Annotated in this window: 599 protein-coding genes, 5 tRNA genes, 29 pseudogenes and 2 riboswitches (1 of these 635 only partly in view); of the genes and pseudogenes, 303 read left to right on the top strand and 330 right to left on the bottom strand. The window is 63.4% G+C overall.

The features are described 5' to 3' along the window. The first annotated feature begins 218 nt into the window (after positions 1 to 218). The 5 genes from BDD18_RS22860 to BDD18_RS18515 all read left to right on the top strand — a co-directional run bounded on the left by BDD18_RS22860 (position 219) and on the right by BDD18_RS18515 (position 5,927). Positions 219 to 383, top strand: coding sequence for a methyl-accepting chemotaxis protein (locus tag BDD18_RS22860; protein ID WP_142085010.1), 165 nt, complete (start codon positions 219 to 221; stop codon positions 381 to 383). Positions 384 to 744: 361 nt separating this feature from the next. Beyond that, positions 745 to 1,512, top strand: a complete 768-nt coding sequence (locus BDD18_RS18530) for a LamB/YcsF family protein (protein WP_142083976.1) — start codon at positions 745 to 747, stop codon at positions 1,510 to 1,512. Between the two features lie 32 nt (positions 1,513 to 1,544). Continuing rightward, entirely contained in the window at positions 1,545 to 2,357 is an 813-nt protein-coding gene (locus BDD18_RS18525; protein WP_142083979.1) for a putative hydro-lyase, read from the top strand. Between the two features lie 49 nt (positions 2,358 to 2,406). Next, positions 2,407 to 4,020 carry a 5-oxoprolinase subunit PxpB gene (gene pxpB / locus BDD18_RS18520; protein WP_142083981.1) on the top strand — a complete coding sequence of 538 codons (1,614 nt, stop codon included), beginning with the start codon at positions 2,407 to 2,409 and terminating at the stop codon, positions 4,018 to 4,020. Positions 4,021 to 4,199: 179 nt separating this feature from the next. Continuing rightward, positions 4,200 to 5,927: an acetyl/propionyl/methylcrotonyl-CoA carboxylase subunit alpha gene (locus BDD18_RS18515; RefSeq protein ID WP_142083983.1), complete on the top strand. Its 1,728-nt coding sequence runs from the start codon at positions 4,200 to 4,202 to the stop codon at positions 5,925 to 5,927. Between the two features lie 11 nt (positions 5,928 to 5,938). On the opposite strand, the gene BDD18_RS18510 is transcribed toward BDD18_RS18515, so the two are convergent. Then, positions 5,939 to 6,769 (bottom strand): phosphatase PAP2 family protein, encoded by an 831-nt coding sequence (locus BDD18_RS18510; RefSeq protein ID WP_142083985.1) that lies wholly within the window; start codon positions 6,767 to 6,769, stop codon positions 5,939 to 5,941. A 330-nt stretch (positions 6,770 to 7,099) separates the two neighbouring features. On the opposite strand from BDD18_RS18510, the gene BDD18_RS18505 reads away from it, so the two are divergent. Both BDD18_RS18505 and BDD18_RS18500 read left to right on the top strand, forming a co-directional pair. Continuing rightward, positions 7,100 to 8,161, top strand: a complete 1,062-nt coding sequence (locus tag BDD18_RS18505; RefSeq protein ID WP_142083986.1) for a diacylglycerol/lipid kinase family protein — start codon at positions 7,100 to 7,102, stop codon at positions 8,159 to 8,161. 5 nt (positions 8,162 to 8,166) lie between these two features. After that, positions 8,167 to 9,162, top strand: coding sequence for a metallophosphoesterase family protein (locus BDD18_RS18500; RefSeq protein WP_338071824.1), 996 nt, complete (start codon positions 8,167 to 8,169; stop codon positions 9,160 to 9,162). Between the two features lie 15 nt (positions 9,163 to 9,177). Here the strand turns inward: BDD18_RS18500 and otnI are convergent, their stop codons facing one another. From otnI to BDD18_RS18445, 11 genes are all read right to left on the bottom strand, one after another. Further along, positions 9,178 to 9,975 (bottom strand): 2-oxo-tetronate isomerase, encoded by a 798-nt coding sequence (otnI, locus tag BDD18_RS18495; RefSeq protein WP_142083988.1) that lies wholly within the window; start codon positions 9,973 to 9,975, stop codon positions 9,178 to 9,180. Positions 9,976 to 10,009: 34 nt separating this feature from the next. Continuing rightward, positions 10,010 to 10,699, bottom strand: a complete 690-nt coding sequence (locus tag BDD18_RS18490; protein ID WP_142085081.1) for a class II aldolase/adducin family protein — start codon at positions 10,697 to 10,699, stop codon at positions 10,010 to 10,012. A 17-nt stretch (positions 10,700 to 10,716) separates the two neighbouring features. Next, the gene (gene otnK, locus BDD18_RS18485; protein WP_142085008.1) at positions 10,717 to 11,994 is read right to left on the bottom strand and encodes a 3-oxo-tetronate kinase; all 1,278 of its coding nucleotides are present in this window, start codon (positions 11,992 to 11,994) and stop codon (positions 10,717 to 10,719) included. After that, positions 11,991 to 12,905, bottom strand: a complete 915-nt coding sequence (ltnD, locus tag BDD18_RS18480; protein WP_142085006.1) for an L-threonate dehydrogenase — start codon at positions 12,903 to 12,905, stop codon at positions 11,991 to 11,993. Before ltnD ends, otnK begins: the two co-directional genes overlap by 4 nt. 37 nt (positions 12,906 to 12,942) lie before the next feature. Continuing rightward, the gene (locus BDD18_RS18475) at positions 12,943 to 14,310 is read right to left on the bottom strand and encodes a GntP family transporter (RefSeq protein WP_142085004.1); all 1,368 of its coding nucleotides are present in this window, start codon (positions 14,308 to 14,310) and stop codon (positions 12,943 to 12,945) included. Between the two features lie 204 nt (positions 14,311 to 14,514). Beyond that, positions 14,515 to 15,297 (bottom strand): FadR/GntR family transcriptional regulator, encoded by a 783-nt coding sequence (locus BDD18_RS18470; RefSeq protein WP_142085002.1) that lies wholly within the window; start codon positions 15,295 to 15,297, stop codon positions 14,515 to 14,517. A gap of 102 nt (positions 15,298 to 15,399) precedes the next feature. Continuing rightward, positions 15,400 to 16,380 carry a tripartite tricarboxylate transporter substrate binding protein gene (locus tag BDD18_RS18465; protein WP_066698636.1) on the bottom strand — a complete coding sequence of 327 codons (981 nt, stop codon included), beginning with the start codon at positions 16,378 to 16,380 and terminating at the stop codon, positions 15,400 to 15,402. A 228-nt stretch (positions 16,381 to 16,608) separates the two neighbouring features. After that, positions 16,609 to 17,661 carry a patatin-like phospholipase family protein gene (locus BDD18_RS18460; RefSeq protein WP_142085000.1) on the bottom strand — a complete coding sequence of 351 codons (1,053 nt, stop codon included), beginning with the start codon at positions 17,659 to 17,661 and terminating at the stop codon, positions 16,609 to 16,611. Between the two features lie 161 nt (positions 17,662 to 17,822). After that, positions 17,823 to 18,590, bottom strand: coding sequence for an ABC transporter permease (locus tag BDD18_RS18455; RefSeq protein WP_060986854.1), 768 nt, complete (start codon positions 18,588 to 18,590; stop codon positions 17,823 to 17,825). Between the two features lie 24 nt (positions 18,591 to 18,614). After that, entirely contained in the window at positions 18,615 to 19,439 is an 825-nt protein-coding gene (locus tag BDD18_RS18450) for an ABC transporter ATP-binding protein (RefSeq protein ID WP_066787892.1), read from the bottom strand. A gap of 80 nt (positions 19,440 to 19,519) precedes the next feature. After that, positions 19,520 to 20,548 carry an ABC transporter substrate-binding protein gene (locus BDD18_RS18445; RefSeq protein ID WP_142084998.1) on the bottom strand — a complete coding sequence of 343 codons (1,029 nt, stop codon included), beginning with the start codon at positions 20,546 to 20,548 and terminating at the stop codon, positions 19,520 to 19,522. A 17-nt stretch (positions 20,549 to 20,565) separates the two neighbouring features. Here BDD18_RS18445 and BDD18_RS18440 point away from each other — a divergent pair, with 17 nt between their 5' ends. Then, positions 20,566 to 20,931 carry a hypothetical protein gene (locus BDD18_RS18440; protein WP_142084996.1) on the top strand — a complete coding sequence of 122 codons (366 nt, stop codon included), beginning with the start codon at positions 20,566 to 20,568 and terminating at the stop codon, positions 20,929 to 20,931. Positions 20,932 to 20,953: 22 nt separating this feature from the next. Further along, positions 20,954 to 21,220, top strand: a complete 267-nt coding sequence (locus tag BDD18_RS22305; protein ID WP_066787898.1) for a hypothetical protein — start codon at positions 20,954 to 20,956, stop codon at positions 21,218 to 21,220. 85 nt (positions 21,221 to 21,305) lie between these two features. Here BDD18_RS22305 and BDD18_RS18430 read toward each other — a convergent pair whose 3' ends face one another. The 6 genes from BDD18_RS18430 to BDD18_RS18405 all read right to left on the bottom strand — a co-directional run bounded on the left by BDD18_RS18430 (position 21,306) and on the right by BDD18_RS18405 (position 29,699). Then, positions 21,306 to 23,615 (bottom strand): NADP-dependent malic enzyme, encoded by a 2,310-nt coding sequence (locus tag BDD18_RS18430; RefSeq protein WP_142084994.1) that lies wholly within the window; start codon positions 23,613 to 23,615, stop codon positions 21,306 to 21,308. 394 nt (positions 23,616 to 24,009) lie between these two features. Beyond that, positions 24,010 to 25,245: a M20 family metallopeptidase gene (locus BDD18_RS18425; protein WP_142084992.1), complete on the bottom strand. Its 1,236-nt coding sequence runs from the start codon at positions 25,243 to 25,245 to the stop codon at positions 24,010 to 24,012. Continuing rightward, positions 25,242 to 27,020 carry a 2-oxo-4-hydroxy-4-carboxy-5-ureidoimidazoline decarboxylase gene (gene uraD, locus BDD18_RS18420; protein ID WP_142084989.1) on the bottom strand — a complete coding sequence of 593 codons (1,779 nt, stop codon included), beginning with the start codon at positions 27,018 to 27,020 and terminating at the stop codon, positions 25,242 to 25,244. The genes BDD18_RS18425 and uraD overlap by 4 nt, the downstream gene beginning before the upstream one ends. A gap of 64 nt (positions 27,021 to 27,084) precedes the next feature. Next, positions 27,085 to 28,035: an allantoinase PuuE gene (gene puuE, locus BDD18_RS18415; protein ID WP_142085079.1), complete on the bottom strand. Its 951-nt coding sequence runs from the start codon at positions 28,033 to 28,035 to the stop codon at positions 27,085 to 27,087. 23 nt (positions 28,036 to 28,058) lie between these two features. Further along, on the bottom strand, positions 28,059 to 28,733 hold the full coding sequence (locus BDD18_RS18410; RefSeq protein ID WP_066698619.1) for a GntR family transcriptional regulator: 675 nt from the start codon (positions 28,731 to 28,733) through the stop codon (positions 28,059 to 28,061). Positions 28,734 to 28,784: 51 nt separating this feature from the next. Then, entirely contained in the window at positions 28,785 to 29,699 is a 915-nt protein-coding gene (locus tag BDD18_RS18405) for a LysR family transcriptional regulator (protein WP_142084987.1), read from the bottom strand. Between the two features lie 120 nt (positions 29,700 to 29,819). On the opposite strand from BDD18_RS18405, the gene BDD18_RS18400 reads away from it, so the two are divergent. The 3 genes from BDD18_RS18400 to BDD18_RS18390 all read left to right on the top strand — a co-directional run bounded on the left by BDD18_RS18400 (position 29,820) and on the right by BDD18_RS18390 (position 33,339). Then, positions 29,820 to 30,899 (top strand): tartrate dehydrogenase, encoded by a 1,080-nt coding sequence (locus BDD18_RS18400; RefSeq protein WP_142084985.1) that lies wholly within the window; start codon positions 29,820 to 29,822, stop codon positions 30,897 to 30,899. A 92-nt stretch (positions 30,900 to 30,991) separates the two neighbouring features. Next, positions 30,992 to 31,981 (top strand): tripartite tricarboxylate transporter substrate binding protein, encoded by a 990-nt coding sequence (locus tag BDD18_RS18395; protein WP_142084982.1) that lies wholly within the window; start codon positions 30,992 to 30,994, stop codon positions 31,979 to 31,981. Positions 31,982 to 32,022: 41 nt separating this feature from the next. Beyond that, positions 32,023 to 33,339 (top strand): glycerate kinase type-2 family protein, encoded by a 1,317-nt coding sequence (locus tag BDD18_RS18390; protein WP_142084980.1) that lies wholly within the window; start codon positions 32,023 to 32,025, stop codon positions 33,337 to 33,339. Positions 33,340 to 33,397: 58 nt separating this feature from the next. Here BDD18_RS18390 and BDD18_RS18385 read toward each other — a convergent pair whose 3' ends face one another. The 3 genes from BDD18_RS18385 to ggt all read right to left on the bottom strand — a co-directional run bounded on the left by BDD18_RS18385 (position 33,398) and on the right by ggt (position 37,116). Beyond that, positions 33,398 to 33,589 carry a hypothetical protein gene (locus BDD18_RS18385; protein WP_244939143.1) on the bottom strand — a complete coding sequence of 64 codons (192 nt, stop codon included), beginning with the start codon at positions 33,587 to 33,589 and terminating at the stop codon, positions 33,398 to 33,400. A 221-nt stretch (positions 33,590 to 33,810) separates the two neighbouring features. Next, positions 33,811 to 35,019: a serine hydrolase domain-containing protein gene (locus tag BDD18_RS18380; RefSeq protein ID WP_244939142.1), complete on the bottom strand. Its 1,209-nt coding sequence runs from the start codon at positions 35,017 to 35,019 to the stop codon at positions 33,811 to 33,813. 312 nt (positions 35,020 to 35,331) lie between these two features. Further along, positions 35,332 to 37,116, bottom strand: coding sequence for a gamma-glutamyltransferase (ggt, locus tag BDD18_RS18375; protein ID WP_142084976.1), 1,785 nt, complete (start codon positions 37,114 to 37,116; stop codon positions 35,332 to 35,334). Positions 37,117 to 37,326: 210 nt separating this feature from the next. On the opposite strand from ggt, the gene uraH reads away from it, so the two are divergent. Beyond that, a complete protein-coding gene (uraH, locus tag BDD18_RS18370; protein ID WP_142084973.1) occupies positions 37,327 to 37,677 on the top strand; it encodes a hydroxyisourate hydrolase in 351 nt (116 codons plus the stop codon). A 137-nt stretch (positions 37,678 to 37,814) separates the two neighbouring features. On the opposite strand, the gene BDD18_RS18365 is transcribed toward uraH, so the two are convergent. After that, positions 37,815 to 38,282, bottom strand: a complete 468-nt coding sequence (locus BDD18_RS18365) for a hypothetical protein (protein ID WP_142085075.1) — start codon at positions 38,280 to 38,282, stop codon at positions 37,815 to 37,817. Positions 38,283 to 38,434: 152 nt separating this feature from the next. On the opposite strand from BDD18_RS18365, the gene xdhC reads away from it, so the two are divergent. Together xdhC and BDD18_RS18355 are read left to right on the top strand one after the other, a co-directional pair. Beyond that, positions 38,435 to 39,241 (top strand): xanthine dehydrogenase accessory protein XdhC, encoded by an 807-nt coding sequence (xdhC, locus tag BDD18_RS18360; RefSeq protein WP_142084971.1) that lies wholly within the window; start codon positions 38,435 to 38,437, stop codon positions 39,239 to 39,241. Between the two features lie 217 nt (positions 39,242 to 39,458). Continuing rightward, positions 39,459 to 40,685, top strand: coding sequence for a urate hydroxylase PuuD (locus BDD18_RS18355; protein WP_142084968.1), 1,227 nt, complete (start codon positions 39,459 to 39,461; stop codon positions 40,683 to 40,685). A 44-nt stretch (positions 40,686 to 40,729) separates the two neighbouring features. Here BDD18_RS18355 and BDD18_RS18350 read toward each other — a convergent pair whose 3' ends face one another. Both BDD18_RS18350 and BDD18_RS18345 read right to left on the bottom strand, forming a co-directional pair. Continuing rightward, positions 40,730 to 42,562: an EAL domain-containing protein gene (locus BDD18_RS18350; RefSeq protein ID WP_244939141.1), complete on the bottom strand. Its 1,833-nt coding sequence runs from the start codon at positions 42,560 to 42,562 to the stop codon at positions 40,730 to 40,732. Positions 42,563 to 42,872: 310 nt separating this feature from the next. Next, positions 42,873 to 43,911, bottom strand: a pseudogene (locus BDD18_RS18345) (porin). Positions 43,912 to 44,279: 368 nt separating this feature from the next. On the opposite strand from BDD18_RS18345, the gene BDD18_RS18340 reads away from it, so the two are divergent. After that, a complete protein-coding gene (locus BDD18_RS18340) occupies positions 44,280 to 44,903 on the top strand; it encodes a Crp/Fnr family transcriptional regulator (RefSeq protein ID WP_044398896.1) in 624 nt (207 codons plus the stop codon). Positions 44,904 to 45,260: 357 nt separating this feature from the next. Then, the gene (locus tag BDD18_RS18335) at positions 45,261 to 47,357 is read left to right on the top strand and encodes a sensor domain-containing diguanylate cyclase (RefSeq protein ID WP_244939140.1); all 2,097 of its coding nucleotides are present in this window, start codon (positions 45,261 to 45,263) and stop codon (positions 47,355 to 47,357) included. Positions 47,358 to 47,377: 20 nt separating this feature from the next. Here BDD18_RS18335 and xdhB read toward each other — a convergent pair whose 3' ends face one another. Both xdhB and xdhA read right to left on the bottom strand, forming a co-directional pair. Next, a complete protein-coding gene (gene xdhB / locus BDD18_RS18330; RefSeq protein WP_142085068.1) occupies positions 47,378 to 49,666 on the bottom strand; it encodes a xanthine dehydrogenase molybdopterin binding subunit in 2,289 nt (762 codons plus the stop codon). A gap of 59 nt (positions 49,667 to 49,725) precedes the next feature. Next, positions 49,726 to 51,261, bottom strand: a complete 1,536-nt coding sequence (gene xdhA, locus BDD18_RS18325; RefSeq protein WP_142084966.1) for a xanthine dehydrogenase small subunit — start codon at positions 51,259 to 51,261, stop codon at positions 49,726 to 49,728. A gap of 99 nt (positions 51,262 to 51,360) precedes the next feature. On the opposite strand from xdhA, the gene BDD18_RS18320 reads away from it, so the two are divergent. The 6 genes from BDD18_RS18320 (at position 51,361) to BDD18_RS18295 (ending at position 58,356) form a co-directional block, all read left to right on the top strand. Beyond that, on the top strand, positions 51,361 to 52,293 hold the full coding sequence (locus tag BDD18_RS18320; RefSeq protein ID WP_142084964.1) for a LysR family transcriptional regulator: 933 nt from the start codon (positions 51,361 to 51,363) through the stop codon (positions 52,291 to 52,293). A gap of 90 nt (positions 52,294 to 52,383) precedes the next feature. Further along, positions 52,384 to 53,979 (top strand): ABC transporter ATP-binding protein, encoded by a 1,596-nt coding sequence (locus tag BDD18_RS18315; RefSeq protein ID WP_142084962.1) that lies wholly within the window; start codon positions 52,384 to 52,386, stop codon positions 53,977 to 53,979. After that, positions 53,972 to 55,042 (top strand): ABC transporter permease, encoded by a 1,071-nt coding sequence (locus BDD18_RS18310; RefSeq protein WP_142084960.1) that lies wholly within the window; start codon positions 53,972 to 53,974, stop codon positions 55,040 to 55,042. The genes BDD18_RS18315 and BDD18_RS18310 overlap by 8 nt, the downstream gene beginning before the upstream one ends. After that, a complete protein-coding gene (locus BDD18_RS18305; protein WP_142084958.1) occupies positions 55,042 to 55,962 on the top strand; it encodes an ABC transporter permease in 921 nt (306 codons plus the stop codon). The genes BDD18_RS18310 and BDD18_RS18305 overlap by 1 nt, the downstream gene beginning before the upstream one ends. Before the next feature lie 55 nt (positions 55,963 to 56,017). Further along, positions 56,018 to 57,181 carry a BMP family ABC transporter substrate-binding protein gene (locus BDD18_RS18300; protein ID WP_066692596.1) on the top strand — a complete coding sequence of 388 codons (1,164 nt, stop codon included), beginning with the start codon at positions 56,018 to 56,020 and terminating at the stop codon, positions 57,179 to 57,181. A 125-nt stretch (positions 57,182 to 57,306) separates the two neighbouring features. After that, positions 57,307 to 58,356, top strand: a complete 1,050-nt coding sequence (locus BDD18_RS18295) for an adenosine deaminase (RefSeq protein WP_142084955.1) — start codon at positions 57,307 to 57,309, stop codon at positions 58,354 to 58,356. A 9-nt stretch (positions 58,357 to 58,365) separates the two neighbouring features. Here BDD18_RS18295 and BDD18_RS18290 read toward each other — a convergent pair whose 3' ends face one another. After that, positions 58,366 to 58,815 (bottom strand): HIT family protein, encoded by a 450-nt coding sequence (locus BDD18_RS18290; RefSeq protein WP_066692590.1) that lies wholly within the window; start codon positions 58,813 to 58,815, stop codon positions 58,366 to 58,368. Positions 58,816 to 58,959: 144 nt separating this feature from the next. Between BDD18_RS18290 and BDD18_RS18285 the strand changes: the two genes are divergently transcribed. The 5 genes from BDD18_RS18285 (at position 58,960) to dcd (ending at position 63,987) form a co-directional block, all read left to right on the top strand. Then, on the top strand, positions 58,960 to 60,054 hold the full coding sequence (locus BDD18_RS18285; protein ID WP_066692587.1) for a BMP family ABC transporter substrate-binding protein: 1,095 nt from the start codon (positions 58,960 to 58,962) through the stop codon (positions 60,052 to 60,054). Positions 60,055 to 60,236: 182 nt separating this feature from the next. Beyond that, positions 60,237 to 61,316 (top strand): IS630 family transposase, encoded by a 1,080-nt coding sequence (locus tag BDD18_RS18280; RefSeq protein WP_005801445.1) that lies wholly within the window; start codon positions 60,237 to 60,239, stop codon positions 61,314 to 61,316. Between the two features lie 31 nt (positions 61,317 to 61,347). Then, complete coding sequence (guaD, locus tag BDD18_RS18275; RefSeq protein WP_066698747.1) at positions 61,348 to 62,649, top strand: guanine deaminase; 1,302 nt, start codon at positions 61,348 to 61,350, stop codon at positions 62,647 to 62,649. 168 nt (positions 62,650 to 62,817) lie between these two features. Continuing rightward, positions 62,818 to 63,294, top strand: a complete 477-nt coding sequence (locus BDD18_RS18270; RefSeq protein ID WP_142084953.1) for a hypothetical protein — start codon at positions 62,818 to 62,820, stop codon at positions 63,292 to 63,294. 120 nt (positions 63,295 to 63,414) lie between these two features. Next, the gene (dcd, locus tag BDD18_RS18265; protein WP_044396909.1) at positions 63,415 to 63,987 is read left to right on the top strand and encodes a dCTP deaminase; all 573 of its coding nucleotides are present in this window, start codon (positions 63,415 to 63,417) and stop codon (positions 63,985 to 63,987) included. A gap of 55 nt (positions 63,988 to 64,042) precedes the next feature. Here the strand turns inward: dcd and BDD18_RS18260 are convergent, their stop codons facing one another. Beyond that, the gene (locus BDD18_RS18260) at positions 64,043 to 65,755 is read right to left on the bottom strand and encodes a sensor domain-containing diguanylate cyclase (RefSeq protein WP_244939139.1); all 1,713 of its coding nucleotides are present in this window, start codon (positions 65,753 to 65,755) and stop codon (positions 64,043 to 64,045) included. A gap of 284 nt (positions 65,756 to 66,039) precedes the next feature. Here BDD18_RS18260 and ypfJ point away from each other — a divergent pair, with 284 nt between their 5' ends. Next, the gene (gene ypfJ, locus BDD18_RS18255) at positions 66,040 to 66,915 is read left to right on the top strand and encodes a KPN_02809 family neutral zinc metallopeptidase (protein WP_142084951.1); all 876 of its coding nucleotides are present in this window, start codon (positions 66,040 to 66,042) and stop codon (positions 66,913 to 66,915) included. A 203-nt stretch (positions 66,916 to 67,118) separates the two neighbouring features. Further along, positions 67,119 to 68,612 (top strand): DEAD/DEAH box helicase, encoded by a 1,494-nt coding sequence (locus tag BDD18_RS18250; RefSeq protein WP_044396913.1) that lies wholly within the window; start codon positions 67,119 to 67,121, stop codon positions 68,610 to 68,612. 115 nt (positions 68,613 to 68,727) lie between these two features. On the opposite strand, the gene BDD18_RS18245 is transcribed toward BDD18_RS18250, so the two are convergent. The 7 genes from BDD18_RS18245 to nosZ form a co-directional block, all read right to left on the bottom strand. Beyond that, positions 68,728 to 69,396, bottom strand: a complete 669-nt coding sequence (locus tag BDD18_RS18245; protein WP_244939138.1) for a nitrous oxide reductase accessory protein NosL — start codon at positions 69,394 to 69,396, stop codon at positions 68,728 to 68,730. Between the two features lie 2 nt (positions 69,397 to 69,398). Continuing rightward, on the bottom strand, positions 69,399 to 69,977 hold the full coding sequence (locus BDD18_RS18240) for a nitrous oxide reductase accessory protein NosL (protein WP_142084948.1): 579 nt from the start codon (positions 69,975 to 69,977) through the stop codon (positions 69,399 to 69,401). Continuing rightward, positions 69,974 to 70,789, bottom strand: a complete 816-nt coding sequence (locus BDD18_RS18235; RefSeq protein ID WP_142084946.1) for an ABC transporter permease — start codon at positions 70,787 to 70,789, stop codon at positions 69,974 to 69,976. The genes BDD18_RS18240 and BDD18_RS18235 overlap by 4 nt, the downstream gene beginning before the upstream one ends. Before the next feature lie 3 nt (positions 70,790 to 70,792). Further along, on the bottom strand, positions 70,793 to 71,743 hold the full coding sequence (locus tag BDD18_RS18230) for an ABC transporter ATP-binding protein (protein WP_142084944.1): 951 nt from the start codon (positions 71,741 to 71,743) through the stop codon (positions 70,793 to 70,795). Next, positions 71,718 to 72,995, bottom strand: a complete 1,278-nt coding sequence (locus BDD18_RS18225; RefSeq protein ID WP_066785423.1) for a nitrous oxide reductase family maturation protein NosD — start codon at positions 72,993 to 72,995, stop codon at positions 71,718 to 71,720. The genes BDD18_RS18230 and BDD18_RS18225 overlap by 26 nt, the downstream gene beginning before the upstream one ends. After that, positions 72,995 to 75,616, bottom strand: a complete 2,622-nt coding sequence (locus BDD18_RS18220) for a NosR/NirI family protein (protein ID WP_142084942.1) — start codon at positions 75,614 to 75,616, stop codon at positions 72,995 to 72,997. Before BDD18_RS18220 ends, BDD18_RS18225 begins: the two co-directional genes overlap by 1 nt. A gap of 229 nt (positions 75,617 to 75,845) precedes the next feature. Next, positions 75,846 to 77,768 (bottom strand): TAT-dependent nitrous-oxide reductase, encoded by a 1,923-nt coding sequence (gene nosZ, locus BDD18_RS18215; RefSeq protein WP_066698732.1) that lies wholly within the window; start codon positions 77,766 to 77,768, stop codon positions 75,846 to 75,848. Positions 77,769 to 78,371: 603 nt separating this feature from the next. Here nosZ and BDD18_RS18210 point away from each other — a divergent pair. Beyond that, on the top strand, positions 78,372 to 78,788 hold the full coding sequence (locus BDD18_RS18210) for a c-type cytochrome (RefSeq protein WP_142084940.1): 417 nt from the start codon (positions 78,372 to 78,374) through the stop codon (positions 78,786 to 78,788). A gap of 10 nt (positions 78,789 to 78,798) precedes the next feature. After that, positions 78,799 to 79,839: an FAD:protein FMN transferase gene (locus BDD18_RS18205; protein ID WP_066698729.1), complete on the top strand. Its 1,041-nt coding sequence runs from the start codon at positions 78,799 to 78,801 to the stop codon at positions 79,837 to 79,839. Between the two features lie 63 nt (positions 79,840 to 79,902). Here the strand turns inward: BDD18_RS18205 and BDD18_RS18200 are convergent, their stop codons facing one another. Next, a complete protein-coding gene (locus BDD18_RS18200) occupies positions 79,903 to 80,748 on the bottom strand; it encodes a symmetrical bis(5'-nucleosyl)-tetraphosphatase (RefSeq protein WP_142084938.1) in 846 nt (281 codons plus the stop codon). A gap of 360 nt (positions 80,749 to 81,108) precedes the next feature. Here BDD18_RS18200 and BDD18_RS18195 point away from each other — a divergent pair, with 360 nt between their 5' ends. The 3 genes from BDD18_RS18195 to BDD18_RS18185 all read left to right on the top strand — a co-directional run bounded on the left by BDD18_RS18195 (position 81,109) and on the right by BDD18_RS18185 (position 86,262). After that, the gene (locus tag BDD18_RS18195; protein ID WP_044396922.1) at positions 81,109 to 81,396 is read left to right on the top strand and encodes an H-NS histone family protein; all 288 of its coding nucleotides are present in this window, start codon (positions 81,109 to 81,111) and stop codon (positions 81,394 to 81,396) included. 609 nt (positions 81,397 to 82,005) lie between these two features. Further along, positions 82,006 to 84,933 (top strand): aconitate hydratase, encoded by a 2,928-nt coding sequence (locus BDD18_RS18190; RefSeq protein WP_142084935.1) that lies wholly within the window; start codon positions 82,006 to 82,008, stop codon positions 84,931 to 84,933. 90 nt (positions 84,934 to 85,023) lie between these two features. Beyond that, positions 85,024 to 86,262: an FAD-dependent monooxygenase gene (locus BDD18_RS18185; protein WP_142084932.1), complete on the top strand. Its 1,239-nt coding sequence runs from the start codon at positions 85,024 to 85,026 to the stop codon at positions 86,260 to 86,262. 65 nt (positions 86,263 to 86,327) lie between these two features. Here BDD18_RS18185 and BDD18_RS18180 read toward each other — a convergent pair whose 3' ends face one another. After that, on the bottom strand, positions 86,328 to 87,587 hold the full coding sequence (locus tag BDD18_RS18180) for an MFS transporter (protein WP_142084929.1): 1,260 nt from the start codon (positions 87,585 to 87,587) through the stop codon (positions 86,328 to 86,330). Positions 87,588 to 87,824: 237 nt separating this feature from the next. On the opposite strand from BDD18_RS18180, the gene BDD18_RS18175 reads away from it, so the two are divergent. Further along, positions 87,825 to 88,814 carry a DNAJC11 domain-containing protein gene (locus tag BDD18_RS18175; RefSeq protein WP_142084927.1) on the top strand — a complete coding sequence of 330 codons (990 nt, stop codon included), beginning with the start codon at positions 87,825 to 87,827 and terminating at the stop codon, positions 88,812 to 88,814. 132 nt (positions 88,815 to 88,946) lie between these two features. Here BDD18_RS18175 and kynA read toward each other — a convergent pair whose 3' ends face one another. The 4 genes from kynA to BDD18_RS18155 all read right to left on the bottom strand — a co-directional run bounded on the left by kynA (position 88,947) and on the right by BDD18_RS18155 (position 93,263). Next, positions 88,947 to 89,834, bottom strand: a complete 888-nt coding sequence (gene kynA, locus BDD18_RS18170; RefSeq protein ID WP_142084924.1) for a tryptophan 2,3-dioxygenase — start codon at positions 89,832 to 89,834, stop codon at positions 88,947 to 88,949. Between the two features lie 18 nt (positions 89,835 to 89,852). Then, on the bottom strand, positions 89,853 to 91,202 hold the full coding sequence (kynU, locus tag BDD18_RS18165) for a kynureninase (protein ID WP_142084922.1): 1,350 nt from the start codon (positions 91,200 to 91,202) through the stop codon (positions 89,853 to 89,855). A 90-nt stretch (positions 91,203 to 91,292) separates the two neighbouring features. After that, positions 91,293 to 91,934, bottom strand: coding sequence for an arylformamidase (gene kynB, locus BDD18_RS18160; protein ID WP_142084919.1), 642 nt, complete (start codon positions 91,932 to 91,934; stop codon positions 91,293 to 91,295). A gap of 282 nt (positions 91,935 to 92,216) precedes the next feature. Then, positions 92,217 to 93,263, bottom strand: coding sequence for a metal-dependent hydrolase (locus BDD18_RS18155; protein WP_142084917.1), 1,047 nt, complete (start codon positions 93,261 to 93,263; stop codon positions 92,217 to 92,219). A gap of 316 nt (positions 93,264 to 93,579) precedes the next feature. Here BDD18_RS18155 and BDD18_RS18150 point away from each other — a divergent pair, with 316 nt between their 5' ends. The 3 genes from BDD18_RS18150 to BDD18_RS18140 are packed head-to-tail and all read left to right on the top strand — an operon-like array spanning position 93,580 to position 96,082. After that, the gene (locus BDD18_RS18150) at positions 93,580 to 93,921 is read left to right on the top strand and encodes a FeoA family protein (RefSeq protein ID WP_142084915.1); all 342 of its coding nucleotides are present in this window, start codon (positions 93,580 to 93,582) and stop codon (positions 93,919 to 93,921) included. Continuing rightward, positions 93,918 to 95,849 (top strand): ferrous iron transporter B, encoded by a 1,932-nt coding sequence (gene feoB, locus BDD18_RS18145; protein WP_142084913.1) that lies wholly within the window; start codon positions 93,918 to 93,920, stop codon positions 95,847 to 95,849. The genes BDD18_RS18150 and feoB overlap by 4 nt, the downstream gene beginning before the upstream one ends. After that, positions 95,849 to 96,082, top strand: a complete 234-nt coding sequence (locus BDD18_RS18140; protein WP_142084911.1) for a hypothetical protein — start codon at positions 95,849 to 95,851, stop codon at positions 96,080 to 96,082. Before feoB ends, BDD18_RS18140 begins: the two co-directional genes overlap by 1 nt. A gap of 124 nt (positions 96,083 to 96,206) precedes the next feature. On the opposite strand, the gene BDD18_RS18135 is transcribed toward BDD18_RS18140, so the two are convergent. The 3 genes from BDD18_RS18135 to BDD18_RS18125 form a co-directional block, all read right to left on the bottom strand. Further along, positions 96,207 to 96,884, bottom strand: a complete 678-nt coding sequence (locus BDD18_RS18135) for an HD domain-containing protein (RefSeq protein ID WP_142084909.1) — start codon at positions 96,882 to 96,884, stop codon at positions 96,207 to 96,209. Between the two features lie 173 nt (positions 96,885 to 97,057). Beyond that, a complete protein-coding gene (argF, locus tag BDD18_RS18130) occupies positions 97,058 to 97,978 on the bottom strand; it encodes an ornithine carbamoyltransferase (protein ID WP_142084906.1) in 921 nt (306 codons plus the stop codon). A 37-nt stretch (positions 97,979 to 98,015) separates the two neighbouring features. Beyond that, the gene (locus BDD18_RS18125) at positions 98,016 to 99,212 is read right to left on the bottom strand and encodes an aspartate aminotransferase family protein (protein ID WP_142084904.1); all 1,197 of its coding nucleotides are present in this window, start codon (positions 99,210 to 99,212) and stop codon (positions 98,016 to 98,018) included. 240 nt (positions 99,213 to 99,452) lie between these two features. Here BDD18_RS18125 and BDD18_RS18120 point away from each other — a divergent pair, with 240 nt between their 5' ends. Further along, complete coding sequence (locus BDD18_RS18120; RefSeq protein WP_066693411.1) at positions 99,453 to 99,776, top strand: DUF3579 domain-containing protein; 324 nt, start codon at positions 99,453 to 99,455, stop codon at positions 99,774 to 99,776. Positions 99,777 to 99,999: 223 nt separating this feature from the next. Here the strand turns inward: BDD18_RS18120 and rpsT are convergent, their stop codons facing one another. After that, positions 100,000 to 100,299 (bottom strand): 30S ribosomal protein S20, encoded by a 300-nt coding sequence (gene rpsT, locus BDD18_RS18115; RefSeq protein ID WP_044398144.1) that lies wholly within the window; start codon positions 100,297 to 100,299, stop codon positions 100,000 to 100,002. A gap of 224 nt (positions 100,300 to 100,523) precedes the next feature. On the opposite strand from rpsT, the gene murJ reads away from it, so the two are divergent. After that, entirely contained in the window at positions 100,524 to 102,089 is a 1,566-nt protein-coding gene (murJ, locus tag BDD18_RS18110) for a murein biosynthesis integral membrane protein MurJ (RefSeq protein ID WP_142084902.1), read from the top strand. Between the two features lie 95 nt (positions 102,090 to 102,184). Beyond that, complete coding sequence (locus BDD18_RS18105; protein WP_142084900.1) at positions 102,185 to 103,036, top strand: SirB1 family protein; 852 nt, start codon at positions 102,185 to 102,187, stop codon at positions 103,034 to 103,036. Between the two features lie 26 nt (positions 103,037 to 103,062). Here BDD18_RS18105 and BDD18_RS18100 read toward each other — a convergent pair whose 3' ends face one another. Both BDD18_RS18100 and BDD18_RS18095 read right to left on the bottom strand, forming a co-directional pair. Then, a complete protein-coding gene (locus BDD18_RS18100) occupies positions 103,063 to 103,929 on the bottom strand; it encodes a ParB N-terminal domain-containing protein (protein WP_066693422.1) in 867 nt (288 codons plus the stop codon). 76 nt (positions 103,930 to 104,005) lie between these two features. Next, complete coding sequence (locus BDD18_RS18095; RefSeq protein ID WP_244939137.1) at positions 104,006 to 105,076, bottom strand: transporter; 1,071 nt, start codon at positions 105,074 to 105,076, stop codon at positions 104,006 to 104,008. 156 nt (positions 105,077 to 105,232) lie between these two features. On the opposite strand from BDD18_RS18095, the gene ppk2 (BDD18_RS18090) reads away from it, so the two are divergent. Further along, complete coding sequence (ppk2, locus tag BDD18_RS18090) at positions 105,233 to 106,147, top strand: polyphosphate kinase 2 (RefSeq protein WP_142084897.1); 915 nt, start codon at positions 105,233 to 105,235, stop codon at positions 106,145 to 106,147. A 371-nt stretch (positions 106,148 to 106,518) separates the two neighbouring features. After that, positions 106,519 to 107,610, top strand: coding sequence for an extracellular catalytic domain type 1 short-chain-length polyhydroxyalkanoate depolymerase (locus BDD18_RS18085; protein WP_142084895.1), 1,092 nt, complete (start codon positions 106,519 to 106,521; stop codon positions 107,608 to 107,610). A gap of 77 nt (positions 107,611 to 107,687) precedes the next feature. On the opposite strand, the gene BDD18_RS18080 is transcribed toward BDD18_RS18085, so the two are convergent. From BDD18_RS18080 to purM, 3 genes are all read right to left on the bottom strand, one after another. Next, positions 107,688 to 109,283 (bottom strand): methyl-accepting chemotaxis protein, encoded by a 1,596-nt coding sequence (locus BDD18_RS18080; protein WP_142084892.1) that lies wholly within the window; start codon positions 109,281 to 109,283, stop codon positions 107,688 to 107,690. Between the two features lie 206 nt (positions 109,284 to 109,489). Next, positions 109,490 to 110,617, bottom strand: coding sequence for an AI-2E family transporter (locus BDD18_RS18075; protein WP_142084890.1), 1,128 nt, complete (start codon positions 110,615 to 110,617; stop codon positions 109,490 to 109,492). 26 nt (positions 110,618 to 110,643) lie between these two features. Continuing rightward, positions 110,644 to 111,696, bottom strand: a complete 1,053-nt coding sequence (purM, locus tag BDD18_RS18070; RefSeq protein WP_142084888.1) for a phosphoribosylformylglycinamidine cyclo-ligase — start codon at positions 111,694 to 111,696, stop codon at positions 110,644 to 110,646. Between the two features lie 175 nt (positions 111,697 to 111,871). Here purM and hda point away from each other — a divergent pair, with 175 nt between their 5' ends. From hda to folK, 4 genes are all read left to right on the top strand, one after another. Further along, a complete protein-coding gene (gene hda, locus BDD18_RS18065) occupies positions 111,872 to 112,570 on the top strand; it encodes a DnaA regulatory inactivator Hda (protein ID WP_066697200.1) in 699 nt (232 codons plus the stop codon). 72 nt (positions 112,571 to 112,642) lie between these two features. Beyond that, a complete protein-coding gene (locus BDD18_RS18060) occupies positions 112,643 to 113,362 on the top strand; it encodes a histidinol-phosphatase (protein ID WP_142084886.1) in 720 nt (239 codons plus the stop codon). Between the two features lie 54 nt (positions 113,363 to 113,416). Further along, positions 113,417 to 115,003, top strand: coding sequence for a polynucleotide adenylyltransferase PcnB (gene pcnB / locus BDD18_RS18055; RefSeq protein ID WP_066697196.1), 1,587 nt, complete (start codon positions 113,417 to 113,419; stop codon positions 115,001 to 115,003). Continuing rightward, complete coding sequence (gene folK, locus BDD18_RS18050; protein ID WP_142084884.1) at positions 115,000 to 115,509, top strand: 2-amino-4-hydroxy-6-hydroxymethyldihydropteridine diphosphokinase; 510 nt, start codon at positions 115,000 to 115,002, stop codon at positions 115,507 to 115,509. The genes pcnB and folK overlap by 4 nt, the downstream gene beginning before the upstream one ends. Before the next feature lie 52 nt (positions 115,510 to 115,561). Here the strand turns inward: folK and BDD18_RS18045 are convergent, their stop codons facing one another. Both BDD18_RS18045 and BDD18_RS18040 read right to left on the bottom strand, forming a co-directional pair. Continuing rightward, positions 115,562 to 116,539, bottom strand: coding sequence for a Bug family tripartite tricarboxylate transporter substrate binding protein (locus BDD18_RS18045; protein ID WP_066697191.1), 978 nt, complete (start codon positions 116,537 to 116,539; stop codon positions 115,562 to 115,564). Positions 116,540 to 116,715: 176 nt separating this feature from the next. After that, positions 116,716 to 117,786: a CDP-6-deoxy-delta-3,4-glucoseen reductase gene (locus BDD18_RS18040; protein WP_066697188.1), complete on the bottom strand. Its 1,071-nt coding sequence runs from the start codon at positions 117,784 to 117,786 to the stop codon at positions 116,716 to 116,718. A 198-nt stretch (positions 117,787 to 117,984) separates the two neighbouring features. Here BDD18_RS18040 and BDD18_RS18035 point away from each other — a divergent pair, with 198 nt between their 5' ends. Beyond that, positions 117,985 to 118,962: an SDR family oxidoreductase gene (locus tag BDD18_RS18035; protein ID WP_066697185.1), complete on the top strand. Its 978-nt coding sequence runs from the start codon at positions 117,985 to 117,987 to the stop codon at positions 118,960 to 118,962. Here the strand turns inward: BDD18_RS18035 and BDD18_RS18030 are convergent. The 3 genes from BDD18_RS18030 to BDD18_RS18020 form a co-directional block, all read right to left on the bottom strand. Beyond that, positions 118,947 to 119,672, bottom strand: coding sequence for a DUF4124 domain-containing protein (locus BDD18_RS18030; RefSeq protein ID WP_142084882.1), 726 nt, complete (start codon positions 119,670 to 119,672; stop codon positions 118,947 to 118,949). The genes BDD18_RS18035 and BDD18_RS18030 overlap by 16 nt on opposite strands. A 21-nt stretch (positions 119,673 to 119,693) precedes the next feature. Further along, a complete protein-coding gene (locus tag BDD18_RS18025) occupies positions 119,694 to 120,200 on the bottom strand; it encodes a hypothetical protein (protein WP_142084880.1) in 507 nt (168 codons plus the stop codon). A 192-nt stretch (positions 120,201 to 120,392) separates the two neighbouring features. Continuing rightward, positions 120,393 to 121,352, bottom strand: a complete 960-nt coding sequence (locus tag BDD18_RS18020; protein WP_066691348.1) for a chemotaxis protein — start codon at positions 121,350 to 121,352, stop codon at positions 120,393 to 120,395. Positions 121,353 to 122,175: 823 nt separating this feature from the next. On the opposite strand from BDD18_RS18020, the gene ppk2 (BDD18_RS18015) reads away from it, so the two are divergent. Then, on the top strand, positions 122,176 to 123,279 hold the full coding sequence (gene ppk2, locus BDD18_RS18015; RefSeq protein WP_338071832.1) for a polyphosphate kinase 2: 1,104 nt from the start codon (positions 122,176 to 122,178) through the stop codon (positions 123,277 to 123,279). Positions 123,280 to 123,321: 42 nt separating this feature from the next. Here ppk2 (BDD18_RS18015) and BDD18_RS18010 read toward each other — a convergent pair whose 3' ends face one another. The 4 genes from BDD18_RS18010 to BDD18_RS17995 all read right to left on the bottom strand — a co-directional run bounded on the left by BDD18_RS18010 (position 123,322) and on the right by BDD18_RS17995 (position 128,778). Further along, on the bottom strand, positions 123,322 to 124,905 hold the full coding sequence (locus BDD18_RS18010) for a methyl-accepting chemotaxis protein (RefSeq protein WP_142084875.1): 1,584 nt from the start codon (positions 124,903 to 124,905) through the stop codon (positions 123,322 to 123,324). A gap of 280 nt (positions 124,906 to 125,185) precedes the next feature. Beyond that, entirely contained in the window at positions 125,186 to 126,154 is a 969-nt protein-coding gene (locus tag BDD18_RS18005; RefSeq protein ID WP_044398175.1) for a tripartite tricarboxylate transporter substrate binding protein BugE, read from the bottom strand. Between the two features lie 97 nt (positions 126,155 to 126,251). Next, complete coding sequence (locus BDD18_RS18000) at positions 126,252 to 127,511, bottom strand: CaiB/BaiF CoA transferase family protein (protein WP_142084873.1); 1,260 nt, start codon at positions 127,509 to 127,511, stop codon at positions 126,252 to 126,254. Between the two features lie 70 nt (positions 127,512 to 127,581). Continuing rightward, on the bottom strand, positions 127,582 to 128,778 hold the full coding sequence (locus tag BDD18_RS17995) for an acyl-CoA dehydrogenase (protein ID WP_142084871.1): 1,197 nt from the start codon (positions 128,776 to 128,778) through the stop codon (positions 127,582 to 127,584). A gap of 181 nt (positions 128,779 to 128,959) precedes the next feature. On the opposite strand from BDD18_RS17995, the gene BDD18_RS17990 reads away from it, so the two are divergent. Both BDD18_RS17990 and BDD18_RS17985 read left to right on the top strand, forming a co-directional pair. Then, positions 128,960 to 129,919 carry a LysR family transcriptional regulator gene (locus tag BDD18_RS17990; RefSeq protein WP_142084868.1) on the top strand — a complete coding sequence of 320 codons (960 nt, stop codon included), beginning with the start codon at positions 128,960 to 128,962 and terminating at the stop codon, positions 129,917 to 129,919. A 149-nt stretch (positions 129,920 to 130,068) separates the two neighbouring features. Then, positions 130,069 to 130,950, top strand: a complete 882-nt coding sequence (locus BDD18_RS17985; protein ID WP_244939136.1) for a DUF6279 family lipoprotein — start codon at positions 130,069 to 130,071, stop codon at positions 130,948 to 130,950. Positions 130,951 to 131,110: 160 nt separating this feature from the next. Here BDD18_RS17985 and BDD18_RS17980 read toward each other — a convergent pair whose 3' ends face one another. From BDD18_RS17980 to hemC, 8 genes are all read right to left on the bottom strand, one after another. Beyond that, positions 131,111 to 131,734 (bottom strand): VOC family protein, encoded by a 624-nt coding sequence (locus BDD18_RS17980; protein WP_142084866.1) that lies wholly within the window; start codon positions 131,732 to 131,734, stop codon positions 131,111 to 131,113. A gap of 137 nt (positions 131,735 to 131,871) precedes the next feature. After that, positions 131,872 to 132,447 (bottom strand): YceI family protein, encoded by a 576-nt coding sequence (locus BDD18_RS17975; RefSeq protein ID WP_066783672.1) that lies wholly within the window; start codon positions 132,445 to 132,447, stop codon positions 131,872 to 131,874. Between the two features lie 77 nt (positions 132,448 to 132,524). Then, positions 132,525 to 133,094, bottom strand: a complete 570-nt coding sequence (locus BDD18_RS17970) for a YceI family protein (protein WP_044398186.1) — start codon at positions 133,092 to 133,094, stop codon at positions 132,525 to 132,527. A gap of 89 nt (positions 133,095 to 133,183) precedes the next feature. Then, entirely contained in the window at positions 133,184 to 133,759 is a 576-nt protein-coding gene (locus tag BDD18_RS17965; protein WP_142084864.1) for a cytochrome b, read from the bottom strand. A 343-nt stretch (positions 133,760 to 134,102) separates the two neighbouring features. Further along, positions 134,103 to 135,383: a heme biosynthesis protein HemY gene (locus tag BDD18_RS17960; RefSeq protein ID WP_142084861.1), complete on the bottom strand. Its 1,281-nt coding sequence runs from the start codon at positions 135,381 to 135,383 to the stop codon at positions 134,103 to 134,105. A 14-nt stretch (positions 135,384 to 135,397) separates the two neighbouring features. Beyond that, positions 135,398 to 136,510, bottom strand: a complete 1,113-nt coding sequence (locus BDD18_RS17955; protein WP_142084859.1) for a uroporphyrinogen-III C-methyltransferase — start codon at positions 136,508 to 136,510, stop codon at positions 135,398 to 135,400. After that, positions 136,507 to 137,316 (bottom strand): uroporphyrinogen-III synthase, encoded by an 810-nt coding sequence (locus BDD18_RS17950; RefSeq protein ID WP_142084857.1) that lies wholly within the window; start codon positions 137,314 to 137,316, stop codon positions 136,507 to 136,509. Before BDD18_RS17950 ends, BDD18_RS17955 begins: the two co-directional genes overlap by 4 nt. Positions 137,317 to 137,333: 17 nt before the next feature. Continuing rightward, positions 137,334 to 138,278, bottom strand: a complete 945-nt coding sequence (gene hemC, locus BDD18_RS17945) for a hydroxymethylbilane synthase (RefSeq protein ID WP_142084855.1) — start codon at positions 138,276 to 138,278, stop codon at positions 137,334 to 137,336. A gap of 138 nt (positions 138,279 to 138,416) precedes the next feature. Between hemC and ppc the strand changes: the two genes are divergently transcribed. After that, positions 138,417 to 141,206 (top strand): phosphoenolpyruvate carboxylase, encoded by a 2,790-nt coding sequence (gene ppc / locus BDD18_RS17940; RefSeq protein WP_142084853.1) that lies wholly within the window; start codon positions 138,417 to 138,419, stop codon positions 141,204 to 141,206. Positions 141,207 to 141,266: 60 nt separating this feature from the next. Here ppc and BDD18_RS17935 read toward each other — a convergent pair whose 3' ends face one another. Further along, complete coding sequence (locus tag BDD18_RS17935; protein WP_170207424.1) at positions 141,267 to 143,558, bottom strand: putative bifunctional diguanylate cyclase/phosphodiesterase; 2,292 nt, start codon at positions 143,556 to 143,558, stop codon at positions 141,267 to 141,269. A 227-nt stretch (positions 143,559 to 143,785) separates the two neighbouring features. On the opposite strand from BDD18_RS17935, the gene BDD18_RS17930 reads away from it, so the two are divergent. Then, on the top strand, positions 143,786 to 144,898 hold the full coding sequence (locus BDD18_RS17930; protein ID WP_142084849.1) for an IS5 family transposase: 1,113 nt from the start codon (positions 143,786 to 143,788) through the stop codon (positions 144,896 to 144,898). Positions 144,899 to 145,132: 234 nt separating this feature from the next. Here the strand turns inward: BDD18_RS17930 and BDD18_RS17925 are convergent, their stop codons facing one another. Then, complete coding sequence (locus BDD18_RS17925) at positions 145,133 to 146,275, bottom strand: AI-2E family transporter (RefSeq protein WP_244939153.1); 1,143 nt, start codon at positions 146,273 to 146,275, stop codon at positions 145,133 to 145,135. 361 nt (positions 146,276 to 146,636) lie between these two features. Then, positions 146,637 to 147,857: a spherulation-specific family 4 protein gene (locus tag BDD18_RS17920; RefSeq protein ID WP_170207423.1), complete on the bottom strand. Its 1,221-nt coding sequence runs from the start codon at positions 147,855 to 147,857 to the stop codon at positions 146,637 to 146,639. 148 nt (positions 147,858 to 148,005) lie between these two features. Between BDD18_RS17920 and BDD18_RS17915 the strand changes: the two genes are divergently transcribed. Beyond that, positions 148,006 to 148,773: a hypothetical protein gene (locus tag BDD18_RS17915; RefSeq protein WP_142084846.1), complete on the top strand. Its 768-nt coding sequence runs from the start codon at positions 148,006 to 148,008 to the stop codon at positions 148,771 to 148,773. Positions 148,774 to 148,783: 10 nt separating this feature from the next. Next, positions 148,784 to 149,332: a FlgO family outer membrane protein gene (locus tag BDD18_RS17910; protein ID WP_142084844.1), complete on the top strand. Its 549-nt coding sequence runs from the start codon at positions 148,784 to 148,786 to the stop codon at positions 149,330 to 149,332. 112 nt (positions 149,333 to 149,444) lie between these two features. On the opposite strand, the gene flhC is transcribed toward BDD18_RS17910, so the two are convergent. The 5 genes from flhC to BDD18_RS17885 all read right to left on the bottom strand — a co-directional run bounded on the left by flhC (position 149,445) and on the right by BDD18_RS17885 (position 153,836). Next, entirely contained in the window at positions 149,445 to 149,993 is a 549-nt protein-coding gene (flhC, locus tag BDD18_RS17905) for a flagellar transcriptional regulator FlhC (RefSeq protein ID WP_044398204.1), read from the bottom strand. A 57-nt stretch (positions 149,994 to 150,050) separates the two neighbouring features. Further along, entirely contained in the window at positions 150,051 to 150,377 is a 327-nt protein-coding gene (gene flhD / locus BDD18_RS17900) for a flagellar transcriptional regulator FlhD (RefSeq protein ID WP_044398361.1), read from the bottom strand. A 231-nt stretch (positions 150,378 to 150,608) separates the two neighbouring features. Then, complete coding sequence (locus tag BDD18_RS17895; RefSeq protein WP_142084842.1) at positions 150,609 to 151,508, bottom strand: sulfurtransferase; 900 nt, start codon at positions 151,506 to 151,508, stop codon at positions 150,609 to 150,611. 99 nt (positions 151,509 to 151,607) lie between these two features. Beyond that, positions 151,608 to 152,519, bottom strand: coding sequence for a DMT family transporter (locus tag BDD18_RS17890; RefSeq protein WP_142084841.1), 912 nt, complete (start codon positions 152,517 to 152,519; stop codon positions 151,608 to 151,610). A gap of 177 nt (positions 152,520 to 152,696) precedes the next feature. Continuing rightward, entirely contained in the window at positions 152,697 to 153,836 is a 1,140-nt protein-coding gene (locus BDD18_RS17885) for an aromatic ring-hydroxylating oxygenase subunit alpha (RefSeq protein WP_066691197.1), read from the bottom strand. A gap of 308 nt (positions 153,837 to 154,144) precedes the next feature. Between BDD18_RS17885 and xseB the strand changes: the two genes are divergently transcribed. From xseB to BDD18_RS17860, 5 genes are all read left to right on the top strand, one after another. Beyond that, the gene (gene xseB, locus BDD18_RS17880; RefSeq protein WP_044398212.1) at positions 154,145 to 154,387 is read left to right on the top strand and encodes an exodeoxyribonuclease VII small subunit; all 243 of its coding nucleotides are present in this window, start codon (positions 154,145 to 154,147) and stop codon (positions 154,385 to 154,387) included. Beyond that, positions 154,384 to 155,340 (top strand): polyprenyl synthetase family protein, encoded by a 957-nt coding sequence (locus BDD18_RS17875; protein WP_142084839.1) that lies wholly within the window; start codon positions 154,384 to 154,386, stop codon positions 155,338 to 155,340. Before xseB ends, BDD18_RS17875 begins: the two co-directional genes overlap by 4 nt. Positions 155,341 to 155,441: 101 nt before the next feature. Then, positions 155,442 to 157,337 (top strand): 1-deoxy-D-xylulose-5-phosphate synthase, encoded by a 1,896-nt coding sequence (dxs, locus tag BDD18_RS17870; RefSeq protein WP_142084837.1) that lies wholly within the window; start codon positions 155,442 to 155,444, stop codon positions 157,335 to 157,337. Between the two features lie 341 nt (positions 157,338 to 157,678). Further along, the gene (locus BDD18_RS17865) at positions 157,679 to 158,761 is read left to right on the top strand and encodes a TRAP transporter substrate-binding protein (protein WP_044398218.1); all 1,083 of its coding nucleotides are present in this window, start codon (positions 157,679 to 157,681) and stop codon (positions 158,759 to 158,761) included. A gap of 142 nt (positions 158,762 to 158,903) precedes the next feature. Further along, complete coding sequence (locus BDD18_RS17860) at positions 158,904 to 159,983, top strand: TRAP transporter substrate-binding protein (RefSeq protein ID WP_067511723.1); 1,080 nt, start codon at positions 158,904 to 158,906, stop codon at positions 159,981 to 159,983. 507 nt (positions 159,984 to 160,490) lie between these two features. Here BDD18_RS17860 and BDD18_RS17855 read toward each other — a convergent pair. The 3 genes from BDD18_RS17855 to BDD18_RS17845 form a co-directional block, all read right to left on the bottom strand. Continuing rightward, the gene (locus tag BDD18_RS17855) at positions 160,491 to 162,260 is read right to left on the bottom strand and encodes a TRAP transporter large permease (protein WP_142084835.1); all 1,770 of its coding nucleotides are present in this window, start codon (positions 162,258 to 162,260) and stop codon (positions 160,491 to 160,493) included. 18 nt (positions 162,261 to 162,278) lie between these two features. After that, on the bottom strand, positions 162,279 to 162,896 hold the full coding sequence (locus BDD18_RS17850; protein ID WP_142084834.1) for a TRAP transporter small permease subunit: 618 nt from the start codon (positions 162,894 to 162,896) through the stop codon (positions 162,279 to 162,281). Between the two features lie 181 nt (positions 162,897 to 163,077). After that, positions 163,078 to 164,205, bottom strand: a complete 1,128-nt coding sequence (locus BDD18_RS17845; protein ID WP_142084832.1) for a substrate-binding domain-containing protein — start codon at positions 164,203 to 164,205, stop codon at positions 163,078 to 163,080. A 50-nt stretch (positions 164,206 to 164,255) separates the two neighbouring features. On the opposite strand from BDD18_RS17845, the gene BDD18_RS17840 reads away from it, so the two are divergent. Genes BDD18_RS17840 through BDD18_RS17825 form a run of 4 tightly spaced genes read left to right on the top strand, consistent with a single transcriptional unit; the run spans position 164,256 to position 167,408 of the window. After that, complete coding sequence (locus tag BDD18_RS17840) at positions 164,256 to 164,993, top strand: ABC transporter permease (protein WP_066691216.1); 738 nt, start codon at positions 164,256 to 164,258, stop codon at positions 164,991 to 164,993. Between the two features lie 5 nt (positions 164,994 to 164,998). Further along, on the top strand, positions 164,999 to 165,730 hold the full coding sequence (locus tag BDD18_RS17835; protein WP_244939152.1) for an ABC transporter ATP-binding protein: 732 nt from the start codon (positions 164,999 to 165,001) through the stop codon (positions 165,728 to 165,730). A gap of 53 nt (positions 165,731 to 165,783) precedes the next feature. Then, a complete protein-coding gene (locus tag BDD18_RS17830) occupies positions 165,784 to 166,554 on the top strand; it encodes an ABC transporter substrate-binding protein (RefSeq protein ID WP_409855888.1) in 771 nt (256 codons plus the stop codon). A gap of 5 nt (positions 166,555 to 166,559) precedes the next feature. Continuing rightward, on the top strand, positions 166,560 to 167,408 hold the full coding sequence (locus BDD18_RS17825; RefSeq protein ID WP_244939135.1) for a molybdate ABC transporter substrate-binding protein: 849 nt from the start codon (positions 166,560 to 166,562) through the stop codon (positions 167,406 to 167,408). A gap of 94 nt (positions 167,409 to 167,502) precedes the next feature. Here the strand turns inward: BDD18_RS17825 and BDD18_RS17820 are convergent, their stop codons facing one another. The 9 genes from BDD18_RS17820 to modA all read right to left on the bottom strand — a co-directional run bounded on the left by BDD18_RS17820 (position 167,503) and on the right by modA (position 176,536). Then, positions 167,503 to 169,200 (bottom strand): ABC1 kinase family protein, encoded by a 1,698-nt coding sequence (locus BDD18_RS17820; RefSeq protein ID WP_142084830.1) that lies wholly within the window; start codon positions 169,198 to 169,200, stop codon positions 167,503 to 167,505. Positions 169,201 to 169,256: 56 nt separating this feature from the next. Then, complete coding sequence (locus tag BDD18_RS17815; RefSeq protein ID WP_142084828.1) at positions 169,257 to 169,733, bottom strand: DUF2269 family protein; 477 nt, start codon at positions 169,731 to 169,733, stop codon at positions 169,257 to 169,259. 10 nt (positions 169,734 to 169,743) lie between these two features. Next, a complete protein-coding gene (locus BDD18_RS17810) occupies positions 169,744 to 170,172 on the bottom strand; it encodes a DoxX-like family protein (protein ID WP_142084826.1) in 429 nt (142 codons plus the stop codon). Beyond that, a complete protein-coding gene (locus BDD18_RS17805) occupies positions 170,169 to 170,705 on the bottom strand; it encodes an SRPBCC family protein (protein ID WP_142084824.1) in 537 nt (178 codons plus the stop codon). Before BDD18_RS17805 ends, BDD18_RS17810 begins: the two co-directional genes overlap by 4 nt. Before the next feature lie 7 nt (positions 170,706 to 170,712). Continuing rightward, positions 170,713 to 171,828 (bottom strand): saccharopine dehydrogenase family protein, encoded by a 1,116-nt coding sequence (locus BDD18_RS17800; RefSeq protein ID WP_142085051.1) that lies wholly within the window; start codon positions 171,826 to 171,828, stop codon positions 170,713 to 170,715. Positions 171,829 to 171,958: 130 nt separating this feature from the next. Further along, positions 171,959 to 173,635 (bottom strand): EAL domain-containing protein, encoded by a 1,677-nt coding sequence (locus BDD18_RS17795; RefSeq protein WP_244939134.1) that lies wholly within the window; start codon positions 173,633 to 173,635, stop codon positions 171,959 to 171,961. Positions 173,636 to 173,893: 258 nt separating this feature from the next. Next, entirely contained in the window at positions 173,894 to 175,006 is a 1,113-nt protein-coding gene (gene modC / locus BDD18_RS17790; protein WP_142084822.1) for a molybdenum ABC transporter ATP-binding protein, read from the bottom strand. 2 nt (positions 175,007 to 175,008) lie between these two features. Further along, the gene (modB, locus tag BDD18_RS17785) at positions 175,009 to 175,689 is read right to left on the bottom strand and encodes a molybdate ABC transporter permease subunit (protein WP_142084819.1); all 681 of its coding nucleotides are present in this window, start codon (positions 175,687 to 175,689) and stop codon (positions 175,009 to 175,011) included. A gap of 82 nt (positions 175,690 to 175,771) precedes the next feature. After that, positions 175,772 to 176,536, bottom strand: a complete 765-nt coding sequence (modA, locus tag BDD18_RS17780) for a molybdate ABC transporter substrate-binding protein (protein WP_142084817.1) — start codon at positions 176,534 to 176,536, stop codon at positions 175,772 to 175,774. 108 nt (positions 176,537 to 176,644) lie between these two features. Here modA and BDD18_RS17775 point away from each other — a divergent pair, with 108 nt between their 5' ends. Next, entirely contained in the window at positions 176,645 to 177,400 is a 756-nt protein-coding gene (locus BDD18_RS17775; protein WP_142084814.1) for a TOBE domain-containing protein, read from the top strand. 82 nt (positions 177,401 to 177,482) lie between these two features. Here the strand turns inward: BDD18_RS17775 and BDD18_RS17770 are convergent, their stop codons facing one another. Then, entirely contained in the window at positions 177,483 to 178,592 is a 1,110-nt protein-coding gene (locus BDD18_RS17770) for a sigma-54-dependent Fis family transcriptional regulator (protein ID WP_066691266.1), read from the bottom strand. A 236-nt stretch (positions 178,593 to 178,828) separates the two neighbouring features. On the opposite strand from BDD18_RS17770, the gene BDD18_RS17765 reads away from it, so the two are divergent. The 7 genes from BDD18_RS17765 to BDD18_RS17735 all read left to right on the top strand — a co-directional run bounded on the left by BDD18_RS17765 (position 178,829) and on the right by BDD18_RS17735 (position 186,785). Then, positions 178,829 to 179,299 (top strand): (2Fe-2S)-binding protein, encoded by a 471-nt coding sequence (locus BDD18_RS17765; protein WP_066691268.1) that lies wholly within the window; start codon positions 178,829 to 178,831, stop codon positions 179,297 to 179,299. A gap of 21 nt (positions 179,300 to 179,320) precedes the next feature. After that, positions 179,321 to 181,708, top strand: a complete 2,388-nt coding sequence (locus BDD18_RS17760; RefSeq protein WP_066691270.1) for a xanthine dehydrogenase family protein molybdopterin-binding subunit — start codon at positions 179,321 to 179,323, stop codon at positions 181,706 to 181,708. Positions 181,709 to 181,720: 12 nt separating this feature from the next. Continuing rightward, positions 181,721 to 182,515 (top strand): FAD binding domain-containing protein, encoded by a 795-nt coding sequence (locus BDD18_RS17755; protein ID WP_142084812.1) that lies wholly within the window; start codon positions 181,721 to 181,723, stop codon positions 182,513 to 182,515. Positions 182,516 to 182,844: 329 nt separating this feature from the next. Next, positions 182,845 to 183,756: an AAA family ATPase gene (locus tag BDD18_RS17750; protein ID WP_142084809.1), complete on the top strand. Its 912-nt coding sequence runs from the start codon at positions 182,845 to 182,847 to the stop codon at positions 183,754 to 183,756. Then, on the top strand, positions 183,753 to 185,018 hold the full coding sequence (locus BDD18_RS17745; protein ID WP_142084807.1) for a vWA domain-containing protein: 1,266 nt from the start codon (positions 183,753 to 183,755) through the stop codon (positions 185,016 to 185,018). Before BDD18_RS17750 ends, BDD18_RS17745 begins: the two co-directional genes overlap by 4 nt. Positions 185,019 to 185,060: 42 nt before the next feature. After that, complete coding sequence (locus BDD18_RS17740; protein WP_066696860.1) at positions 185,061 to 185,690, top strand: SRPBCC family protein; 630 nt, start codon at positions 185,061 to 185,063, stop codon at positions 185,688 to 185,690. A 30-nt stretch (positions 185,691 to 185,720) separates the two neighbouring features. Further along, a complete protein-coding gene (locus tag BDD18_RS17735) occupies positions 185,721 to 186,785 on the top strand; it encodes an XdhC family protein (protein WP_142084804.1) in 1,065 nt (354 codons plus the stop codon). Between the two features lie 4 nt (positions 186,786 to 186,789). Here BDD18_RS17735 and BDD18_RS17730 read toward each other — a convergent pair whose 3' ends face one another. The 3 genes from BDD18_RS17730 to BDD18_RS17720 form a co-directional block, all read right to left on the bottom strand. Next, a complete protein-coding gene (locus BDD18_RS17730) occupies positions 186,790 to 187,479 on the bottom strand; it encodes a glutathione S-transferase family protein (RefSeq protein ID WP_044398267.1) in 690 nt (229 codons plus the stop codon). A gap of 134 nt (positions 187,480 to 187,613) precedes the next feature. Beyond that, positions 187,614 to 188,393: a response regulator gene (locus BDD18_RS17725; protein ID WP_142084802.1), complete on the bottom strand. Its 780-nt coding sequence runs from the start codon at positions 188,391 to 188,393 to the stop codon at positions 187,614 to 187,616. Further along, positions 188,390 to 189,052 (bottom strand): response regulator, encoded by a 663-nt coding sequence (locus BDD18_RS17720; protein WP_142084800.1) that lies wholly within the window; start codon positions 189,050 to 189,052, stop codon positions 188,390 to 188,392. The genes BDD18_RS17725 and BDD18_RS17720 overlap by 4 nt, the downstream gene beginning before the upstream one ends. A 150-nt stretch (positions 189,053 to 189,202) precedes the next feature. On the opposite strand from BDD18_RS17720, the gene BDD18_RS17715 reads away from it, so the two are divergent. The 3 genes from BDD18_RS17715 to BDD18_RS17705 all read left to right on the top strand — a co-directional run bounded on the left by BDD18_RS17715 (position 189,203) and on the right by BDD18_RS17705 (position 193,009). After that, entirely contained in the window at positions 189,203 to 189,574 is a 372-nt protein-coding gene (locus tag BDD18_RS17715) for a response regulator transcription factor (RefSeq protein WP_066788917.1), read from the top strand. Between the two features lie 103 nt (positions 189,575 to 189,677). Continuing rightward, on the top strand, positions 189,678 to 190,472 hold the full coding sequence (locus BDD18_RS17710) for an ABC transporter substrate-binding protein (RefSeq protein WP_066788919.1): 795 nt from the start codon (positions 189,678 to 189,680) through the stop codon (positions 190,470 to 190,472). 2 nt (positions 190,473 to 190,474) lie between these two features. Further along, positions 190,475 to 193,009, top strand: a complete 2,535-nt coding sequence (locus tag BDD18_RS17705; protein WP_142084797.1) for a sensor histidine kinase — start codon at positions 190,475 to 190,477, stop codon at positions 193,007 to 193,009. Between the two features lie 107 nt (positions 193,010 to 193,116). On the opposite strand, the gene BDD18_RS22165 is transcribed toward BDD18_RS17705, so the two are convergent. From BDD18_RS22165 to BDD18_RS17695, 3 genes are all read right to left on the bottom strand, one after another. Then, positions 193,117 to 193,287 (bottom strand): hypothetical protein, encoded by a 171-nt coding sequence (locus tag BDD18_RS22165; RefSeq protein ID WP_167336958.1) that lies wholly within the window; start codon positions 193,285 to 193,287, stop codon positions 193,117 to 193,119. A 167-nt stretch (positions 193,288 to 193,454) separates the two neighbouring features. Beyond that, positions 193,455 to 194,423 carry an MBL fold metallo-hydrolase gene (locus tag BDD18_RS17700; protein WP_142084794.1) on the bottom strand — a complete coding sequence of 323 codons (969 nt, stop codon included), beginning with the start codon at positions 194,421 to 194,423 and terminating at the stop codon, positions 193,455 to 193,457. A gap of 141 nt (positions 194,424 to 194,564) precedes the next feature. Then, on the bottom strand, positions 194,565 to 194,933 hold the full coding sequence (locus BDD18_RS17695; protein ID WP_142084792.1) for a hypothetical protein: 369 nt from the start codon (positions 194,931 to 194,933) through the stop codon (positions 194,565 to 194,567). 108 nt (positions 194,934 to 195,041) lie between these two features. Here BDD18_RS17695 and BDD18_RS17690 point away from each other — a divergent pair, with 108 nt between their 5' ends. The 5 genes from BDD18_RS17690 (at position 195,042) to BDD18_RS17660 (ending at position 205,956) form a co-directional block, all read left to right on the top strand. Beyond that, complete coding sequence (locus BDD18_RS17690; protein WP_142084789.1) at positions 195,042 to 195,680, top strand: ABC transporter ATP-binding protein; 639 nt, start codon at positions 195,042 to 195,044, stop codon at positions 195,678 to 195,680. Positions 195,681 to 195,858: 178 nt separating this feature from the next. Continuing rightward, positions 195,859 to 197,298: an MdtA/MuxA family multidrug efflux RND transporter periplasmic adaptor subunit gene (locus BDD18_RS17685; RefSeq protein ID WP_142084787.1), complete on the top strand. Its 1,440-nt coding sequence runs from the start codon at positions 195,859 to 195,861 to the stop codon at positions 197,296 to 197,298. A gap of 66 nt (positions 197,299 to 197,364) precedes the next feature. Continuing rightward, the gene (locus tag BDD18_RS17680) at positions 197,365 to 200,472 is read left to right on the top strand and encodes an MdtB/MuxB family multidrug efflux RND transporter permease subunit (protein WP_142084784.1); all 3,108 of its coding nucleotides are present in this window, start codon (positions 197,365 to 197,367) and stop codon (positions 200,470 to 200,472) included. A gap of 850 nt (positions 200,473 to 201,322) precedes the next feature. Continuing rightward, positions 201,323 to 204,472: an efflux RND transporter permease subunit gene (locus BDD18_RS17665; RefSeq protein WP_142084775.1), complete on the top strand. Its 3,150-nt coding sequence runs from the start codon at positions 201,323 to 201,325 to the stop codon at positions 204,470 to 204,472. A gap of 8 nt (positions 204,473 to 204,480) precedes the next feature. Continuing rightward, positions 204,481 to 205,956 carry an efflux transporter outer membrane subunit gene (locus BDD18_RS17660; protein WP_142084773.1) on the top strand — a complete coding sequence of 492 codons (1,476 nt, stop codon included), beginning with the start codon at positions 204,481 to 204,483 and terminating at the stop codon, positions 205,954 to 205,956. Positions 205,957 to 206,021: 65 nt separating this feature from the next. Here the strand turns inward: BDD18_RS17660 and BDD18_RS17655 are convergent, their stop codons facing one another. Further along, positions 206,022 to 207,290: a putative Na+/H+ antiporter gene (locus BDD18_RS17655; RefSeq protein ID WP_142084770.1), complete on the bottom strand. Its 1,269-nt coding sequence runs from the start codon at positions 207,288 to 207,290 to the stop codon at positions 206,022 to 206,024. 147 nt (positions 207,291 to 207,437) lie between these two features. Further along, positions 207,438 to 207,761: pseudogene (locus BDD18_RS17650) on the bottom strand (LytTR family DNA-binding domain-containing protein); the annotation flags it as partial. A 369-nt stretch (positions 207,762 to 208,130) separates the two neighbouring features. Here BDD18_RS17650 and BDD18_RS17645 point away from each other — a divergent pair. Together BDD18_RS17645 and BDD18_RS17640 are read left to right on the top strand one after the other, a co-directional pair. Continuing rightward, positions 208,131 to 208,955: an undecaprenyl-diphosphate phosphatase gene (locus BDD18_RS17645; protein ID WP_142084767.1), complete on the top strand. Its 825-nt coding sequence runs from the start codon at positions 208,131 to 208,133 to the stop codon at positions 208,953 to 208,955. Next, positions 208,952 to 209,887, top strand: a complete 936-nt coding sequence (locus BDD18_RS17640) for a MipA/OmpV family protein (protein WP_244939133.1) — start codon at positions 208,952 to 208,954, stop codon at positions 209,885 to 209,887. The genes BDD18_RS17645 and BDD18_RS17640 overlap by 4 nt, the downstream gene beginning before the upstream one ends. Before the next feature lie 52 nt (positions 209,888 to 209,939). Here the strand turns inward: BDD18_RS17640 and BDD18_RS17635 are convergent, their stop codons facing one another. The 4 genes from BDD18_RS17635 to BDD18_RS17625 all read right to left on the bottom strand — a co-directional run bounded on the left by BDD18_RS17635 (position 209,940) and on the right by BDD18_RS17625 (position 213,829). Further along, positions 209,940 to 211,529: a diguanylate cyclase gene (locus BDD18_RS17635; protein ID WP_244939132.1), complete on the bottom strand. Its 1,590-nt coding sequence runs from the start codon at positions 211,527 to 211,529 to the stop codon at positions 209,940 to 209,942. A 2-nt stretch (positions 211,530 to 211,531) separates the two neighbouring features. Then, positions 211,532 to 211,747: a hypothetical protein gene (locus BDD18_RS22580; RefSeq protein WP_244939131.1), complete on the bottom strand. Its 216-nt coding sequence runs from the start codon at positions 211,745 to 211,747 to the stop codon at positions 211,532 to 211,534. A gap of 376 nt (positions 211,748 to 212,123) precedes the next feature. Next, the gene (locus tag BDD18_RS17630) at positions 212,124 to 212,963 is read right to left on the bottom strand and encodes an alpha/beta fold hydrolase (RefSeq protein ID WP_142084765.1); all 840 of its coding nucleotides are present in this window, start codon (positions 212,961 to 212,963) and stop codon (positions 212,124 to 212,126) included. A gap of 38 nt (positions 212,964 to 213,001) precedes the next feature. Further along, positions 213,002 to 213,829 (bottom strand): proteasome-type protease, encoded by an 828-nt coding sequence (locus BDD18_RS17625; protein ID WP_066689983.1) that lies wholly within the window; start codon positions 213,827 to 213,829, stop codon positions 213,002 to 213,004. A 476-nt stretch (positions 213,830 to 214,305) separates the two neighbouring features. On the opposite strand from BDD18_RS17625, the gene BDD18_RS17620 reads away from it, so the two are divergent. Beyond that, positions 214,306 to 215,514 carry an alpha/beta hydrolase family protein gene (locus BDD18_RS17620; RefSeq protein ID WP_244939130.1) on the top strand — a complete coding sequence of 403 codons (1,209 nt, stop codon included), beginning with the start codon at positions 214,306 to 214,308 and terminating at the stop codon, positions 215,512 to 215,514. A gap of 18 nt (positions 215,515 to 215,532) precedes the next feature. Here BDD18_RS17620 and BDD18_RS17615 read toward each other — a convergent pair whose 3' ends face one another. The 3 genes from BDD18_RS17615 to mutS are packed head-to-tail and all read right to left on the bottom strand — an operon-like array spanning position 215,533 to position 221,513. After that, complete coding sequence (locus tag BDD18_RS17615) at positions 215,533 to 215,796, bottom strand: hypothetical protein (protein ID WP_142084763.1); 264 nt, start codon at positions 215,794 to 215,796, stop codon at positions 215,533 to 215,535. Position 215,797: 1 nt separating this feature from the next. After that, positions 215,798 to 218,833: a class I SAM-dependent DNA methyltransferase gene (locus BDD18_RS22575; protein WP_244939129.1), complete on the bottom strand. Its 3,036-nt coding sequence runs from the start codon at positions 218,831 to 218,833 to the stop codon at positions 215,798 to 215,800. 58 nt (positions 218,834 to 218,891) lie between these two features. Continuing rightward, complete coding sequence (gene mutS, locus BDD18_RS17605; protein ID WP_142084759.1) at positions 218,892 to 221,513, bottom strand: DNA mismatch repair protein MutS; 2,622 nt, start codon at positions 221,511 to 221,513, stop codon at positions 218,892 to 218,894. A gap of 275 nt (positions 221,514 to 221,788) precedes the next feature. Between mutS and BDD18_RS22985 the strand changes: the two are divergent. The 5 genes and pseudogenes from BDD18_RS22985 to BDD18_RS17590 form a co-directional block, all read left to right on the top strand. Further along, a pseudogene (locus tag BDD18_RS22985) lies at positions 221,789 to 222,568 on the top strand (PAS domain-containing protein); the annotation flags it as partial. Then, a complete protein-coding gene (locus tag BDD18_RS17600) occupies positions 222,548 to 224,284 on the top strand; it encodes a putative bifunctional diguanylate cyclase/phosphodiesterase (RefSeq protein ID WP_420837338.1) in 1,737 nt (578 codons plus the stop codon). The pseudogene BDD18_RS22985 and the gene BDD18_RS17600, both read left to right, overlap by 21 nt. Positions 224,285 to 224,424: 140 nt before the next feature. Then, on the top strand, positions 224,425 to 224,982 hold the full coding sequence (locus tag BDD18_RS22855; protein ID WP_338071831.1) for a PDC sensor domain-containing protein: 558 nt from the start codon (positions 224,425 to 224,427) through the stop codon (positions 224,980 to 224,982). Continuing rightward, positions 224,918 to 229,342 (top strand): PAS domain-containing hybrid sensor histidine kinase/response regulator, encoded by a 4,425-nt coding sequence (locus BDD18_RS17595; protein ID WP_338071830.1) that lies wholly within the window; start codon positions 224,918 to 224,920, stop codon positions 229,340 to 229,342. Before BDD18_RS22855 ends, BDD18_RS17595 begins: the two co-directional genes overlap by 65 nt. A 24-nt stretch (positions 229,343 to 229,366) precedes the next feature. Then, a complete protein-coding gene (locus tag BDD18_RS17590) occupies positions 229,367 to 230,497 on the top strand; it encodes a response regulator (protein ID WP_142084754.1) in 1,131 nt (376 codons plus the stop codon). Positions 230,498 to 230,551: 54 nt separating this feature from the next. On the opposite strand, the gene BDD18_RS17585 is transcribed toward BDD18_RS17590, so the two are convergent. Further along, positions 230,552 to 231,487 carry an inositol monophosphatase family protein gene (locus tag BDD18_RS17585; RefSeq protein WP_142084752.1) on the bottom strand — a complete coding sequence of 312 codons (936 nt, stop codon included), beginning with the start codon at positions 231,485 to 231,487 and terminating at the stop codon, positions 230,552 to 230,554. A 149-nt stretch (positions 231,488 to 231,636) separates the two neighbouring features. Between BDD18_RS17585 and BDD18_RS17580 the strand changes: the two genes are divergently transcribed. Both BDD18_RS17580 and cysE read left to right on the top strand, forming a co-directional pair. Beyond that, positions 231,637 to 232,455, top strand: coding sequence for an RNA methyltransferase (locus tag BDD18_RS17580; protein WP_142084749.1), 819 nt, complete (start codon positions 231,637 to 231,639; stop codon positions 232,453 to 232,455). A 33-nt stretch (positions 232,456 to 232,488) separates the two neighbouring features. Then, complete coding sequence (gene cysE / locus BDD18_RS17575) at positions 232,489 to 233,268, top strand: serine O-acetyltransferase (protein WP_142084747.1); 780 nt, start codon at positions 232,489 to 232,491, stop codon at positions 233,266 to 233,268. Positions 233,269 to 233,350: 82 nt separating this feature from the next. On the opposite strand, the gene BDD18_RS17570 is transcribed toward cysE, so the two are convergent. The 3 genes from BDD18_RS17570 to yjgA all read right to left on the bottom strand — a co-directional run bounded on the left by BDD18_RS17570 (position 233,351) and on the right by yjgA (position 235,066). Beyond that, complete coding sequence (locus BDD18_RS17570; protein WP_142084745.1) at positions 233,351 to 233,707, bottom strand: PilZ domain-containing protein; 357 nt, start codon at positions 233,705 to 233,707, stop codon at positions 233,351 to 233,353. 92 nt (positions 233,708 to 233,799) lie between these two features. After that, positions 233,800 to 234,408, bottom strand: coding sequence for a molybdopterin adenylyltransferase (gene mog / locus BDD18_RS17565; RefSeq protein ID WP_142084743.1), 609 nt, complete (start codon positions 234,406 to 234,408; stop codon positions 233,800 to 233,802). Continuing rightward, positions 234,401 to 235,066: a ribosome biogenesis factor YjgA gene (gene yjgA / locus BDD18_RS17560; protein ID WP_142084742.1), complete on the bottom strand. Its 666-nt coding sequence runs from the start codon at positions 235,064 to 235,066 to the stop codon at positions 234,401 to 234,403. The genes mog and yjgA overlap by 8 nt, the downstream gene beginning before the upstream one ends. Positions 235,067 to 235,130: 64 nt before the next feature. On the opposite strand from yjgA, the gene pmbA reads away from it, so the two are divergent. Continuing rightward, on the top strand, positions 235,131 to 236,564 hold the full coding sequence (gene pmbA, locus BDD18_RS17555) for a metalloprotease PmbA (protein WP_142084741.1): 1,434 nt from the start codon (positions 235,131 to 235,133) through the stop codon (positions 236,562 to 236,564). Between the two features lie 147 nt (positions 236,565 to 236,711). On the opposite strand, the gene BDD18_RS17550 is transcribed toward pmbA, so the two are convergent. After that, positions 236,712 to 237,800: a tartrate dehydrogenase gene (locus tag BDD18_RS17550; protein WP_142084740.1), complete on the bottom strand. Its 1,089-nt coding sequence runs from the start codon at positions 237,798 to 237,800 to the stop codon at positions 236,712 to 236,714. Positions 237,801 to 237,896: 96 nt separating this feature from the next. On the opposite strand from BDD18_RS17550, the gene BDD18_RS17545 reads away from it, so the two are divergent. Together BDD18_RS17545 and BDD18_RS17540 are read left to right on the top strand one after the other, a co-directional pair. Beyond that, complete coding sequence (locus BDD18_RS17545; RefSeq protein WP_142084739.1) at positions 237,897 to 238,832, top strand: LysR substrate-binding domain-containing protein; 936 nt, start codon at positions 237,897 to 237,899, stop codon at positions 238,830 to 238,832. Continuing rightward, complete coding sequence (locus BDD18_RS17540) at positions 238,829 to 239,764, top strand: DMT family transporter (protein ID WP_142084738.1); 936 nt, start codon at positions 238,829 to 238,831, stop codon at positions 239,762 to 239,764. The genes BDD18_RS17545 and BDD18_RS17540 overlap by 4 nt, the downstream gene beginning before the upstream one ends. A 105-nt stretch (positions 239,765 to 239,869) precedes the next feature. On the opposite strand, the gene BDD18_RS17535 is transcribed toward BDD18_RS17540, so the two are convergent. The 5 genes from BDD18_RS17535 to BDD18_RS17515 form a co-directional block, all read right to left on the bottom strand. Then, positions 239,870 to 240,316 carry a GatB/YqeY domain-containing protein gene (locus tag BDD18_RS17535; protein ID WP_044398339.1) on the bottom strand — a complete coding sequence of 149 codons (447 nt, stop codon included), beginning with the start codon at positions 240,314 to 240,316 and terminating at the stop codon, positions 239,870 to 239,872. 192 nt (positions 240,317 to 240,508) lie between these two features. Then, positions 240,509 to 240,721 (bottom strand): 30S ribosomal protein S21, encoded by a 213-nt coding sequence (rpsU, locus tag BDD18_RS17530; protein ID WP_007833691.1) that lies wholly within the window; start codon positions 240,719 to 240,721, stop codon positions 240,509 to 240,511. Between the two features lie 208 nt (positions 240,722 to 240,929). Beyond that, positions 240,930 to 242,177: a BaiN/RdsA family NAD(P)/FAD-dependent oxidoreductase gene (locus tag BDD18_RS17525; protein WP_244939128.1), complete on the bottom strand. Its 1,248-nt coding sequence runs from the start codon at positions 242,175 to 242,177 to the stop codon at positions 240,930 to 240,932. A 200-nt stretch (positions 242,178 to 242,377) separates the two neighbouring features. Further along, positions 242,378 to 244,603, bottom strand: coding sequence for a TonB-dependent siderophore receptor (locus tag BDD18_RS17520; RefSeq protein ID WP_244939127.1), 2,226 nt, complete (start codon positions 244,601 to 244,603; stop codon positions 242,378 to 242,380). 224 nt (positions 244,604 to 244,827) lie between these two features. Further along, entirely contained in the window at positions 244,828 to 245,961 is a 1,134-nt protein-coding gene (locus BDD18_RS17515; protein WP_066789374.1) for a sterol desaturase family protein, read from the bottom strand. A gap of 141 nt (positions 245,962 to 246,102) precedes the next feature. Here BDD18_RS17515 and BDD18_RS17510 point away from each other — a divergent pair, with 141 nt between their 5' ends. Continuing rightward, complete coding sequence (locus BDD18_RS17510) at positions 246,103 to 246,591, top strand: acyl-CoA thioesterase (protein WP_044401143.1); 489 nt, start codon at positions 246,103 to 246,105, stop codon at positions 246,589 to 246,591. Positions 246,592 to 246,647: 56 nt separating this feature from the next. On the opposite strand, the gene cobA is transcribed toward BDD18_RS17510, so the two are convergent. The 5 genes from cobA to nirB all read right to left on the bottom strand — a co-directional run bounded on the left by cobA (position 246,648) and on the right by nirB (position 255,131). Then, positions 246,648 to 247,478, bottom strand: a complete 831-nt coding sequence (cobA, locus tag BDD18_RS17505) for a uroporphyrinogen-III C-methyltransferase (RefSeq protein WP_066789376.1) — start codon at positions 247,476 to 247,478, stop codon at positions 246,648 to 246,650. Positions 247,479 to 247,490: 12 nt separating this feature from the next. Continuing rightward, positions 247,491 to 248,399, bottom strand: coding sequence for a DNA-binding protein YbiB (gene ybiB, locus BDD18_RS17500; protein WP_066789378.1), 909 nt, complete (start codon positions 248,397 to 248,399; stop codon positions 247,491 to 247,493). 59 nt (positions 248,400 to 248,458) lie between these two features. Then, positions 248,459 to 251,350 carry a nitrate reductase gene (locus BDD18_RS17495; RefSeq protein WP_142084736.1) on the bottom strand — a complete coding sequence of 964 codons (2,892 nt, stop codon included), beginning with the start codon at positions 251,348 to 251,350 and terminating at the stop codon, positions 248,459 to 248,461. Between the two features lie 869 nt (positions 251,351 to 252,219). Continuing rightward, entirely contained in the window at positions 252,220 to 252,603 is a 384-nt protein-coding gene (gene nirD, locus BDD18_RS17490; RefSeq protein ID WP_066789383.1) for a nitrite reductase small subunit NirD, read from the bottom strand. 71 nt (positions 252,604 to 252,674) lie between these two features. Further along, on the bottom strand, positions 252,675 to 255,131 hold the full coding sequence (nirB, locus tag BDD18_RS17485) for a nitrite reductase large subunit NirB (protein WP_142084735.1): 2,457 nt from the start codon (positions 255,129 to 255,131) through the stop codon (positions 252,675 to 252,677). Between the two features lie 311 nt (positions 255,132 to 255,442). On the opposite strand from nirB, the gene BDD18_RS17480 reads away from it, so the two are divergent. Then, positions 255,443 to 257,203, top strand: a complete 1,761-nt coding sequence (locus tag BDD18_RS17480) for a bifunctional protein-serine/threonine kinase/phosphatase (protein WP_142084734.1) — start codon at positions 255,443 to 255,445, stop codon at positions 257,201 to 257,203. Positions 257,204 to 257,703: 500 nt separating this feature from the next. Here BDD18_RS17480 and BDD18_RS17475 read toward each other — a convergent pair whose 3' ends face one another. Then, entirely contained in the window at positions 257,704 to 258,918 is a 1,215-nt protein-coding gene (locus BDD18_RS17475) for an MFS transporter (RefSeq protein WP_066694882.1), read from the bottom strand. A 326-nt stretch (positions 258,919 to 259,244) separates the two neighbouring features. Between BDD18_RS17475 and BDD18_RS17470 the strand changes: the two genes are divergently transcribed. From BDD18_RS17470 to BDD18_RS17465, 3 genes are all read left to right on the top strand, one after another. Then, positions 259,245 to 260,213, top strand: a complete 969-nt coding sequence (locus BDD18_RS17470) for an IS1595-like element ISAte2 family transposase (RefSeq protein ID WP_142084649.1) — start codon at positions 259,245 to 259,247, stop codon at positions 260,211 to 260,213. 49 nt (positions 260,214 to 260,262) lie between these two features. Continuing rightward, positions 260,263 to 260,439 (top strand): hypothetical protein, encoded by a 177-nt coding sequence (locus BDD18_RS22155; protein ID WP_170207422.1) that lies wholly within the window; start codon positions 260,263 to 260,265, stop codon positions 260,437 to 260,439. A gap of 94 nt (positions 260,440 to 260,533) precedes the next feature. Further along, positions 260,534 to 260,971 (top strand): CBS domain-containing protein, encoded by a 438-nt coding sequence (locus tag BDD18_RS17465; RefSeq protein ID WP_142084733.1) that lies wholly within the window; start codon positions 260,534 to 260,536, stop codon positions 260,969 to 260,971. A gap of 184 nt (positions 260,972 to 261,155) precedes the next feature. Here BDD18_RS17465 and BDD18_RS17460 read toward each other — a convergent pair whose 3' ends face one another. The 4 genes from BDD18_RS17460 to BDD18_RS17445 form a co-directional block, all read right to left on the bottom strand. Continuing rightward, complete coding sequence (locus BDD18_RS17460; RefSeq protein WP_142084731.1) at positions 261,156 to 261,992, bottom strand: ABC transporter ATP-binding protein; 837 nt, start codon at positions 261,990 to 261,992, stop codon at positions 261,156 to 261,158. Next, positions 261,989 to 262,948: a nitrate ABC transporter permease gene (ntrB, locus tag BDD18_RS17455; protein WP_142084729.1), complete on the bottom strand. Its 960-nt coding sequence runs from the start codon at positions 262,946 to 262,948 to the stop codon at positions 261,989 to 261,991. Before ntrB ends, BDD18_RS17460 begins: the two co-directional genes overlap by 4 nt. 63 nt (positions 262,949 to 263,011) lie before the next feature. Further along, complete coding sequence (locus BDD18_RS17450) at positions 263,012 to 264,256, bottom strand: CmpA/NrtA family ABC transporter substrate-binding protein (protein ID WP_142084727.1); 1,245 nt, start codon at positions 264,254 to 264,256, stop codon at positions 263,012 to 263,014. 502 nt (positions 264,257 to 264,758) lie between these two features. After that, positions 264,759 to 265,385, bottom strand: a complete 627-nt coding sequence (locus tag BDD18_RS17445) for an ANTAR domain-containing response regulator (protein ID WP_015015144.1) — start codon at positions 265,383 to 265,385, stop codon at positions 264,759 to 264,761. Between the two features lie 256 nt (positions 265,386 to 265,641). Here BDD18_RS17445 and BDD18_RS17440 point away from each other — a divergent pair, with 256 nt between their 5' ends. From BDD18_RS17440 to BDD18_RS17405, 7 genes are all read left to right on the top strand, one after another. Continuing rightward, positions 265,642 to 266,802, top strand: coding sequence for a branched-chain amino acid ABC transporter substrate-binding protein (locus BDD18_RS17440; RefSeq protein ID WP_142084724.1), 1,161 nt, complete (start codon positions 265,642 to 265,644; stop codon positions 266,800 to 266,802). A 68-nt stretch (positions 266,803 to 266,870) separates the two neighbouring features. Then, positions 266,871 to 267,920: a tRNA (adenosine(37)-N6)-threonylcarbamoyltransferase complex transferase subunit TsaD gene (gene tsaD, locus BDD18_RS17435; protein WP_142084722.1), complete on the top strand. Its 1,050-nt coding sequence runs from the start codon at positions 266,871 to 266,873 to the stop codon at positions 267,918 to 267,920. A 304-nt stretch (positions 267,921 to 268,224) separates the two neighbouring features. Further along, positions 268,225 to 269,259, top strand: a complete 1,035-nt coding sequence (locus BDD18_RS23045; RefSeq protein ID WP_476723699.1) for a TolC family protein — start codon at positions 268,225 to 268,227, stop codon at positions 269,257 to 269,259. A gap of 151 nt (positions 269,260 to 269,410) precedes the next feature. Beyond that, the gene (locus BDD18_RS17420; protein WP_420837333.1) at positions 269,411 to 270,175 is read left to right on the top strand and encodes a TolC family protein; all 765 of its coding nucleotides are present in this window, start codon (positions 269,411 to 269,413) and stop codon (positions 270,173 to 270,175) included. Positions 270,176 to 270,255: 80 nt separating this feature from the next. Next, positions 270,256 to 271,611, top strand: a complete 1,356-nt coding sequence (locus BDD18_RS17415; protein ID WP_142084717.1) for an efflux RND transporter periplasmic adaptor subunit — start codon at positions 270,256 to 270,258, stop codon at positions 271,609 to 271,611. Continuing rightward, positions 271,608 to 272,402 (top strand): ABC transporter ATP-binding protein, encoded by a 795-nt coding sequence (locus BDD18_RS17410; protein ID WP_142084715.1) that lies wholly within the window; start codon positions 271,608 to 271,610, stop codon positions 272,400 to 272,402. Before BDD18_RS17415 ends, BDD18_RS17410 begins: the two co-directional genes overlap by 4 nt. Next, positions 272,402 to 273,610 carry an ABC transporter permease gene (locus tag BDD18_RS17405; RefSeq protein ID WP_142084713.1) on the top strand — a complete coding sequence of 403 codons (1,209 nt, stop codon included), beginning with the start codon at positions 272,402 to 272,404 and terminating at the stop codon, positions 273,608 to 273,610. Before BDD18_RS17410 ends, BDD18_RS17405 begins: the two co-directional genes overlap by 1 nt. Before the next feature lie 101 nt (positions 273,611 to 273,711). Here the strand turns inward: BDD18_RS17405 and BDD18_RS17400 are convergent, their stop codons facing one another. Further along, on the bottom strand, positions 273,712 to 274,107 hold the full coding sequence (locus BDD18_RS17400; RefSeq protein WP_066694537.1) for an Hsp20/alpha crystallin family protein: 396 nt from the start codon (positions 274,105 to 274,107) through the stop codon (positions 273,712 to 273,714). Between the two features lie 92 nt (positions 274,108 to 274,199). Between BDD18_RS17400 and BDD18_RS17395 the strand changes: the two genes are divergently transcribed. Continuing rightward, positions 274,200 to 275,546 carry a branched-chain amino acid ABC transporter substrate-binding protein gene (locus tag BDD18_RS17395; protein ID WP_142084711.1) on the top strand — a complete coding sequence of 449 codons (1,347 nt, stop codon included), beginning with the start codon at positions 274,200 to 274,202 and terminating at the stop codon, positions 275,544 to 275,546. Between the two features lie 45 nt (positions 275,547 to 275,591). Here BDD18_RS17395 and mltB read toward each other — a convergent pair whose 3' ends face one another. From mltB to BDD18_RS17375, 4 genes are all read right to left on the bottom strand, one after another. After that, entirely contained in the window at positions 275,592 to 276,683 is a 1,092-nt protein-coding gene (mltB, locus tag BDD18_RS17390) for a lytic murein transglycosylase B (RefSeq protein WP_142084709.1), read from the bottom strand. Between the two features lie 9 nt (positions 276,684 to 276,692). Next, positions 276,693 to 278,798 (bottom strand): transglutaminase TgpA family protein, encoded by a 2,106-nt coding sequence (locus BDD18_RS17385; RefSeq protein WP_142084706.1) that lies wholly within the window; start codon positions 278,796 to 278,798, stop codon positions 276,693 to 276,695. Positions 278,799 to 278,945: 147 nt separating this feature from the next. Beyond that, positions 278,946 to 279,986: a DUF58 domain-containing protein gene (locus tag BDD18_RS17380; RefSeq protein WP_142084704.1), complete on the bottom strand. Its 1,041-nt coding sequence runs from the start codon at positions 279,984 to 279,986 to the stop codon at positions 278,946 to 278,948. After that, positions 279,986 to 280,906 carry an AAA family ATPase gene (locus tag BDD18_RS17375; protein WP_142084702.1) on the bottom strand — a complete coding sequence of 307 codons (921 nt, stop codon included), beginning with the start codon at positions 280,904 to 280,906 and terminating at the stop codon, positions 279,986 to 279,988. Before BDD18_RS17375 ends, BDD18_RS17380 begins: the two co-directional genes overlap by 1 nt. A gap of 101 nt (positions 280,907 to 281,007) precedes the next feature. Between BDD18_RS17375 and BDD18_RS17370 the strand changes: the two genes are divergently transcribed. The 8 genes and pseudogenes from BDD18_RS17370 to BDD18_RS17335 form a co-directional block, all read left to right on the top strand. After that, positions 281,008 to 281,913 carry a histone deacetylase family protein gene (locus BDD18_RS17370; protein ID WP_066690081.1) on the top strand — a complete coding sequence of 302 codons (906 nt, stop codon included), beginning with the start codon at positions 281,008 to 281,010 and terminating at the stop codon, positions 281,911 to 281,913. 87 nt (positions 281,914 to 282,000) lie between these two features. Beyond that, positions 282,001 to 282,792: an enoyl-CoA hydratase gene (locus BDD18_RS17365; RefSeq protein ID WP_142084699.1), complete on the top strand. Its 792-nt coding sequence runs from the start codon at positions 282,001 to 282,003 to the stop codon at positions 282,790 to 282,792. Next, a complete protein-coding gene (locus BDD18_RS17360) occupies positions 282,792 to 284,138 on the top strand; it encodes a mechanosensitive ion channel family protein (RefSeq protein WP_420837332.1) in 1,347 nt (448 codons plus the stop codon). Before BDD18_RS17365 ends, BDD18_RS17360 begins: the two co-directional genes overlap by 1 nt. A gap of 199 nt (positions 284,139 to 284,337) precedes the next feature. Beyond that, positions 284,338 to 285,087 (top strand): electron transfer flavoprotein subunit beta/FixA family protein, encoded by a 750-nt coding sequence (locus BDD18_RS17355; RefSeq protein ID WP_142084697.1) that lies wholly within the window; start codon positions 284,338 to 284,340, stop codon positions 285,085 to 285,087. After that, on the top strand, positions 285,088 to 286,020 hold the full coding sequence (locus BDD18_RS17350) for an electron transfer flavoprotein subunit alpha/FixB family protein (RefSeq protein WP_142084695.1): 933 nt from the start codon (positions 285,088 to 285,090) through the stop codon (positions 286,018 to 286,020). Positions 286,021 to 286,095: 75 nt separating this feature from the next. Beyond that, positions 286,096 to 287,886: an acyl-CoA dehydrogenase gene (locus BDD18_RS17345; RefSeq protein ID WP_142084692.1), complete on the top strand. Its 1,791-nt coding sequence runs from the start codon at positions 286,096 to 286,098 to the stop codon at positions 287,884 to 287,886. A gap of 143 nt (positions 287,887 to 288,029) precedes the next feature. Continuing rightward, positions 288,030 to 288,983 carry an NAD(P)H-dependent flavin oxidoreductase gene (locus tag BDD18_RS17340; protein ID WP_044403012.1) on the top strand — a complete coding sequence of 318 codons (954 nt, stop codon included), beginning with the start codon at positions 288,030 to 288,032 and terminating at the stop codon, positions 288,981 to 288,983. Between the two features lie 254 nt (positions 288,984 to 289,237). Beyond that, positions 289,238 to 289,456 (top strand): annotated as a pseudogene (locus tag BDD18_RS17335) (acyltransferase family protein); the annotation flags it as partial. Between the two features lie 97 nt (positions 289,457 to 289,553). Here the strand turns inward: BDD18_RS17335 and tnpA (BDD18_RS17330) are convergent. After that, on the bottom strand, positions 289,554 to 289,985 hold the full coding sequence (gene tnpA, locus BDD18_RS17330) for an IS200/IS605 family transposase (protein ID WP_026437438.1): 432 nt from the start codon (positions 289,983 to 289,985) through the stop codon (positions 289,554 to 289,556). Between the two features lie 102 nt (positions 289,986 to 290,087). Between tnpA (BDD18_RS17330) and BDD18_RS17325 the strand changes: the two are divergent. After that, positions 290,088 to 291,020: pseudogene (locus BDD18_RS17325) on the top strand (acyltransferase family protein); the annotation flags it as partial. A gap of 48 nt (positions 291,021 to 291,068) precedes the next feature. Here BDD18_RS17325 and rnk read toward each other — a convergent pair. Further along, positions 291,069 to 291,482 carry a nucleoside diphosphate kinase regulator gene (rnk, locus tag BDD18_RS17320; protein WP_044403006.1) on the bottom strand — a complete coding sequence of 138 codons (414 nt, stop codon included), beginning with the start codon at positions 291,480 to 291,482 and terminating at the stop codon, positions 291,069 to 291,071. A 245-nt stretch (positions 291,483 to 291,727) separates the two neighbouring features. Then, complete coding sequence (locus tag BDD18_RS17315; RefSeq protein ID WP_142084685.1) at positions 291,728 to 292,729, bottom strand: IS1595-like element ISCsp2 family transposase; 1,002 nt, start codon at positions 292,727 to 292,729, stop codon at positions 291,728 to 291,730. A 55-nt stretch (positions 292,730 to 292,784) separates the two neighbouring features. Here BDD18_RS17315 and BDD18_RS17310 point away from each other — a divergent pair, with 55 nt between their 5' ends. Next, positions 292,785 to 294,020 (top strand): PA0069 family radical SAM protein, encoded by a 1,236-nt coding sequence (locus tag BDD18_RS17310; protein WP_142084682.1) that lies wholly within the window; start codon positions 292,785 to 292,787, stop codon positions 294,018 to 294,020. A gap of 181 nt (positions 294,021 to 294,201) precedes the next feature. Here the strand turns inward: BDD18_RS17310 and BDD18_RS17305 are convergent, their stop codons facing one another. Beyond that, the gene (locus tag BDD18_RS17305; protein WP_066695513.1) at positions 294,202 to 295,269 is read right to left on the bottom strand and encodes a sodium-dependent bicarbonate transport family permease; all 1,068 of its coding nucleotides are present in this window, start codon (positions 295,267 to 295,269) and stop codon (positions 294,202 to 294,204) included. Between the two features lie 95 nt (positions 295,270 to 295,364). Here BDD18_RS17305 and BDD18_RS17300 point away from each other — a divergent pair, with 95 nt between their 5' ends. Then, positions 295,365 to 296,264, top strand: a complete 900-nt coding sequence (locus BDD18_RS17300) for a LysR family transcriptional regulator (protein ID WP_066695511.1) — start codon at positions 295,365 to 295,367, stop codon at positions 296,262 to 296,264. A gap of 11 nt (positions 296,265 to 296,275) precedes the next feature. Here the strand turns inward: BDD18_RS17300 and BDD18_RS17295 are convergent, their stop codons facing one another. From BDD18_RS17295 to BDD18_RS22975, 7 genes and pseudogenes are all read right to left on the bottom strand, one after another. After that, positions 296,276 to 298,030, bottom strand: a complete 1,755-nt coding sequence (locus tag BDD18_RS17295; protein WP_142084679.1) for a phosphoethanolamine transferase — start codon at positions 298,028 to 298,030, stop codon at positions 296,276 to 296,278. Between the two features lie 43 nt (positions 298,031 to 298,073). Further along, positions 298,074 to 299,417: a response regulator c-di-GMP phosphodiesterase, NosR family gene (gene nosR, locus BDD18_RS17290; RefSeq protein ID WP_142084676.1), complete on the bottom strand. Its 1,344-nt coding sequence runs from the start codon at positions 299,415 to 299,417 to the stop codon at positions 298,074 to 298,076. A 54-nt stretch (positions 299,418 to 299,471) separates the two neighbouring features. Continuing rightward, the gene (locus tag BDD18_RS17285; protein WP_142084674.1) at positions 299,472 to 300,434 is read right to left on the bottom strand and encodes an ATP-binding protein; all 963 of its coding nucleotides are present in this window, start codon (positions 300,432 to 300,434) and stop codon (positions 299,472 to 299,474) included. Then, positions 300,431 to 301,309, bottom strand: coding sequence for an HDOD domain-containing protein (locus BDD18_RS17280; protein ID WP_142084671.1), 879 nt, complete (start codon positions 301,307 to 301,309; stop codon positions 300,431 to 300,433). The genes BDD18_RS17285 and BDD18_RS17280 overlap by 4 nt, the downstream gene beginning before the upstream one ends. Next, on the bottom strand, positions 301,306 to 301,518 hold the full coding sequence (locus BDD18_RS17275; RefSeq protein ID WP_142084669.1) for a hypothetical protein: 213 nt from the start codon (positions 301,516 to 301,518) through the stop codon (positions 301,306 to 301,308). Before BDD18_RS17275 ends, BDD18_RS17280 begins: the two co-directional genes overlap by 4 nt. 56 nt (positions 301,519 to 301,574) lie before the next feature. Next, positions 301,575 to 302,534 carry a response regulator gene (locus BDD18_RS22980; protein WP_276491075.1) on the bottom strand — a complete coding sequence of 320 codons (960 nt, stop codon included), beginning with the start codon at positions 302,532 to 302,534 and terminating at the stop codon, positions 301,575 to 301,577. Next, positions 302,520 to 303,077: pseudogene (locus BDD18_RS22975) on the bottom strand (EAL domain-containing protein); the annotation flags it as partial. The gene BDD18_RS22980 and the pseudogene BDD18_RS22975, both read right to left, overlap by 15 nt. 139 nt (positions 303,078 to 303,216) lie before the next feature. Here BDD18_RS22975 and tnpA (BDD18_RS17265) point away from each other — a divergent pair. Then, complete coding sequence (gene tnpA, locus BDD18_RS17265) at positions 303,217 to 303,648, top strand: IS200/IS605 family transposase (protein WP_026437438.1); 432 nt, start codon at positions 303,217 to 303,219, stop codon at positions 303,646 to 303,648. A gap of 39 nt (positions 303,649 to 303,687) precedes the next feature. Here the strand turns inward: tnpA (BDD18_RS17265) and BDD18_RS17260 are convergent, their stop codons facing one another. Further along, complete coding sequence (locus tag BDD18_RS17260) at positions 303,688 to 305,217, bottom strand: diguanylate cyclase domain-containing protein (RefSeq protein WP_170207421.1); 1,530 nt, start codon at positions 305,215 to 305,217, stop codon at positions 303,688 to 303,690. A 330-nt stretch (positions 305,218 to 305,547) separates the two neighbouring features. Here BDD18_RS17260 and BDD18_RS17255 point away from each other — a divergent pair, with 330 nt between their 5' ends. Then, a complete protein-coding gene (locus BDD18_RS17255; RefSeq protein WP_142084663.1) occupies positions 305,548 to 307,476 on the top strand; it encodes a PhoX family protein in 1,929 nt (642 codons plus the stop codon). An 85-nt stretch (positions 307,477 to 307,561) separates the two neighbouring features. On the opposite strand, the gene fghA is transcribed toward BDD18_RS17255, so the two are convergent. The 11 genes from fghA to BDD18_RS17200 form a co-directional block, all read right to left on the bottom strand. Further along, on the bottom strand, positions 307,562 to 308,425 hold the full coding sequence (gene fghA, locus BDD18_RS17250) for an S-formylglutathione hydrolase (RefSeq protein WP_142084661.1): 864 nt from the start codon (positions 308,423 to 308,425) through the stop codon (positions 307,562 to 307,564). Positions 308,426 to 308,540: 115 nt separating this feature from the next. After that, complete coding sequence (locus BDD18_RS17245) at positions 308,541 to 309,656, bottom strand: S-(hydroxymethyl)glutathione dehydrogenase/class III alcohol dehydrogenase (RefSeq protein WP_142084659.1); 1,116 nt, start codon at positions 309,654 to 309,656, stop codon at positions 308,541 to 308,543. A gap of 34 nt (positions 309,657 to 309,690) precedes the next feature. Continuing rightward, positions 309,691 to 309,957 (bottom strand): metal/formaldehyde-sensitive transcriptional repressor, encoded by a 267-nt coding sequence (locus tag BDD18_RS17240; protein WP_044397595.1) that lies wholly within the window; start codon positions 309,955 to 309,957, stop codon positions 309,691 to 309,693. A 260-nt stretch (positions 309,958 to 310,217) separates the two neighbouring features. Next, entirely contained in the window at positions 310,218 to 310,556 is a 339-nt protein-coding gene (locus tag BDD18_RS17235) for an ankyrin repeat domain-containing protein (protein WP_066695492.1), read from the bottom strand. A 473-nt stretch (positions 310,557 to 311,029) separates the two neighbouring features. Beyond that, complete coding sequence (locus tag BDD18_RS17230) at positions 311,030 to 312,340, bottom strand: citrate synthase (RefSeq protein ID WP_066695491.1); 1,311 nt, start codon at positions 312,338 to 312,340, stop codon at positions 311,030 to 311,032. Positions 312,341 to 312,396: 56 nt separating this feature from the next. After that, positions 312,397 to 312,717, bottom strand: coding sequence for an FAD assembly factor SdhE (locus BDD18_RS17225; RefSeq protein WP_066786571.1), 321 nt, complete (start codon positions 312,715 to 312,717; stop codon positions 312,397 to 312,399). 18 nt (positions 312,718 to 312,735) lie between these two features. Then, complete coding sequence (locus BDD18_RS17220) at positions 312,736 to 313,440, bottom strand: succinate dehydrogenase iron-sulfur subunit (protein ID WP_044397589.1); 705 nt, start codon at positions 313,438 to 313,440, stop codon at positions 312,736 to 312,738. Between the two features lie 25 nt (positions 313,441 to 313,465). Next, a complete protein-coding gene (gene sdhA / locus BDD18_RS17215; protein ID WP_066695481.1) occupies positions 313,466 to 315,274 on the bottom strand; it encodes a succinate dehydrogenase flavoprotein subunit in 1,809 nt (602 codons plus the stop codon). A gap of 22 nt (positions 315,275 to 315,296) precedes the next feature. After that, positions 315,297 to 315,662 carry a succinate dehydrogenase, hydrophobic membrane anchor protein gene (gene sdhD, locus BDD18_RS17210; protein WP_044397620.1) on the bottom strand — a complete coding sequence of 122 codons (366 nt, stop codon included), beginning with the start codon at positions 315,660 to 315,662 and terminating at the stop codon, positions 315,297 to 315,299. A 64-nt stretch (positions 315,663 to 315,726) separates the two neighbouring features. Further along, positions 315,727 to 316,161, bottom strand: a complete 435-nt coding sequence (gene sdhC / locus BDD18_RS17205) for a succinate dehydrogenase, cytochrome b556 subunit (RefSeq protein WP_142084657.1) — start codon at positions 316,159 to 316,161, stop codon at positions 315,727 to 315,729. A gap of 134 nt (positions 316,162 to 316,295) precedes the next feature. After that, the gene (locus tag BDD18_RS17200; protein ID WP_066695470.1) at positions 316,296 to 317,081 is read right to left on the bottom strand and encodes a GntR family transcriptional regulator; all 786 of its coding nucleotides are present in this window, start codon (positions 317,079 to 317,081) and stop codon (positions 316,296 to 316,298) included. Between the two features lie 198 nt (positions 317,082 to 317,279). Here BDD18_RS17200 and BDD18_RS17195 point away from each other — a divergent pair, with 198 nt between their 5' ends. The 4 genes from BDD18_RS17195 (at position 317,280) to acnB (ending at position 322,799) form a co-directional block, all read left to right on the top strand. Beyond that, positions 317,280 to 318,266, top strand: a complete 987-nt coding sequence (locus BDD18_RS17195; protein ID WP_142084655.1) for a malate dehydrogenase — start codon at positions 317,280 to 317,282, stop codon at positions 318,264 to 318,266. 187 nt (positions 318,267 to 318,453) lie between these two features. Further along, positions 318,454 to 319,467 (top strand): HpcH/HpaI aldolase/citrate lyase family protein, encoded by a 1,014-nt coding sequence (locus BDD18_RS17190; RefSeq protein WP_233100119.1) that lies wholly within the window; start codon positions 318,454 to 318,456, stop codon positions 319,465 to 319,467. Positions 319,468 to 319,489: 22 nt separating this feature from the next. Further along, a complete protein-coding gene (locus tag BDD18_RS17185; protein WP_142084653.1) occupies positions 319,490 to 320,119 on the top strand; it encodes a hypothetical protein in 630 nt (209 codons plus the stop codon). An 88-nt stretch (positions 320,120 to 320,207) separates the two neighbouring features. Then, a complete protein-coding gene (gene acnB, locus BDD18_RS17180) occupies positions 320,208 to 322,799 on the top strand; it encodes a bifunctional aconitate hydratase 2/2-methylisocitrate dehydratase (protein ID WP_066695462.1) in 2,592 nt (863 codons plus the stop codon). A 50-nt stretch (positions 322,800 to 322,849) separates the two neighbouring features. On the opposite strand, the gene BDD18_RS17175 is transcribed toward acnB, so the two are convergent. Continuing rightward, entirely contained in the window at positions 322,850 to 324,181 is a 1,332-nt protein-coding gene (locus BDD18_RS17175) for an IS4 family transposase (protein WP_125958944.1), read from the bottom strand. A gap of 192 nt (positions 324,182 to 324,373) precedes the next feature. Here BDD18_RS17175 and BDD18_RS17170 point away from each other — a divergent pair, with 192 nt between their 5' ends. From BDD18_RS17170 to BDD18_RS17160, 3 genes are all read left to right on the top strand, one after another. After that, positions 324,374 to 326,905 (top strand): ankyrin repeat domain-containing protein, encoded by a 2,532-nt coding sequence (locus BDD18_RS17170; RefSeq protein ID WP_142084651.1) that lies wholly within the window; start codon positions 324,374 to 324,376, stop codon positions 326,903 to 326,905. 227 nt (positions 326,906 to 327,132) lie between these two features. Continuing rightward, positions 327,133 to 328,464, top strand: a complete 1,332-nt coding sequence (locus BDD18_RS17165; protein ID WP_125958944.1) for an IS4 family transposase — start codon at positions 327,133 to 327,135, stop codon at positions 328,462 to 328,464. A gap of 66 nt (positions 328,465 to 328,530) precedes the next feature. Next, positions 328,531 to 329,499, top strand: a complete 969-nt coding sequence (locus BDD18_RS17160; protein WP_142084649.1) for an IS1595-like element ISAte2 family transposase — start codon at positions 328,531 to 328,533, stop codon at positions 329,497 to 329,499. A 76-nt stretch (positions 329,500 to 329,575) separates the two neighbouring features. Here BDD18_RS17160 and tolA read toward each other — a convergent pair whose 3' ends face one another. The 12 genes from tolA to BDD18_RS17105 form a co-directional block, all read right to left on the bottom strand. Continuing rightward, on the bottom strand, positions 329,576 to 330,613 hold the full coding sequence (gene tolA, locus BDD18_RS17155) for a cell envelope integrity protein TolA (protein ID WP_142084647.1): 1,038 nt from the start codon (positions 330,611 to 330,613) through the stop codon (positions 329,576 to 329,578). 24 nt (positions 330,614 to 330,637) lie between these two features. Then, positions 330,638 to 331,060, bottom strand: coding sequence for a biopolymer transporter ExbD (locus BDD18_RS17150; RefSeq protein WP_142084645.1), 423 nt, complete (start codon positions 331,058 to 331,060; stop codon positions 330,638 to 330,640). 9 nt (positions 331,061 to 331,069) lie between these two features. After that, the gene (gene tolQ, locus BDD18_RS17145; protein ID WP_066693536.1) at positions 331,070 to 331,774 is read right to left on the bottom strand and encodes a protein TolQ; all 705 of its coding nucleotides are present in this window, start codon (positions 331,772 to 331,774) and stop codon (positions 331,070 to 331,072) included. Next, the gene (gene ybgC / locus BDD18_RS17140) at positions 331,771 to 332,187 is read right to left on the bottom strand and encodes a tol-pal system-associated acyl-CoA thioesterase (RefSeq protein WP_142084643.1); all 417 of its coding nucleotides are present in this window, start codon (positions 332,185 to 332,187) and stop codon (positions 331,771 to 331,773) included. The genes tolQ and ybgC overlap by 4 nt, the downstream gene beginning before the upstream one ends. Before the next feature lie 19 nt (positions 332,188 to 332,206). After that, a complete protein-coding gene (locus tag BDD18_RS17135; RefSeq protein ID WP_142084641.1) occupies positions 332,207 to 333,391 on the bottom strand; it encodes a pyridoxal phosphate-dependent aminotransferase in 1,185 nt (394 codons plus the stop codon). A 125-nt stretch (positions 333,392 to 333,516) separates the two neighbouring features. Then, entirely contained in the window at positions 333,517 to 334,083 is a 567-nt protein-coding gene (nusB, locus tag BDD18_RS17130; RefSeq protein ID WP_044397567.1) for a transcription antitermination factor NusB, read from the bottom strand. Further along, entirely contained in the window at positions 334,080 to 334,544 is a 465-nt protein-coding gene (gene ribH, locus BDD18_RS17125) for a 6,7-dimethyl-8-ribityllumazine synthase (protein WP_044397565.1), read from the bottom strand. Before ribH ends, nusB begins: the two co-directional genes overlap by 4 nt. Before the next feature lie 2 nt (positions 334,545 to 334,546). Beyond that, positions 334,547 to 335,668 carry a bifunctional 3,4-dihydroxy-2-butanone-4-phosphate synthase/GTP cyclohydrolase II gene (ribBA, locus tag BDD18_RS17120; RefSeq protein WP_142084639.1) on the bottom strand — a complete coding sequence of 374 codons (1,122 nt, stop codon included), beginning with the start codon at positions 335,666 to 335,668 and terminating at the stop codon, positions 334,547 to 334,549. Between the two features lie 296 nt (positions 335,669 to 335,964). Beyond that, positions 335,965 to 336,255, bottom strand: a complete 291-nt coding sequence (locus BDD18_RS17115; protein ID WP_142084637.1) for a 2Fe-2S iron-sulfur cluster-binding protein — start codon at positions 336,253 to 336,255, stop codon at positions 335,965 to 335,967. Positions 336,256 to 336,316: 61 nt separating this feature from the next. After that, positions 336,317 to 336,943: a DUF938 domain-containing protein gene (locus BDD18_RS17110; protein WP_142084635.1), complete on the bottom strand. Its 627-nt coding sequence runs from the start codon at positions 336,941 to 336,943 to the stop codon at positions 336,317 to 336,319. Between the two features lie 42 nt (positions 336,944 to 336,985). After that, complete coding sequence (locus BDD18_RS22150; RefSeq protein ID WP_170207420.1) at positions 336,986 to 337,132, bottom strand: hypothetical protein; 147 nt, start codon at positions 337,130 to 337,132, stop codon at positions 336,986 to 336,988. A 210-nt stretch (positions 337,133 to 337,342) separates the two neighbouring features. Beyond that, the gene (locus BDD18_RS17105) at positions 337,343 to 337,573 is read right to left on the bottom strand and encodes a hypothetical protein (RefSeq protein WP_142084633.1); all 231 of its coding nucleotides are present in this window, start codon (positions 337,571 to 337,573) and stop codon (positions 337,343 to 337,345) included. Between BDD18_RS17105 and BDD18_RS17100 the strand changes: the two genes are divergently transcribed. The 4 genes from BDD18_RS17100 to BDD18_RS17085 all read left to right on the top strand — a co-directional run bounded on the left by BDD18_RS17100 (position 337,572) and on the right by BDD18_RS17085 (position 342,116). Then, complete coding sequence (locus BDD18_RS17100; RefSeq protein WP_142084631.1) at positions 337,572 to 338,480, top strand: SDR family NAD(P)-dependent oxidoreductase; 909 nt, start codon at positions 337,572 to 337,574, stop codon at positions 338,478 to 338,480. The genes BDD18_RS17105 and BDD18_RS17100 overlap by 2 nt on opposite strands. A gap of 183 nt (positions 338,481 to 338,663) precedes the next feature. Continuing rightward, on the top strand, positions 338,664 to 340,187 hold the full coding sequence (gene gshA, locus BDD18_RS17095) for a glutamate--cysteine ligase (RefSeq protein ID WP_142084629.1): 1,524 nt from the start codon (positions 338,664 to 338,666) through the stop codon (positions 340,185 to 340,187). Positions 340,188 to 340,407: 220 nt separating this feature from the next. Then, a complete protein-coding gene (tnpA, locus tag BDD18_RS17090) occupies positions 340,408 to 340,839 on the top strand; it encodes an IS200/IS605 family transposase (protein ID WP_026437438.1) in 432 nt (143 codons plus the stop codon). 197 nt (positions 340,840 to 341,036) lie between these two features. Next, positions 341,037 to 342,116, top strand: a complete 1,080-nt coding sequence (locus BDD18_RS17085) for an IS630 family transposase (protein WP_005801445.1) — start codon at positions 341,037 to 341,039, stop codon at positions 342,114 to 342,116. Positions 342,117 to 342,232: 116 nt separating this feature from the next. Here BDD18_RS17085 and BDD18_RS17080 read toward each other — a convergent pair whose 3' ends face one another. Beyond that, the gene (locus tag BDD18_RS17080) at positions 342,233 to 342,406 is read right to left on the bottom strand and encodes an oxidoreductase-like domain-containing protein (RefSeq protein ID WP_066782794.1); all 174 of its coding nucleotides are present in this window, start codon (positions 342,404 to 342,406) and stop codon (positions 342,233 to 342,235) included. A gap of 65 nt (positions 342,407 to 342,471) precedes the next feature. Beyond that, positions 342,472 to 342,726: a hypothetical protein gene (locus tag BDD18_RS17075; RefSeq protein ID WP_142084627.1), complete on the bottom strand. Its 255-nt coding sequence runs from the start codon at positions 342,724 to 342,726 to the stop codon at positions 342,472 to 342,474. Positions 342,727 to 342,851: 125 nt separating this feature from the next. Between BDD18_RS17075 and ylqF the strand changes: the two genes are divergently transcribed. Next, positions 342,852 to 343,826 (top strand): ribosome biogenesis GTPase YlqF, encoded by a 975-nt coding sequence (ylqF, locus tag BDD18_RS17070; protein WP_142084625.1) that lies wholly within the window; start codon positions 342,852 to 342,854, stop codon positions 343,824 to 343,826. 84 nt (positions 343,827 to 343,910) lie between these two features. Here the strand turns inward: ylqF and BDD18_RS17065 are convergent, their stop codons facing one another. Together BDD18_RS17065 and BDD18_RS17060 are read right to left on the bottom strand one after the other, a co-directional pair. Next, the gene (locus BDD18_RS17065; protein WP_142084623.1) at positions 343,911 to 345,179 is read right to left on the bottom strand and encodes a sensor domain-containing diguanylate cyclase; all 1,269 of its coding nucleotides are present in this window, start codon (positions 345,177 to 345,179) and stop codon (positions 343,911 to 343,913) included. A 145-nt stretch (positions 345,180 to 345,324) separates the two neighbouring features. Further along, positions 345,325 to 346,581: a DEAD/DEAH box helicase gene (locus BDD18_RS17060; protein ID WP_142084621.1), complete on the bottom strand. Its 1,257-nt coding sequence runs from the start codon at positions 346,579 to 346,581 to the stop codon at positions 345,325 to 345,327. 303 nt (positions 346,582 to 346,884) lie between these two features. Here BDD18_RS17060 and BDD18_RS17055 point away from each other — a divergent pair, with 303 nt between their 5' ends. The 4 genes from BDD18_RS17055 (at position 346,885) to BDD18_RS22145 (ending at position 348,208) form a co-directional block, all read left to right on the top strand. After that, complete coding sequence (locus BDD18_RS17055; RefSeq protein WP_142084619.1) at positions 346,885 to 347,343, top strand: DUF2721 domain-containing protein; 459 nt, start codon at positions 346,885 to 346,887, stop codon at positions 347,341 to 347,343. A 3-nt stretch (positions 347,344 to 347,346) separates the two neighbouring features. Further along, positions 347,347 to 347,718: a translation initiation factor Sui1 gene (locus tag BDD18_RS17050; protein WP_198848004.1), complete on the top strand. Its 372-nt coding sequence runs from the start codon at positions 347,347 to 347,349 to the stop codon at positions 347,716 to 347,718. A 10-nt stretch (positions 347,719 to 347,728) separates the two neighbouring features. Beyond that, positions 347,729 to 347,950, top strand: coding sequence for a DUF3820 family protein (locus BDD18_RS22570; RefSeq protein ID WP_273625253.1), 222 nt, complete (start codon positions 347,729 to 347,731; stop codon positions 347,948 to 347,950). A gap of 84 nt (positions 347,951 to 348,034) precedes the next feature. Continuing rightward, complete coding sequence (locus tag BDD18_RS22145) at positions 348,035 to 348,208, top strand: LiaI-LiaF-like domain-containing protein (protein ID WP_170207419.1); 174 nt, start codon at positions 348,035 to 348,037, stop codon at positions 348,206 to 348,208. Positions 348,209 to 348,300: 92 nt separating this feature from the next. On the opposite strand, the gene BDD18_RS17040 is transcribed toward BDD18_RS22145, so the two are convergent. Both BDD18_RS17040 and ytfE read right to left on the bottom strand, forming a co-directional pair. Continuing rightward, complete coding sequence (locus BDD18_RS17040) at positions 348,301 to 348,726, bottom strand: group III truncated hemoglobin (RefSeq protein WP_066694100.1); 426 nt, start codon at positions 348,724 to 348,726, stop codon at positions 348,301 to 348,303. Between the two features lie 18 nt (positions 348,727 to 348,744). Next, positions 348,745 to 349,470, bottom strand: a complete 726-nt coding sequence (gene ytfE / locus BDD18_RS17035) for an iron-sulfur cluster repair protein YtfE (RefSeq protein ID WP_142084615.1) — start codon at positions 349,468 to 349,470, stop codon at positions 348,745 to 348,747. A gap of 206 nt (positions 349,471 to 349,676) precedes the next feature. Here ytfE and BDD18_RS17030 point away from each other — a divergent pair, with 206 nt between their 5' ends. Next, complete coding sequence (locus BDD18_RS17030) at positions 349,677 to 350,165, top strand: RrF2 family transcriptional regulator (RefSeq protein ID WP_142084613.1); 489 nt, start codon at positions 349,677 to 349,679, stop codon at positions 350,163 to 350,165. Between the two features lie 159 nt (positions 350,166 to 350,324). Here BDD18_RS17030 and serB read toward each other — a convergent pair whose 3' ends face one another. The 4 genes from serB to mfd form a co-directional block, all read right to left on the bottom strand. Then, positions 350,325 to 351,041 carry a phosphoserine phosphatase SerB gene (serB, locus tag BDD18_RS17025; protein ID WP_142084611.1) on the bottom strand — a complete coding sequence of 239 codons (717 nt, stop codon included), beginning with the start codon at positions 351,039 to 351,041 and terminating at the stop codon, positions 350,325 to 350,327. Between the two features lie 261 nt (positions 351,042 to 351,302). Continuing rightward, positions 351,303 to 351,488, bottom strand: coding sequence for a DUF3149 domain-containing protein (locus tag BDD18_RS17020; protein ID WP_066789441.1), 186 nt, complete (start codon positions 351,486 to 351,488; stop codon positions 351,303 to 351,305). A gap of 99 nt (positions 351,489 to 351,587) precedes the next feature. Beyond that, positions 351,588 to 352,244 carry a hypothetical protein gene (locus BDD18_RS17015; protein WP_066789443.1) on the bottom strand — a complete coding sequence of 219 codons (657 nt, stop codon included), beginning with the start codon at positions 352,242 to 352,244 and terminating at the stop codon, positions 351,588 to 351,590. A 36-nt stretch (positions 352,245 to 352,280) separates the two neighbouring features. Further along, positions 352,281 to 355,754 (bottom strand): transcription-repair coupling factor, encoded by a 3,474-nt coding sequence (gene mfd / locus BDD18_RS17010; RefSeq protein ID WP_142084609.1) that lies wholly within the window; start codon positions 355,752 to 355,754, stop codon positions 352,281 to 352,283. Between the two features lie 98 nt (positions 355,755 to 355,852). On the opposite strand from mfd, the gene BDD18_RS17005 reads away from it, so the two are divergent. Together BDD18_RS17005 and ispF are read left to right on the top strand one after the other, a co-directional pair. Further along, a complete protein-coding gene (locus tag BDD18_RS17005; protein ID WP_044397527.1) occupies positions 355,853 to 356,683 on the top strand; it encodes an IspD/TarI family cytidylyltransferase in 831 nt (276 codons plus the stop codon). Between the two features lie 75 nt (positions 356,684 to 356,758). Further along, positions 356,759 to 357,238 (top strand): 2-C-methyl-D-erythritol 2,4-cyclodiphosphate synthase, encoded by a 480-nt coding sequence (ispF, locus tag BDD18_RS17000; RefSeq protein ID WP_044397526.1) that lies wholly within the window; start codon positions 356,759 to 356,761, stop codon positions 357,236 to 357,238. A gap of 45 nt (positions 357,239 to 357,283) precedes the next feature. On the opposite strand, the gene BDD18_RS16995 is transcribed toward ispF, so the two are convergent. After that, complete coding sequence (locus BDD18_RS16995; RefSeq protein ID WP_420837331.1) at positions 357,284 to 358,555, bottom strand: MFS transporter; 1,272 nt, start codon at positions 358,553 to 358,555, stop codon at positions 357,284 to 357,286. A gap of 102 nt (positions 358,556 to 358,657) precedes the next feature. Next, on the bottom strand, positions 358,658 to 359,077 hold the full coding sequence (locus BDD18_RS16990) for a thermonuclease family protein (protein ID WP_211360827.1): 420 nt from the start codon (positions 359,075 to 359,077) through the stop codon (positions 358,658 to 358,660). A gap of 230 nt (positions 359,078 to 359,307) precedes the next feature. Here BDD18_RS16990 and BDD18_RS16985 point away from each other — a divergent pair, with 230 nt between their 5' ends. From BDD18_RS16985 to BDD18_RS16975, 3 genes are all read left to right on the top strand, one after another. Further along, positions 359,308 to 359,886, top strand: coding sequence for a DUF2242 domain-containing protein (locus tag BDD18_RS16985; RefSeq protein WP_066785084.1), 579 nt, complete (start codon positions 359,308 to 359,310; stop codon positions 359,884 to 359,886). Between the two features lie 108 nt (positions 359,887 to 359,994). After that, positions 359,995 to 360,414, top strand: a complete 420-nt coding sequence (locus tag BDD18_RS16980; protein ID WP_066697132.1) for a hypothetical protein — start codon at positions 359,995 to 359,997, stop codon at positions 360,412 to 360,414. A gap of 66 nt (positions 360,415 to 360,480) precedes the next feature. Beyond that, entirely contained in the window at positions 360,481 to 360,852 is a 372-nt protein-coding gene (locus BDD18_RS16975) for a hypothetical protein (RefSeq protein ID WP_142084602.1), read from the top strand. Positions 360,853 to 360,950: 98 nt separating this feature from the next. Here the strand turns inward: BDD18_RS16975 and BDD18_RS16970 are convergent, their stop codons facing one another. From BDD18_RS16970 to katG, 6 genes are all read right to left on the bottom strand, one after another. Then, complete coding sequence (locus tag BDD18_RS16970) at positions 360,951 to 361,622, bottom strand: pseudouridine synthase (RefSeq protein ID WP_142084599.1); 672 nt, start codon at positions 361,620 to 361,622, stop codon at positions 360,951 to 360,953. A gap of 25 nt (positions 361,623 to 361,647) precedes the next feature. Further along, complete coding sequence (locus tag BDD18_RS16965) at positions 361,648 to 361,884, bottom strand: hypothetical protein (RefSeq protein ID WP_142084597.1); 237 nt, start codon at positions 361,882 to 361,884, stop codon at positions 361,648 to 361,650. 80 nt (positions 361,885 to 361,964) lie between these two features. Next, positions 361,965 to 362,843 (bottom strand): peptidoglycan DD-metalloendopeptidase family protein, encoded by an 879-nt coding sequence (locus BDD18_RS16960; RefSeq protein ID WP_142084595.1) that lies wholly within the window; start codon positions 362,841 to 362,843, stop codon positions 361,965 to 361,967. 113 nt (positions 362,844 to 362,956) lie between these two features. After that, positions 362,957 to 363,205, bottom strand: coding sequence for a hypothetical protein (locus tag BDD18_RS16955; RefSeq protein WP_044400959.1), 249 nt, complete (start codon positions 363,203 to 363,205; stop codon positions 362,957 to 362,959). Positions 363,206 to 363,398: 193 nt separating this feature from the next. Next, positions 363,399 to 363,719 carry a DUF2322 family protein gene (locus tag BDD18_RS16950; RefSeq protein WP_142084593.1) on the bottom strand — a complete coding sequence of 107 codons (321 nt, stop codon included), beginning with the start codon at positions 363,717 to 363,719 and terminating at the stop codon, positions 363,399 to 363,401. Positions 363,720 to 363,874: 155 nt separating this feature from the next. Continuing rightward, entirely contained in the window at positions 363,875 to 366,100 is a 2,226-nt protein-coding gene (katG, locus tag BDD18_RS16945) for a catalase/peroxidase HPI (protein ID WP_142084591.1), read from the bottom strand. Between the two features lie 227 nt (positions 366,101 to 366,327). Between katG and BDD18_RS16940 the strand changes: the two genes are divergently transcribed. Continuing rightward, a complete protein-coding gene (locus BDD18_RS16940; protein WP_142084588.1) occupies positions 366,328 to 367,110 on the top strand; it encodes a transporter substrate-binding domain-containing protein in 783 nt (260 codons plus the stop codon). 188 nt (positions 367,111 to 367,298) lie between these two features. Continuing rightward, the gene (locus BDD18_RS16935; RefSeq protein ID WP_142084586.1) at positions 367,299 to 368,243 is read left to right on the top strand and encodes a M14 family metallopeptidase; all 945 of its coding nucleotides are present in this window, start codon (positions 367,299 to 367,301) and stop codon (positions 368,241 to 368,243) included. A 62-nt stretch (positions 368,244 to 368,305) separates the two neighbouring features. Here the strand turns inward: BDD18_RS16935 and BDD18_RS16930 are convergent, their stop codons facing one another. The 9 genes from BDD18_RS16930 to BDD18_RS16890 all read right to left on the bottom strand — a co-directional run bounded on the left by BDD18_RS16930 (position 368,306) and on the right by BDD18_RS16890 (position 376,137). Beyond that, on the bottom strand, positions 368,306 to 369,295 hold the full coding sequence (locus BDD18_RS16930) for a restriction endonuclease (protein WP_244939126.1): 990 nt from the start codon (positions 369,293 to 369,295) through the stop codon (positions 368,306 to 368,308). Between the two features lie 598 nt (positions 369,296 to 369,893). After that, entirely contained in the window at positions 369,894 to 370,205 is a 312-nt protein-coding gene (locus tag BDD18_RS16925) for a hypothetical protein (RefSeq protein ID WP_142084584.1), read from the bottom strand. Positions 370,206 to 370,316: 111 nt separating this feature from the next. Further along, positions 370,317 to 370,610 (bottom strand): type II toxin-antitoxin system RelE/ParE family toxin, encoded by a 294-nt coding sequence (locus BDD18_RS16920; RefSeq protein ID WP_142084582.1) that lies wholly within the window; start codon positions 370,608 to 370,610, stop codon positions 370,317 to 370,319. After that, positions 370,607 to 370,840: an addiction module protein gene (locus tag BDD18_RS16915; RefSeq protein WP_142084580.1), complete on the bottom strand. Its 234-nt coding sequence runs from the start codon at positions 370,838 to 370,840 to the stop codon at positions 370,607 to 370,609. The genes BDD18_RS16920 and BDD18_RS16915 overlap by 4 nt, the downstream gene beginning before the upstream one ends. A 51-nt stretch (positions 370,841 to 370,891) precedes the next feature. Beyond that, positions 370,892 to 371,128, bottom strand: a complete 237-nt coding sequence (locus tag BDD18_RS22140; protein WP_170207413.1) for a hypothetical protein — start codon at positions 371,126 to 371,128, stop codon at positions 370,892 to 370,894. A 229-nt stretch (positions 371,129 to 371,357) separates the two neighbouring features. Further along, a complete protein-coding gene (locus tag BDD18_RS22970) occupies positions 371,358 to 372,134 on the bottom strand; it encodes a P-loop ATPase, Sll1717 family (protein ID WP_420837337.1) in 777 nt (258 codons plus the stop codon). A gap of 116 nt (positions 372,135 to 372,250) precedes the next feature. Next, positions 372,251 to 373,363 carry an IS5 family transposase gene (locus BDD18_RS16900; protein WP_125958936.1) on the bottom strand — a complete coding sequence of 371 codons (1,113 nt, stop codon included), beginning with the start codon at positions 373,361 to 373,363 and terminating at the stop codon, positions 372,251 to 372,253. A gap of 80 nt (positions 373,364 to 373,443) precedes the next feature. Then, positions 373,444 to 374,217 (bottom strand): P-loop ATPase, Sll1717 family, encoded by a 774-nt coding sequence (locus tag BDD18_RS16895; RefSeq protein WP_142084577.1) that lies wholly within the window; start codon positions 374,215 to 374,217, stop codon positions 373,444 to 373,446. Positions 374,218 to 374,268: 51 nt separating this feature from the next. Then, the gene (locus BDD18_RS16890) at positions 374,269 to 376,137 is read right to left on the bottom strand and encodes a glutamine--tRNA ligase/YqeY domain fusion protein (protein ID WP_142084575.1); all 1,869 of its coding nucleotides are present in this window, start codon (positions 376,135 to 376,137) and stop codon (positions 374,269 to 374,271) included. A gap of 173 nt (positions 376,138 to 376,310) precedes the next feature. Here BDD18_RS16890 and BDD18_RS16885 point away from each other — a divergent pair, with 173 nt between their 5' ends. From BDD18_RS16885 to BDD18_RS16865, 5 genes are all read left to right on the top strand, one after another. Further along, positions 376,311 to 376,667 (top strand): hypothetical protein, encoded by a 357-nt coding sequence (locus BDD18_RS16885; RefSeq protein WP_142084573.1) that lies wholly within the window; start codon positions 376,311 to 376,313, stop codon positions 376,665 to 376,667. A gap of 224 nt (positions 376,668 to 376,891) precedes the next feature. Further along, complete coding sequence (arfB, locus tag BDD18_RS16880; RefSeq protein WP_142084571.1) at positions 376,892 to 377,311, top strand: alternative ribosome rescue aminoacyl-tRNA hydrolase ArfB; 420 nt, start codon at positions 376,892 to 376,894, stop codon at positions 377,309 to 377,311. 151 nt (positions 377,312 to 377,462) lie between these two features. After that, positions 377,463 to 378,296: a DODA-type extradiol aromatic ring-opening family dioxygenase gene (locus BDD18_RS16875; protein ID WP_066698507.1), complete on the top strand. Its 834-nt coding sequence runs from the start codon at positions 377,463 to 377,465 to the stop codon at positions 378,294 to 378,296. 83 nt (positions 378,297 to 378,379) lie between these two features. Continuing rightward, positions 378,380 to 379,051, top strand: a complete 672-nt coding sequence (locus BDD18_RS16870; RefSeq protein WP_066786722.1) for an alpha/beta hydrolase — start codon at positions 378,380 to 378,382, stop codon at positions 379,049 to 379,051. Positions 379,052 to 379,206: 155 nt separating this feature from the next. Then, complete coding sequence (locus BDD18_RS16865) at positions 379,207 to 380,103, top strand: DUF3014 domain-containing protein (protein ID WP_142084569.1); 897 nt, start codon at positions 379,207 to 379,209, stop codon at positions 380,101 to 380,103. 31 nt (positions 380,104 to 380,134) lie between these two features. Here BDD18_RS16865 and BDD18_RS16860 read toward each other — a convergent pair whose 3' ends face one another. After that, a complete protein-coding gene (locus BDD18_RS16860; RefSeq protein ID WP_044401006.1) occupies positions 380,135 to 380,602 on the bottom strand; it encodes an Lrp/AsnC family transcriptional regulator in 468 nt (155 codons plus the stop codon). A 149-nt stretch (positions 380,603 to 380,751) separates the two neighbouring features. On the opposite strand from BDD18_RS16860, the gene BDD18_RS16855 reads away from it, so the two are divergent. Further along, positions 380,752 to 382,044, top strand: a complete 1,293-nt coding sequence (locus tag BDD18_RS16855) for a methionine gamma-lyase (protein ID WP_066786622.1) — start codon at positions 380,752 to 380,754, stop codon at positions 382,042 to 382,044. On the opposite strand, the gene BDD18_RS16850 is transcribed toward BDD18_RS16855, so the two are convergent. After that, complete coding sequence (locus BDD18_RS16850; protein WP_044401012.1) at positions 381,992 to 382,465, bottom strand: Lrp/AsnC family transcriptional regulator; 474 nt, start codon at positions 382,463 to 382,465, stop codon at positions 381,992 to 381,994. The two genes, BDD18_RS16855 and BDD18_RS16850, sit on opposite strands and share 53 nt — an antisense overlap. A 103-nt stretch (positions 382,466 to 382,568) precedes the next feature. On the opposite strand from BDD18_RS16850, the gene mdeB reads away from it, so the two are divergent. Continuing rightward, positions 382,569 to 385,229, top strand: a complete 2,661-nt coding sequence (mdeB, locus tag BDD18_RS16845; protein WP_066786626.1) for an alpha-ketoglutarate dehydrogenase — start codon at positions 382,569 to 382,571, stop codon at positions 385,227 to 385,229. Positions 385,230 to 385,350: 121 nt separating this feature from the next. Here mdeB and BDD18_RS16840 read toward each other — a convergent pair whose 3' ends face one another. The 6 genes from BDD18_RS16840 to BDD18_RS16810 form a co-directional block, all read right to left on the bottom strand. Then, on the bottom strand, positions 385,351 to 386,181 hold the full coding sequence (locus tag BDD18_RS16840; RefSeq protein ID WP_142084567.1) for a M90 family metallopeptidase: 831 nt from the start codon (positions 386,179 to 386,181) through the stop codon (positions 385,351 to 385,353). A 53-nt stretch (positions 386,182 to 386,234) separates the two neighbouring features. Then, entirely contained in the window at positions 386,235 to 387,014 is a 780-nt protein-coding gene (locus BDD18_RS16835; protein ID WP_142084565.1) for a UDP-2,3-diacylglucosamine diphosphatase, read from the bottom strand. A gap of 183 nt (positions 387,015 to 387,197) precedes the next feature. Continuing rightward, positions 387,198 to 387,725, bottom strand: a complete 528-nt coding sequence (locus tag BDD18_RS16825) for a peptidylprolyl isomerase (RefSeq protein WP_066698174.1) — start codon at positions 387,723 to 387,725, stop codon at positions 387,198 to 387,200. 21 nt (positions 387,726 to 387,746) lie between these two features. Beyond that, the gene (locus tag BDD18_RS16820) at positions 387,747 to 388,328 is read right to left on the bottom strand and encodes a peptidylprolyl isomerase (RefSeq protein WP_142084563.1); all 582 of its coding nucleotides are present in this window, start codon (positions 388,326 to 388,328) and stop codon (positions 387,747 to 387,749) included. Further along, positions 388,325 to 389,653 (bottom strand): L,D-transpeptidase family protein, encoded by a 1,329-nt coding sequence (locus tag BDD18_RS16815; protein WP_244939125.1) that lies wholly within the window; start codon positions 389,651 to 389,653, stop codon positions 388,325 to 388,327. Before BDD18_RS16815 ends, BDD18_RS16820 begins: the two co-directional genes overlap by 4 nt. Before the next feature lie 126 nt (positions 389,654 to 389,779). After that, complete coding sequence (locus BDD18_RS16810; protein WP_142084562.1) at positions 389,780 to 390,880, bottom strand: L,D-transpeptidase Cds6 family protein; 1,101 nt, start codon at positions 390,878 to 390,880, stop codon at positions 389,780 to 389,782. Between the two features lie 215 nt (positions 390,881 to 391,095). Here BDD18_RS16810 and cysS point away from each other — a divergent pair, with 215 nt between their 5' ends. From cysS to BDD18_RS16700, 22 genes are all read left to right on the top strand, one after another. Beyond that, positions 391,096 to 392,472 (top strand): cysteine--tRNA ligase, encoded by a 1,377-nt coding sequence (gene cysS / locus BDD18_RS16805; RefSeq protein WP_066690118.1) that lies wholly within the window; start codon positions 391,096 to 391,098, stop codon positions 392,470 to 392,472. Positions 392,473 to 392,517: 45 nt separating this feature from the next. Beyond that, positions 392,518 to 393,192, top strand: a complete 675-nt coding sequence (locus tag BDD18_RS16800) for a DNA-3-methyladenine glycosylase family protein (RefSeq protein WP_142084560.1) — start codon at positions 392,518 to 392,520, stop codon at positions 393,190 to 393,192. 87 nt (positions 393,193 to 393,279) lie between these two features. Further along, the gene (locus BDD18_RS16795; protein WP_066690120.1) at positions 393,280 to 394,257 is read left to right on the top strand and encodes an acetyl-CoA carboxylase carboxyltransferase subunit alpha; all 978 of its coding nucleotides are present in this window, start codon (positions 393,280 to 393,282) and stop codon (positions 394,255 to 394,257) included. A gap of 156 nt (positions 394,258 to 394,413) precedes the next feature. After that, positions 394,414 to 395,364, top strand: coding sequence for a tRNA lysidine(34) synthetase TilS (tilS, locus tag BDD18_RS16790; protein WP_142084558.1), 951 nt, complete (start codon positions 394,414 to 394,416; stop codon positions 395,362 to 395,364). A 65-nt stretch (positions 395,365 to 395,429) separates the two neighbouring features. Continuing rightward, positions 395,430 to 395,522: transfer RNA gene (locus tag BDD18_RS16785), tRNA-Ser, on the top strand. 439 nt (positions 395,523 to 395,961) lie between these two features. Further along, on the top strand, positions 395,962 to 397,230 hold the full coding sequence (locus BDD18_RS16780) for an HD-GYP domain-containing protein (RefSeq protein ID WP_170207418.1): 1,269 nt from the start codon (positions 395,962 to 395,964) through the stop codon (positions 397,228 to 397,230). Positions 397,231 to 397,920: 690 nt separating this feature from the next. After that, on the top strand, positions 397,921 to 398,886 hold the full coding sequence (locus BDD18_RS16775) for an ABC transporter substrate-binding protein (protein ID WP_142084554.1): 966 nt from the start codon (positions 397,921 to 397,923) through the stop codon (positions 398,884 to 398,886). A gap of 22 nt (positions 398,887 to 398,908) precedes the next feature. Next, positions 398,909 to 399,745, top strand: coding sequence for an ABC transporter permease (locus BDD18_RS16770; protein ID WP_142084552.1), 837 nt, complete (start codon positions 398,909 to 398,911; stop codon positions 399,743 to 399,745). After that, positions 399,742 to 400,521, top strand: a complete 780-nt coding sequence (locus BDD18_RS16765; protein ID WP_094290960.1) for an ABC transporter ATP-binding protein — start codon at positions 399,742 to 399,744, stop codon at positions 400,519 to 400,521. Before BDD18_RS16770 ends, BDD18_RS16765 begins: the two co-directional genes overlap by 4 nt. 30 nt (positions 400,522 to 400,551) lie before the next feature. Then, entirely contained in the window at positions 400,552 to 401,376 is an 825-nt protein-coding gene (hutC, locus tag BDD18_RS16760; RefSeq protein ID WP_142084551.1) for a histidine utilization repressor, read from the top strand. 64 nt (positions 401,377 to 401,440) lie between these two features. Continuing rightward, positions 401,441 to 402,979, top strand: coding sequence for a histidine ammonia-lyase (gene hutH / locus BDD18_RS16755; protein ID WP_142084549.1), 1,539 nt, complete (start codon positions 401,441 to 401,443; stop codon positions 402,977 to 402,979). A 39-nt stretch (positions 402,980 to 403,018) separates the two neighbouring features. Then, the gene (gene hutU, locus BDD18_RS16750; RefSeq protein WP_142084547.1) at positions 403,019 to 404,743 is read left to right on the top strand and encodes a urocanate hydratase; all 1,725 of its coding nucleotides are present in this window, start codon (positions 403,019 to 403,021) and stop codon (positions 404,741 to 404,743) included. Positions 404,744 to 404,848: 105 nt separating this feature from the next. Continuing rightward, positions 404,849 to 405,595 carry an IclR family transcriptional regulator gene (locus BDD18_RS16745; RefSeq protein WP_142084545.1) on the top strand — a complete coding sequence of 249 codons (747 nt, stop codon included), beginning with the start codon at positions 404,849 to 404,851 and terminating at the stop codon, positions 405,593 to 405,595. Positions 405,596 to 405,626: 31 nt separating this feature from the next. After that, complete coding sequence (locus BDD18_RS16740; RefSeq protein WP_142084543.1) at positions 405,627 to 406,379, top strand: glutamine ABC transporter substrate-binding protein; 753 nt, start codon at positions 405,627 to 405,629, stop codon at positions 406,377 to 406,379. Positions 406,380 to 406,405: 26 nt separating this feature from the next. Then, the gene (locus BDD18_RS16735; protein WP_063460535.1) at positions 406,406 to 407,074 is read left to right on the top strand and encodes an amino acid ABC transporter permease; all 669 of its coding nucleotides are present in this window, start codon (positions 406,406 to 406,408) and stop codon (positions 407,072 to 407,074) included. After that, on the top strand, positions 407,071 to 407,865 hold the full coding sequence (locus BDD18_RS16730; protein ID WP_276490971.1) for an amino acid ABC transporter ATP-binding protein: 795 nt from the start codon (positions 407,071 to 407,073) through the stop codon (positions 407,863 to 407,865). Before BDD18_RS16735 ends, BDD18_RS16730 begins: the two co-directional genes overlap by 4 nt. Before the next feature lie 61 nt (positions 407,866 to 407,926). After that, positions 407,927 to 408,817 (top strand): phytanoyl-CoA dioxygenase family protein, encoded by an 891-nt coding sequence (locus tag BDD18_RS16725; RefSeq protein WP_142084541.1) that lies wholly within the window; start codon positions 407,927 to 407,929, stop codon positions 408,815 to 408,817. A 14-nt stretch (positions 408,818 to 408,831) separates the two neighbouring features. Beyond that, entirely contained in the window at positions 408,832 to 409,446 is a 615-nt protein-coding gene (locus BDD18_RS16720; protein WP_211360818.1) for a HutD/Ves family protein, read from the top strand. A gap of 98 nt (positions 409,447 to 409,544) precedes the next feature. Beyond that, positions 409,545 to 410,813: an imidazolonepropionase gene (gene hutI / locus BDD18_RS16715; RefSeq protein WP_244939124.1), complete on the top strand. Its 1,269-nt coding sequence runs from the start codon at positions 409,545 to 409,547 to the stop codon at positions 410,811 to 410,813. Beyond that, positions 410,810 to 412,192, top strand: coding sequence for a formimidoylglutamate deiminase (locus BDD18_RS16710; protein WP_142084537.1), 1,383 nt, complete (start codon positions 410,810 to 410,812; stop codon positions 412,190 to 412,192). The genes hutI and BDD18_RS16710 overlap by 4 nt, the downstream gene beginning before the upstream one ends. A 40-nt stretch (positions 412,193 to 412,232) precedes the next feature. Continuing rightward, entirely contained in the window at positions 412,233 to 413,048 is an 816-nt protein-coding gene (gene hutG / locus BDD18_RS16705) for an N-formylglutamate deformylase (RefSeq protein ID WP_142084534.1), read from the top strand. Positions 413,049 to 413,231: 183 nt separating this feature from the next. Continuing rightward, the gene (locus BDD18_RS16700) at positions 413,232 to 413,441 is read left to right on the top strand and encodes a hypothetical protein (protein WP_052521051.1); all 210 of its coding nucleotides are present in this window, start codon (positions 413,232 to 413,234) and stop codon (positions 413,439 to 413,441) included. Positions 413,442 to 413,497: 56 nt separating this feature from the next. Here BDD18_RS16700 and asd read toward each other — a convergent pair whose 3' ends face one another. Continuing rightward, positions 413,498 to 414,343: an archaetidylserine decarboxylase gene (gene asd, locus BDD18_RS16695; protein WP_142084533.1), complete on the bottom strand. Its 846-nt coding sequence runs from the start codon at positions 414,341 to 414,343 to the stop codon at positions 413,498 to 413,500. Between the two features lie 452 nt (positions 414,344 to 414,795). Between asd and infA the strand changes: the two genes are divergently transcribed. From infA to BDD18_RS16675, 4 genes are all read left to right on the top strand, one after another. Then, positions 414,796 to 415,050, top strand: a complete 255-nt coding sequence (gene infA / locus BDD18_RS16690; protein WP_044398417.1) for a translation initiation factor IF-1 — start codon at positions 414,796 to 414,798, stop codon at positions 415,048 to 415,050. 165 nt (positions 415,051 to 415,215) lie between these two features. After that, positions 415,216 to 415,292: transfer RNA gene (locus BDD18_RS16685), tRNA-Pro, on the top strand. 190 nt (positions 415,293 to 415,482) lie between these two features. Continuing rightward, positions 415,483 to 416,256 carry a heparan-alpha-glucosaminide N-acetyltransferase gene (locus tag BDD18_RS16680; RefSeq protein WP_142084531.1) on the top strand — a complete coding sequence of 258 codons (774 nt, stop codon included), beginning with the start codon at positions 415,483 to 415,485 and terminating at the stop codon, positions 416,254 to 416,256. A gap of 229 nt (positions 416,257 to 416,485) precedes the next feature. Continuing rightward, positions 416,486 to 417,793 (top strand): IS4 family transposase, encoded by a 1,308-nt coding sequence (locus tag BDD18_RS16675; protein WP_142084529.1) that lies wholly within the window; start codon positions 416,486 to 416,488, stop codon positions 417,791 to 417,793. Positions 417,794 to 417,858: 65 nt separating this feature from the next. Here BDD18_RS16675 and BDD18_RS16670 read toward each other — a convergent pair whose 3' ends face one another. From BDD18_RS16670 to BDD18_RS16650, 5 genes are all read right to left on the bottom strand, one after another. Next, entirely contained in the window at positions 417,859 to 418,644 is a 786-nt protein-coding gene (locus BDD18_RS16670; protein ID WP_142084527.1) for a foldase protein PrsA, read from the bottom strand. A gap of 67 nt (positions 418,645 to 418,711) precedes the next feature. After that, positions 418,712 to 418,972 (bottom strand): BolA family protein, encoded by a 261-nt coding sequence (locus tag BDD18_RS16665; RefSeq protein WP_066695888.1) that lies wholly within the window; start codon positions 418,970 to 418,972, stop codon positions 418,712 to 418,714. 24 nt (positions 418,973 to 418,996) lie between these two features. After that, positions 418,997 to 419,536 (bottom strand): septation protein A, encoded by a 540-nt coding sequence (locus BDD18_RS16660; protein WP_066695889.1) that lies wholly within the window; start codon positions 419,534 to 419,536, stop codon positions 418,997 to 418,999. Between the two features lie 29 nt (positions 419,537 to 419,565). Continuing rightward, positions 419,566 to 419,979 carry a peptide-methionine (R)-S-oxide reductase MsrB gene (gene msrB, locus BDD18_RS16655; protein WP_066695890.1) on the bottom strand — a complete coding sequence of 138 codons (414 nt, stop codon included), beginning with the start codon at positions 419,977 to 419,979 and terminating at the stop codon, positions 419,566 to 419,568. Then, positions 419,976 to 421,466, bottom strand: coding sequence for a protein adenylyltransferase SelO (locus tag BDD18_RS16650; RefSeq protein ID WP_067512027.1), 1,491 nt, complete (start codon positions 421,464 to 421,466; stop codon positions 419,976 to 419,978). The genes msrB and BDD18_RS16650 overlap by 4 nt, the downstream gene beginning before the upstream one ends. A 168-nt stretch (positions 421,467 to 421,634) precedes the next feature. Between BDD18_RS16650 and BDD18_RS16645 the strand changes: the two genes are divergently transcribed. From BDD18_RS16645 to BDD18_RS16605, 9 genes are all read left to right on the top strand, one after another. Next, positions 421,635 to 423,278: a 3-(methylthio)propionyl-CoA ligase gene (locus tag BDD18_RS16645; RefSeq protein ID WP_142084525.1), complete on the top strand. Its 1,644-nt coding sequence runs from the start codon at positions 421,635 to 421,637 to the stop codon at positions 423,276 to 423,278. 128 nt (positions 423,279 to 423,406) lie between these two features. Next, complete coding sequence (locus tag BDD18_RS16640; protein WP_142084523.1) at positions 423,407 to 424,639, top strand: branched-chain amino acid ABC transporter substrate-binding protein; 1,233 nt, start codon at positions 423,407 to 423,409, stop codon at positions 424,637 to 424,639. Positions 424,640 to 424,707: 68 nt separating this feature from the next. Further along, positions 424,708 to 425,661 (top strand): branched-chain amino acid ABC transporter permease, encoded by a 954-nt coding sequence (locus BDD18_RS16635; RefSeq protein ID WP_066695897.1) that lies wholly within the window; start codon positions 424,708 to 424,710, stop codon positions 425,659 to 425,661. Between the two features lie 4 nt (positions 425,662 to 425,665). Further along, complete coding sequence (locus BDD18_RS16630) at positions 425,666 to 426,991, top strand: branched-chain amino acid ABC transporter permease (RefSeq protein ID WP_142084521.1); 1,326 nt, start codon at positions 425,666 to 425,668, stop codon at positions 426,989 to 426,991. 2 nt (positions 426,992 to 426,993) lie between these two features. Beyond that, positions 426,994 to 427,779 (top strand): ABC transporter ATP-binding protein, encoded by a 786-nt coding sequence (locus BDD18_RS16625; RefSeq protein WP_142084519.1) that lies wholly within the window; start codon positions 426,994 to 426,996, stop codon positions 427,777 to 427,779. 3 nt (positions 427,780 to 427,782) lie between these two features. After that, on the top strand, positions 427,783 to 428,478 hold the full coding sequence (locus BDD18_RS16620) for an ABC transporter ATP-binding protein (protein ID WP_066695903.1): 696 nt from the start codon (positions 427,783 to 427,785) through the stop codon (positions 428,476 to 428,478). Between the two features lie 344 nt (positions 428,479 to 428,822). After that, positions 428,823 to 430,463: an oleate hydratase gene (locus tag BDD18_RS16615; protein WP_142084516.1), complete on the top strand. Its 1,641-nt coding sequence runs from the start codon at positions 428,823 to 428,825 to the stop codon at positions 430,461 to 430,463. A gap of 197 nt (positions 430,464 to 430,660) precedes the next feature. Next, a complete protein-coding gene (locus BDD18_RS16610; protein ID WP_067512033.1) occupies positions 430,661 to 432,760 on the top strand; it encodes a 3-hydroxyacyl-CoA dehydrogenase NAD-binding domain-containing protein in 2,100 nt (699 codons plus the stop codon). 39 nt (positions 432,761 to 432,799) lie between these two features. Beyond that, the gene (locus BDD18_RS16605; protein ID WP_067512035.1) at positions 432,800 to 433,975 is read left to right on the top strand and encodes an acetyl-CoA C-acyltransferase; all 1,176 of its coding nucleotides are present in this window, start codon (positions 432,800 to 432,802) and stop codon (positions 433,973 to 433,975) included. Positions 433,976 to 434,104: 129 nt separating this feature from the next. On the opposite strand, the gene BDD18_RS16600 is transcribed toward BDD18_RS16605, so the two are convergent. Further along, entirely contained in the window at positions 434,105 to 435,016 is a 912-nt protein-coding gene (locus tag BDD18_RS16600) for a bifunctional GNAT family N-acetyltransferase/nucleoside diphosphate kinase regulator (protein ID WP_142084514.1), read from the bottom strand. A 214-nt stretch (positions 435,017 to 435,230) separates the two neighbouring features. Between BDD18_RS16600 and BDD18_RS16595 the strand changes: the two genes are divergently transcribed. The 8 genes from BDD18_RS16595 (at position 435,231) to BDD18_RS16560 (ending at position 442,918) form a co-directional block, all read left to right on the top strand. Next, positions 435,231 to 437,135, top strand: coding sequence for an acyl-CoA dehydrogenase family protein (locus tag BDD18_RS16595; protein WP_044398450.1), 1,905 nt, complete (start codon positions 435,231 to 435,233; stop codon positions 437,133 to 437,135). 182 nt (positions 437,136 to 437,317) lie between these two features. Further along, a complete protein-coding gene (locus BDD18_RS16590) occupies positions 437,318 to 438,115 on the top strand; it encodes an SDR family oxidoreductase (protein ID WP_044398452.1) in 798 nt (265 codons plus the stop codon). Between the two features lie 139 nt (positions 438,116 to 438,254). Next, positions 438,255 to 438,686: a PaaI family thioesterase gene (locus BDD18_RS16585; protein ID WP_044398454.1), complete on the top strand. Its 432-nt coding sequence runs from the start codon at positions 438,255 to 438,257 to the stop codon at positions 438,684 to 438,686. A gap of 98 nt (positions 438,687 to 438,784) precedes the next feature. Next, on the top strand, positions 438,785 to 439,801 hold the full coding sequence (locus BDD18_RS16580; protein WP_142084512.1) for an NADP-dependent oxidoreductase: 1,017 nt from the start codon (positions 438,785 to 438,787) through the stop codon (positions 439,799 to 439,801). Next, the gene (locus BDD18_RS16575; protein WP_142084510.1) at positions 439,801 to 440,265 is read left to right on the top strand and encodes a GNAT family N-acetyltransferase; all 465 of its coding nucleotides are present in this window, start codon (positions 439,801 to 439,803) and stop codon (positions 440,263 to 440,265) included. The genes BDD18_RS16580 and BDD18_RS16575 overlap by 1 nt, the downstream gene beginning before the upstream one ends. A gap of 90 nt (positions 440,266 to 440,355) precedes the next feature. After that, positions 440,356 to 441,291 (top strand): glutathione S-transferase family protein, encoded by a 936-nt coding sequence (locus BDD18_RS16570; RefSeq protein ID WP_142084508.1) that lies wholly within the window; start codon positions 440,356 to 440,358, stop codon positions 441,289 to 441,291. A 61-nt stretch (positions 441,292 to 441,352) separates the two neighbouring features. Beyond that, the gene (locus BDD18_RS16565; protein ID WP_067512047.1) at positions 441,353 to 442,261 is read left to right on the top strand and encodes an SDR family oxidoreductase; all 909 of its coding nucleotides are present in this window, start codon (positions 441,353 to 441,355) and stop codon (positions 442,259 to 442,261) included. A gap of 102 nt (positions 442,262 to 442,363) precedes the next feature. Beyond that, positions 442,364 to 442,918 (top strand): methylated-DNA--[protein]-cysteine S-methyltransferase, encoded by a 555-nt coding sequence (locus BDD18_RS16560; RefSeq protein ID WP_244939123.1) that lies wholly within the window; start codon positions 442,364 to 442,366, stop codon positions 442,916 to 442,918. Positions 442,919 to 443,174: 256 nt separating this feature from the next. On the opposite strand, the gene BDD18_RS16555 is transcribed toward BDD18_RS16560, so the two are convergent. The 16 genes and pseudogenes from BDD18_RS16555 to mads1 all read right to left on the bottom strand — a co-directional run bounded on the left by BDD18_RS16555 (position 443,175) and on the right by mads1 (position 460,597). Next, on the bottom strand, positions 443,175 to 444,083 hold the full coding sequence (locus BDD18_RS16555; RefSeq protein ID WP_142085025.1) for a LysR family transcriptional regulator: 909 nt from the start codon (positions 444,081 to 444,083) through the stop codon (positions 443,175 to 443,177). A 232-nt stretch (positions 444,084 to 444,315) separates the two neighbouring features. Continuing rightward, positions 444,316 to 445,467, bottom strand: coding sequence for a S1C family serine protease (locus BDD18_RS16550; RefSeq protein WP_142084506.1), 1,152 nt, complete (start codon positions 445,465 to 445,467; stop codon positions 444,316 to 444,318). Positions 445,468 to 445,491: 24 nt separating this feature from the next. Then, positions 445,492 to 446,457 carry a zinc metalloprotease HtpX gene (locus BDD18_RS16545; RefSeq protein WP_142084504.1) on the bottom strand — a complete coding sequence of 322 codons (966 nt, stop codon included), beginning with the start codon at positions 446,455 to 446,457 and terminating at the stop codon, positions 445,492 to 445,494. Next, positions 446,435 to 446,932: a heat resistance protein PsiE-GI gene (psiE-GI, locus tag BDD18_RS16540; protein ID WP_142084502.1), complete on the bottom strand. Its 498-nt coding sequence runs from the start codon at positions 446,930 to 446,932 to the stop codon at positions 446,435 to 446,437. The genes BDD18_RS16545 and psiE-GI overlap by 23 nt, the downstream gene beginning before the upstream one ends. Then, a pseudogene (gene kefB-GI, locus BDD18_RS16535) lies at positions 446,929 to 448,645 on the bottom strand (heat resistance system K+/H+ antiporter KefB-GI). The gene psiE-GI and the pseudogene kefB-GI overlap by 4 nt, the downstream one beginning before the upstream one ends. Before the next feature lie 3 nt (positions 448,646 to 448,648). Beyond that, positions 448,649 to 449,089, bottom strand: coding sequence for a heat resistance system thioredoxin Trx-GI (trx-GI, locus tag BDD18_RS16530; protein WP_142084500.1), 441 nt, complete (start codon positions 449,087 to 449,089; stop codon positions 448,649 to 448,651). Then, positions 449,079 to 450,224, bottom strand: coding sequence for an RNA polymerase sigma factor (locus BDD18_RS16525; RefSeq protein ID WP_142084498.1), 1,146 nt, complete (start codon positions 450,222 to 450,224; stop codon positions 449,079 to 449,081). The genes trx-GI and BDD18_RS16525 overlap by 11 nt, the downstream gene beginning before the upstream one ends. A gap of 79 nt (positions 450,225 to 450,303) precedes the next feature. Beyond that, positions 450,304 to 450,915, bottom strand: a complete 612-nt coding sequence (gene hdeD-GI / locus BDD18_RS16520) for a heat resistance membrane protein HdeD-GI (RefSeq protein ID WP_016451631.1) — start codon at positions 450,913 to 450,915, stop codon at positions 450,304 to 450,306. Positions 450,916 to 451,004: 89 nt separating this feature from the next. After that, positions 451,005 to 451,892, bottom strand: a complete 888-nt coding sequence (gene yfdX2, locus BDD18_RS16515; RefSeq protein ID WP_142084496.1) for a heat resistance protein YfdX2 — start codon at positions 451,890 to 451,892, stop codon at positions 451,005 to 451,007. A gap of 102 nt (positions 451,893 to 451,994) precedes the next feature. Continuing rightward, positions 451,995 to 452,909, bottom strand: coding sequence for a heat resistance protein YfdX1 (gene yfdX1, locus BDD18_RS16510; protein WP_142084494.1), 915 nt, complete (start codon positions 452,907 to 452,909; stop codon positions 451,995 to 451,997). Positions 452,910 to 452,931: 22 nt separating this feature from the next. Next, on the bottom strand, positions 452,932 to 453,390 hold the full coding sequence (gene hsp20-GI, locus BDD18_RS16505; protein WP_033871660.1) for a small heat shock protein sHSP20-GI: 459 nt from the start codon (positions 453,388 to 453,390) through the stop codon (positions 452,932 to 452,934). Positions 453,391 to 453,477: 87 nt separating this feature from the next. Further along, complete coding sequence (ftsH, locus tag BDD18_RS16500) at positions 453,478 to 455,295, bottom strand: ATP-dependent zinc metalloprotease FtsH (RefSeq protein WP_142084492.1); 1,818 nt, start codon at positions 455,293 to 455,295, stop codon at positions 453,478 to 453,480. A 27-nt stretch (positions 455,296 to 455,322) separates the two neighbouring features. Then, positions 455,323 to 456,753: a cardiolipin synthase gene (gene cls, locus BDD18_RS16495; protein ID WP_142084490.1), complete on the bottom strand. Its 1,431-nt coding sequence runs from the start codon at positions 456,751 to 456,753 to the stop codon at positions 455,323 to 455,325. A 17-nt stretch (positions 456,754 to 456,770) separates the two neighbouring features. Further along, complete coding sequence (clpK, locus tag BDD18_RS16490) at positions 456,771 to 459,620, bottom strand: heat shock survival AAA family ATPase ClpK (RefSeq protein WP_142084488.1); 2,850 nt, start codon at positions 459,618 to 459,620, stop codon at positions 456,771 to 456,773. A 93-nt stretch (positions 459,621 to 459,713) separates the two neighbouring features. Beyond that, a complete protein-coding gene (locus BDD18_RS16485; RefSeq protein ID WP_016451637.1) occupies positions 459,714 to 460,283 on the bottom strand; it encodes an Hsp20/alpha crystallin family protein in 570 nt (189 codons plus the stop codon). Between the two features lie 32 nt (positions 460,284 to 460,315). Continuing rightward, positions 460,316 to 460,597 (bottom strand): methylation-associated defense system helix-turn-helix domain-containing protein MAD1, encoded by a 282-nt coding sequence (gene mads1 / locus BDD18_RS16480; protein WP_142084485.1) that lies wholly within the window; start codon positions 460,595 to 460,597, stop codon positions 460,316 to 460,318. A 284-nt stretch (positions 460,598 to 460,881) separates the two neighbouring features. Between mads1 and BDD18_RS16475 the strand changes: the two are divergent. Then, positions 460,882 to 461,175 (top strand): annotated as a pseudogene (locus BDD18_RS16475) (IS110 family transposase); the annotation flags it as partial. A 121-nt stretch (positions 461,176 to 461,296) separates the two neighbouring features. Here BDD18_RS16475 and BDD18_RS16470 read toward each other — a convergent pair. Continuing rightward, positions 461,297 to 461,726, bottom strand: a pseudogene (locus BDD18_RS16470) (transposase domain-containing protein); the annotation flags it as partial. A gap of 139 nt (positions 461,727 to 461,865) precedes the next feature. Here BDD18_RS16470 and BDD18_RS16465 point away from each other — a divergent pair. The 12 genes and pseudogenes from BDD18_RS16465 to BDD18_RS16410 all read left to right on the top strand — a co-directional run bounded on the left by BDD18_RS16465 (position 461,866) and on the right by BDD18_RS16410 (position 474,067). After that, entirely contained in the window at positions 461,866 to 462,774 is a 909-nt protein-coding gene (locus BDD18_RS16465; protein ID WP_066695993.1) for a LysR family transcriptional regulator, read from the top strand. 426 nt (positions 462,775 to 463,200) lie between these two features. Then, positions 463,201 to 463,401, top strand: a pseudogene (locus tag BDD18_RS16460) (ATP-binding protein); the annotation flags it as partial. 53 nt (positions 463,402 to 463,454) lie between these two features. After that, positions 463,455 to 464,444, top strand: a pseudogene (locus BDD18_RS16455) (TIGR03752 family integrating conjugative element protein); the annotation flags it as partial. Beyond that, positions 464,425 to 464,859: a TIGR03751 family conjugal transfer lipoprotein gene (locus BDD18_RS16450; protein ID WP_034021502.1), complete on the top strand. Its 435-nt coding sequence runs from the start codon at positions 464,425 to 464,427 to the stop codon at positions 464,857 to 464,859. The pseudogene BDD18_RS16455 and the gene BDD18_RS16450, both read left to right, overlap by 20 nt. Beyond that, a pseudogene (locus BDD18_RS16445) lies at positions 464,859 to 467,746 on the top strand (conjugative transfer ATPase). The gene BDD18_RS16450 and the pseudogene BDD18_RS16445 overlap by 1 nt, the downstream one beginning before the upstream one ends. 13 nt (positions 467,747 to 467,759) lie before the next feature. Then, positions 467,760 to 468,503, top strand: a complete 744-nt coding sequence (locus tag BDD18_RS16440; RefSeq protein ID WP_142084480.1) for a DsbA family protein — start codon at positions 467,760 to 467,762, stop codon at positions 468,501 to 468,503. Between the two features lie 195 nt (positions 468,504 to 468,698). Further along, entirely contained in the window at positions 468,699 to 469,193 is a 495-nt protein-coding gene (gene radC / locus BDD18_RS16435) for a RadC family protein (RefSeq protein WP_054414798.1), read from the top strand. A 168-nt stretch (positions 469,194 to 469,361) separates the two neighbouring features. Next, positions 469,362 to 469,811 (top strand): TIGR03757 family integrating conjugative element protein, encoded by a 450-nt coding sequence (locus tag BDD18_RS16430; RefSeq protein ID WP_142084478.1) that lies wholly within the window; start codon positions 469,362 to 469,364, stop codon positions 469,809 to 469,811. Next, positions 469,808 to 470,752 (top strand): TIGR03756 family integrating conjugative element protein, encoded by a 945-nt coding sequence (locus BDD18_RS16425; RefSeq protein WP_142084475.1) that lies wholly within the window; start codon positions 469,808 to 469,810, stop codon positions 470,750 to 470,752. Before BDD18_RS16430 ends, BDD18_RS16425 begins: the two co-directional genes overlap by 4 nt. Positions 470,753 to 470,762: 10 nt before the next feature. Continuing rightward, a complete protein-coding gene (locus tag BDD18_RS16420) occupies positions 470,763 to 472,169 on the top strand; it encodes an integrating conjugative element protein (protein ID WP_142084473.1) in 1,407 nt (468 codons plus the stop codon). After that, entirely contained in the window at positions 472,166 to 472,519 is a 354-nt protein-coding gene (locus BDD18_RS16415; RefSeq protein ID WP_023109290.1) for a hypothetical protein, read from the top strand. The genes BDD18_RS16420 and BDD18_RS16415 overlap by 4 nt, the downstream gene beginning before the upstream one ends. A gap of 15 nt (positions 472,520 to 472,534) precedes the next feature. Next, positions 472,535 to 474,067, top strand: a complete 1,533-nt coding sequence (locus tag BDD18_RS16410; RefSeq protein WP_142084471.1) for a conjugal transfer protein TraG N-terminal domain-containing protein — start codon at positions 472,535 to 472,537, stop codon at positions 474,065 to 474,067. A 28-nt stretch (positions 474,068 to 474,095) separates the two neighbouring features. Here the strand turns inward: BDD18_RS16410 and BDD18_RS16405 are convergent, their stop codons facing one another. Beyond that, complete coding sequence (locus BDD18_RS16405) at positions 474,096 to 474,458, bottom strand: DUF3742 family protein (protein ID WP_476723698.1); 363 nt, start codon at positions 474,456 to 474,458, stop codon at positions 474,096 to 474,098. A 216-nt stretch (positions 474,459 to 474,674) separates the two neighbouring features. Here BDD18_RS16405 and BDD18_RS16400 point away from each other — a divergent pair, with 216 nt between their 5' ends. Beyond that, the gene (locus tag BDD18_RS16400) at positions 474,675 to 475,433 is read left to right on the top strand and encodes a type IV toxin-antitoxin system AbiEi family antitoxin domain-containing protein (protein ID WP_031754973.1); all 759 of its coding nucleotides are present in this window, start codon (positions 474,675 to 474,677) and stop codon (positions 475,431 to 475,433) included. Then, positions 475,426 to 475,854, top strand: a pseudogene (locus tag BDD18_RS16395) (nucleotidyl transferase AbiEii/AbiGii toxin family protein); the annotation flags it as partial. The gene BDD18_RS16400 and the pseudogene BDD18_RS16395, both read left to right, overlap by 8 nt. Here the strand turns inward: BDD18_RS16395 and BDD18_RS16390 are convergent. After that, positions 475,853 to 476,893: pseudogene (locus tag BDD18_RS16390) on the bottom strand (tyrosine-type recombinase/integrase); the annotation flags it as partial. The pseudogenes BDD18_RS16395 and BDD18_RS16390 sit on opposite strands and share 2 nt — an antisense overlap. A gap of 599 nt (positions 476,894 to 477,492) precedes the next feature. On the opposite strand from BDD18_RS16390, the gene BDD18_RS16385 reads away from it, so the two are divergent. Then, positions 477,493 to 477,933 carry a hypothetical protein gene (locus BDD18_RS16385; RefSeq protein WP_142084465.1) on the top strand — a complete coding sequence of 147 codons (441 nt, stop codon included), beginning with the start codon at positions 477,493 to 477,495 and terminating at the stop codon, positions 477,931 to 477,933. A gap of 21 nt (positions 477,934 to 477,954) precedes the next feature. On the opposite strand, the gene BDD18_RS16380 is transcribed toward BDD18_RS16385, so the two are convergent. The 14 genes and pseudogenes from BDD18_RS16380 to BDD18_RS16315 form a co-directional block, all read right to left on the bottom strand. Beyond that, entirely contained in the window at positions 477,955 to 479,289 is a 1,335-nt protein-coding gene (locus tag BDD18_RS16380; protein WP_142084463.1) for a hypothetical protein, read from the bottom strand. Positions 479,290 to 479,333: 44 nt separating this feature from the next. Further along, a complete protein-coding gene (locus BDD18_RS16375; RefSeq protein WP_142084461.1) occupies positions 479,334 to 479,729 on the bottom strand; it encodes a plasmid mobilization protein in 396 nt (131 codons plus the stop codon). Positions 479,730 to 480,743: 1,014 nt separating this feature from the next. After that, the gene (locus BDD18_RS16370) at positions 480,744 to 481,151 is read right to left on the bottom strand and encodes a hypothetical protein (RefSeq protein ID WP_142084458.1); all 408 of its coding nucleotides are present in this window, start codon (positions 481,149 to 481,151) and stop codon (positions 480,744 to 480,746) included. 136 nt (positions 481,152 to 481,287) lie between these two features. After that, positions 481,288 to 481,791, bottom strand: coding sequence for an antirestriction protein ArdA (locus tag BDD18_RS16365; protein WP_142084456.1), 504 nt, complete (start codon positions 481,789 to 481,791; stop codon positions 481,288 to 481,290). Between the two features lie 606 nt (positions 481,792 to 482,397). Continuing rightward, a pseudogene (locus BDD18_RS16360) lies at positions 482,398 to 482,949 on the bottom strand (GIY-YIG nuclease family protein); the annotation flags it as partial. 36 nt (positions 482,950 to 482,985) lie between these two features. Continuing rightward, positions 482,986 to 484,452 (bottom strand): site-specific integrase, encoded by a 1,467-nt coding sequence (locus tag BDD18_RS16355; RefSeq protein ID WP_142084452.1) that lies wholly within the window; start codon positions 484,450 to 484,452, stop codon positions 482,986 to 482,988. Positions 484,453 to 484,561: 109 nt separating this feature from the next. Next, positions 484,562 to 484,635: transfer RNA gene (locus BDD18_RS16350), tRNA-Gly, on the bottom strand. A gap of 66 nt (positions 484,636 to 484,701) precedes the next feature. Further along, positions 484,702 to 486,201, bottom strand: coding sequence for an NAD-dependent succinate-semialdehyde dehydrogenase (locus BDD18_RS16345; protein WP_142084450.1), 1,500 nt, complete (start codon positions 486,199 to 486,201; stop codon positions 484,702 to 484,704). A 44-nt stretch (positions 486,202 to 486,245) separates the two neighbouring features. Continuing rightward, on the bottom strand, positions 486,246 to 487,523 hold the full coding sequence (gabT, locus tag BDD18_RS16340; protein ID WP_066696005.1) for a 4-aminobutyrate--2-oxoglutarate transaminase: 1,278 nt from the start codon (positions 487,521 to 487,523) through the stop codon (positions 486,246 to 486,248). A gap of 15 nt (positions 487,524 to 487,538) precedes the next feature. Next, complete coding sequence (locus BDD18_RS16335) at positions 487,539 to 488,951, bottom strand: gamma-aminobutyraldehyde dehydrogenase (RefSeq protein ID WP_420837336.1); 1,413 nt, start codon at positions 488,949 to 488,951, stop codon at positions 487,539 to 487,541. A gap of 67 nt (positions 488,952 to 489,018) precedes the next feature. Next, positions 489,019 to 489,843, bottom strand: coding sequence for an ABC transporter permease (locus tag BDD18_RS16330; RefSeq protein WP_066696007.1), 825 nt, complete (start codon positions 489,841 to 489,843; stop codon positions 489,019 to 489,021). Next, a complete protein-coding gene (locus tag BDD18_RS16325) occupies positions 489,833 to 490,771 on the bottom strand; it encodes an ABC transporter permease (protein ID WP_066696009.1) in 939 nt (312 codons plus the stop codon). Before BDD18_RS16325 ends, BDD18_RS16330 begins: the two co-directional genes overlap by 11 nt. After that, positions 490,768 to 491,805, bottom strand: a complete 1,038-nt coding sequence (locus BDD18_RS16320; protein WP_066696011.1) for an ABC transporter ATP-binding protein — start codon at positions 491,803 to 491,805, stop codon at positions 490,768 to 490,770. The genes BDD18_RS16325 and BDD18_RS16320 overlap by 4 nt, the downstream gene beginning before the upstream one ends. Before the next feature lie 85 nt (positions 491,806 to 491,890). Continuing rightward, positions 491,891 to 493,051, bottom strand: a complete 1,161-nt coding sequence (locus BDD18_RS16315) for an ABC transporter substrate-binding protein (protein WP_082758791.1) — start codon at positions 493,049 to 493,051, stop codon at positions 491,891 to 491,893. A 198-nt stretch (positions 493,052 to 493,249) separates the two neighbouring features. Between BDD18_RS16315 and BDD18_RS16310 the strand changes: the two genes are divergently transcribed. Further along, on the top strand, positions 493,250 to 494,167 hold the full coding sequence (locus BDD18_RS16310) for a LysR family transcriptional regulator (RefSeq protein ID WP_066696016.1): 918 nt from the start codon (positions 493,250 to 493,252) through the stop codon (positions 494,165 to 494,167). Positions 494,168 to 494,290: 123 nt separating this feature from the next. On the opposite strand, the gene BDD18_RS16305 is transcribed toward BDD18_RS16310, so the two are convergent. The 6 genes and pseudogenes from BDD18_RS16305 to BDD18_RS16280 all read right to left on the bottom strand — a co-directional run bounded on the left by BDD18_RS16305 (position 494,291) and on the right by BDD18_RS16280 (position 499,687). Beyond that, positions 494,291 to 494,962: a GntR family transcriptional regulator gene (locus BDD18_RS16305; RefSeq protein WP_066696018.1), complete on the bottom strand. Its 672-nt coding sequence runs from the start codon at positions 494,960 to 494,962 to the stop codon at positions 494,291 to 494,293. A 30-nt stretch (positions 494,963 to 494,992) separates the two neighbouring features. Beyond that, positions 494,993 to 496,345, bottom strand: a pseudogene (locus tag BDD18_RS16300) (FAD-dependent oxidoreductase). 20 nt (positions 496,346 to 496,365) lie between these two features. Continuing rightward, on the bottom strand, positions 496,366 to 496,626 hold the full coding sequence (locus BDD18_RS16295; RefSeq protein ID WP_199737542.1) for a 2Fe-2S iron-sulfur cluster-binding protein: 261 nt from the start codon (positions 496,624 to 496,626) through the stop codon (positions 496,366 to 496,368). A gap of 23 nt (positions 496,627 to 496,649) precedes the next feature. After that, a complete protein-coding gene (locus BDD18_RS16290) occupies positions 496,650 to 497,765 on the bottom strand; it encodes an NAD(P)/FAD-dependent oxidoreductase (protein ID WP_066696035.1) in 1,116 nt (371 codons plus the stop codon). 31 nt (positions 497,766 to 497,796) lie between these two features. After that, complete coding sequence (locus BDD18_RS16285; protein ID WP_066696037.1) at positions 497,797 to 498,732, bottom strand: 4-hydroxyproline epimerase; 936 nt, start codon at positions 498,730 to 498,732, stop codon at positions 497,797 to 497,799. Positions 498,733 to 498,769: 37 nt separating this feature from the next. Next, positions 498,770 to 499,687 carry a dihydrodipicolinate synthase family protein gene (locus tag BDD18_RS16280; protein WP_066696039.1) on the bottom strand — a complete coding sequence of 306 codons (918 nt, stop codon included), beginning with the start codon at positions 499,685 to 499,687 and terminating at the stop codon, positions 498,770 to 498,772. Between the two features lie 249 nt (positions 499,688 to 499,936). Between BDD18_RS16280 and alaS the strand changes: the two genes are divergently transcribed. From alaS to BDD18_RS16265, 3 genes are all read left to right on the top strand, one after another. Then, the gene (gene alaS, locus BDD18_RS16275) at positions 499,937 to 502,561 is read left to right on the top strand and encodes an alanine--tRNA ligase (protein WP_066696041.1); all 2,625 of its coding nucleotides are present in this window, start codon (positions 499,937 to 499,939) and stop codon (positions 502,559 to 502,561) included. A gap of 161 nt (positions 502,562 to 502,722) precedes the next feature. Continuing rightward, positions 502,723 to 503,487, top strand: a complete 765-nt coding sequence (locus tag BDD18_RS16270) for a 2OG-Fe dioxygenase family protein (RefSeq protein ID WP_066696081.1) — start codon at positions 502,723 to 502,725, stop codon at positions 503,485 to 503,487. 153 nt (positions 503,488 to 503,640) lie between these two features. Beyond that, positions 503,641 to 504,078, top strand: a complete 438-nt coding sequence (locus BDD18_RS16265) for a universal stress protein (protein WP_066696042.1) — start codon at positions 503,641 to 503,643, stop codon at positions 504,076 to 504,078. 219 nt (positions 504,079 to 504,297) lie between these two features. Here the strand turns inward: BDD18_RS16265 and BDD18_RS16260 are convergent, their stop codons facing one another. The 4 genes from BDD18_RS16260 to BDD18_RS16245 form a co-directional block, all read right to left on the bottom strand. After that, a complete protein-coding gene (locus tag BDD18_RS16260; RefSeq protein WP_142084448.1) occupies positions 504,298 to 505,281 on the bottom strand; it encodes a Bug family tripartite tricarboxylate transporter substrate binding protein in 984 nt (327 codons plus the stop codon). Positions 505,282 to 505,448: 167 nt separating this feature from the next. After that, positions 505,449 to 506,633 carry a beta-ketothiolase BktB gene (gene bktB, locus BDD18_RS16255; protein WP_142084445.1) on the bottom strand — a complete coding sequence of 395 codons (1,185 nt, stop codon included), beginning with the start codon at positions 506,631 to 506,633 and terminating at the stop codon, positions 505,449 to 505,451. A 93-nt stretch (positions 506,634 to 506,726) separates the two neighbouring features. Further along, entirely contained in the window at positions 506,727 to 507,488 is a 762-nt protein-coding gene (locus tag BDD18_RS16250) for an SDR family NAD(P)-dependent oxidoreductase (protein WP_044398478.1), read from the bottom strand. A 29-nt stretch (positions 507,489 to 507,517) separates the two neighbouring features. Continuing rightward, entirely contained in the window at positions 507,518 to 507,682 is a 165-nt protein-coding gene (locus tag BDD18_RS16245) for a hypothetical protein (RefSeq protein ID WP_233100148.1), read from the bottom strand. A gap of 55 nt (positions 507,683 to 507,737) precedes the next feature. Here BDD18_RS16245 and BDD18_RS22565 point away from each other — a divergent pair. Next, a pseudogene (locus BDD18_RS22565) lies at positions 507,738 to 507,878 on the top strand (EamA family transporter); the annotation flags it as partial. A 72-nt stretch (positions 507,879 to 507,950) separates the two neighbouring features. Here BDD18_RS22565 and BDD18_RS16235 read toward each other — a convergent pair. Continuing rightward, complete coding sequence (locus BDD18_RS16235) at positions 507,951 to 508,601, bottom strand: RluA family pseudouridine synthase (RefSeq protein ID WP_142084443.1); 651 nt, start codon at positions 508,599 to 508,601, stop codon at positions 507,951 to 507,953. Continuing rightward, positions 508,585 to 510,774 carry a PAS domain-containing hybrid sensor histidine kinase/response regulator gene (locus tag BDD18_RS16230; protein ID WP_142084440.1) on the bottom strand — a complete coding sequence of 730 codons (2,190 nt, stop codon included), beginning with the start codon at positions 510,772 to 510,774 and terminating at the stop codon, positions 508,585 to 508,587. Before BDD18_RS16230 ends, BDD18_RS16235 begins: the two co-directional genes overlap by 17 nt. A gap of 435 nt (positions 510,775 to 511,209) precedes the next feature. Here BDD18_RS16230 and BDD18_RS16225 point away from each other — a divergent pair, with 435 nt between their 5' ends. Then, entirely contained in the window at positions 511,210 to 511,869 is a 660-nt protein-coding gene (locus BDD18_RS16225) for an NAD(P)H-dependent oxidoreductase (protein WP_142084438.1), read from the top strand. Positions 511,870 to 512,066: 197 nt separating this feature from the next. Here the strand turns inward: BDD18_RS16225 and BDD18_RS16220 are convergent, their stop codons facing one another. The 13 genes from BDD18_RS16220 to BDD18_RS16165 all read right to left on the bottom strand — a co-directional run bounded on the left by BDD18_RS16220 (position 512,067) and on the right by BDD18_RS16165 (position 516,649). Beyond that, a complete protein-coding gene (locus tag BDD18_RS16220; RefSeq protein WP_066696896.1) occupies positions 512,067 to 512,468 on the bottom strand; it encodes an FKBP-type peptidyl-prolyl cis-trans isomerase in 402 nt (133 codons plus the stop codon). Positions 512,469 to 512,769: 301 nt separating this feature from the next. After that, positions 512,770 to 513,069 (bottom strand): DUF1010 domain-containing protein, encoded by a 300-nt coding sequence (locus tag BDD18_RS16215; RefSeq protein ID WP_142084436.1) that lies wholly within the window; start codon positions 513,067 to 513,069, stop codon positions 512,770 to 512,772. 19 nt (positions 513,070 to 513,088) lie between these two features. Then, positions 513,089 to 513,334 carry a DUF1010 domain-containing protein gene (locus BDD18_RS16210; protein ID WP_142084434.1) on the bottom strand — a complete coding sequence of 82 codons (246 nt, stop codon included), beginning with the start codon at positions 513,332 to 513,334 and terminating at the stop codon, positions 513,089 to 513,091. A gap of 140 nt (positions 513,335 to 513,474) precedes the next feature. Continuing rightward, the gene (locus BDD18_RS16205) at positions 513,475 to 513,837 is read right to left on the bottom strand and encodes a cupin domain-containing protein (RefSeq protein ID WP_013722854.1); all 363 of its coding nucleotides are present in this window, start codon (positions 513,835 to 513,837) and stop codon (positions 513,475 to 513,477) included. Positions 513,838 to 513,892: 55 nt separating this feature from the next. Further along, the gene (locus BDD18_RS22965; protein ID WP_420837335.1) at positions 513,893 to 513,952 is read right to left on the bottom strand and encodes a DUF1010 domain-containing protein; all 60 of its coding nucleotides are present in this window, start codon (positions 513,950 to 513,952) and stop codon (positions 513,893 to 513,895) included. Positions 513,953 to 514,169: 217 nt separating this feature from the next. After that, positions 514,170 to 514,469, bottom strand: a complete 300-nt coding sequence (locus tag BDD18_RS16200) for a DUF1010 domain-containing protein (protein ID WP_111867328.1) — start codon at positions 514,467 to 514,469, stop codon at positions 514,170 to 514,172. Positions 514,470 to 514,488: 19 nt separating this feature from the next. Continuing rightward, positions 514,489 to 514,734, bottom strand: a complete 246-nt coding sequence (locus BDD18_RS16195; protein ID WP_142084432.1) for a DUF1010 domain-containing protein — start codon at positions 514,732 to 514,734, stop codon at positions 514,489 to 514,491. A gap of 20 nt (positions 514,735 to 514,754) precedes the next feature. Next, entirely contained in the window at positions 514,755 to 515,054 is a 300-nt protein-coding gene (locus BDD18_RS16190; RefSeq protein ID WP_142084430.1) for a DUF1010 domain-containing protein, read from the bottom strand. A 19-nt stretch (positions 515,055 to 515,073) separates the two neighbouring features. Continuing rightward, a complete protein-coding gene (locus tag BDD18_RS16185; protein WP_142084428.1) occupies positions 515,074 to 515,373 on the bottom strand; it encodes a DUF1010 domain-containing protein in 300 nt (99 codons plus the stop codon). 19 nt (positions 515,374 to 515,392) lie between these two features. Next, positions 515,393 to 515,692 carry a DUF1010 domain-containing protein gene (locus tag BDD18_RS16180; protein WP_142084426.1) on the bottom strand — a complete coding sequence of 100 codons (300 nt, stop codon included), beginning with the start codon at positions 515,690 to 515,692 and terminating at the stop codon, positions 515,393 to 515,395. A 33-nt stretch (positions 515,693 to 515,725) separates the two neighbouring features. Beyond that, on the bottom strand, positions 515,726 to 516,010 hold the full coding sequence (locus BDD18_RS16175) for a DUF1010 domain-containing protein (RefSeq protein ID WP_142084424.1): 285 nt from the start codon (positions 516,008 to 516,010) through the stop codon (positions 515,726 to 515,728). A gap of 20 nt (positions 516,011 to 516,030) precedes the next feature. After that, positions 516,031 to 516,330, bottom strand: a complete 300-nt coding sequence (locus tag BDD18_RS16170) for a DUF1010 domain-containing protein (RefSeq protein ID WP_142084422.1) — start codon at positions 516,328 to 516,330, stop codon at positions 516,031 to 516,033. A 19-nt stretch (positions 516,331 to 516,349) separates the two neighbouring features. Then, positions 516,350 to 516,649 (bottom strand): DUF1010 domain-containing protein, encoded by a 300-nt coding sequence (locus tag BDD18_RS16165; protein ID WP_142085023.1) that lies wholly within the window; start codon positions 516,647 to 516,649, stop codon positions 516,350 to 516,352. 139 nt (positions 516,650 to 516,788) lie between these two features. Between BDD18_RS16165 and BDD18_RS16160 the strand changes: the two genes are divergently transcribed. Continuing rightward, positions 516,789 to 517,823, top strand: coding sequence for an integron integrase (locus tag BDD18_RS16160; RefSeq protein WP_142084420.1), 1,035 nt, complete (start codon positions 516,789 to 516,791; stop codon positions 517,821 to 517,823). 69 nt (positions 517,824 to 517,892) lie between these two features. On the opposite strand, the gene gcvP is transcribed toward BDD18_RS16160, so the two are convergent. The 6 genes from gcvP to BDD18_RS16130 all read right to left on the bottom strand — a co-directional run bounded on the left by gcvP (position 517,893) and on the right by BDD18_RS16130 (position 525,688). Next, positions 517,893 to 520,793, bottom strand: coding sequence for an aminomethyl-transferring glycine dehydrogenase (gene gcvP / locus BDD18_RS16155; protein ID WP_142084418.1), 2,901 nt, complete (start codon positions 520,791 to 520,793; stop codon positions 517,893 to 517,895). A 125-nt stretch (positions 520,794 to 520,918) separates the two neighbouring features. Further along, positions 520,919 to 521,293 (bottom strand): glycine cleavage system protein GcvH, encoded by a 375-nt coding sequence (gene gcvH, locus BDD18_RS16150; protein WP_142084417.1) that lies wholly within the window; start codon positions 521,291 to 521,293, stop codon positions 520,919 to 520,921. Between the two features lie 107 nt (positions 521,294 to 521,400). Next, the gene (gcvT, locus tag BDD18_RS16145; protein ID WP_142084415.1) at positions 521,401 to 522,567 is read right to left on the bottom strand and encodes a glycine cleavage system aminomethyltransferase GcvT; all 1,167 of its coding nucleotides are present in this window, start codon (positions 522,565 to 522,567) and stop codon (positions 521,401 to 521,403) included. A gap of 47 nt (positions 522,568 to 522,614) precedes the next feature. Beyond that, a riboswitch (glycine riboswitch) is annotated at positions 522,615 to 522,740 on the bottom strand. A 13-nt stretch (positions 522,741 to 522,753) separates the two neighbouring features. Continuing rightward, positions 522,754 to 522,859, bottom strand: a riboswitch (glycine riboswitch). Positions 522,860 to 522,867: 8 nt separating this feature from the next. After that, positions 522,868 to 524,145 (bottom strand): TRAP transporter large permease, encoded by a 1,278-nt coding sequence (locus BDD18_RS16140; RefSeq protein ID WP_142084413.1) that lies wholly within the window; start codon positions 524,143 to 524,145, stop codon positions 522,868 to 522,870. Then, positions 524,142 to 524,636: a TRAP transporter small permease gene (locus tag BDD18_RS16135; RefSeq protein WP_142084412.1), complete on the bottom strand. Its 495-nt coding sequence runs from the start codon at positions 524,634 to 524,636 to the stop codon at positions 524,142 to 524,144. Before BDD18_RS16135 ends, BDD18_RS16140 begins: the two co-directional genes overlap by 4 nt. 80 nt (positions 524,637 to 524,716) lie before the next feature. Continuing rightward, the gene (locus BDD18_RS16130) at positions 524,717 to 525,688 is read right to left on the bottom strand and encodes a TRAP transporter substrate-binding protein (RefSeq protein ID WP_044402008.1); all 972 of its coding nucleotides are present in this window, start codon (positions 525,686 to 525,688) and stop codon (positions 524,717 to 524,719) included. A 344-nt stretch (positions 525,689 to 526,032) separates the two neighbouring features. Between BDD18_RS16130 and BDD18_RS16125 the strand changes: the two genes are divergently transcribed. Beyond that, a complete protein-coding gene (locus BDD18_RS16125; RefSeq protein ID WP_044402098.1) occupies positions 526,033 to 526,488 on the top strand; it encodes an Lrp/AsnC family transcriptional regulator in 456 nt (151 codons plus the stop codon). A 96-nt stretch (positions 526,489 to 526,584) separates the two neighbouring features. On the opposite strand, the gene BDD18_RS16120 is transcribed toward BDD18_RS16125, so the two are convergent. The 4 genes from BDD18_RS16120 to BDD18_RS16105 all read right to left on the bottom strand — a co-directional run bounded on the left by BDD18_RS16120 (position 526,585) and on the right by BDD18_RS16105 (position 531,283). Then, the gene (locus BDD18_RS16120) at positions 526,585 to 527,379 is read right to left on the bottom strand and encodes an ABC transporter ATP-binding protein (RefSeq protein WP_044402011.1); all 795 of its coding nucleotides are present in this window, start codon (positions 527,377 to 527,379) and stop codon (positions 526,585 to 526,587) included. Between the two features lie 22 nt (positions 527,380 to 527,401). Then, the gene (locus BDD18_RS16115) at positions 527,402 to 528,292 is read right to left on the bottom strand and encodes an ABC transporter permease (protein WP_142084410.1); all 891 of its coding nucleotides are present in this window, start codon (positions 528,290 to 528,292) and stop codon (positions 527,402 to 527,404) included. A 102-nt stretch (positions 528,293 to 528,394) separates the two neighbouring features. Then, the gene (locus BDD18_RS16110; protein WP_142084408.1) at positions 528,395 to 529,366 is read right to left on the bottom strand and encodes an ABC transporter substrate-binding protein; all 972 of its coding nucleotides are present in this window, start codon (positions 529,364 to 529,366) and stop codon (positions 528,395 to 528,397) included. A 216-nt stretch (positions 529,367 to 529,582) separates the two neighbouring features. Beyond that, the gene (locus BDD18_RS16105) at positions 529,583 to 531,283 is read right to left on the bottom strand and encodes an electron transfer flavoprotein-ubiquinone oxidoreductase (protein ID WP_142084406.1); all 1,701 of its coding nucleotides are present in this window, start codon (positions 531,281 to 531,283) and stop codon (positions 529,583 to 529,585) included. A gap of 143 nt (positions 531,284 to 531,426) precedes the next feature. On the opposite strand from BDD18_RS16105, the gene BDD18_RS16100 reads away from it, so the two are divergent. Both BDD18_RS16100 and BDD18_RS16095 read left to right on the top strand, forming a co-directional pair. Then, positions 531,427 to 532,209: an SDR family oxidoreductase gene (locus tag BDD18_RS16100; protein ID WP_142084404.1), complete on the top strand. Its 783-nt coding sequence runs from the start codon at positions 531,427 to 531,429 to the stop codon at positions 532,207 to 532,209. After that, positions 532,206 to 532,631: an acyl-CoA thioesterase gene (locus tag BDD18_RS16095; protein WP_008906245.1), complete on the top strand. Its 426-nt coding sequence runs from the start codon at positions 532,206 to 532,208 to the stop codon at positions 532,629 to 532,631. Before BDD18_RS16100 ends, BDD18_RS16095 begins: the two co-directional genes overlap by 4 nt. 80 nt (positions 532,632 to 532,711) lie before the next feature. Here the strand turns inward: BDD18_RS16095 and BDD18_RS16090 are convergent, their stop codons facing one another. The 3 genes from BDD18_RS16090 to BDD18_RS22135 form a co-directional block, all read right to left on the bottom strand. Beyond that, positions 532,712 to 533,287: a peroxidase-related enzyme gene (locus BDD18_RS16090; protein ID WP_142084402.1), complete on the bottom strand. Its 576-nt coding sequence runs from the start codon at positions 533,285 to 533,287 to the stop codon at positions 532,712 to 532,714. 107 nt (positions 533,288 to 533,394) lie between these two features. Continuing rightward, the gene (locus tag BDD18_RS16085; RefSeq protein WP_111868442.1) at positions 533,395 to 534,843 is read right to left on the bottom strand and encodes a catalase; all 1,449 of its coding nucleotides are present in this window, start codon (positions 534,841 to 534,843) and stop codon (positions 533,395 to 533,397) included. A gap of 23 nt (positions 534,844 to 534,866) precedes the next feature. Beyond that, positions 534,867 to 535,022, bottom strand: coding sequence for a hypothetical protein (locus tag BDD18_RS22135; protein ID WP_170207417.1), 156 nt, complete (start codon positions 535,020 to 535,022; stop codon positions 534,867 to 534,869). A gap of 62 nt (positions 535,023 to 535,084) precedes the next feature. Between BDD18_RS22135 and pcaC the strand changes: the two genes are divergently transcribed. Next, positions 535,085 to 535,474 (top strand): 4-carboxymuconolactone decarboxylase, encoded by a 390-nt coding sequence (pcaC, locus tag BDD18_RS16080; protein ID WP_111868430.1) that lies wholly within the window; start codon positions 535,085 to 535,087, stop codon positions 535,472 to 535,474. An 11-nt stretch (positions 535,475 to 535,485) separates the two neighbouring features. On the opposite strand, the gene BDD18_RS16075 is transcribed toward pcaC, so the two are convergent. Beyond that, positions 535,486 to 536,031 (bottom strand): PAS and helix-turn-helix domain-containing protein, encoded by a 546-nt coding sequence (locus tag BDD18_RS16075; protein WP_142084400.1) that lies wholly within the window; start codon positions 536,029 to 536,031, stop codon positions 535,486 to 535,488. A gap of 76 nt (positions 536,032 to 536,107) precedes the next feature. Between BDD18_RS16075 and BDD18_RS16070 the strand changes: the two genes are divergently transcribed. From BDD18_RS16070 to BDD18_RS16045, 6 genes are all read left to right on the top strand, one after another. Next, positions 536,108 to 536,815: a CoA transferase subunit A gene (locus BDD18_RS16070; RefSeq protein WP_142084398.1), complete on the top strand. Its 708-nt coding sequence runs from the start codon at positions 536,108 to 536,110 to the stop codon at positions 536,813 to 536,815. 32 nt (positions 536,816 to 536,847) lie between these two features. Then, a complete protein-coding gene (locus BDD18_RS16065; protein WP_044402031.1) occupies positions 536,848 to 537,489 on the top strand; it encodes a CoA transferase subunit B in 642 nt (213 codons plus the stop codon). A 148-nt stretch (positions 537,490 to 537,637) separates the two neighbouring features. Further along, complete coding sequence (locus BDD18_RS16060; protein ID WP_142084396.1) at positions 537,638 to 538,843, top strand: MFS transporter; 1,206 nt, start codon at positions 537,638 to 537,640, stop codon at positions 538,841 to 538,843. Between the two features lie 130 nt (positions 538,844 to 538,973). After that, a complete protein-coding gene (locus BDD18_RS16055) occupies positions 538,974 to 540,029 on the top strand; it encodes a methionine ABC transporter ATP-binding protein (RefSeq protein ID WP_044402034.1) in 1,056 nt (351 codons plus the stop codon). 5 nt (positions 540,030 to 540,034) lie between these two features. Next, positions 540,035 to 540,700: a methionine ABC transporter permease gene (locus BDD18_RS16050; RefSeq protein WP_066696705.1), complete on the top strand. Its 666-nt coding sequence runs from the start codon at positions 540,035 to 540,037 to the stop codon at positions 540,698 to 540,700. A gap of 269 nt (positions 540,701 to 540,969) precedes the next feature. After that, positions 540,970 to 541,596, top strand: a complete 627-nt coding sequence (locus tag BDD18_RS16045; protein ID WP_244939122.1) for an Lcl C-terminal domain-containing protein — start codon at positions 540,970 to 540,972, stop codon at positions 541,594 to 541,596. Positions 541,597 to 541,617: 21 nt separating this feature from the next. Here the strand turns inward: BDD18_RS16045 and BDD18_RS16040 are convergent, their stop codons facing one another. Beyond that, positions 541,618 to 543,354: a cation:proton antiporter domain-containing protein gene (locus BDD18_RS16040; protein ID WP_142084394.1), complete on the bottom strand. Its 1,737-nt coding sequence runs from the start codon at positions 543,352 to 543,354 to the stop codon at positions 541,618 to 541,620. 243 nt (positions 543,355 to 543,597) lie between these two features. Between BDD18_RS16040 and BDD18_RS16035 the strand changes: the two genes are divergently transcribed. From BDD18_RS16035 to BDD18_RS16025, 3 genes are all read left to right on the top strand, one after another. After that, on the top strand, positions 543,598 to 544,689 hold the full coding sequence (locus tag BDD18_RS16035) for a DUF6817 domain-containing protein (protein WP_142084392.1): 1,092 nt from the start codon (positions 543,598 to 543,600) through the stop codon (positions 544,687 to 544,689). A gap of 150 nt (positions 544,690 to 544,839) precedes the next feature. Beyond that, positions 544,840 to 545,637, top strand: coding sequence for a MetQ/NlpA family ABC transporter substrate-binding protein (locus BDD18_RS16030; protein WP_142084390.1), 798 nt, complete (start codon positions 544,840 to 544,842; stop codon positions 545,635 to 545,637). A gap of 261 nt (positions 545,638 to 545,898) precedes the next feature. Further along, positions 545,899 to 546,987, top strand: coding sequence for an IS5 family transposase (locus BDD18_RS16025; protein ID WP_142081327.1), 1,089 nt, complete (start codon positions 545,899 to 545,901; stop codon positions 546,985 to 546,987). 222 nt (positions 546,988 to 547,209) lie between these two features. On the opposite strand, the gene BDD18_RS16015 is transcribed toward BDD18_RS16025, so the two are convergent. The 4 genes from BDD18_RS16015 to BDD18_RS16000 form a co-directional block, all read right to left on the bottom strand. Continuing rightward, positions 547,210 to 547,812 (bottom strand): GGDEF domain-containing protein, encoded by a 603-nt coding sequence (locus tag BDD18_RS16015; protein WP_170207416.1) that lies wholly within the window; start codon positions 547,810 to 547,812, stop codon positions 547,210 to 547,212. Further along, positions 547,755 to 548,450, bottom strand: coding sequence for a hypothetical protein (locus tag BDD18_RS16010; RefSeq protein WP_142084387.1), 696 nt, complete (start codon positions 548,448 to 548,450; stop codon positions 547,755 to 547,757). Before BDD18_RS16010 ends, BDD18_RS16015 begins: the two co-directional genes overlap by 58 nt. 7 nt (positions 548,451 to 548,457) lie before the next feature. Further along, positions 548,458 to 549,501 (bottom strand): ABC transporter substrate-binding protein, encoded by a 1,044-nt coding sequence (locus BDD18_RS16005; RefSeq protein ID WP_142084385.1) that lies wholly within the window; start codon positions 549,499 to 549,501, stop codon positions 548,458 to 548,460. Positions 549,502 to 549,747: 246 nt separating this feature from the next. Further along, complete coding sequence (locus BDD18_RS16000; RefSeq protein ID WP_066696686.1) at positions 549,748 to 550,362, bottom strand: FMN-dependent NADH-azoreductase; 615 nt, start codon at positions 550,360 to 550,362, stop codon at positions 549,748 to 549,750. A 145-nt stretch (positions 550,363 to 550,507) separates the two neighbouring features. Here BDD18_RS16000 and BDD18_RS15995 point away from each other — a divergent pair, with 145 nt between their 5' ends. Together BDD18_RS15995 and BDD18_RS15990 are read left to right on the top strand one after the other, a co-directional pair. Then, positions 550,508 to 551,455 carry a LysR family transcriptional regulator gene (locus tag BDD18_RS15995; RefSeq protein WP_142084384.1) on the top strand — a complete coding sequence of 316 codons (948 nt, stop codon included), beginning with the start codon at positions 550,508 to 550,510 and terminating at the stop codon, positions 551,453 to 551,455. A 137-nt stretch (positions 551,456 to 551,592) separates the two neighbouring features. Next, complete coding sequence (locus tag BDD18_RS15990; RefSeq protein WP_244939121.1) at positions 551,593 to 552,480, top strand: HDOD domain-containing protein; 888 nt, start codon at positions 551,593 to 551,595, stop codon at positions 552,478 to 552,480. A gap of 60 nt (positions 552,481 to 552,540) precedes the next feature. Here BDD18_RS15990 and argA read toward each other — a convergent pair whose 3' ends face one another. Then, positions 552,541 to 553,887 carry an amino-acid N-acetyltransferase gene (argA, locus tag BDD18_RS15985; protein WP_044402117.1) on the bottom strand — a complete coding sequence of 449 codons (1,347 nt, stop codon included), beginning with the start codon at positions 553,885 to 553,887 and terminating at the stop codon, positions 552,541 to 552,543. A 196-nt stretch (positions 553,888 to 554,083) separates the two neighbouring features. On the opposite strand from argA, the gene hrpA reads away from it, so the two are divergent. Both hrpA and BDD18_RS15975 read left to right on the top strand, forming a co-directional pair. Further along, on the top strand, positions 554,084 to 558,130 hold the full coding sequence (gene hrpA / locus BDD18_RS15980; RefSeq protein ID WP_142084380.1) for an ATP-dependent RNA helicase HrpA: 4,047 nt from the start codon (positions 554,084 to 554,086) through the stop codon (positions 558,128 to 558,130). 188 nt (positions 558,131 to 558,318) lie between these two features. Further along, positions 558,319 to 560,019: a long-chain fatty acid--CoA ligase gene (locus BDD18_RS15975; protein ID WP_142084379.1), complete on the top strand. Its 1,701-nt coding sequence runs from the start codon at positions 558,319 to 558,321 to the stop codon at positions 560,017 to 560,019. Positions 560,020 to 560,046: 27 nt separating this feature from the next. Here BDD18_RS15975 and BDD18_RS15970 read toward each other — a convergent pair whose 3' ends face one another. Then, complete coding sequence (locus tag BDD18_RS15970; RefSeq protein ID WP_142084377.1) at positions 560,047 to 560,424, bottom strand: PilZ domain-containing protein; 378 nt, start codon at positions 560,422 to 560,424, stop codon at positions 560,047 to 560,049. 203 nt (positions 560,425 to 560,627) lie between these two features. Here BDD18_RS15970 and BDD18_RS15965 point away from each other — a divergent pair, with 203 nt between their 5' ends. Further along, complete coding sequence (locus BDD18_RS15965) at positions 560,628 to 561,107, top strand: hypothetical protein (protein WP_244939149.1); 480 nt, start codon at positions 560,628 to 560,630, stop codon at positions 561,105 to 561,107. Between the two features lie 126 nt (positions 561,108 to 561,233). Then, positions 561,234 to 562,565: an IS4 family transposase gene (locus tag BDD18_RS15960; protein ID WP_125958944.1), complete on the top strand. Its 1,332-nt coding sequence runs from the start codon at positions 561,234 to 561,236 to the stop codon at positions 562,563 to 562,565. A 41-nt stretch (positions 562,566 to 562,606) separates the two neighbouring features. Here the strand turns inward: BDD18_RS15960 and BDD18_RS15955 are convergent, their stop codons facing one another. Next, on the bottom strand, positions 562,607 to 563,677 hold the full coding sequence (locus BDD18_RS15955; RefSeq protein ID WP_066697607.1) for an AI-2E family transporter: 1,071 nt from the start codon (positions 563,675 to 563,677) through the stop codon (positions 562,607 to 562,609). Between the two features lie 243 nt (positions 563,678 to 563,920). Between BDD18_RS15955 and BDD18_RS15950 the strand changes: the two genes are divergently transcribed. The 5 genes from BDD18_RS15950 (at position 563,921) to BDD18_RS15930 (ending at position 571,578) form a co-directional block, all read left to right on the top strand. Further along, positions 563,921 to 566,797, top strand: a complete 2,877-nt coding sequence (locus tag BDD18_RS15950) for a 2-oxoglutarate dehydrogenase E1 component (RefSeq protein WP_142084375.1) — start codon at positions 563,921 to 563,923, stop codon at positions 566,795 to 566,797. A gap of 48 nt (positions 566,798 to 566,845) precedes the next feature. Continuing rightward, positions 566,846 to 568,114 (top strand): 2-oxoglutarate dehydrogenase complex dihydrolipoyllysine-residue succinyltransferase, encoded by a 1,269-nt coding sequence (odhB, locus tag BDD18_RS15945; protein WP_044402080.1) that lies wholly within the window; start codon positions 566,846 to 566,848, stop codon positions 568,112 to 568,114. Positions 568,115 to 568,232: 118 nt separating this feature from the next. Next, positions 568,233 to 569,660: a dihydrolipoyl dehydrogenase gene (lpdA, locus tag BDD18_RS15940; protein WP_142084374.1), complete on the top strand. Its 1,428-nt coding sequence runs from the start codon at positions 568,233 to 568,235 to the stop codon at positions 569,658 to 569,660. Between the two features lie 119 nt (positions 569,661 to 569,779). Next, entirely contained in the window at positions 569,780 to 570,877 is a 1,098-nt protein-coding gene (gene zapE / locus BDD18_RS15935; RefSeq protein ID WP_142084372.1) for a cell division protein ZapE, read from the top strand. Beyond that, positions 570,874 to 571,578 (top strand): hypothetical protein, encoded by a 705-nt coding sequence (locus tag BDD18_RS15930; RefSeq protein WP_066697593.1) that lies wholly within the window; start codon positions 570,874 to 570,876, stop codon positions 571,576 to 571,578. The genes zapE and BDD18_RS15930 overlap by 4 nt, the downstream gene beginning before the upstream one ends. Before the next feature lie 184 nt (positions 571,579 to 571,762). Here BDD18_RS15930 and BDD18_RS15925 read toward each other — a convergent pair whose 3' ends face one another. Further along, the gene (locus BDD18_RS15925) at positions 571,763 to 572,560 is read right to left on the bottom strand and encodes a PP2C family protein-serine/threonine phosphatase (protein ID WP_142084370.1); all 798 of its coding nucleotides are present in this window, start codon (positions 572,558 to 572,560) and stop codon (positions 571,763 to 571,765) included. Between the two features lie 226 nt (positions 572,561 to 572,786). On the opposite strand from BDD18_RS15925, the gene BDD18_RS15920 reads away from it, so the two are divergent. Next, positions 572,787 to 574,868 carry a DNA repair helicase YoaA gene (locus tag BDD18_RS15920; RefSeq protein WP_244939120.1) on the top strand — a complete coding sequence of 694 codons (2,082 nt, stop codon included), beginning with the start codon at positions 572,787 to 572,789 and terminating at the stop codon, positions 574,866 to 574,868. Here BDD18_RS15920 and BDD18_RS15915 read toward each other — a convergent pair. Beyond that, complete coding sequence (locus BDD18_RS15915) at positions 574,831 to 575,631, bottom strand: outer membrane protein assembly factor BamD (RefSeq protein ID WP_066697586.1); 801 nt, start codon at positions 575,629 to 575,631, stop codon at positions 574,831 to 574,833. The two genes, BDD18_RS15920 and BDD18_RS15915, sit on opposite strands and share 38 nt — an antisense overlap. 178 nt (positions 575,632 to 575,809) lie before the next feature. On the opposite strand from BDD18_RS15915, the gene dnaE reads away from it, so the two are divergent. The 6 genes from dnaE (at position 575,810) to BDD18_RS15885 (ending at position 587,471) form a co-directional block, all read left to right on the top strand. After that, positions 575,810 to 579,346 (top strand): DNA polymerase III subunit alpha, encoded by a 3,537-nt coding sequence (dnaE, locus tag BDD18_RS15910; RefSeq protein ID WP_142085019.1) that lies wholly within the window; start codon positions 575,810 to 575,812, stop codon positions 579,344 to 579,346. A 119-nt stretch (positions 579,347 to 579,465) separates the two neighbouring features. Beyond that, positions 579,466 to 579,834, top strand: a complete 369-nt coding sequence (gene clpS / locus BDD18_RS15905) for an ATP-dependent Clp protease adapter ClpS (RefSeq protein WP_044402094.1) — start codon at positions 579,466 to 579,468, stop codon at positions 579,832 to 579,834. Between the two features lie 57 nt (positions 579,835 to 579,891). Further along, positions 579,892 to 582,237: an ATP-dependent Clp protease ATP-binding subunit ClpA gene (gene clpA, locus BDD18_RS15900; RefSeq protein WP_142084369.1), complete on the top strand. Its 2,346-nt coding sequence runs from the start codon at positions 579,892 to 579,894 to the stop codon at positions 582,235 to 582,237. Between the two features lie 542 nt (positions 582,238 to 582,779). Beyond that, entirely contained in the window at positions 582,780 to 584,087 is a 1,308-nt protein-coding gene (locus BDD18_RS15895) for a dicarboxylate/amino acid:cation symporter (RefSeq protein WP_142084367.1), read from the top strand. Positions 584,088 to 584,244: 157 nt separating this feature from the next. Continuing rightward, positions 584,245 to 586,128 (top strand): sensor histidine kinase, encoded by a 1,884-nt coding sequence (locus tag BDD18_RS15890; RefSeq protein ID WP_142084365.1) that lies wholly within the window; start codon positions 584,245 to 584,247, stop codon positions 586,126 to 586,128. Continuing rightward, positions 586,125 to 587,471 carry a sigma-54-dependent transcriptional regulator gene (locus tag BDD18_RS15885; protein WP_142084363.1) on the top strand — a complete coding sequence of 449 codons (1,347 nt, stop codon included), beginning with the start codon at positions 586,125 to 586,127 and terminating at the stop codon, positions 587,469 to 587,471. The genes BDD18_RS15890 and BDD18_RS15885 overlap by 4 nt, the downstream gene beginning before the upstream one ends. Before the next feature lie 25 nt (positions 587,472 to 587,496). On the opposite strand, the gene BDD18_RS15880 is transcribed toward BDD18_RS15885, so the two are convergent. Together BDD18_RS15880 and BDD18_RS15875 are read right to left on the bottom strand one after the other, a co-directional pair. Continuing rightward, positions 587,497 to 588,858 carry a lytic murein transglycosylase gene (locus BDD18_RS15880; RefSeq protein WP_142084361.1) on the bottom strand — a complete coding sequence of 454 codons (1,362 nt, stop codon included), beginning with the start codon at positions 588,856 to 588,858 and terminating at the stop codon, positions 587,497 to 587,499. 282 nt (positions 588,859 to 589,140) lie between these two features. Continuing rightward, positions 589,141 to 590,253: an IS5 family transposase gene (locus BDD18_RS15875; RefSeq protein ID WP_125958936.1), complete on the bottom strand. Its 1,113-nt coding sequence runs from the start codon at positions 590,251 to 590,253 to the stop codon at positions 589,141 to 589,143. A gap of 263 nt (positions 590,254 to 590,516) precedes the next feature. Between BDD18_RS15875 and sbcB the strand changes: the two genes are divergently transcribed. The 3 genes from sbcB (at position 590,517) to BDD18_RS15860 (ending at position 594,617) form a co-directional block, all read left to right on the top strand. Next, entirely contained in the window at positions 590,517 to 591,962 is a 1,446-nt protein-coding gene (gene sbcB / locus BDD18_RS15870) for an exodeoxyribonuclease I (RefSeq protein ID WP_142084359.1), read from the top strand. 74 nt (positions 591,963 to 592,036) lie between these two features. Further along, positions 592,037 to 593,281, top strand: coding sequence for a cystathionine gamma-synthase family protein (locus BDD18_RS15865; RefSeq protein ID WP_142084357.1), 1,245 nt, complete (start codon positions 592,037 to 592,039; stop codon positions 593,279 to 593,281). 22 nt (positions 593,282 to 593,303) lie between these two features. Beyond that, on the top strand, positions 593,304 to 594,617 hold the full coding sequence (locus BDD18_RS15860) for a protein kinase domain-containing protein (protein ID WP_142084356.1): 1,314 nt from the start codon (positions 593,304 to 593,306) through the stop codon (positions 594,615 to 594,617). A gap of 86 nt (positions 594,618 to 594,703) precedes the next feature. Here BDD18_RS15860 and BDD18_RS15855 read toward each other — a convergent pair whose 3' ends face one another. Beyond that, positions 594,704 to 595,933, bottom strand: coding sequence for a nucleoside recognition domain-containing protein (locus tag BDD18_RS15855; protein ID WP_142084354.1), 1,230 nt, complete (start codon positions 595,931 to 595,933; stop codon positions 594,704 to 594,706). A gap of 367 nt (positions 595,934 to 596,300) precedes the next feature. Here BDD18_RS15855 and BDD18_RS15850 point away from each other — a divergent pair, with 367 nt between their 5' ends. From BDD18_RS15850 to BDD18_RS15815, 7 genes are all read left to right on the top strand, one after another. Next, complete coding sequence (locus BDD18_RS15850; RefSeq protein WP_142084353.1) at positions 596,301 to 598,073, top strand: methyl-accepting chemotaxis protein; 1,773 nt, start codon at positions 596,301 to 596,303, stop codon at positions 598,071 to 598,073. 304 nt (positions 598,074 to 598,377) lie between these two features. Then, positions 598,378 to 598,959 carry an RBBP9/YdeN family alpha/beta hydrolase gene (locus BDD18_RS15845; protein ID WP_142084351.1) on the top strand — a complete coding sequence of 194 codons (582 nt, stop codon included), beginning with the start codon at positions 598,378 to 598,380 and terminating at the stop codon, positions 598,957 to 598,959. A gap of 236 nt (positions 598,960 to 599,195) precedes the next feature. Continuing rightward, positions 599,196 to 600,200: a sulfate ABC transporter substrate-binding protein gene (locus tag BDD18_RS15840; protein ID WP_067513165.1), complete on the top strand. Its 1,005-nt coding sequence runs from the start codon at positions 599,196 to 599,198 to the stop codon at positions 600,198 to 600,200. A 24-nt stretch (positions 600,201 to 600,224) separates the two neighbouring features. Beyond that, entirely contained in the window at positions 600,225 to 601,094 is an 870-nt protein-coding gene (gene cysT / locus BDD18_RS15835) for a sulfate ABC transporter permease subunit CysT (RefSeq protein ID WP_142084350.1), read from the top strand. Beyond that, positions 601,091 to 601,996 carry a sulfate ABC transporter permease subunit CysW gene (cysW, locus tag BDD18_RS15830; RefSeq protein ID WP_142084348.1) on the top strand — a complete coding sequence of 302 codons (906 nt, stop codon included), beginning with the start codon at positions 601,091 to 601,093 and terminating at the stop codon, positions 601,994 to 601,996. The genes cysT and cysW overlap by 4 nt, the downstream gene beginning before the upstream one ends. Then, complete coding sequence (locus tag BDD18_RS15825; RefSeq protein ID WP_142084347.1) at positions 601,993 to 603,117, top strand: sulfate/molybdate ABC transporter ATP-binding protein; 1,125 nt, start codon at positions 601,993 to 601,995, stop codon at positions 603,115 to 603,117. Before cysW ends, BDD18_RS15825 begins: the two co-directional genes overlap by 4 nt. A 147-nt stretch (positions 603,118 to 603,264) precedes the next feature. Then, entirely contained in the window at positions 603,265 to 603,795 is a 531-nt protein-coding gene (locus BDD18_RS15815) for a disulfide bond formation protein B (protein ID WP_066691781.1), read from the top strand. Between the two features lie 73 nt (positions 603,796 to 603,868). Here the strand turns inward: BDD18_RS15815 and BDD18_RS15810 are convergent, their stop codons facing one another. Together BDD18_RS15810 and trhO are read right to left on the bottom strand one after the other, a co-directional pair. Next, a complete protein-coding gene (locus tag BDD18_RS15810; RefSeq protein WP_066696109.1) occupies positions 603,869 to 604,522 on the bottom strand; it encodes a glutathione S-transferase in 654 nt (217 codons plus the stop codon). Further along, entirely contained in the window at positions 604,519 to 605,505 is a 987-nt protein-coding gene (trhO, locus tag BDD18_RS15805) for an oxygen-dependent tRNA uridine(34) hydroxylase TrhO (RefSeq protein ID WP_142084345.1), read from the bottom strand. The genes BDD18_RS15810 and trhO overlap by 4 nt, the downstream gene beginning before the upstream one ends. 94 nt (positions 605,506 to 605,599) lie before the next feature. Here trhO and BDD18_RS15800 point away from each other — a divergent pair, with 94 nt between their 5' ends. After that, positions 605,600 to 607,204, top strand: coding sequence for a GAF and HD-GYP domain-containing protein (locus BDD18_RS15800; protein WP_142084343.1), 1,605 nt, complete (start codon positions 605,600 to 605,602; stop codon positions 607,202 to 607,204). Positions 607,205 to 607,228: 24 nt separating this feature from the next. Here the strand turns inward: BDD18_RS15800 and BDD18_RS15795 are convergent, their stop codons facing one another. Further along, the gene (locus BDD18_RS15795) at positions 607,229 to 608,086 is read right to left on the bottom strand and encodes a LysR family transcriptional regulator (protein ID WP_142084340.1); all 858 of its coding nucleotides are present in this window, start codon (positions 608,084 to 608,086) and stop codon (positions 607,229 to 607,231) included. A gap of 104 nt (positions 608,087 to 608,190) precedes the next feature. Here BDD18_RS15795 and bla point away from each other — a divergent pair, with 104 nt between their 5' ends. Further along, on the top strand, positions 608,191 to 609,108 hold the full coding sequence (gene bla, locus BDD18_RS15790) for a class A beta-lactamase (RefSeq protein ID WP_142084338.1): 918 nt from the start codon (positions 608,191 to 608,193) through the stop codon (positions 609,106 to 609,108). Between the two features lie 38 nt (positions 609,109 to 609,146). On the opposite strand, the gene BDD18_RS15785 is transcribed toward bla, so the two are convergent. From BDD18_RS15785 to BDD18_RS15765, 5 genes are all read right to left on the bottom strand, one after another. After that, positions 609,147 to 610,196: a GGDEF domain-containing protein gene (locus BDD18_RS15785; protein ID WP_142084336.1), complete on the bottom strand. Its 1,050-nt coding sequence runs from the start codon at positions 610,194 to 610,196 to the stop codon at positions 609,147 to 609,149. A 32-nt stretch (positions 610,197 to 610,228) separates the two neighbouring features. After that, positions 610,229 to 610,960 (bottom strand): tRNA (guanosine(46)-N7)-methyltransferase TrmB, encoded by a 732-nt coding sequence (gene trmB, locus BDD18_RS15780; protein WP_370541224.1) that lies wholly within the window; start codon positions 610,958 to 610,960, stop codon positions 610,229 to 610,231. A 14-nt stretch (positions 610,961 to 610,974) separates the two neighbouring features. Beyond that, positions 610,975 to 611,997, bottom strand: coding sequence for a tRNA glutamyl-Q(34) synthetase GluQRS (gene gluQRS / locus BDD18_RS15775; RefSeq protein WP_142084332.1), 1,023 nt, complete (start codon positions 611,995 to 611,997; stop codon positions 610,975 to 610,977). Between the two features lie 14 nt (positions 611,998 to 612,011). Further along, positions 612,012 to 613,115, bottom strand: a complete 1,104-nt coding sequence (locus BDD18_RS15770) for an NAD(P)/FAD-dependent oxidoreductase (RefSeq protein ID WP_142084330.1) — start codon at positions 613,113 to 613,115, stop codon at positions 612,012 to 612,014. 97 nt (positions 613,116 to 613,212) lie between these two features. Next, complete coding sequence (locus BDD18_RS15765) at positions 613,213 to 614,151, bottom strand: LysR family transcriptional regulator (RefSeq protein ID WP_066696096.1); 939 nt, start codon at positions 614,149 to 614,151, stop codon at positions 613,213 to 613,215. Positions 614,152 to 614,257: 106 nt separating this feature from the next. Here BDD18_RS15765 and BDD18_RS15760 point away from each other — a divergent pair, with 106 nt between their 5' ends. The 3 genes from BDD18_RS15760 to BDD18_RS15750 all read left to right on the top strand — a co-directional run bounded on the left by BDD18_RS15760 (position 614,258) and on the right by BDD18_RS15750 (position 616,521). After that, a complete protein-coding gene (locus tag BDD18_RS15760) occupies positions 614,258 to 614,959 on the top strand; it encodes a pirin family protein (protein WP_044395195.1) in 702 nt (233 codons plus the stop codon). Positions 614,960 to 615,012: 53 nt separating this feature from the next. After that, entirely contained in the window at positions 615,013 to 615,567 is a 555-nt protein-coding gene (locus tag BDD18_RS15755) for a flavodoxin family protein (RefSeq protein ID WP_044395197.1), read from the top strand. Positions 615,568 to 615,633: 66 nt separating this feature from the next. Continuing rightward, complete coding sequence (locus tag BDD18_RS15750) at positions 615,634 to 616,521, top strand: pirin family protein (protein ID WP_142084328.1); 888 nt, start codon at positions 615,634 to 615,636, stop codon at positions 616,519 to 616,521. Positions 616,522 to 616,592: 71 nt separating this feature from the next. Here the strand turns inward: BDD18_RS15750 and BDD18_RS15745 are convergent, their stop codons facing one another. From BDD18_RS15745 to BDD18_RS15730, 4 genes are all read right to left on the bottom strand, one after another. Next, positions 616,593 to 617,366 (bottom strand): sulfurtransferase, encoded by a 774-nt coding sequence (locus BDD18_RS15745; RefSeq protein WP_142084327.1) that lies wholly within the window; start codon positions 617,364 to 617,366, stop codon positions 616,593 to 616,595. A 130-nt stretch (positions 617,367 to 617,496) separates the two neighbouring features. Next, positions 617,497 to 618,339, bottom strand: coding sequence for a MinD/ParA family protein (locus BDD18_RS15740; RefSeq protein ID WP_142084325.1), 843 nt, complete (start codon positions 618,337 to 618,339; stop codon positions 617,497 to 617,499). Between the two features lie 10 nt (positions 618,340 to 618,349). After that, positions 618,350 to 619,126, bottom strand: a complete 777-nt coding sequence (locus BDD18_RS15735) for a GGDEF domain-containing protein (RefSeq protein WP_142084323.1) — start codon at positions 619,124 to 619,126, stop codon at positions 618,350 to 618,352. A 79-nt stretch (positions 619,127 to 619,205) separates the two neighbouring features. Next, positions 619,206 to 620,882, bottom strand: coding sequence for a SulP family inorganic anion transporter (locus BDD18_RS15730; RefSeq protein ID WP_142084322.1), 1,677 nt, complete (start codon positions 620,880 to 620,882; stop codon positions 619,206 to 619,208). A 211-nt stretch (positions 620,883 to 621,093) separates the two neighbouring features. Between BDD18_RS15730 and BDD18_RS15725 the strand changes: the two genes are divergently transcribed. The 4 genes from BDD18_RS15725 (at position 621,094) to BDD18_RS15710 (ending at position 624,147) form a co-directional block, all read left to right on the top strand. After that, complete coding sequence (locus tag BDD18_RS15725; RefSeq protein ID WP_142084320.1) at positions 621,094 to 621,636, top strand: BON domain-containing protein; 543 nt, start codon at positions 621,094 to 621,096, stop codon at positions 621,634 to 621,636. A 41-nt stretch (positions 621,637 to 621,677) separates the two neighbouring features. Continuing rightward, positions 621,678 to 622,916 (top strand): PLP-dependent transferase, encoded by a 1,239-nt coding sequence (locus BDD18_RS15720; protein WP_142084318.1) that lies wholly within the window; start codon positions 621,678 to 621,680, stop codon positions 622,914 to 622,916. Positions 622,917 to 623,093: 177 nt separating this feature from the next. After that, complete coding sequence (locus BDD18_RS15715; protein WP_142084316.1) at positions 623,094 to 623,909, top strand: DUF2189 domain-containing protein; 816 nt, start codon at positions 623,094 to 623,096, stop codon at positions 623,907 to 623,909. Positions 623,910 to 623,967: 58 nt separating this feature from the next. Further along, positions 623,968 to 624,147 carry a hypothetical protein gene (locus BDD18_RS15710; RefSeq protein WP_142084315.1) on the top strand — a complete coding sequence of 60 codons (180 nt, stop codon included), beginning with the start codon at positions 623,968 to 623,970 and terminating at the stop codon, positions 624,145 to 624,147. A gap of 110 nt (positions 624,148 to 624,257) precedes the next feature. Here BDD18_RS15710 and BDD18_RS15705 read toward each other — a convergent pair whose 3' ends face one another. After that, positions 624,258 to 624,893, bottom strand: coding sequence for an arylesterase (locus BDD18_RS15705; RefSeq protein WP_170207415.1), 636 nt, complete (start codon positions 624,891 to 624,893; stop codon positions 624,258 to 624,260). Positions 624,894 to 624,953: 60 nt separating this feature from the next. On the opposite strand from BDD18_RS15705, the gene BDD18_RS15700 reads away from it, so the two are divergent. Both BDD18_RS15700 and rlmB read left to right on the top strand, forming a co-directional pair. Further along, positions 624,954 to 625,649: an ABC transporter ATP-binding protein gene (locus BDD18_RS15700; RefSeq protein WP_066784428.1), complete on the top strand. Its 696-nt coding sequence runs from the start codon at positions 624,954 to 624,956 to the stop codon at positions 625,647 to 625,649. Between the two features lie 141 nt (positions 625,650 to 625,790). Continuing rightward, on the top strand, positions 625,791 to 626,540 hold the full coding sequence (rlmB, locus tag BDD18_RS15695) for a 23S rRNA (guanosine(2251)-2'-O)-methyltransferase RlmB (protein ID WP_044395219.1): 750 nt from the start codon (positions 625,791 to 625,793) through the stop codon (positions 626,538 to 626,540). A gap of 60 nt (positions 626,541 to 626,600) precedes the next feature. On the opposite strand, the gene BDD18_RS15690 is transcribed toward rlmB, so the two are convergent. From BDD18_RS15690 to BDD18_RS15680, 3 genes are all read right to left on the bottom strand, one after another. Beyond that, positions 626,601 to 627,206 (bottom strand): chromate transporter, encoded by a 606-nt coding sequence (locus tag BDD18_RS15690; RefSeq protein WP_142084311.1) that lies wholly within the window; start codon positions 627,204 to 627,206, stop codon positions 626,601 to 626,603. Then, positions 627,203 to 627,805: a chromate transporter gene (locus BDD18_RS15685; RefSeq protein ID WP_142084309.1), complete on the bottom strand. Its 603-nt coding sequence runs from the start codon at positions 627,803 to 627,805 to the stop codon at positions 627,203 to 627,205. The genes BDD18_RS15690 and BDD18_RS15685 overlap by 4 nt, the downstream gene beginning before the upstream one ends. Before the next feature lie 238 nt (positions 627,806 to 628,043). Then, entirely contained in the window at positions 628,044 to 628,331 is a 288-nt protein-coding gene (locus BDD18_RS15680) for a 7(1) septoil knot domain-containing protein (RefSeq protein WP_044395222.1), read from the bottom strand. A 219-nt stretch (positions 628,332 to 628,550) separates the two neighbouring features. Between BDD18_RS15680 and BDD18_RS15675 the strand changes: the two genes are divergently transcribed. Continuing rightward, positions 628,551 to 629,684, top strand: coding sequence for an NAD(P)/FAD-dependent oxidoreductase (locus BDD18_RS15675; RefSeq protein WP_142084308.1), 1,134 nt, complete (start codon positions 628,551 to 628,553; stop codon positions 629,682 to 629,684). 42 nt (positions 629,685 to 629,726) lie between these two features. Here BDD18_RS15675 and BDD18_RS15670 read toward each other — a convergent pair. From BDD18_RS15670 to BDD18_RS15655, 4 genes and pseudogenes are all read right to left on the bottom strand, one after another. After that, a pseudogene (locus BDD18_RS15670) lies at positions 629,727 to 629,941 on the bottom strand (YjfB family protein). A 76-nt stretch (positions 629,942 to 630,017) separates the two neighbouring features. Beyond that, positions 630,018 to 631,433: a dihydrolipoyl dehydrogenase gene (locus BDD18_RS15665; RefSeq protein ID WP_142084306.1), complete on the bottom strand. Its 1,416-nt coding sequence runs from the start codon at positions 631,431 to 631,433 to the stop codon at positions 630,018 to 630,020. Positions 631,434 to 631,525: 92 nt separating this feature from the next. Beyond that, complete coding sequence (locus tag BDD18_RS15660; RefSeq protein ID WP_044395231.1) at positions 631,526 to 632,113, bottom strand: IMPACT family protein; 588 nt, start codon at positions 632,111 to 632,113, stop codon at positions 631,526 to 631,528. Positions 632,114 to 632,168: 55 nt separating this feature from the next. Then, positions 632,169 to 632,369: pseudogene (locus BDD18_RS15655) on the bottom strand (GNAT family N-acetyltransferase); the annotation flags it as partial. A gap of 222 nt (positions 632,370 to 632,591) precedes the next feature. On the opposite strand from BDD18_RS15655, the gene BDD18_RS15650 reads away from it, so the two are divergent. After that, positions 632,592 to 635,009, top strand: a complete 2,418-nt coding sequence (locus BDD18_RS15650) for a YgiQ family radical SAM protein (protein WP_142084304.1) — start codon at positions 632,592 to 632,594, stop codon at positions 635,007 to 635,009. Between the two features lie 24 nt (positions 635,010 to 635,033). On the opposite strand, the gene BDD18_RS15645 is transcribed toward BDD18_RS15650, so the two are convergent. From BDD18_RS15645 to BDD18_RS22560, 3 genes are all read right to left on the bottom strand, one after another. Then, entirely contained in the window at positions 635,034 to 635,495 is a 462-nt protein-coding gene (locus BDD18_RS15645) for a hypothetical protein (protein WP_142084302.1), read from the bottom strand. Between the two features lie 241 nt (positions 635,496 to 635,736). Continuing rightward, positions 635,737 to 636,483, bottom strand: a complete 747-nt coding sequence (locus tag BDD18_RS15640; protein WP_142084300.1) for a DUF1294 domain-containing protein — start codon at positions 636,481 to 636,483, stop codon at positions 635,737 to 635,739. Positions 636,484 to 636,500: 17 nt separating this feature from the next. Further along, positions 636,501 to 637,391 (bottom strand): CoA transferase, encoded by an 891-nt coding sequence (locus BDD18_RS22560; protein WP_244939118.1) that lies wholly within the window; start codon positions 637,389 to 637,391, stop codon positions 636,501 to 636,503. A gap of 105 nt (positions 637,392 to 637,496) precedes the next feature. Here BDD18_RS22560 and BDD18_RS22555 point away from each other — a divergent pair, with 105 nt between their 5' ends. Further along, entirely contained in the window at positions 637,497 to 637,898 is a 402-nt protein-coding gene (locus BDD18_RS22555; protein WP_420837330.1) for a dioxygenase family protein, read from the top strand. A gap of 108 nt (positions 637,899 to 638,006) precedes the next feature. Here the strand turns inward: BDD18_RS22555 and BDD18_RS15625 are convergent, their stop codons facing one another. Then, positions 638,007 to 639,215 (bottom strand): amino acid aminotransferase, encoded by a 1,209-nt coding sequence (locus tag BDD18_RS15625; protein ID WP_066785721.1) that lies wholly within the window; start codon positions 639,213 to 639,215, stop codon positions 638,007 to 638,009. 106 nt (positions 639,216 to 639,321) lie between these two features. On the opposite strand from BDD18_RS15625, the gene uvrB reads away from it, so the two are divergent. The 15 genes from uvrB to BDD18_RS15550 all read left to right on the top strand — a co-directional run bounded on the left by uvrB (position 639,322) and on the right by BDD18_RS15550 (position 651,443). After that, positions 639,322 to 641,412, top strand: a complete 2,091-nt coding sequence (gene uvrB / locus BDD18_RS15620) for an excinuclease ABC subunit UvrB (protein ID WP_142084294.1) — start codon at positions 639,322 to 639,324, stop codon at positions 641,410 to 641,412. A gap of 242 nt (positions 641,413 to 641,654) precedes the next feature. Continuing rightward, on the top strand, positions 641,655 to 642,191 hold the full coding sequence (gene iscR, locus BDD18_RS15615; protein WP_044395244.1) for a Fe-S cluster assembly transcriptional regulator IscR: 537 nt from the start codon (positions 641,655 to 641,657) through the stop codon (positions 642,189 to 642,191). Between the two features lie 104 nt (positions 642,192 to 642,295). Then, on the top strand, positions 642,296 to 643,516 hold the full coding sequence (locus BDD18_RS15610; RefSeq protein ID WP_044395273.1) for an IscS subfamily cysteine desulfurase: 1,221 nt from the start codon (positions 642,296 to 642,298) through the stop codon (positions 643,514 to 643,516). Positions 643,517 to 643,548: 32 nt separating this feature from the next. Beyond that, positions 643,549 to 643,944, top strand: coding sequence for a Fe-S cluster assembly scaffold IscU (gene iscU / locus BDD18_RS15605; RefSeq protein ID WP_044395246.1), 396 nt, complete (start codon positions 643,549 to 643,551; stop codon positions 643,942 to 643,944). Positions 643,945 to 643,948: 4 nt separating this feature from the next. Beyond that, a complete protein-coding gene (iscA, locus tag BDD18_RS15600; RefSeq protein ID WP_066691893.1) occupies positions 643,949 to 644,272 on the top strand; it encodes an iron-sulfur cluster assembly protein IscA in 324 nt (107 codons plus the stop codon). Positions 644,273 to 644,375: 103 nt separating this feature from the next. Then, positions 644,376 to 644,894 carry a Fe-S protein assembly co-chaperone HscB gene (gene hscB / locus BDD18_RS15595; protein WP_142084293.1) on the top strand — a complete coding sequence of 173 codons (519 nt, stop codon included), beginning with the start codon at positions 644,376 to 644,378 and terminating at the stop codon, positions 644,892 to 644,894. A 65-nt stretch (positions 644,895 to 644,959) separates the two neighbouring features. Further along, positions 644,960 to 646,822, top strand: coding sequence for a Fe-S protein assembly chaperone HscA (gene hscA / locus BDD18_RS15590; protein ID WP_142084291.1), 1,863 nt, complete (start codon positions 644,960 to 644,962; stop codon positions 646,820 to 646,822). Positions 646,823 to 646,845: 23 nt separating this feature from the next. Continuing rightward, the gene (gene fdx / locus BDD18_RS15585) at positions 646,846 to 647,184 is read left to right on the top strand and encodes an ISC system 2Fe-2S type ferredoxin (protein ID WP_066691884.1); all 339 of its coding nucleotides are present in this window, start codon (positions 646,846 to 646,848) and stop codon (positions 647,182 to 647,184) included. Then, a complete protein-coding gene (gene dnaQ / locus BDD18_RS15580; RefSeq protein ID WP_066691882.1) occupies positions 647,184 to 647,900 on the top strand; it encodes a DNA polymerase III subunit epsilon in 717 nt (238 codons plus the stop codon). Before fdx ends, dnaQ begins: the two co-directional genes overlap by 1 nt. A gap of 31 nt (positions 647,901 to 647,931) precedes the next feature. After that, positions 647,932 to 648,006 (top strand) — tRNA-Val (locus BDD18_RS15575). A gap of 47 nt (positions 648,007 to 648,053) precedes the next feature. Continuing rightward, positions 648,054 to 648,128, top strand: a tRNA-Val gene (locus BDD18_RS15570). 199 nt (positions 648,129 to 648,327) lie between these two features. Then, a complete protein-coding gene (locus tag BDD18_RS15565) occupies positions 648,328 to 649,368 on the top strand; it encodes a histone deacetylase family protein (RefSeq protein WP_142084289.1) in 1,041 nt (346 codons plus the stop codon). A 45-nt stretch (positions 649,369 to 649,413) separates the two neighbouring features. Continuing rightward, positions 649,414 to 650,520, top strand: coding sequence for an NAD(P)/FAD-dependent oxidoreductase (locus tag BDD18_RS15560; protein WP_142084288.1), 1,107 nt, complete (start codon positions 649,414 to 649,416; stop codon positions 650,518 to 650,520). Between the two features lie 186 nt (positions 650,521 to 650,706). Continuing rightward, complete coding sequence (locus BDD18_RS15555) at positions 650,707 to 651,009, top strand: DUF883 domain-containing protein (RefSeq protein ID WP_067512465.1); 303 nt, start codon at positions 650,707 to 650,709, stop codon at positions 651,007 to 651,009. A gap of 38 nt (positions 651,010 to 651,047) precedes the next feature. Beyond that, on the top strand, positions 651,048 to 651,443 hold the full coding sequence (locus BDD18_RS15550; protein ID WP_066693003.1) for a phage holin family protein: 396 nt from the start codon (positions 651,048 to 651,050) through the stop codon (positions 651,441 to 651,443). A gap of 427 nt (positions 651,444 to 651,870) precedes the next feature. On the opposite strand, the gene BDD18_RS15540 is transcribed toward BDD18_RS15550, so the two are convergent. Further along, positions 651,871 to 652,962 (bottom strand): quinone-dependent dihydroorotate dehydrogenase, encoded by a 1,092-nt coding sequence (locus tag BDD18_RS15540; RefSeq protein WP_142084286.1) that lies wholly within the window; start codon positions 652,960 to 652,962, stop codon positions 651,871 to 651,873. Positions 652,963 to 652,999: 37 nt separating this feature from the next. Between BDD18_RS15540 and rpiA the strand changes: the two genes are divergently transcribed. Continuing rightward, on the top strand, positions 653,000 to 653,689 hold the full coding sequence (rpiA, locus tag BDD18_RS15535) for a ribose-5-phosphate isomerase RpiA (protein WP_067512460.1): 690 nt from the start codon (positions 653,000 to 653,002) through the stop codon (positions 653,687 to 653,689). 75 nt (positions 653,690 to 653,764) lie between these two features. Here the strand turns inward: rpiA and BDD18_RS15530 are convergent, their stop codons facing one another. From BDD18_RS15530 to BDD18_RS15510, 5 genes are all read right to left on the bottom strand, one after another. Continuing rightward, complete coding sequence (locus BDD18_RS15530) at positions 653,765 to 654,424, bottom strand: DUF4124 domain-containing protein (protein WP_142084284.1); 660 nt, start codon at positions 654,422 to 654,424, stop codon at positions 653,765 to 653,767. 42 nt (positions 654,425 to 654,466) lie between these two features. Next, positions 654,467 to 656,500 (bottom strand): M3 family metallopeptidase, encoded by a 2,034-nt coding sequence (locus BDD18_RS15525; protein ID WP_142084282.1) that lies wholly within the window; start codon positions 656,498 to 656,500, stop codon positions 654,467 to 654,469. 69 nt (positions 656,501 to 656,569) lie between these two features. Beyond that, on the bottom strand, positions 656,570 to 657,421 hold the full coding sequence (gene folD, locus BDD18_RS15520; protein ID WP_044396751.1) for a bifunctional methylenetetrahydrofolate dehydrogenase/methenyltetrahydrofolate cyclohydrolase FolD: 852 nt from the start codon (positions 657,419 to 657,421) through the stop codon (positions 656,570 to 656,572). Positions 657,422 to 657,606: 185 nt separating this feature from the next. Continuing rightward, on the bottom strand, positions 657,607 to 658,233 hold the full coding sequence (locus BDD18_RS15515) for a response regulator transcription factor (protein ID WP_044396750.1): 627 nt from the start codon (positions 658,231 to 658,233) through the stop codon (positions 657,607 to 657,609). Then, positions 658,230 to 660,791, bottom strand: coding sequence for a PAS domain S-box protein (locus BDD18_RS15510; RefSeq protein WP_142084280.1), 2,562 nt, complete (start codon positions 660,789 to 660,791; stop codon positions 658,230 to 658,232). The genes BDD18_RS15515 and BDD18_RS15510 overlap by 4 nt, the downstream gene beginning before the upstream one ends. 164 nt (positions 660,792 to 660,955) lie before the next feature. Between BDD18_RS15510 and aceE the strand changes: the two genes are divergently transcribed. Genes aceE through lpdA (BDD18_RS15495) form a run of 3 tightly spaced genes read left to right on the top strand, consistent with a single transcriptional unit; the run spans position 660,956 to position 667,229 of the window. Further along, positions 660,956 to 663,664, top strand: a complete 2,709-nt coding sequence (aceE, locus tag BDD18_RS15505; RefSeq protein WP_142084278.1) for a pyruvate dehydrogenase (acetyl-transferring), homodimeric type — start codon at positions 660,956 to 660,958, stop codon at positions 663,662 to 663,664. A gap of 18 nt (positions 663,665 to 663,682) precedes the next feature. Then, entirely contained in the window at positions 663,683 to 665,362 is a 1,680-nt protein-coding gene (aceF, locus tag BDD18_RS15500; protein WP_142084276.1) for a dihydrolipoyllysine-residue acetyltransferase, read from the top strand. Positions 665,363 to 665,378: 16 nt separating this feature from the next. Then, the gene (gene lpdA / locus BDD18_RS15495; protein WP_142084274.1) at positions 665,379 to 667,229 is read left to right on the top strand and encodes a dihydrolipoyl dehydrogenase; all 1,851 of its coding nucleotides are present in this window, start codon (positions 665,379 to 665,381) and stop codon (positions 667,227 to 667,229) included. A 145-nt stretch (positions 667,230 to 667,374) separates the two neighbouring features. On the opposite strand, the gene BDD18_RS15490 is transcribed toward lpdA (BDD18_RS15495), so the two are convergent. Continuing rightward, complete coding sequence (locus BDD18_RS15490; RefSeq protein ID WP_011805960.1) at positions 667,375 to 668,376, bottom strand: IS1595-like element ISCsp2 family transposase; 1,002 nt, start codon at positions 668,374 to 668,376, stop codon at positions 667,375 to 667,377. Positions 668,377 to 668,434: 58 nt separating this feature from the next. On the opposite strand from BDD18_RS15490, the pseudogene BDD18_RS15485 reads away from it, so the two are divergent. After that, positions 668,435 to 669,994: pseudogene (locus tag BDD18_RS15485) on the top strand (transposase). A 313-nt stretch (positions 669,995 to 670,307) separates the two neighbouring features. Here BDD18_RS15485 and BDD18_RS15480 read toward each other — a convergent pair. The 3 genes and pseudogenes from BDD18_RS15480 to BDD18_RS15470 form a co-directional block, all read right to left on the bottom strand. Further along, a complete protein-coding gene (locus tag BDD18_RS15480) occupies positions 670,308 to 671,318 on the bottom strand; it encodes a porin (RefSeq protein WP_142084272.1) in 1,011 nt (336 codons plus the stop codon). Positions 671,319 to 671,522: 204 nt separating this feature from the next. Next, a pseudogene (gene dcm, locus BDD18_RS15475) lies at positions 671,523 to 672,621 on the bottom strand (DNA (cytosine-5-)-methyltransferase); the annotation flags it as partial. Between the two features lie 230 nt (positions 672,622 to 672,851). After that, positions 672,852 to 673,343, bottom strand: a complete 492-nt coding sequence (locus BDD18_RS15470) for an IS630 family transposase (protein WP_082758667.1) — start codon at positions 673,341 to 673,343, stop codon at positions 672,852 to 672,854. An 11-nt stretch (positions 673,344 to 673,354) separates the two neighbouring features. On the opposite strand from BDD18_RS15470, the pseudogene BDD18_RS22765 reads away from it, so the two are divergent. The 5 genes and pseudogenes from BDD18_RS22765 to BDD18_RS15450 all read left to right on the top strand — a co-directional run. After that, a pseudogene (locus tag BDD18_RS22765) lies at positions 673,355 to 673,528 on the top strand (hypothetical protein); the annotation flags it as partial. Positions 673,529 to 673,567: 39 nt separating this feature from the next. Next, positions 673,568 to 674,398, top strand: a pseudogene (locus BDD18_RS15465) (2-oxo acid dehydrogenase subunit E2); the annotation flags it as partial. A 13-nt stretch (positions 674,399 to 674,411) separates the two neighbouring features. Further along, positions 674,412 to 676,268, top strand: a pseudogene (gene lpdA / locus BDD18_RS15460) (dihydrolipoyl dehydrogenase). 140 nt (positions 676,269 to 676,408) lie between these two features. Continuing rightward, positions 676,409 to 677,410 carry an IS1595-like element ISCsp2 family transposase gene (locus tag BDD18_RS15455; RefSeq protein ID WP_142084269.1) on the top strand — a complete coding sequence of 334 codons (1,002 nt, stop codon included), beginning with the start codon at positions 676,409 to 676,411 and terminating at the stop codon, positions 677,408 to 677,410. Positions 677,411 to 677,472: 62 nt separating this feature from the next. Then, positions 677,473 to 679,032, top strand: a pseudogene (locus BDD18_RS15450) (transposase). Positions 679,033 to 679,164: 132 nt separating this feature from the next. Here BDD18_RS15450 and BDD18_RS15445 read toward each other — a convergent pair. Beyond that, entirely contained in the window at positions 679,165 to 679,476 is a 312-nt protein-coding gene (locus tag BDD18_RS15445) for a 50S ribosome-binding protein YggL (protein WP_142084267.1), read from the bottom strand. 111 nt (positions 679,477 to 679,587) lie between these two features. Further along, the gene (locus tag BDD18_RS15440) at positions 679,588 to 681,621 is read right to left on the bottom strand and encodes a TonB-dependent receptor family protein (RefSeq protein ID WP_244939147.1); all 2,034 of its coding nucleotides are present in this window, start codon (positions 681,619 to 681,621) and stop codon (positions 679,588 to 679,590) included. Positions 681,622 to 682,081: 460 nt separating this feature from the next. Between BDD18_RS15440 and BDD18_RS15435 the strand changes: the two genes are divergently transcribed. Beyond that, positions 682,082 to 682,261, top strand: a complete 180-nt coding sequence (locus tag BDD18_RS15435; RefSeq protein ID WP_142084263.1) for an FCD domain-containing protein — start codon at positions 682,082 to 682,084, stop codon at positions 682,259 to 682,261. A gap of 51 nt (positions 682,262 to 682,312) precedes the next feature. On the opposite strand, the pseudogene BDD18_RS22545 reads toward BDD18_RS15435, so the two are convergent. Together BDD18_RS22545 and BDD18_RS15425 are read right to left on the bottom strand one after the other, a co-directional pair. After that, positions 682,313 to 682,423 (bottom strand): annotated as a pseudogene (locus BDD18_RS22545) (DUF2274 domain-containing protein); the annotation flags it as partial. Positions 682,424 to 682,563: 140 nt separating this feature from the next. Further along, positions 682,564 to 683,138, bottom strand: a pseudogene (locus BDD18_RS15425) (NAD(P)-dependent oxidoreductase); the annotation flags it as partial. A 4-nt stretch (positions 683,139 to 683,142) separates the two neighbouring features. On the opposite strand from BDD18_RS15425, the pseudogene BDD18_RS15420 reads away from it, so the two are divergent. From BDD18_RS15420 to BDD18_RS15400, 5 genes and pseudogenes are all read left to right on the top strand, one after another. Continuing rightward, positions 683,143 to 683,691: pseudogene (locus BDD18_RS15420) on the top strand (2-oxo acid dehydrogenase subunit E2); the annotation flags it as partial. Positions 683,692 to 683,704: 13 nt separating this feature from the next. Next, positions 683,705 to 685,528: pseudogene (gene lpdA, locus BDD18_RS15415) on the top strand (dihydrolipoyl dehydrogenase). Positions 685,529 to 685,573: 45 nt separating this feature from the next. Then, on the top strand, positions 685,574 to 685,798 hold the full coding sequence (locus BDD18_RS15410) for a DUF3079 domain-containing protein (protein WP_066783795.1): 225 nt from the start codon (positions 685,574 to 685,576) through the stop codon (positions 685,796 to 685,798). A 234-nt stretch (positions 685,799 to 686,032) separates the two neighbouring features. Continuing rightward, on the top strand, positions 686,033 to 687,454 hold the full coding sequence (locus tag BDD18_RS15405; RefSeq protein WP_066783797.1) for an aspartate kinase: 1,422 nt from the start codon (positions 686,033 to 686,035) through the stop codon (positions 687,452 to 687,454). A 151-nt stretch (positions 687,455 to 687,605) separates the two neighbouring features. Next, positions 687,606 to 688,754 (top strand): ATP-binding protein, encoded by a 1,149-nt coding sequence (locus BDD18_RS15400; protein WP_066783793.1) that lies wholly within the window; start codon positions 687,606 to 687,608, stop codon positions 688,752 to 688,754. A gap of 75 nt (positions 688,755 to 688,829) precedes the next feature. Here the strand turns inward: BDD18_RS15400 and BDD18_RS15395 are convergent, their stop codons facing one another. Next, on the bottom strand, positions 688,830 to 689,716 hold the 3' portion of the coding sequence (locus BDD18_RS15395; protein ID WP_142084262.1) for a DMT family transporter. It continues 28 nt past the right edge of the window; the window shows 887 of its 915 coding nt (coding positions 29-915); its start codon lies off the right edge, out of view — the gene reads right to left on this strand; its stop codon occupies positions 688,830 to 688,832.

Genomic DNA, 689,716 nt, shown 5'->3' with positions numbered 1-689,716 from the left:
CGGCACCGATGTTCTTCGTGATGCTGGCTGCGGTGTTGATGCTGTACGCAGTGCCTGAAATTGTGCTGTGGCTGCCCTCGCGGATGTGAGCCTGCCTGAATTGCCACGGTGAACGAGGAGTGCCCGCTTGGTGTGGGCACTTCACCGGTTCGACTCAACCCAGAGGTGTTCCATGGACCGTCTTCCGTCTTTGGAATCGTCGGCCTGCGTCGGTGGCCATGTCTAACACCCTGGCGCGCAATGCGACGGTAGAGGCCGCGCGTGCAGGCGAACAAGGCGGGGGTTTTGCCGTGGTGGCCGGGGAGGTGCGCAGCCTGGCCGGCCGCGCGGGCGCCACGACGTCTGAGGCGGTGGACAGCGTGGCGCAGATCCTCTCGGCCTGAGCCTTGCCAGCCTTGGGCAGAGCGATGACATCGCCCGGGCCAGCCGCGCGGTGACGGCGCTGGATGAAGTCACCCGGCAAAACGCGGCTTGGGCGGAGAAGGGCACTGCCGCGGCCCAAAGCTCGCAAGACCAGGCCATGCGGCTGAACATGGCCATGGGGGGCTCCCGCTGGGAGCCTGGGGTTGGTGAAAGTTTGTGGGTTAATGTAACTTGTATTGTTGAACAATAGATGTTTTATTGATTGACAATGATGGCTTTGCTGGGATGATTCATCCTCACGCTCCACCGGCATGTAGGCCGGGGCGTCAAGACAACAGGCCTGAGACTGAAGGCCTGAGACAAGCGGAAGGAAAACAGCCAATGACAACGATGGACTTGAACAGCGACCTGGGTGAGAGTTTTGGCGCCTGGCGCATGGGCGATGACGAGGCGATCCTGCGCGTGGTCACCAGCGCCAACGTGGCCTGCGGTTTTCATGCGGGTGACCCTGCGGGCATTCTGGCCACGGTGCGCGCCGCGGTGGCGCAAGGCGTCACGATCGGTGCCCACGTGGCCTACCCTGATCTGGTGGGCTTTGGCCGCCGCAATATGGACGTGACCAGCGCCGAGCTGCAGGCCGACGTGATGTACCAGATTGGCGCGCTGCAAGGGCTGGCCACGGCCGCTGGCACGCGGGTGCGCTACGTCAAGCCGCACGGCGCGCTCTACAACACCATCGCCCACGACGAGCGCCAGGCCAAAGCCGTCATCGCCGCCGTGCGGGCGGTGGATCCCACGCTGGTGCTGGTCGCCTTGGCCGGTGCCCCGGTGGTGCAGTGGGCCCGCGACGCAGGCCTGACGGTGGTGGGCGAGGCCTTTGCCGACCGGGCCTATACGCCCGAAGGCACGCTGGTTTCGCGCCGTGAAAAAGGGGCCGTGTTGCACGATGCCACGCTGGTAGCCCAGCGCATGCTGCGCCTGGTGCGTGAGGGCGTGGTCGAAGCCATCGACGGCAGCCTGGCGCGTGTCGATGCCCAGTCCATCTGTGTGCACGGCGACAGCGCCAGTGCGGTGGAGATGGCGCAAGCCGTGCGCGCCGCCCTGGAGCAAGACGGCGTGGTGCTGCGCTCCTTTGTAGACCCTGCATGAAACCCTTGGCCTGATCACTCACAGGATTTCCAATGCCAACCACCTACCAAAACCCATCCCTGCAAGCCGCCCTGCGCCAGGCCCGTGCAGCCCGGCAGGCCTACCGCGAAGGCAAGGTCGAACCCACTGCAGGCATTGCCCCCGGCATGACGCAGGCCAACATGATTGCGCTGCCGCGTGAATGGGCCTGGGACTTTCTGCTCTATGCCCAGCGCAACCCCAAGCCCTGCCCGGTGCTTGACGTGATTGAAGCGGGCGACCACCGCACGCTGCTGGCCGAAGGGGCCGATGTGCGCACGGATATTCCGCTGTACCGCGTCTGGCGCGACGGCCAGCTGGTGGAGGAGGTGAGTGACGCCCGGCCGCTGTGGCAAGAGCACCCCGATCTGGTCACCTTCCTCATCGGTTGCAGCTTCACCTTCGAGACGCCCTTGCAAGAAGCTGGCATCGAGGTGCGCCATATCGAGCAAGGGTGCAACGTGCCGATGTACCGCACCAACCGCGCCTGCCGCCCTGCCGGGCGCCTGCACGGCGACATGGTGGTGTCGATGCGGCCCATTCCTGCACACCGCGTGGCAGATGCGGTGTCGATTTCCGGGCGCTTCCCGTCGGTGCATGGTGCGCCAGTGCATGTGGGCGACCCCGCAGCGCTGGGCATTGCAGACCTGCAGCGCCCCGACTTTGGCGACCCGGTGCGCATCGAGCCCGGCGAGGTGCCGGTGTTCTGGGCCTGTGGCGTCACACCCCAGGCCGCCGTGATGGCATCGCGCGTGCCTTTTGCGGTGACCCATGCGCCGGGGCACATGTTTATCTCGGACGTGCCCGATAGCACCTACCACGTATAAGCGCCAGCGCTCAACGTCCAACGCCCCTCTGCAATCTGGAGACACTGTGTTGCGCTTCTTGCCCGTGACCCACAACGCGCTGCTGGTAGAGCTGGCCGATCTGGACCAGACCCTGGCTTTGCTCGCGTCGCTACAGCGGCATCCTCCCCACGGCGTGGAGGAGCTGGTCCCCGCTGCGCGGACCATTCTGGTGGAGTACCGCGCCTCGGCCACCCGGGCCGAAACCTTGGTGCAGGACATTGCTGCGCGCAGCCTGACGCAGGGCGCCGAGCGCAGCGACACGCTGATCGAAATCCCCGTGCATTACAACGGCGAAGACCTGGCCGAAGTCGCGCAGATCTTGGGCATCACGCCCGAGGAAGTGGTGCGCCGGCACACAGGCAGCGAGTTCACCGTGGCCTTCACCGGCTTTGCCCCCGGCTTTGCCTACCTCAGCGGTGGCGACCCGGTCCTGAACGTGCCACGCCGCAGCACCCCGCGCACGCGCCTGCCCGCAGGCTCTGTGGGGTTGGCGGGCACCTTCAGCGGCGTGTACCCGCAGGCCAGCCCCGGTGGCTGGCAAATCATCGGCACCACCCCCGTGGCCATGTGGGACATCACCCGCGCGCAACCCGCCTTGCTACAGCCCGGCTACCGCGTGCGCTTTGTGGATATTGCTACTAAAAACATAGCTGCTAGCGCTTATTCAGAAAGCGCTGGAGGCCAAAAAGATCCCAAACCCGCTGGCCGCACGCAGCACCACCTGGCCGCCGGGCACACCGCGCTGCAGGTGCGGGCCACGGGCTTGCTCACCGTCTTTCAGGACCTGGGCCGCCACGGCCAGGCCAGGCAGGGCGTGTCGGCTTCAGGCGCCATGGACCAGGCCGCCCTCAAGGCCGCCAACCGCCTGGTGGGCAATGCCAGCAACGCCGCTGCGCTGGAGACCGTGGGCGGCGGCCTGCAACTGCGCAGCGTGGGCGATAACGTGGTGGCCGTCACCGGGGCCGATGCCGTGCTGACGCTGACCACGGCCGACGGCCAGCGCTGGTCTGTGCCACGTTACGAACCTGTGGCCCTGGCCGATGGCGACATGCTGGCCGTGGGCCAACCCACCGCAGGCGCACGCTGCTACGTCGCCGTGCGCGGCGGCTTTGCCGAAGCGCCCGTGATGGGCAGCTGCGCCACCGACACCCTGGCCCATGTCGGCCCCGCGCCCGTGGCCGTGGGCGACTGGCTGGCCGTGCAACCCGCGCCAGCCACCAGCGTGGTAGCCGCCCCCGAGCTGCCGCCTGCTGATTTGCCCACGCTGGAGCAAGAAGTGGTGCTGGACGTGGTGATGGGCCCGCGCACCGACTGGTTTACCCCCGAGGCCATTGCCCGTTTTGCCGCGCAGCGCTGGCAGGTCACGCCCCAGTCCAACCGCGTCGGCCTGCGCCTGGCGGGCGAGGTGCCGCTGGACCGCGCCATCACCGGCGAGCTGCCCAGCGAAGGCACAGCCCTGGGCGCCTTGCAGGTGCCCCCCAGCGGGCAGCCCGTGCTGTTTCTGGCCGACCACCCGCTCACGGGCGGCTACCCGGTCATTGGCTGCGTGGCCCCGTACCACCTCGACCGCGCCGGGCAGATCCCTGTGGGGGCCTGGTTGCGGTTCAACCCGATTCAGCCGTTTGCAGAGCTTGCGCCCTGATGGTTCGTGGCGTTGGTTGTACTTTCAAAGAACACCGGAACATTGATATGAAAAAAGTTTTGATTGCCAATCGCGGAGAAAGCGGCCGCCTGGCGGGCGCTTCTGCACATCGCAGTGCCTGCGCAGCAGGCGACGGCGATCTCGCCACCCTGTGCTGAGCAGAACATTGGAGCCTTGATATGAAAAAAGTTTTGATCGCCAACCGAGGCGAGATCGCTGTCCGCATCGCCCGCGCCTGTGCCGACTACGGCGTGCAGTCCGTCGCCGTGTACGCCAATGCCGACATCGATGCCCTGCACACCCGCATGGCCGATGAAGCCTATGGGCTGGACGGCGACCGCCCCGCAGACACCTACCTCCACGTCGAAAAGCTCCTGGCCATCGCCAAAAAGAGCGGAGCGGACGCGGTGCACCCCGGCTACGGCTTCCTCTCGGAAAACGCCGCTTTTGCCCAGGCTGTGATCGATGCCGGCCTGGCCTGGATTGGCCCGCGCCCCGCCACCATTGCCCAGCTGGGCGACAAGGTGTCTGCACGCAAGATTGCGCTGCAGGTGGGCGCGCCGCTGGTGGTGGGCACGCCCGACCCGGTGAAAGATGCGAGCGAGGTGCTGGCGTTTGCCGAGCAAAACGGCCTGCCCATCATCATCAAAGCCGCCTTTGGTGGCGGTGGGCGGGGCATGAAGATCGCGTGGCGCATGGACGAAGTGGCCGAGCTGTACGAATCGGCGGTGCGCGAGGCTGTCACGGCCTTTGGCCGGGGCGAGTGCTTTGTGGAGCAGTTCCTCGACAAACCCCGCCACATCGAAGCCCAGGTGCTGGCCGACACCCACGGCAACGTGGTGGTGTTGGGCACGCGCGACTGCTCGCTGCAACGGCGCAACCAGAAGCTGGTGGAAGAAGCCCCCGCGCCCTTTTTGAGCGATGCCCAGCGCGAACGCATCCACACCGCTGCGCGCGACATCTGCGCCGCCGCAGGCTACGTGAGCGCAGGCACGGTGGAGTTTTTGCTGAGCCAGAGCGGCGCCATCTCGTTCCTGGAGGTCAACACCCGCCTGCAGGTGGAGCACCCTGTGACCGAGCAAACCACGGGTGTGGACCTGGTGGTGGAGCAACTGCGCGTGGCCGATGGCCTGCCGCTGTCCATCACGCAAACGCCCGCGCCGCTGGGCCACTCGTTCGAGTTCCGCATCAACGCCGAAGACGTGGGCCGGGGCTTTTTGCCCACGCCAGGGCCCGTGCAGCGCTTTGATGCGCCCTCGGGCCCCGGCGTGCGGCTCGATACGGGCGTGCAGTCGGGCTCCGTCGTGCCCGGCACGTTCGATTCGCTCATGGCCAAGCTCATCGTCACCGGCGCCACTCGAGAGCAGGCTCTGGCCCGCGCCCGCCGTGCGCTGCGCGAGTTTCAGATTGAAGGCGTGGCCTCGGTGCTGCCATTCCACCGCGCCGTCATCGACCACCCCGACTTTGTAGGGGCTGATGGATTCAAGGTGCACACCCGCTGGATCGAATCCGACTTCGCCACGCCACTGGCTGCTGCGGTACGGGCCGCGCCCGTGGCAGACACCAGCCTGCTGCGCACCGCCATCGAGATCGATGGCCGCCGTGTGCAGCTGGGCCTGCCTGCCGTGCTGCTGCAAGGCTTGGCGACTGCGGGCGGGCAGGGCGCTGCTGCCGCACCAGCCGAGGCAGCGGTGGATGCCGCCGCCGTCACCTCGCCCATCGCCGGCAACCTGCACGCCTGGAAGGTGGCCGATGGCGACACGGTGCAAGAGGGCGACGTGATTGCCGTGATGGAGGCCATGAAGATGGAGATGCAGGTGACGGCACACCGCGCTGGGCGCGTGGCCTTGGCGGCAGCAGCTGGCACCGCACAAGCGCTGGGTGCGGTGATTGCCCGAATCGCCTGAGACGCGCCGTCTTACTGCCGCGCCAGGGCGGCGGGCGCGCCCCGCCAGCGCGCCATGCTGTCCATGATGAGCACGGTGCACACCATCCAGGTGCCGCCCAGCACCCAGCCGGCCAGCACGTCACTCACGTAGTGCACATGCAGCACCACGCGGCTCCAGCCGGTGGTGAAGATCAGCGCGCCCGCGCAGCACACGGCGGGCACCTGCCAGGCCCGTGGCAGCAGCCGCACCGCCAAGTACGCCAGCATGGCATAGGCCACCATGGATGCGCTGCTGTGCCCGCTGGGAAAACTGAACCCATCGGCCTGCGCTGCCCCATGCACATGCTCTGGCCGCACGCGGGCGAACACGTCTTTCAAAATTTTGGTCAGCAGCCCATTGCCCGCCATGGCCACCAGCCAGCCAACGGCCAATAAACGGTGCCTGCGCCACCACAGGGCGGCCGTCACCGCCAGGGTCAGCGTGGTCAGCACGGCGGTGTCTCCCAGGTGGGTGAGTGCGCCAAACCACCGCAGGGCCGCCATGTCTGCATGCAGGCGCAGTTGCTGCGCAATGCTTTCGTCCACCCGGCTCCAGGTGCCCGTGCGCTGCCAGCCCTCGGCCAGCTCTGCCATCAATGCGCCCCCGGCCAGCAGGGCGCAAGCGGCTGCGGCCATGCTCAGCAGCATCACAGTGGTGGCGCTGGCTGCGTGAAGCAAATGCCGCACAGGCGAGGGGCGGTGGCGCAGGGTTTTCAAGGCCCACAAGGCGCCACTGCCCAGCAAGGCGCCCGCAGTCATTCCCAGCAGCCAAAGGGCAATGGGGTGGCGGGCTACAGTGGTGGCGAGCGTGTGCAGGTCCATGAATTCAAAGGTGTTTTTGGGGTAAGGAAACCGGGGCGGGGAAGCGTTGTTACTGCGTACGCAGCGGATGCTCTGCAATCGTCTTCAGCCGAGCGAATGGCCAGCCTGTGCAGCTTTTGGCAGCGTGGTTTTTACCCCAGCAAGGGGGGCCGTTGCGATCACAGGGTTTAGCGCTGCGATGCGCAGTTCTGCCTGTAGGCGCACGCCGACGCGCCAAGGCGCCGCCCGCTGGCTGCGCTGTAGCCACTGCGCCGTGATCATTGAATAGCGGCCCCGTGTCGGGTCTTTGGCCTCACAGGCATCGTTACGCCCACCACGCTTTTCATCCCCATGACCGATTTGCACAGTCCCATGATCCTTCATCACCACAGTCCCATCCATGTGGTGGTTCCACTGCGGCCAGGGGCTGATCTGGATCTGGTGCGCGCAAAGCTGAGTGGTGCATTCGCTCAGCACGACCATCCCGTGGTGTGGCACATACCGCGTGAGCGGGGTGACATCGTTCAATTGGCGGATCACGCAGCAGAGGCTGCACGTGATAACGCTGGTTTGCTGGTGGCGGCGGGGGGGGATGGCACCATCAACGCGGTGGCCGCAGCCGCCTTGCGTGCCGGTGTGCCTATGGGCGTGGTGCCCATGGGGACTTTCAACTATTTCAGCCGCGAGCAAGGCTTGGAGCTGGACGCTGAAGCCGCCGTGCTGCAGCTGCTGGAAGCCCTGCGCGCGGGCGAGTTGCGGCCGGTGCAGGTCGGCTTTGTGAATGACCGGGTGTTTTTGGTCAACGCCAGCGTGGGGCTGTACCCCCGGTTGCTGGCAGAGCGCGAGCAGGCCACGCGCAAGCTGGGCCGCTCTCGCGCGGTGGCCATGGCCGCTGCGGTGTGGAGCATGCTGCGCCCCTCGGCGCGGCGACGCTGGCGCGTGGTGGTGCGCACCCGCCAGGGAAATCAGATGCAAGAGCAGGAACACGAAGTCAGCACGCTGTTTGTGGGCAACAACCCCTTGCAACTGGAACAGGTGGGTTTGGCGCAAGCCGAATCGGTGGCGCAGGGCGGGATGCTGGCCGTGGTGTTGCTCAAACCCCAAAGCCGCTGGGCCATGGCTCGCACGGTATGGCGCGCCGCTACCGGCCAGCTGGAGGGCGACCCGGCCGTGCAAAGCCTGGCCTGTGCCGAGCTGAGTGTGGCTCCCGCTGGGTGGCGCAAGGCCAGCGTGAAGGTGGCTTTTGATGGCGAGCGCGAACGCATGAAAGCGCCTCTGTGTTTTTCGCTACACACGCGGCCCCTGTGGCTGGTGGCACCAACGCTGCTGGAACATTTGCCGCAGCGCGACCCTGCCAACGCACCACCTGCCGCAGCGCCGCCCTTGGCTGAACCTGCGCTGGCGCCTGCCTGAATACCATGCGCCAGGAACTGCCCGCAGTCGCAGGAAGTGCCGGTGCCGTGGGGTGGCACGAAGGTGCCATGCTTCGCCACGAAGGTCATGAAGCAGCGCCCGTTCCCCCGTCGTTGAAGGTGGAAGCTGACAAGGAGCTGGGGCTTGGCAAGAACGAAGCGGGAGTTTTGCATTCAGCACAAGCGACGGCAATCGCCACCACGCACAAATTGATGCATCTTTCCGATCTGCATTTTGGAGCGCACGACCCGCTGGTGTGCGCTGCAGTGCAGCGGCTTGCGCACCGGCTGCGTGTGGATGTGGTGGTGGTTTCGGGCGATCTGACCCAGCGTGCCACACACCAGCAGTTCGCCTTGGCGCACGATTTTGTGTGCGGCCTCGGTGTGGATGAGCGCGTGGTGCTGGCCGGCAACCACGACTTGCCCCTGTTTGCCTGGTGGCTGCGTTGGGGCCGCGCCTACCAACGGTTTGCATCGCAGTTTGGCGCCCAGCTGGAACCCCAGCGGCAGGTGGGGCCGTTCTGGATTGTGGGTGTGAACACGACCCGGCCCTGGCGGCATGAGCGCGGCACGCTCTCGGCCGCGCAGGTGACGCGGGTGGCGGAAGACTTGCGGTCTGCGCCCGCGCAGGCATGGCGCATTGTGGTCAGTCACCACCCCTTGGTGGCTCGCAGTGCAGAGGATCGATCCCACCGGCCCCACGGCGCCGACACTGCCGTGCAACGCTGGCGCGATGCGGGTGCCCACATGTTGCTCTCAGGCCATGTGCACCATCCGGCCTTGTTGCAGCCCCAGCTAGGTTTGTGGTCCATGCAGGCCGGCACGGCCGTGTCGCGCCGCCTGCGCAGTGGGCAACCCAATAGTCTGGTGGTGTTGCAGATGCAGTCAGAGCCCACGGGTTCGCTGGGGCGGCAATACCCTAATCGTTTTGCTCAGCGCTGGGATTTTGATGCCCGCTTGGGTGACTTCGTGTGCGTTGAATCGCTGCCCGTGGCGGGTTGAAATACGCCCGTTCCCTCACAGCCAGGGCTTGAGCCAGCCCAGCCCGTCGCTGGTGGCGTGGGCTGCTGTGCCGCGCGCGGGGCGGTATTCGCAGCCAATCCAGCCGTCGTAGCCCAGGCTGTCCAGCAGTTGGAACAGGTAGGTGTAGTTGATCTCGCCTACATCGGGTTCGTGGCGCTCGGGCACACCGGCAATCTGGAAATGGCCGACGTTGCCGGTGGGCAGGTACTGGCGCACTTTCATGGCCAGGTCGCCTTCCACGATCTGGCAGTGGTACAGGTCCATCTGCACCTTCACGTTGGCGGCGCCGATCTCGGCGATCAGCGCATGGGCCTGGTCCTGGCGGCTCAGGAAGAAGCCGGGCATGTCGCGGCCATTGATGGGCTCCAGCAGGATCTGGATGCCGTGCGGCGCAGCCTGCTCGGCGGCGTAGCGCACGTTGGCGATGTAGGTAGCGCGCACGGTGGCTGCATCGGCCCCCTGGGGTACCAGCCCGGCCATGACATGGATGCGGGGGCATTGCAAGGCCTGGGCATAGTCGATGGCTTTGGCGATGCCTTCGCGGAATTCGGCCTCACGTCCCGGCAGGCAGGCCAGCCCGCGCTCGCCCGCGTCCCAGTTACCGGGTGGTGCATTGAACAGCACCTGCTGCAGGCCGTTGGCTTGCAGGCGCGCGGCCAGTTCTTGCGCAGGGTAGGCATAGGGGAAGAGGTACTCCACCGCCTTGAAGCCATCGCGCGCAGCGGCGGCAAAGCGGTCGAGAAAGTCCACGTCGTTGTAGAGCATGGACAGGTTGGCGGCAAAGCGGGGCATGGGTGTCTTTCTGTCTGATGGTGAAGGCAGGGCCTTACCACTGCGCGCCAAAGGTTTGGCGCAGTTGTTCAATCTGGGGCTCGCTCAGTGGCGTGGGGCGGGGCTGGCACAGCAGCCACAGGCGGGCGGTTTCTTCCAGCTCTTCCAGCACCGCCATGGCGGCTGCTGGCGTGTCGTGCCACACATTGGGGCCCAGGCGTGCCAGCATGACGGCGCGCACCGGGCTGCCCTGGGCGGCATAGCGGGTGATGGTCTGCGCCACCAGTGCTGCCGCTGCGGCATCGCCGGGGCGGTGGTAGGGGATGTGCGGCACGCGGCCTACCTTCATCACAAAGTAGGGCGTGATGGGCGGCAGCAATTGCGCATCCGCTGCCAATTCCCCGTCTGCAGCGGTGTCGGCTTGCAGCGAACAGGCCACCAAGTGCGTGCTGTGTGTGTGGATCACGCAGCGCGCTGGGGAGGCTGTCGATGCTGAGGTCTCGTAAATCTGCCGATGCAGTGCAATGGTCTTGCTGGCCCGGTCGCCCGCCACCTGCTGGCCTTGTGCGTCCAGGCGCGCCAGCCGCTCGGGCTGCAGCGTGCCCAGGCAGGCATCGGTGGGGGTGATGAGGTAGCCGTCGGCCAGGCGCACGCTGATGTTGCCTGCGGTGGCGTGCACATAGCCCCGCTCAAACAGGCTACGGCCCACGCGGCAGATCTCGTCGCGGGCCTGGCTCTCATCCATGAAGGCGGGGGGTGAGGTCATGCCTGCAATTGTGCAAAAGCCTTGGTGAAAAAGTCGGTGCTGCCGAAATTGCCCGACTTGAGCGTGATGTGCAGCCCGTCCTTCGCGTCGGGTGCCACGGCATGGCACCACGGCACGCCGGGGTCAATCTGCGCGCCAATGCGCATTTGCGTGATGTCGAGGGCCTGCACGCAGGCACCGGAAGTTTCACCGCCCGCCACGATGAGCTGGCGCACACCGCGCTCCACCAGGCCGCGTGCAATGGCGGCAATGGTTTCCTCCACCATGGCACCGGCTTTTTCGGAGCCCAGTTTGCCCTGAATGGCGCGCACGGCCGATGGCTCGGCGGTGGAATACACCAGCACCGGGCCCTGGCCGATGTGGCCCTCAGCCCAGGCCAGCGCTTCGGCGGCCACGTCCACGCCTGCGGCGATGCGCAGCGGGTCGATGGCCAGAGCGGGTTTGCCGGCCTTGATGAAATCCATGACCTGCTGGTTGGTCGCTACCGAGCAGCTGCCCGACACGATGGCCTGCAGCCCTTGCGCGGCGGGCAGGCGGGCTGCCTCGTTGCTGGGGGCTACGCCAAAGTTGCCCGGCAGGCCAATGGCCACGCCCGAGCCTGCGGTGACCAGCGGCATGCCCTTGAGCGCGGGGCCCAGGCGCAGCAGGTCGGCGTTGGACACCGCATCCACCACGGCCATGCGCACGCCCTCGGCCTTCAGTTGATCGATGCGTGCACGGATAGCGGCCTCGCCCTGCGCGACCACGCTGTGGTCGATCAGGCCCACGCGGCTGGGTGTTTGCGCCTGCAGCACGCGCACCAGGTTGGGGTCGGTCATGGGCGTGAGCGGGTGGTTCTGCATGCCGCTCTCGTTCAGCAGCACATCGCCCACAAACAGGTAGCCCTTGAACACGGTGCGCTTGTTGTCGGGGAAGGCGGGCGTGGCGATGGTGAAGTCGGTGCCCAGGGCCTGCATCAGCGCATCGGTCACGGGGCCGATGTTGCCTTCGGCCGTGCTGTCAAAGGTGGAGCAGTATTTGAAGTAGATCTGCTCGGCACCTTGCGCCTGCAGCCACTGCAGCGCAGCCAGCGACTGGGCAATGGCTTCTTCTTTGGGAATGGTGCGCGACTTGAGCGCGACCACGATGGCATCGGCCTCGGTATCCAACGGCGCCGTGGGAACGCCCATGGCTTGCACCACGCGCATGCCTGCGCGCACCAGGTTGTTGGCCAAGTCGGTCGCGCCGGTGAAGTCGTCGGCAATGCAGCCCAACAGTGCACGTGCGCGTGTCATGCCTTTTTCTCCTTGCCTTCAGGCAGGGTGATGCCCGGGAAGATCTTGATCACGGCGCTGTCGTCTTCCTTGGCAAAGCCTGCAGTCGATGCCTGCATGAACATCTGGTGCGCCGTAGCCGCCAGGGGCAGGGGGAATTTGCTGGCGCGTGCGGTGTCCAGCACCAGGCCCAGGTCTTTCACGAAGATATCGACGGCCGACAGCGGCGTGTAATCGCCCGCCAGCACATGGGCCATGCGGTTTTCAAACATCCAGCTGTTGCCCGCGCTGTTCGTGATCACTTCATACAAGGCGCTGGCTTCCACGCCTTCGCGCAGGCCCAGGGCCATGGCTTCGGCGGCCACGGCGATGTGCACACCGGCCAGCAGCTGGTTGATGATCTTGACCTTGCTGCCCGCGCCCGCCTTGTCGCCCAGGCGGTACACCTTGCCAGCCATGCCTTCGAGCACCGCACCCGCTGCGGCATAGGCCTCAGGCTTGGCCGAGGTCATCATCGTCATCTGGCCCGACGCGGCCTTGGCGGCACCGCCGGAGATGGGGGCATCCACATAGTGCAGGCCCAGGGCGTTCAGGCGCGCCTCCAGCGCCACCGACCAGTTCGGGTCCACCGTGGAGCACATCACAAACGTGCTGCCGGGGCGCATGGCGCTGGCTGCACCGCCCTTGCCGTCGTCGCCAAACAGCACGCTCTCGGTCTGCGCGGCATTCACCACCACCGACACCACCACATCGCTCACCGCCGCCAATGCCGCCGTCGTGGCGTGTGCCGTGCCACCGTCTGCCACAAAGGCATCGGCCACGCCGGGACGCACGTCGCACACGTGGATGGTGAAACCGTTGTTGCGCAGGGTCTTGGCAATGCCAGCGCCCATGGCGCCCAGGCCGATGATGCCGACGGTGGGTTTGGTCATGTTGTCAGTCCTTCAATGAAATTCAAAAGACGGTTACTCAGGCCACCAGCATCCACAGCAAGGCAGTGAGGGCAAAACCCGCCAAGCCCAGCACCGTGGTCAGCACCGTCCAGGTGCGCAGGCCATCGCCCACGCTCAGGCCCAGGTAGCGGGTCACGATCCAGAAGCCCGAATCGTTGACGTGCGACAGGCCCAGGCTGCCAAAGCCAATGGCAACCGTGAGCAGCGCCACTTGCAAGGGGGAATACCCGCCACCCGCCATCGCATCGGCCAGCAGGCCGCAGGTGGTGATGATGGCCACGGTGGCCGAGCCTTGGGCAGCGCGCAGGGCCAGCGCAATGATGAACGCCAGCAGGATGAGCGGCAGATGAGTAGCGGTGAGGCTTTGCGAAAGCGCCGCGCCAATGCCGCTGGCGGTGAGCACCTTGGCAAACACGCCACCCGCGCCCGTCACCAGGATCACGGTGGCAGCGGGGGGCAGGGCAGATTCCATGATGGCGTTGGTGCGCTCGCGGTTCCAGCCCTGGTTGCGGCCCAGCAAATACATCGCCAGACCCACGGCCACCATCAGCGCAAAGATGGGCGAGCCGATGAAGCCCAGCACATTACGCAGGCTGTCGCCCTTGGGCAGCAGCGTGGCACCGGTGGTGCCCGCCATGATCAGAGCGAGCGGGATCAGGATCAGCGCCATGATGGTACCTACGCCGGGAGCGATGCGTGCCTTGGAGTCCGTGCTTTCTTGGCTGGTACCAAAGGCCGCAAACTGCTCTGCCGTGGTGGGCAGCATGGGGTAGCCCTTGCGGTTGAGCCAGCCTGCCACGACCTGCGCCAGCGCCGCCAGCGGGATGCAGATGGCCAGGCCAATGATGGTGATCCAGCCAATGTCACCCTTGACGATGGCTGCCCCGCCCACGATGCCGGGGTGCGGTGGCACCACCACGTGCGCGGCCAGCATGATGCCCGCCACGGGCAGGCCGAACTTGATGGGGTTGACCCCCGCCGCCTTGCAAAAGCCGTAGACGATCGGCACCAGGATGATGAAGCCCACATCAAAAAACACCGGGATGGCCAGCACCAGCGCAGCGGCCGTCAGGGCCATGGGCACCCGTGTGGGCCCCAGCAACTGCGTGAAGCGGTTGGCCAGGCTGGCCGCACCGCCCGAGACCTCGATCATCCGCCCCAGCATGGAGCCCAGCGCCACCAGGATGGCCACCGAGCCCAGTGTGCCGCCCATGCCTGCAATCAGCGTGCTGATGATGTCGCTAATCGGCATGCCCGTGGCAAATGCGACGAGGAAGCTCACCAGCATCATCGCCACGAAAGCGTGGACCTGCCAGCGGATGATGAGCAACAGGAGCAGGGCAATGCTGCCGGCGCCGATGCCGAGAAGTGCGAGGGTGGACATGGACTGGGTATCTCCGGGAGGAAAAGGCCGTGCACGCAGCAGGGCTCTTTTGTGATGTGTTTATATGGTTATCATACAAATTTAAAACAACGTCTGGTTACGGGTTAACCCTGAAGTGGTGTGGGTCTCGACCTCTGCGGGGGGCTGGCTTCTGCGGCAGGTGTGCAGTTGCAGGCGTCTGTAACACGCCCGACAGGGCGCGGTTCAGGCGCGGGATGAAGACGGCGTCTCGCCCACCAGAGGTTGCGCCAGCCGGGCACCGTCTTGCGCCCAGAAGGTGATGTCGGCTTGCTCAATGCGGCGCAGTGCATTGCACATGTGTTCGGTGGCCGCGTTGCGGGCCCCACGCGCATCGCCAGATTCAATGGCCCGCACGATCTGCTCATGTTCCTGCGTCACTGCCTGCGCAAAGTCCGAGCGCCGGGCCTCGTTGGCCCGGGTGACGCGGGTGGCGCCTTGAAGAAACCGGGCCAGATAGTCCAGCGTGCTGATCAAAAAAGGATTGCCCGCTGCGCGGGCGATGGCGCGGTGAAATTCCACGTCTTCCTCGGCCCCGTCGCGCCCGGCTTGCACGGCGTCGCTGATGCGCTGCATGGCATCGCGAATGGCCTGCACATCGGCTTCACTGCGGCGTTGCGCTGCCAGTTCGGCCACTTCAGACTCCAGCGCGCGGCGCACTTCCACAATTTGCATGACTGCCTCGCGCGATGCGGCATGGGGCAGGTCAAAGTGCAGGGGCTCAATGCCCGGCGCTTTGACGTACACGCCGCTGCCCTGGCGTGAATCCACCAGGCCCAGCGATTTGAGGCGCGAAATCGCCTCGCGCACCACCGTGCGGCTCACCTCAAACTGCTGCGCCAGTGCGGCCTCGGTGGGCAGTTTGTCACCCGCCTGGATGCGTCCTTCCCGGATCTCTGCCTCCAACGCGCTGGCCACTTGGTCAGAGAGCTTGATGGCAGGCTTGATGGCGGCAAAAGACGATGACATGGCAATAGGTATGAGCGGGGCAATTCAGGGCAGCCTTGCGGGTGCCCGATGAATGTACCGCAAGCTGGTCTGCGCCCAGGGGGCTTGCGGGTCGCTGCTGCGTCAGTCGAGCTGTATCTTGGCGAAGGCCGCCACCTGCTTCCACTGCGCGGCGTCTGCATTCAGTGCAGCCGCAGCGCTGGCTGCATCCATGAAGGCGGGGTCGGCGCCCTGGCGTTGCATCGCGGCAGCTACTTCCGGTTGCTGCACGACTTTTTGCAGCGCATCCGCCAGGCGGGTTGCCACAGGCGCGGGCAGCCCGGCAGGTGCTGCCACGCCAAACCACGCACTCACGTTGAAGCCGTCCATTCCAGCTTCTGCCAGCGTGGGCACATCGGGCAGAGCGGTGCTGCGCTGGGCGGTGGTCACGGCCAGCGCGCGCAGCTTGCCTGCCTGGATCTGGCCAATGGCCGATGGCAGGTTGTCAAACATCATGTCCACCTCGCCAGACAGCAGGGCCGTGATGGCGGCTGCGGCGCCGCGGTAGGGCACGTGGGTGATAAAGGTCTCGCTGCGGCGCTTGAAAAGCTCGGCGCTCAGGTGCAGCGAGGTGCCGTTGCCATTGGATGCGTAATTCAGTTGCCCGGGTTTTGACTTGGCGCGGCCGACAAGGTCCTGCACTTTTCCGATGCCCGAGGCCGGGTTCACCAGCAGCACATTGGGCACCCGGCCCAGCAGGGCCACCGCAGCCAATTGCGAGGGCTGGTAAGGCAGGTTTTTGTAGATGGCAGGGCTGATGGTGAGCGCGGGCGATGCCATCAGCAGCGTGTATCCGTCGGCGGGAGCGCGGGCAACTTCGGCCGCCCCCACATTGCCGCCGGCCCCCGGTTTGTTGTCAATCACCACGGGTTGGCCCAGTTCCTGGGCAAGTCGGTTCCCCACCAACCGGGCCATGTTGTCGATCAGCCCGCCGGGCGGGAACGGTACCACCAGCCGGATCGGCCGCGCTGGCCAGGCCTGCGCCATGGACAGGGGGGCAGCCAGCAGCAACAGGGCACCGGCGGTGGCTCTCATCAGAGTGCGTTTGGTGGGTTGCAGTGGCATGTGCATGTCTCCCTAAAGGATGTGAGTGGTTAGTTGGTCATGTAGTAAGGTCATCATATGAATTGTGTGAATGGCCTGCGCAGAGGGTTTACCCGTGAGGGCTGGGCATGGGCGCACCGCTGTTTTTGCCGCCGCCCGCAGTTCTTTGCTTTGCGTCTGCGCTGGCCTGATGTGGTCTGAACGGTGCTGGTAGGAGGGGGCAGGCGGCGCCTGTTCTCCCCGCTGGGCCTACTTGGCAGGCGTGCAGGAGGTGCCCAGGCTGGCCATATCGACCAGCTTTTGCAGGCTGCTGCGCTGCTCCAGGCAAGCCTGTTGCTGGGCTTCTGCCGCTTTTTGCTCGGCCGCGCGTTGGGCTTTGGCGCGCTCGGCCTGCAGTTGGGCGACGCGTTCGCGGATCTGGGGCATCACAGCCAAGGCGGCTTTTTCGCCTTCCAGGATGGCGTTGGCGCGCTGGCTGAAATCGGCCGATCCAATGTCCAGCACCTGGGGCCGGATGATGACGTCGGCCCGTGCCAGTTCGGCTTGGCCGAGCTTTTGGCCCATGATGGCGATGGATTGGCCCAGCGTGCCCAGCATGTCGCCCGGCGTCTGGCCCCGGGCCTTGTTCGAGATGTCTACGGCGATCACGATGTCGGCGCCCAGCTGGCGCGCGGCATCCACCGGCACGGGGCTGACGATGCCGCCGTCCACAAAGTGGTACTTGCCGATGGTGACGGGCTGGAACACGCCGGGCACGCTGCTCGATGCGCGCACGGCCTGGCCGGTGTTGCCGCGTGCAAACACGGTGCGCTCGCCATCTTCCAGCCGCGTGGCCACGACCACAAAAGGCTTGGCCATCTGCTCCAGTGGCTTGCGGCGTACCTGCTCGTTCACATAGTCTTCGAGCTTCTGGCCCAGCACCAGGCCGCCGGACGAGAGCTGCAGGTCGCGGATCTTGGCCTCGTCCAGCGCCACGGCTTTTTCCTGCATCTCGAAGGCGTTCATGCCGCTGGCGTAGAGCGCGCCCACCACGCTGCCTGCACTGGTGCCCGATACCACCGCAGGCGCAAAGCCGTTGGCCTCCAGCATCTTGATGACGCCAATGTGCGCGAAACCTTTGGCTGCGCCACCGCCCAGGGCGATGCCGATGCGGACAGGGGGAGCGGAGGAGGAAAGAGCAGGCTGCGTCCCCGCGTCGGGCCGGGCGGGGGTGGTGCCGCCACATCCAGCCAGGGACAGGGCTGCCAGCATGGTTACGCTGGCAAGGGTGGCCAGCGGGTGGAAAAAAGCGGTCAAGCGCATGCCAGGCGGTCCTGCGGAGCAACGGGGCGCGAAGTATAGCGGCGGCGTTGCTCCCACACCGAGGGTGCCACTGTTTGCTCCTGAAAATGTAGCTGCTAGCGCTTTATGGATAAGCGCTGGGTGGCATTTTCGGTGAGTTTTTGAAAACCGCCCGTGCAAACTCACTCGCCTTGCGAGCCCCGGTGCGCCCACCCTGTGGTGCGCTTTTCGATCCAGCTGAACAGCTCGTACATCACCATGGCCATGGCGCCCACGACCATCAGGCCCGCAAAGGCCAGGCCCATCTGCATGGACGAGCCCGCGCTGATCAGCAGGTAGCCAATGCCTTCGTTGGCGGCGGTCATCTCGCTCACCGTGGTGCCCACGAAGGCCAGCGTAATGGCCACCTTGAGCGAGCCGTAGAAGTACGGCATGGAGCGGGGCAGGCCCACTTTGGTCAGCACGTCCCAGCGCTTGGCGCCCAGCACGCGCAGCACGTCTTCCAGCTCGGGCTCCAGCGTGGCCAGGCCCGTGGCGATGTTGACCATGATGGGAAAGAAGCTGATGAGAAACGCCGTAAGGATGGCCGGGCCGACGCCAATGCCGAACCACACCACCAGGATGGGCACAAAGGCGGCCTTGGGCAGCGCGTTGAAGGCCGTCATCAGCGGGTAGACGGCGGCATAGGCGATGCGCGAACTGCCGATGACGAAACCCAGTAGCACACCCACGACGATGGCGATGCCGAAGCCCGCCATGGTGACCCAGAAGGTGCGCCAGGCATGGCCGGCGATGACGCCGCTGAACTCCACCAGCTGCACGCCGATGGCCCAGGGGCTGGGGAACAGGTATTCAGGGATGCTGAAGGCCGAGCAGATGATTTGCCACAGCAGGATGGTGGCGACGAGCAGGATCCAGGGGGACCAGCGCTCCACGGTTTTCTTGTGCATGGGGATGAGGCGCTTTCTTTGTTCTTATTGCTGGATGGGCGCGCCTGCTTTTCGCAGGGCACCGATGTGGCCGCGCAGCTCGTGCACGATGTCGGTGAACTCCTTGGTGTAGGTCACCTCCAGGTCGCGCGGGCGGGGCAGCTCGATCTCTTTCTTCACCACAAACCGGCCGGGGCTCTTGCTCATCACATACACCGTGTCGGCCAGGAAGACCGACTCGCGCAGGTCGTGCGTGACCAGAATCACGTTGAACTGCTGCTCGGTCCACAGGTCGCGCAGGATGCACCACAGCTCTTCGCGGGTGAAGGCGTCGAGCGCGCCGAAGGGCTCGTCCAGCAGCAGCATCTTGGGTTCGTGGATCAGCGCGCGGCAGATGCTGGCGCGCTGCTGCATGCCGCCCGACAGCTGCCAGGGGAACTTGTCCTCATAGCCCGCCAGCCCCACCTTTTGCAGCAGCTTGCGGGCGCGCTCTTCGTACTCCTTGCGCTTTTGCTTGAAGTGGCTGCGGTAGGGCTCGACGATTTCGAGCGGCAGCAGCACGTTGTCCACCGTGGTGCGCCAGGGCAGCAGCGAAGGCGCCTGGAAGGCCATGCCCGACACCTTGAGCGGCCCCGTCACTGGCTGGCCGTCGATGAGGATCTTGCCCATGGAGGGCATCTTCAGCCCCGTGGCCAGCTTCATGAAGGTGGACTTGCCACAGCCCGAGGGGCCGACGATGGCGATGAACTCGCCGCGCCGCACCTGCAGGTCGATGGCTTCGACCGCAAACTGGTTCTTGGCGCGCAGCTCGTCGTTGTAGGCGAGCCAGACATCGCGGAAGTCCACAAAATAGGAATCGGCAGCCTGCATGGAAGGTCGTTCTTGTTTTTGAATGAAAATGGCTGCTGGCGCTTGTCTATCAAGCGCTAGCAGCTATCAAATTGATAGTTTTACTTCTTCGGCAGGATGTTGAGTTCCGCCGTGCTGGGCAGGAAGCTGGGGTTCCACACGTCGTCGGCGTTGACGCGCGTCTTGGTGTTGAACGCGTCGGACACCTGCGAAGCCATCAGCGACAGGCGGCCGGGCACGGCCTTGCCAAACCCTTCTGCCCGCGCGTCGGGGCTGTTGATCACGGTGTCGATAGCCAGTTGCAGGCGGCGAGTTTCGAGCGGCACGTTCACGATGCCATCGCGCGCCTTTACATGCTCGATGGCGGCAGCGGGGTTGGCGATGACTTCCTTGGCACCCTTGGTGAAGGCCGACAGGAACGCCTTGATGGCGGCAGGGTTCTCCTTGATGAGCTTGGGGCTGGCAATGATCACGTTGCCGTATAGCTTCACGCCAAAGTCGGCATAGGGCAGCACCACCACGTCGGCGGCCTTGGCGCCCCGGGCTTCCAGGTTGAGCAGCGAGGTGAAGGTGAAGCCGGTGATGGCGTCCACATCGCCGCGCACCAGCATGGTTTCGCGCAGTGGCGGGTCCATGGCGGTCCAGGTCACGGCGCCAATGCCGTTGGCCTTCTGGAAGATGGGGAACGCGCGGCGGCCTGCGTCAAACACGGGGGCGCCCAGCTTCTTGCCGGCCAGGTCGGCGGGCTTGGTGATGCCGCTCTTTTTCAGCGCCATGACCGAGGCGGGCGTGTTGTTGTAGACCACCATCACCGCCACGGGCTTGTTCTGCGCGTCGGGGTTGTTGGCGTGGAATTCCATCACTGCGGCCAAGTCGGCAAAGCCCATGTCGTAGGTGCCCGATGCCACACGCTGCACCGCGCCGCCGGAGCCGTTGCCCGCATCCACCGTCACATCCAGGCCCGCCGCCTTGAAGTAGCCCTTGGCCACGGGTTGCAGGAACAGCGCCGCAGGGCCTTCAAAACGCCAGTCGAGCTGGAACTTGATGGGCGTGCTTTGCGCATGCGCCACGGGCAATGCGCTGGCCAGCGCCAGTGCCGCTGCGGTGTGCATGAAGGTTCTTTTTTTCATGGGATAGCTCCTGGCGGATGCCAAATAAAAAACAGAAGAAAAAGGCAGTCATGCCTTGGCTGTACAAGCCATGCAGCAAAAAAGATGCCCGCTTTCAAGCGCGCTATCGGGTTTTTGCAAGGGCGGCGCGGCACGGCAAAACATTCCTCACCGAAGTGGTGCGCCCAGGCATGGAGTGCTTCCCGCAATGGTGCGTGCGCGGTGGCAACGGAAGGGGACAAATACGCAGATGGAGGAACGGCCGCAGTGGTGCAACGAAGCCGCAGCATCCAAAAACAGGGCATGGCCTCGCAGACCAAAGGCGCGGCTGGTTGGTGCATCTGGGGATGGGGGCGCAGCCCGTTGCACTGCAGCACGAAGGCTTGCGCCTTCGGGTTTTTTAAAGACCCACGAGAGGGCTCACCTATGCCACACCTGACCGAGTTTTTTGACAACGTGCAATTGCCCACCATGCCCGACGTGGCGCGGGATCTGGTGGCCACGATGCAGGACGACGACATCCTGTTTGAAAAGGTGCTGCTGGCCGAGATTGGGCTGGAGGAGCCCAAGTCCCCCGCCGACACCATTGCCAGCCTGCCTGAGGAAATCAAGCGGGCGCTGCAACTGGACTCGGCCTGGCTGGCCGAACATCTGCCGCCGGTGGCGGACTTTGTGGATGTGTCTGTGCGCTGACGCAGGCCGGGCAAAGACCCGCGTATCGATACACCCAAAAAGAAAGGCCCCGAAGGGCCTTTCTTTTTTTCAGAGCCTGATCGAATCAGGCGGCGCGCGCCGCAGCGCTGGCCACGGCCAGAGCCGTCATGTTGAACACGCGGCGCACGGTGGCGGCGGGCGTCAGGATGTAGGCCGCAGCCGCCGCACCCATCAGGATCGGGCCCACCGTCACACCGCCGCTGGTGGTGGTCTTGAGCACGTTGTAGAGGATGTTGGCTGCGTCAATGTTCGGGCAGATCAGCAGGTTGGCCGAGCCGTTGAGTGTCGAGTCCGCCATGTATGCGTTGCGGATGCCTGGCTCCAGCGCGGCGTCACCGTGCAGTTCGCCGTCGCATTCGATCTCGGGGTGGGCCGCCACAAACAGGTCGCGTGCTTCACGCATCTTGCGGGCCGAGGCGCGCTTGGACGAACCGTAGCTCGAATGCGACAGGAACGCCACCTTGGGTGGCAGACCAAAGCGCTGCACTTCCTGCACCGACATCCAGGCAATGTCGGCCAGCTCCTGCGCCGTGGGGTCTTCGTTCACATAGGTGTCTGCAATGAACAGGGTGCCGTTGCGGTCCGTCATCAACGCGTTCAGCGCGGCGTAGTTGGTGGCGCCAGGGGCATGGCCCAGGATGTTGCGGATGCGCTCCAGGTGGGTTTCATAGGTGCCCACCAGGCCGCAGATCATGGCGTCGGCATCGCCCAGCTTCACCATCAGCGAGGCGATGATGGTGTTGGAGCGGCGCACGGCCGCCTTGGCCACCTCGGGCGTGGCGCCTTCGCGCTTCATGAGCTGGTGGTAGGTCTCCCAATACTGGCGAAAGCGTGGATCGTCTTCGGGGTTGCACACTTCCACATCCTTGCCGATCTGCATGCGCAGGCCAGCCTTTTCAATGCGGGCTGCAATGACGGCAGGGCGGCCGATGAGGATGGGGTGGGCAATCTTGTCGTCGATGGCCAGCTGCGCTGCACGCAGGGCGCGCTCATCTTCGCCGTCGGCATAGGCAACACGCTTCTTCGCATCGGGCAGGGCCTTTGCGGCCGTGATCACGGGGCGCATGAGCATGCCGGTTTGGTAAACAAAGCGCGACAGGCTTTCCTTGTAGGCCTCCATGTCTTCGATGGGGCGCGTGGCCACACCGGATTCGGCCGCAGCCTTGGCCACGGCAGGCGCGATCTTGAGGATCAGGCGCGAGTCAAACGGTGTGGGGATCAGGTAGTCGGGGCCAAAGGTCAGCTCCTTGCCTGCATACGCGTTGGCCACCTCTTCGCTGATGTCGGCCTTGGCCAGGTCGGCAATTTGGCGCACGCAGGCCAGCTTCATGGCTTCGGTGATCTTGGTGGCGCCGCAGTCCAGCGCACCACGGAAGATGTACGGGAAGCACAGCACGTTGTTGACCTGGTTGGGGTAGTCCGAGCGGCCCGTGGCAATGATGCAATCGGGCCGCACGGCCTTGGCCAGCTCGGGGCGGATTTCGGGCTCGGGGTTGGCCAGCGCCAGGATGATGGGCCTCTCGGCCATCGTCTTGACCATCTCGGCCGTGAGCACGCCGGGAGCAGAGCAGCCCAGGAACACGTCCGCGCCGTTGACGGCGTCAGCCAGCGTACGCGCGTCGGTCTTTTGCGCGTATTGCGCTTTGGACTCGTCCAGACCACCGGGGCGGCCTTCGTAGATCACGCCCTTGGAGTCGCACACGAAAATGTTTTCGCGCTTCACGCCCAGGCCCACCATCACATTCAGGCAGGCAATGGCGGCGGCACCGGCGCCAGAGACGGCCACCTTCACGTCGCCAATTTGCTTGCCCACCAGCTCCAGTCCGTTGAGCAGCGCAGCGCTGCTGATGATGGCCGTGCCGTGCTGGTCATCGTGGAACACCGGAATGTTCATGCGCTTGCTCAGCTCGCGCTCGATGTAGAAGCACTCGGGGGCCTTGATGTCTTCGAGGTTGATGCCGCCGAGCGTGGGCTCCAGGCTGGCGATGATCTCGATGAGCTTGTCGGGGTCGCGCTCGGCCAGTTCGATGTCAAACACGTCCACACCGGCAAACTTCTTGAACAGGCAGCCCTTGCCTTCCATCACCGGTTTGCCGGCCAGCGGGCCGATGTCGCCCAGACCCAGCACGGCGGTGCCGTTGGTGATCACACCCACGAGGTTGCCGCGCGAGGTGTAGTCAAACGCCTTGGAAGGGTCGGCCTGGATGTCCAGGCAGGGGTAGGCTACGCCGGGCGAATAAGCCAGCGACAGGTCGCGCTGGTTGGACAGCGGCTTGGTGGGCGTGACGGAAATCTTGCCCCGGCTGGGGTTGCGGTGGTATTCACGCGCGGCTTCGCGCAGGGCTTGTTCGGCGGCGGACAGATTCTGGGTCATACGAAAAAGTGGGAGGCTTTCACGAAATTCAGCAGCAGGCGCAAGGGCGCCATGCCTCGAAGCGGTATCGGTTCATTCACAGGCCGCGTCGGGCCCTCGCATGGTGTGCAAGGCCTGCACCCAAGGAGCGCGCCGCAGCGGTCGCATCAGTCTGCCCCGGTCAGGCAGGACCGCAGGTGTGCGGCAGGCCTGGCGAGGTGCCCGCAACGCACAGGTCAAGCGGCGGGCAGATTCCCTGCGGTGGACTACAGGGCAGGGATTCGGACTGCCATGGCCCACAGGATAACCCGATTGCCGGGCAACCTGAATGAATTCTGACTAACCCATTGGTATCAGAGGGGCTGGGTGTGGAGGGCCATCGCGCGGCGCGCGACACCCTCACATTCGCTGGTTTTTAGACCAGCAGGTCGCTCAGTGCCCTTGCGATGACCTTGGTGGCCCGGCGCAGGTCTTCCAGTTGCAGCCGCTCGTCGGCGCGTTTGGCGTGCGATTCCAGCACCGTGCGCGGCCCCGCGCCGTAGATCACGCCGGGAATGCCGCGCTCCACATACAGGCGCACATCGGTGTACAGGGGCGTGCCTACGGCGGGCACGGGCTCGCCGATCACGGCCAGGGCGTGCTTCTGGATCGCATCGACCAGCGGCTGGTTGCCCGCCAGCGGCGTCATGGCATTGGCCAACAGCAGGCGTTTGATCTCGACACTGAGGCCAGCACGCTCGGCTGTTGCCTGCGTGATGGTGTGGCGAATGGCGGCTTCCACCTCCACCGGGTTCTCCTCAGGGATCATGCGGCGGTCAAGTTTGAAGCTGACCTTGCCCGGCACCACGTTGGTGTTGGTGCCGCCCTCGATGCGGCCCACGTTCAGGTACGGGTGCTTGATGCCCGCGACGTTGGAGGTGATCTTTTGGTACTCATCGTTCTGCGCATACAGCGCGTTCAGGATGTGCACCGCGCCCTGCAGCGCGTCAACGCCGGTGTGGGGCACGGCGGCATGGGCCATCTTGCCGTGCACGGTCACTTCCATCTGCAGGCAGCCGTTGTGGGCGGTGACCACCTCGTAGCTGAAGCCTGCGGCAATCATCAGGTCGGGCTGGGTCAGCCCCTTTTTCAGCAGCCAGCCCGGGCCCAGCTCGCCACCAAACTCTTCGTCGTAGGTGAAGTGCAGCTCTACCGCGCCTTGCGCGGGGCGCGCCACGGCTTCAAGCGCGCGCACCGCGAAAGTGAAGCTCGCGAAGTCGCTCTTGCTCACGGCGGTGGCGCGGCCATACATGGCACCGTTGACGATCTCGGCGCCGTAGGGGTCGTGCGTCCAGCCTTCGCCGGGCGGCACCACGTCGCCGTGGGCGTTGAGTGCAATGGTCTTGCCGCCTGTGCCGTAGGGCCTGCGCACGATCAGATTGGTGATGGATTCCATGCCGTAGGCCTGCACGTCGGCAGCGGGCACGGCGTGCTTTTCGGCGTCAAAGCCAAAGTCTTTCAGCAGCTCGGCCGTGCGTTCGGCATGGGGGGCGTTGTTGCCGGGCGGTGTGTCGGTGGGCACGCGCACCAGGGCCTGCAAAAAGCGCACTTCCTCGTCAAAGTGCTGGTCAATCCACGCGTCGAGCGCGTCGTAGGAGGCCTGTGGGGTCATGGTTGGGTTTCCTCGGCAAGCTGGTGCAGCACCTGGGTGAAGGCGTCCACAGTCAGCTGAATGTCGTTGTTGGTGGTGGATTCGAGCGGGTTGTGGCTGATGCCGGAGTTCTGCCCGCGCGTGAACAGCATGGCCTGCGGCATGATTTCGTGCAGCTTCATCGCGTCGTGCCCCGCGCCGCTGGGCATGCGGAACACGGGCACGCCCAGGGCGTCCACGGCGCGCTCCCAGTGGTGCTGCAGGGCCGGGGCGCTGGGCGCGGCAGCGGCGCGCATCGATTCTTCAATCGTGTAGCGCAAGCCGCGCCGCTGGGCGATTTTGGCCAGTTCGTCCAGCACGTCGGTCACCATTGCATCGCGCTGGGCGTCGGTGGGGGCACGCAGGTCCAATGAAAAAAGGCAGCGCCCAGGCACCACGTTGATGGAGCCACTGGGCACATTCAAGAGGCCGATGGTGCCCACCGAATCGCCGTCTTTCGCAGCGCGCTGCTCCACATACAGCGCCAGCTCGGCCACGGCCACGGCGGCATCACGGCGTCGGTCCATGGGCGTGGTGCCCGCGTGACTGGCAGTGCCGATCATTTCGCACAGGTAGCGCACGCCCCCGTTGATGGAGGTGACCACGCCCAGGGGCAGGTCCAGTTCGTTGAGCACCGGGCCCTGTTCAATGTGCACTTCGATGAAGCCCAGGTACTGCGCCGGGTCGCGCTGCAGCTTGGCAATGTCGTCCAGGCGCAGGCCCGCGTGCTGCATGGCCTCGCGCATCGTCACGCCGCTCGCGTCTTTCTGATCCAGCCAGGCGGGGTTGAAGTGGCCGATGAGCGCACCCGAGCCGAGGAAGGTGGCCTTGTAGCGCTGGCCTTCTTCTTCCGCGAACGCCACCACCTCGATGCCGAAGGGCAGGCGCTTGCCAGCGCGGTGCAGCTCGCGCACGCAGGCCAGGGGCACGAAAATGCCCAGGCGCCCGTCGTACTTGCCGCCGTTGCGCACCGTGTCGTAGTGGCTGCCGGTCATCAAGTAGCGTGCGCCTGGCGCGGCCGGGTAGTAGCGGCCCACCACATTGCCCACGGCGTCTATCTCCACCCTGTCAAAGCCGCACTCGCGCATGCGCTGTGCAATGTCACGGCCGCAGGCGCGGTGTGCATCGGTGAGGTAGGTGACGGTGAGCTGGCCTTTTTCCGCAAAGCCGGGGTCAGAGTGGCGGGCCAGCGCTTCGTGCCAGTCCCACACATCGTTGCCCAGCACTGGCTCGGCAGCGAACTTGTCGTTCAGGCGAATCTCGGCAATGCGGTGGATGTTGCGCAGGGCCTCAGCCAGCTCAAATTCGGGGTGGTTGTCCAGCCGCCGTGCAAAGGTGTCGATGATTTCCTGTTTGGAGAGACCCGTGCCGCGTGGCCCGCGCACCGCCAGGATGAACGGGAAGCCAAAGCGTTCGTTGTAGGCCGCGTTGAGCTGCTGGATGCGCTCGAACTCCTCGGGCGTGCATTCGGTGAGGCCTGCCTTGCTTTGCTCGTTGGTGGATTCGGCCGTGAGGCTTTTCGCCACCATGGCTTTGCCCGCCAGTTCCGGGTGGGCGCGAATCAGGGCCAATTGCGCATCCAGCTCTGCCGTGCGCACCACCTGCGCCAGCGCGTGCTTCAGGTGCGCCAGGCTGCGAAAGGGCCGCTGCGCCAGGGCCTCCTCGGCAATCCAGGGCGAGTGTTCGTACAGCCCGTCCAGCAGCGCCAGCGCTTCGGCGGGGCTGGCGGCGTTGAGTTGTTCCAGAGTCAGTGGCATGGTGGTTGCTTCAAAAAAGTGAGCTGCTTGCGCTTATTGCACGAGCGCTGGAGGCCGATTTGGTTCACAAAACCGGGGCGGGGTGGTGTTGCGCCCAGTGGCGGGCTATGTCGATGCGCCGGGCCACCCACACCTTGTCGTGGCGGGCGATGTGGTCCAGAAAACGCTGCAGCGCCGTGATGCGGCCGGGCCGGCCCAGCAGGCGGCAGTGCATGCCGATGTTCATCATCTTGGGTGCGTTGTCGCCAGCGGGGTCACCCTCGGCATACAGCGCGTCAAACGTGTCTTTCAGGTACTGGAAGAACGGGTCGGCGTGCGAATAGCCCTGGGGCAGGGCAAAGCGCATGTCGTTGCAGTCCAGCGTGTAGGGCACGATGAGCTGGGGCACCACGCTGCCGTCGGTCTTCTTCACCTTCATCCAGAAGGGCAGGTCGTCGCCGTAGTAGTCGCTGTCGTAAGCAAAGCCGCCGTAGTCGGCCACCAGGCGGTGGGTGTTGGGGCTGTCGCGGCCGGTGTACCAGCCCAGCGCCCTTTGCCCGGTCATGCGCTGGATGATGTCCATGGCCTCGTGCATGTGGGCGCGCTCCACATCCTCGGGCACGTTCTGGTAGTGAATCCACTTGAGGCCGTGGCAGGCGATCTCGTGGCCCAGTTCCACGAAGGCAGCCGTCAGCTCGGGGTGGCGCTGCAGCGCCGTGGAGACGCCAAACACCGTCAGCGGTAGCTGGCGCTTTTCAAACTCGCGCAGGATGCGCCACACGCCCGCGCGCGAGCCGTATTCATAAATGCCTTCCATGCTCATGTGCCGATCAGGGTAGCTGGCCGGGTTGAACATTTCCGACAGAAACTGTTCGCTGCCCGCATCGCCATGCAGCACGGCGTTCTCGCCGCCTTCCTCGTAGTTCAGCACAAACTGCACCGCAATGCGGGCACCGCCAGGCCACTGGGCGTGGGGCGGGTTTTTGCCGTAGCCAACCAGGTCGCGGGGGTAGGGGGCGGTGGCGTCGTAGATCATGGCGTCAGGGGCATGGAATGGGGTCAAGACAGGGCCAGCGAGAGATCGTTGACCGGTGGCTGGCGGTCAAACGTCAGACTTTCTTCCACATGCAGCAAATGTGCCTGCATGAGCTGCACGGCCCGCTCTTCGTCCTTGGCGCCCAGGGCCTTGACGATCTGGGCGTGCTCTTCGTGCGAGTGCGCGGCGGCGCTGGCGCTTTGGTACATCAGCGTGATGAGCGAACAGCGCGAGATCAGATCGCCCAGCATCTGCGCCAGCACCTGGTTGCCCATCAGCTCGGCCATGCGCACATGAAAGTCGCCCAGCAGCTCGGTGCGCTCGGGCGCGTCGCCCTGGGCCACGGCCTGCTTCTCGCGGGCCACATGCTCGCGCAGCGCGCGCAGTTTGGCGGGGGTGACCTGGCGCATGAAGGCGCGGACCATTTCGGACTCGAGCATGCGGCGCACGGCAAACACCTGGCGGGCTTCGTCGGCCGAGGGGGCCGCTACAAAAGCGCCCCGCGCGGGCTCCAGCCGCACCAGCCGGTTTTGCGACAGCTGAAACAGCGCCTGGCGCACCAGCGTGCGCGACACGCCAAAGTGGTCAGCCAACTTTTGCTCGGCCAGCTTGGTGCCCGGTTGCAGGCGGTGCTCGACGATGGCGCGGGTCAGGCGCGCAGCGATGAGGCTGGTGGTCGAGTTGTCCATGCGCCGCATGATAGCGGCAAGCGGTGTTTTGTATACAGTTTTGGTGGACGATTGGCGCGCTCAGTGCCCTGGCGAGCTGGTGGCGAAGTGTTCTGCCAGAAAGTCTACAAACGCGCGCACGCGCGCGGCTGTCTGGTGGCGTTGGGGGTAAATGGCGTAGATATCCGCCGGGGGTGTCTGGTGGTCTGCCAGCACCTGTACCAGGCGGCCACTGCGCAGGTAGCGGGCCACGTCCCATTCGGCTCGCATCACGATGCCGTGGCCGTCCAGCGCCCAGTTCACGGCGATCTCGCCGTCGTTGGTGCTCAGTGCGCCGCGCACCTTCACCACTTCGGTCTTGCGCCCGGCCGTCAGCCGCCACTGGCCATAGGCATCGTCGCCCTGGCGGATGCCTATGCAGTCATGCCGTGCCAGGTCGCTGGGCAACTTGGGGGTGCCCCGGCGCTCCAGGTAGGCGGGCGCCGCGCACAGCAGGCGCCGGTTGGGTGCAATGCGACGGGCAATCACGCGGGCGTCGGGCGGCTCGCCAAAGCGGATGCACACGTCAAACGCATCGGCGGCTAGCGGTGGTGGGTCTACCGAAAGTTGCAGTTGCACCTGCACCAGTGGGTGCTGGCGCACAAAATCTGAAATCAGCGGCGCAATGTGGCTACGCCCAAAGCCCAGCGTGGCGTTCACGCGCAGCAGGCCTTGCGGCGTGGCCAGGGTGCGCGAAACCAGCTGCTCCATGTCGTCAATCTCGGCCAGGATGCGCCGCGCATGCTGCAGGTAGGTCTCGCCCTCGGGTGTCAGGCTCACGCGGCGGGTTGTGCGGTTGACCAGTTGCACACCCAGGCGCGTTTCCATCTGTGCCAGCCTTTTGCTGACGGCGGGCGTGGTCACATTCAGCTCGCGTGCTGTGGCCGAGAAGCTGCCGCAACGCGCCAGGAGGCTGAAAAAGCCCATCTCCGAGGGGGCCGACAAAGGTGTGCTCATTGTTTCTTTGAAGTTAACAATAGGATAACTTGAAGAATGGTTTTGTGAATGCGAAGCCGGTAGATTTGTCTTCGTCCGGCGCACCCGTGGCGCGCCACCCAACTACAGGAGACAGGTTTCATGACGAGCAAGACGTACCGCATTGCGTGCATTCCCGGTGACGGCATTGGCAAAGAGGTGATTCCCGCGGGGCAAGAGGTGCTGCAAGCCTTGGCTGCATCGCAGCCCGGCCTGGCATTTGAATTCACCAGCTACGGCTGGGGTGGCGACTGGTACCGCGCCCACGGCGAGATGATGCCCGCTGATGGGCTGGCGCAATTGCGGGACAAGGACGCCATCCTGTTCGGCTCGGCAGGCGACCCGCACATCCCCGACCACATCACGCTGTGGGGCCTGCGGCTGAAGATTTGTCAGGGGTTCGATCAGTACGCCAACGTGCGGCCCACGCGCATCCTGCCGGGCATTGATGCACCCCTCAAGCGCTGCGCGCCGCAAGACCTGGACTGGGTCATCGTGCGCGAAAACTCCGAAGGTGAATACGCCGGCGTGGGCGGCCGCGCCCACCAGGGCCATCCCATCGAGGTGGCCACCGACCTGAGCGTGATGACCCGCGCCGGGGTGGAGCGCATCATGCGATTTGCCTTCCGCTTGGCCCAGTCGCGCCCCCGCAAGCTGCTCACCGTCATCACCAAAAGCAATGCCCAGCGCCACGCCATGGTGATGTGGGACGAGATTGCGCTACAGATCAGTCAGGAGTTTCCTGATGTGAGGTGGGACAAGGAGCTGGTGGACGCAGCCACCGCCCGCATGGTCAACCGCCCCGCCACGCTCGACACCATCGTTGCTACCAACCTGCATGCCGACATCCTGAGCGACCTGGCCGCTGCACTCGCGGGTAGCCTGGGCATTGCGCCCACCGGCAACATTGACCCCGAGCGCCGCTACCCCAGCATGTTCGAGCCCATCCACGGCTCTGCCTTTGACATCATGGGCAAGGGCCTGGCCAACCCCGTGGGCACGTTCTGGAGTTGCGTGATGCTGCTCGAACATCTGGGTGAGCACGCCGCCGCAAAGCGCCTGATGGCTGCCATCGAGCAAGTCACCGCCGATGCCGCCTTGCACACCGGCGACCTGGGCGGCAAAGCCACCACAGGACAGGTAACCCGTGCTGTGTGCGAGCGACTGGCCACCGCTGCCTGATTCCCCCTGCATCCATTCCCCTCGCCAATACGCTCCCGGCAAGAGGTGCGAGGGTGGGGTACCCCTTCACAGAACGATATTGGAGACAAGCCATGACGACGTTTCAATCCCCCAAGCGCCACACTTTGCGCCACTTGGCAGGCGCTGCCCTGCTGTGTGCTTTGGCTACCACGGCCGCAGCCCAGGCCTGGCCCACCAAAGCCGTCAGCCTGATCGTGCCCTTCCCCGCAGGAGGCACGACCGATGTGCTGGCCCGCGCGCTGGGGCAAGAGCTGGCCAAGAGCCTGGGCCAGCCCGTCATCGTGGAGAACAAACCCGGTGCAGGCGCCACGCTGGGCGCCGACTTTGTGGCGAAAGCCAAACCCGATGGCTACACCCTGCTGATGGGGGCGGTGCACCACACCATTGCCACCAGCGTGTACCGCAAGCTGGCGTACGACTTTCAGAAAGACCTGGCCCCTGTCACCACCGTGGCCATGGTGCCCAATGTGCTGGTGGTGCAGGCCGACAGCTCTAGCCGCACGGTGCCCGAGCTGATCGCCCAGGCCAAGCGGGCGCCAGGCAAGTTCACCTTCGGTTCCAACGGCAATGGCACGGGTCAGCACCTGATTGGCGCGCAGTTTGAAGCCATGGCCGGGGTGCAGCTGCTGCATGTGCCCTACAAGGGCAGCGGCCCCATGACCACCGACTTGCTGGGCGGGCAGATCACCATGTCGTTCGACACCATCACTCCCGTGCTGCCCCACATCAAGGCGGGCAAGCTGCGTGCGCTGGCGGTGACCACGGCCAAGCGCTCTGCCGCGCTGCCCGATGTACCCACACTGGACGAGGCTGGGCTCAAGGGCTTTGACCTGGGCACCTGGTTTGGCGTGCTGGCCCCTGCAGGTACGCCCAAGGAGGTGGTGACGCGGCTGAACACCGAGATGGTCAAGATCATCCAGTCGCCCGACTTCCGCAAGAAGATGGACGACATTGGCGCCGACCCCATTGGCGATACACCCCAGCAAATGGCCCGCCAGATCAAGGACGACACCGAGCGCTTTGCGCGCCTGGTGAAAGAGGCCAAGGTGGTGCTGGAGTAAGCCGGGCCAGCGCGACGGTGCTTGCGTCACAATGCCTCGCCATGACCATGCCTGACCCTCGCCAGAATCCCACCGCCTTCTTGCGCCACCTGTACGACGTGGCGGTGCAAAGCGCACAGCCCCTGCAAGGCCTTCAAGCCCATCTGCCTGCTCTACCCAAAGGACGCACGCTGGTGCTGGGTGCGGGCAAGGCCGGGGGCTCCATGGCGCAGGCGCTGGAGGCGCTGTGGCCTGCCGATGCCCCGCTCGGCGGCCTGGTCGTCACCCGCTACGACCACATTCCGCCCCGACCGGCGGGCCTGAGGCAGCGCATTGAAGTGGTCGAGGCCGCCCACCCCGTGCCTGATGCCGCAGGCCTGCAGGCGGCCGAGCGCATGCTGGCGCTCACCCAGGGGCTCACGGCCGATGACTTGGTGATCTGCCTCATCTCCGGCGGCGGCTCGGCCTTGCTCACGCTGCCTGCCGATGGCCTCACGCTGGCCGAAAAGCAGCGCATCAACAAAGAACTGCTGGCCAGCGGTGCCGCCATTGGCGAGATGAACTGCGTGCGCAAGCACCTCTCGCGCATCAAGGGCGGGCGGCTGGCGGCGGCTTGCGCTCCGGCGCGTGTGGTCACCCTCACCATCAGCGATGTGCCGGGCGACGACCCTTCCATCATCGCCAGCGGCCCCACCGTGCCCGATGCCAGCACCTGCGCCGATGCGCTGGCGATTCTGGACCGCTACCGCATCACCGTGCCTCCCGCCGTGCGCGGGGCGCTGGAAGCGGGCCTGCTCGAAACCCCCAAGCCCGGCGACGCCGTGTTTGCAGGCCACGCCGTGCACCTCATCGCCACCCCGCAGCAGTCGCTCGAAGCCGCAGCCCAGGCCGCCCGCGCTGCAGGCTGGGCCGCGCACATCCTGTCGGACGAAATAGAAGGCGAATCGCGCGAAGTGGGCAAGGTGCACGCGGCCCTGGCCCGCGCCGTGGCCCAGCGCGGGGCGCCGTTTGAACGCCCCTGTGTGCTGCTGTCAGGCGGTGAAACCACGGTGACGGTGCGCCCTCGGTCCGAAGGCGCCCCCAAAGGCCGAGGTGGCCGCGCAGGTGAGTTCTGCATGGGCCTGGCCCAGGCCCTGCAAGGCCAGAGCGGCGTGTGGGCCCTGGCGGCTGACACCGATGGCATCGACGGTGTAGAAGACAACGCGGGCGCCATCGTCACGCCGGACACCTTGGCCCGTGGCCGCGCCCTGGGTTTGCGGCTCGACGACCATCTGGACCGCAACGACGCCTACGGCTACTTCAGCGCTTTAGGTGATCTGGTGGTGACCGGGCCCACGCACACCAATGTGAATGACTTTAGGGTGCTATTGATTTTGTAGCTGCTTGCGCTTATGTATTAAGCGCCAGGTGCCAAAAAGGCTTGAAGCCTTGGCCGGCTCAGGTGGCCAAAGCCTGTTCCACCGCAGCCTTGGCATCTTCCAGGCTGCTGAAAAAGCTCATGGGCTGCGGCGTGGCCCTGGGCAAGTGGGCTGGTGGCTGCCACAGGCGGTCACCCATCCAGGTCGCCGTCCATCCGCCAATGTCTTTGCCCTTGAGAATGCAGACAGGCTGCCCATTCAGGTTCGCCACCCAGCTGGTGGGGGGGGCTGTGGTGTCCAGGTAACTGTCATGGTAGGTCCGTGGGGTGGCTATGCCCCAGTGTAGGGGCCGTGGCAGCTGCGTCGGCATTCTGGACAACCCTGAGGAACGGGGCTTGCGCGCAGGTGGACGGTGCTTTGGTGCGGCACTGATCCGGCGCATCTGCCGACCAGCGTACAGCCTAGGCAGGGCCGCACCCTGGGGTGATGCCGCTATGGGCGCGGCGCCCGTGCTTCCTCGTCAATCACCTGCTGCACTTCGCGGTAGAAGTTCTCGCGCGCCTCGGTGGCCTGGGGGTCTCGCGCCCCATGGGCCCAGTTGGCGTTCGACACGATCACCAGCTTGCGTTGGGGGTCGATGAAGATGCCCTGGCCGAAAATGCCTCGGGCCGCATAGCTGCCGTCGTCATAGGTCCACCACTGGTAGCCATAGCCGCGCCCGGGGCGGCCAATGTCGGCGCGCTTGGTGGTGGCCTCGGCCCACCAGCCCTCGGGCACGATGCTCTGGCCGTTTACTTGCGCGCCATTCAGGATGAACATGCCCAGGCGGGCATAGTCGCGTGGCGATGCCTGCACGCAGCAGCCGCCAATCTCCTTGCCGGTTTTGCTCAGAAGCCAGGTGGCCTGCTGCTCCATGCCTGCCGGGCCCCACACTTTTTCTGCCAGGTAGGTGGCCAGGGGCTTTTTGGTGGCCTGCTGCACCAGGGTGCCCACCAGGTTGGTCTCGCCCGTGCTGTACAGCCAGCGGGTGCCTGCCGGTACATCGCGCGGTAGCTTGCGCATGTAGCTCACCAGCGCTTCCACGCCGGGTTCGGGCTGGTGGTTGTTGAACTTGGCCACGTCTGAATTCGGGTCGGCGTAGTCTTCATTCCACTTCACGCCAGATGTCATGGTCAGCAGTTGCCGAACGCTCACATCGTCGTAGGCAGAGCCTTTCAGCTCGGGGATGTAGACGCTGACCTTGTCGTCCAGGCTCTGGATGAAGCCGTCTTTGACCGCAGCGCCCACCAGGGTGGAGGTGAGTGACTTGGCCACAGAGAAACTGGTCCAGCGGCCTGCGGCATCAAAGTCCAGGCCATAGCGTTCCAGCCGCAGCTTGCCGTCGTGCACCACCAGCAGCGCAGCGCTGCGCTGGCCTGCCATGTAGGCATCCACATCGCTCCTGAGCTTCAGGGGCGGCCCTGGGGGCAGGGGTGATGGCGTGCCGCTGGCGGGCACCACGTTGGCCTTGGCCAGCAGCGGGATGCGGTCCAGCGCGCGGAAGGCGGCGTCGCGTTGCGGCTGCGTCCAGAACAGCAAATCGCGGTTGGTGGGCACGGTGGCCAAAAGCCCGCGCGTTTCCTTGTCCAGGCTGAACCAGCCGCCCACGGCGGCGGCCGCCACAACGACCAGTGTGCCCAGCACTACTTTTTTCAATGCCACGTTTGTCTCCTTAGGGTGCCCAAAGCCTGTAACCCGCAGTACACATTTCGCCGCATGTGTGGTGTCTTGCGCTGCGGGCGCGGCCCGTTTTGTTGATGTTGCCGAGTGTGCATCATCGCGTGCGGACAGAGTGTCGGGAGGTGCACACAAGCCCGACATCCGCGCAGTGGATTGACCGCCGTGCGGCGACCTGCAAGCTGTGAGGCACCCCTCTGCACAAGGCCCAGTCCATAAAAAAAGGGGCCGCAGAATGTGCGGCCCCTTTTCTGTGTTGGCATCAGCCGCCTGTCAGCGCGGGTGCTTTGGCAGTTTTCAGTACCCCAAGGTCTGCCCATCGGGGTTGCGTGGATCAGAGTAGCCATACAGCTGCCCGTTGCGGATCTGGATGGTCTGCGTACGGCCCATCGAAGGCTTCACTGCGATGTTGTGGCCGCGTTGCTTGAGCAGGGCCAGCGTGTCGGGCGAGAGGCCCTTTTCCACGCGCAGCTCATCAGGCGTCCACTGGTGGTGCACGCGGGGGGCTGCGGCGGCTTCGGCGGGGTTGTTGCCAAAGTCGATGGTGTTCACCACGGTTTGCAGCACGGTGGTGATGATGCGGGCGCCGCCGGGGCTGCCGGTCACCAGCGTGGGCTTGCCGTCTTTGAGCACCAGGGTGGGCGTCATGGAAGACAGGGGGCGCTTCTTGGCGGCCACCGCGTTGGCGTCGCCGCCGACCAGGCCGTAGGCGTTGGCCACGCCGGGCTTGGCGGCAAAGTCGTCCATCTCGTTGTTCAGCAAGATGCCGGTGCCCTTGGCGACGATGCCGCTGCCAAAGTTGGTGTTCAGCGTGTAGGTCACGGCCACGGCATTGCCCGCCTTGTCCACCACCGAGTAGTGGGTGGTCTGGTCGCTTTCATACGGCTGGGGCTGGCCGGGCTTGATCTCTTTGGCAGGACGAGCGCGGTTGGGGTCGATGGTCTTGGCCAGCGATTCGGCGTAGCGCTTGGAGGTCAGGCCCTTCAAGGGGATCTTCACGAAGTCGGGGTCACCCAGGTATTCAGAGCGGTCGGCATAGGCCAGCTTGCTGCTTTCAGCCATGTGGTGCAGCGTTTGCGCGCTGTTCTGGCCCCACTGGGCCAGGGGCCACTGCTCCAGCATGTTCAAAATTTGCACCAGGTGCGTGCCGCCGGAAGAGGGCGGGGGCATGGTCACCACTTCGTAGCCACGGTAGGTGCCGCGCACGGGCTCGCGCTCGGCCACCTTGTATTCGCGCAGGTCTTGCAGCGTCACGGCACCGGCGTGCGGGGCCATTTCGGCGGCAATCTTCTGGGCGATGGCGCCTTCGTAGAAGGCCTTGGCGCCTTGCTGCGCAATCAGGCGCATCGATTGGGCCAGGTCTTTTTGCACCAGCAGGTCGCCACGCTTCAGGGGCGCGCCGTCCTTCCAGAAGATCTCGGTGGTGGCGGGCCACTTGCCCATGTTCTTTTGCTCCTGGCGCAAGATCTTGGCCAGGGTTTCGCTCACAGGGAAGCCCTTTTCTGCCAGCGCGATGGAGGGTGCAATCACCTTGTCCAGCGGCATGGTGCCCCATTTCTTCAACGCATGCTCCATGCCCGCCACGGTGCCCGGCACGCCCACGGCGTAGTGGGTGTAGAGCGACTTGCCATTGATGACATTGCCCTTGTCGTCCAGGTACATGTTGCGCGTGGCCTTGAGGGGGGCCACTTCGCGGAAGTCCAGCGCCACGGATTTGCCCGTCTTGGCGTCATGCACCATCATGAAGCCGCCCCCGCCCAGGTTGCCTGCGTTGGGCAGCGCCACGGCCAGCGCAAAGCCAATGCCCACGGCTGCGTCCACGGCGTTGCCACCGGCTTTCAGAATATCGAGCCCGATGCGCGAGGCCAGCTCTTGCTCAGTGGCCACCATGCCGTTGTTGGCCACCACGGGGTGGAACACGTCCATGTCGAAGTCATAGGCGGCGCTGGCGGCTGCGGCAGCGGATGTCTGTTGCACTGCAGCAGGCGCGGTGGACGCTTGCGGCGGGGTCGCACTGCAGGCCGCAAGGCTGGCCAGGGCCAGCGCAAGGCTGGCGGACAGCAGGGTTTGCCGGATGTTCATGGGTTGGACTCCTGAAAGAATAGGTGGCACAAGTGTAGGCCGTCTGCGGGGCTTTGGCGGGGTGTGGGCCGCCAGGGGCCGTGGCACGAAACTGGCTTCAGCACCGGCTGCGGATGTACAGAAACTGTATACACTTTGCCGTCAGCGCACGGCGGCCGCTGCACCACTTTGGATGCCTGCCAACCACCTCGCGGAGATACGGAGATACCTATGGGCCTGAGCACCCACGTTTTAGACACCATGCACGGTTGCCCCGCTGCGGGTATGGCGGTGCGCCTGTACGCCACCCAGGGTGAGCAGACCACGCTCGTCAAGTCGCTGGTGCTGAACCACGACGGGCGCACCGATGCACCCCTGTTTGACAACGCCAGCCTGCTTGCGGGCACTTACCGGCTGACGTTTGATGTGGCGGGCTACTTCAAGGCCCGGGGCGTTGCGCTGCCCGAGCCGAACTTCCTGAACCAGGTGAGCCTGGACTTTGGCATTGCCCATGCCGACCAGCACTACCACGTGCCGCTGCTGGTCAGCCCCTGGAGCTATTCGACCTACCGGGGGTCTTGAGCCCAGGGGGAATGCAAGCAGGCGCTATTTATTTGATAGCTGCTTGCGCTTTTTGAGTGAGCTTTTCAGTATCTTTTGACCTTGCAAAGCAGGCGATGAAAGCGCTGGCAGCTCCTGCTTTCATAGCAGCATATGGCTCAGAGCTGGCCTTCAGTCAGGGTGTCGAGCTGGAAATTGCCGCTCTTGTCCCACAGCCAGGTGTCGGTATAGGTCACCTTGCCCAGGCGGCTGGGCGTGGGGTAGGGGGCGGCAGCGCGCACGGTGCGTTCAATCTCGGCCACTACCTCGGGCGTGTGGCGGGGGGCGCGGGTCCAGTGCAGGCGGGCCACGCGGCCCTGGCGGTCAATGTCCACTTCCAGCACGCCAATGGCGTACAGCATGGGCGGCAGCTTGCCTTTGTAGATGCGATGCTGGTTGTGGCTGTAGAGGTGGCTGGCAGCGTCCTTGCGGTAGTCGCGCGGGGTGGCGGCGGCAGATGCCTTGGGTGCAGGCGTCGCGGCAGGGCCAGCTGCGGTGTCCCGGCTGGGCATTTTGCTGTCTTGTGCCGTGGGGGCCTGGGGCGGAGGCGACTTGCAGGCAGCCAGGGCGGCCATGGCGCTGGCCAGCAGCCAGCGCAACCAACTGGTACGGCTGCCTTGGGCGCGCGTGGCGCGCTGGGGTGGAATGGATGGCATGCTGGTGGGAGAGTCAGACAACTCGAAACGCAATTGCTGCGTGCGGTAACGCCGCGCGCAGCCTTCAAGGTGAAAGGGCCGATGTGACGGATGTAGGTTTGCTGGTGGCCGCGCTGAACAAGGGCGCAACCGCGTGGCTGGTGAGCGTGAAGTCTACCGAAGGCTCGGCCCCAAGGGAATCCGGGGCCTGGATGGCGGTGCTGGCCGACCGCGTGATCGGCACCATTGGCGGTGGCCACCTGGAGCACCAGGCCATGGCCGACGCGCGCCGCCGCCTGGCGGGCGACCCTGGCGAGCCGCAGGTGCGCTATGCCCTGGGCCCCGCCCTGGGTCAGTGCTGCGGCGGCGTGGTGCACCTGCGGTTTGAGGCGCTGGGCCCGGCCGATGCCGCCAGCCTGCCCGCCCGGCTGCAAGGCTCGCGCGTGCCCGTGGCCCTGTTTGGCGGCGGCCATGTGGGCCACGCCCTGGCGCGGGTGCTGGCGCCGCTGCCTTTTGCGCTGACGTGGATCGACAGCCGCGACGGCATATTCCCGCCCCATCCGCCCGAGGGCGTGGTCTGCGAGCATTCCGAGCCCGTGCACCTGGCCGTGCCCACGCTGCCAGCGGGCTCGTGCGTGCTCATCATGAGCTTCAGCCACGCTGAAGACCTGGACGTGGTGGCCGCGTGCCTGCGCCGCCAGCGGCAGCAGCAGGATTTGCCCTTCATCGGCCTGATTGGCAGCAAGACCAAGTGGGCCACCTTCTCGCACCGGCTGGCCGAGCGTGGCTTTAGCCCGGCCGAGCTGGCGCAGGTGAATTGCCCGATTGGCGTGCCCGGTATTCATGGCAAGCAGCCCGAGGTGATTGCCGTGGCGGTGGGTGCGCAATTGCTGCAGACCCTGACGCCGTAAGACCTGCGCCAGTGATCTGAAACGCATGGAATCTGGAACAATTCGTGCATGCACCTTCGGGTGTTGTCAGTAAGTTTTGGTCGCAGCGGTGCCCCGGCCCGCTGGCCCTTCCTGTATGGAGAGGCCAGCCAGCCAAGGTGCGCGACCTGTGTATTCTGCTCAGAGCGCCCGCAGTGGTGAGCAGGTTTGCAGCGCCATGCGCTGCCGAGGTTGAGATATGGAAAGCTACGTTCTCGACTGGGCCAACCTGCTGTTGCGCTGGGTCCACGTCATCACCGCCATCGCCTGGATTGGCTCGTCGTTCTATTTCGTCTTTTTGGACAGCAGCCTCACGCCGCCCGAAGACGAAGACCTCAAAAAGCAGGGCGTGAGCGGTGAGTTGTGGGCCGTGCACGGCGGCGGGTTCTACCACCCGGTCAAGTTCAATGTCTCGCCCCCGCAGTTGCCCAAGCACCTGCACTGGTTCTTTTGGGAGAGCTACAGCACCTGGCTCAGCGGCTTTGCACTGTTCACGGTGTCTTACCTCTACAGCGCCAGCACCTACCTCATCGACAAGTCGCGCATGGACTGGGCGCCCGCCACCGCCATCATCGTGGCGCTCGCCTTCTTCGTGGTGTTCTGGCTGCTGTACGACGCCATCTGCCGTATCTTTGGCCAGCGCAAGAACGGCGACGCCATCGTGGGCGCGCTGGTCTTCGTGCTGGTGTGCATTGCCGCCTGGCTGGCCTGCCACTGGTTTGCGGGCCGCGCGGCCTTTTTGCTGGTGGGCGCGATGATTGCCACGGCCATGAGCGCCAACGTGTTCTTCTGGATCATCCCCGGCCAGCGCACGGTGGTGGCGCAGATCAAGGCGGGGCAGCCAGTGGACCCCATCCACGGCAAGCGCGGCAAGCAGCGCAGTGTGCACAACACCTACTTCACGCTGCCGGTGCTGTTTGCCATGCTCAGCAACCACTACAGCTTCACCTGGAACCACCCGCAAAACTGGCTGGTGCTCATCCTGATGATGTTTGCGGGCGCGGCAATCCGCCAGTTCTTCGTGATGCGCCACGGCTACAAGCTGGGCCGCAATGGCAACCCGTTGCCGTACGCGCTGGTGGGCGTTGCCGTGATCGTGGGGGCCATGGTGTGGATGCGGCCTGCTCCTGTTTCAATAGCTGGCAGCGCAAGCGCTACAAGCGCTGCAGGCCAAAATGATGCAAAGGCTGATTTTGCTGCGGTGCGGGGCGTGCTGGAGCAGCGCTGCTACACCTGCCACGGCGCGCAGGTGCAGATGAAGAACCTGCGGCTGGACGAGCCGGCCCTGGTGCGGCAAAACGCCCAGGCCATCTACCAGCAGGTGGTGGTGCAAAAGCTGATGCCCATGAACAATGCCACGCAGATTACCGATGCTGAACGCGCGCTGATTGGCCGCTGGTTTGAGGCGGGGGCGCTGGTGCCTTGACGGGTGTTTTTCAGAGGCTGGCTGCGCTCACGCCACCAGCATGTTCAGGTCTGCGGCGGGCACATTCCGGTGTGCAGCACCAGGCCTGTGGCGGTTTGCTTGGCTTCGTGCTTGGCGGTGGCGGCCACGTTGGCCACTTCTTCCGCGTGGCGAAAGCGCCCCGGCGTGACGTGCACCGCACCCAGCGCCAAGGTGGTACATGGGAAGAACCGGCGCACGCCGTGCCGGTCTTCCGCATGGATGCCGCCAGAGCGCCGGGCTGATTCGTCGAACAAGGCCAGGGCTTCGCGCCCAAAGTCCTGGATGATGTTTTTGCAGCGCTGGCGCCAGTTGCTGCTCTGGAAGATGAGCATGAAATCGTCCCCACCCACATGGCCCACAAAGTCGCGCCGCGCATCGCAGTGCATGGTGGCCAGGCGCGCCACCAGCCGGATCATCTGGTCGCCGCGCCAGTAGCCGTAGTTGTCGTTGAAGGGCTTGAAGTGGTTCAGGTCGGCGTAGCAGGCCACGAACTCGGTGCCGTTGTCCAGCAGCCGCTGCATGTGCAGGCTGATGGGGATGTTGCCCGGCAAGAACGTGAGCGGGTTGGCGTGGCGGGCCGCTTCGATGCGCGTTTCGGTCACGGCGCGCACCAGTTGGTCGCCCGTGCCCAGGCCGATGTAGCGGCCGTTGTCCGTCACGATGTAGCCGTCGCTCAGGTAGCGCTGGTCTTGTGACGTGAGGATGCCCATGAGCTGCTCCACATCGCAGTCTTGCTCCACCACGCGCGGCGCGGTGTTGGCAAACGCCAGACAGGGCTTGCGCCCGTGCACCTCGCGGAAGTACAGCGTGGCGTAGTGGTTCATGAACTGCTGGCGGTTGATGAGGGCCACGGGCTGCGTGCCGTCCACCACGGCCAGGGCGTGCAGTTCGGTGCGTTCGTGGAACATCGCGGCCACTGCGTCATTGGTGGTGGTGGGGCTGACGGGCGGGGCCTGCACCACGCGCAGGCTGCGCAAGATGCTGGGGCGCGCGGTTTGCTCCAGGTGCGGCAGCACGGCCACCCGGCGGTCGTCCAGCACATCCAGGGCCGGGCCCTCGATGGCTTCACGCGCCATGGCTGCGGGCCGCCCCAGCAGCCAGCCCTGGCCGTAGGGAATGTCCAGGTCCCGCAGGGCGCGCAGGTCGTCCTGCGTTTCGATGCCTTCGGCAATCAGCGTGGTGCCAAATACATCGGCAATCCCTTTGATGGCTTGCAGCATCTGCAGGTTTTCGGGGCGGTCGCTGATCTCGCGGATGAAGTACTTGTCGATTTTCACGAAGTCCGGCTTCACTTCGGACCACAGGCGCAGGCTGGAGCGGCCATCGCCAAAGTCGTCCAGCGCCATGCGGGCGCCGCAGGCGTGCACGGCGTCAATGGCTTCGCGCAGCAGCGGCATGTTGGTCACGCGCTCGTGCTCGGTAATTTCCAGCACCAGCATCCGCGCGTTGAGGCCGCAGCTGCGCACCGCTTCGCCCAGCTTGCCCATGCCCACCATGCCCACACCGTGGACCAGGGCGTCAGCGCTGATGTTCACGAACAGGCGCCCTGGCGTGGCCTGGGCGCTCCACTGTTCCAGCGCGGTGAAAACGCAGAACAGCTCGAAATCCTGCAGCACGCCCTCGGTACGGGCCTGCGCCAGCAGGGCATCGGGTGCGTGCAAGAGGCTGCCGTGGGGGCCTCGGATCAGTGCTTCATGGGCATAGACGCTGCCCTCGCGCAGATCGGCAAGGGGCTGAAAAACGCAATGCAGCGCGCCATCGCGCATCAAGCTTGCCAGCGGGCCTGTGCCATGGCGTGCAGCGGGCGACAGTTGCGCCACCATCGCTTCCCGTCGGCTGCACTGTGTGTTTTGCATCGCTTGTGTTGAATCCCTGAGCAGGGGCTGACGATAGCGGCGGCTTGTGACAAGGTAGTTACAAGTGGCAAAAGAGGGATGAGGAGCCTTCACCAGGCTGCGGTGGGCGCTGTAGCTCCTGGTTTGCTATTAAATGTATAGCTGATTGCGCTTTTGTATTAAGCGCTGGATGCCAATTCGCCTTGTGTATTTGAGGGGTTGCCTTGTTGCAAAGTCACCCAAGAAAAAGGGGCCTGAAACAGGCCCCTTGGCACATCGTGATGGAGCAGACGAGCAGCCGCAGCGCGCTACCCGCCTATCCCAAGCCGCTTTAGAAACGGTGGCGAATGCCGACGCCAAAGCTGGTGCCAGAGGTTTGGTTGGTGATCTTGTCGCCCATGAACATGGCGTACACGTCGGTGCGCTTGGACAGGAAGTGGTCGTAGCCCACGGTGTAGGTCTTGCGGTCCACCTTGGTTTGCGACAGGTCGATCTTCACCCATTCGACGAGCACCTTGCCCGCGGGGCCCACGGGCACCGAGGCGCCCAGTTGCACGGTCTTGGCCTTGTTCGGGCTGTTGTCAGCCTTGGCCTGGCCGTAGCTCACAAAGGGCTTCACCACGCCGAAGTCGTAGGCGCCCAGCAGCATCCAGTCCTTCTTGGTGGTGCCCAGGTAGCTGCCTGCGCCGGGGTTGCTGATCTGGTCGCGTTCATAGAAGCCGGTCAGCGTCAGCGGGCCGCCAAAGTAGAAAGAAATTGGCACCCACGTTCTTCTTGCCGTTGTTGCCGGCCTGCTCGCCAAATTGGTACTGCAAGTTGGCTTTGAAACCGCCGATGTTGGGTGTGCTGTACACCAACTGGTTGCTCCAGCCCGTGTCAGACGGCGTGGTGGCGCCCCAGCCTGTGCCGTTGAACAGAGGCACGTTCATGTGCAGGATCAGGGGCGAAAAGGTGAACGAGTCGCCCAGCGGGTTGCCCACCACGGAAGGCAGGAAGTTGGGGGCCATCCAGCGGCCCAGAATCACCGAGCCAAAGCTGCCCGACAGGCTGACGTTGGCGTCGCGCGAGAAGAAGGTGTCGTTGGCGAAGCGGCCCTGGCTGCCAGCGTCTACCTTGATGAACGAGGTCAGCTGGAAGTTGGCCTTGAGGCCGCCGCCCAGGTCTTCCGTGCCCTTGAAGCCAAACCAGGATGTGGTGAAGCCACCGCTGTCGACCACCGACTTGCGGCCTGCATCGCCAGAGTTTTTGATGGAGCCGGCAAACACATCGACCACACCGGACACTTCAACCGAGCTTTGGGCATGGGCGCCGCCAGCGCACAGCAGCACGCCGCCCAGCGAAAGGGACAGTGCCAACAGGTTTTTTTTCATGGGTTCTCCTGGGTCGGGAAGGGTTGTAAACAAAGTCAAAAATGAATGCTTGGGAAGTTGCGCCATTGCGCTTTCAGCCGCTGTGGCGCTGCCGATGGCCGCGTGGTGGCGCACTTCGCTTGCATGCCATAAGGCTGAGCAAGTTTTGTGCCCCGGCTTTGCACCCCCGGCGGTTGCATCTTGTCACCTTTGGCCCCAGGGGGTAGCACCGCAAGAGGGCGCTATGCGCTGAATGCACAGGATTGAGCACGGGATGCACGTCCGCCAAAGGGGCCTGGCTGCGGGCTTTGAGCTAATCGGGGTAGGTTCCGCGCGGCTTTTGATCTTGCTCAAAGCCTTCTGCGGCCTGCGGCGGCACATTCAATCGCATGCTGCCATCCAACTTATTTTCCTTGCCCGTCCAGACGGAAGTATTTGCCGCCGGCGAAGTGCTGCGCAGGCGTAATGAGGTGCTCACCTCTGTGCTGCACCTGGAAAGCGGGAGGGTGCTGCGCGGCTTTTATGAAGAAGGCTACCTGCGGCACCAGTTGGGTGCGGTGGAAGGCCCGTTCTGGCTCGACGCTGCTTCGGCGTTGCTCGGTCTGCCCTTGCCGGTGGACATGGTGGCTGAAACGCGTGTGCAGTTGCGCCGGGTACCGATTGCGGAGTTCCGCCAAAGCTTGGCCGCCATGCCCGAAGGGGCGCGTGGCCTGCTGCTCGACATGGCGTCGGGCTATCGCCAGCAGTCTGAACTGGCCGTGAGCCGCCTGGCCCACGACGCGGAAACACGCTGTGCCCAGTGGTTGCTGAACCATGCCCAGCAGGATGCGTCCGGCACCATGCGCGTCACACTGCACCAGCGCAAGCGCCTGATTGCGGCGCAGCTGGGCATCGCCCCGGAAACCTTCTCGCGCGTACTTCGCCATCTGCGCGAGATGGGTCTTATCCACGGCACAGGCAATGTGCTGAACCTGCCGCAGCCTCTGGCGCTGCAAACCATGGCAGGTAGCTGACAACATTGCAGCACTGAATCGCTGAATCTTGAGGGACGAACGCGCTGGTTTTCAGCGCGTTTGCCATTGGCTGGCGGCTGTGTCTACACTGCGGCCATCCCCTGTCGGTGCCCTGCGTTGGGACCTTGCAAAGCCCAGTTGCCCTAAGGGTTTCTCCGTGTGATTTGATGAGGGTTCCACCCAAGCGTGGCCCTGGATGTACTGCGTATATTTGCTGGAAGCCTTGCTGCCATCACCAGCCTTTATGCCCAGCCTGCCACCTGACTACCCAGCCCATGTTATGCGCGCCACGGCTTGCGCAGGCAGGTTGGCGTGCGGTTGCGGCAGAGTGCTGTTGCTTATCTCTGCGGGCGCGCCATGACCCCACGCCCTGCTCCAGCACAGCCTTTCGAAGCTCCGTCCTGGCATATGCCCGGGCCTTGGGTGCTGCGCATGATTCTGGTGGCAGTGTGCGCCATGGTGCTGGCGGGGGCTGGCGCCGCGTGGCATGTGTCCCAGGTGTCGGGCCAAGAGGCGATGCTCCGTGTGGTGGCATGGCAGACCGACGAGGTCGAAGTGATTGCGCGCCTGCTGGCCAGCAAGATGGAGCAGAGCCAGAAGGTGTTGCGCACCATGGCTGCAGGTGTCACGCCGCGCATGCAGGATTCCAGTTTTTTTGACGACCAGCGGCAGTATCTTGCGCTGCCCGCCCTGGGCTTTTTTGATGCGGTGCAGGTGGTGGGCAGCGACGGTGCCATGCTGCTCAACCTGCGCGGGGGCCGGCCTGTGGCCGCAGCCTCACTGGAGCCTGCCGAACGCGATGTGCTGCGGCGCACCCTGGCCGATGGAAAGCCCCAGGTATCGGAGCTGGTGGCCGGCGGAACAGGCGACGCCCGGGTGACTTTCACCATGCCCATGCACCGGGAAGATGGCTCCGTGCTGGGGGCTGTGGGCGGTGCCCTCAAGCTGCAATCGCAAAGCCTGCTGCCGCCTTCCATGGCATTACCTGAAAGAGACGAATCCCGGCTGGTGGTGTTCTCGCGGGACGGAACCATCCTGTCGCATTCCGACCCGACCCGGGTGCTGGGCAATGTGCGGGACGAGGCGGGGTTGTCAGCGGTGTACGCACAGTGGCTGCAACAGGCCCAGCCGCTGGTGGGCCGGGGCATCACGCAGGTGATGCCCGACCACATCGTCAGCATGGCGGGCATGCCGCTGCCCCAGTGGGTGGTTGCCCGGGTCAGTTACTCGCGCGCATTGCTGGCGCCGCTGGCGGGTGCGCAACGCGATGCATGGTGGACCGTGGCCGGTGTCCTTGGCGCTGGCGCCGCGCTGCTGGTGCTGCTGCTGGGGTGGATGGCGCAACCCCTGGCCCGGCTGCGGCTGGCTGCACAGCAACTGCTGCAGGGCGACACCCAGGGGCCGGTGCAGTGGCCCCGGGTGCGGGGTGAAGTAGGTGACCTGGTCCAGGCGCTGGAGCGGCTGGCGCGCCAGGGCAGCCAGCATGCGGAGCAACAGTCTACGCTGGGCAGCCAGTTTCAGGCGATTCTGGACCACGCCTCGGTCGGTATCGTCATCACGCGCCACGGCGTGCTGGAGGTGGTGGGGCGGCAAACCTGCCTGATGCTGGGCTATACCCCTGCCGAACTGCAAGGCAAGCCCGCGCGCACCATCTACGCCTCTTCAGAGGAGTACGCCCGCGCTGGCGCCAGGGTGCAGGCCGAGTTTGCGGTGCACGGCGCGTTTGATGGCGACGTGTGCTTCATGCGCAAGGACGGCAGCCCCGTGTGGGCGCGCGTACAGGGGCGGGGCGTGGGGGCTGGGTCTATTGATGGCGGCACGGTGTGGATTCTGGAAGACATCACCGCGGCCCGCGAGGCGCAGCAGCAAAAGGCCTGGGAGACCGAGCACGATGCGCTGACCCAGCTGTTCAACCGTGCGGCGTTTGACGAGCGTCTGGGAGCCCTGCTGGCCGAGCGCGCCACCCGGCTGCGCGATGACGGTGCGGCGCCGCATGCTGCGGCTGCAGGCGAGTGCGTGGTGTTGTTCATGGACCTGGACCATTTCACCGTGGTGAATGACCTGGCGGGGCATGACGCGGGCGACGATGCGCTGCGCCACGTGGCGCGGCTGCTGGAATCGCAGGTGCGACAGCTGGGCTGGGCTGCCCGCGTGGGCGGCGACGAATTTGCCGTGGTGCTGCCAGGTTGCGCCTTGGCGCGAGGCCAGGCGGTGGCAGAGCAACTGCGCCAGGCGGTGCAGGCCTGGGCCCCGTCGTACCAGGGCAGCAGCTTCACCCTCAGCATGAGTATTGGTCTGGTGGCTCTGGACGCGTCCATGCAAGACGTGGCTTCCGTCTTGTACGCTGCCGACATGGCGTGCTACGACGCCAAGCGGGCGGGGCGCAACCGCGTACAGATGGGCCGCGCCCGCGAAGCGTCTGCGTCAGGGCGTGTGGCGCTGGGCCCGGCCTGACCCGCCATCCGCTAACTCCGTCACCCCAAGCGCCCCAGCGCCCTCAGCACGTTCTCGGCCGTGGCAGGGGCCGTCAACACCACCGGCTTTGCTGGCGCTTCGCCACTGCGCCCCGCGGCGATGGCGTTGCGCAGCGCTTCATACACACTGATCGCCAGCATGAAGGGCGGTTCGCCCACCGCCTTGCTGCCGCCCACGTTGTCTTCGCGGTTGGCCTCGGGCCACAGCGCCACCTTGAAGTGCTCGGGAATGTCGCCCGTGGCTGGAATCTTGTAGGTGCTGGGGGCGTGGGTCGATAGGTAGCCCTTGTCGTTCCACACCAGTTGCTCGGTGGTGAGCCAGCCCATGCCCTGCACGAAGCCGCCCTCGATCTGCCCCACGTCGATGGCCGGGTTGATGCTGTGCCCCACGTCGTGGAGGATGTCTACCTTCAGCACGCGGCTCTCGCCCGTCAGGGTGTCGATCACTACCTCAGAGCAGGCTGCGCCGTAGCTGAAGTAGTAGAACGGCCGGCCGGTAAGGGTGGCCTTGTCGTAGTGGATTTTGGGCGTGCGATAAAAGCCGTCGCTCCACAGCTGGATGCGGTTGGCGTACGCCTCTTTCACCACGGCGTCAAAGCTGCGCACGGTTTTGGGCGAGATGACCTGCCCGCCCACAAAACGGATGGCCCCGGCGCCGCAGCCGTCCAGCCCGCACACGAACGATGCCAGGTTGTCGCGCACATTGCGCGCGGCATATTGGGCGGCGCGGCCATTCAGGTCGGTGCCGCTGCTGGCCGCGGTGGCGCTGGCGTTGGGCACCTTGCTGGTGTCGCTGGCGGTCACCAGCACACGGTGCAGCGGCACGCCCAGCTCATCGGCCACGATCTGCGCCACCTTGGTGTGCAGGCCCTGGCCCATTTCGGTGCCGCCGTGGTTCACCTGTACGCTGCCATCGGTGTACACATGCACCAGCGCGCCTGCCTGGTTGAACAGCGTGGCCGTGAAGCTGATGCCGAACTTGACCGGGGTGATGGCGATGCCGCGCTTGAGCACCGCGCTTTGCGCGTTCCACGCAGCAATGTCGGCCTGGCGCTGGCGGTAGCGGGCGATCTGCTCCAGCTGCGGCAGCAGCGCATGCAGGATGTTGTCTTCCACCGCCATCTGGTAGTGGGTGACATTGCGGCCCTCGCTGGCATCGCGCCCGTACAGGTTGGCCAGGCGCACGTCTTGCGCGTCGCGGCCCAGGGCACGGGCGATATCGCCCAGGATGGCTTCGATGACGATGACGCCCTGCGGGCCGCCAAAGCCTCGGAACGCTGTGTGGCTCTGGGTGTTCGTCTTGCAGCGGTATGAGGCAATCTCCACATCGCTCAGGAAATACGCGTTGTCGGCATGGAACACGGCCCGGTCGGCCACGGGGCCGGACAGGTCGGCGCTGAAGCCGCAGTTGGCAGCCATTTGCAGCTTCAGGCCCGTGATACGGCCGGTGTCGTCAAAGCCCACGTCGTACTCGTACGCAAACGGGTGGCGCTTGCCGGTGACCATGAAGTCCTCGTCCCGATCCAGCCGCAGTTTGACGGGGCGGCCCAGCTTGTTCGCGGCCACGGCGGCCCACACGGCTAGGTGTCCGGCCTGGGTCTCTTTGCCGCCAAAGCCGCCGCCCAGGCGGCGGCACTCCACCTTGACCGCATGGTTATCAATGCCCAGCGCGTGGGCTACCCAGTGCTGCACTTCGCCCGGGTGCTGGGTGCTGGAGTAGATCCACCACTGTTTTTGCTCCAGCGGCAGGGCATAGGCGATCTGGCCTTCCAGATAGAAGTGCTCTTGGCCGCCGACTTCGAACGCGCCTTGCAGGCGGTGTGCCGATTGCGCGAGGCCTGTGGCCGCATCGCCCCGGCGCACAAACACCGGCGGCAGCACATAGCTTTGTGCCTGCAGTGCGTCTTGCACCGTCAGCACAGCGGGCAGGGGCGTGATGTCGAGCTTGACGGCGCGCACGGCGCGGCGCGCCTGCATCACCGAATCGGCTACCACCAGGCCAATGACCTGGCCCATGTGCTGCACGGTGGTGTGTGCAAACACGGGCTCGTCGTGCCCGAATGCGGCCAGGATCTTGTCGCCGGGCACGTCGGCTGCCAGCACCACGCCGCGCACACCGGGCAGGGCCAGGGCCGCGCTGGCATCCACGCCGTTGAGCGTGCCGTGGGCCACGGTGGAGAGGATGGGCGCGGCGTACAGCGTGCCTTTCACCTCGGGCAGGTCGTCGATGTAGTGCGCAGCGCCCGCCACTTGGGCGCGGGCGCTTTCGTGGAAGTGTGATTGCCCCATGGCAGCGCGTGCGGGGGCGGGCAGGGCGGTCTCGGGCACGGTGTGGTCGGTGGTAGGTTTCACAGCACGTCCTCCAAGTGGGTCGCCTGCAGTTGCGCGATGCTGGCCGGGGCGCCGCCGCCCTGGCTTTCCAGCCAAAAGCGCTGCAGCAGGTTGCCCAGCACCGTGCGGCGATAGTCGCCACTGGCGCGCATGTCGGAGATGGGGCTGAACTCGGCCTGCAGCACGCGCATGGCTTGCTGCACGGTGGCCTCGGTCCAGGGCTGGCCTTGCAGCGCGGCTTCGGTTTGCTGTGCACGCACCGGGGTGGCCGCCACGCCCCCTGCGCCGATGCTGGCGCGCTGCACCGTGCCGTCTGCGATGTCGAGGTTGAGCACCAGGCAAACCGCAGAGATGTCGTCGTCAAAGCGCTTGGAAATTTTGTATGCCTTGAGCTGTTCGGAGGAGGCGGGTTTGGACACCACGATGCGCACGAGCAATTCGTCGGGCGCCATCACGTTCTGACGGTAGCCGGTGTACAGGGCTTCCAGGGGCAGCGCGCGCTCGCCCCGCGCCTGGCTGGCCAGCACCACCTGGGCACGCAGCGCGATCAGTAAGGGCATGGAGTCGCCAATCGGCGATCCGTTGGCCACATTGCCCCCCAGCGTGCCCGAGTTGCGCACGGGCAGGCCTGCAAAGCGGTGGGCAAACTCGGCCAGGCTGGGCCACTGGGCGGTGAGCCGGGCAAACACCTCGGTCAGCGTCACGGCGGCGCCGATGGCGATGTGCTCAGGGGTGTCGTCGATGCGGCGCAGCTCGGCGGCGCGGGTCACATCCAGCACCTGGGCCAACTGGCGGTGTTGCTTGCTCACCCACGGGCCCACGTCGGTGGCGCCTGCCACCACCTGTGCCTGGGGGTGGGCAGCGCGGACGGCCAGCAGTTCGGCTTGGGTGGCGGGGGCGATGTAAGCCAAATTGGCCTCTGGCGCTTGTGGGGTAAGCGCAAGCAGCTCTAATTTTTGTAGCAAATCGGCTTCGTTCACCGCCATCGGGGGCAGCTGGGCCATTTGCTGGGCGGCGTCCAGAATAGGGCGGTAGCCTGTGCAGCGGCACAGGTTTCCTGAAAGGTCTTGCTGTGCCTGTGCGCGCGAGATGCTCTGACCCTTGCACACCCGGTTTTGGTACATGCCAAACAGGCTCATCACAAAACCGGGGGTGCAGAAGCCGCACTGAGAGCCGTGGCACTGCACCATCGCCTCTTGCGCTGGATGCAGTGCGCTGTGATGCGTGGTTTGGTCTGCGGGCTGCGTCGATGTGGCCACCGGCTGGATCAGCGGGTCTTCGGCCAGATCTTCCGCCGTCCACAGCGCCATCCCGTCAATCGAATGGGCCAGGCGGATGCAGCTGTTGACGGCGCTGTAGCGCAGCTTGCCGTGGCCATCGGGCTCGCCCAGCACCACGGTGCAGGCGCCGCAGTCGCCTTCGCCGCAGCCTTCCTTGGTGCCGGTGCAGCCCAGGTCCTCGCGCAGCACCTCCAGCAAGGTGCGGTCGGGTGGTACATTGCCCAGCGCCACGGGCTGGCCTCGGCGCAGGAATTGCAAGGGTCTTGTGGTCATGACAAACGCTTCTTTGATCTTTGAAGGCCCCGCAGAGGGTAGAACGCAGCGCCACCATCGGCATACGCGCAAGCTTATGACAGCCATGCCCCTACCGCTATGAGAGACCAAGCCCTTTTCGACAAGATAGACCTCCATCTCATAAGGGTCTTGCACACCGTGCTTACTGAACGCAGCGTATCGAGGGCCGCCGTCCGCCTGGGCATGCACCAGCCAGCGGTGTCGGCCGCGCTCAAGCGCTTGCGCGACCTGGCGGGCGACCCGCTGCTGGTGCGATCAGGCGCCAGCATGATGCCTACCGACGCTGCCCTGCGCATGGTGGAGCCCGCCGCGCTGATCCTGCGCTCGGCCGAGGCACTGTTTTCTGACGCACGGGGTTTTGACCCGCGCACGGCCACCCGAACCTTCCGTGTGGCGGCCAGCGACTATCTGGACCCGCTCTTCCTGCCCCAGCTGGTGGCCCGTATCAAGGCCCAAGCCCCCCTGTGCCCGATTGAAATCCTGCCCCTGTCGGCCGATGCGCATTACCACGCCCACCTGGCCCAGGGCGATGTGGATGTGGTGATTGGCAACTGGCCCCAGCCGCCGGATGACCTGCACATGGGCCGCCTGTTTGGCGACGAGGTGGTTTGCCTGGTCAGCCAGGACCACCCCGCCGTGCGCCGGGGCTGGACCGAGGCCGACTGGCTGGCCGCCGAGCACATCGCCCCCACGCCCACCCACCCCGGCGCGCGTGGTGTGATCGATGCACACCTGGACAGCCTGGGCCTTTCGCGCAACATCACCGCGCGGTGCGCGCATTTCAGCGCCATTCCGCACATCGTGGCTTCCAGCCTGCTGGTCTTGACCACCGGGCGCCAGTTTTGCGAACGGTTCACAGCGCAGCTGCCGCTGGCCATCCTGCCCAGCCCGGTGGCGTTTCCAAGATTGATGTATTACCAGCTGTGGCATGCACGCACCCACCACTCGGCTGCGGCCATCTGGTTGCGGGATACGGTCAAGTCCGTCGCCGCGTCGCTACGAAAAGAATAGCTGCTTGCGCACGCTGACAAAGCCGCAAGGCAAGATTTGCCCCTATACGCCCAGAGATAACAAGTTGTAATTCTGAGAGACAATCCCCGCATGAGTTCTCCCCCCATTCCTTCAGCGCCTGGTGCGGCGCCGCCACGGCTGCAGCTGGCGGGCATCACCAAGCGCTACCCGGCCGTGGTGGCCAACAGCGGTGTGTCGCTGACGGTGCAGCCCGGCGAAATCCACGCCGTGCTGGGCGAAAACGGCGCGGGCAAGTCCACGCTGATGAAAATCATCTACGGCTCGGTCAAGCCCGACGAAGGCAGCGTGCACTTCAACGGCCAAGCCGTGCAGGTGCGCAACCCGCAAGAGGCACGGGCTTTGGGCATTGCCATGGTGTTCCAGCATTTCAGCCTGTTCGACACCCTCACGGTGGCCGAAAACGTATGGCTGGGCCTGGACAAGAGCCAGACGCTGGCCGAAGTGACCAGCCGCATCACCGCCAAGGCCGCCGAATACGGCCTCGACATCGACCCCCTGCGCCCTGTGCACACCTTGAGTGTGGGCGAGATGCAGCGCGTGGAAATCATCCGTGCCCTGCTCACCAACCCCAAGCTGCTGATCCTGGACGAGCCCACTTCGGTGCTCACGCCCCAGGCAGTGGAAAAGCTCTTTGTGGTGCTGCGCAAGCTCGCCAGCGAGGGCTGCAGCATCCTCTACATCAGCCACAAGCTGCACGAAATTCGCGCGCTGTGCACCGGTTGCACCGTGCTCCGGGGCGGCAAGGTCACCGGGGTGTGTAACCCTGCGGAAGAAACCAACGCCTCCCTGTCGCGCCTGATGATTGGCGCCGAGCCGCCTGCGCTGGAGCACCGCCCGGCGCAAGCCGGTGCCACGGTGCTGCGGGTGCAAAACCTGTCGTTGCCGCGCGCGGACCAGTTTGGCGTGGACTTGATCGATGTGGAGTTTGAGGTCAAGGCGGGCGAAGTGGTGGGCATTGCCGGGGTGTCGGGCAATGGGCAGAAGGAGCTGCTGTACGCACTGTCTGGCGAAGACCAGCGGGCCGATGCGGCCAGCGTCCAGGTCGCAGGCCAGAACGCGGGGCGCATGGGTCCTGCCCAGCGCCGCGCTTTGGGCCTGCACTTTGTGCCCGAGGAGCGCCTGGGCCGTGGCGCCGTGCCCACCATGGGCTTGGCGCACAACCTGCTGCTCACGCGCACTGACTCGGTCAGCGGCAGCGGCTGGATCAAGGTCGGGGCGTTGCAAAAGCACGCTGAGGACATCATCCGGCGCTTCAATGTGAAGGCCGGTGGCCCCCATGCCGCGGCCAAGTCGCTGTCGGGCGGTAACTTGCAAAAGTTCATCGTGGGGCGCGAGATCGACGCCAATCCCCAATTGCTCATCGTCTCGCAGCCCACTTGGGGCGTGGACGTGGGCGCGGCTGCGCAGATTCGCGGCTCGATTCTGGCGCTGCGCGATGCGGGCTGCGCCGTGCTGGTGGTGAGTGAGGAGCTGGACGAATTGTTTGAAATCTGCGACCGGCTGCATGTGGTGGCCAAGGGGCATTTGTCGCCCTCCGTGCCGCGTGCTGAGGCCACGGTGGAGCGCATTGGCGAGTGGATGAGCGGCCTGTGGCATGCCGATGTGCAAGCCCATCTGGCGCAGTCTGCGCAGCAGGCTACAGAGAAGGGGGCTCAGCATGTTTAAGCTGGAACCGCGCCCCCAGGCTTCTCGCCTGTGGACTTACGGCTCGCCGCTGCTCGCGTTGGCCGTGACGGTGCTCATCGGTATCGCCCTGTTCATGGCGCTGGGCAAAGACCCGGTGCGGGGCTTGCAGGTGTTCTTCTGGGAGCCGATCAAGTCGCAGTACGCCTTGGGCGAGCTCATGGTCAAGGCCACGCCGCTGCTGCTCATTGCGCTGGGGCTGGCCGTGTGCTTTCGCTCCAATGTGTGGAACATTGGCGCCGAGGGGCAGTTTGTGATCGGCGCAGTGGTGGCGGGCGGCGTGGCGCTGCTGGCGGATAAGACCACCGGGCCGTGGATCGTGCCCGCCATCTTGCTGGCCGGGGTGCTGGGCGGCATGGCGTGGGCGGGGCTCACGGCGCTGCTGCGCGACAAGTTCAATGCCAATGAAATCCTGGTCAGCCTGATGCTGGTCTACGTGGCTACGCTGGTGCTGGGTTACTTGGTCTATGGCCCGTGGAAGGACCCCATGGGCTACAACTTTCCGCAGACCAAAACGTTTGAAAAAGTCACGCAGATTCCCCGGCTGATGCAGGGTTCGCGCGTGTCCATCGGGTTGCTGCTGGCACTGGCTGGGGCGGCGGCGCTGTGGGTGTTTCTGTTCCGCACGCGGGCGGGCTTTGCCCAGCAGGTGGGCGGGCTGGCTCCGGCGGCTGCGCGCTATGCAGGCTTTTCATCGCGCCGTGCGCTGTGGACTGCGCTGCTGATTTCGGGCGGCGCAGCGGGCCTGGCGGGTGCGCTGGAAGTGGCTGGTCCCATTGGCCAGCTCACGCCCTACGTGCCTGCAGGCTATGGCTTCGCAGCCATCATCGTCGCCTTTGTGGGGCGCCTGCACCCTGTGGGCATGATCCTATCGGCCATTTTGATGAGCATGTTCTACATCGGCGGTGAACTGGCGCAGTCGCGCCTGGGTCTGCCCAAATCGCTCACGGGCGTATTCCAGGGGCTGCTGCTGTTCACGCTACTGGCTTGCGACACATTGATTGCCTACCGCATCCGCTGGGTGGCCGCGAAGGGAGGCAAGTGATGGAATCGTATGCACTGCTGATCGGCGCTACGCTGAGTGCGGGCACCGTGCTGGCCATTGCGGCCCTGGGCCTGCTCATCAACGAAAAGGCGGGCATCGTCAACCTGGGGGCTGAAGGCATGATGCTCTGCGCCGCCATCGCAGGCTTTGCCACCGTGGTGCACACGGGCAACACTTGGCTGGGCTTTGCTGCAGGCATGGCCGCGGGGGCATTGCTGGCGGCCATCTTCGGTGTGCTGGTCATCTGGCTCAACACCAACCAGTACGCCACGGGGCTGGCGCTGAGCCTGTTTGGCGTCGGCTTCTCAGCGTTTGCAGGTATCAGTTATGTGCAGGCCAAGTTGCCTGAGTTGCCCAAGTACGCCATTCCCGTGCTGGGAGATCTTCCGCTGGTAGGGCCTGCGCTGTTTCAGCAGCACCCGCTGGTGTACCTCACCATGCTGCTGGTGCTGGCGCTGGTGTGGTTCCTGTATCGGTCGCGCGCCGGTTTGGTGCTGCGCTCGGTGGGCGAGTCGCCCGAGTCTGCCCACGCGCTGGGCTACCCCGTGCGCCGCATCCGGCTGCTGGCTGTGGTGGCGGGCGGGGCACTGTGCGGGCTGGCCGGGGCTTACATCTCCACCGTCTACACCCCGCTGTGGGTGGAGGGCATGGTGGCCGGGCGCGGCTGGATTGCGCTGGCCCTCACCACCTTTGCCACCTGGCGCCCGGCACGGGTATTGCTTGGTGCGTATCTGTTTGGTGGGGTGACGATGCTGCAGTTCCATTTGCAGGCCACGGGCGTGCAGGTGGCCAGCCAGTTGCTGAGCATGCTGCCCTACCTGGCCACCATCGTGGTGCTGGCTCTGATCTCACGCAACCCCACCTGGATTCGTGTGAACATGCCCGCGTCTCTCGGCAAGCCGTTTTACCCCGGCTCATAATGGCTGTTTTTCGTTTTTCTCCTCCTGTTTCACAGTTTTCTCACAAGGAATCGACATGACCGATCTGCAAAAGCGTTCGTTGTTCAAAGTGGCGGCACTGTCTGCCCTGGCGGCTGCAGCCATGGTGGGCTGCGGCAAGAAGGAAGAGCCTGCGCCTGCTCCCGCCCCGGCACCTGCGGCAGAAGCCCCAGCACCCAAGCCCGAGCCACTGAAGATCGCTTTTGCCTACGTGGGCCCTGTGGGCGACGGCGGCTGGTCTTTTGCGCACGACAACGGTCGCAAGGCCATCGAGAAGGAATTTGGCGACAAGGTAGTGACCAGCTTTGTGGAAAGCGTGCCCGAATCCGCCGATGCCGAACGCGTGCTGCGCGACCTGGCTGGCCAGGGCAACAAGCTGATCTTTGGCACCACCTTTGGCTACATGGAGTCCATTCAGAAGATCGCAGGCGACCTGAAGGACGTGAAGTTTGAGCACGCCACAGGCTACAAGACCGCCGAGAACGTGCGCACTTACGACAGCCGCACCTACGAAGGCGCCTACATGGCCGGCGTGATCGCTGGGGCCATGACCAAGTCCAACACCCTGGGTGTGGTCGGGTCGGTGCCAATCCCTGAAGTGATCCGCAACATCAACAGCTTCACGCTGGGTGCGCAGTCGGTCAATCCCAAGATCAAGACCAAGGTGGTGTGGGTGAACGAATGGTTCAGCCCTCCCAAGGAAACCGAAGCCGCGACCAGCCTGATCAACGGTGGCGCCGACGTGCTGTTCCAGAACACCGACTCGCCTGCCGTGCTCAAGACGGCCCAGGAAAAGGGCAAGCGCGCCTTTGGCTGGGACAGCGACATGACCGCCTACGGTCCCAAGGCCCACCTGGCTTCTGCCGTCATCAACTGGGGGCCTTACTACATCAAGGCCACCAAGGATGCACTGGAAGGCAACTGGAAGGGCGGCGAATCTTCCTGGTGGGGCGTGAAGGAAGGCGCGATCGACATCGTCTCCATCGCCGACGACGTGCCCGCCGAAACCAAGGCCAAGGTCGAAGAGGTGAAGAAGGGCCTGGCCGATGGCAGCTTCGTGATCTGGAAGGGCCCCATCGCTGGCCAGGACGGTAAGCCCGTGCTGGAAAAAGATGCTGTGGCCGACGACAAGTTCCTGGGTGGCATCAACTTCTACGTCAAGGGCGTGGAAGGCAAGATCCCTGGTGCCGACAAGAAGTAAGGCACTGTTTTTCTGAAGCCAAGGCCGCCTTCGGGCGGCCTTTTTTTATCTTGTCCTGGTTTGTTGGTTTGCATTCAGATGGCAAAAGGGCATGATGTTTTCAACGATACCCACGGAGTCTGCCCATGTTCAAAGTCCCCCCCGTTCCTGCCCAGCGCCTGCCCGAATTGTTGCGCCAGATGCCCAAGGCCGAGCTGCACATCCACATCGAGGGCTCGCTGGAGCCTGAACTGATCTTCGCGCTGGCCCAGCGCAATGGTGTCAGCCTGCCCTATACCGATGTGGAAAGCCTGCGCCGGGCCTACGCGTTCACGAACCTGCAGAGCTTCCTCGATATCTACTACGCCGGCGCCAGCGTGCTGTTGCACGAGCAAGACTTCTACGACATGGCCTGGGCCTACTTCGAGCGTGCCGCGGCCGACAACGTGGTACATGCTGAGTTGTTCTTTGACCCGCAGACACACACCGAGCGCGGCGTGACCATGGCCACGGTAGTGCATGGCCTGCACCGCGCCTGTGTGGATGCGGGGCAGAAACTGGGGGTGAACGCCTCGCTGATCCTGTGCTTCCTGCGCCACCTGAGCGAAGAGTCTGCCTTTGAAACGCTGGAGCAGGCCTTGCCATTTCGCGACAAGTTCATCGGCGTGGGGTTGGACAGCAGTGAACTCGGCCACCCGCCAGAGAAGTTTGCCCGGGTGTTTGCCCGCTGCAAGGAGCTGGGTTTGCACCTGGTGGCCCATGCGGGTGAGGAGGGCCCCCCGGCCTATATCTGGAGCGCACTGGATGTGCTGAAGGTGGAGCGCATCGACCATGGCGTTCAGGCGATCCACGACGCCGCCCTGATGCAGCGCCTGGCGCAGGAGCGTATTCCGCTCACGGTGTGCCCACTGTCCAATCAGAAGCTTTGCGTCTTCCCCAACCTGGCTGACCACAACCTGGGCAAGCTGCTGGATGCAGGGCTGGCCGTCACCGTCAACTCTGATGATCCCGCCTACTTTGGGGGCTACATCAACGAGAACTTCACCCAGCTGTTTGCCGCCACGGGCCTGACGGCCAGGCACGCGTACCAACTGGCGTTCAACAGCTTTGAGGCCAGCTTTGCCACCAACCCGCAAAAGCGGGCGTGGGAGCACCAGCTCAAAGGGGTGTTCGAGCGCTTTGTCGAGTATGACTGAGTCCGTTGATTACGCTGGCGCCGCAATGGCGGCTGCAAGGCGTTCGGCATAGCCTTGCAGTGTGGCGGTGTCTGGCTCTTTGCGAGGCCAGGTGAAGGTGACGCCATCCTGTGCATGGCGCGGAAGCACATGGATGTGAAAGTGAAAGACCGTCTGGTCGCCCTCGCGCCCGTTGGCCTGCAGCAGGGTGATTCCGGGTGGCTGGAAGGTGGCCTCGATGGCTTTGGCCACACGCTGCGCAGTTTGCATAACAGCGGCGGCCTCCTGGGGCGTCAGGTCCAGCAGCGTGGTGGCATGGCGCTTGGTGGCTACCAGCACATGGCCGGGGTTGACCTGCCCGATGTCCATGAAGGCGAGGGTCATGTCGTCCTCGTACACCCGGGCCGACGGTATTTCGCCAGCCACCAATAGGCAAAAGAGGCACTGGCCAGGGGGCGTGGAGTCAACGAACATGGGCATGCGGGAGGCCTTCGCAAACGTGTGGGTGATGGCGGTATGGTAGCCCGCACTGCAACCTGGAGAGGCTGCGGTAAAATCACAGACAAAGACCGCTGTCCCGGCGGTTTTTTGTTTTCTGTCCCCGGGACCATGTAGAGGAACACCATGTACAAAAACCTCGCTGCCGCGCTCGCGGCCGCCTGTTTTTTCTCCCCCGCTTTTTCCCAAACCCCCGCGAAGCCGCAGGCCGAGCCCGTGAAGGCTGGCTTTGTCTATGTTTCGCCCATCACGGAGGCGGGCTGGACGCGCCAGCACGAAGAGGGGCGCAAGGCCGTCGAGGCCGCGCTGGGCAGCCAGGTCAAAACCACCTTTGTCGAGAACGTAGCCGAGGGCGCGGATGCCGAACGTGTGATCCGCGACCTGGCCGCCACCGGGCACCAGATCATCTTCACCCCCAGCTTTGGCTACATGGAGCCCACGCTCAAGGTGGCGCAGGACTTTCCCCATGTGAAGTTCGAATCCATCACCGGCTACAAGCAGACCGCCAATGTGGCCACAGCCAATGCGCGCTATTACGAAGGCCGATACCTGGCGGGCATCGCTGCAGGCCGCATGAGCAAGACCGGTGTCGCCGGGTTTGTGGCGGGCTTCCCCATTCCTGAGGTGCTGCAGGGCATCAATGCCTTTACCCTGGGCATGCGGTCGGTCAACCCGCAGGCCACCGTCAAGGTCGTGTGGCTCAACGTGTGGTTTGACCCCCCCAAGGAACGCGATGCCGCCATGGCGCTGTTCAACCAGGACGTGGACGTGATCGCCTTCCACACCGGCTCCACGGCCGTGATGGCAGCGGCGCAAGAGCGCGGCAAGATGGCCGTGGCCTACCACTCCGACATGCGGCGCATCGGGCCTGATGCGCAGATCGTGGCCGTGACGCACCAGTGGGGGCGCTACTACACCGAGCGCGTTCGCGCTGCAGCCAACGGCACCTGGAAGAGTGCCAACCTCTGGGGCGGCGTGCGCGAGGAGATGATCCGCGTCGGTGACTTCGGCACCCGCGTCCCGGCGGCTGTGCAGCAGGAGGTGCTGAAGGCGCAAAAGGCCATTGGAGCCGGCACGCTTCTGCCCTTCCGTGCAGGCAAGACCCCCGTGCGCGACAACGAGGGGCAGGAGCGGATTGCTGCAGGCCAGGCGCTGGGCGATGCACAGATCCTGCAGATGAACTGGCTGGTGGAAGGGGTGGTGGGCAAGCTGGCGCGTTGAGCGCCCCCGTGTTCCCGCATGGACTCGGCCCATGCCTTGAATGCTGCCGTCCATAGCCACTATGGGGTGCGCCGTATGTGGGCGCGGGACGGTGCCAGTAAGCTAGTGTGGTGTCTCAAAAATAGATAGAACTATTTTGACCGGTGTTGGTCGAATCAGCTTCCTTATAGGAGACTACACCGATGGCCCACCCTGGACGCCCCGCCACGAAGCTGCAGATCACCGATGCCGAGCGCGCAGAGCTGCATGCGCGACTGCGCGTACGCAAAGCGCCCGAGGACGAGAAGCTGCGCATGCGAATCGTGCTGGGCTGCGCAGATGGGGAGTCGGGCACCATGATTGCCCAACGCTTGGGCACGACGGTGCAAACTGTCTCCAAGTGGCGGCGGCGCTACCGGGCGTATCGTCTGGCGGGTTTGACCGATGCCCCGCGCGCTGGCCGCCCGCGCAGTGTGGGCGACGAGCAGGTTCAGCTCATTGTGGACAAGGTTCGCCAGAGCAAGCCTGACAACGCCACGCACTGGAGCGTGCGCCAGATGAGTCGGCACGCTGGCGTATCGCCCGCGACGGTGCAGCGCATCTGGCATGCCTTTGGGCTGAAGCCGCACCTGCAAGAAACCTTCAAGCTATCGACGGATCCCCATTTCGTGGACAAGGTACGGGATGTGGTGGGGCTGTATATGGCACCACCCGATCGCGCCTTGGTGCTGTGCGTGGACGAGAAGAGCCAGATCCAGGCTCTGGATCGCACCCAACCAGGGTTACCACTGACGTTTGGCAAACCCAGCACGCGCACGCACGATTACAAGCGCCATGGCACAACGTCGCTGTTTGCAGCGCTGGATGTGGCCACTGGCAAAGTCATAGGACAGCTCAAGCGCCGTCACCGCAGTGTGGAATTCCTGCAGTTCCTCAAAGCCATCGATGCAGCGGTGCCTGGCGAACAAGACATCCACCTGATCATGGACAACTACGGCACGCACAAGACGCAGGCAGTGCGGGCCTGGCTAGCAGCCCATCCTCGCTACCACGTTCACTTCACGCCCACCTCAGCGTCCTGGCTCAATCTGGTCGAGCGTTTCTTTAGCCAGATCAGCGAGCAGTGGATCAAGCGCAGCGCCCACACCAGCGTTGCTCAGCTGGAGCAATCCATACGGGAATACATTGATCGTCACAACGAGGATCCCAAGCCGTTCGTGTGGCATAAAAGTGCGGACACCATCTTGGCATCTGTGGCGCGGGCAGCGAGTACCATTATTTGATGATTACTTTTGAGACACCACACTAGTACCCATGTCTGTATACCGTTCCGCCCTATTGCGCTTTGCCGACGACGGCCGCGCCCTGTATGACGAAGATGGCCTGCTGGCCATTGGCCCCGACGCGCAGGGCCGCCAGCGTGTGCTGGCGGCAGGCTCATGGCAGGCGCTGGGCTCGCAATACGCAGACCAGCCTGTCACCCACCTGCCGGGGCGCATCCTTGCGCCCGGGTTTGTGGACATGCACATCCACTTCCCGCAGACGGACGTGATCGGTTCGCCCGCTGACGGGTTGCTGCCCTGGCTGGAGAACTACACATTTCCGCATGAAAAACGCTTTGCAGCGCCCGATTACAGTGCGCAAGTAGCTCAGTTTTTTATAGCAGAGCTGTTGCGCAACGGCGTGACCACGGCGCTGGCTTTTTCCACCTCGCACCTCGCCTCGGTGAATGCCTTGTTCACCGAGGCGCAGCGCCAGCATTTGCGCCTGATCACCGGCAAGGTGCTGCAGGATCGCCACTCGCCCGATGGTGTGCGTGACGACACCGAACAAAGCCTCATCGATACCGAAGCGCTGATCCAGCGTTGGCACGGTGTGGACCGCCTGGGCTACGCCATCACGCCGCGGTTTGCACCCACCAGCACGCCTGCGCAGCTGCGCGGCGCGGGCGAGCTGGCGGCACGCTACCCCGATGTGTGGATCCAGTCGCATGTGGCCGAGAACCTGGACGAAATCCGCTGGGCGCGCGAGCTGTTTCCGCGCTCGCGCAGCTACCTTGGCGTGTACGACGACTTTGGCTTGATGCGCGAGCGTGCCGTGTATGCGCACTGCATCCACTTCGATGACGATGACCGGGCCCTGATGCGCGACACCGGCGCAGTGGCCGCCGTCAGCCCGACGAGCAACCTTTTTCTGGGCAGCGGGTTTTTCGACTATGCGGGTGCCGACCGGGTGGGCTTCGGCTACGGCCTAGCCAGTGACGTGGGCGGCGGCACCAGCTTCAGCCCCTTCCATACGATGATGGCCGCCTACTACGTGGGGCGCGAAGGGCAGACCAAGCCTGGCCTGAGCCTCTCGCCCCAGCAGCTGTGGTGGCAACACACGGCGGGTGCAGCCCAGGCGCTGGGCCTTGCGGGTGTGGTGGGGAACCTGCAGCCTGGGTGCGAGGCCGACTTTCTGGTGCTCAACCCCGAAGCTACGCCGCTGCTGGCGCGCAAGACGCGCCAGGCCCAGAGCCTGGATGAGCTATTGTTTGCGCTGATCGTGCTGGGCGACGACCGGGTTGTGGAGCAAACGGTGATTGGTCAGCAAGGTGCCAACCAGCGTGCCACCTAGCGCGATGTTGCGCAGAGCAGGCGTTTGAACGCGTATCGCAGAATCATCCCTGCGTCGATACCGCGTTCGAAGGATGCCTTGCCCCGTAGCTGGGTGGCACAGTGTGCCGATGCACCAAGCTGCGCCAGACGCGTGCGGCGCGTGTTTGCTTTGACCCAGGAGGTATCCATGTCCCCGACCCACTGCTTGCGCGGTTTGCTGTTCGTCGCTGCACTGACGCCGTTGGCGGCGTTGGCGCAAGACCCGCCCAAAGAGCCTGCATCCCCGGCCCCAGCGGCTTGTGAGGCGCGGGCTGGCGCACCGCAATGGCTCCCTTGTGGGCCGGATCGGGTGCTGACCGAGGCAGAGATCAAGTCCATGCTCATCAAGGACGATGCGGTGACCAAGATGCTGGTCACCAGCGGAAAGTCGGGCAAGCGGTTCTTCGTTCACTTCAGACCGGGCGGAAAGCTGGAGTCCGGTCCCGAAGGCGGTGCCAACTTTGGCAAAAGCTGGAAGTTCAAGGGAAACCAGGTATGCCGCGACTACTACCGCATTGCGCAGGTGGATTGCGGTACTTTCGAGTTGCAAGGCACGACCTTGTACCTGTCGGATGATGATGGCTCGCGGAGCCCCGTGAACACCCTGGAGTTCGCCAAACCTTGATGCAGTTGAGGCTTTGTCCTGTGGCGGCGGCAGAATTCTCAAGCAAAATATGGCTCGGGCGCCGATTTATCAAGCGCCAGCAGCTATCAAAATCGTAGTATTTGCCGAGGAATTTGCAGCATGAGCATCAAGAGCGACAAATGGATCCGCCGCATGGCCGAAGAGCACGGCATGATCGAGCCCTTCGAGCCCGGCCAGATCCGTGAACGCGAAGGCCACAAGATCATCAGCTACGGCACCAGCAGCTACGGGTACGACATCCGCTGCGCGCCTGAATTCAAGGTCTTCACCAACATCCACAGCACGGTGGTGGACCCCAAGAACTTTGATGAAAAGAGCTTTGTCGATTTCCACGGCGACAGCTGCATCATCCCGCCCAACAGTTTTGCGCTGGCCCGCACGGTGGAGTACTTCCGCATTCCACGGAATGTACTCACCATCTGCCTGGGCAAAAGCACCTATGCGCGCTGCGGCATCATCGTCAACGTCACACCGTTCGAGCCCGAGTGGGAAGGCTACGTGACGCTGGAGTTTTCCAACACCACGCCACTGCCTGCGCGCATCTATGCGGGCGAGGGCTGCGCCCAGGTGCTGTTCTTTGAAAGCGACAAGGACGATGTCTGCGAGGTCAGCTACAAGGACCGCGGCGGCAAATACCAAGGCCAGGTGGGCGTGACCTTGCCCAAGGCCTGAGGCCCAGGCGTTAGCGGGCGTTGCAGCCGAAGGCGAGTGAAGGCTCGCCCCCGCGCTACGCCTGCACCACCACGCAGTTGCGGCCCTCGCGCTTGGCCTGGTACAGCGCCATGTCGCCTCGCCGCAGCAGTTCCTGCGCTGTGTCCTCCGCGCCCCGCAGTGTCGACACCCCCGCGCTGATGGTGAGCCCGCCAATCACCGGGTAGCCCAGGGACGCTTGCGAATCCACCAGCTCCTGTGCAATGGTGCGCGCGCCTTCCAGGTCGGTGTCGGGCAACAGCACCGCAAATTCCTCACCGCCCAGCCGGGCCACCACGTCGGATTGGCGCAGCCGCGTGGCCAGTGTGGCGGCCAGCCGCTGCAGTACCTGGTCGCCCACATCATGGCCATGCGTGTCATTGATGCGTTTGAAGTGGTCCACATCCACCGTGATGATCGACAAGGGGCGGCCGCTGCGGCGTGCCAGGGCCAGGTCGTGGTTCATCTGCGCATCAAAACCACGCCGGTTGAGCAGCCCGGTCAGCGGGTCGCTGCGGGCCTGGCGATCCAGCTCCTGGTTGGCTTCTTCCAGCTGCTGGGTGCGCTGCCGCACCTGGGTTTCCATCGCCTCGTTGGCAGACAGCAGCTTGTGGATCATGTCGCGCAGCGCGGAAGATAGCCGCTGCACTTCGCGGCTGCTATGGGCTGCTGGAATATCAGCCCCCGGCTTGCCTGCCTCCAGATCCTTTGCGGCCCGCGCCAGTGCGTCCAGGTCCTCGCTCAGTCGGCGCGCAGCCAACCAGGCCAGTAGCGATGCCACGGCGGCCGCTGCCAGGCCACCCAGCAGGGCTTTGGCCACGGCCGCGTCGGCTTGGGCAAAGGCAATGTCCACGGGAATGCGCGCCACGATGTGCCAGCCCAGGTCGCTTTCAGCGTTGCGTGCGGGCAAGTGTGCGTGCGCCGTCAGGTAGGTCTTGCCGTCTTGCCAGCGCAGCACCTTGATTTCACGGGGCTGGTGGGCATCGCTGGGTACTTTGGCAAAGCTGGGATCGGGCAGCGCCTGGCCCAGCCGCTGGAGCACCGCTTGCTGCTTGCCTGGGGCGTGGATGAGCTGCCCGCTTCTGTCAAAGATGAATACTTCCAGCTGCTGCTCGCGTGCCACGGCAGGTGTCAGGGTCTGGATCATCTCGTTGACCCATTCCCAGTAGCCATGCACGCCCAGCACCCCCACTGTTGTGGATCCGACGCGGATGGGCGCGGCAAAGTCTACGAATCGATAGGGGTCGCCGCTCTTGGTGGGGGGCAACAGGCTTTCCAGCAGCTTGGCGGGGTGGGCGTCGCCCACATAGGGCGCTTGCAAGCCAGCCCGGAACCAGGGCCGTTCTTCCACGTTTTGGCCTAGCAGCATATTGTTGGTAGCGGCGCGAACCACGCCTTGGGCGTCGGCTACACCGAGCCAGAGGCTGTGGGGCTGCATGGCCTGCTGGCGGGCCAGGACGTGCTTGACTTCGGCAGTGTCCAGGCCGTGGCGCCAGATGACTTCTGCATCGGCCAGCACCTGCACTTCTCGGATGCGCTCAAACAAACCGTGGGCCAGGAAGGCAGCCGCATTGTCCGTCACCATTTGCAGGGATGCGTTGGCGTCCCCCTGGATGCGGCGCTTGAGTGCCTCGCCAAATCCGAGCGACAGCAGCACCGCCAGCGTCACCACGAGGGCGCCGAACACCCATGCAATTTGGGTGCGCAAGCTGCGCCCCGAGATGAGAGAGGGGAGGGTGTTCAATGGCACCGATGGCGTCCTTCAGGGGGCTTGTTGCCCGGGCCGCGCATTGGCGCCTTCGTGAATGGGGGCGCGGCAAAACGGCCTGCAGCTTGCGTGGTCAGCATGGTCGCACTTTATACAGGCTTCAGGGGCGGCTGCTGTGCAAAACCCGCTATCCGGCACCGGCCAAGGGCGGCAGGTGCGCGCACTGCTGTTTACCAATCAGCCCTTCGCGCTGGATTGATCGCCGAGAACTTGGCCTAATATCGAGGCCATACCCCGCGTGGTGGCGAGGTGCAGGGAGCAACAGCATGAAATGGGAAGGTAACCGCGAGTCGGACAACGTGGAAGACCGCCGTGGCAGTGGGGGTGGGGGCGGCATGCCCGTGTTTGGTGGCCGCAGTATCGGCATCGGCACCATCGTGATCGCGCTTGTGGGTGGCTGGGTGCTGGGCATCAATCCGCTCACAATCCTGGGCCTGCTCAGTGGGGGCGGCATGCCTGCGCAGGTGCAGCAGGCCCCAGCGCAGCGCCCACCGGCAGACGACACCATGGCCCGCTTCGTATCGACCGTGCTGGCGGATACGGAAGATGTCTGGCAAAGGGTTTTCCGCGAGGGTGGCGGGCGTTACCAGGAGCCACGCCTGGTGCTGTTTCGTGGCGCCACGCCCACCGCCTGCGGCACGGGGCAGGCAGCAATGGGCCCGTTTTACTGCCCCGCAGACCAGAAGGTGTATATCGACCTGGGCTTTTACGAAACCCTCAAGAGCCGCCTGGGCGCGCCCGGCGACTTTGCCCAGGCCTACGTGATCGCCCACGAGGTGGGGCACCACGTGCAGCACCTGCTCGGCATCACTTCCAAGGTGGACCAGATGCGCGGCCGGGTGAGCCAGAAGGAATACAACGCCATGTCGGTGCGGCTGGAGCTTCAAGCCGATTGCTTTGCTGGCGTGTGGGCGCACCACGCGCAAAACGCACGGCAGATTCTGGAGCAGGGCGATGTGGAAGAGGCCATGAACGCGGCCGCACGCATAGGCGACGATGCCCTGCAGCGCGCCAGTGGTGGCGCTGTGGTGCCTGACAGCTTTACCCACGGCAGCAGTGCGCAGCGCCAGCGCTGGTTCCACACGGGTTTGAAGCAGGGCTCGGTGCAGGCCTGCGACACGTTTTCTGCTCGCAGCCTCTAAAGCCGCGCTGGGCTCAGGGGTGGGCGGGGTGGCACTGCGTTGATTTTGGATGTAATCAGGCGGTAGCGCCCGTGTGAAAAGCGCAGGCAGCTATTTTTTTGATAGCGGTTTGCGCTGCCTTTCACCGCAGCAGCACTTATCCAGCCCCGCCCGTCCGGAAAAAAATGCGTTCTTGGGCCTGCGGTGCGACAATAGTGGGCTAAATGACAAGTTCCTTTTCCAATTTATCGCTGGCCGAGCCGCTAGCGCGCGCCGTAGCCGAAATGGGCTACGAATCCATGACGCCCATCCAGGCACAGGCCATTCCCGTCGTGTTGACGGGGCAGGACGTGATGGGTGCGGCCCAAACAGGCACCGGAAAGACGGCAGCCTTTTCGCTGCCCCTGCTGCAGCGCCTGCTCAAGCACGAAAACAGCTCCACCTCACCTGCGCGCCACCCCGTGCGCGCCTTGGTGCTGCTGCCCACGCGCGAACTGGCCGATCAGGTCGCCCAGCAGATCGCCCTGTACGCCAAGTACACCAAGCTGCGCAGCACCGTGGTGTTTGGCGGCATGGACATGAAGCCCCAGACGCTGGAGCTGAAAAAAGGCGTTGAAGTGCTGGTGGCCACCCCCGGCCGCCTGCTCGACCACATCGAAGCCAAGAACGCTGTGCTCAACCAGGTGGAGTACGTGGTGCTCGACGAGGCCGACCGCATGCTGGACATCGGCTTTTTGCCAGACCTGCAGCGCATCCTTTCGTACCTGCCCAAGCAGCGCACCACGCTGCTCTTCAGCGCCACGTTCTCGCCTGAAATCAAGCGCCTGGCCAGCAGTTACCTGCAAAACCCCATCACCATCGAAGTGGCACGTCCGAACGAGACGGCCTCTACGGTGGAGCAGCGCTTTTACAGCGCAGGCGATGATGACAAGCGCCGCGCCATCCACCAGGTGCTCAAAACCCGTGGCATCAAGCAGGCGTTCATTTTTGTGAATAGCAAGCTCGGTTGTGGCCGCCTGGCCCGCAGCCTGGAGCGCGAAGGCCTCAAGACCGCGGCGCTGCACGGCGACAAGAGCCAGGATGAGCGCCTGAAGGCGCTGGAAGCCTTCAAGCAAGGCGAGGTGGATCTGCTGGTGTGTACCGATGTGGCCGCGCGTGGTCTGGACATCAAGGACGTGCCTGCCGTGTTCAACTTCGATGTGCCCTTCAATGCCGAAGACTACGTGCACCGCATTGGCCGCACCGGCCGCGCTGGCGCGTCTGGCTTGGCTGTGACGCTGGTGTCGGGCAGTGATGCCCGCCTGGTGGGCGACATTGAAAAGCTCATCAAGAAGAAGATCGAACTGGAAGCTATCGAATACGACGATGACCGCCCCAAGGAACGTATCAACGACGGCCGCCGCGCATGGCGCGAAGGAGCGGATTCGAACGACCCGCGCAGCGCAGGCTCTGCCCACCGCCGCGAGGCGCGCGAACCCCGTGAACCGCGCGAGGGCCGCGAACCCCGTGACTACCGTGGCTTCCGCCCTGCCACGGTGTCGCGTGACCCGTTCTTTGCCAAGCCTTACGAGCCCAGCGTCTCTGACGCAGCACCCGCTTGGGAAGCTGCCGCCAAGGTGCCCGCGCGCAGCGGCATTTCGGCCAACATCAAGCCCAAGCGCAAGGTTGCGGCACTGTTCAAGGCGGTTCCGGCCACCGAGCCCACCAGCCAGTCGTGATGAAGAAGCGCCCCTGTTCAGGGGCGTTTTTTTTGATTAAATCGTGCTCCAGCGCTTGCTGGGTAAGCGCTGGCAGCTATTGAAAAGATAGCGAAGCGCTCGAAGTTCTCGATCGTCAGTGCGCGTGTTGCCCGTTGCCACTGCGGCGCTGTGGTGCCAGGCTGGTGAGCAGGGGCGCGTCGATGGCGTCAAAACCCAGAATCCGCCCCCCGCGTGCCTGCACAAAGTGCTGGGCGGTGGCGTGGTCTGCAAAGGCAGGCAGGTTGCCCGCCCGCATAGGCCCCAGGGCTGAGGAGCCAGCCACATACACCGCTTGCTGCGCATCCACCCAGGCCCCACGGTCCATGTCGGTGACATAGCGGGCCACGATGGCGCTGGCCGTGCGGCCGCGCGTGTAGTGCCCCACGTTGCCCAGGTACATCATCAGGCTCAGGGGTGAGTCGAAAAAGAACGCGTCCCCGTCGGCAAAGATGACCTGCCCCGCCCAGGCGCGGGAGCGAGCCGGGTACATACCGCACACCGGGCAGCGGGCGTCTGCGGGAACATCGCGCGCTGCCGCCAAGGGTTTGCCAGAGGCTGCGTCATACGGCGTGGGGGGCGCCACCACGCACACATCGTCGCCTACGGTGGGTGGCGTTGTAGTCTCTGCGCCCTGCTGTCCCCAGCCTGATCGCCACTGCCACGCGGCCGTGGCTGCTGTGCCCAGCAGCAGCGCAGCGACGGCCATGCGCCGGGTGGGCTGCGGGCTGCTGGCTGCAGGTGGGCGGGATGGCTGCGAGAGCATGGTTACATCCGCGTGTCGTGCAGCGCGCCGCCGCTCAGGTCTACCATGGCTGGCGTGATTTCAGCGAAGCGCAGCACCTTGCCGCCGTATTCGCCTGCAAACTTCTTCGCGTCGGCCTCTTGCGCAAAGCTGCCGATGGTTGGGCCCATCGAGCCATGGCGCTTGCCGCCCACCACATACACCGCCGTCTTGGCGTCAATCCAGTGGCCCTTGGGGGCATTCCAGTCGGCCTGGCCCATGTCCTGCACGTACACCGCCTGGGCGGCCCGCACTTGTTCGCCTGCCAGCAGGGTGGCAAACAATTCCACTGTGTCGCAGAAGAACGAGGGCTTGTCTTGCCCCGCAAAGCGCACCTGCGCCTTGGGGCCGGGGTAGTCGGCCAGCAGCATGCCGTCCAGCTCGCAACTGGTGGCACCGTCGATTTCCACGGGCTTGAGGGATTGGACGCTGCTGTTGTCGGCCTGGCTGCAACCGGTCAGGCCAGTGAGGCCTGTGATGGCGCCGATGGAGGCAAGGGCGGCCCAGCCCAGCATGTGGCGCCGGGTGGCGCAGCCGCATTGGGGGTGGTAAGGATGGGTCATGGTTTGAATCTCCAGCTCGCCAGGCCAAGTGGCACCACAATCCAGGCCGCCATCACCGAGCCCATCAGCCATGGCTTGGCCAGCGCAGGGGGCACGATGCTGGTGAGCCCGTACAGGGTGCGCACGTCTTCCAGCGAGAACACGTTGAGGATGCGGAAAACGTCTGCGGGGTTGAGCAGCAGCAGGTAGGCCATGGCCGCACCGCCGTGGCTGCCGCCCGTGGCCACCAGGGCACCGAGCAGCAACAAATCAAACACCAGCACAAAGAAGAACCAGGTGGCAATGGCCAGGCCCGAGGCGCGCGTGCGTTCATGGGTCAGCACCGACAGCAGCACGGCCAGGCTCAAGAAGGCCAGACCCAGCAGCACCGAGCTGACCATGAAGCCGCCGTAGTGGAACAGGCCCGCCCAGCTGAACTGCCGGTACAGCAGCACGGCCACCAGCCCAAAGCCCGCCAGGGTAGACAGCGTGAGTGCCGCCGCCAGCCCCAGGTACTTGCCCAGCAGCAGCTCAATCCGCGTGATGGGCAGGGACAGCAGCAGGTCGAGCGAGCCGCGCTCACGCTCGCCCACGATGGCGTCAAAGCCCAGCAGCAGCGCGATCAGCGGAATGAGGTAAATGACCAGGCTGACCAGGCTGGCGATGGTGAATTCGATGGAGCGAAAGCCCACGGTGCCTTGCTGCGCGCCGCCAAAGTAGGCAATGGCGAGTGAGAACACCGTGAACACCAGCGCCACTGCCAGCACCCAGCGGTTGCGCATGCGGTCGCGGAATTCCTTGCCCGCGATGGTGAGGATCTGTGTGAATTCCATGGCTCAGTTCTCCCGCAGACCGAAGTACACGTCTTCGAGCGAGGGCTCGATGATGTTGACGTCCAGCACCTTGGCGCCCAGTGGCCCCAGGGCGCCCAGCACGGCCATCTTGGCGCCGCGCGGGCAGCTGATGCTGAGCCCGCTGGCGTTGGCGTTTGCGGTGGTGGTGATGCCTGCCAGGGGCGCCAGGGCCAGCACCGCAGCGGGGATGTCTGCTTCGTTCAGCGCCAGCTCAATGGTCAGCGGCATCTGGGCCTGTCCGCGCAGTGCCTGCACGCTGCCCAGGGCCTGCAGCTTGCCTGCGGCCAGGATGGCCAGCCGGTCTACACGTTCTTGCAGCTCAGCAAGGATGTGCGAGGTGATGACGATGGTGACGCCACCGGCCTGCAGCTCGCGCAGCGTGGCATAGAAGTCGCGGATGGCCTGCGGGTCCAGGCCGTTGGTGGGCTCGTCCAGCAGCAGCACCTGCGGGTTGCCGAGCAGCGCCTGCGCAAAGCCCAGGCGCTGGCGCATGCCCTTGGAATATTCGCGCACCGATCGCTTGCCTGCATGGGCCAGGCCCACGCGGTCCAGCAGCGCCTGGCACTGCGACAGCGGCGCGCCCTTGAGGCGGGCGAAGAAGTGCAGGGTTTCCAGCCCGTTCAGGTTGTCGTACAGCACCACGTTTTCAGGCAGGTAGCCCAGGTGCCGGCGCGCAGCGCGAAAGTCGCGGCCCTGCACCGTGGCGCCGCTGACCCGGATGTCGCCCGAGGTGGCGGGCACCAGGCCCAGGATCATCTTGAACAGCGTGCTCTTGCCCGCGCCGTTGTGGCCGATGAGGCCGAAGATCTCGCCGCGCTCCACGCGCAGGTCGATGCCGTCCACGGCGTGCAGGGCACCGTAGTGCTTGTGCACGCCTCGCACCTCAATGGCGGCGGTTGCGCTCGGGTCAGTGGGGGGAGGTTTGCGAGTCACGCTGAAAATTCCGTTGGGGTTGATTCGGTTGCATGCGGGGCTTGGGATCGACCACGGTGGGCACGCGCAGCACAGGGAACTGCTGGCCCACCAGGCGCAGTGCCTGCACCGCAGGGCTGGCCAGCAGCAGCTTGATGGTGGGGTGGCGCCAGGTCAGGCGGTCCACCATGTCGTTGGCTTCGTAGGGCACATCGCCCACGCCGTTACCGTCACGGTCCCAGCCCAGGTAGTTGCTCCAGTAATTGCCGCTGTCGGTGCCCCAGCGCTCGTCGCGTGCGCCCACGTAGCGCACCTGTTCGCGGTTGCCGATGAAGTCGTTGCCTTCCACCTTGTTGCGGGTGGAACCTGCGGACAGGTGCACGCCCACTGTGTTGCGCAGGATGAGGTTGCCGCGCAGGGTGGCGTATTCCACGTCGTAGATGAAGAAGCCGCGCGCGTTGTCGGCCACCACGTTGTTTTCGATGATCGAGTCTTGCAGCGTGCGCAGCATGATGCCGTGGTCGCTGTTGCCCCAGGCGCGGTTGTTGCGCACCACCTGGTCGCGCACTTCCATCAGCGCCAGGCCGCCCCGGTTCAGGTAGGTGTCGTTGTCTTCCCACAGGTTGTAGTAGGAATTCATGTAGTGCGTGCCGTAGCGGCTGTGGTGCAGCTTGTTGCCACGGAAGATGGCGTGGTGCGACACATCCACATACAGCGCATCGCGCACAAAGCTGATGTGGTTGCCTTCAATGCGTGCGCCGGTGGTGTTGTACAGCTGCACGCCATTGCCGCGCTGCGATGAGTTCACATCGCGCAGGCCGGTGATGGTGTTGTGCTCCACCCGCACATCGTTGGCCTTTTCAATCCACAGGCCAAACAGGTTGTAGGTGAGGTCGTTCTTGCGCACCACGGCGCGGTGCGCGCCAGGGTAAATGTAGATGCCCGCGTTCTGGTCCTTGAGGCTGGTGCCCGAGTCGCGCACGATCAGGCCTTCCAGCACCACATCGGGGGCGGTGACGCGGATGGTGTCGCCCACCTGCCCGCCGCTGAGCGTGGGGCGGCCCACGCCGCGCAGCGTCAGCGCCTTGTCGATGCGCAGGTTCACGCGGTAAAAACCCCGTTCCACCTCCACTGTGTCGCCAGGGGCGGCGGCTTGCACGGCGGCCTGCAGATCCTGACCGGCCTGCACGCGCACGGTGGCGGCGCTGGCGGGCTGGCTGAGAAGGCTGGCGGCCAAGGCCAGCAGCGCGAGGGCGGCAAGGTGCGACTTCATTACGCCAACCCTACCAGGGTCTTGATGGCCAGGAACAAGGCAGCGCCGATCAGCAGGTTCTTGAAGCCCACATAGCTCAACATGTCCATCACGCCGGCCACGCGGTACTGGTCGCGCCACCAGGGGCCGTCCTTCACATAGCGCTTGCCCGACAGGCGGATCAGCACCTCGTACACGCTCCAGCCAAACCACCAGCCAATGATGGCACCCGACGACAGCGAGCCCATGGCGGCCATGACCCAGGCCACGCTGGCAGCCACGGCGAGCGAGAAGCCTGCTACCTGCAAGGCGCGGCGTGAAGCCCAGCCCTCGCGGCTCCAGGGCCACAGGTGGTCTACCAGCTCCAGCAGTACCCAGCGCAAGCCACGTGCGCCGGTCTTGGTGGCGGGTTGGGCAGGCGGCGTGGGCATGCGTGGATCCGGGCCCTTGGCGGCCTTGGCCGAAATCTGGTCAGCCACCGTAGCAGGGTGGATCGGGATGAAGTAGCCGTTCTTGCCGATGGGCGTGATCTCCAGGCCATCCTTCTCGCGGCGCTTGCGTTCCTTGGCCAAGGGCGGGCAGCCCTTGGTGTCGGTGTAGAGCACCATGCAGTCTAGGCAGTGCAGGCATTCGCGGTGGTCAATGCGGCCATCGGCATCAATGGCCTGGGCGCCACAGCCCACGGCGCAGGCCTTGCAGCTGTTGCAGTCCTGCTTGCGCTTGAGGCCAAACCAGCGAAACGTGCTGGGCATGGCCAGCGACGCGCCCAGCGGGCAGATGTATTTGCAATAAGGCCGCTCGATGAAGATCGACACGCCCAGGATGGCCGCCACAAACAGGCTGTAGGGCCAGGCGCGGTTCATCACACCCACCAGGAAGGTGGTCTTGAACGGCTCCACCTCGGCCAGCTTTTCAGCCAGGCCCATGGAGAACATCGACACCACCAGCAGGCCGAAGAACACCGCGTACTTCACCCACTTGAGACGGTCGTGCCACTTCTGCGGCAGCTGGGTCTGGAAGCGCTTGAGGCCGATCATGCGAGCGACCTTGTAGATCGCTTCTTGCAGCGAGCCGAACGGGCACATCCAGCCGCAGAACAGGCCGCGCCCGAACAGGAACACGGTGACGATGATGAAGATCCAGAACAGGAAGATGAACGGATCAGACAGGAACAGCGACCACGTCCACTGGAACAGCAGCGAGTGGAACCAGGTCAGCACCTGCGTGATGGAGGGCTGCGCCATGGCGCCAAAGCCGATCCAGAAAATGGCCAGGGCCCAGAAGGTGTACTTGAAGCCGTTGACCGGCCACTTGTTCTTGTGGGTGGACAGACGCGTGAGCTTTTCGCGGAAGGCGTACACCACTGTGACGGCGATGAGCACCAGTGCGAACAGCGCAATCTCCACCGCACGCGTCTTCCACACGCGCACCCAGGGGGCGTCGGGTTCTTCAATCGTGGGGCGGCCGCCTTGCAGCATGCTGGCGGGCAGCCAGTAAGGCGTATCAAAGCTGGTGAAGCTGCGGGTGCCCGTGGCGCGGTCCACGCGGTTGCCCAGGAAGCTCAGCTTCCAGGGGTAGGCGGCAGAGAACGCGGCCGAGCGGATGATGAAGATGACGGACTCGTTGTAGCTCGGTGCTCCAGCCGCATCCAGACCATACAGGTTGAGCGCGTCCAGGTCGCGGAAGGTGAAGGAATCTGCACCCTGGCGCACCTGCACCCGGTCGTAAATGCCACCACGCACAAAGCCCGAGCCCTTGAACGATTCCTTGCCGCCCGTGCGGATGATGAAGAAGGCGTGCTCGCCTTCCTTGAGCTGCAGGCGCAGATTGTTCCAGCCGTTGTCGCCCAGCAGGCTCTTGCCCAGGTCGGGGTGGTTCAGGTCGCCAAACCACAGCTCGATGAAAGGCTCGGGGCCCTTGTCCAGCCCCACCTGTTCGGGCTGCACACGCAGGCGTTGCACCACGCCTTGCTGCACCATGTCGGCCCAGGTCAGGCGCTTGCCGGTTTCGGCATAGCGGGCGGGTTCGCGCACCGTGGGCGCGAGGATGCCCACCTGCCGCGCCACGGCCGAGCCCGAAGCCATCATGACCTGGTTCTGCGCGATGACGGTGACGGTGGCGCCCGAGATGGCATCGAGCCCGATCACGTTCTCATCGGGGCGCGACTGGCCCACCTCGATCTTGTCAGCCACCGACTTGCCCAGGTACTGGGCGTTGAAGTTGAGCAGTGCCGATTCAGGAATGCCCAGCAGCAGGATGGGCTCGGAATGCTTGAGCACCTTCACGCCCACAAAGCGGCCTTGCGTGTCCATGCCGATGAGCGTGACCACCGGCTTGCCCGAGTAGGCAGGCGTGTCGGTGATGTCGGTCGAGAGCATGACGTAGCCGAGCAGCTTGCGCGGCTCGCTGGCCTGGTCGTATGCCTCTACGTAGGGCGGCTGGCCCTTGCGTTCGGAAAAATGGGTGGCGCCCGGAAACACATCCTTGCAGGGCACGAGGGCGCACAGGTCGCGCGCGGTGGCCAGTTCCGCCGGCAGCTCTGCCTCGTAAGCACCCGCCGCCGCATGGGCACGCGACAGCAGCAACAAAGGCAACAGCAAGACCAGAACAAGTGCGGAGAACCGCCGACCGAGGGATGTCATGGGACTATCTTTTTGATAGCTGCCAGCGCTTATTTCATAAGCTCTATAGCAATATTTGGCTTAAAAATCAGTGTGGCCTATGCCACTGACGCTGCCCAAGCGAAGGCAGCCGAGCAAGGGCCTACGCCGGCCGCGCCGCCCCGCCGCGAGGGCTGCGTCCCCCTTCCGCAGCGCGTAGCGCTGCAAGAGAAGGGGGAAGGCGCGCAGCGCCTCAGGGGGATGCTCCGAATTAAGCTTCGACGATCATGCGAGTACGCATCTCCAGGTGCAGCGCATGGCAGAAGTGCGTGCAGTAGCACCAGAACACACCGGGCTTGTCGGCGATGAAGGTCACCGACTTGGTCTCCAGCGGGTTCACGATGAAGTTCACGTTGTAGTTCGGGATCGCAAAGCCGTGCGTCAGGTCTTCGATCTTGTCCAGGTTGGTCAGGATCAGCGTGACCTCGTCACCCTTCTTGAGCTTGAACTCGCGCAGGCTGAATGCGGGGGCCTGCGAAGTCATCTTCACGGTGACCTTTTTGCCATTGCGGAACACGCCGGACTCCTTCGGGTCCTTCACGGCCAGCGGGAACTCGTCGAGCGTGTAGACCTGCTTTGGACGCACCAGATCGCGCTTGAAGATGATGAAGTCATGGGGCTCGCCACGCACGGGGTGGTCGGCCAGCAGCACCATCTTCTCGCCTGAGATGTCGATGAGCTGTTCGTTCTCGGGGTGCAGCGGGCCCGCGGGCAGGAAGCGGTCCTTGGAGAACTTGCAGCCCACTGCCAGGTACTTACCGTCGGCGGCCTTGGTTTCAGAGTGCGATGCGTTCAAGTGGCCGGGCTGGTATTGCACATCGAGGCGGTCCACCACGTACTTGGCGGTCTTGTCGCCCTTGTGGAAGGCAATCGCTTTTTCTACGTTCCACTTGACCACCTGGCTGTCCAGGAACAGCGTGGTGTAGGCGTTGCCGCGTCCGTCGAAGGCGGTGTGCAGCGGGCCCAAGCCCAGCTCCACTTCGGCGGCGATAGCATCGTCGAGCTTTTCCAGCTTGCCGTCGAACCACTCCAGCACCTTGGCCAGCTCGATCACCGTGGCGGTGGGCGAGAGCTTGCCGGCGCAGATGAAGTACTTGCCGTCCGGGCTGGCGTTCACGCCGTGCGGGTTCTTCGGAACGCTGACGTATGCGACGAGGGCAGTCTTGGGGTCCTTGTTGGACTCGCGCGAACCATCCACCACGGGTACCTTCGAGGAGCCGATGGTCTTGAACTTGCCGGCCTTGACAGCTTCTTCGATGCGAGCAATGTTGAAAAACAGGCAGGCGTCGCGCTCGGCGGACATCATGTCCTCGTACTTGGCGCCCATCTCGACGTTGTACTGGTTCGTCGCAGCGAGCTTGCCGTCATAGGAGGTGGCGGTCAGATCGCAGTTGCCGTCGATCAGCACTTGCCAGCGCACTTCCATGGTCTCGGCGTCCACGCAGGTGAACATCGAGCGGTACTTGGTGTGATCCTCGGAGCCGGTATTGGGCAGCGGGATGCTGAACTCGGCGCCGCAGAACACGCGCGTGGTGTAGTTGATCGCTGGATCGACCGGGTCGCGCTTGTCCGGGAAAAGGCCGTGGAAGCCCTGCACGTTGGGCAGCTCGGTGATCTTGTCGCAGATGAAATAGTCCAGGCGGATACGGGCCAGACGGCTGTTGATCTTGTCGTTGATCCAGGCGTAGCGGCCGTCGTAGTTGCCGTCTTTGTACGAAGCGTGGGTGTGGTGGGTATCGGCCACCGTGTACTTCAGGCTGCCGTCGGGCTTGGTGCCCATCACGGCCTTGGATTCATTGGTGATGCCCCAGCCCACCAGCGCGTCGGGTACGAAGCAGGGAATGCGGGTGATTTCGCGGCCCGATGGCAGACCCAGCACGCGCATGTCGCCCGTGTGGCCGCCGCTCCACAGGCCGTAGTAGGTGTCCAGTTCGCCGGGCTTGAGGTGCACGTTGGCGCCAGCTCCTGCATGGCTCGATGCGGGGGCGGCAGGCGCTGCAGGCGCGGCCGCAGTGCCGGGCTTTTCGGTGCAGGCTGCAACGCCAGCCGTCAGGCCAACCAGTGCAGCGGTGTTGATGAAACTGCGCCGGCCCAGGCCGCCGGATGCAAGTTGCTGGTCTTTCTTATCGATCATGGTTTACCTCTTTAGGTTGGCTCAGTGAAAAAAAGGGGGGGGCACGCGCGGGTGGTCGGTGCCTGAGAAGCAGTGGATGCAGCGGCTCTGCACGCCAGATCGCCAAATGCAACGGCGCTGGCATGGCAGAAACAAAGGGGGTGAGGTGTGGCGGCGGAACGCTGGAAGGCAGGCACAGAGGGCAGTCCATGCCCATGGCCTCCGCGGTGGAGATGTCTTTGGTCACCTCGGCGGCCACCCACTTGGCAGGGCCGCCGTTGCCCGAGCACACCAGTTCCATGGCGTGGTGTCGTATGGAAGGAGATGCCCCAGCCACCAGCAAGGCGAGCACGAACGAAGCCAATACCCATAGGCGCAGCGCTCGGTGTTTGCAATGGAAGGACATGGCCGCGATAATAGATTTACATAATATGAATCATATTGATGTAAGTCATGCTTTTGCGGTGTGCACCCCTGTCCATCAAGGCGCTGCCAAATTACATTGGTGGCACACGATGCAGTGGTCAACGGCCAAGGCAGACAGCGGTGGAGCAACTGCCTGCGTGCAAAGCATGAAGGCCTGCCCCGCATTCAATGTTTATCTGATACGACAGGACGTTTGCGATGAAAAAAATTTCCATGATGTGCACGGCAGCCGCCGTGCTGGCCCTCACGCTGGCAGGCTGCGGCGACAAGCGACCTGCTGAAGCGCCCGCCGCAACGGCGCCTGCCCCAGCGGCTGCGCCCGCAGCTCCCGCGGCCCCGGCGGCACCGGCAGCCCCCGAAAACACGGTGGGCAAGAGCGTGTACGGCAAGACCTGCGCCATGTGCCATGCAGCCGGTGTGGCCGGTGCTCCCAAGCCCGGCGACAAGGCCGACTGGGGCCCACGCATTGCCCAAGGCAAAGACACGCTCTACAAGCACGCCATTGAAGGCTTTACCGGTGCCAAAGGCATGATGCCCGCCCGTGGCGGTGGCGCCAGCCTGACCGACGATGAAGTCAAGGCCGCCGTGGATTTCATGGCCGACCAGTCGATCTGACGGAGGCGCTATGCCGCAAGCATCTGCCTCCGCTTCTTCCCACTTGCTGAGCCGCAGGCGTGTGGCGCTCGCCATACCGCTGCTGGGCAGCGCACTGTGGGCTGCCACGGCCAAGGCATCCACTCCCGTGCTGCGTACACAGCGGCCGGTGGTGGGGACGGCCGTGGACATCGTGGTTGAGGGGGCCGATGCCCAGCAGCTGCGCAGCGCCACCGAGCACGCCTTTGCACGCATGCGTGAGCTGGAGGCGTTGCTGAGCAAATACGACCCCCAAAGCCCCGTCAGCCGCGTGAGCGCAGCGGCAGGCAAGCACCCGGTGGCGGTGCCGCCTGCCGTGATGGCGGTGCTGCGCGAGGCGCAACGTATCCATGCCGTGACCGGTGGGGCATTCGACGTGACGGTGGGTGGGTTGAAGGCCTGGCACTTTGGCGAGGGTGTGCAGCAGATGCCGCAGGCAGAAGAAGTCGCGCGGCAATTGAGCCTGGTGGGTGCGCAGGACCTGGTGCTGGACACCAACGCTGGCACCGCGTTTTTGCGGCGCCGCGGCATGGCGCTGGATCTGGGTGGGATTGCCAAGCTGCCCATCCTGGAAGCGGGCATGCGCGTGCTGCAGGAGCATGGCATCGACAACGCCATGGTCAATGGCGGTGGCGACGTGCTGGTGCGCGGGCAGATACAAGGCCGCGCTTGGCGCGTGGGTCTGCGCGATCCGCGCACGCCTTCTCAGCTCTTGGGTGCTGTATCGCTGCAGGGCAGCGCAGTGGTGGCCTCTTCGGGCGACTATGAGCGCTACTTTTTGCACCAAGGGCAGCGGCAGCACCATGTGCTCAACCCGCGCACGGGCTGGCCCACCACGGGCGTGCACGGCGTGAGCCTGATCGCATCTTCGGTGGCACAGGTCAATGGCTTGGGCGCCTCCATCATGGTGATGGGCGCCGATGCCGGCAAGGCCTTGGCGCAAAAGCAAGGTGGGTTGGCGGTGCTGATTGCGCAGAGCAATGGCCAGGTGTGGAAGTCGCCCGCCATGGCGCGCCAGCTCGGCGCTGCCTGATTCGATTCAGGCACGTGCCCTTGCCGCAGATTTTTGCGAGGGCACGGTCTTACCGTGCGATGGTCAGTTGCCCGGCACCTGGGCCTGTTCGCAATGCACTTGAATCAACTCCCGTTCCGCCAGCGTGTTTCCAAAACGCACGGCGCTGAGGCAGCCGCCCCACACGCAACCGGTGTCCAGCCCCAGCACATGGGGACGGTTCAAGAACCCCAGCGTAGACCAGTGCCCAAAGGCCATCGTGGTGTCCGCCGTGCGTCTGCCCGGCACATCAAACCATGGCACCAGACCTGCAGGTGCCTGCGCGGCACTTTCGGTGCTTTCAAAATCCATCACGCCGTCCACCGAGCAAAACCGCAGGCGCGTCATGGCGTTCACGATGGCGCGCAGCCGCTCGGTTCCCTGCAATGCTGCATCCCACCGGTCGGGTGTGTTTCCGTACATCTGGTGCAGAAAGTCGTGCAGCTGGGGGCCTCGCAGCACCGCTTGCACTTCGCCTGACAAGGCCACCACGTCCTCCAGCGTCCAGCTGGGCAACACCCCTGCGTGCACCATGAGCAAGGTTTCGCCGGCCAGGGTGTGCGTTCGTGCCAGCGGTAGCTGGCGTAGCCAATCGAGCAGGGCAGGGTGGTCCGGCGCTTCCAGAACGTGGGCCAGGGTGTCGCGCTTGGAGGGCTTGCGCGCACCGTGCGCTGCCGCCAGTAAATGCAGGTCGTGGTTACCTAGCAAAGCTTGAATGGCACCATCATTTCGCATGCACCGGCGCAATACGTCTGCGGAGGTGGGCCCCCGGTTGACCAAATCACCCAGCAGATAAATCGTGTCGCGGCTGGGAGAAAAACCAATCGTGTCCAAAAGTCGGTGCAATGCGTTGTCGCAGCCTTGGATGTCGCCTATGCAATAAATGGCCATGGGGTGAAGATGAGGGTCTGAGAGAAGGAGGAAACCGATTTTCCTCGAGCCGAATCGCCTGAGGATACGCTGCACTGCAGCAGAGTAACTGGGGGCCGATGGTGGGAAGAGGGCTGGCCTGGTTGACCATGCCAAGTGTGGATATGCCGTTATGCAACAAACGATCTACAAAATCTGCGCTGTCCATTCTCAAGCGATCAGTGGCTTACCGATGTCCTCCATGCATTGTGGTGACGCGGCTGTATATCTTGCTGTCGGGCAAGGTGCAGGGAACTGAATCGAAATAACCAAGTCCAGCGTAAAGAATGTTATTTGTCCATATAATGGCAATTCCGCTCTACTTACTTTTGATTACACACCATGACCACCTACAAAGAACTATTGAAGCAACGCGAGGCCCTGGAGCAGCAAATCAGTGAAGCCCGCCGGCGCGAACTGAGTGATGCCATCAGCCAAGTGCGCTCTTTGGTGGCTGAATTTGGTCTGACTTCTCAAGATGTATTCCCCACTGGCCGTGCCCGCAGCGCCAGCGCTGGCACCAAGGTGGCGCCCAAGTACCGCAACCCCGCGACAGGCGAAACCTGGACGGGCCGTGGCAAGGCGCCCAAGTGGATTCAAAACCAAGACCGCGAGCAGTTCGCGATTTGAGTGGATTCCATGCATTGCTAAAAAAGCCCGCTTTTGCGGGCTTTTTTTATGGGCGCTGGTATTTTGTTCGTAATGCGAAATATATTGAGGCGATGGAGACAGGGTTTTCATTTCGTCACCTGTACGGCACCGCGTTAATGGATTCAACGTTCGGCAGGTCCAGCCACCAAAGCGCTCTGACTGCCTGAGACACCGCTGGATAACCATTTTGCAAACTGGGGTGCTGGTTGCAGTTTCTTGTGACATCTTCATGAGGGTGCATGGGTTATCTGACCCGCCTTGCTGTGTCACATACAGTAGCGTTGGAAAAACCACGAACTCTGCTGCCATCTGCACTCGGCGGGGCTCATGTTTCCGTCCTTTTAAGGCTGCAAAACTAAGTCCGGGTTGAACGCGGCGACGTGCCAGAGCGTCATCGCTTTGGTCTATGGCATGCCTCGCATGGCCGAGAAAAGCGTGAGAAACCGCTCTGTGTCTTGATCATCCAAAGCCCATCGCCGTTTGAATGCGCTTGATTGGGAGGTTTTCGGGTGCATAACCCTTCGGCTTGCGTATTGGTACAGGGCTGACGAAAATGGTTTCGTCGCCTTTCATTCCAAGGATTTCACCATGGCACGTTCACCCCAGCCTGTAACCCACGCGTTTCCTGAGACTTTGCGGAGTTTCCCAATCGCTTCTGGCAAAGAAGGCAAGCTCTATTCGCTGCCTGCGCTGGCCCAGCAGTTTCCGCAGATCCCAAGGCTGCCTGTATCGATTCGGATTGTTCTGGAGTCGGTGCTGCGCAACTGCGATGGGCGCAAGGTCACAGCAGAGCATGTGAAGCAATTGGCCCAATGGGCACCGAACGCAGAACGCAAGGATGAAATTCCGTTCGTCGTGTCGCGCGTGGTGCTGCAGGATTTCACGGGCGTGCCCTTGCTGGCAGACCTGGCTGCCATGCGCAGCACGGCGGTGCGTCTGGGCAAGAACCCCAAGAAGATTGAGCCGCTGGTCCCTGTGGACCTGGTGGTAGACCACTCCATCATGGTGGACCACTACGGCAAGAAGAATTCGCTGGACCTGAACATGAAGCTCGAATTCCAGCGCAACCGCGAGCGCTACGAGTTCATGAAATGGGGCATGCAGGCCTTTGATACCTTTGGTGTGGTGCCGCCGGGCTTTGGCATCGTGCACCAGGTCAACCTCGAATATCTGGCGCGCGGCGTGCACAAGCGCAAAGACGGTGTCTACTACCCTGACACCCTGGTGGGCACTGATAGCCACACCACCATGATCAACGGTATCGGCGTGGTGGGCTGGGGTGTGGGCGGCATCGAGGCCGAGGCCGCCATGCTGGGCCAGCCGGTGTACTTCCTCACGCCCGATGTGGTGGGCTTTGAGCTCACAGGCCAGCTGCGCGAAGGCGTGACGGCCACCGACCTGGTGCTCACCGTGACGGAGATCCTGCGCCAGCACAAGGTGGTGGGCAAGTTTGTGGAGTTCTTCGGCGAAGGCACGCGCACCCTGGCGCTGCCCGACCGTGCCACCATCGGCAACATGGCGCCGGAATACGGGGCCACCATGGGTTTCTTCCCTGTGGATGAAAAGACCATCGACTACTTCCGCGGCACAGGCCGCACGAAGGGTGAGATTGAAGCCTTTGAAGCCTATTTCAAGGCGCAGGGCCTGTTCGGCGTGCCCGCTGCGGGCGAGATCGATTACTCGCAAGTCGTGCGGCTGGACCTGGGCACCGTGACCCCCAGCCTGGCTGGCCCCAAGCGCCCGCAAGACCGCATTGAACTGGGCAAGGTGTGCAGTGAGTTTTCCAGCCTGTTCAGCAAACCGATTGCCGACAATGGCTTCAACCGCCCCGCTGCGCTGCTGCACACCCGCCACCAGGTGCGCAGCAACGAAGCCCCACCGCTGGCTGCGCCACCCCGCGAAAAGCCAGCCCCCTCGGGCGCCCCGCGCTTTGTGGCAGAGATGGAGCAGAACCGGCCGACGCTGGCGGCAGCGCACGCCGAGGTGCCAGCGCAGCAGGCGGCGCGTGCGGGCGATATCACCGTGGGCAATGGCGATGTGCTGATTGCCGCCATCACCAGCTGCACCAACACCAGCAACCCGAGCGTGATGCTGGCAGCCGGCCTGCTGGCCAAGAAGGCCGTGGAAGCGGGCCTCAAGGTCAAGCCCCACATCAAGACGTCGCTCGCGCCCGGCTCGCGCATCGTGACCGAATACCTCGCGCAAACCGGGCTGCTGCCGTACCTGGAAAAGTTGGGTTTTGCGCTGGCGGGCTACGGATGCACCACCTGCATTGGCAACGCGGGCGACCTCACGCCCGAGCTCAACGACGCCATCACCAGCAACGACCTGGTGTGCGCCGCCGTGCTGTCGGGCAACCGCAACTTCGAGGCGCGCATCCATCCCAACCTGAAGGCCAACTTTCTGGCCAGCCCGCCGCTGGTGGTGGCCTACGCCATTGCAGGCACGGTGCTGAAGGATCTGATGACCGAGCCCGTGGGCAAGGGCAAAGGCGGGCGCGATATCTACCTGGGCGACATCTGGCCCAGCAGCGAGGAAGTGCATGCATTGATGAAGTTCGCCATGAACGGCAAGGCGTTCCGCGAGAACTACGCCAAGGTTGCCAGCGACCCCGGCAAGCTGTGGCAAAACATCCAGGGCGTGAGTGGGAGCACCTACACCTGGCCTGCCAGCACCTACATTGCAGAGCCACCTTTCTTTGCACAGTTTGCTATTGAAGATGTAGCTGCTGGCGCTGATGCAGAAAGCGCTGCAGGCCAAAAAGGCCAAAAGCTCCCATCGGTGCTCGGCGCGCGCATCATGGCGCTGTTTGGTGACTCCATCACCACCGACCACATCTCGCCCGCTGGCTCCATCAAAGAGACCTCACCTGCCGGGCAGTGGTTGCTGCAGCACGGCGTGCAGAAGGCTGACTTCAACAGCTACGGCGCGCGGCGTGGCAACCACGATGTGATGGTGCGCGGCACCTTTGCCAATGTGCGAATCAAAAACCTGATGATTCCGCCCGCCGCCGACGGCTCACGCGAGGAGGGCGGTGTGACCGTGTTCCAGAGCGAGGGGCCGCTGGGGGGTGAAAAGATGTTCATCTTCGACGCAGCCATGCACTACATGGCGCAGGGCACGCCCACGGTGATTTTTGCGGGCGAGGAATACGGCACAGGCTCCAGCCGCGACTGGGCCGCCAAGGGCACGCAGTTGCAGGGCATCAAGGCCGTGGTGGCGCGCAGCTTTGAGCGCATCCACCGCTCCAATCTGGTGGGCATGGGCGTGTTGCCGCTGCAGTTCAAGGCGGGTGATTCCTGGGAGTCGCTGGGCCTCACAGGCACCGAAATCATCGACGTGGTGCCCGACCCCGCCCTCACGCCGCAAAGTGACGCGAAGCTGGTGGTGCACCGCCCGGACGGCACATGCCAGGTGGTCACTGTCACTCTGCGCATCGACACCCCCATCGAAGTGGACTACTACCGCGCGGGCGGCATTCTGCCGTTTGTGCTGCGCCAGTTGTTGCAGGGCTGAGCAGGGCAGTGCGTCCCTCGCCTGCCCAAACCTTGATGCGTGTCTAGCGTTAGAGGCGCTGGGCGACCCTGCAGGTACGACAATGCACGCATGAAAAAGCAGGTATTGATTGCAGGGGGCGGTATTGGCGGCATGGCAGCGGCGCTGGCCGCTTCGCGTGCCGGGTGGGACGTGCGCATGTACGAGCGCGTGGCCGAGTTTTCTGAGGTGGGCGCAGGCGTGCAGCTGGGCCCGAACGTGGTGCGCTGCCTGCAGGCTTGGGGCTTGCAAAAAGCCTTGCAGCAGGTGGCAGCGTTTCCTGATCGCCTGCAGGTGCGCTGCGCCCTCAGTGGCGCAGAGCTGGGCGTGCTGCCCCTGGGGCGCACGGCGGTGCAGCGCTATGGCGCGGCCTACGCCACCATTCACCGGGCGGATCTGCACGGCCTGCTGCACACGGGTGTGCAGCGCTACACCGATGCCCAGCTGTACCGGGGCCTGGCCATTGAATCCTTCACTGACGCCAGCCGCGCGGCCCCGGTCATTCCGGGGGGCGAGACGGTGGTGTCGGTGCGCACCTCGCAGGGCAAAGAGATTGAAGGCGATGCACTCATTGGCGCCGATGGCTTGTGGAGTCGCATGCGCACGCAACTGCTGGGCTACCAGGCCCCGCGCGTGACGGGGCACCTGGCGTACCGCGCCCTGGTGCGGCAAAGCGCGCTGCCCAAGGCGCTGCGCACGCAGCATGTCACGGCCTGGCTGGGGCCGCGGCTGCACATGGTGCAGTACCCCGTGCGGCGGGGAGAGTTGCAGAACCTGGTTGTCATCGTGCAAGGCCCCGCGCCGCAGAACCTGGAAACCTGGGACCATGACGCCAACGCGCGCGACCTGGAGTTTGCGCTGCAGGGCACCTGCACCGCGCTGCAACACGCCGTGCATGGCGTAGAAGCTGCAGGTGCCGGCTGGCGCCTGTGGCCGCTGTGCGACCGCCCACCCGTGCGCAGCCCCGAGGAGATGGTGCAAGGCCTGGTGGCGCTGCTGGGCGATGCCGCGCACCCCATGCGCCCCTACCTGGCGCAAGGCGCGGGCATGGCGATTGAAGATGCTGCCCAGCTGGAGCGGGCGCTGTCCATGCACGACCTGGAAGTGCCCTTGCGCCTGCGCCGCTACGCGGTCAACCGCTGGCAGCGCAACGCGCGGGTGCAGGCCCGGTCTACCCGCAATGGGCGCATCTTCCACGCCACCGGCCCAGTGCGGTGGGCGCGCAACCTGTCGCTGAAGATGCTGGGCGAGCGGCTGCTGGATGTGCCCTGGCTCTACCGCGGCGATGGCATTGACTCTGTGCGGTCCTGATTTGCTATTGAATCAATAGCTGGCAGCGCTTATGGGACGAGCGCTAGAGGTCAATTTGTGCTGTATCACACCTGCTGGCGCGGCGCAGGCAGCCAGCGAAAGGCCGCCGCGCCCAGCGCCAGCATGCCGGCAATCGTGAACATCACCGCCGCGTAGGGCTCGGCCCCCTGGGCCTTGGCGGTGGATGCCGCCACGCCGGTGATCCACTGCATCAGCGCCACCCCCAGAAATAGCGCCATGGTGAAGACCGACATGGCGCGCCCCGTCATGGTCGCCGGGTAGGACGAGCGCACGTCCGCATACTGCAGCACCATGTAGCCCGACAGCACACCCACCGCCAGCGGGCCCGCCACATCCAGCCACGCCAGTTGCCACACGCCCATGGCCGCAAACAGTGCCGCCATCAGCACCGTGAAGCCGGTGAGCCAGCGGCGGCGCGTGCCGGGGCCGGGGTCCATGCGGCCAAAGAATGCGGGGCTGAACAGTGACACCAGCGACATGGCCGTGGCCACATGCCCACTGGCGACCAGCGTGTAGCCGTGCCGGTCAATCAGCAAAGGCCCCAGCCACAGGCCGCGCAGCGACAGCATCGAGGCATAAGTCATCAGCGCCAGCAGCAAGATGCCCACCGTGTGCGGCAGCAGGAACAGTGCCCCGAACCCGCGCACCGTCTGGCCCAGCGATTCGGGCGTTGCATGGGTGGCCGTGCCGGCATGGGCCGCCTGGGGCTCGCGCACCTTCCAGAAGATCAAAGCCCAGGCCAGCGCCGCCAGGCCCGCCAGCACCCCAAACCCCCAGCGCCACGACGATTGCTCCACCAGCCACGCCAGCGGCGTGCCGGTGAACAGCATGCCCAGCCCACCGACCCCCATGGCTGCGCCTGACACGGCGGCGAAGCGCGACGGCGCAAAGTAGCGGGCGATGAACACCGTGCACACCAGAAAAGCGGGCGCACAGCCCACCCCAATCAACACCTGCCCCAGCAGCAACATGCTGTAGCCCGTGGCCACCGCAGACAGCGCAGCCCCTGCAATCGCCATCGGAAACGCCACCAGCAAGGTGCGCCGAATGCCCCAGAAATCGATGGCGATGCCCATGAAAAGCTGCATGGTGCCGAAGGCGAACGCGAAGGTGCCGGCAAACACGCCCAGCGCCTGGGCCGACAGGCCAAACTCTGCCTGCAGCCCCGTGGCCATGATGGCGGTGATGGTGCGAAACGCCTGGCTCAGCGCAAAGCCGCTGACCAGCGCCAGCAGCATGGTCCAGGCTTGTGGGGCAGATAACGGGTGAGGGTGTGCAGCGGCGTTGGCGGAGGGCAGGCTCATGCCGCAAGCGTAACGCCCGCCGCTTCACTGGCCTGTCTCGTCGGTGCCGATGGTGGGTTGCCTCGCCACGAAAACATTTGGTACCAACTTTTGCCGAACAGATAATGCGCTCGGGCCATCCTGGTCAACGCGGGGCCCCGGCTTCCGTTACAAAGGGGCACTGGCTTGTTTTTGCCAGCCATCCTCACAAAAAAGCCGCGTTGAACGCGGTGATTCCAACACCCAAGGAGGTTCCCCATGCCATTTCGCCACTCTTTTTACGGCTTCTGGGCCGCGCTGCTGCTGTTCTTCGGACTACTGGCCCCTGCGGCCGCCCAGCGTGGCGGTGATGACGGGGCCTACCAGATCCTGAGCGCCCGCTACGGAACGAGCGAGCGCTATGTGGACGTGACCGAGCGCGTGCGCGAGCTGGCCAGCGGCGACCAGCCCTTTCTGGTGCACAACGACACCTTTGGCACCGACCCCGACCGGGGCCGCGTGAAAACACTGCGCATTGATGCCCGCGACGCCCGAGGCAAGACGCGCACCTTCAACTACCGCGAAGACGCGGTGGTCGATGGCCGCCAGTTCACCAGCTGGCGCGGCGGAAACGGAGGGTACGGCGGCGGCCAGGGCAATGGCCGCGACGATGGTGAGTTCCGCATCCTGCAAGCGGTGTACGGCACCCAGGAGCACCATGTGGACGTGACCCGCCGCCTGCGCGACCTGGCACGCGAAGACCGCCCCATTGCGCTGACCAACGATACCTTTGGCGTGGATCCGCACCGCGGCCGCAGCAAGACACTGCGCATTTTTGTGCGCACCCGCGACGGCCAGAACCGCATGTTCGAATACGCTGAAGGCTCCACCATTGACGGCGCACGCTTTACCGGCTGGCGCAGCGGCAACTGGGGTAACGAGGGCTGGAACGGCGGCTGGCATGGCAACGGCGGCGGTAACAACCAGGGCGGCGCCTACCAGGGCGGCGGCTATGACCGCCCCGGCGCGGGCTACGGCGGGCTGGCCATCGTGCAAGCCGCCTATGGCGCTGACAACCGCGTGATCGACGTGACAGACCGCGTCCGGGCCCAGGTGTCGGGTAACCAGCTGTCGGTGCGTGCCAGCAACGACCTGGCGGGTTACGACCCCGCCCCGGGCACGCCCAAGGTGCTGTGGGTCACGTACTCCATCGGTGGCCGCGAATACCAGGTGAGCGTGCGCGAGTCGGAATACCTGCGCCTGCCTTGACGGCTGGGGCGGGGTCATCGCCCTGCGCCTTGTTTTGCTATCAAAAAAAGAGCTGCCAGCGCTTGTGATTAAAGCGCTGGCAGCTCTTTTTGTTGTGAATGCCTGAATGCCCCCTGTGCAGCGGCCCTGGCCTTACAGGTTCGTGCGCAGGCGCCAGATCTCGGGGAACAGCACCACGTCCAGCATCTTGCGCAGGTAGCTCACGCCCCCGGTGCCGCCGGTGCCGCGTTTGAAGCCGATCACCCGCTCCACCGTCGTCACATGGCGGAAGCGCCACAGGCGGAAGGCGTCTTCCAGGTCCGTCAGCTCCTCGCCCAGCTGGTACAGGTCCCAATGCCTTTCGGGGTTGCGGTACACCGTGAGCCAGGCTTGCTCCACGGCTTCGCTTTCGGCGTAAGGCTGTGTCCAGTCGCGCTCGGTGTGGCTGGCAGGCACCGCAATGCCACGCCGCGCCATCAGCCGCAGGGCCTCGTCGTACAGCGACGGTGCTTCGTACGCCGCCTGCACCTGGGCCAGCAGGTCGGCGCGGTGCTCGTGGGGCTTGAGCATGGCGCGGTTCTTGTTGCCCATCGAAAATTCAATGCAGCGGTACTGGTAGCTCTGGAAGCCGCTGGACTGGCCCAGGTACGGACGCATGGCGCTGTATTCGGGCGGTGTCATGGTGGCCAGCACGTCCCAGGCGTGCACCAGCTGCTCCATGATTTTGCTCACGCGCGCCAGCATCTTAAAGGCGGGCGGCAGCTCGTCGCGCGCAATGTGGCCGATGGCTGCGCGCAGCTCGTGCAGCATCAGCTTCATCCACAGCTCGCTGGTCTGGTGCTGCACGATGAACAGCATCTCGTCGTGCGCGGGCGACAGTGGCTTTTGCGCGGTGAGGATGGCGTCGAGCTGTAGGTAGTCGCCGTAGCTCATGCTTTGGCTGAAGTCGAGCTGAGCGCGCTCCTCGTGCACGATGGATTCGGGCAGGGCAGCGCGTGGTGCTTCGCTGGCGGGCGCAGGGGTTTGAGAGAAAGGGCACATGGTGGTTTTCCTCTCGGTTCAGGTTACGGCGTGGGTCTGGTTGAACTCGGCCTTCTGCCATTCGCCGCTCTCCAGCACTTGGCGCAGGTGTTCCACCGCGTTCCACACGTCTTCAAACCCGATGTACAGCGGCGTCAAGCCAAAGCGCAGGATGTCTTTGTGCACCTTGCCGCCGTCGCCTTTGCCTGCACTTGGAGCCGCGCCGGACCCGGAGCGGTAGTCTCCAATCACGCCGCGTGCAATCAGCGCCTGCACGATGGCGTAGGCACCGCTGCCCTGGCCGTTCACGCCCGCGCCTTCGTCACGCGTCAGGCACACCTGCGAGCCCCGCTGAGCGTGCGCACGCGGCGTGGCAAAGCCCAGGCCGTAGCCTGCGCAGCGCTCTTCCACCAGCTGGATGAACAGATCGGTGAGCGCCAGCGACTTGGTGCGCAGCGCCGCCATGCCGCCCAGGCTTTGCGCAGCGGTGAACACATCCAGCCCGCATTGCAGGGCTGAGAGGCTGATCATGGGCTGCGTGCCGCACAGGTAGCGGGTGATGCCCGGGGCGGGCTGGTAGTCGGGCGTGAACTGGAAGGGCGCTGCATGGCCCCACCAGCCCGACAAGGGTTGCATGAACTTCAAGTCCGGGCGGTTGGCATGGCGCGGGTGCACCCACACAAAAGCCGGTGCGCCAGGGCCGCCGTTCAAATATTTGTAGCCGCAGCCAATCGAAAAATCGGCGTTGGCGCCCAGCAGGTCCACCGGCACAGCGCCTGCACTGTGGGCCAAGTCCCACACACACAAAATGCCTTGGGCCTGCGCGGCGGCGGTGATGGCGGCCATGTCGTGCATGGCGCCGGTGCGGTAGTTCACATGCGTCAGCATCAGCACGGCCACGTCGCTGGTCAGCGCTGCGTTGATCTCTTCAGGCTCCACCAGCACCAGTTCCAGTCCGCGCTCCTTGCACAGGCCTTCGGCAATGTAGAGGTCGGTGGGGAAGTTGCTGCGCTCGCTCACGATGCGTTTGCGGGCGGGGCTGTCTTCGCGGGCAATGTTCAGCGCCGCGCTCAGCACCTTGTAGAGGTTGATGGAGGTGCTGTCGGTGCACACCACCTGGTCGGGGCCCGCGCCAATCAAGGGGGCGAGCTGGTTGCCCAAGCGCTGGGGCAAGTCAAACCAGCGGGCGGTGTTCCACGATTTGATGAGGTCCGTACCCCATTCGCGTTGCACCACATCGGCAATGCGGGCGGGCGCGGCCTTGGGCAGCACGCCCAGTGAATTGCCGTCCAGGTAGATCACGCCGGGGGGCAGGGCAAAGTGGTCGCGCAACGAGCGCAGGGGGTCTTGGGCGTCGCGGGTGCGGCAGTCTTGCAGGGTGATGGTCATGTTGATGTTGCTTTCATTTTGATAGCTGCTGGCGCTTGCTGGATAAGCGCTAGAGGCCGAAAATGTTTAAAAATTTGGTGGACGCGCTGGTCAACCAGGCAGCGAGCGAAGTACCGCCCGCACGGGGGATGCATCGGCCGTGGTCAGCTTCAGTGGCAGGGCGATGAGTTCGTAGTCGCCCTCGGGCACATCGTCCAGCACCAGGTTCTCCAGCACGCGCAGGCCCCGGCGGCGGATGACCTGGTGGCTGTCCAGCGTCTTGCTGTCGGCCGGGTCAATGCTGGCGGTGTCTATGCCCACCAACAGCACGCCCAGGTCGGCCAGTCGCTCGATGGTGGCGGGCGCATAGGCGGTGAGCTGGCCGTCCCATTGCGCGGGCGCCTGGGCATAGGTGCGCACCAGCACGCGTGCGGGCAGCGGCGGCAGCGCGGGGGTGAGGGCGTGGGCAATGTGCGCCCACTCAATCAGCGGCCCGCAGCCGATGGCGTGGATGACGCGGCAAGGGCCCAAAAACGCCTCCAGCGCCACGGCCCCGATGCTGGCACCGCCCTCGTCGTAATGCAGCGGCGCATCGGCATGCGCGCCCACGTGGGGCGATAGCGTGATGGCACTGACATTGACCGGACAGCCCGGGCCGATGGTGGCGCACCACTGCTGGCTGTAAGGCGTATCGCCCGGAAACACCGGGCTGCCTGTGTGAACGGGGGGTGAAATGTCCCAAAGCTTTTGCATGGGACGTGACGGTAATGGCCTGGATTTTTTGTGGTGTCGGTTATTTCCAACACCCCCTGATTTTTGGCGCAGGGTTTGCCCGACTCGGTTGACCGGGGTTCAGGGGTGTGGCTGCCTGCGCAGTCACGTTGGGGTCTGAACAGCCGATCAGGTGGCACTGCAATATTCAGTGGGCGGGCCACAGCAGGCGTGATCTTCAGCGCCCCACTGACCCCCTTATTTCCCGATAGTGCGTTGAAAGCGTTGGCCGTCTGCACCCGGCCAGCTGTGTGCTGGCTTACCTCAAGGTGCTGTGCCGCAGCTGATGCCGCCCGGCAAGGTGGAAAGGGTGCCGGCCGTGGGGTCTGTCAGGCGGCGCCACAGCCAGGGCAAGGCCATCGAAAGATCAGGGCGCTGCCATTGCTGAACCACTGGGCCTGTCTCGCTCGCCGCAGAGTGGGCCGGGCCGATGTCGAAGTGGAAGGAATAGCAGGGCTCCAGCCCCATGCGCAGGTCGGTGATGGTGAGCCGCCCCTGGCTGTTCGCCTGTATGCGCATGAAGCCGTGGCTGAACCATGAAAGCCGTTGCACATGGGGGTTGTCTGCGTGCTGCAGGCGCAGATCGGCGCCGCGCGGGTGGGATGTCCAGGCAACGGGGTGCGCGCCATCCAGCAAGGAGTAATAGGCCTCGTGGTAGTGCTCCGACCCCATGGCCACAGCACGCCACAGCACGGTGCTGAATGGGGCGGGCGTGACCAGCATCTGGCTGGTTGCCATTCCGTTGTGACGCAACGAAGCCTCCAGAACGCCGCGCACATGCTGCTGTGCCAGCACACTCCACCCCAGGTAGGCGGTGCTGAGCGCCAACATGGCTGCATTCCAGCGCAGCCCCTTGGTAGATGACCCGATGACGGCGACCAGAACCCCGAGCAGCAGTGGCAAGGTGTAGAACGGGTCGATGATGAAAACGCTGCCCACGGCAAAGGGATGGTTGCTGAAGGGCTGCAGCAACTGCGTGCCGTACACCGTCAGGGTGTCGAGCAGCGGGTGGGTGATGAGCGCCAGCGCCATGGCCAGCCACCAGCGCCGCCACAGGTCGGGCTGACCCGACAGGCGTGCGGCCAGCCAGCCCAGGGGGGCCGATGCCAGCGCGAGTAATGCCAGGCCATGGCTCTCGGCCCGGTGGCGCACCATGTTGAGCAGCGGGTCGCCATGGTCGATGAAAGCGTCCAGGTCGGGCAGGGTGCCAGCGGCGGCTCCCCACAGGGCTGCCTTCCATGCGGCGGTGCGGCGCCCGAGGGTGGCCAGCACCACGGCACTGCCCAGGGCGGCCTGGCTGATGGAGTCCATGTGCTACTCATGAAGTGAAGGTGCGCGCATTTTTGCAGCGCCAAGCGCACCCTGCATTCGAGGGGATTTGTCGTGCGGGATCAGCCGATGACCAGCCTGCGAGACGGGGCGCAGCTTGAGCAGGTAACAGCGTTGGCCGGATGGAGCGGGCCAGCAATCGGCTCGGAGGAGTTCAGGGTGACCCCCGTGCGCCCGTACCTTGTGCAAAGTGCCTGCGATCTCCTGACCATCAGGGCTGCTCTGATTTGAATCAATAGCCGCCAGAATTCAGTTTGTAGAATGAGAACCAAACTCATTTGCAAAAAGGCTGATCCCCATGAAAACCATGCACGAGAGCGCCGCCGCCCTGTACCCCAGCGCGCTGGCCGCCACATTGGCCGTGGCCTCGGCGTCTCCGTCAGCGGCTTCGGGCCTGGATGGACTGAAAGTGCGCACGCCCGCGCTGGTGACCGGGCTGGTGCCGGCGCGCGATGGGCGTGAGCACAGCACCTTGCTGCGTTTGCTGGAAATTGGCTTTGTGCCCGGCGAGACCGTGCAAGTGCTGGCGCGGGGCGCCTGGGGGGGCGACCCTCTGGCCGTGCGGGTGGGGCAGGCCACTTTTGCGTTGCGGCACCAAGAGGCAGCGATGGTGCAGGTTCAGGCACAGGGGCAGTCATGAGCGCGGTACTGAACGCTGGGGGCGTGTCGCCCAAGGCAGATTTCCTGCGTGTGGCCCTGCTGGGCAACCCCAATTGCGGCAAGACGGCGCTGTTCAACCTGCTGACCGGTGCGCGCCAGAAGGTGGCCAATTACGCAGGTGTGACGGTAGAGCGTAAAGAGGGCACGATGCACACGGCCAGTGGCCGCAAGGTGCGCGTGCTGGATTTACCCGGTGCCTACAGCCTGCACGCGCACAGCCTGGATGAAGCCATCACCCGCGACATCGTGCGTGGCCGCCGCCCCGGCGAGCCGCTGCCCGACTTGCTGGTGTGCGTGACCGATGCTACCCACCTGCGCCTGAACCTGCGCCTGGTGCTGGAAGCCCGGGCCCTGGGCCTGCCCATGGTGCTGGTGCTGAACATGAGCGACATGGCCGAGCGCCGGGGCATTCAGATTGACCGTGAGGTGTTGGCCCGTGAGCTGGGCATGCCCGTGCTGGCCACGGTGGGTGTGCGCGGTGATGGCGCGCAGGAATTGCTGGCCTGGCTGGATTCTCCCGCCGCGCAGGCCCTGAAGGCCCCGGTGGTAGCCGCCCAGGAGGCGGTGGCGCTGGATGCCTCGCCGCTGGACGCTCAGACCCAGGTCATCCGCACCCATCAGCAGGTGCACCGGCTAATGGAACTGGCCGTGCGGGCACCCGCAGCCAGTCTGCGTGTGGATGACCGCATCGACGCCGTGGTGCTGCACCCCGTGTGGGGCATGTTGCTGCTGCTGGCCACGTTGTTTTTGATGTTCCAGGCGGTATTCACCTGGGCTTCCGTGCCTACCGACTGGATCAACGCAGGCGTGGAATGGACGTCCGCCTTCATCCAGCAGCACATGGCTGATGGCCCGCTGCGCAGCCTGCTGGTGGACGGCATCGTGGCCGGCGCCGGCGGGGTGCTGGTGTTCCTGCCGCAAATCCTCACGCTGTTCCTGTTCATCCTGGCGCTCGAAGACTCGGGCTACCTGCCGCGTGCCGCCTTCTTGCTGGACCGCGTGATGGGCACCGTGGGGTTGTCGGGCCGTTCGTTCATTCCACTGCTGTCGAGCTTTGCCTGCGCCGTGCCGGGCGTGATGGCCACGCGCTCCATCACCCATTGGCGTGATCGGCTGGTCACCATCATGATCGCGCCGCTCATGACCTGCTCGGCCCGTTTGCCGGTGTATGCGTTGCTGATAGGTGCTTTCATCCCCGAGCGCACCGTGGCGGGCCTGTTCAACCTGCAGGGCCTGGTGTTGTTTGCGCTGTATGTGGGCGGTATTGCCAGTGCCATGGCGGTGGCAGGCGTGGCCAAGCTGGCCCGGTCTGACCAGCGGCCCCCGCAGCTGCTGATGGAGCTGCCCGCTTACCGCTGGCCCAGCCTGCGCAGCCTGGCGCATGGTCTGTACGAGCGGGCGGTGATTTTCATCAAGCGCGTGGGCGGCATCATTCTGGCGGTGACGGTACTGCTGTGGTTCCTGTCCACCTCCCCAGCCCCGCCCGAAGGGGCCACCGGGGCGGCCATCACCTATAGCTTTGCGGGCCAGTTGGGCCGCCTGCTGGAGGTGCTGGTGGCGCCCATCGGCTTTAACTGGCAGATCGCCATCGCCCTGGTTCCCGGCATGGCAGCGCGCGAGGTGGCCGTGGGTGCGCTGGGCACGGTGTATGCGCTGTCGGCCACGGGCGAAGAAGTGGCCAGCCAGCTGGGCCCGCTGATCGCGCAGAATTGGTCACTGGCCACGGCACTGTCGCTGCTGGTGTGGTTTGTGTTTGCGCCGCAGTGCATCTCCACCATCGCCGCCGTGCGGCGCGAGACGAACAGCTGGCGCTACCCGCTGCTGATGGTGGCCTACCTGTTTGGCTTGGCGTATGCCGCCAGTTTTGTGACTTACCGAATCACTTTGGCCCTGGGAGGTGGCGCGTGATGTGGCAACAATGGATCACCGGTTTGATCGTGGCGCTGGCCGCCGCTTACATGGTGTGGCGCTGGCTGCCCGCCGGGCTGCGTAAAAAGCTGGGCCGGGTGCACCCCGCCATGGGGCAGAGCGCAGGCTGTGGTGGTGGCGGGGGCGGTGGCTGCAGCAGTTGCGGCGGGTGTTCGTCGTCTGCAGCACCCCGCGCGACGGTGCACGCCGCAGAGCGCCAAGAGCGGTTCTGATCTGAATGGGCGGCCCTTGCGCCTGTTCAGCCGCCGTTCGGGCTGAGCGGCGGCAAGCGCCTTGTGCAACGCGTTGGCGCTGTCTGCCTGATGGTGGTTGGCGTTTGTCGATGCGTGCGCCGCGTCAGGCGTACAACTGGCCTTGCTGCAATGCTTCCAGTGCGTGGCGCAGATTGGCGCGGGCCTGCGATTCATAGCGGTAGAAAAACCACTCGTTGTGATAGATGCGCGGCCTGTCCAGAAAGCCTTGCAGCACTGCGCTGCGCCCCGCTACGTAGCGCGGCCAGCGCACAAAGAAATACTCCTTGCGCACGTTGCGCTCAAACTGGCGGTACACCGCATCGCTTTGGCCCAGCACGGCGAGGTCGATGTCCACGACCCAGGTGGCGTCGCCTTGCAGCGCGCCCGGGTTGTGGCATGTGGCCATGATGTGTGCGTGAACGGTTGAAACCAGGCTGGGTGGCACGTGCTGGCCGTTGAGAAAGCGCGATGCCCACTGCGCGCTGCGTAGCTCGTTGTGGGCACTCCAGGCCCAATACACCGCGTCATGAAACCACAGGGCCAGCGCTACGGCATGGGGTTGCTCCAGCGCGCCGGGCAGTTCCTTTTGCACCGTCTGCCAGTGGCCCAGGCAGGCCTGCAGGTGCGATGCATTGTGGTACGCCCGGGGCCAACGCTGCCAGCTGCGCAGCAGGCGCTGGCCTTCTTGCATCCACGGATTGGCGGGGCAGCCAAGGGCCGTGCCCAAGGCTGCCCATTGGATGAGCAGCGCGTCGGTGTCCGCGGTGCTGCGGTGGAACATCCCGTCGGGGCGTTACGCCACGCGGCCGAGCAGAAGGTACTCCATGAGCGCCTTCTGCACATGCATCCTGTTTTGGCTTCGGCCCGCAGCCTGTGGCTGGTTCACGTCCGCGTGGCGGACATGAGCCTGCACCGAAACTGTCTGCTGGCGCTGGCGCGCCACCGCGTTGCATGTCATTCCACGCGGCCGAGCAGAAGGTACTCCATGAGGGCCTTCTGTACGTGCATCCTGTTTTCCGCCTCATCCCACACCACCGATTGCGGCCCGTCGATCACTTCGGCCTCCACCTCTTCGCCACGGTGCGCGGGCAGGCAGTGCATGAAGAGGGCATCGGGCTTGGCGGCGGCCATCATTTCGGCGTCCACGCACCAGTCGGCAAAGGCCTTCTTGCGGGCCTCGTTCTCGGCTTCGTAGCCCATGCTGGTCCACACGTCGGTGGTGACCAAATCGGCGCCCTTGCAGGCTTCGAGCGGGTTGCTATAGAACTGATAGCTACTAGCGCTTACCCCTTGGGCGCCAGAGGCCAATTTCTCATCAATTTCGTAGCCACGCGGCGTGCTCACGTTCACCTTGAAACCCAGCAGCGCAGCGGCCTGCACCCAGGTGTTGGCCATGTTGTTGCCGTCGCCTACCCAGGCCACCGTCTTGCCCGCGATGGAGCCACGGTGCTCGATGTACGTGAAGATGTCGGCGAGGATCTGGCAGGGGTGGTATTCGTTGGTCAGCCCGTTGATGACGGGCACGCGCGAATGGGCGGCAAAGCGCTCGATCTTGGTCTGCTCGAACGTGCGGATCATCACCAGATCGGTCATGCGGCTGATGACCTTGGCGCTGTCTTCAATCGGCTCAGCGCGGCCCAGTTGGCTGTCGCCCGTGGTCAGGTGCACCACGCTGCCGCCCAGCTGGTACATGCCCGCTTCAAAGCTCACGCGGGTGCGGGTGCTGGCCTTTTCAAAAATCATGGCCAGGGTGCGGTCGGCCAGCGGGTGGTACTTTTCGTACGACTTGAACTTCTTCTTGATGATGGCTGCGCGCTCGAACAGGTAAGCGTATTCGTCAGCGGTGAGGTCGGTGAACTGCAGATAGTGTTTCATTGCAAAAAAGAGCGCGCCGCAGCGTGCCCTGCAAGGTTTATTCGGCCAGGATGGCTTTGACCAGGGGGGTGAGCTTGGCGACGATTTCGTCGGCCTCGGCCACGGTGAGGATCAGCGAGGGCACCAGGCGAATGACGCTGTCCGCCGTCACGCTGATGAGCAGGCCCGCTTCGGCCGCGCGGCCGGTGAGGGCGCCGCAGGGCTTGTTCAGTTCAATGCCCAGCATCAGGCCCTGGCCACGAATTTCCTTCACGCCGGGCAGGCTGCCCAGTTCGCGCTGCAGGGCCGCCTTCAGGTGCGCGCCCACGGTCGCTGCGTTCTCCAGCAGGCCTTCTTCTTCCATGATGCGGATGGTTTCGTTGCCTGCGCGCATGGCCAACTGGTTGCCACCAAAGGTGGTGCCGTGGTTGCCCGGTTGCAGCACGTTGGCGGCCTTGGGGCCCGCCACCACCGCACCAATCGGCACGCCAGAGCCCAGGCCCTTGGCCAGGGGCATCACGTCGGGCACGATGCCTGCCCACTGGTGGGCAAACCACTTGCCGGTGCGGCCCATACCGCACTGCACTTCGTCAATCATCATCAGCCAGCCGCGCTCATCGCACAGGGCACGCAACTGCTGCAGGTATTCGACGCGGGTGGGGTTCACGCCGCCTTCGCCCTGGATGGTTTCAAAGAACACCGCCACCACGTTGGGGTTGCCCTCGGTGCGTTGCTTGATGGCCTCGATGTCGTTGAGCGGCACGCGGATGAAGCCCTCGACTAGCGGGCCAAAGCCGCTGTAGATCTTGGGGTTGCCGGTGGCCGACATGGTGGCGATGGAGCGGCCGTGGAAGGCCTTTTCGTAGACCACGATCTCGGGTTTGGCGATGCCCTTGTCCACGCCGTATTTGCGTGCGATCTTGATGGCCGCCTCGTTGGCTTCCAGCCCAGAGTTGCAGAAGAACACGTTGGTCATGCCAGAGCGTTCCACCAGCTTGGCAGCCAGCGCTTCTTGCAGCGGCGAGTGGTAGTAGTTGGAGGTGTGGATGAGCTTGGTGAGCTGGTCCTGCAGCGCCGGCACCAGCTTGGGGTGGTTGTGCCCCAGCGTGTTCACGGCAATGCCGCCCAGCGCGTCCAGGTATTCCTTGCCGTTGACGTCCCAGACTCGGCAGCCCTGGCCTCGGGCCAGCGCGATCGGTACGCGGCCATAGGTGTTCATAACGTGGGGCGAGGCTGCCTCGATGAAAGCGGTCATGCAGAGATCTCCAGACGGTGCAGAAAAAGGTTGGGCTTGTGGCCTGCGAACAGGGTGTTTCACCCGAAAAGCGAAGCACGATTCTAGGGGGAGTGCCGTGGCTGGCCATTGACAATTGCGCATCACTGCGATGCGTTACCCGCCCGGGCTGCAGGACTACCGGGTTAGCTCTTATATAAGAGTTAGAATGGATGGCTGTAGCAACCCTGCGGTGAGCTGCCACTTACCCAACCGACCGCGATGGTTTCCCCCTCCACCAAAGAAGTCTTCATCCAAGGCGTTACCCACGATGGGAAAACCTTTCGGCCCAGCGACTGGGCCGAGCGTTTGGCGGGCGTCATGAGCCAGTTCCGTCCCGGTGGCTCGCGGCCGGGCAGCCACCTGAGCTATTCGCCCTGGTGCATTCCCACCACCCTCAATGGCGTGAAATGTGTGGTGGTCCACCGCGACTTGCAAAACCACGAGCCCATGGCCTGGGACTTTGTGATCAACTTCGCAAGGGACAACAACTTGCAAGTCGCAGAAGCCTGTTTGCTACCCGACGCTCCCCCCCCCAAGGCCTGACTGGCCTTTTTTTACGCCTGCTCGCGCTGCAGGTGGGGTCCATGAAGGCGGCATGCAATGCACCAAAATCCGCCAGATGCGCCAAGAAGATGGTTTGCTCCGCACCTGAAAACCAAGCGGGCACAAAAAAACCGCCCGAAGGCGGTTTTGATGTTTTGCTGACAGCGCACCCGTTACAAACGGCGGGCAGCTTACGCTACCCGTGCTGTTTGCCTGAAGTGGGTCAGGCGGCCAGTGCCAGGGCTTTCACCTTGGCTGCCAGGCGGCTCTTATCGCGAGCTGCCTTGTTCTTGTGGAAGATGCCCTTGTCGGCAACGGTATCAACCACGCTTTGTGCCTTGGCGAAAGCTTCAGCAGCCTTCACCTTGTCGCCAGCCAGAACCGCCTTTTCGACGTTCTTGACGGCAGTGCGGTATTTGGAACGCAGCGATGTGTTGGCTGCGTTGATCTTGACGTCCTGACGGACGCGCTTACGGCCCGACGCCAGGCGTGGGTTCTTTTTCTTTGGTTTAGCGGATGCCATGATTTAGTTCCTTGAGTCTGAGGATGATGTCAGCAAAGCCGACGATTATAGCCCACTGGCTGAAAAGGGCGGGGCTTTTCGCCAGCGGGCCCATTCCGGGTATCTGCTCACCGGGCATATGGGCCCTGCGCGGCGCTGCATCCGCCCGGATGTTTCAGGTAAGGGCGTGAAACAACCCCACAGCCGCCCAGGCGGGGCCGTGCGCTGCGAATACACTCCCGGCGGTGTCTCTGTTCAAAGCCGCCTCCACCGTATCCCTGCTGACCCTGGCCTCCCGCGTGACGGGCCTGGTGCGCGACCTTTTGATGGCGTCCATGTTTGGCGCCAGCGCCCTCACGGACGCCTTTAACGTCGCTTTCCGCATTCCCAACCTGTTTCGCCGCCTGTTTGCCGAGGGTGCATTTGCGCAAGCCTTTGTGCCCGTGCTGGCAACCACCAAAACCAAAGAAGGCGAGGAGGCCACGCACCGGCTGATCGCTGCGGTGGCCACCGCCCTGGCCTGGACGCTGCTGTTGACTTGCACGCTGGGTGTGCTGGGGGCGCCTGCGCTGGTGTGGGCCCTGGCCAGCGGCATGCGCCAAACCCCCGAGGCTTTTGACGCTGCCGTGTTGATGACGCGGTGGATGTTTCCCTACATCGGTTTCATGTCCATGGTGGCGCTGGCCGCCGGCATTCTCAACACCTGGAAGCACTTTGCCGTGCCCGCCGCCTCGCCCGTGTTGCTCAACCTTTCCATGATTGGCGCGGCCTGGCTGGGGGCGCCCCAGCTGGAGGCGCGCGGCATCGAGCCCATCTACGCCATGGCGGGTGGGGTGATGCTGGGGGGCGTGCTGCAACTGGGGGTTCAAATCCCGGTGCTGCTTCGCATGGGACTCATGCCCCGCATTGGGGTGACCTGGGGTGCCCTGCGCGCGGCCTGGGCTGAGCCGGGCGTGCGCCGGGTGCTGACATTGATGGCACCCATTCTGCTGGGCGTGGGGGTGGCGCAGGTGTCCCTGATGATCAACACGCAGATTGCTTCTTACCTGGCGCCCGGCAGCGTCACCTGGTTGTTTTATGCCGATCGGCTGATGGAATTCCCCACGGCCTTGCTTGGGGTTGCCCTGGGCGTGGTGCTCACCCCCCAGCTCACTGCTGCCAAAGCGGCGGGGGATGCGCAGAAATACTCGGCCATGTTGGATTGGGGTTTGCGCATCGTGGTGCTGCTGGCCGTGCCCTGTGCCGTGGCGTTGCTCACCTTTGCCAAGCCCTTGGTGGCCACCCTGTTTCACTATGGCAAATTGGCGGACTCCGATGTGGGGCAGATTGCCGTGGCGTTGGCTGGCTATGGGGCGGGCTTGCTGGGCCTGGTGGCCATCAAGGTGCTGGCGCCCGGCTACTACGCCAGCCAGGATGTGCGCACCCCGGTCAAGATTGCCATCGTGGTGCTGGTCATCACCCAGATCCTCAACGCCGTTCTGGTGCCGCTCATCGACCACGCGGGGCTGGCCCTGTCGATTGGCCTGGGGGCTCTGGTCAACGCGCTGTGGCTGTTGATCGGGCTGGTGCGGCGCGGCAGCTACCAGCCTCAGCCGGGCTGGTCGCGCTTTGCCTTGCAGGTGGTGGCGGCCAGTGCGTTGCTGGCAGTGCTGCTGGCCTGGGGCTCGCATTACTTTGACTGGGTGGCCCTGCGCGCCCACAGCGGCCAGCGGGTGCTGCTGTTGCTGGGGTTGATGGTGGCGGCTGCCGTGGTGTATTTCGGTGCCCTGTGGGCCGCAGGGCTCAAGCTGCGGCAGATGCTGCGCCGCTGAGCGTTCTTTGCACGCGGCGCAGTGGCGGTAACACCGGGGTAAAGCCCCCGGTTTTGCGCCTTGACTGCCATGCAGCCCCCACCTAAAAATCTGCCATGTCCCTGAGCTATACCGTTCCTTCGTCCCTGGAGTATTTCGCTTGCCTGGTGCAAAGCGACGAGCACTTTCCGCTGCTCGAAGCCGCCGCCAGCATCGCGCAGGACGAGTACCCCGAGCTGGACGTGCAGCAACTGCTGGGCGACGTGGACCAGATGCAGGCCCGCATCCGCCGACGCCTGGCCAGCGATGCCCCGTCGCTGCAGCGGTTGCACATGCTCAACCAGTTCTTTTATTCTGACCTGGGCTTTGCAGGCAACGTCAACAATTACTACGACCCCGACAACAGCTACCTGAATGCGGTGCTGCGCACGCGCCGGGGCATTCCCATCAGCTTGGCGGTGTTGTGGATGGAGCTGGCCCAGGGGCTGGGTCTGCATGTGCGCGGGGTGGGGTTTCCGGGCCACTTCATGGTGAAGGTGCTGCTGCCCAAGGGGCAGGTGGTGATGGACCCGACCACGGGCCAGTCGCTCAGCCGTGAAGACCTCTCCGAGCGGCTGGAGCCTTACAAGCGCCAGAGCGAGCTGGTGGATGACTATGACGTGCCGCTGGGCCTGTATTTGCAGGCTGCCACGCCGCGCGACATCATTGCCCGCATGCTGCGCAACCTCAAGGAAGTGCACCGCTCGCAGCAAGACTGGCAGCGCCTGACGGCGGTGCTGGATCGCTTGGTGGTGCTCTCACCCCAGGCGTGGGGTGAGCGGCGGGACCGTGGCCTGGCCCATGCCGAATTGGGCAACGCGAAAGAAGCAGTGCAAGACCTGGAAACCTACCTGGCGCACGCCGAAGACGGACTCGATGCCGACATGGTGACCGAGCGGTTGAACGCCCTGCGACGTTCGCTGGGTTAACCCACAAGACTAGCGCCTAGCGCCCTTTAAAACGGCTGGCCGTCGTCTGCCGAGAGTTGTGCGCGCAACTGGCCCAGTTGCTGGCGCAGGGCCTCGTTTTCGGCCGTCAGCTCGGCCACGCGCGCGCGCAAGGCTGGCAGCTCATCGGTGTGGGCGCCTTCAGTGGGCTGCGGGGCCTCATCAGAATTTTTGGGGGCCGCTTCTTCGCGGGTTTTGCGCTTGGCTTCGCGCACGCGCTTGGCGGCTTGTTTGAGCTCGTCTTTGCCTGCAGTGGCGGCCGCCACCTGTTCTTCCGCGGGCAGGGTGGCCACGGCGGCTGCGGCGTTGAGCGAGATGGTGCCGGACTTCACCGCCGCCACCAGCTCAGGCGCTGCCTGCTTCTGGATTTTTTCAATCATGACCACCTGGCTGCTGCTCAGGCGGGCCGCGCGCGCAATGGCTTCGCGGCTGCTCAGGTCTTCGGGGGGCGCCACGCTGGCCGCCGCAGGGGCGGCGGTTGCAGAGCTTTCTTCAGGCTGCGTTTCTGCTTGCGCATTGCCCGCCACAAAGGCTGCAGCCGCGCGTGCACGGCGCTCCGCCACGATCTCGCGCTTGCGCAGCGCCAGCACGCCACGCTGAAAGTCAGACACGCTGCGGCGGCCCAGGTGCTGGTCAATCATCCACAGGTGCACATCTTCCATCGATTGGAAGCGCGTGTTCTGCACGGTTTGGAAGGGCAGGCCGTGCTTTTGGCAAATGCCGTAGCGGTTGTGGCCGTCCACCAGCACATCGCCCCACAGCACCAGGGCATCGCGGCAACCCTCGGCCAGAATGCTGCGCTCCAGCGCATCGTGTTCTTCCGGGGTCAGGGGGTCGATGTAGGCTTTGAGTTCTTCGTTGACAACGATGTTCATGGTGTGTGGGCGCGTGGCCGGGTCTTCAAGGCAGGGGCGGCATTGTAGTTGCGCCGTGCCTGCTGTCTGGCAAGGCTTACTTGTCCCGCGCGCCGCGCAGGGCCAGCCAGCCCGCCACCGCTGTGAACACCACGAGGATGCCCACGATGACCCAAAAGCCATGTTCGCTGTCGGCCAGCGGGATACCGCCCACATTCATGCCCAGCAAGCCCGCAAGGATGTTGATGGGCAGCGCCAGCACGGTGACCACGGTCAGCACAAACAGGCTGCGGCTGTTGGCCTCTTGCACGCTGGCCGCCAGCTCTTCCTGCAGCAGCTTGATGCGCTCTTGCAGGCCCTGCATGTCGCGCAGCACCACCGAGAACTCTTCGGTGGAATCGCGCAGCTCCTGCACATCGTCGGCGCCCATCCAGGTGGGTGGGTGCTGCAGCAGGCGGAACAAGGCGGCAGGCTCGGGGGCCAGCAGCCGCTGCAGCCGCACCAGCAACCGCCGCAGCACGCCCAGCCGGGCCCGCTTGTGATTGAGCCGGCCCGCCAGCAACTCGTCCTCGATGCCATCGATGCGCTGAGTGACGCCGCGCACGATGTCCACCAGCCCGGCGGCCTGGGTGCGCATCAGCTGCTCCAGCAGCGCCACGCTGGAGCGCGGCGTGTAGCCCTGCCGCACGGCCGTGCGCAGGGCGTCCACCGATCGCAGCGGGTGGGCACGCGCGGTGATGACCACATGGGGCAGCACGCAAATCCACAGCGTGGCAATGTCAAAGGGCTCGAAGGCGAAGTCGAAATGTGCGTCGTTGAGCACGCCCACCAGGGCATCGTCGTCGCGTTCGATGCGGGTGGAGTGCGAACCCTCTTTGAGTGCCTCAAAAAACGCATCGGGCAGCTGGGCGTGCCGCTGTATCCAGCGCAGGGCCTGGGCGTGGGCCAGGTTGAAGTGCAGCCAGACGAAGGGAGCCGCGACACCCACTGGTGGGCCGCCCTGCACGGTGGGCGTTGCCTGTGGGTGCGCCTGCAGCCAGTGCGCCGCCTCGGTGCTGTCCAGCGGCAAGGCAGGCGTGCTGCCCTGCATGAGGTAGCCGCACACCAGACCTGCCGAGTCGCCGCCGTAGCTGTGGTGCGGCAGCGTGCCAGCAGAGTGGACTGTCATGAAATGGGTAGGCAAAAGGAACAAGGGCCCTGTCGGGAGGGCAGCGTGCCATCGTGCGCTGCGAGCATGACGGTTTGATGACCGTTTGGTGGCTGTCACTGTGTTGTCACCAAGGCAGGGCAGCATGGGCGCACCTTTTTGCACCATTTCACCGCCATGCTCCAGAACGCCCCGTTCGATGCCCAGGACCTGATGCAGCGCATCGCCAATGACTTGATGGACAGCTACGACGAAGAGTTGGAGCTGGAGATTGAAGACCGCAACGTGGATGAGGCGGGTGACCTGGTGGCCACCGACAAGCTGGAGCGCCAGCGCTACTTCAAAGAGCTGTTTCGCCTGCAGGGCGAGCTGGTCAAGTTGCAGGACTGGGTGCAGCACAGCCGCCAGAAGGTGGTGATTCTGTTTGAGGGCCGCGATGCGGCAGGCAAGGGCGGGGTGATCAAGCGCATTACCCAGCGGTTGAACCCACGGGTGGCGCGTGTGGCCGCACTGCCTGCGCCCAACGACCGTGAGCGCACGCAGTGGTACTTTCAGCGCTATGTGGCGCACCTGCCAGCGGCGGGCGAGATCGTGCTGTTTGACCGCAGCTGGTACAACCGGGCGGGTGTGGAGCGCGTGATGGGTTTTTGCTCGGACGACGAGTACGAAGAATTTTTCCGCACCGTACCCGAATTTGAAAAGATGCTGGTGCGCTCGGGCATCAAGCTCGTCAAATACTGGTTCTCCATCACCGATGAAGAGCAGCACCTGCGCTTTCTGGGGCGCATCCATGATCCCCTCAAGCAGTGGAAGCTCAGCCCCATGGACCTGGAAAGCCGCGTGCGCTGGGAGGCTTACACCAAGGCCAAGGAAACCATGCTGGACCGCACCCACATCCCCGAAGCCCCCTGGTGGGTGGTGCAGGCGGTGGACAAGAAGAAGGCCCGCCTCAACTGCATTCACCACCTGCTGAGCCAGCTGCCCTACCAGGAAGTGCCCCACGCCCCCGTGGTGCTGCCCGAGCGGGTACGCAACCCCGAGTATTTCCGCCAGCCTGTGCCTGCGTCGATGTACGTGCCTGAGGTGTATTGAGCGCCGCAGGCGCCGAAGCTATCTCCGTCTGGGCGGTGTTGCTATAGAGTTGATAGCTGCTAGCGCTTGTCCAGTAAGCGCTGGAGGCCAAAAACACTTCAAACTGATGGGGCCGTCTGTATTTGTTGTGGGCCGATCATGTAGCCCCGCCCCAGCTTGCGAGCGGTTCCTGCCTCCGCTAAAGCGCACCCGAAATGGCGCGGTGCCCCACACCGTTGCGGGCTTTTTACGGTGGCGCCCCCCGCCGTAGGTGTTTGTCTCACGGAGGCTGGGGGAAGGCATCCCGCCCCGTGGAGCTTCACTCCTGTTAAGGTGGCAAGGGTTTTCCCTCGGTGATGCATGTCACCCTGCCTGCAATCTTCCCTTCCTCCATGCCCCGCAAACCCCGTCTCTTCTCCCTGGCCAGCTGGACCCGCGCCTACCAGCGCAATCTTGCGGCCCTGGTGCGTGCAACCCAGCCGGTGCCCCGGAAAAAGGCCGTTTCAGCGCAGGCGCGGCCGGAGCGCAAGGTGGCAGCCAAGCCTGCACCCCAGCGGGCCCCACTGGCCAAAACTTCTGAGCAATGGATTGCTGGCGTGGCTCCCGGCCCTGCGGGTGCGCGGCGCTTTCACCTGTTTGTGCCGCCGGGGCTGGTGGCCGCACCGGGCGAGACTTTTGCGCTGCTGGTCATGCTGCACGGGTGCCGCCAGACGGGAAGTGACCTGGCCGCCATCTCGCGCATGAACCGCATTGCAACGCGCAAGCGCTTTTTGGTGCTCTACCCGGAGCAAGAGCGCATGGCCAACTCCCAGGGCTGCTGGAACTGGTACGAGCGCCGCAGCGGCAAGGCCGATGCCGAGGCGGCCACGGTCCTCGCCGCCGTGGACCAGGTGGCGCGGCGGCACCCCGTGGACCTGTCACGTGTGGCCGTGGCGGGCCTGTCGGCGGGTGCCAGCATGGCTGCGCTGCTCGCGGCGCTGTACCCCACGCGGTTCTGCGCCGTGGCCATGCATTCGGGGGTGGCACCGGGTACGGCCGAATCGGCCGCCAACGCCTTGGCCGCCATGCGCGGCACCCGTGATGCGCAATTGCCTGATGCATGGCCCGCGCTGCCAACCGCCATGACCGACACAGGGTTGCCTGCTGCCCCCCAGGGATTGCGCCTGCCGCCCCTGCTGGTGCTGCATGGCGATGCCGACCGCGTGGTGTCCGTGCGCAACGCCACAGCCACAGCGCTGCTCTGGGCCCAGGCGTCGGGCGCCCGTGCCACGGCAGAGCGCACCGTGGCGCGCGGGCAGCGGTATCCGATGCGGGCGGTGGACTTCAAGCTGCGCGGCCAGTTGGCCGTGTCGTTGCGCGAAATTGCCGGGCTGGACCACGCCTGGAGCGGCGGGGCTTCCCGTTGGCCTTACAGCGATCCGGCGGGGCCGGATGCATCCGCCCTGATCTGGGCCTTTGTGGCAAGGCAGTTCAAGAAAATTTGAAGAAAAATGGCCGCTAGCGCTTACGCATCAAGCGCTGGTAGCTATCATTTTTGATGGCTGGCGTGTACGAAGGCCGCTCAGGTCAGTCGCAGCGGTGCCGTGCCGGTCGAGCGTGCAGCAAGCGCCTGGTGGGATTCGTCCAGATGGAAAGTCGCCACCACCTGCGTCAGTTCTTGCGCGTGCTGCTGCAAGGCTGCTGCAGCGGCTGCGGCTTCTTCCACCAGCGCGGCGTTCTGCTGCGTGCCCTGGTCCATCTGTGCCACGGCCTGGTTGATCTGCTCGATGCCGTCGGTCTGTTCGCGGCTGGCCTGGCTGATTTCTTCGATCACGGACGACACCTGTAGCACGCTGTTCACCACCGCCTGCATGGTGGTGCCAGCTTCCTGAGCCAGTTGCGTGCCGGCCTTGACCTGTTCGGCGGAATTACCGATCAGGGCCTTGATTTCCTTGGCCGCTTCGGAGGAGCGCTGCGCCAGGCTGCGCACTTCGGTCGCCACCACCGCAAAGCCCCGGCCTTGTTCACCGGCGCGGGCTGCTTCCACCGCCGCATTCAGCGCGAGGATGTTGGTCTGAAAGGCAATGCCTTCAATCACGCCTGTGATGTCTGCGACCTTGCGCGACGACGCTTCAATCGAGTCCATGGTCTGCACGACCTTTTCCACCACAGCGCCCCCCTGGCGCGCCACGTCGGAGGCAGACTTCGCCAGCATGCTGGCCTGGCGTGCGTTGTCGGCGTTCTGTTTGACGTTGGAGGTCATTTCCTCCATCGACGCAGCCGTTTGCTCCAGCGCACTGGCTTGGGATTCGGTGCGGCCCGACAGGTTGCTGTTGCCCGCCGCGATCTGTTGCGAGGCGCTGGCGATGTGCTCGGTGCCGCTGCGCACCCGCTGCACGATGCGGTGCAGGCTGTTGCGCATGGCCTGTATGTCCAGCATCAGGCTGGATTCATCGCCGGGACGGGTCTTCACCGCCACGGCCAGGTCACCCTGGGCAATGCTGCGCGCGACGTGGCGCGCATAGTCGGGCTCGCCACCCAGCTGCCGCAGCAGGTTGCGCGAGATCAGGGTGCCCACCACCAGCAGCGCTGCACCCAGCGCCAGTGCCACGGCACCAAAGCCCATGGCGCGTTTCCAGATGGCGGCGTTCACAGTGTCGATGTAGACGCCTGAACCAATCACCCAGCCCCAGGGCTCAAAGCCTTTGACGTAGGAGGTCTTCTCCACCGGAATATCACTGCCAGCCTTGGGCCACATGTAGGGCACAAAACCGGCGCCTTGGGTCTTGACGGTGCGCACAAATTCCATGAACAGCGGCAGGCCGTTGGGGTCTTTGTTCGCAGAAAGGTCCTGCCCGTTCAGCTCAGGCCTGACGGGGTGCATCACCATGCGGGGATGCATGTCGTTGATCCAGATGTATTCATTGCCGCTGTAGCGCAGCGCTTGCATGGCCGCTGCTGCGCGCTGCCGGGCTTCTTCGTCGGGCATGGCGCCCTTGGTGCTCAGCGTGTGGAAATGCACGGCAATGCCATGAGCCACCTCGACCACCTGGCGCACACCGGTTTGTCGCTCTTCAAGGATCAGCTTGCGTTCGGAAACCAGGAACCAGGCCGTCATCACCACCATGCCCAAAAGGGCGAACAGCACCAAAATGGCGAGTTTTCTCGCAATGGTCATGGCGCGCGCCCGAAGTGAAAGGAGAGGTGCAAATTTGCAAATTTTTTACAAAAAGTTGCAAATTGTGCTGGTGCGCGCAGATTTTAGTCTTTGGGTTTGCAATGTGCTGACATTGGGGCCTTCATTCAGGGTTTGTCCCGACAAAGTTCCGCAAGCGCTGGAACGCCTACAGGCGCGGGTCGCGCCTCAGATGTGGCGACCCAGGGTCACACCAGTCGCGCGGCGACCAGTTCCTTTTTGAGGTAAGCGTAAAACAGGGGCGCGGCCACCAGTCCCGCCGGGCCAAAGACGGCCTCGGCCACAAACATCACGCTCAGCAACTCCCACACACCCATCTGCGTGCGCTGGCCCACCACCTTGGCGTTGATGACGTATTCGGCCTTGTGGATCAGGATGAGAAACCCCAGGCAGGCCGCAGCCGCCAGGGGCGACACCGACAAGCCCACGATGGTCATCACCACATTGCACAGCAGGTTGCCCACGATGGGTACCAGGCCCGCCACAAAGGTCAGCGTGATGAGCACCGGCGTGTAGGGCAGGGCCATGTCCCACATCGGCAAAATGAACAGCAGAAACAAGGCCGTGAGCAAGGTGTTGAAGGCAGCAATCCAGAACTGCGCCGCCACGATCTGCCGGAATGCCTCGCCAAACAGGGTGATGCGCTGGGCCAATTGCTGGGCCAAAGGCCCCAGGCCTGCCTTGGTGGTGCGCACAGCGGCCAGCGAGCCAATGAGCAGGCCCACATAGGCGAACAGCACACTGCCCAGCCATGCACGCCCTGCCATGGCCAGTGCGCCTGCCTTGGCGCCCAGGTAGTTGGCGATGATGCGCTGGATTTCTGCGGCGCCCTCGGGCAGATGGGCCGCCATGTCGGCCGGCAGCTTCAGGCGCAATTCCAGCACCGTGCGGGCCATGTAGGTGAGCAGTTCACGGTATTGCTGGGGCGCATCAACCAGGTAACCACGCGAATGCGTCAGCCCGGCAGCCAGCAGCGCCAAGGGCATGAGCATGACCACGGCAGCGGCTACCACCTGAGCGGACCGGGGTGGGGCATCAGCCGCTGGGCGGTTGCGCTGCGCGCCGGGTAGCCGGCGCGTGCCCGCAGCGATCCACGCAGTCAGCGTGCGGGTGAGCAAAAAGCCCAGGCATACGCACAGCAGGCCGGGCAGCAGCCCGCGCCACATCACCAACAAGAGTGCGCCTCCCATCAGCAGATAGCTGGCCAGCACCACACCCGACCTCACCGGCCGAAGGGGCGGTGGGGCTGCGGTGTAGCTGGTGAGCGCCGCCGGGTGCGGCTCTGGGGAGAGGGCAGGGGGCTGGTGCTGCGCCATGCGCGTGGTGGTGGAGCGGTGCGGGGTTAGGCGACGACCACTGCGGCACCTTCGCCGCGCTGCGCAATCGTGCCAATGGTGTACACCTGCTCGCCTGCGGCACGCAGCGTGGCGGCCGTGGCTTCGGCGTTGGCGGCGTCTACCACCACCACCATGCCGATGCCGTTGTTGAACGTGCGGTTCATCTCGATGTCGTCAATGCCTGCGGTCTTTTGCAGCCAGGCAAACAGCTCAGTCTGGGGCCAGCTGCCCTTCTTCAGGTGGGCGGCACTGCCTTCGGGCAGCACGCGGGGAATGTTTTCCAGCAGGCCGCCACCGGTGATGTGGGCCAGTGCCTTGATGGGGTGGGCAACCAGCGCGGCCAGCACGTTCTTCACGTACAGGCGGGTGGGCTCCATGATGGCTTGCTTGAAGGGCTTGCCGTCCAGCGTGGCGGGCACGGTGCCCGCGGCTTCGGCACGTTCAATGCACTTGCGCACCAGGCTGAAGCCGTTGGAATGCACGCCGTGGCTGGCCAGTCCCAGCACCACATCGCCAGGGGCGACGTTCTGGCCAGTCAGGATCTTGGACTTTTCGACTGCGCCCACGGCAAAGCCGGCCAGGTCGTATTCACCTGCGGGGTACATGCCGGGCATTTCAGCGGTTTCACCGCCAATCAGCGCGCAACCCGACAGTTCGCAGCCTTTGGCAATGCCGCCCACCACGGCGGCGGCGGTGTCCACGTCCAGCTTGCCGCAGGCAAAGTAGTCGAGGAAGAACAGGGGCTCGGCGCCTTGCACCAGCACATCGTTCACGCTCATGGCCACCAGGTCGATGCCCACGGTGTCGTGCATGTTCCATTCAAACGCCAGCTTGAGCTTGGTGCCCACGCCGTCAGTGCCGCTGACCAGCACGGGTTCCTTGTAGCGCTTGGGCACTTCAAACAGGGCGCCAAAGCCGCCAATGCCTGCCAGCACGCCTTCGCGCATGGTTTTCTTGGCCAGGGGCTTGATGCGCTCGACGAGTGCGTCGCCAGCGTCGATGTCAACGCCAGCGTCTTTGTAGGACAGGGGGGTAGGGGTAGCGGCAGAGTTGCTCATGGCGAAGATGGCACGGACCAGCGTGCGCAGCAGACTAAAATTTGCGCAGATTTTACGGGGTGCGCGCCGCCTGCCCGGCGGCTCTCCCTTCACACCGTCCTGTTTTCTCTCTGGAGCCCATGCCGTTCTTCGCCTTTTCTCCTTGCTCCAGCGTGTTTGCCAGCGGGCAGTTGCCATGAAGCAGCTGGCGCTGGATATCGGCCTGGCCACGGGGCCGACACTGTCAAGTTTCTATGCGGGCCCCAATGAAGCCGCCCTGCAACACCTGCGCTTGTGGGCCGGTGAAGGCAGCAGCCAGAACACCCGCTCGCCCGTGCCCACCTACCTGTGGGGCGAGGCCGGCAGCGGCAAAACCCATTTGCTCAAGGCGGTGTGCGAAGCCCTGCACGAGCAAGGCGCCAGCGTCGGCTGGATGGACGCCTCGGTTGCCAACCCCCCCGACTTTGACGAGCGCTGGGCAGCCGTGGTGATGGACGAAGTGCATCTTTACAACACGGCCCAGCAGGCCAGTGCGTTCAACTGGTTTGTGAATGCCATCAATCCCGCCACCGGCGGCCAGCGCTGGGTGCTGGCTGCGGGCGATTTGCCGCCTGCCGACCTGCCGCTGCGCGATGATTTGCGCAGCCGCATGGGCTGGGGGCATGTGTTCCAGCTGCAATTGCTGGATGAAACCGCGCGCCGCGCCGTGCTGCGCCAGGAAGCAGACGCCCGGGGCGTGTTTTTGGGTGATGAGGTCATGGACTTCATGCTCAAGCGCTTTTCGCGCGACCTGGGCAGTCTGATGCAGTTGCTGGACCAGCTTGATGCCTTTGCCTTGCGCACCCAGCGTGCCATCACCATTCCGCTGTTGAAGGCGATGCTTGAATCGGAATGAAAAGGCTGAGGCCTGCGGATTGCTGTGAACCCACTTCAGCACCGCCCATGCTCAACGTACTTAAAAGAATCAATGACGGATACCAAGACCCCTCGCCTTCGGTTGGCCTTGTTCGACCTGGACCACACCCTGCTGCCGCTCGACTCCGACTACGAGTGGGGCGAGTTCACCATTCGCCTTGGCTGGAACGACCCGGTGGAGTTTGCCCGCCGCAACGACGAGTTCTATGCCCATTACCAGGCAGGTACGCTCGATGTGCACGACTACGTACGCTTCGCCACCGAGGCGGTTCGCCTGCGGGGGCCTGAGGCCGCCGCGGCAGCCCATGCGCAGTTCATGCGCGAGGTGATTGCCCCTGCCATCCGCCCGCAGGCGCTGGAGTTGATCCGCCAGCACCAGGCGGCGGGGGATCACGTGCTCATCGTCACGGCAACCAACGAATTTGTTACCCGTCCCATCGCCAAGGCGCTGGGCGTGGAGGAATTGCTGGCCGTGCAACTGGCGCGCGATGCGCAAGGCTGGTACACGGGTGAAATTGATGGCATACCGACCATGCGCCAGGGCAAGGTGCTGCGCATGGAACAATGGCTGGCCGACCGCCAACTGGGCTGGGGGGATGTGGAAAGCACGTTCTACAGCGATTCCATGAACGACGTGCCTTTGCTGGAAAAAGTCGATCATCCCGTCGCCACCAACCCCGATCCCCGGCTGCGCGCCCTGGCGCAAGAGCGCGGCTGGCGCATACTGGACCTTTTCGCGGACGATGCCAGCGCCGCCACTGCGGGCGCGTAAGCTCCCGCCCCCTGAACTGCGCCCCGTGCCAGTCACACTGTTTACTGCATACCCATGATCAAGAAGTTCATCGACAAACTGCTGGGCAAATCGACGCCCGGAACCTCTGGCGGCAAGCCGCACTTCGGCAGGCGCGAAGAGGTTCCTGCCTCGGTGCACGGCATCAACCCCGAGCTGGTGGACCGGCGCGCGGCCGATGTGGTGCACACGCTCAAGGATGCGGGCTACGAGGCCTACATCGTGGGTGGTGCCGTGCGCGACCTGCTGCTGGGTCTGCGCCCCAAGGACTTTGACGTGGCTACCAACGCCACGCCTGAGCAGGTGAAGGCGCTGTTTCGCCGTGCGTTCATCATTGGCAAGCGCTTTCGCATCGTGCACGTGGTGCATGGCCGGGGCCGCGAGCATGAAGTGATCGAGGTTTCCACCTTCCGCGCCTACCTCGACAACTCGGCCGCAGGGCAGGTGAGTGGCAACGAAAAGACCAGCAAGGCTCAGCTTTCGGGCATGCAGCATGCGGTAGACGCCAGCGGCCGTGTGCTGCGTGACAACGTGTGGGGCCCGCAAGACGAAGACGCCACCCGCCGTGACTTCACCGTGAACGCCATGTACTACGACCCGGAAACCCAGGTGGTGGTGGACTACCACAAGGGCATCCAGGACGCGAAGAAGAAAACCCTGCGCATGATTGGCGACCCCGCCACGCGCTACCGCGAAGACCCGGTGCGCATCATCCGCGCTGTGCGTTTCGCCGCCAAGCTCAGCCCCCTGGGTTTCACCATCGACGCCAAGACGGCCGCGCCGCTGGTGCAGTCGCAGGCCCTGCTGGCCGATGTGCCGCAAAGCCGCATGTTTGACGAAATGCTCAAGCTGCTGCAAACCGGCCACGCCATTGCCACCATCGAGCAATTGCGCAAGCTGGGCATGGCCAAGGGCATTTACCCGCTGCTGGACGTGGCAGTGGAGCGGGCCGACACGCCGTTTGTGAAGGCGGCCCTCATGGATACCGACCGCCGCGTGCAAGAAGGCAAGCCCGTGGCGCCCAGCTTCTTGCTCGCCTGTGTGCTGTGGGAAGACGTTCGCAAGGGCTGGGACGAGCGCCTGAATCGCCGCGAGCATGCGCTGCCTGCCTTGCAGGATGCGATTGACGAGGTGTTTGACCGCCGCATTGGCGATGTGTCGGGCCGCGGCAAGCTGGCCGCCGACATGCGCGAGATCTGGGTCATGCAGCCGCGCTTTGAAAAGCGCGTGGGCAACACGCCGTTCGGCATGGTGATGCAGCCGCGTTTCCGTGCCGGGTTCGACTTCATGCGCCTGCGCGCCGATGTGGGCGAGGTCGAGGAAGCGCTGGCTGAGTGGTGGCAAGACTTCCAGACGGCCGACGATGAGCGCCGCGACGACCTGATGGACCAGGCCCGGGAAGAGCAGCGGGCGCGCCAGAAAGCGCAGCAACAGGCCCAGCCCGTGGTGCGCCGCGTGCCCAAGAAGGCGGCCCCCGCAGCCGCCGCGCCATCGGCCGAGGCAGAGTTACCCACCGCAGATGGCGCGCCTGATGATGCTGCCGCACCCAAAAAGCGCCGCCGCCGTCGCCGCAAGCCAGGTGGCGCGGCAGGAGACGCCGGGCCAGCATCGTCCCCAGAATGATTGCGGAGCAGGGCGCCGCCGCGCCCGTCGATGTGTGGGTGGGCCTGGGGGCCAACCTGGGTGAACGTGAAGAGACCCTGCGCAGTGCCTTGCAGCGCATGGCTGAATGGCCTGGCACCCGCTTGATCGCAGTGTCTGCCCTGTACGCCAGCGCCCCCGTAGACGCGGGTGGCCCCGACTACCTGAATGCCGTGGCGCACTTGCAGACCACGCTGGCGCCCCTGGATGTATTGCAGCGCCTGCAGGTCATAGAGCAGGGCGCTGGCCGCGAGCGGCCTTACCGCAATGCTCCGCGCACGCTGGACTTGGACGTGCTGCTGTACGGCAGTGAAGTGCTGTCTACTCCTACGCTCACGGTGCCGCACCCTCGCATGAACGAACGCGCATTTGTGCTGTTGCCGCTGGCGGACCTAGCGCCTGGCTTGGTGAGCGAAGCTGCGCTGGATGCCGTGGCAGACCAGCGCATTACCCGTTTACCCCAGGCATGGGTTGCAGGTTTGCTATAAAAATATGAGCTGCTAGCGCTTGCCATATAAGCGCTAGAGCCCAATTTCTCTCTTAATCTACCTTCGCGCCAGAGAGTTTCACCACGTCCTTGTACTTGGCACGTTCGCTGGCCATGAAGGATTCAAACTGCTGCGGTGTGGTGGGTACAGGCTCTGCCAGCAGCGCGCCAAAGCGCGTCTTGGTTTCCGGGGCCTGCAGGGCTGCGACAAAGGCGCGGTTGAGCTTGTCCACCACGGGCTTGGGCGTGTCCTTGGGCGCTACAAGGCCCCACCAGGTGTCAATGGAAAAGCCCTTGAACGTGCCGGCCATGGTGGGCACACCCGGCAGCGCAGAGGAGGGCTCCAGCGATGTCACGGCCAATGCCTTGAGCTTGCCCGAGCGGATATTGGGCGCCGCTGCTGCCAGGTTGTCGATGTTGAAGTCCACCTCGCCCGCCAGCAGTGCCAGCTGCGCAGGGTTGGCTCCGCGGTAAGGGATGTGCAGGGCGTAGATGCCTGCGCGCTGCTTGAACATTTCACCCGCCAGATGGCCTGCACTGCCATTGCCGCCGCTGCCGTAGTTCAGCTTGGCGGGGTTGGCCTTGGCGTATGCAATCAGGTCAGCCAGGCTATTGATCTTGAGCTGCTCTGCCTTCGCTGCATTCATGACCAGCACATTGGGCACCCGCACCATCTGCGTGATGGCCACGAAGTCTTTGGCTGCATCGAACGGCATGCGGCTGTAGAGCCACGGGTTCACCGCATGGGTGGCTGTGGCCGCGATGCCAATGGTCAGCCCGTCAGGCGAAGCCTTGGCAATCGCATCGGCCCCGATGTTGCCGCCCGCACCGCCCTTGTTGTCGATGATGACCGTGCCCAGCGAATCGCGCACACGCTCTGCCAGGGCGCGTGCCGTCACGTCAATCGGCCCGCCAGGGGCATAAGGAACGATGATTCGGATGGGTTGCCCGGTGTCTTGCGCCAAGACCATGGGTGACGAGAAGGCTGCTGCGACAGCAGCGCCGGCGACGAGGAGGTTTCTGCGGTTCATGGCTACATTGTTGCAAAAAAGTAAACAACTTCAGAAAGAAGCCAGCACGGAGCGATGTGTGGCAGGCCCTCCAACCCAATCGGCAAGCATCTGAATCTGTGAAGTGGATGAATCGCTGGTGGTGCCAAAGTAGCCAGAGATTCATCCTTGCACCGCATGGCCGTGCCCGCCAGCCCTCAAGCCTGCGGGCCGTGTTTGTCGGCTTCGGAGGTGAAGGAATCCGCGAAGAACTCTTCTGCGGGAAGACCCCGCTGCGCCGTGTAGGCCGTGCGTGCCGACTCCACCACGATGGGTGCGCCGCAGGCGTAGACCTGGTGGCCCGAGAGGTCGGCAAAGTCGTCCAGCACGGCCTGGTGCACAAAGCCGGTGCGGCCTGTCCACTGGTCTTCAGGCAGCGCGTCAGACAGCACGGGCACGTAGCGCAGTTGCGGCATTTGCGCAGCCAGTTCGACCACCCACTGGTGCATGTACAGGTCATCCGGCCGGCGACCGCCCCAGTACAGCGTGGTGGGGCGTGTGATGCCCTTGAACTGCATGTGCTCCAGCAAGGCCTTGATGGGGGCAAAGCCCGTGCCTGACGCCAGCAGCACGATGGGCTTGTCGGAGTCTTCGCGCAGGAAGAAGCTGCCGAAAGGGCCTTCCACGCGCAGGATTTCCTTTTCCTTCATTGCGCCAAACACGTGGTCGGTGAACTTGCCCCCCGGCAAATGCCGAATGTGCAATTCGACACCTGCGGCGGTGCTCTGGGTGTGCGGCGCATTGGCCATTGAGTAAGCGCGCCGCGCGCCGTCGCGCAGGATGAATTCGATGTACTGGCCTGCGTGGTAGCGGAACGTATCGGTCGCAGGCAGTTGCAGGCGCACCTGCATCACGTCGTGCGACTTTTTCTCCAGCGTGGACACGCGCACGGGCATCTTCTTGATGGGGTAGGCGCTTTCGTCGGTGACTTGCCTGGACTCCAGAACCACATCAGACAAAGGCCGTGCGCAGCAGGTCAGCACGAAGCCGGCGGCTTCTTCGTCGGCGCTCAATGCCTTGGCCTGATGGTCTGCGTGGGCTACCGAGCCGCTGAGCTTCTTGCACTTGCAGGAGCCACAGGCGCCATCCTTGCAGCCGTAGGGCAGGCCCACGCCGCTGCGAATGGCGGCAGCCAGAATGGTTTCGTCGCCCTGGCTTTGGAAGCTGCGCCCGCTGGGGGCTACAGAAATCTGGAATGCGGCGGCGCCACTGTCTTCAGGTCGCGTCATGTTGTGGGTATCCTCGGGGTTCTTGTGCGAATGGCGCCGATTTTGCCCTCAGAAACTGAAGGTCTGCTGAGGTGGCCTATTTGCCCGATGTTTCCTTGACATGGGCTGGGTGTGGTCGCCACGCGAGCTTTGCGTGCGGATGACCTGCCTGCGCCTGAGCAACACCCATCATCCTCGCTTGTCTGTCCGAAAGAATTCATGAGTACCGTGGCTTTGTCCAGTGGCTTGGGCGCCTTGCCCGCGCGTTTCCGCCGCGAGCGGTTGTTGATTGTGGGGTGCGGCGATGTAGGCATGCGCGTGGCCCGCAACTTTGCGCAGGGCGCGGGTGCCGGTCGCGTGCGGGTGATGGCCCTGACCTCCAGCCCAGAACGCAAGGCGGCTTTGCGCGGGGTGTCTGTCACGCCGCTTTTGGGAGACCTGGACCAGCCTGCCACGCTGCGCCGCCTGGCCGGGCTGGCCACGCGGGTGTTGCACCTGGCCCCGCCGCCCGGTGAAGGAGGTGGGCGCGACGCCTGGTGGCGCGATCCGCGCACGCTGGCGCTGGCCCGCGCGCTGCGCATGCGCAATTTGCCAATATCGCTGGCGTACGCATCGACCAGTGGGGTGTATGGCGATTGCGCGGGGGCGCTGGTGCGCGAAACGCGCCCCGTGGCGCCTGCTACCCCACGCGCCCAGCGCCGCGTGGATGCCGAAGCCGCTGTGCGCCACTTGGGCAGGGCAGGGGTGCGGGCCAGCATTCTGCGCATTCCGGGCATTTACGCGCCCGACCGGGAGGGCGGCACGCCCCAGGCGCGTCTGCTCAAGGGCACGCCAGTGCTGGAGGCGGGCGACGACGTCTACACCAACCACATCCACGCGGACGACCTGGCCCGCGCCTGCGTGGCCGCACTGTGGCGGGGGCGTGCGCAGCGGGCGTACCACATCAGCGATGGGCAGCATATGCAGATGGGGGCGTACTTCGACTTGGCTGCCGATCTGTATGGGCTGCCACGCCCTCCACGCATTCCGCGCAGCGCCGCGAAAGAGCAGCTCTCGCTCATGCTGCTGAGCTTCATGAGTGAATCGCGCAGGCTCGACAACCAGCGCATGCTGCGCGAGCTAGGGGTGCGGTTGCGGTTCCCGGATGTGGTGGCAGGCTTGCGCTCCGGGCTATCCGCCCATCAGCAGGGGGCCTGACCGCGTTTGGAGCGGCACACGCCGTCGTTGCCGGGAAAGCGCCCTGGCCCCGCCCGTGGGTAGCGGGCGCCGGTGTTGTCCACGCAGTGAAAGTTGCCGCAGTGCGTGAGGTACGGCTTTTGCGGCACAGGGGGTGCATACACCGGCTGCCGTGGCGGGGCCACGACGATGCGCGGCTGCGTGGCGCGGGCGCGCTCCAGCTCGGCGTAACCCTGTGGGCCCAGGCAGTCCAGATCCATCTGCCGCTGCGCCGCCTCCAGGCGCGGTTCCTGGTCATAGGTGTTGCCTGACAAGGTGCTGGAAACAAGCTCCAGATTTCTGCGTGAACGCGCGCATTCCGCAGAGCGTGCGTAGTCCTGGGGTTGCGGCGCAGTGGCGGCTGCTCTGGCCGCCCTCACGCGTTCTTGCTCGGCATCGCGCTGGGCCTGTAGATCGGCCGCCGCTTTTTCGGCTAGCAGGCGTTGCTGTTTGAGCTCAATGGCCCGCTCGGCCGCTTTGCGATCCTGTTCGATCTCTTCGGCAGAGCGTTTGGCTTCCACCTCGTGGCCTGTGGTGCCCGCCGCGCATTTCCCATCGGTGTAGGTGACTTGGCCGGTTTTTGGGTCGGTGCAGCGCACCACCTGGCCGGATGCAGGCAACGCGCTGCAGGCAGCAATCGCCAGCAAGGCGACTGGTTTCCAGAGGGTGATTAAGCGGTGTGGCTGGGTCATGGCAGGGTCTGCTGGCAAGGTTCAGGGCCGGGCACCCGGCATGGAGGGGCGCCCTCCAGGGCCGCGGCCATCTTCCGCACTTTGCCCCTGGGCTGGAGGGCGTGCGTCGCGCCATACCCGGTCAGGCCCTTGCGGGGTGGGTTTGCGGCTGGGTTCGCCGCCCTGGGGCTCGCGGTCAGGCTCTCTTCGGTCGGGGCGGTTGGGGCGCGGGGGGCTGGGCCGGTCTGGGTCACGGTCGCGGTGGGGATCGCGTGCGTTGTCCCGGTCCGGCCGCCTCCAGTGGCCAGGGGGCGCGGGGCGGCGGTCATCCCAGTGGCGGTCGTAGCCGGGGCGGCCGTAGTAGGCCGGTGGGGGTGGCGCCGGGTAGGGGCGAACGATGTAGGGCTGCGGGTAGATGTACACCGGTGGCTCGCCATACACGGGGTGGTAGGCGGGCTCGTAGTAGCTATCTCCGGGTACGGTGGCGCAACCGGCAAGGACTGTTGCCACTGCCGCTGCACTCAAAAACCGGAGGAAAAATGTCGTCATGGGCCGTTCCCTGGAGTGGTGCCACCTTTGCAGGCGCCGTGAACTGCCCGAGCAGGCGGTATTCACGGTGGGAGCACGCTACCACATGACGTTTGGGCACGCGGTCTGGTTGACCGTTGCGGGCAACCAGGGCCCGGCCCAAGCCCTGCGGCGCTTGCGGGTGTGGGCAAGCGCTGCTGGGCCGAGTCTGCGTCAGTGCGGCAGAACCCGGCGGATGGTTTCTGCCAGTTCTTCGGCCACGAACTTGGCCACGTAGCCATCAGCGCCCACGCTGCGCACGTGGTCTTCATTGGCTGAGCCCGAGAGCGACGAGTGGATGACCACGGGCAGGCCGCTGAAGCGCGCATCCTGCTTGATGTTGCGCGTGAGCGTAAAGCCATCCATCTCGGGCATTTCCAAGTCGGTCAGGACCATGGCCACACGGTCGGTCACGGCCTTGCCCTCGGCCTCGGCTGCCTTGGCGATGGCGTTCAAGCGGTCCCAGGCTTCCTTGCCAGACTTGACCATTTCATAAGGAGCATGCAGAGCCTTCAGCTCTTGCTCGATGAGCGAGCGGGCGACAAACGAATCGTCTGCCGCCAGAACGATGGTGCCGGGCTTGAGCTTGAGCTTGGCGCCGACCTTCTCTTCGGTTACTTCGTGGCCGTCTGATGGCGACACCATCTGCAAGATGGCTTCCACGTCCAGCACCTGGGCCAGACGCGACTCATCGGTGTTGCCATCCAGGCGGGCAATGCTGGTCACCAGCTTGCCAGCGGCGCCGCTGGTTTCGGCGGAGAGCACTTGTTTCCAGTCCAGACGCACGATGTCTTCCACCGATTCCACGGCGAAAGCCTGCGTGGTGCGCGCGTATTCCGTCACCAGAATGATGTTCAAACCCGTCTGGGGCTTGCAGCCCACGATGGAGGGCAAGTCCAGCACCGGAATCACCTGGCCGCGCAGGTTGACCACCCCTAGCGAATGCGCCGTGGTGCCCGCAATCGGGGTGATGCTGGGCATGGCCACGATTTCGCGGATCTTGAATACGTTGATCCCGAACAGCTCGGACTTGCCCAGCGCGCTGTCGATACCCAGGCGGAACAGCAGCAGCTCGAACTTGTTGGTGCTGGTGAGGTTGGTCCGCTCGTCAATTTCCTGCTGAACTGCTTTCATGGTCGTGTCCTTCGCGTTGATACGCATATTTACAAATTCTAGGAGGAGTTCAGGTTGCGAGGGTGAGGAAATTTTCAGGCTTAACCCGTACAACCTGCCCCGAATCTGCCCGGCTGCGGGGCAACCAGGGGTAGCACAGCGCCATGGGCGGCTGCCAGGGTGCCAGGGTGCCAGCATACGTCTTGCGCGTCGCATTTACGCGTAATTTTGCGCAATGAAGGGGATATCCCACTCTCGGTACGTGCGTGCATTGGCTGGCAGGGATGTGCGCGTGGCTGGACGAGGCGCTTTGAAAGGGGCGGCCAACCGCCGTTCTGGCCTGCTGCCCCGAGTGCCTTGCGCGGGCTTTCACGCCTAGGCCAAGAATGCCGGGTCACATCAGCAAACCGTGGTTTTCCCTCAGCAGAATTGAGTTGCTATTAAAAATATAGCTGCTTGCGCTTATCTGGCGGGCGCTAGAGGGTGTTTTTTCTCAAATTCGCCATCCACACTTGCTTGCGACTTCTTGTGATCTTTAATCCCTTGCAGGCTTGATGCTTGTCAAATTGCAACCAGCGGTGCGCGCAAAAATGGTACTTTCATAATTTTGTAACAAGCCCTCGCGCGCTGAGATCGCTACTGCGGATGCCAGAAAACGTCCGTGCTCGGTCTGGCCCGCAGCACAAGCTGCAAACGTGGGCGTGCCCAACCTGATACCTCACCATGACACAACGCCGCGCTTCTGTTCCTCCGGCCGCTTCGGTCAGCCCTCTTGATGGCGTCGAGTCTGCCGTGCCCGCCAGGCGCCACAGGGCATCGGCAGCGGTCAAGACTCCCGCGCGCGGTGCGCACCGTGGCCCGTGGCGATGTCTCGCCCAGTCTGCAGCCCGCCACGCTGGCGCGGCATGTGGCGCAGCAGGCGGTGCAGGCGGCAGACGGGCAGCAGACGTCGGCCATACTGTCTTTGCTGGGCAGCGACGACGCCACGCAAACCACCCAGGAGCGCATTGACAGCCTGCGGGCCTTGCTGGCGGGGGCTTCGCAAGATGACCTGGACGCGCTGCGCGAAGCCTTGCGCCAGCACATGGACCGGCGCGATGAAGAGTCTGACGACAGCGTGAACCCTGACGAGGAGCTGGCCAGGGATTGGCGCCGGGGCGCCTACCCTTACCGCAACTTGCTGCGCCGCTCTACCTACGAGCGTGAGAAGTTTCGTCTGCAGGTCGAATTGCTCAAGCTGCAGGCCTGGGTCAAGGAGACCGGGCAACGCGTGGTGATCTTGTTTGAGGGGCGCGATGCTGCAGGCAAGGGCGGCACCATCAAGCGCTTCATGGAGCACCTGAACCCCCGCGGTGCGCGTGTGGTGGCGCTGCAAAAGCCCACTGAAACCGAGCGTGGGCAGTGGTACTTCCAGCGCTATGTGCAGCACCTGCCCACGCAGGGCGAGATCGTGATGTTTGACCGCAGCTGGTACAACCGAGCCGGTGTGGAGCGGGTGATGGGTTTTTGCTCAGACGCCGAATACGCCGAGTTCATGCGCCAGGCCCCAGAGTTTGAGCGCCACCTGGTGCGCAGTGGCGTGCATGTGATCAAGTTCTGGTTCTCGGTCAGCCAAAAGGAGCAGCGCCGCCGCTTCAAGGAGCGCGAGGCGCACCCGCTCAAGCAGTGGAAGCTCAGCCCCATTGACACCGCATCGCTCGACAAGTGGGACGACTACACGCGCGCCAAAGAAGCCATGTTTTGCGATACCGACACGGCCGACGCGCCCTGGACGGTGATCAAAAGCGACTGCAAGAAGCGCGCGCGCCTGAATGCCATGCGTTACGTGCTGCACAAGCTGCCTTACGCGGCCAAAGACCTCGCCCGCATTGGCAAGCTGGACCCGCTCATCGTGGGGCGCGCCCATGTGGTGTACGAGCGTGGCGAGCAGCCCGGCGCGATCCTCTAATAAGGCCAGCAGGGCGCGCGGTGCAAGCGCTTCCTCGGGGGCCTAGCCCGCAGCCAGTGACGGAGTGCGAGCGGCGGGGGCGGGAGAGGCCGAGTCCTGCGCAGACACACGGAAGAACGCCACCGCATCAACCAGCTGCCGCGCCTGCAGCTTGAGGCTGTCGGCAGCAGCAGCGCTTTCTTCCACCAGGGCGGCGTTTTGCTGGGTCACCTGGTCCATCTGCGTGATGGCTTCGCCCACCTGCGCCACCCCCTGGCTCTGCTCCGCGCTGGCGGCACTGATCTCGCCCACGATGTGCGTCACGCGTTGAATGGCGGCCACCACATCGGTCATGGTGCTGCCCGCCTGGTCCACCAGTGCCGAGCCTTGTTCCACCCGTTCCACGCTGGTGTGGATGAGCCCCTTGATCTCTTTAGCCGCTTGTGCACTGCGCTGCGCCAGGCTGCGCACCTCGCTGGCCACCACGGCAAACCCGCGCCCTTGCTCGCCCGCACGGGCTGCCTCCACGGCAGCGTTCAGCGCCAGGATGTTGGTCTGAAAGGCAATGCCATCAATCACGCCAATGATGTCTGCAATCTGCTTGCTGCTGTCGTTGATGCCCCGCATGGTGCTGACCACTTCAGACACCACGTCTCCCCCACGCACGGCAACCACAGACGCATCGGCGGCCAGCTGGCTGGCCTGACGGGCGTTGTCGGCATTGGCCTGCACGGTGGAGCTGAGTTCTTCCATCGAGGCGGAGGTTTGCTCCAGCGCGCTGGCCTGTTGCTCGGTGCGCATCGAAAGGTCGTTGTTGCCCAGGGCGATTTCAGCGCTGGCACCTGCCACGCTGTCGGCGTTGGTGCGCACCCGCTGCACCACCAGCACCAGGCTGCCCTGCATGTCGTGCAGGGCGTTGAGCAGCTGGGCAATTTCATCGCGCCCGGCCGATGGGGCCGCCACGGTCAAATCACCTTTGGCCACAGCCTGTGACACCTGCACGGCCTGTCCGATGGGGCGCACCACCGACCGGCTGAACAGCAGCGCCCCCACCACGCTGGCGGCGCACACCGCCAGCATCACGATCAGGCTGACCGTGGTGGCCTGGCTGGCGCGCTGGGCCGCTTTGCCTGCAGTGTCAGCACTGGCCTTGGCGATCAGCTCTGCTGCTTCGTCCAGCAGCTTCGACGGCTCCCGGTCCATGCCTTGCACCGCCTTGTCTCCGGCCTGTGGGTCGTGGTCTGCTGCCTGAAAGGCTTCGTAACCCTTGCGATAGGCGGCCCCCATGCGCTCGTGCGCCTGGCTGAAGGCTCGCACCTTGTCCAGCGCGGGGCCTGGGGGCAATTCGGCCAGCAGCTGGCTGGCGTCTTGCACCACGATGCGCTCTTGTTTCTGGAAGGCGGCCCAGTAACGCTCGCGCTGGGCGCTGTCCTTGCCGCGCAGCAGCACGTTTTTCCACTCCTGCACCTGCACCTTGAAGTCCTGCAACATGGTGGCGGCTTTGCGCTCTTGCGCGTAGCTCTGCGCAACGGAGGTTTCGTACACCGCAAGTGCCTGGTTCAGCTGCTGTATGCCGAACAGGGCCGCACCCATCAACAGCAGCAACGCCGCCAGAAAGGCGAGGGGGAGCTTGAGACTGAGCTTCATGGAAATCTCCAAACAAAATGCAGACCTGTTCTTCGTATCTGCTCTCGTCCATCCCTCACGTCACCCCGGATGACCCAAGAGCAAATGCCGCGCTTTGTCGGTGCTCCGCACTGCGCAACGCGGGCTGGCGCATTGCGCGCAGGTTACGAATTGTGTGTGTGAAGATCACAGGCCTTGGCAGGCAGCCTCGCCCATGAAAAAAGCCCCCGGGGTACGGGGGCTTGCGTGGCTCAGGCGTTGGCCTGCTTCGCTTGCAGGGCCAACGCAGGGGCGCGGCAGATCAGTCCATGGTCAGCTTTTGCTTGGCCACTACGTCTTTGTAAACCGCGAGTTCTTCACGCATCTGCTTGGCAAAGGCCTCAGGCGTGTCGGCCATGATGATGGAGCCGGTTTCCTCGATGCGCTTGCGGATGGCGGGGTCTTGCACCACCTTGCGCACGGCGGCGTTCACTTTGTCCACCACGTCCTTGGGCATGCCCTTGGGGCCAATCAGCCCGTAGTAGGCCATGCGGTTCACCTGCTCCAAGCCGACTTCCTTGAAGGTGGGTACGTCGGGCAGAGCGGGCACGCGCTGCGGCGCCGCCACCACCAGGGCCACCAGGCGCTTTTCCTTGATGAAGGGAAGGGCAGAGGGCAGGTTGTCAAAAATCAGCGGCACCTGGCCGGCCACCGCATCGGTCAGTGCGGGGCCCGAGCCACGGTAAGGCACGTGCACCATGAAGGTCTGCGTGCCCAGCTTGAACATCTCCATCATCAGGTGGGTGATGCTGCCATTGCCGGGCGAGGCGTACGAGTACTTGCCTGGCTCGCGCTTCACGGCAGCCAGCATGCCCTTGTAATCCTGAAAAGGCAGCTTGGGGTAGGCCGCAATCACATTGGGCGTGGCCGCAATGTTGATGATGGGTGTGAAGTCGGTGGCGACGTTGTACGGAATCTTGGGGTTGATGGCAGGGTTGGTGGCCGTGGTGGAGACGGTGGCCATGCCCAGGTTGTAGCCATCGGGGGCGGCGCGCGCGGTTTCGGCGGCACCAATGCTGCCGCCGCCACCGCCGCGGTTTTCCACCACCACGGGTTGGCCCAGTTCGCGCCCCAGGGGCTCGGCAATCACGCGGGCAATCAGGTCGGTGGTGCCGCCTGCCGCAAACGGAACCAGCAGGCGGATGGGCTTGCTGGGCCAGGCGGTTTGGGCCTGGGCTGTGCTGGCTGCGAGGGCGAGGATGCCCAGAGCGAGGGCGGTGCGGCGAATCATGAGGTTGTCTCTCCTTGTTATAGGGTGCGCGCAGGACAGGCTGGCGCAGCTTTCTCGCATGAGGGTGCCTGTGCACCCAATGTTTTTAGCCCGGAAGTCAGATGGCCTTGGCCGCGCGCAGCGCTGCAATGCGGTCGGCATCCAGCCCCAGCTCGCGCAGCACCTCATCGGTGTGCTGCCCCAAGGCTGGCGGCGCATTGCGCAGCACGGGCGGTGTTGCCGATAGGCGCAGCGGGCTGGCCACGCCGGTGATATGTGTGATGCCATCGCCCGCTTCGCCTTCCTTCCAGCGCGGCAGCGTCACCGCCAGGCTGCGGGCCTGCACCTGCGCGTCGTCAAACGCCTGGGCAATGGTGTTGATGGGGCCGCAGGGCACGGCCTTGTCTTCCAGCAGCGTGATCCAATCGGCCGTGGTACGCGTGCGGGTCACGGCCTCCATGGCGGGAATGAGTTCTGCGCGGTGCTTCACGCGAAGCGTGTTGGTGGCAAAGCGTTCGTCGCTGGCCCACTGGGGTTGCCCGGCGGCCGCGCAAAAGCGCTGGAACTGCCCGTCGTTGCCAATGGCCAGCAGCATGTTGCCATCCTGCGTGGGGAAGTCCTGGTAGGGCGCCAGGCTGGGGTGGCTGTTGCCCATGCGGCCGGGGGGCAGGCCTGTGGCCAAAAAGCCTGCGGCCTGGTTGGCCAGCACGGCCATGCCCACGTCCAGCAGGGCCATGTCGATGTGCTGGCCCTGGCCCGTGTGGTGGCGCACGTTCAGCGCCGCCAAAATGGCATTGCTGGCGTACAGGCCTGTGAACAGGTCGATGACGGCCACACCCACGCGCATGGGGCCACCGCCGGGGGCGTTGTCTGCGTGGCCGGTGATGCTCATCAGGCCTGTCATGGCCTGCACCATCAGGTCGTAGCCTGCGCGTTCGGCGTAGGGGCCGTCTTGCCCAAAGCCGGTGACGGAGCAGTAGATGAGCCGTGGGTTGAGCGCCCGCAGGCTTTCATGGTCCAGCCCGTACTGCTTGAGGCCGCCGACCTTGAAGTTCTCCACCACGATGTCAGCCTGCAGCGCCATCTGCTTGATGAGCGCCTGGCCCTCGGCAGTGGCCATGTCGATGGTGACCGAGCGCTTGTTGCGATTGCAGGCCGTGAAGTAGCTGGCCTGGTGGGTGTCGTTGCCCTGGGCATCCTTCAGAAAGGGAGGGCCCCACTGGCGCGTGTCGTCGCCCAGGCCTGGGCGCTCCACCTTCACCACATCTGCACCCAGGTCTGCCAGCATTTGCGTGCACCAGGGGCCCGCCAGAACGCGCGACAGGTCAAGGACTCGGATACCGGCCAGTGCGCCCGGCGTTGCAGAGGTGGAATTCATGGTTTTGAATAAAAAAATGCCGCTAGCGCTTATGGATAAAGCGCTAGCAGCTATCAAAAGATGAGCGATATCAGTTGGCGAATGCCGCCAGACCCGTCTGTGCGCGGCCCAGAATCAGCGCGTGCACATCGTGCGTGCCTTCATACGTGTTCACCACTTCCAGATTCACCAGGTGGCGGGCCACGCCAAACTCGTCGCTGATGCCGTTGCCGCCCATCATGTCGCGCGCCAGGCGGGCAATGTCCAGCGCCTTGCCGCAGCTGTTGCGCTTGATGATGGAGGTGCCTTCCACGCTGGCCGTGCCTGCGTCCTTCATGCGGCCGAACTGCAGGCAGGCCTGCAGGCCGATGGCGATCTCGGTCTGCATGTCGGCTAGCTTCTTCTGGATGAGCTGGTTGGCAGCCAGGGGGCGGCCAAACTGCTTGCGGTCCAGCGTGTACTGGCGGGCGGTGTGCCAGCAGAACTCGGCCGCGCCCAGTGCGCCCCAGGCGATGCCGTAGCGGGCGCTGTTCAGGCAGGTGAAGGGGCCCTTCAGGCCTTGCACTTCAGGGAAGGCATTTTCTTCCGGCACGAACACATCGTCCATCACGATCTCGCCGGTGATCGAGGCGCGCAGGCCCACCTTGCCGTGGATGGCGGGGGCGCTCAATCCCTTCATGCCCTTTTCCAGAACAAAGCCACGAATCGGGCCGACGGCGCCGCCTTCGGAGACTTCCTTGGCCCAGACCACGAACACGTCGGCCACGGGGCTGTTGGTGATCCACATCTTGCTGCCCTTGAGCTTGTAGCCGCCGGGCACCTTGTAGGCGCGGGTGGCCATGCTGCCGGGGTCGGAGCCGTGGTCGGGCTCGGTCAGGCCGAAGCAGCCAATCCACTCGCCGCTGGCGAGCTTGGGCAGGTACTTCTGGCGCTGGGCTTCGCTGCCGAATTCATAAATGGGCACCATCACCAGCGACGACTGCACGCTGGCCATCGAGCGGTAGCCCGAATCCACACGCTCCACCTCGCGGGCGATCAGGCCGTAGGCCACATACGACAGGCCGGGGCCGCCGTACTGCTCTGGGATGGTGGGGCCCAGCAGGCCCACTTCGCCCATCTCGCGGAAGATGCTCACGTCCATCTTTTCGTGGCGGAAGGCATCGAGCACGCGCGGGGCCAGCTTGTCCTGGCAATAGGCGGCGGCGGCGTCGCGGATGGCACGCTCGTCTTCGGTCAGTTGCTGGCTCAGGAGGAAAGGGTCATCCCATTGAAAAGCGGCGTGGGCCATGTGCGTGTCTCCAGGTCAAAAAGAGGGGGTAACAAAAGAATCTGGATTGCATCGTAGGCCTGGCCTGGCCGAGCCGCAAGCGAGTTCTTTTCATCCAGGAATGCGTTTCATGAATATATGGAATACTTGATTCTGCCGGCAGTAAAGGAAATCGCTGCTGCTCAAGTTCCTTTTCATCATCATGCGCCGCAACATTCCATCGACCCAAGCCCTGGCCTGCTTTGAAGTGGCCGCCCGGCATGAAAGCTACACCCGTGCAGCGCAAGAGCTGTTCTTGACGCAGAGCGCGGTGTCGCGCCAGATTCAGGCGCTGGAAGAGTTTTTGGGCGTGCAACTGTTTCGCCGCACACGCCACGGCGTGGTGCTGACACCCGCTGGGGCCCACTACGGCCGCCAGGTGGCGCGCTGGCTGCAGGGGCTGGAGCGCGACACGCTGGACGTGATGGCCCACCAGGGTGAGGGCGGCGCGCTGTCGTTGGCGGCGGTGCCCACGTTCGCCACGCGTTGGCTCATCCCGCGCCTGCCGCAACTGGCGCAGGCGCACCCCGACATTGTGGTGCACATCGACACGCAGACGCGCCCTTTCCTGTTTGCCGATACCACCTTCGATGCTGCCCTTTACGCAGGCACACCCGAGCAGGTGGCCCACTGGCCCGGTGTGCAGGCGCAGTTGCTAATGCACGAGGACGTGGTGCCGGTGTGCAGCCCCCGTCTGCTCGAATCCGCCGCGCCCCGGGGCCGAGGCCGTGCGCACCAACCTGTGGCTGCCGAGGCGCTGGCCGAGTTGCCGCTGCTGCAGCAAAGCACGCGTCCCTACGGCTGGCGCCAGTGGTTTGATGCGATGGGGGTGGATGCTCCGCACGCCTTGGATGGCCCGCGGTATGAGCTGTTCTCCATGCTGGCCGTGGCCGCCACACACGGCATGGGCGTAGCGTTGATGCCGCCGCTGCTGATCGAGGCAGAACTTGCCAGTGGCGAGCTGGTGGTGGCCTGCAACCGCCCGCTGCGTGGCGAGCGGGCGTATTACCTCATCAGCCCCGCACAGGCCCAGCCACCGGTGCTGACCACGTTTGCGCAGTGGCTGCAGACCATGGCCCAGACGGCTACCAGCGCCGCAGGACAGGCGGGTGGGGGCGGGTGATTCCTCGCCATTGGTGGTGAACAGGTATGGATAGCCACAGCATCTTTTGCCCGGGATAGACCCAGCCGCCCCATTACCCCTGCCGCACACTTCGGCACCCCATTGCCCCTATCCTGACGCCCCAATTGCTGTTATCGCCAGGAGCCATCGTGCGTGCACTGTTGTTTCCTTTTCATTCCGCATGGCGCACCTTTGCCTTGCTGGCGTGCGTGCTGTTCCTGCGGGGCTGCAGCGCCGTCAAACTGGCCTACAACCAGGCCCCGCAGCTGGTGTATTGGCGGCTGAACAACTATTTCAACCTGACCGACGCCCAGGCAGACCGTTTGCGCAGCGAACTGGGCGACCTGCACCAGTGGCACCGCGATCAGATGCTGCCGCAGCACGCTGCCTTGCTGCAGCAGGTGCAGCAGCGGCTGGCCGATGACATCACCGCTGACCAAGCTTGCCGTGTATATGCCGACGTGCGCTTGCAGATTGACCAGCTCATCGCGCAGGTGGAGCCCAGGCTTGTGGTGCTCGCATCGCAGTTGACCGAAAGTCAGATTCGGAACTTCGAGAAACAACAAGCAGACAGCAATGCTGACTGGCGGCGGGAGTGGCTGGATGTGCCTGCCGACAAACTGGCTGCGCATCGGTTCAAGTTGCTGTTGTCGCGGGCTGAAGGCTTTTATGGGGCGCTGCAGGAGTCGCAGAAAGCTGCCCTGCGCAGCTTTATCGCCCAGTCAACGTTCGACCCCCAGCGCAGCTACGCAGAACGCCTGCGTCGGCAAAGTGACTTGGCCCAGGTACTGCGGCAGATTGCCTCTGACCCAGCCAGTACAGAGCGCAACCGAAGCCTGCTGCGCGGCTACATGGAGCGTTTCAACACCTCACCCGACCCGGCTTACCAGCACTACGCCCGAAAACTGGTGGAGGAAGGGTGCGCCGGCTTTGCCCTGGTGCACCGTGCGATGACGCCTGCCCAGCGGATGAAGGCGGTGCAGTCTGTGAAAGGATATGAGCAGGACTTTTGGGTGCTGGCGGGGCGTTGAACTCTGGCGGCAGCGAAGGGCTGTTTTTTTCAGCACTGACAATGGCGTGCCTTGGGGCCAGGCAAGAAGTGCGGCACCTGAGCCTCTGGTCAGTTGGGCAAGGCATAGCCTTTGTCGTTGATCAGTCGAACGGCCGCACCTGTGCGGCTCTTTTTGAACATCAGCCCCGTGCGAACTCCGGCCGGTCGTTTTGCTGGGGCTTCAAAGGTGCAGCCACCTTGCCTTCAGCGCGTTCCTTGCGCCATTGCTCCTTGCGTGCTGTCCACTCTTTGAGTCGGGCGTGGGCCACGGTGCTGTCTTTGGCCATCTGTTCTTCGTTGGCCACTTGTGCCGCCAGTTCCAGGCGGATGCCGTTGGGATCGAAGAAATAAATGCTCTTGAAGATGTGGTGGTCGGTCACCCCCAGTACTTCCACGCCGTGGGCTTGCAGGCGGGCCTTGGTGTCTTCCAGCTCCTGCACGGTGTTCACGCGAAAGGCGATGTGGTTGACCCACAGGGGGGTGTTGGGCGAGGGCTCGGGCTTGACGTCATCGCCCAGGTCAAAGAAGGCGATGAAAGAGCCGTCCTGCAGGCGGAAGAAGAAGTGGGTGTAGGGGCAGTACTCGCCAGTGCTGGGCACATAGTCGCTCTGGATGATGTGGTACAGCGGCAGGCCCAGGATGTCTTCGTAGAAATGGCGCGTTTCCTCCGCATCCCTGGCTTTGTAGGCGTAGTGGTGCAACTGCTGAATGACGGCTGGCGCAGGCAATGTGGCTGTGGGCGCAGGGGTCTGGGGGGCGGTCATGGGGCGTCTCCTGAATGTGGATCAAATTCTACTATTCATAATTGATTTACTTAAAAATAACTTTCGTGGATTGAATGGCAAAAAAAAGCCACCGCAGTGGCAGGCACTGCGGTGGCTTTTTGCGGGTGCGCCAGGAATTACTGCTTCACAGCTTCCACTTGCACGACCAGGCGTACGTTCTTGGAGAAGCCCCAGTCCACGCCGTAGTTCATGCCCCACTGGGTGCGGTCGATGGTGGCTTCAAAGTCGCCACCGCACACTTCGCGCTTGAGCATGGGGCTTTGGTAGCAGGCGAACTGGTTGGCCTTGAGGGTGATGGGGGCTGTCTTGCCCAGCAAGGTCAGCTGGCCGGTGACTTCGCTCACGTTGTCGCCCTTGAAGACGAACTTGTCAGAAACGAACTTGATGGTGGGATGGGCGGCTGCGTTGAACAGGTCTGCGCTTTGCAGGTGCTTGTCGAATGCAGGCGTGCCAGAGTTGACCGAAGTGGCGTCGAAAGAAATCTCCACCTTGCCAGTCTTGCCAGCACGGTCGAATTGCACTGTGCCTTCCTTCTTGTCGAAGCGAGCGCGGTTGACCGATGCGCCAAAGTGGCTGATTTCAAAGGTCACGAAGGTGTGTGTCGGGTCGATGGCGTAGTTGGCCGACTGGGCTTGTGCAGCGCCTGCAAACATGGTTGCTACGGCGGCCAGTGCGAAGAGAGATTTGCGCATGGGAAAAACTCCTGAAAATCAGAGGGTTGAGGAAACGGTTGTAGAAATCGATTACGCAGCGGGTGGGCGCGTGGGGCTTAGAGCTTGCCCACACCCGTCAATGCCAGCTTGAACTTGACTTGAACGTCATCGGCCACCATCGAGGTGTCGGCCCACTCGTTCTCGCCAATCTTGAAAGCCAGGCGCTTGATGGGGAAGGAGCCCGTGGCTGTGGTGATGGCGCCGGCTTGTGTCAGCGTGACGGGTGCCACGACATTGACCGAATTGCCTTTGATGGTGAGCTTGCCCGCCACCTCAAACTTGCCGCCGCCCAGGGCCTTGATGGCGCTGGATTCAAACGTGGCTTGGGGGAACTTGGGCACGTTGAACCACACGGCCTTGGGCAGTTCGGCGTCTGTTTCCTTGGAGCCGAGGGTGGCGCTGCCGGTGTCTACCGTGAAGGTGATCTTGCTGGTGGCCAGCTTGGCAGGGTCGAAGGCCACTTGGGCATCGAACTTCTTGAAGTGACCGTCCAGGGGCACACCCATCTGGCGTGCGGTGAACTGCACTTCGCTCTTGGCAGTGTCCAGCTTCTGCTGGGCCAGGGCGGGTTGGGCGAGCAAAGTGGTGCCCAGGGCCAGTGCGGAAACGATGTTGGCGAATTTCATGAAAACTCCTCAGAGGTATGGGGTCTGCCCGCGAGGTTGGCAGCGATGAGAGTGCTGGTTTTGCGGTGCAAGCGGGTTCAGCGGTTGTTTCAGCGCTTGCCGGGCAGCATGCGTTGCAGCAAGCCGTCGCGGTCAATGATCTGGTGCTTGAGCGCTGCGGCCACATGCACCACCACCAGGCCTGCCATGGCATAGGCAGATAGCTCGTGCCAGGGCTTGATCGCCTCGGCCAATTCCTTGCTCACGGGCACAAAGTCGGGCAATTGCCACAGGCCCAGGAACACGATGGGGAAGCCTGCGGCCGAGCTGTAAGCCCAGCCAATCAACGGCACTGCGAAAAACAGCACATACAGCAGGTGGTGCGTGGCGTGGTGCGCCGCCTTTTGCCACACGGGCATGGCGCGTTCCATGGCGCGTGGCAAAGCCGGTGGCCGGTGGGTGATGCGCCACACCAATCGCAGCACGGACAGCGCCAAAATCGTCACGCCCGCCCATTTGTGCCAGTTGTAGAGCTTGAGCCGCTGGGGCGAGAAGGGAAGCCCGGTCATGTAAAGGCCCAGGCCAAAAATCGCGACCAGTGCGATGGCCAGCACCCAGTGCAGCAGCATAGCGGTGCCTGAGTACCGCAGGGGCCTGGAGCCCGTTTCGTAAGAGAGTGAAGACATGGGGTGGATTGGTCGAAAGTAAGGGGGCAGAAGGGCTGGCTTGGGAGCCAGTGCCAGCGCTGCAATACCTGCAGTTTAGGAAGCGGGGGCCCGTGTCGGTTTCAGGCGAATTGTTGCCTTGATTCAAAAAAACTGAATTGATACAGCCTCTGCGCTCAAAGTTCACCAACGTTTGAGATGGCGCATTGCACGCAAAACGTGGCTTTCCCTGGTGATCAACACCAAGGATCTACAAGGCGGCCAGGGTGAGGGGGCCATGGCGGTACGGCAGACCTTGGCCGTACCGGGGCTGGCTGAGAAAGGCAGGGAGAAGGGGCGTGAGGGCCGTTGCAGCCCTCCGAACTCAGCGCTGCTGCTGCGCTGCAGATTTCCAGGCGCGGGCAGCGGCTTCGCTGTCGCCCCGCTGTTCTGCCAGCTCGGCCAAGTTGCGCCAGGCACTGGCGCGAAGGGTTTTGTCGGTCAGTTGGGATGCTGCTTGGGTCAGCAACTGCTGCGCCTTGCCCCAAAGCTGCCGTTTCAGGCAGGCCATGCCTGCCAGGTACTGCAACCGCGCATCGCGAGGGTTGGCTTGCTGCGCTGCTTCAATGCGCGCCAGCCAGCCGGCGTCGATGGTGGACAACCCGTCTTCTAGGCAATGGATGAGCTTCAGCGCCAGGCCTTCGGGCAGGCCATCGGGCAGCTCTACCATGCGTTCCCACACGGGCAGGAGCCAGGCTCGCACCTGGGCCGGATCGCCACCCAGATGGGCCAGGCGCTGGGCGGCTTGCACCGCCAGTTCGGGCATGTTGCGCTCAGAGTTTTCCAGCGATGCCCAGATCTGCACCAGCTGCGCGGGGTCGTGCGCCGACTGGATGAGTTCAATGGCCAGTCCGCGCATGATGCTTTGCGCAGCACCTGCCGAGAACGCGCGGTGCTTGCCCAGCAAACGGGCGGTGTCCAGCGCTTCACGGGTTTGTCGTGCCTGGCGTGTGGCCTTGAGGCGAATGCGCAGCGCCAGAGTGCGACGGGCCGCCCCTTGTGGCAACGCAGCGAGGCGCTCCAGGGTTGCGTTGGGGTCCCGGTCGTCCAGGCTCCAGCGGGCGGCGCGAATCTGGGCTCCCTCACGCAGTTCCTGGTCTTGCCCGTTGCCCTTGGCGGGGGCCTCTTCCAGGGCGTTTTGCAGGTGGCTTTCGCGCGTGGCCCGGTCTTGCAGGGCATGGGAGGATTCGGCCGCAATCAAATGCGCCAGCGCGCGCAGTTGCTTGCCATGGGGTACCGGCTCGCCAGCGGACTGCAATGCACCTTCTTGCGCCAGCGCAGCCAGCGCTGATTTGCGAGAGCGCAGGAAGCGCCCGGCCAGCATGTGCGTTAGCGCGTCCAGCAGCGCATGGTGCATGGCGCGTTCTTTTTGCTGCACGCGCCAGCGGCGGGCCTGGTGGGGCAGTGCCAGCAGGGCTGCCAGGGCCCGCAGGGCCGCGTACAGCGTGGTGAATCCGCCCACCAGCAGCAGCACGACCAGATTCAGTGACAGATCGATGCGGTAGGGCGGCCAGTACAGGGTGACAGTGCCCTGGTTGTTGCCCGCAAACAGCGCAGCAGCCACGGCCACGCCAAACAATGCCAAGAGCCAGAGAGCTGCGCGCATGCTGGGGGCCCTCTTTATCGGCCTGCGGCGGCGGTCGCCAGCGCAGAGAGGGTTTCGTCCAGCCGTGGCAGCTCAGCGCCCTTCATGTTCTGCTGGGCTTGCTGCAGCATGGTGGCTGCGTTCTGGGTGCGGCGCGAGGCGGGGTCAAAGTATTTGTTCAGCGCCGCGGTAGCGGCTGACAGGTCGGCGCGGGCTGAGTCGTATTGCCGTGCCAGCACGCCCAGGCGGGCATTGAGCAGCTTGAGCTTGAGGTTTTCGCGCAGGAAGAAGGTCTGGTCAGGGGCCAGCAAGATGGCTTCTGGCTGATCAATGCGGCTGACGCGGACCAGCCCGCGGGCTTCGTCGCGCACCACTTCCCAGCTGCGCTGCAGGGTGGCTTGCCACCAGGGCAGGTTGGCCAGGTCTGCGGCGGTGCTGGTTGCGGCGGGTGCTGACAGCCGCCGCGTGGCTGCTGCCTGCGCCACGGCGTTGAGCACGGGCAGGTCATCCACCTGGCGTACCAGCTCGTCCAGCCGACCCAGCAGGCCAGCGGTGTCCGTCACGGCGGCGCGGGTCAACCGGTCCAGATCGCGACTGATGGCCCTTTGCAGGGGCGCCAGGCGAGGCTGGGCGGCGCGTTCGATGCGCTGGTCGGCCGACTTCAGTGCTGCGACCAGTGGATCGAGGCTGCCAGTGAGCTGGGCCTGTTGCTGCGCCAGCCTGATGGCTGATTCAATGTCCACCACCAGGTTTTCGTCGCGCGAGCGCGACAGGCTTTGCATCAGCTCTTCGAGCTGGCTGCGTTGCAGCGCCACCTCGCTCACGCGGGCTTCTGCCACCGAAAGCCGGGCAGACGTTTCTCGGACTTGATCTTCCGCCTGTCGGGCGATGGTGCGCGCCTCAATCGCCAGCGCCCCCGAGTCTGCCGACTGCCGCGCCAGCTGTTCCTGGATGCCGGTGAGCTTTTGCCACAGCATGACGCTGCTGGCGAGTGCCGCTGCCGCCACCACGCCCAGCAACAAGTGGGTGATGCCCACGCCCGTGGCGCGCCCAGGCGCGGCGGCCGGCGCTATCACTGCCTCAGCGGGGGGCGGTGCAATGGCGGCGGCAGGGGGCTGTGGAAGATCGTTGGGTGGCGCAGAGCTCATGCACCCGATTCTATCGAGGCCACCACGTCCGCAAGGGCTGGACGGCATTCACGCACCTCGCCAAAGCCGGCGTCGTGGGCTGCCTGCGCAATACGGGGGTGGGTGGCCAGTGCGCGGGCGGTGTGCCAGTGGTGCTGCGGCAACGCTTCGACCAGATGGGCGACGGCTTCGGAGCTGCTGAGCAGCCACAGGGATCCGTTGTGGGATGCCTGGCGGGCGAGGGCCAAATCATCCACTGATAGCTGCGGGGCGCCACGCTCGTAAGCCACCACGAAATCCACATGCCCCCCGGCGGCTTCGATCTGGCGGGCCAGCCAGTCGCGACCGGAACCCTGGGTTTCATGCACGCCGGCAGAGCGGCCGCGCACGATCAGGATGCGATCCCCCGGGCGAACCTGGGTGTGGACTTGCTCCCACAGCGCTTCGGAGTCGAACTGCGGTGCGTGGGCGGCGGGCCCATCAATCAGGGGGGCGGGCCAGCCCGCTTCTTGCAACACGCGCGCCGTGCCTGGGCCGGGTGACCATGCTCTTGTTTTGATAGCTGCTTGCGCTTGATGGGTGGGCGCTAGAACATGAAATGATTCAAGAAAATACAAGGCAGCATTGCCGCTGACAAACATGGCAGCGCGGTAGCTGTCCAAACGGCTGCATGCGTGCTGCAGGGCCTGTTGCAGCGTGGGATCAGAGGCGGGGCCCACGTGGATCAAGGGCAACGCTACCGCAGCAATGCCACGTTGGGTCAACTGGCCCACCCAGTGCGCGGCTTCACGCGCTGGCCGGGTCACGATGACTTGCGGGGGATGCAAGGCGCCGCCTGGGTGATTCAGCCCGCGGTGGCAGGCGTTGTGCCGACGGCACCGCCATCGCGCAGTTGCTGTGCAATGGCAAGCCCCAACGCATCCGCCTGGGCCAGCGTGGTGACGGTAGCACTGGCGCTGGTGCGCACCAAGGGGAGTTTGCCTTCCGTGTCGCCCCATGCGGCATCGAGCTGCAGGGTGGTGCCGGTCAGGGTGCCGTGGGCGGCCAATGGCATGGAGCAGCTGCCACCCATGGCACGGCTCACCGCGCGCTCGGCCGTCACCGTCAGCCAGGTGGGCATGTGGGCCAGCGGCGCAAGGGCGTCGATCAAGTCTTGGCGATCACTGCGCACTTCAATGCCCAGGGCCCCTTGGCCCGCGGCAGGCAGCATGGCGGTGGGGGCGAATGTGGCGCGGATGCGCTCGCCCATCTTCAGCCGTTTGAGGCCCGCTGCGGCCAGAACAATCGCGTCGTACTGGCCTTCGTCGAGCTTGCGCAAACGGGTGTCGAGGTTGCCGCGCAGGGGCTCAATCTTCAGGTCGGGCCGCAGGGCTTGCAGCAGCACCTGGCGGCGCAGGCTGGATGTGCCCACCACCGCACCTTGCGGCAGCGCTTCCAGGCTGGCGTAGCGCGGCGAAACGAATGCGTCACGGGGGTCTTCGCGCTCCATCACGCAGGCCAGTGCGAAGCCTTCAGGAAGCTCCATCGGCACATCTTTGAGCGAGTGCACGGCGATGTGGGCGCGGCCTTCTTCCAGCGCCACTTCCAGCTCTTTCACGAACAGCCCCTTGCCCCCCACCTTGGATAGCGAGCGGTCCAGAATCCGGTCGCCCTTGGTGGTCATGCCCAGCAGTTCCACAGAGTGGCCCCTTGCGCGCAAAAGTGCCTGCACATGCTCTGCCTGCCACAGCGCAAGGCGGCTTTCGCGGGTGGCGATGACGATGGAAAGGGGGGATTGGACGGGGCTCAAGTTCGTAACCTGTTTGTAATCATTCTGCGGCGGGCGATGCTAGCATGCGCCCGCATCGGTGACCTTGATGTGGCGCGTGTCTATTGCAGTAGCGGCGCTGATCGGGCACCTCTTTCCCATCTCCGGAGACCCTCGCGCATGAAACGATCCGACAAGGACCAGCCCCTGATTGACGATATCCGCCTGCTGGGGCGTATTTTGGGCGACGTGATCCGTGAGCAAGAGGGGGTGGAGGCCTACGAACTGGTCGAGCAGGTGCGCAAGCTGTCTGTGGCTTTCCGCCGCGATGCCGATCAGGACGCCGACCGCGCGCTCAAGAAGCTGCTCAAGTCCCTCTCGGGCGACCAGACGGTGAGCGTGATCCGCGCTTTCACCTACTTCAGTCACCTGGCCAACCTGGCCGAAGACCGCCACCACATCCGCCGCCGCGCCGTGCATGAACGTGCGGGCGATACGCAAGAAGGCAGCATTGAAGTGGCCCTGTCGCGCCTGCGCTGGGCCGGCATTGCGCCCAAGACGATTTCGCAAACGCTGGCCGGCAGCTACGTGGCACCCGTGCTCACCGCCCACCCCACCGAAGTTCAGCGCAAGAGCATTCTGGACGCCGAGCGCGACATCGCCCAACTGCTGGCCGTGCGCGATGACATCCAGGTGCGCGCGCAGCTGTACAACAGCGCCAAGGACGCGCTCACCCCTCGCGAACTGGCCGCCAACGAAGCCTTGCTGCGTGCCCGCGTGGCGCAGCTGTGGCAAACGCGCCTGCTGCGCTACAGCAAGCTCACCGTGGCCGATGAGATCGAGAACGCGCTGTCGTATTACGAAGCCACCTTCCTGCGCGAGATCCCGAAGATCTACGCCGACCTGGAAGCCGAACTGGGCCAATACCCCGTGCACAGCTTTCTGCGCATGGGCCAATGGATTGGCGGCGACCGCGACGGCAACCCCAACGTCACAGCGCAAACGCTGCAATACGCACTGAGCCGACAGTCTGACGTGGCGCTGCGCCACTACCTGACCGAGGTGCACTACCTGGGCGGAGAACTGTCTTTGTCCGCGCGCCTGGTGCGGGTGTCGCCCGAGATGGAAGCCCTGGCTCAGCGCTCGCCCGACACCAGCGAGCATCGTGTGGATGAGCCTTATCGTCGCGCCCTCACCGGCATTTACGCCCGCCTGGCGGCATCGCTCAAAGACCTGACGGGCGGCGAGGCCGCGCGCCATGCCGTTGCGCCCCAGAATGCCTACGCCAGCGCAGAGGAGTTTCTGGCCGATCTGCGCGTGATTGAAGCCTCACTCAAGTCGCACCATGGCGAAGCGCTGGCACAAGAGCGTCTGCACCCGCTGATCCGCGCCGTGCAGGTGTTTGGCTTCCACCTGGCCACGGTAGACCTGCGCCAAAGCTCTGACAAGCACGAAGAGGTGGTGGCCGAGCTGCTGGCCAAGGCGCGCATCGAGCCGAACTACGCGGGCCTGCAAGAGGCCGCCAAGCGCGCGCTGCTGATCAAGCTGCTGAATGACGCACGCCCGCTGCGCGTGGTGTGCGCCGAGTATTCGGCCCACACCCAGGGCGAGCTTGCCATTTTTGAAACCGCCCGGGTGATGCGTGAGCGGTTTGGCCACGAGGCCATTCGCCACTACATCATCAGCCACACCGAAACGGTGAGCGACCTGCTCGAAGTGCTGCTGCTGCAAAAGGAAGTGGGCTTGATGAACGGCACGCTCGATGCCGAATCGAAGAACCACCTCATCGTGGTGCCGCTGTTTGAAACCATTGAAGACCTGCGCAACGCCGCGCCCATCATGCGCGAGTTCTATGCGCTGCCCGGCGTGGCAGCATTGGTGCAGCGCAGTGGTGGTGAGCAGGACATCATGCTCGGCTACAGCGACAGCAACAAGGATGGCGGCATCTTCACCAGCAACTGGGAGCTGTACCGCGCCGAGATTGCCCTCGTCGAACTCTTCGACGAACTCGCCACCAGCCACGGCATCCAGCTGCGCATGTTCCACGGCCGGGGCGGCACCGTGGGCCGGGGCGGCGGCCCCAGCTACCAGGCCATCCTGGCGCAGCCGCCTGGTACGGTGCGCGGGCAGATTCGCCTGACGGAGCAGGGCGAAGTCATCGCGTCGAAATACGCCAACCCCGAAATCGGCCGCCGCAACCTCGAAACCCTGGTTGCCGCCACGCTCGAAGCCACCTTGCTGCAGCCCACCAAGCCTGCCACCAAGGCGTTTCTGGACGCTGCTGCGCAGCTCTCGCTGGCCAGCATGGCCAGCTACCGCGCGCTGGTGTACGAGACCTCGGGCTTTACCGAGTACTTCTTCAACTCCACGCCCATCCGCGAGATCGCCGAGCTGAATATTGGATCGCGCCCCGCATCGCGCAAGGCCAGCCAGAAGATCGAGGACTTGCGTGCCATTCCGTGGGGCTTCAGCTGGGGGCAGTGCCGTCTTACGTTGCCGGGGTGGTTTGGCTTTGGTTCTGCCGTCGAAGCCTTTGTGAATGCCGAGGGCAAAGACCCCAAGACCCAGTTGGCCCTGCTGCAGCGCATGTACCGGCAGTGGCCGTTCTTCCGCACGCTGCTGTCCAACATGGACATGGTGCTGGCCAAGAGCGATCTGGCTCTGGCATCCCGCTACAGCGAGTTGGTGACCGACGCCCGCCTGCGCAAGAAGGTGTTCACCGCCATCGAGGCTGAGTGGCACCGCACGGCCGATGCGCTCACCCGCATCACTGGCGACAAGCAGCGCCTGGCGCACAACGCGGCCCTGGCGCGGTCCATCAAGCACCGTTTTCCGTACATCGACCCGCTGCACCATCTGCAGGTCGAACTGGTGCGCCGCTGGCGCGCGGGGCAGGGCGATGAGCGGGTGCAGACAGGTATCCACATCTCCATCAACGGGATTGCTGCCGGATTGCGCAACACGGGTTGATTGCGCGCAGCACCTGCAGAGAAGAACGTGCGAGGTTAGCTGCAAGCCTCGCTGGTTCCTTTATTCCGGCAGATATTCCAGCGGCGCCTGCTGCGTGTTCCAGTCCTCGGTGAACGAGTTGAAAAACTCCAGGGGTTTGGGGGCAGACAGCAGGTAGCCCTGCGCTTCGTCAATGCCCGCGCCAATCACCATGGCCAGTTGCTCAGGGGTTTCTACGCCTTCACACACGGTGCGCATTTTCAGGGACCGTGCCAGCTGCGCAATGTGCTGCACCACGGCCAGCGCCTCAGGGCGCTCCATGGCTTCCTGCACAAAGCTGCGATCGATCTTGAGGGTGCTGAAGGGGAAGCGGCACAGGTAGCTCAGCGATGAATAGCCGGTGCCGAAGTCGTCCAGCGCCACGTGAATGCCCAGGGCGTGCAATGCATGCAGTTGCTTGAGCGCGGCTTCGGTGTCTTCGATGAACACCGATTCCGTGATTTCCAGTTCCAGCCGGTCAGCAGGCAGGCCTGTGGATTCCAGCACCGATTGCACAAGCGATACAAATTCGGGATCGGCCAGCTGTACGGGCGAGACATTCACGGCCACGCGCACGCCTTTGAGCTGGTTCCGCGCGCATTCGCACGCATGGCGCAGCGCCCACAGGCCAATCAGATCCATCATGCCTTCTTGCTCAGCCACTGGGATGAACTCGCCAGGGCTCACTTTGCCCAACTGCGGGCTTTCCCAACGCAGCAAGGCTTCGGTGCCGGTGATTTTCCAGGTGGAGAGATCCACCTTGGGCTGCCAATGCAGGCTGAGTTCGTCGCGGCGGACAGCCTGGCGCAAGCCTTCTTCCACCTCTGCCCGCCGGCGGGTGCGTTCTCGCAATGCATGGGTGTATTCGGCAGCGCGCCCCCGGCCATGGGCCTTGGCGTCATACAGCGCAATGTCGGCCCGCACCAGCAATTCGTCCACATGGGTGACTTCACCGTCTATCAGCGCAATGCCTACGCTGGCGCCCACTCGCAATCGCCGCTCTTTGATCTGGTAGGGGCGTGAGAGTGCCGTCACCAGCCGTGAGGCCAGTGCTTGCGCTTCGGTGGTGTCTGCCCCCGTGTCGTTGTGGTGCAGCAATATGGCGAACTCATCCCCGCCGAGCCGGGCCACCAGGCTGTGTGGCGGTGCATGTTGCAGCAAACGCTCAGCCACGCAGGTGAGCAGCGTGTCGCCTACGGAGTGCCCCAGGCTGTCATTGATGGTTTTGAAATGGTCCAGATCCAGCAGTAGCAATGCGCCTGAATGTGGTTTCACGCGCAGTTGCTGCTCGATGGCGGCATGCAACGAAAGCCGGTTGGCCAGTTGAGTGAGCGAGTCGGTGTGGGCTTGCCTTTGCAGCAACTGCTGCGCTTGTTCAATGGCGGTACGGTCTGACACCACACCCCGCCAGCCCGAGTGCTGCCCCAGTTCATCGAACAACGGCTTGCCTTGGAGCGCCAGATGGCACTGCTGGCCACCCTGTTCAATCACCACAGCCACGTTATGGAATGGCACGCCTTTGGCCAGCGCCTGGGCCAGGTCGCCGCTGCCACTCAACGTATGTTGCTCCAGCCAAGGCACCAGCGAGAGGCCCCGGAGCGTGTCCGGTGCGGTGTGCAGCAGCTTGGCCAAGCGCGCAGAGGGCTGCTGCAAGCGACCCTCGGTGTCGATTTCCCACAGGGCGTCGGTTGCACGTTGTTCGAAGTCCTGCAGCACCACCGCCAGCATTTGTTCGTGCCGGACGGCCTCGTTTCTGGCCAGGATCAGCGCGGTGGCCTTGCGCCAGTACGAAATGCCGCCGACCAGCACCATGAACGCATACAGCAGCACCAGAAGGGCAAAAGCGATGAACTGCGGTTCTCCTGCGCGTGCCAGTGCCCACAAGGCCGATGCTGCGAACACTGCCACATACGCCATGCTGGCCAGCGGCAGGGCGCCCAGCACAAAGGCGCCAGCCCCCATCATCCCGGTGAACAGGGCGGTAATCGCCACCTGCTGGCTGTGCCCTGCATCGGCGAACCACACCACGGGAAGACAACCCCAGGCCAGCGCCAGCACGCCAGCGTGCAGGGTAGAGCGGCGGATGGCGCGGCAGGACACCTTGGTGGAGCTGCGATTCCGAAACCGAAACCAGCTAAGCAACGACAGGCTGGCCAGCGTCATCATCACCGCCCACCAGCTGAAGAGCCCTGGGGTCAGGCTGTCTTTGAAGCTCCACAAAATGAGTGAAGCATTGCCCATGTTGGCCACCATGGCCATGGGGGTCAGTCGCAGGACCGCACTGAGGTGTTCATGGCGAATGCGCCCTGCAGCGGCTCCAGTGTCCCCATACATGGTTCGGATGCCATTACGCAGCAAGCGCATTTCAGAGATGAATGAATTTAGCATTGTTGCGATTTTTAGCATATCGTAGCAAAATTATGGCCAGTGCGCTGGTTCCGATCAGAGCCCCTTGGTCATCGGGGTTTAGCAGGCTGCTGAAATACTCCCCACCGACAGTCCGCGACAGCCGCCCAGCCGCGACAATCAAGCCCCCCACTGACCAGACAGACGAGCCATCCATGCGCGGAGCCGACACCTTCACCGAGAGCCTGTTCACGATGCGCCATCTCGATGACTTCGTGCCCGCCGATCACCCCCTGCGGGTGACCCGCATCATGGTCAACAAGGCCCTGCAGAAGATGGACGATTTGTTTGCCCAGATGTATGCGGCCGACATCAAGGGCGGGCGCCCCAGCATTGCCCCCGAGAAGCTGCTGCGCGCCATGCTCATCCAGGTGCTCTACAGCGTGCGCTCGGAGCGCCAGCTCATGGAGCAGACCCAGTACAACCTTCTGTTTCGCTGGTTCATTGGCCTGGCCATGGACGATGCCGTTTGGGTGCCCACCGTCTTCAGCAAGAACCGCGAACGCCTGATCGAGCACGATGCGGTCATCGAGTTCTTCAATCAGATCGTGCAACAAGCCCAGGAGCAGGAACTGCTCTCGGGCGAGCACTTCAGCGTGGATGGCACCCTGATCCAGGCCTGGGCGGGCCACAAGAGTTTTGTGCGCAAAGACCGCCAGGGCGACGACGATACCGACGCGGGGAACTTCAAAGACCAAAAGCGCAGCAACGACACCCACGAGTCCACAACGGACGCGGACGCAAGGCTGTACCGCAAGGGCAAAACGGCCAGCGAGTTGCGCTTCATGGGCCACACGCTCACCGACAACCGCCACGGGCTGGTGGTCAGCGCCGTGGTCACACAGGCCGACGGATATGCAGAGCGCGAAGCGGCCAAGGCCATGATCAACGATGCGCGACAGGCACTGCCCGGCGATGACCCCATCACGATCACGCTGGGCGCAGACAAGGGTTACGACGCCAGGGAGTTCATCGACGCGCTGCAAGAGATGAACGTGCTGCCCCATGTAGCGCAGAACAAGTCGGGGCGCCAGTCGGCAGTTCCTGACGCGATTGCAAACAGCGAAGGCTACGCCATCTCCCAGCAAAAGAGAAAGCTGATCGAACAAGGCTTTGGCTGGGCCAAGATGATCGGCAGCATCCGGCAAGTGATGGTGCGCGGACTGCAAAAGGTCGACCAGTTGTTTGTGCTGAACATGGCTGCGTACAACCTCACGCGCATGCGCACCTTGGGACAGGTGCGTCTGCAGGGTGCCAGCGGGGTGTAAAGGGCGAAGAAAAGGGCTCAAAAACGAGCAAAACAGGCCCAGACTGCTGAAAAATCAGGCGGTTCCGTCAAAAGCGGGGAGGTGGGCTGGGCTGCGGCGGGGAGTATTTCAGCAGCCTGTTAGGGCGGCGAACAAAACTCAGCGAAGCGGCTCTGGCTGGGCGTTTCGCCGCAGGCAGTACAGGCGTAAGGCAAGGCGGAGACAACGACGCCAGGGGAGCTTTGTGAGCCGCGCTCAGTCGCTCAGCAACTCACCCACTGCCTTCAAGTCTTCCACCCGGTCGCACACCGCCTTCACGGCCATCATGACGGGAATGCCCAGTAGCAGCCCCCACAGGCCCCAGAGCCAGCCCCAGGCCAGCACGCTCACGAACACGGCGACGGGGCTCATGCTGCTGGTGCGGCTGGTGAGCCAAGGTGTGAGCAGGTTGCCGACGATGGTGTGGATCACGAGCGATGCACCACCAATGGCCAGGGCCATGTCGAACGAGCCGAACTGCAGGAAGGCCACGAGCGCCGACGCCCCGGTGACCAGCGCAGAGCCAATGTACGGCGCCAGGTTCAGCACCCCAGCCACCACACCCCATACGGCCGCGTTTTCCAGCCCCAGGGCCCAATAGGCCAGGCCTGTGGCCACGCCCACCAGCACACTCGTGAAGACCTGCACCAACAAATAGCGCTGAATCTGGTTGGTAATGTCTTCCAGCACATGGATGGTGATCTTGCGGCGCTCCAGGCTGGTGCCTGCAATGCGCAGCAGCTTGTTGCGAAACAGGTTACCCGAGGCCAGTGCAAAAAACGTGAGAAACACCACCACCGTGAGTTGGCCTAGCGCAGACATCAACCCCATGGTGCCGCTCCACAGGTAGTCACGCACATTGAACGGCGGGCGCTCCACCACCACCCGCTGCACACCGCGCCGGGGTGGGCTGGTGGTGCTGTTCTCGGTGGCGGCCTGCTCGATCTGGGTGGCCGCCTTCTGCACGGTGTCCAGCGGGCTGCTGCCGCCCGCGCGCGCCTTGAGGTTGTCGCGCACTTTCTTGGCGGCCACGGGCAGCGAGTCCACCAGTTGGGTGGCGCCGTCGCTCAGCGACCACGCGGCGCTGGCCAGCCCCAGCACCAGGCTGATGAGCAGTGCGCCGGCACTGAGCCAGCGCGGCACGTGGTAGCGGTACAGCACATCCACCAGGGGGCGCAGCGCGGTGGTCAGCAGCAGGCTCAGCATGATGGGGATGAACACTGCGCTAGCCCAGTGCAGCAGCGCCACACTGGCGAACAAGGCCAGCAGCGCCAACGACAGGTTGCGCACATCCACTGGCATGTGGAGCATGAGGGGTGCGGGGGCAGGCGGGGAGGCGGGGGGCTCTGTGCCAGTCATGGCTTCGCGCGGGGCATCGTCCGCTGCCGCCTGCGCTGCATCGGCGCTGCGAGGGGTTTCTTCCGAGTGCGGCGCCAGGGCCGCGCCCGGCTCTGAGGGCAGTGTGGGGGAGGGCTGTGGAGCTGTAACAGACGCGTTCATGCGCGGATTGTGGGGCAGCTCCAGCCCGCTGTGTGTAGGTGGCCGCCTGCGTCGCAATTTAGCTGCTAAAGCCTTTAGCAGAGCCTTCTACAGCGGTTGAGCAACTTGGGCGAAGCACCACAGCCATTGCTGGGGTGTGGGCACGGCCTTAGTCGGTGGATTTGCGTTCAGTGGCAAGGCCCGGGCTGCATCAGCACCGGCCTTGCTCACCCGTCCTTGTTCAGCAGGAAGGAAGGGTGCGTTTCTTGTTGATGGCGTCCACCGTGCCCAGCAACTGCGGCCAGTAGGTGGGCAGCGCCGACCAAGGCGTGCCGATGGTCAGGTTGGTTGCGTAGACCATGCCTGTGTTCATGCGCGGGCTATTGGCCTTGGCCAGCGCCGTCTGCATGTCGGTGCATGTGCTGGCGGTGTGCAGCAGCATGGCCTGGGCGGCGTTGTCCTTGGCGTAGACCCAGGTGTGAGCGGGCTGCGGGTCAATGGCTTGGTAAGCAGCAGCGTTGCCGGCATATGTGACGAGTACATCGGCCACGCCCGTGCCAGAGTTGGCGCTGGCGTAGGCGGCTGCGGGGTAGGTGCCGGGATTGCCGATCACTTTGTAGCTTCCCTTGCCCTGCACATAGCTGTAAATGTCCTGGAAGTAGACCAGCCGGTTGCTGTCGGTAGACATGCCATCCAGGAAAAACCCATCGAGCACGCCAGGGTACAGCGTGAGGTAGTTATCAATGGTGGCCTTCACATCGGTCACCGAAAGCTCGCCGCTGCTACCCGATGCTGTGGCCACATAGCCCACCACCTTGTTGGTGGTGCCAGTCACTGCCTTGAAGGCGGTGATGGCCTTCAAGGCATCTGCATCGACCTTGGTGCTGGCCGTAATCACCCCGTTGTGGGGATTGGCAATGGCGGTGATTTGGACATCCGGGTAGCTGGTTGCTCCGGCGGTGAGCGTGTTCCAAGGGGAAGATGTGCCGGTGCTGCTGAAGTACGCAGGCACCAGCACCTGCAGGGCCTTGGGTGTGGGCCTCACGTAGTAGGTGACCATGTCCATGGCGGTATTGCTCTGGCTGACAGCCGATGCCTTGACCTGGAACGTAGCCGATGCGGCCACGCTGCTGCCCACGCTCAGGGTGGCACTGGCCACGCCGCCCACGGTGGAGGGCGCCACGGGCGCCACGGTGGCGGCTGCGGCGGGGTTCACTTCCAGTGTGACGTTGGTTCCATTGGGGGCTGGGCTGCCATTGACCGACACGTTCACCACCAAGCCGTCAGACGCACCGGCTTCCAGCACATTGTTGCTGGGTAGCACAAAGTTCACACCGATGGGGGCAGAGGGCACTGGCGCCGGAGCCGGTGCGGGCGTGTTGTTCTTATCTGTCCCACCGCCGCAACCCGCCAGGGCCGCCGTCAATGCCAGCAGGGTTGCGATGCGGTGTTTGTTGTGCATGGGTTGCATGGTGTGGTGAGAGGTTGTTGATTTGGAGGATTGTCATGCCAGGCGCGCGCTGCGCCAAGCGGCGGAACCTGGGTTTTGGGTGGAAAAACAGGCCTTGTTGCCCGGATTGCGCGGCTGGTACGCCGCTACGATGCGTGCCATGCCCTCTTGCACATTCCGCACTTCGTCCTCTGCCGCGTTGCTGGCGGCCTTGCTGCTGGCTGGCTGCGGCACGCTGGATGTGCCGCGCGCTGACAACTACCCCGCCACGGGCCAGAAAAAAGCCCGGGCCGTTCACCACTGGGATGTGCTGGCCAATGATGTGGCGGCGCGGGTGGCTGAAAAAATTGCCGCCTGGCCCGCGGGTGAGCATCCCATTCATCTCACGGTGACTGACAAATCCACCTTCAGTCAGGGCTTTCTCAAGCTGCTGCGTGTGCAGTTGCTCAACCGGGGCGTGACATTGGCAACGGGGCCCACCGAGGTGGAACTGCAATTCGAGGCCCAGCTGGTGCAACACCTGGAGCCGCTGTCTGCAAGCTCGCCCGTGCCGCTGCACTGGACGGCGTTGGGTGCGGGCGTAGGCGTTTGGCGCGATTGGCGCGAGCACTACCCGGACCGCAGCCTGCTGCCCGGCATGGCCACGCTGCTGGGCGTGGGCACGGGCCTGGCGGTAGACCTTGCTCAGCGCTATACGCAAGGTGATGCGGCGGGTGGCCCCACGCGCACGGAAGTGCTCATCACCACCTCGCTGAAAACCACCGACCGCTACCTGGCGGGCTCGGCCGACCTGTATTACATCGAACGTGGCGATGCGCCGCTGTATTTGCCAGAGCCGCCTCCACCGCCTCCGCCGCCACCCACGCCGGTCAAGAGCTGGCGCGTGACCGCGCCAACGCCCGTGTGGGCGACCCCCGCCACGCCATGAGCCGCTTGCCATGAAACGCCGAAATTTCTTCAGCGCCGCTGCGCTCATCGGTCTGACCGGGTGCAGCAGCTTTTATTACGGTGACAAGCCGGGTGCGACCTGGTTTCCCACCGACCTGATCGAAACCAACCACCGTGCGGTGGACGCCTTGCTGGCCAACGCGCCGCTGGATGCGCAGCACCCGGTGATGGTGGCAACGCTCGTCCAGGTGGACCGGCTGAGCGAGTCCTCGCGCCTGGGGCGCATTTTTTCTGAGCAGATCGCCGGGCGCATGGTGCAGCGTGGCGTGCGCGTGGTGGAGTTGAAACTGCGCGACAGCGTGGCGCTGCAAAGAGACCAAGGCGAACTGCTGCTGTCGCGCGAGGTGCGCGAGGTGAGCCAGAGCCATGATGCGCAAGCGGTGGTGGTGGGCACCTACGCGGCGTCAGCGTCGGCGCTGTACATCAGCCTGAAACTGGTAACCCCGGTGGGCAACACCGTGGTGGCCGCCCACAACTACGCTGTGCCGATGGATGAGAACGTGCGGGTGTTGCTCGCCAGCGGCGGCTTGCGCTATTGAGAAGGGCTGAAAAACCAAAAGCGAGCGTCAAGCTCGCTTTTGGCTTTGGATTTGCTATTTAATTGATAGCTGGTGGCGCTTACTCATCAAGCGCTAGAGGCCATTTTGTTCATCAATGCAGCATCAACGCACCGGCAGACTTGCTCTTGCCTGCGCGTGCGGGTGGGTTGCACAGGCCGCAGGTGAAGTGGCGGTTTTCATACAGCTCGGTCACAAACTGGCCGCCGCACTGGCTGCACTTGGTGCGGGTGAGCATGCCTGCGTCCACAAACTTCACCAGGCGCCATGCGCGGGTGAAAGACAGCAGCGGCTCGATCTCGGCGGTGGCCACTTGCTCGTTGTACAGGCGGTAGGCCTTGGTCAGCAGTTCCACCGAATCCAGATCCACGCCCTTGGACAGGTATTCGTAGATGTTCAGGAACAGCGAGCTGTGGATGTTTTCTTGCCAGGTCAGGAACCAGTCGGTCGAGAAGGGCAGCTGGCCTTTGGAGGGCGACTTGCCTGCGATTTCCTTGTACAGGCGGATCAGGCGCTCGTACGACAGAGTGGTTTCCGACTCCAGCACCTGCATACGGGCTCCCATCTGGATGAGCATGGCAGCGCGTTCGATCTGCTTGGATTCATTCAGCACGCTTTTGGCGACGGTGGGAGTGGCGGTCATGGCAGGCTTTCGAGAAATGGTCGGGTTCGAGGGCGAAGAGCGAGAAGTGGGTGTGCCTTACAGCACTTCCGACACGCGGCTGGCCATCAGGATGTTGGCGTGCAGGGTGTTGGTGGCTTCGTTGCCCACCTTCTTGGCCGTGTGGTTGGTCAACAAGCTCCACACCAGGTTGTCGTCCACGCGGAAGCTGCACAGCAGCGTGTTGCGTGACGCCAGCTTGAGCACCTGGGCTGCCGACAGCGAGGCCAGGATGTCAGCGGCCTCTTCGTTCAGCCCCAGACGGAACACGGCTTCGGCCTTGTCCTGGCGAATCAGGTTTTGGGCCAGCATCAGGTAAGTGAGGTTGGCTTCGCGGATTTCGGCGAGGATTTGTTCGTTGGTCATGGCGGCTTCCTTTTCCATTGGCTGGATCTGCGTTTCATGCGGTTGCATGTTTTGCGTGATCCGTTGAAATGGATTGTGAAACTGCCCCAATCAAAAATTAAGTCCGTTTTTGACTGTGCGGAGTGTCTGGTTTTGGGTGGGCGTTTGTAGGAATTTGCCTTACACGCGCCGAAGGCTTTGGCTTGCAGCGCCCTTGTAAAACGCTGCTACTTGGCAGCACCCCAGGGCTGCTCAGCCCCGCTCGACCGGACGCGCCGGGTCGCTGCACCATTCGCTCCAGCTGCCCGCAAAAAGTGATGTTTTTCCGAGACCTGCGACTTCCATGGCCAGCAGGTTGGGGATGGCGCTGACCCCGCTGCCGCATTGGTGCACCACGGTGTCAGGGTTACGGCCTGCCAAAAGTTCATCGAACTCGGCGCGCAGCAGTGCTGCGGGCTTGAAGCGGCCGTCTGAACCCAGGTTCAGGCCAAAGGGCCGGTTCAGCGCGCCCGGAATGTGACCGGCCACAGGATCCAGCGGCTCTGTCTCGCCCCGGTAGCGTGGTGTGGCCCGCGCATCCACCACCGTCTGCGTGGGCTGCTGCAGATTTTGTAGCACTTCGCTGGCTGTGACCAAGCGGCGCAGCGGCGTGTGCAAAGTAAAGTGGCTTTGAAAATGCGCGGGCTCGTCGCCACTGGCCACGGCGCCACCTGCGGTCTGCCAGGCTTGCAAGCCGCCGTCGAGCACGGCCACCGCATCGTGGCCTGCCCATTTGAGCATCCACCACAGCCGCCCGCAGTAGTTGGCACCCTGGCGGTCATACACCACGGCCTGCATGTCGTTGGAAAAACCCACGCTCGAGAGCCACATGGCAAAACGCTCACGGCTGGGCAAAGGGTGGCGGCCGCCGGATGCGGGCTGGTCTGCCTCTTGTGCCACCAGCGTGCCATGTGCGCCTGGCGCACCGTGCTTGGCACTCAGGTTCTTGTCCAGGTCGGCATACACGGCACCGGGAATGTGGGCCTGCGCAAATTGCTGCGCCCCAGCAGATGGGCTGGTCAGGTCAAAGCTGCAGTCAAACACCATCAGCGGCTGGCCGCTGGCGGTCAGGGCTTGCAGTTCCGTGGCGGCAATCAGGGTCGTGTAGGTCATGGGTGGAAGCTCCTGGAGGCGCACATCGGTGCGCGGTGGGCGAGGGCACGGGTGAGTGCAAAAAACGTATTTTGTGCCGTGCGCATGCCGCTGGGTGTATCAGTGTTCTTCCGCGGGGGTGTCGGGTGCGGCGCGGGCGCGCAGCACAGTGGCCACAATGCCGCTGCCCACGATCAGCACCATACCCAGCCATCCAATCGGGGGGATCTGATCGTTAAACAACACCACGCTGTAGATGGCAGCGAACACAATGCCCGAGTACTGCAAATTGGCCACCACCAGCGTGCCGCGCGAGGTTTTGGCTGTGGAGTAAGCGCGCGTCATGCACAGCTGCCCTGCAGCCGCCAAAACGCCGATAGGCAGCAACCACAGTGCGGGCCAGCCCGGCCAGGCCGACGTGCCAGTGAAGACCATGGCCACGCCCCCCGCCACAGCAGAGCCCACGGCAAAGTAAAACACGGTACGTGATTCAGGCTCGCCCAATCGCGAAAGCGCCACCACCTGCATGTAGGCAAACGCGGCCGTCATGCCCGAGAGGAGTCCCACCAGGCCCGCGAACGCCTGGTTCTGGTCCAGGCTGGGGCGCAGCATGAGCACCACGCCCACGAACCCCGTCAGCACCGTGAGGACCAATGAGCCCTGAAATGCCGGGCGCGGGGTGGCGGCAGTGGGGCGCCAGGCCATCAACGCGCCGCCCACCAGGAAGGCGGCAATCCACACGCTGCTCATGTAGTTGAGCGTCATGGCGGTGGCCAGGGGGAGTTTGCCGATGGCGTAGAACCAGGCGCCCAGAGAGGCCACACCCACCAGGCTGCGCCAGGCATGCATGCCGGGGTAGCGGGTTGCCAGGGTGATTTGTTGGGACCGCGCCAGCATCCACAGGATGGCGATGCCAATGAGGCCGCGGTAGAAGACCAGTTCTGCTGCGTTGAAGTGGGCCGAAGCCATCTTCACGCACACCCCCATGCTGGCAAATATGAAGGCGGCCAACACCATCCAGAGTGCTTGCATGGAACGTGGAACCTGGTCAGAGAGTTGAAATAAAAATAGCCGCCAAGGCTGGAGTTTCCAGCGCTGGCAGCTATTCTAATGAGAGCGGCGAGGGCACGTCCGCGTTACTGGCGGTGGTTTACCGCCGTATTTGGACGATTGGCTCTTGGCCGCAGATTGGTGACGCGCCGGGTGGCCTCAGCGTTGAGGCACCGCGCTGCCCATGGTCTGGCGGTACCACTCGTGAAAGTGCAGCATGCCGTCTTCCATGGGGCTCTGGTAGGGGCCGACTTCGTTGTCGCCGCGTTCCAGCAAGGCCTTGCGGCCCGCGTCCATGCGTTCGCCGATCTCGTCGTCTTCGATGCAGGTTTCCATGTAGGCGGCCTTTTGCGCCTCCACGAATTCGCGCTCGAAGGCTGCGATTTCTTCGGGGTAGTAGAACTCCACCATGTTCAGCGTCTTGGTCGGGCTGATGGGGTGGAGTGTGGACACGGTCAGAACGTGGGGATACCACTCCACCATGATGTGCGGGTACAGCGTGAGCCAGATGGCTCCGTGCTTTGGTGGAACGCCGTTACGGTAGGCCAGCAGGGCTTCATGCCAGCGTTCGTACACGGGGCTGCCCGCCTTGCCCAGGCGGTTGGCCACGCCCACGGTTTGCACCGAATAGTTCTTGCCGAACTCCCAGCGCAGGTCGTCGCAGGTCACAAAGCTGCCCAGACCTGGGTGGAAGGGGCCGACGTGGTAGTCCTCCAGATAGACCTCAATGAAGGTCTTCCAGTTGTAGTTGCACTCGTGCAGTTCGACATGGTCGAGCACATAGCCGTCAAAGCTCAAATCGGCCTTGGGACCCATTTGCGCCAGGTCTGCCGCCACGTCGTAGCCGTTGTCTTCAAACAGCAGGCCGTTCCACTCGCGCAACTTGTAGTTGTTCAGGTTCAGGCAGGGGTCGTGCGCAAAGTGCGGCGCGCCCAGCAATTCGCCCTTGGGGCTGTAAGTCCAGCGGTGCAGCGGGCACACGATGTTGCCGCCCGCGCTGCCTTTTTGCTGCGTTTGCAGCGACCCTTTGCCCTTGAGCATCACGGCCTGGCGGTGGCGGCACACGTTGGAGATGAGCTCCACCCCGCCCTGGGCGTTGCGCACCAAGGCACGGCCCTCGCCCTCTTGGGGCAATGCGTAGTAATCGCCCGCGTTGGGCACAGAAAGTTGGTGCCCCACGTAGCGGGGCCCGCGCTGGAAGATGGTCTCCAGCTCGCGCTGGAACAGCGCATCGTCAAAATAGCTCGAAACTGGTAGTTGGCTCGCGGCCTGCTGCAGTTGAAGACTTAAATCAGACATGGGTGACCTGACCTAAAGACTCCCCACAGGGAGAAAGTGCGGGAGGTGCGCAAATGCGCATCTGGAAAAAAGAAACCGGCTAGGGTAGGTAGCCGGCTCGACGAGAATGGGATTATAGACGGTGGGGTTATTCCCGCGCACCCCTTGCGTGTATTGGTGCCGCGGGCTTGACCCAGAGCAGGGTTTGCGCAAGTTCTTCACCGCCTGCTGAAAAGCTCTTGGCACTCGCAAACGTGTCCCAAAGGCAAAGCTCTGTGGATGCTGCGCCTAAAATCCCCGGTTTTACCCGCGCCAGCCGCCCACTGCCCATGCCCAAGGCTTCTCCCAAGACCGATCTGCCCAACGAACCCGCCAGCTATGAGCTGGCGCTGGAAGAATTGGAGCAACTGGTTGGCCGCATCGAATCCGGCCAGATGCCCTTGGATCAGATGCTGGCGGGCTATCAGCGGGGCGCTGCCTTGCTGGCGTTTTGCCGCAAGCGGCTCGATGCTGTGCAAGACCAGATCAAGGTATTGGACGAAGGCAGTCTGCAAGCGTGGGGGCAAGAATGAGCGCCGCCATGACTCCTGCATCTCTGGCCGCTTGGGATTTGAACGGGTGGAGCAAGCACCACCTGGGCCGTGTGGAAGACGCGCTGTCCCGCTGGGTGGGCATTGAGGCCCCGGCAGGTCTGGGCGATGCCATGCGCTACGCAGTTCTGGATGGTGGCAAGCGCCTGCGCCCCTTGCTCGTTCTGGCGGCTTACGAGGCGGCCCTCAGCGCCCAATCGACCGCATTGGATGTGACGCAGCGCAGCGGTGCTGATGAAGCCGCTCTGCGCGCAGCGTGCGCTGTGGAGCTGATTCACGCCTATTCGCTGGTGCACGACGACATGCCGTGCATGGACAACGATGTGCTGCGCCGTGGCAAACCCACCGTGCACGTGCAGTTTGGCGAGGCCCAGGCTTTGCTGGCTGGCGATGCGTTGCAGGCGTTCGCTTTTGAGCTGCTGACCCCCGACGATGAACGGATTCCTGCCGCTGTGCAGGCCCAGCTGTGCCGCCAACTGGCCCATGCTGCGGGCTCGGCCGGCATGGCCGGAGGGCAGGCGATTGATTTGGCAAGCGTCGGCTTGTCACTCACCGAAGACCAATTGCGCCAGATGCACCGCCTCAAGACTGGAGCGTTGCTCGAAGGCAGCGTGATGATGGGCGCGACCTGTGCAGGGGCTCAGGCCACAGCCCGTGCCGCTCTGCAAAGTTATGGCGCGGCGGTGGGTCTGGCCTTCCAGGTGGTGGATGACATCCTGGACGTCACGGCAGACTCGGTCACGTTGGGCAAAACCGCGGGCAAAGACGCTGCCAGCGACAAGCCGACCTATGTGTCGCTGCTGGGGCTGGAGCGCGCTCAGCAGTACGCTTCGCAGTTGCTTGAACAAGCCCATGCGGCCTTGGCCGATAGTGGCCTAGCTGACGTGCGCGCCCTGGCGGCTTTGGCTGACATGGTGGTGCGCAGATCGCACTGACTTTTCATCGGGACTGCCTTGCCAGTTGCGTTCGGATTGATGTTTAAATCAGCCGCTAGCGCTTGATATATAAGCGCCGGCAGCTATTAAAAGAATAGTAAATGGCCACGACTTCCTACCCCCTGCTGCAAACCATCAACGATCCGGCAGACGTGCGCAAACTGTCCCGGGCAGACCTCAAGGTGCTGGCCACCGAGCTGCGTGGTTTTGTACTGGAGAGCGTTTCTCAAACCGGCGGTCACCTCAGCTCCAACCTGGGAACGGTGGAGCTGACCGTGGCGTTGCACCATGTGTTCAACACCCCGGAAGACCGCCTGGTGTGGGATGTGGGCCACCAGACCTATCCGCACAAGATCCTCACCGGCCGCCGTGACCGCATGCACACGTTGCGACAGCTGGGCGGTATCTCTGGTTTTCCGCAGCGGGCTGAGAGTCCGTACGACACCTTTGGCACGGCGCACTCCAGCACCAGCATTTCTGCGGCGCTGGGCATGGCCATGGCGGCCAAGCGCAAGGGGGAAGATCGTTACGCAGTGGCCATCATTGGCGATGGCGCCATGACTGCAGGCATGGCCTTTGAAGCCCTGAACAACGGTGGCGTGACCGATGCGAATCTGCTGGTCATCCTGAACGACAACGACATGAGCATCAGCCCACCCGTGGGTGCGCTCAACCGCTACCTGGCCCAGCTCATGAGCGGCCAGTTCTACGCGGCTGCCAAGAATGTGGGCAAGACCGTGCTGCGGCCGGTGCCGCCGCTGCTGGAGCTGGCCAAGCGCTTTGAACAGCAGGCCAAGGGCATGGTGGTGCCAGCCACGCTGTTTGAAAAGTTCGGCTTCAACTACATCGGCCCCATTGACGGGCACGACCTGGACTCGCTGATTCCCACGCTGGAGAACATCAAGGGCCTCAAGGGCCCGCAGTTCCTGCACGTCGTCACCAAAAAAGGGCAGGGCTACAAGCTGGCCGAGGCAGACCCGGTGGCTTACCACGGCCCTGGCAAGTTCGACCCGGCCGTGGGCCTGGTCAAAAGCACGGCTGCACCCAAGCAAACCTTCACCCAGGTGTTTGGTCAATGGTTGTGCGACATGGCGGCGCAAGACGGTCGACTGGTGGGCATCACGCCCGCGATGCGCGAAGGCTCGGGCATGGTGGAGTTTGAAAAGCGCTTCCCTGATCGGTACTACGACGTCGGCATTGCCGAGCAGCATGCGGTGACGTTTGCCGCCGGTATGGCGTGCGAAGGCGTGAAGCCGGTCGTGGCGATCTACTCCACCTTCCTGCAGCGTGCGTACGATCAGTTGATCCACGACGTGGCCCTGCAAAACCTGCCCGTCGTATTCGCACTGGACCGCGCGGGGCTGGTGGGCGCTGATGGCGCGACGCACGCGGGTGCGTACGACATTCCTTTTGTGCGCTGCATTCCCAACATGAGCATGGCTTGCCCTGCGGATGAGCGCGAGTGCCGCCAGCTGCTCAGCACGGCTTTTGAACAAGACCACCCGGTTGCCGTGCGTTACCCGCGCGGCAGCGGCGCAGGTGTGGCCCCCCTGGCTTCGCTCGAAGGCTTGCCCTTCGGCAAGGGGGAGATCCGCCGTGAACGCGTGGCGACGGATGACCTCGCCGCGCCGCGTGTGGCCATCCTGGCCTTCGGCACCTTGCTGTACCCCGCACTGCAGGCGGCTGAATCGTTGAACGCCACCGTTGTCAACATGCGCTGGGCCAAGCCGCTCGATGTGGATCTGCTACTGCAGGTCGCTTCTCAGCACGATGCACTGGTGACCGTGGAAGAGGGCGCCATCATGGGCGGTGCGGGCAGCGCCGTCACGGAAGCCTTGAATGTTGCGGGCATTACCTTGCCTGTACTGCAGCTCGGTTTGCCAGATGTGTTCATTGAGCACGGCGACCCCGCGAAGCTACTCGCCCTGCAGGGCTTAGATGCCGATGGCATCCAACAGTCCATCGCCAAGCGGTTCTTTGCAACGGCAGAGGGCTGACTGCCCGCTGCGGACATTGTTCCGCACGTCAGCATGTGCAGCGCTCCACGTGGCCAACTTGGTCTTGCTGCAGGGGGCTGCTCAAAGTTCTGCATCGCCGCGCTCTGATTTGCGCACCGGCACCTTCTACCTCCACTCGGTAGGGTGGAATGCTGCGCGCGTGTGAAACAAGCTTGCAAAACCCTGAAAGGCAGCCGAGACATCGGGGTTTTCGCGGGATAACCCGCAAAGTCCGCCGCCCGCAAGTTTTTACAATGCAGATTCAATTCGCACGTACTGGTCAGTGCTTGTTCCAAGCCCCGGCCGTCGAGCGGTGTGGTCATCACTCAGGAAAGATTTACATGGATCGTCGTTCCATCATCAAACAGGCCGGTATTGCCGGTGTGCTCGCCGCAGGTATTGCCCCAGCCGTTCACGCCCAGGCCACCGTGCGTTGGCGCCTTGCTTCCAGCTTCCCCAAGTCGCTGGACACCATTTTTGGCAGCGCCGAAATGTTTGCGAAAACGGTACGCGCCCTGTCCGGCGGCAAGTTCGAAGTGTCGGTGCATGCAGCCGGTGAATTGATGCCGGCCTTCGGCGTGGTGGACGCGCTGCAGAGCAGCACGATCGAGATGGCGCAGACCGCCCCGTACTACTACACCGGCAAGAACTCCATCTTCGCCTTTGGCTGCGCCGTGCCGTTTGGCCTTACCGCTCGCCAGATGGATGCCTGGATGGACCATGGCAATGGCCGTAAGTTGATGGACGCGTTCTACGCCAACTACAACATCAAGAGCCGCAGCGCTGGCAACACCGGCACCCAAATGGGTGGCTGGTACCGTAAGGAAATCAAGACCGTGGCCGACCTCAAGGGCCTGAAGTTCCGCATGGGTGGTGGCCTGTTTGGCGAAGCCATGCAAAAGCTGGGTGTGGTGCCGCAAAACATGCCTGCGGGTGACGTGTACCAGGCCCTGGAAAAGGGCACGCTGGACGCCACCGAGTTCGTCGGTCCTTACGACGATGAAAAGCTGGGCTTCAACAAGGTGGCACCGTTCTACTACTACCCCGGCTGGTGGGAAGGTGGCGCCGAGCTGGAGTTCTTCATCAACGCCAAGGCTTACGCTGCGTTGCCCGCTGAGTTCCAGGCCATCGTCGATGCCGCCACCACGGTGGCTGCCCGCGACATGACTGCCAAGTACGACGCCTTCAACCCCATCGCTCTCAAGCGCCTGGTGGCCGCGAAGACCCAGCTTAAGGCCTTCCCCAAGGAGATCATGGACGCAGGCTACAAGGCCTCGATGGAAGTCTTTGCCGAGCACGAAGCCAAGTCGCCCGAGTTCAAAACCATCCACCAGGACATGCGCGCCTTCCAGCGTGACCAACTGCTGTGGGCTCGCTACTCTGAGCTGCGTTTTGACAATTACATGACCGGCGTGAAGCTGTAACTGTGTTGTCCGGGGCTGTTTTGGCAGACCCGGTTTTATTTTTCGATCCGGTAGCCTGGGCTGTACACCCTGCAGCACAGATGCCGGTTTTTTTTGGGCCCGTCATGTGCCAAAAGCGCATGTGTATAGAAGGAAAATCACCATGGATCGTCGTTCCCTGATCAAAAAGACCGGTATCGCCGGCGTGCTCGCTGCCGGCATTGCTCCGGCAGTGCATGCCCAAGCCACGGTTCGCTGGCGTCTGGCATCCAGCTTCCCCAAGTCGCTGGACACCATCTATGGCTCTGCCGATGTGTTTTCCAAGGCCGTCAAGGAAATGTCGGGCGGCAAGTTCGAAGTGTCCGTGCATGCCGCAGGCGAACTGATGCCCGCGTTTGGCGTGGTCGATGGCGTTCAAAACGGTACGGTCGAAATCGCTCACACAGCTCCGTACTATTTCTTCGGCAAGAACGAAGCGTTTGCCATTGGCGGTGCGATTCCTTTCGGCATGAACTCCCGCCAGCTCACAGCCTGGATGGTCGATGGCAACGGTACCAAGCTGATGCGCGAGTTTTATGCTCAGTACAACATCGTGAACTTCCTGGGTGGCAACACCGGCGCGCAGATGGGCGGCTGGTTCCGCAAGGAAGTGAAGTCGCCTGAAGACATCAAGGGCCTGAAGTTCCGCGTGGGCGGCTTTGGTGGCAAGGTGATCGAGCGCATGGGTGGCGTGCCACAGAACATTCCTGGCGGCGAAATCTACCAAGGCCTGGAAAAGGGCACCATCGACGCCGCAGAGTGGATCGGCCCATACGACGATCTGAAGCTGGGTTTCCACAAGGTGGCTCCGTTCTACTACTACCCAGGCTGGTGGGAAGGTAGCCTGAATCTGGAGTTCTACGTGAACCAGAAGGCTCTGGAAAGCCTGTCTGCCGAGAACCGTGCAATTGTGCGTGCTGCTGCGCACGAAGCCCACGTCAGCACACAGGCCCGCTACGACTCTCGCAACCCCGGCGCCCTCAAGCAACTGGTGGCTGCCAAGACCAAGGTCGTGCCTTTCCCGCAAACGGTGCTGGACGCTTCGTTCAAAGCCACCATGGGCCTGTATGCCGACCTCGACAAGAGCAACCCAGACTGGAAGAAGATCTACGCTGACTACCGCAATTTCCAGCGCGATCAGATCCTCTGGTTCCGCTTTGCAGAGTCTCGTTTCGACAGCTTCATGTCGTCGCAAAAGCTCTGATTGCAAACGGATGGCCTAGCGCCACTCCGGGCATGCAAAACCCCGCCAAAGCTTTGGGCTTTGGCGGGGTTTTTTTGTGGGTGCGTGCTGTAGAGGGTCTTGCGGCCTCGATGAGGAGATAGGTACTAAACGTCCTGATGCTTGAGTAGCCCGCGAGGTTGTATAGCCTCAACATATCCCTCTGGAGGTGGCGCCCTAGAGTGGGTCAGGAGAGCCATTGAGGGACGCGTATCCCAGACACAGGGGCTGCCAGGCGCCCCGTGCCTCTTGCAGTGATGTCTCGGCGTTGGTGGTCGCGCTCCATTCATATGCGAGTGCTGCCGCGTTCGCTTTGTAACCGTGAATGGCGGTGAATGTGCGCTGGCGATATGGGTAGTCGTTGGGCTCGTATCGACGATGTGAACTGATGTAGCTCGCTCCCCCCAAAAGAAAACCCGCCAGTGCTGCCACTGGCGGGTTTGTAAGGTGAGCATGATGGCAAGACCCTTGCAGGCCTTGCCATGGTCATCAGTTCTTCTTCTCAGCGTCCTGCGACAGAGATTCCTGCATGGCCTTCAGAGGATCATCTTCGGCTGCTGGGGCCTCTGATCCGGGCATGCCAGCCGTGGGATCAGCCTGCTCCATGGGTGCTGGCATGTTGGCTTCCATTTCGAGGCGAACCTTGTCCAGGTCATACACCTCGGCCTTGTCCAGCCCGCTCGAAACAATGCCAGGGAAGGTAATCACCAGGGCCACCATCAGGATCTGGATGCACAGGAAGGGAATGGCGCCCCAGTAAATCTGGGTCGTAGTCACGGGCGCAATCATCTTCTTGGTGACCTTGTCCATGTATTCCTTGGCTGGAGCCACGCTGCGCAGATAGAACAGCGCGAAGCCGAAGGGAGGGTGCATGAACGATGTCTGCATGTTGATGGCCAGCAGCACACCGAACCAGATCAGGTCGATGCCCAGTTTGTCGGCCACGGGGGCGAGCAGAGGCACCACGATGAAAGAGAGTTCAAAGAAGTCCAGGAAGAACGCCAGGAAGAACACCATGATGTTCACGACGATCAGGAAGCCCAGCTGGCCGCCTGGCAGGCCCGACAGCAGGTGTTCCACCCACAGCGGGCCATCCACGCCCTGGAAGGTCAGGCCGAAGATGGTGGCGCCCACCAGAATGAACACCACGAAGCACGACAGTTTGGTGGTGGTATTGAGGGCTTGCTTCAACAGGCTCATCGACAGACGACCGCGAATGACGGCCATGACGATGGCACCCAGCGCACCCATCGCGCCGCCTTCGGTAGGTGTTGCCACACCCAGGAAGATCGTGCCCAGCACCAGGAAGATCAGCAGCAGCGGGGGGATCAGCACGAACGTCACTCGTTCAGCCGCACGCGACAGCAGGCCCAGGCGAGTGATCTTGTTGAAGCTGGCGGCAACGAAAGCCAGGGCCACGCCGAAGCACATGGACACCACGATGGTTTCGTCCAGGGCGACCTTGTCTACGGCTTCGCCCGACCACCATGTGTGCAGTGCAGGCATGTTCTTGGCGACATAGATGGAGGCTGCCGTGCAGATGGCAGTCAACACCAGCAGCGATGGAACACCGCTCTTGCCGTTGTCTTCGCGCAGCGTACGTGCCTCGGGGGGCAGTGCAGGCACCCACTGGGGTTTGATCACTGCCAGCAAGATAACGTACAGGGCGTAGAAGCCGGTGAGCATCAGACCAGGCAGGAAGGCGCCCTTGTACATGTCACCCACGCTGCGACCCAGCTGGTCGGCAATGATGATGAGCACCAGCGATGGGGGAATGATCTGTGCCAGAGTGCCAGAGGCGGCAATCACACCGGCGGCGAGCCGTCGGTCATAGCCATACCGCAGCATGATGGGCAGCGAGATCAGGCCCATCGAAATCACCGAGGCCGCCACCACGCCGGTGGTTGCGGCGAGCAGGGCGCCCACAAAAATTACGGCCAGAGCCAGGCCGCCACGGATGGGGCCGAAGAGCTGACCAATGGTGTCCAGCAAGTCTTCGGCCATGCCGCTTCGCTCAAGAATCAATCCCATGAGCGTGAAGAACGGAATGGCCAGCAGCGTGTCGTTCTGCATGATGCCGTAGATACGCAGCGGCAAGGCCTGCAGCAGTGCCTCGGGCAATACGTTCAGCTCGATGCCGATGAAGGCGAAGAACAGGCCGCAAGCTCCCAGGCTGAAGGCGACCGGAAAGCCGACCAGCAAGAAGCAGATGAGCCCCGCAAACATGATGGGGGCGAGATTATGGGCAATAAATTCCATGGTGTGTGTCTCCCGCTCTTAGGCTTTGGCCTTGTTGCTGCCGTTGCCCTTGGCTGCCTCGGCCAGCTTGCGGATGGATTCGGCCAGTTCTTCTTCTGCCGTCTTTTCTGCTTTCTTGGCAGTGGGGTCTTCGATCAAACCCTTCAGGAAAGCCAGGCGCTTGATCAGTTCAGACACGCCTTGCAGCCACAGCAAGCCGAAGCCCAGAGGCATCATCAGATACACGGGCCAGCGGATCAGGCCGCCAGCGTTGCTGGACATTTCGCCCGACACAAAAGCGCGGGTGAAGAAGGGAATGCCGTACCACAGCACGGCCATGCACATGGGCGTGAGGAAGACGATGTAGCCAAACACGTCGATCCAGATCTGGGTGCGCTTGGAAAAGCGGCTGGAAACCACGTCCACTTTCACGTGCTCGCCCTGCAGCAGCGTGTAGCCAGCAGCCAGCAGGAACGATGCAGCGAACAGGTACCACTGCACTTCCAGAAAACCGTTGGAACTGATGTTGAACGCTTTGCGAACCACTGCGTTCACACCGCTGATGAAGGTGGAACCGAGGATCAGCCAGATCACGTATTTACCGACTTGGGTGTTAAGCCAGTCGATCCCTCTTGATAACTTCAATAGAGCCTGCATGGTGTCTCCAATAAAAAGGCTTTGCCTACAACGCGCGGTCCGCGGCAGCTGATAGCCAGCGCGGAGCCCGAACTTTTTGCACGGCGCGATTCTACGGAGCACTGTAGGCCAAGTCTGACAGCAGCGTGACGGTGTTATCCCTTTGTCAGCTTTGATTTTTCAGCTATCAAAAACGTAGCAATTAGGGTTTCTTCCTATGCGCTGGCTGCCGCTTGGGGCGGCTGAAATCCCACCAGGGAAGGACGTTGCTCATTGCCAGCACCTGCCCACTGTGCATGGGTGAATACCCGGGCAGGCTCGCCAAGTGGTCTTGCCAGACCCGCGTGAGCAGCAACTCCCGAAGCGCGCGGGTGGCTGGTTGCTCCAGCGTTGCCTTCAGGCAGGCCAGGTGGTAGCGCTCGTCCACCAGGGGCACAAAGTCCAGCCCACGCGCGCGGGCGGCCATTTCGATCCCCAGGCCCGTGTCAGCCGCACCGCTGACCACGGCCTGTGCCACTGCGGTGTGCGAGGTTTCATCGCGTTCGAAACCAGCAATGTGCTGGCCTGTGAGCCCTTCCTGCGCCAGCAGGTCTTCCAGCAGCACGCGGGTGCCGCTGCCCAGGGGGCGGTTGGCAAAGCGGGCTCCGGTGCGGGCCACGTCCGTGAGGGACTGCAGGCCGAGCGGGTTGCCCTTGGCAACGATCAGCCCTTGGGTGCGCCGTGCAAAGCCGATGATTTTGTGCAGGCCTGGCTGCAGCAGCGGTTTGTAGGTGCGTGCGGCCAGGGAGGTGGCTGCAGGTTGTTCGAGCGTGTGAAAGCCGGCGAGGGTGCAGCGGCCTTCGTTGAGTGCGCGGATGGCGTCCACGCTGCCCGTGAAGCGAATGTCCAGGTGCAGGGCGCCGGATGCGCCGGGGGTGGCCGCATGCGCGCGCAGCGATGCCAGCGCATCGTCGTGGCTGGCGTACATGGTCAGCACATGGGCACTGTCGTCAAACGCTACCGCGAAGGCGCGCTCCAGGTCGGCGTGCAGGGCCGCAATCTGGGGCGCTAGCCGCGCCTGCGCCTGTCGCTCTGCCCACAGCAGCTTGGTGCCGAACTCGCTGAGCTGCGCAGACTGGCCCTTGCCCCAGGTAACGAGCTCTCCGCCCAGTTGTTCTTCCCACCGCTTGAGCGCGCCCCACACATGGCGGTACGACATGCCCAGCGTGCGCGCTGCGGCCGAGATGGAGCCCTGCTGCGCCACGGCTTCCAGCATTTCAGGCAAGGGGTTGCGAATCTGGGCATCGCCCGCGTCGCGGCTCAGGGTGTAGTGGAGTTGGATCCTATGCACAGGATTACATATCGCTGGAGATTGGCTGGGTGCATACGATAGTCGAATCCATGTCCACTCTCACCGAAAGCGCGACAACAGCGCTGCAACTCACTTTTTCTGCCGACCCCGCGCTGTGGACCATCGTCGGCCGCTCCCTGTCGGTCAGCGCCACTGCGTGCTTGCTGGCCTGTGGTGCTGGCCTGGTGCTGGGCGCGTGGCTAGGTGTGGCCCGGTTTGCCGGGCGTGGCGCTGTGCTGGCCGTGCTCAATACCTTGCTGGCGGTGCCTTCGGTGGTAGTGGGGCTGGTGGTGTATTTGCTGCTGTCGCGCAGTGGGCCGTTGGGTAGCTGGGGCTGGCTGTTCAGTTTCAAGGCCATGGTGCTCGCCCAGGCATTGCTGGTGCTGCCTGTGGCCACGGCGCTGACCCGGCAGATGGTGGAAGACGCAGACCGTGCCCATGGCGAGCAGTTGCGCTCCCTCGGCGCCAGCCCTTTGCTGCGCAGCCTGCTGCTGGCCTGGGATGAGCGCTATGCCTTGCTCACCGTGCTGCTGGCATCGTTTGGGCGTGCCATTTCTGAAGTGGGCGCGGTGATGATCGTGGGCGGGAACATCGACGGTTTCACGCGCGTCATGACCACTGCGATTGCGCTGGAGACCAGCAAGGGGGACCTGCCCCTGGCCTTGGCGCTGGGCATGATTTTGCTGGCCGTGGTGCTGGCCCTGAATGTGGTGATTGCGCTGCTGCGCCGCTGGCGCGAGCGGGTGGACGGCAGTGCGGCAGACCTGCCGGTGGGGGTGACCGCATGAGTGGCATGCCGCCCAGCGCCGGCTCCCGCTGGCTCATGGATCTGCAGGGCGTGGATGTGCGCTTTGGTCGCGTGCACGCGCTGTCCGGCATCACGCTGCGCATCGCGCCGGGGGAGCGTGTGGCCCTGGTGGGTGCCAACGGCAGCGGCAAAAGCACCTTGCTGCGCGTGTTGCATGGGCTGGTTCCCGCCAGTGCCGGAACCTGCATTACCGCCTTGCCACACCAGCAGGCCATGCTGTTTCAGCGGCCTCACATGCTGCGCACCAGTGCGCAAAACAATGTGGCCCTGGGCCTGTGGCTGCGTGGCAGCCGCTGGGGCGCTGCCCGAAAGACGGCGCTGGCCGCACTGCAGCGGGTCGGGCTGGAATCCATCGCACAACAAAACGCCCGCACCTTGTCTGGCGGGCAACAGCAGCGTGTGGCACTGGCCCGCGCCTGGGCGCTACAGCCAGATGTATTGCTGCTGGACGAGCCCACGTCCAGCCTGGACCCCCACGCCAAGCGCGAGGTGGAGCGCATGATGGCTGACTTTGCCAACGCACAAGCCGAACAGGGGCGCGCTCAGCCCGTGACCATGCTGTTCAGCAGTCACAACCTGGGGCAGGTCAAGCGCCTGGCCAGCCGGGTGATTTATCTGGAGCACGGGCAACTGGTTGCCGATTTGCCCGTCCATGATTTTTTCAATGGTCCACTGCCCGAGGCCGCACGTCTTTTTGTCAAAGGAGAACTGGTATGAGTCAATTCAAGGTTTATCTGGCTCTGAAGCCCATCCATCAAGCGCTAGCAGCTATGCTTTTTGTAGCGTCTGGCGCGGTGTCAGCGCAGTCCATCACGATGGCATCGACCACCTCGACCGAGCAGTCGGGGCTGTTCTCGCACCTGCTGCCTGAGTTCAAGAAGGCCAGCGGCCTGGATGTGAAGGTGGTTGCGTTGGGCACCGGCCAGGCGTTGGACACGGCACGCCGTGGCGATGCTGATGTGCTGTTTGTGCACGACCAGGTGGCTGAAGAAAAGTTTGTGGCCGATGGCTGGGGCGTCAAGCGCTACCCGGTCATGTACAACGACTTCATCTTGGTGGGCCCCAAGGCGGACCCCGCGGGCGCCAAGGGCAAGGACATCGTCGAAGCCCTCAAGAAGCTGGCTGCGGGCAATGCCAACTTCGTATCGCGCGGCGACAAGAGCGGCACCCACGCGGCTGAGCTGCGTTACTGGAAGCTGTCGGGCGCTGATGCGGCCAAGGGCAGCGGCTACAAGGAGTGCGGTTGCGGCATGGGCCCCGCGCTGAACATCGCTGCCTCCAGCGGCGCCTACGCGCTGGCAGACCGTGGCACCTGGCTCAACTTCAAGAACCGTGCGGATTTGGCCATTTTGGTGGAAGGCGACGCCCGTCTGTTCAACCAGTACGGTGTGATGGTGGTGAACCCCGCCAAGCACGCCCATGTGAAGGCGCAGGACGCGCAGAAGTTTGTGGACTGGATCGTGTCGCCCACCGGTCAGGCTGTGATTGCCAGCTACAAGATTGGCGGCGAACAGCTGTTCTTCCCTAACGCGCCAAAGTGAGCGCCATGCCTGCAACCCGTTTGAACGCGTGGGGAGTGTCTTCGCTGATGCTCGGAGCAGCTGTGCTGTCGGGCTGCGCCACGCAGCAGGGCGCAGCACCCGTGAAAGCCCCTGCGGCCGGGGCTGACCCGGTGCAGGTGTATGCGGCAGGCAGCCTGCGCGATGCGCTCATCGAGATCGCACGCGACCATGAGGCCCGCACGGGCCAGAAGGTAGTGCTGACCTTAGCCGCATCGGGCCTGCTGCGGGAACGCATTGAGCAAGGCGCACCCGCCCAGGTGTTTGCCTCGGCCGATACGAAGCACCCACAGCGCCTGGCCAACCAGGGGCAGTGGCAAGCTCCCGTCGTTTTCACGCGCAATACGCTGTGCGCGCTGGCGCAGGGTACGGTGGCGGTGACCTCTGATACTTTGCTCGGCACCATGCTGCAGCCCCAGGTGCGGCTGGGCATTTCCACGCCCAAGGCTGATCCCGCGGGCGACTACGCCTGGGCTTTGTTCCAGAAGGCCGACGCGCTGCAGCCGGGCGCCACTGCGCGCCTGGAGGCCAAGGCGCTTCAGCTCACGGGTGGTGCCAATTCGGCGCAAGCTCCGGCCGGTCGCAACACTTATGCGTGGGTGATGGAGCAGAACCGCGCGGATGTGTTTCTGACCTATTGCACCAACGCCGTGGCAGCGCGGGCTGAAGTGCCCAGTCTGCAGGTAGTGGCTGTGCCCGAGGCCTTGCAAGTGGGGGCGGCTTATGGCCTCACGGTGCGCGCTGGCGCGCCTGCCCAGGCACAGGCCTTTGCCCAGGCGGTGTTACAGCCCCCGGCGCAGGCCGTGCTTCGTCGGTTGGGCTTTGCTGCACCCTGAGGCGCGCAGGGTCATTTCCTGGTCAGTTGCAAGCGCTGTGCCTTCTTGTGGGGCGCAGCGCTTTTTTATTGGAGAAGCGGGCCTGGTGGCTTCGTCAATCGTCGTCCCGCCCGTGGCTGCTGCGCCAGATGGCACGCACCAGCCAAAGACCGCACACCACTGCCCCCATGAACCCGAGAAAGCCGAACGCTGGCAGGCCAAACAGCGTGGGCCCTCCCTGTACGGTCATGACGATGGAGGAGCCGATGATCAGCGCGGCAATTACCAGTGCCATGGCCAGCCGGTTGGCCGAGCGATCAATCTGGTCGCCCACGCGCTTGAGGTGGGCCAGTTCAATGCCGACCTGCACCCGGCCACGTCGCGCGTTGCGCAGCAGGCGGCCGAGGTCGTCTGGCAGGCGCTCCAGCGTGCTCAGCGTTTGCCGCACTGATTGCCAGGCACGCCCCGCCAGGGCGCGCGGCTGGTAGCGTGCCCCCACCACCTGCTTGAGCAAGGGCAGGGCTTCTGATGCCATGTGAAAGTTCGGGTCCAGGTTGCGGCCCATGCCTTCCAATGAAATGAAGGCTTTGATGAGCAGGGCCAGATCGGAAGGCAGCGCCAGCCGGTGGTCACGCAGAATGGCCGTCACATCGGCCAGCATCTGGCCCAGGCGCAATTGGGCCAGGGGCACGCCGTGGTATTGGTCCACAAAGGCCTCGATCTCGGTCTCCAGCTGGCCGATCTGCACTCCTGGCTCGTCACCCGTCCAGTCCAGCAGCACATCGGCCACGGCCTGGGGTTGGTGCTCCACCAGGCCCAGCAGCAGTTGCAGCAACTCGTCGCGACGGCGTTGCGACAGCCGCCCAATCATCCCGAAGTCGATGAATGCGATGCGGTTGCCCGGCAGGTAAAACACATTGCCGGGATGGGGGTCTGCGTGGAAGACGCCGTCTTCCACAATCATCTTGAGCACGGCGTGGGCGCCGCGTTGGGCGAGCAGCGTGCGTTCAAAACCCGCCTCGGGCGTGAGAGCTTCCAGATGGTTGCCCGGAACCCCGTCGATGAAGTCCTGCACGTTCACTCGTTCGCGCGTGTGAGTCCAGTACACCTTGGGGATGGCGATGAAGCCCAAGGGCGCCATGTTGGCGGCAATGCGCTCGGCATGGCGGCATTCGCCGGCCAGGTCCAGCTCACGCTTGAGCGAACGGGCAAATTCGCGCACCAGTTGCTGGGGGCGGTAGGGCTTGAGTGTGGGCAGCTCGGCCTCTGCCAGTGCCGCCAGGCGCAGCAACAGGCGCAGGTCGGCCTCGATCGTGTCGGCAATACCGGGGCGGCGAATTTTGACGATGACTTCGGTGCCGTCGTGCAGGCGCGCCCGGTGGACTTGCGCGATGGAGGCTGCGGCCAGCGGCGCGGTGTCAAACCATGCGAACACAGCCTCGGGCTCATCGCCCAGGTCTTCACGCAATTGCGGGCGCAGTGCGTCAATCGGCAGGGCGGGTACGTGGCTGTGCAGCTTCTCGAACTCGGCAATCCACTCCGGGCCAAACAGGTCGGCCCGGCCCGCGAGGATCTGGCCAAACTTCACGAACGTGGGCCCCAGTTCTTCCAGCGCCAGCCGCACCTGCACGGGGGGCTCCAGCCGCGCCAGTTCAGCGGCGTGGGGCCAGTTCAGCACCTGCCCGGCGCGCTCCAGCCGGTCTGCCAGGCCCAGGCGGCGCACGGTGTCGCCAAAGCCGTGGCGCACCATCACGCCCAGAATTTCCTTGAGGCGGCCCAGGTCTCGCGCGGTGTCCAGAGTCTCGATCAGCATCTGTCGATGATAGTGCGCAAGGGGCGGGGGAGGGGGCCCCGGCACGGCCCCGGCATTTACCCGCCCAGGGTTGGCTTGTTCACCATCAGAAAGAACACCACGGCCATGGCCACAAACGCGGGGTAACCCAACCCCTCCCACCAGCGAGCGCAGCGCCAATAGGCAGCGGGCAGCGGGCTGCCGTCAGCAGCGGCTTGCTGGGCCATGTCGCGCATGCGCAGCTGCAGCCACACCACGGGTAGCCAGCACAGCCCGGCCAAGGCATACAGAGCCAGTGACCAGGCCAGCCAGGGCGTGCTCAGCGGCCACCCGGCAAGGTAGGCCATGGCCAACCCGGTGGCTGGCTGGATCAACACCGTGGGGGTGGTGATCCACCAGTCAGCACGCACGACCAGCTTCGTCACCACGGCCTGCGCCTGCACATTGCCGCTGCGGTTGGTGAAGAACATATAAAACGCGGAGCCCAGCCCGGTGCCCACCATGAGCACGCTGGAGACGATGTGCAGCCACTTGAGTAGCAAGTAGAGATTCATATGGAGTGGTTCAAGACGGCTGCCGAGCGGGGGGCGGTGCGGTGTGCCGCGCAGGGCTGGCTGGCGAAGCGCGCCACAGTACCCACAAGATGGCGGTAATGGGCAGGTTCTTGGTCAGCGGGCCCAGGGGGTGCAGCCACCAGCCGGGGTCGATGGCGGTGGCGGCCAGCGTCATGCCGATCATCACCGCAAGCGCTGTGGCATAGGCCATGCGCGACGGGCGCCAGGCCAGCCACAGGCCGATGACAGCGTCCACCGCGGCACCAGCCAGCACCACGGCCGTGGCCCAGCGTTGAAGGGGCCGGGGCAGCTTGGCGAGCAGATCCAGGCTTTGGCCGTGAAGCTCCCACACACTGACAAATGCGGTGGCAAGCCACACCACGACCAGGCTGTAGCGAAGGAGGCCGAGGGAGGGGGCTGCTTTGGTCTTGGCGCTCATGGACGGTGTGCGGTCTGGGTAGCGGTTGACGCCACGGCCTGAGTGGATTGCTGGCGCTGCCACGCGGCAATCTCTGGGGCATGGACCGCCAGAAACTGGGCCAGCCGTGCAAACCGCTGCCTGGTCTTGCGTTCGAATACCCAGCGTACAAGTGGCTCCAGAATCCAGCGCAGCCATGCCGGGCCCACGTCAACGGTGTAGGTGTAGATGAGCACCGAGCGGTCTGGCCCATCGGGCAGGTGTCGCATGGAGGCTGCCCATTGCGTGAACGGAAACGAGCGCCCGATCATCTTGGCTGCTGCGAGGGTGGGCCTGTGGTAGCTGACAAACTGCGTGCGCATGGACAGTGCACGCAGAACGCCGGCCCCGGTGTTTTCTGAAATGGCGCCCACGCTGGGGCAGGGCGCGCCATGCTGCACCTGGGTGCGGCTGACCAACGAATCCCATTGCCCCCGCCAGTGGTGGTAGTGGAAGGCGTCAAAAGCCAAATCGGCCCGCGCGGGCATGGAAAAGATCAGTTTCTGGTGGGCCATGCGTTGTTCAGTGCGAGGCGTTTTCTTCTACAACGTCAGTCTGCATGCCCCATTTGGCAAATTCAGGCGCAAAGGCGTTCAGCGGGAGCAGGCCGGTGCTGGTCCAAGCCCCTGAAGGCATGTGCTGCCCCTCGGCCAGCAGGCGCGCCAGCAAGATGGCGGCCATGCAGGGAATTTCGGGGCCATGGTCGTGGTCTGCGGCAATGTGCCAAGCCCTGCGGCGGGGCTGGGCCTGGGCATCAAGGCCACTGACTCGCACCACCATGCCGCCCAGTGGCGTGCCCAGGGCGTCGAACAGCCCGCCGCCTCGGTGCATGAGCGCTGCCAGCTTTTCAGGCTGCTGGAGCCAGCCCCACTGGCGCAGCCTGGCCAAGGCGCTGAAGGCGCTTTGCGCCAGGCCCACTTCCAGCGCCGCCCGAAAGCTCACGCGTTGCGTGACTTGGTAGTGAGATGGAAACAGCTCCAGGTCGGGGATGTCACACACCGCGCCCCGGCGTGGGGGCAGGCGTTGGAAAGACACTGGCGTGGGATCAGCCCATCCCAGGCGCGTTTGCCAGCGCCCGTTTTCCCACACGGGAATCGGTACGCCGCAGTAGCTCAGCACTGCGGCCAGCGTGGCTTCTCCTCGCGGGGCGCGCTGCGCCGGGGCGATGCAGGTGTCAATCGTATGGATGCTGCGCCAGCCGCTGCACAAGGCATCCACCACGGCTGAAGACAGTGCTGGAACCGTGCTGGCACCCGTTACCGCGGTGCGGCCCGCACTTGAAAACGCGCCGTGCATGGCTCCCGGAAAATCGCACACAAACCGCCGTCCGTCGGCCAGGTCAATGTAATGGCAGCCGGCCTGCGCTGCGGCCTGTGCTACGCCGTAGGCCTGTGCCTGAAAAGGCCCTGCGGTGTGGATGACAAGACCGACGTTGAGGGCCCTGAGCTGCTGTGCCAGGTCGGGGGCTTCGTGGTCCAGCGCCACACCTTGCGTGTGATGACCTACGGTGTCAGCCAGCGCCTGGGCCTTGCTGGCATTGCGGCCAGCGATCAACAGGTGGATTTGCGGGTGCCCTGCCAGTGCTTTGCAGATGCAGGTGCCAAAGTTGCCGTAGCCGCCCAGTACCAATACGTTCATCGCGGTCAATCGGGGGCTCCTGGTCAGGTCAGAATGGTTGGGTAGCAGCCCTTCATTCTGACCGCATGGGCCTGCGGTTCAGTGCGCAGGCGGGGCGGCGGACTTTGCTACTGGCAATGCCTCTGGTGGATCACAGCGGCATAGGCGCGGGGGCTGCCAGAAACGGCGATGCAGCCGTTGCAGGGTGCGGGGGCAGCACAGTGATCTCCGCGGGGCGGTAGGCCTTATGCCATTGGGGAACGGCCTCTGGCGGCATGGCTTTGCTAAAGAAGTAGCCCTGGACATTGCCAATACCGATTTCCAGCACCGACTGCAGCTCTTGCTCTGTCTCCACCCCTTCCACCACCACCTCCAGCTGCAGGTCCCGCGCCAGCCGCACCACATGGCGCAGCAGGGACTGGCGGCGCGGGTCTTGCTGCAACTGGCGCACAAAAAGCCGGTCGCACTTGATGCCGCTGATGGGCAGGTCGGCCAGAACCCCCAGCGATGAATAGCCGGCCCCAAAGTCGTCCATGAAGACACCAACGCCCAGCATGCGCAAGTCGTTGATGGCTTGCACCATGTGCGCACCGCAGGCAATGATGGCGTGCTCGGTCATCTCCAGTTGCAGCGTGCCCCAGGGCAGGCCGCGCCGCTGGAGTTTGGCGCCCAGCCATTGGGCAAAGTCGGGCTCCAGCAGCGTGACAGGCGCCACATTCACACACACCTTGCTGTGCTGCATGCCCTGGGCTGCCCAGCTCTCAGCGGCGTCCAGTGCGTTGGCCAGAACCAGTCGGTCAACCTGGCTGGTTTTGCCTTGCAGCTCGCAGACCAGAAAGAAGGCGTCCGGGCTCAGGGGTCCCTGCAGTGGATCGTTCAGGCGCAGAAGAGCCTCGTAGTGAACCTGCGGCGCATGCAAATTGACGATGGGCTGGAAGTGCAGCGTGAGACTTCCGCGATTCAGAAGCCTGGGGAGGTGGTCGGCAATCAGCGAGAGATGCACGTCGTGCTCTGGCGGTTTTTGGTGGGCTGGAGCCACACGCATGAGCGACAAGCCCAGCCGCTGCAGCTGTTGGCGCACCTGGTCAGAGCGGATGTTTCGGAATTGATCTACCGCCAAGGCGAAGGTAATGACCAGCAGCACCGCCAGTAGCGCCATGCCGTTGTCTGGATTGCTGGTGGTTGGCTTCTGCAAGGGGAAGCAGTTCACCAGCAACCAGTGCAATACCAGGATGGCGCCACCGCTGATGAGGTTGTCTCGCCAGTTCTGCGGGGCATAACGCTGTGTGAGCGCGCTCATCTTGCCCGCGCGGTGCCGAATGGCGGTGTAACAGGCCACGCCAGCCGCAGTGGCAATGCTCAGCGCAATGGCCAGAACATTCACCTCAGAGAAATGGGCTACATAGCTGCGGGCAAGCAGAAAGTGTCCGGCCATCATGCCCAAGGCGAGCAACAAGCCTGCAGGCAGAAGATTGCGTACGCTGGTGCTGGTGCTCAGCGTGGGGATGGTGACTCGGGCGCTGAATACCATGACCAGCAGGCTGCCCAGCGCGGGCACCAGTTCCAAGGCCACATGGAATAGCTCGCCGTACATGAACAGGCCGACCACATCCAGCGCCCAGACGATGCATCCAATGCACAGTGATGCATTGGATGCGCTGATGCGGCGGCTGGAGGGGTCGAGCGAGAAAGCGGTGTGCTCCACCAGCCGCTGACACACATGCACCACCAGTGAGGCAAAGCCCCAATACAAAAGGCTGTGAAACAGAGGCGGAAACGCCACTCCAAAGGCGTGCGCAGCGCCTTGCGATATCGAAACGGATTCCACCCTGGTTCACCCTCGTTAGATGCAGTCGTCGCACGGTTGAAGGCGACGGGAATGCAATTCACCTCACTTGAGTTGTCATTGCGACACTCAAGATACATTTTTTTAACATTCTAAGGGGCGGTGAAATACTGGCGTCGCTGCTGCCTGAAAGAGCCGCTCAGCGCGCCACAGAAGCGGGCCTCGCACCGTGCCGGGGCTCGTTAGCTACCTCCTGTCCTGCGGGGCGGAACGCGCCAGCGCAGAGATGGCTGCCACCCATCAATTCACGATGGCAATGCCCTTGATCTGGGCAAAAACGTGCAGCCCAGGCCGCAATTGCAGGGCGTGGACGGAGCGTTGGGTGACGCGGGCCAGCAAGCGGGTGGGGCCTGCTTGCAAGGCCACCATCCATTGGCCAGGGCTGTCTTCGCGCATCTCTGCCACGGTGGCAGGCACGATGTTGAGGATGCTGCTGTCTTGCGGTGGGGTAAGGGCCAGGCTCACGTCGCGGGCCTGCACGCGCAGCTTGACGGTGTCACCCGCAACGCGGGCCTGGGGGCTGACCAGCAGCAGCTGTCCCCCCGCGAATGCTACGCAGGTGATGTGGTCCTGCGGCGCATGCTCTATCACGGTGCCGGTGACCACCGTGGCCGCCGCATCGCCCTGGGCCAGGGGCAGGTCGAGCCGGGCGATCAGTTCGGCGGTGGGGCCGCTGGCACGCACGCGGCCGGCTTCCAGCAGCACCATGTGCTCGGCCAGTCGTGCAACCTCGTCGAGCGCATGGCTGACGTAGACCACCGGAATGTCCAGCGCGCTGTGCAGCCGCTCCAGGTAGGGCAACACCTCGGCTTTGCGTTGGGTGTCCAGCGCGGCCAGGGGTTCGTCCATTAGCAAAAGGCGCGGGCTCGTGGCCAGCGCCCGGGCAATGGCCACGCGCTGGCGCTCTCCGCCCGATAGCGTGGCGGGCTTGCGCTCCATCAGGGCGCCAATACCCAGCAGCTCTACCAATTGCTCTACCGCCACCAGCCGTTGCGCGACCGGGGTGCGCCGCAAGCCATAGTCGATGTTGCCGCGCACGTCGAGGTGATCGAACAGTTGCGAATCCTGAAACACGTAGCCCAGCGCCCGCTGGTGCGGGGGGCGCCAGATGGGGGGGGCGTCTTGCACCCCATCGTTTTGCCATACCTCGCCATGTACGCGCACCCAGCCCAGGGGGGCGTGTTCCAGTCCGGCCATGGCACGCAGGCAGGTGGTCTTGCCGCAGCCTGAGGGGCCAAACAGTGCGGTGATGCCGCGCCCAGGCAGTTGCATGTCTACATCCAGCGCAAAGCCGCTGCGTTGCAGTTGCAGGCGCACTTCGATGGGCGGGGTGGTGGTTGCGGGGTTTGTCATGCTCACGATATGGCGGAGGGGGAGCGCCGCGTGAGGTTGAGGCACAGCAACACCACGAACGAGAACAGCACCATGCCGCCCGCCAACCAATGGGCCTGGGCGTATTCCAGCGCCTCCACGTGGTCATAGATTTGCACCGAGACAACGCGCGTGACGCCAGGGATGTTGCCGCCCAGCATCAGCACCACGCCAAACTCGCCCACCGTATGGGCAAAGCTCAGAATGGCCGCGGTGACGAAGCCGGGGCGCGCCAGGGGCAGGGCCACGGTAAAAAACCGGTCCAGCGCGCTGGCGCCCAGCGTGGCGGCGGCTTCCAGCGGGCGCGGGCCGATGGCCTCGAATGCGCGCTGCAAGGGTTGCACCGCAAACGGCAGCGAATACACCAGCGAGCCAATCACCAGGCCGGGGAAGGTGAATGGCAGGGTGCCCAGACCGAGCGCCTGGGTCAGCTGCCCCAATGGGCCGTTGGGGCCCATGGTGACCAGCAGATAAAAACCAATCACCGTGGGCGGCAGTACCAGGGGCAGGGCCACGATGGCCCCCACCGGGCCGCGCCAGCGGGAGCGGGTGGTGGCAAGCCACCACGCAATGGGCGTGCACAGCACCAGCAGCAGCACTGTGGTGGTGGCCGCGAGCCGCAGGGTGAGCGCGATGGCGGTCCAGTCTTCAGCAGAGAACGGCATGGCGGCAGGACGAGTGGCTTGAAAGAGGCATGGCGCCCGCGATCTTCGCAGAACCAGGGCTGGCGTTGGGGCGAGTGCGCCGTCAGAAGCGGTAGCCGAAGGCCTTGATCACCGCGCGCGCCTTGTCACTGCGCAGGTATTGCATCAGCGCAGTGGCTGCGGGGTTGTCCTTGCCACTGGCCAGCAGCGCGACGTCTTGCAGGATGGGCGCATGCAAGTCGGAAGGAACAACCCAGGCCGAGCCTTTGGTGATCTTGCCGTCCTCCATCACCTGCGACAGTGCCACGAACCCCAGCTGGGCGTTGCCGCTGGCAACGAACTGGTAGGCCTGGGCAATGTTTTCACCGGTAACGATGCGCGCCTGCAGATGTGCGGTCAGGCCCTGTTTGTCCAGCACCTGCATGGCTGCAGCGCCATAGGGCGCGAGCTTGGGGTTGGCAAGCGAGAGGTGCTTGAAGTCTCCCGTCTTGAGAACTGCGCCTTGCGCGTCCACGTAGTGGGCGTTGGGGCTCCAGAGCACCAGTTGGCCTATCGCGTAGGTGAAGCGCGACCCGGCCACGGTGCGGCCTTCCCGGTCGAGCCGGGCCGGGGTGGTGTCGTCTGCCGACAGGAACACCTGAAACGGTGCACCGTTGGTGATCTGCGCATAGAACTTGCCTGTAGCCCCAAACGAAAGCACGGCCTTGTGGCCCGTGTCTGCCTCAAAAGCGGCTGCAATCTTCTGCATGGGGGCGGTGAAGTTGGCTGCCACGGCGACCTGAACCTGGTCTGCGTGGGCGCAGGTAAGGCCGCTGAGCAAGAGGGCGAGGGCAACGGCCCAAGGGTGGCGGATGGCAGGCAGGCGCATAAGGTGGGCGCAAAGCGCTATTCATGAATGGAATAGCGAAGTATAGAAGCGCCTGCCAACCAGTGGGGCGTATGCCCCTGCGGTGTGTAGGCTGTCTACACTTCCTGCATGCCTTCTTCTTCCCATTCGCTGGCCGGTGCTCTGGGGCACGACCTTTCTGACCGCCGCATCGGCATCCTGCGCCAGATTGGCGCGCTGGGCTCCATCTCGCGCGCAGCGCGGGCGGTGGGCGTGAGCTACAAAGCGGCCTGGCAGGCGGTGGACACGTTGACCAACCTGGCGGGCGTGGCGCTGGTAGAGCGCGTGGTGGGGGGCGCTGGCGGTGGTGGGGCGCGCCTGACCCCTGCCGGGCTGGAACTGCTGGCGGCCGCTGATGCCATGGCCCAGGCCCGCAGCGCGGTGCTGCAGCGCCTGCAGCAGCCTGCCCCCCGCTTGGGCGTGAAGACCAGCATGCGCAACCAGTGGCCCTGCGTGGTGGAGTCGGTAGAGCGGCTGGGGCCCATCGCCCGTGTGCATTTGAAGGCGGCCGAGCCGGGATCGGTGGCCTTGTCGCTGGCATCGCGCATCACGGCGGAGAGTGCCGAGCTGCTGGGCCTGCAGCCTGGGCAGGCCTTGTTGGCACTGTGCAAGGCCACGGCGGTGCGGGCGATGCCGTATGCCGAGTCGCCTGCTGCTGGAGTTAATTGGTGGGAAGGGCGCGTGACCCGCCTTTCACGCGGCCCCGAGGTGGACGAAGTGGCCGCGCAGCTCGATGCGGGTGTGCAGATGGTGGGCTTTGCACCGGCAGGCAGCGGCTTGCGGGTGCGGTCCCGGGTCAAACTGCAGGTGGATGAATCGGCGGTGGTGCTGGCACTGTGGGATTGAGGGCTGGGCCGTCGTAGGTTGACTTGCTCTGTTTTTGATAGCTGCTAGCGCTTTTCTGGTGCGCTCTAGGGCTCATTTTTGTTCAAAATTTCCCTGCGGGCTGCCCTAGCTTGCGGTACACCGTGGCGCGGCTGATGCCCAGTGCGCGCGCGGCCTCGGCCACATTGCCGCGGGCGTCTTGCACCGCCTGGCGGATCAGCGCGGTCTCTGTCTGCCGCAAGGGCGCGGCAGGGCTTGCGCCCACGCGGCCCGGAGCTGCTGCAGCCGGTTGCACCAGCGCTTGCAGGCGCAGACCCGACCACAGCGGCACCGGCATGGCTGCACTGCGCTGCTGGCATGCCGCATCGCGCAGCATGGCCCAGGGCATGGCAAACAGATCGGCGCTGTGCAGAGCGCCGCCGGGGCTGCGCAGCGGCATGGGAAGCAGTTGCCGCGCCGTGGTGTTGGTGCCCAGCACCTGGCCGTCGTCGTCCAGCGTGACCAGGCCATCGCTTTCGCCGCCCAGTGCGCCGCCGGGCCAGTTCAATCGCATCAGCCAGTCGTGCGGGCGCGACAGCAGCAGCGCGTCTTCGATCGCGCGGGCAGATCGCGCCACCAGGTGCCGCAGCTCGGGCCGCTCGGGCACATCCACGCCCGTCAGGTCCAGCATGCCCATGCAGCGCCCTTCGGGGTCGAACAGGGGAGCGCCTGCGCAGCTATATGCGCTGTTGTCATCGCAAAAGTGCTCGCCCCTGTGCAGCCACACGGGGGCCAGCTCGGTCAGCGCCGCGCCGATGGCGGTGGTGCCCACAGCGGCTTCAGACAGGTCCACCCCCACGCGCCCGATCAGCTGGCTGCGCGGGTCGTGCCGGTCTACCGCGCCCTGCACGTCGATCACCACGCCGCGCGCGTTGGTCAACATCGCGAAGTAGCGCATGCCCGCAATCGCGCGGGTGAGCTGGTCCAGCACCGGCCGCGCGGCCTGCACCAGCGCATGGCTTTCATCGGCCAGCTGGCGCAATGCCTGGCCGCTGATGGGGTTGAAGACCACCTTGTGCCCGGGATGGAGCCCGGCGGCCAGGCACCGCTGCCACGAGCGCGTGATCCATGGCTCCAGCGACGCCTCGCCACCCGCGCCCAGCAAAACGCTCTGCCGGGCCCTCTGGATCAGGGCCTGGCGGTGGTGGGATGACGGATCGGCAGCAGCAAGCATCGCAGTTCCTGAGGCAGGGCCTTGGCTACGCCGTGGGAGCGTGCGCGCAAGGCGAGGTGGCAACGGGTGACAGTCTTCGCGCATGGTGCACCGGTGTGCAGTGCAGCATGTTTCATTTTGAGAATATCCCGCGCAGCGCCGGGTGTTTCTAGGGTTGTCCCTAGAGAAGCGGGGGGCAGGGGCGTTTCAAGATGCGCCGTGCGAATTCAGCCATCACCATTACAGGAGACAGCGAGATGCAAGTGCAGTTCACCGTCAACGGCCGCGCGGCCAGTGTTGACGTCCCTCCCAATACCCTGCTGGTCCACGCGCTGCGAGAGCACCTTGCGCTCACCGGCACCCACGTGGGCTGCGACACCAGCCAGTGCGGTGCCTGCACCGTGCACGTCAACGGCCGCGCCGTCAAATCCTGCGCCATGTTGGCCGTGCAGGCCCAGGGGGCCGAGGTGACCACCATCGAAGGCATGGCCGCGCCCGACGGCACCATGCACCCCATGCAGGCGGCGTTCAAGGAATGCCACGGCCTGCAGTGCGGCTTCTGCACCCCCGGCATGGTGATGAGCGCGGTAGACCTGTGCAAGAACCACCCCAACGCCAGCGAGGGCGAGATCCGTGAGCTGCTGGAAGGCAACATCTGCCGCTGCACGGGCTACCAGAACATCGTGCGTGCAGTGCAGGTTGGCCAGAAGGCCATGGCATCGGCTTAACCAGAAAAGAGGAGAGAGACCATGGGTGCATCCGACTTTTCCAAGCTGCCATACATTGGCGAGGCCTTGAAGCGCAAGGAAGACTACCGCTTCCTCACGGGCGCCGGGCAGTACACCGACGATGTGGTGCTGGCCGCGCAATGCCATGCGGTGTTTGTGCGCTCGCCGTACGCCCACGCCAAGATCAACAGCATCAACGTGGATGCCGCCAAGGCCGCGCCTGGCGTGCTGGGCGTGTTCACCGGCGCCGATGTGGCGGCCGACAACATCAACGGCCTGCCTTGCGGCTGGCTCATCACCAGCACCAATGGCGAGCCCATGAAGGAGCCGCCACACCCCATCCTGGCCCAGGGCAAGGTGCGCTATGTGGGCGACCACGTAGCCATGGTGGTGGCACACACCCAGCAGCAGGCGCGCGATGCGGCCGAGCTGGTGGAGGTGGACTATGACGTGCTGCCCGCCGTGGTCAATGTGGCCGATGCTGCATCGGGCGCGGTGGCCGGTGCGGTGGTGCACGACATTGCGCAAGACAACCATTGCTTCAAGTGGGCGATTGGCGACAAGGGCGGTGTGGACGCAGCGTTTGCCAATGCAGCGCATGTCACCAAGCTCGACCTGGTCAATAACCGCCTGATTCCCAACGCCATGGAGCCGCGTGCTGCCATCGGTAGCTACAACCGGGCCAGCGACGAATACACGCTGTATGTCAGCAACCAGAATCCGCACGTTGAGCGGCTTTTGATGACGGCCTTTGTGATGGGCCTGCCAGAACACAAGGTGCGCGTGATTGCGCCTGACGTGGGCGGCGGCTTTGGTTCCAAGATCTATCTGTACGCCGAAGACGTGTGCCTGACCTGGGCGTCCAAAAAGCTCAACCGCAACATCAAGTGGGTGGCAGACCGCAGCGAGGCGTTCCTCTCCGACGCCCACGGCCGCGACCATGTGAGCCACGCCGAGATGGCGATGGACAAGGACGGCAAGTTCCTGGCCCTGCGCGTGCACACGCACGCCAACCTGGGTGCTTACCTCAGCACCTTTGCCAGTGCCGTGCCCACCATCCTGTACGCCACGCTGCTGGCAGGCCAGTACAGCACGCCCCAGGTGTATGTGGAGGTGGACTCGTGGTTCACCAACACCGCGCCAGTCGATGCCTACCGGGGCGCGGGCCGCCCTGAGGCCACCTATCTGCTGGAGCGCCTGGTGACCCGCTGCGCGTGGGAGATGGGCCTCTCGCAAGACGAAATCCGCCGCCGCAACTTCATCCAGACCTTTCCGTACCAGACGCCGGTGGCGCTGCAGTACGACACGGGTGACTTCCATGCCTGCATGGACGGTGCCAACAAGCTGGCTGATGTGGCAGGCTTTGAGCAGCGCAAGGCAGCCAGTGCGGCCAAGGGGTTGTTGCGCGGTATTGGCTACAGCAGCTACATCGAAGCCTGCGGCATTGCACCTTCGAACATCGCAGGTGCCTTGGGCGCACGCGCCGGGCTGTTTGAATGCGGCGAGGTGCGGGTGCACCCCACCGGCAGCGTGACGGTGTTCACCGGCTCGCATAGCCACGGCCAGGGGCATGAGACCACCTTTGCGCAGGTGGTGGCCGCGCGCCTGGGCATCCCGGTGGAGAACGTGGACATCGTGCACGGCGACACGGGCCGCGTGCCTTTTGGCATGGGCACCTACGGCTCGCGCTCCATCAGCGTGGGCGGCGCAGCCATCATGAAGGCGCTGGACAAGATCGAGGCCAAGGCCAAGAAAATTGCCGCGCATTTGATGGAGGCCAGTGACGCCGACATCGACTTTGCCAACGGTGAATTCACCGTGCGCGGCACGGACAAGAAGATCCCGTTTGGCCAGGTAGCGCTCACCGCCTATGTGCCGCACAACTACCCGCTGGACAAGCTCGAACCTGGGCTGAACGAAACCGCCTTCTACGACCCGACCAACTTCACCTTCCCCGCAGGCACCTATATCTGCGAGGTGGAGATCGATCCGCAGACCGGCGTGACCCGCGTGGACAAGTTCACTGCGGTGGACGACTTCGGCACCATCATCAACCCCATGATCGTGGAGGGCCAGGTGCATGGCGGGCTGGTGCAAGGCATTGGCCAGGCGCTGCTGGAAAACTGCGTGTACGACCGCGAAACCGGCCAGTTGCTTACCGGCAGCTTCATGGACTACGCAATGCCGCGCGCTGATGACTTCCCCGAGTTCAAGCTCGGCCATGTGTGCACGCCGTGCACCCATAACCCGCTGGGCACCAAGGGCTGCGGCGAGGCGGGGGCCATTGGTTCACCCCCCGCGGTGATCAACGCCGTGCTCGATGCTCTGCGCCCCCTGGGCGTGAAGGACTTCGATATGCCGGCATCGCCCCACCGCGTGTGGGAAGCCATTCAGTCGGCCAAGGCATAAGGAGATTCGACCATGTACGCATTCACCTTTGAAGCACCTGCTTCCACCGCCGCTGCCGCGCAGCTCATTGCCCAGGGCGGCAAGCTGCTGGCTGGTGGACAAAGTCTGCTGCCTTCCATGCGCCTGCGCCTGGCCAACCCGGAGAAGATCGTTGATCTGAACAGCATTGCCGAGCTGGCGGGCATTCGCCGCGAGGGCAATGCCCTGGTGATCGGCGCCATGACGCGCCACGCCGATGTGGCGGCCAGCGGCGAAGTGAAGGCTGCCATTCCGGCCCTGGCCGACTTGGCCGCTGGCATTGGAGACCGGCAGGTGCGCGCACGCGGCACGTTGGGCGGCTCGGTGGCCAACAACGATCCCGCCGCCTGCTACCCCAGCGCGGTGCTGGGCCTGGGGGCTACGGTCATCACCAACCGGCGCGAGATTGCGGCAGACGACTTTTTTGTGGGCATGTACACCACCGCGCTGGACGAGGGCGAGATCATCACCGCCATCCGCTTCCCCATCCCGAAGCGCGCTGCCTACATGAAGTTCAAGCAGCCTGCCTCGCGCTTCTCGCTGGTGGGCGTGTTTGTGGCGCAGTTCGATGCGGGTGTGCGCGTGGCTGTGACGGGGGCTTCAAGCTGCGTGTTCCACCACGCGGGGCTGGAAGCCGCGCTATCGGGCAGCTTCACACCCCAGGCCGCCGCAGCGGTGGTGATTGACGCCAGTGACCTGAATGCCGATCTGCATGCCAGCGCGGCCTACCGGGCCAACCTCATCAGTGTGCAAACCCAGCGCGCGGTCGCGAAGATGACATCCCCCTGAGCGGCTGCGCCGCTTCCCCCTTCTCTCGAATGGCGGTGCCATTCGGGAAGGGGGACACCGCCGGTGCTGCGGGGCGGCCCTTGCACGGCGGTTGCTGGCCCAGGGCGCTCCGGTATCGAAGGGCGCGTGTACTAATGGTGATGTTTTTGAATGAAATTGGGCTCTTCTAGCGAATAGTAGTGATGGAAATCGCCGCACGCCTGTAAACGACGATTTCGACGTACGACATTTATCGAGTGCATCACTAGCATTCGCTAGAAGAGCCTGAAATTGGCCTCTAGCGCTTATCCATCAAGCGCGAGCAGCTATCAAAAGTGAAGTAATCAAGCATGAATGCCTTGGCCTCTGTCGATGCCCTGATGCAGGCGCTGCGGGACGAGGGCTACCTCGCAGACCGGCGGCTGGCCACCGCCGTGTTTCTTGCGCTCCAGTTGCAGCGGCCTCTGCTGCTGGAGGGGGAGCCCGGCGTGGGCAAGACGGCCCTGGCGCAGGCTTTGGCCCGTGCGCTGCAGCGGGTGCTGATTCGCCTGCAGTGCTACGACGGCATGGAGCAGCGCGAGGCGCTGTACGAATGGAATTACGCCGCGCAGCTTTTGCACCTGCGCGCCGCTGAAGCCCAGGGCCGCGCTGCCGACATGGGCGCGGCGGAGCGGGAGGTGTACCAAGACCGCTACCTCATCCCCCGCCCGCTGTTGCAGGCCCTGCGCGCCCCTGCGCCGGGGGCGGTGCTGCTCATTGACGAGGTAGACCGCGCCGACGAACCGTTTGAGGCCTTCCTGCTCGAATACCTGGGCGAGTACCAGGTCAGCATTCCCGAGATCGGCGCCGTGCAGGCGGCTGTGACGCCCGTCACCATCCTCACCAGCAACCGCACGCGTGACCTGCACGACGCGGTGAAGCGCCGCTGCCTGTACCACTGGCTGGACTACCCCGAGCGCGAGCGCGAGCTGGCCATCGTCCGCGCGCAGGTGCCCGGTGCCAGCGAGGCCTTGGCCCAGCAGGTAGCGCTGTTTGTGTCGCGCCTGCGCAGCCGGCCATTTGCCGACGCCTTCCAGCGCGCCCCCGGCATTGCCGAGAGCGTGGAATGGGCCAAGGCCCTGGTGGCGCTGGACACCCTGGTGGTGGACCCCGAGGTGGTGAGCGACACCGCAGGCATCTTGTTCAAGCAGCGCGAGGATGTCGCGGCCCTGACCGCCGCGCTGGCGTCTGAGTTGTTGCAGCCGGAGCCGGAGGCTTCATGAGCGGGGCAGGGGCTGCTGCTGTTGCCGCCGCTACCGGCTGGACGCATGCCACCGCCTCGCAATTGGGCGATGCGCGCAGCGGCAAGCTGGCGGACAACCTCACCGGCTTTGGTCGCGCCCTGCGCCGCGCCGGTGTGCCGGTCGATGCCGCCCGCATGGCGCTGGCCCAGCAAGCCCTGTTGCTGGTGGGCCTGGCACGGCAGGACATGGCCGCCGCACTGGAGGCCGTACTCATCAGTCGCGAGCAGGACCGCCAGGTGTTTCGCGAACTGTTTGCTGCGTACTTCCGCAACCCCGATGTGGCGCAGAAGCTGCTGGCGCAGATGCTGCCCACCGCCCCTGAAAAATCGAAAGGTGCCCCCCGCCGCCAGCGCGTGGCCGATGCGCTGGCACCTTTGCGCGCCGCACGGCAGCAGCACGCCAGCACGCAAGAGCAAAAGATTGAATTCGACGCCGCCATGACAGCGAGCGACCAGCAACGCTTGCGCCGGGCAGATTTCAACCAGCTCTCTGCTGGCGAATACCAGCTGGTGCAGCGCCTGGTGCGTGAGGTGGCCTTGCCCCTGCCGCGCTACGCATCGCGCCGCACCTGCCCCGGCAGCCGGGGCAGCCGCCCGCACTGGGCCGCCGCCATGCGCCGTGCAGCCCGCACGGGCGGCGAGATGCTGGAGCTGCCACGCCTGACGCGGCGCGACCAGCCCGTGCCCCTGCTGGTGCTGGTGGATGTGTCCGGATCAATGGAGCGCTATGCACGCCTGCTGCTCACCTTCTTGCACGCCGCCACAGCGCCGGGGCAGGGCGGGCAGGGTGTGGGGCGACGGGATATGTTCGCGTTTGGCACGGGCCTCACGGATTTGACACCCGCCTTCCGACACGCTGATGGCGACGCCATGCTGGCCCACGCCAGTGCTGCCATTACCGATTTTGCAGGCGGCACCCGTCTGGGCGAAGCGCTGCACCAGTTGCGCCGCCGACACGCGCGCCGACTGGTGGGGCGGCGCACGCTGGTGCTGCTCATCAGCGATGGGCTGGACACGGGCGAGCCCGCCGCGCTGCTGCAAGAGTTGGGCTGGCTGCGCCGACACTGCGGGCAGCTGCTGTGGCTCAACCCCCTGCTGCGCTACGAAGGCTACCGCCCCACAGCGCGCGGTGCAGAGGTGCTGCATCGCCACGCCCACGGCATGCTGGCGGTGCACAACCTGGAGAGCCTGCAGCAACTGGCGCACAGCATTGCGGCGGTGTTGCAGCCGCAGCGCCGTTAGGCCGTAAAAGTTTGAATATTCACTGAACGAAGGAACCTAATCATGGAAATGCAAGCCAGCCGCACCCTGGCCGTGACCCAGCAACAAGCCTGGGAGGCGCTGAATGACCCTGAGGTTCTCAAGCTTTGCATCCCCGGCTGCGACAAGGTAGAGGCCAGTGGCGAAAATCAATACGCCGTGGCCATGGCGCTCAAGATCGGGCCGGTGTCTGCGAAGTTCGCGGGCAAGATCACGCTAGCCGACATCGTGCCGCCCGAGAGCTACACCATCGCGTTTGATGGTTCGGGCGGTGTGGCTGGTTTTGGTAAAGGCACCGCCCAGGTGCGGCTGGAACCCTTGCCTGCTGACGCGTCTGGCCTGCCGCTTTGCGAGTTGCATTACACGGTGCATGCCACCGTGGGCGGCAAGATCGCGCAGCTCGGCCAGCGGCTCATCGACGGGGCTGCCAAAACCATGGCAGAAGATTTTTTCAAACGTTTTGACAATGAAATGCAGCGCCGCTACCCCCGGGAGGTGGCCGACGAAGAAACCCAGGACACGGTGATGTCGCACGCCCCCACGCAGCCTATTGCGCTGCCAACCGATTCGCAAGCCTCGGGCGGCATGCCGGTGTGGGGCTGGATTGCTATCGGTGCGGCGGTATTGGCGGTGGTGGCGTGGTTAATGAGTTGAACAAGCCAGCGCTTGCAGTGAGGTAGGAGCATGGAAAATCTGGATGTGATGGTGCTGCGCACCCTGCTGGCTTGGCGCCAGGCGGGCCAGCGCGCTTTGCTGGCCACGGTGGTGCGCACCTGGGGGTCGTCGCCTCGGCCCGTCGGCTCCATCATGGCCCTGTGTGAAACGGGGGCGGTGGTGGGCTCTGTATCCGGCGGTTGCATTGAAGACGACTTGATCGACCGCCATACCCGCGCCTACGCGCAGGCCGCAGGGGCGGACCGTGGTCTGGCGCACGCCATACCCAGCGGGCCGCCCACCTTTGTGAAGTACGGAGTGACGGCCGACGAGGCCCACCGGTTTGGATTGCCCTGCGGCGGCACACTGGAGCTGCTGCTGGAATACGACCCCGACCCGCAGAGTCTGGCGGAATTGGTCGCTCAGCTGGAGTCTGGTCAGCTGGTGCAACGTACCGTGCTGCTCGCCGATGGGCGGGTCAGCCTGCAAGCGGCGGCGGTACCTGCCGAGCTGGTGGTGGATGCCGCGCAGCTCACCAACACCTTCGGCCCCGAGTACCGCATGCTGCTCATCGGAGCCGGGCAGTTGGCGGAATACCTGGCCACCATGGCGCTGTTCAGCGGGTTTGCCGTCACGGTGTGCGATCCGCGCGAAGAGTTTGTCGGCAGCTGGAACGTGCCGGGCGCCAAGCTGGTAAGAGACATGCCAGACGATGTGGTGGCCGCCTTCAAGCCCGACCGCCGCAGTTGCGTGGTAGCCCTCACGCACGACCCCAAGCTGGATGATCTGGCGCTGCTGGAAGCCTTGGCGTCAGAGGCGTTTTACATTGGTGGCATTGGCTCGCGGCGCAACAACGAGGCGCGCCGCGCCCGCATGATGGAGCACTTCGGGCAAACCGAGGCATCGCTGCAGCGACTGCGCGGCCCCATTGGGGTGTACATCGGCAGCAAGACACCCCCCGAGATTGCCGTCAGCGTGATGGCCGAGATTCTGGCGGTGAAAAACGGCGTGGCCCTGCCACAAGGCGTAGAGGTGGCGCGCGCCAAGAACGAGCGTGAACTGGCGCCCACCGGGCCGCTGGTGTGCGGCGTGTGAGGGCTCAGGCGCTCATCACCACAGGCCCGCCTTTGGCAATGCCGCGTTGGTAGGCCGGGCGGGCCTGCATGCGCTGCAGGTAGGCCTGCAGGTGAGGGCGGGGTTTGCCGGGGTTGGCCCGTGCAAGAGCCGCTTCCACCGCAAAGCTCATCTGAAAATCAGCCATGGTGATGTGTTCGCCCGCGAACCAATGGTGGGTGGCCAAGTGGTCTTCCATGAAGTCCAGGGCCGTGTCCACGTTGGGGTCGATCAGCTTGCTTTGCACGGTGGCACACAGCGCCTTGGCCACCGGCCGCACGAAGAACGGCATGGGCTGTTTGGGAATGCTGGCGAACACCAGCTTCATGACCAGCCAGTTCATCAGCGAACCTTCTGCGTAGTGCATCCAGAACCGGCATTGGCGGTGGGCTGGCGTGCCCACAGCAGGCGCGAGGTGGGCCAGCTCGCCCGTGGCCAGGGTGGCATGGGTTTCGACCAAGTATTCAATGATCGCACCTGATTCCGCCACCACGATCTGCCCGTCGGTGATGACTGGCGACTTGCCCAGCGGGTGGATCTGTTTGAGCTCAGGAGGCGCAAGCCGGGTGCGCTTGTCGCGTTGGTAGACCTTGAGCTGGTAGGGCAAGCCCAATTCTTCCAAGAGCCAAAGAATGCGCTGCGAGCGCGAGGTTTCAAGGTGGTGGACGGTGATCATGGCGCCATTTTGAACCGGTTTGCACGTCCCTGTTCATGCAGGCGTTTCGCACACCCATCGAGAGGTTGACCCAGTGACTCACGCGCCGCTGGGGCAAACCAACCAGCCGCCATGTGGCTGACGGCGGACTGCGTTCAGTTCAGCGTTGCAAGGCGCTGCCGCAAATCGCTCCAGCCGCTGGTGCAGGTGGCGGCATCAGCCACGGCTGCGGCATCCTCCAGCGCCCTGGCGACCAGGCTGTCTTGTGGCCTGCCCAGTGTGAGGAGCACGGTGGCGAGGCTGTGGGCCAGCCTGCGCAGAGCAGGCCAGTCGTGCGCTTGCGCTGCGGCGTCACCCGCTTGCACATCAGCGGCAAACTGCTTGAGACATGCCGCACGGTAGGTGGTGAAGAGTTGTGCGTCACCACCAAAATGGGTTGCAATGGCCAGTGTCTCGGCAGTGTTCGTGGCTGGGGCTGGTTTGGCAGCCGGGTTGGTGGGTGAGGGCTGCAGCGCTGCCGTTGCAGTATTGGTATCCGCCTCTGGCGACGCATGCAGGCCCAGTGCATCGCGCACGCAACTCTCCAGTTCTTGCGCGGCGATCGGCTTGGACAGAACTCTCCAAAGGTCCATTCCCTGCAACTGCTCCTTCACAGCAGTCGTCAGGCCAGCGCTGAAGACGGCCACCAGCGTGTCACCCCGCAGCTGCGGGTTTGCTGAAAGGCGTTGCACCAGAGAAATGCCCGACTCGCCCGGCAGCATCAAGTCCGTGATCACAAGCTGGATATTGCGCTGCTCCAGCAACGCCACTGCGGCAGGCACGCTGGTGCAGGTGAGCAGCTCAATGGGCAACTGATCCAGCGCCATCGCCACGAATCGCGTGATGGAGGTGTCGTCCTCCACCAGCAAGACACAGGGCGCTGCAGCGCTGGTCATGCGGTTGGGGTGGGCAGCGACTGTGCCAGTATGGCGGGCAGTTCTGCCACCAGTTGGGATTTATGGATCACTGTCACACCCTGCAATGCGAACGCGTAGGGCTCTCGCTGCTCTTGGTCCAGTGAGGTCACCACGATCAGCCGGCTGCGGGCAAATTGCGGGTGAGAGCGCAGGGTGGTGATCAGCGTGGCCCCGTCGATGCCCGGCAGCAGAATGTCCACGATCAGGATGTCGGGCTGAATCTGCCCATACATGGCCAAGCCAGTGATGCCATCACTGGCCGTGTGCAGAGCAGCGCCAGGGAAGTGCTGGTTCACCAGCAGGGTGACCAGGTTTTGAAAGTGGATGGAATCCTCAATCAACAAAATCTGCGGAGCACCACGGCCACGCGCTGGCGCGCCAGCACCAGCCGCACGGTCGCCACTGCCAGCAGGCTGCGCGGAGGCCTTGCCACCTGCGCCCGTGCGGGCATTGATCCACTGTTCTACAGAAGCTCTGGAGATGCGGCGGTGACCCCCGGGGGTCTTCCACGCTTCGAGCTCGTTGCGATCAACCATCAATTGCACCGACCGCACCGCAAGCCCGAGCATGCTGGCCACTTCCAAAGTGGTGTAGTGGTCTTGGACCAGCGACGGTGGTGGTGTTTTTTCAGATTTCATGAGTTGCGCATTTTCCTCTTTTTTCATAGCAGGGAGAAGAGCTTGCATTTGATACAAATGCTTGATATGATTTGATCATACGAAGCAACGGGACAATAACCACCTGAAGCGCCATGAGGCTAGGTTCACCATCTCTTTCAAGGGCGTGCCATGAAAAAAATCCTGATTGTTGAAGACCATGCTGACATTCGCAAATTATTGAAAATGACGCTGGAGTTCGATGACTTCGAAATCCATGAGGCTTCTACGGGTGACGCTGGGTTGGCACGGTGTCGTGAGATCTGCCCTGACATCGTGCTGCTGGACATCATGATGCCCGGCACCCTGAACGGTTTGGAAGTATGCCGCCAGATCAAGGCAGACCACGCCACACGGTTCACGAAAGTCGTCTTGCTGACAGCCCGTGTTCAGGCCAGTGACAAAGAGGCAGGTTTGGCCGCAGGGGCGGACGATTATTTGATGAAGCCTTTCAGCACATTGCAGGTGCTCGAAACCATCTACCGCATGGAAGCCGAGGCGTGAGCTTCACGGCCGCGCTACCGTGCCCAAGCTGCGAGGTAGAGCGGCTGCGCGCTCGATGGACCCGCCGCGTTTGAGCGGCTACTTCTGGGCGGAGGGGGTTGTCATGATTTTTCTCTCGAGGGCTTGCCCGCTGCTGGCGGTGCTTGGCATGCTGCTGCTTGGCTACGCCCACGCTCAGCCCGTTCTGGACAGAGTGCGCACGGCAAGGGCTCTGAAGGTGTGCATCTGGCCCGAATACTACGGTGTCACTTACCGCCACCCACGCACGCAAGAACTGAGCGGTATCGACATTGAGCTGGCCGCTGCGCTGGCTGCAGACTTGAACGTTCGCGTCGAATACGTGGACTCTTCGTTTCCAACGCTGGTCAGTGACCTTGTGGAGGATCGTTGCGATGTGGCGATGTTTGCCGTGGGCGTTACCGCGCAACGGGCGGAGAAATTGCGTTTCACCCAGCCTTATTTGCGCAGTGATATTTACGGCATCACGACCAAGAGCAACCAAGTTGTCCGCGAATGGTCGGATATTGACAAGCCAGGGGTGCTGGTTGCCGTTCAATCCGGCACCTTCATGGAGCCGGTGATGGAGCAGCGCCTCAAGCATGCCCAACTGGTGCGTGTGAAGTTGCCGGCGACGCGAGAGCGGGAACTGGTGGCTGGGCGTGTGGATGTGTTCATGACCGACTATCCCTACAGCCGGCGCTTGCTGGACAACGCAGACTGGGCGCGACTGATTGCACCCGCCGAGCCTTTTTCGGTGCTGCCTTATGCGTATGCGGTGAAACCGGGCGATGCTCAGTGGCTTGCGGTGGTGGATGAGTTCGTCTCGCGCATCAAGAAGGACGGCAGGTTGAACAATGCCGCCAGCAAGCAGGGGCTGGGGCCCATTGTGGTTCGTTGAACATGGCCAACACGCATGCAGCCGCTTCCATCAACGCCCCCACCTCGGAGCGTTGGTCCAGGGCCAGCACACTGGTGCTGGTGGGGGGCGCCGCTGCCACGCTGATCGCTGTGATCCTGGTGGCGCTGGTCACTGGCAATGCGTTTCGCCGTGCCATCGCTGAAGAGCAGTCTCACTCGATCTTGCTGGCCAGAGTGATTGAAGACCAGGTCACGCGCACGCTGGATTCCGGCGAAATGGCGCTGGATGCTCTGGCAATATCGCCAGCGCTGCGCGCTGATGTTCCTGATGCTGCGGCCATACAGGCGGCGCTGAATCAAACGCTGTCGGGCCTGCCTTTTTTGCGAACCATTGCGGTGGCTGATGCTCATGGCAATATTCTTGCAAGCACCAGTCCCTCTGAGGCAGGCATTCGCATCGATCTGGAGCGTTTGGGCCCCCGAAATGTCGGCGGCCGTGCAGTGCTGGGCCCCTTGGTCATGGGGAGGGGATTGGCTGCGATCCAGGTGGGCGCCCCTGCGGTGAAAGCACCGCCGGGCCTGGCGTTCATTCCTTTGTTGCGCCCTATGGCGAGCGAGGCGGGTCGCCCACTGTTTCTGGTGGGCTTGATCAACCCGGATGCGTTTTCCAACTTTCAGTATCTTGCGCTGGAAGGTGGCAGCTTTGAATCCATCGTGACCACTGATCGGGGCATGGTCTTGGCCGGGTCTCGCGATGGTGCTGCGCTCATGGGCACCAACGTCGGCGGTATCCCTGTATTCACCAGTTACCTGGCCTCCAAAGAGCACGAGCAGTACGTAGGGCGTGGTGTGCTGGGGGATCGGCAGCTCCTGGCATTCCGCGCCTCCAGCACCAAACCGCTGGTGGTGATCGTGGAGGAGTCGTACAGCGGTGTTGTCTGGCGTTGGTTGTCTGGCGCCAAGGCGCTTTTGGGCATTGGTGGTGCTATGGTCCTGCTGGTGGCTGGTTTGACCGTAGCCGTGTGGCGGGTGGTCAAGTTGCGTGAAGCAGCCCAAGTTGCTGCCAACAAAGCGCAGCAGCGCATTGCCCAGAGTGAGCGCGAGCTGAGCGTGCTGATGCGCAGCGTGCAGGAGCTGATCTTTCGTATCGATGCGCAGGGGGTGGTCACTTATGTGAACGATCACTGGGTAGCCTTCAGCGGCAGCCCGAGAGAGCAGGCCATCGGCAAGCGCCTGGAGGACATCGTGGATCCCTCCAGCCGCGATGATGTGCGCAAGGCGCTGGATCCGTTGGCACCTGCTGGGGTGCGTCACCTGCAGACCAAGGTTCGCCCGCGAAATGGCGGCGAAATGCATTTCGACGTGGCCTTGGTGTCCTTGCGGTCCGAAGGGCGGCTGGTCGGCTTTGTGGGCAGCGCTGTGAATGTGACCGAGCGCCGGGTGGCAGAACACCGCTTGCAGGCCCAGATCGCCTTCCAGAATTTGCTGCTGGACACCAATCCGCTGCCGATTTCTGTCGTTGACCTGCGTGGGGCGGTGGTTCAGGTCAATCGTGCCTGGGAGGAATACAAGGGTCTGGACCGAAGCTCGGTGGTCGGGCGGCTGCTGCCGGATCTGTTGCCCGCAGATGAAGCGCAGGTTGAGCGGCTGCACACCCGAGAATTGCTTGCCAAAGGCGGGCAGGCGTTCTTTGAAACCAAGGTGCTGCATGCCGATGGGACGCGTCGCGAGACCCGGGTGATCAAGGCCGCCATCACAGATGCGCAGGGCCAGGTGTCGGGCGTGCTGAGCATCTTCGTGGACGTGAGCGAGTTCCGCGAGGCCGAGCGTGCCACCCAGGAAGCCCGGCACGCAGCAGAGGAAGCATCGCGGGCCAAATCAGAGTTTGTGGCCAACATGAGCCACGAGTTGCGAACCCCCTTGCAGTCCATTCTTGGTTTTGCCGAGTTGGGCGCGCTGCGCGGGCGAGCCGAGCCGCGCTTGGCTGGGATGTTCGAAGACATCCATTCTGCCGGGCAGCGCATGCTGGCTTTGGTGAACGACTTGCTTGAGGTTTCCAAGCTGGAGAGCACGGTGGGCACTTTCCACCTGGAGCGCATTGATTTGCGGGGCCTGATCCAGCCGGTCGTGAAAGAGCTGGAGCCCTTGCTCGCGCGCAGCCAGCAAACCATGCACCTGCGGCTGTCAGAACTGCCACTGGTGGCGAAGGTGGACCCGCTGCGCCTGCAGCAGGTCATTCGCAATGTGGTCGCCAATGCCATCAAGTTTTCGCCCCCTGGCTCTTCCATCACGGTGGTGGGGCGCATGGACTCCCGAGGGCAGGTCCATCTGGAGGTGCATGACGAAGGCCCTGGTGTGCCCGAAGCTGAGTTGGAGCAGATCTTTGAAGCCTTCGTGCAGTCCAGCAAAACCAAAGATGGTTCAGGCGGCACCGGGTTGGGGTTGGCTATCTGCCGCAAGATCATCGAAGCCATGGGAGGCCAGATATTTGCGCGCAACCTCACGCCCAAAGGGGCCGCGTTCCACATCGTGTTGCCAGCACGCGGTTTTGCAGAGACCCAGCCGGCTTCTTTGTGAGTGCATCCGCGGCACGGTGAGTGCAACAGTGAGTGGGGACGAAAAAAAAGCCAACCGATTGGTTGGCTTCTGTTTTTGGGTGACCCTGCTTGAGGTCACCACAGGCTTTAGCCGCCCTTCTTGGAGCGCTTGCCGGGGTTCTTCTTGCTGCGGGTAGCAACGCCACGTTCCAGGCTCACGCGCTGGCCACGACCGGGGGTTTGCAGTGTGTTGCCTGGCAGGGGCTGTGGACGGGGTGTGCGCTTGCGGTCTGCTTCGGTAACGATCTTGTTGCCCATGGAACTTCTCTGGAAAAAGTGGTGGAAAAGCTGCTATTAGGCCATAGGTTGGCGTGGTTGCCAAAAAATGGGGTGTAGGTCACAGCGGCAGCGCCGCCATGACATCGCTTTGAGACCCCACCTTTCGCACTTCGGATGCGCTGGGCTGCTAAGGCAAACAGCCCGCGTCAGACCGTTGGCTCGAATGTGTAGCCGTTACCTGTCGCGGTCATCCGGCCAAACGCCGGGAAGGGGAAGTGGAACCCGCCCACGAGCGATTTGCTGGAAGTCACCCGCGCAAAGACCTCACGACGCACCTTGCGTGCGGCCTCTGCGTCCATATCGAAAGTCACAGCCCAGTCGGGGTTGCGTGCAAAGAGAGTAGGCACGTTGGTCAGGTCAGCCAGGTAGAAGAAGCTCTGTCCTGCAGAGGTCACTTCAAACAAAGTGTGCCCTGGGGTGTGCCCGTAAGCGGCCACCGAGCGGATGCCCGGCACCACCTCGGCACCTGCTGCGAACTGCACCAGCATGTCAGGCCCCATGGCGCTGAAGGTGCGGCGGGCATTTTCAAAGGCTCCTTTTTGTCCGGCGGGGGCTGCTGCCATTTTGGCGTCGTCCATCCAGAACGCGTACTCGGCTGCGGGCACCATCACCTTGGCTTTGGCAAAGGCCAGTTCGCCCGCCTTGTTGCGCAGGCCGTTGATGTGGTCGCCGTGGAAGTGGCTGATGAGCACGGTGTCGATGTCGGAGGCGGGCACACCTGCAGCACGCAGGTTTTCCAGCAGCTTGCCTACGTTGGGGCCGCCAAACTCACCCAGGCCGGTGTCGATCAGCACCTTGCGTCCGCCAGCAATCACTACGAACGGGGTGAACGGCACGTCGATGTAGTCTGTGGGCAGGCCTTGCGAGGTGAGCAGGGCTTTCACTTCTGCGAGCGGGGCGTTCTTCACGAATTCTTCGCCCAGCGGCCGGCGCGCAGTTCCGTCCAGCACCGAGATGATTTCGACGTCACCCATCTTGGTGCGGCGAAACCCCGGAGATGGCAAGGTGGGCGTACCCAGATTGGGCGCGCTTTGGGCCCACACGGGAACGAAAGAGCCAGCAGCGTAGGCGCAGAGCCCTGCACCAGCACCCAGGAATTGACGGCGTTTCAGCATTGTTACTCTCCGGTCATTGATTAAACTAATAAGTATTCCAATGTAACGCCAGAGTTTGCTGCGTGCATACTGCGGGCTTTTTCCCTGAAGGGCTTGGGGTTTTGGGTCGTCATCGCGCACCCAAAACGCCCCGCAGATGGGCTACTCCAGGCCGAATTCGGCGCGCAACGCCTCGCAAAACTGTGCGTGGCCGCTCAAGGTCAGGGTCACCGTCAGTCTTGGTGGTGCTGCCGTTTCAAACTGGCGCGCAACCCCCCCGGTCGCTGGGTCGAAATGCAGGGCCACGGGTGTGCTCACCTCCTGCACCCCTCGCAGGTCGTACTGCCAATCGCCGCCATCTTCCAAGGGGCTGGGGCCTTCCGGAAACTGCTCATGACACCACTGCAACACCTGGGTGATCTCATGTTGCAGGCGTGCCCACTGCGCTTCCGTCACACAGGCCATCGCATCAAACGTGCCTGTGCCTTCGTCGTCTTCGCTGTAATCAAAATCAAGGTAGTCCAGGGTCATGGGGCGTAGGTGTGAGAGGGTTGTGATCAGAGCGCATTGTCCGGTCTGTGCAGCAGTCGCCGTGCACAATGTCTGCCGCCACCCACTACCTTTTTTGTTCGCAACGCCATGTCTCCTAAGCCCACTTTGATGTCTGTCGATGCGCTGGATTTTGGTTATCCCCAGTGCAACGTTTTTCAGGGCTTCAGCCTTCGTTGTAATGCGGGATTGGTCCTGTTGTGCGGCGATGAAAGCACGGGCAAAACAACGTTGCTGCGTTTGCTTGCGGGTGAGCTGGCGGCGCAAAAAGGGCGCGTGGCAGTGGGTGGCGTGGATGCTGTGCAGGAGCCAGAGCGCTACAGCGCCCAGGTTTTTTGGATGGACCCGCGCTCGGATGCACTGAACACCACTACCGCCCAGGCTTGGCTGGATGCGCAAGCCGCCAAGTATTCGCGCTGGGATGCGAACGCTTTGGCGGTGCACGTTGCAGGCTTTGCGTTGGCAGAGCATTTGGCCAAGCCTTTTCATGCGCTGTCCACCGGCACTCGTCGCAAGGTGTGCATGGCTGCTGCATTGGCCAGCGGGGCGCCGCTGACGCTGATTGATGACCCCATCGCCGGGTTGGACAAGCCTTCGGTGACGTATCTGACCCAGGCGCTGAACACCTGTGCGGACGAGCCCGAGCGCGTCGTGGTGGTTGCCCACCATGCGCCTTTGCCCGGAGTGCGGTGGGCACACAGGGTGGATTTGGCTGGCGTCGGCAGATAGGCGAGTGCCACGTTGCAGGGCCAGTCAGGTCGGCGTGCGGTAACGAATGCCCATGTCTGTACAAGACCGGTAAAGCCTGGGTAAATCCCGCGCCGCTCCAGTGCTGGTGGCCGAGCCGTGGCTACCATACGGCCTCCGTTACCGCATTGCTCCGGCACGCCTGGCCACGCTTTTTTCCATGCCCGCTCCTCTTTTCATGTCTTCCTGGTCTGCCGTGCGCCAACAGGGCCGCGTGCGGTGGTGGTTCGTGTCATTGGTGTTGCTGGCGGCCGCTGCGGCCGGGGCCTGGTGGTGGAAGCAGCAGGCGCCCGCGGCCGCATCTGCGGGCGCCGCGCGTGCCCCCGGCCGGTTCAGTGGGGCGGGGGCTGCCCAGCCGGTGTCGGTGGGGGTGGTGCAGCGCCAGGATCTACGCGTGATGGTCAGCGCCATCGGCACCATGAGCGCGCGTGCCACGGCCGTGGTGCGGGCCAAGGCCAGCGGTGAGCTGTTGTCCATCAAGTTCAAGGAAGGTGATGAGGTCAAGGCCGGGCAATTGCTGGCTGAAATTGATCCCCGCAGTTACCAGGCCACGCTGACCCAGGCCCAGGGCAACCTGCAGCGCGACCAGGCCCAACTCAAAAATGCCCAGCTCGATCTGCAGCGCTACCAAGACCTGCTCGCCAAGGATTCGATCGCAGCCCAGCAGGTAGACACCCAAAAAGCTTTGGTCCGCCAATTGGAAGGCACGGTAGCCGCCGACCAGGCCCAGGTCGATGCCGCCAAGCTGCAGCTGAGCTACACCCGCATCACCGCACCCATCAGTGGGCGCCTGGGCTTGCGCCAGGCCGATGTGGGCAATGTGGTGGGCCCATCGGACGCCGCAGGCATCGTCACCATCACCCAGGTGCGGCCCATCGATGCCGTGTTTTCGGTGCCCGAGGCACAGCTGGTTGCCATCAACCAGCGCCTTCAATGTGGTGCCAGCTTGCCGGTCGAGCTGTGGGACCGTGAGCAAAAGCAGCGCCTCGCCCGCGGGCGGCTGGGTGCGGTGGACAACGCTATCGACGCCACCACCGGCACCATCAAAGCCAAGGCAGCCTTTGCCAATGAAGAAGGCGCTCTCTTTCCCAACCAGTTCGTCAACGTGAAGCTGCAGGTCAACCTGCTCAAGGACGTGCTCACGGTGCCCAGCACGGCGGTGCAGAACAACTACGTGTATCTGGTGCGCCCCGACGGCACCGTGACCCAGCGGCGCATTCGTGTGGGTGTGGTGGACGGCGACCGCGTGAGCGTGGAGGGCGAATTGCAGGATGGTGACCAGGTGGTGACTGATGGCATCGACCGCCTGCGCGAAGGCGCCAAGGTGGCCGTGATTGACAGCGGCGCTGCCACTCGCGCGGATGCTGCCGCCCAGGACGCAGGTGCCCGCCGTGCAGCTTTGATGGCGAGCCTGACCCCGCAAGAGCGTGAACAGGTGGCCAAGATGACGCAGGAAGAGCGGCGGGCGTTCTTCCGCAACCGGCGCGCGCAGGCTCCTCAAGGCGCAGCTTCCGCCCCAGCTTCTGGCGCGTCTGCTGCGGTGGCTTCCACGCAGGCGGCCTCTGCGGCAGCATCGCCAGGGTCTGCCCCCGTGCGCTGAGCGATAGCGCTTCTCCACCCAGCGCTTTCCGCGTCGCACCTCGCAGGCCCCGTTGCCGTACCCGCCATGAATTTGTCCCGCATCTTCATTCTGCGCCCCATCGCCACCTCGCTGTTGATGGTGGCGCTGCTCATCGCGGGCTTGCTGGCTTACCGGCTGCTGCCCATCTCGGCTTTGCCTGAGGTGGACTACCCCACCATTCAGGTCACCACGCTGTACCCCGGCGCCAGCCCCGATGTGATGACCTCCAACGTCACCGCCCCGCTGGAGCGCCAGTTTGGCCAGATGCCGGGTTTGTCGCAAATGTCGTCTACCAGCTCGGGCGGGGCCTCGGTCATCACGCTGCGGTTTGCGCTGGATATGTCGATGGACGTGGCCGAGCAGCAGGTGCAGGCGGCCATCAACGCCGGCAGCAACCTGCTGCCCAGCGACCTGCCCATGCCGCCCATCTACAGCAAGGTCAATCCGGCCGATGCGCCTGTGCTCACGCTGGCCATCACCTCGCCCTCGTTGCCCGTCATTCGCCTCAATGATCTGGTGGAAAACCGCCTCGCGCCCAAGCTCTCGCAGGTCAACGGCGTGGGCTTGGTGGCCATTGCGGGCGGGCGCCGCCCGGCGGTGCGCATCCAGGCCAACCCCACCGCGCTGGCCAACCTGGGTCTCACGCTGGAGGACGTGCGCAGCGCCATCGCAGCGGCCAACGTCAAGCAGGCCAAGGGTGGCTTTGACGGGCCCGCGCGCGCCTCCACCATCGACGCCAATGACCAGCTCCAGTCCGCGCAGGAATACCGTGACCTGATCCTCGCGTTCAAAAACGGCAACCCCATCCGCCTGCGCGATGTGGCGCAAACCGTGGACGACGCCGAAAACACCCGCCTGGCCGCCTGGGCGGGCACGCCAGAGACGGGCTCGAAGTCGGGCGTCATTCTCAACATCCGCCGCCAGCCCGGTGCCAACGTCATTGAGACGGTCGATCGCATCAAGGCCCTGCTGCCCCAATTGCAAAGCACGTTGCCCGCGTCGATGGACGTGAAGGTGCTCACCGACCGGACCACCACCATCCGCGCCTCGGTCAAAGATATGCAGACCGAGCTGGCCCTGGCCATTGGCTTGGTGGTGGCGGTGATTTTTGTGTTCTTGCGCAGCGCCTCGGCCACGCTCATCCCCAGCTTTGCGGTGCCGCTGTCGCTGGTGGGCACGTTTGGCGTGATGTACCTGGCGGGTTTTTCCATCAACAACCTCACGCTGATGGCGCTGACCATTTCCACCGGCTTTGTGGTGGACGACGCCATCGTGATGATCGAGAACATCGCCCGCTACGTGGAAGAGGGCGAGCCACCGATGCAGGCGGCGCTCAAGGGGGCCAAGCAGATCGGCTTCACCATCATCTCGCTCACCATCTCGCTCATTGCGGTGCTGATTCCGCTGCTGTTCATGGGCGATGTGGTGGGGCGCCTGTTCCATGAATTTGCCATCACCATGGCGGTGGCCATTTTGCTGTCGGCGGTGGTGTCGCTCACGCTCACGCCCATGCTGTGCGCCCGCCTGCTGCGCCACACACCCGAAGAAAGCCACGGCCGCCTGTACCAGGCCACGGGCCGGTTTTTTGACCGCACCATTGACCACTATGGCAGAGCGCTGCACTGGGTGCTGAACCGCCAGGGCCTGACCTGGCTGGTGTTTGGCGCCACGCTGGTGCTGACGGTGGTGCTCTATCTGGTGGTGCCCAAGGGGTTCTTTCCAGTGCAAGACACCGGCACGCTGCAGGCCACCACCGAGGCCGACCAGTCCATCTCGTTCGCCGCCATGGCCGAGCGCCAGCAGCAACTGGCCGAGCGCATCCTGCAAGACCCGGCGGTAAAAAGCGTGTCTTCCTTCATCGGGGTGGACGGGGCCAACACCACGCTCAACACCGGCCGCCTGCTCATTGACCTCAAGCCCCATGCCGAGCGCGACCGCGCCCCCGTGGTGCTGCGCCGCCTGGCCGATGAGACGCGGGACATCGTGGGCATTCGCCTCTATGCCCAGCCGGTGCAAGACCTCACCATTGAAGACCGTGTGGCGCGCACGCAATACCAGTTGCTGCTTTCGTCGCCCGACATGGCGCAGCTGCAGACCAGCACGGCCGACCTGGTGCAGCGCATGCGCGCCCTGCCGCAACTGGCCGATGTGGCCAGCGACCTGCAAAACCAGGGCCTGCAGGCCTTTGTGCAGATTGACCGCGCCCAGGCCAGCCGCCTGGGCGTGACGGTGGCAGGCATCGACACCGCGCTGTACAACGCTTTTGGCCAGCGGCTCATCTCCACCATCTTCACCCAGTCCAACCAGTACCGCGTGGTGCTGGAGGTGGCGCCCCAGTTCAAGCTGGGGCCGGAGGCTTTGAACAGCATCTACGTCACTTCGAGCGCTGGCAAGCCGGTGGCTTTGTCATCGGTGGCGCGCATTGAAGAGCGCCCGATGCCCCTGGCTGTGAACCACGTGGGCCAGTTGCCTGGCGCCACCATCTCGTTCAACACCGCACCGGGCGTGTCGCTGGGCGATGCCGTCAAGGCCATCCAGGCCGAGCAGGCGGCGGCGCGTGCGGCGGGCTTGCTGCCGTTGTCGGTAGACACGAACTTCCAGGGCGCGGCGCTGGCGTTTCAGGCCTCGCTGTCGAACACGTTGCTGCTCATTTTGGCGGCGGTGGTCACCATGTACATCGTGCTGGGGGTGCTGTACGAGAGCACGATCCATCCGGTCACCATCCTCTCGACCTTGCCCTCGGCGGGTGTGGGGGCGCTGCTGGCGTTGTGGATGGCGGGGCTGGACGTGGACATCGTGGCGGTGATCGGCATCGTGCTCTTGATCGGCATCGTCAAGAAGAACGCCATCATGATGATCGACTTTGCGTTGGAGGCTCAGCGCGACCAGGGGTTGCCTGCGCGGGAAGCGATTTACCAAGCCTGTTTGCTGCGGTTTCGGCCGATTTTGATGACGACGCTGGCGGCTTTGCTCGGTGCGTTGCCATTGATGTTGGGTGGGGGGGTGGGCAGTGAGTTGCGGCATCCGCTGGGGGTGACGATGGTGGGGGGGCTGATCGTGAGCCAGTTGCTCACGTTGTTTACGACGCCGGTGATTTATTTGACGTTTGAGGGGTGGGCTGAGAGGTGGCGGGCGCGCAGGGGGGCTGTGTGATGGGTGCTCCTGTTTTGGTAGCTGGTTGCGCTTTGTTGGTGAGCGCTGGAGGCCGTTTTGGCTTCATGCCTCTGCAATGGGCGGGAGCCGGGATTTCGCCCCGGCGGGCGAGGTACTTTTCTTTGCTTCGCCAAAGAAAAGTACCCAAAAGAAAGGCGACCCCACTGTCTGCGTCCCTGCGCTTCGCTTCGGGCAACCTGCGGTGCTCGCGTCCAGCGGGGTCTCGCTCGAACTCGCTGCGCTGCGCTTCGCTCAGACAATCGCGAGCCCTGATCCGCTGGCCGCTGCGCTCCTCGGCGCATACAGAGGGGATGGGGGAGCCAAACAGCCAAACCGCCCCTCGGGCCATTGCTTCGCTCGGCCCTTTGTTGTGGGCGCAAGCGCCTTGCGCAGGGCGTAGCCTTTTTGGGGTCGAGCGCAGCGACGACCCGAATGGCTGTTTGGCTGTTCACCCCCTGCTGGCTGCGCCTGCGGCGGGGCGGTTGTGGGGTGGCATGGGCGCCCGTGCGCCCATGCTTCGTGATCTGACTCGCCGTGGCTGTCCGAGCGGCGCTGCGCAGCAGCAAAGCGAGTTCCACGGCGCACCCCGCAACCGCCCCGGCGCAGGTTTGCCCCTTCGCACCGCGAAGGGGTCGCAGACTGGGGGTCGCCTTTCTTTTGGGTACTTTTCTTTGGCGAAGCAAAGAAAAGTGCCTCGCCCGCCGGGGCGAACACCCGGCTCCCGCCCTTGGCAAAGGCATGCAGCCAAAAGAATGGCGACAAATCAAGACACTATCAAATTAGTAGCTGCAAGCGCTTATCTAGTAAGCGCTAGAGCTATAAAACACATCAAAACCCAGAGGCCTGTTCCATGAGCCTCTCCACCCCCTTCATCCACCGCCCCATCGCCACCATGCTCCTCACCCTGGGCCTGGCCCTGGTGGGCGCGGTGTCGTACTTCCTCCTGCCTGTCGCCCCACTGCCGCAGGTCGATTACCCCACCATCTCCGTCAGCGCCAGCCTGCCTGGCGCCAGCCCCGACACTGTGGCCGCCACCGTCGCCACCCCGCTGGAACGGGCGCTGGGCTCCATTGCCGGGGTCAACGAAATCACCTCGCGCTCCATCCTGGGCAGCACCAGCATCACCCTGCAGTTTGATCTGAGCCGCGACGTGGACAGCGCCGCGCGCGATGTGCAGGCGGCCATCAATGCGGCGCGTTCGCTGTTGCCTACAGGCATGCCCAGCAACCCGACCTACCGCAAGGTCAACCCGGCGGATTCGCCCATCATGATCCTGGCGCTCACGTCCAGCTCGCTCACGCGGGGGCAGATGTACGACGCGGCTTCCACCGTGCTGGCGCAAAAGCTCTCGCAGGTCGAAGGGGTGGGGCAGGCCTCCGTCAGCGGCGGGGCGCTGCCTGCGGTGCGCGTGTCGCTCGACCCGGTGCGGCTGGCGGCCAATGGCGTGTCGCTGGAGCAGGTGCGCAGCGCCATCAGCACGACCAACGCCAACCGCCCGCTGGGCGCGGTAGAGCGTGAAGACCACTACTGGCAAATTGCGGCCAACGACCAGGCCCGCGTGGCAGCCGACTACGCGCCGCTGGTGCTGCGCTGGAAGGACGGCAACGCCATTCGCCTCTCAGACGTGGCTGAGGTCACCGACTCGGTGCAGGATGTGCGCAACTTTGGTGTGGCCAACGGCAAGCCTGCCATCTTGCTACAGGTGTTCAAGCAGCCGGGGGCCAACATCCTCGAAGCCGTGGACCGGGTGCGTTCCCTGCTGCCGCAATTGCAGGCGTCCATCCCGGCGGCCATCGACATTGAAATCGTGTCAGACCGCACACCCACGCTGCGCGCTTCGGTCAAAGAGGTGGAGAACGCGCTCGTCATCGCTGTGGCGCTGGTGATCCTGGTGGTGTTTCTGTTCCTGCGCAACGGGCGCGCCACGCTCATCCCGGCGGTGGCGGTTCCGGTGTCGCTGGCGGGCACCTTTGGGGTGATGTACCTGGCGGGCTACACGCTCGACAACCTCTCGCTCATGGCGCTGACCATTGCCACCGGCTTTGTGGTGGACGATGCCATCGTGGTGCTCGAAAACATCATGCGCCACATGGAGCGGGGCAAGTCGGCGCTGCAGGCGTCATTGGATGGCGCACGCGAGATCGGCTTCACCGTCGTCTCCATGAGCATCTCGCTCATCGCCGTGTTCGTGCCCATTTTGTTCATGGGCGGCATCGTGGGCCGGTTCTTTCGCGAATTTGCCATCGTCATGTCGGCGGCCATTCTGGTGTCGCTGGTGGTCTCGCTCACCACCACACCCATGATGTGCGCGGCCTTGCTCAAGCACCCTGCGCCTGCGCAGGCGGCGCCGCGCACGCTCTGGTGGGCGCGGTTTTCGCGGTGGGTGGATGGCTGGCAGACCCGTGGTTTGCGGGCTTACCGCCACAGCCTGGCCTGGTGCCTGCGCCACCAGCCCGTGGTGTTGCTGGTGCTGGCCGGTGTGGTGGGGCTCAATGTGTACCTCTATACCGCCATCGACAAGGGCTTCATGCCCGAGCAGGACACGGGCCGCATCTCCGGCTTCATCCGGGCCGACCAGGCCACCTCGTACCAGGCCATGGAGCAGCGTCTGCAGCGCTTTTTGGCCATCGTGCAGGCCGACCCGGCGGTGGAATATGTCACCGGCACCACCGGCGGCTGGCAACGCAATGCGGCGGCGATGTTCATGACGCTCAAGCGCGGGCCGGGGCAGGAGTCGTCTGAGGCGGTCATCGCACGGCTGCGCGAGCAACTCAAGAACGAGCCGGGCGCGCGCCTGTTCATGTCGCCGCAGCGTGACATCCGCATTGGTGGGCGGCAAAGTGGCGCGTCTTTCGACTTCACGCTGCAGGCCGACGATATTGCCGAGCTGCGCACCTGGGAGCCGCGCATCCGCCAGGCGCTTTCGCAACTGCCCGAGCTGGAAGACGTGAACAGCGACGTGGCCGACTACGGCTTGCAGACCACGCTGGTGATTGACCGCGACGCCGCCACCCGCCTGGGCCTCACCATGGCGCAGATCGACGCCACGCTGAATGACGCCTTTGGGCAGCGCCAGGTGGGCGTCATCTACAACCCCCTCAACCAGTACCGCGTGGTGATGGAAGCCGCGCCGCAATACCTGCAAAGCCCCGAGACGCTGCGCGGCTTTTTCTTTGTGAACAACGTGGGCCAGCAGGTGCCGCTCACCGCGTTTGCGCGCATCACCACCGCCAACACGCCGCTGTCCGTCAACCACGAGCGCGGCACACCCGCCAGCACCATCAGCTTCAGCCTGGCGCCGGGCGTGTCGCTGTCGCAGGCGGCCGATGCCGTGAACAACGCCGTGGCCGAACTGGGCGTGCCCGTGGGCATTCGCGGCAGCTTCAGCGGCACGGCGGGGGCATTCCAGTCGGCTCTGGCGGGGCAGCCGCTGCTCATCCTGGCGGCCATCATCACCATCTACCTGGTGCTGGGCATCTTGTATGAAAACCTGGTGCACCCCATCACCATCCTCTCCACACTGCCTTCGGCCGGGGTGGGGGCGCTGCTGGCGCTGATGTGGTTCAAAACTGAGTTCTCGCTGATCGCGCTCATCGGCGTCATCCTGCTGATCGGCATCGTCAAAAAGAACGCGATCATGATGATCGACTTCGCCCTGGCGCGGCAGCGCGATGGCTACGCCACGGCGGCCCAATCCATCTACCGCGCCTGCAGCCTTCGCTTGCGCCCCATCCTCATGACCACCATGGCCGCCATTTTTGGTGCGCTGCCTCTGGCGCTGAACCGTGCGGACGGGGCCGAGCTGCGCCAACCCCTGGGCATTGCCGTGGTGGGTGGGTTGCTGGTGAGCCAGCTGCTCACGCTCTACACCACGCCCGTGGTTTATGTCGCGCTGGACCGCTTGCGCCAGCGTGTGCTGCGCGCTTTGCGCCGCCAGCGGGGGCGTGCGCCCCAGGCCGCTCATGGCCCCGTGGCCCCAGCGCTCGAAGGAAACGACTGATGTCTGCCATGCCACTATCCCTTGCGTTGACGATCCGTTCTTGTCGGCCTGCCACTCTGCGCCTGCTGCCCGCCTTGCTGGTAGCTGCCGGGTTGGTGGCATGCAGCACCCCGCCGGTGTACGAACGCCCCGCACAGCCCGTGCCCGCCCATTACAAGCAAGCCTTGGCCGCCACGGCGGGGGGTGTTTGGCAGCCTGCGCAGGCGGGCCAAATCGCCGCTGAAGCCCCCGCCGCGTGGTGGACGCTGTACGGCGATGCCACGCTCAACGCCCTGCAAGAGCAGGCCGCCAGCGGCAACCAGAACATCGCGTTGTCTCTGGCCCGCCTGCGCGCGGCCCAGGCAGTCGTGGCCAGCAGCCGCGCCAGCCTGGGACCCACGCTGGGCACCACAGCCAGCGCTTCGCGCGCACGCAGCGGCAGCCAGGCGGCAGACGGCAGCAGCAATACGCGCACCAGCAGCAGTTATTCGCTGGGCCTGAACGCGAGCTGGGAGCTGGATCTGTGGGGCCGCCTTGCTGGCACAGTGGATGCTGCCCAGGCCACCGCCCAGGCCAGTGCGGACGACCTGGCCGCTGCCCGCCTGTCGGTGCAGGCCAGCGTGGCGCAAACCTTTTTTTCGCTGCGTGCGGCAGAGGCCAACGCGCAAATTCTGCGCGAGACGCTGCAGGCCTACGAGCGCAGCTGGGAGCTGACGCGCAACCGCCAGCAAGCGGGCGTGGCCTCGGTGGCCGATGTGGCGCAGGCCGAATCGCAATACAAGTCCACCCAGGTGCAATTGCTGGAGGCAGAAACCACCCGCACCCAGCTGGAAAACGCCCTGGCTGCGCTGCTGGGCCAGGCCCCCGCCAGCTTCAGCCTGCCCGCCACGGGCACGCTGCCCCAGCCCCCGGTGGTGCCCGCCCAGCTGCCATCGCAACTGCTGGAGCGCCGCCCCGATATTGCCGCTGCCGAGCGCCGGGTGGCCGCCGCCAACGCGCAAATCGGCGTGGCCCAGGCCGCATTTTTCCCAGCGCTCACGCTGTCGGGCACGGCGGGGTACCGGGGCTCGGAGCTGTCCAACCTGTTCAATGCCCCCAACCTGTTCTGGTCGCTGGGGCCGCAACTGGCGCTGTCGCTGTTCGATGGCGGTGCCCGCACGGCTGCGGTGGAATCGGCCCGCGCCGCCAACGAACAAGCCGCCGCCACCTACCGCCAAACGGTGCTCACGGCCCTGCAAGAGGTGGAAGACAACCTGACCGCCGCCACCGCCCTGGCGCAAGAGCAGCAACTGCAAACCGAAGCCCTGGCCGCCGCCCAGCGTGCGCTGGAGGTGGTGAGCAACCAGTACCGCGCGGGCACGGTGGGGTATCTCAATGTCATCACCGCGCAGGCCACGGTGCTGTCAGCCCAGCGCAGCCTGATCGATGTGCGCAGCCGTAGGCTGGCGGCGGTGAATACGCTGCTGAAGAACGTGGCGGGGCGGTGGGAGGTGGAGGGCGGGTGACACGGGGGGCTTGCGCTGCAGACTGCTGAGTCTGCAGGGCAAGCGCTGTCAGCCACCGGCCCCCTTCACAACACCAAAAACGCCGCCGCCGCCATGGCCGTAGGCCCCAGCGCTCCCAGCAGCAGCCCGCCGGCCCCAATCGTCTGGTCGGCAAAGCCGTTCTTCAGCAGCGCCACACCCGCAGGGTTGGGCGCGTTGGCAATCACGGTGAGGCCGCCGCCTGCCACAGCCCCAGCCACCAGCGCGTATTGGGCGGCGGGTGAGATGCCTTCAATGAGCGAGCCCAGGTAGGTGAGTGCGGCGTTGTCCGTGATGGCGGTGAGGCCCAGGGCGCCTGCGAACAGGGCCAGGGGCTCCAGCCCCGCGACGATGGGTTGCAGCCACCATTGCTGCATGCCGCCCAGCACCACCAGCCCCGCCAGGAAGAAGCCCACCAGCAGTGCCTCTTTGAGGATGAGCGGGCTCTGGTGGCGTGCATAGGCCTGCGTGTAGCCCAGGAACATCAAAAAGATGCCCAAAAACACCACCGGGTGGTGCGCGAACAGCACCACGCCCGCCAGCAGCGCAATGTGCGTTGCGGCCACGGCGGCGGGCACAGGGCGCTGGTCAGCCGCTTCTTGCCCTGCCTGCAGGGCTTCGGCGCTGGGCAGGTGGCGGCGCAGGGCCAGCGCACATGCCGTGGCGTTTACCAGCACGGCCAGCGCGGCCTTCCAGCCAAAGGTGGTGAGCATGAAGGCGCTGTCCCAGCCCCAGGTGGCGGCCACCATCAGCACAGGGGGCGCGGCATACGAGGTGAGCGTGCCGCCGATGGACACATTGACGAACAGCACGCCCAGCGCCAGGTACTTGAGCCGCTCTGGCACACCTGCACGGAAGATTTGCGGGGCCAGCATGAGAGCGGCAATGGTCATGGCGGCGGGTTCGGTGATGAGCGAGCCGAGCAGCGGCACAGCCGCCAGCCCCAGCCAGGCAGTTGCCAGCGGGGTGGGTACGGGCGCCAGCTTGGCAAGGGTGTGGACGATGGCCACCACCGTGCGCAGCACTGGGCGCGATGCGGCAATGACCATGACCACGAAGACGAACAGAGGCTCGGTGTAGTTGCGCGATTCAGCGTATTGCAGGGCCTGCGGGCCGCCCACGGCCAGCGCCATGGCCACGATGAGCACCATGGCCCAGAAGCCAAAGACCACCTCGACCTCGCCCAGCAGGTGAAACAGCCCGGCGTGGCGTGGGTAGCGGTGCGAGAGCCGCTCGAAGAATTTGACGGAAAAGGTGTGCAGCAGCGCCACGCCAAAAAGGGCAGCGGCAATCCATTGGATGAGGGGTGTGTTCATGCAGGCCAGCGGTCGTAGAAAAGCCGCGTGGCGGCCCGACCATCGCTGTACCTGTTGCGCCGATTTGCGCAGACACCCGGCGCGCATTTTAACCGCCAGGACTTGCGCAGCTGCGTAGGAGAAGGGCGCCCGTGGTGCCCGGCACCGCTACATCGCCTTGAACAGGTGTGCGTAAAGGCGGCTCACGGCCAGGCGCTCGGGGCGCCCGTGCAGGTTCAGGTGTAGCTTGCCCAATTCGTCGCGCACCACGGTGGCGATGGCGCTGGCGCGCACCAGGGTGCTGCGGTGTACTTGCCAGAATTCCTGCGGGTCCAGCTGGTCTGCCAGCTCTTTGAGCGGGGTACGGATGAGGTATTCGGCACTTGCCGTGAGCACGCGGACGTATTTGTCTGCGGCCTCAAAGTACAGCACGTCGCCCACGGGCACCATGTGGATCTGGTTGCCGTGGCTGGCCTGGATGACGGTGAGGCGTGGGGGCTGTGCCTGGCTGCGACGTGCCCACCGAGCCCAGGGCGGTGGCCAGCACGGCGGCGGTGAGGTGGATGGCAACAGCGGGGCTGAGGTTCGACAAGGCAGGCAGGGCGGTGGTCATGGCGTTCATCTGTGCGGCATGGCTGGGATGGACGTGACTGTGCCGCTGTCCCCCCGCCGCCACCACCGGTTTGCGACGAACTGCACGGTGGTGGCGCGAAATGCAGGCGGCTTACCGCGAGGTGCAGTCCGCTTTGGGCGAGGTGCGCAGGTGCTGCATCGCCTGCGAGTAGAGACTGTGCCAAACCAAGATGCGGCGCGACGATAATTTGCGCTTTAGCTGGCCCGTGGGGCCTGAAGGAATTGCGCGTGGATATCGTTTTGCTGGTCAAGGCCGCCATCATGGGCGTGGTGGAGGGATTGACCGAGTTTCTTCCCATCTCGTCCACCGGCCATTTGATTCTGGCGGGGTCGCTGCTGGGTTTTGACGATGCCAAGGCCAAGGTGTTCGATATTGCCATCCAGACCGGTGCCATCTTTGCCGTCATCCTGGTGTATTGGCAAAAGATTCGCGCCACGCTGGTGGCCCTGCCCACTGAACGGCAGGCCCAGCGTTTTGGGCTGAATGTGTTCATCGGTTTTGTGCCCGCCGTGTTGCTGGGCCTGCTGTTTGGCAAGGCCATCAAGGCGCACTTGTTCACGCCGGTGGTGGTGGCCACCACGTTCATCGTCGGCGGTTTCATCATCCTGTGGGCAGAGCGCCGCGCGCCTGTGGCCACGCGCATTGAATCGGTGGACGACATGGGCCCGCTGGATGCACTCAAGGTCGGCTTGGTGCAGTGCCTGGCCATGGTGCCGGGCACCAGCCGCAGTGGTGCCACCATCATCGGGGGCATGCTGCTGGGGTTGTCGCGCAAGGCGGCCACCGACTTCTCCTTCTTCCTGGCGATTCCCACGCTGATTGGTGCGGGGGTGTACAGCCTCTACAAAGAGCGAGCGCTGCTCTCCTTGGCCGATGCGCCGATGTTCCTCACCGGGCTGGTGTTCTCGTTCATCAGCGCCTGGCTGTGTGTACGCTGGCTGCTGCGCTACATCAGTACGCACAGTTTTGTGGTGTTTGCCTATTACCGCATCGTGTTTGGTGTGGTGGTGCTGGCAACGGCGTGGTTGGGGTGGGTGCAATGGGCCGAATGAACATGCTGCGAGATGGGGTGGCGGTGACAGCCGCCTTGGTTTGCAGCGCCACAGGCTCAGCTTTGGCCGAGGATGTCGGCAGTCAGGCGACTTCCTCAACCTCTGCGGCCCAAGGGCTGGAAGCAGCGTCCACACCGGCGCCTGGCGCTCTTGACGAGTCGGGGGCTGTGGTCACAGAGGCGGCGGCCTCAGCCCCCAAACCCCGTGTCAACTACGTGCTCGGCGCCATCGTCAGCTCAAGCCCCGACTACGCGGGCGGTGCCGAGCGCTCTTACGGCCTGCGGCCTGCCTGGGCGCTCGAGTACGGGCGCTTTCGCCTCAGCTCCTCGCGCGGCAATGCCTTGATGGGACACGGGCTGACCGCGCAATCAGAGTCAGGCGCCAGTGCGATGCTGGCGCAGAGCGAACGGTTTTCCCTGCGCGCTTCATTGCGCATAGACCAGGGCGATGACGGCTCGGACTCTCCACGCCGCCGGGGCTTGCCCGAAGTGCGCTCCACCTTGCGGGCGCGGCTCAGCACCGGCTATGCCCTGACCCCACGCTGGTCGGTGGGCGCCGGGGTTTCGCAAGACATTCTGGGGCGTGACGGTGGCGCCCTGATGTCGCTCAACCTGGGCTACAGCTTTCCCTATTCACAGCAAACGCGGGTGTCGTTTGGTCTGGGGGCAGGCTTTGCCGACCGGCAGTACCTGCGCAGCCATTTCGGCGTGCCCGCAGGTTCGGCCAGCCCGCTGCCTGCGTTCGACCCGAAAGCCGGGCTTTACTCGGTGGATGCTGGTGTGGATGTGATGGTGGCCCTGAGCCGCCATTGGGTGGCGGTGGGCGGGGTGAGCGTGTCGCAGTTGCAGGGCGATGCGCGGCGCAGCCCGCTCACGGTGAAACCCCTGGGGTATTCGGCCTCGGTGGGGCTGGCATACCGCTGCTGCCGTTGAGGTGTGCGGGCATGGCCGGACACCCTGGCCGCTTGATTCGCGCAGAGAATGGCTAGGCTGATGACAGGGCCAGGTCGCCCGTATTGCGGCGCACACAGAACTTGCCGCTTTGTTTGCCGCTGTACATCGCCGCATCGGCCAGCTTGATGAGGCCGGCACCGTCCTGGCTGTCGATGGGCGCGATGGCGTAACCGATGGTCAGGCCCACCTGGACCTGGATGCCGCCCAGCGCGAAGGGCGATGAAAACGCTCCGAGCAACTTGAGGCCCAGTTCATGGGCTTGCGCCGTGCTGTGCAATTCGCCCGTCATCACCACAAACTCGTCGCCACCCAGGCGGGCAATCACGTCGGACTGGCGCAGGTGGCCCTGCAGGCGGCGGGCCACGGCCACCAGCAGCTCGTCGCCCACGTCGTGCCCGTGCTGGTCGTTCACGGGCTTGAAGCCGTCCAGATCCATCACGTAGACCGCCAGCAGATTTTCATGTGTGGCGCGCGCGAGGGCTGACGACAGTTCGATCTGCATGCCGCGGCGGTTGGGCAGGCCGGTCAACGGGTCGGTGTGGGCCAGCGAGTGCATGGCATCGAGCTGCTGGTTGGCGTGTTGCACCTTGGTGTGCAGCTCTTTGGTGCGCAAGCCCAGCACGCGCATGAACAGCAGCATGTCGAGGGTGGCAGAGATCTGGAACGAATGCAGCGTCCAGAAATTGACGGGCAGCGCCCCATTGATCACGCCGATGATGGCGGCGGAACCCAGCCCATACACAAACCACGCGATCAGCAAGGTGGTGCCAATGCTGTCGCCCGCGCGTGCGCGCCGCCAGGCGCCCGGCAGGCAGAGCAGGGCGGGCAGCGGGCCCATGATGCTGACGATGGCGGCTAACCCCTTCAGCGAGATCAGGTCAAGGGCAAACGCCACCCCCAGTCCCACGGTGAACAAGGCGCCCAGCCGCATGCGGCGCAAGAAGCGGCTTTGCGGGTTGTGCCCCTCCAGCGCCTGGCTCATGAACAGGAAGCTGCCCGTGATGGCCATGAGCGATGCCAGCCCCACGGCATGGCTCGTCAACCAGGGGCTGTGGCCCCACAGATACTGCTGGCCCACGCCAAAAAAGTGCAAGGAATACAGCAGGCTGCCGCTGGTGAGCAGCGCGTACTGGATGAACAGCGGCTCGCGCAGGCTGTACCACTGCGCCATGCTGTAGAAGATGAGGCACAGCGCCAGGCCGGTCAACACGCCTTGCAGCATTTGCTCGTTCACGGCCCGGCCCAGAATGCCGGTGGGCGTGTTGAACGTGATGGGCAAAATCATCGCGCCCCGGGTCTGCACCCGCAGCAAGAATTCGTAGTTCTGGCCTGCTTCCAGTTGAAACGCCTGCGCGGGCGTGCGCCCGGGCAGGGGCCGCTGGGCCCGCGGCACTTCTGTGCCCAGCACGCTGCGTTGCAGCACCTTTCCGCCTTGCAGCAGCAGCACATCAATGCGATTGAGGTCGGGGTGGTTGATTTCAAGCACCCACCTGCCGTCGGATGCGGGGTCCACCGTCAGGGGGATGTGCAGCCACACGGCATCCTTGCGCACTCCCAGCGTGGCATCTTTGGTGGGCTTTTGAAACTCGTCCAGCCGGGCCAGCGTCTCTTCGGCGGTCAACGTCAGTTGCTCATCGACCAGAAGCCGCAGGCGGGCCAGGCGGCCACTGTGTTGTCAGCGTCACGCAGCAGCAGCGGCCCTGCCGCCTGCACCGGGCTCAGGTGCGCTATCCACAGCATCCAGACAGCAGCCATACCCATGCACCAGCGCACAGAGGCCGCGCGCGGGCCCAGGCCTGTGAGCCAGTGGCTGATCAGCTGAAGAAACGAGATCTGCACGTGCTGAGACTGTTTGAGCGAGGGAAAGTGGGACGGATGGCCTCAGGGCGTAGCGGTGTGCCAGCACGCAGGCGTGGCCTCTGCCACCCACAGGGCTCGCGGGTGGCTCCACAGGAATTTCATGGGTTGCTCGCCCTGAACCCCCAGCCCGGCGAGCAACCGAGCGCAAGAAGAAAAAAGACGGGCGGCAAACGGCGGCATGATGTATCACCTTGTAACGCGCACCCTGTGTAGGGTATCGCGGGCCCAAAGCATGATGAATTTTTACAATTCCGTGCGTGCTGGTGCCTCCCACTACAGGCTTGATGGCTCGGGTGAGGGTAACCATCGGGGGCGCAGTTGCCTTCCGCCCACCAAACGGGGAAGGGCTCGCCGCTCAGCGGCCCTGGGTGACGGCCTGCAGGTTCAGCAGCGAGGCCTCGATGGCAGCCGCAGTGGCTAGGGGCTGCTCCATGGGGAAGAGATGGCTGCCGTCCAGCATCATGGTGCGGCCCTGGGTTACGCGCTGCGTCATGGCCATGCCCACCTGGCGCATTTCTTCCGAGTCGCGCCCGCCGATGAATGCGGCGGGGCACTGCAGCGGGTGGGTGCTGAGCAAGCGCCCCAGGTTGTGGGGCAGGGTGTTGTAGATGGCGGTTTCCACCGCCCGGTCAAAAGCCAGCACCCGTTTGCCTGCGTGGTCTTGCAGACCGTGTTCGATGTAGTCCTGCAGCACCTGGGGGTGCCAGCGGGCAAATGCCTTTTTCTTGCGAAAGTGCTCCAGGGCTTCTTCGTTGCTGGCCCAGCTTTCGCGGCGGCGGCTGCTGACCTTGCCGGGCGAGAGCGAGCCCACCACCTGCGTGCGCTTGGCCACGCCCAGGGCATTGGCGCGCCAGCCGCCGATGAGGGGCGAGTCAATCAGCACCACACCCCGTGCCAGTTCGGGGTGGCGTGCGGCAGCCATGACGCTCAAGAATCCGCCCAGCGAATGCCCCACCAGATACACCGGGTCGCCAATGCGTTGCACCTGGGCCTGCGCAAAGTCCACCAGTTGCTGCACCAGATGGGGCCAGTTGTTGGTCACCGGGTACTGGGGCTCGTGGCCGAAGCGTTCCACGGCGCTCACGTCCATGCCGCGTTCTTTCAGGTACTTGAACAGCAGCCGGTAGGTGCCGGCCGGAAAGCTGTTGGCGTGCGAGAAGACAACGGGCAGGTGAGGCGAGGCGTGGCGTGGCATGGTGGGGTGCGGTTGGTGAGGTCAGCCGGGGCTGGCGGTCAGATCAGCTTGTCCTGGGGGGTGGTGATCTTCTTGAGCGGCTTGCTGCGCGGGTTAGTCGTCAGGATGGGCGCCTGCGTGCTGCCGCCGTTCCAGGCCGGGTCTTCAATGCTGTCGAACACTTCGCGCAGCTTCTGGCCCCAGCTGTCGTGCAGCATGCGGAAGTAAGGGTTGTTCTCGTCAATGCACACCACCTTGTCGGTGCCAAAGCGGTCGGCTTCGTACACCACCAGGTCCAGCGGCAGGCCCACCGACAGGTTGGACTTGAGCGTGCTGTCCATGGACACCAGCGCGCATTTGGCGGCCTCGTCCAGCGGGGTGTCGGGCGTCAGCACGCGGTCGAGCACGGGCTTGCCGTACTTGGATTCGCCGACCTGGAAGTAGGGCGTCTCTGAAGTCGCTTCGATGAAGTTGCCTGCGGAGTAGACCTGGAACAGGCGCATGCCCTCGCCCCTGATCTGGCCGCCAAACACCAGCGATACGTTGAAGTCCACGCCCGAGCGCTTGAGGGCTGCGCCATCGCGGTCGTGCACATGGCGCACGGCGGCGCCCAGCACGCGGGCCGCGTCGAACATGCTCTTGGCGTTCCAGATGGTGATGCCTTCAGCGTCGTCGCGGTCCTTGATCTGCGTGGTCTGCAAAATCTCGCGCACCGACTGCGAGATGCTCAGGTTGCCCGCCGACAGCAGCACCATGAACCGGTCGCCCGTCTTCTCGTAGATCATCATCTTGCGGAAGGAGCTGATCTGGTCCAGGCCCGCATTGGTGCGGGAGTCGGACAGGAACACCAGCCCGGCATTGAGTTTGATGGCGACGCAGTACGTCATGGAAGAAGTGGGGGTCGTTGTAAGAGAGGAACCCGCGAGTTTAGTCCGGCGTGGGAAGGCACCCGTGTGCAGAGTGCGGGCCAGTAATTGCGTGTGCCGTAGCCGGTGTCCTGTATTGATAGCAACCAACGCTTGGTGGACAAGCACTGGAGGCCATTTTTACCTGATTAGCTACTTGCCTCAGATACCCCGGCATCCGTTCGGGCTGAGCCCGTCGAAGCCAGGGATTGCTGCGTGCGTGCAAGGCTTCGACAGGCTCAGCCCGAACGGGTGGGGAAGAGAAGGCGTCTGAGGCAAGTCGCTAATCAGGCATTTTTACTAAAGAATTGGCAGGTCCCAACCTTTTGCGTTCACCCGAAGTTCCGGCGACAGCCAAGGCCACTGCCGCCCCGGGGGTAAAGGGCTATTGCTTACGTGCCAGGCAGTGTGTGCCCGTCGCTCCTATCATCCGCCGCTTCACCTGGAGGGGCCTTGCCGTGTTGAACCCACTGATTTTGTCTGGAACCCGCCGCGCCTGCGCGCTGGCCTTGGTGGCATTGCTGGCGGCTTGTGGCGGGGGCAGCGCGCAAGACCCCGGCGATGGCGGCAACCCTCCAGAGCCACCTCCCGCACCGGCGCGTTCCGGCCAGCTCGAATCCGCCGCCTTGCTCGGCACCGTGCCGGCCGCTGATATCGCTGCAGCGCTGGCCGCCAAGGAGTCGCTGGCCCAGGACGTGGTGCCGCGCTACAGCGTCACCTCGTACCGGATCGAATACCTCACCACCGATGCCGACGGCAAAGAGGTGCGCGCCTCGGGGCTGGTCAGCGTGCCGCAAAAGCCAGCGGGTGCCAAAAGCCCGGTGCTCAGTTACCAGCATGGCACCCTCTTTCGCGATGCCGAGGCGCCCAGCAACAACGCGGTGGCGTCCGAGGTGGCGGTGGTGCTCGCATCGCTGGGCTATATCGTGCTGGCGCCCGACTACGTGGGCTTTGGCGCTTCCAAGGGCACGCCCCACCCCTACCTGCTGGCGGCGCCGTCCGCAGCCGCCACGGTGGATTTTCTGACCGCCACCCGCACCTGGCGCAGCCAGGCCAACGTGGCGGACAACGGGCAGCTCTTTCTGACCGGCTACTCCGAAGGCGGCTACGTCACCATGGCCACACACCGCGCGCTGCAAGCAAGCGCATCGCCCCACCTGCAACAGCTGCGCATGGTGGTGCCGGGCGCGGGGCCTTACAACGTGCAGACCACCATGGATGGCCTGGTGGACCTGGTGCGGCAAGAACAGCCGGTGATCGGCGCACTCATCAACCCGGGCTTCCTGCGCTACCTGGGCGGCAGCGTGCAGCGCGAGGTGCGCCGGCTGTTGCTGCGCGCGCTGATTCCGGACGATGCGGACGTGGTCTACGACACCCGGTTTATCGACCGCTTTCTGGCCGACGATGTGCGCTATCTCGAAGAAGTCAGCAGCGCCTACGACTACAAACCGAACGTACCTGTGCGCCTGTACCACGGCCGCGATGACCGCACCGTGCCCTACGCCAGCTCGGTCAGCACGTTGCGCGCCATGCATAACCGTGGCGCAGGCGACTTGGTCAGCCTGACTGAATGCCGCGCACAACCGGTGGCCGGGCACCTGCCCTGTGTGCCGCCGTTCATCACCTTCATGCTGGGGCAGCTGGCGCCGGTGGCACAGGATTTGTAAATCCAGTCACCGCTCTGATCAGACCTCCCAGAACGCCTCGATCAGTTCACCCTGCGCGTCCAGCAGCCACCACTCGATCACCACATCCCGCGGGCCCACACCCAGAAGGCCCAGCGCCCCCCGGGGTGCCGACAGGCGCGGGCAGCGCCACAGCTGGTCGCCCGGCTGCGCCATGGCCAGCACCCGGGTGCGGATGGAGTGCGGCACCTCGGGGCTGTGAACATCCACCAGCCGGTCCTCGCCGTCTCCCACTTCCTCGGGTGTCGCAGGGATGGGGTGCACGTCAGGCTCCTTCAGATGTGCTGCGTTGCAGGTTCAGCGCCAGGAGGCGGCGCAGGATTTCATCATCGGGCATGTTCGCCGTGTAGTCGGCCCAGCCGTAGGCCGCTGCCACGGCGGCGTCCAGTTGCGCGTGCGCAGCGGCCAGCCAGGCGGGCCGCAGGTTATAGAGGTTGGTCAGCGTGCGTTTGGCCAGCTCTTTTTCGAACCCCGGCTTGGGCACGATGCGGTCAGGGTAGGGCGATGTGCTCAGACCCAGCGGCACCACCTCGGGCACGGTGTGCGTCCACTCGGGCGGGTTCAGCCAGGCCTGGCGCAGGGTGTTCAGGCGCTGGGCGGCCTGGGCAATGGCCATGGCGGCGGGTCGTGGTGCTATTGGTGTGATAGCTGCTTGCGCTTGATGGACGGGCGCTGGAGGCTGATTTGGCTTGAAGTTTTCGGCACACAGGGTGTCGGGCAGGTCGGCCGGAATCAGCGCGCCGCCTTCCACCGCCTCGGTGCGCTGGTGCGCGGTGTCTGCCGGGGTGAGGCCTGCGGGGAAGGGGAAGGTTTCGAAGCAGGTGGTGGGGGTGTAGCGCGGGTCGTTGCCGACGCCCAGCCAAGTACACATGCGCAGCGACCAGAGTTCGTGGAAGCGGCTGTGCAGGATGCCGAAGGTGGTGTCGTCGGCGCGGGCGATCCCAACCACGGCATCTGAAATCCACGAAATGCTTGGAAACCAAACAAAGGTTCGGTGCTTTGCAACGCGGGTAGTGGCGATGTACCGAGGTACGTTCTTTGTTGCTCCACGCCATTCGGTGCCCAGTCGTCCATGCAGCCACCAGCGCTGCTTCCTGGATTCATCGCGGTTGGAATCGCGCATGGGTTTGACATGCTGTTGAACGTGCTCAAAGGGCATTTCATACAAACTGGCATCCGCTTGCGGCATGGCGCTGAAATCGACAACCCACATGCCGCGGGAGCGTGCGGTGATGTCTTTGCCATTGGTCAGAGGGCGAACCACATCAGCGTTGGAGCGTCCATGTGGGTTGGGCGTTTGCAGCCACTGTCGTGCTGTCTCTGCTGCCACCTCGAAATCGCCCACCAACACCGGGCCTTGAAAACTCACGCCTGCATTGGTGCGCAAGCGTTGCGCGGTGGAGAGGTCGTTGGCGTGCTCGCCTGCGGCATGCAGGTCGCTGTAGATCACCGACACGGGGGTGTCGTCAAGCAATGCTGACTGTTCGGCGGAGCCAAAAGCCACCAGCGAGACTCGCACCGCTGCACCGTCGTTCACCCACGGCTCGTCGCTCCAGGCGTCGAAGATGCGCGTTTGTGCGCAGATGGCATCGAGCACCTTGCGGTTGGCACCGCCCCGAATGGAGTTGGTGGCCACCAGCCCGGCGCGCTGCAAAGCCCCAGCCGCTATCTGTGCACGGGCCTTGTCAAACCAATAGCACACCAGGTCGGCGCCGCCGGGCACGCGGCCCTCGTAGGTGCTGCGCAGTTGGGTGGTGTAGGCATCGCCCAGTTCGGCGCGCATTTTCTTGTCCCCCAAAAACGGCGGATTCCCCACCACCACATCCGCCGCAGGCCACGCGGCCTCGCCGCCGCCCTCGGCCAGCAGCGCATCGCGGCACTCAATGTGCTCCAGGGTGTCGAGCACGGGGTTGGTCTTGAACTCGTAGCCGTGCGCCAGGCGCCATTGCAGTTCGCCGATCCACACGGTCACGCGGGCCAGTTCGGCGGCGTATTCGTTCAGCTCGATGCCCAGCACGTTGTGCGGGCCGGTCACCAGGTCGGCCTCGCGGTCCAGGCCCAGTTCGGCGGCCTGCAGGTGGCTGTGGTGTTCCACATCCTTTAGGCACTTGAGCGCGAGGTACAGAAAGTTGCCGCTGCCGCAGGCCGGGTCAAGGGCGCGGTAGTTTTTCAGCTCATCGAGCCAGGTGATGAACAGCGCGTGGGCTGCGCGGTAGTGCCTGTCACCTTTTTTGGCGATTTTGGCCGCCAGCGCTTGTATCTGCTGCGCTATAAGCTCCCATTTTTGTAGCAATGGGCGGCGGATGACAGGGTCGATCAGGCGCTCGATGGTGGCCGGGTCGGTGTAGTGCGCGCCCAGTTGGCTGCGTTTGGCGGGGTCGAGCCCGCGCTCGAACAGGGTGCCGAAGATGGAGACGTCGATGGCGCTCCAGTTCAGGTCGGCGGCGCGGCGCAGCTCGGTCAGGTCGGGCGCGGAGAGGGGCGGCACGGCAATGGTCTGAAACAGCCCGCCGTTGAACCAGGGAATATCGTCCACGCCATACAGGCCACCGTTTTGCATGGTGCCAAAGAGCTGCGTGAGGCCCTGCGTCAGTCGCTCGGGCGTGGCTTGTTTGTTGTTCACCAGACGCTCGAACATGCGACCAGGCAGTAGGCCCACGTCTTCCGCAAAGAAGCAGAACAGGCACTGCGTGAGAAAGTGCGCCACCTGGTTGGCGCGCTGTTGCTGGCTGGCGGTGTTTTCACCGGGCGTGGCGCCGCGCTGGCGCAAACCTTCTGCCAGGGCGGCAAAGCTGCGGGCGGCGGCCTCGGTGATGTCGCGGTTGGTTTGCTGGGGTTTGAAGCTCTCGGGCGCGGTCCATATGCGGCGCAGCAGGGCCAGGTTGGCTGGCTGGTCCATCTCGGCAATGCGCACCTCGTGCGTGGCACTGGGGTGGCCGGTGAACTGGGTGTGGATGCGAATCGTGAGCCGGTCAGACACCACCAGAATGGGCGGGTTGGAGAGCGCCAGGCTGTAGGTGAGCAGCTGCTTGAGCGCGGTGTCGAGGTTTTTGCCCGGAGCCTTGTTCTCCCACGCAAACACGCCACGCATGAAAACGTCGGCATAACCCGTCTTGCCGCCGATGACGGTACTCTTTTCTTCAAACCGGTAGCCCTCGGAACTGCCGGGCTTGGGCACACCAAGCAGTTCGCACAGGTCCAGAAAGTGGCTTTGCGCGCCTTGCTCTTCATTGAGTGCGTAGGCCGGGCCGGGCACGCCACCGGGCGCGCCCCATTTGGCGATGAAGTCTTGAGGGGTCATGGAATAGGGTGGTGAGTCCGCTGAGGTGCAGGTGGGACGGGAAGGCTGCAAAGTTGCCTCAAGCCCCCGCCATTTTCTTGAGCTGGTACAGCGCATCCAGCGCCTCGCGGGGGCTCAGCGCATCGGGGTTGATGGCGGCCAGAGCGGCTTCCACCGGGCTGGTGCCGGGGCCGTCGGGCTCGGGTGGGGCGGCAAACAGGTCCACCTGCACATCGTCCTCGCCCGCACGCTCTTCCAGCGCCGCCAGGGTGTGGCGGGCGTGGTGCAGCACGGGCGATGGCATGCCGGCCAGCTTGGCGACCTGGATACCGTAGCTGCGGCTGGCCGGGCCGGGCTGGATTTCGTGCAGGAAGACGATGTCGCTGCCCGCTTCGGCCGCGCTCACATGCATGTTGACGGCATGCCGCGCCTTGGCGGGCAGCTCGGTCAGCTCAAAGTAGTGCGTGGCAAACAGGGTGAAGGCGCGGGTCTTGTCGTGCAGGTGTGTGGCAATGCCGCTGGCCAGGGCCAGGCCGTCAAAGGTGCTGGTGCCGCGGCCAATCTCGTCCATCAGCACCAGGCTGTGGGGCGTGGCGGCGTGCAATATCTGCGCGGCCTCGGTCATCTCCAGCATGAAGGTGGACTGCGCGTTGGCCAGGTCGTCTGCCGCGCCAATGCGGGTGTGGATGGCGTCGATGGGGCCAATGCGGCAGCTGGTGGCGGGCACATGGCTGCCCATGCAGGCCAGCAGCGTGATCAGCGCCACCTGCCGCATGTAGGTCGATTTACCGCCCATGTTGGGGCCGGTGATGATCTGCATGCGGGTGTTGGCATTGAGCCGCGTGTGGTTGGCGATGAAGCTGGCGTTGGACGTTTCGGCCAGTCGCGCCTCCACCACCGGGTGGCGGCCACCTTCGATGTCGATGCAGGGCTCGGGCGCAAACTGGGGCGCGCACCAGTTGAGGGTGAGCGAGCGCTCGGCCAGCGTGCACAGCACATCGAGCGTGGCCAGGGCCTGTGCCAGTTGCGTGAGGGCGGGCACATGGGGCTGCAGCTGGTCCAGGATCTGCTCGTACAGCCATTTCTCGCGGGCCAGCGCCCGCTCGTTGGCCGACAGGGCTTTGTCCTCAAACGCTTTCAGCTCGGGCGTGATGAAGCGCTCGGCGTTCTTCAGCGTCTGGCGGCGGCGGTAGTCGTCGGGCACGCTGGCCAGGTGGCTGCTGGTCACTTCAATATAGAAGCCGTGCACCTTGTTGAACTGCACCCGCAGGTTGGGGATGCCGGTGCGTGCTTTCTCGCGGGTTTCCAGCTCCAGCAAAAAGCTGTCGCAGTTGGTCTGGATGGCGCGCAGCTCATCCAGCTCGGTGTCAAAGCCTTCGGCAATCACGCCGCCGTCGCGCACCAGGGCGGCGGGCTCCTCGGCAATGGCGCGGCGCAGCAGATCGGTGCAGCCTGCAGGCGGCTGCAGGTGGCTGAAAATTTGAGCCAAATAGGGCTCTGGCGCTTGTGCATTCAGCGCGAGCAGCTCTGCTTTTTGTAGCGTTTTGCCCAGGCCCACCAGTTCGCGGGGGCGCACCTGCCGCAGGGCGATGCGGGCGGTGATGCGCTCCACATCGCTCACGCCTTTGAGTTCGTTGCGCAACTGCGCCCAGGGGCCAGACCCGCCACCCGCGCCCCCCGCGCCGCGCAGTGCCGTGGTGGCCGAAAGGCGCCTGCGCGCTTCGGTGCGGTCGCGCTGGGGCTCCAGCAGCCAGGTTTTGAGAAGGCGGCTGCCCATGCCTGTCATGCAGGTGTCGAGCAGCGAGAACAGGGTGGGGGCGTCATCGCCGCGCAGGGTTTTGACCAGCTCCAGGTTGCGCCGCGTGGTGGCGGGCAGGTCGATCAGGTCGTCGCCCCGCTGCACCTGCACGGTGTGGATGTGCGTGAGCTGGCGGCCCTGGGTGTGCTCGGCGTACGCCAGCAGCCCGGCGGCGGCGGCGTGGGCCTCGCCCAGCCCCTGCGCGCCCCAGGCCTGCAGGCTGGCCGCGCCCAGGTGCTCCAGCAGCTTGCGCTCGCCCAGAGCACTGTCAAATTGCCAGTCGGGCCGCAGGCTCATCGGGCAGGTGAAGGCGCCCCCCTGGCGCAGCACCTGCAGCTGCTGCTCAAAGCGCTCGGTCACGCCCGCGCTGTAGATCACCTCGCTCGGGGCTACGCGGCCCAGCCAGTGGGCCAGCTCGTCCTGGGTGCATTCGGCCAGGTGCACGCGGCCCTGTGTCACGCTCAGCCACGCCAGGCCGCAGCGCGCGCGCGGGCCTTGGTGCACGGCCAGCAGCATGGATTCGGTTTTGTCGGAGAGCAGCTCGGTGTCCGTCAGCGTGCCGGGGGTGACCACACGCACCACCTTGCGCTCCACCGGGCCTTTGGCGGCGCCCACCTCGCCCACCTGCTCGGCAATGGCCACCGATTCCCCCATCTTGATGAGGCGCGCCAGGTAGTTCTCTAGTGCATGGAAGGGCACGCCCGCCATCACCACCGGCTGCCCACCCGACTGGCCGCGCTGGGTCAGGGTGATGTCGAGCAGCCGCGCGGCTTTCTCGGCGTCCTGCCAGAACACCTCGTAAAAGTCACCCATGCGGTAAAAGAGCAGCGTGTCCGGGTACGCGGCTTTCAGGCCAAGGTACTGCTGCATCATCGGCGTATGGTGCTCGAAGGTGTCGGACATGCGGTGCGAATGGAAAGACGAAAGAAAAACAGGGCCAAGCGGGGTGCCGCGGCGAGAGGCGTGGACTGTAGCAGGGCCAGGCGGCGTCTGTTGTTTCACAAATCTTTGACGATTTGCAGCGTTTTGCTGTTACCTTTTGACATACTGTGGCTGGCGACGCACCACGCTGCGCCGTTGCGGGATACCCTTTCTTCTAATTTTGCAGAGGTTCCAGAGCGATCGTGATTTCTTCCGAACTGCTGACAGATCTTCTCTATCCCGAGGGAGACACCCTGATGGGCCCCCTCGCACATGGGCGCATGCAGGCGTTGCTCGATGCCGTGCCCGTGGGGCTGCTGGAGTTTCGCCTGGAAGAGGATGGCCTGTACCTCTGGGCCTCCAATGCAGCCGCGCGCCGCATGCCGGGCTTGGGCTTGGTGCGCGAGGAAGGCGTGCTGGCGCAGGTGGTGTTTGACCAGCTGGCGCACACCACACTGGTGGAGCAACTGTGCGCAGTGGCGCGCCTGGGTGTGCCGCTGGATTGCCGCCAGGTAGTGCGTGAGGGTACACGGCTGCTATTGGCCTGGGATCTGTCTGCCAGGCGCGTGGCAGATAACTGCATCGTGGTGAGCGTGCGCGATGTGTCTGAGGCAGAAAACCTGCGCATGGCCCTGGCGCAGGCCGAGAGCGCCCTGGCCGATGCCCGCCGTGATCTGCAGGAGCAGACCGAGGTGTTCAACACCATGGAAAGCCTGGCACAGACCGGCCATTGGCGCCGCATCGAAGACCCGGGCGAAACGGTGCTGCTGTGGTCGCCTGGTCTGTGTGACATCGCGGGTTTTGAGCGGCAGGAATGGCTGAGCAACGAGCGTGCAGTCAGTGGCATTCCGGCCGAAGACCGGCCGGTGTTTGACCAGGCCTGCCGACGGGGTGATGGCTCGGATGTGGAATACCGCTGGCGCCGTCCCGATGGCGAGGTGCGCTGGATGCGTTCGCGCGTACGGCACTCGCGCTCGCGCGATGGCATGGTGGTGTACATGGGCGTGGTGCAGGATGTGACCGAGGAGCACCGTGCGGCAGAGCAGTTGCGTGAACAGCTGCTGTTCATCCAGCGCATCGCCAGTCGCATCCCCGGTTTCATTTACCAATACCGCCTGCATTCGGACGGCACCACTGCCCGTGTGCAGTACATCAGTGACGCGGTGACCCAGTTCCTGGGCGTGACGCCCCACGAAGTCGCTCAAGACCATGACTTGCTGCTCAAGCACGTGCTGCCCGAGGACGCCCCGCACCTGCGCCGCTCTGCGGTGGTGTCAGCGCGGCGCATGCTGCCGTGGCGCTGCGAATACCGTGTGGTGGGGCCTGACGGCAGCGTGCGCTGGCACATGACCAGCGCCGTGCCCCACAGGGAGCCGGACGGCACCGTGCTGTCGCATGGGTTCACCATGGACATCACTGACCGTAAGCAGGCCGAGCAAGAGATCAAGCGGCTGGCCTTTTATGACGCGCTCACGGGTTTGCCCAACCGACGTTTGTTGCTAGACCGCCTGCAGCGCGCCATCGTGGCGGGGCAGCGCACCAAGGCCCAGGGCGCGCTGTTGTTCATTGACCTGGACAACTTCAAGGACCTGAACGACACCCTGGGCCACGACATGGGCGATCAGCTGCTGTCCCAGGTGGCCGCGCGGCTGGTGGCCTGCGTGCGCGAGACCGATACCGTTGCCCGTTTTGGGGGCGATGAGTTTGTCGTGATGCTTGAAAACCTCAGCAGCCATCTGCATGAGGCTGCCTCGCAGGCAGAAGCTGTGGCAGACAAGCTGCTGGCCAATCTGAACCAGCCGTTTGAGCTGGGCGGGGCGCGGCACTACAGCACGCCCAGCATTGGCATCACCTTGTTTGGGGAACATCGCCTCTCGGTGGACGAATTGCTCAAGCGGGCCGACCTGGCGATGTACCAGGCCAAGGCTGCGGGCCGCAACACCCAGCGCTTCTTTGACCCGGAAATGCAGGCGGCGGTGAATGCCCGCTCGAACCTGGAGGCTGACCTGCGCCAGGGCCTGGCGCGCAGCGAGTTGCTGGTGCATTACCAGCCGGTGGTGGACCATCAAGGCAAGCTCGTCGGTGCCGAGGCCCTGGCCCGCTGGCGCCACCCGCAAAGGGGCATGATCAGCCCGGCAGAGTTCATACCCCTGGCAGAGCAGACCGGTTTGATCCTGCCCCTGGGGCAAGCCGTGCTGCGCAGTGCCTGCACCCAGCTCCATCTGTGGGCTCAGCACGAAGCCACGGCCCACCTCACCCTGTCGGTGAATGTGAGTGCCCGCCAGTTTCGCCAGCCAGGCTTTGTGGCGCAGGTGCTCGACACCCTGCGCGAATGCCAGGCGCGGCCCCACAAGCTCAAGCTCGAACTGACCGAGAGCATGCTGCTGGGGGATATTGAAGACGCCGTGCAGCGCATGGAACTACTCAAGAAACAGGGCGTGGGCTTTGCGCTGGATGACTTCGGCACCGGCTATTCCAGTCTGAGCTACCTCAAGAGGCTGCCGCTGGATCAGGTCAAGATCGACCAGAGTTTTGTGAGAGATGTGCTGAGCGATCCCAACGATGCGGCCATCGTCAGAACCATTCTTGCGCTGGCCAAGAGCCTGGACTTGCAGGTGGTGGCGGAGGGCGTGGAAACAGCCGGGCAGCTAGGGTTTTTGCGTTTGCACGGGTGTGATGGGTTCCAGGGATACTTGTTTGGGCGCCCGGTGCCCGTGCACGAAATGGACGCTCATATCTACCCCGCGCTTTGAGACGCAGCGCGCGGGTACGGAGGCAAGGGGAGGCAACACATGTGCTGCAGCGCCTTGAGGCGCGCGGCGTTTTGAGGGGAACGTGTGATGAATGAGGAGCCATTCCAGTGCACGCCTGCGGTGCCTAGCCGGAGGAACCTATGGCGGTAGGGGTGAAACGCTCGGGTACCGGCGTTGCCACGCTGCTGGACAAGGTGCTGGGCCGCAATGCGCCGGGCTGGCGGGGTGCATCCGTGGTGTTGGTCGCCGCCACCTTGGCTGCCTGGCTGACGGTGGAAGTTGTCGCCCATTGGCTGGCGATGGAGCGCGCCCAGGAGCGCCACGCCAAGCTGCAGCAAACCGCCGATGCCCTCGCGTACCAAGCCATGGGGGCTGGCATGCTCGGGGCGGTGTCTTTGCTGGGCTTGAGCGAGCCCCTGCTCAAAGACATGGCCCGGGGTACGGTGCCGCCTGACCACCCCGCTGCGCTTGCGCGCCTGACCGTGGCGCGCGAGCGTTTCCTCGTCAACGGCGTGTATGTGATTGCCCGCGATGGAACGGTGGTGGCCCATGAAACTGCGGGGCCTCGCTCCACCGGTGTGAACCTTGCGTACCGCCCTTATTTCCAGCAGGCGATGCAGGGGGGGCATCAGCGTGTACGCGGCCATTGGCGGCAATACGCACGAACGCGGGCTTTACTACGCAGGGCCCCTGTATGACTCCGATTCGCCCTCGGGCGCCATCATTGGTGTGGTGATGTTCAAGGTGGGGATGGAGTCGGTCGATGGCCTGCTATCGCGGGTGGGTTTGCCGGTTTTGCTCTTGTCGCCGCAGGGCGTGGTGTTTTCATCCGCCCGGCCTGAGTGGCTGTTTGCCGTGGCGCCGCCTTTGACCCAGGCGCGCATCGACAGCATTCGCGCCACGCGCCAGTTTGGCAGTTACTTTGACAATGGCCTCGCCTCCGAGCTGCCTTTCAGCGTGGACGCATCACACGTGGTTCTGAACGGCGTACCCCATGCCATTTCGCGGCGTGCCGTGGATTGGAAAGACCCCGGAGGGCAATGGCAGCTCTTGATGCTGGACGATGTGAGCGGGCTGATGCCCTGGTCGCAGCGCCTGCAAGTGGGCTTGGCTGCTTTGATGTTGTTTTCCATGCTGGGGTGGCTGCTGCTGGATCTGCTTCGCAGCAGGGCACAGGTGACGCGCGCGCTGGAGCGCTTCAAGGTGCTGGGCACCGCCCTGGAAAGCAGCCCGGTGGCTGTCGTCATCACAGACAGTGAAGGCTTTATCGAGTGGGTGAACCCGCAATACGAGCGCAACTGCGGCTACACGCTGGAGGAGGTCAAGGGTCGCAAACCTTCGGTCGTGGCGAGCGGGCAAACGCCTCCTGCAATGTACCAGGCCATGTGGGCAACCTTGTTGTCAGGCCAGTCGTGGCGCGGCACCTTCATCAACCAACGGCGCGATGGAAGCCTTTACCACGACGAAGTCACCTTGTCGCCCGTTTTTGATGAGCGCGGCAAGCGCATTGCCATCGTGGGTTTGCAAGAGGAAGTGTCTGAGCGCATGCGCGCCCAGGCAGAGCTGCAGCGCCGCGAGCGCATGCTCAACGAACTGCTGGAGCAGCAGACCGCCATCTTCGACAACGCCCCGCCCATCGTGCTGATTTGCGATCGGCACTTGCGCCAGTTCAACCCTGCGTTTGCTGAGTTGATGGGGGAGAGCACGGCACAGCTCCAGGGGCGCCATGCGTCTTTCCTGTTTGGTGGAGAGGCGCCGTTCGAGGCGTTCCGCTCCAAAGTCATGCCAGGCCTGCACCCGCATGAAGCGGTGCGTGACACGGCCGTCCTGTCGCGCCCTGATGGCAGTGTTTTCCACGCCCGGCTCTCTGGGCGCCGGCTGCAAATGGAGGGCTTCGCCAACGCCTCGCTGTGGGTGATCGAGGACGTGACCGAGGCCCGCAAGGCCGAGGCTGCGCTGCGCGAAATCCACGAGCGCCTGGAGCTGGCGCAAGAAGCGGGCAAGATCGGCGTGTTTGACGTAGACCTGCGCAGCGGCCGCATCCTCTGGTCGTCCAAACTGTCCGTCATGATGGGGTTTCCGCTCGACAAGCAACCCCTGTCCCGCGACGAGTGGCTGGCCTGCCTGCACCCGCAAGACAGGCAACGCGCCCGCGACCATTTCGACGCCTGCATCAACGGCACCCAGGACTCTGTACGTGATTCCTGGCGCGTGGTGCGCCAGGATGGCGAAGTGCGCTGGTTCCTGGAGGCCGCCCGCATCTTCCGCGATGAGGCCGGAAAGGCCACCCGGGTGGTGGGTGTGAATGTGGACATCCATGACCAGAAACAGCTGGAAGCCCAGGTGGCGGCGCAGCTCGATTTTCAGCAGGCCCTGATCGATGCCATCCCGGTGCCGCTGTTCTACAAGGGGGCGGATGGGCGCTACACCGGGTTCAACCGCGCGTATGAGCAGGCCTTTGGCGTGAATCGCTCAGACTTCATTGGCAAGACGGTTCAGGAGCTGGCGTTCTTGCCCGAGGAGCTGCGCATGCAGTTCCGCCGGGATGCCGACGAGGCCTTGCGGGGCAACCAGACAGTGCACCGCGAGGTGGACTTGCCCTATGCCGATGGGCAGATCCACCACACGTTGTTCTGGCTGCACGGTTTTGTGCGCCCGGACGGCACGCCGGGTGGCGCCATCGGCACCTTTGTGGACATCACCGATCGCAAGCTGGCGGAGCAAGGCCTGTTGCGCGCGAAAGAACTGGCGGAGGAATCGACGGCGCTCAAGTCCAACTTCCTGGCCAACATGAGCCATGAAATACGCACGCCGATGAACGCCATCATTGGCATGTCGCACCTGGCGCTCAAATCGGGGCTCAGCCCGCGCCAGCACGACTACGTCAGCAAGATTCAACAAGCCGGCCAGCACCTGCTCGGTGTGATCAACGACATCCTGGATTTTTCCAAAATCGAGGCAGGCAAGCTCGCGGTGGAAAACCAGCCATTTGTGCTTGATCGCTTGCTCGAAAGCGTGGCCGATGTCGTGGGCTACAAGGCGGGAGCCAAGGGGCTGGAACTGGTTTGCGATGTCGCCAGCGACGTGCCTCCCAATTTGGTGGGTGATTCGCTGCGGCTGGGGCAGATTCTCATCAACTACGCCAACAACGCCATCAAATTCACTGAAAAAGGCGAAATCTCCATCGTGGTGCGCATGGTGGAAGAGCGTGGACAGCAGGTGCTGCTGCGCTTTGAGGTGCGCGATACCGGCATCGGGTTGACGCCAGAGCAGATGGGGCGCCTGTTCCAGAGCTTCCAGCAGGCTGATACCTCGACCACGCGCCGCTATGGGGGCACAGGGCTGGGCTTGGCCATTTGCAAGAGCCTGGCCGAGCTCATGGGCGGGGAGGTGGGCGTTGTCAGTGAGTTTGGTTGCGGCTCCACGTTCTGGGTGACCTTGCCGCTGGAGCGGGGCGCGCCAGCGCGGAACTTGCAGCCACCAGCTGATTTGCGTGGCCAGCGCGTTCTGGTGGTGGATGACAACCATACGGCGGCGGCCGTTTTGTCAGACATGCTGGTGGCGATGGGCCTGGAGGTGGATCAGGCTTACTCGGGCCTGCAAGCGCTGCAAATGCTGCGCGAATCGATGGCCCAGCAGCGCTTGTATGGCCTGCTGCTGCTGGACTGGCACATGCCGGGCATGGATGGCGTGGAGCTGGCGCGCCACATCCGCAGCCTGGGCATGCCCCGCGTGCCGCAAATGTTCATGGTGACCGCCTATGGCCGGGAAGACGTCATGCGTGCGGCCCGCTCTGAGGGCATAGAAACCGTGCTCATCAAGCCGGTGAATGCATCGGTGTTGCTGGACACCCTGATGCAGCCCCTGGACGGCGCAGGCGGCAGCACCTCACGCACATCTGCGGCCGCGCCTGCGCCTGATGTATTGCCAGTGGCTATTCGTGGCGCACGCGTGCTGCTGGTGGAGGACAACGAACTCAACCAGATCGTGGCTGTGGAGCTGTTGCGCGATGCGGGGTTTGTGGTGGATGTGGCGGACAACGGCCAGATGGCTTTGGACCAGTTGCACCAAACCTCGTATGACGTCGTGCTGATGGACATGCAAATGCCGGTGATGGATGGGGAGACCGCCACCCGGCAACTGCGGCAGGACCCACGCCTGCAAGACCTGCCTGTGATCGCCATGACCGCCAACGCCATGGATGCAGACTGGCAGCGCTGCTTTGCTGCGGGCATGAATGACCACGTTGCCAAACCCATCGAGCCTGCCGCGTTGTGGAGCGCCTTGTCCCGCTGGATCAAGCCCCGGCCAGGATTGGGCGAGGCCGCGATGCCCCCAGCGGTCGGGGCAACTCCTGGCCAGGCGCCGGTGCTGGCCTCAGTTCCGCGGCTGACAGGGTGGCCGCCGGTGGTGCAGGGCCTCAATACGGCTCTGGGCTTGCAGCGCGCCCTGGGCAAGCCCGCGCTGTACGCCGATATGCTGGTGCGCTTTGTCCAGGCCCAATCGTCCGTTGTGGCCCAGATTGATGCGGCGATTGCAGCGGGCAACCAGGGGCTGGCCGAACGGCTTGCCCACACGCTGAAATCCGTAGCAGCCAACATCGGTGCGCAAGAGGCCTCGGAACACGCCCATGCGCTGGAGCAGGCCCTGCGCCACCAGCCTGCAGGCGCATCCAGCGCGCAGGTGCTGCCCTTGCTCGGCGCTCTGGCGGCGGCCATGGAGCCCTTGGTGGCAGGCCTGCAAAGCTGGGTCGATCAGTCCGGGGCTGCGTCGGCTGCATTCGCTCCGGGGCTGGCCGCGCAGCAATCGCCCACGGCGGATGTGCTGGCTGTGGATGACGTACTCACCCAGCTGCGTGATCTGCTATCGCAGGACGATTCGGCAGCGCCCCATTTTTTGCAACACAATGCAACAATTCTGGAAGCTGCCCTGGGGGATGGGTTCGCCACGGTCCAGGCCCAGGTTCGCAATTTCGATTTCGAGCAGGCACTGGAGCATCTTCCCGAGGGGCAGGGGGGCGTGCAGTCGCCCGGCCCGGATTCTGGTCAAGCTCTCTGAACGGTGTATTTCGCAGGAATTCCAATGGAACAAGCGCCCTTTACCGTGAACGCCTCCAATTTGGTGGACAAGCACATCGCCACCGTGCTGGTGGTGGACGACACGCCAGAGAACCTGACCTTGATGGGCGCCTTGCTGCGTGACCACTTCATGGTGAAGGTGGCCAACAATGGTGAGAAGGCCTTGAAGATTGCGATGTCTGATACGCCGCCTGACCTGGTGCTGCTCGACATCATGATGCCGGGCCTGGACGGCTACGAGGTGTGCCGCCGGCTCAAGGCCACTGCAGCGACCCGCGATATTGCGGTGATCTTCTTGACGGCCCGCTCAGATCCTGACGACGAGCGCATGGGCTTGGCCCTGGGGGCGGTGGACTACATCACCAAGCCCATCAGCCCTCCGATCTTGCTCGCACGGGTCAACACCCACCTGGCGCTCAAGGCGACTGCCGATTTTCTGCGCGATAAAAGTGCCTACCTGGAGCGCGAGGTGGCGCTGCGCACCCTGGAAGTGCAAGCCATTCAGGACGTGACCATCATGGCCATGACCTCACTGGCAGAAACGCGAGACAACGAGACGGGCAACCACATTCGCCGCATCCAGCTGTATGTGAAAGCGTTGGCAGAACGCTTGCGCAATCACCCCAGGTTTGAAGCTGTGCTCAACGAGCGGATGATCGAGCTTCTCTACAAGTCCGCGCCCCTGCACGACATTGGAAAGATCGGCATTCCCGACAGCATTCTTCTGAAACCCGGCAAGTTGACGGTGGAGGAGTTCGAGGTGATGAAGACCCATACCACCCTGGGGCGCAAAGCGATTGAAGATGCAGAGCGCCGCTTGGGAATGCGTGTGGCGTTTTTGAATGTTTCCAAGGAAATCGCCTACAGCCACCAGGAAAAGTGGGATGGCAGTGGCTACCCGCAGGGTCTGGCGGGTGACCAGATTCCCGTGTCGGCCCGATTGATGGCGGTGGCCGATGTGTACGACGCGCTCATCAACAAGCGGGTCTACAAGGCAGCCTTTTCACACGACCAGGCCTGCAGCACCATCGTCAAAGGCAAGGGCACGCACTTTGACCCGGACATGGTGGACGCTTTTGTGAGCATCGCCGAAGACTTTCGCAGCATCGCGCTGAAGTACCCCGATCCAGAGTGAAGCCGGGTGGGCGCGCGCAGCGCCCTGCCAGGGTGCTGCGCTCAGCTCATCGGTTCAGAACGGTGCGTCGCCCGAGCTCGCTGATGCGTCGGGGTTGGTGGGCTCATCTTCAGCAGCGCTGGCGCTCTCGGCAGAGTTGTCTTCAGCGGCAGCCTGGCGCACGGAAGCCTTGTCACCAGCACTGGCGAACTTGCTGTACTTGCCCAGAATAGGCACGAGCTGGCCGTACACGCGGGGGTTGCCCGCCATGCATTCGCGCTGTTCCATGAAGTCAGCTTCGCCGGTGAAGTTGCCGATCAGGCCACCGGCTTCGGTCACCAGCAGCGAGCCTGCAGCCACGTCCCAGACGGACAGGCCGGTTTCAAAGAAGCCGTCGGTAAAGCCGGCAGCCACGTAAGCCAGATCGAGCGCTGCAGCACCGGGGCGGCGCAGGCCAGCGGTGCGTTGCATCACGTCGCTCATCATGTTCATGTAGCCCTTGAAGTTGTCGCCCGGGCGGAAGGGGAAGCCTGTGGAGATCAGGCAGTCCTTGAGCTGGGTGCGCTTGCTCACGCGGATGCGGCGCTCGTTCAGGAAGGCGCCACGGCCCTTGGTGGCGGTGAACAGGTCGTTGCGGGTGGGGTCGTAAACCACAGCTTGCTCGACCTTGCCCTTGACGGTGAGCGCAATGCTCACGCAGTACACGGGGAAGCCGTGGATGAAGTTGGTGGTGCCGTCCAGCGGGTCGATCACCCAGACGAAATCGGAATGCTTGGCGCCGTACTCTTGGCCCGACTCTTCAGCCAGGATGCCGTGGCCTGGGTAGGCTGTGAGCAGGGTTTCGATGATGATTTTTTCAGCCGCATGATCCACTTCGGTCACAAAGTCGTTGATCTGCTTTTGCGAAATGCGCACGGATTCCACGTCAAGGGCCGCGCGGTTGATGATGGCGCCGGCGGCGCGTGCAGCCTTGATGGCCACGTTGAGCATGGGGTGCAGATTGGACGACATAAATTGTGGTGGTTAGCAAGGCTTTCGGGCGCGCTGGTGGCGTGAAAGTCTTGCGGATCATGAGCGGTGATCGCAGCCGGGCGATGCGGGCGGCGACAATAAGCCCTCTATTTTAGCTGCACCGCCGCTTTTTTACCTAGTCCCCGTTCATGAAGACCCGTTTTGTCCTGATCAACACCAGCCACGCTGGCAACGTGGGCGCCGCTGCCCGTGCCATGAAAGTCATGGGTTTTGATGACCTGGTGCTGGTGGCCCCGCGCTGGCCCAACGTGCTGCGCAAGGAAGAAACCATCCAGCGCGCCAGCGGCGCCCTGGACGTACTGGAGAAGGCCCGTGTGGTGGCCACGCTGGACGAGGCGCTCGACGGAATGAGCCACCTGTGCGCCACGGCCATGACCCCGCGCGACTTCGGCCCGCCCACGGTGGAACCGCGTGTGCACTTCGAAGCGCTATTAAAACAAGAGCGCCTGGCGCTTGCTGCATCAGCGCCAGAGGCCAAAAACGCTTCAAACCCCGCTGGCGGCGGTGAAGCAGGCGGTGGGGCAGCGCCGGCAGGCCAAACCGGCGTAGCCTTTTTGTTTGGCTGCGAACGCTTTGGCATGACCAACGAAGACGTGTACCGGTGCCACGCCGCGCTTTCCATTCCCACCAACCCGCGTTTCGGCTCGCTGAACCTGGGCGCAGCCATCCAGGTCATTGCCTACGACTGGCGCCAGGCGCTGGGCGGCTTTGGCGTGCAAGATGCGACCCCCGCCCGCGTGCAGGCCGATGCGGCCCAGGTGGCGGGCATGCTGGGGCATTGGGAGCAGGCGCTGACCAGCATCGGCTTTCTGGACCCCGCCGCGCCCAAAAAGCTCATGCCCCGCCTGAACCAGCTTTTTAACCGCGCGCAACTCACCCCCGAAGAAATCCACATCTTGCGTGGTGTCGCCAAAGCCATGATCGAGACGGCGCAGGCAAAGCGCTAGACTGCGTTTCCAAATTCCAACAACAACTTGACCATGTTTGCCCGCCTGCGCTCCGATATCCAGTGCATCCTTGACCGTGACCCTGCAGCGCGCAGCACCTGGGAGGTGATCACCTGTTACCCCGGCCTGCACGCCGTGTGGCTGCACCGGCCGGCGCACTGGTGCTGGGGCAACGGGCTGAAATGGCTGGGGCGCTTCATCTCGCACTTTGCGCGCTGGTTCACGGGCATTGAAATCCACCCCGGGGCCAAGATTGGTGAACGCGTGTTTTTCGATCACGCCATGGGCGTGGTGGTGGGCGAAACGGCCGAAATTGGCGACGGCTGCACCATCTACCAGGGCGTGACCCTGGGCGGAACCTCGCTGTACAAGGGTGCCAAGCGCCACCCCACGCTGGGCAAGGATGTGGTGGTGAGCGCCGGTGCCAAGGTGCTGGGCGGCTTTGAAGTGGGCGATGGCGCCAAGATTGGCAGCAATGCCGTGGTCATCAAGCCGGTGCCCGCAGGTGCCACGGCGGTGGGCATTCCCGCGCGCATTATCCCGTCCAAAGAAGGCCAAAGCGCCGACGTGACCGAGCCGCAGCAACCGCGCAAGTTCACGGCCTACGGCATCACCCAGGAAGACGACCCCCTGTCGCAAGCGATGCGCGGCCTGATCGACAACGCCTCTTCGCAAGAGCACCAGATCGCCTTGCTGTGGCAAGCGATTGAGAAGCTGTCGGCCATGCAGAAGACGCAAGACTGCGTGCCCTGCGATGCGGCCCTCAAAGAGCAGTTTGAGGCGGGCAAGCTCACCGAGCTGGTGGGCAAATAAAAGCCCTGGCCTGTGGGGGCACGCGGGGCTGTGCGCATTGCATCGCTCCGCACGGTCGCCTTGAGTGGCTTGTCAGCGGCCCTCAGTTTTTGATGTATGCCTTGATCGCCGCAGCGGTGACCGGGTCGGTCACGGGCACGCTCATCCCCAGTTGAAACCCGCCGCCTGAGCTGCTCAGGATGCTGTAGCGCACCACGGCCCGCAATTCCACGGGTTTGCGGCCGGTGGGTGGCACGGGCAGTGACACCTTCACCGTGCACTCAGTGCGCGCAGGCAGATTGACAGGGCACAACACGCTGAGGCCCCCCTCGCTGATGTCCATGGTGCGCACCGCCATGGGAGGGCGGCCCGTCAGGATCAACTCGGCCTGCACCCGCAGGATGCGCCGCTCGTGGTTGCGGCGTTCGTCATTCGATGGGATGGGCAGTGCGGAGGTCATACAGGGTCAAGAGGTCTTCTGGGCGCCAGGCCCCCTTGCTGTGGGCTTTGGCGCGGATCGCTTTGCGGCTGTGTCAGGCGCGGCCGCAGCGGTTAAGCGGTGGGCACCCGGATCGCGTTTTTAGGGCGAAAGGCTTTGCAGACTTCGTCCCGCGTCTCCAGGTAGGGGCCACCGATCAGGTCAATGCAGTACGGCACCGCAGCAAAGATGCCAGGCACGATTTGCGCGCCATCGGCGCCCTTGAGACCTTCCAGCGTCTCGGCGATCGCCTTGGGCTGGCCGGGCAAGTTGATGATGAGACTCTGGTCGCGGATGACCGCCACCTGGCGCGACAGGATGGCCGTGGGCACGAACTTCAGGCTGATCTGGCGCATCTGTTCGCCAAAACCGGGCATCTCCTTGTGGGCCACGGCCAGCGTGGCCTCGGGCGTCACATCGCGCAGCGCGGGGCCGGTGCCGCCGGTGGTCAGCACCAGGCTGCAGCCCGCGTTCACCAGTTCGATCAGCGTGGCGCTGATGGTGGCTTGCTCGTCGGGAATAAGGCGGGCCTCGAACTGGATGGGGTTGTGCAGCGCACGGCCCAGCCAGTCTTGCAAGGCGGGCAGGCCCTTGTCTTCATACACGCCGGTGCTGGCCCGGTCGCTGATGGAGACAATGCCGATTTTTACGGCATCGTGGCTGCCGGTCAGTGCTTCAGTCATCGCTGTCCTCGTCAGAGTTCGATTCTTCTTCGCGCTCCAGCCCCGTGCCGCCCAGGTGCTCGCGCACCAGCTGGAACAGCTCACGGTATGCACGGCCCTTGCGTGGTGCCAGCCCTTGCGAAACGGCGGCCTTGTCCACGGGCGGCGCATCCTTGCGGGCCTGGCGGATCAGGGCGCGCAGTTGCTGCGTGTCGGTGTTGGGGTACTCGTCCATCCACTGGGGCAGGGTGGCGTCGTCGGCAATCAGGCGGTCGCGCCATTGCTCGGCCAGGTGCAGGCGCAGCTTCTCGGTGGCCGAACCCTTGTGCTGTTCTTCCAGCGCGGTGCGTGCAGCTTCCACAATCTCGGGGTCGAGCTTGCGCATGAGCTTGCCCACGTATTGCATCTGGCGGCGCTTGCCTTCGAAGTTGGTGATGCGCTTGGCTTCAACAATGGCCTCGACCAGCTTGTCGGGCAGGCCCACGGCGTCGAACAGGTCAGAGCGCAGCGTCAGCAGTTCCTTGCCCAGGTCTTGAAGGGCGTCGCTTTCGCGTTTGAGATCGGTGCGGCTGGCATCGGGAGTGCCTTTGAGTTCGGCCTTGAGCTGGATGTCCAGTTCGCTGCCTTCGGCAACGAACTGGCCTCGCACAAAGTAGCCTTTTTTGGGTTTGCGTGACATGGGTGGGGGCAAAGAGAGAGGTGGCAGCGAGTGCGCCACAGTGGCAAGTATCATAGCCGCCGCTATGAATAAACCTTCTACCCGCGCGAAAAGCGCCCCGGCCGCTGCCAAGGCTTCCGCTTCCCTTCAAGAGCCCGCCAGTGGCTTCAGCTACAGCCGCCCGTTTTTTGAAGAGCTGGTAGACCGGGCCCTGGCCCACGCCAAGAAGCTGGGTGCCACCGATGCGGGTGCCGAGGCGTCCGAAGGTTGCGGTCTGTCGGTCAGCGTGCGCAAGGGCGAGCTGGAAAACGTGGAGCGCAACCGCGACAAGTCGCTCGGCGTGACGGTCTACATCGGTCACCGCCGCGGCAATGCCAGCACGTCTGACTTTTCCGAGAAAGCCATCGAGCAAACCGTGCAGGCGGCCTACGACATCGCCCGCTTCACCGCCGAAGACCCCGTGGCTGGCCTGCCCGATGCGGATGACATCGCCCCGCCAGAAACCCACCGCGACCTGGACCTGTTCCACCCCTGGGCCATCACCAGCGAAGAAGCGGCCGAGATGGCCAAGGCCTGTGAGGCTGCAGCGTTCAAGACGCACCGCCGCATCACCAACAGCGAAGGCGCCGGCGTATCTGCCCAGCAAAGCCATTTCTTCAGCGCCCACACGCGCGGTTTTCGCGGTGGCTATGCCAGCTCGCGCCACAGTTTCTCGGTCGCTCCCATCGCCTCGCTGCCCGGCAAGAACGGCGAGATGCAGCGCGATGCCTGGTACAGCTCCATGCGCAACGCGGCCGACCTGGCCTCGCCCGAGGCCGTGGGCCGCTACGCCGCGCAGCGCGCGCTGAGCCGCCTGGGCAGTCGCAAGATCCCCACCACGCAATGCCCTGTGCTGTTTGAATCGACGCTGGCCGCAGGCCTGCTGGGCGGTTTTGTGCAGGCCGTGAGCGGCGGCTCGCTCTACCGCAAGAGTAGCTTCTTGCTTGACTCGCTGGGCAAGATGGTCTTCCCCAAGCACATCGATATTCTGGAAGACCCGTTCATCCTGGGTGGCAAGGGCAGCTCGCCGTTTGACGAAGAAGGCGTGCGCGTGGCGCCGCGCAAGGTGGTCAAGGGCGGGCGGGTTGAGGGTTACTTCCTCTCCAGCTACTCTGCCCGCAAGCTGGGCATGAAGACCACGGGCAACGCCGGGGGCTCGCACAATCTGGTGATGACCTCGCGCCTCACGCAGGCCAGTGACGACCTCGATGCCATGCTGCAAAAGCTGGGCACGGGCCTGTTTGTGGTGGAGCTGATGGGCCAGGGCGTGAACTACGTGACGGGCGACTACTCGCGCGGCGCCAGCGGCTTCTGGGTAGAGAACGGCAAGATCGCCTTCCCCGTGCACGAGATCACCATCGCTGGCAACCTCAAGGACATGCTCAAAGGCATCGAGGCCGTGGGTGCCGATGCCTACAGCTACGGAGCCAAGACGGTGGGCTCCATCCTGGTCAACCGAATGAAAGTGGCGGGCAGCTGATACGGGCGTTCGCGCACCATGCAAAAAGGCTCCTGGGTTTCAGGAGCCTTTTTTGTTGAGCGTTTGATCGGTACGAGGCCGGTGTGGTAGGCGCTGGCAGCTCTCATTTCAGGAGCGCGCCGCACCGGGCGCGCCTGTGCCTGTGTTTCAGCCCGCCGCAATGCGTGCGGCAATCGCCTCACCCACCTGGGTGGTGTTGGCCGTGCCGCCCAGGTCGGGCGTGCGCGGGCCGCTCTTGATGGTTTCTTCAATGGCGCTGACCATGGCGTCGTGCGCCGCGCGTCCTGCGCCCTGGCCCTGGGTCAGGAAGTCCAGCATCAGCGCGCCGGACCAGATCATCGCAATCGGGTTGGCGATGTTCTTGCCGTAGATGTCGGGCGCGGAGCCATGCACCGGCTCGAACAGGCTGGGGAAGTTGCGCTCGGGGTTCAGGTTGGCCGAGGGGGCGAGACCTATGGTGCCGGTGGTGGCGGGGCCCAGGTCACTGAGGATGTCGCCGAACAGGTTGGTGGCGGCTACCACGTCAAAGCGGCCGGGTTGCAGCACAAAGCGGGCGGTGAGGATGTCGATGTGCTGCTTGTCCAGCGTGATCTCTGGGTAGTCCTTGGCGACTTCGTCGGCGCGCTTGTCCCACCAGGGCATGCTGATGGCGATGCCATTGCTCTTGGTGGCCAGGGTGACGTGCTTTTTGGGGCGGCTTTGGGCCAGATCAAAAGCGAACTTGAGCAGGCGGTTGGCGCCGTGGCGCGAGTAGACCGATTCCTGGATGACGATTTCACGGTCGGTGCCTTCGTACATCACGCCGCCGAGCGATGTGTACTCGCCCTCGGTGTTCTCGCGCACCACGTAGTAGTCGATGTCGCCGGGCTTGCGGCCGGCCAGGGGGCAGGGCACGCCTTCAAACAGGCGTACGGGGCGCAGGTTGATGTACTGGTCGAATTCGCGGCGGAACTTGAGCAGTGAACCCCACAGCGAAACGTGGTCGGGCACGGTGGCGGGCCAGCCCACAGCGCCGAAGAAGATGGCGTCCATGCCCGAAAGCTGCGCCTTCCAGTCGTCGGGCATCATCTTGCCGTGCTCGGCGTAATAGTCGCAGCTGGCCCATTCAAAGGTGTGCAGCTGCAAATCCAGGCCAAAGCGCTTGGCGGCGGCCAGGGTGGCTCGCAGGCCTTCGGGCATGACTTCTTTGCCAATGCCGTCTCCGGCAAGCACGGCGATCTGGTAGGTCTTGGACATGGGTCTCCTTGAGGGTGTTGGGTTGGCAGTGGTGGCATTTTCGCGCCATCCTCAGCAAATACAATCTGCGCTCTGTGGTCTCATTGTTTACACATCGTGCATAAAAACCCGTCGCCGGACGACCTGCGCGTCTTCACCATCGTCGTGCGCAAGGCCAGCTTTGCCGAGGCCGCGCAAGAGCTGGGCGCTTCGCCCGCCTTCGTCAGCAAGCGCATCCGCCTGCTCGAAGAAGATCTGGCCGTGAAGCTGCTGCACCGAACCACCCGCCGCGTGAGCGTGACGGAAGAGGGCGAGCGCGTCTTCCACTGGGCGTTGCGCATTCTGGACGACATGGACCAATTGCTGCAGGAGGTGGCCGTGACCCGCGCCGAGCCACGCGGCCTGCTGCGGGTGAGCTGCAGCTTTGGCTTTGGCCGCAGCGTGGTGGCGCCGGTGCTGTCACAACTGGTGGAACGCCACCCCGGCCTGCAAGTGCGGCTGGAGGTGTTTGACCGCCTGGTGGACGTGGCGGGCGAGGGGTTTGACCTGGACGTGCGCGTGGGCGACGAAATTGCGCCGCACCTGATTGCCCGCCGCCTGGCCGACAACCACCGCGTGCTGTGCGCAGCCCCCGCGTACCTGGCGCGGCGCGGTACGCCCCGCACGCTGGCCGAACTGCCGGGGCACGACTGCCTGGTGATCAAGGAGCGCGACCACCCCTTTGGCGTGTGGCGCCTGCGCCAGGGCGCGCAGGAACAGGCGGTGAAGGTGCGCGGCCCCCTGTCGGCCAACAACGGCGAGATGGTGGTGCAGTGGGCGGTGGATGGGCGCGGCATCGCACTGCGTTCCATGTGGGACGTGGCGCCCTTGCTGCAAAGCGGCCAGCTCGTGCAGGTGCTGCCCGAGTGGCGGCAGGAGGCCAACATCTGGGCCGTGTACCCCACGCGGCTGGAACGCTCGGCCAAAGTGCGGGTGTGCGTTGAATTTTTGCAGGAGCAATTTCGCCACCGGCCCTGGGCCAACGCCGCGCACATTGCGCGGGGGGCGGCATGAGCGCCCCGGCGTGGAGTAGCTGGCTGCCGCCTGAAAGCCTGGCCCTGCTGGCCGCCGCCACCTGGGCCACGGCCAGTTTGTTTTCGGCAGCGGCCTCGGCGCGCATGGGGGCGTTTGCCTTCACGCGCTGGCGCATGGTGTTTGCCGCGCTGCTGCTGTGGGGCATGGCGCTGGCCACAGGCCAATGGCGCAGCCTGTGGAGTGACGGCGGCTCTGCCGCCTGGCAGGCCATAGGGCTGCTGGTGCTGTCGGGCGTGATTGGCATCTTTGTGGGCGACACCGCCTTGTTCGCCTGCATGAACCGGCTGGGGCCACGCCGTTCGGGCCTGCTGTTTGCCACGCACTCGCTGTTCACGGTGGTGCTGGCGGCGCTGTTTCTGGATGAGTCGCTCAAAGGCTGGGCTGTGCCCGGCGGCGTGCTGCTGGTGGGCGGCGTGATGGCCGCCATTGCCCTGGGCAGGCGCGAGGGCGCGGCGCACCGGCTGGAGGCCACGCAGGGCCAACTGGCTGCGGGCGTGGCGTTGGGGCTGCTGTCGGCCCTGGGGCAGTCGGTGGGCACGCTGGTGCTCAAGCCCGCAATGGCTGCGGGGCTGGACCCGGTGGCTGCTTCGGCCGTGCGGATGACGGCGGGCTTTGCCTGCCATGCGCTGCTGTGGTGCACAGGGCTGCAGATGGCGCGGGTGCAGTCTGCCCTGCAGTGGCGCGACCTGGCCTACACCTTTGCCAGTGCCACGCTGGCCATGGCCCTGGGCATGACGCTTATCTTGAAAGCGCTGCAACATGGCAGCGCCGGGCTGGTGGGCATGTTGTCGTCGGTATCACCGGTGCTGTTGCTGCCGCTGCTGTGGTGGCGCACCGGGCAACGCCCTGCCTGGGGCGCCTGGCTAGGTGCAGCCATGGCGGTGGTGGGGTGCGCGTTGATATTGGCGTGAAACCTCTGCGGCAGGCCTGGCAGGTGCAGTATTGCAAAAGAAAATAGCTTCCAGCGCTTGCGGAACAAGCGCTGGAAGCTATTGTTTTGATAGTGATGGAGAGGCTCAGCCTGCCAGCGCAGCCTTCACGGCGGCAGACACCTGGCCCATGTCGGCCTTGCCGGCCAGGCGGGTCTTGACCACGCCCATCACCTTGCCCATGTCGCCGGGGCCCGAGGCGCCCACTTCGGCCACGATGGCCTTCACGGCGGCCAGCGTTTCTTCGGCCGACATGCGCTCTGGCAGGTAGGCTTGCAGCACCACCATTTCAGACTTTTCCTTGTCAGCCAGGTCTTGGCGGCCCGCGCCCTCGAAGGCGGCGATGCTGTCCTTGCGCTGCTTGATGAGCTTGTCCACGATGGCGACGATGGCCGCATCGTCCAGCTCCACGCGCTCGTCCACTTCCTTTTGCTTCATGGCCGCCTGCAGCAGGCGGATGGTGCCCAGGCGCTCCGAGTCCTTGGCGCGCATGGCGGTTTTCATGTCTTCAGTGATTTGGGCTTTCAGGCTCATGGTGATCTCCTAAAGGTGAGCGACAGGATTTGCACAAAGCCACTTCGGCTAGGCGTGTCGCCGCAGACAGTAGTTCAGCTACGGCAAGGCGGCACAACGACGCTGAAGTGGCTTTGTGCAAATCCTGAAAAACAAAAAACCCGCGCTTGGCGTCCCTAGCGCGGGTTGTGCGTCGGCCTGGGCCGGCTGCGATCAGTACAGCTTCTTGGGCAGCTGCATGCTACGAACGCGCTTGTAGTGGCGCTTGACGGCAGCGGCTTTCTTGCGCTTGCGCTCAGCAGTGGGCTTTTCGTAGAACTCGCGAGCGCGCAGGTCGGTCAGCAGGCCCAGCTTTTCGATGGTGCGCTTGAAGCGACGCAGTGCAACGTCGAAGGGCTCGTTTTCTTTTACGCGGATGGTGGTCATTAGCTAATGTTTTCCAAAAGTGTGCCGTCAGAGGGTTTTCGGGAAGATCGCGCCCAAAAGCCATGCACAGCGGTTGTCCCCGTCTCTAACTAGTATTGGCCGACGGGGTATTGCCAGCAAAGCCAAAGATTATAGCGCCTTCAATGAAAAACGGTAGCAGTTGGCGCCGAAGTTGCCTGCAAAAGGCCAGCAGACGCCCTCAAAAACCTCATTGCGGCCCTGGCAGCGCCTGCGCGCAGGCCATGCCGCTGGCCCACGCCCACTGAAAGTTGTAGCCGCCCAGCCAGCCGGTGATGTCCACCACCTCGCCAATGAAGTACAGCCCCGGCTGGGCCTTGCATTCCATGGTTTGCTGCGACAGGGCCTTGGTGTCCACGCCGCCCAGCGTCACCTCGGCCTTTTTGTAGCCCTCGGTGCCCGTGGGTGTCAGCTCCCAGCGGGCCAGTTGCTCGGCCAGCTTGGCCAGGGCCTTGTCAGAAGCCTCATTGACAGGGCGCTGCCAGTCGGCCTCGCGCTGCGCCCACGCATCGGCCAGGCGGCTGGGCACCAGCGTGGCCAGCTCGTTGGCAATCAGCTTGCGCGAGCGGGCCTTGGCCTGCTGCAGCGCTTCGGGCAAGTCCACCGTGGGGGCCAGGTTCACGGCCAGGGGCGTGCCCTCGCGCCAGTAGCTGGAGATTTGCAGCACCGCCGGGCCCGACAGGCCGCGGTGGGTGAAGAGCAAGTCCTCATCAAACGCCATGCGCTCCTTTTTGGTGCCCGTGCTGATCTGCACGGGCAATGCCAGCCCCGCCAGTTGGGCATAGGGCTGCCAGCCCGCGCCGTCAAAAGTCAGCGGGACCAGGCCGGGGCGCCGCTCCACCAGCGGAACGTTGAACTGCTGCGCCAGCCGGTAGCCCAGGTCGGTTGCGCCGATCTTGGGGATGGACAAGCCCCCCGTAGCCACCACCACGCTGCGGGTGTGCACTGGGCCCTGGCTGGTATCAATTTGATAGCTGCCGGCGCTTGATTCGTGGGCGTTAGAGGCCAAAAAGGCTATATTTTTGACGCTGCACGGCTGCCAGCGCGTGACCTGGCCTGCTTCGCATTCGGCCAGCAGCATCTGGATGATGTCTTCGGCCGAACGGTCGGCAAACAGCTGGCCCTTGTGCTTCTCGTGGAATGGGATGCCGTGCTTTTGCACCAGCGCAATGAAGTCTGCCGGGGTGTAGCGCGACAGGGCAGAGCGGCAGAACTGCGGGTTCTGCCCCACAAAGTGCTTGTGCGGCGCCCGCACGTCCAGGTCGCGGTTGGTGAAGTTGCAGCGCCCGCCGCCCGAGATGCGGATCTTCTCGGCCACCCTCTCGCTGTGGTCGATGAGCAAGACCTTCAGGCCCCGCTGGCCCGCCTGGCCTGCGCAGAACAAGCCAGCGGCGCCAGCGCCGATGATGACGGCATCAAAAAAAGGGATCGTCTGCACGGGGTGTGAATGCTGTTGGCAAAAAGGGCTGATTGTGCCGACTTTGCCTGCACCGTAGCCCCCCCGCCCGTGGAACACGCGCTGATCATGCCAGCTACCGCCGCGCAAGGGCCGCCCCGCCGCGCTGGCGGTGTCCCCCTTCCCGAATGGCGCGGCCATTCGAGAGAAGGGGGAAGCGGCGCAGCCGCACAGGGGGATGCTTAGAACGCCGCGCGCAGCGTCACGCTCACGTTGCGCGGGTCCGCGTAGTTGCCGTAGTCCAGATTGGCCCAGTATTTCTGGTTGGTGACATTGTTCACCGCCAGCGTGGCGCTGAGCTTGGGGTTGAACTGCCAGGACGCGCGCAGGTTGAGGATGGCCTTGGGCGACTGCTTCACCGTTACGGTGCCGCTGGGGTGCGGGATGTTGAAGCCTTCAATGGAGCTTTGCCAGGTGAGGTTGCCGCCCACTGACAGCGGCGCCAGCGCCCCCGAGAGCTGGTAGTCCGTGCCCAGCTGCAGCAGGTAGTCGGGCATGTTGGCGTAGATCAGGTCGGTGGGCGCGCGCGTGACCTTGGCTCGGGTCAGGCCCGCGCTCACGCGCCACTGCCGGGTGGCCATGCCTGCGAACTCCAGCTCGAAGCCGGTGGATTTGGTGCCATTCACCGCCACATAGGGCAGGGTCCCGTCGGGCAGCGGCGTGGTGATGGCACCGTCGCGCACGCCGAAGTTGTCTTGCTTGGTCTGGAAGACCGCAAAGTGTGCCTGGATGCGGCGCTCGAACAGCTCGGCTTTCAGCCCAGCCTCGGCATTGCTGCCGATGACGGGCGAAAGCGGGGTGTTGTTGCGGTCCTTGTAGTTCTGCGGGTTGAAGATGCGCGCGTAGCTGGCATAGGCCGACAGCGTGGGCGTGATGTCGTACACCGCGCCGATGAAGGGCGTGACCTTGCGGTTCTCGTCCTGGATGGCCGAGCGGCCCGCATAGGCGCCGGTGGTGCCATAGGTGTCGGAATGGCGGTGCCAGTCGGTCATACGCAGGCCGGTGAGCACCGACAGCGGGTCGGCCACGCGCCAGCGTGCCGAGGCGAACAGGCCGGTCTGCTGCGTGATCTGCGTGCGCCAGGCGCCTGTCTTGGAGTAGGTGGGTGCAGGCGCATTGCCGTCCCAGGTGTAGATGTTGGGGATCACGTAGCTCCAGCCTGCCACGGACGTGTAGCCATCGGTGCGCGAGGCGGTGCGGGTGGAACTCATGCCCACCACCAGGTCGTGCTTGCGGCCGCCCAGCTCGAACTTGCCCGACAGGTACGCGTCCACCGTGTCCTGCTTTTCGCTGCCGCCGTTGACAGCGGCATACAGCGTGGTGCCCGCGCCCGTCACGGGGTCGATGAATGGGGCCCTGGACGTGGTGGCACCGTAGCCGTAGGTGCTCAGACGGAAGGTGTCGCCCTCGGTGTGGTTCAGCGCCGCCTTCAGGCTCCAGTCGTCGTTGAGCTGGTGGTCCAGCGTGGCGTAGAGCGTGCCGGAGGTGCGCTCCCAGCGTGTCCACGATGGCGAGAAGCTGGTGGAGATCGGCAGGTCGATGGGCGCACCCGTGGTGGCAAAGCGCGGGATGGTGCCCCAGATCGGCGCTTTGGGGTCGTTGGACTGGCGCTGGTAGCCCACCGCCACCACGGTGGACTGGCCGATGTCGGCCTCTACCGCAGCGAGCAGGGCGGTCTTGTCCTCGGAGTAGCGGTCGCGGAAGCTCTCTTTCTTCTGCGGGGCGACGACCAGGCGGCTGCGCACGCTGCCGTCGCTGTTGAGCGGTGCGTTCAGGTCCAACTCGCCCCGGTACAGGTTCCACGAGCCCGCCGTGAGCGCCACAGAGGCCGCGAACTCGCGCTGCGGGCGCTTGCGGATCATGTTGATGGTGGCCGAAGGCACGCCTACTCCGGTCTGGATGCCGTTGGCGCCGCGCACGATGTCGATGCGTTCGTACAGGGCAGTGTCGAATTCCTGGTTGGTGCTGCTGCTGTAGCTGGGCAGGCCGTCCGTCTGGAAGTCGGTGATCTGAAAGCCGCGCGCGTAGTACAGCGGGCGCTGCGTGTCATAAAAACTCACCGCAATGCCGTTCACGTTGCGCAGCACCGCATCAATGCTGGTGAGCGACTGGCGCTCGATCTGCGCGCGGGTCACGGTGCTGGTGGACTGCGGGGTTTCGCGCGGCGTCAGGGGCAGGCGGGTGGAGGCGCTTTCGCGTGCGCCAGAGATGGTGATGCTCCCTAGCGCTTTGGGCTCTTGCACCAATTCATCGGGCGCACTGGCTGGGGGCTGCTCGGCGGGCTGCTGTGCGGCAGTACCCGTTTGGGCCCAGGCGGGGCTGAAGGTGAAAACGGCGACCGCCAGGGCAATGGGATGCAGGCTGGGGGCGGCAGCACGGCGGCTGCCAGCAGGGCACGATGAGCGCATGCGGGGTTCCTGAAGGGGAGGGTGAGGACACTGGCTGGCGGCGCAGCCCCTTCAGGACGCACGGCTTGCTAACGGAGCCGTGCATTGTAAATTTATTGAGAATAGTTCTTGTTTATTTGTTGCCAGGTGTTGTTGCGGAACGACGACCAGAGGGGGGGCACGCATCGCGCGGGCCCCGTACACGCACCAAGCCAGCTCAGGCTGCAGATGCGCGCAGCGTGTTCCTAGCCCTTCCACGTGAACGGAAACTTCAATTGCTTGATGAACCCGTTGGGCACGTAGTCGCCCAGCACGCCGTAGTGCTCAGGCCACAGCTTGGTGCTTTTGACGGCGGTGCCGAACAGGTAGTCCAGAAACGCGAAGTGCGCCGCGTAGTTTTTGTCCAGCGCTTCCTGGTCCTGGCTGTGGTGCCAGTGGTGGAAGTTGGGCGTGACCAGCACGTAGCGCAGCGGGCCCAGGCGCACGCTCACGTTGGCATGGTTGAACACCGCCTGGAAGCCCACGATGACGATGTACGCATCGATCACTTCCTTGGAAAAGCCCAGCACGTAGATGGGCGCCAGCACCATCGAGCGGGTGATGATCAGCTCCAGGATGTGCTGGCGCGAGCCGGCCATCCAGTCCATGCTTTTGACGCTGTGGTGCACGGCGTGCAGGCGCCACAGCAGCGGCACCTCGTGGTATGCGCGGTGCGTCCAGTACTGCACCAGGTCGGCCACCAAAATGATGAGGAACAGCGCCACCCAGAAGTTCAGCCCCTGCACCCAGCCGCGAATGCCATCGTTGGCGGCCCAGCCAAAGAACTTGTGCACGATGAGGTTGGTGGCCAGCAGCACAAAGCCCACCACCATGTGGTTCACGATAAAGTGGTGAAAGTCCGTCTGCCACTCGGCGCGGAACACGGGCTGGTCCTTGCGGTGCGCAAACAGCTTTTCAATGAAGATGAAGATGAGCGAGCTGCCCAGCAGATCCAGGATGAACCAGTCCAGGCCAATGTAGGGCGTGTGGTCCGGGAAGTTGGGGTCCACCTCTACCTTGTGCCCACCCAGCAAGGCTGCCAAGGCCACCATGGCGAAGGCGAACGTTGCCAGCCACCGGGCTCGGTTGAACAGGATGTTGACCAGCGAGATGCCTCCCGCAATGGCCATGGCGGCCAGCATGATGGTGCGGATGATGTTCACGTCGTAGCTCTTGCGCAGCTCGGGCGTGGTGAGGTACTGCGGAAAGTGAAACGCCAGCACGCCCAGCAGGCACAAAATGGCCAGCGTGAGCGCGATGACGCCTGACACCAGCCCCTTGCCCATGCGCAGTGCGCCGTGGCTTTCGGTGAATTCGTTGAGTTTTTCTAGTTCGATCATTGTTGGTTCCTCCCTTGCATCCGAGAGGGAAAGCCTCGGATGCCCGCGCGAGTGTAGCGAAGCAGGCACGGCGCGTGCATGTTGTGTGATCCAGCGCAAAGCACGGCCCAGCGGATCGGGCCCCACTCCTAAAATCGCAGCATGAACATCCCTTCACACCAACTCAGCATGACCGTGCTCATGTCGCCCGACATGGCCAACTTCTCGGGCAACGTGCACGGCGGCGCCATCCTCAAGTTGCTCGACCAGGTGGCGTATTCGTGCGCCAGCCGCTATTCGGGCTGCTACACCGTGACGCTGAGCGTGGACCAGGTGATGTTTCTGCAGCCGATCCACGTGGGTGAACTGGTGACGTTTCTGGCCAGTGTGAACTACACCGGTAGTTCGTCGATGGAAGTGGGCATCAAGGTGGTGGCAGAAGAGATTCGCTCGCAGGTGGTGCGCCATGTGAACAGCTGCTTTTTCACCATGGTGGCGGTGGATGAAAACCGCAAACCCGTGGCCGTGCCGACATTGACCCCATCCACCCCGGACGAGCGCCGCCGCTGGGATGCCGCCTTGATGCGCAAAACACTGCGCAAGGAATTGGCTGCGCGATTTGCCGAAGTGCGCCAGACGGCGGGGCAGTGAAACCCGCAGGGGTAACGCGTGACGCGCGGCTCCAGGCGCTGTGGCTGAAGGCGTGATCAGGTCGCGCGGCGGGCCTGGGGCGTAGCCTCAGCCGCGTCCTGCGTGGCCAGCGCCACCCCGCGCACCACATCCCCCACCACGATCACTGAGGGGCTGCCCAGCCCCTGCTCGGTGATGGTGGCCTGCAGCTGCCCCAGAGTGGTGATGGCGTGCCGCTGGTGGGGCAGGCTGGCGTGCTGGATGATGGCCACCGGCGTGTGCGCAGGCAGGCTGCTCAGCAACTCTTGCTCGATGGTGGCGGCGCCGCTCACGCCCATGTAAATCACCAGGGTGAGCTTGGCATCTTTGGCGGTGCGGGCCAGGGCTTTCCAGTCGGTGCCGGTGTCGCCGGGCTTGGCATGGCCGGTGACAAACACCACGCCGTGCGCGTGCTCGCGGTGGGTGAGCGGTGCACCCAGGGATGTAAGGCCCGCCAAGCCGGCGGTAATGCCATTGATCACCGTCACCGGCACGCCTGCTGCGCGCAGGTGTTCCACCTCTTCGCCGCCACGGCCAAAGATGAACGGATCGCCGCCCTTGAGACGCACCACGTTCTCGCCCTCGTTCACGGCCATCAGCATCAGTTTTTCGATGAAGGCCTGGGGCGTGCTTTTGCAGCCACCGCGCTTGCCCACGTAAACGATGCGGGCGCTGGGCGAGGCGTGGGCCACGATGGCGTCGCTCACCAGGTCGTCCACCAACAGCACCGTGGCAGCCTGGATGGCCTTGAGCGCCTTGATGGTGAGCAGCTCTGGGTCTCCTGGCCCAGCGCCCACCAAGGTGCATTGTCCGCCCGTGCCCAAATGGGGGCGGGTCGGGTCGGAAGTGGGAAAGGTAGGGCTGCTCATGCTGGGTGTCTCTCAAGAAATTTGAGCTGCAAGTTGCAAGATATGTTCCACCTGCCGCGCCAGCGCCGGGGGCACCGGCAGGGCGCCTGCCAGCACCTGCCGCGTGTATTCGGCCGTGGTGGCTACGTCGATTTCGTTGGGCAGGCCGGCCACTTCGGCGGCGGTGCCAGGTTGCTGCTCTTCCAGTAACTGGTGCTGCCCGGCCACGAATGCGTCATAACGGGGCGTGCGGCGCGGGTCGGTGGCCACTTCGCCTTCCAGCCCGCGCGAGAGCAGGGCAGTCATCCCCATGCTGGTGAATGTGGCGTGCAGCATGTCCAGGTATTCGGGGTGGGTGTAGGCCGTGACCACCACGGCAGGGCCCGCGCAGGGGTTCATCAACTTGACCACGCTGTGCCCCGGGTTGCGCAGGCCCACGACCTGCCGCACGGCCAGCAGCCGCGCCAGGCCGGGGTGCAAGTGCTGGGTGTGGATGTGTGCCACCTGTCCGTTTGCTATGGTTTCAGGAGCTGCTAGCGCTTTGATATCAAGCGCTTCAAGCACATCTGATGCCAAAATTCTGCGCGCCTCGGTGCGCATGCCGTGCAGCAGCACGGGCAGCCCCTTGCGTGCCAGCAGCAGGGCCAGCAGCGGGGTCAGCACCGGTAGCTTGCGGGCGCCGTTGTAGCTGGGCAGAACGATGGTGGGGCGGCTGGTGGCTGGCAACTTGGCCAGCCGCTGGTGCGTGGCATCCAGAAAACCGCACATCTCTTCGGGCGTTTCGCCCTTGATGCGCATGGCCAGGCAGAAGGCGCCAATCTCCAGGTCGCTCACCTGCCCGTCCAGCACCTGGCCGAACAGGTCGGTGGCCTGCTCGCGCGACAGCGGCTTGGCGCCGCGCGCGCCGCGCCCAATCTCTTTGATGTACTGACTGATGGCCATAGTGGCTCGGTGGCTTCGTGGGGATGGATTGATTTTCTCGCAACCCAGAGAACTTTTGGTTATATGACGGCCTGCGCCATGGGCTTGGACGCCAGCGGCCCCGTGGCCCGCACCATGCGTTTCAGCTCGGGCAGGCACGATCCGCAGTTGGTGCCGCAGCGCAGTTGGCCCTGCAATTGCGCCAGCCGGTCGTCGTCCGTGCCGTGGCAGCGTGCCAGCTCGGCGGTGATGGCGGCGTCTGTCACGTTGAAGCAGGTGCACACCGGCTTGCCGCGCGACTGCACGGCCACGGGGGCCTTGGCGCCGGGCACCAGCAGCAGGCGGCCGTAGGTCTGTGCAGGAAGCTCTTCTTGCAGCAGGGTCTTGAGCCAGCCTTCGGCGCTGGTGACGCCAGCGAGCACGATGCCTTCGAGCGTGGTGTTGTCGCCCTGGCGGGCCAGCCGTGCGGCGCGGCGCTGGCCGCGTTTTTTGTCGGCATAGCGCAGCGTGTCGGCGCCTGCCATGCCCAGCAGGGCTTCTATCTGTGCGATGAGCGCGTCGGGCGGTGCCTCGTGGGCGGCGGCGCGCAGCAGCACGCCAGTGCGCTCGCGGCCGGGCTCATCCAGCGGGGTGTTGTTGCTGAAGGGCACGCAACTGGCAAACGCAAACTGCGCCATCAGCGCAGACAAGGCTTCGCGCGCTGCCAGCGCGCCCTCGGCAGGCAACCAGGCCATGGCTAGCAGCGTCCACGGCAGCTCGGCCTTGAGCACCTTCACGGCCGCGTGCTTGAGCTCGGGCTGCTTGGACGTGGGGCAATAGGCCGAGGTGGTGAGCGCGTTCACGCCTACCAAGCGCTCGCCGGTGGACGAGCAGCCGCTCAAAAATTCGCTGCCCCAGTGCATGGCCATGAAGGCCTGCGACAGGCCCACGGTGGTGTCGGCCTGCGCGGGTACCACGATGGTGCCGCGCTTGCTCGTCACGTAGACCAAGTCGCCGTTCTTCAGGCCGCGCCGCTCCATGTCCTGCGGGTGCAGCTGCACGCTGGGCTCGGCCACATGGCCAAACAGGCGGCCCAGCGTGCCGGTGCGGGTCATGCCGTGCCACTGGTCGCGCAGGCGGCCCGTGGTCAGGCTGAAGGGGTAGCGCGATTCGCGTTGTTCCGCCGTGGGTTGCCAGGCATGCGCGGCAAAACGGGCGCGGCCGTCGGCCGTGGGGAAGATGCCGTCTTCGTACAGGCGGGCCTTGCCGATGTCGCGCCTTCGGGCCGGCAACGCGGTCGCGTTGCCGTCCACATTGCCGCCGCCGGCCGTGTCCGTAGGACACGGCCACTGCTGCGGGCCTTGCGCTTCAAGCATGTCCCAGGACAGCCCCGTGATGTCCAGGTCACGCCCGCGTGTGCTCTCGCGGTGTTCATTCCAGACCGCTTCAGCACCTGCATCGGCAGCATCGGTGGCGTAAGGGAACAACGTCGTCGCGCCGGGCCGCAGGAGTGCCTCCAGCTGGTGCGCAAACTGCACCGCAATGGCCCAGTCGTGGCGCGCCAGGCCGGGTGCGGGCACGGCCGTGCGCACGCGGGAGATGCGGCGCTCGCTGTTGGTCACGGTGCCGGTCTTCTCGCCCCAGGTGGTCGCGGGCAGCAGCAGGTCGGCAAAGGCGCAGGTCGCGGCGGTGGCAAAGGCCTCCTGCACCACCACAAACTCTGCGCGTTGCAGTGCGCGGCGCACGGTGGCCTGATCGGGCATGCTTTGCGCGGGGTTGGTGCAGGCAATCCACAGGGCCTTGATCTCGCCGTCAGCGGCCGCCTGGAACATCTCCACCGCCGTCTTGCCGGGCTTGGATGGCACATCGGCCACGCCCCACAGCGCGGCGACTTCGGCGCGGTGCTGCGGGTTGGCCAGGTCGCGGTGGGCGCTGAGCAAATTGGCCAGCCCACCCACTTCGCGCCCACCCATGGCGTTGGGCTGGCCGGTCAGGCTGAAGGGGCCCGCGCCGGGTTTGCCGATCTGCGCGGTGGCCAGGTGCAGGTTGATGAGTGTGGCGTTCTTGGCGGTGCCGCTGCTGCTCTGGTTCAGGCCCTGGCAGTAGAGGCTCAGGGTCGCTTTGGAGGTGGCGAACCATTTTGCGGCGGTGGTCAGGTCGGCCACGCTGATGCCGCAGGTCTGCGCCACGCGCTCGGGCGTGCAGTCGCGCACCAGGGCCTTGAGTTCGTCAAAGCCCGTGGTGTGCGCGGCGATGTATTCGGCGTCCGTCCAGCCCTCCCACAGCATCAGGTGCAGCATCCCGTTGAACAGCATCACGTCGCTGCCAGGCTGGATGGGCAAAAACAGGTCGGCCATGCCCGCCGTGTCGGTGCGGCGCGGGTCGGCCACGATGACCTTCATGCCGGGGTTGGCGGCGCGTGCGTCTTCGATGCGGCGAAACAAGATGGGGTGTGCCCAGGCCGCGTTGCTGCCCACGATGAACACGCACTGCGCGTGTTTCACGTCGTCGTAGCAGGCGGGTGGCGCGTCGGCGCCCAGCGTTTGCTTGTAGCCGGCCACCGCGCTGCTCATGCACAGGCGCGAGTTGGTGTCGATGTTGTTGGTGCCGATCAGGCCCTTGGCGAGCTTGTTGAAGACGTAGTAGTCCTCCGTCAGCAACTGGCCGCTGACGTAGAAGCCCACGGCGTCAGGGCCGTGCTGGGCGATGGTGTGGGCGAACCGGTCGGCCGCCAGCGTCAGTGCGGCATCCCAGGGCAGCGGCTGTGGTTTGTCGCCGCGTTGAGCGCGGTGCTGTGGTTGCAGCAGCCGCGTTTGCTGGGTGACGGGGCTGGTAGCCGTGAGGTGCAGGGTCGAGCCCTTGGTGCACAGGCGGCCAAAGTTGGCGGGGTGGGTGGGGTCGCCGCGCACGCCGGTGATCTGCGCGCCTTCGGATTCGATGATCACGCCGCAGCCTACGCCGCAGTATGGGCAGGTGGATTTTGTTTCTTGCATGGCGTGGTTTCCATGTTTTTGGGCTCTAGCGCTTGTATATCAAGCGCTATCAGCTATTGTTTTGATAGTGTTTGGGTTGCCGTCATCCGATCGTTTGGGCTGAGCCTGTCGAAGCGGAGGCGCGCTGATTTGAAAAGCATGCCCGTGTTGAGTGCGGGAGCCGGGAGTCGCCCGGCGTGCGAGTAACTTTCTCTTGCTTCGCCAAAAGAAAGTCACCAAAGAAAAGGCGACCCCCAGTCTGCGACCCCTTCGCTGTGCGAAGGGGCAAACCTGCGGCGTGTCGGTTGCGGGGTGCGCCGTGGAACTCACTGCGCTGCGTTGCAGCTTCGTTCAGACATCCACGGCGAGTCAGTTCACGAAGCACGCGCGCTCCGACGCGCGTGCCACCCCGCAACCGCCCCGCCGCAGGCGCAGCCAGCAGGGGTTTGGACAGCCGGACATCCACACGGGCCATCGCTGCGCTCGGCCCGGTCTGCGCAGCGCGTGGCGCTTGCGCCCTCGAAACGGGGCCGAGCGCAGCGATGGCCCGGATGGATGTCCGCTCCCTGGGTTCCCTTCTGCGCGTGCCGAGAAGCGCAGGGCAGGGGGTGCGTGCGTGTGCCGAAGGACACACGCACTTCGTGCACTGACTTGCCGCAGCTGTTTGAACGGAGCGCGCAGCGCGCAGTGAGTTCTGCGGCGCACCCCCTGACCGAGCATCGCAGGTTGCCCCGTAGCGCAGCGAAGGGGACGCGCGCAGTAGGGTCGCCTTCTCTTTGGTGACTTTCTCTTGGCGACGCAAGAGAAAGTTACTGCGCCGCCGGGCGCACACCCCGGCCTCCGCCCTCAGCAAAGGCACAGAACCAGACAGAAGCCAAGAACCACCCACCTCAAACCCCAACCACCCGCCGCGCAGGCCCCGCAATCGGCCGCGTCAAATCCGTCGCCACCGTCGCCAACTCCCCCGCATCCAGGTACACCGCCCCATCCTCCACCTTCACCGCAAACTTCGGCGTGCACCCCTCGTCCGGCGCCAAGGCCTGCCCGTCGCACAATCCGATCGTCCAGTTGTGCATCGGGCACGCCACATGCGTGCCAAACACGATGCCCTGGCTCAGCGGCCCACCCTTGTGCGGGCAGCGGTCGAGCAGTGCAAAGACGCCGCCCGCATCGTTGCGGAACACCGCCACATCCAGACCCTTGTCACGTGCCACGCGGCGCGAGCCCAGCACGGGGATGTCGTCCACGCGGCAGATCAGTTTCCATTCGCTCATTGCTATTCCTTTGGTAGCTGTTGGCGCTTATCCATCAAGCGCTAGAGGCACTTTTGATTCAAGAAAATGGGTCAAACCGCGGCAACCGGAATGAACTGGCGCGTGTCCACCGCCGCCTTGTCAAACTCGAACCACGGGTCGGGCTCGCCGTCCAGCGCAAACTGCAGCTGTTCCCACAGCGCCTTGCGGCCTTCGTGGTCTTCCAGAATGCGCTTTTTCACATAGTCCAGGCCCACGCGGCCCACGTAGTGCACGGTGCGCTCCAGGTACCAGCCTTCCTGGCGGTACAGCTCGCAGAACGCGCCGGTGTATTCCAGCACTTCCTCGGCGGTTTTCAGCTTGGTGAAGAAGTGCGCCACCTCGGTCTTGATGCCGCCGTTGCCCGCCACGTACATCTCCCAGCCGCTGTCCACGCCGATGATGCCGACGTCTTTGATGCCTGCCTCGGCGCAGTTGCGTGGGCAGCCGCTCACGGCGAACTTGACCTTGTGCGGGGCGTACATGCGCCACATTGCGCGCTCCAGGTCCTTGCCCATCTGCGTGCTGTCTTGCGTGCCCATGCGGCACCACTCGCTGCCCACGCAGGTTTTCACGGTGCGCAGCGCCTTGGCATAGGCGTGGCCGCTGGGCATGCCGATGTCCTTCCACACGTTGACCAGGTCTTCCTTCTTCACGCCCAGCAGGTCAATGCGCTGGCCGCCCGTGACCTTGACGGTGGGGATGTTGTACTTGTCCACCGCATCGGCAATGCGGCGCAGCTCGTCGGCGGTGGTCTCGCCGCCCCACATGCGCGGGATCACGCTGTAGGTGCCGTCTTTCTGGATGTTGGCGTGGCTGCGCTCGTTGATGGCGCGGCTTTGCGGGTCGTCCTTGGCGTCCTTGGGCCAGGTGCTCAGAAGATAGTAGTTAACGGCGGGGCGGCAGCTGGCGCAGCCGTTGGGTGTCTTCCATTCCAGAAAAGAGAAAACGTCGCCAATGCTCAGCAGCTTGTTGGCACGGATCGCATCGCGCACCGCCTGGTGTCCGTGGTCGGTGCAGCCGCACATGGCCTTGGTCTTGGGCGTGGCGCTGTAGTCGCCACCGGCGGTGAACATGATGATCTGCTCGACCAAGCCAGTGCACGAGCCGCACGATGCGCTGGCCTTGGTGTGCTTGCGCACTTCGTCGAGCGTGAACAGGCCCTTGTCCTTGATGGCCTTGCAGATGGCGCCCTTGGTCACGCCGTTGCAGCCGCACACCTCGTCACTGTCGGCCATGGCCGATGCCTTGCTCTGGCCCTGGTGGCCCACGTCGCCGATGTTGCTCTCGCCAAACATCAGCTTGTCGCGGATGTCGGTCACGCTGCGGCCATCGCGCAGCAGCTTGAAGTACCAGCTGCCGTCCACCGTGTCGCCATACAGGCAGGCGCCCACCAGCTTGTCGTCCTTGATGACCAGCTTTTTGTACACGCCGCCACCCTCGGCATAAGGGTCGCTCAGCACGATCTCTTCGGTGTTGTCGCCGCCCTGGAAGTCGCCCGCGCTGAACAGGTCGATGCCTGTCACCTTGAGCTTGGTGGATGTCAGCGAGCCCTGGTAGCGGCCGATGCCGAACTCGGCCAGGTGGTTGGCCAGCACCTTGCCCTGCTCGAACAGCGGGGCCACAAGGCCATAGGCAATGCCCCGGTGCGCGGCGCATTCGCCCACGGCGTAGATGCGCGCGTCGGTGGTGGTCTGCAGCGTGTCGCTGACCACAATGCCGCGGTTCACGTGCAGGCGCATCTTTTCAGCCAGCGCGGTGTTGGGGCGGATGCCCACGGCCATCACCACCAGGTCGGCGGGCACCTGAGTGCCGTCCTTGAACTTGACGCTGGCCACGCGGCCGTCGGTGTTGCCCACCAGTTCCTGCGTCTGCGCGCCCATCAGGAACTGCATGCCGCGCTCCTGCAGCGACTTCTCCAGCATCTTGCCGGCCACATCGTCCAGCTGGCGCTCCATCAGCCAGTCGCCCACATGCACCACGGTGACCTGCATGCCGCGCTTCATGAGGCCGTTGGCGGCCTCCAGGCCCAGCAGGCCGCCGCCGATGACGACGGCGTGCTTGTAGGTGGCGGCCGCGTCGATCATGGCCTGGGTGTCGGCGATGTCGCGGTACGCCAGCACGCCCTGCAAGTCCTTGCCGGGGATGGGCAGGATGAAGGGGTTGGAGCCGGTGGCGAGGATCAGGCGATCGTATTCGGCGGTGACCACCGTGCCGTCTTTGCTGGTGGCGCTGACCACGCGGCGCACGCGGTCCACGTCGGTCACGGTGAAGCCGGTGTGCAGCGTGATGTGGTTGTCGGCGTACCACGACCAGTCGTTGAGGATGATCTCGTCGATGGTCTGCTCGCCCGCCAGCACGGGGGACAGCAGAATGCGGTTGTAGTTGGGGTGGGGCTCGGCACCGAACACCGTGATGTCATACAGATCGGGGGCGATCTTGAGCAGCTCTTCCAGCGTGCGCACACCGGCCATGCCGTTTCCCACCATCACCAGTTTGAGCTTTTTCATCATGACTCCATCGGTTCCATCGCCGGGGCGATGCGCAAAACAAAAAAGGCGTCCACACGATGCTGCTCCGAGGTCTCGAAACCGCATGTGGGGACGCCTTCGTCCTGACAATTCCTCTGTGCGCCTTTGCACTGCTGAATTGCGTGGGCCTGCCCGGCCCTTGCCCTTGTTAAGCAATGGCCGTGCCAGATTCCTTGCACTGATCTGGGGTGGGCGCGCGGGACGGGCCCGGGCGTGGGCTGCCGGGGTGGGCAGGCGGCCCCGCCCCGGCATGCACCACCTTGGGCACAAAACCTGCATGGAGCTGGTGCATGAGCTTTGAACTGGATGTGGGCCAGGCCTCGCTGGCCGGCCGCAATGAGGTGAACGAGGACTTTGCCGCCCTGGCGGTGGGGCAGGGGCGCGACCGCGAGCGCGGCGCCATCGCCGCCATTGCCGATGGCGTGAGCACGGGCGGCAAGGGCCGCGAGGCCGCCCAGACCACGGTGAGCACCCTGGTGGGCGACTACTTCGCCACCCCCGAGACCTGGGACACCACCGTGGCGCTGGACCGCATCCTGAACGCCCACAACGGCTGGCTCGCCTCCATGAACCGGCGCCGCCAGCCTGCGGTGGGGCTGGCCACGCTCACCGCGCTGGTGCTGCGCGGCCAGTCGTACACGCTGGCCCATGTGGGCGACACCCGCGCCTACCTGCTGCGCAGCGGGCGCCTGCAGCTGCTCACGGCCGACCATGTGATGGCGCAGCGCGACTTTGCGCACCAGCTCACCCGCGCCATGGGGCTCGACGACCATGTGGTGGTGGACTACAGCCAAGGCGAGCTGCACAGCGGTGATCTGTTCGTGCTGCTGTCCGACGGTGTGCATGGCAGTCTGCCCGAGCGCGAACTGCGGCAGCTGCTGCGCCAGGAGGGCGTGGCGGCCCAGGCGCTCAGCGACGAGCTGGTGCAGGCCGCGCTGCGCCGGGGCAGCAGCGACAACGTGACCGCGCTGGTGGTGCGGGTGCAGGGCGCGCTGGAGGCCACGCTGCAGGACGAATCCCGCCGCGCGCAGGACCTGCCCGTGCTGCCCTTGCTCAAGGTGGGCGACCCCGTGGACGGCCTCACGGTCACGGCCATCGTGGCCGACAACGGCATCCACCGGCTGTACCAGGTGCGCGACCCGGCCACGCAGCGCCTCTACGCCCTCAAGACCCTGCTGCCCACGCGCGCCCACGATGCCGAGGAGCGCGCCACGCTTGCACACGAGGCCTGGGTGGCGCGGCGCATGCAGTCGGGCCACGCCGCCGCCCACCTGGCATGGCTCCACACCTGGCCCGCCGATGACGGGCGAGGCGGACCGGGCGCCAGCGCGTTCTACCTGCTGTACGACTGGCACGCGGGCGACACCCTGGGCCAGCGCCTGCGCAGCCGCCAGCACCTGCCCGTGCCACAGGCCGTGTCGGTGGTGGTGCAGGCCGCGCGCGTGCTGGGCTGGCTGCACCGCCAAGGGGTGGTGCACCGCGACATCAAACCCGACAATCTGCACCTGGGCGACGACGGCGTGCTGCGTGTGCTCGATTTGGGCGTGGCCCTGTCCGGCCGCGAGCCCGAGGCCACGCGCCAGCTGCACGCGGGCACGCCCAGCTACATGAACCCCGAGCAGTGGCCCGGCTACGAAAAAAGCGGCGATACCGAAGGCCAGTTGCCCGACGCGCGCAGTGACCTGTTTGCGCTGGGCGTTACGCTCTACCAGCTGCTGAGCCACGGCCGCCTGCCCTATGGCGAGGTGGTGCAGTACCAGCTGGGCCGCTACCACCGCGACCCGCTGCCCCCCAGTCGCCACAACCCCGGCGTGCCGATCTGGCTGGACCAGATTGCCCTGAAAGCCGTGGCCCGCAGCCGCGCCCAGCGCTTCGAGACCGCCGAGGAACTGCTGCTGGCGCTGGAGCGCGGCGCATCCCGCCCCCTGTCAGCCCCCGGCCCGCAGCCGCTGATGCAGCGCGACGCCACGGCCCTGTGGAAGATCGCGCTGGCGGTGAGCGTGCTGGTGAATCTGCTGTTGATCTACTGGCTGTTGTTTTTGCCGAGGTAGTGGGGAGTCTTGGTTTGCTCCTGAAAATGTAGCTGCTTCCGCTTATGCAGTGGGCGGTGGAGCCGATTTTGGCTTGAATATTCAGCGGTGCATCGCCTGGTTTTGATGTACGCCCCGGTGGGTAGCAGGCTCTGCCACAGGGCGCTGCCTGTGGGCTCCCTCTCCCCTTGCGGGAGAGGGCGGGGGGAGAGGGGGCTTCCCTGGGGGCGCTGCTGCCCCCTCTCCCCAACCCTCTCCCACGAGGGGAGAGGGAGTTTCAGTGGGCCACACTTGCGCCGTTCACGCGCTGCGCGCGCGGCCGCCCTTTTAGCGAAAGTTCGGCAAGCGCTATCGCGCTTACTTGCTTAACGCAAGTCATGCGCTACGCGCACGGCCGCCCTTTTGCTGGAAGTGTGGCGAGCGCTTGCGCGCTCACCGGCTGCGCCGTTCACGCGCTGCGCGCGCGTCCACCCTTCTAGTGAAAGCGCGGGCAATGCTGCGCATTGGCTGGCTACGCCAGCTCAGGCACTGCGTGCCCGACCGCCCTTTTCCGCCCATGTCCGCGTCCAGCGGATCTGCATCACGCGCAGCAGCACCAGCATGGCCAGCGCGCACGCCGCAATGCCGACAAAGCCCCACAGGTAGGTGCCGGTGTACTGGCGCGAGATGCCCATGCCGCTGGGGATCAGGCCGCCGCCCAGGGCGCCGATCTCGCCAATCATCGAGCCTGCCACGGCCGTGGTCAGAGGCCAGCGCAGGGGCACCAGCTGGAACAGGGCGCCATTGCCCGCGCCTAAAGCGGCAAAACACACCAGGAACAGCAGCATGGTGATGGGCAGCGAGTTCTCGGCCAGGCCGCACAGCACCATGCTCACGGCCGTGATGGCCAGCACGGCCGTGAGTGTGTTCACGCCGCCCCAGTGGTCCGACAGCCAGCCACCAAAGATGCGCAGGGCCGCGCCCAGGAAGGCCGCCAGCATGGTGAGCTGGCCTGCCTGCACCTTGCTCACATGGAACTGGTCGTAAAAATAGCTGGGCAAGAAGGTGGTGAGGCCGATGAAGCCGCCAAAGGTCACGGCATAGATCAGGCTGAAGGCCCAGCCATCTTTTTCAAACAGGCAAGCGATGTGTTCGCGGAAGCTCGAATGGGCCGCCAGGTCGGAGGGCTCCTGTGCAAACACGGCCATCACGATCGCGGGCACCGCCACGCTCACGGCGGCAAAGCCGTACACGGCCTGCCAGCCAAACTTCTGGGCCAGCGCCGGGGCCAGCAGGGCCGCCACGGCGGTGCCCACGTTGCCAGCGCCCACGATGCCCATGGCCAGGCCCTTGTAGCGCGGCGGAAACGAGCCCGAACCCAGCGACAGCGCCACGCCAAAGCTGGCCCCGGCCACACCCAGAAGGATGCCCATGGCCAGCAGGTCGCCGTAGTCGTGCACAAACAGGTAGCCATAGCCCATGGCCAAAAAGATACCCGCCATCTCGACCAGCGTGGCGTTCTTGCGCCCGATGTACTGCGCCAGGATGCCCAGCGGAAAGCGCATGAGCGCACCGGCAAAGATGGGGATGGACAGCATCATGCCCATCTGCGTGGGCGTGAGCTGGAAGCTGTCGCGGATGAACGGCGCCATGGCACCGTTGATCACCCAGACAGCACACGAGAAACCGAAGTAGAGGAAGGACGACCACAGCGTGGGGGCGTGGCCGGACTTGAGGAACTCGCGGAATTGAAGCATGGCGATCGTGCGCAAAAGGGCTGGGGGCTCCCCAGCCGGGGCAAAAAACAAAAAGGCGCCTGCATGGATCGCACGGGCCTTGCAGCCTGTTTGCATTCCATGAAGACGCCATCGTCCTGTTCGCCCAATCCGCCATTGCACCGGGCTGTTACACGGCCAGCGTTGACCGCACCCATCTGCAAGCAATGCCTGTGCCAGAGCCTGTGTGGTGCAATATTTGATGAAATAAGGCTCTTCTAGCGAATGCTAGTGATGCCCCTTTAATTGCGCCCCATGGCCCTCATTTTTTAAGTATGACGCCTTTGCGTCTGCCCCAGGAGAAGGCCATGCGACAGCAACAGATGACGCGCTTGATCCACAGCTTGCCCCAGCTGACGCACCACCAGCTCCAGCAACTGGCAAGCTCTCTGCAGGCTCTGCTCGATCACAGTCAAGCCATCGCCGTTTTAGAAGCACACGGTGATGCTCCTCGGGCTTGCCCGCATTGCAGCAGCTCCCTGCTCGTCAAGAACGGCTCGGCCAATGGGCTGCAACGTTTCAAGTGTCGCCATTGCGCACGCACCTTCAACGCCTTGACTGGCACACCGCTGGCGCGTTTGCATCTGCGGGACAAGTGGATGGGTCAGGCACAAGCTCTGAGCGAGGGCCTTTCGCTAAACCAGGTGGCCCAGCGCCTGGGCGTGGCGCAAAGCACCGCCTTTCGCTGGCGCCACCGCTTCCTGGCCTGCCCAAGCCACCAGCAGGCTCACCAGCTTGTGGGCATTGCCGAGGCCGATGAGTCCTACTTCCTGGTCTCCTGCAAAGGCCAAAGAGGGTTGCTGCGCCGTCCTCGCCGGCGGGGCGGCAAGGCACTGGCTGGCTGCAAGGGTTCGGAGTACACACCCGTACTGATGGCACGAGACCGGGCGGGAGCAACGGTCAACCTCATTCTGCAGACGAGCAAGGCCGTCAGTGTGCAAGCAGCACTCAAGCCCTTGTTGCCACCGGACACCATCCTGTGCACCGACGGCAGCGTCACTCTGGCCAGTGCAGCGCGGCTCTTGGGTGTGCAGCACCGGGCAGTGAACGTGAGCCGGGGCCAGCGGGTGAGGGGGCCCTGGCATGTCCAGAACGTCAATGCCTATGTCAGCAGGCTGCGCGGGTGGATGCAGCGTTTCAAGGGCGTTGCAACGAAATACCTTGATTCGTACCTGGGCTGGTTCAGGATGCTGGACCGATCAGGCCCCACGGGGCTGCAGCCCGCGCTGGTGCTGGGTGCGGCCATGGGGAATCAAAGTGTCACTAGCATTCGCTAGAAGAGCCTGAAATAAGCCGCCAGCGCTGATGGATAAAGCGCGAGCAGCTATGAATTTTGATGGCTGCTGCGGTGTTGCCCAGGCACTGCGGGCCACTGTGGTGCGGTGGGTGCTGGCGGTGCTGTGCGTGGCCGGTGCGTGCACCAAGCTGGGTGCAGGGCGCCCGGCTTTGCAGGGCATGGAGCCCGTGTGCACGCATGCCATCACGCGTGTGAACCGCATGTGACATGCACCGGTTCGGGCTTGTGAGGCTTGCGCTGCGCGGGCGGATGGGCTGAAATCACTCCGTACCTGTTCCAGGTCTCAAGAGGGAGAGTTCCATGACCATCGTCGCCAAAATCCTGCAATCCAAACCCGACGCCACCGTCCACACCATCACCCCCGCCGCCTCGGTGCTGGATGCCCTGCGGCTCATGGCCGACAAGAGCATTGGTGCGCTCATCGTCACCGAGGGCGAGGCCATCGTCGGCATCTTTACCGAGCGCGACTACGCCCGCAAGATCGCGCTGATGGGGCGAACCTCGGCGGTCACACAGGTCAAGGACGTGATGACCTCGGCCGTGATGTTTGTGAAGCCAGACCAGACCAGCGAGCAATGCATGCAGATCATGAGCAACAACCGCCTGCGCCATCTGCCCGTGCTGAACAACGGCAAGCTGGTGGGCATGATTTCCATCGGCGACCTGGTCAAGGACATCATTTCCGAGCAGAAATTCATCATCGAGCAGCTGGAGAACTACATCACCGGTAGCCACTAGAGGCAACCCTGTGAGGCGCTGCGCGCCTTCGGCGCGGCGGGGCGGCCCTTGCGCGGGTGCTCTGGCCTGGGGTGTGCGCGTTGTGCGGGCGTCCACCCCTGGCGCAACGCTGAAAAAAGGGCTCTGACCAGATCTGCTCAGAGCCCTTTTGTTGGGGGTGTCCGGGTCACTGCCGGCCGCACGTTCAAGCGGCCTTCTCGACGTGCCCCTGGCGCGTGTACAAAAAGTCGATCACCGCCTTGCGATAGTGCACATACTGCGGGTCCTCGGCCAGTTCCACGCGCTTGCGGGGGCGCGGCAAGTCCACGGTCAGCACCTCGCCGATCGTGGCGGCTGGGCCGTTGGTCATCATCACGATCTTGTCGGACAGCAGCACGGCTTCGTCCACGTCGTGGGTCACCATCACCACGGTGCTTTGGGTGCGTGCCACGATCTCCAGCAGTTCGTCCTGCAGTTTGGCGCGGGTCAGGGCGTCCAGCGCGCCGAAGGGTTCGTCCATCAACAGCACCTGGGGCTCCATGGAGAGCGCCCGGGCAATGCCCACGCGCTGCTTCATGCCGCCCGAGATTTCGCCGGGGCGCTTTTGGCCCGCATGCGTCAGGCCCACCAGTGCCAGCGCGGCATCGGTGCGGGCCTTGAGCTGGGCCTTGCTTTCCTTGCCGCCAAACACGCGCTCCACCGCGAGGTAGATGTTGTCAAAGCAGGTGAGCCAGGGCAGCAGCGAGTGGTTCTGGAACACCACCGCGCGCTCCGGCCCCGGGCCCTTGATCTCCTTGTTGGCGCACAGCAGCGCGCCGTTGGTGGGCGTGGTCAGGCCGGCAATCAGGTTGAGCAAGGTGGACTTGCCGCAGCCCGAGTGGCCGATGAGCGCGACGAACTCGCCCTTGGCAATCGTCAGGTGAATGTCCCGCAGCGCCGGGAACAGGCCCTTGGCCGTCTTGAAGGTCTGCTCGACGCCGTGGATCTCGATGAACTTGGTGCTCATGGAGGGATGTGCGGATGCTGTAGCGCTCGTGTTCATGCTTTCACCTCTTCAAAAGTAAATGCCGTGGCCAACTTGATGAGCGCGTACTCCAGCAGCAGCCCGACGATGCCGATCACAAAGATCGCGATGATGATGTTCTTGACGTTGAGGTTGTTCCACTCGTCCCACACCCAGAAGCCGATGCCCACGCCGCCGGTCAGCATCTCGGCCGCCACGATCACCAGCCACGCGGTGCCCACGGCCAGGCGCACGCCGGTCAGCATGTAGGGCAGCACGGCGGGGAAGAGGATCTTGGTGGCGATCTTCCATTCGCTCAGGTTCAGCACGCGGGCCACGTTCATGTAGTCCTGCGGCACGCGCTGCACGCCCACGGCGGTGTTGATGATCATGGGCCAGATGGAGCAGATGAAGATGGTCCAGATGGCGGCCGGGTTGGCGCCCTTGAAGACCAGCAGCCCGATCGGCAGCCAGGCCAGTGGCGACACGGGGCGCAGCAGGCTGATCAGCGGGTTGAACATGCGCGACAGAAAGCTGAAGCGCCCGATCACAAAGCCTGCGGGAATGCCCACCAGCGCCGCCATGCCAAAGCCGATGGCCACGCGCTGCAGGCTCATCAGCACGTTCCAGCCCACGCCCTGGTCGTTAGGGCCGTTGCGGTAGAAGGGGTTGCTGAACACCTCCAGCGCCTGCAGCCAGGTGTCCTTGGGGCTGGGAATGCTGCCGCCCGTGGTGGTGGAGACCACCGCCCACAGGCCGACGAGCAGGCCCAGGCCACACAGCGGGGGCAGCACGGCCAGCCAGAAGCTGCGCGAGAGGGCCGACCAGTCGCGGCCAGTGGCCGTGGTGGGCGCTGCAGGTGCCTTGGGGGCAGATGTGGCGGCTTTTTGGCTTCTTGCGCTAGTGGATGTTGTGCTTGCAGCTACAGTATTCATAGCATTCTGTGCGGCCACGGGGGCTGCATCCAACGGGGAGTGAAAAACGGCACTGACCATGGTGTTCTCCTGTGCAGGGCTGGCTGGCGGGGTGGTCGGGCGGGCGCTGGGGCAGGGTTGCCGTCAGGCCTTGATCTTGAAACCGTCGCCGTATTTGGCGGGGTCCTTGCCGTCCCACACCACGCCGTCCATGAGCTTGCTGGTGCGCAGCACATCCTTGGGCACGCTGATCTTCATGGCGCTGGCCACCGACTTGTACAGCTCGACCTGGTTGACTTCCTTGGCCACGGCCAGGTAGTCGGGGTGGCTCTTGAGCAGGCCCCAGCGCTTGTGCTGCGTGAGGAACCACATGCCGTCGGACAGGTAGGGGAAGTTCACCGCACCGTCGTTGAAAAACTTCATGTGGTTGGGGTCGTCCCAAGTCTTGCCCATGCCGTTCTGGTAGCGGCCCAGGATGCGCTGGTTGATGGCGTCCACGCCCGTGTTCACATACGCCTTGCCGGCCACAGTCTCGGCCATCTTCATCTTGTTGGAGAGGCTGGCGTCGATCCACTGGCTGGCCTCCAGCACCGCCATCATCACGGCGCGCGTGGTGTTGGGGTACTTCTTCACAAAGTCGGCCGTGGTGCCCAGCACCTTCTCGGGGTGGTCCTTCCAGATGTCCTGCGTGGTGTTGGCCGTGATGCCGATGCCGTCCATGATGGCGCGGTGGTTCCAGGGCTCGCCCACGCAGAAGCCGTCCATGTTGCCTACGCGCATGTTGGCCACCATTTGGGGCGGCGGCACGGTGATGAGCTTGGCGCCCGACAGCGGGTTGATGCCCGCCGCTGCCAGCCAGTAGTGCATCCACATCGCGTGGGTGCCTGTGGGGAAGGTGCCCGCAAAGGTGTATTCACGCTTGTCGCTGGCCATGAGCTTGGCCAGGGACGGGCCATCCACCGCACCCTTGTCGGCCAGGGCCTTTGAGAGGGTGATGGCCTGGCCATTGTTGTTCAGGTTCATCAGCACGGCCATGTCCTTCTTGGGGCCGGCGGTGCCCAGGTGCACGCCATAGATCAGGCCGTAGAGCACATGGGCGAAGTCCAGTTCGCCGTTGACCAGCTTGTCGCGCACGCCGGCCCAGCTGGCTTCCTTGTTGGGGACAATGGTCACGCCGTATTTCTTGTCGAAGCCCAGCACCGAGGCCATGACCACGCTGGCGCAGTCGGTCAGCGGGATGAAGCCGATCTTGACTTCCTTCTTCTCGGGGGCGTCGGAGCCCGCTGCGTGCACGAGTGCGCGCAGCGCGGGGCTCACACCCACGGCGCCCACAGTGGCGGCCTGCAGCACGGTGCGGCGGTTGAGGCTGGTTTTGAGCAAATCGGTCATGGGGCATCCCTGGTGGCATGAAAAACAAAAAAGGCGTCCTCACACCGTGCCTGGCTGGCTGCATCAAAGCAACGCCGGGAGCGGGTGGGGACGCCTTTGTCCTGGTTGGAGTCTGGAACGGGTCCGGGGCTCCTTGCCAACACCGGCCCGCCGTTGGGTCAGTGCTGTCAGTGGTCAGACCTGCATTGGTCTTGCACTGTGCAATGCAAACCGCGTGCCAGCGCGTGCCAGGGCGTGCTGCGCCATGTTGGAGCGCTGGATGCTATGGAATAAATAGCTGTCTGCGCTGGATCAGTAAGCGCTACAGGCCTGTTTGGCTTGCAGCAGGGATGTTCTTGTTGTGAGGAGGGTGGTCGCACTGCCTTTGTGCGGCGCACCATTTGGGAGGGCTGGGAGGGGCCGCCGCGATGGGGCGCGGCCCTGGCGTGGGATGCCGGGCAAGGTCCGCCCGCAGCGATGCGAAAGAAGGGGGAGCGGCACCGCCGCTCAAGGGGCGCTGCCTCTAGCCCAGCAGATCCATCACATCCAGCATGCGCTGCGCTACGTCCACCAGCTTCAGGCCCTTGTCCATGGCCGTCTTGCGCAGTTTTTCGTAGGCGGCCTGCTCGGTCAGGCCCTGGCGCTGCATCAGCAGACCTTTGGCGCGGTCGATGGTCTTGCGGTCGCGCAGCTCGGTCTTGGCATCGGCCAGTTCGGCGCGCAAGGCCTGTTCGTGCTGAAAGCGTGCCATGGCCACATCCAGGATGGGGCGGATGCGCTGGGGTGCCAGCCCCGCCACGATGTAGGCAGACACGCCCGCTGCCACCGCGTCCTTGACGTGCGAGGTGTCCTCGTCATTGGTGAACATCACGATGGGGCGGCGCTCGTCACGCGTGGCCATCACCACATGCTCCAGCGCGTCGCGGGCTTCGCTCTCGGCGTCCACGATGATCAGGTCGGGCTGTAGCTGGGCGATGCGCTCGCTCAGGAACACATCGGCGGGCAGCGTGGCCACCAAGTTGAAGTTGTTCTCCAGCAGCCCGATGCGCAGCGCCCGCGACCGCTCCGCCTGTTCCACGGCGTGTTCGTCGTCAGGGTCGGCGACTGCCAGATCCGGGGCCACCACCACGATGCGCAAAGCCTCATTCATACCCGTGAGCATAAGCAATTTTTACGCCACAAATTGGTGCGCCGGGGTGGTGCATGGCCTTTGAAGGCCCCGCGATGCACTTTCGCTCCGGGGTCGCGCCCGCCCCAAGACCGCCAGGCAGGGGTGCCGTGCGCTGCGTTGCGGGGCCTGAAAGTTGCTAATACTGACACCGTGGGAGGGCATACCCGGTAGCTCACCCAGCAGGGCGTCGCATATACATCTGCTCACACAGACACACTGAAATGGAGTTTTTTGCATGAACAAGCACATCAACCGGCGCCGCTTCTCGGCCAGTCTGGCCCTGACCGCAGTGGCGACTGCCGCACTCCTGACCGGATGCGGCAAAGTGCCGGACACCATCAAAATTGGTGTAGCGCAGCCGCTCTCTGGCCCGCTGGGCGCCCTGGGGCAGGATCTGCTCAACGGCGTGAAGCTGGCAGTGGATGAACTCAATAAGTCCGGCTACACCGTGGACGGCAAGCGCGTGACGCTGGAGGTCGTGTCCGTGGACGACAAGGCCGACGCGGCCACCGGCAAGGCTGTGGCGCAGCAACTGGTGGATGCGGGGGTGGTGGCGGTGGTGGGCCACCTCAACTCGGGCGTGAGCATTGAGACCGCCCCCATCTACGCCGCCAAGGACATTGCGCAGATCGCCATCTCCACCAACCCCAAGTTCACCCAGCTGGGGTTCCCGACCACCTTCCGCATGGTGGGCAACGACACCCTGCAGGCCCGCGCCATTGGCTCGTTTGCCGCCACGCAACTGGGCGCCAACCGCTATGCGGCGCTGGACGATGGCACGCCCTACGGCAAGGGCCTGACCGATGGTGCCGCCGCCCAGCTCAAGGCCGAAAACAAGGAAGTGGTGGTGCGCAAGTCGTTTGACGACAAGACGGTGGAGTTTGACGCGCTGGCCGGTGAGCTCAAGGCCGCGCGGGTCGAGGTCATCGTCTCCACGCTCAACGACTTCCAGGCGCTGGCCTTGCTCAAGGCTTTGCAAAAGGTGGGCCACACGCAAGTCAAGCTGCTGGGTGGCGACACGGTGAAGACCACAGACATGGCCAAAGGTGCGGGCTTGATTGAGGGGTTGTACGCCACATCCCCCGTGCTGGAGGCCAAGGAGTTCACGACCGGCAAGCCCTTCCTGGAGAAGTACATCGACGCCTACCAAAAGCCCCCGGCCTATGGCGGCCACTACAGCTACGACAGCACCTATGTGCTGACGGCCGCCATGCAAAAGGCCAAGTCGGCTGATCCCAAAGACATCATCAAGGCCATGCGCACCATCAACGGCTATGCCCCGGTGATTGGCACCATGAGCTGGGACGACAAGGGCGAGCAGCGCTACGGTGCTGTGGGCGTGTATGAACTGCGCGGCGGGGCCTGGGAACTGCGCATGCGCTCAGACCGCTGGTAAGCCCGCAGGCGTGAGGGCTTGGGGCGCAGCGCCATGCTGTGCCAGGGCGGGGGTTTTACACTCAGGGCATGAGTCTGCTGATCCTGGGTATTGAATCTTCTTGCGATGAAACGGGCGTGGCGCTGGTGCGTTCTGCCGACACTGGCGTGCCCGTGCTGTTGTCGCACGCATTGCACAGCCAAATTGAAATGCACCAGGCCTACGGCGGCGTGGTGCCCGAGCTGGCCAGCCGCGACCACATCCGCCGCGTGCTGCCGCTCGCCACCCAGGTGCTGACCGACGCCGGCCAAACCCTGGCCGATGTGGACGTGGTGGCCTACACCCAGGGCCCAGGGCTCGCCGGTGCCCTGCTGGTGGGCGCGGGCGTGGCCTGCGCCCTGGGCGCGGCGCTGGGCAAACCCGTGCTGGGCGTGCACCACTTGGAGGGGCATTTGCTTTCACCCTTCTTGAGCGCTGACCCGCCTGAATTCCCCTTCGTCGCACTGCTGGTGTCGGGCGGCCACACCCAGCTCATGCGGGTCGATGGCGTGGGCCGCTACGAAATTTTGGGCGAAACCATTGACGATGCGGCGGGCGAAGCGTTTGACAAATCCGCCAAACTCATGGGCCTAGGCTACCCCGGCGGGCCCGCCTTGTCGCGCATGGCGCAGCAGGGTGATGCGGCAGCCTTCAAGCTGCCACGGCCTTTGCTGCACAGCGGCGATCTGGATTTTTCATTCGCGGGGCTCAAGACTGCTGTGCTCACGCAGGCCAAGAAGCTGGGCGACGAGCTGGAAGCCCGCAAGGCGGACCTGGCCGCAAGCACCGAGGCCGCGATTGTGGAAGTGCTGGTGAAGAAGACCCTGGCAGCCCTCAAGCAGACGGGCCTGCAGCGCGTGGTGGTGGCGGGCGGCGTGGGGGCCAACCGGCTGCTGCGCGAACAACTCAACACCGCCTGCAGCAAAGCCCGCGTGCGCGTGCATTACCCCGAGCTGCACCTGTGCACCGACAACGGCGCCATGATTGCCATGGCCGCTGCCATGCGCCTGCAGGCGGGGCAGCAACAGGCCAACACCGCCTATGCCTTTGACGTGAAACCGCGCTGGCCGCTGGATGCCATCACGGCACCTGCTGCCTGATCTGGCCTGTGGGCTATTCGCTATTAAAAATATAGCTGCTGGCGCTTGTTGAATAAGCGCCGGGGCCCTAAAAGACTCGTGTTGCCACGGCGCTGTGAGCGGCCCGAGGCCCTCCCGCCGGTGGAGGGGGAGCGCATCTCGCAGTGGCCTGTGGAGCGGGTGAAATCAGCACGCACAGCCCCGGCGACAAGCCTGGTGGCGCGGGCCGCTCGATTTCTTTACCTCAGGTTGACACAAGCGCATTCAGAGCGACAAGGGAAACCGTGACAATGGACTTTGCTGAGAATGATTTGCAAATAGATCCATGAAATCTTCCCCTTTCCAGTCCCCTGTCGCTGCGGGGCGTTGGCCGCGCTGTGTGCCATCTGCCAGTGCAGCGCTGGCTTTGGCCGTGGTGCTGGCCGGTTGCAGCACCTTGCAGCCTTCCGATGCACAGTTGCCGCCCGTGGCAGTGCCTGCAGGCTGGTCAGCGACTGGGGCAGGAGGCGTTGCCACGCCGCTGGTGCAGTGGTGGGAGCGACTGGGCGCCCCCGAACTGACGGCACTGATCAGCGAGGCCCGGGCCGCCAACACTTCGGTGCGCAGTGCCCAGGCGGCACTGCAGCAATCGCGCGCGCTGGTGGATGTGCAGATGGCTGGCACCTTGCCCCGGCTGGGTGCTTCGGGCTCTGCGCAGCGCAGCCGGGCCTCGGGCAGCACCGGCAACAGCTTCAGCGCCGGGTTTGATGCCAGCTGGGAGCCCGATGTGTTTGGCCGCCTGCGGGCCGGTGTGAATGCTTCTGAAGCCGACGCCCGCGTCGCACAGGCCAGCCTGGCCGATGTGCAGGTGTCATTGGCGGCAGAAGTGGCCGTGAATTACATCGAGCTGCGCGGGCTGCAGCAGCGCCTGCAAATTGCGCGCAGCAATCTGGCCAGCCAGCAAGAAACCCTGAAGCTTTCAACGTCATGGCGCAGCTTAACGAGTCTTCTTGTCGGCAATCGGACAGGCAGATTACAAATCTGTAATCTGCGAACAACGCCTCGCTCGTTGCATCGGCCCGTCAGATCATTTGCCGCCGATGTCGGATTTCTTGATCCAGTCAAGCCGGGCCAGTTCATTGCCGATCATGAGGATGCTCTGGCCATCTTGCGTTTGCATGACTTGTCCCGCCTTCATCGGCACCACACGGCCAACTTTGTCTTCCATGGCCATCTTGCCGTCTTTGAAGATGTACACGGTGGAACCATCCTTCAGGGGGACCGACTTTTCGACCCTGCTCATGTCAACGGCAAATGCGGCGGTAGTGGCGGTGAGGATGAGTGCAGTGATTGCGAGTTTGTTGAACATCATTTTTCCTAGCTAGATAGAGTTTGATTTTGCAGCCCACTTCAGCGCTGCAAAATCAGTTTAGCAGGGGTGATCTCACTTTCCGTGCAGAAAACCCGGTTAAGAGCTACGGGTTAACCCGCATTTTTTTATTGAGGTTGCACAGTGGCGCCTGCAGGCCGGGTTGACCACGTCGCTGGTGGCCGAACAGGCCCGGGCTGCGGCGGAGCAGACCGCCGCCCAGATACCGGCGTTGCAAAGCAGCCTGGCCCAGTCGCGCCACAGCCTGGCAGTTTTGACGGGGCAGCCACCGGCGGCGCTCAACGCGCGGCTGGAGGCCACGGCCATGGTGCCCTTGCCGCCCGACGACCTGGCTTGGGATATTCCGGCCCAGACGTTGCGCCAGCGCCCCGATGTGCGCGCCGCAGAACACCGCGTTGCAGCGGCCGCAGCGCGCGTGGCGCAGGCTGATGCCGCCCGCTACCCGGATTTTTCGCTCAGCGGCACGCTGGGACTCAGGGCCTTGACCGTGGGGGCGCTCACGGCGGGCAATGCGGTGACCAGCTCACTCGCTGCCGGTGTGACGGCTGCGTTGTTCGATGGTGGCGCGGCCCGTGCCCAGGTGCGTTCGCAAGAAGCCGCGCTGGAACAGGTGCGGGTGGCGTACGAGGCCACGGTGCTTGCAGCCCTGAAGGACGTGGAAGATGCTCTGGTGGCCTTGCAAGGCAACCGTGAACGGTTGCAGCGCCTGCAGGCCGCAGCCGATGCCGCCGCCAATGCCGCACTGATGGCGCAGCAGCGCTACGCCAGTGGCCTGATTGATTTCGCCACCGTGTTGGAAACCCAGCGCACGCAGTTGTCTGCACAAGACAGCGTGGCGACCACGGTGGCCAGCGTGGCGGCGGACCATGTGCGGCTCTACAAAGCTTTGGGCGGCGGCTGGCAATAGCCAGGCGCTCTTGGCGCCCTTGCGGGCGCAGTCTGGCGCAGGCCACGGGCTCTTTATCTTGTTGTTTTGATTCTTGATCCATGAACCATCCTGACACTTCTGTGAAATCTCCCAAGGCTGCATCGGCGCAGGCTGCAGGCCTGGCCGGGTTGCTGGGGGCCGCGCCTCGGCGCCGCTGGTGGCAGCGCACCACGCTGTGGATTGGCGTGGCTGCCTTGCTGGTGGCTGCGGGGGGCGTGTATGCCTGGCAAAGCAGCAAGGCGGCCAACGCCGCCCCCAGCTATGTGACGGATGAAGTGCGCCGCGGCAACCTCACACTCAGCGTGGCGGCCAACGGCACCTTGCAGCCCACCCGGTCGGTGACGATTGGCAGCGAGCTTTCGGGCACCGTGCGCAACGTGCTGGTCGATGTGAACGACAAGGTCAAGAAGGGCCAGGTGCTGGTGGAGCTGGACACCGCCAAGCTCGAGGCACAGGTGCTGCGCTCGCGTGCATCGCTGGCTGCCGCCCAGGCCCGGCTGGCGCAGGCCGTGGCCACCACCAAAGAGGCCACCGCGGGCCTGGCGCGCTTGCAGGAAGTGGCGCGCCTGTCGGGCGGCAAGGTGCCGTCTGCCACCGAACTGGATGCCGGCCAGGCCACGCTGGACCGCGCCAAGGCCGACGAGGCCAGTGCCCGTGCATCGGTGGATGACGCCCGCGCGGCCCTCTCTACCGACGAAACCAATCTCTCGAAGGCATCGATCCGTTCGCCCATCAACGGTGTGGTGCTCACCCGCAGTGTCGAGCCCGGCAACGCCGTGGCCGCATCGCTGCAAGCGGTGACGCTGTTCACCGTGGTGGAAGACCTGACGCGCCTGCGGCTGGACGTGAGTGTGGACGAAGCCGATGTGGGCTCGCTCACCGTGGGGCAAAAGGCCAGCTTCACCGTCAGCGCCTACCCCTCGCGCCGCTACCCGGCCGAGGTCACGCGCGTGTCGTTTGGCTCCACCAAAACTGACAACGTCGTCACCTACATCACCTGGCTGGACGTGGACAACAGCGACCTGAGCCTGCGCCCCGGCATGACGGCAGCGGCCACCATCACCTCCACCGAGCGCAACGACGTGCTGCTGGTGCCCAACACCGCCTTGCGCTTCACCCCCGCCCAGGCGGGCGCCGAGGCGGCAGGCAAGCCTGCCAGTGCGAACCGTGGCATCGTCTCGCAGCTCATGCCCGGCCCGCCACGCAGTGCCAATGCCAGCCGCAAACCCGCCAGGGGCGGGGGGCCTGGCGCCGGGCAGACGCGCCAGATCTGGCTGCTCCAGGACGGTGTGCCCCAGCCCGTGAGCGTGAAGGTGGGCATTAGCGATGGCCGCATGACCGAGGTGAGCGCCGAGGGCCTGGAGCCCGGCGCGCAGGTGATCACCGACCAGCGCATGGGCAAGGCGGCACCATGACCGCCCCGCAGGCAGAACCAGGGCGCCCGCCCGCCGAGGCGCCCATCATCGAGTTGCGCGGCGTGACCAAGGTGTATGGCGAAGGGGCGCTGGCCTTCCAGGCCCTCAAAGGGGTGGACTTGCGCATTGCGCAAGGCGATTTCGTGGCCATCATGGGCCCCAGCGGGTCGGGCAAATCCACCGCGATGAACACGCTGGGTTGCCTGGACCGACCCACCACCGGCGAATACCTGTTCAAGGGCGTGCATGTCGAGGCCCTCTCGCGCGACGAGCGGGCATTGCTGCGCCGCCGCTATTTCGGCTTTGTGTTCCAAGGCTTCAACCTGCTGGCGCGCACTTCGGCGCAAGAGAATGTGGAGTTGCCGCTGCTGTACCGGGGTGAATCTGCGGCCACGCGCAAGGCCGCTGCCGCGCGCGCGCTGGATGCGGTGGGCCTCAAAGGCTGGGAGCATCACACCCCGGCCGAACTCTCGGGCGGGCAACAGCAGCGCGTAGCGATTGCCCGGGCCATCGTGACCGAGCCCGTGGTGCTTCTGGCCGATGAGCCTACCGGCAACCTCGACACCCAACGCAGCCACGAAATCATGGAACTGCTGTGGCGGCTCAATGCCGAGCAGGGCATCACCGTGCTGATGGTGACGCACGAGCCCGATATGGCCGAATACGCGCGCCGGATGGTGCGGTTTGTCGATGGCGTGGTGGATTCGGACACCCTCAACCCTCACCCGGTCGGGCTGCGTGGCAAGCCCGCCCCGGTGGTGGCTGCTCACGCCAGCCAGGGAGTCGCGTGATGCTGTTCAACACCATCTTGCTGGCGTTGCGCTCCATCCGGCGCAACCTGATGCGCTCGTTCCTCACCATCCTGGGCATCGTGATCGGGGTGAGCGCGGTGATCACCATGGTGACGCTGGGCAACGGCGCCACCTTGGCTGTGCAGACGCAAATCTCCAGCCTGGGCACCAACCTGCTGCAAGTGCGGCCTGGCCAGCGCATGGGGCCGGGTGGCGGCACGGGTGCGCCGTCATTCAAGGACACTGATGCCGACGCGATTGCGCAGCAGATCGGCGGCATTCTGGCGGTGGCGCCAGAAGCGCGTGCAGGCGCCACGGTGGTGGCAGGCGGGCGCAACTGGACGACCAGCGTGATCGGCAGCACCAATGCCTGGCTGCAGACGGGCAACTGGACGGTTCAGGCCGGAGGTCGCACGTTCACGGACCCCGAACTGCGCGCCGGGGCCGCGGTGTGCCTGATCGGCGAGACCATTCGCCGCGAGCTGTATGGCGGCCGCGACCCGGTGGGCGAACAGCTTCGCGTGAAAGCCTTCTCGTGCGAGGTGGTGGGCGTGCTCGGCTCCAAGGGCCAGGGTGCGTTTGGCAATGACCAGGACGACACGGTGCTGATCCCCCTCAAAACCCTGCAGCGACGCGTGACGGGCAACACCCGCGTGAACACGCTGCTGGTGTCCATGCAGGACGGCAGCGACCCGGTGCGTGTGAAAAGTGCCCTGACCCAGTTGCTGCGCGAATTGCGCAAGCTGGCCGACACCGATGAGGACAACTTCAACGTGCTCGACACCAAGCAGTTGGCCGACACCTTCGCGGGCACCACCAAGGTGATGACCACGCTGCTGGGCGCGGTGGCCGCCGTGAGCCTGCTGGTGGGTGGCATTGGCATCATGAACATCATGCTGGTGAGCGTGACGGAGCGCACCCGCGAAATCGGTCTGCGCCTGGCCATTGGCGCGCTGGAGCGCGAGGTACTGCTGCAGTTTCTGATTGAGGCGGTGGTGCTGGCTGCGCTGGGCGGCCTGGTGGGCATTGTGCTGGCCACCGTGGCATCGCTGGGCCTGGCGCAGGTGATGGGTGTGCCCTACCTGTTCAATCCTGCGGTCAACCTGCTGTCGTTTGTGTTTTCAGCAGGCATCGGCGTGGTGTTTGGTTACTTCCCGGCGCGCCGTGCAGCGCACATGGACCCCATCGACGCCTTGCGCCACGAATAGCCTGGAGGTTGTGGCCGCCCTCGGCTGGTGCGGGGCAGAACGCAAAAAGGCCGCTTTCGATCGTGGCGAAAGCGGCCTTTTTTGACGGCGCGTGCCGTGGTTCAGTGGATGGTCAGCGAGGTGGCTTTGCTGGCGGGCTCCACGCGGGCCAGGGTCAGTGTGAGAACACCGTTTTCAAGCTTGGCAGTGCTGGCGGCGGTGTCAATGTCCTGCGCCAGTTCCCAGGCGCGCTGAACGCTGCGGGGCGCGCCTTCCACGCTTTGCACTTTGACCACATTGCCTTCGATGGTGATGTTCAGTTGCTCGCGTGACAGACCGGGCACATCCAGTTGCAGCGTGGTGTGCTTGTCATCCTGGGTAACGGTGTAGCCCGCTGGCTGGCCAGAACCACCAGCCGTGGCCCCCAGCGTGCCCATCAAAAAACGTTGCAAAGCCAGGTCGGCAGAGCGGGGTGCGTGGGTGTAAGCGGCGCGGCGGATGACGGGGGTGAAGAACATGGAGACTCCTATACACTGCGCGGCTCTCGACGTGGTCGCCGCATGCACAGGAGGTGTGTGCGCCGCCGCAGGATTTCAAGGGAAAAATGAGTATGAATAAATTGCAGACCACGGGCTTGAAATGGCGCCGTGCAGCACTATTTCGGGCTGTTTGTGCCGTCGCCGGCGCAGCAGTGATGGGCTTGGCGCCCGTGGCGTCGGGCTGGGCCCAGACCGCAGCGCCTGCCGCTGCCGCCCCTGCGGGCAAACCCATCAAGGTGGCTTTGATCGAAAGCCTTTCAGGCACCTTTGCCAACACAGGCGAGGCGGTGTTTCGCAACGTGTACTGGGCCATGGAACGTGTGAATGCGCGCGGTGGTGTGGCCTTGCCCGCTGCAGCTGGTGGCAAGCGCCCGCTGGTGCTGGAACGCTACGACAGCAAGGGCCAGAACGAAGAAGCCTTGTCGGCCCTGCGCGCAGCAATTGATGACGGCGCGCAAGTCATCTTGCAGGGCAATTCGTCGGCCACGGCTGCGGTGCTGATCGAGGCCATCAACAAGCACAACGAGCGTGTACCCGGCAAACGCGTGCTGTTCCTGAACTACTCGGCGGTGGACCCGATCCTCACCAACGAAAAGTGCAGCTTCTGGCACTTCCGCTTTGATGCCCACGCCGACATGCGCATGGCCGCGTTGATGGAGGTGATGCGTGAGGACAAAGCCCTCAAGAGCGTGTACCTGATTGGCCAGGACTACAGCTTTGGCCAGGCTGTGCTGCGCGAAGCCAAGAAGCAGTTGGCCGCGCAGCGCCCCGACGTGGCGGTGGTGGGCGACGAGCTGCACCCGGTGGGCCGCGTCAAAGACTTTGCGCCTTACGCCGTCAAGATCAAGAGCAGCGGCGCGCAGGCGGTGGTCACCGGCAACTGGGGCAATGACCTGACCCTGCTGGTGAAAGCCGCCCGCGAGGTGGGCTACGAAGGCAGCTTCTACACCTTCTATGGCAACGCCCTGGGCGCGCCCGCCGCCATGGGTGATGCGGGCATTGGCAAGGTGGTGGCCGTGGCCGACTGGCTGCCCAATGTGCCGGGTGCGCAGAGCGAGGCGTTCTACCAGTCTTTCCGCGAACGCTTTCCCAAGCCGCAGGACGACTATGTGCACATGCGCATGCAGCTCATGATCGAGGCCCTGGCCCAGTCGATGGAGCGGGCCGGCTCCACCGATGTGGTGGCCGTGGCGCGGCAAATGGAAAAGGCCAGCGTGCAACTGGCGGGGCAGGGCGGCACCATGCGTGCTGCCGATCACCAGTTCCAGCAAGCCCTGGCCGTGGGCGTGATGGACAAGAAGGGCGCGCCCGGTGTCAAGTTTGACGTGGAAGGCTCGGGCTATGGCTTTCGCGTGGTGCGGCAGATTCCTGCGGCCAAGGCGCAGCAGCCGCACAGCTGCAACATGCAGCGGCCTTGATAGCGGTGGATCCCGGCAGCCGCCGGGCTCCGCCTTCGTGGCGTGTCAGCGGCTGGAGGCCAAAGTCGCGTTGCGTGCGGCGGCCACTTCGCGCCCCAGCTCGATCACCGCCATGGCGTAGTAGCTGGACCAGTTGTAGCGCGTGATGGCGTAGAAGTTTTCGGTGCCCGCCACGTAGGTGGGCGTATCGCCACCGTTTTCCAGTTCCACCAGGGCCAGCGGGCCAGCGTGTTGGGCGCCGGCCGCATCCAGCAAAGCGCCCTTGGCCTGCATGCTGGTGGCGCTGAAGGTGGGCAGGATGTCGGGGGCCAGCAATTCGTCCATCTTCACCGTGGCGGGGTCGAATTGCACGCTGTAATGCGTGGGCATGCCGGTGGTCCAGCCATGGCCCTTGAAGTAGTTGGCCACGGAGCCGATGGCGTCCGTGGGGCTCCTGAACAAATCGATGCGGCTGTCGCCATCAAAGTCCACGGCAAACCGGGCCCAGCTGGAAGGCATGAACTGCCCCAGCCCCATTGCGCCCGCGTAGCTGCCGCGCACCTCGAACGGATCGATGTTGGTGCGGTTGGACAGGCTCAGCCACTGCTCCAGCTCGCGGCGGAAGAATTCGGTGCGCTCTTTGGCGCGCGGGTGGGCTGCCGGGAAGTCAAACGCCAGGGTGGCGAGCGCGTCCATCACGCGGAAGTTGCCCATCTGCTGGCCGTAGATGGTCTCTACCCCGATGATGCCGACGATGATCTCGGCGGGCACACCGTATTCCTGCTCGGCGCGAGCCAGGGCCTCGCGGTGTTCCTGCCAAAACCGCACGCCTGCGCGGATACGGATGGGATCGATGAAGCGGCTGCGGTACACACGCCAGTTCTTGGCCGTGCCTTTGGCGGGCGGCAGCATGAGCTTGGGCACCGAGCCCAGAAAACGCGCCTGGCCCACCGCTTGGCGCACCCATTCGCGGTCCAGCCCCCGGCGCTCTGCCAGGTCGTCGGCAAACTGCATGGCATCGTCGCGCTGGGCATAGGGGGTGCTGCCCTGCACGGCGTTGCTGCGGCTCGCGTTTTGTGAGGGTTTTTGGGGCTTAGCGCTTGCAGGTATTGCGCAAGCAGCTATCAAAGCAGTAGCAAGAAAAACAGTTTTGAACATGCAGTCAGGTCACTGGCCTGGGGTGGGTTGGGGCCAAGAAAGGGTGTTGAATTCGCGCCGCAGCGTGCCCAGCTGCTGGGCAGGTTGCGGGGCATAGCGTACCTGCTCCAGCCGCAGCAGCCAGTCGTGGATGCGCTGCACCTGGGCTTGTGTGCTCGGTGCCGCCGCGCCACTGGCCGTGCCCCAATGGGCCTGTACGCGCTGCGCGATGGCGCGGGGGGGCAGATGATCGGGCAGTGGCAACCCGGCCGCTTCCAGCCGTTTGCGCGTGCGCCCCAGCAGGCGCAGCCAGGGGTCATGCTGGCGGCGTTCCCACCAGGTCCACGTGGCGCCACCCAGGGCAGCCACACCCAGCAGCGATCCGAGGATCGTGGTCAGGTCTTGCCAGCTGGGCGATTCAAACCCCAGTTTCTTCAACAAGTCCATCTGGCTGTTCTGGCTGTAGTTGAGCACCCACTGGTTCCAGCGGTTGTTCACGGCCTCCCATACCGCACGCATTTGCTGAAGTGCGTTCGCGCCGATGACGTTGCCCACGGCCGACGCAATCGCCCCCTGGGGAATGGGCAGACGCTCAAAAGCACCCACGCGGCCAGGAGCTACCGCGCCCGTGGGGTCCACCCGCACCCAGCCGCGCTCGGCGATCCACACCTCTGCCCAGGCATGGGCATCGCTTTGGCGCACCGTCCAGTAGCCGTCCAGCGAGTTTTGCCCACCGCCCTGGTAGCCGGTGACGATCCGCGCAGGTACATCCATGGCCCGCATCAGCACCACGAAAGCGGAGGCAATGTGTTCGCAAAAACCTTCTTTACGGTCAAACCAGAACTCATCGGCCGTGTGCTCGCCGTACACCCCAGGCTCCAGCGTGTAGGTATAGCCGCCGGTGCGCAAGCGCGCCATGGCGGCTTCGATCAGGGCGGCTGTGTCGTCGCCCGCCAAGGCGGGGTCGGCACGCATTTGCGCTGCCAGTGCCAGCGTGCGCGGGTTGAAGCCTGGCGGCAGGGCTGTGAACTCACGCAGTTGTCGCACGGATGCCGTGGGGCCGTGGCGGAATTCCGGGTAGCTTTCAGCCCGGTAGCGCACCACATCGGTGACCGGTCGTGTGGTCATCCACTGCAAATCCTGCGTCATGTAGGTGGGGTTGCCGGGCAGCTCCGGGGCCTGGGGGGTGGATTCCAGCACCATGAGCCAGGGGCGCTTGTGTGGCTCCAGTGTCACTTCATAGCGCAGCGCAGGGCCTTGCACCTTCAGGTTGGCAGGCAGGGCGGCACGTGCCGCCCAACTGCTGTCTTCACGAAACGGCTCGGCCCGCCATTCACGCCCATCAAAGCCGGATAGCACGGGCCCGCGAAAGTAAAGGGAAGACGCGGGTGGAGTCGCTTGCGCCGGGTCGTCGAACTTGATGCGAAAGGCTATGGCATCGCTGAGCGCAAGTTCGGCAATCGTTCCCACTTGCATGGACCCTGACAGCCCCGTGCGGCCCACCATCTGATCTCCGGGAATACCCCACAGCGGCGCCATGCGCGGGAAGAACACGAACAGCGCCGCCATGATGGGCGCCCCCAGCAGCGCCATGGTGAACGCGGTGCGAAACGCTTGCACCAAGGGTGGGCGGCCCACTGGCATGTGGGCGTTGACCAGCGCCGTGAGCATGCCCAGCAGTGCGAGCAGCATGGCCGCAGCGGTCAGCAGCGACTGCGAGTTGAAAAAGCTGCTGATCATGGTGAAGAAGCCCAGGAAGAAGATGACCAGCGCATCGCGACGGGCCCGCAATTCCAGGGTTTTCAGGGCCAAGAGGGCAATCACCAGCGTTACCCCTGCTTCGCGGCCAACAAACGTGCCGTGCGAAAAAACGGTGCCCGCCACCGCCAGAGGGGCCAGCAGGCCGGAACTGATCCAGCGGCTGGGCAGGGGACGGCTGTGCCAGGCCAGCCACCCGCGCCACACCAGCACCCCCGCCGCGAGCAGTGTGGTCCACACCGGCAGGGTGGGGACTTGCGGGGCGATCACCCAGGCAATCACCACCAGCAAAAACAGCGTGTCGCGCGCGTCGCGTGGTAATTGGGCCAGGGTTTGGCGCAGCGAGGCGCCGCTCTTGATGCTGGAAAGGCTGCTCATTCGGTCACCTCGCAAATGGCAGGCCCAATGGAGGCAGGCGGTATGGCGCTATAAAAAGATGAGCTGCTTGCGCTTTTGCAGAGGGCGTTAGAGGCAGTTTTCATGCTTTACTCCAACCAATGACCGGCGGGACACGGCGAATACCGTTCAGCACAGCGCCAACGCTTCCAGGCATTGCACGCGGTGGGCTGCACCGTTGGCTGGCGGGATTTCTCGCCCGGGCACACGCAGGCCGTAGTCCAGGCCCAGCCGGTCGGCTTGCAACACCCAAGCGGTGACGCGTGAGATGCGGGCTTCCAGGTCGGGCAACTGGGCATGGGCCACGTCCAGCCACAGTTCCTGCCGGTGGCTTTGTTGCGCGTCGCGGCTGACCAGATCGTCAGCTCCGCTGCCCAGGGATTTGGCGGCTTTTTTCCAGACCACGAGCTTGAGAGGATCCCCACGGCGGTAGGCTCGCACGCCGTCAAACTCACCGATGCCTTGGCTGGTGGCGTGGCCCTTGCCCGTGGCGCGGGGCTCTCCCGCTGGCAATGGCGGCGGGGTGGATTCGGGGGCCGGATACACCAGCAGCTGGGCGGCCGGCCGCCAGTAGGTCCAGACGCGGAAGGTGCCCAGCGGAAAGCGCGTCTCGGCCGTCAGGGTAGGCACGGGATGCAGGCCTCGCCGTTGGGGTTGAAAGGCAACGTGCACCACGGCTTGCCCTTGTGCGGGAACGTCCGTCCAGGCCCAGTGGTGGTCTGCGGGGGACGATGGGTCATCGCCACTGTGCACGGCGATGCCAATGCCATACCGTGGGGTGGAGCGCTGGCTGGTGAGTTGCACCTCCAGCGCCGCGCTGCTGCCCATGAATTGCGGTTGGGGCTGCTTCAAATGCAGGGTCAGCCCGCGCAGCGTAGCGTGGCTGATGTGCATGCCAATCACGGCGCTGCCCGCCAGCATGAAGGTGAACAGGTAGCCCAGGTTGAGCTGGAAGTTGATGGAGGCAATGAGCAGCACCACCAGCGTCACCGCCAGCATCCATCCCGGGCCGGTGGGCAGGATGTAGACGTTGCGCTGTGTCAGCTCCAGCGTGTCGGTACGTTTGAGGCGCCCCTGCCACCATGCGCGAATGCGCCGCCGCAGTGCGGCGGCGGGTGACCAGCTTGCCAGCCAGCCCGGGGCGGAGGGGGGAGGGGCAGTGGAGGCCATCACGCAAGCGCAACCGCATCCACCATGGCGCGCACCTGCTCCACGGCGCCACGCCCGGCGTCACCCACGGGTACCAGCCGGTGGGCAATGGTTTGGGGCAGCACCGCTTGCACGTCATCGGGTGCCACGTAGTCGCGCCCGCTGATCAGCGCCTGCGCCTTGGCCGCACGCATGAGCGCAATGCCTGCGCGGGGCGATAGACCTTGCAAAAACCACTTGCCCGAGCGGGTGGCATCCACCAGGTCCTGCACGTAGTTCAGCAGGGCGTCTGACGTGTGCACCGCCAGCACCTGGCGTTGCAGTTCGGCCAGTTCGTGCGGTGTGAGCAAGGCGGGCAGGGTGTCCACCATGTCGCGGCGGTCGGAGCCTGCCAGCAGCAGGCGCTCGGCAGCCCGGTCGGGGTAGCCGATGGAGATGCGCATTAAAAAACGATCCAGTTGCGATTCAGGCAGCGCAAAGGTGCCCAGCTGGTCTTGCGGGTTTTGGGTGGCAATCACAAAAAACGGGTGGGGCAGGGGGCGGGTGGCGCCTTCCACCGACACCTGCTTTTCCTCCATGGCCTCCAGCAATGCGCTTTGCGTTTTGGGGCTGGCGCGGTTGATTTCATCGGCCAGCAGCACCTGCGCGAACACGGGGCCGGGATGGAACACGAAGGATTCCTTGCCGCGCTCATAGACAGACACGCCGGTGAGGTCGCTGGGCATCAGGTCGGCCGTGAATTGCACGCGCGAGAACTGCAGGCCAAAGGTGCGCGACAGCGCATGGGCCAGCGTGGTCTTGCCCACCCCCGGAACGTCCTCGATGAGCAAATGCCCCCCGGCCAATAGGCAAGCGACGCAGTCTTGTACCTGGGCCTTTTTCCCCACGATCACCGTGTTAAGCTGATCCAGAAGCGAGTTGATTTTGTGCTGTGCATCCATGGCACAACGTTATCCGAAAAACTCTGAATCAATCGAGACACGGGGACAAGACTGTGAGCAAGACGGGCTATTTCACGCACAGGGATTGTTGGAAACACGAAATGGGCCCTGGCCACCCGGAATGCCCGGAGCGGCTGGATGCCATTGAAGACCGCTTGCTGGTCACCGGAGTGGGGGATGCGCTGGAGCGTTTTGAAGCCCCCGAAGCCGCCCTGGCCGACATTGAACTGGCTCACGACCGGATGTACGTGGCTGCGCTGCGGGGCATGTCGGATCGGCTGAATGAAGAACTGATGGCGGGCGGCCCCAATTACGCGCAGCTCGACACCGACACCTCCATCAACGCCCACACCTGGAAGGCCGCCTTGCGCGCTGCGGGCGCCGCCCTGGCCGCCACCGATGCCGTGATGGCCGGCGAGCTGGAAAACGCCTTTTGCGCGGTGCGCCCCCCGGGCCACCATGCCACCCGCAGCAAGGCGATGGGTTTTTGCTTTTTCAATAACGTGGCGGTGGCTGCCAAATACGCGCTGCAGCGCTACAACCTGCACCGCGTGGCGGTGGTGGACTTTGATGTGCACCACGGTAATGGCACCGAGGACATCCTTGCGGGCGACTCGCGCGCCCTCATGGTCAGTATCTTCCAGCACCCTTTCTACCCTTACAGCGGCGACGTCGATCCGGCGCCCAACATGGTCAATGTGCCCGTGGCGGCGTACACCCGTGGCATGGACATCCGCGAAATCATCGAGATGATGTGGATTCCGAGGTTGGAGGCGTTCAAGCCCGAGATGATTTTCGTGAGTGCGGGCTTTGACGCGCACCGCGAGGACGACATGGGCCAGCTCGGGTTGACCGAGCAGGACTACACCTGGATCACCCAGCGCATCAAGGACATTGCCCGCCGCTATTCCAAAGGGCGCATTGTTTCTTGCCTGGAGGGGGGCTATGTCATGGGCCCGCTGGCCCGCAGCGTGGAAGCGCACCTGCGCGTGCTGGCTGATTTGTGACGTATTCCCTGGGGTAACAGGCATTGCGCCCCGGGTCGCCTTGCGGTGCTCGCCCTACTGCTGCGGCTTGGCCGATGAAAGCAAAACATGACAACAACGACTTCGAACGATGTACTCCAGGTCACCCGTGATGCGCGCGGCGTGGTCACCCTGACTCTGAACGACCCTACCCGCTTCAACGCCTTGGGCGGTGAGATGCTCTCGGCGTTGCAGCAGGCGCTGGATCATGTGGCGCGGGACGACACTGCGCGCGTGGTGGTGCTGGCTGGCTCTGGCAAGGCCTTTTGTGCGGGGCATAACCTCAAGGACATGGCAGCCAACCCCGATCTGGCTTACTACCAAAAGCTGTTTGCACAGTGCAGCCGCATGATGTTGGCCATCCACAAGCTGCCCGTGCCCGTCATCGCGCGCGTGCATGGCATGGCGACGGCAGCAGGCTGCCAGCTGGTGGCCCAGTGCGACCTCGCAGTGGCGGCCGAAGAGGCCAGCTTCGCCACCAGTGGCATCCACTACGGTCTGTTTTGCGCCACGCCCAGTGTGCCGCTGGTGCGCAACGTGCCGGCCAAGCGCGCTATGGAAATGCTGCTCACCGGTGATTTCATTGACGCACGCACCGCTTTGGCACAGGGCTTGGTCAACCGGGTGGTGGCTGCCGACGCGCTGGATGCCGAGGTGGAAAAGCTTGTTCATTCCATCCTGGAAAAGCCCCGCACCGCAGTGGCCATGGGCAAGGCCCTCGTGTACCAGCAGCGCGAACTGGGGCTGGAAGCCGCCTACCAGCTGGCAGGCCAAACCATGGCCTGCAACATGATGGACGCTGCCGCCCAGGAGGGCGCCCGTGCATTCGCTGAAAAACGCACACCGGATTGGAAGCGCTGATGGCGATGGATACAGGCGACTTTCTGCTGGATGACGTAGGCCAGTGGCTGGGGGCCTTTGCGTCCCCTACGGTGTTGATTGAATTGGCCAGCCTGCTGGTGTGTGTGGGGCTGGCCTGGGTGGTGGTGGCAGGGCTGCGACGTGGGTTTCACCATGAAGGGAACCGTTCCATCCTGTTTGGCCACCGGGTGATAGACGGTGCCTTGTTCCCCATCGTGTTGCTGGCGTCTGGCTATGTGGCGCGTACCCTGTTGATCAAGTGGGTGCCGCTGGCCGTGTTCAAGGTGGCGATTCCGGTGCTGGTCTCGCTCGTGGTCATCCGCATCGGCGCCAAAGTGCTGCAGGTGGCCTTTCCCCAGTCGGCCTGGGTCAAGCCGATCGAGCGCTCGATTTCCTGGCTGGCATGGATGGCTATGGTGCTCTGGGTTACGGGCCTGCTGCCGCGGGTGCTGGGCGAGATGGAGCAGATCCACTGGAAGGTGGGCAACGTCACCCTGAGCCTGCGCACCATGGTGGAGGGGGCTTTGACGGCGGGCGCGGTGCTGCTGCTCACCCTGTGGGTGTCCGCTGCGATTGAGTCGCGGCTGCTGCGCTCGGCCACCGGCGCCGAGTTGTCGCTGCGCAAGGCCATCAGCAATGCGCTGCGGGCCCTGATGGTGTTCTTCGGCCTCATCATCTCGATGTCTGCCGTGGGCATCGACCTCACGGCCTTGTCGGTGCTGGGCGGTGCGGTGGGGGTGGGGATTGGTCTGGGCTTGCAGAAGCTGGCCGCCAACTATGTCAGCGGCTTTGTGATCTTGACCGAGCGCAGCATGCGCATTGGCGACAACGTGCGGGTGGATAACTTTGAGGGCCGCATCACCAACATCAACGCGCGGTACACGGTGGTGCGTTCTTCTGCCGGAAGCGAATCGATCGTGCCCAATGAAATGATGATCACCCAGCGCGTGGAAAACCTGTCGCTGGCCGACCCACGGGTGTGGCTTTCCACGGTGGTGAGTGTGGCTTACGACAGTGATGTGGACTTGGTGATCCGTCTGCTCACCGAGTCTGCCCTGGCCAGCAGCCGCGTGCTGCGCGATCCTGCTCCCTCGGCGGCGCTGTCGGCCTTTGGTGCGGATGGTCTGGAGTTCACGGTCGGCTTCTGGATTGCGGACCCCGAAAACGGCACTTTGGGTCTGCGCTCAGACATCAACCGCGCCATTTTGGCGGCGCTGCGGGCGCACAAGATCGACATTCCATTTCCGCAGCGGGTCATGCATGTGCAAGTGGAGGGCAGCCTGCCTGCGGCGGGCCCCTCCGTTGCGGATTTGGCGGGCGTTGCCATGTCGGGCGAACGGGGGTAATGACCCCGCCGCGCGCAGGGTGCCGAAAACTTTTGCGGTGTGGCCGGTTTGCTGGCCTATAATCCAGAAAAAGCACGGTCGTTCGTTTTTGAGATTTGCAGCATTGGTGCGTACTTTTTGACAGGTTCGCTGCAGTGCGACATAGAATGTTCCGGTTTACGTAAACGTCAATTCAACCAACTCTCTAGGAGCCGCAGCAATGAAGGTTTTGGTCCCTGTCAAGCGCGTGGTGGACTACAACGTGAAGGTCCGCGTGAAGTCGGACAACACGGGTGTGGACATCGCCAACGTGAAGATGAGCATGAACCCCTTTGACGAAATCGCCGTTGAAGAGGCCGTGCGCCTGAAAGAAAAAGGCCTGGTGACCGAAGTCATCGCAGTCTCGTGCGGCGTGGCCCAATGCCAGGAAACCCTGCGCACCGCCATGGCCATCGGAGCCGACCGCGCCATCCTCGTGGAAACCGACGCCGAACTGCAGCCCCTGGCCGTGGCCAAGCTCCTCAAAGCCCTGGTCGACAAAGAACAACCCCAGCTCATCATCCTGGGCAAACAAGCCATCGACGACGACGCCAACCAGACCGGCCAAATGCTCGCCGCATTGGCAGACCTGCCCCAGGCCACCTTCGCCAGCAAGGTTGAACTGGCTGCTGACAAAGTCAGCGTCACCCGTGAAGTGGACGGCGGCCTCGAAACCCTGCAGCTTTCCCTGCCTGCCGTCATCACCACCGACCTGCGCCTGAACGAACCCCGCTACGTCACCTTGCCCAACATCATGAAGGCCAAGAAAAAGCAGCTGGACACCGTCAAGCCAGAAGACCTCGGCGTGGACGTGGCTCCGCGCCTGAAGACCCTGAAGGTGACCGAACCCGCCAAGCGCGGCGCAGGCATCAAGGTGGCTGACGTAGCTGCACTCGTTGAAAAACTCAAGAACGAAGCGAAGGTGATCTAAATGTCGGTACTCGTTATTGCTGAACACGACAACGCCAGCATCAAAGGCGCAACCCTCAACACCGTCACTGCCGCTGCAGCTTGCGGCGGCGACGTGCACATCCTCGTCGCCGGCCACAACGCCGGTGCCGCCGCACAAGCCGCTGCCCAGATCGCCGGTGTCGCCAAAGTCATCCACGCCGACGCAGCAGGCCTGGAACACGGCCTGGCCGAGAACTTGGCCGCCCAAGTTCTCGCCATCGCCAGCAACTACAGCCACATCCTCTTCCCCGCCACCGCAGGCGGCAAGAACGTCGCCCCCCGCGTGGCCGCCAAGCTCGACGTCGCCCAGATCAGTGACATCACCAAGGTCGTGAGCGCCGACACCTTCGAGCGCCCCATCTACGCAGGCAACGCCATTGCCACCGTGCAAAGCAGCGACAGTGTCAAAGTCATCACCGTGCGCACCACCGGCTTTGACGCCGCCGCCGCCACCGGTGGCTCTGCCGCCGTCGAAACCGCCGCCGCCACAGCCGACAACGGCAAGAGCAGCTTCGTGGGCAGCGAAATCGCCAAGAGCGACCGTCCTGAGCTCACCGCCGCCAAGATCATCGTCTCCGGTGGCCGGGCTCTGGGCAGCAGCGAGAAGTTCAACGAAGTCATCACCCCGCTGGCCGACAAGCTCGGCGCAGCCATTGGCGCCAGCCGCGCTGCGGTGGACGCAGGTTACGCCCCCAACGACTTGCAAGTGGGTCAGACCGGCAAGATCGTGGCGCCGCAGCTGTACATCGCTGCTGGTATCTCGGGTGCCATCCAGCACTTGGCTGGCATGAAGGACAGCAAGGTGATCGTGGCGATCAACAAGGATCCGGAAGCGCCGATCTTCAGCGTGGCTGACTACGGGCTGGAGGCGGACTTGTTCACGGCTGTGCCGGAATTGGTCAAGGCGCTGTAAGAACGCCAACTGCGTACAAAGGCATCGCTCGCGATGCCTTTTTTTTGACGAAATATCGCTTTCTCGGAGACATCCATGAGTTACACCGCACCCGTCAAGGACATGTTGTTCGCCATCGAGCACCTGGCCAACATTGAACAGATCGCCCAGATCCCCGGCTTTGAAGACGCAGGCCTGGACACCGCCGCCGCCGTGCTGGAAGAGTGCGCCAAGTTCAATGAAGGCGTGCTGGCTCCGCTCAACTGGGAAGGCGACAAGAACCCCTCGAGCTGGAAAGACGGCGTGGTCACCACCACCCCCGGCTTCAAGGAGGCCTTCCGCCAGTACGCCGAGGGCGGCTGGCAAGGCCTGCAGCACCCAGCCGACTTTGGCGGCCAGGGCCTGCCCAAGACCATCGGCGCTGCCTGCATCGAGATGACCAACAGCGCCAACATGAGCTTCGCGCTGTGCCCATTGCTGACCGATGGCGCGATTGAGGCGTTGCTCACGGCCGGTAGCGATGAGCTCAAGGCCACTTACCTTGAAAAGCTGGTGACCGGCGAGTGGACCGGCACCATGAACCTGACCGAACCCCAGGCGGGCTCGGATCTGGCCCTGGTGCGCACGCGCGCTGAACCTCAGCCCGATGGCACCTACAAAATCTTCGGCACCAAGATCTTCATCACCTACGGTGAGCACGACATGGCCGAGAACATCATTCACCTGGTGCTGGCCCGTGTGCAGGGCGCGCCTGAGGGTGTGAAGGGCATCAGCCTGTTTGTGGTGCCCAAGTTCCTGGTCAACAAGGACGGCACGCTGGGTGCCCGCAACGACGCACACTGCGTGAGCATCGAGCACAAGCTGGGCATCAAGGCATCGCCTACTGCGGTGCTGCAGTTTGGTGACCACGGCGGTGCGGTGGGCTACCTGGTGGGCGAAGAAAACCGTGGCCTTGAATACATGTTCATCATGATGAACGCCGCGCGCTATGCGGTGGGCATGCAGGGCATTGCGATCTCTGAGCGCGCCTATCAAAAGGCCGTGCAGTACGCCAAAGACCGTGTGCAAAGCCGCCCCGTGGACGGCAGCATTGCCGCCAGCGCGCCCATCATTCACCACCCCGATGTGAAGCGCATGCTGATGACGATGCGCGCCACCGTTGAGGGTTGCCGCGCCATGGCCACCGTGGCGGCGGCCGCGTTTGACGCCGCGCACCACCACCCCGATGCCGACACGCGCAAGCAGAACCAGGCGTTCTATGAATTCATGGTGCCGCTGGTCAAGGGCTACAGCACCGAGACCAGCCTGGAGGTGACCAGCCTGGGCGTGCAGGTGCACGGCGGCATGGGTTTCATTGAAGAAACTGGCGCGGCCCAGTACTACCGCGACGCCAAGATCCTGACCATCTACGAAGGCACCACCGCCATCCAGGCCAACGACCTCGTGGGCCGCAAGACGGCGCGTGACGGCGGCCAGGTGGCCAAGGGCATTGCTGCGCAGATCGAGAAGACCGAGGCCGATCTGCTGGCCAGCGGCACCCCTGCCGCGCTGGCCGTGGCCAAACGCCTCACGGCGGCGCGCAAGGCGCTGCTCGATGTGATCGACTTCGTGGCCGGTGGCACCAAGGCCCAGCCCAACGCTGTGTTTGCTGGCAGCGTGCCCTACCTGATGCTGGCGGGCAATGTGGTGGCGGGCTGGCAACTGGCGCGCAGCCTGCTGGTGGCGCAGGACCTGTTGCAAAAGGGACAGGACGAAGCCTTCATGCGCGCAAAAATCACCACGGCCCAGTTCTACGCTGACCACATTCTGGTGAAGGCCCCTGGCCTGCGCGACAGCATTGTGGAAGGCGCAGCCAGCGTGACCGAGCTGGCGCTGGAAGCCTTCTGACAGCGGGCGCCTACCCGCTAGGGAGTGTGACAAGGCCTGTGCAGGGTGCAGGCCTTTGCTATAAAAATAATAGCTGCTGGCGCTTGCTGAATAAGCGCTAGAGGGCTGTTTTGATCAAAACCTGTTTCTGGAAGTCGTTGCCCATGTCCAAATTGCCTCCCGTGTTGCAAAACATGTCATTGCCTGTGATCGGCTCGCCGCTGTTCATCATCAGCAACCCCAAGCTGGTCATTGAGCAGTGCAAGGCGGGTGTGGTGGGCTCCATGCCTGCACTCAATGCCCGCCCCGCCGAGCTGCTGGACGAATGGCTGGCCGAAATCACCGAAACCCTGGCGGCCTACAACAAGGCCAACCCCGACAAGCCCGCCGCGCCCTTTGCCATCAACCAGATCGTGCACAAGAGCAACGACCGCCTGGAGCACGACATGCAGGTGTGCGCCAAGTACAAAGTGCCGATCGTCATCACGTCCTTGGGCGCGCGCGAAGATGTGAACCAGGCGGTGCACAGCTGGGGTGGCGTGGTGCTGCACGACATCATCAACAACAAGTTTGCCCACAAGGCGATTGAAAAGGGCGCAGACGGCCTGATCGCTGTGGCCGCAGGTGCAGGTGGCCACGCGGGCACCAAGAGCCCGTTTGCCTTGATTCAGGAAATCCGCCAGTGGTTCGACGGCCCGCTGGCGCTGTCGGGCTCCATCGCCTCGGGCGGTGCCATCCTGGCGGCGCAGGCCATGGGGGCAGACTTTGCGTACATCGGCTCGGCCTTCATCGCCACGCACGAGGCGCGCGCGCAGGACGCCTACAAGCAGGCCATTGTGGACAGCAATTCGGACGACATCGTCTACAGCAACCTCTTCACAGGTGTACACGGCAACTACCTGGCGCCGTCGATCCGCGCTGCGGGCCTGGACCCTGACAACCTGCCCGAGTCTGACCCCAGCAAGATGAACTTTGGCGGCGACGCCAAGAAGGCCTGGAAAGACATCTGGGGCTGCGGCCAGGGCATCGGTGCCATCAACGCCGTGACCAGCACCGCCGAACTGGTGGGCAAATTGCGCCGCGAATACGAAGAGGCCCGCGCACGCCTCAAGCTGTAAGCCTTCGCGCGTTCCAACCAGCCAAAGCGGGCCTCGGGCCCGCTTTTTGTTGTGCCGCGTTGGCTGTGGCTGTGCGGCCTCCCTGCGAGCGCGCTCCACGCCGCGTTGATCGCCAAGGCGTGCTGGATGGCGCTGTTTGAGCAATTTGGTCTGTTTTACCCGCCGGGTGGACAATAGAGGGCTTTACCTCAACGCCCTCCTATCGCCCAAGCCCACTGCTATGGCTGGCGAGCGCCGGCAATTTCGCTGTCTGCATGTCTCAAGTTTCCTCTCGCCTGCCACTTCTGGACACCGCCAAGGGTTTGGCTTGTGCAGCCATCGTCGCGCACCACCTGGCGTTCTATGGCCCCATGTCCGACATCGCGCAGCCGCTGGCGCCTGACCTCATGGCCTGGCTGTACGACTACGCGCGCATGGCGGTGCAGATCTTCCTGGTGCTGGGCGGCTATCTCGCCGCAGGTAACCATCCCCCGGCAAAGCCGGGGGCATTCGGGATGTGAGCCGCTCAAAGCGGCTGTAAGGGGTCGCTAACGCGGCCCCTCATTCTTGGGGCCACCTATCGGTGGCTACTCACCTCCATAGACCGAGTTGGTCCAACCTCTCGTCTTCCTTCTCCTGGTTTCGGATGTACTCCCGTATCACCGCTTCGTCGCGTCCCACCGTCGAGACGAAGTACCCTCGCGCCCAGAAGTGCTGACCCACGAAGTTGCGCTTTCGCTCTCCGTACACCCGCGCAAGGTGGATTGCGCTCTTGCCTTTGATAAAGCCCACCACCTGCGACACCGAGTACTTCGGTGGGATCGACAGCATCATGTGCACGTGATCGGGCATCAGATGCCCCTCTTCAACCCTGCATTCCTTTTGCGCGGCCAACTTTCTGAATACCTCACCCAGGTGTTCGCGTAGCTGCTTGTACAGCGTTCGCCTTCGACACTTGGGGATGAAGACCACGTGATATTTGCAATCCCAGGCCGTGTGACTCAAACTTTCATACTTGTCCATCGTGTTTCTTCCTTTCGTTTGCTTGGCGGCTCACGATTGAAAGTCTCTACGGTGGACAACCTCCTGAAAAGTCAAACTTCTACTGCCTCCCCGGCAGAGCCGGGGGGCCTCCTTTTGGTAGCTAGTCTGGCTCCGGAAGGCGTGGCGCGCTTTGACTCGGCAGGGCAGCAGGTGGGCAAGCGGTTTGTGCGGCTGGTGGTGCCCTACGTGGTGGCGTTGCTGGTCACGGTGCTGGTCAGTGCCTTGGTACGGCCCTGGTTCGATCACCCCTCAGTGCCCGGAGACCCAGATGTCGCCCAACTGATCACCCACGCGCTGCTGCTGCACAGCGTGGCAGACCACGAATCGCTGTCGGCAGGCGTGTGGTACGTGGCCATCGACTTTCAGCTCTTCACCCTCAGCGTCCTGGCATTCGCGGCGGTGCGTGCGCTGCCGCAGGGGCTGCCTCGCCAACGCGCCGCATGGGTGGGCCAGGGGGCAGTGGTGGCCGGGGTGGCGGCCTCGCTCTGGGGCTTCAACCGCGACGCCCAGTGGGATGTGTGGGCGGTGTATTTCTTTGGCGCCTACGGCCTGGGCATGATGGCCTTCTGGGCCAGCCGTGCGCCGCGCGCTGCGGGCTGGGTTGTGGCCATGGCCGTGCTGGGCGCTGTGGCCCTGGTGCTGGACTTCCGGGGGCGCATTGCGCTGGCGCTTGCAACGGCCTTGCTGTTGGTGTGGGCCATGCGCACCCCTGCGGTACGCCAGTGGCAGGGCGTGGCCCCGCTGGTGCGACTGGGGCAAATGTCGTACTCGGTGTTTCTCATCCACTTCGCGGTGTGCCTGCTGGTCAACGCGGTGGTCAGCAGCCTGTGGCCCACTTCGCCCGGCGTCAACGCGCTGGGCATGGTGGCGGCGTTTGCGCTGTCGTTGGTGGCTGGTCAGTGGCTCTACCGTCGGGTGGAGCGGCACACGCCGTCACTGCCCACATTGCTGCGCTGGCAGGCCAGCCTGGTGGCGGCCGGGGTGCTGGTACAACTGGGCAGCAACTGGGCTTGAACGCGGGGGCGCACGGTAGGGGCTTGCGCCGCCGCCCCATGCCCGCGCTCAGCGGTGCAACTCGCCCGAGCTTTCGGGCTGGTACACGATTTCCTTGACCTGCACCGTCATGGCCTTGCCGCCAGGGCCAGGCCAGGCCAGCTCGTCGCCCACCGCCAGGCCCAGCAGCGCACTGCCCACGGGGGCCAGGATGGAAATCTTGTCGGCGCTGCCGTCCATGTCGCGTGGGTAGACCAGCGTCAGGCAAAACTCCTTGCCCGTCTCGACGATCAGGAACTTCACTGTGGAGTTCATGGTGACCACGTTGGGCGGAATCTCCTCGGGCGCCACCACGTCTGCCCGGTCCAGCTCGGCCTGCAACTCCACCTTGCCCGGAAAGACACTCGCGGGCATCGCAGCAATCAGGGCTTCGATACGGTCAACATCCAGAGAAGAGAGAACGATTTGGGGCTTGCGCGCCATGGCAGTACCTTGCGTTGATTGAAAGGGCGGGACTGTAGCCCACCGGGCAATCTCGCACTGGGGTGTGCGGGCATTGGCAGAGGCGCTGCAGCGTCACCGACGGTGCCTGTTGCGCGATGGCTTGGCGTGCCATGGCGGGCAGTGCGGCCAGAGTTGCGCGGGCTGTTACAGCCAATTTGCTCAAAAAACTGTATATTCATAAGGGGTATCTATTTAGCTCCAGCAGCCCCGTTGATACTGTGATTTCATCCAGCAATAGTATCCGATTGCCTATCCCCGGTGTTCTTGCTCACGACATCCCCATACGTCACTGGCGGCGTAACCACCGCTTGCTGCAGCAAGCGGTAAAACAGCATCCCGCGTGAGCTGGATGTGCGCCGGTTGAAACGGAACACGAATTCATCGAGATAGGCGTCCAGGTGGTCTGGCTGTACAGAGCCATGATGTGTTCCCAGCACCCAGCGCTGTACCAGTGAGGCGACCCGGTGCACTCCCGCCATGGAGACATGGGCAGGTACGCCTGAGCCGAGCATGACGGTGCGCTGGTGGGTGTAACCCAGTTCTCCCAGAGCGCGGTATGCCGCCGAACCATCCGTGCGTACCTGGGCTCCAGGCTCGACCACCTCCTGCACAAAGGGGATTACGTGGGTGGCGGCGTCTCGGTCAATGCGGCGTAACCGGATGCGCCCAAACCCCTTGGGCTCCACGATCTCCACCGCCATGACCATCAACACTTTGGTGGTGCTGCTCTTGCGCCCTGCAGGGGTGGCGGGATTCTTGCGATCCGTGATGGACAGGTACGTTTCATCCACCTCCACAAGCCCCTTGAGCTTGTCCCGGCCCGGGCGGACCATGGCACGTCGAAACCGGTGCAGCATGGTCCAGGCGGTCTGGTAGCTCCCCAAACCCAATACGCGCTGCAGCCCCAGGGCGCTCACGCCTTGTTTCTGATTGGTCAGGTACCAAGCTGCAGCCAGCCAGACACGCAGCGGTGTGCGCGTCTTGTCAAAGATGGTTCCAGATGTCACTGTGCCTTGGTACTGGCATGAGCGGCACATCAGGCGGGTGCGGCTGGCGCGGTACACATCGCCAGCGTTGCCGCAACGCGGGCAGACGAAGCCTTGGGGCCACCGAAGCTTCTCCAGGAACGCCTGGCAAGCCTCTTCGGTGGCAAACCAGTCAAGAAATTCGTTCCAGGTGCGGGGGTAGTCCCGTCCAGGAGTTGGCGTTAGCATCTGGGTTTCCATCCAGCTATTCTCACGTCACTGGAGCTAAATAGATACCCCTTATATTCATACAGTTATGAGCCATGCCGATGACACCTTCCCCGACGACCTCCCGGCGCCCCCGGCAGAGGTGCGCATTCCGCTGCAGGCCCTGCGGGGGCGGGGTGCGGCGTCCAGCATGGCGCACCGGTTCAGCCCTGATGTGCGCGAAGTGGCTGACGATGGGTGGGGGTACACCGGCACATTGCACATGCCCGGGTCTGTGGTGGCAGAGCGCCGCGCGGAATATGCCGAGGCGGCCCAGGACGGCGAGGCGCATGGGTGGCACAGCAGCGGGTTGATTGCCCCCGCCACCCGCGTGCATCTGGAGACAGCGCGCAGCGCCCTGTGTGCCAACGATTCGCCCGATATCTTTTTTGAGCTTTCGGTGAACCCCTACCGTGGCTGTGAGCACGGGTGCATTTACTGCTATGCCCGTCCCACGCACAGCTACCTCAACTTTTCGCCGGGGCTGGATTTTGAAACGCAGATTGTGGCCAAGCACAACATTGCCGAGGTGCTGCGCAGCGAGCTGGCCCAGCCGCGCTACGTGCCCAGGCTGGTGAACATTGGCTCAGCCACCGATTGCTACCAGCCTGTGGAGCGCGAGCTGAAGCTCACCCGCAGTCTGATCGAGGTGATGCAGCAGGCGCGCCACCCGTTTTCGCTCATCACCAAATCCAGCGGCGTGGAGCGCGACCTGGATCTTCTGGCCCCTCTGGCCGCGCAGCGCCTGGCGGCGGTGTACGTCACCATCACCACGCTCGACCCGGTACTGGCCCGCCGCATGGAGCCGCGCGCCGCCGCGCCCCACCGGCGCTTGCGCACAATTCGCGCGCTGGCTGACGCGGGCGTGCCCGTGGGCGTGAGCGTGGCGCCGCAAATACCGTTCATCACCGAAGACATGGAGCAGGTGCTCGAAGCTGCCCACGAGGCGGGCGCGCGTTCGGCCTTCTACACCGTGCTGCGCCTGCCGTGGGAGCTGGATTCGCTGTTCCGTGAATGGCTGTCTGTGCATTACCCGCAGCGCGCAGCGCGCGTCATGGCCCGCGTGCAGGATTTGCATGACTTGAGCGATGCGCAGCGCGGCGCTGGCAAAACCTACGACAGTGACTTTGTCACCCGCATGAAAGGCAGTGGGCTGTGGGCAGACTTGCTGCGCCAGCGCTTCGCGGCCGCCTGTCGCCGCCTGGGGCTGAACCGCGAGCGCGAGGGGCTGGACCTGACCCAGTTTCGCCCCGGCCTGCTGCGTGGGCAAAGCAGCTTGTTTTGACGCCGGGGCTGTTGCTGCTTTTGCCTGTGGTGTGCAGCAGGCGCCCCATAGGTTTTTAATGAAAATCGGCTCTAGCGCTCATGGGTAAAGCGCTAACAGCTATTTAATTGATAGCGGTACAGGTTGCCTCAGTCCGCCTCTCCACGAAAGCCGCCGGGCAAACTGCTCGGCTGCCCCATGCTCAACCACCCCACAGGCGCAACACCACCTGCGTGTACAGCGGAATGCCCACCAGGATGTTGAGCGGAAACGTCACCCCCAGCGACAGGCTGACGTACAGCGAAGGGTCTGCCTCAGGAATGGCGTAACGCACCACGGCGGGCACGGCGATGTAAGACGCGCTGGCAGCCAGCACCATCAGCAGCGCCGCGTCGCCTGCGGGCACCCGGGCCAGCCACGCCAGGGCCAGGGCCAGCCCGGCGTGCACCAGCGGCCCCAGCACGGCATAGGCCAGCAGCCACGGCGACTGCTTGCGCACGGCAGGCAGGTTGCGCGCTGTGGAAAGGCCCATGTCCAGCAGAAACAGGCAGAGCATGCCCTTGAACAGGTCGCCCGAAAACGGCTGCATGGCAGCCTTGCCCGCATCGCCCGTGACCAGGCCGATGACCATGGCGCCCAGCAACAGCAGTTGGGTGCCGTCGGTGAGGGATTCATGCAGGATCTTGCCCACCGACAGATGCGGCCCAGCCTTGCCCGCAGTGGCTGAGCCTGAGGCACCCAGGCTGCCCGGGCTGGGCAGGGTGGCTGCACCGGAGGGGGACATGGCCACCATCTGCGCTGCATGGGTGGCGGGCACCCCCTGCCGCTGGCGCAGTGCGTTGGCCAGCATCACGGCCAGGATGATGGCGGGCGACTCCATCAGCGCCATGGCGGCGGCCATGTAGCCGCCATAGGGCACGGATTGCGATTCGAGATACTGCGTCGCCGTCACAAACGTCACCGCGCTGACCGAGCCATAGGTGGCTGCCACCGCCGCGGCGTTGAAGCCCGACAGCATTCGCCGCAGCAGCGCGTAACCCATCAGGGGCACCACCACGGCCAGCAGCACCGCCAGCCCCAGGCTGCTAGCCACGCTGGCGGTGAATCCCGAGGCAGCCAGCGCAAAGCCGCCCTTCAGGCCCAGTGCCATCAGCAGGTAAATCGACAAGAACTTCGAGATGGCCGCAGGCATTTCCAGGTTCGACCGCACCAGGCCCGCAAACACGCCCAGCGCAAAAAAAAGGACCGCAGGGTCCAGCAAACTTTGCATTTTTCTACTCCAAAGGGATGACTGGGGTGGATGCTAGAGACAGCAGAGCGCAAAGTAAAATCGATTCGAATGCGGTTATCTATAGATAAAAATCTATGAACATCACCTTTCGCCAATTGCGACTGTTCCTGGCGCTGGCTGAAACCGGCAGCGTGAGCGCCGCCGCCAAGGTCATGCACGTGACCCAGCCCACGGCCTCGATGCAGCTGCGCGAGGTGACGCAGGCCGTGGGCGTGCCGCTGTACGAAGTGGTGTCGCGCCGCGTGTACCTGACCGAGGCCGGGCAGGCCCTGGCCCGCACGGCGCGCGCCATTGCCGGGGAGTGGGATGCGTTTGAGCAAAGTATTTCGAGCGCCAAGGGCCTGACCAGCGGCCGGCTCAAGGTGGCGGTGGTGAGCACCGCCAAATACTTTGTGCCCCGTTTGCTGGGCAGCTTTTGCAAGCTGCACCCGCAAATCGACATTTCGCTGGAAGTGCTCAACCGCGACCATGTCATCACCCGCCTGCGCGCCAACCAGGACGATCTCTACGTGATGTCCATGCCCCCGGGGGATTTGCCGCTGGAGGACCAGATCCTCATGCCCAACCCGCTCGTGGTCATCGCCGCCGCAGGCCACCGGCTGGCCGCCAGGAAACGGGTGACGCTGGCGCAGTTGCAGGGCGAGCGGTTCATCTTGCGCGAGAAAGGTTCAGGCACCCGCATGGCTACCGATGCACATTTGCGCCAGCTGGGCTTTACGCCCAGTGCCGTGCTGGAGCTGGGCAGCAACGAGGCGATCAAGGAATCGGTAGAAGGGCAACTGGGCGTGTCCATCGTGTCCCGGCATGCGCTGGGGCCGCATTGGGATGGTCTGGCCATCCTGAACGTGCAGGGCTTTCCCATCCAGTCGCAGTGGCACCTGGTGTGGCCCAAGGGCAAGCGGCTGTCGCCCATTGCCGAGGTGTTTCGCGGCCACCTGATCGCCCAGGCCGCGGTGTGGATGCAGGGCCGCTGACGGGCGGCCGCTCAGCTCTTGGCTGGCGCGGGGGCCGCCTGCTTGGCGGCCACGGTCTTGCGGCAGGCGCTGAAGATGTCCAGCTCGGGCTGGTACGCGCCCGTCTTCACATCCATCAAGCCCAGCACCGAGTGGAAGTAGTTGTCGTGCGTGATGCGCTGCTGGGCCAGTTCTTTTTGCAGGCAGGGTGTGGCCGTGCCCGTGCGCGACTGCATGGCGGGCGAGAGCCAGGTGATCCATGGCACATGCTTTTGCACGTCAGGTGCAATGGAGTAGGGTAGGCCGTGCAGGTAGATGTTGTTCTCACCCAGCGATTCGCCATGGTCTGCTACATAAATCATAGCTGGTTGCGCTTGATTGGATTGCTTTCCAAGCCAGTTGAGCACTGAATCCAGAAAGTGGTCGGTTTCCACGATGCTGTTGTCGTAGGCGTTCACCACCTGCTGGCGGTCGCATTCCTGCAGCGCGTTGGATGTGCATTCGGGCAGGAACTTCTTGCGCTCTGGGGCTGAACGCTTGGAGTAAGCGGGGCCGTGGCTGCCCATCTGGTGCAGCACCACCACAGTGCCGCGCTGGCGCTGCTCTGCGGGCAGGTCTGCCAGGCGCTGGTCCAGGCCCTTGAGCATGATGTTGTCCAGGCAGTCGCTGCCAGTGGGGCACAGTTCGGGGTCTTTCTGGGCTGAGGTGTTGGCGTTGGGAATGCGGTCGCAAGTGCCCTTGCAGCCCGATTGGTTGTCCACCCACAAAACGGCCAGGCCTGCGTGCTGCAGCACGTCCATCAAGCCTTCGAAGTTGGCGCGGCGCGCCTCGTAGCCATTGCGGCCCAGGTGCGAGAACATGCACGGCACCGAGGCCGCCGTGCTGGTGCCGCAAGCCCAGGCGTTGCCAGCGCTGATGAGGTCTGGCCGGGCCGCCAGCAGCGGGGTGGTGTTGCGTTCGTAGCCGTTGATGCCAAAGTTGCCCGCGCGGCCGGTTTCGCCCAGCACCAGCACCAGCAGCGGTGGTTTGGACTGGCCTGCGTAGCTGGCACCCAGTTGGGCATCGCGCCCCACGGGCAGGATGGTGCGCGTGTCCATGCGCAGCGGTTTGGTGGCAATGTTGCCCAGCGCATAGACGGTGTTGAGGGGATTGATCAGGTAGCGCAGCTGGGTGTGGTTGCGCATGGTGGAGGCAAAGTCCTGGAACACCAGCAACACCGCACCCACGGCCACCAGCACGGCGGCGACGAAAAGCCCCGCGTTGTGCAGCGTGTGCCGCAGCGGTGCCACCGCGCGCACGGGTTGGCGAACCAGCCACGCCACTGGTGGCACGGCCAGGGCGCCGACGGTCAGCGGCAGTTGCCAGTTCAGCAGGTCGCCCGCTTCCTTCACATCGGTTTGCAGCACGTTGGTGAGCATGCTGGCGTCAATCGCAATACCGTAGGCCAGCATGAAATAGGCGCCAAAGGCCGCCATCAGCACCAGCAGGCCAGCTGCGGGCTTGAGCGTCCAGCGCCAGGCCAGCAGGCTCAGCAAGGCGGCGTTGCCCGCAGTGACCAGCACCATGAAGGCCGCCAGGAAAGCCCAGCCGCGAACGCCGGTGTTACCGGGCAGGTGGAGCACTTCTCGCCACAGCGGCACATTGCACACCACGGCCATCCAGACACTGATCCACAGCACGACCCAGGCGGGGTGCAAACCCTGCGCCGAGGGCTGTGATGTGGAAGAGGCGTGGGAAGCACCAAAAAATGGGGCGCGCGGCAGCAGCCGTTGCAGGATGAGGGGCATGCGGACGATTGTTGAAACCGCCACTTAACCCCACATTAAGAAACTACCCCGGCATGCGAATGTCCAGCGCCAGGTTCAATCCTTCGGCCATCGCGTATTTGCGAATGCGGCTGATCATGTCTGCGCTGAGCACATGCCCGGCAGACAGCAGCATCACCCCTTCTTTCGAAAGCAGATCCTTGCCCAGCACCATGCCGGGCTTGAGATGGTCGGTGCTGACGGGCTCGATGCGCACGGGCTTGGGCTTGACCTCTTGCGTGATGTGCAGGAAGACGTCCACCACCTCGGGGTCGAATTGCGTGCCGCGCCCGCGCTGCAAGATGGTGCGCGCTTCCGCTTCCGTGAGCGACGCGCCGGTGAGGTGCCCGTGCGTCATGTCGTCGTACGTATCCACCACCGCCAGGATGCGCGCGCCCCGCGGAATCTGCGTGCCCTGGAGTTGGTCCGGGTAGCCGGTGCCGTCAAAGCGCTCGTGGTGGGTGCGGATCAATGTGGCCACGGTCTGGTGGTCGTCCAGCGCCATGAAGGCCTGCGCGCCCAGCACCGGGTGGCGCTGGTAGCTGGCCAGTTCTTCCGGGGTGAGCTTGCCCACGGGCTTGCTCATGATGGAGTCCGGCAAGGCCATGAAGCCCATGTCGTGCAGCAGCCCGGCCACGAAAATGTCCTGCACTTCGTCTTCGGGCAGGCCCATGGTCACCGCCACCTTGCGTGCCAGGTTGGCGCAGCGCTTGCCATGCCCGGCCAGCACGCCGCTGCGCAGTTCCATCACGCTGGAAAAGATCTTGATGCTGGTGAGGTAGTTGCGCCGCAGTTGGTCGTTGGCCTGGCGCAGCTCGCTGGTGCGCTCTTGCACCCGCTGCTCCAGCCCGGTGTTCAGGGCTTTCAGCTCTTCGTTCTGCGCGCTCGTCAGGGCTTGCAGGCGGTCGCGTTCACGCTCCAGCTGCCTGCGCTCGGCCGCCTGGCGCACGGTCAGCCGCAGTTCGGTCTCGTCCCAGGGCTTGTGGATGTAGCGGTAAATCTGCCCTTCGTTGATGGCCGCAACCGTGGCCTTCATGTCGGCATACCCCGTGAGCAGAATGCGCGCGGTGGCGGGCCAGCGGGCTCGCACCTGGGCCAGCAGGGCGGCGCCGTCCATGCCCGGCATGCGCATGTCGCTCACCACCACGTCCACTGGGTGTTGCTCCAGCACGGCAATGGCTTCCGCGCCGCTGCCCGCTTGTAGCACCTTGCAGTCTTCGGCCCGCAGCACGCGCTTGAGGGCCGACAAGATGCTGGGCTCATCGTCCACGCACAGCACGGACCAGGGCTCGGCCGGCGGGGCGGGCGGCTGGCTGTGCGCTGGCGCCGCAGCCTCGGCGGGGATCAGTGGGGTGTTGTCGGTGTCCATGGCTGCAAAAAGGGTACGGGGCTGGGCGGTACTGGCAAAGGCACTGGCCCGCCGTCAAGCGGCTGGCTGGGTGGCTGCTTCTTCGTGCTTGATGGGCAGCGTGACCCTGAAACGGGTGCCCACTCCCAGTTCGCTGTGCACTTCCATGCGCCCACTGTGCTTTTGCACGATACCGTAAGACAGCGACAGGCCGAGGCCCGTGCCTTTGCCCACCGGCTTGGTTGTGAAGAAGGGGTCAAAAATACGCTTCAGGTTTTCTTGTGCAATGCCTGCGCCAGTGTCGGCCACCTCCACCCACACGTTGGGGCCATCGACTCCGGTGCTGATGGTGATGGTGCCGCGTTCTGCCGTGATGGCATGGGCTGCGTTGACCAGCAGGTTCATGAACACCTGGTTCAGCTCCGAGGGCAGGCACTGCACTTCGGGCAGCGCCCCGTAGTGCTTGACCACGTCGGCCTTGTACTTGATCTCGTTGTTGACGATGTTGAGTGTGGAGTCGATACCCGCGTGCAGGTCCACGCTTTCCCACTCCTGGCGTGCATCCACGCGTGAAAAATCTTTCAGGTCCTGCACGATTTTGCGCACGCGCTGGATGCCGTCGCGCGACTCGCGCATCAGGTTGGGAATGTCCTCTTTCAGGTAGTCAATGTCCAGATCTGCCTTGAGGCTGCGGATGCGTGCCAGTGCTGCGCTGTCGCTCACGCTCGCCTCGGCCTGCTCGTAGGCGTCCAGCATCTGGAAGAGGTCTTCCAGGTACTGCTCCAGGGTGCCGAAGTTCGAGAAGATGAAGCCGATGGGGTTGTTGATCTCATGTGCCACACCTGCTGCCAACTGCCCGATGGAGGCCAGCTTTTCCGACTGGATGAGCTTGCTCTGTGCATCAGACAGCTTGGAGTTCACCTCCTTCAAGTCCCGGTTGGTTTTGATCAGCTCGCCCACGATGGCGCGGATCTGCACGTCTGACATCTCGGCCAGCGTCAAATCCTGGGGCAGGGGGGATAGTCCGTTGTGGGTCATGGGGCCTCCTTGGCGGGCTTCAGCACGGCATACAAATCGTGGAATTCGCTTTCAATGCTGGCCAGCAGCGCCGGTAGTTCGCGCTCTTGCAGGCCCAGCCGTGCCCAGGCTGCAGAGCTGATTCCAGGCACGGCCTCGTTGGGGGCATCGGCCAGGTCCAATGCGTGGGTGATGGCGTCGGCCACGTGAACGATGTCAATCAGCGTCAGCGCGCCCGAAGGCGGTGGGTGGTGGTGGCCTGCGATGGCATCGGTCACATCGCTGGTAAACCGCCAGTGGCGGCACACCCAGGACCCCAGTTCTGTGTGGTCAATACCCAGCAGCATGTACTCAGCATCGCAGTGGGGCGTGTCACTGGCCTCTGCCCAGGCAATGGCCTGCGCGGCTTCCAAGGGATGGTGGCTGTCTACCACCAGTCGGCCCACGTCGTGCAGCAGGCCTGCGGTGAAAGCTGCTTGCTCATCCAGGCCCGTGCGTTTGGCCAGTTGGCGGGCTGCGGTGGCGCAGCCAATCGAATGCCGCCAGAACGCATTCATGTGCAAGGACTGGCCGTGCAGCTTTTCGAACTGCAGCGTCAGCGCCGCGGCGATGACCAGACTGCTGAGCTGGCGCATTCCCAAAATATTGATCGCATCACGAATGGAACGCACCCGGCCGGACAACCCGTAGAACGGAGAGTTCGCCAGATGCAGCACTTTGACCGACAAAGCCTGGTCCAGGCTCAGCGTGTTGGTGATGGTGTCCAGCTGCACCTCATTTTTCTGCACCAACATCATCAGCTCCTGCACCACAGTGGGCAGAGAGGGCAGCGCGCGCACATCGCGTGCGAGGGCTTCGCGATCAAGCTTCAAGAGACGGGGTGGCGGGATTTTCATGGCAGCTCAATTCCGCGGTATTCGAAAAGCGCTTTCTTCAGCACATGGGTCTGGCCTTCGGCATCCAGGCGGCGGAACAGGTGGCGCAGCCGTTGTGCAGCAGGGTCCAGGGCCTCGGCGGCAGGGAGTGCTTGCGTTGCGGGTGACGCGGCTTCAGGCGTGGTGCCGCTGGGTGCATCCGGCGTTGTGGGGTCGAAATGGGAGGCCATGGACAAGGGCTGGTGTTTTTGATCGGTGCCGTGTTCGCGCTCGCGTCTTTCGCGTCTTAACAGGGCGTTTCATTGTCGGGCTGTGGCTGTGCTGGGCTATGGTGCTCCGTCAACACCACCATCAGGCCACGCGGCGGCGTGGCATTCAGAACGCGCACCTTGCCGCTCCAGTGGGGCCCTTGCCAGAGCAGGGGCGGCTGGCAGGCGTCTGGGTCGCGCAGGTCTGTGGTTGCAGGCAATTCTCTCGCCATGGGCGGCAGGGGCTGCTGCAGTACGGCCTCGGCAGGTTCACCCAGCACGGCAATCCGGTGGCCCAGAACGCGCTGGGCCTCCTGGTTGGCCAGCACAATCACTCCGTCGGGGTCCACCCCTAGCAACGGCGCGGGCACCAGGTCGAGCATGTCGCGCACGGCGTTGGCGCGGGCGGATTCCTGGTCGATTTGCTGCTGCCGGTTGTTCAGCACCATCTCCAGCCGTTCGTTGGCTGCGACCAGTGCCTCGCTGGCCGTGACGACTTCGGTGGCCAGGCGCTTGTTTTCGTCGCCCAGCTCCTTGTGGGCAAAGGCCTCGCGCACATGCACGAGCAGCCGTTCGTCATCCCACGGCTTGGTCAGAAAGCGGTAGATGGCGCCTTCGTTGACGGCGTCGGTGATCGACTGTAGCTCGGTGTAGCCAGAGAGCACCATGCGCACGGTGTCGGGGTACAGCTCTTTGGCGCGGCGTAAAAATTCAACGCCGGTCATGCCGGGCATGCGCTGGTCTGACAGCACCACGTCCACTTCGTATTCGGCCATGCGCTGCAGCCCTTCGGCTCCGCTGCTGGCGGTGACGATGCGGTAGCCCTCGCGGCGGAACAGGCGCCGCAGCGCCGAGACGATGTTGGGCTCATCGTCCACCAGTAGCAAGGTGCGTTCACGTCGGCGAGTGAGCAGGTGGGCGGGCAACGTGATCTTGCTGGCCAGCAGTTGTACGAGTGCATTGGCGTCCACGGGTGGCGAGAGCACCGGGCCCTGCATGCGGTCACAGCCATTGGCAATCAGCAGCGTGAGCTGGCCCGTGGTTTCCACACCGTCTGCCATGACCTTCATCTGCAGGCTGTGCGCCATGTTGATGATGGCCCGGGTGAGCGAGACATCACCGGTGGCTGCTGTCACATCGGGCACGCATGAGCGGTGCACCTTGATCACATCCACCGGCAGGGTGCGCAGCAGGCCCAGGTTGGTGGCGCCCGCGCCAAAATCGCCCAGCGAAATCTCCAGCCCCAGCCCGCGCAGCTGGTTCAAGGTCTGCACCAGTTCGGGCGATGCATTGAACAGCGCCTGCTCGCTGATCTCGATGCCGAGCGCTTGCGCTTGAAGGCCGTTGGCCAGAAGGCTTTGGCGCAGCTTGTCCACCATGTCGGGCTGCTGCAGCTCCAGTTGCGAGATGCGCAGACACAGGCGCGGTACACGCACGCCCGCCTGCTCCCAGGCACGCAATTGCTGGCAAATCGCTTCGCGTTTCCAGTCGCCCAGCATGACGATCAGGCCGGTTTGCGTGGCAATCGGCACAAACTCATGGCCTGGAACACTGCCTAGCTACCAAAAGGAGGCCCCCCGGCTCTGCCGGGGAGGCAGTAGAAGTTTGACTTTTCAGGAGGTTGTCCACCGTAGAGACTTTCAATCGTGAGCCGCCAAGCAAACGAAAGGAAGAAACACGATGGACAAGTATGAAAGTTTGAGTCACACGGCCTGGGATTGCAAATATCACGTGGTCTTCATCCCCAAGTGTCGAAGGCGAACGCTGTACAAGCAGCTACGCGAACACCTGGGTGAGGTATTCAGAAAGTTGGCCGCGCAAAAGGAATGCAGGGTTGAAGAGGGGCATCTGATGCCCGATCACGTGCACATGATGCTGTCGATCCCACCGAAGTACTCGGTGTCGCAGGTGGTGGGCTTTATCAAAGGCAAGAGCGCAATCCACCTTGCGCGGGTGTACGGAGAGCGAAAGCGCAACTTCGTGGGTCAGCACTTCTGGGCGCGAGGGTACTTCGTCTCGACGGTGGGACGCGACGAAGCGGTGATACGGGAGTACATCCGAAACCAGGAGAAGGAAGACGAGAGGTTGGACCAACTCGGTCTATGGAGGTGAGTAGCCACCGATAGGTGGCCCCAAGAATGAGGGGCCGCGTTAGCGACCCCTTACAGCCGCTTTGAGCGGCTCACATCCCGAATGCCCCCGGCTTTGCCGGGGGATGGTTACTGTCTGGCTCGTCCAGTTCATGATGACCTGCGCGCCGGCAATCTCGCCGGTGGTCAGGTCGGCCTGCAGTTGGTAGGAAAGGCTCAGTTCACCGCGTTCTGCGGCATGTCGCAGGCCCGATTCGACGGCCAGTTTGCGCAACGCTGCAGCCCGGGTTTCGGGGGTGAAGATCGCGACCTGCTCACCGGTGGCTGGAATGCCCATGCGTGCCGTTTGGGCGGCTTCCAGCAGTTCGCTGGCGGTTTGTGCATCGGCCGGAAAGCGCGCCACACCCACGCGCCCGCCAGGAACAATTTCGGCCGCGCCCAGGCGCTCGGGCTTGGACATGGCCTCCACTACCGCGCGGGCGTGGCGGTAGCCTTGGGGGTCGAGCGCGCTGCTTTCGGGGCTCAGCAAAATTGCAAATTCACCGCCGTCCAGGCGCGCCACGATGTCGCTGGGCTCGGTCAGCGTGCAAAGGCGTGATGCCACGGCCATGGCCATGGCATCACCCGCGCCATAGCCCATGGCCTGCTTGAGCTGGTCCACCTGATCGACCTGGATGGAGAGCAGCAAAAACGGTTGCGGGTCCCACTTGGCAGCGTGCACGGCGGCATCAATGCGGTCGAGCAGTTGCGTGCGGTTGGCCAGGCCCGTGACTTCGTCGTGGTTGGCCAGCTCCTGGATGCGCTGCTCGGCTTCACGCTGGGCGGTGATGTCCTGGATGATGACGTAGCCATGGCGGCGGCCAGAGCCGTCGGTTTCGACCATGCCACGCTGCAGCACTTCAAGCCGCTTGCCATCGCTACAGACCAGCCGGTGCTGGAACTCGAACGGCTCGTCGGGCAGTGCGCCTTGCCATATCGAGGCCGCATAGCCGCGCTCTTTCGCGGGCAGCCGCTGCAGCAGGCGCCAGCTGGGCACAGCTTTGGGGTGAAAGGGCAGCCCCAGCAGCGCATACAGGCCCTTGGACAGCACGGCCTTGCCTTGGTCCAGGTCGATTTCTGCCGAGCCGCTGCGGCCCATGGTCTCCGTCTGCTCCAGCATGCGGGCACGCCAGTGCGAAGAAAAAGCAATTTGCGCGCGCTGGGGTTCGTCCACCACGGTGATCAGTTCGGCCCCTTCGGCCAGTGCGGGCAGCACCCGCGCATAGGCACGCCCATTGAAGATGCGGCCCGAGGCAGTGGCACAGCTCACATGCCGTTGGCCGCGGCCTATGCCGAGCAGTTGCGGCCACAGCTCTGGCCACTGTTGCTGCAGCCAGGTGGCAGGGCGCAAGGCGTCTTCAGGGGCTGCCCCGAGCAGCTCAGCGAAGCGCGCGTTGATGAGCACGGGCTGGGCACGGATCAGCAGGCAAAGCCCCATGGGCGTCGCGTCGAAGATCCGTTGTTTGAGTTCATCGACAGACGCGCACACCTCGGCGGTGGCGCCGCCTGGCGTGGGGGAAGTTTCTGTCGACAAAGAAGAGGTCGTCGTCATGCAATCTTTCCGGTGCCTGCGTCTGCTGGTGGCTGTCGCTGGAACCCGTGCACCAGCGGTGCGCATGGTTACATTATGTGACGAATTTGCTAAATTTCAAGCATATCTATCAAATAAATGGTTATTTGATAAATGTATCAATTTTTGATATCAAGAAGCATCGACCTTGTCCGCGCGCTCTACGGCAGATCAGCGTGTGCAAGTCGCTGACCGAGTGCCGCGCGGGAGATGATCTTCTGCGTGCCTGTCATGCCTTGGTCATACGCCGCGCCTACAAATGCCGCGCGTGCTGCCGACCCCCGGCAGCGCAGTCACAACCAAGTAAGCACGATGGCAAAAGATTTCTCCCTGATGGAAGACAGCAACCGTTCTTCCAACCCCAGCATCCATGAGGTGTCAGCCCCTTCGCGCCGCACCTTGTTGCGTGGCGGTTTGGGCGCGTTGGCCGGCAATTTTCTGGCGCCGCTGAGCACGGTGGCCGGTGCGGCTGCGCTGGTGGGTTGTGCCACCCCTGGCTCTGGTGCTGGCCCCCTGCTGGGCTTCAAGAGCGTGGCTCTTTCCACGGCCGACACGGTGACGGTGCCCGAGGGCTACACCGTGCAGGTGATCGCACCCTGGGGTGACCCGGTGGGCATGTCTGGTGAAAACGCTGCGTTCAAGGACGACGCCAGCAACAGCGCCGCCCAGCAGGCAACCCAGTTTGGCATGCACCACGACGGCATCCACTACTTTGCGCAAGAAGGCTCCAAGGTGGGCTTGCTGGCCATGAACCACGAGTATGTGGACCACGGTCTGCTGTTCCCTGACGGTGCAGCCAACTGGAGCCTGGAGAAGGTGCGCAAGTCGCAGGCAGCCCACGGCGTGTCGATCTGCGAAGTGCAGGAAAAGAACGGCAAGTGGGAGGTGGTGACACCCTCGCCCTGGGCACGCCGCATCACTGCCAACACGCCCACCCTGGTCAGCGGCCCCGCCGCAGGTCACGCGCTCATGAAAACCGCGGCCGACCCGCAAGGGCGCTCGGTGCTCGGCACCCTCAACAACTGCGCCAGCGGCATCACGCCCTGGGGCACGTACCTCACGTCTGAAGAAAACTTCATCAACTACTTCAGCGGTGGCGACACACTCAGCGCCCACGAAAAGCGCTGGGGCCTGAAGAAGGGCGGCTCTGGCTACCGCTGGCATGAGTTTGACGCGCGGTTTGATGCCACCAAGAACCCCAACGAGCCCAACCGCTTCGGCTGGATCGTCGAGATCGACCCCAACAACCCCAGCTCCACCCCCGTCAAGCGCACGGCCATGGGCCGGGGTGCGCACGAAGGCGCCACGGTGGCCGTCACGCGTGACAACCGGGCTGTGGTCTACATGGGCGAAGACGCACGCTTTGAGTACATCTACAAGTTCGTGAGCCGTGATGCCATCAAGCCCGGCGGTGCCGCGGCCAACGCCACGCTGCTGGACCATGGCACGCTGTACGTGGCACAGTTCAACGCCGACGGCAAGGGCCGCTGGATTGCGCTGACGCATGGCGAAGGCCCGCTCACAGCCGCCAACGGCTTTGCCGACCAGGGCGAAGTGCTGATCAAGGCCCGCCAGGCCAGCGACCTGCTGGGCGCCACCAAGATGGACCGTCCCGAGTGGATTGCCGTGGACAAGCAAGGCTGGGTCTACACCACGCTGACCAACAACAGCAACCGCGGCGGCGCCAACCAGCCTGCGGTGGATGCGGCCAACCCCCGTGCCAACAACACACAAGGCAACATCATTCGCTGGAAGGAAGATGGCGACTTCAGCGGCCAGACCTTTGCCTGGAACCACTTCGTCATGGCGGGTGATCCATCGCTGGAGCGCGCCGAGGCCAAGGGCAACATCAAGGGCGACATGTTCTCGTGCCCCGATGGCCTGTGGGTGGACGGCCGCGGTGTGCTGTGGATCCAGTGCGACATGTCCACGTCGGCCATGGGCAAGGGCGACCTGAAGAACTTTGGCAACAACATGATGGTGGCTGCCGATGTGAACACGGGCGAAGTGCGGCGCTTCCTCGTCGGCCCCGCAGGCTGCGAGGTCACCGGCGTGACCACCACGCCGGACGGCAAGACCATGTTCGTCAACATCCAGCACCCCGGTGAGCCCGCCAACGAGCTGTCCGACCCCGAGAACCCCCGTGCCGTGTCCAACTGGCCCGAGAAGAAGGCCAACGGCCGTCCCCGCTCGGCTACGGTGGTCATCCGCAAGGCAGACGGCGGCGTGGTGGGCACCTGACCCGCACTGGGCGCTGAGTAAAAAAAGGGCTGCCCCTTGCGGGACAGCCCTTTTTGCCATTGGAAGGCGGTACGAAACAGCCCGCTCAGGCTGCTACGCCCAGGCCCTTGGCGTGGTGCTGCAGGTGGTCGTCGATGAACGTCTGGATGAAGTAGTAGCCGTGGTCGTACCCCGCGTGGCGGCGCAGCGTGAGGGGCTGGCCAATCTGCGCGCATGCTGCCTCGAACAGGTGGGGGTGCAGTTGCCCTTCCAGAAACTTGTCCGCCAGGCCCTGGTCGATGAGGATGCCGCCAGGGTAGGGGGCCAGGGGCTGGTTTTCCATCAGCACGGTGGCATCGTGCTCACCCCAGCTGGTGCGGTCTGCACCCAGGTAGCCGGTGAACGCCTTCTCGCCCCAGGGGCATTGGGTGGGCGCGCAGATGGGCGCAAACGCCGAGAGGGTTTTGAACCGCCCAGGGTGGCGCAAGGCCAGGGTGAGCGCGCCGTGCCCGCCCATCGAGTGGCCAAAAATACCCAGGCGCTGCGCGTCGATCGGCAACTGTGCCGTGCACAGCGGCAGCAACTCGTTCATCACGTAGCTTTCCATGCGCCAGTGCGTGGCCCAGGGTGCCTGGGTGGCGTCCAGGTAAAAACCTGCGCCCACGCCAAAGTCCCAGCTCTCGGCTTCGCCGGGCACGTTGGCGCCGCGCGGGCTGGTGTCGGGCGTGATGAGCGCCAGGCCCAGTTCGGCTGCGCGGCGCTGGGCGCTGGCCTTGGTAGCGAAGGTCTCTTCGGTGCAGGTCAGCCCGGCCAGGTACAGCAGGGCCGGGACGGGGCCCTGGCTGGCCTGGGGCGGCAGGTACACCGCAAATTTCATCGGCAGGCCGATGGTGCCCGAATCATGGCGGTAGAAGCGTTGCTCGCCGCCAAAGCAGGCATGGCTGCTCAACAGTTCTAGATGGGTGGACATGGGTTGCTCACAAAAGAATAGCTGGTGGCGCTTGCTGAATCAGGGTTTCAAGGGTTTTATGGCTTGAATGCTTATCCAGCAAGCGCAAGGTGCTCTTGTTTTTGTAGTGCCTGGGTCAGGCTGCGTACTTCACCACCGAGCGGATGGACTTGCCTTCGTGCATCAGATCGAACGCGGTGTTGATCTCTTCCAGCCCCATCGTGTGGGTCACGAACGGTGCCAGCTGGATCTTGCCGGCCATGGCGTCTTCGACCATGCCGGGCAGCTCGCTGCGGCCCTTGACGCCGCCAAAGGCCGAGCCCAGCCACTTGCGGCCAGTGACGAGCTGGAAGGGGCGGGTGGAGATTTCCTGGCCCGCGCCGGCCACGCCGATGATGACCGACTGGCCCCAGCCACGGTGCGCGCATTCCAGCGCGGCGCGCATCACGTTCACGTTGCCAATGCACTCAAAGCTGTGGTCCACGCCCCAGCCTGTCATCTCCACAATCACTTGCTGGATCGGCTTGTCGAAGTCCTTGGGGTTGACGCAATCGGTGGCGCCAAACACCTTGGCCAGGTCGAACTTGGAGGGGTTGGTGTCAATCGCGATGATGCGCCCGGCCTTGGCCAGCTTGGCACCCTGGATCACAGCCAGGCCAATGCCGCCCAGGCCAAACACGGCCACCGTGTCGCCTTCCTGCACCTTGGCAGTGTTCTTCACGGCGCCCAGGCCCGTGGTCACGCCGCAGCCCAGCAGGCAGACCTGCTCGGGGTTGGCGTTGGGGTTGACCTTGGCCAGCGACACTTCGGCCACCACGGTGTATTCGCTGAAGGTGCTGCAGCCCATGTAGTGGTAGATGGGCTGGCCGTTGTAGCTGAAGCGCGTGGTGCCGTCGGGCATCACGCCCTTGCCCTGCGTGGCGCGCACGGCCACGCACAGGTTGGTCTTGCCGCTCTTGCAGAACAGGCATTCGCCGCATTCGGCGGTGTACAGCGGGATTACGTGGTCGCCAGGCTTGACGCTGGTCACGCCTTCGCCCACTTCCACCACGATGCCGGCGCCTTCGTGGCCCAACACCACGGGGAACAGGCCCTCGGGGTCTTCACCGCTCAGGGTGAAGGCATCGGTGTGGCACACACCGGTGTCGGTGATCTTGATGAGCACTTCGCCCTTCTTGGGCGGAGCGACATCGATCTCGACGATTTGCAGGGGTTCTCCGGCTTTGAAGGCAACGGCGGCGCGGGATTTCATGGGGTGGTCCTTTCGGTCAGTCGGGGGTGGTGGTTTATTTGAGGTATGACCGCAGCAGCGCCAGTGTTTCATCCACGGCCTGCTGCGACGGTGCGGGTTTTTCTGCCAGCGTTTCGCGCACATGGCTGTCCAGCAGGTCGGCCATCAGCCCGTGCACGGCTCCCCGCATGGCGGCCAGCTGCTGCAGGATGGGGGCGCAGTCTGAACCAGCCTCCACCGCGCGCTCCAGCGCCTCCGCCTGGCCTTTGATGCGGCGCAGGCGGGTAATGGCGCGTTGCTTGTCTTCTGCGGTGTGGGGCATGGGGTATTCCGTTCTGGCGCCTCTCAATCGTGGATCAAGAGGTGTACTGGGTGGCAGTATAAATTACCAGCGCTTTAAATATAAGCGCTGGCATGGCACAAAGTGTGGTTACTAGGGGGGAGTACGTGCGTGCCTGTGAAAAAGAGGTTATGCGTTTTGGCGGAGCACGCTGACTCTTCAAGGTATCGGGGGTGAGTTGGGTTGGCGTCCTGGCCCCTCGGGTTGATCCACCTAGCGGCCGGTGCGGGCCTGCGCTGCCGCTACCAGCCCAGCCAGCGTTTCCAGAAATTCCGGGCAGGCCGGGCGGCAATCCCCATGCGGTCCAGTTGTTCTTGAAGGCGCGGAAGGTTGCTGGTGGCCAGCAGATCCATGGGGGAGGCGCCATCCACTTCAGACACCCGCAGCGGATCTGCGCCGCGCTGCAAGATGAAGAGCGCCACTTCTTCACGCTGGTTGCGTATGGCTGCCACCAGCGGGGTGGAGAAGAACTCTGGGTGGGCGTAGTTCACATCAATGCCCGCTTCGATGTAGTGCCGCACCAGGCGCATGTCGCCATCACAGACCGCCTGGTAAAAGCGCTTCCAGTCACCTGCGGACATAGGAACTTCCTCCGTGTAGGGTTTGGCTGTGAGCAGGGACATAAGCGTCATGCTGGCGCGCTGGTCCCATGGGGCCGGGGGCGGTCAGCGCGTCCAGCGATCCATGTCTGGCTTCTGCCGCAATGGCTGCATTCTGCGGTGCGCTGGCAGCTGGCGCGGTGATGGAAATCCCTTGGAATCCTCGGCGCTCAACACTGCGCTGTGGGCCGTGTCGGCCGTGTGGCTTGGACTGCTGCGTTGCAAAGACTCGCCATCACTGCGGGTGTTGCTTCGCTCAACGGCTGGCGGCTCCGAGGGATGCGCGGTGCTCTTGGGCCGCAAGGTTCCTGCCAATCACCCTGGGGTCATTTCCCTGGTCTGAACCCCATCGCAGGCTCAAAAGAAGCGGCAGCAGGCGTAAAAAAGCCCGCAGGGGGCACCTGCGGGCTTTGGGGTTCAGGCCTGGGCGCCATGCGCGCCAGGCACTTCACCGATCAACGCTTGCTGATAGGCAGCACGTCGCGGCGCTCAGCACCGGTGAACAGCTGGCGTGGGCGGCCGATCTTGTACTCGGGGTCGCCAATCATTTCGTTCAGTTGGGCAATCCAGCCCACGGTGCGAGCCAGCGCGAAGATGGCAGTGAACAGCGACACGGGGATGCCGATGGCGCGTTGCACGATGCCCGAGTAGAAGTCCACGTTGGGGTACAGCTTGCGCGACACGAAGTAGTCGTCTTCCAGCGCAATCTTCTCGAGCTGCTTGGCCAGCTTGAACAGGGGGTCGTTTTCCAGGCCCAGTTCCTGCAGCACTTCGTTGCAGGTTTCCTGCATCAGCTTGGCGCGGGGGTCGTAGTTCTTGTACACGCGGTGGCCAAAACCCATCAGCTTCACGCCGGAGTTCTTGTCCTTGACCTTCTCCATGAACTCGCCGACCTTGGCCACGCCACCGTTGCGCTGGATGTCTTCCAGCATGTTCAGGCAGGCTTCGTTGGCGCCACCGTGGGCAGGGCCCCACAGGCAGGCCACGCCCGCAGCGATGGCTGCGAAGGGGTTGGTGCCCGACGAGCCGCACAGACGCACGGTCGATGTGGATGCGTTTTGCTCGTGGTCAGCGTGCAGGATGAAGATGCGGTCCAGAGCGCGTTCGAGCACCGGGTTGACCTTGTACTCTTCGCAAGGCGTGGCAAACATCATGCGCATGAAGTTGCCAGCGTAGCTCAGGTCGTTGCGTGGGTAGATGTAAGGCTGGCCCACGCTGTACTTGTATGCCATGGACACCAGCGTAGGCATCTTGGCGATCAGGCGGATCGCGGCGATTTCGCGGTGCTCTGGGTTGTTGATGTCGGTGCTGTCGTGGTAGAAGGCCGACAGACCACCCACCAGACCGGTCAGCACAGCCATGGGGTGTGCGTCACGGCGGAAGCCACGCAGGAAGAACTGCATTTGCTCGTTGACCATGGTGTGGTTGGTCACGCGGCTGGTGAAGTCCTTCTTCTGGGCTTCATTGGGCAGGTTTCCGTACAGCAGCAGGTGGCAAGTTTCCAGAAAGTCGCAGTTCACAGCCAGCTGCTCAATGGGGTAGCCGCGGTACAGCAGCTCGCCCTTGTCGCCATCGATGTAAGTGATGGCGGACTGGGTTGCGGCTGTGGACAGGAAGCCGGGGTCATAGGTGAACATGCCCGTTTGTGCATACAGCTTGCGGATGTCGATGACGTCCGGGCCGATGCTGCCCTGATAGACCGGCAGGTCCACGCTGGGGCTGCCGTTGGAGAACGACAGGGTGGCTTTGTTGTCAGCTAGCTTCATTGTTACTTTCCTTAGGTTTGCCGATGTCAATCCGGTCTAGGGGCGCCCTGCGTTTGTCAGGCTCGCAGGGCAGGGGTGCCGCCACTCAAGCGCAGCATGCTGAGCACTTCGTTCACTTCGGCGCTGGCCAGTGTCTCGTCTGGTTCGCGGCGGCAGAGCAACAGGTCCAGCAGGTCGTTGTCTGCCAGGGCCATGAGCGCCGCCAACCCCTGAGCATGGCGTTGCTTCAGCTCAGGTTCGAAACGTTTGAAGAACTGCTGAATGAACAGGTCGTTCTCCAGCAAGCCGCGCCGGCAGCGCCAGTGCAGCTTGCTCAGTTCGCGCTCTGTCAGCAACTCGTCGGCGGCTGCAGGCGCTGTGGTGGCGATATCGCTCATGGTGAGGCCCTGAAAGGATCAGATGGCGCGGCGCACCATCAATTCCTTGATCTTGCCGATGGCCTTGGTGGGGTTCAGGCCCTTGGGGCAAACGTCCACGCAGTTCATGATGGTGTGGCAACGGAACAGGCGGTACGGATCTTCCAGGTTGTCCAGGCGCTGGGCTGTGGCTTCGTCGCGGCTGTCGGCGATGAAGCGGTAGGCCTGCAGCAGACCAGCGGGGCCCACGAACTTGTCGGGGTTCCACCAGAAGCTGGGGCAGCTGGTCGAGCAGCTTGCGCACAAGATGCACTCGTACAGACCGTTCAGTTCTTCACGCTCTTCGGGGCTTTGCAGGCGCTCACGATCAGGTGCCACCAGATTGTCGTTAATCAGGTAGGGCTTGATCGAGTTGTACTGCTTGAAGAACTGCGTCATGTCGACGATCAGGTCGCGGATCACTGGCAGGCCGGGCAGGGGCTTCAGAACAATCGTGCCCTTGAGGGTGTTCATGTTCGTCAGGCAGGCCAAGCCGTTCTTGCCATTGATGTTCATGGCGTCAGAACCGCAGACGCCTTCGCGGCAGGAGCGGCGGAACGACAGCGTAGGGTCTTGTTGCTTCAGCTTGATCAAGGCGTCCAGCAGCATGCGTTCGTGGCCGTCGAGTTCGATCTCGATGGTCTGCATGTAGGGCTTGGCGTCCTTGTCCGGATCGTAGCGATAGATTTGGAATGTGCGCTTCATGATTCTGCTCTCGTGGGGCTACTGTTTAGAACGTCCGGACCTTGGGTGGAATGCTTTCCACTGTCAGGGGCTTGAGGTTGACCGGCTTGTAATCCAGGCGGTTGCCTTCGCTGTACCACAGGGTGTGCTTCATCCACTCCTGATCGTTACGGCCCAGTGGGAACTCTGGGTGGTCGGCAGGATGCTCGTAGTCGTACACGGTGTGGGCGCCACGGCATTCCTTGCGGGCAGCGGCAGACACCATCGTGGCCTGCGCCACTTCGATCAGGTTGTCCACTTCCAATGCCTCGATGCGGGCGGTGTTGAACACCTTGGACTTGTCTTGCAGAGTGACGCTTGCCACGCGATCGCGCAGCTCGGCAATCTTCTTGACGCCTTCGTCCATGCTGGCCTGGGTGCGGAACACGCCAGCGTGCTGTTGCATCGTGGCGCGGATGTCGCCGGCGAGGGTTTGGGCGTAGGTGCCGCTCTTGGAGCTTTCGAGCTGGTTCAGGCGTTCCAGCGTGCGGTCTGCCGCGTCGGCAGGCAGTGGCTTGTGCTCTTTGTTCTTGTTGTTGAACTCAACGATGTGGCGGCCAGCGGCCTTGCCGAACACCAACAGGTCCAGCAGCGAGTTGGTGCCCAGGCGGTTGGCGCCGTGCACGCTCACGCAGGCACATTCACCCACAGCGTACAAGCCGTTCACCACGGAGTTGTTCACACCGTTCTTTTGCTCCACGACCTGGCCGTGGATATTGGTGGGCACGCCACCCATCTGGTAGTGGATGGTGGGAACCACGGGGATGGGTTCCTTGGTGATGTCCACGTTGGCGAAGTTCACGCCGATTTCGTACACCGAAGGCAGACGCTTGTGGATGGTTTCCGCACCCAGGTGATCCAGCTTGAGCAGGATGTAGTCCTTGTTCGGACCGCAGCCACGGCCTTCCTTGATTTCCTGGTCCATGCAGCGCGACACGAAGTCGCGGGGAGCCAAGTCCTTCAGGGTAGGCGCATAGCGCTCCATGAAGCGTTCACCATTGCTGTTGAGCAAGATGGCGCCTTCACCGCGGCAGCCTTCGGTCAGCAGCACGCCGGCACCGGCCACGCCGGTGGGGTGGAACTGCCAGAACTCCATGTCTTGCAAGGCGATGCCAGCACGCGCTGCCATGCCCAGGCCGTCACCGGTGTTGATGAAGGCGTTGGTGGATGCCGCGAAGATACGGCCTGCGCCACCCGTGGCCAGCAGCACGGTCTTGGCTTGCAGGATGTGCAGGTCGCCGGTTTCCATTTCCAGGGCCGTCACACCGACCACGTCGCCGGATTCGTCGCGAATCAGGTCCAGAGCCATCCACTCCACGAAGAAGTTGGTCTTGGCCTTGACGTTTTGCTGGTACAGCGTGTGCAGCATGGCGTGACCAGTACGGTCAGCGGCTGCGCAGGCGCGTTGCACGGGCTTTTCGCCGTAGTTGGCGGTGTGGCCGCCGAAGGGGCGCTGGTAGATGGTGCCGTCGGGGTTGCGGTCGAACGGCATGCCGAAGTGTTCCAGTTCGTACACCACCTTCGGTGCTTCGCGGCACATGAACTCGATGGCGTCCTGGTCGCCCAGCCAGTCAGAACCCTTGATGGTGTCGTAGAAGTGATAGTGCCAGTTGTCTTCGCTCATGTTGCCCAGCGAGGCAGACACGCCACCTTGTGCGGCCACGGTGTGCGAGCGGGTGGGGAAGACTTTGGACAGCGAGGCCACGTTCAGGCCTGCACGGGAGAGTTCCAGCGCGGCACGCATGCCCGAGCCGCCTGCGCCGACGATGACTACGTCGAACTTGCGCGTGGTGATGTTGGCTTTTGTATAGCTCATTTTGTACCTTCAATCGCGGGAATCAGAGACGCCACAGAACCTGGATACCCCAGCCAGCGCAGCTGACCAGCCAGACAATGGTGAAAACTTGCAGGGCCAGACGCAGGCCCACGGGCTTGATGTAGTCCATGAAGATGTCACGGACGCCCACCCACACGTGCCATGCCATGGCCACGATCACGGAGAAAGTCAGAACCTTCATCCATTGGGCAGAGAAAATGCCGGCCCACAGGTCGTAACCGATGGGGCCCTTGGACGCCACGAGCTGAACCAGAACCACGACGGTGAACAGAACCATCAGGGCGGCGGTGACGCGCTGGCTGAGCCAGTCGCGAAGGCCATAGTGGGCGCCGACGACCGTGCGCTTGGAGCCGTAATTGACGGACATATTGGTTTCCTTTTTTGCGGGGGCTATGGTGCCTTCAATGGCACGCACGCCTTGTTGTTTGAAATCAGTACAAGCCGAAAAGTTTGGCGCCCAGTACCAGCGTCAGGCCGATGCTGACTGCCAGCGTGAAAACGGCAGAGGTCTTGCCGAATTCCTTGTTCACGGCGTCGTGGCTGACGTCCATCCACAGGTGGCGCAGGCCGGCGATGAGGTGGTGCATGTAGGCCCAGATCAATGCCAGAACCACGAGTTTGATGAACCAGCCGGGGACAAAGCCCAAGCCCGCATTGAAGGCTGCTTTGAATTTTCCGAAAGAGATTTCCGACGACAGCGAGGTGTCGAACATCCAGATGACAAAGGGCAGCAGCAGGAACATGATGGCCCCGCTGGCACGGTGCAGGATCGAAACCCATGCTGCTGGTGCCATGCGATAGGTCGTCAAGTCCTTGAAGGCATTGATGTTGCGGAATTCAGGCCGTTTTTTGGCTAGTTCAGTCATGTCTGGTGCTTTCGTGGATGTAACTGCTCTGTAATTGGAAGATGCAAACAACACAAAATTCTATTGCAATGCAACAACCGCGCTTTTGTATCGGGATCAAAAATCGACGTTTGTAATCAGGTGCCAGCCTGCTGTCAGCTCAGTTCGTTACGGTAATGGTGGGTGTCGGTGCGGTAGAGGCCACGTCGTAACTCCATGGGAACATCGTTATAGGTGTAAGCGATGCGCTCCACACTCAACAGGGGGGTGGCTGTGGTGACCTGTAGCAATTGGGCCTGCTCTGCATCGGGCAGCACGGCGCGAATCTTTTCTTCGGCACGCACCATGCGTACTCCGAAATCCATCTCGAACATGGCGTAGGTGGGGCCTTGGTAGTTGGCCATCTGCTCGCCCGTCAGTCCTTTGAAAGCGTGGCCGGGCAGCCAGATGTCTTCCAGAATGGTTGGAACACCGGCAAAAGACAAGATGCGTTTGGCCTGCATGACGGGGTCACCGCTGCGCAATGCCAGCACCCGTGAAATGTCGGCGCTGGCGCGCACGCGGCGGCATTCGATCACGGAGCGCTGGGCCGGACCTTCCACGCTGGCGTCGCCTGTATCGGGGAGCAGCTTCAGAAACCGGTACTGAACATGTTGCTCGGCGTGGGTGGCAACAAAGGTGCCCTTGCCTTGCCTGCGCACCACTAGGTTTTCGGCAGCCAGTTCATCAATGGCCTTGCGCACGGTGCCTTGGCTTACCCGAAAGCGCGCTGCCAGCTCCATCTCGCTGGGAATCGATTCCCCAGGCTTCCACTCGCCTTGCTGCAGGCTCTGCAAAATCAAGCCCTTGATTTGCTGGTACAGCGGGCTGAACGCAGGCGTCGGCAACCCGGCGCCTTGAGGGGCGGGCGAATTGTCGGCAGCGAACGGGAGCGAGGACATGTGGAGTTGGTTGGGCGGGATGGGCGGTGAACCGCGGCGCTCGCAATCATATCTTATATAAGACATAAGACAAATTGACCGAGGCCATGAAACGGGGGTAAACTCCAAGGCTGTTTGCGGGGCACGGGCTGCTGGTAACAGGCGCTGGTGCTGCGTTGCACCTTTACCTGTTTTTGTCACTTCCTGGAGTTTTTCACCATGAGCAAGAAGCCTGTCCGTGTTGCCGTTACTGGCGCCGCTGGTCAAATCGGTTACGCACTGCTGTTCCGCATCGCCTCCGGCGAAATGCTCGGCAAGGATCAGCCCGTCATCCTGCAACTGCTGGAAATTCCTGACGAAAAGGCCCAGAACGCACTCAAGGGCGTGATCATGGAGCTGGAAGACTGCGCCTTCCCTCTGCTGGCTGGCATCGAAGCCCACAGCGACCCCATGACCGCTTTCAAGGACACCGATTACGCCCTGCTGGTGGGTGCCCGTCCTCGCGGCCCAGGCATGGAGCGCGCTGATCTTCTGGCTGCCAACGCCCAGATCTTCACCGCCCAAGGCAAGGCTCTGAACGCCGTGGCTTCCCGCAATGTGCGCGTGCTGGTGGTGGGCAACCCCGCCAACACCAACGCCTACATCGCCATGAAGTCGGCTCCTGATCTGCCAGCCAAGAACTTCACCGCCATGCTGCGTCTGGACCACAACCGCGCTGCTTCGCAAATCGCCGCCAAGATCGGCTGCGCTGTGGGCGACATCGAAAAGCTGGCCGTGTGGGGCAACCACTCGCCCACCATGTACGCTGACTACCGTTTCGCTACAGTGAACGGCAAGTCCGTGAAGGACACCATCAACGACCACGACTGGAACGTCAATACGTTCCTGCCCACCGTGGGCAAGCGCGGCGCCGCCATCATCGCAGCCCGTGGCCTGTCGTCGGCTGCCTCGGCCGCCAACGCTGCCATCGACCACATGCGCGACTGGGCCCTGGGCACCAACGGCAAGTGGGTCACCATGGGTATTCCTTCCAATGGCGAATACGGCATTCCCAAGGAAGTCGTGTTCGGTTACCCCGTCACCTGCGAAGGCGGCGAATACAAGATCGTCGAAGGTCTGCCCATCGACGCATTCAGCCAAGAGTGCATCAACAAGACCCTGGCTGAGCTCGAAGGCGAGAAGGACGGCGTCAAGCACCTGCTGTAAAGCACGTAGTCGCTAGCGCTTTGTGGCGGGCGGTTTGAGGGTTTTTGCCCTCTAGCGCCCGCCAATCAAGCGCTAGCAGCTCTCAATTTGAGAGCGGTGAGAGACATGCTGTGGCCCTTGCTTTCGATTTGCAGTGGCCACACGATTTTTCTCCCCCTGGGCATTGCACATAGCCCTGTAGCTGATGATGGACGCACTCCACCCCCGTGAAATACTGCTCGGCGCCCAGGCGGGTGTACAGGCATTGCCTGTGTGCGATCACTACAGCGGTGTGGAAGCTCGCATGCGCAAGAGCCTGCAGATGCAGGCTGAGCTGACCGAAGAGTTTGGCGCTTGCGTGGTGGATGTGACGCTGGACTGCGAAGACGGCGCTCCGGTGGGGCAAGAGGTGGAGCACGCCCGCCTGGTGGCTTCGCTGGCATCGGGTGCCTCGGCCACTGCCCGGGTGGCAGCGCGTGTGCACGCCACAGACCACCCTGCTTTTGCAAGCGATATCGACATCATTGCCGGCGCGGCCGGTCAACGCCTGTGTCACATCATGGTGCCCAAGGTGGAAACGGTGGACGACGTGGTTGCTGCCGAACAAGCCTTGCTGCGTGCAGGCGCCACCCATTTGCCTTTGCATGTGCTGATTGAATCGCCCTTGGCGGTATCACACGCTTTTGAGATCGCATCCCACCCCCAAGTGCAGAGCATCAGCTTTGGGTTGATGGACTTTGTCTCCTCCCACGGTGGCGCCATTCCTGCCCACGCCATGACATCGCAGGGGCAGTTCGCCCACCCTCTGGTGGTGCGTGCCAAGCTGGAGATTGCAGCAGCCTGTCATGCCTACGGCAAGGTGCCCTCGCATTGCGTGGTGACGGAATTCACCGACCCTGCCGCGATGCAGGCTGCGGCCCAGCGCGCATCCCAGGAACTGGGTTACACCCGGATGTGGAGCATCCATCCGTCGCAGATCCGCCCCATCCTGCGTGCGTTTGCGCCGGCGTTGGCTGAGGTGGAAGCGGCGGCGCGCATCCTGCTGGCAGCCCAGGCCGCCCAGTGGGCCCCCATCAGCCACGATGGGGTGTTGCATGACCGGGCGAGTTACCGCTACTACTGGCAGTTGCTGGAGCGTGCGCACTACACTGGTGTTGCGCTTCCTTCCTCGGTGGGCCACTGGTTTGATGTGGTTACCCCCGTGAGCCACGTTACTGCATGATTTTTACTGGAGCTTTGACGCCATGAAACAACTTTTCGCCTCCGCTCTCCTGCTTTTGGCGCCTGCTTGGGTGATGGCCCAGGGTTCCGGCGCCGCAACGCCTGCCAAGCCTGCATCGGCCAAACAGGCGACGGCGGCCAAGGCCAAGCCCGCCAACACCACCAAATCCTCTACCGCTGCGGCAGGCAATGGCAAGACTGTAGTGGCCAAGGCCCAGCAGACCAGCAGCCGCACCCAACTCAAGAGCGCGGCCAACCAGGTGGCTACCGGCATCATCGCCGCAGAGGCTGCACTGTCCCCCGAAGAGTTGGCCATTGCCGAGCGTGTGCATGTCGGGCGCATCGCCTGCGAACTGGGCGCTTTCGTCAATGTCTCAGCCGACAAGGCCAATCCAGGCCACTTCCAGGTCGAAGGCAAGGGCTTCAAGTACCGCATGATTCCCGTGGCGACCACCACGGGTGCGGTGCGTCTGGAAGACACCAAGGCCGGCGCGGTCTGGCTGCAGATTGCCAACAAGTCCATGCTGATGAACCAGAAGCTGGGTCAGCGCATGGCAGACGAATGCATGAGCCCCGAGCAGTTTGTTGTTGCTGAAGCCATCAAGAAAGCTCCCCCGCAGAGCGTTTTTGACGCCCCCAGCGGCAGCAAATAAGAACCTTGAAAACGCAGCACTTTCTTGCCCGGCCAGTGGGCAGGGAGGTGCGCTGTTGCCCCACTTTAGAACGTAACCGGAGAGAAGTATGTTGAAAGCCTACCGTGACCACGTCGCCGAGCGCGCCGCCCTGGGCATCCCGCCGCTGCCCCTCGACGCCAAGCAAGTGGCCGAGTTGATCGAGCTCATCAAGAACCCGCCCGCAGGCGAAGAAGCCTTTCTGCTGGACCTGCTGACGCACCGTGTGCCTCCAGGCGTGGACGATGCCGCCAAGGTCAAAGCCAGCTTCCTGGCCGCTGTGGCGCATGGCGACATCAAGGTGGACCTGATCTCCAAGGCCAAGGCGACCGAGCTGCTGGGCACCATGGTGGGCGGCTACAACGTGCACCCTCTGATCGAACTGCTCGACGACGCGGAAGTCGCTGGCGTGGCCGCAGAAGCCCTCAAGAAGACGCTGCTGATGTTCGACTTCTTCAACGACGTGGCCGCCAAGGCCAAGGCCGGCAACGCCAAGGCCCAGGAGGTCATGCAGAGCTGGGCCAATGCCGAGTGGTTCACCAGCCGCCCCGAGGTCGAGAAGAAAATCACCGTCACCGTGTTCAAGGTGCCCGGCGAGACCAACACCGACGACCTGTCGCCCGCCCCCGACGCCTGGAGCCGCCCCGACATTCCGCTGCACTACCTGGCCATGCTCAAGAACACGCGTCCTGACGCGGCCTTCAAGCCCGAGGAAGACGGCAAGCGCGGCCCGATGCAGTTCATCGAAGACCTGAAGAAGAAGGGCCACTTGGTTGCCTACGTCGGTGACGTGGTGGGCACCGGTTCTTCGCGCAAGTCCGCTACCAACTCGGTGATCTGGGCCACCGGCCAGGACATCCCCTTCGTGCCGAACAAGCGTTTCGGCGGCGTGACGCTGGGTGGCAAGATCGCCCCCATCTTCTTCAACACGCAGGAAGATTCCGGCGCTCTGCCCATCGAAGTCGATGTGTCCAAGCTCGAAATGGGCGACGTGATCGACGTGCTGCCCTACGACGGCAAGATCGTCAAGAACGGCGAAACCGTGGCTGAGTTCGCGCTCAAGAGCGACGTGCTGCTGGACGAAGTGCGCGCCGGTGGCCGTATCAACCTGATCATTGGCCGCTCGCTCACCGCCAAGGCGCGCGAGGCCCTGGGCTTGCCCGCATCGACCGTGTTCCGCCTGCCCAAGGCGCCGGCTGAATCCAAGGCCGGCTTCACGCTGGCGCAGAAGATGGTCGGCCGTGCCTGCGGCCTGCCCGAAGGCCAGGGTATCCGTCCCGGCACGTATTGCGAGCCGAAGATGACCACCGTGGGTTCGCAGGACACCACCGGCCCGATGACGCGCGATGAGCTGAAGGATCTGGCCTGCCTGGGCTTCTCGGCCGACCTCGTGATGCAGTCCTTCTGCCACACCGCTGCGTACCCGAAGCCGGTGGACGTGAAGACCCATCGCGAACTGCCGGCCTTCATCAGCAGCCGCGGCGGCGTGTCCCTGCGCCCGGGCGACGGCGTGATCCACAGCTGGCTCAACCGCCTGCTGCTGCCCGACACAGTGGGCACGGGCGGTGACTCGCACACCCGCTTCCCCATCGGCATCTCCTTCCCCGCAGGCTCGGGCCTCGTGGCTTTCGGCGCTGCCACCGGCGTGATGCCGCTGGACATGCCCGAGTCGGTGCTGGTGCGCTTCAAGGGTGAGATGCAGCCCGGCGTGACGCTGCGCGACCTGGTGCACGCGATCCCGCTGTACGCCATCAAGGCGGGCCTGCTGACCGTGGCCAAGGCCGGCAAGAAGAACATCTTCTCGGGCAAGATCCTCGAAATCGAGGGCCTGCCGGACCTGAAGGTGGAGCAAGCCTTCGAGCTGTCCGACGCCTCGGCCGAGCGTTCCGCCGCCGGCTGCACGATCAAGCTCAACCCCGAGCCGATCGCTGAGTACCTGCGCTCCAACGTCGTGCTCATGAAGAACATGATCGCCGATGGCTACCAGGACGCGAAGACCCTGCAGCGCCGCATTGAGAAGGTGGAAGCCTGGCTGGCCAACCCCAACCTGCTCGAAGCCGACAAGGATGCCGAGTACGCCGCCGTGATCGAGATCGATCTGGCCGACATCAAGGAGCCGATCGTTTGCTGCCCGAACGACCCGGACGACGCCAAGTTCCTGTCCGAAGTGGCTGGCACCAAGATCGACGAAGCCTTCATCGGCTCGTGCATGACCAACATCGGTCACTTCCGCGCCGCAGCCAAGCTGCTGGGCGGCCAGCGCGATATTCCCGTCAAGCTGTGGGTGGCACCGCCCACCAAGATGGACCAGAGCGAGCTGATCAAGGAAGGCCACTACGCCGCCTTCGGCACGGCTGGTGCGCGTACCGAAATGCCCGGCTGCTCGCTGTGCATGGGCAACCAGGCGCAGGTGCGCGAGGGTGCGACGGTGATTTCCACCTCCACCCGCAACTTCCCGAACCGCCTGGGCAAGAACACCAACGTGTTCCTGGGCTCTGCCGAGCTGGCCGCCATCGCCTCGCGCCTGGGCAAGCTGCCCACCAAGGAGGAATACCTCCAGGAAATGGGCGTGATCGATGCTGACAAGGCCAGCGTGTACCGCTACATGAACTTCGACCAGATCGAGGAATATGCTGAGGTTGCCAAGGGCGTGACGGCCTGACAGGCTGCGCTCAGCGCATGAATGCAAACGGCCCTTCGGGGCAATGCCGCTCAGTTAAGTCTGAGCGGCATTTTTTTGACGGGATACTGGGTCTTGGTCATACGAACCTCACGCGGATACCGCCTGTGGGATCTGCGAGGCGGCAGCACGAAGCGGCGGATGTTCTTTCTCATGGCCGCAAGCTTGGCCGGGATGGCCCCAGGGGTGTGTGATCCTGAACTCCACAGCCACTCATCCACGATGTAGCGCAGCGCCGTGATGAAGCTGATGCGACAGGGCTGCACTTTGGCCTCGTCTGCGATGCGCGTGATCTCCAAGCGGATCAGGTTGTACATCAACAAGGTTGCCCACAGCTCTTGCTTGACCCCATCGGGTTGCTGGCTGCGCAACGTCATCGCCTGGCCCAGCATGTCCGTCTTCATCTCTCCATAGGCCAGCTCAATCTCCCAGCGTTCGTGGTACAGCGCGAACACCTCCTCGGCCTTGTAGCGTGCCGGATCCATCAGGGACGTGAACAAGGTTCTGGGTTTGCCATCGAGTTCACGGGTGATGGCGCGCACCTCCCACGTGAGCGGCAAGCCGGGGTCTTTCTTGCGAGCTTGGGGCGAGACCTTCATGCGCAAGCTCACATCGCCAGGGCCATGCGTTTGCACCACCTCGCCCCTGAGTCCGGCACGCGCAGGGATCAGCCAGTGACGTCCCTGGCGGTGTTGCAGCGGCCACAGCAGACTTGCCGAGTAAAACCCTTTGTCCACAATCACCAGCGAGTCAGGCGGCAACTTCGGCCACAAGCGTTCAGCCAATGCGTACTCACTGGTGTCGTAGGCATCCAGGCTGGCATCTACCAATAAACGAGCTCTGGCATCGAGCAAGCAGGCCATGCGCACCAGGGGGAAGGGACTTTGGTGGTCTGCGTGGTTGCGCTGGCAACCAAAGTGCTGGCGGTTGTCTTGTGTGTCGGGGGTACGCCAGACCACGCCATCCAATGCGTACAGCGCCAAGCCTTGCCAGCGGTGGCGAGCGGCCTGCTGGTGCGCCCAATGGGCAGCAGTGTGGCGAAACAGCCATTGCAGGGGCTCACTGCCCAGCCGTTGGCGCGCCTGGCTCAGCGCGCTGGAGCTGATGGGTTCATTGTGCTGCCCAGGCAGTGCCAGCTCCAGTACCTCGGCCACGTTCACGATGGAGCGGTCTCTAAGCAAGGCCACACCCAATACCAGCCAAAGTGCCTGCTCCATGGGCAGTCGCCGCTTGCGCAGCGTGGCTACACCCGTCATCTGCAAGGCCTGTTCAATCCACTGCTGGGGTATGTTGCTTTGAACGACACCCCATTGTTCGGGGCTCGCAAACTCATGGGTATCGTTCAGGTACTCTTGCAGCAGCATTGGCTATCGCTTGACCTCTATGGCCAAAGCTCAATTGATCAAGCCTGCACTGTACAAACAACAAAGACCCCGAAGGGCCTTTGCTTAACTTACTGGCATTGCCCTTCGGGGCCGTTTTTTGTTGGGCGTTGTCACCAAATCGTCATGAATTCGTCACTATGCTAAAGGCCATAACAACAAAAAGGAGGAGCCATGGCAGAAGGAAGAACGGCAGTGGGGCGGGGCGTGTTGCTGGTGTTTTGTGCCGTGTTTGTGGTCCTCTTCACGGCCGTGGGTTACTGGGCCGGGCTGCGTCCCCTGGCCTCTACCTTGCAGGCTGCGTTGTCAGTCCAGTCGTGGCAGCCTGTGCCAGCGCAGGTGCTGGACGCCCAGATTCGCAAACATGCGGGCAGTGAGGGAGGCACCGCCTACCAGGTGCTGGTGCGCTATCGCTACGAAATCGCTGGCAAATCCTACGAAAGTCAGCGCGTGGGGTTGGCCCCCCAAGCGGGTGCCGACAACGTGGGTGATTGGCAGGAGCGATGGTTTCAGACGCTGCACCAGGCGCAGCAACAAGGGCGCCCCATCACGGTCTGGGTCAACCCCGCGCAGCCCTCTGAGGCCCTGGTAGACCCGTCCATCCGCTGGCGGTTGCAAATCTTTCGCTTGCCGTTTGCACTGGTCTTTACCGGGGTGGGCTTGGCCGCTGGCTGGATGCTGTGGCGGCTGCTGTCGGGCCGCGTTGCAAAGGCGCCAGAAGATTCACCGCCCAACCCGCTGACCAACAGCCATTGGGGTCTGTGGGCCTTCACGCTGTTCTGGTGCGGTATTTCTTTTCCCATGGCGGCGCTGTTCTGGAGCGACGCTCGCGCACCCTGGTGGGTCAAGGCGCTTTTGGGAGGTTTTGTGGCCATTGGCGCGGGCATGGTCTGGGCTGCTGTTCATCAAACCCGCAAGGTCTGGCGCTACCGTGGTCTGGCCATGACGGCACTGCCGTCACGGCCCAGGGCTGGGCAGCCCGTTGAAGTGACGCTGGTGCTGCCGCCCCGCGCGGCGCAGCACCCGGCTGCTGACCAATTCCAGCTGCGCGTGGCGCAATACCGTGTGGACGAAGCCAGTTCAGGCTCACCCGAGCGGCGCGTGCAGACCCTGGAGGCTGGCACGCGCCGCCTGGCACTGGGTGATGGGCATCTGCGCCTAGTGGCCCGGTTTTCCCTTCCAGACGATGCTCCTACCCATGGCGCCCAGCGCAGTGGCGAGCGCGTGGACTGGCGGTTGGAGTTGTTGGGGGCAGAGGGCGGGCTGGAGCTGGCTTATGACTTGCCTATTCAAGCATCCACCGCGATAGAGGTGCGGTTGGATGTCGATCCGTACGCTCCTTCGGCTGCCTGGCAGGAGGAGATCCCTATTGGACCGGTCGACGCGGCGGAAGAGGGCGGCGCGGCTTCACCGGGCGTATCACGGCTGCCTGTCAATGTTCAGGTGCGCGAAGGGGCCGGTGGATGGAGTCTGCAGTTTGGGCAAACGCCTTGGCGCTGGTCTGCCGTGGTGGCTGCTGCCGCATTGGTAGGCGATGGGTGGAATCATGCCCGCCTGCAGCCCGGCGCATTCGTGCTACCGCAGAGCCTGTGGGGCATGTTGGCCTGGCTGGTGTTGCTGGGGTGGCTGCTGCACGCTGCAACCCGGCGCTGGACTTTGAGCGTGCTGGACGATGGTCTGCTGGTGGCAAGAGGTTCGTGGTTCTGGTCGCGACGGGTTCAGTTGCCCGGTGCTGCCAGCCAGTCCCTGGTCTACAAACTGTTTTTTACGCATGGCGCAGGCGCCGCGAAGCGAGACTACTACGCCGTGCATGCCAAAAATGCACAGGGTGAGTTGACCAGGCTCACCCCTGGTGTGCATGGCACGGGCACTGCGCGTGCCGTAGGTCAAGCTATCGCGCAGGCGTGGAAGGACCGTCAAGGCCGCTTCACGCCAGGGTTGCAGCGGGCGGTGGCAACGGAGCATTCCCGGCCTGCGTGGGGCGGCTTCTTGGTCGCGGCGCTGGCGTGCGCATGGGTGATGGATACCCGGGTTCTGGCCTGGAACCCCGCCCGGCACCAGCAGTCTGCCCGTGCTCCACAGGTGGAACGCATCTGGGCCCCCGCAGATGCCCAGCTCATCGACGCCCAGAACGCAGGAAATGCACAAGCCCTGGCGCAGGCGCTGCAGCAGGGCGCCAACCCCAATTTGCTGGCCGACAGTGGTTCTTCCATGCTCATGCTCGCGGCCCATCGCGGGCAGCAGGAGCATGTGGAACTGTTGCTCCAGGCAGGGGCGCAGGTGGATTTTCGACAGATGCAAAAAGACAGTGAGCGGGGCGACACCGCCTTGCTGCGGGCCTTCTATGGCGGCCACCTTGGCGTGGCGCAACGGCTGGTGCAGGCGGGTGCCAGCTTGCAGGCCCGCAACCGCTGGGACTGGGGCCCCGTGCACATGGCCGCGCAAAGCGGCTGTGTGCCTTGCCTGGCGTGGCTGCAAGGGCAGGGCCAGTCACTGGTGGAGCCTGCCCCGGCAAGCCGTGGCGAGACACCGGCCATGCTGGCGGCGGCCAAAGGGCGCCTGGCCGCTTTGGAGTGGTTGCAAGCGCAAGGCGTGGATTTGTGGAGCCGCGACGCGCACGGCAAAACGGCGCTGGACTGGGCCCAGTTTGGCAAACAGGCAGATGCGGTGCGCTGGCTGCAAGAGCGCCAGCCAGTGGCGCCTTGAGGTGCAGGTTTGATCATATGCTATAAAAAATATAGCTGCTTGCGCTTGTCTGACAAGCGCTGGAGGTCGTTTTGTGGCTCTTCTAGCGAATGCTAGTGATGCCCCTTTAATTGCGCCCCATGGCCCCAATGCCAGTAAGTTAAGCAAAGGCCCTTCGGGGTCTTTGTTGTTTGTACAGTGCAGGCTTGATCAATTGAGCTTTGGCCATAGAGGTCAAGCGATAGCCAATGCTGCTGCAAGAGTACCTGAACGATACCCATGAGTTTGCGAGCCCCGAACAATGGGGTGTCGTTCAAAGCAACATACCCCAGCAGTGGATTGAACAGGCCTTGCAGATGACGGGTGTAGCCACGCTGCGCAAGCGGCGACTGCCCATGGAGCAGGCACTTTGGCTGGTATTGGGTGTGGCCTTGCTTAGAGACCGCTCCATCGTGAACGTGGCCGAGGTACTGGAGCTGGCACTGCCTGGGCAGCACAATGAACCCATCAGCTCCAGCGCGCTGAGCCAGGCGCGCCAACGGCTGGGCAGTGAGCCCCTGCAATGGCTGTTTCGCCACACTGCTGCCCATTGGGCGCACCAGCAGGCCGCTCGCCACCGCTGGCAAGGCTTGGCGCTGTACGCATTGGATGGCGTGGTCTGGCGTACCCCCGACACACAAGACAACCGCCAGCACTTTGGTTGCCAGCGCAACCACGCAGACCACCAAAGTCCCTTCCCCCTGGTGCGCATGGCCTGCTTGCTCGATGCCAGAGCTCGTTTATTGGTAGATGCCAGCCTGGATGCCTACGACACCAGTGAGTACGCATTGGCTGAACGCTTGTGGCCGAAGTTGCCGCCTGACTCGCTGGTGATTGTGGACAAAGGGTTTTACTCGGCAAGTCTGCTGTGGCCGCTGCAACACCGCCAGGGACGTCACTGGCTGATCCCTGCGCGTGCCGGACTCAGGGGCGAGGTGGTGCAAACGCATGGCCCTGGCGATGTGAGCTTGCGCATGAAGGTCTCGCCCCAAGCTCGCAAGAAAGACCCCGGCTTGCCGCTCACGTGGGAGGTGCGCGCCATCACCCGTGAACTCGATGGCAAACCCAGAACCTTGTTCACGTCCCTGATGGATCCGGCACGCTACAAGGCCGAGGAGGTGTTCGCGCTGTACCACGAACGCTGGGAGATTGAGCTGGCCTATGGAGAGATGAAGACGGACATGCTGGGCCAGGCGATGACGTTGCGCAGCCAGCAACCCGATGGGGTCAAGCAAGAGCTGTGGGCAACCTTGTTGATGTACAACCTGATCCGCTTGGAGATCACGCGCATCGCAGACGAGGCCAAAGTGCAGCCCTGTCGCATCAGCTTCATCACGGCGCTGCGCTACATCGTGGATGAGTGGCTGTGGAGTTCAGGATCACACACCCCTGGGGCCATCCCGGCCAAGCTTGCGGCCATGAGAAAGAACATCCGCCGCTTCGTGCTGCCGCCTCGCAGATCCCACAGGCGGTATCCGCGTGAGGTTCGTATGACCAAGACCCAGTATCCCGTCAAAAAAATGCCGCTCAGACTTAACTGAGCGGCATTGCCCCATGGCCCTCATTTTTTAAGTATGACGCCTTTGCGTCTGCCCCAGGAGAAGGCCATGCGACAGCAACAGATGACGCGCTTGATCCACAGCTTGCCCCAGCTGACGCACCACCAGCTCCAGCAACTGGCAAGCTCTCTGCAGGCTCTGCTCGATCACAGTCAAGCCATCGCCGTTTTAGAAGCACACGGTGATGCTCCTCGGGCTTGCCCGCATTGCAGCAGCTCCCTGCTCGTCAAGAACGGCTCGGCCAATGGGCTGCAACGTTTCAAGTGTCGCCATTGCGCACGCACCTTCAACGCCTTGACTGGCACACCGCTGGCGCGTTTGCATCTGCGGGACAAGTGGATGGGTCAGGCACAAGCTCTGAGCGAGGGCCTTTCGCTAAACCAGGTGGCCCAGCGCCTGGGCGTGGCGCAAAGCACCGCCTTTCGCTGGCGCCACCGCTTCCTGGCCTGCCCAAGCCACCAGCAGGCTCACCAGCTTGTGGGCATTGCCGAGGCCGATGAGTCCTACTTCCTGGTCTCCTGCAAAGGCCAAAGAGGGTTGCTGCGCCGTCCTCGCCGGCGGGGCGGCAAGGCACTGGCTGGCTGCAAGGGTTCGGAGTACACACCCGTACTGATGGCACGAGACCGGGCGGGAGCAACGGTCAACCTCATTCTGCAGACGAGCAAGGCCGTCAGTGTGCAAGCAGCACTCAAGCCCTTGTTGCCACCGGACACCATCCTGTGCACCGACGGCAGCGTCACTCTGGCCAGTGCAGCGCGGCTCTTGGGTGTGCAGCACCGGGCAGTGAACGTGAGCCGGGGCCAGCGGGTGAGGGGGCCCTGGCATGTCCAGAACGTCAATGCCTATGTCAGCAGGCTGCGCGGGTGGATGCAGCGTTTCAAGGGCGTTGCAACGAAATACCTTGATTCGTACCTGGGCTGGTTCAGGATGCTGGACCGATCAGGCCCCACGGGGCTGCAGCCCGCGCTGGTGCTGGGTGCGGCCATGGGGAATCAAAGTGTCACTAGCATTCGCTAGAAGAGCCCGTTTTGTCTTGAAATCGCGGCCCACCTGGGTGGCTTGTGGTGGCAAGCCCCAGGCGCCACTCTCTCGTTCAATCCTGTGGCCTGAAGCCAATCTCCAGTGAGGAAGGTACACGCCCATCCACATCGCGTGGCAAGGTTTCCGTCTTTTCCAGGGCGCGCAACACGGCGTCGTCCCATGCCTTGTTGCCACTGGACTGGATTAGCTTTTTGCCGACGATGGTTCCGTCGGGCGCCGCACGCACTTCCACCACGGCCCGGGGGTTGCCCGAAATAGCATCGGGGTACACGATGTTGGGCTTGACCTTGGCTGCCACCTTGCCGCCGTAGCTGCCTGAGGGGCCCGAGGTAACCTTGTCTTTGCCCGTGGCATGTTCGCCGCCAGTGGCGCCCGCCAGGCCTTGCATGCGGCGCATGTTGGCGTCACGCAAGGCGGCCAGTTCCTTGGCTTCGGCATCGGCCCGGCGCTTCGCATCGGCTTCCGCCTTGCGTTTGGCCTCCGCGTCTGCGGCGGCCTTGCGCTTGGCTTCTGCTTCTTCGGCACGGCGCTTTTCTTCGGCCTGCTTCTTTTGCTCGGCGCGTTTTTGTGCTTCCTGCTTTTCCTTCAGCTCGCGCTCTTTTTCACGTTCCTTCTCGCGTTCTTTTTCTTTTTGCAGGCGCTCTTTCTTTTCAGCTTCCAGCTTCTCGCGGCGCTCGCGTTCGCGCTTTTCTCGCTCCTGCTGTTCGGCGCGTTCACGCTTTTCCTGCGCCAGCCGCTTTTTCTCGCGCTCGATGGCAATGTCTGCTTCGCGGGTGTCAGGCTTTTCCTGAGCCCGTGGCGCAGGTGGAGGCGGGGGCGGCACCACGGCAGCGGGTGGCGGAGGAGGCTCTGCGGGCGTGGGAGGCGCAGGCGGTGGGGGCGGGGCCACGAGGGCAGGCGCGGCCTGCTGCGGAACCGCTGACCACAGCTCGGCCTCCACTGCTGGCTGGTCGGTCGTCGTGGTCCAGTTCACCCCCATGGTCAGCGCCGCGATCAATGCGGCGTGCACCACAACGGCCAGCGACACCGCGCGCAGGCGGCCGGGCGGCGAGGGGGGGGAGAACTGGTCGCGTTCGTCGTGAGCGTGCATGGATGGTCTGGTGACGCTGCGGTATCAGCCGCCTTGCTTGACGGAAAGGCCCACGCGCTGCACGCCGGCTTTTTGCAGGGCATCCATGGCTTTGACCACGGCTTCGTATTGCACGCCCTTGTCGGCACTGATGATGACGGCGGTGTCCTTGCTCTGGTCTTTTTGCCAGCGCAGGGCAGCCTCACCCACTTCGCGCTGGGTGACGGTGCGCGTGGCCTCAGGTGTCTTGAGCTGTAGCGACCCGTCCTTGTTCACGATCACCTGCGCCACCACCTTGGGTACATTTTTGCCTTTGCCCACGCTGGGCACATCGATCATGCCGGGCGTGAGCATGGGCGCTGTCACCATGAAGATGATGAGCAGCACCAGCATCACGTCGATGAAAGGCACCATGTTGATTTCATTGATGGTGCGACGGCCTCGGCCGCGGGACGCCATGGCGGGCATGCGGGCTCCTTAATGGCCAGAGGCCGATTGCGAAGGCTGTGCGCCCAGGTTGCGCTGCAGAATGTTGGAGAACTCTTCGATGAAGGTTTCGAGGTGCGTGGCCACGCGATCAATGTCACGCGCAAACCGGTTGTAGGCAATCACCGCAGGAATGGCAGAGAACAGGCCAATGGCCGTGGCGACCAGCGCTTCGGCAATGCCAGGGGCCACGGTGGCGAGCGTGACCTGCTCCATGCCTGCAAAGCCGGTGAAGGCGTGCATGATGCCCCACACGGTGCCAAACAGGCCGACGTAAGGCGAGACGGAGCCTACCGATGCGAGGAACGACAGGCTGGACTCCACCACATCCATCTCGCGCTGGAAGCTCGCACGCATGGCGCGGCGGGCGCCGTCCAGCAGCGTGCCGGGGTCGGTGATGCGGCGCTCGCGCAGCTTTTGGTATTCGCGCATGCCGCTGGCAAAAATTCGCTCCATCGGGCCTGCGTTCTTGGCATTCTGTGCTGCGCTGGCAAACAGGTCATTCAGGCTGGTGCCCGACCAGAACTCGCGCTCAAAATCCTCGTTGAGTGACTTCACCCGCTTGAGTGCAAACAGCTTGCGGAAGATGGCCGCCCAGCTAGCGATGGAGACGCTAAGCAGCAGCAACATCACCAGCTGCACCACCCAGCTGGCCTGCAGCACCAGGTTCAAGATGGACATGTTTTGAGGGGTCATGAAAGTTGTTCCAGAAGGGTGCTCGGTATTCTTGCGGGCCGCATCGTTGCAGCATCCACCCAGCCAATGCGGATGGTGCCTTCGGTCAGCAACGTGGGCTTGTCTTCGGTCATGTGCTCTGGTTTCAGGAGCGCTTGCTGCGTGATTGTCAGGGATGCGCGGCCCTTGTCGAGCAGGCTGGCGGTAACAATCAGTTCGTCGTCCAGCTTGGCGGGCCGCAGGTAACGCAACTGCGCGTCGGTTACGACAAACATGCCGCCGGTTTGTTCCCGCAAATTGTGCTGGCCAACGCCCAATGAGCGCAGCCATTCGGTGCGCGCGCGCTCAAAGAACTTCAGGTAGTTGGCATAGAACACGATGCCGCCGGCATCGGTGTCCTCCCAGTACACGCGGATCGGGAATTCAAAAGCCATGCCGTTCCCTCAATGCCGCTCAGGCCAGCAGCTTGCGCAGGCGCGCGACGGATTCCTGCAATTGCTCCATGGAGTTGGCCGTGGAGAAGCGCACAAACCGTTCGGGCTCAAAGCTGCCAAAGTCACGGCCCGGTGTGATGGCCACATGGGCGCGGCGCATCACTTCCAGGGCAAAGTCCCAGCTGCCTTGCACGCCCAGGCGCTGGGCTGCGTCGGTGCAGTCGGCCCAGGCGTAGAAGGCGCCATCCGGCATCACGGGCACGCTCAGCCCCAGCGACTGCAAGGCCGGGATGAAGTAATCGCGGCGCGCCTTGAACTCGGCGCGGCGGCGTTCGTATTCGGCAATGCTCTCGGCTTCAAAGCAGGCGAGGGCGGCCTGTTGCGACACGGTGCTGGCGCAGATGAAAAGGTTTTGTGCCAGCCGCTCCACCACGGGCACCATGGCATCGGGCACCACCATCCAGCCCAGGCGCCAGCCGGTCATGTTGAAGTACTTGCTGAAGCTGTTGATGCTGATGATGTGCTCATCGATGGCCAGGGCGGTGTGGCCAAACTCTTCCTCGTACGACAAGCCCAGGTAGATCTCGTCGATCATGGTCACGCCGCCACGCGCCTGCACCACCTCGTGAATGCGGCGCAGTTCGGCGGGGGCAATCGATGTGCCGGTGGGGTTAGAGGGCGATGCCAGCAGCACGCCCCGCGTGTTGTCTGTCCACGCGGCTTGCACCTTGTCGCTGCTCAGCTGGTAGCGCTCGGCTGCCGTGGTGGGCACCAGCACGGCCCGGCCTTCGGCAGCGCTCACGAAGTGGCGGTTGCAGGGGTAGCTCGGGTCGGGCATCAGGATTTCGTCGCCACGCTCAATCAGCGCCAGGCAGGCCAGGTGCAACGCGGCAGATGCGCCAGCCGTGACCACAATGCGCCGTGCCGGAACGTCCACCCCGAAGCGGCTTTGGTACCAGCCGCTGATGCGTTCGCGCAGTGCATCCAGGCCCAGGGCGTTGGTGTATTGGGTGGCGCCGTCGCGCACCGCCTTGGCGGCAGCTTCCTGCACCAGCGGCGGGGCGGTGAAGTCCGGTTCGCCGATGTTCAGAAAGATCATGGGCTCGCTGGTGCCCGCCACCTCGCGTGCCATCGCCTGGGCGGCCTTGGCCACTTCCATGACATAAAACGGATCAATGCGCTCTGCGCGGCTGGAGAATTTCATGCTCGGGAATCCTGCGGCCCGCGAGGCTGCGGGCATGGCTCAAAAGAGAAAGACTGCGCCGGAGGCGCGGCCTCTGGCTGGCCGGTGCAGCACCCATCGACAGATAGGCGCAGCACGGGAAGGGCTCAGGCCCCTTCGCCTTCGGCGGCTGCGGCTTCGGGGCCGGGCTTGCCAGCCGCTTTGTCGGCAGCGACTTCGTTGGCACGCAAGCGGGGGGCCAGGCCGTTGAGCACGGCATTCACGTACTTGTGGCCGTCGGTGCCACCAAACTCCTTGGCCAGCTCAATGCATTCATTGAGCACCACGCGCCAGGGCACGTCCATGCAGTGCATGAACTCGTACACGCCGATCCACATGGAGGCGCGTTCGATGGGCGAGATCTCGCCCAGCTTGCGGTCCAGCAGCGGCGTGATCAGGGCGTCCAGATCATCAGCGGTGTTGATGCAACCATGCAGCACGGCGTTGTAGTGCGCCGCGTCGGCCTTGTGAAAGCCTGCAAGGTCACGCGTGAAGGAGTCGATGGCAGCCGCGTCGTTGCGGCCCACGATGTGCTGGTACAGCGCCTGCAGCGCAAATTCGCGCGCACGGCTGCGGTTGGATTTGGATGCCGCCTTGCGCGTACCGTTGGCCTTGAGGCCGGTGCGCGATTGCTTGGGTGGGCGCGTTTTGGACGATGGGGTGGTTTCGGTCATGACAATTCGTCCAGCAGGTTGGCCATCTCTACTGCCACACGGGCTGCATCGGTGCCCTTGTCGCTTTGGCGGGCAATGGCTTGCTCCATGTTTTCGGTGGTGATGATCGCGTTGGCGATGGGGATCTGGTAATCGAGCGAGAGTCGCGTCACGCCGGCGCCAGACTCGTTGGCCACCAGCTCAAAGTGATAAGTCTCGCCGCGGATGATGCAGCCCAGTGCGATGAGGGCGTCAAAGCTGTCGCTCTCGGCCATGGCTTGCAGCGCCACGGGCACTTCCAGTGCGCCGGGCACTTTCACGTGGGTGATGTTCTTTTCCTGCACGCCCAGTGCCTTCAGCTCTGCCAGGCAGGCAGAGGCCAGGGTGTTGGTGATGCTTTCATTGAAGCGGGCCTGCACGATACCGATGTGCAACTTCTTGCCGTCCAGCTTGTCCGCTGTGCCTTTTTCTGCGCCAAACATGTTTATTCCTTGGGGATGAAGCCGGTGATTTCGAGGCCGTAGCCGGCCATGCTGGGCATGCGGCGGGGCTGGCCCATGAGTGCCATTTTTTGCACGCCGCAGTCGCGCAGGATTTGCGCGCCCACGCCATAAGTGCGCAGATCCATGCGGCCGCGCTCTGGGGCCTGAGATGCGCGGGCCGTGCCTTCAAACTGGGCCAGCAATTGCTGCGCGGTTTCGCCGCAGTTCAGCAGCACCGCCACGCCCTTGCCCTGCTTGGCCAGGTACTGCAGGCTGGTGTCCAGACCCCATGAATGCATGGAGCGGTTGATTTCCAGCGCGTCAAGCACCGACAGAGGTTCGTGCACGCGCACGGGCACCACTTCGTCGGCCGTCCATTCGCCCTTGACCAGGGCCAGGTGCACGGCCTGGCTGGGCTTGTCGCGGAAGGCGTGGGCGGTGAAGGTGCCGTATGCCGTGGTCAGCGGGCGGCTGCCCACTTTTTCCACCAGCGATTCATTGCGGCTGCGGTATTGGATGAGATCGGCAATGGTGCCAATCTTCAGGCCATGCTCTGCGGCAAACAGCTGCAGGTCAGGCAGGCGGGCCATGGTGCCGTCGTCCTTCATGATCTCGCAGATCACCGACGACGGGCTGCAGCCGGCCATGGCGGCCAGATCGCACCCGGCTTCCGTGTGCCCGGCGCGCATCAGCACGCCGCCATCCACCGCCTGCAGCGGGAAGATGTGGCCTGGCTGCACCAGGTCGGAAGGCTGGCTCTTGCGGTCCACGGCCACTTGCACGGTGCGGGCACGGTCAGCGGCGGAAATGCCGGTGGTGACGCCTTCGGCTGCCTCGATGGACACAGTGAACGCGGTGCTGTACACCGTGCCATTGCGCGCTGCCATGGGGGGCAGCTTCAGGAACTCGCAACGCTCGCGGGTCAGCGTCAGGCAGATGAGGCCACGGCCAAAGCGGGCCATGAAGTTGATGGCTTCTGGGGTGACGTGGTCGGCGGCGAGCACCAGGTCGCCTTCGTTTTCACGGTCTTCTTCGTCCACCAGGATGACGATGCGCCCAGCGCGCATGTCGGCCACGATGTCTTCGACGGGCGAGATGGACACAGGGGTGAGGGGGGTGTTCATGGGAGAGGGCTTTCGTTAGGGCCACAGCGGGGTTGTGCAGCGCGAAACCACACGCCCTCATGGGCCGCACAACCGCAAAGGGTCGCCTAGCCATCCAAAGAACATGTTGTGCGGCGCTGCCGCAGCGCAAGGGGCCAAGCGTGCAGCCTCTTGCAAAGCTGAGTATTTTAGTTCAGCCGGGGCCGCGCTTTGGTGCGCCGGATCAATGGCCTCTGTCATGGCTGGCAAAAAAACGGCGTTGCCATGGGCGGCTGCAGAGCTTGCGGCTGAGTCGGCCTTTTGTGCCAGCCCTTGGGTCAGATGGCGCTGCCCTGGATCACTACATCCGACTCGGGGTAGGCCACGCAGGGCAGTACGCAGCCTTCGGCCTTTTCTTCAGGACTCAGGCCCGGCCATTCGATGTCATAGCGCACGCTTCCTTCAACCAAATGGCCGATGCAGGTGCGGCAGGTGCCATTGCGGCAGGAACTGGGCCAGTCGATGCCGCCTTGCTCCATGGAAGTCAGCAGCGGTTGTTCGGGCCAGGCATCGCACTGGGTGCCGTCGGGCTCGATGCGGGCGATGAAAAAGGGGGCAGCTTGGGTCATGGTGGTTGGGGCCGAAGTGAGCGGTGGGTGGAAGGGGTAAGTGGCAGAGGGAATGATCGGGTCAACGCGAGCGCCGCCACACCAGCAGCAGGTTGTTGGCAGGCATGGCGTGGCGCTCGCTCAAACGGAGGCCGGCCGCCTCTGCCTGCCGGGCGACATCTTCCAGCGCGCGCAGGCCCCACTGGCTGTTTTGGGCTCGCAGGCTGGCGTCAAAGGCCAGATTGCCTGGAGAAGTGAGAACCCCTTGCTCCAGATAGGGGCCATAGGTCACCAGCATTCCGTCGGCGGCCAGGTGGCGGGCGGCGCCGCGCATCAGTGCCACGCAGCATTCCCAGGGCGCAATGTGGATCATGTTGGCGCAGTAAATCAGGTCAAACGGCGTGGAGAAGGGCTCGCCCTCGCTGGGCCATTGCGCCTGGGTCACGTCCAGCCGCAGCGGCGGCAATACCTGCTGCGCACCGCTGTGCGCGCACCATCCGGAGATCGACGCGAACAGATCGTCTTGCCAGTCAGTGGGCTGCCAGCGCCAGCCGGGCAGGGCGGCGCCAAAGTGCGCTGCGTGCTGCCCCGTGCCGCTCGCAATCTCCAGAGCGTTGCCATGGGGGGCGAGCAGCGCTTGCAGCACCGCAAGGATGGGGCCCTGGTTGCGTTCAGCAGCGGGGCTGTGGGCCCATGGCGGTGTTTGCATAAAAAAGGGGGTTAGCGCTTTACAGTCAAGCGCAAGATGCTATCAAAAATAGAGCGCCGCAGTGTTGCCCGGTTTTTTCCGGGCCGGCAGCCCATGTGCCAATTTGCTTAAAAAATGTGCAGCGGATAGGCGGCCCTTGTAAATCAATGACTTGCGACGCTCATACAGCACTTGTTCAGAGTTATCCACAATTTTGTCCAAAAAAGAACGGGATAACCGCTGAAAACTGGCGTGTCAGCACCGGGTGGTAGATTTGCTTAATTTTTCAGCATTTCGTTGAAAGTCTTTGAAAATCAAAGGGTTGCATCGCTCATACAAGACTTGTCAAAACTTATGCACAGGCTTGTTCAGCGTGAACAGGGAAAACTGAGCGCCTGAGTGGTTTGCGTTGATGAAAAATTAAGCAGCACAAGTGGCTTCTTGATAAATCAACCACTTAGCAGTCTCATACAAGACTTTTCCCCACTTATCCACATGCTTGTCCAGTGCTGTCAGGGATAACCCGTGCACGGCGTTCTGTCCCCTTCGCAACGATGCCGCGGCGGGCGTTGCCGTACAGTGCTGCCAGCAGTTTTTGTTCCGACATTCATCCCATTCCCCCCCTTTTTTTGATACGGAGAGTTTTTCCATGGCAGACATCGAATTCAAAGGCCGCGTAGCCATCGTCACGGGTGCAGGTGGCGGCCTGGGGCGTCAACATGCGTTGGCCCTGGCGGCCCGCGGCGCCAAGGTGCTGGTCAATGATCTGGGTGGCGCCGTGGATGGCAGCGGTGGTACAGCAGGCGCGGCGCAAAAGGTGGTGGATGAGATTCGTGCTGCGGGCGGCGAGGCCCTGGCCAACGCAGCCTCGGTGACCGACTTTGCAGCGGTCGAAGCCATGGTGCAGCAAGCTATCGACGCCTGGGGCCGCGTGGATGTACTGGTCAACAACGCCGGCATTCTGCGCGACAAGAGCTTTGCCAAGATGAGCATGGACGACTTCCGGCTCGTGGTGGATGTGCACCTGATGGGCGCGGCCTACTGCTGCAAGGCGGTGTGGCCGCACATGGTGGCCCAGCAATACGGGCGCATCGTGATGACCACTTCGTCCACTGGCCTGTATGGCAACTTTGGGCAGAGCAACTATGGCGCTGCCAAGCTGGCCCAGGTGGGGTTGATGCAAACCCTGGCCCTGGAAGGCGCCAAGCACAACATCCACGTCAACGCCCTGGCCCCGACAGCCGCCACGCGCATGACTGAAGGGCTGATGCCCCAGGAAGTGCTGGACGCCCTCAAGCCCGAGGCCGTAGTGCCCGCCATGCTGGTGCTGGCGCACGAGTCCGCGCCCACCCGCACCATCCTGTGCGCTGGGGCTGGCACGTTCGAGGCGGCCCACATCACGCTCACGCAGGGCGTGCACTTGGGCATTGGCTCTGAGGTGCCCGAGCGGCTTGCAGCCCGCCTGGCCGAAGTCACGAATCGCGCGGGGGAGCAGGTGCCGCAAAGCGGCGCGGCCCAGGGCACCAACGAGGTGGCCAAGGCGATGGCCGCCCGCTGAGTGCTGGCGAGGTGCCAAGGGTGAGGGTGGGGGTTGCGAGCAGCCCCCAACCACAGCCTTCCGATGCGTGTGCGGGGCGGCGTTTTCAGCCGTTTTGCGACAAGGATTTGAGCAGGGTTCAGGCGCAGGGGGCCGGGCCGTGCTAAGTTCCGGGCCAATGAGAAGATGGACCGGTATTACCTTATGAGCAAACTGCAGGACAGACTGAACGCCCTCCCCACGGATTCCCTGCGCGGCATTCGCCGTGGTGTGGAAAAAGAGGGGCTGCGCGTGCAGCCCACCGGAGGACTGGCGCTCACCCCCCATCCCAAAGCCCTGGGCTCTGCACTCACCCACCCGCTGATCACCACTGACTACAGCGAATCCCAACTGGAACTCATCACCGGCGCACACCTGGGTGTGCAGCAGTGCATGGATGAGTTGACCGAGGTGCACCAGTTTGTGCACCACACCTTGAAGGACAGCGGCGGCGAGCTGCTGTGGGCGTCGAGCATGCCGTGCGGGCTGCCCACGGACGAGACCATTCCGCTGGCCCGCTATGGCGGCTCCAACGTGGGCCGGGCCAAAAGCGTGTACCGCATGGGCCTGGGCCACCGCTATGGCCGGCGCATGCAGACCATTTCGGGCATCCACTACAACTGGTCGCTGCCCGGCGTGAGCAGCGAGCAATATTTCTCGCTCATCCGCAACTTCCGTCGCCATGCGTTTGTGCTGCTGTACCTGTTTGGCGCATCACCTGCGCTGTGCCCTTGCTTTGTGCAAGGGCGTGAGCACCGCTTGCAACGCCTGAGCGACAGCGCCTTGTACCTGCCACACGCCACATCACTGCGCATGGGGCGGCTGGGCTACCAGAGCGATGCCCAAGCCACCCTGGCCGTGAGCTACAACGGCCTGCAAGGCTATGCCAACTCGCTGCACGAAGCGCTGACCAAGCCTTACCCCGCCTACGAACAGTTGGGCGTGCGCAACCCGGGTGGCGACTACAACCAGCTGGGCACCAGCCTGCTGCAGATTGAAAACGAGTTCTACGGCACCATCCGCCCCAAGCGCACGGTGCGCACGGGCGAGCGCCCCTTGCACGCCTTGCGAGAGCGCGGGGTGGAATATGTGGAAGTGCGGTTGATGGACATCGACCCCTTCGTTCCCGTTGGCATCACAGCGCCCACCATGCGTCTGCTGGATGTGTTTTTGCTGCACTGCCTGCTGTCAGACAGCCCACCGGACACCCCTGAAGAAATCGCGGAGCTCAAGCAGAACCAGCACCTTACGGCAGAGCGTGGCCGCGAGCCCGGCCTGCTGCTTCAGCGCCAGGGCCAGGCTGTGGCCTTGACCCAATGGGGTGACGAAGTGCTGGCGGCGTGCGAACCCCTGGCGGCCGCGCTGGACGCCACCCACGGTTGCACCGACTACAGCGCCGCCTTGCGCGAGGCCCGCGCGCTGATGCAGGCGCCCGAGCGCACCCCCTCTGCCCGGGTGCTGGCCACCATGGTGCGCGAACATGCCAGCAGCTTCGAAAGCTTCGCCTTCCACCAGTCAGAACTGGCCCACGACACCTTGCTGAACTTGCCCTGGACGGCCGAGCAGCAGGCACGCTACGTGGCCATGAGCGAAGAGTCCATTGCCGCCCAGAAGGCCATTGAAGCCGCTGACACCCTGCCGTTTGAGGCTTGGCGCGAGCAGTACATGGCGGTGGAGGGGTTGGGCTGATTCGCCGGGGCTGACCGGTGTGATGCTGGATTGCTATTGAAATGTGAGCTGGTGGCGCTTGCTGTGTAAGCGCTAGAGCCCATTTTTAGGCTCTTCTAGCTACCAAAAGGAGGCCCCCCGGCTCTGCCGGGGAGGCAGTAGAAGTTTGACTTTTCAGGAGGTTGTCCACCGTAGAGACTTTCAATCGTGAGCCGCCAAGCAAACGAAAGGAAGAAACACGATGGACAAGTATGAAAGTTTGAGTCACACGGCCTGGGATTGCAAATATCACGTGGTCTTCATCCCCAAGTGTCGAAGGCGAACGCTGTACAAGCAGCTACGCGAACACCTGGGTGAGGTATTCAGAAAGTTGGCCGCGCAAAAGGAATGCAGGGTTGAAGAGGGGCATCTGATGCCCGATCACGTGCACATGATGCTGTCGATCCCACCGAAGTACTCGGTGTCGCAGGTGGTGGGCTTTATCAAAGGCAAGAGCGCAATCCACCTTGCGCGGGTGTACGGAGAGCGAAAGCGCAACTTCGTGGGTCAGCACTTCTGGGCGCGAGGGTACTTCGTCTCGACGGTGGGACGCGACGAAGCGGTGATACGGGAGTACATCCGAAACCAGGAGAAGGAAGACGAGAGGTTGGACCAACTCGGTCTATGGAGGTGAGTAGCCACCGATAGGTGGCCCCAAGAATGAGGGGCCGCGTTAGCGACCCCTTACAGCCGCTTTGAGCGGCTCACATCCCGAATGCCCCCGGCTTTGCCGGGGGATGGTTACCGAATGCTAGTGTGGTGTCTCAAAAATAGATAGAACTATCTTGACCGGTGTTGGTCGAATCAGCTTCCTTATAGGAGACTACGCTGATGGCCCACCCTGGACGCCCCGCCACGAAGCTGCAGATCACCGATGCCGAGCGCGCAGAGCTGCATGCGCGACTGCGCGTACGCAAAGCGCCCGAGGACGAGAAGCTGCGCATGCGAATCGTGCTGGGCTGCGCAGATGGGGAGTCGGGCACCATGATTGCCCAACGCTTGGGCACGACGGTGCAAACTGTCTCCAAGTGGCGGCGGCGCTACCGGGCGTATCGTCTGGCGGGTTTGACCGATGCCCCGCGCGCTGGCCGCCCGCGCAGTGTGGGCGACGAGCAGGTTCAGCTCATTGTGGACAAGGTTCGCCAGAGCAAGCCTGACAACGCCACGCACTGGAGCGTGCGCCAGATGAGTCGGCACGCTGGCGTATCGCCCGCGACGGTGCAGCGCATCTGGCATGCCTTTGGGCTGAAGCCGCACCTGCAAGAAACCTTCAAGCTATCGACGGATCCCCATTTCGTGGACAAGGTACGGGATGTGGTGGGGCTGTATATGGCACCACCCGATCGCGCCTTGGTGCTGTGCGTGGACGAGAAGAGCCAGATCCAGGCTCTGGATCGCACCCAACCAGGGTTACCACTGACGTTTGGCAAACCCAGCACGCGCACGCACGATTACAAGCGCCATGGCACAACGTCGCTGTTTGCAGCGCTGGATGTGGCCACTGGCAAAGTCATAGGACAGCTCAAGCGCCGTCACCGCAGTGTGGAATTCCTGCAGTTCCTCAAAGCCATCGATGCAGCGGTGCCTGGCGAACAAGACATTCACCTGATCATGGACAACTACGGCACGCACAAGACGCAGGCAGTGCGGGCCTGGCTAGCAGCCCATCCTCGCTACCACGTTCACTTCACGCCCACCTCAGCGTCCTGGCTCAATCTGGTCGAGCGTTTCTTTAGCCAGATCAGCGAGCAGTGGATCAAGCGCAGCGCCCACACCAGCGTTGCTCAGCTGGAGCAATCCATACGGGAATACATTGATCGTCACAACGAGGATCCCAAGCCGTTCGTGTGGCATAAAAGTGCGGACACCATCTTGGCATCTGTGGCGCGGGCAGCGAGTACCATTATTTGATGCTTACTTTTGAGACGCCACACTAGTGATGCACTCGATAAATGTCGTACGTCGAAATCGTCGTTTACAGACGTGCGGCGATTTCCATCACTACTATTCGCTAGAAGAGCCCATTTTTATTCATAACCCAGCACCAGCAGCGCTTCCTGCCGCCAGTACTCTGCAGCGTCTGCAAAGCCTTCCCACACGCAGCCGTTGCAACCCCGCCCGCAGCAGGTGGTGGGCTCGGCCGGTGGTGGTCGCAATGCCAGGCCCTGCGCAAGTGCTTGGGCCTGCAGCGCGGCAAACATGGCGCTTGCGCTGGGTCCGTCCGTTGCGCGGGTCGCAGCCACGGCGGGCAGGGCAGGCCGCGTGCTCACTGGCGGTGTGCCCCGGCACGCACCCGGCGCACCACGTATTGCACGATGAACGCCCCGCCCAGCACCAGCGCAAACCAGCCCACGGCTGCTACCTGGCCCATCAGCTCGCGCACGTCGCCCGAGCGGGCAATGTACGGCGCCAGCACAATCACCAGCCCGATCAGCGCGCAGGTCACGCCTTTGAACAGCAGTTCCTTGTCGGCCTTGCTGGGCTGCCGGGTGTTGGGGGGCGTGGGTTGGCGTGGTGGCATGGGCTTCTGAAAAAGGTGGCGTGCCGGTTTGACCGGTTGCCGCAATAGAAATGGTGGCGCAGGAAAGCGCAGCGCGATTATCCTTGCCGCCTCTGTCTGAACTGAACGAACAAGAAAGATCCCGCATGTCCATCCAGTGGTTCCCCGGTCACATGCACCTGACCAAAAAAGCCATCTCAGAGCGCATCAAGGACATTGACGTGGTGATCGAGGTGCTGGATGCGCGCCTGCCGGGCTCCAGCGCCAACCCGCTGCTGGCCGAAATGACCGACCACAAGCCCAAGCTCAAGGTGCTGAACAAGCAGGACGTGGCCGACCCCGAGCGCACGGCCCTTTGGCTGGACTGGTACAACGCCCAGAGCGAAACCCGTGCCGTGCCGCTGGATGCGTCTGACCCAGCCCCGGCGCGCAAGCTCATCGATGCCTGCCACCTGCTGGCACCCAACCGGGGCGGCATGGCCAAGCCCATGCGGGTGCTGATCTGCGGCGTGCCCAACGTGGGCAAGTCCACGCTGATCAACACGCTTAGCAACAAGCGCCAGGCCAAGACGGGTGACGAGGCGGGCATCACCAAGCTGGAGCAGCGCATCACACTGGCCGATGACTTCTACCTGTGGGACACCCCCGGCATGCTGTGGCCCCGCATCATCGTGCCCGAAAGCGGCTACAACCTGGCCGCCAGCGGCGCCGTGGGGCGCAATGCCTACGATGAGGAATTGGTAGCGCTGGAGCTGCTGCGCCGCCTGCAAGCGCACTACGCCCCTTTGCTGGAAGCGCGCTACAAGCTGGGCTTGCCGCCCGGCGCCATGGCCGAGATGCAGGACGACGAATTGCTGGAAGCCATTGGCCGTAAGCGTGGCGCCATGATGAGCGGTGGGCGGGTGAACCTGCAAAAAACAGCAGAAATCGTGATGACCGACTTCCGCACGGCCACGCTGGGCCGCATCACGCTGGAAACCCCTGAGCAATTCGAGTGCTGGCTGACTGCAGGCTTGGCCAAGGATGCCGAGCGCGCTGCCAAAAAAGAGGCTCGGCTCAAGTCCCGTGGCAAGGGTTCAGGCAAGCGAGAGCCAGGATCGGGCGACCCACGGGCGCAATAAGCTTTACGCGGTGCGTGGCTGTGTCCACGCACTGAAATGCCAGGGGTTCGCGGCCATCGGCCCGACCTTGCCTTGGACTGGTTTTTAGGTGGGAGAGCCGTCCACCGGCGCTATCGCAATCTGGTTGCGGCCCCGGTTCTTGGCGAGGTACAGCGCCTGGTCGGCGCGGTCCAAAACGTCCCGCAAACTGCGGTCATGGGGGCTGATGGTGCCCACCCCTACGCTGACTGTGATGCGGTAGGGGCGGCCTGCCTCATCGGCCAGTGGCGTGCAGGCAACCCCGTGCATGATGCGGGTCGCAATCTCGATGGCTTGGTCGTGCGGCGTCAGGGGCAGCAGCACACAGAATTCTTCACCGCCCAAGCGGCCCACCGCATCCGTGGCCCGGAGCTGGGCTTTGACCACATGGGCAAACTCTGCCAGCGCTCGGTCACCCTCCAGGTGGCCCAATTCGTCGTTGATGGTTTTGAAATGGTCCAGGTCCAGCATGAGCAGGGCAAACGGCGCGCCATCAGCGCGCGCCTTTTCGTACACCTGGGTGGCTGCTTCCAGAAAAGCCCTGCGGTTGGCCATGCCGGTGAGCATGTCGGTGGTGGCCAGCCGGTGCAGCTCGCGCTCCAGATTTTTGCGCTGGGTCACGTCGCGGTAGATGCCCTCCACGCCCGCAAAATTGCCGGCATGGTCGTACAGGGCGTGGCTGCTGATGGAGATGTCGATCACCGAGCCATCGCGCCGCACCATCTGCCCCGGAAAGTCCGACACCTCGCCTGTTTGCTGGATGGCCGCCTTGAAGGCGTCGCGGTCTTTGCTTTGCGGGTAGTACGACTCGGCCGTGCGGCCCTCGATCTCGTGGGGCTCGTAACCCAGCACGCGCCGCACACCGGGCCCCACATGCTGGACGACGCCGTTGGCGTCCGTGCGGTAGTACACGTCCTGCATGTTTTCAAAAAGACGGCGAAAGTTCTGCTCACTCTCGCGCAGTTGGGCCTGGATTTCACTTTGGTGGGTCATGTCCAGCCCGCACACCAGCACGGCGGGCTTGCCATGCCACTCCACGGCGACGCTGGAGATCAGCACCATGCGCAAATGGCCTTTGGCCGTGCAGATGCGAAATTCGGAGGACTTGTTGGGGCGCCGCTCCTGGTCAGGGTCAGCCACTTGCTGGATGCGTTGGGTGGAGCGGATCTGGTCCACCAGGTGCACGAATTCGCCAGACTGCCGCCCGATCAGGCATCCAGCGCTTTCCACTTCAAGCAATGCCACCGCGGCCGCGTTCGTGTACTGGATGGCTCCGTCCTGGGTGATCAGCACAGCCCCAGGCAGCGCGTGCAGCAGATCTAGTGGGTCAGACATGTGGTGGGCTTGCCGGAATAGTCGGTGCATTGTGGCACCCGCCATGGCCCGCTCGCACACATTTTTTTGCAAACTGTCACGCATGTGCCAAGCCCAGGCGCTGCCGCGTTGCGGCCTGGAGCCTGTCGCTGACGCGCTGGTGGCGTCAGTCTTTGGAGTCGGCCTGGGCGCTGGCGGCCAGGGCTGCCGCAGCGCGCAGCTTGTCTTTCTTGCTGGGGCGTTTGCCCTTGATACCGCCAGTGCCGGGCGGCTGCTTGCTCACGGCCACGGCCGTGGGCTCAAAGCCCGCCACGGTTTCACGCGCCAGCCGCTGGTTCTGCCGCTTCTCGATCAACTGAAAATGTGCTTCGGCTTCCGGGGTGATGAAGCTCACGGCCACACCACTCTGCCCTGCACGACCGGTGCGGCCGATGCGGTGGGTGTAGTCGGCCGCAGAGCGGGGAAGGTCGTAATTCACCACGGCGGGTAACTGGGCAATATCAATCCCGCGTGCGGCCAGATCGGTGGTCACCACCACCTGCCAGCGTTCATCCTTGAACTCCTGCAAGACTTGGGCGCGCGAGCCCTGGCTGAGCCCGCCGTGAAACGGCGATGCGTAGATGCCTGCTTTGTAGAGCTTTTCTGCGACGTGATCTGCGGCGTATTGGGTGGCCACGAAAACCAGCACCCTGGACCACTGGTGCTGCTCGATCAAGTGCTTGAGCAACTGGGTGCGCCTGGGGGCATCCACCACGATGGCGCGTTGGGCAATATCGGGTTGGGTTTGCTCGGTGGCGGCAATCTCGATGCGCACGGGGTCGCGCAGCAGGCTTCCCGCCAGCGCTTCCACCTCTTGGGGGAAGGTGGCCGAGAAAAACAGGTTCTGGCGGCGCTGCGGCAGCAGTTGCAGCACGGCTTGCAACTCTTCGGAAAAACCCAGATCCAGCAGGCGATCGGCCTCATCCAGCACCAGGTGTTGGACCTGGCCCAGCCGCAGTGCGTTGTTCTGCACCAGATCCAGCAGCCGGCCAGGCGTTGCCACGACCACATCTGCGCCCCCGCGCAGGCGCATCATCTGCGGGTTGATGGAGACTCCCCCGTACAGCACGGCCACCCTGGTGCGGGTGGGCAGGGCCAACGCGAACTGGCTGAATACCTCGCCCACCTGGGATGCCAGCTCGCGCGTGGGCACCAGCACCAGAACGCTGGGGTCCCTTTGCTGGGGGGCGCTTTGCAAGGCCTGGAGCAAGGGCAGGGCAAAGGCGGCGGTTTTTCCCGACCCCGTCTGGGCACAGGCCAAGACATCGCGTCCTTCCAGCACCGATGGAATGGACGCTGCCTGCACAGGCGTGGGTGCAGTGAAACCGCTGGCCACAGCGGCCTGGGCAAGTGCTGGGGATAAACCGAGGGAGGCAAAAGGCATGGGTTGGAGTCTGGCGAGGCAAATAAAGCGCGAAACACGGTGTGTGCGGGAGCACCTGCGCCCCCCCTGAACCGTTGGCAGGTCGTGATGCCCAGACCCGTCGCGCAACGGGCATGGCATTTCGCGGTGCAGGGATCGCCTGATTGTCGGGCGCTTCGCGCCAGGCGGCACAGGCCTGTGGAAAAGTTTGTTTCTCTCGTACTTCAGCGGCAGGGGGTGGGTGCCCTGTCTGGAGCCACGGGAACACACCGATAATCGCTTCCCCGCTCTTTTGCAGCGTTGATTTCTTACCGGTAGCCGACCATGAGCATTGCCCCCGAACCCAGCACCATCACCCACGGCATCCAGCTGGCCGTGGCCCCGGTTTTCTTGTTGACCGCCGTGGCCGGCATGATTGGCGCGGTGGCTGGGCGGCTGGCGCGCATCATTGACCGTGCACGCGTGGTGGAAGACAGGGCCCGCAATTCCAGCGATGCCGAACACCACGACCACGCCATGCTGGAGTTGGGCTACCTGCGCACCCGTGGGCGCTTGGCCAATGCCTGCATCGGGTTGCTGACGCTGTGCGGCTTCTTGATTGGCGTGACCATCGTCTTGCTGTTTCTGGGCGAAACCATGGATTTCCGGGGGCACAGCTGGGCGGTGGCCAGCTTTCTGTCGGGCGTGATTTCCTTCCTGGCCGCATTGGTGCTGTTTTTCACCGAGACGGTGATGGCCACCCGCCTGCTCAATTTCCAGCTACTGAACGCGAGAGGGAAGTGAGCCATGGCCTCGTTGCGCGACCTTCAAAGCCTGGGTGGGCTGGTGTATTCCACCGACCATGGCCGCATGTGCCCTGCCTGCAGCAAGCCACAGGCGCAGTGCGTCTGCAAGCAAATCAAGCCAGTGCCCACGGGCGACGGCATCGTGCGCGTATCGCGTGAAACCAAAGGCCGTGGGGGCAAGGCTGTCACCTTGGTCAAAGGCGTTCTGGTGGATTCAGACCAACTGGAGCAGCTGGGCAAGCAGCTCAAAACCGCTTGTGGTACCGGTGGCACCGTCAAGGACGGTGTGATCGAGGTGCAAGGCGACCATGTCGAAAAGGTCATGGCCGCGCTGCAGAAGCTGGGTTACAAGGTCAAGCGGGCAGGGGGCTGAAGGCGTGAACATTCCTGGGCTAGACCCGGCCGCGTTGCAGCGCCTGGTCACGGTGCAAATGCCCTATGGCAAGCACAAAGGCTGTGTGTTGGCAGACTTGCCCGGCAACTACCTGAACTGGTTTGCCCGCGAGGGCTTTCCGAACAACGAGCTGGGCCGTTTGCTGGCGTTGATGCACGAAATCGACCACAACGGTTTGAGCGAGCTTTTGACGCCGCTGCGGCGGCGGTAGCCCTGCCTCAAGCCGCATCGCGGATGCGTGGGGGCCCGGCACCATAATGGCTGCCGATCAATTCATAAAAAAAAGGGAGTGCAGATGAAGGGCAACGTCGCAGCCATCGTGCTGATTGTTCTGGGCGTATTTTTTCTGTTGACCAACCTGGGGCTCATCAGCATCAGCTTGCGCGAACTGCTTCGCGTCTGGTGGCCTGTCGCGTTGATCGCCGTCGGCGTGGCACTTTTCTTCACCCCCGGGGGCAAGGGGCGGTAAGACAAAAGCCTGCGCTTGCGGCGCAGGCTTGTTGAAAGGCAGCAGGGGTTTCCGGTCACCAACCCCGTGACTGGAGAATGGGCGCGAAGCGCTCAAGCCCCGTTGGCATGGGCGTCTTGGCGCGGCGTGGCAAAGCCGGGCAGCTCCCCAAAATACCCTCGGAAGAGATTGCGGGCCACCCCATGCGCTGCGGCCTGCAGCCCGTGTGCCACTTCCGGAGCAAACAGCCGGGCCGTGTGCTCGTTCCACAAACGCACCCAGGCCGCAAAGTGGGCGGGCGTGATGCCTTGCAGCTGCATGTGCTTGCCCAGCACATTGCCTTTAAAGCTGCGACTGCCCAGCAGCACTGTGCTCCAAAAATCCACCAACCTGTGCAAGTGCTCGTCCCACTGGCCGTTCAGGGCCTCGTCAAACACCGGGCCTAGCAGCGCGTCTTGCCGCACATCGGCATAAAACGCGTGCACCAACTCGGAAATGCTTTCAACAGTGGGGGTGTGATAGGTCAGGTTGGCTTGCATGGCGCGCAGTGTGAGCGATCAGCTGCAGCTACATGCTGACGTACCGCAACCCCCGGCCTTGGAAGACGCCTCAAACTGAGGGAAAAGCACGTTGTTTTCCAGGTGGATATGATTGATCAGGTCATCGTTGAGCTGGGCGATGCCGGCATACAGGGCGCGCCAGGTGTTGCACGCGCCCTGGGGGGGCGTGGCATCGTTGGTCAGGGCGTTGAGCTTGTCGAGCGCCTCGCCGTGGTCCACATGCTCGGCACGCATCATGCCAATAGGGTGCACCACGAAGGCATTGCCGCCGGTCTTCAGCATGGGGAACAGAATGGTTTCTTCCTTCTCCATGTGCGACAGCAGCTCTTCGTGCATGGCTTCCAGCGTATCGGCCAGGCCCGCTGGCACCTCGGGGTTGTCGCGGTGCACGGCTTCCACTCGGCGCGCCATGCGAATCAGTTCTGGAAGCTGCGCGCGATGCACTTCGTGGTAGCGGGCCAGGATGTGGTCTACCAGTTCGGCTGGCGAAGTAATGCCAGGCAGGTCAGTGCTGCGCTGCAGTTGCGACAGCTCGGCAAGGATGGCGTCCACGTCCAGCGATTTCTGTGCAGCCGCCTCGCGCAGGCTGATCTGGCCGCCGCAGCAAAAGTCCAGCTTCAAACGGCGAAAAACGGCGGTGGAACCCGGCAGCTCCACAGCGATCTGACCGATGGCTTGCTCTGCGCTCAAAGCGGGTTGGGTGTCTTGCAGGCGGGCATTCATGGGGCTTTCCTTAAAGATTCATTTGGTATGAATATTTTATTCAATAAAATTCACGTTGCAAGCATCTTTTAATTTGAGCCAGGAACAGGCTCTTCTAGCGAATGCTAGTGATGCACTCGATAAATGTCGTACGTCGAAATCGTCGTTTACAGACGTGCGGCGATTTCCATCACTACTATTCGCTAGAAGAGCCCAGGAACAACGCCATGCGCCTTACCCAATGGACTGACTACACCTTGCGTGTACTGATGTATTGCGCGGCTACGCAGGGCCGTGAACAACCTGTGACGATCACCGAGGTGGCCGAGGGCTATGGCATCTCCCGCAGCCACCTGATGAAGATCGTGCAAGAGCTGGCAGCGCAGGGCTTGCTCGAGACGACAAGGGGCAGAGGAGGCGGCATGCGCCTGATGAAGCCGCCCAGCGAGATCAATCTGGGCGCCGTGGTGCGCCAGACCGAAACCGACTTTCACCTGGTCGAGTGCTTTGACCCCCGGGTGAACCGTTGCCGCTTGAGTGACAACTGCCGGCTCAAGGGTGCCTTGGGGGCAGCCATCAACGCTTACCTGGCGGTGCTGGATGGCGTGACCCTGGCGGATTTGGTGGATGCGCCCACTTCCACCATGGAGGTGTTGCCGCTGGTTCAGCATCCCCGGCGCAGCGCCAAGCCTGCGTCTGGCCTGGCGGTGAAATGATCCGGTGAGCGTGCTTGAGGTGGCCTAGGGCCTGGCCGGGCCTATTCCACCTGCATTCAATACTGCCCCTGACGGGGCGGCGCTGCGATGTGGGGCCGCGCTGATTGGATGCTTTGTGTGTGTTCGAAAAGGTTTGTTGCCAGACCTTTTCGAAGGAGTTTACGGAGTCACCACTTCCAGCAAACGGTCCAGGCCGCCCTGGTTGATGGCCACATGGGCTTGCGCACGCACGGTGGGTTTGGCGTGGTAGGCCACTGAAAGACCGGCGACGCCCATCATGGGCAGGTCGTTGGCACCGTCGCCCACAGCAATGGCCTGCTTGGGGGAAATGCCCATCAGCGATGCCAGCTCCAGCAGGGTGCGGCGCTTTTCGGCGCCATCGCAGATGTCTCCCCAAGCCTGGTCCACCATGCGCCCGGTCAGTTGGCCGTTGTCCACTTCCAGCATGTTGGAGCGGGCGAAGTCGATGCCCAGGCCCGCGCGAACGCGATCGGCAAAGAAGGTGAAGCCGCCCGATACCAGCAGCGTGGTGAGTCCGGCGGCTTTCGCGGCGGTGATCAGCTCTTTGGCTCCGGGGTTGAAGCGCAGCCGTTCGGTGAACACATGCTCCAGATGGCTCACCGTCACCCCTTTGAGCAGGGCGACGCGCTGGCGCAGGCTTTCCTTGTAGTCGGTGATCAGTCCTTGCATCGCTGCTTCGGTGATGGCGGCCACTTCTGCCTTTCGGCCAGCGGCATCCGCAATTTCATCCACGCATTCGATGTTGATGAGCGTCGAGTCCATGTCAAAAGCAATCAGCTTGAAATGGGACAGCGAGAGCGGCGCTTGAATGCCCTGGACAACGAGGCCTGGGGCCAGTTCGGTGGCTTGTGTCATGAAAAAACTGCGGCTAGACGGAAATGGAAAACCGCAATGGTAGCCCTGTGGCATAGGGCTGCTGCTGTGCCGCAGACATTGGGCACAGGGCGCATCGCTTTGTAAGCGCACGCTCAGCCAGCCCACGTCACTAGTGGGTGGCTACAGGATTTAAAGCGAAAAAAGGCCCTAAGGCCCATGGATAAAGCGCGAGCAGCTATCAAAATCGAAGCAAACGCTTGCGCCCAAAGCGCCATCACTGCAGGCGCCTCTCAAAGCAACTCAGCGCGTGGACGTCTGTCCTTCTCGGTTGCCCTTGCCGACCTGTGCGGGGTTGGGCGCTGGTGGCTCGTTCATCTTCACCACAAACATGCGCACGAAGAACGCGGCCATGCACAGCATGAATCCAATGCCGATGATGCTCATCAGGCCGTAGTCGGTAGAGAAAAGGTCGTTCAGCAATTTCATGGGGAAACCCTCTTTCTTGAATGGATATCCCACTATCGTGCCCCAGAGGCGTGGGCGGCTTGCGCTATGTCAAGAATCCACCAGCCACGGCGGTCGGCTTCAATCGGGTTTGCGCAAGTACAAACGATCCGACCATGTGGCCAGCCACTCGGGCTTGAACGCCACAAAGATCGCCGTCAACATGCCCGTGACGAAAGCGTCGCCCCAGGCCATGAGCCAGCGTGCGACCAGCGACAGGTCGCCTTCCACGCCTGGGAGCGAATGTCCGCTCCACTGCCCCAGCACGTTTGCCAAAAACAAGCACACGGCCGTGCCGAGAAAGGCGCGACCCAGCACGTAGACAAAGGGCTGTGTGCCGATCAGGCGCCGGATGACCGCACCCAATGCCAGCGCCAAGGTGGCAGGCACAACCCCTTGCCAGGCAATCGTGCCCACGGCGTCAGCCCAGTCGAGCGAGGGTGAAAGCACGGCCGCAATGCCGCCCACGGCCACCAAGGCCGGTATGGCCAGCGGCCACCCCAGCATCAGCACCACCAGGCAGGCACCAGACCATTGCAACTGCAGCGGCATGCGATGCAGTGTGGGCAGCGCCCACAGCCAGGGCAGCACCACCAGCGTGGCCAGCAGCGGCGTCACGAGCGGGGAGGGCTCGCTGGGCCCGTCTTTCCCCAGCGCCTGACGGCTCAGCATGCGCCAGGGGCGCAGCCATAGCGACATGACCAAGGCCACCGCGATCAGACAAGCTTCAAGTTCCATAGCGTTCCTGGCGCGGTGTTGCCGATGGTGTGGCGTTTATCCGAGGGCGGGCTGGGCCAGCGGCTGCCCGAGCCCGCGCAAGATATCGCGCACCAGTTGTGCCCGGTCCTTGGGTTCTTTCAGCTCGCGCTCGATGCGCAGCTTCTCGTTGCCCGCCAGCTTGATGTGCTTGTTCTTCTGGATCAGTTCGATGATGCGCATCGGGTCGATCGGCGGCTGGGGCTTGAAGGTGATGTTGATGACGCCGGGCGCGGCGTCCACCTTCACCACGCCGTAGGGCTGGCTCAGCACGCGCAGGCGATGCACGTCAATCAAGGTCTGGGCCTGCGGCGGCAGTTTGCCAAAGCGGTCCACGATCTCTTCGAGCAAGCCGTCGATCTGGTCAGGTGTCTTGGCCGTGGCCAGCTTCTTGTAGAACGACAAGCGCAGGTGCACGTCGCCGCAGTAGTCGTCGGGCAGCAGGGCGGGGGCGTGCAGGTTGATGTCGGTGGTGACGGACAGGGGCGAGAGCAGGTCGGGCTCCTTGCCCGCCTTGAGCGCCTTGACGGCTTCGTTGAGCATCTCGTTGTACAGCTGGAACCCGACTTCGAGCATGTTGCCGCTCTGGTTTTCGCCCAGCACCTCGCCCGCACCGCGGATCTCCAGGTCGTGCATGGCCAGGTAAAAGCCGCTGCCCAGTTCTTCCATCTGCTGGATGGCTTCGAGCCGTTGCTGCGCCTGCTTGGTCAGGCCTTCCACGTCGGGCACCATGAGGTAGGCATACGCCTGGTGGTGGCTGCGGCCCACGCGCCCGCGCAGCTGGTGCAGCTGCGCCAGGCCGAACTTGTCGGCGCGGCTCATGATGATGGTGTTGGCCGTGGGCACGTCGATGCCGGTCTCGATGATGGTCGAGCACAGCAGGATGTTGAAGCGCTGGGCCACGAAGTCGCGCATCACGCGTTCGAGCTCGCGCTCGGGCATCTGGCCGTGGGCCACGGCGATGCGGGCCTCGGGCAAGATCTCTTCGAGCTTCTGGCGGCGGTTCTCGATGGTCTCCACCTCGTTGTGCAGGAAGTAGACCTGACCGCCGCGCTTCAATTCGCGCAGCACCGCCTCGCGGATCACGCCCGTGCCTTCGTTGCGCACAAAGGTCTTGATCGCCAGGCGCCTCTGCGGCGCGGTGGCGATGACCGACAGGTCGCGCAGCCCTTCCAGCGCCATGCCCAGCGTGCGCGGGATGGGGGTGGCGGTGAGGGTGAGCACGTCCACCTCGGCGCGCAGGGCCTTCATCTGCTCCTTGTGGCGCACGCCGAAGCGGTGCTCCTCGTCGATGATGAGCAGGCCCAGGTTGTGGAACTTGGTGGATTCACTGAGAAGCTTGTGCGTGCCCACCACGATGTCTACCGTGCCGTCGCCGATACCCTTGATGGCGGCCGTGATTTCCTTGCCCGACCGGAAGCGCGAGACCTCGGCAATCTTCACCGGCCACTTGCTGAAACGGTCCACCAGCGTCTGGTAGTGCTGTTCGGCCAGCAGCGTCGTGGGCGCGAGGAAGGCCACCTGCTTGCCGCCCGTCACAGCCACGAAGGCAGCGCGCAGCGCCACCTCGGTCTTGCCAAAGCCCACGTCGCCGCAGACCAGGCGGTCCATGGGGCGGGGGCTGATCATGTCCTGGATCACCGCGTGGATGGCGGCATTCTGGTCGGCCGTTTCTTCAAAGCCGAAGTCGTTGGCAAAGGTCTCATAGTCCTGCGGGCTGTAGCGGAAGGCATGGCCTTCGCGCGCCGCACGCCGGGCGTAGATGTTGAGCAGCTCGGCCGCGCTGTCACGCACCTGCTCGGCAGCCTTGCGTTTGGCCTTTTCCCACTGGCCGCTGCCCAGCTTGTGCAGCGGCGCCTCGTCGGCGCTCACGCCGGTGTAGCGACTGATGAGCTGCAGCTGGCTCACGGGCACATACAGCACGGCCTTGTCGGCATATTCCAGGTGCAAAAACTCCTGCATGGCGGGCGAGCCATCGGGGTTCTTGTTGCCCACGTCCATGTTGACCAGGCCCCGGTAGCGGCCGATGCCGTGCTGGCTGTGCACTACGGGGTCGCCCACGTTCAGCTCGGCCAGGTCCTTGATCAGCGCTTCGACATCGCTGACTTGCTCCTGCTTCTTGCGGCGGCGCGTGGTGGGGCCCGCGGCAAACAGCTCGGTCTCGGTGACGAAGTCGATGCCGTCCTCGATCCAGCTGAAGCCCGCGGTCAGCCCGGCGGTGGCGATGCCCACCTTTTCGTCGGCTGCTCCCTGAAACTCGGCCAGCGAATCAAACGCGGGCGGATTCAGTTGCGACGCGCGCAAAAAGTCCAGCAGACTTTCGCGTCGGCCGTCACTCTCGGCCAGCAGCAGCACGCGGTGCTGGGTGTTGCGGATGTGGGCGTGCAGGCGGGCCAGCGGGTCTTCCGCACCGCGCACTACCGACAGGTCGCCAAGCTTCTGGAAGTGCGGGTTGTCATCCACGTCCTGCACGCCGGGGCGCAGCGACAACTGGGCATGCTCGTTGGCGCGGGTGTAGAACTGGTCTATCGAGAGAAACAGCGATTCGGGCGGCAGGGCAGGGCGCTCGGGGTCGCCCTGCACCAGACGGAAGCGGTCTTTCGTGTCCTGCCAGAAGCGCTGAAAGGCAGGCTCCAGGTCGCCGTGCAGCACCACCGTGGCTTCGTTGCCCAGGTAATCAAATACGGTGGCCGTCTCGTCAAAAAACAGCGGCAGGTAGTACTCGATGCCCGCCGTGGCCACGCCCGCGCCCATGTCTTTGTAGATGCGGCTCTTGGTCGGGTCGCCTTCCAGCATCTCGCGCCAGCGGCTTCTGAATTTGGCGCGCGCCTCGTCGTCCATGGGGAACTCGCGGCCGGGCAGAAGGCGCACCTCGGGCACGGGATACAGGCTGCGCTGGCTGTCGGGGTCGAAGGTGCGGATGCTGTCGATTTCGTCGTCGAACAGGTCTACGCGGAACGGCACGAGCGAGCCCATGGGGAACAGGTCGATCAGCCCGCCGCGCACCGCGTATTCGCCGGGGCTTACCACCTGAGAGACATGGCTGTACCCGGCCAGCGTGAGCTGCGCTTTGAACTTGGCTTCGTCCAGCTTTTGCTTCGTCTTGAAGTGGAAGGTGTAGCCGGCCAAGAACGAGGGGGGTGCCAAGCGGTACAGCGCAGTCGTGGCGGGTACCAGCACCACATCGGCTTCACCTTGCGAGATGCGCCACAGTGTGGCCAGCCGCTCGCTGATCAGGTCCTGGTGCGGGCTGAATGTGTCGTAGGGCAGCGTCTCCCAGTCGGGGAACAGCGCGCAGCGCAGGCCGGGCGCAAAGAAGGCCATCTCGTCGATGAGGCGCTGCGCGTCGGCAGCGTCGGCGGCGATGATGGCCGTGGTGCGGTGAGAGGCTTTGTCACGCTCGGCCAGGCGGGCCAACAGCAGGGAATCGGCGCTGCCCACGGGGCGGGGCAGGGAGAAGCGTTTACCAGGGGTGAGTTTTGGCAGTTCCATGCGGAGACGGTGTCGTCAGCCCCGCAGCACCCCCTGGGGCGCGAAGCGCGCACGGGCTGGGCGGGGCGGGGGAGTGGGGATTTTAGAATGCTCTCCTCATGACCGCTGCGCTCCTGCCCTCCACCCCTTCTGATCCTGTTCCTTTGTCGGCCCACGGCCGTTTTTGGGGCCTGGTGCCCTGCGCAGGCATGGGGCTGCGCGCGGTCGCTGCGCCCGCAGCGGGCACGGCGCCTGCACCCTCGCTGCCCAAGCAGTACCACTTGGTCGCGGGCCAGCCCATGGTGCTGCACACTTTGGCTGCTTTTTCTGGTGTCAGCCGTTTGTTGGGCACGCTGGTGGCGGTGGCGGCGGGTGACCATTTTCTGGACGCCTATGCCCATCCCTCTTTCTTCAGGGTGGAGTGCGGCGGCCCTACCCGGGCTGATACGGTGCTGGGAGGGCTGAAGGCGCTGCTGGCGCGCGGCGCGCAGCCACAGGACTGGGTGCTGGTGCACGATGCGGCCCGCTGCCTCATTACCTCGGCGCAGATCGACACCCTGATTGACACTTGCGCGACTGATGGCGTGGGCGGTCTGCTCGCCCACAAGCTGGCTGACACGCTGAAAACCTCGATTGATGGCCCAGGCGGCGTGCGCGTGGCCACCACGGTGGACCGCAGCGACAAATGGCTGGCCCAAACCCCGCAGATGTTCCGCATCGGGCCACTGATGGCCGCCATCGAGCGCATTGGCCCTGCTGCAACCGATGAGGCCAGCGCGATGGAAGCGATGGGGCTGCACCCTCGGCTGGTGCCCGGGGGGGCGCAAAACTTCAAGGTGACCTACCCCGACGACTTTGCCCTGGCCAGCGCGGTGCTGGCCCAGCGCGGGCATGGCACGACGCTGGAGCGTTTTGGCGGCGGGCGAGTGGCGCCCACCCTGGGCGGCTGAGCCTGGTCTGCTCCACAAACCTATTGCGAACGATTTCTGAAACAGGTTGCCTCTACGCAGGCAGAAGGTGAAGCGATGAATTTCCGGATTGGTGAAGGATGGGACGTGCACGCACTGGTGCCCGGCCGCCGTTTGGTGATTGGTGGCGTGGTGATTGAGCACAGCATGGGGCTTCTGGGTCACTCAGATGCCGATGTGCTGCTGCACGCCATCACCGATGCCCTGTTGGGCGCGGCCGGTCTGGGCGACATTGGCACGCATTTTCCAGACACCGACCCCACCTTCCGTGGCGCGGATTCGTCCGTGCTGCTGGCTGAAGCAGCCCGCCGGGTGCGCGCGGCTGGCTACGAGATTGGCAACATCGACAGCACCGTGGTGGCCCAAGCGCCGCGCTTGGCAGCGCACATTCCTGGCATGCGCGCCTGCATTGCGCAGGCACTGGGTGTGCAACCTGATCAGGTCAACGTGAAAGCCAAGACCGCAGAGCGCCTGGGCCCGGTGGGGCAGGGGCTGGCCATGGAAGCGCGTGCCGCTGCGCTGATCTACCGCGCCTGACAGTGCTTTTAACGGGCCGAGCCGCCCGCCTTGGCGCGCAATACTTCAGTGCGCGTTCGCGGCTTCTTCAAACCGGTCTACCGTGCGCAGTTGCTTGAAGCCCAGGGTCCATCCCCCCACCACGCCCGGCGTGCACAGCCCACCCAGCACGGCGGCGGGCACGACGCCTAGCCAGGCGGCGCTGGTGCCGGCGCGGAACTCACCCAGCTCATTGGATGAGCCAATGAACAGCATGTTGACCGCGTTCACGCGGCCCCGCATATGGTCGGGCGTGGAGAACTGCACCAGCGCACCGCGGATGTAGACGCTGACCATGTCGGCAGCGCCCGCCACCAGCAAGGCCGCGAACGACAGCCAGAACCAGGTGGACACCGCAAACAGCAGGTTGGCCAGCCCAAACACGGCCACCGCCACAAACATGGTGCGCCCCACCTTGCGGTTGAAGGGGCGCATGCTGAGGTACAGCCCTGCACCCACTTCACCCACCGCCAGGGCACTGCGCAGCGCACCCAGCCCCGCCGGGCCTACGTGCAGCACTTCGCTGGCGTAGATGGGCAGCAAGGCCACCACACCGCCCAGCAGCACCGCAAAAAGATCCAGCGAAATGGTGCCCAGGATGATGGGGCGTGAGCGGATGAAACGAATACCTGCGCCAAACCGTTCCCACATGGTGCCCGTGGCCGCCGCTGCATTGCGGGCCTGCAGGGTGACAACGCGTGACAGCAGCGCGGTGCCCAGCGCAAAGCACACAAAGCACAAGGCATAGGTCAACCGGCCCCCGCCCAGCGCATACAGCACCCCACCCAGCAAGGGCCCGCCAATACTGGCAGCGCGCATGAGCATGCTGTTGGCGGCAATGGCAGCGGCCAGCTGTTCGCGCGGCACGACTTGCGGCAGCAGGCTTTGCAGTGCGGGCCCAGAGAACGCCCGCGAGCAGCCGAACAACACCAGCACGGCATAGACGCCCGTCAATCCCGCCACGCCTGCTGCGGAGTGGCCTGAAAGCCACCACAGTGCGCCGCTGCACACGGCTCCCACCGCCCAGCTGCTGGCCAGGATGGCTTTGCGGTTGAAACGGTCAATCAAATCCCCGGCCGGCAGCAGCAGGCACAGCATGGGTAAAAACTGCGCCAACCCTACGTACGCGAGTGCGAGTGGGTCTCGTGTCAGGTCATACACCTGCCAGGCCACCACCACGGCCTGTATCTGCGTCGCAAACACCGCCATGAGCCGTGCACTGATGAACGCCAGAAAGCCCGGGTGGCGGTAGATGCTGGCGGACGGCTTGGCAGCGAGGGCGGGGCTGGGGATGGTCACGTTGCTTGGCGGGCCCAGAGGCCTGCAGAGAGGGGAGGAGGATGCTAACGCTTGGCCTGGCGCAGGAGCGCGCAAGGGTTGGCCGCATTGACTGCTGGCGCCTTAGGCCCGGTGCCGTTGCCGATAAGTCCATGGCGCCAGAGGGCGCTTTTGCGACCAAAGCCCCAGACGCTGCGATCGCGCGCGCTGCTGCAACGGCTGCAGCTGGGGGTGTTGCTGTGCATAGGGCGCGTAGACCCAGGCCATCCCAGCGGCAACCTGGGCGGCCGCCACATCTTTGCCCGCACACTGCACATTGGCCACGGTGCGGCCGTAATCGTCCCGGGTCAGCGGCTGTAGCCGGGCCTTTTGCCGAAAGCACAGCTGCGCCAGGTGCTGCTTGGAGCGGGTGCCAAACGCCTGTTTGGTTTCGGGGGCATCAATGGCGGCGACGCGTACCTTGACGGGGCGATACGCCCCCGGTGCGCCGCAGCGGGCGGTGAGGGTGTCGCCATCGCTGATGGCAACAACCAGGCAGAACATGACAGTGAGAGACACGAGCAAAGGCGCGCGGGAACAAACCGTGGCGCAATGGAACCAAAAGGGGCGCCACTATACGGTGATCCCGCTCGGCGGCGCATGGTGGGCTACAGTTCTTTACGCTCGCAGTTCACAAAGTGGCCAGAAAAACCGGCTACCCTTTCACTACCTTTCCAGTCTTGTCGGAGAACACAGATTTGAACCAGTTTTCAAGCGCCTCGCGTGCCGGGGCCATGCCCCTGCCCATCGGGCGCCGGGTGATGAGCGCCATCGCCCTGTGTGCGGTGACCTTGCTGGCTGGTTGCGCCACCACCGGCAGCGTGCCGGTGTTTTACGGCCCGCAGGAGAAGTTTGGCTCGCTGGCCACCTATTCGCGCCTGTTTGACGCCACCCCTGCGCAGACGTGCGAGGCCTCGCGCCGCGCCTTGCTCAGCCAGGGCTACCTGATCAACACCACCACGGCCGAGATGGTGGAGGGGAAGAAGAGCTTCCAGCCCAGTCCAGAAACCCACTTGCAGATGGTCATTCGCGTGGTGTGCGTGCCTGACAGCCCCAGCGGCAAAGTGAGCCTCGGGTTTGTGACGGCCTTGCAGGACAGCTATGCCCTGCGCAAGACCAACAACTCCGCCAGTCTGGGCGTGGGGGCCCTGGGGTCCGTGTCGTTGCCCATAGCGGCCAGCAGCGATTCGTTGGTCAAGGTGGGGAGCGAAACCATCGCCTCCGATGTTTTCTACGACAGCTTCTTTGACCTGATCAAGCGCTACCTGGCGGCCGATGACCTGCCGCCTGAGGCGTCGGCCAGCGGGGGCTGATGCCCGGGTTGTGAACCCCCATGGGCTGGGCCTGAATGGCCGCAGCCTTTACTTTTGTGCGCAGTTGCATGACCATTTGGTTTTTATGCACTGCAACAGGAGACAGCCATGGAATCTGTTCAGCCCCGCGCCGATGCCGCCACCCGATACGGCCCGCTGACCGCCACCACCGCCGTTCAGTCTGCGGGCAACGCCCGCCGCGAAGCCGCCGCACAGCCCGGCAATGCGGCCAGCCCCTCCAGCGACGCCGGTGAAACCACCGCCACCTTCAGCCGCCGCGCGCAAGAGCTTTCGGCCCGGCAGACGCAAGAGGTGCGACAGGCGCAGGACACACAAGACCAGGATCGCATGACGGCCCGTCAGACGAATGACGCCATGCAGGCGCGCCAAGTGGCTGAGACCGATGCGGCTGCCGAGGTCAATCGCAGGGCCACGGCCCAATCCACTTCCACTGAAGTGGCAGGGGCCCTGGGTGCGCAGGCCCGCCGGGCCTACCAGGGTGTGGACAGCATGTCGGCCGCTGGCTGACGCAGCCGCGCTACCGCACACCGCAGGTTCACCCCCAGCACCACCCCCAAGCGCCAGGAGTTCGCCATGGTTTCCGCCGTTCGCAGTGTGGCCCCTGCCGCCAATACCTCCTTGGCTGTGCAGAGTGCTCGGCGCGAAGCGCAGCAGGCCGAGCAAACGGCGCGCGCGCTGCAAAGCCAGGCGCAGGCCGCCCAGCGCAGCGCAGACCAGGAGCAGGCCCGTGCTGACGACCTCAGCAGCCAGTCCGCCACCGCCGACCAGCGTGCCAACCGGGCGCGTAGCAGCTTGGCTGCGGCCACTGATGCAGCATCGCGCCCTGCCGCCACGCCGCCGGGGGGGACGCTGGCGCCCCCACCGTCGGACCCCACGCTGCTCAGGGCAGACGGGCGCGTGGCGGGGTCTTCCAGCACGGGGCGCTACGTCAACGTGTTTGCTTGATGGCTGGATTGAGCTGATTTAACGATTCAGCACTGTTGCCTCACACCCCGCAGTCGCACGCTGGCAAGCGTGGCTGCAACTTAGCGGCTGGGCGTTGGTTACCGCGCGCTCACCTGTTTCCACAGGCCGGGCGCAAGCCCTTCCAGTGAATACGGCCCCACGGCCGCCCTGACCAGGCGCAGGGTGGGGTAGCCCACCGCTGCCGTCATGCGGCGCACCTGGCGGTTGCGACCCTCGCGGATCACCAGCTCCAGCCACGACGTGGGGATGGACTTGCGCTCACGGATCGGGGGCACGCGTTCACCCACATCGGGCGGTGGGTTCAACAGGCGTGCGCGGGCGGGCAGGGTGGGGCCGTCATTCAGCACCACGCCCTGGCGCAGGGCGGCCAAGGCGGCTTCGTCGGGCGTGCCCTCCACCTGCACCCAGTAAGTCTTCTCCATTTTGAAGCGCGGGTCTGCAATGTGCGCTTGCAGCTTGCCGTCGTTGGTCAGCAGTAGCAGGCCCTCGCTGTCCGCATCCAGCCGCCCGGCCACATACACGCCGGGCAGGTCGATGTAATCCTTGAGGCCTTGCCACTTGCCCTCGGGCGTGAACTGGCTGAGCACGCCGTAGGGTTTGTAAAAGCAGATCAGCAGCGCGTCTTCGGGCGCGATGCGTTCGGCTACCGGTCTGCGAGCGCCGGCTCGTGCGGGGGCCGTGTCGCGCGTTGCCCGCGCCGCCGGTTTGCCAGGGCGGGTGAGCTTCGGGCGGGGGGTAGGTTGGGTCATGGCGCGGGCAGCGGAAGGCGCTGCGTCAGTCCTCGTCTTTGCCCACCACGGCCCGCACACCGGCAGCGCCCACGTCCACCGTGGTGCCCACCACGGTCGCGCCCACCTTCACGGTGGTGCTCACTACGGTGACGGCTGCGTCGGCCACAGCTACCACAGCACAACCTGAGCACAGCATGGCAGCCGCGCAGGCCAGGGCAGGCAGTGTGGAGCGACACCCTGGGATATGGCACGGGCGTGCAGACGATGGGGCTGGGAGCATGGGCTGGACGATAGGAAGGTGAGTGGGGGCTTCAGCGCCCGCGTTCAACGGTTGAGGGGCGGATTGTGCTCCAGCCCCGGTCAGTCCATGAACAGGGCTGGGTCCACCATGGTGCGGTTGAGCATCACGCCCCAGTGCAGGTGCGGCCCGGTCACGCGGCCGGTGGCGCCCACCTTGCAGAAAGCGTCGCCTGCGCTCAGGGTGTCGCCCACCTGCACGTCGATGCTGCTCAGGTGGCAATACATGGTGAGCACGCCGTGGCCATGGTCCAGCCAGACCGTGCCGCCATTGAAGAAATAGTCGCCCGTGTCGATGACGGTGCCCGGCAGCGGCGCCACGATGGGCGTGCCGGTGGGGGCGGCGATGTCCATGCCGCTGTGCGGATTGCGGGCTTGCCCGTTGAACACCCGCCGCAGGCCAAACGAGCTGGAGCGCCGCCCCGGTGTAGGCTGGCGCATGTGCAGTGACGGAAGGGCGCCGCCTGCGGGTTCGCTCCAAGTGGCCATGACGCGGGCCTGGTGGTCACGCTCGCGTTCGTAGCGGGCCTGGTCTTGGGGCGACAGGTCTACCGTGCGGGGCGAGACGGTGAGCTTTTGCTCCGCATACCGTTTGGGGGCCACGGTGTAATGAATCTGCCGTGTCTGCCCTTCGGCCGCTGTGGGCAGCACCGTCACATGGGCGTCGCCCGTGGGTGCGGCCAGTGGAATGCCCAGCACGGCCGTCCACTCGATGGCGTCGCCCACCACCAGCACGGGCACATCCGCATCGCCCTGGCGCACCTGCACACGGGGCCGCTGCGCTGCGGGGCCCAGCGACAGCCGCGCCACCCCGCCTGGCACTGCCAACGCGCGCGGCCAGACACCTGCGGGCGCGGGCCGCTGCTTGGCCGCCAGGCCAATGCCGGGCAACGATGCCAGGGTGAGGGACGCGAGCAGGTGGCGGCGGTTCAAGAGCGGCATGGAAGGGGGCGGTGTTTGAAAGAAAAATAGCTGCCAGCGCTTATTCTATAAGCGCTGGCAGCTATCAAATTTGAAGTGAGTTGCTGGCTGGCTGGACGGCTAGCAGCGCCGCGTCAGACGGGGGTGAATTCGTAGGTGACGGATTCGCTGTCCACCATGTCCAGCACATCGTTGAGCACCTCATCGTCGTCGGTGCTGCTCCAGGTCTCTTCGGGGTTGGTGGCAAACAGGGGTTCGATGGCCAGGTCCATGAACGTGCCGTCGGGCAACTGGAGCACGGGCGTGCCTTCAGACGTTTCCACCAGGCTCCAATCGTCGGGCACGGACATTTCAAGCTGGATGGTGACGTTGAGTTTTTTCATGGTGCATTCCTAAAGAGTAAGCTGCCAAGGGTAACCGAGTTTGAAGAAAAAATGGTGCTGGGGCACGGTGAATAAGCGCTGGCAGCTATCAATAAAATAGCGAAAAAGCGTGGCTGGGCCAGCACTGGCGCACACCCGCCTTGCTTGGGTTCACGGTGCAGGGTATGGCCGCCAGCGTTGTTGGCGCACTGGTTCAGGCCGCGGCTTGCAGGCGCACTTCGTAGCTGGTGCTGCCCTGGGCCCATTGCACCAGGCGGTCAATGTTGGGGTGCTTGCCGGGGTTGGCGTGGGCGTCGGCTGTGTGCTCGGCGTACCACTCCAGGCCCAGGCTGGCGGCGGCGGGGGTGATGTGGCCGCCGTACAGCGCGGCCAGCGCGGCATACAGTGCCAGCGAACCGGCCTGGCCCGGCTTGTTTTCGAGGGTGGCCACCACTTGGCCGCCAGCGTCCAGCACTTGCAGGGACGTGAGGTGGGCGGCAGAGGGCAGTTGCTTGAGGCGGTCAGCGAAGTTCATGGGGGCAAGTTCCAAAAGAAGAAGGGGCCGGCGCATTGCTGCGCCAGCCCCAGGGGTGATCCAACGGGCCTGCCATCTCAAAGGCAGGCCACAGCGCAGGGGCGTGAAGTTAACCCACTTTCGCGCCCTGCGTCGCGTTCCTCCGCAACGCTCGCTTACTTCTTCAGGTCGAAGCGGTCGAGGTTCATCACCTTGGTCCATGCGGCCACAAAGTCGCGCACAAACTTGGGCATTGCATCGGCCTGGGCGTACACCTCGGCAATGGCCCGCAGTTGCGAGTTGGAACCGAACACCAAGTCCACTCGGGTGCCTGTCCACTTCACAGCGCCGGTTTGGCGGTCGCGGCCTTCATACACCTCGTTGGCGGGCGATGCGGGGCTCCAGGCGGTGCCCATGTCCAGCAGGTTGGTGAAGAAGTCGTTCGTCAACTGCCCGGCACGCTGGGTGAACACTCCGTGCTGTGTGCCACCCACGTTGGTGCCGATGACACGCAGGCCTGCCACCAGCACGCTCATTTCGGGCGCGCTCAGGGTCAGCAACTGTGCTTTGTCGATGAGCAAGGCCTCGGCGGGCACGCTGTACGTCTTCTTCTGGTAGTTGCGGAAGCCGTCGGCCACGGGCTCCAGCACGGCGAACGATTCCACATCGGTCTGCGCCTGGCTGGCGTCGGTGCGGCCGGGGGTGAAGGGCACTTGCACCGACTGGCCTGCGGCCTGGGCAGCGGCTTCCACACCAGCGTTGCCCGCCAGCACGATCAGGTCGGCCAGGGATACCTTCTTGCCACCGGTTTGTGCAGCATTGAATGCAGCCTGGATGCCTTCGAGCACGCCCAGCACCTTGGCCAGCTGGGCGGGCTGGTTGGCTTCCCAGTCCTTTTGCGGTGCCAGGCGGATGCGTGCACCGTTGGCACCGCCGCGCTTGTCCGACCCACGGAAGGTGGATGCCGAGGCCCAGGCGGTAGACACCAGCTCGGCCACCGTCAGGCCCGATGCCAGCACCTGGGCCTTGAGTTCGGCCGCATCCTTGGCGTCGATCAATGCGTGGTCCACCGCAGGCAGCGGGTCTTGCCAGATGAGGTCTTCGGCCGGCACTTCAGGGCCCTTGTACAAGGCCTTGGGGCCCATGTCGCGGTGGGTCAGCTTGAACCAGGCGCGGGCGAAGGCGTCGGCAAACTCGGCGGGGTTCTGGTGGAAGCGGCGGGCAATCTTCTCGTACGCTGGGTCCATGCGCAGCGAGAGGTCGGCCGTGGTCATCATGGGCGGGTGCTTCTTGCTGGGGTCGTGCGCGTCAGGGATCATGTGCTCGGGCTTCACGTCCTTGGCCACCCACTGGTGCGCGCCGGATGGGCTCTTGGTCAGCTCCCACTCGTAGCCAAACAGCATGTCGAAGTAGCCGTTGTCCCAGGTGGTGGGGTTGGGCTTCCAGGCGCCTTCAATGCCGCTGGTGGTGGTGTGCACGCCCTTGCCGGTGCCAAACTGGTTGATCCAGCCCAGGCCCTGCGCTTCCAGCGGGGCGGCTTCGGGTTCGGGGCCCACCAGCTTGGGGTCGCCCGCGCCGTGGGCCTTGCCAAAGGTGTGGCCGCCAGCCACCAGGGCCACGGTTTCTTCGTCGTTCATGGCCATGCGGGCAAAGGTTTCGCGCACATCGCGGCCGCTGGCCACGGGGTCGGGCTTGCCGTCCGGGCCTTCGGGGTTCACGTAGATCAGGCCCATCTGCACGGCGGCCAGGGGGGGTTCCAGGTCGCGCTCGCCGCTGTAGCGGCTATTCGGCTTGTCGCTGGTGGCCAGCCATTCGGCTTCCGAACCCCAATAGATGTCTTCTTCAGGCTGCCAGATGTCGGCACGGCCACCGGCAAAGCCGAAGGTCTTGAAGCCCATGGATTCGAGCGCCACGTTGCCCGCCAGGATCATCAGGTCGGCCCACGAGATGGCGTTGCCGTACTTTTGCTTGATGGGCCACAGCAGGCGGCGGGCCTTGTCCAGGTTGCCGTTGTCGGGCCAGCTGTTCAGCGGGGCAAAACGCTGGTTGCCCGTGCCTGCGCCGCCACGGCCATCGCTGGTGCGGTAGGTGCCGGCACTGTGCCAGGCCATGCGGATGAACAGGCCGCCGTAGTGGCCCCAGTCGGCGGGCCACCAGTCTTGCGAATCGGTCATCAAGGCCTGGAGGTCCGCCTTGAGGGCGGCGTAATCCAGTTTTTCAAAAGCAGCGGCGTAGTCAAAGTCCTCGCCCAGCGGGTTGGATGCAGGGGCGTGCTGGTGCAGGATGCCCAGGTTCAGCTGGTTGGGCCACCAGTCGCGGTTGGATTGGCGGGTGGTAGCAGTCTTTGCGCCTTGCACGCTGGCTTGCGCGCCGGTGAAAGGGCATTTGGCTTCGTTGCTCATGGTTCTCTCCTTCTGAAACGGGTGTCTTGCTCAATAGTGAATGAAGGATATTTCAATCGAAGTGCGATGGCCATTTGTTAAAACTAATCGCTTGTATGCACCTGGGCTATGCGGCGCGGCATTGATAAGCATGCAAATGGTTTCTACGCATTGGCACCCCCTTTGCTTTGGCATACCGTGTGCCGCTGGTTCTGCTTGCACGTTCACCCTTTTGGAGCTTTTTGAAAATGACCCCCAACAAATTCCTGGCAGTGGCTGCTGCTGCCGTGGTGGCTACCTTGTCGTTCACCCAGGCAGCCGTGGCTGGCCCCCGGCTCGACAAGATCATGGAGACCAAGGTCATCCGCGTGGGCACGCCGGGCGACTACCGGCCGTTTGCCATCAAGACCGATGGCGGTTATTCGGGCCACGACATCGACGTGATCGAAACCATGGCCAAAGAGCTGGGTGTGAAGATTGAATACGTGCCCACCTCGTGGCCCAACCTGGTCAAAGACCTGCAGGGCGACAAGTTCGACGTGGCCGTGGGCGGCATTACCCGTAACGTGAACCGCATGCGCCTGTTCGACATGCTGCCCGGCTACGCACCCTTCGGCAAAGTGGCCCTGGTGCGCGCGGCCGACAAGGCCAAGTTCACCAGCGTGGACGCCATGAACCAGCCCGGCGTGCGCGTCATCAAGAACCCTGGCGGTACCAACGAAACCTATGTGCTGGCCAACCTGAAGGCCGCGCAGGTCAGCACCCACGACAAGAACGCCGAAATCCCCGCGCTGATCGCGGAAGGCAAGGGCGATGTGATGATCACCGAAACCTACGAAGCCCTGCACTACGCCCGCGTGGACACCCGCCTGCACGCCGCGTTTGTGGATGCACCCCTCACCCCCAAGAACTACCTGGGTTTCATGGTGCCCACGGATGACGCGGACTACACCCGCGTGATGGGCTTTGTGTGGGGTTTGATAGAAAGCCGTGGCGCCATCAAGCAAGCCGCCGACAAGTGGCTGAAGTAACGCCCTGATGCCGCTGGGGCGGGGGCCAGGCACTGCAAAATAAGCGCACCGGCAATGCGCCGGTGACCACACCGGCCTGGCCGCCGTGGCCTTCATACGGCTTTGCCTTCCAACGTATAACCGCGTTCGTTCGCCTTGCCGTGCTGCAGCACCGCCTGGTTATCCGATTGAATGCAAACCCCCATCCCATGACTGCACCCAGCACCGCCAACCCCTCGGCTTTCCCCCCGTCGTCCTACCCCATCGGCACCCCCGGCCAGGCCTGGGGGCCTGCCGAGCAAGCCCAGTGGCGCGCGCGGCAAGTGCGCCAGCGCAGCTATGCCAATGATGTGCTGGCGGTGGTGGAAGGCCTGCGCACGCGCTTTGACGTCAGCTGCTACGGCGAAGTGGCCTACGGCGATGACCGCTACCCCGTTCACGCCATTCGCCCCCGCCAGTGGGTAGCAGGTCTGCCCACGGTGCTGGTCACCGGCGGAGTGCATGGTTATGAAACCAGCGGCGTGCTGGGCGCCTTGCGCTTTGTGGATGCGCATGGCGAACGCTACGCAGGCCGCGTGAACTGGCTGGTGGCTCCCTGCGTCAGCCCCTGGGGGTGGGAGCGTATCCAGCGCTGGAACCACGACGCCATCGACCCCAACCGCAGCTTCCGCCCCGGCACCACGGTGCAGGAATCTGCCGCGCTCATGGCCCTGGTTGCGCCCCTGCGCGGGCAGTTCGCTGCACACATTGACCTGCACGAAACCACCGACACCGACGAATCCGAATACCGCCCCGCACTCGCCGCGCGGGACGGCAAGGCATTTCAGCCCGGCACCATTCCCGACGGCTTCTACTTGGTAGACGACACCGAAAACCTGCAACCCGCCTTCCAGCAAGCCGTGCTGCAGGCCGTGACCGCCGTCACCCACATCGCCCCGGCAGATGAACGCCAGCAGATCATCGGCTCGCCCGTGCTGGCGCCCGGCATCATTGCCTACCCCCTGCAAGCCCTGGGCCTGTGTGCCAGCGCGACCGGCGCGCGCTACACCACCACCACCGAGGTCTACCCCGACAGCGCCCGCACCACACCCGAGGAATGCACCGCCGCACAGGTGGCCGCCGTCTGCGCGGTGATGGATTTTGTGCTGCGGTAGTTTTGAATCAAAAGCGGCTGTAGCGCTTGCCCAACAAGCGCTACCAGCTATGAAATCAATAGCTAACCGCCGGTGGCCTTGGGCAGCGTGCGCTTGCAGCGCGGGTAGTTGGTGCAGCCCCAGAACAGGCCGCCATCGCTGCTGCGGCTGCGCTCCACCATCTTGGTGCCGCAGCTTGCGCAGGTGGGGCGCCAATACTCTCCCTCATAAGCCACTTGCAGCAGTTCCTGCTGCTGCGCAGGCGTGCGGCGGCTGATGAGTTGCAGCAGCCCGGCGCCGTCCAGCGTGTGAATGCTGTTGGCCCGCGCAAACGCCAGGGCCTCGGGCGTGTAGGTGGACGTGGTGGCAAACGTGCCGCGCTTGAGCTTGTGCGATGCCATCACCCCATAAAACTCGCGCAGCTCGCGCACGCCCACGGGTTTGCTCTGCCAGTGCTTGCATTGCACCACCGCCGCCGGGCCCGGGCTGTTGCGGCTGTGCAGCCAAATGTCCACGCCACCATCGGCCCCGTGCGATTGGGCATGCGTCTCAAACCCCGCCTGCGCAAACAGCGCCTCGCACACCGCTTCAAAGCGGCGCCACTCAATCGCGGCAAACACTTCCATGTTCCATGCCACCGCGGGTCCGGCCGGGGTTGCTGTGGGGGCCGCCGTGTCGGTCAGCGTGGGCTCGGTGCGTTGCGCCGTGTTGCGGGTATCGGCAGCAGGGTGGCTTGCAACGCTGTTGGCGGTTTGCAGCGTGGCGCGCCCGTTGCGCTTTTGCGCTGCCGGGCGCGAGTTGGCGGGGGGCACCGCGCGCAGTTTTGCTTCTTTGCCTTTCAACACATAGTGCAGGGCCAGCAGCACCACCCCCAGGCCCAAGGCCGTCCACCCCACCGGGCGCAGCCCTTGGCTGACGGCGGTACCGAAGGTAGTGTTGCCAGCCACCAGCGGGAACACTGTCAGCAGCGCCACACCCAGCACGCACGCCGCCCAGCCCTTTTCGCGCAGCGCACCCCGCGCCCGCTCATGCCGCCTGCTGCGCCCCACCGATCGTGAATAAGTGCGTGCCACGTCGTTCTCCTTGCTAACACGATGGTCTGCGGCCTGCCCGGCAGTTTTAGGCCGCATCAAGTGGGGCAATCCCAACGCCTCAAAGCTTTCTAGGGCTTGTGCAGAAAGCGCTGGGTGCTATCAGTTACGTAGCGCAGAAAGCGGGGTGCCAAACACCTCCCACGCCTGCGCTGCTGCCATGCAACCGCTACGGCAATCCGTATCAAATTACATTTTGTTAACATTGTAAGCAGGTGCGGAGGTTGTATCCAACTTTCCTTCGCCGAACGCTTCAAGCCGTGACGTCGATGGGGACACGCGGCCTTCTTTCGGGCGGCCATGAAGGCAAGCGCGAGCGCACACCTGCTAGCCAGCACAAGTGCGTTGCTGGCCAAGCGTGCGCAGCTTGCGCCACCAGATTTTTGAAGTAAAAAGTGCCTGTAGCGCTCAGCTAGTAAGCGCTGCTAGCTATAAATATGAGAGCAATTTCAGGGCTGTGCCGAACGACAAGGAGAGCCCTTGCAAATTCGCTTCAGCGCCAGCTGCGCCCGGTGCGTAGGCCACTCACTGCAGGCCCACAACCCCCGGCGCCACAAAGCGTGCCGAGGGCTTTCAACCGTCAACACCCCGCGCCAGATTCACCCTCCAGCGCCCCCAGCAGCCGTGCACTCACCTCGGCCGCATCGGGCGTGGAAAACGCCATGTTGTGCTGGTCCGTCAGTGGGCCGTGGCCCGGCTCCATGCTGCCATCAGCGCCATAGCCCATGGCCTTGAACTTCCACACCCCGCCCAGCTTCTTGAGCGAACCCACATGCGCCCCGGTGGCGGTGTGCACCGCCATCACATCGGCGTTCACGGGCAGCAACTGCAGCGGCCCCGCGAGCGGGCCGGGCGGCACGGGGCCGTAGGTGGGGGTGAAGGGATGTGTCATTGATGGCCTGGGCTCTGCAAATTTATGAATAAAAATGCCTCTGGCGCTTGATGAGAAAGCGCAAGCAGCTATCAAAATAATAGTTCAACCACACCGAAACGGCGCTTTTGCTCAGCCACGCCGATGCTTCCAATAGCCGGGTTTGCGGTGCTGGTGCGCGATGGCGAGCACCAGAATGTCTGGGCCATCTCGCGTGTAGACCACGCTGTAGGGAAAGCGCCGCAACCGGCAGCGCCGAATCTCAGGGGAGAGCGGGTGCCACGCTTCGGGAAACTGCTCTACAAGCCGCAGGGTCTTGAGCGTTTCGACCAAAAAAGCATCACCCAACCCTGGCGCTTGTTCTGCATACCAGGCAATGGCTTCGTCCAGCTCTGCTTGTGCTGGCTCCAGCAAGCGGATGTTCATGTGCGCTGGGCGGCGGCAGAGTACTTCGCAATCACATCGGACAAGGCCACCGCCTTGATCTCGCCGCGCCGGTAGGCGGCCAGCCGGTCACTTGCTTCATGGGCCCAGAGCGTATCGAGCGCGGCGTCAGGCTGATCCAGGCTGTCCAGGATGCGCTCTACCACTTGCATGCGCTCTGCGGGCGGCAGTAGGGCGGCTTGGGCGCTGAGGGCTTCGGCGGTGGTGGTCATGGCGGCTCCGGTGGCGTTGGCAGAAGGCTTGACTGTAGCGAGAGGGAAAACTCAGAGGGCATCGAGCGTGTCATGGACGCTGGGCTTTGTGCTTGAAAGCAAGGGCTGCTCACTGCGCTTGCGCAAATATTCCTGCGGACTCTCGTGCAGCACTTTGCCGTCTTCCTCGACCACCATACAGGTGTTGGCACGCCGCGCCTCTTCGGCTGCACGCAACCCTGCGCGTGACAGGGCGGCCAGTGCGGCCTGCGCGGGGTCGAAGTTTGACGAGTTCGCTACGTTGCTCATGGGTTACTCGGCGAAAGGCAAGACCTGACCCTGTTTCACTCTTGTCGTCTCCACGCAGCGCCGAGCCAAACACCCGAACGCTGTTAACGTGGTGGCGAAGCGCGATCTCGCGGATTTGCGAGCGGTGCAGCGAAAGAGCTTCTGAGGGGCGCATGGTTTCGGCTTAGCTAAGCTGTTGTTTGCTGGGTAGACCGGTCGTCGGTTTTGGTGAGGTTTGAATTTGGAATACCTATTCTTCTGAGGCGGGCGCTTGGGACTGCTCGCCGGTCGATCCTTCGATTAATCCAAGTCTTTTGATGAGGCCAGGGTGCACTTTGAAATATCCGGTATCGTCAAAACCTTGGTTTGGATAAAAACACTTATAGCGCCAAGTTTTTGATTCTCCAACTGTTATCCCAAGAATTGAATTGTCGAATAAAAATCGGGCAATTTTTCTGTACTCTGACGTATCGGTTGCAAGTTCTTTTTTCTTGAGCTCCGCTTGATACTCTAAAGATTGAAAGATTGTGTATTTTAAATTTTCAATGCCGGCGAGATATTCCGAGAACTCGGGATTTTGAGTTCTCCATTCGTCGCTCAATTCGTCAAAAAGATACTCGCTATAACCAGGCTCCGCGCTGTAAATAGCCTTTGTGGAGAGCTTTGTGGCTTGATCGTTTACTAAAAAATCGTCTTTTGCTGCTTGGAAAGTTCGACGCAGAAACGCAACCATATCCCTAGGGCGGCACATGGTTCGGTTGAAGAGGTGCCTTACCGGAGGAGTTCGACTCCGCATCTCTTTTTCTTGGAATAAATCTTGAAGTGAAGTGATTTTTGGCTGATTTGCCAAATCTGCATAATAATTTATGCGTGTTAATATTAATTTTTCGATCGAATCTGTGTTCCAGCGGAGATTCTGACTGCAATCTTCGCGGAATTTATTCCTGTCATTTATGTCAAAGGACCAAAATATATCCTCGCGTAAAAAGATGATCGGGCGGATCTTTCCGTTGAATTTCTCTAGCAGGCTGCTGAAATACTCCCCGCCGCAGCCCAGCCCACCTCCCCGCTTTTGACGGAACCGCCTGATTTTTCAGCAGTCTGGGCCTGTTTTGCTCGTTTTTGAGCCCTTTTCTTCGCCCTTTACACCCCGCTGGCACCCTGCAGACGCACCTGTCCCAAGGTGCGCATGCGCGTGAGGTTGTACGCAGCCATGTTCAGCACAAACAACTGGTCGACCTTTTGCAGTCCGCGCACCATCACTTGCCGGATGCTGCCGATCATCTTGGCCCAGCCAAAGCCTTGTTCGATCAGCTTTCTCTTTTGCTGGGAGATGGCGTAGCCTTCGCTGTTTGCAATCGCGTCAGGAACTGCCGACTGGCGCCCCGACTTGTTCTGCGCTACATGGGGCAGCACGTTCATCTCTTGCAGCGCGTCGATGAACTCCCTGGCGTCGTAACCCTTGTCTGCGCCCAGCGTGATCGTGATGGGGTCATCGCCGGGCAGTGCCTGTCGCGCATCGTTGATCATGGCCTTGGCCGCTTCGCGCTCTGCATATCCGTCGGCCTGTGTGACCACGGCGCTGACCACCAGCCCGTGGCGGTTGTCGGTGAGTGTGTGGCCCATGAAGCGCAACTCACTGGCCGTCTTGCCCTTGCGGTACAGCCTTGCATCCGCGTCCGTTGTGGACTCGTGGGTGTCGTTGCTGCGCTTTTGGTCTTTGAAGTTCCCCGCGTCGGTATCGTCGTCGCCCTGGCGGTCTTTGCGCACAAAACTCTTGTGGCCCGCCCAGGCCTGGATCAGGGTGCCATCCACGCTGAAGTGCTCGCCCGAGAGCAGTTCCTGCTCCTGGGCTTGTTGCACGATCTGATTGAAGAACTCGATGACCGCATCGTGCTCGATCAGGCGTTCGCGGTTCTTGCTGAAGACGGTGGGCACCCAAACGGCATCGTCCATGGCCAGGCCAATGAACCAGCGAAACAGAAGGTTGTACTGGGTCTGCTCCATGAGCTGGCGCTCCGAGCGCACGCTGTAGAGCACCTGGATGAGCATGGCGCGCAGCAGCTTCTCGGGGGCAATGCTGGGGCGCCCGCCCTTGATGTCGGCCGCATACATCTGGGCAAACAGATCGTCCATCTTCTGCAGGGCCTTGTTGACCATGATGCGGATCACCCGCAGGGGGTGATCAAGGGGCACGAAGTCATCGAGATGGCGCATCGTGAACAGGCTCTCGGTGAAGGTGTCGGCTCCGCGCATGGATGGCTCGTCTGTCTGGTCAGTGGGGGGCTTGATTGTCGCGGCTGGGCGGCTGTCGCGGACTGTCGGTGGGGAGTATTTCAGCAGCCTGCTAGAGCATGTTCAGATGCGTGCAGCAGGCCAGAGATAATTGTTTTGGATTCTTCAATAAATGAGGTGGTCCATGCTTCATCTAATCGGTCAAAAACGAGAAAAATCCTAATGTTTGAGGGGATTTCTTTAAGGCATAATTCTAGCCAGTTTGTTAGCGCGCTTATGTTGCGGTTCATTATTGTCCGAAGATCGCGCTTTTCCTTTAAATCTTCGAATGAAATTGCTCCGCCTGTTGCTGAAATCCCATCTGTACTGGCGTCTAGTCCTGGAAGCTCAAAGCTAGCTAGGTTGTATAGCTTTTCTCCGAGCAAATCGGTCCAAGACGGAACTGGTTTAGAAAATAAACTTTCTAAAACCTGCGCCGCTTTTGATAAATTTTTGGGTATCTTGAGTTCACGATCTTGCAAGTGTGTAACAACGGCTCTTATAGATTCAATTGATAAAACAAAACGCCAAGAATCCCTATGTTGAAAGCCACCTTCCTTTTGTGAGTCGATCAACAGTTGATGTGCCTGCCAGTTGTAACTTTGCAGCGAAAGGCCAACAACAATATCAGCCTCTTCGAATAGTTCTTTGGGCTTTCTAGTTAGATGCAGAAATACTGCTGTTTTACCAGCGCCTTTGCGTCCGAGTAGTAAATATTGTTTTGGATTGTCAATAATTTCTTTTGATACCCCAGCATCATAGAAATAATGAGTGAGATTTTTGTCTCGCTCGGCAGAAACTTCACCTACGTTGATCCAATCAAGTATGCTGGTCATGTGGATTCCCTTCGGGATTTGAAAGTCACACTGTCATCCGATTTTTGAGGGTCACTTACCCCAAGAATCCTTCAACCCCACCGCCAAGTTAAACACCGGCTTACCCGCCTTGTGGTCAATACGGTCCGCCACAAAGTACCCGTGCCGTTCAAACTGAAACTTGTCGTCGGGTTTGGCATTGGCCAATGACGGTTCCACGATGGCGGTCACCACCTTCAGGCTGTTTGGGTTCAGGCTTTCCAGGAAGTTTTTGCCGCCCGCGTCGGGGTGGGCGTCGCTGAACAGGCGGTCGTACATACGCACTTCGGCGTTCACGCCGTCGGCCACGCCCACCCAGGTGATGGCGGCTTTCACCTTCACGGTGTCGGCGCCGGGGGTGCCGCTCTTGGTGTCGGGCACCACGGTGGCCAGCACTTCGGTGATGTTTCCATCTGCATCTTTAGTGCAGCCTGTGCATTCAATGACGTAGCCGCCCTTCAGGCGCACAGTGTTGCCGGGCAGCATTTGACCGTCCGCCCCTGGCCGGGGCGGATAAAGGCGCTTGTAGCCCTTGGGCGGCACTTCGGCGAAGTCTTCGCGCTCAATCCACACTTCCTTGCCGATGGTGAAGTGGCGCACGGGGCTTTCCACACCTTCGGGTGGATGGGGCAGGGCGGGCAGTTGGCAGGGCTCCAGGTGGCCGGGGCCCATCACTTCGTCCCAGTTGGTCAGCACCAGCTTGACGGGGTCGAGCACGGCCATGCCGCGGTGGGCCTTGGCTTCCAGGTCTTCGCGCAGGCAGCCTTCCAGGGTGCTGTAGTCGATCCAGCTGTCGGACTTGGTGACGCCAATGCGCTCGGCAAACATCTGGATGGCGGCGGGCGTGTAGCCACGGCGGCGCAGGCCAACGATGGTGGGCATGCGGGGGTCGTCCCAGCCGTTGACTTTGCCCTCCTGAACCAGTTGGGCCAGCTTGCGCTTGCTGGTGATGACGTAGGTGAGGTTCAGGCGCGCAAATTCGTACTGCTTGGGGGCGGGGGCGGCCAGCAGGCCACCTTCGCAAAGGCGGTCCATCAGCCAGTCGTAGAAAGGGCGCTGGTCTTCAAATTCCAGCGTGCAGAACGAGTGGGTGATTTGCTCCAGCGCATCTTCAATGGGGTGCGCAAAGGTGTACATGGGGTAAATGCACCATGTGTCGCCCGTGTTGTGGTGCGTGGCGCGGCGAATGCGGTAGATGGCCGGGTCGCGCATGTTGATGTTGGGCGAGGCCATGTCGATCTTGGCGCGCAGCACGGCAGCGCCGTCGGCCAGCTTGCCACCCTTCATTTCGCGAAAGCGCGCCAGGTTTTCTGCCGGGGTGCGGCTGCGGAAGGGGCTGTTCACGCCGGGCTTGCCAAAGTCGCCGCGGTTCACGCGCATTTCTTCGGGGGTTTGCTCGTCCACGTAGGCGTGGCCGGCTTCAATCAGGTATTCCGCCGCGCGATACATGAAGTCGAAGTAGTCGCTGGCCTGGTAGGGCGCGGCGCTGCCGGGGGGCTGGCCGAGCTGGGCCCAGTCAAAACCGAGCCATTTCACCGCGTCGATGATGCTGTTGACGTATTCGGTGTCTTCTTTTTCGGGGTTGGTGTCGTCAAAGCGCAGGTGGCACACGCCGCCGTAGTCACGCGCCAGGCCAAAGTTGATGCAGATGCTCTTGGCATGGCCCACGTGCAGGTAGCCGTTGGGCTCGGGCGGGAAGCGGGTGCGGATCTTGGCGGGGTCGGGCTCGCCCTTGGCGTGGTGGGCGGCGTCGCCGGGGCTGCCTGCCCAGCGGCGGGTGGCATAGGTGCCTTTTTCCAGATCAGATTCGATGATCTGGCGCAGAAAGTTGCTGGGCTTGACGGCTTCGGGGGCTGCAGCGGCGGCTGCAGGTTGTGTGTTGGCGGGGGTGGGGGTACTCATTCGCCCATTTTAGGCGGCGCTTACGTGGCAAATGGCACAGGGGCTGCTGGCGCGTGTACGTCCAGAAACAATATTGCGGCGGTTTTGTGCCATCCTTTTGGCCACCTGGTGCGTTATGCACGGCAGAGGCCAACCCCGCCCGTGGGCCGCCTCCCCTCAAAAAGGAGATTTCCATGACGAAAACCCGTTCTATCCAAGCCATGGCCGCAGCGGCCGGCGTGGCCCTGGCGCTGCTGACTGGCGCCGGTGCTGCCCAGGCGCGTGATGTCAATTGGTCGATTGGCGTGAATTCGCCTGGCGTGTCGGTGGGCGTGAGCAACGGCTACGGTTACCCCGTTTATGTGGCTCCCCCGCCGGTGTACGTGGCGCCACGCCCCATTTATTACGCGCCACCGCCACCCCGCGTGTACTACGCGCCCCCCCCAGCGGTGTACTACGCGCCGCCCGCCGGCCACTATTACCGTGAAGGCCATCGCGGGCATCGCCACCACCGCCACCACCGCCACCACGGTGACCGTGACTGGCGCTGAACGTTAGGGGCCCCTGCGGCCCTGGCTGCGCACCATTCCCCTCGCGCTTCGTGCGTCGTCACCGCCGAAGCGCCTTCCCAGCGCCTTGCCTCTTTGGGGCAGGGCGCTTTTTTGCGGCCTGTGCAAACGGCGCGGCAAAAAGGCGCGGTATTCTGGTGCCGCGTGTTTCTTGTGTTTCCAGAAGAAGCCGCGCTCAGCCTTGCTTGCACCATCATCACCGCCCTATGTCTACTGCCCCGTTGGTTCGCCCCATTCAGCCTGAAGAGGTGGAGTGGTGCGCCGTGCGTGCGCAGGGGCCGGGTGGGCAGAACGTCAACAAGGTATCAAGCGCAGTGCATCTGCGCTTTGATGTGCGGGCCTCTGCGTTGCCAGAGGCGGTGAAAGAGCGCCTTCTGGCCTTGCACGATTCACGCATCACGCAAGACGGGGTGGTGGTGATCAAGGCGCAGCAGTTTCGCAGCCAGGAGCAGAACCTGGCTGACGCCATGGCCCGGCTCAACGCGCTGGTGCAATCGGTGGCTGCGCCGCCGCGCGTGCGCCGCGCCACCAAGCCCACATACGGTGCGCAGCAGCGCCGCCTGGCAGGCAAGAGCCAGCGGGGCGAGACCAAAGCGCTGCGCGGGCGGGTGCGCGGCGGGGATTGAGCGGCCCGCGCACACCGCGCGGCGGCTACCACCGCTGGGGTGCCACGAAGAGGGTTGATTCGCAGCATAGGCGGAACAATCCGTCCTTGTTCGGCGGCTTTTTCGGCGGGGCGATCTCTTTTACAGTACGAATACTCACAAGAGGTGTTCCATGTCCACGCATTCTTCCGCTCTTTCTACCCCCGCTTCCGCAACCGTGCCTGCACTGTTCGTGTCGCACGGTGCCCCCTTGTTTGCGCTGGAGGCAGGTGAAACCGGCCCGGCGCTGACCCGCTGGGGCCAGGAGCTGAAGGCGCAGTTTCCGGGCCTGCGCGGCGTGGTGGTGATGTCGCCCCACTGGATGGCGCGATCACCCCTGGTGATGGCGGGTGCGCAGCCCGCTACGTGGCACGACTTTGGCGGCTTTCCGCCCGCGCTGTACCAGTTGCAGTACCCGGCCCCAGGCTCGCCTGCATTGGCGTCTGAAGTGCTGGAGTTGCTGGGCGCTGCGGGCATTGCCGCGCAGGGCGATGCAGCCCGGCCCTTTGACCATGGTGCCTGGGTGCCGATGATGCACTTGCTGCCGCAAGCCGATGTGCCCGTGGTGCAGGTAGCGCTGCCCGTGGGCGCGGGCCCGGCAGAGGTGTATGCCATGGGCGCTGCCTTGCGCAGCCTGCGCAGCCAGGGCGTGCTGGTGGTGGGCTCTGGCAGCATGACGCACAACCTGGCGGAATTCTTTGGCGGTGCGCGCGAGCCTGCCCCGTATGTGCTGGAATTCAGCCGCTGGATTGAAGACGCCTTGGCTCGCGGCGACCTGAAGGCCCTGCTGAACTACCGCAGCCAGGCCCCACACGCTGCCCGCGCCCACCCTACGGACGACCATTTCCTGCCCTTGTTCTTCGCCCTGGGCGCGGCGGGCGACGATTTGCGGGCAAACTATCTGAGCCGCGAAGTGATGTACAGCATGCTGGCCATGGATGCCTTTTCGCTGCACCCGGTGCACTGACCGCCACCTGTTGGCTCCTGCACCAAGAGCCCGCCTGGCGGGTGCTGGCGCCCAACTTTTCAACCTGCCTGAGGTGACTGGATATGCTTGATTTGCCACTGACCTTTTTGCAACGCCCCGCCATCGCCACTACGCCCCATCCCTGGTTGCTGGTGCTGATGCACGGCGTGGGCAGCAACGAGCAAGACCTGTTCAGCCTGGCGCCCCAGATACCAGACCGCTTTCATGTGCTGAGCCTGCGAGCGCCGTTTCGCATGGGGCCGGGTTCGCATGCGTGGTTTGATTTTTCCATCGAGCCTAATGGGGAGCGCACCATCAACGAAGCGCAAGAGGCACAAAGCCGCGCGCTGGTGGCGCAGACGATTCAATCCGCCAGCGAACAACTGGGCATTCCGCCTGAGCGGGTGGTGGTGGGCGGTTTCAGCCAGGGCGGCATCATGGCGCTGTCGCTGCTGCTGACCCAGCCTGCGTTGATGCACGCTGCGCTGGTGTGGCACAGCCGCCTGTTGCAACAGGTGGTGCCCCTGACGGCGCCTGCAGATGCACTGCACGGCAAGCGACTGTGGCTGAGCCATGGCACCTACGACAACGTGATCCCGCTGGCCCACGCCCAGGCCATCGCGCACCACATGGCTACGCTGCCTGTGTCGGTGGCGTACCACGAGTTTCCCAGCGCGCACGAGATCCGGCCATCCGAACTGGCGGCCACGGTGGCGTGGCTGGAGTCCCTTTCGACCACGCCGATGGCGTTCTAGCCGTGGGGCGAGCGGGGCGCGGTCTACATCGCGTTACCGGCGCCTCACCCAGCGGGTTTCCAATTCAGCAAGCCCCACTGCGGTAGGGGCGGGGAACGCCTGGCGCCTCAGCCACTCGGACAAGGGTTGTTCCTGTTTTGACCTGAGGAGACCTGATGCCCGATCACGAAACCCCCGAGTTCCGCCCCGCGCCGGAGCGCGCATCGTCCACCCCCCGGGTCATTGCGGCCGCGCTGGCCTGCGCGGTAGCGGCCGCAGCTGTCTGGTGGTACTGGCTGCGCCCTGAACAGGCCACCGTGGCGCCGCCCCCTGTGGCTGCAGCGCCAGAGGCCCCAGTGGCCCCGCCGCCCATGCACGAGGCATCTGGCCCCCAGAATCCTGTGGACGCCCTGGCACCGGCAGACCCTGCCTTGCCTGCGCTGGCCGAGTCTGACCAACGGGTCACGGCCCTGCTGGCCGAACTGCTAGGCCGCGACAAACTGGCGTCGTTTTTGGTGAGCGATGGCTTCGTTCGCCGTGTGGTCGCCACCGTGGACAACCTGGCCCGCGCCCATGCACCCTCGCGCATGTGGCCGGTGCAGCCCATGCCGCAGCGCTTTGTGGTGGATGACCAAGGGGACGCTGGCACCACGATCTCTGCCGCCAACGCAGCCCGCTACAGCGCTTTTTTGACGTTTGCCGAGGCGGTGCCGCTGGATTCTGCCGTGGCGCTCTACGCGCGGCTGTACCCGCTGTTTCAGCAAGCGCACGAAGAACTGGGCTACCCCAAGCAGTACTTCAACGACCGCCTGGTGGCCGTGCTGGACCACCTGCTGCTGGCGCCCGAGCTGCAGGGCCCGCTGCGCGTAAAGCTGACGCCAGTGAACACCGATGTGCCCAACCTGCGCCCGTGGGTGCGGTATGAACTGGTGGACCCGGCGCTGGAATCGCTCTCGAGCGGGCAGAAAATTCTGGTGCGCATGGGGCCCGCCAACGAGGCGCGGGCCAAGGCGCTGATTCGCGAGCTGCGCAAGCGTGTGGCCACCAGCGCGCTGCAACTCCCGCAACGCTGAAGGGTTGGAGCGGTGGCTGCCGCGCAGCTTGCTACAGCGGCAGCGCCATGGTGCGCTTCACTTCCTTGAGCGAAAAGCTCGTCGAAATCTCGCGCACGCCCGGCAGGCTGCGCACATGGGTGCGCACGTAGTCGGCAAACGATTCCAGGTCGGCCGCCACCACCTCCAGCTGGTAGTCGTAGCGGCCTGACAGGTTGTGGCACGACAGCACCTGGGGCATGGCCATTACCTCGCGTTCCAGCGCCGAGGTGGTTTCGGCGGTGTGGTCGTGCAGCGCCAGTTGTACAAAGCCCAGCACGCCCCAGCCCACGCGCTGGCGGTGCAGGTGGGCGTGGTAGCCCGCAATCACCCCGGCTTCTTCCAGCGCACGCACGCGCCGCCAGCAGGGCGAGGTGGAAAGCGACACCGCCTCGGCCAGGTCGCCCACGGTGGCGCGGCCGTCGCGCTGCAGGGCGTTGAGCAGGGTGCGGTCTACGGGGTCGAGCGGGTAGGGGTGCATGGTGGCTCGCAGGGTGATTGTTTGAGGCAAATTTTGCCCTTTGAATATGTTATTGAGGCAAAGAAGGCGAAATTTTGCCCGCCGATGAGGCCAAGAATCTCTACATCCGACCCGCACCCCGCCTGTGGTCGGCCCATCAGGAGACAAGCATGACCCGCACCATCAACCGCACCACCGCCACCGGCTTCAGCACCCGCGCCATCCACCACGGCTACAACCCCGCCGACCACCAGGGCGCGCTGGTGCCTCCCATCCACACCTCGGCCACCTATGCCTTCCCGGACGTGGCCTATGGCGCGCGCTGCTTTGCTGGCGAGGAACCCGGCTACTTCTACACCCGCATTGCCAACCCCACGCTGGCGCTGCTGGAAGGGCGGCTGGCTGCGCTGGAAGAGGGCGCGGGCGCGGTGGTGTTCGGCTCAGGCATGGGCGCCATCACCGCCACACTGTGGTCCATGCTGGAGCCGGGCGACGAAATCCTGGCCGACCTTACGCTCTATGGCTGTACCTTCTCGTTTTTGAACCACGGGCTGGGGCGCTTTGGCGTCACGGTGCGCCATGTGGACATGACCGACCCCGCCCGCGTGGCCGAGGCACTAACCGCCAAGACCCGCGTGGTTTACCTGGAAACCCCCGCCAACCCCAACATGCGTCTGGTGGACATCGTTGCGGTATCCGCTTTGGCCCACGCCCAGGGCGCCAAGGTGGTGGTGGACAACACCTACTGCACACCCTACCTGCAGCAGCCATTGCTGCTGGGTGCCGATGTGAGCGTGCATTCCATGACCAAATACCTGGGCGGCCATGGTGACCTGACGGCAGGCGCAGCCGTGTTTGCCGATGCCGAGCTGGCCCAGCGCGTGCGCCTCTACGGACTCAAAGACATGACCGGCGCCGTGATGTCGGCGCAAGATGCCCACCTGGTGATGCGCGGCCTGAAAACCCTGGCGCTGCGCATGGACCGCCACTGCCAGAGCGCGCAGAAGGTGGCCGAGTTCATCGCAGCCCACCCCGCTGCGGCGGCCGTGCACTACCCCGGCCTGCCCAACTTTGCGCAGCATGCGCTGGCGCAGCAGCAGATGCGCCAGATGGGCGGGATGATCGCCTTTGAGCTGCGCGGTGGTCTGCAGGCAGGTGTGCGCTTCATGGATGCGCTACAGCTCGTCACCCGCGCCGTGAGCCTGGGCGATGCCGAAACCCTGGCCCAGCACCCGGCCAGCATGACGCATTCCACCTACACGCCCGAGCAGCGTGCCGCCCACGGCATTGCCGAAGGGCTGGTGCGCCTGTCGGTGGGGCTGGAAGACCTGGACGACCTGCTGGCCGACATCGGCCAGGCGCTGGACCTGGCCCATGCCATGGACCTGAGCGCAGGCATCAACGCTGCTATCAGCCCCGAGCGTGCGGCAGCGGCAGCGCCGTTTTGTAGCGCACCTGCTTGAGCGCAAAGCTGGAGCGGATCTTCTCGATGCCCGGAATCGGCGTGAGCTGCTCCAGGATGAACCGCTCCAGCGCCGCAATGTCAGGCAGTGCCACGCGGATGAGGTAGTCGGAGTCGCCGCTCATCAGGTAGCACTCCATCACCTCGTCGTGCTCGGCAATGCGCCGCTCGAAGTCGGCCAGCGCCTCCTTGCTCTGCGTCTTCAGGCTGATGTTGATGAACACATTCAGCCCCAGGCCCAGCGCCGCCGCATTGGCCAGCGCCACATAGCGGGCAATCACGCCCGCAGCCTCCAGCGCCTTCACCCGCGCCAGGCAGGGCGAGGGTGACAGGTGCACGCGGCGCGCCAGCTCCACGTTGGAGAGCGAGCCATCGGCCTGCAACTCGGCCAGAATGCGCAGATCGGTTGCGTCAAGCTTCATATGCTGCGATTTCGTTTTGATGCAGCATATTATGCTTTTGAAGTTGTAAATCCTGCGCGTTTCGGCATCCTATTTTTGGAAAACCTTTCTACAGTGTGCTCTCATGAACGCCCCACTGCCCCCCCATCTCCTCAGCCCTCAGGACACTGTGGCTGACATTGACCCCCAAGAAACCGCCGAATGGCGCGACGCCTTTATGGCCCTGGTGGCCACCGAGGGGCCCGAGCGCGCTCGCCTCATCTTGGCCGAGCTGGTGCACCTGGCGCGCACCCAGCAGATTGGCTGGCAGCCGCAGCTCAACACGCCCTACGTGAACACGGTTGCGGTGCAGAACCAGCCCGTGTTCCCGGGCGATTTGGCGGTGGAAGAGCGGCTGGCGTCCATCATGCGCTGGAACGCGCTCGCCATGGTGGTGCGGGCCAACCAGGCGTATGGCGAGCTGGGCGGGCACATCGCCAGCTATGCCAGCGCAGCCGATTTGTTTGAGAGCGGCTTCAACCACTTCTTCCGCGCCCGCGAGGGCCTGGGCGCGGGGCAACACCGGGGCGACCTGGTGTTCTTCCAGCCGCACAGCGCGCCGGGCGTGTATGCGCGGGCGTTTCTGGAAGGGCGCTTGTCCGAGCAAGACCTGATGCACTACCGCCAGGAGCTGACAGCGCCCGCCGCCGGGGCGCAGGGCCTGTGCAGCTACCCGCACCCATGGTTGATGCCCGATTTTTGGCAGTTCCCCACCGGCTCGATGGGCATTGGGCCCATCAGCAGTATCTACCACGCACGCTTTATGCGCTACCTCACGCACCGCAACTTGCTCAACTGCGAGGGGCGCAAGGTGTGGGGCGTGTTTGGCGACGGCGAGATGGACGAGCCCGAGAGCATGAGCGCGCTCACGCTCGCCGCGCGCGAGGGCCTGGACAACCTGGTCTGGGTGGTCAACTGCAACCTGCAGCGGCTGGACGGCCCGGTGCGTGGCAATGGTCGCATCATCGACGAGCTGGAGCGCCTGTTTGCCGGGGCGGGCTGGAACGTGATCAAGCTGGTGTGGGGCAGTGACTGGGACGGCCTGTTTGCCCGCGACCTGACAGGCGTGCTGGTGCGCACGCTGCAAGGCACGGTGGACGGGCAAATGCAGACCTTTGCTGCGAAAGACGGGCGCTTCAACCGCGACAACTTCTTCGGCCAAAGCCCCGAGCTGGCCGCGCTGGCCCAGGGCATGACGGACGAGCAGATCGACCGCTTGAAGCGCGGCGGGCACGACCTGGTGAAGATTCACGCCGCCTACGCCGCCGCTGCCGCCCACAAGGGCCAGCCCACCGTGATCTTGGCCCACACCAAAAAGGGCTACGGCATGGGCGCGGCGGGCCAGGGCAAGATGACCACGCACAGCCAAAAGAAGTTCGACGATACGGACCTCATCGAATTCCGCAACCGTTTTAACCTGCCGCTGACCGACGCGCAGGCCACGGGCCTGGCCTTCTACAAGCCTGCTGAAGACAGCCCTGAGATGCAGTACCTGCGCCGCCACCGCCAACAACTGGGTGGCTACTTGCCGCGGCGCGAGACCGTGTGCGATGCGCTGCCCGTGCCCGCCATCGAAAGCTACGCCCAGTTCGCGCTGCAGGCAGACGGCAAGGAGATGAGCACCACCATGGCCTTTGTGCGCATGCTGGGCACGCTGCTCAAAGATGCGCAACTCGGCCCCCGCATCGTGCCCATCGTGGCCGACGAGGCGCGCACCTTTGGCATGGCCAACTTGTTCAAGCAGGTGGGCATCTACAGCAGCGTGGGCCAGCGCTATGCGCCCGAAGACATCGGCTCGGTGCTGAGCTACCGCGAGGCGCTGGATGGGCAAATCCTGGAAGAAGGCATCAGCGAAGCGGGTGCGATTGCGAGCTGGACGGCCGCCGCCACCAGCTACAGCGTGCACGGCCTGGCCATGCTGCCGTTCTACATCTACTACTCCATGTTTGGCTTTCAGCGCGTGGGCGACGCCATCTGGGCGGCTGCCGACCAGCGCGCTCGTGGCTTCTTGCTGGGCGCCACCTCGGGCCGCACCACGCTGGGCGGCGAGGGCCTGCAGCACCAGGACGGCAGCAGCCACCTCGCGGCCGCCACCATCCCCAACTGCAAGGCCTATGACCCGGCCTATGCGGGCGAGATGGCCGTCATCATCGACGCCGGCATGCGCGAAATGGTGACCGAGCAGCGCGACGTTTTCTACTACGTCACGCTGATGAACGAGAATTACGCCCAGCCCGACTTGCCAGCGGGTGCCACCGAAGGTGTGCTGCGTGGCTGCTATGTTTTCAGGAGCTACCAGCGCTTGATGGGCGGGCGTGAGAGCCCGATTTCATCCAAATCCGTCACCCTGATGGGCTCGGGCGCCATCCTGACCGAAGTGGTCAAGGCAGCCGAGCTGCTGGCGGCTGAAGGCGTGGAGGTGACCGTGCTGAGCGTGACCAGCTGGAGCGAGCTGGCCCGCGATGGCGTGGCCTGCGAACAGCGCGCCTTGAGTGGCGAGGCCGAGCACGGCACGCCTTGGCTCACGCAACAACTGGCAGGCACCGCCGGGCCGGTGATTGCCGCCACCGACTACGTGCGCGCCGTGCCCGAGACGGTGCGTGCCTTCGTGCCCGAAGGCCGCCGCTACATCACCCTGGGCACGGACGGCTTTGGCCGCAGCGACACGCGCGCGGCGCTGCGCCAGTTCTTTGGGGTGGATGCACAGGCCGTGGCGAAGGCGGCGCGGTTTGCGTTGGGTTTATAGCCAAAATGGCTGCTGGCGCTTGATGGATAAGCGCCAGCAGCTATTGAAAATATAGCATTCACACTGCGCAGCCCAAGGTACTGCGGGCCATCGCTGGCGCACAGCTTGTGGGCCATGGCCTTCAGTCGGCCATCGCCTCACGCCGGAAGAACGCATCCAGCACGGGCACCAGGCTGGCGAACTCTTGCGCAAACCGGGCGCGGTTTACAAAGTAGGCCTCGCAGGCCACGGCAAAAAACTCGGATTGCGATGTGGCGCCGTACGCATCGAGCCAGGGCTTTTCCGCGCCAAAACGCTCGGCCAGGATCACGCGCTCGCGAAAGTCCTGGTAGGCGGGCTCCCACGCATTCCACCATGCCTCATACGCCCCGCGGCCCGTGCGCGCGCCCATGAAACCTGCAGGCAGGGGCGGGCAGCCGTTGGCGTTGCCGCTGCGCATGTCCAGCTTGTGCACAAATTCGTGCACCACCACGTTGTGGCCGCGTGCGGTGTTTTCGTGGGCATTGGCAATGTGCTGCCAGCTCAGCATCACCGGGCCGCGCTCCATGGCCTCGCCCAGCAGCACCTGGGCGTGTTCGTGCACCACGCCCGCCTCGTCCATCATCTGCCGCCGGGCCACGGCTTCACCGGGGTGGACCACAATGGTCACGAAATCGTCGTACCAGTCCAGGGCCTTGGCAGCATCGCCCAGGTGCAGCAGGGGCAAGCAGGCCTGCGCCGCTATGTCGATGGCCATGGCATCGGTCACTTCCAGGCCATGGGCGCCGTGGAACTGCTTTTGGTCCATGAACAGTGCGCTGAGCGCGCGCAGCTTGCCCTGCTCGGGCAGCGACAGGCGGGCCAGGAAGGGGTAGCGCTGCAGGGTTTGCAGCCAAAGCTCTGCCGAAATGTCGGGCACGGGGGCCACGGTGGCACGCACACTGCGCCAGAGCCGGTTGAGAAAAGGGGGCATGGTGGGCTGGATCGGGGCCTGCCGTGGGCACGCCCCTGAGTTCAAGACACCCGCTACATGGGGCCCAGCACCACGCGTTCCAAGCCCGTGGCCGACAAACGCAGTGTTTCCAGGCGCGGGGGTAATGCGGCCGCGTCCCAGTCGCTCAGCACCACGCGCTGCAAGCCGGGTGCCAGGGCATGGTCTGCCGGGCGGTGGGTGTGGCCGTGGATGAGTGTGTGCGCGCCTGCGGCCTGCAGCCAGGCGATGGCGCTCGCGTGGTCCACATCGGCATAGACCGTGCCCGACTGCTTGCGCGCTTCACTCTCTTGCCGAATACCGCGCGCCTGTGCGCGGCGCGTAGCGAGCGGTTGCGACAGAAACTGTTGCTGCCAGGCGGGGCTTCGGGCCTGCACGCGAAAGCGCTGGTAGTCCACATCGTCCACGCACAGCAGATCGCCATGGCTGAGCAGGTAGCGCTGGCCTGCGAAGCTCAGCACGGTCGGGTCTTGCAGGCCGGTGATGCCGCAGTGCTTCAAGAAAGCGCCGCCCGCCAGAAAATCGCGGTTGCCATGCATGAAGTACAGCGCAGTGCGTTGTGCAGCGGCCTGGAGCTGAGCGCACACCTGGCCCTCAAAACTGCCAGGGTCGTGGATGGCATCGTCGCCCACCCACACTTCAAAAATGTCGCCCAGTAAAAAGACGGCGTCGGCGGGTGTGGTTAGCAGGTACTGCTGCCAGGCGGCCACGGTGGCGGGCTCGCTGGCCTGCAGGTGCAGGTCGGAAATGAAATCGACCGTGCGCCAGTGTGAGGGAGCAACAAGCTCCTCCAACGGGGGCACGGTCGGGGTCACGGAGTTCGTTTCTCTCAGAGCTTCATGCGCACAGCCATGAGCGCGGCGCATGAAACCGGCGCGATGCAAGCCAGTGGCCGCCGCGCAAGGGCCGCCCCGCCGCGCTGGCGGCGTCTCCCTTCCCGAATTGCGCAGCAATTCGAGAGAAGGGGGAAGGCGCGCAGCGCCTCAGGGGGATGAGGCTCAAAGCGCCACAGCCTTGTCGATGACCACGGGGTCAAAGGGCACGTCGTCGTGGAAGCCCTTGCGGGTGGTGCGCACGGCCTTGATGGCATCGACCACTTCCTGGCCCTTCACCACCTTGCCGAACACGGCGTAGCCCCAGCCTTGGGGGGTGGGCGAGCTGTGGTTCAGGAAGCCGTTGTCCACGGTGTTGATGAAGAACTGGGCGGTGGCGCTGTGGGGGTCACCCGTGCGGGCCATGGCCACGGTGTACTTGTCGTTCTTCAGGCCGTTCTTGGCTTCGTTTTCGATGGGGGCCTGGGTTTCCTTTTGCTTCATGTCGGCCGTCATGCCGCCGCCTTGGACCATGAAGTTCTTGATCACGCGGTGGAACACGGTGCCGTTGTAGAAGCCGCTGTTCACGTAGGCCAGGAAGTTGGCGGTGGACTTGGGCGCGTTCACGGCGTCCAGTTCGAGGGTGATGACGCCTTGGGTGGCGGTTTCAGCCACGTTGATGGTGACGTGGAGTTCAACTTGTGGATTGCTCATTGCAGTGCTTTCTTCAAAAAATCACTTCACCACGGTGGCAGAGGTGATGGTGACGGGGGTGTTGGGAACGTTCTGGTGGGGGCCCTTGTTGCCCGTGGCCACGGCCTTGATCTTGTCGACCACGGCAGTGCCTTCCACCACCTTGCCGAACACGGCGTAACCGTGGCCGTCAGGGTTGGGGGCGTTGAGCATGGCGTTGTCCTTCACGTTGATGAAGAACTGCGAGGTGGCCGAGTTGGGGTTGCCCGTGCGCGCCATGGCGATGGTGTAGGTGTCGTTCTTGAGGCCGTTGTTGGCTTCAAGCGGAATGGGCGCCTTGGTGGGCTTTTGCACCATGTCGGCAGTGAAGCCGCCGCCCTGGATCATGAAGCCGTCGATCACGCGGTGGAACACCGTGCCGTCGTAGTGCTTGTCGTTCACGTAGGCGAGGAAGTTCTCCACCGTCTTGGGAGCCTTGGCAGGGTCGAGCTGCACCACGATGTCGCCCAGGGAGGTGGTCAGCTTGACCTTGGGGGCAGTCTGAGCGTGGGCAGGTGCTACGGAAAACATAGCTGCCAGCGCAAGTCCAGCAAGCGCCAGCACCGATTTTCTTTTGGAAATCATCCAATCACTCCTTCAAAAAAGATTTGCCACTGCTGGCCGCGTCGCGTCCAGTACTGGCGTTTGATGGGGCCGGTGCGCGCACCTTCTGCCACTTCGCCGAACGTTACCACCATGGTGTCGGCCGAGTCCGTCCAGCGCAGGTAAGCCTTGTCCTTGAGGTGGACAGGGCGGCCCTTGAGCGCCTGGGATTCAGCCTGCAGCACGGTGGCCCATTCGGACAGGGGCTTTTTCTTGTGGCTCTGGAAATCAGGCGCGTAAAAGCCGAGCAGACGGTTCATGTTGCCTTCGGACTTGGCAGCGCTCCAGGCGTTGAGCACGGCTTCGAACGAATTGCGCTCGGCCTGCACGCTGTGGGCCTGCACCCACTGCAGTTGCTTGGCGATCACCACGGGGGTGGAGCGGGGCTCTACCGTGCGCAGGATGCGTTCCAGGTCCGGGTTGGCCAGGGCCACGCAGCCATCGGTGGCCAGCGGTGCGCGAGAAAACTGGTCGGGCGGCGTGCCGTGCAGCCAGATGCCGCTGCCGGTCTTGCCCCGCACCTGGTCCAGCGGGTTGGGGTAATTGATGGGCAGGGCACCCGCACCGTAAAAGTCCTTGAGCGTGGCGGGGTCCAGACGGCTGGTGATGAAGTACACGCCCAGGGGGGTGCGCTGATCGCCTTCCGTCGCCTTTTCAATGCCCAGCTTGCCTACCGAGGCGTAGTAATCCGCCACCAGCTTCAGGCCCTTGTCGGTGTTCTCGAACAGGTACAGCCGCGAACGCGAGGCATCCACGGCAATCGCATGCTTGTAGCGCGGCGCCAGTTCCACAAACTGCGCCGGGATGTGGGTGGACGCCGGGCGGTTGCGCTGCGCCTGCACACGCTGGCGTGATTCGGTGCGCAGTTCGTCCAGCGTGGCAATCACCTCGGGCGGGTAGGGCAGGGGGGGCTCCGGGACATCGCCCAGTTGCTTGACGGGGCGCACGCGGGCCGCCAGCAGGTCGCCCACGGCCAGTTGCGCCAGTTGAAAGTTGGGATGCTCGCGCGCCAGGCTTTCGGCCTGCGCCAGTGCTTCGCGCCCCCGGCCTTCGCTGGCCAGCTGGTACACCTTCAGCAACCGCGCCTCGGCCTGCCCGTCTCGCAGTGCGGGGGGTGCCACAGGTGCTGCAGGCTTGGCTGCAGCGCGCTTGGAGGGGGCCGCAGAGCGCTGGTTTTTGGCTGCAGCTTGCTGGGCCTGGGCTGATGTGCGCTTGGGCGGCTGAGACGGTTGTGCGTAGGCGCTGGCCTGCACGGCCATGGCAAGCAGCGTCAGGGTGCTGGCGGTGTGACGAATCCAGGTGGGCATTCCCACCCTGTGGCGCTGTGTCAAGGGGCTGTCAAGATAAAGGAAAGAGGGGCATGAAAGGTGAAGCGCCCGCTGCACGCATCACTGCCCGTGGGCAGGGTTGGTGCAGCGCAGGCGATTTGCAGGTCAGCCGCCAGTGGCTTCGCGCACGATAAGCCAGCGGCCGTTGCTCTCGACCAGATCCAGCGTCTTGCGGCTGGAGACGTTCAGCGAGTCAGCGCTGTAGGCTTGGCGGAAGCGCGCGGTGGCCTTGTTGCCGTTCACCGAAACGTTCAGGTCGGACACCTGCACGGTGATCTTGGATTTGCCCACGATCCGGGCCTCACGTTCTTTCTCCCACGCGGCGCGGGTCATGCGGCCTGGTGGGTCAAAGTCTTTGCCGTATGCGGCCAGGTAGGCCTTCATGTCTTTGGCTGCCCAAGCGGCAGCCCAGGCTTGCACGGCTGCGGTGACTTCCTTGGCATCCTTCGCGGCCTCTTGCTTGGCTGCGTCTGGCGCGGCGGGTGCCGGGGCTGGTGTGGCAGCCGGTGCAGCCGCTGTGGCGGCAGGGGCGGTTGTTGGGGCAGGGGCCGCAGCAGGTGCTGGGGCCGCAGCAGGTGCAGGGGCCGCAGCAGGTGCAGGGGCCGGTGCCGGCCGCTGGGTAGCCACCACGGCCGGGGCAGGCGCTGCCGCTGCAGGCTTGGCACCCTTGGCAATGTCGGCCGAGAACAATTCGCGGATCAGGGCCAGCTTGGGCTTGACCGATGTGGCGTTGGCCGCATCCAGCTGCAGTGCCTTGTTGTAGGCCTGGCTGGCCAGCTTGGCGTAAATGTCGCCCAGGTTTTCGTGCGCGGTGGCGTAGCTGGGGTTGGTGCGGATGGCCATTTCCAGCGCGGTGCGGGCCTTGTCCAGCTGGTTCTGGTTGGCATACAGCACAGCCAGGTTGTTGTAGGGCTCGGGCAGCTCTGGGTAATCTTCCGTCAACTTGGTGAACGTGGCCACGGCGTCTGCCGGCTTGCCCGAGTCGGCCTGGGCCACACCCTTGAGAAAGCGCAATTGCGGATCGCGGGGCGTGGCAGACAATCGCTGGTCCGCCTTGGTCAGGGCTTCGGCCGCTTTGCCAGCCTTGAGCAGCTGCGTGATTTCGGCATAGTCGTTGGCCTGCGCCTGGGCAGCACCGGTACCGACAAGGGCCGTCAGTGCCAACAGGCGCAGTAGTCGGGGAAGGGTGCGGCGGACTTGCTTCATGGGGGTTCTGGAGGGGTTGAACGGCGTGAAACCCGGGCCGGGCTTATACTGCGGCGGATTGTAGCTGAGGGGGTTGTCATGACGGAGCACTGTTGCCGCTGGTGATTTCATCGGTCGCCCACTTGAGGCGCCGTCCCCCGCGAGGGACCGATTCCTCGCGCTACAGGGCGATCCGCATCGCCCATCCACACCCCCGATCCCGACCCTGACATCCCATGAGCTTGCGCATCTACAACACGCTGTCGCGTGCATTGGAAGACTTTTCTCCGCTCGAACCTGGCCACGTCCGCATGTACGTCTGCGGCATGACCATTTATGACCTGTGCCACATTGGCCACGCCCGCATGATGATGGCGTTTGATGTAGTGCAGCGCTGGCTCAAGGCCAGCGGCATGCGCGTGACCTATGTGCGCAACATCACCGACATTGACGACAAGATCATCAAACGTGCGCTGGAGCGTGGCATCACCATCCGCCAGCTCACCGACGAAATGATCGCTGCCATGCACCAGGACATTGGCGCGCTCGGCATCGAGCCGCCCTCGGTGGAACCCCGCGCCACGGAATACGTGCCGCAGATGCTTTCGCTGATTGGCCAACTCGAAGGCAAAGGGCTGGCCTATCGCGCCAGCAATGGCGATGTGAATTACTCCGTGCGCAAGTTTGCGGGTTACGGCAAGTTGTCGGGCAAGTCGCTCGACGAACTGCGCGCGGGCGAGCGCGTGGCCGTGCAAGACGGCAAGGAAGACCCGCTCGACTTCGTGCTGTGGAAGTCTGCCAAGGCCGATGAGCCGGACGACGCCAAGTGGGCGAGTGAGTTCGGCACGGGCCGCCCCGGCTGGCACATCGAGTGCTCTGCCATGAGCTGCGCCACGCTGGGCGAGACGTTTGACATCCACGGCGGTGGTGCGGACCTGCAATTTCCCCACCACGAAAACGAAATTGCCCAGAGCGAAGGTGCTACGGGCAAGCCGCTGGCCAAGTTCTGGGTGCACAACGGGTTTGTGCGCGTGGACAACGAGAAGATGTCCAAGAGCCTGGGCAACTTCTTCACCATCCGCGATGTGCTCCAGCAATACGACGCCGAGACGGTGCGGTTTTTCATCGTGCGCGCCCATTACCGCAGCGCACTCAATTACAGCGATGCCCACCTGGACGACGCGCGCCAGGCCCTCAAGCGCTTGTACACCGCGCTGAGCCTGGTGGAACCCGCCGCCGTGGCTGTGGACTGGAGCAACCCCTACGCTGCCCGCTTCAAGGCCGCCATGGACGAAGACTTTGGGACGCCCGAAGCCGTGGCAGTGCTGTTTGACTTGGCCAGCGAAGTCAACAAGACCCGGTCTGCCGAACTGGCTGGTCTGCTCAAGGCCCTGGCCCAATGCCTGGGCTTGCTGCAGGGCGATCCCAAGGCGTTTTTACAGGCGGGTGCTGGACTCGACGAAGCCGCTATTCAGGCGCAAATTGCCGCTCGCGCTGCTGCCAAGGCCGCGAAGGACTTTGCTGAGGCCGACCGCATCCGTCAGGCCTTACTGGCCCAGGGCATCGTGCTCAAGGACTCTGCAGCGGGTACGACCTGGGAAGCTGCACAGTGATTCTTTTTATGAAAAAAACCGCCATCAAGGCAGACTGGATGAGCGGTGGCAGCTACTAAAAATATAGCATCTGCGGATGCAGCTCAGCCATCGCCTGATCTGGCGACGCCGGCCTACTGGGCCGAGGCCTGCAAACACCTGGTCAAGAAAGACCGGGTGATGAAGCGCCTGATTCCTCAGTTTGGGGATGCAGCGCTGCAAACCCGGCGCGATGCATTCACCACGCTGGCGCGCAGCATCGTGGGCCAGCAGTCGTCGGTCAAAGCCGCACAAGCCGTGTGGGAACGCTTTGCCGCGTTGTCGCGAACCCTGAGCCCGGCCCATGTGCTCAAGCTCAAGGTGGACGATATGCGCGCCGCAGGCTTGTCGGCCCGCAAGATCGACTATCTGGTGGATTTGGCCCTGCACTTTGACAACGGCAAGCTGCACGTCAAGGATTGGGAGTCCATGGACGACGAGGCCATCATTGCCGAGCTGGTGGACATCCGCGGCATTGGCCGCTGGACGGCCGAAATGTTCTTGATCTTCTATCTGCAGCGCCCCAATGTGCTGCCGCTGGATGACCCTGGACTGATCACCGGTATCAGCCAGAACTATTTTTCGGGCGAGCAGGTCAGCCGCAGCGATGCGCGTGAAGTGGCCGAGGCCTGGAAGCCTTGGTGCAGTGTGGCGACTTGGTATATTTGGCGGTCGCTGGACCCCGCACCCACTGCCGATTGACGGCGGACAACCGACCCTTGTTTGACATCGGTTACATTGCGTGCCGTTCGCGGCTGCCCCGCAGTGCGCGACCTAAGGAGAAAAACGTTGGCGAAAAAAACCTTTCTGGATTTCGAACAGCCGATTGCTGAGCTCGAATCCAAAATCGAAGAACTGCGCTACGTGCAGACTGAAAGCGCTGTCGATATTTCTGAAGAAATCGATCAGCTCAGCAAGAAGAGCCAGCAGCTCACCAAAGACATCTACAGCGAGCTGAGCCCCTGGCAGATCACCAAGATTGCCCGCCACCCCGAGCGTCCCTACACGCTCGACTACGTGCGCGACATCTTCACTGACTTTGTGGAACTGCACGGTGACCGCCACTATGCCGATGACCTCTCCATCGTAGGTGGCTTGGCCCGCTTCAATGGACACGCCTGCATGGTGATGGGCCACCAAAAGGGCCGCGACACCAAAGAACGCGCCATGCGCAACTTTGGCATGAGCAAGCCCGAGGGCTACCGCAAGGCGCTGCGTCTGATGAAGACGGCCGAGAAGTTCAAGCTGCCCGTGTTCACCTTTGTGGATACGCCCGGCGCTTACCCCGGCATCGACGCCGAAGAGCGTGGTCAGTCTGAAGCCATCGGCCGCAACATCTTCGAGATGGCGCAACTTGAAGTGCCCATCATCACCACCATCATCGGCGAAGGCGGCTCGGGCGGCGCGCTGGCTATCAGCGTGGCTGATCAAGTCGTCATGCTGCAATACGCCATCTATTCCGTGATCAGCCCTGAAGGCTGCGCCTCCATCCTCTGGAAGACGAGCGACAAGGCTCAGGAAGCGGCCGACGCTTTGGGCATCACCGCCCACCGCCTCAAGGCCCTAGGCCTGGTGGACAAGATCGTGAGCGAGCCCGTGGGCGGCGCCCACCGCGACCACAAGCAAATGGCGGCTTTCCTCAAGCGCGCTTTGGGCGATGCCTTCCGCCAATTGGCCGACCTCAAGACCAAAGACCTGCTGGATCGTCGTTATGAGCGTCTGCAAAGCTATGGCCGCTTCAGTGACACCAAGGCAGACAGCCGCTGAACGCCTGACTGTGGCCGCGAGTTTCGCGCTACGTAGCACCGCTGCAAAGGCCCCGGATGGGGCTTTTGCATTTGTGCCGATGGCTGGGCTTCTCTCTCGCCTTCGGTGGTTTGTTCAATGGTGCCAGTGCGGGGCAGGGCATGCGGAGGTCTGGGCATGACCATCTCCGTGGATGCCGCTATGGCGGCGTTTTCGCCCAAGCTACCTTTGGCGGTGGGGCTCAGTGGGGGCGCAGACTCCACGGCGCTGTTGTTCGCTGCGTCACGAAAGTACCCGGGACAAGTCAGCGCCATCCATGTGAACCATGGCCTGCAAGCGGCGGCAGTGTCTTTCGAGCGGCATTGCGTGCAGCTGTGCAACGCTCTCGGTGTTCCCTTGTTCGTACAGCGTGTGGACGGCCGCCACGCCAGCGGCCAGAGCCCGGAAGATGCTGCACGCCAGGCGCGCTATCAGGCATTTGATGCTGCACTGGCCTCTGAGCCTGCGCTAGCTGCTATCAAGACTGTAGCGCTGGCGCAGCATGCAGACGATCAGGTGGAAACCATGCTCCTTGCCTTGTCGCGCGGCTCAGGGGTCGCCGGCATCGCAGCCATGCCCGCCCACTGGCAACGGCAAGGGCGCGTTTGGTGCAGGCCACTGCTCCAGGTATCCAGTCATGACGTGCGCGACTGGTTACGCCAAGGTGGGCATGCATGGATAGAAGACCCCAGCAACACAGACCAGCGTTTCACCCGCAATCGCATTCGCGCCCAGCTATTGCCAGCGCTTCAGGCAGTTTTCCCCTCGTATCGGGAAACGTTTGGGCGAACCGCGGCCAACGCAGCCCAGGCAGACGAGTTGCTGCAAGAGATCGCAGAGCAAGACCTCGCTGCCACGGGCTTGCCTCCCACGATACAGCGCCTACAGACGCTGACCCGCTCAAGGCAGGCCAACGTCTTGCGCTACTGGCTGCGGATCCATCACCAAACCACCCCATCCGCCGCCCAGCTGGCGGAGCTGCTGGATCAGATAGCTGCGTGCACGACCCGAGGACACCGTTTGCGGCTGAAAGTGGGGCGTGGCTTTGCGCTGAGGCAAGGGGCTGTACTTGAATGGAGTGCGGCCTGAAACCTCTCCGGCAAGCCTCCAGGTTTTCCTAGAAAGCCTCAAAAATGAGGCATAATAGCGGGATTGGAAACGTGACCGAGTGGCCGAAGGTGCTCCCCTGCTAAGGGAGTATGGGGTGTAGAGCCTCATCGAGGGTTCGAATCCCTCCGTTTCCGCCAAGATAAGCCCTGAGCAACAAAGTTGTTCAGGGCTTTTTCGTTTGGATCCCCATCTGCGCATTGAGGCGGTATCGACAGCATCCCGTCATCCCAGTACTTGGGATATTGAAGCCAGGACGTATGCCATCTTGTGGACCGCCGACCCCAACCTACGGTGAATTTGAGGCGTAAGGGCCGTGATATGAGCAACGGTGTTCCCTCGCCCGCGACCAAGCACCAGGGCGATCTGTACAAGGCCACCAAAATGCGCGCCGGACCCTGTGTGGGCTTGTTTGAAGACGTTCATAGCGTGTTCTTGCAGATCTTGCCGTCTTTCATGACCAATTTCAGATTTCTCTCAGGGGCCTCACGCGCTATCGCCCCGCCCGTGGCAAACCAGGGTGGTACTTTTGGGAGTGCGCGGCTCATAATCAGCCATCACGTTTCTGGGGGACACACGATGACGCCACCTACCGCCTCTGACCGAAGTGCTTTCGGTAAAGCCAACCCCCACGCTCTGGCCACCATTTTGGAGGCGAGCGAAACCCGCCGGATCATTTCCGCCACCGACATCTACGACATTTCCGGCGTAAAGCTTTGGGCTGGCAACCAGCCTGTGTCCACCTCGCTGCAACGCAAGCTGCTGGACCGTGAGTTGCGTCAGCCGCTGGAAACCAGTTTGGTGGCGGAAGATGGCGTCAGCGCCGCGAGCCTGGCGCTTGCGTTCGAAGAATTGCTGGGCGGCGGCTCCGCGCTGCTCCCTTTGCTGCAACCCCATGCCCAGCGTTTGGCCAGCTTGATCAAAGGGCTGACTCTGCACCCTGTAGCCCAGCTTTTGCTCACCGCCGCGCAGACCGCGCGGCCTGAACACTACGCTCATGCTGTGGCCGCAATGGCTCTGAACGGGGCTCTGATGGCTGCAGGAGGTGGAGACGACGCCGCGGTGCGCCTGGCGTTGCTCTGCGGTCTGTTGCACGATGTGGGCGAGATGTACATCGGCCCGGAGCACGGCGAAGCCGAGGCCGACCGGGATCTGGACTTTGCCAGTTACCAGCAGCTGGTGGTGCATCCGCATGTGGGGTCGCTGCTCTTGGCGCAGTTGACCAACTATCCCGCCGACGTGGCCAGGGCTGTGGCAGAGCATCACGAGCGGCTGGACCAGTCGGGCTACCCCAATGCGTTGGCTGGGGGGCAGATGTCCACGCAGGGCCGTCTGTTGGCGGTGACGGAGGCCACCCTCCACGCGCTGCGCAGCCCCTACAGCCACCTGCTGCACGCCAGTGTGGCGTTGCGTGCGGTTCCCGGAGAATTCGATTTGGTCTGGGTCGGAAAAATCACCCAGGCGGCCAGCGCACAGCCACCCCAATCGGCAGTGATGGAGCCTGAAGACATTCAGCAGCGACTGGCTGCCTTGAGTGAGGTGCTGGCGTCAGCAGAAAGCCGGGTGAGTGCTTTGGCAGCGCAGGCCCAGTTGCCTGCGTTGCAGCAGGCGCTGGAGCTTGCAGAATTTTTGTTGGGACGACTGCGCACCGGCTGGAACGAGAGCGGTTTGTGGAACCCATCGGCCCTGCTCAGCGCAGATGCGGCGGAGGTGGAGGCACTGGAAGACGAGCTCTACTTTCGCTTGCGAGGCGTGCAGCGCGCCGCTTTGCTGCGTGCGGGCACGCTTCCAGCACCGCAGGCGCAGCAGTTGCAAGACCTGTGCGACTCGCTGGCCATGGGGGGCTAGCTACCACGCAGCGCAGACCAGCGAAATCACCGAGCTGCGCTGGCTGGTGCAACAAGTGATGGATGAGCTGGCCTTGCGCCATGGGGCTGCGCCGCAGGTGCACCTGAAGTGTTGTCGCCAAAAGGGTGGGGCGGACGAGGGACAAAGCCTGCCGCTGCTCACGCTGGATCGTTCGCGCACCAGGCTACTGCGCAACTTGCTGGACAACGCTTCGCGCCAGAGCGACCCTGCTGGCCAACCCTTGCAGCTGCGCTGCACATCGCCAATGCTGGCCGGGGCCTGCTGGTCGAGGCGGTGTTGCCTGGCACCGCTTTCTGACGGGCGCAGCGGGCGGTGTGCCGCAGTGATGCGTAGGCGGCCCATTTTCTGCAGGCCCAGGTTGCACTTATATGGTGCAAGTTGATATCTACGTTTGTTAGAGATTTACGTAAAAAGTGCCGCTAACGCACGCTGAATAAGCGCTGCAAGCTATCAAATAAATAGCATTGCTGATTCGTGGTCTGGGGGCATGGCCCTCTGTTTGGGCTGGCCTCGTTCTTGCTGTTCTGTTCGCTCCCACTTGGCCGTGGTTCGTTGGTGATTACCCTGTATAGACAGGTGTTTCCGCAATGTCATCATGGCGCGGTGTTGCTGGGGTGTCCTGGCCACGCGTGGGCGACGACGAATTCTTTTTTCGAACAGGAGCAGATGATGACTGGATCGGTTGTAAAGATGGCAACGCTGGCTGCGGCCGCTGCTTGTGTCCTGGCTGTGGCCACGCCCGCGCAGGCGCAAAACACCAAGATCGTGTTGGGCATGTCCGGCTGGACAGGTTTCGCACCGCTCACGCTGGCCGACAAGGCGGGCATCTTCAAGAAGAACGGCCTGGATGTGGAGATCAAGATGATCCCGCAGAAGGACCGCCACCTGGCCCTTGCCTCCAAGTCCATCCAGTGCGCTGCCACCACCGTGGAGACCCATGTGGCCTGGAATGCCAATGGCGTGCCCATCGTGCAGATCTTCCAGATGGACAAGTCCTACGGCGCCGACGGCATCGCGGTGCGCGGCAACATCAACAGCTTTGCAGACCTCAATGGCAAGACCATCGGCGTGGATGCGCCCGGCACCGCCCCTTATTTCGGCCTGGCCTGGATGCTGAGCAAGAACGGCATGAGCCTCAAGGATGTGAAGACCACCACGCTGTCGCCCCAGGCGGCCGCGCAGGCCTTTGTGGCTGGGCAGAACGACGCTGCCATGACGTACGAGCCGTATCTCTCCACCGTGCGCGACAACCCTGCGTCGGGCAAGATTTTGGCCACCACTCTCGACTACCCCATGGTGATGGACACCGTGGGTTGCGACCCCACCTGGCTCAAGGCCAACGGCAAGGCCGCGCAGGCACTCGCCAATTCGTATTTCCAGGCGTTGGACATGATCAAGGCCGACCCGACCAAGTCCAACGAGATCATGGGCGCCGCCGTCAAGCAGACGGGCGAGCAGTTCGCCAAGTCGTCGTCCTTCCTGCGCTGGCAGGACAAGGCTGCCAACCAGAAGTTCTTTGCGGGCGAGCTGACCAGTTTCATGAAGGACGCCACGGCCATCCTGCTGGAGGCCGGCATCATCCGCAAGGCGCCTGAAGACCTGAACGTCACCTTTGACGCCAGCTTCATCAAGTAAATAGACGGAAGAAGAGAGCTCCATGTCCGCCGTGCAACCCCTTTTCGTTTCTGAGCCAAAGGCCACCGTGCGTCGGCGCTCGCTCGCCCCGCTGGAGCCTGTGAGCAGCCGATCCCGCTGGATGCTGGGGCTGGCCTTTTTCGCCCTGTTCGTGGCGGTGTGGGCGTTCTTCACCTTGGGCGGCTTCGTGTCGCCCACCTTCCTGGCTAGCCCCGTCACCATGGTGAAGGAAGGCTGGCTGCTGTTCACCGAGTACGGCTTCGTCAAAGACATCGGCATGACCATCTGGCGTGTGGTCGGTGGCTTCATCCTGGCAGCGGTCATTGCCGTACCGCTGGGCATTGCGATGGGCGCGTACAAGGGGGTCGAGGCGTTCTTCGAGCCCTTCATTTCGTTCTGCCGCTACCTGCCGGCCTCGGCCTTCATTCCACTCCTGATCCTGTGGGCGGGCATTGGCGAGGCGCAGAAAATCCTCGTCATCTTCATCGGCTCGGTCTTCCAGATCACGCTGATGGTGGCCGTCACCGTGGGCGGTGCGCGGCGCGACTTGGTGGAAGCTGCATACACATTGGGTGCGGGCCACAAGGGCATCGTCACACGGGTGCTGATCCCCGGCGCAGCGCCCGAGATCGCCGAGACCCTGCGCCTGGTGCTGGGCTGGGCCTGGACCTATGTGATCGTGGCCGAGCTGATCGGCTCGTCCAGCGGCATCGGCCACATGATCACCGACAGCCAGTCGCTGCTCAACACCGGCCAGATCATCTTCGGCATCATCATCATCGGCCTCATCGGGCTGGTGTCCGACTTCGCCTTCAAGGCGCTCAACCACCGTCTGTTTGCCTGGAGTTTTGTACGATGAGCAGCGTATCCATTCAAGCCGTCTCGCGCATCTTTGAAGGGCACAAGGGCCAGCGCACGCAGGCCCTGCTGCCCGTCGATTTTGAAGTGCGTGACAACGACTTTGTCACCATCCTTGGCCCCTCGGGCTGCGGCAAGTCCACGCTGCTGCGCATCGTCGCGGGCCTGGACCACGCCACCAGCGGCCGGGTGCTGCTGGACGGCGTGCCAGTGGAAGGCCCGGGCGCAGACCGGGGCATGGTGTTCCAGAGCTACACGCTGTTCCCCTGGCTCACCATCGAGCAGAACATTCGCTTTGGCCTGCGCGAGCGGGGTATGCCCGAGGCGCAGCAAAAAGAGCGCGCCGCGTACTTCATCGCCAAGGTAGGCCTGCGCGGCTTCGAGCAGCACTTTCCCAAGCAGCTGTCGGGTGGCATGCAGCAGCGCACCGCCATCGCGCGCGCCCTGGCCAACGACCCCAAGATTTTGCTGATGGACGAGCCCTTTGGCGCGCTGGACAACCAGACCCGCGTGCTCATGCAAGAGCTGCTGCTGGGCATCTGGGAGGCCGAGCGCAAGACGGTGCTGTTCGTGACCCACGACATCGACGAAGCCATCTTCATGGCCAACCGCGTGGCCGTGTTCAGCGCCCGGCCCGGCCGCATCAAGACCGAGCTGGCGGTGGACTTGCCGCACCCGCGCCACTACACGATCAAGACCAGCCCCGAGTTCATGGACCTCAAAGCGCGCCTCACCGAAGAGATCCGCGCCGAATCCATGGCGGCGGACCTGCACTGATCTGAACCTGAACCCACCCGGCATCCACCCATGAGCGCACGTCCATCCCGCCGCACCACCGCCGCTGCACCGCGCAGCGCCACGCCTGCCAAGGCCGTGGCCGTGGCCGTGGCCTCTGCGGCTGCGCCCGCGCAGGCCATGGCGCTGTACGAGCAGGTCAAGGACCACATTGCGCGCAAGATCCAGGAAGGCATCTGGCGCGCGGGCGACCGCCTGCCGTCCGAGAGCGAACTGGTCACCCAGTTCGGCATCTCGCGCATGACGGTGAACCGCGCACTGCGCGAGCTGGTGGAGCAGGGGCGCATCGTGCGCGTGGCCGGTGTGGGCAGCTTCGTGGCCGAAGACAAGCCCCAATCCACGCTGCTGCAGATTGCCAACCTGGCGAGCGAGATCCGCCAGCGCGGGCACGACTATCGCTGCGATGTGCTGACGGTGGAGCGCACCTCTGCCACGCTGGAGGTGGCCGCCGCTCTGGACCTGCGCACGGGCGAGTCGGTGTTCCACTCGCTGTGCATCCACCGCGAAGACGGCCTGCCCGTGCAACTGGAAGACCGCCACGTCAACCCACGCCAGGTGCCCCAGTTCGCCGCGCAGGACTTCACGCAACTGCAGCCCTCCGAATACCTGGTGCGCAACGTGCCCTTCGACCAGATCGAGCATGTGGTCGATGCCGTCATGCCCACCGCCGAGCAGGCCGCGCTGCTGGAGATGTCTCCGCAGGAGCCCTGCCTGTTGCTCACCCGCCGTACCTGGTCGCGCGGCGTGCCGATCACCGTGGTGCGCTGCCTGCACCCCGCCACCCGCTACCGCCTGGGCAGCCGTTTCCGCGCCGACGGCAACCCCGTCGCTGGTTAAAAGTTTTTGCCAAAAGCACAGAATTTTTTTGCTTGTACCTACTTGTATATACAGGACCAACGCCATGACACACAACGCATCGCCCATCACCCTGCACCCCGGCCGCGTCACGCTGGCCGAGCTGCGCCGCATCCACGCCGGCCCCGTGCAGCTGGTGCTGGATGCTTCGGCCCGCGCGGGTTTGCAAAAGTCCCTGGCCACGGTGCAGCGCATCGTTGATGAAGACCAGGTGGTCTATGGCATCAACACCGGCTTTGGCAAGCTGGCCAGCACCAAGATTGCGCACGACCGCCTGGCTGAACTGCAGCGCAACCTGGTGCTGTCGCACAGCGTGGGCACGGGCGACCCGCTGCCTGATGACGTGGTGCGCCTCATCCTCGCGACCAAGTCCGTGAGCCTGGCGCGCGGCCACTCGGGCGTGCGGCCCGAGCTGGTGGATGCGCTGCTGGCCCTGGCCAACGCCAACGTGCTGCCGGTGATCCCGGCCAAGGGCTCGGTGGGGGCATCCGGCGACTTGGCGCCGCTGGCGCACATGGCCTGCGTGCTGATTGGGGAAGGTCAGGCCAAGGTAGATGGCAAGGTGGTGCCCGGTGCCGAGGCCATGCGTTCCATCGGCATGCAACCGTTTGTGCTGGGCCCCAAGGAAGGGCTGGCGCTGCTCAACGGCACGCAGGTGTCCACCTCGCTGGCGCTGGCCGGGTTGTTCGGCGCCGAGAGCGTGTTTGCTGCCGCGCTGGTCGCAGGCTGCCTGTCGCTCGAAGCCATCAAGGGCTCGGTCAAGCCGTTTGACGCGCGCATCCATGAGGCACGCGGCCAGGCCGGGCAGATCGCAGTGGCCGCCGCTGTGCGCGCGCTGCTGGACGGCAGCGCCATCGACCCCTCGCACCCCAACTGTGGCCGCGTGCAAGACCCTTATTCGATCCGCTGCGTGCCGCAGGTGATGGGTGCGTGCCTGGATAACCTGCACCACGCGGCGCGCGTGTTGACCATCGAGGCCAATGCCGCGTCGGACAACCCTCTGGTGTTCGACAACGGCGATGTGATTTCCGGCGGCAACTTCCACGCCGAGCCCGTGGCCTTTGTGGCCGACATCATCGCGCTGGCCGTGGCCGAGATCGGTGCCATTTCCGAGCGCCGCCTGTCGCTGCTGCTGGACCCAGGCCTCTCGGGCTTGCCCGCGTTCCTGATCCGCGACAGCGGCGTCAACTCTGGCTTCATGATCGCCCAGGTCACCGCCGCCGCATTGGCGACCGAGAACCAGTGCCTCGCCAACCCCAGCAGCGTGACCAGCCTGCCCACATCGGCCAACCAGGAGGACCATGTCTCCATGGCCACTTACGGTGCACGCCGCCTGGGCGACATGGTGCGCAATGCGGCGGTGATGGTCGGCATCGAAGCCATGGCCGCCGCACAAGGCATGGAGTTCGACCGCTCGCTCAAGAGTTCACCCCTCATCGAAGCGCAATTCGCCGCCATCCGCGAGCGCGTGGCCTACCTGGAGCAGGACCGTTACCTCGCTCCCGACATCGAAGCCATGCGCGCCTGGGCCCAGCAGTCCACATGGCCCGCAGCGCTCACGCAATGCCTGCCCAGCTTCGCCTGATTTTTTCCACGCACACCCACTGATTCACAGGAGCCCACCATGAATGCCAACGACGCCATCATCGCCGCCGCCTCCAACACTGACCCCCGCCACGACGCCAGCCGCGTGATCCGCGCGCCGCGCGGCAGCCAGCTGACCTGCAAGAGCTGGCTCACCGAAGCGGCCTACCGCATGATCCAGAACAATCTCGACCCCGAGGTGGCCGAGCGCCCGCAAGACCTGGTGGTGTACGGCGGCATCGGCCGCGCCGCGCGCAATTGGGAATGCTTTGACCAGATCCTCGCCTCGCTCAAGGACTTGAACGACGACGAAACCCTGCTCATCCAGTCCGGTAAGCCCGTGGGCGTGTTTAAGACCCACGCCAACGCGCCTCGCGTGCTGCTGGCCAACTCCAACCTGGTGCCCAAATGGGCCAACTGGGAGCACTTCAGCGAGCTGGACCAGAAGGGCCTGTTCATGTACGGCCAGATGACGGCGGGCAGCTGGATCTACATCGGCACGCAGGGCATCGTCCAGGGCACGTACGAAACCTTTGCCGAGGCAGGCCGCAAGCACTTTGGCGGATCGCTCGAAGGGCGCTGGATCTTGACCGCAGGCCTGGGCGGAATGGGCGGCGCGCAGCCGCTGGCCGCTACCTTTGCGGGCGCGGTGTCGCTCAACATTGAGTGCCAGCAAAGCAGCATCGACTTCCGCCTGCGCACGCGCTACGTGGACAAGCAGGCGCGTGACATTGACCACGCGTTGGAGCTGATCCAGCAGCACACGGCGGCCAAAGAGGCCGTATCGATTGCACTGCTGGGCAATGCTGCCGAAATCCTGCCCGAGCTGGTGCGCCGCGCCAAGGCCGGTGGCTTGAAGCCCGACCTGGTCACCGACCAGACCTCGGCCCACGACCTCGTCAACGGCTACCTGCCCGCAGGCTGGACGGTGGCCCAGTGGCGCGCCGCGCAGCAGGACGTGACGCAGCACGAGGTGCTGAAGAAAGCTGCCGCCCAATCGTGCGCCGTGCATGTGCAGGCCATGCTTGACTTCCAATCGATGGGTATCCCCACGGTGGACTACGGCAACAACATCCGCCAGGTGGCGTTTGACGAAGGCGTGAAGGACGCATTCGACTTCCCCGGCTTTGTGCCTGCCTACATCCGCCCCCTGTTCTGCGAAGGCAAGGGCCCATTCCGCTGGGTGGCCCTGTCGGGTGACCCGGAAGACATCCGCAAGACCGACGCCAAGATCAAGGAGCTGTTCCCCGAGAACAAACACGTGCACCGCTGGCTCGACATGGCGGGCGAGCGCATCGCCTTCCAGGGCCTGCCCGCACGCATCTGCTGGCTGGGCCTGGGCGAGCGCCACATCGCGGGTCTGGCCTTCAACGAGATGGTGAAGAACGGCGAGCTGAAGGCCCCCATCGTGATCGGTCGCGACCACCTGGACACCGGCAGCGTGGCCAGCCCCAACCGCGAGACCGAAGGCATGAAGGACGGCACGGACGCTGTGAGCGACTGGCCGCTGCTCAACGCGCTACTCAACACCTCGGGCGGTGCCACCTGGGTGAGCCTGCACCACGGCGGCGGGGTGGGCATGGGCTACTCGCAGCACTCGGGCATGGTCATCGTGGCCGATGGCACTGATGCGGCCGCTGCACGGCTGGCCAATGTGCTGGTCAACGACTGCGGCAGCGGCGTGATGCGCCATGCCGATGCTGGCTACCAACTGGCGGTGGAGACGGCCAAGAACCAGGGCCTGAAGCTGCCCATGGTGAAGTGAAGGGGTGAGGGAGGGAATGACAGGAATGTGAAAAAAGGGAACTGCATTCCCATTCGTTGGGAATGTTTGGTTTGAATGCCGCTGCAATCCTTTGATACTGAGTCCATGCTCACCCGTGGACCAACCTCCGTTGCCGCCGCCGACCGTGTTCTGCACGTGCTGGCGGTGCTGGCGCAACATGGGCAGCCCATGTCGGCGGCCGAGTTGATGGAAGCCACGGGCCTGGCGCGCAGCACCCTGTACCGCCAGTTGGCGCGGCTCAAGCAGTGGGGCTTTGTGCTGGAGAGTAGCGGGCACTACGCGCCCGGGCCGCTGAGCCTGCAACTCGCCCTGGGCTTTGACATGGCATCGCACCTGGTGCACCACGCGCGGCCGGACATGCAGGCCCTGGCCCGGCAGTCCCACGAGAGCGTGGGGCTGGTGGTGGCGGTGAACGACAGCGTGGTGTGCCTGGACATTGTGGACAGCACGCAGGCCCTGCGCTGCTCGTTTGAAAAAGGGCGCAGCGTGCCGCTGCGCGCGGGTGCCTCCGCCAAGTGTCTGCTTGCCCATGTGGCACCGGCTACGCGCAATGCCATTCTGGACCTGCACTACGGCGCAGACACTGCTGAGCGCCAGGCGGCGCTGTCCGAGCTGGAGGGCATTGCAAAGGCGGGTTACGCCGTCAGCTCTGGCGAAGTGGATGCCGGTGTCTGGGGTGTCAGCGTGCCCGTGTTCGGATCTCCCCGGCAGGCTGCAGGGGCCATCACCCTGATGGCCCCGATCTTGCGGGCCCAAGGGCAGGAGGCCGCGCTCACCGGCATGGCCGTCGTCGCCGCAGCGCGCATCTCCCGCCAGCTCACTTCTCCCTGATTTCCCTCACCCCTCCCCAGGAGCTTTTCCCATGAACCTTCGTCGCAACCTTCTTCTGGCCAGTCTGGCCGCCGCAGCTGCCTTGTTCACCGCGGGTGCACAAGCCCAGGACAACGTCCTGCGTGTGGGCACTGATGCCACGTTCCCGCCCATGGAGTTTGTCGAGAACGGCAAACGCACAGGCTTTGACATCGAGCTGGTGGAAGCGATTGCCAAGACCATGGGCAAGCAGGTCGAATGGGTGGACATCGATTTCAAGGGGCTGATCCCCGGTCTCATCTCCAAGCGTTTTGACATGGCCGTGTCGGCCATCTACATCACCGATGAGCGCAAGAAGGTGGTGGACTTCACCGACTCCTACTACGCCGGCGGCTTAGTGGTGATGGTGAAAGCCGACAACAAAACCATCAACAAGCTGGCTGACTTGGACGGCAAGAAGGTTAGCGTGCAGGTGGGCACGAAATCCGTGAGCTACCTGACTGAAAAATTCCCCAAGGTGCAACGCGTCGAGGTCGAAAAAAACCAGGAGATGTTCAACTTGGTGGACATTGGTCGCGCCGATGCCGCCGTGACCGGCAAGCCCGCCGCTTTCCAGTACGTGCGCACCCGCCCGGGCCTGCGCGTGCTGGACGAGCAGCTCACCACCGAGGAATACGGCATGGCCCTGCGCAAGGACACGCCCGAGCTGACGAAGGCGGTCAACGGCGCCATTGCCAAGCTCAAGGCGGATGGCACCTACGCGGCCATCGTCAAGAAGTGGTTCAGCAACAGCGCTGCCAAGTAAGCCAACCACGGTTGCCGAACTGAGCCATGGAACTCGATTTTTCTCCTGTCTGGGCCGGGGTGCCGCAGTTGCTGGCGGGTGCGCTGGTCACTGTGGAAATCACGGCCGCCTCGCTGCTGCTGGGCTGTGTCATGGGGCTGCTGGTGGGCATTGGCCGCCTCAACCCCAAGCGCCGGGTGGTCTATGCCCTGTGCACCGCCTACGTCGCTGCCATCCGTGGCACGCCGCTGCTGGTGCAGCTGTTCATCCTGTTCTTTGGTTTGCCACAGTTCGGCATTTTGTTGCCCGCTTTTGTGTGCGGGGTGATCGGCCTGGGCATCTACTCGGGCGCTTATGTGTCCGAGGTGGTGCGCGGCGCCATCCAGTCCATCGACAAGGGGCAGATGGAAGCTGCGCGCTCCATCGGCATGTCGTCGGGCCTGGCCATGCGCACCGTAGTGCTGCCGCAGGCGGTGGTGCGCATGATTCCGCCGCTGGGCAATGAGTTCATCGCGCTGATCAAGAACTCGGCGCTGGTGTCACTGCTCACCATCCATGACCTGATGCACGAAGGCCAGAAGATCATCAGCGTGTCGTACCGTTCGCTGGAGGTGTATCTGGCGATTGCGGTGGTGTATTTCATCCTGACGGGGGCCACCACGCTGGTGCTGCGCCGCATCGAACTGCGTCTGCGCGCTGGAGGGATGGTGCAATGAAGAAAGACGCTGTGATGAACGGAACGGGCCAGGCAGCCGAGCCCATCGTGCGCATTCGCGGGCTGCGCAAGTCTTTTGGCAGCCATGTGGTGCTGAGCGGCATTGACTTTGACGTGCTGCCCTCGCAGGTGGTGGTGGTGATTGGGCCCAGTGGTTCTGGCAAGAGCACGTTCTTGCGCTGCTGCAACGGCCTGGAACAGCCCGAGGGGGGCACTGTGGAGATCTGCGGCCGCACGCTGGTGCAGGACGGCCGCATGCTGCCCGACCATGACCTCAACGCGCTGCGCGAAGAGGTGGGCATGGTGTTCCAGTCGTTCAACCTGTTCCCGCACCTGTCGGTGCTCGACAACGTGACGCTGGGCCCGCGCAAGCTGCGCGGCCTCTCGCGCAAGGAGGCCGAGGAGCGCGCACAGGCCCTGCTGACCAAGGTGGGCCTGGCGCACAAGGCTTTGGCCATGCCTGCCAGCCTGTCGGGCGGGCAAAAGCAGCGCGTGGCCATTGCCCGTGCGCTGGCCATGGAGCCGCGCGTGATGCTGTTCGACGAGCCCACGTCGGCGCTGGACCCGGAGCTGGTGGGCGAGGTGCTGCAAGTCATGAAGCTGCTGGCCAGCGAAGGCATGACCATGATGGTGGTCACGCACGAAATGGACTTTGCACGCGAGGTGGGCGACGTGGTGGTGGTGATGGACGGCGGCGGCATCATCGAGGCCGGTGAACCTGCCACCATCTTCACCAACCCGACGCAGGAGCGCACGCGCTCTTTCCTGCAAGCTGTGCTCACGCGCGCCTGAGGCCTGAGGCTGGGAGCGGCGTGGTGCACCATGGTCAATAACAATCAAGGAGACAACCCCGATGCCCCAGCCTTCATCTGCTTTGGACACACCCTTGCCAGCACGCTTTCAGCAGCGCTTGCAGGAGCGCCTGACCGCAGACGACATTGCCCGCTTTGACCGCGATGGCGCGCTGTGCATCAAGCAGCTGCTCACGCCCGATGAAGTGGCCTTGCTGCGCGACGGCATCGACGCCAACCTGGCCGCGCCCAGCCCGCGCGCCAAAGTGGCCAGCAGGCCGGATGACCCAGGCCGCTTCTTCGAGGACTTCTGCAACTGGCAGGACATCCCGCAGTTTGGCCGCTTTGTGCGCGAGACACCGCTGGCGCTGGTTGCGCAGCGCCTGATGCAGTCGCGCACCGTGCGGCTGTACCACGACCATGTGCTGGTGAAGGAGCCGGGAACCCGCCAGCGCACGCCCTGGCACCAGGACCAGCCGTACTACAACATCGACGGCATGCAGAACATCAGCATGTGGATACCGGTCGATCCGGTGTCCCGCGCTGCGACGCTGGAGTTTGTGGCCGGTTCGCACAAGGGCCCATGGCTCATGCCGCGCACCTTCATGGACAACCAGGCGAAGTGGTTCCCCGAAGGCAGCCTGCAGGACCTGCCCGACGTTGAGGCCGACCGTGCTGCATACCCCATCGTGGGTTGGGAGATCGAGCCCGGCGACGTGGTGTGCTTTCACATGCTCACGCTGCATGCGGCGGGTGGAGTAGAGGGCACTAACCGCCGCCGTGTGTTCTCGGTGCGCTTCCTGGGTGACGACACGCGCCATGCGCCCCGGCCATGGAAGACATCACCCGAGTTTCCTGGCCTGGCGGATGAGCTACCTGCCGGGGCAGAGATGAACCATCCTCTGTTCCCGTTGCTGGTCGCGGACGCAGATCAGTCCACGGCCCATGGATGAGGGGCATGACAACGATGGCGATGCATTTTTTTGATCTGGCGTCCACCCCCAGCATGCCCTGGAAAAACGGCGGCGGCAGCACGCAGGAGCTGGCCTGCTGGCCCCCGGGCGCCGACATGAACAGCTTTGAGTGGCGCGTGAGTCTGGCCACGGTGGACCGGCCCGGGCCGTTCTCGGTATTCCCGGCCATCGACCGGCAGATCATGCTGCTGGGGGACGGCGGCCTGCACCTGCGCAGCCCTGGCTGGGAGCACCGGCTGGAGCAGCGCTGGCAACCGTTTGCGTTCTCGGGCGATGACGCGGTGGATGGCGCGATGCTGGGCGGCACCTCCAAGGACTTCAACCTCATGTTGCGGCGGGGCCTGTGGCATGGGCCTCTGCAGGTGGTGAGCGATGCGCAGTCGCCCGGCGACACGCCCGCAGGCCTGTGCCTGGTGCTGCAGGGCGATTGGCAGTGGGTGGTGCCGGGCGCCGGGCCGCGTGCGCTGGCGGCAGGACAGGGCTTTTGGTGGGCGGGCGAGGGCGGTGCAACGCCGGGCCAACTGGAGCCGCTGCATGCAGGGGCCGAAGCCGATGCGCCCGCACTGGTCTGGATCGCCTTGCAGCGCGGTGCAGCTCCCAAAATTTGAATAAAAATGGCCGCCACCGTCCGATGGATAAGCGTTGGTAGCTATTATTTGTATAGCATTTAACACGGAGCCCACGGGTGGGCAGGCAGATGCAACACATGGACAACCACAGCCACCCGAACGGGGCGGCCGTCAGCCAGAACGCCGATGGCGTGTGGCACAACCTGAAACCCGCGCCCGGCCTGTGGGCGGCCGACGTGGCAGTGCCTGAGGGCCAATCGGCCTGCGTGGTGGTGCAGCAAGGCCAGATGGCCTGGGTGGGGCCCGAGGCGCAGTTGCCCGCAGCTTACCAGGCATTGCCGCGCCACGATGCGCGGGGCGCGCTCGCTACCCCCGGGCTGGTGGATTGCCACACGCATTTGGTCTACGGCGGCCAGCGTGCTAACGAATTCGCCATGCGCCTGGCCGGTGCCACGTACGAAGAAGTGGCCAAGGCGGGCGGGGGCATTGTGTCGTCGGTCAAGGCCACGCGTGCGGCGTCGGAAGACGAACTTTTTGCCCAGGCCGCCCCGCGCCTGCAAGCCCTGCTGGCCGAGGGCGTGTGCGCCATCGAGATCAAATCCGGCTACGGCCTGGCGCTGGCGCACGAACGCAAGCAACTGCGCGTGGCGCGCCGCCTGGGCGAGGTGTTTGGGGTGACGGTGCGCACCACCTTTTTGGGCGCGCACGCCTTGCCGCCCGAATACGCAGGGCGCAGCCAGGATTACATCGACCTCGTCTGCAACGACATGCTGCCCGCGCTCGCCGCCGAAGGCCTGGTGGATGCGGTGGATGTGTTCTGCGAGCGCATCGCCTTCACGCTGGCCGAGACCGAGCAGGTCTTCCGGTCTGCGCAAAAGCTCGGCATCCCCGTCAAGCTGCATGCCGAGCAGCTGTCGGACATGGGCGGCGCGGCGCTGGCGGCCCGCTACGGCGCGCTGTCGTGCGACCACATCGAGCATTTGTCGGAGAGTGGCATTGCCGCCATGCAAGCCGCAGGCACCGTGGCCGTGCTGCTGCCGGGCGCCTACTACGCGCTGCGCGACACGCATTTGCCGCCCATCCAGGCGCTGCGCGATGCGGGCGTGCCCATGGCGGTATCGACCGACCACAACCCCGGCACTTCGCCCGCCCTCAGCCTGCTGCTCATGGCCAACATGGCCTGCACGCTGTTCCGCCTGACGGTGCCCGAGGCCTTGGCAGGCATCACCACCCACGCAGCGCGTGCGCTGGGGCTGCAAGATTCGCATGGCCTGATCGCATCCGGCAGACCCGCCAACTTTGTGCTGTGGCCACTGGCCGATGCGGCCGAGCTGGCCTACTGGTTTGGCCACAAGCCCGCCTGCACCATCGTGCGGCAAGGGCGTATTCACGGAGTCCAGCCATGAACCAGCTCTTTGCAGCCGATGCGCTGCTGCCCACGGGCTGGGCGCGCAATGTGCTGATCGCATGGGATGGGGCAGGGCGCATCGCTCAGGTCACCCCCGGCGCCACAGCCCCTGCGGGCGTGCCCACTGCCGCAGGCCCGGTGATCCCCGGCATGCCCAACCTGCATTCGCACGCCTTCCAGCGCGCCTTTGCGGGGCTGACGGAATACCGGGGCCAGGCGGAGGACAGCTTCTGGAGCTGGCGCAACCTCATGTACCGCTTTGCGGCGCGCATCACGCCCGAATCGCTGGAGGCCATTGCGACCTGGCTGTATGTGGAGATGCTGGAGGCGGGCTACACCAGCGTGTGCGAGTTCCACTACGTGCACCACGACCAGGGCGGCACACCCTATGCCGATGACGCCACGCTGTCGCTGGCACTGCTGCGTGCAGCGCAGCGTGCGGGCATCGGCATCACGCTGCTGCCGGTGCTGTACCAGACGAGCGGCTTTGGCGCCAAGCCACCGCGCGCGGACCAAGCACGCTTCATTCGCAGCACGGACAACATGCTCTCCTTATTGGAGCGCCTTGCGCCCACCGCACAAGCGCAAAAGGCTGTTTTGGGTCTGGCTCCGCACTCATTGCGCGCGGTGCCGCCCGACAGCCTGGCGGCTGCCGTGCAGGGCCTCACGGCACTCAATGCGCAGGCGCCCATCCACATCCATATTGCCGAGCAGACGCAGGAGGTGGATGACTGCGTGGCCTGGAGCGGCCAGCGCCCGGTGCAGTGGCTGCTGGAGCACGCCCCCGTGGACGAGCGCTGGTGCCTGGTGCATGCCACGCATATGACCCCGCAGGAGTACCAGGACGCAGCGCGCTCAGGCGCCGTGGCGGGCATCTGCCCCACCACCGAGGCCAACCTGGGTGACGGTATCTTCGCCATGCCGCTGTGGCTGCAGCACGGTGGGCGCTGGGGCGTGGGCTCGGACAGCCATGCCTGCGTGAATGCGGCCGAGGAATTGCTGGTGCTCGAATACGGCCAGCGCCTGTCGCTGCGCCAGCGCAATGTGCTGGCCACCGCTGCGCAGCCCGAGGTGGCCACTGCCATGACCTTGCAGGCCGTGCAGGGCGGGGCGCAGGCTGCGGGCCGGGCTATTGGCGGCCTGGCCGTGGGCCAGCAGGCCGATCTGGTGGCGCTGGATGCGCAGCATGTGGCGCTGTGCGATTTGCCCGCACCCAGCATGTTGTCGGCCCATGTATTCGGCAGCCACCGCACCTCGGCCATCGACAGCGTGTGGGTGGCGGGCCAGCAGCGCATTACGGGCGGCCGGCACACGCTGCACGATGCGGCGGCCCATGCGTTTGTAGCAGCGCGCTCGGCCACCATTGCGCCCGATTGAAGCGTCCGATTGAGATTGAATTCATACCCCCGAGCTTGTGATGACCGATACCTCTCCACCTCCTTTTGTCTTTTACCCCGGCACTGCACCGCTGCTGGTGTCCATGCCCCATGCAGGCACCTACGTGCCGCCTGCGCTGGCCGCGCGCTTCACCGATGAGGCCCGCCAGGTGCCCGATACCGACTGGCACATGGAGCGCCTCTATGCGTTTGCGAAAGATATGGGGGCGTCCATCCTCGTGGCCACGCATTCGCGCTATGTGGTCGACATGAACCGCCCGCCCGATGGCGCCAGCCTGTACCCGGGGCAGAGCGTTACCGGCCTGTGCCCGGTCGATACTTTCGACGACACGCCCATCTACGCAGCAGGCGATGTGCCCGATGAAGCAGAGATCGCTGCGCGCCGCGATGCCATCTGGGCGCCGTACCACACGCAACTGCGTGCCGAGCTGGACCGCATCCGTGCGCAGCACGGTGTGGCCGTGCTGTGGGATGCGCACTCCATCCGTTCGGTGTTGCCGCGCTTTTTTGAAGGCAAGCTGCCCGACCTGAACCTGGGTACCGCCAACGGTGAAAGCTGCGACCCGGCGCTGGCCCAAGAGCTGCTGCAGATTGCCGAAGCAGCCCCAGGCTACACCGCCGTGCTCAATGGCCGCTTCAAGGGCGGCCACATCACCCGCCATTACGGCCAGCCGGGGCAGGGCGTGCATGCCGTGCAACTGGAGATGACGCAATGCAGCTACATGCAGGAATGCCTGCCGTTTGACTACCTGCCAGAGCGCGCAGTGCAGGTGCAGCCGCATCTGCAGCGCATGCTGGCGGCGGCCCTGGACTTTGCGCGGGCAAGCCGCATCTGAGTGGGTGAACCAAGAAGCGAGCCTGCGGCCCAAGCGATGGTCCTTTTGCCTGCTGGACTTGCGTCAGTTTTCGGGTGGGCGTGTGGCTTAGATTGTGTCCGAGGTGTTACCATCGGCTTATCAACCCCTTCGCCTCGAAGGGGGGCGGTGGTTGCACCACCCATGCGGATGGAGCCGCACACCATGCACGATGCGGCTTATTACTACATGCCTTTATTCAGCCCCGGGGCCTCTGTCCTGATGGGAGCGAAGCGTGAAACCGTCAGCCACGTCGTGATCCGACGTTGTGCCCTGATGGTGTACCTGCAAGGGCACGACAATCCGGTGCGTCCCGAGTCTCTCCAACTCGAACCCACCGCGTTTCACCTGACACGCAGACCAGAAAAAGAGTGACGCAGTCACTGAAGCAAAACAGGCGCCTCGGCGCCTGTTTTGCTTGAGAAGAGCTTCTAGCTGCGGTGCGCCATGGCTTCGCCCAGGCGAATAGGGCGTGCAGGAGCCCACGCAGGGTTGAAACGCATGGGGCCCTTGGGGAAGAGCATCACCACGGTGGAACCCAGCAAAAAGCGCCCCATTTCCTGCCCTTGCTGCAGGCTGACTTGGCCGGGGGCATAGTCCCACTGGCGCAGTTGGCCGGTGCGTGGCGGGTTCACCAAGCCATGCCATACCGTGGCCATGCTGCCCACGATGGTTGCGCCCACCAGCACCATCACAAAGGGGCCTTGGTCAGATTCAAAGAAACACACTACACGTTCGTTGCGCGCGAACAGCCCAGGCACGCCCCGCGCCGTAGTGGGGTTGACCGAGAACAGATCGCCCGGTGCGTGCACCATGTGCGTGAGCTTGCCTGCACAGGGCATGTGGATGCGGTGGTAATCGCGGGGGCTGAGGTACAGCGTGGCGAAGTAGCCATCGTCAAAAACTGCGGCCCTGGCTGCATCGCCACCCACCAATGCGGTGGTTGAATACGAATGTCCCTTGGCCTGAAAGACTTGGTCCCGCTCTATGCGGCCAAATTGACTGATGGCGCCATCCACGGGGCAGATCCAGTCGGCATCTGCCAGCGGGCGAGCTCCTGGCTTGAGTGCGCGTGTGAAGAAATCGTTGAACGTGGCGTAAGCCGCCGGGTCGGGATTTTCCGCCTCGGCCATGTTCACCTGATAACGGGCAATGAAGCGCTCAATGGCTGCGGTGGTCCAGCGCCCGGCCCGCGCCCGTGCGAAACGACCTGCGGTAGAGGTCAAGGCCTGTTTGGGTAAAAGATACTGGGGCAGAACGGCAAGGCGGTCAGACAAGGGCGCTTCCTTCATTGGGGGCAGTGCGACGCATTCTAAGCGGGTGGTTTCTGTGCAAAAAATTGGGCGCGTCGCTCGCTGCCTGTGCCACTGCTTTTGTCCCTCATGGTTGCGATCAAGCGCATCCTGCGACCCCTGGGGTGTTGGCTGAGTTCTGAAGGCAGTGTCTTGCACGAGTGGGTGCTCTTGTGGGGAGGATGGTGGCACGTAGGCAAAAAACATTGGTCGCGCTACAATCGATAGGCTCATGCACAGCGCCAAGCCTGTTCATCGAAGCCGTCTCATCCAGGCCACTTTTCTTTCTGATCTGCGCCCCGGGTGCAGCGACTCCCCCAGCCCGCAAAGCACCGTGCTCAGAGTTTCCCGGTCACCACCGAGGAACTGCCAGGCAAGCATCTTGTGTGCCGGGCGCACTTACAAAATTTGTTTTTGAGATCACTAGATAGAAACACATGGCTAAAGAAGAACTCATTGAAATGCAAGGCTCCGTTACCGAAGTTTTGCCAGACTCGCGCTTTCGCGTAACCCTGGACAATGGGCACCAACTGATTGCTTACACCGGTGGCAAGATGCGAAAGCATCACATCCGCATCCTGGCGGGCGACAAGGTTTCTTTGGAGATGTCTCCCTACGACCTGACCAAGGGCCGTATCACCTTCCGCCACCTGGCAGGCCGTGGACCAGGCCCCGCAGGCGGTTCCCGCTGATCTGAAGGTTTTCGGGTAAAAATTTCGAGCTATAATTTTTAGCTTTTTCAAAGCTTCATCTCTGAAACTTTGAACTGGCTTCTCGTAGCAGGCAAGTTTTGAAAAGTTCAAAAATCTGCCTTTAAAGCCAGAACCCGTCGAAAAACAGGTTATAATACGAGCTGTCGGAGCGTAGCGCAGCCTGGTAGCGCATCTGCTTTGGGAGCAGAGGGTCGCGAGTTCGAATCCCGCCGCTCCGACCATTGTTCAAGGCCCTGCAACTGTGTTGCAGGGCCTTTTTACATTGGGCTTTTGGGGTTATGTGCTTCAGCACCTACCGTCGTTCGATAAGCATGTGGCTTCGCTCACTCGCTTTTTGTTGAATGCAGCTACGCTTGCGTTTTCAGCCAATGCCGTTGGTGCGCACTGAACGCGTCCGCCCTTGTTTGTCGCATGTTCCCACACTCGTCTATCCTGTCCCCAGGTTCACCCCGTTACGCCGCCATTGATGCCCTGCGCGGCGCAGCCATGGTGTGGATGACGGCGTTCCACTTTGGTTTTGATCTGGCCCATTTTGGGCTGTGGAACCAAAACTTTCGTCTGGACCCTTTCTGGACGCTTCAGCGTACGGCCATCGTGAGCCTCTTCCTGTTTTGCGCAGGCTTTTCACAAGCCGCTGCTGTGCAACATGGGCAAGACTGGACGCGTTTTTGGAAGCGGTGGGCGCAAATCGCTGGGTGTGCGGTGCTGGTCAGTGGCGGCTCATACGCCATGTTCCCAAACAGCTTCATTTACTTTGGTGTGCTGCATGGCATGGCGGTGATGTTGATCGTGGCCCGCCTGACCGCCGGATGGGGCCCCTGGCTGTGGTTGGCTGGTGGGTTTGCCCTGGGTCTGCCCACGCTAGCTGCGTATGCGTTGAGCCACGGCTGGGAGTCTTTGGCGCCTTGGTTGAACGGCCGTCCTTTGAACTGGTTAGGTTTGGTCAGTCGCAAGCCATTCACCCAGGACTTCGTGCCAGTGTTCCCCTGGCTGGGCGTAATGTGGTGGGGCTTGGCTTGCGGGCAATGGGTGCTGGCCCGGCGCCTGCATTGGATACAGCGGCCTATGGTGGGGCTGTTCGCGCCTTTGGCCGTGTTGGGGCGGTGGAGCCTGAGCTACTACATGCTGCACCAGCCCGTGTTGATCGGGGGGCTGATGGCGTGGTTGTGGTTTGCTGGGCGTTGAGCACGCCATGCACCGTCTTGGACGAATCGCTTTGTTTGTCGCAATGACGAAGCGAAACGATACGGGGCTCTTGCAAGATCCACACGGCGAATCTTGATGCCTTGAAATCTCGCGTGCGAGCGGCATGCCCATAAAAAAACGCGGCCACAGCCCAATGCCAGTCAGTTAAGCCCGCAGGCGGCTTGATCCAGTAAAAGGGAGCGTGTTCAACACGTTCCCTTTTTTCTTGATGAGCCTGCTTGCAAACGCCTTGCGCGAGACCCTGCCCCGAGTACCTGATCGCCTCGAGCAGCTCAGCGCGTTGATAGACCCTGCCTGGATCGCACAGGCGCTGGGGACCAGCGGCAAGGCCTCCATCCGCCGGCGCAAGCTGCCTGCCGAACATGCCGTGTGGCTTGTGATCGGACTGGCGCTGTTTCGCGACCGGCCACTGTGGCAGGTGGTGCAGCAGCTGGATTTGAGCCTGGATGGACAAGCGCCGCCTGCACCGAGTGTCAGCGTGCAAGCCCGCCAGCGCCTGGGCGAGGAGCCTTTGGCCGAGCTGTTCGCTCTACTGACCCAAGCCTGGAGCCGTCCTGCGGTGAATGTGCGCCAGCCACTGCGCGTACTGGCTGTGGATGGTGTGGTCTGGTCGGCGCCGGACACCCCTGAGAATCGAGTCGAACTGGGCAGCTGCAGCAACCAGCATGGCCTCTCGCCCTGGCCGCAGATCCGCGCCACTTGCCTGATGGACACACACAGCCACGAGATGCTTGATGCCAAGCTCGGCGCCATGGACTGCGGCGAATTGAGCCTGGCAGCGCAGTTGCGCGGCGAGGATCACTCCGTGACCCTGTTTGACCGAGCGTACTTCTCGGCAGCGTTCCTGTTGGACTGGCAGGCTGCGGGTACGCAGCGCCACTGGTTGATGCGCGCGCGGGACAATCTGCGCCATGAGATCGTCCAGCAACTGGCGTGCGGCGATGCGCTGATCCGCATGCCGGTGTCCCCGCAAGCGCGCAAGGCACACCCGCATCTGCCCAGCCACTGGCAGGCACGCCTGATCGAGGTGAGCGTGGGTGGACGGCTGCGCCGCTTCATCACATCCTTGCTGTGTCCCCGCACGCATCCGGCGCAGGAGCTGGCCGAGCTCTACCACCAGCGCTGGGAGATCGAGTTGGGGTTCCGGGAGATCAAGCAGACCCTGCAGGAGGGTGAGCCGGTGCTGCGCAGCAAGCAGCCCGCGCTGGTGCGCCAGGAGCTGTGGGGTGTGCTGATCGCCTACACACTGCTGCGCCGCTGGATGCGCGAGATGGCAGCGCACGTCCAGGTCGAGCCCCAGCGCATCAGCTTCCATACGGCCAGCTACGCCATCGTGAACTTACTGGCGGTCCCCAGCCTGGACTCTGCGGGCACCTTGCCCAAGCAGTTGGCAGCCCTGTTGGCGCAATCGCGACACTTCGTGCTGCGGCCACGCCGCACTGGGCGCCGCTTCCCAAGGGTCGTCAAAAAACGCGCTTCCAAATTCCCAACGAAAAAAATGCCAGTCAGCTCTTAACTGACTGGCATTGGGCCAAGGCCGCGTTTTTGAGCAAAGCGCTCCTTTGGGGGGAGCAATGCTTATTACTCGACCTTTGCCTTGGCGCGCAGGTCTTCCTGGAACTTCACCAGCTTTTGCTGTTGCAATTGCTGAGCCACTTGGGGCTTCACGTCTTCCAGCTTGGGCAACTCTGCTTGGCGCACATCCACCAGGCGGATCACGTGCCAGCCAAATTGGCTCTTCACGGGCGTTTCAGTGGTCTTGCCCTTTTCGAGCTTCAACAGGGCTTCGGTGAACTCGTTCACGTAGCTGGCTGGATTGGCCCAGTCCAGGTCACCACCTTTGGCGGCAGAGCCGGGGTCCTTGGATTGTTTCTTGGCCAGGTCTTCAAACTTGGCACCCTTCTTCAGCGAAGCGATGATGGCCTTGGCGTCAGCTTCTTTTTCGACCAGGATGTGGCTGGCCTTGTATTCCTTGCCACCGTTGGCCGCCACGAATTTGTCGTATTCAGCTTGGATTTCAGCGTCGGTCACGGGGTTGTTCTTTTGGTAGTCATTGAACAACTCGCGGATCAGGATGGTCTGGCGCGCCAGTTCCATTTGCGCCTTGAAGTCTGCCGAGCCTTCCAGACCACGCTTTTGCGCTTCCTGCATGAAGATTTCGCGGGCAATCACTTCTTCTTTGATCTGGCCTTCGACGTCGGGGGTCACAGGGCGACCGGAGCGTTCCACTTGCTGGCGCAGCACTTCAGCGCGTTCCTTGGGAACGGCCTTACCGTTGACGATGGCGATGTTCTGAGCGGAAGCGGGCAGGGCCATCGTGCCCAGCACGGCAGCGGCCACGAGGCCGGACAGGAGCTGTTTCTTCATGCGAAATCCAAAAATGAGAAGTTGTTTGCGGCTGAGCGCCGGTCATCACCAAAAACTGCAGACCGCCTCAGAGAATTTCAATGGCGAGTGCGTGGACGCCCTGGTCAATAAATTCCTGCAGCGCATCATACACAAGGCGATGCTGGGCCACGCGCGACTTGCCTGTAAAGAAAGGTGACGCGATGCGCACCCGAAAGTGGGTGCCAAAGTCGGTTCCGTTGGAGCCCGCGTGGCCTGCATGCGCGGCGCTTTCGTCGATCACCTCCAGGACGGTGGTGGACAGGGTCTGCGCCAGCTGGCGGTGCATTTGTTCTGCAATCGAGGACATGGTGGGAATTGGTAGAGGGGATGCTCAACGGGCGGGTTCGTCGCCCTTGATGTGGGGCGCGATGTAAAGACCTTGACCCACCAGGAACACGAGAGGGAAGGCATAGCCCCACAGCTTGAAGTCGACCCAGAACTCGGTGCTGAAGTTCATCACCACATAGGCGTTGACCGCCGACATGAAGGCGCAATAGGCAATCCATGCCTGGTTTAGGCGCATCCAAACACCGTCGGGCAGGGTTAGTTGGCTGCCCAGCAGCATTTGCAGGATGTTTTTCTTCATGCCCCATACCGCGACGGCCAAGGCCATGGCCATGGCGCCGTACAGCACGGTGGGCTTCCACTTGATGAAGCGGTCGTCCTGCAACACCAGGGTGAGCGTGCCAAAAAGCAGGATCAGCACCAGAGTGATCTTGTGCATGGCCTGCAGCTTGCGGTCAATGGCGTAGATCAGCCCCATCTGCAGCACGGTGGCGGCCATCAGTACGCCTGTGGCGGTGTAGATGTTGAACATCTTGTACGCGCCAAAAAACAGCAGGATGGGGAAAAAGTCGATCAATATTTTCATGGGGCGAGGCCGCACGCGGGTGCGGCTTATCAGGAGGCGTCGGGTTCAAAGTCCAGTGACGCGGAGTTCATGCAATAGCGCAACCCAGTGGGCGCGGGGCCGTCTTCGAAAACATGGCCCAGGTGAGCCCCGCATTGTGCACACACTGTCTCGGTGCGCACCATGCCGTGGCTGCGGTCTACCACTTCGTGAATGGCGCCAGGAATGGCCTGTGCAAAGCTGGGCCAGCCGCAGCCAGCGTCAAACTTGGTGTCAGAGTCAAACAGCTTGGAGCCGCAGCAAATGCAGTGGTAGCTGCCATCAGCCCAGTGGGCCTCGTACTTGCCGCTGAAGGGGCGTTCGGTGGCCGCGTGGCGCGTGACTTGCAGTGCCACGGGCTCTGCACCCTTGCTGCGCAGTATTTCTTGCCATTCGGCTTCGGATTTTTGGATCGGAAAGTTCATGATGAGCAACTGATAGAGATGGAGGATGCCCAGTCGGGCGGAAAGTCGGCATACGCCTCGTGGCCAGGGTGCTCGTCAAAAGGGCGCTCCAGCAGGCGCTGCAGGGTGGCGAGTTCCGAGAAATCACCCCCCTTGGCTGCGCGTATGGCTTGCTCACCCAGATGATTGCGCAGTACGAACTTGGGATTGCTATTGAGCATCAAATCGGCCGCTTGCGCTTTATCCTCAAGCGCAAGTAGCTCTGAATATGATAGCAACCAGGCGTCGAAAGTCACCCGGTCGGCAAACAGGTCACGAACGGGTTCAAACTGCCCCTCGGCCACGGCATGGGATAGGCGCCGCCAAAAAATCGTGTAGTCCACCGCGTTTTGAGCCAGCAGTTGCAGCAGTGGTTCCACCAGCGCTTCGCTGGAATCCTGTGCCTGCGTCAACCCCAGTTTTTTGTGCATCTGTGCCATGAAGGCGTCGGGGAATACCGTCTTGTACGACTCCAGCGCGGCCAGTGCGATGTCCTGGTCTTCGATCAGCGGCAGCAGCGCCTGCGCCAGGCAAAACAGGTTCCAGTACGCAATGTTGGGCTGGCGGTTGTAGGCGTAGCGGCCATGGTGGTCGCTGTGGTTGCAGATGTGGCGGGGCACGAACGCATCGAGAAACTGAAACGGCCCGTAGTCCAGCGTGAGGCCCAGGATGCTCATGTTGTCGGTGTTCATCACCCCGTGGCAAAAACCTACGGCCTGCCACTGGGCCATGAGCTGTGCGGTGCGCTCACTCACGCTGTGCAGCAGTGCTGCGTAGGGGTTGCCGCCCCAGGGGCTGGTGGCCTCGGGGCTGCGGCATTCGGGGTAATAGCGGCCGATGACGTAGTCGGCCAGTGTGCGCAGCTGCTCTTCCTGGTCGTTGGCCGCAAAGTGCTCAAAGTGGCCAAAGCGCACGAAGCTCGGGGCCACGCGGGTGACGACGGCGGCGGTTTCCAGCTCCTCACGCCGCACCAGCCCAGGCGAGCCCGTGATGCACAGAGCCCGCGAGGTGGGAATGCCCAAGCCGTGCATGGCCTCGCTGCACAGGAATTCGCGGATGCTGGAGCGCAGAACAGCCCGCCCATCGCCCATGCGGGAATAGGGCGTGCGGCCAGCGCCCTTGAGTTGGATTTCGTGCCCGCCAGCCAGCTCGCCCAGCAAAATGGCCCTGCCGTCGCCCAGCTGACCCGCCCACACGCCAAACTGGTGGCCGCTGTACACGCTGGCTAGCGGGGTAGAGCCTGCCAGCACCTGGTTGCCTGTGAGCGCCTGCAGGGCTTCTTCACTGTGATGCCACCCTTCGGGCAGCCCCAGCAGCTGCGCCACCGAATGGCTGGTTCCCACCCAGTGGGGGGATGGCAAGGGAGTGGGGCGCAGCTCGGTGTAGAAGTCGCTTCCCAGCGCGGCAAAGCCTTTTTGCCATGGCAAAGACAGAGAAGGCGCAGAGGGGCTGGGGATGGAAAAACTCATGCGGCATTGTCTCGCAGCCGTCAAATTCCCCGATCTTCCGGGGCCATGTCCAGAGGTTGATGGCCGGGCCGTACAGCAAGGGATTTCACGAGCCCCTTTGCGACACAGCGGAGGGTCTGCGCGCAGTACGATGGCTGCTTTGTCCACAACAACATCTTAGGAGCCAACATGCTGGGTTTGATGCAGAGCCAACCGCTGCTTATTTCGTCGCTGATCGAGTTTGCCGAGCGCCACCACGGTGATGCAGAAATCGTCTCTCGCCGGGTGGAAGGCGATATCCACCGTTACACCTACCGCGACCTGGCGGCCCGCGCCCGCCGGCTGGCCAACGCACTGGATGCCCAGCAGTTGCAATTCAGCGACCGTGTGGCGACCCTGGCCTGGAATGGCTACCGCCACATGGAGATGTACTTTGGCGTGAGTGGCTCGGGCCGCGTGCTGCACACCATCAACCCCCGCTTGCACCCTGACCAGATTGCCTGGATCGTAAACCACGCCGAAGACCAGGTGCTGTGCTTTGACATGACCTTCCTGCCGCTGGTGCAGGCGGTGCATGCCAAGTGCCCCACCGTGAAGCAATGGGTGGCACTGTGCGATGCCGACAAGCTGCCTGCTGATTCGGGCATTCCAGGGTTGCTGAGCTACGAGGCCTGGATTGGCGCGCAATCGGCGGATTACAGCTGGCCCGAGTTTGATGAGAACTCTGCGTCGAGCATGTGCTACACCAGCGGCACCACAGGCAACCCCAAGGCGGCGCTGTACAGCCACCGCTCCACCACGCTGCACGCCTACGCTGCGGCGCTGCCCGATGTGATGTGCCTGTCGGCGCGCGACTCGGTGCTGCCCGTGGTGCCCATGTTCCACGTCAACGCGTGGGGGATTCCATATTCTGCGGCGCTGACGGGCTGCAAGCTGGTCTTCCCAGGCCCCGCACTTGATGGCAAGTCGGTGTACGAACTGATCGAAGCCGAGCAGGTGACCTACGCCGCAGGCGTGCCCACCGTGTGGCAGATGCTGCTGGGCCACATGAAGCCCGCCGGGCTGACGTTCTCGTCGCTCAAGCGCACGGTGATTGGTGGCTCGGCCTGCCCGCCGGCCATGATCACGGCCTTCCAGGAAGGCTATGGCGTCACGGTGCTGCACGCCTGGGGCATGACCGAGATGAGCCCTCTGGGCACGCTGTGCACCCTGAAGAACAAGCACCTTTCCCTGCCCAAGGAAGAGCAGATGAAGATCGTGCAAAAGCAGGGCCGCGCCATTTATGGCGTGGACATGAAGATCGTGGGCGGCGATGGGGAAGAACTGCCTTGGGATGGCAAGACCTACGGCGATTTGCTGGTCAAGGGCCCGTGGATTGTGGGCAGCTATTTCAAGGGCGAGGGCGGTGACCCGCTTATCAAGGATTCGCGTGGCCGGGGTTGGTTCCCCACGGGTGACGTGGCCACGATTGATGCCGATGGCTTCATGCAGATCACTGATCGCAGCAAGGACGTGATCAAGTCTGGCGGCGAGTGGATCAGCTCCATCGACATTGAAAACATCGCCATGGCGCACCCCTCCATCCAGATGGCAGCCTGCGTGGGCATGCCCCACCCCAAGTGGGACGAGCGCCCCATCGTGGCGGTGGTCAAGCGCCCCGGCACCGAGGTGACCCGAGAGGAACTGCTCGCGTTCTACGAAGGCAAGACAGCCAAGTGGCAGATCCCCGATGACGTAGTGTTTGTGGATGCCATCCCGATCGGTGCCACCGGCAAGATGCTCAAGACCAAGCTGCGCGAGCTGCTCAAGGACTACCGTCTGCCAGGACTTTGAAGCTTGCGTGACATGGGGTTTTTCCTTGGTCAGTCGCGTGTGCGATAGCTGCTAGGGGCAATCCCTGAGGGATCAGGGATTGCAACAAGGTACGCTGAGCCCTGTCCGATTCACAAGGAGAAAAAACCATGAAATTTGCTATCAAGACCGTAGCGGCATCCGTCCTTTTGATGGGCGCTAGCGCAGTTTTTGCCCAACAGGGGCAGACCGTCAAAATTGCCTGGCTTGACCCTCTCTCGGGCTTGATGGCAGCGGTGGGAACCAACCAGCTTAAGAGTTTCCAGTTCCTGGCAGAAGAGTTCAACAAAAAGAACCCTGCCGGCGTCAAATTTGAAATCATCGGCATCGACAACAAGCTCAGCCCCCAGGAGACCACGAGTGCGTTGCGCTCTGCCATGGACCAGGGTGCACGCTATGTGGTGCAAGGCAATGGTTCAGGACCGGCTCTTGCCATCATGGACGCGCTGGAAAAGCACAACGCCCGCAACCCCGGCAAGGAAGTGCTGTTTCTGAACTACGCTGCGGTGGACCCAGACCTCACCAACAGCAAGTGCAGCTACTGGCACTTCCGCCTGGATGCCGATACTTCCATGAAGATGGAAGCTCTCACGACCTACATGAAAGACCTGCCCGAGGTCAAAAAGGTCTACCTGATCAACCAGAACTATTCGCACGGTCATCAGGTATCCAAGTACGCCAAAGAAATGATGGCCCGCAAGCGCCCTGATGTGCAGTTCGTGGGTGACGACCTGCACCCACTGGCACAGGTACGTGACTTTGCCCCCTATATCGCCAAGATCAAGGCTTCGGGCGCAGACAGCGTGATCACCGGCAACTGGGGCTCTGACTTGGCTCTGCTGATCAAGGCCGCCAACGATGCTGGCCTGAACAACGTCAACTTCTACACCTACTACGGTTCCGTCACGGGTAGCCCCACCGCCATGGGCGCCGCTGCCGCCGGCCGCGTGTACATGGTCGCCTATGCCCACATGAACTTGCCTGGCCCGCTGAACAAGATCGTGCTGGACTACAAGAAGAAGTTCAACGACGACATGTACACCGGCTCCATCTACCACGCGTACACCATGCTTTCCGAAGCGTTTGTGAAGGCCAAGTCCACCGACCCCGTCAAGGTGGCGGCTGTGATGGAAGGCATGAAGTTCAACAGCTTCAACGGCGAAGTGGAAATGCGCAAGACGGACCACCAGCTGCAGCAAGGCCTGTTCATCTCCAAGTGGGAAAAGGCCGGCGGCAAGTACCCCATCGACTCGGAGAACACCGGCCACACCTTCGTGCCCGTGAAGTACTACGAGCCCTATGTGGCCAGCACGCCCACGTCGTGCCAGATGAAGCGCCCTTGAGTTCGGCCGCTTAGCTTCGAGGCCCGACATACTCGGGCCTTTTTTTTACCCAGCATTGAAAAATTCCCATGAATCTTGAGTTTTTCGTGATCTCTTTGCTGAACGGCGTCAGCTACGGGCTGCTGCTGTTCATGCTGAGCTCAGGCCTCACGCTGATCTTCAGCATGATGGGTGTGCTCAACTTTGCGCACACCAGCTTCTACATGTTAGGTGCCTACTTTGCGTACACCATCTCAGGGGTCGTGGGTTTCTGGCCAGCGCTTGTCTTGGCCCCGCTGGTCGTGTTTGCGCTGGGTGCCGGGTTTGAGCGCTACTGCCTGCGCAGGGTGCACAAGTTCGGCCACGTGCCAGAGTTGCTGGTCACCTTTGGCCTGTCGTACCTGATTCTGGAAGTGGTGCAGTTGGTGTGGGGCCGTTCCACCGTGCCTTATGGCCTGCCCGAGCAATTGCAGGGCCCGCTGTTCACGCTGTATGGCACGCAGTTCCCCAAGTCGCGCTCTTTCGTGATGCTGGTGGCGCTGTTGATGCTGCTGTCGGTGTGGCTGCTGCTCACCCGCACCCGCATCGGGCTGGTGATTCAGGCCGCGCTGAAATACCCTGAGATGGTGGAAGCCCTGGGCCACAACGTGCCGCGCGTGTTCATGCTGGTGTTTGGCGGCGGCGCTGCGCTGGCGGGCCTGGCGGGCGTGATCGGCGGCAACACCTATGTCACCGAACCGGCCATGGCGGCCTCGGTGGGCTCCATCATCTTCGTGGTGGTGGTGGTGGGCGGCATGGGTTCGCTGGCCGGGGCGTTTCTCGCTTCGCTGCTCATCGGCATCGTGCAGACCTTTGCGGTGGCGCTGGACTACTCGCTGATTCACGCGTTCAAGATGATCGGTGTGACCGTCACCGAGCAGACTTTTGGCTACCCCTTGCTCAAGCTCACCGTCTCGCAGGTCGCGCCCATCTTGCCGTACCTGTTCCTGGTTCTGATCCTGATCTTCCGCCCCAAGGGCCTGCTGGGTACCCGGGAGGACTGACCCCATGAATGCATCCACCACATCATCGGCCGCAGGCCCTGTGTCGTACTACCGGTTCAAGCCCTGGAACATTGGGCGCTTCGTGATCTGGTCGCTGTTTGCGATTGCTCTCATCGTGGCGCCCATGCTGTTTCGCAGCAGCCTGGCGCTGACCATGCTTTCGCAAATCGGCTACCTCATCATCATCTGCCTGTCTTACAACATGCTGCTGGGGCAGGGGGGCATGCTCAGCTTCGGGCACGCGGTGTACACCGGGCTGGGCTCCTTCATCGCCATCCACGCCATGAACATGGCCACCAAGGGCTCGGCAGGTATTCCGCTGGTGCTCATTCCACTGGTGGGCGGCCTGGCTGGGGCGTTCTTTGCCATCTTGCTGGGCTTTGTGACCACCAAGAAGTCTGGCACCACCTTCGCCATGATCACGCTGGGTGTGGGCGAGCTGGTGGCTGCCATGGCGCTGATGTTCCCCGAGTTCTTCGGGGGCGAAGGCGGCATCACCACCAACCGTGTGTACGGCACGCCCTTCTTCGGCATCACCTTCGGCCCGGCCATCCAGGTGTATTACCTGATCGCTGCGTACTGCTTTGTGTGCACTGCAGCCATGTTTGCGTTCACGGGCACCCCGCTGGGCCGCATTTTGAATGCGGTGCGCGACAATCCCGAGCGTGTGGAGTTCATTGGCTACAACACCCAGCGCGTGCGCTACTTTGCGTTCATCATCGCGGGCTTTTTTGCAGGCATTGGCGGCGGCTTGGCCACCATCAACTTTGAAATCATCACCGGGGCCGACAGTCTGAGCGTGTTGCGTTCCGGGGGCTACCTGCTGTTCACCTTCCTCGGCGGGGCCACATTCTTCTTTGGGCCCATCATTGGTGCAGTCCTGCTGGTGTTGGCTTCAGTGCTGCTGTCCGAGCTGTCCAAGGCCTGGCTCTTGTACCTGGGGCTGGTGTTCCTGTTCATGGTGATGTACGCGCCTGGCGGGATTGCCAGCCTGATCATGATGAATCTGCGCCTGGCCAAGTACGGCAAGTTGCGGCCCTTGTGGGTTTCGTACCTGGGCTTGGCTGGCACGGGCCTGGTGGGTGTGCTGGGTGCAGCCTGCATGGTGGAGATGACCTACCACCTCCAACTCAACGCAGCCGTGGGGCCCGAGATGAACTTCCTGGGTGCCACCATCAACGCCAAGAGCCTGACCAGCTGGTTTGGCGCGGGCTTTGTGCTGCTCACGGGTGGCGGGTTGTTTGAGCTGTGCCGGCGGCAGTTTGCCAAGCAGTGGAGTTCCATACAGGAAGAGATCGAGCATGAAATCAAGCGCGGGGAGGCTTTGTAACCATGGCGGCTGACAACGCAACCTACGCGCTGGAACTGCGCGACTTGCGCAAGAGTTTTGGCAAGACAGAAATCATCCGCGGCGCCAATCTGGCAGTGGCTTCTGGCGAGCGAGTGGCCATCATTGGCCCCAATGGCGCGGGCAAGTCAACGCTGTTCAACCTCATCAGCGGGCGCTTTGCCCCCACCAGCGGCGACGTGATCTTGAACGGCCAGCGCATCAACGGCATGGCCCCGTACGAGATCAACCGCAGGGGCCTGTCGCGCAGCTTCCAGATCACCAACATCTTCCCCAAGCTGTCGGTGTTTGAGAACCTGCGCTGCAGCGTGCTGTGGAGCATGGGCTACAAGTACACCTTCCTGCGCTTTCTCTCGAACCTGGACGATGCCAACGAGCGCGCCAAAGAGCTGATGGAGATGATCAAGCTCGACAAGAAGCGTGACACCCTGGCCATGAACCTGACCTATGCCGAACAGCGTGCGCTGGAAATCGGTATCACCATCGCAGGCGGTGCCAACGTGATCTTGCTGGACGAGCCCACCGCCGGCATGAGCAAGAGCGAAACCACGCGCTTCATCCACCTCATCAAGGAAGTGACCGTGGGCCGCACACTGCTGACCGTGGAGCACGACATGGGCGTGGTGTTTGGCCTGGCCGACAAGATCGCCGTGGTGGTGTACGGCGAGGTGATTGCATTCGATACGCCTGCCAAGGTGCGCGCCAACCAGCGCGTGCAAGAGGCCTACCTCGGCTCTGCCGTGGCAGATGCGCAGGGAGCGGGACACTGACCTATGCTGAAAATTGACAACCTCCACGCCTACTACGGCAAAAGCCATGTGCTGCATGGCGTGAGCTTTGATGTGCAACCCGGTGAGATCGTGGCGCTGCTCGGGCGCAACGGTTCGGGCCGGTCCACCACCGCCAAGGCCATCATGGGAATGGTGGACTGGGAGGGTTCCATTAATTGGAAAGGGCAGGAACTGCGGGGCAAGAAGGCTTACGAGATTGCCCACCTGGGCCTGGGCTACGTACCCGAAAGCCGCGATGTGTTCCCCAACCTGACGGTTCACCAAAACCTGATGCTGGGGCAAAAGGGCAACGGCAAAAATAGCCGCTGGTCGTTTGACGACATGTACCAGATGTTCCCGCGCCTCAAGGAACGCCAGCACACAGAAGCGGGCGTGATGTCGGGTGGCGAGCAGCAGATGCTCACGCTGTGCCGCACGCTCATGGGCGACCCCGACCTCATCATCATCGATGAGCCGACCGAGGGATTGGCGCCCAAGATCGTGGAGCTGGTGGGCGAGTATCTGCAGGCCCTCAAGGCCCGGGGAATCTCGGTGCTGCTCATCGAGCAAAAGCTCACCATCGCCATGACCATTTCCGACCGCGCCCTGGTGATGGGTCATGGCGCCATCGTGTTCCAGGGAACGCCCGACAGCCTGCGGGCCGACAACTACATCCGCAAGGAGTGGCTGGAGGTTTGAACGCCGGGGGTGATCCCCTGGCGTAGATCAGCCATTCCTTCTCGCTTCATCGATTTGTCACTGCGAGTGACTTCAAGCCTCGGCATCGCTGCCGGGGCTTTTTTTGTGATGCGTGCTTTTGTCTTGATCTGTGTCGGGAACTTGTTTCTTTGGCGCTGTGACGTCACGGGGGAGACTGCGGGTAGGTGTATAAATCTTCTGTCGCCAGCGTTAGGTTTTTTGCCAACGGGCGACTGGGCACCCGCAGGCCACGCAGCCACAGGGCGTGATCACCTGCTTGATCGCTCTGCAGCCCCTCTAGTGCTTTGCGGATGTTCAACTTACCCAAGGGACGTCAGAAACAAATGAAAAAACATACCAAAAACTCATCTCCCGCCAACCCCCAAACCGCCCAGCTGTGGATCGTGGGGGGCGGCATCGCAGGCATGTCTGTGGCCGCCTTTGCCATTCGCGATGGCAAGGTGCCCGCCAGCCATATCCACATTCTGGAAGAAACGGGCATGCCTGGCGGCTCGCTCGACGGGGGCGCCGCGCCCAACGCGCCCGCCCCTCAGACCTGGGTGACACGCGGTGGCCGCATGCTGACCGACGAAACCTACCTGTGTCTGTGGGACTTGTTTGAGAGCATCCCGTCGCTGGAAGACCCCACGGTTTCTGTGCGCGAAGAGTGCCGCCAATTCAACGCCCACGTGCACACCCATGCCCAGGCGCGCCTGATAGATGCACAGCACGTCATTGCTGATGCCGAGAAGCTGGGCCTGTCGATGGGGCACCGCGTGCAGATGCTGCGCCTGTTGGCCCTGACCGAGGCGCATATCGGCAGCCGTCGCATCGACGAGTTCTTTGATGAAGCGTTTTTCCAGACCCATTTTTGGCGCATGTGGCGCACCACCTTTGCCTTCCAGAAGTGGCACAGCGCCATTGAGCTGCGCCGCTACTTCTTGCGCTTTGTGCAAGAGTTCTCGCGCATCCACACCCTGGCGGGCGTCAAGCGCACCAAGTACAACCAGTACGACTCGATGGTTGTGCCGTTGCAGCGCTGGCTGATGGAGCAGGGCGTGGACGTGCGCTTTGGCCATCGGGTGACCGACGCCACTTTTGCCACCCAGAGCGACGGCACACGCCGCGCCACGGCGCTGCAGGTGCAAGCGGTGCAGGGTGGGGTCGCCGTGGATACCACGCTGGACCTGGGGGCAGACGACCTCGCCTTCTTTACCCTGGGCTCCATCACCTCGGACGCGCGCTACGGCGGCAACGACGACGTTCCTGCCCTGGTGCGTGGCCGCGAGGACCATGGCTGGACGCTGTGGGAAAAGATCGCGCAGAAGGCCCCTGACTTTGGCCGCCCTGCGGCGTTCTGCGGCAATGTGGACGAGCACAAGTGGGAGTCGTTCACCCTCACCATGCGCGACGACCGGCTGCTGCAGCGCATCACTGAATACTCGGGCAACCAGCCCGGCACGGGGGCGCTAATGACCTGGTACGAATCGGGCTGGCACCTGTCGGTGGTGGTGCCGCACCAGCCGCATTTTTATGGCCAGGCCGATGGCACTTACACCTTGTGGGGCTATGGTTTTCAAGTGGACAACGAGGGCGACTATGTACGCAAGCCCATGTCGCAGGCCACGGGCCGTGAAATCCTCACCGAACTGATTCACCAGATGGGCTTTGACGACCTGCTCGACCATGTGCTGGCCACCACCGATGTGACCACGGTGATGATGCCCTATGCCTCGGCACTGTTTGCCTGCCGCGCGCCGGGCGACCGGCCCCTGGTGTTGCCCGAGGGCTCGCAAAACTTTGCCTTCCTTGGCCAGTTTGTTGAGATGGAAGACGACGTGGTGTTCACGGTGGAATATTCGGTGCGCTGTGCGATGGTGGCTACGTACCACCTGCTGGGTATTGAGCGGGAGATCCCCGCCATCTACAACGGCATGCTGAACCCCAAAGTAGGGTTGCATGCGCTGGAGGCGGCCTTCCGCTGAGAGGGCGGCTTCGCTCCCTCGAACCAAGCCCCTTGCGAGGGGCTTTTTGCATGGGGGTGCGAGTTCCATTTCCGCCGTCAAACTCGATCTTGTCCCGGGCGGGACAAACAGACACGCTCTGTCCCTGGCAAAGTCACCCTCAGCCACTACAATAAAATCGCACGACCGTTCTTTTTTACTTTGCAAGGGACAACAGCATGACCGCTGAATACAAAGTCCACGGCTCCATTGCCGTGATCACCATGTCGAACCCGCCCGTCAACGGGCTTGGTCTTGCCACCCGGCAAGGCATTGTGGACGGTTTGCAGCGGGCCAATGCCGATGCTGCCGTCAAGGCCATCGTCATCACGGGCGCTGGCGGTGCCTTCTCCGGCGGGGCCGACATCAAGGAATTCGGCACTGATAAGTCGATGCAGGAACCCAACCTGCACTCCGTCATCAACGCGGTGGAGAACTCTGGCAAGCCCGTGGTGGCTGCCATTCACACGGTGTGCATGGGCGGGGGGCTGGAGCTGGCCCTGGGCTGCCACTACCGCGTGGGCGCCCCTGGTTGCCAGGTGGCCCTGCCCGAAGTGAAGCTGGGCATCCTGCCCGGTGCCGGCGGCACGCAACGCCTGCCCCGCGTAGTGGGTGTCGAGGCCGCGCTCAACATGATCGTGAGCGGCGAGCCCGTCAAGAGCGAAATGATCGGTGCGGTGCCCGGCCAAAAGCTGTTCGACAAGATGGCTGCATCGCCCGAAGCCCTGGCTGAAGAAGCCCTGGCTTTTGCGGCCAGCGTTGCCGATGTGCGCCCACTGCCCCTGGTGCGCAACCTGCCGTGCAAGCACCCCGAAGGCGACGCGTACTTCCAGTTTGCGCGCAACATGGTCAAGGGCATGGCCAAGAATTTCCCTGCGCCCGCCAAGTGCGTGGACGCCGTGGAAGCTGCCACCAAGCGCAAGTTTGCCGATGGCCTGGCGTACGAGCGCGAGCTGTTCATCAACCTGATGTGGACGCCTGAATCGCGCGCACTGCGCCACCTGTTCTTTGCAGAGCGTGCTGCCAGCAAGATTCCAGACGTGCCTTCTGACACCCCCAAGCGCGACATTCAAAAAGTGGGCGTGATCGGTGCAGGCACCATGGGTGGCGGTATCAGCATGAACTTCCTGAACGCAGGCATTCCTGTCACCATTCTGGAAACCAAGCAGGAAGCCCTGGACCGTGGTGTGGCCACGATCAAGAAGAACTATGAAGCCCAGGTCAAGAAGGGTAAGCTCAAGGAAGACAAGTACGCACAGCGCATGGCGTTGCTGAGCACCACGCTGAGCTATGACGACCTGAAAGACTGCGACCTCATCATCGAAGCCGTGTTTGAAGAGATGGGCGTGAAGGAAGCTGTGTTCAAGCAGCTCGACGCTGTGGCCAAGCCCGGCGCCATCCTGGCTTCCAACACGTCCACACTCGATGTGGACAAGATCGCTGCGTTCACCAAGCGTCCGCAGGACGTGGTGGGCATGCACTTCTTCAGCCCTGCCAACGTGATGAAGTTGCTGGAAGTGGTGCGTGGCAAGGAAACTGCCAAGGATGTGCTGGCCACCGTGATGGCTGTGGCCAAGAAGATCAAGAAGACCGCCGTGGTCTCGGGCGTGTGCGATGGCTTCATCGGCAACCGCATGATCGAGCGCTACAGCCAGCAAGCCGGCTTCCTGCTCGACGAAGGCTGCACGCCCCAGCAGGTGGACAAGGCCATCGAGAAGTTCGGCTTTGCCATGGGCCCCTTCCGCATGGGCGACCTGGCAGGCAACGACATTGGCTGGGCGATTCGCAAGCGCCGTGCGGTAGAGCAGCCCGACATGAAGTACAGCAAGACGGCAGACCTGCTGTGCGAGATGGGCCGCTTCGGCCAGAAGACTGGCGCAGGCTGGTACGACTACCAGGCCGGCAAGCGCGATGCGATTCCGAGCGATGTGGTCAACAAGATGATCGAAGAACACCGCAAGACGCTGAGCGTTCCTCCGCGCAAGGTGTCCGACGAGGAAATCGTGCAGCGCCTGGTGTTCGCGCTGGTGAACGAAGGCGCCAAGATTCTGGAGGAGGGCATTGCCAGCAAGTCCGGCGACATCGACATGGTGTACGTGACGGGCTACGGCTTCCCCATCCACCGTGGTGGCCCCATGCACTACGCCAGCGAAGTCGGCCTGTTCAACGTGGTGCTAGCCATGAACCGCTTTGCCCAGAACCCCATGGACGACGCCAGCGCCTGGGCGCCCGCACCGCTCCTGGTCAAGCTGGCCGCTGAAGGCAAGGCCTTCCAGTAAGCAGCCGCTTGCACCGCATTACCGAATAAAGGAATTCACATGACATCCGCAGTGATTGTTTCCACCGCCCGCACGCCGCTTGCCAAAAGCTGGAAGGGCTCTTTCAACATGACCCACGGCGCCACGCTGGGTGGCCACGCCGTGCAGCACGCTGTGCTGCGTGCAGGCATCGACGGCGCCGACGTGGACGACGTCATCATGGGTTGCGCCACGCCCGAGGGGGCCACGGGCAGCAACATCGCGCGCCAGATTGCGCTGAAGGCTGGCCTGCCCATCACGGCATCGGGCGTTACCGTCAACCGCTTTTGCTCGTCGGGCTTGCAGACCATTGCCATGGCCGCCCAGCGCATCATCGCTGGCGAGGCCGATGTGTTCGTGGCCGGTGGCGTCGAAAGCATCTCCTGCGTGCAGCAAGAGATGAACCTGCACATGATCCAGGACCTGGCCTTGGCCAAGCAAAAGCCCGAGATCTACTGGAGCATGCTGCAGACCGCCGAGCAAGTGGCCAAGCGCTACAACATCGGCCGCGAAGCCATGGACGAATATGGCGCCGCCAGCCAGCAAAAGGCTTGCGCAGCCCAGGCCGCTGGCCTGTTCGATGCCGAAATCGCCCCCATCACCGTGACGGCCGGTGTGGCCGACAAGACGCTGGGCCTGATCACCAAGCAAGTCACGGTGAGCAAGGATGAAGGCACGCGCGAAGGCACGACGGTGGAGGCGATCCAAGGTCTGCGCTCGGCGCTGCCCGGTGGCCTGATTTCGGCCGGCAATGCCAGCCAGTTCTCTGATGGCGCCGGTGCCTGCGTGGTCACCAGCGAAGAGTACGCCAGCAAGAAGGGCCTCAAGCCCCTGGGCCGCTTCCTCGGCTTTGCGGTGGCCGGTTGCGAGCCTGACGAAATGGGCATTGGCCCTGTGTTTGCCGTGCCCAAGGTGCTGAAGAAGCTGGGCCTTACGGTGCAGGACATCGACCTGTGGGAGCTGAACGAAGCCTTTGCCGTGCAGGTGCTGTACTGTCGCGACAAGCTGGGCATTCCGGCCGACCGCCTGAACGTGAACGGCGGCGCCATCGCCCTGGGCCACCCCTATGGTGTGTCGGGCCAGCGCCTCACGGGCCACGCCCTCATTGAAGGCAAGCGCCGTGGTGCCAAGCGCGTGTGCGTGACCATGTGCATTGGTGGCGGTATGGGCGCTGCGGGCATTTTTGAAGTGTTTTAAGCGCTGATCCTTACCCTGTCAGCAATCCAAACGCCCCGCACAGCCAACGGCCTACGCGGGGCGTTTTGCTTTGTTTTTGATAGCTGCTGGCGCTTGCTGGATGAGCGCTGGGTGCCGAAAAGGCTTGAATTACAGGTGGAAGTCGCCAGCCGCCTCGGGCTGGTACAGCACTTTTTCAATCCGGATGTGGCGGGTGCGGTTCCGCAAGCGCCACGCAAAAGTGTCGCCTTCCTTGTAGCCCAGGATGGCGGTGCCCATGTCTGCGAAGACCGAGAGTTTGCCTGCGCTGTCGTCTGCGTCTTCGGGGTAGACCAGTGCCACTTCCATGGCCTCGTCGTCCAGTTGCACCACGGCCTTGGAGTTCATGGTCACCACATCGCTCGCTACGGCCAGCGGGTCCACCACGATGGCACGCTCGATTTCGTGCTCCAGCTCGAAAATGCCCGAGGGTTCTTCGAAGGCGAGCATGTTTCTGAGCCGCGCCTTGTCAATTTCGGTGATGTGGATGTGGGTGACGTGTTCTGCGGGGTTTTCGCGCAGCAGGCGCAGGTAGCGCTCCGACGTCATGGCCAGGGAGTGCAGGGCAGGGGTCTGGGTTTCGAGCAGAAAGCCGCAGCGCTCAAAGGCCTTGCGCGAGCGTGCGTTGTCGGCATGGATCTTGGCGATGAGCTTTTCTGCCCGCATGTCGAAGAAGGCCAGCTTCATGCCTTCGCGAATCGCACTGGCGCCCAGCTTGCGGCCCCAGTTCTCGCGGTTGCCGATGACCAGCACCATCTCACAATCTCTACCCATTTTGACCAGGCGCACAAACCCCACCGGCACATCATCACGGTCATACGCCATGAAGAAGCGGCCGCCCTGGTTGAACAGATGGGTGAGGATGGGGAGTTGCACCCGGCCGACGACTTGCTCAATGAAGCGGGAAACGTGGCGGGAATCGCTCAGGTAGCGGGTGACGTGCTCGTCCTCCAGCCAGTCCATGAGATTGAACGCGTCGGCCCGAGTGATCTCGGGGCACAGAGATATGAAAGGCTTAGTCATCTTCACCACATTTGGCTGCAAGAATGAAAGCCTTTCATGGCTATGGCCATGACGGTTCTTTCGAGAAGTTGCGCATTTTAAAGTGCCGCCCCAACAAAAGCACCTTCGCGCGCGGGTGTCGCACTAGAGCGAGGGGGTTTAGCGTGCCATCGCAGGCCCATGCCCGTCGCGCACAAGACAGGGATTGCGGGGCTGCATTCCCCATAATTTCTGCATGACCTCCTCCCTGCGCCACACCCTGGATTTCCTGCTCTACCAATGGCTTGAGGCCGAGACGCTGCAGCAGCGTTCGCGCTTTTCCGACCATTCGCGTGAGACCTTCGATGCCGTGCTCGACACCTCCGAACGCATCGCCCGCGAGAAGTACGCGCCGTTCAACCGGCTGGTCGATCTGGAAGAGCCTCGCACCGAAACCGAGCCCGATGGCACGCTGCGCGTGGTGCTGCCGCAGGCCACTTATGAAGCACGTCGCGCCTATGCGGAATCCGGCCTGCTGAGCGCCGCGCAGGACTACGACATTGGCGGCATGCAACTGCCCTACACGGTCGAGGCTGCGGCCAACAGCTTCTTTGCGGCGGCGTCGATCAGCATCGGGTCCAACCTGCTCACCTCGGGCAACGCCAACCTGCTGATGGTGCATGGCACCGATCTGCAAAAGCAGGTGTTCGCGCTCAATGAATTCAATGGCCGCTGGTCAGGCACCATGTGCCTGTCAGAGCCGCAGGCGGGCTCTTCCTTGTCGGATGTGGCCACGCGCGCCGTGCCGGATGGTGAGGGCTTTGAAGCCGATCCGCTGGGCCCGCGCTACCGCCTCAAGGGCAACAAGATGTGGATCAGCTCGGGCGACCATGAGCTGACGGAAAACATCGTGCACCTGGTGCTGGCCAAGATTCCAGGGCCAGACGGCAAACTGATTCCGGGCGTCAAAGGCATCTCGCTGTTTATCGTGCCCAAGAAGCTGGTGGACACCGAAGGCCATCTGACCGGCGAGCGCAACGACGTGGCGCTGGCGGGCCTGAACCACAAGCTGGGCTGGCGCGGCACCACCAACACGTTGCTGAACTTTGGCGAAGGCAAGTACCCCGTGCGCGGCGCTGCGGGCGCAGGCCTGGACGGCGCCGGCAGCGGCGCCATTGGCTACCTGGTTGGTAAGCCGGGCGATGGCCTCAAGTGCATGTTCCACATGATGAACGAGGCGCGCATTGGCATTGGCATGGCTGCCACGATGCTGGGCCTGGCGGGCTACTACGCCAGCCTGGATTACGCCAAGAACCGCCCTCAGGGCCGCCCCATCCAGTCAAGCAGCGCCAGCGCTGCGGGCAAGGGCGGCAAGGACGCCAGCGCCCCCCAAGTGCGCTTGATTGAGCACGCAGACATCAAGCGCATGCTGCTGGCGCAAAAGGCCTACGGCGAGGGTGCCCTGGCGTTGAACCTGTATTGCGCTTTGCTGGTGGACGAGCAGCACACGGGCACGCCCGAGGCCGCCGACGAAGCCCGCCTGCTGCTGGAGGTGCTCACCCCCATCGCCAAGAGCTGGCCCAGCGAGTGGTGCCTGGAGGCCAACAGCCTGGCCATCCAGATTCACGGTGGCTACGGCTACACGCGCGATTTCCCGGTAGAGCAGTACTGGCGTGACAACCGCCTGAACATGATCCACGAAGGCACGCATGGCATCCAGGCCATGGACCTGCTGGGCCGCAAGGTGCTGATGGAAGGTGGCAAGGGCCTGGCCTTGCTGGCGGGCCGCATCAACGGCACCGTGCAGCGCGCACTGCAGGTGCCGCGCCTGGCCGCACATGCCAACGCACTGGCTGGCGCTTTGCAGCAGGTGGGTGCCGCCACCAAGGCTGCGTGGGCCACGGGCGAGCCCGGTGATGCATTGGCAAATGCCGTGCCCTACATGCAGGCATTCGGCCACACGGTGCTGGCATGGGTGTGGCTGGACCTGGCCTTGGCAACGTTGGCCAAAGACGCTGCCGTGGCACAACCGGCCAGCGTGGGCCGCATGGGTGCCATGCAGTTTTTCTTCCATTACGAGTTGCCCAAGATTGGTGCCTGGCTGCAGGTGGTCAGCACCCGCGACGCCACCTGCGCACAGATGCCGGAAGACGCGTTCTGAGGCGCCCAGCACCGTGCGCGGGAAGCCCCCGCGCGCAGGATCGCGCAGGCGACACGGTTGTGCCGCCTGCATCACCACAATGTGCGGCACACACCGCAAAGGCCGCTGCCACAGCGGTGCGGCGCCAGGCCGTGAACCGTTAGCGGCGCCCAACCCCGATTGCAAACACAAGGAGACACACCATGACCCATCGCACCATTCAGCAACTCTTCGACCTCAAGGGCAAGACCGCCCTGGTCACCGGCGGCTCGCGCGGCCTGGGCCTGCAACTGGCCCACGCGCTGGGCGAAGCCGGTGCCAAGGTGCTGCTCAGCTCGCGCAAGGCGTCTGACCTGGAAGAGGCCGTTGCCGAGCTGAAAGCCGCTGGCATTGATGCGCAATGGATTGCCGCTGACTGCGCCAACGAGGCCGACATCCGCAGCCTGGCCGACGAAGCCATTCGCCGCCTGGGTGGCCATGTGGACATCCTCGTCAACAACGCAGGCGCCGCCTGGGGCTCGCCCGCCGAAGACCACCCTGTGGACGCCTGGGACAAGGTGATGAACCTGAACGTGCGTGGCTATTTCATCCTGAGCCAGCACATCGCCAAGCACAGCATGATCGCCCGCAAGCAGGGCAGCATCATCAACGTGGCGTCCATCGCTGGCCTGGGTGGCAACCCCAGCGGCATGAACACCATCGCCTACAACACGTCCAAGGGCGCGGTGATCAATTTCACCCGCGCGCTGGCGGCCGAATGGGGCAAGTACAACATTCGTGTGAACGCCATCTGCCCTGGCTTCTTCCCCAGCAAGATGACGGTGGGCACGCTCAAGGCCCTGGGCGAGGAAAAACTCAAGGCGGGCGCACCGTTGGGCCGCCTGGGCGACGATGAAGACCTGAAGGGTCTGTGCGTGCTGTATGCGTCGGATGCGGGCAAGCACATCACCGGCCAGTGGCTGGCGGTCGATGGGGGCGTGAGCGTGGTGACTGGCGGTTGAACTAGAGTACAACTGCCTGCGCGGCCTTGCCGGTGTCCCCCTCTCTCGGCTTTGCCGGGAAGGGGAGCTCACCAGCGCGGCGGGACGGTCCCTGGCCTGCCTCGCGCGCGTCTCTTAGTTTGCCTACCGAGGAATTGTTTTGAAAAGTTTTGGCGTTGAAATCCCCTTTGTCACCCACCTGGGCTTCACCCTGCACCGCATGGAAGGTGGTGAGTCAGAGTTGCACTACGAGGCCAAGCCCGAGCATTTCAATTCCTTTGACGTGACGCACGGCGGTGCGTCGATGACCCTGCTGGACGTGGCCATGGCCACGGCCGCGCGCAGCGAAACGCCGGACATGGGCGTGGTCACCATCGAGATGAAGACCAGCTTCATGCAGCCCGCCAAGGGCCCGCTGGTGGCCAAGGGGCGGTTGATTCACCGCACGGCCACGCTGGCTTTCACCGAAGGCTCGGTGTATGACGCGGCAGGGCGCATCTGCAGCCATGCCACTGGCACGTTCAAGTACGTCAAGCGCCTGCCGGTAGACGGGCGCAACATCAACCAGCTCAAGTCTGTCTCGACGGACTGAAGCGACGTAGTACAAATCAGCACTTCAAGTACTTTTGGCCTCTGGCGCTTGCAGATAAAGCGCTGGCAGCTATTGAAACCATAGCAAAAGGATTTTCCATGCCCATCAATCAGCAGATCCTCCTCGACAACCGCCCCCAGGGCGAAGCCGTGGCCAGCAACTTCAAGCTGGTGTCGGCAGAGACCCCTGCGCTGGCCGACGGCCAGGTGCTGGTGCGCCACCATTACCTGAGTCTGGACCCCTACATGCGCGGCCGCATGAACGAGAGCAAGAGCTACGCCGCATCGCAGCCTCTGGGCGAAGTGATGATTGGCGGCACGGTGGGCGAGGTGGTGGAAAGCCGCAACGCCAAGTACGCCGTGGGCGACAAGGTGGTGGGCATGGGCGGCTGGCAGGAGTACAGCGTGGTGGATGCCAATGCCCCTGGTGCGCTGCGCAAGGTCGATACAACCCATGTGCCGCTGTCGCACTACCTGGGCGCCGTCGGCATGCCGGGCGTGACGGCCTGGTATGGCCTGGTCAAGATCATTGCCCCCAAAGAAGGTGACACCGTGGTGGTGAGCGCTGCGACCGGCGCGGTGGGCAGCGCGTTTGCTGCCCTGGCCAAAGCCCGTGGCTGCCGCGTGGTGGGCATTGCCGGTGGTGCGGACAAGTGCAAGTACGCCACTGAAGAGCTGGGTTTTGACGCCTGCATTGACTACAAGGTGCATGGCGATGTGAAAGCCATGGCCAAGGCACTCAAGGAAGCCTGCCCCAACGGCATCGACGGCTACTTTGAGAACGTGGGCGGCTGGATCATGGACGCCGTGATGCTGCGCATGAACGCCTTCAGCCGCATCGCCCTGTGCGGCATGATCGCTGGCTACGACGGCGCACCCTTGCCCATGGCCAACCCTGCGCTCATGCTGATTAACCGCATGAAGGTCGAGGGCTTCATCGTGAGCGAACACATGGAAGTCTGGCCCGATGCGCTCAAGGAGCTGGGCACCCTGGTCGGCACCGGCAAGCTGCGTCCGCGCGAAACCATTGCCCAGGGCATCGCTGCCGCACCAGAGGCGTTCTTGGGCCTGCTCAAGGGCAAGAACTTTGGCAAGCAACTGGTGAAGCTGGTCTGATGGCGCTGCGTTGGGTCTGGGCCCGCTTCGACGACCTGGGCGTGCATGCGCTGCACGATGCGCTGGCCCTGCGCTACAAGGTGTTCATCCTGGAGCAGGGGCCGTACCAGGACCCGGATGGCGCTGATAAGCAGTCCTATCACCTGCTGGGCTACGACGAGGCGGGCGTGCTACAGGCCTGCCTGCGCGTGGTGGACCCGGGCGTGAACTACCCCGAGCCCTCCATTGGCCGCGTGGTCACCGCCAAGGAAGCGCGTGGCAACGGCACCGGCCGTCTGCTGGTGGCCGAAGGGCTGACCCGCTGCCAGCAGGTGTGGCCGGGCAGGGCGGTGCGCATCAGTGCGCAGGCGCACCTGCAGCGCTTTTACGGCAGCTTTGGGTTTGTGGCGGTGTCGGACGAATACCTCGAAGATGACATCCCCCACATCGAAATGCTGTGGACCCCACCCGTGGTGCAGGGCTGAACGGGCGCGCCGCGCGTGTGCCCCAGCTTGTTACGCCGCAGTGCACACGCAAGTGCTTTTGGTTGAAAACGCTGTACAGGAGATTTCGCCATGTCTGCCCTGATTCTTCACCACTACCCCTCATCGCCCTTTGCGCAAAAAATCCGCTCAGTGCTGGGGTTCAAACAGTTGGCGTGGAAGTCCGTCATCATCCCCAGCATCAGCCCCAAACCTGATCTGGTGGCCCTGACGGGCGGCTACCGCAAAACCCCCGTGCTGCAGGTGGGGGCGGATATTTATTGCGACACCGCACTGATCTGCGACGTGCTGGAGCACATCCAGCCTGAACCGGTGCTGTACCCGCCGCACCTCAAGGGTGTGTCGCGCGTGTTTGCGCAGTGGGCCGACAGCACGCTGTTCTGGGCCTCCATGGCCTACAACCTGCAGCCCAAAGGCGCTGAGATACTGTTTGCCAGCCTGCCGCCCGCTGCCGCCCAGGCGTTTGCAGAAGACCGCAAGGCCATGAGCGCAGGCATGGTGCGCCAGCGCCCGCAAGACGCTACGGCCGCCTACCGCTCGTACCTGCGGCGCATTGCGCACATGGTGGAGGAGCACGACTTCCTCTTCGGCACCGAGCCTTGCGTGGCCGACTTTGCCGCCTACCACCCGCTGTGGTTCACCCGCCGCGTGGTGCCGTTGATGGACAGCATCTTTGACGCCACCCCCGCCGTGCTGGAGTGGATGGACCGCATCGAGGCACTGGGCCAGGGGCGCATCGAAAAATTCAGCGCTACCGACGCGATCACCGTGGCGGCAGGGGCCGAACCCATGCCGCTGCTGGACGATATTTTTCAGGACGAGCACGGCATTGCACTGGGCAGCCAGGTGCAAATTGCTGCCGAGAGCTTCGGCACTGAAGTGACCGAAGGCGAGCTGCTGGCCGCCACCCGCACCCGCTACACCCTGCGCCGTACCGACCCGCGCGCAGGCACCGTGCATGTGCACTTTCCGCGCATCGGATACGTGCTGAAGAAGGCTGCTGGCTGAAGCACGGCGCGGGCCGTGCCCTTCACAGAACATCCAACAACAAACTCAAGGAGATAAAAACATGATCGACAACTTTGCTGGCAAGACGGCGGTGCTGACCGGCGCAGGCTCGGGCTTTGGACTGGAATGTGCCCGCATTGGCGCGCGCCTGGGCATGAACCTGGTGCTGGTGGATGTGCAGCAAGACGCGCTGGACGCCGCCGCTGCCGAGATGCAGGCCGCAGGCAGCCAGGTGCTGGCCCGCAAGGTCGATGTGTCGAACGCCGCCCAGATGGAGCAACTGGCCGCTGATGTGCAGCAGCGCTTTGGCGCCCCCCATCTGGTGTTCAACAACGCCGGTGTGGGCGCTGGTGGCCTGGTGTGGGAGAACTCCGTCAAAGACTGGGAATGGGTGCTGGGTGTGAACCTGTGGGGCGTGGTGCATGGCGTGCGCCTGTTCACCCCCGTGATGCTGGCGGCTGCCAAGGCCGACCCCGCCTGGCGTGGCCACATCATCAACACGGCCAGCATGGCTGGCCTGCTGAACGCGCCCAACATGGGCATTTACAACGTGAGCAAGCACGCCGTGGTGTCGCTGTCTGAAACGCTGTACCAGGACCTGTCGCTGGTCACCGACCAGATTGGCGCTAGCGTGCTGTGCCCGTACTTTGTGCCCACCGGCATCAGCCAGAGCCACCGCAACCGCCCGCAGGACCTGCCTTCTGAAAAGCCCACCAAGAGCCAGCTCATCGGCCAGGCCATGAGCGACAAGGCCGTGGGCAGCGGCAAGGTCACGGCAGCCGAAGTGGCGCAGAAAGTGTTCGACGCGGCAGCGCAAGGCCAGTTCTACATCTACAGCCATCCTCAGGCGCTGGCTTCGGTGCAGACGCGCATGGAAGATGTGCTGCAGGTGCGCAACCCCACTGACCCCTTTGCCGGCAAGCCTGAATTGGGCGCCAAGCTGCGCGCGGCTTTGCGTAGCGAAGACTGAGCACCGGCAGTGCTGGCCGAGCGTTTAAGGTCAAATAGGCCGCTAGCGCCTGATTTATAAGCGCATGCAGCTATTGTTTGTATAGCAATGCATGAGCCATCCTTGCGGCCCAGCCCCGCGCTGGGCCATGCCTTGTTCGACACGGCCGTGGGCCGCTGTGCGCTGGCGTGGGGCGCCGCAGGCGCGCGCGCGGTGCAGTTGCCCGAGCAGGACGACGCGGCCACGGTGGCGCGGTTGCTGCGCGCCAGCGGCCCTTGTCATGCAGCGACCCCGCCACCCGATGCTGCCGCTGCCATCCAAGGCATACAGGCGCTGCTGCAGGGGCATAAGCTGGACTTGCGCGAGGTGGTGCTGGACATGACCCAGGTGTCAGACTTTCACCAGCGCGTGTATGCCGTTACCCGCGCCATACCGCCCGGCCAGGTGCGCACCTACGGCGACATCGCCGAGCAACTGGGCAGCAAAGGCCTGGCGCGCGCCGTGGGCCAGGCGCTGGGGCTGAACCCGTTTGCGCCCGTGGTGCCTTGCCACCGGGTGCTGGGGGCGGGGTTTCAGGCGGGCGGCTTCTCTGCCACCGGCGGCACGGCTACCAAGCTGCGAATGCTGCACATCGAAGAGGCTTGCTGGGGCGACACCCAAGCGCTGCCTGGCTTTTGAAAAGTGCCGCGACAGGCACGCCCAAAGAAAAAGCCCGATGGCGCAAGGCACATCGGGCTTTCAATATTTTTGGAGCGGGTGAAGGGAACATCATCGTGTTCCCAACTCGTTGATTGATAACGAGTTTTCCGCACTCGGCGAACCGAGATGGACATAACTATGGACTGAAAACCACGCTTGGTCAACGCGCGCTCCGAGCAAGTCCAGTGCGAGCCATGGACAGCCAGCTGTAGCCAATGTACCCGAGCGCTCAACGTCACGAGGCCGGTTCATCTCCCTTTAGCAGGAACTCCTCGCGGGCGCGCTGCAGAAACCGCTTCATGGGCTCAGAGGGTTCGGCGCTGCGGCGCAGCAGGTAGGTGGACAGCATGGGCGGCGTGCCGGCCAAGGGGCGAACGGTTATGTCGGGGCGGTTCAGGGTCTGCACCTGCGAGGCAATGGCGAAACCTAGGCCATAACCGGCACCGACCAGAGTCAGCATCACGCCTAGGCTCGTCACCTGATCTACCAGCTTGAGCGGCTTGGACGCACCTTGAAGCACCGCCTGGATCTGGTGGTGGCAGCCCGATCCCGCGTCCTGATGGCACAGTACCAACGGAAACTTCAAGGCTTCATCCAATGGCACTTCCGCGTGCGCCAACAAGGGGTGGCGCACGGGCACGATCACCGACAGAGGATCGGTCCACACGGGCTCGGCGACAAGGCCTTCGCTCACCGCGTCCGACAGCGCAAAACCGATGTCCAGCAGATCGTTGTGCAGGCCCTTGAGCTGCTGCGCGAAAGGCAGCTCGAAGACGCGAATCTCCAGTTCGGGCTCTTCCTCGCGGCTGCGCGCCAGCAAGGTGGCAATGTGGGGCTGCGCCAAGCTGTCGCAGATGGCGATGCGCAGATAACCCTGATAGCCCTGCGCCGCCGCCTTTGCGGCACTCACCGCCTGCTCCACGGTGGCCAGCACGCGCCGGCACTCACCGAGGAACACTTGACCGGCGCAGGTCAGTCGCGTCTGGTGCGCGCTGCGGTCGAACAACTGCACGCCGAGCGTGGCTTCGAGATTTCGCATTGCGCGCGACACAGGCGATTGTTCTACGCCAAGGCGCTCGGCCGCTCGCGCGAAATGCAGTTCTTCCGCGACCGCAACGAAATAGCGCAGTAGTCTGAGTTCCAATGCGGCCTCCTGTTTGCCTCGTTCCTGGCCTGCGTCCACCTCATGCGGATTGCGCCTCGCTTTCTCCTTCGATGATTGGCAAGAGGCTCCGGCGTTGCATGCTTGCCTATTCGGATAGGCAGATCGCATCCGAAAATTACGGAGGTTGAGGCGGAACGCTACCTGGCCGAAGACCTGAGAACCTCAATCGCCGCGACGCTGCACTACCGCCTGATCCACAGGTTCAGTTCAATCAATTCCCGGGTTGCAGCTCCACACGCACCTCGCGCGATTTGCCGGCCCGTTCCACTGACAAGACCACCACATCGCCGACCTTCCTGTCGTCTAGCCGCGCGAGCAGCTTGGCCACATCGTCCGTCGCCTTGCCATCAACACCGGTGATGCGGTCGCCGGGCACGATGCCTTGCGGCGTGACTTCGACACCCGCGAGCCCGGCTTTGTGTGCTGCCGAGCCGGGGGTGACACGCAGCACGAACACGCCCTTGCTTCCCGTCAGTGCCAGCAGGCGCTGATTGAGCTGTTCGTCCACTTCAATGCCCAGCGCCGGACGGATGTACTTACCGGTCTTGATGAGTTGCGGGACTACGCGCATGACGGTGTCCACCGGCACGGCGAAACCAATCCCGGCCGAGGCGCCGGAGGGGCTATAGATCGCCGTGTTGATGCCGATGAGCCTTCCTGCCGAATCGAGCAGCGGCCCACCGGAGTTGCCAGGGTTGATGGCGGCGTCGGTCTGAACCAGGTGATCGATGGCCGGGCCGCCCGCTTCTCCGGGTAACGAGCGGTCGAGCGCGGAGACGATGCCGGTGGTGAGCGTCCAGTCCAGGCCGAAGGGGTTGCCGATAGCGAACACCTTCTGACCCACCTTGAGGTCGGCACTGGTGCCGACCGGCACGGCCGGCGGGCGCTTGAAACCGACGCCGATCTTGAGCACAGCGATGTCGTGCGCGGGGCTCGTCCCCACCAGTGCGGCCTGGTAGTCGCGGCCGTCGGCCAGTTTGACGGTGGCTTCGGACGCGCCCTGGATGACGTGGAAGTTAGTGACGACGTGGCCGGCGTCGTCCCAGATGAAGCCCGAGCCAGTGCCGCGCGGCACGGAGAAGACGTTGCGCGTCCAGACATCGCGTACCAATTGTGCGGTAGTGATGTAGACCACCGAGGCGCGCGATTTCTCGAACAGTTCGATGGTGGCTTTCTCGTCCGCCGCCAGATCGCCACGCGCCGTCACGGTGCGATCTGCCGCCTCGCGCGGACTGAACCAGGCCTCGATGGCGGGCAGGAACTGCCACACCAGCATGAGCGTGGCAATACAGGCGGTGATGAAGAGCCAGCGCCGGATGAAGGGGTCCGGTGCGGGGCGTGGGTACGGGTCGGGGTAGGCCATGAGAAGTCTCCTGTTGATAGGCAATCAGCGCCACAGCCCGCTCGGGTGCCAGCGCGGCGGGCGCGGCGTCACAGCGGATTCCGGCAAGAAATGGGGCGCGTGGAATGGCAACGCTGATGCTGGCCCAGGCGCCAACGTCAGCAGGCGTGCGATACGCTCTTGCGTTGCCGGATGCGTGCGCAAGCAGGAGGGCTCGGGATTGCCCCATCCCGGCCACAGCCAGGCACGCCAGGAGCGGCTGACCCGCTCGATTTTCGCCAGCGCGGACGCCAGCCCCTGCGGGTCGCCCGTCAGTTCCGCCGCGAGGCGGTCAGCGTCGAACTCACGCACGCGAGACAAGCCGAGCTGTGCGAGCAGGGCCAGCTGGGGCGATGCGGCCAATAACAATAAACCAGGCCAATAGACCTCCGCCGCGCCAACCAGCAGCGCGGGCAGGCTCAGCAGGATCGCGATCTGTCCCATAAGGGCCAGTAGGCTCGTGAAGCGACTGACGGAATCCGCCAGCCCCATGACGCGCAGATCCTCACTGGCGATGTGCGCGATCTCGTGCGCGAGCACACCCGCCAGCTCGCGTGGGCTCAGGCTGCGCAGCAGGCCATCGGTGAGGGCGATCGATGCCTCCTGCTTCGATCCGGTGGCGAAGGCGTTGACGACGGCACTGGGCACATAGTGCGGCACCGGCGTGGCGGGCAAACCGGCACGGGCGGGCAGCTCGCGCAACAGGGCCCACATCTCGTGGGCTTCTTGCGGGTGCAAGGCCCGTACGCGGTACAGGCGCAAGCTCAGCGCCGACGCGGCTACCGGTTCCAGCAGCAACGCACCTGCAACGGCAAACAGCGCGAGCCACAGGCCGCCTTCCCCAAACGGCAGTCTCCCTGCTACGGCTGCGATCCCGACCAGGGTCAGGACCAACAGCCCGGTCTGCAGGCGGTTGAGCCAGCGGTGTTGCAACAACGCCGCGCGCGGGTCACTGGGATGATGACGGGTCATGCTCAGATGTCTCGGCGGCGCGGTCGTCGCGCTCGCGCAGCAGCCAGTAAGTGGCACCAAGCGCCAGCGTGGCGCCTGCCAGCGCGGCTATCTTTGCGGGGCTCGCCTCGGGGTCAAGGATCACGAACTTGCGCGCCAGCGCGATCAGGCCGATGAGGATCACGGTCTTGACCTGGATGATGCTGTCCCGACGCAGCGCCGCGCGCACGATGGAATGCTTGAACTCCATCGCGATCAAGAGCGTCATGATAATGCCGAACACACTCTGGAATACCTTGTGATCCAGGGGATTGAAGGCATCGAGAACCAGCAGCGTGAAGACGATGGAGATGAGCTGGAACAGCGACACCACGATGATGACGGCAATTACCGCCGACAGCACGAGCGCGACGACCTGCTCGAAGCGCTCGTAAAAACTCATGATGGCCCATTGGTCGCGGAAGACCTGAAATGGGTTAAGGCGTGTTGATTTCATGACGATGAACTCCCTGGAAAACGGCTGCTGTCGAGACGGCGGCGCATTGCGCTGATGTGTCCTTCAATCAGCTCGGTCGACATGCCAAGCGTCGACATCACCTGTTCCGCCAGCCCAATAGCTGCGGCAAAGGATTGATGGTACACGCGCACGTTGGGCATGGCGCGAAATGCATCGGCCGCGGTCGTACTTCTGCATGAAACCCACAAGGTCAGCGCCGGACGGCGCTCGGCAATCGCCTGGGCGATGCGCAACGCTTGCTGGGCATGGGCGAACGTCAGCACCACCATGTGCGCATGCGTCAAGCCGGCAGCCAGCAAGGTATCGGGCCGACTGGCATCGCCATGGAACACCGGCGCGCCGGCGGCACGCGCGGCCTCGACCTTCTGCGCGTCCGCCTCCAGCAGCAGATGCGCCACGCCGGCGTGGCGAAGAATCTCGCTGACTGTCAGGCCAAGCTCGCCCGCGCCGCAAACGATGACATGGTCTCGATATCGCGCCGTCTGCGCGGCGATCTCGACTTCTTCAGCCTGGGGTGGCTGAATGACGCCGCCGGTGCGGCTCAAGAACCGGGCAAGTACATCGTGATGGCGGATCAGTAGCGGTGCCAGGGCCATGCTGAGCACCAGCGCAACTAGCATGGGTTGTACGACGGTCGCGGGAATCAGATGCTGCTGCAAGACCATGCCCAACAACAGCAGGGCGAACTCGCCGCCATGCCCCAACGCTATGCCCGTGCGCCAGGCATCGAGGGCGGACAAGCGCGTCGCCCGCAAGGCCAGGGTATTGAACACGATCTTGACCGGCACCAGCACTGCCAGCCACGCCAACACCGTCAGCGGTGCCGAAAGAATCTGTACTCCGTCCAGCTGCAGGCCGACAGTCACGAAGAACACCCCCGACAACACATCGCGAAACGGTTTGAGGTGGTTTTCCATGTGGTGCCGGACGTCGCTCTCGCCCAGCACCATCCCGGCCAGAAACGCGCCCAGGGCGGCGGATACGCCGACGGCGTGCGCAGCGGCGGCCGCGGCCACGACCACACACAAGGAGGCTAGCATGAACGCTTCCTCATGACCTTGGCGAGCCACCCAGCCCAGCAGGCCATGCAACAGACGGCGCGAAGCAACCGCCGCTGCTGCGAACAACACCAGCACGCCCAACACTTCGAGCAGCATGCTCTCGACCTTCGGCGACTCGCCGCGCGCCCAGATCGCCAGCAAGGCCAACAGGGGCACGCTGGCCAGATCCTGAAAGACCAGCACGGCGATGGCGCTGCGGCCATGGCGTGTGGTGAGTTCACCCTGGTCGGCCAACTCCCCGGCTGACCAGCGCCGTGGAAGACATGGCCGCCGCAGCGCCGAGCAGCGCAGCGCTCTGAGCTGGCTGCCCCAACCCCATCAGCATCAGGGTCAGAGGTGCGGCCACAACGACCATCTGCAAACTGCCAGCCACCAGTACGGTCTTGCGAGTGAGCCAAAAGTGCCCGAGGGAGAATTCCAGTCCGACCATGAACAGCAGCAGCGCCACTCCCAGCTCGGACAGAAAATCAAGCGCTTCTCCCGGCGCGATCACGCCGGTGACTGAGGGGCCCAGTAAGGCGCCGACGGCGAGGTAACCCAGCAAGGCGGGCACTCTGAGCGCAGCCGTCACCACAGCCGCCAGACTGCACGCCGCCAGCAGACTCAGCGTAACGCCCAGCAGGCCCTGCATCGGTCAGCGCCCAAGCTGTGCCGATACCCAGCGCACGATGTCCTGCACGCCCAAGGCGCCGGCCTGACGCCCGATCTCCCGCCCACCCTGGAACAGGGCGAGCGTCGGAATGCTGCGGATGCCGAACTGCGCGGCCAGGTGGGGTTCTGCCTCGGTATTGACCTTGGCCAGCCTGACCCTGGGTTCGAGCTGGCGCGCCGCTTGCTGGAACTGCGGGGCCATCATCTTGCACGGCCCGCACCAAGGTGCCCAGAAATCGACCAACAGTGGCAGGTCGCTGCGCTCCACGTGGCGCGAGAACGTCGCCGTGGTCAACTCGATGGGTTCGCCCGTGAACAAGGGCTGCTGGCAGCGGCCGCAGTTGGGACGATCCGCGAGCTTGGCGGCCGGCACGCGGTTGATGGACTGGCAGTGCGGACAGACGAGGTGAAGATCATTCTTCATGGTTCGCCTCCTTGGACCACAGTGAGGCTGCCGCGCTTCGGGTCACAGACAATGCCGACCAATCAACGCCTTGGAGCCAAGCGTTCCCGTCTTTGCTTACTCCGGCCTCTTCCAAATGAGCAGCGATGAACGCTTCGGCCTGAATGAGCCACCTTTGGACAGTATCTTCCTTACTAGGAATCAGCAGGATTTCAGAGACGCTGCTGGCATCCAGCCCGTCCACACGGATAAGCAGAAAAATGCGCCGCCACAAACGCGGCATGTCCTTCAGCAGGTCGAATGCAAAAGCGAACTCGCTCGACCGATCAACTAGCTCCTCCTGTTCCGCGATCGTTGCGGCATCGGGATGCTGACTGTCAGCGATGATATCGGCCAGCCTGAGTGTGTCATCGGGCTGATAAAATTCGAAGACTTCCTCTTCCACCATGGCCTCGGCGACGTCCTGGGCATCCGCTTCGACCGGCGCGTCCAGAGAAACGAATTCGCCAAATTGCCGGCTGTTTGCCACTTCGTTATCCAGGACGGCGAACAGATGCTTCAGAAGACCGATGTAAGCCTCTTTTTCTTCCGGCACGGATTGCCATTCCACCTCAGCTCGGACAATCGCTTCATCCACCACGTCGCGCAGCGTCGGATAATCGCGCGGTAAATCGCCGACGGCCCGCAGATAAGCCAGCTCACGCCTTGCGACAGCCTCAAGTTTCGACAGTAGAGGCATTCGGGTCTCTTTGGCCTCATGGGCGGCTGACGCGGGTTTTGCGGCAATCCGCACCTTGAGCTCGCGCAAGCGCTCGCGTCGTGCTTTGCGCTTGATTTGATCCTGAGCATGCAGTCGGTCAAAATGCTTCTTGGCCTGACGGAACAACGACTGTGCGAGCATCTGCGCGAGGGGCGTCAGCTCGTCATGTGATGCAGTAACGCTGACAGTCTTTTTGCCGGGCAGGTGCATATAGCCACTGGCCAGAAATTGCCGCTTGATCTTGTCGCGATCAAGGACGATTTGAAGTCGCACTGAATCTTTAGTGTGTTTGTCGAGCAATGGCTTGAGGGCGTGCTCGATCACATTTCCCAAAGCTCTCTGCCAAGGTTCATGAAACTCTTTGTCGATAGCTCGATAGCTATATTGCATATGCATGTATGACTCCTTCGATGTCATTTCTATGGAGGTATGAATCGAGGATGCTCATATCCATAGAATTTAGTTTGACCCGCTCTTATCCCTGGCGCGTTTTGCGAAGACGCCAACTCAAGAACAAAAGCGTGACACCATAGACTGCCGCATAGAAGCCCAACAGCCAGCCTGCGGCCAGGAATGACTCGACCGGACGGGAAAAAAATATCCACAAGACGATAGCGCCAAGGACAATCGAGAGCAGTCCACTGAAGGCAAGCCAAATTTCACCCTTGATTTCTTGACGCAGCCGAACGGCGGCGGATATCTCCAGCACACCGGTGAAAATCGCCCAGAAGCCCACGCTAGCCCATAAAAAAGAAGCCAAGACTATCGTGGCGACCCAAGGAGCAACCAGGACGACGACGCCGGTAAGTATGCCGACAATGCCGCTGAACAGCAGCCAGCCCCAGCGCTCTTTTTTCTGGATATGGCGCACCGCTGCAACCAAGTTGAAAGCGCCATTGACCAAGGAAAATGCGCCGAACATGATGGTCATGGCCAACAGAGCCGATTGTGGCATCCAGAACGCAAGGGCTGCAAAAATCAATGCCAAGACACCGCGCAGCACAAAAAGCCACCAATTTTGGCTCAGCGAACACAGTGCTTTGGTGGGGTCATCCGCATTGGAATTAGCGATGGTGTCTGTGTTCATGCAATATCTCCTAAAGATCTATACAAAATAAAAAATCAAACACTCATGGGACAAGAGAGGGGGCGCTATGCGCCCCCTCTCCAGGGGTTTCAGAACAACTTGGACAGTTTTGCCTTGATTTCATCGAGCCAGCCTTTTCCGCCGCCTCCCCCAGCCGTCTTTTGCTTGACTTTCTTGAGTTCAGCATACAGGGGCTCAAAGTCCTTCTTCTTTCCATAGCCCAGCAGTTCTGCCATTTCCAACTGCTGCCGCGCTTCGTTCAATAATGTCTCCAGGCGCTCATTGGACGCTTCGCTCCGCTGACCATCTTCTACCAAGGTCTCGGCGCGCTTCAGGAGCAGCTTCGCACGCAGGACGGGCAGCGGAAGCACGCTGCGCTCCTCGACCAGCGTGCTGAGCGCTGACTGCAGCGCGGCTTTGGCTTCTTCGATCTTGCCCTGATCGATCAGCGGCACGACTGCCTTCACGGCTGCGGGATAGGACGCCAGAGGGATGTTGGTGGCCGCGATCACGATTTCACTGGCCAGCAAAGCCAGCACGTGACGTGCCTGTTGCACCTCGCCATGTTTGAGGGCATCCAGCGCCTCGTCGGTCATCGCCTCAATGGTTTCCGTGTTGGCGAACAAGTCGTGCACGATGGTGCGCACATCAACGGGGGCCAGGGCGAGCGTGGGTTCGCGCGCGACGATCAGCTCCAGCTTTCCCGTCACTTCGGCCAGCGTTGCCAATGCGCGTGCAGCGTCCTTGCCGTCAAGTGCGGCCAGCGCTGATTTGGTCAGCGCCAAGGCCGAGACTGCCTCATCGAGGACTTGTTTACGTTTGTCTGCCGCCTGCGAGTCCGTTTCCTTCTGAACCTCAGGCTGTACCTCCGTGACGACTTCAGCCTTGGCCTCTGGACTGACAGGAAGGCTGCTTACCGCGGCCTGTTCGTTTATTTCTTTGTTCGTCGCATTGGGATTCGATGTTTGCTCATTCATGGTGATATACCTCGTGTGAGTTAGTGAAAATAGGCGAATCTATTGGGGCTGACTGCGAACATCGCGAAACTGACCGACCGAACAGTCGGCCCCTTCATCACCTCAAAACAGCTTTTGGAGGCGCGTCTTCAACTCGTCGAACCATCCCTTGCCGCTTTTGCCACCAGCCGACTTTTGCTCAATGGACTTCACATGATCGAAGATGGGTTTGAAATCCGCCTTCTTGCCATAACCCAGGATCTGCGCCATCTCGATCTCCGTGCGCACGGACGACAGCAAGGTGCTGAGCTCCTCGTTCTGCTTGGCATCGCGCTTGTCGGTCTCGGCCAGCTTTTCAGCTTTTGCCATCGCGGCTTCAGCCCGTAGCACGGGCAGAGGAAAGGCGACCGAGGTCACCACCAGCGTGTTCAGTGCTCGGGCGAGTTCCGCCTTGGCGTCGTCGATCTTGCCGCTGTCGATGAGCCGTGCGGCCGACTTGATCGCTGCCGGGTACGTTGCCATCGGCAGGTTGTCGGTTTCGATCACGATTTCGCTGGCCAGATTGGCGACGATGGGCCGGGCCTTTTGCAGCTCGCCATCACCCAACAACTCCCGAGACAACTTGACCGCTTTCTTGACCGATTCCACGTTGGCGTGGATATCGTGGGTGATGACGCGTACATCGACCGGCGCCAAAGCAAGTTTGGCGTCGCGTGCCAATACCAGTTCCAGCTTTCCGCTGGCCAGTTCCAGCGCAGCGAGCGCCTCCTTGGTCTTCTTTGCATCAAGAAGTGTCAAAGCCTCCTGGGTCTTGGTGAGCGCCGTGATGGCGTCCTGAGTGAGCTCAGCACGCTTTTTTTCGGCTTCCCGGGCGGCCTTGTCATCTACCTGTGGCTGCGCCGCCTTGGAAGCGGCAGAGGGTGCTGCAGCACCTGGGCTAGAACCTGCCGCCGATTGGGCCTGAGCCGGTCCGCTCAGTCCGACGACGACCGCCAGGGCAAGTGCGGAGAAGGTGTATTGTGGCTGTTTGATATTCATGATCTTGGGCTCCTAATTAAAGTTAGTTGACTGAGATTTCAATCTGTTTCGGTTTGGCTTGCTCGGCCTTGACAAGCCGCACTTCCAGCACGCCGTCTTTCATGGAAGCCGTCACCTTGGTCGGATCAACGTTGTCAGGCAAGACAAAGCTGCGCACAAAGCGGCCATACGCACGTTCGATGCGGTGGAACTTCTTGCCCTGCTCCTCTTTTTCCAGTTTGCGCTCGCCGCTGATGGTGAGCACGCCGTTTTCCGCGCTGACGCGCACGGCATCCTTGGGGACCTCCGGCAGATCCAGCTTGAGGAGGAATGCGTTCTCATCCTCGCTGATGTCCACCATTGGTGCCCAGTCCGCCGTGGTCATGGCTTCGTTGCCGGTACGGGCGCCCTGTCGCTGGGGTGTCCCTCCCAACATCGTCGCCAGGCGGTTTTGCAATTCTTCCAGTTCCCGGAAGGGGTCCCACGGAGTCAATGCAGACATATCGGTTCTCCTTGAACAATGCCGGCGACTTGGATGACGCACCGAACAGAGCCGCCGGCTTACTCTGAATGGCACCTACTACTGTTTTCAGTTCCGAACAAGTCCTTGAGTCAATTGACGGATATCGCTTTCGTCGAGCGTTTCCCGCGCCAGCAGTTCGCGCGCACAACGCTCCAGCACCGCGCGGTTGGTGTCGAGGATCCGGTAGGCGCGCTCGAACACGCCCATCACGATGTCGCGGATGGCCTGATCGATGCGCGCCTGGGTCGATTCGGCCACCCGGCAGCCGCCTTGGGCCAGTTCCGGTGTATCGAGAAAGCGTGGCCGCTGCGCCTCGAAGGCGATGTAGCCCAGTCCTTCGTCCATGCCAAAGCGGGTGATCATGTCGCGGGCAATGTCGGTGGCCCGTGCGAGGTCATCGGCAGCCCCGGTGGACAGCTCTCCGAACACGAGCTTCTCGGCCGCACGACCGCCCAGCAGCACGGCGATCTTGTGTTCCAGATCGGCGCGCGTCATCAGGAAGCGGTCTTCGGTGGGCCGCTGCAGGGTGTAGCCGAGTGCACCGATGCCACGCGGAACGATTGAAATCTTGTGTACCGGATCGGTGCCGGGCAGCGCCAGCGCCACCAGCGCATGGCCCATCTCGTGATAGGCCACGGTTTCCCGCTCCTTGGGATTGAGTACTCGGTTCTTCTTCTCCAGGCCCGCCACGATGCGCTCGATGGCGGCGGTGAAATCCTGCAACTCCACGGCGGACGCTTTGCGCCGGGTCGCGGCCAGCGCGGCCTCGTTGACCAGGTTCGCGAGGTCTGCACCCGAAAAGCCCGTGGTCAGCGCCGCCACCTGTTCCAGATCTACACCGTGGGCCAGGGTGATCTTCTTGACATGGACCTTCAGGATGTCCAGCCGTCCCTTCTTGTCGGGCCGGTCCACCAGCACCTGACGGTCGAAGCGACCGGCGCGCAGCAGCGCCTGGTCGAGGATTTCGGGGCGGTTGGTGGCGGCGAGGATGATCAGCCCGACCGAGCTGTCGAAGCCGTCCATCTCCGTGAGCAGCTGGTTGAGGGTCTGCTCACGCTCGTCGTGTCCACCGATCGGTCCTCCGACACCGCGTGCGCGGCCCAAAGCATCCAGCTCATCGATGAAGATGATCGCCGGCGCCTGCGCACGCGCCTGTTCGAACAGGTCGCGCACGCGCGCTGCCCCCACGCCGACGAACATCTCGACAAACTCTGATCCGGAGATGGAGAAGAAGGGCACCGCCGCCTCGCCGGCAACAGCCTTGGCCAGCAATGTCTTGCCGGTGCCCGGTGGGCCGACCAGCAACACGCCCTTGGGAATGCGCGCCCCGAGCCGTCCATACTCCTGCGGATTCTTGAGGAAATCGACGATCTCAACCAACTCCGCCTTGGCTTCATCGACGCCAGCGACATCGGCAAAGGTCACGCCGGTGTTCTTCTCCATGAATACCTTGGCGCGGCTCTTGCCGATGCTCAGGAAGCCACCCATGCCCTGCTTCTCGGCGAAGCGGCGGAACAGGAAGAACCAGACGCCGAAGAAGGCCACCGCCGGCAGAATCCAGGAGAGCACATCACGCAGCCAGGTGCTTTCCACCACCCGCGTATAGGGCACCTCGTACTTGGACAGACGCTCGGCCAGGTCGGGTTCGACGCGGGTGGCCACGATGGTGGTCTTGCCCCGGCTGTCCGGTGATTTCAGACGCCCGGTAACCGTGCGGTCCGACACCAGCACTTCGGCGACGCGCCCCTCGGCCAGTGCCTTCTCGAATTCGCTGTAGGGCACGGGCTCGACGGTCTTGGCCGCCTGCCAGTAGTTCTGCAGCGTCAGCAGCAACAGGCCGGCGACGATCCAGTAGCCAATGTTCCATTGATCTTTCTTTTCCATGGGCAATGTTCCTCGCAAGTCGTGTCGCTAGAGAATGGGGGTGAACAGACGGGCCACCCCGTCGCGCAAGCGGATGGCCAGCGGGCGGGCGCGCAACGCCTTCGCCGATATCTCGTTCGATGCATCACGGGCGGCATCAAAAAGGGATTCCAGCCGCGTAGACAGCGCGGTGTCGTACACCTCCACATTGAACTCGAAGTTGAGGCGCAGGCTGCGCGCATCCCAATTGGCCGAACCCAGGCAGCACCACTGGCCGTCTATCAGCATCAGCTTGCTGTGGTCGAACGGGCCAGGCCGTTCGAAGATGCGTACACCGTGCTCCAGCACCTGCCAGTAGTGGGCGCGCGCGGCCCATTGCACCGTGGGATGGTCGCCGTTTGCGGGCGTCAGCACCTCGACGCGCACGCCGCGCAACGCGGCCGTGCTCAGCGCCGCGATCATCGGCTGATCGGGCACGAAGTAAGGTGTCCAGATGCGCACCGAATGCTTCGCCGCGCTCAAAGCGCCCATGAAGGTCCAGCGCATCCTGTCCAGGGCCTCATCGGGACCGGCCTCGATGCCGCGCGCCCAAGAGGTTCCTTGCTCATCAGCCGTTGCGGGCGGTTCGCCCCAGAAACCCTTGCTGAGCCGCTCGCCCGTGGTATCGCACCAATCGTCGGTGAAGCACCGCATCAGATGCGCAACCACCGGCCCGCGCAGACGAAAGTGCAAATCGTGACAGGCCTGGCCCGGCGCATCGGGCCGCCAATACGAACCGAAGATGTTCATGCCGCCGGTGAAACCCGTCTCGCCATCGATCACCAGCAGCTTGCGGTGATTGCGCAGATGCGCGGCATGCAGGCGCGCGGGAATCAACGTCGGGTTGAACGTCGCCGCCGGAACGCCGGCGCGCTGCAAGGCGCGGTAGGCGCTGCGGGGCGTCCAGCGGGCATACACGTCGTCGATCAGCACCCGCACTTGCACGCCGCGCTCATGAGCCCGGCGCAGCGCATCGACGAACTGCGCCCCGATGCCTTGGCTGTCGAAGATGTACGAGGCCAAGGCGACGCTGTACCGCGCCGATTCGATGGCGGCGAGCATGGCCGGGTAGGCCTGCTCGCCATCGACAAGCGGCTCGATGCGGTTGCCGCTGGTCAGCGACTGGCCGGTGGCGCGTCCCACCAGGTGGGCCAGACCGGCAAGCGGCGGCGATACAGCCTCGGGCATCGTGGGCGAGAGGTCCTGCCGAACAGCAGGATCTGCCCCCGGGAAGAGCCGCCGCGCCCGCCGCTGGTAACGGTTGATGCCGAACAGCCCATACAGCAGCGAACCGCCCAGCGGCAACAAGGCGATCAGCAGTACCCACAGCGTGGCCGATCGAGGGTCACGCTTGTAGATGACCGCGTGCCCCGCTGTGGGGATAGCGACCGCCAGCGACACGAGGGTGGCTGCCCATGTCAGCCCGTTGGGGTCGGACACGACAGCCTCCTCATGACTCAAGATTCGCCGCCCGCTGACTTCTTCTTGCGCGCAGGCTTGCTCGCGTCGCTCGGCGGCGTCTCGGCCACGTTCGCGGCATCGGGCTTCTCAGGCTCGGCCGGCTTTGCGGGTGGCTCCTGGCGCTCGAAGACCACCCGTTCGGCCTTGTCGTCCCAGCGGGCGCTGGCGTGATCGGCCTTGCCGATACCGCCACCCAGCATCTCGCGCGCCAGAGCAGTTTCCAGCTCGCTGCGGATCAGCCGCTTGAGCTCACGCGCGCCGAACTCGGGCTTGTAGCCTTCCTCCGCGAAGTGATCGATCAAGGTCTGATCGAAGGTCAGCGTCACGCCCTGGCTGGCGGCGTTGCGGGCCACACGATCGAGCTGCAGGCCGACGATATGGCGGATCTCCTCCTTGCCCAGCGCATGGAAGACGATGATCTCGTCGATGCGGTTGAGGAACTCGGGGCGGAAGTGTCCGCGCAGCACGTCCATCACCTCGCCCTTGGTCTTCTCGTATTCCTCGCCGACGGCGCCACGGGCCTTCAGCCGACGCTGGATGATGTCCGAGCCCAAGTTCGAGGTGGCGATGATGATGGTATTGGTGAAATCCACTACCCGGCCCTTGCCGTCGGTGAGCCGCCCGTCGTCGAACACCTGCAGCAGGATGTTGTAGACGTCGGGGTGAGCCTTCTCGATCTCGTCCAGCAGCAACACGCTGTAGGGCTTGCGACGCACCTTCTCGGTGAGCTGGCCGCCCTCGTCATAGCCCACATAACCCGGAGGCGCGCCCACCAGGCGTGCCACGGTATGGCGTTCCCCGTACTCGGACATGTCGATGCGCAGCAGCGCACCTTCATCGCCATAGATGGACTCGGCCAGCGCCTTGGCGAGCTCGGTCTTGCCCACGCCGGTCGGCCCGAGGAACAGAAAAGTCGCCACCGGCTTGCTGCCTTCGCGCAGGCCCGCGCGCGACAACCGCACGGCATCGGCCACCGCGCGCACCGCTTCGTCCTGGCCCACGAGGCGCTCGTGCAGCCGCTGCTCCAGATGCAGCAGCTTCTCGCGTTCTTCCACCGTCAGCTCGTTGACCGGAATGCCGGTCAGGCGCGAGACGATCTGCGCGACATGCTCGGCTTTGACTTCGGCACTGCCCGAGGCGCGCTCGCGTTCCCATTCCTCGACAAGCTTCTTGAGTTCGGCCTCTTTGGCCTCGATGTGCTTGCCCAGCTCGGCGGCCTTGTCGTATTGCTTGCGCGAGGCCACATAGTCCTGCTCACGCCGCAGCTGGTGCAGTTCGGACTCCAGCTCCTGCACCGCCACCGGGCGGGCCGTGGCCGACAGCTTCACGCGTGCGGCAGCCTGATCGAGCAGGTCGATGGCCTTGTCCGGCAAAAAGCGCGCGGTGATGTAGCGGTCCGACAACTCGGCGGCGGCGATGATCGCATCCTCGGTGATGCTGACCTTGTGGTGCGCCTCGAAGGTGTCGCGCAGGCCGCGCAGGATCATCATGGTCTGCGCCACGGTCGGCTCGGGCACCATCACCGGCTGGAAGCGACGCTCCAGCGCGGCGTCCTTCTCGATGTACTTCTGATACTCGTTGAGCGTGGTAGCGCCGATCAGGTTCAGTTCGCCGCGCGCCATCATCGGCTTGAACACGTTGGCCACGTCCAGCCCGCCTTCGCCGCCACCCTGGCCTGCACCGACGATGGTGTGCACCTCGTCGATGAAGAGAATCAGCTCGCCCTGGTGCTCGGTCACTTCCTTGAGCACCTTCTGCACGCGCTCCTCGAACTCGCCCCGGTACTTGGCGCCTGCCACCATGGCGTTGATGTTGAGTTCCACCAGGCGCTTGTCGCGCAGCGTCTCGGGCACTTCGCCGGCGACCATGCGCTGCGCCAGCCCTTCGACGATGGCGGTCTTGCCGACGCCGGGCTCGCCGATCAGCACCGGGTTGTTCTTCTTGCGCCGGGCCAGCACTTCGATGGTCGTCTCGATCTCCTGCGCGCGGCCGATGACCGGATCGAGCTTGCCCTCGCGCGCCATCTTGGTGAGGTCGCGCGAATACTTGTCGAGTTCCGGCGTGTTGGTCGGCGTCTCGGCGCGGCCATCCTCGGCCCCTTTGCCGACCACCTTGCTTACCTGCTGGCGCAGCGCTTGCGGCGTGAGGCCGTAACGGCGCAGCAGGTTGGCCGCCAAACCTTCGCCTTCCTCGGCGAGCCCGATCAGGAAATGCTCCGGCCCGACATAAGAGTGGCCGAGTTCGTTGGAGGCCACGAAAGCACGGCTGAGCGCGTCCTTGACCCGGGGCGACACGCCGATCTCGCCCTCGAACGGCTTCTCGCCGCGCTTGGCTTCGGATTCGATCTGTCGCTTGAGGTCATCGACCTTGATCTTGAACTGCCCCAGGATGGTCTTCACCACATCGCTGTCGGATAGCGCCAGCAGCAGGTGTTCGGTATCGACTTCGGCGCGCCCGAACTCTGCAGCGTGTCGGGCGGCCTCCTGCAATAGGGCCTCGGACTGTTCGCTGATGCGGCTGGCGAGCCCACTGCCGCGACGGCGCGCGGTGCCCGTACCGGCCGGGGCGGGTTCGCCGAACGAGGCATCGACGACCTCGTCGGTATCGGCCGCCATGGACGGTGCGTCGTCACCGATGCGGAAGAAGTCGCTGCCAAGGAAGTCTTCGAACAGCCCGCTGCGCGAGCCGAACAAGGCTTCCAGCGGTGAGACGGTGCGCTTTTGCTGGCGCACCAGTTGGCGATAGTGATCGTCACACAACAGCATGGTGCTGTGGCGACCATTGAGATTGGCTTCCACCCGCACCGTGGCGGGCTGGCCGCAGACTTGGCATTGTTTTCTGGCCATGCTGATGCTCCTGTAAAGATTGATCTGACGAGGCACCGCCGATCACGGTGCCTCATCTCTTTGTGGTTTTTGAGAAAAACGCGCTGCCCCGCGTCAGCCGTTGATCGGGATCGAGCGCCCCTGCTTGGGCGTACTGGCCTCGCGCTTTTCCATCGTGATCGTGAGCACGCCGTTCTTGAAAGCGGCCTTGATCGTGTCCTGGTTGGCATCGGCCGGCAGGTTCAGAGCGCGCTGAAAGCTGCCGTAGGAGCGCTCCACCCGGTGGAAACCACCGTCTTTGCTTTCCTGCTCCTGACGCTTTTCACCGCGCACCAGCAGCACGTCGTTGTCGAGCGTGATCTGGATGTCTTTTTCCTCGATGCCGGGTACTTCCAGGGCGATCTTGTACTGCTTGTCGGTCTCCTGGATGTCCAGCGCCGGCTTCAGCATGCCCGGCCAGTCCGACGGCCAGCGTGGCATGGCCAGCGTCGGGAAACCGAAGCCTCGAAACGCGTCGTCGAACAGGCGGTCGATCTCGCGATGCAATTGCAGGATGGGACTGACGGGCCCACCCGCCACCGGCAGGTCATTGCGCTGCACCGGCAGCGAGGCAGTGCTCTGTTGTTCTTCCTGCTCCTTTTTGAACCAGTTCCAGGGAGCCAATTTCTTGAAATCAATGTCCATGTCATACCTCCAGAAATCAATTGAAGACTCACTCAATCCGCTTGCCTGCGGCTATGGATAGCGCGCCCAGGCGACACGGGATGTTTCGCTGACTTCGGCTGCTCATCTGTGCGTATCACCTCCTTCTTTCTGCCTGCTTGGATCTGATCATTGATCCATTGATCGATTTCACTTTGACGAAACCGCCACGTCCCGCCGACCTTGAAGGCCGGAATTTCCCCGTGCGAGGCGAGCCGGTAAAGCGTCCGCTTGCCGACCTTTAAGTAGGTAGCCAACTCGTCGAGTGTGAAGATCGCCTGCTGGCGCGCTGTCATACCACCCCCACAAGTTCCGTCGTTACGCGGCCTCGCTCGAGGAAATTCTTGCAAGACTTTGCAAGATATTGCGCCTAATATGCCGAAAGTCAAGAGTCAACATCCAGCGATCTGCTGGCCGATTGATGTGACTCAATCGTAAGCAGCCAGGAAACAAATGTTGGCTGCCACCGCGATGGTGCTCCCCAAGTCATCAATCTGCAGCCATGTGAAAGGGGAAGTCCATGAACGAGATTGCCCGAGTCGGGGTGGATCTGGCCAAGCGGGTTATCTAGGTGCATGCGGTGGATGCGCGCGTGGTGGTTGCCAAGGCGCTGGCCGCTGACAAGTTTGCGGCCCGGTGCGCGCAGTTGCCTCCCGGCTGCCTGGTGGCCCTGGAGGCCTGCGGCGGTGCGCATCACTGGGCACGCAAGCTGCGCGGCTATGGGCTGGATGCGCGGCTGATTGCAGGCCACTTCGTCACGCCCTACCGCATGGCCGGCAAGGGACGCAAGAACGGTGCGGCCGATGCCGCAGCGATCTGCGAGGCGGCAACCCGCCCGCACATGCGCTTCGTGCCGGTGAAGCCGCCGGCGCAGACGCTGCTGGCCAGCCATCAGCTACGCAAACCTCCCGATTCACTCACGCAGCTTATTCCTGCTTGCCTAGGGACGACCATGTAAGCGGCAGATGGTCGGAGTCCTTTGCGACCAGCACCTACGCGAGCAGCCCGGAGGTGGGGATGCCCTTGGCGATGATCTCCGCCGGGACCGGCGCCTGGGTCAGCGTTCGGCACCTATGCGCAGGTCCACTTGCCGCGGATGTGGCACTCGACCGTGAACACGCCCGGCGTGTAGTCCAGCTTCTCGCTGATGCGCTTGAGCGCACAGCCGCACGCGCAGCGGGTGTTCTCGGGCTCGTGGTGGCAGTCCACGCGCGGCAGGTCCGCCGGCAAGGCGGTGCGCTTAGGCATCGCGCCAGGCGTAGCCGGCGGCTTCTTCTTGCCCAGCAGTTCCTGGAGCTGCGCCTCAGCCGCGGCAAGGTCGGCGTCCAGAGCCTCGTCGAACAGCGCGCGTTGTTCGGCATCGAGCTGCTCGCTCTTCTTGCCGAACTTCAGGCGTCGCAGCTGGGCGATCTCGAACGAGAGCTTCGCCGTAGGCGCTGACATGGGCGAAAAGCATCCGAGCATCACCCCCCAGGATGGCTCTCATCTCGATACAGAGGTGAATCCTCCGCACTATTCGGCTCCCTACGATGATATGGACTGATCACATCGGCAGGGAGAAAGCATGAACTTACGCCATCTTCGCTGCTTCATCGCCGTAGCCGAGGAACTGCACTTCGGCCGGGCTGCTCGACGGCTGCACATCGAACAGTCTCCACGGTCGCGCACGATCCGCCAGATGGAGGCGGATTTAGGGGTGCCGCTGCTCAACCGCTTGCCACGCAGTGTTCGTCTCACACCGGCGGGACAGGTCTTCCTCGAAGAAGCCCGGCGCGTACTGCTGGCCTTCGAGCAAGCGCAGACCAAGGCACGCGCCGCAGCGAACCAGCGGAACACGCTGCGCATCGCACTATCTGGTGACATGGGGCAGGCCCGCTTGTCGGCGTTGCTTGCGCTTTGCCGCGAGGAGGCACCACAGGTCGGCATTCGGATATTTGAAACGCCACTGGCGCAGTTGGTGACTGGACTGCGCAACGACTTGTATGACGCAGGTTTTGCATTGGCTGGTGAAATGGACGCCGGCATCGTCGCCATGCCGGTGTGGCGAGACCCGCTGGTGGTGGCTTTGCCCGCCAGGCATCCGCTGCTGGCTTTCAAGGAAGTGCCGCTGGAGGAAGTGGCGAGCTATCCGCTGGTGCTGTGCGATCCCCAGGTCTGCGAAGGTTGCAGCCGGCAGCGCGAACGGCTGCTCCGCACGGTGGATGCGCAGCCGACGGTAGCCGAGTACGTCAAGACCCATTCCCTGATGCTGGCCCTCGTGGCCGCCGGCTACGGCGTGGGCTTTTCGAGCGCGGCGCATCTGGCGGGTTGCCATCAGGCCGATGTCGTCGTGCGGCCGCTGGCCGACGAGACCGCTTCGCTGACGACCTATCTACTGCGACCCGAAGGCGAAATCATGGAGCCGCTGCGGCAGTTCATCGACCGCGTGGAGCGTGTCGGACGCCCGCAAGGCACCGATCAACGCCCGATGTGACGCGGGGATTTTGGACGGTACGATTCCCTTTCGGTCTGGACCTTGACCCGCATTGCATCGGCGGCCGACCTTTTGCGTCACGGGCATGGATGGCGAATCGGGCCTATCCACCCGGCATCAAGCAAGGCACCTTCAAGCTGTCGAGGTCACAGCAGTGACGCAGAACGCATGAGCCCTTGCTGGATGCAAACCGGCTCAGCCGGAAGTCGCATTGGCGCTTTACCCCGCCCGTATTCCTACGAAAACTTTGCCCTGGTTTTCCGGTAAAGCGCGGCATCCCTTCCTGATCGAACTTGGATGCGCGGCTTTTCAGACCGTTGCGCCGGTAACAAGATTTTTCGCAGGTGCATTATGGTTGAGGTGTAGCGGGCTCCGCAAGGAGGTTTGCCCCCTGCGTAACGCTCGGCGACATCGCCGCACCCAACGTCCACCGCGCTGCTCGATCGCCTCACCCACCACTGCCACATCGTGGAGACCGGCAATCAGAGCTGGCGGTTTCGCAACTCCAGTGCCCACGCACCCAGCACAGCAAAAACCACTCGCACCAAAGCCCAGAAAGGAGCACCACAGACCGACCACACAGTAGACTTGTCCACAACCGAGCAAGCCATTTCTTCTTCAACCTAGTGGCTCAGTTTTGAACGTGACGCCCGGCTCAGTTTTGAACGTGATTCAACAGCCCGTCCGACCTGCCCGTCGGGCTGGGGCTGGAAGAGGGTGACGGCAAGCGCTTCAACCGCGGCGTCGGTGGCACGCAGTGGGTCGAGCCCGACGATGCCAAGGTCGACGTCAAGAGCGGCAGCAAGGAGCCGAGCTTTCCCCTGAGCTTCGGGCCGGCCCAGAAAAGCCTGTCGGCCGCTGTGGAATCCGTCGCCGACGCCGGCAGCCGCGCGGTGGGCGCATCCACGAAGGCTGTCTACACCGTGCCGTCGAACTCGACGCTCATGGGGTCGATTGCCATGACGGCGTTGATCGGGCGCGTGCCGATCGATGGAACCGTCAACGATCCCTATCCGTTCAAGGTGCTGATCGGCCCGGACAACCTCACGGCCAACGGCATCGACATCCCCGACGTGGCCGGCGCCGTGGTCAGCGGCACGGCCTCGGGCGACTGGACGCTCTCGTGCGTGCGCGGGCAAATCCGCTCGGTCACGTTCGTGTTCCAGGACGGCACCATCCGCACGGTGCCGGAGGACAGCAGCAAGGGCGGCAGCAACGGCGGCAACTCGGGGCACAACGGCGCCAGCATCCAGGGCGGCCTGGGCTGGATCAGCGACCCCTACGGCATTCCCTGCGTCAGCGGCGAGCGGCGCAGCAACGCCCAGCAGTACCTGGGCAGCCAGGCGCTCATCACCGCGGCCGGCGCCGGCGCGGCCTCGCTCATCAAGTCCGACAACGGGAGCGTGGCCGTGGTCGCCAACAGCAACGGCTCACTGGGCACCGTCGGCATCAGCGGCAACGAAGCGATGGGCCGCATCCTCGCGGGCCGCGTGCGCGACATGGCCGATTGGGTCAACAAGCTCTACGGCCAGGCCTTCGCGGCGGTCTACGTGCAGCCCGGCGCCAGGGTGGCCGTGCATCTGGAGCAGCCGCTCGACATCGACTACGACGCCAAGGGGCGTCGGGTCCACCACCGCACCGGAGAAGCCCATGCCTCGGATCTGGATTGACGCGGCCGCCGTGCTGCTGGCGGCCACCCTGCTCGGCGGCTGCGCCACCAGCAAGGAGAAGCTGCTGCCACACGGCGACAGCACCATGCTCGACATCTGGCATCAGGAGACTGGCGGCAGCGCGGGCAGCGGCCAGGCCGCGCGGCAACTGCTCGATGCGCGCCAGGGCCTGCGCCGGCCGCTGACCGAGGCCGATGTGCAGGCGGTGCCCGGCGTGCAGGCGCGCTACACCCGCACCGCGCAGAACGAGATCTACCGCCAGTTCCACCGCCTGCCGAACCCCGACCTGGTGATGTACGTGTTCCCGCACCTGGCGGGCACCGACCCGGTGCCGGTGCCCGGCTACAGCACGGTGTTCCCGCTCTACCAGCGCGTGCAGTACGCGATGCCGGGCGAGCGCGTGGAGGACTACTGATGGCCTGGTCGCTGCCGTGGTCACGCAAGCCCGGCGCATCGCCTGCTGCCGCCGTGGATGCGGCCGATGATGCCTGGGCACGGCACGTGACGGCCCTGGCGGCACAGGGTGTCGCCGAGCCGGGCAGCGCGCTCCGCCGGGGCCGGCGCAGGCCGGCCACTCAGGCCGACCACGATGCGCTCTATGGCGTCGCGCCGTCGTTCGCTGACTTGCTGCCCTGGGTCGAGTACCTGCCCGACACCAAGTGCATGTTGCTGGAAGACGGCCAGTCGGTGGCGGCCTTCTTCGAGCTGGCGCCGGTCGGCACCGAGGGCCGCGAGATGGCCTGGCTATGGCAGGCGCGCGATGCGCTGGAGAACGCCCTGCAGGACTCCTTCGACGAGTTGGACGACAACCCCTGGGTGGTGCAGCTCTACGCCCAGGATGAGGCCGATTGGGACAACTATCTGCGGTCCCTGGCGAACTATCTGCAGCCGCGTGCGCAGGGCAGCGCGTTCAGCGACTTCTACCTGCGCTTCTTCGCCCATCACCTGCGGGCCATCGCCAAGCCGGGGGGCCTGTTCGAGGACACCACGGTGACGCGCCTGCCGTGGCGCGGCCAGGTCCGGCGCGTGCGCATGGTGGTCTACCGCCGCACGTCCGCGGCGCCGACCCCGCGGCGCGGCCAGTCGCCCGAGCAGGCACTGACCACGATCTGCGACCGTCTGCCGGCGGGCTGGCCAATGCCGGCGTGAAAGCCCGGCGTCTCGGCGCTGCGGACATTCACGCCTGGCTGCTGCGCTGGTTCAACCCGAATCCGACCCTGCTCGGCGCCACCGCCGAAGATCGGGAACGCTTCTACGCGCTGACCCGCTACCCGGAAGAGCGGGAGGAGGGCGAGATCGAACTCGCCAGCGGCACCGACTTCGCGCAGCGCCTGTTCTTCGGCCAGCCTCGCTCGGACGTGCCCAACGGCCTGTGGTTCTTCGACGGCATGCCGCATCGGGTGATCGTGATGGATCGTCTGCGCACGCCACCCGTGACGGGCCATCTGACGGGCGAGACGCGCAAAGGCGGCGATGCCATGAACGCGCTGTTCGACCAGATGCCCGAGGATACGGTGATGTGCCTGACGCTGGTCGCCACGCCCCAGGACGTGCTGGAGGCGCACCTCAACCACCTCGCCAGGAAGGCTGTCGGCGAGACCCTGGCCTCGGAGCAGACGCGGCAGGACGTGCAGCAGGCGCGCGGCCTGATCGGCAGCGCGCACAAGCTCTACCGCGGCGCGCTGGCGTTCTACCTGCGCGGCCGCGACCTGGCCCAGCTCGATGCGCGCGGCCTGCAGCTCGTCAACGTGATGCTCAACGCCGGCCTGCAACCGGTACGCGAAGAGGACGAGGTGGCGCCGCTGAACAGCTATCTGCGCTGGCTGCCGTGCGTGTTCGATCCGGCTGCCGACAAGCGCCAGTGGTACACCCAGCTCATGTTCGCGCAACATGCGGCGAACCTGGCGCCGGTCTGGGGCCGCAGTCAGGGCACGGGGCATCCGGGTATCACGTTCTTCAACCGCGGCGGCGGCCCGATCACCTTCGATCCGTTGAACCGCCTCGACCGGCAGATGAACGCGCATCTGTTCCTGTTCGGCCCGACGGGTTCGGGCAAGAGCGCGACCCTCAACAACATCCTGAATCAGGTGACGGCGATCTATCGGCCGCGCTTGTTCATCGTCGAGGCTGGCAACAGCTTCGGCCTGTTCGGCGACTTCGCGGCACGGCTGGGCCTCACCGTGCATCGGGTGAAGCTCGCGCCCGGCGCGGGCGTCAGTCTGGCTCCGTTCGCCGACGCCTGGCGCCTGGTCGATACGCCGAGCCAGGTACAGACGCTGGACGCCGATGCGCTCGACGAAGACCAGACCGATGCCGGCATGGCCGTGGAAGGCGACGAGCAGCGCGACGTGCTCGGGGAGCTGGAGATCACTGCACGGCTGATGATCACCGGCGGCGAGGACAAGGAAGAAGCGCGCATGACGCGCGCCGACCGCAGCCTGATCCGCCAGTGCATTCTCGATGCGGCACAGCACTGCGTAGCGGAGAAGCGCACGGTACTGACCCGCGATGTGCGCGAGGCGCTGCGCGAGCGCGCCCGCGATGCGACGCTGCCGGAGATGCGGCGCGCACGGCTGCTGGAGATGGCCGACGCCATGGATATGTTCTGCCAGGGCGTGGACGGCGAGATGTTCGACCGGTCCGGCACGCCGTGGCCCGAGGCGGACATCACCATCGTGGACCTGGCCACCTTCGCGCGCGAGGGCTACAACGCCCAGCTCTCGATTGCCTACATCTCGCTCATCAACACCGTCAACAACATCGCCGAGCGCGACCAGTTCCTGGGCCGACCGATCATCAACGTGACGGACGAAGGCCACATCATCACCAAGAACCCGCTGCTCGCGCCCTACGTGGTCAAGATCACCAAGATGTGGCGCAAGCTCGGCGCCTGGTTCTGGCTCGCCACGCAGAACCTGGACGACTTGCCGAAAGCGGCCGAGCCCATGCTCAACATGATCGAGTGGTGGATCTGCCTGTCGATGCCACCCGATGAAATCGAGAAGATCGCGCGCTTCCGCGAACTCAACGCTTCGCAGAAGGCGCTGATGCTCTCGGCACGCAAGGAGGCCGGCAAGTTCAGCGAGGGCGTCATCCTGTCCAAGTCGATGGAAGTGCTGTTCCGCGCTGTGCCGCCCAGCCTCTACCTGGCGATGGCGATGACCGAGCCCGAGGAGAAGGCCGAACGCTTCCAGTTGATGCAGCAGCACGGCATCAGCGAGCTGGATGCCGCCTTCCGCGTGGCCGAGAAGATCGACCGTGCGCGGGGCATCGAACCGCTGGCGCTGGACACGTTGGCCTGACGGGAGCGACACGATGCGCATGCCTTCCTTCGCCCGCCGTCATCCCTGGATCGGTCTGCTGATCGTGGTGACGATTGCGGTGGCCTCGTGGATGCTGCTGCGCGCGCAGCAACCGGCAACCGAGTCCATGCCCCTGGCCGCCGCCGGGTCCGAAGCGTCGAAACCGGCCGGCCCGCCCTGGCTGTATGGCCGTGCCGATGCGCGCTTCACGGTGGTCGGGTACGCCGACCTGGAGTGTCCGTACTGCCGGGCCTACTTCCCCGAACTCAAGCGCTGGATCGACGCCCATCCCGAGGTGAACTGGCAGTGGCACCACCTACCGCTGTCCATGCACGAGCCGGCTGCGACTGCCGGGGCACGCCTGGCCGAGTGCGCGGGCGAGACGGGCGGGCATGCCACGTTCTGGCAAGCCGTGGCGTGGCTCTACGCGAACACCCGTGGCGACGGGCAGGGCCTGCCGGAAGGCCTGCGCTATCCCGACCTCACGCCAGCCATGCAGGGTTGTCTCGACAGCGATCGCCCCGATGCCGTCATCCGTGCCCAGGCGGCGGAAGCGGCACAGCAGGGCATCGCGGCCACGCAGGCCCTGCAACTGCGCGACCGCGAGTCCGGCAAGACCCTCCTGCTGCACGGTCCCGTCGAAGGCGATACCTTGCTGTCGGCCATCGACCTGCTCGCCGCCGGCAGCACGACCGCAGCCGAACCCGCCCATTCCCCAGACATGCCCGCCGGCGTTGCCGGTGACATGCCCAGGTAGCCATCGATCTTCAAGGCTGCGGCGCGGCTCGTCCGCGTTGATCGAAACCCGTTCGCATCGCATCCCTTGACGCGAACAGCCACCGCATCCGCGGTGGTGGATGCCCGCTCGTCACCTGTTCCATCCCCATCGTCCCCAGGAGGGTTTGCCCTCCAGGGGCAGGCGCCCTCCGATCTCATCCATTGGAGGTTCGCCATGTCTCTCGTCATCGCCGACTCCCGCCCGGAGTCGCTCACCCTGATCGCCGCCCAGCACGAAGACTGGATCATCCGGCAGGCCATCACCCTGCTGGAGAACCGCGTGTTCAAGGCCGGTCCGGCGCTGGGCAGTCCCGCCGCCGTGCGCGACTACCTGCGCCTGAAACTGGTCGCGGAGCCGAACGAAATCTTCGCCGTCGTGTTTCTCGACAACCAGCACCAGGTGCTCGCCTTCGAGCCGCTGTTCCAGGGCACGGTCGACCAGACTTCGGTGTATCCGAGGGTGGTGGTCCAGCGTGCGCTGGCGCTCAACGCTTCGGCGCTGATCCTGGCGCATCAGCACCCCTCGGGGAACACCGAGCCCTCGGCCGCTGATCGTGCGATCACCGAGCGGCTGAAGAGCGCCCTGGCCACCGTCGATGTCCGGGTGCTGGACCACTTCATCGTCGGCAAGGGCAGCCCGTACTCGTTCGCCGAAGCCGGCTTGTTGTAGCAGCACCAGCCGACGCGCATTCATGTCATCACCACGGGAGCCCTTGGCTCCCGTTTCCTTTCGCCGACCCGCAGAGAAATCGGGACTGACCGGTTTCGGTTTCTTTGTCGTCCCCTGATCTGCGTTGCGCTCGACTACGAGTCTGCATCGACTCCGCGGAGGCGCGACATGCCGGCTCATTCCCTCAACCTTCCTGCCGCCTCGCGGCGCCTCCTGGCCGCCCGGCTGGCCGGTGGACTGTGCGCCGCGCTGCTCAGTCCCATCGCGGCGGCCGCCGATGTGCTCGTCGTCACCGACAGCCGTCATCCGGTGCAGGCCCCGGCCGGCGTGCGGATCATCGAGCTGGACCAGGCCACGCGCATCGAGGTCGAACTCGCGGCGCACCTGCCGGCCGACCCCCAACAGGCCGCAGCCCTGGTGCGGCAGCGGTTGCATGACGGCGGCGAGGCCCTGCAGCGCCGCATCGGCCATGCCTACCAAGGTGTCGCGGATGCCTGGGGGCTGGGAATCGCCAAGATTCCCGCCGTGGTGGTCGATCGACGCTACGTGGTCTACGGCGAGCCCGACGTGCCCCGCGCCGTCGCGCGCATCAACGCCTACCGGAGCACGCAGCCATGAGCCTCCTGCTGGCATCCCGGCGCCTGCGCGCCACCGTCGCCTCGCTGCTGCTGTGCGCGGCCACGTCGACGTTCGCCCTGGACACCGCCACCATCGTCTCGTCGGCGTTGTCCCCCGACTGCCTCGAACACCGCGTGGTCGGAATCTGCTACTGGCTGTACTGCACGCCCTTCGGCTGCTCGGTTCGCACTTCCGTCAAGGTGCGCCACTACGTCCCCGATGCGGTGGTGTCGAGCTACTCGAACACTGGCGAAAACCCGTGGCTGGAGGTTAGGGCGATGAGCATGCCCAACCCGACCGCCAAGGCTGGCGGTGACGGCACGACCAATCACGACAACGAGAACAACCTCGCCAAGTTCAAGAACGCCGATGTCATCGGCCATCCGGCCGGGATGGTGTTCAGCCAGTTCGCCAGCGCCTCCGGCTACACCTGCGAAGGCGCTGGCACGGCCTTCATGCCGTATCTGCTGAGCACGCTCGACACGATCGCCTGGCGCTACAACATCCCGGAAGCGTTCTACCCCGAAGCGCTCATCCCCGGCCGGCGCGAAATCGGTACGCGCACCGGCCTGAACCTCTGGGGCAACGTGTATCCCCGCGGCGGTTTCTTGCACCAGACCGACGACCACAAGAGCGGCGCCGTAGTCGCGCAGCGCGCCGGCGACATCGTGACGCGCCGCAACCAGATTCACGTGTATCAGCCCCTGCTGGCCAACGCCCGCGACGGCTACTGGCCGGCCGGCGCGCTGATGGAGACCGACGCCTCGACGGGCAAGTGGCAGGAGCTGACGCCCACGCTCTCGAACAGTTGCGTGGTCTTCCCGCACAGCCGCACCCGCGTGCAGGCCCAGCAGGGCGACTACGCCTGGGCCTTGTGGCGGCCGTACTCCTGCTGCCGGCGCCGTGGCCAGGTCTTCCTCGGCAGCGTCGATTTCATGTGAGGAACCCACGATGACCGCATCCCTCCCTGACTTCCTGCGCCGCGCGAAGTCGCCCCTGCGGGCCACGCTGCTCGTGGCGGCCATCACGCTGGTCGTCGGCGTCGCCTGGGCGCAGACCCGAATCGATCCCAATGGCGTGAACGTCAGCGGCAGCGTGATCGGCGACGACGTGCTCTACAGCATTGGCGGCGGCCGGGCCGTGTCGATGGGTGGTGCCGGCAACATGCAGAGCATCGGCGTGGGGATCGGCTGGAACAGCAACCTGATCTGCGGCGACATGAGCATCACCACGACGCTGCAGAACCAGCTCAACGGCATCACCAACGGCTTCCAGACGATCATGAGCAACGTGATCCAGAACGCCACTGCCGCGGTGGCGTCACTCCCGGCGCTCATCATCCAGCGCGCCGACCCGGGCCTGTACAACCTGCTCACCAACGGCATCCTCCAGGCGCGCCTGGATTTCGACCGCTCGAAGATGACCTGCCGGGCCATCGCCAATCGCATGGCGGACATGGCCGGCGGCCAGGCCGGCTGGGACCAGCTCGCCGAAGGGATGGCGCTGCGGGATGCGGTCAGCAGCACCGATGCCGTCTCCGCCATCGAGCAGGCCGAGTCCAACAAAGGAAACAACGGCGTGCCATGGGTCGGCGGCGGCAACGCGGGTGGCTCCGGCCAGAGTTCGATCAAGGTGGTCGGCGACGTGACGCGAGCGGGCTACAACCTGCTCAACGGGCGCAGCGTCACCGATACCTCGTCGATCGCGCGCAGCGCCTGCGGCAACCGCCTGACCTGCCAGACCTGGTCGTCGCCTGGCGCGGCCGCGGCCTTTGCGAACCGCGTGCTGGGCGAACGCGAGCAACGCACCTGCGAAAACTGCACGAAGACCCAGACCACGCCTGGCGTCGGGCTCACGCCAGTGATCCAGGAAGAGTACGAGACCAAGCTGCAGGTGCTGCAGGAGCTGGTGACGGGCGCCCGGCCGACGACGCCGGCCAATCTCGACGCAGCCGGCAGCAGCTCGCTGCCGATCACCCGCGGCGTGATCGAGGCCCTGCGGGACGAACCCGACCAGGACGTGCTGGGCAAGCGCCTGGCGTCGGAGGCGGCGCTGTCCAGCGTGCTGGAGAAAGCCCTGCTGCTGCAACGCACGTTGCTCACCGGCAAGAAGGAGCCGAACGTCGCCGCCAACGAACTGGCCGTGCGGGCGGTCGACCAGGAGAACAGCGCGCTGGAGCAGGAGATCAACAACCTCAAGACCGAGCTGGAGCTGCGCCGCACGCTGGCCGGCAACTCGGCGATGGCGATCATCCAGCGCCACAGCACCCGCGCTGCCGGCTCGCGCGGCGTCTTCGAGGGCGACACCACGCGCGACCGGCTGCGGGAAGTCCAGAAGCCGCGGAGCGGTACGCCATGAGCCGGCTGGTCTGGCTGCGGTTGCCATGGCTGTTCAATCGCCGCGTCGGCGTGGCGCTGCTGTGGACTTTGCTGGTGGTGGCCGCAGCAGTAGCAGTGAACATCGCCGGCATCCACCTGGTCGGCGGCGTCGAGGGCTGGCAGCACTGGCTGCAGGCGCATGCCGGCCACTTCTTCGTGTGGCGGCTGTGCCTCTACGGAGCGACGGCCTACGGCTGGTGGTGGATGCGCCGGCGCCTGCTGCGGCGGGAGCCGTCCCGCGAGACGCATCAGCGCCTGCTGCGCACGGAGATCGCGGCCGTGATCGCCGTGGTCGCGCTGGAAGCCAGCCAACTGTTGCGGCACGGCTGAGACCGGGAGGCAGGCATGACGCTCTACACCACGGACTACCTGGAGTATTACCTGACCCTGGTGGCTTGGGTGGTCAACAACGGCATCTGGAGCATCCTCGTGGCCAGCGGCGTGTTCGCGCTGCCGTTCGTGGCCATCGTGATCCAGGAATGGCTCAAGGCCCGCAGCGAAGGTGCGGACGAGGGCAACAAGGGCGTGCTGTCGTCGATGCGCATCGAGAACCGGGTGTGGGTGGCGATCGTGGTCATCCTGTTCGCCGGCATCCCGTTCATCCCGGTGGATCTCGCCACGATCAAGTTCGACACCACGCGGTCCGCGCAATGCCAGGTCAACGTCCCGCTGCCCAACGACACGGGCTGGTCCAACGTCTACACGGCGCTCAACGACCAGAGCGCGCTGGTGCCGGTGTGGTGGTTCTTCATGCACGCGCTGTCGAAAGCCGTGACGGGCGCCGCGGTGGCGGCGATTCCCTGCGGCACGGACCTGCGTCAGATTCGCATGGATGTCGATGCCACGCGCATCGACGATCCGGTTCTGGCACAGGAGGTCGCCGACTTCACGCACGACTGCTACGGGCCGTCGCGCGCCAAGCTGTTCATGAACCGGCCGACGCTCTCCGACGAGCAGATGAACGACGTCACCTGGATCGGGTCGAGTTACTTCCTCGACACGCCCGGCTTCTATGACACCTATCGCTCCAAGACCCCACGCACGGCCTGGCCCTACGACGCGACCCGCGATGCAGGGCTGGCACAGGTGGACAGCGGTGGCGGTTATCCGTCCTGCCGACAGTGGTGGGCCGATGGCGGCCAGGGACTGCGCAGCCGGCTGCTGGCACAGGTCGACCCGGATCTGCTGACCCGCATCGGGCGCTGGGCGGGCTTCCTGTCGCAGAGCGAGGTCAATGACTCGGTGATCCGCGCCGTGGTCTCACCGCGACAGCAGAAGATGAACCAGGGCGTCGTCTACACCGACTACGGCGGCCAGATCGACAAGACGCTGCCGAACGTCGTCACGCGCGGCGTGGGCGACCTGGGGCTGACCGTCGGCTCGCTGGCTTTCTTCCCCGCGATGGACGTGGTACGCCAGGCGCTGCCGATGGTGCTGACGATGCTCAAGATGGCGCTCGTCATCTGCATCCCGCTGGTGCTGCTGATCGGCACCTACGACCTGAAGACGGTGGTGACGGTGAGCTGCGTCCAGTTCGCGCTGTTCTTCGTGGACTTCTGGTTCCAGCTCGCGCGCTGGATCGACAGCACGATCCTGGACGCGCTCTACGGCTGGGGGTTTGGCGCGGACAGGCCGCACGCCAACTTCGACCCATTGATCGGCCTGAACAATGCGTTCGGTGACATGCTGCTGAACTTCGTCATGGCAACGATGTTCATCGTGTTGCCGACGTTCTGGGTCATGGCACTCGGATGGGCAGGAGTTCGCGCTGGAAACTTCCTAGGCGGTCTCATCACTGGCACGTCCGATGCGAAGTCGGCCGGAGGTAGTGGCTCTCGCCTTGCGATGACGGCCGTATCGAAAGGTGCGGCGAAGTAAGGAGCACTCTCTCGCGTTGATGCGACAACTACAGCTCGTCGGGATCGCCCATGTCGATCCGCCAGTCATCTTTGTCGTACAGGCCGACGCCCGAGTGTCCGTCTCTGAGTTCCGGCTGCTTCTCGTCGTCCTCATCGGCATTCCGCGCGAGCCATGCGGCGACCACAGCAAAGGCCAGCAGCAGGACAAGCCAGGATACGGAGTACAGCAGCATACCAAGCACGGCCAGCTTGACGATCCAGAGCACCGCCGTCGCCGCGCCTGCGGGCACCCCGCGCGTCACCAGCCAGCCGGCGACACGCTGCTCGCGGCGCAGGTATCCACGCCAGGCACGGCCAGCCCCCCGGCCCAGCCGGTGGCTCCAGCGCCCGTTGTGCGTGTTGGTGGTCATGCTCATGTGCCTCGGTTTCAGTGGTGCCTCACCTCAAGAGCGGCCGGTTGGGGCTTGCCCTCCAGCATAGACCGCGATCAGGAGGCCGGGTTGCGGCTGGCAGAGCGGTCGCAGGTCGATTAGATTCTGCACTATAAATCAAACTTTATGCTACTTTCCCTGCACGTTCTTGCGATAGCTCTAGAGGCTGATTTGATTCCATGCTATTTTTATAGCATGGATGGAAATTCTAGGCACCAGGTAATCAAGCGGCTGCAGGCGGGACTCCCCCGCGGGGCGCCGTTCGACCTTGCCACCCTGAGCCAGTTCGGGGTGTCGCCCCAGCTCGCCGCCCACTATGCCGACGGCGGGTGGCTCGTGCGCCTGGCCCATGGCGTCTATGCCTTCCCGAACGATGAGTTCGGGGTCTACGGTGCGCTGAAGTTCCTGCAACAGCGCGTGCCCGGCCTGCACGTCGGAGGCAAGAGCGCCCTGGCCCTGCAGGGCGTGCGGCACAACCTGGGCAGCCGGGAGACGCTGGTGCTGTGGGGCGACGGTCGTTTCGCGTTGCCAGCCTGGTTCACCTCGCGCTTTCCGGCCCGCTACGTCCACGCCCGCCTGTTCGACTGGCCGGACACGGCGCTGGCCAGCAAGACCCTGACCACGCCGCCTGGCCTGCCCGAGGATCTGCGGGTGGCTGCCTCCGAGCGTGCCGTTCTGGAACTGCTGTACGAAGCCGGCGTCAAGCAGAGCCTCGAAGAGGCCCGCAACCTCTTTGATGGACTGCGTTCCCCCCGCAAGGACTTGCTCGGACAACTGCTGTCCTGCTGCACCAGCGTGAAGGCCGTGCGCCTGTTCCTCACCTGGGCGCGCGAGACCAGCCTCGTGGATGTCGATGCCCTGCTGGAGCAGTACCCGGTTCGCACCGGCAGCAACACGCGCTGGATGAGCCGGCTCGATGACGGCACCTTGCTGAGCCTGAGACCTCATGGATAAGACCTACGCGGACACCGTTCGCCTGCTGCTGGCCGTCGCGCCCGACGTGTTCGCCAACGACATCTTCGCTATGAAGGGCGGCACGGCCATCAACCTCTTCGTGCGGGACATGCCGCGCCTGTCGGTGGACATCGACGTGGTGTACCTCCCGTGGCAGACGCCGCGCGACGAAGCGCTGCAAGCCATCAACCAGGAGCTGGCCGCCATCGCCACGCGCGTTGCACCACTGGGCGTGCAGACACGCCTGGTTCGCGCCAAGGATCTGGGGGACACCAAGCTGATCGTCGAGAACGACGCCAACCAGGTGAAGATCGAGGTCAACGTCGTGTTCCGAGGCAGCGTGCTGCCCGTGGAGCGGCGGCCGCTGAGTGCCAAGACCAGCGATCTGTTCGGCGTCGAGTTCGAGCTGCCGGTTCTGGCAGGCGTTCCTGATAGCCCATGCGCTTGAGGGCACCATTGAGCGTGTTCTCGCTGATGCGCTTCTTCAAGTCGCTGTCGTGCCGGAACAGGTAGCGCTGGGCCGGCTTGAACTCATCCAGCAGGTGCCGGACGATCTCCATGGCCTGAATCGACAAAGGCACGATGTAGGGCAGGATGTCCTTCGGCTGCTGCCGCTTCTTGCGCATATCCAACTGGAGTTGCTTCACGACGTCGGGCGGGATGATCCACAACCCACGGTCCAGATCGAATTGATCCGGCATCGCCTGTCGCAGCTCGCCGGTTCGCACGCCGGTCAGCAGCAACAGCCGCAGCCCGAGCTGGGTCTGCCGCCTGCCGCGATAGCTGCGCAGCCGCTGCAACAGCTTCGGCAGCTCGGCCATGCGCAGGAACGGGTTGTGGTTGACGGGTGGCAGCGGCAGCGCCACCACATCGAGATCGGAGGCAGGGTTCTGCTCCAGGCCCGGCACGATCACCAGCGCGTAGCGGAACAGTTGGTTGAACCACGTCCTGACTTTCTCGGCGACGGAGAGCGCCCTGCGCTTCTCGATCTTGGCAATCACCTCCAAGAGGTCGGGACGCTTGATCTGATAGACCGACCGCTTGCCCAAGGCGGGCAGCACATCCTTGTCGAAGATGCGCGGAAGTATCGAAAGGGTCGTCTGCCGGCCTTCCTTGAGGCTGAGCCCGCGATGCTTGAGCCACTTGCGATACACCGCCTCGAAGGTGTTTTCGTCGGCGAGCCGGACAGCGGTGCGCTTCTGCTTGCGGTGAACGCGAGGATTGGTGCCTTTGGCCAGCAGGGCGCGCGCTTCGTCGCGCAGGCTGCGGGCCTCGCGAAGCGTCACCTCCGGGTAGGTGCCGAGCGACATCCGCTTCTGCTTGCCCGCCCAGTAGTAGCGGAAGTGCCAAGTCCTGCCCCCTGCAGCCGTGACGGCCAGGGAGAGGCCATCCAAGTCAGGGAGGGTGTATGCCTTGCCAGTTGCCTTGGCCTGTCGAACGGCCAGGTCTGAGAGTGCCATGCTCTTGCTCCTGAACATGAGTCAGGAACCAGATGCTGGTCACGTCGACCTCGCCCCTCCATCAACAATCCGGAATCAGCCGCGCCCGCAAAAATGGACTTGTTTGTGGACTTAAAAGTCCCGGCTGTAGATGGATCGCAGTGGACCGCGGCAGAACGTCAAAGAGAGGAAAAGTCCTTGTGTGGCAACGACTTGCAGACTCTCTTGGACTTCTGCGGAAGTCCGCAGAATGATGCAGTGGAGCGGGTGAAGGGAAAAAAATCCGATACACCTGCTAGTCATACAAAACAACAACTTACATACTTTGCTGCTTAAAAAATAGGCAAAAAAGTGTGGGTTGGATTTGTGAGTTCCATTATATCCGCGTATCCGCTACTCGCGTCCAAACTTCGGATACTTCGGCAACTGCTCCCGCTGACCGACCAGCGCGTTTATCTGGGCCATGACGGCCGCGGCCTGTGCTGACCACGGCTCACGCTCCAATAGCCCCAAGACGTGTCATCAATTCGTCATATTTTCTAGCCAAATATATGTTCTACTCACAGCCGAAATTTAGAGCGAGGTTCCTGTGAAACCTCTCTCACACCTTGAGGAAAATAATGAGTGAACATGAAGGCGTGCTTAAAATGCTGGGAAACGCAAAGATCTATCCACTTGGCCATAGATACAGCGTAATTGAGTTTGACAATAAAATATTTACAGATGTATTGGTGCCCACCAAACTTGACAATTTCCTTCAAAGAGGACTTGAGACAAACAAGCCAATTAAAGTTTGGATTATGAAGATGGGTTTTGGCAACAAAACCATTCCTTGTTTTGAATTGGATGGAAAGAAATACTGCTCGGCACCCTTTGGTTTCGGAGATCTTTTTTTTATGACCTTTTTATCCCTCATTTTTTTGCTGGTGTCTCTGTTTGGTGATTTTCCTTCAATTGTTAAATTGATTTTCGTTCCCGTATTCTCTTTAGGGGTGTATACGATGATTTCACCCGTGCTTTCTTACTCAATGCTCGCTTTGAAAGCCGATGTAAAGTTGTAAAGTTGCATTCATATTCAAACATCAGCCGCGTCCAAATTTTGGCCCTCTGGGCAACTGCTCCCGCTGACCAACCAGCGCATTGATTTGAGCCATGATGGCCGCAGCCTGTGCTGACCAAGGTTCACACTCCAAAAGCTGCATACCCAGTTCCCTTATCTGTTCATTGATGGTTTGCCCATAGGTTGGTAGGGGCCCCCTTCCGAGCTGCCCCCACTGCCCCCCTGAGTGGCCGCGAGACGCATGGCCAGAATGTTGACTTGGGACATCAACTTTTTGTGGTCGGTAAGCACCTTGCGCACTGCCTCCGTCATCTGCATGGCCCCACTTTCTTGCACCTGCTTGAAACACGTCTCGCTCCAAGCTGTGCGCTGTGACAGATACTGAATGGCCGCTGCTAGGTTGCGCACCTCGGCGGTCAAGTGGATTAGGTCCTTTTTCATTTCTTCCATTTTTCTTCTCCTTGGTAATGGTTATGGGTTGGCTGGCAGGTCTGTGACCTGACAGGTTGTGGGCACGCTCTGAAAGCAGGGTGTCCAATCGTTCGGCGGTGTGCGCGGATTGACTGACGGAAAGCACTTCGCCTCCCTGTTTCTGTGCCATCGCTGCACGCAATGCGGCGTAATCCGTGGCACTCTCAAACATGGCTCCCTTGAGACGCACGGCCTTGGCAGCGCCGGGGAACTTCACCGAAACATAGTCGGCGCCAGTGCGTGTGATGGTCAGGCCAAGCAACTGGTCCATGTGGCTGCAAAGCTCATCACGGCTGTTGATTTGCCCACTGCGGATACCCTTGTTCAGTTCCTTGCGCAACAGTTCCGCTTTCTCCGCGTTGCTGGTGTTGCCCGCTTTGAGCAAGAAACTGTCTACGCTGACACGCCCCGGCTTTTCAACGACCTGTGACCAGCCATGTTCATGGTTCACCATCTTGGTAAACAGCGCCATGGTTTCAATCGTCTTCTTTCCTGGTGGGTGCGGGTTCCATCTGCGCCCAGTCATATCCTTGCCACTGGCTGTGGTGCCCGCCAGAATGGTCATGGGCATGATGAAATGAACATGAAAACCTGACTGCCCAGTCTTTGGGTCTGGTGGCTCACGGTGCAGCACAAACAAGCTGTTGAACTGGTCGGGTGCAAGACCCGGCGCCACCACGGCCTTGAACTTGTCAATGATGGTGTGTAACTCTGCTTTGCTGGGTTGCTCGCCGGTCCTGAATGCAAGGCACCCACTGGCGTATTTGTGCTGGCGTGCAATGCCATTGATAAGGTCAATGGTCAGTCGTGGACTCCCCTCCAACACTTCGGGCTGTTCTGCACGCAGTTCTCCCGCATGGTCACGCAAGCGCAAAAGGTAGTTCACGGGTGCCTCCCCATGGGACTGGCCAGTTTTGAAAAATCGCACAATCATGGCGCACCCGCTGGCTGTGCGTTGGCCTTTTCGTAGAGCATTTCTGCATGCTCCAAGAGCTTCACCAATACCAACAAAATTTCACCATCGGGCGTGCCGCCAGAATTGAGATGGCGCGCAATCTGATTGATGTTGGTGCCCATGCGGTTGAGCTGGTGCATGCAGGCGTATTGCGCCTGACGCTGTGCATTGGGGTTCTCTGCACCTGGCGTCATGGCCTGGGTGCGCACATACTGTGCTGTGGTCTCAAAGCCGCGTTCAATGCTGAGTTGAGTGATACGCTTTTTTTCGTGGTGATTGACGCGGACCTCAATGCGGTCCTGACGCACAAACTCACTGCTGTCTGCGCTGCCTGACTGGCCAGGTCGTTTTTTCTTGACGGGTTCTCTCATTCATGCCTCCTTTGTTCTTCTTCTTATGGGGCGCGTGGCACTGCGCCACGCTGCTTTCAAGGGGTATGGGGGAACCCCATCAAGTAACCATCAGTGGCGTTCAGCCATGTGATGGGTTAACCTTGCTTGAGACTTCCGGCCCCCTGCATTCATTCAAACGCATTGCAAAGCGAAGTCAAGTTTTGAAGACCCCGTTTGCCAGATTTCGGACGGGCGGTAAGAAATGCAGATGTGGGGTGCTGGTGGATTTCAGTGCTGTGGTGATGACCAATTTGAACGACGCAGCGTGTGAGTGAAAATTGCGCAAAAGTGGCCGCCGTCCTTTTTTTGTTCACTATCGTTCACCAGACCCATGCAAAGCATGTCTTTGCTACGCATTGGGTTCTATTCTTTTTTGGGATTGGTTTTTCCGTGCCTTCGGCGCTAAATCAGGCTTTTCGGATAGAAACAGCCCAGAACTTGCCCACACGATTCCGGGAAAGTTTTTCCCTTACCCACTGATTTTTGGTCAGTCGGTTTCGGGCTTTCGCGGGTTCATGTGGGCGCCACATCTATCCGGGATTGACCAGCTACAAGGGTCAATCAAGTTCGGTTCAAGTGCTTGTCCACTCCCATGCGCGGTCCGAACAATAAGCCTCTCGCTTTCGTTGTGCATGGTGCCCATTCTTACGAATTGGGTCGGGCTTTGTTATCCGCTGCTGCTTTGGTTCGGCTGACAGCCACTGAGTGACTGTTAGGCAGTTAATGTTTGATTTGCCGGTCTTTCTGCTCCAAAGCGGTCCACATCGGGGAACACCCTAGACAATGCGAATCGGGAGCGTGTGAGCACTACAGGTCAAGTTCAGAGAAGGTCTCATGTTCACATTGGCTGACGCATAACATTGTCACTTCTCAATAAAGCAGAAAATTTCTGGATGTCAAGAGCTAGTGAAAAATATTTTTCAATCTCAATTTTCATGAAAAAAAGGCAGCCACTATTTAAAGTACCTGCCCTAGTTCAACCCATTGTTCGGACTATTCCTCTGTCAAAAAAGCAAATACGGTATCTTCAATATTCAAAAAGGTGTACGGTCCAAAAGTATTGACTTCTGATTCAAAAAAGTTCACTCCAACGGTGCTTAGCAATTCGCAAAAACAACGAAATTCATGACCAACAGCCATCCTTGATGTGTGTATGGTTACCTCTCCATCTCGCAAAATTGTCCCCACAAACATACGCAGACATTGAAGGGGTGTAGCCCGAAAGTCAATCTTAAATCTATAGAACAAAACGACCATTTTTTCATGCAAGCTAAGAGGCAAAAACTCACTGTCTATGTTTGAAATCTCCGTAGCACCCAAATATTTTTTTGCTAGCTTTTTATAGTCTTGGTTCATCTTTTCAATGGCAACCGCCATCTCTTTTGTATCTTGCTTCTTCATGAAATTTCTCCTTGTTTTTTGCCAGCATGATTGCTGGTCTTTTTTTTGTGCAACGGTGAACCTACACTGTTGACACGCATGGCTTTTGGCAGGACACCGCATCAGTGATGCGGCACCCATTCCCATCGGCCAATTTCTAGTTGCGTCGGAAGGCTCGCACTTTGCGGCCCTTTTCAACAAAAGTAATGTCTCCGCCCAATCTGCAATCACGGGCGAACTGTTCGTAGTCAATGTAGTTCTGGGCAAATTCTGGGAGCTGGTTGACCATGCCTGTATGGTCCCAGAAGTCTCTGGCCCAGTCCTCTTCACTGTCATGCTCGCCTTCGTAGCATTCCAATGCTGTTTCAACAGGGGCGTCCTGGTCCACTTCGTCCATATAGATGGCAACGATTTCGCGCTCGTCTTCACTGAGCTCTAACCAGTCCCATGTTTTTTCATCAATGTGGGACTCGCCGATAAATCGGGTGGGTATGTCTTCCCAGTCTTGGAACATCAATTCTGGGTCGCTCTCATCGCTGTGCAACTCGGTGCACGCCTCCAGAAAAGCGTCCTTGTCGGCGTAGTCGGCTAGGTCTAGCCACTCGCCCTTTAATGAACCTTCGTTGTATTTGCGGTATGTGCCGACGTAAACCTTGCTCATGCTGCACCCCCTTCCATGTGGGCAGTGCCTGAGCTAACACGGGTAGCTCCCGATGTAGTGGCAAGTGGACAAACCGTTGCAGCACCCTTTGTGGCGCGGACACTGCTGATGGTGACCGCTTGGGTGATGGCTGACTTCTTACCTAAATGCGCAAATTGAATACCTTTCATATTAACTCCCTCTAAAAATGCCGACTGATGTCGGACTTTTTTGAAGGAGATTACCCGCTGCCTTTTCTGTTTTGACTGCCTGTAACCTCTTATCCCCCCGAAACCTATCGGAGTTCGCTTCGCCTTACAGACAAGCCAATGGCTTGCGAGAATATATGACTAGTATTTCGTAGGTATTTTCCTGAAAATCAGTTGGTTTGCCTGTAAAGTGAGAATAGTATATAAAAATGAATAATAAATGTCAATATATAATGCCAAAAATAACTCAAAAATATATTATCTCCGAGTGAAAAAGTATTATCTGCGGGTTATTTAATATAACCATAATATAAGTATGGTCATTTGGTCTGGGTTCTAGCCTTGCCCAGTCCAACCGATTTGCAATGACAACCACAGATAGGCAAAGGGTCTGCCACCACTGTGGTTCCATTGGCTTTTAGTCAATGCTCACGAGACTGGCCTTCTTGGGGTCGTAGGCGAATTCGGTGATTGAGCCATCAAGGATGCGCTCCACGGCATCGTCAATCACTTGCAGTGGCACAAGGAACCATTCCCTTGGTTTCACTGGATTGCCAAATCGGTCATCAATGGTGATGTCAATCTGTGCATTGCTGAAAATCCGATGGAAGAGGTTTTCCATGCGCACCCGGTTGATGTTGTGCAGCTTGTAAGTTGCCACCACTTCAACGCCAGCCAAGAGGTAGGTCGCATCCTTGTCCGCACCAGATATGCGAGTTTCCACCTTTCCACCAGTGACGCCGATTTTGTGGATGAGCTCACGGTGTTCGGCTACATACGGGTGCGTGGACAAACTGCGCAGCACATAGATGGTTCCCGTTTCTATGTCTTCTGGCTCTGTCTCATCAGAAAACAACGGCCCCATGCTTGGGCTGGTCAAACGGCGTCCAGTGTCATCCTTCCAAAGTGCCTTTTGCAGGGATCGCAGCAGAAGGTTGCTTTCAGTGCCGTTGCTGTAAATCACCCGCATGTTGTTTTTATTCGTGGGTATAGGCGGATTTTCGCTTCAAAACTTGGTCGGCCACTTCTTGCGTGGCATGGCTTTGCTGGCCAGCCGTTCTGCGCGCAGGCGCTTGCTTTCTGCCGTTTGCGCACGCTTGGCCTCGCGTGCCAGGACCTGCTGCAATGACGGTTTCCAGTCAAAGCTGTTGAGGTTCAGCAGTTCGTGAAAATCCAGCGCCTCCACCGCTTCGTGCAGTGCCTTGATGGGGAGGTCATGCAAATAGTCAAAATGTGTGGAGTTGTCGCTGGTGTGGCCCGACAGCTTGTAGATGGTGCTGTTGTTCACCTTGCGGGCCACGAACCGTGTAATGGTGGTGTGGCGCAGCGAGTGAAAGCAGTTGTCGTCCTCTTTGACCTTCACATCGTTCAGGTATTGCGAGAAACGGCGTGAGAGGTTCTTCTTGGTGCCGTTGTGGTTGGTCAGCTTGCCCATGGCCCCATCGGATAAATACCAGAACAGCCCTTCGTGCCCCAGCTTGCGCACTTCTTCCACGTAGTCCAGAAAACCCAGTTTGATGAGGAAGGAATGCACTGGGACAAACCGGATGCCAGTCGGGGTCTTGGCGTCTTTGATGTGCATGAGGACCACGCCGTCGTCGGTCTTGATGTTCTTGACTTCCAGTGAGGTGCATTCCTCAATGCGCATGCCCGAAAACAGGCAAACCAAAGGACCCCAGTAATAATCGGGGGTGATGGCCATGGGGCCGTAGGTTTCCCAGTTGTAGATGGCCTTGAGGTCGTCGTCGTAGAACTTGTCCCGGCTCTTGATGGCCTTCTTGGAGTGCGGGATCAGGTGGTTGGCAGCGGGGTTCTCGCCCTTGATGTAGCCGTTTTTCAGGGCAAATTCAAACAGGGCGTGCAGTCGGCCCAAGTGCCCGTTGATGGTGTGGGCCACCATGCCGTTGCTCAGGAGCTGGTCTTTGTATTGCTTGATTTCGGCACGGGTGATGTCTTCCACGAAACGGTTGCCCGCATGTTCGCGGAAAGCGTCGTAGGTGCTGCGGTATTTGTCCACGCTGGCTTTTTTCAGCGTCAGGCTGATTTCCCGAATGAGCTCGTCGGCCACGGCCCGAAAAAGGGGGCTTTTTGGGGTCATGGCTGGAGTGGGGCGCAGAGCGGGTGCGTTGTTCTGCTGTGGTGTGCTGGCCCGCAGACGGCCCAGGTTTTCCAGAATTTGCAGGCCACGCTCCTGTTCTTCTGGGGTGTCGGCGCGAAAGATGCCGCGCTCCATGTCAATTTCCAGGAGCTTGCGTATGGCGTCTTCGTTCAGATTGGGGATTTTTTTCATGGCCTCCACTCGCAGGTTCAGCAGTGCTGCATGGGATTGTGCCAGCCGCGCGTCGCGGGTCCGCAAGGTGATGTAGAGCGTTTTTTGGTTCAGGTTTTGCTGGTGCGACTTGGGCAGTGACCAGCGGAAAAACCAGATGCCCGATTTGCCGTCTTTGACCAGACGGGGCATAGGTGCTCGCATGAAAGTGGCTCCTTGAGCCTACTTTCTGAGCAACTTGTGGGTAAGAGTTGTGGGTTGAATGACCCTGCGTCAACCAATAAGTCTTTTAAAATCAATGACTTATGGTGACTGGAGCGGGTGAAGGGAATCGAACCCTCGTATGAAGCTTGGGAAGCTGCCGTTCTACCATTGAACTACACCCGCACAGCCACGCATTATAGGCATGTCCTGCGCGGATTCAGGGGCGCTGGCGCGCCCTGCGCGGGGTGGTCATTTCTGAATGTCGCCAAGGCACAGGTACTTGATTTCCACGTAGTCATCCATGCCGTGGTGTGAGCCTTCACGGCCCAGGCCGGACTGCTTCACGCCGCCGAAGGGCACATGTTCGGTGGCCAGAATGCCCACATTGATGCCCACCATGCCGTATTCCAGCGCTTCGCCCACGCGGAAGATGCGGCCTACGTCGCGGCTGTAGAAGTAGCTGGCCAGGCCAAACTCGGTGTTGTTTGCTGCGTCGATGGCCTCTTGTTCGGTCTTGAACTTGAAGACCGGGGCAAAGGGGCCAAAGGTTTCCTCGCGGGCGCATAGCATGTCGGCCGTGGCGTTGGCCACCACCGTGGGCTCGAAGAACTGGCCTGAACCGAGGCTGGCGAGGCGCTGGCCACCGGCGACCACTTTGCCGCCCTTGGCGATGGCGTCATCCACGTGGCGCTGTACCTTGGTCAGCGCCGCTTCCTCAATCAGCGGGCCCTGGTTTACGCCGTCTTCAAAGCCGTTGCCCACCTTGGCGGTTTTGACCTTGGCAGCGAACTTGGCCACGAACTCGTCGTACACGCCTTCCTGCACGTAAAAACGGTTGGTGCACACGCAGGTCTGGCCCGCGTTGCGGTACTTGCTGGCAAACGCGCCTTCCACGGCGCTGTCAATGTCGGCGTCGTCAAACACGATGAAGGGCGCGTTGCCGCCCAGCTCCAGCGACATCTTCTTGACCGTGGGAGCCGACTGCGCCATCAGGATGCGGCCCACTTCGGTGGAACCCGTAAAGCTGATGTGGCGCACCACGTCGCTCGCGCAAAGCACCTTGCCGATGGCAATCGAGTTATCGCTGTCAGCGGGCAGGATGTTGAACACTCCGGCCGGGATGCCTGCGCGGATGGCCAGCTCGGCGGCGGCCAGGGCAGTGAGTGGCGTCAGCTCGGCGGGCTTGATGACCACGGGACAGCCTGCAGCCAGCGCGGGCGCCACCTTGCGGGTGATCATGGCCAGCGGGAAGTTCCACGGTGTGATGGCGGCGCACACGCCGATGGGTTGCTTCAAGACCAGCAGGCGGCGGCTGTTGTCGAACTGGGGCAGCGTTTCTCCGTTGATGCGTTTTGCCTCTTCGGCAAACCACTCCACAAAGCTCGCACCGTAAGCGACTTCGCCCTTGGCCTCGGCCAGCGGCTTGCCTTGCTCAGCCGTCATGATCCGGCCCAGGTCGTCCTGGTTGGCCATCAGCAGATCGAACCACTTGCGCAGGATGATGCTGCGCTCCTTGGCGGTCTTGGTCTTCCAGGGGCCCCAGGCGGCGTTGGCGGCGTTGGCGGCGACAATGGCGGCCTCCGCGTCCTGCGGTCCCAGGTTGGCCACGTCAGCCAGTTTCAGTCCCGTGGCCGGGTCGTTCACATCAAAGCGGCTGCTTCCCGCCACCCACTGGCCGTTGATGAGGCCATCGGTCTTGAGCAGGCTGGGGTCATTGAGCTGGGCGAGGGGGGAGGTCTTCATGTCCATGTGGAAGCTTTCGATGTCTGCGAGCGCAACGTGGGATTGTGATCTCAGGTGGCCGTGAGCGCAGTCTCCAGCATGACCAGTGCCTCTCCGAAAACGGGCTGTTCGATGGTCAGAGGGAACAGGAAGCGCAGCACATTGCCGTCCATGCCGCAGGTTAGCAGGATCAGGCCCTGGGCCAGTGCGCGCGCCTGGACCGCCTTGGTGAAGTCGGCATCGGGGCGGCCGTCGGCGTGGCGGAACTCGGCTGCCACCATGGCGCCCTGGCCGCGCACGTCGGCCAACTGAGGCACGCGGGCCTGCAGGCTGCGCAGGCGCGTCTGGAGCTGGTCGCCGAGTTGCTGGCCGCGCTCGGGAAGCTTCTCATCGCGCATGACGTCGATCACCGCGTGCGCGGCTGCCACGGCCAGCGGGTTGCCGGCGTAGGTGCCGCCCAGACCGCCGGGGGCCGGCGCATCCATCACTTCAGCACGGCCGGTCACAGCGGAAAGATTGAGGCCAGCAGCCATGGATTTGGCACTGGTCATCAGATCCGGCGTGATGCCCTGACTCTCGTAATGTCCCATGGCAAAGAGCTTGCCGGTGCGGCCAAAACCCGTCTGCACCTCGTCGGCGACCATCAGGATGCCGTGCTGGTTGCAGAGCTCTCGTATCCAGCGCACGGCTTCGGGGTGGATGATGTTGAAGCCACCCTCGCCCTGCACGGGCTCGAAGATGAAGGCCGCCACGCGGCTGGGCTCAATGTCGTACTTGAACAGGCGCTCCACACCCTTGCGTGCTTCAGCCAGGCTCTCGGCGTCGCTCGGGAAGGGCACGTGGTAGACCTCCGCAGGCATGGGGCCGAAGGCGTTCTTGTAAGGGGCGACCTTGCCGGTCAGGGCCACGGCGTAGAGGCTGCGGCCATGGAAGGCTCCGCCAAAAGCGATCACGCCACTGCGCCCGGTGGCGGCACGGGCAATCTTGATGGCGTTTTCCACCGCTTCGGCGCCAGTGGAGAAGAACGCGGTCTTCTTGGCGTGCGAGCCAGGCGTGATCTCGTTGAGCTTTTCAGCCAGGGCAATGTAGCTCTCGTAGGGCACGATCTGGTAGCAGGTGTGGGTGAACCGCTCCAGCTGGGCCTGCACCGCAGCGAGCACCTTGGGATGGCGGTGGCCCGTGTTGAGCACGGCGATGCCGCCGGCAAAATCGATGTAGCGACGACCTTCGACGTCCCAGAGCTCGGCGTTCTGCGCGCGGTCGGCGAAGAAGTTGCCCATGACGCCGACACCACGCGGCGTGGCCGCAGCCTTGCGCGCCAACAGGGCTTCATTGGAAGAGTGTTTCATCTCTGCATCCCCAATTCACAGCTTGACCATGACGTGGCGCGGGACTGTGTAGTCCTCCAGCGCATACATGGACATGTCCTTGCCGTAGCCCGAGGACTTGAGCCCGCCGTGCGGCATTTCATTGACCAGCATGAAGTGCGTGTTGATCCAGGTGCAGCCGTACTGCAGCTGTTTGGCCACGCGCATGGCCTTGCTGACGTCCTGCGTCCAGACGCTGGAAGCCAGGCCATAGTCCGAATCATTGGCCCAGCCAATGACCTGTTCGGCATCGGAGAAGCGGGTGACAGAGACCACGGGGCCAAAGACCTCGCGGCGCACGATCTCGTCGTCCTTCCTGGCGCCTGCGATCACCGTGGGTTCGTAGAAGAAGCCATTGCCCTGGCGCAGCTTGCCGCCGGTCGTGACTTCCATATGGCCGGTCATCTGCGCGCGTTCCACGAAGCTGGCCACGCGGTTGCGCTGGCGGTCGGAGATCAGTGGGCCCAGCTCCACGCCGTCCTCGTCCTGCGTGCCCATCTTCAGTGTGGCCACGGCGGCGCTCAGTTCGGCGACCAGCTTGTCGTAGATCTTGGGGCCGGCGTAGATGCGGCAGGCTGCCGTGCAGTCCTGACCGGCGTTGTAGTAGCCGAAGGTGCGCACACCGGCCACTACCTCCTCGAGGTTCGCGTCGTCAAAGACGATCACCGGGGCCTTGCCGCCGAGTTCCAGATGGGTGCGCTTGAGTGTGCCCGAGGCCGCCTGCAGGATCTTGCGGCCGGTGGAGACGTCACCTGTGACCGAGACCATGCGCACCTGCGGGTGTTCCACCAGAGGCTGGCCCACGCTGGCGCCGCGACCGCAGATCACGTTGAGCACCCCCTTGGGCAGGATGTCGGCTGCCAGGCGGCCGAAGAGCAGGGCGGTCAGCGGCGTCTGTTCGCTGGGCTTGAGCACCACCGTATTGCCGGCTGCGAGGGCTGGAGCTGCCTTCCAGGCCGCCATCATCAGCGGGTAGTTCCAGGGGGCGATCGAAGCGACAACGCCAATGGGGTCGCGCCGGATCATGCTGGTGTGACCGGCCAGGTATTCACCGGCGATGGTGCCGCTCATGCAGCGTGCCGCACCGGCGAAGTAACGGAAGCAATCGGCAATGGCCGGTATCTCGTCACCGAGGGCTCGTGCGTAGGGTTTGCCGCAGTTCAGCGACTCCAGGCGTGCGAACTGTTCCGCGTTGGCCTCCACCGCATCTGCCAGCTTGAGCAGCAGGTTGGCGCGTTCAGCCGGAGTGGTCTGCGACCAGGATTCCCAGGCGCGACTGGCGGCCGAGACGGCGCGTGCCACCTGTTCGGCCGAGGCCTCGCGCACGGAGCACAGGGTCTCGCCGGTGGCGGGGTTGAGGACGGGTTCCTCGGCGCCTTCACCGCGTACCAGCTGCTGGTCGATCAGCAACTCGGTAGGGAACTGCAGGGTGGGTTCAGACGGGTGTCCCATGGTCAGGTCTCCTAAAAAATTGGGTTCAGCGGTTGTGGCTGTCTTCGTCGGCGCGGGTCAGCCAGTAAGCCAGCACGATGGGGATGAAAGTGAGCGCGATCATGATCACGGCCACCACATTGGTCACAGGGCGCTGGCGTGGGCGGATCAGCTCCTGCAGCATCCAGATCGGCAGCGTGGTTTGCTGGCCAGCAGTGAAGGTGGTGACGATGACCTCGTCGAAACTCAGCGCAAAGGCCAGCAGGCCACCGGCCAGCAGGGCCGAGCCCAGTTGGGGCAAGAGCACGTAGCGGAAGGTCTGGAAGGCGTTGGCGCCCAGGTCCATGGAGGCCTCGATCAGCGCCGGGCTGATGCGGCGCAGCCGAGCCACCGCGTTGTTGTAGACCACCACCACGCAGAAGGTGGCGTGGCCGATCACGATGGTCCAGAAGCTGAACGGGATCTCCATCGCGTGGTAGGACGAACGCAGTGCGATACCTGTGATCACGCCAGGCAGGGCGATGGGCAGGATGAGCAGGAGGTTGACGGCGTCGCGGCCAAAGAACTGCGTGCGGGCCAGAGCGCCCGCCGCCAGCGTGCCCAGCACCATGGCGATGCCCGTGGCCCAGAGCGCGACCTGGAAGGACAGCTTCATGGCGTCCCACACATCCTGGCGCTCCAGGGCGACACCGAACCACTGCGTGGTCAGGCCCGGCGGCGGGAAAACATAGCTCTTGTCTTCGCTGCTGAAGGCGTACAGGGCGATCAACGCCAGCGGGATGTGCAAGAAGAGCACGCCCGTCCAGGTGGCCAGCTTGAGCCCAAGCGAGGCGCCGCGCTGCGGCTTGGAAAATTTCTTGTCAGAGCGCATCGAAAGCTCCCTTGCGCTTGGCCAGCCAGAGGTAAAGGCCGATGATCACGATGGGCACCAGCGAGAAGGCCGCCGCAAAAGGCAGATTGCCCGCTACGCCTTGTTGGCGATAGACCACCTGGCCGATGTAAAGCGTGGAGTTGCCGATGACCTGAGGAATGATGTAGTCGCCCAGGGTCAGCGAGAAAGAGAAGATGGAACCCGCAGCGATGCCCGGCATGGCCAGCGGGAAGATCACCTGGCGGAAGGTCTGGGCCGGGCTCGCGCCCAGATCGGCCGAGGCCTCCAGGTACGAACCTGGGATGCGCTCAATCGCCGCCATGATCGGCAGGATCATGAAGGGCAGCCACATGTAGACGAAGACAATGAAGGTGCCCATGGGGGAGAAGCTCAGCGAGCTGCCGCCCACGACGGGCAACGACAGCAGGCCATCGAGCAGGCCCTCCAGATGCAGCGCGTGCAGCAGCCAGGAGATGGCACCTTCCTTGGCCAGCAGCAGCTTCCAGGCGTACAGGCGCACCAGGTAGCTGGACCACAAGGGCAGCATCACGGCCACATAGAGCAGGGCCTTTTGCGGACCGCGCGCGTAGCGGGCCATGTAATAGGCGATGGGAAAGCCCAGCACCACGCAGGCCACAGTGACGAGGATGGCCATCACACTGCTGCGCAGGGCCACATCCAGGTTGGTGGGCGTAAAGATCTCGACGAAGTTGCTGAACCCGATCTCGCGCACCACCTGGCCGGTGAAGTCGTCCAGGCGAAAGACGCTGTTGGCCAGGAGGCTGAACAGCGAACCCAGGTAGATGACCCCGAACCACAGCAGCGGGGGCGCCAGCAACAGGCCCAAAAGCAGCCCTCGGCGCGTATAGATCAGCGTGGACAGCTGATCGGCCAGACTGTCGCGTGCGGAAATGACGGCTGCGTTCATGCTTGCGTGGCCGTTTCGATGACGTGCATGGCCGTGTCGCTCCAGTAAAGCTGGGCGCTGGCGCCGGGTTCGGGTGTCACGGTGCTGCCCTGCACGGGCAGGTCCACCAGCAACGTGGCTCCGCCCTGGTCGGGCTGCACCTGCACGCGCCAGAAGGAGCCGAAAAACTGCACCTCGCGCACAGTGCCACGCGTGCGCGGAGCGCCGTTGCCTGCTTGCGGGCCGAGTTCCAGGTCGATCTGCTCGGGGCGGATCATCAACGCCTCGGCCGGGGCGTACCGGCGGGCGTCGCCGCCCTGCAGCACGTTGGCGGCACCGACGAATTCGGCCACGAAGCGCGTGGCTGGGCGGTTGTAAAGCTCGGCCGGCGTGGCCACCTGCTCCAGGCGGCCCTTGTTGAAGACGCCGATGCGGTCACTCATGGACAGGGCTTCGTGTTGATCGTGCGTGACGAAAATGAAGGTGATGCCCAGCTTGCGCTGCAGGCTCTTGAGTTCGCTCTGCATTTGCTCGCGCAGCTTGAGGTCCAGCGCGCCAAGGGGCTCGTCGAGCAGCAGCACCTGGGGCTCGCTGATCAGCGCACGGGCCAGTGCCACGCGCTGGCGTTGGCCGCCCGACAGTTGAGGCGGCTTGCGCTGGCCAACCTCTGGCAGCTGCACGGTCTCCAGCAATTGCTGGGCTTTCTTTTCGCGCGTGGTGCTGTCTACGCCACGCACCATGAGGCTGTAAGCCACGTTCTCCAGGATGGTCATGTGCGGGAAGAGTGCGTAGTCCTGGAACACGGTGTTAACCGGGCGTGCATAGGGCGGAAGCAGGCTCACGTCCTGGCCGTGGATGGCGATGGTGCCGCTGGTGGGCAAAGTGAAGCCGCCAATCATTCGCAGGCACGTGGTCTTGCCCGAGCCCGAGGGGCCGAGCAAGGTGAAGAACTCACCAGGGCGGACCTCCAGATCCACACCGGCCACCGCGTTCACGGTCTTGCCCGCAGAACGGAAAACGCACGACACGTCGCGCAAACTCACAGCCGAAGTCATCGGTTCACACTCTTTCACGAGAGAGGATGGGGAGAAGCGGGCTGGAGCGCCTTGGCGCCAGCCCGCTCAGGCGGGCAAGCTCTGATCAGCGGCCGCCCAGGATGGCGATGTAGTCAGATGCCCACTTGTGGTACGGCACGCACTGGTTGTTCTGCGTCTTGCACTGGGTGGTGGGGGTCTTCCAGAAGGAAATGCGCTCGAAGTCGTTGTAGCCCTGGCGCGCGCAGCCATCGTCACCCAGCAGCTTGTTGCCCTTGCAGGCGGCAGGCACGGCAGGGACCGAGCCGAACCAGGCCGAGAGGTCGCCTTGCAGCTTGGGGTTGAGCGAGTGTTCCAGCCACATGTAAGCACAGTTGGGGTGCTTGGCATCGGCGTGCATCATGGTGGAGTCGGCCCAGCCTGAAGCGCCTTCGACCGGTACCACGGTGGCGATCGGAGCCTTCTTGGAGCCCAGGATGTTGGCCTGGAACTGCCAGCTTCCGGAGGCCACCACACCCTCGTTGGTGAAGTCGTCGATCTGCACGAAGGCGTCGTGCCAATACTTGCCCACGATCTTGCGTTGGCCACGCAGCAACTCCAGCGCTGCCTTGTACTGGGTCTCGTTCAGTTCGTAGGGATCCTGGATGCCCAGTGCCGGGTTCTTCTTCATCAGGTAGAGCGCGGCATCGGCGATGTAGATCGGGCCGTCAAAGGCTTGCACGCGGCCCTTGTTGCTTTTTCCGTCGGGCAGGGTTTGCTCTTCGAACACAACGCTCCAGCTGGTGGGCTTCTTGTCACCAAAGACCTTGGTGTTGTACATCAGCACGTTCCAGCCCCACTGGTAGGGCACCCCGTAGTGGGTGTTGCCCTCGTAGTGCCAGGGTGCCTTCTGCAGGCGGGGATCGATGTTCTTGTAGCTGGGGATCAGGCCCACGTTGATCGGCTGAACCTTCTTGCCACGGATCAGGCGTGTGCTGGCGTCGCCAGAGGCGGTCACGAGGTCGAAGCCGCCTTCGTTCATGAGGGCCACCATCTCGTCGGAGGTGCCCGCGGTCTTGACGTTGACCTTGCAGCCCGTGGCTTTCTCGAAGCCTGTCACCCAGTCAAAGTCATTGGATGTGGCACCGCGCTCGATGTACCCGGCCCAGGCCACGATGTCGACCTGGCCTTCGCCCTTGCCGACTTTTTGCACCATTTTTTGGGCTTGGCTGGCGCCGGCCATGGCCAGCAATCCGGCGGTGATCGCCGCGTACTTCAGTAGCTTCATGTCATCTCCACACGTTCAGGTTGATCGGATTCCAGTCGGGCTGGGCGGGCCTTCGCGGGCTCACCCTGGTGACCCTGGTTCATGCGAAAGCCAGTGAATGGTGGCTTGACCCCCGCTCACTGACTAGTTCAATATTCGGAGTCCTATCTATCTATAAAGTAGATATCAAGGGTTAACCCTCTGATTTTTTGCACCAAAATGCAGCGCCACATCACGCTCAAACAGTTCCGTTACTTCCTCGCTGTGTCCGAAACGGCCTCTGTGGCGGCCGCAGCGCGGATGATCAACATCGCGCAATCGGCTGTCACCAAAAGCATTCAGGAGCTGGAAGACTCCCTCGGGGTGAAGCTTTTTGAACGCACCGCAAAGGGGATGGTGCTGACCCAGGATGGGCACCGCTTTCAGGTCAGTGCGCGCAAGGTGATTGCTGCGGTGGCAGAGGCGGGGCAGCTAGAGCGTGGTAAGCCCGAGACACTGTCGGGCAATCTGACCGTAGGGGTCACGAGTTTGGTGGCCGGTTACTACCTTGCGGAACTGTTTGCGCGGTTTCAGCGCTCGCACCCTTCGGTCACGATCTCGGTGGTGGAGGACGCGCCGCAGTTTCTGGAGCATCTGCTCATCAACGGTGAGGTGGACCTGGCCATCATGGTGTCCAACGCACTGGGCGAGCCGCAAGCGCTGGAGGTAGAGGCGCTGACCCGCTCGCCCAATCGGGTGTGGATGGCTTCAGGCCATGCCCTGGCAGAGAAGACCGAGCTGACCTTGCACGAATGTGCTGCCTATCCCCAGGTCGTACTGGAGGCAGACCGGGTGGAGAACGTGATGAACGCGCTGTGGTCGCGCCATGGCCTGCGCCCGCCTGTGCTGATGCGAAGCAGTTCGCTGGAGGCAGTCCGGTCTTTGGTGGGTATTGGCGCGGGCATTGCCCTGCTGCCGGATTTTCTTTACCGGCCCTGGACCCTGGACGCCGAGCATGTGGAGGCACGCAGCCTGCGTGACGCGTCTCCCATCATCGATGTCGGCCTGGTTTGGCGCAGGGGCTCACGCAGTCGTCCGGTGGTGACCGAATTCATTGCATTGGCGCGTGAGCAGTCGCGCAGCCACCGTGGGCGTTGAGGAGCAGGGCGGTGCGGCAGCTGAAATACATCTTCCGCCCATTGGTAAACGGTTCATTGCTATAACAATAATAGCAAAAATGCTCTGTGGGTACCTTGTGCCCACGGAGGGATGGAAACTGGCTCAGCGGTCGATGATGCGTCGCGCAAACCGCTCCAGGTACTCCATCAGCTGCTCAGCCCCGGCCATGGCCTGGGCTTCGTCGCCCGAGGCAATGCCCTGGGCCAGCTGGAGGTGAGCGCGGGCGCCTTCGGACACTTCGCCCTCGTGCTGGTAGGCATACCAGAAGCGGCGGCACTGCACGATGAGCGGCTGCACGCATTTGACGGCCGAGTGGTTCTGGCTGGCCTGGTGGATGACGAGGTCCAGCTCATGGTCGGCCAGCATGTAGTCGTCCAGGTGACCGCGTGCTGCGGCTTCCACCATGTTCTCGGCACAACGCACGATGGCCTGGCGCTGCGGCGCGGTGGCGCGGCGCGCGGCGTTGGAGGCCAGCAGCCGCTCCAGCACGCGGCGGGTCTGGATCACGTCCAGGTGGTCGGCCAGGTCGATGTTGGACACCTGCAAACCCCGGCGCGGCTGCTGCACGATGAGCCCAATCGACACCATGCGCAGCAGGGCCTCGCGCACCGGCGTGCGGCCCAGGCCTGTGCTTTCGGCGATCTCGGCCTCCACCACGGGGCTGCCCGGTTGCAGTTGCAGCGTGGAGATCATGGCCTCGATGGCGTCATAGGCCACGTCCGCCGCGCGCCGCTTGGGCGCGGGGTCTGGCTGGGGTGCGGGAGTCGTTGTCATCGTGCTCAGTCAGGCGGGAGTGCCGGCATCTTAGGTCACAGCGGGCTTAGCTTTGGGCCCTTCATTACCTTGGCCGGCGGGAGGCGCCGCTGCAGCGGCCGCCAGCGTGCCGATGCGTGTTGGCGCCAGCAGATGCCGTGGGGGCGCGGAGGTCCAGCCAAACAGGTGCTGCGTGGCCGCGCCGCAGATGCGGCCCTGGCAGGCGCCCATGCCGCAGCGGGTGTGCAGCTTGGCGTCTATCCAGCCCTCGCGCTCCGTCAACCCGGCGTAGGGCACGTCTTCGCAGCGGCACACCAGGGTGTCGGGCTGCGCCAGGGTTTTGAGTGTTTCGTTCAACGGAAAAGAAGCCTGTAGCGCCTGCGCAAAGTCCTCCCAGCGGGCCAGTTGTGGGCGCAGCGCCTATGCCTGTTGCACCTGTCCGGCCGCTGCATGGCCTGCCATGGCGCCCTGAACCAGTGCACGTTCGCTGCCGCCAAAGCCGGTGGCTTCACCCGCGGCGAACACACCGGGCACGCTGGTGCGCATCAGTGCATCCACGGCCAGGCCCTGGCCGCCGCTCAGCGGCCCGCCCAGCGCGCAGCCCAGCATCTGCCCCAGGTGGGTATTGGGCACCAGCCCGAACCCGCAGGCCACGCGGTCGCAGGCAATGGTTTCTTCGGTGTGTGGACCTTTGCGCAGCCGCACGGCTTGCACCTGGGTGGTGCCCTGTACCTCCAGCACATGGCTGTTGGCACGCCAGCGGGTGTTGAGCAACGAGAGCGCCTGTACCGCCTTGGTGGGCCAGCGCGGCAGTTGCATCGCAAAGCCTGCGAGCGCGCTCCAAGGCGCTTGTTCGGCCACGCGCACCACCGTGGCGCCCGCTTGGGTGGCGGTGGCCGCAGCGGCCAGCAGCAGCGGGCCTGTGCCTGCGATGACGATGCGCTGGCCGCGCACGTCGAGCCCCACCTTGATGAGGGCCTGCAAGGCGCCCGCGCCCGTCACACCGGGCAACGTCCAGCCCGGAAAGGGCAGCAGCAGCTCGCGGGCTCCGGTGCACAGGATGATGCGGTGGCTGTGCTGGGTCCAGCCCCGGTCTGCGTCTTCCAGCAGCAGGGTAGGGGCCTTGTCGCTGGGTTGGAAATCACCCAGGCCCACCACGCGGGTGCCCGGCAGCAGGCGGATGTTGGTGTGCCGGGCCAGCGCCGCGCGGTGCTGTTGCGCCAGGGCGGGCAAGACCACCTGGGGGCCGTCGCGCCAGATTTGCCCACCGGGCTGTGGGTTGTCGTCTACGATGGTGATCGCTGCCCCGCTGGGTGCGGCAGCGAGGGCGGCCGCCAAACCTGCAGGGCCAGCGCCGATGATGAGGGTGTCGCAGCGCTCGTGCGTCGAGTGTTGCTCGTTCATGGATGGGGTCACGGGCTGGTTCACGGCGTGGCGCTCCCGGGTGCTGTGCCGACATCGGTGTGAATCGACATGCCCTCGGTGCAGACCGTCTGGCACGCCAGGCGTGTGCGGCCGTGGATTCGGACCCGGCATTCGTGGCACACCCCCATGCCACACAGCGGTGCCCGCGCCGCGCCGGTGACCGAGGTGCGTGTGGTGCCGGGTGTTTGCTGCGCCAGCGCGGCGGCGACGCTGGTCCCTGGGGGCACCTGCAGGGGTGTGCCATTCACCACGATGTGCACCAGGGCGGGTGTTCTGGATGGGGTCATGGTGTGCTCAGGCCCGCAAAGCGGGCAGGTGCATAGGGCGTGGGGTCGATCGCCGGGGTGCCCCCTGCGATCTGGGCCGCCAGCAACTGCGCGGTGGCCGGGGCGGTGGTCACCCCCAGTCCTTCATGTCCCACGGCCAGCCACAGGTGCGGGTGTTCGGGGTGCGCGCCAATCAGCGGCAGGCTGTCTTGCGTGGCGGCGCGAAAGCCGGTCCAGGTGCGGATGGCGTTGAGGTCGGCCAGGCCCGGCAGGTAGTCGAGTGCCCGTTGCAGCATGCGCGCCATCACGGCGTTGTTGACGGCGGGGTCGGTGGTTTCGAACTCGCGCGACGAGCCGATCAGCAACTGCCCCGTGGGCCGGGGCTGCACGTTGAAGGCCACCGAGGTGCCGTCGCTGTGGTGGGCGCTGGTGATGTAGCCCAGCTCCACCAATTGGTGGTGCACGGTGCCCGGGTAGCGGTCGGTAATGACGAGGTGCCCCTTTTTTGGGCGCAGCGGCAGACCGGGGCACAGGTGGGGGGCGTGGATGCCACTGGCCAGCACGATGGCGCCCGCGCTGCGCTGGCTGCCATCGCGCAGGGTGACGGTGTGGCCGTCGATGTGTGTGGCTTCAGCCTGCTCAAAGATCAAGTGTCCTTGCGCTGCAGCCTGGTCCAGCAGCCACTGGGCTGCGCGCGGGGCATAGACCACGCTGTCGCCCTGCACCTTCAGCGCGCCCGCCAAGCCAGTGCGCAGGGCGGGTTCGGCACGGGCCAATGCGGCCGCGTCGAGCATCTCGCAGGCGATGCCGTGCGCTTGCAGGGTGCTGCGCTTGTCATGTGCGGCCTGTAGTTCGGCATCGTTAGCGGCTAACCAGAGCGTGCCGCAGGCCCTGAAGGCGCAGCCCGCATCCAAGTGGGGCGCCCAAGCGTGCCAGAGGTCCAGCGATGTCTGGCTCAGCGCCAGTTCAGCCGGGTTGTCGTCCATCACCACCAGGTGGCCCATGCCTGCCGCCGTTGCGCCGCCGAGGCGCGCATCGATCACACGCACCGAGAGCCCGGCCTGTGCGAGGGCGTGGGCGCAGGCGGCGCCCACGATGCCGGCGCCAATGACGAGAACGTCGGTGTGTTGCATGGCGCGCGTGTGTTTTGGGACGAGCGGCGGATTACAGCCGGATGCCCCAGCCAAAGGGGTCGCTGTCTTCGATCAGCAGCGTGGCTTCGGCACTCACGTGGGCGCGGCCGCGCAGTGTAGGTATCACTTTTCCGTCGCCCTCCAGCGTATAGCTGGCCTCGAACTGGCTACCGATGATGCTGGCCTGACGCCAGGGGGCGCCCGGTGCCAGCTTGCCGTCGGCAGCCAGGCAGGCCACCTTGGCGCTGGTGCCCGTGCCACAGGGCGAGCGGTCATAGGCTTTGCCGGGACACAGCACATAGTTACGGCTGTCGGCCTGGTCATCGTCGGCAAACAGCTCGATGTGGTCAATCTCGCCGCCATTGTCGCCCCGAATGCCCTGGCCTTTGAGGGCTTGCTGCACGGCGCAGCTGTAGTCCATCAACGCCTCCAGGTTGTCGCTGGCTACACGCTGGCCGTGGTCAGAGATCAGGAAGAACCAGTTGCCGCCCCAGGCCACATCGCCCACCACGCGGCCATAGCCGGGCACGTCCACCGCCAGCTGATGGTGCAGGCGGTAGGCCGGCACGTTGCGCACGCTGACCGAACCATCGGTGTGCAGGGTGGTGGTGACGGTGCCCACCGGGGTTTCGATGCGGTGCTCGCCGGGCGTGATGCGGCCCAGGTAGGCCAGTGATGCCACCAGCCCGATGGTGCCGTGGCCACACATGCCCAGGTAGCCGCTGTTGTTAAAGAAGATCACGCCCGCTGCGCTGGCCGGGTCTTGCGGCGCACAGAGCAGGGCCCCCACCACCACATCACTGCCACGCGGCTCCAGCACGGTGGCGGCCCGCCAGGCATCGTGGCGCTCGGCCAGCAGCGCACGCCGCTCGGCCATGGTGCCGGTGCCCAGGTCTGGAAAACCGTCGATGACAAGCCGGGTCGGCTCGCCGCCCGTGTGGGAGTCGATCACGTGGATGCGTTGCATGATGCTCTGGTAGTGGTGGGGCAGGGGGCTCAGTGTCTCAGGCCACAGACTGGTATTTTGTAGGGCGCGTGGCCAGGGCCTTGCGCACCACGCTCTCCACAAACGCGCGTTCCTCGCCCACCAGTGGCAGGCGGGGGCGGCGCATGTGTTCGGTACCCACGCCCACCAGCGCGTCGATGAGCTTGAGGTTTTGCACCAGCTTGTTCGATACATCCAGGTGCAGCATGGGCGTCATCCACTGGTACAGCGGCAGCGCCTCGGCAAATTTGCCCGCCTTCATCAGGTCGTACAGCGCCACGGTTTCGCGCGGGAAGGCGCAGCCCACGCCGGCCAGCAGGCCGTCGCATCCCAGGGCCAGGCCTTCGTAAGCCAGGTCGTCCACGCCCAGGAAGAGCTGGTAGCGGTCGCCCACGGTATTGCGCAGGTCGGTGATGCGGCGGATGTCGCCCGTGCTTTCCTTGATGGCAGCGATCCACTCGCAGTCGGCCAGCTCGACCATGTGCTCGGGTTTCAGGTCCACACGGTAGGCCACGGGGTTGTTGTAGACCATCAAGGGGCGCTGGGCGGCGCCCGCCATGGCGCGCACGTTGGCCATGGCCTCGCGGGCGTCGGCCACGTAGATCACCGAGGGCATGACCATGTACCCGGCCACACCGAGCTTGTTGCCGCCATCGATGTAGCGCAGGGCGTCGCGGGTGCTGGTCTCGGACACATTGGCCAGCACGGGCACACGGCCGTCAGTGGCTTCCAGCGCGATCTTGGCGACCTGGAGCTTTTCTTCCAGGCTGAGCGTGCTGGCCTCGCCCAGCGAGCCGCAGGTGACGAGGCCATGAATGCCGTTACGGATCTGAAAGTCGATGTGGCGGGCCGTGCCCTCGGCGTCGATGGATTCGTCGGCGTGGAACTTGGTGGTGATGGCCGGAAAGATGCCTTGCCAGCGGGGTTGTGGGTTCACGGGGTGCTCCTTGGGTGCGTTGGTCGGTTGCTGTTGTTAATATATTAACAAGATATTTGAAGTCTGCAAGCGGATTTTCAGGATTCGCTCTGCCTGAAATGACACCGCTCCCGTGGCCTGTCTCCCTCCAGCCACGGACCCGCAGACCGCAAACCTATAATGAAAGGTTGGTCCCCATAGGGGCAGCGACAGGCCACGCAGGCGCGGGTCCTGCGGGCTGCCTGCTCCGTGCAACCACTCCATAACACCATGAGCACTCCCACTTTTTCTGTCGCTGACATCCGCAAGTCCTTCCTGGACTTCTTCGTCTCCAAGGGCCACACCGTGGTGCCGTCGAGCCCCCTGGTGCCCGGCAACGACCCCACGCTGATGTTCACCAACTCGGGCATGGTGCAGTTCAAGGACGTGTTCCTGGGCACCGACAAGCGCTCGTACAACCGTGCGGTGTCTGTGCAGGCCTGCCTGCGTGCGGGTGGCAAGCACAACGATCTGGAGAACGTGGGCTACACCGCACGCCACCACACTTTCTTTGAGATGCTGGGCAACTGGTCGTTTGGCGACTACTTCAAGCGCGAATCGCTGAAGTGGGCCTGGGAGCTTTTGACCGAGGTCTACAAGCTGCCACCCGAGCGCCTGCTGGCCACGGTGTACCAGGAAGACGACGAGGCCTATGACATCTGGACCAAGGAAATCGGCCTGCCGCCCGAGCGCGTGATCCGCATTGGCGATAACAAGGGCGGTCGCTACAAGTCCGACAACTTCTGGATGATGGCCGACACCGGCCCTTGCGGCCCTTGCTCTGAAATCTTCTACGACCATGGCCCCGAAATTCCTGGCGGCCCTCCAGGCAGTCCTGAAGAAGACGGCGACCGCTTCATCGAGATCTGGAACAACGTGTTCATGCAGTTCGACATGAAGGAAGACGGCTCTGTGGTGCCGCTGCCTGCGCCCTGCGTGGACACCGGCATGGGCCTGGAGCGCCTGGCTGCCATCTTGCAGCACGTGCACAGCAACTACGAAATCGACATCTTCGACCAGCTCATCAAGGCCGCAGGCCGTGAGACCGGCGTGACCGACCTGGACAACAAGAGCCTGCGCGTGATTGCCGACCACATCCGCGCCACCGCCTTTCTGGTGAGCGACGGCGTGATCCCCAGCAACGAGGGCCGAGGCTACGTGCAGCGCCGTATCGTGCGCCGCGCCATCCGCCATGGCTACAAGCTGGGCAAGAAGACCCCGTTCTTCCACAAGCTGGTGGCCGACCTGGTGCGCCTGATGGGCGATGCCTATCCCGCCATTCGCGAGCAAGAGCAGCGCATCACCGACGTGCTCAAGACCGAAGAAGAGCGCTTCTTCGAGACACTGGCCAACGGTATGGAAATTCTGGACGCGGCCCTGGACGGCGGTGCCAAGGTGCTGCCCGGCGAAGTGGCCTTCAAGCTGCACGACACCTATGGCTTCCCGCTCGATTTGACCAACGACGTGTGCCGCGAGCGCGACGTGGAAGTGGACGAGGCTGGCTTCAAGACCGCCATGGAAAAGCAGAAGGCCCAGGCCCGCGCTGCCGGCAAGTTCAAGATGGACAAGGCGCTGGACTATGCGGGTGACGCCAACCGCTTCACCGGCTACGAGCACCTGGCTGAAACTGCAAAAATCGTAGCACTCTACGTAGATGGGGTAAGCGTTGCAGCCCTGAAAGCCGGTCAAAACGGTGTGGTGGTGCTGGACACGACCCCGTTCTACGCCGAAAGCGGCGGCCAGGTGGGTGACGAAGGCGTCATCACCAGTGGCTCGGCCCGGTTTGCGGTGGGCGACACGCTCAAGATCAAGGCCGATGTGTTCGGCCACCACGGCACGCTGGAAGAAGGCACCCTGAACGTGGGCGACACCGTGCAGGCCCAGGTCAACACGGCCGTGCGTGCTGCCACCATGCGCAACCACTCGGTCACGCACATCATGCACAAGGCTCTGCGCGAAGTGCTGGGCAGCCATGTGCAGCAAAAGGGCAGCCTGGTGAATGCCGACCGCACCCGCTTTGACTTTGCCCACAACGCTCCCCTCACCGACGCCGAGATCCGCGAGATTGAACGCCGCGTGAACGAAGAAATTCTGGCCAACACCGCTACCGATGCGCGTGTGATGGACATCGAATCCGCCCAGAAGACCGGCGCCATGATGCTGTTTGGCGAAAAGTACGGCGAGACCGTGCGCGTGCTCGACATCGGTACCAGCCGCGAGCTGTGTGGCGGCACCCACGTGCAGCGCACGGGCGATATCGGCCTGTTCAAGGTGGTGGCCGAAGGCGGCGTGGCCGCTGGTGTGCGCCGTATTGAGGCCGTGACGGGTGCCAACGCGCTGGCCTACCTGCAAAGCCTGGAAGACACCGTGAACCAGGCTGCTGGCGCGCTCAAGTCCCCCGTGGCCGAGCTGAATGCCCGCATCGCGCAAGCGCTGGAAAACGCCCGCACGCTCGAAAAAGAAGTGGCAGCCCTCAAGGGCAAGCTGGCTTCTGCCCAGGGCGACGAGTTGCTGACCCAGGCTGTGGACGTGAAGGGCCTGAAGGTGCTGGCCGCGGCACTGCCTGGCGCTGACGCCAAGACCCTGCGCGACACCATGGACAAGCTCAAGGACAAGCTCAAGACCGCCGCCATCGTGCTGGCCGCGGTGGACGGTGACAAGGTGCAACTGGCTGCTGGGGTGACGGCTGACAGCGTGGGCAAGGTCAAGGCTGGTGAGCTGGTGAACTTTGTGGCCCAGCAAGTGGGCGGCAAGGGCGGCGGCAAGCCCGACATGGCCATGGCAGGCGGTACAGATGCCAGCAAGGTTCCTGCCGCGCTGGCATCGGTGCAAGCCTGGGTGGCAGAGCGCGTGTAACCACGGCGTTTGCCCCTGGCACGGCGCTGAGCGGTGTTCCTCAACAAAGCCGCTTCCCCGCACGGGCAAGCGGCTTTTTTGTTGATCTGCCTTGTGCCGGGTGTGGCTTGCGCTGCAGCTCGCCCTGGCAGGCCCGCGCTGCGGTTAAGCTCGGCAGCTCTATGAGCCAAATCACTTTTTCACCGCCTTTTGTTCGTCCTTCCCAGGTGTCTGAGCAACTGCGCAGTGCCGGTTACGCGGTGCTGGCCCCCGCCGATGTGGCCGCCTGGGCTGGATGCGACTTGCAAGCCTTGATGGCGCTGAATGCCGACTGGAGTGGCTTGCCGCCCGATGAATTCCTGAAAGACGGCGGGCGCTACCGGCGCAGGCGCCACTCGTGCTTTGTGGTGACGGGCGCGGAGGTGCAACAGGTGCCGCATCGACCCCACTGGCAGCCGGTGGAGTACAACGCCTTGCACGGCGGCATGCAGCGCTTGTTTGCCCCCATGCAGGATGCGACAGTGACAACCCCCGTGTGGAACCAGCTGCTGCGCTCTTTGGCGGGTGTGTCTGGTGAAGTCTTTGCCCATGCCGCAGGTGCTGAGCCCTGGTACCTGGAAGCGCACCAGTTCCGCATCGACACCAGGGACGGCATTGGCCGCCCGACGCCGGAAGGCGCGCACCGCGATGGTGTGGATCTGGTGGCTGTGTTCCTGGTGGGGCGCCACGCCGTCAAAGGCGGTGAAACCCGTGTTTTTGAGGCCGACGGCCCCAGCGGCGTGCGATTTACCCTGACCGAGCCCTGGTCCTTGCTGCTGCTGGATGACGCGCGCATGATCCACGAAACCACGCCAATCCAGCCTGTGGCCGAAGGTGGTTACCGCGACACACTGGTCGTCACCTGCCGGCGCGGCAACTTTCAGGGCGCTGATGTGCTGGGGGCGTGAGCCTCTGGTTTATAAACACCCGAGCCTGATCAGAACGCCACGCAATGAACCGCCCAGATTTGATGCGAATCAAGTCGCTGAAGGCGGTGCGGGGTCACACTCTGGCTTGTATTCGGGCCACCGCCTGATTTCCACTACCTAAGGAGCAACACCATGTTCAAGCACATTCTGGTTCCCATCGACGGTTCCGAAACCTCCATGCTCGCCGTATCCAAGGCGACTGCTCTGGCCAAGACTTTCGGCAGCGTCGTAACGGCACTGTACGTGGTGGACCCTTATCCCTTTACCGGCGTGGGCGCTGATTTTGCCTACGGCCAATCGCAGTACCTGAGCGCCGCTACGGCCGAAGCCAACACTGCCCTGGACGCAGCGCGCAAGGCCATGACCGAAGCGGGCGTTTCCGTGACCACCGTGGTGGGCGAAGGCCACGCAGTGCACGACGGCATCGTGCGCGCACTGGAAAGCACTGGCGCTGACCTGATCGTGATGGGCTCCCATGGCCGCCGTGGCCTCGAAAAGCTCGTGCTGGGCAGCGTCACACAACGCGTGCTGGGCCTGGTGCATGTGCCTGTGCTGGTGGTGCGCGACTGACCCGTCAAATCACTTCTTGCAGAGCATGCACCACCACGTGTGTAGCATGTGCTGAAAAACAAAATGGCTCCAGATTGGAGCCATTTTTCATTGGATATCTCGGACACTGCGCCGTCCGTAGAGCAAGCGCGTCCTCAACCAATGCACCCGTGGAACTGGCTCTGCCAGGCCACCGGGTGCGTCCCCCTTCAGGGGGAAGGCGCAAAGCGCCTCAGGGGGTTACTCAATCTTAGCGCCAGAGGCCTCGACGATGCCCTTCCACTGGGTGTATTCCTTCTTGAGCAAGGTGCCCAGCTGTGCGGGCGACATGGCTTCAGGCTCAGCGCCTTGGGCCTGGATGGCCGCCTTCATGTCGGCGGTGGCCAGCAGCTTGTTGATTTCTGCGTTGACGGTGGTGACTACCGCAGCAGGCGTGCCAGCGGGGGCAAACACACCGTACCAGGTGCTCACGTCAAAGTCCTTGAAGCCCGATTCGGCCACGGTGGGCACATCGGGCAGCGAAGAGCTGCGCTTGGCAGAGGTAACGGCCAGCGGACGCAGCTTGCCCGCCTTGATCTGACCCATCGCCGACGGCAGCGAAGACACGAGCAAGTCCACATTGCCTGCCAGCGCGTCCATCAGCGCAGGGTTGGAGCCCTTGTAGGGGATGTGGCTGAGCTTGACTCCGGCTGCCTGCTCAAAAAGGTGGCCCGCCAGATGGATGGAGGTGCCATTGCCTGGAGAGCCATAGGTGATGGTGCCGGGCGCGGCCTTGGCGCCGTTCACCACGTCGGCCAGCGTCTTGTACTTGCTGTTGACGCTGGTGGCGATCACCACGGGGGTGTAGGCCACGTGCGCCACGGGCGTCAGGTCTTTGGTGGGATCCCAGCTCAGGTTCTTGTACAGCCAGGGGCCGATGACGAGGTTGTCCTTCTGGCCCATCACCAGGTCGTAGCCTGTGGGGGCTGCCTTGACTGCTTCACCAATGCCGATGGTGCCGCCAGCGCCCGCCTTGTTGTCGGCCACCACGGTCCACTTGGCGCCTTCGGTGAGCTTGGTCGCCACCAGGCGCGAGAGGATGTCGGTGCCGCCGCCGGGAGGGAAGGGCACGATCAGGCGAATGGGCTTGGTGGGGTAGGCGGCCGCTGGAGCAGGGGCCTGGGCATACGCAGTGGCACCCAGTACGAGTGCGAGGGTGGAGAAGGAAAGCAGTTTGCGAATCATGGTCGGTGATGTCTCGGAAATTGTGGGGAAAGGCAGCTGCGCAAGGTGCTGCCTGGCGTGCTGGTACGGTGCCGGCACGGCGGTCGATGATCGCTGATCACCGGCCCGTGGGGCCTTGCCGATCCGGGATGGCAGCATCGCCACGGGCGATGCTGCCGCCGGGGCGATCAGAGGCGTTCAAAAATCGCCGCAATGCCTTGGCCGCCGCCAATGCACATGGTCACCAGCGCATAGCGGCCCTGGATGCGTTGCAGTTCATGGATGGCTTTGACAGTGATGAGCGCGCCCGTGGCACCGATGGGGTGGCCCAGCGAGATGCCCGAGCCGTTGGGGTTGACCTTGGCGGGGTCCAGGCCCAGGTCTTTGGTCACAGCGCAGGCCTGGGCGGCGAAGGCTTCGTTGGCTTCGATCACATCCAGGTCGTTGACGGTGAGGCCCGCCTTTTTCAATGCCAGCTGGGTGGCGGGCACGGGGCCGATGCCCATGTACTTGGGGTCCACGCCCGCGTGGGCGTAGGCCACCAGGCGGGCCAGGGGCTTCGCGCCACGGGCCTTGGCAGCGGCTGCGTCCATCAGCACCACCGCAGCGGCGGCGTCGTTGATGCCCGAGGCGTTGCCTGCCGTCACGGTGCCGTTTTCCTTCACGAACACGGGCTTGAGCTTGGCCATGTCGTCCATGGTGGCGCCGGGGCGGAAGTGCTCGTCGGTGGCGTATTGCACATCGCCCTTTTTGCTCTTCAGGGTGACGGGAACGATCTGGTCCTTGAATAGGCCCGCCTGCGTGGCGCGTTCGGCGCGGTTGTGGCTTTCCACGGCCAGGCGGTCCTGGTCTTCGCGGGTGATGCCCCACTTGGCGGCTATGTTCTCGGCCGTTACGCCCATGTGGATGGTGTGGAAGGGGTCGTGCAACGCGCCGATCATCATGTCCACCATCTTGGTGTCACCCATGCGGGCGCCCCAGCGCATGTTCAGGCTGGCGAAGGGCGCGCGGCTCATCACCTCGGCACCTGCGCCAATGGTCACATCGGCATCGCCCAGCTGAATGGCTTGCGCGGCCGACACGATGGCCTGCAGGCCCGAGCCGCACAGGCGGTTCACGTTGAACGCGGGCGTGCCTTCGGCGCAGCCGCCGTTGATGGCCGCCACGCGGGAGAGGTACATGTCCTTGGGCTCGGTGTTCACCACATGGCCGAACACCACGTGGCCCACATCCTTGCCTTCCACGCTGGCGCGTGCCAGCGATTCCTTGACGACCAGCGCGCCCAGTTCGGTGGGAGGCACATCCTTGAGGCTGCCGCCAAAGGTGCCAATGGCCGTGCGCACTGCGCTGACGACGACGACTTCACGGGTCATGGGAAAGTCCTTTCAGATCAACTTGGAATCAAATAGGCCGCCAGCGCTTGATGGATAAGCGCTAGCAGCTATGAAAAGATGAGCAAATCGTGCTCAGGCATCGCGCACATCGGCCACGGGGTTGGTGCCGAAGTCTGCGCGCTCCAGCCAGGCGAGCACGCGGGTAGCGGCGTCGGCAGGCGAGGTGAGCTGGCCACCCGTCTTGAGGTTGGCGAAATTCTGGCGGTCCGGGAAGGCGGCCGGGTCGGCGCCGCGCAGCTGGACCTGCATGTCGGTGTCTATCACACCGGGAGCCAGTGAGCATACCTTGGCCCCATGGGGCTTGATGGCTTCGTCCAGCGCCACGCAGCGCGTGAAATGGTCCATGCCCGCCTTGGCAGCGCAGTAGGCGGCCTGCGAGGCCATGGCCCGGCGGCCGAGGCCTGAGGAAATGTTGAGCACCTTGCGGGGCACAGTCCAGCTTTCGGTGGCCGCCAAAAATGCGGCGGTCAGCAGCATCGGCGCCTCCAGCCCCACGCGCAGCGCGTTGGCCAGGTCGGCCGCGTCGCTGGCAGACAGCGGCGCAATGCGCGGGATCACGCCAGCGTTGTTGATCAGTGTGGCGCTGGCAAACGCTTGCGGGCCCTGGGCATTCAGCCACGCCTGCAGCTGGTGCGCCGCCTGCTCGCCTTGTGACAGGTCTTGCTGCCATTGCTCCAGCGTGACGCCAGCGGCCTTGGCTTCCAGCGCCAGGTCGGGGTTGGCACTGCGGGCAATGCAGATCAGGGTGTTGCCACTTTTGAGCAGCTGCTGGGCCATGGCCAGGCCCATGCCGCGCGAGGCGCCGGTGAGGATGGTGAGGTGGTTTTGAGGCATCCCACCATGTTACTGCGCTGGGCGCAGGATCACTGCTCCTCTGGGGACTCCAGCGCCGCCAGCAGCAGCGCCAGCCTGTGGTCCAGCGCCGCCAGATCGGCCGCCTTCAGGGCCGAAAGAATGCGGTGTTCGTTGGCCACGTGGGTTTCCACCGCACGGTCGATCAGCGCCAGCCTTGGGAGCGTGAGTTGCACCAGTGAGCTGCCGGGAACGGCCGGGTTGTGTAATGGCGCCCGCCAAGGCTGGTTGTTATGGTGTCGCGGCATTGCACGGTTGCCGTCGGTGGCGGTGTCATCGCTGGGTTTGCTCAGCCCCGTCACGGCCGTGTTGCTGGGTTGGGTGCTGCTGGGGCAGGCCATGACGCGTGCAGCGCTGCCAGCGGTGCGCTGAATGCACGGCTTTGAATGCTATTAAAAGTATAGCTGGTAGCGCTTGCTGGTTGTGCGCTAACGGCCGATTTTCTTAAAAATCAGCGGCCCACTTCAGCGCCACCGCATCCCCCGTGCTGGGGTGCGCAAAGGCCAGGTGACTGGCGTGCAGCAGCAGCCGGGGGGCAAGGGTCTGCACCTCTGCGGGTGCATACAGCGCATCCCCCAGGATGGGGTGGCCGATGGCTGCCATGTGCACGCGCAGCTGGTGTGTGCGGCCGGTGACGGGTTCCAGTTCGATGCGTGAGGTGCCAGTGGCCGCGTGGTGGCCCAGCAGGCGCCAGCGGGTCAGGCTGGGCTTGCCGTGTGCGGGGTCGATGACGCGCAGAGGGCGCCTTTCCCAGTCGGCAGCGATGGGTAGATTGATCTCGTTCCATGCGCCTTCCTGCGCCGCCAGCAGGCCCCACACCACCGCCTGGTAGCGCTTGTGCACTTGCCGCTCGGCAAAGGCATGGCTCAGGCGGCGCTGGGCGTCGATGTGCCTTGCCATCAGCACCAGGCCTGAGGTGGCCTGGTCCAGCCGGTGCACGATGAGTGCGCCCGGCCAGTGTTGCTGGGCGCGTGCGCTCAGGCAGTCTTGCTTGTCGGGGCCGCGCCCGGGCACGCACAGCAAGCCTGCGGGCTTTTGCAGCACCAGCAGGTCGGCGTCTTCATGCACCGCCTGCACATCAGCCTGCAACGTCATCCCCGGCAATCAGTCGCTGCACGGTGGCGCACAGCTCTTCCACATCGTTGGGCTTGTGAATCAGCGCGCGTGCGCCTTCGGCGATGGCGGCCTGTTCAATTTCGGCAGTGACGTAGCCAGAGGCCAGGGCTACCGGCAGATCGGGGCGGATCAGGCGCGCCTCGCGCACCAGATCCACGCCACAAAAACCGGGCATGTTGTAGTCGGTCACCAGCAGGTCGTAGTGGTGCGGTGCTTCGCGCAGCGCGGCCGTGGCCTCATGGGGGTCGGTGAAACCGCTCACGTCGTAGCCCCGGCGGCGCAACAGGCGCTGCACCAGGAAGACCAGCGCCTGGTCGTCATCCACGTACATGACGTGCGGCTTTTGGCGGGCTGCGGTGGGCGCGGCTGCAGGTGCCTGGGCAGGTGCGGCGGGCAGGGCGGCAACCGCCGTGCTGCTGGCGGTGGCTTGAGCGGTAGCGACCGGAAAGTACAGCGTGAACCGGCTGCCTTGCCCCGGCACACTTTGCACATCAATGCCGCCTTCGTGGGTGCGCATCACCCCATGCACCACGGCCAGGCCCAGGCCTGTGCCCTGGCCCACAGGCTTGGTGGTGAAAAAGGGCTCGAAGATGCGTTCCAAGGTTGCCGCGTCCATGCCTGGGCCGCTGTCGTGCACCGTCAGGGCCACATAGTCGCCGGGGGTCAGGCCCAGGCGTTCGCTGAGGCGCTGGTCGGGGTGCACCAGCGCGGCTTCCACCAGAATGCTGCCGCGTTCACTGCCCTGGCCTTGAATGGCATGGACGGCGTTGGTGCACAGGTTCAGCACCGCCTGCTCCACCTGCGTGGCATCGGCCAGCACCGGTGGCAGGCCCGGCTGCAGTTGCATGTGCAGCTCAATGGCGGGGGGCAGGGTCACGCGCAGCAGGCGCTCGGTGTCGTGCACCACTTCGGCCAGCGACACGGCGGTGCGCTGCGGTGGCTCGTTGCGGCTGAAGGTAAGGATCTGCCGCACCAGGTCGCGCGCGCGGCGGCCGGCCTTGTCGATTTCAAGCAGGCTCTCCAGCACGGGCGAGCCGGGGGCGCAGTCGGCCTTGGCCAGTTCCACGTTGCCGAGGATGGCGCCCAGGATGTTGTTGAAGTCGTGCGCAATGCCGCCCGCCATGGTGCCCACGGCCTGCATCTTGTGCGATTCGCGCAGCTGCGCTTCCAGCTCACTGCGGTGCGCTTCGGCTTTCTTGCGGCCGGTGAGGTCGCGGGCGAATACGGTGGTGGTTTCGCCTTCGGCATGGCGCTCGAACGACACGCTCACCTCCACCGCCAGCTCTTTGGCGCTGGCGGTCAGAGCCGTCATTTCGCCCAACATGGCCTGGGTGGTGAGCTGCGCAAACGCCAGCGCCTGCCCCGCTGCTGGCAAAAAACGCTCCAGCGGGCTGCCCAGCGCGTCTTGCGCGCTGCACTGGAACAGCGCCGCCGCCGTGGGGTTGAACACGGTGATGAGGCCGTTCTGGTCCACGCAGATGATGGCGTCGAGCGCGGAGTTGATGACGGCTTCCAGCCGCTTTTCACTGGCGTGTAGCTGCTCGTTGCGCTGTTGCAGTGCCTGCGCGCTTTGCTGCAGCGCGTGGCGCTCGGCCAGCAGGGGGCCCTGGTCGATCACCGCACACAAAAACTGCAGCTGCATCGGGCCGTCGCCCTGGTGGTCTTCAATGCGGGCGATGTGCAGGTCGCCGGTGATGCGGGTGTGTGGCGCGATGGTGAACACCACCTCGGTCACCTCGCTGTGCCCCTGGGCGCGCGCCTGCGCAAACGCCTCCTGCACGCGGGGGGCGTCGGTGTCTGACACGAACGGCATCAGCGCAGTGAGGGGGCGGTCGCGCTCGGTGGGCTGAAACGAGCGGTGCGCCATCGAATTGGCCTGCACCACCATGTCGTATTCGTCCACCACCATCAGCGCCAGCGGCACGCTGGCAAACAGGGTTTCAAACCGCTCAGACGCGCTCTCCGCCACCGTCTGGCTGTAGCGCAGCACCTTGTTCTGGCTTTCCAGCTCGGCCTGGTAGGCGCGCAGCTCGGCAATCAGCGCTGCCACCGAGCCCTTGGGGCGGTCGGCCCGGCGGCGCTCCACCGGCACGGGTGAATCGCCACTGCCTGGCTCAGCGTTCATCAAAAAGGAGAGGTCCGGTTGGCTCATGAATGCGTGGCGCGACAAATTGCTGCGATGGGCGCGGGGCTTGATGGGGCAGTGTGCGGCTTAGAACAGATTCTTAGAGAATGCGAGCCGATACAGCCTGCGCAGCGCCATACCGGTGCGACGCCATTTCACTGCCTCTGTACCCTGAACAATGCCAGTGTAAGTGCATCGTGCCACCAGCCCAGGTGGGGTCATCAACGGCCAGCCGGTAGTGAGCACAAGGTTGGCGCCGCTCGTGAGGTGTGAGCAAGGAGTGCCAAGACCGAAGCATGCGCCTTGCCGTCAAAAAATCACCCCATTGTTGACCGTTTGGGAACAATCAATTTCCCAACGCCCGCTTTTTGCCGTGGGGCATCAAATCTACATTTGCCAATGTGCGTGGTAGTCCTGCTGCCGCGCAATTCTTGATCCTCATCCAACGAAAGCCGCATTTCCATGACCACCACCCATTCCGTTGCCGACAACGCCCTCATCGACAAGCTGCAATGGCGCTACGCCACCAAGAAGATGAACCCCGCCAAGGTGGTGCCTCAAGACAAGGTGGACCGCATTGTCGAAGCCGCGCGCCTGGCGCCCACATCCAGCGGCCTGCAGCCGTTTGAGGTGTTTGTGGTGACCGATGCCGCTGTGCGCGAACGCATCAAGCCCATCGCCTGGAACCAGGGCCAGATCACCGATGGCTCCCACCTGCTGGTGTTTGCTGCGTGGGACGACTACACACCCGAGCGCATCAACGCCATGTTTGACTACACCAACGAGGTGCGTGGCTTCAAGAACGAAGGCTGGGAAAACTACCGCAACATGCTGCTGAGCACCTACCCCCAGCGCGGCGCCGAAGTGAACCACCAGCATGCAGCCCGCCAAGCCTATATCGGTATGAGCGCCTCCATCATTGCTGCCGCCTTTGAAGAAGTGGACAGCACCCCCATGGAAGGCTTCGACCCCGCCGCCCTCGACGAAATCCTGGGCCTGCGCGCCAAGGGCCTGCGCAGCGTGGCCATCCTGCCGCTGGGCTACCGTGCGGATGAAGGCGATTGGCTGGTGAACCTGAAAAAGGTACGCCGCCCCCGTGAGCAGTTTGTGACCAACGTGTAAGGCACACCGCCTGCAAGGCATAACAAAAAGCCTCCCGACCAAAAGACGGGAGGCTTTTTGCTTGGCGGCGCCAGCTGCCCATTTACTGCGGCTGGTGCTTCAATTCCAGCACGTAGGGGCGACCAATATCCGTGCGGGCTGGACCTACCAAGGCCTTGCAAAGTGCATCCGGCCATGTGGGCGAAGTCAACTGCCGCTCAGCGCCTCACAGAAATCAACTCGACCTCAAAGTTCAAAGTGGTGTTTGGCGGAATCACCCCGCCCGCGCCACGCTCGCCATAGGCAATGCTGGCAGGGCAGGTCAGCTTGGCCTTGCCGCCCGGCTTCATGCGCTGCACACCTTCCGTCCAGCAAGGAATGACGCGGTTCAGCGGAAACTCGGTGGGCTCGCCACGCTTGTAAGAGCTGTCGAATTCCTTGCCGTCCAGGAACATGCCCTTGTAATGCACCTTCACGGTGTCAGTGGCCTTGGGCGACTCGCCCGCGCCGTCCTTGATCGACTCATACACCAGGCCACTGGCGGTGGTGACAGGCTTGGCTTGTGCCATGGCGGCGGGGGCGATGGCCAGCGAAGTGAGCAGGGCAAAAAGAACGCGCATGAAGAAAGCTCCGAAAAAAACAAAGGCCGATGGTAGGGCCTTGGGTGTGACGTGAGGGAGGCAAGGCGATGCGGATTGAGGCGCTATCTGCCTGCAGGGGTGGGCAGCCGGTAGTGCAGAGGGGGCGCAACGCTTTAAAAGTAATAGCTGCCAGCGCTTTCTGTGAAAGCGCTAGAGGCGAAACAGACCGCAAACCCAATCGAAGCTCGGAGAAATGGCAATCTCAGCGCCCACCGGCGCACGAGAAGGGAAATGCTTTTTAGATAGACATGGGCTGACCAAAGCGGGGCTTTTCGCAGGACTAATGGACAAGGTAAGCGGCCCGCAGAATGCGGGCCCGCTTGAGCGCAGAGTTAGACCCGAAGGCCAAAAGGAAGCGCCCAGCCTTGGAGAAGGGGGCGGCCCATGAAAAAGCGCTGCGCCACGGAAGCGGCGCAGCGCTGCAAGAATGATAGCTGGTAGCGCTTGCGATACAAGCGCTAGAGGCCAAAAGGGCTTGGAACCAGCGCAGCGAATGCAGGCGAAGCCCAGCACGGTGCCAAAAACCCAAAGGAGAAACCTCTGAGAAAGGCGAAGCGCTGGAATAAATGCTGGCCTGCATAAAGCGGAGTATGAAGGGACTAACGGCCAAGGTAAGCGGCTGGCTGAAAGCCAGTCCGCTTGAGCGCAGAGTTAGACCCGAAGGCCAAAAGGGGGCGCCCAGCCTTGAAGACGTGCGCGGCCCACGAAAAACCGCTGGGCCACGAAAGCGGCGCAGCGCTGCAAGAAGGATAGCTGGTGGCGCTTGCTGCACAAGCGCTGGAAGCCCAAAAGGCTAGAAAGCCTTTGGAACAGGGCCGAGCGCTGAAATAAGTGGCTGCGCGCATAGAGCGGGTGATGGGACTAACGCCCGCGGTAAGCTGCGCCGGAGCGAAGCGGAGGGTACCAACAGGCGGAGCCTGTTGGCGTCAGCTTGACCAAACAGTTAGGCTGGGGAGCGGAGGCAGCTTGTTGCACTTGATATCCCCTATGTTTTTGCTGATAGCGGTTCATAACCAGCATCCAAAGGCGCAACCACTGAAATGAACCGAAGTGGGCCAACGCTGGTGCAAAGAACACCGTGCACCTGCCCTTTGTTTGCAACTACGATATCCCCCGGAACAATTGCAACGGTGTTGCCTTGCTCGTCAATTTGATATTGACCTTCCCCTGAAAGGATGGTCCATGTATCTTGTCCGTCGGGGTGAATATGTGGCGCAATAGTTTGGCCGGGCTCCACATGCCAAGCCACGATAACTGAATGCGAAGATTCAACAACAACAGACCGTATTGGTTCTTTCTCGGCTGGCTGCATGAATTCATGGGACTTATACACGCGGTGAGTGCTCATTTTTTGCTCCGTAAATGCAAGCCTTTGGGCAGCAAGATTCGCGCCGCCCAAAAGTCTAACGCACAAGGTAAGCCGCCCGCCGTAGGCGGGTCGGCTTGAGTGAATGGTTAGATATATTTAAGACTGATCATTTCCGCAGCACCCACACCCACAGGTACACCAGTCATTATCACGACAACCACGGCAGCAATCACAGCCACAACCATCTTTTGGCTTTTGATATGGCAAATAGTCTCTATCCTTTTGTATATTTTGATTTTCTAAAAGAGAAGAAAACATAAGACTCCTTGATTCCATCTTAAATAAAGGCTAGAAGCTAGATGGCGTCACCTCTAACGGCCAAGGTAAGCGGCTGGCTGAAAGCCAGTCCGCTTGAGCGCAGAGTTAGACCCGAAGGCCAAAAGGGGGCGCCCAGCCTTGAAGACGTGCGCGGCCCATGAAAAAGCGCTGGGCCACGGAAGCGGCGCAGCGCTGCAAGAATGATAGCTAGCAGCGCTTGCTACACAAGCGCCAGAGGCCCAAAAGGCCTGAAACCGACCAAGCGAACGCAGGCGAAGCCCGGCAAAGCGCCAAAAACCCAAAGGAGAAACCTTGGATAAAGGCGAAGCGCTGGAATGAATGTAGGCCTGCATAAAGAGGAATATGAGAGGACTAACGGCCAAGGTAAGCGGCCCGCAGAATGCGGGTCCGCTTGACCGCAGAGTTAGACCCGAAGGCCAAAAGGGAACGCCCTGCCTTGAAGAAGGGCGCAGCCCACGAAAAAGCGCTGGGCCACGGAAGCGGCGCAGCGCTGCAAGAAGGATAGCTGGTGGCGCTTGACTGGCAAGCGCTGGCGGCCAAAAAGGCTTGGAAAGCCTTTGAGACATGCGAAGCGCTGGAATAAATAGCGGCCTGCATAAAGCGGGAATATGAAGGGACTAACGGCCAAGGTAAGCGGCCCGCAGAATGCGGGTCCGCTTGACCGCAGAGTTAGACCCGAAGGCCAACAGGGAGCGCCCGGACTTGAAGACGGGCGCAGCCCAGGAAAAAGCGCTGGGCCACGGAAGCGGCGCAGCGCTGCAAGAATGATAGCTCGTGGCGCTTGCTGCACAAGCGCTGGAGGCCAAAAAGGGTTGAAACTTGCGCAGTGCAGACAGGCGAAGCCCGGCGCAGCGCCAAAACCCCAAAGGAGAAACCTTTGAGATTGGCGAAGCGCTGGAATAAATGCTGGCCTGCATAAAGCGGAATATGAAGGGACTAACAGCCAAGGTAAGCGGCCCGCAGAATGCGGGTCCGCTTGACCGCAAGGTTAGACCCGAAGGCCAAAAGGGAGCGCCCTGCCTTAAAGAAGGGCGCAGCCCAGGAAAAAGCGCTGGGCCACGGAAGCGGCGCAGCGCTGCAAGAATGATAGCTGGTAGCGCTTACTGCACAAGCGCTGGAGGCCCAAAAGGCTTGAAACTTGCGCAGTGCAGACAGGCGAAGCCCGGCGCAGCGCCAAAACCCCAAAGGAGAAACCTTTGAGATTGGCGAAGCGCTGGAATAAATGCTGGCCTGCATAAAGCGGAATATGAAGGGACTAACGGCCAAGGTAAGCGGCTGGCTGAAAGCCAGTCCGCTTGAGCGCAGAGTTAGACCCGAAGGCCAAAAGGGGGCGCCCAGCCTTGAAGACGTGCGCGGCCCATGAAAAAGCGCTGGGCCACGGAAGCGGCGCAGCGCTGCAAGAATGATAGCTAGCAGCGCTTGCTACACAAGCGCCAGAGGCCCAAAAGGCCTGAAACCGACCAAGCGAACGCAGGCGAAGCCCGGCAAAGCGCCAAAAACCCAAAGGAGAAACCTTGGAGAAAGGCGAAGCGCTGGAGTTAATGGCGGCCTGCATGACGCGGAATATGAAGGGACTAACGCCCTGAGTTCAGCCGCCGCCGTAGGCGGTCGGCTGCGACGAACAGTTAGACCCGAAGGCCAAAAAGGGGCGCCCAGCCTTGAAGACGGACGCGGCCCAGGAAAAAGCGCTGCGCCACGGAAGCGGCGCAGCGCTGCAAAAATGATAGCTGGTGGCGCTTGCTGCAAAAGCGCTAGAGGCCAAAAAGGCTTGAAACTTGCGAAGCGAATGCAGGCGAAGCCCGGTGCAGCGCCAAAACCCAAAAGAAGAAACCTTTGGGAAAGGCGAAACGCTTGAGTTAATGGCGACCTGCATAAAGCGGGATTTCAAAGGGACTAACGGCCAAAGTAAGCGGCTGGCCGTAGGCCAGTCCGCTTGACTGCAGAGTTAGACCCGAAGGCCAAAAGGGAGCGCCCAGCCTTGACGACGTGCGCAGCCCAAGAAAAACCGCTGGGCCACGGAAGCGGCGCAGCGCTGCAAGAATGATAGCTAGCAGCGCTTGCTACACAAGCGCCAGAGGCCCAAAAGGCCTGAAACCGACCAAGCGAACGCAGGCGAAGCCCGGCAAAGCGCCAAAAACCCAAAGGAGAAACCTTGGATAAAGGCGAAGCGCTGGAATGAATGTAGGCCTGCATAAAGAGAAATATGAGAGGACTAACGGCCAAGGTAAGCGGCTGGCTGAAAGCCAGTCCGCTTGAGCGCAGAGTTAGACCCGAAGGCCAAAAGGGAGCGCCCAGCGTTGAAGACGTGCGCGGCCCATGAAAAAGCGCTGGGCCACGGAAGCGGCGCAGCGCTGCAAGAATGATAGCTAGCAGCGCTTGCTACACAAGCGCCAGAGGCCCAAAAGGCCTGAAACCGACCAAGCGAACGCAGGCGAAGCCCGGCAAAGCGCCAAAAACCCAAAGGAGAAACCTTGGATAAAGGCGAAGCGCTGGAATGAATGTAGGCCTGCATAAAGAGGAATATGAGAGGACTAACTAGAATTAGACGACGGCCATTGTAAGCAAGTTGGTCTGCCAAAACAAGATGTATCCATTGGTACATAGGGATAGTACCCAGGTGATGCCGTTTAGGCAAACCTAAAATTTTCCGGATGACATCGTCTTCCGATCGTGCGGCAACCACCCCATCTGCCTTGCCCGGGCCCGCCCCAGCGCCCAAACTTTTGGATCGTTTGCGTGATCATCTGCGCACGCGCCATTACAGCATTCGCACCGAGACGGCTTATGTGGATTGGGCGCGGCGCTTTATTCTGTTTCACGGAAAGCGCCATCCGCAAGAGATGGGTGCGGCGGAGGTAGAAGCATTTTTGACACATTTGGCGGTGCAGCGCCAGGTATCTGCATCAACCCAGAACCAGGCCAAGGCGGCGATTTTGTATTTGTACAAGCAGGTGCTGGGTGTGGATTTGCCCTGGCTGGAAGATGTGGTGCAGGCCAAAACGCCCAGACGCCTGCCGGTGGTATTGACGGCCACCGAGGTGCGTACGTTGTTGTTGCACATGCAGGGCACGACCGGGCTGATTGCGCAGTTGCTGTATGGCACGGGTATGCGGTTGCTGGAGGCGCTGCGCCTGCGGGTGAAGGATGTGGAGTTTGCGCGGCGCGAGATACTGATTCGCGAGGGCAAGGGCAACAAGGACCGCATCACGGTGCTGCCTGAAAACCTGATCGCGGATTTGCAGGCTCAGTTGCAGCGTGCACGGGCGTTGCATGAAAAAGACCTGCAGGCGGGGCTGGGGCGGGTGTATTTGCCCCATGCGCTGGCGGTGAAGTACCCGGACGCCGACCGCAGCTGGGCGTGGCAGTACGTGTTTCCTTCGCCGGTGCGGGCGATGGATCCGCGCCCCGATGCGCGTACGGGCCAGCCGATGGAGCGGCGCCACCATGTGTACCCTGAATCGGTGCAGCGGGCGTTTCGGGAGGCTGCGCGGGCTGCGCAGATCGCCAAGCCGGTGAGTCCGCATGTGCTGCGCCACTCGTTTGCCACGCATCTGCTGCAAGCGGGCTACGACATTCGAACGGTGCAAGAGTTGCTCGGCCATGCGGATGTGAGCACCACCATGATTTACACGCATGTGCTGAGCAAGGGAGGGCGCGGAGTGCTCAGCCCCCTAGATGCGCTCTAAAGCACAAAGGCCCGTCACCGGGCCTTTGTTTTTATGGGCAACGCCATTGCAGCGCTGCATCAGCGGGCTTTACGCCAATTCGCTCACCGGCAAGCAGCTGCAGAACAGGTTGCGGTCGCCGTAGACGTTGTCCACCCGGCCCACGGGCGACCAGTATTTGGACTGGCGCAGGGCGGCCACAGGGTAGGCGGCGGCTTCGCGGGTGTAGGGGCGGTTCCACTCAGTGCCCAGCAGGCTCTCAGCCGTGTGGGGCGCGTTCTTGAGCGGGTTGTTGTCCTGCGGCAGCTTGCCCGCTTCGATCTGGCGGATTTCCTCGCGGATGGAGATCATCGCGTCGATGAAGCGGTCCAGCTCAAACAGGGTTTCGCTCTCGGTGGGCTCCACCATCAGCGTGTTGGGCACAGGGAAGCTCAGCGTGGGGGCGTGGAAGCCGTAGTCGATCAGGCGCTTGGCCACGTCTTCGGCCATCACGCCGCTGGTGTCCTTGAGGCCGCGCAGGTCCAGAATGCACTCGTGGGCCACGTGGCCGCTTTTTCCATCCTTGCCTTCGCTGGCGTACAGCGTGGGGTAGTGGTCCTTGAGGCGGGCGCTGATGTAGTTGGCGCTGAGGATGGCGGTTTCGGTCGCGGCCTTCAGGCCTTCGGCGCCCATCATGCGGATGTACATCCAGCTGATGGGCAGCACGGCGGCGTTGCCCAGGGGCGCGGCGCTGACGGCACCCACGCCGCCCTTCACGCCGCCGGTGTCATGGCCGGGCAGGAAGGGCACCAGGTCTTCCACCACGCAGACGGGGCCGACGCCGGGGCCGCCACCGCCGTGGGGAATGCAGAAGGTCTTGTGCAGGTTCAGGTGGCTGACGTCGCCCCCAAACTCGCCGGGGGCGGCCACGCCGACCAGGGCGTTCATGTTGGCGCCGTCCACGTACACGCGGCCGCCGTGGCTGTGCACCAGGGCGCAGAGTTCCTTTACGCTGGTTTCAAACACGCCGTGCGTGCTGGGGTAGGTGATCATCACGGCGGCCAGATTGGCGCTGTGCTGTTCGCACTTGGCCTTCAGGTCGGCCATGTCCACGTTACCGTTGTCGTCGCACTTGGTCACCACCACCTGCATGCCCACCATCTGGGCGCTGGCGGGGTTGGTGCCGTGGGCGCTGCTGGGGATGAGGCAGATGTTGCGGTGGCCTTCACCCCGCGATTCGTGGTAGCCCTTGATGGCCAGCAGGCCGGCGTATTCGCCTTGAGAGCCCGCATTGGGCTGCAGGCTGATGCCTGCGTAGCCGGTGGCCTGGCACAGCCAGGCGCGCAGCAGCTCGTCCAGTTCCTTGTAGCCTTGCTGCTGGTCAGCGGGGGCGAAGGGGTGCACGTTGGCAAACTCGGGCCACGTGATGGGGATCATCTCGCTGGTGGCGTTGAGCTTCATGGTGCACGAGCCCAGCGGGATCATGCTGCGGTCCAGCGCCAGGTCTTTGTCAGACAGCGCGCGGATGTAGCGCAACATGCCGGTTTCGGAGTGGTGGGTGTTGAACACCGGGTGTGTGAGGTAGCTGCTGGTGCGGCGCAGGGCGGCGGGGATCAGCGACTCCACGCCGTTTTCAAAGGCGTCGAAGGTGGGGAGCTGCTGGCCGTCTTTGGCGAACACCTTCCACAGCAGCTCGATGTCGGCGCGTGTCGTGGTCTCGTCCAGCGAGATGCACAGGTATTCTTCAAAGTAAATTCGCAGGTTAGCGCCCATGGATACAGCGCGGGCAGCTATTGTTTTGGTAGCGGCGCCGGTGTGCAGGCTCAGCGTGTCGAAGCTGGCTTGTTCACGCACGGGGGCGCCCAGTTGCTTCAGGCCTTGCGCCAGGATGGCGGTGTAGCTGGCCACGCGCTGGGCAATGCGCTTGAGGCCTTCTGGGCCGTGGTACACGGCGTACATGCTGGCGATGACGGCGGGCAGCACCTGCGCAGTGCAGATGTTGGAGGTAGCCTTTTCGCGGCGGATGTGCTGTTCGCGCGTTTGCAGCGCCAGGCGGTAAGCGGGCTTGCCATGCACGTCCACGCTCACACCCACGAGGCGGCCGGGCATCGAGCGCTTGAATTCGTCGCGGCAGGCCATGTAGGCGGCGTGGGGGCCACCGGCGCCCATGGGCATGCCAAAGCGCTGGGTGGTGCCGACCACGATGTCGGCGCCTTGTTCGCCGGGGGGCGTGATCAGCGTCAGGGCCAGCAGGTCGGCAGCCACGATGAAGGCGGCTTGCTTGGCGTGCGCCTTTTCCACATCAGCGCGCAGGTCGTCGATGCGGCCGCTGGTGGCGGGGTATTGGGCCAGCGCGGCGAAGTAGTCGCCATCCAGCAGGGTGTTCCACTCTTCGGCCGAGTTGGCCAGTCGCACTTCCAGGCCCAGGGGCTTGGCGCGGGTCTGGATCACTTCAATGGTTTGCGGATGCGCGTCGCCTGCCACCACGAACACGTTGCTCTTGCTTTTGACCGAGCGCTTGGCCAGCGTCATCGCCTCGGCGGCCGCAGTGGCTTCGTCGAGCATGGATGCGTTGGCAATGGGCATGCCCGTCAGGTCACACACCATGGTCTGGAAGTTGACCAGGGCTTCCATCCGGCCTTGGGAGATTTCAGCCTGGTAGGGCGTGTAGGCGGTGTACCAGGCGGGGTTTTCCAGAATGTTGCGCAGGATGACGCCCGGCGTGTGCGTGCCGTAGTAGCCCTGGCCGATAAAACTCTTGAGCAGCTGGTTCTTGCCCGCGATGGCCTTGAGCTCGGCCAGCGCTGCCGCCTCGGTGGTGGCCGGGGGCAGGTCCATGGCCTGCGTGCGCGCGATGGAGCGCGGCACGATGGAGTCGATGAGCGCGCGGCGCGAGGCCTCGCCAATCACAGACAGCATGTGGGCTTCATCCGCTGCGTCGATGCCGATGTGGCGGGGCAGGAATTCGGCGGCGTTCTCAAGCGCAGACAGGGGCAGGGCGGGCGCGTTCATGGTGCGGGCAGGGGTGGGCAGGTGAAAGAAAAGCCGCCGCGCTGTGCGGCTCCTGTTTCAGAGGTTTTTGGCTCTGAAGGCTTCAGGAATAAGCGCTGGCAGCTATGTTTTTTATAGTGAAAGAATCAGGCGCTGGCAGCAAAGGCGCTGTAGGCGGTCTCGTCCATCAGGTCGTTGAGCTGGGCAGCGTCTGCCAGCTTGACCTTGAAGAACCAGCCAGCGTTCAGCGGGTCGCTGTTGGCGAGGGACGGGTCTGCTCGCAGGGCTTCGTTCACTTCCACGATTTCGCCGGTGACGGGCATGTACACGTCTGCAGCGGCTTTCACCGACTCGACCACGCCAGCCACTTCGCCCTGGTTGAATGTGGCACCCACTTCGGGCAGGTCCACAAACACCACGTCGCCCAGCGCGTCTTGCGCATGCACGGTGATACCCACCACAGCGGCGTTGGCATCAGCGGCGTTGATCCACTCGTGGTCTTTGGAGAATTTGACGGTCATGGGGAGCTCCTCAAGCAATTGAAAAAGTTTAGGAATCTGCAATGTAAGCGGCTTGGCCCGTTTTGTGGCGGGCCGTTCTGCGCCGGGGGGTGGCGCGCTTGGGGCGCTTATCCGCGGTAGTAGTTGGCGGGCACGAATGGCATGGCGCGCACTTCCATGGGCACGGCCTTGCCGCGCACCATGGCGTTGACGCGTGTGCCCACCGCTGCGAAGGCGGGCGTGACGTAGCCGATGGCGATGGGTTCGTTGACGGTGGGGCCCAGCAGGCCGCTGGTCACTTCGCCAATCTTCTGGCCGCCTTCGCTTTGCAGTTCGGTGTGTTCGCGCACGGGCACGCGCTCCAGCGCCACCAGGCCCACGCGCTTGCGTGCCAGCGTGGCGGGGTTGTCGATCTGGGCCAGCACCTTGTCGGCGCCGGGGAAGCCGCCTGCACGGGCACCGCCGGTGCGGCGCACCTTCTGGATGGCCCAGTTCAACGCGGCCTCGGGTGGCGTGGTGGTGGTGTCGATGTCGTTGCCATACAGGCACAAGCCGGCTTCCAGGCGCAGCGAATTGCGAGCGCCCAGGCCAATGGGCTTGACTTCGGGCTGGGCCAGCAGGGCGCGGGCCAGGGTGTCGGCCTGTGCTGCGGGCACCGAGATTTCAAAACCGTCTTCGCCGGTGTAGCCGCTGCGGGTGACAAAGCAGTCGCAGCCCGCAATGCTGAATGCGCCACCGGTCATGAACACCAGCTTTTCCACGCCGGGTGCCAGGCGGGCGAGGGCGGTGGCAGCTTGGGGGCCTTGCAGCGCCAGCAGGGCGTGGTCGGGCATGGGCACGACCTTGCAGCGCTGGCCGATGCGGGCCTGGATGTGGGCAATGTCACCCACCTTGCACGCGCCGTTGACGATGACGAACAGCGTAGGCTCGCCGTCCACCACGCCCTGGTTGAAGAACATCAGGTCGTCGATGATGGTGCCTTCGTCGGTCAGCAGCAGGCCGTAACGCTGCTTGCCCACGGGCAGGTCGATCACGTCCACAGGCATCAGCGTTTCAAACGCGGCAGCAGCATCCGCTCCGATGAGCTTGAGCTGGCCCATGTGCGACACGTCGAACAGGCCTGCAGCGGTGCGGGTGTGTACGTGCTCGGCCATCAGGCCAGCGGGGTACTGCACGGGCATGGAGTAACCGGCAAACGGCACCATGCGGGCACCCAGTTCGATGTGCAGGGCGTTCAGCGGTGTGGTGAGCAGGGGAGCGGCTGGCGTGGCAGGTGCGGAAGAGGCTGCGGACATAGGATGACTCCAGGGCAAATGGGGGCCGCAACCCGGTGGGTTACGGAATTTGCCCTGCTGTCCGCTTTACCTGAGAGATTCACCGCAGCGCCTTGGCTGGCCGTGCGGTTTGCTCCTTCGGTGGATGGCTTCATCACGCACTGTGCGAGCCACCTCTCTCCAGCAAGGGAACGCCCGCATCACTGCGGGCGGTTGTCAGTCCTTTTGCCTGAGCGTTCGGCTGCTGCCTGCGCCTTCGGCGGTGCCGCGCTGCCTTCATCGAAGGTGGGGCACTCTCTCCTGACGGCCGCGATTGTAAGCCTACTTTGCGTAGACGAGGTCGCGCAGTCCCAACGATAGCGATGGCACATAGGTGATGATCAGCAGGCATACCAGGATCACGCCCACGAACGGCAGCAGGTGGCCGACGATGCGATCGAGCGAAATCTTGGCCACCGTGCAGGCCGCAAACAAGTTCACGCCGAAGGGCGGCGTGATCATGCCCAGCGCCAGATTCACCACCATGATGAGCCCGAAGTGCACCGGGTCCACACCAAAGTGCATGGCCACCGGCGCGAGGATGGGCGCCAGCACGATGATGGCGGCGCTTGTCTCGATGAACATGCCGATGACGAACAGCGCAGCATTCACGCCCAGCAGGAACATGGCGGGCGATTGCAGCACGGCTTCAAGCCAGCGGCCAATCGCATCGGGCACCCCAGCGCGTGTGATGAGGAAGGCAAACAGCCCGGCGTTGGCAATGATGAACATGATCACCGCCGACGAGAGAGCCGACTTGCGCAGGATGGCGTACAGGTCTTTCACCTTGATCTCGCGGTAGATCACCACGCCCACGATGAGTGCATAGAACACCGCCACGGCCGAGGCTTCGGTGGGAGTGAACACGCCGCCATAGATGCCGCCCAGGATGATGACCGGCATGAGCAGTGCCCAGCCCGCCTGCAACGTGGCCTTGCCAAAGGACAGGCGCCCATCGCCATCGTTCTTGCCCCAGCCTTTGATCTTGCAGTACACCCACACAAACGCCATCAGCGCCAGGCTGATGAGGATGCCGGGGCCAAAGCCCGCGATGAACAGCTCGCCAATCGACACTTCGGCGCTCACGCCGTAAAGAATCATGGGGATGGAGGGTGGAATGATCACGCCCAGCTCGGCACTGGTGGCCTGCAGGGCTGCTGCGTAGCTGGTGGGGTAGCCGTGCTTGATGAGCGCCGGGATGAGGATGGCGCCAATCGCAAACGTGGTGGCCACCGACGAGCCCGACACGGCGGCAAAGATCATGCAGGTGAGCACGCAGGTCATGGGCAGGCCGCCTTGCACGCCGCCCACAATGCTCTTGGCAAATTCCACCAGGCGGCGCGAGATGCCGCCGGTTTCCATCAGGTTGCCGGCCAGAATGAAGAATGGAATGGCCGCCAGCGGAAACTTGTTGATCGAGGCGAACATTTCCTTCACCGAGATCAGCATGTTGGCGTTGGACACCTGAATGCCCAGAATGGACGCAAGCCCGATGGACACGGCCACCGAGACGGTGAGTGCAAAGCACAACACCATGGTGAAAAGCATGGTGGTGGTCATTGCGCTGTCTCCAGTTCCTGGCGTTGGGGGTCAATCCAGTTGCCGATGATTCCTACGGCGCTGAACAGCCCACCCACAGGCAGCGCCAAATAGGCCCAGAACATGGACACCGATTCCAGCCCCGCCATGGTCTGCACACCGCCGCGCTTGGCATAGTCCCAGCCAAACCAGACGATCACGGCAATCAACGCCAGCGCGGCCAGGCTCACCACCGCATCCAGCACGCGGCGCAGGGCTGGCGGGCTCCAGCGGTAGAGGACGTCCACGCTCACCATCGCCCCTTGGCGAAAGGCGGCGGGAATGGCCAGAAACACCATCCAGATGAGGCTGAAGCGGATGAGCACCTCGGTCCACTCGGCAGGCTGCTCCAGCACGAAGCGCATCACGATCTGGAACATGCCCAGCGACGAGGCGATGGCCAGCATCAGGCAGGCCGCTGCCATGGCTGCGCCGGTGGTCCACCGCTCTATTTGAAGGAAGGTTTTTTTCATGAATGAAAAAGCCCGTTGGCGCAATGCCAACGGGCGGTGCTAGCTATGATTTGTGTAGCGAAAACGCCAGGGCCATGCGATTACTTCACGGCACGGATCTTGTCGAGCGTGGCCTTGCCGAACTGCTTTTCAAACTCGGCGTTCACTGGGGCCAGTGCCGCCACAAACTTGGCCTTGTCGGGGTTGTCCACCACTGTCATGCCCTTGGCGCGCAGGTCGGCAACGCCCTTGGCGTCGTCTTCGTCCACACGGGCGCGGTTGGCCTTGGTGCCTTCCTTGGCGGCGTCGATGAAGGCCTGCTTGTCTGCAGCGCTGAGCTTGTCAAACGCGGCCTTGTTCATCACGAAGATGCAGGGCGAGTAGACGTGGCCCGTCAGCGTCAAGTGCTTTTGCACCTGGTCGAACTTGGCCGAGATGATCACGGGCAGCGGGTTCTCCTGGCCGTCCACCGTACCTTGCTGCAGGGCAGTGAACACTTCAGGGAAGGCCATGGGCGTGGTGATGATGCCAAAGCCCTTGTAGGCGGCGATGTGCACGGGGTTCTCCATGGTGCGCATCTTCAGGCCCTTGAGGTCTTCAGGGCCGTTTACCGAACGCTTACTGTTCGTCATGTGACGGAAGCCGTTTTCTGCCCAAGCCAGGGCCTTGAAGCCCTTGGCGTCAAACTTGGCCAGCAGCTCTTGGCCGATGGGGCCATCGAGCACCGCGCGGGCATGGGCCTTGTCGCGGAAGAGGAAGGGTACGTCGAGGATTTTGGTCTCGGGCACAAAGTTGGGGATGGGGCCGCTGGAGCTGAAGGCCAGCTCTTGCGTGCCCAGCTGCACAGCTTCGATGGATTCGCGCTCACCGCCCAGTGCGCCGTTGTAGAAGGTTTGAACCTTGTAGCGGCCGCCCGTGCGCTTTTCCACTTCCTTGGCAAACGTGTCGATGGCCACGCCCTGGTGCGAGTTCTGGGCCGTAGAGATGCTGATGCGCATGGTGGTCTGTGCGGCCGCTGTGGCAACAAAGCCCAAAGCAAGGCTCAGGCCGACGACGAGTTTGGTCAATTGCATGGTGTCTCCTGTGGTGGGGCGCAGCCACGGTGGCGCGCCGGTACAGGCCCATTATGTTGGCCTCTGTCGCGCCAGAGCATCGGGGTTTGTGCTGGTAAGTGTGCTTATCAGTCGCCTGGGCAACTGAGCAGTCTGCCCTGCAGTGCAGTGGGCCCCAAATGGCAAGCGCCCCGTGCTGGCGGTAACCAGCCGGGGCCTTGGCAGTTGGGGCGGCTCCGGTAAGAGCGCCTTGATGCAGTGAGTATGCAGACCGCGCCCCGGTTTTGTTTTCTGTTTTGTCTTCAAATTTTGAATAAAACAGAAATATCTTCTGATTTGGTGTCCGTGGCGGAATAATGGCTGCCATGGACAAGATTGATCGAAAAATTCTCGCTGTATTGCAGGCCGACGCCCGAGCCAGCCTGCAAGAGATTGGGCAGGCCGTGGGGCTGAGCCCTTCGCCTTGCTGGGGGCGCATCAAGAAGATGGAGGAGGCCGGGGTGATCCAGGGCTACACGGTGCGCATCAACCCGCAGGCGCTGGACTTGGCCGATACGGTGCTGGTGCAGGTCACGCTCGACAGCCATTCAGACAACACGCTGGAGAAATTTGGTGAGACGCTGGCCAGCATCCCGGAGGTGATCGAGGCGCACCTGGTGTCGGGCGACTACGACTACCTGCTGCGCATCGTGGTGAAAGACACGCGCGACTACGAGCGCCTGCTGCGTGAGAAGCTCTACAAGATCAAGGGCATCCGCCACAGCCGATCGAGCTTTGTGCTGCGCACGCTGAAAAAGGCAGACCTGCCGTTGGGCGTGTAATGGGGGCGTTATGAACAAAAATAGCTGCTGGCGCTTACCCAGTAAGCGCCAGCAGCTATCAATTCAGTAGCGTTTTGGTGGGATGGCTGGCTGCTGTCAGCCCAGCAGCAACGCGTCGTCGGCCAGCTTTTCGCCGCGCACCTTCTCGAACATCTGCAGCAGGTCGGGCACATCCAGGCGCTTGCGCTCTTCGCCCGACACATCCAGCACCACCTGGCCCTGGTGCAGCATCACCGTGCGGTCGCCCACATCCAGCGCCTGGCGCATGCTGTGCGTGACCATCATGGTGGTGAGCTTCTGTTCGGCCACGATGCGTTCGGTCAGGCGCAGCACGAAGTCGGCGGTGCGCGGGTCGAGTGCGGCGGTGTGCTCGTCGAGCAGCAGGATGCGCGAGGGCTGCAGCGCCGCCATCAGCAGGCTCACGGCCTGGCGCTGGCCGCCCGAGAGCAGGCCGATGCGGTCAGTCAGGCGGTTTTCTAGCCCCAGGCCCAGTGTGGCCAGGCGCTCGCGAAAGCCCTCGCGCATCGATGCCTTGACGGCGCGGCCCAGGTTGCGGAAGCTGCCACGGCGCTGCGCCAGTGCCATGTTTTCTTCGATGGTGAGGTCTTCGCAGGTGCCCGCCATCGGGTCCTGGAACACGCGGGCCACGCGCTCGGCACGGGCCCACACGGGCATGCGCGTGACGTCCACGCCATCGATGGCGATGCGGCCGCTGTCCACCGTCTGGTCGCCCGAGATGGCGTTCAAAAAGGTGGACTTGCCGGCGCCATTGGAGCCGATGACGGTGACGAACTGCCCGGCCGGAATGTCCAGCGACATGCCGCGCAGGGCGCGGGTTTCGATCGGTGTGCCGGGGTTGAAGGTGATTTCGAGGTGTTGGGCGCTCAGCATGGGGCTCTTTCGGTGCGCGGGTTCAGGACGGCTTGCGCTTGGCGAACTTGCGCTTGAGCTGCGGAATCACCAGCGCCACGGCCACCAGCACGGCGGTGACCAGGTTCAGGTCTTGTGCCTTGAGGCCGATGAAGTCGCTGTTGAGCGCCAGAGCAATGAAGAAGCGGTAGGCGATGGCGCCGATGATGACCGCCAGCGTGGCATAGATCAGGCGGCGCGAGGGCAGGATGCTCTCGCCCACGATCACGGCAGCCAGCCCGATGACGATGGTGCCGATGCCCATGGAAATGTCGGAGCCGCCCTGCGTTTGCGCAAACAGCGCACCCGCCAGGCCCACCAGCCCGTTGGAGATGGCCATGCCCAGCAGCAGCATGGCGCCGGTGTTCACGCCCTGGGCGCGGGCCATGCGGGCATTTGAGCCGGTGGCGCGGATGGCCAGGCCCCGTTCGGTGGCGAAAAACCAGTCCAGCAGCAGCTTGGCGGCCACCACGATGACGGCGAGGATCAGCGGGCGCGCAATGTAGTCCTGCATGCCTTCGGGCTGCAGCAGCACGAACAGCGTGGGGTCGTTGATCAGGGGCACGTTGGGCCCGCCCATGATGCGCAGGTTGATGGAGTACAGCGCAATCATCATCAATATGCTGGCCAGCAGGTCCATGATCTTGAGCTTGACGTTGAGCCAGCCGGTGATCAGCCCGGCCACGGCGCCAGCCGCCGTGGCAGCCAGTGTGGCCACCCAGGCGTTGGTGCCGGTGGAAATCAGAATGGCGCAGACGGCGCCGCCCAGCGGGAAGCTGCCATCCACCGTGAGATCGGGAAAACGCAGCAGCCGGAACGAAATGAAAACGCCCAGGGCCACCAGGCTGAAGATCAGGCCGATTTCAACGGCGCCGAGCAGGGAAAAGAAGGACATGGGCAGCGGGGCCAGCAAGGGGAAAAACAAAGCAGGAGCCACGCGGTGCATGGCTCCTGCCGGAGGGGCCGGGCATGCGCCCAGCCCTGCAGCACGGGGTGCTTACTGCACCACTTGCGCGGCCGACTTGACCAGCGCGTCGGACAGCTTCACGCCCTGCTTTTCGGCAGCGCCGGGGTTCACGAACAGCTCCATCTTGGTGCTGATCTCGGGCTTGATGTCGCCAGGCTTTTCGCCCTTGAGGATGCGCGCCACCATGCGGCCGGTCTGCTCGCCCAGGTCGCGGTAGTTGATGCCGAAGGCGGCGATGGCGCCGCGCTTGACGCTGTCGGTGTCGGATGCCACCAGCGGGATCTTGGCGTCCTGGCCGACCTTCACCAGCGCTTCGTAGGCCGACACCACGTTGTTGTCGGTGCTGGTGTAGATCACATCGACCTTGCCGATCAGGCTGCGTGCGGCGCTGCTCACATCCACCGAGCGGGGCGCTGCGGCTTCCACCAGCGTCATGCCCAGCTTGGGCAACAGGGTCTGCAATTGCTTGACCACGACCACCGAGTTGGCTTCGCCGGGGTTGTAGACCACGCCCACGCGCTTGGCGTTGGGCACCACCTGCTTGACCAGTTCCATCTGCTTGTCCAGAGCCAGCAGATCCGACACGCCAGTCACGTTGCCGCGCGATGGCTCCCAGTCCTTGACCAGCTTGGCGGCGACGGGGTCGGTCACGGCGGAGAAGACCACGGGCACCGTCTTGGTCGATGCAATCACGGCCTGGGCCGAGGGCGTGGCAATGGCCACGATGGCGTCGGGATTGTCACCCACGAACTTGCGGGCGATTTGCGCAGCGGTGCCGGTGTTGCCCTGGGCGCTTTGGTACTGCCACTTCAGGTTTTTGCCGGACTCGAAGCCTGCCTTTTTCAGGGCTGCCTGCACGCCGTCGCGAACCGAGTCAAGGGCAGGGTGTTCCACGATGGCCGTCACGGCCACAGATTTTTGCTGTGCGCTGGCGGGGGAGATGGCGGCTACGGCCAGGGCGAGGGCGCCCAAGGACATCCAGGGCAATTGCTTCAAGTTCATCTTCGGGGACTTTCTGAGGAGGAGAGATACCGCGGGCCCCGGTGAGGCTGCGTTGGGGCCAGCCCATGAGTTTACTTCGCTGGGCCTGGCGGGCCGCCTGCTGGCGGCAGCCGTCCCACGCGGGTGCTCTGCTATTCGTGCCGCCATCGGTTATCCAAAGAAAAAGGGCCTGCAAGGCAGGCCCGTTAAGCGCAATGCGCTATGGTTTTTGCAGGCTTACATGCCCGCGTAGTTCGGGCCGCCACCGCCTTCGGGCGTCACCCACACGATGTTCTGCGTGGGGTCCTTGATGTCGCAGGTCTTGCAGTGCACACAGTTTTGCGCGTTGATCTGCAGGCGCTGGGCATCGCCGCCCTTGGACGTGTCGGGCACAAACTCGTACACCCCGGCCGGGCAGTAGCGTGCCTCGGGACCGGCGTACTTCGCCAGGTTGATCTTCACCGGCACGCTGGCATCTTTCAGCGTCAAGTGCGCAGGCTGGTTCTCTTCGTGGTTGGTGTTGCTGATGAACACGCTGGAGAGGCGGTCAAACGTCAGCTTGCCATCGGGCTTGGGGTAGTCGATGGGTTTGCACTGCGCTGCAGGCTTCAGGTAGGCGTGGTCGGGCTTGTCGCGGTGCAGCGTCCAGGGGATATGGCCGCGCAGCACGAATTGTTCAAAGCCGTTCATCAGCGTGGCGGTGGTCAGGCCGTACTTGAACCAGTTCTTGAAGTTGCGGTCCTTGTTCAGCTCGGTGTGCAGCCAGCTGGCTTCAAACGCCTTGGGGTAGGCGCTCAGCTCGTCGTGCTGGCGGCCTGCCACCACCGCTTCATAGGCGGCTTCGGCCGCCAGCATGCCGGTCTTGATGGCGGCGTGGCTGCCCTTGATGCGGCCCACGTTGAGGTAACCCGCATTGCAGCCCACCAGTGCGCCGCCGGGGAACACCGTCTTGGGCAGCGCGTTGATGCCGCTGGCGTTGATGGCGCGCGCGCCGTACGACAGGCGTTTGGCGGTGACTTCGCCCTTTTCGTTCTCGAAGTAGTAGCGGACGTTGGGGTGCGTCTTCCAGCGCTGGAATTCTTCAAACGGGCTGAGGTAGGGGTTGGAATAGCCCAGACCCGTCACAAAACCGACGGCGACCTTGTTGCCTTCCAGGTGGTACAGGAACGCACCGCCGTAGGTGTCGTTCTCCATGGGCCAGCCAGCGGTGTGCATCACAAAGCCGGGCTGGTGGCGCTTGGGGTCGATTTCCCACAGTTCCTTGATGCCGATGCCGAAGCTTTGCGGGTCACGGCCTTCGTCCAGGTGGTACTTGGAAATCAGCTGCTTGCCCAGGTGGCCGCGTGCGCCTTCGGCAAACACGGTGTACTTGCCCAGCAATTCCATGCCCAGCTGGAAGTTGTCGGTAGGCTCGCCTTCCTTGCTGATGCCCAGGTTGCCCGTGGCCACGCCGCGCACCGAGCCGTCTTCGTTGTACAGCACCTCAGCCGCCGCGAAGCCGGGGAAGATTTCCACGCCCAGGGCTTCGGCCTGCTCGGCCAGCCACTTGGTGACGGCGCCCAGGCTCACGATGTAGTTGCCGTGGTTGTGTGCAAAGGGGGGCAGCAGCGGGTTGGGCACGCGAAAGCCCGACTTCTTGCTCAGGAAGATGTAGGCATCGTCGGTCACCGGCTGGTTCAGCGGGGCGCCCTTGGCCTTCCAGTCGGGGATCAGCTCGGTCAGGGCCTTGGGGTCCATGATGGCGCCCGAGAGAATGTGCGCGCCGGCCTCAGAGCCTTTTTCCAGCACGACCACGGACACATCCTTGCCGTTTTCAGCAGCCAGTTGCTTGAGGCGAATGGCTGTCGACAGACCGGCAGGGCCACCGCCCACGACCACCACGTCGTACTCCATGGATTCGCGGGGACCGTACTGGGCAAGAATTTCTTCGTTTGTCATGAGCGTCTCGTCGGGCGTTTGATAATGGTTTGATTTTCTACCGGCAATGGTGCGTCCACTGTCTGGCTGGGGACTGATTGTATGCAAGCGAACGCACACAATCGAACGATCGTTCTATTTTTCGGAATTTGGAGGAAATTCAAATGGCATACAGCATCGACCTGTCTGGCCGCGTGGCCTTCGTGACCGGCGCTTCCAGCGGCCTGGGCGCTCAATTCGCGCGCACCCTGGCCCGTGCGGGTGCGGGCGTGGTGCTGGCCAGCCGCCGCATCGAAAAGCTCAAGGAGCTGCGCGCCCGCATCGAAGGCGAGGGCGGTGACGCCCATGTGGTGGAGCTGGACGTGACGGACCACGATTCCATCAAATCCGCCGTGGCGCACGCCGAGACCGAGATGGGTTCGATTGACATCCTGGTCAACAACTCGGGCGTGAGCACGACCCAGCGCATTCAGGACGTGACGCCCGAGGATTACGACTTCATCTTCGACACCAACGTGAAGGGCGCCTTTTTTGTGGCGCAAGAGGTGGGCAAGCGCATGCTGGCCCGCTCGCGCGGTGCCGCGCCGGGCAGCTTCACGGGCGGTCGCATCATCAACATTGCGTCGATGGCGGGCCTGAAGGTGCTGCCGCAGATCGGCGCCTACTGCATGAGCAAGGCCGCCGTGGTGCAGATGACCAAGGCCATGGCCTTGGAGTGGGGCAAGTTCGGCATCAACGTGAATGCCATTTGCCCTGGCTACATCGACACCGAAATCAACCACCACCACTGGCAGACCGAGCAGGGCAAGAAGCTCATGGACATGCTGCCGCGCAAGCGCGTAGGCCAGCCGCAGGACCTGGACGCACTGCTGGTCATGCTGGCCAGTGACCAGAGCCATTTCATCAATGGCGCGGTGATTGCGGCGGACGACGGCTTCGCGGTATGAAGATCGAAATCCCCGAGGTCAAAAAGCTCGTTTTTGAGACACGCTTCCCGGTTCGCTGGGGCGACATGGACGCCATGGGCCATGTCAACAACACCGTCTACTTTCGCTACCTGGAAACGGCCCGCATCGACTGGATGGTGTCGGTGGGCTGCAACCCCGACCCGCGCGGGCAGGGGCCGGTCATCGTCAATGCGTTCTGCAACTTCTACAAGCAGCTCGAATACCCCGCCGATGTGCTGCTCAAATTCTACGTGAGCGACCCGGGCCGTACCACGTTCGAGACCTGGGGCACGATGGAGCGGGTGGACCAGCCGGGCGTCATCTGTGCGGCCGGTGGTGCCACCACCATCTGGGTGGACTTCCCGCAGCAGAAGGCGGCGCCGCTGCCGGACTGGATGCGGACGTTGGTGACGGCGGACTGAAAATTTAGTGAAATAGGGCTCCAGCGCTTTATGGATAAGCGCTGGCAGCTATCAAAAATGCAGCAATTGTGTCGTGCTGATCACTTCTGCTTGGGCACCCGACCCATCAGATAGAACTCGGGATTGGGCTGCATGCCCGCAAAGCTGGCCATGCGGTTGGACAGGCCAAAGAACGCCGTGATGGCCGCGATGTCCCAGATGTCCTCGTCGTCAAAGCCATGGGCGTGCAGGGCGGTGAAGTCGGCGTCCTCCACCTCGTGCGAGCGCTGGCAGACCTTCATCGCAAAGTCGAGCATGGCACGCTGGCGCGGCGTGATGTCGGCCTTGCGGTGGTTCACAGCCACCTGGTCGGCCACAAACGGTTTTTTCTCGTAGATGCGCAGGATCGCGCCATGCGCCACCACGCAATACAGGCACTGGTTGGCCGCGCTGGTGGCAGTGACGATCATCTCGCGCTCGCCCTTGGTCAGGCTGCCTTCTTCCTTGAGCATGAGTGCGTCGTGGTAGGCGAAAAACGCCCGCCACTCGGCCGGGCGGCGCGCAAACGCCAGAAACACGTTGGGGATGAAGCCCGCCTTCTCCTGCACCTCAAGGAAGCGGGTGCGGATGTCCTCGGGCAGGGTGTTCAGATCGGGAAAAGGGTAGCGCGCGGCCATGGGGGTTGTCTCCTTACGAATGTCAGGGCTCCAGCATAGCCATGAAAAAGCCCCCGCACCGCCAGCTCGGTTGCGGGGGCTGCTGCGCTGGTCCGCGCAGGGGCGTTTTAGAGGCGACCGGCGCGCTGCGCTTCGATGGCGCGCGCCACGCCTGCGCCGTAGGCCGGGTCGGCCTGCGTGCAGTGCGCGATGTGCTTGTCAACAATGTGCTGGGACACCCCGGCAATGTTGCGTGCCGTGTTCTCGCAGAGCAGCTGCTGCTTGTCGGGTGTCATCAGGCGGAACAGGTCGCCCGGCTGGGTGAAGTAGTCGTTGTCGTCGGCGCGGTAGTCCCAGCGGTCGGCGGGGCCGTGCAGGGCCAGCGGTGGCTCTGCGTAGGCAGGCTGCTCTTGCCATTCGCCCTTGGTGTTGGGCTCATACGCAATCGTGCCGCCGTGGTTGCCGTCCACGCGCATGGCACCGTCGCGGTGGTAGCTGTGCACGGGGCAGCGGGGCGCGTTCACCGGGATGGAGTGGTGGTTGACACCCAGGCGGTAGCGCGCCGCGTCACCGTAAGAGAACAGGCGCGACTGCAGCATGCGGTCGGGCGAGGGGCCAATGCCCGGCACCATGTTGGCGGGGGTGAACGAGGCCTGCTCGACATCGGCAAAGTAATTGCGCGGGTTGCGGTTGAGCTCGACGATGCCCACTTCGATGAGCGGATAGTCCTTCTTGCTCCAGACCTTGGTCAGGTCGAACGGGTGGAAGCGGTAGGTGGCGGCATCTGCCTCGGGCATGATCTGCACGCACAGTTTCCATTGGGGGAACTCGCTCCGGTCGATGGCTTCGAGCAGGTCGCGCTGGCTGCTTTCGCGGTCACCCGCGACCACGGCGGCGGCTTCGGCATCCGACAGGTTTTCAATGCCCTGCTGGCTCACGAAGTGGAACTTGACCCAGAAGCGCTCGTTGGCCGCGTTGATGAAGCTGTAGGTGTGCGAGCCGAAGCCGTGCATGTGCCGGTAGCCGCGCGGAATGCCGCGGTCGCTCATCACGATGGTGATCTGGTGCAACGCTTCGGGGAGGCTGGTCCAGAAGTCCCAGTTGCTCTCGGCGCTGCGCATGTTGGTGTACGGGTCGCGCTTGACGGCCTTGTTCAGGTCGGGGAACTTGAGCGCGTCGCGAAAGAAGAACACCGGCGTGTTGTTGCCCACCAGGTCCCAATTGCCTTCTTCGGTGTAGAACTTCATGGCGAACCCGCGGATGTCACGTTCGGCATCTGCCGCACCGCGCTCGCCGGCCACGGTAGAAAAACGCGCGAACATTTCGGTCTGCTTGCCCACTGCAGAAAAGATTTTGGCCGCCGTGTAGCGCGTGATGTCCTGGGTGACGGTAAAAGTGCCAAACGCGCCCGAACCCTTGGCATGCATGCGGCGCTCGGGGATCACTTCGCGGTTGAAATGGGCCATCTTTTCCAGGTGCCACACATCCTGCAGCAGCATGGGGCCGCGCGGGCCGGCGGTCAGCGAGTCCTGGTTGTTGGCAACCGGCGCGCCTGCAACGGTGGTGAGTTTGGTCATGGCGATGTCCCTTTCATTGGTGGTCAGACTGGCTGGAAAACGCTCGTGCCACAGCAATGCCAAGGCGCAAGCGGGAAGGCTTGGCGGCACCTGATGAATAGATCATCTGTATCGCCAGTGAAATGATTATCAATTTTTGCTATTTTTACCGCAAGGTCGCGGGGATCGTATTTCTGCATGGTGGCGATAGGCATTCCAAGCCTTGCCGCATGATAACGGTTTTGTATAAAGGTACAAGACCATGGACGCGCACCAACAGGCCCAGTACGACGCTGGATTGATTCAGCGTAAAGCGGTGATGGGAGAGGATTTCGTTGCACGTGCTCTCGACGGTGTGACAGAGTTCACGCAGCCTATTCAGGAGTTCATCACTCGCAATGCGTGGGGCGATGTATGGCAGCGCCCAGGACTCGACATGAAGACGCGCAGCCTGATCACGGTGGCTTTTCTTACCGCCTTGGGCAAGCAGCACGAGCTCAAGGGCCATGTGCGCGGCGCGCTCAACAACGGTGCGACGGCGGCAGAAATCCAGGAAGTGTTGCTGCACGCCAGCATCTACTGCGGCGTGCCCACGGCGGTGGAGGCTTTTCGCACGGCCGCTGAGGTGATCGACGGGCCGAAGCAGGGCTGAACGTCTTTCTTTCAGCCCCCGGCCAGCAGCTTGTGCACCAGGTCTGCTGCGGTGGACGCGTTGTACTTGCGCATGAGGCGTGCCCGGTAAATCTCCACCGTGCGATGGCTGATTTCCAGCGTCCGGCCGATCTCCTTGGAGGTCAGCCCCTCCAGCAGGCGCGCTGCCACTTCGCGTTCGCGGCCCGTCAAATCGGCCTTCACGGGGCGCTGGGCGCTCAGGTCTTCAAAACTCCAGATGCCCGATTCATGGGGCGCATCGCGGTTCAGCGCGCGGCCCGAGACATGGCACCAGAAGACCTCGCCGTTGGCGCGCTTCATGATGCGGTTGTCGGCGTAGTGGCCCTTGGCGTTGAGGATGGGCTCCATGTGTGCGCCCAGGCGCTCATACTCGTCTGCGCTTGGATACAGTATCTGGAACGACTGGCCGATCAGGACCTCGCGCGAAGCGCCAAACATCTCGCAGACATGCCGGTTGCAGTCGACCATGGTGCGGTTGCGTGAGAGCACCAGGCCTACGGGGGCCATATCGAAAGCGAGTCGGTAATCAACGTCCATAGTGCAAATCTTTACGGGGTACTACTTATTCGGATAAGTAGTATCGTAGCGCATCCAAATACACAAGGAGATCGTGGTGAACAAGTTATTTCCCTCCGCGGCCGAAGCCCTTGAAGGCGTGGTTGCAGATGGCCAGCTCATGGCCGTGGGTGGATTCGGGTTGTGCGGCATTCCGGAGGCACTGATCGACGCATTGCGTGATTCGGGCGTCAAGAACCTCACCGTGATCTCCAATAACGCCGGCGTGGACGGCTTTGGTCTGGGCAAGCTGCTCGAAACCCGCCAGATCAAAAAAATGATTTCGTCCTATGTGGGCGAGAACAAGGAGTTCGAACGCCAATACCTGGCCGGCGAACTGGAGCTGGAATTCACCCCCCAGGGCACGCTGGCCGAAAAGCTGCGCGCGGGCGGTGCTGGCATCCCGGCCTTCTTCACCAAGACCGGTGTGGGCACGGTGGTGGCCGAGGGCAAGGAGCTGCGCGAGTTCGATGGCGAAACCTACGTGATGGAGCGTTCGCTGGTGCCTGAAGTGGCGCTGGTCAAGGCGCACCGCGCCGACAAGTCGGGCAACCTGCAGTTCCGCCTGACGGCCCGCAATTTCAATCCTGCCGCAGCCATGGCCGGCAAGATCTGCATTGTTGAAGTGGAAGAAGTGGTGGAAACCGGTGCCATGGTGCCCGACCAGATCCATCTGCCGGGCATTTACGTACACCGCATCGTGCACAACCCTACGCCCGAAAAGCGCATTGAAAAGCGCACCATCACCGAAAAGGCTGGCGTCTGAGCCCGCACCACTGAACCGCTGGAGAACGAACTATGTCGTGGAGTCAAGACCAAATGGCGGCCCGTGCCGCCCACGAGCTCGAAGACGGCTTTTATGTGAACCTGGGCATTGGCATCCCCACCCTGGTGGCCAACTTTGTGCCTGCCGACAAGGAAGTGTGGCTGCAGTCCGAAAACGGCATGCTGGGCATTGGCCCCTTCCCGACCGAAGACGAAGTGGATGCCGACCTGATCAACGCCGGCAAACAGACCGTCACCACCATCAAGGGCTCATCCATCTTTGGCAGCGACCAGTCGTTTGCCATGATCCGGGGCGGCAAGATCAACCTGTCCATCCTGGGCGCGATGCAAGTCAGCGAAAAGGGCGACCTGGCCAACTGGATGATCCCTGGAAAGATGGTCAAGGGCATGGGCGGTGCCATGGACCTGGTGGCGGGCGTCAAGCGCGTGATCGTGCTCATGGAGCATGTGGCCCGCAAGAAGGACGGCACCGAAGACCTGAAGATTCTGCCCAGCTGCACCTTGCCCCTGACGGGCGTGGGCGTGGTGGACCGCATCATCACCGACCTGGGCGTGATGGATGTGACGCCCGAAGGCCTGAAGCTGGTGGAACTGGCTCCTGGCGTGAGCTTTGAGCAGATTCAGTCCAAAACCGGCGTGACCTTGCTGCGCTGAACCACCGCTGTTTGCTAGCTGAATGAAGAGGCCGATTGCCCCGCGTGGCAGTCGGCCTTTTTTGTTTGCATTTCCGCCTCGCGCTTGAATGCAGGGCCTTGCAGACCCCGACCAGCGCTTCGTTGACGAAGTCGTGACAATCGCCGCCATGCATTCCACTTCCCCTGAATCCACCCAACGCACGTTGCGCTTCATGGCGCTGGCGGCTTTTGCCAGCATGGCCTCGATGCGCGTGTGCGACCCGATGCTGCCGGCCTTGTCCCAGGAGTTCAACGTCAGCACCGGTGATGCCTCGGCCGTGATCGCGGCCTTTGCGGTGGCGTATGGCGTGCTGCAACTGTTTTATGGCCCGCTGGGCGACCGTCTGGGCAAAACCCGCGTGGTGCTGGGGGCCACGTCGGCGTGTGCGTTCTTCAGCGCCATCACGGCGCTGGCGCCCAACCTCACGGCGCTGGTGGTATCGCGGGCGGCCATGGGCGCTTCGGCGGCGGGCATCATCCCGCTGTGCATGGCCTGGATTGGCGACCAGGTGCCCTACGAGCAGCGCCAGGAGACTTTGGCCGGGCTGATGGTGGCCACGGTGTCGGGGATGATGGCCGGCCAGTGGTTTGGCGGCTTTGCGGTGGAGGCGCTGGGCTGGCGCGTGGCATTTGCGGTGCTGGCGTTCCTGTTTGCCACGGCTGCCACACTGCTGTGGCGGCAGGTGAATGCGTCCACGCCAGGTGTTGGCAGCGCGAGTCAATCCTCTGCGCCTTTTTCATTGGCCGCTTACCTTGCCAACACCCGCCAGCTGCTGGCCATGCCGCGCGTGCGCTGGGTGCTCACCGTGGTCACCATTGAAGGCGCGCTGGCGTTTGGCACGCTGGCCTTTGTGCCCAGCCGCATGGTGGAGGGGTATGGCCTGTCGGCAGCGGCGGCGGGTGGGGTGATGGTGTTGTATGGCATTGGCGGTCTGGTGTACAGCCTGTTCGCGCGCCGTTGGCTGGCTTTGCTGGGAGAGCACGGGCTGGCGCTTCTGGGGGCCAGCGCCATCGCCACCGGCTTGTTGTTACTGGCCTGGTCGCCCTCTGTGGCATGGGCTGTGGCGGGCTGCTTTGCGGCGGGGCTGGGCTTTTACATGCTGCACAACACCCTGCAGACGCAGGCCACCCAGATGGCGCCGCAGGCGCGGGGCATGGCGGTTACGCTGTTTGCGTGCCTGCTGTTTCTGGGGCAATCAGCCGGGGTGTTTTTGATGGCGTTGAGTGTGGACAGGGGCTGGCTGGTGCCTGTGTTCACGGCGGCGGCAGTGGGGGTGATTGCCTTGGGCGTGGTCATTTCGCGGTCGTTGCGCCAGCGCAGTGCGGCAGCCTAATAACCTGCGTTTCTTATGACGTAATTATTCGATGGTTTGATTTTTTATAGCGAAGTTATACAGTCCAGCCCCTTACCCAACTTTCCAGCGCCGCAGCGGGTGATGCACCTGGGCGGCGCGATTTGTTTGCATGATTCATTTACGGGGCATCACCCAGACGTACCAGGGTTCACAAGGCCCGGTGGAGGCCCTGCGGGGCATTGACCTGCAGATCACCCCAGGCGAGGTGTTCGGCATCATCGGGCGCAGCGGCGCGGGCAAAAGCTCGCTGGTGCGCGTTATCAACCTGCTCAACCGGCCCACGCGGGGCGAAGTCATCGTCAATGGCCGCGACCTGACCAAGCTGAACGACTCGCAGTTGCGCGAGGCGCGCCGCGACATTGGCATGGTGTTCCAGCACTTCAACTTGCTGTCGTCACGCACCGTGTACGACAACGTGGCTTTGCCGCTGGAGCTGGCGGGCATGGACAAAGCCGCGATTCGCGAACGCGTGAGCCCGCTGCTGGAGCTGGTGGGCCTGGCCGCGCTGGCCGACCGCTACCCCGCGCAAATCAGCGGCGGCCAAAAGCAGCGCGTGGGCATTGCACGCGCGCTGGCCAGCCGGCCCAAGGTGCTGCTCAGCGACGAGGCCACCTCGGCGCTGGACCCGGAGACGACCCGTTCGATCCTCGACTTGCTGCGCCAGGTGAACCGCGAACTGGGCCTGACGGTGGTGCTCATCACCCACCAGATGCAGGTCATCAAGCAGGTGGCCGACCGCGTGGCTGTGATTGACGCCGGCCAAATCGTGGAACAAGGGCGCGTGCTGGACGTGTTCACCCGCCCGCAGCAGCCCATCACCAAGAGCCTGATCGACGAAATCCTGCCGCAAGAGCTGCCCGCCAGCGTGCTGCAGCATGTGCACCAGCTGGCCAGCCAGTTGCGCACCACGGCGCCGGGGCATGTAGGCCAGTTGCTGCGCCTGTCGTACTCGGGTGACAACGCCTACCAGCCGGTGCTCTCGCGCATGGTGCGCGAGTACGGCGTGGACATGAGCATCCTGCACGGGCAGGTCGATGAAATCCAGGACCAGACCTTTGGCTCGCTGGCGCTGTATGCCACGGGCGAGCCAGCGCGCCTGAACGGGGCGGTAGAGCATTTGCGCGCCAGCGGCGTGGAAGTGCAAGTTGTTGAGAGCGGGAGGTAAGGGCCATGTTTGCAAATTTCACCGAAGCCATGCTGGAGCTGTTCGTCACCTCGCTGTGGGAAACCATCGTCATGGTGGGCATCTCAGGCGTGGTGGGCGCTTTGCTGGGCATTCCCCTGGGCGTGTTTCTGCGGTTGACTGACCACGGCGGCGTGCTGGAAAACGGCCCCGTCAACAAGCTGGTGGGCTGGGTGGTGAACGCGGTGCGTTCCACGCCCTTCATCATCTTGCTGGTGGCCATCATTCCGCTCACGCGCTTTGTGACGGGCTCGTCAATCGGCACGGCCGCTGCCGTGGTACCGCTCACCATTGCTGCGGCGCCCTTTGTGGCGCGCCTTGTGGAAGCCGCCTTGCGTGAGGTGGACCACGGTTTGGTCGAGGCCGCACAGGCCATGGGCGCAACCACCAGCCAGATCGTCTGGAAGGTGCTGCTGCCCGAGGCGCTGCCCGGCATTGTTGCGGGCCTGACCATTACCTTCGTGAGCCTGACGGGCTACTCTGCCATGGCGGGCGCCATTGGTGGCGGTGGGCTGGGTGACCTGGGCATCCGCTACGGCTACCAGCGCTTCCTGCCGGAAATCATGCTGGCCGTGGTGCTGGTGCTGATCTTCTTCGTGCAGGCCGTGCAAAGCCTGGGCGACTGGGCGGTGCGCAAGCTCAGCCACCGGTAAAGCCTGCGGGCTTCACAGCCTACGGTTGCGATTTGCTTCTCTTTTGATAGCTGCCAGCGCTTGCTGCATAAGCGCTAGCGGCTATTTTTGTTTGAGGTTGATTGGCGGCTGCCGACCATAGACCCGAAGCCTATGGCAAAAGCAGGGCAGGGCCTCAGAGCATTTCGTTGGATCTGCATCAGAGCGCGCCGTGGTGAACTGGGCAAAGTGGCCGCGCGGATGTACAAACGCATTACCGGCCTGGCCGGGTGCATGAAAGAATGGCTGCCATGAAACGTCTTCAACCTCTGTCCATCTCTCGCAGGGCCGCTGTGGCCACGCTGCGGGGCGCGTGCATGGCCTGGCTGGGGCTTGCCAGCGCGGGTGCCGCAATGGCGCAGGCCGAACCGGTGGCTGCCAACGGGCTGGTGGTGTCTGCAGACGGCACCTACGTCACCGATGAGCGGCTCAAACTGATCTGGGCGCGCTGCGTGGAGGGCATGGCCTGGGATGGCAAAACCTGCACCGGCAAGCCGCTGATGCTGGACCGCGCCGAGGCCCGGGCCCGTGCGGTGGAGCGCTGGAAGGCCGAGGGCGTGAACTGGCGCCTGCCGCGCGTTCCAGAGCTGCAGCGTCTGTTCAACAAATCGGCCCAGCCACCGGGGCTGGATTTGACGGTGTTCCCTGCCGCGCCGCTGGACTGGACCTGGACATCGACCTCCGACGTGAAGTCGGCGCAGCAAAACCAATACGCCTATGGCAACGCGATGCAGAGCCGCACCGGCAGCACGGTCAACCAGATGTCGTATTTGCATGGCTGGGCGGTGAACCTGCGCACGGGGGAGTCGCGCAAGGACGTGAGCAAGGACGCGAAGCTGCCGGTGCGGCTGGTGCGGCCGCTGCCTGTAGAGCCCTGAATCCGCAGAAGCCCGCCGCCCTCAGTGCTGCGGGCTCGCCTGCAGGGGGCCGGATGCTGATGCCGGGTCGGCCTCGAAGCGCTGCAGGATGTGCCGCGTCATGGCCTGGGTGAGGGCTTCGTCGCGCACCACCACCGTGCCGACCTGGTCGGCGCGCAGCAGGGCCGATTCTTCTTCGCTGTGGCTGCGCACCACGATCTCGATGTGGGGGTTCAGCGCACGGGCAATTTCAACCATCTGCCGCACATGCAGGGTGTCTGGGATGGCAATGACCAGGATGGCGGCGTTGGCGATGTGGGCCTGGATCAGCACTTCCGGCTCTGCTGCGTTGCCCGACACGGCGGCAATGCCCGCGTGGCGCAGTGATTCCACCAGCTCCCGGTTTTGTTCGGCCACGATGCAGGGAATGCTGGCTGCAGCCAGTGCCTTGGCAATGCCCCGGCCCACCTGGCCGTAGCCCACCAGCACCACTTGCCCTTCCAGATATTTGCGTTCGGTACTCATGGGCAGCTCGGCAAAGGGGTCATCGCGCCTTTCCAGCTCGCGGGCCAGTTCCGAGCGTTTGAGCAGCCAGGCTTGCAGCGGCGCGATGGCAGCAAACAGCAAGGGGTTCAGCGCAATCGAGATCAAGGCCCCCGCCAGCACCAGGCTCATGCCCACGGCAGGCAGCAGCCCCAGGGCTACGCCCAGGCCGGCCAGGATGAACGAAAACTCGCCAATCTGCGCCAGACTGGCCGCCACGGTCAGGGCCGTGTTCAAGGGGTAGCGGAACGACAGCACCAGCGCCAATGCCGCCAGCGATTTGCCCACCATGATGATGGCCACCACGCCCAGCACGGGCAGCGGCTGCTCCACCAGCACCCTGGGCTCGAACAGCATGCCCACCGATACAAAAAACAGCACCGAGAACGCATCGCGCAGCGGCAGCGACTCTTGTGCGGCGCGGTGGCTGAGGGCCGATTCGCGCATCACCGTGCCAGCAAGGAAGGCCCCTAAAGCGAACGAAACGCTGAACAGTGCCGAAGCCCCGTAGGCAATGCCGATGGCCGCAGCAATCACCGACAGCGTGAACAATTCGCGCGAGCCCGTTTTCACCACCTGCCACAGCAGCCAGGGCAGCACGCGGCGGCCCACCAGCAGCATCAGGGCGATGAATGCCGCCACCTGCAGCAGCGTCTGGCCCAAGGCCTGCCACAGCGGGCGTGCCTCCTCGGCAGGCGCTGCGCCACCACCCAGCAAACCGGCCAGCGGCGGCATCAGCACCAGCACCAGCACGCAGGCCAGGTCTTCCACCACCAGCCAGCCCACGGCAATGCGGCCGTTCATCGAATCGAGCACGCCCCGCGCCTCCAGCGCCTTGAGCAGCACCACCGTGCTGGCGCATGAGAGCGACAGCCCAAAAATCAACCCACTGCCCACGCCCCAGCCCATCCACCACGCCAGCCCCATGCCCAGCAGGGTGGCCACGCTCATCTGCACCACCGCGCCCGGCACCGCCAGGCGGCGCACCGAGAGCAGGTCGCCCAGGGAGAAGTGCAGGCCCACGCCAAACATCAGCAGCATCACGCCAATTTCGGACAACTGCGAGGCAATGTGCACATCGGCCACAAAGCCCGGCGTGGCAGGGCCAATCAGAATGCCGGCCAGCAGGTAGCCCACCAGGGCCGGCAGGCGCAGCTTTTCGGCGAGGAAGCCAAGCACCAGCGCCCCGCCAAATCCGGCAGCGATGGTGGTGATCAAGGTCAGGTTGTGGTCCATGCCTGGTGGAAGGTGTGGGTCAGCCAAGAAAGGGGGGAGGCCGCAGAGAATCCCGGCGCGATGGCCGGCAGCCAAGCGCGGCACAACGTTGGTGCAGTATCAAGCAAAGCAGCTTCTGTTCCAACCGTTCTGCTCTGGCAAGGGCTTTACCGCGTGGCTTCTCGGTGTGTTCGCGCCATACTTGGCATACAACAACGTGCCGCATGAGCACGCCACTCAACCCCGATTGGAGACAACACCACCATGCCCATTCCGTTCCAGACCTTCGACCCTGACCTGTTTGCCCGCGCCCAGCCCCTGCTGGACGACGAGTGGCTGGCCCGCGACCCTGAACTGGCGCCCGTGCTGCCCACCGTGCTGGCGCGTAATGTGGGGCAGGACTGGCACAAGGCGGGCACCTTCCGGCACCACCTGGTGGGGGTAACCCGATCGCTCACCGTGTGGCAGCAACCGCGCGATGTGCGCCTGCTGGGCTTGCTGCACAGCGTGTATGGCAATGCGTTTGTGGATCTGGTCAAGTTTGACCCCGCCAGCGAGCGTGCGCGCCTGCGTGAACTGGTGGGCGAGAGTGCCGAGCACTTGGTCTACCTGTTTTGCACGCAGTCGCGCACGCAGTTTGTGCAGAAGGTGCTGGGGCAGGGCATGGAGGCGGATGGCAGCCTGCTGCTCGACAAAGACGGCACGCAGCACCGGCTCACGCCCTACGAGGTGGCCGCCTTCACCATCGTGAGCATGGCAGACACCATTGAGCAGTGGTTCAGCTGGCAGGACGATATCTACTCGCGCTTTCCGCATGTGCAGCACCGGCCGCAGGCGGTGCACTGGGCGGCGTCGCTGTGGCCGGGGCCCATGCGCCCCACCGGCCGCATGGTGCACCAGATCAATGGGCTGTCCAAAGCGCTGAAGCATCCCGGCCTCAAGGACTTGCTGCCCACGCCGCCGGTGTTTGGCCATTGCAATCACCATTTGTCGGCAGCCAACGAGGCCGCAGCGGCGTCGCTGTATTGGTCGGTCATCCAGCAAGACCAGCCTTTGGTGGACCTGGACGTGGCCACGGGTGTGCTTGAAAGCGCGGTGCGCCACAACCCCTGGGTGGGCGAGCCGCAAATGGTGCTGGCGCAGCTGTACCTCTCCGCAGGCCGCCACGACGATGCCAAGCAGGCCGCCAGCAGCGCGCTGCACCTGTTCAGTGCCTGGGGCAATTCGTGGGACAAGCGTGTGCAGTGGGACGCCTGGGTGGCCTGGACGCGCATCCTGCTGCAAGCCGCCGAGGGCGGGCCCTGGCCAGAACGCCTGGACAAGCTCAACAACGTCGCGCTGCGCGGAGCGCATTGAGGCTGGCGGGCCCAGTTTGCATGCGACCGTGGCTGCCACGGCTGATGCCCTTCATGCTAATTGCTGGCTAAGATAATTAAAACTTATTCTTTTGAGTTTTAAGAATTGCTGCGTACGATCGGAAACATCTCCATACGAAAGGTGTTTTCCGTGAACAAGCGCTCTCTGTTGCAATCCGCCCTCGCTCTGGCCCTGGTGTCTGGTTTCTCTGCCAGCGCCATGGCGCAAGACAAGCCCTTGAAAATTGGCGTGACGGGTGGTCCCCACGCACAGATTTTTGAAGTGGTGAAGAAGGTTGCCGAGAAAGACGGCCTGAAGATCCAGGTCATCGAGTTCAGCGACTACGTGCAGCCCAATGCCGCGCTGGCTTCGGGTGACCTGGACGCCAACAGCTACCAGCACAAGCCTTACCTGGACCAGCAGGTGAAGGACCGTGGCTACAAGTTCGTGTCTGCGGGCTACACCGTCAACTTCCCCATCGGTATCTACTCCAAGAAGATCAAGAGCCTGAACGACCTCAAGCAAGGTGCGAAGTTCGGTATTCCGAACGACCCCACCAATGGCGGCCGCGTGCTGCTGGTGCTACAGGAAAAGGGCCTGATCAAGCTGCGCCCCGAAGCGGGCCTGAAGGCTACGCCGCTGGACGTGATCGACAACCCCAAGAAGATCAAGTTCGTGGAGCTGGACGCCGCCCAGTTGCCCCGTTCGCTGGATGACCTGGACGCGTCTGCCATCAACACCAACTTCGCTCTGTCCGCAGGCCTGAACCCTGGCAAGGACGCCATTGCGCAGGAAAGCGCCAAGAGCCCCTACGTCAACCTGATCGCAGTGCGCGAAGCCGACAAGGACAAGCCCTGGGTGACCAAGCTGGTCAAGGCCTACCAGTCGGAAGAAGTGCGCAAGTTCATCCAGACCGAGTTCAAGGGCGCTGTGATCCCGGGTTTCTAAGGGTCAGGTGGGTGCTGGTGGCGACGCCGGTACCAGGCTCCAACATTCAGCGGGCTTCGGCCCGCTTTTTTTCGGCCGTGATGGGGTGAATGCGCTGAATGACGTGCCGCCGCCCGCTCAGGCTGTGGAGTGAGTGATGTAGCCCCCACGCCGGTCATTTAAGCAAAATTGGCCTCTAACAGGCCGTTGAAAAATCCCCCGCCGACGCTGGCGTCGGCCAGTACGATCTGAAGCCATCGGCGAACAACCCAGACGAGGACGATGAGAGGCAACCAAGACTTCCAGGGGGCGATGTTCAGCTACATCAGCCTTGAAGAGCGCGTGCCGCAGACACACCCGCTGCGCAAACTGCGCGCCGCAGTCGATGCGCTGCTGGCGACGATGAACCGCGAGTTCGACGCGGTGTACGCCCGCCGGGGCCGCCCCTCGGTGCCGCCGGAGATGCTGCTCAAGGCCCTGCTGCTGCAGATCCTGTTCTCCATCCGCAGCGAGCGCCAGTTGGTCGAAGCGGTCAACTACAACCTGCTGTACCGCTGGTTCGTGGGCCTGAACATCGAGGACAAGGTCTGGGACCACTCCACCTTCAGCGCCAACCGCGAGCGGCTCTTCAACGAAGACTTGGCCCGCGCCTTCTTCGAGCGGGTCAAGCACACCGCCGATTGGGCGAAGTTGACCAGCGACGAACACTTCAGCGTGGACGGCACGCTGATCGAGGCCTGGGCCTCGCACAAAAGTTTCAAGCGCCGGGACGACGACCAAACCCCGACTGAGGGGCGCAATCCCGAGGTGGACTTCAAAGGACAGCAGCGCTGCAACGACACCCACGCCAGTACCACGGACCCCGATGCCCGGCTGTTCAAGAAGAGCGCGGGCGACAAGGCTCGCCTGTGCCACATGGCGCACATCCTCATGGAAAACCGCAACGGTCTGATCGTGGACGTGGAGATCACCCATGCCAGCGGCACCGCCGAGCGCGAGGCGGCGCTCGCGATGCTTGGGCGCCGGGACAACAAGAACAAGCGGGCTACGGTCGGGGCCGACAAGGGCTACGACAGCAAGGCCTTCATCAAGGGCTGCCGAAAGCTCAAGGTCACGCCGCACGTGGCGGCCAAGGACAAGCACTCGGCGGTGGATGCCCGGATCACCCGACACGAGGGCTACAAGACCAGTCAGAAGGTGCGCAAGCGCATTGAGGAGGCCTTTGGCTGGATCAAGACCGTGGGTGGTCTGGCCAAGACCAAGCTCATCGGTCAGGCCAAGCTCACGGGTCAGGCGCTGCTGTGCTTTGCCACCTACAACCTGGTGCGCATGGGCAGCATCGGCGGCTGGTGGGACGCGCATCATGCGTGAGCCCGGGGATACGTGCGCCCGAAATGGGCGAGATGGCCTGCAAACAGGCCAGATTGGCCGGTGCAATCGCTGCGCAGACGCGTCTGGGCCACTCGTTTCTTCGAAAACAGCGTCCCTGATGCGTTCGATGCCCACTTTTTCAACGGCCTGCTAAGGCGCTCTGGGTAAGCGCTGCCAGCTATGGTTTTGGTAGCGATTGTGCCCGTTGGGCGACTTGCGCGTTCAAGCGCCAGCCACCACCTGTTGCCGGCCTGCCGACTTGGCCTGGTAGACCAGGGTGTCGGCGCGCGAGAGCAGGGCAAGGGCATCCTCACTCGGCCGGTAGGCCGTGACCCCGAAGCTCGCGCTGATGTACACCGAGCCCCCCCGGGGGTTGGGCACCGCGTGCTCTGGCAGGGCGTCGCACAGCCGGTGGGCTATGGCGATGGCGGCTTCGAGTGGGGTTTCGGGCAGCACCAGCACAAACTCTTCACCGCCGTAGCGCGCAATCCAGTCCACCCCCTGGCGCAGCGTGCCGGCGACATGCTTTGCCGCGCTGCGCAAGACTTCATCGCCCAACTGGTGGCCGTGCTGGTCGTTGAACTGCTTGAAGTGGTCAATGTCCATGAACACCACCGCCAGCGGGCGGTGGTAACGCTGGGCGCGTTCGATTTCCTCGGGCAGCTTGTCTTGCAGCGCACGCCGGTTGTAGCAGCCGGTCAGGCCGTCGGTGGCGGACAGGTGGCGAATTTCTTCCAGCAGTTTTTCGAGCTGGGCCGTGCGTTCATTCACCAGATCGTCAAGGTTGTGGATGTGCTCGTGCAGGGCCTTCTGCAGCTTGACCACGCCTTGCTCCAGCAGGTCAATCTCATCGCTGTGGGGTTGGGGGGGGCTCGGTTCAGCCGCAAGGGCGTGGTCAGCTGGTGGGGTGTGAGTTCGCTCGCAAACCCGGCAACGGTGGACAGCGGTTTTTGCAGTAGTTGCTTGAGCATGAAGGCGATCAGCGCGCAAATGCTGGCGGTGAGTGCGCTATAGCCCAGCAAAATGCGCAGCGCCTCGGCCTTCAATCCTTGCCAAAGGTACTGCGGGTTGCCGCTCAGGTGCAGCACGCCCAGCGCCTGGGTGCCGTGCGGGGCGTAGATGGTGATGCTGCGTATTGCCTCTTGCTGTGCCAGTTCGGAGTTGCCTGCCTCAAACACCTGGCCCCCGGCGGCCTGCAGCCGGGCAAAACCGATGGCGGGCTTTTTCGCAATGAATTGCAGCTGGGCCTGGACGGCCTGGGTTTCAATGTCCCACAGCGCGGCGGCCAGCAGGGGCACGCTGGTGTTGGCCACATCGCTCATGACGGCATCGAACTGCCTTTGGTGTTCGGAGCGCAGCAGCCAGCTTTGCACGCAGAAAAACACCACCATGCACAGCACCGCCAGCACGATGGTGCGCTGAATCAGCACGCTGGCAATGGAGCGAAAGGGACGCGCGGTCATACAGCGATTAAAGCAGCTGCTCGAAGCCAAACTGGTAGCGCTTCACCTTGGGATTGAGCACCTTGCTGTAGCTGCGCACGTTCAGGCTGGCAAAACCGTTACCGAAGCGCTGCTGGTAGCGCTGGGCCAGATCAGGGGTAAGCAGGGCGAACATGGGGCGTTCCAGCTCCAGCCCTTCGGAGGCGAAGTCGCGCCCGCGATGGTAGTCATAGACCATGACCAAGGCCCACGCACCCGCAATGAAGTGCCCGCCTGCCAACGCTGTGAGCTGCCCGTTGCGCAAGCGCTTGATGGCTTCTGTGGTGGTATTGACGGAGCTGAACCACATGTCCTGGCCAGGCGCTGCCGTGCCGGCCTTGGCCAGTGCATCCATGGCACCAAAAGCCATCAGGTCGCTTCCTGTCCACACCAGACGGGCTTGGGGGTGGCGCTGCAGCAGCCAGGTCATCTGCTCTTCGGCTTTGGTGCGCGACCAGCCCGCGTACACCGTCTGGTGCAGCACCACATCGGGTGCCTCACCCACAGCCTTGAGCATGCCTTCGTTGCGCTGGATGGAGGAGGTGGTGGACCGGTCCCCCGCAATCGCCAAGAGATGCAGCTTGCCATCCGGGCCGTGGGCGCGTTGGGCTCTGCCAGCAGCAATCAGTGCCTGGGCGGTGAGATAGCCGGCATCCGTGGCCCGGGGTTCCAGTGATCCGATCCAGTGACTGAAACGCTCCCGTGGCCCGCCGTGCTCTGCCTTCTGGGCAGCGGTGAGGGTGCTGAAGGCCAGGAACACGCGGATGCCGCTGCCTTCGAAAATCCGCAGCATCTCGGGGCCGGTGCCGTAGTCGTTGGTGACGATGACGTAATCGGGCCGTTTTTCAGCCGGGCGGGCCACGATGGAGCGGGCGATTTCAAACGAGCGCAGGTGCTCTCGCCGCACAAAATATTCTTCCAGTGGCACACCCAGGCTGCGCGCCGCAGCGTTTATCGACTCACTGACGGTGCGCCAATACGGCTCGTCTGGATGTCCGGGATTGATGAATGCTACCGCCTGGGCCCAGCCCATGAAGGGAAGGCCACAGACCAAAAACGCCAACAACCGACGCACATACGAAGCTGCCAAATCAATCGTCCCAGGTACCCACTCACATCTCGTACATCACCGAAAGATGCATACAGTGTAAGTGTGACATTACTGCGTGGTTTTTTGTGCGTGGGGGTAATAATTGTTTGCAAATGAAAAAAGCCCCGGCTTCTTTCTGAATGTTGCGCATGGGTGCAACATTCAGAAGCCGGGGCTTTGTAGAGACGGTCAGGCCGCTGTGTGCTGGCGCGTGTGCTCAGCGGCGGCAGCCAGGGCTTGCGCCTTGGCTTCCGGGCCCATGGCGACGCCTTCGGCGCGCACGAAGCGCACGTCCGTCACACCAAAGAACCCCATCACGGTCTGCAGGTAGCTTTCCTGGTGCTCCATGGCCTGGCCACCAGCGCTGGTCGAATAAACGCCACCCCGTGCAGATGCCACGATCACGGTCTTGCCCTTGGCCAGGCCTTCGGGGCCGTTGGCACCGTATTTGAACGTGCGGCCTGGCTGGGCGATGCGGTCAATCCAGGCCTTGAGCTGGGTGGGGATGCCAAAGTTGTAGAACGGGGCGCCAATGACCACCACGTCTGCTGCCAGGAACTGGCTCACGAGCTGTTCGGACACGGCGTTTTCACGCTTCTGCGCTTCTGTCAAACCGTCGGTCTGGCCAGTGCGGGGGGCCATTGCGTCCATCGTGAAATGGTTGGGGGCGTTGACAGCCAGGTCCAGGTAAGTGACTTGGGTGCCTGGGTGGCTGGCCTTCCAGGCTTCCACGACCTGGGCCGTGAGTTGACGCGAAACGGAAGCATCGCCAGTGATGGATGAGTCGATGTGAAGCAGTTGCATGGGGTTCTCCTCGTTGAAGTGCCGCGACGGTTACGGCTTGAGGTGAATTGTCGATTTGTTCACAAAATTTGATAAGCCGCCCGAATCGCGATAGATTGTTCTATTAATGGAACAGTATTCAAGCTGACAACGGAGGGAGCGCGACGTGCAAGATCTGAATGACATGCTGTACTTTGCCGAGGTGGTGGAGCGTGGCGGCTTTGCTGCCGCCGGCCGGGCGCTGGGCATTCCCAAATCGCGACTGTCCAGGCGCGTGTCTGATCTGGAAGCCCATCTGGGCGTGAGGCTCTTGCAGCGCACCACCCGCAAGCTGTCATTGACCGAAGTGGGAGAGGCTTACCTGCGGCACTGCCAGTCCATTCGCGAATCGGCCCAGGCGGCGGCTGATGCAGTGGCCCAGGTGCAGACCGAGCCGCGTGGCACCGTGCGGGTGAGTTGCCCCGTGACCCTGGCCCAGACCGTACTGGCTGAGTTGATGCCCGCCTTCCTGGCCCAGCATCCTTTGGTTCGCGTGGAAATGCAGGTGACCAACAGGGCGGTGAACGTGGTGGAAGAGGGCATTGACGTGGCGCTGCGGGTGCGTCCCTCGCTCGAAGACAGTGCCAGCATGGTGGTCAAACGCCTGGACCAAGCCCGCCAGGTGCTGGTGGCCAGCCCTGACTTGCTCATTCGCCAGGGCACGCCCACCAAGCTGGAAGACCTTGCCAAACTGGACAGCATTGCCATGTCGGCGCCCGACGGACGGGCTTCCTGGAACTTGATCGGCCCCGGTGGCGCCCACCAGGTGGTGCATTACACCCCGCGCTACGTCGCAGATGACCTGCTCACCCTCAAGTTTGCTGCCGTGGCGGGTACTGGTATTTGCTGGCTGCCCGATTACATGTGCCAGGAGGAGATGCGCGACCGGCGGCTGGTGCGCGTGCTGCCCGACTGGGCGCCTCAGCCTGCCATCGTGCATGCAGTGTTCGCGTCTCGCAGGGGGCTCTCGCCTGCAGTGCGGCGGTTTTTGGACTACCTGGGCGAGACCATGCCGGGGCGCAACAGCCTGGACAGCCGCGCGGGACTGCAAGGCGTGGGCGGCGCTGGTATTTGAGGTGCTGGGGAGTCCGGCATTGCGCAATGCCCCCTCGTTACCGTGCGGCAGATGCTTCTGCCGATCTTTTGGCTGCACAATGCAACCAATTGAAACCGTGTCGAACCCGTACCGAAAGCGCGACCATGCCGGCTTTGATGTCAGTGCGATCCCCCGCCGCGACCTCCCACTCCATAGACCATGACATCGAGACCGCCCGCGCCCACCCCAGCGTGCGCGCCATCGTCATTCCGCCCTGCCCAGACTCGCTGGTGAGGTTGCAGGAGATTGCGTCGGCCCCCGAGCTTGATTCGCAGGCTTTGGAGCAACTGGCTTCGTCAGATGTGGCCATGGCGGCTGCGGTGATCCGCACCGCCAACAGCCCGTTGTACGGCTTGGCACAACCGGTACAGACCGTGGGCATGGCACTCACGGTGCTGGGCTTGCAGCCTGCCCTGGAGTTGCTTACTGCGTTCATCACCCGCAATGCCCTGCATGTGCGCACTCCGCTGCTGGAGCATTTTTGGGAAAGCTCGCAGCGTAAGGCCATCGCCTGCGAACACATTGGCCGCCAGCTTTACAGCTTTGACCCGGGGCTGGGCTACAGCTTCGGACTTTTTTGCCACGTGGGCATGCCCGTGCTGGTCAAGGCCGTGCGCGGCTATGCGGGCACAGTGACAGAGGCCTTGGCGCGCAAAGACCGCACCTTCACGCAAACCGAGAATGCCGCACACCGCACGGACCATGCGGTGATGGGTGCCATCGTGGCGCGCACCTGGCATCTGCCCCCTGATGTGGCCCAGGCCATCTGGCTGCACCACGACTTTTCCTGCCTGAGCGATGAGCGATTCGATGCCACCGTGCGGCATCTGGTGGCGCTGGGGTTGCTGGCGGAATATTTGGTTCACCACCACGAAAACCTGACGCCGACCCGTGAATGGACGCTGCACGGCCAGGCATGCATGGACCACCTGTATGTCACGCAGGATGAGCTCAACCACTGGATCGACGAGCTTTACCCGGCTTTTGAGGCCGTGGCGTTGTAGTCGCTTTGGGCCGTCAGGGCTGCCCGGCATGGCTGCATTTGCAGCTCGCAGGGCAGGAAGTCAAAGCTTTTTCACGAGCACCTGGCTGCGGCGATCCCAGTTGTACTTGCGCTTGCGTGCATCGGGCAACCAGTCAGGGTCCACTGGCTGGAAGCCGCGTTTGATGAACCAGTGCATGGTGCGGGTGGTCAGCACAAAGATGCTGTCCAGCCCCATGGCACGGGCGCGCTGCTCAATGCGCTTGAGCAGCTTTTCACCGTCGCCCGTGCCCTGGCTTTGGGGGGACACGGTGACGGCTGCCATCTCCGCTGTCTTGGCTTCAGGGTAAGGGTAGAGGGCAGCACAACCAAAAATCACCCCATCGTGCTCGATCACGGTGTAGGTGGCGATGTCGCGCTCGATTTCGGTGCGGTCGCGCTTGACCAGCGTGCCATCTTTCTCGAACGGCTCGATCAGTTGCAAGATGCCGCCCACGTCGTCAATCGTGGCCTCGCGCAGCTCTTCCAGCTTTTCGTCGATGACCATGGTGCCGATGCCGTCGTGCACATACACCTCCAGCAGCAGCGAGCCGTCGAGTGCAAACGGAATGATGTGGCTGCGCTCCACGCCGCCTTTGCAGGCCTTCACGCAGTGCTGCAGGTAAAAGCCCGTGTCGGTAGGCTGCTGCGCGGGTGGCAGCTTTGCCAGCAAGGCCTGGGCCGCAGCCAGCGGCAATTCGGTGTCGATGGGGTTGTCCTCGCTCTCTGGCTCGGTGGGCTGCATGCGAATGCCGGGCACTTCCGTGAGGAAAATCAGCTTGTCTGCCCGCAACTCAATCGCCACGCTGGTGGCTACTTCTTCCATGCTCAGGTTGAACGCCTCACCCGTGGGGGAAAAGCCAAAGGGCGACAGCAGCACCAGCGCGCCCATGTCCAGCGTGCGCTGGATACCGGCCACATCCACCTTGCGCACCAGGCCCGAGTGCTGGAAATCCACCCCATCCACAATGCCCACGGGCCGTGCGGTGAGAAAGTTGCCTGAAATCACCCGTACTGTGGCGCCTGCCATGGGGGTGTTTGGCAATCCTTGGCTGAAGGCGGCCTCAATCTCGTAACGCAACTGGCCAGCGGCTTCCTGCGCGCAATCCAGCGCCACCGAATCCGTGATGCGGATGCCGTGCGAATACTTGGCAGCGTGCCCCTTGGCAGCCAACTGCTCATTCACCTGGGGCCGAAAGCCATGCACCAGCACAATCTTGACCCCCATGGCCTGGATCAGCGCCAAGTCTTGCGCAATGTTGTGCAGCTTGCCGGCGGCAATGGCCTCACCCGTCAGCCCGATCACAAAGGTCTGGTTGCGAAACTTGTGGATGTAAGGCGCCACCGACCGGAACCAGGGCACGAAAGTGAAATTGAAAACGGCAGACATGGCGGTGGGCAAGAGGCCTTGGAATATGCAGGGGCACAGACAGCGAAAGGCGACCGGCTGGGTCGCCAAGTCGCGCATCATAAGCATGCGAAGCGCTGATGTGTGGAAAAAAGAAGTGGCATGAAACCGTGGAAACAGCGTGCCCACAGTTTGATTCGAACTGGAACAGGGGCGTGGCTATCGATAATGCAGGGCTATGTCTTCAGAACAGCGTCCGCCAGAGCTTCCCCGCACCCCTTCGCGCCCCGCAGCCCCCCTCCGTATCGAGTTTCCTGAGTCGCTTCCGGTCTCAGGCAAGCGCGAGGAGATCATGGCTGCCATCGAAAAGCACCAGGTCGTCATCGTGTGCGGCGAGACGGGTTCGGGCAAGACCACGCAGCTGCCCAAGATTGCGCTGGCACTGGGCCGGGGTAAGTGCAATGCCAAGCCGGGTCAAAAAGGCCAGCTCATCGGCCACACCCAGCCGCGCCGCATTGCCGCCAGCAGCGTGGCCAAGCGCATTGCCGAAGAGCTGAAGACACCGCTGGGCGAGGTGGTGGGCTACAAGGTGCGCTTCCAGGACCGGCTGAGCCGCGATGCCTCCGTCAAGCTGATGACGGACGGTATCTTGCTGGCAGAGACGCAGACCGACCCACTGCTGAAAAACTACGACACCCTCATCATCGACGAGGCGCACGAGCGCAGCCTCAACATTGACTTCCTGCTGGGCTACATCCGCCAGATCCTGCCGCGCCGGCCAGATCTGAAAGTCATCGTCACCTCGGCCACCATCGACGCCGACCGGTTTGCCAAACACTTTGAGAGCGCCAAAGGCCCCGCGCCCGTCATCATGGTGTCGGGCCGCACCTTTCCGGTGGAGCAGCGCTATCGCCCGTTTGAAGACAGCCGCGACTACGGTCTGAACGAGGCCATTGCCGATGGGGTGGATGAGCTGTGGCAGGGCAATGCGGGTGGCGACATATTGATCTTCCTGCCCGGTGAGCGGGAGATTCGCGAGGCCGCCGATCACCTGCGCAAGCACTTGTCGCACCAGCCGGTGATGCGCAATGCCGAGGTGCTGCCGCTGTTCGCGCGCCTGTCACAGGCCGAGCAAGACCGTATTTTTGATGGCCACACAGGCCGCCGCATCGTGCTGGCCACCAACGTGGCCGAGACTTCGCTCACGGTGCCAGGCATCCGATACGTGATTGACGCAGGCACAGCGCGCGTGAAGCGCTATAGTTTCCGTAGCAAGGTGGAGCAGTTGCTGGTGGAGCCCATCAGCCAGGCTGCTGCCAACCAGCGCGCGGGCCGTTGCGGCCGCGTGGCCAACGGTATCTGTATTCGCCTGTATGACGAGGCGGACTTCAACAGCCGCCCGCGCTTCACCGACCCGGAAATCCTGCGCTCGTCCCTGGCCGGTGTCATCCTGCGCATGAAGTCGCTGCACCTGGGCGACGTAGCGCAGTTTCCGTTCATCGAGGCGCCCTCGGGCCGCGCCATCGCCGACGGCTACCAACTCCTGTCCGAACTGGGCGCGGTGGACGATGCGAATGAGTTGACGCCCATGGGCGTGGAACTGTCCAAGCTGCCGCTGGACCCGCGCGTGGGCCGCATGATTCTGGAAGCCCGCGAACGCCGAGCGCTGGACGAGGTGCTGGTGATTGCCAGCGCCCTGAGCGTGCAAGATGTGCGCGACCGGCCGCTGGAAGCGCAGCAGCAGGCCGACCAGGCGCACGCCAAGTTTGATGACGAAAAGAGCGAATTCAGCGGCTACCTCAAGCTGTGGAAGTGGATCAACGAGGCCCGGGGCGGGGCGCCCAGCCTGCCCTCGGCCCGCGCGCAGAAGGCCATGGCGCTCAAAAAAGCGCCTTCGCAAGCCATCTTGCCCGTGGGGCAGCGGGCCGCCGCGCCAGCGCCTGCGCCCGCCGCAACGCCGGAGGCCGCGCCCACGCACAAGCTCAGCAACCGCCAGTACGAAGCGCTGCTGCGGCAGAACTTCATCAGCATCCGCCGCCTGCGCGAGTGGCGCGACATCCACACCCAGCTGCTCACGGTGGTGACGGAGCATGGCTGGCGCATCAACACGCAACCCGCGAGCTACGAACAGATTCACCTGTCGATGTTGGCGGGCCTGCTGGGCAACGTGGGCTGCAAGAGCGACGAGGACGACTGGTACCTGGGCGCGCGCGGCATCAAGTTCTACAAGCACCCCGGCGCGCACCTGAACAAGAAACCGGGCCGCTGGATTGTGGCGGCCGAACTGGTGGAGACCACGCGCTTGTTTGGCCGGGGCATCGCCGCCATCGAGCCGCAGTGGATCGAGCAGATTGGCGGCCACCTGCTCAAAAAGCAGATGCTGGACCCGCACTGGGAGAAAAAGGCCGCCCAGGTCACCGCGCTGGAGCGCGCCACGCTGTACGGCATCGTCATCTACAACAACCGCCGGGTGGACTTTGGCAAGGTGGACCCGCACGGCGCGCGCGACATCTTTCTGCGCGAAGCGCTGGTGCAGGGCGAGTGGGAAACCCGCCTGCCGTTTTTGGCGGCCAACCAGAAGCTGATTGCCAAGGTGGAAGAGCTGGAGCACAAGTCCCGCCGCCAGGACGTGCTGGTGGACGACGAGCTGATCTACGCCTTCTACGACCAGCAGGTGCCGCAGGACGTGTGCAGCGGGGCGAGCTTTGAGCGCTGGTACAAAGACGCGAGCCGCGCCAACCCCGACCTGCTCAAGCTCACCCGCGATGAGCTGATGCGCCACGAGGCCGCAGGCATCACCACCAGCGCCTTCCCCAAGACCGTGCGCCTGGGCGGTGTGGACTGCACCGCCAGCTACCTGCACGAGCCCGGCGACCCGCGCGACGGCATCACCGTGACGGTGCCGCTCTTCGTGCTGAACCAGGTGAGCGAGGAGCGCTGCGAATGGCTGGTGCCCGGCATGCTCAAGGACAAAATCCAGGCCCTGCTCAAGAGCCTGCCCCAGCGCCCGCGCAGCCGCTTTGTGCCGCTGCCCGAGTCGGCCACGCGGCTGGCCGAGCTGTTCACCGCGCCTGAGCGGTTTGGCACCGGCAGCCTGACGGATGCTCTGCTCAAGCAAGTGCGGGACGAGACTTCGCTGGATGTGAAGCGGGCAGACTTCAAGCTCGACATGCTCAGCCCGCATCTGTTCATGAACTTCCGCGTGGTGGACGAGCATGGCCGCCAGCTCGGCCATGGCCGCAACCTGGGCGCGCTCAAGGCCGAATGGGGCGCCAAGGCGCGTGGTGCCTTCCAGGCGCTGGCAGGCCTCAAGCTGGGAGGTCAGGGCGGATCAGGGCAAAAAACGGCTCCAGCGCCCGACGGTAAAGCGCAGCAAGCTAGCAAAAATGTAGCAAAAGTTGCACCTGCACCGGCTTCAGCACCAACCGCCCCGGCGGGCCAGCGCTACACCAGCTGGACGTTTGGCGAGCTACCCGAGCTGATGGAAATCAAAAAGGGAGGGCAGACGCTGGTGGGCTTCCCGGCGCTGATCGATGGAGGTGATGCCGTCACCATCGAGGTTTTCGACGAGCCCGAGGTGGCGGCCACCAAGCACCGTGCGGGTCTGCGTCGCTTGTTTGCGCTGCAGATCAAGGACGCGCTCAAGTACCTTGAAAAGAACATCCCCGACCTGCAGAAGATGGCTGTGGCCTATATGCCGCTGGGCACGCAGGAAGAGTTGCGCGCCCAGATCATCGATGTGGCACTGGACCGCGCTTTTCTGCTGGACCCGCTGCCCACCGACGAGGCTGCCTTCAAGCGCCGCGTGGACGAAGGCCGGGGCCGCCTGACGCTGATTGCCAACGAGGTGGCTCGGCTGGCGGGCACCATCCTCATCGAATACGCCGCCGCTGCCCGCAAGCTCAAGGACACCAAGAACGCGCCGGACGCCACGGCCGACGTGGCCCAGCAGTTGCAGCGCCTGATGCCCAAGCAGTTCATTGCCCAGGCCCCATGGGCGCAACTGGCGCACTTTCCGCGCTACCTCAAGGCCATTACCCTGCGGCTGGACAAGTACCGGGCCGACCCCGCCCGCGACGCCGCCAAACTGGCCGAACTGCGCCCGCAAGAGCAACGCTACTGGCGCCTGGTGGCCGAGCGCAAGGGCGCGGTGGACGCTCGCATGCAAGAGCTGCGCTGGCTGCTGGAAGAGCTGCGCGTGAGCTTTTTCGCGCAAGAGCTGCGCACGCCCCAGCCCGTGAGCGTGAAGCGGCTCGATAAGCTGTGGGCGCAGGTGAACAGCTGACGGTGGGGCTTTGCTGCATGCGCTGTGCCTTGCCCATCAAGGCACACGAGGCGCTCAGCAGATCACGCAGGCGGCGGTGACGGCGATGCCTGTGTCTTGGTCACCTTGGCGACGGCCTGGCGGGCGATCCCCATTGCCCGCTTGCGTGTAGGCATCTAGGCTTGCAGGCAAAGGAGACTATTCGCCCTATGCGCTCGCACCACAAGTTCTGGCCCCGTCGTCTGCCCCATTCCATCACTGTTCCATCCACCTCGCTGTGGGACAACCTGGCCATCAGCGCCCAGCGTTATCCGGACAAGGTGGCGCTGGTTTTCTTTGGTCGTACGCTGACTTACCGTCAGCTCAAAGAGGGCGCTGAACGCCTGGCTGCCTACTTGGCGACTTTGGGCGTGAAACGGGGCGATCGCGTGGCGCTGTGCATGCAGAACTGCCCTCAACTCGTGATGGCGCACTTTGCCATTTTGCGGGCCAATGCGGTGGTGGTGCCCGTCAACCCGATGAACCGGGCCGAAGAGCTCAAGCACTACATCACCGATCCCGACACCAAGGTCGCCATCACCACGGGCGACCTGGCAGCGGAATGGGTTCACGCCAGTGATGCATTGCCACCAGCCGAGCGCCTGGCGCACCTTGTCGTTACCCAGTTCACCGATGCGTTCGATGCCGGCGTGAGCGGTGATGATGCTCCGCCCCCTGCGTGGGCAGACTGGCTGGGCACGCGCCACCCTTTGCCTGCGCTGCAGCAAGGGCAGGCCCATGCCTGGAGCGATGCCATCGCCTGCACCAGCGAACCGCCCGCCCTGGTGGTGGGGCCGCAGGACTTGGCTTTGTTGCCCTACACCAGCGGCACCACCGGGCTGCCCAAGGGGTGTATGCATCCTCACAAAAGCATCATGCACAACGCGGTGGCCAGTGCGCTGTGGGGGGCTGGGTCGGCCGACAACGTTACTCTGGCGGTGGTGCCCATGTTCCACATCACTGGCATGGTCAGCGTGATGCATGCCTCTATCTACAGTGCCGCCACCATTGTGATCATGCCCCGATGGGACCGCGATTTGGCGGGCCGCCTGATTTCACGCTGGCAGGTGACGAACTGGACGAACATCCCCACCATGGTGATTGACCTGCTGGCCAGCCCGCATTTTGCAAGCTATGACCTGTCGAGCCTGGTCTACATCGGCGGTGGCGGTGCTGCCATGCCGCAGGCGGTAGCACAGCGGTTGCTGGAGCAATATGGGCTGCGTTATGCCGAGGGGTATGGACTGACCGAAACCGCTGCGCCGTCACACTCCAACCCGCCCGACAATCCCAAGCAGCAGTGCCTGGGAATCCCCTTCTTGAGCACGGATGCCCGTGTGATGGACCCTGACACGCTGCAGGAGGTGCCTGTGGGTGAGCAGGGTGAGATCATCATCCACGGCCCCGAGGTGTTTGAGGGCTACTGGAAGCGGCCCGACGCAACGGCTTCGGCGTTCATCGAGTTCGAGGGCAAGCGGTTTTTCCGCTCGGGCGACTTGGGGTGCATGGATGAAGACGGTTATTTCTTTTTGACCGACCGGCTCAAGCGCATGATCAACGCCAGCGGCTTCAAGGTCTGGCCTGCCGAGGTAGAGGCGTTGATGTTCCGCCACCCAGCGATTCAAGAGGCCTGCATCATCGCCGCCAAGGACAGCTACCGTGGCGAGACAGTGAAGGCGGTGGTGGTGCTGCGTGCATCGCACAAGGACACCACCGAGCAGCAGATCATTGACTGGTGCCGCGAGAACATGGCGGTGTACAAGGTGCCGCGCATCGTGCAGTTTGTGTCCGCCTTGCCCAAGAGCGGCAGTGGCAAGGTGATGTGGCGCGCGTTGCAGGAAAGCGAGCTGGCCGCTGAGGCAAAGGCCTGACGGTCGCCCCCGTCAACGCGCGGGGGATTACTCGGCAGAACTCGATGACTGGATGAGTTCTGCCAGATCGCGCTCCAGCAATGCGGGGTCGCCCAGTTGCAGTTCAATCAAGCGCCGCAGGTGGGTGACGCTGTCCAGGTCAATGCTCCTGCACAGCAGCCCTGCGCGATTCTCGTCCACGTGGGCAATGCCTGCGGTCATCGAAATGCAGTCCTCCGTCTCGGCCAACGGCACGTCGAGCTTGCAGGGCATATCGGCAGGTACCTGCGCGTTTTCAGGCAGGGTGATCAACGCACCCTTGAGAGACAAGTCCAGCACCTGCACGTTGAAGGCTGCAGTGGCCAGGGTCAACACAGCGGGTGCATCAAACTGCACGCGCACGTAGTGGCGTCGTTCATAGGGCATGGCAGGCTTTCATGAGGGTGGGTTTTGCGCATGCTAATTCACTGCGCCACTCCTGTTGCCAAATATTTAGTACCGTCTGTACTTGCTATCGGTGCGTGAAGTGACGCGATAGCCGTTTCATTTTCTGGACGGCTGCCAACAGCCGCTTACAAAAAAACATCGTGGAGCAATGTTCAGCCCAGCGGAGGCGGTTACAAATGATGATGAAAGTACTTTGGAGTGAACAGATGATCGTGAATTTGTTGCCGCACAAGCTCTTGGCTGCTGGCGCAGGGCTTTTGCTGGGGTTGGCGGGCAACGTGGCTTGGGCGCAGAGCTACGTAAACGCTACCGTGGATGGGCAATTGGCGCCGGGTGTGTACGGTCGGATTCAGATCGGAAGCGGTGGTCCACCTCCGTTGATCTATGCAGAGCCCGTCATCATTCAACGGCCCCCGGTAGCGGTTCACCGCTCTCCTATTTACATGTATGTGCCGCCAGGGCATGCGAAGAACTGGGCCAAACACTGTGGGCGCTACAACGCCTGTGGTCAGCCGGTGTACTTCGTGAAAGAGCCTGGAAGCCGTCCGCCGAAGCGGGGCGGTCACCATGCGGGGCCGCATGGCGATGACCACCGTCATGGGCACCGTGATGATCGGCACCCTCGTGGCAATGGCCGCGGGCATGGCGGCCACAAGGACTGACGGATGGAAGGGGGCTCGGAAGGGCCAATGCCAGTAAGTTAAGCAAAGGCCCTTCGGGGTCTTTGTTGTTTGTACAGTGCAGGCTTGATCAATTGAGCTTTGGCCATAGAGGTCAAGCGATAGCCAATGCTGCTGCAAGAGTACCTGAACGATACCCATGAGTTTGCGAGCCCCGAACAATGGGGTGTCGTTCAAAGCAACATACCCCAGCAGTGGATTGAACAGGCCTTGCAGATGACGGGTGTAGCCACGCTGCGCAAGCGGCGACTGCCCATGGAGCAGGCACTTTGGCTGGTATTGGGTGTGGCCTTGCTTAGAGACCGCTCCATCGTGAACGTGGCCGAGGTACTGGAGCTGGCACTGCCTGGGCAGCACAATGAACCCATCAGCTCCAGCGCGCTGAGCCAGGCGCGCCAACGGCTGGGCAGTGAGCCCCTGCAATGGCTGTTTCGCCACACTGCTGCCCATTGGGCGCACCAGCAGGCCGCTCGCCACCGCTGGCAAGGCTTGGCGCTGTACGCATTGGATGGCGTGGTCTGGCGTACCCCCGACACACAAGACAACCGCCAGCACTTTGGTTGCCAGCGCAACCACGCAGACCACCAAAGTCCCTTCCCCCTGGTGCGCATGGCCTGCTTGCTCGATGCCAGAGCTCGTTTATTGGTAGATGCCAGCCTGGATGCCTACGACACCAGTGAGTACGCATTGGCTGAACGCTTGTGGCCGAAGTTGCCGCCTGACTCGCTGGTGATTGTGGACAAAGGGTTTTACTCGGCAAGTCTGCTGTGGCCGCTGCAACACCGCCAGGGACGTCACTGGCTGATCCCTGCGCGTGCCGGACTCAGGGGCGAGGTGGTGCAAACGCATGGCCCTGGCGATGTGAGCTTGCGCATGAAGGTCTCGCCCCAAGCTCGCAAGAAAGACCCCGGCTTGCCGCTCACGTGGGAGGTGCGCGCCATCACCCGTGAACTCGATGGCAAACCCAGAACCTTGTTCACGTCCCTGATGGATCCGGCACGCTACAAGGCCGAGGAGGTGTTCGCGCTGTACCACGAACGCTGGGAGATTGAGCTGGCCTATGGAGAGATGAAGACGGACATGCTGGGCCAGGCGATGACGTTGCGCAGCCAGCAACCCGATGGGGTCAAGCAAGAGCTGTGGGCAACCTTGTTGATGTACAACCTGATCCGCTTGGAGATCACGCGCATCGCAGACGAGGCCAAAGTGCAGCCCTGTCGCATCAGCTTCATCACGGCGCTGCGCTACATCGTGGATGAGTGGCTGTGGAGTTCAGGATCACACACCCCTGGGGCCATCCCGGCCAAGCTTGCGGCCATGAGAAAGAACATCCGCCGCTTCGTGCTGCCGCCTCGCAGATCCCACAGGCGGTATCCGCGTGAGGTTCGTATGACCAAGACCCAGTATCCCGTCAAAAAAATGCCGCTCAGACTTAACTGAGCGGCATTGCTCGGAAGGGCTCCCTTTTTTATTTCAGCAGATCACGGGTTGGGCGGCGGCGCTCCAGAACCTTCCGCAGGAGCAAACAGATCCCAGCAGGCCATGAAGAGGGCGGCAATGACCGGGCCGATCACAAAGCCGGTCAATCCGAACAAGGCCATACCTCCCAAGGTGGAGATCAGCACGACATAGTCGGGCATTTTGGTGTCCTTGCCGACCAAAATCGGGCGCAGCACGTTGTCCACCAAGCCGATGACGAAAACGCCGAAAAGAGTGAGCACTGCGCTTTGCCAAATGGCCCCCGTAGCCAAAAAGTAGATGGCCACCGGCACCCAGATCAAGCCAGCCCCGACAGCGGGCAGCAACGACAGAAACGCCATGAGCACGCCCCACAGCACCGGCCCCTGGATGCCCAGAATCCAGAAAATCAGCCCGCCCAGAGCCCCTTGAGATGCTGCCACAACGATGTTGCCCTTCACGGTGGCCCGGATCACAGTGGTGAATTTGCTCACCAGCTTTCTCTTGTGGTCGTTGTCGAGCGGCGTGGCATGGTTGATGCGAAGCGCCAGAGCGCGCCCATCGCGCAGCAGGAAAAACAGCAGGTACAGCATGATCCCGAAGCCGACGAGAAATTCAAGCGTGTTTTGGCCAATATTCACCGCCTGGGAGGCCAGGAATTGGCTGGCTTGAACAGCCACGGACGAGAGCTTTTGCTGAAGCTCTTCCAAAGTGGTGAGGTTCAGGCGTTCCAGCAGCTGGGTGACCCAGGCGGGGAGCGCCGCTACCACCTGCTGAACGTAGGCCCCAAAGTTGAGTTGCCCGCTTTTGAGCCGTTCATAAATGGCCGTGGCCTCCTGTATTAATGAGACGCCGATGAGCGTCATGGGCAAAATCACCATGACCATGCACAGCCCCAGCGTGCAAAGGGCGGCCAAATTTTCGCGCCGGGGCATGCGCTGCAGCATTATGCGGTGCAGGGGGGTGAAGAGGATAGCCAGCACGATTCCCCAGAAAATTGCGCCATGGAACTGCCAGAGGATGGCGCCAAATGCGACGCTCACGATGGCCAGCAGCAGCAGAAATGCCTTGTTTTGAAGTGGGTGTTGAGTCATTTACCAGGTTGCATTCGGGCAATACAGCCCCGCAATGTACGACACGCCACCTGATTATTTCGCGGCAGAGCAAAGGCACTTTCCAGCTCGACCTTGGTCAATGCCCGGTTCAGTGGCACAATCGCCACCGCAACCCTAGGCCCTTCCCCAGCCACAGTCGCATCCGCCAACCGGTTCAGCCGTGTCGCGGAAGGTTTACCAACCAGCTAATGCTCCCTGCAGGGGAGCGGAGGTCAGCGGAATATGAGCGATACGACATCCGTCTATCAAGCCTACCAAGGCAACACCTACCTCTTCGGCGGCAATGCGCCGTATGTCGAAGAGATGTATGAAAACTACCTTGCCAATCCTGGCAGCGTTCCAGACACATGGCGCGAATACTTTGATGCACTGCAGCACGTACCCGCTGTGGATGGCTCCAATGCCAAGGACGTTCCGCACCTTCCCGTGGTCAACGCGTTCGCTGAGCGCGCAAAGGCTGGCGGCACCAAAGTGGTGGTTGCAAGCGCTGACGCCGAAATGGGCCGCAAGCGCACCGCCGTTCAGCAGCTGATTGCCGCCTACCGCAACGTGGGTCAGCGCTGGGCTGATCTGGACCCCCTCAAGCGCACTGAGCGCCCCAACATTCCAGAACTGGAGCCTTCGTTCTACGGCTTCAGCGACGCCGACCAGGAAACCGTGTTCGACACCAGCAACACGTTCTTCGGCAAGGACAAGATGCCCCTGCGCGAGCTGCTGAACGCGCTGCGCGAGACCTACTGCGGCACCATCGGCGTGGAGTACATGTACGCCACCGACCAGGTGCAAAAGCGCTGGTGGCAGCAAAAGCTGGAAAGCATCCGCAGCAAGCCCAACTTCTCTGCCGACAAGAAAAAGCGCATCCTGGAGCGCCTGACGGCCGCCGAAGGCCTGGAACGCTACCTGCACACCAAGTACGTGGGCCAGAAGCGCTTCTCGCTCGAGGGGGGCGAGTCCTTCATTGCCGCCATGGACGAGTTGATCAACTCCGCAGGCGCAAAGGGCGTGCAGGAAGTGGTGATCGGCATGGCCCACCGCGGCCGCCTGAACGTGCTGGTCAACACCCTGGGCAAGATGCCCAAGGACCTGTTCGCCGAGTTCGAGCACACCGCCCCCGAGGACCTGCCCGCCGGTGACGTGAAGTACCACCAGGGCTTTTCCTCCGACGTCTCCACGACCGGCGGCCCGGTGCATCTGTCGCTGGCCTTCAACCCCTCGCACCTGGAAATCGTGAACCCCGTGGTCGAGGGCTCGGTGCGCTCGCGCATGGACCGCCGCGGCGACCCCAAGGGTAAACAGGTGCTGCCCGTGCTGGTGCACGGTGACGCGGCCTTTGCCGGCCAGGGCGTGAACCAGGAAACCCTGGCCCTGTCCGAAACCCGTGGCTACACCACGGGCGGTACGGTGCACCTGATCATCAACAACCAGATCGGCTTCACCACCTCCGACCCGCGCGACCTGCGCTCCAGCACGTTCTGTACCGACATCGTGAAGATGGTCGAGTCGCCCGTGTTGCACGTCAATGGCGATGATCCAGAAGCCGTGGTGCTGGCCACCCAGCTGGCCCTGGAGTTCCGCATGGAATTCCGCCAGGACGTGGTGGTGGACATCACCTGCTTCCGCAAGCTGGGCCACAACGAGCAGGACACTCCTGCTTTGACCCAGCCGCTGATGTACAAGAAGATTGCCCAGCATCCCGGCACGCGCAAGCTGTACGCCGACAAGCTGGCTGCTCAAGGCCTGGGTGAGACTCTGGGCGATGAGATGGCCAAGGCCTACCGGGCCGCCTTGGACGCTGGCAAGCACACCGTGGATCCTGTGCTGACCAACTTCAAGAGCAAGTACGCAGTGGACTGGTCGCCCTTCCTGGGCAAGAAGTGGACGGACGCTGGTGACACCGCCATTCCTCTGACCGAGTGGAAGCGCCTGGCCGAGAAGATCACCACGATCCCCGAGACCGTTACCCCACACCAGCTGGTGAAGAAGGTATACGACGACCGCGCCGCCATGGGCCGTGGCGAGATCAACGTGGACTGGGGCATGGGCGAGCACATGGCCTTCGCATCGCTGGTGGCCTCGGGCTACCCGGTGCGCCTGTCGGGCGAGGACAGCGGCCGCGGCACGTTCACGCACCGCCACGCCGTCATCCACGACCAAAAGCGCGAGAAGTGGGACGAAGGCACCTACGTGCCGCTGCAGAACGTCGCCGAGAACCAGGCTCCGTTCACTGTCATCGACTCCATCCTGTCCGAGGAGGCCGTGCTGGCCTTCGAATACGGCTACGCCTCTAACGACCCCAACACCCTGGTGATCTGGGAAGCGCAGTTCGGTGACTTCGCCAACGGCGCGCAGGTGGTGATCGACCAGTTCATCGCCTCGGGTGAGGTGAAGTGGGGCCGCTTGAACGGCATCACGCTGATGCTGCCGCACGGCTACGAAGGCCAGGGCCCGGAGCATAGCTCGGCCCGCGTGGAGCGCTTCATGCAGCTGGCCGCTGACGCCAACATGCAGCTCGTGCAGCCCACCACGGCCAGCCAGATCTTCCACGTGCTGCGTCGCCAGATGGTGCGTGACCTGCGCAAGCCGCTGGTCATCTTCACGCCCAAGTCGCTGCTGCGCAACAAGGACGCCACTTCGCCGCTGACCGAGTTCACGAAGGGCAGCTTCCAGACGGTGATTCCTGAGCAGGATGACGCCATCGAGAAGAAGGCAGCCAAGGTCAAGCGTGTGATCGCTTGCTCGGGCAAGGTGTATTACGACCTGGTGAAGAAGCGCACCGAAAAGGAAGCCGACGACGTCGCCATCATTCGCGTGGAACAGCTGTACCCCTTCCCGCACAAGGCGTTTGCCGCTGAGCTGAAGAAGTACCCCAATGCGACCGAGATCGTTTGGTGCCAGGACGAGCCCCAAAACCAGGGTGCCTGGTTCTTCATCCAGCACAACATCCACGAGAACATGCTCGATGGCCAGAAGCTGGGTTATGCCGGCCGCGCAGCCTCCGCATCGCCTGCGGTGGGTTACTCGCACCTGCACCAGGAACAGCAAAAGGCTCTGGTGGATGCCGCCTTCGCCAAGCTCAAGGGTTTTGTCCTGACCAAGTAAGGCCGGAAACCCGAATACAGAACAAAACCCTCACTGAAAGAATTTGTCATGGCTATCGTAGAAGTCAAAGTCCCCCAGTTGTCTGAATCCGTGGCGGAAGCCACCATGCTGACCTGGAAGAAAAAAGCCGGTGAAGCTGTTGCTGCCGATGAAATCCTGATCGAAATCGAAACCGACAAGGTCGTGCTCGAAGTGCCCGCACCTGCGGCTGGCGTGCTGGCTGAGCTGGTGGTGGGTGATGGCGGCACCGTGGTGTCTGACCAGGTCATCGCCAAGATCGACACCGAAGGCAAGGCTGGCGCGGCTGCGCCTGCTGCTGCCCCCGCAGCCGCAGCTGCGGCCCCTGCTGCCGCAGTGGCAGCCGTGGCGGCACCTGCTGCTGGTGGCTCCAAGGGCGACGTGGCCATGCCTGCCGCCGCCAAGCTGCTGGCCGACAACAACCTGTCTGTTGGCGACGTGGCTGGCTCCGGCAAGGATGGCCGCGTGACCAAGGGTGACGTGTTGGCCGCCGTGGCCGGCGGTGCCAAGCCCGCTGTCGCTCCTAGCGTGATCCCCACAGGCGTGCCCACCAAGGCGCTGCCCCAGGTGGCAGCTCCTGCCGCCCCCAACCTGGGCGACCGTCCAGAGCAGCGTGTGCCCATGACCCGCCTGCGCGCCCGTGTGGCCGAGCGTCTGCTGCAGTCGCAATCGACCAACGCCATCCTGACCACGTTCAACGAAGTGAACATGGCCCCCGTGATGGACATGCGCAAGAAGTTCCAGGACGCATTCACCAAGGAACACGGCGTGAAGATCGGCTTCATGAGCTTCTTCGTGAAGGCGGCTGTGCACGCCCTCAAGAAGTTCCCCGTGCTGAATGCCTCGGTCGACGGCAACGATATCGTCTACCACGGCTACTTCGACATCGGTATCGCCGTGGGCTCGCCCCGTGGTCTGGTGGTGCCCATCCTGCGCAATGCCGACCAGATGAGCTTTGCCGAGATCGAGAAGAAGATCGCCGAGTTCGGCAAGAAGGCGGCCGAAGGGAAGCTGGGCATTGAAGAAATGACTGGCGGCACGTTCTCGATTTCCAATGGCGGCACTTTTGGTTCGATGATGTCTACCCCCATCATCAACCCACCCCAGTCCGCCATCCTGGGCGTGCACGCGACCAAGGATCGCGCTGTGGTGGAAAACGGCCAGATCGTGATCCGTCCGATGAACTACCTGGCCATGTCTTACGACCACCGCATCATCGACGGCCGCGAAGCCGTGCTGGGCCTGGTCGCCATGAAGGAAGCGCTGGAAGACCCAGCCCGTCTGCTGTTCGACATCTGATCGAGCTTTGACACCCGTCCTCTGAAACCGGAAACCCACCTGTGAAGCCCCTGGCGCAAGCACTGCGCGGCGCTGTTCACTGGTGGGTTTTTCTTCAACTGAATCAACGAGATTTCTTATGAGCAAGCAATTCGACGTCATCGTCATCGGTGGTGGCCCTGGTGGCTACATCGCGGCCATCCGTGCCGCCCAGCTGGGCAAGAACGTGGCCTGTATCGACGAATGGAAGAACGAGAAGGGTGGCCCCGCACCCGGCGGCACCTGCACGAACGTGGGCTGCATTCCCTCCAAGGCATTGCTGCAATCTTCCGAACATTTCGAGCACGCCAACCACCACTTTGCCGACCATGGCATTTCCGCCAAGGACATCAAGATCGATGTGGCCAAGATGATCGGCCGCAAAGATGCGGTGGTGAAGCAGAACAACGACGGCATCCTGTACCTGTTCAAGAAAAATAAGGTCAGCTTCTTCCACGGCCGTGGTTCGTTCGTGAAGGCTACCGAAGGCGGCTATGAGATCAAGGTGGCTGGCGCCGCCGAAGAAACGCTGGTGGGCAAGCACATCATCGTTGCCACGGGTTCCAATGCGCGCGCGCTGCCTGGCGTGCCATTTGATGAAGTGAACGTGCTGTCCAACGATGGCGCACTGCGCATTGGTGCCACCCCCAAGAAGCTGGCCGTGATTGGCTCTGGCGTGATTGGCCTGGAAATGGGCTCCGTGTGGCGCCGCCTGGGTGCAGATGTCACGATTCTGGAAGGCCTGCCCACGTTCCTGGGCGCCGTGGACGAGCAGATCGCCAAGGAAGCCAAGAAGGCGTTCGACAAGCAAGGCTTGAAGATCGAACTGGGCGTGAAAGTGGGCGAGATCAAGAACAGCAAGTCTGGCGTGAGCATTGCCTACACCAATGCCAAGGGTGAAGCCCAGACATTGGACGCTGACAAGCTGATCGTCTCCATCGGCCGCGTGCCCAACACCATTGGCCTGAACGCCGAAGCCGTGGGCCTGCAACTGGGCGAGCGTGGCGAGATCGTGGTGGACGGCGATTGCAAGACCAACCTGCCCGGCGTGTGGGCTGTGGGTGACGTGGTGCGTGGCCCGATGCTGGCGCACAAGGCCGAAGAAGAAGGCGTTGCCGTGGCCGAGCGCATTGCTGGCCAGCATGGTCACGTCAACTTCAACACCATCCCCTGGGTCATCTACACCAGCCCTGAGATCGCTTGGGTGGGTCGTACCGAGCAGCAGCTCAAGGCCGATGGCGTGAAGTACAAGGCGGGCACGTTCCCCTTCCTGGCCAACGGCCGCGCACGCGCGCTGGGTGACACGACTGGCATGGTCAAGTTCCTGGCCGACGCCACCACGGACGAAATCTTGGGCGTGCACATTGTGGGCCCCATGGCCTCCGAGCTGATCTCTGAAGCCGTGGTGGCCATGGAGTTCAAGGCCAGCGCCGAAGACATCGCGCGCATTTGCCACGCCCACCCGTCCCTGAGCGAAGCCACCAAGGAAGCGGCGCTGGCCGTGGACAAGCGCACACTGAACTTCTGATTTCAGAATTTCAGTCAAAATGGCCGCTAGCGCACTATGGATAAGCGCTGGCAGCTATTAAATTAATAGCTAACCCTCGCGCCGCTGCGGGGGTTAGCCTTTTCTGAGGCATCAACACCGTGAGCGTCAAACAGGCGTACCTGGCCGAGCTGGCCGCCAAAGGCTTTCAAAGTGACCCTGCGCAGCTGCGTGCGATCGACGCTTTGCAGCGCTGTGCCGACGATTGGGCTGCGTACAAGTCCAAGCGGTCGAATGCCCTCAAAAAGCTGCTGAACCGGCCCGACATCCCGAAGGGCGTTTACATGTACGGCGGGGTGGGGCGCGGCAAAAGCTTTTTGATGGACTGCTTTTTCAATGCGGTTCCCATCAAGCGCAAGGTGCGCCTGCACTTTCACGAATTCATGCGCGAGGTGCATCGCGAACTGGTGGCGCTGCAGGGCACGGTCAACCCCCTGGATGTGCTGGGCGCCCGCATTTCCAAGCGCTACAAGCTCATTTGCTTCGATGAATTTCACGTCGCTGACATTACGGACGCGATGATCCTGCATCGCTTGCTGGTGTCCCTGTTTGACAACGGTGTGGGGTTTGTAACCACCTCGAACTTCGTGCCCGATGGCCTGTACCCAGACGGTCTGCACCGCGACCGCATTCTTCCCGCGATTGCCTTGCTCAATGAGCGCATGGAAGTCGTCAACGTAGACAACGGCACCGACTACCGCCGCCGCGCGTTGGAGCACGTCAAGCTCTATCACACCCCGCTGGGGCCCGAGGCTGACGCGGCCATGAACGAAGCGTTCAACCAATTGGTCGGTGTACATGATGAAGACCCGGTGCTGCACATTGAGGCGCGCGAGATTCGTGCGCGCCGCAAGGCGGGCGGGGTGGTGTGGTTTGACTTCACTACGCTGTGCGGCGGCCCGCGTTCGCAGAACGATTACCTCGAAATTGCCACTCAGTTCCATACGGTGCTGCTGTCGGGCGTGCCCTACATGCCAGTCAACATGGCTTCGCCGGCACGCCGTTTCACCTGGCTGATCGATGTGCTGTATGACCGCCGCGTCAAGCTGATCGTCTCAGCTGCCGTGTCGCCAGAGCAGTTGTATACCGAGGGGCCGCTGTCCCACGAGTTTCCTCGCACGGTATCGCGCCTGAATGAAATGCAGTCCAAAGAATTCCTGGATCTGGAGCGGCGCTTGGTGGACACGGGGCTGACATGAAAGCACGACAACTCACCACCATAGCGGTCCTTGCCCTCTGGCTGGGGACGGCCGGGGCCCAGTCGGGCGAGCAGGAGGCTCTCGGTCAACACGCCGCAGCGGGTCAGGAGGCTTCGGCAGCCTCCCAGCGGGATGCTGAGCGCGCAGCGATTGAGCAGGCACGCCGACGTAATGCAGAACAGCGCACGCAAGCGCAAACGAAGTGCTACCAGTTGTTTGCGGTGGAGGACTGCTTGCGTGATGTTCGCAACCAGTGGCGAGAGGTTGAGTCCCGGCTGCGCGCGCGCGAGGTTCAGCTCAATGATGCCGAGCGCAAGGAAAAAGCCCAGCAACGTCTTCGGCAAATCGAGGAGAAGCAGGCCTCAGCTGCTGCGGCGACGACACCGCCTGCATCGGCTGTAGTGCGCAAGGCTGAACCGACAGGCAGGTCTGGGGCACGTGAAAATACCTCCAATTCTGTGAAGCTGCGCGACCGAGAAGCCGCAGCCCGCGCCAGCCAGCAACGCGAGCGTCAGCAAAGCCAGGCGGCAGAGCAAGCCTTGCGAGAGAAGGAGTCGACAGAGCGTGCGGCCCAGGCTCGCCAGAGGCAGTTGGAGGTGGAGAAGGCCGCTCAGGCCCGCCGCGCAAAGCGCGAGCAGGAGAAGGCGGATGCTGCAGCCAATGGACACAAGCCAGCGGCCACCCTGCCCACGCCTCCTTGAGAGGCGTTGAGCCTGGAGAGTGATCGGCTGACTGTCTTTTAGGTCGGCACAGCGTGCCAGCTACTCGCTTTGCAAGAGCTGGAGCACTCTTGGCTAGAAGCGGGGCAGAAAGCATACCGCCTGCATCACTGCAATTGCAGTGCAATGGTTTGGGCGGATGGGGGGCGACTGGCGCCCATTTCTCTCAAGGCGCGGTGGAAGCCAGGCGCGGTATCTTTTTCTCTTCGACCAACGCTTCGATCTTGACGATGACGAGCGACAGGTTGTCGCCGCCGCCTCGGGCTCGTGAGCGTGCTTTCTCGATCAGAAATTCCGTCGCTTCGCGAGGGGAGAGCGAATCGACCACGGAGGCCAGCTCGGTGGGCGAGAAATAGTGCCACACGCCGTCACTGCAGGCCAGCAGGACATCCCCTGGGCGCAATTGCGAAATCATGTGGGTTGTGACGGGTGGGTCACTTTCTGTGCCCAGGCACCCGACCAGAATGTTCGAATGCGGATGGTTGTTGGCCTCAGCCTCTGTCAGCTCTCCGCGATCTACCAGTGCCTGAACGTAGGAGTGGTCACTGGTGCGGTGGAGTAACCGACCACCCTGGAAATGGTAGATGCGCGAATCCCCGGCGTGCACCCAGTGGCAGTCGCCCCGCGGGTTGATGAGGAATGCCGCAATGGTGCTGTGCGGTTCCTGCTCTGCCGAAATGGCGGTCAGCCGAATGACGATGTGCGCTTCTTCCACCATGGCTTTGAGCATGGCGGCAGGGTCGTCGGTTTCGGGGGAGTAGCGCTCAAAAAGCTGGCGCGCCGTCATCATGACCTGGTCAGACGCTTTGCGGCCACCACTGCGCCCGCCCATGCCGTCCGCCACAACCCCCAGCACGCAGCCGTTGTGACGGCTGTGAGCGATCAAGGACACCTGATCCTGCTGGTACTCCCGGTCTCCTTTGTGGATACCGGTGGAGGCGATAAGACGGAACGCTTTGGTCATTCTGAAGATTGTGGTGCGTGCGGGAGCGCTGCCGGTCGTTTTGAGGTGCTGAGCCGTTTATTATCGGCGCGCCTGTGGCATTTTCGCCATTTTGATGTTCACCGGACTTTGGTGAAAAGTACGGCAAGCTCCGTCTGCTCCAACATCTCCTCACAAATTCACTGGTTGGCCCCGTTTCGCCAGCGCACCTGGTGCACTGGAACATCTGCTTGAGATACGCATGACGATGACCGATTCCCAGACCTCAGCTGTGGAGCTTTGCGCCATGGTGGAGTCGGTGTTTTCCGTGGACGGCGTGTTGGCACGGGCGGACCCGCATTACCAGCCGCGGGAAGGTCAGCTGGCCATGGCCCAGGCTGTAGCCCATGCGATGGGAGCAGGGGAGGTGTTGGTGGCCGAGGCAGGTACTGGTGTGGGTAAAACCTATGCGTACCTGGTGCCCGCCTTGCTCAGCGGTGAGCGGGTGCTGTTGTCCACGGCCACCAAGGCATTGCAGGACCAGTTGTTTTCACGCGATATTCCCCGCCTTGTGAAGGCGCTGGAGGTTCCCGTACGCGTAGCGCTGCTCAAAGGGCGCAGCAGCTACATGTGCCTGCACCGCCTTGGTATGGCGCGCCATGCAGTGGGGGAAGGGGCGCCGCAGCAGATCCGTGTGCTCGCAAAGATTGAAGAGTGGTCACGCAGCACCCGCAGCGGCGACTTGTCGGAGCTCACGGGCCTGGACGACCGGTCGCCCGTCATTCCCTGGGTCACTTCAACGCGCGAAAACTGCCTGGGCAGCCATTGCCCCAATGCCAAGGACTGCCACGTGAACCAGGCCCGCCGGCAAGCCATGGCCGCCGATCTGGTGGTGGTCAACCACCACCTGTTTTTTGCCGACATGGCCGTGCGCGAGTCGGGGGTAGCAGAGCTGTTGCCATCAGTGCGCGTGGTGGTGTTTGACGAGGCGCACCAGCTCAGCGATGCAGGCCTTCAGTTTTTGGGGATTCAACTATCGACCGGGCAGTTCGTTGAATTTGCCCGCGATGCGCTCTCAGCCGGTCTGGCGCATGCCCGTGGCTATGCCGATTGGCCACAACTTGCAGTTGGCCTGGAAGGCGCGGTCTTGCGGTGGCGCCATGCAGCGGGCGATGGTCTTGCATCTTCAGGAAAGCGCGGCTGGGCACAAGGTGCGCCCGACGGTGTTGTTGCACCTGACTGGGAAGCTGCCATGGCTGCGGTGCTCCAGGCATGCAGCCTGCTGGCGCAGGCGCTGGACGCGTACCATGACATCGCCCCGGACATCACCCGCCTGTCGGAGCGCGGTACGTCCCTGTTGGCGCGTCTGGAGCGCTTTGGCCAGCCTTGCCCGCAGGGCAGTGTGCGGTGGCTTGATGTGGGCGGCGGCTTGCGGCTCGTGGAGTCCCCCCTGGATATTGCCGATGCCATGCGCACCCGTTTTTTGCCCCAGCCGCAAGAAAGTGTGGACGACGATGGCTGGCCTGCCACCAGTGAAGGCCTGGGGCGGGCGTGGATCTTCACCTCTGCCACGCTGGGCCATGATGCAGAGCTTTCATGGTTTGTGAAACGCTGCGGATTGGAAGGGGCGCGCATTTTGCGAGTACCCAGCCCATTTGACTACGCCGCGCAGGCCGCTATGTATGTGCCTGAGGATTTCCCGTCACCCTCCGACCCACGGCACGGTAGCGCTGTGGCTGCGCTGGTCGCGAATGCTGCCATGTCGCTGGGTGGTCGAACCCTGGTCCTTACGACAACGCTGCGCGCTATTGCAGTGATTGCCCAGGTGCTGCGGCAGCAGTTGGCGCAACTGGGTTCATCCCTGGAGGTGTTGGCGCAAGGGGAGTGGCCCAAACTTCGTCTGATGGAGCGGTTCCGCGCAGGGGCAGGGCCACAGGGCGGCTGCATTCTCGTGGCTTCCGCCAGTTTTTGGGAGGGGTTTGATGTGCCAGGGGACGCGCTGCAATTGGTGGTAATTGACAAGCTGCCCTTCCCCCCGCCGGGTGACCCTCTGGTGGAGGCCCGTACCTTGCAGATCGAGCAGTCTGGCGGTAGTGCGTTCAAAGAATACGCGCTTGCAGAAGCTGCCGTGGCGCTCAAACAAGGGGCCGGACGCCTGATTCGCCACGAAAGCGACCGAGGCGTTCTGGTCGTTTGCGATTCACGCCTGGTGCGCATGGGTTACGGCAAACGACTGATTGCCGCGCTGCCGCCCATGCGGCGGCTGTCAGGTGCTGAGGAATTTCATGCTGCCCTGGAAGACTTGGCGTCTGTCACCAGAACTTCCACCACGGATCAGACTTTTCTCTGAACTTGCCGTCGCGCAAGTAGGTGCTTTGAGGATAAGAGGCGCTCATCACGCGGCGAGCGTCGTCGCGCAGTTGCGTCATGCCCAGTGCGTCGTATGAGCGGATCAGGATGAACAGCGCTTCTTCCAGCGCTGGCACATCCTTGTAGTCGGTCAGCGCCATCTGCGCGCGGCTGATGGCTGCCACGTATGCGCCGCGCTCGTAGTAGTAGCGGGCCACATGCACCTCATATTGGGCCAGCGAATTGACGATGTACGTCATGCGCTGACGCGAATCTTGGGCATAACGCGACTCAGGAAAACGGGTGACCAGCTCGTTGAAGGACTCGAACGAGTCCTTGGCCGCTTTTTGGTCGCGCTCCGACAGGTCTTGGCGCGAAATCCAGGAGAACAGTCCGAGGTTGTCATTGAAGTTGACCAGGCCCTTGAGGTACAGCGCGTAGTCCAGCGCGGGACTGGCGGGGTGCAACTTCATGAAGCGATCGAGCGTGGCAATGGCCTGGGCTTTTTCGCCGCCTTTGTACTGTGCGTAGGCTTTATCGAGCTGCGCCTGTTGCGCCAGCGGAGTGCCTGCCGCACGGCCTTCGAGCTTTTCCAGCAGCGGGACGGCCTTGTCGTAGGCACCGCTGTTCATTTCGTCCTTGGCTTCAGAATGAATGCGGTTGGGGCTCCAGCCCGCAGTTTTGTCTTCTGGCGTGCTGGAACACCCGACAAGTGCCAGAGATACAAGCACAACGGAGCAAACAGGCAGGGGAGCAAAACGCATCGCAAGCAGCTTTCAGGCAATTAGAGGAACGCATCTTCCACGGTAGTTCGAATCGCTCCGGCAAGAGCGTTCCGCCCACCAGGGCAATGGACCGAATCGGCATTGTAATGGCCCTGTTTGCGCCCGACATTGGGCGCGGGTGGGGATTTGCAGCATGGGCGCTTTCTACAATGGCGGCATGTACGTTCACTTGCGCCTGCACACAGAATTCTCCGTCGTTGACGGCACCACTCGTATCGATGAAGTGGTCAAAGCCGCTGCGGCAGACGGGCAACCCGCCCTTGCCATCACTGATCTCAACAACCTGTTCGGAGCCATCAAGTTTTACAAGGAAGGGCGTGGCAAGGGTGTCAAGCCATTGCTGGGCGCCGAGATTTACCTTGAAACCGAGGGAGGTAGCGACCCATCCCGGATGCTGGTGCTGGTGCAGAACAAGCAGGGTTATCTGAATCTTTCAGAGCTGCTCGCCAGGGCATGGACGAAAAACGTCGTCAAAAACCTGGCGGTGTGCACTTGGGCATGGCTGCAAGAACTGTCCGAAGGCTTGGTGGCGCTTTCGGGGGCGCAGGCCGGGCCTGTGGGGCAAGCGCTGCTCAAAGGGGATGAAACAAGAGCTGCCAGCTTGGCGTTGAAACTCGCGGGCATCTTTCCCCATCGCTTCTACATGGAGCTTCAGCGTGCTGGGCGGGCTGATGACGAAAGCCATGTGGCGGCAGCCGTGCAATTGGCTGCAAGGCTCCAGTTGCCGGTGGTGGCGACCCATCCCATCCAGTTTCTGACGGCTGATGACTACGAGGCTCACGAGGCGCGGGTGTGTATTGCCGGCGGTGAAATACTGGCCAACCCGCGTCGCGTGCGGCGTTTTACCCGAGAGCAGTACTTCAAGTCGGCACAGCAGATGCAAGAGTTGTTTGCAGACGTGCCCTCAGCGTTAGCCAACACCGTAGAAATTGCCAAGCGCTGCAGTTTGACGCTGGTGCTGGGCAAACCGCAGTTGCCGGCTTTCCCTACGCCCAACGGCATGCCGGCGGAGGAGTATTTCCGCTTTGCCTCGTTTGAAGGTCTGGAAGAGCGCCTCAAGCACTTGTATCCGGACGAGGCACGGCGCGACAAAGAGCGGCCGCGTTACGTCGAGCGCCTGGAGTTTGAGTTGGGCACCATCCTCAAGATGGGGTTCCCAGGGTACTTTCTCATCGTGGGTGACTTCATTCAGTGGGCCAAGAACAATGGCTGCCCCGTGGGTCCTGGTCGGGGGTCGGGCGCAGGTTCGTTGGTGGCCTACGCCCTCAAGATCACGGATTTGGACCCGCTGGAATACAACCTGCTGTTTGAGCGTTTCTTGAACCCCGAGCGGGTTTCGATGCCCGACTTCGATATCGACTTCTGCCAGTCCAATCGCGACCGGGTGATTGACTATGTGAAGGAAAAGTACGGCAAAAATGCCGTCAGCCAAATCGCCACTTTTGGCACCATGGCTGCCAAGGCGGCGATTCGTGACGTGGGCCGTGTCATGGGCATGAGCTACACCTTCTGCGACGGCATCTCGAAGCTGGTTCCCGGAAAACCGGGTATGTCGTACACCCTGGCGTATCCACCGGAAGTGAAGAAAGAAGGCGACAAGAACAACTACGCGCTCGAGCTGGAGCCCATGCTGTACGAGCGTGTGCGCAAGGAAGAAGACGTCAAGACCGTGATCGAGATGGCACAAAAGCTCGAAGGCATGACGCGAAACATCGGTATGCACGCGGGCGGGGTGCTCATCGCCCCGGGCAAGCTCACAGACTTCTGCCCGCTATACCAGCAGCCAGGCAGCGAATCGGCAGTGAGCCAGTACGACAAGGACGATGTGGAAGCCATTGGCCTTGTGAAGTTCGACTTCTTGGGGCTGGCCACGCTCACCATCCTGGAGATTGCGCGCGAATTCATCATCAAGCGCCACAAGGGCCAGGAAAACTTCGCCTACGAAAACATACCGCTGGACGATGGCCCCACTTACCGGCTGTTCTCCGACGGCAAAACGGAGGCCGTGTTCCAGTTTGAAAGCCGAGGCATGCAGGGCATGCTCAAAGAGGCACGTCCGAGCCGTCTGGAAGATCTGATCGCGCTGAACGCGCTGTACCGCCCAGGGCCGATGGACCTGATCCCCACCTTCGTGAACCGCAAGCACGGAAAAGAGCCGGTGGAATACCCGCATCCGCTGGTGGAGCCTGTGCTGGCCGAAACCTACGGGATCATGGTGTACCAGGAGCAGGTGATGCAGACCGCCCAGGTGCTTGGTGGCTACAGCCTTGGCGGCGCCGACATGTTGCGCCGGGCCATGGGCAAGAAAAAGGCCGAAGAAATGGCCGAGCACCGGGCCATCTTCCGCAAGGGAGCTGCTGAAAAGGGTATCGATCAAGACAAGGCGGACGAGGTCTTCGACTTGATGGAGAAGTTTGCGGGCTACGGCTTCAACAAGTCGCACGCGGCTGCCTATTCCTTGCTGGCTTACCACACCGGCTGGCTCAAGGTCCATTACACGGCGGAGTTTTTCTGCGCCAACATGACGGTGGAAATGGACGACACCGACAAGCTCAAGGTGCTCTATGAAGATGCCGTCAAAAACTTCGGGCTGAGTTTTGAGCCGCCTGACGTCAACCGTGGCACTTACCGTTTCGAGCCGGTGACCGACAAGGTCATACGCTATGGTTTGGGTGCGATCAAAGGCACCGGTCAGCAGGCGATAGAGGCGATGGTGGCTGCGCGCGAAGGCCGCGGTGAAGGGCCTCAGGGCTCCACCAAAGGCCCTTTCAAGAGCTTGTTCGACTTCTGTGTTCGTGTAGACAAGGCGCGGCTGAACAAGCGCACGCTGGAGGCCTTGATCAAAGCTGGGGCGTTTGACTCCATGAACATGAACCGTGCCGCGCTCGTGGCGTCGATTGACCGGGCCTTTGACTTTGCCGCAGCCACTTTGGCCAATGTGAACCAGGGCGGGTTGTTTGACATGATGGGCGACGACGCCCATGGCTCCAGCACACAAGAGCCCGACCTGGTGGATGCGATTCCGTGGGGCATCAAGGAGCGCCTGACCCAGGAGAAAACCGCCATTGGTTTCTACCTGTCCGGCCACCTGTTTGATGAGGTGGCGTCCGAGGTGCGCAAGTTTGTCCGCACGCAGATCGACGAGTTGATCGACAGCCGCGAACCGCAGGTGCTGGCAGGCATCGTGAGCGATTTCCGGGTCATCAACGGTCAGCGGGGCAAGCTGGGCTTGTTCAAGATTGACGACAAGTCGGGGATGATCGAAGCCTCGGCGGATGAAGCGTTGCTCAACACTTACCGAAATCAACTCAAGGAAGATGAGTTTGTGGTGGTGGTGGGCCGCCTGCAGATGGATCATTTCAGCGGTGGCTTGCGGGTCAAGGTGCAACAGGTGTGGGACTTGGCTGGTGCGCGTTGCCGCTTCGGCAAGTATCTGCACATTGCCATGGGGGATATGCAGCCCGATGTAAAGCGTCTGGTGTCGGAGTTTCCGCCGCGCCGCGAAGAAACCGAGGAGGGTGAAATCCTGCACGGCCTGCGCGTGCGCATGGGCGTGCGCTGCCAGTCCGACCAGGGCGGTGCCGTGGCGGAGCTGCAGCTGGGTGAAGGAAGCCGGTTTTTCCCGACGGACGCCGCGCTGGCGGCCTGGAGCGCGCAGGCGGGAAGCGGCTCCGCCACCGTGGTTTACGAGTGAGCGGCTCTGAAGCAGGGCACCACTTATCACGTCATTGGTACGCGGGGCTGCAGTCACTTGAAAAATAGACTGCAGTCACCAGTTTTCTCATGCGGCCATCGGTCTCGAGGGTCGCTAGAATGAATTTCATGGCAACAAAACCACCTTCTCCCCCCACCGCGCTGCCCATCTCCCGGCCTGCGCGGGATGACGGCGGTTCAGTCGTGCTTGAACGACGTACCCAGAAAACCAAGCCTCCGCAGATGTACCAGGTGGTGATGCTCAACGATGACTACACCCCCATGGAGTTTGTCATCGTGGTTCTGCAGGAGTTTTTCAGCAAAGACCGCGAGCAGGCCACCCAAATCATGTTGAAGATCCATCTGGATGGCAAAGGCGTTTGCGGGGTCTACTCCCGCGACATTGCTGCCACCAAGGTGGAACAGGTGCTCGATGCCGCAGCCAAGGCGGGGCACCCCCTCCAATGTGTCAGTGAACCTGTTGAATAACAGGTCTTTGATCCCGATCTACAGTCATCCCTTCCACGCAAGCACAAAGGAGTTCATATGATTGCCCAGGAACTGGAAGTCAGCTTGCACATGGCCTTTGTTGAGGCCCGCCAGCAGCGCCACGAGTTCATCACCGTGGAGCATCTGTTGCTTGCACTGCTTGATAACCCCAGCGCAGCCGAAGTGCTGCGCGCGTGTTCGGCCAACATCGACGACCTTCGGTCCTCGCTGGCCAATTTCATCAAAGACAATACCCCTCAGGTGGCTGGCACCGACGAGGTGGACACCCAGCCCACGCTGGGCTTCCAGCGCGTCATCCAGCGCGCCATCATGCACGTGCAGTCCACGGGCAATGGCAAGAAGGAAGTCACCGGCGCCAACGTGCTCGTCGCCATCTTTGGCGAGAAAGACTCGCACGCGGTGTACTACCTGCACCAGCAGGGCGTTACCCGCCTCGATGTGGTGAATTTCATCGCCCACGGCATTAAGAAGGGTGAGCCGCCAGAGCCCACCAAGACTGACGGCCCCGCAGAAAGCGAAGAGGGTGGTGGTGAGCGCAACGAGAAGGCGTCGCCTCTGGAGCAGTACACCCAAAACCTGAACCAGGCTGCCAAGGACGGCAAGATCGACCCGCTGATCGGGCGCCACTACGAAGTGGAGCGCACGATCCAGATCCTGTGCCGTCGCCGCAAAAACAACCCGCTGCTGGTGGGTGAGGCTGGCGTCGGTAAGACCGCGATTGCCGAGGGCCTGGCATGGCGCATCACGCAAAACGATGTACCCGAGATCCTGGCCGAGGCCACGGTGTACTCGCTCGACATGGGCGCACTGCTGGCGGGCACCAAGTACCGCGGTGATTTCGAGCAGCGCCTCAAGGGTGTCCTCAAGTCCTTGAAGGACAAGCCAAACGCCATCCTTTTCATCGACGAGATCCACACGCTCATCGGTGCGGGTGCCGCATCGGGTGGCACGTTGGACGCGTCCAACCTGCTCAAGCCGGCGCTGTCCAGCGGCCAGCTGAAGTGCATCGGCGCGACCACTTTCACGGAATACCGCGGCATCTTCGAAAAGGACGCGGCCCTGTCCCGCCGCTTCCAGAAGGTGGATGTGGTGGAACCGACCGTGGCAGAGACGGTGGACATCCTCAAAGGGCTCAAGAGCCGCTTCGAGGAGCACCACAGCGTGAAGTACGCTGCAGCCGCCCTGCAAGCAGCGGCGGAGCTGAGCGCCAAGTACATCAACGACCGTCATTTGCCCGACAAGGCCATCGACGTGATCGATGAGGCAGGCGCAGCGCAGCGCATTCTCGTGCCCAGCAAGCGCAAGAAGACCATTGGCAAGGCCGAGATCGAAGAGATCGTCGCGAAGATCGCTCGCATTCCGCCCGCCAATGTGTCCAATGACGACCGCGGCAAGCTGCAGACGCTGGAACGCGATCTCAAGAGCGTGGTGTTTGGTCAGGACAAGGCTCTGGAAGTGCTGGCCTCCGCGGTCAAGATGGCACGCTCCGGCCTGGGCAAGGGGGATAAGCCGATCGGTTCCTTCCTGTTCAGCGGCCCCACCGGCGTCGGCAAGACCGAAGCGGCCAAGCAACTAGCCTACATCATGGGCATCGAGCTGATCCGCTTCGACATGTCCGAGTACATGGAGCGCCATGCCGTGAGCCGCCTGATTGGTGCGCCTCCCGGCTACGTTGGCTTCGACCAGGGTGGTTTGCTGACCGAGGCCATCACCAAGAAGCCGCACGCCGTGCTGCTGCTGGACGAAATCGAGAAGGCCCACCCGGACATCTTCAACGTGCTCCTGCAGGTCATGGACCATGGCACATTGACGGACAACAACGGCCGCAAAGCCGACTTCCGCAACGTGCTCATCATCATGACGACCAACGCGGGCGCAGAGACGATGAACAAGGCCACCATCGGCTTCACCAATCCGCGCCAGGCGGGTGACGAAATGGGTGACATCAAGCGCCTGTTCACGCCCGAGTTCCGCAACCGGCTGGATGCCATCGTCAACTTCAAGGCGCTGGACGAGCAGATCATTCTGCGTGTGGTTGACAAGTTCCTGCTGCAGCTGGAAACCCAGCTGGCCGAGAAAAAGGTGGAAGTCACCTTCACCGACGCCTTGCGCAAGCACTTGGCCAAGAAGGGCTTCGATCCGCTCATGGGTGCACGTCCCATGCAGCGCCTCATCCAGGACACCATTCGCCGTGCCCTGGCTGACGAGCTGCTGTTTGGTCGCTTGACGGAAGGTGGCCGCCTGACGGTGGACATTGACGTCAAGACCGATGACAAAGGTGTGGAGACTTCTGAGGTGCGCTTGGACATTCAGCCACTGCCCAAGAAAGAGCGCTCAGCCAAATCAGAGCCTGCGGAGCCTGAAGAGGCAACGACCGATTGATGGAGGGGCGAAAGCCCTGGCGCCCCTCTGGGGCGCTCCCCGTTGCTGAAAAGCCGGCCCTTGTGGCCGGCTTTTTCTTTGGCGATGTGCCACGGGCCTGGGGCGTAGGCAGACGGGGGCGAGCTGTGCGTGTGGCCATGCAGTGTTCTGGTTTCCGAACAGGGCCGAGGCAGATGTTCGAAATACCGAACGCAGTGCGTGGGATGGGCACTGATGACGCTCGGTAAATCAATGACTTAGAGCGCAGTGCATCAGCGCGCAGGCTTGGCACGTTGCGTGCAATGACAGCGGCAAGCCGCGCAATAGCCGGCCCAACGTTCTTTGGAGACGAGCCATGCAACAACTCACGGTGGTCAACGCGCTGATCTGGACCTGGGCGCAAGTCCCGCTAGTGCAGTGCCATTGCACCTGCAGCCCGGAGCCCCGGTGCAGCGCCAATCGTGTGGAGCGTTGCTGAGCGCTACCCGGTGACCCTGGTCTGTGCACGGTGTCTCATGGGGCGCAGAGACCTGGGTTTTCTTTACTCATCCATCACACATCGCATGAAACTCAATCGCTTGACCACCCTGGTCATCCTGGCCATGGTTCTGGGGGTACTGGTCGGCTATGCCTGCCACGCCTGGGCGCCGACACCCGAAGCCGCCAAGGAAATCGCGGGTTACTTTGGCCTGCTGACGGATATCTTCTTGCGCATGATCAAAATGATCATCGCGCCCCTGGTGTTTGCGACCTTGGCTGCGGGTATGTCCACCATGGGCGATTCGCGCACCGTAGGGCGTATCGGCACGCGGGCGCTGGCTTGGTTCATGGGCGCTTCGCTGATCTCGCTGACGCTGGGCCTGCTGATTGCCAACCTCACCCAGCCCGGCAGTTCCATGTCGATTCCGCTGCCAGAGGCGGGCACCGCCACGCAGCTCAAGACCGGAGCGCTGAACCTGCGCGATTTCATCACCCAGGTGTTTCCGAAGAGCATCGTGGAGTCGATGGCCAACAACGCCATCTTGCAGATCCTGGTGTTCTCGCTGTTCTTCGGCATGGCCCTGGGTCACTTGCACAACCAGGCTGCGCGCACGCTGGTCGCCACGCTGGACGAGGTGGTCCATGTGATGCTCAAGGTCACCGACTACGTGATGCGCTTTGCACCTGTGGGCGTGTTCGGCGCAGTGGCCGGTGCCATCACCACGCAAGGCCTGGGGATGCTGGGTGTTTTTGGTAAGTTCATGCTCAGCTTCTACCTGGCGCTGGCGGCGCTGTGGCTGGTGCTGGTGTTTGCGGGTTATGTGGTGCTGGGCCGCGATGTGTTTCGCCTGCTCAAGCTCATCCGCACGCCCATGCTGATTGGCTTTTCCACGGCCAGCAGCGAGTCTGTGTATCCCAAGCTGATGGAACAGCTGGAGAAGTTTGGTGTTCGGCCCAAGGTGACGGGCTTTGTATTGCCCCTGGGTTATTCGTTCAACCTCGACGGCTCGATGATCTACACCACCTTCGCGGCAATTTTCATCGCCCAGGCCTATGGCATTGACATGCCGCTGTCGGCGCAGATCACCATGCTGCTGGTACTGATGGTGTCCAGCAAAGGGATTGCGGGCGTGCCGCGCGCTTCGCTCGTCGTGGTGGCGGCGGTGTTGCCCATGTTCAACCTGCCAGAGGCCGGTGTGTTGCTGATCTTGGGTATTGACCACTTCCTGGACATGGGCCGTACCCTGACCAACGTGATGGGCAACGCCATTGCCACCGCCGTGGTGGCCAAGTGGGAGGGGGCCATCGATCCCGTGCCAGATGCCTTGGCCGAGCGTGAGGAGATGATTCCCGCCCCAGGGGATGACGAGGCAGCGCGGGCCACGGCCTGAGCTTCACTGTGCGCAGTGCGTTCATCACTGCACACCAAGGCTGGCGTTGGCCAGCCTTTTTTCATCCCGCCGTCACCCTGCGGCCCATTCCAGAGGCACTGCGTGACGGGTGGCCGTCTTTCATCGCACTGCTACCATCGCCCACCTGACTTCTGACATGCCTTTGCGCCGATCCCTGCGTCACTTGATGGTTTTGTTGCTGCTGTGCGGGGTGCTGCTCAGCGGCTGGCTGGCCTATGTGGTGGCATTGCGTGTGGGGCAGGCGCAGATTCAGGCCACGGGGCTGCACCGGCTGGAGCTGTACACCGCCAGCTTGCAGCGTGAGATCAGCAAATACGCCTTTCTTCCTGGCACGCTGGACCTGGAAAAAGAGGTGCTGGCCCTGCTTGCGCCCGATGCCTCCGCCGCGCAGGCCGAGGAAGTCAGCGCCTATCTCGAACAGCTGAATGAGCGCGCAGGCACGCTGTCCATCTACGTCATCAACCTGGATGGCCGGGTGGTGGCCACCAGCAACTGGCGGCGGCCTGACAGCTTCATGGGCGAGGACCTGCAGTTCCGCCCCTACTTTCGCGATGCACTCAGCAGTGGCACCGGGCGCCTGTTTGGCATCGGCACCACGCGCGGAGAGCCTGGCTACTACCTGGCATCTGCGCTGCTCGACGGCAACCGCACCGTGGGTGTGGCGGTCACCAAGGTCAGCCTTGACCAGCTGGAGCAATCGTGGTCCACCGTTGAGGCCCCGGTCATCGTGACCGACGAGAACGGCGTGGTGATTCTGGGCTCGGTGCCCGACTGGAAATTCACGGCGCTGCGCCCGCTGGATGAGAACACGCGCAAGGCGTTTGACCAAACCCTGCAGTACAACCGCCGTGCCCTCTCGCCCCTGGGCATCAAGGTGCTGAGCGATCTGGACCAGGGCGCGCGCGTGGTGCGCGTGGCGCGTGAGGGCACCGAGATGGCATCGGTGTACCCGGTCACTGGCCGGTTCCTGACCCAGGCGCGTGCCTTGCCGGGCACACCGTGGACGATCACCGTGTTCTCGCACATGGCGCGGGCCGACGAGGCGGCCCAGAGTTACGCCCTGATTGCCAGCACGGGCACGGCCTTCTTGGCGCTGCTCGGTTTCATGCTCAACCAGCGGCGCCGCCACCAGCGCGATCGCGTGCGTGACCGGCTGGCCGCACGCGAGGCGCTGCAGGCCGCGCACGATGAGCTGGAGCGCAAGGTGCAGCAGCGCACGTCCGACTTGCAACAAACCAACGAACGCCTGCAGCAGGAAGTGCAAGAGCGCATCCGCGCAGAAGCCACTCTCCGAGCCGCACAGAACGAGCTGGTGCAGGCGGGCAAGCTGGCGGTGATTGGGCAGCTCTCCACCGGCGTGGCCCATGAACTGAACCAGCCCCTGACGGCGCTGCGTACTTTGTCGGGCAACAGCCTGCGGTTTCTGGAGCGGGGCGACCTGGCCACCGTGCAGATCAACCTCGAACGCATTGCCCAGCTGGCTGACCGCATGGGCCTCATCACGGGCGAATTGCGTGCGTTTGCGCGCAAGTCTTCCGGCGAGCCGGGTGCCGTGCCGGTGCGCGCAGCCCTTGGCAATGCCCTTGCGGTGCTGGAATCACGAATCCAGCAATCCAGCGCCCAGGTCGAAGTTCAGGTGGCTGAACCCGAACCCATAGCCTGGTGCGACGGCAACCGTCTGGAGCAAGTGCTTGTCAACCTGATCAACAACGCGCTTGATGCCATGGCGGGCGCGCCCACGCCGTGCGTGCAGGTGCGTTGCGAGTTGCTCCATGGCCAGGTGCATGTGCAGGTGCGTGACCATGGGCCAGGGCTGTCTGAAGAGGCGATTGCCCATTTGTTTGAGCCGTTCTTCACAACCAAGAGCTCAGGTGACGGCCTGGGCCTGGGCCTGGCCTTGTCGGCCGGTATCGTGCGCGAATCGGGCGGCACGCTCGGCGGTGCCAACCACCCTGGCGGTGGTGCCGTGTTCCATCTCACCCTGCCTGCGGCACAGCCGGGCCAGCCACAACCATCATGACCGATGACCTCAAGGTGCTGATCGTCGAAGACGATCCCGACATTGTTCTGGGTTGCGAGCAGGCCTTGCAGCTCGAAGGCATTGCCATCGAAAGCGCCCCCAGCGCAGAGAAGGCGCGTGCGCGGCTGGGGCGTGATTTTCGGGGTGTGGTGGTTAGCGACATTCGCTTGCCGCAAATGGATGGCATGGCTTTTCTCCAAGAAATCATGCGCACCGACCCCGAGCTGCCGGTGGTGCTGATCACGGGCCACGGCGACATCTCCATGGCCGTGCAGGCCATGAAGGATGGCGCACACGACTTCATCCAGAAGCCCTTCACGCCAGAGCAGCTGGTGAGCGCGGTGCGCCGTGCGCTGGACAAGCGCCGCCTGGTGCTGGAAGTGCGTGATTTGCGCAGCCAGCTGGCGCAGCGCGACGCCATTGAGCGGCTGGTGATGGGCCGCGCGCCCAACATGCGGCAACTGCGCGAAGTGCTCTCGGGGCTGGCTGCCAGCTCGGTGGATGTGCTGATCCACGGCGAGACCGGCACCGGCAAGGAGCTGGTGGCCCGCTGCCTGCACGAAGCCAGCCCACGCAGCAAGGGCCACTTTGTGGCCATCAACTGCGGCGGGCTGCCCGACACGCTTTTCGACAGCGAAATGTTTGGCAACGAAGCCGGGGCCTTCACCGGCGCGGGCAAGCGGCGCATTGGCAAGCTGGAACATGCCAGCGGTGGCACGCTGTTCCTCGATGAAATCGAGAGCATGCCCATGGCCATGCAGATCAAGCTGCTGCGCGTGCTCCAAGAGCGTGTGCTCGAACGCCTGGGCTCCAACACCCTCATTCCCATCGACTGCCGCGTGGTGGCCGCCACCAAGGTGGATTTGCTGGACCTGTGCAAACAAGGCAAGTTTCGCGAAGACCTGTACTACCGCCTGAGCATCGCCACGGTGGATCTGCCGCCGCTGCGCGAGCGGCGTGAAGACGTACCGTTGCTCTTCGAGCACTTTCTGATGCTGAGCGCGGCGCGCCACCAGCTGCCCGTGCCCGAGCTGGCCCCCGGCCAGCTACAGCAACTGCTGGGCTACCACTGGCCCGGCAATGTGCGTGAACTGCGCAACGTGGCCGAGCGGGCGGTGCTGGGCATTGCCGCCAGCGCTGCGCCATTTGCCGCGAAGGCGGGCGAGGGCACAGAACCCGCGCCCGTGCAGGCCCTGGCTGCCGCGGTGGATGCTTTTGAGCGCACCTTGATTGCCGAGGCCTTGCGCCAGCACGGCGGCAACCTCACCCGCACGGCCGAGGCCTTGCGGGTACCCAAGACCACACTGCACGACAAGGTCCGCAGGCATGGCCTGGGCTCTTGACCTCAGCGGCTGCGTGCAAGCGCCGCTATGGGGTGGTGCCTGCAGCCGCCAGCGAGCGCAGCAACTCCAGCGTGGGATAGCCATCGGCCACCAGCCCCTGGCTTTGCTGGTACTTGCGCAGCCCGGCGCGTGTGGCGGGGCCCAGAACACCGTCAGGGGTGCCCGTGTCAAAGCCCTTGGCGTTCAGCGCCGTTTGCAGTTGCCGCGTTTGCTCGCGCGACAGGGGTTGCAGGTCGCGCGGCCATTCAGCCACCACGCCAGGGCCGCCGCTCAGGCGTTGCGACAGCAGCGCCACGGCCAGTGCGTAGTTGGTGGAATTGTTGTAGCGCAGGATGGTGCGGAAGTTCTTCCCCACCAAAAATGCAGGGCCCCTTGCACCGGCGGGCGCCAGGATGGAGGCAGAGGCCAGGTCGGGCAGGGCGTTGCCGTCCATGGCGCGCACCCCTTCAGCAGCCCACTGGGCAGTGCTTTGCCGCACGTTCAACTCGGCCCTGGCGTGGTCAAAGCCCGGTGGCAGCTGCACTTCAGTGCCCCAGGTTTCACCGGGCACCCAGCCTTCTCGCACCAGAAAATGCGCGGTCGATGCCGCCACGTCGGGGATGCTGCCCCAGATGTCGCGGCGCCCGTCGCCATCGGCATCTACCGCGTAGGCCTGGAACACGGTGGGAATGAACTGCGTGTGCCCCATGGCCCCGGCCCAGGAGCCGATCATGGCTTCTGCCGCAATGTCGCCCCGGTCAATGATGCGCAGCGCTGCCAGTAGTTGAGAGCGCGCCCAGTCGTGCCGTCGCCCCTCATAGGCCAACGTGGCTAGGGCGTCCACGGTTTTGAAGGTGCCGAAGTTGCTTCCGTAGTTGCTCTCGATGCCCCAGATGGCGGTGACCACGCTGGCGGGCACGCCGTAGCGCTCCGCGGCAGCCTGCAGTGGGGTGCTGTGTTGCTCCAGCTTGGCAAGGCCCTGGCTGACCCGCAGGGGTGACACGGCGCTGTCCAGATACGCCCAGGGCGTGCGTGTGAATTCGGGCTGTGAGCGGTCCAGCTCGATGACGCGGGGCTGCCATTGGGCCTGGGCCAGCACGTTGCGCACCGTGTCGGGGCGAATGCCCTCGGCCAGCGCCTGCGCGACAAAGGCATTGCGCCATTGAACAAAGCCTTCTTCATGCCCGTCCGCCGCTGCGGGGGCTGCGAGCACGGCCTGGGCTGGGGGCGGAACGGCAGGCGCAGCAGGCGCAGCGGGCGGCTGGGCTGCGGGTGTGCCTGCGCCTGGCGCCGTGGCGCAGCCGCCCAAAGCCAGGGCGCAGGCCAGTGCCAGTGCAGATACCTTGGCCGTGAGTTGGGCTGGAGAGCGGCGGCAGAGCAGGGGGGGGGTGGGGTGAAAGTGACGCATGCCCCATTGTCCCGCCTCGCCGGTGCGCCCCTGTGTCAGTTGGCATAAGAGCGGCTAACAAAACTCTTCTGGCGTCGTTGCTGTGTCTTGTCGTACCACTCGTACTGCCGACGACACAGCGCCTAGCCAGAACCGCTTCGCTGAGTTTTGTTAGCCGCTCTAACAGGCTGCTGAAATACTCCCCGCCGCAGCCCAGCCCACCTCCCCGCTTTTGACGGAACCGCCTGATTTTTCAGCAGTCTGGGCCTGTTTTGCTCGTTTTTGAGCCCTTTTCTTCGCCCTTTACACCCCGCTGGCACCCTGCAGACGCACCTGTCCCAAGGTGCGCATGCGCGTGAGGTTGTACGCAGCCATGTTCAGCACAAACAACTGGTCGACCTTTTGCAGTCCGCGCACCATCACTTGCCGGATGCTGCCGATCATCTTGGCCCAGCCAAAGCCTTGTTCGATCAGCTTTCTCTTTTGCTGGGAGATGGCGTAGCCTTCGCTGTTTGCAATCGCGTCAGGAACTGCCGACTGGCGCCCCGACTTGTTCTGCGCTACATGGGGCAGCACGTTCATCTCTTGCAGCGCGTCGATGAACTCCCTGGCGTCGTAACCCTTGTCTGCGCCCAGCGTGATCGTGATGGGGTCATCGCCGGGCAGTGCCTGTCGCGCATCGTTGATCATGGCCTTGGCCGCTTCGCGCTCTGCATATCCGTCGGCCTGTGTGACCACGGCGCTGACCACCAGCCCGTGGCGGTTGTCGGTGAGTGTGTGGCCCATGAAGCGCAACTCACTGGCCGTCTTGCCCTTGCGGTACAGCCTTGCATCCGCGTCCGTTGTGGACTCGTGGGTGTCGTTGCTGCGCTTTTGGTCTTTGAAGTTCCCCGCGTCGGTATCGTCGTCGCCCTGGCGGTCTTTGCGCACAAAACTCTTGTGGCCCGCCCAGGCCTGGATCAGGGTGCCATCCACGCTGAAGTGCTCGCCCGAGAGCAGTTCCTGCTCCTGGGCTTGTTGCACGATCTGATTGAAGAACTCGATGACCGCATCGTGCTCGATCAGGCGTTCGCGGTTCTTGCTGAAGACGGTGGGCACCCAAACGGCATCGTCCATGGCCAGGCCAATGAACCAGCGAAACAGAAGGTTGTACTGGGTCTGCTCCATGAGCTGGCGCTCCGAGCGCACGCTGTAGAGCACCTGGATGAGCATGGCGCGCAGCAGCTTCTCGGGGGCAATGCTGGGGCGCCCGCCCTTGATGTCGGCCGCATACATCTGGGCAAACAGATCGTCCATCTTCTGCAGGGCCTTGTTGACCATGATGCGGATCACCCGCAGGGGGTGATCAAGGGGCACGAAGTCATCGAGATGGCGCATCGTGAACAGGCTCTCGGTGAAGGTGTCGGCTCCGCGCATGGATGGCTCGTCTGTCTGGTCAGTGGGGGGCTTGATTGTCGCGGCTGGGCGGCTGTCGCGGACTGTCGGTGGGGAGTATTTCAGCAGCCTGCTAAGCAAATTGCTATCTATTTGGTAGCTGCTCGCGCTTGCCCAATAAGCGCTGCGTGCCAAAATGGCTGTAAACCCGGTTACAGTTGACGCTTTTCGCGGGCCCGCCACTGGCTTTGGGGGGCTTTCTCCATCGCGCTGGTTTCCAGGCGGAAGTTTTCCCACCGAGCACCATGGCCTCTCACACCTTTCTCTGGCACGACTACGAAACCTTTGGTGCCAACACGCGGCTGGATCGCCCGGCGCAGTTTGCCGCCATCCGCACCGATGCCGAGCTCAACGAGATCGGTGAGCCGCTGATGATCTACTGCCGGCCCGCCAACGACTATCTGCCCGACCCGCAGTCGTGCCTCATCACCGGCATCACCCCCCAGCTGTGCCTGGAAAAAGGCCTGCCCGAGCGCGAGTTTGCCAACCGCATCGAGGCCGAGTTTGCCCAGCCCGGCACCATTGGCGTGGGCTACAACACCATCCGGTTTGACGACGAGATCACGCGCTTCATGTTCTGGCGCAATCTCATCGACCCCTATGCGCGCGAATGGCAGAACCAGTGCGGCCGGTGGGACTTGCTGGACGTGGTGCGCATGACGTATGCGCTGCGGCCCGACGGCATCACCTGGCCGAAAAAGGAAGATGGCTCGCCCAGTTTCAAGCTGGAACACCTCTCCAAAGCCAACGGCCTGGTGCACGAGGCCGCGCACGATGCGCTGTCGGACGTGCGCGCCACCATTGCGCTGGCGCGGCTCATTCGCCAGCACAACCCCAAGCTGTTTGACTTTGCCCTGGCGCTGCACAAGAAAGACCGCGTGGCGGCCGAGTTGCGCCTGCCCGCCACGGCGCTCACGGCGCGGCCTTTTCTGCATGTGTCGGGCATGTTCCCGGCAGAGCGGGGCTGCCTGGCGGTGATGTGGCCGCTGGCCAGCCACCCCACCAACAAGAACGAGCTGATTGCCTGGGACCTGGCGCATGACCCGCGCGAGCTGGCGACCTTGAATGTGGACGACATTCGCCTGCGCTTGTTCACCCGCGCGGCAGACCTGCCCGAGGGCGTGGCGCGCCTGCCCATCAAGACCATCCACCTCAACAAATCCCCCATGGTGGTGGGCAATGTGAACACCCTCACGCCTGCACTGGCGCAGCGCTGGGGGATTGATCTGGCCCAGGCCGTAGCGCATGCCGAAGTGGCACGCAGCCTGCCGGACATGAGCGGCATCTGGCCCACTGTGTTCGCCCGGCCGCAAGAGCCTGCGCCCGATGTGGACCAAGACCTGTACGGCGGCTTTGTGGGCAACAACGACCGGCACCACCTGAACGACTTGCGCACCATGAGTGGCGCCAGGCTGGCCACCGCCCGCACGGGGTTTGACGACCCGCGACTGACGGAGCTGGTGTGGCGCTACCGGGCCCGTAACTTCCCGGAAACCCTCACGCCCGAAGAGCAGGAACGCTGGGAAGCCCACCGCGCTGCCTGCCTGTTTGACGGGCAGGGTGGGGCGCGCACGGTGGAGCAGCTGTTTGCGCAGATCGACGAGATCTCTGAAACCGCTGACGACGAGCGTACGCAGGACATTTTGGGCGCGCTGTACGATTACGCCGAACACATCGCGCCCGAGCGCTGATCCGGCGCACCGCCCCGGCCATCCCAGCGCGCTGAACACCTTTTTCTCTTTTTCCAGTTTTCGCATTCGCCACCATGAGCACCAAGCCTGCCGTTGATTTCACGACCCAGATCGTCCACGCCGACCGCTGGGGCAGGGCCGAAAAGGGCGCCATCCACCAAGCCATCCATTCGTCCGTGCAGTACGGCTACGACCAGGTGGAAGACTTGATCGCCGTCTTCCAGGGCACGGCCAAGGGCGGCTACAACTATGCGCGCCAGGGCACGCCCACCACGGCGGCACTAGAGGCCAAGATCACGCAGATGGAAGGCGGCACCGGCTCCATCGTCTTTTCTACCGGCATGGCCGCGCTGTGCGCCATGTTCTTCACGCTGCTGAAGGCGGGCGATCACCTGGTGGCCAGCAAGTTCGTTTTTGGCAACACCAACAGCGTGTTTGGCACGCTGGCTGACCTGGGCGTGCAGGTGACCACGGTGGACGCCACTGGCGCAGCCCAGGTACAAGCGGCCGTGCGCCCCAACACCCGCATGGTGTTCGTCGAAACCATTGCCAACCCCGGCACGCAAGTGCCCGACCTGGAAGGCATTGGCGCCCTGTGCCGCGACAAGGGGCTGCTGTACGTGGTGGACAACACCGTGGCATCGCCCTACCTGTTCCGCCCGGCCACGGTGGGCGCGGGTCTGGTGATGAATTCGCTGACCAAGAGCATTGGCGGCCACGGCGATGCGCTAGGCGGCGCTATCACCGATACCGGGCTGTTCGACTGGGCCGGTTACCCCAACATTTTCGAGGCCTACCGCAAGGGCGATCCCAAGGGGTGGGGCCTGCAGCAGGTGCGCAAAAAAGGCCTGCGCGACATGGGCGGCACCCTGGCTTCGCACAGCGCCCACCAGATCGCTGTGGGCGCCGAAACCCTGGCCCTGCGCATGGAACGCACCAGCGCCACCGCGCTGGCACTGGCGCTGTGGCTGGAGCAACACCCGGCCGTGGCCAAGGTGCACTACCCACTGCTGCCGTCGCACCCGCAATACGCGCGCGCCCGCAAGCATTTCAAGGCAGGCTCGTGGCTGCTGTCGTTTGAGCTGAAAGACGCGGGCGATTGTTTGCCCCTGTGCAACCGCCTGCGCCTGCCCATCAAGGCCACGGGCCTGGCCGATACCCGCACGCTGATCATCCCTGTGGCCCACACCATTTTCTGGGAAGCGGGCCCCGAGGTGCGCGCCAACATGGGCATTGGCGACAGCATGATCCGCCTGTCGGTGGGCCTGGAAGACGCGCAGGATCTGCTGGCTGATTTTGCACAGGCGCTGGCGGGCTGAGGCGGCCTCGACGTTCACGGCCATGAACGCGCCCTCGGCCTTGCCCCTGCACATTGGCAAATACCAGGTGCAAGCCGAGCTGGGCCGGGGCGCCAGCGGGGTGGTGTACCGGGCGGTAGATGCGTTCAAACGCCGCCAGGTGGCTATCAAACAGTTGCACGCCCACCTGCTGCGCCAGCCCGAGCAGGCTGAGCGCTACCGCAAGCTGCTGCGCAATGAAGTGATGCTCACCGCGCGGCTGCGCCACCCCAACATCGTGCGCTTGCTGGATGCGGACGAACACGCTGCGCAGCCATACCTGGTGCTCGAATACGTGGCCGGGCAGCCGCTGTCGGCGTTTGCCAGTGCAGACACCTTGTTGCCCCTGGCGCAGGTGCTGGACATTGCCTACAAATGCTGCAACGCGCTGGAACACGCCCAGCGCGAAGGGCTGGTGCACCGCGACATCAAGCCCGCCAACGTGCTGCTGTCCGAGCAAGGCGAAGTCAAGCTCACCGACTTTGGCGCTGCCCTGGCGGTGCGCAGTGATGCCACGCAATTGGCAGGGCTGGTGGGCTCGCCCTCGTACATGTCGCCCGAGCAGGTGCAGGAGCAGGACCTGGGCCACCACAGCGACATGTTCTCGCTGGCGGTGGTGGTGTATGAACTGCTGACCGGGCGCCGCCCGTTTGATGGCGACACCGACTTTGCCACCCTGTACCGCATCACGCACGAGGCGCCTACGCCGCCCCGGCTGTTGCGCACCGACTTGCCCGAGCACCTGGACGCCGTGCTGCTGCGCGCGCTGGCCAAGCGGCCGCAAGAGCGGTTTGCCACCTGGGCGGATTTTGCCAGTGCCTTGCTGGCCGTGCAGCACGCGCTGCCCGCCACACGCCCGCAAGATTCCGAAGCCCAGCGCTTTGCACTGCTGCGCGCACTGCCGTTTTTTGCCGACTTCCACGACGTAGCGCTGTGGGAGCTGATGCGCCTGGGCCGCTGGCGCTGGGCGCCCAAAGGCAAGGTGATCTTGCAGGAAGGGTTGGCTGGGGATTCGTTCTACGTGCTGGTGGAAGGCCAGGTCAGTATCACCCGCGAAGGCTGGCACCTGAGCACGCTGGGCCCGGGCGCCACGCTGGGCGAGATGACCTACCTGCAACCCGACAACCGGGTGCGCAGCGCCACGGCGGTGGCGCAGACGGATGCCCTGGTCATCAAGGTGCCGAACCCCGCATTGCGCGAGGCATCTGCCGACCTGCAGTCCCGGTTTGACAAGGCCTTCATCAAGGTGCTGGTGTCACGCCTGGCGGCCACCAGCAAGCAACTGGGGGCGGCGGATTTGGGGTCAGGTGCCGACTGAAGTGCTGGTATTGAGGGTGCTATGTTTTTAATAGCTGGTAGCGCTTGACTATATTGCGCTAGCGGCTATTTTTCCTTGAAAGCCGATCACCCAAAGAACTGGTAGCACACCGCAATGGCGGCCACCACGCCCGCCAGTTCTGCCAGCAGGGCGCAGCCCACCGCATGGCGCGCACGCTGTATGCCCACCGCGCCAAAGTACACCGCCAGCACGTAGAACGTGGTTTCGGTGCTGCCCTGGATGGTGGCGGCTGCCAGTGCCGCAAAGCTATCCACGCCCTGCGTTTGCATGGTTTCAATCAGCATGGCCCGCGCCGCGCTGCCGGAAAAGGGTTTGACCAGCGCGGTGGGCAGGGCATCCACAAACCGGGTGTCCATGCCAATGGCTTCCACGCACCAGCGGATTCCCTCCAGCGCGTACCCCAGGGCTCCTGAGGTGCGCAGCACCCCCACGGCGCACAGCATGGCCACCAGGTAGGGCAGCAGGCCCTTGGCCACGTCAAAACCTTCGCGGGCGCCCTCTACAAACGCTTCGTACACGGGCACCTTGCGCCACGCCCCCACCAGCACAAACATCACCACCAGGCTGAACAGGGTCAGGTTGCCCAGCAGCGATGACAACTGCGCCAGCGCCGCCGCGCTGAGCGTGGTGAGCAGCGCCATGAACCCGCCCAGCACCAGCGCCACCGGCAGCAGGTAGGCCAGCACCACCGGGTGCCACAGGGGCAGCCGCTGCACCACGGCCACGGCCAGCAGCCCGGCCAGGGTCGAAGCCGAGGTGGCCAGCAAGATGGGCAAAAACACCAGCGTAGGGTCGGCCGCCCCTTGTTGCATGCGGTACATGAAGATGCTTACTGGCAACAGCGTGAGTGACGAGGCGTTGAGCACCAGGAACAGGATTTGCGCGTTGGTGGCGGTGTCGGGCTTGGGGTTCAGCTCTTGCAGCGCACGCATGGCCTTGAGGCCCATGGGTGTGGCCGCGTTGTCCAGCCCCAGGGCGTTGGCCGCAAAGTTCAACGTCATCAAGCCCAGGGCAGGGTGGCCACGGGGCACCTCGGGCATCAGGCGGGCAAACAGGGGCGCCAGCCAGCGCGCCAGCACATCCACAATGCCGGCCTTTTCTGCGATGCGCAAAAAGCCCAGCCACAGCGTGAGCGTGCCAAACAGCAGCACCATCACCTCCACCGAGAGCTTGGCCATGGCAAACAGCGACTCGACCATGGTCGCAAACACCTGGGCCTGGCCGCCCAAAAGCCATTGCGCCAGCGCTGAAATGGCAGCCGTGATGAAAAAGCCCAGCCAAAGGGTGTTGAGCATGTGGAAGCCAGGTGCAGGGGGAGATCGGAAATGCCAGAGGTGGTGCAGGGTGCCCTACAGCCGTTGGCAGTTTAAGGCACCCAACAGCGCCCTGTGCCACGCCCGTGGCAACGTTGGGTGGACGATGGGCAACATTCCCACTTTGTTGACCAGCTTTAAAAATCATTTTGCTTTTATCACGTTTGCTGCATTTTTGATAAGTTACAGTTGTTGCTTCTAGCAAAGAACTCAGGCGTAAACTTCTAAGCGAGACCGCCTGTGCACCCTCCTGTCATTGCCTGGGGTGTGTTTTGCAAAAGGGTGTTGGGTTCGTCTGCGCAGTACTGCCGGTGCGTGCCTTGGTTCAAGTCGTTTTAAAGAAGGTTCTATGAAAAACTTGAAGATTTCCACTCGCCTGTCTGGCGCATTTGCACTGCTGGTGCTGATGCTGGTGGGGTTGGCTGTCGCGGCCATGGCGCAGCTGTCTAGCATGCGCGCCGCCACGGTTGAAATCAGCGAGAACTGGTTGCCCAGTGTGGAAGTGGTGAACGCCATCGACGCACAAACGGCCGAATTGCGCATGATCGTGCTCACCCACATCATGAACACAGACGCTGCGGAAATCGCCAAGACCGACAAGCGCCTGATGGACGGACGGGCCAAGCTGGTGGAGCTGCGCAAGCAGTATGAACGCCTGATCAGCACACCGGAAGAGAAAAAGCTCTACGACGAGTTTGCAGCCAATTGGGGCAAGTACATTTCCGTCAACGATGGTGCCCTGGAGTTGTCTCGCAAGAACCAGAACGACGACGCCCGCGCCATCGTAGAGGGCGAGTCGCAGCGGCTTTACAACACCAGCGGCGAATACCTGGACAAGCTCGTCAAGATGAACAATGACGGCGCCGAGCAGGCCAGGAAGGCGTCTGAACGCACCTACAACCAGGCCCGCACCACCTTGGTGGTGGTGGCCGTTTTGGCTATTGCGCTGGCAATTGCCGCAGCCGTCTGGCTCATCCGCTCCATCACCGCGCCTCTGGCCCGTGCGGTGGAGGTGGCCGACCGCGTGGCGGGCGGCGACCTGACGGCCCACATCGATGTGGACTCGCGCGATGAAACCGGCCAGCTGCTCAGCGCCTTGCAACGCATGCAGCAAAGCCTGGTGCGCACGGTGAGCGTGGTGCGCCAAAACTCGGAAAGCGTGGCCTCGGCCTCGGCCCAGATTGCCTCAGGCAACAACGACCTGAGCGCACGCACAGAACAACAAGCCAGCGCCCTGGAAGAAACCGCCGCGTCGATGGAAGAACTCGGCTCCACCGTGCGGCAAAACGCAGACAACGCCCGCACCGCCAACCAGCTGGCCATGAACGCATCTACCGTCGCCGCCCAGGGCGGAGAAGTTGTGGCCGAAGTGGTGGAGACCATGAAAGGCATCAACGCCAGCAGCAACAAGATTGCCGACATCATCAGCGTGATCGACGGCATTGCGTTCCAGACCAACATCCTGGCGCTGAACGCTGCCGTGGAAGCCGCCCGTGCAGGCGAACAAGGGCGAGGCTTTGCGGTGGTAGCCAGCGAAGTACGCAGCTTGGCCGGGCGCAGCGCAGAAGCGGCCAAAGAAATCAAGAGCTTGATCATGGCCAGCGTAGAGCGGGTAGAGCAAGGCACCCTGCTGGTAGACAAAGCAGGAGCCACCATGACAGAAGTCGTCACTGCCATCCGGCGCGTGACCGACATCATGGGAGAGATCAGCGCGGCCAGCAGCGAACAAAGCGCAGGCGTGGACCAGATAGGAGAAGCCGTCACGCAGATGGACCAGGCCACGCAGCAGAATGCGGCTTTGGTGGAAGAGATGGCGGCGGCAGCGGCCAGCCTGAACACCCAGGCGGGCGAGTTGGTCAACGCCGTGGCCGTGTTCAAACTGGCGCAAGACTCAGCTTACAGCGCAGGAACACGGTTCGGTGCCACAGCGGGGCCTGCGGCCAGTGCTCCATCCAGCCGCCCCGTGCTGGGTGCCGCCAAAGCCGCCGGTGCGCTGCGCCCCGCAGCAACGAAGGCCCCCAAGCCAGCCGCCAGCCTGGCTGCACCGGGTGGGAAGGCCCACGCGCCCACCCCCGCAGCAGCAGGCAAGGGCGGTGCGGATGACGAGTGGGAAAGCTTTTAAGCCCACTGGCTGAACATTGCCAGTAGCGCTGGTGCCGCCCCAGCGAAAACCTGGCGGATCACTCCAAAAGCACGCTGCAACCCAGCGTGCTTTTTTCTGGGCCCATGGTTCTTGCTCGATTCAGGGACGGCCCTGCAGTCACCGCCATAAAGATAGTTTGGTCATTAAGTAAAAGCCATATATTCGTTTGGGTTTTAACGTTGCCCTCCCAAAATCAGCCCTGACTTCCAACCACACAAACCCGAAACCGCACTGAACCAGCCCGCCAAAAGGGTGGGGCGGGGCGGTCGGGGCAGGGACTGCCGTGACTTCCACCTCCATCATCATCGTGCCCGGCTGGCGGGATTCCGGGCCTGGGCATTGGCAAACGCTGTGGGCCGAACGGCTGCCGCAGGCCCGGCGGGTCGTGCAGGACGACTGGCACACGCCCACCCGCTCTGCCTGGGTGGCGCGGCTGGAAGAGACCGTGCTTGAACAACCAGGCCCCGTGGTCATCGTTGCCCACAGCCTGGGCTGTATCACCACCGCCCACATGAAGCCCGAAGTTGCAGCGCGGGTGCGTGGCGCCTTGCTGGTGGCGCCTGCCGACCCCGAGCGCCGCGCGGTGCTGAGCGACTTTGCCCCGGTGCCCTACGCCGCGCTGCCTTACCGCAGCATTCTGGTGGCCAGCAGCAATGACCCGTACTGCCCCATCCGCTTGGCCGGCGCCTATGCGCGTGCCTGGGGCAGCGAGTTTGTGCGCCTGCAGAACGCAGGGCACATCAATGTGGATTCAGGCCATGGCGAATGGCCGCTGGGCCGTGCGCTATTGCAATCGCTGACGGAGGTGGAGTTGCCCTTGCAACCGACGCCAGCAGAAGAGCTGGCGCAGGGTGCGATGACTTGATGTTGCTATTGAATTGATAGCTGTTTACGCTTTTATAACGAGCGCTGGAGCCACTTTTACTTAAAAGCCGGTGACATTGCCAAGGATTGGACTTTTGCGAGGCCAGGGAGCCTGTTCATCAGGATCCATGTCTTCATATTCCAAATCTTGATTAATTAACAAAAATATATTCTTTTGAGTTTTAAGCATTGCATGGGGACAATGAAACATCTACAGCTTTTTGCGAGCGACGCGACATGACTTCTTTGAAACTCAAGACCCTCCTGGCTTCTTTGGCTCTGGCTGCCAGCGGCCTGGCCAGTGCCCAGAACACGCTGTTGAACGTGTCTTACGACGTGGCCCGCGAGTTCTACAAGGACTACAACGCCGCCTTCGCTGCGCACTACAAGAAGACCACCGGCCAGGACGTGAAGATCGACCAGTCGCATGCGGGCTCCAGCGCTCAGGCCCGTGCCGTGAACGACGGCCTGGCGGCAGATGTTGTCACCATGAACACCACCACCGACGTGCAGTTCCTGGCCGACAACGGCGTGGTAGCGAAGGATTGGACCAAGAAATTCCCGCACGACGCATCGCCCACCACCTCGACCATGCTGTTCCTGGTGCGCAACGGCAACCCCAAGGGCATCAAGGACTGGGAAGACCTCATCAAGCCTGGCGTGCAGGTGATCGTGGTGAACCCCAAGACCGGCGGTAACGGCCGCTACGCCTACCTGGCCGCCTGGGGCGCCATCCGCGAGAAGGGCGGCACCGAAGCGCAAGCCGCCGAATTCGTGAGCAAGCTCTACAAAAACGTGCCGGTGCTGGCCAAGGGCGGGCGTGACGCTACTGCCACCTTCCTGCAACGCAACCAGGGCGATGTGCTCATCACCTTCGAATCCGAAGTGGTGTCCATTGACCGTGAATTCGGCGCCGGCAAGGTCGATGCGATCTACCCATCGGTCAGCATCGTGGCCGAGAACCCCGTGGCAGTGGTCGAACGTACCGTGGCCAAGAAGGGCACGGCGCAGCTGGCCAAGGCTTACCTGGACTACCTGTATTCGGACGAAGCCCAGGAAATTGCCGCCAAGCACGCCATTCGCCCCCGCTCTGAAGCGGTGCTCAAGAAGTACGCCGCTACCTTCAAGCCGCTGAAGCAATTCACCGTGGCGAAGTACTTTGGCTCGCTGACTGAAGCGCAAAAAGTGCACTTCAACGATGGCGGTCAGTTTGACAAGCTCTACACCCCTGGCGCCAAGTAAGCCCATCTCGCTGCAAATTCACCTATGACCACCGCGACTGCTGTGGCCGCAGCCCCGGCCGGACGGCGTGCGCCCAAGCGCGTGCTGCCCGGCTTTGGGCTGTCGCTGGGCTACACCCTGTTTTACCTGAGCATCATCGTGCTGATTCCGCTGTCAGCACTGATCTTCAAGACCTTCACCCTCACCTGGGAACAGTTCTGGGCCGCCATCAGCGCGCCGCGCGTGCTGGCGTCGTACCGGCTGACGTTTGGCGCATCGTTCATCGCAGCGCTGGTCAACCTGGTGTTCGGTCTGCTGATTGCCTGGGTGCTGGTGCGCTACAAGTTCCCGGGCAAGAAGATCGTGGACGCGCTGGTTGATTTGCCGTTTGCGCTGCCTACGGCTGTGGCCGGCATCTCGCTGACCGCCTTGCTGGCGGGCAACGGCTGGGTGGGCAGCATTCTGGAGCCCATGGGCATCCAGCTCGCGTTCAAGCCCGCTGGCATCGTGATTGCGCTCATCTTCATTGGCCTGCCGTTTGTGGTGCGCACGGTGCAACCGGTGCTGGAAGACGCCGAGAAGGAACTGGAGGAAGCCGCCACCTGCCTGGGCGCCACGCGCTGGCAGACCTTCACCAAGGTCATCCTGCCTTCCATCACCCCCGCGCTGCTCACCGGCTTTGCCATGGCGTTCGCGCGGGCCGTGGGTGAATACGGCTCGGTGATCTTCATCGCGGGCAACATGCCCATGGTGTCTGAGATCACGCCGCTCATCATCATCGGCAAGCTGGAGCAGTACGACTACGCAGGTGCTACCGCCGTGGCGGTGGTGATGCTGGTCATCTCCTTCATCCTGCTGCTCATCATCAACGCGCTGCAAGCCTGGCAGCGACGCCACGCGGGGGCACCAGCATGAGCGGCGCCAACTCTCGAACCGTTCGCCGTGCGCAAGCCGGCACGACCGAAGCGCCGTGGGTGCGCTACACGCTGATCACGCTGGCACTGGCTTTCATGCTGCTGTTCCTGGTGCTGCCACTGGCTGCCGTGTTTGCCGAGGCGCTGCGCAAAGGCTTTGGCGCGTATCTGGAAGGCCTGCGCGAGCCCGATGCCTGGTCGGCCATCAAGCTCACACTCATCACGGCGCTGATTGCGGTGCCGTTGAATCTGGTGTTTGGCGTGGCAGCGGCCTGGTGCATTGCCAAGTACGAGTTCAAGGGCAAGGCGTTTTTGACCACGCTGGTAGACCTGCCGTTTTCGGTGTCGCCCGTGGTGGCGGGTTTGATCTATGTGCTGATGTTTGGCGCGCAGGGCTGGTTTGGCCCCTGGCTGCAGGCGCATGACATCAAGATCATCTTTGCCGTGCCTGGCATCGTGCTGGCCACCGTGTTCGTGACGTTCCCGTTCATCGCCCGCGAGCTGATCCCGCTGATGCAGGCGCAAGGCAACGACGAGGAGCAGGCCGCCATCGTTCTGGGGGCCACCGGCTGGCAGACCTTCTGGTATGTGACACTGCCCAACATCAAATGGGGCCTGCTGTATGGCGTGATCTTGTGCAACGCGCGGGCCATGGGCGAGTTTGGCGCGGTGTCGGTGGTGTCGGGCCACATCCGGGGCCAGACCAACACCATCCCACTGCACGTCGAGATTCTCTACAACGAATACCAGTCGGTGGCCGCGTTTGCCGCTGCCTCGCTGCTCGCCTTGTTGGCCTTGGTCACGCTGGTCATCAAGACGATTGCCGAACACCGCAACGAGCAGGCTTTGAAGGCTGCCGCAGAACTTCCCCCCGAGCGACCCTCGCAAGAAACGACACCATGAGCATTGAAATCCGTAACGTCAGCAAGCAGTTTGGCGACTTCCAGGCCCTGCGCGATGTGAGCCTGGACATTGCCTCGGGCGAACTCATCGCATTGCTTGGTCCCTCGGGTTGCGGCAAGACCACATTGCTTCGCATCATCGCGGGCCTGGAAACAGCCGATGTGGGCACCATCCACTTCAGCGGCGAAGACACCACCGACGTGCATGTGCGCGAGCGCAACGTGGGTTTTGTGTTCCAGCACTATGCGCTGTTCCGTCACATGACCGTGTTTGAGAACGTGGCCTTTGGCCTGCGCGTCAAGCCCCGCAGCGAGCGCCCGAGCGAAGCGCAGATCAAGAAAAAGGTGATGGACCTGCTCAAGCTGGTGCAGCTCGACTGGCTGGCCGAGCGCTATCCCTCGCAGCTCTCTGGCGGCCAGCGCCAGCGCATTGCCCTGGCCCGCGCCCTGGCGGTGGAGCCCAAGGTGCTGCTGCTCGACGAACCCTTTGGCGCGCTCGACGCCAAGGTGCGCAAGGAACTGCGCCGCTGGCTGCGCCGCCTGCATGACGAGCTGCATGTGACCAGCATCTTCGTGACCCACGACCAGGAGGAAGCACTGGAAGTGGCCGACCGCGTGGTGGTGATCAACCAGGGCAAGATCGAGCAAAGCGGCTCGCCCCAGCAGGTGTGGGAGCATCCCGCCAGCCCGTTTGTGTATGGCTTTTTGGGTGATGTGAACCTGTTCCATGGGCGCGCCCATGAGGGCCTGGTGCACCTGGAAGGCATGCAGATCGACTCGCCCGAACACCAAGCGGCGCAGAACGCCAAGGCCTTTGCCTACGTGCGCCCGCACGACCTGGATGTGGAGCGTTATGCTCCTGGCGCCGGGCTGGACGCAGAAGGCCGTCCCCGCGGCATCGTGGCCCAGCTGTGCCGCGCCATCGTGGTGGGGCCCATCGCACGGCTGGAACTTATTCCCTCTGACGATCACAAACCAGCGGACAATGCGTCCCCAGACTCCTTGATCGAAGCGCAGATTCCAGCGCAGCAGTTCAAGGAAATGGGTTTCAAAGAGGGTGAAACGCTGGTGGTCACACCACGCCGCGCCCGCGTGTTCTTGGATCACGCCGCTGGAATCTGACTCCCCCTGAGCCGCTTCGCGTCTTCCCCCAAGGGGGACGACGGCCTTTGCTGCGGGGCGGCCCTTGCTGGCCGTCCGCGCGCTGGGGCTGTGACGGTTTCAGAGAGCAATGCTCTAGCGGCGACTGTTGGATGAGAGATAAGAATGATGGTGTTGAACTGGATCGATCAGGCCCCGCGCCGTGTGCTGGCACTGATCAGCGTGGCGTGCGTGGCCATGCTGGCGTTTGGCATGTATTTGCAGCATGTGGTGGGCCTGGAACCATGCCCCATGTGCATCGTGCAGCGTTATGCTCTCATTTTGGTAGCTGTCTTCGCTGGTCTGGCAAGCGCTAGAGGCTCAAAAGGCTGGTGGATGAGTTTTGCGGCGCTGGCACTGCTCGCGGCTGGCTTCGGTGCGTTTGTGGCCGCCCGCCAGAGCTGGCTGCAGTGGTACCCGCCTGAGGTAGCCACCTGCGGCCGTGACTTCTACGGCATGATCGAAAACTACCCCATCGGCCGCGCCATTCCCATGATTTTCCGTGGCTCGGGCGATTGCACGGCCATTGACTGGACTTTCCTGGGCGGCTCGATTGCCAACTGGTCCTTCCTCTGCTTCATGGGCTTTGGTCTGGTGTTGCTGGCGTTGTTGGCCCGTGCGGGCCGCAGCAAAAACGATGGGCGCGCAGCCCTGGCCTGAGCTTGATCAAATCCTCCAAGGCGCCCATTGCGGCGCCTTTTTTTATGGGTGGGGCTTGGGTGCAGCGCCTACCTCAGGCAGGCGGAAAAGTAATCCCTGCTTCTCCGTCCACCCAGGCGGGGTATTTCTCCATCACGCTGGCAAGCAAGCTGCTGGCTTGCCACTGCGCCAGCCAGGCCTGCAGACGCGGCCAGGGCTGGGCCTGCCACCAGGCGGGGTCCACCCCCGCAAACTGCCGCACAAACGGGGCAATCGCCATGTCTGCCAGAGCGCAGTGTTCTCCAAACAGAAAAGGATGCTCGTTCAGGCGGGCTTCCAGCGCGCCCAGCCAGCGGGCGGCTTGTGCCCGTTCATACGCCGGGTCGCATTCTGGATAGCGCGTGGGGTACTTGGTGCGGTCCAGGGCCTGTTTGAACGGGCCATCGCATTCGGCGATCAGTGCTTGCATCTCTGCCTGCGTGCCCTGGCTGGGGTGCAGCCAGCTTTGTGGGTCGTGCTGGCCCAGCGCCCACAGCATGATGTCCAGGCTCTGCTCCAGCACTTGACCACCCGGCAGCACCAGCACGGGCACCGTGCCTTTGGGCGATGCCTGCAGCAAGCCCTGGGGCTTGGCCTTGAGCACCACCTCGCGCAGCTCGCATCTTTGGCCGCTCACCGCCAGTGCCAGCCGCGCACGCATGGCATAGGGGCAGCGGCGGAAAGAATAGAGCACGGGCAGGGCGCTCATGCAGAAGTGTCCTCGTCGGTATGCGGGGGTGGGGGCGTGGCCTGCTGTGGTTTGGCACCAATGTGCGCTTGGCCGCGCTTTGCAGCCAGTTGCACCTGCCGTTCGCGTTCTGCCAGGGCCCGTTCCTGCTCGGGTGTGCGGGTGCCGTGGCAGTAGGGGCAGCTCACGCCCGGCACATAGTGGGGCGATTGCAGCTCTGCCTCGCCCAACGGCATGCGGCAGGAGCGGCACAGCTGGTGGTGGCCACGCAGCAGGCCGTGGCCTACGGAAACCCGTTCGTCAAACACAAAGCAGTCACCATGCCAGCGGCTGGACTCCTCAGGCACTGTTTCCAGGTACTTGAGAATGCCGCCTTCCAGGTGGTACACCTCCTCAAAGCCTTGTGATTTGAGAAAGGCCGTGGATTTTTCGCAGCGAATGCCACCCGTGCAAAACATTGCCACCTTGGGGTTGCCAGCCAGCACACCACCGGGCTGCGATTGTTCTGCCACCCACGCCGGAAATTCAGAAAAGCTGCGGGTGTGCGGGTTGATGGCGCGGTCAAACGTTCCGATGCCCACTTCGTAATCGTTGCGTGTATCGATCACCACCACGCCGGGGTCGTCGATCAGTGCGTTCCAATCCTCAGGCTTCACATAGGTGCCGGCATTGCGTGCAGGGTTCAGGCCGGGCACGCCCAGCGTGACGATTTCCTTCTTGAGCCGCACGCGCATGCGGTAAAACGGCATGGCATCGGTCGCGGCCTCTTTGTGCTGCAAGGCTGCAAAGCGGGGGTCTTTGCGTAGCCAGGCCAGTACGGCTTGCACACCCTCTGCCGGGCCTGCAATAGTTCCGTTGATGCCCTCGTGGGCCAGCAGCAGCATGCCGCGCACGCCGTGGGATTCGCACAGTGCCTGCAGCGGCGCACGCAGCTCGGCAAAGTCGGGCAGGTCCACAAACTGGTAGAGGGCGGCGGTGAGGTAGCGGGGGGCGACAGGGTCCACAGGAAAAAACGCAGGCAGGCAAGAAGGTCGCCATGATAGCGGTCACCTTTCGTTACGATGCAGGGATCACCAACGCTGCATCCGAGGCGGGCGCATGAGCAAGGAATCCACTCTCAATCTGTTCCGGCGGCTGGAACAGCTCAATGGCATCGGCGCCGCCCTGTCACGCGAGCGGGACATTGAGCGCTTGCTGGAAAATATTCTGGAGGCGGCCAAAACCATCACCGGTGCGGATGGCGGCACGCTGTACAGCGTGACCGAGGACCAGTCGGCGCTGAAGTTCGAGATTCTGCGCACGGATTCACTTGGCATTCGCCTGGGTGGCACCACGGGCAAAGCGGTGGACCTGCCGCTGCTGCCCTTGCGCACGCCCGATGGCGCGCCCAATGATTCGCTGATAGCCGCCCATGCGGCCATTCACGACCGCACGGTGAACATTGCCGATGCGTACAGCGCCAAAGGCTTCGACTTTTCTGGCACGCGGGCCTTTGATGAGCGAACGGGTTACCGCTCGCAGTCCTTCCTGACAGTACCGATGAAGAACCACGACCGGGAGCTGATCGGCGTGCTGCAACTTATCAACGCGCGCGACCCGGAGACGGGCGCCATCATTCCCTTCTCTCAAGCCGACCAGAGCCTGGCGGAGTCGCTGGCATCCCAGGCAGCCATTGCGCTCACCAACCGGCTGCTGGTCTCCCAACTGGAGCGGTTGTTCGAATCGTTCGTCAACCTTATCAATCTTGCCATTGACGAAAAGTCGCCCTACACCGGCGGGCATTGCCAGCGCGTGCCCGCCCTCACGATGATGCTGGCCGAAGCGGCGCATGCGGTGCAGGAGGGGCCGCTGGCAGGTTTTCACATGACCGAGCGCGACCGGTACGAGCTCAAGATGGCGGGTTTGCTGCACGACTGCGGCAAGATCACCACCCCCGTGCATGTGGTGGACAAGGCCACCAAGCTACAAACACTGTATGACCGAATTGGTGTGGTGGAAACGCGTGTTGAGGTGCTCAAGCGCGACGCTGAACTCGCGGCATTACGGCGCCAATTGGCACTGAGGCCGGTGGCCGATGCTGCTGCCGAGGCCAGCATCCAGCAGGCGCTGCAGCAAGAACTGACGGCGCTGGACGAAGACCGCGATTTTTTGCGTGCCGTGAACCAGGGTGTGGAGGCGATGAGCCCGGCCGACCAGCAGCGGGTGCGTGACATGGGAGCGCAACGCCAATGGCGCAATCCGCAGGGCGTACAAACCAGTTTTCTGACGGCGGACGAGGTGGAGAACCTCACCATCCGGTCGGGCACGTTGACCCAGGCAGAGCGCGACATCATCAACCACCACATCGTCGCCACCAACCGGATGCTTGAGACCTTGCCCTGGCCGCGCCACCTCAAGAACGTGCCCGAATACGCGGGCGGGCACCACGAGCGCATGGACGGGCGCGGTTACCCCAAAGGTCTCACGCGCGAGCAGATGTCCCTGCAGGCCCGCATGATTGGCGTGGCCGATGTGTTTGAAGCGCTCACGGCCGCTGACCGGCCCTACAAAAGCGGGATGAGCCTGTCCCAAGCGCTGGACATCATGGTCAAGATGCGCAACGGGGGCCACATCGACCCGGACTTGTTCGACGTGTTCGTGAGCCAGGGCGTGCCTCAACGCTATGCGCAAGAGTTCCTAGACCCTGCCCAGATCGACGTTTGAGCGTACTGCCGAGGGTGGCTACCGTCAGTGGGACTGCTCCAGAAGCCACTGTCCAAATGCCTGCATGGCGGCGGTGGGCGTGCGCGACTGCAGGTGAGTCAACCAGTAGGCGCCCCGGTGCAATTCCAGGGCAAAGGGCCGCACCAGCCGCCCCTGTTGCAGCTCGCGCGTGAACAAAGCCACTGGCAACAGTGCCACCCCTGCGCCCTGCGCTGCAGCCTCGGCCAGGGTGAGGGACGAGTCAAACACCGCGCCCCGCAGCATCGGGCAGGGCATGCCCGCTGCCGCAAACCATGCCGTCCACTCATCGGTGCAGTAGCTGCGCAGCAAGGGCAGCCTGGCCAGGTCACTCGGCTGCTGCAACCCCTGGGCCAAGGTGGGTGTGCACATGGGCGAGAGTGGTGCCTGAAAAATCTGCTGGGCGTGGGTGCCATTCCATGCCCCGTCTCCAAAGCGGATGGCATAGTCCAGCCCTTCTCCAGCCATGTCCACCCGGTTGTTGTGGGTGAGCAGGCGCAGGTCCACAAACGGGTGGGTCTGCTGAAAGTGTCGCAGCCGAGGCAGCAGCCAGCCCACGGCGAACGTGCCCACCACGCCCACGGTCAGCACTTCGCGCGGCCGTTTTTCGCGAATCTGTTCCAGTGCCGTCTCCATGCGTGCGAAGGCATCGCTCAACGTGGGCAGCAGCGCCAGCCCCTCGTCCGTCAATGCCAGGCCCCGGGGTAATCGCCGAAAAAGCGGCTTGCCCAGGTGATCTTCCAGCTTGCGAATGTGCTGGCTCACCGCAGTTTGGGTGACGTGCAGCTCCAGCGCTGCGCGGGTGAGGCTCAAGTGCCGTGCGGAGGCTTCAAACGCTCGCAGGGCATTGAGAGGCAAGTGCATGGTGATGTATTAGTTTTTCTTGGGTCTGCTCTCAATGATTGCCATTGGCGCAACGCGCAGCGGCGCTATATCGTCGCGATCTTTCAAAATGACGGAGTTTCAGAATGCAAAGGCGAGAGTTTTCCTTGGGTTTGGCCGCGCTGGGGCTTTCCCCGTTGGCGGGTTGCGCAGTTCGGGCTGCACCTGGCGCAGGCATCTCCAAAACTTGGAACAGCGCCATGGAAGGGATTGAGCACAACGCGCAGGGTCGCCTGGGCGTGTCCATGCTGGATACCGAAACCGGCCTGGCTTTGGGCTGGCGTCAGGACGAGCGTTTCGCCATGTGCAGCACCTTCAAGCTGCTGTTGGCGGGGTGGATGCTGTCGCTGGTGGACCAGGGCCGTGAAAATCTGAATGCACGGGTGCATTACGCGCCAGCAGATGTGGTGGAGTATTCACCCGTCAGCGCGCCGCGTGCGGGCCCAGGTGGGGGCTTGACGGTGGGTGAACTGTGCTCTGCCACAGTGAGCCTGAGCGACAACACCGCAGCCAATGTCTTGCTGGAACGCCACGGCGGCCCGGCTGCGCTCACCCGCTACCTGCGTATGCTGGGCGACCCCATCACGCGCCTGGACCGCAATGAGCCCACCCTGAACGAGGCCGCCATTGGCGATGTGCGCGACACCACCACCCCGCGGGCCATGCTCCAGACCATGCAAAAGCTGGTGTTGGGCGAATCACTGTCTGCCTCGTCCCGCGCGTGGCTGCAGCGTTGGCTCATTGAAACCAGCACCGGCGACAAGCGCTTGCGCGCGGGGGCCCCGGGCTGGAAGGTGGGGGACAAGACAGGCACTGCCGGCAGCAGTGGTACTGCCAACGATGTGGCCGTGCTTTGGCCGCCAGGCGCCAGCGGTCACCGCGGGGCAGTGCTGGTGACCTGCTATCTCACCCGATCTGCGGTAGCGCCAGAGCAGCGAGATGCCGCGATTGCTGCTGTAGGCCGCGCGGTGGTGAGGGCAAGCTTGGCATCGCGCGGAACCTGATCGCTGGCGTTCAGGCGGCCTGCAGCCGCCTGAAGCGCTTAAAAAAGCTCTACGTCGTCGTTGGCCACCTTGGTGGCCAGCTCGCCAGAGGCGACCAGATCTTCGTAGAAGCGCACCTGGTTGCGACCATGTTCCTTGGCGTAATAAAGCGCCTGGTCTGCCTGGCCCAGAATTTCCACTGGCGACCCGCGCGAGGTGCCGACAAAACCCAGGCTCACCGTGACGTTGCCCACCTGCGGGAAGTGGTATTCCTGCACCGCTTCGCGGAAGCGGTTGAACACCTTGTGGGCTTTGGAAAGCGTGGTGTTGCGCAGCAGCACCACGAACTCTTCACCACCAAAACGGAAGATGCGGTCGTGCGAGCGGAAAGAGCTGCGCAGAATGTTGGCGACCAGAATCAGCACTTCGTCGCCATACAGGTGCCCGAAGCGGTCATTGACTTGCTTGAAGTGGTCAATGTCCACCACCGCCAGCCAGTTCTGTACGGGCTCACTGGTGGGGCTGACTTCTTCTGAAATCATCGACTCCGCGCTCTGGGGCTTGCTGCTACTCAGGCCGGGCAGTGCGTTGCGAGCAAATTGCTCGTCGAAGGTCTTGCGGTTGAACAGCCCGGTCAGCGCATCGCGCTCGGAATAGTCCAGCAGGCTCTGGTAGTTCTGGTAGACGAGGAATATCCCTTTGACCACATCCAGCTTATGGGCCGAGAAGGGGCGCGACTGCGTGATTTCCAGGCAGGTGGTGACTTTTTCGTGCATCCACACCGGCAGCCACAGCGTGTGTCGACCAGGGCGCGGGTGCGCCAGGGCGCTGTCGCCCTGCGTGGTCACGCACTGCATCAGTTCGGGGTAATGCTCCAGCGGCTCCTTGCGCGGGTCTGCGGCGGCCTCGGAGTCGGTAGACACCAGCTGGCCGTCCTGCACCCAGGTGCGTGGGCGGATATGGGGCTGGCCGTCGTCGGTGAACAGCTCCAGCGCCCGCACTTCCTTGATGCCGCTGAGCTTTTGCAGGGTCGAGAGCACCGACACTTCCAGCCGCAAGTGGTCGCGGTGGCCAGTCATCTCGACCAGGTGTTGCAATATGGGCTTCATAGGCGGGGAAGTGCGTGCGGCTCAGGCAGAGGTCAACGGCGCTTGAAAACGATGTCCCACACCCCGTGGCCCAACCGCAAACCGCGGTTTTCGAACTTGGTGAGAGGGCGATAGTCCGGCTGGGGCGCGTAGCCTTCAGCCGTATTGGCCAGCAAGGGCTCCTGGCCCAGCACTTCAAGCATCTGCTCTGCATAGGGCTGCCAGTCGGTGGCGCAGTGCAGATACCCGCCGGGCTTGAGGCGTGCCGCCAGCTTGGCGACCAGCGGGCTCTGGATCAGGCGGCGCTTGTTGTGCTTTTTCTTGTGCCAGGGGTCTGGAAAGAAAATGTGGATGCCGTCCAGGCTGCCTGGGGCCAGCATGTGGTCAATGACTTCCACGGCGTCGTGCTGGAGGATGCGAATGTTGGTGATGTCTTGTTCACCAATGCGCTTGAGCAAGGCACCTACGCCTGGCTCATGCACTTCGCAGCACAAGAAGTTGTCAGCGGGCCGCACACGGGCGATGTGCGCCGTGGCCTCACCCATGCCAAAGCCAATTTCCAGAATCAACGGAGCATTGCGGCCAAAGGCGGCAGTGGCGTCAAAGGGCTCTGCCCGGTAATTCAGCAAAAAGCGGGGGCCCAGGTCTTCAAAGGCCTTGGCCTGCCCTGTGGTGGTGCGGCCGGCGCGCCGCACATAGCTCTTGATGGTTTTGGGAAATGCCACGCCAGCGGGTGCAGCGCCAGCGGCTTGTGGCGCAGCGGAAGGCTCTGCGCTAGTGGAAATATTGTTCTGTTCGGTCACGGTGCGTCATTGTAGATTCGTGACCAAGCCTGAACCCAGTGCGCAAGCGCATCGGACACCGAAATGTGGTGTGAATCTGCCACTGCGGGTAAACCCAGAGCCTGTGCCGCCTGGTTCAACGCCATGAGCGGGTTGGACAGGTCCACCGCAGCAGCGCCGTTTTGCTTGGAGAGCTTCTCGCCATTCACATCCAGCACCAGGGGGGTGTGCAGGTAGGCAGGCGTGGGCAGCCCCAGTGCTTTTTGCAGCAGGATCTGGCGCGGAGTGTTGTCGGCCAGGTCTTCGCCGCGCACGATGTGGGTGACCGATTGCTCGGCGTCATCCACCACCACGGCCAGCTGGTACGCCCACAGGCCGTCTGCACGCTTGAGAACGAAGTCGCCCACGGCGCTGACCACGTCTTGCACTTGCCGGCCCAGTCGCCGATCCTTCCATGGCAGGAAGTTTGCTTCTGAATTGATAGCTGCTGGCGCTTGTGGCGTAAGCGCTGGAGCCACTTTTTGGTAAAAGTCGCTCGTATTGAAACGCCAGGCGCGCGGGCTTCGGCCATGCAGGCCCTGACGGCAAGTGCCTGGGTAGGGCAGGGCGGCGTGGCGCTCTTTGGCGTGGCCCAGTGCGAGCTGGGCAGCTTCGATCTCCTTGCGGGAACATGCGCAGGGGTAGGCCAGGTGTTGTGCGATCAGCGAGTCCAGCGCCTGCTGGTACAGCGCGCCGCGCTGAGACTGCCACACGACGGCCCCATCGGGGTGTAGCCCGCACTGGGCCAGCTGGCTCAGGATGGTCTGGTCCGCCCCGGGAATGCAGCGCGGCGTGTCCACATCTTCAATGCGCACCAGCCAGGTGCCCTTGGCCGCGCGGGCATCTAGCCAGCTGGCCAGCGCCGCGACCAACGAGCCCGCGTGCAGCGGCCCCGTGGGTGAGGGCGCAAAGCGCCCGATGTAAGGGTGTAGTGCGTGGGGCACATTGCGGCTGCTGGCGGAGGACGCAAGGGCTGTGGAGCCCTGGTGAAGGGCTCCCATCACGCTCCCCCCACTCATTTCACGGCAAGTGCCAGTTCCAGGCCCGAGATGAAAGCGTCTTCCAGGCGGTGGCCCAGGCACCAGTCGCCGCAAGCGCCCAGGCCCATGCTGGCGTCCCACAGGTGGCTCAGGCCCAGTGGATGCGTGGTCTGCGCATAGGGCCAGCAGTGCAGGGCCACATGGGCTGGCTCGGCACGCAGGCCGGTCACCTCGCCAAAGGCCTTAAGCAGCTTGGCTTGCACGCGGGCTTCATCGTCTTGCAGATGTTCTGCGGACCAGGCCGGGTTGGCCTGCACTGTCCAGCGCTCTACCGTGCCGCGGCCGGGCTTGGACGATTCGCGGGCCAGCCAGGCAATGCGGTGGTGGGTGCTGCGCGCCACGTTCCACTGGGGCCCCAGCGTGGTCAGCCCTGGCCGCACGGCCTGGGGGTAGGCCAAAGTCAGCGTCCAGCAGGGGGCCATGGCCACCTGCGACAGAGGCGTAGTCAAGGTGCAGTCAATGGCCGACTTGACCAGCAACGCCTGCGCTGCCGTGGCGGGCTGGCTGAACAGCACCGCATCAAATCCCGCATACACATGCTGGGAGCCATCTGCGCCTTGGGTGCGCAATTGCCAGCCTTGTGGGTTCAGGCTGTCGCGCTCCACGCGCTGCACTTGTGTGTTGAGCTGTACTTGACCCGCCTGTTGCAGCGGCTGAGCCCAGGCGGCCACCAGCGATTGCATGCCGGGGCTGGGCACCCAGTGCGCTTCGCGCGAGAGCAGGCCCTGGGAGGTGACCCGGCCGGTGGCGTCGAGCACGCGGACGTTGTTTGCGCTCCAGGGCTTGCAAAGCCCGGGCACGGTGTCGATGGCGCGGGCAAAGCGCGGGTCGCGCACGGTGAAGTATTGCGCGCCAATGTCAAACGGGCCGAACACTGTGTTCACGGTGGCCGTGCGGCCCCCTGGCGCATCAGCCTGCTCGAACACCGTGACGCGGTGGCCTGCCTGCACCAGGGTGCGGGCGCACGCAATGCCAGCCATGCCTGCGCCGATGATGGCGAAGTGGCGCGGGCCGGGCGCCGGGGTGGAGGTGTCGTTGCGTCGGGGCCGCTTGGAGGGGCGGGAAACGGTTTTGCTCATGGTTTGCCTTTCAGGGACTTTCAGAGACAGCGGAAGTGACGTTCGACGTTGAATACTTGACGGTACCCACTCTACACGCGCGCCGGTCTGTCGCGGCTCAAAAATGGTGGTGGTTTTCCAGCAGGGCCTTGCGCGTGGCGGGGCTTTGCAACTGCTGCAGCCACCACTGCAACGCTCGCCCAGGTGCCGTGAAGCCCGGGCCGCCCCAGGCATAGTGCAGGCGCAACTGGCGCTCGGGGCGGGCCACGCGCTTGGCCACCAGGCGGCCGGCTTCCAGGTAGGGGCGCACCATGGGTTCTGGCAAAAAGCCACCGCCCAGGCCGCGCAACTGCACTTGCACCTTGGCTTGCATGGTGTCCACCGTCAGCACATCCTGCCCGCCCAGCAAGCCCATGGTCATGCCCCCACGCTGGGCCGAATCGGCCACCGCCACGGCCCGGTGGCGCAACATCACGGCATCGGTGATGGGCTCGGGCATGCTGGCCAGCGGGTGGTGGGGGGCTACCACGTAGATGAAAAGCAGATCACCCAGTGGTGCCTGCTGCAGCCCGGCCACGTCGGATGCGATGTTGGACACGCCAATCGCCAGGTCAGCCCGGCCCGAGGTCAATGCCTCGCGCGTGCCGCTCATGATGCCGTCGCGCAGCTTCAGGCGGGTGGGGGGCGACATGGCGTAAAACGCCTCCACCAGTTCCAGCATGGTGTGCGGAGAGATCACTCCGTCAATCGACAGCGTGAGCTGCGGCTCCCAGCCCGTGGCCACCCGGCGCACGCGGTTGGCCACGGCATCAATGTCCTGCAGCAGCCGGCCGCCCTCGCGCAGCAGCTCGGCCCCGGCCTCTGTGGGCTTGGCCTGGCGGGCGCTGCGGTCGAACAGCAGTACATCCAGCGCGTCTTCGATCTGCCGAACGCGGTAGGTGAGGGCGCTGGGCACCAGCCCCAGTTGCCGGGCGGCGGCGGCAAAGCTGCCGGCTTCGGCAATCACCTGCAGCATGGTCAGGCTGTCCGGCGTGAGGACGTCGCGAGCGTTTTGCATGGTCGGCTCATTTTTGTTCAAGCGTTTTGAATGATGCCATCAATCGGACAGAGCCTGTGCAAGCCCCGCGCGTCCTACAGTGGAGGCATTGAAAGGAGCAATCACCATGCTGACGATTCGCAAATCACAAGACCGGGGCTATGCCGATCATGGCTGGCTGCAGTCCTTCCACAGCTTCTCTTTTGCCGGCTACTACGACCCCCGCCACATGGGCTTTGGCAACCTGCGTGTCATCAACGAAGACCGCATTGCGCCCGGCACCGGCTTTGGCACCCATGGCCACCGCGACATGGAGATCATCAGCTACGTGCTGTCGGGTGAACTGGCCCACAAGGACAGCATGGGCAACGTCAAGGGCATTCCGCCCGGGGACGTGCAGCGCATGAGTGCAGGCACGGGCGTGATGCACAGCGAGTTCAACCACGCAGCCGGGCAGACCACGCACTTTCTGCAAATCTGGATCGAGCCCAATGTGCGCGGCATTGCACCCAGCTACGAGCAAAAGAGCTTCACCGATGCCGAGAAGCGCGGCAAGCTGCGCCTCGTGGCATCGCCCGATGGGGCGCAAGGCTCGGTGTTGATCCATGCCGATGCGGCTATTTACGCTGGCTTGCTGAGCGGTGACGAGACGGCCACCTTGCCCATGCAGCCAGGGCGCAAGGGCTATGTGCAACTGGTGCGCGGTAACGTCATGGTCAATGGCGAATGCCTGAAGGCGGGCGACGCCGCGATGCTGGAAAATGAAACGCAGGTCTCGCTGTCTGGCGGGCAGGATGCGGAAGTGCTGGTGTTTGATCTGGCGAACTGATCGCTCGTCTTTTTAGTCTGTTTACATTGGTCTGTTGATTTAAGGAGTTTCTGATGTCCCAAATCGTGGTGGTTTACCACTCTGGCTACGGCCACACCCAGCGCGTCGCCCAGCAAGTGGCCGATGGCGCAAATGCCCAGTTGCTGGCGATTGACGCCGAAGGCAACCTGCCCGAAGGCGGCTGGGAAACGCTCAACGCCGCAGATGCCATCATCTTCGGCACACCCACCTACATGGGCGGCCCCAGCTGGCAGTTCAAGAAGTTTGCCGATGCGTCATCCAAAGCGTGGTTTTCTCGCGCTTGGCAAGACAAGGTGTTTGGTGGCTTTACCAACAGCGCCAGCCTCAGCGGCGACAAGCAGGTCACGCTGATTGCGCTGCAAACCTTGGCGTCGCAGCACGGTGGCGTATGGGTAAGCTTGGGCATGTTGCCCAGCAACAGCAAGGCCGCCACGCGCAGCGATGTGAACAACCTGGGTGGCTCGGTGGGCTTGCTGGTGCAGTCGCCATCTGACGCGTCGGTGGCAGAAATTCCCCAGGGCGACCTGGACACCGCCAAGCTCTACGGCAAGCGGGTGGCCGACATCACGGCGCGCCTCAAGGGCTGACGCTCCCCGGCTTGATCTGCCCTGGCGCTGGATGGGGGCAGGGCCACTACAGAAAGGGCAAACACCATGGCAGCCATGCAAACCATCACGGCGCACGACAAAGACCTGGGCGGCGGGTTCAAGGTGCGCAGGCTGTTGCCTGCCATGGGGCGCCAATCCGTCGGGCCGTTTCTGTTCTTTGATCACTTTGGCCCGGTCACCGTCACGCCCGAGTCACAGCACGATGTGCGCCCGCACCCGCACATTGGCCTGGCCACGGTGACCTACCTGTTCTCGGGCGCCATCATGCACCGCGACAGTCTGGGCTCGGTGCAGCAAATCGAGCCAGGCGCCATCAACTGGATGACGGCCGCCAAAGGCATCGTCCACTCCGAGCGTCGCCCCCAAACGCTGGCGCAGACAAGCTATGTGAACCACGGTATTCAGCTGTGGGCGGCGTTGCCGGTAGAGGCAGAGGAGGCGGAGCCCAGCTTTGTGCACACCCCCGCAGATGCCATACCGCAGCTGCAAGTGGGCGATGCCACGGTGCGTGTGCTCATCGGCCAGGCGTGGGGGCAGCAGTCCCCGGTTGTCAGCCTGGCGCCGGCTCTGTACCTGGATATCCAGCTGCCTGCCGGTGGGGCGCTTGCGTTGCCTGCGGCCTTGGCACAAGAGGCGGGCTTGTACACCGTGGATGCTGCTGTCACCCTGGACGGCGTCACGCTGGCCGCCCAGACGTTGACGGTGCTGCCCACAGGCCACGCCATGCTGCTGCGTGCGGGAGACAGCGCCGTGCGCTGCATGCTGGTAGGCGGCGACGCTTTGCTCCAGCGCCTGCACATCTGGTGGAACTTTGTCTCCACCCGCAAAGAACGCATCGTTCAGGCAGCCGACGACTGGGAGGCCCAGCGCATGGGCCATGTGCCGGGCGAGACAGAGTCCATACCGCTGCCCGAGCGCCGTTTCAAGCCCTGACAGGGTTTGAGTTAAAAGTGGCTCTGGCGCTTATTTGACAAGCGCAAGCAGCTCACTTTTTGATAGCAAATTCAACTGGATGCACCGGCATCTTCGTCGCCAGCCTTGGCAGATGGCTGTGCAGAAAGATCGGGCGCCAGCACGGTGCGCTCGTCAAACACAAAGCAGCCGCCGTGGTAGTGCGCTCCATCGGTGTGTTCAAAGTATTTGAGGATGCCGCCTTCAAGCTGGTAAACATGCTCCAGGCCTTCTTCCCGCATCAGGATGGCCGCCTTTTCGCAGCGGATGCCCCCGGTGCAGAAGCTCACCACGGTTTTGTCCTGCAGCTCTGCCTTGTGCGCGCGAAAGGCGTCAGGAAACTCCGTGAACTTGGCAATGCGCCAGTCAATCGCATCGGCGAATGTCCCGGCGTCCACCTCGAATGCGTTACGCGTATCCAGGGTCACCACCTCACGGCCGGCATCGTCATGGCCTTGTTCTAGCCAGCGGTGCAGCGTGGCTGGCTCCACCGACGGGGCACGCCCCTGCGCCGGGCGGATGGTGGGGTGGTCCATGCGGATGATCTCGCGCTTGACCTTGATCAGCATCTTGCGAAATGGCACCGTGTCGGACCAACTCTCCTTGGGCTCCAGGTCGGCAAAGCGCTCGTCCACCCGCATGCCGTCCACAAAGCCCCGCACTGCTTGGGCGGTGCCCGCCAAAAAGAAGTTGATGCCTTCTTCGGCCAGCAAGATCGTGCCCTTCAGGCCCGCAGCCACTGCTTGCGCGTGGAGCCGTTCACGCAACTCGGCTGCGTCAGGCAGGGGCACGAATTTGTAGCAGGAAATATTGAGTACGGACGTCACGGCGGGAAGGGGGTAAACAGGCTGAGCGGCGGCTCTGCCGAAACCGGTGATTGGTTGTCGAAAGCGCTGGCCGCCCAAAGAGCCGGGCGCGGGGCACGAAGCCCGCCCTGGCAGGTAAGCACGGCGAGAATTATGCCGTGGGGGTCAGCAGCGCTGTCTCGATCTTGTTCGCCAGCTGCGAAATGGCAAGCGCCGCAGGGCAGCCGGGCGTGTTCACCAGCAAGAGCTGGCGGCGCATCACCGCATCACGCACTGATGGGTCGGCAGGAATGTCGCCCATGTGGATCAAGCGCACGGGGCGGCCCGATTGGGTGCTGACGAAGCGGTCGAGCACCTGCTGCAACTGGCTGGTAATGGCCCGCCCGTCACCCGGACGCGCCGCCTGGTTGATGACCATGCGCACATGCTGGCGCTGTTGCTGCATGGCCAGCACCTTGATGGCGGCGTAGGCGTCTGTCAGCGAGGTGGGCTCGGGCGTTGCCACGATCAGCACTTCAGAAGCCAACGACACGGAAAAGAGCACAACGTCGGAAATGCCAGCGCCGGTGTCCAGCAGCACCACGTCGTATTGGGGTGTCAACGCCTGGATGACGCTCAGGAACTGGTTGCGCACCTCGGGGGTGAGGCGCGAGTACTCGACCATGCCCGAGCCCGCCAGCAGCACCGAAAACCCGCCAGGGGCTTTGATGATGGCGTCTTCCAGTCGTGCCTTGCCCGTGAACACGTCGTGCAGCGTGATCTTGGGGTGCAGGTTGAGCACCACGTCCAGGTTGGCGAGGCCGAGGTCAGCGTCCAACACCAAGACGCGCTGGCCTCTGCGGGTCAACGCCGCCGCGAGGTTGGCTGAAACAAAGGTTTTTCCGACGCCACCTTTGCCACTTGTGATGGCAATGATGCGCGCTCCCGTGGCAGGGACTGCCTGCACGGGCGCTGCGTTGGGCGTCATGGGTTGGGGGGACAGCGCGTCGCTCATCATCTAACTTTCAGTAGGCGCTGCCTGTTGCATCCAGCGGGGGCGGTAGATCGCCCCAGCCCGAAGGAGAATACAGCGGGCCAAACAACAAGCTCTTTTCTTCAGCACTGACGGTGCTGTCGGGCTGCTCCTCGATGCTCACGCGGTTGCGTCCTAGAGATTTTGCCTGATAGAGCTGATTGTCAGCCCGATCAATCCACAGCAGAGTGGTAGAGCGGATCCATTGCAGCGCAAATGCGCCGCCAATGCTCACGGTGACATTCAGCTCGACCGAGGGAGAAATTCGAATTGGCGTATTGGCCACGGCACGGCGGATACGCTCGGCAACCACGTGCCCAAAAGCCGACTGGCAGGCAGGGAGCACCACGGCAAACTCTTCACCGCCGTAGCGGGCCAAGGTGTCCATAGGACGCACACAGGCGCTCAGGGTGCGCGCTACCGATTGCAGCACCATGTCACCCGCAGAGTGTCCGTGTACATCGTTCACCTTCTTGAAGTGGTCGATGTCCAGCATCAGCAGCAGGGCCGCTTCGCCAGAGCGTGTCACCCGGTCAATTTCTCGTTCCAACACCGCGCGAAAATGCCTGCGGTTGGCCAAGCCTGTCAGAGGGTCTTTCAGGGAAAGCTCGCACAGCCCGTCAATCAGGCCTTGCAGGTACTGCCGTGGGTGGGCGTAGTCGGAGGCGGTAGCTGGCCCGCTGCCGTTGACCTGGGAGACCAGGGCGTGGGCAGTGTCCAGGCGCAGATCACGCAGGTCTACAAGGTAAGGGGCCGCCGAATCAGACACAAATGGTTGCTTCTAAAGTTGGTTCAAGTGTAGCAGCGGGCAAGCCTTGCCTAACGCAATCAGGGCGTGGGTAACGGGGTTAGCGGCCACTCGGCAGCTGCTGCAAGGCTACAAGCGCTTCGGTGTCCGTACGGTAGGTGATCAGACCTGCCGCAGCGGGCAGAACCCCCGCTTTGCGCAGCGCTGTTTCCACCGGCAGTTTGAGCCCGCTCACATGCAGACAGCCGCCGCGGGCCAGCATCAGCGCGTGCAGTTGGGCAAATACCTCCAGGCCCGTCACGTCGATGCGATTGATGGGCTGGGCCAGGAGGCACAGGTGCCTGACGTCGGGGTGCGCGCCAAGGTCTTGCGCCACCCTTTGTTCCAGCGCGCTGGCCGAGGCAAAGTCGAGTTCGGCATCCATGCGCAGGGCCAGCACGTGCGGCGCCAGTGGCTCCAGGCCCCAAAGGTGCCGATCACGCAGGCTTCCGTCCGGGTGCAGGCCTACTTCAATGATGCGCGGGTGCAGACGCTGGTACAGAAAATGGCACAGGTTCATCAGCAAGCCCGCCAGCCCCCCCCAGTACATGCGTGGCGCAGTGGCCAGGGTGAGGCCGAACGTGACGATGGCAATCAACGACTCAACACGCGACACACGCCAGAGCCGGGTGATGGAAGAGGGCTTGATGAGGCTGAACACCGCGGTGACCACAATCGCTGCCAGCGCCGAGGTAGGCACGTAGTACAGCGCAGGTGTGAGCCACAGCAGCACCACCAGCACCACGCCAATCGAAAACACCGTGGCCCAACCCGTTTGTGCGCCCGCATACAGGTTGATGGCAGAGCGCGAAAAGGATGCGCTGGTGGCGAAGCTGCCGCACAGACCGCTGCTGATTTTGGACAGACCCTGGCCGATCAGGTCCTGGTTTTCGTTCCAGCGCTCGCTCGAGCGCTGGCTTTCCACCTTGGCGCTGGAAGCAGTCTCCAGAAAGCTCACCAGTGTCACGACCAGCACCGGCATCAGCAGTGAGGCCAGGTCAGACCAGGGCAGCCAGCCGGGCCAATGCAGCGTTGGCAGGCCTTGGGGCAGATGCCCCACCACCGCGCCGCCCGCATCGGCATAACCGGTGGCCCAGCTGATGGCGCCTGTAGCACCCACCACGGCGATGGCGGCGGGAAACGTCGGCTTCAGCTTTTTGGCCAGAAGCAGCGCCCCCACGCTACCGACACCAAAGGCCAGCGCAGCCAGGTCAAAAAGCCCTAAGGACGGGGTGGCCAGCAACGCCCCCCAGTTCGACCGAAGCCCCGTGAGGGCCCCTAGCTGAGAAGCCAGGATCAACAACGCCGCCGCTTGGGTAAAGCCGTTGAGCACCGGCGACGTGACGATGTTCACCACCCAGCCAAACCGGGCCAGCCCCATCACGCACTGCAAGGCACCTGACAGCAGCGCAATCCACACCGCCATCTGAACCCACTGAGCGCTGCCCGGCTCGGCAAGACCCGTGAGCGAAGCCCCGATGAGCAGACTGGTCAGCGCCGTGGGGCCCACGCCAAGGCGGGTGGAGGAGCTGAACAGCACAGCCACCAGGGCGGGCAGCAGCGATGCGTAAATGCCGGTGATCAGCGGCATACCCGCCAGCGCAGCATAGGCCACCCCTTGGGGCACCAGCATCAAGCCCACCGTCATACCTGCCAGGAACTCACCACGCAGCAAAGAGGCAGATGGCCGAGGCCAGGACAAAAACGGGAGCCAGGATCGGAGAACGGAGCGCAGCATGGGGAGGGATTGTCGTTGTAGCGGCCTTCTCGGTCGGCGTGAGGGACTCTCTTTTGCCGGTGGCGGCACACATCGATCCGCTGACCGGGCGCGTTCTTGGGCTGACGGGTGGCTTCAGCCGCGTCCTACACGGTTTTGGCAGGCATCCCACACGGCCGGGGGCTAGGCCTGCCTACAGTCTCTCCATCTTTGTCATTACGAGGAACTTGTCATGAACATCAACGGATTGAACCCACAGGAAGTCACCACCTCTCGCCCCCAATGCAGCAAGGTTGCTCGCATTGCCTCCATTCTGGCCGTGAGCGCGCTGGCCTTGGGCTTGACCGCATGTGGCCGCAACGAAGAGCCCACCGTGGGGCAGCGCCTGGATTCTGCTGTCGAAAAAACAGAACAAGCCGCGGCAGACGCGAGGGCGAAAACCGAGGCTGCCATGGAAAAGGCTGATGCCCGCATGGACCAAAGCGCTGAGCGCGCCGAAGCCATGGCGAAGGACCTGGGTGAATCTGCCAAGCAGGCCGCCAACGCCGCGATGGACAAGGTGGACGATGCGACCATCACCGCTCAGGTGTCTGCGGGCCTGGCCAAAGACCCGGATCTGAGTGCCGTCAAGATCAACGTGGACACCAAAAACGGTGCCGTCACCCTCAATGGCCCAGCGCCCAACCTGGCCGCCAAAGACCGCGCACAGACCATCGCCAAGAGCATCAAGGGCGTCACTTCCGTGACCAATTTGCTGGTGATTTCTGGCGGTTAAAGACTGCCATGGGTCGGTGCAGGTGGCGCTAACATGCACGCATGAAAGCATCAGCCCCTGCACCCCACATCTCCACCCGCCTCATCCACCACGCCTACACGCCCCCCGCTGAGTTCGCAGCGCCCCAACCGGGCGTGTTCAAAGCCTCCACCGTCATCTTCCCCAACGTTGCCGCCATGCGCGCCCGCGATTGGAAAGACAAGAGCGGCTACACCTACGGCCTGCACGGCACGCCCACCACCTTTTTGCTGGAAGAACGTTTGTGCGAGCTGGAAGGCGGCACCGAATGCGTGCTCGTGCCCAGCGGTTTGGCTGCCATTGCCACCGTGGGTTTGGCATTGCTGAAAGCGGGCGATGAAGTTCTGATCCCCGACAACGCGTACGGCCCAGGCAAAGACTTTGCCGTGGTGGAACTGGCACGTTATGGCATCACCCACGCATTTTTCGATGCCTTGAATCCTGACGACCTGGCCCAGCGCATTACGCCCAAAACGCGGCTGGTCTGGCTGGAAGCCCCTGGCTCTGTGACCATGGAGTTTCCTGATCTGATTGCCCAGGTGCACATTTGCTGTGAGCGTGGGGTTCTCACGGCTCTGGACAACACCTGGGGCGCCGGATTGGCTTTTGCGCCATTTGATTTTCTGGGCGATGGCTCACTGGGTGTGGATGTGTCTGCCCACGCGCTCACCAAATACCCCAGCGGCGGTGGTGACGTGCTGATGGGCAGTGTGATGACCCGGTCGAACGCTCTGCACATGAAGATCAAGCTCACGCATATGCGGCTGGGCTTGGGGGTGGGGGCAAATGACGTCGAGGCGGTTTTGCGCTCATTGCCCAGCGTGGAGCTTCGCTATGCCGCGCACGACCGCGTGGCCCGCGAATTGGCCCATTGGCTGCAAACCCAGCCCGCCATTGCACAGGTGCTGCATCCGGCCATTGAAGGCTCGCCCGGCCATGAACATTGGCGCGCCTTGTGCGGCGCAGCCAACGCGGGGCAGGGCGCGGCGGCCGGGTTGTTCAGTGTGATGATCGATGCACGCTACAGCCAGGCGCAGGTGGATGCGTTCTGCGATGCGCTGCGTTTGTTCAAGCTGGGTTACAGCTGGGGCGGCCCGATCAGCCTGGTGGTGCCCTACAACCTGCCGAGCATGCGCAGCGGCCCCACACCGCACCTGAAGCCGGGCACCTTGGTGCGCTTTGCGATTGGCCTGGAAGCCGCCCCGGATTTGCGTGCCGACCTGGCCCAGGCGCTTGAGGTGATGGAGCGCGCTCCAGCCTGATCACCACGGCACAGAACCCCCAGACATCTTGTGCAGAGATGCAGGGGCGCGCGGAGGGCGGGGGGAGGGGCGGGGTGGTAGTTTCCTCAGTGGTAAAGCACGGCAGGCTGCATTACGGTGTGGTCAGCGCCCACTTGATGTGGGTTAAGTCCTCGTTTTACCTCGCAGTGCCCCCTCATGTCAGACACCCCCGTCCCCGAGGTTCCTCCCACCCGCGATGCTGCCCCCATCGTTCTGCAGCGTCTGACGTTGGCAGACCCCTTCCGCTGGCTGGCACAGGGCATTCAGGATTTGCGCGCTGCGCCGGGTATTGCCGTGTTTTACGGCCTGTGTTTCTGGTTCATGGCGATGGTGCTGGGCTGGGTGTTCCGCACGCGGCCGGAATACACGATGTCCCTGGCCAGTGGCTGTCTGCTGGTTGGGCCCTTTCTGGCGATGGGGTTGTACGAAACCAGCCGCCGGCGCGAAGCAGGCATTCCGCCACAGCTCAGCGAGTCCCTGACTTGCTGGGACAGCCACATGGGCAGCATGGGCATGCTGGTCTTGGTGCTCATCGTGCTGGAGTTGTTGTGGGGCCGGGCGTCGCTGGTGGTGTTTGCCGTGTTCTTCAACACGGGCATGCCGTCCACCACGGGCGTGTTGCAGGCGGTGTTCAACCGTGAGAACTGGAGCTTTGTCGCGGTGTACTCGGCAGTGGGCGGGGTGTTTGCTGCCCTGGTGTTCTCCACCTCGGTGGTGTCCATTCCCATGATCCTTGACCGCGACACCGATGCCCTGACGGCTGGGATCACCAGCATTCGCGTGGTGCTGGAGAACCCCTTGACGATGCTGCTGTGGGGTGCTCTCATCACTTTGCTGGTGGGCGCATCATTGTGGGCGGGCAGTGTGGCATTGGTGCTGGTGGGGCCGCTGCTGGGCCATGCCAGTTGGCATGCCTACCGTGCCGCTGTGCAGCGCGTGCCTGCCGCTGCCATGCAGCCCGAATTGGCTTGAGCCTTGGCCCCGAAAGCCAAGCTGTTACAGTGGGCCTCTACTTCAGAAAGCAAACACCTTGGCAACACCTAACTACGGATACGAAAAACGCCAGCGCGAACTCGCTAAGAAACAAAAAAAAGAAGAGAAGCTGAGAGCCAAAGCACAACGCCGGCCGGACGATCCGCAGACGGGAAACGCTGAGGGCGATCAGGATGCAGCGCCCTCCGCAGCACCCAGTGAAGGCACGAACAACTGACACTTTGGGCCCGGCGCGCAGAAGGTTTTTTCTGGTGCCCAGGCAAAGTCTCGCTCACAAGCCCCGCAACCGCTGGTTTCAGCGTTTGCAGGGCTTTTTGTTTTGGCGCGTCAGCGCAGCATTTTCTTCAGCTCTGGCCACACATTGGCCAGCATGAGCGGGTGGGCCTCGGCCTTGGGGTGAATGCGGTCGGGCTGGAACATGCCGGCGGGGTCGGCTTCATCGGCCACACCTTTGAGGAAGAACGGCACCACCGCCGCTTTCTGCGCCTTGGCCACCGTTTCAAACAGCGCGGCAAAGCGGTTGGCGTAATCGGTGCCGTAGTTGGGCGGCACCTGCATGCCCACCAGCAGCACTTTGGCGCCCGCTTTCTGGGCGGCCTGGGTCATGAAGGTCAGGTTGTCCTGGGTGTTTTGCAGCGGCAGCCCGCGCAGCGCGTCGTTGCCACCCAGTTCGATTACCACATGGCTGGGCTGGTGCTGCTGGAGCAGCGCCGCTATGCGCGAGCGGCCGCCCGAGGTGGTTTCGCCGCTCACGCTGGCGTTGACCACAGACGCGCTGATCTTGTCGGCAGCCAATTGCTTTTCCAGCAGGGCCACCCAGCCCGAGCCGCGCGGCAAACCGTACTCGGCGCTCAACGAGTCGCCCAGCACCAGAATGACCGCTGACTTGGCTGCTTTGGGGGCTGCGCGCGCTGTGGTTTGGGCCCCGATGCCAGGCGCGTAAATCCCCATGGCGGCAGCCATGGAGGCGGTGAGGATAAAGTGACGCCGATGCAGATCGCGAATCAAAGTAAAGAGCCTTTCATGCCTGAATCTCCCTCGTTGCCCGTAACGCCCATTATTGCTGTCGAGCATGTGTTCAAGTCGGTGACGGACTCCACCGGGACGCTGGACATTTTGCGGGATATTGATTTCCGTCTGGCGCCAAGGGAGACGGCGGCCATCGTGGGGGCCTCGGGCTCGGGCAAGAGCACGCTGCTGTCCATCATTGCCGGGCTGGACACCCCCACACGCGGCACGGTGCGGCTGGATGGGCAAGACCTGTTCGCGCTGAGCGAGGACGACCGGGCCGCCCTGCGGGCGCAAAAGGTGGGCTTTGTCTTCCAGAGCTTTCAGCTCATGGGCAACCTCACCGCGCTCGAAAACGTGATGCTGCCTTTGGAGTTGGCCGAACGGCGCGATGCCCGCAAGGCCGCTGCCGAGATGCTGGAGCGTGTGGGCCTGGGCCAGCGCCTGGGGCATTACCCCAAAGTGCTCTCGGGCGGCGAGCAGCAGCGCGTGGCCCTGGCGCGTGCCTTTGTGGTGCAGCCCGCTTTATTGCTGGCCGACGAGCCGACCGGTAGCCTGGACTTTGCGACGGGTGAATCCATCATGCGGCTGATGTTTGAACTCAACCGCGAATTGGGAACCACGCTGGTGCTCGTGACCCACGACCGGGCTATCGCCGCGCAGTGTGAGCGGCGCATCACCATCGACGCAGGGCGTGTGGCCGAGGGTTGATGGGTTTTTTGCCCTTGGCGCTTATCCTTCAAGCGCAAGCAGCTATTGATTTAATAGCAATTCTTTGCGCGAAGTGAAATGCCAGCGCTTTGGCTGCGTGGCCCCGGAAGGGGGCCGCGCCAGGGCAACGATAATCCCCGCATGTCCTCCCCCAAAGTTCTCTTCGGCTTTCATGCCGTGGGCGTGCGCCTGAAGACCGCGCCCCAATCGATCATCGAGATTTATTACGAAGCCACGCGCCGCGATGCGCGCATGCGGCAGTTTCTGGACCGCGCCAAAGAGGCCGGTGCCCGCCTGATCGAAGCCGACAGCGTTCGCATCGCCAAGCTGGCGGGCAGCCACGGCCACCAGGGCGTTGCAGCGCGCGTGGAGCCCGTGGCCCAGATCACCTCGCTGGACGAGCTGCTGGAGAACCTGGAAGCCGCAGGCATCGAGCAGCCCTTGCTGCTGGTGCTGGACGGCGTGACCGACCCGCACAACCTGGGCGCGTGCCTGCGCGTGGCAGACGGTGCCGGTGCGCACGCAGTGATTGCCCCCAAGGACCATGCCGTGGGCATCAACGCCACCGTGGCCAAGGTGGCCAGCGGCGCGGCTGAAACCATGCCCTACTTCATGGTGACCAACCTGGCGCGCACCCTGAACGAGCTCAAGGAACGCAACATCTGGTGCATCGGCACCAGCGATGACGCGCCCAAAACCGTCTATCAGGTAGACCTCAAAGGCCCGGTGGCATTGGTGCTGGGCGCGGAGGGTGACGGCATGCGCCAGCTCACCCGCAAAACCTGCGATGAACTGGTCTCCATCCCGATGAAGGGCGCGGTCGAGAGCCTGAATGTTTCGGTGGCCAGCGGTGTTTGCCTGTACGAGGCACTGCGCCAGCGTTCGCTGTAAACCCGCCCAAGGCTGGTAGCCCTGCTACCGGCTTGGGCCAGGGCTGGCGGCCCCGGCCGTTCAGATCCAGCCCATGCCCCCGGCCACGGCGCCGGCCCCCAGCATCCACAGCAGGTGCAGCTTGGTGCGCCACACCAGCAGGGTGGTGGCGGCCGTGATGGCCCACAGCGGCCAGTTGGCCAGTTCAGGGCCATGGGCATGTGTCAGCACCCATGCCGTGGCCAGCAGCAAGCCAATGACCACCGGAGCCATGCCCTGCTTGAAGGCGCGCACGCTGCGCCGGTTGCGGTTGCGGTGCCCCCAGCGGGTGGCCTGCCAGGTCAGCAGGCTGCTGGGCAACATCACACCCACCATGCACACCAGAATGCCCAGCAGGCCCAGCGCCGAGCCTGCGGCGCCCGGGCCACCGGCGTTGATGCCGATGTTCCACCCCAGCAGGGCAATGAACAGCACATTGGGGCCTGGCGCGGCCTGCGCGATGGCGATGGAGGCGTTGAACTGTGGATCGGTGAGCCAGGCGTTGCGCTCCACCAGAAAACGGTGCATGTCCGGCGCGGTGCTGATGGCCCCGCCCACCGCCAGCAGCGACAGCGACAGGTAGTACAGGAACAGTTGCAACCAGTCCCACGAAGAAAGGGCCACGATGGCGGGCGCAGCGGTGGTCATGGGGCGATCTTTCTCCAGGTCAGCACGCAGGCGAGCAGGCCCACGCTGGGCAAGGTCCAGAACAGGGGCCAGCGCAACACCGCCATGGCAATCACCGTGAGCGCGACCAGACCTACACAGACCGCCAGGCCCAACGGGTGCTTGCGCAAGGTGGACGAGAGCTTGAGGCCCATGCCAGCAATCAGCCCGGCGGCTACCGCCCCCATGCCCCGCAACGCGCCAGCCACCGCGGGCTGGGAGGCAAACTGGGCATACACCACGGCCACCGCCAGCACCAGAATGAGTGGGAAGGTCAACATGCCCGCCAGGGCCGCCACGGCGCCGCGCCAGCCAAAGTAGCGTTCGCCAATCATGATGGAGAGGTTCACCACGTTGGGGCCCGGCATGATCTGGGCCACCGCCCAGTCTTCCACGAACTCGTCGTTCGTCATCCAGCGTTTTTTCTCGACCAGTTCGCGTTGCACCACGGCCAGCACGCCGCCAAAACCTTGCAGCGCCAGCCAGGTGAAGGACCAGAACAGATCGGCGCAGTCGCGCGGCTGGGGGCGGGGGGCGGCGGGGTCGGTGCCAGCAGCGGTCACATCAAGGGCGTCGGCCATGGGGTTGGGGCAAAATTGGCCTCTGGCGCTTATCCATCAAGCGCAAGCAGCTATCAAATCAAGAGCAGACCTGCGACTCGGCTGGCCTGTCAGGGCAGCGCAGAGCGCCCTGACAAGGCGCAGAGCCAGGCCGCGTCAAGCCTGCGATGTTAGCCCGCAAAGCAGGGCCGAGCGCTCGGTTGCCCTTCGCATTGCGGCAAGGCCGGGGCGATGAATGGCGCGCCCCGGCCGCAGCCGCTCACTTCCCCAGTTTGCCTTCCAGCACATGCCCCTGCGTGCGCCAGCCCGCCTGCGCCAGGTGCTTGACCTTGAAGATGCGCAGATCCGCCTGGGCTTCGTACTTCACCTTGAAAATCTTGAAGGTGGCCTGGCTTTCATAGTGAACCATGTGCCACACGGCGTCGCCTGTGGCCTGCTGTTCGTAAGGTACCTCCAGGACGGCAAGGTCCGCCTGGCTTTCATATGGGGTTTCAAACACTTTGGCGTCGGCCTGGTTTTCGTACTTCACGACGAGGACTTGTGCCATGGGTCAGTTCCTGTGACGGGGTGAATGGGTGCCACGGGTCAGCACCCGAACGATGCCCATCAGGGTACCGCGCAAGCGCTAATCCTGGTCCACCGGCTGGACAAGCGAGCCGTTTGGTTGCCCTATCGGCATGCGCACGCCGCGCTACCATGTGCCCACGCGGTCCCAGCGCATCCGCTGGGCGCCTTCCTAACGCACCCCACCACAGCGACGCAACCCATGCAGACAGCAGACTACATCGTCATTGGCGCCGGTATTGCAGGCGCTTCCATTGCCTGGCAGCTTGTACAAGACGGCCGCAGCAGCGTGCTGCTGCTGGAGCGGGAATCGCAGCCCGGCTATCACACCACCGGGCGCTCGGCTGCGCTGTACATGGCCACGTATGGCACGCCCAACATCCAGGCCCTGACGCGTGCCAGCCGTGCGTTCTACGACGCGCCACCGCTGGAGTTTGGCGCAGACCCCATCCTCTCGCCGCGTGGCGTGATTTACGTGGCGGGGCCAGACCAGCTGGATCTGCTCAAACGGGCCTACGACGATGCCCGTGCGGCATCCCCCAATGTGGAATGGGTGGACAAGCCCGCGCTGCTGGCCCAGCTGCCTTGCCTGAAGCCCGAGGCCGTGGCCGCTGGCATGAGCGAGCCCGAAGCGGCCGACATCGACGTGCATGCGCTGCACCAGGGCTACCTGCGCGGCCTGCGCCAGCAGGGCGGGCAGGTGCTGACCCAGGCAGAGGTGGTGGGCTTGCAAAAAGAGGGGGATGCCTGGCACGTGGCGCTGGCCGATGGCCGGCAATTGCGGGGCAGCACCATCGTCAATGCTGCAGGCGCGTGGGCGGATGTGGTGGCCGCCATGGCGGGCGTGCCACCCATTGGACTGGAGCCGCGCAGGCGCACCGCTTTCACGTTTGCCGTGCCCGAGGGGATGGACGCCAGCCATTGGCCTGCCGTGATTGGCATTGACGAGAGCTTTTACTTCAAGCCCGATGCCGGCCAGTTGCTGGGCTCGCCCGCCAATGCCGACCCCACCCATCCACACGACGTGGTGCCCGAAGAGCTGGACGTGGCCACGGGCATCTACCACATTGAAGAATTGACCACGTTCCAAATCCGCCGCCCCTCGCACACCTGGGCAGGGCTGCGCTCGTTCGTGCCCGACGGCGACATGGTGATTGGCTGGGACAACCACGTGTCCGGCTTTTTCTGGCTGGCGGGGCAGGGTGGGTACGGCATCCAGAGCGCGGCAGGGGCGTCACTGCTGGCCAAAAGACTGCTGCGGGGTGAGCCGCTGGGCCCAGAGCTGGAGGCTGAAGGCGTTGAGCTGCAGGGGCTTTCGCCAGCCAGGTTGCGTTAAGGGTGGTGCGGGGCGCGCCCGGCCGACCCTGTGAGCAGTTTCTTACGCGAAGGTGTTGAGCTGGGTGCCCAGCGTGCCCGAAGTAGCCAGCGCGGGCTGGGCATGGATTGCTGCATGGCATCGATCATGGTGGCGGCGCTTGATGCCTGAACGTCCAGCGCTTTTTTCAGCACCGCCATGTTCAAGGCGTCAGAGGTCTGAGCACTGGCAAGGTTGGTGGCGGTGGCCACGATGCTGTTGGAGAGGGCGACGTCCATGAAAGGCTCCTGCTGGGTTACACAGCCCTATCGGCTGTTTTTGCCATGCACTTGGCCGTTGTTACATCTGTCGCGCTCATTCCAGTGCCGGCACACCGATGCCGCCACAGGTGGCCAGGTCGGAATCCGCAGGCTGCGGCAGTTGCCGAGCGGCATCACGCAGGGCCGTGCGCAACCCTTCCTCGTAAGTGGGGTGGTAGAAAGGCATCGCCAGCAGGTCTCGCACCGTGAGTTTTTGCTGAACGGCCAGCGCCAGAAGATGTGCCATGTGCTCTGCCTGCGGGGTGCACATCTCCGCGCCCTGCAGGCGGCCCGTGGCATGGTCAGCGTAAATGCAGAGCCGCCCCGCGTTGCGCAGGGCAGTGCGCGCACGCCCCTGATCATGAAAACTGGCGCAACCGGTGACGGTGGTGTGGGCGTCCAGGTCCGCCCACCGGCGGCCCACGGCAGCCACCTGCGGGTCTGAAAAAACAATGGCCAGCGGCGTACGACGCCGGAACTTGCGCGGTGCACTGGCCAGCGCGTTGATGCCTGCAATGTGGCCTTCGTCGGCACCCTCGTGCAGCAAGGGCAGGTGGCCATTGGCATCGCCCGCCATGAACACGGGCAGGTTGCCGATCTGCTGGGTTTGCGGGTCTATGGATGGCAGGCCCCGTTCATCCAGCGGCACGCCCAGGGTTTCCAGCCCCAGGTGTTCGATGTTGGGCGTGCGCCCCATGGCCGCCACCACCTGATCGACCACCACGGTTTGGTTGCCGCTGCGCACCTCGATGCCGCCAGCCACCTCCCGCAGCTCCGCGGGTGCCCCGGTGTACAGCCGCATGTCGGCTTTGAGCACCTGGGCCAACTCAGTGTTAATGGCGGCGTCGCGAATGCCCGCGAAGTGGTCGCCTGTGCTGAAGGCGGACACCTGCAGCCCCAGCCGTGCCAGGGCCTGGGCCATTTCCACCCCCAGCGGGCCCATGCCGATCACGGCGATGCGTGGGCCGAGTGTGGGCTGTTCAAACAGCGTGTCGGTGGTGAGCATGCGGTCGCCAAAGGCCAGCCATGCGTCGGGCAGCAGGGGGCGCGATCCGGTGGCAATGATGATGCTGCGCGTGGCATGGGCTTTTCCGCCAATTTCTACCAGCCCGGGCCCCAGCAGCGTGGCACGGCCCGACTTTTGCGCGCTGCCCAGGTTCTGGGTGGCCTTCAAGGCCCCGGCGACCAGCTCATCGCGCAGTGCGCGCACCCGCTGCAGCACGGCGGGAAGGTCGGCCACCAGCGCCGTGGCGCCGCGCAGACCCAGTTCATTCCAGACGTGGCGCCGGTGGAGCGTGCTGGCCGCCTCGATGAGCATCTTGGAAGGCATGCAGCCCACCCGAGCGCACGTGGTGCCCCAGGGGCCGTCGTTCACGATGAGGTAGCGGTCGGTGCGCTTGCGCACCTCGCGCAGGGCTGCCAGCCCCGCGGTGCCCGCGCCGATGATGATGGTGTCCAGGGGTGCCCCCATGTGCCCTTCTCCAAAGTGAAGTGAGAGCAGCGAGTGTGAGCGGCCCATGGCTGGGCGCGTGTAGGCCTACAGCCCAAATTGGGTGAACCGCGCTAGGGTGTGACCCACCCCACGCGGCCCTGCCCGTGGTCGTTGATGCGCTGTACGAAGGCCGGTGCCTGCACTTCCGGCAAACGCAGCTGAAGGCTGACGAGCGAGCCGTGCTGCACATCGAGCAGCTGCGCTCCTGCGGCTTCCACTTCGCGGCGAATCATGCCTTCCAGTGCGTAGGGCACCTGGCATTGCAGGGTTTTCATGCGCTGCAGGGTGATCTTGGGGGCCGTGAGCAGCGCCTGTGCCACTGTATCGGTATAGGCCCGCACCAGGCCGCCCGCGCCCAGCTTCACCCCGCCAAAGTAACGCACCACGGTAGCCAGCACGCCTTCCAGGTCCTGGTGGCGCAGCACGTCCAGCATGGGCCGCCCTGCGGTGCCGCCCGGTTCGCCGTCGTCCACTGCGGCAGATTGACCACCCGCCAGCAACGCCCAGCAAATGTGTGCGGCGCCAGGGTGCTGCTTCCAGAGCGCATCTACCACGGCCTGGGCGCTGGCACGGTCAGCCATGGGCTGCACGCAGCCGATGAAGCGGCTTTTCTTGATGATGAGTTCGCTGTGGGTGGGCTCGGCCAGGGTGTAGGGCATGGGGGCGCAAGTGTACGGCGGCAAATCAGGGGGAAGTCTGCCCTGCGCAGGCGGCTTACAGTTTCAGCTCCCAGGTCTCCCCCACCAGATGCTGCTCAAAGCCCTCGTAGGGCTCGGACTTCACCAGCACAAATCCCCGCCGCGCGTAGATGTGGCGGGCGGTGGTCAGGCAGCTGTTGGTCCACAGCACCATTTTTTTGTAGCCCTTGGCGCGGGCGAAGGCGATGCACTCGTCGGTGAGCCGTGCCCCCAGCCCAGGTCGCCCGGGGCCAGTGCGCGCAGGGTGATGGGGCTTTGAGGCATGGGGTGCGTCATGGCAAGACTCAGGGATGGGGCTGCCTGCAGTATAGAAACAGGCCGCCAAGCCAAGGGGCCATCGGCCCATGCAGCGACAAAAACCGGCGGGCGCCGTAAAATCGCGGCCTCCCCACGATATGACGGTGGCCGCCAAGCTTCTTCGGCGGCCATTCCCCATTGCATGAACGCCCCCGTTGACGTCTCCTTTTTTGCGCGCGCCGCAAAGCCCTTGACCAGCTACCGTCCGTACTGGGCCAAGCGCTTCGGCACGGCCCCATTCCTGCCAATGAGCCGCGCCGAGATGGAGAAACTGGGCTGGGACAGCTGCGACATCATCCTGGTCACAGGCGATGCGTATGTGGACCACCCCAGCTTCGGCATGGCTGTGATCGGTCGCACGCTCGAAGCGCAAGGCTTTCGCGTGGGCATCATTGCCCAGCCCGACTGGCAAAGCGCCGAGCCCTTCAAGGTGCTGGGCAAGCCCAACCTGTTCTGGGGCGTGACGGCGGGCAACATGGATTCGATGATCAACCGGTACACCGCCGACCGGAAGATCCGCAGCGATGACGCCTACACCCCGGGCGACATTGGCGGCAAGCGCCCCGACCGCGCGGCCATCGTCTACAGCCAGCGCTGCCGCGAAGCATTCAAAGACGTGCCCATCGTCCTCGGTGGCATCGAAGGCAGCCTGCGCCGCATTGCGCATTACGACTACTGGAGCGACAAGGTGCGCCGCTCCATCGTGGTGGACAGCAAGTGCGACCTGCTGCTGTACGGCAACGCCGAGCGGGCCCTGGTCGAAGTGGCCCACCGCATTGCTGCCCGCGAACCTGTCGAAAAGATCACCGATGTGCGCGGCACGGCCTTTGTGCGCCGGCCTGATGATGAAAGCGGCAAGGGCTGGTTCGAGATCGATTCCACCACCGTGGACGAGCCCGGCCCGGTGGAAGCACACATCAACCCCTACATGACCACCAGCGAGCAGGCCGCCGCCCAAGGCGCCAGCTGCAGCAAGGAAGAGGGCGGTGCTACTGATTCAGGAGCTGCCAGCGCTTGTGGGACGGGCGCTAGCGGCCAAAATGACCCCAACCCTGTGATCGCGCCGATCCAGTTTGTGGCCAACCCTGCGCTCAAGTCCAAGCTCAAGGTGCCCCCGCGTGAGAAGACGGTGATCCGCCTGCCCAGCTACGAGCAGGTGAAAAGCGACCCGGTGCTCTACGCCCACGCCAACCGCGTGCTGCACCTGGAGACCAACCCCGGCAACGCCCGCGCGCTGGTGCAGGCGCATGGCGAAGGCGTGACGGCGCGCGACGTGTGGATCAACCCGCCCCCCATCCCGCTGACCACGGCTGAGATGGACTACGTGTTCGACTTGCCCTACGCCCGCAGCCCGCACCCCGCTTACGCCGACGAAAACGGCAGCCACGACGGCGCGACCAAGATCCCCGCGTGGGAGATGATCCGCTTCTCGATCAACATCATGCGCGGTTGCTTTGGCGGCTGCACCTTCTGCTCCATCACCGAGCACGAAGGCCGCATCATTCAGAGCCGGTCGGAAGATTCGATCATTCAGGAGATCGAGGACATCCGCGACAAGGTCAAGGGCTTTACCGGCACCATCAGCGACCTGGGCGGCCCCACGGCCAACATGTACCGCCTGGGCTGCCGCAGCCCCGAGATCGAGGCCGCCTGCCGCAAACCGAGCTGCGTCTACCCCGGCATCTGCCAGAACCTCACCACCGACCACGGCCCTCTCATCAAGATCTACCGCCGTGGCCGCGCGCTCAAGGGCATCAAGAAGATCCTGATCGGCTCGGGCTTGCGCTATGACCTGGCCGTGAAGTCGCCCGAATACGTGAAAGAGCTGGTGCAGCACCACGTGGGCGGCTACCTGAAGATTGCGCCCGAGCACACCGAGCAGGGCCCGCTGTCCAAGATGATGAAGCCGGGCATTGGCAACTATGAACGTTTCAAGCAGATGTTCGAGAAGTTCAGCGAAGAGGCGGGCAAGAAGCAGTTCCTGATCCCGTACTTCATCGCTGCCCACCCAGGCACCAGCGACGAGGACATGATGCACCTCGCCATCTGGCTGAAGAAGAACGGTTTCCGTGCTGACCAAGTGCAAACCTTCTACCCCAGCCCGATGGCCACAGCCACGGCCATGTACCACTCGGGCCGCAACCCCCTGACCCGTGTGCGCCGCCAGATGCGCGATGAGGCAGAAGAAACAGTGGACATCGTGCGCGGTGAAAAGCGCCGCCGCCTGCACAAGGCGTTCTTGCGCTACCACGACCCCAACAATTGGCCGCTGTTGCGCGAAGCGCTCAAGGCCATGGGCCGCGCGGATCTGATCGGGAACGGCAAGCACCACCTGATTCCGACCTTCCAGCCGTTGACGGACGGCGGCTACCAAAGTGCGCGCCGCAAGAACTCCACCCCCGTGGGGCAAAAGGCTGTAGCGGCCAAGCCGCAAGGGCAGGCCGCCAAACCGGGCCAGCCCCAAAAGGGCCGGTTGCTGACGCAGCACACAGGGCTTCCGCCCCGGGTAACGGGCAGCGGCAAGCCTTCCTTCAAGGCAGCAGCCCGCAAGCCACGTTGACAGGGCGGGTCGCGCGCGGCTCCGCTAGACCGGCCCCGCGTGTGTTCCCACCACCACCGATTGGCTTTCCTGCTCCGGCGCCTGTGGCACCAGGTCTTCAATGATGAAGGTGCGGTAGTAAAACGCCGCAGCGGCGCCCTCGGGCGCAATGGCCGCCACCACACGTTCGGGTGCGTCCTTGTCGGCCATGCGGATCAGCACACCGTGGTGGCCGGTGCCCGCCAGGTCGGCAATGCGCCGCACCATGTCGCCTTCCGCGCCCACCGATGGCAGGGGAATGTCGGTGCCCCCCAAGGTGCGAACGATTTCTTGCAGGATGAATTCAGGGCTGGCGTGTGCCAGCTCGCCCTGATGGCCGGCGCTGTGCAGCGCCGCGGCCGCCTGCCGCGCGCAGTCCTCATCGGGGAACAGCGCGAACACATGGCCGGTGGGGTAGAACACGCCGGACATGTTGGTCATGCTGGAGTCGAGGATGAGTGGCTTCATGGAGCGGTTCCCGTGGTGTTGCAGACACTGCCATTGAAGCCTGCGCGGAAAAGGTGGGGTGTAGACGCCGGGGCCCTTCGGGTGTCAGCCAGCGGTTTGACTGCGAACTGCGGGGAACGCAGCACTCGGTATCCGAGATTCACATCAAAAGCGCCTCTGGCGCCCATCCATCAATCGCCAGCAGCTATGATTTTTGGAGTGCTTGCGTGCTCACTCTGCCTGGTTTGCCACCCAGGCCAGCTCATCCAACCAGCCCCAGCAGCCAGGCTGCCAGGGCGCCGCAATGCGCCACCACCGTCAGGGCGTAGACCGCGCGAAACGCTGCTTTTTGAGACTTGTGCCGCAGCGTTTGCTGCGCCAGCCAGGCGGCAGGCCAGCCACCCACCAGGGCCAGCAGGTGCAAATGGCTTTCCTTGGTGCGCCACATGCCACGCTGCGCTGCGTTTTTGTCAGAGGCGTAGGCCAAAAACGTGAACAGGTTCAGCCCCAGGGCTGCACCCACCGCCCACAGGGGTAGGCGCTGTGCCCAAACGGCCCAGGCCAGCATGGCCATCCACACCACAGCCGTGGCGCTGATGAGCAGCAGTTCCCCGGCAGGCAAAGACGTTACCCGCTGGGTACGCCGCCGCACCTGGGCGGCTGGCCGCGAAGCCGCGCGCGGGTGTGCTCCGGTGGTGCGCTGCGCAGCGGAAGGGCCTCGGCGTGCAGACAGCGGTGCTTCGCGCGAGGCGGCGCTACCCGCACCGCGCGGGTCGGCTGCGCGGCCCGGCGCGCCCACCGCCTGCGCACTGGGGCGCACCGCCATCGCTCGTGGCCCTTTGCCGCCCACATGGATTTCTTCAAAAACCACCGCCATGCCCATGCGCGGTGCGGCAGGGCCTTGAAAGTCGCGCAGATGAAAAAACACATCGGCCACAGAGTCTGGGCTGCGGATGAAGCCGAAGGCGCGCTCGGCATCCCAGCGGGTGATTTGCCCTGTCTTTTGCATGGCTTACTTTCAGCCTTTCACGCCAGCGTGTGCAGGGGAATGTCCTGGCCCAGCGCCAGCGCGTCCAGTTGCGCGCGAGTTTGGGTGCGGATGAAATTCGCCACCGCCTCGTGCGTGGCAGGGGCACGCAGCGTGGGCCCGTCGCCCACGGCGGGCAGCCCAGCGGCTGCGCACAGGCGGGCAGCAAAGTGGGGTTCCAGCGCGGCCACGGCCACGCGGCCATCGGCGCAGGGGTAGATGCGATAGCCAGCGTGGGCGCCGCCCACATCGCCGTCGGGCGTGGTCAGGCCCCAGTGCCGGGGCTGGGCCAGCCAGGCGGCGGTGTCGGCCAGGGCCACTTCCAGCAGGGTGCCCTGGCCGGTTTGGGCGCGAACCAACAGGGCTTGCAGCACGGCCTCGCTCGCCATCAGGGCGCCGCCCATGTCGGCGTAGAGCGTGGGGGGCATTTCCGTGCCCGTGGCCAAGCCAGCGTCGGCCAGGTAGGTCAGGTCGTGGCCGGGCTCTTCGGCCCGTTCACCCGCGGCACCCACGATGCGCACCAGGGACAGGCGCGGGTAGCGGGTGTGCAAGGCATCCCACCCCAGGCCAAGTTTGATGAGGGCCGAGGGGCGGAAGGAGGTAATCAACACATCCGTGCGCTGCAGCTCGGTGTGCACGGCGGCCTGGCCTTCCTCGGTTTTGAGGTGGGCCTGCACCACGCGAATGCCCTGGTGCATGTCGGTGTAAGCCTGTGGGCTGTAAAGCGCCATGGGGTCTGCGCTGGTGTGGGGCGCGGCGGCCAGGGGTTCGAGCTTGGTGCAGGCGGCGCCCATGCGCGCGCAGCGCATGAGGGCGGCTGGGCCGGGCAGATTCAGCGCAAGGCTCAGAATGCGGGTGCCGTTCAGCGGCTGGGGAGCGGAAGAGGACATGGGTGGCATGCTGCGGTTGAAAGGGCGGGTAGGGGGAGTGATCGCTGGGGATTGCGGAACTTTGCCCGCAGTCTCCTTCAAAGGGTTATACATAAATTGTTACCGGTGCTGCAATTGAGCATGGACTACCGCCGTCCGCCTGCCGAGCACTACGTGCTGGGCCAGCAGCTTCAGCGCCTGCGCGAGCGGGGCGTGCTGATTGTGGGCAGCGGCAACATCGTGCACAACCTGCGAGCCACCCGCAGTGGAACCGCCGCCAACGAGGCATATGACTGGGCCACAGAGTTCGACACCGTGGTGCAAGACCAGATCAAGAAGGGCCAACTGGCGGCGCTGCCGAACTTCATGGGCCTGGGCGCGGTGGCCAGGCAAGCCCATCCCACGCACGAGCATTACTTGCCGTTGCTGTATGCCGCAGGGGCTGTGCAACCCTCTGAAATGCCCCGGTTCTTCAACACGGGCTACCAGTCGGCCTCGATCTCCATGCGCTCTGTGTTGTGGGGATAGCTATTGAATTGATAGCTGCTGGCGCTTGATGGATAAGCGCTAGAGGCATAAAAAGCAAAAAACCGCCCGAAGGCGGTTTTTTGTTGTGGTCAAGCGCAAGGGGGTAGATCAGATGACCTTGGCAATCGCTTGGCAGACGTAGTCGATGTTCTTGCTGTTCAGGGCGGCCACGCACATACGGCCGGTGTCGGTGCCGTACACGCCGAATTCCGTGCGCAGGCGCACCATCTGGTCCTTCGAGAGGCCGGAGTAGCTGAACATGCCGATCTGGGTGGTGATGAAGGACATGTCCTTGGTCACGCCGGCGGCCTTCAGGCCATCAACCAGCTTTTGGCGCATGGCCTTGATGCGCACGCGCATTTCGCCCAGTTCCTTTTCCCACAGGGCGCGCAGCTCGGGGTTGCCCAGCACGGCAGCCACGATGGCGCCACCGTGGGTGGGTGGGTTGGAGTAGTTGGTGCGGATGGCGATCTTGAGCTGGCTCAGCACGCGGTCGGTTTCTTCCTTGGTGCTGCCGACCACGCTCAGGGCGCCCACGCGTTCGCCGTACAGGCTGAAGCTCTTGGAGAAGCTGGTGGACACGAAGATGTTCAGGCCAGCGGCCACAAACTTGGCGATCACGGCGCCGTCTTCAGCAATGCCGTAGCCAAAGCCTTGGTACGCCATGTCCAGGAAGGCGGTGAGGTTGCGTTCCTTCACCACGGCAATCACCTGATCCCACTGGGCGGGGGTGATGTCGTAGCCGGTGGGGTTGTGGCAGCAGGCGTGCAGCAGCACGATGGTGCCTGCTGCAGCGGCCTTGAGCTTGGCCAGCATGCCGTCAAAGTTAATGCCGCCCAGGCCGCCGTTGGCGCTCTGGTCGAAGTAGGGGTAGGTGTCAACGGTGAAACCGGCGTTGGTGAACAGCGCACGGTGGTTTTCCCAGCTGGGGTCAGAGATCAGCACGGTGGCGTTGGGGCTGATCTTCTTGAGGAAGTCGGCACCGATCTTCAGGCCGCCGGTGCCGCCAATGGCTTGCACGGTGGCCACGCGGCCGCTCTTGACGACTTCGGAGTCTGCGCCAAACACCAGGCCCTTCACGGCTGCGTCATAGGCAGCGATACCGTCGATGGGCAGGTAGCCACGGGCGGTGGGCTTTTCCATCATGGTCTTTTCAGCGGCTTGCACGCACTGCAGCAGGGGCAGCTTGCCGTTGTCGTCGAAATACACACCCACGCCCAGGTTGACCTTGTTGGGGTTGGTGTCGGCGTTGAATTGTTCGTTCAGACCCAGGATAGGGTCGCGGGGGGCCATTTCGACGGCGGTGAACAGAGACATGAAAATCCTTGAAAGGTTGTCAGTAGCGAAGAATCCGGGCGTGGTGTACTGTGCCGGGTTCCGCCGATTTTAACGGGCGGCCTGCTCCATCTGTTGACCACGCCCCATGCCAGATATCACCGAAGTCATTCCTGAAAAGCAAGACGGCGAGTTCGTCCGCTTCCCAGACTCGCCGTTTGAGTTGTTTCAGCCGTACCCCCCCGCTGGCGACCAGCCTGAGGCCATCAACAAGCTGGTGGAGGGGCTGCGGGATGGCGAAGCCTTCCAGACGCTGCTGGGCGTGACTGGCTCGGGCAAGACCTTCACCATGGCCAATGTCATCGCCCGCATGGGCCGCCCGGCCATCGTTTTTGCGCCCAACAAGACCTTGGCGGCACAGCTGTACAGCGAGTTTCGAGAGTTCTTCCCCAAGAACGCGGTGGAGTATTTCGTCAGCTACTACGACTACTACCAGCCCGAAGCCTATGTGCCGCAGCGCGACCTGTTCATCGAGAAAGACAGCGCGATCAATGAGCACATCGAGCAGATGCGCCTGAGTTGCACCAAGAGCCTGATGGAACGGCGCGATGTGGTGATCGTGGCCACCGTGTCGGCCATCTACGGCATTGGCGAGCCCGAGAGCTATCACCGCATGGTGATGACGCTGCGCGTGGGGGACAAACTGGGCCAGCGCGACGTGATTGCGCAGCTCATCCGCATGCAGTACCAGCGCAACGAAGCCGATTTTTCGCGTGGCAAGTTCCGGGTGCGCGGCGACACGATCGACGTGTTCCCGGCAGAACACTCCGAGCTGGCCATCCGCATCGAGCTGTTTGATGATGAGATCGAGAGCCTTCAGCTGTTCGACCCGCTCACGGGGCGCGTCAAGCAGAAGATTCCGCGCTTTACCGTGTACCCCAGCAGCCACTACGTCACCCCGCGTGACAAGGTGCTGGCAGCGGTGGAGACCATCAAGCTGGAGTTGGCCGAGCGCCTGCAGCAACTGGTGGCCGACGGCAAATTGGTGGAAGCCCAGCGGCTGGAGCAACGCACCCGGTTTGACCTGGAAATGCTCAGCGAAGTAGGGCACTGCAAGGGCATTGAAAACTACACGCGCCACCTGTCTGGTGCAGCGCCGGGAGACCCGCCCAGCACGCTGACCGACTACATGCCCAAGGACTCCATCATGTTCCTGGACGAGAGCCACCAGATGATCGGGCAGCTGTCGGCCATGTACAACGGCGACCGCGCGCGAAAGACCACATTGGTGGAATATGGCTTTCGCCTGCCTTCGGCGCTGGACAACCGGCCGCTCAAGTTCGAGGAATTTGAGCAGCGCATGCGGCAAGCGATTTTCGTAACGGCCACTCCAGCCGACTACGAGAAAACCCACTCTGGCCAGATCGTGGATCAAGTGGTTCGTCCTACGGGGCTGGTGGACCCGGTGGTGGAGGTGCGGCCCGCCACCCATCAGGTGGACGACGTGCTGCAGGAAATCCGCATCCGCGTGGAAAAGCACGAGCGCGTGCTGATCACCACACTGACCAAGCGCATGGCCGAGCAGCTCACCGATTACCTCACTGACAACGGCGTGAAGGTGCGCTACCTGCACAGTGATGTGGACACCGTGGAGCGGGTGGAAATCATCCGCGACCTGCGGCTGGGCGCGTTCGATGTGCTGGTGGGTATCAACCTGCTGCGCGAGGGGCTGGATATTCCCGAGGTGTCGCTGGTGGCGATTCTGGACGCTGACAAGGAAGGTTTTTTGCGCGCCGAGCGCAGCCTGATCCAGACCATTGGCCGCGCGGCACGCAACCTGAATGGCCGGGCCATTTTGTATGCCGACCGCATCACCGACTCCATGAAAAAGGCCATGGACGAAACCGAGCGGCGGCGCACCAAGCAGATCGCCCACAACGAAGCCCACGGCATTACGCCGCGCGGCATTGTCAAGCGGGTAAGAGACCTGATTGACGGCGTTTACAGCGAAAAAGCGGGCAAAGACGCGGAGCGCCTGGAACAAGAGGCCATGCAAAGGGCGCAGGTGGAAGAGATGTCCGAGAAGGACATTTCGCGCGAGATCAAGCGCCTGGAGAAGCTGATGCTGGAACACGCTCGCAACCTCGAGTTCGAACAGGCAGCTCGTGTGCGAGACCAACTGACAAAACTCAAGGACCGAGCCTTCGGTGCGCCTGGAAGCGACTCGATCACGGCCTGATCCGCTTTGCCGACGTCAATACGGATCAGGGGGAATTGTGACCCGTTGGTTTTTTAACCTGAGCAATTCGATAGGGATTTGTGATATACTCTTACAAAATACTCAACAACAAAGCCCAACGATGAAGGGCTCCGTGACAGGCAAGGCTGAGCGGAGTAAGGGGCGGAGACGGTGCCCGTGCTGACCATTTGCCAGCGCAGGCAGTTTCTTTAACGAACGAGCCTCAGCACAAGGAGCTTTCCATGCGTCTCACCACCAAAGGCCGGTTCGCGGTCACCGCGATGATCGATTTGGCCCTGCGCCAAAACAATGGTCCCGTCACGCTGGCGGCCATCAGCCAGCGCCAGCAAATCTCCCTGTCTTATCTTGAGCAGCTGTTCGGCAAACTTCGCCGTCATGAACTGGTCGAGTCCACCCGTGGCCCCGGCGGCGGCTACACGCTGGCCCGCAAGGCTGGTGAGATCACCGTGGCCGACATCATTGTGTCTGTGGATGAGCCCATCGACGCCACACAGTGCGGCGGCAAAGAGAACTGCCTGGGTGAAGCTGGCCGTTGCATGACGCACGAGCTGTGGGCTTCGCTGAATCAGCGCATGGTGGAGTTTCTGGACTCCGTCACGCTGCAAAAGCTGGTGGACGAGCAGCTTGCCAAGGGCGTGCAAATTGAAGACAAGCCTATCGTGCGCCGCGCTATTTCCACCACGCCTGTGGTCAAGCCGATCCGCGTGAATGCCCCGAACTCCGTGTTCGCGCTGGGCAACGCATTCGCCAAATCCTGACAGCCATGCGAGGCGCTTGGCCTCAAAGGCCAGCAGCGCCCTGTACGTTTACCTGTTTTTGACAACCGTTTTTGCTGCCAGCCAGAAACGCAACTGAGCCAGCCATCAACATGACCCCACACTTTCCTATCTATCTCGACTACGGCGCCACCACCCCCGTGGACCCCCGCGTGGTGGACGCGATGATCCCTTGGTTGCGCGAGCACTTTGGCAACCCCGCTTCCCGCAGCCACGCCTGGGGCTGGGAAGCGGAAGAGGCCGTGGAGAAGGCGCGCGCCCAAGTGGCCGACCTGATCGGTGCGGACCCCCGTGAAATCGTGTGGACCAGTGGCGCTACTGAATCGATCAATCTGGCCCTGAAGGGCGCTGCCCAGTTCTACAAAGGCAAGGGCAAGCACCTGATCACGCTCAAGACAGAACACAAGGCTGTTCTGGACACCATGCGTGAACTGGAACGCCAAGGTTTTGAAGTGACTTACCTGGATGTGCAGGAAGATGGCCTGGTGAGCATGGACGCCCTGAAGGCTGCCATCCGCCCTGACACCATCCTGATCAGCATCCTCTTCGTGAACAACGAAATCGGTGTGATCCAGGACATTCCTGCGATCGGCGCCCTCTGCCGCGAAAAGGGCATCTTGCTGCATGTGGATGCAGCGCAGGCCACAGGCCGCGTCGAGATCGACATGAACGTGCTGCCCATCGACCTGATGAGCATGACCGCCCACAAGACCTACGGCCCCAAGGGCGTGGGCGCCCTCTACGTGCGCCGCAAGCCTCGCGTGCGTCTGGAAGCCCAGATGCATGGTGGTGGTCACGAGCGCGGCATGCGCTCGGGCACCTTGCCTACGCACCAGATCGTGGGTATGGGTGAAGCCTTCCGCATCGCCAAGGAAGAAATGGCCGAGAGCAATGCCAAGGCCCGCGCATTGCAACAGCGTCTGCTCGACGGTCTGAAGGACATCGAGCAAGTGTTCATCAACGGCAGCATGGAGCGCCGTGTGCCGCAGAACCTGAACATGAGCTTCAACTTCGTCGAAGGCGAATCGTTGATCATGGGCATCAAGGGCTTGGCTGTGTCTTCAGGCTCGGCCTGTACCTCGGCAAGCCTGGAGCCCAGCTATGTGTTGCGCGCCCTGGGCCGCAGCGACGAGCTGGCACACAGCAGCCTGCGCATGACCATCGGCCGTTTTACGACCGAAGAAGAAATTGATTACGCGATCTCCACCATCCGTGAAAACGTAGCCCGTCTGCGTGAACTCAGCCCCTTGTGGGAGATGTACAAGGATGGCGTCGATCTCAGCACCATCCAGTGGGCTGCGCACTGATCGCGCCCCGAAACGACCTAAGAGGACTTGCCATGGCTTATTCTGAAAAAGTGGTTGACCATTACGAGAATCCCCGTAACGTGGGTTCTTTCGACAAGGGTGATGAGTCGGTAGGCACCGGCATGGTGGGTGCGCCTGCCTGCGGTGATGTGATGAAGCTGCAGATCAAGGTGAACCCCCAGACGGGTGTGATTGAAGACGCGCGCTTCAAGACCTACGGCTGCGGCTCTGCGATTGCTTCTTCGTCGCTGGTGACGGAGTGGGTGAAGGGCAAGACCCTGGACGAAGCAGCGGCCCTGAAGAACAGCGTGATCGCTGAAGAGTTGGCGCTGCCGCCCGTGAAGATCCACTGCTCCATCCTCGCGGAAGATGCCATCAAGGCAGCCGTGAACGATTACAAAGCCAAGCACGCTACCCCTGCAGCCTGAAGCAATGGCCATTACCCTCACAGAAGCGGCGGCACGCCATGTCAGCAGGTACCTTGCCCGCCGCGGCAAGGGCCTGGGTGTGCGCCTAGGAGTCAAGACCACTGGCTGCTCGGGCTTGGCCTACAAGCTGGAGTACGTGGACGAGTCGGAGCCTGAGGACGTGGTCTTCGAGAACCACGGCGTCAAGGTGTTGATCGACCCCAAGAGCTTGGCCTACATCGACGGGACAGAGTTGGATTTTGTGCGTGAAGGCCTCAACGAAGGCTTCAAGTTCAACAACCCCAACGAGCGCGACCGCTGCGGCTGTGGAGAGAGCTTCCGCGTTTGACACACAGGCCTTCCGGCTTGGCTGTCCCCCATGAAACCGCCAGCGCACTGTGTGTTGGCGGTTTTTTCTTGAGCACGACTGATCTTTCTGCGAGCACTGCAGCATGAACCTGCAATCCAATGACTTTGAACTCTTTGGTGTACCTGAGCGCTTTGCTCAAGACCGGGCGACCCTGGATGCCCGCTGGAAAGAACTCCAGAAAGAAGCCCACCCCGACAAATTTGCGGCGCAAGGTCTCGCAGCCCAGCGGGTGGCGATGCAGTGGTCAGTGCGCATCAACGAGGCGTACCAGCGCTTGAAAGATCCGCTGCGGCGCGCAGCCTACCTGTGCGAGCTCCATGGGGCGCCTATCCAGGCCCACGACAACACCGCCATGCCCCCTGCGTTTCTGATGCAGCAAATGGAATGGCGCGAAGCCCTGGAAGATGCCTCAACCCCGGCTGCTGTGGATGCTCTGGAAGATGAGGTCATGCAGGCACGCAAAGCAGGTTTGGCGCGGTGTGAAGCGCTGATTGACCAACAAGGTGATTACCCGGCGGCCGCGCAGCAAGTGAGAGCCCTCATGTTCATTGCGCGATTTGCCGACGATATCGATCGCCGGCGCGAGCAACTGGGACAATAGCAGCTGTTACCTTTTCGACCTTTGGTCAACGTGCCAAGGTCACTCACGTAGAACAAACGAATTCCATGGCGCTTTTGCAGATCTCCGAGCCCGGACAGTCCCCCGACCCCCATCAGCGCCGCATTGCGGTGGGTATTGATCTGGGAACCACGCACTCCCTGGTGGCAGCCGTTCGCAACGGCGTGGCTGAATGCCTGCCCGACAGCGAAGGCCGCGTGCTGTTGCCCTCCGTAGTGCGTTATCTGGGGCAAGGTGGGCGCCAGATTGGCTACCAGGCTGTTGCCGCCCAAGCCAGTGATGCGGGCAACACGATTGCGTCGGTCAAGCGCTTCATGGGCCGCGGGTTGCAAGATGTGGCACAAGCCGGGCAATTGCCCTATGAGTTTGTGCAGTCAGCAGAAGGCGGCATGGTCAGCATTTCCACGGCCGATGGCGTGAAAACCCCCGTGGAGGTCAGCGCCGAGATCCTGGCCACACTGCGCTATCGGGCGGAAGACACCTTCAACGATGATTTGTACGGCGCTGTCATCACGGTGCCTGCGTACTTCGACGATGCCCAGCGCCAAGCGACCAAGGATGCAGCCAAGCTGGCAGGCATCAATCTGCTACGCCTTATCAACGAACCCACCGCCGCTGCCATTGCCTACGGTTTGGACAATGCCAGCGAGGGTGTGTATGCGGTGTATGACCTGGGCGGCGGTACCTTCGATATCTCTATCCTGCGACTGACGCAGGGTGTGTTCGAAGTGATTGCCACCGGCGGCGATTCTGCCTTGGGGGGGGACGACTACGATGCGGCGTTGGCCGATTGGGTGGTGTCCCAAACTGGTTGCAAGGTCCAGAGCCCTGCAGACAAAGCAGCCATTCGGCTGGCGGCGCGCGCTTGCAAGGAAGCCTTGACTGCTACAGAAAAAGTAGCATTTAGCGCTGATCTGTCGGGCGGTAGCGTGCAATTTGATGTGAATCGCGCTGATTTTGACGCAGCCACTGCCGCGCTCACCGCGCGCTCCATGGCAGCTGTGCGCAGAGCACTGCGCGACGCCCAGCTTGAACGTGAAGAGGTGAAGGGCGTTGTGATGGTGGGCGGCTCGACCCGCATGCCGCAGGTTCAACGTGCTGTGGCCGAATTTTTCGGCCGTGAACCACTGACCAACCTGAACCCTGACGAGGTCGTGGCGCTCGGCGCAGCCATCCAGGCCAACCAGCTCGCTGGGAACAACACCGCAGGCGACTTGCTGTTGCTGGACGTGATCCCCCTGTCGCTGGGCATTGAAACCATGGGCGGCCTGGTGGAACGGATCGTGGCTCGCAATGAAACCATCCCCACGGCCAAGGCACAGGACTTCACCACCTACAAAGATGGGCAAACCGCTCTCGCCATCCATGTGGTGCAGGGAGAGCGTGATCTGGTGCAAGACTGCCGCAGTCTCGCGCGCTTTGAACTGCGGGGCATTCCGCCCATGGCGGCCGGTGCTGCCCGCATTCGGGTGACGTTCACGGTGGATGCGGATGGCCTTTTGTCCGTCAGTGCGAAAGAGCAGGGCAGCGGTGTGGAAGCGCGCATTGATGTGAAGCCGTCGTATGGCCTCTCGGATGAGCAAATCGCGCGCATGCTGCAAGACGGTTTTGCCACCGCTGCGCAAGATATGCGCGCCCGCGCCGTGGTGGAAGCCCGGGTAGACGCGGACCGCATGCTGATGGCCACCCAAAGTGCACTGGATGCTGATGGTGATCTGCTCACAGCGCAGGAGCGTGCTGGCATTGACGCGCTGATGCAGACCCTGCGCGAGCAGCTCCAATCGGAGGATGCAGCAGTCATCGAAGCGGCGACCGAAGCATTGGCCAAAGGTACCGAACCTTTCGCAGCACAACGGATGAACCGAGGCATTCAGCAGGCACTGGCCGGCAAGAATGTCCAATCCCTCTAATACCAAGCACTGAACCAGACGCCATGCCCGTCATCAAAATTCTTCCCCATCCAGAATACTGCCCCGCAGGCACCGAAATCACGGCCCCCGCAGGTACATCCATTTGCGAGGCTTTGCTGGACAACCAGATCAACATTGAGCACGCCTGCGATATGAGTTGCGCCTGCACCACCTGCCATGTGATCGTGCGCGAGGGGCTGGCTTCTTTGAACGCAGCGGAAGAAGAGGAAGAAGACCTGCTGGATCGCGCGTGGGGTCTGGAGCCGCAGTCGCGCCTGTCGTGCCAGGCCATCCTGGCCCAGAAAGACCTGGTCATCGAGATTCCCAAGTACACGATCAACCACGCCAAGGAAAACCACTGATGTCCCGCCAGATTGTTCTGGACACGGAAACCACCGGCCTTTCGGCCGAGGGTGGTGACCGCATCATCGAATTGGGGTGCGTGGAGCTGCTCAACCGCAAGCTCACGGGCAACAACCTGCACCTGTACTTCAACCCAGGGCGCGACAGCCATGAAGATGCGCTCAAGGTTCACGGCATCAGCAACGAGTTCCTGAAGGACAAGCCGAAGTTCGCCGATGTGGCCCCCCAAATCTTGGACTATTTGCAGGGCGCCGAGATCATCATCCACAACGCGGCGTTCGACGTGGGCTTCCTCAACAAGGAACTGGAGTTGACCGGGCGGGCGCCCTTCAGCACCTATGTGGCCAGCATCACGGACACCCTGGCCATGGCCAAGGAGATGTATCCGGGCAAGCGCAACTCCCTGGATGCACTGTGTGACCGCCTTGGCGTCGACAACTCGGGCCGCACGCTGCACGGAGCCTTGCTGGACGCAGAACTGTTGGCCGACGTCTACATCAACCTGACCCGCGGCCAGGATGCGTTGCTCATCGTGGACGACGCGCAGGAAGGCGCGGAGGGCGGAGCCTCGGCACAAGTCGACCTGAGCCGTTTCACGCTGCAGGTCATCACGGCCAATGAGCAGGAATTGGCCGCGCATGAAGACGTCATGACGCAGATCGATAAATCCAGCGGTGGCAAAACAATTTGGCGAAAATTGTCGGCGACCGTTTAATTTGTGCCATAATCTAAGGCTTGACGCAAACGGGTGATTAGCTCAGCGGTAGAGCACTGCCTTCACACGGCAGGGGTCACATGTTCGATCCATGTATCACCCACCATTTGCAGTTTTGATTGATGTGTTGCCCAAATCTTGGGGCAGCGCAACGGGTGATTAGCTCAGCGGTAGAGCACTGCCTTCACACGGCAGGGGTCACATGTTCGATCCATGTATCACCCACCAAATTCAAAAGCGCCTTGCAGCATTGCAAGGCGCTTTTTTCTTTGTGTCTTCACAGAGACACGTTGGCGTGCTCGGGACAGGGGCAGGTTGCAGGCACAATGATCAAGCGCCTGTCTCAACAAATGTTCGCTTTCGTTTTGCACCAGATGCACGCCTGCTCAGAAGGGCTACTGGGTGCCAATCGCGGCGGAGCCACCACATGATCAGCTTTCATAACCCACTACATCACCTGCACGCTCCGGCACACGAGTTTTTTCGTGGCAATCGCGTGGACTGCTTTGAGAAACCCGCGCGCGCCGATTACGTGGAGCAGGCACTGCGCCAGGCGGGCTACAAGCTGCTGGCCCCCGACACAGATGCCACAGGAGCGCTAAAAAAGGTACATAGTCAGCGCTACCTCGACTTTTTGGCATCCGCCTGGGTGCAGTGGGTGGCGCTGGACCCGGTCAACGCCACCACGCAACCATTCCCATCGGTCTGGCCCGTGCGCACATTGCGCAGTGATGTGGAACCCACCAACTTCATTGCCAAGCTGGGCCTCTACTCGATGGACAACGGAACGCCCTTGGCCCAAGGTACCTGGGAAGCAGCCAAAGCGGGCGCAGATGCCGCAGCCAGTGCCGCCATGCGCATAGCCGCAGGCGCGCCCGCAGCATTTTGCTGCACCCGACCACCGGGCCACCATGCCGGCCCTGATTTCATGGGCGGCTACTGCTTTCTGAACAACGCAGCGGTGGCCGTCCAGACTTTGTTAGACCAAGGAGCCAAACGGGTGGTTGTGCTCGACGTGGACTACCACCACGGTAACGGCACGCAGAGCATCTTCTACCAGCGCGCAGATGTGCTTTTCATCAGCATCCATGGCGACCCGCTGACCGAATACCCTTTTTATCTGGGGCATGCGGACGAACAGGGCGAGGGCGCCGGGTTGGGTTTCAACCTGAACCTGCCGCTGCCCGCAGGCAGCTCCGTCGCGAAGTGGTTTGCGGCCCTAGATGCGGCCTGCATTCGCATTTCTCAATATGCTCCCGATGCCTTGGTGGTGTCGTTGGGGCTGGACACCTATGTGGGTGATCCCATCTCGCAATTTGCGCTGACCACGGAAGACTTCTCAACCCTGGGCCGCAGATTGGCAGGCCTGGGCCTGCCGACAGCCCTGGTGCTGGAAGGCGGGTATGCAGCCACCGAGCTGGGTGCCAACGCCCTCCAGGTTATTCACGGCTTTGAAGCGGGTCGGTGAGACCGCAGCCACAAACAGCAGAACCCACAGAAAAGGTGAGGAACGATGGATCAAGTGGAATGTGTGGTGGTCGGGGCGGGTGTAGTGGGTTTGGCTATCGCGCGAAAACTTGCTTTGCAAGGGCTCGAAGTGATGGTGCTGGAAGCTGCAGATGCCATCGGCACAGGTACCAGTTCCCGCAACAGCGAAGTCATCCATGCGGGCCTTTATTACCCCACCGGCTCGCTCAAGGCGCGCTTGTGCGTTGCAGGCCGTCAGCAGCTTTATGCCTATGCCCAGGAGCGTGGCGTGGAGCACCGGCGGTGCGGCAAGTTGCTGGTGGCTACTTCAGATGAGCAGCGCGAAGGCCTCCGAAGCATTTACGACCGTGCGCTCAGCAATGGTGTCACGGACTTGCAATGGCTGGATCGAGCCCAGGCGCAGGTCATGGAACCCGCGCTGGAATGCGTCGCTGCCTTGTTTTCGCCCAGCACCGGCATCATCGACAGCCACGGGCTGATGTTGTCGCTGCAGGGGGACCTGGAGAACGCGGGGGGGCTTGTTGCATTGAATTCGGCCTTGGCGCACGCCGGTATTGCGCAAGGCGCTATTGATTTAGTAGCGATTGATGGTACCCGTTTGAGAACCCGCTTGCTCATCAATGCGGCGGGGCTGCACGCCCCTCAACTTGCGCGGCAATTTGCCGGCTTGGATCCGGTTCATGTGCCCGAGCCACGGTTTGCCAAAGGCAACTACTTCACCCTCTCTGGCAAGGCCCCCTTCAGCCATTTGGTTTACCCTGTGCCCGAGGCGGCGGGCTTGGGCGTGCATCTGACGCTGGACTTGGGCGGGCAGGCCAAATTTGGGCCAGATGTGCAGTGGGTGGACTCCGCAGATGACCTGGTAGTCGATCCTCGCCGGGGCGATGCGTTTTACGCCGAAGTGCGCAAATATTGGCCTGCGCTGCCCGACGGTGCATTGGTCCCCGGCTATGCGGGCATCAGGCCCAAAATTCATGGCCCCGGAGAGCCTGCGCCTGATTTCTGTATCCAGGGCCCTCAAGACCATGGCATCGCGGGCCTGGTGAACCTCTTCGGCATCGAATCCCCTGGCTTGACCAGTTCACTGGCAATTGCTGACCATGTTGCAGAGTTACTCGGCCAGGGTGGGTGATCAACTCCCTGCAAAGTTTGTAACCCTACGCGACGATGTCCTACAGGCTGGCAGGGTGTAGCGGCGCTAAGATGCTTTCACACGGACACTTCCAATGGTTACCTCATTGATGTCAGCATCCAATGCGGACACCGTTGGTGCTTTGCAGGTTTAGGTCTCAACTTGTCTTTTTAAAAAGGAAATGCCATGAACACATCTGAACACTTCACCACTCAAGGCGAACTGGAGAAACTGGTGTCTGACTTGCGCGGCTTGCTGGCCAACAAAGACCTGGACGTCGTTCCCGAGATCAAGCTGCTGCGTCAACGCCTGGACGACGGCATCCACTCCGCCCGTGAATCCGCCATTCGTGCAGCGCAAGACGCCGCTCGCCAAGCCAAGGACGCAGCGATTGCTGCCGACCGCTACGCCCATGACGAACCTTGGCGCGTGGCCGGTGCCGCCTTGGCCGTTGGCGCCCTCGTGGGCTTTTTGCTGGCCCGCCGTTAAAGCGCGGTGGCTTCCACTCCTCCGATCTACAGCATGCTATGAATTGGCTGGCTTTGTTAGGGCTGGATGTGATCGTCGCCCGTTGGCGTGTGGCGGCGATCGAAGGCGCCATCGCGGTGGAAGACCGCATGGAGCTGGCCAAGCTGGAGTGGCAAGACCAGAAACGCTACATCCGGCGCGTATTGGCGCTGGCCATGGCGGTGGCTGGATTGACCGTGGTGAGCATGGTGATGGTCTCCATGGCCGTGCTCGTCCAGTTTTGGGACACCCCGTACCGCAGCGTTGCGGGCTGGGTGGTGGCCGGGGTTTGGTTGGCCGCTTGGCTTGGCCTGCTCGTCGCGCTACTGCGCAGCGTACAGCGGGCGGAAGACGGATTTCCTTTAACGCGCCGCGAGCTTGCGCAGGACTGGCGTGACATCAAGGATATGCTATGAGTGACCCAACCCCTTCTATGCATCCAGAGGAGCCTCAGGGGCCTGCCACGCCTGCACAGCAAAAGATTCTCCATCGGATCGCTGCGCAGCGGGAACGGATTCAGGCCCGCCGCAAGGCCTATGCGCAAGCCAACAGCGCTGCGGAGGCCGGTGCTGCTGGAATTGGCGACGATTCACTCGTACTGCGCTGTGTGGCATTTGCCAAGCAGCATCCAGCGGCAGTGGTCGCTTTGGCAGGCGCTGCAATGGCACTTGGCCCCAGCCGCCTCGTGCGCTGGGCCAGCGTCGCGCTGCCTTGGATATTGCGCTTTCGCCGCTGATCACGCCAGAACAGGGCGCCCGCTGCAAGTGAGGCCAGGCCAGTGTTGCGGCCAGCAATTCGCATGCAGCCGGGTCTTTCCACAGACCCACCACTGCACTGCTAACTTCAGCGTTTAATCCGTGAAGCCTTGATGGCCTTGGCGGCCTGCTCTACCAGTGCAGGGCCTTCATAAATCAGCCCGGTGTAGATCTGCACCACGTCGGCACCCGCCTCGATTTTGCTAGCGGCATCTTTGGCACTCATGATGCCGCCGACACCCACAATCGGAAAGTCACGGCCCAGCGCTGCTCTGAGCTGACGAATCACACGGTTGCTGGCCTCCAGCACCGGCGCTCCGCTGAGACCACCCGTTTCTGTGGAGTGGGGCATGCCCTGCACGGCATCGCGCGCGATGGTGGTGTTGGTGGCGATCACTCCGTCCATGCCATGGCGTTGCAGGGTGCTGGCAATCACCCCGACCTGTACCTCGTCCAGATCGGGAGCAATCTTCACAAAAATAGGGACCCTGCGTTTGGTGTGTCCAGCGCTACCTGCGTGTGGCAACTCCTGGTTCGCCAGCCACTCACGCCGCTCGGCAATGGCTCCCAACAAAGCATCCAGTGCTTCGTCGCTTTGCAGAGCCCGCAGGTTTTGCGTGTTGGGCGAGCTGATATTGACGGTCACGTAATCGGCATGCGGGTATACGCCATCCAGGCACGCAAGATAGTCGCTGGTGGCATTTTCGATGGGCGTGCTGGCGTTTTTGCCAATGTTCAGCCCCAGCAACATGGGTGTTGCGCGATGCTGCTTGCGGAACTGAGCCCGCTGCACGTTGTGGATGAATGCATCAAGGCCCTCATTGTTGAACCCCAGGCGGTTGATCAGTGCACGGGCCTCGGGCAGTCTGAACATGCGCGGCTTGGGGTTGCCTGGCTGGGGCTTGGGGGTGACGGTACCCACCTCGACAAAGCCAAAGCCCATGGCGCCCAAGGCGTCGATGCACCTGGCATTTTTATCCAGCCCGGCAGCCATTCCCACCCGATTCGGAAAACGCAAACCGGCCAGTTCCACAGGGTCGTCCACACGCGTTTGGCACCAGGCCCACTGCAACGGGGTTCGTTGCCCCTTGGCCAGCATGTCCATGGTCAGGTCATGCGCGGCCTCCGGGTCCATGCCAAACAGAAAGGAGCGGGTGAGGGAGTAGGGGATGAGGGACATGGAACGATAATTGAAGAATTACCTTCGATTTTCCCCCATGACGACACCTTCATCACTCACCCAAGACGAACTCAAGACCCTGGTAGGCCAAGCCGCGCTGCAATACGTGGTGCCCGGCGACATCGTGGGCGTGGGCACGGGCTCCACCGTCAACAAGTTCATTGATGCTTTAGCCAGTATCAAGTCGACCATCAAGGGGGCTGTATCCAGCTCTGTGGCCAGCACAGAGCGTCTTCAGGCTCTGGGTATTCCGGTGTTTGATGCGAACGAAGTGCAGTCGTTGGCGGTGTATATCGATGGTGCAGACGAAATCGACGGCAACGGCAACATGATCAAGGGCGGTGGTGCCGCCTTGACCCGTGAAAAGATCGTGGCTGCCCTGGCGCAGCGGTTTGTTTGTATCGCAGACGAATCCAAGCGCGTGGAAGTACTGGGCAAGTTTCCGTTGCCAGTGGAAGTCATCCCCATGGCCACACAGCACATTGCCCGCCGCTTTGAAGCCCTGGGCGGAGTGGCCAAGGTGCGGCTGAAAGATGGCAAGCCCCTCGTGACCGACAACGGCCAGCACATCCTGGATGTCACGGGCCTCTCCATTCAAAACCCGCTGGAATTTGAATCGCAAGTGAACCAGTGGCCTGGCGTGGTGACTGTGGGCGTTTTTGCCCACCAGAAGGCGGCCGTGTGCTTGCTGGGCACCGCCCAAGGGGTGCAAACCTTGATTTATTGATCTGCGCCGATCAACAGTCAGCTGCAAAAAAGGGGTGCCAGAAGGCACCCCTTTTTGTTTACAACCTGAGTGTTATCAGAACTTGATTCCCGCAGGGTTGTTCGGGTTGGGGGCATTCGGATCGGGTGCGGCCACAGGGGGGCGGGCCAATCGACGCACAGTTTCGGTCGCAGCAGGAGCCGTATCAGCCGCTGCCGCAGCAGGCGCTGGCTTGGGTGGTGTCAGCGGAGTTGCTGCAGGACGGCGGTAGTTGCTGGGCAACTGCGAAGTCTTTGGGTAACCCGCTGCGTCAAGGTAGGAGTTCCATTCCGAATCCGAATAGCCCGACAGTTGCTGCCCGCCAATGGTGGCGAAAGGCAAGCTCGAATCGCTGCCCAGCTTCGTCAGGGCTTGCAGGTCTTCCGACGTGTTGATCGTGCGTTCAGAGAAGGGCACACCCCGGGCTTCCAGCATGCGCCGTGCCGTATCGCAGGGTGCGCAGTTCTGGCCGGTGTACAGAGTGACCGGAAAACGCGCTGCCACTTTGCCCAGTTCAAAGGGCAGACCCGCGCCCGCAGCAGAGGAGCCACTGGGAGTGCCTGCTGTCGTTTGCGCCGGTTTGGCGGCCGTATCGGGGGCCCGGTCAGAGAACGTCACCTTCCCGTCAGGGCCAACGATGCGGTAGACGGTTTGCGCATGGGCTCCCATCGACAGCAATGCAAGCATCAGGGACAAAGACAAAACTTTGGGCAGCATATGGTTTCTCCTCAAGAAGGGCTGTATCCCAGGAATGGGGGCTTATTGGCTCATTCCTTGGTGGCGCAGCAGCGCGTCCAGCTGCGGCTCACGGCCACGGAATTCTTTGAATGACTCCATGGCTGGGCGGCTACCGCCGGCTTCCAGAATTGCCTTGCGATAGCGGCGACCTGTTTCAATGCTCGGCTGGCCGTCAGCCCCCACCGTTTCTTCAAAGGCTGCGTAGGCATCGGCACTCAAGACCTCGGCCCACTTGTAGCTGTAATAGCCCGCCGCGTAGCCGCCCGCAAAAATATGGCTGAAGGTGTGGGGTGTGCGGCTGAAGGCCGGGGGCTGCAAGACGGCCACTTCATCGCGCACCTTGGCCAGCAAAGGCATCACGTCATTGGCTGGGTCGTGCTCGGTGTGCAGAAGCATGTCAAACAGGGCAAATTCAATCTGGCGCAGTGTCTGCATGCCTGCCTGGAAATTCTTGGCGGCAATCATCTTGTCAAACAACGCGCGGGGCAACGACTCTCCGGTCTCGACGTGAGCCGTCATGTGCTTGAGCACATCCCACTCCCAGCAGAAGTTCTCCATGAACTGGCTGGGCAGCTCCACTGCATCCCATTCCACACCGCCAATGCCCGACACGTCGCGCTCGTTCACCTGCGTGAGCATGTGGTGCAGGCCGTGGCCAAACTCATGGAACAGGGTGATGACGTCGTCGTGCGTCAGCAGCGCAGGTTTGCCATCCACGCCATCGGCAAAGTTGCAGACCAGATGGGCTACGGGGGTTTGCAGCTTGCCGGTATCCGGGCGCAACCAGCGGGTGCGCACGTCATCCATCCAGGCGCCGCCGCGCTTGCCGGTACGGGCGGGCTGGTCCAGGTAGAACTGGCCTACCAGTTCACCGTTACGTTCAATGCGGTAAAACTCCACCGAGGGATGCCACACGGGTGCACTGTCACGGCGAATCGCGACCTCAAACAGCGTTTCGATGATCTTGAACAGCCCCGCCAGCACTTTGGGGGCTGTGAAGTACTGCTTGACCTCTTGCTCGCTGAAGGCGTAGCGTGCCTCCTTGAGCTTTTCAGCAATGTAGGGCCAGTCCCAGGCTTCAGGCGCCGCAAGACCCAGCTCCGCGCGGGCAAATTCGCGCATGTCAGCCACGTCTTTTTCAGCGTAAGGGCGAGCACGGTGGGCCAAGTCACGCAAGAAGTGAATGACTTCGGCGGGCGACTTCGCCATCTTCGGCACCACAGACACCTCGCCAAAATTGGCGTAGCCCAGCAGCTGCGCTTCTTCCTTGCGCAGTGCCAGGATTTCGTTGATCAGCGCGGTGTTGTCAAACTTGCGGGCATCGCCCTCGGCTTGTTCGGAAGCGCGTGTCACGAAAGCGCGGTACAGCTTTTCACGCAGATCCGCACGTTGGGCGAATTGCATGACCGGCAGGTAGCAAGGCATCTTCAGCGTGAGCTTGTAGCCATCTTTACCCTCGGCCTTGGCAGCGGCCAGCGCTGCCTGCTGCACATCGGCCGGTACGCCTTCCAGTTCTTCGGCAGTGGCGTAGTAGGCAAAGGCATCCGTCGCATCCAGGGCGTTTTCGCTGAACTTCTGGCTCAACTCTGCCTGGCGCTCCTGGATTTGCGCGAAGCGCTCTTTGGCGGGGCCAGTCAGTTCAGCGCCGCTCAACACAAAATTGCGAATGGCGTTGTGGTGAGCACGCTGCTGCTCGGCGTTGAGCGTGGCGGGGTCAATGGCCTTGTACTTGGCGTACAGGCGCTCATCCGCACCCAGGCGTGTCCAAAACTCGGTGACCTGTGGCAGTGCCGCGTTGTAGGCCGCACGCAGCTCCGGCGTATCGGCCACGCTGTTGAGGTGGCTCACGCTGCCCCAGGCAATGCCCAATTGCTCGGTGGCAACATCCAGCACCTTGGCAATGGCGTTCCATTCGGCCGGAAAGTCCGGCGCGGTCACGGTTTCAAGCGCTGCGTTCGCTTTTTCCAGCAGCGCATCGACGGCGGGGCCGACGTCGGCAGGCTGGATGCGATCAAACGCGGGCAGGGCGGAGAAGTCGAGAAGGGCGTTGCTCATGCGGATGTAGATAGCGGCGCAGCGCGCAGGTTCAAGTTGCAATACAGCCGAAAAGGCTTTCTGCCCGAATTAACCGGCAGCGCGCTCTGCGGCTTCCATGGTGTTGACCAGCAGCATGGTGATGGTCATGGGGCCCACACCACCGGGCACAGGGGTGATGTGGCCGGCCACGGCCTTCACGCCTTCAAAGTCCACATCACCGCAGAGCTTGCCTTCGTCGTTGCGGTTCATGCCCACGTCCAGCACCACGGCGCCGGGCTTGACCATGTCGGCAGTCAGCACGTTGCGCTTGCCCACGGCGGCGACGATCACATCAGCCTGCAGGGTCTGGGCCTTGAGGTCAGCCGTGCGCGAGTGGCAAATGGTGACGGTGGCGTCTTTTTGCAGCAGCATCAAGGCCATGGGCTTGCCCACGATATTGCTGCGGCCAATCACCACCGCGTGCTTGCCCTTGAGGTCGTAGCCAATGCTCTCCAGCATCTTCATACAGCCGTAAGGCGTGCAGGGCCAGAAGCCAGGCATGCCGGTCATCAGTGCGCCTGCGCTGGCAATGTGGAACCCGTCCACGTCCTTGGCGGGGGAGATGGCTTCGATCACCTTTTGTGCATCAATGTGGGCAGGCAACGGCAATTGCACCAGGATGCCGTGGATGCTGGGGTCGTTGTTCAACGCCTCTACACGCGCCAGCAGCTCTGCCTCGGTCATGCTGGCATCGTGCTTTTCCAGCACAGAGTACAAACCACTGTCTTCACAGGCCTTGACCTTGTTGCGCACGTACACCTGGCTGGCCGGGTTGTCGCCGACCAGGATCACCGCCAAGCCGGGAGTCACCCCCCGGGCTTTGAGGGCAGCGGCACGTTCGGCCACTTGGGTGCGCAGTTGGCGGGAGAGGGCGTTGCCGTCGATGAGTTGAGCAGTCATTCTGTTTTACAAATAAAAACAGGCTCTTCTAGCGAATAGTAGTGATGGAAATCGCCGCACGTCTGTAAACGACGATTTCGACGTACGACATTTATCGAGTGCATCACTAGCATTCGCTAGAAGAGCCTAAAAACAGCTGCCAGCGCAGATTGGATAAGCGCAGGCAGCTATGAAAATAGGAGCAATCAGGCCTTGGGCGCGTTCTGGCCCAGAGCAATTTTCAGCAGATCGGCCACGGTGTTGGCATTGAGCTTTTCCATGATGTTGGCACGGTGCGCCTCCACGGTCTTGATGCTGATGCCCAGGTCGTCGGCGATCTGCTTGTTCAGGCGGCCTGCAACGATGCGTTCGAGCACCTGCGCTTCGCGGCTGGTGAGCTTGGAGAGCAGGGCATCGCGGCTGGCGGCTTGCTGAAAGCCGGCAAAAGCTTCGCGGGCATGGTCCAGCATGCGCTCAACCAAGCCCAGCAGTTCTTCTTCGTCGAAAGGCTTCTGGATGAAATCCAGCGCGCCTTTTTTCATGGTGTTCACCGCCATGGGCACATCGCCGTGGCCGGTGATGAAAACGATGGGCAGTGGCGACTTGCGCTCGATCAACCGGTCTTGCAATTCAAGGCCCGTCATGCCGCCCATGCGGATGTCCACAATCAGGCAGGCCACTTCGCGCGGGTCATAGCGCGAGAGGAAGGTCTCAGCCGAATCAAAGCAGCGTACGCGGTAATCCTTGCCCTCCAGCAGCCATTGCAGCGAATCGCGCACGGCCTCGTCATCATCTACAACGTAAACAGTGCCTTTTTTCGGAATCAAGCTCATGCAATTGTCCTCGGAGTTTGCTCGTTTGCTACAGAGTTTGTAGTGTCATCGGCAGGCTTTGCCAGCGGAAGCCAGAAGGAGAACCGGCAGCCAACGACCTCTGTTCCATTGTAGATGTTCTGCGCCTGCATCCTTCCCTGGTGGGACTCGACGATGCTGCGGCACAAATTCAGGCCCATGCCCATGCCTTCCTGCTTGGTGGAGAAGAAGGCTTCAAACAGCCGCTCCAGCACTTCAGGGGCCAGGCCTTTGCCCGTGTCCTGCACCGAAAATTCGACAACCTCGCCTTCGTCCGTGTGCTTGGGAACCACGCGCAACTCCACACTGCGGCCCGAAGGAGGGCGCTGCGCATGCTGGATGGACTCGGCGCCGTTCTTCATCAGGTTGACCAAGACCTGCTCAATCAGGATGGTGTCGGCCATCACGGGGGGCAGGCGGGCTGCAATGTAGTGGGTGAGGCGCACGTTGTGACGGCGCAGTTCAATGTCTGCCAGCTCCACGGCTTCAGACACCATGCTGTGCACGTCGGCCAACGTGCGGTTGGGTTCGCTCTTTTTCACAAAGGCGCGGATGCGCTGGATGATTTGGCCCGCACGCTGCGCCTGGTGGGCGGTTTTTTGCAGTGCCGACAACAACGCTTCTTCCGTGATCTGCCCACTTTGGATGCGCGAGACCATGCCCGAACAGTAATTGTTGATGGCGGTGAGCGGTTGGTTGAGTTCATGCGCCACGCTGGAGGCCATTTCACCCATGGTGATGAGGCGGCTGACCGATTGGGCGCGCTCCGCCTGGCGCTCGGCTTGCTCTTCAGCCAGGCGACGGGGGGTGATATCAGTGGCAATGACCATCTGAGCCAGGCGGCCGTCCACCCAGTTCAGGTAGCGTGAGCGAACCTCCAGCCATTTGCCCAGGTCGGGCAGGTAAATCTCGGCGTTTTCAGACCGCGCGCTGGTCAACGGGTCGGTGGGCAGCCCCATCAGGCCATCTTCGTCATCCACCCCGCTGTTGCTGGCGACCGGCAGCACACCGGCCTGGGCCACCAGTTGCAAGTGCCCCGCCGTCTGGGATCCGAACCATTGGCGATAGAGCTTGTTGGCAAACAGCAGTTCTTCGCTGCCCAGCGGCGCCACCGACACCGAGGCGTCCAGCGACTCCAGCACGATGGTGAAACGCTCATGCGCAGCCGTGAGTTGCTGGCGCACGCGGTTGGGCTCGGTGATGTCGGTCATCGACGTCATCCACCCGGTTTGCTGGCCGTGGGCGTCAATCAGGGGCGAGACATACAAGCGGGCATCGAACAGCGTGCCGTTTTTGCGCTGCACGCGCACCTGGAATCCGCCGGACCCGCTGCGGCCGCTCAGCTCGTCGCGCAGCTTGGCATGCAGGGATTCATGGTCTTCCTTGGGCCAGTAGGGGTAGGGGGGCTTCAGGCCCACCAGTTCGGCTTCGCTCCAGCCAGTCATCTGGCACAGCGCCGCGTTCACGTAGGTGATGCGTCCTTCCATGTCCAGCGCGCGCATCCCGGTCAGGATGGAGTTTTCCATGGCGCGACGGAAGTTGGTCTCAGCCACCAGGGCTTGCTGCGCCTGCATGCGCCTGCGGGTGTGGCGCCAGGTGGCAATCAGCATCCAGGCCGTCATGGCGCTCAAAGTGCCCACCAGCCAGAACAAGCCGCTACCCACCACGCCCAGCGAGGTGCGGTAAGCCTGCGCACGCAGCACCAACCCATTGCCGACGGGAGACACCGGCACTTCGTATTCGTTGGCCTTGGGCGTCCAGGGCAGTAACTGGGTGGCAGGGTTGCGCGGAGGCAGGGGGGTACCTGCCAGCACCTGGCCACGGGCATCCATCAACGTAACGGCATAGCGCGCCAGCACTTCGGTAGGAGTGCCATAGCGCAGCAGGCTGTCGATGGAGTACTCGCCCAGCACGACGCCTGCGAACTTACCCTGGTTGTTCAAAGGCACCTGCAATTGCAGCAAGGGCGACGCATCCCCCTTCGCGGCAGCTGGCTGGGCGTAAACCGGTTGCTGCAGGTCACGGGCCAGGCCGTAGGTGTCTGCGGTCTCTCCAGGCTTGAGCAGCTCGCCCGCCACCCGCAACTGCTGGCTCGACAGCGTGGGCGCCGCATGGCTGGCGCGAATCTTTCGGCGCTCATCAATCCAGGTGATGGCCTGCAGCTCGGGGTATTGGCTGATGAGGGCCTCGGCCCTGTTCACAAATTCAGCCCGCTCCAGCTCCTGGTTGGAGATGTCGCGGGCAATGCGCATCAGTTGTTCCTGGCGTTCCAGCAGGCGCAGGCGAACCCGCTGCTGCGCATATTCCACGTCACGGCGAAGGGCTTCTTGCTCGCGCTCGGCCTCCTCCGCGCGCAGATACCAGAACGCGGCCACGATGGCGGCCAGAAACATCATCACCGCAGCCAGGGGTGCCAGGGCGGCAAACCGGTCCTGGCGCGTGGGCGATAGGCTGCGCCACCACTTGCGCCACCAGCGTGCGGGCGCGGCAATGGCCGATGGCTCGGGGGCTGTTGTGGTCTCTGGGCTTGTCGTTTCCATGGCTGAAGTGTAGGGGACGGCCATGCCCTTTTCAGCAGCTGAAATTATGTGCGCTTGCAGCAATTTATCGCAATATGAAACATACGGGCACCATTTGAAATGAAGGCGAATTGTGCGAAACTACGCCACAATTTTTGCCAGCTGCAACTCACAGGAGACAAAGCATGTCAGCTCAGCCCGACCCACAGGCCGGCCTCGGTATCGGCACCGACGCGGATCAACAAGAAACCCGCGAATGGATGGATGCCCTGTCCGCCGTCATTGAAAAAGAGGGCCCCGAGCGCGCCCACTCTCTGTTAGAGCAGCTGCTGGAACATGCCCGGCAAAGCAGCATCGACCTGCCGTTTTCTGCCAATACCGGCTACGTGAACACCATTGAGCCCGAGCAGGAAGCCCATTGCCCCGGCAACATCGCCATTGAAAAGCGCCTGCGCGCCTATATGCGCTGGAACGCCATGGCCATGGTGGTGCGCGCCAACCGCCTGAACCCTGCGGACGGCGGCGATCTGGGTGGCCACATTGGCTCCTTCGCTTCCGTGGCCAGCATGTTCGGTGCCGGCTTCAACCACTTCTGGCATGCCGCCAGCGAAAACCATGGTGGCGACCTGCTGTACATCCAGGGCCACAGCGCCCCCGGCATCTACGCCCGCGCTTATCTGGAAGGCCGCCTGAGCGAAGCGCAGCTCGACAGCTTCCGCCAGGAAGTGGACGGCAAGGGCCTGTCCAGCTACCCGCACCCCAAGCTGATGCCCGAGTTCTGGCAGTTCCCCACCGTCTCGATGGGCCTGGGCCCGCTGATGGCGATCTACCAGGCCCGCTTCCTCAAGTACCTGCACGCCCGTGGCATTGCCAACACCGAGAACCGCAAGGTCTGGGTGTTCTGCGGCGACGGCGAGATGGACGAACCCGAATCTTTGGGCGCGATTGGCCTGGCCGCGCGCGAGAATCTCGACAACCTCGTGTTCGTCATCAACTGCAACCTGCAGCGCCTGGACGGCCCTGTGCGCGGCAACGGCAAGATCGTGCAAGAACTTGAAGGTGAGTTCCGTGGTGCAGGCTGGAACGTCATCAAACTTCTGTGGGGCAACGGCTGGGACGAGCTGCTGCGCCGCGACAAGACCGGCAAGCTCAAGCAGCTGATGATGGAAACGCTGGACGGCGACTATCAGGCCATGAAGGCCAACGACGGCGCTTTTGTTCGCAAGAACTTCTTCGGAAAGTACCCCGAGACCGCCAAGCTGGTCGAGCACATGACCGACGAGGAGATCTTCGAACTGCGCCGCGGTGGCCACGAGCCCGCCAAGGTCTACGCCGCCTTCCACGCCGCCAACGAGCACAAGAACCAGCCCACTGTGCTGCTGGTCAAGACCGTGAAGGGCTACGGCATGGGCAAAGCCGGTGAAGGCAAAAACACCGTGCACCAGACCAAGAAGCTCTCAGACGAGGACATCAAGTACATCCGCGACCGCTTCAACATTCCGATTCCGGACAGCCAGCTGGCCGACATTCCGTACTACAAGCCCGCCGATGACACGCCCGAAATGCAGTACCTGCACGAGCGCCGCAAGGCCCTGGGCGGCTATTTGCCCCAGCGCCGTCCCCAGGCCGATGAAAGCTTCACGGTGCCGTCGCTCGACACCTTCAAGGCCATCCTGGAGCCCACGGCGGAAGGCCGTGAAATCTCCACCACCCAGGCTTACGTGCGCTTCCTCACGCAGCTGCTGCGCGACCAGGCCCTGGGCCCCCGCGTGGTGCCCATCCTGGTGGACGAAGCCCGCACCTTCGGCATGGAAGGTCTGTTCCGCCAGATCGGGATCTACAACCCCAAGGGCCAGCTCTACACCCCGGTCGATCGCGACCAGGTGATGTACTACAAGGAAGACAAAGCTGGCCAGATACTGCAAGAAGGCATCAACGAAGCCGGCGGCATGGCCAGCTGGATTGCAGCGGCCACCTCGTACAGCACGAACAACCGGATCATGATCCCGTTCTACGTGTATTACTCGATGTTCGGCTTCCAGCGCATCGGCGACCTGGCCTGGGCGGCGGGTGACATGCAGGCGCGCGGCTTCTTGCTGGGCGGCACTTCGGGCCGTACCACGCTCAACGGCGAAGGCCTGCAGCACGAAGACGGCCACAGCCACATCCTGGCGAACACCATCCCCAACTGCGTGAGCTACGACCCGACCTTCGCCCACGAAGTCGCGGTGATCATGCACGACGGCTTGAAGCGCATGGTGGAACGCCAGGAAAACGTCTTCTACTACATCACCTTGCTCAACGAGAACTACGCCATGCCCGGCCTGCTGCCCGGCACGGAAGAGCAGATCATCAAGGGCATGTACCTGTGCAAGCCCGGCGCCGACGGCGACAAGCGCGTGCAGTTGCTGGGCTCGGGCACCATTCTGCGTGAATCGATGGAAGCCCAAACCCTGCTGGCCGCCGACTGGGGCGTGCAGGCCGACGTGTGGAGCTGCCCAAGCTTCAACGAATTGACCCGTGAGGGCCAGGACGCCGACCGCTGGAACCTGCTGCATCCGCTGGAAACCCCACGCGTGCCGTTCGTTACCCGCCAGCTGGGCAGCCGCAGCGGCCCCGTGGTGGCATCGACCGACTACATGAAGGCCTATGCCGAGCAAATCCGCCCCTTCGTGCCCAAGGGCCGCAGCTACCGCGTGCTGGGCACCGACGGTTTCGGCCGCTCAGACTTCCGCAGCAAGCTGCGCGAGCACTTCGAGGTGAACCGCCACTACATCGTGATCGCCGCCCTGAAGGCGCTGGCCGACGACGGCGTGGTGCACGTGTCCAAGGTGGCAGAAGCCATTGCCAAGTACGGCATCAACGCCGACAAGATCAACCCGCTGTACGCCTAACCCGAGACGGAGACAACAATGGCATTGGTCAACATTCAAGTCCCGGACATCGGGGATTTCGACGAAGTCGGCGTCATCGAGTTGCTCGTGAAGGTGGGTGACACCGTCAAGGCCGAGCAGTCGCTGATCACGGTGGAGTCCGACAAGGCCTCCATGGAGATTCCCTCCAGCCACGCTGGCGTGGTCAAGGAACTCAAGGTGGCGCTGGGCGACAAGGTCAAGCAAGGCTCGGTGATTGCCGTGGTGGAAGCCGTTGGCGCCACTGCCGCAGCCCCAGCGGCTGCGCCCGCACCTGCCGCGTCCCCCGCAGCCGCCCCGGCTGCTGCAACGGCCGCCCCTGTGGCCGCCGCACCTGCGCCAGCAGCCGCAGGCCCCGTGGAAGTGCGCGTGCCCGACATTGGCGACTTCAAGAACGTGGCCGTGATCGAGCTGCTGGTCAAGCCCGGCGACACCGTAGCGCTGGAGCAATCACTCTTCACCGTCGAATCCGACAAAGCCTCCATGGAGATTCCTTCGCCCGCCGCTGGCGTGCTCAAGGAACTCAAGGTCAAGATCGGTGACACCGTGAACATTGGCGACCTGGTGGCTGTTCTGGAAGGCGTGGCCAGCGCCGCTGCGCCTGCTGCCACCGCACCTGTTGCAGCAGCCCCTGCGCCCGCATCAACCGCGACTCCAGCTCCCGCCATGGTGGCAGCAGCCCCTGTAGCGGCTGCGACGACGGTGGCAGCCCCCGCCCACCAGCCCGGCGCTGCCACGCTGGGTCTGCCCCACGCCAGCCCCTCCGTGCGCAAGTTCGCCCGTGAGCTGGGCGTGCCGCTGGAAGAAGTCAAGGGCAGCGGCCCCAAGGGTCGCATCACCCAGGACGACATCCAGAACTTCACCAAGCAGGTGATGAGCGGCGCCGCCCAAACCAAGGCCCAGGCCGCGAAGGCACCCGCACCGGCAGCCAGTGGTTCTGGCGTGGGTCTGGACCTACTGCCCTGGCCCAAGGTCGATTTCGCCAAATTCGGCCCGGTGGAACGCAAGGACCTCTCGCGCATCAAGAAGATCAGCGGCGCCAATCTGCACCGCAACTGGGTTGTCATCCCGCACGTCACCAACCACGACGATGCGGACATCACCGACCTGGAAGCCTTCCGCGTGCAGTTCAACAAAGAGAACGAGAAGAGCGGCGTGAAGGTCACCATGCTGGCCTTCATGATCAAGGCCGCTGTGGCCGCGCTCAAGAAGTTCCCTGAGTTCAACAGCTCGCTCGACGGCGATCAGCTGGTGATGAAGAACTACTTCCACATCGGCTTTGCGGCCGACACGCCCAACGGGCTGGTGGTTCCCGTCATCAAGGATGCCGATCAGAAGGGCATCGTGCAGATCAGCAAGGAAATGGGCGAACTCGCCGCCAAGGCGCGCGAAGGCAAGCTGGCCCCGGCAGACATGCAGGGCGGCTGCTTCTCCATCAGCTCGCTAGGCGGCATCGGTGGCCGCTACTTCACGCCCATCATCAATGCGCCGGAAGTGGCCATCATGGGCGTGTGCAAGAGCAGCATCGAACCCAAGTGGGACGGCAAGCAATTCGCCCCGCGCCTGATGCTGCCCCTCTCCCTGAGCTGGGACCACCGCGTGATCGACGGCGCCGCCGCCGCGCGCTTCAACGTGTACTTTGCCTCGCTGCTGGCGGACTTCCGCCGCATCGTGATGTAACGCGAGGGCCCGACACATGGCAATCATCGACATCAAAGTGCCCGACATTGGCGATTTCGCCGAAGTCGGTGTGATCGAAGTGCTGGTCAAGCCTGGCGACAGCATTAAGGCCGAGCAGAGCCTGATCACCGTGGAGTCCGACAAGGCCTCCATGGAGATCCCCTCCAGCCATGCTGGTGTGGTGAAGGAACTGAAAGTGAAGCTGGGCGACAAGATCGCCGAAGGCGCCGTGGTGCTGACGCTGGAAGTGCAGGGCGCTGCCGGTGCGGCACCGGCTGCAGCACCCGCCCCCGCAGCCCCGGCTTCTGAGTCAAAACCGGCTCCAGCGCCCGCTGCACAAGCGCCAGTAGCTCCTAATATTGCAGCAGCCAGCTTCGGCGGTTCTGCGGATCTGGACTGCGATGTGCTCGTGCTGGGTGGTGGCCCTGGCGGCTACTCGGCGGCGTTCCGTGCGGCCGACCTGGGCCTCAAGGTCATCTTGGTAGAGCGCTATGCCACCCTGGGCGGCGTGTGCCTGAACGTGGGCTGTATCCCCTCCAAGGCGCTGCTGCATGTGGCGGCGGTGATGGACGAGGTGTCGCACCTGTCTGCCGCTGGCATCGACTTTGGCGCGCCCAAGGTCAACGTGGACCTGTTGCGCGGCCACAAGGAAAAGGTCATCGGCAAGCTCACCGGCGGCCTGGCCGCCATGGCCAAGATGCGCAAGGTGACCGTGGTGCGTGGCTACGGCCACTTTGTGGGAGCCAACCACCTCGAAGTGGAAGAAACCACCGGCACCAGCCAGGACAAGACGGGCACCAAGAAGGTGGTGGCGTTCAAGCGCGCCATCATCGCTGCGGGCAGCCAGGCCGTGCGCCTGCCGTTCATGCCCGAAGACCCACGCGTGGTGGATTCCACCGGCGCGCTGGCGCTGCAGGGCGTTCCGAAGCGCATGCTCATCCTGGGCGGCGGCATCATCGGCCTGGAAATGGGCACGGTGTACAGCACGCTGGGCGCACGCCTCGATGTGGTCGAGATGATGGACGGCCTGATGCAAGGCGCTGACCGCGACCTGGTCAAGGTGTGGCAGAAGATGAACGCCCACCGTTTCGACAACATCATGCTCAACACCAAGACGGTGGCGGCCGAGGCCACACCCGAAGGCATCAAGGTGAGCTTTGCGCCCGCCAAGGATGGCGTGACAGTGCCCGAACCCCAGGTGTACGACCTGGTGCTGCAGGCCGTGGGCCGCACGCCCAACGGCAAGAAGATCGCCGCCGACAAGGCTGGTGTGGCCGTCACAGACCGTGGCTTCATCAACGTCGACATCCAGATGCGCACCAACGTGCCGCACATCTTCGCCATTGGCGACATCGTGGGCCAGCCCATGCTGGCGCACAAGGCGGTGCACGAGGCGCATGTGGCGGCCGAAGTCATCGCGGGTGAACTGCAGGGCAACAAGGAACTGGCAGCCGCCGCGTTCAACGCCCGCGTGATCCCATCGGTGGCCTACACCGACCCCGAAGTGGCGTGGGTGGGCCTGACCGAAGACCAGGCCAAGGCCCAGGGCATCAAGGTCAAGAAGGGCCTGTTCCCCTGGTCTGCCTCTGGCCGCGCCATTGCCAATGGCCGCGACGAGGGCTACACCAAGCTGCTGTTCGACGACTCGCCCGAGGCCCATGGCCACGGCAAGATTTTGGGCGGTGGCATCGTGGGCACCCATGCGGGCGACATGATTGGCGAGATCGCCCTGGCCATCGAGATGGGTGCCGACGCGGTGGACATCGGCAAGACCATCCACCCGCATCCGACGCTGGGCGAGAGCATCGGCATGGCGGCGGAAGTGGCGCATGGCAGCTGCACGGATGTGCCGCCTGCGCGCAAGTAAGTCCGCAGCCAAGCTACCCTGACAAGGCCCGAACTGGCGACGGTTCGGGCCTTGTGCTTTGCGTACCCAAACAATCGCCGCAGAATACTGTGCATTTGTAAGGGGTATCTATTTAGCTCCAGCAGCCCCCATTGATACTGTGATTTCATCCAGCAATGGTATCCGATTGGCTCTCCCCGGTGTTCTTGCTCACGACATCCCCATACGTCACTGGCGGCGTAACCACCGCTTGCTGCAGCAAGCGGTAAAACAGCATCCCGCGTGAGCTGGATGTGCGCCGGTTGAAACGGAACACGAATTCATCGAGATAGGCGTCCAGGTGGTCTGGCTGTACAGAGCCATGATGTGTTCCCAGCACCCAGCGCTGTACCAGTGAGGCGACCCGGTGCACTCCCGCCATGGAGACATGGGCAGGTACGCCTGAGCCGAGCATGACGGTGCGCTGGTGGGTGTAACCCAGTTCTCCCAGAGCGCGGTATGCCGCCGAACCATCCGTGCGTACCTGGGCTCCAGGCTCGACCACCTCCTGCACAAAGGGGATTACGTGGGTGGCGGCGTCTCGGTCAATGCGGCGTAACCGGATGCGCCCAAACCCCTTGGGCTCCACGATCTCCACCGCCATGACCATCAACACTTTGGTGGTGCTGCTCTTGCGCCCTGCAGGGGTGGCGGGATTCTTGCGATCCGTGATGGACAGGTACGTTTCATCCACCTCCACAAGCCCCTTGAGCTTGTCCCGGCCCGGGCGGACCATGGCACGTCGAAACCGGTGCAGCATGGTCCAGGCGGTCTGGTAGCTCCCCAAACCCAATACGCGCTGCAGCCCCAGGGCGCTCACGCCTTGTTTCTGATTGGTCAGGTACCAAGCTGCAGCCAGCCAGACACGCAGCGGTGTGCGCGTCTTGTCAAAGATGGTTCCAGATGTCACTGTGCCTTGGTACTGGCATGAGCGGCACATCAGGCGGGTGCGGCTGGCGCGGTACACATCGCCAGCGTTGCCGCAACGCGGGCAGACGAAGCCTTGGGGCCACCGAAGCTTCTCCAGGAACGCCTGGCAAGCCTCTTCGGTGGCAAACCAGTCAAGAAATTCGTTCCAGGTGCGGGGGTAGTCCCGTCCAGGAGTTGGCGTTAGCATCTGGGTTTCCATCCAGCTATTCTCACGTCACTGGAGCTAAATAGATACCCCTTGCATTTGTACAGTATTCATGTCAGCCACTTCCAAGCCCAAGCTCTACAACCCACGCCACCCCGAACGCACGCTGCTCTACCAAACGGTAGCCGAGCACTACGAGACCTGGCTAGAGTTGGCCAGCGCGGGTCAGTTCGACGGCCAGGGCGACCACCACACCCCCAAGCCCTTCGTGCGCAAAGCGTTTGCCAAGTATCTTGAGTGCGGCATCTTTGCCCATGGCTTTGCCCGCGCTCGCTGCGGCGACTGTGGGCACGACTACTTTGTAGCCTTCTCCTGCAAAGGCCGGGGAGTCTGCCCCTCGTGCACCACCCGGCGCATGGTGGAGACAGCAGCGCACCTGAACGATCACGTATTCCCCCGCCTGCCGGTGCGCCAGTGGGTGCTCTCCGTGCCCAAGAGGTTGCGGTAGTTCATGCAACGCGACGGGCCAGTGCTCAATATGGTGCTGCGCATCTTCCTGCGGGTGATTGCGCAAAGCCTGCAGGCGCACTGCATTGGCGCGGCCAATGCAGACAAGGAAAGCCTGCACATCGGCGCAGTGGCCTTCATCCACAGGTTCGGCTCCAGCCTGAACGAACACGTCCACTTCCACGTCTGTGTGGTGGACGGGGTGTTTGAGGAGGTGGCAGGCGAGGGCAGCGCTGATGCCGCAATGCAAGTCTCTGCGTCAGGTGTCGTATTCCACCCTGCCACCGGCATCGATGCGACACCCGTGGCACAAGTGCAGACCACACTGCAAAAACGTATCCTGCGCGCCTTTGTGGGCCGTGGGCTGCTGGAGAACTTCGAGGCAAAAGAGATGCTGGGGTACAAACACAGCGGTTTCTCGGTGGATGCCGGGGTGTGCATTGAATCCCACGACCGTCCAGGCCTTGAGCGGCTCTTGCGCTATTGCGCCCGCCCACCCTTTGCGATGGACAGGCTGCGCAAAGAGGGAAGCAAACTGGTGTACCGCTGCGGCAAGCAGCGCAGCGAACCCACCAGCGACAAGCGCGGTGCCAAGGTTGATGAGCTGCACCTCACACCGCTGGAGCTGATCGACCGCATTGCCGCGCTGGTTCCCCCGCCACGCACCCACCGGCACCGCTATTTTGGCGTGTTGGCACCCAACTCGCCGCTCAGGGCTGCGGTGACGGCGCTGGCGACACCGGCGCAAGCCGCTCCCGTGCTGGGCGCGTCGATCAGCACGGGGGAGTGCGCGCCTGGTGTGGTACCGATGAGCAGCGCGCTGCCATCCCAGAGCGAGCCGGTGCTGCCCAAGCGTGCAGCGCACTACCTGTGGGCGGTGCTGATCGCCCGCATCTACGAGGTGTTCCCCCTCTTGTGTCCGCTGTGTGGCGGGCATATGCGCATCATCGCGTTCATTACGCACAGCGCTGACATCCGGCACATCCTGGACCACATCGGGGCAGATTCAGAGCCACCCCGCATCTCCCCGGCGCGCGGGCCACCGCTGTGGGATGACTGTAGTGATGCGCAGATGGATGACGGGGCGCAAACCGAGCCAGCAGACTGGGACCTAGCGGCGCAACCGGCACCGGACTTTGAGGTCGATCAGCGCATCAGTTGGTGAATGAACAAAGCGGCGATTTTGACTTGCCGCGAACTGGCTCTGCGCCCGGTACACGCCGAGCGCCGCAAATCACTCTCCTGAACGCCAAACCCTGGTGGTGAACCTGACACCTGGGCGGGAAAATCGAGTGTCTCAGCCGGCTTGATGGCGCTTCCGCGGTGCGATACTTGGCCTCATGCGGTTAAAACGCCTATCCGTTGACGCGATAACCGGTGTTGGCGTTCGAAATCGCCAAGCACGTCCAAATCCTGAAGAGCGATTGGTCTGCAATCGCCCATTCAGTGCATCGATTTATCGATGCACGGTTTACCCGTTAAAACAAATGCCGCACGCCGACCGCAAACACCGATGGATCGGTGCCGAGCGCCGCTGGCGCTAGCTTCGTGCCCGACGATTCCATACCGAATTGGCCGATAGCGTTGTTGCGCAGCGTGGCATACGAGGTATACAGGCTGGTCCGCTTCGACAGCGGATATGCATATGCAACCGCAAAACCCTTGCCCTTGGCGCCGGATTCGATCTTGTTCTGCTGGAGGTTGGCATACAAGCGGCCGCTACCCAAGCCAACCGATGCGCCGAGGTTGAACTGTTCGAACTTGATGTTTGCTCCGTCCGGATCGGAGACCAGATAGTTTGCCTTCACGTCAAACGCGCCGAAATTGTAGCCGGCGCCAACTGCGTACTCCTTGTCGTCGCCGGCGGCAACGCGCTTGGACGTCTGGTAGGCGGCGCCCAGGAACAGCTTACCATTTGAGTAGTTGACCCCCAGGCCGAGCAAATCTTTCGACGGTCCCGTGGCTTGTTCGCCCAGGGCATACGCGAGGCTGCCCACCAAGCCGTTGAACGACGGCGTTATGTAATTGATCGAATTGTCTAAACGGCGTGTCAAACGATTACGGGCGCTACCGAATGCACTCAGGGAGCCACCAGCAAAGCTCAGTTCCATAATGTCGGAAGGGCTAGCCACGCTCTCGATCGGCGAGTACTCGCGGCCCAGCGTCACTGTGCCGAAGCCGCCTTTGAGACCGACGATCGCACGGCGATTAAAAAAAGTAGACGTGCTAGAGATTTGTCCGGTAGTGAGATCGATGCCGGACTCAAGATTGAAAAGGGCATTCAGGCCGCCTCCCAGATCTTCGGTACCGCGAAAGCCCAGACGGCTGCTGGACCGACCGCCGTTGTTGAGTTTCACGACCTTGTTGCTGCCGTCATTCTCGGCCGCTACGGCGGCATCAGCGATGCCATACATCGTGACGCTGGATTGCGCGACAGCCGCGAACGGAATTGATGCGAGCAGTGCCGCAGCCACAAATTTATATTGCATTTAAATCTCCGGGAAGTCAGCAGGAAAAAATTTTCAACATTGATGCTGTATTCACATCGGCACCGATGGTATCAATCCTATATTACAGTTGCGTGACATGCGACGGCAATGTTGGTAAAATGCAACACTGCCCTGTGATTCAGAAGCCAGTATGGTAACTGTTCAGCCCACTATAAGAGCCTGTCAAGACTCGTGTGATCATGTACCCATCAGGCGCGCACATTCACGCGGGGTCAGGCGGCGCGGATTTTTCTGCTCTCCCTGATATACCAGAATTTCTGATCCATCCTTGTGATAACGCGCTGATAAGGTACGTGTGACTGAATCTTTATGCGCCAGCCCATAGCCAAATCCATTGCCAAATCCATTGCCAAATCCATTGCCCGCTGCGCGGTGCTTGGCCGCATAGTTTTGCAGATAGACCCACAGATTGTCGGTCAGTGTGTATTTGGCAGGGATGCATTGATTAGCATGGTCAAAAAATTTACTTCCGTCCCACGCCAGCACTGACTCGCTGCCATCGGTTTTGTGCAGAATACTGCCCAGTTTGATCTGATTTTTTTCCGGCAGGTTCAGCATATCCCAGTCAAACGCTACCGGTTCGCGGAAGCCGACGATGATGATACGTTCGCGGTGTTGCGGGACAAAGTGTGCGCCATCGATGACTTTGCAGTGGATGTGATAGCCCAATTCTTGCGTCAGCGTTCGTTTGATGACATCGAAGGTACGGCCTTTTTCATTGCGACATCAGGTTCTTGACGTTTTCCAGAAGAAAAGCACGCGGGCGCTTGGTCTCGATGATGCGTGCTACATCAAAAAACAACGTGCCCTGCGTTTCATCGGCAAATCCATGCGCGCGTCCCAGAGAATTTTTCTTTGAAACACCGGCGATAGAAAATGGCTGGCACGGAAATCCTGCCAGCAATACATCGTGATCAGGGATATCTGCAGCGTCAATTTGTGTGATATCGCCTGCAATCATGTGCTCTGCAGGATAATTTTCTGTATAGGTTTTTTGCGCATAACTGTCCCATTCACTGGTAAACACGCAACGGCCCCCGGCTGACTGAAAGCCCCTACGGATACCGCCAACGCCTGCAAACAGATCAATAAAACGAAAATCACCTGCTCCCGCCGCCAGATCATGCAACGGCAAGATGAGTTGTCTGAGTGCTGCAACAATATATGGCGGCGGTGCAGACTGGCGCGCCTCCCAGCGTCGTATTGTGCGGGCATCGACTTGAAGTTGTCTGGCAATGTCGCTTTGTGTAAATCGTTCGCGTGCCAATGCCAGATAAGACATGGCCTCTTCGTGACTGGCTGTTTGTAGTACGGTAACCATATAAGTCGCATAAAAGGGAATAATTCAGGACAATACGTCCTAAATTAAACTCGATCAAGCAAAATATACTGTGTATACATTCAGTTGTCAGGCGGCTCTTCGGTAATTGCTTATGCATTTCAGTCACTTAAGCATCAAACGTGTTATGACGTAAGCCGGGGTTAAATATCATGTCAGACGTACATAAGTAATCACAAAAAACTGATTTGAAATTTTGAGCCGAAGCCATCGAGCATATCGCTGATTTTTTCCTTGAATGATTCCTTGCTCCAAGTTTCAAATTTTCGCCAAAAGTATTTGGCTTGCTTCCATAAGATTTCGATCATGTTTAATTCAGGGCTGTAAGGTGGCAAATAGCAAAGCACAGTCTTAAATTGTATCAACCAGCGTGCAGTGATTTGCGCATCAAGATTATGATGAATTCCGGCGTTGTCAAGAATGATGAAAGTAGGTTCTGGCTTGGCGATTTTGGGAATCAGATCATCCATAAAAGCAACGAAGGTTTCACGGTTAACTGAACCCGTGACTTGCTGATGACGAAGACGTTGCGCCCCAAAATCGAGTGCGCCCATGACTGTTACGCGCTGATGATGCGCTGGTACAACCTCATGTGTTTGCCCAATTTTTGACCAAGCACGTTGTACCGGTGGTGATGCACAGAACCCAGCTTCATCGTAATAAATGAGTCATCGAGGTGCGCCAGCTGGGGCGCTCCAGCCGCTACGAACTGCTGGTGCACAAGGATGGCGTGGCTGCCAACCTGCGCGACGTGGGGGTGGGTGTGGCGCAGGTGCTGCCGGTGCTCACGGTGGCCTACAGCGTGCCGCCCGGCAGCACGGTGCTGCTCGAAGAGCCCGAGATCCATCTGCACCCGCTGGCCCAGGCGGTGCTGGCCGAGCTGTTTGCTGACGTGCAGGCCTTCACCCAGCGCGTGATGACCGGCAGCGTGCAGACCAAGGCCCAGGCCGCCAAGGCCCCGGCGGGTGGTGGCGGCACGGGCGTGGGCCTGGACCTGCTGCCCTGGCCCAAGGTGGACTTCAGCAAGTTCGGCCCGGTGGAGCGCAAGGAACTGGGCCGCATCAAGAAGATCAGCGGCGCCAACCTCACGCGCAACGCGGTGGTGATTCCCGCCGTGACCAACCACGACGACGCCGACATCACCGATCTGGAGGCGTTCCGTGTCCAGCTCAACAAGGAAAACGAGAAGAGTGGCATCAAGGTCACCATGCTCGCGTTCCTCATCAAGGCCTGCGTGGCCGCGCTCAAGAAGTTCCCCGACTTCAATAGCAGCCTGGACGGCGACAGCCTGGTGTACAAGCAGTACTTCCATATCGGCTTTGCGGCGGATACGCCCAATGGCCTGGTGGTTCCCGTGCTGAAGGACGCAGACAAGAAAGGCATCTTCCAGATCAGCCAGGAAATGGGCGAACTGGCCAAGAAGGCGCGCGACGGCAAGCTGGGCAGCGCCGACATGCAGGGCGGCTGCATGTCCATCAGCTCGCTCGGCGGCATTGGCGGCACGCACTTCACGCCCATCATCAACGCTCCCGAAGTGGCCATCCTGGGCCTCTCGAAGAGTGCGATGAAGCCCGTGTGGGACGGCCAGCAGTTCGTTCCGCGCCTGATGTTGCCGCTCTCGCTGAGCTACGATCACCGCGTGATCGATGGCGCCCTGGCCGCGCGCTTCAACGCCTACCTCGGTCTGGTGCTGGCGGACTATCGCCGTATCCTGCTGTAAAGGGAACCGCACCATGGCAACGATTCAAATCAAGGTGCCCGACATTGGCGACTTCGCCGAAGTGGGCGTCATCGAAGTGCTGGTTCAACCCGGCGACACCATCAAGGCCTAGCAAAGCCTGGTCACCGTGGAGTCCGACAAGGCCTCCATGGAGATTCCGTCCAGCCACGCGGGCGTGGTCAAGGAGCTCAAGGTGAAGCTCGGCGACAAGATCGCAGAAGGCAGCGTGCTGCTCACGCTGGAGACGGCGCAGGCCGCAGCGCCCGCTGCTGCACCCGCAGTTTTGGAGCAAAAACCAGCTCCAGCGCCCGCAGCGCAAGCGCAAGCAGCTATCAAAACAGAAGCTAAGAGCTTTGCCGGTAGCGCCGACCTGGAGTGCGACGTGCTTGTGCTTGGCGGTGGCCCCGGCGGCTACAGCGCCGCTTTCCGCGCTGCCGACCTGGGCCTCAAGGTCGTGCTGGTCGAGCGCTATGCCCAGCTGGGCGGCGTGTGCCTGAATGTCGGCTGCATTCCCTCGAAGGCGCTGCTGCATGTGGCCGCCGTGATGGACGAAGTGTCGCACATGGCCGACCTGGGTGTGGACTTCGGCGCGCCCACCGTAAACGTGGACAAGCTGCGCGGCCACAAGGAAAAGGTCATTGGCAAGCTCACCGGCGGCCTGGCCGCCATGGCCAAGATGCGCAAGGTGACCGTGGTGCGCGGCTATGGTCACTTTGTGGGTGCCAACCACCTCGAAGTGGAAGAAACCACCGGCACCAGCCAGGACAAGACGGGCACCAAGAAGGTGGTGGCGTTCAAGCGCGCCATCATCGCTGCGGGCAGCCAAGCCGTGCGCCTGCCGTTCATGCCCGAAGACCCACGCGTGGTGGATTCCACCGGCGCGCTGGCGCTGCAGGGTGTTCCGAAGCGCATGCTCATTCTGGGCGGCGGCATCATCGGCCTTGAAATGGGCACCGTCTACAGCACGCTGGGCGCACGCCTGGACGTGGTGGAAATGATGGACGGCCTGATGCAGGGCGCAGACCGCGACCTGGTGAAGGTGTGGCAGAAGATGAACGCCCACCGTTTCGACAACATCATGCTCAACACCAAGACGGTGGCGGCCGAGGCCACGCCCGAAGGCATCAAGGTGAGCTTTGCGCCCGCCAAGGATGGCGTGACAGTGCCCGAACCCCAGGTGTACGACCTGGTGCTGCAGGCCGTGGGCCGCACGCCCAACGGCAAGAAGATCGCGGCCGAAAAGGCTGGCGTGGCCGTCACAGACCGTGGCTTCATCAACGTCGACATCCAGATGCGCACCAACGTGCCGCACATCTTCGCCATCGGCGACATCGTGGGCCAGCCCATGCTGGCGCACAAGGCGGTGCACGAGGCGCATGTGGCGGCGGAAGTGATCGCCGGCGAATTGCAGGGCAACAAGGAACTGGCCAGCGCCGCCTTCAACGCCCGCGTGATCCCCAGCGTGGCCTACACCGACCCCGAAGTGGCCTGGGTGGGCCTGACCGAAGACCAGGCCAAGCAGCAGGGCATCAAGGTCAAGAAGGGCCTGTTCCCCTGGTCGGCCTCGGGCCGCGCCATCGCCAATGGCCGCGACGAGGGCGTCACCAAGCTGCTGTTCGACGACAGCCCCGAAGCAGGATCAGGAGACGGCCATGCTGGCCGGGGCCACGGCAAGATCCTGGGCGGCGGCATGGTCGGCACGCATGCGGGCGACATGATCGGCGAGATCGCCCTGGCCATCGAGATGGGTGCGGACGCTGTCGACATCGGCAAGACCATCCACCCGCATCCGACGCTGGGCGAGAGCATCGGCATGGCGGCGGAAGTGGCGCATGGCAGCTGCACGGATGTGCCGCCTGCGCGCAAGTAAGTCCGCAGCCAAGCTACCCTGACAAGGCCCGAACTGGCGACGGTTCGGGCCTTGTGCTTTGCGTACCCAAACAATCGCCGCAGAATACTGTGCATTTGTAAGGGGTATCTATTTAGCTCCAGTGACGTGAGAATAGCTGGATGGAAACCCAGATGCTAACGCCAACTCCTGGACGGGACTACCCCCGCACCTGGAACGAATTTCTTGACTGGTTTGCCACCGAAGAGGCTTGCCAGGCGTTCCTGGAGAAGCTTCGGTGGCCCCAAGGCTTCGTCTGCCCGCGTTGCGGCAACGCTGGCGATGTGTACCGCGCCAGCCGCACCCGCCTGATGTGCCGCTCATGCCAGTACCAAGGCACAGTGACATCTGGAACCATCTTTGACAAGACGCGCACACCGCTGCGTGTCTGGCTGGCTGCAGCTTGGTACCTGACCAATCAGAAACAAGGCGTGAGCGCCCTGGGGCTGCAGCGCGTATTGGGTTTGGGGAGCTACCAGACCGCCTGGACCATGCTGCACCGATTTCGACGTGCCATGGTCCGCCCGGGCCGGGACAAGCTCAAGGGGCTTGTGGAGGTGGATGAAACGTACCTGTCCATCACGGATCGCAAGAATCCCGCCACCCCTGCAGGGCGCAAGAGCAGCACCACCAAAGTGTTGATGGTCATGGCGGTGGAGATCGTGGAGCCCAAGGGGTTTGGGCGCATCCGGTTACGCCGCATTGACCGAGACGCCGCCACCCACGTAATCCCCTTTGTGCAGGAGGTGGTCGAGCCTGGAGCCCAGGTACGCACGGATGGTTCGGCGGCATACCGCGCTCTGGGAGAACTGGGTTACACCCACCAGCGCACCGTCATGCTCGGCTCAGGCGTACCTGCCCATGTCTCCATGGCGGGAGTGCACCGGGTCGCCTCACTGGTACAGCGCTGGGCGCTGGGAACACATCATGGCTCTGTACAGCCAGACCACCTGGACGCCTATCTCGATGAATTCGTGTTCCGTTTCAACCGGCGCACATCCAGCTCACGCGGGATGCTGTTTTACCGCTTGCTGCAGCAAGCGGTGGTTACGCCGCCAGTGACGTATGGGGATGTCGTGAGCAAGAACACCGGGGAGAGCCAATCGGATACCATTGCTGGATGAAATCACAGTATCAATGGGGCTGCTGGAGCTAAATAGATACCCCTTGCATTTGTACAGTATTCATGTCAGCCACTTCCAAGCCCAAGCTCTACAACCCACGCCACCCCGAACGCACGCTGCTCTACCAAACGGTAGCCGAGCACTACGAGACCTGGCTAGAGTTGGCCAGCGCGGGTCAGTTCGACGGCCAGGGCGACCACCACACCCCCAAGCCCTTCGTGCGCAAAGCGTTTGCCAAGTATCTTGAGTGCGGCATCTTTGCCCATGGCTTTGCCCGCGCTCGCTGCGGCGACTGTGGGCACGACTACTTTGTAGCCTTCTCCTGCAAAGGCCGGGGAGTCTGCCCCTCGTGCACCACCCGGCGCATGGTGGAGACAGCAGCGCACCTGAACGATCACGTATTCCCCCGCCTGCCGGTGCGCCAGTGGGTGCTCTCCGTGCCCAAGAGGTTGCGGTAGTTCATGCAACGCGACGGGCCAGTGCTCAATATGGTGCTGCGCATCTTCCTGCGGGTGATTGCGCAAAGCCTGCAGGCGCACTGCATTGGCGCGGCCAATGCAGACAAGGAAAGCCTGCACATCGGCGCAGTGGCCTTCATCCACAGGTTCGGCTCCAGCCTGAACGAACACGTCCACTTCCACGTCTGTGTGGTGGACGGGGTGTTTGAGGAGGTGGCAGGCGAGGGCAGCGCTGATGCCGCAATGCAAGTCTCTGCGTCAGGTGTCGTATTCCACCCTGCCACCGGCATCGATGCGACACCCGTGGCACAAGTGCAGACCACACTGCAAAAACGTATCCTGCGCGCCTTTGTGGGCCGTGGGCTGCTGGAGAACTTCGAGGCAAAAGAGATGCTGGGGTACAAACACAGCGGTTTCTCGGTGGATGCCGGGGTGTGCATTGAATCCCACGACCGTCCAGGCCTTGAGCGGCTCTTGCGCTATTGCGCCCGCCCACCCTTTGCGATGGACAGGCTGCGCAAAGAGGGAAGCAAACTGGTGTACCGCTGCGGCAAGCAGCGCAGCGAACCCACCAGCGACAAGCGCGGTGCCAAGGTTGATGAGCTGCACCTCACACCGCTGGAGCTGATCGACCGCATTGCCGCGCTGGTTCCCCCGCCACGCACCCACCGGCACCGCTATTTTGGCGTGTTGGCACCCAACTCGCCGCTCAGGGCTGCGGTGACGGCGCTGGCGACACCGGCGCAAGCCGCTCCCGTGCTGGGCGCGTCGATCAGCACGGGGGAGTGCGCGCCTGGTGTGGTACCGATGAGCAGCGCGCTGCCATCCCAGAGCGAGCCGGTGCTGCCCAAGCGTGCAGCGCACTACCTGTGGGCGGTGCTGATCGCCCGCATCTACGAGGTGTTCCCCCTCTTGTGTCCGCTGTGTGGCGGGCATATGCGCATCATCGCGTTCATTACGCACAGCGCTGACATCCGGCACATCCTGGACCACATCGGGGCAGATTCAGAGCCACCCCGCATCTCCCCGGCGCGCGGGCCACCGCTGTGGGATGACTGTAGTGATGCGCAGATGGATGACGGGGCGCAAACCGAGCCAGCAGACTGGGACCTAGCGGCGCAACCGGCACCGGACTTTGAGGTCGATCAGCGCATCAGTTGGTGAATGAACAAAGCGGCGATTTTGACTTGCCGCGAACTGGCTCTGCGCCCGGTACACGCCGAGCGCCGCAAATCACTCTCCTGAACGCCAAACCCTGGTGGTGAACCTGACACCTGGGCGGGAAAATCGAGTGTCTCAGCCGGCTTGATGGCGCTTCCGCGGTGCGATACTTGGCCTCATGCGGTTAAAACGCCTATCCGTCCAGTCGATCAGGGCGGCACGTTCTTGCGCCGACACGCTGCCGCGTTCGGACTTGGTGATGAAGCCGCCATGGGCCCAGCCGCCAAATTCCAGGCCTTTGGGCTCGATCACTTCTTCCAGCAAGGCGTCCACGAACAGCTCCTCGCGGGCGCCTTCTTTCAGCTGGGTCTTGAAGGCAAAGCCGAATTCTTGAAATTCGCCGACGTGCAGTTTCTTGCGTTGGCGGCGGCTGCGGTGTTTGGTCATGGGGGGCTCCGATAAGGTGATCTGGTCATGCGACCAGGATGCTGGAGTATCCCTCACGCGCCAGCACTGCCGATCGGTGGCGATGTTGCCGGCGCGATCCGAGGCGAGAGCTCAGAACTTGTAGCTCATCCCGACTTCGACATGGCGTTCTGCACCCGGAAAGATGCCGTCCGGATTCCGGCTGGCGATGTACTTCTTGTCGAAGAGGTTCCGCACGGTGCCGAAGAACTTGACCTGCTTGGACAGTGTGTAGTTCGCACTCAGGTTGAACGTGGTGAAAGCCGGAATCAGGCCACGACGACCATCCACGCTTTCAGTGCGCGTGTTCTCAGGGTCCACATACTGCTGGGACGTGTGATGGGCAAACACACTGCCTTGGAAGGCACCCTGGCGGTAGCTGACGCCCAGGTTTGCCACCAGTTCGGGCGCATAGGGCAAGCGATTGCCTTGCCGGTCAACGCCGCTGACGACCTTCTGGCTGTTGTAGCGGGCCGTCGGCACATACGTGGCGTTGGCGTTCAGGCGCCATCCCTGACCGAAGTCGAATCCGACTGCAGTCTCGACGCCGCGATTCAGGGTCTTGCCCGCATTGGTAACGGTCGCCCCTACACCGCCCGATTCAGACTGCGGCACGATCTGGTTGGAGAAGTCCATCTGGAAGGCCGTGGCCTCGTATTGCCAGCGATTGACCGTACCGCGGATGCCCACCTCCACATTGTTGGACCGCTCGGCGTCGAGCTCCTGGTTCTGGCCGGACGAGCTGATGGCGGTGGCCACCATGGCGGGCGAGAAGGCCTTGTACGCCCCGGCAAACAGCTGCGCCTGGGGGCTCAGCTGCCACGTAACGCCCAGGCCCGGCATCACCTCGGTGTTGCTGGACTGGCCCGACGCCTGGGTCAGTTCATTGCGGCGCTTTTGGTCATACGACTCGATGCGCAGACCCAAGGTGGTCGCCACGGTCTCCGTCAGCAGGAACCGATTTTGGCCATAGAAGGCGACGCTGTCGGCTTCCTGGGAGTCGTCGCCGGTGAGCGTGCCCGTGCGTGCATTCGGATCGGTCTTCGAGCTGACGGTCTGGTTGCTCAGCTTGTCACGGTGCAGGCGCACGCCCAGCTCGGCCTCGTTGCGGATGCCGAAACCGTCAAAGTTGACAAACAAGCGGCTATCGGCGCCCATCATCTCAAAGCTGCGGTTGCGGCCCACCATGCAGTTGACCGAGCCGCCACAAGGCTTGAAGGTCGTGCCCTCTGCCGTGCGTGCCGCCACCTCCCGGCGCCAGTAATCCCGCTCCAGCTGGCTCCAGTAGGCAACGGTTTGCAGCTTGACGTCGGGGCGGATGTCCCACTCGTGGTTCAGGTCAAACGAGGTGCGGTTCGTCAGGAAATAGTCATCCGGGGCGGGGTTCTTGCTGGGGTCGTTGCGGTACTCGCTGGGGCGCAGTCCCACGTAAGAGGTGTTGATGTCGTTGTCGTAGTAGGACAGCTTGGCGCTGAGCCACTGTCGGTCTCCCAAGGCCATGCCGCCTTTGAGCACCACATCGTTCATCTTGAAGCCGTTGTTGCGCAAGCCGTCGCCCTCGGCGGTGACGAGGCTGATGCCGCCCACAGCGTCACCGGAGGAAGTGACCCCGCCGGCATCAAGACCCAGCAAGCGATAGCCGTGCGTGCCCGCCTTGCCCGTGACCTTGACGCCTTCCTCAGGCTTCTTGGTCTTGTAGTTGATGACGCCGCCGATGGTCGTCGGACCGTAGCGCAAGCCTGCGGCGCCTTTCAGCACCTCGATGCTCTCCATGCGTTCGATGCGAGGGCTGTAGTAGGACTCGTTGGCCAGGAACAGGCCAGGCGCCACCGGCACGCCATCTTCCAGGACCAGCAGTTTCTGACTGCGGTTGGGATTGAGCCCGCGCATGCCAATGTTGGGGATGAAACCATAGCCGTCTTCGTCGCGCACCACGATGCCGGGTACGGCTTTCAGGGCGTCCTGCGTCGAGGCCGGTTGTGCGAGCTCAAGGTCCTGCTTGCTCAGGCGGCTGACCGAGCCGGGTTGCTTGGCCATGGCGCGTTCGCCTTCGCCCACCACGGCAATGGTCGGTAACTCGACTTCACGCGCATGAAGCTGAGGCGAGAAGCCCAGGGCGGCAGCCACCAGCAAACAGAGTTCTGTCTTCCTGGGGGCCTCGACCCGGCAGGCTTTGTACGGAGTCAAACAACGCATGTGCATCCTTGTGGTGAAAATTGAAGCGGCTCTTTTGAGCAAGGATGCAAATTATAATGCGAGGAATTCCTATTCACACACGTACGCACCTGATCTTCGATCTCGTTTGACGTGGCGCAAGTTGGGCTCGCGCGCGCACTGGCCGATGCCATCACAGCGCTCAAGGCTTTTGTGACTGCTTGAGACTGGTTATATTGGTCTACAAATTAAATCAAACGGGGTGCAACATGACAGAGCAGCGTTATCGACACGAGATGCGTCGCATGATTGACCGGGCCTTGCAGTTGCTGGAGCGCGGCGAGCTCACCTGGAAGGCCGTCGCTCAATGGTTTGAAGCCTATCGGGTGCCGTTTGAGGTCACTTGCCGAGTGCCGACGAACGACAAAGCCCTATGCCATCAAAGCTGCTTGGTCTGTACGACCCAGTGGACACATGGTTTGTCGCACTCAATGAGCACCGAGAGATTCTCGAAGCGATCGAAGCTCGCGATCCCATTCAGGCTCAAGCGGCAATGCAACGGCACTTGAAAACCGCACTCAAACGGACAATGGCACGCCGCGATCATGGCTAGCAACAGAGCGCGCCATAGCTTGTAACAGATGCCAATAATGGAAGACTTGAGCGCATCCGGCACGTGCGGGATCAGCGTTGCGGCATCGACCGCTTCGCCATAGGTCTGCGCATGCAGCGAGGCGTAGCAGTGGTCGGCTTTCAGGTTAGCGGGAAAATGAAAATCAGTTCATGGGCTAGCTTGGACCGCATTCCTAAGTGGACCATCTCCTGCCCGACTGACTTGATGGTGCTGACTTGTACCGTGATCGCGATGCGATTGCCATCTTGCGAAGTATCTAGCTGCGCCAAGCTCACGGAGTGCTACTTGCCTGACCAATGTGCAACTGACCATGGGACTTCCTCTATCGGACGACCGGTGGCCAAGTACGGATGTTTTCGAGGACCCAATCCGCCATTGCATGCCGCGTCGCGTGCGTGCCGCTGCCGATGTGAGGAGCCAGTACAACGTTGTCCATCGCTTCAAGACCCGGGTATGGGCGTGGATCGTCCTCGTACACATCGAGCCCGGCGCCAGCGATTCGCCCGTCCTGCAATGCATGTACGAGTGCTCGTTCATCGACCACGCTGCCACGCGCCACATTGATGAGAAAGGCAGTCGGGCCGAGCGCATCCAGTACGTTCGCATCGATCAAGTGACGCGTCTGCTCGCCACCTGCCACGGTCACAATGAGAAAATCGGCCCACTGGGCCAACCCATGCACAGATTCTGTATAGAGATACGGTGAACCTTCCACAGGCTTGCGCTTGTGATAGCTCACCTGCATGTCGAAGGCTGTGCCCCGACGCGCCACCGCATGGCCTATGCGTCCCATTCCCAGGATGCCTAGACGCTTCCCATACACACGGTGGTGAATGCCAAAGCGCTGCTGTGACCAGCTCAACAAGGAAAACGAGAAGAGTGGCATCAAGGTCACCATGCTCGCGTTCCTCATCAAGGCCTGCGTGGCCGCGCTCAAGAAGTTCCCCGACTTCAATAGCAGCCTGGACGGCGACAGCCTGGTGTACAAGCAGTACTTCCATATCGGCTTTGCGGCGGATACGCCCAATGGCCTGGTGGTTCCCGTGCTGAAGGACGCAGACAAGAAAGGCATCTTCCAGATCAGCCAGGAAATGGGCGAACTGGCCAAGAAGGCGCGCGACGGCAAGCTGGGCAGCGCCGACATGCAGGGCGGCTGCATGTCCATCAGCTCGCTCGGCGGCATTGGCGGCACGCACTTCACGCCCATCATCAACGCTCCCGAAGTGGCCATCCTGGGCCTCTCGAAGAGTGCGATGAAGCCCGTGTGGGACGGCCAGCAGTTCGTTCCGCGCCTGATGTTGCCGCTCTCGCTGAGCTACGATCACCGCGTGATCGATGGCGCCCTGGCCGCGCGCTTCAACGCCTACCTCGGTCTGGTGCTGGCGGACTATCGCCGTATCCTGCTGTAAAGGGAACCGCACCATGGCAACGATTCAAATCAAGGTGCCCGACATTGGCGACTTCGCCGAAGTGGGCGTCATCGAAGTGCTGGTTCAACCCGGCGACACCATCAAGGCCTAGCAAAGCCTGGTCACCGTGGAGTCCGACAAGGCCTCCATGGAGATTCCGTCCAGCCACGCGGGCGTGGTCAAGGAGCTCAAGGTGAAGCTCGGCGACAAGATCGCAGAAGGCAGCGTGCTGCTCACGCTGGAGACGGCGCAGGCCGCAGCGCCCGCTGCTGCACCCGCAGTTTTGGAGCAAAAACCAGCTCCAGCGCCCGCAGCGCAAGCGCAAGCAGCTATCAAAACAGAAGCTAAGAGCTTTGCCGGTAGCGCCGACCTGGAGTGCGACGTGCTTGTGCTTGGCGGTGGCCCCGGCGGCTACAGCGCCGCTTTCCGCGCTGCCGACCTGGGCCTCAAGGTCGTGCTGGTCGAGCGCTATGCCCAGCTGGGCGGCGTGTGCCTGAATGTCGGCTGCATTCCCTCGAAGGCGCTGCTGCATGTGGCCGCCGTGATGGACGAAGTGTCGCACATGGCCGACCTGGGTGTGGACTTCGGCGCGCCCACCGTAAACGTGGACAAGCTGCGCGGCCACAAGGAAAAGGTCATTGGCAAGCTCACCGGCGGCCTGGCCGCCATGGCCAAGATGCGCAAGGTGACCGTGGTGCGCGGCTATGGTCACTTTGTGGGTGCCAACCACCTCGAAGTGGAAGAAACCACCGGCACCAGCCAGGACAAGACGGGCACCAAGAAGGTGGTGGCGTTCAAGCGCGCCATCATCGCTGCGGGCAGCCAGGCCGTGCGCCTGCCCTTCATGCCCGACGATCCGCGCGTGGTGGACTCCACCGGCGCACTGGCGCTGCAGGGCGTGCCCCAAAAGATGCTCATCGTCGGCGGCGGCATCATCGGCCTGGAAATGGGCACGGTGTACAGCACGCTGGGCGCCCGCCTGGACGTGGTCGAGATGATGGACGGCCTGATGCAGGGCGCGGACCGCGACCTCGTCAAGGTCTGGGAGAAGATGAACAAGCACCGCTTCGACAACATCCTGCTCAAGACCAAGACCGTGGGCGCCCAGGCCACGCCCGAAGGCATCCAGGTGCAGTTCGAGGGCCTGGACGGCACGAAGAGCGAAGGCACCTACGACCTGGTGCTGCAGGCCGTGGGCCGCACGCCCAACGGCAAGAAGATCGCGGCCGAAAAGGCTGGCGTGGCCGTCACAGACCGTGGCTTCATCAACGTCGACATCCAGATGCGCACCAACGTGCCGCACATCTTCGCCATCGGCGACATCGTGGGCCAGCCCATGCTGGCGCACAAGGCGGTGCACGAGGCGCATGTGGCAGCCGAAGTCATCGCGGGTGAGCTGCAGGGCAACAAGGAACTGGCAGCCGCCGCGTTCAACGCCCGCGTGATCCCATCGGTGGCCTACACCGACCCCGAAGTGGCGTGGGTAGGCCTGACCGAAGACCAGGCCAAGGCCCAGGGCATCAAGGTCAAGAAGGGCCTGTTCCCCTGGTCGGCCTCGGGCCGCGCCATCGCCAATGGCCGCGACGAGGGCTACACCAAGCTGCTGTTCGACGACTCGCCCGAAGCCCATGGCCACGGCAAGATTCTGGGCGGCGGCATCGTGGGCACGCATGCGGGCGACATGATCGGCGAGATCGCCCTGGCCATCGAGATGGGTGCGGACGCTGTCGACATCGGCAAGACCATCCACCCACATCCCACCTTGGGCGAAAGCATTGGCATGGCGGCGGAAATTGCCCACGGCAGTTGTACCGACGTGCCGCCCCAGCGCAAATAACGCGCTGTTGCACAGGAGCCCGGCCGCACCGTCTGGAGAAACGCCATGGCAGCCGTCAAGAAGTTTCCCAAAGCCCCCACCCACCCCGAGCGGGTGTGCTGGGGTTGCAACTTGTACTGCCCGGCCAAAGACATGCGGTGTGGCAATGGCTCCGACCGAACCCAGCACCCGGCAGAGCTGTTTGGGGATGACTGGGATCAGTGGGGGCTGGATGCAGACGAAGCCTTGGCAGCGTCTGCCCCCGCTCCCGAGGTTCCGCCCAAGCCTTGAGGCCTGGCAGCGCAAGCCAAAATCAAAAGTCGCACGGTTTTTACGACTGTGCGACTTTTTATTTTGTGGCGGCAGATGCGTTGGCACCAGCGGCGCTGGCCGTCCCCAGCAATTGGTCCTGCATCAAAACGGCACTGGCGAAAACTGGTGGAAAATACCGGGTTTGCTGCCACCGTGCTAGCAGGCAGCAATTTCGCCCCGGCCTTCCACCCTTTTGCTCTCCTGAGCCTGTCCATGCAAGACGTTCAAAACTCCAAGATCTCTGTCGAGAAGATCGGCGGCACTTCCATGACCGCCTTTGGCGATGTGCTGCGCCACATCATGTTGTACGACCGTTCTCGGATTTACGGCCGCATTTACGTGGTGTCTGCCTACTCGGGCGTGACGAACCAGTTGCTGGAGCACAAGAAAACGGGCGAGCGCGGCATTTACGCCCTGTTTGCCGAAGGCAAGGGCTATCAGGACGCACTGGCCAATCTGGCCACCAGTCTGAAAAAGCTCAACGCAGGCTACGCCGACCTGGGCCTGCCGCTGGATGTGGCCGACGCCTTTGTGGACCAGCGCATTGGCCAGGCCCGCGAATACCTGAACGCCATGCACCATGTGCTGGCCAGCGGCTACCTGAGCCGCAAGGATGTGCTGCTGGCAGCGCGCGAAGTGCTGGCATCGATTGGTGAATCTCACAGCGCGTTCAACTCGGTCGAGATCCTCAAGGCCAATGGCGTCAATGCCGTGTTGATGGACCTGGCCGGTTTTGATGACAACGAAGCCTGGACGATTGACGAGCGCATTGCCCACAGCTTCAAGGGTCTGGACCTGAGCGACAAGGTGGTGGTGGCCACCGGCTACACCAAGGGCACCGAAGGCATCATGCGCGAGTTTGACCGCGGGTACTCCGAAGTCACCTTCAGCAAGATTGCCGTGGAAGTGCGTCCCGCCGAGGCCGTGATCCACAAGGAGTTTCACCTGTCCTCTGCGGACCCCAACCTCGTCGGCCTGGAAAACGCCATCGTGGTGGGTGCCACCAACTACGACGTGGCCGACCAGCTGGCCGACGTGGGCATGGAAGCCATCCACCCCAAGGCCGCCAAGCCCATGGAGCTGGCAGGCATTCCGATCCGCCTGAAGAACACCTTCGAACCCGACCACCCCGGCACCCTCATCACCAAAGATTTCGTGGGCGAGCGCGCCCGCGTCGAGATCGTGACCGGCACCGACAAGGTCACGCTGATCGAGATCCACGACCCCAGCATGGTGGGCACGGTGGGCTTTGATGCCGGACTGATGGAAGTGTTCTGCAAGCATGGCGTGAGCTACATCCTCAAGGCCACCAACGCCAACTCCATCGCCCACCTGGTGTGGGACAGCCAAGCCACCCAGGAACTGGTGGCCGAGCTGGAGGAGACCTACCAGGTCGTGACCATCAAGCCCAGCGCCATCGTGTGCGCTATCGGCTCCAACATCAGCATCCCCGGTGTGCTGGCCAAGGCAGCGCAGGCGCTGGCCGATGCCCACGTCAACGTGAACTGCGTCTCTCAGACCCTGCGCCAGGTGAACATGCAGTTCGTGATCGAGCGCGAAGACTACAAGACCGCCGTGAAGGCGCTGAACATGGCACTGTGCGTCAATTCAGGCACTCCTGTGCCTCGCGTCTGACCCGCAACGTTTTGACCGCCTCAAGCCCGCCCAGCGCGGGCTTTTTTGTGAGCGCGGGGGCCTGTAGGGGGATCAGGGGTTGCAGCATGGCACTTTATCTTTTTTTATCCAAAACAGATAATTAACCTGTAAAAGATAAAAAGAGGTAAGCATGGCCACCGACGTTTTTCACCGCACCGCCTACGCCGAGCAGATGGCGCAGCAACTGCTACAGCCGTCGCCCCTGCAGATGAACGTGCGCTCGGGCGTGCTGCTGTCGGGCATACGCCGCGTGGGCAAAACTACCTTCCTGCGGCAGGATCTGGTGCCCGCGCTGGAGGCACGCGGCGCGCTGGTGGTCTACGTGGACCTGTGGGTCGACCGCAGCAAGAGCCCGGCCACCCTGGTACTGGACGCTGTGCGCGCCACACTGCAGCAGATGCAGACCCCCGGCTCGGGCCTGCTGCAGCGCTTCAAGGGGCTGAACCTGGGGGCCGTGGGCCTGACCCTGGGCTTTCAGATTGAACACCTGGGCACCCCCGGCGGTGCCACGCTGGCGCAGGCGTTCTCTGAACTGGTGGCCAAAGCCAGGGTGGATGTGGTGCTGATCGTGGACGAGGTGCAGCAAGCGCTGGGCACCGAAGACGGCACCAGCCTGCTGCACGCCCTGAAGGCCGCGCGGGACGCGGTGAACGCCCAACCGGGCACACCAGGGCACTTTCTGTTTTTGGGCACCGGCTCACACAAGTCGCTCATCACCGACATGGCCACGCGCCATTCACAACCCTTCACCGGCGCGCTGACCACAGCGTATGAGCCGCTGGGGCAGGATTTTGTGCAGTGGCAACTGCAGCGCATAGCCAGTGCACCCGGCGTGGTGCTGCCCAGCGCTGCCACGGCCTGGGCAGGGTTTGAGGCGCTGGGCCACCGGCCAGAAGAAATGCTCAAGGCTCTGGTGCAGTTGCAAAGCTCCCCGGCGCCAGCCGACCAGGCGTTCCCTATCATCTGCGCCACGCTGGCATCGGCCGCGGCCGATGTGGAGCTGCGCGCCATCGAAGAATTTGGCGAGTTGGGCCAGGCGGTGTTTGACTTTATTGCCCAAGGCAGCGAAACCGGAGTGTCTGGCCTGTTTGGCGAAGAAGCCATGGCCAGCTACGCGGCCCGCACGGGTGGCAAGGTGCCCACATCGCAGGTGCAAAAGCTGGCCGAAAAAATGATCAGCGCCAACCTGATTGCACGCCCCGGCCATGGCATCTACACCGTGGCCGACCCGTTTGTGCGCAAGGTGTGGCTGGAGCGGCGCAAGCTGCTGCAGCGCTAGGTCGCCACAATTTGCTATTAAATCAATAGCTGTTGGCGCTTTGCCAGTAAGCGATACAGCCATTTTTTGCTTGAATCACACCTTGCGGCGGCTGATGAGCAGCACCCCCGCCAGCACCAGCCCCGCCCCCATCATTTGCCACACCGACATGGGCTCGGCCAGCAGCCAGTAGCCGAAGAAGATGGTGAGCATGGGCCCCAGCGTGCCGATGAGTGCGGTGCGCGCCGCACCAATGCGCCGAATGGCGGCCGAGGTCATGAACACCGGCAGCACGGTAGAAAACACCGCCATGCCCACCGCGTGCAGATACACCGGAGCCGGTTGCGCCAGCGCCTGCAGGGGCTGTCTCACGGCAAAGTGCAGCAAGGTGGCCACGGTAGACACCAGCATCGCCAGCGCGGTGAAGCGCGCCGCGCCCAGGCGCCGTATCACGGGCTCGCTGCCCGCCTGGTAGAGGGCGTAAGACACCGAAGAGCCCAGCACAAACGCCGCGCCGATCAGCACGGCCCGCATCTCGCCAGCGATGTGCAAGTCGTGCGCAAACGCCAGGCCAATGCCTGCGTAGGACAGCAGCAGGGCACAGATCTCGCGGCGCGATGCGGTTTTGCCCAGAAAGACCACGCCGATCAGGATGGTGAGGGTGGGGTAGGTGAACAGAATCAGCCGCTCCAGGCTGGCGGTGATGTACTGCAAGCCCATGAAGTCCAGAATGCTGGCCCCGTAGTAGCCCAGCAGCCCCAGCGCCGTCACCCAGCCCCATTCGCGCAGGCTGAGCGGGGGCAGGTTGCGGCTGGCCTTCCAGCCCACCCAGGCAAACGCGGGCAGCGAAAACACCATGCGCAGCGCCAGCAGCGTGACCGAATCCACCGGCACGGCCTGCGGCACTGCATAGGCCAGCTTCACAAAAATGGCTTTGAAGGAAAAACCCAGCGCCGCCAGAATGGCGAGGGCAATGCCGAGGC

The organism is Acidovorax temperans, from assembly GCF_006716905.1.
Lineage (GTDB): Bacteria > Pseudomonadota > Gammaproteobacteria > Burkholderiales > Burkholderiaceae_C > Acidovorax > Acidovorax temperans.
Note: the sequence above shows the minus strand (reverse complement) of the source record. Positions and strands in the feature narration are given on the sequence as shown.

Coding starts and splice junctions, on each gene's coding strand:
- BDD18_RS16085 (WP_111868442.1), bottom strand. CDS start 534,843: ATGACCAAACTCACCACCGTTGCAGGCGCGCCGGTTGCCAACAACCAG.
- BDD18_RS15755 (WP_044395197.1), top strand. CDS start 615,013: ATGTCCCAAATCGTGGTGGTTTACCACTCTGGCTACGGCCACACCCAG.
- BDD18_RS17655 (WP_142084770.1), bottom strand. CDS start 207,290: ATGAACACACCCCTCATCCAATGGATTGCCGCTGCCCTTTTTGGCGTG.
- BDD18_RS16215 (WP_142084436.1), bottom strand. CDS start 513,069: ATGCAGGCCAGCATTTATTCCAGCGCTTCGCCTTTCTCAGAGGTTTCT.
- pcaC (WP_111868430.1), top strand. CDS start 535,085: ATGGACGCGCACCAACAGGCCCAGTACGACGCTGGATTGATTCAGCGT.
- BDD18_RS17440 (WP_142084724.1), top strand. CDS start 265,642: ATGAACAAGCACATCAACCGGCGCCGCTTCTCGGCCAGTCTGGCCCTG.
- iscA (WP_066691893.1), top strand. CDS start 643,949: ATGGCCATTACCCTCACAGAAGCGGCGGCACGCCATGTCAGCAGGTAC.
- BDD18_RS17825 (WP_244939135.1), top strand. CDS start 166,560: ATGCCTGCAACCCGTTTGAACGCGTGGGGAGTGTCTTCGCTGATGCTC.
- BDD18_RS22560 (WP_244939118.1), bottom strand. CDS start 637,391: ATGTCCTCTTCCGCTCCCCAGCCGCTGAACGGCACCCGCATTCTGAGC.
- yfdX1 (WP_142084494.1), bottom strand. CDS start 452,909: ATGAATATCAAACAGCCACAATACACCTTCTCCGCACTTGCCCTGGCG.
- BDD18_RS16550 (WP_142084506.1), bottom strand. CDS start 445,467: ATGGCCTACCCCGACCCGTACCCACGCCCCGCACCGGACCCCTTCATC.
- BDD18_RS17535 (WP_044398339.1), bottom strand. CDS start 240,316: ATGAGCCTGAAAGCCCAAATCACTGAAGACATGAAAACCGCCATGCGC.
- BDD18_RS16160 (WP_142084420.1), top strand. CDS start 516,789: ATGACATCGTCTTCCGATCGTGCGGCAACCACCCCATCTGCCTTGCCC.
- BDD18_RS15800 (WP_142084343.1), top strand. CDS start 605,600: ATGAGCAAGGAATCCACTCTCAATCTGTTCCGGCGGCTGGAACAGCTC.
- BDD18_RS17760 (WP_066691270.1), top strand. CDS start 179,321: ATGGGTGCATCCGACTTTTCCAAGCTGCCATACATTGGCGAGGCCTTG.
- BDD18_RS18335 (WP_244939140.1), top strand. CDS start 45,261: ATGACCCCACGCCCTGCTCCAGCACAGCCTTTCGAAGCTCCGTCCTGG.
- BDD18_RS17830 (WP_409855888.1), top strand. CDS start 165,784: ATGCTTTTTGTAGCGTCTGGCGCGGTGTCAGCGCAGTCCATCACGATG.
- BDD18_RS16185 (WP_142084428.1), bottom strand. CDS start 515,373: ATGCAGGCCAGCATTTATTCCAGCGCTTCGCCAATCTCAAAGGTTTCT.
- BDD18_RS16010 (WP_142084387.1), bottom strand. CDS start 548,450: ATGACCGCGCGTCCCTTTCGCTCCATTGCCAGCGTGCTGATTCAGCGC.
- BDD18_RS16730 (WP_276490971.1), top strand. CDS start 407,071: ATGAAGAAAGACGCTGTGATGAACGGAACGGGCCAGGCAGCCGAGCCC.
- tnpA (WP_026437438.1), top strand. CDS start 303,217: ATGGACAAGTATGAAAGTTTGAGTCACACGGCCTGGGATTGCAAATAT.
- BDD18_RS23045 (WP_476723699.1), top strand. CDS start 268,225: ATGAAATCTTCCCCTTTCCAGTCCCCTGTCGCTGCGGGGCGTTGGCCG.
- BDD18_RS17280 (WP_142084671.1), bottom strand. CDS start 301,309: ATGAAAATCCCGCCACCCCGTCTCTTGAAGCTTGATCGCGAAGCCCTC.
- ribH (WP_044397565.1), bottom strand. CDS start 334,544: ATGTTTGGCGCAGAAAAAGGCACAGCGGACAAGCTGGACGGCAAGAAG.
- BDD18_RS17175 (WP_125958944.1), bottom strand. CDS start 324,181: ATGCTGCTGCAAGAGTACCTGAACGATACCCATGAGTTTGCGAGCCCC.
- BDD18_RS17315 (WP_142084685.1), bottom strand. CDS start 292,729: ATGGAAACCCAGATGCTAACGCCAACTCCTGGACGGGACTACCCCCGC.
- BDD18_RS17920 (WP_170207423.1), bottom strand. CDS start 147,857: ATGCACAACAAACACCGCATCGCAACCCTGCTGGCATTGACGGCGGCC.
- BDD18_RS17065 (WP_142084623.1), bottom strand. CDS start 345,179: ATGTCTGACCCACTAGATCTGCTGCACGCGCTGCCTGGGGCTGTGCTG.
- BDD18_RS17470 (WP_142084649.1), top strand. CDS start 259,245: ATGCGACAGCAACAGATGACGCGCTTGATCCACAGCTTGCCCCAGCTG.
- dxs (WP_142084837.1), top strand. CDS start 155,442: ATGGCCACGACTTCCTACCCCCTGCTGCAAACCATCAACGATCCGGCA.
- BDD18_RS16050 (WP_066696705.1), top strand. CDS start 540,035: ATGTTTGCAAATTTCACCGAAGCCATGCTGGAGCTGTTCGTCACCTCG.
- BDD18_RS17695 (WP_142084792.1), bottom strand. CDS start 194,933: ATGACCCTGGACTACCTTGATTTTGATTACAGCGAAGACGACGAAGGC.
- BDD18_RS17710 (WP_066788919.1), top strand. CDS start 189,678: ATGATTTTTCTCTCGAGGGCTTGCCCGCTGCTGGCGGTGCTTGGCATG.
- BDD18_RS16100 (WP_142084404.1), top strand. CDS start 531,427: ATGGCATACAGCATCGACCTGTCTGGCCGCGTGGCCTTCGTGACCGGC.
- BDD18_RS15770 (WP_142084330.1), bottom strand. CDS start 613,115: ATGAGCAAAACCGTTTCCCGCCCCTCCAAGCGGCCCCGACGCAACGAC.
- BDD18_RS17515 (WP_066789374.1), bottom strand. CDS start 245,961: ATGATCGAACTAGAAAAACTCAACGAATTCACCGAAAGCCACGGCGCA.
- BDD18_RS18300 (WP_066692596.1), top strand. CDS start 56,018: ATGACCGATCTGCAAAAGCGTTCGTTGTTCAAAGTGGCGGCACTGTCT.
- BDD18_RS17235 (WP_066695492.1), bottom strand. CDS start 310,556: ATGTCCGCAGGTGACTGGAAGCGCTTTTACCAGGCGGTCTGTGATGGC.
- ppk2 (WP_142084897.1), top strand. CDS start 105,233: ATGCTCCAGAACGCCCCGTTCGATGCCCAGGACCTGATGCAGCGCATC.
- BDD18_RS18250 (WP_044396913.1), top strand. CDS start 67,119: ATGACAAGTTCCTTTTCCAATTTATCGCTGGCCGAGCCGCTAGCGCGC.
- BDD18_RS15740 (WP_142084325.1), bottom strand. CDS start 618,339: ATGAGCGACGCGCTGTCCCCCCAACCCATGACGCCCAACGCAGCGCCC.
- BDD18_RS22145 (WP_170207419.1), top strand. CDS start 348,035: ATGAAGGGCAACGTCGCAGCCATCGTGCTGATTGTTCTGGGCGTATTT.
- BDD18_RS15765 (WP_066696096.1), bottom strand. CDS start 614,151: ATGCAAAACGCTCGCGACGTCCTCACGCCGGACAGCCTGACCATGCTG.
- BDD18_RS17225 (WP_066786571.1), bottom strand. CDS start 312,717: ATGAGCGATATCGCCACCACAGCGCCTGCAGCCGCCGACGAGTTGCTG.
- sbcB (WP_142084359.1), top strand. CDS start 590,517: ATGGCCTCTCACACCTTTCTCTGGCACGACTACGAAACCTTTGGTGCC.
- BDD18_RS15885 (WP_142084363.1), top strand. CDS start 586,125: ATGACCGATGACCTCAAGGTGCTGATCGTCGAAGACGATCCCGACATT.
- BDD18_RS17460 (WP_142084731.1), bottom strand. CDS start 261,992: ATGAACACGAGCGCTACAGCATCCGCACATCCCTCCATGAGCACCAAG.
- BDD18_RS17725 (WP_142084802.1), bottom strand. CDS start 188,393: ATGACCAGCGCTGCAGCGCCCTGTGTCTTGCTGGTGGAGGACGACACC.
- BDD18_RS17340 (WP_044403012.1), top strand. CDS start 288,030: ATGTCCAAATTGCCTCCCGTGTTGCAAAACATGTCATTGCCTGTGATC.
- BDD18_RS17300 (WP_066695511.1), top strand. CDS start 295,365: ATGAACATCACCTTTCGCCAATTGCGACTGTTCCTGGCGCTGGCTGAA.
- BDD18_RS15725 (WP_142084320.1), top strand. CDS start 621,094: ATGAACATCAACGGATTGAACCCACAGGAAGTCACCACCTCTCGCCCC.
- uraH (WP_142084973.1), top strand. CDS start 37,327: ATGGGCCTGAGCACCCACGTTTTAGACACCATGCACGGTTGCCCCGCT.
- BDD18_RS17060 (WP_142084621.1), bottom strand. CDS start 346,581: ATGCCTTTTGCCTCCCTCGGTTTATCCCCAGCACTTGCCCAGGCCGCT.
- BDD18_RS22155 (WP_170207422.1), top strand. CDS start 260,263: ATGAATTTTGATGGCTGCTGCGGTGTTGCCCAGGCACTGCGGGCCACT.
- tsaD (WP_142084722.1), top strand. CDS start 266,871: ATGAGTCTGCTGATCCTGGGTATTGAATCTTCTTGCGATGAAACGGGC.
- BDD18_RS18100 (WP_066693422.1), bottom strand. CDS start 103,929: ATGAACATCGTTGTCAACGAAGAACTCAAAGCCTACATCGACCCCCTG.
- pmbA (WP_142084741.1), top strand. CDS start 235,131: ATGAATAAACCTTCTACCCGCGCGAAAAGCGCCCCGGCCGCTGCCAAG.
- BDD18_RS17735 (WP_142084804.1), top strand. CDS start 185,721: ATGGAAAATCTGGATGTGATGGTGCTGCGCACCCTGCTGGCTTGGCGC.
- BDD18_RS18315 (WP_142084962.1), top strand. CDS start 52,384: ATGAGTTCTCCCCCCATTCCTTCAGCGCCTGGTGCGGCGCCGCCACGG.
- BDD18_RS16875 (WP_066698507.1), top strand. CDS start 377,463: ATGTCCACGCATTCTTCCGCTCTTTCTACCCCCGCTTCCGCAACCGTG.
- ggt (WP_142084976.1), bottom strand. CDS start 37,116: ATGAACATCCGGCAAACCCTGCTGTCCGCCAGCCTTGCGCTGGCCCTG.
- BDD18_RS16040 (WP_142084394.1), bottom strand. CDS start 543,354: ATGGACCACAACCTGACCTTGATCACCACCATCGCTGCCGGATTTGGC.
- BDD18_RS18530 (WP_142083976.1), top strand. CDS start 745: ATGACAACGATGGACTTGAACAGCGACCTGGGTGAGAGTTTTGGCGCC.
- BDD18_RS16405 (WP_476723698.1), bottom strand. CDS start 474,458: ATGACCACCAACACGCACAACGGGCGCTGGAGCCACCGGCTGGGCCGG.
- modC (WP_142084822.1), bottom strand. CDS start 175,006: ATGACAAACCCCGCAACCACCACCCCGCCCATCGAAGTGCGCCTGCAA.
- BDD18_RS16235 (WP_142084443.1), bottom strand. CDS start 508,601: ATGACGTTGCAGGCTGATGTGCAGGCGGTGCATGAAGACGCCGACCTG.
- BDD18_RS17665 (WP_142084775.1), top strand. CDS start 201,323: ATGAGCCTCTCCACCCCCTTCATCCACCGCCCCATCGCCACCATGCTC.
- BDD18_RS18150 (WP_142084915.1), top strand. CDS start 93,580: ATGAAAACCATGCACGAGAGCGCCGCCGCCCTGTACCCCAGCGCGCTG.
- BDD18_RS15645 (WP_142084302.1), bottom strand. CDS start 635,495: ATGAAGCCACTCATCCTCGACTCCAGCATGACCAACATGTCCGGCGTG.
- BDD18_RS18455 (WP_060986854.1), bottom strand. CDS start 18,590: ATGCACAAGAAAACCGTGGAGCGCTGGTCCCCCTGGATCCTGCTCGTC.
- BDD18_RS17740 (WP_066696860.1), top strand. CDS start 185,061: ATGGAAATGCAAGCCAGCCGCACCCTGGCCGTGACCCAGCAACAAGCC.
- kynB (WP_142084919.1), bottom strand. CDS start 91,934: ATGCAAAAGCTTTGGGACATTTCACCCCCCGTTCACACAGGCAGCCCG.
- BDD18_RS17715 (WP_066788917.1), top strand. CDS start 189,203: ATGAAAAAAATCCTGATTGTTGAAGACCATGCTGACATTCGCAAATTA.
- BDD18_RS18140 (WP_142084911.1), top strand. CDS start 95,849: ATGTGGCAACAATGGATCACCGGTTTGATCGTGGCGCTGGCCGCCGCT.
- BDD18_RS15565 (WP_142084289.1), top strand. CDS start 648,328: ATGATCAGCTTTCATAACCCACTACATCACCTGCACGCTCCGGCACAC.
- iscU (WP_044395246.1), top strand. CDS start 643,549: ATGGCTTATTCTGAAAAAGTGGTTGACCATTACGAGAATCCCCGTAAC.
- BDD18_RS16195 (WP_142084432.1), bottom strand. CDS start 514,734: ATGCAGGCCGCTATTTATTCCAGCGCTTCGCATGTCTCAAAGGCTTTC.
- BDD18_RS16850 (WP_044401012.1), bottom strand. CDS start 382,465: ATGAAGCTTGACGCAACCGATCTGCGCATTCTGGCCGAGTTGCAGGCC.
- BDD18_RS17805 (WP_142084824.1), bottom strand. CDS start 170,705: ATGGCCCACCAGAAACTGATCTTTTCCATGCCCGCGCGGGCCGATTTG.
- BDD18_RS17590 (WP_142084754.1), top strand. CDS start 229,367: ATGGAACAAGCGCCCTTTACCGTGAACGCCTCCAATTTGGTGGACAAG.
- BDD18_RS18400 (WP_142084985.1), top strand. CDS start 29,820: ATGACGAGCAAGACGTACCGCATTGCGTGCATTCCCGGTGACGGCATT.
- BDD18_RS16400 (WP_031754973.1), top strand. CDS start 474,675: ATGGATGGAAATTCTAGGCACCAGGTAATCAAGCGGCTGCAGGCGGGA.
- BDD18_RS17345 (WP_142084692.1), top strand. CDS start 286,096: ATGAGTTACACCGCACCCGTCAAGGACATGTTGTTCGCCATCGAGCAC.
- BDD18_RS15685 (WP_142084309.1), bottom strand. CDS start 627,805: ATGGCCGACGCCCTTGATGTGACCGCTGCTGGCACCGACCCCGCCGCC.
- ftsH (WP_142084492.1), bottom strand. CDS start 455,295: ATGGAAAAGAAAGATCAATGGAACATTGGCTACTGGATCGTCGCCGGC.
- hutU (WP_142084547.1), top strand. CDS start 403,019: ATGAATGCCAACGACGCCATCATCGCCGCCGCCTCCAACACTGACCCC.
- BDD18_RS18155 (WP_142084917.1), bottom strand. CDS start 93,263: ATGGACTCCATCAGCCAGGCCGCCCTGGGCAGTGCCGTGGTGCTGGCC.
- flhC (WP_044398204.1), bottom strand. CDS start 149,993: ATGACCGCCACTCCCACCGTCGCCAAAAGCGTGCTGAATGAATCCAAG.
- BDD18_RS17105 (WP_142084633.1), bottom strand. CDS start 337,573: ATGGAAAAACTCTCCGTATCAAAAAAAGGGGGGGAATGGGATGAATGT.
- BDD18_RS17295 (WP_142084679.1), bottom strand. CDS start 298,030: ATGCCCCTCATCCTGCAACGGCTGCTGCCGCGCGCCCCATTTTTTGGT.
- aceF (WP_142084276.1), top strand. CDS start 663,683: ATGGCATTGGTCAACATTCAAGTCCCGGACATCGGGGATTTCGACGAA.
- BDD18_RS16260 (WP_142084448.1), bottom strand. CDS start 505,281: ATGATTCGCAAACTGCTTTCCTTCTCCACCCTCGCACTCGTACTGGGT.
- BDD18_RS16660 (WP_066695889.1), bottom strand. CDS start 419,536: ATGAAAATATTGATCGACTTTTTCCCCATCCTGCTGTTTTTTGGCGCG.
- cobA (WP_066789376.1), bottom strand. CDS start 247,478: ATGAGCAGCCCTACCTTTCCCACTTCCGACCCGACCCGCCCCCATTTG.
- BDD18_RS17625 (WP_066689983.1), bottom strand. CDS start 213,829: ATGACGTACTGCGTCGCCATCAAACTCAATGCCGGGCTGGTGTTCCTG.
- BDD18_RS15665 (WP_142084306.1), bottom strand. CDS start 631,433: ATGGGGGCACCCCTGGACACCATCATCATCGGCGCGGGCACCGCGGGG.
- modB (WP_142084819.1), bottom strand. CDS start 175,689: ATGCCGTTCTCTGCTGAAGACTGGACCGCCATCGCGCTCACCCTGCGG.
- clpS (WP_044402094.1), top strand. CDS start 579,466: ATGAATTTCATGGCAACAAAACCACCTTCTCCCCCCACCGCGCTGCCC.
- mads1 (WP_142084485.1), bottom strand. CDS start 460,597: ATGACAGCGCGCCAGCAGGCGATCTTCACACTCGACGAGTTGGCTACC.
- nosZ (WP_066698732.1), bottom strand. CDS start 77,768: ATGATCGATAAGAAAGACCAGCAACTTGCATCCGGCGGCCTGGGCCGG.
- BDD18_RS16125 (WP_044402098.1), top strand. CDS start 526,033: ATGGACAAGATTGATCGAAAAATTCTCGCTGTATTGCAGGCCGACGCC.
- BDD18_RS18445 (WP_142084998.1), bottom strand. CDS start 20,548: ATGAAAAAAAGAACCTTCATGCACACCGCAGCGGCACTGGCGCTGGCC.
- BDD18_RS17200 (WP_066695470.1), bottom strand. CDS start 317,081: ATGTCCTCGCTCCCGTTCGCTGCCGACAATTCGCCCGCCCCTCAAGGC.
- radC (WP_054414798.1), top strand. CDS start 468,699: ATGTCTCTCGTCATCGCCGACTCCCGCCCGGAGTCGCTCACCCTGATC.
- fghA (WP_142084661.1), bottom strand. CDS start 308,425: ATGTCCACCCATCTAGAACTGTTGAGCAGCCATGCCTGCTTTGGCGGC.
- BDD18_RS17630 (WP_142084765.1), bottom strand. CDS start 212,963: ATGCCACGCCACGCCTCGCCTCACCTGCCCGTTGTCTTCTCGCACGCC.
- BDD18_RS16590 (WP_044398452.1), top strand. CDS start 437,318: ATGACCCATCGCACCATTCAGCAACTCTTCGACCTCAAGGGCAAGACC.
- msrB (WP_066695890.1), bottom strand. CDS start 419,979: ATGAACTTTCCGATCCAAAAATCCGAAGCCGAATGGCAAGAAATACTG.
- BDD18_RS18245 (WP_244939138.1), bottom strand. CDS start 69,396: ATGCTCTCGCAGCCATCCCGCCCACCTGCAGCCAGCAGCCCGCAGCCC.
- BDD18_RS17115 (WP_142084637.1), bottom strand. CDS start 336,255: ATGACCCAAGCTGCCCCCTTTTTCATCGCCCGCATCGAGCCCGACGGC.
- BDD18_RS17185 (WP_142084653.1), top strand. CDS start 319,490: ATGAAACAACTTTTCGCCTCCGCTCTCCTGCTTTTGGCGCCTGCTTGG.
- BDD18_RS17400 (WP_066694537.1), bottom strand. CDS start 274,107: ATGTTCTTCACCCCCGTCATCCGCCGCGCCGCTTACACCCACGCACCC.
- BDD18_RS17765 (WP_066691268.1), top strand. CDS start 178,829: ATGCAAGTGCAGTTCACCGTCAACGGCCGCGCGGCCAGTGTTGACGTC.
- clpA (WP_142084369.1), top strand. CDS start 579,892: ATGATTGCCCAGGAACTGGAAGTCAGCTTGCACATGGCCTTTGTTGAG.
- hdeD-GI (WP_016451631.1), bottom strand. CDS start 450,915: ATGAACACAGACACCATCGCTAATTCCAATGCGGATGACCCCACCAAA.
- BDD18_RS15855 (WP_142084354.1), bottom strand. CDS start 595,933: ATGCTCAACACCCTTTGGCTGGGCTTTTTCATCACGGCTGCCATTTCA.
- rnk (WP_044403006.1), bottom strand. CDS start 291,482: ATGGCGCGCAAGCCCCAAATCGTTCTCTCTTCTCTGGATGTTGACCGT.
- BDD18_RS15660 (WP_044395231.1), bottom strand. CDS start 632,113: ATGCCCTACACCCTGGCCGAGCCCACCCACAGCGAACTCATCATCAAG.
- BDD18_RS15865 (WP_142084357.1), top strand. CDS start 592,037: ATGAGCACCAAGCCTGCCGTTGATTTCACGACCCAGATCGTCCACGCC.
- BDD18_RS18500 (WP_338071824.1), top strand. CDS start 8,167: ATGCGCCAGGAACTGCCCGCAGTCGCAGGAAGTGCCGGTGCCGTGGGG.
- BDD18_RS16465 (WP_066695993.1), top strand. CDS start 461,866: ATGAACTTACGCCATCTTCGCTGCTTCATCGCCGTAGCCGAGGAACTG.
- uvrB (WP_142084294.1), top strand. CDS start 639,322: ATGCCAGATATCACCGAAGTCATTCCTGAAAAGCAAGACGGCGAGTTC.
- BDD18_RS18525 (WP_142083979.1), top strand. CDS start 1,545: ATGCCAACCACCTACCAAAACCCATCCCTGCAAGCCGCCCTGCGCCAG.
- BDD18_RS18490 (WP_142085081.1), bottom strand. CDS start 10,699: ATGGATGAGAGCCAGGCCCGCGACGAGATCTGCCGCGTGGGCCGTAGC.
- otnK (WP_142085008.1), bottom strand. CDS start 11,994: ATGACACGCGCACGTGCACTGTTGGGCTGCATTGCCGACGACTTCACC.
- BDD18_RS17730 (WP_044398267.1), bottom strand. CDS start 187,479: ATGATCACCGTCCACCACCTTGAAACCTCGCGCTCGCAGCGCATTCTT.
- mog (WP_142084743.1), bottom strand. CDS start 234,408: ATGACTGAAGCACTGACCGGCAGCCACGATGCCGTAAAAATCGGCATT.
- BDD18_RS17975 (WP_066783672.1), bottom strand. CDS start 132,447: ATGCGCAAATCTCTCTTCGCACTGGCCGCCGTAGCAACCATGTTTGCA.
- BDD18_RS17875 (WP_142084839.1), top strand. CDS start 154,384: ATGAGCGCCGCCATGACTCCTGCATCTCTGGCCGCTTGGGATTTGAAC.
- psiE-GI (WP_142084502.1), bottom strand. CDS start 446,932: ATGAAATCAACACGCCTTAACCCATTTCAGGTCTTCCGCGACCAATGG.
- nusB (WP_044397567.1), bottom strand. CDS start 334,083: ATGACCGAAACCACCCCATCGTCCAAAACGCGCCCACCCAAGCAATCG.
- BDD18_RS15730 (WP_142084322.1), bottom strand. CDS start 620,882: ATGCTGCGCTCCGTTCTCCGATCCTGGCTCCCGTTTTTGTCCTGGCCT.
- alaS (WP_066696041.1), top strand. CDS start 499,937: ATGAGCACTCCCACTTTTTCTGTCGCTGACATCCGCAAGTCCTTCCTG.
- BDD18_RS18190 (WP_142084935.1), top strand. CDS start 82,006: ATGGCACGTTCACCCCAGCCTGTAACCCACGCGTTTCCTGAGACTTTG.
- ltnD (WP_142085006.1), bottom strand. CDS start 12,905: ATGACCAAACCCACCGTCGGCATCATCGGCCTGGGCGCCATGGGCGCT.
- BDD18_RS16230 (WP_142084440.1), bottom strand. CDS start 510,774: ATGAGCCAACCGGACCTCTCCTTTTTGATGAACGCTGAGCCAGGCAGT.
- infA (WP_044398417.1), top strand. CDS start 414,796: ATGGCTAAAGAAGAACTCATTGAAATGCAAGGCTCCGTTACCGAAGTT.
- cysE (WP_142084747.1), top strand. CDS start 232,489: ATGTTTGCCCGCCTGCGCTCCGATATCCAGTGCATCCTTGACCGTGAC.
- BDD18_RS16190 (WP_142084430.1), bottom strand. CDS start 515,054: ATGCAGGCCAGCATTTATTCCAGCGCTTCGCCAATCTCAAAGGTTTCT.
- BDD18_RS15850 (WP_142084353.1), top strand. CDS start 596,301: ATGAAAAACTTGAAGATTTCCACTCGCCTGTCTGGCGCATTTGCACTG.
- BDD18_RS16005 (WP_142084385.1), bottom strand. CDS start 549,501: ATGGGCTGGGCCCAGGCGGTAGCATTCATCAATCCCGGACATCCAGAC.
- BDD18_RS17050 (WP_198848004.1), top strand. CDS start 347,347: ATGGCCTCGTTGCGCGACCTTCAAAGCCTGGGTGGGCTGGTGTATTCC.
- BDD18_RS17085 (WP_005801445.1), top strand. CDS start 341,037: ATGGCCCACCCTGGACGCCCCGCCACGAAGCTGCAGATCACCGATGCC.
- BDD18_RS18125 (WP_142084904.1), bottom strand. CDS start 99,212: ATGACCGCTTTCATCGAGGCAGCCTCGCCCCACGTTATGAACACCTAT.
- BDD18_RS17865 (WP_044398218.1), top strand. CDS start 157,679: ATGGATCGTCGTTCCATCATCAAACAGGCCGGTATTGCCGGTGTGCTC.
- BDD18_RS16770 (WP_142084552.1), top strand. CDS start 398,909: ATGTCCGCCGTGCAACCCCTTTTCGTTTCTGAGCCAAAGGCCACCGTG.
- BDD18_RS18185 (WP_142084932.1), top strand. CDS start 85,024: ATGAAAAAGCAGGTATTGATTGCAGGGGGCGGTATTGGCGGCATGGCA.
- BDD18_RS17080 (WP_066782794.1), bottom strand. CDS start 342,406: ATGTTTGCCGCGCTGCAGGCCCAAGCACTTGCGCAGGGCCTGGCATTG.
- BDD18_RS15640 (WP_142084300.1), bottom strand. CDS start 636,483: ATGCAAAAGACAGGGCAAATCACCCGCTGGGATGCCGAGCGCGCCTTC.
- BDD18_RS18030 (WP_142084882.1), bottom strand. CDS start 119,672: ATGACCCAGCCACACCGCTTAATCACCCTCTGGAAACCAGTCGCCTTG.
- BDD18_RS16285 (WP_066696037.1), bottom strand. CDS start 498,732: ATGCAACGCATCCACGTGATCGACTCCCACACGGGCGGCGAGCCGACC.
- BDD18_RS17220 (WP_044397589.1), bottom strand. CDS start 313,440: ATGAAGCGCACATTCCAAATCTATCGCTACGATCCGGACAAGGACGCC.
- BDD18_RS16670 (WP_142084527.1), bottom strand. CDS start 418,644: ATGAAGAAACAGCTCCTGTCCGGCCTCGTGGCCGCTGCCGTGCTGGGC.
- BDD18_RS15955 (WP_066697607.1), bottom strand. CDS start 563,677: ATGACTCAACACCCACTTCAAAACAAGGCATTTCTGCTGCTGCTGGCC.
- BDD18_RS16865 (WP_142084569.1), top strand. CDS start 379,207: ATGCCCGATCACGAAACCCCCGAGTTCCGCCCCGCGCCGGAGCGCGCA.
- BDD18_RS16065 (WP_044402031.1), top strand. CDS start 536,848: ATGTCGTGGAGTCAAGACCAAATGGCGGCCCGTGCCGCCCACGAGCTC.
- BDD18_RS17910 (WP_142084844.1), top strand. CDS start 148,784: ATGAAACGCCGAAATTTCTTCAGCGCCGCTGCGCTCATCGGTCTGACC.
- BDD18_RS17850 (WP_142084834.1), bottom strand. CDS start 162,896: ATGCAGGCTCTATTGAAGTTATCAAGAGGGATCGACTGGCTTAACACC.
- BDD18_RS16970 (WP_142084599.1), bottom strand. CDS start 361,622: ATGACCCAACCTACCCCCCGCCCGAAGCTCACCCGCCCTGGCAAACCG.
- rpsT (WP_044398144.1), bottom strand. CDS start 100,299: ATGGCATCCGCTAAACCAAAGAAAAAGAACCCACGCCTGGCGTCGGGC.
- BDD18_RS18475 (WP_142085004.1), bottom strand. CDS start 14,310: ATGTCCACCCTCGCACTTCTCGGCATCGGCGCCGGCAGCATTGCCCTG.
- BDD18_RS17930 (WP_142084849.1), top strand. CDS start 143,786: ATGCGCGGAGCCGACACCTTCACCGAGAGCCTGTTCACGATGCGCCAT.
- BDD18_RS16375 (WP_142084461.1), bottom strand. CDS start 479,729: ATGAGAGAACCCGTCAAGAAAAAACGACCTGGCCAGTCAGGCAGCGCA.
- ntrB (WP_142084729.1), bottom strand. CDS start 262,948: ATGGTCAGTGCCGTTTTTCACTCCCCGTTGGATGCAGCCCCCGTGGCC.
- BDD18_RS18180 (WP_142084929.1), bottom strand. CDS start 87,587: ATGAGCCTGCCCTCCGCCAACGCCGCTGCACACCCTCACCCGTTATCT.
- BDD18_RS16140 (WP_142084413.1), bottom strand. CDS start 524,145: ATGACCACCACCATGCTTTTCACCATGGTGTTGTGCTTTGCACTCACC.
- BDD18_RS17840 (WP_066691216.1), top strand. CDS start 164,256: ATGTCCACTCTCACCGAAAGCGCGACAACAGCGCTGCAACTCACTTTT.
- BDD18_RS15920 (WP_244939120.1), top strand. CDS start 572,787: ATGACCGATTCCCAGACCTCAGCTGTGGAGCTTTGCGCCATGGTGGAG.
- BDD18_RS18005 (WP_044398175.1), bottom strand. CDS start 126,154: ATGATTCGCCGCACCGCCCTCGCTCTGGGCATCCTCGCCCTCGCAGCC.
- BDD18_RS15875 (WP_125958936.1), bottom strand. CDS start 590,253: ATGCGCGGAGCCGACACCTTCACCGAGAGCCTGTTCACGATGCGCCAT.
- BDD18_RS16605 (WP_067512035.1), top strand. CDS start 432,800: ATGACATCCGCAGTGATTGTTTCCACCGCCCGCACGCCGCTTGCCAAA.
- BDD18_RS18350 (WP_244939141.1), bottom strand. CDS start 42,562: ATGCAAAACACACAGTGCAGCCGACGGGAAGCGATGGTGGCGCAACTG.
- BDD18_RS16955 (WP_044400959.1), bottom strand. CDS start 363,205: ATGAAAAAACTCAACGTCACCATCCAGCTTGAAATGTCCGTGCCCGAC.
- BDD18_RS17685 (WP_142084787.1), top strand. CDS start 195,859: ATGCCCGCTCCTCTTTTCATGTCTTCCTGGTCTGCCGTGCGCCAACAG.
- hscB (WP_142084293.1), top strand. CDS start 644,376: ATGAACCTGCAATCCAATGACTTTGAACTCTTTGGTGTACCTGAGCGC.
- BDD18_RS18020 (WP_066691348.1), bottom strand. CDS start 121,352: ATGAAAGCAGTTCAGCAGGAAATTGACGAGCGGACCAACCTCACCAGC.
- BDD18_RS16570 (WP_142084508.1), top strand. CDS start 440,356: ATGTCTGCCCTGATTCTTCACCACTACCCCTCATCGCCCTTTGCGCAA.
- BDD18_RS18405 (WP_142084987.1), bottom strand. CDS start 29,699: ATGAGCACACCTTTGTCGGCCCCCTCGGAGATGGGCTTTTTCAGCCTC.
- hutC (WP_142084551.1), top strand. CDS start 400,552: ATGAGCGCACGTCCATCCCGCCGCACCACCGCCGCTGCACCGCGCAGC.
- BDD18_RS18515 (WP_142083983.1), top strand. CDS start 4,200: ATGAAAAAAGTTTTGATCGCCAACCGAGGCGAGATCGCTGTCCGCATC.
- BDD18_RS18430 (WP_142084994.1), bottom strand. CDS start 23,615: ATGACCCAGAATCTGTCCGCCGCCGAACAAGCCCTGCGCGAAGCCGCG.
- gcvT (WP_142084415.1), bottom strand. CDS start 522,567: ATGTCCGCAGCCTCTTCCGCACCTGCCACGCCAGCCGCTCCCCTGCTC.
- rpiA (WP_067512460.1), top strand. CDS start 653,000: ATGACGACACCTTCATCACTCACCCAAGACGAACTCAAGACCCTGGTA.
- BDD18_RS16620 (WP_066695903.1), top strand. CDS start 427,783: ATGCTGAAAATTGACAACCTCCACGCCTACTACGGCAAAAGCCATGTG.
- BDD18_RS17925 (WP_244939153.1), bottom strand. CDS start 146,275: ATGACTGGCACAGAGCCCCCCGCCTCCCCGCCTGCCCCCGCACCCCTC.
- yfdX2 (WP_142084496.1), bottom strand. CDS start 451,892: ATGAATGAGCAAACATCGAATCCCAATGCGACGAACAAAGAAATAAAC.
- BDD18_RS15650 (WP_142084304.1), top strand. CDS start 632,592: ATGAACGCCCCCGTTGACGTCTCCTTTTTTGCGCGCGCCGCAAAGCCC.
- BDD18_RS17955 (WP_142084859.1), bottom strand. CDS start 136,510: ATGAGCTCTGCGCCACCCAACGATCTTCCACAGCCCCCTGCCGCCGCC.
- BDD18_RS16740 (WP_142084543.1), top strand. CDS start 405,627: ATGAACCTTCGTCGCAACCTTCTTCTGGCCAGTCTGGCCGCCGCAGCT.
- BDD18_RS18355 (WP_142084968.1), top strand. CDS start 39,459: ATGGAAAGCTACGTTCTCGACTGGGCCAACCTGCTGTTGCGCTGGGTC.
- BDD18_RS16610 (WP_067512033.1), top strand. CDS start 430,661: ATGACCGCTGAATACAAAGTCCACGGCTCCATTGCCGTGATCACCATG.
- BDD18_RS17895 (WP_142084842.1), bottom strand. CDS start 151,508: ATGACCTACACGACCCTGATTGCCGCCACGGAACTGCAAGCCCTGACC.
- BDD18_RS16055 (WP_044402034.1), top strand. CDS start 538,974: ATGATTCATTTACGGGGCATCACCCAGACGTACCAGGGTTCACAAGGC.
- BDD18_RS16990 (WP_211360827.1), bottom strand. CDS start 359,077: ATGTTCTGCCTGGTTGTTGCCATCAGCGATGGCGACACCCTCACCGCC.
- BDD18_RS16060 (WP_142084396.1), top strand. CDS start 537,638: ATGCATTCCACTTCCCCTGAATCCACCCAACGCACGTTGCGCTTCATG.
- BDD18_RS16440 (WP_142084480.1), top strand. CDS start 467,760: ATGCGCATGCCTTCCTTCGCCCGCCGTCATCCCTGGATCGGTCTGCTG.
- BDD18_RS15925 (WP_142084370.1), bottom strand. CDS start 572,560: ATGACCAAAGCGTTCCGTCTTATCGCCTCCACCGGTATCCACAAAGGA.
- feoB (WP_142084913.1), top strand. CDS start 93,918: ATGAGCGCGGTACTGAACGCTGGGGGCGTGTCGCCCAAGGCAGATTTC.
- BDD18_RS16420 (WP_142084473.1), top strand. CDS start 470,763: ATGACCGCATCCCTCCCTGACTTCCTGCGCCGCGCGAAGTCGCCCCTG.
- lpdA (WP_142084374.1), top strand. CDS start 568,233: ATGAGCAAGCAATTCGACGTCATCGTCATCGGTGGTGGCCCTGGTGGC.
- BDD18_RS17995 (WP_142084871.1), bottom strand. CDS start 128,778: ATGGCCCACGCCGCTTTTCAATGGGATGACCCTTTCCTCCTGAGCCAG.
- hrpA (WP_142084380.1), top strand. CDS start 554,084: ATGTCTTCAGAACAGCGTCCGCCAGAGCTTCCCCGCACCCCTTCGCGC.
- BDD18_RS17020 (WP_066789441.1), bottom strand. CDS start 351,488: ATGAAATTGCTGAACGACCTTTTCTCTACCGACTACGGCCTGATGAGC.
- BDD18_RS17360 (WP_420837332.1), top strand. CDS start 282,792: ATGGCGATGGATACAGGCGACTTTCTGCTGGATGACGTAGGCCAGTGG.
- BDD18_RS17190 (WP_233100119.1), top strand. CDS start 318,454: ATGGACGCACTCCACCCCCGTGAAATACTGCTCGGCGCCCAGGCGGGT.
- BDD18_RS16710 (WP_142084537.1), top strand. CDS start 410,810: ATGAACCAGCTCTTTGCAGCCGATGCGCTGCTGCCCACGGGCTGGGCG.
- mdeB (WP_066786626.1), top strand. CDS start 382,569: ATGAACGCCCCACTGCCCCCCCATCTCCTCAGCCCTCAGGACACTGTG.
- BDD18_RS17255 (WP_142084663.1), top strand. CDS start 305,548: ATGGCAAAAGATTTCTCCCTGATGGAAGACAGCAACCGTTCTTCCAAC.
- BDD18_RS16960 (WP_142084595.1), bottom strand. CDS start 362,843: ATGCCGCTCTTGAACCGCCGCCACCTGCTCGCGTCCCTCACCCTGGCA.
- folD (WP_044396751.1), bottom strand. CDS start 657,421: ATGACTGCTCAACTCATCGACGGCAACGCCCTCTCCCGCCAACTGCGC.
- BDD18_RS16345 (WP_142084450.1), bottom strand. CDS start 486,201: ATGGACATGAAGACCTCCCCCCTCGCCCAGCTCAATGACCCCAGCCTG.
- uraD (WP_142084989.1), bottom strand. CDS start 27,020: ATGCCACTGACTCTGGAACAACTCAACGCCGCCAGCCCCGCCGAAGCG.
- BDD18_RS17230 (WP_066695491.1), bottom strand. CDS start 312,340: ATGAAGCTAGCTGACAACAAAGCCACCCTGTCGTTCTCCAACGGCAGC.
- BDD18_RS16170 (WP_142084422.1), bottom strand. CDS start 516,330: ATGCAGGCCTACATTCATTCCAGCGCTTCGCCTTTATCCAAGGTTTCT.
- BDD18_RS16900 (WP_125958936.1), bottom strand. CDS start 373,363: ATGCGCGGAGCCGACACCTTCACCGAGAGCCTGTTCACGATGCGCCAT.
- argF (WP_142084906.1), bottom strand. CDS start 97,978: ATGAAACACTATCTGCAGTTCACCGACCTCACCGCTGACGAATACGCT.
- BDD18_RS16110 (WP_142084408.1), bottom strand. CDS start 529,366: ATGAACTTGAAGCAATTGCCCTGGATGTCCTTGGGCGCCCTCGCCCTG.
- BDD18_RS16735 (WP_063460535.1), top strand. CDS start 406,406: ATGGAACTCGATTTTTCTCCTGTCTGGGCCGGGGTGCCGCAGTTGCTG.
- BDD18_RS15810 (WP_066696109.1), bottom strand. CDS start 604,522: ATGAGCGCCCTGCCCGTGCTCTATTCTTTCCGCCGCTGCCCCTATGCC.
- trx-GI (WP_142084500.1), bottom strand. CDS start 449,089: ATGAAGAATGATCTTCACCTCGTCTGTCCGCACTGCCAGTCCATCAAC.
- BDD18_RS16220 (WP_066696896.1), bottom strand. CDS start 512,468: ATGCGCGTTCTTTTTGCCCTGCTCACTTCGCTGGCCATCGCCCCCGCC.
- dnaQ (WP_066691882.1), top strand. CDS start 647,184: ATGTCCCGCCAGATTGTTCTGGACACGGAAACCACCGGCCTTTCGGCC.
- BDD18_RS17370 (WP_066690081.1), top strand. CDS start 281,008: ATGGGCCCTGGCCACCCGGAATGCCCGGAGCGGCTGGATGCCATTGAA.
- BDD18_RS16205 (WP_013722854.1), bottom strand. CDS start 513,837: ATGAGCACTCACCGCGTGTATAAGTCCCATGAATTCATGCAGCCAGCC.
- BDD18_RS16410 (WP_142084471.1), top strand. CDS start 472,535: ATGACGCTCTACACCACGGACTACCTGGAGTATTACCTGACCCTGGTG.
- BDD18_RS15435 (WP_142084263.1), top strand. CDS start 682,082: ATGCCATCAAAGCTGCTTGGTCTGTACGACCCAGTGGACACATGGTTT.
- BDD18_RS17770 (WP_066691266.1), bottom strand. CDS start 178,592: ATGCTTGCTGCTGCCGATCCGTCATCCCACCACCGCCAGGCCCTGATC.
- xdhA (WP_142084966.1), bottom strand. CDS start 51,261: ATGACCACAAGACCCTTGCAATTCCTGCGCCGAGGCCAGCCCGTGGCG.
- BDD18_RS16840 (WP_142084567.1), bottom strand. CDS start 386,181: ATGCCCCCTTTTCTCAACCGGCTCTGGCGCAGTGTGCGTGCCACCGTG.
- BDD18_RS16860 (WP_044401006.1), bottom strand. CDS start 380,602: ATGCACCCCTACCCGCTCGACCCCGTAGACCGCACCCTGCTCAACGCC.
- BDD18_RS18240 (WP_142084948.1), bottom strand. CDS start 69,977: ATGACCCATCCTTACCACCCCCAATGCGGCTGCGCCACCCGGCGCCAC.
- BDD18_RS17585 (WP_142084752.1), bottom strand. CDS start 231,487: ATGTCGTCCAATCTGCACCCCATGCTCAACGTGGCCATCAAGGCTGCA.
- BDD18_RS22855 (WP_338071831.1), top strand. CDS start 224,425: ATGGCGGTAGGGGTGAAACGCTCGGGTACCGGCGTTGCCACGCTGCTG.
- BDD18_RS17885 (WP_066691197.1), bottom strand. CDS start 153,836: ATGTCTGATTTAAGTCTTCAACTGCAGCAGGCCGCGAGCCAACTACCA.
- BDD18_RS15720 (WP_142084318.1), top strand. CDS start 621,678: ATGAAAGCATCAGCCCCTGCACCCCACATCTCCACCCGCCTCATCCAC.
- BDD18_RS17965 (WP_142084864.1), bottom strand. CDS start 133,759: ATGTCTTCACTCTCTTACGAAACGGGCTCCAGGCCCCTGCGGTACTCA.
- BDD18_RS17110 (WP_142084635.1), bottom strand. CDS start 336,943: ATGCAAACACCGCCATGGGCCCACAGCCCCGCTGCTGAACGCAACCAG.
- BDD18_RS16415 (WP_023109290.1), top strand. CDS start 472,166: ATGAGCCGGCTGGTCTGGCTGCGGTTGCCATGGCTGTTCAATCGCCGC.
- hsp20-GI (WP_033871660.1), bottom strand. CDS start 453,390: ATGTCTGCATTGACTCCGTGGGACCCCTTCCGGGAACTGGAAGAATTG.
- BDD18_RS22575 (WP_244939129.1), bottom strand. CDS start 218,833: ATGACCCCTCAAGACTTCATCGCCAAATGGGGCGCGCCCGGTGGCGTG.
- BDD18_RS17150 (WP_142084645.1), bottom strand. CDS start 331,060: ATGCCCGCCATGGCGTCCCGCGGCCGAGGCCGTCGCACCATCAATGAA.
- BDD18_RS18195 (WP_044396922.1), top strand. CDS start 81,109: ATGACCACCTACAAAGAACTATTGAAGCAACGCGAGGCCCTGGAGCAG.
- BDD18_RS16355 (WP_142084452.1), bottom strand. CDS start 484,452: ATGCGAGCACCTATGCCCCGTCTGGTCAAAGACGGCAAATCGGGCATC.
- BDD18_RS16925 (WP_142084584.1), bottom strand. CDS start 370,205: ATGACACATCCCTTCACCCCCACCTACGGCCCCGTGCCGCCCGGCCCG.
- BDD18_RS18105 (WP_142084900.1), top strand. CDS start 102,185: ATGTCCCTGAGCTATACCGTTCCTTCGTCCCTGGAGTATTTCGCTTGC.
- hutI (WP_244939124.1), top strand. CDS start 409,545: ATGGACAACCACAGCCACCCGAACGGGGCGGCCGTCAGCCAGAACGCC.
- BDD18_RS17445 (WP_015015144.1), bottom strand. CDS start 265,385: ATGAATGAGGCTTTGCGCATCGTGGTGGTGGCCCCGGATCTGGCAGTC.
- BDD18_RS17365 (WP_142084699.1), top strand. CDS start 282,001: ATGACAACAACGACTTCGAACGATGTACTCCAGGTCACCCGTGATGCG.
- BDD18_RS17245 (WP_142084659.1), bottom strand. CDS start 309,656: ATGAAATCCCGCGCCGCCGTTGCCTTCAAAGCCGGAGAACCCCTGCAA.
- gcvP (WP_142084418.1), bottom strand. CDS start 520,793: ATGAACGCGCCCGCCCTGCCCCTGTCTGCGCTTGAGAACGCCGCCGAA.
- BDD18_RS15750 (WP_142084328.1), top strand. CDS start 615,634: ATGGCAGCCATGCAAACCATCACGGCGCACGACAAAGACCTGGGCGGC.
- tnpA (WP_026437438.1), bottom strand. CDS start 289,985: ATGGACAAGTATGAAAGTTTGAGTCACACGGCCTGGGATTGCAAATAT.
- ytfE (WP_142084615.1), bottom strand. CDS start 349,470: ATGAATGCCCGCCTGCAAGACACCCAACCCGCTTTGAGCGCAGAGCAA.
- gcvH (WP_142084417.1), bottom strand. CDS start 521,293: ATGACCGTCAAATTCTCCAAAGACCACGAGTGGATCAACGCCGCTGAT.
- BDD18_RS17375 (WP_142084702.1), bottom strand. CDS start 280,906: ATGGATGCACAGCACAAAATCAACTCGCTTCTGGATCAGCTTAACACG.
- BDD18_RS18340 (WP_044398896.1), top strand. CDS start 44,280: ATGCTGCCATCCAACTTATTTTCCTTGCCCGTCCAGACGGAAGTATTT.
- BDD18_RS17800 (WP_142085051.1), bottom strand. CDS start 171,828: ATGAACGTATTGGTACTGGGCGGCTACGGCAACTTTGGCACCTGCATC.
- BDD18_RS18200 (WP_142084938.1), bottom strand. CDS start 80,748: ATGGCCATTTATTGCATAGGCGACATCCAAGGCTGCGACAACGCATTG.
- BDD18_RS17195 (WP_142084655.1), top strand. CDS start 317,280: ATGAGCAAGAAGCCTGTCCGTGTTGCCGTTACTGGCGCCGCTGGTCAA.
- BDD18_RS18075 (WP_142084890.1), bottom strand. CDS start 110,617: ATGGCGCAGCACCAGCCCCCTGCCCTCTCCCCAGAGCCGCACCCGGCG.
- BDD18_RS16545 (WP_142084504.1), bottom strand. CDS start 446,457: ATGACCCGTCATCATCCCAGTGACCCGCGCGCGGCGTTGTTGCAACAC.
- hutG (WP_142084534.1), top strand. CDS start 412,233: ATGACCGATACCTCTCCACCTCCTTTTGTCTTTTACCCCGGCACTGCA.
- BDD18_RS15510 (WP_142084280.1), bottom strand. CDS start 660,791: ATGGAAACGACAAGCCCAGAGACCACAACAGCCCCCGAGCCATCGGCC.
- kynA (WP_142084924.1), bottom strand. CDS start 89,834: ATGTGCCCTTTCTCTCAAACCCCTGCGCCCGCCAGCGAAGCACCACGC.
- BDD18_RS17475 (WP_066694882.1), bottom strand. CDS start 258,918: ATGCTTCAATTCCGCGAGTTCCTCAAGTCCGGCCACGCCCCCACGCTG.
- puuE (WP_142085079.1), bottom strand. CDS start 28,035: ATGATCTACGACGCCACCGCCCCCTACCCCCGCGACCTGGTTGGCTAC.
- BDD18_RS16385 (WP_142084465.1), top strand. CDS start 477,493: ATGAGTGAACATGAAGGCGTGCTTAAAATGCTGGGAAACGCAAAGATC.
- BDD18_RS18040 (WP_066697188.1), bottom strand. CDS start 117,786: ATGACGCGACCTGAAGACAGTGGCGCCGCCGCATTCCAGATTTCTGTA.
- BDD18_RS17380 (WP_142084704.1), bottom strand. CDS start 279,986: ATGGCCTCCACTGCCCCTCCCCCCTCCGCCCCGGGCTGGCTGGCAAGC.
- BDD18_RS18395 (WP_142084982.1), top strand. CDS start 30,992: ATGACGACGTTTCAATCCCCCAAGCGCCACACTTTGCGCCACTTGGCA.
- BDD18_RS15705 (WP_170207415.1), bottom strand. CDS start 624,893: ATGGCTGCCGCCATGGGGATTTACGCGCCTGGCATCGGGGCCCAAACC.
- ribBA (WP_142084639.1), bottom strand. CDS start 335,668: ATGAACACCCCCCTCACCCCTGTGTCCATCTCGCCCGTCGAAGACATC.
- BDD18_RS18095 (WP_244939137.1), bottom strand. CDS start 105,076: ATGACAGTCCACTCTGCTGGCACGCTGCCGCACCACAGCTACGGCGGC.
- BDD18_RS18295 (WP_142084955.1), top strand. CDS start 57,307: ATGTTCAAAGTCCCCCCCGTTCCTGCCCAGCGCCTGCCCGAATTGTTG.
- BDD18_RS18270 (WP_142084953.1), top strand. CDS start 62,818: ATGTCCCCGACCCACTGCTTGCGCGGTTTGCTGTTCGTCGCTGCACTG.
- BDD18_RS17310 (WP_142084682.1), top strand. CDS start 292,785: ATGAGCCATGCCGATGACACCTTCCCCGACGACCTCCCGGCGCCCCCG.
- BDD18_RS16640 (WP_142084523.1), top strand. CDS start 423,407: ATGAAATTTGCTATCAAGACCGTAGCGGCATCCGTCCTTTTGATGGGC.
- BDD18_RS16920 (WP_142084582.1), bottom strand. CDS start 370,610: ATGAACATCCGCTTGCTGGAGCCAGCACAAGCAGAGCTGGACGAAGCC.
- BDD18_RS17165 (WP_125958944.1), top strand. CDS start 327,133: ATGCTGCTGCAAGAGTACCTGAACGATACCCATGAGTTTGCGAGCCCC.
- BDD18_RS15525 (WP_142084282.1), bottom strand. CDS start 656,500: ATGAGCAACGCCCTTCTCGACTTCTCCGCCCTGCCCGCGTTTGATCGC.
- BDD18_RS15550 (WP_066693003.1), top strand. CDS start 651,048: ATGAATTGGCTGGCTTTGTTAGGGCTGGATGTGATCGTCGCCCGTTGG.
- BDD18_RS16095 (WP_008906245.1), top strand. CDS start 532,206: ATGAAGATCGAAATCCCCGAGGTCAAAAAGCTCGTTTTTGAGACACGC.
- yjgA (WP_142084742.1), bottom strand. CDS start 235,066: ATGTCACGCAAACCCAAAAAAGGCTACTTTGTGCGAGGCCAGTTCGTT.
- BDD18_RS16725 (WP_142084541.1), top strand. CDS start 407,927: ATGCCCCAGCCTTCATCTGCTTTGGACACACCCTTGCCAGCACGCTTT.
- BDD18_RS18010 (WP_142084875.1), bottom strand. CDS start 124,905: ATGAAGCTCAGTCTCAAGCTCCCCCTCGCCTTTCTGGCGGCGTTGCTG.
- BDD18_RS17385 (WP_142084706.1), bottom strand. CDS start 278,798: ATGAGCAGCCTTTCCAGCATCAAGAGCGGCGCCTCGCTGCGCCAAACC.
- BDD18_RS17055 (WP_142084619.1), top strand. CDS start 346,885: ATGAGCATTGCCCCCGAACCCAGCACCATCACCCACGGCATCCAGCTG.
- otnI (WP_142083988.1), bottom strand. CDS start 9,975: ATGCCCCGCTTTGCCGCCAACCTGTCCATGCTCTACAACGACGTGGAC.
- tilS (WP_142084558.1), top strand. CDS start 394,414: ATGACCATCTCCGTGGATGCCGCTATGGCGGCGTTTTCGCCCAAGCTA.
- BDD18_RS18320 (WP_142084964.1), top strand. CDS start 51,361: ATGAGAGACCAAGCCCTTTTCGACAAGATAGACCTCCATCTCATAAGG.
- kynU (WP_142084922.1), bottom strand. CDS start 91,202: ATGACCATCACCCTGCAAGACTGCCGCACCCGCGACGCCCAAGACCCC.
- BDD18_RS15990 (WP_244939121.1), top strand. CDS start 551,593: ATGTCAGTGCGATCCCCCGCCGCGACCTCCCACTCCATAGACCATGAC.
- BDD18_RS16810 (WP_142084562.1), bottom strand. CDS start 390,880: ATGAAGCAAGTCCGCCGCACCCTTCCCCGACTACTGCGCCTGTTGGCA.
- BDD18_RS16635 (WP_066695897.1), top strand. CDS start 424,708: ATGAATCTTGAGTTTTTCGTGATCTCTTTGCTGAACGGCGTCAGCTAC.
- cysT (WP_142084350.1), top strand. CDS start 600,225: ATGACCACCGCGACTGCTGTGGCCGCAGCCCCGGCCGGACGGCGTGCG.
- BDD18_RS16120 (WP_044402011.1), bottom strand. CDS start 527,379: ATGCTGAGCGCCCAACACCTCGAAATCACCTTCAACCCCGGCACACCG.
- BDD18_RS15690 (WP_142084311.1), bottom strand. CDS start 627,206: ATGACCACCGCTGCGCCCGCCATCGTGGCCCTTTCTTCGTGGGACTGG.
- BDD18_RS16175 (WP_142084424.1), bottom strand. CDS start 516,010: ATGCAGGTCGCCATTAACTCAAGCGTTTCGCCTTTCCCAAAGGTTTCT.
- BDD18_RS18035 (WP_066697185.1), top strand. CDS start 117,985: ATGAGTACCGTGGCTTTGTCCAGTGGCTTGGGCGCCTTGCCCGCGCGT.
- BDD18_RS17990 (WP_142084868.1), top strand. CDS start 128,960: ATGCGCCGCAACATTCCATCGACCCAAGCCCTGGCCTGCTTTGAAGTG.
- nirB (WP_142084735.1), bottom strand. CDS start 255,131: ATGAAAAAGCTCAAACTGGTGATGGTGGGAAACGGCATGGCCGGTGTG.
- BDD18_RS17540 (WP_142084738.1), top strand. CDS start 238,829: ATGAGCGCCCCGGCGTGGAGTAGCTGGCTGCCGCCTGAAAGCCTGGCC.
- BDD18_RS17960 (WP_142084861.1), bottom strand. CDS start 135,383: ATGCGCGCAGCTCTCTGGCTCTTGGCATTGTTTGGCGTGGCCGTGGCT.
- BDD18_RS18235 (WP_142084946.1), bottom strand. CDS start 70,789: ATGGAATTCACACAGATCCTCACCATCGCGGGCAAGGAATTCCGCGAC.
- hutH (WP_142084549.1), top strand. CDS start 401,441: ATGACACACAACGCATCGCCCATCACCCTGCACCCCGGCCGCGTCACG.
- BDD18_RS16665 (WP_066695888.1), bottom strand. CDS start 418,972: ATGTCCTCGATTGCAGAACAAATGCACCGCCAGCTGGCGCAGACCCTG.
- BDD18_RS16890 (WP_142084575.1), bottom strand. CDS start 376,137: ATGAGTACCCCCACCCCCGCCAACACACAACCTGCAGCCGCCGCTGCA.
- BDD18_RS15840 (WP_067513165.1), top strand. CDS start 599,196: ATGACTTCTTTGAAACTCAAGACCCTCCTGGCTTCTTTGGCTCTGGCT.
- BDD18_RS16815 (WP_244939125.1), bottom strand. CDS start 389,653: ATGCCCACCTGGATTCGTCACACCGCCAGCACCCTGACGCTGCTTGCC.
- iscR (WP_044395244.1), top strand. CDS start 641,655: ATGCGTCTCACCACCAAAGGCCGGTTCGCGGTCACCGCGATGATCGAT.
- argA (WP_044402117.1), bottom strand. CDS start 553,887: ATGTCTGCCGTTTTCAATTTCACTTTCGTGCCCTGGTTCCGGTCGGTG.
- BDD18_RS18120 (WP_066693411.1), top strand. CDS start 99,453: ATGGTTTCCCCCTCCACCAAAGAAGTCTTCATCCAAGGCGTTACCCAC.
- purM (WP_142084888.1), bottom strand. CDS start 111,696: ATGAGCAACTCTGCCGCTACCCCTACCCCCCTGTCCTACAAAGACGCT.
- BDD18_RS15515 (WP_044396750.1), bottom strand. CDS start 658,233: ATGAGCTTGATTCCGAAAAAAGGCACTGTTTACGTTGTAGATGATGAC.
- BDD18_RS18425 (WP_142084992.1), bottom strand. CDS start 25,245: ATGACCCCACAGGCCTCCTACGACGCGCTCGACGCGTGGATTGACCAG.
- arfB (WP_142084571.1), top strand. CDS start 376,892: ATGTCTACTGCCCCGTTGGTTCGCCCCATTCAGCCTGAAGAGGTGGAG.
- sdhD (WP_044397620.1), bottom strand. CDS start 315,662: ATGTCCGTCAATTACGGCTCCAAGCGCACGGTCGTCGGCGCCCACTAT.
- acnB (WP_066695462.1), top strand. CDS start 320,208: ATGTTGAAAGCCTACCGTGACCACGTCGCCGAGCGCGCCGCCCTGGGC.
- BDD18_RS16200 (WP_111867328.1), bottom strand. CDS start 514,469: ATGCAGGCCTACATTCATTCCAGCGCTTCGCCTTTATCCAAGGTTTCT.
- BDD18_RS18285 (WP_066692587.1), top strand. CDS start 58,960: ATGTACAAAAACCTCGCTGCCGCGCTCGCGGCCGCCTGTTTTTTCTCC.
- BDD18_RS17980 (WP_142084866.1), bottom strand. CDS start 131,734: ATGACCGCCCCCCAGACCCCTGCGCCCACAGCCACATTGCCTGCGCCA.
- BDD18_RS16315 (WP_082758791.1), bottom strand. CDS start 493,051: ATGAAGCTACTGAAGTACGCGGCGATCACCGCCGGATTGCTGGCCATG.
- BDD18_RS16290 (WP_066696035.1), bottom strand. CDS start 497,765: ATGCAACACACCGACGTTCTCGTCATTGGCGCCGGCATCGTGGGCGCC.
- BDD18_RS22980 (WP_276491075.1), bottom strand. CDS start 302,534: ATGCAGGGCCCGGTGCTCTCGCCACCCGTGGACGCCAATGCACTCGTA.
- BDD18_RS15400 (WP_066783793.1), top strand. CDS start 687,606: ATGGCCACCGACGTTTTTCACCGCACCGCCTACGCCGAGCAGATGGCG.
- BDD18_RS17135 (WP_142084641.1), bottom strand. CDS start 333,391: ATGAAATTCTCCAGCCGCGCAGAGCGCATTGATCCGTTTTATGTCATG.
- BDD18_RS15785 (WP_142084336.1), bottom strand. CDS start 610,196: ATGAAGCCCATATTGCAACACCTGGTCGAGATGACTGGCCACCGCGAC.
- BDD18_RS16895 (WP_142084577.1), bottom strand. CDS start 374,217: ATGACCAGCATACTTGATTGGATCAACGTAGGTGAAGTTTCTGCCGAG.
- BDD18_RS17285 (WP_142084674.1), bottom strand. CDS start 300,434: ATGACCCACAACGGACTATCCCCCCTGCCCCAGGATTTGACGCTGGCC.
- BDD18_RS17480 (WP_142084734.1), top strand. CDS start 255,443: ATGAGCTTTGAACTGGATGTGGGCCAGGCCTCGCTGGCCGGCCGCAAT.
- tnpA (WP_026437438.1), top strand. CDS start 340,408: ATGGACAAGTATGAAAGTTTGAGTCACACGGCCTGGGATTGCAAATAT.
- BDD18_RS15625 (WP_066785721.1), bottom strand. CDS start 639,215: ATGTCTCTGTTCACCGCCGTCGAAATGGCCCCCCGCGACCCTATCCTG.
- BDD18_RS16780 (WP_170207418.1), top strand. CDS start 395,962: ATGACGCCACCTACCGCCTCTGACCGAAGTGCTTTCGGTAAAGCCAAC.
- BDD18_RS17350 (WP_142084695.1), top strand. CDS start 285,088: ATGTCGGTACTCGTTATTGCTGAACACGACAACGCCAGCATCAAAGGC.
- BDD18_RS18440 (WP_142084996.1), top strand. CDS start 20,566: ATGCCAAATAAAAAACAGAAGAAAAAGGCAGTCATGCCTTGGCTGTAC.
- BDD18_RS18135 (WP_142084909.1), bottom strand. CDS start 96,884: ATGTTCCACCGCAGCACCGCGGACACCGACGCGCTGCTCATCCAATGG.
- BDD18_RS22140 (WP_170207413.1), bottom strand. CDS start 371,128: ATGAGCAACGTAGCGAACTCGTCAAACTTCGACCCCGCGCAGGCCGCA.
- BDD18_RS16425 (WP_142084475.1), top strand. CDS start 469,808: ATGAGCCTCCTGCTGGCATCCCGGCGCCTGCGCGCCACCGTCGCCTCG.
- BDD18_RS16325 (WP_066696009.1), bottom strand. CDS start 490,771: ATGAACGCAGCCGTCATTTCCGCACGCGACAGTCTGGCCGATCAGCTG.
- BDD18_RS22305 (WP_066787898.1), top strand. CDS start 20,954: ATGCCACACCTGACCGAGTTTTTTGACAACGTGCAATTGCCCACCATG.
- BDD18_RS16450 (WP_034021502.1), top strand. CDS start 464,425: ATGCCTCGGATCTGGATTGACGCGGCCGCCGTGCTGCTGGCGGCCACC.
- BDD18_RS18060 (WP_142084886.1), top strand. CDS start 112,643: ATGACGGATACCAAGACCCCTCGCCTTCGGTTGGCCTTGTTCGACCTG.
- flhD (WP_044398361.1), bottom strand. CDS start 150,377: ATGACCAACGAACAAATCCTCGCCGAAATCCGCGAAGCCAACCTCACT.
- BDD18_RS17015 (WP_066789443.1), bottom strand. CDS start 352,244: ATGGAACTTGAAGCTTGTCTGATCGCGGTGGCCTTGGTCATGTCGCTA.
- BDD18_RS16035 (WP_142084392.1), top strand. CDS start 543,598: ATGCCCATTCCGTTCCAGACCTTCGACCCTGACCTGTTTGCCCGCGCC.
- BDD18_RS15795 (WP_142084340.1), bottom strand. CDS start 608,086: ATGCACTTGCCTCTCAATGCCCTGCGAGCGTTTGAAGCCTCCGCACGG.
- BDD18_RS17100 (WP_142084631.1), top strand. CDS start 337,572: ATGGCAGACATCGAATTCAAAGGCCGCGTAGCCATCGTCACGGGTGCA.
- rpsU (WP_007833691.1), bottom strand. CDS start 240,721: ATGACCACCATCCGCGTAAAAGAAAACGAGCCCTTCGACGTTGCACTG.
- BDD18_RS17640 (WP_244939133.1), top strand. CDS start 208,952: ATGAACATGCTGCGAGATGGGGTGGCGGTGACAGCCGCCTTGGTTTGC.
- BDD18_RS16225 (WP_142084438.1), top strand. CDS start 511,210: ATGACCACCACCCATTCCGTTGCCGACAACGCCCTCATCGACAAGCTG.
- BDD18_RS17170 (WP_142084651.1), top strand. CDS start 324,374: ATGGCAGAAGGAAGAACGGCAGTGGGGCGGGGCGTGTTGCTGGTGTTT.
- BDD18_RS15975 (WP_142084379.1), top strand. CDS start 558,319: ATGCGCTCGCACCACAAGTTCTGGCCCCGTCGTCTGCCCCATTCCATC.
- BDD18_RS15445 (WP_142084267.1), bottom strand. CDS start 679,476: ATGACCAAACACCGCAGCCGCCGCCAACGCAAGAAACTGCACGTCGGC.
- BDD18_RS16595 (WP_044398450.1), top strand. CDS start 435,231: ATGACCTCCTCCCTGCGCCACACCCTGGATTTCCTGCTCTACCAATGG.
- BDD18_RS17005 (WP_044397527.1), top strand. CDS start 355,853: ATGACCGCTGCGCTCCTGCCCTCCACCCCTTCTGATCCTGTTCCTTTG.
- BDD18_RS17855 (WP_142084835.1), bottom strand. CDS start 162,260: ATGGAATTTATTGCCCATAATCTCGCCCCCATCATGTTTGCGGGGCTC.
- BDD18_RS15970 (WP_142084377.1), bottom strand. CDS start 560,424: ATGCCCTATGAACGACGCCACTACGTGCGCGTGCAGTTTGATGCACCC.
- BDD18_RS15540 (WP_142084286.1), bottom strand. CDS start 652,962: ATGTCCCTCATCCCCTACTCCCTCACCCGCTCCTTTCTGTTTGGCATG.
- BDD18_RS16885 (WP_142084573.1), top strand. CDS start 376,311: ATGACGAAAACCCGTTCTATCCAAGCCATGGCCGCAGCGGCCGGCGTG.
- BDD18_RS16045 (WP_244939122.1), top strand. CDS start 540,970: ATGAAACGTCTTCAACCTCTGTCCATCTCTCGCAGGGCCGCTGTGGCC.
- BDD18_RS17410 (WP_142084715.1), top strand. CDS start 271,608: ATGACCGCCCCGCAGGCAGAACCAGGGCGCCCGCCCGCCGAGGCGCCC.
- pcnB (WP_066697196.1), top strand. CDS start 113,417: ATGATCAAGAAGTTCATCGACAAACTGCTGGGCAAATCGACGCCCGGA.
- BDD18_RS15455 (WP_142084269.1), top strand. CDS start 676,409: ATGGAAACCCAGATGCTAACGCCAACTCCTGGACGGGACTACCCCCGC.
- BDD18_RS18280 (WP_005801445.1), top strand. CDS start 60,237: ATGGCCCACCCTGGACGCCCCGCCACGAAGCTGCAGATCACCGATGCC.
- BDD18_RS18460 (WP_142085000.1), bottom strand. CDS start 17,661: ATGCGCTTGACCGCTTTTTTCCACCCGCTGGCCACCCTTGCCAGCGTA.
- BDD18_RS16305 (WP_066696018.1), bottom strand. CDS start 494,962: ATGACAACGACTCCCGCACCCCAGCCAGACCCCGCGCCCAAGCGGCGC.
- BDD18_RS15700 (WP_066784428.1), top strand. CDS start 624,954: ATGCCTGAATCTCCCTCGTTGCCCGTAACGCCCATTATTGCTGTCGAG.
- BDD18_RS16090 (WP_142084402.1), bottom strand. CDS start 533,287: ATGGCCGCGCGCTACCCTTTTCCCGATCTGAACACCCTGCCCGAGGAC.
- ylqF (WP_142084625.1), top strand. CDS start 342,852: ATGTCCATCCAGTGGTTCCCCGGTCACATGCACCTGACCAAAAAAGCC.
- xseB (WP_044398212.1), top strand. CDS start 154,145: ATGCCCAAGGCTTCTCCCAAGACCGATCTGCCCAACGAACCCGCCAGC.
- BDD18_RS16775 (WP_142084554.1), top strand. CDS start 397,921: ATGACTGGATCGGTTGTAAAGATGGCAACGCTGGCTGCGGCCGCTGCT.
- guaD (WP_066698747.1), top strand. CDS start 61,348: ATGTCTGTATACCGTTCCGCCCTATTGCGCTTTGCCGACGACGGCCGC.
- gabT (WP_066696005.1), bottom strand. CDS start 487,523: ATGAAACACTCTTCCAATGAAGCCCTGTTGGCGCGCAAGGCTGCGGCC.
- BDD18_RS16915 (WP_142084580.1), bottom strand. CDS start 370,840: ATGACCACCACCGCCGAAGCCCTCAGCGCCCAAGCCGCCCTACTGCCG.
- lpdA (WP_142084274.1), top strand. CDS start 665,379: ATGGCAATCATCGACATCAAAGTGCCCGACATTGGCGATTTCGCCGAA.
- BDD18_RS17465 (WP_142084733.1), top strand. CDS start 260,534: ATGACCATCGTCGCCAAAATCCTGCAATCCAAACCCGACGCCACCGTC.
- gluQRS (WP_142084332.1), bottom strand. CDS start 611,997: ATGGGAGCCCTTCACCAGGGCTCCACAGCCCTTGCGTCCTCCGCCAGC.
- BDD18_RS16965 (WP_142084597.1), bottom strand. CDS start 361,884: ATGCTCCCAGCCCCATCGTCTGCACGCCCGTGCCATATCCCAGGGTGT.
- BDD18_RS22135 (WP_170207417.1), bottom strand. CDS start 535,022: ATGCAGAAATACGATCCCCGCGACCTTGCGGTAAAAATAGCAAAAATT.
- BDD18_RS15675 (WP_142084308.1), top strand. CDS start 628,551: ATGCAGACAGCAGACTACATCGTCATTGGCGCCGGTATTGCAGGCGCT.
- dcd (WP_044396909.1), top strand. CDS start 63,415: ATGAGCATCAAGAGCGACAAATGGATCCGCCGCATGGCCGAAGAGCAC.
- BDD18_RS16135 (WP_142084412.1), bottom strand. CDS start 524,636: ATGAAAAAAACCTTCCTTCAAATAGAGCGGTGGACCACCGGCGCAGCC.
- BDD18_RS17510 (WP_044401143.1), top strand. CDS start 246,103: ATGAACATCCCTTCACACCAACTCAGCATGACCGTGCTCATGTCGCCC.
- sdhA (WP_066695481.1), bottom strand. CDS start 315,274: ATGAGCTATACAAAAGCCAACATCACCACGCGCAAGTTCGACGTAGTC.
- BDD18_RS18220 (WP_142084942.1), bottom strand. CDS start 75,616: ATGACATCCCTCGGTCGGCGGTTCTCCGCACTTGTTCTGGTCTTGCTG.
- bktB (WP_142084445.1), bottom strand. CDS start 506,633: ATGACCCGTGAAGTCGTCGTCGTCAGCGCAGTGCGCACGGCCATTGGC.
- BDD18_RS18305 (WP_142084958.1), top strand. CDS start 55,042: ATGGAATCGTATGCACTGCTGATCGGCGCTACGCTGAGTGCGGGCACC.
- cysS (WP_066690118.1), top strand. CDS start 391,096: ATGAGCTTGCGCATCTACAACACGCTGTCGCGTGCATTGGAAGACTTT.
- BDD18_RS17520 (WP_244939127.1), bottom strand. CDS start 244,603: ATGCGCTCATCGTGCCCTGCTGGCAGCCGCCGTGCTGCCGCCCCCAGC.
- BDD18_RS17030 (WP_142084613.1), top strand. CDS start 349,677: ATGCGCCTTACCCAATGGACTGACTACACCTTGCGTGTACTGATGTAT.
- BDD18_RS18025 (WP_142084880.1), bottom strand. CDS start 120,200: ATGACGACATTTTTCCTCCGGTTTTTGAGTGCAGCGGCAGTGGCAACA.
- BDD18_RS15560 (WP_142084288.1), top strand. CDS start 649,414: ATGGATCAAGTGGAATGTGTGGTGGTCGGGGCGGGTGTAGTGGGTTTG.
- BDD18_RS16870 (WP_066786722.1), top strand. CDS start 378,380: ATGCTTGATTTGCCACTGACCTTTTTGCAACGCCCCGCCATCGCCACT.
- BDD18_RS18205 (WP_066698729.1), top strand. CDS start 78,799: ATGCCGCAAGCATCTGCCTCCGCTTCTTCCCACTTGCTGAGCCGCAGG.
- BDD18_RS17570 (WP_142084745.1), bottom strand. CDS start 233,707: ATGACCTCCGCACTGCCCATCCCATCGAATGACGAACGCCGCAACCAC.
- folK (WP_142084884.1), top strand. CDS start 115,000: ATGATTGCGGAGCAGGGCGCCGCCGCGCCCGTCGATGTGTGGGTGGGC.
- BDD18_RS18225 (WP_066785423.1), bottom strand. CDS start 72,995: ATGAAGTCGCACCTTGCCGCCCTCGCGCTGCTGGCCTTGGCCGCCAGC.
- BDD18_RS17915 (WP_142084846.1), top strand. CDS start 148,006: ATGCCCTCTTGCACATTCCGCACTTCGTCCTCTGCCGCGTTGCTGGCG.
- rlmB (WP_044395219.1), top strand. CDS start 625,791: ATGTCCTCCCCCAAAGTTCTCTTCGGCTTTCATGCCGTGGGCGTGCGC.
- BDD18_RS15760 (WP_044395195.1), top strand. CDS start 614,258: ATGCTGACGATTCGCAAATCACAAGACCGGGGCTATGCCGATCATGGC.
- tolA (WP_142084647.1), bottom strand. CDS start 330,613: ATGCACGCTCACGACGAACGCGACCAGTTCTCCCCCCCCTCGCCGCCC.
- mltB (WP_142084709.1), bottom strand. CDS start 276,683: ATGTTCAAAACTGTTTTTCTTGCTACTGCTTTGATAGCTGCTTGCGCA.
- BDD18_RS18310 (WP_142084960.1), top strand. CDS start 53,972: ATGTTTAAGCTGGAACCGCGCCCCCAGGCTTCTCGCCTGTGGACTTAC.
- BDD18_RS22165 (WP_167336958.1), bottom strand. CDS start 193,287: ATGGGCAACAAGATCGTTACCGAAGCAGACCGCAAGCGCACACCCCGT.
- BDD18_RS17745 (WP_142084807.1), top strand. CDS start 183,753: ATGAGCGGGGCAGGGGCTGCTGCTGTTGCCGCCGCTACCGGCTGGACG.
- BDD18_RS17700 (WP_142084794.1), bottom strand. CDS start 194,423: ATGCTGAAACGCCGTCAATTCCTGGGTGCTGGTGCAGGGCTCTGCGCC.
- BDD18_RS18465 (WP_066698636.1), bottom strand. CDS start 16,380: ATGCCACTGCAACCCACCAAACGCACTCTGATGAGAGCCACCGCCGGT.
- BDD18_RS16000 (WP_066696686.1), bottom strand. CDS start 550,362: ATGCAACTGCTTCACATCGACTCATCCATCACTGGCGATGCTTCCGTT.
- BDD18_RS16565 (WP_067512047.1), top strand. CDS start 441,353: ATGATCGACAACTTTGCTGGCAAGACGGCGGTGCTGACCGGCGCAGGC.
- BDD18_RS15965 (WP_244939149.1), top strand. CDS start 560,628: ATGAAAGTACTTTGGAGTGAACAGATGATCGTGAATTTGTTGCCGCAC.
- BDD18_RS15555 (WP_067512465.1), top strand. CDS start 650,707: ATGAACACATCTGAACACTTCACCACTCAAGGCGAACTGGAGAAACTG.
- BDD18_RS18505 (WP_142083986.1), top strand. CDS start 7,100: ATGACCGATTTGCACAGTCCCATGATCCTTCATCACCACAGTCCCATC.
- katG (WP_142084591.1), bottom strand. CDS start 366,100: ATGAGCAACGAAGCCAAATGCCCTTTCACCGGCGCGCAAGCCAGCGTG.
- BDD18_RS16130 (WP_044402008.1), bottom strand. CDS start 525,688: ATGCAATTGACCAAACTCGTCGTCGGCCTGAGCCTTGCTTTGGGCTTT.
- gshA (WP_142084629.1), top strand. CDS start 338,664: ATGAGCAAACTGCAGGACAGACTGAACGCCCTCCCCACGGATTCCCTG.
- BDD18_RS16745 (WP_142084545.1), top strand. CDS start 404,849: ATGCTCACCCGTGGACCAACCTCCGTTGCCGCCGCCGACCGTGTTCTG.
- BDD18_RS17040 (WP_066694100.1), bottom strand. CDS start 348,726: ATGCAAGCCAACCTGACCTATCACACCCCCACTGTTGAAAGCATTTCC.
- BDD18_RS16270 (WP_066696081.1), top strand. CDS start 502,723: ATGAGCCAAATCACTTTTTCACCGCCTTTTGTTCGTCCTTCCCAGGTG.
- BDD18_RS17550 (WP_142084740.1), bottom strand. CDS start 237,800: ATGTCCAAGACCTACCAGATCGCCGTGCTTGCCGGAGACGGCATTGGC.
- BDD18_RS16430 (WP_142084478.1), top strand. CDS start 469,362: ATGCCGGCTCATTCCCTCAACCTTCCTGCCGCCTCGCGGCGCCTCCTG.
- BDD18_RS16075 (WP_142084400.1), bottom strand. CDS start 536,031: ATGGACGTTGATTACCGACTCGCTTTCGATATGGCCCCCGTAGGCCTG.
- BDD18_RS17935 (WP_170207424.1), bottom strand. CDS start 143,558: ATGTATGGGGACACTGGAGCCGCTGCAGGGCGCATTCGCCATGAACAC.
- BDD18_RS16650 (WP_067512027.1), bottom strand. CDS start 421,466: ATGAGTTTTTCCATCCCCAGCCCCTCTGCGCCTTCTCTGTCTTTGCCA.
- BDD18_RS16645 (WP_142084525.1), top strand. CDS start 421,635: ATGCTGGGTTTGATGCAGAGCCAACCGCTGCTTATTTCGTCGCTGATC.
- BDD18_RS15950 (WP_142084375.1), top strand. CDS start 563,921: ATGAGCGATACGACATCCGTCTATCAAGCCTACCAAGGCAACACCTAC.
- BDD18_RS17750 (WP_142084809.1), top strand. CDS start 182,845: ATGAATGCCTTGGCCTCTGTCGATGCCCTGATGCAGGCGCTGCGGGAC.
- BDD18_RS17705 (WP_142084797.1), top strand. CDS start 190,475: ATGGCCAACACGCATGCAGCCGCTTCCATCAACGCCCCCACCTCGGAG.
- BDD18_RS18410 (WP_066698619.1), bottom strand. CDS start 28,733: ATGCGGCGCATGGACAACTCGACCACCAGCCTCATCGCTGCGCGCCTG.
- BDD18_RS17775 (WP_142084814.1), top strand. CDS start 176,645: ATGCCTTCTTCTTCCCATTCGCTGGCCGGTGCTCTGGGGCACGACCTT.
- BDD18_RS16600 (WP_142084514.1), bottom strand. CDS start 435,016: ATGACTAAGCCTTTCATATCTCTGTGCCCCGAGATCACTCGGGCCGAC.
- fdx (WP_066691884.1), top strand. CDS start 646,846: ATGCCCGTCATCAAAATTCTTCCCCATCCAGAATACTGCCCCGCAGGC.
- BDD18_RS18080 (WP_142084892.1), bottom strand. CDS start 109,283: ATGACCATTGCGAGAAAACTCGCCATTTTGGTGCTGTTCGCCCTTTTG.
- BDD18_RS17890 (WP_142084841.1), bottom strand. CDS start 152,519: ATGCAAGCACTCTGGATGGTGTTGGCCGCCTTCATATTTGCCAGCATG.
- aceE (WP_142084278.1), top strand. CDS start 660,956: ATGTCAGCTCAGCCCGACCCACAGGCCGGCCTCGGTATCGGCACCGAC.
- BDD18_RS15480 (WP_142084272.1), bottom strand. CDS start 671,318: ATGCAATATAAATTTGTGGCTGCGGCACTGCTCGCATCAATTCCGTTC.
- BDD18_RS15825 (WP_142084347.1), top strand. CDS start 601,993: ATGAGCATTGAAATCCGTAACGTCAGCAAGCAGTTTGGCGACTTCCAG.
- BDD18_RS18175 (WP_142084927.1), top strand. CDS start 87,825: ATGCCATTTCGCCACTCTTTTTACGGCTTCTGGGCCGCGCTGCTGCTG.
- serB (WP_142084611.1), bottom strand. CDS start 351,041: ATGACACAAGCCACCGAACTGGCCCCAGGCCTCGTTGTCCAGGGCATT.
- BDD18_RS16250 (WP_044398478.1), bottom strand. CDS start 507,488: ATGCCTCAAAACCACCTCACCATCCTCACCGGCGCCTCGCGCGGCATG.
- BDD18_RS16105 (WP_142084406.1), bottom strand. CDS start 531,283: ATGACAAACGAAGAAATTCTTGCCCAGTACGGTCCCCGCGAATCCATG.
- BDD18_RS17450 (WP_142084727.1), bottom strand. CDS start 264,256: ATGACCGATTTGCTCAAAACCAGCCTCAACCGCCGCACCGTGCTGCAG.
- BDD18_RS17820 (WP_142084830.1), bottom strand. CDS start 169,200: ATGCTGATCGAGACTCTGGACACCGCGCGAGACCTGGGCCGCCTCAAG.
- BDD18_RS16370 (WP_142084458.1), bottom strand. CDS start 481,151: ATGAAGAAGCAAGATACAAAAGAGATGGCGGTTGCCATTGAAAAGATG.
- BDD18_RS15815 (WP_066691781.1), top strand. CDS start 603,265: ATGGTGTTGAACTGGATCGATCAGGCCCCGCGCCGTGTGCTGGCACTG.
- nosR (WP_142084676.1), bottom strand. CDS start 299,417: ATGGACACCGACAACACCCCACTGATCCCCGCCGAGGCTGCGGCGCCA.
- BDD18_RS16115 (WP_142084410.1), bottom strand. CDS start 528,292: ATGTCCTTCTTTTCCCTGCTCGGCGCCGTTGAAATCGGCCTGATCTTC.
- BDD18_RS15960 (WP_125958944.1), top strand. CDS start 561,234: ATGCTGCTGCAAGAGTACCTGAACGATACCCATGAGTTTGCGAGCCCC.
- BDD18_RS16320 (WP_066696011.1), bottom strand. CDS start 491,805: ATGACTTCGGCTGTGAGTTTGCGCGACGTGTCGTGCGTTTTCCGTTCT.
- BDD18_RS16180 (WP_142084426.1), bottom strand. CDS start 515,692: ATGCAGGCCGCCATTAACTCCAGCGCTTCGCCTTTCTCCAAGGTTTCT.
- cysW (WP_142084348.1), top strand. CDS start 601,091: ATGAGCGGCGCCAACTCTCGAACCGTTCGCCGTGCGCAAGCCGGCACG.
- BDD18_RS16625 (WP_142084519.1), top strand. CDS start 426,994: ATGGCGGCTGACAACGCAACCTACGCGCTGGAACTGCGCGACTTGCGC.
- dnaE (WP_142085019.1), top strand. CDS start 575,810: ATGTACGTTCACTTGCGCCTGCACACAGAATTCTCCGTCGTTGACGGC.
- BDD18_RS16310 (WP_066696016.1), top strand. CDS start 493,250: ATGCAGCGCCACATCACGCTCAAACAGTTCCGTTACTTCCTCGCTGTG.
- BDD18_RS16165 (WP_142085023.1), bottom strand. CDS start 516,649: ATGCAGGCCTACATTCATTCCAGCGCTTCGCCTTTATCCAAGGTTTCT.
- BDD18_RS16575 (WP_142084510.1), top strand. CDS start 439,801: ATGGCGCTGCGTTGGGTCTGGGCCCGCTTCGACGACCTGGGCGTGCAT.
- BDD18_RS17970 (WP_044398186.1), bottom strand. CDS start 133,094: ATGAAATTCGCCAACATCGTTTCCGCACTGGCCCTGGGCACCACTTTG.
- BDD18_RS16720 (WP_211360818.1), top strand. CDS start 408,832: ATGGCGATGCATTTTTTTGATCTGGCGTCCACCCCCAGCATGCCCTGG.
- BDD18_RS18210 (WP_142084940.1), top strand. CDS start 78,372: ATGAAAAAAATTTCCATGATGTGCACGGCAGCCGCCGTGCTGGCCCTC.
- BDD18_RS17495 (WP_142084736.1), bottom strand. CDS start 251,350: ATGCAAGAAACAAAATCCACCTGCCCATACTGCGGCGTAGGCTGCGGC.
- BDD18_RS16365 (WP_142084456.1), bottom strand. CDS start 481,791: ATGAGCAAGGTTTACGTCGGCACATACCGCAAATACAACGAAGGTTCA.
- BDD18_RS17415 (WP_142084717.1), top strand. CDS start 270,256: ATGAACCATCCTGACACTTCTGTGAAATCTCCCAAGGCTGCATCGGCG.
- BDD18_RS17275 (WP_142084669.1), bottom strand. CDS start 301,518: ATGGCCTCCCATTTCGACCCCACAACGCCGGATGCACCCAGCGGCACC.
- BDD18_RS16935 (WP_142084586.1), top strand. CDS start 367,299: ATGACTGCACCCAGCACCGCCAACCCCTCGGCTTTCCCCCCGTCGTCC.
- ppc (WP_142084853.1), top strand. CDS start 138,417: ATGAAACGATCCGACAAGGACCAGCCCCTGATTGACGATATCCGCCTG.
- BDD18_RS16330 (WP_066696007.1), bottom strand. CDS start 489,843: ATGCGCTCTGACAAGAAATTTTCCAAGCCGCAGCGCGGCGCCTCGCTT.
- BDD18_RS16265 (WP_066696042.1), top strand. CDS start 503,641: ATGTTCAAGCACATTCTGGTTCCCATCGACGGTTCCGAAACCTCCATG.
- BDD18_RS17260 (WP_170207421.1), bottom strand. CDS start 305,217: ATGACGACGACCTCTTCTTTGTCGACAGAAACTTCCCCCACGCCAGGC.
- mutS (WP_142084759.1), bottom strand. CDS start 221,513: ATGTCCGACACCTTCGAGCACCATACGCCGATGATGCAGCAGTACCTT.
- BDD18_RS16765 (WP_094290960.1), top strand. CDS start 399,742: ATGAGCAGCGTATCCATTCAAGCCGTCTCGCGCATCTTTGAAGGGCAC.
- BDD18_RS17305 (WP_066695513.1), bottom strand. CDS start 295,269: ATGCAAAGTTTGCTGGACCCTGCGGTCCTTTTTTTTGCGCTGGGCGTG.
- modA (WP_142084817.1), bottom strand. CDS start 176,536: ATGCGCCTGCCTGCCATCCGCCACCCTTGGGCCGTTGCCCTCGCCCTC.
- BDD18_RS18450 (WP_066787892.1), bottom strand. CDS start 19,439: ATGCAGGCTGCCGATTCCTATTTTGTGGACTTCCGCGATGTCTGGCTC.
- BDD18_RS15410 (WP_066783795.1), top strand. CDS start 685,574: ATGGCAGCCGTCAAGAAGTTTCCCAAAGCCCCCACCCACCCCGAGCGG.
- BDD18_RS17405 (WP_142084713.1), top strand. CDS start 272,402: ATGCTGTTCAACACCATCTTGCTGGCGTTGCGCTCCATCCGGCGCAAC.
- BDD18_RS16985 (WP_066785084.1), top strand. CDS start 359,308: ATGCCCCTGCCCATCGGGCGCCGGGTGATGAGCGCCATCGCCCTGTGT.
- BDD18_RS15890 (WP_142084365.1), top strand. CDS start 584,245: ATGCCTTTGCGCCGATCCCTGCGTCACTTGATGGTTTTGTTGCTGCTG.
- BDD18_RS15930 (WP_066697593.1), top strand. CDS start 570,874: ATGAAAGCACGACAACTCACCACCATAGCGGTCCTTGCCCTCTGGCTG.
- ybgC (WP_142084643.1), bottom strand. CDS start 332,187: ATGGCTTTTGAATTCCCGATCCGCGTGTACTGGGAGGACACCGATGCC.
- BDD18_RS17720 (WP_142084800.1), bottom strand. CDS start 189,052: ATGAAATCTGAAAAAACACCACCACCGTCGCTGGTCCAAGACCACTAC.
- BDD18_RS16675 (WP_142084529.1), top strand. CDS start 416,486: ATGAGCCTGCTTGCAAACGCCTTGCGCGAGACCCTGCCCCGAGTACCT.
- BDD18_RS15530 (WP_142084284.1), bottom strand. CDS start 654,424: ATGCTGCCCAAAGTTTTGTCTTTGTCCCTGATGCTTGCATTGCTGTCG.
- BDD18_RS15405 (WP_066783797.1), top strand. CDS start 686,033: ATGCAAGACGTTCAAAACTCCAAGATCTCTGTCGAGAAGATCGGCGGC.
- BDD18_RS18045 (WP_066697191.1), bottom strand. CDS start 116,539: ATGAACCGCAGAAACCTCCTCGTCGCCGGCGCTGCTGTCGCAGCAGCC.
- BDD18_RS17810 (WP_142084826.1), bottom strand. CDS start 170,172: ATGAGCGCCAAGACCAAAGCAGCCCCCTCCCTCGGCCTCCTTCGCTAC.
- ispF (WP_044397526.1), top strand. CDS start 356,759: ATGAATTTCCGGATTGGTGAAGGATGGGACGTGCACGCACTGGTGCCC.
- BDD18_RS15860 (WP_142084356.1), top strand. CDS start 593,304: ATGAACGCGCCCTCGGCCTTGCCCCTGCACATTGGCAAATACCAGGTG.
- hscA (WP_142084291.1), top strand. CDS start 644,960: ATGGCGCTTTTGCAGATCTCCGAGCCCGGACAGTCCCCCGACCCCCAT.
- BDD18_RS18290 (WP_066692590.1), bottom strand. CDS start 58,815: ATGCCCATGTTCGTTGACTCCACGCCCCCTGGCCAGTGCCTCTTTTGC.
- BDD18_RS16210 (WP_142084434.1), bottom strand. CDS start 513,334: ATGCGCGCAGCCACTTATTTCAGCGCTCGGCCCTGTTCCAAAGGCTTT.
- BDD18_RS16825 (WP_066698174.1), bottom strand. CDS start 387,725: ATGAGCAATCCACAAGTTGAACTCCACGTCACCATCAACGTGGCTGAA.
- BDD18_RS16525 (WP_142084498.1), bottom strand. CDS start 450,224: ATGCATATGCAATATAGCTATCGAGCTATCGACAAAGAGTTTCATGAA.
- BDD18_RS16980 (WP_066697132.1), top strand. CDS start 359,995: ATGGAATCTGTTCAGCCCCGCGCCGATGCCGCCACCCGATACGGCCCG.
- BDD18_RS17815 (WP_142084828.1), bottom strand. CDS start 169,733: ATGAATCTCTACTTGCTACTCAAGTGGCTGCACATCGTCTCCAGCGTG.
- nirD (WP_066789383.1), bottom strand. CDS start 252,603: ATGAGCGAATGGAAACTGATCTGCCGCGTGGACGACATCCCCGTGCTG.
- BDD18_RS17580 (WP_142084749.1), top strand. CDS start 231,637: ATGAAGACCCGTTTTGTCCTGATCAACACCAGCCACGCTGGCAACGTG.
- mfd (WP_142084609.1), bottom strand. CDS start 355,754: ATGGAACTGCCAAAACTCACCCCTGGTAAACGCTTCTCCCTGCCCCGC.
- ybiB (WP_066789378.1), bottom strand. CDS start 248,399: ATGGCCATCAGTCAGTACATCAAAGAGATTGGGCGCGGCGCGCGCGGC.
- BDD18_RS17835 (WP_244939152.1), top strand. CDS start 164,999: ATGCCGCCCAGCGCCGGCTCCCGCTGGCTCATGGATCTGCAGGGCGTG.
- BDD18_RS16855 (WP_066786622.1), top strand. CDS start 380,752: ATGACCCGCACCATCAACCGCACCACCGCCACCGGCTTCAGCACCCGC.
- BDD18_RS18390 (WP_142084980.1), top strand. CDS start 32,023: ATGACCATGCCTGACCCTCGCCAGAATCCCACCGCCTTCTTGCGCCAC.
- BDD18_RS18085 (WP_142084895.1), top strand. CDS start 106,519: ATGCCCCGCAAACCCCGTCTCTTCTCCCTGGCCAGCTGGACCCGCGCC.
- BDD18_RS15895 (WP_142084367.1), top strand. CDS start 582,780: ATGAAACTCAATCGCTTGACCACCCTGGTCATCCTGGCCATGGTTCTG.
- clpK (WP_142084488.1), bottom strand. CDS start 459,620: ATGGCCAGAAAACAATGCCAAGTCTGCGGCCAGCCCGCCACGGTGCGG.
- BDD18_RS16580 (WP_142084512.1), top strand. CDS start 438,785: ATGCCCATCAATCAGCAGATCCTCCTCGACAACCGCCCCCAGGGCGAA.
- BDD18_RS18470 (WP_142085002.1), bottom strand. CDS start 15,297: ATGTCATCGTCTTTTGCCGCCATCAAGCCTGCCATCAAGCTCTCTGAC.
- BDD18_RS17395 (WP_142084711.1), top strand. CDS start 274,200: ATGAATAAATTGCAGACCACGGGCTTGAAATGGCGCCGTGCAGCACTA.
- xdhB (WP_142085068.1), bottom strand. CDS start 49,666: ATGGGGCAATCACACTTCCACGAAAGCGCCCGCGCCCAAGTGGCGGGC.
- BDD18_RS16630 (WP_142084521.1), top strand. CDS start 425,666: ATGAATGCATCCACCACATCATCGGCCGCAGGCCCTGTGTCGTACTAC.
- BDD18_RS17075 (WP_142084627.1), bottom strand. CDS start 342,726: ATGCCACCACGCCAACCCACGCCCCCCAACACCCGGCAGCCCAGCAAG.
- BDD18_RS16820 (WP_142084563.1), bottom strand. CDS start 388,328: ATGATTTCCAAAAGAAAATCGGTGCTGGCGCTTGCTGGACTTGCGCTG.
- BDD18_RS16700 (WP_052521051.1), top strand. CDS start 413,232: ATGCACGATGCGGCTTATTACTACATGCCTTTATTCAGCCCCGGGGCC.
- hda (WP_066697200.1), top strand. CDS start 111,872: ATGAAGCAGCTGGCGCTGGATATCGGCCTGGCCACGGGGCCGACACTG.
- BDD18_RS22860 (WP_142085010.1), top strand. CDS start 219: ATGTCTAACACCCTGGCGCGCAATGCGACGGTAGAGGCCGCGCGTGCA.
- BDD18_RS16975 (WP_142084602.1), top strand. CDS start 360,481: ATGGTTTCCGCCGTTCGCAGTGTGGCCCCTGCCGCCAATACCTCCTTG.
- BDD18_RS17755 (WP_142084812.1), top strand. CDS start 181,721: ATGTACGCATTCACCTTTGAAGCACCTGCTTCCACCGCCGCTGCCGCG.
- BDD18_RS16940 (WP_142084588.1), top strand. CDS start 366,328: ATGACCCCCAACAAATTCCTGGCAGTGGCTGCTGCTGCCGTGGTGGCT.
- BDD18_RS16615 (WP_142084516.1), top strand. CDS start 428,823: ATGAAAAAACATACCAAAAACTCATCTCCCGCCAACCCCCAAACCGCC.
- BDD18_RS17680 (WP_142084784.1), top strand. CDS start 197,365: ATGAATTTGTCCCGCATCTTCATTCTGCGCCCCATCGCCACCTCGCTG.
- BDD18_RS18000 (WP_142084873.1), bottom strand. CDS start 127,511: ATGAATTCCACCTCTGCAACGCCGGGCGCACTGGCCGGTATCCGAGTC.
- BDD18_RS15915 (WP_066697586.1), bottom strand. CDS start 575,631: ATGCGTTTTGCTCCCCTGCCTGTTTGCTCCGTTGTGCTTGTATCTCTG.
- BDD18_RS18510 (WP_142083985.1), bottom strand. CDS start 6,769: ATGGACCTGCACACGCTCGCCACCACTGTAGCCCGCCACCCCATTGCC.
- BDD18_RS17240 (WP_044397595.1), bottom strand. CDS start 309,957: ATGCCCCACACCGCAGAAGACAAGCAACGCGCCATTACCCGCCTGCGC.
- BDD18_RS17355 (WP_142084697.1), top strand. CDS start 284,338: ATGAAGGTTTTGGTCCCTGTCAAGCGCGTGGTGGACTACAACGTGAAG.
- BDD18_RS17160 (WP_142084649.1), top strand. CDS start 328,531: ATGCGACAGCAACAGATGACGCGCTTGATCCACAGCTTGCCCCAGCTG.
- BDD18_RS15715 (WP_142084316.1), top strand. CDS start 623,094: ATGTCAGACACCCCCGTCCCCGAGGTTCCTCCCACCCGCGATGCTGCC.
- BDD18_RS16680 (WP_142084531.1), top strand. CDS start 415,483: ATGTTCCCACACTCGTCTATCCTGTCCCCAGGTTCACCCCGTTACGCC.
- BDD18_RS15880 (WP_142084361.1), bottom strand. CDS start 588,858: ATGCGTCACTTTCACCCCACCCCCCCCCTGCTCTGCCGCCGCTCTCCA.
- BDD18_RS17690 (WP_142084789.1), top strand. CDS start 195,042: ATGTCTCCTAAGCCCACTTTGATGTCTGTCGATGCGCTGGATTTTGGT.
- odhB (WP_044402080.1), top strand. CDS start 566,846: ATGGCTATCGTAGAAGTCAAAGTCCCCCAGTTGTCTGAATCCGTGGCG.
- bla (WP_142084338.1), top strand. CDS start 608,191: ATGCAAAGGCGAGAGTTTTCCTTGGGTTTGGCCGCGCTGGGGCTTTCC.
- tolQ (WP_066693536.1), bottom strand. CDS start 331,774: ATGACCCCTCAAAACATGTCCATCTTGAACCTGGTGCTGCAGGCCAGC.
- BDD18_RS16950 (WP_142084593.1), bottom strand. CDS start 363,719: ATGAACTTCGCTGACCGCCTCAAGCAACTGCCCTCTGCCGCCCACCTC.
- BDD18_RS16485 (WP_016451637.1), bottom strand. CDS start 460,283: ATGGACATTGATTTCAAGAAATTGGCTCCCTGGAACTGGTTCAAAAAG.
- BDD18_RS16025 (WP_142081327.1), top strand. CDS start 545,899: ATGAGAGGCAACCAAGACTTCCAGGGGGCGATGTTCAGCTACATCAGC.
- BDD18_RS15490 (WP_011805960.1), bottom strand. CDS start 668,376: ATGGAAACCCAGATGCTAACGCCAACTCCTGGACGGGACTACCCCCGC.
- ypfJ (WP_142084951.1), top strand. CDS start 66,040: ATGAAATGGGAAGGTAACCGCGAGTCGGACAACGTGGAAGACCGCCGT.
- BDD18_RS17860 (WP_067511723.1), top strand. CDS start 158,904: ATGGATCGTCGTTCCCTGATCAAAAAGACCGGTATCGCCGGCGTGCTC.
- BDD18_RS17660 (WP_142084773.1), top strand. CDS start 204,481: ATGCCACTATCCCTTGCGTTGACGATCCGTTCTTGTCGGCCTGCCACT.
- BDD18_RS15680 (WP_044395222.1), bottom strand. CDS start 628,331: ATGGCACAAGTCCTCGTCGTGAAGTACGAAAACCAGGCCGACGCCAAA.
- sdhC (WP_142084657.1), bottom strand. CDS start 316,161: ATGACTGAACTAGCCAAAAAACGGCCTGAATTCCGCAACATCAATGCC.